This is a genomic window from Planktothricoides raciborskii GIHE-MW2, assembly GCF_040564635.1.
GTDB classification, from domain to species: Bacteria; Cyanobacteriota; Cyanobacteriia; order Cyanobacteriales; family Laspinemataceae; genus Planktothricoides; species Planktothricoides raciborskii.
On record NZ_CP159837.1, the window covers coordinates 3001906 to 3924651 of the forward strand.

The following is a 922746-nucleotide window of genomic DNA, read 5'->3' on the forward strand; positions in this document are numbered from 1 at the left end:
ACTGGCAGAAATCTTACATCAGGTGCATCAACAGAAATATTTCCATCGGGACATTAAGCCATCTAACATTATGTTAAAAGATGGGCAGTTAGTCTTAATTGATTTTGGTACAGCCCGAGAAGCGACTTATACTTATTTAGCAAAAATGGGTTCGGGATATCAAGTGACTGCGGTTGTTTCTGCGGGTTATACTCCACCGGAACAAATGAATTCCCAAGCGGTGCCGCAATCGGATTTTTTTGCTTTGGGGCGAACTTTTGTCCATTTACTCACGGGACAACATCCCGCTAATTTTTACGATTCCTATAATAATGTATTTCGGTGGCGACAGGATGCAAATATTTCTGCAACTTTGGGAGATTTTATCGATGCTTTGATGTCATCAAAACCTGGGGATAGACCAATGAATACCCAGGTACTTTTGCATAAAATAGATGAATTAAACCAAAATAAAGCCAAAAGTAAAATTAATTTATTTCCAATAATAGTATCCGCAGGTATTATCTTAAGTATTGGCGTATTTGTAGGGTTTTTTTTGGCTAATTTACAAGCAAATTATGTGACCAAAACAGAGACGAAATCAGAGAGAAACTCAGAAACTCCAGTTATCACTAATTCACCAGATCCAAGTCCTCAAGCGATCGCACCTGTTCCCGATCCGAATTTGCCAAATTCTACACCACAACCATTGCCATCACTTCCCCAGGAATTGATTTTACCTCCCATATCAGTAAGTATGGATTATTCTCAGCTTGAAAGTTTCCTGAAAGCGAAAAAATGGCAAGAAGCGGATCAGGCAACTCGCAATCTAATGCTGAAAATTGCTGGGAGGGAAAAAGAGGGTTGGCTTGATTCACCATCTATCGGTAATTTCCCCTGTGAAGATTTGGCCAAAATTAATCAATTATGGTTACAATATAGTGAAGGTAAGTTTGCTTTTACAGTGCAAAAATCTATTTGGGATACGGCAGTCTGGAACAGAGAAGTTACGAATGAAGTCTATGGTGTTTTTGCCGATCGCGTGGGCTGGCGTGTCAATAACAAGTGGCTAAAATATGCGGAATACAATTTTACCCTTGATGCCCCACAAGGCCATTTGCCCCAAATGTTTAATCAAAATAAACTACCCAGTAATCGATTATCGGTGTTGTCGCCAAAACTGGCTAAATGTAATATTATTTGATTTTACAGAATATTGCTCATAAAAGCAACATGGGTTAATGCTTAATGTTACATTGAGTAGATGACCCAGTTTTTTCGCCGGATGTGCAATAATCGTCATAGTATTTATTAGGAGCGATTTAGTAAAAGCGATCGCGCTTTCCCTGTAGAGACTTTGGTCATACCAGATCCCTGCATATCACTTTGATTTTCTTGATTCACTTACCAAACTAATGCACAAATTTTTAGGATTAGCAGCGGCAGTTGCATCGATAATGATAATTTCTCCAGTGCAAGCACAACAACCTCTTTCCTTGGTTTATCCCTCCAACGGTCATAAAACTTTTGCCCATCAAATTTTTTTAATTGGGACAGCACCACCGACCGGGGATGTATTTGTCAATGGCCAAAAAATTCAACGCAGTCCGGCCGGTCATTTTGCCCCGACGGTGCCCTTACAAATGGGGGAAAATGTCTTTACCTTAACCCATCAAGGACAAGAATTAACCATTAGAATTATCCGCGAGTCTAATGCCCCAAAAATGCCCGATGGTTTGGGATTTGCCGAAAATTCTTTAACTCCCGCTGTGGATATCGCCCGAATGCCCGGAGACTTAATTTGTTTTAGTGCGATCGCTGCTACAAATGCCCAAGTTTCGGTGCAATTTTCCGGTCAAACCATTCCCCTATTGCCCCAATCAGAAATTGTCACTCTTCCTTCAAATCTTGCCGCCTTAATTGACCAAAATCAACCGGAAGTTAACAACAGTGCCACTAACTATGAAGGTTGTCTATCTGCACCCAATCGAACCGGAAACTTAGGCAAACCTCAATATACCATTTCCCTGAATGGTCAGACGAAAACAGAAACCGCCCCAGGCAATCTGGAAATCCTTTCATCTAACCAATTTCAAATCGCCGAAGTCACCGCCGAATCAGGAGTTGCCAGAACCGGACCGAGTACCAATCATTCTCGTTTAACCCCTTTACCCAAAGGAACGCGGGCAGCAATTATAGGTCGGGAAGGAGAATGGCTGCGTTTAGACTATGGTGCTTGGATTAGAAATAACGAAGTAAACATTCAGCCCAGTGGTGGGCCGGCCCATTCCATGATTCGGAGTTTACGTTCTCGGCAAATCGATGGTTGGACAGAGATTTATTTTCCCCTGCAAACTCCAGTTCCCATCACTGTGAAAGAAGGAACAAATACCTTAACTTTAACCTTACATAATACCACCGCCCAAACGGATACTTTCCGGTTTGATGATGACCCGGCGATCGCCCGTTTAGACTGGGGACAACCGCAACCCAATCAAGTGGAATATATTTTTAATTTGAAACAGCAACAATTATGGGGATATAAAACCCGATATGAAGGCACAACCTTGGTGTTATCTTTGCGACATCCCCCCAAACTAAACGGAGGCAGCAGTCGTCCTCTTGCGGGAATGACTATTATGCTCGATCCGGGACATGGCAGTAGCAATGATTTGGGGGCAAGAGGGCCGAATGGTTATCCCGAAAAAGATGTCGCCTTAATTGTTTCTAAATTAGTGCGAGATGAGTTACAAAAACTAGGGGCAACGGTGTTAATGACCCGCGAAGGAGATGATGATTTATGGCCTCAAGACCGGGTAAATATGATTGACGCCAAAGAACCCCAATTAGCGATTAGCCTCCATTATAATGCCCTGCCGGATGCCGGAGATGCCATGAATACGGCGGGAATTGCAGCTTTTTGGTATCATCCTCAAGCCCATAGTTTAGCCGTGTTTTTGCATCAGTATTTAGTGGAAAAATTGAATCGTCCTAGCTATGGGGTGTATTGGAATAATTTAGCCTTAACTCGTCCCACGGTTGCCCCTTCGGTGTTAATGGAATTGGGTTTTATGATTAATCCCAATGAGTTTGAATGGATTACTAATCCCCAAGAACAACAAAAATTAGCCCGGGCGATCGCTGATGGGGTGGCGGCATGGGTGAACACCACTCGTTAATTTATACCGTTTCCCATTAAAAATGCAACCCTTTTGGGCGCGGGGGCGAAGCCAAAGCGGTAGTGGGGGCGAAGCCCAAGCGGTAGTAGGGGCGAATGGCCATTCGCCCCTACGGAATGCTTCGCCCCTACAGGTGTTTGTGGTAGATTCAATAGAAAATTGCTGTAAGTTAATTTACTTAAAATTAAATGCCGCAACCACTAAACAAACCCAACCGATAATCAACCCCACACCCCCAAACGGCGTAATCGCTCCTAACCATTTAATTTCTGTTAAACTGAGGGCGTATAAACTACCGGAAAAAATGACAATTCCGGCAATAAACGCAAATCCAGCGATCGCTAATGCCGTTGGAGGGATGGGAAACTGAGTGAATAATAAGGCAACTAATAATAGAGCCAATGCATGATACATTTGATAACGAACGCCGGTTTCAAAAATTGCCAAATATTTTTCACTCAGTTGTTCTTTTAAAGCATGAGAGGCAAAAGCTCCCAGAATTACGGCTAATCCCCCAAAAATCCCCGCGATCGCTAAAAAAAATTTCGTCATTATCATTAACTTATTCCCCTAATTAAATATCAAACGTTGATGAGAAATTATATATCAAATTTATAAACAACACTGCCGTTTTCCGTAACCTTAAAATCCGCATTAAACTCCTTGGCTTTTTCCGTTAAAAACTGTTGGGCTTCATCCCCGGATACTTTGGTCGCCATTGCTAACCGCATAACCGTAATATCGCCATTATTTTCTTTGAGGATTTGATAAAAACTGGATTGCAGGCGATCGCGTTTTGTTTGGCGATGAGTTTCTGCCACACTCCACAGGAGAAAACTGCCCCCGGTGGTCATGGGCAAACCGAGGATTAAGCAACCAAGCAGCGCACTATTTCTGTCTTCTGGGGTTTCGGTTTTATCAAAAGGAATTAGCAAGGCTGCTAATAAAAATAAACCACCAAAAGCGAAAAGAAAACTGCCAGAGAGTAATTTAATGACTTTCATAGGTTGACCGATCGCAGGCGATCGCATATCGTGATGCTTTTATTTTAGATCCTGGGCTTTGGGGATGACAACCAAAGGTCGAGGTGAAATCTTCCTCAAAAAAATAAACGGGGCAATTTCCTAAGAAAAAGCCCCAATTACTAGAATTAAACGCTGAAATTAAACGCTTAACCCTATCGACGAATTGCCTCAAGCAATCGCGAATAATAAAAGCGAGTGCTGGTCATGGTTTGTCGCCCAATGGTAAAACCATTTTGTTCTAGAATGCGGACAATATCCGCTTCCCGATGTTGATAAGCACGAGTGGTTTTACTCGGACCGGGAAACAACTCGCCAATTTTTTTCAGCACACTCAGGGCGAGGGTTTTCGGTGCAAAACTCAGAATCAAGCGATCCTCAGCCATTGAAGCCAAATGACCAATCATATCCGCCGCTTTTTCTTGGGGATAGTGAATCAGCACATCCAGGCAAATCACTGTATGGTAACGCCCACTTAAAGATTCCAAATCTTGGGCGGCAAAATTTACATGATTGTTGGGAGTTAAAACAGCAGACGCTCGCTGGTAAGCTTCATGCACCATTTTCTGGGAAATATCGCTACCATAGACAATAGCGCCAGCTTGAGCCAACGGAATACTCAAGCTACCAACACCACACCCGGCGTCACAAATGGACAACCCCTGTAAATTTCCATCAGCTTTCAGCCAATCGATCACACGATCCACGGTTTGCTGATGACCTTGGCGAATATCAAGCTGAACTTTATTCACTTGACCATCGCCATAAATGCGCTTCCAGCGGTCAAATCCGGTGGAGTTAAAATACTCCCGAACAATGGTTTTATCGTCTACTGCGTTCATGTATTATGAGGGTTACTCAAATCGTCTCAATCTTTCAATTTACCACAATCGGGACTTCTGTGCGGCGATCTTACCTTGGGTCGGATCGCCTCATTTAGCCCTAACCAAATATAGACCTAAGATTAACCTAAAAATTGACCGGCTCCGAAATATCACCGGCATGACACTTAATTTACTTGAAGATAGGTTTTTTATTCATCAGCAACCGCGCCGATGTTTGGCAGATAATTTCTTTTGGTTCTGACGAATTATACAAAATAAAAATATCTTGTAAAATTATCATTAATTGATCAGAAACTTCTTCCCGGTGCTGACAATTTAAGTTATCTAACTCATTAACCTTATAGTTGGGTTTTAGGTTGATATACATCGATGGATTAGTATTTGCAAAGGAGAACCAGCTTAAGGGAATCGGCAACATGAAAACTTGTCATTTTTCCTAGAGAAGCTATCAAATTTTATCGAGGCGAATGGCAATTTGTCCCGACAAAATCTGACGGCGGATAGCCGATCGCTGACCGTTGACCAACGACAAGGGCGATCGCTGAATGGCTAGGTTTGATGATCCCTGACGCTTTAATAAAATGAATGGGATCTGTTTTGCTGAGTTCCAGCGAATAATCACGGATTAAATCAGTCAAGGCGTCAGTTTAGTAAATAAAATTTTCTGTCCCTCTGAAAAAAATCATAGCATAAATATTTTTTGAAAGTTTTTAGGCACGGGGGTGAACCCCCGATCGCCTGCCCTGTCTTTGCCCTGGGAATGGTCTGATTTATCCGGGGGAAATTTCTGCTAACCGTTGCCAACTAATCTGTCCGGTGACTGGATCTTGGTGCCAACGTAACAAAGGACTCGATTGCCCGATCGCCATTTCTGGTGACATTTCTGGTAAACCGATCGCCTTCCTGGGGGCTACTGTTGCCAGGGCGATCGCCTCTCCCACCTCACATACACCCCACTTAACCAAATTTTCCACCCCAGACAACAACGGTAAAGTGGTGCCTGCCAAAGTCCCATCCAGCAGCTTACAAGTGCCAGACTTCACCTCAATTTGCCGCCGATCCCAAGGATAAACCCCATCGGTTAAGCCAATGGGCGCCAGGGCATCACTGACTAAAAAGACCCCTTGACTAGCACGCAAAAGCACCTGAATCATAGTCGGACAAACGTGCTGACCATCGGCAATCAGACCGCAATGGACTCGCGGATCCACCATTGCCGCCCCTAATAATCCCGGTTCCCGGTGATGCAACGCAGGCATAGCATTAAAAGCATGGGTAATCATACTGGCGCCCTGGTCAAAGGCTTGACTAGCTTGGGCGGATGTAGCCATTGAATGCCCTAAACTGACAATAATGCCCAGGGAACGGAGATAAGCGATCGCCTCTCCCGTGGGGTCTAACTCCGGGGCCAAGGTCATCACCTTAACCACCGAAGCATAATCCCCTAAAATACTCTTGACATTTTCCACATTTAGTGGTAAAAGATATTGCTCTGGATGGGCGCCGCGTTTTTCATAGTTGAGAAATGGCCCTTCTAAGTGGGCGCCCAGAATTTTCGCTTCCTGAGTCGCCAATGGATCATCGGATGCTTGTGTGGCCATAAAATCAGCCAAAGTGGAGAGCGATCGCTGAATTTTAGCTGGGGAAGTAGTAACAATAGTGGGCAAAAATCCATCCACCCCTTGCTGCCAAAGATAGGCACAAATTTCTGTCAGTTTTGGGTAATCTTGGGGTTCCAAGTCTGGAAACGCCAACCCTAAGCCCCCATTAATTTGTAAATCAATGCCGCCGCAGGACAGCCAATCCCCCGCCAGATCGACACAGGGGGACTTTTCCCCCACAGGGCAATCGGCCATTAAACCCATATCGGCGATCGCCCCGTGATTCAAGCACAAATAAAATAAGCCCGACTGCCGAGGGAGTCGAGCATTGATAAGATGCAAATTGTCAGAATTGCCAGAGACGATTTCGGGGGCTATTGCTTCAGTCATCACGTTCTCACCATTAAATCAGGATCAATCATAACCAATGACACAAGCACAAGTAGGAATTATCATGGGCAGCGATTCCGATTTGCCCACCATGCAAACCGCGATCGCCATTTGCCAACAATTCAACGTCCCCTGCGAAGTAGCGATCGTATCTGCCCACCGCACTCCCCACCGCATGGTGGAATATGCCACCACCGCCCATCAACGCGGCATCAAAGTCATCATTGCTGGGGCAGGAGGGGCGGCTCACTTACCGGGAATGGTGGCGTCCTTAACTCCATTGCCGGTGATTGGGGTTCCCGTAGCCACTCGAAACCTGCAAGGGGTGGACTCTCTCTACTCCATTGTGCAAATGCCCAGCGGCATTCCCGTAGCCACAGTAGCGATCGGTAATGCCACCAATGCGGGATTATTAGCCGTGCAAATCCTGGCAGCGCATCAACCGGAATTATTAGAGCAAGTCCAACAATATCGCCAGAGCTTAACGGAATCCGTACTGCAAAAACAAGAACGCCTGGAACAGTTGGGGTCGCAACAATACCTAGCCGAAATGAAATAAAAAAGCATCGTTGCCAAATTTTGCACCCACGAGCCGTTTATGGATCCCATCTCACCACCGATTAATTGTATTTCGTGATACAGAAATATTATGTGAACATGATGAGATGTTCTTTACTTAAAGCTTGGTGTTTTTTCTGTGGTGAAAAGTTGTGATGGACGGGGATATCTTGGCCCAACAAACAAACAAAGCCAACCACCCCAGCCATCAAACAGCCAGGAGAGAAAAGAGAGGAGAGAATTTTCCTCTATCCTCTATCCTCTATCCTCTATCCTCTATCCTCTATCCTCTATCCTCTATCCTCTATCCTTTATCCTTTATCCTTTATCCTCTATCCTTCCCTGTGTGGAATTCGATTTCACGAAGCTCGCAAGATAATCACCCAGTTAAAAGGCTTAATGCTTCTTGCTAGACGTTTTTCTGTTTACCGATCGTCAAGCAAACTGACTTTTTACCTGAAAGTCTGAGATAATTCAAAGCCACTCCATCAAGCTTATGTATAGATTCCATTATGAAACAACGTCTAAGCAATGACATCTAAACTGACAGTACAGAAAAAATTAAACCGCACTTCTCAGCGCGTTCGCGCAGCGTCCCGGAACTCATCGCCCCTGGAGAACGCCCAGCGCTATCATGGTTTTTTTGGGCGACTGGGCAAATCTTTCCAGCAGTTGACCGTTGCCATTCGGCGACTGTCTCCAAATTGGCAAGCTTGTATTCCCTTAGCCAGCATCATTCTCTTGGTTTCAGCCTATGCCGCTGTTGCCCAAGATGCCCCACCGACTCAGGAAGAACAATTGGCCAACATGAAAATTGGCCTAGATACCATGTGGGTGGTGATTGCCTCGATTTTTGTCATCTTTATGAATGCTGGTTTCTGTATGCTGGAAACCGGCTTTTGCCGCCAAAAAAATGCCGTCAATATCTTATCCAAAAACCTGATTGTCTTTGCCCTAGCCACAGTCACCTTTTGGGCGATCGGGTTTGCCTTCATGTTTGGGGACGGCAATGGCTTTATGGGCACCACAGGCTTTTTTTTGATCGGTCCAGACAATAGTCCCGCCACGGGTGATGACTATCAAGGGATATTTAGCTCTTTAAGTTGGACAGGAGTGCCCCTGGCCGCTAAATTCTTATTTCAAGTCGCCTTTGCGGGAACTGCGGCCACCATCGTTTCTGGTGCGGTGGCGGAACGAGTCAAATTTGTTGACTTTTTAATTTTCTCGATTTTATTGGTGGGCATCGCCTACCCGATTACCGGACATTGGATCTGGGGTGGTGGCTGGCTTTCCAGCTTAAAAACCGATCCCGATACCGGCGAAACCGTCTTAGGATTTTTAGATTTTGCCGGTTCAACCGCCGTTCACTCCGTCGGCGGTTGGGCAGCGCTGATGGGTGCAGCGATCCTCGGCCCACGCCTGGGCAAGTATCAAGATGGCATCCCCACGGCAATGCCCGGTCACAACCTCAGTATTGCCACATTGGGCTGCTTGATTCTCTGGATCTGCTGGTTTGGGTTTAACCCTGGCTCCACAATGGAAGTAAATCAGGATATTGCTCATATTGCCTTGACGACAAATATGGCTGGTGCTACTGGGGGAGTCGCGGCTACTTTGGTGGCCTGGTTATATCTTGGTAAGCCGGATCTGTCCATGATTATTAACGGCATTCTGGCGGGTCTGGTAGCGGTTACTGCGTCATGCAATGTTGTCAGTGTCCCCTCTGCGGCGATCATTGGTTTAATTGGCGGCATCCTGGTGGTCTTTGCGGTGCCATTCTTTGACAAAATCCAGATTGATGACCCGGTGGGTGCGACTTCCGTTCACTTGGTGAATGGGGTGTGGGGAACTTTGGCCGTGGGTCTATTTCATCAGGAAAATGGATTATTGTTTGGTGGCGGTTTCGCTCAACTGGGCGCACAAATCCTCGGTGTTGTTTCCGTGGGTGGCATGACTGTGTTATTGTCCACTGCTTTTTGGTTAATTCTGAAGGCGACTTTGGGAATTCGCGTCACCGAAGAAGAGGAAAAAACTGGTTTGGATATTGGCGAACACGGAATGGAAGCTTACAGCGGCTTTCTGAAAGATACTCTCTAAGACCGATCGCAAGAGCGCAATTTTCTCCGCGAGTAAACCACAAAGCATTTGTAGGGGCGAAGCATGACCGCAGTGTAGGGGCGAATGGCCATTCGCCCCTACAATATTAAATTAAATACGGTCAAGATCACGCCCTACCGTGGTTCAGTAGGGGCGAAACCGCTCTAAACAACCGTTGATTAATCGATCGTGCCATCAGGGAGGAGTTGAGCGATCGACTCCTCTGCGATTTTTTTAGCAGACCATAAGCCGCGATCGCGCCTAGTCACCTGCACTATGAGCAAAAATTGAGTAACTGGATATACTGAGGAAAAACAAGGTAACCCAATATCAGGTCAGGCAAAATTATCCCCTAAAGCCTTAGCCTATAAGAGTTTGTTTTAAATGGGCGATACTGGACTCGAACCAGTGACCCCTTCCGTGTGAAGGAAGTGCGCTACCACTGTGCTAATCGCCCGCGAGATATAGATATAACATAACTTGCCATAAAAACACAAGTCTTTTCAGAAATTTTTGGGAAAATTATTTCTCTCGGTTATTTTTCTCCTTCGGGGGAGACTGAATATTATCTCCCGAAACTGGATTTTTCTCACTTAAGTAAGTAAAAGGATAATTGTTCAGGAACAGGGCGATCGCCTAAAAATAAATAGGATACAATTACTCATAAAAACAAGATTATTTTATTCACGATATGAATCCTAACGAACTTTTAACTCTTTACGCTGCGGGACAGAGAGATTTTCGGGATTTAGACTTATTCCGTGCGGATTTCAATGGGGCGGATCTCAGTGGTGCCAGCTTATTTCGCTGCCACTTATTCCGCGCCAACCTCTATCGAGCTAAACTGATTGGCACTAACCTATTTCATGCGGACTTAATTGGGGCTAACTTAAGTTGTGCCAACCTGAGTGGGGCAGACCTCAGTGGCGCCAACCTGGTTGGGGCGGACTTAAGCGGAGCGGACTTAAGTGGTGCTGACTTAAGTGAGGCGGATTTAAGTGGGGCAAATCTGAGTCTTGCGAACCTTAGCTATGCCGACCTGTCTCGTGCCAACCTGTTTCGGGCTGACTTGGTTGATGCCCGCTTGAATCACACTAAATTGAATGGAGCCAATCTGAAGCATACTTTGGTCAAAGATACTTACTTTGCTCAAGTCGTGGGTCTATCCCCGGATTTGACAATTGCCCTCAAAAATCAAGGGGCAATCTTGGAAACTGCGGCTTAATCATGTTCAGGAAATTAATTTAAAATTTTGCAGGACTTACGCAGCTACTCCACATTTTACAGCGGTTTTCTTTCTTACTGAACCACGCTAGGGCGAAGCATTCCGTAGGGGCGAAGCATTCCGGCAGTCCATTTAATATTCTAAGCAATAATTTATCTACCGGAATGCTTCGCCCCTACACTGCCGGAATGCTTCGCCCCTACAGATATTTCTGGTTTACTCGCGGAGAAAATTGCTGTATTGGTGCGTTTTATTGGTGCGTTTTATTGGTGCGTTACGCTGCCGCTAACACACACGGGTGCGTTACGCTGCCGCTAACACACCCTACAGAGGCTACAGAGGCGTTGCGTAAGTCCGGTTAATTGTTTAATTTTACATTTCACTTGCGACTGAGACGGCTGCCCTGCCGACAAACCAAATCATAGTCACAATATTGACAAGCATCTCGTTTATGGTCTGGGTCTACGGGGTAGTGACCTTGTTGCAGTCGTCTTTTCACATTTTCGGCAAACTCTGCCAAAGCCGTCTCATCGATCTCATCGATCGCCACTTCTTTTAAAATTTTCCCCTTGGTTAGGGAGTAATAGTAAGCATTGGTGACAGCTTGCCCAGGAAATAAGTCCTTGGCTGCAACTTGTACATATAACGGTAACTGGATATCCAGCTTGGCTTGACCGTTGGCATCTTTTGCCCCTTTGGGGGGAGAGGAACTGGTTTTATAGTCCACGATCGCCAATCCTTCGGGAGTGCGATCCACTCGGTCTACGGTGCCTTTAACTTTCAGACCATACCAAGTGCCGGTAAATTTTTTTTCCGTCGCCAGAATTTCTGTATTTTCCTGGAGAAATTCTGGTGCGGATACTGCCCGCTGTAATAGGGTTAAATGCTCTTGACGGCGGGCTTTCCAACCGGGCAACGGGGGCAATTTATCTAAATTTTCGGCTTTTTCTGCCTGTGAAAACGCGGTTTCTAACTGTTCGATCGCCGTGGCGACAAAATTTTTGCCCTCAGAACCGGCAGCGGATTCTACGGAAAGTTCTAGGGTTTTGTGGTAGAGTCGCCCGCGTAAACTGTTGCTAAGTTCTTCTTCCGCTTCTTCCAGGTCGAGTAAATGTAACTGCTTGTGGCTAAACCATTTAAAGGCACATTGACCCAGGTTCGTCAGTTGAGAGGCGCTAAATTCCCATTCGTCTGGATCTAAGCCGATCGCGATCGCCCCATCATACTCATCCGGGGGTTGGCTGCTTTCTCGGCGTTTCTCCACGGTCCAACAATGATAAGCATGGTTCAGAATCGGATCTGCTTCCGGGGTGTTTCGGGAAACGCCTATACTTTGTAGGTCGCCAACCGCAGCAACCCTTTTTGCCCCTAACTCAACTTGTCGAGACACTTGGACGCTGGCTACAGGCAAGGGCGGGGCGGCTTCTACTTCCAAACCTAATCTAGCAATGTAAGGACTAGGCAACATTGGCGTTGAACCCTGAGTTTGAGGATAGGAAAAAATCAGATTTTGGGCAGCAGTTTTCAGGCAGCCATAAAAATTCAGGGCTTCTCTTTGGGCAGTTTCCACCGCATTAGCCAGGGGAATGCCCCTTTGCCGCAACAATTGGCGATCGCGAAAATCCAAAACCGGACTATCCACCACAGGGGCAGGCAAAATTCCCTCCGCCATTCCCAACACAAACACCGATTGATACTCAGTTCCCACCAAAGAAGCGGGAGTATGCAGTTCGACGCCGCCGCGTCCGGGGGCCGCAGGCACCATCAACAATGCCATTAGCTGAGAAATTTCTTGAATAAACTCTTCAATGGTCAAGATTTCTGTTTCTGGTTTTGACAGATGCACCAATCCTTCCTGAAACTGATAATATGCCACCGCCTCCCGCGCCCATCTTGCCGCCCGTTTCCGCAGATTAAAAGCTTTGAAGATATTCTGTAAACGTTCTACCCAATTTTCTCTAGTATCCTGACTTGGCCAAGATAATATCGATAAATCCACCGATAAATCCACCGATAAATCTACCGCTTGACTGGTGGAAACCTTTTCATCCCCTTTCGGCTGAAGAATTTCTTGCCACTTTTTCAGTCCAGAGGGATGCATTTTCCGCGCCCTGACCCAACATTCTGGGGGTAAACCAGAACATAAGGGATGAGTTAACAGTTTTGCGGTCGGTTCAAAGGGCAAATCAGCGATCGCCACCTGACCCAAAGTTTCGATCCAATTGCCTAAACGAGTGGCGGTTAAAGGAATAGAATACAAAGCCCGAATCGGCAAATCGTATTCCCAGGCAATGTCCAAAATCATTGGCCCATAAATATTTTCATCCCGTGCCACGATCGCGATTTGGTGACAGGGTACTTTTTGTAATAACTGTTCTTTGACTAGGGCTAAAATCCCCCGCACTTCTGCTTCTAAATGGGGATAAGCATAAACTTTTGCCGGATTTGACTCTTTTGGTTCCGGAGGGTCCGAGTCACTCAGCCCTAAAAATTTCTGGGATAAGTATTTGCCCGGATGGTTGGGGTTTTGATGGTTAGTATTTGCCGCGACTTCCTGGACAATTTCATCATTTTTAACATCATTTTTAACATCATTTTTAATCTGCCATCCCCTTTCTTGCAGCCACGCGATCGCGGAGCGTTGCGGATGCAACATCGCTTTTTGGTTTTCTGACAATAAGGGATGATTCTCCACCGGCAAAAACCACACAGAGCGATCGCCCGCTACCGCATCCACAAATTGCAGTTGATCCATCAGGGGAAAATCATAGCCATAAACCAGCAAAGATTGCCGCATTGGATTTAATTGCGAAGCAAACCATAAAATTTCCGCCGAGTCCAGCAGTTTTTTCTCTCTCAACCGTTGCTGATATATTTCAGCTAAATTCACCAAAGGCTGAAACCGTCCTGGCAGTTCAATATGTTTTTGGGGGGGTGGGGTCAACTTACCAATAGCTTGCCAATCACCGATTTTCAGCAGTTCTTTTAAAATAGGTGCAACTTTGCGAGTTGTTCCCTCAACATCTGTAGTGGATAGCACTTGCCGAACAGTTTCTCGTAAATAGCGGTGTGCGGTCAGAAGGGGAACTTCGGCAAACTGATTTTTGCCGATAATTTGTTTCGCCAAATTTTCCAGAGAAAAATGAGCCACAGAAAGCGATCGCGCCGCTTGTGGGGTCGGCGTCATCACGCTGATTTGGCGATCGCTCGCTAATTTCTTCGCCTCTGCCAAAGGATAGGCATGAATATAGATCACCCGATTCATATTATTGGTTGTTAGTTGTTGGTTGTTAGTTGTTGATTGAGGAAAGGGGAACAGTTATCAGGGAACGGGGTTCGGAGAAGAGAGAAGATAGAAGAGAGAGTTTTCCTATTCACTATTCACTATTCACTATTCACTATTCACTATTCACTATTCCCTGTTCCCTATTCACTATTCCCTGTTCCCTATTCCCTGTTCCCTGTTCCCTATTCCCTATTCCCTGTTCCCTGTTCCCTGTTCCCTTAACAAAAACCCACCAAACGGAAAGCGCCTGGTGGGTTTAACTGATTAGCGGATGTTTTGCTGCATCGGTACAGGATACTTATTTGTTTCCGAGCAAAACCAACCATTCTTCACATACTCTCGCCACAGATGACTCAATTCCTGAGCTTTATGTATCCATTCTGGATGGATTTGATACATTCGTCTAGGCCGTCCGCGTCCGTCTACTTTTTTCCAATAACCTCGAATGGCGTTTTCTGCTTCCAGAAATTTCAGCGCACTATAAAGCACGGTATCAGAAAGACGATAGACGATATATTCACGTTCTAGTTTCTGAATCAGTTCGGTGCCATAAGAATCCTCCTGAGCCAAGACGGAAAGGACATAACAGACAGTCACTTCTTTAGTCAGATAAACTGGCGGAGGATCGCGAAAAAATTGATAAATATCTTCAAATTTCATATGTAAAATAGGTTCAATACCCTACAATTCACCGCATTTCCTAGCAATGACACCCTGGTGTTAAACAAATCTTTGACTTATGACAATAAAACGTCCCAAGCCAAAAAGTTCTTTCTTCAATTTCAACAGAGATTTCACCCCAACTTCCGGACAATTCTGCTGAATTTACTCTGTAAGACTCAAAATTTTTAGCACGGTTGTCTCCAGGATCCGTCTGAAATCACTGTGTGACAAATATTTCAGTCACTTTAGTGAGAAACTCATGCTGATAAGTGAGTTTAGTAACCAAAAATGTAGAGGACTACTTACACCGTTACATCGTACAAGATGTTTGGCGCGATCGCCGAATATTTTTATTTTAATCGGAAAAAATCCGCCGTTAATTTTAATTTCTCATAGAAAAAACTAAAAAAATTAAAAAAAGTTATGTTAAATCCAGTGAAGCCAAAGAAAAGCGCGAAAGGCGAGCGCTCGCCTTTCGCGCTGAAATCATTTTACTGAGATAATTAAGATTTCGACTTTAGACCTGGGCAGTCACGCGGGCTTCGCGAGCGGTCAAAGCTTCATATTTCGCCCGCATTTTCAAGCCAACCAGCACTTGGAACAGACCCGTACCATTGTTGGATCCGGGATAGTCACGATGCTGCATCAGCAATTCAGTCAGTTCACCATAGAACTTGGTAGAAGTATTGCTCAAATGGCTTTCAATATAGATCATTTCCTCTAGATTCTCGAACTGACCATCCACTTCCAGAATAGAAACTTCATGGCCATAATAGGAATCTGGGCGATAGTGCATCTTAATGCCCGGATAAGGGCAAGTCAGCTTGCGACCGCAAGGAATCCAGTCAATGGTGGAGCCTTCATCAAACAGATATGCAGGATCCAACCCTTCTAGTCCATAGCGTTGGATCATTTGCACCCGCAGAACCTTACGCTCCTTGTCATCTGGGATTAAATTGGTGGGTAACACTTCGATCACCACATCCGCATGACCTTTCTGGGGAGCAATGTAAGCCTCAAAATCTGGACGACGGGCATTAATCGAAGCCAGGACATCTTCATAACGATGACCGCGTTCTGCCATGTCCCGTTGGATCTTCCAGGCAATTTTAACTTCATCGCTAATGTCCAGGTAAACACTGAAATCTAACAGACCGCGTACCCGCTCATCATACAAAGGATGAAGTCCTTCAACCACGATAATGTGATTCGGTTCGATCCGTTCTGGGGGATCGATTTTTCCGGTTTCGTGGTTATAAATTGGCTTATCGATCGCCTGACCACTTTTGAGCGCTTTAATTTGCTCATACATCAAATCAAAGTTATTCGCCCTGGGGTCAAGGGCTGTCACCTGCTGCTCTTTCCGCTGTTGGCGGTCTAAACTGTGATAGTCATCCAAGCAGATAACGGTCATCAGTTCTTTGCCAAACAAATCTTCCAAACGGCGCAAAAACGTAGATTTACCACATCCGGAGTCTCCAGCTACCCCGATTAGCACTACACGATCCGGCTTACTCGTCATAGATTCCCTCTTTCTATATCGCTTTAAGTACCTATGCTAAGGTTAATCGAGTATTTAGACACAGTAAAATTGATTTTATACGGATATGTTACGGCTTGCGTAACTTATTTTATTCTGTTAATTAACCCTCGCCAATGACGATCTGGGTTAAATTTCTTCATCCCTGCGTGAAATCGCTCGATCGCGGTCGAGGGGACTCAGGCGCCACTGCCTCGCACTGAATTTCCACAATTAAATCACTGGTTGGCAAATTTTTGATGTTTGTCTGAGCCAAATTGCTGCAAAATGTTAAGTAAAGTTATCAGAAATTCATCTGATGTACCATCCCAGGGTCGTTGGTCAGAAGGCCAACAGCGGGCAACCGTTGATTCTGGTAAGAGGCGATCGGTCTGGGTGGCTCAGGTCGGCGCTTAGGGAAAAGGGGCTGCTGGACTAAAGCCTTCAGTTCCGCTGTATGTTCATCCCTATGCCTGACACCAGCCGGACAAACCGATGAATCAACCAGTAAACGGATCCCTTAAACGAAGGGCTTTGATGGGTGGTGAGATTGTGAATATCAGTCCCCAGGTGATTACCGGGTAACTGGGAACCAGGGAAATTTTGGTGGATGGCAACCGACTCCGTAAGATTTTACGGTCTGAGTCAGTCATCAACAACGCTTTGATCGGCGATCGCAACTGTGATACAAATCTGGTTGGGTTGCTGATGGCAGTCTATGAGTAATCTGACGGCAAAATCCTAAGTCAACTTTTGCAAAATTAAAAAATATGTACAATCCAAACGTCATTGGTAGCACAGCGAATACGGAATCTGACAACCGCCTATTTGTCTATGAAGTGGTGGGTCTGGGTCAAAGCGACAAAGCGGATAACCCGAACTACTCCATTCGTCGCAGTGGTAGCACGTTTATCACCGTGCCTTACAACCGCATGAACCAAGAAATGCAACGCATTATGCGGATGGGGGGTCAGATTGTCAGTATTCGTCCTGGGTCTGTCAATCAGACTGTTCATACCAGCTTAGAAGTTGAAACCCAGCCCAAGGTTGAAACCCAGCCTGCGACGGAAAAGAAATCTAAGAAAAAAGCCGAAGATGATATTCCGGTCAACATTTACCGTCCCAAGAATCCCTATATTGGCAAGTGCATGAGCAACGAAGAACTGGTTGCTGAGGGCGGTGTCGGCACAGTTCGTCACCTAAAATTTGATATTTCTGGCGGCGACCTGCGCTATGTGGAAGGTCAAAGTATTGGGATTATTCCTCCGGGAGTGGACAATCAAGGCAAACCGCACAAGTTGCGTTTATACTCGATCGCCTCTACCCGTCATGGGGATGATGTGGATGACAAGACCGTTTCTCTCTGCGTGCGTCAATTAGAATACAAGCACCCAGAAAGTGGTGAAACCGTCTATGGAGTCTGCTCTACTCACCTGTGCAACCTGGAAGTTGGTGCGGATGTGGCCATTACCGGCCCCGTGGGTAAAGAAATGCTGTTACCCCACGATGAAGACGCCACCATTATTATGATTGCTACCGGGACGGGGATTGCCCCATTCCGCGCTTTCTTGTGGCGGATGTTTAAAGAACAGCACGAAGACTACAAGTTCAAAGGTCTAGCCTGGTTGTTCTTTGGCATTCCTTTCACCGCGAATATCCTCTATCGTCAAGAACTCGAAGAACTGCAACAGCAATTCCCCGATAACTTCCGCTTGACCTGTGCGATCAGCCGGGAAGAGAAAAATCCCGAAGGCGGCAAGATGTATATCCAAGACCGGATTAAAGAAAAGGCTGACGATCTGTGGCCACTACTTCAGAACACCAATACTCACACCTACATTTGCGGTCTAAAAGGTATGGAAGGTGGCATTGATGAAGGGATGTCTGCTGCCGCTGGTAAGTTCGGTGTGGACTGGAGTGAGTACCAGAAGCAACTGAAGAAAGAACATCGCTGGCACGTTGAAACCTACTAATAATTAAGCACTAAATTAAGCTCTAAATTAAGCTCTAAAAATTTAGTGATTGACTAACATTTAGGGCTTATCTGTTTTTGTAGGTCAGTACCACAAAAAAACCCGGTTTCTGCCACAATCTCTTGATTAATATCACGAGAAAGGGCAATAAACCGGGTTTTATTAGTCTTTTTTTGAGTTTTTTTCTGAGTCTTTTACAGCAATTTTTTATTGAATAAACCACAGCCTTCCGCCAATTAACCGCCAGGGAATTAATCGCCTGTCAATTAACCGCCAGGGAATTAATCGCCAGGGAATTAATCGCTTGTCAATTAACCGCCAGGGAATTAATCGCCTGTCAATTAACCGCCAGGGAATTAATTCCCTGGCTAACAGCGCAAGTCGGTTAAAACCGACTAAAATTCTGTATGGGTCAACGGCTGTTGTACGGGTCAACGGCCGTTGACCCCTACCAAGCATGATTAGTCGGTTTTAACCGACTGTAAGGGTCAACGGCCGTTGACCCCTACAGTCGGGGATTTTAATCCCCGACGGGTGTGGTTTACAAGGGCAGAAAACTGCTGTAGGGAGTAAAAAATACCCCCATCCAAGACAGATAGATCGGCTAAATTGGATCATTTACTGCGCTGTAAAGGGCAAAGCATGACCGCTGATAATTTATCGGTTTTGAAATCAAAAATGACTGCGGTCATGCTTTGCCCCTACAAACTAACTGCAATCCTCGGCTTGGTTCACAGTCTAAATATAGCACTTTGCGGATTTATGAAGTACAAAAAAAACTGTCATTCCCGCCTGCGCGGGAATCCAAAAAAACTCTGTAATCCAATGAAAACCGCTATATTGATTCGGTAATGGTCTAATTTAGGAAAAAATTAGATTTATTTACCACCGTAATAGAATAAAATTTCTTTTTCCTTTAACGGGGCAAAATCCGCTGAAATCAGCATTTGATTTAGTTCCTCTTGGGGAATATGTTTGGCGCCAATGCGGACAATCCGAGAACGCATGGTGTTGCTCACTCCACTGCGTTGACGGTTGCCTTCTAAACCCATGACTTGATGGTAAAGGCTGAGTTTAGCCGCTGGAATGGGACTGCCATCTAGGTCGATTCCTTGGGCGATCGCCTCATCAACGGCATCAGCCCCAGTAGTTTTCCGGTCTTCAGAAGACATGAATTATTACCTCTAAATTTATTTGACAATTGGTAAAAAGCTAGACTATTGAGAATGCTTTTTTACCAGTTATTAAATATTATAGACAACACCGAGCACTTTCACGGATTTTTAGCAAATTTATTTTTATCTCTGTGTTCTCTGTGTCTCTGTGGTAAAATTTTATAGTTAATAATCTATAGAAATATCTTATCATATTTTGGTCTTTTTTCCTATGTCTGGAACAATTTTACCTGAGCGGGTTTTACTGCAATGGACGGCGATTCCTGAACCGCAGAGAAAATATTTTCTGATGCCATTAGTTTTGGCAATTGTGGTTTTGGTATTTTTACTGGTCAATATTTTTATGGGAAAGACTGGCTTTCCCGGATTTACACCTTTTTTAAGCGCGGCTTTTGCCTTGTTGATTTTATCCACTGTGGCATCTGCCCAATATTTTAAAGCATCATTTGAAATTCGCCAACGGCTAGATGGGACGCGATCGCTCGTAGTTCGGGAACGGTTTCAAATATCTGAGTATTCTTGGCCGTTAACTCATCAAGTTTTCTATTATATGAATCCGATTTTTACCGGCAGAACTGTTCGCGAAGCCCCGGTGCTTTTACTCCATTTATGTAATGAATCAGGGCAATGTTTGGTGGTTTTAGAAGAAGAACTGGGATATCTCTATCAACCTCCCGCAGGCTGGGCAGCGGTGGATGGGCGATCGCGTCAGATAATTCCTCCGGGAGCAAAAATTTATCTGAGTTTTGGCTTGCGATTATTAAATCTGGAAAAGCTCAAAGAACAACTCGATCGCCTAGCGGTCGCTTTTCCCGATGAGCCGAATGATTTCTAAAGTTTCCAGGGGTTTCGAGTAGTCATCATCCCCAGATGCATAATTGTACTCAATATTTTGTTACAGTTTATAACGAAGTGTTGTTTCTGCCTGAATGGGAAAATTCCCGATTGGCATAGCATAATGCATCGTTTTTTGGCACGTCAGCCAGATAAAGATGTCATAGGAAACAATGGTCTACAAAGAAGGATTGGTTATGAAATTTAACGCGATCGATACGCCACGTTTGGATTGGTCAGGAGATGCCCTCGCCATTGGCTTATTTGAGGAACAGGTGGAATTAACCGGCGATTTAGCTGAGTTGGATCAAAAGTTGGGCGGCACTTTAGCCGAAGTGATTGCCGAAAATGAGTTTAAAGGCAAAGAAGGCAGCAGCGTGGCAGCCCGCGTGGGTGGGGGTAGCGCCATTCGCAAAATTATCGCTATTGGTTTGGGTAAGCAAGATAGTCTGAAGTTGGATGGGATCCGTCTGGCGGCTGGGGCGGCGGCGAAAACCGCTAAAAGCCAAAAGTGTAAGACTTTGGGGATTAGCTTGCCAGTATTTGGGGATGCGGGGACTACAGCCCAGGCGATCGCGGAAGGGGTGGAGTTAGCCCTGCATAAAGATAGTCGCTTTAAGTCCGAGTCGGAAAAGTCTAAAGAGTCTAATGGGGAAATCGAACAAGTTGACTTGCTGGGGTTCGCGGGTCAAGATGCGGCGATCGCCCTGGGACAACAGATTGTGGAAGGGGTCAAATTAGCGCGGGAACTGGTGAATGCCCCGGCGAATACTTGCACCCCAGTGACAATGGCGGAAACTGCCCAGGCGATCGCCTCTGAGTATGGTCTGGAAATCGAAATTCTGGAACAAGCTGACTGTGAAAAATTGGGCATGGGCGCTTTTTTGGGAGTGGCTTTAGCCTCGGATTTGCCGCCGAAATTTGTTCATATTACTTATAAACCTGAAGGAACTCCGCGCCGGAAATTGGCGATCGTGGGTAAAGGTTTGACCTTTGATTCTGGTGGTTTAAATATCAAAGTCCAAGGTGGTATTGAAACCATGAAAATGGATATGGGCGGGGCGGCAGCTACTTTTGGGGCAGCAAAGGCGATCGGTTTAATTAAACCGGATGTAGAAGTGCATTTTATTTCTGCAATTACGGAAAATATGATTAGCGGTCATGCCATGCACCCAGGGGATATTCTCACCGCTTCCAATGGCAAAACTATTGAAGTCAATAATACCGATGCCGAGGGACGGTTAACTTTAGCCGATGCGTTGGTATTTGCGGATAAATTAGGGGTAGATGCGATCGTGGATTTAGCCACTTTAACCGGCGCTTGTGTTGTGGCTTTGGGTGACGATATTGCTGGTTTATGGAGTCCCGATGATGCGGTAGCCAATCAGCTATTAGCCGCTGGGGAAAAAGGCGGGGAAAAATACTGGCGGATGCCGTTGGAAGACAAATATTTTGAAGGCTTAAAAGCCCTTCATGCGGATATGAAAAATACTGGCCCCCGTGCCGGTGGTTCGATTACTGCCGCCTTATTCCTGAAGCAATTTGTGGACAAAACTCCTTGGGCACATTTGGATATTGCCGGTCCCGTTTGGACTGATAAAGATAAAGGGTATAATCCTGCCGGTGCCACGGGTTTTGCGGTGCGAACTCTGGTGAATTGGGTCTTGGGTTAATTCGGTAAAATATACAGGGTTTTGCCGATAAATAGAACGGTGTAGGGGCGAAGTATGACCGCAGATATTTCTAGGTTAAAATATTAACCTTAATACCGGAATGCTTCGCCCTTGGCTTCTGCTTTGAATCAATAACATATATGCGGTTATGCTTCTCCCCCTACACCCTATAGATATCTATGGTCTATTCAAGATAAAAATTCCATAAGTCTGAAAAAAATACTGTAATACCCAGAGACAAAATGACTGTTCAAGACGATCGCCGTGAAAATGAACTGATTACTTTATTTCAACTAGAAAAGCCGGCTAACGCTACTCGTAGCGGAACGGATGCCATTTTAAATTTTGCCAATCAGCAAATTGCCTTTGAGTTGAAATCCACCACCAAATCATCTGTCACCACCGTTCGAGATTTTAGCCCTGACCATATAAACAAATGGCAAGGCAAACATTGGCTATTTGGCTTTTATGAACCTGGAGGAAAAACCATCAAATACTGCTTGTATGGATCTCCCAAAGCAATGGCTCCTTGGATCCAGGAAAAAGCCGCCTATATTCAGTTAGATTATCAGCTGGCTGATCTGCTTCCAGAACTCATCACTAAAGAGGTTCTCTATCAAATGCTCGGTCAAAAAGAACTGTACTCAATCGAAGACGCTCGCCAGCTACAAAAAAAACAATATTCTATGCAGCAATATCGCGATAAAATGGATATGGAAATGGGCTACTCTCCAGAAAGAATGCTTTCTATTTTGCAAGATAGATGCCGATATTTATTACAAAGAGGTTCTACGTTAAATAATCCTCACATTCCGGATTCATATTTTCATGGTTGGGAGCGCATCACCACCAACCATGCTCAAAGGTTACGAGAATTAGTCCGTCAAGAACTACTTAATAACGCCTCAGCCACAGATACCGCCACCCAATAAGCCATTGGTGGGGGAACTGCATTACCAATTTGCCCTAAAGCCATATAAACTGCCCCATAAATAGACCAAGACTCTGGAAATCCTTGCATTATTGCACAGTCAGGAACCGATAGGCGAAAATGACCATTTTCGGCCACAAATAAATGGGCTTTTTCACGAGTTGCTGCTACTCCATTCGGCCAAATTTGTAGTTTTTCCCAAACCTTTTGGGCAGACACACTACTTAATATCGATGTGGTATGACGCGGCCCGGTTAAACCACTGCGAATTGTTGGCGCTAACCCATCAAAGCCAATATCTGGTAATCCCAACGCTTCGCGGACTCCCATGCAGCGTTTTTTGACAAAATTTTCCTGAGATATTTCCTGAGATATTTCCTGGGATAACAGATTAAGCTGAATTGGTTTATGAGCATTATTTGCTGGTAAATCTTGCCAAGAGTGAGTTGGCTGCGGTCGCTGGTAGTTTGCCGCGATTTTCTCATCTCTAAACCCCACAAATAAAACCCGCTTGCGGATTTGGGGAATGCCAAAATCAGGAGCAGATAAAATAAATTTTATTAAATGATATTTTTGAGTCAAAGGAAGTTCTATGACTTCTTCAACATATCGCTGAAACTTTTTTCCTACCAAAGCTGTGACATTTTCCGCCACAAATGCTCGTGGTTCAATTTCTAAAACAGCCCGGACAAATTCTGGGAACATATCCCGGCTGTCCGCTTGACCTTTTTGGCGACCCGCTACCGAAAATGGCTGGCAAGGTGGCCCACCATGCAGCACATCAACTAACCTATGATAGGGACGCCAATCTATTTTGGTGACATCGCCATCTTCTCCAGAAAAAACTTGCCAATCCGGGCGATTTTGCTTTAAAGTTATTGCCGCATCTGGGATAATTTCTGATGCAGCAATATGGTTGAAGCCAGCGCGATCAAATCCTAAATCTAATCCGCCACCTCCACTAAATAAGGAAAGAGCATTTAACCCGTTATTGGCTAATTTTGGCATCAGAGTTTTTGGGTTGAGTTTGGGTTGATTAATCGGATGAATCGGAGTTTGCCCTTCTCCTCGCAAGGCTTTGGCTTTGGCTTGACTCGATGCCTGGGAACGCTTTCGATAAATTTCTCTTTCTGCTTCCGTAATGTTCCAGCCTTGGTAAGATGAATTTTGTGTCATTTTATATGATTTCAAGTTCCGGCTTTAGCAAATCTAAATATCTAGTCTTTAAGATTTTATCCGATTTTATATTAACTTATGCGACGAAAATGTTTAAAATTGGTTATAATAAGTTCTATCTTCGCACAGACCAGGAGATGAAGATGCAAGTCAGAGATATGACCGTTGAGCAACTGCGCGACTTGATTCGCCACACTGTTGAACAGTGCTTAGAAGAATATTTTGGCGATCCATATGCCGGTTTGGAAGTTAAACAAGAAGTGAAACAGAAATTACTAGATTTACCAGATTGGACATCGCCGAGAAATTTATGATTAACTGAAGCGCGATCGCCGGTAAAAAATGCGATCGCTTTCTCACCCCGATGCTAGGACCCGCGCATTTCCGCCGATAAGTTATCAGTTAAAATCAAATATTTACTGCGGAAATGCTTTGCCCCTACAGATATATGTCGGTGAAAATATTAACCTTGTAGGGGCAAAGCATTACGGCAGATATCTATTGCTTAAAATATTAACCTTAATACCGGAATGCTTCGCCCAGATATTTATAGGTGAAAATTTTAATCTTAATACCGGAATGCTTCGCCCAGATATTTAGGGGCGATCGCGCCATCACTCCGATAGAGTAAGAACCCGCGCATTTCGGTAAATAAGTTATTGGTTTAAACCCAAGATTTACTGCCGAAATGCGCGGACCCCTACAGGAGGTTATGTCATAAAGGCATATCGCAGGATGAAGATGGGCGATCGCTGTCTTTTAAAGACAGAACTATTGCTATAATAATAATGATAGCCAGAAATTGATTATAGTTATGTCTACTTATCAGGAGCTACTAAGTCAAGCTCAAAATTTAACCCCTAATGAGCAAGATCGTCTGTTAGAAGACCTAACCGCACTCATTCAGCAACAAGCTACAGTCAAAACGCGGGACGAGCGTCAAGAGTTGCCAACTCAACCAGATTTAGATCGATGGTTTGGGTTTTTGCCTCAGCGCGTGGATCCGGTTGAGTTTCAGCGTAAGCTAAGACAAGAATGGGATGAGTAAGAAATATCTACTGGATACCAATATCCTGATTTATTACTTTAACGGAAATTTAGCAGTTAAACCTGTTTTTGATGAGATTAAAAATAGCGTGGCTCAGGGATTTTATTGCCCGATTAGTTGGATAGAATTACTTTGCTACTCGGCGTTAACTGAGGATGAAGCGAATTTAATGCGTGATTTTTTGAGGCAAATTAATCGGGTATCCTTGACAGAATCCATCTTAGACTTTGCAACTAAAATTCGCCGAGATCGCGTCAAATTAGCCGATGCTCTCATAGCTGCTTGTGCTTTGGTTCAGGGATATATATTGGTGACTCGTAATGTTGATGATTTTAAGCGCATTGATGGGTTGAGTATCTTGAATCCATTTAATTGAGGCGATCGCGCGGAAAAATGGGCGATCGCGTCATCACCCCGATGCCAGGGCGAAGCATTTCCGCCGATAAGTTATCGGAAAAAACCAAAGATTTATGGCGGAAATGCTTCGCCCCTACAGGTTGTTTTATCTGCGATAAAATGCGGCGGTTTGTGCTTTGGGGAAAGGAGCGATCGCTTTTCTGCCAAATTGTGGAGAGATAATCTAATCGACATCTTTTTTTTCAGACAACCAACATCCTATGAGAGTTCCTACTATTCCCCCTCCAGAAAAGCCTAGGATTAAAGGAGCGTTGACAATTGCTGTCACCGTCATGCCAATGGTAATGGTTATTCCTGACGACTGAATAACTGCCTCAATAAATTTTTTCCTAATAATTGATTTTTGATATTTATCAAAAATAGTCCGCTGGCTTATGCTATCAGTTAACATTGCTAGTAAGGCAATAGTACCTTCTTTAGACACTCTTTTTACTATGGCTGTGAAAAAAAATCCTAGCCATTCCTTCCCATCAGGTGTTGTTTTACTGTGATTATCTATTGCCACGGATGGTATATTATACGCTATATTAGAATCATATATATAATGTTTTATGAGTTCTTTTTTGATGAGGTCGTGAATTTCTTGTTTTCTCTTATCCAATTTCCTTTTATAGTCTGAAGCTTTAACATGATTAGCAAAAGTAAACACGATCGCAGTGTTTTCCCAAATACTATTGCCTAATGCCTCAGAAATAATCTTGATAACTTGCCGATCTTCCTCTGGTCTGGTTTCGTCCAATCTTGAGACATATAACATCGCGTGAGGATTCCTAACCTTAGAACGAATCATTTCTATATATTGTTGATCGTTGCCACTGCCATCGCAGAAACCAGGAGTCTCAAAGATAGTTCCTTTAACCCCATTCATCTCAAAGTCATGCCCAGTAACCTCGGCTGTTTGTGGTTCATCGTCATTAACTGGACAGAGTTCTCGATCTAGTAATGAATTTACCGTACTAGATTTTCCCCATCCTGTACCACCAGCCACAAAAAAAACCAGCCGTTTGTTGCTAACTTCTGCTACCAATTTTTGAACAGCTTCCAGGAAAAAAACTTGCAGTTGGTCACTCATAGTATTTTTGTATTTTTTTGGTGAAAAATATTAATTTAGCTAATGACAACCCAACAATAATTTCTAGTATAAGAGAGTAGTCCACAGGGGAAAGTATGAAAAGTACGAACAATAGTCACCCCGTAAAAGTACGAAAAGTACGAAAAGTATGGTAAACTCAGGTAAAGTTTAGGATGAAGTCGTTATTTTATGGATGTTGAGGATATATTAAAACAAGCCGAATCTCTGGTTTTTGCTAAAACGGGGAAGAAGCTAGAGCATTTACAAAAAACTGTCCTCAAAGGTACTCTTCAAGGTCAAACTTATCCAGAAATTGCCAAGGAAAATGGCTTTAGTGAAAGTCATGTTAAAAATGTCGGACATGAATTATGGCATACTCTCTCATCAGCATTAGGGGAGAAAGTTACCAAGTCTAACTTTAAATCTGTATTTAAGAGTCTAAGAATAACCAGTCAAAGAAGTAATAGTAATAATTTTACTCCAGCAATTTCAGTAATCTGTCATACTAATCCGACGATCAATAATATTAACATTTTTACTGACCAAGAGCGATCGCCCACATCTTCCCAATCCTCCCCAGACACACCACCTGAACCCCAGATAAACTTAGATGATGCACCGGCGATTCTTACTTGCTACAGTCGCACCACCGAACTGAACACCCTAGAACATTGGATAGTACAAGACCGTTGCCGGATTGTGGAACTTTTGGGCATGAGTGGCATCGGCAAAACTGCGCTATCTCTCCGGCTAATTGACCAAATCAAAATTAATTTTGACTATATTATCTATCAAACCCTTTGCTTTTCTCCCACCCTAGAAACTACCCTCACCAACCTGCTAGAAAACTTCGGCAAAACCACAGAAATTCCCCAACAGCTTGAAAACAAAATATCCCAACTCTTCAAATATCTCCGCCAGCATCGATGCTTGATTATCCTGGATGACGTGCAAATGCTGTTTAGCCCAGGAAAATTAGCCGGGGAATATCAACCATCTCTGGAGAATTATCCGCTATTTTTCAAACGAATTGCCGAAATAGAACACTCCAGTTGTTTCCTATTAATTACTGCTGAACAACTCCAAGAATTTACCCAGTTGAAAAAAGGCGATCGCGCAGTTCGCTCATTAGTATTAGGTGGTTTAGGCATTGCTGCAAAAGAAATATTAAAACAATATGAATTATCCGATGAAGACCAGTGGGAAAAGCTAATTAATCTCTACCAAGGTAATCCTCTTTGGTTAGAGATGACTGCGATGATGATTCAGGACTTATTTGCCGGGAATGTTGCTGATTTCCTAGAATATAAAAGCTTGATTATTTGCGACGCTTTGAAAGCAGCAATCCAGCGACAATGGCAGCGATTAACCCCACAAGAACAGGCGATTATGATTGAGTTTACAGCGCTTGATGCGCCAGTCAGTTTACCGCAACTTGGCCAAAAACTTAATTTAGCGGATTCCGACTTATTAAATGGCGTGAAATCTCTAAGACGACGGTTATTTTTGGAGCATATCCAACGGGAAAAACAAAGATTATTTCAGCTAAACCCTGTTTATCAACAATATCTAAAAGAACAAAACCCAGAAATTTGCGAGCGCTCGTAACTCAATCCATCTCAAAATAAGGCATCAGCCACGGATACCGCAACCCAATAAACCATTGGTGGTCGGCGACAATAGCGGAATCTTTGATTCCGCTATTGTTTTTTTCTATCTACCAGACTTTTAGCGCTTTCATGGTAAATTTCCCAACTCCTCAATAAGCTGACTCGGAGTGATACAACATACTCACGAGTAAACCACGCCATAATGTAGAGACGATTCGCTTTCTCGCCTCTACATTATGTATTTTGTCTGTGGTTGATTAATTCGCGATCGCCAATTATGGCAGTCAGGTAAAGGCCGATGTGAGGGTTTGTAAATGGTGAAATCTCAGGGTTAAGATCGCGATCGCCCCTGTTCTAAAAATGGCATTTATCAGGGCGATCGCTATTTCATTGATGAGTTTAATCGAGAATTTTAATCGATTTCTTCTGGATTGATTCCCATTGCTCGTAACCGCTGGGCTAATTTTTCCGCCCGTTGGCGTTCATTTTCCGCCCGTTGGCGTTCATTTTCCGCCCGTTGGCGTTCGGTTTCTGCCCGTTGGTGTTCAGTTTCCGCCCGTTGGCGTTCGGTTTGGGCTTCTTGTTCCAGAGTTTTAATTTTCGCTTGTTCCTGCTTAATTAATTGCTCCACTACCGGCGGATTAAGTAATTCTTGCACCGATAAATCAAGCTGGTCAAACTGCTCCGAAACTATTGAAATATCTTCGCTAAAATCAACCCAGCTATATCCTTCTTCCTGAGTAGTGGCAAACACTCTCACTCGTTTCTTTTGGGGGTCTACGATCCAATATTCGGGAATTTCTGCCAGTTCGTATTCGCTCCGTTTAATGATATAATCATCTCGGCGATTACTGCTGACAATTTCTACCACTAAAATCGGCTTTTCCGCAAAGTCTAAAACCCCAGCACCCGGACGCGAAATCACTTCTTGCCAAACACTTTGGCTACAAACTACTACATCAGGAATTCGCGATGAATTTTCGGCGGTGCGAACGCCCGTCCCTAAAGAGTTGGCGACTAAATTCAAGTTTTTCTCAGCAAAGTAGCGCTGTAACTTGTAAATCAGAAATTTGCAAATATTGGTATGTAAGTGACTTTGTGCTGGCATTGGTATGAGTTGACCCCTGAATAATTCATAGAGAACGTCCGGTTCTCCCTCGTAATCGAGATATTCGGCAAAAGTTAACTTCGGTTCAGTTGACGGCTGTGCTTGTTCTGGAGGTTGCTCGATCGCCACCTCGGTTACTCTTTCGACAGCTTGAGTCATAATGCTAGACCTCTCGTCGCGATCGCTTTCTCTGAATATTTTAGCTAATTTATTATGGACTCTCCGCAATCAGTCGTTATTTCTGAAATCGTTACCTCTTCGATATCAGCTTTAATCGCTATTGTTGGCAATATGAGATTTTTTAGCGGGGAATATTTCACAAAAAATCAGGTAAGCGATCGCCTACCTGATTAATCAATCAGAAACCGGGTTTATTTAATACTTTCTCACACAAACGGGGCAATTATGCGGAGACAATATAATTAGAATTCACCGCAGTCAAAACCCCAGAATTAACCAAAGCTTGATACACAATTGCCACCAGGGAATTTGGGCGCGATCGCCATTATTTATTGCAAGGGATCATTTTTCACATTTAGTCACACTGGTGGGAACAATTGGCAAATTGTCAAGAAATCAAGACTTATTTTTTGCCAAAGATAGCGGGATTGCGTAATGCCTCGGAAAGCAAGTATTTATCGGGCTTACGTTATTGTTTTGCCTGCATACAAAGATTCGCAAAATGTTAAGAATTAATACAAAAATACGCCCTAGGGAACTTTTTATGATTCAGACGATATATAGTTGAAAACCAATTAGCCCAGCCCGTAATCATACTCAAGGATAATGGAGCAGAAACATGGATAGTTTTGCACTGCTGCCAACGAGCGAAGTCACTCCGTTAGATTTTCTCGATCCTAATCGGACAGTCAATCCTACCGATTCGATCGCGGATCTGCCTATGGCAGATCCGCGATCGAATTTTGGCGCCGAATTGGGGTTTGATAGTAATTTATACTTAGGCCATCTCGATTTCGCGGCAAAAACGAGCAACGATCTATTTTCACCTTTGCCAAGGGGCGATCGGCAAGTAGGAAATTTAGAGGATTTATTCGCAAGTGCCAAAGGGCAAGGCGACGGGCAAGAAGACCCGATAACTGGCGCCGAGGAAACGCTACAGCAGGCGCGGGGAGTTGCGGAAAGTCACCTGGCTAATTTTGCCACAATCGCAGATTTTGACGAGAAGATGAATCTGGCGTTTGGGGAAAGTCGGAATGTTGCGGCGACGGAGGCGTTGGCGAAGGCTTGGGAAACGGGAGATTTTAGCGGTATTCCAGAGATTGAGATTCGTCCCACGGTGGAAATTAATGGGGCTTTGGGGGCATTTGCCGGGGAAGGCAATAAGATTTATCTTTCTCAAGAGTTGCTGGAGGAAGGTAATGTTGGAGCGGTTGCCAATGTTCTGTTGGAAGAAATCGGTCATGGAGTAGATTGGCAGATTAACGTTACAGATGCCTTTGGAGATGAAGGGGCAATTTTTTCGGCAGTAGTTCGAGGAGAAAGCCTGAGTGGGGCAGAGTTACAGGCGTTAAAGGCTGAGGATGACAGCGCGACTGTTTGGTTGGATGGACAATTGGTGGCGATCGAGCAGGCAGTAAACGCTCCCTACTCGGACGCTGGCGGCCCAGAGGGGGACACCGCAGACATCAACTTAGGAACAAAACAAGGAACGGTCACTCTTTCCTACGAAACCTTTACAATTCCTGACAGACTACAGCTTCAGTACGAAGGAAACGTAATATTTGACTCTGGTTTTGTCGGTACAGACGGCTTCAGGACGGTAAAAGTACCCTTCAGCGGAAACTCAGAGGAAATAACATCAGTTCTAACCGCTAATCTGGACAATCCAAATACAGAGTGGGAATACACCGTAGATGTTGATGGCTGTGCGGATACAACTCCTTTGAACATCGAAGTGGTTGGCGGTAAATTCGAGGATACTGACGGGGATGGCGATTGCGACGCTCAGGGAACCATCCTGATTGGACGAACTGGACAAAATGGAATTCCTCGAATGCTCAGGGTTGAAGGAGCCACTGCGGAATACGACGACAAGAGTCTCAGAATAACGGATGGAACAGTTTTTTCTGAAATTGGCAATGTAGCCGAGCCTTTGTTTCGGGGCAACTTTGAAATTTCGTTTAACACGGCGGTCACATCCTCACTCCAGGAAACCGGAAGCTTGCCAAATGAGTTTAAACTTGCTGATTTGGATATTGATTTTAACAGTATAAGTCTGACTCCAACTGGAATTGGTTTAGGTTCTGTATTTAAACTGCCTACAGATTTAGGCAGTTTTGATATACAATTACCCGCACCTGACACTCTGTTTATTGATAACAATGGGTTACGCATTGGTCAAAGCCTTAAGTTGGCTTCAAACAAAAATCTCAAAGATTTCAAATTGTTTGGTCAACTTACAGTCAAAGAGCTTTCAGATTTATCCCTAGAGTATGTAGCTCCAGAAGACAAGCTGAAGCTTCAAGGAAAGCTTGCTTTAGGTCTTCCTGATAACCCTCTCGGAGTTTCTGAAGTCGTTGCCGATCTTTCTGGCGATAACTTTATTCAAATTAGCGAAGATGCTAATGGAGATGGGTTGCCAGAAGTCGGAATAAACGGAGCGCTTACCATCAAGAGGGATATCGATTTGAAGAAAGGGTTCGGACTAAAAGACATAAGAATCACTTTCAACAACATCAGCAGAGAATTTGGAGGTGGTGCTACTTTTAAACGCTTTCCAGATGGGCTAGAGATAGGCGGTGATTTTCAGGCCACCTACGATCCCTGGGATATTAAATCAATCTCTGCTCAAGTGGACAATCTCAACAAACTTATTCCTGACACTCCCTTATTCCTTCAGGGGGGAACAATTAAATTAGATAACCTCGATCCATTGCAGCGTTTCTCAGGAAAATCTAACCTTCCTAATATTGAATTAAATGGGGGCGCTAAAGTAACACTTGGTCCTCAACTCCCCAATCCGGTAACAATCCCACTGCCTGGGTGGGCTGGTGGAGATGTTAATTTATCCTCTCTTGCTGAGATTAATGGGGACTTAAAGTTAAATTTTTTTGATAGTGCTAGTGTCAAGGGGGAAGCAAAAATTTTAGGTGGACTACTAGGAAGCCAAAGTCGAGAAATTGAAGTTAATTTCAAAGATCAATTTGTTAAGGTGACAGGTGGCTTTTCGGCACTTAACGGCTTACTCACACAAGAAGGCAGTGTCAAACTCACGTCCAAAGGGTTCACCTTAGCAGGTAAAGCAAGCGTTAAGTTTCCTGAGTCTATTCCTTTTTTAGGCACGAATGGCAATAGTTCTTTTTCAGGTAACTCCGTTCTCGAATTCAGTAATGATAGCAATTTGTCAAATGATTTTGTGGCAGCTTGGAGAACTGTAAAAGCCGAAAAATTGACAGCGGCTCCTGACCTATCTATTACAACGGGTATCAAAGTCTTCTTTAATGGAAAGGTTGAAATTTTGACGAGAGACTTACCTCAAACTAATAGTTTTACTGTTGCTCCCGGTACACAGTGGATGGTAATGAGTGCTGATTGGGAAAATCCTGCTGCTAATGCACCAGTTCAGGTGAAAGCTCCAAATGGTACTATTTTCAACGAGTCAGACTTTGCTGCTAACAACATTGCGATTGTTGATGACCTTACTGACTCTACTACTAAAGGGGTTATCGTACTCAACCCAACTCCAGGCATTTGGGATCTTAACGTGGCCGATCCTGCTGGTCTAGGGCAAGTGCAGTACACCGCTTTCCGGGACTCCGAAGCTCCTACTATTGAGGTAACGTCTCCAGCTACAGATGTCAGTGGTGGGCAGGTAGCTATTAACTACAACGCCTTTGATGCCGACTCAGAAGCTGAGATTGCCCTGTTCTACGATACTGACAACGAAGGCTTTGATGGCGTACTAATCGCTGACGGACTTCAAGAGACTGACGGAGCAGGTAACTTTGTCTGGAACACTGAAGGCTTACCGACAGGCGATTATTACATCTATGCGATGGTCATGGACGAAAATAATCCTCCTGCCTTCAGCTATTCTCCAGGACGGGTAAGCATCACCGAAGAGGCGGATTTATCTGTCACTAAGACCGCAAGCGCAGATCCGGCAACCGTCGGGAATAATTTGACTTATACGATCGCAGTCACTAACAACGGAGCTGTAGAATCCAAGGGAGTAACGCTAACAGACACTCTGCCCGAAGGCGTAACCTTGGTTTCTTCAAGCATCCCGCCCGCGACACAATCGGACAACACCCTTACCTTTGACCTAGGCAACTTAGCCAGCGGTCAAAACGCAACAATAGACATTACTGTTGCGCCAACCACAGAGGGACTCATTACTAACACCGCAAGCGTTACCAGCCGCACCTTCGATCCAGACGCGACCAACGACGTTGACATATTAACAACCACAGTTGACGCAATCCCGGTAGAACCGACCGAACTCTCAGTCTCTAGAACTGACAGTCCCGACCCGGCTAACTTAGGAGAAAACTTTACCTATACTCTTACGGTTGCCAACAATGGCACCACTCCGGCTACGGACGTGACCCTCGCTGAGAGCCTACCGTCGGCAGTAAACCTCGTTTCTGCAAACGCAAGTCGGGGAACTACATCTAGCGTAGCTGGCGGTCTATCTGCTAACTTAGGCACTCTTAGCAGCGGCGAAATCGCCACGGTCGATATTACCGTCAACCCGATCGCTGCTGGCAACCTAGTCAGCACTACAAGCGTAGCGAGCAATGAAGCTGATGCCAATACAACCAACAATTTCCTAATTCAAAGTCAAACCGTTAATCCGACAGGGATTGCTCCCGCAGACCTGGAGCTAACCAAAACTGTAGATAATCCCAGTCCTAGCACCGGCGACCTAGTTAACTTCGCTCTTACCCTTACGAACAATGGGCCTGGAGTTGCCAGCGGTATCCAAGTTACCGACCTCCTACCTCCCGAGCTAACCTTTGTATCTGCCGCATCCAACCAAGGCAGCTACGACCCGAGTACGGGGGTGTGGGACGCGGGCAATCTCCGAGATGGTCTGAGTACCCCTCTGACTATTACTGCTATCGTCAACTCCGGCGGCTCCATTACCACCACTGCTGAGATAACCGCTACTGGTCAAGCCGACCCCGATTCTACTCCGGGTAACAACAATCCCGCTGAAGACGACCAAGCCTCTGTGTCCCTCAATGGGTCTGGCGGATCTCGGGAATTCAAAAACATATTCGGCATCGGCGACCCGCCGATCGTTATCTGAAAAATTTACTCTTCTGGCCTCCCCCTTTTTAAGGGGGACGGGAGGGGGATCCTAACCGAATTGCCGTAGGGGCAATCCCCCCGTGGTTGCCCCCGATCGCCCGTCACCCCGGTATCGCAAATCAAACGTTGATTGTAGTGTGAGGAAACAAATCCCAATGTCTCAACCGATCTCAAATCTCATCAGGGTCGCCTCCGTCCCCGCAGCTTTAGCAATCAACCTGCTAGTCTCAAATCCCACCCTAGCCTCAGAAATGGCTCAACTGGGCGACTCCTCCGAACCGCTCGATCGCATCAACTTTGTCACCGACCTCAGCGACATTAGCCCCACCGACTGGGCTTACAGCGCCCTACAAAATCTTGCCCAACGCTACAATTGCCTCTTAGCCTACCCAGATGGCACCTATCGCGGCAACCGAGCCATGACTCGCTATGAATTTGCCGCCGGTTTAAACGAATGTTTAAATACCATCCAAGCTCTGATCCAACAAGCCGGTTCCGACATCAACTCAGACGACATCGAAACCTTGCTGCGTTTGCAACAAGAATTTACCGCCGAATTAGAAATATTACGCAATCGAGTCAATGCCTTAGAAATCCGTACTGCCGAACTAGAAGCCAATCAATTTTCCACCACCACCAAACTCACCGGCGAAGCCATTTTCACCCTGACCGATGCCTTTAGTTCTAACGACAATAATCAAACCGCCTTCCAACAGCGCGTCCGCCTCAACTTTAACACCAGCTTTACGGGTCAAGACCTGCTGATTACGCGATTGCAAGTGGGCAATAGCAGCCCTTTAAATCTAGAAAGTACCAACAAAGGAGTGGAATTTTTTACCAGTACCAGCGAAGGTTTCCCAACCAATCAAGTCTTTGGCGATACCGAAAATACAGTTACTTTAGACACCCTACAATATCAATTTTCCCTCAGCGATAAAACTAGGATATTCATTGCCGCCAATGCTGGCATTTGGGATGACTTTGCCCCCACCCTAAATCCCTTATTTGAAGACTTTGATGGCGGCAGGGGTTCTCTATCTGCGTTTGCCCAAAAAAACCCGATTTATCGTCTCGGTGGCGGTGCCGGTTTGGGGGTCAATATTACACCAAATGATGATTTTCAACTCACCCTAGGTTACTTGGCAGGGGAAGGGTCAACGCCCAATTCCGGTGATGGTCTGTTCAATGGAGATTTTTCCGCTTTAGCCCAACTAACTTGGCGACCAAATAATAAAATTGGCGTCGGTTTTACCTATAACCACGCTTACTTTGGTGCCGGACGATTTGGGTTTGATAATGGGGGCGGTCATTTAGATAGTGGAACCCTGCCTTTTGCCGGAACCAGTGTTGCCAACCGCGTGGGAGCAACCAGTGCCACCAATAGCGATTCTTTGGGATTCCAATTTGCCTTAGCAGTCGCTCCCAAATTGCAAATTAATGGTTGGCTTGGTTACACAAAAGTGAACCTGCGCGATCGCGATTTGGACGGGGATATTTGGAACGGCGCCTTACTTGTGGGCTTACCGGATTTAGGCAAACCGGGCAACCTTGCGGGTTTGGCGATCGGCATCCAACCTTATCTGACTAATCTTGACAATTTCAATCAAGAATTTGAGCAAGATCCGCCGTTTCATGTAGAAGGATTTTACAAATTACAAATGACGGAGAATATCTCCCTAACTCCTGGATTTATTTGGCTGCTATCCCCCAACCAAGATGCCGATAACAAAGATATCTTTTTGGGAACAGTGAGAACCACCTTTACATTTTAAATCGCCGGTGAAGTTGGTGATCTCAATGGCAAAAATTGTGCGATGACCGAGTAAAGCTTGACTTTCAAGACATATCTATCTATTCTGAAAGGAAATTGACAATGAAACTGAAAATTGGATCTAAATTAACCGCTATCTCATCTGCCTTATTAGTTGGCTGTGCTTCAATCGTCAGCGGACCATCATGGTTAGAAATGGAAACCAATCCAGCCAATGTTGATGTTACTCTTGTGGGCGTAGAAAATGGCAGTGAAAAAAAGTTGGTTACTCCGTTTAAAGTCGAATTAGATCGAAGCACTGACTACAGATTAACCGTAGAAACCGAAAACTACCGTTCTGAAGAAATTTACATCGATCGCAAAATCAACGGTTGGTTTTGGGGGAACATACTCCTGGGGGGTCCGCTTGGGATGGTGATTGACTATGCCACTGATAGTATGTGGAAACATAATCAGAGTTTAATCGCTTTAGATTTAACCAGCCTGAGTACCGCACCCGATGAAATTGAGTTAAAGGTGCCAGTAAAACTAGAGTATCCTGATAGTAGCTATGAAACAGTGTTCTTGCCGATCAAATTTTACAAAAAACAACCCGGTCATGCAAACAATGTCACCTGCCCGGAAATAACCATAGAAGCGATCGAATCGCGGAATCCTAATTGCAAACTGTAAACAGAATAACTAGAAGCCAATTCTTCTGAAATAGAATTGTCAGAAGCAGATTCTTTTGAAACAGCAGTTCAAAAATCAAAGGATTCTAAATAGTCTTTAGTTTCTAAAGACTAAACAAAGATAGAATTTGCCTGTAACAATAGCGGAATCTTTGATTCCGCTATTGTTTTTTTCTATCTACCAGACTTTTAGCGCTTTCATGGTAAATTTCCCAACTCCTCAATAAGCTGACTCGGAGTGATACAACATACTCACGAGTAAACCACGCCATAATGTAGAGACGATTCGCTTTCTCGCCTCTACATTATGTATTTTGTCTGTGGTTGATTAATTCGCGATCGCCAATTATGGCAGTCAGGTAAAGGCCGATGTGAGGGTTTGTAAATGGTGAAATCTCAGGGTTAAGATCGCGATCGCCCCAAATAATCTTGTTAAACTAATAGGAGGCGATCGCTGTTATTTAGTGAGTTTAATCGATAAGTTTAATCGATTTCCTCTGGATTGATTCCCATTGCTCGTAACCGCTGGGCTAATTTTTCATTGCGAGTTTCCAGAGTTTTGATTTTCGCTTGTTCCTGCTTAATTAATTGCTCCACCACCGGCGGATTAAGCAATTCTTGCACCGATAAATTAAGCTGGTCAAACTGCTCCGAAACTATCGAACTATCTTCGCTAAAATCAACCCCAATATATCCTTCTTCCTGAGTAGTGGCAAACACTCTCACTCGTTTCTTTTGGGGGTCTACAATCCAATATTCGGGAATTTCTGCCAGTTCGTATTCGCTCCGTTTAATGATATAATCATCCCGGCGATTACTGCTGACAATTTCGACTACTAAAATCGGCTTTTCCGCAAAATCTAATACCCCAGCACCCGGACGTGAAATCACTTCTTGCCAAACACTTTGGCTACAGATTACTACATCAGGAATTCGCGATGAATTTTCGGCGGTGCGAACGCCCGTCCCTAAAGAGTTGGCGACTAAATTCAAGTTTTTCTCAGCAAAGTAGCGCTGTAACTTGTAAATCAAAAATTTGCAAATATTGGTATGTAAGTGACTTTGTGCTGGCATCGGTATGAGTTTCCCCCTGAATAATTCATAAAGAACATCCGGTTCTCCCTCATACGCGAGGTATTCTTGGAAGGTTAAGAGATGTTCGGTTGACGGCTGTGCTTGTTCTTGAGGTTGCTCGATCGCCACCTCGGTTACTCTTTCGACAGCTTGAGTCATAATGCTAGACCTCTCGTCGCGATCGCTTTCTCTGAATATTTTAGCTAATTTATTATGGACTCTCCGCAATCAGTCGTTATTTCTGAAATCGTTACCTCTTCGATATCAGCTTTAATCGCTATTGTTGGCAATATGAGATTTTTTAGCGGGGAATATTTCACAAAAAATCAGGTAAGCGATCGCCTACCTGATTAATCAATAAAAAATCGGGTTTCTTCAAAAACCCGGTTTCGTCGAAGTTACCCGGTTTTTTGAATACTCACACAAACGGGGCAATTATGCGGAGACAATATAATTAGAATTCACCGCAGTCAAAACCCCAGAATTAACCAAAGCTTGATACACAATTGCCGCCACTTCAGATGTAGCTGGAGTTAATGACGCTAACTTCTCCTTGGGAAACCTAGGCCGGGTAAACAATTGCCGCCACTTCAGCCCGGGTAATCTCCCGCATATAAGCTGGATTAAGTTGGGATAGTTGACGATGATTTGTTTTTCCGTGGCAGTAGCAATTTCATCGGTGGCATAGCTGGGAGAATAGCTGCAAAAAGACTCAGTTTACGAAAGATAGAGACTTTATTTTAAAAATTGTTCTCCGGTAGTAGGGGCAATTCCTCAAGGCGATGGTTGCCCCTACTATCGATCGTCTCAGTCAAATATTAAAGCGATCGCTACGAACTCATCCCCATGCAAGGGCGAAGCATTTCCGCCGATAACTTATCAGTTCAAACCAAAGATTTACTGCGGAAATGCTTTGCCCCTACAGGTTGTTTTATCTGCCAGAAAATCCGGCATATCGCGCTTTGGGGAAAAGGGCGATCGCACCCCTAATCCAGATTGAGAAATGCTCTATACTATAATAAAAATCCAGAATCTTCCTATGCAAGTCTATAAACTCAAGGGAACCGTTGACCGATTTGGAAATTTAATTATTAAAGAACCCATTCAACTGCCACCAGGGGAAGTAGAGGTGCGTCTACAGTCAATAGAATCTGTGGATACGTCTGCATCAAAAATTGAAATGGATATGACAAAACCCGATCGGCAAGTTGAATGCAGCGTTCCCATCTTAAAAGAATGGCTAGAGTTGACCGAACCTGCCCCCCCAGATTTTGATGATGACCAAGCCAAGTGGGACTATTTGAAGGAGAAATATAACTTGTGAAAGTTCTCATAGATACCAATATCATTGTTGATCTGGCCTTAGAACGACAACCCTTTTATCCTGAAAGTGTCCAAGTTATATCGCGGGTTTACCAAAAACGGATTTCAGGCTATCTTTCTGCTTCCACTATTAGCGATATTTACTACATTATTCGGAAACAGAAAGGGCGAGAGTTAACTCTTGATTTTTTAAGACGAATCAGAACGCTCTGCCAGGTGGCTACAGTTAATGATGCGGCGATTGACATCGCTTTAAATGCCGATCAGTTTAGAGATTTTGAAGATGCCATTCAGTATGGAACTGCGATCGCAAATCAATTGAATGCAATTGTGACTCGGAATCCCCAAGATTTTCCCGTGGCGAATTCTAGAATTATCACTCCGAGTCAGCTTATTGAGGAGTTGGGAAATTTACCATGAAAAATACAAAAATCTGGTAGATAGAAAAAACAATAGCGGAATCTTTGATGCCGCTATTGTTACAGGTAAAGTCGATCTTTCATAGCTACGACCCAGATATGCATGTGGTTGCTGAAAAAAGTCCACCAGCACACAGTTGTAACTCTTTTGCCCCCTCCGACACATCAAAAATACCTACTTGGACATTTTTACGCGTTGAACCAGGCAAAATTCCGTCAGTGAATTTAACAACCTTCTGTCCGTCAAAAGATTCATTGAGCGATTGATTGAATGTAACCATAACATCTGCTGTCTTATAAGTATTGCCTTCAGAATCCTTGACTTCAATCGACATACTATGTTGTGGCACCTTTGTCTCCTTGGAATTGTTTTTAATATCCGCATAGACAACCCATAGCTTTCCAGCCACGTCTGCTTGCCTCGTGTCGCCTTCATAAGGTTTGATCTTGACGTTAGACAATGTGAAGTCGGCAGTTGAAATACTGGTTACTTTAGGCTCTTGCTCGTTACTCGTCCCCTCAACTGGGTTAGCTAGATCATTCTGGAAGGTGGAACCTGTAGAGCTAATATTATTAGAAGGCTCTGGTGTTTGATTTGAAGCTAATAAGCTGGCGGCAATAAATCCAATAATAAACAATACTATCTTGATTTTTACAGTTAGCTTTAAGTTTATTCTATTGGCTAAAAAATCATTAAACTGGGGAATAAATATTAGACCTATTACCATGAAGATAATGCCTACTGAAAAGCTTTGACTCGCCATCCCCAGTCCAATTAAGAAAATAACAGCGCCAAAAATAGCACTAATCACAGCCAAAACTTGTTCTAATATTTTTTTCATATTCATCTGACCTTTGCACAAAAGATATTGATTGGTTTGATTTCTAATTATTTCTGGGTCTTAATACAGGTTCAAATTGATTGGTAAAGCTTAACCATCGATTAATTTTTGCGGAAGTGTCAAATTTGAGAGTGGGTATATTGACAATTTGATTAACTGGCAATTGTCCTGATGCTCTCATTCGGGTAATTAATGTTGCTTCCGGTAAGCCTAAACCATAAATTTCTTTAGCATTATGCACTGTTTCACAAGAAATAATATAGCCTCCTAAATCCAGCTTACCTTGATCGGCTTTGTATCGCCAAGTAACAGCCAAGCTAGAAGACCTGTTATCACCACATTCTAAAAGCATTACTTCAAACATTTTCGCAATATGCCTATCTCGTTTTTGCATTAAGCTGCCTTCTTGGAGCGGATAATTTACATCTGGATCGGAAACAATTAGCTCGGCAAAATTACCATAAACATCTGTAAACTTGATTTTTACAGAAAAGAGTTCTTGAGCTTTTAATATAACCGTAAAGCCCAGATTGAATATGATTAAGCTTGTCAGAAACAAGCCACTATATAGATAGCATATTTTTTTTGACGTAACTTCAGGAATTTTCATATTTTCCGGGATGAATATACTCCGTAATACATCGGACAATTAACGAACTGCTTGAAAGCCTTCTACAAAATCAAGCCACTTGTCTATTTTATTTCCTTCAATTTTTAAAATAGGAACGCTTACGGTATTCGTGACTCTACCTGTTAAGCGAGGGCCGGGTCTTGTAATTGTAGTCGATTCTGCTCTCCCCAAACCGTAAGCTTGACGAATATCGTCAGCTAACGCACAAGTAATCTCAAATACTCCCATATCTATCGACCCATTTCCTGCTTTGTATTCCCAAAAGATAAACCCTTCACGAGAACCTCTACATTCCCAAATCGTCACCTCAAACATTTTGGCAAGATGGAGTTCATACCGACGTAATCGGCTATTATTCCCATAAGCTGGGGTGGTCGTATCTGTATCAGGGACAATTAACTCAGCGGCACCACCATGATATTCGCTACCAACACCCATGCTAAATATGCTGGTAATGGGAAAATCTTGAGCCAACCCCAAAGGAGCGATCGCCATCAGTGCAGCACTCATCGCAACTGGATTTAGTAAGGTTGCCATTTTGCAAAATTTGTTCATCACTTCGCCTCGAATGAATTTTACCTGCCTGTTCCATAAGCGCGATCATAATAAATTTATTGACGGATAGCTTGGGTTTTAGGCCGATTTGCTCAGACCTAAATCTAGGGAATCAAAGATTGAGGTACTGGGCAATGGGATTTAATGGGAAGTTTTTCAGTGATTGGGTTTTGGGTTTAATGGGAATTAATGGGAAAAAGTGGTATTTAGTTCCCCAAAAGTGAAAAAGTGTGGTAAATTGGTACTGTGTTGGCCGCATCCCTACAAGCATCGGGATGCTTCCTACTGTGTTTGACCCAAGTATGACTAAAGCTAGACTTATGGAGATTTCTGAATCGATAAAATGGATCGACGATCGCATATTTGCCAAAACAGGAAAACGTCTTGATTCTCTTCAAATCTCTATATTAGAAGCTACTTCACGCGGTCAGAAATATCCCCAAATAGCTGAGACATATAATTTTAGTAACGATCATATCAGAAAAGCTGCTTGGAAGTTATGGAAACTGCTGTCAGATGTTTTAGGAGAACCTGTTAGTCAGTCTAATTTTAGAACGCTGGTACAACGAGGTTTTTTTTCCAATAGTAATAATTATATTGTCAATAGTAATAATCTTAATTTTTGCAGCGATCGCTATCATCCAGAGGTGACAAAAGCCCGATCGCCCACATCTTCCCAACCCTCCCCAGACACCCCAACTGAACCCCAGATAAACTTAGATGATGCACCGGCGATTCTTACTTGCTACAGTCGAACCACCGAACTGAACACCCTAGAACATTGGATAGTACAAGACCGTTGCCGGATTGTGGAACTTTTGGGCATGAGTGGCATCGGTAAAACCGCGCTATCTCTTGGGCTAATTGACCAAATCAAGACCAATTTTGACTATATTATCTATCAAACCCTTTGCTTTTCTCCCACCTTAGAAACTACCCTCACCAACCTGCTAGAAAATTTCGGTAAACCCACAGAAATTCCCCAACAGCTTGAAAGCAAAATTTCCCAAATCTTCAAATATCTCCGCCCGCATCGATGCTTGATTATTCTGGATGACGTGCAAATGCTGTTTAGCCCAGGAAAATTGGCTGGGGAATATCAACCATCTCTGGAAAATTATCCGCTATTTTTTAAACGAATTGCTGAAATAGAACACTCCAGTTGTTTCCTATTAATAAGTGCTGAACAACTCCAAGAATTTACCCAGTTGAAAAAAGGCGATCGCTCAGTTCGCTCTTTATTATTAGGTGGTTTAGGCATTGCCGCGAAAAAAATATTAAAACAATATGAATTATCCGATGAAAACCAGTGGGAAAAGCTAATTAATCTCTACCAAGGTAATCCTCTTTGGTTAGAGATGACTGCGATGATGATTCAGGACTTATTTGCCGGGAATGTTGCTGATTTCCTAGAATATAAAAGCTTGATTATTTGCGACGCTTTGAAAGCAGCAATCCAGCGACAATGGCAGCGATTAACCCCACAAGAACAGGCGATTATGATTGAGTTTACAGCGCTTGATGCGCCAGTCAGTTTACCGCAACTTGGCCAAAAACTTAATTTAGCGGATTCCGACTTATTAAATGGCGTGAAATCTCTAAGACGACGGTTATTTTTGGCGGATATCCAACGGGAAAAACAAAGATTATTTCAGCTAAACCCCGTTTATCAACAATATCTAAAAGAACAAAACCCAGAAATTTGCGAGCGCTCGTAACTCAATCCATCTCAAAATAAGGCATCAGCCACGGATACCGCAACCCAATAAACCATTGGTGGTCGGCGACAATAGCGGAATCTTTGATTCCGCTATTGTTTTTTTCTATCTACCAGACTTTTAGCGCTTTCATGGTAAATTTCCCAACTCCTCAATAAGCTGACTCGGAGTGATACAACATACTCACGAGTAAACCACGCCATAATGTAGAGACGATTCGCTTTCTCGCCTCTACATTATGTATTTTGTCTGTGGTTGATTAATTCGCGATCGCCAATTATGGCAGTAAGATAAAGGCCGAACAGTGTGAGGGTTTGTAAATGGTGAAATCCCGGCGATCCGCCCAAGGTGATTTTAGGGAAATTTGCCAGATTTGACAGAGTTAGAGGAAATGTTATAATATTTAAGTTGGGATTTAAGTAAGGAGTCATGGGAACTATGACATCAAAAACCGTGATTCAAGTAACAATAGATGGGCAGTTAGAATTGCCGATCGCAATTCGTTCTCGGTTGCAGTCCGGAGATGAATTTGTGCTATGGGAAGAGGAAGATACGATTATCCTAAAAAGGGTAAAAAAACCTGTTTTTGAGGAAAAAAATAAATCAGAATCAGGAAACGAACGGTCACAGGATTTATCTTTTTTTGCCATAGCCGATCGCCTTGCAGAAATCAATGAAGTTGAGCCAATTTCTGAAGCAGAAATTGAGGAAGAAATTCGAGCATATAAGCGGGAAAAACGACAAAAATAAAAATATGCGAGTCGTTTTAGATACGAATACAGTGATTTCTGGTCTTTTTTGGCGAGGAAAGCCTTTTCAGATTTTGGAATTAATGCGATCGGGAACAATTACCGTTTACACTTCTGAAGCGATACTAGAGGAGTTGTTAGATGTTTTAAAGCGTCCTAAGTTTTCCAAGAGATTAGCTATATTAAATGTGAGTCCGCAACAAGTGGTTAATCGTTTTATTGAATGGGTGGAAGTGGTGGAGGTTGGAGAAGTTAAAAAAATTGTGATTTCAGACCCAGACGATGACCAAATTATTGCTTGTGCCAGGTCAGTCAATGCTGATTTTATTATTTCAGGAGATGCGGATATCCTGGACATTAAAGAAAAAGTTACGATTCCTATTGTAACTTCTGGTGAGTTTCTGGATATTTTAGCAGTTTGAGCCAGTCAATATCTCTGAATCCCCAGAAAAAAGTCCGATGAGCGGATCTTCTTGTTCAGTCCGTTCTGGGGGATTGACTTTTTCTATCGCTTGATAAACCAAGAGGATCTCTATATCTTGATTTGGGGGAAGATCGTGAAGTTGCAGTTGCACCGATCCATCGGCGTTGACCTGAGTTTTTAAACGAATGGTGTCCATGATGTTTAAGGATAACCTAAAGAGTTGGGAATATTCTAAAATTATATAGCCTTTCTGATACTAAGGACTTACGCGATCGCATCCTCAGTATAACCAGGAATCCCATATAGTTATACAAAATAAGCATACAAAATAAGCGCCGAAGCATCGCCCCTCAATCGACCGTCAATCGCGGCAGTAAAGCCCGAACAGTGTGAGGGTTTGTAAATGCTAAAATCTCAGGGTTACGATCGCGATCGCCCCTCTTCTAAAAATGCCATATAAGGGCGATCGCTGTTTGATTGATGAGTTTAATCGATAAGTTTAATCGATTTCCTCTGGATTGATTCCCATTTCTCGTAACCGCTGGGCTAATTTTTCCGCCCGTTGGCGTTCATTGTCCGCCCGTTGGCGTTCCGTTTCAGCTTCTTGTTCCAGAGTTTTGATTTTCGCTTGTTCCTCCTTAATTAATTGCTCAACAACTGGCGGATTCAGCAATTGTTGCACCGATAAATTAAGCTGGTCAAACTGCTCCGAAACTATGGAACTATCTTCGCTAAAATCAACCCAGCTATATCCTTCTTCATTGGTTGCATTAGCCAACACTCTCACTCGTTTCTTTTGGGGGTCTACGATCCAATATTCGGGAATTTCTGCCATTTCATATTCATAACGTTTACTCACATAATCATCCCGGCGATTACTGCTGACAATTTCTACCACTAAAATCGGCTTTTCCGCAAAATCTAAAACCCCAGCGCCCGGACGCGAAATCACTTCTGCCCAAACACTTTGGCTACAAACTACTACATCAGGAATTCGCGATGAATTTTCGGCGGTGCGGACCCCCGTCCCTAAAGAGTTGGCCACTAAATTCAAGTTTTTCTCAGCAAAGTAGCGCTGTAACTTGTAAATCAGAAATTTGCAAATATTGGTATGTAAGTGACTTTGTGCGGGCATCGGTATGAGTTTCCCCCTGAATAATTCATAAAGAACATCCGGTTCTCCCTCATACGCGAGGTATTCTTGGAAGGTTAAGAGATGTTCGGTTGACCCCTGTACTTGTGCTTGAGGTTGCTGAATCGCTACCTCGGTTACTCTTTCGACAGCTTGAGTCATAATTTTAGACCTCTCGTCGCGATTATTATTAAATTATTATTCGGCGCGATCGCCCCCAATAATCTTGTTAAATTAGTAGGAGGCGATCGCTGTTATTTAGTGAGTTTAATCGATAAGTTTAATCGATTTCCTCTGGATTGATTCCCATTTCTCGTAACCGCTGGGCTAATTTTTCCGCCCGTTGGCGTTCATTGTCCGCCCGTTGGCATTCAGTTTCCGCCCGTTGGCGTTCGGTTTCCGCCCGTTGGTGTTCGGTTTCCGCCCGTTGGCGTTCCGTTTCAGCTTCTTGTTCCAGAGTTTTGATTTTCGCTTGTTCCTGCTTAATTAATTGCTCCACCACCGGCGGATTAAGCAATTCTTGCACCGATAAATCAAGCTGGTCAAACTGACCGGAAACTATGGAACTATCTTCGCTGAAATCAACCCCACTATATCCTTCTTCCTGAGTAGTGGCAAACACTCTCACTCGTTTTTTTTGGGGGTCTACAATCCAATATTCGGAAATTTCTGCTGCCTCGTATTCGTTACGTTTAATGATATAATCATCCCGGCGATTACTGCTGACAATTTCTACCACTAAAATCGGCTTTTCCGCAAAATCTAATACCCCAGCACCGGGACGATCGCTAATTTGCTCCCAAAGACTTTCCTGGCAAACAATCGCATCAGGAATTCGGGATGAATTTTCCTCGGTTCTTACGCCCACAGTAGTTTTGGCTACCAAAGCTAAATTTTGGTCGGCAAAGTAGCGCTGTAATTTGTAAACTAAAAATTCGCAAATTTTCGCGTGATATAAAGTTGGTGCTGGCATCGGTATGAGTTTCCCCCTGAATAATTCATAGAGAACATCCGGTTCTCCCTCATACGCGAGGTATTCTTGGAAGGTTAAGAGATGTTCGGTTGACTGCTGTACTTGTTCTTGAGGTTGCTCGATCGCTACCTCGGTTACTCTTTCGACAGCTTGAGTCATAATGCTAGACCTCTCGTCGCGATCGCTTTATGTGAATATTTTAGCTAATTTATTATCGAATCTCCGCAATCAGTCGTTATTTCTGAAATCTTTACCTATTCGATATCAGCTTCAATCCCTATTCTTGGCCATAGCATATTTTTTAGCGGGGAATATTTCACAAAAAATCAGGTAAGCGATCGCCTACCTGATTAATCAATCAGAAATCGGGTTTATTTAATGGTTTTTCACACAAACTGGGCAATTAAGTAGGTAAACATAATTAATTGCACTTTTCGTTCCCCACCGTAAATCCTTGGATTCCCGCCTTCGCGGGAATGACAGTTTTTCTTCTGATATGGTCTGTGGTGCATTTATTTCTGCCCACCTACTTATGCGGAGACAATATAATTAGAATTCACCGCAGTCAAAACCCCAGAATTAACCAAAGCTTGATACACAATTGCCGCAACTTCAGCGCGAGTAGCGTCGCGATTAGGATTTAATTCGGCTTTGTTGGGATAATTCACCACTAAACCTTTGACCGTTGCCGTCGCCACCGCAGATTTCGCATAATCCGGGATAGCATTGTTATCGCTATATTGCTTCAATGCTGAAATATCACCCCCAGATAAACCCAATCCATTCACTAAAGAAACCAACACTTGAACTCGTTGAATATTTTGATTGGGACGGAAACTATAATCGGTAAAACCAGAAATAAATTCCGCTTTATAGGCTTTTTGAATCGCCGCATAACCCCAGAAATCTGGCGGCACATCCGGGAAGTTGATGCCTGCTCGTTTTTCCGGTGGGTTAATCGCTTTGGCAATTAAGGAAGCATATTGCGATCGCGTCATCAAGCCATCGGGGTTAAAGCTACCATCAGGCAAGCCGTTAATTAAACCATTATTGTACAGACCCATAATAAACGGTTCTGCCCAGTGACCATTGATATCGCTCAATGGGTGGGATACTACGCTGGTGGTTTTGACAATGTAGCTGGAGTTAATGACGCTGACTTCTCCTTGGGAAGCAAGGGCTTGGTAAACAATTGCCGCCACTTCAGCCCGGGTAATCTCCCGCATAGGATTAAGCTGGGTTAAGTTGGGATAATTGACGATGATTTGTTTTTCCGTGGCAGTAGCAATTTCATCGGTAGCATAGCCGGGAATTTGGGCGCGATCGCCATAGTATCCCAGGATATTCAAGTTACCGCCCACTAAACCCAAACCATTAATCAATGCCACCAATGCTTGAACGCGGGTTAACTTCTCGTTGGGTCGGAAAGTACCATCGGGGAAACCGGACAAAAAGCCCATACGATTGGCTTTCGCGATCGCATCTTTCGCCCAAAACGTCGCCGCCACATCCCGGAAATTTGTAGCTTCCCGGATATCGCTGCGGTTAAAAGCCTTAGCCAAAATAGCCGCATACTGAGCGCGAGTTAAGCTTTCATCAGGCTTAAATGTACTATCCGGGAAACCCGTAAGGATAGATTTTTCCACCATCCCCTGAATAAATGCCGATGCCCAGTGATTCGCAATATCCGTCAACGTAATCCCAGAAGGTTGCGGTAACGGTAGCGGTTGTTCTGGGGATGGAGTTGGGGATGGAGTTGGGGATGGAGTTGGTGTAGGTTCTAATGCCGAACCCTCATCATCCGTCAAATTATCAGGGGAAAGTTCTGGTAACGGTATCACCGCTTCTGGGGATGGGGTGGGTTCCTCAGTGGCTTTTGGTTCCTCTGAAGCAACCGGGGAGCCGGTGACATCATCAATCAACTCATCTTCTGCCGAAGGTTCTGCTGACGGTATCACCGCTTCTGGGGATGGGGTGGGTTCCTCAGTGGCTTTTGGTTCCTCTGAAGCAACCGGGGAGCCGGTCACATCATCAATCAACTCATCTTCTGCCGAAGGTTCTGCTGACGGTATCACCGCTTCTGGGGATGGGGTGGGTTCCTCAGTGGCTTTTGGTTCCTCTGAAGCAACCGGGGAGCCGGTGACATCATCAATCAACTCATCTTCTGCCGAAGGTTCTGCTGACGGTATCACCGCTTCTGGGGATGGGGTGGGTTCCTCAGTGGCTTTTGGTTCCTCTGAAGCAACCGGGGAGCCGGTGACATCATCAATCAACTCATCTTCTGCCGAAGGTTCTGCTGACGGTATCACCGCTTCTGGGGATGGGGTGGGTTCCTCAGTGGCTTTTGGTTCCTCTGAAGCAACCGGGGAGCCGGTGACATCATCAATCAACTCATCTTCTGCCGAAGGTTCTGCTGACGGTATCACCGCTTCTGGGGATGGGGTGGGTTCCTCAGTAGCTTTTGGTTCCCCTGAAGCAACCGGCTCCCCGGTGACATCATCCCCCAACTCATCTGAGGCTGGTTCTTCCTCTGATGGGTCTGGAGTCGGGCTGGGTGTCGGTTCCGCTAAAGCAACCGGCTCCCCGGTGACATTATCGGTCAACTCATCGGCGGCTGGTTCTTGTAGTGGTTCGTCTGGGGATGGTGTGGGTTCCTCGGTGGCTGTTGGTTCTGATGGGGAAACCGGATTTTCCGTTAACTCATCAGAGGAAATTTCTTGATTATTATCATCAGAATCTTTGCCCGTGGATGAATTAGTTGTAGACATAATTAAGTTGCTCCAAAAATTTTCTTCAGATTTTCTTCATTGGCGGTGTTCAGTAAACAGGATGAATCAGAAGAATCACAAGTGCGATCTCCGATTTGGCGATCGCTATCTCGATCGCTATCTCATCGTGGCATGATGTTCGACTGCCGCGATCATCCGAATCTTTGACAATATATAGATTTTTTTTCAGCAATTCGGCTGTAGCTTAGACAAGTTTTGCCTCACCTTGAACCGATCAAATCAAGCCTCTCTGAACACTTGGTTTAACCAGCTTAACATTTTATCAGAAAAGTGACGACTTAAGAACTGGGGTTACAGGTGACTTAATTCTATAAGCTGAACAAATAGGTTCGCAACGAAGAACATCGCAAAAAGCTAAAAAGAAAAAATTTTGAGGCAGTCATCAAAGAAACCGGGTTTTTACCTTTTTTCCTGAGAAAATTAGCTTTCACATCCATAAAAAACCCGGTTTTTGACCCCTGGCAACTAGGCGGAAACAATATAGTTAGAATTCACCGCCGTGAGAATGCCAGAATTAACCAAAGCTTGACACACCATTGCCGCAACTTCAGCGCGAGTAGCATCGCGATTAGGATTTAATTCCGTTTTGTTAGGATAATTTACCACTAAACTTTTAACGGTTGCTGTGGCCACAATTCCTTGAGCATAATTTGGGATGCTATTTTTATCGGTGTATTTGTTCAAGGCCGAAGCATCACCCCCAGATAAACCCAATCCATTTACCAAAGAAAGCAAAACTTGAACTCGTTGGATATTTTGATTGGGGCGGAAACTATAGTCAGGAAAACCCGAAAGAAATCCCGCTTTGTAGGCTTTTTGAATCGCTGCATAACCCCAGAAATCCGGTGGCACATCCGGGAAGTTAACTCCGGCTCGTTTTTCCGGCGGGTTGATTGCTTTGGCAATTAAGGCAGCATAGTTGACCCGCGTCATCAGACCATCGGGGTTGAAGGTGCCATCGGGTAAGCCGTTGATTAAACCTTTGTTGTACAAACCCATAATAAACGGTTCCGCCCAGTGACCCCTGACATCACTGAACAAGCTGGGCAATATGCTGGTGGTTTTGACAATATAACTGGAGTTAATGGCGCTGGCTTGTCCTTGGGAAACTAAGGCTTGGTAAACAATTGCCGCCACTTCAGCCCGGGTAATCTCCCGCATGGGGTTGAGTTGAGTTAAGTTGGGATAGTTGACCACAATTTGTTTTTCTGTGGCAGTGGCAATTTCATCGGTGGCATAGCTGGGAATTTGGGCGCGATCGCGATAATATCCCAGATTATTCAAGTTACCGCCCACTAAACCCAAACCATTAATTAATGCCACCAATGCTTGCACGCGGGTTAACTTATCATTGGGTCGGAAAGTGCCATCGGGGAAACCGGACAAAAAGCCCATACGATTGGCTTTCGCGATCGCATCTTTCGCCCAAAAAGTCGCCGCCACATCCCGGAAATTCGTTGCTTCCCGGATCAAACTACGATTAAAAGCCTTAGCCAAAATAGCCGCATACTGAGCACGAGTTAAACCCTCATCGGGCTTAAACGTCCCATCGGGAAAACCCGTAATCATAGATTTTTGCACCATCCCCTGAATAAACGCCCCTGCCCAGTGATTCGCAATATCCGTTAACCCGCTTGGAGTGGGAGTGGGAGTGGGAGTGGGAGTGGGTGTGGGTGTGGGTGTGGGAGTGGGTGTGGGTGTGGGTGCGGGTGTGGGTGTGGGTGTGGGTGTGGGTGCGGGAGTGGGAGTGGGAGTGGGTGTGGGTGTGGGTGCGGGTTCTGGCAATGGCACCGCAGCAGTCTGAAATTCCACTTGACCTTTGACCCGTGTTGGCTGCAAATTATTGCCGACAGAAATAATAATTTCCGAACTGATACTTTCCAGATCGTAGCTGCCATTATTACTAAAAATATTGTTTCCCGGATCGCTGCTAGTCCCCAGATCCGGTTTTGCCTTAGCGATCGCAATCATCCCCACATCAGTATTTTTTTCAATCGTATTTTGCCGCAACACCGGACGAGATTCACCTTGAAGAATCACCCCCGTGCGATTTTCTGCCATCCGGTTGCCGACGATTAGCGGGGCAGATTGATCGGACAGATTAATCCCATACCCGGTTTTTTCCAAGACATTCTCGCGGATTTCTCCTTTGGCATTACCAATCAAAGAAATCCCATTGCCGGTGTTATTTCTAAATACGCTTTTTTCCACAATTGGCTTGGCGCTGCCAGCGACAAACACCCCTTCCCGGTTAGAGTCAATCAAGCTACAGTTGCTAATTTTCGGTGCGCCATTTTCAATCCAAACTGCTGTCCCGCGAGTTGATTTATTCGTCACGGTAACTCCTCGCAAATGCGCCCCATTGACCAACAAAATCGTTACACTTTGACTGGCCATCACCGGACTAATATATTGTCCCCCACCAGCGATCGCAATTCCACTCCCTTTCGTGGATTCATTGCCCAATAATGTCACCTGATCGGGAATGGTCAGGGGAAACTTTTCGCCGCTTGTCTCCGTATAGCTGCCGGAGGCCAGTTGCACGATATCACCGGCTGACGCTTTTTTCACCGCCTGGGTGATCGTTTTGAAAGGTGCTACTTGGCTACCATTATTAGCATCGTTGCCTGTGGATGAATTAACGTAGAGTGTGGGCATAATTAATAGGCTCCAAAAATTTTCTTCATCGGAGGTGAATAAACACACAGTTATCATTGATGAATAGAACGTATGTTTACTCTTTTCCGAAAACAACATCATCGGGGCATGGTGTTTGACTGCCGCAAAATTTCTGATGTTGCCATAGATATCGGTCTTTGCTTCAGCAATTCCGCTGTGGCTCAGACTTTTGCTTGGCCTGGGCGATGGCGCCTCCATTCTATCTGAGTCCCTTGCTTTACCAGCTTGACATTTTTTTTCCCAACTGGCGAGGGGGGTTGGGGGCTTATTTCACCGCGATGGCTGACCGTAATTTCGCGTATCGCGTAAATTATCCTAATTTCGCGTAAATTATCCTAATTTCGCGTAAATTATCCTAATTTCGCGTAAATTATCCGAATTTTGAGTAAATTATCCGAATTTTGAGTAAATTATCCGAATTTTGAGTAAATTATCCGAATTTAGCGTAAATTATCCGAATTTTGAGTAAATTATCCGAATTTCGCGTAAATTATCCGAATTTTGAGTAAATTATCCGAATTTTGAGTAAATTATCCGAATTTTGAGTAAATTATCCGAATTTTGAGTAAATTATCCGAATTTCGCGTAAATTATCCGAATTTTGAGTAAATTATCTTAATTTCGCGTAAATTATCTTAATTCCGCGTAAATTATCTTAATTTCGCGTAAATTATCTTAATTTCGCGTAAATTATCTTAATTTCAGATAATTTGGAGGAGTTTGCGGTAATTTCTGGCCATCCCTGGGAAATTATATTGACCAATATCTGTCAATCTGGACGAAAATCATCTATCTCTACTTATCATCCAAACCTGCATCCAAACCTGCATCGAAACCTGTATTTAAAACAATGCCCCGATTATTTAAAGACAAGGAAATCACAAAATTTTTTAGCCTTATGAACCAATTGCCCATATTACCGATTCTGTTGGGAATTTTTTCCGGGCTACTCTGGGAAACAACACCAGCTAAGGCACAAACTATCGCGACATTGCCGGGAGAAACGATTGCCCGAAATGCCTCAACACCAGCTTACCCCAGTTTTAACAGTCAGCGATTAAATGAACAATTACTGTTCTACCAGCAAATGTTAGCCACATCTGGGCCGCCGGATATCCTGATTGTGGGCAGTTCCAGAGCACTTCAAGGAGTCGATCCGATCGCCTTGCAGCAAGGGTTAGCCCATCAAGGCTATCCGGGCTTAAAAATTTATAACTTTAGTGTCAATGGTGCCACAGCCCAAGTCATCGATCTGGTGGTGCGGAAAATTTTGCCTCAGAATCAGTTGCCCCGTTTGATTATCTTTGCTGATGGAGTCAGGGCATTTAATAGTGGTCGGGTCGATCGCACTTATGAGGCGATCGCTGCTTCCCAGGGCTATAAAATGTTGCTCAGTGGCATCAACCCTTTAGCCAATTCTGTCCCACCGCAACCCTTCTTTGCCAACGGGGGGGGACAACCCACAGACCGATCGAGAGAGTATGTCAATCTTGCTATGAATCGCCAGGATTCTGGCAATGTTTTGAGTACAGGATACCAAGCCGTAAACCACTGGTTTAACGCCGTCAGTACCGTTGTCACCGAGAACTATCACCGACAAAGAGAACGGGCTATTTGGTTTCCGGGGTTTGAACCCCCACCAATGCCCACCTTAGAAACCGCGATCGCCCAACAGTCCCCCAATCAAATGCAACCCACCGGCTTTTTCCCCATCACCAACCGCTACGATCCCACCACTTATTATCAGAATTTTCCTAGAGTTCCCGGTCGCTACGACGGTGACTATAGCAACTTCACCCTAGAAGGAGTACAAAAAGCCGCATTATCATCCCTGATTACCTACACCAAAGCCCAAGGCATTCCCTTTGTCTTCGTCAACCTGCCTTTAAACCAAGACTATTTAGCCGATCCGATCCGGCAATCCTCCGAACAGCAATTTCGGCAGATGATGGTTGCCCTTTCTCAACAGAGAGGATTTATTTTCCGCGACCTCGGTAATCAATGGCCCGCAGAACATGGGAATTTTGCTGACCCCAGTCATCTCAACCGCTACGGTGCTTTTGCCGTATCCTTGCAGTTAGCACAAGACCCAACAATTCCCTGGGCAAAAGCATTCCCATAATCGACCGACTGTGGTGCGATCCCCAGAAATTCCCCCGCACAGGAACACCCCAACCACCGTATTGAGAAATAAGATAGACTAATTAACTGAAATCTTTAGTCATTCATCTCATACAGGTGATCAACATGAACAAAATCCTCGGTTGCTGCCTCAAGCCAATTCGTAAGGCGATCGGACTTGGCTTTATCATCCTTGGCACCATTCCCGCATTACTCCTCCCAGGAATTGGCCTATTTTTGGGTCTGCCTTTCCTGATTATCGGTGGCGTTCTCGTGGGATGCTGCTAATCAGGTTGAATCGGTTCTCTGGGTTGGCAGCCAGTTGGCAGCCAAAAAACTCCGGGCAGCGCCGATCTAGTTTCGGTGAAATGGGATGAAGTGGCAGGGCGAGAAAGCTTTTCGCCCCTACAAACTCCCCTAAAATGCAACAAGCCTAGCCAAAGGTGGCTAGGCTTAATCAAATTCAAGAGACAAATTGCTTTCGGGTTTAAGGAACAAATAAAACGACGTTCCTATAGTAAAAGGTTTACAACTAGAGTTTACAAGATTTATCGCAGAGTCCTTTAGGTGGGCTGTTAATAACCTCCTGTATGAACCACAGACTTGCCTTTAATTTATGACGAAATGCCACGCCTATCTAGACAATCCGCTCTCAGATGGCTGACTACCGTTGATACCCTGTAGCAGCCAGGTGAAACCTGTTTTCTCTGAACTCTTGGTATCTATTATTAGATTAGCATACCTTTTTTCAAATGGCTAAAAACGTTACAAAACTTTACTAACTCAAAATTTCAGCAACCCCCAACCCCCAACCCCCAACCCCCAACCCCCAACCCCCAACCCCCAACCCCCCTTCGACCGCCATCGGGCTTGGGGGGCACCAACCACCAACTATTTTCGTTAGATGGACCTCCAGATTGACCTCAAGATAAAATCACTTGTTGGCGAATTTTATTTCCTTGTTTATTGATTTTCCGAGAATAAATGAATTTAGCAAAAAGGAACCAGCCGGACAGAGAAAATATTGCCGGAATGCCCACGCTTAATGCGTCGGATATTTTTTTATTTTTCAAGGACACAAACATCCAATGTAAGGCCATGTATCGTTTGATGCTCTCAAATGGATCTAATTTATTCTGATATAATGGACTAACGAGATTATAGATTTTTTCTTTAATCATAATATTGGTTTTTAAGCGGTCTTTAATGGCCAACTTGACATTTAATCCACCAGACCATAAGGTGCGATAAGCCAGATATTCATTAATAAAAACCGCATCCCCATATTGAGCAATTTTTAACCAAGAATCTATGTCATCATAGTTTAAATTAAACGCACTATCCCAGCCCCCGGATTTGAGAAAAGCTTCTCTTTGAAAAGCTACCTGTACCGGGGTGCCAAAGGGCACTTGATCCATTAGCATTCCATAGTGAATATCTTCTTGGGGGACATAGAAAGCTTTGCCGAGACCATTGGGTTGAGTCCTAAAGAGTTCTTGTTCATTTTCATTGACTTGAATCGCTTGACAAGAACAAATCACCGCTTGAGGACGTAGGGCGATCGCTTTGGTGAATTTTTCAATGCAATTCGGGGCAAGATAGTCATCATCATCTAACATTTTGATCCAATCTCCCGTTGCGGCTTTTACCCCAGCATTGACGGTTTCTGCATGACCCATATTCACGGGATTTCTATGATAAATAATGCGATCGCCCAGACTTGTCAGATACGCTTGAGTTTCATCGGTGGAACAATCATCAGCCACGACTAATTCACAAGGGACTGTTTGGGATAAAACTGATTCAACCGCCCGTCTTAATAAGGGTAAACGGTTATAGGTGGTGATGACGACAGTAAATTTAAGCATAAGGGAGTTTTCGATCAAATTTGGTATAAACGCCAACCGCTTAATCACTGATTGGGATTAAACCGGCAGCTATCTGTTATCTGTAAAATATTTTAACTTAATTCGGGTAAATCAGGTAAAACTATGATTCCTCTTAGCGATCGCTTTCCATCACGGCAACCCCTAGTCATCTGGGGTATCATTGGCATAAATTTAGCCCTATTTATGGGGGAACTTAACCTAGAGTTAAAGGGAACTTTGGGGGAATTTCTGACCACTTGGGGCATTGTCCCCTCGCGAATTCATGCGATCGCTACTGATGCCATGAGTAGCAATAACCCCGCCAATTGGGTAGCTTTAATTATTCTCCCGTTGGGGTCAATTTTCTTGAGTTTATTCCTCCATAGTAGTTTTAGTCAAATCCTGGGAAATATGCTATTTTTATGGGTATTTGGCAAAAGCTTAGAAGAAATTCTCGGTCATGGCCGCTTTCTGATATTTTATATTATATCTGGATTATTGACTGGGGTGGGACAGGCGCTAATTGACCCTACTTTAACAAATCCTTTAGTGGGGAGTAATGGCGCGATCACGGCTATTTTAGGAGCCTATTTGCTCAGTTTTCCCAAAGCAAAAATAGAAAGTATCCTGCCCTTGGTGATTATTTTTATTCCCATAGAAATTCCGGCATTTTTTTATTTAAGCTGGTGGTTTGTCCAACAAATATTTTATGGCGTTGGTCGGCTAGAAATTGCTGTCACCATCAACCAATTTAGCTTGGCTTATTGGACTCATGGCTTAGGTTTACTCATTGGCGCCACTTTAATTCCCTTAATGGTCAAACGGAAACCCGCTACCGCAATTTATTAATTTATTAATTTATTAATTTATTAAAACCAGAAAAAACCATCCTTAAGTTGGAATTTTCTGGTGGCTAATCTGGTGGCTAATTTCTGGGCAATTAAAATAAAAGCAATTAAAATAAAGCCAGGGTTAACTTTTGGCGATATTCTAAAGTCAGAGGATTCTCGTTGCCTAAAATATCAAAAATTAACAAGATGGCTTTTCGCGCTCCATCATCTTTATATTTTCGGTCGCTTTCTACCACTGCTAAAAATAAGTCTAATGCCGCTTTATAGTGGCCTTCGATGGTAAAGCTTGCCCCTTGAGCAAAAGACCGATCTAAGTCGGTTTCCCCCGCATCACTAGCAGCAATTTGAAATTGAATTAAAGCCGCGATCGCTTTTCCTACGGGGACAAATTCTGGATTATTCTGGGGAAGATTGGCCAGTAATTCTTGGGCTGCTTCTATTTGATTGATGGAAATAAAATATTTAGCCGCATCTAAAGTTATTTTGGGATTATTGGGATATTTTTCTAGTAACTTTTGCCACATTTCTGGGGATGCTTCCCCGTCTTTGGTCAAAGTTCCAGAGGCGATCGCGGATAACTCATCATCCACCAGACGTTTAATATTACATTTGGCTAAAAGTTGTGTAAGTTGGGGTTCTGTTAGCACCCCGACAAAGCCATTAATTAGCTGACCTTGATAGATAATTTTAACATCGGGAACTCCCTCAATTTTTAAGGCTTGAGATAAATAAGGATTTTGGTCAATATCCACCTTAGCCACCACACAATCATATTCTTGCGCCACCTTTTCCAGCATCGGCTTTAACATTTGGCAAGGGCCGCACCAAGTGGCAAAAAAATCCACAATTACCGGAGTTTCATAGGATTTTTCTAATACTTCTTGCTCAAAGTCATGGTCATACACATCAATGGAATATCCCATTATTTTGCCTCTTAATTGATTCTAGACTGATTCTAGACTGATTTTATGGTCTTTTTCCCTGAGACGGGAATCACCACTGTTTCAGATACTATATGAGATGATACTACCTGAATATGATGGCGATCGCGATCGTCAAAATTCCATCATCTATGGGGTAGGTTACGGCGGAAACTAAATTTATTGCCCTCTTATGGATTCCCGCATTCGCGGGAATGACAGATGACCCCCGCATTCGGGGGAATGACCTTTGACGAATCCTAGGGGCGAATCGCGAATCGCCCCTAGGATAGAACCGGATGTAATATTAATGCCCTAATGTAATAATTGCTTTCCAGGCAAACTGGGGCAACACCAACATTCGGCGCCAACGCCAAGGTTCTTGATACAAACGATAAGCCCATTCCAAGTGTAACTTATGAGTCCACAAAGGTGCCCTAGCTTTCGTCCCCGCCCAAATATCAAAACTACCACCAACCCCGATCCAAATTGATTCGGGACAGAGGTGACGGTGTTCGGCAATCCAAAATTCTTGCCTGGGTACTCCCAACCCGACTAAAATCAATCGAGGTTGCAATTTTTGCAAATTAGCTAACAAATTTGCCTCGATTTCTGGAGTTAAATAACCATGTTCAGTCCCCGCTATTTTTAAATCTGGTAATTTTTGTTGCCAAGACTCTGCGGCTTTGGCTGAAATACCCGGTTTTGCCCCAAAGAAAAACACCGAACAACTATCTGATTGCTTGGCAGCAATTTCTATCATTGACTCTGCCAGTTCAATGCCGGGACAACGTTTCACTTTTAAGCCTCGCAGCCATAGATAAAATACAATACCGGCGCCGTCAGGAACCACTAATTCCGCTTGGCGAATAATATCCCCAAAAGCTGGATTTTCCTGGGCTTGCATCGAGATTTCTGGGTTCAGTGTCACCACATGAGTTCCCTTTTTTTGTTCACTTCGTTCCGTCAACCAGCCTACATAGTCGTCTAATAAGTGAACGGGTAAGCCGAATACAGAAGATTTTGTGGTTATTGCTGCTTGTGACATTTCTCAGAAGGTCTTGGTTTGGGTTGCCGATCTATTTTATAATAATACGGTAAAGCAGATTGACTTTTTTAGATTATTTTTTATATGTTTTCAACAGGCAAAAGTTCAGCCGCTTTTTTAATATCCTGATTTCCTAACTTGGGTTTTCCCACTTTTTTATAAGCCGAACCTCGAAAGTAGTAAGCTTCTCCTTTGTTAGCATCTTGTTTAATGATTTGGGTAAAATCCTCAATAGCTTGAGGATAATTTTTGTTTTGATAGTGAATCAGACCTCGCCAAAAAAATGTTTCAATTCAGGATTTTGGTAAATTGCTTCGTGATAATCTGTTAGGGCATTTTGGTAATTTTTTAACTGATAGTAAGCTTTCCCTCTGCCTAGATAAGCTTCAGCATAGACAGCATTAATCCGAATCGCTTGATTGTAATTCTGGATAGCGCTTTGGTAATCCTCACAGTTATAGAATTCGTTACCTTTTTGGTAATAATCTTGGGAACGTTTCACCGCACGAGCAATTAAAGGATTTTCTTGTTCTAAACCTTGTATAGACAATTTACCCTCGTTATATTGTTTATAATGTCTTGCTCGTGTTTTAATTATCCATTCACCATTGATGAGGTGTAACTTGTCAAGGGTTGTCTTAGCTCGTTCTAATTCATGTGCCGGAATAGCCTCAGTCCCAACTAACTGTAAAGAAGGTAACAAAATTTCAAACCAATCATCTTCTACCTCAAAAGGATCCAGTATTTGATCCTGTTCTAAATCACTTTTATATTGATTCAGTTTATCCGAAGCATATCGATAGTTCGACCATTCATAGGCTTGATTAGGATGCTTTGTTTTGCTTAAATAATGATCCACTACTCCTGAGAAAGGTTGAATGCAAGCATAAGCGCAAAAACCGTTAAATCCATCAGCTAATTGGTTTATACACTTTGTCCAATAAGTGTGATTTTTAAAGCTAATTTTTTTGAGATGAATATTTCCGGATAACCAAGCATTTCCTGGCTGTCGCACTTTGGCATCAAAATCATCGGGTTCTGGCGGTCTTTGAAATCGCATCATAGTGACTATTTTTTTCTGATCACAATCTATTGAGTCAATGGACTATTTTTTTATTTTAACAGTCCATCGATCCCAAAACTCATCAATATCTGTCAACACTCTAAGCAATTCTTGGTGAATTTGCTCTTTAGTTTGCAAATTTTCTGGGAAAGTATCTAAACTTTCACCGCGCATCAAAGCGTTAGCAGCTTTAATCGCTATTTCTGCTTCACGAGAACGGGCTTGTTCTAGCCCGAAAATGGGTGAAGTTAACCAACCGACCGCATCTCCATGTTTTGCCCAAGGTAGTTCTCTGAGGGTGACATTGCTATCCTCTAATTCAAATAAGAAAAGTTGGTCTTGTTGTTCATCAAAATCAGGTTCTATTGAAGCGAGCACTAAAGGGGAATGAGTTGTGGCAATGATTTGAGTTTTCATCGTTGCTTTGAGGGCTTTGGGAACTTCCAAAAGCGCAGGCAAAATAGACCGCTGCCACTGGGGATGTAAATGGGCTTCTACTTCATCAATTAGCAAGACTAACCGATCGCATGGATCTTGATTTTTGAAGTCCGATGCTTGCTGGTGTTCATACCATGTCCAAACTAATAAATAGGCGATCGCTAAAATGCGTTTAATTCCGGCTGAAGCATGGATGACAGGAACAGTTCCGTAGGGAAGTTCCAAAGTAGGAATATCTCTAACATCCTGGGTTGAAACCCTTGTCGGTTTTCCCGGTTTCATCCATTCATCTCGATGAGGTGCCAGCTTTTCTATGACCTGACATAAAACTCTAAACGGTGAGCTTTCATTTTGCTCCGGTTGGTTTTGCCAGCTAACCCAATCTCGCAGCAAACCATTACAGAGAACTTTACCATTTTCTTCTAGCCCATTCCAGAGTTGATCCGCAGTAAATTGATAAGCATCTAATCGATTATTGATACTTGCATCTATTTCTTCATCGTCCCATTGTTCCCAATAATTCCGCGCCGTATCCCAAACCGAATATTCACCTTCGGTGCCGATATAAATGACCAAACCAGGGTGCGATCGCTTCCCCCGAAATTTTGACCATTCTTGCCGCTGCCACTTAAATTTACTGGTGATCAGTTGTGCTGTGTTACCATCTATAACATTGTCCTGAATTAAATATTTGATTTCCGGTTCAGCGCCTTTTTCTCTGCGAGGCAAAGGAGGTTTTTGTACCCAAGTTTCTGTTAAACCTCTCCAGGCAATTTCTAACAAAAAAGTCTTACCGAGGCCATTATCCCCTGTAAATATATTGAGTCTGTCCGCTAACTCAATATCGAATTGCGGTGCAGGGCCGACATATTTTAGATGTAGTTCTTTGAGCATTTTTTCACCGGATGCAATAATTGCGGTTTCAAGTTGGACTTTAGTTATTGTTTGTTGGACGCGATCGCCTTGTCTAGTTTAGCTTATTTTCTGGCAATTTTTACCATTGATCCACAAGATTACAATAACTCAGAAAATTCGGCAGACAATTGAGGTGGTCTCGGTGCGTTACACTACGCTTCGCTGCGTTAACGCACCCTACCATGACTTCTAGCAGCAGAAACCGGGTTTCTTCAAGAAACCCGGTTTCTTGGTTGATTTGGGTGGAATTAGTTATGATAAATTTATCAAAATAATATAGATAATCTCAAGGAAAGAGCAATGCTGACTAAACAAGATTGGGAATGGTTAGCCACCGGATCGGAATATCAGATGGTTGTAACTATCCAGCAACTATTACAGGAGAATCAAGTTATGGAAGCAAGTGAAGGACTTTACGCATTAATTGAATCTATGGGAAAATCTAAAAGGTTAGCACTGAGAAGCCAATTAATTCGCTTAATGCTTCACATCATTAAATGGAAATGCCAACCGCAAAAACGCACTTCTAGCTGGGCGATTAGCATTTTGTCTTCCCGTCGAGAAATAGAGGATATTCAAGAAGAAGTTCCTAGCTTAAACAGAGATTTTATAGAGTCGATTTGGGATAAATGTTTTCAATCTGCCGTGAAAGAGGCTGAAATAGAAATGAGGAAAGTTAAATGTGAGTTAACTTTCCTTTCTTGGTCAGAGGTTTTTGAAGATGAATATCTTTTATCTGATGACGATCGAGATGATTAACTGGCCCCCGAAGAGAAACCGGGTTTCTTTAGACCACCTTTGCCACCAAACCAAAATTATCATAGAAACCCGGTTTCTTACTTGCTGACAACAAGAGTGCGATCGCCCCCGAAGAGAAACCGGGTTTCTTCAGACCATCTTTGCCACCCAACCAAAATTATCATAGAAACCCGGTTTCTGATTAGCTGACAACAAGAGTGCGATCGCCCCTGGAGAAAAACCGGGTTTTTTTAGACTATCTTTGCTACCCAACCAAAAGTATAATAAAAACCCGGTTTCTGATTGGTTGACAACAAGAGTGCGATCGCTAATTTAGCCAAACGTTTTTAAGTTGTCAGAGGAGCATTCTTTTTAGGTCGGCCTCCTTTTTTACCATTTTCTCGTGCCGCTTTTGCTTTAGCCGACGAAGTTTTTTCACCCCCCTTTCGCCCTAACTCACTCATCCAAGCTTTTGTGCCAAAAATACCGGCTAATAATTCAGTAATACCCAAATCCACATCTAAACTGTCCCAGTGAATACTACTCCCAGAAGCAGATATCCAAATATCACTCAGTTGATCGGGGGTTGCATTTACTAAACCCTGTGCCAGTTGGGGAGGAAAACTGAATATTGCGCCATTTTTTAGCCGAATCACGATTAAATCATTCGCCTCATCATAGGCAGCAGACTCCGCACGGGGTTCCGTAGCATTGGCTTTTTTTCCGGCTTCTTTAGCTTTGGCAATTTCTGCCGCCAGATTTTCCTCGGTTAACTCAAATTCCCAGTTAAAATTTACCGCCATGTATTTCTTGCCATTTATTCAATAACATTTCTTGATTGGCCGCGACTAACTTCAGTGCGGCGATGATATCTTTATTTTTCATGTCTTCGCTGGCAGTAACGACAGAAGGTCTGTGACTTTGACTGCCGATATTTATCTTGACCTCCTTTTGATTGCTATCATTTTTTCTTCCTTTAAAAATATGAACATGAGCCGGAATATGATCGTTAGTATAAATATAAACAAAAAGATTGTTTTCTAAGTCTTCGATAATTTTTGGCATATTGAAAGTTGAATAAAAATATAAAATAACCGCTCGATTCACTAGGCTGATGGCACAGCGCTTTGCTTTACTCGAACAGCTAAGGAGACTGCCAATTTTGCACAACCTGTTGGCCTCGAACCATAGAATCGAGGCGGCTACTTTTGATTATAACCCAACGCTTGGGTTTTTGCAAGTGACAGAAACCGGGTTTCTTTAGACTATCTTTGCCACCCAACCAAAAGTATGCGGAGAAACCCGGTTTCTTGCTGGCTGACAACAAGAGTGCGATCGCCCCTGGAGAGAAACCGGGTTTCTTTAGACCAGCTTTGTCACCCAACCAAAAGTATGCGGAGAAACCCGGTTTCTTGCTGGCTGACAACAAGAGTGCGATCGCTTCTAGCAGCAGAAACCCGGTTTCTTGGTTAATTTGGGTGGAATTAGTTATGATAAATTCATCAATATAAATAAGATCGAGGAAACGGCAATGCTGACTAAACAAGATTGGGAATGGTTAGCCACCGGATCGGAATATCAGATGGTTGTAACTATCCAGCAACTATTACAGGAGAATCAAGTTATGGAAGCAAGTGAAGGACTTTACGCATTAATTGAATCTATGGGAAAATCGAAAAGATTAGCACTAAAAAGCCAGTTAATTCGCTTAATGCTTCACATCATTAAATGGAAATGCCAACCTCAAAAACGCACTTATAGCTGGGCGATTAGCATTTTGTCGTCACGTCGAGAAATAGAGGATATTCAAGAAGAAGTCCCTAGCTTAAATAGAGATTTTATAGAGTCGATTTGGGATAAATGTTTTCAATCTGCCGTGAAAGAGGCTGAAATCGAAATGAGGAAAGTTAAATGTGAGTTAACTTGCCTTTCTTGGTCAGAGGTTTTTGAAGATGAATATCTTTTATCTGGTGATGAAGATGATTAAATAGGTGGGGCAAAACCAGCTTTCTCTATTTGTAGGTTGGTTTAAGCAACGCAACCAAACCCATAAAAAAGGATCTTGCTGGGTTTTATTTGGTCAACCCAACCTACGGGCTATAACTATGTCCACGGGCGATCGCTCATGGAAATTATGGTGCGATTAATTGGGCTTTTCCGTTGGAAAACCGATCAAAATCTGTTATCATTATAAATATCTAGAGGAATATTAGAGGAATATTATATGTCATACAGGTCTATTGACGAAATTCAAACAATTTTATCCCAGGAGGTTTTTAAGTCTACACAGTCTCCCAGAAAAGCCGCTGGGCGAGCGCTTGGCACCCTGGTTGAACTGATTACATATTATATGATTCGTCAATGGCAACTGTCATCTTATGTGCAAATAGAATTGCGAATCCCTGAATTTGGTAATTCCGATATCACTCACAATGTTGAGTTTGGATTACATCCCCGTGTTTATTGTCAAACCCAGGAATTTGAAAATTTAAAGTTACCCATAAATCCTCAAAAAATTCAAAAAGCCTTGAAAGATAATGCTTTTTTTGCCGATAGCAATTTTAAATGGAAGACAGCCCCATTACTAAAGTCTATACCTGGCACAAATAGTTTGTTACAAAGAAATCGATGTGTCCTAGGGACTAATTCGGAACTTCAGCAGTTAGTCATTGCCGATTTACTAAATTATGAATCTACCAAATTTCAAGGTACAATTGAAATTAGTATGTTGAAAAATCATCCTTTTGCAATATTTGAATGTAAGCGGGTTGGCGTTGAAGAAGGCGCAAAAAAAGGGCCAACAACTATAGAAAAAGCTAAACAAGGTGCCTATGTAGCGCAGCACGTATCGGCACTGCAAAAAATTCGTCGTGCGGATGGCACTATTTTTGGCGCATTAGCCAAACCAGATGGTAGTTTTGATCTAAAAAAATTATATGACGATGCTCTGAAAAACTTGATTTATGATGCCCCTGCCGAAGCGTTACAAAATTTTGTTTTAACAATAGGTATTGCGAGTAATCATGGTAATTGGTTTACATCAGATAATCCTAACAAAGAACTTTTGGTACTCAAGCAGTCATACGACTGGCTTCTATTTTTAACCGATCAAGGACTTTGTAAGTTTATTGAAGACTTAATTCTCCCAAAATCTACCAATAACGTTGTGGGCTTTGCTTTTCGAGAAAGCTACGCCGCATCAAGAACAGTTAACCAGTTTACAAAAGTAAATATTCTTAGAAATGCTCATTTAGTTTTGGAGAAATATTTTCAGGATAATATTGACAGTATAGAAAAAGAATGGTTTAATATAATTTCTCCGCAATTGGCAACAATTGAGAAATTAAAAGAACAGCTTAACTGTTTAGTAGCGAAAGACTGGAAATAAAAGATGAGTCTTACATATTTAGATTTTTTTAGTGGCGCCGGAGGCTGGGCTTGTGGTTTAGAAATGGCTGGCTTAAAACACGCTGGTTCTTATGAGATTAATGAGTCAGCTTGTAGAACCGCTGGCGCTAATTTAGGCAGGGCTGTATTTTGTGTAGATTTAAGAAAATTTATCGACACTTTAGATGGCAAATATCCCCAACCAGACCTGATTGTCGGCAGTCCCCCCTGTCAAGGTTTTAGTAATGAGGGATATAAAAGAAAAGAAGATCCTCGCAATAGTCTAGTTTGGACTTACTTAGATATTGTGGAAAAACTTGCACCAAAAGTTTGGATATTTGAAAATGTTCCTGGACTTCAACGGTTATATAATGGCAGCTACTATGAAGAATTCACCGAACGGCTGAATTCCATGTCTTACTATTGGCATACTTTTTTACTTGATGCCAGTCAATACGGGGTTCCCCAAAAAAGAATTCGTTTTTTTGCGATCGCTGCTAAAGATTTTCAGCCAGAAAAACCTGAACCCACCCATTCAATCAACCGAGAAATCTACGGCACCGCAGAAGCAATTTCTCTTTGGGAAGCGATCGCCGATTTACCCAAAGTGGGAATTGGGGAAAAAGTGGGCATTTTTGATTATGATAAATTGCCGGAATGTGGCTATCAATCTTGGGTCAGAGAAGGAAGTCACCGATTAGAAAACCATACCACCCAAAAGCACAGTCAACGAGTCTTAGAAAAAATTAGTGCTGTGCCCATTGGAGGCGGTATGGAATCCTTGGTTGGTAAATATCAAGAGAATAAAGTTGCCTATTGTGGAGGATATCGTAGAGCACTGAAAGAACAGCCTTCTTATACAGCGTATTGGACGCGGGGGATGACTTCAATTCATCCCGAAGAAAATCGATTTTTGTCCCCTAGGGAATGTGCCCGGATCCAGTCATTTCCCGATCGCTTCATTTTTCACGGCACGACTATCGAAAACTATACCCAAATTTGCAATGCAGTTCCTCCCTTGGTTGCGAGAGCTTATGGGAGATATTTGTTAAAAGTATTGCTGGGTCAAGAAATTCCGGCAATTCCTTGGGACTGTAGTCACAAAACCTCAAATCAATTGGTGGCTTTATCCAAAAAAGAACAAAATCCGATTCAGCTTCGGTTGCCTATTTAGCCACTGATGACGGTTTTTTCCAACTTTTATCTAGTCCATATAGGAGAGACTACGCTTGACGGAACCATCGCTATATAATTCCATTGGCACCAGTTCGGTTTTGCCATATTTTTTGAGCTTGGAATAGACGATTTTCACAAAAGATGGTTGTTTTTTATTGGTAATATTAGACATAAAAGTTACCTCTGGGATAATTTATCTGGCAATAGCATCCCGGTTCTGACTAATTTATGGAAAAAAATTTTTAGGTTATGGTTATCTAATGTGCTTTCTATCGATATAAAGAAGGGTTTTTTGACTTTTTGGGCTTTATAGCATCTATGAAAACACAATTTATGAAAACCATGTTGCCAATTTGGCAGAAATTGGCAGAAAATAGAGACTGATTGACTCACACCGGGCTTACTTTGTCATTAAAGTTTGACAATTAAGCCAAACATTTCCTCGGTTGAGATTTGCGGCACCGGGAAAGCTAAGATTTTGCTATTTGATGACACGATTTTCAGCCCCGCACCAACTGCTCAGGATAATTTTGACTTTTTCCAGGATTTTTTAGATTTTTGTATCAACTCAGACTGAATCGGCTAACGGTTAGGTTTTCTCAACCAGATTTACTGAGGATGAATCGGGGTTTCCCTAAATTATTTGGCTGAAAAAAAAGCGATCGCGGTTGGCGGAAGATTAACGACCCAACCTTGCTATAATCCATGCTGAAATCATCGGAAATGATTAATGGTTGATTCCCATCATTATTAATATGTCCAAAATCACCAATCAGACTAAAACGCCCTTAGAGACTTACTACAAACAAATTCACACGGTGATTCTCTCTCGGCAAAACCCCATTACCGGATTATTGCCCGCGTCCACTGCGGTAAATGCTCACGGTGACTATACCGATGCCTGGGTGCGAGACAATGTATATAGTATTCTCGCGGTTTGGGCTTTGGCTTTGGCTTATCGGAAAATTGATGCCTTTGACCAGCGCACTTTTGAACTAGAACATAGCACGATTAAGCTGATGCGCGGGTTACTTTATTCTATGATGCGTCAAGCGGATAAAGTGGAAAAATTTAAGCGCACTCAATCGCCCTTGGATGCGTTACACGCCAAATATGATACGAAAACCGGCGATACTGTCGTGGGGGATGACCAGTGGGGGCATTTACAACTAGATGCTACCTCGATTTTTGTGCTGATGTTGGCCCAAATGACTGCTTCCGGTTTGACGATTATCTATAGTCAGGATGAAGTTAACTTTATCCAAAATTTGGTTTATTACATTAGTCGCACTTACCGGACTCCCGATTATGGGATTTGGGAACGCGGTAATAAGATTAATCATGGCGACCCCGAACTGAATGCGAGTTCGATCGGTATGGCGAAAGCGGCTTTGGAAGCTATTAATGGGTTAAATTTGTTTGGGGTACGCGGTGGCCCTGCGTCGGTGATTCACGTTTTGCCCGATGAAATTGCCCATTGTCGGATTACCCTAGAATCCCTGTTGCCCAGAGAGTCGAGCTCTAAGGAAGTGGATGCGGCGATTTTGAGCATTATCGGCTTTCCGGCTTTTGCGATCGCAGACCAAGAATTAGTCGATCGCACCCGTAAGACGATTATCGACAAACTCCAAGGGCGATATGGTTGTAAGCGGTTTCTGCGGGACGGCCATCAAACGGTTTTGGAAGATACCAGCCGCTTGCATTATGAACCCTGGGAACTGAAACAGTTTGAACATATTGAATGCGAATGGCCGCTATTTTTTACTTATTTATATCTTGATGGGCTATTTCGCCAAGATGCTCAACAAATTGCCGAATATCGCGATCGCCTAGAATCTATCCTGGTGGAACAAAATGGCTGGGGCTTATTGCCAGAGTTGTACTATGTCCCGGAAGAGGCGATCGAAGCGGAACGGCAAAACCCCCACAGTCAAACCCGCAAACCCAATGAAAATATCCCCCTAGTTTGGGCGCAAAGCTTATATCTGGTCGGTCAACTCCTGGACGACGGCTGGATCGCTTTGGGAGATATTGACCCCCTCGGTCGTCACCGGCAACCCCACTATCTCAAAGGACAGCGGCAACAACCCGTGGTGCAAATTGCCCTGTTAGCAGAAGATGAAGAGTTACAAGGGAAACTCGCTACCTACGGCATTGCCACCCAAACCCCCGGTCAAATTGCCCCCATGCAAGTCAGACAAGCCCGCGAACTGGCTACAGTTTATAAAGAAATTGGCTTGAATAAAAAATTAGGGCTCACCGGCAGACCCATGCGACGGTTGCGGAGTTTGATGACTTCCCGCATTTTCCGCATTTGCGGCGAAGTGATGGTATTTTTGCCCGCATTTTTGGATCAGCAGGAGTTCTATCAAACTCTCGATTATCATTTTTTGGTGGCATATATTAAGAGTGAATTAGCCTATATCGATCGCCATTGGCGGGGTTTAGGCCGACCTACGATGACCCTATTGCTAACTCATACGATGTTGGAACCGTCGGGGTCGAATTCAGAAATTCTGCCGCCTTTATTAGAGTTGATGCAGCAATTTCGCGAAGGGAAATGTGGGGATGTCAAGGTAAAACTTGGTTCATTAAATGAATTTATGCTCACTTCCGCGATCGAACGGATTGATTTCCTGCGAGAAGTGAAATTTCCCCAAGCCCCGGTACGCAATGCGGAATCTTTATTAGTGCGCGGTTCTAGTCAGAAACGCTACTTATGGAACAAGCCGAAAAAAAATCGCGCCCTCAGCAATATTCAGGAGTTTTCCTTAGAATGTGAGACGGATCTAAAATTATTAATCGCCAAACTCAGAGAGTCAGAAAACCTCTATGAACAAGTGGAGTTATTACATATCCTGACTCGCTTAGAAGGGTTAGAATTTGATACAGGAATTGGCGGCCCTGGAGAACCAGTCCGAGTTAGAACTTTACTGGATCAAGTATATGCCCAAGCGTCTCAATTGAGGTTATGGGCAGTGGTGCGCTATGCCGCTGGTTTGCTGAATAAAGTAGATATTAGTTTGTCTGATGCGGTGACGGATATTTTAGTCCGACAAAAACAAATTACTGTGGGTCGGGCTTATTCTAGCGGGTCGTTGATTAATCGCCCTATGTCCCAGCAAAAGATTATGCAAAAAATTCGCGAGTTCTGTCGGGAAGATATCCGCGATCGCGCCTTAACTCAGGAAATTTTAATTTATCTGAGTACATTAATTAAATCCGATCCAAAACTGCTGAAAGGCTTTGTCACCTTGCGCGTCGGTTATTTAATTCTCCTGTTAGTTAGCGAACTGGCATTAGAGTTAAATCTGACTCAAGATGAAGCTTATGAAGCCTTGATGAAATTATCTCCTTTTGAGATTAAAACTCGCTTGCGTCAAGTCCTGGAAGAATATGCGGGCATGAATCAAGTGTTGCAACGGCAAGAGTCAATTGCTTTGCGGAAACAAGCCAAAGAAATTGATTGGGTGGTCTTGTCTGGGGAGAAAAAAGAACCGGAAAAACCCAAAGAAGGTTGGCGACGCAAACGTCAATTAGATGGTTCTTTAAACCGCATGATACCGGATTTTTATCCCCGGGTTTGGAAGTTGATGCAACATTGCAAAGGCTTGGTGATTGGGGATAAGCTGGAACGGCGCAATCGCTTAGATAGTGAATTAATCTTGTCAGAAATGACCCAAGGAGAGAAAAATTTTGATCTGAAAGTTGAGCATTTGCTGAATAAGATTGATGCGCCGGAATACCGTCAGCTTAATGTGGAAGCATTGATCGAGTTGTCCAATATCTGCGATCGCAACCCAGAATTACAAATTGAGCAATATTTAGTGCTCGATGTAATTATCGGTCACGCAGTGCGTCAAGGGTGGTTAGAAAAGTATCCCGAACGGGCGGATAAATATGATGAAGACAAGCAAAAAGCCTGGGATAAATTTTATGACACTTCCCCTTATGTTTGCGCGGGATATATTGTCAAAGCTTTCCGCTTCTTAACGGAAGTTGGCGAAGATTTAACCGCTGCTTAAGTTGGGAATGACAATAGAAACCGGGTGTTTGCGGTTTTGCCGGAATTGGTTACAGGAATTTTCTATTGGCTGAAGCACAAATCTAGGTAAGGGCGAAGCATTCCGGTCATAAATTTCTGTGTTAATTCACAAATAAGTAGGTGGGCAGAAATCAATGCAGACCATAACAGAAGAAAAACTGTCATTCCCGCGAAGGCGGGAATCCAAGGATTTGCGGTGGGGAACGATGCAATTAATTATGTTCACCTACTTATCTGCCGGTAGGTAAGGGCGAAGCATTCCGGTCATAAATTTCTGTGTTAATTCACAAATATCTGCCGGAATGCTTCGCCCCTACAGGAGGGCTTTATTAATTGTAAAAAAATCGGATTTTGTTAGTCTCTTATACCGAAAGAGGAGATAAAATTAGACTGATTAGCGCTAGACAAGCTACCAAACAAGAAATCAAAGCTTATCAAGAGGGTTAAAATCATGGAAGATGAATTGAGAGATGAATATGACTTAAAAAGGTTAAAAGTTAGAAAAATGGGAGTCAATCGGAAAAAGTTTGGCGATACAATTATTAAGCTAGATGCAGATGTGGCTGATTTTTTTCCCAACGCTGAATCGGTGAATGAAGCTTTAAGGTTTTTGATTAGAATTGCTCAGGATAATCAAGCTAAAGTTTAGGCGATCGCCTCTCATTATCACAAACCCAGAAACCAAGAAACCGGGTTTCTGGGACAATTTTGGTGACAAAGCCGAGAAATGAAAAAGAAACCCGGTTTCTTCTCTGTCTCATTAACAGACATCAGAAACCGGGTTTAATCTGATAGTTTCTCCAGGGGACTTCATTCTTGTACCCAGAGGTTAAAAATCATCGCTTTTAAACATTATCCCATTTCATCAGCGATCGCACTTCCAACTCGAATAAAGAGCGATCGCATCTCAACTGCCGAAAAAATATCCACTAATTACCATTTAGAAGGATTATTAGGATGTAATTGATCATTTTCCCAAGATAAATGATTATTTTGGACATATTCTCTAATTCTTTCTAAAGATTCATCATTTCTAATAATATGATCGTAATAATTACGTTGCCAAACTGGAGTTTTAGGTGTATTACGAATAATATTAATTTTCTTAGTTGTTGCTGATTTAAAACCTGCTATTAGTGATGATAATGATTTAGGTGTCATTGATATTTGTTGTGGTGATGATTGAATTTCCTGTAGGGGCGAACGGCCGTTCGCCCCTACATCATTTGTATGAACATGATTATAATTGTTATTTGTCTGATTAATAATAACAATTCCATGAAAATGATTCGGCATAATTACAAATTCACCTAATTTTATCTCTTGTCTAATCTCTGCTGATTTTAACCATTCTTTTTTTACTAATTCACCAAAATTATTTAAGATAATTTGACTATGAATGATATCTCCGAATAAACATTCACGTTGATAACAACAAATTGTAATGAAATAAAAACCGGATTGAGAATAATCATAGCCTTTAAGTCGAATTGATTGCCGTTTATGTATATCAGGATTGTAGGTCATAAGATTAATTTTAGATGTATCTTTTTATATTAAATTAGTTTAGATTATTATCTTAGGGGCGATCGATCGCCCCTAAGATAATTAAATTATATTAAAAAATTGCCATAAATAAAATTCTTTTCTGAAACAAATCTAATAATTTTTTATAATCTTGACTAATTTTTACATTATCTTTTAGGGATTTACTTTTGTTGTCATTAGAAAAACAGTTTTTGGTTTTATCAAATATTATTGTTTCCAAACTTGACCATAATGATTCATTTATAAATGACATTGAATTATTGTTCTTATCAAAAATATACTGATATTTATGATCCAATTTTTGATCTATTTTTTCTAGTTCAAGTAAATAGATACTCAAATAATCTAACTCAACATTATTAAAATATTTTTCTACATATTCTTGAGCTTTTGTTTCTGTTCCTTGAAATAATTTTTTAAAAGATTCATAAAGATTTTCTGAGGAAAAAGGAATAGTTTCACCATCAAATTCTGAAAGAAACATATCAGAATATATTTTTATCGTGTAAAATTGAATTTCTTGTGACATTTTTTTATCCTTTCCATACTTGTTTAATGTAATCAACAAGTGATTTCATATCACTTAGCTTTGATAAATTTTGAATTAATTTTTGTACTTGTTCTCTATCATAATAGTTAATATCAACCTCCCCTTGATAAGATTGCTTAAATCTTTCTAGTTCTTGTCTAGTTGTATTAGTTATTAAATTTACAGGAAAAACATAATAATAACCACTAGGCTTTCCTTCTCTTTCCCATCTTTTTTCAACATTTTTAATTGCTGTTTTTAAATAATTTAAATCAATCTCACCACTGGAATTGTGAGAAGATTTGCATTCCCAAATATAATTACCTTGTTTAAATACTTTTGATTCCATAATATTTAACCTTTTAAGTATTACTCAATAAAAATCAATTGTTTACGCAATCTTTCTGTAATGAGCGTTAACAGTATAAGTATTACCTGTTTTACTTACTCTTGTATGTTCTTTAACAACTGTAATTTTTCCATCTAATAAATCTTTCATTAAATTATTAGCTTTTTCTGAAAGAATCACAAAATCTGCACATGGTTCATTATCACGCAAATCATCTTTATAATCTACACCCGGAATCATGCCAAAATCTTGCATCAAATCCTTGACTAGAGACTTAAAATTAGCATCTACTACTTTTCCTTTTTCTGTGTCTGTCAGTCTTAGAAATTCAGGAATGGATTGGAGTGCTTGAGAAAAGGCATTTTTGACTGATTCGATAGACTGTTGTAAGTTAAACATAGATTTGGTTACAAATTAAATTGATATTTTATTAAAACACACTACAACAGCATAAAGCAATCATAGTTAATAATTCTTAATATTTTTTAATATCCTGAATCCAACAAATTAGGTTGATCTATAACTTTAACCTATTTCCCGATCCCATTACAATATCTGTAGGGGTGAACGGCTGTTCACCCCTACCCAACTATTAAACCCTAAAATAGCATAACACAAACTATGAGAAAAGAACAAACCTAGATGTTACAAGAATGCCGTCAACACACAGAGGAAAGTGCAAAATTAGACATACCTCCCCTACCCTTAAACGCTCAACAAACCTCGCAACTGTCCGAATTACTGCAAAATTCCCGCCAAAAGGGTAAGCAGAAACCCTCATGCTCTTGCTCAGGAACATAATTCACCCCGGAGTTGACGAATCGGCATATATTCAAGGATGGCATTGCTGACTATATTACCTGAAGCATGAAGGGATAATGGCTCATTTAATGGCTCATTTAATGGCTCATTTGGCTCATTTAATGGCTCATTTGGCTCATTTGGCTCACTTGGCTGAGTTATTCTCTGTTAGAATAAATGCTAATTTAGTTGATGGTGGTGATTTCAGATGGCAGGTTTGCTTCGGGCGTCTGAAGAAGGTCTGAGAATCGTTAATTTAGCCAGACGTAATCCGGGCTGGAATAAAACATCTGAACTTTGGTGTCAGGCGGCGTTGACTTCACAAGCAACTCTAAAGCGGTTTTGGCGACGGCAGCCAATTCGCCGAGAAACATTTATCGATATTTGCAAGGCGGTGGGGATTGATAATTGGGAAGATATTGTCGATCGCGATATTGAATCAAGTAAATCCCTATTAGATAAGGCGATCGCAGATTTACCCGCACCAGGAGATCCCGATCGCACCTTTGACTTGCCAGACAACTTGCCTCCCGTGCGAAATTGGGTGGGTCGCCATCAAGAACTAGAAACATTAAAATCACTGATTCTCGATCGCCTCCAAGATAGCGGCATCGAAAAAATTCCTCTCACAGCGGTTTCTCTTGTGGGGTTAACGGGGATCGGCAAAACCACTTTAGCCAGTCAATTTGTTCGAGAACTGCAAAGGGAAAATACCCGGTTTGTAGCGATCGCCTGGGAATCGCTTAATTCCGTCATCAATGGGGCGACTCCCTTCGATCGCACCATCAATTCTTTGTTGCTAAAATTATCTAATCAAGAACCATCGGAGCGGCTGCCTCTGGAAGAAGATTATCTAAAAAAAACCGAAAAACTGATTCTTTTACTCAAGCAAAAACCCTGCTTGCTACTCTTTGACCAAGTAGAGACAATTCTCATCCCAGAGGTAGCGGAAAAAGCGGGATATTTTGGCGAAAATTATCGGGAATATGCTTGGTTATTCAAACAACTATTGGCAACGGAACATCAAAGCAAAGTGATTTTTATCAGCCGCGAAAGTTTGGCCGAGTTATCGCCCACTGTTAGCCGAGAAGTTGCCTTAAAGGGATTAGATGCAGAAGCCGCGATCGCCTTGTTACAGTCTTTTAATTTAACCGACTCAGCTTCGGAGCAATTAGAATTGGTAGAACGGTATCAAGGACACCCTAAAGCCTTAGAACTGGTTGCAGCTTTAATTCGCGATGATGATGAGTTTCGCGGAAATGTGGGCAAATTTTTACAAGATCGAGATTGGTTACTCACCGTAGAAATTGAAAGTTTCATCGAGCAACAAATGTCTCGGTTAAGTGACTTAGAGCGAATTTGTTTAACCCGCATTTCTGTTTATGAAGCCCCCGACTATCCCCTCTCTTGTGGGGCAATTCAGGCTCAAATGCCAGAAATTAATATGTATGAATTGAAAGAAAAAGTTATTCGGGCATTGAAACGCCGCCAATTGCTATATTATAACTCTAACCTCAACTCTTTCTATCTCCATCCGCTGTTCCAAGAAAAAGCGGCAATTCTCTTAAAGCAAAATCCAGAAAATTTCCGGTCAGCCCACCGGCAAGCTTATGGCTATTTTAGCAGAAAATTGAACTTTTCTGAAACCCCGTTAAATTTAAATTTTCTAGAAGAGCAAACCCTGGAATATCTCAAGACAATCTTGCGATCGCATTATCATGCCTCTGCCGCTGAAGATAGGGAAACTGCCCAACAGTTGATTGCCCAATTTGCTCATATTTTGCAATCTTGCCCGCTTCAATTTAAATCCACTATCCAAGATTACCTCGATCGCTCTAATTTTGTGGGTGATAATTTACCGTTTCCTATTTTAACTGAAGGAGAGGCGATCGAGGAAAACCAAGAAACCGGGTTTCTGAGATAACTTTTGCAACTTTACCCAAGATTTGAAAAAGAAACCCGGTTTCTATACCCCACGCAAGCAACCAAGAAACCGGGTTTCTGGGACAATTTGGTTGACAAAACCGAGAGATGAAAAAGAAACCCGGTTTCTGAACCCCCACGAGAAAAACCCAATGAAGTAACGTCGATTAAGTTTAGCTTAATTTTCTGGCTTAATCTTCAGTTCTTCTGGGCTGATCCAGACCACTTTTCCATCCCTCCATGTAGCCACAGGATTTCCGACCTGTTTATGTTCCCATACCGCTTTCTCAATGGCTTCTTTTATCGCTTGGTCAATTAAGATGCCTTGGGCAAAAGCTGTGTCTATTTCGTCTATTTTGCGATCGTTGATTTCAGTCATTATTTTCCCCCAATAATTTTCCATATTTCTGGGATATATATTATCTCATTTAATGTCATTCCGCCTGTCGCAATAATTCGAGGTTATGTGGGATCGGAATTGTCGTAAAAACGCCAAGTATCTGCTAGAGATTGATATAACTGAAAAAAGTTGCGGACTCCAGCATAGTAGCGACGACTTTTTAAGTCGCTGTCTGAAAGACGGGTAAACTCTTCAATTGTTAAATTTCTCTGAAATACTTTAGCTAAATGGTTAACTATTTCTATATAATCAAGTTCTTCTTGAAAAAATGGGCGATCGGCCATTAAAGTAGCCACCACTTGCTCAATTCTTTTAAGCATTGATTCTTGGATATGATCTGTTGATAACATAATGCTGACCTCCAACATCTTCAACTTCAACATAATGCTGATAGGTATTATACCAATTTTTTTGTCTGAAATGCAGAATTAGCCGTAAAAAAACCGGGTTTTTTTGGAAAAACCCGGTTGCTAATATTTGCCCAATTGATCGGAAAATTCAGAAAATTCTGAAGATTTAGTTATCTTCAACCTCAGTTTCCGTGAGATTGTTCCGATCCGAGGTTGCCTCTGGTTGATTCACAGGTTCAGAATTTATCGGCGCAACTTGGCGTTGCTGACGCAATAACTCCTGTTGTCGGGCGCGGAATTCAGCCGCTGCATCATTGAAATTTTGCGGCAGTTGTTGACGATAATCACTCATGCTGCGACGACCGCCTAAATTAGCCCGGTGGATCAGTTCAAAGGGATTGAAAGGCCGATCGTAATCCCCTTGGGTGGAATTAAAGTCATCGCGACTTTCTTCAATTTGAGGCTGGTTAACCTCCTGGGGCGTTTTTTCTTCTGCCCGGGTTGGCTGCACTAGGAACAAAGGTGACGCCGCGATCGCCGCAATTGTGGCCAAAACGAGGGAAGTATTTTTATTCATGGGCTTATTCATGGGCATTAACAGAACGCTGTCATTATTGACTATTTTAACCCATGAAAAGTTTACGGGCGGAATGCAGTTGCATTTGTTGTCGCATTTGTAGGTTGGGTTGACGCAAGGAAACCCAACATAACTAAGTCAAGAGGAAAGAGGAAAGAGGAAAGAGATGCATAGGAAGGAGTAAAATCCTCCTCTCTCCTCTCTTCTCTTTAAGCGAAAGTGCGTTTCAACCGTAGAAGATCCCCCCAACCCCCCTTAAAAAGGGGGGCTTTTTTGTCTATTTAGCTACCTTAAGCGAAAGTGCGTTTGAGTAGCGGCTGAATGCTGACTAGGGACAAGACCGCAAAACCCAGTAATACTAGCAGGGAAGCGCCAAAAGAAACATTTCCCCAAGGGGCTTCCATGACAATATTGCCCAAAGTCCAATCTTGATGCAGATAAAGATAGCGAATGGGTTCGATCGCATAACTTAATGGATTTAAGGTGGCAATGACCGCCAACCATTTGGGCATAAAATAAAGCGGCGCCAAAGCGGTACTGGCAAATAATAATGGCAGGTTGGTGACAAAAATTACGGCAATTAATTCAATGTGACCGGGTAAGGCAAAAGCTAAACCCAAACTTAAGCCAGTCACCCCTAAAACCAGCAGGAACATAATTAAGGCGATCGCGCCTAAACCCAGGGCATTGGGCAACCCAGCCCCCATAAATGCCCCAGCGCCAATAATCACTGCCGTTTGAATAAAACTCAGGGCAACAATATAAATGGCACAAGCAAAAACAATGGAAAACCGAGAAGCCAACGGCGCTACCAGTAACCGATTCAGAAAGCCAAATTCGCGATCGAACATCACCGGCAAACCGGCATTTAATGCCCCAGAAAAGCCGGTAAACACAATCACCCCTGCCCCTAAAAATTGGGCATAATTTTCGCTACCCCCAAATAATCCCTCTGGCACATTTTGAAATAGAGCACCGAACAAAATTAACCACATTAAAGGCTGAATAATGCCCGCGATCAGGGTTGAAGGTCTTCTTTGCAACTGAATAAACAATCTTTTGGTCAATGCCAAAGTTTCTTGGACTAATTCACCCACCAAATTTTCTTTGGGCATAGTTTGATTTACTGTTTTTTCTCTGGTGATTTCTGCTTCAGGAGAAGTAACCGTTCTAGTCATAGTTTTCTCGTGTTTTTTTTAGTGAGTATCTGTGCAAATTTCGTGATATGTCATTCCCGCAAATGCGGGAATCCATGTTAGGTCAAATTTCTAGGTCAAGTAGTTTTCCAGATTGCTAAATTAACGCAAATTAACGCAAATTAACGCATATTTTTTTTCCGTTCTGCTTTCGGGTCGCGAGTTGCGGCGGCGGCAATTTCGGCATCCATCAGGGTTTGACCCGTTGCCGCCAAATAGACATCATCTAAACTAGGACGAGATTGGGCAATGCCAAAAGTAGGCAACCCAGCATCCCGCAAAGTTTGCTGGATATGCAACAAAATATCGTTTTCTGGTTGCACTACCAAATTTAAAGAATTGCCTTGGGATTGATTCACGATCGCCTCTTTGACAAAAGACAAAGAAGCCAACAAAGATTTGGCTTTTTCTGCCTCTTCCAGAGGGGTAAACTCGCGAATTCGCAAAGTCACGCGATCGCCTCCCACTCGGTCTTTCAAGTCCGAAGGCGTCCCAGAAGAAATCACCACCCCCTTGTCAATAATGGCCACCCGGTCAGCCAGGGCATCCACTTCTTCTAAATAGTGGCTGGTAATCAACACCGTCGTCCCTTGGTCTTTCAACTGTCGCAAGAAATTCCACACCGCCATCCGACTTTCAATATCCAATCCCACCGTGGGTTCATCCAACACCAAAACATCGGGCTGATGCAGCAAACCAGCAGCCAAATCAAGGCGTTTGCGAATCCCCCCGGAATAAGTCCCCGTCCGTTGGGCAGCCCATTCGTCCAACCCCAACAGGGCGATCGCCTGGGAAATCCGTGTTTTCGCCAAATCAGCGGGCAGATGATATAAATCCGCTTGCAATTGCAGCAATTCCCGCCCAGTCAGCATCTTATCCAAAGCCACTTCTTGGGCTACATAACCCAGCCGTTGTCTTGCCCTCCTGGGGTTCGCCACCACATCAATCCCGGAAACCTCCACCCGACCGGCATCTGGAGTCGCCAGAGTGCATAAACACCGAATTGTCGTGGTTTTACCCGCCCCATTTGGACCGAGTAGACCAAAAATTTCCCCAGGCTGGATCGCAAAAGAGACATCTTTCAACGCTTCCGTTGACCCGTAGCGTTTTTGAAGTTTTTCGATGAAAACCGCAGGCACCATAAATTAATCTCAGTCACTCTTTTTTACAAATCTACACAATTTTGAGATTTATGTTAACCTTTGGCTTTCCCGTTTCAGGATTTCGATGGGCATTGCCCAGCAAAATTTTCGGCGATCGCAGTCAAAGCTGCTTTGGTGGGTAATCCTCACTCGGTTTAAAATCCCCAGTTTATTGATAGAAGCGATTAATAATCTGGAAAATTTAGGTCTGTTAAAAATTTATTGCGGGCAGTGGCGATGTTGCATCCGCAACGCTTCGCGATCGCATCTATTACCCAATTTGAGTCAGTGAACCAGGGGATATCCCATGAATTAAAAACTTGGGCTGCCATAAATTCATGCGATCGCCAATATTCCGCCGGAGCAAAGCATATTTAATTTCATCAATAAACTACTTTTAAAAATAAATTAAACGTTAAATTAATTTAATCAACAAATTGCTCTTTAATTAAATTTATGATTAGTTTATGTTTAGATTTGCTTAGGCTAATTTGGGATAGCCCTAGCCAACCAAAATTAAGAACATCACCCCAGACCAAGATGAAAAAAATAAAACCAAAAATGGTAGAGAAACCACTGAGGCGATCCAAAGATTGGTATCAATTAAGTATTTAGTGTTGAAAACGGATCCCATCCAAAAAAACAGATGAAAAATTGTCACAGCTATTATTGCTGCATCTTCATTAGCATGATGTGAATATCCACTCTCATAATCGGCAATTTCCGGGCCAGCTATCCTCATCCCTAAAATTAGTGAGAGAATGAAACAAATCGCACAAATTCCAAATGGCATCAGAATTGCCATGATTAAACCAAAAACTTTCTGCCCACGATTTAACCGATTTTTATTCATATTTTAATTCTCTGTTCCTGGTTGTTATTTATGTTCTCCCTTGGAATTAAATGGTTGGGTGATTGAAAAATCTCTGTTCTGTCTGAAGGCGATCGCGCATTTATGCTCATAGTCCTCTTGGGGACTGGGTTTCGGATACTGACAGTGACAATCGAGGTATGCTCATTTTTAAACCGCCATTCTCTTATCATGTCAAGCCTATAGTTGTAAAGTTTTGGAGCAAAAATTTGTTCCCCCGCTACGGCAAATCCCAAAATGATCGCATTGAATAAACATAGGATAAATAGTATCAATAATGCGAATACATTGTCAATTAATTTACTTATTTTTTGATAAACTATAATCATGTTTATTCATGGTTATAGTTTAAATAATATTGGCAATTATCAAACTAGCGAGCGCTAATTTCGGTGAATTTATAGCTTCGCTAAAATTACGGGATTCGTTTAGATATAAATACCGATTACGCTTTGATTCCACCGATTTAAGCCTGTGAGGTTTTGGAAATTTATTGATTGGGGTTTTAGTCAAACTCTGGCCACCCTGAACTGATCCCTAACAAAAGAGTGATTAAAACCGAAAAACTCAGTCCCAGGGTGAACAAGACATTTCGCCACACGCCAATATCGATGTTCCAGGCTTTAAAATAAATATCAATGAATGGACCTAGATTATAAAAGATATTGACAAATAGGCCATACCTGATGACACCGAAGACATAAGTGTAGATATCCCAGGCACTAGAAATTTTGTCATAGGTAGTCAGTAAGCCGACTGCTAAAAGAGCCAGATTGAACCAAAACCGCCACTTTTCCCATCTGATAATAATGCTTTGCACGATTTCACCTCTTGGAATTCAGTAATTAATATAAGTAAATGGTTGTCAACTCAAAGTTGAGGTTGACTGGAGCGATCGCATAGCTGATTAGATTTATGGTTAGTTCCGGGTTAGAGTCCTGCCTGCTGATTTGGGATGGCTATATAGCGGTTTTTTTCATCACAGCAACCGGGATAGCTGATGAATAGGGAAATGGGAAATAGGCGATCGCGCACTTATCATTTACCCTCATAGTCTTCTTGGGGAATTGTTTCTGGTAGCGACAGATTTAAACCCATCACTACCAGACAATGCAAAGAAACAATTAAACAATGTTAATCTCGAAACTGGTGGTATCGCTGCTCAACCCGGTTTCATCGGCCACTGTCACCGAGAAACGGTCTGTGCGTACCCCCATTGGATCGCTCATGTAAACGCCTTCACTCGTCGTCAAGTAAAGGGTTTCACCGACCAGTCCCACATAAGAAAGATCGGACATACTCGGTGACATTCCGAGGGTCGTGCTACCAACAACACCGGATAAATCTGCATCCGTCAGCTTCTCAACGGTACTGCCGTTATAGCGATAGATTTCCTGACCGCTGCCATCGTTGCCGACCCAAAATAGATCGTCAAAAGCGTCGCTCACATAATTACCCGACTCATCAAAAATCCCGGAGTTAAACAGCCACTCATTCTCCGTGCTTTCGGAACTGAGTAAGGTAGTCTCGGTGCCATCGTAGCGATAGATTTGCCCATCACCAATAAAGAACAAGTCGCCGTTTGGACCTTGCTGTACCATTAACCCGATAATCGAATCGAAATTCCCAGAAGTAATCTGAGTTGCCGTAGTGCCGTTATAGGTGAACAGTTCCCGACCACTGCCATCATTTCCCGTCCAGTATTTGTTGGAGCTAGAGTTTTCCAGAAACGCTAAAAGATTGTCACTGCTAGTGGTGCTTAATTGGGTCGTCGTGGTGCCATTGTAGAGATAAATTTCCCCATCCCCTTCAAATAAAAGGCTGGAACTCATCGAATCGGACATCAACCGTGAACTTAGGTTGGTGAAATCTCCGTTGGTCAGTTTTTCCACCTGATTGCCGTCATAGCGGAACAACTCTTTGCCGGTGCCATCCCCACCAATCCAGTAAGGTACTAAAGTGTTATTTTGATAGACCGGAACAATCTGATTATCGCCAGTGGTGGTTAACTGAGTCAGTCCCTCCATGTCTGGATTCTGGATCGCTGCTGTATCATAAACATAGATATCGCCCAGGAATCCACTGTCAGCACTTGCTGCCGCGTTCCCTTGCCAAATTAACAGGGGATTTATATTCAAGGAATCAAGCACGTAGAGGCGATTGGCATTAGCGAAATTTTCCGATGTCAGTTGGATTGCAGGCTGGAATTCCCCTTGAGTCGCAAACAAATTGAACCCCGCACCCTCATTCGCGAGTAGATACATCGGACTCGAATTGCTACCATCAAACCCCATTGAAGCCGTAACGCTGGCGATCGCGGAAAAATTGTTACTCGTTAGTTGATTGGCAAACCCCGACCCCGGGGACAGCATGAACAGTTCTACCCCCGCACCGTCATTGCCGGAATAAATCAGCGACATATTGCCGGAACTATAGGATTGGTAAAGAGGAAAAGAGTTATCACTGCTGTTAGTGGAAAGGTTCCGAAGACTGCCATCATCGTTCTGTTCGTAATACTCTCCATTGCTGTACATCATATTGGTGGCAGAGCGATAAAACTGGAACGGTTCGCCTAAGTTATCATCCGTAAGCTGGTAGGTATCCGTGCCATCATTGCTAAACAATTCATAACCGCTTCCAGTGTCGCCAATCCAGAATTTTTGAGGCAAGAGCGTTAAACGGAAATTATTCGTGGTGCCGTTATCAATTTGAGTCAGCGGCATGGCAGAGAAAGACTCGGATTGCACGTATTCCAAAATACCGGCGTTAATATCAGCTTGGGTGAAAGTATCACCATCACTCAGAGTTTGCCCATTTAGCTGCAAGTTTCCTTTACTGGGCATTCCCTCGACAGTGTAGATAATTTCGCTGGCATCGGTAGTTTGGTCATCAGTGAAATTTAATTGCCCTTGGGTAATGGTGGCAGTTTCTCCTTGGGCTAGTTCTAACCAGCGAGTCGCGTTGGAGTCCACAGTGGGCGCAGTGTTGGTGACACTGCCAACGGGATCTTCGCCGGTATCATCCCCAGTATCCCCGGAAGTCGTGTCCCCGGTATCATCCCCAGTATCCCCAGAAGTCGTGTTCCCGGTATCACCCCCAGTATCCCCAGAAGTCGTGTTCCCGGTATCACCCCCAGTATCCCCAGAAGTCGTGTTCCCGGTATCACCCCCAGTATTGGTATCACCGGAAGAGATATTACTGTCGGAAGATGCATTGCCCCCGAAAGATAGATTCGGAAGGAATGCACTCTCCTGTTCAATGCTGCTGGTATCGCTTTCCGCGTTATTAGAATCAGTTTTATTAGAATCAGTGTTATCGGAGTCAGAAAAACTCTCTCCAGCATTGTCACCAGTATTGTCACCAGTATTGTCACCAGTATCGAAGTTATCGAAGTCAGAGACATTGGTCGCCGAGGTCTGTTCTCCTTCTAAGCCAACGATTTCATCCTCGCCCTCCTCGGTTTCGCCTATTTCTTCAGACGTAGGGAAATAAATACGACCTTCATTAATCCCAAAAGTAAATAAATGCTCGAAGGCTTCGGCGGGGGTTAAATCAGCCAGGTCAGCATAAATTGAGCGGTAGTAATTTAGGTCAACGTGAGGAGAAAAATTTCGGCCTTCATTAATCCCAAAAGTAAATAAATGCTCGAAGGCTTCGGCGGGGGTTAAATCAGCCAGGTCAGCATAAATTGAGCGGTAGTAATTTAGGTCAACGTGAGGAGAAAAATTTCGGCCTTCATTAATCCCAAACGTAAATAAATGCTCGAAGGCTTCGGCGGGGGTTAAATCAGCCAGGTCAGCATAAATTGAGCGGTAGTAATTTAGGTCAACGTGAGGAGAAAAATTTCGGCCTTCATTAATCCCAAACGTAAATAAATGCTCGAAGGCTTCGGCGGGGGTTAAATCAGCCAGGTCAGCATAAATTGAGCGGTAGTAATTTAGGTCAACGTGAGGAGAGAAATTTCGACCTTCGTCTATGCCAAAGTTAATCAGATGATCTAATAGACTGGTGGAATCTAACTCTTGCAGATCCGCATTGACAGACCGATAGTGTTCTAAATCGATTAGCGGTGAAAATTGGCGGTTTTCAGCGATGCCTAATGTTTGCCAGTGTTGCAATGCTTCCTCGTCGTTAAAACTGGCTATATCTGAGTACAAAGAGCGATAGTAGTTGGCATTAAATGCTTTTTCAATGTTAACGATCATGATTTTTGTCCTCTGAGTTAAACAGCATGAATTATGGACAGAAAACTTAAGGATTTTTTCTGATTTTGATTAGGTTGTAGGGTGCGGCAAGTGCGGCAAGTGCGGCAAAAGTGGATTATCTCTATATATGATTGGTGGGCATTCCCTGCCCTACGTTAATCATGGCTGAATCAGTAACTTAACTTATTGTCTCTTTCAAATTATCATTATGCTTTGGCTCAGATGGGTGATATGGATCACAATTTATGTATAACTTATGTATAACTTTATGTATATTTTTTGTCTGATTTATGTATAAGTTTGTCACAATTTTTCATCAATAATTTATAATTATTTTATGCTGACTTTGAATCCCTGTTAAATCCGGGCAAATTGTTAAGATTTTATTAAAAAAACGATATTTTTCGGCAATTTATTCGGTAAATTCCCTGAGATTAGATGGGCAAAAACCCCTAGGTGTATCACCCCTCATTAGATGAAATAAACCCCAGAAAATTAGATTTGTTATAGTAAAAAAGTGGCAATTCCCGGTAAATGCAACTAATCGTGACAAAATATTATAAATAGTTAAGTTTCTGAGAGCAATGCGTGGCAGAGAATTTTTGTTGGCGCACTTGGTTTTATGTTAGATTTATGGTTAAAGTTATGCCTGCGGAAAAAGCGATTCTCTCCCCAGAGCTTGGCGATCGCCATGTATCTATATAGATATGTTTTTTCACCACAGAAACCGGGCTATCTAGTGAATGAAAAAATGGAAAATAAGAGGCGATTATCTCGTCCTTCGCAAACGGAACGCGCTGCTCATAATCCAGGCAGATATAAAGCCATAAGTAGCCTCGATCCATTCAATCTCTCGGCAATTCATGTCGCAGGTATTGAACCGAGCAAATCGGTTCAACATTTTCGTAAAAAATTTAACATTTCCTCATTGTAATGGCGAAAAATTTCGGCATTAGAAAGGGCGGGTTTTTCCCGCACTGCCCAGCCAATTTTTGGTCGCAATGCCAGGGTTTTTTTATCTTGAGTATAGGAAGTAAAACCGGCAATAAATTCCATGTCATACTCTTCCGATAAATACTGCCATTTAAAGGGCGCAGAAGATAAACCGCTAGGGAATCGAGGATGAGTCAAACTGTCAAATTTAGCATTTTGTTCTATGCTGCCATTACTCTTTTGAATATAAGGAAACCACTGGATAATCCAACCGCTAATAAAGGGACCGCCGCTCATTTTGGAGATTTTATAGAAATTACTCCATAAGGTTGACTCATTTACTTCTTTTGCGGTGTTGACAATGCGATCGAGGATGGGTGATAAGTGGTCAGTCCACCATTGCAAATCGTAAGTTTCCCCTACGGCAAGAATCCGCGATCGCAACAACTGCCAATCTGACAATTCTCCCTCTAAAGTGATTTCGGGAATCCCGCACCAAGTTGTACAAAGAAACTCAAAATAACTTTGCATGGCATCCATTAACACCACTTCGTTAGCGGCTTGCTCTATTTTGCCCGTTGTGCTAAAATTGGTGACAATATTCCCATGATTTTCTGCCCCAATTTTTGATTTGATTTGCTGGGAAAAATCGGCAAAGACTTCTTCCCAAGGATTTTCCAACGCTCCTTTGACAAAATTATCCCGCCGCACCTTGATTTGTTCTTTGCCTGCTTTTTTGTCCGTAAAATAATGACGCATTTTTTCTGAATTAAGATTGATATGGTAGGCTAACCCTTGAGTAAACAGCAGCCAAAACATATCGGGAGACAGAATTAAGGGATAATGACGGGAATAGGCGTCATGGACAGCATTGACAAAAGGATGATACGAGCAGGAAACGACCTCTCCGGTATATTCAGAACAAGATTCTACCGGGGTTTTTAATCGATATTCGATCGCCCTTTTGGGATTCGTCATTCTTTCGGGAGAAGTCGCCTTTTCCACTGAATCCACTGAGAATGTAATCATAGATACTCCGTTTTTATTTATGGTTACGCTGAAGGAAATGAAGTCGCGATCGCTTTTATCTAAAAATTTGGGAGATTGGGATATTTGGGCGATCGGGGTTGGTAGGCGATCGATGTTGGTGGGCGATCGCGCAATTTAAGGATAAAGATTCGGATGTTGGCTGAATAAACCGACTATTTGAGCGATTTGTGCTATTGCGATCGCTCAAATACATTGTCGAAAATAAGAGCATCCGCTAGGATTAGAAGGTACATTAACAGTCAATCCAGACTTGGGCTAAAAAGATGGCATCCTACTCCGTTAACTTGCCGCTTCAACTCCAGGAAGAAGTAGAAAAATGTGCCCTGGATCAAGGCATTCCCCCAGACCAATTTATTCTCTGGGCAGTGGCCGAAAAAGTGGCCGTTCTCCAGCATCAATTCCACGATCGCAGCTTTCCCCAAATCACATATCGCACTGGTGCCAGCGGTAGCCCTGTCGCCGTAATTCGGGGAACCCGAATTAGAGTCCAGACGATTGCGATCGCCGCGCACCAATGGGGAATGTCTTCCAAGCAGCTTGCGGAGGAATATGGGTTAACTGAAGCTCAAATTAACGACGCACTCTTGTTTTATACCGCACATCAAACCGAAATTGACAGAGCGATCGCCACCGAACAGGAGATGGAAGCAGCCATGTCAGCAACTATGCGGTCTAGCAACTCATAACTATGATTTTGCATCACCACCACATGAGCTAAATTGCCTGCTGTCGCAAGCTGCCACTTAGCCACAATTGCAGCGGGTGGTTTGTCAAAAACAACTGTGGTAGAATAAGGATTTAGCAAGCAAAACAACCCCGCTTCTTTTAACTGTTCGTACAAATAGACAGCTTTGTTAACGCACCAGTGGGCTTCACTCTCAAATAAATGCTGCCGCTGCATAATTGCGTACCACAAAAATAGCGGTGCATGGCCGTTGCGAGACCCAGATAAAGTAGTATCTTTGGAGCCGATATATTCAATGTTAGTCGCCAATTTATCCACCAGTTTTTTGCGAGTCAGCACAACACCGCAGGGAAAGGGGCAGCCGATGAATTTATGACCGGAAATTGCTAGGCTGTGAATTGGCAAGTTAAAATTGATTCGACCAGGAGCGAGATATGGCAGCAGCATTCCCCCCAGCGCTCCATCACAATGAATATAAAAATTTTGAATGTTTTTAGCCTTTAGCACTGCTAAAACTTTCCCTAGGTCATCCACCGCACCTTTGACTGTGGTGCCGATATTAAGGTTGATAATTGCTGGGCGATTTGGGTCTAGTTGAATTTCTAGGTCATTGTAATCCATTTCGCCATGAGATTGGGATTTAACAACCGCGTGAGGGATTTGGAAAAACCGCGCTGCTTTGGCAACAGAATAGTGAGAATCTTCAGAAGCATACAAAATCCCCTCTGGATAAGTTTCTCTTCCCAGCAATAAACCATAGAAGTTTCCTTCTGTGCCGCCGTTGGTAACGTATCCCCACCAGTCTTCCGCTTGATAAAGTTGGGCAAAAAATGCCAACGCTTCTTGCTCAAACTCCCGGCTATCTATTTGGTAATTAGACCGAATAAATGGATCGCCCAAGTTGTTTATAGAAAAATCCAAAAACTGCATGATTTTGCTGTAATCATAGGTTAGATTGTATGGATATCCAGCGTGAAGTGATATTTTTTCAATCAAATCTTGTTTGTAGTGATCGAGCCGACTGGTGATGGTGTTTTCTGCAACTATCATTTTTTTACTCCAAATTGTTGTAAGCTCTAGCGATCGATGAAGAGGGTGTTTATAATTGGTGGGCAACCCCCACCCTAAGTTAATCAGGCTTCAATAAGTAAATTAACTTATTTCCTATTTCAATTTATCATTATGCTTTGGCTGCTGTGGGTGATATAGATCACAACTTTTGTCTGATTTATGTTTGATTTATGTATAACTTTGTCGATTACTTTTAAATTAACTCATAATTATTTTATTCTGGCTTTTAAGCACAATTATCCACTGATTATCCCGATCGCGACTAGGGTGTAGTTAGGTGGTGATTAATCCCCACCCTAGGTCGCTCGTGGCTGAATCAGTAAATTAACTTATTGCCTATGCCAAATTATCATTATGCTTTGGCTGATGTGGGCGCGATCGCGATCGCCATATATCACGACTATTATAAACCCTATCGGTGTTTGTTGTTTAAGGAAAAACTTCCTCGATCGCAGTCTATTTGAATTTCTTTGTAAGCCAATAAAATCTTTAAATTGTTGAAAGCTTCTCTTGACATAAAATCTGTATCAATGATATACTTATAATTAATAGTCTCAATCAATAAATGGCTACAATTGAAATTATGAGAGCTATTGGGAAGAAATATTCCTCTACAATATGTGACTTTTTTAATAGCTTCGTAAGGAATATAGATGTTTTTTTGATTTTTAGAAAACAAGGTTTTAGGTATTTCTATCATTAAAGCAGATATTTTAATATATTTAGGATATTTTTTGATGTAGACAATCAAAAATATATATTTTATTATTTGATATAAAACATATAAAGGAGTTACCAAACTTAATAGAAAATTAAAAATTATACCCAAAGTTCCAAATAATCCCCCCATAAAATTTAATATTATTACCGGGAGATAAAACATAAACAAGCTCAATTTTAAAATTTCTATATATTCATTAGTTAAGGCGATAAATAAAAATAAATTCGCCAATAAAAATCCAAACAAGCAGATTAAAAATGGGGATGTTAAAGGGGCAAATTTATAGATATAATAATAACCAGTATCTTTGAATAAACTATTGTAATTGAGATGATTTTCTAAAGGTAAATATTTGATTTTCATCACTTTGACCTCTAACCAACAAATAATTTGAGAGTTTTTTTGCTTTAGCAAAATGTATAAGTATGAAAAATCATATCGTCACCCGATCGCTCCCTTGGATTGGTTCTGTAAATTATCCAAGTGAAGCGCGATTCGCGAGAGTAGATCCCTTGGGGTAATCGCCCGTTTCTCTCCCCTCAACCCTCCTTTTTAAGCAGGGCTTTATGCGATCGCTCTTTATTCTCATAGTCTCCTGGAGAATTGTTTCTGGTAGTCACTTTAATCCGTGGCTATTGTTTGGGGAAATAAAGGGAGCGATCGCATAGCACAATTTACAGCACAATTTAAGGATAAAGATTCTGATTTGGGCTGAATAAACCGACTATTTGAGCTATTTGTAACAGGCGATCGACTGCGGTGAGAAAGATGAAATGTGTCTTGACGAGAAATCACCCCACCCGTAGGGACTTGGGCCAGCCGTGTCCTCCGGTTCCCCCCTTTTTAAGGCTAATCTTGTAGGGGTTTTGAAACCACGAAAAATCGTTATTTCATGTAGGGGCGCAATGCTTGCGCCCCTATGGTCCGGTTTCCTTTCGCTAGAGTCGGGTTTCTTTTCGCTAGAGTCGGGTTTCCCAAGCTAGGGGGCGCAAGCATTGCGCCCCTACAAAACCCCTACAAGATTAGCTTTTTAAGGGGGGCTAGGGGGGATTACACAAAACTAAACGCACCACTATCCAGACTCAGGTTCGCCACTCCCTGAACCACCGCAATCAACTCATCTTGACCATTAGTTGTGCGGAAAATCTGAGCATCGGTTTGGACGATATCCTGTTCGCCTTGCAGACCGCTATAGTGACCAATGACCTTGGACAGTTCCGCAATCCGATAGTCTGTAGAACGACCATGCAGTTGCAGCATATCGGCATTCAGGTCAAAATCGGTAATCAGGGCATAGTCATCACCACCCGCTGCAATACAGTAGGCAGTGGTCGCATCACCCAAGACAAAGGTATCGGCCCCTTCTCCCCCGGTGAGGGTATCGATTTCCGGCTCAGAATTGGGGGCATCGGGATTAACGCCGATTAAAATATCGTTGCCAGCGTCCCCGGAGAGGAGGTCGCTACCGCCACCCCCTTGTAAGGTGTCGTTATTTTCCTCACCAGAGAGAGTGTCGTTGCCCAAGTCTCCCCAGAGAAAGTCTTTACCAGCCCCACCAGAGAGGCTATCTTGGTCTTTACCACCGTAGAGGCTATCGTCTCCGTCGCCACCGAGGAGGGTATCATCCCCTTCATTGCCGTTAAGCAAATCGTTGCCCAAGTCGCCACAGAGGGAATCGTTGCCCGTGCCACCCAGGAGGTTATCGTTATCTTTGCCGCCATGTAAGGTGTCGTCTCCGTCACCACCGTTGAGGATATCATCCCCTTCGTTGCCGTTGAGGAAGTCGTTGCCGAGGTCGCCACAGAGGGAGTCGTTGCCAGTGCCACCGAGGAGGAAATCGTTCCCTTGGCCGCCATGTAAGGTATCCTTGTCGTCACCGCCATAGAGGGTGTCATTCCCTTGGTTGCCGTTGAGGAAATCATCCCCTAAGTCGCCGCAGAGGATATCGTTCTGGCTATGACCCATCAGGGTATCGTTGTCTTTACCGCCGTGAATGGTATCGTTGCCATTACCTCCTTCTACCGTGTCGTCGCCCAGGTTGCCATTCAGGAAGTTGTTGCCACCGACGCCATAAATTTGGTCATTGCTATCCAAACCGAGGATAGTATCCGAGGCATTGCTGCCGTGGAGTTCGTCAATTTCTGGGGTGCCCATGACGGGTTTGCCAGGGATGATGATTTGACGGCGGATGATGTCCAGTTGTCCGTTGCTGTCGGTGGCATGGATGAGCAGTTCAAAGGCTCCTGTGGCGGTGTCTGGAACATCCCAGGAGAATTCGCCGGTTTCGGGATTGAGGGTTGCCCCTTCTGGTCCTGAGACTAGGGTGAGAGTATCGCCCGAGTCAAAGGGGATGAGGGTATTGTAGGTAGTGCCTTCGGTGGCGATGAGGTTCCAACCGTCGGCGGTGGGTTCTGGTTCGCCAATGGAGGCAATGGCAGGTTCGCTAAACGGACTGCTGCGATATTCGCTATCGACGGCTTGGACAACGAACCGATAGGTTTTACCGGGAGTGAGGTCGGTGAGAGTGAGTTCGGTTTCGTTGCTGTTGGTGGGAGTGCTTTCGCTGTAGGCTTCAGCGGTGGGGTCATCGGTGTAGCTGATGCGGTAGTAGTCCGCGTTTTCTACTTCAGACCAGGTGAGTTTGACTTCGTTGCCGCCAGTCCAGGTGGCATTGAGGGTTTCTACAGTGTCCGGGGCACCGGCTTCCACGATGCGGACGCGACCGGGGGCATAAGCGAATTGCGGGACGCTTTCGCCGTCGTCTATCATGGCGTAGATATAATAGTCGCCGGTGGAAATTTCCGAGGTATCCCAAGTATAGCTGCCGGGGCCGTCGGTTTCCCCGAGGTTGTCGGTGATGAGTAAGCCGTTGAAGCCTTCGCGATCGTCATCGTAGAATAGGCTGATTTTGGCGTCGGAGTCTTTGTCAAAGGCGCTGTAGTCAATGGTGACATTGGGGCCGGTGACATCTTGGGCCGGGGAGGTGAGTTGGATTTCCGGGGCATGGGTGCCACCGAGAGCCGTGAGTTCGAGGTTGCCAAGATTAGATGTTTCGGGAAGTTGAACAGTCCAGTTGCCCGCTTCAGGTTTGGCAATAGCAATGGCTTTCTTTGTGCTGTGAGTCAGTTCTTCAACTACAGCAATATTTTCTAAGTTGGCAAAATCGGCTTCAGTATAGATTGTGCCATCAGGCGCTTGAATTTGAACAGGGACATTGTTGGCTTCGTTTTCCCATTCGGCAAATAGGAGAATATAAGGAGTGTCCGGGGCAATGGCGAAAGTGGCTTCGGAATTAACGTCAGAACGTTCGATGTTCGTTTCTTGTTGATTTAGCTCAATGGTGATGCCGTCGTCTTCCGCTTGCAGTCGCGCTAATTGCTCAGGAGATAATGTTTCACCACGTACTAGGGCAGAGAAAATTTCCCCTTCGTCCCCGGGGGTGTCTTCTGCATTCAGGCGATCGTCCAAGGCATGACCGATTTCTTCCAGCAACACTTTAGTAATAGCAGGAATATTTTCAGCGTGATGACTGAGAAATTCGGCGGACAAATAAATAGTATCAGTAGCCGTGGCAAAAGCACCGGCAGCACCATTCATTTCCGTGGCAGAGATGATTTCTATAGAAGGTAAGTTGCCTAATTCACCCCCCTGCCAGATTTGACGGAAGTTTTCGGTTGTCGTCTCGTCTAACTCTGCTCCAAATGCTAACTGCATTTGCCGGGTGAAGTCATCGGATTTCGCAAAGTTTTGCAGTTGATTTTGGGCATTTTGCAATGAATCTTCGATGAGTTGCGTCAGGGTTGCCTCAGCCAAAGTCGGACCTTCGACTATCCAGGTGGTGTCGTTGAAAGACCCTTGGGCTGAAAATTGATTGGGGAATGCCGTTTGACGAGCGTCCGTGATTGGCTGGATTTGGTTTACACCGATTAACTGAACTCGGTCTTTTTTTCCTTGAGGAAGCTGGTTTAACCAAACTCGCGCACCGACTTCTGACTCCTTCAGTCCCAAATTCTTCAATACATCTACAGTGACCCAGAAAGCAAAATAATCATTGTCAGATTGATAATCATTTTTGCTGTATTGGATCAGCATATTCAGCGAACCTACTTCCTTTCCGCCCAGTAAAGGAACTTCTTTGGGAAGAGTTCCCTTTGCTTGATGGTATAGATTAAACGCAGTTGTATTTAGGTTGACAGAAAAGCCTCCTTTATTTTCCAACGTTCCACCGAAAGATTGCTGGCTAAAGTTGGCTTGGAAATATCCACCTTGCCAATTATTTGTAGGATCGCCCCATTTTAATGTAGCATCGCCTTCAGCAGTTACTAATCCTTCTAGGACTTCAACAATGCCGTTGACTTTCACTTTGTCTTTGTTGATTTCACCAATAACGTCTAGAGAAGCTAAGGACGTTGCATCATCGGCAGGCTTAGAACCACCTTTATCTGTCAGTTCCAATTTCTTAAGTCCTGGCAGTTTCGGGTTGTTTCTCTGCTCTTTGTTAAGGCTGACTTTTTTGGTGCTTAATTCTGTTGATTTTGCATTTGATTCTGATTTTATCCACTTGGTCAACCAGCCAGGAAGGGTGACATTAATTTGTGGCCCTGCTGTCAGACCAAAAAATCCACCTAAAGTTATCGGTAACTGTTGCTCTTGAGCCGCTGCTGAGAAATTAGTTAGGCTTGCCCCAATACTTTGGAAAAATGCCCCACTATTACCAATGGGCTTATTTAAGTTTTTCAGCCCTACCAGAACCGCGTTAGGTTGCCAGTCTAAGAAATCAACCCCAGCTTCCACATTAAAGGAAGGCATCTTCAGTTCACCTTTCAGGCTCATAGTTTCTGCTGGGGTATCAATTGAAAGGCTTGCCGATTCTAATCCCCAGCCGGAGCTACCAAACTGGACTGCACCAATGGAAGCATCTGCTTTGAGTTCAGTTTTGAATTTGCCGGTAAAAGTTTTTGGTGCGCCTTGCCAATTATTTCCATGTACTGTCTCATATTCTTGATACTTAGGAATAATTTTTAGATAGTTATCCCCGCTCAATTTGATGGTGGCATCAAATACTTTAGGAAGCTTTATGTCTCCTGTTAATTTCAGTTCATCTCCTGATGCTTCTGCTGTTATATCTGTGAGATTGACTCCCAACTTCTTCAACAAAGGAAATTCTTCAGTTTGGCTTATAGTACCTTTGGTAATTTTGCCCTGAGCATCGCGTTCTACAGAAATTATTTTGCCAAACTGCAAGGAATTTGCCGAGTCCCAGAATGATTGTTCCAGAAGAATGGGGACTTGACCACCAGAAGTTTGAGCAATTTGTTGAGCCAGTGAACCTTGGGCAAAAGTGTTGGCCGGTTGAGTAAAAGATTGAGCATTAGGACGACTTTGTTCGATTTGAACAAGTTGGGAATTAGGACCACTTTGTTCGATTTTGATGGCCTGAGAGTCTTGAGGAGAAGCGAAGGGAATGCCTAGCTCAACTCCAAAGACTTCCTCTGGGATAATGATACCGCCATCAACGGCGAGATTGGAGTCCGCAGTTGAGCCGCCGTTGGGGTTGACGAAGGAGAGTTTGTCGTAGTAAATTTCACAGCCAGCAATGTCTAGGGCCGGTTCTCCAAAGGCAAACTCTTGCTTGATTTCCGAGGTTTCGGTTTTTCCGGGGTCAATATCGAAGGTGCCATAGAATAGGAGTTCGTTTTTGCCGTCAATGTTGGCTTTGATTTGTCCGTGAGCCTGGATATTCCCGTTGTGTCCTACGATATCGCCATCGATTAAGGTAAATAGGGGTTTGAAAGTTTCCCCTTGGGTGGGTTTTAGCCCGATTTGCACGTTGGCACCCAAACCACTAAAGCCTGTGGATTTGATGGCAAATTCATCATCCCCCACCATTTTCAGCATCAAAGGGCCATAGGTGATGGTGTGGTTGGGGTTGCTGAAGTCCAAGGGGTCAGGATTCTTAGGTTTTGGTTGTTGCCCATTATTTCCCAGAGTCAGACTTGGCAAAACAGGTGCAATGGTGGAACTCACCGGCTGTGTGGGAATAACCGGCTGCTGTGGGGTACTTGAGGCAGTATCGTCGTTTGTCAGAGTAGCGATGCCTTCGCCATCAGCAATAATGGCACCAACCGCATTACTGAGATTGACTTTGAAGGTTTCGTCAGGTTCTACGGTGGTGTCCGGGTTGACCCAGACGGAAATTCCTTTTTCTGTGGTCCCTGGGTTAAAAGTCAGAGTGCCGCTGTTGGCTTGATAGTCTTCCCCTGCCGTGGCAGTTCCGTCCGCCGTGGCATAGTTGACGGTGACGGTTTCGGTGCTGGGTTGGGGTAAGGTGACTTGGAAAACGAATCCGTTGGGGTTGCCACTATTCCCTTCTGGGAGTTGGACATCGGTAATGGATAGACCGTTGGCGTCATCATTGGTAATGGTGCCAATGGCTTCGGAGTCGGCAAGGGTGGCGCCGGTGGGGTTGCTGAGAGTGACTTTGAAGGTTTCGTCAGGTTCTACTTCCGTGTCGCCAATGATGGGAACGGTGATGGTTTTTTCGGTTTCTCCGGGGTTAAAGGTGAGAGTGCCAGTGGTGGCGGTGTAGTCAACTCCGGCAGTGGCGGTATCATCCGCAGTGGTGTAGCTGACGGTAACGGTTTCGGTGGCAGCTTCGGATAGGGTGACGGTGAAGGTGGCGTTGGTGGTGCCGTTGTTGCCTTCTGGGAGTTGGCGATCGTTAATGGATAGGGTTGCACCTGTGAGTAAGTCACCCAGATTGTAATCAATTAAAGAGGGTAATAGGTTACTAACGGATTCTGGAACAGACCCGCTCAGGCTGTTGCTGTCTAGGAAGAGATATTGCAAAGAACTCAAATTGCCCAGTTCCGGGGGAATTGACCCGCTTAGGTTGTTGATGAACAGGTAGAGCTCTGTCAAAGAACTCAAATTGCCCAGTTCCGGGGGAATTGACCCGCTTAGGTTGTTGTTGCCCAGGTCGAGCTTTTGCAAAGAACTCAAATTGCCCAGTTCCGGGGGAATTGACCCGCTTAGGTTGTTTTCGGACAGGTAGAGCCGTTCCAAAGAACTCAAATTGCCCAGTTCCGGGGGAATTGACCCGCTCAGGGTGCTGTCGTACAGCCAGAGCTCTTGCAAAGAACTCAAATTGCCTAGTTCCGGGGGAATTGACCCGCTCAGGTTGTTGCCGCCCAGGGAGAGATATTTCAAAGAACTCAAATTGCCCAGTTCCGGGGGAATTGACCCGCTTAGGTTGTTTTCGAACAGCCCAAGCTCTTGCAAAGAACTCAAATTGCCCAGTTCCGGGGAAATAGACCCGCTTAGGTTGTTGTTGTACAGGGAGAGATATTTCAAAGAACTCAAATTGCCCAGTTCCGGGGGAATAGACCCGCTTAGGTTGTTGTTGTACAGGTAGAGCTCTTGCAAAGAACTCAAATTGCCCAGTTCCGGGGGAATTGTCCCGCTCAGGTTGTTGTCGGACAGGACGAGCGATGTCACCCGACCCGTCGTAGTACTGACATATACTCCCCACCAACCATCAACCACCGAAGCATCGGGGGAAGGGTTGCTAAAATCCCAGCCCGTCTTGTTAGTCCAATTCGCCCCATCGGTGCTATTGTAAAGTGCTTGTAATGCCGCATAGTCACCAGGGTTAATCGGCACAGCTTGCTGGATTTGCAGATTTTGCCCATCCAAACTCACCATTGCCGTATCATCTTCTCCCCGCAACTGCCCTAACTGACCCTCGGAAAGCACCGCACCACTTGCCAACGCCGAAAATATCGCCCCTTCATCCCCTGGGGTGTCGTATTCATTCAACTGCCAGTCCACCGCATGACCGATTTCTTCCAGAAGAACGCGGGTGACGGGCTCCAGGTTGGTAGCATTTTGGCTGAGGAATTCTGCACTTATATATATAGTGTTCGTCGCCCCAGCATAAGCGCCACTGGCTCCATTGATATCAGCAGCAGGACGAATTTCAATGGGCGGAATAATGCTAAAATCCGCCGTTTGCCAAGCCTGACCGAAGGTAATCCCCTGGTTGGTCTCCCAAGCGTCCCCAAAAGCCACCTGCATTTTGCTCAGGAATTCCGGGTCTGTAGCGAATAGACTCAGGCGTTGTTTGGCGATTTCTAGGGCTTGTTCTAGGGTTTGTTGAGTATTCATGGTAGTTGTCCTGATTGTGATTAGGGTGCAGGGTGTGGGGCAAGCGTGGCAAGCATCCGGCAGGCAGGCATCCGGCAGGGACTTAAGTCTCCGACTAATAGCTCAAGTCCTCTAAAGAGGACTCCCGTAAATTTAAAATTTTTCCAGATAGTCCTTTTTAAAGGCAGATCGCTATTAGACAGGGACTTAAGTCCCTGTCGGGGGGCAGTCCCCACCCTACGTTAATCATGGCTGAATAAGTAAATTAGACAAGAGTGCAAAATACCAGTTTAGATCCCCCCAACCCCCCTTAAAAAGGGGGGCTTTTCAGAATTTTCCCAGTGGTCTATTAACTTATTGCCTATTCCAAACTATCATTATGCTTTTGAAAATGTAAGTGATCGCGATCGCAATTAGTGTCTGATTTATGTATAATTTTTGTCTGATTTATGTATAAGTTTGTAACAATTATTCATCAAGAATTTATAATTATTTTATGCTTATTTTAAATCCCGGTTAAACCTGAACAAATTGTTAAAATTTTCTAAAAAAACTGATAATTCTTGACAATTTATTCGATAAATTCCCTGAGATTAGATGGACAAGACCCCCTAGGTGTCTCACCCCTCAATAGCAGAAATAAATCCCCGAAAATTAGCTTTTTTTCTGGTAAAAAGGCGGCAATTTTCGGTAAGTGTAACTGATTGTTAAAACCTATTACAAATAGTTAAGTTTCTGAGATTAATGGAGGAGCGGGGGAGCAGAGGAGCGGGGGAGCAGGGTAAGTATTGGTTATTGGTTATTAGTTATTTGTTATAATACGGTTAATCAAACAACAAATAACCAACAACAAATAACCAACAACCAATAACCAAGAGCCAATAACCAATAACAATCAAAAATTGCTCCACGGATCACAGTGTAATTTTACAGATATTGATACAATGTAGGCTTCATAAACTTTGAATTGCTATGTCAGAAAACAGCATAAATTTTACCGAAGCATCGCAAATTGCGGATCAGGTAGTTTTTGAGCAAACCGGCAAACATCTCACGGACTTAGAAATCACAATTTTTCGGGGGGCATGGCAGAATCAAACCTATGAGGAAATGGCCGTGAATACTGACTATACAGCCAGTTATTTACATCGCATTGTCGGCCAAAAACTCTGGGAAAGACTCTCCGCAGCCTTGGGAGAAAAAGTTAGTAAAAAAAATTTTAAAACCGCCTTAGAAAGAAAGTTACGCCAAAACAAACAAGCGGCAAACGATGCCGCGAAAATAGATTCGGCTGAAGAAACTTATGTGGAACGTCCCCCCCTAGAATCTCGCTGTTATGAAACATTACTCCAACCGGGTTCTCTAATTAGAATTAAAGCCCCAGCGGGCATGGGCAAAACTTTACTCAGTTTAAGAATGTTGGAAGGAGTCGCTACCCAAAATTACCGCACGGTTTATTTAAATTTAAATCTGGCGGCAGAAACAGAATTTAGTAATTTAGATAAATTTCTGCAATGGTTTTGCGTGATTGTGGGTAAAAAAATGCGGGTGCAAAATCAGTTAGCGGATTATTGGGACGATCGCTATTCTAGTAGTACGGTGAATTGTACGGAATACTTTGAACAATATTTATTACCCTGCGAGGACAGTCCCTTAGTCTTGTGTTTAGATGAAGTAGAACGGATTTTTCCTTATCATCAAGTAGCGGAAGGTTTTTTAGGATTGTTGCGAGCTTGGCATGAAGATGCTAAGATTAATGAAACCTGGAAACAATTAAGATTGATGGTGGTTCACGCCACTGAAGTTTATATTCCCCTAAATATTAATCAGTCTCCCTTTAATGTGGGGGTGCCGGTGGAATTACCAGAGTTTAAACCTCAACAAATCCGCGATTTAGCCCGTTGCTATGGGTTGGAATGGAACCTGAATCAAGTGAATCAATTAATGAAAATGGTCGGAGGTCATCCGCACCTAGTACAACAAGCCCTTTCTCAGTTGCGAGTTTATCAGCAACTTACCCTAGATCAATTGTTAGCGGATGCCCCAACGGAGGCGGGAATTTATAGCCATCATCTGCGGGAAAATTTGTTAAGCTTACAAAAACATCCCGATTTACTAGAAGCGTTGAAACAAGTGGTTTTTGCGGCAAAACCTGTCCGCTTAGATTCCACGATCGCCTATAAGTTACAAAGTATGGGTTTAGTACAAATGCAGGGCAATGATTGCACCCCGCGCTGTGATTTGTATGGTCAATATTTTCGCGATCGCCTAGGCAATTAACCACAAGTAACCATGACTATCCCCACCCAAACCCACTCCCCTGCTGCCCCCAATTCGGTTTATCAGGTTGGGGGGAGTTTACCTCCCAATGCCCCCACTTATGTGGTGAGAAAAGCGGATCAAGACCTATATCAACAGTTAAAAGCAGGGCAATTTTGCTATGTGTTTAATTCCCGACAAATGGGCAAATCTAGTTTAAAGGTGAGAACCCTGCAAAAGCTGGTATCGGAGGAGGTGCTTTGTGCGGCGATTGATTTGACCGTATTAGGGTCAGAAGCGGTGACTCCCGAACAGTGGTATGGGGGTTTTATTAGAACTTTGGTGAAAAATTTTCCCGGTCTTTCCCGGAGTTTTAAACTTTTACCTTGGTTGCGCGATCGCGAAGGAATTTTAGCCCCAAATCAGTGGTTAACCCAGTTACTTGAAGAGGTAATATTTCCGGCATATCCCGGAAAAATTGTGATTTTTGTGGATGAAATCGATCAAAGTTTAAATTTATCTTGGAAAGATGATTTTTTTGCCTGGATTCGCGCTTGCTATAATCAGCGGGCAGAAAATGCCGATTATCAACGGTTGACCTTTTGCCTGTTGGGTGTCACCACCCCATCAGAGTTAATTAATGATAAGACGAAAACCCCATTTAATATTGGCAAAAGTATTGAATTAACTGGTTTTACCTTAGCAGAAGCCCAACCATTAGCCCAAGGTTTTACCGGGCAAGTACAAAATCCCCAACAGGTGTTACAAGAAATATTAAACTGGACGGGGGGGCAACCATTTATGACCCAAAAACTCTGTTTTTTGCTCGATCAAAAAGCGAACGGAAAACAGCCCAATGTTGACCAGTTAGTGCAAAAGTTTATTCTGGATCAATGGGAAACTCAGGATGAACCAGAACATATTAAAACTATTCGCGATCGCCTCTTGGTCAATCCCCACAGGTCGGGGCGGTTGTTAGGAATATATCAAAAAATATTACAACAAAACAATGATGATGTCAAGGGCAAATCTGAGCCAATTTCTTATGAAAATAACCCGGATATTACGGAGTTACGTCTGACGGGATTAGTGATTAAAAAAGGCAGTCAAGTCAGAGTTTATAATAAAATCTATCAAGCAGTTTTTCACGAAAAGTGGATTACTCAAGAATTAGGAAAATTGCGACCTTATGCAGAAGCGATCGCAGCCTGGGAAGCCTCTAACCGTCAAGATAAATCCCGACTTTTACGGGGTCAAGCGTTACAAGATGCCCTAAGTTGGGCGGAAAATCAAAGTTTAAGCGATCGCGATTATCAATTCTTAAATGCCAGTCAAGAAGCGGAATTTACCGAAGAGAAACAAGCCAATAAAATTTTAACTGCTGCCAAGAAAAAAGCGGAACGCATGATTGGCATTGGTTTGTTGGGACTGGGGCTGATTTCCGCTTCAGCAATTTTCATTGTCACCCAAGCGATTTGGGAAAGAAATGAGGCAAAAATCCATGAAATTCAAGCCCGCAATTCGGCCTCCGAAGCTTATCAGCGATCGAATAATCAACTCGATGCCTTAGTAGATAGTATTCGCGCCGCCAAAACCATGCAGTCGTTAAAGACTTCCCCGGAATTACAACAGCAAACTCTCAAGAATTTAGAACAACCTTTAGCCAAATTGCAAGAAATTAATCGCTTAGATAGCCATCAAGGGTGGGTATGGGAAGTGAGTTTTAGTTCTGATGGTAATATGCTACTCACCGCGAGTGATGATGGGGAGGCGATCGTCTGGAGTCGGGCGGGGCAACAATTAGCCACTTTGAAACATCCCGATCGCCTTTATGGGGCAACTTTTTCTCCTGATAATCGGATGATTGCCACCGCCAGTAAAGATGGTAAAGTGCGATTATGGACAACCGATGGAAAATTACTCAGAACCTACCAAGGTCATAGTAAATCCGTTTTTGCCGTGACATTTAGCCCCGATGGTCAATTTTTGGCCTCTGGTGGTGCGGATAATCTGATTAACATTTGGTCGGTTAATTTGGTTTCAAGGGATGACAAATCACTGCTTGAAGTTCCCCAGCAAATTTTAACCGGACATCAAAAAGAAGTGACTAATTTAAATTTTAGTCCTGATGGCAGTATGCTGGTTTCTGCGAGTTATGATGACACCATTAAACTATGGAAAATTAACCAAAAAAATGATAAAATTGATAAAATTGAGCTATTTAAAACCGTCAAAGCCCATGAAGACGGAGTGACCGGCGCAATTTTTATTCAAGAAGGTCAAGAAATCGCTTCGGTGGGGGGAGATGGAAACCTCAAATTTTGGAATTTAAATGGCCAATTACTAAAACCACCTATTCGGGCTCATTTTGATGTGATTAATCGAGTCGCATTTTCTAGGGGAAAACTCCCGGTTTTAGCTACAGCAAGTCAAGATAAAACTGTCAAGTTTTGGAACTTAGACGGGGACTTACTTAACACTTTATCAGGACATAAAGAAAGTGTTTTAACCCTAAGTTTTAGCCCTGATGGTAAAAATATGGCCACCGGCAGTAGCGATCGCACCGTTAAACTGTGGCAGCCGGATATTCGTTTATTAAAAACCTTTAAAAATCCCGATCGCGTCACCTACTCAGTCAGTTTCAATCCTAGGGGAGACATTTTAGCGGTTAGCAGTCGCCAGCCTACGGTACAATTAATTAATTTTAATCTAGAAAAGTTACAAACTTTAACAGGTCATAGAGCTTTAATTAATTCTATTCGCTTTAGTCCTGATGGTGAAACCATTGCCACCGGGAGTAAAGATAAAACCATTAAACTGTGGAACCTGAATGGGGAATTGCTAAAAACATTGGTCGGTCATCAGGATTCAGTCTCCGCTGTCCGGTTTAGTCCCGATGGTCAAATCATTGCTTCTGCGAGTTGGGATCGGACTCTGAAATTGTGGGATTTAGACGGCAAACTCCTGCAAAATATTATCGCCCATGATGAGTGGATTTATGGCTTAAATTTTAGCCCTGATGGTCAAATAATTGCCACCGCTAGTAAAGATAAAACCGTAAAACTGTGGAATCTCAAAGGGGACTTATTGGCGACATTAAAAGGTCATATCCATGATGTAAATTCGGTGGCATTTAGTCCCGACGGCCAAACAATTGCCACGGCTTCTGATGATACCACGGTAAAATTGTGGCGACTAGATGGCACATTAATTCATACCTTAGAAGGTCATAATAATAAGGTTTTAAGTGTAGATTTTAGTCGTGATGGTCAGATTATTGCTTCGGCTTCTGACGATAAAACCATTAAACTTTGGCAACCAAATGGACGGCTATTAAAAACCTTAGAAGGACATGATAACCGCATTTGGGAATTAAGTTTTCATCCCACAGAACCAATTTTGGCATCGGGCAGTTGGGATCAGACGGTGAAATTCTGGACTTTAGAAGATTTACCCATTGATGATCCAGGAAAATATGCCGGAGATTCCCAGTTAAATCAACTGTTAAAAATGGGCTGCGATCGCCTGAATGATTACCTGATCAACAGTCTACAGGATCCCATTTGTCAAAATGTTTCAGAAAACTAATAGTTGCCGAGGGTGGGCAAGGTTTTGCCCACCCTACTACTAATGCTGGATGAATTTTTGTAAATGGTATTAAAATAGAAAATATCTGCTTAAGATAAAATAATTAACCAATGTTCAAACATCCTAGGGGGCTAGAAATAGCCGAGTATATTTCTTTAGCTGGTGCCGTAACCGGGACAATTTTGGCGACAGTTTTTGGCGATTTCACCTACGCAGCATGGCCGATCTGTTTTGCCATATTGTTGAATACGATCAACCGCCGCTATGGTTTAAATCAGGATTGGCATTCTCGGCGCACGATCGCCCAATTAGAGGAAAAAATTGCCGCCCTCTCCCTAAAAAATATTGATGCGGCTAAAGTACAATCCCCAGAACAATTTAACCTGACATCGAATGCTGAGTCGATGAAAGCGATCGCCTCATTAATCGAAGCAGTGCAAAAATTGCGATCGCAGCAACAGCAACTTCATGGAGCGATTAAACAAATCAAAGATCAACTGAATACTTTAAGTCAACAATTCAAAGACCGACCCGAACTGGAACAAATTGAAAGCTTAACCCAAGTAATTGTAGCGCTTCAGCAACTTATCGATGATTTTAGAAAAGTGGATTAGTTGTTTGTTGTTTGTTGGAGAAAGGGGAACAGTTATCAGGGAACGGGGAACGGAGGAGAGAGGAGAGAGAAGAAAGATGCATAGAAGAGAGAGTTTTCATAATTCACCTCTTTCCTGTTCCCTGTTCCCTGTTCCCTGTTCCCTGTTCCCTGTTTGTTGTTTGTTGGCAAGTTGTTTGTTGTTTGTTGGAGAAAGGGGAACAGTTATCAGGGAACGGGGAACGGAGGAGAGAGGAGAGAGAAGAAAGATGCATAGAAGAGAGAGTTTTCATAATTCACCTCTTTCCTGTTCCCTGTTCCCTGTTCCCTGTTCCCTGTTCCCTTTTCCCTGTTTGTTGTTTGTTGGCAAGTTGTTTTGTTATTATTTTGTTATTTGTCGTTTGTCCTTTGACCGCGAACCGCGAACAAATAACAAATAACCAACAACAAACAACGAACAACGAACAACGAACAACGAACAACGAACAACGAACAACGAACAACGAACAACGAACAACGAACAACGAACAAATAACAGATAACAGATATAAAAATAAAATGCAGTAACGATCGCCCTGCGCGGTAATGGCACAATAGGTGTTAAAGAAAATTTGTATTGGCAAAGGCCCAACGAGCGACTTCCTACGGGACGCTATGGGCGTTCGGCAGAGATTGCCGATTTGAGGCTAAACTACCGAGACTCACTAGCAGAGACAAGTCTTGGCCATCTATCGTTGATAAGTGAAACATAGAGGAACCCTTATGAAACAACAGTTGAGTCCATTAGAACTTTTGGAATATATATCCCTCGCTTGTACGGCAGCGGGGACTGTCACCGTGGTACTGCTTTCTCAGCACGTCGGATATGCGATCGGGCCGGGGGCTTTGTCTTTGGTACTCGGTGCCGCGAACCGCAGAAAATACTCGTCGAGTGGGTCTAATTCCACAGAAGTGGTCAAAATTGACCAAAAACTGTCTGAGGATGTGGCTTCAGTCCGCCAGGAGATCCAAACTTTACCCAAGTCCTCGGACTATAACAGTTTGAAATCTCAGGTAGAAAATTTAACCGTTTCCGTCGCCGGATTGGAGCAACATAAATCTGGGGCATTGACCAATGTGGGAGTGGAATTAAACCCCATCCGCCAAGATATTGTGCAGTTACGATCGCAATATGGCAATTTACAAGAGTTTTTCAACGAATTGCGCGATCGCGTTGAAGTAACTTGGCAGCAACTACCTCCACCGGACAAAATCGCGCATCTGGAAAACGAACTTAAGCAGATGGACGCGAAGCTGACCCAACTGCCTTCTAAGTTGCAAAAGATGACGGGGACAACTTCCGTTGATCTGACCAGCGTCACTGCTGAAATTGAAGCACTCAAGCAACAATTAAACAATATCGGTCAAGGGGGTGATGTTAATTCCTTGGTGCCAGAATTGGAGCAATTACGACGTCAAGTAGCGGCGTTAGAAAATACCACCGATCGCTTAGTGGTGAATAGCCAAAATCTGGCGGAAAAAGAAGAGGTGCGTTCGCTATCTATCACTTTACAGGAGTTACAAAAACAGCAAGAACAACTCCAACAAACTGCGGCAAGCGATCGCAGCGCTTTATCAGAATTGCGCGATTCCGCAGAGTGGATCGCGTTCGCGAATCGCCTCGAAAACTTGCAAGCACAAATCAACCGAATTGGGGAGCAAACTCCCGCCACCGTTCAAACTCAAAATTTGTCGGAATTGCAAGCACTGCAAGATAGATTAGAGCAACTTAGTCACCGTGTGAATCAGCGGATGTCCCTAGCTGTCGTAGAAGTCAAAGAAGGACAGATCATTGAACTAACTGGGATTGAAACCGCATTAGCCAAAATTGCCGATGCGGTTGCCGAAGTCAAGCAAGAAATGGAAATCCGGATGTCTGAGATTTCTGCCTGGGAATTAACCGGAATTCACCAACAACTGCTAGACCAACAGCAAACTTTAATCGCCTTACAGCAAGACTACCAAAACCTGCTGGCATCGACTTTAGAAAACCGTAACTGGGATCAATCTTTATCTGATTCTGAATATCAGCAAAAAATTGAAATTCTAGAGCGAGTTTTAGCCAGTAACACCGAAAGTATCGATCGCATAGAATCATCTCTGGGCAACCATACATTCGGTGAATCAGGAAATACAATTACCCATGAATCTGACTTGTCACGGGCAGTAGACATCGCCCAAATTGCTATTCTTCAAGGCAGCGTCTCACAATTGGCGGCGAATCTGGACAATTTAGAACAACAAGTCCAATTTTTAGCCAATGGGGACAATGTAAACGAGCAAGTACACGATGAAATCCAAGCCCTGAAAGAGCAAATCAACCGCTTAGAAACTTCGGTGAATAATAACGAGATGATCGGAGGAGAGACAGGGACGGATTTGTATCCAGAAATTAGAATTATCACCCAAGAACTTAAGGAAATCGGTCTGCTCAAAGATACGATTTATCAGTTATCGGGGAATGTGGAAATCTTGGATCAACAAGTCCACGATCTGAATATGGGGAATCCGCATAGTATTACCGGAGAACTCCGAGAACAAATTGAGGCGCTGATGGCCAAAGTTGAGCAACTACCAGAAAACCAAATTCCTGAAGATTTGACGAGTAATTACCAAACCGTTTGCTGGCGTTTAGACCAACTCGAAGCCGGTTATCTATCTTTAGAAACCCACCTCAAAGAAACTCAGGATGTAAGCAATCGCAACGATCAAGAAATCACCGATCAATTCTTAACCTTAAATGCTCAATTATCTGAATTACAGCAAGAGATTGATGGCATGGGTCAAAAATTAACTGATTTGGAAAAAGGATTGGAAGAAATTACGGTTTCTGAGTTAGCCGTCACTCGCCAGGATATAGCTATACTGCAAGATACCGTCTCGGATTTAGTCACCCGACTAGAACAGGATTTAGACAAGTTCAACGATCGCGAAAAAGTTCAAAAATTGGAACAATCCTTGTTTACCTTGGAAACAAAACTTAGTCAGGCGATCGCGCAACTCGACGAGCAATTCCAAGCCCTGCAACTGCAAACCAGACAACTAGAAATAGAACAAGCGGAAACCCAAACCGCCACCAGTCAAATTGACGATCTGATCGGCAACTCCATTGAGCGACAAATGAGTGGCATTAGTCAACTGTTGCAAGATGTTGCCCCATGCGATTATGAATTAATCTTTGACCGTCCGGCAATTTACGACTGTTTAATCCAGGCGATCGCTAACAGTAATAAGCTGCTGATAATTGTCTGTCCGTGGCTGAATCGTGAAATCATCAGCGGTCTGTTGGATGAATTTGAAGCTTTCCTAGAACGCAATGGTCAATTAAAAATTGGTTGGGGTCATCTGGCAGATATTAATGAGGGAGAATTTCCGCTGTTAGTTCAGCAGCAATGGCATACCGAAAATCTCACCACCCGTCGCCAATCTTATGATGCCCTAAATGACTTAGAAGCCCTGCGGGAAAAATATCCTAATCAACTGGAATATAAGGTACTGGGAACCCATGAAAACTTTTTAGTTGCTGATGAGAAAATGGCCTTAATTTCCAGTCATCATTTTCTCAGTAGCGATCGCGATATTCCCGAACGAGAAGTTGCCGTGAAAACTTCTTCGCTGAAGATTATTCACGGGTTAATCGATCGGTTCACCGATTCGGTGTTACGACCGGGAAATGCGGAGGCTTATTACAACCGAGGGTTTGAACGGCTAGAAATTGGCGATTATGCTGGGGCAATGGCGGATTATGATGCCTCCCTAGCCCTCAACCCTGATCGCGCCACCAGCTACAATAACCGGGGATTGACAAAATATCATACGGGCAATCTTCCTGGCGCGATCGCGGATTATAGCAAGGCGATAGAACTGGATCCCGATGAACCCGTGACTTATTTTAACCGGGCTGTTGCCTACTATAAAATCGGCGACTATCGCCATAGCATCACCGATTATACTCAGGTGATTCAGCGGCAAGATGGGATTCGGATTTCGGCGGAAAATACCGGCGCTTATTTCCAACGAGCGGAAGCGTATCGTCAGTTAGGGGAATATGAAAGTGCCATTTTGGATTACACAATGGCCATTCGTTTAGCCCCGAACGATCCCGTCGCGTATAACAATCGCGGGTTAGCCCGGTATAACCAGGGAGACTATCTGGGTAGCATTGAGGATTACAGCGAAACCTTAACCCTGAACCCCAATGATGCGGTGGCGTATTCTAATCGCGGCGTTTCCCGGCTAAAAACTGGCGATTATGGTGGAGCCGTGGCAGATTTCGACAGCGCGATCGCCCTGAAACCGGATTATGCCAGTGCATACAATAATCGGGGGTTGGCGCGATTTGAAATGGGCGATCGCACCGAGGCGATCGCTGACTTAAAACAGGCAGCGGAATTATTTGCTGCCCAAGGAAATATCCCCAGCCAGCAACAAGCCTTAGACTCCTTGAAGCGACTCGGTTGCGAAGAAGGATAAATTGCTTCTTGTCCTTGGTCAGAAAGTCCTCAGTAGGTTGGGTTGAGGTCACGAAACCCAACCTACTAATTAATTTAATTGTGAATTATCAGATCAATTATCAAATCATAGAATCATGCAAAATATCCAACCTAATATCCAAAACCTGCGCCAAATCATCAGCGAATACCATTGGTTAGACCTGGCGGAATCCGTTTCCATTGCGGCATCAGCGATCGGCACCTTAGCCGGCGCCTTATCCGGTCAAGTTGTCTATGCTGCCGCCCCCTTAACCGTGGCACTTTCCCTCAATTTAGCCAACCGATATCGCCTCGATGAAAACACCGAACAATATACCAAAGCCGCCATATCTGATGTCAGAAATGTGGTAGAATCTCTCTATACCGCTTTGCCAGAAAATGACCAACCCCAGATGGATTTTCAAGCCCTGCAAAAATCAATTTACCATCTGCAAAAAGTCACGGAAAGGCTAGAAAATAAAGCTTTAACCGAAGATGACTGGCAAATGGTGAATGTGAGATTTTTAACTTTGCAAGAATCTTTAGAAAAGCTGACCCAATCTATCGGTAATTCCCAGTTCATCCCTCCAGCCATACAAAGAAGTGAAGCGGGTGAAATTTCTGGTAAAAATGCTGGAGAAATTAGAGAAGTTGCTCTGGCAAACTATTCTGAACTAGAACAACGGATCGGTCAACTAGAGCAGAAAAATCACGAAGTAATTAAACCCTATTTACAGCGGCTGACTCAAACATTACAACAGCTTAAGCAAGACCAGTCTTTAGGAAAAGTCAGGAAAAAAATCCAAGCACTCAGCGAAGAAATTAAACAAAGAACGGTCGTGCAAGTAGAAGTAGAAACATTAACCCAGCAGTTAGAAACAATTGCCGCTCAACAAGCACAACTAAATCAGCAGTTTTTAGAGTTACCAGCCCCCCCGGTTCCGGTTGATATCAGTAGCATAGAAGTTGCGATCGCCCAAATCTCTGAAGACCTGACCACCACAAAAACTCAGACCAGCAAACGGTTTAAACGCATTCTTGGCACCTTAAATGCTTTAGAAGGGCAAATTAATCAACTACAACAGCTATCCCACAATCTACAATCATCCGTGGAAAAGGTGACAGAGGACTTGGATCATCTTTCCGATGCTGCCAACGTCGAAAACTTGGAAAATATCTTAAATCAAGTTTCCGCCGAACTTGCGGAAGTCCAAGATAAAATTAACTCCCTCACACCCCCGTTTAATCCAGCACCCCTAGAAGAGCAATTACAAGAACTAAGCGCGTTAATCAAACAACAGTCCCCAGAACCAACCCAGTTTCTCACCAAGGAAGATATTGCCCCCCTGGTGGCGGCGATTAAAAAGCTGCAAAAACGGAAATAAATTGGTTGTTGGGTAGGGATTCTTTGGTTGTTGGTTGTTGGTTTTTGGTTGGGGAAAGTGATGCATTGAAAAGTCGTAGGGGCTTTCTGGCCATAAGGCCTGACGGATTATGCTTCGCAAGGACGCCCGTACAAGTTAAAAAAAGTATCACTATTCACTATTCACTATTCACTATTCACTTTCCCCTCTGCACCCCCGCTCCCCCGCTCCCCCGCTCCCCCGCACCACTGTTCCCTCTTCCCTGTTCTCGTTATTTTGTAAATTTTACGGATGAACTGCATTTAATTCCGGATTCCATCCCCTAAGAATGAAAAAATTGCCAAAAGGGTATAGGAATTTTCCCATGCAAAGGAATTACGGTTGGTTAGAAGTTGCTGAGTATTTATCCATTGTTGCTTCCGTGATGGGTGCAGTTGCCGCTGTCACCACGCAAAAAGCGGCGTTAATGGCTGTTCCCATGTCCATGTCCCTGATTTTGAATCTATTGCATCGACGGAAATTATTATCTTTAAGTAGACAAATAATTGGCGCTGAAGTGACAGAACAATGCCAGGAATTGTCTGATTTAGTCCCGGGGCAGCCCAGTTCACGTATCCCAGAAAGTCCCAGGGAAAAACAACAGATTCAACCAGTGATCGCGCAGCGTTGCGGATGCAACATCGCGCAGCGTTGCGGATGCAACATCGCGCAGCGTTGCGGATGCAATATCGCGCAGCGTTGCGGATGCAATATCGCGCAGCGTTGCGGATGCAATATCGCGCAGCGTTGCGGATGCAATATCGCCTCTTTGCCTCTGGCAGAAATGGAAACATCTTTAGAACGCTTATGCCAAAAATTTGAACATCAACAAACTCAAATTAGTCAAATGATGGTGAATTTGGAAAAAATGAGCCATCAAATCCCATGCACCTTGCCTAACAATTTGCCCAACAATTTGCCCAACAATTTACCTACTAATTTACCTATTATTAATAAATTGGCAAATTTTCCCAGTCAAAGCGATGCCCAAGATGCACCAATTGAAGATTTTAATCAGCGCAATTTATCCAGTAATGGTTATGTAGAGGCGGAAATTTCGGGAATTAAAACAGAGTTAATCAGACTTTATGAAAAATTAACTCAAGTTCAGAGGAAAACCGACAATTTGGTGCCGAAAAAAAAACTTAAACTGATGATTGCGGCGATTAAAACCCTGCATGAACAAAATTTAGCTGCCCGGACGTCTATTCTTCAATTAAATGAAACCGTCGAGAAAATGTCCCCGCCGCCACCAGAGGGAAACCATCCATCTCAAATCCAATTTGAGGAGCAAATTAAAGAGCAAATTAAAAATTGTCTCCAGCAAATTTCCGATCTGCGAGGAGAAATCGCTGCACTGAATCAGGCGAAATCCTTGTGGGAAGAAACCAGCGACCAAGGGATACCGGAAACAAAACTGCGGGAGTTAATTTCAGAAATAGTTGCTAGTGAATTGCGAAGTTTGCCTAATTCAATTTCCGTTGAAGCCAGCCCAAACCAACAATTTTTATTCTATAAAAATTTAATTTCAAGTTATGCTGGATGGACAGAAAGCGAAAGCGATTCGGCAAATTATATTGACTTTTATTATATTCCTCAGTTACATCGAGAAATTAAAAACTTGTCAGAAGAAATTGCGATTCTAGAAGCGGAAATGGAAAACCGTTTAGCCCCATTGGAAGCAATCGATCGCCACAGCATTGAAGAAGACCTAGCCCTGCAATCCCAGGCGATCGCTGAACTCCAAGAACAGACGAAGCAACTCCGGGCATTCTCTCAGCTTCAACCGCAAGAAGCGATTTCTGACTTACAAACCAAAGTATTATGCAGAAGGGCGTTCGCGCAGCGTTGCATCCGCAACGTTGCGCCGAATGGCAATTGGAATGGCAATTGGAAATGTCTGCATAGCTGGAATGCCCATGCAGAAGTCATATTTTCCCTAGACTTTAGCCGCGATGGAATGTTTTTGGCCACCGGCAGTGCCGACCATACCGTAAAAGTTTGGCAAATTTTCTCAGAATTACGGACAGAAAATTCGACCACAGAAAATCTGGCTAATTTATCTGCTAATTTATCTGCTAATTTATCTGCTAATTTATCTGCTAATTTATCTGCTAATTTATCTGCTAATTTATCTGCTAATTTATCTGCTAATTTATCTGCTGAATTATCTCAAACCTTCACAAGTCATACTCATGCGGTGCGGGCGATCGCCATCAGTCCCCAGCAAGATTTTATCGTCAGTGGCAGTGGCGATGTTGGATCCGCAACGGTTCGCGATCGCACCATTCAAATTTGGCCATTGACTTGGCCAACTGAAGAAAACCAAAAACTTGTCATTCCGGCGAATGGGGGAATCCAGTCCTCTGAATTAGAACCCTTAAAAATCCTCACAGGTCACTCTCTATCCGTGCGAGCGATCGCCATCAGTCCAGACGGTCAATTTATCGCCAGTGGCAGTGCAGATCAAACCATTCAAATTGCTCCCGTCGCCGATATTTTAGCCGATATTTTATCCGATTCCGCCAAAGCATCACGAGAAGCGAATCTCTCAAAGTCACACCCAGAAGTTGACCCAGAGTTATATGAGTACCCTTGGCCATCCTTGCAAACCGTACTCACCGGCCACAAAGCCCCCGTAGATGCCCTAGCCTTTAGTCCCGACAGCCAGATCCTGGCCAGTGGTGCCGTAGACGCTGAGTTGAAAATTTGGCTAATGAATGCTCAAGAACTCCTCTGCACCCTCACAGACCATGTAGAACCGATTACCTCACTGGCATTTTCCGCTCATCCAGGATATCTTCTGAATCAACCGGGACATCTCCTCGCCAGTGGGAGTCTAGACTGCTCGATTAAAATTTGGCACATCAGCCCAAATGCTCCAGAAAGCAGAGTAATATTTACCCTCACAGGGCATTCAGAACCAGTGACTTGTGTCAAATTTAGTCCTAATGGGCAATTTCTTGCCAGTGCCAGCATTGACCAAACCATCAAAATTTGGCTGATTTCCCCAGACACGGAAAATATTTCCTTACTTTGCACTCTCACAGGTCATCAACAACCCATCCTATCTTTAGCCTTTAGAGATGAGCAAACCTTTGCCAGTTGCAGCGCTGATGGAGAAGTGAAAATTTGGCATTGCATCCTTTGAATCAAACTATCGGCAAATTCTAAAGTCAAGGGAATGGTAAGAGGCTGGTTATAAGATTTCCGAATCTAATTCAAGATTCTAATTCAAGATAAAATTAGATTTTGCATTTGCATTGGCCTAAACCGCAAAATTCTTATGACTTATTCCTCAACACCTCAAGCTGAATCAACTGCCAAATCTACCACCATGAATTGGTCCAACTTACTCCAGCAAATCCTGGATCGAGAATCTCTCACCAGTCAACAAGCATCCCTGCTGATGCAAGGATGGCTGCAAGACGAAATCCCCCCCGTCTTATCCGGGGCAATTTTAGCTGCACTGCAAGCCAAAGGAGTATCAGCTAATGAATTAGCGGGCATGGCCAAAGTTTTACAACTTCAATCCGTCGCCGGACACCGCCTTGCGGTTCCAGAATGGCCAAAACCCGTGATTGATACTTGTGGCACTGGGGGGGATGGGGCGTCCACCTTTAATATTTCCACAGCGGTGGCTTTTGTGGCCGCTGCCGCAGGTATCCCTGTGGCCAAACATGGGAATCGTTCCGCGTCCAGTAAAGTCGGCTCCGCTGATGTGTTGGAAGCTTTAGGGATCCACTTGACGGCACATCCAGAGAGAGTTCAGTCAGCGCTGCAAGAAGTGGGGGTGACTTTTTTATTTGCCCCTGGGTGGCACCCGGCGATGAAGGCAGTGGCAACCCTGAGAAGTACCCTAAAAATCCGCACGGTATTTAATCTCCTCGGCCCTTTGGTGAATCCTTTACGTCCCACAGGTCAGGTGATTGGGGTTTTCAGTAGTCAGCTACTAGAGGCGATCGCAAGAGCTTTGGGACAACTGGGAACCGAAAAGGCGATCGTCTTACATGGACGAGAAAAACTGGATGAAGCGGGTTTAGCAGACGCCACCGACCTAGCGATTCTGAGTAATGGCGTCGTTGAACTCAGCGTCCTCAACCCCCAGGAATTGGGATTAACCAAAGCCCCCACTGCCGCATTACGGGGCGGCGACATTCCCGAAAACACCCAGATTTTGCGCGATGTGCTTCAGGGTAAAGGAACTCCAGCCCAACAAGATGTCGTTGCTTTAAATGCTTCTTTGGCGTTTCAAGTCGCCGGTCTGATTGCCGTCGGGGAGCATCAACAAGGAATTGCGATCGCCAAAGACATTCTCAAATCTGGGACAGCTTGGGACAAATTAGAACAACTAATTCAATTTTTCCAAGACTAATCTAGTTGTTTGTTATTTGTTGTTTGTTATTTGTTATTTGTTCACCAAATTTCTTATAACGAATAACCAGCAACAAATAACAAACTTACAATATTAATTTATGTTGATGGGACAATTAAGAACGGGGTTTAAATTCAATCGCATCTTTTTTGATGGTTATATCATAAGTTCCATAAACATCTTGTCCCAGCAGACCCCGATTGCGAAGTCCTTTTTCTGCCCCTTGCGGCGCAATTCCCACCACAAGTTCACCGACCATCAGATTACCGACTTTCACGGATTTAACCACTCCTAAATTTACTTCAATTTGACTGCCATCGGCGATAGTCACTGTGGCAGTTCCTTGGGATTGAATCTTTAAAGCTTTGGCCATTGGTTCCGTAATTAATGTACCCGTGGCTCCCGTATCAAAGAGCATTTCAAATGTTTGACTGCCATTAAATGTGACATCTACCACTGGGGTTCCCCCTTCACTACTTTTGATAGGAACTTGTAAGACTCCAGCTTGACCTCCTCCGGTTCCGGCTGCACCAGTGGGAGCATTGGGGTCGAATGTAACTTCGGGACAAAGCTGCGGTAAATTTCGATAGCTGCCATTAGCATCAATGACAAAACATCCCGGATGTTCTTGAGGAATTACCGGGCTTTGCAGAAAAATTATGCCCAAACAAGTGATGAAACCTGCGATTGTTTTTTTCATGGTTTTAACCTGGTTAATTCATATTTTTTTCATTTTCAATGAAAAGAGCAAAAAAATGATAAATTTTTGCCTAATAATCAACTAATTTATCAATGGCGATCGCTTGATAATTATTCACTGCATCACCTAAAGAAAAGGATACATGATTTCTGAATATTATTGAAATTAAACACCGGCTATAAACATCAGGGGAAATAGCGAAAATATCCGATGAACGGACAAGCCAATTAATCTAGCGGAGGTATTTTTAAGGATTTTGTAACGCTATGTTAATTTTATCACAGGTAAAAAAATCGCCCAGTTCACAAGGGTGCCAAGGCTTGAGTGAATTCTTCCCAGCCGGGGAAGTTCCCCATCTCCCCTCCCCCTGGTGTACTCCGAGGCTTCTTCTGGATGCATGACCCCTCCATGAGGCTACCAATAGGCGAATGTAAATATAGTCAATTCTTTACATTTCATCTATCACCAATTCCCCTGGGGGAGTAATCATGTCATAATTGCAAAGCTTGTTGATTGATCCTACATAAACCTTTAAGCATTGAAAGTGAAGCATCATCGGTCAACAGGGAACAATCAACCATGAACAATGCAGTTGTTGGCAAATAAAGCAAGTATAGAAGTAGAGGTTTATATGCCGTTATCTGGAGGTCAACCCGCACTGTTGGTGCTTGCCGATGGCACCTTTTATCAGGGGTGGTCATTCGGCGCCCCTGGCACTGCCATAGGAGAAGTCGTCTTTAACACAGGCATGACAGGATATCAGGAAGTGTTAACAGATCCCAGCTATTGTGGACAAATAGTCACTTTCACTTATCCAGAGTTAGGAAATACCGGGGTGAACATGGAAGATGAAGAATCCCACCGCCCCCAAGTTAAAGCCGCGATCGCTCGCAATATCTGTTGGAAACCGAGTAACTGGCGATCGACAAAAAGTTTACCGGATTACTTAAAGCAACATAATATTCCGGGAATTTATGGCATTGATACCCGTGCCCTGACTAGAAAAATTCGTATATTTGGCGCCATGAATGGGGGGATTTCCACCGAAATTCTCGACGTTAATGAATTACTCCAAAAAGTAAAAGCGGCTCCCAATATGTTGGGGTTGAATTTAGCCAAAGAAGTCACCACCTCTGAGGTGTATGAATGGTCAGAAAGTACCTCGGCGGATTGGGAATTTAATGCTCAGATCGCCTCATCCACCACGGCGGAACCCGCGCAAAAAGAAATTTATACGGTGGTGGCTTTGGATTTTGGGATTAAACGCAATATCCTTCGCCGACTGAGCAGTTTTGGCTGTCGCGTGATCGTGGTGCCTGCGAATACCCCGGCGGAGGAAATTCTCAAATATAATCCCGATGGCATTTTTCTGTCTAACGGCCCTGGAGATCCCGCAGCGGTGACAGAAGCGATCGCCACAACCCAGGAATTACTGCAAAGCAATAAACCCTTATTTGGTATTTGTCTGGGACATCAAATTTTGGGGTTGTCTCTCGGAGCCAAAACCACTAAACTTAAATTTGGCCATCGGGGTTTAAACCAACCCGCAGGACTGCAAAGACAAGTGGAAATTACCAGTCAAAATCACAGTTTTGCGATCGAGGAAGATTCCTTATCCCCCGACGTGGAAGTTACTCACTTAAATCTGAATGACCGCACGGTGGCGGCTTTGCGTCACAAATCCTTGCCCGTCTTTTCAGTGCAGTATCACCCCGAAGCGTCTCCAGGCCCCCATGACTCGGACTATGTGTTTGAGGAATTTGTCAAAGCCATGCGCTCTCATCGCTCCTGTTAGGAGTCATAAGTCTATAGGTCATTTTATGCCATTCATGGTTGAGCCTTGACCGTTGACGGTGGACAGTCAACCATGAACAGATCGCCAAGGAATAAGGACAAATAACCAGTAACCAGTAGCCAGTAACCAGTAACGAGTAACCAGTAATCAATAACCAACAACATTCAACTATTAATCCTGAATCTTGTCTCTTTTTTCTCAGAGTGGTTTACAATCAGCGAGAAAGGATATATACTTAACCGTCGTTTTATAGAATCATAGACGTAGGAGGGCGTTATCGCTGATCAATTGAACCTGACCGTGAGCCTGCGAGGTGCTCGCGAGGTGAAAAACAACTACCAAATCATCCGTCTGACTGGCTTATTAGATGCTTTTTCAGAAGCAACCTTCAGCAAGGTTTTGGGTGACTTAATTAAGGAAGGGCCGAATCAGGTGATTTTAGATTTGTCTAAAATCGAATTTCTTGACAGTTCTGGATTGGGAGCATTGGTAAAAATAGCTAAGGAAGCTCAAAATGCCGGAGGAAGTTTCCAAATTGTTGCCAATCCGCGAGTTACACAAACGGTAAAACTGGTGCGTTTAGAGAAGTTTCTGTCTTTACAGAATTCTTTGGAAATAGCACTGGAAAATATTAATCAGGCTTGATCTATGAACCGATATAACCAGCTATCCAGTTTACTTACTGGATAGCTAGTTCTTCATATTTCATATTAGTGTATTGGCCCGTGTCAGGGTCATCCACCGCGAATCAAGAGCCAATTCTGAGTATTTTTGCTCTGGTAAATTGCTGGTAAATTGCTGGTAAATTGCTGGTAAATTTCTGATAAATTTCTGATAAATTTCTGTATTTGGACAATAAACCTTTGGGATGGTGTCACCCAGTCAAGAAGATTTTTCCATTATCGATCGCCCCATAGAACCTTGTGATCTATTTGATCTTTCGGTGCATATTCTGTCACCTAAGCAACTATCTAAGCAACAAGTGAATCAGTTGTCACCAACGGCTTTGGCTTACTTGGGAGATGCGGTATATGAGCTTTATATTCGAGGACTTTACTTACTGCCTCCTAAGCGGCAGCATAGTTATCATCAAGAAGTGGTGGCTCAAGTGCGAGCGGAGACCCAAGCGGAGCATTTGCGATCCCTCGAACCCTATTTAACTGATGTGGAGCAAGATATTATCAGACGAGGACGAAATGCCGCATCAGGAAAACCCAAGCGAGTTTCCGCTACGGTTTATCAACAGGCGACTAGCTTAGAAACCTTAATGGGATACCTATATCTCACCGATGGCGATCGGCTGCGCCAACTATTGCATCACTTATACCCCGATCGCTAATTCAACTGACGGATCAATAACGCATCAATGTTGTCTCGGCTTGAATTGGTGCGTCTTTGCTCACTTTCGTTGGGTCTCACGTTCGTCGATAAATTATCCAAAAATTATCTAATACGGATATCGCGGCTCAACCAAGTTGCAAAAATTTTGTAAAAATTTTGAACAAATTAGGACATCCTGACATGGCTGATAAAAAATATATCCCCAACCCCGAACGTAAACCTCGCTTCTCTGGGTCAAAGTCAAGCTCTAAACCAAAAATTCACCAGAAGTCCGAGCGACTCCATGCTCATAAATCTCAGCCCCCCCTGGATCGTACCCAGGCAGAACCCCAACCCAGCGAGGAGCAAGAAAGCGATCGCACCGATGACCTGATCTACGGTCGCCATCCCGTTCTCAGTGCCTTGGCCCAAGAACATAGTATTAACAAAATTTGGATTACCCCGCAATTACGCTACGATCCCCGGTTTCATACCTTACTGATCGAAGCCAAAGCCAATGGCACGGTGATTGATGAAGTGGACTACCGCCGGTTAGATCAGATGACCGGCAAATCCAATCATCAAGGGGTGGTGGCGCAGGTGGCGCCCTATAAGTATTGGGAGCTTGACGATTTAATCACCCAGGCTCGGTCGGCGGTGGAAAAACCTGTTTTGTTAGCATCTGATGGCATTATGGATCCCCATAACCTAGGGGCGATCGTCAGAACCGCCGAAGCGATCGGGGCGCAAGGGCTGGTGATCCCGCAGCGTCGGGCAGTGGGGATCACGTCCACAGTGATGAAAGTGGCAGCGGGCGCGTTAGCATCTTTTCCTGTAGCCCGGGTTGTCAATTTAAGTCGAGCTTTGGAACAATTAAAAGAGGCGGGCTTCTGGATTTATGGCGCGGCGGCAGAGGCGGGTGATTCCTTGTCTTCTGTGCAGTTCACCGAAGCCACCGTCCTGGTGGTCGGTTCCGAAGGAGAGGGTTTAAACTTGTTGACACAACGCTGTTGCGATCAATTAGTTTCGATTCCCCTGCAAGGAAAAACCCCTAGTTTGAATGTGTCTGTAGCTACGGGAATGATTCTGTACGAGATTTATCGTCAGCGATCGCAGCAACAGCTACATCTGAAAATTAAAACAGCCGATAACATTGAAAAAATAAAGACCAGGGAGTATAAAGAAATTTAAAGATTCAGGGCGCTGGAAAAGCCCACAGCAGCAAACAATCGATTGGTGACATGGCGAGGTATATGAAAACACTCAAAGAACTGATGATCAACTTACTGAATTATTTTGGATTAGCCTGGTGGGTAGAAATTGTTACAGAAACTCCCCGGTGTACCTACTATTTCGGGCCTTTTTTTACCAAAACCGAGGCAGAAATTGCCAAATCTGGATATATCGACGATCTTGAACAAGAAGGCGCTCAGGGGATTGCTTTTCTAGTTAAACGCTGTAAACCCAATCTGCTCACCATCTCTGATGACCTGGAAGAAATCCCCAGCCCCACTGGTAAACCTGCTTTCAACCTCTAAACTTGGAGGAGTCAATCTGTCCAGCAACCATAAAAAATCTAATTTGTTAAAAAGCTAACAATCTGGGGATTAAAAGCCAACCACTGGTCAATATCTGTGAGCATTTTCCCTGGGATCTCCCAAGGGAATAGGTGGGCGGTATTCGGATAGCACTGCCACTGGGAATTTTTCATCCGGTTGGCAGTTTCTTGACTGGATGCCGCCGTAATATGTCGGTCTTCTGATCCTGCTAATACTAAACAAGGACATTGGATCTCGGACATTTCCGAGATTCGGTTATAGCCCAATTTCAAGGCATGATTTAAGGCTTGGTTTGCCTGCCGACTGGTTTGAAGATAGGCCGCGATCGCTTCTTGAGCGAGATACTGATAAGCCAGTGGGGTATGTTGCTGAATCAAGTAACGAAACAGCGATCGCTTCCCCAATAGGTTGATGTTCCATTGCATCCCTGGCTTGATCCAGTTCAAAATGCCGCATAAGCCGGTATAAAACAAATCCTGCCAACTGACCGGGGGATGATTACTCCGAGGTCTGGCTGCCGTAGCCACCAAAATCAACCCCGTAAATTTTTCTGGATTTGTCAGGGCTAATTCTAAACTCAGAATCCCTCCCAAAGACCAGCCCAACAGCAAGCAACGCTCAATATTTAATCGTTCCAGCAGTGCTTCTAAGTCCAGCAAATGATCGTGCATCTGAAACTCTGTCTGAGTCCGACTTTGGCCATATCCCCGTAAATCTGGCGCGATTACTTGAAATCTTTGAGACAAATGATTGGTAAATACAGACATACAACCGCCGGAACCTGGATGTCCATGTAAGCAAAGAATCGGAAATCCTTGACCTTTTATGTTGAAATTCAGATCCACAATGTTTTGAGAATTGTTTTGAGAATTGTTTTGAGAATTGTATCGACTTTTTGGCATTTTATTAAGCATTTTATTAAGCATTTTCTGAAAATTAGTTATGGGTGATTTGTTCCGATCATAAATGTCCGTTGCGTAAAATATACTCCGCAATTTCAGAAACCACTTGGCGAATCGTCGGTTCACTGTAGTAACCATCATCAATTACCGTGATAATGTAAGTTTCACCGAAAAGATTCATGGCTAAAGTTGTGCCTAAAACTTCGGAAGTTTGACCCGTTTTTTCCCCAAGCCAATTACCAATAGCAGACTCAATTCCGGCAAATCCTAAAGCGCGATCGTACTGACTTTCTAAGGCTAAAATTAATCGTTCATCCCCTAGATGTTGGCGATTATAAATTTGCATCATCATCTCCGTCAGTTCATCACTGGTCAACAGGTTGCGACTATGACCAGGGTTGCTGGGCATGATGCGATCTCCCATCATTTTAAACCCAATGTGCATATCTTTAAATCCACGTTCTGCTAACACTTGATTGATATAATCCCATCCCAAATAATCAATCAGTTGATTCGTCGCAATATTACTACTTTTGGCAATCATCTCTTTTAACACCGTTTCAATGGGATATTTTTGACCCACCCCAATCTCTGAGGCATCCTCGGTAAAGTTACTCGGATCCACATAAATCGGAGTGTCAAAGCGAATATTTTCCGTGGTTAATTTATGCATAACGGCCACTGCCACCGGCAATTTCATTAAACTGGCGGCGGAGCGGGGATATTCGTTGCCCCGCAAACGACGACACCGATGACTTTGCAAATGGCAAATGGTAATTTTTGCTTGATTAGATAGTCCACTGCGTTGGGCAATTTCCGCTAAAAAATCTGATTGGGCGACTTCTAAGCGATAGGTGATGTCAGCTAAATTCTGTTGGTAGCTGGCAATTTTCTCACGAGCGCGGTTCGCGTAGCGATCCGCTGAAGCGGAATCGCCATACTCTGACCCTGGATCAATTTTGCTTAAAGTATCAATGGCTTCTTGCCAGAGAGATTTGGTTTTTTGAAGACTCTGGACATTAGCCCCAGCATTTTTCCCTAACTCAGTCGCTTGGGTGGCGAGTTTCATCCCTTGATCCCAAAACAATTTAAGCCCAACTTGTTGCAACTTTTGATTTTCTACCACTTGTAAATGTTGTGACAGGGCATCATATTGCTGTAACAGTCTTTGACTATCGGGAAAAGTCAAAGCTACCGACTCCTGTGGCGTAGCAGAACACAGAGCTTCTGTCGATTTTGCCTCGACCGAATCAACTGACTGCACCGCCATATTTGCCTGAATGCGGGGCTGATTTTTTGGCGGTAAACAAGCCCGATCGCTAGATGGGGGTGATTTAGCTTCAGGGGAAGGCACCCAAATTCCCAAGATTAGACCCAATGAACTGGTTAGCGCGATCGCTAAATATTTACGCCGATCCACACTTCTTCTGCGTTGATACACCAAACTACCTCACACCATCCAAAAGACATCTAGGATCCTATATTGTACAAAGCTTAATCGGCAACAGGTAATATTTTATACCTATTCGTTATTTATTATTCGTTATTAGTTATTGGACTCAGCGGCAGTGGAGAGGAAAGAGGATGCTGATGAAAGAGTGGAGAGGAAGCATATGAAAGAAAAATATTCACTTTTCCCTTTGGAAAAATAACAAATAACAAATAACAAATAACAAATAACAAATAACAAATAACAAATAACAAATAACAAATAACAAATAACAAATAACAAATAACAAATAACAAATAACAAATAACAAATAAAGCCCGGCTTTTTTGACAAAAAGCCGGGCGATGGAGGTAGTCATATAAAATTTGATTTTTCTTGGGATATTTATGATTGTTTGACCCTAAAAGTCTTGTCTATACTACATTCATCAAAGTATGAGAATGATGGGTCATAGTATCTTTTTTATTAACCACTGATTTGTTAAGCACCGATACGGAGGAAATACTGACCAAACGCTCTAATCTTTGGACTCGTTGATGACGATCTTGAACGATAGAGTCGAGGTCAGGCATTTCTTGCCAGCAATGAGTGCAGAATAAATAAACACCATTATGGCGAGCGTGCCGGAGCAGTGGGGTAGAGCAACAAGGACAAGTGTTCATAATGGATCTTCACATTTTTGAGAGGTTTTTATCAATGATTAAAAAAAGAAGCAGGTTAATTGGCGGAAAAGATTACGGTATTATCTGGTAGCGCGGATATCTGCAAAGTAGAACCGCTCAACGCCAAACAGAAGACCCATAATTAACAATTGCACGCCCCAAGGTGCCACGGCAAACCCCCACACAAAGCACACAAAACCACTCAAAGCAGCAACTACTGAGGGGACATCATGCCCACTACGCAGATACACGAAGATCGATATCAGCGCAATGGTTAATAGTGTGAAGTAGGTGGAGAGCATACCGAGAACCTCTTTGGTTGATTTTTTATCGGCGGAATTTGAATGAATGCGTTTTTAATTTGATTCTAACCATGAGGTTATCCGCTAAATGTGAAGATGCTGTGAAGAAATCATCGGGGAGCAAAAAAAATTATATTTTCCCTTAAGACCTTGGCTGAAAGGATCCGAGATATTGCCGGATCGCCGGTTCTGGCTCAAAGTATAAATCTTGTAAAAGGAGATCCCGAATCAAAATTATTAGTTATTAGTTATTGATTAATAGTTATTACTTATTACGTATTAAATATTAATTATTTGTTATTGATTATTGGTTATTGGTTTGCCGGGAAAGAACGTTAGATTTTTTGAGGCAACCGAAAATGGATTAAGGGGGTTTTAGACGCGGATTGCGAAATAAAAATTTTCCCCCTGTAACCAGCACCAAGTCCTGGTCAAGCTTACCTTTAAAAGGGCGATCGCTCTCTAATCGGTTTTTAATCGCTCTTTAATCCTTAATAAAGATCAGCAATCAGTAAATTCTGAGTGCTATCCCTACCGGAACGGTGGCGATATTTTTCCAACTATGATTCGTCAAAAATGGTTAATTCTACGGGGTGACAGCGCTGAATGTTCACTTCAATGCCTTGGGCGCCTTCTGCTTCTAAATCTTCTATATAACCTAAGTGAGCAATTTCGGCTTCTTGCTTGGTGACAAATGGCCCGAAATAGTAAATGCACTTGGGTTCAGCGGTAATAATTTCTATCCACCAGGCTAATCCTGCTTTGTCCATATAAGAGCTAAAAGTATCTTCAAGGATTTCAGATAACTTCATAATAAGGTGTCCAAATAATTTTCCCAGATCACTATGATTTTAAAAAATACACGATAAATCTGGGTGTTCAACGACACCACATAACTAGAAACTATAGATCCCCTGTTTTCGTTAAAAAATTTTGTTTTAAGAACAAGCGGGGATGTGTTGCTCCGTGTTGATCCGTCTTGGGGAGCTAGGGTGATGGGATCGCCTGCGGGATGAACAATTCCCTTGGGAAACCGAAGATCCAGATAGTAATGGCGGGGCTGGGTTGGCGGTGACTGAATTTTGCCATCAATGCCATAAATATTTAGCAATTTAGCAATTTATCATGGCCAGCCCATGATAAATTTTCAGATATTCTGACATGAAGGTGGGACTTGGCGATCGCCAAGTCCCGTCATGGTATCATGTTAAGAATGGCCAACCCAAGGTCTTCGCGACTTGATTCGCTAAACTCATCGGATCGAACGGCTTGGCGATAATTCCTGTCACCCCTAAATCGGAGAATCGATTTTGATCCGCTGATAAAACTTTAGCGGTTAGCAAAATTACGGGTATTTTTCGCGTTTTAGGATTGGCTTTTAGCTGATTAAACGTTGCTGGGCCATCCATTTCTGGCATCATTACATCCAGTAAAATTGCATCTGGCTGTTCGGTTAATGCTAAGGCCAAACCATCTTCTCCAGAACAAGCTGCCACGACTTCCCAGCCGCCAATCATTTCTAAACTGAGTTGAGCTACCTCGCGAATATCATCTTCATCATCAATCACTAGGATTCTTTTTGTGGTCACAGGTTTCCTCCTAGTCTTTTGGAGTGGTTGTACATAATTTTATGGCAATTATCAGCCAATTATTTTATCAATAAGTCAGGGATTTACCTCAATTGATATCTAATAATATCTAAAAAAATTAGATGGCTTGACAATCTATTAATATATTTTTCTTTGCTGCCGGTTGTTGTCAAATAAAATTTAGTTGACTTTGATTTTGTCGTTTGGCCAAACCTTTTGTTTGTTAAGGATTTAGGTAGTGTATTGCGATCGGGTTGCTGCTCAATTTCGCATTTAATCGGCAGGCGGTTTTCCAGGATCCAATTTAACGCTCAAAATTCATTGTCTAGCACTAGGTCTAGCACCAGGTCTAGCACTAGAAAATTGAAATCATAATTTTGACGGGTGTAACAAAAACCTTGATTGGTTTGGGGATGCCCAGCCTAAGCTAGGTTTATGCTTATCATCATAATTAATTGTATTCTATTTGACAAAATTTGCTGTAACTTTTTACAAAAATTTAACAAATCCATTGTTTTTTTGACTTTTTTGACAAAAAATTTTCGTAATTTTGGGTGAAACCTAATAGATTTAGGCGAAGCTGATGCTATGAAAGCCAGTATTTAGGAAAAAAACCCCCGCCCCCCGCTTTCCCCCGCGAAAGCGGGGGAAAGCGGGGGCAGGCTTAAATTGTTTCAGCCAAAATTGCCCCTGATTACATCTTCACAAATTCTCAGAGATTATCTCTGAGAATTTGTGGCAGATGGGGGATTTGATTCAGTCAGATTTTCCCGTGGAGAATTGCCAGGGGAATTACCAGTGGTATTTTCCGGTCATATTTCCGAGGGCAAGGGTAAACTGACATAGAAACAAGAACCTTGACCGGGCTGACTTTCTGCCCAAATTTGACCTCTATGATAGTCAATAATACTCCGGCAAATCGCTAAACCTAGGCCGGTGCCTCCTTTTTTGCGGGAGTCAGAAGAGTCTACTTGTTGAAAGCGACCAAAAATCGTTTCTAGCTTGTCAGGAGGAATGCCGCGTCCTTGATCTTGGACCCTAATTAGTAAGGTTCTGCGAGTTGTCCCAGGGCTGAAAGATTTTTCTTGGATTTCGGCATTAAACCAGACCGAGGTGGAACGTTCAGAGAACTTGATGGCATTACTGAGTAAGTTGGTTAAAACTTGAAAGATGCGATCGCTATCTCCCCAGACTGGGGTGGACAAAGGCTCGACGATGAGAGTGATTCCCTCCTTTTCTGCGAGCGATCGCATGGTATCACTGGCTTGTACCATTAGGTCAGCCAAATCAAACATTTGCTGCCGCATTGTCACCTGACCCGATTGAATGCGCTCTAAATCCAGAATGTCATTAATTAAGCGAACTAATCGATCGGTATTCGCTACGGCAATGTCGAGCATTCGTTGGGCTTTTTCCGGGTTACTTTTGAGGACGCCAGAGGCTAAAAGTCCCATAGCGCCACGAATTGAGGTCAGGGGGGTACGCAGTTCATGGCTGACGACGGAGATAAATTCGTTTTTCATTCGTTCGATCACCAGGCGATCGCTAATATCATTAAAGGTGACAACCGCCCCGACAATTTTTCCTTGTTCTTTAATCGGTACACAAATGTAGTCTACGGGGAATGTCGTACAGTTTTTGCGCCAAAATACGGCATCTGTCGCATGGTGAACCGATCCATCCTTGAGGGCTGCATAGATCGGGGCAGAATTTGAGTTGAGAATGATGCTAAAAGGCTTACCATGTAGTTCGGTGATGGAATAGCCCAACATTTGCGCGGCAGATCGATTAATAAAGGTGGTGTTTCCTTGTTCGTCCAGACCGCAGATGCCTTCTCCCGCAGAGTTTAAAATTAACTCGTTGTGATGCCGAATTCTTTCTAAAGCTTCTTCGACGCGCTTTAAATCGGTGATATCTCTGGCAATGGTTGAGACGCCGATAATTTCACCTTTGCGGTCTTTGATCGGAGATAGGGTGAGAGAAACATGAATTTGTTGGCCGTCTTTGCGTCGATGTACGGTTTCATAGTGGTCAATACTGGTTCCTTTTCCAATTCCGGCGAGGAGTTGCGGCACTTCCGAGGCGCGATCGGGCAAACTCAGGAACAAAATTGAACGTCCCAGCACTTCAGCAGCAGTGTAGCCATAAATCCGTTCTGCCCCAGCATTCCAAGATTTAACGATGCCATCCAGGGTTTTGCCAATAATCGCATCATCGCTGGATTCGACAATGGAGGCTAAACGGATTAAAGCAGCTTCGGCGACACGGCGATCGGTCACATCCCGACCAATCACTACAATCGCGTTGCGAGAACCATCTGAGTGGAATAAGGGGACTTTAGTCATTTCAAAGTTTCTGGGACGTCCATCCCGACCCGGAATGATTTCTTCAGAGTGAGAAATGGTGCTTTGATTCCAGGCGATTTCATCAGTTTCCCTACAGAGGGTTAGGGCTTCTCGATAGTTAGAAATGCCATAGTTAGCCTCAATTTCTGCTGCCAGTTGGATGTCAGTTTTTCCTTGATAATTAATATCTTGCAAGTTTAATAGTTCGATCATGGCTTGGTTGGCGATTTTCCAATGCCCTTGACTGTCTTTAAAGCAGACAATATCTGGCATGGCATTAATTAAGCTACGAAGTTGTTCGGAGGTTTCCCTAGCAATAGCTTCAGCTTGTTTAATTTGAGTGATATCCGTATTAACCGCGATCGCCCCAATAATTTGATTATTTTCATCTTTGACCGCATCCGCTCGCAGAAAACTCTCTAATAACTGACCGTTCCGAGTCCGCAGTTGGACTTCTCCGCTCCAGCTTTCACCCTGAATAATTTTATTGAAAATTTCTTCGCCTAGGGTTCGATTAGCAAAAATTTCCCACAGTCCACCGGCGGAATTAATTGCTTCTTTGGTATAGCCAAAGATGTTAAAAAAGGCTGGGTTATGGTAAGTGGCTAACCCTTTGAGATCGGTCATGGCCACCGCATCACTGGTACTTTCTACGGCTTGGGTAACTCGCAGTAATTCGGACTCTGCCCGACGGCGATCGCTGACTTCTTTTTGCAGTTTTTCATTGGTTTCTTGCAAAGAAATAATTAAGCGAGTTTTTTCTCTGGTGCGAAGTTGGACTAACTCTTCGAGATGATCGCGATATTGTCGTAACTCTTGTTCTGCTCGTTTGCGCTCGGTAATATCTTCGACCATCGCAATAATAAATTGAGGAATATTCTCCCGGTCTCTAATGATAGAAACACTGAGATTCCCCCAAACCACTTGACTTCTTGAATTGATATAGCGCTGCTCGATTTGATAGTTTTCCCATTTTTTTTGCAACATCTGCTGGAATAGATGAATCCCCACTGCCAAATCATCGGGATGAGTGACTTGAATTAAAGTCATCGATCGCAGTTGGCTTTCGGTGTATCCCAGCATAGCTTGTAATACGGAATTGACTTCTAAAAATTCTCCATTTAATCCCACAATTGCCATACCAATGGCCGCACCTGTAAAGGTAATTCTAAATCTTTGTTCGCTCTCTTGTAAAGCTTCTAGGGTTTTTTTCCGTTGGCTAATATTCCGCAACACCGTTAATACGGATGAAACTTCTCGATACTGATAGGTAATTGATGCAGCATGAACGGGTATGACTTGGCCGTCAAGTCGCTGAATTGTGGTTTCTCGAAATGGAATCGCTTCAGGTGAGTCGGAAACTGGGGAAATAGGGTCTTCAAAAATATTGGAGATTTCTTGGATAAAGTTTTTTAGTTTACGCCCAACTAAATTTGCCCCGAAAGAGCGAAAATCTCCCTTATCTTCTGGCCAATTTTCATAATTATCGCTATGGGAATACCCCGGATAATTCCGCAAGACATCTCCGGTGAGTAACTTAATTCCGGCAGCGTTAATTAACTCAATGGTGCCTTGATTGTGAATAATAATCGCATCCGGTAAAAGTTGCACAAGCTGTCGGTAACGTTGTTCACTTTCCCGGAGGGCAGCTTCTGCTTGAATCAATTCTTTGCGATCGCGCAGGGCCATAATCCCATAAGCTAAATCATTGGCCAGTTCTTGCAGCAGTTTCACTTCCTGATGATCGAAAGCATTGGCTTCGGTGGCGTAAATCGTTAAGACACCAAAACACTGTACGGGCGAACTGCCGTTCCCCCCTACGATATTTTGCGGTGATTGCTGCATCAGTTTCTTGTCTTTGGTTTTTCGCATTTCCCCGTCCAGGGGACGGCTAATTAATGGCAAGTAAATACAGGCGGCATAGCCATGCCGGATCGCCCAATCTCGCCACGGGGTAAGATCGGCAGTAGTGAGACTATCCGGGCAAATATCCTGACAAATATCCTGACAAATATAAGGTTGACCTGTGCTAATCACTTTGCCAATGGAATCGAATTCGGTCGAAGGGTCATCCCAGTTTAAATTCAGAGATTCGATATATTTGAGGGGAATACCCTTACAGGCAACAGGTTTGACGATATGGGATGCTTCTGTCAGTCCCACCCAAGCTAGGGGATATTTGCCAATTTCCACAATGATGCGACAAATTTCATTCAGGAGTTCTGACTCCGCAGAAGCGCGAACCATTGCTTGGCTACATTCCCAAATAGTTCTCAGGGAACGGTTCAACAAACAGAGTTCTTCTTCGATTTGTTTGCGATCGCTCAAATCATGGGTAATCACAGAAAAGCCAACCACCCTGGCGGTTTCAACCTGTGTCCAGTCCCCATTCAATCTGAGAGATTCGCTACCAGAATCATCATATAAAGCATAAATCGTATTCTGTGCCCAAAACTTTAAGCCCGAAGCCCTTTGTCGCCAGCCTTCATCCTCACATTGACCCGCCGTCATTACCAGTTGTAATTCTTGTTCGGGTTTACCGGCTAGGCGATCGGCTTCTGGGTAAAATTTAGAAAAATGTTGTCCAATAATTTCTGCCGCTGTATATCCCATGATTCTTTGGGCTCCAGCATTCCAGCTTGTCACCCTGCCTTCGGCATCCAGCATAAAAATGGCATAATCTTGAATCTCTGCCACGAAATCATGGAATAAATCTCGCACATTTGGCTCAACGGCAGACCCTTGATGTGTGATATTTGCCTGGGTATTTGCCTGAGTATTTGCCTGGGTATTTGCCTGGGTATTTGCCTGGGTATTTGCCTGGGTATTTGCCTGGATATTTGCCTGAGTATTTGCCTGGGTATTTGCCTGAGTATTTGCCTGGATATTTGCCTGGATATTTGCCTGGATATTTGCCTGGATATTTGCCTGGGTATTTGCCTGGGTATTTGCCTGGATATTTGCCTGGATATTTGCCTGGATATTTGCCGGAATATTTGCCGGAATATTTGCAGAGATTGTCGGCACAATTTCCTCCTGGGGAGGCGGCTGGGTTAGGCCAGGTAAGTTAGGGTCATGGCTGATTTGTAAAGTTTTAGAGGCGAAATTCCTTTCATGGGCGAATGTCCGTTCGCGCTTACTCTGCGATCGCCCCCGTAATAAATTCTTAACTCTGATCCACAATTCATCCGGGTCAATGGGATTAAAAATCACCTCATCCACACAAGCCGAATGCTGCCAATGCTTTACGGGGTTTTCGCGAATCGCCCTTGCGCGATTGACAATTAATAAAACCGGCAAAAACTCTGGCTGCACCAATTGCTTTTTGGTGGCAATCCATGCTTGTGCTTCTGACAAAGCCAGTTCATCAATAATGCACAAGTCAAAATTCATATCCCTGAGAAATTCCTGCACATCTCCCACTCGATTGATGGAGATTTTGTCAACCGATGTAACATTAATTTGATTTGAATTAACACTTAAATTAAAACCTAGATTACTTCTCGCTGAATCAGGAAAATTAATCGTCAAGTAACTCGACAATTTTTGTTGAATCTGTGCAGTTTTTTTCCCCAAAAGTAAAATCTTCATTACTTTGCTTTTTTATAAAAATGGCTGCGTTTTTCAACCGTTTACCAAAAATACTATTCATCAAAATTTCAATCTATTGTGGTCGATTTATTCGTTTTATTTATCTCTTTTTCAGGAAAAGATATTTTTTCTTTATAGCAACCATTTGTTTGACATAAAAGATTTTTGAAGTTCCCAGCCGTCGATAGTATTTTTAGTATTGATTCATTTTAAGGCAAATTGATCCTTATTGTTACCTGTTTGGATCAAAAATTCACAAAATTCACCCTTGCAGGGAACAGGTCCCATGTCCTGACAACTGGGACTACATCTTTTCTTGGCTGATTTGTTAAGGATTTTTGATATATTCGCCGATAAGCCAGCACATATACTCAGCAGCTTCTTCCGAGCAAAGAGGACGTGAAGCCGCCACATCGGGCGATCGCTTAACAGCGACGGAGCATCGCCAGTAAGTCAATAATTTGATTAATTGCTTGGCGAACCACCGTTCGCGAGTTGTCAGAATTATTTAAGATGATGGCAAATACCAAAGGATCGTAGTCCGGTAAGGTGATATATCCGGCTAAAGAGGAAATCCCACTCATCCCCCCACTTTTGGCTTGAACCATGATTTGTTCGCGCAGCGTTGCGGATGCAACATCGCTAGAAAGTCGGCGTACCGGCAGGGAGTCCCGGTAGAGGTTAGCCCGAGGCGAGACGGCCATCACGCGCAAAGTCTGGATTAAGGCTTCGGGGCTGATTAAATTATGCCGAGATAGCCCGGAACCATCCGCTAACCTATAGCTGTCTGGGTTAACCCCGCTTTGCGCGAGGGTGGCTGTCACTACGGCTAAACCAGCATCAGCACTGGAGTCTGTCTTTTGACGATTGTTCGGAGGAATGCTCACACCCAAATGTCGTAAGATCGCTTCGGCGTAGAGATTATTACTGGTTTGGTTGACCTCTTTCACCAGTTCAGAGAGTGGCGGGGATTCGATCGCGGCTAATTCTGTGCTGAGGTTATGGCTGGAGTTGGCTAGACTCTGGGTCGATAACTGTGTTTTATTCACAGAAATGCCTGCGGCGATTAATGCTTCGCGGAATTTCGCTAAAAAGTGATCGCCGGGATCGACCACGGCGGCGTACACGGGTTCTGGAGCCGACCCAACCCTTAACTGACCGGAAACTCGGATAACGGTTTGACGTAGGTCACGCCCGACTTCCACAAATTCTGCTTCACCTATATCTACGGTAACAGAATTATTTTCTAATTGCCACTTATTCCGTTCCTGGGAATCTAGCAATGTCACCTGTAAGGGTTCACCAACTTTTTGGGGTGAAAGCAGTAAATCGATCGCATTTTGATTAAAAATTAAACTGTTGACGCTAGTGCCGTAACCCGCCTGAACATCCTCCCATTCCCAGTTAGAGTTAATCGGCGCACCTTGAAAGTATGCATCTTCGGCGATCAGTTGGTCAATTTGGGTAATGCCGCGATCGCGCAACTGTTTTGCTAAGGCCGCTAATTGGGGTTGGGCAATACTCGGATCTCCCCGTCCCACCAGTCGCACCGATGCCACATTGCCATTCTGGGTGCCATAAACCGAGGTGCGAATCCGAAAATTAGGATCTAAAGCTTCTAACGCCGCTGCGGTAGTCAGGAGTTTGGCCGTTGATGCGGGGATAAAATATTTATTCGCTTCTAAGGCATATAAAGTTTCCCCCGGTTGGTTGGGGGAAAGAGTGGCGATCTTAATGCCCCAGCGCGATCGCTCAAACTCTCGACGATTAACAATCTCATCGATTTTTGCCGGTAATTCAGCGGCACAAATTCCCTCAGACCCACGAGTATTGGCATCATTGCTTTGCGCTTTCAAAGGAAAGCCTAACAAGAAAATACTTGCGACTAGCAAAGACACCAGATAAGCATAATTTTTTTTCACTTGGCAAATCCTCTCATTATATTTACAATATTTACAATATTTACAATATTCTTTAGGGGCAAAGCATTTCCGCAGTAAATCTTTGGTTTTCACCCATAACTTAGCGGCGGAAATGCTTCGCCCTTACAATAATATTCTGCGTAAATGGTTCGCTTTGATAATATTTATTCATATAAAATAACCATATTTTACTTTTTTATAACTCTTTTTCTGCTTGGTTTTTGGCATCTTTCGCCGGTTTATAGTTGGGGGCATAAAAAAGGGCTTTGTCATAAGAAGCGATCGCTTCTTCATATATTTGCAATTTAAATAAGTAGGTGAACATAATTAATTGCACTTTTCGTTCCCCGCCGATAGGCTTTGGATTCCCGCATATAGGAAGGAGAGAGAAGAGAGAAGAGAGGAGAGAGAATATCTTTACTATTTACTCTTTACTCTTTACTATTTCCTCTTTTCTTCTCATGGGGTCTGTGGTGGATTTATTTCTGCCCGTCTACTTAAAACTTCTCCTTGACCTTGCAAAGCCTTATATAGTTGTTGGTTGTTAGTTATTGATTATTGGTTATTGGTTGCTTGTTGCTGGCAAACCGAACAACAAACAAAGAATCCCTACCCAAAAAACAAAGAATCCCTACCCAACAAACAAAGAATCCCCAACCAACAAACAACAAACAACAAACAAGGAACAACAAATAACAAATAACAAGTAAAGTTAATTTAAAGTGGCGATAACTTTGACATTATATTCCGCTTCAAACACCGCTTTCTTTTGGTCTAAACTCCAAAGTTCCAGAACGCAATCATCTTTGCGGTCTTTGGGTTGGAGTTTTAGGGTTAGTTCGGCGGTGTTGCGATTATATTCACAGTCTAAAGAGGCGATCGCGCCGATTTGACGCCGATCCAGGGCAGCCGCCAACCGCAACATCGCGCTGAGTTGTTTCACCAATTTCCGGTCGTCTTTATTAGTCAGACTTTGATAATTTTCATGTTTCTTTTTCGGCGCACTTTTGCGGTGATACCGGGCGATATTGGCCATAATTTCTAAATCGGTTTCATTAAAACCCAATAGTTCACCGTGGCGAATTAAATAATAAGAATGTTTATGGTGGGCATCATGGCTGACATAGACCCCAGAGTTATGTAAAATTGCCGCTGCCCAAAGCAGTTCTCGGGCATTTAATCCCCACTGATGTAATATCCCTTGGGTCTGGTCAAATAACGAGAGGGCAAATTGGGCGATCCGTTCGCCGGAATCCAGATTAACTCGGTATTTTTGGGCAATTTTCAGCACGCTGCGTTCCCGCACCGCACTTTGGTAGCGGAGTTTATTTTCAATTAACCCATGAGTTAGCATCCAATCCACAATCACCCCTTCTCGTAAAGCCCGCGAACAAAGGGTTAGAGAATCGATGCCTAACATAGACATGGCTTCTTGGAGAATTAACGCCCCGGCAATAATAATTTCCGATCGCCGGTCAGACATTCCCGGTACAGCCGCCCGTTCTGAGTTAGAAAGCTTCCGCAAGCGATTGATCAATGCTTGTAAATCAGCGAAACTGATTTGATAACCCGTCAGGGGTGAGGGAGCTTGTCCCAGGGTTTGATAAGCATGAATTTCTGCCAAAGTTTCAATGGTGCCAGAAGTGCCCACCATGCGGGGCTTTTCTCCGGGTTTCAGGTTGGCTTTTAACTCACCCACCGCCCGTTCGAGCATCCCCCGAATATAAGCTTGTAAAACGTTAAACTCAGAATTGCTAATCGGGTCAGTGGTGACAAATTCTCCCGTCAAACGCACTGCCCCCACTTTGGTGCTACTGAGAAACCGAGGTTCATCCCCATCCCCCAGAATCAGTTCGGTGGAACCGCCACCAATATCGATCATAATATGGGGTTGATTTTGTAACTCCATGCCAGAGAGAACCCCCAAATAGATGCGGCGGGCTTCTTCTTGGCCAGAAATTAAGTCAACGTGCAAGTTGAGGGTATGGTGAATTTTTTGTAAGAATTCTCGACCGTTGGGGGCTTCGCGCACTGCTGAGGTGGCTACGGCAATGATTTGTTCCACGTTGAGACTACGGGCAATTTCTTGGAACCGCTGCAAGGTGGCGATCGCCCGTACCATGATTTCCGGTTTTAAATTCCCAGTTTCCAGGTCGCGATCGCCCAAACGAACCGTTTCTTTTTCGCGATCGATAATCGTGAATGCTGGCAGGGTGGTATTAATTTGCACCACCACCATGTGCAGGGAATTAGTGCCAAGATCAACTGCTGCAATAATGCGGTCTTCCCCTTGCTCTTTTCCCAGAGTTGCCTCTAGGGTTGCAGGTTGCCGCGAAATTGACTGAACCATTGCCATTCCTCCAAAACTCAAAACTAACGATATCCTATTTAATGAGAAAAGTATTTCATTGTTTATTTATTTGTTGATTCAATGGTCAGTTCACCACAACCTCAACTTGAAACCATCCCGGCAAAAGTGATTCGGCTGCTGAGATGGGATAAACCTGCGGGACGCTTAATTTTAATGATTCCGGCACTTTGGGCTGTGTTTTTAGCCGCCCACGGTCATCCAGAATTTCCCCTAGTGGCGGTGATTATCATTGGCACTTTTGCCACCAGCGCCGCTGGTTGTGTGATTAATGACCTGTGGGATCGAGATATCGACCCCCAAGTAGAACGAACCCGCGATCGCCCCCTCGCGTCCCGGGCGCTGACCGTCAGAACTGGGATCGCGATCGCCCTAATTGCCTTAGTTTGCGCCGCCATCTTAGCCCTTTATCTCAATTCTCTCAGCTTTTGGCTTTGTGTCGCTGCGGTCCCGGTGATTGTCGTATATCCTCTCGCCAAGCGGATTTTTCCCATCCCTCAACTGGTGCTCTCGATCGCTTGGGGATTTGCCGTACTCATTTGCTGGACTGCTGCGGTAGCCAAGTTAGAAACTGCCACCTGGATTTTATGGGGGGCAACGGTACTCTGGACATTAGGCTTTGACACCGTTTATGCTATGGCCGACCGGGACGACGATCGCCGCTTAGGGATCAACTCCAGCGCCCTATTTTTTGGCCAATGGGTTACAGAAGCGATCGCGGTCTTCTTTATCGGCACCGCTGCCTTATTAGCTTGGGTCGGGGTCGTCATGGAATTAAACCTCGGTTTCTGGATATCCTGGGGCATAGCAATTATTATCTGGGGTTGGGAATACTTCCAACTCCGTAAAAATGACTTACCCAAACCTGTTTACGGTCAAATCTTTGGCCAAAATGTTTGGATTGGATTTATATTACTTGCCGGAATGATTACCGGCATTTTAATATAAATGTCAACAGAAACCGGGTTTCTTAGAAAGCATTCCACCGTTAACTCCTGATATTCACCACATAAACCCGGTTTCTTATTCTCATTCCCCCGTTAACTGCTGATATTCACCATAGAAACCAGGTTTCTTAAATATAAATATATGAACACAACCCAAAAAACCGAAAATATTGCCCACAAAACTGCCCACCAAACTGCCTACAAAAAATGTCATCACTGTGAAGGGAAAGGATACATAGAAATTCGGGATTGCAGCGCCGAAGTGCAAAGGGAAGAAACCTGCTCCTTTTGTCAAGGAACCGGCGAAATAGAAATCATTAATCCCGAAAAAAATCAACCGGAAAACTTCTAATAAGAGGGTGTAGGGTGTAGGGTGTAGGGTGTAGGGTGTAGGGTGTAGGGTGTAGGGTGTAGGGTGTAGGGTGTAGGGTGTAGGGTGTAGGGTGTAGGGTGTAGGGTGTAGGGTGTAGGGAAGAGGGATATTTATGCATAACTTTTCACTTGTACGGGCGAATGGCCATTCGCCCCTACCACTTTTCACTTTCTTCACGATGGCGGCCCCACACCCCAAAACCTCCCGCCTTTGACTAACGCAGGCTTTGTCCTTACTCAAATAAACCCGTGAGTCTTTCCACCTCAGTTTCCCCCACATAACTCGGAGAACCGGCTAAAATACCCACCACATTTCTAAAAGGTTTACCAATATGCATCCCTTTGCCATCAATAGAAAATTCCCGAATATCTTTATCATGCATAGAACCGCGCATTTTCAGCACCGTAATGCCCCGACGCATTTCCCCATACATTTCCACATATCGCAATAAAATAATCGAATCAGTAATCGTAGAAATATGCGCTTCTGTAATCGACGTACCACCCACTAGAGACGGAGTAGTCGAAGTAAATAAACCGCCCACTTCTTTTTGTTTAATAAAAGAAGTCAAACCAATAATAAATTCCCGAAATCCCTTCAGGGATGATACCCTTTCCAAAGCCGAAAGACTATCGACAGCCACTCGATTCGGTTGAAAAGTGTCAATAATCTCCTTCATCATAATCAGATGATTTTCTAAGCCGGTACTTTCTGGGTAGCGACAAACAATCTTTAGATTACCGGCTTTTTCCATTTGATCAAAATTCACATTCCAACCGATCGCATTCCGATAAAGTTGCTCCCGACTTTCTTCAAAAGCAAATAATAAACACCGTTCATTATTCGCAATTCCCCCGGCCATAAACTCTGTCACCATCAGGGTTTTGCCCGTACCCGTCGCCCCAGAAACTAAAATAATTGAATCCCGAAAAAAGCCTCCCCCACACATCCGATCGAGTTCTGCACTGCCAGAAGAAATCCGCACATTAGAGGAGCGTTGTTCTAATTCAATAGCCGACAAAGGCAGAATCACAATCCCTCGTTTGGGGATAATCGTAAATGGAAACTCTCCCTTTTGGTGTTCTGTGCCTCGATACTTCAGAATCTCTATGGTGCGACGGCGTTTTTCTTCCATCAAAACATTCCGAACAATCACCACATTATCCGCCACAAATTCTTCCACCCCATAACGACTAATCTCCCCATATTCTTCGGTACGTTCAGCAGTCAAAATAGCCGTTACTTCTAATTCCCGCAATGCCGCCGCAATACTAAACAAATCACTGCGTACTTGAGCACTATCTTCTAAGTGGCTAAAAATTGCCCCCAAAGAATCCATAGAAACTCGTACCGCATGATATTTACGAATCGCATATTCAATCCGGGCTAACAAAGGCCCTAAATCATATTCCCCGGATACCAGCGGCTTTTGTCCCGGTTGGGGGGAGGCATCCACAAACGCCCATTTTCCTTCCTTCTCCCATTGAGCAATATCCCAACCGAAGCCCTTCATATTTTTCCGAATGGCGTTGGGGGATTCTTCAAAGGTGACAAAAACCCCATTTTGGTTTTCTTTGATTCCTTCAGCCAAAAACTGACAAGCCAACACCGTTTTCGCACTGCCTGCGGTGCCAGCAATTAAGGTGGCTCGACCTTTTGGCAACCCGCCCTCGGCTAAGAAATCAAAACCAGGAATTCCCGTTTCTAGCTTTTCAATAAAATCCGTGTTACTTTCAAAACTACTCATTGGTTTCACTTACTTTAAATAATTTTCTTCAGTTCCTACTGAATCAGGCAAAATCCTACTAAATTTATCATTCGATCTTCCATATTCAGCCGTTATTAGTTATGGGTTATTGGTTATTTTGCCGATTTAACCATAATCAAGAACAAGAAACAACAAACAAGAAACAACAAACAAGAAACAACAAACAAGAAACAACAAACAACATTATTCTTAATTATCGATATCCAGACCAAGCAAAACTAGCTCAGTTTTCGACATATCCCCAATAATTCTTTGCAGCGGCGGCGGCAATTGCTTAATTAAAGTAGGTGTAACCATAATTTTCTCGTTTTCCGCCACATCCGGTTGCTCCAGGACATCAATAATTTTCAATTCATACTGATTTGAAAGTTCTTGATCGCAAATTCGCATTAAGTTAGCGATCGCTCGTTGGGATCTGGGTGAATCACCCGTGATATATAACTTGAGTAAGTATTTCATAAGTCTTGCTTTACATTACCGGAAGATTTATATACTTTCATATTACTTAATCCCAAATAATATTTGCGATAGTATGAAGTCAAATAGCCCATCATTTCCAAAACCATTAATCGTCCTTCGGTGACATAAGCTTGCGCCTTAGCCAAATTGACCATTTTAGTTTTTTCTTTCAACGCTGTGGTATGAATATCCACCACATCTCGTGGGCTTGCTTTGAGCAGTCCTAACTTTTCCGCCTGGGTACGCAGTCGGTTGGAAATATTATGTTCAACTTTATAGGCTTGTTCTTCTAATGCTAAATCCATTAATTTACCATAGTTTTCTACGTGCTCGCGGAAAATTTCGGGACAACTATCCTGCAAACTGACAGTACCATACAATCTAGCCGTGATATTGGTTCTGCCACTTTCGGCGAACTGCTCCAGCCATTCAAATTCCAAGTCTTGTTCTTGCTGTTGTTTGGCCGTTTCCATTTTAGTCGTCTGAAGATACCGTTCAATGGCCAACCGGATCCCATAAACCAGTAGATTACTATCAAGATTTTGTTTAGGTAAAAAGCCATAAGCTCCTAACTGTAAAGCCTGGACTACTAAGCTTTCCTCATTATTGCCGATTTGTACGACTATCGGGGTATGGGGAGAATGTTTCAGGGTTCGCTCTAATGTATCGAGTCCTTGGCTGTCTGGTAATATCAAGTCTAACAAAATAACGTTGAAATGGTTTTTCTCCAGTTGCTCTACTCCAGCCTGGAGAGTTTCCACCCCAGTCACATGAAAAGAAAAACCTTCAGCTAAACCACCCGGTTCGGCTTCACACAACAGTGCTTGGATGAGTTTTGAGTGGCTCCGATCATCTTCGATTAATAACACATTACATACTTGTTTAATCATAATTAAAACACCAATAAATTGGCTGAAATCATCCCACTCTTTGATTGCCCGCAATTTGTTGTACATCAAGAGACATTAAGATACATTTCTGGCGATTCCCTCCGGGCGGATCCGTTTGAGCGATCGCGCATAATATCAACCCCAGTCTTTGATTTAACCCAAGATGTCACCCAAGATGTCACTCAAGATGTGACCTACACTGATAACGGATCCTTTTCCCATTCCTCGGAACCCGTTTCTTACTCAAGGATAAATTTTTTAGGAGAATCTTCGGTGATACTATTGTACTATCGTAGAGCGTTTTCTGTAAATCTATGTAAGTAAATCTATGTAAAAGAATCAACTTTATCCCATAAATTAATTGCGCAAATATAACCTGATTATTCCGATATTTTTTTTATTCTTAATAAAACAACTTGATTTTTTGCCTGGATAAAGATTTAAATTAAAATTTAAATGAAGCAACCGGGTTTCTGATTTGAATATCAGGAGTTAACGGTGGAATGAGAAAAAAAAATCGGTTGCGGCGCGGCGCAACAGAGGGTTAAACCGTTGCCCGATAGTCAAATTAATAAAAGTAATTCTCACTAAATTAAACCAAAAACACCACACCATAAGATATGTGATTTATAATAAAGCAAATTTAATGGTGAATTAGACGATCATTTGCTGATTTTGATGGGATATTGATATAACGGACAAAAAATGCTTAAATATAAATAAATATTCTTATACCTCAGCAGTAACCATGCACGAGCTTAACGTCGAAAAAACCAACGATATCCTAACCAAAATCATGGAGTATGAGTTGGCTGGAGTGGTGCGCTACACCCACTATTCACTGATGGTGACAGGGCCTTATCGGTTGCCGATTGTCGATTTCTTTAAAGCCCAAGCAACGGAATCCCTGATGCATGCTCAACAAGTGGGAGAAATTCTCACGGGGTTAGAGGGACATCCCAGCCTCCGAGTTGCACCAATTCAAGAAACTTATCAACATTCAGTGCGTGATATTTTGCAAGAAAGTCTCAATCACGAAAAGGCAGCGTTGGATTTGTACAAAGAACTACTCGATACCGTGGAAGGAGCGAGTGTTTATTTAGAAGAATTTGCTCGCAATATGATTGGCACCGAAGAAATGCACAATATTGAAATCAAAAAAATGTTACGAGACTTTAGTGTCTAATTTATAGGGTTCTATAGGCTTCGTTCTGGGCAATTACGGCCACGACAGTTAGGGGCAACCACCGCGCCTTGGATTGCCCCTAATTTTTTTGCCGGAAACAGGGAAGAACTAGACCGGATCAATTAAATCAGTTTGATTACTGAGAAACCTCTAATCTTTGGGTGACAAAGGTGATGCCATTATGACGAATAAATACTGCTGAAATCCAGCGGTCATTGGCCACTAAAGGGGCTTGACCAATTTTGAAAAGACCACCGGCATTGAGGGGTTGTAAATCCAACTTGGCAGGATTCATGTATCCGAAAATACTAATTGGTTCTTCCAGGGCGGCACCCAGGAGTAAATCATCCCCCAGAGGTTCTAAAACAATGGCATCAAAGTTGTACTGACGACCAATTTTGACTCGATCCGGGAGATTGATTTGGACATTGGGGGGATTTTCGCCACTGGTTAGCTGACTTTGTTCGGCGAGAATCTCTTGATGGACAATTTGTTGATTTTCGTAGCGTTGGCGCGATCGCACTGTAGCCCGTAAACGATACTCTCTGTCTGGGGTAGTTTGCACCCCATTAATCTCCGTCACCGTTTCGGCGACAATGGCATTGCCATCAGCTTCCCAAGATTTTAATTCGGTCCGATAAGTCAAATTAGGATAACGCTGCCACAGTTCCCGTAAAGCCTGTTCTAGATTGGTATAAGTTAAGCCATCACCATGAGTCAGAGTGGGACTATAAAATTTCATCACCCCGCGAATATTTTGCTGGCTGGCTGCATCATCGACTTGTTGCAAGAGAGTTTGCAACTCTTGGGGGGCGGTGTCAGGACTTGCCGCTGCCACAGCACTGCCAGGAAATATGCTACTCCAGCAAAAGGTTAAACCCATTACAAAACCAATCAATTTTGTTTTTTTCGAGAGATCCGGCGATCTGAAATAATGAGCGAATGAGACGATAGAGTTGTGCATCGGTGATAAGTTAAAGAATGGACTGGACAATTGAAGCAGTGAAATTTTAGCTGTTCAATTCAGGTAGGACAGAGCATAAGAATCAAGTCCTGAAACGAAATAAGTATGCTGATTGGAACGGAGAGGAGACGAAAACGGCGTGAGTAAGGCATCGATTCGATTACTAATAGCCGCGAGTGGCACAGGGGGACATTTGTTCCCTGCGATCGCCACCGCTGAACAGTTGAGTGATTATCACATCGAATGGCTGGGGGTGCCAAACCGGATGGAAACTCAGCTAATCAAAGGTCGCTATCCTTTACATACCATAGCAGTAGAAGGATTTCAGCAGCGCCTCGGATTGGGGACTCTGCGGGTAGCCACTGGATTGATCCGCTCCATTTTTCAGGTGAGAGAACTCTTAAAACGGGAGAAATTCCAAGGGGTGTTTACCACGGGCGGTTATATTGCAGGACCTGCGATTATTGCGGCTCGTTCTCTGGGATTACCAGTGGTTCTCCATGAGTCTAACGCTTTACCGGGTAAGGTGACTCGCTTCTTTAGTCCTTGGTGTACGGTGACGGCGATTGGATTTGCTGCCGCTGCCAAATATTTGCCCCGGTCGAAAACCGTCATGGTGGGTACACCTGTGAGAAACCAATTTCTAGAAACCTCGACCTTGGACTTACCGATTCCGGAAAATGTCCCTTTAATTGCGATCGTCGGCGGTTCTCAAGGGGCGGTGGCGATTAATCAGTTGGTCCGCCAATCGGCACCGCGATGGTTAGAGGCGGGGGCCTGGATTTTCCATCAAACCGGAACCAATGACCCGGACGCGAGTAGTTTCCAACATCCGCACTATTTAGCCAGGGCTTTTTGCGACCAGATGCCTGGACTCTTGCAACGGGCGAATCTGGTGATTAGTCGCGCTGGCGCTGGCACCCTGACTGAGTTAGCGGTGACGCGGACTCCTTCTATTTTGATTCCGTATCCTTATGCCGCTGAAAATCATCAAGCGTTTAATGCGGCGGTGTTTGCGGATGTTGGAGCGGCGATCGCCTATAGTCAAGGAGAGTTAACGGCGCAATTACTCGAACAAAAAGTTTTAGAATTGCTCAAATCGCCCACATTGTTGCCAGAAATGGCTCAAAAAGCCCAAGAACTCGCGGTTCCCGATAGCAGCGATCGCATTGCTAGAGTTTTGCGAGACTTATTAGGCGCTTAAAAGGTCGCACTAGATGGAGAAGAAGCGATCGCCACAAAGAAAAACCATGAATAATTGTTAAAGAATCATAATTAATTATTCGTTAACCTACTGATAGCCGACCCCTGAAACCTGACCCCTGAAACCTGACCCCTAAAGCCTGACCCCTGAAACCTGACCCCTGAAACCTGATAGCTAAAACCTGATAGCTAAAACCTGATGACTTATAAGCGACACGCTGATCCGCGAAACCCTGAGAAGTTGACTGGTTTAAAGCTTCAAGCTTGGAGCTAAAAACTTAATCATAAAACATCGAATATTATAGAATTCAATAGCCACTTGGCTGCCAAGCTAAGAAAGTGCATCCCCATCGGTCATGTCTATCAAAAACGATTGGAATTCCGTCCCTCCGTTAGAAAATGCAATTGATCCGAATCCCTTGATCGTCTTGCCAGACCGACTTTTGGATCAAGTCATCGAGTTAATGAACCAAGCAAATGCTCATAACTGCCGGCTACCTGGATTCACTTCAGAACCCAGTCAGATCGACACGGGAAGTCATCGTTGTGTGCTGGTGATGGAAAATCAGCAGCTACTGGGCATTTTTACTGAACGAGATATCATCGATTTAATTGGAAATCATCATTTAAATACCCCGAATCAAATCACCATCGATCGAGTGATGAGACGCCCCGTGATTACGCTGACGAAAACAGAGCATCAAGATATATTTGCGGCTTTGTCACTCTTGCGTGAGCATCAAATTCGCTATTTGCCGGTATTAGATATCCACCAAAAACTGATTGGAATTGTCACCCCGGAAACCATTCGCGCTTGCGTACAACCGGCAAATCTACTCCAATGGCGCACTGTCCGCGATGTGATGATCGCAGAGGTAATTCAAGCAGAAGAAACCGAATCTGTCGCCAGTTTAATTCAAGTAATGGCTAAGGAAAAAACCAGTTGTATCGTCATTACCGCCAGCCCCGATAAAACTTCCGATAAAACTCCCGATAAAACTCCCGATAAAACTCCCGATAAAACTCCCAATAAAACTCCCGATAAAACTCCCGATAAAACTAGGAAGCAAAAGGCGATCGGCTGTGAGGAATTTCAGCCACTAATTTCCGATGGGCATGATAATTATCTGAGGCTGGCAAATTTTTCTCAAAAATCTTTAATGGCGGTAGGGAGCGTCTCAGAACAAGAGATTTTGCAATGCCAAGTTTTAGAAATAAACTTGGAGAAAACTCAGGCGCGAGATATTATGAGTAGCCCGATATTAAAGATCGCCCCCCATGAATCTTTGTGGGTGGCAAACCAGCAAATGCAGCAACATCAAGCCCATCAATTAGTGGTTTGCGGCGATCGCGGAGAAGTATTAGGTCTGTTAACCCATCATTGTATTCTCCAAGTTTTTGATGTCCTAGAAATGTCTAGCGTCATCGAAGGATTACAACAGTCGATCGCCGAACAAACAATTCAACTGATAAAAAGTAACGAACAATTACATCAAGAAATCAGAGAACGTCAACGCACGGAAGAAAAATTACAAAAACTTAACCATGAATTAGAAAACAGAGTGATGGAACGCACCATTGCCTTACAAACTTCTAATGATGAGTTAATCGCGGAAATGATTCGCCGTAAACAAGTTCAAGAAGCCTTAAGAGAAAGTCAAGAACGTTTATGGTCTTTGATTCAAACCGCTGGCAGTGTAATTATTTTTCTCGGCCCAGATCATCGAATTTTGCAGTGGAACTTAGAAGCGGAACGAGTCTATGGTTGGCAAGATATCGAAGTATTAGGAGAAAGTTATTTAGATATTTGTGTGCCGTGGGAAATGCGAGAACAAGTTTCTCATTATCTCAATGAAGTATTTAATGGCAACCCGCAAAGAGATTTGGAATTACCGGGAATTACCAAAGATGGTAATAGTCAGCCTATTTTATTGTGGAATATGACGCCGTTATTTGATACTCAAGGAGAAGCGCTAGGGGCAATTATTAGTGGCCAAGAAATTACGGAACGCAAGCAAGCGGAAGAACAGCTTTGGCAGTATAAAGAAAATTTGGAGGAATTAGTGGCCAAACGCACCGCAGCGTTGACCCAAGCCAACCAAAAACTGCGGCGAGAAATTCGCGATCGCCAACGGGCAGAACAAGCATTATTTCAAGAAAAAGAATTAGCCCAAGTCACCTTACAATCCATTGGCGAAGGAGTGATTACCACCGATGCTCATGGTTACATTCAATTAATCAACCAAATGGCAGAAGAAATCCTTACTTGGGAAGCAGAAGAAGCCTTTGGGTTGCCGGTGACAGAAGTCTTTAAAATTGTCCACGAAAAAAGCAAAGATCCTTTACCAAATCCCATAGAAGCGGCATTACTCGGCGAAACATTTGTGGATAATACCCATGAAAGTGTGCTGATGGTGAGAAATGGCAAAGAATTGGCAATTAATTGCACCGCTGCCCCCATTCGGGCCAGTGATGGCAAAATTGTTGGAGCCGTCTTAGTATTTCGGGATGTGACCCACTCGCGAAATATGGCCCGTCAGTTATCTTGGCAAGCGAGTCACGACCCGTTAACAGGTTTAATTAACCGACGGGAATTTGAACGCCGTCTAGAATCCGCAGTGATTAATTCTCAAGTGGATAATCTGGAACATACATTATGTTATCTGGATCTGGATCGCTTTAAAATTGTCAACGATACCAGTGGTCATGCAGCGGGAGATGAATTGCTGCGTCAAATCAGCACTTTATTATCTAGTCATTTGCGAAAAAGTGATGTGCTGGGACGACTCGGTGGAGATGAATTCGCCGCTATTCTTTATAATTGTTCCGTGAATGAAGCCCTACGAGTGGCCAATGCTATGCGTGAAAGTATCAATATTTTTGAGTTTGTTTGGGAGCAGCATACTTTTATGATAGGGGTGAGTATTGGTTTGGTGGCAATTAATGCCAATACTGCTAATTTACAAAGTGTTTTAAGTGAAGCGGATGCCGCTTGTTATAAAGCCAAGAAATACGGACGCGATCGGGTGGAAATTCACCCGGTTTAATTTTCTGATTTATCTCAAACAAGATAAAATAAAAAAATAGATGTTTTTTGGTGCTTGAATGAAATGAATAACCAGGAAGAAATTAATCTCAAAACTTATATCCAACACACTGCCGCTTTAAACCAATTGCCTATTCCCCCAGAATGTGAAGCTGGAGTCGTGGCTAATTTTCAACGCATCGCTAAAATTGCTCAACAAGTGATAGAATTTCCTTTGCCGGAAAATATAGCAGCGGATCCCAAGTTTGACCCTTAAATTGATTTGAATTGAGTAAACTTTTAGCCGCCGCCAAAGATTCTGATTAAACACTAATTGAAAATGAGCATAGACCTGAACAACGGTGATGCGATCGCGATATCCACCGCTGTGAAAAACCAAGAAATCACCGCCAAAGCCGTTATCCTGGATACATTAGCCCAAATTGCCCGGAAAAATCCCCCGATAAATTGTTTTACGGCGATAACTTCAGAAAGTGCGATCGCCCAAGCAGAAGCGATCGATCAAAAAATTGCCACAGGCGAAGATCCGGGTCTATTAGCCGGAGTTCCCTTTGCCGTAAAAAATCTATTTGATATCGCCGGATTAACCACATTAGCCGGGTCAAAAATTAACGCCGAAAATCCCCCCGCCACTCAAGACGCTGCCGCAATTTCCCGACTGAAACAAGCCGGTGCCGTCCTAGTTGGTGCCTTAAATATGGATGAATATGCTTATGGATTTGTCACCGAAAATAGTCATTATGGTGCCACCAAAAATCCCAGAGATTTAACTCGTGTGGCCGGGGGTTCTTCCGGCGGTTCAGCCGCTGCGGTTGCTGCCGGATTAGTCCCCATTAGTTTAGGTTCTGATACCAATGGTTCGATCCGAGTTCCCGCTTCTCTCTGTGGAATTTTTGGCTTAAAACCTACTTACGGCAGGCTATCTCGTGCCGGTACATTCTTATTTTCCAGTAGCTTAGATCATATTGGCCCTTTTGCTCGGTCTGTGCGCGATATTGCCGCTGTTTTTGATCTGCTTCAGGGGCAAGATCCCCAAGATTCTGTTTGTACCCACCGAGACCCTGACCCTTGTTTACCTCAGCTAAATCGAGGCATTGAAGGATTAAAAATAGCCGTTGCTAATGACTATTTTGCCCAAGGAGGACAACCGGAAGTTTTTGCCGCCGTTGCACAAATTGCCAACGGCTTAAATGTGCAACAAAATGTGACAATTCCCGCCGCAGATCGGGCAAGGGCGGCGGCATTTGTGATTACCGCCTGTGAAGGAGCAAATCTCCATTTAGATCGCCTGCGATCGCGCTCCAGAGATTTTGACCCGGCCACCCGCGATCGCTTTTTGGCTGGTGCCTTAATTCCGGCTCATTGGTATATTCAATCCCAGCGATTTCGCCAATGGTTTCGGGATATCCTCCGAGAAATATTCCAAACCGTCGATATTATTCTTGCCCCCACCACTCCCATCGTTGCCCCGAAACTTGGTCAAGAAACAATGGCGATCGATGGTCAAGAAATCCTCGTGCGTCCCAACTTAGGACTCTATACTCAACCCCTTTCTTTTATTGGTTTACCCGTCTTATCTGTGCCGATTCATTGCCGAGGCGATCGCCAAAATAATCTACCATTCGGAGTGCAAATTATTGCCGCACCTTATAATGAATCATTAATTCTCCGAGTTGCGGCTTACCTCGAAGCCCAAGGCATAATTTCCGCCCCAGTGACCCATCCGCTTTAAACCGCCAATTTGTCATAATTCATCCCATAAAAAAATCCTTGTGTAAAACACAAGGATTTTTTTAGTCAAAAAATCTGGAAATCTAAGAGGCCAATGCAACTTCTACCATTTGTTGCAACTCACCTTTCTGATAAAGAGAAATCATAATATCAGAACCCCCAATAAATTCCCCATTCAGGTAAACTTGGGGAATGGTTGGCCAGTTTGAATATTCTTTAATCCCCTGACGGATCTCATAGTCCTCCAAAACATCAACAGTTTCGTAAGGAACACCCAGAGTATTCAAAATCTGGACTACATTATTAGAAAAACCACACTGGGGCATGAGTTTATTGCCCTTCATAAACACCAGAATCTTGTTCTGATGGACTAAATTATCGATTCGCTCTTTCAGTTCCGGAGTCATGTTTGGGTCTTACTATCTGATTGGTTGTACGTTCTAGGGATAAATTTTAGCGCTATCTTCACGCTTCTAGGAAAAACAGACGAAAAATTGAGGCAGGCGATCGCGGTCAACGGATTTTGACCCGTCCAATCTCATTTTACCTAGACCGCTTGGGTAACTTGTTGCCAATCTTCTGGGGTATAAGTTTTCATACTTAAAGCATGAATCGCTTCGCTAGACATGGCTTCTTGCAGGGCGCCATAGACCATTTGATGCTGTTTGACGATGGTTTTCCCGGCAAATGCTGATGAAACCACAACTACCTGATAGTGATCGCGGGTGCCGGTTAAATCTTGAACCTGCACTTCAGCGTCCGGTAATGCCGCTTTCAGCATTGCCTCTACTTGGTCTGGACTAACCATTGATCTCCTAATTGTTGTTGGATACGAATTTCTTTTCTAATTTATCGTGAACAGCGCCGTCAGAACAGTGTAAAAGTTGATGGGGTTTATAGAGTCAAGGGGTGTTCAGTACCAGGATGACTAAACTGAGTGGGTAGGATCCTGTCGATCACTGACCGATCTTCCCCAGCCAAATTCGCGGTGACAACCGCAGCAAAATTGACATATAACCTATAGCCTACATCATAGTTATCAGACTATGTAATAAAAATGTAATAAAAATGTAATGAATATGTAATCAAAATTTAGTCATAGTTTTCTCCAGAATCAGCCAATCATCAACCCCTGAATCTGGGGAAATTTATTTTCGGGAAAAAATACCTCAAAGGTTTACGATGTAAGCTTTATGCGGTTTTAATCCCTAACTTATTTTCTGAATCATTACTCAGAACCTTGACCTCTGCAATGTGAGTCTGGCTTCAACCAATCAAATTCCGTGCGATCGCCACGTTTGGCTAACAACTCAATTGCTTGACTTGGCGGAAAATTTTCTCCAAAAATTGCTGTTTTTGATCGCCTAATAATGCTTAAACCCTTTGACAAGCCATACTTATACCATTTTTTTATTTTCTTAATATTATGAATATTTGTCATAACTTCCAGACAATCATCTCTTTACAAAAGAGTAGCGAATGCTACAATCAAAAAATCTCAAAAAAATATGTGTTTTCTTATACACTTCACTTACCTTTTATGAGGAAACAGCAACTATGCCTCCTTACTTAGTCACTCTAGTATCAGGTTTTCTCTTTGTTTGGCTAATACGTCATACCCATGAAGAAACCGTGGTGGTAATGGCCGCTTCCCTCGCCGCCATTCTATTGATTTGTGGGATTATTCTCGCCCCGTGGCCAATACAACTGGCCGGTTTTTTGATTTTGCTTGCGGATCGCCTAAATCAGAGATTTGAAGAGACTTTCTAATTAAAATAGCGCTACAGACGATTTAGACAAAAAATGATCCGCTAACGATCGGGATTTTTCCCAAACTATAGAGATTTATCTTTACTCAATATTTGTGAAGCATAGAGATTTATCTTTACTCACTATTTGTGAATCATCGCCTAGCTAAGATCGCTTCAGTCATCCAGTCTACCCAAAGAAATAAGCAAGGGGACAAAAATAATTGCATCCCCTGCTGCTTCTGAACCATCGGATTTTTGCCGATCGCGGATGGCAACAGATATAGTTACCGAAAATTTTCGGTTTAAAGCCCCGTCCTTTAAGGACGGATTTTTATTTATTATGCTATGCTGACAAAATACTCATAACCTTTCTAGAATGCTCTTACTTTCCTATCAGTAAAAGTTAATACCGACTTGGGGGCAAGCCACCACTATTGATGAGTGGCTAGATGTTTGTCGTTCGGTTTATAACTATGCGCTGAAGGAAAGGAAAGACTGGGTGAACAGTAGAAAGTGTCCGATCGACCGATGTTCGATTCAGTCAGAATATATCATCTCTCCAGAAGCGAAACGGCCAACTTATGCCAGTCAGTGTAAATCTCTAACTCAGGCTAAACTCTCAAACCAGAATCTCAAAATCCCCCAAGCTCAAGTATTGCAGCAAACCATCAAACAATTGGAAACTGCTTTTGTGAATATGTGGGAGAGAGGATTTGGGTTTCCCCGTTTCAAAAAGCGGATGCGGTCGTTCGTATTTCCCCAAGTTAAACCCAACGCTATCGAAGGAAACACGATAGACCTTCCTAAGATTGGTAAGGTCGCATTTCGCAAATCGAGAGATATTCCCGACGGGTTTATCTGCAAGCAGATTCGAGTTATCAAGAAAGCCAGTGGCTATTACCTCACCGTCACTATCCAGTGCGATGTTGACGTTCCCGATGTTATGCCTCATGGTTATGCTATTGGGATAGATTTAGGACGAAATCACTTTCTCGCCACCAGCGAAAACGAATTCATCAAAGGACACAAATTTTTCAAAGCATCTGAAGGCAAGCTGAAATTGCTGCAACGGAGATTGAAAAATCAAAAAAAAGGTTCGCGACGGTGGTTGAGAGTTAAACGCCAAATTGGACTACTCCACGAAAAAATACACAATTGCCGCAAGGATTTCTTTTTCAAAACTGCCCATCATCTCTGCGATGGTGTAGGCATGATTTTTGCTGAGGATTTAAACCTCTTGGCGTTAGGGCGGTCAGCTTTAAGAAAAGCTTGTCTGGATGCGTCCTGGGGTTCGTTTCTGACAATCCTCAGTTCAGTCATGTTTGTGGGAAAAGAGGGGTGTATTTTGCCAAGGTGGATGCGAATGGGACGATTCAAATTTGTCCTAATTGCGGTGTGAACTGTGGTAGGAAGAAATTGTCTCAACGAGTCCATTATTGCCATAATTGCGGCTACACCACCGATAGAGATGTGGCCGCCGCAATTCTGGTCAAACAAAGAGGATTAAGTGCGGTCGGGCAGGTCGTACCAACGCTCGTCGAGGGTAAAGAGGTCGGGGTTGGAGTTTATACTCCTTCTAGACTCTCCCTATGACGCGAGAATCCCCTCGCCTTTAGGCAGGGGAGTTGTCAAAAAGCTAGAACGATATTTGTTGCATATAATTTTGCTGCAATATTTATGCTGCCAATATTCTGTGACAGATACGTAATAATTAATTATGCGATCGCCAAACTATAACCCATGTTTTGGGTTTCTGGGGTAGGGGCGATCGCTGCTGTTTGGCGACCCACGCCGATAGATCCCATACCCTCGATAATTTCCCGCCGCTAAACAACTTCATGGGCGATTTTTTGATAAATCAGGAGAAAATGTCAAGGAATACTTACTTCTTGGCGGATTTTAGCTAAATCTGGAGCAGAGTAAATCTTTTTTTTACTTTTTTAATGCAAATTAAATATCAATAAAAAATTTTACTAATAAATAGATAAGACAAGTTTTTTAATTAAAGCAAGAAAAAAGTGAAAAATTTACATTTTATCGATATAGAAAAATACCTATTTAATTTTTTTTTAGCATTGTCAGCACGGCATGATATTATCTTTTGTGGTCTGTTCCATACCAGTCAACGATCTGGTCAAAATTTATTTTAGCTTGTGAATTTGCCTGATAACTCTCCTGAACCAACCCTTGCTGCCGCAGAACAACTCACCACCAGTGAGGCTGCGGACAACCAGCCAAATGCCGCAATGCAAGACTATTACGACCTGCAAAACCAGTTGTTATTAGTCACCCTAGCAATGACGGCCATCATATTCATGTCAACTTGGTGGGGTTACTCCCTAAACATGGCATTGAATTATTTGCTCGGCGCGATCGCAGGTGTGGTTTACTTGAGAATGTTGGCAAGAGACGTTGGGAAAATAAACGGTTCCGCTCCGCCATTAATCTCTGGCAGGCTAGGGCTGTTTGTTGGCTTGATGATACTGGCCACCCAATTGAATCAGCTACAGATAATTCCCATATTTTTGGGATTTCTGACTTATAAAGCTGCGATCATCGTCTATGTATTGCGAACGACCCTTCTGCCTGAATCTAAGTAAGTCAGAAACCTATTGAAAACCTCAACTCCCTCCGGGGAAAATCCCTGAATGGACATGATCGAGGTGTTAAACACATTTAACCTTGTTCCACTCGCCGAATTAGAAGTAGGCCAACACTTTTACTGGCAGTTAGGCAATTTAAAGTTACACGGGCAGGTATTAATGACCTCCTGGTTCGTAATTGCTGTACTGATAGTTGCATCCTTCGCCGCCACTCGGAATATCCAACGAGTACCGAGCGGCATCCAGAACGTGATGGAATATGCCCTGGACTTTATCCGGGATCTGACCAAAACCCAAATCGGCGAAAAAGAGTATCGTCCGTGGGTGCCTTTTGTCGGCACTTTGTTTCTGTTCATTTTTATTTCTAACTGGTCAGGTGCATTAGTTCCCTGGAAACTAATCCACTTGCCATCCGGAGAATTAGCGGCTCCCACCAGTGACATCAATACCACCGTAGCATTGGCTCTGCTGACGTCCTTGGCGTATTTCTACGCTGGACTGAAGAAACGTGGTTTGGGATACTTCTCGAAGTATATTCAGCCTACGCCGATTCTTCTGCCAATTAACATCCTAGAAGATTTTACCAAACCCCTCTCGCTGAGTTTCCGTCTATTTGGTAACATTCTAGCCGATGAATTGGTGGTGGCAGTGTTTATTCTGCTGGTTCCCTTATTCATCCCCCTGCCGGTGATGATTTTAGGGTTATTCACCAGTGCAATTCAGGCATTAATTTTTGCCACCCTGGCCGGGGCTTACATCGGAGAGGCGATTGAAGGTCATGGCGAAGAGCATCACGAGTAATTATTGGACAGACCAAATCAGTCTTGTCTAAATGTTTACTCACCGACTCCGGTGCAAACGCTGTAGGGGCGCAACGCTTGCGCCCGCAATGTTTATCGCCCTGGGCAAAGCAAATTTTGCCCCTTTAAATAAATTTCGTTGTGTCGTTTAACTTGTACTCTACTAAGGAAAAGTCATGGATTCATTAACTGCTGCTGCTTCCGTTATCGCTGCTGCTCTGGCTGTTGGTTTGGCTGCGATCGGTCCTGGTCTAGGTCAAGGTAATGCCGCAGGACAAGCTGTGGAAGGCATTGCTCGTCAGCCAGAAGCTGAAGGAAAAATTCGTGGCACCCTGCTGTTGAGCTTGGCTTTCATGGAAGCACTGACGATTTACGGCTTGGTGGTAGCACTGGTGCTACTGTTTGCTAACCCCTTTGCGTAAAATATAGCCCTTCTTGTAGGTAGAGACGTTACGCCCCTAAGCAATCGTGAGACGGATCCTGTCACCAAGAGGCAACGAATGCCACCACGTGAGCAGAGCCATCACCCTGTGTACCAGTTACTCAGCAACGGTAACGTCTCTACATACAAGGATTTTTTCTGTTTTGTCAATAATAAGCTCAACCCAATAGCACCCTTGGTGCCGATTTGATATGACGCACTGGACAATCCTACTAGCCGTAGAAGAGGCTGCGGAAGGTGGGCTGTTTGATTTTAACGCCACCTTGCCTTTCATGGCATTACAATTTCTGATTCTGGCGGCTATCTTAAACGCAATCTTTTACAAGCCCCTTACTCAAGCAATTGATGAGCGAGACGAATATATCCGCTCTAACAAACAAGAGGCGAAAGAACGCTTGGCCAAAGCTGAACAACTCGCTAAACAATATGAGCAAGAGCTTGCCAGTAGCCGTAAGCAGGCTCAACAAATTATTGCCCAAGCCCAAGCAGATGCCCAAAAAATGGCAGCGAGTGAAATAGCCGCTGCTATGCAAGCAGCCCAAAACCAACGGGAACAGGCTCAAAAAGAAATCAACCAGCAAAAACAAGAAGCATTGGCTTCTTTAGAGCAACAAGTCGATGCTTTGAGCCGCCAGATTCTAGAAAGACTCTTAGGTTCTGAGTTGGTCAATAGTTAGGGTTGAGAAAGGGACTCATAATTATGACAACTTTCTCGATATTAACTTATAAAAACTGAGAACCGCACTAATTAAGGGAGTAATCAATAGACTATCATGGGTAATTTTTGGTTGCTGGCCCATGCGGAGGCAGCTTCAAAAGGCGGTTTCGGTCTAAATTTAGACATATTTGAAACCAACGTTGTTAACCTGATCATTGTTATAGGTGTATTGGTTTACTTTGGCCGTGGCGTGTTGGGAAAAATCCTGGCTGAACGGCGGGAAACGATCGCCTCAACGATCGCTGAAGCGGAAAAACGCCAAAAAGATGCGGCTGCCGCTTTGGCAGAAAAACAGCAGCTCCTTGGAGAGGCGCAAGCTGAAGCGAATAGGATCCGCGCTGAAGCTGAAACAAAAGCTAAAGCAGCTAAAGAAGTTATTTTAGCTCAGGCTCAAAAAGATATTGAGCGGTTGCAAGCGGAAGCGGTTCAGGATCTCACTGCTGCTCAAGAAAAAGCGATCGCTGAATTGCGTCAACGAGTGACCGCAATGGCTTTACAGAACGTGGAAAACCAATTGAAAACTCAGCTAGACGAAGGCAAACAGCAAAAGTTAATCGATCGCAGTATTGCACTGCTCGGAGGTGGTTCATGAGCATTGTACAAGCACAAGTTCTCGAACCATACGCACAAGCCTTAATGTCTGTGGCGCAAACCCACAATCTCACCGAAGAAATCGGGGAAAATGTGCGTTCTTTGCTGAGTCTACTGCAAGAGTCCGCCGAACTCAATGACCTTTTGGCCAATCCTTTGATTAAGCCAGATGTCAAGAAAGCGGTGATTAACCAGATTGTAGGCGATCAAATTCATCCCTACACCGTGAACTTTTTGAAACTGCTGGTTGATCGCAGACGCATCCTATTTTTAGACGGAATTTGCCAACAATATCTGGCAATTCTCCGTAAGCTGAATCAAACGGTACTCGCTGAAGTCACAAGTGCTTGCGAACTAAACGATGCCCAAAAGCAGGCGGTGAAAGATCGGGTCAAAGCGATCGCCAACGCCAATCAGGTGGAACTCGAAGTCAAGCTGGACAATGAATTAATTGGGGGTGTGATTATTAAAGTCGGCTCTCAAGTCATTGATGCGAGTTTGCGGGGACAACTGCGGCGAATTGGGATGCGTTTGAATAGTCCGACATAAAACTCTGTGACGTTCCATCGTTTGCGGTTGACTGTCACCTTCTACGCACAGTCAACTTCAAGCGAGTTAAATCGTCAGAGTTAAATCGTCAATTAAGCGTTAAACGTCCACAGCCAATAATCAATAAACAAGTCGTTAAAGATATGATCAGCATCAGACCTGACGAAATCAGCAATATTATTCGCCAGCAAATTGAACAGTATGATCAAGACGTTAAGGTTTCTAACGTCGGTACAGTATTACAGGTGGGAGACGGAATTGCCCGGGTCTATGGCCTAGAACAGGTGATGGCTGGGGAACTGGTCGAATTTGTAGATGGTACGGTTGGCATCGCCCTGAACCTAGAAGAAGACAACGTGGGTGTCGTGTTGATGGGTGAAGGCCATGATATCCAAGAAGGCTCCTCGGTGACGGCAACGGGCAAAATTGCTCAGGTGCCTGTGGGAGAAGCCATGATTGGCCGAGTGGTGGATGCCCTGGGTCGTCCCATTGATGGCAAAGGTGACATTCATACGACCGAAACTCGTTTGATTGAATCCCCGGCTCCTGGGATTATTGAACGCCGGTCTGTGTATGAACCGATGCAAACGGGGATTACGGCTATTGACTCCATGATTCCCATCGGACGCGGACAGCGGGAACTGATTATTGGCGACCGCCAAACTGGGAAGACCGCGATCGCGATTGACACGATCATTAACCAAAAATCAGAAGATGTGATCTGTGTCTATGTGGCGATCGGTCAAAAATCCTCCACCGTGGCTCAGGTGATCGACAGTCTGCAAGAAAAGGGCGCGATGGACTACACCATCGTGGTCGCCGCTAGCGCGAGTGAGCCCGCTACTTTGCAATACCTGGCTCCCTACACCGGCGCCGCAATGGCCGAATACTTTATGTACAAAGGCAAAGCCACCTTGGTGATCTATGATGACCTCTCCAAGCAAGCCGTTGCCTATCGTCAAATGTCCTTGCTGTTGCGTCGTCCTCCCGGTCGTGAAGCCTATCCCGGAGATGTGTTCTATCTCCACTCTCGCTTGCTGGAACGGGCTGCCAAGCTGAGTGATGCTTTGGGCGGTGGCAGCATGACCGCGCTGCCCATTATTGAAACTCAAGCCGGTGACGTTTCTGCTTATATCCCCACCAACGTGATTTCGATTACCGATGGTCAAATCTTCTTGTCGTCTGACTTGTTTAACTCCGGTCAGCGTCCAGCAGTGAACCCCGGTATTTCCGTGTCTCGGGTGGGTTCTGCCGCTCAAACCAAAGCCATGAAAAAAGTGGCCGGTAAAATTAAGCTGGAACTAGCTCAGTTTGCCGAATTAGAAGCATTTTCTCAGTTTGCCTCCGATTTGGATGCCGCCACTCAGAACCAGTTGGCCCGGGGTCAGCGTTTGCGCCAAATTCTCAAGCAATCGCAAAATTCTCCCCTGCCTTTGAATGAACAAGTGGCAGTGATTTATGCCGGGATCAATGGATATTTGGATGAGATTCCCGCTGACAAAGTGGTGGAATTTACCAAAGGTCTACGGGAATATTTGCGGAATAATAAGTCCCAATATTGCGAAACTGTTCAGAAGTCTAAGGCATTAGACGAAACATCGGAAAATCTGCTCAAGGAAGGAATTAAAGAATATAAGCAAACCTTTCTAGCCACTGCGTAAGCAATGGTTCCGGTCTTCAGTAGGGGCTGTAGGGGCAAAGCATTCGGCAATTAATTCCTGATTATAACAGTGTGCTTTTGCCCGAATGCTTTGCCCTTACTGTAGGGGCAAAGCATTCGGATATTAAATTTGGGGTTTTTTCCAGAAATTGTTGCCCGAATGCTTTGCCCTAATCCACAGGGCAAAGCATTCGGATATTAAATTTGGGGTTTTTTCCAGAAATTGTTGCCCGAATGCTTTGCCCCTAGAACCCTAATTTAATTTTGATTTTTGTAAGGGCAAAGCATTCGGATATTAAATTTGGGGTTTTTTCCAGAAATTGTTGCCCGAATGCTTTGCCCCTACAACCCTTTCGCAATTCCGCAATTCTGGGGAAAAATTATGGCAAATCTCAAAACGATTCGCGATCGCATTCAGTCAGTTAAAAATACCAAAAAAATTACCGAAGCCATGCGCTTGGTGGCAGCAGCTAAGGTGCGTCGGGCACAACAACAAGTGACCGCGACTCGTCCTTTTGCTGATGAATTGGCTCAGGTGCTCTATGGTCTCCAGTCCCGTCTGAAGTTTGAAGATGTGGATCTGCCTTTGCTGCAAAAGCGGGAAGTTCGCACCGTCGGTCTGTTGGTTGTCACCGGCGATCGCGGTTTATGTGGCGGTTACAACAGTAACCTGATCAAACGCGCTGAAGCTCGGGCGAAAGAACTGAAAGCTGAAGGACTCGATTATAAATTTGTGTTAGTCGGTCGCAAAGCTACTCAATATTTCCAACGCCGCAATCAACCGATTGATGCTAACTATACGGGTTTAGAACAAATTCCCACAGCCACAGAAGCTTCTCAAATTGCCGATGAACTTCTGTCTTTGTTCCTCTCGGAAAGTGTGGATCGGGTGGAATTAATCTATACCAAGTTTGTGTCTTTGATTAGTTCTCGTCCCGTCGTCCAAACTCTGTTACCTTTGGATCCTCAAGGTTTAGAAGTTGCTGACGATGAAATGTTCCGTTTAACCACCAGAGGCGGACAATTTCAAGTGGAACGGGAAAAATTCACTCCCTCTGTTCGTAGCTTCCCTCGGGATATGATCTTTGAACAAGATCCTGCCCAAATTCTCAATGCTTTGTTGCCATTGTATTTGAATAATCAACTGCTGCGAGGCTTACAAGAGGCCGCCGCTAGTGAATTGGCAGCCCGGATGACGGCGATGAACAACGCCAGTGAAAATGCCAGCCAATTAATCAGTACATTGACCCTGAGTTATAACAAAGCCCGACAAGCCGCTATTACCCAGGAACTCCTGGAAGTGGTTGGCGGTGCTGAAGCCTTGAACGGTTAATTTTAATCAACTAGGCATTGTTTTGATTTTATATAAGGCGTCTGAGGCAACTCAGGCGCTTTATTTGTTATTGGTTATTTGTTATTTGTTATTTGGTAGGGATTCTATTGTTGTTGGGTAGGGATTCTATTGTTGTTGGGTAGGGATTCTATTGTTGTTGGTTGATTGTTGATTCTTAATTGTTGCTGCTTGATTGTTGAGCAGTTGCCTAACTTGCGCTATCGCCTCTTCAGGGGCCGTAACAATCATAACATTTTTCGGGGATAAATATTGCAAAAAAACTTGACTTTCTGGTTCATTATTTAACAAAATTACTGGCTTATTCGCTTTAATTGCTAGGGCAATTTCTGATACAGTTCCCGCTCCAATGCCACAAGCAATCACCACATCAGACGAAAGCACATTAATACTATTGCGGGCGCTACCCATCCCGGTGACAATGGCAATATCTACCGCATCAGAAATATTTTGCGTATCCGCTTCCGGTAGAATCCCAATAGTCAGACCATTGGCGGATTTTGCCCCCAGACTGGCCGCATCCATCACCCCGGATTTCCTGCCTCCTGTAAGTAATACCCAGCCGTTTTCGGCAATCAATTTTCCGAGTTTATAAGCATTTTTTAGATTAATTTCAGTGGCACCGAGGCTCGGTCCCATAATGCCGACGATTGTTTTTTTCATTATGATTAAATTTTTTTCAAAAAATTATAGTAATTTTTAAAAAATTGTTTCCAGCTTAGGTTATGTCGATATATTTTCGTTTTTCTGACGCAAGATTATAGGCTAATTTCATGGGCATCAAGTAAATTTTGCCTGATTTATATCAGGTTCAAAAGATTGATGGTGAAATTTTCAGGACATTGGTCAATGAATTAGCCCGCTTTTTGTTTGAGGTTGTTGTTTAAGGTTTGCGCTTGACAATGTAATGTTTTCATAACATTTGGGGAAATTGAATTTTGTTAAATCTTAGGGAAATTTTAGCAGCGATCGCGTGTAGAAAGCGAACAGGGGAGCGATCGCCTACGATACTGAGTCCACAATAATTCTCACTCCTAACCTTAAACCAGGCTTTTGGCTGAGGAATTCTTAAGAAGATATAAATCTAGAGAAATCTTGACACTGCTTTGGTAAAAATGGGTTGATAATAAAAATTTGTTTCTTGTAGGAGTGAAAACATAATGGGTCGCGCTACTAAAGTTGTATTAGCGTATTCGGGCGGAGTCGATACCACCGTCTGTATTCCTTACCTGAAAAAAGAATGGGGCGTTGAAGAAGTGATTACCCTGGCGGCGGATCTCGGTCAGGGAGACGAACTCAAACCGATTCAGGAAAAAGCCCTCAAATATGGCGCCAGTGAATCTTTGGTGATGGATGGCAAGGAAGTATTTGTCAAAGATTATGCTTTCGCGGCGATTCAAGCAAATGCCTTGTATGAAAATCGCTATCCTCTATCCACCGCTTTAGCCAGACCGCTGATTGCTAAAATGTTGGTCGAGGTGGCGGAAAAATATGGGGCCGATGCGGTGGCCCACGGTTGCACCGGCAAAGGCAATGACCAAGTAAGGTTTGATGTGGCGATCGCTGCCCTCAACCCCAATATCAAAGTCTTAGCCCCAGCCAGAGAATGGGGGATGAGTCGGGAAGAAACCATCGCTTATGGGGAAAAGTTTGGCATTCCCTCTCCCGTGAAAAAGTCTTCCCCTTACAGTATTGACCGCAATATTTTAGGACGCAGTATTGAAGCAGGGCCGTTAGAAGATCCCTGGAATGAACCCCTGGAAGAAATCTATGCCCTGACTAAGGCGATCGCAGACACCCCCGACCAGCCAGACTATGTAGAAATTGGCTTTGAACAAGGAATTCCCACCAGTCTCAACGGCCAAACCCTCGATCCCGTCAGCCTGATCGTCCAACTGAATGAAATCGTCGGTCAACATGGAATTGGTCGCATTGACATGGTGGAAAACCGCCTAGTAGGGATCAAATCGCGGGAAATTTATGAAGCCCCGGGCTTACTGGTGTTAATTCAAGCCCACCGGGATCTAGAAAGTCTTTGCTTAACCAAAGATGTGGCTCACTACAAACGTGGCATCGAAGAAACTTATGGCCATCTAATTTATAACGGTCTGTGGTATAGCCCGCTGAAATTGGCCTTAGATGCTTTCATCCAAAATACTCAAGAGCGAGTTTCTGGTACAGTACGAGTCAAACTCTTTAAAGGCAGTGCCACCATCGTCGGTCGTAAATCGGCCAACTCTCTCTACAGCATGGATTTGGCAACTTATGGCGCTGAAGATCAATTCGATCATAAAGCGGCTGAAGGCTTTATTTATGTTTGGGGACTGCCCACTCGTGTTTGGTCAGAAAAAATGCGGGGTTAATGAACAAGAAACCGGGTTTCGCCGAATTTACCCGGTTTCTGTGCCGCAACATAAAGAAACCCGGTTTCAAGAAGAAACCGGGTTTCTTTGCCGAAAAAAATCCTAAATGCCTTTCGCTGCTTCGCGAATCAATGCACGGGCAACGGTTTGAATTCCCGTATGCTCATAATAATTCGTCGCTTGATCGAGAAAAGCGGCGACAAAATCCAATTTATCATCGGAAAATTCAATAAAACCTTCCAGATGAGAAAAAACATTTTGCGGGGTTAAACCAGCGGATCCCACTAAATTAGTCATCCAGCCACTAACGGCTCCAAAACTGTTAGAAATAAAGCCTAATTTATCCTCTCCAGGAATCAAACTGCTGACGGAACTAAAAACTGGATTGCTGGTGAAAGCACTTTGACCCTCACTGCTCAAGGTATTCTGCACTTTTTGCAGAAAATTTGGGCCAAGAGGAACGAGGCCATCAATACAAACTAAAGCGGCCATTCGCATCAAAGCTGCATCGGTATAATGCTGATTAATTTCCGTGGCAAATGTTTTGGGATTAATACTGGGTAAACCATTTATTTTGGCATAAGCGAGTAGTTCTACCACAATTTTTAGACATAAATCAACGGATTGTATGGTGTCAGCTTTTGGGGTTAATTTATTTAAAAAAGAGAGAAAGCCAATTTTCTCCCCAACCTTATTGGCCATTGCCGCTGCGCCCATTGCTTTGTCTGCACCATCAACGGTTTGGTAAAGCCAAATCGCTTGTTGATAGCCTTTTGATTTATCATTATAAAGTTCAATTGCCCGATTGCGAATTTGCATAATTTTATTCGCATCACTGACCCCGGTGACAGCTTTAATAGTGTTGTCAAAACCGACAACATTCTGCCATTTACCCGGAATCACATAATCTAAAGCGTTGAGAACTTTTACGGTCAGGTTATTGCTGGGCAATGTATCGACTAATTGAATAATTGATTCACTCACAATAAACTCCTGATAAATAAGTGAAAAGTCGGAGAAACCCGGTTTCTTCAAGAAACCGGGTTTCTTGAAGGTGACATCGGCGAAACCGGGTTTCTGTGTTTAAGCAACCGCAGCCGTAGCAGCGGCTAATATGCCCTGAAATAATTTGAGGCCATCAGTGCCACCGTTCGCGAAGCGTTGCGGATGCAAGATCGCTCGATCGGCGGCTCTTTCTGGGTGGGGCATCATCCCCACAACATTGCCTTTTTGGTTACAAATTCCGGCAATATTATTTAAGGAACCGTTGGGATTTCCCTCGGAATTAATTTCACCGTTAGCCGTACAATACCGGAATAAAACTTGTTGATTGTCTTCGAGTTGTTTTAGGGTATCAGCATCGGCATAGTAGCACCCCTCTCCGTGGGCAATGGGCAAGGTAATAATTTCACCGGGAGAATAGCCAGAAGTCCAAGGTAGGTTAGTGCGTTCGACTTTTAAGGGAGCGCGATCGCAGATAAAATGTAAATCTCGATTGCGGGTCAGGGCACCGGGTAGCAGTCCCACTTCCGTTAAGACTTGGAAGCCATTACAAATGCCAATGACCCATTTCCCTTGTTCCGCGTGTTTGACGACTTCATTCATTACGGGAGAAAAACGGGCGATCGCGCCACAACGCAAATAATCCCCATAACTGAAACCCCCCGGAACCACTACCACATCAATATCGGCAATATCCTGATCCTGATGCCAAACTAAGCGGGTGGGTTGCTTCAGTAAACCTTCTGTCACCCAGACCACATCGCGATCGCAGTTGGATCCGGGAAAAACCAGCACGCCAAATTTCATGCTGTTGCCTCCTCTAGCAGACCAATTTCGGTCAACTCAACGCAATAATTTTCAATCACTGGGTTGGCCAAAAGTTGATCGCAGACGATATCCAGTTGTTTTCTCGCGGCTTCCTCCGTAGCAGAGGTAATCGTCAACTGAATATATTTACCAATTCGGACACCTTCGACATTATGGTATCCCATATTCTTCAGTCCCGACTCCACAGCGGTTCCCGCCGGATCCAATACTGAAGGTCTAAGAGTGACGTAGATTTGAGCGTGATATTTTTTTTGAGTCACGGTAAAGTGGTGTCAAGTATATGTTGTAGGGGCGAACGGCTGTTCGCCCCTACTGCTATTTTCCAACTTGTTTGTCCGTTCCTAAAGGGATCGGCCAATTTTATGTCATCAGTTAACCAAGTTTCTGCGCGTTTCGGGCTTTCAACCCTTGAAAATAGCGAAGTAAATCCTCGTAATTGGCTGTAACCCCACCATAGCGATAAGATACATAAGCCGTAGAAATTCGAGCGATCGCTGCTGCATCCTCTTGGTTAAAGTGCTCTCGTAGCATCTGGGCATATTCAAACGGGGTCTGAACCGATGATTTACGATAACCTTTGACCGCTAACCAGTCGAGCATTTGTTGATATAACCGGACAATTGGGGGCAATTTCCCTAAAAATCTCTGCTTACGCCAATTTTGCCAACCAGTCCAACTCAGCCACAGTAAGAATCCTAAACCAGTGATGGCCAGCAAAAAGGCAAAAAAACCGATCCAACCTTTTGCCAGTAATCCAAATAACCAGCCAAAAGTGGTAAAGACGATCGTGGCGATCGCCCGAAACAGATATTGCAACACCCCTGTAACCGGGGATGGCAACCAACCGGCCACCCATTGCCAAAACTGGCGCAAGACGCCAAAAGTTTGGTTTTCCTCCACCGACGGGGGAATTAAATCATGGCCTGGAATGGGATCGAAGGCAAACCAACCATAACCGGGAAAATACACCTCGGTCATGGCATAAGCATCGGTATTGCGAACAACGTAATATCCCGTAAACGGATTAAATTGACCTTGACCAAACCCAGCCACTAATCGTGCGGGAATGCCAATAGAACGCAGCATCACCGTTAAGACCGTAGAGTAGTGGTCGGGATAGCCCCATTTCCAATCAAATAAAAAGGCTTTGACTAAATCTTGGTCTGGCAATAAAAACGGCAGGTCTGGTTGATTAGATGGAGGTGCATATCTTTGCTTCAGATATTGGGCTAAATAAAGAGTTTTTTCATAAACAGAATCTAAATTAGCCGCCTGAGATGGGTCACTGCCCGCTCTTTGGGCATTAGCTTTTAGTTCTTGGCGGTGTTTTTCCAGAATTTCTTCGGTAAATTGACGAATCTCCGGCAGAATTTCCGGCGGTACTTGCAAATAATATGGTGGAATTGATTTGGGATAATTGGTCGAGGCCGAATTTAAGGCGGTGCGATCGCGATAGGGGACCTCGGAAACCACCGAGTAAGTCAATCCATCGGCTAAATTTACTGGAGCACGCAAACTACCTTCTGTATCTAATTCGATTGTGGGGGTGGGAAAATAAATCTCCGTGGGATCTGCCATTGCCGGAATAATATTCGGCAGGTCTGCCAAAATCACATAAGTTTGCACCACCGATTCCAACTTCGCCCGGTTTCTTCTGGGGATGAAGACAGAAAAGCGATAAGTCCAACCCGGTCGGCTGAGTTCTTCCACTTGCTCATTCCGGGAAATTTCCCAGCCCTGACCCGTGTAGTGATCGAACGCCAAAGCCCGCCAAAAACCCGGAGACTGCGATCGCACCCGCATCACCACTTTGGGTTTCATCTGACCCCGCAAATTTTGGTTAATCCGGGTATTAAATCCATAGTAGAAAGTATCATCTACCTCACCGGATCTATCGGTGCCATCACTACCGCCACTGCCATCCGTCGCTCCATTTTCCCCATAACCCGGATTTCTAATACTGCCGCTTTGGAAATTGCCATCCAGTTCAATTCCTGAAGAAACTGGAAATGTTTGAATTTGATAACTAGGAAACCGAGGTAACACCGCAAAAATCCCCAGCCCTAAACTGACAATCACCAGTAAAAAAGCCCCTAAACGTTTCGGAGATAAATCAGCGCTCAACAACTTGAGCAGATTGCGGGTTTTCACTGATTTTCCAGTTTTCGGTGCGTTGGTCAGGGGAATACCCAGGGACAAACCAAGGCGCGATCGATAATCTAATACTAAAGTCGGTAGGGCGATCGCCAAAAATACCAGCAACAACGGCGCAAAAGCCAAAGTCTGACTCAAAGTCCCCGCCACCCCCAGCAAAATCAAGCCAATCACCATCGAATAGCCTAAATCCTGACGGCGGGGTAAGTCAAAACTATGAAGTACCTGCACTTGAATCAGCAATTGTGCCAGCACCAACCGCGTATCATTTTGCTGCTGAAACAAGTCAGCAAAGAAAGCAAACAAAGCCACCAGCATCCCAATCGCCAGCAAAAACTTAACCCAAGTATTGCGATGGCGACGACGGTACCAACTCCAAACCGCAGCGGCAATTCCTGCGGGAACTGCCCAAACACTCATTTGAGTTTCAGCCGCCACATCTGTGGCGACGATGCCCACAATCACCAAAGCCTGAACCAGCACTCGTAACCAAATTGAGTCCTCAATGACCACTGTGGATGATTCAGTCTGGCGTAACCTTTGCCGCAGACGCTGCCCGAATGAGCCAAAAACCATAGAATCCTGTTCCCGAAGCGTGCCGGATGGCACTAGAAAAGTCAAACGTTGAATTTGTCAACCGATGGATCGAAAGATCCTCAGACCCGTCTCACCATTTTTTCAGGTTAACCCATATATTCCATCAACCGTCAACCGAATCTCAAGATTTTCAGACTATTTGACCCAGGATTCAGACTCCTCAGAGACAACCGCAGTCTCCCTTGACTCCCGCGAGGCTGACATTATGGTCGGCGATCTATTTCCGTTCGCGAAGCGTGCCGGATGGCATTATGTAAACCGCAAAGGTCAACGAATTTTGCTCTGGATTGTTTAAATGTACTTCCAATAAATAATTTTGCTCAAGATCGCGATTCGCTGACGCGATAGCTTCGCTAACGCACAACTCAATACTTAATTCTCCTGGGTTCGCTCTTTCTGATTTAGTCTGACTTTGACCATTGCTCAATCTCACCGAGCCACCACACGGTAGAGTCGCGGCAACTTTTACCACAGAAGAAACATTTTTCATCCGGGGATAATAAGAAATCTCCAGAGTCAGCAACCCCAAAGCAGTCAACCATTCCCGTTCCACTCTGGGCTTCGTCGATGACAATTCCAAAGTTAAATTGCCCATAATCTCCCGTGCAGCGAGTAATGACATCAGCATCTGTTGATTTGGGGTCGCCAGTTCATAACTGATTTCGCCGTTGACCTCTCCAGTTTTTTGCTTCACCGAGGGATCAATGGTCAGCGAACTGCGGTGTTGTTGAGCAATACTTAATCGATTGGCAATTTGATTAAGTTCCCAAAGCCGCCCGGGAAACAAAGTTTTTTCCACCACATCAACTAACTTTGCCCATTCGCGTAAATTTGATTTCACCGCTTGAGTGCATTGTTCCAGCAGTTGCGTCAATAAGTCTTGTGGCATCCCCTCTAAACTATTCATATAGGGTAATTGATGAGCCCAAAAACCAATTTGATTTCCCGGAGATTTTCCATTGAATATAGAGGGAACCAGATTGCCTTGGGGAAAGTCTATGCTCTCAGGTTCGTAGTCCACAATTTCCGTTTCCCAAGGAAATAAGGGTGGGTGATGCTCAATTTCAGTTCTCAATCGACTTTTAATGATTGTTTGTGAACGTTCAGAAATCACAGGGGTGTCTCCTGGTCTAAATAATTGATCGACATCCGAGACCGAATGTCCCGCGCCATCAGAAGACTCACAATCTGTTCGCGGAGCGTGCCGGATGGCACTACCCATCTCAGAAATTGGTAAAAATTGCAGTTCTTCTGACAAAAGTGGATCGAAATCATCCACTTCCCATAAGGCTGGGTCATCCGCAGAAGATTTCGGGAAACTGGAGCCATGGAGATGGTTGTCTCCTGGGATAGACAGGGGATGAGCGCGCCTAGATATAGCATCTGTTTTTAACCATTCTAGAAAGCGGCCCTCAAGGCGATCGCACTCCTCAAAGTTCTCAAAAGCTTCATTGTCCCGGTTCATGTCTTACACCCCTATTCATCAATAGATCAGCTTTTTCCGGATGAACCATTCCTAATTTCCCAAGCTAAATTGAGCAGCTTAAACCAACGTTTATTCACTTGGTTGACTGTACAACCCAGCTTTTGAGCAATTTCTGTGTCTGGTAATCCTTGTTGCTTTAAGCGTAACAACTCTTTTTGTTCCGATTCAAGATTTTCTATAAAATCTTGCCATTGGGTAGGAGTCAAGCCTAAATTTCGATCTAAATCCGCTTCCAACCATTCATGTACCAGTTCCCACTGATGAGACAAAGCAAATCGCATCAGGTGATATTTAAATCGCTGTTGTAAATAATCCCGCTCACGGGGGGTCAGACCCAGAATTGCTTCAATCTCTTGGGTCGGTAAATCTTGTAGCCGCAGGGCAAAATAGTCGGCACAGTCATTTTGCTGCCGTTCCTCCAGATAGGCAATTAATTCCTGAATCACCTTTTCCCGCAGAGACTCTTCGGCGGTTTCTGCTTCTGGACTGACCATTGCTTGTCGGACTTCACGGATCGAGGTATCATTCTCCATATAGTTCAAGTCCAAGGAAGTCCCCTCAGCCGCTTGTTCTATATCCACCAAAGTTTCTGGGGGTTGCTGTTGGGAAAAAGTTTGCGCCCGCAAAATAATTAATTGCTGAATCCTACCGCCTGATAAAGTAATTCTTCTTTTGCCATACCGTTCCGTAAACGCCATATATTCCGCCAGTTCTAAGAGCGATTGTGGAGAAAAGGTTTCTCCGAGCTTGGCTTCTCGGCGAAATGCATTTAAGGATTCTACATAAAATGCTTGCAGAAAATCTTCAATTAAACTCAATCGGGCTTGATAACTAGATTGAATCTGCGGTGGCGTAATATAACGATAAACAATTGCACTGAGGGTACTATGTAATTCGACCCGCCCATTGCGAGAACCCAACTTGTAATATTTTAAACATTGCTGTAACCGATTTTTTGCCAGGTTAATCATCCATTTTTGGATGTCTCCGGATGATTGAATTCGTTTACTTTCTTCACAAATTCTTCTGGCTTCTTCCACCAAACGCTGTGCCACTGGAAGACACTGTTTTTCAGAAGATCGAGTAGATTGCTTTAGTTCGGTCAAGATCATTTGCAAGATTTCATTCACACCCCAGTCATTTTCCACCATCTAGTCCTCCGCAAGCTTACAGCCCTTTTGGGCTTCTAACCATTTACGCACGACGATTTATAGTCATTTTTTCCGATATGATTCGGATCAAACAAAATATACTTTAAATTAAAGGTTTAAATTTGTCTTTATTTACGCTTTTTTTATTAGTTACTTTTCCATGGTTAATCAATATAATATTTTACGTTAAAATAAGATCATCGTCAACCATTTTATTTTTCATATAACATCTGTTGTTTCTGAAAATCCAATCTCATGTTTATATTTATTTATGCTTATCTTGGTGGGAAAAACTTTAAATAAATTCATTTAAAAAATGTAATTTATTTAATAAAAAACACAATTTTCATCGTTTTATTTTATATAATTTATCGATGAAAAGTGATGGTATACTCACTGTTAAAATAAAATAATTTGATGTTGGTTGTATAAAAAATTCACCCGGTTTTGCTTGAGGTTAACCCTGATTCTTTAGCACCCAAATTATCCCAACTTATGTTACGGTAGAATGATTGTCCCTGAATAACCTTGTCTCAAATCTAAAATCAATATTGGTTTTAATCTTTACAGTTGATTTTAGGATGCAAAATTGATCGAGTATATCCGATGCAATTTTTAAAGGTTTATTCAATGAAATTTTGATGAGATTGATTGACTGACAAAATGTTGAGCAAACTTGACCGAAATATCGATCCAATAAGTGATTGATTATTAGAGCAAATCGGTTTGGCCAAGAAAGCGCCAAGCCATTTAAAGATTATTTGATTTGGCAGACCCAATCAATAATCTTTAAAAACTTTTCTCAAAAAAGTTTAGCATAAGTTTAAGTATAATCGCTGGCATGGGTTGAGACTTGTTTCGATTGATTTAAGTTCCACCAAGGAAATATGCTAAATTAAAGCTTTCCCACCCTGACAATTTGTAGATTTTTAGGATCACACTTAAATCATAGTCTATGCTTGCTTCCTGGAAACCGCGATGAGTCTCAGAAGATTTTGTCGGTTGCCCGAAAATATCTGTGGATCGGGGCTGAATTCCCGGAAAATGTAGATGTTGTCAGTTAATTTTTACCCGAAAATGGATTATTTAGACCAACAATTGCAAGTGCTGATTGACGAGGCGCCTCAAGATGGACAAACTCCACAGATTGTAATTGCGATCGCCCCTGCACTGAAAATTATCGCCAGTCAGTTACGACATTCTCAGTATTATATTCTGCAAACCCCAGATGGCCGCCAACGTTGGCGTTGGGTTGTCACCACTCTCAGTCATCGGACACAACCCAATCTGCAAAAGCAGGTGATTTATGCCTTTGCCTCCGAGGAAGATGCCCAGACTGGATCTTGGGTCGCCCAAGGAACCCAGGCGCTGGCACGACCCATCCCTGTCACCCATATTTTATTTCAGACGATCGCGATCGACAGCGTTGATAGCTTGGTGTTTTTTGAAACTCCCGGCGATCTTTCTCAGGGGACAGAAGTCTCCCGGGAAAAGATTCAATTATGTATTCAGGCGGAATTGAAAAACACCCTGGGCAATCCTAGCAAATTCCAGCTTCCTCAGATCCCGAACGATCTCGCTTGAAATATCATCTCTAACCAGGCCAAAGTTATTTGCCTTTCTCAGGATAACTTTGGCCTGGTTAATTAACCACAGTCATAAAACCTTAGTACAGTCTCTTGAGTACATAATCAGCAAGCTTGATCAGAGCTTCACGTTCTTCACAGGGTTGGAGAACCTGGAGATTTTCTATGGCTTGCTGTGTATGGTGATTCGCTAATTGCCGAGCGCGATCGATTCCCTGACTGTCTTGAATTAGAGTCAAAGCTTGCTCTAAGTCTCCGTCCTGGGCAAACTCGCGCTCAATCAGCGTCTCTAAATAAGGTTTTTCTTCTAAGGCAAATAATGCCGGAGCCGTCAAATTGCCACTTTTCAGATCCGAACCCGCTGGTTTACCCAACGCTTCGGTAGAACCTGTGAAATCGAGGATATCATCGACGATTTGAAATGCTAAACCAATATGACGTCCGTAATTATATAAATGATCGGAGATTTCGGCTGATTTCTCACTTAAAACCCCGACCGCTTTAGAACTGTTGGCAATTAAAGACGCTGTTTTGTAGTAACTCTTTTCCAGATAAGCTTCCAGGGATAAGCTGGAGTCAAATCGATTCAGTCCTTGCTGAATTTCCCCTTCAGCAAGATCCATAATCACTTGTGAGAGTAATTTCACCACTTCCAAATTGTCTAAGGAAGCTAAATACCAGGAAGATTGGGCAAATAAGAAGTCTCCCGCCAAAATCGCTACTCGGTTGCCAAATAGTTTATGAACGGTGTCTACTCCTCGCCGAACTTCTGATTCATCAATGACATCATCGTGAACTAAGCTGGCGGTGTGAATCATTTCGGTAATTTCCGCCAAACGCCGATGTCGAGGAGTAATCTCCTGTGGTCGCATGGTTGCCCGTGCTAATAACAGGACAATCGCCGGTCTAACGCGCTTTCCCCGTGCTGAGAATAGATGTTCTGCCGCAGCATACAAAATCGGGTGACGGGTGCCGACGAGGTTTTTCAGGTTCTCTGTGAGTACCAGCAGATCGGCTTCAACCGGAGCAAAAAGGGAGGTGGTTGAGGTCATGGATAGGCGGATTCAGACGTAAATTTACGAAAGTTTACATATATTCTAAGCGAAGCCTCTCATATGGGAAAGTTTTCCGGGGAAAATATCCGCCAAAGCTTTACGGGGCAAAATTTTGGGAATTTTTACCAAAAATGTCTGGTATTTTCGCTTAGGGATCGAATTCTGAGGAATATTATGTTAATCTATGAATTAAGGATTCAAACAATTCCATAACCTGGACGCCACCCAAGTTGCAGGTCTGATATCTCTACCTGCGATCGCAGAGATTGGCGTGTGAGAATTTTAGGCAGCATTTGTTCTGTCTATATTGCCGCACGATCTTCAGTGATGAAGTCAGATCGTGCCTCAACCTGATACCAAAAAGCCCAAAGCACGGCCAAAAAACTTTTTGAACCCGTTGACCGACGATTTGGGTCTTGGGGTATTTTTGGCAAAATTCGCTCAACCCGATTCGTCACCGAATCGTCATCCGTCTCACGGGTTTGTCTTTTTGATTCAAACCTTATAGTTTTGCGTCGTTTGCTGTTATGCCTGCGATTGATCTTTCACTGGACGTCTCCATCACACTTCTGGCTGTACTATGAATGACTTTAATATGCCGTTGATGATTCCCTTGCTCGCGACTGCTTATGTCCTAGTGATTAATTTAATGTTGCGCTTCGCACAGCGATATGCAGCAGCCTCACATTCACCGTCTCAAAAAGTTCAGTAATTCCGAGGGTTGGCTTTAACTTTAGGGATTTGTTGAGCGTCAGTGAAGTACCGACAACGGCAGTGACTCTGTGTCTGTGCGGAAAACTCAATCCATCGCTTTTTATGTTGACCAATTTTAGATGGCCTGAACTTTTTGAGTTTAGGCCATCTTTATTTTGGCTATTGCTCAGGTGGGCAAATATTTGCCCACCCTACCGATCTACCTTTATTTTAGCTATTGCTCAGGTGGGCAAATATTTGCCCACCCTACCGATCTGAGGTGGGCAAATATTTGCCCAGGCTACCAATGGAGTGCCTAGGTGCTATTTACTCTAAGGATTAGCCACGGGACTGCTTTGTACCGCCTGATTTAGGTTGACTTTTTCCACTTGAGGGGTAAATCCCAGCCATTGCTTGGCTCTTTGGGCGAATTCTTCGGGACAACCACTGACACAGAATCGCGTGGGTAGGGGCGATCGCGTTTCGGTTAAGCCGAGTAGCTCTAGTTCTCGCACCGCTGCTGCGACTACATAGACTGCTGGATCCACAAGTTCAACCGATCGCGGCAAAATCTTCTGGATTACCGGAGCCAAAAAAGGATAATGGGTGCAACCGTAGACCAATGTATCAATCTGCTGCTGCATCAGTGGGGCGAGATATTCTCTGGCGACTTCCCTAGTGTAAGGTTCATGGATCCGATTGCTTTCAATCAATGGGACAAATTCAGGACAGCCCACTTGCCAGACTCTGGCTTCTGGATCTATTTCCTGGATAGCGCGACGATAGGCATTACTGGCAGCGGTCGCAGGAGTGGCAATCACCCCAATTCTGCGTCCTTTGTTGAGCGCGGCACGGGCGCCAGGGTGAATTAATCCCAAAATTGGCAAGTCAAATTCTGATTGGATGGTTTCCAGGGCTAAAGCGGAACTGGTGTTACAAGCAACGATCGCCATTTTGATTCCCTGGGGTTCCATCCAGTGCAAAATTTCTCGGACAAACTGGATAATCTCCTCTGGGGAACGGCTGCCATAAGGCAGTCGGGCGGTATCACCGAAATAGAGGATGGATTCGTTCGGCATTTGTCGGTAAACTTCCGTTAAAACCGTTAACCCGCCCAAACCACTGTCAAACACCCCAATTCTGGCTCTTTGAGAATCTTTGCCTTTGCCGGTGAAACGCGGAGGCGATCCCGCACTGGCGGTGGATTGATGTAACACAGGATCGGGATAGGGTCGTTGTGCCTCGCAATAGGCGATTCGCTTCGCGATCCGCTCTGGCGGAATCGCGTCGGCACCAAACTGAGAATGAGAAGACGATGCTGAAAAGTTAGACACAGGTAGTTGATGTTAGAGATATTCAATAATATGTGAACAAGAGTCGATGATGTGCAAGCAACTCAAAACAAATGAGCCCGATCGCTATCCCAGACAAACTAGATTCAGTCTAGTTTTATCGGCATGAGCCAAAATTTCCCGGTCAATCTTGATTGATTTTTCGGGAGATGCTTGTAGGTACTGACGAAAATCCTAGCATTGACTCGTTCTGCGTTCTTGTACCCTGGGGTCTACATCAATTTCTGGGTCATCGCGACGAGTTAAAACCGTTTTTACCCCAAACTGTTCTAAGTTCGTGGCAACTTGCAGGGTAATGGAGAGGACTATGCTGCATCTGTATGCGGTCATTTCTCCACTGCTTTGAATCAAAAAACCTTTTTAATCGGTTGTTTCCACTTTTTTGACTTCAATGGGATTCCGACTTGGGGAACTGTAATCAGGAGAATCTGAAGGGATTATGTGGTTTTGTGGACATTAGGGAAAATCTGACCGAGTTGTAGGTGCATTAGGGACAGCCCCACAATCGTGACGCTGCCGAATCATATTAGTAAATCAAGTTAGTAAATCAAGGATGGGGCGATCGCGATGCTTAATTATGCGAGACTGGAGACAAATCTTTATCTATGATTTTACCGATGATAACGAATAACTCAACAAAATCATCACAGGATCGCGGCTTTAAACCCGTTGCTTGTTAGCAGACAGCATATTTTAACCACAATTTCTCAGATATTCTCGAAAAACCGTAGATAAATCAAACAAAATCGCATCCCTTTCGATTGATTTGACTAAATAGCGTTTTTTCAAAGATTGTAACCCATTAATCAAGTTGATTTCGGATAAGGATACAGCTTTTCTTAAATACTCTCTTGACACAGGTTGGTTAGATTTACTGATTTCTAAGACAATTTGCTGTTCCAGCGCGGATAAGCGATCTAACAATTCACTAAGGAGAAATTTCATATCTTCGGTTAGCAGCAGACTTTCTGCTTGTAAAAACTCAGAGACTTTACCCCCAAAAATACTTTTAATTAAAATAGCAATATCTTTTAAATAAACTGGATGCCCTTCGTATCGGTTTAGCAGGGTTAACCAGCTTGCCTCATCTTTTAATCTCAATTTTTTCAAAATAGCCGGACTATCTAATCCCTGTAATTCTAAACATTTCACCGGATACAACTCCTCATCTAAGCCAATCATCTCTTGGCATTGTTCCTGACTGATTAATATCACAAGACTTTGATGGTCAATTTCGGCGATTTTTGTGAAAAAGCTTTTATAGTCTTTAAATTCTGGTTTGTACTGTCCGGCAAATTGTCCGCTGGTAAATAACTCTTGGACATCATCAAGGACGATTAAACATTTTTGCTCACATAACAGGTTGAAAAATTGGGTTAAGTTATGCTGATTTTGAATAGGATCGGGATGAGTTGCGCTTAAAATTTCCGTCAGAATGGTATCTAAAGACGGAGTGAGTTTGATGCTTTTCCATATCACCAGATCAAATTTTGGTAAATTTAGGTCAACAAACTGTTTAACCAGGGTGGTTTTACCAATTCCACTGAGTCCCAAAACTGAGATGAGATGGGGGTTTTGATTGGTTATCCAGTGGGATAGGGTTTGGAGTTCAGTTTCTCGTCCGCAGAAATGGGTAATTTTTGGCGCTAGGGCTAAATCGTAGTAGGATTTGTTAGCAAAATTTTGTTCAGTAGTTTTAGCAGAATTTTGAGGATTATTAGAGCACAGATTAATATGACTATTAATTAATAAGACTTGCTGTAAATTATTATCCGATTTCGCGAATCTTTTTATTGTCCAAATAAAATTTGATTTATTAACGGCTTCTCCTAATTGATCTGACAAAATATGCCATAATTTATACCCCACATCTCTGACTCGACTTTCACTATGATTACACTCATCGGCTATATCATTGTAAGTTTTTCCCTGCCAAACTCCTTTAATCAGAGTTTCCTGAAGATCGTCTAAGTGTTTTCCCGTCTGCTCGAATACGAGGCGATCGGCCAATTGTAAAACTTCTGTAACATTCATAAAAGCTATGTAGGCTAACGGTTTCATTTATTTTAGCTTAACAGATTAAAGCATTTTACGACATTTCACGATGTTTTTGGCAATATATCTTAACAAAAGACACGATTTAATCAGGCATTTTAGGATTATGAAAAAACTGATTACATGATAGATTAATCATTGATTAATTTATCATGTACAATTTCTGCATAGGAGTAAAAATGAATTCTTTTCTGTCATCTATTATGATGAATTTTGAGAAATGCTTAGAAGTTCCTAGCTTCAATGTAATTATCGGCCATGAAAAATTACATACAAATTATGCTTCAAGTATTTGCGGCTGTGAGGGCACATGTGATGCTTGTGAAAATTATTAATCTAGCTAGTCATCTGACTGGATGGAAGTCTAGGATGTGATTCACCAGGATGTGATGCTTGCGATTCATGCGACAGTGATTTAAGTATCGATCTAAGGTAATAAGCTGTTAATCGTTTAAATTGGGGATCTGGATTCCAGAAGCCAGGAAACCTCGGCTGTCAGAGAGTTTAACTTATCTCAATCTAAATGCGTAACAGCTTATCAGCTTTGTCAGGTCACAAAAAATCATTGCCTATTTAAGAATGCTTCCTAAAAAATCTACATACGACAAACAAAAATAAGGAAGCATTCTTGGGGTTTAAATTTACTTTATTTTTTTACAGTGAGGCAAAAATGCCAAATAACACAAGAGTATCCCAGTTAAGTTATATATGGATTAATCTTACTTCTAAGTGTAATAATAGATGTTTCTATTGTTACGATGCTGGACATTCTGTCTCAGAAATAAATACTAACACTGTTATCAAAATCCTGGATTTAATTAGTGAATTAAAATTAAAGCAACTCATTTTGATTGGTGGTGAACCTACTATACATAGTAATTTTTTAGATATACTAAGGCTTTGCTCAGAAAAAGTAAAAAAACCGACTATTATCACAAATGGGTTTCGCTTTGCTGACGAGCTATTTTGTAAAGATGTCTGTGAAATCGGTGTAACGGGCGTATTGTTCTCTGTACTTGGGCCTAGTGCCACTATCCATGACGCTGGAACGAAGAGACAAGGAAGCTTTGACCAAATCGTAAAAGGAATTGAAAACTTAAGACATCTAATAGACATTGACAAGATTCGGACAATTACAACCATTACAAAACGCAACCTAATCAACCTTAAAGAAATTATTGATCTGAATATAAGTTTTGGCTTAAAGCGTACAATATTCAATCTTTGTACCCCTTCAATTCTTGAAAAAGAGTTAGATTTATGTTTGAATCCCACAGAGTATTCAGCAATTATTGAGGATTTGTATCTATACTCTAAAAAGAATAATCATTTTATAGAAATAGGAACAAATGTTCCAAAATGCCTTTTTAAAAAAGAACTAATCGAAAACTTGATATCAAGTGGTGTCATCAGATTTTCCCCATGTCAGCTATATCGATCATCAGGAATTCAATTTTTAAGCGATGGCTCAGTTACTCCCTGCACTCATCTTTACGACGAAGTGCTTGGGAATCCTATAGAAAGAGGTTTTTCTATTTCAGAATTTATGGATTGGCTGAATTATTCTACTCCAAAAGATTTCCGTGAAAATATGTGGAGATATCCATCTGAAGAATGCAAGAGATGCAAAGAATGGGGCAACTGCACTGGGGGTTGTCCATTAATGTGGAGCAAGCATAATCCTACCGACTTTTTGCAAGCTATTTTACAATAGACCTCTTGCAAAATTCCTGCAAAGCCCCCCTTTTTAAGGGGGGTTGGGGGGATCGAGATATTTATTTTGCAAGAGGTCTAATAAATCATTGTGCTTATTCCGCAGCCCATTTCTTTTCATTAAATCAAAGATGCGATCGCGTAGCGTTGCGGATGCAATATCGCTGAGATAATCAACTTAACCAACTGTCCCACCCTTCCAGTGTCAATGTATTTAAGAATGCTTGTCTAACAATTTTTCTAAGAAGCGATCGGATGCCCAAAAAGATGTGTTTTGCAGGGTTTGAATCGTTGCCGGTAAATCGATTAACTGCATCGTTGCGGCTCGATCTAAAATTACCAGAATACCCGCAAATCTTAAAAAATAGCAACAATAATCATTCAGTTCCTAGTAAGTTACTTATGGCTTGGACATCGGCTTCTAAATCTGTTTCACTATCAGGTAAGTAAGCTTATTCATCTTTGAGGAATTGATAGGTTTCCCATCGCGATGAAAAATTGAGCATTCTGTGGACTTCTGCGGCACCAATCCGACCTTGACTATAGTGATCTGCTGCAATCAGTTCTAAAAATCGGCGGGAAATATTGTTGTTTTGCAGTTGTAGTCGATCGGCTAGAGTTGAAATTGCAGAGTAACAACCATGTATAGCCGCAAAATTCTTGACCCATGGGAAGTCCCACATCCGGGCTAGTCCCACTCTAGATATTTCCGGCGATATGCCATGCGGCACGCGAAAGCGATATGCCATCCGGCACGCGAAAGCGATATGCCATCCGGCACGCGAAAGCGATATGCCATCCGGCACGCGAAAGCGATATGCCATCCGGCACGCGAAAGCGATATGCCATCCGGCACGCGAAAGCGATATGCCATGCGGCACGCGAAAGCGATATGCCATCCGGCACGCGAAAGCGATATGCCATCCGGCACGCGAAAGCGATATGCCATCCGGCACGCGAAAGCGATATGCCATCCGGCACGCGAAAGCGATATGCCATCCGGCACGCGAAAGCGATATGCCATCCGGCACGCGAAAGCGATATGCCATCCGGCACGCGAAAGCGATATGCCATCCGGCACGCGAAAGCGATATGCCATCCGGCACGCGAAAGCGATATGCCATCCGGCACGCGAAAGCGATATGCCATCCGGCACGCGAAAGCGATATGCCATCCGGCACGCGAAAGCGATATGCCATCCGGCACGCGAAAGCGATATGCCATCCGGCACGCGAAAGCGATATGCCATCCGGCACGCGAAAGCGATATGCCATCCGGCACGCGAAAGCGATATGCCATCCGGCACGCGAAAGCGATATGCCATCCGGCACGCGAAAGCGATATGCCATCCGGCACGCGAAAGCGATATGCCATCCGGCACGCGAAAGCGATATGCCATCCGGCACACGAAAGCGATATGCCATCCGGCACACTTCGCGATCGCCCTGTTTGTTAAGAATTATATACGAGATATTTACTAGGGACTCCCAGCAGTTAATTTTTCACTTAAATAGCACTAATACCCATCAACGGTTTTCCCAAGCTAAAAGGATAATGATCTATAGCTGGAAAAATCTTCCCTGAATCACTTACCGCGATTTTTTGGCAAAATTAATGAAAAATATATGTTATAATCAATCCAGACATCGTTAACGCAACAACATAGAACTACTCTTCTATAGAGTGCGCCCCATAGCATTCCCAGATTTTTGCTAATATAATGATGTTAGTGCTTAAAGTACACTAGCCATGTAGCTGGGAGTCTCCTGTTGCCAACAACCGTGATTTATAGCTGGCTTTGTGGAAAATGACATAAATCCTCAGCAGAATAGAATCAGACTCAGTAAAATGGTCACTAACAGTGACTTCCTGTTTTATCTGGCTGAATTAATGTTTAACTCTCCCTAGCTCCTTTGAAAGTGGCACGACTCAGCGTCGCTACCACTGACATTCAGTAAAGTTCTCTAGGCTAAAAGGATCCGGTTTCAACTTCTTGGCAATTGGCTATGACCATAGCTGTTCTCAGAAAAAGTTGCTCTCTTTGCTCCCCTTCACCTGCAAACGTAGGTGTGTTTAAGCTTTTGAGCAGCGATACTGAATTGTCAAGAGATCGAAACCCAGACTCGACCCCCGCTGACCAGTTAATGAATTGCATCATCTCTAATGCCTGTGATTAACAAAAAACATAATCGAGATTTACCACAGATCAACGAAAGAATTCGCTTTCCCAAAATTCGGGTTATTGACACGAACGGCGACCAACTGGGGATTTTGACTCCTCAAGAGGCTCGACAAATTGCCCAAGAGAGAGAACTCGACTTGGTTTTAGTCAGCGATAAGGCGGATCCACCAGTCTGCCGAGTGATGGACTATGGCAAGTACAAGTTTGAGCAAGAGAAGAAAGTACGAGAAGCCAAGAAAAAACAGCATAATGCTGAAGTTAAGGAAGTGAAGATGCGCTATAAGATTGAAGAGCACGATTACCAAGTGCGTCTGAATCAAGCCAAGCGCTTCCTAGCATCAGGGGACAAGGTGAAAGCCACCATTATGTTCCGAGGCCGCGAAATTCAACATAGCGATCTGGCCGAGAGTCTGCTTCAGCGGATGTCAAAAGATTTGGAAGAAATAGCAGATATTCAGCAAAGTCCCAAAAAAGAGGGACGGATGATGATGATGTTACTCGCTCCTAAAAAATAACGCTTAGATATTAGTCAATAAATATCACATAAACGGGTTCGGTCCAAAGAGTGTTTGGTGGTTTTGGCGCCGGAATGAATTGGCCATAATCACCGCAAGATAGATGTGTTAATCGACATCTATTTTTGGGGATCGGCCTTTTTTTTGACTGGTTTTTGGGTAAAAAAACGAAAATTAATAATCAATTAATCAAATTAAATTAAAACCAAAAAATATTTTTGGCATTTTTTTACATAAAAAGAATATAAAAAAATGAAATTAAATACAGATTTTATTAGGATAAAATGATGATAAGATTGATGATAAGATTGCATGGGGAAGAATTGTTTAAGCATCAGAAGAAAACATCAGGGATACCGATGAGTTGCTGATGAGTTGCTGACTTAAGCCGCGAATTGACCATAAGTCAGTCAAAATCGCTCAAAATAAATGATGTTGGCTGAGTCATTCAGTGAACGTGATAGTTATATATATGTGATCAGGAAACATCTCAAGGCGGAGGAAATCAGCGCTGCATGGAATTGAAAGATCGGCGTTTAGCTAAGGGTGTATTGGGACGATCGGTGCTGCAATGGCTGAATTTGCGGCCAGATGAAGCAGAACGAACTGGGTTGATGTTCGCGTTTTATACCACTACTTCGGTGGGACTGCTGTGGTTGGAAGCGACTGCGGTGGGTCTGCTGTTGGGAGAGTATGGGGCGGGATCGCTGCCTTGGATTTATATTGCCGGAGCGGGCTTGGGTTCGGCTTTGGGCTTGTTTTATTCTTGGCTGCAAAAAATTCTGCCTCTGCGTCGGGTGATTGTGGCGATCGCCCTGTTAATCGCGATTCCCCTGATTTTCTGCCGCTTTGGTTTGACGGTGCAAGGTTCGATTCTTTACGGCATCACGGTCTTTTTGTTGCGACTGTGGGTGGAAAGTATTTATATTTTGAATGACTTGAATACCGCGATCGCCGCCAATCAACTATTTAATATTCGGGAAATCAAGCGGACTTATCCCATTGTCAGTAGTGGCATCTTACTGGCTGATGTAGTTAGCGGCTTTTCTCTGCCGTTTATTCTCAAATGGTTTGGCCTGCCTAATGTGATTTTGGCGGCATTTATCATGTTTTGTAGCGGGGCTGGTATTCTGTATTATTTGAGCGATCGCTACAAACAAGCCTTTCCCGACGCTCCGGCACACCTAATCGAAGACGAAGAAACCCGGTTTGCCAACAAACGCCTCCAAGGAGAACAACGGGGCTATGTGGTGCCACTAATTATCTTTTTTCTTTTGTCGCCCATTCTCTATCTGCTGATTGACTTCCAATTCCTGAGTATGTTGGAAGCCCAAAGCCCATCAGAAGAAAGTATCGCCAGCTTTATCGGCATCTTCAATGGGAGCTTAGGCATTTGTGAAGTCATGGTTCAATGGTTTATTGCCAGTCGATTAATTGAAAGATTTGGCGTCTTTGTCTCGGCGACAATTCTACCAATTGGCATTGTGGCGATCGGGGTGATAGAACTCTTCATCATCCTCTGGTTTCCCGGCAGCAGCAAGGGTCAAATCGCCTTTGTCATCTTTGCCGGTTTAGTGGCGCTAAAATTTTGGAATGAACTGTTTCACTACACCCTCTCCGAAGCCAGTGGCCCCGTATTATACCAGCCCCTGCCAGATAGCAATCGCAATCGCTTACAATCATTCATTGGCGGAGTCCTCAAGCCTCTGTGTAATGGCCTCACCGGGTTAGCCATGCTGGGAATTATCGGGTTATGTCGCTGGGTAGTCAGCAACATCTCAGGGGCAGATCAGTGGCAGAATCTACAAGATTTATTATTTTTAGCCTTGATTGTCGCCAGTGCGGTGACTTGGCTATTTGCCATAGGAATTATTCGCTCTCGGTATGTGCGTTTATTGGTTTCCAGTGCGGAACGAGGACGCCTCGGTGTCTCGGACGTGGATATGCGGACTTTTAAGCGCACGGTGATTGAAAACCTGGAAAAGCCAGGTTCTTTGGAAGACAAACGTTCCTGCATTGAACTCCTGAGTCAAATTGACCCAGAAAATGTTGGAGAAGTCCTGGCACCGTTGCTGCTGGAAATGCCACCGGCTTTACAAAGTCAAAGCTTAGAGACAATGCTGAACCATCCCAAGCCAACCCAACTCCAAGCGGTCAAAGCTTTGATCGATCAACCGTCTCTCTCTCCAGAAGTTTTGGCCTTGGGGCTACGCTTTTTCTGGCTGATGGAGTCCGAGCAAGACCTGGAGCAACTGCGACCATATCTGCAACAGGAAATCGATCCGGTGGTGCGCGGAACTGCCGCTGCCTTGATTATGCGCCGTGGCAACCGCGAACAAAAAGCGGAGGCGACGAATACGTTGCGGCGAATGGTGACGCACAAACAGGAACGGGAACGAGTGATGGGTTGCCGCGCTTTGGGAGAAGCGGATTATTTACAAGGGTTGCGGCTTTATATTCCTAATTTGTTGCAGGATGAGTCGATTCGAGTGCGCTGTGCTTTGCTGGAAGTGATTGCTTCCACCCGATTAGAGGAATATTATTTCTCTCTGTTGCGGGGACTTTACTACAAGTCTACTCGCGAGTCGGCGATGCGAGCTTTGGTGCGATTGGGCAATGAGGTGTCAGGGCGATTAGTGGCTTTGGCCGAAGATATCCATAAGCCAGAGTTGGTCAGATTGCACGCTTGGAATGTGTTGGGAGAAATGGGCACCCGGGAATCTCTGGATTTGTTGGTGCTGCATTTAGCTAGTTCTTGGGGGCATACTCGCCGGAATATTCTGCGGATTTTGCTGAAGCGACCGAATGATTCGGGGATTGAACGAGTTTTAGATGTGTTTGGTCGTTCCGGGGTGGAGATTTTTATTGAGCAAGAGTTGATGTTTATGGGTCAGGTCTATGCGGCTTTGGTGGAAATCCCCGAGGAAGCGGTTTCTGGTCGAGAAGCGAATTTGCTGCGTTCCGGGTTGAGAGATTTGTTGTCCGATGCGAGCGATCGCCTCTTTTTATTGATGCGATTCCTTTATCCCACGGAACGAATTCAAGCGGCTTCATTTAATCTGAAGTCCGGTCAACGGTCGAATATTGCTCGCGGTTTAGAAATTTTAGACAATACCTTCGATCTTCCCAGTAAGCGAGTGTTGCTGAATGTGTTGGATCGCCAATCCGATCGCGAAAAGCTGGAGCATTTGTCGCCGATGATTGACTACCAGAATATGACCCCGAGCGATCGCGTCCGCCGATTATTAGAGTTACGACACTTTTTGTCGGACTGGCCCTTAGCCTGCTGTTTTCACTTAGCCCGTGTCCAGCGTTGGAGTCTGACTCCTGAATCCACCTTAGCCTGTTTGCGCCATCCCAAGGGTTTTGTCCGCGAAGCGGTCTTAGCCTATCTCCGATTAGCGTCCCCTCGGGCTTTGGCGGAATTGCTGCCGATGATGAAAAACGACCCCGATCGCTTGGTGGCAGCGCAAGTACGAGAAATGATGAAAGATTTAGGGGTGAGCGATTCTACTCAATCCCGTTACGGCAATTCTTTACAGGATAGCCGGATTGTTAACTATCCCGGAATGGCTGGTTTTGAAGGCACATAAGTTTCCCGGACAGACGCCCGAACCCCTATCCCCAGTCGGGGCAATTCATCCTTTGTCCCGACTGCTTAGGCTCATTGTTGGATTCAGCAAGTCCCGAAAGCAGTACAATGTCGATTGTCAACCCACCCAAGCTAGGTAGACCCGAATCTCAAATCTTTGTAAATGCTTGTTTTTTATTATATAAAAATAAAATATAAGGGTGTAGATAAATGCTGACGAGCGTTGAGCGATTACTATTTGTCAGGGGCGTTCCAATTTTTAAAGAACTGCGTGACGATTTTCTGGTGCGGTTAGCATCGGTGATGGATGAATTGTCTTTTCCTAAAGAATATACTATTTTCACCGAAGGACAAGAAGGACGCGCTCTGTATATTGTGGTTTCGGGTCGAGTGCGGGTTCACTTGGGTAATCGAGATTTAGCGGAACTGGATGAGGGCGCTTGTTTTGGGGAGATGTCTTTGTTTGATTCTGAGCCCCGTTCGGCTTCTATTACGACTTTAGAACCTTGTGATTGCTTGGTTTTGACTCAGCAGCAACTTTATGATGCGATCGATGAAACCCCTGGAATTGCGGTTAATATTATTCGTCTCTTATCGCGGCGGATTAGAGAATTAAATCGGAAAAGTCAAGAAGGGGAAACGCATCAAAAACCAGTTATTTCAAAGTAAAATTTGGGCGCAAATTTGCCCATATTATTGCCGTAATATGGCCAGGGAAACATTTCTCTGGCTTTTAACCCACATTCCGCACATCTTCATATATCGTTACATATCTTAACTCTATTCAGGATGTTTTTACGAAAAACTGCCATTACAGGAATACTTAATAATAAAACTTATCAATAGCTAATTTTTATGAGAAAATTTATTACAATTATTCATATTATGGGCAATGAATCCTGATAACTAGAATGCTTACAGGATAAAGATTACAAGCGATATATTAGTAAAAATAATTCATTAAATGTTAAGAAGTGCGGAATGTGGGATTAATTATGTTCACCTACTTATCAGGAGTTATCTGTGGGTGGCGAAAAAGAAACCCGGTTTCTGGGGTTCTGGGGTGGCTGTTGGGGCAAAGAAACCGGGTTTCTGCTGTGGGGATCAGGAGTTATCTGTGGAATGCGAACAAGAAACCCGGTTTCTAAGTTTCTGGGCTGGCTGTTGGGAGAAAGAAACCGGGTTTCTTTTGTGAATATCAAGAGTTATCTGTGGGATGCAAAAAAGAAACCCGGTTTCTGGGGGCGGCTGACTACTATGTCTGATTCATCTGAATAGTTTACCTCTGTAGTGGCCCGCGCATTTCGGCAGTAAATTGGTCATTTTAACTGATAACTTACGTGGCGAAATGCGCGGGTCCTAGTTCAGTCAATAGCAAATTGCTGTAACTTATGGGGTGGAAAGAAATTAATCACGGGCTAACCACCAAACTAATGCCCCAGCAGTCCCAACAGCTAATAAGGGTGCTGCTACGGCCACAAATGAACTAATAGCCACTGCCCCAACTGTTCCCGCTGCGGTAGTCACAGTCGCAATTCCCACACCACCAGTAGTAGCAATAATATGATCCTTAAAAAAAATGACATTTTTTGAAGGATCATATTATTGCTTGAAATGGTATAATTAGTTTGTATTTTAGATTAAAATAATAAGTCAATTTTAGCGCAAAATTTAGTATTAATCTGAGGTGAAACCAGGAGATAATTTTGCCGTTAAATTTGTATGAAGCCGAAATTAACAAAAATTGTGCTTCGTAAATAAATGTAAGATTATCTAAATAAATATTACTAACTTTTTCTTTGGCATAATTTTTATTATCATTATGTAGCATAGTATTTTCTGATATATAATTTAAGATCACGGAACCTATATTAGCCGCAGCGTTAGCATTAGGAACAATCATCGGCACAAAAGCCTTAGAAAAAACTGGCTAAAAAATTGGTGAGGCTTGTGTTGAAAAAACAAAACAATTCTTAAAAAATCTTAACCAAGCAAGTACCAATACAGTAACGGCGATCGTTCAACATACACCCAATCAGTCGTTAAACTATAGTCAAATCATTCCCGCGATTCAAGCCGCAGCCGAAAAACAACCAGAATTAATGGCACAAATTCAAGAGTTAGCAGCATTAGGGCAACATCAACCAAAACTGATGCCCTATATTCAAGAAGCAAAACAATCGAATTATCAAAAAAATATTGTTAATCAAATGGGCGATAACCACGGTGTAATTGCTGAAACAATTGATAAAAATGTGCATATTAATACCGTTCAAGGTTATCTACACATTTAGATAGGATAACCTGAATATTAACGGCAGGGGATTGATGTTAATTCATACCCAGTAACAGCTAATGCCATGAATGATAATTACGGGGTTAACGCCAAAAATATTAAGACAAGTGTTCTCATCCAAAAGGTTGAAGGCGATGCAACAATAGGTGTCACACAGGAAAATACACCAAAACCTATTGATATCAATTGGCGCGAAGTCTGTCAAAACGGCCACCATCCCCCATTGCCCGTTGACTCAATTGCGCGACTAAATGACACAAATTCTGAGTCAAAAACGGTTGTCCAGCCGTGAAATCTAAAATCGCCTTTACAACCGATGCTGGCTGTTCCACCTTCTTCTCTAGCCCTTGAATTAAAGGAGTTACTTCTGACCAATCAAAGCCTTTTAGTTTGATCGCTTGTCCAATATTAAACGGTGTCTTCGTCCTGTCTCGAATCAAATCGGAAGGAGTTGCTACCCCAAAAATGGCAAAGGTAATGCGTTGATATTCTGGGTTGATTGCCCGTTGGTTATAGCAAAAGCGAATCAAGGCAAAAAAGTCGTCAATTGAAAATTTAAGACCTAGCAAACTATCAACTTCATCAATAAAGATAAACAACTTTTGTTGGGGAAACTGCACCAGTAGCAATTCCTCAATAAACCACCGTAGCCGTTGCAATAAACCGAGATCGTTGCGTTCTTGCCACCAAGTTTTCAGATTCAAGGTTTCTAGTAGCCCCAACTGTCGCCATAAGTCAGCGGCGAATCCCTTGTACCATTGCACTGGCGTAATCTGCTTGCTCCCCACCACACTCAAATCCACCGCAGCGCAGTGAAAGCCATCTTGTTCAAGGCGATGCTTAGTTCGTACTAGCAGCCTTAAGTTGTTACGAATGGCCTTGGGGTGTATAAACGAGAATTTATACCAATTTTATGAGACAATTCTCAGGAAAGTTGATTTGAGGGGGGCTGATTTGGTTAAGGCTGATTTGAGATATGCCGATTTGACAGAAGCAAACCTATACCGAGTTGCCCTAGAGTTAGCTAACTTAGTCGGCGCTGACTTAAGCCGTACAAATCTAAAACGAGCCTCTCTATTTCAAGCTAACCTAGAGGGATCCGTCTTACAGGATACGAATCTGGTTGAAACCGATCTGAGATACGCCAACTTGAAAGATACTCAGCTAATGGGTGCTAATTTTTCGGGTTACCGTGTCAAAGGAGCTTGCTTTACAGGCGCTCAAGGTTTAACTCACCTACAAAAGCAGTGGCTAAAAGCCAATGTAGCTTTAAATATCACAACCTAGCAAGTTGCTATTTGAATGAAAAACATTGAAGAACTTGTTGAATTTGCACTCCAGTTATTAGCTACAAAAACAGGGGTTTCACTTAGTTATATTCAAAAGGTAATCCTGCGAGAATCTCTACTTGAAAATAAAAAAACTTACGCTCTTATTGCTGAAGAAAATAACTACTCTGAAAGTTATATTAAATTCACAGTCGCGCCTAAACTATGGCAGTTGCTTTCACCGGTGATCGGTGAAAAAGTTAATAAGAAGAATGTCTTAACACTGCTAGAACAAAAGTTCACAAATCAAAATCCTCCTCCGACTGAGACAATAACAGCAATATCTGCGACGAGATTGACTAGGCCATGCTATGTTCTAGAATCTCCAGAAGGACAGGTTCCCCTCGCTTCTTCCTTGTACGTTGAGCGATCGCCTATTGAACAAACGTGTTATCAAGAGATTCTCAAACCCTGTGCCTTCATTCGCATCAAAGCACCGCGAAAGATGGGAAAGACTTCCTTGATAGCCCGAATTCTGGATTATGGGAGCAGTCAGAATTACCATACCGTGCGATTCAGCTGCTATCACGCCGGAACACAGGTGTTGGAAAAGAGTGATCGCTTCTTACGCTGCTTCTGTGCCAATGTCACTCAGCAGTTGGGTTTGGAATCTAGATTAAATGATTACTGGGATGAGGATATGGGAGCCTTGATTAACAGCACGATTTATTTTCAGGGCTATCTTCTCAAGGAACTCTCTAACCCTATAGTTTTAGCATTAGATGGCGTAGATCAATTACTTGAGTACCCAGAAGTCGCTAGTGATTTTTTCGTTTTGTTGCGTTCCTGGTATGAGGAAACCAAAGACACTTCAGTTTGGCAGAAATTACGAATAGTGATAGCTCATACCGTTGAAGTTTACATTCCCTTGCCTACCTATCGCTCTCCGTTTAATGTGGGATTGGAGATCGAACTGCCAACTTTTAGCCCAGAACAGGTGCAAGATTTAGCCGAACGTCACCAACTTCAACTCACGAATTCTGAACTTGAGCAATTAATGAAGCTCACTGGTGGCTTTCCATATTTAATCCGACTAGCATTGTATCATAGTAGTCGCTTGAATATTTCTGTACAAATGTTACTGCAAGATACTACAAGTTCTAGTGGAATCTATCGTCAACATCTTCAGTCTCAGTTATGGAACCTGCAACAGCATCCTAAATTAGCTGACGCCTTTCAACAGATTTTAACGGCTCCAATCCAATTAGAAATTGAGGTGGCGTTTAATTTAAAAAGTTTAGGATTAGTGCATGTTATCGAGAATAAAGCAATTGTTAGCTGCGATCTATATCGCGCCGCGCGCGAGTATTTCCGCGAATGGTACGCTCATTAAGGCTTTTATGCTTCATCTAAACTGGACTTTATCCATTCAGGCAGCGTAGTGCCTGCGAAGTCACGTTCACTGTTTAAAAATGAGTTGATAGATTAACTCATAACAATATCCTCCAAATAATACTCCACCTGCTCCAATCAAACCTAATAACGGAGGAACCGGAGCCGGTAGCTTTAACCAAGCAAATACCACACCGATAATCCAACCTCCAAGAATTGCCATTCCAGCCGCTTTAATGAATTCCATAGTTTAGTTCTTCACGATCTCGTCAATCAAGCGAACGCTACTCTTTTATAAAACATAAGCACCGATCTAAAGACTGTTTTACTGTCTTAACAGCTTCTTCTAAAGGCATATTTTTGATTTTTTGATTCCAGGGTTCTACCGCGACAGGGCCTCGGTATCCTTTCTGATAAAGTGCTTGTAAAAAATCTTTAATCTTGGTTACTCCTGTCGTCAATGGTAGTTCCCGTTCAAACTCGGGAATGTTAAACATATCATAACCTGGTAATCCATCATTTAATTCCACATACAATATATATTCCAAATCCAAATGGTGAATATCCAATATCCCTGCCCCACTATTTTGCCAATGGTGAACATCTAATTTTAAGCCACCATATCCATATAATCCAGCACTAGCAATCAAAGCACGGGTGCCATCTATAGTATGAATAAAATCGTATTTTGTGCTGCGTCTAGTTTCAGTTGGACCAATAAACTCTAAGCCAATTTTGATGTCATATTTTTGTAAAATCGGTTTGAGTTTACCCAAGCGATCGCTAGTTTGAATAAATAGATCGTTAAAATTGCGATCATTGCTAAATGGTGGGAGGTAACAGAGAGTTAAGTTACAGCCGATTTCTTGAGCTTCTTTAGCCTGTAATTCAAATAATGGTAAATTTTCTTCAAACTCTTTTTGACTGCCAAATAAGTTTACAGAAATGCCAAATGAAGCGGGTTTTAAATTAAGCTGCTTTAGCAATTGTTTGCAAGCAGAAATATTTAAGTTATTCCCCGCATTAAAATCAATATTAATCCCCTCAAATTGATATTTATGAGCCAAATAACAAATTTTTTCAAAATCATTGACCGTATGACCAATATGTCCGCAATGATTTAAATTAGCAATAGGAGCAGTTAAATTCAAAACGGTATACATTACAAATTTACCTATCAATGTTTTCACACTTGGGCTTGGATCGTTGATGCTGAGGGACTAGAGGCTAGCTAGTCCCTCTTCGGTAAGCCTTTAGCTATCAGTTAATGAAATTTGCTTCCGTTTACGTGAAAAAATTGTTTATTGTTGAAGATAAACTTTTCAACAACTTTTTTCACCAAATCATGGTCAACAGTAACCAAAAAATCGCCTTCAGGGTTGTAACATTTGCCAAGTTTATCCAATAAGACAAAACGTAGATCTTCCCCGGTTTTTTTATTATCTGCTATCATTGCCTCCATTAGTCTTTCGGTGGTAATCGTTTCCGGAAGAGGATTTTTAAAGCCAAGTTTTTCTTCAATTAAATAATAATGTTTTTCCACATCTTCTTGTGAAATTAATCCTATTTCTTTAGAAAGTTCGGCAGCTATTTTCATCCCAAATGAAATGGCTTCTCCGTGAGAAATTTTACCCTTTTCCAGCCATTCAATACCATGACCGAAAGTATGACCGTACTCAAGAATAATACCGTAGCCTTTCTCGCTGGGATCTTGCTTGAGAATCTCTAGTTTTGAGACAATGATATTATAGGCGAGTTTGTACAATTCTTCGTCTGTAAACTTAACATCAGGATTGAGGGCTTCTTCTAAATAGTCCAAAAATATTGCATCAGAAATAAAACCATTTTTTATTCCTTCAATTATGCCACTTCGCCTAGAAAAAGCTGGCTCTGTTTTGAGATATTTAGTATCTACCCAAATAAATAGTGGTGCATGATAAAGACCGAAATGATTTTTTCCAGTTTTACCATTGATCGCCTGCTTATTACTTAGTGTACTGTCCGTTTGGCCAGTCATACTTGTGGGGATTTCGACAAAACGGATACCTCGGTAAATCATCCCAGAGGCTAAACCAACTAGATTTCCAACTGTTCCGCCACCAAAAGCTAACAAGATAGATTTTTTGGAAATACCTTTGGCAATAAGATTTTCGCAGGTTTCTTCCAAAATTGTAAAAGATTTACATTTCTCCCCTGGCGGTACCAATTCAAGATTGCAAGGAAATTCGGCACTAATTTGCTCGTACAGTTCTTTTCCATACAAATCAAGTAAATGTGGTTCTGTAAAGAAAAATATTTGGTCGAAACTGTATTTCTTTAATTCCAACAAAAATTGGTTATGGATGTCATATCCAAAATAAAATGGACTAGGTTTTTCCAGGTGGGTACTGAGTGCGATAACTTTACAGGGTTCCCATGCTAATGTTTGAGAATTTAGTTGAATTTTCATAATTTATTTTTTTACACTTTAGTCCAACTATCCTCAAATATCAAAGCATAAAAAATTTATTTGATCAATATTACAAAGTTGGCTATAAATAAAAAGGTTTTGTTACCAAGTTTATATATTGCGTTTTTGAAAAAAAATGTGCATTGCTATATGGAGAGATCATTAGCTCGGTCTAACGAACTTCAGTAAGACTAACTTGGCGCTGGAATGTCATCGCACATCTTGAAACCAACCTGTAGCTCTAAGTGGGGAATTAATTGACCAATTTAGTATATTGACAAAAGTAATTAATTGTGATTAGTTGGGTTTGCTAAATGCTACAGTATAACTTTACACAAACATACCAAATCTATTTCTCGTAGTAGCTCAAGAACTGAATAATAGAGAAAGATTCTGCGTGAAGCGGCGATCGAAGCATATAGCTTTGGAGATCGCATAAACGAAACAGGGATCTTTCGGGTTAATGGGGAAAAATGTTCAAAAAAAATGTTACAAACCAGGGAAAAGGCGCGTTAGGCACGGGAATTTATTTATGGGTTGAAATGCTGAATTTATCGACCGTGCCTTTTCTTGAATGCCGTAGGCTATACACACCAAATCAGTTAAATAAAATTTTGTTATAGCGCTACGCGGTGGGTGCATCCCACCTAGGCATAAACATAAATGCTTAGGCGGGATGATCGGTTCAAATAAGCACATCGAAGTCGAAGAATACGCTCTACATTTTCTCTAGCCCACTTTGCCCCAGAGATTTTAACTCGGGCTGCAACCTGCTTAATTTTGGATTTTACATCCCCTGAACCAATGGCAATACCCATATGCTGATAGTGTCTATAACAGGGAATACGATCACGATGACTTTCCAGATACTTGCGAAAGTTCACAGATCCTTTGTTTTTTTAATTCTCAAATTCTTGAATTGCTCTATCCACCCAACCGTGCCATAAGAAGTTTTCGACTGGCCTCAAACGCCGGAGTGAACCCCCTACTTTGTAAAGATTTTTCTTGAGATGTAACCAATCTAAAACCTCACGCTTGATGAGTATTTGATTAGCACCGAAGGTTTTTATAATCTTCCAGATTCCAGGATGCCCATCTCCCAAACACTTTAGAATCGGACTCAGAGGCACAGAGTTACTCCAGTTTAATAATCCCTCTGGGTCTTTGAAGAAAACCCTTACTCTTTAGAAAGAGATACAGAGAACGTTGATAATTTTGCTACATCGATAAGCAGGGTTAAACAAATAGATTTAATTAATCATACAGTGAATCTCGTCGTCAATTTAACTCGTGACGATGTAGGTAACGTAATTGTGAATTTTCTATTTTTTCCCTCTTGAAATAGTCCGAATTTTCCCCGCAATCTCAAATTAATTATAGAGTAAGGAAAATTTACCCATTGATTATCCTCAGAAACGCTCAAATTATTAAGTGTAAATTAGAGGTAAAACCGGGGGAGAAGTTGGCGGTCAAAGTGGCATTAGGGGAAGCCGAAATCACCGAAAATTTTGTGGTGTAAACAAATGTAACTCTCTAGTTGGTTAAAATCAGAATCGATAGGAGGTTCAGGCACAATACTTAAATCAAGCAATATTTTAATACCAAACTTAACCCCTACCTATCAACATTCAATCCCTAGCCGATGAAACAGACCCCAGTGCTATTTGTCAAGAACTTTGCACCCTAATTTACTCCCTCGCACTCCCCGATACAGACATCCCCACTGTCAGCAACTTTGCCCAACTCAAACAACAGATTATCACCGTAAAACATAGCTGCAAAAACGCCACATTGCCCTAATTTTCCATAACTGTAAACCTCATCCCCCACTCCTCAACTGCTGTCGCAAAATCGCCGATGCTAACCTGGGTTTACACATCCTCTGGATAACCGATGAACCCCTGGAAGCACCTTTACGCAGTTTTCCCCCTAGTCAGGATAATTTGTTAGGGGCGATGCAAAGTTGGTTAGAGGAAATGATAGAATAAAATTGACTAATCTTAGCACAAATAAAACCCATGAAATTAAAAGTAACGGAACAAGTAGTTTTAATCCCCAAGGAATTATTAGGAGATAGCCAAGAAGTTGAACTAACTCAACAGGAAGGACAACTGATTATTACTATCAAACCGCCAGCCCTATCCTATCAAAAAACCACAGAATATGTCCTCAAGAAAACCCACGATTTTTATCAACGTCTAGCCTGATGTTCTACTTAACCATAGAACAAATTTTAGATATTCATCATCAAATTATTGCTCAGACGGGTGGGGGTTTAAGAATTACAAATCCGGGTTTAACCGCAAATGACTTTTGGGGGTCAAGAAATGCAACTCTTCCAGAAAAAGCCGCAGCATTAGGATTTTTTTTGATTAAAAATCATCTTTTTCTGGATGGGAATAAAAGAACAGGTCATGCAGCAATGTAAGTTTTTTTAATCCTGAATGGTTTTGAAATTAATGCCAATGTAGAAGAACAAGAAAAAGTAATTCTTCAAGTCGCATCAGGAGAAATGACAAGAGAGGAATTTACCCATTGGTTACAATCGGTAATTATAGTTGTTTCAATTAAGACTAATACAATTAGTTAGGGGCGATCGCCGAAGCGGGTGTTCCCCTACTTGTAGGGGCGATTCGCGAATCGCCCCTACAGCATTGTATCAAGCACAATTGAAATAACTATAAAAAGCTCCCCTTGGATCCGCCATCGGTTGGGGCGATCGCACCAGCCTGGGAAAGCCAGAATTGTCTAATAACAAAAAAAATGGTTATTGGTTATTCAAACAACTAACAACCAATAACCAACAACCAAGAACAAAAATTAAGAAAATTTCTAGGCATTATGATTAGACTTGCGTTTGGCAGCGGCAAACAGACCACCGACCGCCATCAAACCCAGCATCGTAGAGGGTTCGGGAACTGATTCCACCGGAATTCCTGCATGGTTCCAAGAGTAAATCCCACTGTAGGACTTGCCATCATCTTTGGCTACGAAGCCAGATTTAACCGCATCAAAGCTATAAGCATAGTGAACTTCGCCATTGATAGTCACTTTGGCAATTTCACTCATTTGCAGCGGCCCCATGCTATCAAGTGTCGTCTCTAACAGACTGATATTAGCCAAAAGTGCTTGTGAGGCGGCTTGCCCAACTAACGCTTTGAAGAATGGACTGTTAGCCTGAGTCTTAGCTTGGGCGATAATCGGATCTAATTTTGTATTCAGGTCATACCAACCCGCCATCTTGATATCCACGGCGCCGGTTTCATCCAGGTTAAACTCAGCAATGTTGGGGTCGCCAGAACCCATTGTGGTAAAAGCCCCGATCGCCATATCCTGAACGGTTTTGTTCAACTGTGGCCAAACATTATTCAGCGGTTCATAATTGGCAAATAAATCGCCGAGCCATTGAGATCCGTATGCACTCCAATCAGCAGCGGTCACGCTTTCAACGCTTACGGTATGGGTTCCTGCGGTGGCGGTAAACCCTACATTATCTAAAACATCTTCGCCATCAAACCAAAGTTCAACGTTAGTAGTCAGATCGCCATCCGTCAGGTAGCTGCTGTTAGCATCCACCCAAAGATTGCCATCTTGGTGAGTGTAGCTTTTAATATTTTCTGACCCATGAAATGTAATATCAAGGGCTTGTGCGGGTGTACCGACTACGGCACTCAGACCGGCTGCAAGAGAAGTACCGATGAAAACTTTTTTTGTTAATCCTGCCATGACTTTGATCTCCTGTTGTTTCGAGAGAATTGGGGATATGGGATGGGAAAAAGGGGATGGAATAAAATCAGCTTTGCTGCTTGGTTAAAAGCCTATCTTAAAAGCCTATATTTTGACTATATTCTGTGTTCTTGTAATTTGCCTGTGACAGCTATCACGAAGCAGCCGTGATTATGTGGAAATGGGAAAATTTTATCCTTTCTAAAACACTTAATCTATTCTTGAAATTGCTTGGCTGGTAAAGGTTTCGTCCTTTATTTTTGCCATTATTTCTAGTCATTTCAAGGGGTATTCAATCTGACAGCGTTTTTCTGATTGGTGAACCAAAAATCTTGTTCAGAAACCCGGTTTCTTGTATGGGTTACCCAAAGTGGTCGCCTCGTGGTCGCCCCGGCATGAACCCAGAAACCCGGTTTCTGCTGTGGGAATGGTTCGCCCTTACAAGCCTTATTTCTATTGTACAAAAAAAATCTGCAAGCATTGATGAAGTTCTTGCAGATTTTTTTAAAGTTTTTGTAAAGTTTTTGTAAAGATTGTTGTCCTGAGTCATTTGTCCTGAGTCATTTGACCAACAAATAACAAATAACAAATAACAAATAACAAATAACAATCAACAAATAACAAAAATAATTAATGCAAAAATTGAGAAATTCTCTGAACCGCTGTTTCGAGAATTTCTGGATCGTGGACGAGGGCAAAGCGCACATATCCTTCTCCTTCTTTGCCAAAACCCGTACCCGGAGATACGGCAACGCCAGTGGTTTCGACGAGTTGACGACAAAATCCCAGGGCGTTGTTGCTCCAAGGTTCGGGCAGTTTTGCCCAGACGTACATGGTGGCAAGGGGTTCAGGGACTTGCCAACCGATCCGATTTAAGGCGCCGACAAAGGTATCGCGCCGTTTGCGGTAAATTTCTACGGTTTCGGCGATGCAGTCTTGGGGGCCGGTCATGGCGGCGATCGCCCCATTGAGAATGCCTTTATATTGGTTAAAATCAATCACCGCTTTGACTTGTCGCAGGGCAAGAATCAACTCACGATTTCCCACCGCAAACCCAATCCGAAAACCGCCCATATTATATGGTTTTGACAGGGTAAAAAACTCAATGGAAACGGTTTTATCCGGGTCAGCTTGTAAAATTGATGGGGCGACGCCTCCGGCAAAGACAATATCCGCATAAGGGAAATCGTGAACCAGGACTAAATCATGGTTTTGACAAAATGCCACGGCTTCTTGGAAAAAGGATAAGGGCGCGATCGCACTGGTGGGGTTATGGGGATAACTCAACACCATCATCCGCGCTTGTTCCAGGACAGCTTGGGGAATTTCTGAAAATATGGGCAAAAACCCGTTTTCTGCCCGTAAAGACATGGGATAAATTTGACCGGACGCCAAATAAACTCCCCCCGCATGGGAAGGATAGCCCGGATCCATCAATAAGGCAAACTCCCCTGGATTTAAAATCGCCAAAGGCAAATGGGCAGTCCCCTCTTGAGAACCAATCAGTTGGAGTACCTCGGTTTCTGGATCGATCGCCACTCCATATTTATTGGTGTACCATTGAGCGGCGACTTGCCGAAAATCTTTGGTGCCGTGAAACAACAAATAACGGTGGGTTTCTGGGTCGGGCAGGGATTGGGCGATCGCCGAAATCGCATTTGGGGGTGCAGGCAGATCGGCTGATCCCAAAGATAAATCAATCACATCAAGTCCAGCGGCTTTAGCCTTTGCCTTGGCATTGTCCATATCCGCAAAGACATTAGATCGCAGGGGGTCTAAACGAGTGGCAAACTTCATAAATTTTTCTCTCCCAATCTTTCCTTTCTCTGAAACCCCTAAGAATCCGTCGCACCGCTTTGAAGCTGAGAATCGAGCAATTGAATGATTTTATCCTTGGTAATTGCCCCTTCATGCTCCAGAATTAGCTCACCACTCCGAAACATCCGTAAAGCGGGAACCCCTTCAACCTTATATGCTTTCACGGTTTCTTGATTAGGATCCACTTCCATTTTCACCACTTTGAGGCGATCGCTATACATCTGGGCGATCTTGTCCATCGAAGGTGACACCAAACGACAAGGGCCACACCAAGGTGCCCAAAAATAAGCTAAAACAGGTTGCTCAGACTCCAATACTTCTGTTTTAAATTCCTTATCTGTAATGACTTGAACGCTACCGCTCATTAGACCTTCTCTATAAATTCTTACTTGACTGTTAATAATCTTTCTCGATTGGTTACGAGAACAAGTTCAATTTGTTTTTTGGCGCGATCGTCAGCAGACAGATGGGATCTGCACTTTACTGACTCCACCTTTCTTTAATTTATCATGTTAGGGTTTTCTCCTTAAACCCACGAGCATTTTTTCCGGGAAATGGCCAAAAAAATGATCCCCTGACCCCCAGGCCAGAGGATAATTCATTACAAGCGGTCAGCGATCGGCTATCGGTCATCAACTATCAGCTATCAGCGGTTGAGAGGCGATCGGGCGAAGTCTCTACATCACCAAATGCATCACTAAATGCCGTCAAGTTCAGCCCGTAATTTTTCCAACTCGTCGTCAACGGCTGTTTTTTTGCCAGTGGTTTGACCCGAAGAAGGTAACTGACCTTGAGCCGCAGAACCTCCAGTTAACAATTGTTGCTTCATCGCCGCCAGTTCATCCTCCACGCCGCTACCAGCTTCCAGCAGAGCAAATTGTTGCTCCAGACCGGAACTGCCCAGTTCTGCTGCCGCTTGAGAACGCGCTTCCATTTGTAAGACTTTCTCTTCCATGCGGTCAAAGGCACTCATCGCACTGCTGGTATTCAGCGAACCAATGGTATTTTGCAATTGTTCATTTGCTTTGGCTGCTTGGGCGCGGGCTTTGAGCATATTTTTCTTGGTCTTGGCTTCGGAAATTTTACTTTCCAAACCGATCAAGTTGCGCTTGAGAGTCTCCACCTGGGAGCTTTGCTGGTCTAACTGAGCTTTAATCGTTTCAGCGGTTTCCGTGTTAGTTTTTTTCCGCTGGAGAGCTTGACGAGCCAGTTCTTCATCCCCTTTTTGTAAAGCCAGCATCGCTCTTTGTTGCCAGGTATTAGCCTCGGTTTGCGCTTGTTCGTACTGTTTCTGGCTTCTTTTTTGGGTCGCAATGGCCGTGGCCACTGCTTGACGCAGTTGTACCAGGTCTTCCTGCATATCAACAATCGCTTGCTCCAGAATCTTTTCCGGATCTTCCGCTTTGTTGACTAAATCGTTGATATTCGCTTTAACTACACGCCCTATACGATCGAACAATCCCATGATTCTTTTTTCCTTTCCGCGTTAACAAATATACTTAGTTTACTCGCGTCAGCGATCGGGTTGAATGAAACCAGACTCGCCCACTGCCATAGAGAGCTAGAACCATCGGACTGACGCAAATACTCTTTTTCTATTCTAAGTCCGATGCCAATTGCTTGACAGCAATTTTTATCGCCGCAGGGATATCTATGCGATATCTATCTAGTTTAAGAACTACAGGCGGCAATTGAGCAATTACAGAAAAAATTTTGTCTCAGTGGGGAGTAGCCGCCAGGGATCGGCTGAATCAAACAAGGATCCCGACCAAGAAGCAGTCCAATCATCCCAAAGATCCCAAATTACGCCGATCTTTTTTTCTATCCTCGATCGCTGGAGGGAAAAAATCTGCCCTCCGCAGCAATTCAGCCAAACATGAAGGGGGCGATCGCGTAGTCATGGCCTAAACAAAACAATTGTTGAATTAATCAAGATTAATTTAACAATTCAGGTCGATCCCCCCCTAGGGGATATGATAAACTATTTCACAAGAGTGTAACCCCGGTATAGCGTCTAAGTAATTGAACTTATCCGGGATTTAGCACTCGATCCAGCCACGCAAATGGAGGAAGATTAAGTGGTTGCAACTCCCGAAAAACTCCAAGAAATCCCCCAAGCAATTTCCGGTAAAAATAAAATCGCTGTTTTGCTGATGGGATATGGCGAAGTAGAAAGCTACGAAGATTTCGCCAACTATAATGAACAAGCGCTCAATTTACTGACCGCAAAATTTGCCCCAGTTCCTACCTGGATGTATCCCCCGTTTGCCAAATTATTGGCGATGTTTGATTTTCACGAATGGAATCACCAGCATGGACACTTTATTTCTCCCCATAATGGGATTTTTGAACAACAAAGAGCCGGGATTGAAGCCGAACTGCAAAAACGTTGGGGAAGCGATGTTCAAGTCTTCAAAGCTTTTAACTTTTGTGCGCCTTTCTTGCCCGCACAAGTCATCGCTGAAATCAAAGATCAAGGATTTGATCAGTTATTAATTTATCCTTTGTTAGTGGTGGATTCTATTTTCACCAGTGGCATTGCTATTGAGCAAGTAAATAAAGCATTGGATCGGTTAAATCAAGATCCAGAACCCTGGCTCAAGGGAATGCGTTATATTCCGTCTTTTTACAATCAACCAGCCTATATTGATTTGATGGCCGAGATGGTTGAAACGGAAATTGCCTCGGAACTTGGTGATAAATATTTGCCTTCAGAAATTGGCATTGTGCTGATGAATCATGGTTGTCCCCATGAAGCCAAAGGATTTGTTTCCGGGATTGATGAATCTCAGGCTCTTTATGAATTAGTCCGCAACAAACTGATTAACCGTTATCCCTTAATTTCTGTGGGTTGGTTAAATCATCAAACTCCTTTGATTAAATGGACGCAACCGAATGCGGAATTGGCAGCGCTGAATTTAATTCAGTTAGGGGCTAAGGCGATTGTGTTTATGCCGATTGGATTTGCTACGGAAAATCACGAGACACTTTTAGATGTTCATCATATTATTCATGCGATCGAACGGCGTTTTAGTCAGGTGTCATTTATTCAGATGTCTTGTGTGAATGAACATCCCAGTTTCTTGAAAATGGCGGCAGAATGGGCGAATCCTCAAATAGAAGCGCTGTTATCCGAGTCGGCTTTATCCGAGTCAGCGATTGGACCCATCCATCACCATAGTTCATCTCACAGCCATCATCATTCACATCACCATCACAGTCATTAAAAGGTCTTAATTATTCAGAATTCAGCAGTCTGAAGTATTGCTGCTGAATTCTGAATAATCAGAACTAACGGCGATCGCCTTTAAGCTTAAGGTTCGCGATTTTTTCTCACTTTCAGGTCTTGTAAAGAGTTACCAATACCCTGAATAATTCCCTGAGCAATTAACCCAATTCCTCGACCTAATTGCATCAGCAAATAGCGACCTCCACTGCCGAGAAAGACCATCATGGATTCGACCCGGGGGGCGATCGCATCTCTGGTCTCCAGCAACAAAGTCACGGTTTGTTGTAATCCATTTAATTGGGCTAACTCCTCCCGTCGTGGGGCATAACTGGAAATTTTGCGGATGCCCCGCTCATCTAACACTAATAAAACATATTGACTTTCAAAGATAGACTTGGGTTCTTGCCAATATTTTTGCCAGCGATATCGCCAAGATAAATTATTTCTAAAACGTTCAATTTCTCGCGTAGTCATCCACCGCGAATCATAAAAATCTTGTTTAATTTTTTCCACATCAGCCAACCGATTTAACAGGGGATAAATCACTGCATTCGCCACTTGAATCATTAAATTTTCTAGCAAAAATTCGGCGTGTTGCAATGATTCTGAACTGTCGGCTAAATATTCCACATTTTCTATAGTAAAAGATGTTTGAAATAATAAATAAGAAAATAACTCACTCCCTTGGGGTATTTTATTCAAAATACTGGCTTGAACCTGAGCGGCATCTTGGCTAATCAATGGCACAATATCAACAATTTGTTGATTGCCCATAGACAAGCCCATAGACAGGGAAGAATATTTGCCAAAAAATTCAATAATGGTGGCTTGCCATAAATCACTCAGGAGTATTTCCTGTTTTTCCTGCAATCCATCAGGCTGAATCTGAGAATATTTTAAAGTGCCGATAATTTCCTCAAATTGGCGCAAAATTAGGTAGAAAAGTTGCTGTTTTTTTTCAAGCTTCAGAATATCAATTTCTAGGGGTATATCGGTTAAATTTTCCAACCGAGATTGGAGTTTAGTTAAGATGCGATCGAATAACTGAGATTTCAAGGTGGAGAAATCTAAAGGATAAATTTGGGGCGATCGCTGTAAATCTCCGGATACCGAAAACCTTAAATCTATGCTATTCTGGGTGGAAACTGGTGAAATTTTCACCTCAGAAAAACTGACAGTATTTTCCAGAGTTAATTGCGTTTCAGATCCACTAATAGCAGGCAAAATCTGATTTACCAGCCAACGAGCGACCCTGAGTTCTCGTCGTCGTCCCAAGAGAAAAAAACGATCGAACTGTGATAAGTGGATATTTTTTAGTTGAGCATCTAATTCAACAATGTGGGCATTCATTTGCCGATTCGCCGATAGCCGCAGATTTTGCATCCATAAACGGCGAGGCTTCACAGAAATTGGCGACCCTGTGACCGTGGCCGATAACCGCCGCTGTTTTCCAGAAATTGGGATGTCACCGCCAACCCAATCGCTGATCCCCGCCGTGATTTGCCGAATGGCATTGACCAGAACTGTCGGCTCGGTGCCTTTAGGAAAATATCCTTTAACCCCTAATTCACGAGCCGCATGAATTTCTCTGTCACTGAGCCAGGAATCAATCAATAACAGAGGCAGTTGGGCATATTCACTTTTTAAGGTTTTAATTAGAGCGATCGCGCCTTGGTCTGGTTCCGCCGGAGTGACTCCCTCCACAGCCAAAAGCACCAAGTCTATAGATGGCGCTGCCGAGGGTGCGCTTTTAATTTCCTGACTTTTAATTTCCTGACTTTTAATTTCCTTTAACTCATGCAAAGCTGCGGCAACCGTTGAAACATCTACCAGGACAGAAATCTCGGCAAACTGAGCCAAAAAAGTTCTTAATCCCAGTCGAAAGATGGGGTCATGGTCAATTAGTATTAGCCTGATGGCTTTGCCCTGAAGATCATTGCTCATTGACTATTGTTTAGGGTTCAGGGTTTGTGGGCAAGATGTTGAATGTTGATTGTTTGAAAACAAGACACTCAACATTCAATATACCTTTATTCAATGCCATCAATTGCTGGAGCATCATTATAGGTTGGCTCAGACGCTGCTGGCTCTTGGTAAACCGGCTCCGGTTCTTGGTAAACCGGGGCGGGTTCTTGGTAAACCGGGGCGGGTTCTTGGTAAACCGGGGCGGGTTCTTGGTAAACCGGGGCGGGTTCTTGGTAAACCGGGGCGGGTTCTTGGTAAACCGGGGCGGGTTCTTGGTAAACCGGGGCGGGTTCTTGGTAAACCGGGGCGGGTTCTTGGTAATAAACCGGCTCCGGTTCTTGGTAAACTGGCGCGGGTTCTTGATAACGGGGCGGGGGTGGTTCTTGGTAAACCGGAGCCGGTTGTTGATAGGTGGCTCGTCGCGAGGCTTCTTGTTCCGCTCGAATGGCTTCTAACTGTCCTGACCACTGGGCGATCGCCTCTTGAGCTTGAGGATACAACGCCCGACCATAGCTAATTTGATAGGCAGTATCGATCGCCAAACCCAAACTGCCTTGGGCAGCCAAAGTCTTGGCTTGATCCAGAATCGGTTGATCCTGAGCAATTTCTATCGTGCTTTGCCATTTACTAATTTCTGCTTGCGCTTCTTTATATAATGCTCGATCTGAGGTAATTTTTTTGGCAGTAGTGATAGCTTCTGGCAACTTGTTCGCTTTTGCCAGGGCTAAAGCTTGATCTAAGATCGGTTGATCTTCAATCCGTTGAATTTTTTTCGTCCAATTCGCAATCAAAGTTTGGGCTGAAACCCGCATCTGTCGGCCTTTTTCTACCTGACTCGCCACGGCGATCGCGGCTTGGTAAGCTTCAATCGAGCCGGGGAGGGCGATTTGTTGCGCTTGGGCGACATAAAAGCGATCCTCAAATAGCTGAATTTCTTTGCTCCATTGACCAATTAAGCTTTGACCCTCGATTCGTCTAGGGCGGTCAACAGTAACCATTTGCGCTTGGTCGATCGCCAGTTTTAATATCCAGGGATGATTAAAACTGGCAGTTAAAGTCGCTAATTGTAATTGCAATAAATCTTCAATTTGTTGATTGGCCTTGGTTTGGAAACCTTGAACTTCCTTATGTAAAGGGCTATTCGGTTCAATATTTCCCATCGCGGCGATCGCCTCAGAAAAAGCAAACACTTGCGCCAATCGGTCACTGGCAGAATTCTGTGACTTCATCAGCTTCTGTGCGGCGATCAGGGTAATCAAATCGCGACTTTCGCGATACAAGGCCAAATTATCGCGAGGCACCCAGTTCGCGGCTTTCACTGCACCTTCAATATCATTTTGCTGCCAAAGCTTTTGGGCAATTTGCAGCAAATCTCGACTCCAGGTGACAATATCTTTTTTCGCCGCTTCAGCGGCTGATGTTTGTGGTTGAATTTGTCGAGCCAGGTCAATGCCAAAAGCCAAGTCTGCTACGCTTTTAAATCCAGCGGTGTACCGAGCTTCTTTTAATTTATCCCAAGCCTGTTTTTCTTGAGAAATTTGCTCCTTGAGTTGATTGTAACGAGTGCTGCGCCAGTAAACATTGTCAAGTTCTAATAAATTTCGGGCATAGTTTTCCGCTTGTCTCCAGTCTTGTTTTTTGATGGCATCTTGGGCTTTGTCATATATGGTTTTGCCATCCGCCCAATTGCCTTGCCAGGTAGCGACTTCATTTTGAATCGCTGTATATGCTGGGGAACTGGCGGGAATTTTTTGAATCAATGCTTCCGCTTGATCGAGATCCCCCGCTAAATATTGTTCGCGAGCGAGATCCATAATTTTCATCGACCATTCTCCGACCAATTTGTTGGCCTGAGCTTTTAAGGGGTGGTCATCAGGCCAATCTTGTACCAGGGCGATCGCCGCTACCAAGTCGTCTAAGTTTTTGGACTCAGCACTTCTCTGGGCACAGTAAAGCCGCTGGCGATCGGAAGTCAATTGATCTGTTTGCTCACAATTAATCGGCGGGGGCATAGTCAGCAACCAACGCAGTGCCATCACCCCAGTGGTGCTGCAAGCCACAAGCACCGCCAGCCAGAGACTCGGCCAAGTAAAAATATATTTTGATCCATAACCCAACACTTTGCCGCAACCACGGAGCAGAAGCGCTCCCTTTTCTTTAAGCTGGATCTTTTTCGATGAATCTTTGGGCTGAGACAGAATCTCTTCAACCGAGTTAGGAAGATGTCCATGTTGTGAGTCCACAGATAACACACTGGAGCCATCAGATCCCTGTTTTAAGCTGATCTGGCGTTTATGAAGTAGTAAATACTGGGTAACGGCTGTGCCGCTCCGCCTGGTTTTTGGTCTGCGTAATCGTTGTACTGCCTGTGTATTCGATTGGTCAAATTGTTTTTTCACCATAGCTTATATAGATTCCTACCAGATCAACACCAGTTTTAGCCCTAAATATTTATGAGAGCAAGTATTAAATAATAAGTCTAGACAAGTCTAGCCATTCGTTCCTAGTCAGCGGAATTAGAGGTGCGGCGATAGTGCGTCCGCACCGCCGAAGCGATCGCTCCCTTTTCCAGCATATTTTTTCGGGGGTGCAATCAAGATCCGTTTGGCGATGTTGCATCCGCAACGCCGAAGCTATCGCTCACGGCGATCCAGTTGTCGGTGAATGTTTGGTCTTGACCTAAATTTTCCGCCTGTTAGACCGATCTAGTCAGTCACGGCAATCTGTTCAGAGGTTTCAGCCGACGATAATCGATAACCGTAAAAATCAATTCGGTAATCAGTAATTTGAACGCCAGTTTGCGCTTCTATTTGCTTGATCAGTTCTTCTGGTAATGTTACATAAATATCCAAAAGTTGACCTGTGTTGAGACAATTGATATGACTGTGGGAGTCACTGATGTTCCCATACAGCCGCCCATCGGATCGCTCGATACATTCGATAATCCCTTGACCGGATAAGGCTTCGAGGTTTTGATACACCGAAGTATGACCAATGGCTTTGCCTTCTCGATTGAGGCGATCGTAAATTTCCCGCGCCGAAAGATGTTCTGGAACCTGCCACAGCAGTTCCAAAATAAATCGCCTCTGACGGCTCATCCGCATCCCTAAATCTCGACATTGGTTTAAAGCATCTTCTAAAGAGGAAATTTTTTTCACAGCCACTCCTTTAGTTAGGACCTCACGAAAGTTTAATTTTTTTTATCAGTGATTTTATCGGTGCCACTTTTTGGGACAGCTTTGCGGTTTTGCATGGTTGATTCTATCGAAACAGAATCTTCTGCCGTTGGTGGCAAGTATCCAAAAAATCAACCAAAAAATCAACCCCTGTGCTGCCTAGTTATTTTAACGGATCGATAACTGAATCCAGGGACGAGCTTTGATAGAAGGCACAGGAGGTTAAAAAAAATATTACTAAACCTTATCATATTTTGTCATCTAGTGCTAGAATGACAGCAACGAGTAATTTTTTAGGCCGATGAAATATGTTACGCCCAGAGAAGCATCTGAATCTCTTGGAGTTGCCATTAGTACATTGCGGCGATGGGACAAACAAGGAAAAATCAAGTCCATCCGAACCCCAGGGGGGCAGCGCCGATTTGCAATTGTTGAGTACGAGCAGGACGCGAAACCAACTATTTGCTATGCAAGAGTCTCTAGTTATTCCCAGCGAGATGACTTGTCTAGACAAGTTGAATTTTTGCGCCACGCATATCCGTCATCTGAAATTGTTCAAGAAATTGGCTCCGGACTCAATTTTAAGCGGAAAAAACTTATCGCCATTTTGGAGCGAATCTACCGGGCTGATGTCGGATGCCTTGTCTGCGCTTACCCCGATAGAATCGTCCGATTTGGATTCCCGCTTATTGAGTGGTTATGCGACCAAGCTGGATGCAAACTCGTGGTTCTTAATCAACGTAATCTCTCTCCAGAAAGAGAACTCGTTGAAGATATCCTGTCCATCCTCCATTGCTTTTCTGCAAGGCTATACGGACTGCGAAAATACAAAAAACAAGTTGAAAAAGTGCTTCAAGAAAAAAGCCAGAAACTCAACGACGAAACGGACTCAGAATGCCGTCAAGAGAATCCGAATATATCCCTGTAAAAAACTTCATCAATTGTGGAAAAAATGGTTAGCTGCTTATCGCTGGATTTATAACTGGACGATTGCTTACCTGAGAAATAAACCCAACTTATCAGCGTTCTCATTACAAGCTTTAGCTCGCGAGGAAAATCGTCCTGATTGGGTCAAAGAATTGCCGGGTCACCAGTTACAAGAAGCTGTAGCAGACGCCGTAGATGCTCATAAACAAGCCAAAGCCAATATCGGGAATGCCTCTTTTAAGTCTTGTCGCGCTTTTGATCAAGTGATTAAATTCAAGGTAGGTAATTTCAAGAACGGGACTTGGTATTGTCAGGCAACTAAAGGACTTGAGTTCAAATCAGCCGAAAAAATCCCACAGCAATGCCGTTATGGAACTCAACTTCTTTATCAGAAAGGCTTATGGTTTGGAGTTTTTCCTGAATATCGAGAACCTACGGAAACTTCCCAGACGGGAGTGATTGCTTTAGATCCAGGAGTTCGCAGTTTTTTAACGGGCTATGATGGGTCAACGATTTTAGAGATTGGTAAGAACGACATCGGCAGAATCAATCGACTCTGTACGCATCTTGACAATCTAATGAGTAAAATTGCTAGATCTGACCACAAGCGTCAACGTTATCAAATGCGTAAAGCAGCGACCAGGATTCGTGGCAAAATCCAAAACTTAATTAAGGATTTACATAACAAATCAGCATCTTTTTTGGTAAAAAATTACAAATTAATCTTTTTGCCGACTTTTGAAACCTCCAACATGGTTTCACGCCAAAAAAGAAAGATTCGTTCAAGAACGGCGAGAAATTTGCTGACTTGGAGTCATTATAAATTTGCTGAAAATTTAAAACAGATGGCGGCTAGAAATGGAGTAATTGTAGTTCGCTGCAATGAATCATTCACCTCCAAAACTTGCCCGAAATGTGGTCAAATCCACGAAAAACTGGGAGCCAACAAAAAATTTCAATGTCCTAAGTGTGGATATATAGCACCAAGAGATTGGAATGGCGCTCGCAATATCATGTTACGAGCTTTGCAGGCGACTGCCTTCACCATTGTTGGTGATGTCATACTATTCTCAGAGATGTTCAGTGATGAACAGGTTTGAGAAGGTTAAATGTTGCACTACATACCTAAGAACTTGTAAAATATTCCTGACTTGAGAAATTTGTTCTTCTTCTAGTGGCAATGGCAAATCTAATCACCGTCAATTCTGAGTGCTTCGGTTCTTTAGATATATCTGGGGCTGAAAAAGTGATTAAACCCTGGCAACAAGATGCTATGGCCGCTTGTTCAGCCGAGTTACAGTTTCAAATCGATTATCCCCGGGAACCGACCGATCCTCGCGAACTGTCGGAAATCCCAGAAATTCGGATGTGGTTTATTCGCTTGGATGCCTGCTATCCTTGGTTGCCGGTTTGTCTGGACTGGAAGTCCGGAGAACTGGCTCGATATACGGCGATGCTGGTGCCCCATCAGTTTCATCGGACGGAAGGAATTCAGTACAATCCAGAAGCCTTGGAAATTTTCTTGATGCATAAAATTTTTGCGATCGCCCAATGGTTAAAATCCCAAGGTCTACCGAGCAAATCTAAACTCATGTCGATGGCCAATTTATTGGGTTACGACTTAGATGAGTCCTTGTTTGATTTTCTCGAAACTGACGCCTAAGTCTGCCGAAATTTATTTCGTTGTCTTAGGCTCATCGTAGCATTTTATCGGGGAGATTTTTGCTCGATCTTCAACGGTATCCAGCTTGGCTGTAAATTTCCCGTCAAATTTTAAGTTTCAGTTCTATGATTTTTGCTCAAATTTTTTCTCGTTGCCGTGGTGGGTTCAACTTCATTCCCCTGAGTGAGGACAAACCTCGTCGATTAATTGCCGGTTTTTTGCTGACCCTGTTGATGACTTTCACTTTTCTGGTGTTTAGTCAAATGCCCGAGGCGATCGCCGGGATCAAAGACGATCATTTTGATGGCAATATCTATGCCCTCTATGGCGGTAATGGCTCTTTAGTGCCGCCCAAAATTACTTTAGAACAAGCCCTGCAAAATCAAGACAAAGGCATTCTCCTTGTTTTTTATGTGGATGACAGCCAAGATTCTAAGCAGTATGCCAGTGTCGTCTCGCAATTGCAGTCATTCTATGGTCGCTCCACAGATATTTTGCCGATCATGGTCGATTCTATTCCGGTCAAAGACACTTATCAGCCAACCGAACCGGGCTATTACTATCAAGGAGTGGTGCCCCAAACAATCATTTTAGATCAATCTGGCCAAGTTGTCTTTAATGCCAAAGGACAAGTTCCCTTTATCCAGGTAGATAACGCTTTTCGGAAAATCTATAACCTGCCCCTTCGGTCTGAAGATCAAGACTTGAAGCAACGAACCGTGAATGAATTTAATACAGAATTAGCCTATTAAATTAGCCTACGGGTTGACCTTTATTGACTGATTCTCCGAACATCCTTCGCCGGTGAACGCTAAAAAAATAGGGCTTTCTCTGGGCAATCTATATTAGATCGGGAGGTTGGGCTAAATGTTTACCCGCCTCCCGATCCAGTGAGTTAGATTAATTTTTTTGGCTTCCTTAAATATGTTTAAATGCCAATTTTGGTTGGCCAAAAAACCAGGTTTTGGTGATTAAGCCATATTGTTGGGGCTAAGTATGCCAGTGGATGAAGAGACTATTGTTCATCATTAAGATTTAATGACAGAACACCGATCCATTGTTTGATTTTCATTTAGGTAAACCGGAAGAAAAGGTTAGACTATCGAAAAAAGCTCGGAGTCTTCTATGGAAAAGGTTTACACCACACAAGAACTGATTAAAATCTTAGAATCGGAGCGCCAAGCCTGCCTCAACGGTAAGCGTCGAAATCTGAGTGCGACTATTTCCGATCTCAATCCAGTGATTGACAAAATTATCAAACCCGACGCAGTTCAAAAGTTCACCGCTTATCAAGATTTTCAAGTCACGATCCACCGATATCAGATAGAACATCAGGTATCCGGTCTGGTCTGGCATCATCTGACTATTCACGGCAAGACCCTTAAGTATCCTGTGGTGGATGAACGGCTGATCGCCATTCCCCACGATATGAGGATTCTCAGGGAATTCAAGAGTTCGGCGATCGATTTTTGGCAACAAGTCACCGAGGGGATGGATTTATATCTGATGGTGAATTATGGTAAAGACTATCGAAAAATTCTGCCAACGGAGGTGAAGGCGATCGCCCAGACCACAGAATGGGCTAGTCTTTGCAAATGGGAGAAATCGGATTTTTTGGAAATTATCTTACAACTAGGTTGGGGTCAACCGGCACACGCTGCCGATCGCCGAGGCTGGCCTCATGCTGGCAGTGAGTATATTCATGCCGTGAAACCCAATCGGCGGCCTATTTGTTAAATGGGGAAATTTTTACGGGTGAAATGTTAAATTTTAGTAACACATCCTCTGAAGATGATGGGCTTTGATGTTGAGAAATAGGCATTGTCATTACCCCGATCAGGGTGTACGATTAGTGCAAATTCTTGAGCGATCAAGGATCAACTTGGGGTAAACTGAATGAAAGTAGAAAATTCAATTCTCGGCTGGCTTTTAGGGAACAGGTCTGGAAGGGAAACAGTACAAGAGCCTGGGGAAGAGTCTTTCTCCAAATATAAGTGTATCCTCAAAGCGATTCCGCTTTCCCAGGGAAGCGATCGCGCATCGCACTGATGATGATTTATTTTTCCAGCAGATAAATATCTCGGCATTAAGATGCTGAAAGATGCTGAATCACCAGGATTTTTTCTTGATATCCACAACGAAATCTCCATCATACCTAGATTTGGCGCGGGGCGACTCCTTTAAAGTTCAAGTCACACGGATCTGAATATTCCCAAGTCGGAGGAGAGGAAAGTATTAGATATCTGGGGATCCGAAACTGAGTTTTGATTTTTTCGTTAATCCGCCAACAGCGAATGGTAAAAAACTGATTACCTGCGTGTACACTGGTGGAGAGTCGATCGGGGCTAATAGCAGCACCCCTAAATCCTGGTAAAAAAGCATAAAGTTGCATAAAATCGTTAGTCATCTGTTAAATTGGAAACAATCATAATGAACACTCTGATGGCAAACAAGACAACCATATTTAGAGTTACCAGAACCGATTTCGGGCTAAGGGATGGGCTTTTTTATCAGCACCCATTCGCTCATTAGTGGGAGAGGACGATAGATGCGATTAGTCCAGAAACATCTGATTAACAAAAACCACCCTTATTGGTCTTACTTTGACCAGCAAGCGTTTTTGTCTAAGAATTTATTTAATCTGGCCAATTATCACATTAGGCAGCACTTCTTTAACACAAGGACGGTGTTGTCTTTCACTTCTCTTTATCATCTAGTATCCAAGACGGATGCTTATGGGGCATTACCTAATACCAAAGTTGCCAAGCAAATTATTAGGCGTGTCCATAAAGCATGGATTGGATATAAACAGGCGCATAAAGATTGGCAGCGTCATCCAGAAAAATACCTTGGGGAACCTAAAATCCCGAAGTATAAATACAAGCAGAATGGAAGATATATCGTTGTCTTCCCCGATGAAACTGTCTCTAAACCAGCTTTGAGAAAAGGTGTGGTGAAACTGACCCCATGCCCGATAGAGTTTAATTCTGGATTGCGACAGGTCAATGAAGTTCGAGTCATCCCCAGATCTGGTTGCTATGTGGTGGAAATTGTTTATGAACAAGATCGAGTAGCATCAACCACAGGGGATGCAACTGCTGGGGTAGATATTGGATTAGTCAACCTCGTTACTCTAACAACAAATCAGTCAGGCGTTAAGCCTTTACTGATCAAGGGAGGGGCGTTAAAGGCGATTAATACCTACTACAACAAGCAAAAAGCTAAAATCCAATCTGAATTGGCAACCAAGTACCAGCGTAAATCCAGTAGAAGACTAGAATCTCTCACTTTCAAAAGAAACTGCCGTGTAGACAATTACTTGCACACAGTTAGCCTTTATAGTGATTGATTGGTGTCTTGCTAACGGGATTAACCAGTTAATTATTGGCCACAATGATGGATGGAAGAACGGAATTGAGTTGGTCAAACAGACCAACCAACAATTCGTCAGTATTCCTCACAATAAGCTGATTTCGCAACTCGTCTATAAGGCTCAAATTGTCGGGATAGATGTTGTCATAACTGAAGAAAGTTACACCAGCAAAGCATCTTTTCTCCATGGCGATCCGTTGTCTAAATACGGAGACAAAGCCCCCAAATTTAGCGGAAAGAGAACCAGTCGTGGACTATATAAATCTGACAAAGGGATTCTCAATGCCGACATCAATGGGAGCCTCAATATTATTCGTAAGGTAAAGTCAAATGCTTTTGATGGCTATGACTTAAAGGCATTGCCGTTTATGCCTTTAGTGCTTGACCCACTAAGAACTCACGATTTTCTCCAAGTTGTGTGAACGGTATATCTATATAAGAAACACAGATAAGTTCACCAAAACTATCGGCACATAAGCTCACCGATGAGCGTTTCGTGCATCTAGAAAGGCAATGTCTAAACAACAGCTTGATATACGCGCTCCGATTATTACCACCCTAACTCGCGGGACTGGCATCGGCTGGTTACGGGTGGCAGTTGTCGTCCTCTTGGATAGCTTGATGATCAGTGGTGCCTGGATTTTGGCAGATCAACTGGGAAATACTACCGAAACCTTTAATCTGCTAGGGGGTTCTGACTCACAGCCAGCATTTTTGCTACCCATCTTGGTGATTACTCTAGGAATTTGTGCATCATCAGGAATCTACGGCACTGATGATAAACAGCGTAACTATTTAAACTTGCTCAAATCCCTGACAATGGCTCAGGTTGTCTTATTAATGATCGGTTATCTTTATGAGCCTGAGGCGGTGATTGCCCGATCTACCTTTTTGTTGTCCTGGTTTTTTACCATGACTTTGGTGGTGGTCGAGCGGTTATTTTTGCAATTAGCCATTGTGTCTTTACGTTACAAAGGCTTGATTCGCCAACGCATTGGTTTAGTGGGTACACCAAAAGATATCTATCAGGCACAAAAATTTCTTCAGAAAGCGCACCAGTTTAAAATTTGCGATCGCCAAGAAATTTTTGCCAAACAAAGACAACATGATTGGTCGGCCATGATTCAACGTCTAAACCGAAAAGAAGTGAATGAAGTCTTTATTTGCTCGCAATTATCTGTCACCGATCAAATTTTTCTTTACTGGGAACTGAAATCGGCGGGGATTCATTTGCGAATCCTGCCTGTGGGTCTGGAATTACCGATTCAATGGTCGGAAATCAAAATGGTCAATGGCATCCCGACGATGCGGTTTAGTTCTCCACCGATTATTGGGGGTGATTATTGGCTCAAACGCTGGTTTGACTTGATCGCAGGCAGCATTATTCTGATGTGCCTGAGTCCGATTCTCTTAGCGATCGCTGTTGGCATTAAATTTGACTCACCGGGTCCAATCTTATACAAACAAACCCGGGTCGGACTGAAAGGGCGTCACTTCAAAGTTTGGAAGTTTCGCACAATGGTAGCAAATGCCGAAAAGCTACAGCAACAACTCGAAGCCCAAAACGAAATGCAAGGAGGGGTGATGTTTAAAATGAAAGATGACCCTAGAGTCACCCGCGTGGGTAAATTTTTGCGTCGTTATAGCTTGGATGAACTGCCGCAAATTTTTAATGTTTTGCGGGGAGAAATGAGTTTAGTTGGCCCGCGTCCCTTTCCCCTGCGAGACGTGGAACGCTTTTCTGCCCATCACTTTATTCGCCAAGAAGTTTTGCCCGGAATTACCGGATTGTGGCAAGTGTCTGGACGATCTGATGTGGTGGATTTTGATGATGTATTTCGTCTAGACCTAACTTATATTCAGAATTGGTCGATCGCCTTAGATTTTCGGATTCTGTTTCAGACCATTAAAGTAGTCGTTGCCAAAGAAGGAGCCTATTAATCAGACCGCGTAGGGGTTAAGCATTCGCGAATTAACTCTTGGTACTACAATTAACATTGCCCGAATGCTTAACCCCTACGCGGATCTGTCAGGCGATCCTCTCACCGTGGCAGTTCCGCCCCGGCATACAACACCGATCGCCGAAAAATTGTTACGATTTATCATAATGACAAGTTTTTTGTTGTAGGCCAATCTTTGGGGAGAGTTATGACCTCTTTTACGACCACAAAAGCGGATATGAATGAACTACGGCGGTTAAAAGGCTTATTACCGCCCGAATTGCAAAGCTGGGTCATGGTGGAAAAAAGTGTAGAAGTTAATCCACCCCTGATCCGCACCGAAGAAATTGGCAGCGACCAGGTAGAAATCCAAGTGGATCTGGTGCGCTGGGAAAATTTAGCGATGGATCAGCGTAATTTGTTGCTCTGGCATGAAGTGGCGCGGATTCAAAACGATACGATTCCTAGAGAAGGCTGGGAAATGGCCGCCCTGGCAATTGGTTTGGGCGGGGCTGTTGGTGAACTTTGGGTTCAAGATGGTTTGTTGCTCTTGTTGGCTTTGGCATTATGTGGAGTTTCTGGCTATCGTCTATATCAGAAAAATAACGGTGAGAAGACTTTAAAAGAAGCCATTGAAGCCGACGAACGGGCGATCGCCATTGCTACTCGCTTTGGCTATTCTCTGCCCAATGCTTACAAGAGTCTGGGCAGTGCGCTGAAAACTTTAATCGAACAAACCCCGAAAAAACGACTCCGGGCTAAATATGAAGCCCGCTTACAAGCCCTCAAACGCAGTGCGGCTAAAGCTAAAGCCAAGTCCAAATCGACTCAGGATAGTTCCAGAGCCGATTATCTCTATGATCGCCCAGCCCCGGAAACTGAAACCTCTCGCTACGATAAACTTTATTAAAAAGGTTATTTGTTATTTGCTATTTGTTGTTTATCCTAATAACAAATAACAAATAACAAATAACAAAACTATCTAGAAGATTGCTTTTCTTCTAATCGTTTGAGGGTAAATCTTAAAGTTGCGTACAATACTAGGGTTTCTCCCAACAGTTCCCCCAGTTCTTCAATGGCTACGCGAAATTTTTCGAGCAACAAGGGTAAGACAGGATGGCTTTGTAATCCAGGGGAATTCGCTAATAAAGGTGACAATACATAACTTTTAAATAGTTCTCCACCAAACCCAGCCAAGGCAAAAATAATGATGCCAGTCAGTCCGATTAAGGTTTCGCGGCGATAGGATTGCCAAAAGGCTTTAAAGTCTCGATAAAATAAGACCGGAAGTAGACAAATTAATGAGGCATAGATGGCAATCCAATATTTAGTTCCTACAATCGGCAATAGGTTATGAAAACCAAGATGGAGTTTGAAGATTTCATCTAATCCGGCATAAAAGAGTAAGCCGGTTAAGAAGAAGGAAAATTGCCGAGAAGGATAGGGAAAATTGGGTTGATAGGTGATGGCTAACCCCAGGGCGATCGCGCCAATGACCAAAATTTGTATGGCTTGTAACCAAGAAGGAATATTTCTCGCTCCATCCATATTTACACTCATCGGGGATGCCCCGGTGAAGAAAATATAGCTCAAATAAATGATCGCGATCGCCAGTTCCAATAAAATTAATCCCACAATCAAATAATTGAGTCCCTGTCGCCACGGTTTTACATTGAAGTTCATGGATGAAAATACTGATAAATTTCCTGGGCTAAAACTGGGCCAATTCCTGGCACCTCAGCCAATTGTTCGGGAGTGGCTATTCTAATATAATCAACGGAACGAAAATAAGCCAGGAGTTGTTTTTGCCGATGATGTCCCAGTCCGGGAATTTCATCCAGACGCGATCGCCGCATTCGGTTTGTGCGCTTTTGCCGGTGAAAACTAACGGCAAATCGGTGGGCTTCATCCCGGACTCGACGTAATAATTGAACTCCCGGTTGTTCCGAGTCGGTTTTCAGGGGTAAAGATTCTCCGGGTAAAAAAATTTCTTCGCGTTTTTTGGCTAAACTGACCACTCGTAAATCTGCCATTAATCCCAAATCACTTAATACTTTGACCACCGCCGATAACTGACCTTTGCCTCCATCAATCATCACTAAATCTGGCAGGTCTTCCGGGATAGAGTGGGCGGAATTTTTTCCCGCTTTCCCGTCACGAAATCGCCGCTGAATCACTTCGGCCATACTAGCAAAATCATCGGCATGACCGGCATGGACTGCGGGATTCTTGATCTGATAATGGCGATAATGTTGTTTCGCTGGTAAACCGTCAATAAATACCACGCGAGATGCCACCGCATCAGACCCTTGAATATGGGAAATATCATAGCCTTCGATCCGATGAGGTAGGTCGGCAAGGTCGAGAATTTCCGCTAAGTCTTGCAGGGCTTGCATATTGCGATCGCTCACTTTTTGCATCCGGCTGAGTTCATGGTAAGCGTTACGTTCTACCATTTCAATTAATTCCGCTTTACTTTGTCTTTGGGGCGTTAAAATTGACACTTTTCGCCCTTTGCGATCGCTTAACCAGCTTGCCAAAAAATCCTCATCTTTTAATTCATATTGTACCAAAATTTCGCTGGGAATTTCGACCGCATCCACCTGTTGATAATGTTCTTCTAAAATCCGCTGTAACACATCCCCAAATTCTCTACTTTCATCACTTTGCCCCCCCTTTTGAACGCCATCGGGTTGGGGGGGTTCCACCGGAGACAATCTCACCACAAATCCTAACCTACCCACTAACTGACCTGCCCGAATTTGAAATAACTGAATACAAGTATTTTGACCATCGGTAGCGAGGGCAACCGCATCTCGCGAAATCCTATCATCAGGCAAAGCAACTTTTTGCTGAATTCCTAACCCTTTTAAACTGGCAATTTGATCGCGAATTATAGCCGCTTGTTCAAAATTGAGTGACTCAGCCGCTTGTTCCATATAGCTGGTTAAAGTTTCGAGCAGTTCGGCGGTGCGACCTTGAAACACCATCGCGACTTTTTGCACGGTTTTATGATAATCTTCTGGGTTAATTAAGCCTTGACAAACCCCTGGACAACGCCCAATGTCATAATTTAAACAAGGACGGTCTTTAAATAAGGGTTGGGGACGCTGACGTAGGGGAAAAATGCGTTTCACCAGCTTCAAGGTATTCCGCAGTTGCTGGGAATCTACATAAGGCCCATAGTAACGGTCTTGGGGGTTGCTTTTCTGTCGTTTTCGGGTAATAAAAACTCTGGGGTAAGGTTCCGACCAAGTAATACAGAGGAACGGATATTTTTTGTCATCTTTGAGCAGTACATTAAAATAAGGTTGGTGTTGTTTAATTAAGTTCGCTTCTAAGGCTAAAGCTTCCGCTTCTGTGTCGGTGACAATGAATTCAATGTCGTAAACTTGCGTCACCATTAAAGCAATGCGGTGGCTGTGAGTTTGCCCATCCCGGAAATAAGACTGAACTCGCGATCGCAGATTTTTTGACTTACCAATATACAGAATATTATCAGCCGCATCCCGCATTAAATAAACCCCTGGTTCATTAGGAATTTCTTGGAGGCGGCGACTTTTACGGTCTGGATCTTTGATTAATGGGATATTGGTTAATGAAATATTGGAGTTGAAAGGGATCATTACCTGAACTACCGATGCTTAAAGAGATGCTAATTAAATAGGAAAGAGGAGATTTGAACCACAGAGGCACAGAGGGACACAGAGGAAAGATGTGCATAGTATGCCTTTTCTCTATTCTCTATTCTATCTCCTCTCTTCCCCCGCTTCCCCGGCTTCCCCCCTCTCCTACGAACCTCTTTCCTCTTTCAGATATGTTCGCGATCGCCCTCAATGGCCAAAATATCCGGATCCCGGATATTTTCATTTGTATGAAGAAATCGCCGAATATATTCGGCATCAAGCATTGGCAGCGGATTGGATATGTTCGCGATCGCGATCGCGTTGCGTAGCCATCTCGCCAACCCGCCATCGGTTGAGGATGCGGTTTTTTGGCTCGACCGAAATAAGTCCACCAAGGGCTGTAACCCTCACCCCTGCCTAAAAATGTCATACTAGAAAAATCTCAGCTAAATATGGTACACAACAAGACCCGATTGACACCAGACTTGGGAATCAGAATTTCCCGGAAAACAGTCTGGAATCTGACAACTTAATCGATTCCACAGTCCTGGGTATGATTGATCCAGAAAAAAAATTACTTTTTCCTCCCATCAGCACTATTGTGTTCTCCAAGTTTTTGCGGCAGATGTTGGCCAAAAAATTGCCAGACTTAACCGGGTTCGCAGTCGTGGCGATCGCGACCTTATTCACCAGTGGCGTAGTGCTGGGGGTACGGCATTTTCATGGTCTAGAACCTTTGGAACTGGCCATTTTTGATCAAATGATCCGCTTACGTCCAGAGGAAGCACCGGATCCCAGAATTGTGATTGTCGGAATTACCGAAAAAGATATCCAGCAACTGCAAAAATGGCCGGTTTCCGATCGGGTGATGGCTAAACTCTTCGCGAAAATACAATCTCATCAGCCCAAATTGATCGGGTTAGATATTTATCGGGATTTGCCCCAAGAACCGGGATATGAGGAATTCAAAGCGCAACTCCAGGCACCGAATGTGATTGGCATTCGCAATGATGCGGAGGGGGTCAATCCTCCACCGGCTTTACCATCGGAACGCATCGGATTTAATGATTTAGTCGTAGATGCCGATAACACCATCCGCCGGAATTTGATGTCATTTTCCTCCGACGAAGGCAACCAGACTTCTTTTTCTCTGAAACTAGCCTTGAATTATCTCGAAGCCCAGGGACTTTCTCCAGAACCGGGGGAAAAACCCTATCAACTCATATGGGGCAAAGCGGTGTTTGAGCGCCTGGAAAAGAATTCCGGTGGCTATACCAATGCCGATGATGGCGGTTATCAAATCCTGCTCAACTATCGCACGGCCAATCAAGTTGCCCCCAGCGTCAGCTTACACGAAGTCTTAAATGACTCCGTTGATCCGCAATTATTTAAAGACAAAATCGTCATCGTGGGCACCACCGCCTCGTCTTTAAAAGACTCTTTTTTAACTCCCTATAGTCCCGCAGAAGATCAAAATCCCACCATGCCTGGGGTGATGATTCATACCCAAATGCTGAGTCAAATTCTCAGTGCCGTTTTAGACGATCGCCCCTTATTTTGGTTTTGGCTAGAATGGGCAGAATTGATTTGGATTGTCACCTGGACAGGGATGGGGGCTACCGGGGCTTGGATCTTTCGCCATCCCTTAGCCTTAGCCATCAGTGGCACGGTGATGGTAGGGGGTTTGCTTGGCAGCAGTTGGATTTTATTTCTCCATGCCGCATGGGTGCCAGTCGGTGCGCCCCTGATCGGCTATTTGATGGCCAGTGGCGCCACGGTCGCTTATCGCGGCTATGAGTCGGGACAACAAAAACAAGTTGTGATGAAGTTACTAGGACAAAGCACTTCCCCGGCAGTGGCAGAGGCACTCTGGAACAGTCGGGATACTTTGCTTAAAGACGGCAAACTCCCCGGTCAAAAGGTGGTGGCTACGATGTTGTTTACGGATCTGAAAAACTTTAGTACCATCTCCGAACAAATGACCCCAGAGACTTTGTTTGACTGGTTAAATGAATATCTCAGCGCTATGACCGAGACGGTACAAGTCCATCATGGCATTATCAATAAGTTTACTGGGGATGGGATTATGGCGGCCTTTGGGGTGCCAATGGTGAGCGATCGCCTGGAACAAATCGGTGAAGATGCCCGCAATGCCGTGGCTTGTGCTTTGGCAATGGGCGATCGCCTCAAACAACTCAATCCCCAGTGGAAAAAACGGGGTTTACCTGTGGTGCAAATGCGCGTGGGTATTTTCACCGGCCCAATTGTCGCCGGGAGTCTAGGGGGCAAACAGCGATTAGAATATGGCATCATTGGCGACAGCGTGAATATCGCCTCGCGACTAGAAAGTTGTGAAAAAGACCGCCAAGTCAGTATTTGCCGGGTTTTGATTGCTCAAGAAACCCTTGACTATCTCCCAGACAAGGAAGAATTTACCATTGAATCTTGGGGACCATTAGCCCTTAAAGGCAAACAACAAACCGTAAATGTTTACCGGGTGACTGCTTATCGTCAACACACCGTCGCCCCAGCCTCCATAAAATCTTAGAAATTTAAGCTGATTTTTAAAGATATGGTAAATTCTTGGACCTTATATTATATTGTTGAGCGATCGGTTTTATACTAATCAATAATGCCCATCCATTCCTGGGATTTTTTTTCCTGAATTTCGGCGAATTATTCTTTACTCGTAAAGTAATATTTGATCCAGATTTCCGGCTATCTAAGATTAAATTAATTTGGGGGAATGCTGGGCAATTTCCCACAAACATCCGCGAGGACATGGGTCAATCCTGCTGATGTTCAATAAATTAGAATGTCTTATAAGGGGTCACACCCAAGATTCTACAAGCCTGACCTCAAAAGAAAGCCGTTAGAAGGACTGAAGCGTTGATATTAAAAAAAAACGCGATCGCCTCCATAAATGGCCAAAAAATATTGATTAATCTATATTTTTTTTCAGGAATCTCACGGGGCTTTTAGCATATTTTGTTTAGTATATTTTGTTTCGCATATTTTTTATATTTTATTTAAATTTAAATGAATTTAATCACAAACATATACCATTTTAATCATCGCATATTTATTTTATTTTCAGGATAAGTGAAAAAAATTTCCACGCTATTGGAGGAAAAATTATGACAATCCAAAAAATTCAGAAACCTTTCACGACCCTGATTAGTTGTGCCCTATTGCTCAATTCTCTGGTTGTCGGATTACCCGCAGTGAATGCGGTGGAATTTTCCGCCCCCAATACCCCCCCTCCGAGTCGAAGAGTTGGTGGGGCTGTCAGAGGAGCGTCTGCATCCGCACAAACTTGTCTGAACAATAACCAAAAAGAACTTACCGCTTTAGTGCCCAAAGTAGATGTGGCGTTAACCACCCAAGAGTATCCGGTTTTCTTTTGGTATCTGCCACCGAACTCAGCCACGATGATTTCGTTTAATCTGATTGATGATAGTAGTGGCGAAATTATTTATGAAAGTACAATGAAAACCACTGGAGAAGGCGGCATTCTTAGCTTGAGTTTGCCAGAAAATTCTGGTTTACCGGCTTTGGAAATTGGCAAAGATTATTATTGGTCTTTGGCGATTATTTGCGATCGCCTTGATTTGCAGGCGAATCCTTTCGTTGAAGGGTTAATTAGACGAGTAGAACCCCCTGCCAGTTTACAACAAAAGTTAAAGCAAGCATCGGCACTAGAACGAGTTAATCTTTATGCCAATGCGGGCTTTTGGTATGACACGATCGCGGAACTGGCCAACTTGCGGCGATCAAATCCCGATGATTCCCAATTAGCTCAGGAGTGGGAAGAACTTTTGCGATCGGTGCAACTGGATCGGCTAGTCTTAGAGCCATTAAATCCTAACATTATTTCTGAGTTTAATTAAATGATTAGTCATTATTCTGTAGGGGCGAATGGCTGTTCGCCCCTACTTATTGGTTGTTAGTTATTAGTTGTTATTTGTTAGTTGTTAGTTGTTGGGTAGGAATTCTTTGGTTGTTGGTTGTTAGTTGTTGGGTAGGGATTCTTTAGTTGTTAGTTGTTGCCCCCCTTTGAAGGGGGGGTTGGAGGAGTTGTTGGCTATTGGGTAGGGATTCTTTGATTGCTGGTTGTTTGTTTTTTGAACCTTATCCCGAACCACAAATAACCAATAACTAATAACCCACAACAGTCAACAGTCAGCCCCTGTGCAGACAAAAATCAACGATTATTATTCAGGGCTTCCTGGACTTTTTCTACCCCTTCAGTGTCGTCTTGCTGTTGATAGAGTTTTTTGGCTTCTTGCCAAGCCGCGATCGCCTCTTCCATACGTCCTCGTGCTTGCAAAGCCAATCCTAACTCATAATGAGCTTCGGCATTATCTGGAGACAACTTAATCACCTGACGATAAGCGACAATTGCGGGAACATATTCGTCTCGCTTGAAATGAATTTTGCCAATTTCCAAGTGCGCTTCCAACAAATCGGGATTGAGGGAAACTGCCCGCTGATAGCCATCCAGCGCCCCATCAAGATCCCCTTGAACTTGCAGCATTTGGGCAATTTGAAAGTAAATATCTGGGTTGCGATTGTCCAGCCGCGCCGCTAATTGATAGGCGGAAATTGCGCCTTTGAGATCATTTTCTGCTTGTAAAAGTTTGCCAATTTGTAAGTGAATTAAAGCATTATTGGGATCGAGATCCGCTGCGTTTCTAAAATAGGCGATCGCCTGAGAAATCTCACCTTTTCTTAAAAAAGCATTCCCTAAACTCACATATAGACGACTTTGATTTGGCGCTATTTCCAAAGCTTCATTAAAAGCCACAATTGCGCGATCGAACTGTTCTTGCTCCATCAAAGCAGCGCCAATATATTCATACGCTTGCCAATATTCTGGGTGAGAAGTCGTCACATATTCATACATGGATAAAGCGGCTTCATAATCCCCTTTCTTCAGCAGGACTACCCCAATCCCCAAATAAGCATTCAAATTACTCGGATCCAGTTGAGCGGTACGCCGATAAGCAGCTTCAGCGGCTTCATAATCTTCTGCATTAGCCAAACTAAATGCTAAAGCATAGTGGAACTCAGCATTATTTGGGTCTAAAGCCACCGCTTTTCTATACGCTTCAACAGCAGCGGGAAAATTTTGTTGGCTGGCCTCTAAATAACCGATGCCAGAAAAAATCCGGGCATTTTCCGCATCCAAAGTCGCCGCTTGTTGATAAAGGGCTAATGCCCCCGCATAATCTCCAGCATCCACTAACTCCCGCCCTTTTTTCAGCAATTCATTCAGTTGTTTCTTATTACCTTGAGCATTATTTTGACTGACGACTTGCGCGAGAGTTTCCGGAAGGAATTGCGGGACTTGGGCTAAGGTGGGTAAAGGAGCGACAAAAATGCCTAAGAATAGGAGACTGACTCCAAAAAGCTTCTGCTTATGCACGGGTGATTTTCTCTTGTTTAGTGATAATGAGTTTTGGCTATAATAATGGCTCACGGACTAATTATAGAGCCTTGGCCAATTTTTGGTTAATACTGGTCATATCTACAATTAGCACTCTCCCATTTCTGGATCTCCAGAAATGGCGAATTGGCAAGCCAGCGGCAATCGCGACAAGACAAATAAAAATAACTTATGATTTTAACGACGACAGATGTAGTTCAGGGACGAATTGTCACCGCGTATTTAGGGGTTGTCACCGCTGAGGTGGTGTACGGCAGCAATGCCCTGCGGGATTTCTTTGCCGGAATTCGGGATATTATTGGCGGACGCACCGGCAGTTATGAAAAAGTGTTTAAAAAAGCACAGGAAGAAGCCCTAGCAGAACTGGCCGAACGCGCCCAGAGTAAAGGGGCTGATGCGGTAATTGGCATTGAGATTGATACTGGAACTATTAATATTGATACTTCTGGGGCTTTGCTGTTGGTGACTGCCAGTGGCACAGCGGTGAAGTTGCAGTAATTGCGACGCCGAGGAACTTCTGAGTAGACCTCTTGCTTTCAGGACGGATCGATCCCCCCAAACCCCCCTAAAAAGAGGGACTTTTTAGGTTGGGAAAGCAAGAGGTCTAGTATTTACGGCATCGCACTCCGCAAGCTAACCAAAACTCACAATTTGAGTTTGAGGATGATATTATTCCATCGTTAACCGACGAATATCGCCGCTGATTTTTTGCTTCTAATTCCACCGGAATTTCCAGATATATTAATTATAGGTTTTATTTTCACCACAGAGACACTACACAAATGTTTAAACTCTCTATGCCCTCTGTTTTAATTGGCGATCGGTAATTTTTAAATAATCACGATAATTACTTTCTTTTTAACCAATATTATAATCTGATAATTTTCGATAAATCTTCATCTAATATCAGCTAATAATTTGAAATTATCAATGGGCAAATAATAGACATATTCAAAAAAAATGATGGCATAATCAGTCTGTGTAAACGTATAATTTTACCTGATGCAGATTATGAGCCAACTAAAAAATAAAAGAATATACAGAATAGCATCCGTCCGAGTGTCAAAGGTTACTCGGATTAGATTATGAACTAGATTATGAACAAATAATCCAGCGAATAAAAGTATCATAAAGAGAACATAATGAAAAAACCTAGCGGAAAAAAACCAGATTAATTAAAGCGGCTGGAGATAGGCAACCAAAGTTAAGTATTTGCGACCATATTATACTTATATTAGTATATCTTACTCACTTACCGACATTCCAAATCTTAGGGCTTTTGTTTGGCCTCAGTGAATCAACCACAAATTATATATATATTTCAACATTGGCTGGGGATATTCAGAGATTTACGGTAGGCTTCCCTGGTATAATAAGTAAAAAAACATGATCATCTATCTTAAAAAAAGATTAAATTCAGTTTTTTTTATCTAGTAAAAACCAGCAAATAAATTTTTTTTGATTTAAATTAATTACATTAAATTCAACCAAAAAACACAGTTAATAATTATATTTTTAAGTTTTTTTAAAAAATATAGTAGTAAATAAACGGGAGCAAAAGCGTTGCACATTCGTGGTATGCTAAGGATGAACATTAAAATAAAACATAGCGATGATTTGTCCTGTATGCCAATCTAAAAAAATTAATAAAAACGGCCATAAAAGAGGAAAACAAAATCATTCTTGTAAAGATTGTGGTCGTCAATTTATTGATAGCTATTCTCAAGTAAGGCTATCCAGATCATGTCAAGGAACATTGCCTTCATCTTTATGTTGAAGGCAATGGTCTTCGTCGCATAGAACGATTAACTGGTGTTTGTGATAACACAGTTATTAATTGGATAAAAGCAGCCGCATTAAGCTTGCCAGAGCAACCAGATTATCAGGAAATTCCCGAAGTGACTCAAATAGATGAATTACAGACTTATATAGGTAAAAAAAATAAAATCTGGCTGTGGACTGCGGTCAACAAAGGGGTAGCCGGAATTTTAGCCTATGTAATAGGCGATCGTTCGGCGGCAACATTTAAACCATTATGGAAAATTCTTAAAGGATGGGAATCATTTTTTTATGTGACAGATGGTTATGTTGTTTATCCCCAATTTATTGACGAGGCCGATCATATTATTAGTAAAACATACATGACTCGTGTGGAAGGGGAAAATACAAGACTAAGACATTACTTGGCTCGTTTACATAGAAAAAGTGTTATTCTAAATCTCTCTTAATGTTGCAACTCTCAGTCAGATTAGTTATTTATTATTTAAGGCATAAAAATGTACCTATTCCATTGACTTACTCTAGAGAGCCATTGCCAACCCGGTCTCTATAGCATACCACCAGTGTGCAACGCCGGAATTTTTAGAAATATCTCAACCCAGCGATTCGCGATCCGCGCCAGCGCGGAATCGCGATTTATTCCATGAATTTGAAACTAAGTTAAATATCTCTTCCCTTTCTCTCCTGCCTTCCCCTGAGAATATCCCCTGTCAAGGCTTTAGCCGCAGAGTCAGAATCGCTTTCTTTGGCTAAATGGCGAGACATACTCCCCATTTTGCCGGTTAATCTTCCTGATGCCATGCTATCTTTAATCCGTCGTTCTTTGATTACCAAAGAATCAGCACAGAAAATCACTCGGTTTACCCTTCAACTCGTAATGCGGCAGTATCTTAATCGTCCATGTAGCCAACGGCGTTTGGTTAGCCAAACCGTAAAGCATATTAGCGAAGCATATTGGCGAAGCATATTGGCGAAGCATATTGGCGATCGCTTCAGGTAAAAATGATCGAAAGCCAGAGGTCTATTCTATAAATAATTGAACGATTAAAAAAGCGTTGCTGATTTCTGGCATGATGGCGGGACAAGGATAATGTTTTTTATCGTCTAATGAACGCCAGCAATCAGCAACGCTTTGGCCGATCTAATCGCCAGGAGATAACATACTTAATTGGTTTTTAAACAAGTTCTCATTATCATCATTCTGATAAATACAGTTAATCGTTGGCGTCTGATTCAGATCCCCTGTGTAACCAAAAGTATTCATCCTATTTTTGCAATTTCGCACCTGATCGGGGCGAACTAAATTTCTTTGTTCCAAAATCGTCCAGTTATTAGTACGCAACACGCAACCCGGTTCCATTTTCGGTTGCGATATATAAACATGGAAAGGATTGTAAGTGACAAACATCCGAGTATCCATGACCACAGCGCTGGCGCCATACTGGATACAAAGTTCTGGATTTGGGGCATTCCGGTCAATGAACTCACGGGAGGCGACATTTTCGCTATTAAAGTTTGCCGTCGAACTAAAAGCGATGCCGATGCCAATTCCCAAAATAAACACCCCAGCTAAGATCGCTAGAGAAGTGTAGTTAAGTAGAGAATTCGAGGAAGACGATCCGTATTCTGAGCGATATCTACGTGCCATTATGTTTTACGTTACTCCCGCATTGAGTGATTAGGAAGAGCGATTAGGAATTATCTTCCCAGACTCTTTGTTTTGCTACGTTCTATTATGACGAATCTGAGGCCATAATGACCGCTTGCTCCTCAGATTTCCCGAAATTTGGCGGGTTCAACTCGGATCGAAGCCCTCGAATTCGCGCCGATCGCGAGATGTCAATTCAGTATTTTTAACTGATTCATCCCAAGCTTGCTCCCGGTTTGCCTAACTTTAGGTGTTGGCAGTGTATGGAGTTGAGGTTGGGGAAATAAACCTTAATTAATCAGCTTCCAGCCAGTTCTGAGTAAAGCGAGAAATGTGGCATATCCTGGATTATTTCCCGCTAAATCCGGTTTAGCATATTGGGGAAATTCTTCGTAATGTCGCCAAGGTTCGTGAGGGTTGCCCCGTAAATATAAAACTCTGTGAATCGTTCCCTCTGATTTCCAAGTCATTTGACCGCGTTGTAAATTATTCATGGTAATTTTGTCAGAGATTTTTGGCTATTTTGCAACCTTTAATTCACTAATCACTGATAGGTTAGTGGTACATCCGGTAAATTTTAGGCCGGTAAATTTTAGGATTGATTCTGGGATAATTGGCATCATTTTGTCAGAACAGCCCAGATTTTTTGTGGTATTGGTTACGAAATAAAGATGTTTGATTAATTTCTGACCCAGAAAATTTTCATAAATATCATGGTTTCTGGATGAACATCGAGTCTGGGGATTGGGGATTATGGTTAGGGGATCTACACGATCAATTTTTGTGATTTTTAAGGTTGAAGTTCCCAAGGACAGCGCGATCGCCTAGAAATGCCTGACCAGATGGGAAATCTTCGCCTAAACCGAGTGATATCCTGGTAGGCGATCGGCCAATTGTAAAAATTTTGTCACATTATCTCGCCGATTCTGGCTGGCTGTTTATGATAAAAAGAGACTCTCGCGTCGGCGATCGCTCCCCGAAGCCAAGTTTATGACTCGTGATTACCTAACAAAAATTCTGATCGTGGCCGCTAATCCCAAAAATACCGAAAAACTCCGACTAGATGAGGAAGTCCGGGAAATTCAAACAGGGCTGGAACGCTCGAAAAGTCGCCACCAGTTTCAGATTATCTCGCGAACCGCTGTGCGTCCCGATGACCTGCGCCGTGCTTTGTTGGATTATGAACCGCAAATTGTCCATTTTTCTGGACATGGGGTGGGGACTCAAGGGTTAGTCTTGCTCGATGACGCATCAGAAGCTAAGTTAGTCAGTGCCGTGGCATTGGCGAGGTTATTTAAATTATTTGCCAAACAAGTTAAATGTGTGTTGCTGAATGCCTGCTATTCCCAAGTGCAAGCCGAGGCAATTTGTCAATATATTGATTATGTGATTGGCATGGATCGAGAAATTGGCGATCGCGCAGCAATTAAATTTGCCGTAGGGTTTTATGATGCGATCGCTGCCGGTCGTTCCATTGAAGATGCGTATGAATTTGGCTGTAGTGCGATCGCCTTAGAAGGGCTTTCCGAAGCGTTAGCCCCAGTCCTGAAGAAAAAAGGAGAATCCTCTCACGATGGGTTACACTATCGGGCTGATTTTCTCGCTGAACTGAATCAAAATAGTCAGGATAGTCTGGAAAAAAACGTTGAAGAAGTTTATAGAAAAATTAATAAACCTATTGACGAAATGATTCCTGTAACCAGAAAATTTCCGCATAAAAATATCATCAATCACCCTGCCAATAGTCCCGAAAATTATTTTTCACTCAAATTATCAAAGCCCCTATCCTTAGAACAACCAGAAGGTCAGGTGCCTTTAGATTCTTTATTTTATATAGATCGTCCGCCCATTGAACAAGACTGTTATGAGACGATTCGTAAACCGGGGGCATTGATCCGCATCAAAGCGCCCCGCCAAATGGGCAAAAGTTCTTTGATGTCTCGGATTCTGCACCAAGTAAAACAGGAAGGTTATCAAACTGTCGAGTTAAATTTCCAATCCGCTGATGCTGACTTACTATCTAATTTAGATTTATTTTTACAGTGGTTTTGTGTTAGTATTAGCGAAGAATTAAATTTACCGGATCGCCTTGATAATTATTGGAAAGGCCCCCTGGGAAGTAAAAATAAATGTACAAAATACTTTCAAAAATATCTATTAACCGAAATTGCTGAACCCCTGGTCTTGGGTTTAGATGAAGTGGATCAGATTTTCCAACATCCCGAAATTGCCACGGATTTTTTTGGCTTACTCAGGGCTTGGCATGAACGAGGCAAAAATGAGGCACTGTGGAAAAATTTACGGTTAGCGATCGCCCATTCCAAAGAAGTCTATATCCCCCTGAATATTAATCAATCTCCGTTTAATGTGGGCTTACCGATTGAATTGCCGGAATTAACCCCCGCACAAGTAGCGGATTTAGTGCAGCGACACCAACTGAATTGGTCTGAGGCGCAAATTCAGAATTTGATGACAATGGTGGGGGGACATCCTTATCTAGTCAGGGTTGCCCTTTATCAAATTGCCAAAGGACGCATGACTTTAGGGGAATTTCTCCAAATTGCCCCCACGGAAGCAGGCCCATACTATGACCATTTACGCCGTCATTTATTAAACTTAGAAAAAGATCCAGATTTAGTCGCCGCGACTAAACAGGTGATGGGATGCGATCGGGCGATCGAGATCAATGCAGCAGAGGCGTTTAAATTACGCAGTATGGGCTTAGTCAAATTTCAAGGCAATGCAGTGATGCCTTTGGGGGAACTATACCGCCAATATTTCAGCGATCGCCTCCAAGGAGGTTTCGGCAGCATCCCATCAGAGAACATCCCGGAAAAAACTTGCCAACGGGATCCGGTTTCCGGCACAAATCAAATGTCAGCAATAGCCGAGAATATGCCTCCCACCGCCCCTTTTTCTGTCGGGTCTTTGCTAGAAAGCAGTACCTTAGCGGCGATCGTCTTTACGGATGTGGTCAACTCCACCGCGCAAATGGTCGCCAACCAACAGCAAATGCTCGAATTATTAAAACGAGACTTTGACTTAATGAGAGAAATTTGTCAACGATATGGTGGACGAGTTCTCAAATGCACAGGGGATGGGTTGTTAATTTACTTTGACAGCGCCGTCAAAGCGGTAGCTTGTTCTCAACAAATCCAAAAAACCTTGAGTAAAAATGCTGCAAGTTTACCCCCAGACTTAGTGTTAGAACATCGGATTGGGGTTCATCTCGGTGATGTATTTTTCAGTGGCGATGATGTTTTTGGGGCTGGAGTGAATCTAGCCGCCCGTCTGCAAAGTCAAGCCAACCCAGGGGGCATTTGTATTTCTGAAACCGTATATGAAGTGATTAAAAATCATTTGTCGATTCATGTCACCTATATCGGGCCGCAGCAACTCAAAGGAATTCCTGAACCCGTGCGCTTGTATCAAATTAATCCTTAGAGATGCTTTGACAACGGCCAGGAAAGTCAATTTTTAAAGATATGATGAAGATTCGGGAGAATTTATTGACAAATCAGCAATGCTAACTGTTATATTAGTGAAACAAAAACCTGAGTAAAAGAAAACATAAAATTTCATCTACCAAAAATCATTGATAAAATATCAGATTTTTGGCAAGTTTTTATAGGAATACAAATTCACAAATACACAATTTTTTATATAAACTGGGTGCTAACGTTAACTTCGAGATTGTTCTAGAAATTGATGAGGTCATATCTAAAATGGGAGGTTTTAATGAATAAGAGCGAACTTGCTCCAGTGCAAATGCTGAAAGAGCCATCCGCTTGGTTAGGTGCGATCGCTATAGGATTAATCATCGTTAACCTAGCAATTCTCTGGAAAATTGACGATCAAGCCCACTTAGGCATGAGTGTTTTATTTTGGCTACCTGTGGGTTCACTGATTTGGGAAAAACGCCAAGAGTTAAATCTCAAAAGCGATCCAATTGGCAGTTTTATTGGTGCTGTACTGATTGGTTTCTTTTTATTCACAATCCTGTCAATGCCCGCCAAACTTTCCGGTCAATTAAGTACCTACGATCCAATGTTGCGTCTGATGCCATTTTTATCTGGGCTTGGGGTAGCTTTAATCGCATCAGGCATCAAAGGCTTAAAACAGTACAAATCAGAGCTAATAATTCTCTTTTTTCTGGGAATTCCTGGGGTCATTATTACAGATTTACTCAAAATTGATATCTCGCCATTTACGGCCAAAATCTCAGCTTTTATGCTGTGGTACACTGGCCATGAACTGGTCTTAGAAGATGTTTTTATTTATTTACCGGGGGGGTCGATCAAAGTCTATGGTGGCTGTTCAGGGATGGAATCCATGACTTATCTGTTGGGACTATCGGCGGTTTGTTTAATCATGTTTCCTTTAGAACGGTTTAATCAAAAGCTTCATAAATTTTTGATCGCCAGCTTTGCCTTAACCACTGGATTTATCGTCAATGCGGTTCGGGTTGCCCTGATGGCAATTTTGGCGGCTTCCTCAAACCCAGACGCTTTTGATTACTGGCATGAAGGAGATGGTTCCCTGATCTTTGGTATGATTGCTGTCGGGATTTTCGGGCTGTTCTATATGTTCCTCCTGAAACAGGATGAACTTAAGCCACAGGATCCTGTAGAGTCATAACCGGGAGTAGTATTTTGAATAACTTACGCATTCCTTTTTTGGCGGTCGTTCTGGCTGGTATCTTGGTGGTGGCAATCAAAATCTTACTCGCTCCGGAAATCGAACCGCCAAAAAAAGAAGAGGAAACCCCCGGAGCCCTTTATCTACCACCGCTAAAAAATTATTCTTTTCCAGTTTTTTCGACAGAAAATGCTAGAATCTCAGCTTAGGAACTCCTGAAAAATCAAAATCTACCTGTAAACAATATAGTGACAAATATGAGTGACTCAAACATCAATCAATTACAAGAGTCGGTAGAAGATATTCGCCAGTTTGGTTTTAGCTTACTAAGGTCGGCAACGCTGTTTCGTTGGATTGGCTATGGTTTATTGATTTTCTCCTTGTTTGATACCATTGCCATTTTTATTCCCCCCTCTTTATTAGATCCCGTTTGGGAATTTCAGACTATTGGGCAATTAGTGGAAAGAGTTCCGGTTCCCTTGATTGGGATGGTTTTGGTATTTTACGGAGAAAAACTGGGTCGGAAAAAGTGGGAAATTACCCTGGTGAAGTTGTTGTCCTGGCTAACCGTGCTATTCGCGGTGATCTTTTTCCTTTTAGCCCCCTTGGGAATTGTGAATACTGTGCGGTTGAATAACCGCAGCAATGCTCAGATTGATACGGAAATGAAGCAGCGCACCGAACAAATTGCCCAGGTGAAAGATTTACTGGCTAAGGCAAGCAGTCCAGCGGAAATGCGAGAATTGATTAGCCGTCTAGATACCCAAGGTCGAGCTCCTAATATTACAGATTCGCAGCAATTGGATGAGATTAAAAAACAAGTCTCTGAGGTGATCGATCAAGCAGAAACGACGATGCAAACCCAAGCTCAGGAGGCTAAATCCAATCGCCAAATGAATTTATTCAAGAATTCCGTGAAATGGAACCTGGGGGCTTTAGTGGCTGGGGCTTTATTTGTGTTCCTGTTTACCGGAACAGCCTGGGCAAGAAAAATGTAGTTTTGGGCTAATTCTTAGTTCAGTTCTAAATCAATAGCTGGTTGATTTCGTTTTCATATATAAGAGCGCATCATTAGAGAAAGATCCCCCCAGCCCTCTCAAACAGGGGGCTTAAACCGGGGGGATTTTTACAATTTTGTCAGACCTTTGCCGGTCGTTTACCCCTACAGATCCGATCGCCAGAACTTTTTTGCTTCTGTGAAGGGGAAGGCGAACTGAACTTCTCGGTCTCCCCGTAATTGCCCAACGTCCGACCTTCCCCTCTTGCCGCCACGGATTACAATTGAGGATAAGAAAGAACATACTAGATTACACATTAAGGACTCATTGCCCCTAAGCCCTACCTGGGATAAATTCGCCTGCGGCGATCGCACCCCCCGGTAAACCACCCCGAAAAAGCTTTTTCTTGATCCAGGGTGCGCCGAGATCGGGAAACTGTAAATCCTGGAGGAAGTTTTGGATTGTGTATTCTACGGTTTTTTCTTTGACGACAACTCCAATGAAGACCCAAGCACAGGTTCGTTTATCTATATCTGAATATAGGTAGGGGGAAACCTGCCGTGTTGGATCCGATTTGGGGAGTGGGTCAATCCTCTGAATATTAAATATTGATTAAAGTGAACTGGAATTGCGTGAGTGTTCCCCTTAATTTGTCAGAAAATCTCAAAAATCTATTTCCCTTTGAATTAGATGATTTCCAAAAACAGGCGATCGCCGCTTTGAATGCCGGTCAATCCGTCGTGGTCTGTGCGCCTACAGGTTCAGGGAAAACCCTAATTGGTGAATATGTGATTCACCGAGCCTTATCCAGAGGGGGGCGAGTCTTTTATACCACCCCCCTCAAAGCCCTTTCTAACCAAAAACTGCGGGATTTTCGCCACCAATTTGGCGTAGAGAAAGTAGGACTTTTAACCGGCGATTTATCCCTGAATCGCGATGCCCAGATTCTGGTGATGACCACCGAAATCTTTCGGAATATGCTCTATGGCACGGAAATTGGTGCGGTGGGCACTTCCCTCGACGGGGTGGAAGCGGTGGTGCTCGATGAGTGCCACTATATGAACGATCGCCAACGCGGGACCGTGTGGGAAGAATCCGTGATCTATTGTCCGCCGGAAATCCAACTGGTAGCACTTTCGGCGACAGTGGCTAATAGTCAGCAGCTTACGGATTGGATTTGCCAAGTCCACGGGCCGACACAACTGATTTACTCCGATTTTCGCCCGGTTCCCCTGCAATTTCATTTTTGTACCACTAAAGGTCTGGTGCCTCTCCTCGACGGCAAACGAGAAAAAATCAACCCCAAGCTAAAACCCAGAGGCAGAAGCGGTAGCATCCGCCGCCAAGAACCCTCCTTACCGTTTGTCCTGTCCCAACTTTGGGAACGAGATATGCTCCCGGCGATTTATTTTATCTTTAGCCGCCGGGGGTGCGATCGCGCCGTGGAAGCGATCGGCGATCTGACCTTAGTCAACCCACAAGAAGCCAGGGAGTTAAAACAACGAGTAGAAGAGTTTTTAAGCCGCAATCCTGAAAGTAACCGAACCCATCAGTTAAGGCCGCTGTTACGCGGGGTGGCGTCTCATCACGCCGGTCTATTACCCACCTGGAAGAGCTTAGTAGAAGAACTGTTTCAAGCGGGATTAATTAAAGTCGTCTTTGCCACCGAAACCCTGGCTGCCGGAATTAATATGCCCGCCCGCACCACCTTAATTTCCAGCCTATCCAAGCGGACTGACGAAGGACATCGACTGCTGACGGCTTCAGAATTCCTGCAAATGTCCGGTCGGGCTGGTCGCCGAGGCATGGATGCCCAAGGCTATGTGGTGACATTGCAAACCCGATTTGAAGGGGCGAAAGAAGCGGCCATTTTAGCCACTAAAGGCGCGGATCCCTTGGTCAGTCAGTTTACCCCGACATATGGCATGGTACTGAATTTGCTGCAAACTCATCCCCTGGAAGTCGCCAAAGAATTAGTCGAATCCAGCTTTGGTCAGTATTTAGCTTCTCAGCGGGCAAAACCAGAACTCGCAGACATTGAAGCCCTGAAAACCCAACTAAAATTGCTCAAATCCCAAGTGGGGGAAATCGATGAAGCGCTTTACAAAGGGTATCAAAAATTGCGTGAACGCTTGAAAGTTGAGCAAAGATTGCTGAAAATTCTAGAAGAACAAGCGGATGAAACTCAAAGAGCGATCGCTGCTTTAGCCCTACAAAGCGCAAAACCCGGAAACCTTCTCAGCCTCAAAGGGCGTCACGTCAACACCAAGCATCCCATCCTCTCCTTATGGATTTCAGAAATACCTGGTGCCGGAAAATCACCCAATCTGATTTGCCTGAGTCAAGATAACCGCTGGTATGTGGTGACCAGTGCTGACGTGGTAGCGGTGCATGAAGAAAAAATTCCGTTTAATCCACAATGGGACTTATTCATTCCCAGCGCCATGATGCTCAAACCCGGAGAATCACGAAAAGGAGATGAACAGACTGCCTCCATTGCGGCACAAATTGTGGCGCAGACGAAACCCGTCATCGCCCCAGAAGTCTATGCCCAACAGCAACTAATCGCCGCATTAGAAGCCCAGTTATCCACTCATCCTCTAAATCAATTCGGTCTTCCGAGTACCTTACTCAAACGCCAAAACCGAGTCCAAGAGTTAGAAAAGGAAATCCGGCGTCAAGAACAAGAACTCCAAAAAGACCTGGGTTGTAACTGGCAAGAATTTCTGAAACTAATTGATATCTTGGTGGAAATGGAATGCTTGCTGCCAACTTACCGAGAAGAGGATGACGGCGAGGATAATTTTGCTTATGAAGTCACTCTCGTGGGAGAAAGTGCGGCGGCCATTCGTGGTGACAATGAACTGTGGTTAGGATTAGCCTTAAACTCTGGCTTTTTAGATGACCTTGACCCCCATCATTTAGCGGCAGCTTGTGCCGCTTTAGTCACGGAAGTTTCTCGTCCAGATACTTGGACAAAATATCAGCTTTCCCCAGAAGTGGAAAGAGTCTTAGGTCTGCTGCAACAAAACTGCCGACGCAACCTGTTTAAAGTCCAGCGACAGCATGGGGTGGCAGTCCCGGTGTGGCTAGAACGGGACTTAGTAGCCTTGGTGGAACAGTGGGCGTTAGGGGTGCAATGGTCTGAGCTTTATGCCCATACCAGTTTGGACGAAGGAGATATTGTCCGCATTTTACGGCGCACTTTAGATTTCTTATCCCAAATTCCTCATGTACCCCATCTTTCTGAGAGTTTGCGAGATAATGCTCGCCGTGCAATGGTCTTGATTGACCGTTTCCCGGTGAATGAGATGATTAATTGATGATTAATTAAAGTGCGAATGACTTAAACGGTTCAGAATTCAGGGCGGCGTTGCATTCGCGGATCTATCTTCACTCTTAAGCGAAAAATTATCGCCGCGAGTGCTTCCCCCCTACCAAGTTATTAAATAATTAAATAATTCAATAAATAATTCAATAAATCATTCAATAAATCATTCAATAAATGATTCAATAAATCATTCAATTAACGATTGGACGGATATGAGGTTGTGTTAAACTGACAATTCGATGTTCTATACTGTTCTCCTCATTCGACCACATCCACTCCTGCTGACGGGTAATTTCACTGGCTACCAATAAATTCCTTGCCTTCTGCTCAACTCATATTCGCTCGCTCCTGAATCAATTAATTTATCTATTTGTCTCAAGTTTCGTTTAACATATTGTAGTTGTTGCTTAACTGCGTTTCTCCTTTCTTTTTGAGATGGCTTTTTCTTTTTGGCAAATTTCAAATAGTCTTTTCGGGCTTTTTGTCGGTAGGTTCTTGGTTTTTTCTTGAGTCTAACTCTCAATAATTTATATAAGATGTCTAGGGTCAGTTCGGTCGTTTTCCTAGCTTGATTTAATAGCTCTACATCCGTGGGGTATTTGACATCCGCCAGTGCTACCGTCGCCTCAATTAATAGCTGATCTCTATTTTTTACTTCGCTTTCTTCTGACTTTTTTGGGCAAGTTTCCACCGGCTTAAATCCTCGACCTCTTTGCACAATTTTTCGATTGATTTTTTGCAGCAGCAGGCCACTTATTATTTGCCGAAAATAAACCATCATTGAGGGGTCGAATGGGGCTTCCTGGCTATACCCTTTTTCGCCGATAAAATACTGTAAGTAAGGGAAATCGCTTGATTTGTTGCACTGTTTCTCGGTTACATATGCCCAATTTTTATTTGATGATTAAGGCTCATAGTGCCATGGGAAAAGGTTTCGCTGGTGTTCCCATTTCATCGGAGAAATTTTGGGAATATTCTGCCTCAAATTCTGACCAAGGAATCAGGTTTGCCAGAATTAACCAACGATTTTCTTGAGATAATTAGCCTTCAAAGGTCAGTTCTAAGGCTTCTTCTGGTTCGGAGGATTTTGGTAGTTTTCGATACATTTTTCCCAAGGAGATGCACGATAATTGCCCATTTTACCTCTTTTTCCTGTCTTTTTTCGGGGCTTTAGACTTCTCTGAGGCTTGTCTAGTCAGCTTTTCGCTTCTTTTCAGCAAGCCCTAGTTAGGAAAAATTAAGTCTCTGTAGGCATTGGCTTTGTCTGAGATGCTCCCTTTTAAATTGGTATTAAAAGTAGAGATTTCTTACGTTCAAAATTATGCCACTAAAGTATGGGATTGATCTGAAAATGTAATTGGTCGTAAACCATACATTTAATATTGATAGGACTTACGCACTCACTCTATATATGGGGCAATTACCAACGGTAAAGCCCCTAGAAAACTATAAATATCAATACCGTGCGTAAGTCCTAATTGATGGGTAACTCCGATAAAACAGCGGTGCTGCTGGCAGCAACCCTTATCGACTCTTCACAAATGCTTCATTGCAGACACAACCTAACGGCGCAACCTTGGGAAATTCAAGCCGTTTCTGGTTGGATACATCTCCATTGCCACGATGACCAGAAATCGGACCTAAATTATTAGGGGTTGCTTGGCCTGCGGTCATGCCCTTCGTATTTTGCGGATAATTCCACAAATTCAAATCAAATCGATAAGCACCATGCCATCCTCGGGTAAAGTTCATCGTGATCACATTGCTTTTATCCATGACACCCACAACCGGGTCATAGTACCAAAAGCTTAAGATTTGATTGGCTGTACCTCCCGCCACAGTGCCATAGTTGTACTGAATATCTACACCTTCAGCCGGTCCCTGATATGTAAAACAACCCTTGCCAAACTCTGTACCATCTGCATTCAGGACACGAAACACATAAGCAGTTTCATTGACTGGCGGCGGCGGTGGCGGCGGCGGTGGTGGCGGTGGTGGTGGCGGCGGTGGCGGCGGTGGTGGCGGCGGTGGTGGCGGTGGCGGCGTTGGCGTTGGAGAAACATTCACCGGCACTAATTCCCATTGTTGATTGCTGGGATTTTCTGACAATTTGGCTGTGGTGACAGGGCTATAGTCCTCACTGCCAAAAAGTTCTAAAACCCGAGCATCAACTTTACTCTTAATGAACAGGCCTTCCACCGACCACTTTTGATTCAGGTTGCTGCTATCTGGGGGCTTTACCACTGTGGCACGATAGAGCGGTTGAGTGGGATCAAACCCTAACCACTGGGCATACTGTGCCTGCATGAACATAAGCCCTTCGAGATCATGTAATCGGCTTAAAATCTGCTGGCGTTCTGTCTCTGTCTTGGGGTTTTGCAACTTAAAGTGCAAACATTTGATCACGGCGGGCAAAATGTCTTCTTGCCCGATTTCCAGCACCCAACCATTGACTTTACTTTTGATGTACCCTTCTGGGGTAATCGTCCATTGTTGATGGTCTTTCCGAGCATCTTGGTGGGTCGCTATCACCCATAAAGGCTGAGAGATATCTCGAAAGTGAGTGCCATATACATTGTCTAGATCAATTTGGAGAACTAATCCATCGATCTTACGCTTAATCAGATAGTATTGCTCGGTCATATTTGTTCACCGAATATCCTATGTTTGAAGATAATTAGCCAAGGATTATTTTCCTTGTTATTCTCCAAGTCTGAACCTAGCATATTTTGGGATTTTGTTCCGAAAAATTATTGTTTCTTAATATATATAGCAGTCTTAAATCATTCCTGTAGGGGCAATTGATGAATTGCGCCCCTATTGTCCAGTCCGATAGCAGACTCCCGCCACAAATTCTAAAAGAAACCGGGTAACTTCGGGGAAACCCGGTTTCTCTTTCCGGCACCGGATAACCATCACAAAAGCTCATCGTAATGACATTGCTTTGATCCATGACAACCACCACAGGCTTACATAGTACCAGAAGTTAAAGATTTGATTGGCTGTATATCTGGCGACAGTGCCATAGTTGTAATGAATATCCAGACCTTCAGCCAGTACCAGATAGATAAAACAAGCTTGGCCAAATTCTGTACCAGATACATTCCAGACACGAAACACATGGGCAGTTTCATTGACTGACTGCGGGGCTGACTGCGGTTGGGAAGGCGGTGGGGAAATATTCACCGGCACTAATTCCCATTCTTGATTGCAGGGATTTTCTGAGAGTTTTGCTGTGGTGACCGGGCTATAGTCCTCACTGCCAAAAAGTTCTAAAACGCGCTCGTCAACTTTACTCTTAATGAACGGGCCTTCAACGGACCACTTTTGATTCAGGTTGCTGCTATCTGGTGGCTTCACCACTGTGGCACGATAGAGCGGTTGAGTGGGATCAAACCCTAACCACTGGGCATACTGTGCCTGCATGGTAACCAACCATTCGAGATCCCTTAATCGACTTAAAATCTGCTGCCGTTCTTCCTCTGTCTTGGGGTTTTGTAACTTAACCTTCAACGCTTTGATGATTGCGGGCAAAATGTCTTCTTGCCCGATGTCCAGTACCCAACCATTGACTTTAATTTTGATGTAGCCTTCTGGGGTAATCGTCCATTGTTGATGGTCTTTCTGAGCATCTTGTTGGGTCGCTATCACCCATAAAGGCTGAGAGATATCTCGAAAGTTAGTGCCATATACATTGTCTAGATCAATTTGGAGAACTAATCCATCGATCTTGCGTTTAATCAGATAGTATTGCTCGGCCATAGTTTTTTACCGAATATCCTAGGTTTGAGGATAGTTAGCCAAGGATGATTTTCCTTGTTAGTCTCCAAGCCTGAACCTAGCATATTTTATGATTTTATTCCCAAAAATTATTGTTTCTTAATATAGAGACTCTCCGTTTCGTTCAGAAGTGCTAGGGGCGGCATCCCTGCCTTTGTAGGGGCGAAGTATGATCCGTAGATAATTTTTTAGTTTTAGTAGAGATTTATCCGCGAATTCATCACCCCTACGGCGATATTTACAGGCATCATTTACAGGCATCGGAATGCTGCCAGTGTTAGGACAGGTGGGCTGAAGTCTTGGCTAAGACAAAAGCCCTAAACCAACTCGACGCAAATCTAAATTACAAGGAAATTCTGGACTGATTTGCACTGGGGGGACTTTGATGTGATTTGGCGTATGACCATGAGGGACAAACCGACTGGTTAAACGTCCTTGGGCTTCCCGATCATTGATCGGAAAATTTGTCCAGAGTGTGCCATTGGGATCGTGACAATAAAGCATACAACCACCAATAGAACGTTCTACCCAAGTATCCACAATGTCAAAAACTAAGGGCCAATGAGGTGCGATCGCGGGATGTAAACTCGAACCAAGTTGTCGAGCCCGATATCGGACTCCGCCCACAAATTCTCCCTGCACTCCTGTGGACTGTAATGGCACTGGATAACCATTACAAATGACAAGATGCCGTCCTTGTGTTGCCCCAGTTAATAATACTTGAATTCGTTCCATTGACGAATCCACATATCGCGCTGTTCGGCCATTATTTACCTCTTCTCCTAACACCGGCCAAAGTTCCAAAGCATGACGCAACTCTAACTGAATCCCGTCTTGATTAATTTCCCCATACCGAGGAAAGCGAAACTCAAAAAATGGTTCATACCAGGCAAATTCAAATGGATAGCCTGCCTGTTGTAATTGACTAATGACATCTTTAAAATCCTGGGCAATATAATGGGGCAGAAAAAACTTATCATGGAGCATTGTCCCCCAACGAACCAAACGGTTTTTATAAGGATGCTGCCAAAACTCAGCCACCAATGCCCGAATTAATAAATTCACCGCTAAACTCATCTGGGGATGGGGCGACATGGTGATACTGCGAAACTCCAATAATCCTAACTGAAGTCGAGGATTTTCTACGGGATATAATTTGTCAATACAAAAGGCGGAACGATGGGTGTTGCCACTAATATCAATCAGGAAATTCCGCAGGAGGCGATCGACTAACAAAGGTTCAATATTTTCACTTTGTTCTAGCTGGGTAAAAGCAATTTCTAACTCATATAAAGTATCGTTACGGGCTTCATCCACTCGCGGCGATTGACTGGTAGGTCCGACAAATTCCCCGGAAAATAAATAAGACAGACTGGGATGATTTTGCCAGAAACTAATCAAACTTTTCAGCAAATCTGGCCGACGCAATAACGGACTTTCGCTGGGGGTCGCCCCGCCTATGGTAATATGAGAACCACCACCCGTGCTCACGGTTCGGCCATCGAAGGTATATTTTTCGGTTCCTAAGCGAGTCAGTCTGGCTTCTTCATAAAGAATGTTGGTAATATTCACCAATTCTGACCAATTTTGGGCCGGATGAATATTCACTTCAATCACCCCTGGGTCTGGGGTAATTTGAAATCCCTGTAAGCGGCGATCGCACGGGGGAGTATATCCTTCTATTTTCACTTTTAACTCAAGTTCTACCGCCGTATTTTCCACACAAGCGATTAAATCCAGATAATTTTCGGCGGCACTAATGGGCGGAATAAAGATATAAACTATCCCTTGGCGAACTTCTACCCCTAGGGCGACTTTAATACTATTCGGTTTTGCCGAAACTGTCGATTGTTTTTCGGCATATCGCCCTGTGACACGGGCAAAAATATCCCCCAAAGGTTGACTTTGTTGCTCAGGTTTCACCAACACTTCCCACTGGATATCTTCTGGATCTGCCCACTGAATTGATTGGAAGGGCAACCGTAATCCCGCTGGAGACTCTCCGCCGATTAAAGTAAACTTAGGCTCGACTTGCCACGGGCAACTAATCCATTGTTCTTCCCCCTCTTTCTCGCCCCATAATAACGGTAAAATATAAGCCTGTAACTCACCATTTCCGTCATAAGCTGGGGTAATATTCTGTGAACTCACTCCCAAATATTTAACTAAATGATGAATAAATTTTTCCGCCTCTTGGATGCCATAGCCATAATCCTGATTATCCGCCGCGCATAACTCAAAATTTCGCCAAATCGGCATTCGATCGCACCGCCAATAACAACCTAATGCCCAACGGGGTAAGGCTTCTCCCGGATACCATTTACCCATGCCATAATAAAGTAGTCCGCCCGTAGAAAAGCGATCGCGCAATCGTTGGAGCAAAATTCCTGCCAGACGGCGTTTTTCTTCCCCCAAAGCCCCGACTTGCCATTCCGTTGAATGATAGTCATCAATGGAAATAAATGTGGGTTCTCCTCCCATTGTTAAGCCCACATTTGCAAGAGTGAGTTGTTGCTCGACGGCCTCTCCTAAATTCGCGATCGCTGACCATTGTTCCTGGGTATAAGGTTTAGTCATTCTCGGCGTTTCTTTAATCCGAGAAACCGCGATCGAAAAATCCAATTGACTCTCGCAAGGTTCAATCGTACCCGCGATCGGTGCCGCCATTGCCGGAGTAGCAGAACAAGCCAGAGGAATATGCCCCTCAGCCGCCAACATTCCCGAAGTCGGGTCTAAACCGATCCAACCAGCCCCAGGGAGGTAAACTTCCGCCCAAGCGTGTAAATCCGCCATATCATTTTCTGGACCTGCTGGACCATCCAAAGGTTTTTGATCTGCCGCCAATTGGATCAAATAACCGGACACAAATCGAGCCGCTAACCCTAAATGACGGAAAACTTGCACTAACAACCAGGCGGTATCCCGACAAGACCCGGTTTTTTTCTTTAACGTAGTCTTACAGGATTGAATCCCTTCTTCTAAGCGCACGGCATAAGTAATTTCTTCGTGGATTTTCTGGGCAATGGATAAAATAAAATTGGTGGTAAACTGGGGTGATTTATCCAGTTTATTAATCCACTCCATCAATAAACGGCTACGTTCTTCGATGGGTAAATAAGCTCGTAATTCTCGGCGTAATTTCTTGGTATAGTTAAACGGATACTCCACGGCGTAATCATCAATCAAAAAATCAAAAGGATTGAGAGTTTTCAGTTCAAGTATCAAATCTACTTCAATTTTAAAAATATCAGTTTTATTAGGAAAGTTTAACTTAGAAATCAGATTATAATTAACATCTCTCCGCCAGTGAATCGAATAATCTTCGGGAGTAATTTTTAATGCATAACTTTGAATTTGAGTCCGCCCGTAGGGTATGGGGTGTAGGCGAAGAATATGCGGCCCTAAGATAATCGGACGTTCAAATCTGTATAATTTTTGATGATTGAGAGCAACTTGAATTGACATGGTGATTTCCTGATTTTTCACTCAATGGTTAACCGTTTATGTTTAAAGGTTATTCTTAAAAATTCAGGATTATGCTCAATCGGGTGGGTATCGCCCAGTAAAATCATCCAAGATACTAGGACTTACGTTACAAATTAAGTTCCAAAAAAATATCAAATTATGTAAGTGTTATGTGAAGTTTTTAACCACCGAAAAACCCGATTCCTGCAAGAAACCGGGTTATTTGGTTACACAATCCGTGTCACACCAAACGATTTCCACAACTGGCACAGAAGCGATCGCTCGGTTGTACCGGATTCCCACATTGGGTACAAAAATGCCGACCGGATCCGGATGATAAATCAGAAGATTTACCCATACTCATTTCCATGTTCCCCATCCGCATTTGCATAGGGTTCATAGACATTTCCATATCCCCCATTTTCATCGGCTGCATGGGCTGCATAGGCTGCATAGGCTGCATAGGCTGCATGGGCTGCATGGGCTGCATGGGCTGCATGGGCTGCATAGGCTGCATGGGCTGCATAGGCTGCATGGGCTGCTGACCGGATACCGAAGAAGATGTTTGCTGAACTTGTAGCTGTTGAGCGTTGGACAGAGAAGGACTCTGACTCATCACGCCCATACTACTGCCTTGAAGTTGGACAAAATGTTGCCCCGTTTCAGTATTAATCCGCAGAATTACGGCATTGTCCTTGCGGAACACCGTTGGCGGTTCAGTCCACGGACCTGTGGAGAAACCACTACTCGCTTGCTGTTGTTGACCGGGCCCACCACTCATAATTGTGACGATGGTTTGTGTTCCTTGATTTTCCAGATAAACCTGTTGCCCGGTTCCCAGGTTGCATAAATAAGCCATTTTAAATGCCTCACGGCAATTTCACCCAGGGTTTAATTTTACTCCAATCCTTTGAGAACTTAGGGCGATTTTTTCTCTTTTTTAAGAAAATTCAGAATCTTTTAATTATTCAAAATATTTGTTATTTGTTATTTGTTTATGGTTATCTGTTATTTGTTATTTTAGCCGATCGCTAATCGGGAATGCTGTTGGCAGAGCCAAAAATTACCAAAAATTAATTACAAGGGTTATCGTTGCGGATTTAGTCCGTCAATATTACATCATTACATCAATATCAAGAGAAGGAAAGCCGGTCTTATCTGCCCCGACGCTAAAAAGCTTCTAGGGGATAAAGTCTTACGAAAGAAATTCTCAAGGATATTTGTGGGACGATCCGGGCGTCGAAGTAGGATTAAAAAATCATCATACTTCGACTGATTTTAAACAACTTTTAGACAACAAATTATCAAGCAGTTAAAATAAGGCACAAGCCAAATCTTGACATTCTTGTTGCAGCAGAACCATGAGTTTTTGATCTCCTTTGGCTTGAGCGATATTCATCCGTCGTTCTAGACTCCGGCAAATATTAGCCCGGTGAATCTTCTCCATATCCTGCAAGATCGTTGCTATGTCGCGTTGGTCGTATTTGCGGTTCGACAAAACACCTGTTTTTTTTACGGTTGTGACGACGGTGGGAACCGTTGCGGGTGTGGCCTCGACTACTTTGGTTTCTGTCGGGCTATGACTCACATAAGCTAGGCCGCGATACTTGAGTAAGTTACTCGGTTGAGTCACCGGAACATGGCGAGGATAGCGAACTTGCCACTGGCAACCCCGATATAAACCTCCGGAATCTTCTATCATATCAATGCTTGGAGGATCGTCATTACTGTAATTCAGGCCACGATAGCTAAGTTTCATTTTCTTTGATCCTGATTTAAATCTAGTTACTTAAGTGATTTATGGTATTGATGACAAAAAAATTTTATGTCTGTATTGTATTATACAGTTACTTTTGCAAAATGTCAAAGAATCCATATATTTTGGGGGCGACTTGGGAGCGACTTGGGAGCGACTTGGGAGCGACTTGGGATCGACTTGGGATCAACCGTTGGCAGGGATTCGATCGCCGCAATTTCCAACTTCCCTCATTTTTAGCCTTTAGTCACCAGAAAAACTGGCTGGAAAAAAGCCGATCGCCGTTAAAAGTAAAGTTTTGTAGCAAATTGAGGAAAATTAGCTATATATAAGGCTGAGAAATTTAGAGTATCCCTTGATTTTGGTAATCTTCAAGCTATCTTGTAATTAAAGAGTTTTGGAACTGGTTATGCGTTCATCCTCATTAACGGCATTTACAGCCATAATGATTCTTTTATTGACGGCTTGTGGGGGGGAACCCAAACCACAGGCAGAGACTCCTACGGATCCGAGTCCACAAGCTCAACCAACCACTACGCCCACAGATGGTTCAGCGCAGCAACCGGCTGAAAAGCCACCAGATGCACCACCCGGTGCAGATTTTAAGCAGCCGATGGTGCCGGGAAGCGATCCGACGGCGATCGGCAATTTATTACAGCCGACCAACCCTGAACAGAGACTGGCAGAAATTGAAAAGAACATTGCTCAAAACCCAAGGGAGCGGTCGAATCCTTTTGACATCCCAAAACTGCCCCTATCGCCAGAAATACAGCGCATGAACACCCTTCAAGACTTTGATAGAGCGGCACAAAACCTCGGTCCTCGATCTGTCCCGGATTTGCCTAAGTTACCTTTGATCTCATTAGCACCACCCCCAGGGGCTACTCCTCCAGTCCAGACACCTCTAGGGAACCCAGGGGAGAATTTGACGACTCCGGCGACTAACCAGCGTCAGCCACAGGGCGGTGGCAATGGTCGAGGGGTAAGTTCTCCGGCAGGCAATGGTCGAGGGGTGAGCTCTCCGGCAGGCAATGGTCGAGGGGTGAGCTCTCCGGCAGGCAATGGTCGAGGGGTGATCTCTCCGGCAGGCAATGGCGCCGTACCCAGTCGTCCTCCTACTCCCAGGACAGTCGCTTTGCCACAGTTACAAGCGCGAGGAGTTCCTGATTTGCCCGGATTACCGACGCCCATTGGCCCCAAACTGCCTCCGGCTCCCAAAGGTGAACCGATCGCCCAAATTCCGCCTTCGGCTCAAGCACCGCGAGGAGTTCCTGATTTACCGAAGTTACCCACGCCAATTGGCCCCAAGCTGCCTCCGGAGCCAGTTGCACAGGCACCTCAAGCCCCGCCTTCTCCACCACCCCCACCAGATACTAAACTGGCTGATGCCACAGAAGTGACTGGGGTGATCGAAGTGGGCAATCAAATTCAAATTATTGCCAAGGCTCCCAATGAACCCAGCAGTCGATATATTAAGGTGGGGCAAAAAATTGCCAATGGTCAGGTGACTGTAAAACGGGTGGAAAAAAAAGACGGTGAACCCATCGTTATTTTGGAACAAAATGGCGTTGAAGTGAGAAAACTCATTGGGGAAAAAGTCGCGATCGCCACTGATGAGAAAAAATAGTTTGCAGTTGTTTTTAACATGGTCACTGTCTTGATTTCGACAATGATAGTATTTTGATTAAATATTTATTTTTGATTCAGATTAGTGGCCTTGTCAAAATAAATAATTATCAGTAATTCATAAAAAATTAATTTAATTAATTTAATTAGTTAAATAAATTAAATAACTCAATAATAATTATCGAGGAGATATGCGGTGAATTAGTGATAATTAATCTTGCAGATAATTCGTCGGTAATTGCCTGTTTTGCCTATTTTGCTTACTTATTTTTGGGAAAGCTTACCGGATAAATCACTGATGTAACTAACTGTGATTAAAGAATAGGAGATGTTATAACTATGCAAAATTCAATCACCGAAATCGCCAAAAAACTAGGAAGCACAATTTTACTAGCTTTAGTTTGGGAAGCGATCGCTTATGGGATTAATCCTGTGCCTAGTGGTTCTCAAGAGCAGTACAGACCGCCATCTTGTGAACCGAGAATCACCACAGGTCGAGCCAAATGTAATTATGAAGGTGGGGATAACTATGAAGGCAATTTAGTCAATGGCATTCCCAATGGTCAAGGCATTTATGTCTATGCCAATGGCGATCGCTATGAGGGACAGTTTAGAAATGGTCGTCCCAATGGTCAAGGAGTTTTCATATTTGCCAATGATGCCCGCTTTGAAGGCACTTTTCAAGATGGGGTGATCATCCGTGGTCGAGTGATATATGAAACTGGGGAAATCTACGAGGGACAGTTTGGTATTGTCCAAGAAGTTCAAAGTGGGAATATCAGTAGCCAACCTGATGGCCGAGGAAGATTTACTTATCCCAATGGCGATTACTATGAAGGAGAATTCTTTGCCGGTTCTCCTTTTGGTCAAGGAGTATTTGTGCGAGCCGACGGCAGCCGTTGTCAAGGGCAATTTTTCAATCAAGGACTAGATGCCAGAGGTACTTGTAGCTTTGCCAATGGGATCCGCTATGAAGGCGAGTTACGCGGCGGAGTTCCCCACGGAAAAGGTACGCTTATTTATACCGATGGCCGACGAGTTGCCGGAGAGTTTCGGGAAGGTAGACCTTTTGATGGCAAAAAATAACCCACAAAATTACTCAAAAATGACTAAATCACCCAGCGGATAGATAAGCTGTTTAATGATTACTTTGGTTTTTGGCAAAATAGGTTTTTTGCTAATTTTTTCATGGGGCAAAAAACCAGCCAAATTATCCAACATTCATCAGCGCAAAACCCTATCTGATGGGTAAAATAATCAGCCCTAATTAGTTCGGCGATCGCCTTTATATCGCCTTTATGACGGAAAATATTGATAATGAATTTATAATGATAATTTTTGGAGGCGCCTAATTTTATGACGAACTCCCCTGGATCTTCCTCTGTGGGCAGTCAGTCCCCCTTTGATTTTGTCCCTTATCCGACCCAGGATTCCGATCTGCTCAAGCAACTTGAGTTTATCCCTGGCTTAAAAGAAATCTTGATGTTGCGTCAAGTTCATGCCCTAGAACACGCAACAGTGTGGGTATTGAGTGAATCGGATCCCCGAAACTTTACCGGGGGTTCAACGGCTTCAGCACGGGATAACCAGGGCCTCGGCGGTATGTCTACGGATCGAGGATTTTATCTCTATGGTCAAGTGAGTGGCTCACAACTGGAACGAGCGGCCAAAATTGCCCTGACTCGTCTGACGAGCGGCGAATGGGATTTAGCGGTGCATCCCCGCTGTGGCACCAATTTGTCTGTGGGAATGCTTCTGACTGCGGGTTTTGCCCTGGGGGTTCATTTGCTGTGGCCTCGTGGCCCGATTGAGCAGTTGATTGGTTTGGGGGTGGCTGCTACCACTGCCGCAACCCTGGCGCATGATTTGGGTAGCGTCGCCCAAAAATATCTCACAACGTCAATTCCGTTTAATCTGGCAATTGAAAATATCCAGGCTACACAAGACTTGTGGGGCAGGCAGGCGCATTTTGTGCGGGTCAGTTGGCGAGAATCTTAATAAAACTTAAAGGGTAGAACTGACCGAGAATCCCAAGAGCATAGTACCCTGAGAAAAAATAAACCCATACAGCATAATTCACTTAAGGGGATAAAGCACTTATGGTTCAACGTGGTTCTAAGGTTCGGATTCTGCGTAAAGAGTCTTACTGGTATCAAGATGTTGGCACTGTGGCCTCTATCGATCAAAGCGGCATTCTCTATCCAGTGGTTGTTCGCTTTGACAAAGTGAATTACAACGGGTTTAGTGGCAGTGCTGGTGGCGTGAACACCAATAACTTCGCTTTGGATGAATTGGTTGAGGTGGAAGCCCCAGCCAAGAAGCCCGCGAAGAAGTAGGATCTCTGGAAACTGGATCGGGCGAAAGCGATTTGCCAGTAATTTTCCTTCATGGTTGGTAAAACCGTAAAACATAGTCAAATCGCCCGATTTTTTCAGGAGGAACTGATTCGATGACCTTTTTTGGTTTCTAGGCGATATGCCAGAATTGCCAGAAGTGGAAACGGTGCGTCGGGGTTTAAATCTTACGACCCTGGCGCAAGAAATTGTGGGGGGAGATGTGTTGCTGGCACGCACCATTGCCCCCCCGATTTCTGTTGCAGATTTTTTAACTCACCTCCAGGGTGTGACGATTCATTTTTGGCATCGTCAAGGGAAATATTTACTCGCTGAATTACACACGACGGCAAATCCGCCCCAGTCTGCCGGTTGGTTAGGGGTTCATTTACGGATGACGGGTCAGCTTTTGTGGGTGGAACCGGAAACTCCGTTACAAAAACACACCCGCGTCCGCTTGTTTTTTGCAGGACATTCCCCAGAGGGCGATTCCGCGAAAGCGGTGCGAGAGTTGCGGTTTGTGGATCAGCGCACCTTCGGGCGGATGTGGTGGGTGCCTCCCGAAACCGATGTAGCCAAAGTTGTCACCGGATTACAAAATTTAGGCCCAGAACCTTTTGCCCCAGAGTTTTCCGTGGACTATCTGACAAAACAGATGGCAGGCAGACGACGGGCTGTGAAAACCGCTTTACTGGATCAGGCGATCGTGGCGGGAATTGGAAATATTTATGCGGATGAAGCGTTATTTCTCAGTGGCATCGCCCCAACTCAGCTTTGTGCCATCCTCACATCACCACAAATTGAGCGATTGCACCAGAGTATGATCGAAGTTTTGACTACGGCGATCGCCTCTGGGGGTACTACTTTTAGTCATTTTCTGAATGTTCAGGGTGTGAATGGCAATTATGCTGGTGTTGCCTGGGTGTATAACCGCACGGGTCAACCTTGTCGCGTTTGTGCCACTCCGATTCAGCGCTTGAAGTTAGGCGGGCGTTCCAGTCATTTTTGCCCCCAATGTCAAAAGGTTTAATGATTTTTTTATCCCCGGCATTCTTTACGAATAGGGTTGTCCGTAAGTTCGCAAGGTTCGGCTCTCCCTGCTACTGAGGGGACAGGCCCCGGAAAATATTACATCTAGCTGGTAAAACCGCCTCTCATATTTGCCACCTAGAACCCACGGAAATCACCCTGGTTGTGTCATAGATCATTTGGCATAATTTTCGTGCCTCTATTAGCAAATATCCTAAAACCGTTGTTTAGCAAGGGTTTCACGGAATTATCCTTGGTCGTAGGTAGTTGGTTGGGAATAAAAAAGATACTTAACAAATCTTGACGCTCTCTCATTTGTGTAAAGAGTATTATTAAGACAATTAGCTTAAAAACCAAAATCTAACTATCTATGTCTTTACGCCGCTCTTTAATTGCTTCCAGCTTAATTCTTGCGCCCATCACCACCCTCGGTTTTGGATCTGCTGCCTTTGCTGGTAGCGCCAATGATAGTGTCACTCTTTCCGCTACTGTGCAGCCAATTATCGCCATTGACGCTACCGCAACTTCAGTTGCTAGTTCCTTACCGATGACAGCAGGTTCGCAAACTGCTCACGTCGCCGATCTTAATATCACCAGTAACAACACTGCGGGTCTCACCATCCAAGCCTCATCCACCAACAGCGGTGTGTTGGTATCTCGGACCAATCCAACTGATAACATTAACTACACCGTTGCAGTCGTTAATGATGGTGCAACTCCAACTTCAGGTACTACTCTGAGTAGTTTGAGTCAGAGCAAAACAAGTGGTTTTAATACCACCACAGGTGTCAAACCTATGGACTTATACATTCAGTACAATCTCCCAAATCTGCCCAAACAGGGTGGTTATAGTGATACCCTAACAATCACTATAGCTGACAATTAAAAGACTAAACTGGTGGCTGAACAATTGCCCATTAGTTTGAACAAGCCAGAAGAGTCAACAACAGCAACAGGCGGCGTCGAGGTGATGTTTCGTTATATGGGTTCAGTGTATATTCGTCCCAAAAATGCCAAATCCGAAGTCGTAGTCCATAGCATCACTCACCAACAAGGAACCGATGGCAATGATATTTTGATGATCACCTTTGAAAATAAAGGAACTCGCCGTGCAGTTTTATCTGACTTAAATTTAAACTTAACCAGCGAACAAGGCGCTCAAATTACCCTGAAACCAGAACAGCTAGAAGGGGTTAATAATGGGGTGATTTTGGCAGGTAATCAAAGACAGTTTTCAATCCCTTGGCCGGAAGCATTACCCGTAGGAAATGTAACCGCGACATTTACTTTTAAGGATGCGGAATAATCACCCCACTGATTACAAATCCGACCCGCGTAAATCCCATTTAAATATTTGATATGAGCAGAAGCCAATGAAGCGTTATTTCTCAGTGGCATCGCCCCAACTCAGCTTTGTGCCATCCTCACATCACCACAAATTGAGCGATTGCACCAGAGTATGATCGAAGTTTTGACTACGGCGATCGCCTCTGGGGGTACTACTTTTAGTCATTTTCTGAATGTTCAGGGTGTGAATGGCAATTATGCTGGTGTTGCCTGGGTGTATAACCGCACGGGTCAACCTTGTCGCGTTTGTGCCACTCCGATTCAGCGCTTGAAGTTAGGCGGGCGTTCCAGTCATTTTTGCCCCCAATGTCAAAAGGTTTAATGATTTTTTTATCCCCGGCATTCTTTACGAATAGGGCTGTCCGTAAGTTCGCAAGGTTCGGCTCTCCCTGCTACTGAGGGGACAGGCCCGGGAAAATATTACATCTAGCTGGTAAAACCGCCTCTCATATTTGCCACCTAGAACCCACGGAAATCACCCTGGTTGTGTCATAGATCATTTGGCATAATTTTCGTGCCTCTATTAGCAAATATACTAAAACCGTTGTTTAGCAAGGGTTTCACGGAATTATCCTTGGTCGTAGGTAGTTGGTTGGGAATAAAAAAGATACTTAACAAATCTTGACACTCTCTCATTTGTAAAGTATTATTAAGACAATTAGCTTAAGAACCAAAATCCAACTATCTATGTCTTTACGCCGCTCTTTAATTGCTTCCAGCTTAATTCTTGCGCCCATCACCACCCTCGGTTTTGGATCTGCTGCCTTTGCTGATACCGCCAATGATAGTGTCATTCTTTCCGCTACTGTGCAGTCAATTATCGCCATTGACGCTACCGCAACTTCAGTTGCTAGTTCCTTACCGATGACAGCAGGTCAGCAAGTTGCTCACGTCGCCGATCTTGATATCACCAGTAACAACACTGCGGGTATCACCATAACTGCAACCTCCACCAACGAAGGTGTGTTGGGATCGAGTGACAATCCTGCTGATAACATTGGCTACACCGTTGCAGTCGTTGGTGATGGTGCAGGTACACCAAATTCAGGTACTGCTCTTAGTAATTTCAGTCAGAGTGAAACAAGTGGTTTTGATACCACCACAGGTGTCAAAGCTATGGACTTATATATTGTGTATTCTGTCCCAACTCTGCCCAAACGGGGTAATTATAGTGATACCCTAACAATCACTGTAGCTGACAATTAAAAGACTAAAATAGTTGGGATTTTTGATTTTGACTATACCTAATTCCAAAATATAAAAAAGTCCCAGCCCAATTTAAATCTTAGGCTATAGCCCTCTTCAAATGTTGTCGAGGGCTAATAGTTAGCTCAAAAATAGTTATTCCTATTGATTTCAGCCATGAAATCTTCATTCATACAAACTTGTTTGAGTTTATTACTATTAGCTGCTATCCAACCCACCTGTGCAGCGGCAACGGTCACAGTTACCCCTAGTAATGAGGCAAGTAACTTGCCATTAGGAGGTCAAGGGGGATGGCAAGACACCCAAATTACCAAAGTCGGAACAATAAATTTAAGTACGACTTCCCAGAATGGTTTTACTTTAACGATAAATGGCAATAGTTTAGCCAAATCAGACGGAAAAACTCCCATTTCTATTCAAATTACTACAGTTCCCCATAATGCCTCACCGCCCAGTGCAGGATTCACCCCCTCACCTTATACCTATCAAAATAATACTGCTAATGCTTCAGAAATCAGGGATTTGTATATCAAATACACTCCTGCCCCTTTACAAGACCCGGGAAATTATACTAACACCCTCAACTTAACCCTGACAGATAATAATTAATAGCTATCAGCCCATGAAACGTTCGATATCTCGCTTTTTTACTGCTGCTATTTTTCTCTTAATTAGCACTATTTCCCCTGCATTAGCTTTCAAATTAGATCCTATTTCCAGGGTATTCGAGCCTGCGGGAGCGGGTGCTACCCAGTCTTATCAAATTATTAATGATACTTCAGAACAAATCGCCGTTGAACTTTCAATGGTAGAGCGAAAACCGATGTAGCCAAAGTTGTCACCGGATTACAAAATTTAGGCCCAGAACCTTTTGCCCCAGAGTTTTCCGTGGACTATCTGACAAAACAGATGGCAGGCAGACGACGGGCTGTGAAAACCGCTTTACTGGATCAGGCGATCGTGGCGGGAATTGGAAATATTTATGCGGATGAAGCGTTATTTCTCAGTGGCATCGCCCCAACTCAGCTTTGTGCCATCCTCACATCACCACAAATTGAGCGATTGCACCAGAGTATGATCGAAGTTTTGACTACGGCGATCGCCTCTGGGGGTACTACTTTTAGTCATTTTCTGAATGTTCAGGGTGTGAATGGCAATTATGCTGGTGTTGCCTGGGTGTATAACCGCACGGGTCAACCTTGTCGCGTTTGTGCCACTCCGATTCAGCGCTTGAAGTTAGGCGGGCGTTCCAGTCATTTTTGCCCCCAATGTCAAAAGGTTTAATGATTTTTTTATCCCCGGCATTCTTTACGAATAGGGCTGTCCGTAAGTTCGCAAGGTTCGGCTCTCCCTGCTACTGAGGGGACAGGCCCGGGAAAATATTACATCTAGCTGGTAAAACCGCCTCTCATATTTGCCACCTAGAACCCACGGAAATCACCCTGGTTGTGTCATAGATCATTTGGCATAATTTTCGTGCCTCTATTAGCAAATATACTAAAACCGTTGTTTAGCAAGGGTTTCACGGAATTATCCTTGGTCGTAGGTAGTTGGTTGGGAATAAAAAAGATACTTAACAAATCTTGACACTCTCTCATTTGTAAAGTATTATTAAGACAATTAGCTTAAGAACCAAAATCCAACTATCTATGTCTTTACGCCGCTCTTTAATTGCTTCCAGCTTAATTCTTGCGCCCATCACCACCCTCGGTTTTGGATCTGCTGCCTTTGCTGATACCGCCAATGATAGTGTCATTCTTTCCGCTACTGTGCAGTCAATTATCGCCATTGACGCTACCGCAACTTCAGTTGCTAGTTCCTTACCGATGACAGCAGGTCAGCAAGTTGCTCACGTCGCCGATCTTGATATCACCAGTAACAACACTGCGGGTATCACCATAACTGCAACCTCCACCAACGAAGGTGTGTTGGGATCGAGTGACAATCCTGCTGATAACATTGGCTACACCGTTGCAGTCGTTGGTGATGGTGCAGGTACACCAAATTCAGGTACTGCTCTTAGTAATTTCAGTCAGAGTGAAACAAGTGGTTTTGATACCACCACAGGTGTCAAAGCTATGGACTTATATATTGTGTATTCTGTCCCAACTCTGCCCAAACGGGGTAATTATAGTGATACCCTAACAATCACTGTAGCTGACAATTAAAAGACTAAAATAGTTGGGATTTTTGATTTTGACTATACCTAATTCCAAAATATAAAAAAGTCCCAGCCCAATTTAAATCTTAGGCTATAGCCCTCTTCAAATGTTGTCGAGGGCTAATAGTTAGCTCAAAAATAGTTATTCCTATTGATTTCAGCCATGAAATCTTCATTCATACAAACTTGTTTGAGTTTATTACTATTAGCTGCTATCCAACCCACCTGTGCAGCGGCAACGGTCACAGTTACCCCTAGTAATGAGGCAAGTAACTTGCCATTAGGAGGTCAAGGGGGATGGCAAGACACCCAAATTACCAAAGTCGGAACAATAAATTTAAGTACGACTTCCCAGAATGGTTTTACTTTAACGATAAATGGCAATAGTTTAGCCAAATCAGACGGAAAAACTCCCATTTCTATTCAAATTACTACAGTTCCCCATAATGCCTCACCGCCCAGTGCAGGATTCACCCCCTCACCTTATACCTATCAAAATAATACTGCTAATGCTTCAGAAATCAGGGATTTGTATATCAAATACACTCCTGCCCCTTTACAAGACCCGGGAAATTATACTAACACCCTCAACTTAACCCTGACAGATAATAATTAATAGCTATCAGCCCATGAAACGTTCGATATCTCGCTTTTTTACTGCTGCTATTTTTCTCTTAATTAGCACTATTTCCCCTGCATTAGCTTTCAAATTAGATCCTATTTCCAGGGTATTCGAGCCTGCGGGAGCGGGTGCTACCCAGTCTTATCAAATTATTAATGATACTTCAGAACAAATCGCCGTTGAACTTTCAATGGTAGAGCGAAAACCGATGTAGCCAAAGTTGTCACCGGATTACAAAATTTAGGCCCAGAACCTTTTGCCCCAGAGTTTTCCGTGGACTATCTGACAAAACAGATGGCAGGCAGACGACGGGCTGTGAAAACCGCTTTACTGGATCAGGCGATCGTGGCGGGAATTGGAAATATTTATGCGGATGAAGCGTTATTTCTCAGTGGCATCGCCCCAACTCAGCTTTGTGCCATCCTCACATCACCACAAATTGAGCGATTGCACCAGAGTATGATCGAAGTTTTGACTACGGCGATCGCCTCTGGGGGTACTACTTTTAGTCATTTTCTGAATGTTCAGGGTGTGAATGGCAATTATGCTGGTGTTGCCTGGGTGTATAACCGCACGGGTCAACCTTGTCGCGTTTGTGCCACTCCGATTCAGCGCTTGAAGTTAGGCGGGCGTTCCAGTCATTTTTGCCCCCAATGTCAAAAGGTTTAATGATTTTTTTATCCCCGGCATTCTTTACGAATAGGGCTGTCCGTAAGTTCGCAAGGTTCGGCTCTCCCTGCTACTGAGGGGACAGGCCCGGGAAAATATTACATCTAGCTGGTAAAACCGCCTCTCATATTTGCCACCTAGAACCCACGGAAATCACCCTGGTTGTGTCATAGATCATTTGGCATAATTTTCGTGCCTCTATTAGCAAATATACTAAAACCGTTGTTTAGCAAGGGTTTCACGGAATTATCCTTGGTCGTAGGTAGTTGGTTGGGAATAAAAAAGATACTTAACAAATCTTGACACTCTCTCATTTGTAAAGTATTATTAAGACAATTAGCTTAAGAACCAAAATCCAACTATCTATGTCTTTACGCCGCTCTTTAATTGCTTCCAGCTTAATTCTTGCGCCCATCACCACCCTCGGTTTTGGATCTGCTGCCTTTGCTGATACCGCCAATGATAGTGTCATTCTTTCCGCTACTGTGCAGTCAATTATCGCCATTGACGCTACCGCAACTTCAGTTGCTAGTTCCTTACCGATGACAGCAGGTCAGCAAGTTGCTCACGTCGCCGATCTTGATATCACCAGTAACAACACTGCGGGTATCACCATAACTGCAACCTCCACCAACGAAGGTGTGTTGGGATCGAGTGACAATCCTGCTGATAACATTGGCTACACCGTTGCAGTCGTTGGTGATGGTGCAGGTACACCAAATTCAGGTACTGCTCTTAGTAATTTCAGTCAGAGTGAAACAAGTGGTTTTGATACCACCACAGGTGTCAAAGCTATGGACTTATATATTGTGTATTCTGTCCCAACTCTGCCCAAACGGGGTAATTATAGTGATACCCTAACAATCACTGTAGCTGACAATTAAAAGACTAAAATAGTTGGGATTTTTGATTTTGACTATACCTAATTCCAAAATATAAAAAAGTCCCAGCCCAATTTAAATCTTAGGCTATAGCCCTCTTCAAATGTTGTCGAGGGCTAATAGTTAGCTCAAAAATAGTTATTCCTATTGATTTCAGCCATGAAATCTTCATTCATACAAACTTGTTTGAGTTTATTACTATTAGCTGCTATCCAACCCACCTGTGCAGCGGCAACGGTCACAGTTACCCCTAGTAATGAGGCAAGTAACTTGCCATTAGGAGGTCAAGGGGGATGGCAAGACACCCAAATTACCAAAGTCGGAACAATAAATTTAAGTACGACTTCCCAGAATGGTTTTACTTTAACGATAAATGGCAATAGTTTAGCCAAATCAGACGGAAAAACTCCCATTTCTATTCAAATTACTACAGTTCCCCATAATGCCTCACCGCCCAGTGCAGGATTCACCCCCTCACCTTATACCTATCAAAATAATACTGCTAATGCTTCAGAAATCAGGGATTTGTATATCAAATACACTCCTGCCCCTTTACAAGACCCGGGAAATTATACTAACACCCTCAACTTAACCCTGACAGATAATAATTAATAGCTATCAGCCCATGAAACGTTCGATATCTCGCTTTTTTACTGCTGCTATTTTTCTCTTAATTAGCACTATTTCCCCTGCATTAGCTTTCAAATTAGATCCTATTTCCAGGGTATTCGAGCCTGCGGGAGCGGGTGCTACCCAGTCTTATCAAATTATTAATGATACTTCAGAACAAATCGCCGTTGAACTTTCAATGGTAGAGCGAAAAATGAGCATAGATGGGAAAGAAACCACTGAAAATGCTGATGATGATTTTTTAGTTTACCCAACTCAAATTCTCCTACCCCCCCAAGGTGTGCAATCTGTGCGGGTGACGTGGTTAGGCGATCCCAACCCAGAGAAAGAACTATATTATCGTCTGGTGGCTGAACAATTGCCCATTAGTTTGAACAAGCCAGAAGAGTCAACAACAGCAACAGGCGGCGTCGAGGTGATGTTTCGTTATATGGGTTCAGTGTATATTCGTCCCAAAAATGCCAAATCCGAAGTCGTAGTCCATAGCATCACTCACCAACAAGGAACCGATGGCAATGATATTTTGATGATCACCTTTGAAAATAAAGGAACTCGCCGTGCAGTTTTATCTGACTTAAATTTAAACTTAACCAGCGAACAAGGCGCTCAAATTACCCTGAAACCAGAACAGCTAGAAGGGGTTAATAATGGGGTGATTTTGGCAGGTAATCAAAGACAGTTTTCAATCCCTTGGCCGGAAGCATTACCCGTAGGAAATGTAACCGCGACATTTACTTTTAAGGATGCGGAATAATCACCCCACTGATTACAAATCCGACCCGCGTAAATCCCATTTAAATATTTGATATGAGCAGAAGCCAAAAAACACCAATTTTTCTTCTGGATGAGACTCAAATTAAAGGCAAATCGTTTACCTTTATTGCTGTTGTGGGGATTCAGTTCAATTCTATTTAAGTCTTCACCTATTTTAGGGCAAGATGTCCCTTCTTCGTCGCCTAATGTGCCTCCTGACACCCAAAACCAAGAGCCTACCTTTGAGGGTATTTTTGGGAAACCTCGTGACCAAACCGAGAAAGTGATTGCGCCATTTTTTGTTGATGGACAACAGAGGGGTCAGGTATTGCTCATCCTGGGAAATATTCCCGCAGTGCGGATTCAGGCCGCACCATTATTGACTGAAACGGGAAAAGTGGTTCGTGAAGATACACAAGCAAAACTGACTGATGCGGTTGATGCTGAGGGAAATATCAGTTTAGAAGTTTTGCAACAAAATGGCTTACAAGCAACTTTTGATTACGCAAAATTAGAGCTACAGATTCAAGTTCCACCGGCTCAACGTCTCACAAATATCGCTAATTTAAATGAAAGAAGATTGCCACCAGGGGCAGAAAATGCTCTCACTCCCAGCACTTTGAGCGGCTATCTTAATTTTCGGGGCGATCAAGATTATATTTGGTCTGGTTCAGGTGATATCGGTCGTCAACCCCTCCGTTTTTCTGTAGATGGTGCGTTGAATTATAAAAACTGGGTATTCGAGGGACGCAGTGATTTTAGCGAAGGTAGAAACCCTAATTTTCTTAGGGGAGATTTGCGAGTAGTTCGCGATACACCCGAGCAAGCTTTACGTTATGTAATTGGCGATCTTTCAATTCCGGTGACTGGATATCAAAATAGTCAGGCTCAAGTGGGAATTTCTATAGCCAGAAATTTTGGTTTACAACCTTATGTCATCACTAGACCTATTAGCAAATATGAATTTTTCTTAGAAACAGATTCACGGGTTGATGTATTAGTTAATGGTCAATTAGAACGCACGTTACAGTTACCTGGCGGACGACACGATATTCGCGATTTACCTTTGAATGCGGGAACTAATGATGTAGAATTAGTTATTACTGATAATGTGGGTCGGGTGCAAAGACTGAATTTTTCTAATCCTGTAGCTGCCGATTTATTAGCGCCAGGACTCCAGCAATTTGCCTATAGTTTGGGTTTTCTATCTTCTGATAGTTCTGGCGATCGCACTTATGATTTTACTCAGCCGATTTTGACTTTATCTCATCGGTTAGGTATTACCAATAGCTTAACATCAGGGATTTATCTCCAAGCTAGTTTCGCTCAACAACTCATGGGTTGGGAATCAATTTTGGCAACTGCCTATGGTAATTTCGGATGGGAAATTGCCCTCAACAGCGATCGAGAGTTGGGCATTGATTATGCAGCTAGGTTACGTTATGAATACTTGCAAACTGGTGCAAATAATCCATCTCAACGTTCATTTAGATTAAGTATAGAATCTAGGGGATCTGATTTTACTAGAGTGGGAGAAGAAAACCCACGCAATGATTTTTATTACGATATTAATGCTAATTATAGTCAAAAATTATTCTGGAATATGCGAGGTAATCTTAGCGCCAGATATCAGTTGGGCCGCGATGTTCTCAATAGTTATAGATTGGGCATGGGTTTTTCTAGATCATTTCGCAATGGATTAAACATTAGTTTGAATCTCAGTCAAACTCTTGATAAAATGGGTTCTGATGAACAACGGGCTTACGTTAATTTATCTTGGTTGTCACCACAAGGTCGCCAATTTATCCAAGCCTCAACAGATATTAATAATAGACGAGAGCCTAGCCATCGCCTGAACTGGAATTATAACCCGTTGCGAACGATCGGAACGCCAAGAAGTTCCCTCGGTTTAGCCCAAAATGACAGCGGTTATAACTTGACCGGGCGATTATCTTATACGGGTTATCGTTTCAATTGGGATTTATCTAATGATTCGGTTTTTGCCGGGGATGGAAATTATACGATCGCTAACAAAACTCAAGTCAGTTTTGGTACTGCCTTAGTGTTTGCAGATGGTCATTGGGGTTGGTCACGTCCGATTAGTAATAGTTTTGCTTTAGTCATTCCTAACGAAAGCCTAAGAGATCAAGAAATAGGCATTAATCCCAGTGTAAGCGGCTATACCACCCGCATTGATGATTTAGGGCCTGGTGTCGTATCTAATTTAGATCCTTATCGGATTTCTAGTCTTACCATTGATGCGCCCAATTTACCGATAGGAATGGATGTAGGAAATCGGGTGATTATGCTTTTGCCAACCTATCGCAGTGGCACATTAGTGCGGTTGGGAACCGATGCTACAGTTTTTTTAAGAGGTGTATTGTTAAATGCTAATGGTGAACCGGTTTCTTTGCAGTCAGCACAGATTGTTTCTCTTTCCGATGGCAACTGGCAGCCTGTGACTTTGTTTACCAATCGAGCGGGCCGATTTGCCACAATTGGCTTAAAACCCGGTCGTTATGAAATCCGCTTGTTGACGAACCCTCCATCAACAGTTCAGTTTGAAATTCCTCCTGATACAAAGGGAATATACGATATCGGCACGCTTCAACCTCCTTGATCGGGTTCCAATCCCGACAGCCGCCCCGCCGCCGTGAAGTGTGCCGGACGGCACAGGACTCAATTGGGACAAAAGCTACGCACAAGCGTAACCTGGAGATGGTAAGGAGGGCAACAGCCCCACCCGAAAACTCACTATCAAAGGTGTGAAGCGGGCCGTAAAGGGCGATCGCTTCCCCATCTCGGAGGGAATCGTTGAGTTTCTATGGTAAATATTTGTGGGTGTTGGGTTTCGTTCCTCAACCCAACCTACTAGGCTGATTTATATACGGATATGGTGGGTTAAATTTTATTATAACACCCGACAAGATTGGCTACAAGATTGGCGATCGCATTATTTGATCGCATTATTTGATCGCATTATTTGATCGCATTATTTGATCGCATTATTTGATCGCATTATTTGATCGCATTATTTTATGAATAGAAATAGTTTAGCTTAACTCAGATTTCATAAAATCTATAAACTCCAAGATATTTCGAGATTGCCCAGGTTCAACGTTAATTTCTGAACCAATATGAATATGATGGGGAAAATTGAATAAATCTGGAAAATGCTTGACGCTACCAAGGGCGCTTTCTAAGAAATTGTTTAGATAGATCCATCCATTGATAACGATAATTTAAGGTGAAGATGTGGTTATCTTGAATTGTGAATGATTCAGCAATTTCCAATAACTCGCTGTTAATCAGGGTTAAACGAGCCAGAAAATAGCCGCGATTTCGGAAAATTCGCTCATCACTAATCTTGATCGCAGATTGGGCTACCAGTGAGCTTCTCCTTAACAGCCGCCATATATTGCTCTAAAGTCATACTTTTTCAGGGACTTTAACTTGGGTCGAATTACAGCTTGTTCATTAGAATTTTGTAAAACTTGTATGATAAACTGAAGCTGTACTCAATGCAGACCAGATTCAGCTATGGGACGTTACTCTATTGATCTTAGACAAAAAGTGGTGACTGCTTATAAATTGGGCAAAGGCTCTATTCGGCAAATAGCCGAGCAGTTTATGATCAGTCCTGCCACTGTCCATAGTTATATCAAACAAGATCGAGAAACGCAAGATTTAACTCCTAAAAAACCAGGGTCAAACCGTCCTGGAAAACTAGAGGCTTATCGAGACTTTATTATTCGGATGGTACAAGATAACCCCGATTGGAGAGTGAGGCAATATCGGGAATATCTCCTCACAGAGCCGGATGTTTATGTCAGTGTAGGAGGAATGTGTGAATTCCTCAATAAACTTGGACTGGGCGAAGCATTCGCGGAGCGGGCTAGTGATTTCAACCAAGAACCACTGGCGCGAATGCTATCGCCCCTACAAAAAAACTTACGGAGCGGAGAAGATGGCAACATCGGTAAGGTCAAAAACAGCGAGTTGATTACCGGGAGAGGGTTAGAGATCTACCAGAGGAGAAAATGATATTCATTGATGAGACAGCATTCTGGGTGGGGATGAGTCGGGAGGTGGCCAGGAGTGAAAAGGGTAAAAAGGCATTTTGTTTAAGACCCTTTTATAAAGGGAGAAAAATGACCTTAATTGGGGCAATAAGTATTGAAGGAGTTGTAGCGAAAAAAGCAATTGAAGGCTCGATGAAAGGGAAGGACTTTAAGGAGTTTGTAGAAGATGACCTGGTTCCTAAGCTGAAGCCAGGGGATGTGGTAGTGATGGATAACCTGAATATTCATTCCATTTAAGGTATTGAAGAATTAATCACGGCTACGGGAGCTAGAGTAGAATATTTACCACCCTATTCACCAGACTTTAATCCGATTTCTATGTTGTGGTCAACAGTGAAGTCACTGGTAAGAATGTTCCCAACACGAGCAATGGAAGTGCTAGAAAAGTTAATTGAAGTTGCTCTGATTGTGAGCGGAAAAGACAGCTTCAATAACTGGTTTACTAAATGCTGCTATTGTAATTAGTAATTATCGAACAAGCTGTACTTGTTGTTATAACTAACCGTAACAACCGACTACGAGCGGTTAGCAATTAATCAGACAAAAACCTTGACCGAGGTTTCAGAACATCAATGTCAAAGAAGCAAGACATAAAATTATCACTTAATTTACTCTAAGTGAAATATTTTTATGGGGAGTTTTGTTCCATCCTTAAGTGAATTCAGGAATCTAGAGAAAAAAATCAAATTCAGAAACTAATTCGCCATGATAGTGGTCAGAAAAATTAATAATCCCGAAAAATATGCCAATCGCTTGATTGGCTCAACCATTGATGAAGATCCTATTCAAGAGAAAATCTATGCATAGATTTCCGGAATTTTTCACAATCGGGTTGTAACTTCTAGCACCAAATTTGTAACATCACCGCTGATGCAGCCAAAGCAGGCAGGAGAATTGCTATGAACCGCACCCCTCTAGATGATTGCCAACTAGAAACAGTAAATCCCATAAAAGCACGGTTCCATCGGATTGTCCTTGCTTTACTCTTTACTGGGGTTTTATACTTTAATGTAGAACCCCATCAGGAACAGGTGACACGAACCGTCTCTCCATTAAAGGATGCACCGATTCTGATTACACCCATCAAGCAAGTGGCTTTATTTAATAAAGCAAATTCTGCCTCAGATTAATTCTCTCAATCCAATCAGTGTCAGCCAAAACATACTTCAAAAACATTGCCAGGGAATTGCCAGGTAATTGTGTGATTCAAGAGAAAAATTGGCTGAACTGATTAAAAGTCTTCCAGGTTTCTCTGAGATCCGCACTGGGATTTTTGGCATCAAAACTGGTTGGTTCGGAATATTGGTGGGCGATCGCCTGACAATTTTCCACTCATTTTCCACCTGTAGTCCCATAGATCAATCCCCTGTGTGACTTAGATATTTGTGGTCTTGGTCAAGTAACTATGTTCATAGAGTCATTTTCAAAAAAATTTTTACTGCTATCCAAGCAGATCCTCTACGATAATCTACTATGCTTGATGAGATGGGTATCAAACCAGCGAAGTGAATATTCGACAGACAATCTGTGCGAATATGTGTGGGTTTCATCCAGCGTGACGGTTTGGCCGATCCATAAACCTTTCGATGAAAACGTAGTTTAGACTTAGTTTGGATATGTTAGCAATTTCTGAAATTCCCATTCTCAGTTCTTTGATTTTTCAAGTTTCTTTTACCTTGGTGCTTTCTGGACTTTTACTCTGGCAAGCATTTCAAGCGTTGAATGAAGTCAAAGACAAGTAATTTAATTAGACAATTCTGGCATCAGGAGTCTGTTTAGGGGGGAAATCTTTGTTCTGTTGATCCACCACAAACCCGGTTTCCAAATCCCCTCAGACCACAAACCCGGTTTTTTCAAGAAACCGGGTTTGTCTGTTGTTTGGCAATACAGGTCAAGGGCAAATTAGCCCAAAAATTTAATCTGGTTTAATCTGGCAGTTTTCCCAAGGCGATCGCCGCATTTTGACCGCCAAACCCAAAGCTTAAACACAAAACATTTCTTAAGTCATTAGCTTGGGCATTGATCACGAAATTTAAATCAAATTCTGGCTCGGTTAAGCCCACACAAGGGGGCAAAAATCCATCTTTTAACGCCATGAGACTAAAGGCGATCCCCAAGGCACCGGATGCCCCCAAAGTATGACCTGTAGAGCCTTTTGTAGAACTGACCGCCACTTTTGGCGAAAATAACTTTTGAATTAAATTAGCTTCAAATTGATCGTTGAGGAGAGTGCTGGTGCCGTGACTGTGGATATAGTCGATATCAGCGGCAACTAAATGACTGCGATTTAAACATTGAGCGATCGCCTTTTGGGCAATGTTTCCCTCCGGGTCAGAAGAATTCACCGCACAAGCATCATTGGTCAGTCCTACGCCCAAAATTTGGCCATAAATTTTCGCCCCTCGATTTTTGGCCAATTCCGCTGTTTCCAACACAAAAACCGCCCCCCCTTCCCCTAACACCAATCCTTCCCGGTGGCGATCGAAAGGATAGCAACCTGTTTTCGCCAAGGCACCCATTTGTGCAAACCCAGCCAAAGTTAAACGGGTCACGGGGGCTTCCACTGCCCCAGCTAACACACGGCAGCATTGCCCGCTTTGAATCAGTTGAAAAGCACGAGCGACACTCCAGATCCCCGTAGCACATGACGCCATTGGCGCTAAAACTGTATCCGTTGCTCCCACCAGTTTAGCGGCGGCGATCGCCCCGGCATGAGGCAGACTGCCCAACCAATCTTCTAAATGTGCTTCTGGGCAATAATTTGGGTCAATGGCTTGATATCGCAAATAATTGACTAAATATTGTTCCCACCGGGCTTGCTGACTGCGAGAAGAACCGATCTCCACCCCACAGTCAGGCAGAGGTGGGGCTAAACCGGCATCTTTCAAAGCGGCAGGGACAACCTGCTCAATTAAAGGAATCAACTGAGCAGGGGTTTCCCCAATTAACCCCAAGGGTCGGGGGGGTAATTCTGAGAAGGGTTGTCTCAGCTTAATGGCTGATTCCCCAGCAATTAAACGCAACCAGCTTGTCTCCAGGCTGGAGCCTAAAGCTGAGAGCAAACCAATCCCAGTGACGACAACTTGCACAAAAAACCTGAGAAATAAAAGTTAAAAATTTAGGCAATTTTTAGCTATTTTTAGCAACTTTTGATTATAACCTAAATTTGATTACTTTTTCAAGTTTTCTGCACCCTGTGTCACTTTCGCGGATTGAATGCGATCGCCTTGTTGAATTTGATCCACCACATTCATCCCGTCAGTGACATAGCCAAACACGGCATAATTGCCATCCAAGAAAGACAAATCATCCAAAGCAAAGTAGAACTGGGAAGAAGCGGAATCGGGAGCCTGCGATCGGGCCATCGCCACAGCGCCTCTGGTATGGGGCAATGCCGGTGGCTGAGAAATTCGCGCCATCTGGAAAGTTTTACTATAAATGGGACTCTCGGCTCCTTCCGGGGTAATTTCTAGGGGAATAAAGCGACGATTTCCCTGTTCGTCAATAAAACCACCTGTTCCCATATTAGCCACCGGAAAATTGGGATTTTTCCCTTGGGGGTCGCCACCTTGAACCACAAATGGCTGGGGTTCACGGACAACCCGGTGAAATGCCAACCCGTCATACACACCCCGTTGTACGAGGTCTACAAAATTTCCGGCAGTGACTGGTGCCTTAGTGCCATCCACTTCAATAGTAATGGGCTGACCTTTCACAGTCATCACTACGGTCGCTTTTCCTTCTAACTGGGGTAAATTACTCATATTCATTCCATCATTTTGACTGATTGGCGTAGCAGTGGCATTGTCGGTTGGGGTGGATGTGGCAGTATTTGCCGCACATCCAGCCATCAGCAAGGTGCCGATCATCAACAGAGACATAAACCAATGCTTGATTGGAAACTTCATACGCGAACCCTTATCGCAAACAGCATATTTCCGAAATCATCTTATCTACAGACCGGGCAATTTCCGGCGATCGCCCGCTCACTTCATCAGGCGGCGTCATCCTGATGCCGTGGATTTAGTCGATTTAGTCGATTTAAGACACAAAACAGGGTCTATAAACCTTCCAGGGGAACCCGCAAAAACTGAGCCAGTTCAGCCCCTTGATTTTCTAATTCTGAGAGGGGTAACGGTTGTCCGACGCGACTCAGCGGGATGGGATTACGTCCTTTTACACGCAAATAAAGCTCCCGACGAGGATTTAACCCTTCTTTAATATCCACACGCACCGCTTGGACATCTTCCGTAGAGTAGGTAATATCCACCTGGCGATTTTTGCCCGGATATCCCCAACGGAAAATCCGCACCTGGCCTGTTTCTTTGTTAAATTCATTGTAACCGCCGCCAACATCCCAAAGAATCACCAGCCACAGGTACAATCCCAGGAGATTACCAGCCACTCCATACAGTCCCATGACTAAGCCTTGGGGGACGAAAATCAGTTGAGTGGCATCTGAAACTGGCAATAAATTAATTTGCAAATAGCTGGAAATTCCCGCTAACAGAAAGCCAGTGGCTCCCAGGGTGACAACTGTAGCCCAAAAGTAGTTACTGGGACGACGAGAGCCAATAATTTGCTGAATTAGCACGCGATCGCTTTTAGAGATAGTTTTTGTGGTCATGGAAATCTTCGGTAGTGTGGAAAGCTCATCAATCAATGAATACACAGGTTTTTTGCCCGGATTGCTGACCCCGGATGGAAATTTCTGACTCCCAGGAATTGCCAAGCATCAGAAAGATCATCCAGACAGAGGCGATCGGCAACTGCCCGCAGGAAGCATCTTCGTTAGACCGTTGATGCTGGGCTGAACCGAGATGAATGATTCGCACTCATTTATCTGTAACCTGCGCTCTGTAACCTGCGGTTTTGGCAAAATGCCCCTTAAATTACTCCGGCTGAACATCTGAGTTTAATTTCAGCGCGACACAACCGGGTTAACCTGAGCCAATCTCAGATCATAACTCTGTAAGCTACTCACATTTAAGTAATTTTAGGGATCGATTCCCAGCTTAGAGTCCGATCGCTAAGATGCATTAATCCAGAGCCAAGGGCGATCTGGTCATTTTCTTGGCATTTTTCGCCATTTATTTCAGGTTTGATTTAGGTTTGATCTCGGTTTGATCTACTTAAGAAGGCATTTTTTAGTTGGATCTAGTGAAAAAACTTATCAAAACAATCAGAATTTTATGGTTTTTTCATATTTTACTCCCTAGAGCGGCGATCGCCCTGGAATCTGCTGCCCACAAGCGCCGATTTTAATGAGTATTTTTAACGACTGAAGCCAAGCTACCAGGGAAACTCAGGCAGATTTTGTGGCGATCGCGGTGTTTGGCCAAATATTTGGCCAAAAAAGGGGTTTACTAAATTTTGGTAAATATTCTATAGTTATGTTAAGTTAATGAGAACGCTTGCGATTCTTGTCCACCAAGCAGATTAGATAAAAGATAAAAGTTATGACAATCGCCATTGGACGCAGCCAAGAGCGAGGATGGTTTGACGTACTCGACGACTGGCTGAAACGCGATCGCTTTGTATTCGTAGGTTGGTCTGGAATTCTCCTATTCCCCTGCGCCTTCCTGGCGGTTGGGGGCTGGCTGACCGGCACCACCTTTGTGACTTCCTGGTACACTCACGGATTAGCCTCTTCCTACCTGGAAGGCTGCAACTTCCTGACCGTGGCCGTTTCCACCCCCCCGAACAGCTTAGGCCATTCCTTACTGTTCCTCTGGGGTCCAGAAGCCCAAGGCTCCTTTGCTCGCTGGTGCCAATTGGGTGGACTCTGGACATTCGTCGCCCTGCATGGAGCTTTCGCTTTGATTGGCTTCTGCTTGCGTCAGTTGGAGATTGCTCGACTGGTAGGGATTCGCCCCTATAATGCGATCGCCTTCACCGGCCCGATTGCTGTATTCGTCAGCGTCTTCCTGATGTACCCCTTGGGTCAGTCTGGCTGGTTCTTTGCTCCTAGCTTCGGTGTCGCTGGTATCTTCCGTTTCATCCTCTTCTTCCAAGGTTTCCACAACTGGACTCTCAACCCCTTCCACATGATGGGAGTGGCGGGTATCCTCGGTGGAGCCCTGCTGTGCGCCATTCACGGTGCCACAGTGGAAAACACCTTGTTTGAAGATGGCGAAGGTGCCAACACCTTCCGGGCATTTGAACCCACCCAGTCGGAAGAAACCTACTCAATGGTGACTGCCAACCGCTACTGGTCTCAAATCTTCGGGATTGCCTTCTCCAACAAACGCTGGTTGCACTTCTTCATGTTATTTGTTCCCGTCACCGGGCTGTGGATGTGCTCCATCGGTGTGGTGGGCTTAGGTCTGAACCTGCGGGCTTATGACTTCGTGTCCCAAGAATTGCGGGCGGCTGAAGACCCGGAATTTGAAACCTTCTACACCAAAAACCAACTTTTGAACGAAGGTCTGCGGGCTTGGATGGCTCCGGCTGACCAACCCCATGAAAGCTTTGTGTTCCCCGAGGAAGTTCTGCCTCGCGGTAACGCTCTGTAATAGTATTCTACTTATCCGGCTTTGAGTGTTGAGTCAATCAGACTGACCCAACACTCAAAACCAAAAACCCCCTAATTGTTGAGTCGATCGCAAAAGAGGTCGTAGCCTGTGCAAAGCACTTTTAATACGTCAATGATCGGCGGACGTGACCAAGCCACTACCGGCTTTGCCTGGTGGGCTGGTAACGCTCGTTTAATCAATCTGTCTGGTAAACTCCTGGGTGCTCACGTTGCCCACGCTGGCCTGATTGTCTTCTGGGCTGGAGCCATGACCCTGTTTGAAGTGGCTCACTTCGTACCAGAAAAACCCATGTACGAGCAAGGTTTAATTCTCCTGCCTCACTTGGGTACCCTGGGCTTTGGTGTTGGCCCTGGTGGTGAAGTAATTGATACCTTCCCTTACTTCGTGGTTGGTGTTCTGCACTTAATCTCATCTGCTGTTCTCGGTTTTGGCGGCATTTACCACGCCATCCGTGGTCCAGAAACCCTCGAAGAATACTCTTCTTTCTTTGGGTATGACTGGAAAGACAAGAACCAGATGACCAACATCATCGGCTATCACCTGATCCTGCTCGGATGCGGTGCGCTGCTTTTGGTGTTCAAAGCCATGTTCTTTGGCGGCGTCTACGACACTTGGGCGCCTGGTGGTGGTGATGTCCGCGTGATTACTAACCCCACTTTGAACCCCGCTGTGATCTTCGGTTATCTAGTCAAGGCTCCTTTTGGCGGCGAAGGCTGGATCATCGGTGTCAACAACATGGAAGACATCATCGGTGGTCACATCTGGATTGGCCTGACCTGCATTGCTGGTGGTATCTGGCACATTCTGACTCAGCCCTTCGGTTGGGTACGTCGTGCCTTCATCTGGAATGGAGAAGCTTATCTGTCTTACAGCTTGGGCGCTCTATCCCTGATGGCCTTCATCGCCACTGCTTTCGTTTGGTTTAACAACACTGCTTATCCCAGCGAATTCTACGGGCCAACCAACGCCGAAGCTTCTCAAGCTCAAGCTTTCACTTTCCTGGTTCGTGACCAACGCTTAGGTGCCAACATTGGTTCTGCTCAAGGCCCCACTGGTCTTGGTAAATACCTCATGCGCTCTCCCACTGGTGAAATCATCTTCGGTGGTGAAACCATGCGTTTCTGGGATTTCCGTGGCCCCTGGGTTGAACCCCTCCGTGGTCCTAATGGCTTGGATCTCAAAAAGCTCAAGAACGACATTCAGCCCTGGCAAATTCGTCGTGCTGCTGAATACATGACCCATGCTCCCAACGGTTCTATCAACTCCGTCGGTGGCATTATCACTGAAGCCAATGGCTTCAACTATGTGAACCCTCGCGCTTGGCTCGCTGGTTCTCACTTTATTCTGGCTTTCTTCTTCTTGGTCGGACACCTCTGGCACGCTGGTCGCGCTCGCGCTGCCGCTGCTGGTTTTGAAAAAGGTATCGATCGCGAAAACGAGCCAGTTATGTCGATGGATTACATCGACTAATCTTCTATCGGTGTTGAATTAATTCATCACATAAGATAAAAAACCCCTGTATTCAATTACAGGGGTTTTGTTTTTTTATGAGAGAACTACTTCAAAAAGCGTCCCGCTAGATTCATCACATCAGTGATATCGATTGTCCCATCGCCATTGGCATCTAAAAAAGCATTCAGCACTGGATTGGCGGCTTGTTGCGGATCCGTGGTACTGGCACCAGTTTTTAACAGACTCAGCAATGCCGGAACCACTATGGGCAACATGGCTTGAATTGTTGAGGCATTTAAACCACTTTTTTGAGCAATTTCTGGGACGATTTCCGCTAATTTAGTTTGACTAAATAAGGCAAAAACAGCTTGCGGATTTGCCGAAGTGCCGCTAAACTGATTTACCAAATTTTTGACCATATCTGACCCTTCGGTATTTTGCTTTTCCTGCAAGGCAGACCGCACATATCCCCCCACCATTGACAAGAGCATTTTACTTTTGCCAGGGTCAGCACCATAAATACTGGCCGTTTGTTGAATATTGGTCAGAATATTACTCAATTCAGCTAAATTTGCTTGCTGATTTGGATTGTTGACCGCCTGTAAAATTTGGTTAAATAGTCCCATGTTTATGCTCCATTTTCTTGATTTCATCAATATTTTATCAATATTCGATATCAATTTAATAGACAATTCTGGCTTTCATACCGTATAAGATCCCCCCAATCCCCCCCTTAGCCCCTTCAAAGAAGGGGCTAAGGGGGGGTGGGGCTTTGAACGAATTTTGCCAGAATTGTCTAATGATTTTTCACAATATCGATATCGAGCACCGATAATTTGATATTTAATTACTAAAATCATTTATCTAATTTTAGCCATGATTTTGTGCTTAAATTATGATTTAATGCGGTTTAAATTGATTTAGATATTTATGGAAATTATAGGTAAAAAAATTTTTGAAAAAATTTTTTTGATTTGAGTTGTTGATTTTTAAGTTTCAATACTATAATAAGTTATCACAAAAAAATTTAGTCAATATTTATTTCCCCCTGTAAAACTATCAATCTGCCTAGACCGATCGCTGAGTAGCCTTGTGAATTCATGCAAATAAAACATAATGAATTGTTAGCTATCAGCGGCGATCGCATCCTTTTTTCCTTTCTATCACATTGGTGATATTTCCATGCGCCCCACTCGTCTGTTAACCATCTATATCGGTTTGGCCCTGATTTTAGGGCTGATTCTGTGGCTGGTGAATTCTCTTTACCAGCTATATATTCAGGTCTCTTATACCGCTCCATTTTTGGCGTTATTGCTGGTATTACTGGCGATCGCCCTCCTGGGGCTGTTAGTGGCCACCTTTCTCTATTACATGGGACTCCTGCCCGGATACCCCTTACCCACCAAAGGGGGAAGGCGCCCTAAAAAACGCCAAATCCCGGTGCAAAAAACTGCTGCCGCTGCGGAAACTTTGCAGGCAATTCGAGAACAGGTGACGCAAATTCAAGATGAAGTGGCCCGCCAAGCCATGTTACGTCGCACCCGCGAAATTGAAGCCAATTTAGCCAGAGGAAATTTGCACGTGGTGGTCTTTGGCACTGGCGCCGCTGGCAAAACCTCCGTGGTCAATGCCCTCTTAGGGCGGATCGTCGGTCGGGTCGAGGCGCCAATGGGCACCACCGAGGTGGGAGAAACCTATACTCTCAAGTTGAAAGGATTAGAACGAGATATTCTGATTACTGATACACCGGGAATTTCCGAGACAGGTGTGGCTGGTTCTCAACGAGAGGAAATTGCTCGCAAACTCGCCACGGAAGCCGACTTATTATTATTTGTGGTGGATAATGACCTGAGTCGCACGGAATATGAATCCCTGCAAGCCTTAATGGAAATTGGCAAGCGATCGCTCTTGGTCTTCAATAAAACTGACCTCTATACCGAAACGGAACAAGAAATTATCCTCGCCCGACTGCGAGAACGAGTGCGGGGCTATATCTCCCCAATGGATTTAGTCGCAGTAGCAGCGAATCCCAAACCCGTGCAACTCGAAGGGGGCGGTTGTTTTGAAATGGAACCGGATATTATGCCCCTGATTCGCCGAATGGCCGTGATTTTAAGGGCTGAGGGGGAAGATTTAGTCGCCGATAATATTCTGTTGCAGTCGCAAAAATTAGGAGAAGAAGCCCGAAAGCTGATCGATAGTCAGCAACGACGCCAAGCGGAGAAAATTGTGGAACGGTTTCAATGGATTGGCGCTGGGGTGATTGCCTGCACCCCAGTCCCCGTGGTGGATCTGTTAGCCACAGCCGCCGTCAATGCCCAAATGGTCGTAGAAATTGGCAAAATTTACGATTGTGAAATTAACGTGGAACGAGGTCGAGAAATGGCCTTGTCCTTGGCTAAAACTTTGGCGAGTTTAGGCATTGTTAAAGGCGCATTAAATTTACTGACCACCGCCTTACAACTGAATCTAAGTACCATTATCCTGGGTAAAGTGATTCAAGGAATTACCGCTGCCTATTTAACCCGCATTGCCGGAAAAAGTTTCGTTGAATATTTTCGACACGATCAGGATTGGGGGGATGGCGGCATGATGGAAGTGGTTCAACGCCAATTTGAACTGACCAAAAAGGATGAGTTTGTCCAAGGTTTCGTCAAAGATGCGATCGCCCGCGTCGTGGATCCGCTGAAAGAGAACTTACCTAACTTATCCGATACCCTGCCACCCACTTTTGAGGGGGAGTGGGCTGCCCAAGACCCCGGATATCAGGCAGCTTATCCGTCAGAATATCCGTCAGAGTACCCGTCAGACTATCCGTCAGAATATCCGTCAGACTATTCCGACTGGGAAACGCCGCGATCGCGACAACGAGATGATTGGTAAGTTATGGGTTATGAGTTACTCGTTATTCGTCAGAAAAATCACCAAATAACCCATAACCCATAACTCATAACTCATAACTGATAATTAAATGAAAAATGACCAAATCATCCCTGGATCGATCGGCGCCGGAATCATTTCTCCCCGTAAATCCAACAATTGAACCAACATCAGATATGCTACGGCTAACACCAAAGAAATCGCCCCAGTCACAATCGCCACAATTTTGGAACGATCCATAACTTTCCTCCGTTTTGTAAAGTTTTCCTCAAAAATTTTAGGCTAATCGCCCCCTAATGGGTTATGTTATTTGTTATTAGTTATTGGTTATTGCTGATGTTAATTATTAAACAACAAATAACAAATAAATAATAATCAAATCAACAATAATCAATAACTAATGAAGTATCAAGTGATGAAAAAGCTCAAAGGTGGAGACTATGATATGGAATCTGTAGCTGATTTATCTCCTCAACCAATTAGCCGTGAAAATGAGGCAGTTGTCCAAACCTGGGACTTGAGTAAATTCTATCGGGCTGGGTTTTGGATGAATCAAAAAATCCTGTCCTTAAAAAACTGTAATTTAACCATTTATCCTGGCGAAACCTTTGGTTTATTAGGGCAGAATGGTGCAGGCAAAACCACATTAATTAAAACTCTTTTAGGAATTGTCAAACCCACCAGCGGACGAGGGGTTATTTTCGGGCGTCCTTTGGGCGATCGCGCCGTGAGAGAACGCATCGGTTACTTACCGGAAAATGCTTATTTTTATGATTATCTCACGGGCTGGGAATGCTTAGAATTTGCCGCTAATTTATTTCAAATTCCTGGGGAAGTTAGAGAACATCGGATTATTGATTTACTCGATTTAGTCGGGCTGGATAAATCCAGTGCTAAAAACAAACAAATGCGTCAATATTCCAAAGGAATGTTACAACGCATTGGCATGGCACAAGCTTTAATTAATGACCCGGAATTACTCTTATTAGATGAACCAATGTCCGGTCTTGACCCTTTGGGTCGATATCAAATGCGGGAAATTATTTTATCCTTGAAAAAGCAAGGAAAGACGATTTTCTTTAATAGCCATATTTTAGCAGATGTGGAAAAAATCTGCGATCGCGTCGCTATTCTGGCGCGAGGAGAAATCATTGCGTCTGGCACAATTAAAGAACTGATTGGCACATCAGATATCTATCAAGTCAAAGGCCAAGGAGGTAACTTAGAGGTATTAAAACAATGGCTCAACAATTTAGAATTTGAAGATGAAACTTGGCAAGGCATATTACAAGGAAATACCCAAGATTTTTTAGCCAGCTTACAACTGATGGAAGCGAAACTGATTTCTCTCACTTTAGCCAATGGTTCATTAGAGGAGTTTTTTGTCCAACAACTTCGGGAAAAAGGGTTAACGGTTACGCAATAATTACGCAATAAACCGATGGTTCGGGACACGACCTTGCCGTGTCCCTGGGCAAACTATTCTTGTGTCCGATTAGGGTTCGATTACGGTAGGAAGCATGACCGCCAGTAAATGATTGCTAAAAAGCAGATATTGACTGGCGGATATTTCCGCCAGTCAAAATCACGATTTTAGATCGCGATCCAAAATCACGCACCTATATACAAATAATAGCGCTACGAGGCGGTAAAGTCAAGTTAATTTGATTGTCCTGGCAAGATATTTGTCCCTGCCCATATAATCGCTGATTTGGCTTAAATTCACCGCGAATACTAAAGCTTTTTATTGCCGATTCTATCCCGCAATTAATGGCGACCAATATCGATTCTTCTGGGCAAGTCCGGGCAAACACATAAACCATTCCCTGACTGCCGATAATTTCATAGTCTCCTATCTGTAAACACTGATAATTTCGCCGCAGCTTAATTAACTCTTTGTGCATCTTTAAGACCGATTGATTCCATTGATTTTCTGGGGGGAAGCCCCGACGACAATCTGGGTCATCACCTCCCGGTAAACCCACTTCATCCCCATAGTAAATACTCGGCGATCCGACACTGGTCATTAATAACACCGTGGCTAATTCTATGGTAGCTAAGTCTTCTCCACAAATGGTTAACAATCTGGCGGTATCGTGACTATCTAATAAGTTTAATTGGGTGAGTTGAATTTCCCACGGATATAAATTTAGCAGGTTTTGCATTTTTTGGGCATATCCAGCGGCATCTAAAGCGGGATAGGGGTAATATTCGTGATGTTCTACCAGTTCCATTTTGACGCGATCGCCTGCGGTAAAGGCGATCGTTGGTCCGGTAAATAAATAATTCATAACCCCATCAAACTGGGTGCCATCTAACCATTGTCGCGAGTCTTTCCAGACTTCTCCCACAATATAAGCATCCGGGTTTATGGCTTTCACTCGTTGGCGAAATTCCTGCCAAAATCCGGGAGTTTCCACACAGTAAGGCACATCCAAACGCCAGCCATCAATTCCTTGTTGAATCCAATATTCGGCAATTTGCATAATATATTCTCGCACCGCTGAATTGTCGTGGTTAAACTTAGGCAGCGATCGATTATTTGCCCAACCGATATAATTCGCCAGTTTACTGCCATCGTAAGCGGATATAGGCCAATTTTCTATTAAAAACCAATCTACCCAAGGAGAATTTGGGCCATTTTCTAAAATATCATTAAAAAAGAAAAATCCTCGACTGGCATGATTAAATACTCCATCCAGTACCACCTTAATTTCCCGTTGATGGGCAGCATCTAGCAAAGCCATAAATGCTTGATTCCCTCCCAATATGGGGTCAACTTGGTAATAGTCATGGGTGTGGTAACGGTGATTACAAGCGGATTGAAAAATTGGGGTAAAATAAATGGCATTAATGCCTAAGTCTTGTAAGTAATCCAATTTCTCTATTACTCCCCAAAGATTCCCTCCTTTGTATCCTTGTAGGGTCGGAGGTGCATCCCAGGGTTCTAATTGTTCCGGTTGCCAACCACCCCCCGGTTGACGGCAAAATTTTCCCGCAGGTGGTTCACTTTTGGCGAAGCGATCGGGAAAAATTTGATAGAAAACAGCTTGTTTTACCCAATCAGGGGTTTGAATTTTCATATATTCTCCGATTTGATATTACTGGGCGATGGCCGATATGATTGAACGATACTATATTATTAAGCGATATTGGGGCTTGTTCAATAAGAAATATTGCTTTTATTTTTCCGGCATTGATGGTTTGCTATGATGGGGATATATTTGTTTAATCCACACCCAAGAGGTTGATTATGTACGATCGCAACTGTGATAATTTTCATACCCTGACAGAAACGGTTAAATTAGTGTTCTTCTTTAAAACCATTGTTGGGACAATTTTACTATTATTTGGCATCGCGATCGCCTGGGAAGTCCTGCAAATTATCTCAACTTTGATTCAAGCTTCTGAGACGATCCCCCTCGTGGAAAACATTATCCAGATGGGTCATAGTGGCAGTGAATTCAGAAACCAACTACCCGCGAGTGACGTGCATGGAATACTAGGCGGTTATGAAGATGCAGTTTTTGGTTATGGAATCTTGATTTTTCTGCTCTCAATTGCTGGAGGAATTGCCCAAACTTTTCTAGGTATTGGGGCAGAACTGATTAAGTCAGACTTGAAAAGCTTATTAGAAAAGTTAGGAGAAGAACTAGCCAGACTGGGGAAAAGTTTTAACCAGAATTACTAAACAAATCAGATTTTATCAAATTAAACTAATATAAGATTCAATTTTAGCCGATATTTTTCCTTTAACTGGGTTACTTTTAAGCATCTGCTATCGTTGGAGAAGTAGAAATTAGAGAGGTTTAATATGCATTTCCCTCGTCAACCGGCCAGCCACCGCACCCCCTTCGATACGGGGTTATGTCAGGGGATTACCTCAAGACCAAGGACGGGACTGACTTTGGCGATCGCCTTAGCCATAACCCTTGACTGCACTGCCCTTTCGCCCTCCACCCAAGCGGAAACGTTTTCCAGGGATAGCGCCAACCCAGAGTCCTTAACGGTGGCAGCAGAACCTAGCCCATTACCTCACCCCGGAAATTCTGACTCATCTAAACATCTAGAATCTCAAAATCTAGAAACAAAACCAGAAAAAAATCTAGATAATCTAGATAATCTAGATAATCCAACAGCATCGCCCAAAAATTTAGAAATAAGCCAAATAGACGAAGCGGAAATGATGAGGACAGAGGCTTTAGAAACAGCGATCGCCGAGGAAAATTTCACCCCTCTAATTAGCTATTGCCGCATGGGAGAATGCGTTGAATCCTACTACACCTTTACCCGCTTAAAGCGCGAAGCCAGAGGGGAAAAACTTTACCAAACAGAAGTGTTAGTCTATCATTCGGTTATGGGTAAACCAACCGAAGGAAAATGGGTTTGGATGAAGGCGCCTACCCAGGTTTTGTGTTCTACGGAGCGTCCGATGGCGATCAATTTCGATGGCACCGAGTACATCATCGATCGCCTGAGTCCGGGAAATTATCCGCCCGGTTTCCAGAGGGAAGCTGATGCTTTGTATTGGGCGATTTGCCACGATACCAGCGTCACAGATTTAGACAAGAATCAATCCAGAGAACAGCAAGCAATTCAGCTTGGTTACGACCTCAACCGAGAAGCCGAGCAAACCCGTCAAGACTTTATTGAATTAATTGAAGACTAGGACTAATACCAAGCATCAAAAACTACTCCTGCAATTACGAGGTTAATTTGGGCGCACGTAGGGGCACACCGAAGTGGTAGCCAAGCGCAAGGTCGCAAGCCGCCGCGCCCCTACTACCACCAAGAGATTAAATGTATCATTTTTATTTAAAAAAATATAATATAATATATTTATTGGCATTATAGATAATAATAGAGCATCATAGATAAAGAGTAAATATAAGCTTTATAAGCGATCTAATTCTCTTTGTGTCCTCTGTGTCTCTGTGGTTAATTCAATAAAAAAAATTTTTTAGGTAAATTAATTTATATTAACGCAATCATCTAGAGGTATTATTTATTTTAGGCAGCGAGATTAAAATTATATATGTTAAAACAACCTGCAATTGACATTAAAAATTTAAACCATTTTTTTGGCAAAAACAGCCTAAAGAAGCAAGTTTTATTTGATATTAATTTAAAAATATTTCCCGGAGAAATCGTGCTAATGACCGGGCCATCGGGTTCGGGAAAAACCACCTTATTAACCCTGGTGGGAGGACTGCGATCGCCCCAAGAAGGCAGCTTAAAAGTATTGGGTAAAGAACTTTCTGTCGCCCAACCCAAAGATTTTGTCTTACTCCGCCGAAATATTGGCTATATTTTTCAAGCCCATAACTTACTCGCTTGTTTAACCGCAAGGCAAAACGTGCAAATGTCCCTAGAACTTCACCCAGAAATTCAAGAAAATCTCCGGGAAAAAGCCGCCGGAATTCTCACCGCAGTGGGACTAGAAGATCATATTGATTACTATCCCGAAAACCTATCGGGAGGGCAAAAACAACGAGTAGCGATCGCCCGGGCATTAGTCAGTCATCCCCAACTGGTATTAGCGGACGAACCCACCGCTGCTTTGGACAGTAAATCTGGTCGGGATGTAGTCGAAATCATGCAGCATCTTGCTAAAAAACAAGGCTGCACCATCTTATTAGTGACTCACGATGACCGCATCTTAGACATCGCCGATCGCATCGTACATTTAGAAGATGGACGTTTATTCAACAACTAAGAAAGTGCAGCCACCGGACAAGGGCAAAAATTGTTGGGACTTAATTTCACCCAATTCATTAATCAATTTAATCATAAACATTAACAAAAACAACCTATTTGTTGCCTGTCTGAATCCGTCCGATTGTTTACATCGGCCTCTAGGAGATGAATCCATTCGCGCAGATAACAGGGCAGATAACAGCGCAGATAACCCGATCGGTTTGTAGTGGAGATTGATCCGGGAATGGCTTTATCCCCTACCTTACATTATTCAATCGATCGCCAAATTCTGCTGACCATAGAGAGTTATACTGTAACTCAGTCCCGCTCGTAAAAAATCTTCATAAATTTGAAGTAACAAGCATGAACCAAGGAATAGACTTACAAGGAAGCGTTATACAATTGCTGGTGGACTTAGGACTGCCTCCCCAAGTCGCCAAAGTGATTTGGATCCCCCTGCCCATGTTTTTAATGTTAGCCGTAGCCACGGTTGGGGTATTGGTAGCAGTCTGGCTAGAACGAAAAATCTCTGCCGCAGTACAACAGCGAATTGGTCCCGAATACGCTGGCCCATTGGGGGTATTGCAACCCGCCGCTGACGGGCTAAAGCTAATTTTTAAAGAAGATATCGTCCCCACGAAAGCGGATCCGATCCTCTTTACCCTCGGCCCAATTCTGGTAGTGCTGCCGGTATTTATCTCTTACCTGATCGTTCCCTTCGGGCAAAATCTGATCATCAGCGACTTGAGCATCGCCATTTTCTTATGGATTGCCCTTTCTAGTGTCGCCCCGATCGGTTTGCTGATGGCCGGTTATTCCTCCAACAACAAATACTCTCTGTTAGGTGGACTGCGGGCGGCTGCCCAGTCCATTAGCTATGAAATTCCTCTGGCTTTGGCGGTATTGGCGATCGTGATGATGTCCAATAGCCTCAGCACCATTGACATCGTAGAACAACAAAACAGTTACGGCATTCTCGGCTGGAATGTCTGGCGTCAGCCCGTTGGGTTCCTAATTTTTTGGATTTGCGCCTTGGCTGAATGCGAACGTCTGCCTTTTGACTTGCCGGAAGCGGAAGAAGAACTGGTGGCCGGATATCAAACCGAATATGCGGGGATGAAATTCGGTCTATTTTATGTGGGTTCTTACGTCAACTTAATTCTTTCCGCCTTATTGGTGTCAGTGCTCTACTTCGGTGGCTGGACATTGCCCATTCCCATTGAACTGATTGCCCAATGGATCGGGGTCAGCGAAACTACCCCTTGGTTCCAAGTAATCGCAGCGGTGCTGGGAATTACAATGGTGCTCCTGAAAACTTACTTCTTCGTGTTTCTGGCGATTCTCTTGCGCTGGACTCTGCCACGAGTGCGGATTGACCAACTCCTGAACCTGGGCTGGAAATTCCTGTTACCCGTGGGTCTGGTGAATTTGCTGTTAACTGCCGCCTTGAAGTTGGCTTTTCCCTTCGCTTTTGGTGGTTAAGGGATTTGGGACTCGGTGTTATCGGTGTTTTGGTGAACGACCAGATCGCCGCAAAAATTCCCTGCCAACACAGTCCCAAAACAGCGCGATCGATCTAATCATGCGATCGATTCATCAGATCAATTCATCTTCAATCCAAAGCACATTGATATTCTCTGCCATCCTTCACTTATGCTAAAGTTCCTCAAACAAGTTAGCGACTATACCAAAGAAACCTTTCAAGCCGCCAAATATATTGGCCAAGGTCTTTCGGTGACATTTGACCATATGCGTCGTCGTCCAGTGACGGTGCTCTATCCTTACGAAAAACTGATTCCTTCCGAACGGTATCGGGGACGAATTCACTTTGAATTTGACAAATGTATTTCTTGTGAAGTCTGCGTGCGGGTTTGTCCAATTAATCTGCCGGTAGTGGACTGGGAATTTAACAAAGAAACCAAGAAGAAAAAGCTGAAACACTACAGTATTGATTTCGGAGTTTGTATTTTTTGCGCCAACTGTGTGGAATATTGCCCCACCAACTGTCTGTCGGCGACGGAAGAATATGAACTAGCCGCCTACGATCGCCATGATTTGAACTACGACAACGTGGCAATGGGGCGTTTGCCTTATAAAGTCACTAATGACCCAATGGTGACGCCCCTGCGAGAATTGGCCTATTTGCCCAAAGGGATCAACGACCCCCACGATCTGCCGGAAGGCTCGGTTCGCGCTGGTAAACGCCCAGAAGAACTCCTGGAAAAGATGGAAAAATAATTCTTGGCGGTGGATGGTTCACTGTTAATTGAAATAATTGAATATCGTTAACAGTGACCCGATCGATTTTTCTTGACAAGTGATATAAGGACAAAACTGTGAATTTAGCGGAAGGCGTTCAGATAGTTTCGTTTGGCTTGTTGGCCTTAATGATGATTGGTTCAGCATTAGGAGTGGTGCTGTTTTCTAATATTGTTTACTCCGCGTTTTTGCTCGGTGCTGTATTTACCAGTATGGCCGGGATCTATGTGCTGCTGAATGCAGATTTTGTGGCAGCGGCTCAACTGCTGATTTATGTGGGTTCGGTGAACGTGCTGATTTTGTTTGCCATTATGTTGGTGAACAAGCGGGAAAAGTTTGCCCAAGTGGGAAATGCCGCCCTGCGTCAATTAGTCACCGCGTTGGTAGGCTTCGGTTTGTTTGCCCTCCTGGGGACGATGATTTTATCGACTCCTTGGCCGGTGAAAACTGGCGCGATCGCCCCTGGGTCTTCGACCGTAGAGGCGATCGGCAAACATTTCTTTACGGACTTTTTACTCCCCTTTGAATTAGCCTCACTGCTACTATTAATTGCCATGATTGGCGCAATTATTTTGGCGCGGCGAGACTTCTACCGGGATGACATTCCGGCGGCTCCCGTTGCCCCGGTGCTCACCTTACCAGAGCGGGCTAAAGAATCCATTGGCGCCTTAAGTAGCAGCCAGAAAAAATCATAACAAGTCATAAAATTAATGACAGTTATTCCCGCAAAGTGCGGGAATATGTCTGAAACTTTTCCCCTCAATTAGTTTAAACCGAATAAATCGAAAATTAATTGAGAGGGTCAATTAACCCACAGACAATCAACCCAGAGAAATTATCGTTGGTAGGATTCATGCAACTTCACCTTGAGTATTTTTTATTGTTGGCTGCTGCCTTATTTTGCATTGGCATTTATGGTCTGGTGACAAGTCGTAATGCTGTGCGAGTTTTGATGTCTATTGAGTTACTGCTCAATGCGGTTAATCTTAATCTGATGGCTTTTTCTAATTTTATTGATTCAGCCACGATTAAAGGCCAAGTGTTTACGGTGTTTGTGATTACCGTAGCTGCCGCCGAAGCTGCCGTAGGTTTGGCGATTATTTTGGCGATTTATCGCAACCGGGATACGGTGGATATGGAACAGTTTAATCTGTTGAAATGGTAAAAAAATTGACTGTGAACTGTTGACGTTTGACTGTTAACAGTTCACAGTTATTTATTAGGGAATAGGCATTCTGGAAGTAAGGGGTAAGCAACAGCAATCAACAACCAACAAACAACAATCAACAATCAAAAAATCCCTACCCAAAGAATCCCTACCCAACAATAAACAACCAAAAAACAACAATTAAGGAGACTGAAGTGCAAGGAAAACGGTTTATCCGCACGCTGCAATTAAAAAATTTACTTTCTTATGGCAGTGAAGAGTCAACAATTGACCTTCAACCCTTGAATGTTTTAATTGGCTCTAATGGATCGGGTAAGTCGAATTTAATTCAGGCAATTGGGCTTTTGCAGGCAACTCCTAGGAACTTGGCGGCGCCAATTCGGGAAGGGGGAGGGGTTAGCGAGTGGCTTTGGAAAGGAGGGAGTGAACAACAATTTCCGATCGCGCATATTTCGGCAACGATTGATTACCCGGAAGGAGTGATGCCGCTGCGTTATCAGATGAGTTTTACCATGAACGGTCAAAGACTGGAACTGGTGGATGAGTCGGTAGAAAATGAGCAAAAATTCGATGATAACTATGAAGATGTTTATTTTTTCTACCGATACCAAAATGGTCATCCGATCTTAAATTTCAGAACTAAGCCTGAAGCGAAAGCGGGAAGGGAAGATCAGAGAGTTAAACGATCGCTTCAACGGGAAGAACTGAGTCCAGAGCAATCGGTTTTATCCCAGAAAAAAGACCGAGATTATTACCCAGAACTGACTTATTTAAATCATCAGTTTTCTCAGATTCGCATCTATCGAGAATGGAACCTAGGCAGATATACGCCGCCCCGACTGCCACAACCATCGGATTTACCCAATGATTTTTTAGAAGAATATTACAGTAACCTGGGTCATGTTTTAAATAATTTAGACTTCCAAGTATACAAACCATTACTCATAGAAAAATTGCAAAAATTCTATGATGCGATCGCGGATATCCTTGTCCGAGTTGAAGCAAGTACATTGCAAGTATTTCTGCGGGAAAAGCAACGCCACCGACCAATTCCGGCAACTCGTCTATCCGATGGCACCCTGCGTTATCTATGTTTGTTGACCATCCTTTGCCACCCCAGTCCACCGCCTCTTGTTTGTATCGAAGAACCAGAAATCGGCTTACATCCAGATATTCTCCCGATGGTAGCTGAGTTGCTCATTGAGGCTTCTCAGCGAACTCAATTGATCGTGACCACCCATTCTGATGCTTTAATTTCTGGCTTAAGTGAAGTCCCCGAATCAGTCTTAGTCTGCGAACAAAATCAGAAAGGGAGTTATTTGCGTCGTTTGAATCCTCAGCGGTTAAAAAAATGGCTGGAAGATTACAGCCTCGGAGACTTATGGCGCATCGGTGAAATTGGAGGAAACCGATGGTAAGCGAAATCCGAATTTATATTGAAGGGATTGGGGATTCAGAACCACTCGCAAGACAACTTCAGCCTCCCCCAAATCGAAAAATTAAGCTGCCCAAAAAAGAAACTCAAGCAGGACTAGCGCCAGGGTTTAGAACTTTTTTCCAAAGCCTCGATCGTCTAGCATATAACCACGGAATCAAAATCCAACTAATCATCTGTGGGGGGCGGAAACAAGCTTATAATAATTTTCACAGAGCGATCCAAGATCACCCCGATGCATTCAATGTTTTACTGGTAGATTCAGAAGGGCTTTTATCCGATATAAACCAACCTTGGAAATATCTCCAGGACAGGCCAGAATATCAATGGGATTCACAGGGGATTGACGATAGTCATTGTCAATTAATGGTTCAAGCGATGGAGGCTTGGTTTATTGCTGACCTTGATACCTTAAGACAATTCTATGGGGAGAAATTTAAGGATAATAAAATTATCCGGGGTCTGGAGCAATATCAGACTGTCGATCGAGTTTCAGTATATAATCTGGAAAAAAGGCTCACACAAGCGACTAAGGACACACCAAGAGGCAAGTATAGTAAAACAAAACACGCTCCCAAATAGAACTTTTGAAAGTCGATCGCGTCAGGGCTGCTTGTCCATCGTGCGATCGCCTGTTTAAGACCCTTGAGCAAATCATCACTGCGCCCCCATAAGTCACCGGATTCACTTTTAATTCGCTGGATCGGCACAATTCATTTTGAGAATCTGAAAAATTCACCCCTTTTTACTATATAGTATTATATAGTATTATTAATCAATATCTTGGTTAGATGCTCTGGAATTAATTAAATTTATTTGTCAATCAGTCTGGGTGGAGATGGTTTTTCTAATTATTCATCATAAGTATCCGTAATACCCGCAATACTCGCTCAAAAATCTGTGAAAAACCAAAAAGTTCACCTCTCCCCTCTAAACATCTCTCTCCTCTATAAATATCGTGGAACTTAAACAAGTTATTATTGCCCATAAAGCTGCCGATCCCCTGAGTAAGCGTCGCGCTGAAGAATGCGCTCGACAGCTTGAATCCCTTGGCTGTAAAGTGTTAATGGGACCGAGTGGCCCGAAGGATAATCCCTATCCAGTATTTTTGGCTTCTTCGACCCAAAAAATAGATTTAGCAGTGGTGTTAGGAGGGGATGGGACGGCACTGGCAGCAGCACGGCAGTTGTCTCACGATCACATCCCTATTTTGGCGGTGAATGTGGGCGGGCATCTGGGTTTTTTGACGGAACCTACTGAAACATTTCAAGATACTGAGACGATTTGGCAACGGCTGATTTCGGATCGCTATGCGGTGCAGCAACGGATGATGTTGCAAGCGAGGGTCTTGGATGGGTTGGATCGCAGTTTGAAGCCGGTCAGCGCTACGGAAACTCAGGATCCGCCTTTTTTGGCGTTGAATGAGATGTGCGTCAAACCCGCAACGGGCGATCGCATTCCCACTTCTACCTTGGAAATGGAAGTGGATGGAGAAATCGTGGATCAATATCAGGGAGACGGTCTGATTGTGGCGACCCCCAGCGGGTCTACCTGCTACACCGCGTCAGCGAATGGCCCGATTATGCATCCGGGAATGGAGGCGATCGCCGTAACGCCGATTTGTCCCTTGAGTCTTTCCAGTCGTCCGATCGTATTACCCGCTGGTTCGGTGGTGAAAATTTGGCCATTAGGCGATCGCGACTTAAGCACTAAACTTTGGACTGATGGGGTTCTTGGCACCTCAATTTGGCCGGGACAGCACGTCGAAGTCCGCATCGCCCAATGTCAGGCTCAATTTATTATTCTCCAAGAAAATTATTCTTATTACCGGACTTTGCGAGAAAAACTTCACTGGGCAGGGGCGAGAATCTACTATAACAACAATCACCGCAATTAATTGGCCCTGGGACAACCCTTTCTTTGGGGTCGAATATCTCGTTGATTATCTTTAAGAGTCATTCATTAATTGCTCCGAAGACTAATCCTTAAGACTTAAGACCAATAGAAATGATGCGTCAGTCCCTTGACGGCGATCGCCGATCCAGTGCGATGATCGAGGGCGATCGAATTATTCATTAATAGACTCAATAGAGTCGGAGTCAAAAATGATCGCTGGGTTAATCAAAGTCCTAGTTGTCGATGATTCGGCGTTTGTCAGGAAAACGATCAAAGCGATGTTATCCCGCAGTGCTTTTATTGAAGTGGTCGGGACTGCATCTGATGGACAAGAGGCACTCGAACTCATCCCACAACTTAACCCTGATGTAGTAACTCTAGACTTAATCATGCCGTATATGAGCGGTTTGGAGTTTCTAAGGGAGCAAATGGCGCGTCGTCCTTTACCGATGATTGTTGTCAGTATTGCGGAGGGGAATAGCCAGCAAGTCGTCGCGGCATTAGCGGAGGGTGCGGTTGATTTTATCCACAAACCCACCGCTTTGGCATCAGAGGGTTTATTACAAATGACCGATGAGTTGATTGCTAAAGTGAAAAGCGCCGCTAAGATTTCTATACCTTCTTTACCTCCGCCAACCAACACCCCAGAACCAACCACAAAATTGTTAATGACTCCAAAAAAGCCACCTGCACCAATCAACTTAGTGGCGATTGGCATTTCCACTGGCGGTCCTGCCGCATTGAGTCATATGATTCCTGAGTTGCCGGAGAATTTTCCCGTACCCATTGCGATCGTGATGCATATGCTCGAAGGGTACACGGAAATTTATGCCCAGCGCCTCGATCAGCAATCACCGCTTAAAGTGGTGGAAGCAAAACATGGGGATATTCTCCGACCGGGGATTGTCTATATTGCTCGTGCGGGGCAACATATGACGTTTACCAGGCAAGCGGATGCTCAAGTGGCGACTCGCTTGAGTTTTCTACCCCTGGAAACTATCCATCGTCCCAGTGTGGATGTGATGTTTGAATCCGCAGCCCAAATATTTGGCGATCGCGTTTTAGGGGTGGTAATGACGGGAATGGGTTCTGATGGCCACCTCGGGGCGGCCATGATTAAATCCCAAGGGGGCTTAATTTTTACTGAACATGAGTCCACTTGTGTGGTCTATGGAATGCCTGCGGTGGTGGAAGAAAATGGCTTAAGTGATTTGAGCGTTCCTCTATCTCTGATGGCTACAGCAATTCTCCATCAAGTGAAATTACATCAGCAAACTTAATCTCCGCTGATTAGTGCCAATTACTATCCCCTCGGTTCGGCGATCGCGTTCTTGTGCCAAACTCTGAATCAAACCATACAGGGACGATAAGCGACTCTCGATATCTCCAAGCTTTTGGGCCAGCGGTTGACGTTGGGCGATAATGCTTTTAATTTCCTGGCTTTTGTTCATGGCAATGCCTATGGTTTGCTAGGTAGAGAAGTATTGCAAAATATTATAGTCTTGCCGGGAAGTCAGAAAGCAGGTTTTTAAGTTAATTTTTATTATTGCTAGGTATGCGATCGCTTTATCCTCTTTTAAATTGTCCAGAAACCGGGTTGTTATGGCTATCTTGGGGAAAATGCACCAACCCATCAGAGAAACCCGGTTGCTTGATGACTCAGATAGGCGATCGCATGAATGCCCCGTGGGATACTATCAGCGATTTAATGGCTATGTTTGATACTCTTCATATTTACCCTTCTCGGTTTAAAATTTCTTCATATTCATCATGGGTTCCAATCCATACCCAAATAAAATCTTCGCCATCTTTTAAAGCTAAAAAACGATAATTTATGCCAATTCTAGCCGACCAAAATTTTCCTACTTTTTTAAAATGTAAAGAAGGATGATTGGAGTCACGTTTGAGCAATTCAAAGTTTTTTTTTGGCCAGTTCTTGAATCGAGTCTGGCAATTCCTCAAAACATCGCCAAAATCTTTTAGTATTTTTATGCACTTAAAGTTCCTGTAGTTCGTCTTGGGCTTTTGCTGCTAACGCCTCATTAACTAAAAAATCTAGTTTTCCTGAAGCCGAATCTTTTTCAATTTGTCGATCCCACTCTTCCCAGTCTAACTCGATCATCCAATTTCTCAAATAAGTGAATTCATCAGAGGAAAGAGACTGAATTGCTGCTTGAATTTCTTGGAATTTGGTCATCTCTGTGACCGTAATTTTCCTATATTTTAGCATTTAGCGATCGATTTGACGCAATTTTGCGAACCTTTTTTTGGACAACAACTATTTAAGCCAAGATTGCGCCATGTATAGTCATTTAAATTGCGTTTGAGACAAAACATCAGGGGCGCAATGCTGGCGCCAGCATTGCGCCCCTACAATATATGTTGATTTGCTTCTTTGGGCGCAATGCTGGCGCCCAAATTAACCTCGAAATGGTAGCAATAATCTTTGAAATTAGTATAATATTAATTATATCAAAAAGGCAATTCCTCATCTTCATCAAAATATTCATCAATATCTGCATCAAAATCTTTACTAGCAAAAAATAATGAAGGTTCTAATGCTGCTTTTGCCTGTTTTATCTTCTCAAACAAAGAATTGGGCGATTGCCGTTGTTTTTCCATTAACTTATCAATCCCGTATTTAACTTTAATGCGATCGATAAATTCCTGAGAAATGGGTTCTTGTGGCCATTGAAAATCTGCCGCCGTCACCACGGGCACCCTCGGCCCTAAAGGTTCAATGGGCATTTCAGAAATGCGGACTAAAAAATAAGCACGACGCCGTTTAATCTCCCCTGCCCGCTGGTCAATTTCTTGTAAAACACCCGCCAATTGACTGGGATGATGGGAAGAAATTGCCACCCGAACTTCCAAATCATCTAAAGGAATTCCTAACGCTGCCGCTTGACTGAGTAACTCCTGGGGAACATCAGTCATCAAGGGGGGATTAATCGCCGCAGACATAGCGGATAAAGCTTGTTTTACCGTTTCCATTGTTTCTGCAACGGTTTGGTTTTTTGCCCGGTCTGGTGGCGTTGACTGCACCATATTTTCTAAATGGTAGGCCGCTGTTTTTAACAGAAAAATCGCTTGGTTAATTTGTTGGTAATCCATAATTTTTTAGCGGGTAATAATTCACCACAGAGACACAAAGGAAACAAAGGATATATTGCTGGGCATTATCCCGATCGCTGTGAATAGACTTTCACAGCGGTATTCTGTTGCATAGACCATAGATATTTGGAGTAGGGGCGCGATCTTTTCGGCATTAAATCTCTGTTTTCAGAAACCGGGTTTCTTGTAGGTTCCGGCAGTGGTCGCCCCGGTATAAAACCAGAAACCCGGTTTCTCCTGCGGTCAAGATCGTGCCCCTATAGATATTTGTGGTTGACCAATCTGAAAACTGCTGTAATTGATAAAAAAATTTACACAATTTTTGGGATCGCCCCTGATATGCTGAGGCAATTGATCGATTGCCTCTGGCAGAAATAGAGAAATAGAGATTATCTGTAAATCCTGAATTATCTGATCCTATTTTTCTTTTGAGATGCTACACATTATTTGTACCAGGTTTGAATGAAATTAGTACAAGTTATGTACAAACAAAAAGCTCCAGGAATGGTTGCGCGAATTATGCCCCTGAAAAAACACCACCGATATCTAACTCATTGGCTGCTGAAAGAAGACCGCGACCCAGCCAACGAACATCATTTGAAACATTCTTGGTGGCAGGTGATGTGTTTGACTGGCGTGGATTATTTTTCCACTTTGGGATATCAGCCGGGAATTGCGGCCCTGGCAGCGGGAGCCCTTTCACCTTTGGCAACATTGATTTTGGTGCTGGTGACACTTTTCGGCGCTTTGCCGATTTATCGACGAGTGGCTACGATGAGTCCGCATGGGGAAGGCTCAATTGCTATGCTGGAGCAGTTGCTACCCTGGTGGCAGGGTAAGATATTTGTGCTGATTTTACTCGGTTTTGCGGCAACGGATTTTATCATCACGATTACCCTGTCGGCGGCAGATGCCACGGCTCACATGATCGAGAATCCGTTTTTGTCAGGGATTTTGCAGGGACAGGCAGTTCCCATTACCCTAGTTCTGATTGCCTTGCTGGGAGCGATATTTCTGAAGGGGTTTAAGGAAGCGATCGGATTAGCGGTGGTTTTGGTGGGGATTTACCTTGGCCTTAATCTAGTGGTGATTGGGGTTGCGGGGTATCAGATCATTCAAGACCCCACAGTGTTCACAAGCTGGAAAATGGCCTTGCTGAACAGTCATGGCAATCCTCTGGTGATGGTAGGAGTTGCTACCCTTTTGTTTCCCAAATTGGCTTTGGGCTTATCGGGGTTTGAAACAGGTGTGGCAGTGATGCCTTTGGTGATCGGCAGTGGCAGTGATACGGAGGCGCATCCCACGGGGCGGATTCATCACACCCATCAACTTCTGTCTACGGCTGCCTTGATTATGAGCTTTTTCCTGGTGACGAGCAGTTTAGTCACCACATTGTTGATTCCACCAGCGGAATTTCAGGCTGGGGGGAGTGCCAATGGTCGGGCCTTAGCCTATTTAGCCCATCAGTATTTGGGAAGTCTCTTTGGGACGATTTATGACCTGAGCACTATGGCGATTCTTTGGTTCGCGGGAGCATCGGCAATGGCGGGACTGCTGAATCTGGTGCCCCGTTATCTGCCCCGCTATGGGATGGCTCCAGATTGGGCGCGGGCTGTCCGTCCCCTGGTTTTGGTCTATACGGCGATCGCCTTTATTGTCACCCTAATTTTTGAAGCCAATGTGGAAGCTCAAGGGGGTGCCTATGCTACAGGGGTATTGGTGCTGATGAGTTCTGCCGCAGTCGCTGTAACCCTCTCAGTGTATCGGCAGGGGGCAGGCAGGGGGCAAAATTGGGTGGGCACAGTCTTGTTTGGGGCGATCGCGATCGTCTTCTTCTACACCACCATTGTCAATATTATTGAACGACCGGATGGACTTCATATTGCCACCTTCTTTATCGCCGCCATCATTATCACTTCCTTAATCTCTCGCGTCTTTCGCTCAACGGAACTGCGAGTGGTTGGGATGGAACTAGATGACACAGCCCGTCAATTCATCGACCAATTGAGACAGCAGCCGACCCGGTTAATTGCCCACCGTCCGCAAAAAGGAAATGCCCTGGAGTATCAGCTTGGAGAGAAAAAGGTGCGCGAGAATAATCACCTGCCCTCGACGGATCCGATTTTGTTTCTGGAGGTACAGGTGACAGATGCCTCAGTGTTTATGGATGTGATTCGGATCCAAGGGGTTGAGGTGGAAGGATACCGAATTCTGCGGATGCAAAGTGCCGCAGTTCCCAATGCGATCGCCGCACTCTTGCTCTATATCCGCGATCGGACGGGAATCCTGCCTCACGTTTATTTTGGTTGGACTGAGGGGAACCCGATTCAATATCTGCTACGTTTCATCCTCTTTGGGGAGGGGGATGTTCCCGTTGTCACCCGCGAAGTGCTCCGCAAAGCTGAACCCGATCCAGCGCGTCGTCCTGGGATTCATGTTGGGTAAACTTGAAGATAATTCAAAAGGGAAGGAAATAGCGAATGAAATTCTTTACATCCCTGCCCAGATGGTTTCTGTGGGGACTGGTGCTGCCGTTGATCATCCTTAATGGGTGGGCGTTACTGCTGTTACTTAATTACTTTCAGGGTGCGATCGCCATATTCCTGACGGCAATGTTGCTGGCTTTTGTCCTGAATTATCCCGTGAGGCTGCTACAGCGCCTCAAGATTTCCCGAAACCTTGCGGTGTTGATCGTGTTGTTGGTGGCGATCGCTCTTCTGGCTATTTTTGGTGTCACCGTCGTTCCGGCGCTGATTTCTCAGGTGAATGAACTCGCGAATCGCCTGCCGACGTGGATTGATTCAGGAAGTGAGCAGTTGCAAATCTTCCAAACCTGGGCGGCAAGCCATCAAATATCCATTGATGTCAGCAAGCTGATTACCCAACTGGAAGAACGGCTATCAAACCAATTGCAAACTCTCAGTGCAACAGTGCTGAATTTCCTACTGGATGCGATCGGCAGTATCCTCAATCTAGTGTTAACGATTGTATTGACTTTTTACTTACTGCTTCATGGTGAAAAACTCTGGAATGGCATCTTCCAGTGGTTCCCGTCTCAGATTGGGGCGCAAATTCGTCAAGCCTTGCGACAAAATTTCCAAAACTACTTTATTGGACAAATCACTTTAGCATTACTGATGGGAGTCTCCATGACTACGGCATTTGTGATCATTCAATTGCCATTTGGACTTTTGTTTGGTTTGGCAGTTGGATTAATGGCACTGTTTCCCTTTGGTGCGGCCTTTGGCATTACCGTGGTCAGCTTGCTCACCGCCCTAAAAAGTTTCTGGCTAGGCTTAAAGGTCTTGGTGATGGCGACGATCATCGACCAGGCGATCGAAAATGGCATCGCTCCTCAACTCATGGGTGGCTTTACCGGACTTAACCCGGTCTGGATTTTGCTATCTCTATTGGTCGGTGTCAAAGTTGGGGGATTGCTCGGACTCGTTTTGGCTGTTCCATTGGCTAGTTCCCTCAAAAGCATTGTCGATATGCTTCATACCCCTAAAGTTCAACGGGCTTCAGCCAATCCTATTAAGACGGGCAGTGACAACGATATAGTCCAAGGTAAAATTCACCACAGAGACACAGAGGAAACAAAGGAATAATAGTAAAAATATTTTACAAATTGGCTAAAAATAGTCACTAATATAAAGACTCAAGCCTTTTTTCGCATCAATATTAAACTGTAGTCCCACTTCGGTTTCACTGGTAATTTCTATTTGACTCTGGGAAACGTCATCAAGCTGAATAGAATCACAGCCAAACGGCAGTCAATTATAGTTACTCGGCAATGACTTGTGAAAGCATATCATCAAATAGTTTAATCCGCTTTTGGATATCAGCTTTGGTTTTCCCCTCTCCGGTTAAAAGACGAGAGTCTTCTTGGTCAAAAAGTTTCTTAGTGGATGCAATGACTTTTTCCTGGCAATTAATCAATAAACCTCTGGCACAATTCCCAAAAGCCGATAGCGGTTTTAAGGGGGGTTGAGGGGATCGAGATATTTATTTTGCGCTCTTGTCTATTATATCATAATGGTGAGGATTCACCACAGAGACACAGAGGACACAAAGAATATATTGCTGGGCATTATCCCGATCGCTGTGAATAAATACATCAGTATTCTGTTGAATAGACCACAAAAATTTGGTAGGGGCGAAGCATGACCGCCGGTATTTTTGGGTTAAAAGCAGAGATTTAATCCGGTCATGCTTCGCCCTCTACGGATACTTATGGTTGATTAATCGGAAAACCGCTGTATCGGCGAATAAACCGGGGTTATTTCTGTTTAATAAAACCCAGAAATAAACCCGGTTTATCGGAGGGTGTTAAGTAGGTGAACATAATTAATTGCACTTTTCGTTCCCCGCCGATAGGCTGTGGATTCCCGCCTTCGCGGGAATGACAGTTTTTTTCTCATTGGGTCTGTGGTGCATTTATTTCTGCCCACCTACTTATTTGACTTCTAAGGTGGTAGAAGCCGATCGCCCAAATTCTTCTGGGGCATATTGTAACTTCACTTCTGCCCCAGGCCATTCAAAGGTTCCTGGTGTGACCGATCGCACTAAATAATGGAGGCGATAGAGTCCAGGACTGAGGCGGTTGGCATAAGCCATCACCCGATCTTTGTAGATGGTTTGATAGCTAATTTCCCAGCTATCTTGTTGGGCTTGAACCGCTTTATTAGCGGTTTGGAAACTGGTATCAACCGCTTCAAAACCCGCAGGCAATGGGTCGGTAATGACTAGATGATCCACCGGGCGATCGGTGATAATTTCTAAGCCAATATCAAACACTTGACCTGCCGGAACTTGTAAGGGTTTTTTCGGCGTAGATAAGCCAATAGTTCCGAGTATCATATCTTCACCCGCAGGGCGAATGGTGCGATCGACTCGTAGACCATTAAATCGTCCCGGTTGGTTGCCTTTTAACCGATAGTTGTATGCGACAAAATAATGCAGATTTCCCTGACCAGATTTGCTTAAAATCAGGTCAGATTTCCCTTGGGGTAATTGATCCATTGCCAGATTAATAAATTGGCTAGGATTCTGATATCCCTGAAACTGCATTGAGTCGATATTTTGACCGGCTAATTTCACCGTGGCGGTAAAGTTTGGCGGTGTGGGTTGGGTATTGGCATATTCCACTAAAGCGGTTAAGGCTTCCGCATTACTATAAGTGGTTTGCCAAGTACCATCACGCCGCAAATTTAGCAGTCCTTGTAATAAGCGGTTGCTGATTTCTGGGCTACTATTTTGGGCAATAGTTTGGGCAATAGCTAACCGTAAAGTTTGCGCTTGGGCAACGGTGGGCGGACTTAACCAGCCCCAATCTTCCGGTAAATTTACTGTAGCCGATCGCCCGGTTTCATAGACAGTTTCTTGCAACTCATTCCACATAGTTCGGGCTTCATTGCGCCAGCCTGGGACTTGCATTAAATAACGGGCTAATTTGGTTTGCGCCACCCGATCTAATTCCCCGCGTTGGGCATAAATATCCGCGAGAAAATCATTGCGGCGATCGCCTAATTCCGCTAACCCAATTAATGCCCCCAGTCGCAACCGATTTTTACAAGCTTGAGACTTGCAATAGTCATATTTTCCTGGGTCAGCGAGGGTTTGTTGCAAATAAACTCGCAGCCGAGAAATCATTGAATCATCAACAGCAAATCCCGCTGCTTTGGCTTGGGCTAAACTTTCCGCCGCATAAGGACTCATAAATGGATCGGAGTTACTGCTACCAGGCCAAAATCCAAAACCGCCGTCAGTTTGTTGCAGTTTTGCCAACTGTTCCAAGGCCAATGTTGCTTGATTTGTGGGATTAAATGCGGTAAATGTTTGGCTATATTTTTTGCCCAAAATTTGCAAATTCGCCGCGATCGCCAACTCCGAGGCAGCGGGTTCTAAAAAGGGCAACCGATCTTCGGCAAAAATTTGCCGCGCTGGGGCAGTAATTTCGGGAATCAACGTAGAGGCCAAATCAATATTTAAACCGCCTACAGTTCCCTCGACATTTTTATCCACATTTACCGGAATCGTCGCCCGATCATTTGTCACTCCAGACTCGACTACGGTTTCACTCACGGGCAATTGGCGCACGGACAACGGCACCTCAAAAGCATCACCTTGCTGCTGATTTAGCTGGGCTGTAAAGCGCACTTTTCCTTCACCCAAACTATTAGCGGTCATGGGGAAACGATAAACTTGCGTATCCCAATCCGCTTTAGTCCGCAAGGTTTCATTATTCGTGGATTTTTCCGCAAATAATAAATTATTACTCAGAGAACCATTAACCACTAAATTACCCACTTTTTCCGTGGTATTAGTGACCGTTAAACCCCCATCAAAGCGATCGCCTAAGCGCACAAACTGCGGCAAAACTGGGTTAGCCATCAAGGGTTTTGTGGTCATAAAAGTATTGTCCCCTTGACCAAATCGCATATCCTCAGTTGTTGCTACGGCCATAACGCGCCAAGTGGTCAAATCATCGGGCAAAGAGAAGCTAACCGTTGCCTGTCCCCGTCGATCGGTCGTCACCGACCCGTTGTAATACGCCAGGGGCTTAAATTCTGTGCGTAACCGGGTACTATCAGCCCCTGCGGAAAAGCCACCGCCATAACCCCAACCTTTATCCAGGGGGGAACTCAGGGGCGAAATCACCACTTCAAAGCGGTTATCGCTAAATCGAGTGGCGATCGGTTGGTCTGCATACACGGTTTTCACCAAGTCTGGAGGCCGATATCCGGTGAGTTGCAAAATCGCCTCATTCACCACCATTACCGTAAATTGCCCTTTCACCGGCTGACCGGCAGCATCTTTGACTTGCAATTTCACCGTAGTTGCAGTTCCCGGGGCAATTTTTTCCTGATTAGGAGTGACTTCAACTTGCAGATATTTTGCCGCCAAATTGATATTAAATGGGGCAAAACCAATTTTCACTAAGTCTTCTACGCTGCCCGGTTCTAACTGTTCCAAAGGTTGCCCTTGTCGAATTAAAACTGCTTGAACTGCCGCATTGGGCAACATTTCCGGGGTGACAGTAAATTGAATTTGCGGCGCACCACCTGTCACCTTGGTTAAGGTTTGATACAAGGGGCGATCGCGCACAACGGCAAAATACAATTCTGCCTCTGGATAAGGAGATTGAATTAACGCCGTAGCGGTTTCCCCAGGCTGATAGGTTTCTTTGTCTAATTTCACTTCCAAGAAATTATCTTGGTCGCTACGGCTGGCCCAAAATACTGACCCACCACCTGTAGCCCAAATTTGTAAATCTGTGGCAGTCATTTCATCCGTATTATTCCCCAAAAATGCCCGAATTCGATAAGAACCAGATTCTGGGGGGGTGAGGTTAACGGTTTTCGCTTCTGTAGCAGATTTAATGTCTTGTCGATCGACGGTTTGATATTCCACCTGATAACGACTATTTCGGCTACCGGCAACCACGCGGTTGACGCGGCTATAAGTCATTTTTTGTAATTCCAGGCGGATACTTTCTCCGGCGATCGCTTCCCCTTGAAGGTTGGTGACAATAAACTCTACAGAAAACGGTTTACCCGCATCAGCAACCCACTTACTTTTTAAGCCAATTAATTTATCACTGGGTAAGGCGGTAAAAGTCTGGCTATTGCTGACGGAAAGATTGGCTAAATCCGTCACTTCTGCATCTACCCGATAGGTCATGGGATAGGGTAAATCCCGGTCTACTTGTACCTGGAAACTACCGGAACCGCCCCGATCTAAAACGGCATTTTGTTCCAGCACATCACTACTAATAGAAGGCTGTTCTTCCGGCCAAAACCATTGGCGACCAAAAGAGTATTTTTCCCAGCCTTTGGGGGTAAAGTCCTGGGCAGGCGACCGCGTGACATAATATTGCACTTGTGCCGTTGATACGGGAGCCCCAAACAGATAATCACTTTGGATATTAGCGGTAACTGTTTCGTCAGGTTTGGCAATTGCTTGATTCAGGTTTAAGTCTACCTTAAAATTCGGCGGCTTAAACTCTGCTACCCGAAATTCCCCATAAATTTCTCCCTGATTTTTCCCTTTACCCTGGAGGGAATAATAACCAAGGGGCTGATTTTCATCTAGGGTAAATTCCCAGGAAAACGTGCCAAATTCATTGGTGCTTGGGGTTCCCAGTTCTTTTTCCTTGCCGTCTGGGTCGCGCAAAACCAAGGAATAAACATCATTTTGATCTGATGTTAATTGGCCATTTTCCAAATAATAGGCAACTCCAGTTAAGGCTACTTTTTCGCCCGGTTGATAAAGTTGGCGATCGGAGAAAATCGTACCCCGTGATACAGGTTTTTCGCTATTCCAATCCCCATAAATTCCATAGCCATAAGCCCCACTCCAAGACCAGGTGCGATCGAAAGCCCAATCATCACCTTCTCGGACAATTACCAAAACTTCTGGGGCTTCATCAGCTTTTTTACTACAGCTTTTTACCTGAACTAAAGTTAACACTAACGTGCCAGAATTATCCGTAGTACCCGTAGCACAAGGAGTCGGATTACCGCGAGTTTTGCTATCGGTTTGAGACTGATAAACTTGCACATTTGCCCCAGGAACTACTGCCCCATCAGACAAATGATTCACATGAATCAATCCCATCTCAGGGAACCACTGACTAAATACCCCCAAATTAGTTAATTGCACCATGCCATAAAAGGTAGGTTCGCGCCATTCTTCCTTGCCATCCATCACATAAAGATTGGTCTTAGCGCTAACTCCATAAGCGAGTAAGCCAGTATTTTTTCCCAGCTTTTCTCGCAAAGGAACTGTAATGGTTTCTGTCTGATTTTGGTTGCCAGAAACAGGGAATGTTTGCCAAGTATTTGGGCTGGACAATAAATCAGTCGATTCACCTCTGGGATGTGCGTTATCCGCATAAACCAAGTCCGTGGGTTGTACCACCTTGTAAGTGGCTTTATACTGGGATTCCGGTAAATTAACCGTAGAAATATTTAGCTCTAAATTTTGCTGGGCTGGGAAAATATTTAACCCATCCGGCGCCCAAATATTTCCGGCAATATCCCCGGTCTTATATTCTTGAGTCAGAGTTTCACCGAAAGTTTGACCAAAAGTATCTTTTAAACCATTACCAATGGTAATGGTGTAATTCGTATTCGGTTCTAATCCCCAAGGGTTAATGCTAACCGTGGATTCTTCATCATAGGCTTGAATGGCGTTAACTCCCTCTTTAGGGGCCGGGTTAATCGTAATATTTTCTAATACCGAATCAAGCTCCAGTTTGTTATTAAACTTTAACTCTGGAGTGCCATTAACAAATCGGCCATAAGCCCCGCCCATATCCGGTTGCCCAATAAACTCCATCCGTTCTAATTTTAACGGGGAATAAGTCTCAACTTCAGAAATAAATTGAGTTTCACTAGATAAATTGCCGGGAAATGGACGAATTCCGGGAGCAAATTCTAAGCGATATCGAGTGCCTTTTTCTAATGGACGTTTCGGGGTTAACGTATAACTCCAATTTCTTAAAGCGGGGTCAAAGGTTTCCCCCGGAGTGAGTGAGGCTACATCATCGTTTTCTTCCACGGTGACGGGGATTCCGGTTTGACTGCCTCTGGGAATAAGCTGCACTTTTTCCTCTAATGACTTAACATCTAATTGCACATTAGAGGTAAAGGTTAATTGGGTTTTGACATCAATATATTCAGGAGCGACATATTCGTTTTCCTGAATTTGCGGTAAATCGGTCAGCTTAATGGGTTCGGTGTTAAATGTCCAAGCCAAATCTTGATTAAGCTGATGATCTTTTAAGTCTTTTAACCCTGATTTTAAGGTGACTTTAATCCGGGTAGCTTTGGGGAAAGCTACGTCAGATTGAAATCCCACCATGCGCGGGGTGAGAAATCGAAATCTCCCCGGTATGTTTGGTTCAATTTCAAATAGTTTGAGTTTTCCTTCTTCTGCCGTAGACTCCAGACTTTCTAAAGGAATTAACGGTTCTTTAAACCGAATTTTAATCTGGGCTAGAGTTTCTGCGGTTTCTGTCGGACTAATTTGTTCGATCCAGTCCGGCAGTTGTGGGGTGACGAGAGGCGCCACCTCTGGTAAGGGTTGGTTGAATTGTGAGAAATTGGCGGATTTCTGTTTCTGGATGTTTCCACAGGCTGATATGCCCCAAAATAGAAATATACCTACCAGAAACCACGACCAAAATCTCTTGAAGATTCTCGACATAGGTTTGTCTCAATCAAAAATCTGTGAGTGAAAAATGCGATCGCACTTGGGATAAGAAAGCTGGGGGCAAGAAACCGGGTTTCCAGAGCAATTTTGCATCGCAACCAAGATTTATTAAAGAAACCCGGTTTCTTCGGCCCTGGTTTCTCACCCCCGGCGATCGCGCATACAATCCCTATTTAATCTCAGAATTTTGGTTTTGTGGGGATTTTGCAGATTTTCTTAATTCAGATAAAATTCGGTAAGGTGTGTTACGGTGGCCAAAGGATTAAATCTATGGAAAAAATTTACCAGCGATCGCCACCTAACCCACCCTACCGCATATTATTGCAAATCATTGCAAATTGTTGCAAATTATTGCTTATTAGAATAACTTTAATTTAAGTGAATCAAAGGCATCAACAATGCAAGCAAAAATTAGAGACACAGAAATTTATTTTGATATTGAAGGGGCAGGGTTAGTCATTGACGGCGATCGCATGAAAGAAAGACCCACGGCGTTTCTGGTTCATGGGGGGCCGGGAGGCGATCATACTTCCTACAAAGCGGGACTTTCTGACCTAAGTCAAAAAATGCAATTAGTCTATTTTGACCATCGCGGTCAGGGACGGTCTGCCCGTGGCCCAAAAGAAACTTATACCTTAGAAAATAATGTCGAAGATATGGAAGCATTGCGCCAATATCTCGGCTTAGATAAAATTATCGTCATCGGCGGTTCTTATGGGGGCATGGTGGCCTTATCTTATGCCATCAAATATCCGCAAAATATCTCCCATTTAATTGTCATTGCCACCGTACCCGACTATCGTTTTTTAGAGAAAGCCAAACAGTTTATCGCCGAAAAAGGCACACCGGAACAAAAGAAATATGCGGAACTTCTCTGGGCTGGCAACTTTAAAGATGAAGCGGAATTAAAAGCCTATTTTCAAGTCATGGCGCCCTTATACTCTGTCACCTATAACCCAGAAGCGAAAAACCAATCTGACAACCGAACCATTTACTCAGTGGATGCAATTAATCAGGCATTTGGCGGATTTTTGCGGACTTATAATATCTTAGATCAACTACATAAAATTACTGCCCCCACATTAGTTATTGGTGGTCGCCATGATTGGATTTGTCCCCCGGAATTTTCCGAAGAAATTGCCGCCGCTATCCCCAATTCAGATTTAAGAATATTTGAAAATAGCGGTCACTTAATCCGCGTAGACGAACCCCAAGCCCTCAAAGATGCGATCGCGGGTTTTATTGTCTATAAAAAATGATCTAGGGTGTGTTAGGGGCGGCGATAATTTAATTAACTAACAATTATCTCAAAAATTCGCCCCGTAACGCACCATCATCAACCAGAAAAAAATTATAATCAATCGTAGGGTGTGTTAGGGGCGGCGCTAATTTAATTACCTAATAACTATCTGAAAAATCCGCCCCGTAACGCACCATAAAGCACCGTAAAAATAGTTAACCCACAGGAAAATAAACCTGTTTTTTGCGATAATTTTGCTTTTATGCTAATATTTATTAAAAAAACACGGTTTCTCCGTCCGGGCGATCGCGCATTTTTTTCCCCAGTATCACCAGAAAAAAATACTGCTACTAAACTAATCCTATGACCACATTACTGACCGATTATGCTGATATTACCAGACTTCATTGCTCTGCCAAATTGAATCAGAAGCAGCGGAGTGAATTGGGGCAATTTTTGACTCCTGCTAACATTGCCCGGTTCATGGCAAGACAGTTTAATAGTCTATCTGGTCATATTAAAATTCTCGATCCAGGAGCCGGAGTAGGCACATTAACTGCGGCAGTGGTAGAGCGGTTATTAGCTAATCCTAATCAAGTCAAAAGTTGCTACATCACCGTCTATGAAATTGAGCCAATTTTTATCGCATCATTAAATCAGTGTCTTAGGGATTGTTGTAGGGCATTAAAAAATCAAGGAATAGAGGCAGATTATTCATTGCGCCAGGATAATTTTATCAAAGCTGGGAATCAAATAACTTTACCACTTTTTTCTAGTTTATCCCCAGAATTCACTCACATTATTCTCAATCCGCCCTATAAAAAAATTCACAGCCAATCAATCGAAAAAAAGATTATAACCAGCTTGGGAATTGATACAGTAAATCTCTATAGTGCATTTGTTTGGCTTTCTATGTTACAGCTTGCTCAAGGCGGTGAGATGGTCGCCATTACACCGAGAAGTTTCTGTAATGGGGTTTATTTTCGTCCTTTTCGTCAAGCTTTTCTAGAAAATATGGCTTGGCAAAAAATCCATATTTTTGAAAGCCGGTCAGCAGTATTTTCAGCGGATAACGTTTTGCAAGAAAATATTATATTTCATGCGATTAAAACCAAAAATCAGCCGGATTATGTAGAAATTACTAGCAATGCTCAAGGCAATATAAATGAAGCTACAGAATTAAGGTATGCTCCTTATGAGCAAGTGGTAGAAACCAATGATTGTGAGAGAGTTATTCATATTGTAGCCAACCCGATCGCCGATTTTATCCGGGTGCAAATGAATCAATTTTCATCGACTTTGGATGAAATGGGCTTAGAAGTTTCAACGGGGTCAGTTGTCGATTTTCGTCTTAAATCATCTTTGAGAACTTGCTTAGAGAAGCAGACGGTTCCGTTGCTTTACCCAGAGTCGATTAAATTCGGGAAAGTTGTGTTCCCACCGAGGAATCCTCGCAAGGCGATCGCCATTGCAGAAAACCAAGAAACAGCAAAATGGTTAGTAAAATCTGGCTGGTACGTTTTGACCAAGCGTTTCTCTGCGAAAGAGGAAAAACGGCGGATTATTGCTGCTGTTTGTCATCCCGTTGATACCGCCGTACTAGGCATAGAAAATCATTTAAATTACTACCATGCTAAAGGTAAGGGAATAAATCCCGACCTAGCCAGAGGTTTAGCAGCATTTCTGAATTCAACTTTATTTGATAGTTACTTCCGGCAGTTTAGTGGACATACACAAGTTAATGCCACAGACTTGCGGCGGATTAAATACCCTAGTAAAGATGATCTGATCCGACTGGGGCAGCAAATTGGTGATTCTGACTTAAATCAGGAGCAAATTGATCGGATTGTCCATAGAGTTTTATCAATTATGAAAGAAGCAACAAATGCGATTCAGGCTAGTAAACGAGTTGAGGAAGCATTGGCAATTCTCAAAGATATTTCTACGCCAAAAGAACAACAAAATGAAAGGTCTGCCCTTTGCTTACTGGCATTAGCAGATATTCGCCCAGAGACACTTTGGAGTGAAGCCACCGCCCCCAGACGGGGAATTACAGAAATGATGAATTGGTTTCGGGATTACTATGGTAAACAATATGCACCAAATACGAGAGAAACCGTGCGACGACAAACGATGCATCAGTTTGTCCAAATGGGAATGGTTGTGGAAAATCCAGATCAACCAAGTCGCCCCATTAACAGCCCTAAATGGTGTTATCAACTCGCTCCACAAGCATTATCACTACTGAAATTATATAATTCTAAAAAATGGCCAGAGGCTTGCGGAAATTATGCCAATTCAGTGACTAATTTATTACAGGATAAAAATCGAAATATCCCCATGATTCCTGTATGTTTGCCCGATGGTCAGGAGATTGAACTATCATCCGGTGGGCAAAATATTTTAATCAAAGATATTTTGGAAAGTTTTTGTCCTAGATTTACTCCCGGAGGTTTAGTTCTCTATATCGGTGATGCAGGGGATAAGTTTCTGATTAATGAAACTGAAAAATTCCGAGAAATAGGCATTGAGTTAGATCCTCACGGTAAAATGCCCGATATTGTGATTTATTATCAACAGAAAGATTGGCTTGTACTCATAGAAGCGGTGACAAGTCATGGCCCAGTTAATTTGAAACGTCACAATGAATTAAAGCAACTTTTTCGATCGAGTCAAAAAGGCTTGGTTTTTGTGACAGCTTTCCCAAGTCGCAAAGAAATGACCCGATATCTGGCGGAAATTTCCTGGGAAACCGAAGTATGGGTGGCAGAGCAACCGGAGCACATGATTCATTTTAATGGCGAAAGATTTTTAGGTTCATACGAAGATAGAAAAAATCTGTCTTGACTATTTCGGTGTTTGACGCTTAACACTATGGATTCAACACCTCCCGAAAAGAAACCGGGTTTCTACAACAATGAGCGCATTTTAGCCAAGATTTATTAAAGAAACCCTGTTTCTCCATAAGTAGCTTTGGGGTAGGGTGTGTTAGGGGCGGCGCTAATTTAATTAACTAATAATTATCTCAAAAATCCGCCCCGTAACGCACCATCATCAACCAGACAAAAATCGTATAATTGTATAGATACAAATATCCGTATCAAGCAAAATTTTCATACAATTTGCTCTCGTTCCATCGGTAGGGAGCGATCGCGCTCAATTTGTAAATCCTCTGGGAACTCTTCCAGGGCATCAAACATCTATTTATAGCAAATATTCTGCTACTCAAGCAATGCCGAAATGAATTATGTTATAATTATGGCATTAACTAAGCGGCTTAAGCAAATTTATGATCGTTAGAGCTAAAGGAATTAAGCGCGGTCAAACTATTATTTTGAATCAATCGCTTTCTCTACCGGATCAAGAAGTGGAAATCATGGTCATACCTATTTCCGATCCGGGGAGTGAACCCTTGAAAAAAATACATTAGCTGACTTTGTGGGAAAGCTGCAAAATTCACCCAATTTTCAAGACGATCGCTTCTTGTCTTAGAGCATATTTTTAGAGGATAATCATGCTAAAAACATTTAAAGCACTATTGAAAGGAAGTCATGTAGAGTGGATTGAGGATAGACCCGATCTGGGAGATGAAATGTTAGAGGTGTATGTAACTTTACTCGATAAAAAACCAGTCCCAGACGCAAAAACACGCGGGCAAAAGATGGCGGAAATCTTAGAAAATCTGGCGGCAACAGAAGGATTAGAAAATATAGATCCTACCTTGTGGCAACGAGAAACTCGACAAGACCGTTCATTACCGGGGCGATAAACGATGCTTCTTGATAGCAATATTATTATCTATTCCGCACAGCCAGAATATGCCAATTTGCGAGGATTAATTGCGGAAAATTCACCAGCAGTATCAGCCCTCAGTTATCTGGAAGTATTGGGCTATCATCAACTGACGGAGCAACAACGGCAGTATTTTGAAGCGTTTTTTCAGGTTGCTGAAGTTCTGCCGATATCCGAGGAGGTGTTGATTCAAGCTGTTGCTTTGCGACAACAGAGAAGAATGTCATTAGGGGACGCAATTATTGCCGGGACTGCATTGGTGCATCAGTTAACATTAATTACCAGAAATGTGGATGATTTTCAGTGGATTGCTGACATAAATCTACTGAATCCGTTTGATACAAGAGAATAGCAATAGTCACAGGATTGAGAGGATAGCTGGTGTAGGGCGCACCATAAATAGCCTTGGGGTAGGGTGTGTTAGGGGCGGCGCTAATTTAATTACCTAATAATTAGCCTAAAAATCCGCCCCGTAACGCACCATGACGCCGGGGTAGGGTGTGTTAGGGGCGGCGCTAATTTAATTACCTAATAATTAGCCTAAAAATCCGCCCCGTAACGCACCATGACGCCGGGGTAGGGTGTGTTAGGGGCGGCGCTAATTTAATTACCTAATAATTAGCCTAAAAATCCGCCCCGTAACGCACCATGACGCCGGGGTAGGGTGTGTTAGGGGCGGCGCTAATTTAATTAACTAATAATTATCTCAAAAATCCGCCCCGTAGCGCACCATCATCAACCAGACAAAAATCATCTAATTGTATAGATACAAATATCCGTATCAAGCAAAATTTTCATACAATTTGCTCTCGTTCCATCGGTAACGATAACTCTTAGGCAAGCGTACCGCCTGACTATTCCCGCTCATAAACAGCTTTGCCGTTTCCATTGGCTGCTCCGTATATACAGAAGGAATATACTATTATTTATAGCAAATATTCTGCTACTCAAGCAATGCCGAAATAAATTATGTTATAATTATGGCATTAACTAAACGGTTTAAGCAAATTTATGATCATTAGAGCTAAAGGAATTAAGCGCGGTCAAACTATTATTTTGAATCAATCGCTTTCTCTACCGGATCAAGAAGTGGAAATCATGGTCATACCTATTTCCGATCCGGAGAGTAAACCCTTGAAAAAAAATACATTAGCTTCCTTTGTGGGAAAGCTGCAAAATTCACCCAATTTTCAAAATGATCCGGTTGTAATTCAGCGTCAGATGCGTGATGAGTGGGATTGATTTGTTGTAGATTAATATTAGATACTAATGTGGCGATCGGCATTCTCAAAGCCGATCCATCGGCGATCGCATTTCTGGCAACCGAGCAGCTAGAATTTGAGAACTGTGCCATCAGTCAAATTACGCGAATGGAGTTACTCAGTTATCCTAACTTAGAGGCAGAAGAGGAGCAGACGATTCAAAACTTGTTGGCAAATTTATTAGTCTTGAAATTAGATGAAAAAATTGAACAAGAGGCGATCGCCTTTCGACGCAACCATAATGTGAAGTTGCCCGATGCGATTATTGCAGCAACTGCGAAGGTTTATGGGTTACGATTGTTAACGTTGGATCGGCAATTACAGGCTAAATTTAGCATTTAAGTAGGTGGGCAGAAATAAATGCACCACAGTCCCCATTAGAAGAAAAACTGTCATTCCCGCGAATGCGGGAATCCACAGCCTATCGGTAGGGAACGAAAAGTGCAATTAATTATGTTCACCTACTTAATTTAATTACCTAATAATTAGCCTAAAAATCCGCCCCGTAACGCACCATAGCCTAGGAAATTAAATTTTTCACATATTGTTTAATCGCCGGTTGTAGAGTAAAACCAGAGGTTTTTTCCACCAAATTTCGTCTTTTTAAAGATTGAATCGCTTTTAAGAAATCGGCATCTGATAAAAGTTCTGGTGGTTTCTGGCTAATTTTGACAGGTTGGTCTTGGGTGGCTAACCACTGAAGCAAGATTTTCTCAGATTCACAAAGGCGTTGATAATGTTGTTTGAGGATGGGTTCTAAGTCTCCTAAAAATAGGGTGGGATAGGAGAGATATTCTTGAACGCTACCGTTAAATAAATCCAGGATAGTAGAGGCGATGATATTCAGCCATAAAGGGTTGGCGCTATAAATTTGGATTAGTTCTGACCATTTTTTCTGGTCTTTGAGTTTTCTGGCGCTGAGAATTTCGGTGGCTAGTTTACCTAAGCCGAGAACGGGTAGGGTTTTACAATAAAAATTTTCGGTTTCTAGGGCAGCAATTTCTAGGGGTTGTTCCCAGGTAAGCAGCAGCAGACAACTGTGATGAGTGTGTTGGCCAATTTCATTAATCAGTTGACCATAGTTTTGATATTCTGGGCGATAATTGCCGACTAATTCCCCAGGAGTTAAGGTTTCTTGAAAGTCGTCGAGAATGATTAAGCAACGGTGGTTTCTCAGATGGTCTAAAAGGGAATTCCGGGAGTTTAAATAGTTGACGATCGATGGGTTTTGGCTGGGTTGAGGTGGGGCAAGAAATTCGATGATGTGGCTTTGCAGGGCGTTGAGGTTGGGCAATTTGCGATGACTGCGCCACAGGATGCGATCGAACTTGTCTTCGATATGTTCTACCAGTTGTCTCGCGAGGGCGGTTTTCCCAATTCCCGATAGTCCGGTTAGGGTGATGATGCGGCTATTTTCTTCGAGTATCCATTGTTTGAGGGTGGCCAGTTGTTCGGTGCGGTTGTGGAGGCGGTTGTATTCCGGTGCTTGGCTGAGGTCGTGGCGAGGTTCTGGTTTGTTGCGGGGGGTGAAGGTGGCGGGCGATCTTTTTTTTTGATTGATTGTAGAGGTCGTTACAAAAATTGATTTGATTGCCGATAAGCACCCCATCATTATGATAAGAAAATATTTTATTTTCGATGAGCGATCGCACATTCTTCTTTTTCACATCTTCTCCCAACATATCCGACAGGAGTTTCCATAATTCCGATGCTGACTTTCTCACATGATCCTTGGTACAGTGGTACTCCTCAGAGATATCCTGATATTCTTTACCGTTCCATACACCCTCCAAAATAGCGCGTTGCAGGGAGTCCAGATGCTTCCCAGTGCTGGCAAAAATCAGATTATCGGTCCACTGCAAGGCTTCTTGAATTTCCATAGCTGCTAAGTTTGGTTGTAGTTTTGTATATTTTTGTGTACTTTAACCCCCCATTATCCCACATTTTCCCCCTTTTGGCCACAAAATCCCACATTTTCCCCCTTTTTGACTTTTAAACCCCTCAGAAATACCCCCCTAAATCCCACTTTTATGGGGTTGGCAAAGGAAAAATAAGTTGAGAAAATAATAGGCAAACACAAGATGACCTTAGACCAAATTAGAGGATTTTTCCAATGACACAGAACTTTTTCACCCTTTTTGGGAAAGCCGTTGCAACAATTAGCTTGAAATTTGTTATTTTGGTCTCACTTGTTTCAAATAATTTTCCCGAATCAATTAAGCAAGTTATTGACAAAGTAATGACATTTATTTCTCTGCAAATAATTTCTGCTTATAAAAAGTACATCGATCCTTACAAAAAGGGAAAATGTGCTTATCGGACTCTGCACGGTGGACTATCTTGCTCCGATTTTATTAAAAGTGTTGCGCTGGAAAATGGTGCTTCTGCTGCTATTCCTTTAGTACAACAGCGATATGATCAGTGTCGAGAAGCCCACTTATTTTTGCAGCGAGACTCATCTCTATCTGTAAATGCTGACCATAATGATTGTATTCATTGTAGTGGTACAGGAAATTAAAATACTCCACTAATTTCATGGATAAATTACCCCCTAAATTCTATTTTTTGGGTGGTTGCCAGAAGCAATATGTGTGGTAAACTTCATCTCATTGGAAAGTAATCAATCTACCAAAAAAACTTTTTGAAGGAGTTATTTATGATCATCATCAACGATTACAAGCCCACAAATAAGACAGAGATTGTTAATGATTCATCATTAATTGCTCAAGAGTCATCCCCTAAACTAAACACACAAAGTCAACAACGCAAGGTATCCGTCATAAGAACTAAAGCCAGCTGGATCGCCTAGTCTTGTCGAAAGTTGCAGTAAGTCATTCTACTTTGAGGAAGCAAGTATTGCTGAATTGAATTCAATTTTGCTTGCTTTCTCAAATAGTAAAAAAGCTAGAAAAGCTGACTTGAATATCACGATTAAATAAAATCCCTAAACTTATGACTATTTCAGCCATATTTGACAATCAAAAATATTCGATATTAGTTGATTCTGCTCAAATAATTAACCCTTTAAGTAATATTGAAGGTGTTAATGATATTTGTTTACTTAATATTGACGCTAACTTGATAGAAACTTTTGATAATAGAGAAGTTACAAGCAATTTTATATTTGTTTGTACTAATTGGGATTCCTTCGTTAAGTTCAGAAATATAAAAGGCAAAAGGATACTTTTACTACCACAAGTAGCATTTGATGTTAATATTGACACTTTAATTTACTCTATACAGAAGTTATTAGCTTCTGATTTTGAATATGCAGTAACAAAGCATCATGAATGGTATCCTGTATTTTCAGAAATTGAGCGGCCTTTGTCCTTTTGGGGTAGGGGATCTGGTCTAAGATGCGATCTAAGCCAATCAATTGAGATATCCACTATTAACAACATAGTTTTAGAAGTAGATAATCCCCGTTCAGTTGCAGAGTATTTTGAGATTGCTTTAGAAAATCGAATTGACCAAGACGGATCAGTCAAGATAGATGGCTATTTAGATGTTGAAGGTTTTTTAATGGCAAAAGGAATTGATTTTAGACTTGAAAACTACAATCGCTGTTTCGCTGATAATTTGATGTATCTAGTGAGTCAATCATCAAGCATGAAAATAATAGTTAATAACAATAAGTTAACTTCTGTTCTAATTGATAACATTGAATATTTGAATCATTTTACAGACTTGATAAGTGAGGATAAAACAAAATTGCCTAATATAACCGAGTTTGCTATTGGTTTTAACTATAAACTTCAGAATAATGTTAACTGGAATTTCAACTCGCAAGTAAATGAGGGGATCGAGGGTCTACACTTAGGCATAGGAAATGGTGAAGTAGGCTATCATTTTGATTTTATCACTACCAACATTGAATACTATAATGATCTATGCTAGATGTTTGCTTTATTCTGATGCCTTATGCTGCTATTGAGCGTCCTTCTATTGCAATTGGCTTGTTGAAATCCTCTTTAAAGCAGAAAGGCATAAAATCAAAAGTAGTCTATGCAAATATTAAATTTGCCGAAAAAATTGGTCTCAACTGGTATGAGTCAATAGACTATAGATTGCCTAGTGATTTACTTGGAGAATGGACTTTTTCAGAGGCAGCATTTCCTGATTTTAATCCTAATCCAGAGGATTACTTCAAGTGTATCAATCTTGACAAATCAAAGCAAAATATATTATGGAAAATTCGTGATTCAGCCACAAAATTTATTGACAATTTAGCTCAACAAATTGTCAATATGCAACCTAAGATAGTTAGTTGTAGTTCGACATTTCAGCAACATTGCTCATCTCTAGCTATACTGAGGCGAATTCGAGAGTTAAATCCTAATATTACAACAATAATGGGAGGGGCGAATTGTGAAAGTGAGATGGGACTAACTACTCACCAGATGTTTTCTTGGATAGATTATGTTATTTCAGGAGAGGGAGACAATATTTTTCCCGAATTGTGCCAACTGATTCTAACCGGAGGTATTAGCAGTAATTCTAATACACTGCCCTATGGTGTTCTCGCTCCATTGCATCGCGATAAAGCTCATTTTGTTCTACAGCCTCCTAGAGCAACTGTGGATTATTTAGACAATATACCAATTCCAGATTATGATGACTATTTCGATGCTCTTAATAAATCCTCTCTTAAGGGAATAGTGGATCCAGGGTTACTCATAGAGACCTCGCGTGGTTGTTGGTGGGGACAAAAGAGCCACTGTACATTCTGTGGGTTAAACGGTGATGGAATGACTTATCGTTCTAAGTCTATAAACCGTGTTGTTGAGGAGTTTTTTGAATTATCCAGACGTTATGGGATTTATAAATTCTCTGTTGTTGATAACATTTTATCAATGCAGCATTTAGAAGAGCTTCTACCAATTCTGGCAGAACAGAAGGAAAAATATCAGCTATTTTATGAAACTAAATCAAATTTGACTCGAAGACAGGTAAAAAAGTTAGTGCAAGCAGGAGTGATTTGGATTCAACCAGGTATTGAAGCATTAGATGATTCCGTTTTAAAATTGATGAAAAAAGGAACCACTACCGCTATCAATGTTCAATTGCTTAAGTGGTGTCGTGAGTATGGATTACGAGTTGCTTGGAATATGTTATGTCGTTTGCCTGGGGAATTAGATCAATGGTATTTAGAAATGGCAAAATGGTTACCTTTAATTATCCATTTACAACCACCGTCCGGGTTATCTAGAGTTCAATATCATAGATTTAGTCCCTACTGTGAGCATCCTGATGAGTTTGGACTTAATCTCAGTCCATCTCCAAACTACAACTATGTTTATCCTTTATCGCTAAAAGATATAAAAAATATATGTTATTACTTTGACGATAATAGTGAATCGGATATTGATGATTTGTCTTTATTGAAAACAGAAAAACGGTCAGGTCTGAAAAAAGTACAAAAGTTTGTATCTCAATGGAATCAAGTATTTCAATCAGATTCACCTCCTTCATTGCTTATGAGTATTCAAGACGAAGAATTAAAAATATTAGATACAAGACCTTGTGCTTTATATCGTTCACTAACCCTTACGGACTTACATCAAAAAATATATCTTATTTGCGATCGTGCCTTAACCTTAAAAGAAATTCTTAGAGAACTATCTAAGCAATATAACTTATATTGTTCACTAGATGAAGTTCAATTGATACTTAATGAGTTGCAAAAGTTAAATATTATCATAAAAATTAGTAATCGTTTTTTAAGTTTAGCTATTTCTGAAAATATGTCGTGTCTTTGCTCATTTGAGGAGAATCCAAGTGGATATACTTATATTGGTAATGACGATGAATATGCCGTATTTGGTATTCAGGAGAGACTGGGATGAACCTATTAAAGGATAGAGAAAAAATTAACATTTATTGTGGAGTAAAGTTACACTAGCTTCAATCGTTGATCGGCAGGTTGGGTTAGCAATAGCGTCGCCTCAACCCAACCTACAACAATCATTTGTCAGTCTAAAAAGTCAGCGCAGCGGATGCTACAAAGATTCCTTTCGGGATGTGAAAGCGATCGCTCCTACATCCGCCAATAGTTCTAGCATAGATATAGAAACCGGGTTTCTGTCAGAGTTTCTGCCTCCTCACAGAGATTTTGCTAGAAACCCGGTTTCTCGGCACTTCAAGCCTTGCGCTACAATAGTTTGAAACCCTACTTTTTGAAATCCATGACAACCAACACTTCACTAGAAGAACGCATGGCAGCAGTAGAAGCAGCCATTACTCAAATTCAAAAACAGATTGCCCATCCAAAATCGAGCAACTGGTTAGAGCAAATTAGCGGCTCTTTTAAAGATGAACCGGCTTTTGAAGAAATCCTCGCATTAGGGCAAGCAATTCGCCGAGGGGATGAGTCCGTATTAGACCCATCAGAAGTATTAGACCTATCAGAAATAGCATGAGATATTTATTAGATACAGATCATCTGAGTATTCTGCAACGTCAATCTGGGGCAGATTATCACAATCTTGTGGCACGAATGGCTCAATATGACCTGGATAATTTTGCTATTTCAATTATCACAATTCAGGAACAAATGCTGGGCTGTCATGCCTATATTAACCGCGCTCGTTATCCCAATGAATTGGTTAAAGGTTATGAACTCATGGGACGGCTAGTAGCTGACTTTCAACGATTACCCATTCTCTCTTTTGATGCGATCGCCGCCCAAACCTTAGAGCAGTTAAACTCACAACGGATTCAACTGGCTCAGATGGATGCGCGAATTGCCGCGATCGCGCTTTCTCGGCAAATGATTTTATTAACTCGTAATCATCGAGACTTTAGCAAAGTGGCAGGATTAGCAATAGAGGATTGGACAATTTGAAGTAGGGGAATACAGAAACCGGGTTTCTTTCAGGAATTCTGCATCTTTACTAAAATTTTGCTAGAAACCCGGTTTCTTTAGCTTAGTAGGTTGGACCCTTGGAACAAAACCCAACAACCACAAATATTTACCATAGAAACTCAACGATTTTCTGCGGGATGTGAAAGCGATCGCCAGGGCAATGGCTTCAGCCTCTCCCACATTGACACGAGTTCTTAAATCATTAACTAATCCTTGATTCTGTACGGATTGAATATCTATCCAAGGTGCCGATCGCACTGCTGTAATCACAGTTTCCCCAGCCCTGGGATCCAATAATTCCTCATACACCGCCCAGGGAATTAAAATCCTCCCATAAAGCTGGGATATTAGACTAAGTTGCCCGACATTCGCCAAATTGGAAATCGGTGAAGTGTTGCTGACAACAATCATTACTACTCGGTTTCCTCTAAAGTTTTGAGGTCTTCCTGAAACTCAGTGATATCATAATGTACGCAAATACCTCGCTCAGAAATCAGTTTTTGAAACTGCATCCGATGCAGCCCCAATAACTCACTGGCTTTCCCTAAACTAATTTTATCTTGCTGAAATAACATCAGCACAATTTCCCCAAATAATTCATTTTCAGAAAAGCCACTAGCCTTTACTAAATCATCGGAAATCACTAAACTCATGGTGTTCGCTCCTGGGCTTAATTTTCCTGCTTCAATATTAGCAGACCGGGGAGCGACGGGAAATACAGAAACCAGGTTTCTCTGATGGGTTTCTGCATCTTTACTAAGATTTGACCAGAAACCCGGTTTCTCTACAACGCCACCACTCGTGTTTCAGCTTGTCTAAAAGACTTGGGTTTTACTACGATTTCCACATCTCGACCCAACGCATTTAAAAAACGAAACAACCGAGTAGTGGAAAAACCCGATAGCTTGCCATTCACTAATGCTGACACTTTAGGCTGGTCAATTCCTAACATTTGTGCCGCCTCAGTTTGAGTCATATTTTGGGCGGAGATAATACCACTAATTCTCCGGGCAAGTTCTGCCTTGACCAGTAATTCATCAGAATTTTCTAACTCTAAATCTGCGAAGACATTGCCACTGCCTGCTTGTACTTTAATGGGCTGATTCATATTTTTCCTACTGATTGATGTAATTTTCTGAATTAAAGCCTTTGAGTGGTTTCGCAGAGGGGTGCTTTTCACCACATTGAGCCAGATATAGCGCATAACCAACACCTTGCCGAACCTCCTCCGGGAACGCCTTTAAATCCTCAAGAGAACTGCCAACCCACTCAACTGGTTTTAGTAATTCACTCATGCCTCAATTATGCTATTTTTGGCATATCATGTCAATCCCTGAATACTGCTAAGTAGGTGAACATAATTAATTGCACTTTTCGTTCCCCACCGATAGGCTTTGGATTCCCGCCTTCGCGGGAATGACAGTTTTTTTCTGATATGGTATGTGGTGCATTTATTTCTGCCCACCTACTTAGACTGAACTTAAGAAACTGATGAAGCTAAGTTTATGAAAATTAAAGCCATTATTCATCCAGCAGAAAAAGGGGGCTATTGGGCAGAAGGCCCAGCCCTTCCCGGTTGCATTACCGAAGGCGATACCTGGGAAGAGGTTACGCATAATTTACAAGATGCCGTTGAGGGTTGGCTGAGTGTTGCGAATAATAGCCTGAAAAAAATAGAGCCAACAGACGAATAAAAAAAGACCCTGCAACAGAATGAAATAAAATGATTTTGTTGAAGAAGCGATCGCGCCTGAGACTTAGAAACCGGGTTTCTGTGAGAGTTTCTGCATCCTAACTGAGATGGCAATACAAACCCGGTTTTTGGGTAGATAGCGATCGCTCTGATTAAATTACTCTTCAAATATAGGCGATCGCTCTCATTGTAAATTGCTTGTAAATTCCTTCTCGGTGTTCTCTGTGTCTCCGTGGTGAAAAATCCCCAGATTGACTTTACCGAAAAATAGAGGGGCGATCGATTATCAGAAATGAAACCATCAGTCTTGAAGTTCAGGAACCCGATCGCTTTCATATTGTTCAATTAAAACACCGAGAATATCCATCAGTGAAGCGAGAGGATGTGCTTCATCTTCGCCAACTTCATCAATCAGGCGATCGAGCCAATCAACCAGATATTGATAACTGGCTTCATCGCGGGGAATGACTAATTTAGTTGCTAGGGGCTGCCACAATTTTTGAGTTTCATCAATGCTCAACATTTTTACTCTCTCCATTTTCCTTGATCGTACTCTGCATGAGTCAAAACTGCCCGAATATAAATTTTTTGTCGATTATAGTGAATCGCCGCTATTAACCGGACTTTGTTCCCACCAATATTAAACACTGTGAGGTTATCAACTTGGTCAGCACTGGGAAACTCGTTACGAAGTTCAACAAAGGAATTAAATGTTCCTGATTTCACCAGTTGATACCAACGAGCCAATGCGCTTTCTGTGTCCGGGTATTTTGCCGCAAATTCATTGAGCCGTTTGCGTGTGATAACGTGCATAATGAAACTCAGGGATATTACCCAATTATATCATCGGTTTGAATGTCTGCGTCGCGCTCCTTAAATTTCCTCTCCAAAGAACGAAAAACGCGATTCCCTCTAGGTATCCGCTTCGCGGAATCGCCCCTGAGACTAAAAAACCGGGTTTCTGTTAGGAATTATGCATCTTTACTAAGATTTTCCTAGAAACCCGGTTTCAGGAAGGAAAATTTAGTTAAAATATTACTGTACTCTCAATCCTCAGAAACCATGACGCAAACTCAATATCAACTCTCTCTAAACTTTGAGCAAGTTTTAACCTTGGTCAAACAACTGCCCGAACCCGAAAAACTGCAATTAAGTCAAGAACTGGCTAAAGAATTGTTAGACAGTAAATTAACCGCCCTTTTAGAGTCATTCAAAACTGATGAACTATCCCTAGATACAATTACTCAAGAAGTTGAATCCGTCAGAAGTGAAATTTATGCTAATTATGCTAAAAAATCAGCAAATTAAAGTGATTATTGATACTAATCTTTGGATTAGTTTCCTGATTGGCAAAGAATTAGCGAATCTTAAAGAGTTAATCGTCAGTCAGACTGTTCAAGTCGTCTTTTGTGAACAAATCACAGAAGAAATTAATCGGGTGACGCAAAGACCAAAACTCCAAAAATATTTTTCGGCTGATAAAGTCAAAGAACTGCTAGAGCTTTTGGCGGTTATTGGGGTATCCATAGAAATCAGATCGGAAGTTTCTCTTTGTCGGGATGCCAAAGATAATTTTTTATTGGCATTGGCTAAAGATAGTCAAGCGAATTTCTTGATTACAGGGGATGCAGATTTATTAACTTTAGGTAGTTTTGCCGGTACAAAAATTATTACTTACCAGGATTTTTTAGAGCAGATAAATCCATAAACTTACCCGGCAATGATTCGTTTTGCCAACAGATAATCCAGTGAATTGGCAATATCTAACAATTTAAAGCTGCGGATACCATATCCCCTAGACTAAGAAACCGGGTTTCTCTGATAGGTTTCTGCATCTTTACCAAGATTTCGCTAGAAACCCGGTTTCTGGGTAGACAGCGATCGCCTTTATGTCAGAATGGAGGGAAAGTCAAGATACTTCAAGGAGTCTCATGGCGATCGCCGAACTAGATCGTATTACTATCAACCCAGCAGTATGCCTTGGACAGCCAACGATCCGGGGAATGCGGATCACTGTAGAATTTGTCCTCAAACTACTCGCTAGTCACTTATCTGTGCCAGAAATTTTAGAATCGTATCCAGAATTGGAGGAAGAAGACATTCGTCAGGCGCTCAATTATGCAGCCTGGGCGGTATCCGATCGCGTTGTTAGCTTCACTTCAGTATGAGTAGTATGCGTTTAATTGCCGACGTTCATATTTCTCCTTTGACAGTTGCGGCGTTAAAGGCACAGGGCTACGATATAGTCAGGACTACAGATTTATTACCTGCGACTGCTGCTGATGCGGAGATTTTGGCACTTGCGAGGGTACAAGGTAGGGTTATTTTAACCCAAGACCTAGATTTTTCCATGCTGGTGGCTCTCAGCAACTATGGACTGCCCAGTTTAATCACATTACGATTGTCTTCTGTAAAACCGGATTTGGTGACACAAAAACTCCTAGATGTTTTACCGACTGTGGAAACAGAACTGACAGAAGGTGCAGCGGTGACAATTAATGATGATTCTGTGCGGATTCGTAAGCTGCCAATTCGATGAAGTAATGTCTAACAATTCTCTTATAGCGGGCTGAAAGGATCTGCGGATGCTGAGGAAGTTAAAACGATTTCCAGCGAGACGCTTTCCTCTAAAGTTTTGAGGTCTTCCTGAAACTCATCAATATCATAATGGACGCAAATACCTCGTTCAGAAATCAGTTTTTGAAACTGCATCCTATGCAGCCCCAATAACTCACTGGCTTTCCCTAAACTAATTTTATCTTGCTGAAATAACATCAGCACAATTTCCCCAAATAATTCATTTTCAGAAAAGCCACTAGCCTTTACTAAATCATCGGAAATCACTAAACTCATGGTGTTCTCTCCTGGGCTTAATTTTCCTGCTTCAATCTTAGCACACCGGAGAGCGACGGGGAATACAGAAACCGGGTTTGTCTGATGAGTTTTTGCGTCTTTACTAAGATTTGACCAGAAACCCGGTTTCTGGGTAGATAGCGATCGCCTTCCCCTAAAATAGAGTGAGTTGACCTTTATCTATATGAATGAGACTGTTTACATCGAAACAAGTATTTTAGGGTATCTCACCGCTAGATCGACCAAAAACTTGATTATCGCTGCCAACATGGAGATTACAAGAGACTGGTGGGAAGCCGGAACGCCTTTACTCTTTATACATCAGAAGCCGTTTTAGACGAAGTGGCACAAGGTGATCCGGCGATCGCCGCCCAACGACTAGATATTTTAAGTGATTTTCCTTTGCTGGCCTTGAATCAGGCGGTACAAGCCTTGGCCGCACAATTTTTAGCCCGCAGTAATTTGCCCCCTAAAGCTAACATAGACGCGATCCACATCGCCGCCGTAAGCACATCGCCAATGCCCAGATTCAAGGAAAACTAGCCGAAATTAGTCTTGATTTTGGCTATGTGCTGCCTGTTCTCTGTACGCCAAACGAACTGATGGGAGATTAGTCCATGTGGAAAGATGAAATTGTCGAAGAAATTCATCAAATTCGCGATCGCTATGCCAAGTCTTTCAACTACGATTTGAATTCTATATTTGAAGACCTCCGCAAAAAGCAAGCAGAAAGCGGCAAAGAAGTTGTTACTTTGTCGCGCCCACCCGGTGTAAAAACCCGTTGGAGTGGACGATATTTTGATGGTGAAATAAAGGAAACTAACCCCAGTTAGAAGCGATCGCGCCTAAGACTAAGAAACCAGGTTTCTGTGAAAGTTTGTGCATCCTAACTGAGATGGTAATAGAAACCCGGTTTCTGGGTAGATAGCGATCGCGCCCCTGAGACAAAGAAACCGGGTTTCTCTGATGGGTTTGTGCATCCTAACTGAGATGGCAATAGAAACCCGGTTTCTTGGCATAAGTAAGAGCGATCGCCCATCGTATCGTTTCAATGAATGTGGTATAATAAAGAGCAAATCCATATTTTATGCATCTAACCGCCAGTCCAACCAAGACCAGCCTCTTGGTGGATATTATCGGTTTCTACATCGGTAACTTTTAGAGGATATTATTCATAAAAATTGACAGCTATTATGAATCAAAAATTAGTCTAATCTTTGGTGCAAATTATTACTTCGCTTTCTGATGAATAGCGGCAATGCTTTAAACGTGAACTCCAGAAGTTTTATCAATAAAACTAGATTGCTAATTTGTAACACAAACTAAAAAAAATTCAAAAAAAATATCATATGTAATACCATAATCTCATAATTTTTATGAAAAATTTCAAAAAGGTGAACTAGGAGATTTTATGGATTTTTTTGAAGGTAATACATATTATCAAATGCTTACAGCTTATTCGATAATTACTAATTACAATATCAGCATTTAGTAAACCAGTTATTGAAGCTGTCTTTTCCGCTCATAATCAGAGCAACTTCAATTAACTTTTCTAGCACTTCCATTGCTCTTGTTGGGAACATTCTTATCAGTGACTTCACTGTTGACCACAACATAGAAATCGGATTAAAGCCTGGTGAGTAGGGTGGTAAATATTCTACTCTAGCTCCCGTAGCCGTGATTAATTCTTCAATACCTTCAATGGAATGAATATTCAGGTTATTCATCACTACCACATCCCCTGGCTTCAGCTTAGGAACCAGGTCATCCTCTACAAACTCCTTAAAGTCCTTCCCTTTCATCGAGCCTTCAATTACTTTTTTCGCTACAACTCCTTCAATACTTATTGCCCCAATTAAGGTCATTTTTCTCCCTTTATAAAAGGGTCTTAAACAAAATGCCTTTTTACCCTTTTCACTCCTGGCCACCTCCCGACTCATCCCCACCCAGAATGCTGTCTCATCAATAGACATCTCCGAAAACAATCTAAGCTTCACCATGACTGCGTTTGAGTAAATGAAGGCTATGTAGATATTCAGATTATACGTACGATAGAATCAGGGTTGAAAATGCCTGTTATTGGAAATTAACTAAAAAATAGCATCTCGAAGAAGCATATTTTATCTGGAAAAAATGCAATTGTTCTAGCTATAAAATCAAACTACCAATCCGTAATTGGACAATCACACAAATATTCATAATTATTTGTTCATATTTCTGGGTATTTAATCTAAATTTTTGTTGTGATACTCTAAATATCTTGACTAAACGAATTAAATGTTCAACAAAAATTTTCTCTGATGCTAGTTCTTTGTTTTTTAACTTTTGTTTAACTTTTGTTCAGGGGTTAATTCTTGTTTTTTCGATTTTTTCGCCGGGGTTTTAATTGACTTTTCTCCTTGATAAGCTTTCTCGCCATTGAACCTTTGGTTAGATTCAAATTCTTTATGAGTTTCACGAAATAAACTTAGATCGCTTTTTGAACCTGGTTCACCAGCGACTACATCTACAATATCTTTACCATTGGGTAGGACAATTAGCTGGTTTTTTTATAAGTTTTTTTTTACCAGAGTAATAATTTTTTTGAGTCTCATATTCTGAAAATCTTTCTATAGGCTGTTCGTAGCTATCCACAATTAACTCAAAATTTGTTAACTTTTTTTTAACAATTTCGTAGTCCCTGGAGTTTTTTTTGTGATATTAAACTCGGTGGTAAGATTTCTCCCAGGAGGGGAAACCAATAGTTAAACGTATCATTGGCGGTTGTCTCACTTACGCCAAACTGAATACCCAGCAACTGAAATGTTGTTAAATGAAGTAAATATGTTAAGGTTAAAATTATTTGTGATTCTAGGGTTAATTTGGGTTTACGTCCACCTCCAACCCTAATGATTCTGAATTTTTTAGATTCTGCCAATTCTTTTTTCTGATTATGTATATTTATTGCTTTTTCTATAAGTTGCTTTAACTGTTGATGCTCGATTCCTAATAACCGATGTGATTCTTCAGGATTGTTATTAATATACTCAATTATGTTGCTCATAATTTCAGGTTAAATTAACAACTATTTGCTATAATACCACAATTTACTTCTTTTTCGGAGATGTCTAATGGGAAAATTTCCCGACTGGATAGAGAATTCTCATTCATCCGATGGCTGTGGATCAGGGGTTTGGGCTGATCAGTCCAGAATTTTACCAGAATTATCTCATCATAGTAAAGCCACATTTTCTGCCGCGAGAGTAACGGTAAAGGGAGATTTTTTCCTAAAAATTACCTAATTAATTAAAAGATACTCAAAGATATTCAAAGATATTTTAAGAGGCAAAATGCCAAATTTTGACCGTTCTGTCCCAACTGCCACTGACCAAGGTTTGACCATCAGAACTAAAAGCTAAAGACTTGACAGTTCCTAAATGGTTGAGAGTTTGTAGTAATTCTCCGGTGTGATAATTCCAGATTCTAATGGTGTTATCTTGACCCCCACTGGCTAGAGTTTGGCGATCGGGACTGAAGGCTAAACAAGATACATAACCTTCATGGTCAGTGAGGCTTTTTTCTAGTTTCCCGGTTTCCAGATTCCATAAATAAATTGGTTGGTCAGAACCACCGCTGGCAATGATTTTGTCATCGGGACTAATGGCGATCGCCCAAATAATGCCTTTAGACTGATCGAACCAAGAGGCTAATGACCCAAAAAAATCATCGGGACGGTTTAATGTTCGCAGTCTTTTTTCTGCCCGCCAATTCCAAATCATAATCGCACTATCTGCCCCACCACTGACCAAAATTCGACCATCAGAACTAAAGGCGATCGCGGTAACTTCCCAGCCATGTCCTTTTAAAGTGTATGCAACTTTGCCCCGATCTATTTGCCAAATTCTAATCGCCGTATCTACAGCGGTAAAACCAATATGCCCACTGGCAAGATATTGTTGGTCAGGACTAAATGCCAAACTCCCTACCCGCAGATTGACTAATGAAGCGCCCAGGGATTTTTGCAGCTTTCTCGTAGTTAAATCCCACAGCTTAATTGTGCCATCATTAAATTCGTGATTGCTGGAACTAGCTAATATTTTCCCATCGGGACTAAACGCCAACGCAATAATCGCGCTATGATGTCCAGTGAGGGTTTCTAGGAGTTCTCCGGTTGCCTCATTCCATAGTTTAATTGTATTATCTTGACTGCCACTGGCGATGGTTTTTCTATCAGGACTCATGGCTACGCAAATAATCGGTTGCGTATGTCCAGTTAAGATATGTTTGATTTTCCAAGCAGGAGGCGGTAAAAAGTCTTGCCAAGTGGGAGGCTTAACGGAGGGATTTTGGCAAATTACCGGCAACCAACTCACCCCCGGATATCTTTTATCCCAGGCATCTTCGAGTTTTTTTCTGGCTAATAATACTGAGGTATAAAAAGATTGGTTGCTGGCAAAGGCAGTGAGGAAATCCCTTAAAAAGTCTCGCGCTGCTTGGTCATAAATGCGATCGCGCATCACAATGATTTGCGGCAATTGTAATTCTTCCAATTCATTGGCTAATCCCAAACCGTTGCAAGAGTTAAAAAAGGCAATTTGTAAACGATTTTGAATCGCGGTTTTGAGGGCATTTTTAAATTCTGGAATCGCCAGATTATCTTGGGCATTAAGCTTAATCCAACCAGTTGCTTGATCGAAATTGCTGTTGCTATGGCCATCAAAAAATAAAATATCCCAGCCTTGTGGTTGCCAAAGCATATCCCGGAATGTTTCCGGTGTTGGTTCGATTACCGGCACAATTTCGGCATCGTTTAAATGGAGTTTAATTAAATCTAAGTCAGGGGAACTATTGCCGTCAGGGTATTTTTCTAACCCGGTGCGATCGCCCACCACCACCAAAATTCTCACTCGGTCATGTTTGGCTTTTTCTATCCGGGGAGGTGGGGTAAACTCTGGGGTACTCAGGGCAATTTCTACGGGAACCGAAGCATCGGCAAAAAATCTCCAAACGTGCCAAGGGAGGATACGGAGTTGTGGGTTTTTGGTTTGAATAATCACCCTAACTTCATTCGTCCCCATTAAATTGCGATTTAATTCATCCCGGATTTTTAGCCAGTCTTCATATCCAGAATTTAGCCATTTATTCAACTTGTTAATAATTTGAGGTTTTCCCTCAGCAGGGTGGATATTAATGGTTGGTTTTCCCGTAGTTTCATCGTCGTCGTCCAACCGAGAATTTCTGATACCTGGAAGTTTTTGATATCCGCTTTGCCAATAGCCATAAAGTTGCCAAAGCGTCGGATTTGTGCCATCTTCTGGCGGCAGTTTACCTTGCACTTGGATTTCGCTTCCCGTAGCATCATCATCATCCTGAATTCGCAGCAAAGCCGGAAATCCTTGCTCAAAATTGCCCTCGAATAGGGTTAAGATAACTCGCTTTCCCATTGATACCTCCAATTATTACCGATCTTGTAGGGTGAGCAAAATTTGCCCATCCTACTATTAGACGGTTAAATCACAAAATTTTCTGTAATGCTGGCCTCTTCTAATGATAATCGAATACTAAATTGTTCGCCGATCAAACCGCTAAAACCTTGGAGTTCTAAGAAAGTGGGATTTGTGGGTTGTGCTTGTCTGAAAGTATTACCGGATTGATCGAACACCGTAACTTGAAGATTTTGAGGCAAATCATTCTCCTCATCGATCGCCTCTATGCGAATTCGGATACTGACTTTCTGTTCGTTTTTCGGGCGAAATGCTATCAACAAAGCAACGGTGACAGATTGCGTTTCGCTGACTAAATCGATCGCTTTTGCCATTTCAATTCCCGCTTGGGGATGACTGGGATTAATTTTCCCCAAACTTAAAGCCGCTTGCCAAAGAGTTTCGCTATCTTCACTGGTTGCGAGTAAGTCACTCAAAGCGGCGATCGCTTCAGGAAAGTTTACCCCAATGTCCCCTAATTCCGTGGCAATTTGCCGCCGAGTTATTTCGTCATTGGTGGTTTGCAACCGTTGGATCAGAGGGGCGATCGCTTCTATTTCATAGGGTGACATAGCACTCTTGCTTCGAGAACTCTTGCTGGCGATCACTTCTGGTGGCTGCCAATCAGGTTCAAAAAGTTCATCTTGGGAATTTTTCAGCCATTGTTGCAAATTGATTAACATGGAGGCTGTTGCCGACTGGAGGCGGACATCTTCTACTGGAATTCCCAATATTTCTGATAGTTGCCCGGTTTTGAAGAGTTCAGAGAGGCGATGAAATCCTTCCAGGTAACTTTCCAACACAACGCTGGCACGTCCTTGTTTAACTTTGCGAGTTGTCAAATGAGAATGTTTAACCTGTTCTCTTAACAGGATCAGAAATGCCTCTATCTGGGATATTTGCGCCTCTTCAATTGTGGCACTCCACACTAATTCTATTTGGCCTTGATTTGTTTGCTCTGGCGATCGCGATCGTCGCTCGATTGCTGCCTTAAAGTTTTTTTTCCCGATCTTCTCTCCTAATACTTCTGCCAGCCTTGACCATAATTTTGGTCCGGCATCTTGTTTTAAATAGCTGAATGTATATCTATACTGGGAATCCACTGCTATTTCGTCATAAGTTTTTTCTTTCCAAGACCCTTTAAATATTAATTGCTCTACATTGCTTAAACCTTGATTGGTCTTAGCTACCAATAAGTCGTCGGTAAATGCGATCGCTTCTTCTAATTCCATGATTTTCCTCTTTTTTCAGACTTTTTCTGAGAAAACCTGACCTTTTCTGACCTTTTTACTGTTCAGATATATTGGCTAATACAGCTTGTAGTCGGACTTAACCTATACGACAAGCCCGTTACAGATAATTATTCAAAATACTGAATTTATATCTGAAGTTTACCTATCGCATTATATCGGTCGATTAAGAGAGATTGGAAATGTGAAAAGCGTAGTTGGCCAACTTGCTTCTCCTCTGTTCATTTCAGACATAGAAGCAGAAACTATGAAAACCATTTTTACTTCCCCAATCCTCGTTGTAATTATACTACTGGTCGAGTCCATTTCCACAGTTTCTTTGGCAGCCAATTCCCAGTTAAGCCAAAAAGCTGCTGTCACCTTGACTGACTCGGAAATTATCGCCAACCAAGACGGCGATCGCACTTCAGAATCGGATCAATGCAAAGAGCAAATAGATTGTGGCAAAATACAATCAACCCGCCTTGTTCTCTAATTTTCCGTAGTTAGGGCTGAAAAAATGCCCTAATTCTTGAACCAATGTAAAAATATTCCCCCATTCCCAGCCTTATTGCCAAGGGGGTTGGGGGAATCTTGTGCATAACCCTCGATATATTTATTTCAATTGTGATTGATACAATGCTGTAGGGGCGATTCGCCAATCGCCCCTACTTGTATTAAGTTTAATTCAAACAACTATAAATTAGATTTAATTACCCCGATAAAAGCATTTTTGCTGTTTTGATATTTTTGCTTAAAAATAACTATTATATATGATTAAATATCAATATATTTTTTGCTAAAATAACTTGATTTATTATATAATTAAAATAAGCAAATAGCTGCCAAAATTTATGATAAAAATAACTGGCATGACTCGCGAAATCCATGACCAATTTGCTAAAGACTATCTCTCAGAATTATTATCTCATCTCGGAGAAGTCGAAACCAGCCGGGAAGTCACATCAGAAGTGCGACAAGTGGATGTTTATTTTATCCCCGCCACTACGCCAAAAGACATCGATCCCAAACTCTTAGGGTTACTCGCGCCTATGGCCAAAACCGCTGGTTTATTTGAGCCATTTCGCAATCCTCCGACCCCGGTAGAAATCTCTAATTGCTTGGTAAAACTATTTGGCATTCAGGGGGAACAACGCCGCCAAGCCCGTCGGGAAAATGTCAGCCAAACTCAACTTGACTCACCGCGTTTGTGGATTCTATCTCCTTCCATTTCAACGCGAATTCTCGGAGGGTTTGGGGCGAAACCAGACGAGTCAGAGGAATGGCCACCGGGAATCTATTTTCTGCCAAAATTTTTTTATACGGGACTGGTGGCAATTCACCAGCTACCCGTGACACCAGAAACTCTCTGGTTGCGGGTTTTGGGTCGGGGAGAAGTCCAAAAAGCGGCGATCGATGAGTTGGTAGCTTTGCCAGAAGCCAATCCTTTACGGCGTTATCTGCTGGAAATCTTGGCATCCTGGCGGATCAATGTGGAATTAAGTCAAAATTTAGATGAGCAAGAAAAACAGGAGTTGACTATGAACTTATCACCGGCATATTTACGTTTGCGAGAAGAAACTTTTCAAGAAGGTCGTCAAGAAGGTCTTCAAGAAGAACGCCGTTCAATGATAGAAAATTTCCTGCGAGTTCGCTTTGGAGAAGTGGATGAGCAATTGTCTCAGATTATTGAGTCAATGTTAGGATTGCCTACGGCAGAATTGGCCGTAATGTTGCTGAATTTTTCCCGGTCTGAGTTGTTAGAAAGATTTGATCAAAATCCTTAATTCTGTAGTAGGGACACGGCATTGCCGTGTCCCTACAAGGCAATGCCGTGTCCTTGGTCAAGTCATACCAAAAATATCTGAATAATTAATCCTGATAGTCTTGGCGTTATTTTTCTTTTAACCAATTATCTAATTCTCGTAATCTGATAGAATATATGGGACATTTTGCTAATGCGTCTTTTGTAGCAGACTCGTTTTTCAAATAATCCATTACTGGTGCTAGAATACAATAAGCTTCTGGCCGATCGCCGTTAATTGCGATCGCTTCTTCCAGGGATTTTTTCGCCTTTTCGTATGCGTCCAGGCAGAGTTGTGCTCTACCCAGGTTAGTCAGCAAGGCATATTTTACTGAATTATTTGTAACGATCTTTAAACCCTCTAAAAATAGGGAAGCTGCCCGGTGACAATTTTGATCTAGCGCATAGAAAAGTTCGATCCGCCCTCGGTTATTATAAGCTGTGGCGTTTTGATATTTCATAGCTTCCTCATATTGCCGAATCGCTGAATCAATATCGTTTTGGTCTTCATAAAGGGAGCCAAGATTATAATAAGCTTGGTCGTAATCAGACTTTAGTAATATTGCTATTTGATAGTAACTTTTAGCCCGGTTAAACTGCTGATTTTTGTGATATAAAATTCCCACTTTATTCATCTCAACAGCCAGTTTATTTGACTCAACAGCCAGTTTATTTGACGCAAAATGCCAGACGAACCCCAATGCCGTTAGTAATAATATTACAGAAGCGATCGCTTTCTTTGCTTTAAGAATTTTTTCTATTATATCCTTAAATGGGATAATTTTGCCTGCCGAATCACCAGATTTAAAACATTCTAAACCTTCTAAAGATGCTAAATCATTTAACCGGGATAAAATAACTTCGGTACTAGAGGGACGTTCCCTGGGAAACAAAGCCATCATCTCATCCAGTAAATCTGCCAATTTATCGGGAATTTCCGATGCGCGATCGCGCCAAATTAAATCCCCGTTAGTTTCATTTTCTGGTAAATTAATCGGCACAATTCCCGTCAGCAAATGCACCATTGTCCGACCGAGGGCAAAGAAATCTGATTGAGGCACCGCTTTGCCATTAATTTGCTCAATTGGGGTATAACCTTCTGGAGACATTAATCTCGTATGTTCCCGATCTTCTCCTAACTTTACCAGATAAGTATTGTTAATTTGCCTGACTCCCCCAAAGTCAATTAAAACCAGCTTGCCGTTCGGTTGCAGCATAATATTTTCTGGCTTAATATCTCGGTGAAAGTAATGATTTTGGTGCAGTTCTTGCAATATTTCCAGCAGTTGTTTTAACCAGTCAATTGCCAATGACGAGGCAATCGGTTGACGATCTCTTTGCTTTAACCAGGTTAATAAATTTTCCCCGGCAATTTTTTCCATCACCAAACAATGAATGGTTTCCTGGTCATTTTCAATGGTAAAATATCCCTGGGGTTCGACCTTGGGAATGCCGGGATGATTGAGATAGCTTAAAACTTTTGCTTCTCTTTGAAAAAGCGCGATCGCCTTGTCTTTCTCTGATGCGGGAATATTGTCTAAATTGAGAACTTTGAGAACTTTAATAACTTTAACTTTATGGCAAGACTTTTCATCCCGGACAGCAAAAACTTCGCCAAAGCCCCCTGACCCAAGCTTTTCCACAATTATATAGCGATTTTGCACCCGCATTCCGGTAGATAACATAAGCAACTCACTGGAATATGTGCTTAAATTGGTTAACAATATACTTCATTACCACGGGCTGAAGGGTAAACATCACTGGATCGGAGTCGCTGGTTTTTTCCGTAATTTTTTCAATCAGCGATCGCCTTGCTAAAGACTCCAAAACTTCGAGAATTTGCGAGTGAGAAACCGCTGGGGAAATTTTATCCCGCATTTGGGAAATAGTTACAGGTGATTCAGCGGTAGCAATGCGATAAATTACCTTTTTTTCTATCTCGGAAAGTCGCTCAAACTGCCGGTCTAAAACCTCACTCAATTGTCCCACAAATATAGTATTTTGTTGGATAAATTCCGAACTTTTCCCATTAAATAATTCTAAAATGGTATCAGCGATAATTTTTAACGCCAAGGGGTTGCCTCGGTAGCGTTGAATCAGTATATCCCATTCCGGTTCTTCGACTAATCCTTGTTCTTGCAAAAGTTGTCGGGCTGCCCTTTTTTGCAGTCCCGATATTTTTAAACAACGCACCGGACGCTTATGACCTTCTAGCTTGACAATTTCACGGGGTTTTTCGTGACTGGTAATGACAAAGCAGCTTTGATGAGGCAATGCGCCAATTTGATGGAATAACTTGGCATAATCTTCATAGCCTGGGCGATATTTTCCCGCCAGGTCGTTATTACTAAGAAGGGATTCTAAGCCATCAATAATAATTAAACAACGGTGGGAATTGCACAATTCAACTAACCGATTGATGCTACTTTCTAAGGTATCTGGTAATGCTTTTTTGGTTTGATAATTGGGGATTGATTTAAGCAAATTGGGGATAAATTTTTCTAAAGGCGGGGCATATTGCAGACTGCGCCAAATGACGATTTTAAACCGATATTGTAGCTGTTTTGCTAGTTGGATGGCCATGGTGGTTTTGCCAATTCCTCCCATGCCCAAAATTGCGATTAAGCGGCAGTTTTCTTCGCCAATCCATTCGCTCATTTGTGTCAATTCTAAGGTGCGATCGTAAAAAATGCCCACCTCTGGGCAGCTATCCCAATCAATGTATTGACCGTCGCTGAATTCTTCCAGGTCGGCGCCGGGGCGATCGGCAATTGAGCGCCAGTCGAAGCCTAAAACTTGGCAAAAAGCTTTAAATGCAGGGACAGTCACCGGAGATCCGGCTAAAAAACGTCTCCAGGTGGCTTCGGAACAGCCCTCAGCGTAAGGCCCGCCCAGTAGCCACTCTGACTCTGGATCCAAAACTTCACTGGCGGCCACAAGCCATTCAGCGTCGTCTCGCTTTCGCCCGCTTTCTTTTCGAGCCTGCTGAATTCTTTGTAATCCCAGTTCAGAGGCTTTAAGAGTACCCATGCTACCTGAATATCCTTGTAACTTTCTAGGTTAATTTTAGATCGGTTTGGGGCGCAGATGAAATTTAACTAGGAAGATTTGCCGATCCAACACTGACCTGGATTTTTGCTGAAAAATAGGCGAGCGGAGAAATTAGGCAGGTTTTAGAACAGTTGAGAAGCTGAAACCGGGTAAGCAACTGAAGTGTTGAAAGAAGCAATTGAGTTGTTAGGTTAAGAACGGCGATCGCCTTTTCAGGGAGCGATCCGGTACGCTTCGCGATCGCTTTTTGGGTGGGCGATCATTAGTTTCTCCATCAAACCAAGGTATTGCCTATATAATTGATTGGACTGAGAACCTAAATGAGGTACTTTTATGGAAGCAAATCTTAACAACATATTGGTAGAACTAAAGCCGCAGATCGAGTAGCTTTTCGTCGGCGATCGCAGGATATTACTGAAGTGGTTAGTGGAATTATGACAACAAGAACCTTTTCTCAAACAGAGAATCCAAAATTCAAGAGGGAAGCTATGAGGCTTTTCGCTTTTGTTTCCCAAGTAGAGAAACCGGGTTTCGCCGAAGTTACCCGGTTTCTAATCCCTACGTTATTTATTGCTGAAATCCCCGGAGGCGATCGCGCAATATTTCCGCTTGTTTTTCCGCCTCAGCTAAAGCATCTTTTGCTCCTTGGACGACATCAGCAGGGGCTTTATCCACAAATTTAGGATTACTTAATCGGCTATTAATTGATTTAATTTCTCCTTCTAATTTGGCTAATTTTTTCTCCATTTTAGCTTTGAAAGCTGCCACATCAATTACCCCAGCTAAGGGCATAATCACCTGCACCGTTCCCACTACACTAGCAATACTTTGGGTCGGTTCTTTGGCCAAAGCCGCCGTAATAGTTAACTCTTCTACTTTGCCCAACAGTTGCAGATAATTTTGGCCACGATTTAGGATATTGCGCTCGCTTTCTGAATCACTTTGTAAGGTGATATTTGCCTTAATTCCTGGTTTAATATCCGCTTCTGCCCGTAAATTGCGAATAGTGCGAATTGTGCCAATAACTAACTCAAACTCTTGTTCAAGTTGGGGATTAATTAAATCATTCTGCAATGCGGGATAAGCTTGGGTGGCTAAAGATTTCCCCCCCTCTGCTTGGGTCAGGGTTTGCCAAATTTCCTCGGTAATATGAGGCATGAAGGGATGCATTAATTTCAGAATGCCTTCTAATACTTGGGCGATAATTTGTTGGGCAACCTGTTTAGAGGCAACATCCTCCCCTTGTAGCCGAGGTTTGACTAATTCAATGTACCAGTCACAGAAGTCACCCCAGATAAATTCATAGAGTCCTTTTGCCGCTTCTCCTAATCCATATTGGTCAATATAGTTAGCAGTTTGGGCGATAGTTTGATGATAACGGGAAAGCAACCAGCGATCGCACAATTCTAGGCGATCGCTTGCGGGAGTTCCTAGCTGTTGCGGAGTTTGTCCCTGCAAATACATCATCACAAACCGGGAAGCATTCCAGAGTTTATTGCAGAAATTTCGGGAAGCTTCCACAGAGATAGACTCATCAGTTTGCCGGTTATATTCTAAACGAATATCTTGACCAGCCCCAGCCACTTCTTTAACTAAAGTATAACGCAGGGCATCAGTCCCATATTTGTCAATTAATAATAAGGGGTCAATGCCATTCCCCGCAGACTTGGACATTTTCTTGCCATTTTCATCCAAAACCAAGCCATGAATATACACATCTTTAAAGGGAATTTGCCCCATAAAATGTTGGGACATCATGGTCATGCGGGCTACCCAGAAAAAGATAATATCAAACCCGGTGACTAAGGTAGTAGTGGGGAAATAAGTATTTAAGTCTGGGGTTTTTTCTGGCCATCCGAGGGTAGAGAATGGCCATAAACCGGATGAAAACCAAGTATCAAGGACATCCGGGTCTTGTTCTAATTGGACATTTTCCCCAAATTGCGCGATCGCTTTTGCCTTAGCTTCTGCCTCAGATTTGGCTACGACAAACGGGGTATTATCGGTAATATTTCCGCAGGTTTCACTCACCGCATACCAAGCGGGAATTTGATGACCCCACCATAGTTGTCGGGAAATACACCAATCTTTTAATTTTACCAACCAATCGCGATAAACTTTTGTCCAGCGATCGGGGATAAACACGGGTAAATTACCCTCATCTAATGCTTTGAGAGTAGGTTGAGAAAGCGCCTCAATTTTCACAAACCATTGGGTAGAAATTAACGGTTCAACCGCCACCTTACCGCGATCGCTATAAGGAACCGAATGACTATAATCCTCAATTTTCACCAAATAGCCATCGGCTTCTAATCGCTGCACCACATTTTTCCGGGCTTCAAAGCGGTCTTGACCCACAAACGACCCAGCATTCTGATTTAAACTGCCGTCCTTATTCATAATATTAATAAACGGCAAATGGTGGCGTTTACCCATTTCAAAATCATTCGGGTCATGGGCCGGAGTCACCTTCACGCAACCAGTCCCAAATGCCGGGTCAACCAACTCATCGGCAATAATCGGAATTTCCCGCCCCATAATTGGCAAAGTAATCGTTTTACCAATTAAATGTTGATAGCGATCGTCATTAGGATTCACTGCCACCCCGGTATCGCCCAACATCGTTTCTGGTCGAGTTGTTGCCACTTCCAAAAAGCCACTGCCGTCGGTCAAAGGATAGCGAAAATGCCACAAATGACCATTCACTTCTTTTTGTTCAACTTCCAAATCAGAAACCGCTGACTGACTTGCCGGGCACCAATTCACCAAATACTGACCGCGATAAATCAGCCCTTGTTCATAAAGACTGACAAACGCCTCCAAAACTGCCTTGGATAAGCCTTCATCCATTGTGAACCGTTCCCGCGTCCAATCCACGGACACCCCCAAACGGCGCAATTGATTAACGATCGCACCTCCTGACTCGGCTTTCCACTGCCAGGCCCGTTCTAAAAACTTCTCGCGGCCCAAGTCATCGCGGGTTTTGCCCTCCTCTCGCAGTTGCTTTTCCAAAATCGTCTGAGTGGCAATACTCGCGTGGTCAGTTCCGGGCAAATAAAGGGTATTGCGTCCTCTCATGCGGTGATAGCGGGTCAACACATCAATCAGGGTATTGTTAAACGCATGACCCATGTGCAACCGGCCCGTAATATTCGGCGGCGGAATCACGATACAGTAAGGTTCGCCGGAATGGTTGGGGTCTGCTTTAAAAATATGCTGTGATTCCCAATATTCTTGCCACTTCGCTTCAGTGGTGGTCGGGTCATATTGGGAGGGAAGATTAGGAATTGTTGATGTCATCGCGAGTTTATGTAGTTTAGGCCAACTGTCTAATGTAACTTATTTTGTGTAACTTTTATTGCCTTTATTCTATTTTTTGGTTTTTTGATGGGAAGATTCACCACAGAGACACGAAGGACACAAAGGAAGTTAATTATCAGTTCTTTGCGTTCTTTGTGCCTTTGTGGTGAATCAGATTTTCAGTAAATTATACTGGTTTTTGGGAGAATAAATTATTCACCACAGAGACACGAAGGACACAAAGTAAGTTAATTATCAGTTCTTTGTGTTCTTTGTGCCTTTGTGCCTTTGTGGTGAATCAGATTTTCAGTAAATTATACTGGTTTTTGGGAGAATAAATTATTCACCACAGAGACACGAAGGACACAAAGTAAGTTAATTATCAGTTCTTTGTGTTCTTTGTGCCTTTGTGGTGAATCAGATTTTCAGTAAATTATACTGGTTTTTGGGAGAATAAATTATTCACCACAGAGACACGAAGGACACAAAGTAAGTTAATTATCAGTTCTTTTTTCGATATTTTTTTCCTCTATTACTAAGTTAAAATATAAAATATAGCAATAATCTAAACAAATAAAAATTTTAATTGTTTTTATGATGTAATTTAATCCATAATTTTGGTTAAATTTTACCGACAAAATTATCGTATGTGGATGACGATCGCCCAGAATTTTTTGATAGATTTTCCAGGCTTGCCGATATAGCGCTTCGGCGGCTTAAAACCCCCGTTGGTAGTAGTAAACCATTTCTAAGTTGTTCAGCGATCGCGCCACATTTGGATGATTTTACCCCAGTAATCGCTGAAAAATTTTTCAAGGTTTTAATTAATCAAAGTTCGTTTTGTTGATACTAATTATGGGAATAATAAAGATTTGCTTATTTGTTCAGATAACTGGCTACATCGTGATGATTCTCTCCCGAAATAAATTTGCTTAAATATCCCTAAAGCTTGCGATAAAAGTGGTTCCGCGTTTCTATATCTTTTTTGGCAGTGATTGACCATACCTAAGTTACTTAGAGAAGCGGCTAATTCCAGATTATTTTCTCCCAAAAACCTCTTTATAATTACTCAATATTGGCAAATTGTTCTACTTCTTGATATTGCTTTTGGTAGTAAATTAACCCCGTAAGATTCAAGATATCAGCTACTTCGATTTTTTGACACAATTTTTTTGCGAGGTAATCGCTTTTTCAAGGTATTTAATTGCTAACGCTTGTTCTTTTAAATAGTCCCGATATTCCCACCGTTGCACTCTAGTTTGATATCTATTTTGGTAAATTTTCCCTATGTTGGCATATAAAATACTCAAACTGGTGTCTTTGACTCCTTGCTGCTTTTTTTGGGCAATTAGCTGTTGGAACTCTGTTAAGGACAATAAGACATCATCGGTGTCTTCAGCATCCGAGGATAAGCCACTTTCTAGAGATGGCAAATTTTTTGATTCGTTTTGATCAGAAATTGCGGTTTTTTTGTCTGAAAAGCGAGAAAAATATTGGTGATAACGCCAAACCCTTGGGGCGACAACCAGGTCTGGGCGATCGGGGTTTTGTGGTGTTTGATTTTTATCTTTCTGATGGTTTTGAGAGGCGATCGCTCAATTCTTCACTATCCATTAGATAATTTTCCTTCTTTGTAGCCACTCGGTGACAAGAGACAATGACAAGAGACAATTCGGCGATTGGATATACTGAATACTTTACCCCAAATTTGGCCAAGAGTTAGAACCTCAATGGGGGATTAAGTCTAAAATTTGGTCAGTTGGTTGAAACTTTTTGCATAATTATTGAGAATTATTGAAACATTTTCATGGTATTGATTCTAGGGATAATCCTAGGGATATTATTTTAATTTTTGCAAAGACGACGAACCCATGCGCCCATACCGGGGGCGATACCGAGGGCGATCTGAACCCCTGATGGTGTATGGGCTGACAACCCGGATCCTAAATCCTTTGAGCATGGTCTATATTAAAGAAACGCTGTAATCAACGCGGCTAATGGCAGGTCTGTGACAGGTAATACAGATGAGTGATGATCCTAAACCCAATCTACCCCCAGATCCCAAAGCCCAAAAGCTTTCGAGTTTTTGGTTTCGTTTTCTGTTTTGGGTAAAACGACCCTCGACCATTGCCATTATGTTTTCTCTGGTGGCATTGGGGACGGGGGCTACTGTTTGGGCTTATCTATTTATCACCCAAAAGCTGGTGCCTCTGGTATCGGAACAGATGACTAAAATTGTGAATCGACCCGTCGAATTAGGCAGCGTCGAACGATTTTCTCTGAATAGTATCCGGTTTGGTCGGTCTGTAATGCCTCCGACGGATAGTGACCCCGATCGCCTCTCCATTGAAGGGGTAAAAGTGGGTTTTAATATTGTGCCACTATTGTTAAAACGTTCTCTACCTGTAACAATTACCTTAGAAAAAGTTAATGCATATATAGAACAAGATGAGTCCGGGGCATGGCTGGATCTAAATATCACTACCGAAGATAAACCTTTGCCTATAGAAATCCCCACCACCATTAAAATTCCTGATGCCCAAATTGTGCTTTTGGCCAAGGGCAAAACCACCCCGTTGTCGGTAAATATTGATTTAAAAACTCAGTTATCGGAAAAATTTAAACAGGCAAAATATGATGTTAATTTGGGTATTAAAACCGGCAAGGTAACGGTTAAAGGGCAAACGTTTCTGGCAACAGGCGAAAGTAAGGTTAATGCTAGAATCGATAATTTTGCCCTGACAGATTTAAACCCGATTATTCCTGATTTGCCGATTAATTTGACCAATGGTTTGGTAGCCGCAAATTTAGATGTTAATTTGCCATCATTTCAGGACTTACCCACGGTTTTGGGATCTCTGGGTTTTCGAGAAATTGAGGTGAATGGGGATATTTTACCGGAGAAACTTTTGGCTAATGGTTTACTACGTTTCCAAGGTCAAACGGTGAAACTGGAAGATTTACAAGCTAGTTTAGGGGCGATCGCCGCTGAAGTTTCCGGTCAAGTGGATTTAAACCAAGGGTTTAATGTAGCCGTAGATGTGAATCCGTTTTCTTTGAATAGTCTCCTAGAACTTGCCCAAGTGGATTCTCCGATATTTTTAGACGGGGATATGGCGGTTAATTTGCAAGTTACCGGGCCTTTAAAAAATCCACAAGTTGTCGGGAAAGTCGAAGCGATTAGAAATACGCGAATCGACCGCGTAGATTTTGAGGAAATTTCTCTAAATTTTTTGGCTGATTTACAACAATTTACTCTGACAGAATTGCGGATTTTACCTCTAGCTGGAGGACAAATTACTGGAGAGGGTGAGGTGAAATTCCCGTCCAAGTCTCCCCAAGATATTCAATTAGCGTTTGATTTTGGGGCTGATTTGCCGATAAATGCGATCGCCTCTCCATACAATTTGCCCCCAGAACTGGCGATCGGTAATATGAAAACTGCCGCTAAAATTCGCGGGACTGCGGATAACCCAGAAGCATCTTTAAATTGGCGATTACCGGCAGCGGAAATTAGCGTCCCCAACCCAAATAATCCCTTAGCGATCGCCCTTTCCGGGTTTGGTGAAATCATTTTTCGCGATAAAATTGTCCGCTTGCGGAATACCTTCTTAACACTCGGTGATGGTAGTATAACTCTGGCGGGAAATGGCAATTTAGAAACGAAAAAATGGCAATTTTCTATGGCTGCCGCTTCATTTACTCTCGATCCATTTTTGCCTGTACCGATAAAATTAGCGATCGCCAATGCTAACACTAAAGCCTCCGGTTCTTTAGACAACCCCGACCCAAAAGCGATCGCGGCTTCCGGTGAATTGGGCTTAAATATAGAAGGGGGAACAATTCAGGGAGAAGGGCAACTTGATCGCGGCAATATTTCCGCCTCTGCTGCTATTAGTCAAATTGAATTAAGTCGATTTACTAATCAATTTAATCCCCCACTGCCGTTAACCTTACTTGCAGGTGACATAAAATTATCCGGTAGTTTAGATAATTTAGGCCCTGGGGCGATTCAAGCATCTGCTAATTTAGGGTTAAAAGTTGCCGATGGTTTAGTGAATATTCAAGGGGAAATTAATTCTGGTTTGGTCAAAGCTGGGGTCACAACTTCAGCGATTAATTTAGCGAGAATTGTTCCACAATTGCCCATCCCAATTACTTTACTGGGTAGCCAAGTTAATCTTTCCGCTTCGATCGCATCTTTAACTAATGCGGCGATATCTGCTAAATCGACAAATGAAGGTTTACCCACTGGGTTAAATTTAAACGGCATTGACCTTAATACGGATATTCGTTTAAAAGTTGCTGAAGCTTTGGTTAATGCCCAAGCCCAGATTAATTCTGGGGCAGTCAAAGCGGCTTTAAATACCACAGAAATTGACGTATTGTCGTTGGTTGTTAAGAAACCGGGTTTCTTGGAGAAACCCAGTTTCTTGCCTGAGTTATTAGCTGACGTAAAATTACTGGGAATTCAGGCAAATCTTTCCTCATCTTTAGCGGCTTTAATTAATGCCGCGAATCAGTTTAAAGAAGCGATCACCCGTCAAGAATTACCCCCCGCCGATAGTTTAACTGGCATTGACCTTGATACGGATATTCGTTTAAAAGTTGCTGAAGGTTTGGTTAATGCCCAAGCCCAGATTAATTCTGGCAAAGTTAACGCGGCTTTAAATACCACAGAAATTGATGTAGCTTCCTTGCTTGTAAAGCTTCATAAACCCGGTTTTTTGGAAAAACCGGGTTTCTTTGCTGACGTAAAATTACTGGGAATTCAGGCAAATCTTTCCTCATCTTTAGCGGCTTTAATTAATGCCGCGAATCAGTCCAAAGAAGCGATCGCCCGTCAAGAATTACCCCCCGCCGATAGCTTAAACGGAATTAACATTAATACGGATATTCGTTTAGCCATTGCTGATGGTTTAGTCAATGCCCAAGCCCAGATTAATTCTGGCAAAGTCAACGCGGCTTTAAATACCACAGAAATTGATGTATTGTCGTTGGTTGTTAAGAAACCGGGTTTCTTGGAGAAACCCGGTTTCTTGCCTGAGTTATTAGCTGACGTAAAATTACTGGTATTACAGGCAAATCTTTCCTCATCTTTAGCGGCTTTAATTAATGCCGCGAATCAGTCCAAAGAAGCGATCGCCCGTCAAGAATTACCCCCCGCCGATAGCTTAAACGGAATTAACATTAATACGGATATTCGTTTAGCGGTGGCTGATAGTTTAATTAACACTAAAGCCCAGTTAAATGCTGACGGAGTAAAAGTTCGCGGTAATGGAGAAAAAATTAATCTCGCAGCATTTCTCCCTAATTTACCACTACCAGTAGGGGTAAATAGCTTACAATTTAACCTAGCCACCTCTTTACAATCGCTGTTATTATTGCCACAAACTCAAGATTTTCGTGGGCTTGATGCCAATGTAAATATGGATTTAATCGTGGGCGATGGTCGCATCAACGTTGAAGGGCGATTAAATGCTGGTTCTTTATTGGCGTCGGCAAAAAGTTCTGACCAAATTTATCTCCCTAAATTATCCCCACAACTGCCCATTCCTATCACTATATTTGCCAGTGGATTTACCCTGTCTGCTGGAGTAAACCCGCTAATTTCCGCCGCCCAAAAAATAGCGATCGCAGGCATTGATGCCTTAAATCATGAAACCTTGCGAGATATCCAGGTAAATGGCAATGTGGATATGGCGATCGCCCAAGGTCGGGTGAGTGCGATCGCTACCGTCAGGGAAAATCAATGGCAAACTGCCATCAATACGGTCAATATTCAACTATTAGAATTTGCTGCCTTCTTACCCCCAACAGTATTAGAAAATCAGTTTTTAGAATTAAACCCCGATAAATTCCAGTTAAATAGTCAAGCAAATTTAGCCGGAAAAATCGCCCCTTTATTCGCTTTCGGCGCTGAACCTGTAGCCATTGAATTGCAAAATGTATCGGCACAATTGGGCGATCAATCCTTAAAAGCTAAAGGGTCAATAGTATTGACCGATTTAATCACCAATCCTGATGTTTCCCAATTGCAATTAGAGTTAATGGTTCGGTCTAATTTAAATACCTTACCTGTGAATTTGCCCCCCCAAGTGGTCGCCCAAGGACAGATTTCGTTTGATGGCCGCTTAGAAGGTAAAAATTTAATTTCTGACCCGTTATCACCGGGAAATCTGCAATTTATCAGCGATTTACGTTGGGAAAATGTAGCCGTAAATGAATTTAAATTAGACCCTATATTAGCCGGAAAGTTAAATATTCAGACGGGCAAAGAAGTGGCGATCGCCTTAAAAGGAAAAAGAGATATTTTATCTGCCCAATTAGCCGCTTGTAATCAGCCAGAATGCTTGCTGCCATATTTGCCGGTTGCCTTAGCAGTAAAACTAGGGTTAGACGCAGAAAATACCCTGATTATTAACGGCAACCGTGAAGGCGATCGCTTTAATCTGAACCTAGAAGAATTTTCCCTAGGGGTGTTAAATATAGCCCCCGCCATTGACTATGGAATTACGGGAACCGTTGGGGGGAATGTCAGCGCCAATTTAGGCATTAACTTATTTACCCTAGCCAGTTCGGGAAATTTGCGAATTACTAAACCATCCGTAGGCTATATTCAAGCCGAAGAATTCGCCACCAACTTTGCTTATAAAGATGGTATTGGCCAAATTCCCCAAGGATATCTTAAATTGGGGCAAAGTCAATATGAATTTGAAGGGGGAGTCAATCTAAATACCAGGGCAATTAACGGTAAAATTACCACCAATGTTGCCCAAGTAGAAGATATCCTCAACACCTTTAGCTGGTATCGCTTTGAAGACCTAATTAGAAATATCCAATCCCCCAATACTGACTCAAGAAATTTACAAACCGCCTCGCGAGGACTGCCCAATGAATCACTGATCAATCAGCTACGTCGCTTTGCCGAAATTAATGCACTTTTGCAAAGAAATGCTGAAGATGCTAAATTAGCTTCGCCACCAAATTTAATCGATATTCGCGGCGGTTATCAAGCGGATATCTTAATTGCGGGTACTGTAGAAAATCCCCAATTTGACTTAAAAGTAGCAGCCCAAAACCTAGAGTGGCGCACCAAACCGCCAGTGGTTGAAGTGGGTGAAACAGGAATAAAAATCCAAGATTATAAAATTATTCCCATTGATAGAGTGATTGTTCAAGCAAATTTTAAAGATGGGTTTTTTACGGTGCAGCCCATGCGTGTGGAGTTTGGGGACACGCTAATTTCTTTTGTGGGCAAATTAGGGCTAGAAAGCACCACGGGAAAATTTCAAATGGAGAAACTTTCTCTGGATACTTTGCGTAATTTTGTCGAAATACCAGGGGTGAAAATTGATGGCAATATTAACGCAAATGCGGTATTAGCAGGAACGATTAATAATCCGCAAATTCGGGGAGATATCTCTTTAACCGAAGGGGAGATTAATGATCAAGCAGTCGATCGGGTATTTGGCACTTTTTCCCTATCTAATCAACGGTTACTTTTTGCCACGACTCAGCCGTCGTCATTACAAGTGTTTGGCAGTGTACCGGTTCCCCCTGTCCCCGGAAAAAACGACATGGTTTCGCTCAATTTGAATATCGGTACAGAGGCGATCGCGCTGTTAAATTTATTCACCCAAAGACAACTAGAATGGATATCTGGAGAAGGAGACATTAAACTCTCAGCCAAAGGTAAACTAGACTTAGAAAATAGAATCTTAAAACAGTTAGAAGCAACTGGGGCAATGACCTTTCAAAATGCTGTCCTCAAAACCGCTACCTTAGATGAAGCATTAACTATCAATGGTCAAATTGCCTTTGACCAAGAACGGATCCGCATCGATCAATTTGCCGGGACATTTGCCAACAGTATTTTAACCGCCCAAGGAGTGTTACCCATCTTAGAACCCCTGAGTTCTGACGATCCAGACTTAGAGTATCCGATGACCATTTCCCTGAATGAGGGCAAAATTAATCTAGAAAATATTTATAAAGGAAAAGTAGGGGGTGAAGTGACGATCGCCGGAGCAATTTTTCGCCCGATCATTGGCGGTGAAATTCGGTTATATGATGGCAAAGCGTCTGTTCCCAAACGAGACGAAACCACATCAGCAACTTTCACATTAGAGGAAAAAGAACCGCCTATTGTCCCCATCTTAGATAACTTTAGAATTATTTTAGGCAATAAATTTGAATTAGAGAACTGGCCGTTATTTGATTTTAGGATTACCGGGGATTTAACCGTCAATGGGTCCTTATATGACTTAAAGCCCGATGGCATAATTCAGTTAGTCCGGGGACAAATTAATTTATTTAGCAGTCAGTTTTTTGTGACTCGGAATTACGAGCAAATTGTCGAATTTTCCCCAGATTGGGGGTTAGATCCCAATTTGAATATTCAGTTAGGAACGGTGGTGTTAGAGAAATCTAGCGAACAACGTCTCCCCGATTCAGAATCAGAAATTGCGGATCCTTTAGTGTTTTCTGCCCGACCAGATCAAATTAATGTGCAATTAACTATTAAAGGGCGATCTAGTGAACTTTTAGCCGCAATGGATAGTAACTCTCAACTGCTGGATTTGGTGGAACTCACGAGTATTCCTAGTCGGAATAAGAGTGAAATTATTTCCCTGTTAGGCAATAAATTTTTAACCACCTTAGAAGAAATTCAACGACTTCCGGGAGATTTATCAAATCGATCCAGTCGAGAATGGTTAGAATTAGCGATTAATAACTTTATCGTTAAACCTTATGTCCAAGAGTTGCAGTTTACCTTGGAAGATATGGTGACAAAAAATGGTCGCAAGATTGGGTTAGAAGATTTACGAGTTTATCCCACAATTGAAGGAATTTATCAAATTAATGAACAATCGTTTTTGGGAATTTCTTATGATTATAATTATCAACAGTTTGAGGTTGAGTATAAGATTCGATTTTAAACGGCGACCAAAACCTAGTTGCGGAACGGGAGACTCAGAAACCGGATTTCTTTTCTCGCTTACTACGGGCGGGTTGGAAACCCGCCCCATGATTCACAGTTTCCGATCAGGCGACTATCTCCAGTTTTCCCAAGAATTATTAAAAATGGAAGTATCGGGGAAAATCACCGGATTACCATTCATTTCTAACCGCCGTTGTAATAATTCTAAATCCGGTTCTTTGCGGGGCAATTCATCCACCATTTCATAAGGTAAAATGCCCTTTTCCATCGCAAAATTGATCGTGGTTCCCGCCGCAGCGCCCACAGACCATTCAAAGGAATGCACCCGATAAGCGGCGGCGGCTACATGACTGGTGGCGATACTCTTGCCTGCAACCAGCATATTGTCAATTTTTTGGGGAATCATAGCACGCAAAGGCACTTCAAAAGGATAAGCGTTCCCTTGACCTTGGCGTTCGCCTTCCCGTTCCGTATTGCCTGGGGCTTCTGCTGGGGAGAAGCTCATGCAGGGATGAAAGTCGATCGCATAATGGCCAATACCCACCGTATCTGGGAAAATCGTCGATCGCGATCGCTTAGTAATTTCCGTCAGGGGTTTAGCGCCCCCAATAGCACCAGCCATTTCCAGACCAGCCAAAGCAATTTTTAACTGCCGGAACTGTTCTGGCAGCAAATTCACGCGATAAAACTCATTACTATAATCTTGGCGAGAAATATCAATTTCCCACAGAGTAAAGCCATCAGGATGACTCCAAGAAGGGCGACCAATAATCCGTCTGCCTTCGCGCATATAAGGATACTTTGACAAGCCATGCGCCGTAGCCATTGGGGAATCATAGCCACTCATATACCGATGATTAGGATAAGGCTTTTTCACCCCATCCCCTAACTGGGAGTCAGTAGTTCCAGTCACCAGCCAATAAAAATAACCTTTGGCGTGTTCTTCACCCGCTGCCAGGGTTTCCGTCCGCAGTCCCCCCAACCAGCCGCCCGGTTCAAGCTGACCTGTAGCTTCGAGTTGGTCGCGGGTATAAATTAAGTTATCTTGAGACGTACCCGGTCGGTAGTCATTGCCCCAAGTCCAGTTTTGCATGGAAATATCCCCAGGATTAATCGGCCATTCCCGGACATTTGCGGGCAGATTTTTGTGATGTTTGGCACTCCAAATCCGCCGATAAGTGTAAACCAGGTTAAAGTTGGCTAATCGAGGTAATTCATAACTGTAATAAGGGGCATAGCGTTCGTAAAAATCTGGCAATTTATGGTCTTGGGGGTCTTTGGTGGCTTGCATAGCAAAGGTATAAGTAAACCCTTGGGTGCAATAAGGATCGCCGTTGACACTAGAAGAAGAGGGTTCAAAGGCCGATCGCGGATCAATGCCTAAGCGGTACGGGACATCAGCTAGGGCAATCAGTTCCCCGGTTTCCGTGGCTTCCACCACATACCAGTCTGCGGGGCGAGGGGGTGGGGTTTGACCGCGTTTGACCTTGGGCGGTTGGGGGACAAAGCGGATAATGGTTTTATCGAATAGCCGGGAATTTTCGTAACGATAAGAGTCTTCAATGGTTTGGGAAAGGGGCAGAGTATTCAACGGTGGTGTACCCTGGGCTGGTCGGTGTTGAATGGCGATCGCGCTTCTAATCTGAGAATTAGCGATATCCAAATCTTTAATCACCGTGTTGGGATACCATTTCAGCTTGCCCTTGCCTTTTTTCTCTGCCTCTTTTAACACCCGCATCAGCAGCTTATGGCCATCCTCTGGCAGAAAACAAGATTCACTAACCCAGCATTGACCCGGATTAAGTTTGCCATAGTGTCGCTGAATGCGATCGCGCAACTTCAGATAACCGCGTTGATAATACAGCATTTGTCGTTGGGTCGGGCGTTCATCCAAAGCGGAAGTCCCCTGGGAAGAAATTTGACCCCCCACCCAATCAGTAATTTCCGTCATACAAACAGTGTGACCGGCTAATAAGCCTTCATAAGCTGTAGCAGCCCCTGCTAGTCCCCCACCGACAACTAGAATTTCACAAGTTTCCTCTTTATCGGGGTTTCTCGGTGGAGTCGCCTTTGCCACCTCTGTGGGTAGTCCGAAAGAAGTGATGGTCAAACACACAGTTAAGCCCCATGAAATGCGGCTTTGATGACCCCTGAGTCTTTTAGCTGCGTCTTTTTGCTGCATAGTCTATCGGTAGTCTGAGAATTTTCTGAAATAGTCTGGTATCCAGGGCTAGACGCAACTTGTCGCCAAATGTTCATAGGGTCAGCATTTCCACAACTATACCCATTAAACGCTATCTATATGGGTTGGCGGCGGGAATCCCACTCTACATTTGGGGTAAATCCGTCAGTCATATGTGTTTAATTTTTGCTTACAATAGCCCTAAGCAAGCATTGAAATTTCTAATTCTAACAATCAGGTGTAAAGAATGTCAGAACCGTTAAGCTAGAGTCAGTCATCAAGCAATCGTGCCGAGGTATTTTTCTGGTCTTTTTTAACCTGAGTTTTACCCCAAGGCGATCGCGATAGCGTTGCGAAGCAATCTCGCGATAGCGTTGCGAAGCAATCTCGCGATAGCGTTGCGAAGCAATCTCGCGATAGCGTTACGAAGCAATCTCGCGATAGTGTTGCGAAGCAATCTCGCGATCAAATGGCCGCAGAAAATTACCGCCTAATTATCAGCCTAATTTTCTACCTAATTTTCTGCCTAATTTAATTAATATTGAGTGTAAATTGAGTGTAAATATTAGTAGATTTCGGAGACTTAGCCGTGGACGAAAGACAACAACAGATTATGATGTATTTCATCGAGGAAGCCAAAGAACACCTCGATACCTTGGAAAAAGGGTTATTGGATTTAGACGCAACAATGCAAGATCCCGAAACCTTACAAGAATTATTTCGCGCTGCTCATTCGGTGAAAGGCGGTGCAGCAATGTTAGGATTTAGCAGCATTCAAAAAACAGCCCACCGCTTAGAGGATGCTTTTAAAATTCTCAAAGAAAACCCCATTGAGGCGAATCAAAAACTAGAAACGTTATTTTTAAAAGGATTTGATACCCTGCGGGACTTACTCAATCACCTGGCGAGTCCTGAAGGGCTGAGTGACGAAGAAAGTAATAGGATTGTTAAAGAATCTGAACCGGCTTTTATCGATTTAGAAAAATACCTGCATCAATTAATTGGTGTTCCTGAAGATGAAGAAATCGATCCAGAATTTGGAGAAAAAGCTGTGGAATTTTTGCGAGAAATGCTGCAAATTTTTAAACAAACTGCCACTGATGCTAACCGGAAAAAATTGGGTTATTTATGTACAAAATTAGCGGAATTAGACAAGGAACTCGCTATCGAACCTTGGCAAAAAATTGTCAAAGCAGCGAGTCAAGCGATCGCCAATCCAGATAACCTCTACCCCACCTTAGCCCCGGTAATCATCAAAGAACTAAAAATGGCCAGTGATTTAGTGGTTTTGGGTCAAACCAATGCGATCGGGCCTAGTCCCGTCCTCGTCCAACTAGCGGGTCCTGCCAAGGGCTTAGGCGAAAACCAAATAGCGATCGACCTAGAACCCAAAGCTGCTGCGAAAGCCTTGTTAGGCGCATTTAAGAAAAAACAACTGGTAACGCTGGTCAAATTACTCGCGGAAGCGGTGAAAAGTATGTAAGAGGTTGTTGGTTGTTGGGTAGGGATTCTTTGGGTAGGGATTCTTTGGTTGTTGGGTGTGGGGGAAGAAAGTGAAAAGTGAAAAGTGGTAGGGGCGAATGGCAATTCGCCCGTACAAAAGAAATATCACTATTCACTATTCACTATTCACTATTTACTATTCACTATTCACTATTCACTATTCACTCTTCCCCTACACCCTACACCCTACACCCTACACCCTACACGACGGCGGCTTCCCCCTACACCCTCTTTCCTCTTCCCCCTACACCCTACACCCCACACCCTACACCCTACACGACGGCGGCTTCCCCCTACACCCCACACCCCACACCCTACACCCTCTCTGCCCCTCCACTCCTCTGCACCTTGGAGAGAACATCCTATCAATAACTCTGAAAAAAATAGATTTTCCTATTGACAATTTACCCAAATTCTGCGAAAATACTCTTATAAAAATATAATGAGAATCTGTGTCGCCCTACGATATAATTGGCAATTAACAACCAACAACCAACAACAACCAACAACAACCAACCAACAACCAACAATTATCTTGCTGTCCTGCCATGACCTATAGCCTCAGAATTGCAGATTTACCGCTTAGTGAAAGACCGCGAGAACGCTTAATGGCTTATGGCCCAAAAATTTTATCCACCGCTGAATTAATTGCCATTCTCTTACGCACGGGTCAAGGGCAAGGAAAATTATCGGCGGTAGGTTTAGGACAGCATATTTTACAGAAATTAAGCGAAAACCAACGCGACCCCCTGGAACTTCTCCGGGATATGACGGTGCAAGAATTAACCGAAATTCCCGGACTCGGCCCTGCTAAAGCCACCACAATTTTAGCGGCAGTGGAACTGGGCAAACGAGTGTTTTATTCTCGTCCTCCAGAACGACAAATTATTGATGACCCAGATAAAGCAGCAGCAGCATTAGCCCATGATTTAATGTGGCAAGCCCAAGAAAAGTTTGCGGTGTTATTGTTGGATGTAAAAAATCGTCTAATTGGCACAAAAGTAATGACTATTGGGACAGCAACGGAAACCCTGGCCCATCCGCGAGAAATTTTCCGGGAAGTGTTGCGTCAAGGGGCTTCGCGAATCATTATTGCCCATAATCATCCTTCGGGAAATTTAGAACCCAGTCCCGAAGATATTGACCTAACCAGTCATTTGTTACAAGGGGGGCAATATTTACAAGTACCGATTTTGGATCATTTGATTTTAGGTCAGGGAAATTATCAAAGTTTGCGGCTGATTTGTGATTTATGGGAACAATATCCCCAAGGGGAATAGAGCACCGGGAAGTTCTACCATTTTTAATTAAAAATATCTGTAGGGGCGAAGCATTCCGGCAGACAAATTATTGATCAAAATATTGTAAGGGCGAAGCATTCCGGCAGACAAATTATTGCTAAAAATATTAATCTGATTACCGGAATGCTTCGCCCCTACCGGAATGCTTCGCCCTACCGTGGTTCAGTAAGAAAGAAAACCTCTGTAAACCACAAAGGCACAAAGAACACGAAGAGATAATTAAGACCTTTGTGTCCTTTGTGTCTTTGTGGTGAATTAATCACTCCTCTAACAACTCCTGCAACACCTCCTCTGTAAACGGATTCTTCCCCTTCTTCAAGGCATCCACCCAACCCTGACGCTGTGCTTTGCTCTCATCATTATTAGTCCACTTAATAAATGCCTCCAAATCTGAAATTGCCCCCGCATAATCCCCAGTTAAAGCCCGGGCTACCCCGCGACTATCCCGAATACCTCCATTATTGGGATTGCGTTTCACCGCCATTTCGCAAGCACTCATCACCTCAGCCCCATAACCCCGCAAACTGCCATAGCGACACAAGTTATTTAAATCCGATATATCTGATTGTTTTAATTGAGCATCTAGCTTTTGTGCTTCCTTATACTTAGCTAATGCTTCAGTAGCATGATCTTCTTTGATTAACTCGGCTGCCTGATTCACTAAAGCAGGCACCACCAATGATTTTGCCTTCGCTTCCGGGTCAAAATCCCAGGAAGAATCCAGGGTTTTAGCTTCCTGGAACTTGGCGATGCTTTCTTGTAACTTGCCTTCTTTTCCTAATTTTTCCCCTTCAGAAACTAAAACCGAGGCTCTTAGTTCTTTCGCTTTAATCTGTGGGTCATATCCTAAAGACTGATAAAACTTTGGCTCCAACTGTTTGGCTTGCTCAAACTTCTCGTTCGCGGCGGCAAAATCTCCAGTCAACCGCGCTACAGCCAAACCTTGCCTGACCCAAAACTCGGCTTTTTCCTGGTTATTCCATATACTTTCACCATTTTCTTTAATCCCTTTTTCACAAGTTTCCACAGCTTCACTGGCTATTTGCAAGTCTTCCCCATCTCCCGAAAGCCCCCCGATGATCGGGGGGTTGGGGGGATCATCTTCTCTTAGCCCCCCTTTTGAAACGGAATCATCTCCTAGCCCCCCGATGATCGGGGGGTTGGGGGGATCGTTTTCTAGCCCCCCGATGATCGGGGGGTTGGGGGGATCACCCGCCTCCACAAACACCGGATGCAACCGCAGCTTGTCACACCCAGCATCCAACCAACCCTGCCAAGTTCCTAACCACAGCCGAACCGTCCCGTCCCTACTCCCAGAAACAATCTTTGACCCATCAGGGGAAAATGCTACTGAGTAGACAAAATCCTCATGGCCTTTGAAAACGGCTAATTCTGACCTGGAGTTGATATCCCACAAACGAATAGTCCTGTCCGCACTCCCAGACACAATTCTGTCACCATCTGGGGAAAATGCTACGGAAAATACAGAATACTCATGGCCTTTTAAGACGGCTAATCCTGATCGAGACTTGACATCCCACAGTCGAATTGTGTTGTCCACACTCCCAGAAACAATCTTTGACCCATCCGGGGAATATGCTACTGAGTAAACAGTAGAGTCAAGATTAAAGACACCTAATTCTAACCTGGAGTTGACATCCCACAGGCGAATCGTGTTGTCATAACTCTCAGAAACAATCTTTGACCCATCCGGGGAAAATGCTACTGAAAACACAAAAGACTCATGGCCTTTGAAAACGGCTAATTCTGACTGAGACTTGACATCCCACAGGCGAATCGTGTTGTCATGACTCCCAGAAACAATCTTTGACCCATCCGGGGAAAATGCTACTGACCTGACCCAATCCTCATGTCCCTTGAAGATGGCTAATTTTGATCCGGACTTGACATCCCACAGGCGAATCGTGTTGTCCCTACTCCCAGAAGCAATCTTTGACCCATCCGGGGAAAATGCTACTGAAAACACAAAAGACTCATGGCCATTGAATACGGCTAATTCTGAACCGGACTGAATATCCCACAGCCGAATCGTCTTGTCCTTACTCCCAGAAGCAATCTTTGACCTATCCGGGGAAAATGCTACTGACCTGACCACATCCTCATGGCCTTTGAAGGAGGAGAATTCTGACCCGGAGTTGATATCCCACAGGCGAATCGTGTTGTCCCTACTCCCAGAAACAATCTTTGACCCATCCGGGGAAAATGCTACTGACCTGACCCAATCCTCATGTCCCTTGAAGACAGCTAATTCTGACCCGGACTTAATATCCCACAGGCGAATCGTTCCGTCACTACTCCCAGAAACAATTTTTGACCCATCCGCGGAAAATGCTACTGAACTGACAGAATCTTTATGTCCCTTGAATACAGCTAATTCTGACTCAGAGTTGACATCCCACAGGCGAATCGTGTTGTCCATACTTCCAGAAACAATTTTTGACCCATCCGGGGAAAATGCTACTGATTGGACAGAATCTTTATGTCCCTTGAATACAGCTAATTCTGACTCAGAGTTGATATCCCACAGGCGAATCGTCTGATCCCCACTTCCAGAAACAATTTTTGACCCATCCGGGGAAAATGCCACTGAGGAGATATAATCCTCATGGCCTTTGAAGACAGCTAATTCTGACCGGGACTTAATATCCCACAGGCGAATCGTTCCGTCCCCACTTCCAGAAACAATCTTTGACCCATCGGGGGAAAATGCTACTGAGAAGACATAATCGTTATGTCCCTTGAAGACAGCTAATTCTGACCCAGAGTTGACATCCCACAGCCGAATCGTTCCGTCCCCACTCCCAGAAACAATTTTTGACCCATCCGGGGAAAATGCTACTGACAAGACATAATCGTTATGTCCCTTGAAGACAGCTAATTCTGACCCAGAGTTGACATCCCACAGCCGAATCGTTCCGTCCCCACTCCCAGAAACAATTTTTGACCCATCCGGGGAAAATGCTACTGAGAAGACAGAATCCTCATGGCCTTTGAAAACGTTGCGTTCGTGTGTCACCTGCAATGCTGCTAATAAACTAGATTGCACGAGAGGCAAAACTTGACCCAAGTCTTTTTTACTTCTGCCGGTGACTTGAATCGCACGAATTAAAGCGTCTACTGGGTCAGAGTCCACTAAACTTTTGGCGAACAAAGCATCTGCTTTAATATTGGCTTCTGTTGCTAATTGATTAGCTTTTTGTTCTTGTTCTTTCGCTTGTAAGCCAAATAACACGGCAATCACCGCCGCCCCACTGACCAATATAATAAACGCTGCTACTGACCCAATTTGTAAGAGTCGATTATTCCGGTTTTGTTGCCGACTTTTAGCAATAAATTTCTTTTGTAAATCGGTGGCTGGTGGTTGCTTATTTTCTGCCTCACTTTCCCGCAACCAACTCTCAGCCACATTTAACTCACTGCCCCGCAATAATAAATCCTTAGTTTGAGATTTTTCCTCCCATTCTAAAGCCCGTTGCGACCATAAGGTATGACTCTGCACATGGTCTCTGTCTGTGTCTAAGGTTCTGACTAATTCGCTAAAATTTGCATAAAAATCTCCTTCATGCTGGGTAAAATCAATCCATTGCACTTTGGCCAAAGCCGGATGTAATGTTTTTGGCTCAACTTGACGATATAATATGGTGACAAATCGCTTGTTTAATTTTTCGGCATATTCCACCTCATCGCTACAATAAGCAGAAGATACGGAGTTTGGGGATATAATAAATAGGAAGTTATCAGAGTTTTCTATGCCCCGGTATATTTCTTGCTGAAAATCTGTGCCAGCCGCGATACTTTCCTGGTCAAACCAGGTGGTTTTTCCCTGAAATTGTAAGGCATCATTGAGTTTTCGGGCTAAGTCAGAATCCGTCCGGGAATAGGATATAAATACTTCTAAAGATTTGGCTTGATGCTGACTGCTGGCTGTTAGAAATTCTTTTTGTAAATCCGTTGGCGGATGGTCATGGGTTTCTGCTATTTTCAGCCATGCCTGAAAATGTTGTAGGTTATATCCCCGAAACAAAATGCTAGGGTTATGATTTTGCTCTTGCCATTTCAGGGCTTGCACTAATAAAATCTTATGCTGATGATAATATAGTTCGTCATCTTTAATTTGTTTGATTAACTCATTTGTCTGATATTCATAACTAAATTCTGGCAGGGCCTCGCTTTCTTTATTCGGGACGATGAAACATATTATTCGCTTGTGATAATATAAGGCTAAATCTATTTCGGTTTGGCAATAGTCAGCGGTGAGAGACTCTGGGGAAACTAAGTAAACAAAATTATCCGCGATCGCGATACCCCGATGCAGTTTTTCCTGGAAACTCATCCGTTTTTTGATGTCGCTTCTCTCAGTCCAAATGGTGATTTTTTCTCGCTGCAATGTTCGAGTGAGTTTTTCCATTACTTCTCGGTCTGGTTCCGCATAGCGGATAAACACCTGAGTCAATAAATTATTGGCATTTTTAATGCTTTCACAGATATATTCACAATGTAAATCCGACGGCTGACAGGGGGCTTGTTCTTCTTTAAACCGAATATCTAACCATGCTTCGGCGGCTTGGCGTTCTTGCCCAATTAATAAATAACGACTGGGCTTTTTATTTTGCTCCCATTCCCGGGCTTTGGCTAATATTTCTGTATGCTGTCTCACATAATCTTCATGGCTGTGGAATACTTCGATAAGTCCCGCCAAAGATGTGTCAAAATTATCCGCATTTTCCCGGAAATATACCCAGTTAATTTTGCCGATTTTTGGCGGCATATTGGTCAAAGAAGAATCCAAACCTTTTGCTTGATATGCTTCCCAGTCTTCCTTTGTCCCTTGGGGATTTCGTTCTTGCCAAATTTCCTGGGTAATTTGCTCAATATGGAGTAAGGGAATAATGCGCTTATTGTATTTTAATGCCCGATTAATTTCCTTCTGGCAATAGGGCGAATTCACCGCATGGGGGGCAATAATAAAGAGGAAATTATCCGCTTTGGCAATGCCATCATCGATTTGATTTTGGAAATCTACCCCCAAGGGAATATCGTTTTGGTCAAACCAAATGTTAAAACCGGCGCTGGTGAGGCAATTGTAAAGTTTTGTAGCAAATTCTTTGCTATCGGCGCGGCCATAGGAAATGAAGGCGTTGTAGAATTTTGTCATAAGCTAATAAGCGGTTTTATACTAAGTAAACCACAGCCTTCGGGGAATGAATTCCCTGGCGGTTAATTTGGTTTATTTATATAGGACTTACGCAACAACTTTATATATTGTTTATTGGTGCGTTATAGCTCGGAACGGGCACCCTACCGATCTCGTTAATGTGTAAGTCTTATTACAGATAATTCTAGCAAAATACCGTTTTGGGGTGGATTTCCCCAACTCCCCCAACTCCTCTGAAAAAGCTCATCTTGTATGGGTTTGGAAAAGCTGTCTTCACAAATATTTATGTATCGTTATTTCCTGTAGGGGCGCGGCGAAAAGCGCCCCAAGAATTTCTCTGATTGTCGCCCGATGATTGGAAACATTATTTGAGACGGGGATGAGGCTGAGTTTTAAGCCGATCGCATCTTAGCCGCAGAACAGTGTTGCTGAAGTTGATACATATGATTAAATAACCGCCAGCAATACTGTTCCGGGAGTCCGCAAGTAACGGCACCCCGTAATACGGTGTTGAGATACCAGTCATTAGGGGCTAATTCTTCCGATAACTTGTCAATCACTGAGTAGGTGCGAACATTCTGATAGCGTTTCCCCTGACTGACCAGTTCTACTATTTCATAACGATAACCCACTTCTCGTCGATCTAGGGCGTCACTTAATCTCATGGGAAGTTGATATAACACTCCTTCAACAGAAGCATTTGGCTGTTTAATCACATCCAATACGCCACAGTTGCGTAAATCCGAATAGCCATAAAATGCCAGTCGATAGTCTGATAATGTCGCGGGGCCAATCACATATTGGTGCGTATTTTCACCGAGCGATCGCTTCAAATCTACCGGGCACATACAAGAACCGTAAGCAAAATAGTAAAACTTATGTTCACTGCTTTGGTTTACCAGTTCCAGATGTGCGGTGAACCGGCGATCGTGTAAAGGTTTTGCGTGATTTGAGTGAAACTGTCCAGGTTGAACTGTCATATATGGCTATTAACTTTAATTTCTATGATGATTTCTGTGTTGATCTACATTTTACTCAAATTTTCCCAAAAAACAACATAATCCCGACCGAGTAACCGTAGATTAAAGAATTCTTAACAATTTGTGCCGATGGCCGGGGGGCGATTTTCCGGTTGGGGAAATCGTTGCACCAGGGATAAAAAATAATTACTAATCGATCCTGAATTTTCCGTAAATATTTCCGTAATATTTTTTAACATTTGATTAGAAATTTTATTAGACAGTCTTGGCATCGTTCAGCATCGATTCCGCCAAATACCTCTGGAAAAATAGTTAAAAATAGGAGAAAAATAGGGCAAAAATAAGGCAAAAATAGGGCAAAAATAGAGCTTTTTTTCATCAATGAATTATGGCCTATTTTTCATCAAACTTAATCAAACTTAATCAAAAATTCAATTTCGGGGGCGATCGCGGAGATATTCGCGGGGATATTCGGGGGGAGACGAACAACCTCGCGATCGCCGCGATCGCGCTTCCCGATCTTGGTTAAAGTGATTTGTTAAAGTTAGATTAGATTTGCTAAAAATAATCCAGAAGCCGGACTCAAGACTCCCAACCCGAAGATGCTTTACTGCCCTCAAGGACATAAAAATCCCCCTGGTAATCGCTTTTGCCAAGTCTGTGGCCAAGAAATTCAGCAACCTGTCACCGAGAAACTTGGTATAGAAGCATCCCTTTTACAGAAACTACTAGGCGATCGCTATCGGATTATTCAACAACTGGGACAGGGGGGCTTTGGGCGAACTTACCTGGCCCAAGATATTAATCGTTTTAACGAACGATGCGTGCTCAAAGAATTTGCCCCGAAACTCCAAGGGGCTTCTGCCTTAAAAAAAGCTGAGGAACTGTTTAACCGTGAAGCGGGAGTGATGTACAAGTTGCAACACCCGCAAATTCCCAGATTTCGGGAAATTTGCCGCTGTCAAGTAGGTTCAGAAACCGGTCTATTTTTAGTTCAAGATTATGTAGAGGGTCAAACTTATCGAGATTTATTGATTCATCGCCAAAGTCAAGGATATCGATTTAGTGAAGCGGAGGGGATGGAACTGTTACGGCAAATTCTGCCGGTGTTGGATTATATCCATTCTCAAGGGGTGATTCATCGGGATATTTCCCCAGACAATTTAATTTTACGCAGTAGCGACCAACTGCCGATTCTGATTGATTTTGGCGGGGTTAAACAAGTAGCGGCCACCATTGAACAGTCGGGGAATGAGTCGAATGAGTCGAGTTCTGGATCGACAGGAAAGCATGGACAAACACCACAGAAAACACCTCCGTTAATCACGCGAATTGGCAAACTGGGTTATGCCCCAGAAGAACAGATGGTATTGGGGGTGGTTCATCCTCACAGTGATTTATATTCTTTGGCGGTGACGGTGCTGGTATTGTTAACTGGCAAAGAACCATCGGCATTGTTTGATACCCATCAAATGTGTTGGGCTTGGGAACAGTTTGTCTCCCTGAGTCCCCGGTTAACCCAGGTGCTGAATAAGATGCTGTCGCGACCACAAGGCGATCGCTTTCAATCAGCGAGAGAAGTCCTGCAAGCCCTAGGTTTCTGGGCTGGTCTGACTCCAACACCGGCTGTTATGTCTGCCAACCTGCCTGCCAACCAATCCAACTCCCCCACGGAATTGCCCCCAGAGTTGAAGGCTGCATCAGGGTGGGCGCCATCATCTCCTCACCTAGACCCTGGTAAATCCACCGCTGTCTCCCTGCCACCCAGGTTGCCGGATACCCAGTTAACGGGTTTTCCCGATAGTCAGATGCCCTATAACGCTTCAACCACAACCCTGAAACCGTCTTTTGCTCAAAGATTTTGGGGATTTTGGGGAAAAATTCTCTTATTATTATTAGTGGGATTCGGTGCCGGTCATGCCGGTTGGAGGGTGGCGAATTATTGGCTACAATCTCGCGGGGATCAAAATCCTGCTAATGAAAATAGATTATTTGAATCCGGCGATAAAAATTTATCGGAGTTTGAGAATAAGACTGAGGCCGAATTGAAAGCTGAATTGCAAGAAAGGCGAGCAGCTTTGGGGATTAACGAGCGGTTTTTTATGCGTTTAGTAGATCAATTATTTTATCTGCAATATCCCGAACAAGAAAATAAAACTTTGACCATGAAGCCAGAGGATGAAATTTGGCGATCGCGCTGGCATATTGTCGGAATTCAACTATTAGTAAAGCTGGAATCGTTAAGCGAACCAGCCAGAAAAAAACTGGGTAAATATAGAACCTCTGATTTAAACAAATGGCAAGATGTTTTAGCTGACAGTAATCTAAATAGTTCCGCCCTATTTGAAGAGACGGATGCTAAATTTTTTGCTTTGTTTCCTAATGTCCAAGATGAGGATTTTATTAACCAGCCCATTGGTCAAGTTTGGTATGCGATCGCCTTCGATCAATTTACTATGTTACAAAATCAATATCAATAGGGATTACCGCGTTTTTCAGATTAATAAACTACAATAATTTGTATGGGCGAAGCATTCCGGCAGATAAATTATTGCTGACAATATTGTAAGGGCGAAGCATTCCGGTAGGGGCGTGATCTTTCCGGCAGTCCATTTAATATTTTCAGCAGTAGGGGCGAATGGCCATTCGCCCCTACACTGCCGGAAAGATCACGCCCCTACTACCGGAATGCTTCGCCCGATCCTGGTTTAGTATTATATTGTAGGGTGGGCAAAAATTCACCATCATATATGGTAGGGTAGGGTGGGTAAAATTTTTTGTCCACCCTACGAATGTTAGGGGCTGTTGCATTAATTTTTGTTAATTTTTATTAAAAAATGATTAAAAATTTAGGAAACATTCCGTAAACAGGTCTTCTGGATATAGACTAAGAAGCATTGGTTTATTCATCGCCGCGAATCCTTACCATTGGTTATACTATGAACAATAATCAAAAACCTTTCGGCAGTATTGCGATCGGACTTTCTGGTGGCGGCTATCGCGCCACTGCGTTTCACCTCGGAACCTTGGACTTCCTCGAATATGTGGGAATTCTCCAGGATGTGACGATGATATCAACGGTATCAGGGGGAACTTTTACCGGCGCCAGATATGCACTATCCCAGGCTGATGGTAAAAGTTTTCCAGAATTCTTTCAAGGATTTTACCAGGATCTCGCATCCACTCATCTTCCCTCCCTTTGGTTAGAAGAACTCAACGCCCAGAGAGAAAGCGGAACTGGTGAAATTAAATTAATTAAAGCCGCTGCGAATGTCTACAACCAACGGCTGTTTAACGGATCTAAATTCGGCCAGTTATTTGATGCCGCCCCTAATATTCATCTCAAAGAAATCATCTTTAACGCCACCGAGTTTGACAATGGCTTAGTCTTCCGATTTCAACGCAGTAACGGGGGGCTGATTGGTAACAACAAAATTTCTATTCCTCCAGAAGTCGCCAAACAAATCCGCATTGCCGATATTGTGGCAAGTTCCTCTTGTTTTCCTGGTGGCTTTGAACCAATGGTCTTTCCTGATGACTATTTCTCGGAAACTGAATATGAAAAAATCAAAGAAAAACTGCCGGAAAATTTGAAATCAACACTGCCAGTAGCTTTGATGGATGGGGGCGTTGATGATAATCAGGGGGTGCAAAGCCTCATGCTTGCCAATGACAGAATTCGTCGTCAGATTAAACAAGGTAAAACCCCGGAAACGGCAGAAATTGGCCTACTAATTGTCTCAGATACGGATAACATTCAGCCCAGTACCGAAGATATTTTTCAACCATCTTCTTATGTGAATCCCGAAAGTCAAGCTAAAACCAACCAAAGAATTTTAAGTAATGTAACTTTGGAAAATCTGGTTTTGATGAGTCGGTTTGCTCGCGGATTTATCTATCTAATTCCATTCCTGTTATTAGCTCAAGCCATTAGCGATCTGGTCAATCAAAAGTTTGAACCAATGGAGCTTTTATTGGTAGGAGTGCCATTTTTATTAAGTTTGAGTGTGGCGGGATTTATCGGTCTTTTATTCCAAGAATTTCGAGGAAATTTATTGCCCAATGTTCAAGAAAATTTACAGAAAGAACTTGGAGTATCTCTTTGGGATAACACGCGAACTTTGACCGTTGATGAAGTATTAAAATTGGTAGAAATTCGCGTTGGTTCTATGTTAGTCTTGCCCACGGTTTTTATGAAACGAATTCGTAGTTTAGTCTCTCGCGAAGTTTACTCTAAGGATAAAGATGGCAACTTTAACACCTATGGCAATATCGTCATTGCTAACTATATCTACGATTTAGAAAAAAAACAGGGTAAAAAATTTACCGATCCGAATTTAAAAAACCCTTCGGAGAAAATGCAACAAATAGCCACAGCATCTACCAATATGGCAACGACTCTATGGTTTAAATGGGGAGAAGAAAAGCAAGGTTTAAACCAAGTGATTTCCTGTGGTCAAGTTACTATGTGCTTTAATTTATTAGAGTATATCCTGGAACAGAAAGCTGATAAAATTGGCCAAGATCCAGTAGTGACAGAAGTCTGGAACAAAAGTAAAGAAGCCTGGGAACTGATGCAAAATGACCCAGAAGCTTTAATTAAGCGATATCAGCTTTAGAGAATTTTCTGTCATGCTCAATCGGAAACCTAGGGAAGCATCTGGGCAGACGGCGAGATGCTTGGGATCATCCTAATGGGTAATTCTTAAAACATTAAAAAAGCTTCTGATATCAGAAGCTTTTTTTTGCATCAACGGATTAATTTTGGTTTAAGCCGTGAATTTTATTGCATCCCGGCAGCAGCTTTAGCAGCAGCGGCTTCGTCGGGATGAATATTTAACCGAGTCAGGTTAATCCGACCTTTGTTATCAATTTCGCGGACTTTAATAATCACGCGATCGCCGACACTCAGTTCATCTTCTACCTTACCCACACGGTAGTCAGCAATTTGGGAAATATGAACCATCCCTTCTTTACCGGGGAGGAATTCCACAAAGGCACCAATGGGAATAATCCGAGTCACCCGACCCACATAAACATCCCCAGCGGAAATCTTGCGGGTCATATTTTGAATAATGGTAATTGCCCGTTGGGCTCGGACATTATCCATTGCGGAAACGGTGACAGTGCCATCATCTTCAATATCGATTTTGGCGCCGGTTTCCTCGGTAATACCTTTAATGGTCTTACCACCAGGTCCAATCACCATGCCAATGAGATCCGGATCGATCTTAATGGTCAACAACCGAGGAGCATAAGGAGAGATTTCTGACCGAGGTTGATCGATGGTGGCCAGCATTTTCTCCAAAATATGCAGTCGGGCCGGTTTAGCTTGGTGGATAGCTTTGGCGACGGTTTCCAAGGATAGCCCGGTGATTTTCATGTCCATTTGTAAGGCAGTAATCCCCGCGTCTGTCCCCGCAACCTTAAAGTCCATATCCCCTAAGAAATCTTCAATCCCTTGAATATCCGTGAGGATGCGTACTTCGTCCCCTTCTTTAATTAACCCCATTGCCGCACCAGATACGGGTTTAGAAATTGGCACCCCGGCATCCATCAAGGATAGGGTGGAACCGCAGACCGAACCCATTGAGGTAGAACCGTTGGAGGATAAGACTTCGGAAACTACTCGAATCACATAAGGGAATTGTTCTTGGGGCGGCAACACTGGCACTAAGGCGCGTTCGGCTAATGCCCCATGTCCAATTTCCCGGCGTCCCGGCGATCGCATGGGTTTGGTTTCCCCCACGGAAAAAGGCGGGAAGTTGTAGTGATGCAGATAGCGTTTTTCGGTTTCCGGGTTGAGGTCGTCCGCGAGTTCTTGGGCATCTCCGGGAGTTCCCAAGGTGACAACGGACAGCACTTGAGTTAAGCCCCGTTGGAACAAACCCGTCCCGTGAACTCGTGACGGCAGCAGACCCACTCGACAGGAAATTGGCCGGACTTCATCAAGCTTACGACCATCGACGCGCACCCCTTCTTCCAGGATTTGTTTCCGCATCATTTGTTTGGTGACGTTCTTGAAGAAATTCCCCACCGCTTTACCATTTTCCGTGGCGGCGACTAACACGGGGTCTTCTTCCGGCAAACTCTCGATTTCTTGAGCGATTTCATCTTTAATGGCATCAAGAGCCGCATCCCGTTCCATTTTGTTCAGGTCATGGTTCTTGAGCACCACTTGGATTTTCTCTGTGGAGCGATCGCGAATAAAACTCTCCAAGACTTCATCTTCTGGGGGCGGTTCATCGATAACGATCTTCAGTCCGAGTTCCTCGATCATTTCCTGCTGGGCTTTAATCAAATCGCAGGCGGCTTCATAGCCAAAATCGATCGCTTCAATAATATCTTGTTCTGGGAGTTGATTGGCTCCGGCTTCCACCATAATCACCCCATCGGGGGATCCTGCGACGACCAGATCGAGATCGCCTTCTTTAATTTCCTTATAGGTGGGATTAATAATAAAATCATCTCCCACCAAACCGACGCGCACGGCGGCCATTGGGCCATAAAAAGGTAACTCCGCCAACAGAACCGCCACCGATGCCCCAGTCACCGCCAACACATCTGGGGGAACTTGTTCATCCATTGACAGAGTTGTGGCCACAATTTGGATATCATCGCGCAACCAGTGAGGGAACAAGGGTCGCAGCGGACGGTCGATCAAACGGCTGGTCAGCGTCACCTTCTCTGGTGGACGCCCTTCTCGGCGCAAAAATCCACCGGGAATCTTGCCCCCCGCATAGAGTCGTTCTTCGTAATCTACTAACAGGGGGAGAAAATCAATCCCTTCTCGGCCCTGAGCTCGTGTGGCCGTGACAAAAACCGCAGTATCTCCTGACTGAATTAACACGGCACCCCCTGCTTGAGGTGCCAACAGTCCTACATTCAGTCGAATATCTCTTCCGTCAAAAGATATCGACTTAGAAATCTCTTTCATCTAGTTATTTATCCTTCTATATTCACTCGCTATCCTTTGGCAAGGCGATCTTCAGGGGGTTAGCTTTGGCGATTCTCAAGCTTAAACGTTCTATGTTGACTATTCACTCCGGGCAATTGCAGCACTGTTTTCAAATATTCGAAGTTTTGCTGGGGCGAGGAACCAACTGGGGGAGGGGGGTAATCGCTATCCTACTTTAGGATGTTCATGCTTTAGCTATCTTACTCATCAAGAGAGACACAAAGCTTTCCAACATGATTGGCGAGGGGGCAAGCATTGCGCCCCTACAGTGGTGTTTCTCCAGGAAGAAAGTTTTTTCCCCCTGTAATTTCTCATTTGTTCCGCTTCTGGCCACTGTTCCACGGCTTCCACTCGGTCTGGCAGTGGTATAATATCGCCCGATGTCACTCCAGCTACATTTTCTGCCTCCCCAGAGCTTTTAGTTTTCAGGAGAACCGACGGCTTGGCTAACTCGATATGACGATCGCTCAAGAGTGCTATTCCAGTCTTACCTTTTAGGATCAACTATGTATGATAACCCACTCAGGTGACAAATGCTCTTTAAATTAGAACTGAGGCATCCACTCTGGTATGTTCGGCGGCCAGTGGCCGGGGATTCCCCAGATACAGGATTTCAATTCAGACAAAGGATAAGCTCTTGAACATTTTCAACCCGATAGTTAAAAATACTGGAGAGGGAAGCGACTAATTTTTCCCTGCTGGCGGAAAATTGGCTCTGTTTCTGAGTATTTCTAGCGATAAAATATGCTTTGGCGTGATGATTTATTCTTCGATAAATCTCCCTCTTGCTTGTTTGGTCGAGCGGCGTCACTCAAAATAATTTTCTGAAAATGTTTGAATTTTGAGACGTATTTTCACCGCTCTATGTTAACCAGGTTAACTGGCTAGGATAGATTGGTGGCAGTCAGATGATCGCTCTAAGAATCGTCACAGATAATTATTATACATAATTAGCGGATAATTAGCAAATAATCCACCCCAATCAAAAAAATATAAAAAATATAAAAAATATAAAAACTTAGTAAAGTTGCGGTAAATTAATCAGGTTTTCGTGATATTATGGCAAATATAGAGTCAAAAAAATCTGACTAAATTTTAAAAAAGCTGTCAACGAACGAGATCGCATAAACTGTAAAAGAGATTTTTGAGGCAACGGAATCAGTATGGGAATTTTACATGGTAGCTGGAAACTGGAAAAACAGGGCAGTTATCTATTTATTTGGGGAGAAACTTGGCGGAAAATAACCGATGGAGAGAACAATCCCGCTAGTGAGATCGCCCCACATCCTCTGGGGATGAGTGGAGCAGAATTCACGGATTTTCTCACGTCACTTCAGCAAAGTAACCGGATTAAGTGGGAAATCCCCGTGGAGAAGCCCCCAGAAAAAGCAAAAAGCAAACAGCGATCGCGATTTTACCAGGCGAATCTTCAACCAAATACCTCTGAGTATGTCTCTGAATGGGGCATAGAGGCGATCGCCCTGCCAACTCAAATTCTGGAAACTGGCAGCCCCATTCCCCTGCATTCCGGTGCCACCATTCCCGCCAAAACCGATCCCAATTACTCATCCCTTTCCCTCTATCCTTGGCAAGTCGAAGGCATTCGCCTAGGCACTGTAGACGCTTTAAAATTTTTACAAGCCTTACCCCTAGGGGGCGTCACCGAAGAGCAAAACTGGTTAGGGGCTGACCTGCGCTTTTGGTCTCATGTGACCCGATGGACCTTAGATTTACTAGCGCGGGGCAAATATCTCCCCGGACTCGCCCCACAAGGGGAGCGGATGGTGGCAAGTTGGCAACCTCTTCTGGACAGCGCCACAGACCAAAGCCGCTTTAACAACTTTGTCCACCTGATGCCCCTGGCCTGTCGGACTTATCAGGGAGAACCAGAAGCCGCAGCCGCCCCAGACCAACCGCCAGGGGAAGGCGAACCAGAAGCCCAGGAAGCCAAGATTGGTCTGTGCGTAGATTTATTCATCCCCCGGCGAGTCTTGCTGCGATCGGTTTTACACCATTTAATTGACCTTCAAATTCGCCAAGCCCTCACGGGGCAGTCTCAGCCCCAAATCACCTCGGTTCCTCTACGCCAATGGTTAGAAAAGTTAGCGGCGCCACAACCGCAGAAAATGGCTCCAGCGGTCGCCGAAAAAATTAGCGCTATTTGGGAAACTTGGACGGGGCCGGTGAAACATCATCTGGCGGGGCAACAAAAGTTTCGCGCCTGTTTTGAACTCATGCCCCCCTGTTACGGCGACCCCCATTGGACATTACATTATTTCTTACAAGCGGTTGATAATCCTCACTGTTTGGTGAAAGCCCGCACGATTTGGCAAAATCCTGTAGATGAATTCATTTATCAGGGGCGAAAAATTAAAAATCCCCAGGAAACTTTGCTGGCCGGTTTGGGGTTAGCTTCGCGAATTTATCCCCCCATTGAAGCGAGTTTAAACCAGAAATCTCCTCAGTCTTGTGCCTTAAATCCCCAAGAAGCTTATCAGTTTATTAAAGCTGCTGCTTGGCGCTTTGAGGATAGCGGTTTAGGGGTGATTATGCCGGAAAGTTTGTCTAATACCGGCGGCTGGGCTAGTAAGTTGGGCTTGAGTATTCGGGCGGAAACCCCCAAAGTCCGTCAAGGTGGTTTAGGGTTACAAAGTTTGTTGAATTTTCAATGGGAATTAAGCATTGGGGGACAAACTTTAACTAAGGCAGAATTTGAAAAACTGGTGGCGCTGAATTCTCCTTTGGTAGAAATTAATGGGGAATGGGTGGAATTGCGATCGCCGGATATTAAAGCGGCACAAGAATTTTTCCAATCCCGCAAAGAGCAAATGTCTTTATCCTTAGAAGATGCTTTACGGTTGGCCACCGGGGATACTCAAACCATTCAAAAATTACCCGTAGTTAACTTTAGCGCCGGGGGACAACTGGAGGAATTACTTAATACTTTAACCAATAATCAAGCCCTCAAAGATATTGAACCGCCAGCTACTTTAAAAGGCACTTTGCGACCATATCAATTACGCGGGGCTAGTTGGTTAAATTTCTTACAAAATTGGGGTCTGGGGGCTTGTTTGGCGGACGATATGGGTTTGGGTAAATCTGTAGAAACCATCGCCTTTTTACTTCATATGCAAGCACAAAATAATTTATTGTCCCCGGTTTTATTAGTTTGTCCCACCTCGGTGTTAGGCAACTGGGAACGAGAACTGAAGCGATTTGGCCCTAGTTTAAAAGTGATGGTGCATCATGGGGATAAACGGTATAAAAGCCACCAATTCGCGATCGCCGTTCAGCGGAAAAATGTAGTTCTGACCAGTTATCCTCTGTTATACCGAGATGAGGCGACGTTTAAAGGGGTGAAGTGGCAAGGGATTATTTTAGATGAAGCCCAAAATATTAAAAATCCCCTGGCGAAACAATCCCAAGCAGTGCGAAATTTAGAGGCATCTTTCCGCATTGCCCTGACGGGGACTCCGGTAGAAAATAAACTCCAAGAACTCTGGTCTATTTTAGAATTTCTCAATCCAGGTTATTTGGGCAGCAAGCAATTTTTTCAGCGCCGCTTTGCGGTTCCCATTCAAAAATATGGCGACACGGAATCATTGCAAACTCTGCGATCGCTGGTTCGTCCCTTTATTCTCCGTCGCACCAAAACCGACAAAACCATTATTCAAGATTTACCGGAAAAACAAGAAATGCCGGTATTTTGTGGACTCTCCAACGAACAGGCGAGTTTATATCAAAAATTGGTGGATGAATCTCTGGCGGAAGTGGAGTCAGCGGAAGGCATCCAACGTCATGGCATTATTTTAGCATTACTCACTAAGCTGAAACAAATTTGCAATCATCCGGCGCAATTTCTGAAGGAACAAACCCTGGAGAAAGGCCATCGTTCGGCGAAATTAATGCGATTAGAGGAAATGATTGAAGAATTAATTTCTGAAGGCGATCGCGCCTTAATCTTCACCCAGTTTGCAGAATGGGGAAAACTGCTGAAACCTTATTTAGAACAACAACTGGGACGAGAAGTTTTATTTCTCTATGGGGCGACGCGGAAAAATCAACGAGAAGAAATGATCGATCGCTTCCAAGAAGACCCCCAAGGGCCACCGATTATGATTCTTTCCTTAAAAGCCGGTGGCGTTGGGTTAAACTTAACTCGTGCTAACCACGTTTTTCACTTCGATCGCTGGTGGAACCCTGCCGTAGAAAATCAAGCCACTGACCGAGTATTTAGAATTGGGCAAACCCGCAACGTGCAAGTGCATAAATTTGTTTGTAGTGGTACGCTAGAAGAGAAAATTCACGACTTAATCGAAAGTAAGCAAGCCTTAGCAGAACAAGTGGTTGGTTCTGGAGAAAATTGGCTCACTGATTTGGATACAGACCAATTGCGAAACTTGCTGATTCTTGACCGCAATGCGGTGATTGATGAAGATGAATAAGTTTTGCATTTATAGCACTTGGCAGAGTTATGAAGTACAAAAAAACCTGTCATTCCCGCGCGGGAATCCAGAACAACTCTGTACTTCATCGGGATCATAACCGCTATAATGGTTATTAGTTGTTGCTTATTGGTTGTTGGTTATTAGTTATTGGTTATTTGGGGGTTTTTCCGAATCACGAATAACCAATAACTAATAACTAAATCAACCAGTAACTAAATGATTAATTTGCCGATTAACTCAATGTAATTAACCTAATTAACTGCCGCAAAACATGGCCAAAAAAAAGACAAAAACCGCTCCGCAGCCGAATACAGATTTAGCCCTGTCTTCCTTTCATTTGCGCTTTGATGAATTACAAAAAGACCATCAATGGCTGCTGAAGCAAATTCAAAAAAAACGTAAAGAATTAAATAATTTTCTGGAGCAAATGCAAAAAATTGCGGTTGAGATTATCCAACAAACTCAGCCGTTTCATAAAGAACTGATCGAACTCGATCAAGAAATTCATGCTTTATTTGCGGAGATTTTTGAAACTCGTAAATTGGGGAAAAAAACTCAAAAAGAAGTCAAAGGAATTTATCGCAGGCTTCAGATGTTAGGGATAATTAGTCCGAAAAAAATGCATAATTCAAATGATGAAGATGAAGCGGAGGATAAAAACGCCGATAAATCTGCCAAAGATGACGAAGATGATGATTTTAATTTCGGCTTCGATGGGGATTATTTTAACCAGGAAAATAATCCGCCACCAGACCATGACAAGTCTAAAGCAAGTGGAGACTTAAAGCAAATGCGCCGGACTTTTCTCCGGTTGGCAGAAGTCTTTCATCCTGATAAGGTGAATAACCAAGAAAATCAGGAACATTACACGGAGGTGATGAAAGAAATTAACCGCGCTTATGAGGAAGGAGATTTAGCTCGATTGTTGGAAATTGAGCGCCAGTATCAGGTGGGTCAATCTATTGACTTGGCGAATGCTTCTAGTAGCGAAATTGAACGACAGTGCGATCGCCTGGAACAGGATAATCAATTACTGGAAAATCAATATGAAAACTTAAAATCTGAACTACGCTGGATGCGAGCTACTCCAGAAGGGGAGATGGTGAAAAGCTATCGGGCAATTAAGAAAGAAGGGTTAAACCCGATTGACTACATGGTGGCCGATGCGAAAAGGCACATTGAAGAATTGGCAAACGTCAGAACATTTGTGAAAGATTTTCGCGATAAAAAAATCACCATTAAAGAGTTTTTAGATGGGCCGGTTTCCGCACGGGATAATGCTGAGGATGATCTGGATGCGATGATTCAGCAAGCTTTGCAAGAGTTAGGGATAACAGTTATCAGAAGGCGTTGAATTCGGGAGCGGAATTATTCGATCGCGGGTTTGATTTTGCTGTCTCAGCTAAAATTCCGGTGCATTCAGCGATCAGGTGATTTTTGTCCGGTATTTTGTCCGGTATTTTGCCCGGTATTTTGCCCGGTATTTTGCCCATCAGCAGTAGAGACGGCAGGTGAAACCATCTCTATTGCTTTCCCGAATATTTAAAAATAAATCAGTAAATCAGATTATTAATTTTTAGTTAAATTTTCCCAAATTTAGCCCGGTATCAATTAACGAGGCTCAAATTATCTACAATAGGGGAAACAGGATTAAACAAAGGGTCTTCTCCTATTGGAAAAGTCCGGCTAACAAGGAAGGGAAAGGGTTATGCAGGCAGGTTGGCGCATCGGATCTATATTTGGCATTCCTCTATATATAGATTCTTCTTGGTTAATTATTATTACATTGATGACTTTGGCGAATGGGTTAGAATTTGCTAACCGATGGCAACCCGTTCTGGCTTGGAGTGCGGGCTTGGCAATGGCGCTGTTGTTATTTGGTTCTGTATTGCTGCATGAGTTGGGGCATAGTCTGGCGGCGCGGTCGCAAGGCATCCAAGTTAACTCGATTACTTTGTTTATTTTTGGGGGCATTGCGGCGATTGACCGAGAGTCCAAAACTCCCGAAGAAGCGTTTCAAGTGGCGATCGCAGGTCCTGCGGTGAGTTTTATTTTATTTGTGCTGCTGGCAGTGGTGGGCAAATTTTTGCCAGACAAGTCCTTACTTCAATCTCTGGTTGCCGATTTATCCAGAATTAACTTAGTTTTGGGCTTGTTTAATCTGATTCCTGGTTTACCCCTGGATGGGGGTCAGGTACTCAAAGCAGCGGTGTGGAAACTCACGGGCGATCGCTTTGCCGGGGTGCATTGGGCAGCGAAAACCGGCAAAGCTTTGGGTATGACCGCGATCGCCCTGGGGCTATTTCTGGTCTTTTTAGCCGATGATTTCAGTGGTTTATGGATTTCCCTAATTGGCTGGTTTGCCTTTCAGAATGCCACTGCATATGATCGCTTTACCAATTTACAAGAAGCCTTACTAAATATCCATGCGGAAGATGCCATGACTCGTGCTTTTCGCGTGGTCAATGCCGACATGACCCTCCGTACCTTTGCCGATGAATATATCCTGTCTGACGATCGCTATTCGATCTATTTTGCCGCCGCTCATGGTCGGTATCGCGGCCTAGTTCAGCCCAACGATCTGCGGATGATTTCTCGCAGCGACTGGGACAATCAAACCTTAAATAGCATTGTCCATCCCTTGCCAGAATTAATCAGCGTCGGCGAACGGTCGTCCCTGGTAGAAGTGATTAAGCTGATGGAAGCCAAGAATTTACCCTGGATTACGGTACTGTCTCCAGCGGGTGCGGTTTCCGGTGTGATCGATCGCGGGGATATTGTGGCGGCTTTAGGGAAAAAGCTGAATATTCCCATTTCTTCGGCGGAGATTAAGCGAATCAAAGAAGAAGGCAAGTATCCCCCCGGTTTTCAATTAGGGGCGATCGCTGATGCTACCGAAGAATAATTAATCGCTAAAACCAACAATATTGTTGATTGTTGATTGTTGGTTGTTGTTTGTTCATTGTTGATTGTTGATTGTTGGTGGTTGTTTGTTCATTGTTGTTTGACCAGCGAATAACCACCAACCAACAACAAACAACAAACAACCACCAACCACCAACCACCAACTAACAACCAATTTCTGCCCATTCCGCCTCAGTGAGTGGCTGGGTGTAGAACTTAACCCCCCAACAATCTTGGGCCGCTTGAACTAAGGCGTTAATCAAGATCGGCATTAGGGAGGCGCGATCGCGGGGCAAAGACGGGGGAAAGCGATCGCTGCGGCCAATTTTGGCCAATGCCTCTGCCCCAAAAACCTGACAAAACAGATCCGGATCTGGTTGTAGTTGAATCGACCCATGCTGTAAGTAGTAGGTTTGTTGCCCGTCCCGCGAACGCAGTTGGGCGCTGCCAATCAACTTAGCGCCGTCGGGCAACACTAAATCTGCTACGGTGGCGGTGCCAAAACAATTCACATTTTCCTTGGGGGGTTTGGTTCTTTCCACCTGTCTGCTAGTGCCATAGTCCAGGTGAATTCCCAGGGACAGAAACCCTTGAATCAAAAACTGACAAATCTCTTGATAGGCTTGCAGGCGATTCCCGAAACGGGGATTCCTTGGGGCATCGCCTTTCACTTCGCCGGTTACATCCCCTGTCACCTCGGAAGTAACCACCATATAGGTTAAATCCCCTTGGTGCAGCACCGCCCGACCCCCAGAAGGGCGTCTGACCAAATCCACGGGCTGACCAAGATAGGTCAAATTTTCCCAAGACTTGGGCCAATGTCGTTGATGATAGCCCAAAGAAATCGCCACCGGCGACCAGGTATAAAACCTTAAAGCCGGTGGATGTTTACCCAGTCGGTGTTGTTGTAACAGCCACCGATCGATCGCCATCAGTTGCTCCCCGGTGGCTTCCATTGGGGGAATTAGACGCCAAGGGGCAGAACTGGCTGGATTCTTCATGCGATACCGAATTCTTCCATCAGGGGTTCATCACTATCATCCGCGATCGTGGCCACAATCGTAATAGCGCGAGAAATTTCTACCGGAGAGAGATCCTCCACGGTGCGACTAGCTAACACAACCACTTGGTTGTCCACGATCGCATAACGGGCTTCAAACGTCCCAGACCAGTTCATCTCTAGCAGCAGCCGCATCAGTTTGGCTTCATCCTTGGCAGGCAATGACAGCACCGAAGACCAAACGGTGAACATATCCTCGTCGGATGTCCCAGTTAGTTGCACAAAGATATCAACACTGCCGTACTTAAATTTCCACTGATAGCCCGCCTCATTTTGGCCTACCATCACTTTTTGGTCTTCGGCCATTCCCGCAATGACCGTTTCAATTTCTTCGACATAGTTAATGGATGTGGAATTGTTCAGCAAGTCTGGGCTGGATAACTCTTGAGTGGTCTCTGGTTGGATCTGTGTAGTCATAAAAAGCTTTCCTTAAAGTTGCTTTTTTCAGTCTAGGAGATGTTTGACGGATGATGTTAGTCAGAAATTTTGATAGTTGGGAAAGATCGAGATTTCGGCAAGCGCACTCTTTTAGATATGATAACTTACAGCAGAAGGGCGATCTCTGGGGGCTTTTCCGCCGCGCCCCTACACGATTCCTTGTCCGATACCATAAAATCCATACCATTACTATGAACGAATTCTTCCAAAACGTCTCCCGCTATGCCAGCTACTTTGTCACGGTGATGCTGGGGATTTTCTTTTTCACCTTTGGTTGGCTGAAGCCCTTGCTACAAAAACCAGCAACGGCGATCGCGCTGATTGGCTTTTTCGTCGCTGGCCTTTTCTTTATTTCCTTCACCCTCCGGGCGATGCTAGGTCTGGCATGATAGTTCTATGGCCAGCCTAAAAACTGCCGCGAGCGATCGCTACCAGGGCTTCCATAAGATTTTAGTTATTTGGCAATGGGATAGCAATTAGCCTACTGCCAGTCTAGACTATATAAATATATTGCAATCCTACAGATTGCCAAAGTCTACAACGATCAAGTAAGTAAGGGAGCGAAATAGTTATGGCTACGGAACGTAGAGTTTCCCGTGTGGCCTCCCTGATTAAACGGGAGATCAGCCAAATGTTGCTCCATGATATCAAAGATGAACGAGTGGGCGCTGGGATGGTCAGCGTCACGGATGTGGAAGTTGCAGGCGACCTCCAACACGCCAAAATCTTTGTGAGTATCTATGGCACAGAAGAAGCCCGCCGTGAAACCATGAAAGGGTTAAAATCTGCCACTGGCTATGTCCGCAGTGAACTGGGTCATCGAGTTCGGCTGCGTCGTACCCCAGAAATTGTCTTTGTTGAGGATATTTCCATCGAACGTGGCAGTCGGGTTTTATCGCTGATTAATCAACTGAATCATCACCCTACAGATTCTACCGAGGCCGATGATGACAGTATGGATGATTTAGGCGCTGAGGAATAAGCATTTGTAGGGTGGGCAAAGCAAAATGCAAGCCCACCCTACTAGGTAATTAAGCCCCCATACCGGAATAGTGTCGCAAACCCCGTCGCCATAACCAGCGATTTAGCAGAAAAATCACGACAGTCCAACTCAAGATGACTAATAAACAACGGACGATATCCACGGGCAATCCGATTAATAAAGAAGCCGGGATATAAAGCATATAAGGAAAAGGTGTCCAAAGAATAATTTCTCGCAGTTGATCCGGGAAGACGGCTAAGGGGGCAATTAACCCGGAAGTAAAGATATAAGGTAAATGCCATACCTGCTCTAATGCCGATACTCTTTCGAGCCAAAAGCCAAAGAGTGCTAAGGTATATTGAATTAAAAAGCGCAAGATAAAGGCCAGGGAAATTAAGAGTAAAACTAATAAAACATTGCCCAAACTAGGAATCCAAATGGCCTGGGGATAGAGCGTAAAGCATAGTAACATTAAGCCAATTACAAAGGGCATTCGAGCTAATCTTTCCGCCAGATGTCCGGCGATATGGTGCCACACTGGGTCAACAGGTTGTAAGAGTTTTGGTGATAGTTTTCCTTGGACGATTTGGGTTTCAAATTCCCAAATTACCCAGACTACATTCAGTTGTCTGACTAAGAATACTGCCAGAAAATAGCGAGCGAATTCGATGGAATTCATGGCAAAGTTTCCTCGATCGCCTGCTTCCATCCACACCCCCATTAAAATGATGGGTAAGGAGTTGGATAAAGACCATAATATGAGTTCGGCGCGGTATTCTACCATATAAGAGTAGTAAACCGCTAAAAATGTTTTTGCTAGGCGAAAAAATCGATACATAGAAGGTAATTTAAAAGGCGATTTTTCAGTTATTTTAAGTGGAAAAAGCCTATTAATCAAGACTGCCGTTTTGGAAGACTCGACCAATGACGGCTTCAATGGGTGGGTCGGTAATGGTTAAGTCTAAGATATCTAACTTTTCCAGGATTTTGGCGATCGCCCCGGTTAATTCTTGGCGATCAACCAACAGGCGAACCGACTGCCCTTCCACGGATTCAATTTCTCCAAATTGCTGTAAAATATTTAACAATTCGGGGTCATCTTCCTCTTTGGGTAATGGATGAGCTAGTTCTATTTGCACTTCTCGGTAAGGGGCAAACCGCTCAAGTAACTGATCTAAACTGCCATCATAAATTAATTCACCGCCATAAATAACAATGACGCGATCGCACAATTCCGTAATATCCGCCATATAATGACTGGTTAACAGAATCGTCGCCCCCGTGCGTTGATTATAATCTCGGAGAAAATTCCGCACTGCGGCTTGAGCATTCACATCTAAACCCAGGGTTGGTTCATCTAAAAATAAAATTTTCGGTTGATGTAATAAAGCCGCCATTAACTCCGCTTTCATCCGTTCTCCCAGGGAAAGTTTTCGCACAGGTTGGGTAAGCTTTCCTTCTAGTCCCAGCATCTCAGTTAGCTCATCAATGGTGCGCCGTAATTCGGTCTGAGGAATACCATAAACAGCCCCATTAATCTTCAGGGAATCTATGGCGGGTAAATCCCAAATTAACTGCTGTTTTTGCCCCATGATTAGGGTAATTTTTTTCAGAAATTCTTCCTGACGGCGGAATGGTACGTGACCGGCCACCGTGACCACACCACTCGAAGGATGAATTAAGCCCGTGAGCATTTTTAAGGTGGTGGTTTTTCCCGCGCCATTTGGCCCTAGAAATCCGACAACTTCTCCGGGTTCTATGTGAAAGGACACATCTTTTACGGCAGAAATCATCAGGTAGTTGCGGCGAAAAAAATGCTGCAAACTTCCTTTGATTCCGGGACTTTTATTGGCTACAGGATAAACTTTTCTTAAAGACTGTACATCAATTGTTAACATTTTTTTATGATTTGACTAGATATTCTGATTAAATATCATAGCGGATTATTTTCTCAAACTAAACCCCCGCTTGATAAAATAAATCTTTGGCAAACCTTCAGGGGTGATTTTTTATGTTTTAACAAATTCTGCCGAAACCAGTAGTAAAATATAAACAGGTGTGAGAAAGAATTCATAAAATCTCACCGGATCTGATCTGCCGCGAACTGGCGAATTTATAGGGATCCAGCCACTCCCCCAAGCCCCCAAGATGACTCCTCAACAATTTTTTCCCTAGCTTTTGATAAATCAAGACGGCACAGGGGGCTGATACTCTAAAGGTAAATTCAATATCTGGGGAATTGGTGGTCAATGCCCACCAGACATTAATGCTTGATGCTTCAGTAGATAAAAATCATTCTTCTTTAATTTCGTAGGAGCCACTCACCGATGAATGGTGCTATGTTCCGCGTATTATTCGTGAATTTTGACGAAGCTGACTATAAACAAGTTGGTAATTTGCTCGATAAAATTCAGACATTTCAATGCCAGCGATATAGATGGTCTCAGGGCGACAATCTCAACACGATGCCGCCTGCCGGATACGATGGTTATGTGATTGATGGGCATTTTTCCCAGGAGTTTTCCAATTTGGCCTATTGGATGACGGGATTACGTCCAGTCCCAGTGATTTGGTTGGTAGACAGATCGGCAGAGGGGATGGAGTTGTTGACCGCAGGTGCCGCTGATTATTGGGTGCGGGATCAAATCTGTGCGCCGATAGTCGAGCGATCGCTTAGATTAACTATCGCTTATCCCCGGCAGCTTCAAGCAAAACCTACCCAGGTGCTGACCAGGAAAACCCCTGATTTTTTGCACAAATTACTCGATACTATTCCGGTGCTGGTCTATGTTTATGATTTGACCCAGGAAAGCCCCGTCTATGTGAACCGAGAAATTAGCCAATGGCTAACTTATATCCCAGACCCAAATATGCCAAACCCAAAGGGAACGGGGGATCCGTTAGCCCTCACCGCAGAGCAAGTTCAACAGTGGCACACCGTTGCCGATGGGAAAATTTGCCATCGAGAAATTCGACTGAAAGATATCTGGGGCAGCGATCGCTATCTCGACTGTCAAGAAACTGTCTTTTCTCGAACTGCCGACGGTCGAGTCCAACAGATCCTTGGGGTTGCCTTAGACAGCACGGCCTACAAACAGATTGCCGCCCAACGGCAACAGCGGCAACTGCTGATGGAAAATATGCTCAACAGTTTGCCGCAATTGGTCTATATCTACGATCTAAAAAGCGGTCAGAATCTCTATTTTAATCAACAAATTACTCAGATATTGGGTTACAGCCAGCCGGAAATTCAGCAAGGTGGCTGGAATTTTTTATGCCAACGAGTGCATCCCAATGATACGTTTATCTTTCAGCAGCTTTTTTCTGACCGCTTTCCAACTCTGGGGGATGGAGAAGCGATTTCTACGGAATATCGACTGAAACATCAGAATGGTTCTTGGCGCTGGTTGAGTTGTCAGCATTTGGTTTTTACCAGAGATGCTGACGGGATCCCCGTGCAAATTCTGGGGACGGCGATCGATATTACCAACAATCAATTGATTTGGCAGCAACTCAGCCAAAACGAAGCCCAGTTATATAATATGTTGACCAATAGTATTGAAGGTCTGCTGATTGTAGATCCCCAGGGAGTGATTAGATTTGCGAATCTCGCAGCGGCCAAATTATTTAATCAACCCCTAGAAGACCTGCTAGAGGCCGAGTTGCAGTGGCCAATGGCCGTTGGTCAAACCACCGAGTTAGAAATTATGCAATCTTCGGGACAAATTCGGATTGGGGAAATGCTGGTCGCGCCCTCTCAATTCCCCGGAGAATCCCTTTATGTGGTGTCCTTGCGAGATATTACGGAACACCGCCAAGCCCAGTCTGCCCTGCGAGAAAGCGAAGAACGCTTTCGCCAGTTAGCGGACAATATTGAGGATGTGTTTTGGCTGTTGACCTTGGTGCCTCTGAAGATTTTATATGTCAGTCCAGCGTATGAAAAGATTTGGGGCAAAACTTGCGACAGTCTCTATGAAAATCCTTTAAATCTCTTTGACAGTATTTATACAGAGGATCGCGAGCGGTTTCGGATGAATTTGCATCGCCAAACCCTAGGCTCATCGACTTCTTTAGAATATCGGATTGTGCGCGGTGACGGGGAAATTCGCTGGATTTACGAGCGGAGTTTTCCCGTACTGGATCGACGAGGAAAAGTGATGAGAATTGCCGGTATTTCTGAAGATGTCACCGAGCGCAAGAAAAATACGGAAGCTTTCCAAGTGACTCATCAGCAATTAGAATTCCATCTAGAAAATTCTCCGTTGGGTTTTATTGAATGGACTCAGGATTATCGCGTGTCTCAATGGTCGGGTACGGCAGAAAAAATTTTTGGTTGGTTATCTTCTGAGGCGATCGGTAAACGTTACGACGACTGGGGATTTATTTACGAGGAATCCTGGGAAAATTTTGCCGAAGTTCTGGATCGGATGAAAAATAAAAAACAACCTCGAATGATTTTTGAAACGATTAATTTTACGAAAAATGGCACTCATTTATATTGTCAGTGGTATAACTCGATTTTGTTAAATAATCAAGGGGAGTTTTTGTCGCTGTTTTCCTTCGTGTTAGATGTGAGCGATCGCCACCGGGCAGAATTAGCCTTGAAAGAAAGTGAAGAACGCTTTCGCGCCATTTTTGAACAAGCAGCGGTGGGCATGAGTATTTGTACTTTAAATGGCCAATTTTTCCGGGGAAATCAAAAGTTATGTGATATTGTTGGTTATGCTCGTGAAGAACTCTTAGAACGAACGTTTCAAAATCTTACTATTGTCAAAGATCGGCGCGAAAGTGAAGAGTATATCAGTCAGTTGTTACGTGGGACGATTTCTCACTATTCAATGGAAAAACGCTATATCTCTAAAAAGGGCGAAATTGTTTGGGTGAATGTGATGGTGTCTTTGATGCGCGATAGCTTCGCTAACCCGTCAGCGAATCCACTGAATCAACCCAAGTATTTTATTTATGCGGTAGAAGATATTAGCGATCGCAAACGATCGGAAATAGCCTTAATCAATAGCGAACAAAGATTCAGAGTTATTTTTCAACAAGCAGCCGTGGGGATATTTAGAAGAAGTATTTCTGGGAAATTTCTGCAATTAAATCAAAGGTTTTGTGAAATATTGGGATACGATGAAGCTGAATTATTAAATCAAAAATTTCAAAATTATATCCATCCAGAAGATTTAGATAAGCATTTGAATTATTTAAATCAAGTTGTAAATAACCAAATAAGAACTTATGAACTAGAAGAAAGATATATTAGAAAGCATGGTCAAATTCACTGGGTGAAAATTGTGGTGTCTGTGGTTTATGAAGCGGAGGAAAAACCCAAATACCTAATTGGTATTGTGGAGGATATCCAAGAACGCAAAACTACTGAGATTAAATTGCAATACCGCCTCGCAGTGGAAAGCGCTGTTGCCCAAGTTTCTCGACAGTTAGTCACCAGCCAGAGTCGCGAGATTAAGGAAGTGTTAAAAACCATTGGTCTGGCGGTGGGAGCGAATCGGGTTTTTGTTAACTATTTTACGGAAAACTGTAGGAAGATAGCGGTGATTGCTGAATGGCACAACGGCGATGGATTTGGGGAGCGATTTGAGAATTTTCCGGCAGTTAAATATTTAGCCGCCGAAAATTTTCCTTGGTGGATGCAGCAGTTAAATGCCAATCAAAATATTATCGTTTCTCATATTGATAGTTTGCCAGTCAACGCGAACATTGAAAGACAATATTTTCAATCTAGGAACGTGAGGTCTGTGTTAGCTGTGCCAATTTTTAACCACGATCTGAGTCACAGCGGGGAAAACCCTGAAGCCGATCGCGATCGCCTTTTCCCGGTCGATTCCGTGGGTAATTTATGGGGCAGCATTGACCTGCATAGTTATGAAATGAATCAGGATTGGTCTAATGAAGATGCTCAAATGTTGCGCCTGGTAGGAGAAATGATTTATAGTTATTTTTCTCGCTTGCAAATGGAAGCAGAACTCCGAGACTCGGAAGCCCTGTATGCAGGGATTTTCGATCATTCGGCGGAGAGTATTTTTCTGCTGGATATCCAAGACAATGGAGAGTTAATTTATAAAACGATTAATCCCACAAATGAACAGTTATTTCATATGAGTCGATTGGCTGTGGTCGGCAAGAGCTTGTCGGCAGTGGGATCGCCGCAATACACCACCAATTTTAGGCAAAAATTTCAGGAATGTCTGAATACTCAAAAACCGATTAACTATGAGGAAACCATTGATCTACCCCAGGGAAATCGCCACCTCCTCACCACCTTAGTTCCCATTGCCGATAGCACGGGAAAAGTTATCAAAATTCAAGGTTCTTCCCGGGATATTACCACTCAAAAACAAGTGGAAGCTGCCTTACAAGAAGCTAAAGAAGCGGCCGATGCCGCTAACCGGGCGAAAAGTATCTTTTTAGCCAATATGAGCCATGAACTAAGAACTCCCCTGAATGCAATTCTGGGTTTTACTCAACTGCTGGTACGAAATTCGCAAATAAAATCAGAACAGCGAGAACAGTTAGAAATTATTCTGCGATCGGGAGAGCATCTACTTGCCTTGATCAATGAGATATTGGATCTTTCCAAAATTGAAGCTGGTCGGATTACCCAGAATGTGGAAATTTTTAATTTAGATCGGATGCTTGATAATCTTTATGATATGCTAGAGATCCGATCTGAAATCAAAGGTTTGAAGTTCAATATTATCCGAAGTAAGCAGCTTCCTAAATATATTAAAGCAGATCAAAATAAACTGCGTCAAATATTAATTAATCTCCTGAGTAATGCCATTAAATTTACCAAGTCTGGCAGCGTCACCCTGGAAGTAACAACATCTTCAAAATCCTCAGCGATCCACAGCCCGGAAGATTACCAGAGCGATTTCGCACAGCGGATCGCTAAAGCGAATCAATTCAATGCAAAGCCCTCAGACCCACTACACCGCGATCGGTTAATTTTTGCCGTAACCGATACGGGACCGGGAATTGCCCGAGAAGAACTGCAAAGCTTGTTTGATGCCTTTTTTCAAAGTCAAAGCGGCAAACAATCCAATGAAGGAACCGGTCTGGGTTTGGCCATTAGTCAACAATTTGTTAAGTTAATGGGTGGGCAGATCGCGGTTGAGAGTACCCTAGGAAAGGGAAGTGTTTTTAAATTTGACATACAGTTTCAACCTGTAGCAGCGGATGAGTTGGAAGACTTACTCGCCCAGAGTGAAATTGAAGTGTCTACCGCCCGATCGATGGTGATTGGGCTGGCACCAAATCAACCTCATTACCGCATTTTAGTGGTTGAAGATATTTGGGCTTCCCGTAAACTTTTGGTGAAATTGTTAGAACAAATTGGCTTTGAGGTACAGCAAGCCAGTCATGGAGAAGAAGCGGTGTCTCTGTGGCATAGTTGGCAGCCGCACTTAATTTTTATGGATATTCGGATGCCGGTGATGGATGGGTATCAAGCTACTAAAGAAATTCGGGCATCAGTTAATGGTGAAGCACCCATCATTATTGCTTTAACGGCTAGTGCTTTTGAGTCGGAACGGGCTGCCATCATCTCAGCGGGATGTAATGACTTTCTGCCGAAACCCTTTCCAGAAAATTTGCTCCTTGAGAAAATTTCTTTTTATCTCGGTGTAAAGTATATATATCAGGAATCATGTTCAATTTCCGCAGATGCACCAGCAATTCCTCAAATAAAAATGACCCCTGAAGATTTGGCGGTCATGCCGAGTGAGTGGATTTCCCAACTCCATTTTGCTGCCCTCAGTGCCCGAGGTAAAATGATTCAACAATTGATTCAAAAAATACCCCCGGAAAATCAATGGCTGATTCAGGGTTTAACGGAGTTATTTGACAATCTTGATTTTGATACACTCGTTTTTTTAAGTAAGAATGAATAAACCATGAATACAGAGCAATTTTTTCAAAAAAATGGAGATATTTTAGTTGTTGACGATCGCTTAGAAAATGCCGCACTGTTGTTTAGTATTCTCACGGAAAATGGCTATGAAGTGCGTCAGGTCATCAACGGTAAACAAGCACTTAATGCTGCCTATTACGATCCCCCTGACATAATTCTCCTGGATATTATGATGCCGGAAATGGATGGCTATGAAGTCTGTAGGCAACTCAAAGAATCAGAAAAAACCGCCCAAATACCCATTATTTTTTTAAGTGCTTTGGATGGGGAAATCGATAAGGTTAAAGCCTTTGAGTTGGGAGGAGTAGACTATATTACTAAACCTTTTCATGTGAAGGAGGTTTTAGCCCGCGTTGAACATCAACTGATCATTCAACGGCAACGCAAGATTATTGCCGCACAAAATCTGCAATTGACGGAGCAAAATAAAAACTTGGCGGATTTAAATAGCAAGCTGGCGGAATCTAATCAAGAATTGGAACAATTTGCTTATATTGTTTCTCACGATTTACAGTCTCCGTTGCAAACGACGATGGGGTTTGCTCGCTTATTAGGCAAAAAATACGAATCGATGCTTGATGAAAAAGCCAGCCATTATATTGATCGCATTGTCGAGGGGTCGAATCGGATGAACCATCTGATTAAGGATTTGTTGGAATATTCTCGGATTCAAACTCAGGCTAAATCCTTTGAACCGATTGATTTAAACTCAGCTTTTCAAGAAGTTTTATGTTCCTTAGAATGGTCGATTAAAAAAACTGAGGCAGAAATTATATGCCAGCAACCACTACCCACAGTGATGGGTGATCGAACCCAATTACAACAACTTTGGCAAAACTTGTTGATTAATGCGATTAAATTTCAACATCCGGGGATTCAGCCAAAAATTAAAGTCTCTGCAGAGATTTTCCCCAATGGACTAGAAAGTAAAAACGGGTTCAAACCGACTGCTAATAGTCATCAGCCAACGGTTTCATCGGCTGCGAAATGGTTGATGCAGATGACAGAACGTAAACCGGATCGGACTCAAGGGAGTGAATGGCTGATTGCCATTGAAGATAATGGCATCGGCATCCCAGATAGAGAGTTTGAACATATTTTTCAGATCTTTCAACGTTTACATACCGATCGCGAATATCCCGGTACAGGGATTGGTTTGACGATTTGTAAGAAAATTGTGGAACGTCACGGGGGAAAAATTTGGCTAAAATCTGAAGTCGATGTCGGCACAACTTTTTATTTTACATTACCCATGCTACCCGAATCAGAAATTAGTAAACGTAGGGTGTGTTAGGTTGGCAATTATTTGAGGGAAAAACAATTAACCTTAATTCCAGCCGTAACGCACCAGTAGTAAATGTAGTAAACGTAGGGTGTGTTCGCGGAAATTTGAGGGAAAAAAAATTAACCTTAATTCCAGCCGTAACCCACCCATTAACTACATCGTAATAGTAAATGTAGGGTGTGTTCGCGGAAATTTGAGGGAAAAACAATTAACCTTAATTCCATCCGTCCGTAACCCACCCATTAACTACATCGCAATAGTAAGCGGATTAGTGTGAGGATGGTAGGGGCAATTCCTTTTTTTTGCGGTGGTTGCCCCGAATGTGGCAACGGATGAGGCTTTTTATAATGAAAGCAAAGCATTCTTGTCTAACGGATAACAAACAACAAACAAAGAATCCCTACCCAAAGAATCCCTACCCAACAAATAACAACCAACAAATAACAACCAACAAATAACAACCAACAAATAACAACCAACAGATAATTGAAATTATCAGAAAATTTGACCGCTTTTGACGGTGAAAATTTGGGCGGCGTCGATCCACTGTTGGGCGAATTGGTCAAGGTGGGTGGTGGTGATCAGGGTTTGAAAGCGATCGCCAAGGGTATGAAATAGTTGGTTTTGCCTTTTGGGGTCGAGTTCGGCGAGGACATCATCCAGGAGGAGTACCGGGGGTTCGCCGACGACTTCTTCGATGAGTTTGAGTTCGGCGAGTTTGAGAGATAAGACTAGGGTGCGTTGTTGTCCGTGGGAGGCAAATTGCCGGACAGGTTGCTGGTTGAGAAAAAAGGCAATTTCGTCACGGTGTGGCCCGACTAAGCTGGTGCCTTGGTGTTGTTCGGCGATCGCCCGACTTTGGATTTTTGCCAAGAAAGCCAGTTCAGCTTTTTGGGCAGACTCCCGGACTGTGGGGTCTTGCATGGCTTCGATGTTGGGTAAATATTTAATTTCTAAGGTTTCGCTGTGACCGCTGATGGCATGATGTCCGGTTTCGGCAATGGGGGCGAGTCGCTGTAAAGCCCGCGATCGCCTGACGGTGACTCGGGCGCCTAGGGTGGCTAATTGGGCATCCCATAAAGCCAATTGTGATTTTTGGGAGTTTAAGATATGCTCTTGTTTTTTTAATTCTTTTAACAGGGCATTTCTTTGGCGCAAGACTTTATTATATTGTTGTAAAATATGGGCGTAAATTGGTTCAAGTTGGATTAATAATTCATCCAACCAATTGCGCCGTTGTTCCGGGCCTCCCCGGACTAAATCTAAGTCTAAGCTGGAAAATTGGACAATATTTAATAGGCCGATAAAATCCATCTGCCTGCGCGAACCTTCGCCATTAATGGTACAGGTGCGTTGTCCGCTATGGCGTAGGGTGATGGCTAATTCAATGGGGGCGGTTTCCCGGTTAATGGTGCTGGCAATTTGGCTGATATTTTCTCCGTGCAAAATCAGGTCGCGATCGCGTCTAGCCCGGTTGGTTTTTAAGGTAGAGAGCAACCCTACCGCTTCGAGTAAATTTGTTTTTCCTTGGGCATTTTCTCCCAGTAAAATATTTTTTACGGAAGAAAATTCTAAGGGTTGTTCTTGATAGTTGCGAAAATGTTTTAAGTAGATATTTTTAATATACATTCTTGAAAATAGTAGCTTTTGCGTAGGGTGGGCAATTTTTTGCCCACCCTACCTGTATCAGTTTTACTTTTGCGTAAGGTGGGCAAAAAATTGCCCACCCTACCTGTATCAGTTTTACTTTTGCGTAAGGTGGGCAAAAAATTGCCCACCCTACATAATTACAAAAAATTTTTCAGTCCAAATTTTGCCCACCCTGCTACATAATTAATTTTGCTGAGATTTATCCTAAGCCTTTTTCCGGGATTTATACCAGCGGACAAAGAGTTTTTCCAACTCAATCCAGACAAACATTAAAACACTAAATCCGAGGCAAACGAGTAACTCTAATCCATCGATCACTTGAGTGCCAAAGAAATTCCGCAAGGGTTCGACATAAATTAGCATTAATTGAAGAATGGTGGTAATCACCACCGCCCCCAATACATAAGGATTAGAAAAGGGGTTGACTTCGATGGTTAAGCGAGTTTTAGAACGAACCGCGATCGCGTGTCCCATTTGGGCAATACACAGAGTTGTAAAGACCATTGTTTTCCACCGATCCGGCTGAAGAATCTCATTGTAATTCTTGGTGGCATGGTCATAAGACCAACCCATTAGGGTAATGGTCAAAATAGCAAAAATAATCCCAATTCGCACCATATAGAGTCCCAATCCTCTGGCAAAGATACTCTCCCGGGGACTATTCGGTGGAGTTTTCATTACATCCGGTTCGGGGGGTTCCACGGCGAGGGCAAGGGCGGGAAAGCCGTCGGTGACTAAGTTCATCCAGAGAATTTGCAATGGAGTCAGGGGGACATCCGCCACGGGTAGCAATAAGGGGGCAGAGGCAATGGTGAGCACTTCGCCAATATTGGAACCGAGAATATATTTAATGAATCGGCGAATGTTGCTGTAGACTACTCGCCCTTCTTCGGTAGCGGCCACAATGGTGGCAAAGTTATCATCCAGGAGCACCATATCACTGGCTTCTTTGCTGACATCGGTGCCCGTGATGCCCATCGCAATACCAATATCTGCTTGTTTCAAGGCGGGGGCGTCGTTGACCCCATCCCCGGTCATGGCCACGAATTGACCGCGACTTTGCAGGGCTTTGACAATGCGTAGTTTATGTTCTGGGGATACTCGCGCATAGACGCTGACTCGCTCAACTTGCTGTTCTAGTTCCGGTTGACTGAGTTGTTCTAATTCTTGACCAATTAGGACGCGATCGCCGCTTTGGGCAATGCCCAGGTCAGAGGCGATCGCCTTAGCGGTCAGGGGGTGATCTCCGGTAATCATCACCGGACGAATTCCCGCTTGGCGACATTTGGCGACAGCGGCGCGAACTTCGGGACGGGGGGCATCCAGCATCCCGACTAAGCCCAGCCAGACTAACTGTTGTTCCGCCTCCTGTTGGCTGGTGTCAGCGGGAAATACATCGGTGAGAGGCTTGTAGGCAAATCCCAAGACCCGCAACCCTTGCGCCGCCATCAGATCGTTCTGATTTAAAATTTCCTTTCGTTTTTCCGCCGTCAGGGGTTTAATTTCTGCCCCTTGCTGAATTTGCGTGCAGCGGTTAATGGTCAACTCTGGGGAGCCTTTGGTGTACATGGCATAAGCACCCTCGGAAGATGGCTGCTGACAAATGGTGCTCATGCGCTTAGTTTCCGAGGAGAAAGGAAACTCCCCGACCCTGGGCATTTGACGGGTTAATTTTTTTTGCTCTAATTGGCCTTTGGCTGCTAGGGCTAAGAGGGCGCCTTCGGTGGGGTCGCCGAGAATTGTCCATTGCTGCTTTTCTTCCTGCAACTGAGCATCATTACAGAGGACGCAAGTGAGGAGAAGCGATCGCACTTCTGGATCGTTTTGTAGCTGTTCGCTGGCTATTCCGGGGGCGTGACCGTTGCCAGAGGGAGAGGGATTTTCTATTTTAAATTCCCCCAAAGGTTCATAGCCCTCTCCCGTGACCCGTAAGCTGTAACTAGCGGTTTGCACCCGTTGCACCACCATTTTATTTTGGGTTAGGGTGCCGGTTTTGTCGGAACAAATGGTAGAAACAGAACCCAAGGTTTCCACGGCGGGGAGTTTGCGAATCAAGGCATTCCGCTTGACCATTCTTTGCGTCCCCAAGGCCAAAGTCACGGTAATCACCGCTGGCAAACCTTCGGGAACCACCGCCACGGCCATACTTAGGGAAATTTCTAATAAGTCCCGAAAAGCACTTTGGTTCACCAGGGTGCCACCAATCACCACAAAGGCCACTAAAATCAGAGAACCTGTGACCAGCACATTCCCTAGTTGAGTCATCCGCTGTTGCAGGGGGGTGGGTTCGCTTTCTACTCCCTGAATCATGGCGGCAATGCGCCCCAGTTCGGTGTTCATGCCAGTTTTGGTGACTACCACTTTGGCGCGACCCAAGATTACTTCGGTGCCTTGATAGACCAAATTCAGGCGATCGCCTAAGCTGGTGTTTTCTGGTAGGGTGAGTGTCACCTGTTTGGTGACAGCGTTAGATTCTCCGGTGAGGGCAGCTTCGCGGATTTGTAAGCTAGATGCTTCAATAACTCGGCCATCAGCACTCACTTGCACCCCGGCTTCCAGCAGCATCACATCTCCGGGCACCAATTCTTTGGCGGCTATTTCCTGGGTTTTGCCGTCGCGGATGACTCGCACTAAGGGCGATGCCATGTTTTTTAAGGCGGCTAAGGCTTTTTCGGCACGGCTTTCTTGCAGATAACCCAGTACCCCGTTGAGAATCACAATTAGGAATATGGCGATCGCGTCTTTGGGAAAGTCCCCATCTTGGATATCTAAAATTCCTGACACAAATGCCACCGCGATCAGCATTAATAGCATCACGTTAGTGAACTGGTCAATTAAAATTTCTAAAGGGGTGCGACCACCGGTTTCTTGAATTTCATTAGGGCCGAATTGAGCTTGTCTGGCGGATACCTGCTGTAAAGTTAAACCGATCTGGGCATTGGTTTCTAAACGTTCAAGCGTCTGAGGCACTGCCAAAGTATGCCAAGCAAATTGAGAATCTAGCTGAGAATGGTCATTCATACAATCTGGTGAGTACAATTTGGTGAATCCACAACGGGTTAAACAGCGATATCGCCATCACGTTATCACGACTTTCAAGGGTGATGCTGATTTATTTAGTCAGAGAATGCTCTGAAGTCTCCGAAAACATTGATCAATCTGAAATTGTTGGGCTTGACGATCGCATTACTTTTCTGGCGATTATTTTAGGCGATCATTTTAACAGCTTAAAGCCACTAAGTTATCTACCCCTAAGTCAATCCCCGCAATTCTTTCATTGCTTTCTTTTTTTGAAGGCTCTTCGACCTCATACACCGCTTCAATCAAATAGCCGCCATTTTTCGGGGCGATTCTAGCTTGAATTGGTTTTTTAGCTTGGTACATTTTTATCTTGATGCCACTCTGAGATAGGTGACAAATTACCTCGGCTAGAGGTCTTTTGTAGATGGCATCAGACCCTTTATAGAGAACGGAATAACGTCCCTTCAAGTTGTCTATGTACTTGGGTATTTTTGGTTCGGATATATACTTATCAGGGTGAATTTCCCAGTCCTTGTGGGCTTTAAAGTACCCAGTCCAAGCTTGGCAAACCTGCCTAATTAAAGAGCAAGCTATTTTGGTCTAAGGCATTTGTTTATAGGCATCATTATCAGCTACTAAGTGATACAATTTGGCGTTAGACCAGACCTTGCCCGTCTTAAAGAATCGCTGCCTCATATAGTAGTTACAGAGATTGTAAAGATTCTTGGCTTTAAAGCACAAGGTATCACACTCTTGCCAATACTTATGAGTCTTCTTGTAATGGTGTCTTTCGACTAGCTGCATCTTGTTTTCTCTTTATGACGTTCCATTGTTCATCACCTACCTACCTCCGTAGGATAACATTTTTCAATATTTGTCAAATGCCTGTCTATGGATGTCTATATTTTTATTAAACTATTCAAAGCCCATTGGCCTAGGAAAAAATCTTTGACAGATGTGGGGGTTAACATTCGCGGGGTTCGGCTATTGGTCAGGGGCGATCGCAACAGTCCGAGCAACGGCATCGGTTTTCGCCGACTCCAGTCCCCTGGAAGCGATCGCCATTCCACATAAACACATAAAGTAGAAATTGCAGGAATTGCAGCCGCGATCGTCACCGCTTAGAATCCCCGCTCTAGAGGGATATCTAGACCGATGATCCCAGAAATGCCTGATACCGTTAAAATTTAAATCTAGCGATCCAACTATCTGCAAATTAAAATTTTTTTCATGGGGTGCTTCCCGAAGCGCCCCTACTTCCCGAAGCGCCCCTACACCGCATTTTCTAGATTGAAATCTGATATCTGGGGCTGGGTGCCATCACCCACGGGATCTCAAACCGCTGTCTCTTCATCTTTGCACCGCCAATCCTCTAAGTGCCATCCATCGGTTTAGAATGTCCATCATTCAACATAGTGGCGGCGCTTGGCTCTGACTGTTGTGCCAAGTGTTGTGCCAAAATCTTAAAAACATTAGATGCGCTCCCTTGATTAACCGTTAAAAAAAGAAAATTCAATTTATCCCAATTTATAGCCATAAAAAAACCTATGAAAGCAGAGATTTTAATCGTTGATGATAGCCTGTAAAATTCTCAAATTTTTCAGGATATTTTATCAAGCCATCAATCCTGCCAGCGCCTCTAATTCAACCCAAGCAAACTCATCTAATTTTATATCAAAAGGCCAGAAATGTCTGGCTATGTCCTTTGTGAAAAATAAAAAAAAACTCCAAGGCAATATCCCAGTATTTTTTATTATTATATTAGATTAAATAGCTGATTAGATAAAAATATTTACTAAGTAAATATTTTTATCATAAAATATGTTTTACTGCGATATTTTATTATTTTAATTTTAAAGCATAAATTAAACTTAAAATATTTACAATAACAAAACCATTGCCTAACTATAAAAATAGAACAAAAACTCGCAGCAAAAACCGCTGAACTCGAATATAAACTTCAGGAATCCCTGGATTTAAATAGACAAATCAACCTGGCACAGCAGCAGCTAAAACAAGAAATTATCCAGCGGGAAAAAGCCCAAGAAGAACTTTTATATATGGCTTTCCACCATCCCCTGACTTGCTTGCCCAATCGCGCTTGGTTTATGAACAAATTAACCGAAGCTATTGCACGTAACCACCAAGCATCTCACCAAGCATCCCACCAAGCATCCCCCAATCTATTTGCGGTCTTGTTTGTTTAGGGTCAAAAAACCAAAAAAAAGAACGGATCCTCTGTTTAGGCTGACAAGCACCTTAAAAAAGGATCCGTTCTTTCTCAGAATAGCAGACTATGCCTTGGGATAAATCTCATCCACCAAAGCTTGCCACAGCATTTCAACGCACTTCGCAGCGACGCGAGAATTTATTAACCGCTGCCACTTCTTCTTGGCTTGGTTAGACGTAGGATTTTTAACTTTTGTCTCTTTTGCTTTTCCTCGGACAATTTCCTCAATTTGAGCCATATCTTCTTTTGATAGCTTTGCTCCCATTTGGCTTTTTATCTCCGGCATGAGTTTGTCTTTTTCTTCTTGTTCCTGCTTCTCTTTAATCGCCTCTGGGCTGCCACACCACTTTTTCACCGTAAAATTGTAATAATCTAAAATCTTGTTTTGATAGTGATTTTTCGGAACCCAGTTTTTAGAATTACCGCAACTTCGCGAGATTAAGTGATGGTTGAATTAATGGAATACACTCTTTTTGGCCTAAAATTGTGCATTCACAAGCCTTGAATGCGGCCATGTCAACCTTGCTGTCGGAAAATTCGGACATAGAAACTCCTGCCCTCTGCAAAAGCGAGGGAAATCACAACAATTCGGAGAATAGAACTAAGAAACTCGCAGGAAAAGCTACGGCGCCCTAGCCCATGTTTCAAAGCCGCGATAAGTCAAAGAATGGTTAGGTATTGGTTGGGAGAAAATCCCGCACATACCCCTTATAGTTTGGCCATTTATGCTTAGAAAATTGTTGGAATATCGGGAGTAAATTGCTGCTTCAATTTTTAATAAAATACCCGTTTTATTGATAAATAAGTAAATTTAATTAATCGCAAAAATGGTGCTTTTTTAGGCGTTTTTGGTCTGGGATGATGAACAGCGATCGCGGAAAATTTCTGGCTATCTGTGGCAAGAAATGCTATGATGCAATCATCACAGAACAAATCCTGCGATTGTCCAGGTCGCGCAAGTCGCTGTGTTGCCGGATGCTTCTTAATGCCCCGATTCGCAACCCCGCCGTCAGGCAGCCCAAAGCGACTCACACTGGACTTTTCCGGCACTACAGAAAAAAATGCCGGTGGCCGCCACACAGCTTCTCCGCGTCTGGAGATGATCCAGCAACTAAAATGGCAACAAAAAGAACAGCTAGTTTGCAAAAAGTTCAATGGCAAGCGGGACAAAAAAGGATGGTTAGCGCCCCAATACAAATATTTTGATGAGTGTGGGCGATCTCACACCATTACCGACCTCTCCCATTCGCCCGCTGCCAAAATTTACAGCCCCTATTGGACTTATAGATGGTTCCAACCGGGCAAACTGAACGACGGAAATCTGTACTTAGGAGCAATCAGTAGCAAAAAATTCCAACACTTTTCTGTAGTGTGGCAACAATGTGACCCGGATCATAGGTGCGATTCTGAAACTGTCCACCAGCACCAGACATCCTCAGAGATCATCGCTATACCTAAAAGTAATAGAAAGTCATACGCCACTCACCCAGGTGCTGGATGCCAGTTTGGATCAAAGAGTTGGCAAAAATAGTTGGCAATCTGTTCGACTGCATGATAACATCTGTGATTCAGAAGTAGACCCGAGTCTGAGGTCGCTCTGATAGACCGATTCAGGATATCTCCAAAAAAAGAGATGAAAAGAGACTAAAATATCTAGTTCTGTCCTGACCTGACTCGTGACCAGATGTAATACAAAGTCATTAGCGATCGCTGAAACTTGAGGTTCAACCCTGGAGGCTAAAAATGTATTACCTAATTCTCAACGACAAAAATCCTGAACTGCAAGAACTCTTTCCCCAAGGAGTTCCTACGGATAGCGAAAACCCTGAAGAGTTTGTGGAAGTTTATGACGAATTTGGCGAGTTTGTGGATATTGAAATGGCTTATAGCGTGAACCTTAGAGGGTTGACGCAGCACGAAGAGTTAAGATTATTTCAAAATTATGCCACCACCAATAATGCCAGTCTAGTTAGAGGCGCTTTTCAGATGCTTGATGATCTGAAAATTTCCCCAGATCAAGTAGAAAAAGTAGTCTGGCGTCAACCTCAACCTGTGTTAGTCGGATAAAAAAGTCATAAAAAGTTATAAAAAGTTATAAAAAGTTATAAAAAATCGGAAAAATTCGGAAAAAGTCGAGTCGATTGTCCAATGGTTGAATGTCTCTCCCCGCTTCATTCATCGGTCTCATCCATCGGTGATGGCATTTCATATCCCTCGCTTTTTCTAGGTTCAACGGTCATCGCCAAAATGCCGATGATTGATCCGGCATTAATCCTGCTAGGGGTTAGGAATTGATCCTTAAACATTAAAAAAACTTAAAAAATTAGGCGTTGCACATTGTTGGTATGCTATGGAGACAGGGTTTCCAGTGGCTCGCCAGAGTTAGTCAATGGAATAGGTACAGTTTTATGCCTTACATAATAAATAACTAATCTTACTGATAGTTTCAACATTAAGCGAGATTTAGAATAACTTAGAATAACAAAAATTTTTTCTATGTAATCGATCTCTATGTAATCGATCTAAGTAATGTCTTAATCTTGTATTTTCCCCTTCAACACGATTCATTTATAGGTAGGGTCGATAGGGGAATCGCTTCCCCTACCTCCCATTCAGAACGGAACGTGCCACTTTCACAGCCCAGCCGCTCCTAGCAGCGCCTTGCTTTAATCTCACATCCTAATCAGAAAGCTGTTAGTCTTCCTGTTCGGCATAACCTTCAGATTTAACCTACCCCCACGAAGGCTATTCTTACACTTAAATCAATACTCCATTGCTGGAGAGCCAACGTGGGGTTACTTCGTCGCCAAGAGAAGGTTATTTTGCTTTTAGGCTGTCCATCTATCCGGATACTTTTGGGACTTCGTAACGGATGAATCAATTATTTCTCCGTCTTTTTCCTAGTGAATTCCTAGGATTTCTCCAGTCACTTTTTGTGCGCGGCGTATCAAGCAGTTTCGCCACTTAGTTATTAGGAGGATTCAAGACGATGGTTCCCATAACTCTATCCATGAGCAATTGACTCAGATGCCGACTTTTTTGACCATCTGCTTAGGTCTTATCGGCTTCGGGAGAGCTCGCTTCACAAGATTGATAGCTATTCCGTTCCGTGGGGCTGATGTCGATGTCGATGACAAAAGTGGATTGCTCCAACGAATCGCACCTTTGAATTAACTATAGCCGCGATCGCCTTCAAACTTTGCACTTCTTCTTGCAAATTCTTCACTTGTTAGAGTAACCTTTGATTGGATTCTATCAAAGAAACCGCTTGGCTACTTACAGCGGTTTTCAAATGAATAAACCACAATGCTCAAACCAATTAAAAACATCAGATTCCGTAATTTTACTGAAAGCTTCATTAATTGCTATATCTAAAGCTTCTTTAGTTCTAGCTTTACTAGAACGAAGAAATTCTTTAAAGACCAACATAATTCTATCGGGGATAAATCTGGAGAATAGGTAAAAATACAAGCTTATCGCCAATTCTATAGCTTTTCTGACTTTGACATTTTCATAAACAATTATCCATTAACACCAACGCTCCTGGCAATAAATTAGGCACTAATACTGACTCAAAATATGTTTGAAACACTGCCGAATCTGTACTCCTTTCTATAGTCATTGAAGCAATTAAACCATTTCTTCACTTACTGCACCGATTACGCTAATATTTTTCCCTTTATTTCTTGGACATAGTTCAACCACCCAGTCCCCAATTTTTCCTCGTCCATACAAACGAGTCATCCCTAAATTTACTGCCGATTCATCCACAAATACCATATTATTAATATCTATCTTGTCTAGCCATTTTCGATAATCATAACAGTCCTATTGAATATCGCCTCTTTCTTGATCCGAGGCGTAAAGACTTTTTTTTTGCGAGTTAAGCGATTTTTTATTAAGAACCGATACATGGTAGATTGACTAACTTTAATTCCTGTTTTTTACTCCACATAATCGCACAACTCTTTAATCAGTATATCTCGTTGTTTCTCAATTTTTGATAATATTAAATCCCCGATATACTCAGGGATTTTGGGTGAACGACCCCTAGTATATTGTTTGGGGGTGATTGTTCCGGTTATTCTATAGTGTCGTAATAAATTTCTCACAAAAGTTAAACTTACGTCAAATCTCCTCGCCATCTCACGTTGAGACCCTAATTGATTTTGGTAAGCATCTCGGAATCGACTGCGTAAATCGGTAGAATATGCGGCTGGCATGATCAGAAATAGATAGGGAGCTTAAAAATTCATTATATTATACATGATTGTGGTTCACTAATTTGAAAAACGCTGTAAATAAGGATCGCTTTCCCACCAGTTAATCCCAATTTCTTTGGCTTTATCCACGGAAGCAATTAACAAACGGATCCGACTCGTTAGCAATTCCGTTGAACCCACAGATACGGAAATATCACCAGCAATCACAATTCCTTTATCTAACACCCGTTCGAGAATATCTGCCAAGGTACTTCCGGGGGTTGATGTGGTAATTTGATCGCGTTTTGGACTGTTAATAGAACTTTGTGTCATCGTTAAGATAATTTATCCTGTGAAGCAACATAGAGGCGATCGTCTCGTTGAATGAGCAGACCCTTTTTCAGCAGCGATCGCAGGGCATCAATAGTTTGAAATCGATTCAATCCCAGGGCTTGAGAAATTTGCGAAACGCGCATTCCTTCAGATTTCTGCAAATAGTGATAGACTTTTTGTTCAGCTTGTTCAGCTTGTGCAGCTTGTGCAGCTTGTGCAGCTTGTGCAGCTTGTGCGGCTTGTGCAGGATTTAATCCTGTTTCGGCAAGCGATCGCTTGCCGAAAGCGGAATTTTCTGACTGCGGGGAATTGGACTTTCCATTCAGCAGTGCTTTGCCATTTTTAAAACTTTCCGAACCCAGGGAAATGTGTAATTTATGACCATTCTCATCATAATTCGGTGCTTCAACAATTAAAGGTTCTGAGGGATTCACCTCAGCCGGGTTTGGCGTTGTTGACGGGTTCTCAACTCGCTGATTAGGCAAGCCATCTCTCAGGGGCAAATTATTAACTTTGGCTAGAGAAACCGGGGTAATTCGAGACTCGAAAAACTGATCCAAAATTGCCTGGGCTTTTGCCCACTCTAAATTAGTCCGTGACAGCAGCACATCAGTACAAACGTCTCGAAAATCCGGGTTATTTTCCTGCACCATCAGATTATGTTCTTTGCTGACTTTTGCAATCATCAAACAAGAACGTAAAGGCGAAGAATGTTTAGCCCTTTTTGCGTGATGAGATGTTTCCGGGAGACTTTGTTTCACCGTGTCCCGAAATGCTTTGACAATTTGCACAATTCGCAGGGCAGACTCCGGATCGATCTTGGTTTTTTGTACCAAAATTGCTTGTTGGGTCTGATCATCCGGATCAGGCATACTAATCGTCACCAATCGGTCTAATAGCGCGTCTTGAGTGCCATGCACTCCGCAAGATTCTTCGGGGTTAGAGGTAAAAATTGCCCGAAAATGGGGATTAACCCGAATATATTCTGATTGCCCTTCCCCCGAAGGCAAAATTAACAGTTTTTCTTCTAATGCCGAGAGAAAAACATTATTCACTTCCGGGCGAGATCGGTTAAATTCGTCATAAACTAAAGTAAACCCTTCTTTACAGGCTAAAGTCAACCGCTCCTCATTCCAATTTTGTGTTAATTCATCTTCAATCTTGACCACGCTATGAATAAAATTATCCACCACTTTTCGGCGATTATAACCATTTTTATTGCCAATTAAATCCGAATAGTTTAACTCGCGATCGCCAAAAATGATCATCATGGGACGCCCTACTAAGTTGGCTAAATGCAGCGCCAGAGTAGTTTTACCCGTCCCCGCTGGGCCGCGTAGGTGGATGGAAAAGCCGGAGTTTAAATATCTCAGGGTTCGCTTGGCAAGGCGTTCAACCGCTGGTGTATTAACAAATTGTCTTGGACGTGCTTGGATGACAGTAGCCATTTTGGTTCCGAACGGTGATGATTGGTTAACTGTTATTGGTTGACAGTTTACAGTAATTAGTGAATCAATTTTTGCTAGTAATCTGTGAATTAACTGTTTTATTGTTTGCTACTTTTGACGGTTGATTTTTTCTCACCCCGCGTCTCAGGAGCAATCAATCAATAACCGAATGATTTGGGCAAATTTAAGTGTTATCTAAGGGTTATAGATATCCATAAAATTTGGTGGGCATTGCCCACCCTACATAATTGAATAAATTTTTCCCCCTTGAGTTTACACAAGTTTACACAATCAGATAGTCCCGATTATTTTGGGTAATTAATCCTTGATCGATCAGGGATTGGAGGATATCAACGGTTTGAATGCGGTTGATCTGTAACCGTTCTTCAATATCTTTAATTCGCGCCGATTTTACTTGCTTCAGGTAATCATAGACTGCTTGCTGCATAGGGTCGGCGATCGCGGTCGTACTTGGGGTGGCAACGGATGGCGCGGGGGTTGCCAATAGTCCGGGGGCCGGGGGCGCCGCAGAAAGGGAGATCGGTGGCGCGATCACCTTTGGTGAGTCGGTTTGTGGGGTCTCCGGAGGGGCGATCGGTGGCCAGTCTGCCTTTGGTGGGACCGTTTCTGGGTCTTTTGGTGGGGTCTCTGGTTGTGGGGTTTGTGTCCTGGGGGTTGGGGACACTGCTGATGGAGGTTTCGTCACGGGTGCAGAGGCGATCGCTGGTGCAGTAGGCGCAGTAACTCGACTAGGGACGGGTTGAGCAAACGGGATCGATTTCGTAGGGGCGTCCCCTCTGTGGTCGCCCCCAGGATCGCCCCCTGGAGATTGTACCTGGGTTGGTGTCGGCATATAGCCCCAAACCTGATTAGACAAATTGACGCGATATTCTTTAACATTGCCCCACATTTCCGCTTGTAAAGTGGCGATTTCTTGTTGCCGCTGCCAACGTAAATTAGCAAAGCTATCGTATAAAGTTTGCAGAGTTTGCGATCGCTGCTGACGCTCGGCCAGGAAAGTTTCCTGTAACTCTTGGGCAACTTGTTGTTGTTGCCAATCAAACTCTTGCAAATAAGCGGCCACATCTGACGACAGTTGGTGCATAAACTGCTCCAAATATTCAGTCAATTCAGCTTTCATATCCATTCGCTGATAATGACATTCTTGGAGAAACTGGATCGCATAACGGTTGAGATGATAGTGAAAAGCCTGCAATACTTTTGTTTGGTCTTGAGCCATTGTCGAGCGTTCTTGGGCTATATTACTGAGAAACTGCCTAGTTTCTGCCGCCAAAATATTGGCAAACTCATCTAATGCCTGCATAAATCGCTGACTATTTTGATAGCGCTGCTCTCGACAATTGTTTAAAAATTGTTCCGTTTGCACCTGGATCTGGCTGTAATAATCACTGAGGGATTGGCGCATTTCTCGACTCATATTGACCCGGTTTTCTCGCCAAACTGCCAAATCCTCACTCACTTGTTTTTGGCGAGCCCGTAACTCTTGCTGACGCTGCTGTCTTTGGGCTTGCCATTCATTAAAAAGAGCCATAATTCCCGCCTCATAATGATTTGTCCTGGGTCCGAAAGTCTCTTGTTCTTGGTTCTTTGTCTTTTGTCAGCAATAAGCAATGACTAAGGACAAATGACCAAATAAGCAAAAAATTGCCGTTAGTTGGCTGGAACGGCAGATTGAGACGTCAAACCCACTGCCTCAGCATACTTCAAGTAAGTTTCGACGGAAGCGATGACAACCCGTGCTTCGATCGATAACAACTCGATACCGACGAGAAATACCCGTACCCAAGCATCGACCACCACCCCTTTATCAAGGATGCGATCAACAACTTCTGCCAAGCTTGAGGAAGAATTCATTTTTTCAACAGCCATGATGTTATCTCCTAAATAATCAAATTTTGAGGGTTGATTTGGCTGAATTGACTCAGCAGTGAAGACCAACTGACTGGTAAAGCCGTGATTCGTTGGCGATCTTTAAAGCTTCAGATCAGTTTTGAGTTTTTCACTGAAGACCAGTTTAGACGAAATATCCCCAGGGTTTGCACGCTCCGAGCAAAATCTTTGTTAGTGGAACTAACTCTGGGGATATACTCGCTCTCGGAGGATAGATACACTATATATATATGCGTGAGATTCGGAAGAGCGCAAAAGCAGAGGCCAATAGGCTGAAGTGTGGCAGGGGTAAGGGTTTCAGGGGTTCCATTAGCCCCAGCCCGAATAACTGTGGTGAAAGTTGTCCATCAAGGAGGACAATTACCCGGATTTCCTGGGAACAACCCCAGGGCTAGTTAGGCAGTAGCTCCACCCGGAGACTCACTATCTACAGTGTGAAGCGGGCTTATTGGTGGTAACTCTTAACCAGATAGGGAATCCCCGAAGAGCCAATTGAGTCAGCGTAGGTCAGCGTAGGTAGGAGCGGCAGGGCTGTGAAAGTGGCACGTTCCGTTCTGAATTGGAGGTAGGAGAGGTGACTCTCCTATCGACCCCTAATAAATTTCCCAAAAATTTAACCAAAAATTTAACCATTGATCGCCTAGGGCATCTTAAACATAACCTTTGGGTTTAATCAAATAAGTCCCCCAAATGGGTTGATCGTTCTTGCCGCTGGATTTTTGGATCGCCAGACGCCAACTTTTCGCCTCTTTTTGCAATTGCAAATAAATATCAAAAGGATTACCCCGGTCAGTGATGCGACCATCGGGCAACTTAAAGGTCAAATTATAAGTGCCGCGAATATGATAGGCAATTAAATCTTGAATCACCACAGGTTCTTCATTCAGAATCACCACGCGATTAATCTCATAATCCGGGTGCTGCTTCCGGTCAAGATTGTGTTGTTTGAGATGCTCATCCAGTTCAGCTTTAGTGAGATTTAATTGCATTGTAATTGCTTGTTGCACAATTAATCTGGTCGGTTGAAATCCCCCCAGGCTGATTTGAATATTACAAGCAGAAAGCCAGCCAACTAAAACCATACTAATGATGATTTTGACGATGGATTTAACTGGCATTAAAACCATAGAAATTTCTCCGTTTATGTTCGCTGTAAATTGCTTGGGTAAATTATTTAATAATCTGAATTTTCAGCCGGTGTTTCTTCTGGTTGAGATGATGGAAATAGTTTTTGTTGCCAATCCTTAAAGACTTCGGGATTTAATTGCCAAAATCCCACCAAAGCAATGCCGCATCCCACCAAGACGATCAAAAAGAAAGTGGCGATCGCCAACCAAAGATTAGAACCATTGCGCTGGGCTTGGCTCACAGTCGAGGCAGGATTTACCTCTGCTGCCTCCGTATCATAAAGCAAAACCTTAGAAGCATCAGACATTTCGCCTTCTACCACCGTTTTATTCGGTAATTTATTCGTCTCAAAAAGCACCAGTTTTTCTGGAGAAATCCGACAACGCATCACCACAATCGAAGTATTATCATGGCCATTTTTTTGATTCGCAAAATCAATCCAAGCTTTCAGACCATCTTCAATCGATACCCGCTCATCTAATATGGGGGTGGCATATTCTGGCCAAGATTTTTCAACCCAACCATTATCACTCAAACCATCAGAACAGAGCATCAACAAGCCATCTTCTTCAATAATAAATCGTTGAATATTCGGCTTAATTAAATTACCATCTTTCGTGCCCAGTGCTTGAATCAAAGCACCCGCATCTCGACGTTGTTTAATTTGTCGATAAAAACCGCGCCCCAGGCAAACTTCTCTGGTGGTCAAATCATCATCCACCGTGAGTTGCTGGCAGTAATTTTCCGTAATCCAATAAGCGCGAGAATCCCCCACATTCACCACATATAATTCATGGCTATTCGCGAATTCTGACCCATCTGCCCTGGGTACTTTTTGGCCTAACTGCAATCCCATCACCAAAGTCGTTCCCATCCTTTGTCGGTAAGCCCGACCCTGAGCATCATTTTGGCTGGCAATGGTATTATTTACCACGCGGATCAAAGCCGCCATTTCTTCAGAGACTAAATTGGGCGGGCTAATATCAGGTTGGGCGGAAATTTCTTTGAGCAAAGTTGGGAGGGCTAATTTCAATGAATTAACCGCTAATTGACTGGCGACCTCACCCCCGTCATGGCCACCTACCCCGTCACAAACCATCACCAGGTTAGACACCAGAGAATTTGGGTTGGGCTTCGTCCCCGGTTTGGGTAAATCAGCCCTAGTGGGATAGTAGGCATCTTCATTGTGCGATCGCTCTGGTCCGGAGTCAGTGGCGCCTGCCGATCGCAATCTTAAAGGCAATTGACCGGCTAATTCTAGCAACAGTTGATTCAGTTGACGACGAATCCCATTAACTTCAGCATGGGGAGCCCGCATCAGTTTGCCTATTTCCTTGAGACGGTCAACATAATTGCCCGTAAAGTTTTGGCCGTCGGAAAGGGAAATTTTCCCGGTCCAAGTCAACCAGTGATAGCCCAAATCCTGTAAATCTGGTTTAGTCACCGAGGACTGATCCCCATAGAGTTCCAATAGCCAGACGCGCCAACCTTGGACGCGAATGTTTTTCGGTTGAAACAAACTGGTAGTCAAACCCAACTCCAATAAAGGCGTCCAGAGTTGCAGTATTTGCCAAAACCAATAAACGTGACGCACTGGGGCAGCATTGGCAAATGATTCGATCATGGTGGGGTAGAGTTGGCCTGTTTTCGGATCTACCGGCACATTTTCCAGAAGTAGCACTTGCCAATCCTGCTCTTTGACAGGACAAAACCCATAGACTTGAGGAATATGCAAGGAATGCCGATACAATTTTAGGTAAGGTAAGATCGCCTCGGGAATCTCTTGGGGCAATGTCGGGGGTTTCCCAGGGGTGGTATCTAACCAAATTTGCGGGCTGACCACATAGTAGCGATCGCCAATCGGTGAAGCTGGGGGGAATTGGGCTGCCTGGGAACCCACCGCCCACAAATACCGATAAGTCAAGGGATTTTGACAAGATGCACAATACTTTTGCCCCAAATCGTTAGCTGGGTGGGTACAAGCAGGATTGGGACAATCAATTTGCGGGCGGCTGGAACTGGTCATAAGCAGCAAAAAGTAATCACAGTAAAATTAAGACGCATCACATAAACCCGGAGGCACTCATTGCTCACAGCCAGCTTAAACTGGTGGTAGCCTTCTCTATTTTGTGCAGAAGAGTTCAGGAAAATCAACGAATTTGGCATATGTAGAACCCCAAAAAAATCGCTGCTCTGTAAAATAGAGGAAGATTCAAGATAATTTTAGCCTTTAGATGCTCTAATCAATGAATTCGGCATCTTTTGGTTAAGATTGGACAATGAGAGTGATTCAGAGATAAATATGCAAGTAATGCAAGTAATTTATGATCCATTGTAGTTTCTCGCCATGAATTTTCCCTTACTGGCTATGAGTCCTAGTGTCATTTGGTTAATTGTTGGCTTAATTTTGTGTGGGTTTGAGTTGATGTTGCCCAATGCCTTTGTGTCTATGATGATGGGTGTCAGTGCCTTGATCATGGCTGGGTTGGCGTTGGTGTTGCCAAACTTGGGCTTACAAGTGTTGGTCTGGATGGGTTTATCTGGGGTCTTGGTGTTCCGAGGTCGTCAATTCTTCATGTCTCGGCAGAAATTCGATTTGCTGGCTGACGCAAATGAGGCGGAAACTTTAACGGAAATTCCCCCAGGCAAAGTGGGTCGAGTGTTGTTTGAAGGCAATTCTTGGCAAGCACGATGTGCCGATGACCATCAGGCGATCGCGCCGAATCAAAAAGTTTATGTCATTAGTCGAGAAGGCACTACCTTGATCGTGATGCCAGAACACCTTTTGAATTCTTAACCTCAATGGCATATGGTATCTCTCTTTCTGGTCTAGTCCTTAATTTATCCTTAATTTATCCTTGATTTATTCTGGGTTAAATTAAATTAAATTGAATTGAATTGAATCAATTGTTTCTGATGTTTTTTCAAAATAATGACTTGAGAGGTTTAATATGGATATAGCACCAATTTTTTTGGCCTTCGTCATTTTTAGCGGCACGTTTCTGTTTCGGGGTTTGAAATTTATCGATCAAGGGAATGAATCTCTGGTGCAAAGCTTAGGCAAGTATAAAAGCAAACTCACTCCTGGGATGCACTGGATTAACCCTTTTTTCGATAAAATTGTTTATACGGAAACCATCCGGGAAAAAGTATTAGATATCCCCAAACAAACTTGTATCACCCGCGATAACGTTTCCATCAGCGTAGATGCAGTAGTTTATTGGCGAATTGTGGATATGGCGAGAGCCTATTACAAAGTAGAAAATTTGCTGCTGGCTATGCAGAATTTAGTTTTAACTCAAATTCGCGCCGAAATGGGTAAACTAGAATTAGATGAAACCTTTACTGCGCGTTCTGAAGTCAATGAAACCTTACTGCGAGAATTGGATTTAGCGACTGATCCTTGGGGAATAAAAGTCACTCGCGTGGAACTGCGGGATATTTTTCCCTCCAAAGCGGTACAAGACTCGATGGAATTGCAGATGACCGCCGAACGCAAACGTCGGGCAGCGATTCTCACTTCTGAGGGGGAACGGGATTCCGCGATTAACTCGGCGAAAGGAAAAGCCGAAGCCCAAGTTCTAGAAGCCGAATCTCGTAAAAAAGCCGCAATTTTAGCCGCTGAAGCGGAACAACAGGCACTCATTTTGAAAGCCGAAGCGGAACGGCAGCAACAAATTCTCAAAGCTAAAGCCACGGCGGAAGCCTTACAAATTGTGGCGCAAAAACTGGAAAATGAACCCAATGCCCGGGAGTCGCTTCAGTTTTTACTGGCGCAACAATATCTAGAAATGGGGATGAAAATTGGCAGCAGCGATAGTAGTAAGGTGATGTTTATGGATCCCCGAAGTATTCCCGCCACCTTTGAAGGACTGCGATCGATTGTTAGCGAAGAACCTTCTGACAGTGAAACGGAAATCTTTAAAAAACTGGGAAATCGTTAGCTAGAATTTAACTATCGATCGAGATTTCGGGTTCAGGCAAACGCCGATTTACGGCTGAAATATCCAGTCAGCCTTTAGCGGTCTAATGATTGGTGTCTAAAGGGATGAGGATGGATGCGATCGCCACTCGTCTTCGAGGTAATCGATCTATTGCCCCGAAGACGAGATTAATCCCTTAAATTTTGAGCGATTTTCCGCCCAGGGATGAATTGTGTGCCGCAAGATTTGTATCACTATAAACGCTCAATGCCAACGATCGCAGGAGGTTTCGCGGGTGATGAATATTAATAGATCCCTTGACCTAGGTCACTTATCTAGGAAGCATCAATCTCTATACTAACGATAGGTGCTGATGGTTCATCAGCATTTCTCTGTCACGCAGATGCGCTAAAAAGAGCGGTCATCTCTTTTACCTGGGCAATTGATTGCCACAACTGCGAGAAATTTTGCTTCATACTGAGAGAGTAAAGTTCTGTAACAGAATACCGAGAAATGTCCATTTACTCAATCGATAGTGGGGATAATCAAAAGAAGCATCTGCCAACCGACCATCTTTGTCACCGGGAGTAATTGATACTTAGCTTATGCAAAACACCTCTTTTTATTCTGGAGAAGATGACGAGCAACGAGATGCCGCCAATGTTGAGGTGGAAGATATCGATAGTTTATCTCTGGAATTTGACGAAAACTCAACGGAGTTAGAACAAGATGTCAGTAGCAATACCTTGCAACCGGCAGTTCGTTCTCGGAGCCAGGATTTAGTTCGCTTATATCTACAGGAAATTGGTCGGGTTCCCCTGTTGAGTCGAGATGAAGAAGTTGCCGAAGCCCAAAGAGTGCAACGTTATATGCAGTTGCTGGAGTTGCGGACCCAAGCAGCGCAGACAAAAGACGGCATCATGCGTCAATATGTGGAGTTGATGGATTTGCGCGATCGCCTTGCCGCCAAATTAGGGCATCAACCGCCTTTAGCGAGATGGGCTAGGGATGCCAAGCTTCAGGAAGCAGAACTGAAAAAGCTAATTGCCGTAGGCAAAGCAGCTTGGGCAAAAATTGCCGATTTAACCGTAGAGGAACTGGATCGGATCCAAACCCAAGGCATTCGGGCGAAAGAGCACATGATCAAGGCCAACCTGCGTTTAGTGGTGTCCGTAGCCAAAAAGTATCAAAATCGCGGCTTAGAACTGCTCGATTTAGTTCAGGAAGGCACCTTGGGCTTAGAACGCTCCGTAGACAAGTTTGACCCGACCAAAGGATATCGATTTAGCACCTATGCTTACTGGTGGATTCGTCAAGGGATTACTAGAGCGATCGCCACCCAAAGCCGAACGATTAGACTACCCGTTCACATTACGGAAAAACTCAACAAAATTAAAAAAGCGCAAAGGAAACTTTCTCAAGAAAAAGGCCGAACTCCCAGTATTGATGACATTGCTCGCGAATTAGGCAACAAGCCCTCAGAAGTGAGGGAAGTCTTGTTGCGTGTTCCTCGGTCGGTTTCTTTGGAAACGAAAGTGGGTAAAGAAAAAGACACCGAACTAGGAGATTTACTAGAAACCGATGAAATTTCTCCCGAAGACCTCCTCGTCCGAGAATCTTTACAGCGGGACTTAAAAGAACTCTTAGCGGATTTAAGCATTCGCGAGCGAGAGGTCATTGAAATGAGATTTGGGTTGTTAGATGGTCATCCCTATTCTCTCTCGGATGTAGGCAAGGCTTTAGAATTATCTCGCGAGCGGGTGCGTCAAATTGAAGCCAAGGCATTACAAAAATTACGCCAACCGAAGCGGCGAAATCGCGTTCGGGACTATCTGGAGTCATTAACTTGAATCCGGGCAACAACCATTCAGGGGCTGGAGAAACCGGGTAAATCCATTGATGTTTGGCCAATCTTCTGGGAAAACAATCCGAAAACACCCGGTTTCTTGGACTTTTTGACAATTCTTTAGGGATATTATCGGCGATTTCGCCTCGTCAGACGGGGAAATTTACCCGTCAATAAGCGGAAATTGTTGCAACTTTACAAATAAACAGGTATTATTCTCAATAAATATATTTTATTGAGAACTTGAGAGCGTTACTATGTCTTTTTATACAGCAAGTTCCCTGAAAGCTGAACTCAACGAGCGCGGATGGAGAATGACTCCACAGCGAGAACAGATTTTACAGGTCTTTCAGAACTTGAACAAGGGTCATCATCTCAGTGCTGAGGATTTATACCGGCTACTCCAGAGTGAAAATCAGCATATTAGTTTATCGACGATTTACCGAACCCTCAAGTTAATGGCACGGATGGGAATTCTGCGGGAACTCGAACTGGCAGAAGGACATAAGCATTATGAACTCAATCAACCTTATCCTTATCATCACCATCACCTGATTTGTGTCCGCTGTAATAAAACTATTGAGTTCAAAAGTGATTCTATTTTAAAAGTCGGCAGCAAAACGGCAAAAAAAGAAGGATATCACTTATTAGATTGTCAATTAACGATTCATGCGATTTGTCCCACTTGTCAGAGAGCTTTAATGCCTCTTTGATAATTGATAATGGATAATTGATAATTGATGGTTGATGAGTAGGAAATTATCCATTGTCCATTGTCCATTGTCCATTGTCCATTGTCCATTGTCCATTATCAATTATCGATTGGTTTGCAGATTTTAAAGATAAGCAACCCGAGCGTCAATGATCCCGCTTTGTTGTAAAAATTTCACTCGTGTTTTGGCAATGTCGTAATTGGGATAAGAACCTGCGTGAATATAGGTGCCTAATTGAGAAGGAGCCTCAAATGCGGTGGGGAAAATTTGCTGGACTTGAGCCAGAGTGATGTTACTTCTTTTGGGAATCACCACGACATATAGTTTCTCATTGAGAACTTTTTGGGTGTTGGCATCAGCTATCCCATCAGGGACAAATCCATAACCAATTTGAAATTGTTTGACGGCAGCTTCCGTTTCCGCCCCATAAATACTATCGACTACCACGTTGGGATAACCGGCGACAATGAGTCTTTTTTGCAGGTTTCTCACTTGAATGCCGCGATCGCCTCGCTTTAACGCCTGACTGCCAGCAACGGTATTGAATCCCTGACTGGGAACCGAAAAGGATGCGACTTGTGCTGCTTGCAATTGTTGCAATCTTTGATAGGTGGCGGCATCCACTTGCCCAGAGACTGAGAGTCCATTGGCTGCTTGAAAATTCCGCACGGCGACTTCCGTTAACTCCCCATAAAAACCCGTCACCGGCCCGCTGAAGTATCCCCGATTCAGCAAAGTTTGTTGCACAAATGTTACTTGCTCCCCGCGATCGCCCCGTGCTAATCTCGTTTCTGTTTGCCTGGGAATCAATGTCTGGGCGCGGACTTGTCCCAGTCGTTGCTGCAATACCTGCTGGGTGGTCAAATCAGCTACCCCATTGGCAGGCAGTCCCAAGGCATCCTGACAACGACGCACTCCCGCTTCCGTGGTGCGATCGTAAACCCCAGTGATCAACCCATCAAAACAACCAAGTGATCGCAAATCTTGTTGTAAGTAGGAAACAGACGAACCGCGATCGCCCCGACTCATGGCCCAGGAGTTGCTGGTGATACTCAGCACCAACAACATTACCCCCAGGGACGCAAAACGAATATAGGTCAAACTGGAAAGTCTGCACCCATTTAATCTCGCAAACAAGCCCTGAAACAAGCCCTGAAACAAGTCCTGAAACAAGCGATCGACAGATTCGCTGAAAGACGGATCAACCAGATCATCTTCTGCCGTTGCCTTATATGCATTAGCCAAACAGAAATAAGCAAAGTTTTCCATATCTTTTAGACCTTTTAGCCCCAAAACTAAAATTCACACTCCCCCAACCAGAGAGCGAAGAGAAAAACCCATAGTTGGGGGTGTTAGATTTTAGTTTAGTCTAAAAATCAGAATTCAGTAATGCCATCGGGCACGCTTCGCGAACGGCCAAAAAAACCCGGTTGGGGAATTAGCAATCATTGTTAGCAATCATTCGTGGCTTTTTGCTGCTGGTTAATTCCCCTGGTACGATCCATCACCGCTAACGCATCAAAGAATCCAACAATAAAGCCGCCACCACGGAAAATCCCGTAATCCCCAAAGCAATCAGCGGATTTTGCCCACTGAATACGGCAAAAGAAGTGACAACTCCAGCACCTAAACCAGCAGTCACCGCAGCGGTGAGTAAATCTCCTTGAGAATTTTTGTTGTACATATTTTTCATCCAGGGTTGAGGAAAGTGATTTTAATTGGCACATCCTAGCACCGAATTTTTTTTTGCAAAACTACTAAACCCGATTTTGCAATTAACCTTTAAATTTTGAGAATTTTCTTAACATAATAGGCTAAGTTTTGTTACTAAATCCGCTCATAACTAGGCTGGGCAAAAGCCCATTGCCAATATTTCTTGCCAATTTTTCTTAATATTTTCCAATATTTCTTAATATTTCTTTACTCAACTTAAATTTTAGGTGATGAAGAACCCAGAGAATCGAGTGTTTTTTGAGTGGAGATCGCCTGGGGATATTCCTGTAACCAAGATTTGATTAAGGATTTTAATTGTTCTCGTTCAGGGAGATTAATTCCGTTGGGATCGAAGCGATCGCGATAATAAAGCTCAACAATCCGCCGCAAATTTTCTAAGCAACTGGAATCGGGAAGCTCATTTTCTAAACGGGTAATCCATTTTTTTAACGACTCTGAGGGATGACGCATATAGCCTAAATCCGCCAAAGCTTGCTCAATTAAATCAAATTCTGTGACTTGGGCAAATAACTGGGGTTTAGATTGGCGCAATTTGGACTTTTTCGCCAACCGCAACGCCAATTTTTTGGGGGAAAATATCCGCATAAATATAACAATTAATAAGCCGAAAATCGGCAAGCCATACTTTAAGGTAGGATGCCCCATCACCCATTGGAACCAAAGAGAAAATTTAAATATAAAAAATGACCAAAAATCTCCAATAATTGCCCATTGGGACATCCGGGCATCCTCAAAACTTGTCCAATTGGCGGGAGTCGTATCAAAAGTTTGCCATTTTCCGTCTAAATACACTAAAGTCCAAGCATGAGCATGGCGACTTCTGACAATATATTGATTTTCTAATTGGCTAAATTCGTGAACGGAGTAGCCAACCGCATAACGGGTTGGTATTCCTAGCGATCGCAACAGTAAATTGGTGGCGGTGGCAAAATATTCGCAATGACCCGACCGATTTTTTAGCAAAAAGTTTGCTACAGGGGTCATGGAATTATTTTGACCAGTCAAAGCCAGGGAATAAGTGAAATTTCTTTGAAAAAATTTGTCTAATTCTGGTAATATTTCGGCGGGGGATTTCCCTTGCAGATTTAGTTGGGGCAAAATTTGCGCGATCGCGGCTTTTTCCGCCGGTGGGATATGTAAGTCATTGTCCGTTGGCGGGCTATCTTCAGATAAATTAGGAAAATTAGGATTAAATTGGACTTGGTAGGCGATCGGGCCATCCTTACCCGTCACCTTAATCGTCCCATATTGATTTTTTTCCAGTTTGCTGACGGGTAAACGATTAATTTGCCACGTTCCTTCTGGCAATTTTAATAATCCCTGACCCCCAGACAATGAGGAAAAGACGGTAATTGTTTTATCTGAATCCGGTTGACCGCTTAATTGCCAGCTTGTCCCATTTTCCTCCGCCTTTACTGGGGTAAAATTCGCCTCAGATGCCAGCCAAGTAGAAGACTGATATTTATCATAAGTTGATTCTCTGAGCAAAAATCGCTCCGGCTTATGAAAGTCAAGGGCAACTCTAAAATCAATGGCATTTGACCCTTTTAGTTCCCCAAGTGTGCCCAGATTGGTTGTTTTTTGGAAAGCATCACTTTCGCGTTCATAAGTATTATAATACCAATTAACTAGCCGGTCTTCTACGGTTAAATGAAGTTGATATAAGCCCAGATAGCCAACAAAACCGAGGATTCCTGCCAGCAAGAGTAAACTCAACCAAACCCCTGGGGCAAATCGCTGAGAACGCACCGACCAAAGGGCGATCGCTGAGAGGATAAATATACCCCCATAAAATGCGAAATTAGCAAAATTTTCCAGATTTACGGCACTGGCAGACAAAAGACAGAGGATTAAATAAAAATAGCTTAAATCTACGGTAAATTTACTAGGGTCGTCTGCCTCCATAGTTTGATCGAAGAACAGAAACAGTGTCCTCAGATCGACTTTTTCTGTCACCGAGTAAGCTTGAGCCGCTAATATGGGGAAAAATACCAGAGGAAGTAGCTGTAAAAAATTATAAATAAAATAAATTGAAGCTGAAGCATCTTTAGCCAACAGGTAAATAATTAAAACCATCACCAAAATTATGCATAAATTAGCAATCCGTCGAAAATATTTTGCGGATAAATCCCAGCGCCAATTTACCCAGCGAGAGGCTTCTAATACCGTGGAAATCGCGATCGCAAAAATCAACATTCCACTGTGCCAACCCCAGAAAAGTACCGCTGCACCGAGGAGAAAAATGGGTGTTTTCATAGTTGCATTAAATCCTCTTGAATTTTGCCCAAGCGTAAAACCTGGCATTGGGTTAAATTATCTCTAATAGAGTTAATCTCAGAATTCGGTAATTTGGTTGCGGTTTCTGATATAATTAAAATTAAGGTATTTAAACCGATACTTTTGAGATAATTGACTAACTGTTGCCGTTCATCATCCCATGAAATAAAAATACAAATACAACCACTGAGGAGGGAAACTCTTTCCAGCAAAACTGGAGTCAAAGCACTAAAAGATTTATCCTGACAAGCCACAACTGAGGCGAGAATTTCCAGCATTTTATCTGTATGGCTGAGGGAGCGACCAAAGGTAAAACAATAGGCTTCGTGACCGACAAACATTAAATCTAGTAAAGATTCTTGGGTTTGCACTTCACAAGCAAAAGAAGCAGCGATCGCGATCGCTTCTTCCAACACCTCGCTATATTTCATCGATTGAAACGTATCTAAAATCAAAGCATGGCGGACAAAAAACTCATCTTGTTCTTCTTTAACAATTGGTTTGCCCACTTTTGCCCAACTTTTCCAGTGAATTTTTCGCAGAGAATCACCGGGACGATATTCCCGCAAAGACCGAAATTCCTCCGCATCTCCCACGGAAGAAGCTAAGGCAACTCCACCGGATTGATATCTCCTGAAACCCGGAAGTTGAATCGGTGGGATTTGATATAATTTTGGTAAAACTAACAAAGATTGGGGTAAAGAAATCGTCACAGAAGCATTGAAAAGATTAAACGGATCCGGGCGAAAAACCGTCAAACCGACTAACCGAATCACTCCTCTATATAATGGTGTAATTTCGCCGATCGCTTCGGTTTTACTGTCAGGCAAAAGTGGCGGTAACTCGATGGGGTTTGCCGTTGCACATTGTTTCCTTTTCACTAACCACAGCCAGCGATAATATCCCAGGTAGCGATCCACAACATTATGGATATTTTCATTCGGTTCAGGAGTGGTTAAAAATTCTTGAAAATTCGGTCTGGGGTCAGCAAAATTTTCTAAAAGTTTCAAACCCTTTTGGGTTTGGTTCGTGCGGTTATGAATTACCAGACGATATTTGATTGTAACGCCAACTGTGGCAAATTTAGGCAGCATCCGCACTGCGTGAAAGCGAAAGCGAAACAGCCGACTAGAAACGATCGCTATGATAAAAAGCGATAACAAAAACGTAAAGATTTGCGCCGCCATACTCTGATTGGTATCGACACTCAAAACCCCAGAGCAAATCAGGCAGATTAAAACAACTAAACCATTGGGAGTTAATCGTCTTTGGCGCGATCGCTCAAAGGCCGAAAACTGTCGAAAAATATCATAAAGAAACCGTTTCATCTTTTAGCTTCATATTTTAGATATTTTAACGGGGAACCGGGATAGAATTTAGAATCTCTTGGACAACCCCAACGGCAGTTATGCCAGAAAAACGGGCTTGGGGTTCCATCACTAACCGATGAGCGATCGCATCTATAGCTAGTTCTTGGATCTGTTCAGGGGTGACAAATTCATAGCCATCAAATAACGCCAAAGCTTGAGCAATTTTCATTAAGGCAATAGAAGCTCTGGGACTCGCTCCTAATTGCACCCCTTGGGCCGATCGCGTCCCATTCACAATATCCACCACATAGCGTTTTAAAGTTTCACTAATTCTCACTGCTCTAACCTGCTGTTTCAACGCCATAATCTCCTGGATAGAAACACAAGGTTTCAGGGAGGCGATCGGCGGTTGTTGAATTTGATCCGAGAGCAGATTCACTTCATCTTCTGGGGAAATATATCCCAAAGAAAATTGCAAAGCAAACCGATCCATTTGGGCTTCGGGAAGTGGGTAAGTACCGCGAGATTCTACGGGATTTTGAGTAGCAATCACAAAAAACGGTTCTTTGAGTTTTCGCAAATTCCCATCAATACTAACTTGGGATTCTGCCATTGCTTCTAATAATGCCGATTGAGTTCGTGGAGAAGCGCGATTAATTTCATCGGCTAAGACAATATTGGCAAAAATTGGCCCTTCATGGAAATAAAAAGTCCGCTCATTGGGATCGAGCATGGAAACCCCCAAAATATCTGAGGGTAACAGGTCGGGGGTAAATTGAATCCGTTTGAAGCTGACATCTACGGAAAAAGCTAGGGCTTTTGCCAAGGTAGTTTTTCCCGTTCCTGGGTAGTCTTCTAAAAGCACATGACCACCACTAGCAAATGCCGAAAGTAACTTTCTAATAGCAGCGGATTGTCCTTTGATGACTTGGCCAATGTTGGCAGTAATTTTTTGATAAATTGCTTGGCCATAAAACTGATAATTATCTACTTGTGTTTCAGCCATTTTATGTATTAAAATACCCTCTGTGATTATATTAAAAAATTTTGCGATTTTAATCCTAATACCAATTTCAAAAATTATTTCTACAATTACGAGGTTAATTTGGGCGCAAGCATTGCGCCCCTACTGTTCTCTGCTTGAAAACGTTATAACAATATAACAAGAGAAAGTCATCATCGCTATTTTCTGTAAAAATGCCCTGGTGATGCATGGCGATCAACAGATTCAATCAGTCTGGGTTTTTTGCCGATACCAGACTGTCTGAAACCGTAGAAAATCATCGCTTTTTCCGATTAAAAAACCGATGAGGTAGACGAATTTTAATTAAATTTCAGAGTTAATTAAATTTTGGAGTATTTTTGGGTAATTTTTTGGGTATGCTGCTGGGAAGAAAATTTTAAAAATTGCGTAATAAATTTGGCTGCACAGTGATTAAATTTTCTCTGTATTACCGCCTTTGACCCAGCCTTCTTGATTAGCACCTTCTACACGCACTCTTTCCCATTCTTTATCAGAAGTGGTTTCCAATACAATGACGTTTTTATTAAAATCAACCCCGCCAATTGACTTGGCATCAAAGCTAGGGCGATCGCGCAAAATTAACCCATCTTGCCAAATCACGCGAGCCCGGTAAGTTCCCGGTGCCAAAGTTGTGGAATTGGCGCTGGAATTGCTGCTAGAATTTGCTGGCGTATTTTGTTTAGCGGCAGGAGTCGGTGAACTAGGTTTTGGCTTAACGGGTTGCTCATTGTCAAAAACTGGTCTTGGGGGCAATTCGGTTAAGCGAGTCACAAAATAAAGGCCAGCAGCAACACTACCACCGGCAAGGATCGCCAGTGCCAATATAAAACCAATCAAAAATTTGATCAAACCAGAGAAAATGCTCATCGCTATGCTATTTAAAATTAGGCTATTTTCGTTGACTTTGGATGCGAGAAGATAAACCACTGGATCGAGAAGCCAGACGAGCTTTGCCAGAAGCTGCCCAAGCTTGCAAAAATTCGATTTGTTCAGCGGCAGTTCGCGCCAAGGGAATAATCTGACTCACCGCTTCTAAAATATCATCATTGGTAAAATCACGGTTTTGACTAAATCCAATGTGCATGGCTTCAATCAGGGATTGCTCAATTTCTGCCCCTGAAAAATCAGGAGTTTCATAGGCAAGTCGATCCAAATCATAATTTTTTAAATTATGAGGGCGCAAGCGGGATAAATGCACCTCGAAGATAGCACGGCGCTCGTCTTGATGGGGCAAACCCACAAAAAATATTTCATCAAAACGGCCTTTGCGTAAGATTTCCGGGGGCAATGCTTGAATATTATTGGCTGTAGCCACCACGAAAACCGGAGAAGTTTTTTCCGCCAACCAGGTAATAAATGTACCAAAGACTCGACTGGTGGTGCCTGCATCCCCTTTACTCTCAAACCCCGCAAAGGCTTTGTCAATCTCATCAATCCATAAGATGCAGGGGGCTAAGGCTTCAGCCAGTTGAATCATTTGTCGAGTTCTGGATTCTGATTCACCGACTAAACCGCCAAATAGCCGACCGACATCCAGACGTAGTAACGGTAAATGCCAATGGTGGGCGATCGCCTTTGCGGTCAAAGATTTGCCCGTTCCTTGAATCCCCACCAACAGCAAACCTCTGGGATGAGGCAGACCATATTGTCTTGCTTGTTCCGAGAAAGCGCTGCCTCGTCGCAGCAACCATTCTTTCAGATTATCCAAACCACCAATATCAGAAATTTGTTCCGTGGCTGGATAGAATTCTAAAATTTGGGTTTGGCGAATAATTGTGCGTTTTTCTTGCAGAATTAATTCCAGATCATCTACTTCTAACTTGCCATGAGTGGCGATCGCCTTCGCCAATACCCGACGCACTCGTTCAATGGAAAGTCCCTGACAACATCTGACGATTTCATCGAGGGTATTCCGGGACAAAGATTCTCCCGTCGCCCCCAAAAGTCTTTGCACTTCTGCGGCAATTTCTGCTTGATTCGGCAAGGGAAATTCCAAAACCGTCAAAACTTCGCTTAACTCTTCGGGAATCGCTACTTCTGAAGAAATCAGCACCAAATTTTTCGGCTGAGATTTCAGCAGTTTCGCTAAATTGCGTAATTTGCGAGAAATCGCCACATCCTCTAAAAAACGGTGAAAATCTCGCAAAATAAAAATTGCTGGGGCGTTGCTTGGCAATTTTTCCACCAATTCTAAAGCTTGTAACGGATTGCGCTTGCCAAAACCCGTGTCATTGGGATTGCCCGTATAGCCATCCACAAAATCCCAGATATATACCCCTCGATTGCCTTGGTTTTTGGCAATTTGAGTAATGGTTTTTTCGACTCTTTCTTCTTCGCGAGTGGGAATATAAATCAACGGATATCTGGCTCGCAAAAGCAGTTCAAACTCATCACTAAATGTCATTGAATTTCACCCCTAATCAACACTTCAAACTTAATCAAACTTTAGAATTATTGAGCATTGTAGCCGGATTTAATTCTCTGAATATTTGCCCCCAAATACCCAAATATTTGCCTATAAATTTCCGGCAAATTCTGGAGATATGGATCTATTGTCTGTTTTTAGGGAGACTGCTTAGTTGGGAAATAGTTTTTTTAATTCTGCCAGAGATGCCCAACGGTGATCGATTGCAGGCGGTGCAGTCGGCGGTAAATAACTATCTGTTTGAATTCCTAAACAATTGGCATCACAAAGTTGGCGCGGTGGCAAGGCTAAACAAAGTTGTTCATAAACCCATTCTGTACATTCAAAATATCCGTGAGGGGACAAAGTTTCTACCAAATCTTCCAGGGCTGTTTCCCGTTCCAGGGGGCCTGTGTCTGGTTGATCGGCGGCTTCATCGAGCCAGATTAATTCAGACGTATCTACGGTTAATCGGTGATTATACTGTTGCAGACACCGATTGCAAGTCAGGGTGACAATGGTTTCCGCTTGAGCGAAAACTTCCAAATAGTTTCCTTGATGCTTCACGACGAGGGTGCCTTTGACGGGAGTCAAAGTTTCAAACTCTGAGAAAAACTCCTCAAACTGAATTTCCTCAGTTCGCTCAGGTGCGGTGGTCAGTTGAGGAATATAAATAGGCTCCATAGGGCTGTTGAAGAATTTTTTCTGTGAGTTGAGATTTGAGAGATTAATTGACTCTCAACTCTCCACTCAACTATTTATCCAGGATTTTAGAGGCATCATTGAATGATGGGGCGCTTGGAAGTAGCGCCCCTACCGTCGGTAAACGACCAAACGGCGATCGGGTTCTTGTCCGCGACTGTAGGTTTCCAAATCGTCGTATTCTTTCAATAAGTTATGAAGTTGGCGACGTTCGGCGGAGGAGAGTGATTTAATTTCAAACTCCTCCCCTGTTTCCCGAACATGAGCGACTGCATTGAGAGCAATAGCTTCGAGTTCCGCTTGGCGGTGAGATCGATAGTTATTCAATTCAATGGTATAAGCGGCTTGTTGATCCGGGGTTTGTCCCAGATTCAAAATTGTATTCGCTAGATATTGAATACTATCCAGGACAGAACCCTTGGCTCCGATCAGGATGTCAATTTGCTCTGGGGTCAGGTTGGTGTGATCAATGGTCAGCCAGTAGCAATCGGGTTTTTCTTCCGCGTGAACTTCCGTGGGACAAGCCGCAAGGGTTAACAGTTGCTTGAGCCACTGTTGACCTCGGTCAATGGGGCGATCGCTCATAATTTACCTTAAGCTTTTTTCTTAGAACGACCGGGTTCAAAAGGCAGTGATTGTCGTCCATCTTTAACCGCAGCGGATTTGGCTTCTGCATCCACGATTTTCTGGAGATTTTCTGGCAGAGGTTCGCGAGACAGAATAAAAGTTTGTGCGGTTTGGAAGATATTGGCAATCACCATATACATCAAAACTCCCGCAGGCAGAGGGAAGAACAAAAACATCCCGGAAAAGATCACCGGAGTGAGTTTATTCACCGTTGCTTGCTGAGAGTTATCGCTTGAACTTTGTCCTTGACCGGATAGAATTTGGTTGACATACAAGCTAATGCCAAAAAATAGCACCATGCCCACAATGTCCCAATGAATTGTGCCATCTTCCGCCGTGGCCCCAACCCGACCGAGAGCCTCAATAAACAGGAACCCTTGCTTAGATGCTAATCCAGGAATCGTCCCTTGAATCGTCACATCTCCCGGTTGCAGGGCTTCAATGGTGCCATCTTCAGACACCTTGACTCGTTCTTGACCTTTGATCACTTGCCAGGTCGGGGCAATGTCGCTGTCTGGATACTCCGCTAACAACTGTTGGAAAGGTTTACCCTCTACGGTTTGAAATTCAATTTTGGTTTTGTCACCCACTGCTAACTTATTGCCACTGGGCAGCAAAGCGGCGACTGGCGCATGGACGCTACCGGCTACATAAATATTTTGGGATGGGGTGGCAAAAGACTGAGGTTGAATTCGTTCAATTTGTTCTGAGGGAAAGATTTGCAGATTGACGGAGTAATTCACGTCAGAAAATGGCGATCCTCTCAGAGTGGCGAACAAGGCAAACAGCACGGGCATTTGCAGGAGGACTGGCAAACAACCAGAAAGAGGATTGCCATATTCCTGGTAAATTTTGCTCATTTCCTCCTGCTGTTTAGTCGGATTGTCTTTGTACCGCTCTTGAACTTCTTTGACTCGTTTCTGCATGAGTGGCTGGGCGACGCGCATTCGGCGCATACTGCGAATTGATCCCGCACTTAAGGGATAAAGCGCAAAGCGAATGACTAACGTCAAAGCGACGATCGCCAGACCATAGCTGGGAACGATCCCAAAGAATAAATCTAGGATCGGTAGCATGACGTTGTTGGAAAGAAACCCTACTCCAAAGTCCATTCTGTCTATATCAACCTAATACAATTATTGTTTTCAGACTATCTGTTTTCAGACTATAACCGAGTTAAATATTCGCTATCTTCAGCCGCAATAGGGGGGCTTGAGATAACTGGGTTTCTAGAAAAACCCTTGGGACTCGACTTAATCACTTAAGTTGGACTGTTCGTCGATGGAAAAAACTTGTTTTCTTCTGTGAATGATTGGCTGTAATCACATCTCCTGAAAAAGTTTCTTCAAAGAAGATAATTGCGTGATTGTTGGGGTTCTAAATCTGAAGTCAATTTAGAGTCTTCCGAGTTTTGGTGTTAACCTCCGCCGCTTGAAGCCCATTCAGGTGAATCAGCGAGTTATTTACCGATCGCACCACTGGCTGCACGGGCAGAGGCAGACAATTTATCATTCATATAATCGTAAACCTCTCGAAACTTAGGCAAGGCCCGCATTTCCAGACGAGAACCATCATTAAGTGTAATCACCATATCACCCCAGATGCCAAAGCCACGAGGTACGATGACGATTTTGCTAATTTCTGAGTACACCACGTCAGAGCGATCTCGGCCCATCCAGCCACCAATCACCGTCACCCGACGATTGGTAATCCGATAACGCAACCACAGCGCTCTGACAATAGCCCCAATGGTCAGCGGCAAGCCCACAATCGTCAACCCAAACAAAATGTTGACGATCAGATCCCCAATATGGGGGCGTCCTTCAAAGTACAATTCCTCTTTAATTCCCATTGAGTCCCTCCACTTGTGCCATTAACTGCTTTAATTTTTGCAGAAATTGTCGATAATTGCACTGTCTTGCCGGTGGCTGCACCACGACGACGATATCCCAACCCTCTGCTACTTGGGATAAGAGCGATCGCCAAGCTGCCCGAATTTGCCGCTTGATCCGATTGCGAACCACCGCTGTTTTGCTGACTTTTTGGCTCACGGAAATGCCAATGCGGGTCGGTACTACGCAGATATAGGATCCGTTGGATAAATTCGGGCTAGAGGACGGGACATCTTTGGTAAATCCATTGGTACGCTTTTTGGCGATCAATGTCAGGGTTCCGTCTGACCGACGAGTCCCAGATTTGTACACGGCAGTAAAATCGTGCCGATGCTTCAGTCGATTGACTTTGGGCAACACTTGGATGCTAGATAAGTTGCTTGGGTTGATTTCGCTTTGGATCGGCAACCCGATCGCGGGCCAATGGACAGTGAGAGGGACAGACTAAACAGCCAGCCGAACCCGTCCCTTGCTTCGGCGAGCTTTGATCACTTTTTGACCATTTTTGGTACGCATCCGAGCTCTAAAGCCAGAAACTCTTTTTCTTTTACGGCTAGTACCGCCCAAGGTACGCTTTGTCATCGCAGTTTCTCCGGGTTTACTTACTTAAGGATTAAAAATTCACAATTTTCAATTGTATCATTGAAAATTGTGAATCTGCGTCATTTATTTTGATTTAGCACTCTTTGAATCTGGTTTAATCAATTGCCACGACCCATGTGCCGATGTATTGGGGAAACTCTGCCCCCGTCAGGGTAGACACCCGACAGTTAAAGTTAAACATCCCGCCAAACACCGGATTCTTTACCCGGTCAAACACTAATTCGACATTGCTTCTAGGGGCAACTGGCTCGGTAAACTGGATTTGAATTGACCGACTTTCCGGATCCCAACTGACCAAGCAGGGAGCAGCGGATCTGTTATCTGAGGGATTGACTTGAGTGGTGGCGGATTTTTCTTGACATTGCAAGGTTTTCTCTTCATTGCCTACAACCACTTGCACTCGGTTGGTGTTGAATTGCCCTCGGTAGTGATTGGGATAGTCAATGCTAATCTGGGTGACCGGGGCATTGAGTTTATTACCGGGAATTTTTAATTCGTAGCGATCGCGCACATCAGCCTTGCCCCGGGCTAGATAATAATCCAGTTCATATCCTCTCTGGGGGCCGCCAAATAAGGTAAATCCTCCGGTAGTCTGGGCTAAGGTCAGTTCTGGCATCCCCACCCACGCACAACCGACAATCGCGAATACAGATAATAGCCGTTTCATAGATTCTCCTTCAAACCACTTATAAATAATAGAAATCGTACTTTCGTGTTGCTACGTCCGCTCCATCGCCATGACCTGATGTTCCGCGATCGGGATATGCGCGATCGGGATAGTTAAATCCACCACTGCACATAGCCACTGAGAAAATTTGCATCAAACCAGGTTTGCATCATCGGGGATTCTCAGGTTTTTGACTAGCTAGTCATGTTTTGGCGATCGATTTCCTGGATCTCAGTTAAATTTTAACAAACCTTAACACAAACCTGTGGAACTCTGATTAATTTTTGTCCCTTTAACGCTCCTCCTTGCTGCGGATGCTTATCAGAGACGACTAAGATGACAACTAAGATGACGACTAAGATGACGACTAAGATGACGACTAAGATGCCGCTGCGGTTTCTCTCACTCAGGCAGAGGCAAACCTCCTGGGGTTGTCTTTTGTTTCTTGAACATCCTAAAAGTCACCAATAGTAAAGATTTTCTAAGAAAATGGCCAGAAATATGCCCGGATCGTTTAGATTATTGAGTAGCTTATTGAGTAGCCACTTGCTCAGAGATTATGTTAAGATATCTTGACTTTTTGGCGTTTGACAAAAAAACATTACAGCAAAATTATCACAATTATCACAATTTTACGTGAAATTACGGAAAATCAAATTAATCAAACAGTTTTGCGAGGACCAATAGGGGCGATCAAATTATTAGGGATTGTCTAAAAGCTAGGCAGTAATACCACAAAATACCTAGAAAAACCTGCCAAAATATGGCTAAATCATCAAAAATTTTATTTGGTTGAATTGAAAATATTCTAGAATGTTGCTATAAAAAAAACGGGGGATTCGCCAATGACCCAAACAATCATATATACGGTTGAGTAAGTTGAGCAAGATGAAGCAATAATTAAGATTTGCTGATTAGTTGGTCAAAAAGTTTATTGGTTTGACCAATAAATTCCCCAGCAAAAAAATGATTTGGGTAGGAAAATTAAGGTGACTAATGAGAATTTGTCAGCCTCGTAAATCTCAGATATCTGGAGAAATTGATGAAAATAGCTGTGGCTAAAGAAATTGAAGTGGGCGAACGCCGGGTTGCTCTAGTTCCTGATGTGGTCGCTCGATTGGTCAAAAAAGGCATTGAGGTATTGGTGGCCAGTGGGGCAGGTGAGGGGTCATTCTTTAGCGATGATGCCTATACCGCTGTGGGGGCGAAAATTGTCTCTGACCCCAACCAACTTTGGGCTGAAGCTGATGCGATTTTGAAAGTGGCGCCGCCAAAAGAGTCAGAAGTTACTATGATGCGATCGGGTTCGGCGGTGGTCGGGTTCTTAAATCCTTTGGGTCAGCCAGAAATCGTGGAAAAATTAGCGGCTAAAGGCGTGACCTCATTTAGTATGGAACTGATTCCCCGGACTAGCCGCGCTCAAAGTATGGATGCGCTGTCTTCTCAAGCCGGGGTGGCAGGATATAAAGCGACGTTAATTGCCGCCGCCGCTGCTCCGAAGTTTTTCCCTATGTTGACCACCGCTGCGGGGACTATTCGCCCAGCTAAGGTGTTTGTGATGGGCGCAGGGGTGGCTGGGTTACAGGCGATCGCCACCGCCCGCCGTCTGGGTGCCGTGGTGGAAGCGTTTGATATTCGTCCGGCAGTGAAAGAAGAAGTGCAAAGCTTGGGCGCCAGATTTGTGGAAATTAAGCTGGAAGAAGATACGGTGGCGGAAGGTGGCTACGCTAAGGAAATTTCCGAGGAGTCCAAGAAACGGACTCAAGCGTTGGTGGCTGATACCGTGGCCGCTGCGGATGTGGTGATTACCACCGCCCAGGTTCCAGGCCGAAAAGCGCCGGTTTTGGTGACGGCAGACATGGTGGCCAAAATGAAACCAGGGGCGGTGATTGTTGATTTGGCGGCGGAACAAGGGGGCAACTGTGACCTGACCCAAGCGGGTAAAGATGTGGTTCATAACGGTGTGACTATCATTGGGCCGATTAATTTACCCGCATCGATGCCCGTTCACGCCAGTCAAATGTATGCCAAGAATATATCCACGTTGATAGAACTGATGCTGGACAAGGGCGAATTTAAGCTGAATTTTGAAGACGATATTATTGATGCCACTTGTGTGACCCACGCTGGGGAGATTCGCAATCAACGAGTCCGCGATGCCCTGGAATCTCTGAAAGCTAAGGTTTAAAGGGTTATTAGTGATTGGTTAAAAGGTTATTTGGCCTGAACCAGCAACCAACAACCAACAACCAACAACCAACAACCAACAATTAAAGGAGTTTTCTGAATTTATGGCTGAAGCCTTGATATCCGCTTTATTTGTGTTTGTGCTGGCAACGTTTGCCGGATTTGAGGTGATTACTAAGGTTCCCCCAACCCTACATACCCCGTTGATGTCTGGATCTAATGCCATCTCTGGAATTGCCGTATTAGGGGCGATCATTATCGCTGGTGACAAAGATTGGAGTGTCACCGTGATTTTGGGATTGATTGGGGTCGTGTTTGCCACCATTAACGTGGTGGGTGGTTTCCTGGTGACTGACCGGATGTTGCAAATGTTTAAGAAAAAAGAGGTGAAGGCATGAACAGTATGACAGCATTTGTGCCAACTGGAATACAGATAACCTATTTGGTGGCTACGTCATTGTTTTTCTTCGGATTAAAACAACTAGGTTCTCCGGCTACGGCTCGGAATGGTAATTTGTTGGCATCGGTGGGAATGTTGCTGGCGATCGTGGCAACACTATTAGATAGGCAGGTACTCAACTATCAGATGATTCTGATTGCGATCGCTATTGGTTCGGCGATCGGGGCGATCATCGCGCAGAAAGTGGCCATGACGGAAATGCCCCAAATGGTCGGTCTGTTAAACGGCTTTGGGGGTGCTGCCTCCTCCCTGGTGGCGGTGGGAGAATTTTGGAAGTATTACAGCAGCTTTGATAATCCACCCCTGGATACCACCATCACCGCTTTACTGGGTGTGTTAATCGGTGGCGTCACTTTCACGGGTTCTCTGATTGCCTTTGCCAAACTGCAAGGGATTATGAGTGGTTCTCCCATTCTGTTCCCTGCCCAGCAAGTCGTTAACGGCTTACTATTAGGCGGATTTGTGGTTGGTAGTATCTACATCTGCATTCATCCCTTGAATACTCCCGTATTTCTCACCTTGACCGTCATTTCCTTAGTATTAGGGGTGATGTTCGTGATCCCTATTGGTGGCGGGGATATGCCCGTGGTGATTTCTCTGCTTAACTCCTTCTCTGGGTTAGCGGGATCTGCCGCTGGTTTCGTGGTGATGAACAATATGCTGATCATTGCCGGTGCCTTGGTGGGCGCTTCGGGGATTATCCTCACGGTGATTATGTGTAAGGCCATGAACCGATCGCTGACCAATGTGTTATTTGCTGGATTTGGTACTGGGGAAGGTGGCGGTGCGGCTGCCAGTACAAGTGCTACAGCGGATATGACGGTTCACAGTATCGACCCAGAAGAAAGCGCCATGATGTTGGGTTATGCCCGGTCTGTGGTGATTGTGCCTGGATATGGCATGGCGGTAGCTCAAGCACAGCATACGGTCCGGGAGTTGGCTGACCAGTTGGAACGCCTGGGGGTAGAGGTAAAATATGCCATTCACCCGGTGGCCGGTCGGATGCCCGGACACATGAACGTGCTGCTGGCAGAGGCGAATGTGCCTTATGAGCAGTTGTACGATATGGAAGATATTAATTCCGAGTTCGATCGCACTGATGTGGCGTTGGTAATTGGCGCTAATGATGTGGTCAACCCAGCGGCACGGGAAAATCCCAGTAGCCCGATTTATGGGATGCCGATTTTAGATGTGGATAAGGCTGCCCATACGATCGTGATTAAGCGCAGTATGAATACGGGCTTTGCCGGGATTGAGAATGAGTTGTTTTACAAGGATAAGACGATGATGCTGTTTGGCAGCGCCAAGGATATGGTGGCCAAAATTGTTAGTGAGGTGAAGCAGCTTTAATTATATAGCATCAACTTTAATTGATTCTGGTTTCTAGGCTCTGCCTCCTGTAGCTAATCGCTCACAGCTAACAGCAACAGGAGGCAGAGCTTTCTATTGGCATTAGCTTAATTAAAGATATGAGTAGAATCAAAATTTTTTAAATGTTTCAAATTACAGCAATTTTCTATTGAATCTACCACAAACACCTGTAGGGGCAAAGCATTCCGGCAGATAATTTATTACTTAGAATATTGTACGGGCCCGCGCATTTCGGCAGTGTAGGGGCGAATGGCCATTCGCCCCTACTGCTTATAACACTAAATGGACTGCCGAAATGCGCGGACCCCTACGGAATGCTTCGCCCTACCGTGGTTCAGTAATCTGAAAACCGCTGTAAATTAGAAGTGCGATCGCGGATGGGATAGTGGATGTGATCGCGGATTGGCAGCGGATGGGATGCGGATTGGCAGCGGATGGGATGCGGATTGGCAGCGGATGGGATGCGATCGCTTTTATGGCTGTATTCAGGATAAAACATTCGTCCGACATCTATAGTCAGAACCAGCAGAAAGAGAAACTTTTTGATGGTTTACCTACTAGATAATACAGCAATTTTCTATTGGGTAAACTACAAAATCCAGCATATTTTAGAATGTATCGATCACATCCAAGACTATACACAAAATGGCAAGGATAGTTTGATCAATGAATCTTTGGTGATGGAGTTTTGCGTCGCTGGCAAACAATGGCTGAATCCACACAGCGACTCTCAGATGATTTAATTTGACTTATTGAGGATGATTTCGGGCGATCGCGCATTTTCTACCCCTCTACCCCTGGCAATGGCGAATCAATTGATGTCATAATTGTTGATATCTCTAAAATTAATCTAAAATTAAATTGGGCTTTTGTGAGCATTACTGTATTATTCCCGGAAGAATTATTAGTAGCGACGCGAGAAGACCCGGATACGTTTTCTCGGAAAGTCACAATCTATAGGGTCACTTGTACGCAGAAGGGAAAATCTCATCAGGGTTTGGTGCCCAAATTTTAGGCTGTAACCGCCTAGAATTTTATCGACTTATGAGTGAACATGGCTTTGCGGCGATCGACTATAGCGAAGAAGAATTATAAATTGAGGCTAAAACCAGTCGAAAAATTGCCACAAAGGTGAAATAATCGTGAAAAAATAATCGTGAAAGTTGTTGTCAATATCTTAGGCTACTGCTATAATTGAAGTGGCGTTAAATGGTAGTCAGCAGCCCAATCAAGTAAAATTGAGGATCAAATCATCAAATGCCTATAACTTTGATCGCCAGGAGGTTTATCTTATGAAAAATTTAGTTCATAAAATTATGGCAAGTGGGTTTTATTGCTACCAACCGCATCTGATTGGAGGATACCGGCTTTGAAATAGTCTTTTCGCTCTCATCAAAATCGATTGAAAGATGCAATGAAAAGATAATTACAGCGGATTGTATATTAATCTGCTGTATAAATCAACTTGGTACAATTAAAAATATTCTTGATCTAAATCTTAACCAACGATGGAAACAATTACTATTCCAGTTGACCCAGCAATTGCCAAAGCTTACCGAGAAGCTGACCCGGAAAAACAGCAAAAAATTGCCATGTTTCTCAATGTCATGCTCAAAAAAACACTCAATAAAAGACCATTGATAGAAATTATGGAAGATGTCAGTCAACAAGCGATCGCTAATGGAATAACTCCAGAAATTTTAGAATCTATTCTCAATGATGAAGACTAAACGAATTGTTATTGATACTAATGTAATAGTAAGTGCTTTAATTTTTCAAAATCTACTACTATGCAAGTTTTTAGGGTAGCAAAAGAAAAGGGAGTGCTTCTAATTTATGATGATATTTTTTCGGAACTCATTGATGTATTGAGCCGTCAAAAATTTGACCGTTATCTATCCAGAGAAATTCGTGAAGATTTTCTAGCGAGCTTATTTACGGAAGCAGAAATCATAAAAATTGATGAAAAAATTGAGGTTTGTCGAGATTCAAAAGACAATAAATTTTTAGAAGTTGCAGTTAATGGAAATGCCACTCATATTATCACGGGAGATGGAGACTTATTAGAATTGCACCCGTTTCGAGGTATTTCTATTTTAACCCCACGCCAATTTTTAGAGGTTATTGGAGAATTACAGCCATGAGATTAACCCCACAAATTTCCGATTTGTCAAACTGATTATTTTCTTCAATAATTCTTGATTTTCAATCTCAAATTGATCAATAGGTTCGGTTAGCGATAGGGTAGCCCAACGATGCTTTACACATCGCACTAGCAACTGTCTATAGCTTAGATTATCTGTTAACGTGGAACTGCAAACACATGGCAAATGCTCAAATTCAGCGGAAACTAGCTAACATCAGTTCCGATCTGGGTTATGTACTGCCTGTAATTTGCACTCCCTATGAGCTAATCGGGTATAATTCAGAGGTTTAGTTATGTACAAAAATGAAATTCTTGATGAAATTTACAGACACAGGGAAGAATACGCTCGCTCGTTTCATTATGATTTAAGAGCTATTTTCAATGACTTGAAACAAAAGGAGCTAGTTCATCAAGATAGACTTGTAAGAATTCCTATCAAACGCAGGTCTAACAATAAGCTGCACCCGACCGCAGGATTATCCGATTAAACCGCAAAATTTCTAGCAGCGGGTAAGCTTGACCGTTAGCTGGCTTCGGTAACGGGTGTTGACGGTAGAAATTTTAGACTCTATTCTCAATGATGAAGACTAAACGAATTGTCATTGATACTAATGTCATAGTAAGTGCTTTAATTTTTTCTAAATCCACTACTATACATCAATACCCTCGATACCAACCAAGTCAATGGGGTTATACCTGATTGACTTGGTTGAGGCGAAAGAAATCAGAATATCCAAGATTGCCTCTGAGATCAAATGTGGGATTTCATAACTCGATCGCGATTTACCAGACCTGAATTAGACTTGCTAGGTTAAGAAAAATGGAAATTTTTTATATATTCTTCAAATACTGGCAACAAAGTGAATAATATTTCATCTGAATCGACTTGACTTAATAGATATCGTCTACTCAAAGACTGTAACCCATTGACAAGTTCCAAAGAAGACAAGTTTAAAGATTTTCTTAAATCATCTCTGGAAATCGGGGCTTTTGCCCGACTCATCTCTAAACTGATTTCTTGTTCCACCGGAGATAGCCTCATCCACAAGGTATCCCAAAGCAGTTTCATATCTTCGGGAAAAATTAAACTATCCTCAGCCATCAACTCATCGACGCGACCTGAGAAAACTTCTTTAATCAAACTAGAGATAGATTGCAAATATAAAGGATTTCCTTGATAAAGGTTGCTTAACTCAAGTAAATTTTCTTGACGAGGTAATCCCTGATATTGGAGAAAGTTTCCACCGTCAGCATCTAACCCTCCTAGTTCTAAAGATTTCTTCGGATATAACTCAGCATCCAAAGATATCATCTCTGGCGATTTTTCTTGACTCATCAGGATTAAACAACTTTGATGTGCAATCTCAGCCATCATTTTGAAAAACGTTTTATAGTCTGTATATTCAGGTTTATACTGTCCCGCGAATTGTCCAGGGATAAACAGATTTTGTACATCATCAAAAACCAGCAAACATCGGCGATCGGATAACAGTTCAAATACTTGATTAATCTGTTCATCAAGCCCTAGACTCTTTTCCGTTTCTTGGTTGAAAGTTGCCAAAATATCATGCAGCAGATGAGTTAGGGCTTTCGGAAATTTCAGACTTTTCCAAATGACTGCATCAAACTGTGGCGAATGTAGGTCAATAAATCGCTTCACCAGCGTTGTTTTGCCAATACCACTTAATCCCAACACTGCCATAAGACGAGTGGGTTGATTCAAAATATACTCAGAAAGTTTTTCCAGTTCTTCCCTGCGTCCTTCAAAGTGAGTAATCTTTGGGGCTAGTGCTAAATCTATAGAATATTTTACACCAGCTTGAGTGCTTGAAGAAGAATTTTTCTGCTGTTTATCTGATGTTTCTGGACATAAAGTAAAGTGGCTATAAATTCCTAATCCAACTAACTGAGACGAATTAATTGGGATATGCAACCTTTCAATTGTTGCCCGAAAATTAGATTTATTTATCTCTTCTGATAACCGTTCTGACAAAATTTGCCACAGCTTATAGCCCACATCCCTAACCCGACTCTCACTGCGATGACATTCTTGGGCAATTTTTTCATAACTTTCCCCTTGCCAAACCCCTTTTACCACAGCCTTTTGAATGTCATCTAAGTGTTTTCCCGTTTCGGCAAAGACGAGGCGATCGGCAAATTGTAACACTTCTGTAATAATCATACAGCTAAGATGGGGTAAGGGTTTCCGCCATTATAACTCACTCCGACACGGCATCGCACGATATTTCACGATTTTGCTTGAAATATTTCTTAACCAAAATCAGGATAAAATAGGACATTTTAGTATGGCTAGAACTGATTTTATTTTCAATATTGGAAAGGAACTAAATTACCTAAATAGGATTTCCGCAATTATGCTCATGCAAAATAACGTTCAGGATTTAATTGCAAATCTGGCCAACACCGTATCGACTGATGAAATTAAACAGACAAAAGTAGTTGCGACTAAAGTTCGCAGTATGTACACCGAAAACGGGGAAAATACTGTCGTTAACCTGGTTATGATTGCCCATGACTTAGAAGCGGAAATGTTTTAATTAATTTGATTGAAATTTAGCAAAAAATTAGCTCGTCTCTAAATGTAGGGGCGATTCGCCAATCGCCCCTACATTTAGCATCTTACAGTAAAAAATGTATCAATAGTCTTTCTGTTTTGAAGGCAAACAAAAATTTGATGCATGAATTTATTACTCAAAGGTAAACATTAGATCAATAGAAACACGGAGAGTCAGAATGTTTTATCTGGATGGATATAAAAATTGTATAAAAACAGTTTTTCTTTTGGCCTGTAGTAACCAAGAACAGAAGATTAACAGCCTTGAGGAATTAAAAAATCAATATATTTGTTTTTTAAATCAACATTTTTCAGAAACTCCGATTCCCACTGAAGCTAACTTAGACCAATTTTGTTTTGATATAGAGCGAATCAAAAAAATCGCGGTAAAATATCAAGAAGATGGAATATTAACCGATTTAAAAACAAAAATTGATTTGAATACCCCTATTGCATCAATGGAGGAGGCATTAAGTTATGTGAAAAAGGGTCAGATCCTTTTAAATCAAGTCAATCCTTCTCTAGGCACAATATTTGATCTAGTGATTCATACTTTATTTTATGTGCGATCGCCTAATGCAGGAGGTGGTTCAGTATCAGACGCACCTGGAGTTATCTGGTGTGCAATCAAACGCAACTGGACAGATATGGATATTGCCGAGTTTTTAGTGCATGAACTGACTCATAATCTTGTGTTTTTAGATGAATTATGTTATCAACACTATACTAATATGATCCAGTTGAGTGACAAAAAGCACTATGCCAAATCAAGCATTTTAAATAAACAACGTCCTCTGGATAAAGCATTTCATAGTCTGGTAGTTTCCCATGAGGTACTGCATTATCGCCAAGAAGCCGGAGAACCAAGCACTCCTCTTGTTCATCCGCCTTCTGAGCAAATGCTTTCGGCATCTTTAGCGACTATTAATAGTATCAAGGCTGTGATTGATAACAGCAACTTGGTGCAACCAAGATTTTACGAAATTTTAGCCAATATCGAAGTATCTTTACGTCAATTAGAGAAATCACTAAAGACAGTTGTTGCTGTTTAGGGTATGAGCGAAAAAATACATTCTTATCAGTATCTTCAGGACTATCGCTTTGAATGGTGGAATCCAGATTTTCTGGAACTTTTGGCTAAAAGGTTCAATCTATCCCAAATTAATAGTATTGCGGATATAGGTATAGGGTTGGCGCATTGGTCACGCCTCTTAATTCCATTTCTCTCTCAACCCTTACGTTTTGTGGGGGTTGATATTGAATATTTTTGGATTGAAAAAGCGAAAAAAACTTTTAAGAACATCCAAAAAGAAGTGGAGTTTTCTGAATTACATTTTATTCAAGATGATGCCCATAACCTCAGCTTACCCAGTAATAGTTTTGATTTAGTAACTTGTCAAACATTACTGATGCACTGCTACGATCCGAAAAAAGTCTTAGCAGAAATGAAACGGATTGCTAAACCAGGTGGACTAATCTTAGCAGTGGAACCCATAAATTTACTTAATCGCTTAGAATTTAGTTCCTTGATCAACAGCTTATCGGTTGAACATCAAACTTCTCTTTTTCAGTTTTGGTCATACTTTCATCAAGGAATCAGAGCAAAAGGCAAAGGAGATCATAATATAGGTGCTTATTTACCGGCTCTATTTCAGCAGGTTGGCTTAGAAAAAATAGCCGTTTATCAAAATGATCGAGTTTATGATTCAAAAAGTGATGACTCGATTAGTGTTGAAGATATCCTCATGGAATATAGGAAGCCAGAAACCGCTGAAATGATTATGGCTGGGGGAGGTAATGACCAGATTATTGCTGAAGGACTCGAATCTGCCAAATTTCTCGCTGAATTGATCGTCTCTGAAATCCAGAATCATAATTATTATGCTACCGGGTTTCTCAATACATTTATATTCAGCGGCTTTAAGTCAGAGTAAATTTTTTAGGGATGCCATTGAATCATAAAAACGCAATTCCTAAATTAACATAAACCTAGGGACACGGCAATGCCGTGTCCTGATTTTAGTTGGCATAAGCGATCGCCCCTCTTATCCTGGTGCCAATATAATTCTCATTGGTTATTCTTGAGAGGAGATCGCTTATCCTATCATCCTATCCCTCATCCTGCATTCTTTGTCTCTTGGTGGAGAGTAGAGTCAAAATGCAAAATGCTTTATAATAAAATTACCAGTATAGAAAAAATTTAAGATGCAAAGTATTAGAGTGCGATTCGCGCAAGCTATCCGCTTTGCGGAATCGCGGATTGGCAAAAATGGAATTGTACAGATTCAGTTACCGGAAGTCACAGAAGGCACTGAAGTAGATATTATTGTGGTTTATGAATCCACATCAACGGCAAAAGACACCAAAAAAATGAGCGATCGCTTTTATGGCTGTATTCAGGATGAAACATTCCTCCGACATCCACAACCAGAACCAGCAGAAAGAGAAACATTTTGATGCTGTACTTACTAGACACCAATACCTGTTTATCTCAAAGGCAAAAATATCCATTTAAAGCAAAAAAAAACACCGATCAAATCTGAGGATCGCATCAAAGACTATACTGAATTCAAGTAGGGACTTAGACCAGCCGTGTCCTGATTTTTGCAGCCGCGATCGCCCCTCTTTTTCTCTGGTCAGCATAATTATTCTGATTGATGATGATTAATTATTATTGAGAGGTGATCGCTATTTTGTTAGTTTACCATGCGATCGCCCACCAATTGTTTTGCTAGAATAAGTTTTGCTCAAGTCAAAAAACACATCTATGCACCCTCAACTCATCAAAACAGCGGCCATTCAAACATCCTATTCCGAAGAACACAACCGCAACGTCAAAAAAATCAGTGAATTAGTCCGAGAAGCGGCAGCTAAAGGCGCTCAAGTCATCTTACCTTCAGAATTATTTGAAGGACATTATTTTTGTAAAGAAGAACACGAGAAATTTTTTGACTGGGCGCATCCCGTCGAAGGACATCCCACCATTCATCATTTCCAGAAAATTGCCGCCGAATTAGGGGTCGTCGTGCCGGTTTCTTTTTTTGAAAAAGCAGGCCAGTCTTATTACAATAGTGTGGCGATCGTGAATGCGGATGGGTCTTTATTAGGGATTTACCGCAAAAGTCATATTCCCGATGGCCCAGGATATGAAGAAAAATTTTATTTCCGACCGGGAAATACCGGATTTCGGGCTTGGTCAACCCGATTTGGCACCATTGGGGTAGGAATTTGTTGGGATCAATGGTTTCCCGAATGTGCCAGAGCAATGGTGCTCATGGGAGCAGATATCTTACTTTATCCCACGGCGATCGGCAGCGAACCCCAACAGGCGGATTTAAATACTAAAGACCCTTGGCAACGGGTGATGATTGGTCATGCGGTGGCGAATATTGTCCCGGTGGTGGCAGCAAACCGGATCGGCACCGAAGACGGACAAACTTTTTACGGTCATTCTTTTATTGCCAATCACTTCGGGGATAAAGTGGCAGAATTAGGTGCCGACGAAGAGGGGATTATTTATGCCACCTTCGATCGCGCCGAAATTACCCGGACAAGGGCGGCTTTTGGCTTTTTCCGCGATCGCCGTCCCGAACTTTACGGTCTTCTCAGTAGTGTTGATGGCATCTAATATCAAGTCGGTTCGATCGCTTACAAAAACAATCCTCTCTCATTAAGATGGATTCCCGCAGGAGTTTACCCCCGCGAAAGCCGCCATCGGCTGGAATGACAGGGCTTTGTAGATAATCAACGAATACACGGACTTGATATAATTCGCCGGAATGGGAACCTTAAACCCCAGCCACGCATCTAGACGATATCTGGATGATATTTATACGATATCTATACGATATCTATGGAGTATTTTTGTTTCAATTATTGGCATATTTTTGCCTAATTGATGGTCTAGGTGATGGTTGGGTAAGTTTAAAATTAGTCAAGTTTTGTAAACATTTATAAACTTGAGCCAGCGCTCGAAAAATTCCGGGAAATTCGACCATTGACCGGGGAGGGAAAAAAACATCGATCGCTGCTGTAAGCCCCTGTCAAAAGTCATCATTTCCTGGATGTTTGACCCGCCAATCGGGGCAGCGATCGGAGAAATCGGAATTATTCACATTTTTCTGCCAATTCTGGGTGAATTTGTCCCCAAAAACTCCGATTTTTTCCGGCAAACCGCTGCGGTAGAGAATATAATGGATCTGTATGTGCCAACCTAATCTCACATCTTCATGGATTAAACAGACAAGACTTGATAAATCTTCACTCAGATACCTAAAAATTGGCAATTGTGTAAATTTTACCCGATGGGGAAACAGCTAAATTATGGCTGGCTGAGATGGCTGGCTGAGATAGATTTAAATAAACTGAAGTCAATGAAGGATATTTACGAGGTGTTCAAATGAGTCAACGAAAAAATGGTTTAAAAAAATTGGCTGGCTTATTCCTCTATCCAGCCTTAATCAATTGTTTTGGCTTGTTGCCGTATCAAGCAGCAAAATCGGAGCCAGTCGATTTTCAAATTAGTCAATGGGGCGGCGGGGGTGGTGGGGGCTGGCCTCAACCAGCATATCGTGGGGCTCCAGCCAGAACCATTGGCGGAGGTACTCGCGGGGATGGTTGCATTTCTGAGGATTTGCCCAAACCCAGTGCATTAATTCCTACCAATAATGTCTGGACGACTCTTTCCGATCGCCCCAAATTTTTCTGGTATGTTCCTTCCACTAAAGCCAAAACCGCAGAATTTGTAGTTTTGGATCAAAATGGTGAAGAAGTTTATAGTAAAATGCTCGATCTGAGTCAGGTGAAAACTGGGACAATTATCGAAGAAAATCTCCCCCCAGATGTTTCTTTAGAAACAGGTGAAGTCTATACCTGGCAGTTGTCAATCGTTTGCAATCCCCAACGCCGAAGTGGAGATGTTTATCTGGAAGGTTGGGTGGAATCCTTAGACCTGGAAGCAGACCAACTGAATCAACTACAAACGAATCTGAAACAAGCCGGTGAAGATAGTTGGAAACAAGCAGAAGTCTATCTAAATGCCGGGATTTACAATGAACTGGTGAGTTTATTGGCTCAGAATCGTTGTGATTATCAAAATGAATGGCAAGAGTTGTTAAATTGGATGGGTTTGGAAGCACAAGTAGGGACTGATACGATCGCCCAATGTGCCGTGCAAAACAACTAAAAAACAACTAGAGGGGTGTCTCAAGATGTGGTCAACCTGGAAAAAGTTGATATGGCAATGGCGTGGGGTATGGCTAACAGCCCCTAGTATGGCAGTCCTAGTCATCCTGGTGCGCTGGGGTGGATTGTTGCAAGCCTGGGAATGGGCAGTTTTCGATCAGTCCCTTCGGCTGCGTCCTGAAGCAACCCAGGATCGCCGAATTGCGATTGTCGGGATTGACGATCAGGATCTGCAAAAAATTGGTCAGGCGATCATTCCTGATGGGGTTTATGCGGATTTGCTCCGCAAACTCAAGGCTATGGAACCGAGAGCCATTGGTTTGGATATTTATCGGGATTTACCCATAGAACCCGGTCATCAAGAGTTGGTCGAAGTGTTTAAATCCACCCCAAATCTCGTGGCTATTCAGAAAGTGGTGGGGAATAGTCCCAGGGAACTGGTCGCTGGCCCCCCCGCTTTGGCGGGCAACTTTTTTCAAGTTGGCGCAAATGATTTAATTGTTGATGCGGATAACAAGGTGCGCCGTAGTTTTCTTTATGTGCAACCGGATCCGGAGCAAACCTACTTCAGTTTTGGGATGTTGTTGGCGGGTGCTTATTTAAATGCTGACGGCATTAGCCCAGAACAAGATCCAGACACAGGAATTTGGCGGTTTGGTCAGACTGAGTTTCCGCCTTTAGAAGCCAATGATGGCGGCTATGTGCGGGCAGATGTGGCGGGCTATCAGGTGATGCTGAACTATCGCGCTGGGAGTCAGCATTTCGAGACGGTGCCGATGCGAGATATTTTGGACAATAAGGTGCCGCCAGATTGGGGGCGCGATCGCATCATTTTAATTGGGGCGGTCAGTGACAGTTCTAACGACTTATTTTTTACCCCCTATAGTAGTGGTCTGCTGACCCTGCCAGAACGGATGGCGGGAGTAGAAATTCATGCCAATGCGATCAGCCAAATTTTAAGCAGCGTCCTCAACGATCGCCCCTTAATTAGAAGTTGGCCAGAATATTATGAATGGCTGTGGATTTTATTTTGGAGTACCATTGGCGCGTCCTTCACTTGGGCATGGCGATCCACGGGTAGCGAGAAAACCTTTTCCTGGCAAAAAACCGTCGCCCTAGTCAGTGCGGGAGTGGCCTTATTTGGCAGCACTTATGTGGCCATGTTACAAGGTTTGTGGCTGCCCGTAGTCCCTGCGGGTTTAGCCTTAGCCGGTTCCGCGATCGCCGTCACCGCTTATATTGCTCGTAGTGCCGCTGAAATTAGAAAAACCTTTGGCCGTTATCTCACCTCGGAAGTGGTGTCTAACTTATTAGAAAACCCCGAAGGTTTAAAAATGGGGGGAGAACGGCGCAAAATTACCATTTTTACTTCCGATTTAAGAGGTTTTACCGCTTTATCGGAAAGACTCTCTCCCGAAGAAGTGGTGAAAATTCTTAACTTCTATCTCAGCAAAATGGCGGATGTGATTACATCCTACCAAGGGACAATTGATGAGTTTATGGGAGATGGGATTTTGGTGCTGTTTGGGGCACCGACCGCTAGACCGGATGACCCGGAACGAGCGATCGCCTGTGCGATCGCCATGCAGTTGGCAATGGATACCGTCAACCAAAAAATGAGAGAGTGGGGCTTGTCGGAACTAGAAATGGGCATCGGCATCAACACTGGGGAAGTGGTGGTCGGCAATATTGGCTCCGAGAAACGCACCAAATACGGGATCGTTGGCAGTCAAGTCAACTTAACTTATCGGATTGAATCCTACACCACTGGGGGACAGATTCTCATCTCCGAAACCACCTTAAAAGATGCCGGTGAACAGTTAGTTCAAATCAACGGCACAAAACAGGTGACACCCAAAGGGGTAAAAGAACCCATCACCATCTATGATGTGGGTGGCATTCAGGGAAAATATCATTTATCTCTGCAAAAAAAAGAAGAAGTTTTCTTCCCCCTCAAGGAACCATTGCCTTTGCAATACACGGTTTTAGATGGCAAAAATATTGGCGATACCAAGTTTTCCGCCAATTTGATTCATCTATCCCCCAAAGCCGCTTTATTGCAAATCCCCGATCCATCGCCAGATCATGTCCAACCCATCCCCTTAACAAATCTCAAATTAAATTTACTTTCCCCAGAAACCGAGGCAGAATTCAGTGAAGATATTTATGGGAAAGTTTTGGAAAAACCAGCGGATTTGGGCTGTTTTTATATTCAGTTTACCTCCAAACCTCCAGGGGTTGAAGCCAAATTGAGCGCCCTGTATAAATCCCTCACTGTTTAAATCGGATGCGGCGATCGCCGAATTTTATAATTTTTTTCCTACATCTAGATGGCGGGGAGTGATTAACTCAAGAAATGTTCATATGGGACTGCTGAATTGTTAGTCCCAGCTTCGTCTCGTTTTTTCTGTATATCAAAAAATCTAACCAATTCAGAAATCAGAGAGTGACAACATGATTAAAATACTTTTCTTAGGGACTGGATCGGCTTTTACTGTGGGAGCCGATAATTATCAATCAAATATGCTACTGATCGACGAACAAGGTAATAAACTTTTGATTGATTGTGGGTCAGATATTCGCTTTTCCCTGTATGCCGAAGGGTTTTCTTATTTAGATATTACTGATATTTATATCAGCCATTTACATTCGGATCATGCCGGGGGTTTGGAATATATGGCTTTTACTACCAAGTTTGATCCCCGCTGCCAGAAACCCAATTTGTACATCAGTAAAGATATTGCAGGTCCCCTCTGGCAAAATACTTTATCCGGTGGGTTAACATCAGTGCAAGGGGATATTAATGATTTAGATAGTCTGTTTGCCGTGCATAAAGTAAGCAAGAATGGCCATTTTACTTGGCAAGGAATTCAATTTGACTTGGTGCAAGTAATCCATATTGATAATGGCTATTATCTGATGCCTAGCTATGGCTTATTTTTTGCAGTGAATGGGCTGAAGATATTTTTAACCACCGATACCCAATTACAGGTGGAAAAAATGCAGGAGTATTACGATCGCGCCGATCTGATTTTCCACGATTGCGAAACCTCCAAATTCCCCACTCCCGTTCATGCCCATTATAATGATTTGGTGAAGTTACCCGCCGAAATCAAACAGAAAATGTGGTTGTATGGATATCAACCAGGCCCATTACCCGATGCCACAGAAGGGGGATTTTTGGGCTTTGTCAAACGGGGACAAAGTTTTGAATTATCCGAGGCTTTGATTCGGTGATTATAAGCGATCGGTTTGGGTGATTTGATGAATTGATCCCTGGGGATCCCTGGCGATCGCCAGGGATCCCCCCATTTCCTCCGAGTATCTTGCTGCCGGGGGAATTTTTTTCTCTCTGACAAATGCTGGGGCGGCATCTCTCAGTGGAATTACTGAACGACCCAGTAAAATTACTCAGATTAACCCAGCAAAAAAGCTGGCAAAATCACTGATGTAATTATATTGCTTTCAGGGGTAAGCTGATAGATAGATGAATAGCAGCGTCTGGGAAACAATTTACAGAAACCATAGAAACCGGGTTTCTGGCTAGATCGTGGCACTTACTGGCTACGGCAAATCGGCCAATGGGATGTTAAATTCAAAGGAAATTCTCCCAATCCACTCAGGTTAGGGCAATATGGATCGGCAGATCCGTCTGGCGATCGTGGAAACAAAATTTATCTCTATGTTTACTGAATGTTTACTGACTTTGGCACAGATATATCTAGTCCAGCCTACGGGGAATCCCCTGACCAGAATTTTAGCTTGATGATGGCTCAAATCCTGTTGAATCAACCTAATGATTTGAACCGGGCGTCGTCAATTGTTGAACTAATCAGAAATACCTTTAATGTAGACTGCTGCTTGATGGCAGTAGAGAGGAGCTTTGAGGAACCGATCCCATCAAAGATTGACTGGTATGTCAGCACGTCATCACAAATTCAAGAACGGTTTGGCTCAGAAGTAGCATCTTTGCCGTGTGAGGATGATTTGCAACTTGATTTGCAGCCTTTGTGGGATGCAATAGTGGCAGAACCCGATGGAGTTTTGATTTCTCAAGCTCAGGCAGTGTTTTCTGAGTTGGGGGTATCCAACTGGTTATCGCAGCTTGAAGGGTCATTGATCGCGATCGCGGCTCCCCCCAATCGACCTGTGGTTGGAGGCTTGGTGCTGATCGCTATGCAACCATTATTATGGACGGAAACAAAGATGCAACAGCTTAACGAAGTGTCAAGCCAAGTGGCGATCGCCATTGCCAATTTGGATCAACAGAGGACAATTAGTTCTTACAAAGAAAAAGTGACATCCATTCGTCAGCAACAAAACTTAATCCATCAGATGACAATGGCGATTCATCACTGGAGTGACTTAGATCAAATTCTACTTATGGCGATTGATAAACTGGTGGACTCGTTAGCAGTTGAAAAAGGGTTGATTTTACTCCTTAAATATCAAGATCCTCTATATAAAAGCCGTAACATAAGTCAGGGTGCTAAACAGAAAGGACGCAGCAAACGAGTCCCTAGAGCGAAAGTGGTAGTGGTTTGTCAAAGTGGTTTGGCTGTTGTTAAAGAAACAGATGAAGCGGAAAAGGATCGATCTTTTGTCCCTGATTCTATAGTCAATGAGTCTTTAGTCAATGAGTCTTTTTGGCTGTCTGATTGTCCCTGGTGCCAACAAGCTTTTCTCAACGCCCCAGAGCCGATCAATCTACCCAATCTCACCGAGGAGTCTGCTGACCGGGAAAATTACCCGAAAACGATGTTCAAAATTTTTGATCTAGAGCGGATGCGATCGGGTATTAATGTGCCGATTATCGCCCTGAGTAGTGGGGGTAGCGGTAATACGATTTTAGGGTTTTTAGTGTTGCAAAATTCCAGCGATCGCCCGTGGTCTGCGGAAGAGTTAAAAATTTTAGAATTAGTCGGCACTCAACTAGGCAATGCGATTTTACAAAATCAAACTTTGCACCAAGTTCAAGCCTTAGTAGAAGACCGCAATGCTCAACTGAAGCGAGCGATGGAAGTGCAAGCCAAACTTTACGAACTGACCCGCCAACAACTTGACCAACTGCGACGCTTAAATGAGGTGAAAGATGAATTTCTTGATACTCTCAACCATGAGTTAAAAACTCCCCTGGCGACCATGCGGATGGCGATCGAAAATTTACGCCGTCCCGGGATTTCCCCCGAACGCCAAGCCATGTATTTGGACATGATGCAATCCCAATTAAATCGGGAAACCAAATTGGTCAATGACTTACTCAAGTTGCGGGAATTAGAGTTTCGCAACTCTACTATCCAACTAGAAATGCTCGATTTGCAACCATTTTTGCGCGGTTTAGCAGATAATTTCCGGCAAACCTGGTCTGATAAAGAATTAACCCTCTCTTTACGCTTAGAAAAAAAACCCCTGAAAATTCAAACCGATCCCAAAAATCTGGAACACGCGATCGTGGAACTGCTTACCAACGCCGGGAAATACTCAGATCCCGCAACCAATGTTGATTTGCAGGTCATGCAGCACATAGAAACAGGCTCGGTTGTGATTAAAGTCACCAATATTGGCGCCGGGATCTTTCCAGCGGATCTACCTAATATTTTCGACAAGTTTCGGCGCGGTCAAGGGATGACCCAAAAAGCGGTAGCCGGCACCGGATTAGGTTTAGCCTTGGTCAAGTCATTGATTTCTCACTTAAATGGCACCATCACCGTCACCAGTGAGTCCTTACAGCCCCCGGAAAATGCCGATGATGATTCGGTGCCTTGGGAAACCTGCTTTACCGTCACTTTGCCCCAGCAACTTAAACGACCAGAACTCTAAGGGAACTTTCAGGCAATGGTTCGGGCAATGGTTCGGGCAATGCTTCAGGCAATGGTTCGGGCAATGGTTCGGGCAATGGTTGGCTTGGACATTCAGCATCACCAAACCCCATCAATTTTAGCGAGTTAGAAGTTAGCTGACTCGCTTTTGGTTGCCTGACTATGGCAAACTACTGAATGTCCCCGTGGTGCTGTGATTTCCCAAGCCCAAAGAATGCTCACAAATTCTACTCCAAAAACCTTCCGCTGGCAAAAAACTCAATATTCTCCCTTAGATCGGCAACGAGAAGTCTTTAGCGCTGCCGGATATTTTCTCTTTTGTTTGTGGTTGGATAAAAAACTGGGCAGAAATTCCCCGCAAATTAGACAAAAGCGTGCTCAGTGGTTAGTTCAAAAGCTTTTAGATTTAGGTCCGACATTTATTAAAATTGGCCAAGCTTTGTCCACTCGCGCCGATATCCTGCCCTTGGAATATGTGCGAGCCTTGAGTTCCCTGCAAGATAAAGTCCCGGAATTCAGTGGCAATGAGGCGATCGCCCTGATCGAATCAGAATTCGGCAGTTCCATTTATTCCCTATATCGGGATTTTAAGGACCGTCCGATCGCCGCTGCCAGTTTAGGACAGGTTCACCTCGCCCAACTCCACACCGGACAAGATGTGGTGGTCAAAGTCCAACGTCCGGGATTACAAGAACTCTTTCAATTAGATTTTCAAGCCTTGGGCAAACTCTTGCGGTTTTGTCGTCGCTGGTTGCCTTGGACAAGAATCTATAACTTAGAAGCAATTTATGATGAATTTTTTAATATTCTGTATCTAGAAATTGACTATGTACAAGAAGCAAAAAATGCCGAAAAATTTGCTATTAATTTTAAAGACTATCCCGAAATTATTGTGCCTAAAATTTACTGGGAAAGAACCAATACGAAAATTTTAACTATTGAATATCTCCCAGGGATTAAAATTGATGACCGGGAAACGATTGAAAAATTTGGCTTAAATCCCCAAAAAATTAATCAGATTGGCATTTGTTGCTACCTGAAACAAATCTTGATTGATGGCTTCTTTCAAGCGGATCCTCATCCGGGCAACATGGCCTTAACCCCCCAAGGACAAATCATTTTTTACGACTTCGGCATGATGTCGGAAGTCAACGCTCTGAATAAAGAAGAGATGATTAAAACATTTTTTGCCGTTCTCAGAAAAGATACGGATGAGGTGATTACCACCCTGATTAATATGGGACTAATTGAGCGGGTTTCGGATATGAGGCCAGTCCGTCGCATGATTACTTTTTTATTAGATAAGTTTACAGAAAAACCGATTGATTTTCAGGCATTTGGCGAGATTAAAGGGGAGCTTTATGCGATGTTTGAACAGCAGCCATTTCGCCTGCCTGCCCAGATGACTTTTATTTTAAAAGCCTTAACCACCCTGGATGGGCTGGCACGGTCTTTAGATCCACAATATAATTTAGTGGCAGCGGCTCAACCGTTTGTCAAGAGTATTACGGCATCCCAGGGACGGAGTAATCTGATTCAAGAACTGACGAAGCAAACTCGTAATTTTATTCAGTATAAATTACAACAACCCAATGCCACTGAACGGGTGATCCGCCGCTTAGAAGAGCGGATCGCCCAGGGAGAACTGGAGCTACAAGTCCGCTCTATGGAGAGCGATCGCGTCCTCAGACGAATTAGTCTGGGAATAAAAACCCTGATTTATGCTTGTTTAACCGGATTTAGCTTCTTAGGGGGTGCTGTATTAGTGGTAGGTAATTTTAAATCTTGGGCAATTTTTGCCTTTACACTTTGTGCTCTATGTTTCTTGTTGCTGTTACGCTCTTTAAGCGCTTTAGCTTTGCGGGAAAAACTCGATCAAATGATAGAAAAATAGCCAGATTTCCCAGGGGGCGATTTTTTCGGTGTTTCCGGGGAAAAATCATCGGTCTGAGTGGATGGGCAGCTTTCAGCGATCGCACGCACCTTGCTCAGGCGAGGGAATCGCCCAGGCTCAAAGCAGACCCACCAATTGTTGTTCACCGAAAAATGTTAAACTTTGTAATATATATCCGGTCGGATTTAGGGTGCTTCTCATAAATTTCTCACTGTTTGATAGCTGTTTGATCACTGTTTGATCGCTGTTTCATCATTGCTTTGCTCTCGGCCTCGCCACTACCGCAACCATCTTATCGATATAACCCTTAAATCACCAGAACCCACTCATGCTAAATCTACCCGGTTATCAGATTCTTGAGCAAATTTACGACAGTCACAAGTCTCGCGTGTACAAAGGCTGCCGCGATGAAGACAGTCAGCCTGTGATCCTGAAATTACTCAAACAAGATTATCCCACCCCAAAGGATATCAGTAGATATCAACAAGAATTTGAGATTCTATATAATTTAAATATCGACAGTGTTGTCCAAGCCTACGCCCTCAAATCCTATCAAAATACTTTAGTGATTGTTTTGGAGGACTTTGGCGGGATTTCCTTGAGTGATTACTTGCAAACACAACATTTTACCCTAGAACAATTTTTCCCATTAGCAATCAAAATTACTGAAACTATCGGGGAAATTCATGGGGCTCATGTAATTCATAAGGATCTTAATCCTTCCAATATTGTCTGGAATCAAGCTACCAATGAAATCAAAATTATTGACTTTGGCATTTCTAGCAGAATTGCTGAACCGACCAATGGCAGTAAACCAACCGCAACAACTTTAGAGGGGACGATCATCTATATGTCTCCAGAGCAAACCGGACGGATGAATCGAAGTGTGGACTATCGCACCGATTTTTATTCTCTGGGGATGACTTTTTATGAAATGCTGACTGGGCAATTGCCTTTTCAAATCACCGACCTCACGGATCATATCGAGTTGGTACATTGTCATATTGCTAAACAGCCAGTGCCTGCCCACAAAATTAATCCAGATATCCCGAAATCGGTGTCAGATATTATCCTCAAATTATTGGCGAAAACCCCTGAAGAAAGATATCAAAGTGCGTGGGGTCTGCGAGAAGATTTAGCCCGCTGTTTAAGAGAAATAGAAAATTCTGGGGCGATCGCCGAGTTTACTTTGGGAACCCAAGATATTTCAGAACAGTTTCATCTACCCCAAAAACTCTATGGCCGAGAATTAGAAATTAAAACCCTGCTTAATGCATTTGACCGAGTGGTTCAGGGAGAAAAATCCCTGGTGATCCTTTCTGGAGAAACCGGAATTGGCAAGTCATCATTGGTGCAAGAAATTTATCAATCAATTACCCAAAAGCAAGGTTATTTACTGACCGGCAAATTCGCTGCCAATCAGCCGGAACGGTCAGACAGTGCCAGACCCCCCGGAAGATCCCTCCAGGGAATTCCCCAAGCTTTTGCTGGGTTAATTCGGCAACTCCTGACCGAAAGTCAAGCCCAACTGAACCACTGGCAAACTAAACTCAGGGAAGTTTTGGCCGATCAAGTCCAAATCATCATGGAGATCATTCCCGAATTAAAACTGATGCTGAATCAGCCAGAGAATCCTCTCACCATTGACCCCAATTACCTTACCGATTCCCCGGAAATTGAAGGTGATCTCACGGGCAATCTGTATCGGGAGCAGATGGATCGAGTCTGGTTAAATTTTATTCGGGTATTTTGCCATCAAGCGCATCCCCTGGTGATTTTTCTGGACGAGATCCACTGGGCTGAGTCAGGAATTTTGAAACTGCTGGAGATGATTATGCTCGATCCCGAAATCGAGCATCTTTTGCTGATCTTGGCTTATCGAGAGTATGAAACCGTAGAAACCCGTGAAATGCCCCTGGATGGTTTCCATCAATATTTAGAAACCCTTCAGCAAGCACAGATTAGAATTGATTACCTCAGACTTAATCCCTTAACTTATGAGCAAATTATCAATTTGATGGCCGAAACCTTGCAGCAACACGATGATTCGGTCAAGTCTTTGGCCGGAATTGTCTTCTGGAAAACAGCGGGAATCCCTTGTTTAGTCCGGCAATTTCTCAAAACCTTGTATGAAGAAAAATTACTGAAATTTGAATATCACAAATCCCCAGGGAAAACTGTACAAAAGCCGCGCTGGACATGGGACATTGAACAAGTAAAATCCATAGAACTTGCCAATGCAATATCGGAATTGCCCGTTTATCAGTTGAGGAAATTACCAGAAGCCACTCAACAAGTGTTACATTTAGCCGCTTGTTTGGGTAATTCGTTTGATTTACAGACTTTATCGCGGCTTTATGAAAAACCTATTCGAGAAACTTTTGAGGTTCTTTGGCCGGGAATTCAAGAAGGGTTTATTTTGCCTCAGTCAGAACTGGAAACCATCGAGATAGAAGCCCATGATACTTTTTTGTTGTTTGAGGAATTTAAATTTTGTTCTCATCGAGTCCAACAAGCTGCTTCGGAAATGATTGAAAAGGAGGAAATTCAGAAAAAAATTAATTTAAAAATTGGCAATTTTCTCAAATCTCAAAATTTAATTAACTCTAAAAAGCAGTTGTTTCAAATTGTAGAAAATTTAAATAATGCCAAAGATTTGATTGTCGATCGAAGCGATCAAATTGAGTTAGCCGAGTTAAATTTAAAAGCAGCTAAATCCAGCAAAGCCCAGAACGATTATGATCTCGCCAGAGAATACTTAACCAATGCCCGGTTTTTCTTGAACCCGGACAACTGCTGGGAAAATCATTATGAGTTGGCGATCGATCTCTATAAAATGTTCGCCGAAGTGGAATTAGCCACCGACCGATTTGATCAAGCTGAAGATCATCTCTATTTGCTGATTGAAAAATTAAAGTATCCCATAGAAAAATCAGAAATAGCTTACCAGATCATCCAACATTACTGGCAAGTGTCTAAACATAAACAAGCGATTCTTTTAGGCAGAAAAGCTTTGAAATGGTTGGGAATAGAAATCCCCAATTCAGAAGAAGATATTTGCCAGCAAATTACTGAGGAAGTTCACCGGATAAATAAGTATTTATCCAGTCGGTCGATTGAAAATTTGATTAGTCAAGATCCGCCAATTAATTTAGCCAAACAAATGCTAATTAAATTATTGACTACCTTGTCTTTAGCCGCGAAACCCATCAGTCAAAACTTATTTGACTTGCTGATCGTCCTATCGGTGCATTTGAGTGTGCAATATGGTCATCTCCCAGAATCTGCTTATGCTTATGCGGCTTATAGCGTGATTTTAGCGGCGGTATTTGACGATGATCGCTCCAGCCATGAGTTTGGGGAACTGGCGTTTAGCTTGAGCAAAAAGCTGCACGATCCCATATGCCAATGCTTAACCTACAATTTGTATGCGAATGCCATCAGTATTTGGTTTAAGCCCATCAGTTTTGCCAATTCTATTAATACTCAGGGATATGAAATTGCCCGCGAAGCGAGAGATTTAGGATTAGCACGAGATTTCTTGATGAATCAATGTGTGAACTATTTCTATCAAGGAAAATTTTTGGCTCACTTGATGGCCGATTTAAATCACTGTCTTGAATTGAATTATAGTGGTTCTAGCCGGTGGACTACCGAGTCCATTTTAGCCAGTGAGATGGCGATCGCAAACTTAACCGGACAAACCAGCGATCAATTCACCTTTGCCACCAGGAAATATAGTGAAGATGAATATTTAAACTCGGAAAATTACCACCAAGATTTAGCCGGAGTGTCTTTGTATAAACTGTATAAAATGCAGATTTTATACTTGTATGAAGATTACAAAAACGCATTAAAATTAGCTGAAAATTTAGAAAAACTTATTAATTATTTACGAGGTACTATTGCTAAATTTGAGTATATTTTCTATTACTCACTGATTTTATCCAGTTTATATAAAAAAGTTTCTGACGACCAAAAAGTAAACTTTTTAATGCGGTTAGTCAATTACCAGAAGATCCTAAAAAAATGGGAGCAAAACTGTCCAGATAATTTTCGCGCCAAATTTTTATTAGTCAAAGCCGAAATAGCTCGAATCAACGGAAATATAGTTGAGGCGATGAATTCCTACGATTATGCGATTCAATTAGTTCAAGGCCATGAATATATCCAAATCAGAGCTTTGGCAGATGAACTCGCCGCTAAGTTTTGGCTAGAACAAAAAAAAGAAGCTTTTGCCACCCTGTATCTAGAAAAAGCTCGCGCTTGTTACCAAATTTGGGGTGCCAAACGGAAGGTAGAGGACTTAGAGTCAAAATATGCCGCATTCTTGCCGATGAACCCGGCAGAGAAAGCCAAGGTGATCGATCAAATCAAACCCTCTAGTACCTTGTCTAGTCCTTTAGTGAGTACCCTATCCCGTACCACCACTTATATGTCATCGAATAGCGAGGTGGCAATTCTGGATTTGGCAACGGTGATGAAAGCATCCCAAGCGATTTCCCAGGAAATTGTTTTGGACAAATTGCTAGAAAAATTAATGAAAATTCTGATGGAAAATGCCGGGGCGCAGAAAGGCTTTCTCATTTTGGAAAGTCAAGGTAAACTGCTGATTGAAGCGGCAGGAACTATGGTGACAGATACCCTAAAAGAATCCAGCATTCCTGACCTCACGATTCAGGTGTTGCAGTCAATTTATATCGAAGAAAGTGACCCAGAAGCCGCGAAGATACCAATGGCAATTGTTAACTATGTAGCCCGGACTAAAGAAAATGTGGTTTTGCGTGATGCCACTCAATTGGGCAAAGAATTTTCTGCCTTAGAAGAGTCTTCATCCATTACGGATCTGTACCGACAATTTATCAATGATCCTTATCTACAAAAATATCAGACCAAGTCAATTCTCTGTGCGCCTTTGATGAGTAAAGGAGAACTTTATGGCATTATCTATATGGAAAATAATTTGACGCCAGGGGCTTTTACTCCCGATCGCCTGGAAATGTTAAATTTGCTTTCCAGTCAAGCGGCGATTTCTATTGAAAATTCTCGCTACTATACGGAGATGGCGGCATTAAATAAAGCTTATGAACGCTTTGTTCCCCGTCAGTTTCTCCATTTCTTAAAAAAGAAAAGTATCGTAGATGTTCAGTTAGGGGATAATGTCCAACAGGAGATGTCGGTGTTATTTTCTGATATTCGGGCTTTTACCACCCTTTCGGAAAGTTTAACCCCCGCAGAAAATTTTAAGTTTATTAATTCTTATTTAAGTAGTATGGAACCCGCGATCGTGGAGAATAACGGGTTTATTGATAAATATATTGGCGATGCGATTATGGCCTTGTTCCCTGGTGGAGCCGATGATTCCGTGGAAGCAGCAATTTCTATGCTCAGACGCCTTTGGGAATATAATCAAGGACGAGAAAGGGCTGGTTATGTACCGATTGAAATTGGCATCGGTATCAATACCGGGGATTTGATGTTGGGCACCGTGGGGGGCAATTCCCGCATGGATAGTACGGTGATTAGTGATGCGGTTAATTTAGCTTCTCGTTTAGAAGGTTTAACAAAAATCTATGGGGTGTCGTTGTTAATTTCCCATCAGACTTTTTTACGTTTGTCTAATGCCACGAATTATAATATTCGGATTATTGAGCGGTTAAAAGTTAAAGGCAAGTCCCATGAAGTAGCTGTGTTTGAGGTGTTTGATGGTGATGAACCCGAATTGCGCGAACAAAAGTTGATGACATCCAGTTTATTTGAAGAGGCATTGATGCTGTATTATCGTAAGGCTTATCAGGAAGCGGAAAAGTTATTTCAAGATTGTTTACGCCAATGTCCGAAGGATCGGGCGATTCGGGTTTATCTGGAACGTTGTCAATCTAATTTGTAGCGGGTTTTGGCGTTATAGCTTTTTCAAGATTTGCAAGGTAAGGAGTTTAAGGGCTTGAACGGATTGCATCAAACGATTGTAGTGAAAATTGGCACCTCTAGTCTGACTACGGATAGCGGTCACCTGGCGATCGCTACCATTGCCAGTTTGGTCGATACTTTAAGCGCTTTACGTCGGCAGGGACACCGGGTGATTTTAGTCTCTTCTGGGGCCGTGGGCATTGGTTGTGCCCGCTTGGGTCTGCGGGAAAGACCGAAAACCATTGTCGGCAAACAAGCGATCGCTGCGGTGGGACAAGGGCGACTGATGCGAGTTTATGATGATTTGTTCACATTGCAACAACAGGCGATCGCGCAAATTCTCCTCACCCGTAACGACCTGGTACAACGGCGCCGCTATCTCAACGCTTCCAATACCCTCAAAGAACTGCTGCGTCTCGAAGTCATTCCCGTGGTCAACGAAAATGACACCGTAGCCGTTGAAGAACTCAAATTTGGCGACAATGACACCCTTTCCGCAATGGTCGCCAGTTTAGTTGAAGCCGATTGGCTATTTTTATTGACCGATGTAGATCAACTCTACTCCGCAGACCCGCGCAGCAACCCCAACGCCCAACCGATCTCCCTGGTGCAAAGTCTCGACGAACTCAAAGAATTACAAGTGGAAACTGGGGGGGCTGGGAGTAACTGGGGCACGGGCGGTATGGCCACGAAAATTCAAGCCGCCCGCATTGCCACCAGTGCTGGAGTCCGCACCGTGATTATGTCCTCTGCGGTTCCCGGCAATATCTCCAAAGTCTTAGCCGGAGAAAGCATTGGCACTCAATTTGCCCCCCAACTGCATACCAATAATGCTCGCAAACGCTGGATTGCTTATGGATTAATTCCCAATGGCAAATTGTATTTAGATTCCGGGGCAATTAAAGCAATTTGCGATCGCGGTAAATCTTTGTTAGCCGCTGGAATTACTCAAATTGAAGGAGATTTTCAAGCATCCGATGCTGTGGTACTATGTGAAGCAGAAGGAAAAGAAGTCGCCAGAGGACTGGTTAACTATAGTAGTGTTGAACTCCAAAAAATTCGGGGCTGTAAATCAGAAGCAATTCCGGAGATTTTAGGGTATGTGGGTGCAGAAACCATCATTCACCGCGATAACTTAGTCTTGATTTAACTTTCCCTCCAATCGACCAATCACGGGTAATTCTTCCTCGTGGCAATCAGGATCCGCATGGGTCGGCGGTGATTAGCTAAAATGGCGCTATTTTTTTGGCGAGAAATAGCCGCTATTTTAGGGTAAATATCCCTAAATATTTCATTAGATTGCCGAGGAAATAACCGCTTATGATCCGCCAAAATCCGCCGAACCAACCGCCGTCCAGCCAAGCATCAGATGCGGCGAAATCCAAAGGAAAAGTTTTGATTGTTGACGATATCCCCAGCTGCTTACGCCTCTTGTCCCAAATGTTGCAAGATCGTGGCTATGAAGTGATCAATGCCCTAAGTGGGAAAATTGCTTTAAATCAAGTAAAATTAGCCATGCCCGATGTAATTTTGCTGGATATTATTATGCCAGAAATATCCGGATATGAAGTCTGTCAGCGACTCAAATCTAATCCCAAGACAGCCGATATTCCCATTATTTTCTTGACGGCGTCTACGGATTTACCAGAAAAAATTCAGGCATTTAAAGTCGGAGGCGATGATTATGTCACTAAGCCTTTTTACATTCAAGAGGTGCTTTTACGGATTGAACATCAACTCACCCTGAAGCAGCAGCAAAAACAACTAAATTATCTGAATCAACAATTGCGCCAATCTAATGAAGAATTAGCCGAATTTTCATTATTTTTATATCACGAATTGCAATCGCCTTTACAAACCATAATTGGTTTTATGGGATTAGTTTCAGCCCAATCTGAATGCTTTGATAATACAACTAAAAAATATCTCAACTATATTGCCCAAGCCAGCGAGCAGATGCATGATTTTATTTCATATTTGCTGACTTATTCCAGAATTGAAAATATTAAACCAGAATTAGAAATGGTTGACTGTCAAGCGGCGATCGCCCAAGTTTTACATAATTTACAGGGGGCGATCACCGAAACTGGTGCAGTAATTTGTATTGGTTCTAACCCAGGGTCAAGTCAAAGTCAGTCCACTATTTTGCCCAAGGTTATGGGCAATGCTGTGCAACTGGAACAAGTATTTCAAAACTTAATTGAAAATGCCATTAAATTTGCCCGCCCCAACATTCCGCCGCAAATCCAAATAACCTGCCAACCGGATTCCAATGGTGAATTAATATTTTCTATCCATGACAATGGTATTGGCATCGATCCAGCCAATTTTGACCGAATTTTTCAAGTATTTCAACGAATAGAAACGGTGAAAAATTATCCCGGTACAGGTCTGGGTCTTTCTATTTGTAAAAAAATTATCGAGCGGCATGGCGGGAAAATTTGGGTAGAATCAGAATTAGGCTGTGGCAGTACCTTTTATTTTACCCTCCCGGCTTCATCAAACTCCAGTTAAATATTTAAAATTTTAGTTTACTCCGCGATCCGGCGGGGATTAAAATCCCCGCCTCATAGCGCAAGTCGGTTAAAACCGACTAATCATGCTTGTATTTATGGTAATTTCAGTCGGTTTTAACCGACTGTAGGGGTCAACGGCCGTTGACCCCTACAGGCGGGAAGACGATTCCCAGGCGGGGTTAATGTGGTTTATTCATCTAAAAACCGCTGTAAGAATAGCTGATACTGAAAGGAGACAGTTAAAAACCTTGACCAATTCTGAGTTAGAAATTTATCTAGAAGTGCCCCATGATGCTACCAGCGATCGCCTGGATATTTGGGTATCGGAACAACTACCGGATATCTCCCGGAACCGCGTACAAAAAATTATTCAAGACGGTGGTGTGCGGGTGAATGGAGAGGTCTGTCAGTTAAAAAAAAGCCAACTTAAACCGGGCGATCGCCTAGCCATTACCATTCCCCCAGCGCAACCCTTAGAATTAGCGTCCGAGGAAATTCCCCTGGACATTCTTTATGAAGACGATCACTTATTAATTATTAATAAACCAGCAGGCATGGTGGTGCATCCAGCCCCCGGTCATCACGGAGGCACCCTAGTCAATGCCTTACTTGCCCATTGTCCCGATTCTTTAGCCGGAATTGGGGGAGTCCAACGTCCGGGGATTGTGCATCGTTTGGACAAAGAAACTACTGGCGCGATCGCGATCGCCAAAACCGACCAGGCCCATATTCACCTGCAAGGACAAATTCAAGCCAAAACTGCCCGTCGGGAATACTTGGGCGTCGTCTACGGCACCCCCCGCGAAGCAAGTGGCACCATTAATTTACCCATTGGTCGTCATCCCATCGATCGCAAAAAACAGGCGATCGTCCCCGTCGAAAAAGGTGGTCGAGTCGCCATCACCCACTGGCAAATCCAAGAACGTCTGGGCAACTACACCCTCATCCATTTTCAACTGGAAACCGGACGCACCCATCAAATCCGGGTGCATAGCGCCCATATTGGGCATCCCATTGTTGGCGATACCATCTATGGCAAAGGGCGATCGGTTGGCGTCAACCTCCCCGGTCAAGCTTTACACGCATGGCGACTCACCTTGCAACATCCCATTACCGGAGAAGCGATCGAAGTCTGTGCCCCCTTGCCAAAACCCTTCCAAACCCTGCTGCAAGTCCTCCGCAACAGACAACCATAAAAATCAGAAACCTGGGATCAAAAAATATCCGTAAGGGCGAAGCATTTTGGTCAAAATTTGGGCATTTTTCCCAGCATTGTGGCCAAAATGCTTCGCCCCTACAGGGGTAAATTATTCAGCAGAAAAACCCGACAAACATAAAAATCAGGAACCAGGGATCAAAAATTGAGAGATTCCTCCCAATTCCTCAGCCCTCGTTCCTGATTGATCGGTAATAATTAGCGTAAAAATCGCTTACTTACGAGGCACCAACGCCAAGTAATTCATATTGCTGGTGGACACTCTTGGGGTAGTGACTTCCCGTGGAGCCACTTCGCGAGCCATACCGAGATACAAGGAGGGATTTCCAGCTTTCGGCTGCTGTTCTTGGGGGATAAACCGACGCACCACGTTTTGCCAAACGATTTGGGGGAAACCCAGTTGTCCGCGATGGTATTCGCCATAGCGAGGAGTATCGAGGTTAAAGGGAGTTTCACCAGTAGCACGTTGTGGCAAAATCCGCCGCCGTTGGTAAGGCACCGTATCAAAGCCAAAGTTACTCAGGTATTCATCGCTACCCAGCAAAGCATCCACAAATCCTTGAATGCCTTTTTGGGCTACCACGATCGACCACGCGATTTTCTCGCGCTCATTGTAAACATCGCGACCCAAAACCCGCTGCACACAGATTTGGACAAAGCGATAGTTGCTATTGGTTTCATAGTTCAGCCGACGGAAAGAATCCGACAACAGCAGGCCACGAATGAAATCGCGCACTGTAATCTGACAATTTCTTAGCTGAGATTCCAGGAATTTTTGACGAGTAGTCGATAAAATTTGGTGTTCGCTGAAAATTTGGCGATAAGCTGCCCAAATCAACTCATCCATTTCAGTAGAACTGGGAGTATTTTCAGTGGTATAGATCATGGGTTGCTCTTCACTGGCAACCTCATATCCCACAACCCGCTGATTTTGGGATGTGTAGGAATACTCTAGCAAAGGAAGTGACACGTCAGACTCTCCGTTATATCAAGTATGTTATCCGTATATTATCCGTTGTTGGCGATCGCCTACAGTCTTCGTCGAGAAATTCAAGAAATGACTAAGCTTAAGTTGCCAACCCAGTAATCTTACTTTCTCAGTAATCTGCTTGATAACTCTCACAAATGTCTTCTTGATTTTTGCCGAAGATGAGGGTCTACCTGGATAAATAAACAACCGTCATCAATAAGATTAGGGGATTTCAGTCCTCAGCGCGTCATTTTTCTTAGCAAATGCAACAATCTGTAATATTTCTTTCAGTTTTCTGCCCCTCCTGGGTGTGGGGCCGCCATCGGTGTGGGGAGCGGCGGTTCGGCCCTTCGGCTGCGCTCAGGACAGGCTTCGCTCACCGACCGGGGGAGCGGGGGAAAGTGAAAAGTTATGTATTGAAAAGTTGTAGGGGCGAATGGCCATTCGCCCCTACAAGTTAAAAGAAATATCAATATTCACTATTCAATATTCACTATTCACTATTTACTATTTACTATTCACTATTCACTCTTCACTACACCCTACACCCCGAAGGGGCGGATGAAAATATATCACGAGTCACGAATACAAAATAAGCAATTGTTTGAAGTAGTATAAATAATTTTCTATAGATTAAAGGGCAGCCTCCCAGAAAAACTAATATTCGCAATTGCTCTATATATTCTTTTAATATGGTATATAACTTTATAAAGATTAAGTCGTCACAGGGGTATAATCCAAGTGGGGAAGTTCTTGTTTAAAAATAATCAACCCAAGACCATTGACAGAACTTGCAGCCGACCGTTTCCCTGACCCCTGGCAAAATGTAAACATTTATAACAAGCCTAGCCCTGCTAGTGAGAATCTGTTATATCTAAGAAATAGATCTGACTATTGCAAATAATTTTTATTAAGTCCGGCAAGATATTTAATTAAATAAAAGCGCGTCAAGCGAAGCTATCGTGTCAGCGAATCGCCCATCTATCCCCTTCAAACAATGAAATCAACCCAAAACCCTAAAATTAATCCACACCAATGGCGACGCAGCAATATGAATCTGGGGAATGAATTGGACTGCAAGTACAGCAGCCTTTCCTGAGTCTGTCCTGAATAAACATCATCGCCCTCGGTGCGACAAACTGCTGATGAGTGGGTGAGATGAGTAAGTGACTAAAAATTTAGCAATTTAAATGTATGCATCATCTAGCCGCGAAGCTGGAAAACCTAGAATTGAATAAGTTTTGACTGCGATCGTTCTGAATACCTAACGACTAAAAGAGAAGAGGGAATCTTTGTATGAGTTTATTGACAATTATTATGAATAACCGACTCTGGAAGTGGCTCAGTCTAAATCCGGTGAGTCAGCCGTCGCCAAAGAACCAGCCAGAAAAGACTTGGGGGTTTACGTTTTATGGGGAAACCCCGCATGGGTTAAAAGATTCCCTGAAGAATTTGAATTGCGAGAACTCCAGCGAGTCGTTTTCCCTGGATCGGTTACAGCAAGAGTCAAACCAAGATATAGAAAAGGGTTTGGCCTTTTTTCCTCTGGCGATGTTGCATCCGCAACGCTACGCGATGTTGCATCCGCAACGCTGCGCGATCGCACATCCAGGCGATCGCCTATTGATTGTGCAAATCAACGGATCCCCGGAAACCGAACACAACCTGATGGATATGGGATTATGTCTGGGCAAGGAAATTCAGTTGGTCAGCGTGACGGATACGGGTTCGGTGATTGTGGCATTAGGCGGTCGCTCCCTTGGTCTTGGGGCAACTCAAGCGCAGCAAATTATGGTGACAAAGGTAATTTTAATGAATTCCCAACCCACGAAAATCGAACGCACTCAAGTCAAACCCTCTGACTTGCAAAACCAAAAACCATCGTCAATCAAAAATATCTGCTTGGGAGACTTGACCCAAGGTGCCAAAGGACGGGTTTTAGGCTACCAAGAAGTTACTCGTGGCTATAAAGGCAAATTGTTAGCAATGGGTCTGACTCCGGGGACAGAATTTGCGATTACCCGCTATGCACCCCTGGGCGACCCTGTAGAAATTCGCGTCCGTGGTTTTAGCCTGAGTTTGCGTCAATCGGAAGCGGCAGCCCTACTGGTCGAGGAGGTCTGCGAGTGAATCAGCGATCGACTGCCTCAACCACAAACGATCGAACTCGGTCAACGATACAGGGGACGCAGACTGCGATTATTGGCATCGTGGGCAACCCCAACTGCGGCAAAACTTGCTTATTTAATGCCTTAACCGGGGCAAACCAACGGGTCGGCAACTGGCCCGGTGTCACCGTTGAGCGCAAAGAAGGGGAATATGTCTACAACGGCACCAAAATCACTCTGGTTGATCTGCCCGGAGTCTATTCTCTGGATGCGGAAGATGGAGAAACTGGGCTCGATGAGTTGGTAGCGCGAGATTATCTGCTATCCGCAGAGGCGAATTTAATTGTCAATATTATTGATGCTTCTAACTTAGAGCGCAATCTCTACCTGACCACGCAGATTATGGAAATGGGCGTGCCGATTATCCTGGCTTTGAATATGATGGATTTGGCCCGCGACCAGGGATTGCGAATTGATGTGGATGCGTTGGCCGATCGCCTAGGCTGTCCGGTAATTCCCATCAGCGCTATCCGCAAGGAAGGACTGCCCCAGTTGCTCGAAGCCATGTCTCAAGGGTTGCAACAGCCGCCCCGCCCCAAGTCTTATGTGGCTTATCCCCCAGTGATGGAAGAGGCGATCGCTGCTGTGGTGGCTTTACTTCAGGAAAAAAACCCGGATGCGGCGATCGATCGCCGCTGGAAAGCGGTTCAACTCCTGGAATATGAAGATCGCGTCGCCCCGGAAATCCAAAGCCCAGAATTAGATCGCATCGTAGTCAAGCACCGCCGAAAAATTCATCAGGTCTTAAGTGAAGACATCGATATTATTGTGGCGGATAGTCGCTATGGCAGTATTCATAAATTGCTGCAAGGGGCTGCGGAAAGAGAGGGAGAAGTCAGCGTCAAGCTATCGGACAAAATCGATCGCATCCTCCTCAACCGTTGGCTGGGAATTCCCATCTTTGCCTTCATCATGTATCTGATGTTTCTCATCAGCATCAATCTCAGCAGCGTATTTATTGACTTTTTCGATATCTTAGCCCAAACCATATTTGTGGATGGTTTCGGACATCTCCTGAGAACCGTTGGCACTCCCGAATGGTTAGTGGTCTTGCTGGCAGACGGCGCCGGAGGTGGGGTGCAAACCGTGGCCACCTTTATCCCTGTCATCGGCTTAATGTTCTTATGTCTTTCGTTTTTGGAAGACTCTGGCTATATGGCGCGGGCTGCTTTTATGATGGATCGACTGATGCGGATGATTGGTCTGCCCGGAAAGTCCTTTGTCGCCATGATTGTCGGCTTTGGTTGCAATGTCCCCGCGCTGATGTCTACCCGGACATTGGAACATCCGCGCGATCGGCTAATGAGCATTGTAATGACCCCGTTTATGTCCTGTACTGCCCGGTTGCCAGTTTATGCCATCTTTGCCGCCGCCTTTTTTCCCATTGGCGGACAGAATGTAGTCTTTGGTCTTTATTTAATTGGCATTTTGGCCGCCGTATTCACGGGTCTGGTGTTGAAAAATACCTTATTGCCCGGAAAACCCACCCCCTTTGTCATGGAGTTGCCCACCTATCATCTGCCCAGCGTCAAAAGTATGTTATTGCGGACGTGGGATCGCCTCCAAGGGTTTATCATTCGCGCCGGTCAAGTGATTTTATTAATGGTGATGGTCTTGGGGTTGTTAAATTCTGTGGGCACTGACGGATCTTTTGGCAATCAAAGTAATTCCAAATCTGTCTTAGTAGCGACTTCTCAAGCTATTACCCCAATATTAAGGCCGATGGGCATTCAGCAAGATAACTGGCCCGCGACCGTGGGAATTTTTACCGGCATATTTGCCAAAGAAGCCACCGTGGGGACTCTGGACTCGATGTATAGTCAGTTAGCCCAAACCTCACAAACCTCACAAACCTCAGAAAGCGGGTTGCTTGAAGAAACCCGGTTTCTATCTAGAATTGGCGAAGCCTTTGCCACCATTCCCGCAAATTTGGCCACAATTCCGGAGGCATTACTCGACCCTCTGGGACTTTCGGCGGTGGATGACGCCAGTGGTGAGAATACCGCCAATGCTGCATCAGGGTTAGGACGCGGGGCTTTTGGCCAAATGGCGATGCGCTTTCAGACATCCGCTGCGGCTTTTGCTTATATGCTGTTTATCCTGTTGTACTGTCCTTGTGTGGCAGCAGTGGCCACAGTTTATCGGGAAACTAACCTCGGTTGGACGATGTTCGTGATTGGATGGACGACGGGACTTGCCTACTGGTCGGCTACGCTATTTTATCAAGTGGCAACTTTTGCCCAACATCCGATATCTTCTCTCGCTTGGATTTTGGGATTATTAACCGCAATGGGTGGTACTTTTCTGGTGATGAAAAATGTGCGATCGCGTTCCTCCGCAACATCGCGATCGCAGAATAATTAACCGTTTTGGTCTTCTGGGGTGGGGGTAGAAACCCGGTTTCTTGAAGAAACCGGGTTTCTTGCGTCATCTCTATAAACCTGGTTTTTTGGGTCTTCTTTATGCTCGATTAAATTAAGCGTTACGGCGGCTTGATTCATAAAATATGGGTGAAAATCAGGTTTTTGCCGCCTAACACACCCTACGCATTCTCCAACAAAAGAATCCCTACCCAACAACCAACAAAAGAATCCCTACCCAAAGAATCCCTACCCAAAGAATCCCTACCCAAAGAATCCCTACCCAAAGAATCCCTACCCAACAACAAACAACAAACAACAAACAACAAACAACATTAATTCTAAGGACTAGGTTTTTGATAACTTTTGATAACTTTTCCTGGACTAACAAAAGAAATTCCTTGACTGAAATCAGTGCCAATCATCACCGCCTCAACAATCGGTTCGGTTACAACATTCTTGGCCATCCATTCCACAATAAAACTAGCCCCTAAACCAGCAGTAATATTTGTTCTATCAATCACAAATGCCACCGAAGCGAGGGGGTCTAGTTGTGCTGGTTGGGCTAAATATTGCGAAATTAATTCACCTTTGGTATTATAGTAACGAACTGAAGTAATAATAATGGGATGAGTTAGATCGGTGTTACGAATACTCAGGGTGGTGGTTAAGTTGATGCTTCTTTGATCGTTTTCATAATAAATGTATGAATAAGTAGGAACATAAATCGTTTGACTCATCACCGCCTGACTCAAGTCAACCTCTGCCAGCGATCGCAGTGAGGATAAACCATCTATACTCTGAGGTGTTGTCGGTTGTGATTTAGGCAAACTTAGTGATGTACAAGACATCAAAAATAAGGCAAGTATGGCCGAATACAGATAAACCGAAAATTTCATAATTTACCCATTCCTAAAAGTAATTACAAGACAGTCTAAAGAATTATGTACATATTGATTTGTGGTGCTGGCTTAGTTGGGATCAGTTTAGCTCAAAAACTGGTAGAATTAGGTCATACAGTGGGGATCATTGATATCGATCCCAATGCTTGCCGCTATGCCCGAGAACAAATTGGGGTGATGGCCTTTGAAGGCAGTGCGGTTAGTACCGATGTTTTATTAGAAGCAGGAATTCGCAAAGCCAATGCTTTAGCTGCTGTCCTCAGAAGTGATGCCTTGAATTTAGCCCTAGTAACCCTGGCTAAACATTATGGCGTCTCACAAATTCTCAGTCGATTGCGGCATCCTGATTTTGCTCAACCGCTTCGGTTGTCTGGGGCTAGTCATATCATTAGTACCGTAGATTTATCGGTTTCCACAATGGTGAATGCCATTGAATATCCCCAAGTCGAGTCAATGATGCACTTTGAACAAGGACAAATTGAAGTTTTAAAACTCTCGATCGCGGATAATTCCTATGTTGCCGGTCGGACTTTGGCCCAAATTGCTCAAGACGGAAAGTTTCCCAAAGGTTCTCTGATTATAGGCTATCAACCACACCCCAATGAAGATTTAATGATTCCCAATGGCAGCACCATGCTAGAGTCTGGTTCAACGGTCTTAATTGCCACAAAACCAGGACTTTTACGTCCAATTATTGACTTTATGCAAGGTTCAGAATCGCCAAAAAAATAAAGCCTTAATCATCGTCTAATTCGATTAAGTTTTGATCGATTTTATTTAAGCGTTCTTGGACAATTTCTTCTGAGAGAATTCGTTTACGTCTGGCTTCATCCAGTGCGCCTTTTTCTGCCAGCAGCAACCGGCGACGAATCGCATCTATTTTGTGATCCTTTTTCACCGATATCTCATCCCGATCCAGATCGGATCGGTTGTTATAAAAGTCTCGCAGTAACTTTTCTGCTTTAGCAATCTGTACTTGATAATTGGAACGCATTTCTTCATAAATCGATTTCGGCAAAACTCCAGATTTCAGTAAACTATCGAGTTCATCTTGAGCAGCTTTGGCGGTCATTAGTTGTGCTTGCCATTCTTCAATATTTTGTAAGGGGAGTGAACCCTGGGATAATTTTAATTTTTTGACGAACCAAGGCAAGCTCAATCCTTGTCCCAATATCGATAGTAGCACGGTGCCAAAGATCAAGGCAATTAGTTGTTCTCTGCCGACGAAGCTGGCAGGTAAAGTTAGGGGGATGGCCATTGACAACGTACCTTTAATATTGCCTAAAAATAAAACATGTTGCCAGCGTAGAGGGATGGGGCGATCGAATAGACGAACGATCGCTAAGAGAGGATAAACCGATAGCAATCGAGCGACTTGATAGGCAAAAATTGCCAGAAAAATCGCCGGAAGTGTTTGAAAAAAAGTAATTAAGTCAACTTCTAAACCGATGAGCAGAAATAGAAAGCTATTAATAATAAAAGTTACAGTTTCCCAAAAACTACACAAGGTTAAACGAGTTGACGGAGAAACTCTTTGAGAAAGTCCGATGGTTCCCACAATTAACCCGGCTACCAGCACCGCAACAACTCCCGAAACTCCTAAGAATTGACTAATTTGAAAAGCTCCCAAGGCGACGGCGATCGTGAGTAAGCTGCTACTAAGTGGATCGTCAGATTTCACAAATAAAATGGTACTTAAATAACCAATTCCTAAGCCAACTAACGTCCCGCCGACAATGACCACAAATAGTTGTTGCAGACCCCCTAATACGGTGAATTGACCTGTTTGATGTACTTGCAAAATCAGGCTAAATAAGACCAGGGCAACCCCATCATTCATTAAACTTTCTCCTTGTACAATGGTGGAAAGTCGAGAGGGTACGGAGATTTCTTTAAATACGGCGATGATCGAAACTGTATCGGTGATGGCTAAGATGACCCCGGCTAATAGTGCAGAAGTCCAATTAAATCCTAAGCCTAATTTCAAGATTAAGGCAGTGATAAGAGATGATAGAATAACACCAGGACCCGCCAGCATGGCGATCGGTTTAATGGTACTGCGTAGGCGACTAATATCTGTATTGATTGCCGCTTCAAAGACCAGAATAGGCAGAAAAACGTTGAAAATTAAGGAATCATTAAAGCCGATGGGTCTAGGCAGTATTTCGGTGATGGCTAAACCAGCTACAACTAAACCTGTGACATAAGGAACTCGAATCCAACGAGATAGAAGTGCGACACTGGTTGCGACCAATAAAAGAATGACTAAGATTATGACTAAGGAGGAAAAGTCCATGCTGATTAGTATCCTACACCGTTAATATATTGGATAATGATTTTAGAAGAATATAGCGGTTATTATCGTTCGGGAAGTACAGAGGTTTTCTGGATTCCCGCGCGGGAATGACAGGGTTTTTTGTACTTCATAACTCTGACAATTGCTGTATTTCTGCAAATCTGGGATTGACAGTGGATATTCTACAATTTTCGTAGGGTTGAACAGCCGTTAATCCCTACTACTCCCGGACTAGCTATCCGATTCAAAAAGGAAGAAATAAGGAAGAAATTTTGATCAAAAAGTTCCTGATATCGTGTTTATAGAATTATTGTTGATCATGCCTCAATAGTTTACGAACAAATTTACAAGGTTTAAACTGATGATTTTAACTGATATTCAAACCTATCTTGCCGAACATCACCAAGTTGCCCTGATTGACTTGGAGAATCATTTTCACTTAGATGCAAATGCCCTGAGAGGAATGTTACAAAAGTTAATCCATAAGGGACGAGTGAAAAAGCTGGAAATGAATCAAAAATGCGGCCACTGTAACGACTGTGCGCCGGATTGTCTCGAATTTTATCAGTGGTTGGGAAAAGAGTAAGGCTAAATAAAAAACCCGGAAAAAACCCGGAAAAAACCCGGTTTCTTTGAAGAAACCGGGTTTTGTGATGACGGGAAAGATCAGTTTCTATTGGTAGAATTTGCCGCGATCATAGTAGCCGCTTGTTCTTGTTCCGCTTGTACCTCGGCTTTGGCTTCGGCGACTAAATCGCCAATCACTTCCCCGGTTTCCGCGATCGCGCTTACGGATTTTTGATAAAGTGACACACCTGTTTTAATGGTGGCTTTGGCAATAGGTTTGAGCAATGGCACCACCGTAGGTGCCAACACCACCACCCCAAGACCCAGCAGAATAGCTCGCGTTGGGTTGGCTTTGTAGAAATTGGTCATAGAATTGACCAGGGGTATTTGATTCAGTTGATTCAGTTGATCTTGATATTGATTGGGGTTTTCCATTGTTTTTCTCCTGAGAGTTGTTGGTTGTTGGTTGTTGGTTGGGGAGTGGGGAGTGGGGTGTGGGGGAAAGTGAAAAGTGAATAGTGAATAGTGAATAGTGAATAGTGATATTTATGCATAACTTTTCACTTGTACGGGCGAATGGCCATTCGCCCCTACGAATGCATCACTTTCTTCCCCTACACCCTCTCTTCCCCCGCTCCTCCGCTCCTCTGCCCCTCTCTGCCATTTAGCCGGTTAACTGATGCTGAATCAACGGACGGAGGCTATTCAGACCAGCAGCGATCGCCGAACCATTGTGAATCATCGTGGCGACGAGGGGATTGAGTCCCACAGTAGTGGCTAAACCCAATGCCAGTAAGTTTGGCCCGACGACTAAAACGGTATTTTCGGAAATCACCCGTTGGGTATCTTGGGCGATCGCGATCGCCTCTAACAATGCCTCCAAATCATTATTCATCAGCACCACATCAGCGGTTTCCCTGGCGACATGGGAACCATCCTCGAAGGACACCGAGACATCCGCATAAGCTAAGGCGACGGAATCATTCAACCCATCTCCCACAAAAGCCACGGTTTTGCCTGCCCGGTGTAAATCTCGCACAATTCGCGCTTTTTCTTCGGGAAAAGCTTCCGCATGGACGTGACCGGGACTAATGCCCAACTGCTCACCCACTGCCTGAGCCCGCATCTGAGAATCGCCGGTCAGCAAATGCACTTCTATGCCCAAGTCCCGCAAGCGACGAACCAGGGGGGCACTTTCTGGACGCAGGGGATCGGTATAAGAAATCTGGCCTATCAGTTGTCCATCACAGGCAACATAAATTGTTGATTGTTGATTGTTGTTGGTTGGTGGTTGGTGGTTGGTGGTTGTTGGTTGGTGGTTGGTGGTTGTTGGTTGGTTCTCGCACCCCTGCACCTCTGCACCTCTGCACCTCTGCTCCCCTGCACCTCTGCTCCCCTGCACCTCTGCACCTCTGCTCGTTGGCGGCTCCTCTGCTCCTCTGCTCCCCTGCACCCCCGCACAAGAGATCCCCGTTAAGGCTGGCAAATTAATCCCCGCTTCGGCTAAAAGTTTCTGGTTGCCTACCAAGACCGTTTGACCGTCGATTTCGGTACGCACGCCGCTACCGACTTCATAATGCCAGTCTTGGCGTTGGGGGATGGTCAGACCGCGATCGCAGGCTGCCCGGACAATGGCCTCAGCCACAGGGTGAGTAATGCGTTGTTCTGCTGCTGCTGCCAACTGTAACACTCGGTCTGAGGAAAAGCCGTCAGCAACGGAAATCACGTTTGACAGTTGGATATCTCCCTGGGTCAGGGTTCCGGTCTTATCAAACACCATCGTATCTACTTCCGCCAACTGTTCCAAGGTGCGACCACTGCGGACTAAAATCCCATGTCGGGTGGTATGGTTCAATGCCCCTAAGAAAGCGGTGGGAATGGACACGCGAATTCCGGTGACAAAATCCAGGGTAAAAATTGCCGCCACTCGTGCCGGATCGCGGGTAGTCATCAAGACCACTGTGCCCAAGACCAAAACGGGCAGAATCAGGCGATCGGCGATTTTCTCTGCATAGTTCGCCATGCGGGTGTCATGGACTGGGGCTTGACTTAATAGGGCAAGAGATGCTGCCGCCCTGGTTTGATTGCCGACTTTTTCGGCGATCAGCCTTAATTTACCCGATCGCACCAAAGTAGAAGCATAGACATAAGTCCCCACTCCCGCCACAATTGGCATGGATTCCCCGGTTAATTTTTGTTGGTCAACGGTTGCTTCACCGGCTTGGACGGTGCCATCTACGGGAATTTGTTCCCCTGGGTAAACCTGGACGATTTCTCCGACTTGTACCTGGTCGCTCTTAATTTTGACAATTCTATCCTCCCGTACCACCCAAGCAAAATGACCAATAGTATCCAACAGGTCAGCAGTTTGCATCGCCGTAGAACGGGCGGTTTGTTCCCGCAGGACATCGCCGATTCCGTGAAGGGTCATCATCAATGCGGGAGTGATTAATTTCCCTTGAATGGTACTTAAGGAAATTGCCATTAAGTCTAAGCAGTCGATATTCAATCGATGCTCAACAAAAACGCTATTGCTGGCTCGTTGGACGACGGGCAAGACACAAGCCCCCAACACTCCAGCGGCGGCAACTTTCAGCAATGGGTAGGGCCAGCGTTGACTGGCAACCGCCAACAAAGTCGCCAGAATCGGTAAGCGCAGGCTTGACCAGCCCTCATCTTCGTCTTCGGTGTCTGATTCGGCGTTACATTCTGGTTCAGAATTGGTTCCGGGCAGCTTTGCGGAGCAATCTCTCGGTATTAATGGGTTGTCAAAGAAGCGCAAAAAATAATCTGGGGCAGCGATCGCGGCAATACTTTCCGGGCGATATTGGATGGCGATCGAGGCACAAGCCTGATTAATCCGCACGCTGATAATCCGGGGATCGGCTTTGAGGCGATCGGTCAGTTCTTTCGTCGGCTGGGAATTCCATAAAGCAGGCATTCGCAAACGAATGCGTCCCGGAATCGCATGAATCACTTGTACCCCACCAACCAAAGAACTTACATGGAGTACAGAACAATCGGTCATGGCCAGTTTTTCCTACAGATCGCCCCAGTTAACTGAGGCGGCTTGCTAATTTTACAGGGGGATTTAGGCGGGAACTTCGGTTTCAGCGGTCTTAATTAAATTCATTAAACGCAAACCCAACTCCCAATCAGCCAGTTGCCCCGCTTGGTAATTAATCACCAAACAAGAGGCAGCGTAGTTAATCCGCGCACTAATCACATACTCATCATCATTGAGCACTTGTAATAAACGTTTGGCGAATTCAGCATCTTTTTTAGTCCCCTTCATCGAGTCTTGGGGAATTTTTAGCCGCACCCGACCGGGAATCGAATGAATCACCTCATAGCCGCCCCAAGTGGTAGGAGTGCTGGGTTCTCTGCTGAATTGTTGTGTTGCGGCGATCAAATCTGCTTCGGGATTTTTCAGCTTAAACAAAATCTGGCGGCTAATACTTGCCACGAGTAAGTTCACCAGCAGCGCTTGTGCCCCTCGCAGTTGAAAACGACTCGTAATCATCAATCCCAGCACAACTGGGAGAATCATTTCTATTTCCCCATGTTCTGCCAAAAACTCACTAATTTTGAGATCGGTTGTGGCTTCAGAAGTCTGGTTAGTACCGACCCCAGGGGTGGCACCATTTGTGTAAATAGCATTGGTCATTTCTCGTTTCTGTGCTGGTTGTCTCCATGAAGGTAATTTTGATTTCACTATGGGTCTTATTAGGAAATTAATCAGCTAAATGCTTAATTTTTCTACCCAGAGCGCGAAATTTAAATTACAAAACTAGACAACTGAGGACAGCCTCCGTCTAAATTATGCAACGAACTGGATGATTCTCTCCGGGACGCTAGACGAATTAACTCTGGGACGCTAGGTAGGCTATCGGACTCTGCCATTGTCATTAGTCGGCAAATGGCTTTCTAGAATAAAGACCGATGATTTGCAGAGAGAAGATTTTACCCTTTGATTTTGTCATTATACTCCTATTAATAAAAATCAGCAAGCATTTTTTAAATGACAATTTCTCTCAATCTCAACAAAATGGATTTATTGACTAATTGCTCAGAAGAGAAAACCCCAATTTGCCATAAAAACAAACCGGGTTTCTTGAAGAAATCCGGTTTCTCAGGTTTTTTATTCTGACTCTATCTCTCAGAAAGAATTTGCACCCAATAGATTTGTATGATTGGGTTAATGCCGACCTCTATGGGGATATCTCTGAGGAAATATGCGGCACTCCGGTTTGAGTTTCAGACCAAGAAGGAGGAAACTTGGCCTCGATTTTTGAATAGGGAAAATCTGATGACTGTGAAGCAGCTAAAAATGGTTTAATTAAGTTTTTCAGCACAGGTCGGCCAAATTTAATCATGGCTGGCAAAGCCACAGTGCCAAAGGCGATCGCACCTAGTCCGAACAAGGCAGCAGAATTATTATTTCCCGGTGGATCTTCCACAATTTCTCTGAGATGAAAACTCAAAACCGACTTATCCAAATGAACCAATGACATTTGTAATGACCTCCATATTTGGCGTGCTTGGCGTTTAGATCGGTTCAGATTTACTGAGTATTTTACAGCGGTTTTGAAATTCATAAACCACAGACAACTTATGTAAAATATTTATGTAGAGGCGAATCGCGAATCGCCTCTACAGGGGGCTGTGGTTTACTCGCAGCAGATTTGCGCTGTAAACTGAATCTGAACCAATAAATCGGTAAACTTTTTTTATGGTTAAGTAAAAGGTAAAAACTCCTTGATGAGTTATTTTTTAGCGGATGGGCAATACACGATCACTTGGTATTGCCTAAAAAAACAAATTCTATCAAATTTTTGCAGCAGCCAGACGAGAGCCATTTCCGTCAAAAAATAATGATGATTCATCAATTTTTTTCGGCTATGATGGAGTCGATCTGCTAATCGGTTTGTCTCATTCAACAATAAATTCAGTCTGAGTCAGCAGGCGAACGCCCAAAGACATTTTCACCTGCCAAGTCCCTGGTTTTGCCTTCTCGCCCAATTGGTAAGAACAAGCACTTATCCAAACATTATGATTAATCAGTTTTGTTTGATAGAGGTTTTGATGTACGACTTGACCTGTGGGGTCAATCCAATCACAACTGAGTGATAATTTCTTATCTTTGGGGGGGTTTTGCAAGGTCACGCGGTAGTAGAGGTGGGGACGTTCTTGACGATTAAAAACAACAAAGTAGTTGCCATAATCATTGGACAAGATGATCCGAGTCTTAGACGGTGGGGGATGAGCAATTCGATTGGCGATCGCCTCTTTCCGGTCATTAACCCAAATGATACTGGATATCATCGCCCCCACTAATCCTACCTGTGCAATTGCGGCCATTCCGCGCAGCAGATCCGCAAAGGGAATCGCCAAACTGGGTTTTTGGCCTTTTCTCGCGACGGGTAAGGCTTCTCGGCGTTCGATCAAGACCCGGACGCGATCGACTAACCGATAAGGAAGGGGCAATTCTGGCCAGATATCCTTGACTTCTTCCCAGTCTAGTTCTCGGCCATCGTGAGACAGTGGTTCCACTGCGACGATCGATCGGGCTACTGGGGATGCTGTAAGTTTTTGATTCATGGCCCAATGTTGAATCCCGTTCTTTTTATTGTAGCGGTTTTGACAGATTTTTTAACTTTTTTATCGATCAAACGAGAGGAGCCACAGGTGCGATCGGGTCGGAGCGGTTCAGAGGGTCAGGGAGGGATCGATTACGAAATCAGAAATTTTTCAAAAATTATTTCAAAAAAAGCTATAATAAAAAACTATATTAAACTCAAGTTTTAATTTCAATAAACTTAAAAAAATACTAGAATAATATCTAAAGTTATTTTTTAGGCAAAAAAATTATGATTTTTATGTAAAATATGACGCAGTTATGGCGATAACCTTAGCAATAGCAATGGAATAATAGATCGTCAAAAATAACAATAGTCTTATTTTTACTTTTTTTGGTATTAATTTAAATAATTAATCTTAAAACATAAGAAATATGCAGCAATTTTCTATAACCAATCTAGGCCAAATCAAAAAAGCCGATATCACCTTTGGGTATCTCACCCTGTTGGTCGGGCCACAAGCTACGGGCAAAAGTATTTTATTACAATCCATAAAACTAGCGATCGATAGTGGATATATTGTTAATAACATCAAAGCAAATGGATATGAATGGGAATCAGATACCGGAAATAACCATGAAAATATTGGCAATTTTATTGACTTTTATTTTGGCGAAGGAATGCGTAGTATTTGGGGCAGAGAGACTAATTGTTGTTTAGATCGACAATCTATTAATATTGCGGATTTATTAAAAAGTAAAATTGAGCCAAAAGAAAAGCTGTTTTATATGCCAGCACAGCGGGTACTCACCCTGGACAATGGATGGCCTAGATCGTTTCTTAGCTTTGAAATTGGCGATCCTTATGTGGTGAGAAATTTTAGCGAGCATCTCCGGCTATTGATGCAAAAAGATTGGGGAAATCAAGGCAGTCCTATTTTTCCCCAAAAAGGTCTATTAAAACAATATCTGAGTGAAGCCTTAGATCGGAGTATTTTTCACGGTGCTCAGGTAAAAATTACTACGATTAGAATGCGTAAACGCATTCTACTTAATCTGCAAGGTAATACTCTATCTTTCATGGCATGGTCGGCTGGACAACGAGAATTTATGCCGTTACTTTTGGGCTTTTACTGGCTGATGCCGAAATCACCGCCGTGGAAAAAATCCAACATCGATTGGGTGGTGATAGAAGAACCAGAAATGGAGTTGCATCCCGAAGCAATTTTATCGGTAATTATGATGTGCTTGGAACTGCTACATCGAGGATATCGGGTGATCGTTTCGACTCACTCTCCGATTTTATTGGAAGCAGTTTGGGCAATTCGCTGCTTCCAGGAAGAAAATTATCAGAGTGAATATTTTTATAAACTGTTTGATGTAAACGAGTCTTTAGAGTTGACGATATTATTTGATGATATCGTTAAAAACAAGCAGTTTTTTACTTACTATTTTCAACAGGAAAAAACCGGGGTTTTTGTGAGAGATATTTCATCGTTAGATCCTTTCGCCAATGACTCGGCGATCGCGAATTGGGGTGGCTTGACCAGCTTTAGTAGTCAAGTCTCTGATGTGGTGTCACAAGCAATTCAGGAGAAAGCATGAGTTTTACAGAAGCTATCAAGAATAATCCTCTGTTAGCAAATTACTTAAAAAGTGGATTAAAAGCTCTAGGTTCTAATAGCAGTAAAGTCAAACCTGAAGATACTAAAAAATGTGAAGGCCGCGTCGATATTGATATGGCACTTCAATCAAAATATCCCAACGAACCCCGCTGGGACTATGCAATTGGATATGACGGTAAAACCCATTTTATCGAAGTACATCCTGCGGATACCAGTGAAGTTCAGTCAGTTCTGAATAAGCTTCATTGGTTAAAAAATTTTTTGAGTCAAGATGCTCCTCAATTAAATCAAGAACCAAAGAGTTTTCACTGGGTTGCCTCTAGTGGCAACCACATATTACCAAACAGTTCTCAAGCAAGGAAGTTAGCTAAATCAGGGATTAAGGTGATTGGACAACTTACTCTATCTTAATTTTTTGTTACTTATTACGCATTTGTCATAAAAGCGACGACAACTCACGAATCACCCATAACCGTCAACCAAACTAAATCATTGAAACATCCTAGGCATCAAATATCGGGTCTGGTTGCAAAATTACTGTAAGATGATAAGTTTGTAGTCATCGGCAAATGACCCGGAAATCATCTAATTATTTGGAGTATTGGGAGAAAGTTTTATGCGAATTCTAATTATGGGTGGCACCCGATTTATTGGGGTTTATTTAACAAAAATCTTGGTAGAAAAAGGCCATGAAGTTGTGTTATTTAATCGCGGCAAAAAACCCGCCCCGGTGGAAGGGGTGCAGCAAATTCACGGAGATCGCACCGACCCAGAACAGATCAAAACCAAATTAGCCCATGAAAGTTTTGATGCGATTTTTGATAACAATGGCCGCGAACTCAGCGATACCCAACCCTTAGCAGAAATTTTCCAAGGCAAGGTGAAACATTTTGTCTATGTCAGTTCGGCGGGAGTTTATCTTAAATCCGATCAAATGCCCCATGTGGAAGGGGATGCGGTCGATCCAAAAAGTCGTCACAAGGGCAAATTTGAAACGGAAAGTTATCTGGAAAAACAAGGACTTCCGTTTACTTCCATTCGCCCAGTTTATATTTACGGCCCGCAAAACTATAACCCTCTAGAAGCCTGGTTTTTTGACCGCATTATGCGCGATCGCCCCATCCCTATTCCCGGCAACGGAATGCACATCACCCAACTCGGTCACTGCCAAGACCTTGCCAATGCAATGGCAGCAGTTCTGGGTAACTCCCAAGCGATCGGTCAAATTTATAACATCTCTGGCGATCGCTGTGTCACCTTTGACGGACTAGCCCGTGCTTGTGCGGCGGCGGCAGGAAAATCTCCTGACTCGATTCAAATTGTCCATTACGATCCAAAACAATTTGACTTTGGCAAACAGAAAGCTTTCCCCATGCGGGTGCAGCACTTTTTTACCGACATTCACAAAGCCAAGCAAGAACTCAACTGGCAACCTGAATTTGATTTAGTTTCCGGTCTGCGAGACTCTTTGGAAACAGATTATCTGGCAAAAGGTCAAGACAAAGCGGAAATAGATTTCAGCCTTGACGATCAAATTCTGGCAGCCGTTAAGTAATTATATTTGTTGTTGGTTGTTGGTTGTTGGTTGTTGGTTGGCATTAATTGATAATTGATAATTATCAATTATCAATTATCAATTAACTGATGAAGTAGATGGGCTTTTTTGTGGCCATAAATAGATCAGACCGGAAATTAGGGTAAGTCCGACGGATACCCAGAAGGCGATCGCGCCGATAGAATTCCAAGAGTCAATGGGAATCATTAATAAGGTGATCGCCACGATTTGAGAAACCGTTTTCAACTTGCCCCAAAAATTCGCCCCGGCGATCGGGCCGCTGAGACTGGAGTTAACCCGCCAACCGGTGATCGTCAACTCCCGCGCCAAAATCACAAACACCCCCCAAGCGGGCAAATCATTCCATTCAATAAATACCAGCAGTGGTGCTAACACCAACAACTTATCCACCAACGGATCTAAAAATTTACCCAACTCAGTGACTTGGTTGAGCTTTCGTGCCAAATAACCATCCAACCAGTCCGTCCCGGCAGCCACCAGAAAAATTCCCAGACAGATCCATTGAGACGTGGGGGTGGGATCGTGCAAACCGTAAAGCAAAAAAGGCACCGCCAAAAGACGGGAAAAAGAAATGGTGTTCGGCAGATTAATAGACACTTGGCAAAAATAAAGAAATTAATCAAAAACAACAAAAACAAAAAATTAAGGGGCAAGCCCGAAGAACAGCCCCTACGTTATCACTTTTTCTCAACGATGAAATTTTTAGAAATAAATCTTTAGAGATAAATCTTTGCTTGAATAAGTAGGGACGATTTTAGTAAGCCCCGTCTTTATTTAAAACCACCACTAGAGTTTTGACAATTAGCCCAATATCGTAGAACACCGACCATTTGTGCTGGTAGTCCAGATCCATTCTGACCACCTCTTCAAAATCTTTTACCGAAGAACGTCCGTGGGTTTGCCACTCACCAGTGATTCCTGGTTTCACATCCAAACGTCGCCAATGATGGGGTTGATATTGACTCACTTCATCCAGAGTCGGGGGACGAGTTCCCACCAAACTCATATCACCCATCAGTACATTCCAGAACTGTGGGAACTCATCTAAGCTAGTGCGACGCAGAAAACGACCCACCTTGGTAATTCTAGGGTCATCAGTATTTTTAAAGATGAGTCCTTTGGCTTGATTTTCTACTACATGCTTGAGTTTATCAGCATTGACGACCATTGACCGGAATTTCCACACTCGGAAACGGCGACCTTTATAGCCACAACGGACTTGACTGTAAAGAATCGGGCCTGGATCGTCGATTTGGATGGCGATCGCCAAAGGTATCAGTATAATTGCGGTAATAGTTAGACCCACCAAAGCGCCGACAATATCGATGAAACGCTTGATTTGACTATTCACTGACTGATGCACCTCGCCGATTGCCGGATCGCACGGAAGTCCTTTGTCAAAAAGAAATGACTTTAGAGATACCGGAGTAAGTATTTTTGAACTTGTAATCACGGCTAAAACCCAATCCTTTAGATATTCTTGTTCCTGGTTGTTGCCAATATATCCGTATTTTTTCGGATTCCACCCTGTTTTTGCAGACATTTTACTGAATCTTTATAAATCCACGGAAGTTTTTTAAATTTTTTAAGAACTTGTCTGATGGCTAGTATTTTTTTTGATTACTTGTGTTATATTCGTAAGTTTTTGTTTTTCTTTTTTTACCAAAAAATAAGTAAAATTATCAAGATTGTTTATGCCTCCTAGGTCAGATCGGTTTTTTCTATGGAAACCTAGATAATTAATGACATCCATAAGGAATCTGAAGAATTATGAGAATTTTCAGGCTTCCCATCCGATCGCAAAAATTTGTTTCCTTTGTCTTTTTTGACTCTTCTGCCGGAGATTTAAAACCCGTTAATCAAGAAAGACCAAACAATATTTAATCCGTACAAAAACTTAATATCATCCTAGCCATCCGCAAATTCTCGCATATGGCACCAATGAGATGGCCAAAAAATCTCCGTATAAATCAGCGTAAATACTGAGACAAAAGCAAGACAAAAGTCAACGCCTAACCGCGAGGGTCTCCAGGATGACTTGACTTGACTAGATCAAACCGCAATTGCCAGTGGGAATGTTGCCAAATTGGCAGAATTTTACAAAAATTTATGATGGAAATTCGCAATCATCTTCAGCTACTCCGTAATCATACGGATGACTGGCCTCTGGTCAAATGTTCGGGAACAAAATGTCCCCACCAGGTGGTTTTACCCAAACAAGTCTTCATCAGAAGGAATTGAAGTCATCGAAGTGAGATCGCTCAATTGGGCAAAAAAGTCATCTAGGTTTGATTTGGAGGATTCGTCTGATTCGAGATTAAGCTCAGAATTTGGCTCCGAGATCCAACGGTCAATATCTGAGAAATCCTGATTCCCAGAATCATTCAATGTTTCATTCTGTGAAGTTTCTGTGGAAAGATCCAATCCGGCAAAGAAATTATCAATACTGGAATTGATCTCATCGACGGGTTCGGGTTGTGCCGGAGCGATCGCTGAGGGTGATGGGTTAACATCGCCGATTTCTAGCCAATCCTCTGAATCGGAGGATGTGGTCGGCGCTGGACTAGCGGCGATCAACTGGGTAAAAACCTCATCGAGGGTCAGGTCATTAATTGATGACTCTGGTAAAGAAACTGGAGGACTGGAAACCTTTTGAACCGTCTTGACCGCCTGACCGGAAATGACCGCTGGGGGTTTTGTCCGATTGACATTCGGCGTTTTAATCGGCTGTGTTTTGTTTTGAGGTAAAGCAGTGGGTTGAGGTGGAGTAGTGGGTTGAGGTAAAGCAGTGGGTTCTTCGGTGATAAAGTCAGCAAAAATATCCTCTTGATCCGCCACTTGATCGGCCACTTGATCCGCCGCTTGATCCACCGCTGTTGCTAGTTCAATATTTTTTTGGGGTGGCAGGGTGACGGCTTGGCTGGGGTAAGGAGTGGGTTCTTCGCTGATGAAGTCAGCAAAAATATCCTCTTGATCGGCCACTTGATCGGCCACTTGATCCGCCGCTGGTTCCGCCGCTGTTGCCGGGGATACAGCTTCGAGGCGGATGATTTTGACTGGGGCTACGGCTGGGGCTGCGGTTGGTGTCGTTACGGCTGGTGTCGGTGGTTGCTTGGAGGTGGGAGTGGGTTCTTCGGTGATAAAGTCAGCAAAAATATCCTCTTGATCGACCACTTGATCGGCCACTTGATCGGCCACTTGATCTTGATCGCCCACTTGATCCGCCGCTTGATCCACCGCTGTTGCTAGTTCAATATTTTTTTGGGGTGGCAGGGTGACGGCTTGGCTGGGGTAAGGAGTGGGTTCTTCGCTGATGAAGTCAGCAAAAATATCCTCTTGATCGGCCACTTGATCGGCCACTTGATCCGCCGCTGGTTCCGCCGCTGTTGCCGGGGATACAGCTTCGAGGCGGATGATTTTGACTGGGGCTACGGCTGGGGCTGCGGTTGGTGTCGTTGCGGCTGGTGTCGGTGGTTGCTTGGAAGGGGGAGTGGGTTCTTCGGTGATAAAGTCAGCAAAAATATCCTCTTGATCCGCCACTTGATCCGCCGCTTGATCGGCCACTTGATCTTGATCGCCCACTTGATCCGCCGCTTGATCCACCGCTGTTGCTAGTTCAATATTTTTTTGGGGTGGCAGGGTGACGGCTTGGCTGGGGTAAGGAGTGGGTTCTTCGCTGATGAAGTCAGCAAAAATATCCTCTTGATCGGCCACTTGATCCGCCACTTGATCCGCCGCTGGTTCCGCCGCTGTTGCCGGGGATACAGCTTCGAGGCGGATGATTTTGACTGGGGCTACGGCTGGGGCTGCGGTTGGTGTCGTTGCGGCTGGTGTCGGTGGTTGCTTGGAAGGGGGAGTGACCGGAGAATCTATTTCTGGGGATAATGTGATGCGATCGCCTTCGCCCATAGATGGTTCGGAAATATCTTCTCCCCAACCCCAGTTTTCCCCAGTGGGGCTGGTTAATTCTACTGAATCCGCTGCATCGAAATTTGAGTCAAGCTTCTCATCTTCTTGGATTTGTAAATTCAGCAAATCCTCACTTAATTGTTGTATAATATTGGTATCAATTGCCAATTCTGTTGTTGACTTTTCCTTCAGTGGTTCTTCGGTGCCTAATAAATTTTCTTGAGGCGATGAGACATAGCTATCTTGAATGCTCAAGTCTGAGGTTAATTCTGAAGTTAATTCAGAGGTTAATTCTGAAGTTAATTCAGATAAATCTTTGCTCACAAATGATTCAGAAGAAAATTCTTCCGCTAAATCTATTTCCGAGATTATTTCGCTGATATTTTGCAGAGAACGGACTACTTCTGGGGATGCCAAAGACTCTCGAACTGTTGAATCGATGACCTGTGAATTATCAGAAACATTCAGATTAATATCATCTGAATCAATATCAGTTGAATCAATATTATCATCTTCTGAATTAAGCTCATCATAATTCTCAAAAACACTCAGGTCGATATCGCGGCGATCGCTATCCCTGTTTTGAGTATCTTCTAGCAAATCATATGTTTCCCGATCGCCTAAATTATTTGGCGCAGAAGTGGAGATAAGTTCCGAGAAAATTTCTGGTTTGCTGGGGGAAAGCAGAGACGCTGGAGGATTTTTTGTTGATTCGGCTTCCGGGGATTTTGTCGCTTCTTTTTCCTCAGTTAACTTCAGAGAGGGTTGTAAATATGTAGAAGATGTGGAAGATTCTTGACCAAGTTGTTCAGCAAGTTGATACACCAATTGGCTCAAAATCACTTCGTTGCGCTGCCCTAAACGGTGCATTTTTTCTAACTCTTGTAACAAAGAATCTTGATACGCATGAACATTTCTTTGCACGGCCTCAAAAATAACTCGGAGATTTTTATCCAAAGAAATGAGTAACTGATCGGACTGCGATTGTAGCATTCTCAGGTGTTCCAGACGCTCTTGGGGATCCAAAAGTCGCTCTCCCATTGATGAGCGAGGATCTCCGGGGAGCGTGCCTCTGCCAACGCGATCTCTCGACTCATAAGCTAATGCCTGGGACTCGATATGAGAGAGAAACTGAGTCACTGATTGGGTCAAGTTCTCCTGTAATCGACCCATCAGCACGTGCAAAAATTCTGAAATAATTTTTTGTTGATTCGCCTGTTGTTGCGCCAGAGAATAATCATGGTGTCGGCGCAGTTCTAGCTCTTGGATTTCTTTGAGCAGACTGTCCCTTTGCTCTTGCAACGCCGTCAAATCCGCGACCATTGGCTGCATTAGCTGAGTCCGCAGGGTAAACATTTCCCCCGCCAAGGCTTGCCAAGCGGCGGTAGCCTGATTTTGTCCGGTCATAGACACCGCAGAGTTGGCATCTGCGGGAACCACTATGGATCCTGCTGCGGCTGAATCCTGAGACGAGGTGGCATTAACCTGGTTTTTTTGCTCCAAGTTGACCAGAAAATTTCGCACTCGCTCTAAAATTTGTCGAGTATCTCCTGACATCCACCATGCCATACGGGAACTCATTTTTCTTAGGACTCCATCAATGTCGGTAATCAGTGCTTGGAGTTGGTCGCGCTCGGAATTCATGGGAAGAACCTCTTGCTAGAAAGTTCATGGAGAGAACCCAGCCTAAGCATTCAGAAAATCACGATTTTTCTCTTGGCCTAGTTGGGATGGGCTATAAGATGGGTGATAAACGGTGGATTCTGGTGAAGGCCAAAATCCCTGATCTTCACTATCCTACCCTGACACATTCATTTAAGGGTAGTCCTAAAAAATTATCTATGTTGAGGGCAAACCCTACCAAGCCAAACCCACCGCCCGAGAAAATAAATCATTCTGTGCCACATCTATCTGCCGTTTCCAGTACATAGCAGGTACGGATATCTTGATGATCGCAGTATAGAAATTCAACATACACAGACTAACTATAGCTATAGACTACTATGATTACGGTGGGAGATGCAGCAAAAAGCATCTTCTGATTCCTTGGCGAATTATCGATTAGCTCCTTGAATGCCCGATCGCGTTAGCGTCCCGGAGAAAACCAGGGTCGATCGCATAATTCGGCGATCGCTCAGGTACAGAAACTTGGGTTCAACTGGCTCTAGGATTGGACAGGAATTTGCCATAAACTTGGTACTTGAGAAATCGCGATCGCTCGCTCATTGTAGTTGATTGTGATTTCGTTATTGGTGATTTCGTTCTTGATTGCAGCCATGAAAGAGTCAGCAAAAATCGAACATCCCTGTTTGATTACCATTTGATGTTCCACTCTTTTGCTCTCAGGGGGATGACTATTGCTCCTTATGGTTGTTCCGTGGCGACGAGCAGAGGAGTCAGTAATGAACATCTCCCATGACATCTCTGCCTCCGTGATTGCCTCCGGCACTTCGCCAGCCGAGTGGTTTGCTATCTATAAAACAAATTTACTTATCCCAGTGTGTTAACTCTTAGGATGACTTCATGGACAATCAATATAGCAGTTTGCGAGATATCGATCCCAAGATCGATAAATTAATTCGGGCAACGCCTTTTTTTACCGGCTTACCAGAGCCGATTGTCGAAAGAGCAACCATTCATATTGTCAGTAGGACTCATCCCCCCAACCAGGTGATATTGCTGGAAAATGACTGGGGCGGTTCGGTGTATTTCGTTTTAGATGGTTGGGTGAAAATTCGCACTTATAATTTAGATGGTAAAGAAATAACCCTGAATATTTTGGGGCCGGGAGAACTCTTTGGCGAAATGGCGGCATTGGATGAAGTACCCCGTTCTACGGATGTGATTACTTTGGCTCCAACTACCATTGGCAATATGCCTGCCCAGGATTTTGTCCAATTAATTCATACGGAACCTTTGGCCGGAATTCGCTTGGCTCAGTTAATGGGACGAAGATTGCGACAAGTCAACCGTCGCTTGCGCTTGCGAGAGTCCGATAGTACCTCACGAGTGGCAGATATTTTATTGTTTTTAGCCGATGGTCAAGGACAACAATCGGATTCCGGGATCGAAATTCCCAATTTACCTCACCGGGAGTTAAGTAGTTTGAGTGGACTGGCACGAGAAACTGTGACCAGAGTTTTGAGTAAGCTGGAAAAACGCGGCTTGATTCAGCGCGATCGCGACATCCTTTGCATTCCCGATTTAAATGCTTTAGAACGCTTGCTGGTTTAATCCACGCCAATTATTTTCTTTCCAATCAGCCTTATTTCCCGATCTGGCTCGGCAGCCGAAACACCCACCCCCAGAACGGGTGGGACATTTCATCGGTTTCAAGGAGCAGCTACAGCGAACCGGGCTTCTGACTGGAAGCCCCAAGGAATTGTCAAGTTTTGCTGCGAAAATCTCTATTGGCGCTGTAATTGAGTTAAGTTATTAGTGTGAATCATTCCTGAAGAATTTTTAACAGATATGCTTAGTTATCCTCCGCCTGCTCATCGCTTAAAGAGATCCAGGGGTGAGGTTGTTTTATTTTTTTCTAGTTAACTCTAGTTAACTCTAGTTAACTCTAGTTAATCCTAGTTAATCCTAGTTAATCCTAGTTAATCCTAGTTAATTTTAGTTAATTTTAGTTAATTTTAGTTAATTCTAGTTAATTCTAGTTAATTCTAGTTAATTTTAGTTAAAAATTCTACTGGATTCTCTCTGAACTTGCTGATTACAACTGACAAAAAAACTTCAAGCATCAGGAGATTTACCCATGTCTTTTCAAAAAATTGTGCTGGCGATCGATGATTCTAAATTCAGCGAAGATATCTTAAAACAAGGCTTAGAAATCGCGAAAATTCATCAAGCTGAATTGATGTTATTTCGTTGTATTCCCCATAATGATGTCCAAGTAATTAATTCCGTTCCTTATGAAATGGGATTAGGTATTGAAGACATTAATTACAACTACCGACAACAACAAGACCGTGTGATTCAAAGCACTCAAGAAACTCTGGAAAAACTCAAATATCGGTGCGAACAGGCTACAAATCACGAACTGAATATTTCATATCGATACAAAATTGGCGAACCCGGTTACTCTATTTGTGAAACCGCTCAAGAATGGTCAGCGTCGATGATTATTATTGGCAGAAAAGGTCATAGTGCCTTGGTAGAAGCCTTGATCGGCAGCGTCAGTAACTATGTGATCCATCATGCCCAATGTGCTGTTCTGGTGATTGAACCTACTAAACTCTCTGCATAGTCTCAAGGATTGGGAATATATGGGAATAGAAATGTCTGGTTCATATTTCTAGGTTGGTTTTGACCGTCGCTGAGGAATTTTTGATACATTAGTCTGGTCGGCGATCTGACGAATTTCTGTTGATTTTTTGTTTTACTTAATTTTCTGCTTTAATTGATGGCTGTTTTTTTGCATGATTAATTATCCTGAAGATGGCACAACCTCTGGTGATGCCAATTCCCCAGAACGGGAAAATCTCTTTAACTCTAATCCCACTAATGCTCCTCAGTCTAATCCGGGTAGCGTTGGTGGGCTTTCTATTGACCCTGGCAACTCCGTCCCTCGGTCACGGCGAAAAGGTCAAGCCCCTTTAAGCATGGTGGAAACCGCTTTTTTGGCCAGTACCTCTAGTTTAATTTGGCTGATTAATTACTATTTTCCTTTGGGCCCGCTGTTGCGGATCTTTTTCCCCATTCCCATTGCTTTGGTTTATTTGCGCTGGGGTCAGCGATCGGCCTGGATGTCCGCTTTGGTTTCTGGACTGTTACTCTCTGTGTTGATGGGGCCAACCCGCAGTATTTTATTTGTGATGCCTTATGGGTTATTAGGGGTGTTGCTGGGTTGGTTGTGGCGACGGGCTGCCACCTGGGAAGCTTCTATTTGGATGGGTACTTTGGTGGGTTCTTTTGGCTTCTTTTTTCGGGTTTGGTTGCTCTCTGTATTATTGGGTGAAGATTTATGGGTGTATTTGACTACCCAAATGACCCAATTGGTTGATTGGATTTTTCTGCGCTTGGGTTTACTGGCACAGCCAAGTTTATATATTATTCAAGCTTTGGCGGTGTTTATGGTGATTCTGAATAATTTGATTTATCTGTTTGCGGTTCATTTAACGGCATCGTTGCTATTGGAAAAGTTGGGCAATCCAATTCCTCCTCCACCAAATTGGGTGCAAGTTTTGCTGGATGAAGAATAGGCGATAAAAGAGAAAAGAGGGAAGAGAAAAGAGGGAAGAGAAAAGAGGGAAGAGGGAAGAGGGAAGAGGGAAGAGGGAAGAGGGAAGAGGGAAGAGAAAAGAGAAAAGAGGGAAGAGGGAAGAGGGAAGAGGGAAGAGGGAAGAGGGAAGAGGGAAGAGGGAAGAGGGAATTATATTCTCCCTTCTCTTTCCTCCCTTCTCTTTCCTCCCTTCTCTTTCCTCCCTATATGCGGGAATCCGAGAATTTACATCGGGAAACGAAAAGTGCCATTAATTGTGTTCCGATATTTAGATAAATAAACCAAATGAACTGATGATTAGAATTTATACCGAGAGAAAAAAAGCCAAAAAATGGTTGGAGGTTTATCGTCATTGTCCCCCGGTTTTGGCTTGCGTGTTGGGCTTTACGGAGACGGGGTTGCAGCCCGGAATTTCCGCTGCGGGGGCAACTCCCGCCGATCGCCGCTTTACCGCGATCGCTGATGCGGAGTTTTTATATCACGGGTCACAGGCTAATCCTAAGTATCCCTTGCCACCCCTAGATGCCGGGGCCTCTCCCGTGGTGATTTCTCGCGCTGTGGTGGCAGCCACGCAAATGCCTGTTTATATTTTTAATGCCGGTTTACCATTAGCCCCACCAGTGCCGCATATTGACCTCGGTGGGACTCCTGCCGCTTGTGTGACCACCGGCAACGCTTTGTCTTTGGCTACGGTGAATCATTTATTGAGTCAGGGTCTGAAGTGGGGCAAGCAACTGAGTGATTCTATAGGTGCAGAAGGCCATCACTATGTGATTTTGGGCGAATGCGTGGTTGGCGGTACTACTACGGCTTTGGCGGTGTTGCTGGGATTGGGCTTTGCTGCTGCGGGTAAGGTGAATAGTAGTCATCCCCGTTGCAATCATGGTCAGAAGTTACAAGTTGTTGAGCAAGGTTGGCAACGGTCAGGTCTAAGCGAATCTAAGCGAATTTTTTTGGGCAGGGGTGCAGCCGATCCATTGCGGGTGGTGGCCGCAGTGGGCGATCCCATGCAAGTGGCTGTGGCAGGAATGGCGATCGCGGCTAGTCGTTATGGGGGAGTGATGTTGGCCGGGGGGACGCAAATGCTGGCGGTTTATGCCTTGGCTGAGGCGATCGCGCATACTTATCATCTGTCTTGGCGACCAGAAAATATTGTGGTGGGGACGACCCGGTGGGTCGCCGAAGACCCCACCGGAGATACGGTCGGCTTGGCTTCGTTGGTGGGCAATGTGCCGTTATTGGCGACTACCCTGAGTTTTGCCCAGTCTCGTTATCCCCAGTTGCAAGCTTATGAACGGGGATTTGTTAAGGAAGGGGTGGCAGCGGGTTCTTGTGCGATCGCGGCCCATCTTTGGCAAAATTGGGATCAAGCTTATATGCTGGAGTTAATCGAAAACTTGCTCGATCGCTGTGCCGGGGATTAATTGCATTGGCATAATTGTAATCATAATCGTAGGGACATGGGCGTAACGCCCGTGTCCCTACGGCAATTACCAATCACTAAAATTATGTGGCACAAAATTAGTCTATTAATAATAGCAACTTTACCCTATTTCGGGTTAAATTTTACCGCGATCGCTGCGGATAAAACTGTAGCAAAAGCAAATCATTCGCCTACGGATATTATAGCACAAAATCTAGCCCAAAATAGCGCCGAACAAGAACGAATTAGAATCTATGAACAAGCGAGTCCCGCTGTAGTAATGATTCAAACTAATCGCGGTTCCGGTAGCGGTTTTATTGTGAGCAGCGATGGGTTAATTATTACCAATGCTCATGTGGTGCAAAATGCTACCTCCCCAGTGACAATTGTTTTGGCTAATGAACAAAAAGTGCAAGGGGATATTGTGGGATTTGCTGCTAATGGTTTGGATTTGGCAGCGGTGAAAATTCGCGGGGCTAGTAATTTACCCACCTTGCCTTTAGCTAGTTCTGGATCGATTACCGTCGGACAGTCCGTTTATGCGATCGGTAGTCCTTTCGGTGCAGAATATCGCAATAGTTTTACCGCTGGGATTGTCAGTCGGTATGATGCTCGGCGCGGTTTAATTCAACATGATGCTGCCATTAATCCGGGAAATTCTGGGGGGCCATTGTTGAATTCTCAGGGGCAAGTAATTGGGGTAAATACTTCTATTGCTACTCCAGAAGTTAGGAATGACCAGGGAGCAATTGGGCGGAGTCAGGGCAATATTGGGATTAGTTTTGCGATCGCGATCGACCGACTCCAGCCGTTTTTAGTTGCCTTAAATCAAGGCAATGCTCCTCGTTCTAGCCAGAGACAAGAACCGCGACCCAACAATCAAACTCAAGGCTTACCTTTGAACGGGCAAGCGATTAGCGGACGCTTAGGGCAGGGGGACAACACCTTACCGGACAATAGCTACTATAAAGTCTATGGATTTGAGGGCAAAGCCGGTCAACGAGTAACCATAGAAATGAATAGTCAAGAAATTGACTCCACCTTATTCTTACTCAAACCGGACGGCAGTAAATTGGAACAAAATGATGATATTTCTGCCAGTAATTTTAATGCTCGAATTACCATCACCTTGCCCGAAAGTGGGGCTTACACCGTAATTGCCAATGCCTTTGAACCGGGGGAAAGCGGCAGTTATACCATCAGGGCTACGGCTCAGTAAGAAAGGGCAGGGGGGCAGAGGGGCAGAGGAGCAGGGGAGCAGGGGAGCAGAGGAGCCGCCAATCGAGCCGCCAATCGAGCAGGGGAGCAGAGTCCTCTCGTTCCCAGGCTCTGCCTGGGAATGCTTTCGTAGGGGCGAATGGCCATTCGCCCCTACTGCCTCCTGTTACTTGTTGATGATTGACACACACACGAGGCTCTGCCTCGCTTACTGGGGTTCCCAGGGTCTCCCTGGGAACCAGGGAATCGGGCAACGAACAACCAACAACCAACAACCAACAACCAACAAACAACAATTCTCTTTCCTTTGTGTTCCTTTGTGTCTTTGTGGTTCAAATATGTCTTTGTAATGCAAATACCCCAAAGCATAAATCAGCAAATTTGTCAAGGGGAGCAAAACCAGTCAGCCCAGCCTTAGCCTAAAATTTGTCAAACATTAGGCTGAGAATTAGGGCAAAAAAGAGCTTTAATTACCGTATAATCGGGGTTTTGGCCGTTTTTTTGGCGTATAGGCACAGTAATCCCCAGAATCTTGATATTTAAAAATTAACACAACCCGCATAACTTCGTCAAGCTTTTTGCGAAAATTATCAATAAAATTGTAGTAAATCTTAACAATATCTTGAATTCTTGACTAATTGTTGCTTGTTGTTTGTTGATGGTTGTTTGTTGTTTGTTGATGGTTGTTTGTTGTTTGTTGATGGGTAGGGATTATGCATGTTGTTGGGATTAAGAAACCGGGTTTCTTTCTCGCAATAAACAGTAGGGGCGAATGGCCATTCGCCCCTACATATTCACCACAGAAACCCGGTTTCTCTACCCCCACAGGCAACCCCCAAACCCCCAGAAACCGGGTTTCTTATTCGCAACAAACAGTAGGGGCGAATGGCCATTCGCCCCTACATATCCACCACAGAAACCCGGTTTCTGGGTTGTTTCTGGGTTGGCTGTGGGGGCTGAGAAACCGGGTTTCTGGCTTGCTTGCCACCCTTAACTGTTTGATTCACCAAAGAAACCCGGTTTCTGGGTTCCCACCAACAACCAACAACCAACAACCAACAACCAACAAAAAATCGATATATAATAAGAAAAATACTTATTACAAAAAAATAGCCATGAAGATTAAACTATTCGCTGCAACGATCGCTGCGGCTGCCACTTTGGTAGTTACTAGCAGCGCGGCTATGGGTCAAAGTGGTTCTAACGAAACACAGTTTATTTGCCGCGAGGCTTTTGACCAAGCGACAAATCAAAAAATTCCTACCACCTACGCTTGGACTGAACGGGGCAAAATTGCCGTTGTTCGTTGGACTTCTACTCTGGGGAATGGCGCATGGACTCCCGAACGGCGTTGTCAAGAGGTATCGCCGCGATTTCAGGCCGCTTATGAAAATGGCAGTATTCGCTATCTGACCAATGGCACGGTGAATGGCCAACGGGCGATTTGCACTGCCAGAGAAGAAGGAGGGAGTTGTCAAGATTTGTTACTGACTTTACGGCCTGAAGATAACGCTATGGCGGTATTGCGTCAGCTTAACGATGTTCTCAAAGGTCGCGCTGGGGCAACGCTTCGCCAAAGTGGGCAAGAAGACCAAGTTTATATCCAAGTGGATATTGAGCGGTTTTTGCGGACTGCCCCTGTGGAGTAATTCTGGTCAGAGATATTTTTACCACAAAGACACGAAGGGACACAAAGGGGTTTCTGTTGTTATTTCCTTCGTGTTCCTTTGTGTCTTTGTGGTTTAAAAGATATTTTTACCACAAAGGCACGAAGGGACACAAAGGAAGACAACCAACAACCAACCAACCAACAACAACAGACCTCTTGCAAAATAAATATTTCGACCCCCCCAACCCCCCTTTTTAAGGGGGGCTTTTAGGAATTTTGCAAGAGGTCTAACCAACAACCAACAACCAACAACCAACAACCAACAACGAATGTTATGAAATTCCTGCCTATCCTCGCTTCTATTACTGGCTTGTTAATTCTGCCCGGTGGTGTGGGGTTAAGTTCCCCTCAGCCAGTGGTAGCCCAAGTCACTGATAGAACTACTAACAAAATAGCGCCTTTGACTAATTCCAATCACCCGGTTTATCAAGCAGCTAGGGCAATTACGGTGCGGGTTTTGGTTAAGGATAATCGAGGGTCGGGGGTTTTAATTGCCCAGGAAAACGGGGTTTATACGGTGTTGACTAATGCTCATGTGCTGACTGCGGGGGCACCGTATCGAGTGGAAACCCCCGACGGTCAGGTTTATGAAGCGCAAGAGGCTTTGGTGTCTAGTGTGATTGGGTTGGATGCGGCTTTATTGCAGTTTCGCAGTAGCAAGAGTTATGCCGTGGCTAGGTTAGCTAATACTAATATATCCGTGGGACAGCCGGTGTGGGCTGCGGGTTTTCCTGAAGAGACGGGGAATTTTTTGGTGACAGAGGGACAGTTGTCTCTATTTTCGGCTCGCGCTTTGATTGATGGCTATCAGTTGGGATATAGCAATGAGGTGATTCCCGGTATGAGTGGCGGGCCGTTGCTGAACCAACAGGGTGAGGTAGTTGGGATTAATGGTTTGAGTGCTTATCCGATTTTGGACGATGCTTATACATTTATGGATGGGTCGCAACCTAATGCCGCTCAACGAGAGGAAATGCGGCGGTTAAGTTGGGCCATTCCGGTGCAGTTGGCTTTGGGAATAGCAGGGCAGCAACCGGAACAACGGCAGCAACCGGAACAACGGCAGCAACCGGAACAACGGCAGCAACCTCCAGTGGCACAAGTACCAGAACAGAGGTCTTTTACTGGGGTGGTGGCAAGGGTAGATGCTATTGCCGCACAGATTACGGTGCGAATTGAAGGGGCAAAGGGGCCGGGGTCGGGAGTTATTGTGGCTAGAGATGGGAATACTTATTATGTGGCAACGGCAGCCCATGTGGTGAGCGGACAAGATAGCTACCAAGTGGTGACACCGGACGGGGTGCGATATCCGGTGACAGAGGTGAAGACTCGCGAAGCAATGGACTTGGCAGTGGTGCAGTTTACCAGTCCCCAAGCATATACGGTGGCAACTCTGGCAAATTATCGCATACCCACAGAAGAACGGCGTTGGGTGTTTGTGTCGGGATGGCCTGCTAATCAAGAAAATCGCCGGTTATTGACTGGGGGACTGGTTTTCAGTAAGGAACAAGGGGCGGTATTAGGTCGATATGACGAGTCTTTAGCCCAAAGTCAGGCAAATCCAGAGAATCAAGGGTATGAGTTGGTCTATACCAATATTACTTATAAGGGGATGAGTGGCGGGCCGGTGTTGGATAGTCAAGGACGAGTGATTGGCTTTCATGCGGCTGCGGATGGAGATGCGTTGGCGGAGGTTTACCTGGGTTATAGTTTCGGCGTGCCGGTGAGTACCTTTGTGGGTTTGGCGAAGGGTTTGGGAATGCAGGAGAAGTGGTTGCAGGTAGAAACTACCCCAGTAGCGGTGCTGAGTCAGCCGGAAGATGCTGAAGTCCGGCAGAATTTGTTTGTGACGACGGCGCCTTCGGGAAATGCGGACGAGGGAAAGTGGGTAAATTATGGCAATCAACTCTGGCGGATATGGGAATATGAAGGGGCAGTGCAGGCTTTTGACCAAGCAGTGCAGCGGAAACCAGATTTTTATCAGGCTTGGTATGCTCGCGGTTTGGCTTTGAGAGATTTAAGGAAGTATCCAGAGGCTATTGCTTCTTTTGAGCAGGCGATTAAATATCGAGCCGACTTTTATCCCGCATGGCAGCAAAAAGCATCAGTATTGTCATCTTTAAAGAAGTTCTCCGAAGCTGTCACCGCCATAGACCGGGCTATTGCTGTTAGTACCCAGCAGGGAAGCCCGAATGCGGTGCTTTATTGGGAGAAAGGTTGGTATTTGGAGAATTTAAAGCGGTATGAGGAGGCAGTTGCCGCTTATACCCTGGCAATTGAAATCAAACCTCACCCTTTTGCTTACATCAACCGAGGTGTTGCCTACTACAAACAAGGAAAATTAGACCAGGCGATCGCGGATTATAACCAAGCGATTAGGATTAATCCTGAATATGCCAATGCTTACTACAACCGAGGTCTTGCCTACTACAACCAAGGAAAATTAGACCAGGCGATCGCGGATTATAACCAAGCGATTAAGATTAATCCTGAATATGCCAATGCTTACGTCGGTCGAGGTAATGCCTACTCCGACCAAGGAAAATTAGACCAGGCGATCGCGGATTATAACCAAGCGATTAAGATTAATCCTGAATATGCCGATGCTTACTATAACCGAGGTCTTGCCTACTACAACCAAGGAAAATTAGACCAGGCGATCGCGGATTATAACCAAGCGATTCAGATTAATCCTGAATATGCCCTTGCTTACTATGGTCGAGGTCTTGCCTACTACAACCAAGGAAAATTAGACCAGGCGATCGCGGATTATAACCAAGCGATTCAGATTAATCCTGAAGATGCCGAAGCTTATCATAATCGAGGTCTTGCCTACTACAAACAAGGAAAATTAGACCAGGCGATCGCGGATTATAACCAAGCGATTAAGATTAATCCTGAATATGCCAATGCTTACGTCGGTCGAGGTAATGCCTACTCCGACCAAGGAAAATTAGACCAGGCGATCGCGGATTATAACCAAGCGATTAAGATTAATCCTGAAAATGCTAATGCTTACTATAATCGAGGTCTTGCTTATCGACAACAAGGAAATAATCGTCAAGCCTTAGAGAGTTTTCGTCAATCCGCTGAATTATATCAGCGACAGGGCAAACAAGAAGATTATCAAGATGCTTTAGCAAGAATTCAGGAATTAGAGTAATTGTTGTTGGTTGATTGTTGTTGGTTGATTGTTGTTTGTTGGTGGTTGGTGGGATTAAGAAACCGGGTTTCTTATTGGCAAAAAACAGATAACTTTAATATCCACGACAGAAACCCGGTTTCTGGGTTGTTTCTGGGTTTACTGTGGGGGCAAAGAAACCGGGTTTCTTATTCGCAAAAAACAGATAACTTTAATATCCACGACAGAAACCCGGTTTCTAGGTTTACTGCGGGGGCAAAGAAACCGGGTTTCTTATTCGCAAAAAACAGATAACTTTGGTATCCACGACAGAAACCCGGTTTCTAGGTTTACTGCGGGGGCAAAGAAACCGGGTTTCTTGTGGGCAAAAAACAGATAACTTTAATAGACCTCTTGCAAAATTCCTAAAAGCCCCCCTTAAAAACTAATCTTGTAGGGGTTTTGAAACCACGAAAAATCGTTATTTCATGTAGGGGCGCAATGCTTGCGCCCCTAGGGTCTGGTTTCCCAAGCTAGGGTCTGGTTTCCCAAGCTAGAGTCGGGTTTCCCAAGCTAGGGGGCGCAAGCATTGCGCCCCTACAAAACCCCTACAAGATTAGCTTAAAAAGGGGGGTTGGGGGGGTCGAAATATTTATTTTGCAAGAGGTCTAATATCCACGACAGAAACCCGGTTTCTGGGTTGTTTCTAGGTTTACTGTGGGGGCAAAGAAACCGGGTTTCTGTTTCAAGTATCAAAGTTAACGGTGGGATGCGAAAAAGAAACCCGGTTTCTGGGGTTTAAGATACGCTGGTTAATTGAGGTTCTGGGTCTTGGAATAAGGGCGTGCTTAAATAACGTTCGCCAAAACTCGGCTGAATCATTACAATTAGTTTGCCTTCATTTTCAGGCCGTTTGCCAATTTTGATGGCTGCTGCTAGGGCTGCCCCAGAAGAAATTCCCGAAAGTAACCCCTCTTCCCGGGCTAGGCGCCGTCCAAAAGCGATCGCCTCTTCGTCGGTGACTTTAATTACTTCATCAATTAGGTCTGTGTTCAGCACTTCGGGAATAAACCCAGCGCCGATCCCTTGGATTTTATGGGGGCCTGCGGAGTAGCCAGAGAGGATGGCACTGTTCGCGGGTTCAACAGCGATCGCTTGAAAACTGGACTTGCGTTGCTTCAGTACATCAGCCACCCCAGTCAAAGTGCCACCCGTACCCACACCGGCAACCAAGAAATCCACCTGTCCATCCGTATCTTGCCAAATTTCTTCCGCCGTGGTTTCCCGATGAATTTGCGGATTTGAAGGATTGCTAAACTGTTGTAGCATATAGGCGTTGGGCATACTTTCGGAAATTTCATAAGCCCGTTCGATCGCCCCACGCATTCCCCGCGTTCCTTCGGTCAATTCTAACTTAGCGCCATAAGCTTGTAACATAGCTCTGCGTTCTACGCTCATGGTATCGGGCATAGTAATAATCAACTCATACCCTTTAGCTGCCGCGACCATTGCCAAAGCAATACCAGTATTTCCCGAAGTAGGTTCTACCAAGACAGTTTTTCCGGGAGTAATCAGCCCTTGTGCTTCAGCCACATTCACCATATTGACGCCAATTCGGTCTTTTACGGAAGCTGCTGGGTTCATGCCTTCTAATTTAGCGACAATTTGAGCCACACAGCCTTCTGATTGCGGGATGCGGTTTAGTTGGACTAACGGTGTCCGACCAATCAGTTCTGTAACATTTTGGGCAATTCGCATAATAATTTAATTGCTGAAATTGATAGTGGGTCAGTAAGATAAGATTATAACCTTTACAGTGGAGATATTTATGTATTCTCAAAGATCGATTCCTTGGATTCACCGCAAGTCACGGTTTGCGATCGCTGCGATCGCCTCAATTGGTGTCGTAATTACAGCTTATCTCACCATCACAAAATTTGCGGGTGGTGCCGCAGTTTGTCCCACAGAAGGATGCGATAAAGTATTAGAAAGTCCCTACGCGGTTGTCTTTGGTTTGCCCTTAGCACTTTTTGGTTTTTTAGCCTATAGCAGTATGATTGGGGCGGCAGTATCTCCTTGGTTGGTGAATGAAGAAACCTCTAAAGCTTTTAGGGCGAAACTAGAGAACTGGACATGGTTGTTCATGTTTGCCGGGGGAACTTCCATGATGATTTTTAGTGCTTATCTGATGTATATCAGTAATGTCGTTATCCAGGCGGTATGCTTGTACTGTATTGGTTCGGCATTCTGTGCTTTAGCCCTCTTTATTTTAACCGTTGTTGGTCGAGACTGGGACGACATTGGCCAGTTATTTTTTATCGGCATTATTGTGGGTCTAGTCACCATTATTGGCACATTAGCGATTTATGCGCCGATTAATAATCCTCAAGCAAAACCTACAGAAAGTGGCTATATTATTACCAGCAGTTCTAATCCCGATAATATAGAGTTAGCCAAGCATTTAACCGGCGTAGGTGCTAAAATGTATGGGGCATTCTGGTGTACTCATTGTAACGATCAAAAGCAAATGTTTGGTCGAGAAGCGGTGGACGAATTAACTTATATAGAATGTGACCCTAAAGGCAAAAATCCTCAAGTTGCTTTGTGTCAAGCAGCGAAAATTCCTGGCTATCCCACCTGGGAAATTAATGGTCAAATGTATTCCGGGACTCGTTCTTTGGCGGAATTAGCCCAATTATCTGGTTATACGGGGCCAAATAATTTTGGTCTTCAGTAGGGTGGGCAAATTTTGCTTAACTTACAATTTCAAGGTTTATTTGGGCGCAAGCATTGCGCCCCTACACAAAATAATGATAAATAGCAGTCCTAAATCACTTGTAGAAGACGTCGGCGGCCCCCCTGCCCCTCTCCCAGAAGCTAATCTTGTAGGGGTTTGCTCAACACACTCACGGTCTTAAGCAAACCTCTGCGTGTAGATCCGCGATTGATCCGATATAGCAGTCCTATATCAGTTGTGGAATTGTAGGGGTAACAGGTTTGGCAAGCGTGAGCTTACCCCTAAACGCGCAGGGGCTTGCCACCGCGCAAAAGGATTTGCCCCGACAAAAATATTACGATTGAAATAGGATTGCTATATCAGCTAAGATGAAAATTCCCGGAGTGCTTGAGGCAATCATCCCATGACAGAGTTTATCACCCAAGGAAAATTTCGACCCCAGGTAAAAAAAGTCTAGAAAAAGCATACAACTTGGCGATTAACAAGCCGAATCTATCTTTTTCCCAGTGTATGGGTAACAGTTTTCGTCAAACAGTAGCGGGTATATTTGCTCATCCAGAAATGAATCAAGAGATCATGTTGTCAGGACACATTCAGGCAACGATGGAACGAGCCGAAGCAACGGTTGGGGAATATGTGATCGCCGCGCAAGACACAACTTATTACAACTACTCAGGACATAAAAAAATGTCTGGGTTAGGGGTAATACAAGGGAATGTCCGAGGATTGATGCAACATAATGTACTACTGCTCAATGAACAAGGTTTACCCCTAGGACTCTTAGGACAACAATACTGGACTCGAGACGGAGGTTTAGACCTGCCAGAAGGAGAAAAAGAAAGTAGTAAATGGCTCAAGGGGTTGAATGCCATCAATCAGCAAGCCAGTCAATCGAGCAAACGCTTTGTGACCGTAGAAGATAGAGAAGGAGATGTTTTTAGTTTTTTTAAAGCCGAACGAAAGACAAATGTAGATCTGCTCGTCAGGGTATATCAAGCTCGTAATTTGGAAATCGTCAGCAGTAATATAGTCTGCCAATTGCCCGATGTGTCGTCTCACTTGCCCGACTATGGAACCCAACGAGTACGCATTTATCGTCAAAACCGGGAAGTAGAACTGATTCTTCGCTTACGGGCAGGGGCAGTCAATGTTTATCCAGATAAAAATTTGAGTGCCAACAAGCATAAAACCCAAGGTTTATCTTTGGTGGTCGCCCAAGAGATCGGTTGTATCGATCCCAAAACAAACGAAGATATCTTCTGTTCAGAAGATGCAGCCACATGGTATTTACTGACCAGTCTTCCGATTGCCACTACCAGTAATGTCCAAAGGGTGACTCGATTTTATGCCCTGCGATGGCGGGTAGAACGCTTTCATTACACTCTTAAGTCTGGTGCTTTACAGGTGGAAAAATTACAAGCAAGATGATATTCAGACATTGATTAACTCCTTGGCTTTTTATTCGGTCGTGGCTTGGCAGATTCTCGCTCTTACTTATGCCGTCAGAGAAAACCCAGACCAAAGTGCCAGTATTCTGTTTGATGAGTCTGAGGTGATTCTGTTAGAAAAAGTATCTTCTAAAAAAATCATCTCTATACGTGATGCTGTCTTAGCTGTGGCCAAAATTGTCGGCTTTGCACCTACCAAAAAGCAACCATACCCTGGGGTTAAAGTCCTAGCTACTGCAATCGAAAGATTTTTCTTTATTAAGCTTGGTTCTACTGCATGAATCAAAACCCCTACAAGATTAGCTCCCAGAAGGGGAGAGGGGAGATGAAAGTGTTACAAATCATTTAGTATTGCTAAATAGACCTCTTGCAAAATAAATATTTCGACCCCCCAACCCCCCTTTTTAAGGGGGGCTTTTAGGAATTTTGCAAGAGGTCTAATAAAGATTGTGTAGTTTTGTAGGGGCGCAATGCTTGCGCCCCCTTGCTTGTGGAAGAAAAAATTTGCCCACCCTACAATTTGTAAAATTAATGGGATAATTTCGGTTTGAATTTGCGTAAATAGACCTCTTGCAAAATAAATATTTCGACCCCCCAACCCCCCTTTTTAAGGGGGGCTTTTAGGAATTTTGCAAGAGGTCTAATAAAGATTGTGTAGTTTTGTAGGGGCGCAATGCTTGCGCCCCCTTGCTTGTGGAAGAAAAAATTTGCCCACCCTACAATTTGTAAAATTAATGGGATAATTTCGGTTTAAATTTGCGTAAGCGGAGGGCATTTGATACTACAGAAACGGAACTAAATGCCATTGCTGCCCCGGCAATAATCGGATTGAGTAACCAGCCAAAGAACGGATAAAGAATTCCGGCAGCAATGGGAATTCCCGCTATGTTGTAAATGAAGGCAAAAAATAGGTTTTGGCGAATATTATTCATGGTAGCATGACTTAGTTGAATGGCAGTAATAATTCCCTGTAAATCTCCTGAAATTAGGGTAAGATCGCTGGCAGCGATCGCGACATCAGTTCCCGTCCCAATGGCAATCCCTACATCCGCTTGGGCTAAAGCTGGGGCATCATTAATGCCATCCCCAACCATTGCGACAATTTTGCTTTTTGCTTGTAATATTCTGATTTGTTCTGCTTTCTGGTCGGGGCGAACTTCTGCTAATACTTTGGTGATGCCAACTTGATGAGCGATCGCCTCTGCGGTTTGGCGATTATCTCCCGTTAACATTACCACTTCTAAGCCCATTTTTTTCAAGGTTTTGACTGCATTTATGGAAGAAGGTTTGACCGCATCAGCAATGGCAAATAAACCTTGCACTTGGCCATTAATCGCTAACCAAGCGGTTGTTTTTCCTTGGGTTTCCCAAGTTTCTTGATATGCGGCTAAAACTTGGGTGTCAATGTTTAATTGATTTAACCACCGTTTGGTGCCAATTTGTACTAAGTTATCCTCAATGTTCCCTTCAACTCCCATACCAGCGATCGCCGCAAAATTGGTAATTTCTCTGGTAATTTCTCTAATTTCCGGTGAAGAAATTTCTACTCCCTGAGACTTAGCATAATCCACAATTGCTTCCCCCAAAGGATGTTCTGAATGACTTTCCAGTGCTGCGGCAAAAGCTAATAATTCAATTTCACTATAATCGACACTAGAATCGGCAATATTATCCACAATTCCAAAAACTGTGATATAATCAGTCACAGTAGGTTTACCCTGGGTAATCGTGCCAGTTTTATCTAACACAATGGTTTGAATTTTATGGGCTAATTCTAAACTCTCAGCCCCTTTAATTAAAATACCATATTCTGCCCCTAAACCAGTACCTACCATGACTGAAGTTGGGGTAGCTAAACCCAAAGCACAAGGACAAGCAATAATCAGCACTCCCAAGGTAGTAATCATCGCCATAGTTAGGTTGCCCGTTGTCTTAAACCAAATCAAAAAAGTAATAACGGCGATCGCCATGACAACGGGGACAAACCACCCAGTAACGCGATCGGCTAACCGTTGAATTGGGGCTTTACTGCCTTGGGCTTCTTGGACTAATTTAACTATCTGGGCTAACATAGTATCCTTGCCGACTCTTGCAGCCCGAAATTGAAAACTGCCGGTCTTATTAATCGTCCCTCCAATTACTTCATCCCCTACCTGTTTTTTTACCGGCAAAGGTTCACCTGTGACCATTGCCTCATCAACTTGAGAAATCCCGGAAATAACCTCACCATCTACGGGAATTTTTTCCCCAGGGCGGACTAAAATAACATCACCCACTTGCACCTGTTCTATAGGCAGGTCTATAGGTTCTCCATTTTGAATTACCCTCGCGGTTTTTGCTTGTAAACCCATCAATTTACTAATCGCTTCAGAAGTTTTTCCTCTAGCGCGACTTTCCAACAATCTGCCCAATAAAATTAGGGTAATAATCACTGCTGCGGGTTCATAGTAAATGGCCGCTTCTAACCCATGAGTTTGGAAAAAACCGGGAAAAAAAGTGGCAAACAAAGAATATAAATAAGCGGAACCAGTTCCCAGGGAGACCAAAGTATTCATATCCGCTGTATGATGTAAAAGTGACTTATATGCCCCGGTAAAAAATTGCTGACCGCACCAAACCATTACCGGAGTAGCTAATACTAATTGCACCCAAGCATTATGTAGCCACATTGGGAACCAATGCCAATGAAGTCCGGTCATGGCGGGTAAAGAACCAATGACTAAAATGGCACTAATTACTCCGCCAAATATTACCTTATTTTTTAGTTGCTTTTCTAACTGTTTTTGGGCTAATTGTTCAGGAGAGTTTTCATCTGTTTCTTGAGAAAAATCCGTCAGTGGTTCGGCGCTATAACCAGCATCGCTGACGGCTTTTTTAATGATGAATACATCGGTTTGTTGGGGATGATATTCTACTTTGGCTTGCGCTATGGCGAAGTTCACAAAACAGCGATCGACTCCCGGAACGCTTTGCAGGGCTTTTTCAATCCGGTTGGCACAAGCAGCACAGCCCATCCCTTTTAAACGGAGATTGATGGTTTCCATAAAGAGTATGTGAAATTACGGCTAGATATAGGGTAATGTCTCCAGTTGGCTGGAGACTCAACATTGCTTTACAAAAGTTAATAAATAGGGCAGGGGAGCGGAGGTGCCCGCCATCAGCGGGGGTGCAGGGGTGCAGGGGAGAAAAGAGGATAGAGAAAAGAGGATAGAGGATGCTTCTGAAAATTCTCTCTTCTATGCATCTCTCTTCGCGGGGGAGAACAGAGGTAGGGGCAATCCCCCGTGGTTACCCAGGAGTCTTGTAGGGTGGGCAAGGTTTTGCCCACCCTAGGAAAGATAAAGGGAGCGGAGGCTTGTAGGGTGGGCAAGGTTTTGCCCACCCTAGGAAAGATAAAGAAAATCTTTAAAATTAGCGTTTCTATTGAATGAACTTTGACTAAAGAGATATAATAAGGCCAAGGTTAACTTTTAGTTTTAACCGGCGCTTCGAGTTTAAGGCAGACGATTTTTAGGATGATTCAAATTCTCAGTTTATGAGGATTTGGTGACAAAAAAATTAAAGAGATTAAAGCACGAGGTGGGCGATGAAAGATAAAGCCGAAGTGTTAGAAAAAATGAAATCAACCTGGCACTATTACAGAGATTATCGGCGATCGCATAATTCGATGGAAAATAATCTTTGTGATGAAGGAGTATGTCAGGAAGTTTTATGTGTTGATGCCTTATATGACGACTATCAACACTTGAAAAGAGAGTTAAAAAATACCACAGGGGTGACAATTTGTCCCGAATGTGGAGAAACAATTGAACCGATTACGGATAAATGTCCTGCTTGTGGCGTGAGATTCATCACCGCTTGGGATCACGAATGGGATAACTAATTTTTCAGAATTGTAGGGTGGGCAAGTTTTGCCCACCCTACGTTTGCTTGTGCGGTGGGAAAGTTTTGCCCACTCTACGTTTATTGCTTAGTTTTTACTATTCAGGGTAGAAAAAGTCTGGTATTTCTGAAGGGAATCCGGGACATTCACCGCCATATCTAAGCCTTGCACCTCTTGCCAATTGGTATTTTCATCCCAGGTAATATTTTGCAAATCAGCATCGCTGAGGTTAGCACCCTGGAAATTGACGCTACTCAGGTCAGCCCCGCTGAGATCGGCACTTCGCAGGTTGGTCCCCGTTAAGTTAGCGTGGCGCAGATCCGCCCGAAATAAATCTGTGCTGTGCAGATTTGCCCGCGTTAAATTAGCGTAACTTAAATTCGCTCCACTGAGGTTAGCTCCCGTGAGATAAGCCCCAGATAAATTCGCTCCACTCAGGTTAGCGCCACTGAGGTAGGCCATACTCAAAGAAGTTTCAGTTAAGTTAGCATGACTAAGATTAGCGCCTACAAGATAGGTGCTGATTAAGTCAACGTGACTGAGGTTAATGCCACTGAGGAAGACCCCAGCGATGCGTAAAAAGGCGGAAACGTCTAGGGAACAGCTATAGCCGATAATACAAAATAGTTGATCTTTATTAAACTGTTCGGTGTCGGGAACGCCGCAAGGATAAAAGTTGATTTGTTCTTTGAGGTCATAATTTTCCTGGGCATAGCGGTGTAATTCTAGTAATAAAATCATTACATTTAGCCCTGCATAAAGATCCACTTGACGCTGACCTAAATCAATGCCTTGCTTTTGCAATTGTCTGGCTTTTTTCTGGGGTAAACTATCTTCGATCGCATCAATAAATACCCCGTGACACCAGCGCCAGTAAAAATTTTCTAGGCGGTGAAAGAGTTCTACGGGACGAAAATTATGACTAAGACCGAGTAACCCGATTAAGAATTCTACCAATTCTAAGGTTAAACGACCATAACCCAGGAGGTCATAAATTTCCCAGTCCATTTGTTGAGTGGGAATATAAAATTTTTCCCGTTGCACTCCGGGGATTGTCCAAGTTTCTATGCTTTGGGCTAATCGCGTGGCAAACAAAAAGTCCCCAAAGGCTTTGTGACTAATTTGAAATTCTGGTATTTCTGGAAAATTATTAGTTTTATATGCCAAATTACCCAGGGGATTTTTCAGAATTTTTCGCTCTAATATTTGAGCAATTTCCCGCAGTAAGTTTTTGACGTCTGGCAAGTTTTCTAAGCGTTGCTCAATTATGTTTAATGGCGCATATAAACTGCCAGATTGCCGCACGCATAAGCCAATTTCTGTTAAAAGCGATCGCCAATTATCTAAAGCATCAATATTGGGGAATTCATCTTTGCGGGTCTGGGGATGAAAACAGCTAACCACCCACTCTAATACCTGCTGGTAAATCAGAATCTTGGCCTGAGTATAGCTGGTATTATCCAATCTTTCTGGATACAATTGTCCATCGCGATGCAGGGCGGATAAGAAATAGAGCCATAGGGGTTCTCTGGCGATTTCTTTTAAAGATTCAGGACAGGTGTAATCTTGTAAAAATTCAGAGAAATAAGCCGGATTTTGGCCCGATACTAAATTAGACCATTTGCCGAACCATTCTTCCTGAAGTTCATCATCCATTGGTAAAAGTTCTACCCGATCTAAATTAGCCGGTAGAAATCTTTCTAAGCCTTTTAATGCCACAGAACGTCCGGTAATAATCACCTGATGCCCCATGTGATGATTTTGGGAACATTCTTTTTGAAATTCGGCCACTTGTTGCAAGAATTCTTCTAAACTACGGCTATTTTTACTGGGGGGCAGTTCATCAAATCCATCCAACAAAAATAAAAAGCGGGTGACACCAGTGGTTAACCATTGATGGCTATATTTAGCAAAGGTATTTTTTAGGTGCGATCGCAGGTTATATTCAAAACTGGGTTGAATGATTTTGAAATCATTTAAGTGAACCACAATAGGCGTCCATTGGGGATACATTTCCTGGCGCACCCAATCCGCCATAATCCGAGAAAATAGGGTTTTTCCCGAACCGGCTTTGCCTTGAATTACAATTACTTTATCGGAAAAGTTTTCCTGGTGTAAAATATCTTTTACCTGGTCTTCCAAAATTACCGGCGGACTATATTGATTTAGGTTTCCGTTGGCATCAATTGCTTGAGCTTTTAAGGAAACATAGATGTCCTGAAAGGTGAAATTTTCCGCAAACACTTTTTGTTTAGGGGCAGCGGCAATTTCCTGCTCTAGATAATGCTTGACTTTCTGATATTTTTTCAAGTTATCCCTCTGCTTAAATATCAATCTATGGTACTCGCTATTTAGTTTACCGCTACTGAGGCGATTAATTGGCTTTTTCTAACTGCCAAGTTCTTCTCTCTCTGCACCCCCTGCACCCTAGGGCGCAAGCATTGCGCCCCTACACCCTACACCCTACACCCTACACCCTACACCCTACACCCTACACCCTACACCCTACACCCTACACCCTACACCCTACACCCTACACCCTACACCCTACACGACGGCGGCTTCCCCCCAAACTCCCCACACTCCTATTTGCTAAAAATTTGCAAAATAGTGACAAATCAAGCCAAAATATGGCGGAAATCCCGATCAGGTTTTGGGTAATGTGTCTTGGCTGGTTTCGCCGTGAGGCACCATGAGCCAGTCAGATCGCGATCGGTATTGTCAGCGATCCGATCCATGTTTTTATGTTGAAGTGAGTGAGTGTATGAGAAAAAATGTCGTTTGCCTAGTGCTACTTTTTCTGGCCATGTCCACAGCAGCGATCGCCCAAGGAGAAGAAAGCGCCGCCAACAGTGGCGGGTTACTTCAGACCATTGATAGCGTCTTTGCTCAAATTGTCGCGGTGATGTCTAGGGTGCTGTTTTTCAGTATTGGTGGCATTCCCCTGATTGTAATGTGGCTGATTAGCGGGGCAATTTTCTTTACCATTCGGATGGGCTTGATCAACTTTCGGGCTTTTAAGCACGCTATTTTTGTGGTGCAAGGTCACTTTGACGATCCCTCGGAAGAAGGAGAAGTTTCCCACTTCCAAGCTTTAGCGGCTGCCCTGTCCGCAACGGTGGGATTGGGGAATATTGCCGGGGTTTCGGTAGCGGTGAGTCTGGGGGGTCCAGGGGCCGTGGTCTGGATGACTCTAGCCGGTTTGTTCGGCATGACTAGCAAGTTTGTGGAATGTACCCTAGCCCAGAAATATCGTGTGATGGCAGAAGATGGCACGGTTTCCGGGGGGCCAATGCATTACCTTTCTAGAGGTTTGGCTGAGAGAGGACTGGGGCAACTGGGTAAAGGTTTGGCGGGACTGTTTGCGGTACTCTGTATTTTTGCTTCCTTGGGGGGCGGCAATATGTTCCAAGCCAACCAGTCTTATGCCGCGATCGCTGGTATGGTTCCACAATTTCCTAACTGGGCTTATGGTTTAGGAATTGCCTTTTTGGTCGGTTTAGTGATTATTGGTGGGATTAAAAGAATCGGTTCTGTAGCGGGCGCCTTGGTGCCCGCTATGTGTTTAATTTATGTATTGGCGTCCCTGTGGATTTTGGTGAGCAATTTTAGTCAAATTCCCGCTGCCTTTACTTCGATTATCCAAGGGGCATTTTCTCCCGAAGCCATTGAAGGCGGTTTTATTGGCGTCTTGGTTCAGGGCGTTAGACGGGCTGTGTTTTCTAATGAAGCGGGGGTGGGTTCAGCCGCGATCGCTCATGCGGCAGCCAAAACCAAAGAACCCATCCGGGAGGGAATTGTGGCCTTGTTGGAACCCTTCATTGATACGGTGGTGATCTGTAATATGACCGCGTTAGTAGTGGTAATTACTGGCACCTACGATGATGGACTGGAGGGGGTGGCCATTACTAAAGCGGCTTTTAGTAGTGTGATTAGTTGGTTCCCGATTATTCTCACTTTGGCGGTATTTCTGTTTGCCTTCTCCACGATGATTTCTTGGAGTTATTACGGGGAAAGATGCTGGGCTTATTTGTTTGGTAATCACACCATTCAAGTTTACCACGGCATTTATGTGGTTTGTCTATTTATTGGTTCGGTGGTCAACTTGGGAGCGATTATCGATTTCACGGATATGATGTTTTTCTGTATGGCTTTTCCTAATATGTTGGGCGGATTTATTATGTCCAATGAGGTGGCCGCTGATTTAAATGATTATATGAATCGGCTGAAAAGTGGGGCAATGCCGATTTATAAGTAAGATACAAGAAACCTAAAGAAACCCGGTTTCTTTAGGGGAGTTTTAAGCTAGAATGCAAAACTGATGATTTCTTGATTTCTAGTCCTACGCCATGAATGCCCCAGTTAATCTAGCCACAGAAACTCAGAACCGGAAAGCCGATCATATTCGGGTCTGTCTTGATGAAGATGTGCAATTTCGGCAAACGACCACGGGTTTAGAACGTTATCGGTTTACTCACGCTTGTTTGCCGGAACTGGATCTCGCTGAGATCGATCTGAGTACGGAGTTTCTGGGTAAACCGTTGGGGGCGCCGTTGCTGATTTCTTCCATGACTGGAGGGACAGAGTTGGCGAAAACGATTAATTATCGTTTGGCTGAAGTAGCCCAAGCATATAAGCTGGCAATGGGAGTGGGTTCGCAGCGGGTGGCGGTGGAAAACCCGGAAGTAGGGGATACTTTTGCTGTGCGATCGCTCGCTCCTGATATTTTGCTGTTTGCCAACTTGGGCGCCGTGCAACTGAATTATACTTACGGTCTAGAACAATGTCAGCGGGTGGTAGACCAGCTAGAAGCTGACGCTTTGATTTTGCACCTCAACCCCCTACAAGAAGCGGTGCAAACTAAAGGCGATCGCAATTTCCACGGATTACTTGACAAAATTGAAAGATTATGCTATAGCCTACCAGTGCCGGTGATTGCCAAAGAAGTGGGCAATGGTATTTCTGGGGCAATGGCAAAAAAATTAATTGATGCGGGGGTAAGTGCGATCGATGTGGCGGGGGCTGGTGGCACCTCCTGGGCAAGAGTGGAAGGGGAACGAGCCAAGGATCCCAGGCAGGGGCGCTTAGGTCAAACTTTTGCCGATTGGGGATTACCCACAAGTGACTGTATTATCGGGGTCAGAGCGATCGCCCCGGAAATTCCGCTGATTGCCTCTGGCGGATTGCGGAATGGATTAGATGTGGCCAAGTGTCTGGCTTTGGGGGCAGATATTGCCGGATTAGCATGGCCATTTTTGCGAGCGGCGGCGGACTCGGACAAAGCCGTGGCTGAATTAGCCGAAATCTTAATCGAAGAAATCGCCATAGTTTTATTCTGTACCGGCAACGCGACTATTGCTGATTTGAAACAATCAAACGCCCTGGAGAAAAATGTTCCGTTTTTCGTCACGAGAGGACGCGCTGGGGTGACTTTTCCAGGAATCCAAAATGAGTAAATTTTAGTCGATGACTCACGTTTTCTGGAGTTTGAGGCAGAATTATCAGCACTTGCCACTTAGCGATCGCCGCGATCGCTAAGTGGCAGATTTTCTACCGGGGAGATAATACAGCTTGTTCAGTATTTAGCTAGTACAGTAGCAGCATTTGGTAAACCAGTTCTTAAATGTAGTTGTTCCAATCAGCATTAAAGCTAGTTCAATTAACTGTTCTAACGCCAACATGGATCAGGTGGGGAAAATTCTGACCAGTGACTTAACCGTTGACCATAACATCTCAATTAGATTGAATTCTGGTGAGTAGGGTAGTAAATACTCTACTGTAGCTCCCGCTCTCGGCAATCATTTCGGCAACACCTGACATTTTATGGATATTAAGATTATCCATAACTACCACATCCCCTGGGTTGATCTGCGGCACCAGGTCATTGGCCACAAAATCTAGAAAATCTTCACCTTTCATAGAACCAGTAATGGCTTTTTTAGCCACAACTCCTCTCATACTTATGGCGCCGATTAATGTCATTTTTCTCCCTTTGTAAAAGGGTCTTAAATCGAAGGCTTTTTGCCCTTTCTCACTCCTGGCCATCTCGCGAATCATCCCGACCCAAAAAGCTGTCTCGTCGATAAATATTAATTTTTCTTGTGGTACATCTTGAACCCTTTTCCGGTAATCAACTCGCTGCTGTTGGCCAGCTTCGGTTGCTACCTTTTCGGCCTGGTAAGTTTTTTTTAGGGTTAATCCTTCTTTTTGGAGAAACTCACAGATCCCCCCTAAACTCACATAAACATCCTGCTCGTTTAGGAGATGTTCCCGATACTGCCTCACGGTCCAATCTGGATGAGATTTTACCATCTTCACGATAAAGTCTCGATAAGCTTCTAGCTTACCGGGACGTTTGCGACCGGGTTTTTTGGGGGTTAACTCTTGGGTTTCTCGATATTGTTTGATATAACTATGAACAGTAGCAGGACTAAGCATAAACTGTTCGGCGAGTTGCCGAATCGAGCCTTTGCCCAACTTATAAGCAGTGACGACTTTTTGTCTAAAGTCCAGAGAGTAAGGTCCCATAGCTGAATTTAGTTGGCATTGAGTATAGCTCTAGTTGTAACTATTCAGGTGTCTGAAACACAGCCATATCAAGGGTTTCAGAATTAATGTGAGGTCTAGACTAACAGATCATTCTCAATAAATACCAAAAAATAAGGGCTTTGGATTTTATTGTTGATAATCGATAAACAGGTAGAAAGAGTTAGAACCCATAATAAACGACGCTTACAGCCGAACTATTACGACCTGAATGCTTACCTCTAGTTTAGCACACAATTGTTCTACTTGTTTCCTGAACAAGCTGTAAAACACAAATTTAGGGGCAAAGCATGACCGCAGATAATTTATTGCTTAACATATTGTACGGGCGAAGCATTCCGGCATTTGATGCTTAAAATATTGTAGGGGCGTCCTTGCGAAGCCCATGCCGTCAGGCTATATGGCCATTCGCCCCTACTACCGAAAAGATCACGCCCCTACTGCGGTCAAGATCACGCCCTTAACTTCGGGAATGGGGTACAGTCAATTTTTTCAGGGCGGCGTTGCATTCGGATAATTATGTGAACGGTAAAAACCAAAACATAACTGCCCGAATGCAACGCCCCTACAGCCGAGATCAACCCAACAGATATCTAAGAAATCAGCTTAAAATATCAGATTAAAAAACAAATGTAGGGGCGAAGCGTGACCGACATAAATTATGGTTTTTTAACCCACAAATATCTGCGGTGATGCTTCGCCCCTACAAGGTGTGTTTTTTTCTGGAAAAACGCTGTCAAAAATTCTAATAAAAAATGCTAAAATTTATGCTGATTAATTCAAAAAAATATCCTATTTACAATTATTAATTAAAAATAAAAATTGTTTTTTGTTGGGATAGTTCTTGCTGCTGCAAAGCTTGGGCAAGTTCTTGGTCGAGTTGGGCTAAATTTTGCTCGATGATTTTGACCATACTATCGATTTTTGGCTGATTTACTGGCAGATTTTTGCAAATTTCTTGATTGGATTGATAATGTTGCCGCAAATATTCCCGCAGCTTTTCCGTTTCCTGCTGATAGCGATTTGATTCGGCGATCGCCGTGGCTAATTGCTGTTGGATTTGCTGATATTCTTGTTGTTGGCTGGATAAGTCTGCTAATACTATATTTAACTCTTGACTCAACCGTTGTTGTTCCGCAGCGGTTAAGCTAATCAGTTGATTTCCGCATTCACGGGTGGCCGTTTCTAGGTTCTGTTGCTTTTGTTGCAAATAATTAATCTGTGAGTGACAAGTAGCTCGCTGTTGCTCCAGAGAGGTTAATTCAGTTTCTAACTGAGTTTTTTGTTGTTTCAGGGTTTCGAGTTCCTGCCGTTGGGGGGCGATCGCCTCTGTTTCACGGGATATCTGCTCCCGCAAAGCATTTAAATCGGTGGTTTGCAACTCAGTTTTAATTGCTTTGAGTAATTTAGCTTTTTTCTTTAACTGTTGTAATGCTTGAGCATCTTGACGGAGTTGGGCTTCCGCAGCAAATAAGCTGGCAGTAGATTGTAAGATTTCTGAGTGTTGTTGGTGAATTTGCTGTAGCTGGGTGGTGCGATCGCGAAGCGTTGCGGATGCAACATCGCGGATTTTTTCCTTCAAAGCCGAAGGTAGTGGTAAAGCGGCTAACTGTGGTTGCCAATGTTCCACTAAAGTCAATTCATCTTGCAAAGTTTGCATCAGGGCGATCGCCCAAGCATTAATACTTTCCTCGTCCGTCGTCGCAATTTCCCCTAAACTTTCTGGGGGAAACACCGCTGCACACAATGCGATCGCCTCTTGGACTAACTGAAACGGTAGAGAAATCGCTTCAAACTGATAAAGAGACGTCATAGATAACGTCTCTTTATCTGGGTGCCTGACTTGATATTGAATTTGTTCTATTAATTTGACGATCTGATCAAGGTTTTCTTGTAGGTTTTGCCGCCCAGCCATATTATAGAAATCGGAAATCTGCTTTTATAGAATACATCAATGGCTTTCACGGAGACTAGACATCGGTCAAAATTGTCTATTAAATGTCTATTGCATCACCTACTTACTTGCCGATCATCGCACTATTGATCATATTATATCGATCTACGGGTTGTGTTTCCATGGGTTTCGGACTCGCTTTTGGCGTCCCTTGCTGCCAGGTGATAATTTCTTTGAGATTTTTCCAAGAAGGAGTAAATGCTAAACAAACCAGAGAACAAGCATTCCAGCTACCTTGTACCGGAACACCCAATTGATGACAATGACCACCGCGTCGTCCTTCCGGCTGATAATGCCGACAGTTACGACAGCAGGAAGATGAACTATTGAGGGGTTCCATTGATATCTTACTCTCTACTATTTTATGTAATGTCCATATTTAAAACATAGATCCCTGGATAAAAATGAGTGATTTGATACAGTTTATATATATTACGTTTTATTAAAAAAAAGTTACAAAAAAACATAAAGTGGATATTTAACCGAAAAATGCCCATAAAACAACATTATTTATTCTTAACAGGAATTATTATCTTTAGTACCGCCCTAAGATTTACAGGTCTGGAAGCCAAAGCTTTATGGTTAGATGAAATACTCACGACTTTATTTAGTTTGGGACATAGTTTTAACCATGTCCCACTAAATCAGATATTTTCCTTGGCAGAATTGCCCAATATTTTCACCTTTAATCCCCAGGCAACTTGCCCCCAAATTGCCGAAACGATCGCCAGAGAATCCACCCATCCGCCAGTATTTTTTTGCGGAATACATTGGTGGTTAGGCAGAATGAAGCCAACCGCAAATTTACAGGATATCGTTTGGCAAGTGCGATCGCTTCCGGCATTATTTGGCGTCGCCACCGTTGGGGCAATTTATCTCCTCGGTCGGGTGGCTTTTTCCCCAAAGACTGGTCTAATTGCCGCTGCATTAATAGCCGTTTCTCCCTTTGCGGTTTACCTATCTCAAGAAGCCCGTCACTATACGTTACCCCTGCTATTTATTACCCTGTCTCTAATTAGTTTAATTAAAATACAGCATAATTTTCAGCAGGAAAGAAAAGTGAAAACCAAAACTTGGATATCTTGGGTAATTTGTAATACAATTGGTTTATATACTCATTATTTTTTTATTCTCGTCTTAGCTGCGGAAATTGGGGCAATATTACTCTGGCAAATCTGGCAAAGTATTCCCACCATCCAACCAACACCCACCTCCCCTAAACCAGGAGAATTTGGGTGGCATAAAAAAACTCATAATTATTGCCAAATAATCCCAATAATTCGTAAAATTATCCCTTCTCTATGGCATTTTAGCTTCTGTATTTTACCCCTAATTTTATTTTTGCCGTGGCTATCAAATTTACTACAACATTCTAGCCGTCAAGAAACGGAATGGTTTAAACCCTTTGAACCCAGTTGGCTGGATCATATTGTGCCAATTTATCAAATTATTATGGGTTGGGTACTTATGGCGATCGCTTTACCCGTAGAAAATCAGCCTCTTTGGATTGCCATCCCTTGTGGTCTAGGGATGTTGGGATTTGCCATTGCATTAGGCAGATATCTGTGGCAAAAAATCCCCTGCCTTTGCCAAAATTTTCGTTGCCAAACCTCGACTTTTACCCTGGGAATGTACACTATATTAATTTTAGGAGAATTTCTCAGTATTGTTTATATATTAGGACAAGATATCACCTCGGCGATTCGCTATCACTTTATTTACTATCCCAGTATTTGCGTATTATTAGCGGCTTGTTTTTCCCCAGAATTAGTTAATCATACCCATCCTCTACTGGCAGACAATAATAATTTAGGCAAAGACTCTATGAGAGCGATTAGCCAAACACTCGCTCCAAGGCTTTGCTTTAACAAAAATCAGCTAAAAATAAGCATAAAAAACCGAATATTTTTTGATAAAATTGTCATATTAATCGGAATATGCAGTAGCGTATTTGTCATCTCTGGATTCGCCTTTCAGAAGCCTTATCATCCTGAATTAGTTGCCAAGCAGTTAAACTTAGAACCAGAAAAGCCCTTAATGGTGATTGTGGGATATGAAAATTTCCAAGAAGTCGCCTTGGGGTTAGGATTTGCCTGGGAACTTTACCACCAGCGAACCCAAAATTTAGCTCAGGCAACTCATTGGCTATTTATCGATAGAAGGGAGGGATATCATAGCATCTGGCCAACTCTGCCCGGTTTAGAACATCCTGTCACCGATGAATCTGAGGGATCTTTTGAATCCTTTAAATCCCTAAATTTATGGGTGGTTGCCCCCGGTTTGCGCCAGAAAGAATATCCTAATAATTTATCATTTTCGGCTTTTAATGATTGCATTATCGACCCAAATCAGTATTATCGGATTGGCATCCCTTATCAACTTTATCGTTGTGCCGCCGAACCACAGCCTGGAGGTAAGATGGGTTAAATAGGCGTCGCTTCGATCGCAACTACCAGCCATATCCTTGCATATCCATATCTTTTGTCTCCTGTGCCGTCAGCCAATGGCAACGGCGAGGGCTGGAGAATACTCAGATAAACCTGATTTATCTGTGCCAAAGGTGAAAGAGAAAATAAATCAACCCATTACAGTCAAAAGCGAAATCCTGCTAAATTCACTTGATACAGCTTGTTCAGGAAACAAATAGAACAATTGTGTGCTAAACTAGAGCTATACTCAATGCCAACCAAATTCAGCTATGGGATCTTACTCTCTGGACTTTAGACAAAAAGTCGTCACTGCTTATAAGTTGGGCAAAGGCTCGATTCGGCAACTCGCCGAACAGTTTATGCTTAGTCCTGCTACTGTTCATAGTTATATCAAACAATATCGAGAAACCCAAGAGTTAACCCCCAAAAAACCTGGTCGCAAACGTCCCGGTAAGCTAGAAGCTTATCGAGACTTTATCGTGAAGATGGTAAAATCTCATCCAGATTGGACCGTGAGGCAGTATCGGGAACATCTCCTAAACGAGCAGGATGTTTATGTGAGTTTAGGGGGGATCTGTGAGTTTCTCCAAAAAGAAGGATTAACCCTAAAAAAAAACTTACCAGGCCGAAAAGGTAGCAACCGAAGCTGGCCAACAGCAGCGAGTTGATTACCGGAAAAGGGTTCAAGATGTACCACAAGAAAAATTAATATTTATCGACGAGACAGCTTTTTGGGTCGGGATGATTCGCGAGATGGCCAGGAGTGAGAAAGGGCAAAAAGCCTTCGATTTAAGACCCTTTTACAAAGGGAGAAAAATGACATTAATCGGCGCCATAAGTATGAGAGGAGTTGTGGCTAAAAAAGCCATTACTGGTTCTATGAAAGGTGAAGATTTTCTAGATTTTGTGGCCAATGACCTGGTGCCGCAGATCAACCCAGGGGATGTGGTAGTTATGGATAATCTTAATATCCATAAAATGTCAGGTGTTGCCGAAATGATTGCCGAGAGCGGGAGCTACAGTAGAGTATTTACCACCCTACTCACCAGAATTCAATCCAATTGAGATGTTATGGTCAACGGTTAAGTCACTGGTCAGAATTTTCCCCACCCGATCCATGTCGGCGTTAGAACAGTTAATTGAACTAGCTTTAATGCTGATTGGAACAACTACATTTAAGAACTGGTTTACCAAATGCTGCTACTGTACTAGCTAAATCCTGAACAAACTGTAAGCCATTAAGATTGCCCATACACTCACTTTCTTGATAATATTTTAGATGTAAAAATATCAAGGCATGACCTATGAAACTTTCAGATTATGCCAAATCTCAGGGAATTAGTTATCGGACAGCATGGCATTGGTGGAAACAAGGACTTCTTAAGGGTCATCAACTGCCAAATGGAACCATTATTATAGACGTTGACTCATCGAACCATATCAGAGAAACCGCTTGTATTTATGTCCGAGTCCCCAGTGTGGAAGATCAAGATGATTTAGATCGGCAAGCAAACCGATTGACTGAAATAGCGTTAGCAAAAGGATATGGCGTAAAACGAGTGGTTAAAGAAGTAGCCAGTGGCTTAAATGACCATCGAAAACAGTTAATCAGTCTGCTGAAAAATGCTGACTACACTGTCTTAATGATTGCAAATAAAGATCACCTGACTCTGTTTGGATCAGACTATCTAATTATCCTCTTAGATCAACTGGGTAAAAAAGTAGAAATTATTGAAGATATAAACAACCAGTCGGAGGATTTAGTCCCAGAGTTTATGGCCGCATTAAGAATATTTAGTCAAAAAATATATGGCAAATCAATGACTAAGTTACAAGTTAGCCACTTACTCAGTGAGTTTCAGAAACAATTTGCTCCAGAAGAACATTAATGCGGGGGCGATCTGGGGAGTATCGGGGGAATTACATTAACTCAGGTGAGGTCTTTTGATGTGGCGATCGCGCCTTGGCCTTCCATTTAATTATGCCTAATTAAATCAATAATTAAATCAATAATTAAATCAATAATTAAATCAATAATTCACTCAATAATGCACTCAATACCCCCCACATCCACCAGAAATTTTAATTAAACTCGATCAAAAAAATATAAGGAGAAATATTTTAGCAAAAATCGGCTGCTCACCAATCGGCTGCTCACCCCTAACCGGGAGCAAAAAAGGCAAAAGCATCCGGCGTCTGGGAAAAATTGGCCTAAAAAAATAGGGATTTAAGCAGCAAATTCCTAGGAAATGATTGCAGCCAGCATTTGTAAAATTGGTATAACGCCTAAGTCATGGGGGTATGACAGGGCTAATTTTGTGAGTTTTATCCAAACCTCTAGCGTCTGAACATCTGAACAGTTTGTTAGAGAACATAAAAAACAGCAATTTTATGAAAAAATTTGTAAGATAGCGCAATGGAAATTACTCCCGCATTGAGGAAGAAATCATGCCTAATCTCCTGTCCACCCTAATTATTCAAAACCCTCGGACTGACACCAGTGTTCTATTGGGTCATTTGCAAGAAGCTGGATTTATTCTAGATTTGCATATGGTGCAAACCGAGTCAGAGTATGTCGCCCAACTTGATCGCGGTTGGGATCTGATTTTGCTGCTATGGCAAAGGGTAGAACCTTTGACATCAGCGGATTCGGCGGATCAGGATCCCTCCCTGACCTTAGACCCCCTGCGAGCCTTAGAAATTCTGCGTCAAAAAAGTTACAAAATCCCTCTAATTATTATTAGCGATCATCCCTCCGTAGAATTGGCGGTCAACTGCATGAAACAAGGAGCCGCCGACTATTTATTAACCGAACAAGTGATGCAATTAGGAGAAAAAGTTCAGCAGTTATGGCAGCGGCAAAGCAGCAGTCAGTCTATCTTTACCAGAGGTGATTCTGCCAGTTCCAGGGGACAACGCCTCACCACCGTGAAAAAAATTGGCGATCGCCGATTGAGCGATCGCCCAGAATTTGTCCCAGAATTATTTTTTCAAGATTTAGTAGAAACCAACACCGATTTAATTTGGCAAGTCGATCATAATGCAGTCTACACTTACATCAGTCCTAACAGCAAAAATATTCTCGGTTATGAACCCGAAGAATTGATTGGCAAAACCCCCTTTGACTTCATGTCTCCAGCAGATGCCTTGCGGGTTGCAGAAGTTTGGGGAGCCCTCGCGGGAAAACACTTACCCTTTAACTGCTTAGAACACCGGAATCGGCACAAAAATGGTCAAGATATTATGTTAGAAAGCAGTGGCATTCCCCTCCTGGAAACTCAAGAAAAAGCCGAAAAAAAACAATTTATTCTCCGAGGTTATCGGGGAATTTCTCGCGATGTTAATTCTCGATTTTGCCAAGAAGAAGCCATTAATAATCTGATCCGAGAAACTGCCTCCGTGACGGGTGAAGCCTTCTTTTCTTCATTGGTAAGTCATCTAGCGGTGGCCTTGGGAGTTCATTATTTATTTGTTAGCGAATTGATGGATAAAAATCCCCCCACAATGAAAATAATTGCGGGTTGGGATGAGCATAAATCTGGTTCAAAATTTGAGAATCAATTTGAGTATCATTTAGCCAATAGTCCTTGTGAAATTACCTTAAAACAAGGAGAATACTATTGTCCCGATGGCCTGTTAGAACTTTTTCCTCACCACCAGAACATTCAAAAAATGGGAACTTGTAGCTACCTAGGCATTAGACTACTAAATACATCGGGAAATGCCATTGGTAATTTATGCATTTTTCACGATCGCCCCATATTACTCAATCGACGCAATAAATTTATTTTAAATAGCTTTGCTCTACGCACAGCAGCAGAAATACAGCGGCAAAAAACGGAAAAAGAACGGCTAGAATTGTTAGCTGCGGTGAGAAAAAATGAAGAAAAATATCGATCTATATTTGCAGATTCTCCGGTGGGAATGGCCACCTTTGATTTAGAAACCTTAGCCTGGATGACGGCAAATCCTAAATTTTGTCAAATGCTGGGCTATCAGGAAACAGAAATTAAAAATTTAACGGTAGAAGACATCACTCATCCCGAAGAGTTGGCAAGAGAACTCCGAGAATTACGGCGGCTAAAAACCGGAGAAATTTCCAGGTACAAACTGGAGAAACGTTATCTGAAAAAAAGTGGCGAAATTTTCTGTTGTGATTTAAATTGTACGGCGATTAGGGATGGTTGGGAAAAACCTCTTTTAGGATTAGCCATTGTGCAAGATATTAGTGAATGGAAACAGATAGAAGAGTATTTGCGGATGCAATATCGCGGAGCGTTGCGGATGCAATATCGCGGAGCGTTGCGGATGCAATATCGGGCCATCACCGCCAGTAACAATGGCATCGTCATTTGTGATGCCAGATATCCCAACCTGCCGATTATTTATGTCAATCCAGCCTTTGAGAAAATGACCGGCTATTTAGCCAGTGATATCTTAGGAGAAAGCTGCTGGTGGCTGCAAGAAAATCAAGGGAATCATCCCGAATGGCTTCATTCTTCGCCGCCGCCTCAATTACAAGCAGCAGTCCGCGAAGCAAAACCTTGTAGTGTGGTGTTGCAAAATTATCGTTTAGATGGCACCATGTTCTGGAATAAACTCAGTATTTACCCCATCTATGATAACGAGAAAAAGCTGTCACATTTTCTCAGTATTCACCATGACATTACCGAAATCGAAGAAGCCCAATCTTTCTTGCGTCTCAGTCAAGAACGCCTGCGTTATTTAGTGGCCTCAAACCCAGCGGTAATTTACTCTCGCAAAGCCGCCGATAAGTATAATGTCACTTTTATGAGTGAAAATGTTTTGGCATTGTTTGGATATGCCCCCAGTGATTTTTTGAGCGATGCAAATTTTTGGGCTAACCACGTTCACCCAGAAGATGTCAAAGTGATTTCTATTGCTTCGACCCGGTTATTGGAGCAAGAATATGAAGTGCAAGAATATCGCTTTCTCCATGCCAATGGCCATTATATTTGGGTCAGAGATGAGCAAAAGTTAATCCGAGATCAACAGAATCGCCCATTAGAAATTATTGGCTACTGGGCTGATATTAGCGATCGCAAACAAGCGGAATCCGCCTTGCAGGTGGAAAAAGATAAACTTCAGGCAGTTTGGGATGCCGTCCCCGGATTTGTGTCTTTAATTAGTTCAGATTTAAAATATATTGGCGTTAATCAGCGCCTTGCGGATGTTTATGGTTTAGCACCAGAACAATTTATCGATCAACAAATTGGTTTTCTCGGTACTAGCCCAGAATTTTCTCAGTTTATCACCGAATTTTTTGCTTCCTCTGCCCAAGCAGCAACCCAAGAAATCACTTCGGGAATCAATAATAACCAGCAAACTTATTTAATGGTGATCCAAAAATATCAACAAGGCACTGCCGCTGTTTTAATTGGCATTGATATCACGCAACGGAAACAAGCAGAAGATAAAATTCAAGCCGCCCTTTGGGAAAAAGAGGTACTGCTTAAAGAAATTCATCACCGGGTAAAAAATAATCTACAAGTGATTTCTAGTTTACTCAAAATGCAATCTCGGTCAATTACCGACCCCAGTATTTTAGAAATATTTAAAGAAAGTCAAAGTCGGATTCATTCTATGGCTTTGATTCACGAAAAACTTTATCAATCTGAGGATTTAGCCCGGATTAATTGCGCGGAATACATCCACAGCTTAACCTCACATTTGTACCGTTGCTATCATGTCAGTCCCCGAAATATACAACTAGAAGTCAAGGTGCCGCAAATCTCCCTGAGTCTTGATGCTGCACTTCCTTGTGGTTTAATTATCAATGAACTGGTTGCCAATGCCCTAAAGTACGCATTTCCCGATCGCTTATCGGGAAAAATCTCCATCGAGTTGGATATCAATGTTAAAAACTGCTATATCTTAAAGGTTAGCGATAATGGGATTGGTTTACCGAAAAATATAGATTGGGAAAATACTCAATCGCTGGGATTAAGATTAGTTCGGACTTTATCCCAGCAATTAGGAGCAACCGTAGAACTTGACCTTAGTCATGGCACCCAGTTTTGCTTAACATTTACCGAACCCAAGTATCAAAAAAGGATTTAAGCCCATGAGTCTGACAAAGATTCTGATTGTAGAAGATGAAATGATTATCGCTGAGGACATGGCAGATGCCTTAACCCAGCTAGGATATGAAGTGACCGCCATTGTGCCTTCGGGACACGATGCCATTGAAAAAGCGGCCACAACTAACCCAGATATTGTGTTGATGGATATTAATTTACAAGGAGAAATTGATGGGGTTGATGCGGCTAGTCAAATTCGTTCAAGTCAACAAATTCCCGTGGTGTTTCTCACCGCTTATGCAGATCAAAATACCATAGAAAGAGCCAAAGCAACTGAACCTTATGGCTATCTGTTAAAGCCTTTTCAAGACCGAGAATTAAAGACAACTATAGAAATTGCTATTCAAAGACATAAAGCGGAAACTTCTATTAGAGAAATGCTGGCTCAAGAGAGTCATATAAATCAGCTAAAATCCCAGTTTTTATCGATGATTTCTCACGATTTTAGAATGCCTTTAACCACAATTCAATCTACGGTAGAATTATTAGAATACAAAGGTAATAGCTGTTCTGAACAGCAAAAAAAACAATATTTTAATCATATTTATTCATCTATTGAAATCATTACAGAAATGTTAGATGATATTTTATCTTTGAGTAAATTAGAACTAGGAAAAATCTACCTTGAACCCAGTCGGCTAGATTTAAATAATTTTTGTTTAGACATTATAGAGTATTTAGCAGTTAGCCATCGCATCAAACATGAACTTAAATTTATCCCTAATGGCCTGAATCGTCCCGTATTTTTGGATGAAAAGCTGCTGCGACAATGCCTCTTAAATTTACTAGCCAATGCCTGTAAATATTCGCCGCCCAATACCACAATTGAATTTCACGTCAATTGCCAAGATGACCGAGTGATTTTTTCGATCAAAGATCAGGGGGTAGGGATTCCTGCCGATGAGCAAAAAAACCTGTTTCAATCATTCCATCGTGCCAGCAATGTCCAACATATTCCGGGAACGGGCTTAGGGTTAATGATTGTCAAAAAATGTGTGGAACTCCACCGAGGAGAAATTAATTTGGAAAGCACACTGGGCGTGGGCACAACATTTAATATTACATTGCCTATAAGTTAATTGCCGCTGACTTAACCTGGGGAATAACTGACCCATTCACACTTGCATTCATACCAAATACGGTTGCCATAGACTGACTATGATTCCGATACTTTTTTGCTAACATTTGCTAACAAACACATAAGTTGAGATACTCTCTCAACCAAGGCGTATCAACCAATGCACGTAGGAAGATCCCTCGCGCACCATTTAAATCCCTGTCCATCTTTAATTGGGTGGAATTCGATTTAATCGTTTTTGCCCCACCCAAATTATTGATAATTTCACCAGTCCATGACACCGTTTTAGAAGTGTAGGCTTCGTTGCAATCAATCACAATTTTGTGGTTTTCCCAAGCCTTCCATTTCAGAAATTGCTTAAACTCATAATGACTTAGAGTTAGCATAAGCCTGACAGATTTGTTTCTTTTACGTCTTGACTTAGAAACCATCTGTGATGTTTCAAATGTTGGGAGGAAAATCACATCAAAGTTTTCTACTAAAAATCTAGCTGTCTTATAATGCAATTCCTTGACTAAGTTCTTGATTTTACAACCAAGTCTACTCGCGGCTTTTTTGAGATTTTTTTTCTGTTTACACTTGGCTTTTGATAGTCGAGACACTAATTTGTCTAATTTGAAACACAATTTCTGAATGTGTAAGTTAGAATCTTTGCCTAGCCAACCAAAAGATGTTTCCGAAAAAAATGTCATAAACGTGCGGACACCAGGAGCTAAGGCAACAACTCTCCCTTGATTCTCGGAATTTAGTTGTTGCACTTCTGTCGAGATAGTCAAGTAATACTCACCGTAAGTTAGTGTTAATCGACCATCGCTAAAATTCTCGGGTAGTGACTCTTTGAATTTACCCTTTCCCAATATACTGTGGTAAATACCACAATCTTTAATCGCTGATTTAGGTATATAGATTGATTGCTTTACGTCTTTACGACTCCGAAATTTGCATTGACGAATCTTGCCATCTGCCTTAAACCCTTGTTTAGCGGCTTTAACGGCTAAACAAGCATCTTTGATGGCGATTGATTTAATTTGATAAGGAACAGGTTTAGCCCATTCAGGTAATCCATTCAATATTCCTGTTTTAATCGCCATCCAGTTAGCTTTTGTATCGGGCTGCTGCAAATATTTAATGGTTTCGTTGTAGACAAATCTACTAACTCCGAACCATTGTTTAAGCAATTTTTTTTGTTCTGGGTTTAGATAGATTCGGAGCTTCCTTGATTTTCTTACTGTAGCTTCTGAATCCGTGTATCCGACAATAAAAGACGTGAGGGATGGAGAGAATATCGGCTGTGAGTTGGGCTTCTGGACATTTTACAGAGTTTTCTTAAACCACGATGCCTCTACCGTTTTGTTGTGCCATAAACTCGAATAATTCAAATCCTTTTCGACACAATCTGTCACGACAGGCAAAAATAACTGTGAGCTAATCGCCTCGCATAAGTCTGACCAGTAACCAAAGCAACCCTTTGCGTTTGAAATTAAGCCCCGATCTAAAGCCGATATCTCGGATAATTTCTGCGTCTGGGTAGATTGATTACATATAGGCAACTTGTCTGTCGAGGTGAGATCGTTGTTTTGTTGAACTAACTCGGCAGTAGCAAGCCGTGGTAGCTCCAACTGTATCCCGCACCGATGATTCGACATCATAGAGTTTTTGGTAGGCGGTGTTTTTGATGTTTTTGATCTTCTTTTCATCAGCGTATTTTCGCTCCAGTGTTGGGATGTACACCCAGAAATTCGACCGCTTTCCTGAGTGGTATGTATGCCATCTCTTAAACTTTAGCATACATGAGCATCTGTTAACAAAACTGACACTGTTGAATAACCCTCGCCTGATCTATGCGCGTTCATCCCCTAAAACACTTGTGGATTCCCGCGAAGGCGGGAATGACAGATAACCTGATAAACGGGTTTTAACAACCGGATTTGGTATAATATTAAACTTCTGGCTTTCCCAGGCTAAAAAGCCGATTGGCGCTTGATCCGCCCTCGCTTGGGGGGATCTTCTACGGTATGTAAAGCAATATGTCTATTATTCTGGAATTGGGATTTGGCGCAAAAGTTGCTCGACAATTGTCTGGGGTCGCCGTCCTCCAGCGGGAATCAAGCGGTGAGATAAAACATGGGGGGCAAGAAACTTTACATCGTCAGGGATGGCATAGTCTCGACCGGAAATAAAGGCCAGGGCTTGGGTGGCTTTTTGTAAGGCGACGGCGCCTCTGGGACTAACACCCAAGGTAATTTGATCGCTGACTCGGGTTGCCCGGACTAAATCGAGAATATATTTTTGCAATGAATTGTCCAGCCGCACTTGGGCGCATAGCCGACATAACTCACTAACTTCTGACAATTCAATACAAGGCTGCAACTCCTCCACGGTGATATTCTCTTGCAGTCTTTGTAACATTTGCAGTTCTTCGGCTTCCGTGGGGTAGCCCACAGAGAAAGACAAGGTAAACCGATCCATTTGCGCTTCTGGTAAGGGAAATGTGCCTTGATATTCAATGGGGTTTTGAGTGGCAATGACAAAAAAAGGCTGGGGGACTGAACGCGAAACCCCATCAACAGTGACTTGCCGTTCCTCCATGACTTCGAGTAAAGCCGATTGAGTCCTGGGGGTTGCCCGGTTAATTTCGTCGGCGAGTAGGACATTGGCAAAGACTGGGCCGGGGAGAAATTCAAATTCTCCACTGCGAGGATTCCAGATATTTGTGCCCGTGACATCGGTGGGCAATAGGTCGGGGGTGCATTGAATCCGCTTAAATTTACCGGCGATCGATCGCGCTAGGGATTTTGCCAGTAAAGTTTTGCCCACCCCAGGGACATCTTCTAATAAAGCATGACCGCCAGAAAATAAAGCCACGAGTACCAGGCGAATGGGGTCGGCTTTGCCCACAATGGTTTTGCCGAGGTTTTCCGTAAGCTGTTGAATTCGTTCTCTCATAATGGGAATGTGGCTGAAGCCAGAGATTTCGCTTGAATACAATCTAATTGAATTTGGCTTTTTAACCGATCGAGGGAAGCAAATTTTTGTTCGGGGCGCAAAAATTGCTCAATGTCTACGGTCAGGGTTTTCCCGTATAAATCCCCACTCCAATCTAAAAGATGAATTTCGACGGTGGGTGGTTGACCCTGTGCCACGGTGGGACGACAGCCAATATTCATTACCCCTAGGTGATGCTTGGTGGGTTGGTCATCCCTGGTGACTCGGACGGCATAAACACCGTAGCGAGGTAAGAACTTATCGGGGGATAGTTGTAAATTGGCGGTGGGAAATCCCAGGGTTCTACCTAGTTGCTGCCCTTGAATGACTTCGCCAATGAGACGATAAGGACGACCTAAGAGTTGATTGGCTTGGAGGATATCCCCTTGGCTAAGGGCGTGGCGAATGGCGGAGCTACTAATGCGTAGTCCATCGATTTTGTTCAGGGGAACGATGTTAACGGTTACGCCATAAGGTTGAGCGATCGCCTTCAAGTCATCCACCGTCCCCGATCGCCGATTGCCAAACCGAAAATCTTCCCCCACACTAATACAGCAAGCTTGTAACTGTTTAATCAGAATTTCCGCCACAAAAGCTTGTGGACTGAGGGTTGCCAGCTTTTGGTCAAACGGCAACAGGATTAGTTGTCGGACTCCCATCGTCTCTAAGTATTGGGCTTTTTCCTCTTGAGGCGTTAACAGGGATCTTGATTCACCAGAAAAAAACTCTTGGGGATGCGGATCGAACGTCACTAAGGTGCTGTAGGGATGTTTTGTCCCGCCCCCAGATCCCCCAGATCCCTGGTTGTACTCACAAGCGGGCGATCGCGAACTAGGGTTTGCCAAGCTAGAATTGAATAAATGAGGCAACTGGGAGGGCAAAATTGGCTCGATCACCTTTTGGTGTCCTCGATGCAACCCGTCAAAGTTGCCCAGAGCAATAGAAGTTGGAGTCAGAACTGTTGAGAGAGAAGAAGTAATCCACACCGTTTAGATTATTAATTAAATAAGACGATCGAATATCAATGAACATTGCTGATCAAGAAGAAAAATAGAGAATTGTAGGCAATTCTCTATTCTGGATCTGAAAATCACTTGCGGTATCTTGCTAGGTTGGGGACTCTGCCTCTGGAGAGGAAGAAGAATGCGGCGCAATTAATTGAATCGACAATCCCTCCCTGGCCATGAGAGAGTTGGGGAAATGCTGTGCTACTTGCTCTCCTACGTTATCCAAAAAATCATCATTGTGCAGGGGGTCGTGGTGGAAAATCACCAGTCTTTTCGCATTCGCAGCCTTGGCCACCTTAACGGCTTCCTGCCAAGTGGAATGACCCCAGCCGACTTTACTACTTTTTGGAGAGTGATATTCCTCATCAGTGTAGGTGGCATCATAAATCAGCACGTCAGCATTATGAGCGAGGAATAAAACATTGTCATCCAGCTTGTCTGGTAGATGTTCTGTATCCGTGACATAAGCTGCGGCGTAGCCGTTCCAACTGACTCGATAACCGACCGCTTCTCCGGGATGGTTCAGCAGTGCCGTATTCACTTTTACGTCCCCAAATTCCAGCACTTCGCCGATTTTGATATCGTGAAACTCTAGCTGGGCGGCCATGATCTGCAAGGGTACGGGAAAATTTGGATGAAGCATCTGGTCATTCAGTCGTTGCTCAATGGTAGAGCCATTGGGGGCGATCGCTCCATAAATGTGAAAGCGATTGCCAGGAATAAAAGCAGGGACAAAAAAAGGGAAGCCCTGAATGTGATCCCAGTGGGAGTGAGTAAACAACAAATTGGCTTTGACGGGCATCTGACCGAGCAAGTATTGTCCCAACACTCTTAAGCCTGTACCTCCATCAAAAATTAAGCGTTGTCCTCCCACCCGCATCTCGATGCATGGCGTATTGCCGCCATACCGGACGGTCTCTGCACCGGGACATGGTATGCTTCCTCGCACGCCCCAGAAGTGAATCGTAAATTGGTTGTCCATATTCTGCATGGGTGTATTTGCACTAGGTTGTGAATGCGGGTTACTCATCACGTTTTTACATCGGCAGCAACCGTCTATGGGTTGATCATTTAGTGATTATCCACTTGCTAATCGATCGATCGACTTGCTCAGATATCCGCCACCTTTGTGAAATCACCTTAAATATATTCATATATTCAATGAAATTCGCGGGCTTTCTGAGTCAGTAAATACGGCGCCTCTGGTCAAGAACTGCCCGAATCTTATGTGTTCAGGCTGATTTTTATAATTAGGAAGAACCCAAAAGGTGACGGTTCAAACGATAATCTGAACGACCCAATCAACCATTATATAAAGTTTTCAGCAGTTTTCATCTTCATTTACCCTAAACTTGATTCTAACGTTGGCACAGGATGAGTTGTCAATTTACTGTTGAATAACCTCACCGGAAATGTTTTATTGGTTGTTTGTTGTTGGTTATTGGTTATTTGTTATGATCAAGGCTGCGGATACTCATCATCACTAATAACAAATAACAAGCAACTAATAACCAATAACCAATAACTATGAAACTGAACAAACGCGCACAGTATAGCGTTAAAGCCTTATTGGATCTGAGTCTCCAGCAAGATTTGGGGCCGACGGCGACTAAGGCGATCGCCAATCGGCAAAAGATCCCCGCCCCCTATCTAGAAAAGCTATTAATTCAAATGCGCCAGGGGGGTTTGGTGGCATCCGTCCGGGGCGCCCAAGGGGGCTATCAACTAGCCAAACCGCCTAGCAAAATTTCCCTCGGTCAGATTTTAGAAGCCGTGGGAGAAACCATTGAGCCTGATTTGAGTTTGCCGCCACAAAGTAAACACGCCGAAGACTGGGTGACATTTACTTTGTGGCACCGACTGCACCAAAAGCTAAAAGAATCACTTTATAGTATTTCTCTTGAAGACTTATACTATGATGCTCGCAGTTGGCAGGCATCTCAGGGACAAGAAACAAATTTTATTATTTAATTTATTATTATTTAATTTTGGATTGCATGAACCAGGTATGTGCTGTTTTGTCTGTTTCCCTTGGGTTGTGGCATGGGGAAAAATCAACAATCTTGGTTTTAGCGATCGCCGCTTTCCTGGATTATCTGATTGGCGATCCTTGGGGTTGGCTCCACCCAGTTCAAGTGATTGGTTGGGGAATTTCTCGCTATAGTCAATTAGTCTTACAATGGTTTTCCCAACCGCAAATCCGCCGAATTGCCGGAGTGGGGCTGGGCATTGGCGCGATCGCTGGCACTGGTGTGATTACTTATGCCATAATTCTGTGGGCGCGATCGCTTCATCCTGCCCTCAGTATCCTCTTAGAAATGATCCTCTTAGCAAGCTGTTTTGCCGGTCGCAGTTTACGCGCTGCCGCTGAAGATGTGCTGCAACCCCTGAACTCCGGGGATTTAACTCAAGCGCGGCAAAAATTAAGCCTTTATGTGGGACGAGATACAGAAAACCTATCCGAGACAGAAATTCTCCGAGCCATTTTAGAAACCGTCAGTGAAAATGCCGTCGATGGGGTGATGGCACCGCTATTTTATGCGATCGTCGGCGCATCGATCCCGGCGATCGGGCCGGTTCCCGTCGCGATCGCCTACAAAGCTGCCAGTACCTTAGACTCAATGGTCGGCTACCGCGAAGAACCCTACAAAGACCTCGGCTGGTTTAGTGCCAAACTTGAAGATTTGCTCACCTGGCTGCCCTGTCGATTAACCGTCATCACCATTGGCCTAATTTTTGGCAACCTAGGCAAAATCTGGCAAACCTGTCAAACGGACGCCACCAAAGACCCCAGCCCCAACGCCGGTTGGAGTGAATGCGCTTACGCCGTCACCCTGGGAGTCCAACTAGGGGGAACCAACTCTTATCGCGGCGTGATTAAAAATAAACCATTCCTAGGCCAACCAACTCATCAAATTTCCCCAGAAAAAATTCACCAAGCCTTAAAAATCACTCGTTATACTTTTCTCACTTGGTTAGCAATTTTCTGCCTAATTCACATCGGTTTTACATCGGCGATCGGCTATTAACCGTCAACCCCATTTTATTTTTACATTTTCTTCTCTTTGTGTCCGGCAGAGTTCTGTGGTTAAATTATCTCTAAAAATGCTTGACAATTTGTTAATAAATGGATAACATATAGTCATCAAGAATAATTCAGGTTTATTCGGGCCGGAAACACATCCAACAAGCCCAAACGATACCTGGGAGTACCCGGCCCGGAGTGGTTCAAAAAATAAGAGCAAAAAGCCCTTATTCTCTCCGGGCCAGGTAAAATCCCTAACTCGTTTCCCAACTCACTTCGGGAAGCCCCGGTGAGGGGCTTCCTCCTGCCCAGAAATACCCAGAAACCCGGTTTCTTAATCCCCGCAGCTAACCCAGAAACCGGGCTTCTTAATCCCCGCAGATCGTTCAGAAACCGGGTTTCTTATCGGCATATCACAGTTATCTGTGGAATCCAAAAAAGAAACCCGGTTTCTTAGTCCCCGCAGACCACCCAGAAACCCGGTTTCTTCGTCCTCGCAGCTAACCCAGAAACCGGGCTTCTTTTCGGCATATCACAGTTATCTGTAGCATCCGCAGCTAACCCAGAAACCCGGTTTCTTGCCACTTTGCTTAAATCGAAAAAAACTTACTACAATCATTCAGAAGCTTATACCAGGAACCTCAGCAAATACTTAGTTAGCTAGAGAAAACATCATGCCTACAATCAGTCTCACCTCCGCAGCCAACTCACCCCAGGAAAAATATGGCCTGGGCGCCGCTGCCCACTAAGGTGGGCAGCGGCGCGAATTGGTCATCATTGACCCCACCGTATCCGACTATCAAAGTCTCGCTGCCGGAGTCAAACCGGCCACCTTTGTCCATATCCTCAACCCCAACCGGGATGGTATCGAGCAAATTACGGAAATCCTTGGGGCGAAGCATTCGCGTATAGATTGGCTGGAGAATCCACAAGATGTCGGCGCGAATGCTTTGCCCCTACAATCTATCCACATCATCTCCCACGGCAGCCCGGGCAGCCTAAAACTAGGCAACAGCACCCTCAACACCGAAAACCTAGAACAATACCAAGACCAGCTACAGCAATGGCAAACTGCCTTAGCCGATAATGCCGACATCAATATATATGGATGTAACGTCGCCCTAGGAGTCACAGGTCAGGCATTCATCCAACAACTAGCCCACCTCACCAAAGCGGATATCGCTGCCTCCACCACTCCCACGGGTAATGAGAAATTAGGCGGGAACTGGAACTTAGAATTTATTACAGGTAAAATTAAATCAGCCCTAGCATTTTCTCCCGAAGTCACCGCCGCTTATACTGGTGTTTTAGGCGATGGGTTGGGTGGAGTTGGAACTGGTGCAAATAACTTAAAATTATGGCTAAAAGCCGATGCTATCACAGGAGCCACAAATAGCGCTGCTGTCGGCACTTGGAACGACTCATCTGGTAATAGTATCGCGTTGTCTCAACCTAATGCTGCGAATCAACCAATCTATAAAACGGCGGGCTTAAATAACGTACCCACCCTCTCATTTAATGGCAGCAGCCAATACTATGAAGTCGCCTATAATGCCAGCTTGAATCCGGCTCAATTCACTGTTATTACAGTTACCCAAGTTGCGGGTGGCACAGGAACCTTTCGTTCTCCTATTACGAGCCGGAACTCAGGGCCACAACAAGGATATATACTATACGCTCAAGATGATAATAAATGGTCATCGTGGCTGGGGCAAAGTTCTTGGAACACTGCCACGGATTCTACTGCATTGACTTTGAATACAGGGTACATTACCTCTGGTTCTTACAACGGCAGTCAAAATACACTGTCCGTTAATGGCACGCAAACCAGTTTAAGCCTGACTAATTTTATTCAAAATACAAGCAAACCTCTCCGGGTAGGGGCTGGAACAACCGAAACAACACCTAACTGGTTTTTCAATGGGGATATTTCGGAAGTCATATTGTACGACAAAGCTTTGAACAATGCCGAACGTACCCTAGTTGATAACTACCTTGGTGCTAAATACAACATCACCATCAGTAACGATAAATATGTAGGTGATACACCAGCCAATGGTGACTACGACTGGAATGTAGCAGGAATTGGCAAAGAAGCCAACGGCACTAACATTTCTGGTAATACCACAGGCGGCTTAATCATTGATAATGGCACATTTTTAAAAGACAATGGTGACTATCTTGTTGCAGGTCAAAAAGACACAACCGCGAACCCTGCTACATTGGTCACAACAGACCTTCCCACAGGTGCAAATAACCGTTTGTCTCGTGTGTGGTATCTCGATAAAACTGATGTCAATACTAATGGGGGAACAGCTAACCTGACCTTCGACTTTTCCGACTCAGGATTAGGTGGTACTCCTAGTGGAAAATATCATTTATTATATCGCTCTGGAACCACAGGTAATTTCGCTTACGTTAACAATGCCACTTTCACGACTAACAGCACTTTTAGCATTACTGGCGACCAAGTAACTTTTAATAATGTTGATATCGGACTACTTAATGATGGCTACTACACATTAGCCTCAAAAAATAACAATGTCCCCCTCATCAACACCATTGCTAACGCCTCGATTAATGAAGACGCGGCACAACAAACGATTACTCTCACAGGTATTAGTGATATCGAAACCGCAACTAATGCTCTGACTCTCACCGCGACTTCTGATAACACAGGCTTAACGGGTACGCCCACCATTACTAATAATAATAATGGCACGGCTACCCTCCAATATACTCCCGTAGCCAATGCCAATGGCACTGCTAACATCAGCGTTACAGTCACCGATGGCGATGGTGGTACAGTAACTAAAACCTTTGCTGTCAACGTCAACGCCGTTAACGACGCGCCCAGTTTCACGACTACCGGCAACCCAACGACAGTAAACGAAGACGCAGGCGCCCAGACGGTAACGGCTTGGGCAACCTTCAACCCCGGTGCTGCCAACGAATCGGCCCAAACAGCCACCTACACCGTCAGCAACATCAGCAACGCGGGATTATTTGCCACAGCACCAGCGATAGATGCGAATGGCAACCTCACTTATACCCCCGCCGCCAATGTCAACGGCTTCTCCACCTTTGATGTGCAAGTCCAAGACAGCGGCGGCACTGCTAACGGCGGCGTCAATACCTCCACAACCCAAACCTTCACCATCAACGTTACTGCTGTCAACGACGCACCCAGTTTCAGCAACGCAGGCAACCAAACCCTCGCCGCTTGGACAAACACCCCCCAAACCGTTGCCAACTGGGCCAACACCTTCGTCTTCGGCCCCGCCAACGAAAGCAGCCAAGCAGTCCAAGACTTTATCGTTAACGTCACCTCTGGCAGCACCTTATTTACCAGCCTGCCAGACATCGCCAATGATGGCACCCTCACTTATACCCCCAAAGGCACCCCCGGCACTGCCACCATCTCTGTTCAACTCCAAGATAATGGCGGCACTGCCAACGGTGGCGCAGATACTTCCACTGCGGCCACCTTCACCATCACCATTCCCCCACCAACAGTCAACCTCTCCATCAGTCCCACCACCGGCACCGAAGCAGGCACCACCGCCATCACGGTGACAGCCACCGCCGCAGGCCCAGTATTTGGCAACCAAACCGTTGACCTGGCCTTAACCGGCTCTGCCACCGCCGCCGACTTCGCTGGCACCATTCCCACTCAAATTACCATTGCTAATGGCACCAGCAGCGGACAAGTCACCTTCACCATTGCTGATGACAAACTTGATGAAATCGACGAAACGGCTAATTTAACAATTAGTAACCCATCGGCAGGTATTCAGCTAGGAGCAACTACCACCGGCAGTTTCACCATTACTGACAACGACACCGCCGGATTTGATATCCTGCCCATCAGCGGCAACACCAGCGAAGATGGCACCCAAGCCACCTTTGACATCCGCTTAACCAGCGAACCAACCGCCAATGTCACCATTGGCTTAAGCAGCAGCAACACCGCCGAAGCGACCGTTGCCCCGGCTACCCTCACCTTTACACCAACCAACTGGAATACTTACCAAACTGTCACCATCACGGGTGTAGATGATGGGGTAGCAGACGATGACATCGCTTACCAAATTATCACCACTCCCGACACCACCACTACTGACACCAACTACAACAACCTCAACCCCGCCGATGTCACCGTCACCAACACTGACAACGACATCCCCGGAGTCACCATAGCTCAATCCGCAGGCAGCACCGAAGTCACAGAGGGCAGCACCACAGATACTTATACTGTAAAACTGAACACCCTCCCCACCGGCAACGTGGCGGTGACGGTGACAGCAGATGCTCAAGCCCAAGTGAGTCTCGATGGCACGAATTTTGCCGCCACTCAAACCTTAACGTTTACCTCCGTCAACGGCATCACGCCGCAAACGGTGACAGTTCGTGCTGTGGATGATACAGTAATAGAATCCAACCATACCAGTAGCATCACCCACGCTATTACCACCACTGCCGATGCCAACTATCCCACCACCATGACCGTGGGTGGTGTCAATGCCCATATCACCGATAACGATATCCGCTACACTCTCACCGACAGTAGTCCTACAATTACAGAAGGCAACAGCGGCACTCAGCAAATCGACTTTACCATTGAGCGAGCCGGGGCAATCAACGAAGCCAGCACCATAGATTTTAGCTTTGGCGGCACCGCAGCCAACACCATAGACTATAACCTGGTTTCTATTACTGGCACGGGAGTGACTACTACAGGCAGTACCATTAGTTTTGCTGCCAATGCCACCCAAGCCACCGTTACTGTGGAAATAGTCGGAGACCGAATAGACGAAACCGACGAAACCTTAATTTTATCTCTGCTTAACGCCACCGCCACGGGAACATCCACCATTGTCGGTTCTCCCGTCACTACTACCATTACTGATGATGACAAGGCAGGGATTACGGTGACTCCCACCAGTGGGTTAACCACCACCGAAGCTGGGGGAACTGCTACATTTACCCTGGTACTCGACAGTAAACCCACTGCTGATGTCACTATTACCGTTGCCTCTAGCAACACCGCTGAAGGAACCGTAGACAAGTCAACCCTGACTTTTACTTCTGCTAACTGGAATACCGCCCAAACGGTGACAGTCACCGGGGTGGATGACAATATTGATGATGGGGATATCGGCTACACCATAAGTACCACTGCCAATAGTAGCGATACCAAATATTCCGGCTTAACGGGTACTAATGTCAGCGTCACCAATACTGATAATGACAAGGCAGGCATTACGGTTACTCCCACCAGTGGGTTAACCACCACCGAAACTGGGGGAACTGCTACATTTACCCTGGTACTCGACAGTAAACCCACTGCTGATGTCACCATTACCGTTGCCTCTAGCAACACCGCTGAAGGAACTGTAGACAAGTCAACCCTGACTTTTACTTCTGCTAACTGGGATACCGCCCAAACGGTGACAGTCACCGGGGTGGATGACAATATTGATGATGGGGATATCGGCTACACCATCAGCACCACTGCCAATAGTACCGATACCAACTACAACGGTATCACCGCCGCCACTGTCGCCGTGACCAATACTGATAATGACAAGGCAGGCATTACGGTTACTCCCACCAGTGGGTTAACCACCACCGAAGCTGGGGGAACTGCTACCTTTACTGTGGTACTTGATAGTCAAGCAACCTCTGATGTCACCATTGGTATTACCAGTGATAATACTGCCGAGGGGACGGTTGCGATATCGGCATTGACATTTACCGCCGTAAACTGGAATCAACCTCAAACCGTCACTATCACCGGGGTAAATGATTATCTTGATGATGAAGATATCAGCTACAATATAATTACTGCCGCTGCCACCAGCACTGATGGCAAATATAATGGGTTAAATCCTAGCGATGTGTCGGTGACAAATCAGGATATTGGGGATTTATTCCCAATTCCTACTAATCAAATTCCTCCTTTCATGGGTCTGAGCAGTATTTTGCCCTCAGAAATTAGCAGTAATAATAGCCAAAATAATACTACTTTACCCGAACTTCCGGCTATTCCACCTGAACCCACGGTAGACTTAATCAATATTTCCTTTACTGCCGTAGGAACGGATAGTGCAGAGAATATTGATGCCACACCTAATGATGATGTAATTAGTGGTCAGGGTGGCAATGATGTTATCCGTGGTTTGCCCGGACGAGATGCCCTATTTGGAAATAGTGGAGATGATGAACTTTATGGCAACCAAGGGGCAGATTTATTGCTGGGTAATCAAGGTAAAGACATTATCTATGGTGGTCAAGGCAATGATTTAGCAATGGGTGGTCAAAATGATGACTTAATCTATGGCGATTTAGGTAGCGATACCTTGATTGGTGATTTAGGGAGCGATCGCATATTTGGGGGCTCATCTAGCCCTGGTTCAGTTGCTAGTGATGCCGGTGATTTGCTATTCGGAAAAGATGGCAATGATTTCCTGCATGGCCATGCGGGAGATGACTCAATTTCCGGTGGCAATGATAATGATACCGCCCGTGGTGGTCAGGGTGATGACCTAATTCACGGCGATGCGGGCGCTGATATTTTATATGGGGATAAGGGCAATGATAGCCTGACCGGAAATGCCGATAATGATGTGGTTTATGGCGGCGAAGGGAATGATTTCCTCTGGGGAGGAGATGGTGAAGATTTCCTCTATGGAGATGAAGGCGATGATACCCTAATTGGTAATGCAGACAAAGATTATTTTGTACTGCAATCTAGCTTTGGTTCTGATACAATTCTGGACTTTACTAACGGTATTGACCTAATTGGTTTAGCCGGTGGTTTAACCTTTGACCAGTTAAGTATTACTGGCAGTAATGGGAATACTTTAATAGCCCGTGGCAATGAATTGTTAGTCACATTAACGGGTGTTGATGTTAGTTTGATTACCAGCGCTGATTTCACCTTAATGGTGTAGGTGTTTATAAACCGGGTTTCTTCTCTTTGTGTCCTTTGTGCCTTTGTGGTTTATTTTCACCACAGAACTCTGCCGGACACGAATAAAAATATCTCTCTGTGTCCGGCAGAGTTCTGTGGTGAAATTATCTCTAAAAATGCTTGACAATTTGTTAATGAATAGATCAGATATAGTCATCAAGAATAGTTCAGGTTTATTGGGGCTGTAAACACATCCAACAAGCCCAGGAAAGAAAAGAGGAAAGAGAAAAGAGGAAAGAGATGCATTATGAAAATTCACTCTCTCCTCTCTCCTCTATCTGTTTTAAGCAAAAAAAACCGGTTTATTAGTCCTCACAAATCGCCCTAAAAAACGTTTTTTTTGAATTTATTTAAACAATTTTTCATCTGATTTTTAATTTTTCATAAGCTAAAATCCCCTGATTTAGATTATGGTTACTTTTGGTCTTGAAGGTGATCCGAATTAAAATTGTTGATTTATGGTTGCGATCGTGCAATAATTACGGTTTACCTAAGTGATAGAATGATGTTTTGGCATCTAACTTTCCATGTCTATTCAAGTTATCGAGATTCTCTCTGCTGAAGAAATCCGCCGTACCCTGACTCGCATCGCCTCGCAAATTATAGAAAAATCAGGGGATTTATCCCATTTGGTGCTGTTAGGTCTTCGCACCAGAGGTGTCCCCCTGGCTCACGAATTAGCCAGCTATATTCAAGCTTTGGAAAATATCCAAGTCCCAGTCGGTGCTTTGGATATCACCTTTTATCGGGATGACCTGCAAGATTTGGGCATGAGAACCCCTGGTAAAACAGAAATTCCCTTTGACCTGACGGGCAAAAATGTGGTGATTGTGGATGATGTGATTTACAAAGGCCGCACTATTCGCGCTGCTTTGAATGCGGTCAATGATTATGGCAGACCAAGGGTGATTCGTTTGGCCGTGTTGGTAGACCGAGGTCATCGCGAATTACCGATTCATCCTGATTTTATCGGCAAAACTTTGCCCACCGCTGCGGAAGAGCAAGTGAAAGTTTATGTCAATAATGTGGATGGCCGGGATGCGGTGGAGTTGTTGAAAACCGTCGATCCTTAAGTCTTAGTGTTGCTACTTCGGATAGCTAGGTTTGACGGATCCTCGGAACCCTTGAACACTTAACATCAAGTTAGGGTGGTCTGTCCTTCCGATCAATGACTTCAGAAACCGGGTTTCGTAGAAGTTACCCGGTTTCTGAACCCTAACTTTCTTCCCCTGCATGATAGGAACTGCGGACTAAAGGCCCCGATCGCACATGAGCAAAGCCCATTTCTCTGGCGATCGCCCCTAAGCGATCGAATTCCTCTGGCGTCCAGTATCTTTCCACGGGCAAATGTTCCAGGGAAGGTCGCATATATTGACCCAAAGTGAGGCGATCGCAATTCACCGCCCGTAAATCTTGCATCGTCTCTATCACCTCCGCTTCCGTTTCCCCGGTTCCTAGCATCAGCCCAGACTTAGTGGGAATAGTCGAATCTAATTCTTTGACGATTCTTAATACGTCTAGAGAGCGATCGTATTTCGCCCCACGACGAACCGGGCCTGTCAAGCGGCGCACGGTTTCTAGATTATGGTTATAACAAGCGGGTTTTGCCCGGACTACGGTGGCAATGCGATCGCGCTGCAACTCAGCGGTAGTTTTCTCCTCCGACTGACCGCCCCAAAAATCCGGGGTCAGCACCTCAATTTGAGTTTCTGGATTCAAGGAGCGAATTTCGTCCATCGTCGCCGCAAACCACCCGGCGCCCCCATCAGCCAAATCATCCCTAGCCACGGAAGTCAGCACCACATAACGCAAACCCAGAAGTTGCACAGACTCCGCCACCTTCCGGGGTTCCTCTGGATCCAATGGCATCGGCGCATGACCTTTATCCACCTGACAAAAAGCACAAGACCGGGTACAAGTTGGCCCCATCAACAAAAAAGTTGCCGTCTTTTGGCTATAGCATTCCCCTCGGTTGGGGCAACGTCCCTCCTCACAAATCGTATGAATTTGGCGTTGCTTAATAATTTGCTGAACTGTGGAAATTTCACTAGCTTTGCCAATGGGACGGCGCAACCATTCCGGCATTGCCTGAATTTCCGCCCGACGCGCTGCTAAAGGATTTAAAATAGTTTCATTGCTTGGCATAGACATAAGTAAGAAATCATTAAAGAATAGGTATTGGCGATCGGTTAAAGGAGCAGACGAGCTTCAGGAGCAGAGGAGCTTCAGGAGCAGAGGGGATGAGGGGATGAGGAGCTTCAGGAGAAAAATTCTCCCCCGCACCCCTGCACCCCCGCACCCCCGCACCCCTGCTCGGTGAGCGAAGCCTGTCCTGAGCGCAGCCGAAAGGCCGAACCGCCGTTCCCCTTACCACTTGTTAATGTAACGCCTAGATGCGATCGCCTGCCATTTCTCCATTCAGCATAAATCTTGATCGCATGATGTTCTTAACCATTTAATTCAAAAGTTTAAAATTGAATATGGTAACATACCAGCAGGTTTGCCCTTACAGCAATGTGGCTCTCGGTTAATCAGATGTTAAAATAGGAGGATCCAATGCGGTGATAGATATCTCTGTCGTTGATCTCTGTCGTTGTGGGTAGCCTTTGCGTAAAACCACCGACTTTGTTTTTACCGAAAGCCGTAGCAAACATCAAAAAATCCAGCCTGCTTTTCATTCACTCATCTTTTGATTCAGCTTATTCAGCTTATTCAGTTTATTTATTAAGAATTACCCGAGGAGTTCATTAGTCGTGGCAAGTCACAAAATTCTGGTTATCGATGACAGCAAAGTAATTCAGCGCATGGTCAAAGATATGTTACCCCCTGGAAACTTTGACGTGATTCAAGCCTTAGATGGAGAAGAAGGACTTAAACAGATCAAAAGCTCACAACCTAATCTGATCATGTTAGACTTTTTGTTACCAAAAGTCAGCGGCTGGGAAGTCTTTCAGCAACTAGAAAAATTCTCCAATGCTCAAGGGAAAATGATCCCTTTAGTCCTCATGTCAGGGCGTAAACCAGAAGTCACCGAAAAAATTCCGGAACCGTTTGAATACTTTGAATTTATTGAAAAGCCTTTTCAGCAGAAACAACTCATTAACGCGATTAAAACCGCAATGGCGAAAGCTAAAAATTGGCAACCGCCCGGTGGAGTTGCCCCTAGCCAACCACCAGCAGGTGCTGGAGCCAGTGATGCCGAAATTCAAGCTTTGAAAAAGCAGATTGTGGCTATGCAAAATGAGATTAATACCTTGAAGAAACAGTTAACTCAAGTCGTGACCTTGATTAAGCAAAAACTCAAATAGATAATAACGGTTCATTGGTTCATTGGTTCATTAGTTTATTATAGGCATGAAATCAAGCGAGCATTTTTCTGGCGATAATTATGATCGTATTAATGCAATTTAAACCAAAAATAAAGCACCATTGACCATTAATCTTTGATGCCATTAATGGGTAAAAATGCAAAAAATACGACCATAATAAAAAATACCTAAAAATACATCCCGGATAAATTTATATATATATAAATATACAGAATATATGTTATTATGGTCTAAAATTTATTTTATATTGATTGCTCAGATAAATTGATCGGATAAATATTCAATATATTTATTCAATATATTTATTTATGAATTATGTATTTAATTACATCAGTCAAAATTAGTTATAAAATATCCAAGCAATAATTAATTTATGTAATTGATCAAAAATTGACCTCGGTTAATCACATTTGCATGGCATGGCATATCAATCCTTGGTTTTTATGTTTCAATAGTTCAAAGTTAAATTTTATAAATCTAGTATTTCCCAGGAAATAAAATCCGATAAAAAATCACTTTATTTACCATTATACTTTTGTATAAATTACCACAGGAGTCTATCGTGGCAAGTCGTAAAATTCTGGTGATTGATGACAGTAAAGTCATTCAACGCATGGTCAAAGATATGTTACCACCCGGTAATTTTGAGGTTCTCCAAGCCCTAGACGGAGAAGCCGGACTTAAATTAATCCGGGCAGAAAACCCAGATTTAATTATGTTGGATTTTCTTCTACCAAAAGTCAGCGGCTGGGAAGTGTTTCAGCAATTAGAAAAATTCGCCAAGGCGAAAGAGAAAATGATTCCTCTGGTTCTTATGTCCGGGCGCAAAGAAGAAGTGACCGAGAAGCTGCCGGAACCTTTTGAGCATTTTGAGTTTATTGAAAAACCTTTTGAACAGAAAAAACTGATTGCCGCGATTAAAAGCGCAATGGTCAAGTCTACCAAATGGTCTGACGGCGTTCCTGCCACTGCCGCTCCTGCCCATGCTGCCGCTGCTGCTGGTGGTGGTGACGACATTCAAGCCCTGAAAAAGCAACTTGCTACTATGCAGGCAGAAATTAATACTTTGAAGAAACAGCTAACTCAAGTTGTCACCCTGATTAAACAAAAACTTAAGTAAATATTCACAAATATTCGTCCGTTGACCGTTGATATGTATTTGGGCGAAACATTCCGGTGATAAATTTAAGCTTTTAATCAGCAAATATCTGCCGGAATGCTTCCCCCCTACATGGTTATATGCATCTGGGTTATATGCATCGGCAAAAATCTCAAAAATCTGTAGGTTTGTCAACAGTTAACGAAAATTTATCAATATGACTCTAGATGTAGTATTTGCGGAACGACTCTCTCAACAGCGCGATCGCCTAATCGAGTTATTGGATCGCTTTTCTCAAGCCAAAGTCCTGGTGGTCGGGGACTTAACCCTGGATGAATTTCTCACCGGGCAAGTAGAACGGATTTCTCGTGAAGCCCCGGTCTTAATTTTGCGCCACGAAAATACGCGCCAAGTTCCCGGAGGCGGTGCGAATGCGGTATATAACTTGGCCACCTTGGGCGCCCAGGTAAAAGTGGTGGGTTTAGTGGGCAAAGATGACCAAGGAATAGCCTTGCGGGGGATTTTCGATCGCGCAGGGGTGGACACCACCGGGATATTGCTAGATCCCAACCGGCCCACGGTGACGAAAACCCGGATTTCTGGTCATGCGCGACAGTCGGTGACGCAACAAGTTGTCCGAGTCGATCGCAAGTCCGACGAATTACCCGACCCAGAGTTACGGGAACAGTTAGCGGAATATATTCGCGCCCATATATCTACCGTTGATGCGGTGGTTTGTTCTGATTACGGGGATGGGGTATTCACTCCCCCGGTAATTGCCGCCGCGTTGCAGCATTCCCGCGTTATTGTCGATACCCAAAAGCAGTTACCACGGTATGCGGGGGCAACAATTTTTACCCCCAACCTCCCAGAAGCGGAGTTAGCGGTGGGCTATAAAATTAACAATCCCCAATTACTTCAGCAAGCAGGGAATGATTTGCTTTCCCTGACTCAAGCGAAACAAATGCTGATTACTCGTGGGGATGAGGGGATGAGTTTGTTCGATCGCACGGGTAAGAGTGAACATATTCCTCCATTTAATCGCACGGATGTATTTGATGTGACTGGGGCTGGGGATACGGTGGCTGCGGCTTTAACTATTGCTTTAGCAGTGGGGGCATCTTATTGGGAAGCGGCAGTGTTAGGCAATTTAGCCGCCAGTATTGTGGTGCGTCAATTTGGTACTGCTACCACGGCGATCGATGAGATGAAATTGGCGTTAGGGAAATTATTAGGAGAACAGTAATATTCGTAATATTTGTAGGGGCGAAGCATTTCGGCAGTAAATCTCTGGTGATTACCGACAATTTATCTGCCGAAATGCTTCGCCCTAATCTACCAGTAAATCTCTGACTATTACCGACAATTTATCTGCCGAAATGCTTCGCCCTAATCGGCAGTAAATCTCTGGTGATTACCGACAATTTATCTGCCGAAATGCTTCGCCCTAATCGGCAGTAAACCTTTGCCTATTACCGACAATTTATCTACCGAAATGCAGGGCGGCGAAGCATTTCGGTAATAAATCTCTGGTGATTACCGATAATTTATCTGCCAGATTATGGCGAAGCATTTCGGTAATAAATCTCTGGTGATTACCGATAATTTATCTGCCAGATTAGGGCGAAGCATTTCGGTAATAAATCTCTGGTGATTACCGATAATTTATCTGCCAAAATGCTTCGCCCCTACAGGTTTCGGGGGTTTCAAATAATAAATTTTGGGTGATTACCGATAATTTATCTGCCAGATTAGGGCGAAGCATTTCGGTAATAAATCTCTGGTAATTACCCACGATTTATCTGCCAGATTAGGGCGAAGCATTTCGGTAATAAATCTCTGGTGATTACCGATAATTTATCTGCCAGATTAGGGCGAAGCATTTCGGTAATAAATCTCTGGTGATTAGCGACAATTTATCTGCCAGATTAGGGCGAAGCATTTCGGTAATAAATCTCTGGTGATTACCGATAATTTATCTGCCGAAATGCTTCGCCCCTACAGGTTTCGGGGGGTTCAGATAATAGATTTTGCTGGATAATTTTTTGCGCGATCGCTTCTACCATTGGCACACAAACGGAATTGCCAATTTGCTTATAACTTTCCCCTAAATTAGCATCAATTTTAAAAGTTTCCGGGAAACCCATAATCCGATAACATTCCCGAATGGTCATTTTTCTGACCCGATTGGTTTCAGGAATATAAATAAAAAATCTACCAGAAGTTTCCTGAGAGGGCAAGGTGGGGTGAACCCCATCAATAGAATAAATCCGGTTTGGTTGACGGTGGACTCTGGATAAATGTTCGGTATTTGGTCGGACTCCAGTTTTCCACTTTCCTTTATTCCGATAACCGACAAATATTAATCCAGAAGCTTGTTTTTTCGGTTCTTTAATTAAAGTATATTCATCAGGAGATAAAAAGTCAAAATCTCCCTTTTGATCCAAAAAATTTCGCAGGGCTTGAGGTGACGTTTCCCTAAACTTAGCAAAATTAAACGGACGATTTTTGACGGCCATGATAATGATTCTTTCTCGATTTTGGGGCAAGCCAAAATCTTTGGCATTTAATAGTTGATAGTTGACATGATAGTTTAAATTTTGCAAACTTTGGATAATTATGCTTAAAGTTTGACCGCGATCGTGATGAATTAAATGCTTGACATTTTCCAAAACCACAACTTTCGGTTGCTTGGCAGCAATAATTTTACAAATTTCAAAAAATAATGTGCCTCGCGTATCCTCAAAACCTTGTTTCTTGCCGCAAATACTAAATGGTTGACAAGGAAAACCCGCCAAAAGTACATCAAAATCTGGTAACGACTGGGGGTTAATCTCCCGAATATCTCCCCAGGGAATCTCTTGGTAATTATTACTATATACTTCTCGACATCTTTGATTAATTTCGCAGGAAAATACGCAATTGTACCCAGCTTTCTCAAAGCCCATCCTAAAACCGCCAATTCCCGCGAATAAATCAATAAATTTCATATATTTTGATCTATGATTTACATTACTGTAGTAGGTTGGTTTCCGTGTTTCCACCGAAAGCGCTTTTTATTTTATAATAAATATCATACATTAAAAAATAGCAAAAATGTTTAAGTGTGTCAAGAATATTTAACTAATTATCACCCGAAACTGATAAAATGGCAGAAAATTTACCTCAATATTCTCAAGATCCTAACTGGGAATTAAATGCCCAGTTATGGCAGGGGTCATTTAATGGTCGAGAAAGTAGCTTGCATCAGCTTTCTCCTTATGTGGGAAAACTAAAATCTGGCATGGCTAAAGTGTTAATTCAACTCTATTCTCAACCGGGAGAAATTATCTTAGATCCGTTTGCGGGTTCGGGAGTGGTTCCCCTAGAATGTATTTTATCAGGACGGATTGCCTGGGCAAATGATTTGAGTCCTTATGCTTATATTTTAACGCGAGGAAAATTAGAAACACCGCGAGAAGAAAATATGGCCTTGGCTACGGCTAATTCATTATTAGATCGGATAGAACCAGAAAGATTTTTAGTTGATATTCGGGAGGTTCCCCAATGGGTGCAGGATTTTTTTCATCCACAAACTTTACCAGAAATTATCAGTGCTTTTCGCCTATTTCATGCCGACAAAAAAAATTTTTTAATTGCTTGCTTGTTGGGAATATTACAGCATATGCGCCCCGGATTTCTCTCTTATCCTGCTTCTCATTTAGTCCCCTATTTGCGGCGGAGAAAATATCCCCCAGAACAGTTTCCCGAAATGTATGAATATCGGGATGTGCGATCGCGCCTCTTGGCCAAAATAAAACGGGCATATCGTCACCCCCAAATACCAGAAAACTGGGAAAATCGCCAATATCAAGTTTGGCAAAACAACGCCATGAATTTACCCATTCCTAATCAAAGTGTGGATGCGATTATTTCTAGTCCCCCTTATTTTGGGGCTTTAGACTATGCACGGGATAATCGTTTGCGTCTCTGGTTTTTGGGTTGTGAAAACTGGAAGGAATTAGACGCTACTTTAACCGCAAAAAGTAAAGTTTATTTACCCCAAATGTCCGCTTGTTTGCAAGAAATGGCCCGGGTACTCAAACCGGGACATCATTGCGTGTTGGTACTCGGTGACGTGCAGAAGAACGGCAAAACCACTAAGACCGCAGAAATTTTAGCGGAGTTAGCGGTGGAAAAGACCGGGGCATTTGTGGTAGAAACCATTTATGATGACCAAATTCCTGACGAGAGGCGATCGCGCAGGGGCACCCATAGCACCAAATTGGAGCGGATTTTAGTTATGCGAAAAATATAAATGTGTTATCTGTTATTTGTTGATTGTTGATTGTTGATTGTTGATTGTTGATTGTTATTTGTTATTTGTTATTTTTTGATTGTTCACCAACCAACAACCATCAACTAACAACAACCAACCAACAACTATCAACCAAAGTTACTTAAATTGTAGGGTGGGCAATGCCTACGGCTGTCAAAGTCTAAAAATCAAGCACAAAATTGCCCAGTTAATCTAAAAAAAATAAATGTGTCATTGTTAAAACCGAGAATAGGTGACAAAAAATGCCCAAAAAACTTAGTAAAGACGAACTATTAAATCGGTATGCAGCCGGAGAGCGTAATTTTATAGAATCCGACTTAACCGGATTAGATTTAAGTAGAGTTGATTTACCGGGAATTAACTTAACTCGTTCGGTGTTAAGTCGGGCTGACTTAACCGAAGCCAACCTGAGTAATAGCATTTTAGTTAGTGCTAATCTTAGTTCAACAATTCTCAATCGAGCCAACTTCACTCGCGCTAATTTAGTTCGTGCCAATCTGAGCCGTTCTTTGCTCAACAAAGCCATATTACAAGAAGCTTTATTGTTACAAGCTGATTTAAGTGGCGCGATTATGATTCAAGCCAATTTATATAAAACTCGGTTACGCCAAGCCAATTTAAAAAATACTAATTTACGCAGTGCAAACCTAGAAAAAGCCAACTTAACGCATATTCAGTATAACTATGAAACCTTATTCCCCGAAGGATTTGATGCAGTTAAGGCCGCTGGCATCTAGCTGGCATCTATATGTCTGATTATCCAATTGCTTTTAATGCAAGTGATGCAGACGGTTGGAATTTATTCTGGAAATATATTATTTCAAATAATCAATTTTATTATAATGATTTTTTTTGTTCAATGTTTTCTGATTATCATAAGCTAGTTCCTTTATTTAAAAAACACGGCTATAAAACAATTCTCTGTGCGGGCAATGGCATTTCCCTAGAACCTTACTTTTTTGCTAATGAGGAATTTTCGGTGACAGCCTTGGATATTTCATCGGAGGCTAATAAATTTTTGGCTAATTTTCCACTGAATCCATCGGATCTGAGGGGTTTTTATCAAGAGAATTACCCAGGGAATAAGGAACCCGCTGGTAATTTTTATCAAGAGGAAATATCAAAAATTAAGTCTGTGAAATTAGTGACTGGAGATATTTTTAATTCTGATTGTTGTCCAGGGCCATTTGATGTGATTATTACTCGAAAAACGCTGCAATGTTTTTGGGGAAAATCTGGGGAAAAAACCTTTGAAGGGATGCAAGCACTTTTAGCTCGTTTGAGTCCTCATGGGTTACTGTATGTTCATACACATAATACTGATCCTTGGAATGACGCAATGATTGAATGGGTGCAAAGTCAAGGAATTTTAGATTATAGTGATTACAATGCTGATATTGGAGAAAAAGCCGATCAACGCTTATTTTATTTTTGGTCTACTTCTGGTTAATTTTATTGGTTATTGGTTATTGGTTATTTGTTGGTTGTTCTTCGTTCTTTGTTCACCAACCAACCATCAACCAACAACTATCAACCAACAACCATCAACCAACAACTATCAACCAACAACCATCAACCATCAACCATCAACTATAGCAATCCTAACTCAATCGTGAAATAAGCCCTCACCCCTAACCCCTCTCCCAGAAAGGGAGAGGGGAGAAGACAGATGTTATAAATCATTTAGGACTGCTATATCAACCAACAACCATCAACCATCAACCAACAACCATCAACTAATTATAGGAGTATTCAGCCGTGCGACGTGACCTGGAAGGACTGCCAATTACTAAAGGAGAAATTCGCCGCATCAGCGGGATTTCTGTGGATGATTTGATGCAAAATTATACTCTGAAAGACCAGCAAAAACGTTCTAAATTTTTGTATAAAGAAACTACGGTGGTTTTTGGTTTAACCGGAATGGTTTTTCTGGGTTCCCTGACTTTTGGGGATGTGATGTTTTGGCAACTTAGGGGGATAACTTTTGATTTAATGATTGCGAATCAAATGCCCTGGTTGCTGTTTGGTAGTATGGCGATCGCTTCTCTGGTGGTGGCGATCGCTGCCCGGTTTTTCTGGCTAAAAAATAACACCCGGAAAGCGGAGTCTTTGCTAGGAATTTTAGCAGACGTGGAAAAGTATAATGATTTAATTGACGTGATTCATCTCAACGATCTCTTAGAAGACGTGGGAAATACGGATGTGGAAATTATTAATCGCAAACAAGTGATTACTGCCCTGAGACATACGCGAGAAAATTTAGTTCGGGCATTGAAAACAGAACGGATTTTTCGCGAAAATCAGCAGGTAATTACCCGAAACCCGGACTTATTTGCCCATAATTTAACTTCTGTGGAAGCCATGCAAATGAGCGATCGCGCTACGGAAAGGGGTAGATTACTTAATGAAGCCTTGCAAATTGCCCTTAATGCTCAAGCGGAAATGCGTAAACTTAAACAAGACCGATTTTTTTAAGCCATAATCCATTTATTTGTAATTTACGGATTTGTTCAAAATGAGTGATAATGACATTAAAGCATTAGAAATTACCCAGGGAGAACTCAGACATTTTATCGGCATTGACCCCAGCGAAATTGCCCGACCCCTGGATTTAAAAAATCCCCAAGATGTGTTAAACTTTTTACTCCAAGAAATACTAATTGCCGTGGCGTTGATGCCGATAATTGTTGGCGTTATTTATACATTTATTATCTTGCCTCTAATTGGCCCATCTGTCCCCGTAGCGATCGCGGTAATTTGTGCTACTTTGGTAATAATTATCATCGGGCGTTGGCTGTGGCAAAAAAGAACCACTTTAACCGCATTAGTTAGCCTCTTGCAAGATGTAGAACGCTATAATTCTGTGATTAAAGCCATTCAAATTAGCGACCAAATCGAAGCCGCAGGAAATCGAGATGCGACTATCAGCGATCGCCAAACGGTGATTTCTGCCTTAAACCTCACGAGAGAAGATTTACTGCGGGCTTTAAGAACCGAAAGAATCCTCCGAGAAAATAAAGAATTTATCGGCACAAATCCCGAGTTATTTGCCAATAATTTAACCGCCATTCAAGCGTTACAAGTGAGCGATCGAGCCAGTGAATATGGGCAATTTCTCGATCGCGCCTTACAAATTGGCGTCAGCATTCAAACGGAAATGAGAAAATTACAAAATCAACGTTAGATTAGTTATTAGTTGTTGGTTATTGGTTGTTGGTTATTGGTTGTTGGTTATTGGTTGATGGTTGATGGTTATTGGTTGATGGTTGATGGTTGGTGGTTGGTGGTTATTGATTGTTAGTTGGTGGTTAGCTAGTAGGTTGGGTTGACGTAAGTAAACCCAACCAAACTAAGGGAAGAGTCAAGCGCAACATCTTTGGTGGGCAATGCCCACCCTACTAGATTAATTAAACTAAAGCTGGGGCGGTTTTCTGTTCCAGAATTTTGGCGATCGCCTCTTCTACAGACTTATCGGGAGTGGATGCCCCAGAAGTAATTCCCACAATAATTTTGCCATCAGGCAACCAATTTTCTTTAACTTCAATTTCCCCATGTAACGTCTTATATTCAATCCGATTACCGGGAAGAATTCGGCCAGGACCATCAATCCAATAAGAAGGAATCCCACGATGTTCGGCAATTTCTTGTAAATGGCTGGTATTAGAAGAATTAAACCCGCCAATTACTAACATTAAATCTAACGGTTCTCCCACCAAATTAAACATAGCATCTTGCCGTTCTTGGGTGGCATCACAGATAGTATTAAAGGTTTGAAAATGCTCGGTTAATTCCGTCGGCCCAAACTTTTTCAGCATGGTACGCTCGAACAGTTTGCCAATTTCTTCGGTTTCACTTTTCAGCATCGTGGTTTGATTGGCAATGCCCACTCGTTCTAAATCTCGATCAGGGTCAAAGCCCGCCGAGCAAGCTTTGGCAAATTTCGCCATAAATTCGGTTTTATCCCCCCCTTCCAGAATATATTGCGCCACATATTCGGCTTCCTGGACATTTAGGACGATTAAATATTTCCCGGCAAAAGAACTGGTGGCGATGGTTTCTTCGTGCTTATATTTACCGTGAATAATCGAGGTATATTCCCGTTTTTTATGCTTTTCTACGGTATTCCAAACTTTGGAAACCCAGGGGCAAGTGGTATCGACAATTTTGCAGCCTTTGTTGTTGAGTAACTCCATTTCTTGAACCGTTGCGCCAAAGGCGGGCAAAATTACCACATTTCCAGAGTCCACCACGGAAAAATCTTTTTCTCCATTGTTGACCGGGATAAATTCCACTTGTAAATTTTTTAAGTCTTGGTTCACCCCTGGGTTGTGGATAATTTCATTTGTCACCCAAATCCGTTCTGTGGGAAAATGGGTGCGGGCTTCTAATGCGATCGCGATCGCTCGTTCTACTCCCCAGCAAAAACCAAAAGCCTCTGCCAGTCGGATGGTTATATCTCCACGACTTAGGGTGTAATTGTTACCCCGAATTTCTTGGATCAGACTACTTTGATAAACCGAGTTCATTGTCTCGTTCACTTCCTCTTCGTGGCCAAATCCCTTGCGATAGTAATTTTCCGACTGCTGTAAGGAGCGTTTAAATGCTTTTGTGTCCATTGGTCTGTAATTTCTCTCTCTGGGTGAAATCGGGTCAATTAGTTTCTATTTTAAAAGAAGCTTGTACCATCGCCACGGCAAAAACCGTAATCTCCCGGTTTTGCCCAAAAAAACTAGACGGACTCACAAGAGTGATCGCCTGAGAACTTTTCAAGAGACGGTGACAGCAGCGGATTTAGGCGAAGTTAACCGCATACAACCGCATACAATAGAAACCGGAGACAATCTGGGAGTGAAGTCATTTAGCAGTAACGAAAATCTATCAGGTAGATAGTATTTAGTAACAAAAGCACGAACAAAGGTGCTTTGCTCTCAGGGAAATGCAGGGGATGGAAACTAGCGGATATTCCCGCGAAAGGGAACTCGCAAAAAAATTCCGTTGGTACAGACTGTTCAGAGGTTAATCGTGAATCAAGAGAAAACAGCAGATTTTATTCACAAGCCAGTATTAGCTGGTGAGTTGATTTCCCGGTTGGAAATTCAACCCGGTGGGCATTATTTGGATGCGACTTTGGGCGCAGGGGGTCATAGTCGGTTAATGTTGGCGGCAGCACCAGATGTCAGGGTGACGGCGATCGATCGCGATGAAATGGCGATCGCGGTGGCGAAAAAAAATTTGGCCGAATATAGTTCCCAAGTTGAATTTTGGCACGGGAATTTTGCTGCTTATGATTATACCCATCAGCAGTTTGACGGGATCATTGCCGATTTAGGGGTGAGTTCTGGTCAGCTAGAAATTGCCGAACGGGGCTTTAGCTTCCGAAATACTGGGCCTTTGGATATGCGGATGGATTCTCGCCAATCCCTCACTGCCGCTGATATTGTGAATTACTGGGACGAAGAGCAACTCGCCGATATTTTTTATCATTACGGCGAAGAAAGACTGGCAAGGCAAATGGCACGACGCATCGTGCAAAAGCGACCTTTCAACACCACCACGGAATTGGCGGAGGTAATTGCCCGCAGTATGCCTCGACGCTATCGCCATAGCCGAACTCACCCAGCCACGCGGTTTTTCCAAGCCCTGCGGATTGCCGTGAACGAGGAAATTTCCAGTTTGGAAACTTTTTTGGCCAATGCCCCAAACGCACTCAAATGCGGCGCACGGATTGGGGTGATTAGTTTTCACAGCTTGGAAGACCGCTTGGTGAAGTACGCCATGAGAGACTCGGAGATTTTAGAGGTGCTGACCAAAAAGCCCGTTCGCCCGAAAGGAGAGGAATTGGCGGAAAATAATCGATCGCGATCGGCCAAACTGAGGATCGCCCAACGGCTGAGTCCGTGATATATAAAATAATGGTTTATTCCGGTTTGACTGCGGAACTGTGTCAGATTAACTCCGGGAAAAGAATTCGAGGTAAAACCTGGATGATAACTTAAATCCCAGAATCACGGTAAACTCAATTCACAGCAACAATGACATCGGCATTGATTAGTCTTGTTTTGAAGTGCTCCTGGTTCAGGGGAATTTGCCAAAAACATGACTGAAATTCTAACAAATCCGTTGAATAGAAAAAAATAACCAACCATAGACCAGTTAAAACTTAGGAGCATAAATAGCGTCGCCAAGGGCGTGTTGCGAAGCACATCAGCCCACAGACGCTCAAAAACCGTAGCGAAAGTAACCACACCAGGATACAGCCGGAGATTTCTATTAATGCCAGTATTTCTGCACAGCCACCAATGGGGAAAAATCACCCCAATAACCATTAATGTAGAAATGGATGTTATCGGGAACTATCCCACCTGCGTCACCGTGAATCCATTAGTTAAGTGGGGGATTGCATGAGTCGGGGAAAAGGGAGCAAATTGAAAATGATGGTTGTTGATGACGAAATCGACAACTTGGACTTGCTTTACCGCACATTTCGGCGAGATTATAAAGTCTTCAAAGCAGACAGCGCCTTCAGCGCCCTGGAAATCTTAGATGAAGAGGGCGAAATGGCGATTATCATCTCGGATCAGCGGATGCCCGAGATGAATGGGACAGAGTTTTTGGGCAAAACCGTAGATCGGTTTCCCGACACGATTCGGATCTTACTCACCGGCTACACCGATGTAGAAGACCTGGTAGATGCAATTAACTCTGGTCAGGTGTTCAAGTACATCACCAAACCCTGGAATCCAGAAGAACTTAAAGCCGTAGTTCAACAAGCCAACGACACTTATAACGTTCTGAAGAAAAGAACTAATGAGTTACAGCGATCGCTGCGTCGGGAATCTCTGTTTAATGCAGTCATGTCCACAATCCGGGAATCCCTGGATTATCGCAGTATGCTGCAAACCATTGTGCAAACTCTGGGGGAAAACTTTGAAGCCACCAGTTGCGTGCTGCGAACCGTAGAGGGCGATCGGCTCTTAAAGGATGCCGTTTACTACCATTGCCACGTTGATTCTACCAATGAAAACCTCCACGAAGATCCGCTACTACAAACCGTCTTACAAACTCGCAAAACCGAATTAGTCCAAAATCAAGACAACGGCAAAAATAGCACCCAACTGGTCGTACCCATGATCTGTGGTCAAGAAGTCTTGGCCATTCTCTCTGTCTACCAAGACGGCAGTGGGGACAATTGGAGTCCAGAAGATATTCAGCTAATTGAAAGCGTCACGGAACAATCTGCCCTAGCGCTGTCTCAAGCCAAGCTCTACCAACGCACCCAAGAGCAAGCCCAACAAATGCAAGCTGAACTGGAAGTGGCTCGGCAAATTCAAATGAATTTATTGCGCCAAAGTTGGCCGGAACTGGAATCAGCCCGGGTTCGAGCGGGCTGTTTTCCTGCCAGAGCCGTGGGGGGTGACTTTTTTGAAGTTTACGTTCACGCCCAAGGAGACATCTGGCTTGCTTTGGGGGATGTTTCCGGCAAAGGAGTTCCGGCGGCTTTATTTATGGCCAGCGCCATGTCCGTGTTGCGTCGGGAACTCTCTCAAGAACTCTCTCCTGATACCGAAGTGGTAATGAAAAACTTGAATGAAGCATTAGCCGACGATCTGATTGGCAACAACTGTTTCATTACAATGGTTTTAGCTCGCTATCGGCCTTCGACTTCCGAGCTCGCTTATACCAATGCCGGACATATTTATCCTCTGGTGTGGTCTCACCGGGCAGTGATTACCAAATCCGCACCCGTGGAACCGAATTTCCTCAAAGCACGGGGCATTCCTTTAGGGATTTTGCCGATCTGGAGAGGCAAATCCGGCAGCTTACAGTTAAGTCCCGGCGATGTTTTTCTCCTCACCAGTGATGGACTGACCGAAGCCACCGTTACCAATGCAGACCCCTCGATTAAGGGACTTTCAGTGGGTTCAATGTTGGAACAAGAAGGCTTGTGGCAAATATTGCTGCAACAGACTGACCAGCTAAATGTAGATTCTGTATTAGCTCGCGTCAGAGAGGTGGCTCAACAACAGGAAGATGACCAAACAATATTATCTCTAGAGGTTCTGTAGGAAGATGAAAACTGAGTTACATGTACCCAGCGATTTGCGATTTTTGTCTGTGGTCGAACATTGGCTCTTGAGTTGTTTAGAAATGGATTTAGGGGAAAAAGTGGATTGGCCCCGGCAAGCGAATCGCTTACGCTTAGTGTTAGCTGAAGCTTACTCTAATGTGGTGCGTCATGCTCATAAAGAACAACCAAATTTACCTGTATTGTTGCGCTTGGAAGTGAAGGAGCGCGACTTAGCTCTGGAAGTTTGGGACTATGGCAAGGGCTATGATTTATCAGAATATTCCAAGCCCGTTCCCGAACAAATGCCCGATGGTGGCTATGGTTGGCTGATTATGAAGAAGCTGATGGATCGGGTGGAGTATAAGCTGGAAGTTGATGGTCGCAATTGTTTGAAGTTAGAGGCTTCTTTACCGGCAAAAGAACCCGCAAAATAGACTTATTCCCGCTTTTTTTTATTTTCTTTTCTAATATAAATTCTCACCGCTAGTTTGGCCAACTTGCGGTTTATTATCTTATTTCGATTTTTACGGTGAGTAGGGTAGCTATTGCCAGCCCTCTACCCCAAATTACAGCGCTTTTCTGCTGAATAGACCACAGATGCTTAGTAGGGTAGGGGCGAAGCATGACCGCATATAATCTCTGGAACAAAATAAAAAATTTTGTACCGGAATGCTTCGCCCTTACGGATGGGGTGCTGGCATGAAAATACTGCAACAATCGGTTTGTGGTTATGCTGGAGGACTATTGTGCTTTGATCGGATCCAGAGACGGGCATCGCGGATCGGGAATCAGGTGTAATTCAGAACAAAATCTCGTCGATCGCGATTAGTGGGTTAGGGGGTTGGTCATTGACCGGCAAAATTTTCAGTTGGTTGGGCTTTGACCATAAACAAGGGGGATAAAATTCTAGAGAAAACTTCAGTTTTAGAGAAAAAAAATGTAAAACAATGTAAAGTAATGTAAAATAATGATACAAAGATTAGCCATGCTCTTTCTCGCGACTTAGGGGAATCAATTATGCAGAAACTGCACACAGAAATTGAAGCGATTCGGAATCAGATTTATCTACTCCAAAAAGAACGTTCTCGGATGAAAATTCCAGCGATCGCCCCTGTGAATGATTCCCCAGAAGCGATTTCTGATGCTTATCGGACTCAGGCGAGAGAAACTGCGGTAATTTCCGCCGAAATTAAAGGAATTGATGATGCGATCGCGGCTTTACAAAAACAATTAAACCAAAAACAGCAGCAACTCCAACAACAAAAAGCTGATGGTCGTAATCCGATTTTACAAGAATTAGAAGCCAGTCAAGCCCAAGCTAAACTTCATGCCCAACGCATCAATGAGTTAGCGGCAGAATTGGCCGAAGAAGTCAAAGCATTGAAGGCGATCGCTGATGATATGAGTCCGAGTTATTGGCAAGTTTATTTAAAACCATTTATTACCGGATTTAAAAGTATTTCTGTCCCCTTTGTTCGTTCCGATGGAACCGTTTGGACAATTGTAAATCGGCGGGTATAATTTAATCAAAATCGGCGACTGTAGGGGCGAAGCATTCCCGCAGAATTTTGATGGTTAAAAGCGTAAATTTTTTACGGGAATGCAACGCCCTTATACAAAATCGGCGACTGTAGGGGCGAAGCATTCCCGCAGAATTTTGATGGTTAAAAGCGTAAATTTTTTACGGGAATGCAACGCCCTTATACAAAATCGGCGACTGTAGGGGCGAAGCATTCCCGCAGAAGTTTGATGGTTAAAAGCGTGAATTTTTTACGGGAATGCTTCGCCCGCCCTGACTAACCAGAAAAATGCTGTAAAGAATGGGGTTTTTCCAGACCAAATGCGGTCATAAGTTGCCGATCGCCCATAATTTTTGCCGGAATTCCATCGGCAATAATTTTTCCTGCGGCCATCAAAATAACGCGATCGCAGACTTCTAAAATCATCTCCAAATCGTGAGAGGAAATTAACATAGTTTCTGAAGCCCCTTGTAAAAATTGAATCAGCCTTCGTCGGGCTAAAGCATCTAAATTCGCGCTAGGTTCGTCATAAATTACTAACTGCGGTTGCATGGCTAAAACACCAGCGATCGCTACCATACGTTTTTCCCCTCCAGACAAATGATGAGGAGGACGGGGGGCTAATTCTTGCACTCCGGTTAAACTTAAAGCCCTGTCAACTCTTTGGTTAACTTCTTCGGGAGAAAGTCCCATATTTTCTGGGCCAAATGCCACATCTTCCCACACCGAAGCACAGAATAATTGATCGTTAGGATTTTGAAACACTAAGCCAATTTCTGAACGAAACTCACCGGGAATTACAGGTTTGTCAAATAGACTGATTTCTCCCGTAGCGGGTAAAATCCCACAAATCGATAAAAATAACGTGGTTTTTCCTGCGCCATTTGGCCCGATAATCCCCACTCGTTCCCCCGGTACAATGGTTAAATTGATATTTGTTAAAGTTCCGGCACGATCTGAGTAAGAAAAATTCACGTTTTTGAGGGCGATCGCGGTTTTCACCGTTTCCCGTTTACCCGAAATTCTTTCCAATTGACTTGTCATAGATTTTGCTACTTATGCCCTGGGATTGATTCGCTAATTTTTTGATTATAGCGAATATTTGCTGAAAATACCTGATAGCTTATAGCTGATTGCTCATGCCTATAATAAAATTTCGGTGCCGATTAAGCTGATGGCGATAATAACAGAAATTGATAAGGCGATCGCGCTAAATTTATCCGGGAAAATTTTCTGTTTAATCCCTAGGGATGGGTGGGTTAACTTTTGGTTAATCTTGTGGTTAATCTTGCCATAGCCTCGGAGACGCATAGCATTATAGACCTGTTCTGACTGTTCATAACTGCGGACCAATAAAGTCCCCATCACCGACGCAAAAATTCGCAAATTTCTCCGGGTCAGATTACGCGGTTTAAAACCCCGCAACCGTAAAGCAATGGTTAGAGTTTGCACTTGTTGCCCCAATTCAAAAATATAACGATAAGAGAGTAGGGTCATATCTGCCAAAATAGGAGATAAACCAAGCGATCGCATCGCCTTAATCGTGGTCAAAAAGGAACAAGTCCCAAACAACACCAAACAAATGGTCATAATCGCCACAAACCGGCTGGCAATTAACAGCATCGCCAAACAACCTTCTTGGCGTAAAGTTAGAAAAGTCCATTGCCCAATTGCCCATTGACTAATCACCGTTTCCCCAGAAACAAATGGCAGCAAAAATACCACACCCATCAGAAAAAAACCTGGGTAACGTAACCGAGTTTGCCAAAAAGAACGAGGTAGGTGAGACAATCGATAAACGATCGCCGTAATCAGCAAAACTACCGGCAATAAAAACAACTTTTCTACCCCGGCAAAGGCAATCATTAATGAACCCAAGCCGATTAATTTACTTTCTGGTTGCCACCGATGGATCGGCGAATTTAAATGGGCATATTCATCAAGGTTAAATTTCATCGTTTAATGGCATCCTGTTTGCTACTTCACCTTTAATTAACTCTGGTTTTACTCGTTGCAAAAACATCACTAACATCGCCGTAAAAATTCCCTCAATCATAATCAAAGGAATATGACTCAGCATCAGTCCATAAAGAGCCGATCGCTCAGTCAGGTTATCCAATTCAGCGGGTAAATTGCTAATCACTAAAATGAAAAAAATCATCAAAGCGAGTCCTAAACCAATAGCGCCCGACATAAAAGCAAAAATGCTAGTAATAACCGGCTTTTGCTCCCTAAATAAATAGCGTAACTGAAAAATATGATAAGCTAAAATAGCCGGAATTCCCATCATCGTCGCATTGACTCCCAACGTCGTTAAACCCCCATGACCAAACATTTGACCTTGGAAAAATAAGCCAATCAAAATCGCGGGAAAGGCATAATATCCCAGAATCGTGCCTAACAGTCCATTAAGGACAAAATGAACACTTGCGGGAGGAATAGGAATACTAATTCCCGAGGCCACAAAAAAGGCAGCAGTCAATAAAGACGCTTTGGGAATACCTTGTTGGGGATTTTTTTGTCGATTAATTTGCCGCAAAGAATACCAAGTCGCTAAACCAGCGATCGCATAGCCACCAATACAAACTTTAGCTGGGAGAATCCCATCCGCAATATGCATAATATTCCCAAAAAATAGTAAAGGAAAAACAGTCAAGAAAAATCAGTAATATTTGACTATAAGTAAATAGATCATAAGTAGATGTGCATAAATAAGATCGCAGACCCTATTAAATGCAAAAACTGTCATTCCCGCGAAAGCGGGAATCCAATGATTTACGTCGGAGAAAGAAAATTACAGTTAATTATGTTCATCTACTTATTAATGTTGCTGTTCCAGAGATTTACGGGAAAAAAACAAAGCAGTTCCCACAAATCCCCAACCCACGGAAATAATCATTAGACTTTTTTGCATTGGAGTATAGTTTTTGTTAGCAACTGATTGCTGATTCTGGGTTTCTGACTGATTTTCAGCATTCGGTTCATTTTGGTTAATCGAACTTGGGGAATTACCCCCAGAAATAGCCCCAGGAATACTAATAATATCCCCATGACCCGCTTGCCGAACTTTTACTTCCCAATTGCCAATTTTAGTCGGATCGGGGACAAAAATAAACCCGCCTTTTTCATCAGTAGTTCCTGTTAACCACGGAGTACCCGGATCGTCCGGGGCATAAATTGTTACTTGAGCATTTGACATGGGTTGACCACTATCATAAGTGGCATTAATTTGCAGGGCATTGGTGGATTTATATTGAATATTTGCCCCATGCGCGATCGCACCACCGGGGCAACTGACCACCCCCAGTAAACTTAATCCAATCAACCAATTCATCTTTTTAATCATAACATTCTCCTGGGATTAATCTTGTAATATTGTAATATTGTAGGGTGGGCAAAAGCCCTAATCAAATCCAGCGGATAAATCCCATAATTTTGCCCACCCTACATTGATGGAACTCATATTGTAATATTGTAGGGTGGGCAAAAGCCCTAATCAAATCCAGCGGATAAATCCCATAATTTTGCCCACCCTACATTGCTCTATTATAATTTTCGTTTGGTTATTTCTCGGTCAACAATTCGTGACAATGACCTTCTCCCACATGACCCAAACTCGGTAAAATACCTTTAAGTTTCTCATAATCTGCTGGATCGAGTTTAGCCTTCAAACTGGTCAAATCCGCCTCAATTTGATTATTTTCCGCAATATTTGCCAGAGGAGAAAACCCTAAAGCCCCAGTATTAATCTCATCATCCGGGGGACTTTCTCCATCCCCAAATAAATGATCGAAATGAAACGTCGCTTCTAAATCAGCAGTTCCTCCGGTTGATAAAATACCCTTGCGTTCTTCCCCTACAAACTCACCACATTTAAAAGCTAACTCTTGATTAATTTTCAGATTAAAGTTAATCGTTTCACCCCCTTTACTCGCTTTACCAATTAAAACTAATGGATAACCTTGATTCGGTTCGCTAGTTCCGGGAGTCATTTTCCAAGAAAGCGCATTATATCTACCAGCTTTTGCCGGAATTTCCGCCACTATAATCGGTTCAGCATTTTCATCTCCTGCTGCCAAATCAACAGTTTTCATCGACACAAGATCCACGATTTCTTGCGCTTGAATTTCCCCTCCTTTATGGGCATCATAAGGAGGATCTGTTTGATAAGCCTTCACCTCTGCTAAATTCACATAAACATGGTCAAAGGAAATTTGCCAACCATCTTTAGACACAAAACCTTTCCTAACAAAATCTTCTCCATTAGCCCGTAATTGTAGAGTCCCTTCGGCATTATTAGCCACCTGATTAGTCCCTTGATTATTTGGAGAATTTGCCCCTTGACTGTTAGAACAGCTAAACAGGGGCAATAAGCCAAACCAAAGAATTGCTGGGATAATAAAATACGATTTTTTCATACTAACTGACCTGTGGGTGATTTTTTCCTGGCGGACACTTGCAGCTAATTGCCAGGAAAATTTTCCGATAATCGCTAAATCCAGATCCAGTTAACCGCCGATTAGCCGCATTTTCAATCCCCACCCAGGGCATTTTTGACCACAAATATAAGACAGCGATCGCATTTCCTGGATTCAAGCATTGCCCAAGATGATACTAGGTAAGGGTTCTGGCTAAATCCTTGAGAATTGTTTAAATTTTGCCACCGACAAAAAATTGACAAAAAAACCCGGTTTGCCAATAAACCGGGTTTCTGGTATTCCTGATAAAATTAACTAGCCTTCGGGGTTAAATCTGGCTAACAACTCTTCTCGATTAAGTTGCATAATCAGTTGAGTTATTTCCAGGGCAGATAGTTGAATTAACGGCTCAATAATTTGGGATAACTCCCGATCTATTGTGCCAAACTTCACTTGAAGCATGGTTTCAACCATCAGCCGTTGCCCTTGTTGAATTCCTTGTTGAATTCCTTGTTGAATTCCTTGTTGAATTCCTTGTTGAATTCCTTGTTGAACTCCTTGTTGGGTAGCGATTTCTAGTCGTTGCAAATACATGGGCGATAGTTCCATAATTAACTCCCGATCTTCTCGATCCAAATCTTGACGTGCGTCTAAAATTGTTTTTAAGTTATAAAGCAATTCTAGCCACAATTATTTGCCGGAATGCTTCGCCCCTACGAATTTACTATTTTATTTTGGGAACCCCAGAAACCGGGTTTCTTTTTTGCATCCCACAGATAACCCCGGATACCCACAGCAGAAACCCGGTTTCTATACCCCCACCATCAACCCCAAAACCCCAAAACCCCAGAAACCGGGTTTCTTTTCCGCATCCCACCGATAACCCCTGATACCCACAACAGAAACCCGGTTTCTATACCCCCACAGATAACCCCAAAACCCCCAGAAACCGGGTTTCTTCTCCGCATCCCACAGATAACCCCTGATACCCACAACAGAAACCCGGTTTCTATACCCCCACCATCAATTTCTAAATAATTCTTCTAGGTCTTGTCGCCCATGCACAACCCGCAGAATTTCCACCGTTTCTCCTCCGGTACGATAAAGAATAATGTAACCGTCCAAAGGTAAACCGCGCAAATTTGTTAATAAATGCCCATAGCTTTTTCCCATATAAGGAAACTGGGTTAAATATTTACATTTCCGGTTGAATTCTTGAAAAAAGCGCTCTCCTGCTGCAATATTCTGCAACAAAAAATACTCGGAAATATCATTCAAATCCCGACTGGCAGAGGGCGATATCTGATACTGACTCACTCAACGTTACCTCCCTTTGCCTGCTGAAAACGCTCCAGAATTCCTAACACAAATGTTTCCCCATCTAACCCTTCGCCTCTGTCCATTTCTGCCACAGCCTCTTCCACCTTAGCGCGGGTTTCTGTGAGCCATTCTTCATGCTCAGTTTGCAACTGTTCCAGCAGACGAAAGGCAGCATTCACAACTTCATCGGGATGATTGAAATTGCCCCTCGCTAACTGGGCGGCGATAAACTCCTCTTGTTGCTTGTTCAATGTAATTTGCATCACTGTCTCCAGGGGTTGCTCTCCTCGTGGTTGCATTTTAACCCAGAAACCTGCTCCCCTGCTCCTGGTTTGTTGGGTTTCGTTCCAAAGACCCAACCTACGAACTGCTTTATTTACCCGTAGGGGCAAAGCATCCCGATCCCAGAAACCGGGTTTCTTCTCCGCATTCCACCGATAACCCCTGATACCCATAACAGAAACCCGGTTTCTATACCCCCACAGATAACCCCTGTAACAGAGGGCGAAGCATTCCGGTAATATATCCCCTGTTTCAGCCCCAAATTATTTGCCGGAATTATACAGAGGGCGAAGCATTCCGGTAATATATCCTCTTGTTTCAGCCCAAAATTATTCGCTCCTCTTGCTTCGCCCCTACATAATGACATGAACCGCTGTAGGGGCGAAGCATCCCGGCAGACATTTATCGCTCTTAACCAGTAACCTATTACCGGGATGCTTCGCCCTCTGTTTGGTGTATGGGCGAAGCATTCCGGTAATATATTCTCTGTTTAAACCAAAAATCATTTGCCGGAATGCTTCGCCCCTACGAATCTACTATTTTATTTTGGGATAACGGTTGGCAGCGGATGGATTGAACCCCAGAAACCGGGTTTCTTCTCCGCATCCCACAGATAACCCCTGATACCCACAACTTGGGTCCCGGTTTCTCTACCCCCACAGATAACCCCAAAACCCCCAGAAACCGGGTTTCTTTTCCGCATCCCACAGATAACTTCTAATATTCACAACAGAAACCCGGTTTCTCAACCCCCACCATCAACCCCAGAAACCGGGTTTCTTCTCCGCATCCCACAGTGCTGCATGGTGGGTATCATTTTTGTTGGCTAAAGCCACCCAGACCCCGGTATCAACAATAATCATTCTATATTTCCCAGTTCTTGACTTAAAATCGCCTCACAGTCTTCTGCCAAATTGGGTTCAGCTTCAATGCAACCCACAAAGCCAATTTTAGTAAATTTTTCCAGATGGTTATGAGAAGTTTGCATAACTTGCTGATAATAAGAGTCCAATGCTGAGTCTAAAATTTGCTCTAGGCTTTGTTTGGTTTGGTTTTGAATTAAAGCCAGTTTTTCCGCCTGTTTTTGAGTGAGTTGAGTAGTCATTTCTATTTGTGCCTATTTTTGACTATTTTATTTCAGGATAGCGGTTGGCAGCGGATGGGATGAAACCCAGAAACCGGGTTTCTTCTCCGCATCCCACAGATAACCCCTGATACCCACAACAGAAACCCGGTTTCTCTACCCCCACCATCAACCCCAAAACCCCAAAACCCCCAGAAACCGGGTTTCTTCTCCGCATCCCACCGATAATCCCTGATACCCATAACAGAAACCCGGTTTCTCTACCCCCACGGGATAACCCCTGTAACAGAGGGCGAAGCATTCCGGTAATATATCCTCTGTTTCAGCCCCAAATCATTCGCCGGAATGCTTCGCCCCTACAGAACCACTCCCCACACCCCCCACCCCCCCCACACTCCCCACACCCCCCACACCGATGGCGGCCCTACCGCACCCTCCACAACCGCACCACCCCATCCACACTCCCAGAAGCCAGGGTTTGACCATCTGGACTGAAGCTGACGCTAAACACCTGGCCTGTATGTCCGGTGAGTTGGCGCAGTTGCCGTCCCGTAGCCACATCCCACAGCCGCACTGTTTCATCCCAACTCCCAGAAGCCAGGGTTTGACCATCGGGACTGAAGCTGACGCTTCTCACATTATCTGTATGTCCGGTGAGTTGGCGCAGTGAGCGTCCCGTAGCCACATCCCACAGTCGCACGGTTTTATCCCGACTCCCAGAAGCCAGGGTTTGACCATCAGGACTGAAGCTGAAGCTATTCACGCTGTCTGTATGTCCGGTGAATTGGCGCAGTTCCCGTCCCGTAGCCACATCCCACAGTCGCACTGTTTTATCCCAACTCCCAGAAGCCAGGGTTTGACCATCAGGACTGAAGCTGACGCTATTCACGCTGTCTGTATGTCCGGTGAGTTGGCGCAGTTCCCGTCCCGTAGCCACATCCCACAATCGCACTGTTTGATCACTACTCCCAGAAGCCAGGGTTTGACCATCGGGACTGAAGGTGGCTGTATATCCCTTGAGTTGGCGCAGTTCCCGTCCCGTGGCCACATCCCACAGTCTCACTGTGCCATCATTACCCCCAGAAGCCAGGGTTTGACCATCAGGACTGAAGTTGACGCTATACACATAGCTTGTATGTCCCCTGAGTTGGCGCAGTTCCTGTCCCGTAGCCACATCCCACAGTCGCACTGTTTCGTCCTCCTCACTCCCAGAACCTAGGGTTTGACCATCGGGACTGAAGCTGACGCTTATCACATAGTTTGTATGTCCGGTGAGTTGGCGCAGTTCCTGTCCCGTCGCCACATCCCACCGTCTCACTGTATTATCCCAACTCCCAGAAGCCAGAGTTTTACCATCAGGACTGAAGCTGACGCTACTCACACTGTTTGTATGTCCCTGGAGTTGGCGCAGTTCCTGTCCGGTAGCCACATCCCACAGTCGCACGGTTTTATCTTCACTCCCAGAAGCCAGGGTTTGACCATCAGGACTGAAGCTGACGCTTATCACATAGTTTGTATGTCCGGTGAGTTGGCGCAGTTCCCGTCCGGTAGCCACATCCCACAGTCGCACTGTATCATCCCCACTCCCAGAAGCCAGGGTTTGACCATCAGGACTGAAGCTGACGCTTTCCACACTGTATGTATGTCCGGTGAGTTGGCGCAGTTCCCGTCCGGTAGCCACATCCCACAGTCGCACTGTGTTATCGTAACTCCCAGAAGCTAGGGTTTGACCATCTGGACTGAAGCTGACGCTATTCACACCCTGTGTATGTCCCTGGAATTGGCGTAGTTCCCGTCCCGTCGCCACATCCCACAGTCGCACTGTTTTATCATCACTCCCAGAAGCCAGAGTTTGACCATCGGGACTGAAGCTGACGCTACTCACTCTGTTTGCTGGTCCAGTGATTTGGTACAAAAACCGCCCCGTGGTTAAATCCCACAGATAAATATCTTTACCTCCATGTAATGCTAATAACCGCCCATTGGCGCTCACTGCCCCACCCCAAGCCGGACAATCAATTTCCCAGAGGGCTTCCCCAGTGGCGAGATTAAATAAAGTTGCTCCACCACCAGAAATCACCACGGTTAATTCCTGGTTCAGGGCAATTACTTCGCTGATAAATCCCCGTCCCAGTCGTTTTATCATCCCTTGTTGCTGTAATGCGGCCAGGGTGAAATCGCCGCGCAGATCCCCCCCAGCCCCCCTTAAAAAGGGGGGAGTTTGGTTATTCCTGGGTTGGGGGGAATTTTGACTACTGTTCCCAGGATTTTGCTCATTCCCCCCCCTTGCTAAGGGGGGTTGGGGGGGATTTTGCTCATTCCCCCCCCTTGCTAAGGGGGGTTGGGGGGTATCCAAAAACGTCGCAATAGGAATCGCCAAATTCTGCCCAGTTTTTTCCCCACCATTCCTATCCCCCCGACCGTGAACCCCAATCACTTTGCCTTGGTCATCCAATACCGGCCCGCCGCTCATTCCCGGTTGAGTGATATTGTTGTAAATTAAGCTATAACCCTGATTTGGCTGGGAAATTTTGCCGATAATTTTGCCATCGGGGGCTATTATGGTGCGGTTAGGGATGGCCTCGGTCGGTTCTGGAGCCCCCGCCACATAGACCGTTTGCCCCGCAGCCACCTGATCCGAGTCTCCCCACTTCGCCAGTTTATAGTCCTTCTCACTGGTGAAAGTCATCACCGCCAAATCCACATCCGGGACTGGGACAGTGACTTGGGGATTTGCATTGTGCCGGAAGCCATCAGGAGTGATAATCAAACAAGTAATCTGGGCATCTTTTACCACATGATGGGCGGTCAACACCGAATAAGTATTGCCCTCACGACGATAAATCATTCCCGAACCCGCCGCACAGCCATCCACCATCACGGTGACTTCCAGGGCTGTTTTCGCCACATCCTCGGACGACAGCTTCCCACAGGCCCCCACACCGAGGCCCAGAGTCAGGATGGCGATAATCAAGAAACCGGGTTTCTGCGGTAATTTTGGCATCATAATCGAGATTTATTGTAGGGGCGAAGCATTCCGGCAGATATATTATCGCTCTTAACCAGTAACTTATTCCCGGAATGCTTCGCCCTGGTATTTTATTTCAGGATAGCGGTTGGCAGCGGATGGATTGAAACCCAGAAACCGGGTTTCTTCTCCGCATTCCACAGATAACCCCTGATACCCATAACAGAAACCCGGTTTCTAGATCCCCACGGATAACCCCAGCACCCCAGAAACCGGGTTTCTTCTCCGCATCCCACAGATAACCCCTGATACCCATAACAGAAACCCGGTTTCTAGATCCCCACGGCTAACCCCAAAACTCCAGAAACCCCAGAAACCGGGTTTCTTTATCGCATCCCACCGATAACCCCTGATACCCACAACAGAAACCCGGTTTCTAGACCCCCACAGATAACCCCAAAACCCCAAAACCCCCAGAAACCGGGTTTCTTCTCCGCATTCCACAGATAATCCCTGATACCCACAACAGAAACCCGGTTTCTATACCCCCACGGCTAACCCCAAAACCCCAGAAACCGGGTTTCTGCGAAAATTTTTATTTACCCCTGTAGGGGCAAAGCATTCCGGCAGATATTTATCGCTAAAAACCAGCAACCTATTACCGGAATGCTTTGCCCTAATATTGTGCAGAGGGCGAAGCATTCCGGTAATATATCCTCTGTTGGAGCCCCAAATTATTTGCCGGAATGCTTCGCCCCTACAGAACTGCCTCTGGGCGAAGCATTCCGGTAATATATCCTCTGTTGGAGCCCCAAATTATTTGCCGGAATGCTTCGCCCCTACAGAACTGCCTCTGGGCGAAGCATTCCGGTAATATATCCTCTGTTGGAGCCCCAAATTATTTGCCGGAATGCTTCGCCCCTACATACCCATAACAGAAACCCGGTTTCTCTCACCAGCTTCCCGAAAAATTCACCAAGCCCTGCAAAGGAAAATACTGGGGCAAACCATCCTCCTCTATACGTTGAGCGTCAGCCTTACCGTCGCTAAAATCAGTAATCTTCGTTATTGCCGTTCTGGGAGTTGCGGCGTTTTTCTGACTCAGGGTAAACAGTAGGTTATCATCGGTGCAGGTTGACTGCTGATTCACCACACAAACCACCTCTTGCCCGTTTACCGGTCCATAAGTTAAATTCAAATTGGATAACTTCCCGCCATTATTCCCTACGAAAACGTTTAGCCTTCTTGTCACCTCATAACAACGGTTTTCTGGCGTCCATTTGTCCCCAAATTCCTCGCTATTCCAAGTAAACAGGGGGGTTTTGGACACCGCGTTACCCTGTTCAGCGATCGTTGCCCAACCACTGTTCCCTTGAACGCATTTAAAAGTAGTCGGTTCTTCCGGTTCCTGACTTTTTTGTCCTTCAGCGGTACTTAATGGCGCTTGATTTAAAAAAGCCCCTAAACCAAAACCAGCCAAAACCGCAACCACCAGCAGCACCAACAGTAAATATGGCAATTTCATAATATTTTCAGTCCTCTAGGGTTGGTTATGTCGGTTAAAATATCGGATAACTATAGCTACAAGACATCTCTGCCAAATATCGGTTAGGTATCGGTAAGATATATAAGTAGCGCTCCTATTTTTTTATTATGCCAAAATAAAATAAGCGGGCGCAAGCATTGCGTAAGCGGGCGCAAGCATTGCGTAAGCTGTAATTATTTTGTGGAATTATGCCCCCAGTGCATCCCTTATATATGATAACCGGACAAATTCTTGGCGGACATTACCAAATCGAAAAATTCTTAGGCAAAGGTGGATTTGGCGAAACTTATCTAGCGCGAGATACCCATCTTCCCGATCGCCCATATCGGATTGTAAAAAAACTTAAACCCCAGTCTAACCAGCCCTTCGTATTACAAGCGGCGAAAATTTTATTTGAAAGAGAAGCGCAAGTTCTGTATAAACTCGGAGAACCTTCTGAAGTTCCTCGGCAAATCCCCAAATTATTCGCCCACTTTGAGGAAAACCAAGAATTTTATCTAGTTCAAGAATATATTGAAGGCCATGATTTAACCGAGGAAATCCCCCCGCAAAATAGGAACAAACTCAGTGAACCAGAAGTAACCCAACTATTACGAGAAATCCTAGAAGCCCTAGAAATTGTCCACAAACAAAACATCATTCATCGAGATATCAAACCCGCGAATATCCGTCGCCGTAGCAGTGACGGAAAAATCGTCCTAATTGACTTTGGGGCAGTCAAACAAATTGCCACAAAACCCACCAACCAACAGGGAACAGTTACCTTTACCTTGCCCATTGGTACGCCCGGATATATGCCCGACGAACAAGAAAAAGGCTATCCCAATTTTTCCAGCGATATTCATGCAGTGGGAATGCTGGCAATTCAAGCCTTAACCGGACTACTTCCCCAACAACTACCTCGCGACCCCAACAGCTTAGAAATTATCTGGCAAAATCAAGCTTCTGTCAGTGCCGAATTAGCGGCATTTTTAAATAAAATGGTGGCCTATAATTCGGCAAAACGTTATCAAAATGCTACCGAAGCTTTGTCAGCCATGACTATCACCATTATATCCCCACCACCGACAACTGTCAAGGTGGCAAATCCGCAAAATTTATTATTAATTTATCTGTCAGTATTTTTAACAGCAATTATTGGCATAAGTTTGGGTTTATTTATTCACTCTTCCCTGAATAATACTGCGCCAAATATCCCAGGAACTCCTCAAAAACCAGATAATTGGTAGAAACAATAACCCCAGAAACCGGGTTTCTTTTTTGCATCCCACAGATCACCCCTGATACCCACAGCAGAAACCCGGTTTCTAGAGCCCCACTTAAGGCATAATCAGAGAAATCGGTTGACTGCGGAACTTCCGATAAATCAGAAAATCACTATCTAACGTCAATATCTCACTAGCGGGATTTAATTCAGCCATTCTGACTAAACAAGCATCCGCTAGAGACATGGGTACAGACTGATAGCGTTGCATCAATTCGTCAATTTCTCTGAGTTCATCCTCTAACCTAAAGGCAATTTTAATCACCCCTTTGCGGAGTAATGATAGAATCCCTGCTTGACCACCATAGACGGTTTTTACCAAAAAACAAGACTCAGTAATCACCGCTTCACAAGTCAACAGGGGATGCTCAATCTGACTCCATTCCTGTTTCGCCCAGTTATGAAAGCGATCGTTTCGGTCAATCAGAGCAACTAACGGCCCCGCATCTAACATTACCTGACGCTTCATTGTACTGGATGCCTTTTCAATTCTTGTTTTTTCATGGATAAATCCCCCGGTCCTTCAATACATCCCACCAAATCTCCCGCAGCTTCCAATGCGGACATAGGACGACCATCAGGATGCTGAAATTTCTCCGAAGGTGCATCTTTCTGTAGCAGAAATTCAATAAAATCGAGTACCTGTTGTTGTCGTCGATCGGATAAATCTTTAACTTTGTCCAGAATTGTCTCTTCTAAAGAGATCGCCGATTTCATAGTTCGTTTCCCTCTGCTTGGCAATACTCTCACTATATCTCACCTTCCAATTCCGAGAAAACCCCAGAAACCGGGTTTCTTCTCCGCATTCCACCGATAACTTCTAATATTCACAACAGAAACCCGGTTTCTATACCCCCACGTTTACCCCTGTAGGGGCGAAGCATTCCGGCAGATATTTGTCGCTAAAAACCAGTAACTTATTACCGGAATGCTTCGCCCTTTGCGTGGTAAATGGGCGAAGCATTCCGGTAATATATCTTCTGTTTCAGCCCAAAATTATCTGCCGGAATGCTTCGCCCCTACAGAACTGCCTCTGGACCCGCGCATTCCGGTAATATATCCTCTGTTGGAGCCCAAAATTATTCGCCGCAATTATACAGAGGGCGAAGCATTCCGGTAATATATCTTCTGTTTCAGCCCAAAATTATTCGCCGGAATTATACAGAGGGCGAAGCATTCCGGTAATATATCTTCTGTTTCAGCCAAAAATTATTCGCCGGAATTATACAGAGGGCGAAGCATTCCGGTAATATATCTTCTGTTTCAGCCCAAAATTATCTGCCGGAATGCTTCGCCCCTACGAATCTACTATTTTATTTTGGGAACCCCAGAAACCGGGTTTCTTCTCCGCATTCCACAGATAAACCCTGATACCCACAACAGAAACCCGGTTTCTATACCCCCACCATCAACCCCAGAACCCCAGAACCCCAGAAACCGGGTTTCTTTTCCGCATTCCACAGATAACTCCTGATACCCAAAACAGAAACCCGGTTTCTCGACCCCCACCATCAACCCCAGACAATTAGCGATCGCCTGCCAAAACTTGATATTGCTGTTCAATTAATTGACAAAGTAACTCCAAAGGATTCTCTATATCATCAGGGAACCGAGAATTATCCTCCAGGGGTTCTGCCACTTCCATCCAATCAGTATCTTTACTTAATGCTTCCCCCAGATTATGTTTAGAACACCATTTACCAATAGTGTGGGCAATGGGAAAAATTTCATCATCATTCAATTCTGCTAAATCTTGTTTTAAATTCGGTAAATCTTGCCATGAAGTTGGTAAAAACATGGCCGGTTTTTCTTGCAGCCATTTCATAAACACCAAAATCATTAAAATCGGTTCCATAAAATAAGCTAATCCTGGGAATATTTTGAATCCGCCAATTCAGTAAAAAGCGATCGCCATTCCTGAATCAGAAAAGCGATCGCCAAAAAATCAACCAAGAGTAGAAATGTTAAGAATCGTTTTCCAACCGGGAAAATCGCCGCTAAATTTGAGCGAAATTACATGGGATGGAACAGTAAGTCTGGGAAAAAGCGGTTAAATTCAATTAAAATTCCCGCAGTAATAAACATCCAAATGGCTAACACAACTGGAGCCGTAGACAGATACTTGAGCAAATCTTGCATGAGGGCTTCTCCAAATTTTAGAGTGGATTTGTTAAATCATAGCTGAGTCATTGACGAATTAATGAAATTTGCGTTTCGGACCATCATCTAATGGGATTAACGGGGGGAAACAGTAATCTCATTATCTTTGGCAAACATGGCGCCACTGGTCATTTCGCCTAAAGCGGCAACGGGCCAAGCGGCGGCACCGAGAGAGCATTTAATCGCCAAAGGAATATCGATAATGATTTCTTTTTCCTCGGCATTGCCTTCTTTTTTGATCGCTTGGAGATAAGAACGACCAGCCCAACCAATGTAACCAGCGATATAGAGAAATAGAATGCTAGGAATCAGAAATTCACCAGCATGAGCTAAATTTCCATCCACAATTAAGTGAGGTAAACCCTCTTCGCCACACAACAGTGAAGAATATTGTTCAAAGCGTGCTTTGGCTTGTTCAGTGGTGGCACTTTTCGCCCGTTGGATAAATGCAGCATTGTCAGCACAGGGGGTCAGATTAGCATAATCCGCCGAAGCAATGGGAGCGAAACTAAACCAGAGGCAAACCGCCAAGATGAGCGCTAAGAATTTTCTCATTGAGATTGTTACCTTTTGTTACGGAATGATAAGTTGTGTTACAAAATGTGCAGACTTACTGAAATCAGCGTTATTCCCACAACTGGAAACTGATTGTACCCTGCACTGTTAACCCATTAAAATTTAAGCTACTACAAATGGGCAACATATCAAGCCAAATTAGCAGATAATGGCACAAGTTTTAGCAATCGAAACAAGTTGTGATGAAACTTCCGTGGCAATTGTTAAGAATTGTCAAGTTTTAAGTAATGTCGTCACATCTCAAATTTCTCAGCATCAAGTCTATGGTGGAGTGGTGCCAGAGGTGGCATCCCGATGCCATTTAGAGACGGTGAATCAGGCGATCGCCCAAGCATTCCGCGATGCCCAAACCGACTGGGGGGCGATCGACGGCATTGCCGCCACCTGTACACCAGGTCTGGTGGGGGCGTTATTGGTGGGGTTAACTGCCGGAAAAACCCTGGCGATCGTACACAGTAAGCCATTTTTAGGCATTCACCACCTCGAAGGGCATATTCACGCCTCCTACCTCGCCGAACCGGAGTTACAGCCCCCATTTCTCTGTCTGTTGGTTTCTGGGGGTCACACCAGCCTAATTTATGTGAAAGATTGTGGGACTTATCAAAGCCTGGGGCAAACTCGTGATGATGCCGCCGGAGAAGCCTTTGATAAAGTCGCCAGATTATTAAATTTGGGCTACCCAGGGGGGCCGGCGATCGACAAAATCGCCCGATCCGGCAATCCCAAGGCGTTTGCTTTACCAGAAGGAAAAATATCTTTGCCAGAAGGGGGATATCATCCTTATGATTCCAGTTTTAGCGGCTTAAAAACCGCTGTGATGCGATTGGTGGAAAAATTACACGCAGAACCGGGGGAAATGCCGATCGCCGATTTAGCGGCCAGTTTTCAAGCTACGGTAGCCAAATCTTTGACTAAACGGGCGATCGCCTGTGCCACAGATTACGGACTGGATACCATTGTGGTCGGCGGAGGCGTCGCCGCCAACAGTAGCTTACGCAGTCACTTACAAACCGCAGCGATCGCCCATAATTTGCGGGTAATTTTTCCCCCATTGAAATACTGCACCGACAACGCGGCGATGATTGGTTGTGCGGCAGCAGCCCACCTAAACCGGGGTCATCATTCCCCCTTAACCCTGGGGGCAAAATCCCGGATGGCGATCGCGGACGTAATGAATCTTTACCAAAACCACTAACCTTCCCTCAAATAGAAACCGGGTTTCTTTCCTGCATGAAACCGTTAACTCTGTTGCTTACAACAGAAACCCGGTTTCTGCCAAGAACCCAATCCTACAAATGCGTTTTCAGGCGATCGCGAATTTGGTCAGCCACAAAATCCGGCTGTTCCACCATAGACAAATGACCGCAATTGGGAATAGAAATCACATTCTCGTGACAGCCGCCGAACAGATAGTGAAAACTGGCCAAATGTCTCACATATCGGGGTTCCATCACTTGATCTTGGTCGCCCGCCAAAAAATAAACCGGCTGCTTTAGCTGGGAAACTAACTGGGGGAGTCGATGGACTTCCGCCTCCGTAGTGGAATCGAGCAAAGTACCCCTCGCGGCATCCGAGTCAGCACTGACAAAATCAATCAGTCTTTGCCGTCCCCAGCAACGTTCCACTGGACGGGCCACACTGTCCCGGCTAAACAACCAATCCAGCCAGGGTAAATAGCACAACCAACGGGGGCGCAGTTTCACCAACTGCTCCCCGACGGAACGAAACCGTTCAAACTCTTCTTTGATATAAATTCCCCCACCAGAATTAATGCAAATGATACCTTTCACCTGTTCGGGCAAACTTACCCCAGTCCAGAGAGCGATCGTGCCCCCCAAAGAGTGACCAATTAACCACGCATGACCAATCCCCAACTTATCCAACAAAATGCCCAAATCTTTGGCATAAGCAGCAGGAGTATAGTCACGATGAAATTCCGTTGGCGAGTCCCCAGGGGGTTGAGAATCACCAAATCCGCGTAAATCATACGCCAGACATTGATACTCAGGAGAAAGGCGAGAAATCAAGGGTTGCCAATATTGACGGCTGAGAAGCCAGCCGTGGATAAACACCAAAACAACGGGAGAATCGGTGGGAGCGGTTAAATCGTAAGCGTGACCAACCCCGAGAATATCAATCATAGCCATAATCTTATTTTATCCTGAACGGTTCTCAGATTGGTCAATTTATGGTTATTTGTTGTTTGTTGTTTGTTATTTGTTGTTTGTTATTTGTTAGTTTTGCTCTAAACCAAATAACGAATAACAGATAACATATAACATATAATTATATTATACATTAAAATCGTCTCCCTAAAAGGCGATCGCGCACCCCTTCGGCAATTTTTTGTCCCAGATAATCGGGAATCAAACTTTCATTCGGGCCGAGGAGGTAGAGAATCAAACGGGTGCGCCCTCTCCAGAAAAACAAATTCACATTCACCACCAGTAAATCTTCCTGCCAAATGGCATACATCACCTTATAAAACAAACCGGGCTGGTTTTCCGCCTCAATCAAAAGCGCCGGTAGATGGAACACCTGATCCACATAAAACTCTGTCACCACATCCTTCAAACCCGCGTCTAGATTAAACTCCACTGCCAGCATTTCTTCAACTTCAAAATAACCCGCTAAAGCTTCTCGAATAGCGCGAGCGACATTTTCTGAAGTTTGTTCCTTCAAAGGCTTGCCTCCACGGGACAAGACCATATTGATAAACACCAGCATCGGCGGATAAATTTGGCCATGCAAACTCAGATTATGAATCGTTAACCCGTATGCTGCCAGCACGCCAAAAATATCACTCAGGAGAAAAGACTGATTGCGATAAGCAAAATACAAGACCGTCTTGTTACCTTCCGGTCTGAGGTCAATGACTGCTTGCCTAGTTTTGTAAAGTTGGTAAGCCAGCTTCAGATTTTGAAGTTGGGTTTCATTATTCACAAATTGTTCGTAAAACTGGGGAAACGCTCGGTTAAAGCGCTTCAGAAGTTCCAGTGTCGAGGATTTTAAACCCGTTGCCATAGTTGGGGGGAAATGTTGGTTGCCCGATCAACAACAGATAAAAGGTAGCAGCCTTGTGTTTTGCACAGAAGACTCAAAAGCATACCTGTTGTCTTCTTTTTAACTGATTAGAGGGTATTCCAGGATGTCAAACCACTCAGTCATTTCTTTCCTACCCCAGTTTGGCACAGTCGGCCTTTCCAGTCGGCTCTTCCTAGTCGGCTCTTTTTTTGGGGTGCCTAGCCCGAAACGCTGTTTAATCCAATCCAGCAGCAGGTGCCGACTCAGCCTGAGAAAAAAGGATATTGATTAAAATTTCAGACCACAATCGTCGCACCCTCCCAAGAACACCATAGCGTATTCTTGTCCCAGAGAGCGATTTTTCGCTACCCGCCCCCGTAAAATTTTAATAAATATTATCTAACATTTTAATTTTTATAAAAAAATTATATATATAAGTCAGCGGCATCCGGGAAAAAAATCCGATCTCAGCCAAAGAGATTTTACAGTCAAAGACTTTCTTTGGTAAGCTGTTAGACTTGGAAGAACATATTGAGCGATCGCCGGAAAGAGCGCAGTTGCGTGGCGCCACTCTGTCACCAATCAGCACTGAAAAGACCGAATAAAACGGTTATAGGCGATCGCCTTCCCTGGGGTAATCCTATTTAGCGAATGGGTTAACCTCACCAATGTCTGTGGATCCTGTCATGGGATCGAAATCGTCCATCTTATTTACACAAAGAACCAAACCTGCATGGGTTTTTGGAAAAACTTATTTACCACGCCTGAATCGGCCACAGCCAACATAGAGTCAATGGATCTGTATGCCCCGAATGGGACGATAAATCTGCTTGACAGTAACATTCGCATTTATTTCAGTACAGATCGACAGATTGACCTATACGAACTTGAAGAACTCTGTGATGCGGTTGGTTGGGCTCGTCGTCCTTTGCGTAAAGTCAAAAAAGCAATTCAGCATAGTTTTCTTGTGGTTTCCTTATGGGAAGTGCGAGGAAACCGGCGCCGGCTGATTGGCTTCGCCAGGGCTACTTCGGACCATGCGTTTAATGCCACAATTTGGGATGTCGTCGTTCTGCCGAAATACCAAGGAAAAGGTCTAGGTAAAGCTTTAATGGATTATACCATTCAAAAGCTGCGTCGAGAAGATATTAGTAATATCACCCTTTTTGCCGATCCCCAAGTGGTTGATTTTTACCGTTTGTTAGGGTTTATTCCCGATCCAGAAGGGATTAAAGGAATGTTTTGGTATCCTAACAATTAACCTCAGTTTTCGACCCAACAATCAATTAGGAGGAATTGTAGGAGAAATTGATTTTTATCCCCTAGTCATTCCTGATGAATCTTCCATGAAAACCGCTCCAACAATCTCAGTGTATTATCTAGTAAAATCACTTTTTAATTGGGTCGGGTTCAAGAGCGGTTTTTGCTAGATTCTCTCTCAAATTCCTTCATTCAGATGGGTGTCAGAAAAATTAGAGGCTATAATTAGAGGCTATAATTAGAGGCTATATTTTCCTGTTACAGCAGGTTCCTCTGTTATGGAGTGTAGTCTAATTCTCAAAAAGCCCACAAACGGTTCCAATAGTGCCAGATCCGAAGTTCCAAGGACGCGAAGCGCTGTAGGTTATTTAAGGGTGAGAGAAGCCGCGATCGCCGATTCTAATTCTGTTTGACTTAACTCAGTAATAATAAAAACTTCTTGCACGGTTTTTCCTTGCCGAGCAATCACTTTAAACCCACCGCGAATCGGCACGGAAATTTTTAATGTCATCTTCGGACAATGACCTTTGGCTCGACCAATCACTCCGGGAGTAATGGTATTTACCCCTTCGTAAAGAGCCAATTTTTCTAGAATGGCAATCAACCCGGGTATGTGGGTTGAGTGATTAAAAACGATCCGACCACCAGAGGGCTTGCCCATAGATTTTTCCCAAATTCACCAGTAATTTAATTTATGGAATGGGGGCTACCATTGGCGACAAAAAAACCGCACCTTTTTGGTGGCGATCGCCCCGTTTTCTGTCCTGATTTATCTAACTATATCTAGGTATATCTAGGTATATCTATGTATATCTAGGTATATCTAGCCATGTCTAACTATATTTAACTATATTTGTGTAACTATGCCGCTTCTAAAGGTGCCATCGTCAAACCAGCACGACTAAGCTGCTGATGATACAGTTCGGCGGGTTCTTGGGGGCCAACCCAGACAATTGCTTGACCTTCAAAGTGAACTTGATTCGTCAAAGCCCAAGCCCGATCGCTAGTCATGCCGGGAATATATTTCACCAAGCATTCTGCAACGTGCTGAAACGTATTAAAATCATCGTTGAGTACAATTACCTTGTAATTCGGATAAGGTTTCCGGGTAACTTGATTAGTCGGTTTCGGAGCGACAGTCGGTGCTGTAGCCATATAACTGATCAATATTCTACTTATTGTCACAATATTCGACTTATTGTAACAATTGCCAGCCACATCATCCCATGTTTTACCCTGGGGCGATCGCAAGTTATCCCTAATTTATCCCTAATTTATCCCTAATTGCTCATCAATGGCTGATTCAGAGGCGATCGCTGGGATTAATCTCCCAGCAAAAAATTTGTGCTTTTTATACATTAATGAGTGTTTTTTGTCAACCCAAAAGCAACTATCAGTTTTGTCACCATCTCTTGAACATGGAAATTGACATGACACACAATTAAGTTTATCTTATCAGACTTATAAATATAAGCTACGGTAAGCCTTTCCATTAGTCGCTTGGATCCGGTGACAGATCAAGGCAAGATATGAGGAAACTTCAGCGAGATTCCACTCACCTAAGTGAGGCAAGCGCCTGGGAATTTAACAGCAAAACCGCTTAATTGCTGAATTACTTAATATTTCCGCCGATAAACTGTCCCAGGAAGCCAGCCTGAAAAAGGAGGCGATCGCCCGATCAATCGAGATCGCCTCCTTTTTCTCAGCCTGAACCGGCTGACTATACATCTGCAATGGAAATCAGAGGTAGCTGCAACAGGAGTTTAATCTATGGCGGACAACTTTTTTGACTTAGATGATTCGGTAAATTTATTTACCATTGGTGCCGAAATACCCAGTGGCGCGATCATTCGGGGGCTGGGTGGCCAAGATTTAATCGTCGGTTCCGGCAATCCAGATGCGATACATGGCAACACTGGGGCTGACACCCTCTATGGCATGGACGGAAACGACACACTCCAAGGGGGTCGGGGATCCGATTTGCTTTTAGGCAACCGGGGAGACGACCTGATCTTTGGGGAACGGGGCAATGATGTCATCTTTGGCGGTCAAGGTAATGACCTCTTGGATGGCGGAGTCGGGGATGATTTCCTCGCCGGAGATGCCGGAACTGATACCCTGACCGGAGGGGATGGCTCCGATGCCTTTGTTCTGGATATTCGACATGGCAGCAGCGATCGCAACCTAGCCGATGTCATTACCGACTTTAGCGTAGAAGATGGTGATGTATTTGCCGTCACTGATGGGGCAAATGACAACCTCACCGAAGCGGATCTCACCCTGGAAACCGTAGGTACCGAGACATTTATTTCCTTAACTGCCACAGGAGAGTTTCTCGCCCGAGTTCAGGGAGTAACCGCAGAAGAACTCACCGGGACATTCAGCACCGTGCGAGCCACTCGTGATGATACAGAGTCCGGAGCCACGGTACTCAATGCCCTACCGGGACAAACCAGCATTCAGGGGCAAGTCGGGGAAACCGATTATCAGGACTTCTTTGAACTCCAGGTAACGGAAACCAGTATTGTTGACCTCAGTCTCACCGGCTTAACTGCTGATGCGGATTTATTTCTCTATCAGGATTTGGATGCCGATGGAGAATTAGGGGGAGACGAAATTATCTCCGCATCAAGTCGATGGGGCAATGCCGATGAAGCGATCGAAAACGTCACCCTCGACCAAGGCCGATATTTCATTGGCGTAGAGCAATTTGAGGGAGACACCAGCTACAACCTGAGTATTTCCGGGGTCGCCGGAACTGTAGCGCGGGATTTGGCAGGGTCTGAACCCAGTACCGCTCGTCTCCTGCCCCCCGACGGGGAAGTAGAACTGCATGACTACCTTGGCGGCACGGATGCGGTAGATACCTATCGCCTAGAAGTCCTCAATGGGGGATATCTGGATCTGTTCACCACCTACCAGGAGGCGGATCTCAACCTCACTCTGTGGAGCGATACCAATGGCAACAACCAGTTAGACGCCGATGAAACCATTGCCCAGGGAACCAATGAAATCCAGCAGGATGTCATCAGCCCTGGCACCTACTACGTCAATGTCACCGCCCTTGGCGCGGGAACAGCCTACGAAATTCTTTCTATTTCCGAACCGGGTAGCCGGGTTGGGATTGAAAGCTATAACCCACTCTTCCCAGGCGTTCCCACCACTGGCACCCTGGATCAAAACGATGCCTTTGATTTTAACGATGACGAAAACTATGCCGATCCTTATCTCCTTTCAGAAATAGGGGCTGGGTTAACCGTCACCATCACACAGGAATCCAAGGATTTCGATGCCTATCTGACTGTGGTGGATTTGATCACTGGGGAAGTGATTGCAGAAAACGATGACATAGACACTGAGGGAGGCAACTTCAATGCTCAAGTCAGTTTCACCTCCGAGCAAGGGGGACAATATGTGGTCTATGCCTCTAGTGTCGATTCTCCGGGTATTGGCGAATACACCCTAAATACCACGCTCACAGGAACCGTCACTCAAACCGTTTTCAGCAGTGATAGCGCCAGCAGTGACGATCAGTCTGAAGAAGGAAGCGATTCTTTATCAAGTTCTAGTGTGGTGTCCACCGCTGCCTCGTCAATTTCCGATCAGCTGCCACCCCCTATCTTTAACGAGGAAGGCGATCGCGCTGATACAGGGCTGACACAAGATGTACTCCATAACTTAGTCTATCAGCCCCTCACAGGTGGTCTGATTACTCCAATCCAACTCAATAACTTGAACCAGGGCAACTTTGGTAACTGTGCCTTTATTGCAGCACTAGCGGCTACCTTCGGTAAAATTGAAGATCCCAGCACGGCTAACTTGAAGCAGAGTGAAGTTCTCAATAGTGCCATTACTACCGATGGCAGCAACTATACCCTCAAGTTCTACAACTACTTAACGAGTCAACCGGGAAATGTCATGGTGAACAACCAAGTAGTCACCAAAGACGATAACTTGTTTGGGGCGACCTGGGACAATCTCAACCCTGTCGAACCGACGGAAGCTTCTGGCCAACGGATCTGGGGTGCCATTTTTGAACGAGCTTATGCCAAGTGGCGGGGTCAAGAAACGGGCAAAAATGGCTATGATGTCATGGGTAATGGCGATGTTGGGGGTAGATCCCTTAAACGGGTCACAGGTAAAGCTATCCAAGAAATTTCCTGGGATCCTTCTCAATCCGATCCAGAATATTCTTTGATCCAGTTCTCGCAGGATATCGACGGCTCCTATAATAATTTAGGGAGTATTACCCAGGAGGAAATCTTTAATCGCATTCAAACTGCATTGAACGAGGGTCGCTATGTGATGACTGGCACAATCTCAGAAGCAGAGAAGCTTTCTCAGGGTGCGTTAGTTGGCGGCCATGCCTACAGTGTCCACAATGCTTATGAAATGAACGGTAGAAAGATGATTCTCGTGCGGAATCCTTGGGGGACAGATACTAGCAAGGGAGCAGTGGATAATCTTAATGATGGATTTGTGGCTATCACCTTTGAAACATTTTTGAATAACTTTGATGGGGTGAGTCTGTCTCAAGCCGACTCGCCATAGATTCATTTAATTATCCGATTTGTGAAAACACCACGCTTGATTTTTACCAAGAAGCGTGGTGTTTTTTTATTATCAGCAAATATTATGGCCGCATCGAAATAAAATGCATAATGGACAATTGAGAATGGTGAATTATTAATTTATCCCTTAAATAAATTTAAAACTGGAAAAAGCCAAAAGTTATCTTAAAATATCGATAATTTTTCTCAACTTTTGACTTTTTCTAGAGGTCAAACAGGCAAATTTTTCCGGGGTTTAAAACTCTCGATTTGACGCAACTTCTCATAGAGTTCTTTTTCTTCAGCGGTCAAATTCTTGGGAATAGCAATTTGAATTTCGACAAGTTGATCGCCCCGTTCGCCTTTCCCTGTGGGATAACCTTTATTGGCTAACCGCAACCGCTTCCCATGAGTCAGTCCCGGAGGCACGGTCATTTTTACCAATCCGTCCAAAGTAGGAACTTCCACCGCCCCACCGAGTACCGCTTCACTCGGAGTCACCGGCACCTGACAGCTAATATCCGCCCCTTCTAACTTAAAAAAGGGATGGGGAGCCACTTGAATTTTCAAATAGAGGTCGCCGCCGCCAATTCCTTGACCCCTTAGACGGAGACGCTGCCCGGTAATCATGCCTGCGGGCATATCCACTTCCAGCGATCGCCCATCTTCCAAGCGAATGCGTTCATGTCCGCCCAGATAAGCCTTTTCCAAAGGCAAAGTCAGTCGCGCCTCAATATCCCGACGAGCTTGAGTGGTTGCCACGGTGCGGGCAACCTTGGTGCGACCGGGGGTAAAATCGTCCGCACTTCGCTGCTGACTTGGCGTTTCCGGGGTTCTCACCGGATTGCTTTGATAGCTACTACTGGTGGCACTCCCATTGGCGGCTTGTTGCCGCTGATGACCCAGTAGAGTTTCCACAAAGCTATTAAAATCCGGAAATTGACTCGGATCGATGTCCGAGCGAGTGCCATTGCGGGCATTCCAAGTTTTGACTCTGGGGGTTTTACCCTTAAATCCTTTCTGCTGCCAGAAGCGGCTGAACTGGTCATATTGAGAACGCTTATTGGGATCTGACAAGACCTCATAAGCTTCGCCAATATCTTTAAATTTTTCTTCAGCAGCTTTGTCCCCGGGATTTAAATCCGGGTGATATTGCCGCGCTAACCGGCGGTACATTTTCTTGATCTCATCACTCGAGGCATCTCTGGGAACTCCCAGAATCTCGTAATAGTTCCGAAAGTTCTGCATCAATCAATGTTAGATATTAGATTTTGAATTGGAGAGTTCATCATTTATGAGTGTTCCCATCTGGAAGTTTTCATTACTGTCACCGGGCTTCTTTTCCAGAACAAACTGTTAACTCTGTTATTTGCAATAGAAACCCGGTTTCTGCGAAATTAATTAGCTTTGCACCTGGGCTACTACCGATTTCCAGAGCAGCCGAGGAGACAATGCTTGCGGGTCATCCGATGGGATTTTCTTGAGGGCGAAGAAAGAATTTTACAACCAATCATCATCTTCATCCCCCCAATCTTCATCCTGATAAGGATTATTGTAACGAACTGACTCATTGACGCCAGAGCGTCCCCGTTGACGATAACTCCGATCTGATTGATAGCGATCGCTACCCGGACGCTCGCCACCAGAACGATCGCTAGAAACCGGACGGTCTGCCATTGGACGGTCTGCCATCGGGCGATCTACTCCATAGCGATCGCTAGAAACCGGACGGTCTGCCATTGGACGGTCTGCCATTGGACGGTCTGCCATCGGGCGATCTACTCCATAGCGATCGCTAGAAACCGGACGGTCTGCCATTGGACGGTCTGCCATTGGACGATCTGCCATTGGGCGATCTACTCCATAGCGATCGCTAGAAACCGGACGGTCTGCCATTGGACGGTCTGCCATTGGACGATCTGCCATTGGGCGATCTCCTCCATAGCGATCGCTAGAAATAGAATAAGATCCAGACTCATTCCAAGAACTGCGAGAATATTCTCGGTAAGTTGACCCACCTGGGTTGATTTCATAATCATCATAAGGGTTCCTTTTCCGGGAGCGTTCCAGTTCATCCCCGGAAAATGCTCGCCGCACAGAACCGAAGAAATCATCCTCCTCTGCCTCCTCCCGCGATCGCTGATAAACCTCTCGGTTCAACTCATAAATCGCATCTTGTAAATCCGACTGGGCCAAATCCATCCCGCGCTCATCATTGCGCTGTAAACTCTCGCGTAACTCGCGAACCAACGCCTCAATCCGGGGTCGATAAGAACTGACAAATTGAATCCCATAATCCAGAGTCGCTTCGCGTAATTGCCGTTGGGCACTCAAGATTAACCCTTCAATCCGATTGCGCTTTTCCACTCGTTCGCGGCGTTCTCGGTCAGTTTGGGCAAACAGCGAAGCATCCTGAATCATCCGATTGACTTCTTCCTCACTCAGAGTGGAAGCCCCTTGAATCACAACACTTTGCTCCCGCCCGGTCATTCTGTCCAGGGCGCTCACCTGCAAAATTCCATTGGCATCAATATCAAACGCCACTTGAATTTGTGGCACCCCTCGTGGGGCTGGGGGAATCCCGGTTAACTTAAAGCGACCCAAAGACTTATTGTCTGTCGCCATCTCCCGTTCTCCCTGTAAAATATGAACCTCCACCAGGGTTTGATTATTTTCTGCCGTGGAAAAGATATCAGAACGGCGCACGGGAATCGTCGTGTTGCGGGGAATCAATTTTTTCATCACCCCACCAATGGTTTCTAACCCCAAAGATAAAGGAGTCACATCCAATAGCAACACATCTCTGACTTCACCGCCGAGAATTCCCGCTTGAATAGCCGCACCGACGGCGACCACTTCATCCGGGTTAACGTTTTGATTCGGCTCGCGATCGATTAAGCTGCGGACTAGCTGCTGTACCAAAGGAATTCGCGTCGAACCACCGACTAATACCACTTCATCAATTTGCATCGGACTCAAACCCGCATCGGTCAGAGCTCGTTTCACCGGACGACGTAAGCGATTAATTAAATCCCCACATAAGCCTTCAAATTCTGCCCGGGTTAATCGGGTTTCTAAATGTGTGGGGCCTTCAGCGGTAGCGCTAATAAAAGGTAAATTAATCTCGGTGACAGGAACCCCGCTGAGTTCAATTTTCGCTTTCTCCGCCGCTTCCATCAGCCGTTGCAGGGCTTGGCGATCGCGCCGCAAATCCACCTCTTCTGTCTCCAAAAACTTTTCGGCCAACCAATCGACAATCTTTTTATCAAAATCATTCCCACCCAACTGAGTATCCCCAGCGGTAGATTTCACCTCAAACACCCCATCCCCGACTTCCAGAATCGACACATCAAAAGTGCCGCCTCCCAGGTCAAACACCAAAATCGTCTGACTCTCGTTGCGCTCCAATCCATAAGCTAAAGAAGCTGCGGTCGGTTCATTCAGAATGCGTTTAACCTCTAGACCGGCAATCCGTCCCGCGTCCCTGGTCGCTTGACGTTGAGAATCATTAAAATAGGCGGGCACCGTAATCACCGCCCCTGTCACGGGTTCCCCCAAATAGCGACTAGCTTCATCCGCCAACTTTCTGAGCACCATCGCCGAAATTTCCTCTGGGGCAAAGTCCCGCTGCAATCGAGGACATTTCATCCGAATATTATTTTGCTCATCGCGGCGAATCGTATAAGGAACTCGCTTAGAATCGCCAGACAGTTCTGTGTACTTCCGACCCATGAAGCGCTTGAACCCATAAAAGGTATTTTGGGGATTCAGAACTGCTTGCCGTCTGGCCAACTGTCCCACCAGGCGCTCCCCGTCTTTACTAAAGGCAACCACGGAAGGGGTCGTCCGCATTCCCTCGGAATTTGCGATTACCACTGGCTTACCGCCTTCCATCACTGCCACTACTGAGTTGGTTGTTCCCAAGTCAATGCCGACTACCTTTCCCATGTCGTTCTAATTACCTTTTACTGTTTCCTAAACGTTCGGAGCGCGATCGCATCGTCAGAATGCGTTGCACATCAATTTTATTTTTGTCTGGCTACATTTAGCGCCTAGACATTGAACTGATCCGCGAATTCTGAAAGCTCTGTGCATCCATAAGACTCGCGATCGATTTTTTATAGACGCTGATTTGATAATTATTGTATCCTGCCGTAGAAGTGTCATCTATTTCAAGAAGTCACTCTTGAGGGCAGGGGGGGTCAGATGTACGGCGATCGCTACCTAAACTTAACCAACATGGTGGGTAATTCCCACTCTCAGGCCATAGAAATTCTAGGATCCCGATGACAATCAGACCCCTGAATTACCCAAAATCCCCGCAGCCATGTTGTTTGAAACATCTTTACCGCTTTCATTCCACCATTGATTCCACCATTCATTCAGCGACTAAAAGACTAAAACATTGATTCTACTACCTCAACGCGCCATTCCTTATGACTCAATATGATTCAACATCTCAATATATTTTCTCCTAAATCGAAATCCTTTAAAAAATTCAACTTATCTTATTATCTTATGTAAAAAATGTAATATTTATTATGAAGCAGCAAAAATCATAATAAATATTATATCTTATGATTTAATCAAGATTCTTTTCATTGGGGCTATCCCTCCCTATTCTTTTATTCTCAGCCAAGGATAAGCACAAAGCACAAAGGATATTCGCGCAGCAAATACCAATCAAAATTAAATAACCAATATATTATATTCTGATCATATAGCTGCCAATCATCAATATATATCAAAAAATAAATGCTTAATTACTATTTTGTTTGTGCTTATTTATGTATGTCAAATATTAGTTTAGTAAAAAACAACCATGACCGACGATAAATTACCAAACCATAATATATATAATAGTTTTTGAGGTTTACGGTCAAACATGATTTTGATCGTAAACCTGATTTCTTGAATCTTGATCAATTTTTAAAGGTAAAATTAACTGATATCATTGTCAGAGTAATAGAATTTTCATCTAATTACCTAAACAATTTAATAATTACCCACAACAGCCTCCTTAAAAACTATTTTTTTAGCAATTGCTTTATAGTGGTCAGCAGTTCTGTAGGCCGAAATGGTTTAGCAATATAGGCATCAGCTCCTTGTTTCATACCCCAATATCGATCAAAATCCTCACCTTTACTGGTACACATAATCACGGGAATACTTTGAAATTCCGCAGTATTTTTAATCCACCGACACAGTTCATAGCCATTCATTTCCGGCATCACAATATCGGTGACAACTAAATCTGGAACTTGCTTTTGAATTTCTTTTTTAGCTTCGTCGCCGTTGATTGCCTCAATCACATTGAGGCCACTCTTTTTCAATATTTCTGATACCATTTCGCGTACCGTTGCACTATCGTCTACAATCAGAATTGTATTCATCTATTTCTCCTTAATTTACTGTTTGTTTTGGAAAATTTACATTGGCTAGAAAATGTATTATGATTTCTGCATCAGTATTTCCATCTCCAGTGATCCATCATTGCTATAAATTTTTATAGTTTTGGTAAGCAAGATGCCTAGGTTTCATTCCTCAATGATTAGCAGATATACAGGTTTTCAATGCTATCATATTTCTCAGCATGATTATGCTTCAGCCGTTTAATTTGGTTGGCTCTTGGTTCTGTTACTCAATGACTATTTATTTGATTTTTGATTGTTTTTCGGGCAATCATTGTTTGATCTTTTCTCCTTTTAATTGCAATAGATTAGTTATAAAAATGATAAATCTGACTCAATGTTAAACCTAGCCTTACTTAATTCATTTTCCTATTTTTTATTTTAAAAATCAAATAAAATCAGCAAATTTTATAAAAAATCAATACTTAAAATAATTCAAGCGTACCTCCGGCCTAGGAAATCTCATTACTAAAAGTGTATCAGTGATTTAAAAAAAACGGTCATCGTTTGGGTCCAGATGGTTTCAGAAAGTGATCGCCTCCAGAAAAATGCCGGATTGATGGATCCTAAATCAGTCACCCCCTGAATTCGGGGGCATCCATCAGAATGGCTTTCCGCAACAAACGCCGATGAGAATCTTTTGGCATGGATCCGGTGACAGAAGGGCGAGAATCTGGTCTCTCAGGGGTCTGACTCCGGTGGATTTTCCGTGAGTCTGAGATTTTTTGAGGAAAATCCTAAAAAAATCTGCAAAATGTAACGGATTGTAACATATAATAAAAACCGGAAAAATTAAAAAAATTTAAAAGGCAGTACCATCAAATGCGAGTTGCGATCGCGGGAGCAGGGTTAGCAGGACTTTCCTGCGCTAAATATCTCACAGACGCTGGTCATACCCCCATTGTCCTGGAACGAAGAGACGTATTAGGCGGCAAAGTCGCGGCATGGAAGGACTCTGATGGCGACTGGTATGAAACTGGTCTACATATCTTCTTCGGAGCCTATCCGAATATGTTGCAGCTATTTAAAGAGCTCAACATTGAAGACCGGCTGCAATGGAAAGAGCATACCATGATTTTTAACCAGCCGGACAAGCCAGGAACTTACTCTCGGTTTGACTTTCCGGATATTCCAGCCCCCTTCAATGGGGTCATGGCGATTCTCCAAAATAACGATATGCTCACCTGGCCGGAAAAAATTCGCTTTGGCATCGGTCTGATTCCAGCGATGATTCAGGGACAGAAATATGTCGAAGAGATGGACAAATACAGTTTCTCCGAATGGTTGAAAAAACACAACGTGCCGCCCCGGGTAGAGACAGAAGTCTTTATTGCCATGTCCAAAGCACTGAATTTTATCAACCCAGATGAAATTTCCGCCACGGTCATCCTCACAGCGCTCAATCGCTTTCTTCAAGAGAAAAATGGCTCTAAGATGGCATTTTTAGACGGATCCCCCACGGAAAGACTTTGTGAGCCTCTGGTGGATTATATTACCCAGCGGGGCGGGGAAGTGCATTTAAACGCACCCATCAAGCAGTTTTTACTCAATGACGATGGCACAGTGCGAGCTTTCGAGATTAGAGGCTTGAATGGTGCAGCGGATTATCAGGTGACTGCTGACCTGTATGTGTCGGCTATGCCGGTGGATCCACTGAAAACCATGCTGCCAGAACCGTGGCGGGGGATGGAGTTTTTCCAAAAGCTTGATGGTTTAGAAGGAGTGCCGGTAATCAACCTGCATCTGTGGTTTGACCGCAAACTGACGGACATCGATCATTTATTATTTTCGCGATCGCCCCTACTGAGTGTTTATGCGGATATGAGCAACACTTGCCGAGGCTATGAAAATCCAGACCGATCGATGCTCGAACTGGTCTTAGCCCCAGCCAAAGAATGGATTAGTAAATCCGATCAAGAAATTGTTGATGCCACGATCGCCGAACTGGAAAAATTATTTCCAAATCACTTTGGGGGAGAGAAACGGGCGCAATTATTGAAATATCATGTAGTAAAAACTCCCCGTTCAGTGTACAAAGCCACGGCGGGACGACAAGCACATCGTCCTTCCCAGGTGACACCGATTGCGAATTTCTATTTAACCGGCGATTACACCATGCAACGCTACCTCGCCAGTATGGAAGGGGCGGTACTTTCTGGTAAGCTAACAGCGCAGGCAATTTCCAGCGTTCAGCAACCGAAGGTTAACCACCCTAGATCCGCTGATGACGATCGCCCATCAGGATCCGATAGTCAATCCTTAGTGGTCAATCGTTAAATATTGATTGTTGGTCGTTGACTGTGTACTGTTAAAAGTCAAGCGTTAATAGTCTACTGATCACGGATCATCGACAACGGACAAATAGAGACGCCATAATCAAGCGTCTCTTTCATAGCTGATAGCCTTCACCCTTCCAGCCTGCAATCAATGCTCCAACTGTCTCAAAGCCCTCGCATGAAAACTCTGGCTGCCCGAGAGGACGCCTACGAACTCTGTCGTCAAATTACTCAGACCTACGCGAAAACGTTTTATCTGGGTACTTTACTGATGTCAGAGTCGAAACGCCGAGCCATTTGGGCCATATACGCTTGGTGTCGTCGTACTGATGAACTGGTGGACGGTCCTCGATCGCGATTAACAACCCCCGAAACCCTTGACCAATGGGAACACCAGTTAGAATCTGTCTTTGCTGGTGATCCGGTAGAAGATACCGATGTGGCCCTAGTCGATACTCTGGAACGCTTTCAGATCGAGATTCAACCCTTTCGGGATATGATTGCGGGGATGCGTATGGATCTATCCCGCAGTCGCTACCAGACTTTTGAAGACTTGGAACTCTACTGTTACCGGGTGGCCGGGACAGTGGGATTAATGTCCCTGCCGGTCATGGGGTTGGATTCTTCGCCTCGCTCGGCGCCTTGGTCTGGGAGCAAAGAACTGTCTAATCCCGCTGAACGGGCGATCGCGCTTGGGATTGCCAATCAACTCACAAATATCCTGCGAGATGTGGGAGAAGATGCTCGTCGGGGTCGCATCTACCTGCCTCTGGAGGAGTTAGCTTTATTTGACTACACAGAGCAGGATTTATTGAATGGTGTAGTTGATGAGCGTTGGCGGGAATTGATGCGGTTTCAAATTCAACGAGCTCGTAAGTTCTACGTTGAAGCCGAAAAGGGGATTAGTACACTAAGTCGGGATGCTCGTTGGCCTGTTTGGTCAGCGACGATGCTTTATAGCAAGATTCTTGATGCGATTGAAAAGAATCAGTATGACGTTTTTCGGAAGCGAGCCTTTGTTCCTACTCCAGGCAAAATTACTTGTTTACCCGTGGCTTGGTTAAGAGCACAAGCGCTCTAAGCTGACAAACAAGCTGACAAACAAATGGTTTGATCTATCTCGCATTTTTGAAAATCAGAGGGTCGGGTTTTTCCGGTAACTCTTTAGAAGAGTTGCCAACAGAAAACCACAAAAACCCCTCAAATCGGCAAACGGTTCCTGTTTCAGGATGTTTTTATCATCATCACCAAAGTAGCGCTTAATCACCTAAGTCTTTGAATAGTCTTAGCTGATTAAGCGCTACTTATTGCCTGGAAGAAATCACCCTCGTGATGGGAAAGTTCTGGTGGCGATCGCGGGTCTTGTCCCCGATGAATCTTGACCGATAGAAAAATTAGGGATTCATGGCTTGAGCCGCTAACATTTTTTTGAGTTTTTCTAGGTCAGCAGCCCAGCGGGGATCCGGCTGAATGGCTTCAGGTTCAGGAGTGGTCTGAGTATTTCGCCGAGTCTTGTTGTTGTTTCCGCCCCGACGAGAAGAAGAAGAAGCAGAAGAACTGGCCGGTGCTTTATTAGCCCGTGGCGCTGGTTGTTCTTCTGCTTCGCTTTCATTCTTTTTCTTGGCACGCGGTAATGCTTTCTCAATTTTCAGCGCACTGTCTTGAAAGATATGCCCGTTAAATTGTTCAATAATTTTATCGGCCTCTTCATCGTTTTTCACGGTGACAAAACCAAAACCGCGACATTTACCAGTTTTGCGGTCTTTAATGACCTTAGTGGTGACAGCGGTGCCGCAATCTGCAAAAACTGCCTCTAACTCTTGGCGTTCTATTTCCTTGGGCAAATTGCCAACATAAAGACGAATTGACATAAAAGTTATCTCCTTTGCTTGGATTTTGATTGATTTAGGGAAAAAACTTTAACCATTACTTGGGTGTAAGTCAGTGAATTTAGTCCTTTTTCTTGTAAAAATTTCCCATACACAGGCACCCCTCTTATCTATAAGAACATAAGGGGGATAATTTTCGCAAGTGGCGAATTTTTATGGTTGTAATAATACATTGAAAATTAAACGATCGCAAAATTTCTGTGCTTGATTTGCTTGACTTCACTCTGGAGCATTCCCGGCTGGTGAAAGGGCAAGATTCGGGATTAAGAATAGGAGTGAGTTGGTTCACAACTATTCACTGATTTGGTCACATACCAGTAATTTTATACCAGTAATTTTAGCAGTCAGGTTTTAATAAACCTATTCATTACTGCAATAGATGCTGGTGAAAGAAATCTATTGTTATGAGGCAATAGACTTTTGTAATTATAACAGAAATGAGCCTATTTTTTCCTTTGAGCTTTTTCGCTCATTTTTGGCAAATGCTGTTCATATTTTCAACTGAAGTCGTGTAATTATTACCACACTTAAGACCCAGAGAAGCATATTCTCCGATTTTTGATCCAGTTTGAAAAAATGATACAAGAATGTTTAGCCATCACAAAAGCAGCCTTGAATTTTTTTTTCGGTGTTTAATCATAAATCACTGAAACCCAGGATTTTTGTGTTCTGGGGCTGTCGCTATACGTTGCTTAGTCACTTAGCCTCAGAGATGACCACTCATCTGTCTGAGTAATGAGCCGGTTTTTTCCCAATCGACATCTTACCTTTGCGGTGAATGATGGTTGATGGATAATTTTGTGAATCAGCGGACTTGGCGAGTATTTGACCATGTTTAAACTTATCACATTATTTGGGAATTTTTCTAGGGATGATGCATATTTTTTGCCTGGGTGCGGAAAAATTTTATCCTGGATCGGCGTAAAAACCCAACGGATTCGTTAATTTCTCATTTTAATTGTGGGTAAACACTTAACCTGTAATTGTGGATCTGTGATGGATATGTAAACAGCCAGTCTTGACTGGTTATGGCTTCTAATCGATGTTTTCCCATAGGCTAATAATCAATGGTGCGATCCTGAATTGGCTGCAAAAGCTTTGATATCTGTACTCTTCGAGCCTAGATTTAGGCATGGGGGGACACAGCGGGGAATTTTGTTAAAAATTGTAACACTGTTTGGGAAAAAGTTAGTATTTTTGCTTGAAGTTGAGGGACAACTGGCCATGATGCTTAGAAGACCGCACCCCCTTGCAGGTTGAGATAAACTCCCCAAATAGCGGCGATCGCGGCTAAAATCGTAGACCAAATCGGATGTCCCCCTGGGAAAGACAATCGTGAGCGTTGACTTTCAGCGATCGTTTCCATATTTTCCACATCAACCCAGACGGTGGCGCCTCGGCGAAACCAGCCGGTGATTTTTACCTGAGAACCCACCAGGTCAATGGGACGATTTTGCAACGGCCAAAGATAGGCAAATGGGCCTAATTTGGCGAAACAGTGCAATTTGATCAGTCCCTCGGATGATTGCAAGATTAAATCTTGAGCTAAAGCATTGCTAATCCCAGAGCGCCCTAATAATTTCCCTTCTAGGTAAATAGGTTGACTATCGATGGGTAAGCTGGTGGGATTAGTCAGTAGTTCTGATAATTCAGGCAAAGAAGATGTGGGTGGGGGTAGATCGGGAAAGAATTGATTAATCCGCAGTAAGATTCCCATACTGATGCCAATGGGCAGACAACTGAGTAGAGTTATCCGATCGCCCCATAGCCAGGTGACTTGCTCTATGCCCAAAATCCCACCGATCCCACCAATTGCCCAAAAACCTAAGCCGATCGCCAAACCCAAGGGTAAGCCAAAAAAGGGGATTACTTGGAGGATAAACCTTTGAATTGCGGATTTTTCCAGTTTTCCTTTGGGGGAAGCCACAAAATCTAACTCCGGTTCTAGCTGCCAAAACTTAGCATATAACGAAAGAATATAGAGGCGATCGCCCAATAATAAATGAGAATTATTCAGGGTCATCCAGGGGCGCCAAGGGTTAGACCGCTCCCATGTGAGCAGATTTTCCCAAGAAGTCCGACCGGCACAACTGCCGAATGTCACCGCTTGTCGGACACCCACTGGGGTCAGCAGTTCCCATCCTTCTAATAACCCACTGGTTTCTCCGACCGTTTGAATATTTTCTGCCATACCGATGGCAATTTTTAATAAAGCTCTGGATAAGCCGTTGGGGTTGCCGGTGAGTTGGGCGGCTGCGCGATCGCTATGATACAGTCGCAACCGGGAAAGCCATAAAACTGGCCAACGCAATAGCCAATAAAACCCATAAGCAACGGAAGAAATTAGGGTGGCACAGACCGTCATAAACTGACCTTGAGAGGTGGAGACTTTTTCCCAGGGTTGACCATCCTTAGCCACTTGGAGATAAATACTGTAAGGAATCTGTAACAATAACATGGCCAAGGACATCAGGGGTAAAGTGCCACTGAGAATATGTCCTAATTCCCCGGCATAGATGGCGGCAATTTCATCCGGTTCTAGTTTTTCTAATAGTCCCCGACTGACGACGATTCGCGCAAACCGGGGTAAGCAACCTAATGAGATGGCCATTGGTGCATCGGTGGGTAATAGCCCCAGCTTGCATTGGGGAATATTTTGCTCACGGGAAAACTGGAGCAGTAATTTGGAGGCTTCGGGACTGCGATCGCTTAAAGTTTTCCAGGACAAGGGTTGCAGACCGTAGCACTTTTCCAGCAGTAAATCCATCAACCAGGGAGATGCCATGAATAACCCGATTAGACCGAGCAAAACTGTCCAAGTCTGGTCTTGATAAAACCATTGCACTGGCGAAAGCAAAGGCATTTTTAATAAAACATCATTTATTAGTAAGAAAGAAAACTCGACGAATTCGACCATGAGCCAAAATAGAGCGATCGCCGTGGTGACTTGCACTAGAAACAGTTGCCCTTGCTTCACTGGCTTCATTTTGCGCCAATTTTTTGCCCGTCCTGCTTGCCGCCAAGTAATTTCAGGGCTGGGGGCTGGGGGCTGGGTCTGGGTCAGACTCTGGGTCGGACTCGGATCCGCAGTCGGCGAATCCGATCCGTTTTGCATAAATCTGGGTTGCTGGGGAATTGGTGCCGCCGGTCGTGCAGGGGGCGGTGGGGGCGCCACAACCGAGACAGAATTTGGGGGCATATTCATCTTTGGCGGTAGGGGCGGTTTGGCCGGTCTTACCCCATTCGATAATCCTTGCCCCTTGAGTAAAGGAGATTTTGGCGGCGCTGGCGGTTTGGGAGGTCGCTTGACCCCAGACCCAGGGTTTTTAGGGGGCTGATTTTCTGTGGTGGGTTGAGATTTAGTTAATTTTCCCGAATTTGCCGGTCTGGGTAGGTTGCTGGGTTGAGGAGGTTTAGGGGTTACTGGCGCCGGAGATAAGGGGACAAAACCTGTCGGGTCTGCGGTGGGTGACGGGTTGACTGGGTTATTTGCCGGACTATTTGCCGGACTCTCAAAAGGCATAAAACCTGTGGGATCATTGATTAAGCCCGGATTCTTGTTTCCTGAATTGGGTGGCGGGGGGGATGCCGCTACGACATCCTGAGATGGGCTTAATTCCCGTAACTTGGCCATTGCCCATTTTTTCGCTGGGGCATTGGTTGTCGATTGGGTGTGAATCAGGGTTTGACAAAGTTGGCAAGCTTGATAGCGATCGCCTATCTGCTGATAAGCTTGCACCAAAGCGATCTGTGCCCGTAATCTTGTGGACTCGTGCAGTTCTGTTTCACAGATATTTTCTAAAGTGGCGATCGCGGTTTGGTAATCTCCTTGTTTTAAGGCTGCCAAACCAATCTCTAGATTAGAGTTGCCCATGATAATTAAGTTTCAGAATAATTAACAATTGATAATTAACAATTGTTAATTAAGAAATCATCAATTATCTTAATTATCAATTATCAATTATCAATTGTCAACTTACAAAGATTCTGGTTCTTGACCTGCCACCACTGGGGCTGTGGCATTCAGTTTTAATTCTGGATGGTCGCCTTGAACTTGATGTAAATTCCATTCGTTTTTAAACAGTAGCACGGGACGCCCCCAACTGTCTTTCACCGTGACGGTGTTAAACAAACGACCGACTTTATTTAAGGCTTCCCAACCATCCGCTACCCAACGGGCTACGGTAAAGGGCAACATTTCGATTCTGGTTTCGACCCCATATTCATTTTCCAGCCGAAACTGTACCACTTCAAACTGTAGCTGACCCACTGCTGCCAAAATGGGATCCCGTTTGGATTCGTCCGTAGAATACATAATTTGTACGGCGCCTTCTTCCCGTAATTCTGAAACCCCTTTGCGGAATTGCTTGAACTTGGAAGGGTTGGGATTTTTTAAATAGGCAAAGAGTTCGGGAGAGAAACAGGGGATCCCTTCGTATTCCAATTTTTCTCCAATATATATAGTGTCCCCAATGGCAAACATTCCCGGATTGTTCAGACCAATGGCATCCCCCGCATAAGCGACTTCGATGGATTCTCGGTCTTGGGCAAAGAGTTTCTGGGGACGAGATAACCGAATGCTTTTGCCGGTGCGAGCATGGCTGACAGTCATGTCTTTTTCAAATTTGCCGGTACAGACCCGCACGAAGGCCACGCGATCGCGGTGTTTGGGATCCATATTAGCTTGCAGCTTAAAGACAAAGCCGGTAAAGTTCGGGTGAGTGGGGGGAACGTCCCCAAGACTACTCCGACGTACCGTTGGTTTCAGGGCATATTCTAGAAAATTATCTAAAAAGAGCTTCACCCCAAAATTGGTTACAGCACTGCCAAAGAATACCGGAGTCATTTTGCCCGCATGAACCGCTTGCAGATCCAGTTCTGCTCCGAGTTCTTCGAGAATTTCCAGTTCTTCTTTCAGTTGATAATACAGTTCTTGTTCTAAGAGGTCTTCAATGCGCGGATCGCCGAGGTTGATTACGGTATCCTGGGCTTTTTTGCTGCCGTGGGCGGTGCGTTCAAATAAGTGAATCTGCCGACGCAGGCGATCGTACACTCCTTTGAAGCGATCGCCCATGCCAATTGGCCAGTTTACGGGATAGGTACTAATCCCCAGTTCTTTCTCAATTTCGTCCAGGAGTTCCAGAGGTTCCCTAGTCGGTCGATCCAGCTTATTCATAAAAGTGAAAATGGGAATTTCTCGCATCCGACAGACTTCAAACAGTTTCCGGGTCTGGGGTTCCAACCCTTTAGCGGCATCTTCCAGCATCACCGCATTATCCGCAGCGGCCAAAGTCCGGTAAGTATCTTCACTAAAATCTTGGTGACCGGGAGTATCCAGCAGATTTATATAATAGTTTTGATATTCAAACTGCAAAACTGTGGAGGTAATGGAAATTCCCCGTTGCTGCTCCATTGCCATCCAGTCTGAGGTAGCTTGCCGCTGGGCGCGTTTCGCTTTCACGGCTCCCGCTTCATTAATTGCCCCTCCGTAAAGCAACAGCTTTTCCGTTAAAGTCGTTTTACCGGCGTCGGGGTGGGAAATAATGGCAAAGTTGCGGCGTCTTTCTACTTCTTGTGCTATTTCTGTAATCAGTTCTTGGGTCATGCGGATACCTAGCTGGACATGGAGCATTACGCTATTCAAATTGTAGCAAAATTTCGCTTTTCGGTAAAATAAATTTTTAGCAAATTTTTTAGAATTAGTGATTTTTACAAAAAAATTAAATGAATTATCTTTTTTTGCTCGGATTAATTGGTTAAATTTTGATGTTAAAATTCACAAGACACTGTGACAATTATGCTGGAGCATCCATGAATATTATTCCCACGGAAATCCCAGATGTATTAATTATTGAACCCAAAGTTTTTGGGGATGATCGCGGATTTTTTTTTGAAAGCTTCAATGAGCGAGTGTTTGCGGAAACAACGGGCATTAAAACTCAGTTTGTCCAAGATAATCACTCGCGATCGGGCAAAAACGTCCTGCGGGGACTGCACTACCAAATTCAACAAACCCAAGGCAAATTACTCCGGGTGGTTGCCGGTGAGATATTTGATATTGCCGTAGATATTAGAAAAAGTTCTCCCACCTTTGGTCAATGGGTCGGTTGTCTGCTGAGTGGGGAAAATAAACGGCAATTTTGGGTGCCACCGGGTTTTGCCCACGGCTTTTTAGTGGTTTCCGACTCGGCGGATGTGTTGTACAAAGCCACGGACTACTACGCTCCCCAGTACGATCGCTGTATTCTCTGGAATGACCCTGATATTGGCATCGAATGGCCGTTAAATGGTGCCGAGCCAATTTTATCGGCGAAAGACCAAGTCGGTCAACGGTTAAATTCTGCGGAAGTGTTCCCATAAGTCACGGAATAACCGACATTTATGGACCGCTAGTGTAAGGACGAATAAGCAAAAATTAACAAACAAACCGGGACAGAAATGAAAATTTTACTCGCTGGGATTAACGGTCAACTTGGCCAAGAATTACACCCGATGTTGGTGAAATTGGGGGATGTCACCTGGGTCGATCGCGAAACCCTGGATTTATCGCAACCAGACATGATTCGTCAGGTAATCGCTGAGGTCAAACCGGATTTGATCGTCAATGCCTGCGCTTATACGGCAGTGGACAAGGCGGAAAGCGAACCGGATCTGGCGATGGCCGTGAATGGCTCTGGGGTGGGGATTTTAGCGGCAGAAGCCCTCAAACTGGGCGCCCGGTTGATTCATGTTTCTACGGACTATGTGTTTGATGGCAGCCAAAGTCATCCCTACCAAGAAACGGATCCTACTAATCCCATTGGGGTTTATGGTCGGTCTAAATTAGCGGGAGAAGAGGCCATTCAGCAAGTGGGGGGCGACTATATTATTGTCAGAACCGCTTGGGTCTATGGTGTCGGGGGAGTTGGCAATTTTGTTAAGACTATGCTGCGTTTGGGCAGTAGTCGGGACGAGTTGCGGGTGGTGACGGATCAAGTGGGCAGTCCCACTTGGGCGAAGGATTTGGCTGAGGTGATCGTCTGTATGATTCAAAATTCCCCAGAATCCGGGATTTACCACTATACCAATAGTGGGGTTTGTAGCTGGTATGATTTCGCGATCGCCATCTTTGAAGAAGCCAAAGCCCTGGGTTTTCCCTTGCAAGTGCAACGGGTGGTGCCCATTACCACCGCTGAATATCCCACCCCGGCAAAACGTCCCGCTTATTCCGTTCTTTCTCATCGCAAAATCTCTGCTGTTATCGGTACTCATCCCCCCCATTGGCGGCAATCATTGCGTCTTATGCTGAAAGATTATCAAGATAATTAACAATTGATAATTGATAATTGTTGTTGGGTAGGGATTCTTTTGTTGCTTGTTGGAAAGTTGTTTGGCTGCTCCAAATAACCACCAACTAACAACCACCAACCACTAAGCTGTTTATACTCTTTATTTTGGCAAAAAACATGAAAGCAATCATTCTTTCTGGGGGCAAAGGCACCCGGTTAAGACCGCTGACTTATTCTGGGGCAAAACAACTGGTACCCGTGGCGAATAAACCGATTCTTTGGTATGGAATTGAAAGCATTGTTGCCGCTGGAATTACGGACATTGGGATTATTATTAGTCCCGAAACTGGAGAAGAAGTTAAACAGGTGACTGGGAATGGCGATAGCTTTGGCGCCAAGATTACTTATATTCTCCAAGAACAACCCGCAGGATTGGCTCATGCAGTCAAAATCGCCCAACCTTTCTTAGGTGATTCTCCTTTTATTATGTATCTGGGGGATAACATTATTGAAGGCAGCGTTGACTCGTTTTTGACCCAGTTTAATCAGCAAAATCTTGATGCTTTAATTTTGTTGCGAGCAGTGTCTAATCCCAGCGCTTTTGGGGTAGCGAAAGTAGATGAAAAAGGTCGAGTTTTACAGTTAATTGAAAAGCCCAAGGAACCCCCGTCTAATTTAGCATTGGTAGGGGTTTATTTATTTTCTAGTGCTATCCATGAGGCGATCGCACAAATCAAACCTTCCGCCCGGGGTGAATTAGAAATTACCGATGCGATCCAGCGGTTAATTGACCTAGAAAAACCTGTAGAAGCTTGTACATTACAAGGTTGGTGGCTGGATACCGGGAAAAAAGATGACCTCCTCGAAGCCAATAGAATTATTCTCGATACGCAAATTACTCCTTCTGTAGAAGGGGAAATAGATGACCGGAGTCAAGTAATTGGCCGAGTCAAAATTGGCGCCGGAACCAAAGTAATCAACTCTTCCATCCGTGGCCCAGCAATTATTGGCGAAAATTGTTATTTAGAAAACTGTTTTATCGGCCCTTATAGCAGTATCGCCAATGAAGCAACCTTAATTGATGCTGACCTAGAACATAGCGTTATTTTACGCGGGGCAAAAATCGATCGCATTCAGCAACGTTTAGTCGATAGTGTGATTGGTCGTCGAGCCAATTTAACGGTTGCTTCTCGCCGTCCCAAAGCCTTACGATTTATGATTGGCGATGACTCTCAAGTAGAGTTATTTTAATTGTTGATTGTTGTTCGTTGATTGTTGTTCGTTGATTGTTGTTGGTTGATTGTTCCTCGTTCCCAGGCTCTGCCTGGGAATGCCTTCCTGGAGGCGCTGCCTCCCGATCTTTAAACAGCCCCCCATTCCTCCAGAGCAAAAAATCCGGCTTCTTCAGGAGGAGGGGGCGTTTCCCCGCATTGGACCCATGACTAATGCTAGAGTAAGTATTAGATGGTTACGGCAGTTTCATTTTAATCACAAAATCTTATGCTCAAACGGATCTACATTGATAATTTTCGCTGCTTGGTCAATTTTGAGCTTAATGTTGATGCAATTAATTTATTTCTCGGTGCTAACGGCTCCGGGAAATCAACGGTTTTTGAAGTATTGCAGAAAATTCAAGCATTTGTTAGCGGCGATCGCAAGATAGAAGGAATTTTTAAATCCTCAGATTGCACTCGTTGGCAAATTGCACCATTACAACGGTTTGAGTTAGAGATTATCGGCAATGGCGGCAGCTATAAATATGAGTTGGGGATTGGACATGAGCGCGATCGATGTCGGGTTGAATATGAGCGTTTGTGGTATGATAACCAGCCTTTACTAAAATTTGAGTTAGGCGAAGTTCAACTGTATCGAGACAATCATTCAGAAGGTCCTCAATACTCATTTGACTGGTCGCAGTCCATGCTGCCTTCGTTGATGCCAAGAAATGACAATACAAAGTTAACTTGGTTTAGAGAAAGAATCCAACGAATTATTATTGTCCGAATGATTCCTAGCTTAATGGCTGATGAAAGCAACCAAGAAGAAATGCGGCTAAATACCCAGATGGAAAATTTTGTTTCTTGGTATCGGTATCTTTCTCAAGACCAAGGCAAAGTCGCTGAAATCAGCAATGTTTTAAAAGATGTTCTGGATGGTTTCAACAGCTTTAAGTTTGAGCGAGTCAGCGAACAAAATCAAGTGTTAAAATTACGTTTAGCCGGTGGAAATAATAGTAACCAATTAATTGAATATCGGCTGGGAGAATTATCAGACGGTCAAAAAGCTTTAGTTGCTTTATATACGATGATTTATGGGACGCGATCAGAAGACTATACTTTATGTATTGATGAACCGGAAAACTTTTTAGCTTTGCCGGAAATTCAACCTTGGTTGATTCAGCTTTATGACTTTTGTAGTGAAAGAAAACTGCAAACTTTACTAATTTCTCACCATCCTGAGTTAATTAACTACCTTTTGGCTTCACCGATTGGTTATTGGTTTGACCGGCAAAGTAATGCCCCTGTAAGATTAAAAAGAATTAGTATTGAAGTGGCTGATAATTCTGGATTACCTGTTTCAGAATTAATTGCAAGGGGATGGTTGAATGAGCCAGCGTAGAGTTCAAATCGTTATCCTGTGTGAAGATAGACAGCAGGAAGTTTTTGCTCGTCATTTCCTAAAAATGCGAGGTTTTACTGGTATCATCAGAGCTAAAATTTGCCCTTTAGGTAGCCAATCAGGAGAACAGTATGTACGCAGTCAATACGCAGCAGAAGTCAAAGCCTATCGTCAGAATAGAAACCGGGTTGCGATTGGCTTAGTCGTGTTAATTGATGCAGATAAGGGAACATTACAAGAACGACTTAATCAGTTAGCAGATGCTCTTAGCGCAGATGCCCAACCAGACCGTCGATCAGATGAGGCGATCGCTATCTTTATTCCTAAACGCAATATTGAAACATGGATACATTATTTACAAGGAGAAGTTGTCAATGAGGAGCATAGTTATGTAAAATTTGAGAATAATGAGGCTTTTTGTAAACCAGATGTTGAGAAGTTAGCCGAGGAATGCCGCTCTCATAAATTATCGTCAAACGCACCGGAGTCTCTTCAGGCAGCTTGCGGGGAATTACAGCGTTTATTAATCCTATTAAAATAGTAATTGGTCAACCATGAATTAAACCAAAATATAAACAAAAAAAATAATAATTTAATTTATTACAGCTTTATTGATATAATTTATGACTGAAAATCAGGCTGAATCAAAACCATTTATCTACTTTTTGACCGTTAACTATTACTCATCAAAGTTAATTACCTCTCTTTTAGCATCTCTGGAAACACAAGCCAAAATACCCTATAAACTAATTATCGTAAATAATTCCCCGGATGATGCCGAAATTGAAGCATTAAATCAGGAAAAAACGGTAATTTTGCAGGCTGGGGAAAATCTAGGATTTGGTAAAGGGTGTAATTTAGGCATCCACTGGGTTTATGACCAAGACCCAGAAGCTATTATTTGGCTGATTAATCCCGATACCCTGATGCTGACGGATTCTTTGGCAAAAGTGCCGGACTTTTTTAGCAATCATCCCGAAGTTTCTATTTTAGGCACAATGGTTTATGAACCCAGTGGGGATGTTTGGTTTGGGGGAGGGGAATTTAATCGCTATACTGGGTCGATTATTATTAAAGATAATTTATTTTTGCACAATCCCGATGCTGAATATATTTCTTGTGCTTGGGTGACAGGCTGTAGTTTTTTACTGAATTTAAGAAAGTTTGATACTTGTCCCGAATTTGACCCAGATTATTTTTTATATTACGAGGATTTTGATTTTTGTCAGCGTTATGCTCAAAAAGGTCATGTTATAGCCATGACGAATCATCTGGCAGTGTTTCACCAACCTTCGCAAATTACTAATCAAAATTTATTCCATAAGTATTATCATAGTACCTATAGTTATTTATTCACGATTAACAAGTATTGTCATCCAGTTGTTTTCTGGTTGAGATTGCTCAGATTAGGGTTAAATGGTTTATGGTTTTTGCTGCGCGATTCGCTAAAGCGATCCGCCTTGCGGAATCGCGCAGTTGGGTTAGGTAAAATTAAGGGAATTTTGAGTTATCTTAAATCCGATAAAAATTACTCAGATAATCACCACAGAGACACAGAGAACACAAAGTAGTGGTAGGTTGCGTTAGGCGTGGTGTCGCTGCTAACACTACCACTACTTTATATGAGATTCCGCGATCGCATTTTAGTCGGAAATCAAAGCAGCCACAGAAATTTTGACATCGGGAAATGCTAATGGGGTAATTTCACCGTCGGTTAAGGTCATTTTTGAGGCATATTCCCCATGTCTGGGTTCGCGAAATACGATGAGTTCCCCACGCTTTAAATTCACTAACCAATATTCAGGAATTCCCGTTCCGCATAGATACGATATTTTAAGGTTGAGTCTTTTTCTAAACTGCTATTGGCATATTCAATTAACCAAAAAATATTTTCAGGATAGGGATGGTGGTTGAGATATTCTCGTCCCAAACGTTGCACAATAGCAATGTCTGGTTCGGGTTCGGAGTCGTTGGGCAATGTGATGGGTTTAGCTGGACTGACTAAGGCGCGGTAAGCGTCAGCTATGCCGTCAGGCTTATCGCCCAGTAAACGGGTCAAATATTCGCCAGCTTTAGTGCTGAAATAAGCGTGAGGAACTCCTTCTGGGGACATTTCTACAATTTCTCCATTGAGTAGTTCCACGGGGCGATCGTCGAGTAAGCCAGTTTCGACGATCTGGTGATAGTCTTCCATTGTCCATTTGGCCAAAGATATAGTCATGTTCGTTAACCATTGGAGTGGGTATTAATAATATAGTAGTCTACTGGGCAACGATGTATCCCATGAGTCGTTTCTTTATTCCATTAATTCGCGCAATCTAAGGGTAAATCCAGGCAGGGATTTAAATCCGTGGCTACAAGAACCAAGTCCGCTTTCTGGCGGACTAAAAACAATATAAAAGAGGATGGTAGATGAAACTACTGGAGAAATTTTTTGGTAAATTCTAGGATTTTTTATTGTTAATCTGCTCTTGGGATTGGGCGATCCTTACAGCATTTAATTCTCCATAATCGCCAGTATTTCTTAAATCTTGGGCATCAATTACCAGACGATGAAATTCCTTCGGAACTATACCGCTTTTGACAAATTCCCGACCAAAAGCAGAAATCACGGCTGCATGACTCGAAAATGATAAATCTTTCTGTAAAAGAATGGCTTCAACAGCATAAAACATACTGTAATAAGCGCGAGATGCCGCATAATCTGGAAATTCATTAGTTTGGAGAATTTTGGCTGCTTCTAAGCTGGTGATAGATTTTTGCAGTAAGTTTTCTTGTTCTGGGGTCAAAATGTAATTCCCTCTTTTCTGATATTGAGCAGTAATGGAGTATTGGCTGTAGAGAATTTTTCCGAATCCATAAATAGACGACTGATTGTGAGATCATATTGCAGAGATAAGTCAGAAATCAAATGTCCCGTTCGTTTGATTTCTTCCCCCGGATTAACTTGACCTTTGAGGATAATCAATACATCAATATCGGAATTTTCTGTGGCAGTTCCCCGCGCTTGAGAACCAAATAAAATTAGGCGATCGAGTCGAGTTCCATATAATTCCAATAAATCTGATCGCAGTTGCTTTAGCAGGATTTGTAATTGTTCGGACATAGGGCGTAATCACAAATAATTAATTTACTGTAAAATTTCCACTACAAATACAGCGGTTTTCAGGGCGGCGTTGCATTCCGTAGGGGCGAAGCATTTCGGCAGTCCATTTAGTGTTCTAAGCAATAGGTTATCTGCCGAAATGCTTCGCCCCTACAGGCACTTGTGGTAGATCCAATATAAAATTGCTGTAATTAGCAGTTAATCATTAAATATAATCGCCTCCTACCCCAAAATCAACCGGGCAAGCTTTTTACATCAGGCAATGGCCAAGGGGTAATATTACTTTACTAAAAATGTATCCCATGAATCGTTCCTCTATTCCATTAATTCACGCACTTTCTCTAAGGGTAAATCTAGCACTTCGGCAATTTGTTCTGCGCTTAAACCCAGTTGGATTAATTTGGATAAACTATTTAATTTGGTTTCGTATAAAAGAGTTTCAAAGGCGCGTTCGCGAAGCGTTGCGGATGCAACATCGCGAAGCGGCGCGGATGCAACATCGCGAAGGGGTTCCGATGCGCGATCGCGAAGCGTCCGGGAATCGCCACTGGTTTTTGTCTTGTCTTGAATTAATTCTTGATTTCCCGCATCTTCATTTTCTAATCTTGGGCGATCGGAATTAGGACAAAGATTAATATTACCAACACGAACACGATTTCCAATGAGAGTAGACTGATAATTTGCGAATCCTAACCGTTGAACTGTAGCGCAAAAATTCGACCTATTAACATCTTCCCCAAAAGTCTTTGACAGAACTTGCCAAAGTTTATAGGCTTCATCTTTAACATGACCTTTGGTGCATTTATACTGTTTGGCAATTTCGGGATACTTCTGACCATTGAGCACTCCCTTCAAAATTTCCACTTGCAGACTATCAAGGTGTTTCCTGGTTTGTTTAAAGACCAATTCATCAATTGACTGCAACACAGTTTCCCAGTCCATTCCTTTATGATGACTCCTCTGAAATTTTACCCGCCATTATCCGCCATTATCCGTCATTATCCGCCCGCTTAACATTTTTTAATAAAAGTCCCGTCTTTATCAGTCTTTTTCCGCCCTTTTCCGTCTTGTCGATTGTGTCTGTGTCAGATGACAATAGAGATTATGTGAGCGTATAGCATTTTTCAATCAGACAGATAATTAATCTGTCATTATTTTTGATTGTTGATGCAGAAATCCAAGGAAAATCCAGAATATGCAACCTGTCTAGAAAAATATTGTTAGAAAATAGAAGGGGGTGCAGAAAAACTCGCCTAGATACCCAAAGATTAAAGTAGCGCGGGACAAGGCTCATAACTTATGATCTTATCATAGGTGATAACGGCACTGGGAGAGAAGATATCTTACAGGATATCGTGCTGCCATTGGCATTGGTGACAGGTCGAATTTGAGATATTATACCCGATTTTGACTGGAATGGTTTTCTTTCTGGTCGCGATTAAATCTGATTATAATAGTCTAAACTGCGGGCATCCCATCTTTGTAAAAAGACTTATTCTTACTCTTTTCTCTATCCTCTCTCCTCTTTCTTACAATACAGAAAATGATCCGGTCTAAAATCAAACTTACAGGGTAGTTAAATTAATGAATATCGAATTTGGTCAGGTTCAGGAATATAATGGAAGAGGCTTTGGCTTTGTAAGCCGCACCCTTAAGAAAACAAATCAACGCAGTAGTAAAGGTGTTTGGTTTCACATAAGTAAAATTAAGTATGATTATCCACAACTGGCGGAACAGTTAGACTCTGGGTGTGTAGAAAATGTTAGCTTCTGGTACGAAATCGAGCATACCGAACGCGAAAAAGTTAGTCTAATTTGGCTAGATGCTAAGGATATCCCCGAACCTCATAAAACTGATTTAGTTGCCTATATGGAGAAAATTTGGTGTGATATTGACAATTCGGCACCAGAATGGCTAGGTGAAATTACAATTGCTTTAGTTGGAGAAAATCAAAAAAATGAGTTAACTCAGAAACGTAATGACCTAATTAATCAGCGGCAAGAATTAGAGCAAAAAAATCAAACAAGCCAGCCATCTATACTTGAAAAAATTAGAAAATATAGACTTGAGGCAAGGAGCAATGAAGAACCTCAACGGGTTTATATTGGTTTGCCAGAAAATTTTGTCAATCGTGTATTTTGGGTTGCAGATATATATCGAACAAATATTCAGTCACATGAACCTGGTGGTTATGATGTGGTTGTCGAATATGATAATGAAGTGGTACGTGGCTATGATCGGATTAAAACGCCATCAGCTTATATTGCCAGCTTTTTTTATGGAGAAATAGTGAAAGTTTATGCTAGAAAAACCGCAGACGAAGACGAATATTCTACTGCTTCTTTTGAGGAAGTCTGGAATATTGAATCTTCTAAGGAAGATCCTTGTGAAGCATTAAAAATTTTTCAGCAAAAACAAGAACAAAAAAATAAACCTTCTCTCTTACAAGTTTCGGGAATCTTTGAAAGTCAGGATGAATTTGAAACATTCGATTCGGGAGATGTTTGGGAAAGTTGGTACAATGAAGACGAGGGTCAGTGGTATTTTGGAGAATGTCCTGAGTGTAATATCCCAGATAGAGATTGATTTACATTGGGGTTTATAACGGTTTTTAAGTAATGGTAGGGTGCGTTAGGCGGGGATAATATTTTGCGGAAAATAAATAATCTCTAAGTCCGCCTAACGCACCAAATCATCGGCATAATCATCGACCCATTATCGAAAATTTTTATTGATTAAATTATCGGATTAATATTATATAATTAGGTGCGTTACGGCGCGATTGTAAATTATTGGTTGAAGTTTGAAATTATTTCGCGCCTAACACACCCTACGCTGAATTATCGCATTTATTTTTAGAAGAAAATATGGTGCGTTACGGCGCGATTTTCAAGGGTTGGTTTGAGTTAAAGATAGTTTCGCGCCTAACACACCCTACCCTGAATATGTGCGATCGCCTCTTTCCCCCCAAACAGCGATCGCCTGATGATATAATTTAATCAAAGCTTAATCAAAGCCCTAATTTTTACTATGAAAACATTAACTAGAATTACTCTTAATCCCCAAGTTATGGGTGGTAAACCTTGCATTCGAGGGATGAGAGTAACCGTAGGAGCGATCGTTGGTCTAATGGCCTCCGGTCACACCCCCGCTGACATTTTGAAAGCCTATCCTTATTTAGAAGAAGCCGATATATATGAAGCCCTAGCTTATGCAGCTTGGCGAGTAGAAGAACAAGAAGTACCCCTGATGGTGACATGAAAATATTAATAGACATGAACCTATCACCGGATTGAGTTGGGATTTTTGCTAAATATTCAATTGAGTCAGTTCACTGGTTAAATGTGGGAGATCCAGCCGCCATAGACCAAATAATTATGAATTGGGCTAATACTAACGGCTATATTGTTTTCACTCACGACCTGGATTTTGGCATACTTCTAGCCACTACCCAAGCTACCGCTCCAAGTGTAATTCAAGTAAGAACGCAAGATATCTTACCTACTACCTTGGAAAATATCGTAATTCAAGTTCTGCGTCAGTTTGAATCCGAATTAGATCGCGGTGCTTTAATTACGATCGATCCCGCTCGTTCTCGAGTTAAAATTTTGCCGATTATTCCATCTAAGTCATAATTATGATGTGCGATTCCCGTCTCTGGATCCGCTGCGCGGAATCGCCTCTTTTCCCACAAGGAAAGAACCGGGTTTTTTCGATAAATTTTGTTAGTTAATCCCTGCAATGGAATAAAAACCCGGTTTCTCAACTAAACAGCGATCGCCTCTTTTCCCACAAGGAGAGAACCGGGTTTTTTCGATAAATGTATGCTTGTCAACCTAGATGTTGGGTAAAAACCCGGTTTCTATTCGTGAGCGATCACCCTTTCACGCTCTATTTTTCTCCAACTGACTCAAGTCATATCGACTTTATAACTATCTTCAGCAGTCAGCTATTAGCCCCTGATACCTGATCGCTGACTGCTGATAGCTAGAATGAATTAGTGAATCACCACCAAAAAGCTTTAGACCCTTTAGAAGACCCTTTAGACCAGTTGCGCGATCGCCGTTTCAAACAGTTGCAAAGCTCGATCGATTTCTGCGGCAGAAACAATTAACGGAGGAACAAAGCGCACCACTTTCAGGCCTGCGGGAACTAACAGCAATCCTTGAGAAATTGCCGCTTTCACCAGGTCAGTAGAAGCGATCGGGCTATCTGCCTTTAATTCCAAACCATTAATCAAACCCCAGCCGCGCACTTCCTCCACCAGAGTGGGATATTTAGCGGCGATCGCCTGTAAACCTTGGCGCAACTGTTGCCCCCGGTCTTGGACATTCGCCAGTAAATTTTCGCTTTCCAAAGTATGACAAACCGCCAAAGCGACCGCACAAGCAAAGGGGTTGCCGCCAAAAGTGCTGGCATGATCCCCCGGTTTAAACACATCACAATGGGATTTGCACAACAGCGCCCCAATGGGAATGCCACCGCCCAACCCTTTGGCAGAAGTAAAAATATCCGGTTCAATGCCCAGATTTTCATAACCCCAAAGTTTGCCAGAACGTCCCATTCCCACTTGGACTTCATCCAAAATCAGCAAAATGCCTTTTTCATCGCAAATTTGGCGAATTGCTTGGAAATAAGCCACGTCACCGGGACGGACACCCCCCTCTCCTTGCAAAGCTTCCAGCATAATGGCCGCCACGCGCCGTTTTTCGCCCCCGTCGAGTTGGGCGATCGCGGCTTTAATCGCTTCCAAGTCATTAAACGGCACATAGCAAAATCCGGGCACCAGGGGATCGAAATTCTTCTGATATTTAGGTTGACCCGTAGCTGTAATAGTGGCCAAAGTCCGCCCGTGGAAACTCGCATGGGCAGTTAAAATCACTGGGTCGTCAATATTTAACACCGTATGGGCGTATTTGCGGGCCAATTTAATCGCCCCCTCGTTCGCTTCGGCCCCGGAATTGCAGAAAAAAGCGCGATCGGCGCAAGAACGATCCACCAACCACTGAGCCAACTGACCTTGTACCGGGATATAGTACAAATTAGAAACATGGTGCAATGTTTGCATTTGCTGCGTCACTGCCGCCACCATTGCCGGGTGAGCGTGTCCTAGGGTACAAGTAGCAATTCCCGCCACAAAATCTAGATATTCTTTCCCGTCCGTATCCCATACGCGACAGCCGTCGCCTTTGGTCAAAGCAATGGGAAAACGGCCATAAGTTTCCATCACCGCATCGTCAAATTCAGCCGCACTAAAGGAGTTAAACTCCTTTGAAGTCGAGGTGACAGAAGGTTTTTGAGTTAAAGTTTCTGGAGTCACCGGCAGTTCCTCTCATCATAATTTCAATGCCTTATTCGGATTTAGTATAGTGAAAAGCGATCGACAAGACTGTTATGTGCGATCGGACTCTCACGAATTATTTTGTTATTTGTTGTTGGTTGTTTGTTGTTGGTTGTTGGTTATTTGTTGTTAGTTATTTGTTATTTGTTGGTGGTTGCCGATAAGGAGAAAAACGAACTAACCATCACGAATCAGTCATCAGTCATAACCATAGTCATAACCATCAAAAATTGGAGAAAATCCTGTTAAGAGTTATAATGATTCCAGGGTAAATGCTTTGGTACTTGGCAGCATCCCATATTTGGACAAAACAATCATTTTCCCAGTCAAAAATATTATTTTGCGGAGGCTTGAACATGACTCAAATTACTAACCATAAAACCAATAGTCAAAAATTAACGCAAATTGTCGAAACCTTAATTGACAATAATCCGATTTACCAAGAAAACTTAGATCGCCAGGAAATTATTCTGATGATTAATCAAAATTTTAATCCGGTAGCCATTCCCGACCTGAATAGCATCTCTGAGGAAGAATTAACTAAAAGGATTAAAAGAATTTTGTCTTTAAATTTAGTCTCAGGAATGCTCAATGATTTTACTCCAGAGCAAATGCGACTTTTTGATGAATCGGTGAAGCGAGGGTAAATGGGTTATTTATTAGATACTAACATTGTTTCTGCATCCCTCAAACAAAATATCAAATACCAAATTCCGTTCTCACAACCCGTTTATAAAGCCATCTGTCATTCCCGCGAATGCGGGAATCCACAATCGACAAGCGTTTTAGGAGATTATCGTAGGGGCGAGCAAGCGAATCGCCCCTATTATCAGAACCGGATTTGGTATTAAAACTACTCTCTAACGACCTATAAATATTTGTGATTCAGGCAATAGAAAATTTCTGTAATGTGTAAAAAATCATTGTCACACCCAGTCAAAGATATTATTTTGCGGAGGCTTGAACATGGCTCAAATTACTAACCATAAAACGAATAGTCAAAAATTAACGCAAATTGTCGAAACCTTAATTGACAATAATCCGATTTACCAAGAAAACTTGAATCGCCAGGAAATGATTCTGATAATTAATCAAAATTTTAATCCGGTAGCCATTCCCGACCTGAATAGCATCTCTGAAGAAGAATTAACCAAACGGATTAAAAGTATTTTGTCTTTACATTTAGTCTCAGGAATGCTCAATGATTTTACTCCAGAGCAAATGCGACTTTTTGATGAATCGGTGAAGCGAGGGTAAATGGGTTATTTATTAGATACTAACATTGTTTCTGCATCCCTCAAACAAAATATCAAAATCAACTTAAAACTACAAGAAGTTAGTGGTTTTAAAGTCGATATTTTTATTAGTGGGATAACTTACTATGAAATCCAAAGAGGTCTGCTCAGAACTAATGCCACCAAAAAGCTGGCTTTATTTGAACAATTTTGTCAAGATTATCCCATTTTATTTTTAGACCATCTAAGGATTTTTCAAAAAGCATCAGAAATTCATGCAGATTTAACCCGTCAAGGGAGGATTATTCAAGATGCAGATATTTTGATCGCCGCTACTGCGATGATTCATGGATTAATTTTAGTTTCCCACGATTCTGACTTAACTAGGGTTAAAGACTTACAGCTAGAAAATTGGTTAATAGCGTAAACCTGTAGGGGCGAAGCATTCCGGCAGATAAATTATTGGTTAAAAGCAGAAACTTTATCCCGGAATGCTTCGCCCTCACTGCGGTAATGCTTCGCTAACGCCCTACCAATATTTGTGATTCAGGCAATAGAAAATTTCTGTAATGCGATCAAAGAAGGAATAAATACTTTTATTTAAATCAGATTTTTCTTCTTTTTATCCACACTACTGCCATGATTACCTTAAAAATGTAAGTTGGATTGACAAAGAAAACTTCCAACATGAGTCTTGCAATTGTTGGGTTTCGTCGATGGCATACCCAACCTACAATAATGCTACAATAATGCTAAAAATTATCAGTTAAAGCTTTAGTGCAATATCCTTTCTATTTCAGAAAAAATATCTTTTCTAAATTCACCTGATGAATACATGCCAAACCCAGCCGTCACTAGCATAGGCCAAGCAATAAACCAGGCTATGCCTAAAGATGCTAACTGTTTGCGAATGTCTCCATCATCTATTGTAACAACTACTGATTTATCCGTATTACTGAGTTCAATATTGTATTCAAAAACCAACCCAGAAATTTGTCTAAAAAAGCCAGTTTTGTTTACAGAAATAATATAACGATCGAGATGCCATTCCTTTCGCTTAACCGAGAAATTGTGGGCTGACAACAACCAGTCTGCTAACTTACTGCCTAAATCCTCGATACTCGTGGAATGTATGTTTTTGATTGTACGGACTTGGACACTCATAAACACTCCTTCTTCTGTGACTTCTTCTGTGAGTTGTTATTTACACTCTTAGAAAGCTAAACGCTATAGATGCCTATCTTACTACTTCACAAACTGATAATTACCACACAAAATGCGGTGGGTTAATCATTGATTAAGCAAATCAGTCAATTTAGGATGATTTGCTTAATATCTGACATTATACTTTGTCATTTTTAGATTGGGTTGAAATTGAAGTGGCATTTAGTGGGAAAATTAGATTGGCGGGATTTAGTGTGATATAGTGGGATTTAGTGGGGCGGTTTGGTTCTCGGTTTACAAAAGTTAAATTTTAGTGGCAAACAGTGGGTTTTGGTGCCAAAAATCAAAAAAATGAGGAGGGAAAAACATCTATGGATATTCAAGAATTGTCAAAATGGACGGATGAGCAGGTATTCGCTAAAACCGGACAACATCTTGATTCTTTACAAAAATCTATATTAGAAAGTGTTTTACAATATAAAAATTTTCAAAACATTGCCAACCAAAATGGATATAGTTACGATCATGTCAAAAAAGAGGGGGCAAAATTATGGAAACTTCTCTCTGGCGTTTTTGATGAAGCTATTGAGCAAAGCAATGTGCGGGCGATTTTAGAAAATAAAGCTGGATCTACTATTTACAGTTTTGGGGATTCATCGTTAATTATTAGTAATCATAATATTAAGAAAAATCATGTGAATATTTGTAGGGGGAATCCCCAGATTTTAGAGGATACAGAAAAGCGATCGCCCTCTGTGCCAGTTCCCAATAAAGTTCCGCTTGTGGATCTAACCACCGCCCCAGAATTAAACTATAATTACGGGCGCGATTCAGAAATTTATACTCTGAAATCATGGATGGTCGATGATCGGGCTCGGTTAATTACAATTTATGGCTTAAGTGGGATGGGGAAAACCGCTTTGATTCTTAAATTAATCTCAGAAATTCAGAGAAAATTTGATTATATTATTTATCGGGGTCTTGAACCTTTGCCTAAACTGGGGAAGCTGAAAGACCACCTGACGCATTTTTTGGCTGAATCCTCAGCCAGTCCCTTGCCAGAAATTATTGATTATTTTCGTTCATCTCGTTGTTTAGTAATCCTGGATAACGTGCAGCATCTTTTTAAACCAGGTCATTTAGCGGGTCATTATTTAGCAGAATATAAAGATTATCATAATTTTTTTCAGCAAGTGGCGACCTCCTCTCATCAAAGTTGTTTGATTTTAAGTAGTTGGGAGAAACCTGGAGATATCGAGACTTTAGAAAAGGAAAACGAGTACACAAAATCCTTAAAGATTGAAGGCTTAGGAGCATCGGCTAAAGATATTTTTAGACAAAAAAAGTTACAATATGAGTCAATCTGGGATGAATTAATCCAGCGATATCAAGGTCATCCGGGTTGGTTAAATATTATCTCGGCAACAATTCTGGAGTTATTTGACGGCAGGGCTGCTCATTTGATTGAAAGAGAGGAGTTGTTTTTAGGTGATATAGAAGCAAAATTAGAGTTTCAGTTAGATCGGTTATCAGAATTAGAAAAAAAGGTGGTTCACTGGTTGGCAATTCAAGATGAGGCGATCGCAATTTCCCAAACCTATGCTAATCTGGAAGTATCTCAAAGTAAATTTTGGCAGATTATGCAATCTTTAAATAGACGCTGTTTAGTAGAAAAAGTCGCCGGACAAGAACCTGCAAAATTTCAGCTAAATTCTATTGTTAAAGCCTATCTAGGGTTTTCATGTTTGATGTAAAGCATCAATCCGGTGCGTTACGGCGGTGAAATGCCGATGATTCTGGTTGATGCCTAATTTTCATCTCACCGCCTAACACACCCTACATTATTTTTATCTCTATAAACCAAGAACAAAGAACCAATAACCAAGAACATGAACAGTGAAGTAACCGCAGGAATTCTCTATATTGTCGCCACACCGATTGGCAATTTGGAAGATATCAGTTTTCGGGCTGTGCGAATTTTGCAGTCAGTAGATTATATTGCGGCGGAAGATACGCGGCATACAGGAAAATTACTGAATCATTTTCAAATTAAAGTGCCGCAAATTAGTTATCACGAACATAACCAAAAACAAAGAATTCCCGAATTGCTGGATAAGTTAAAAGCAGGGAAAAATATTGCGGTAGTCACCGATGCGGGAATGCCGGGAATTTCCGATCCGGGCTATGAAATGGTGACAGCTTGTATTGATGCGGGGGTGAATGTGGTGCCCATTCCGGGGGCAAATGCGGCAATTACTGCTATCAGTGCGGCAGGATTACCCAGCGAAAGATTTGTGTTTGAAGGTTTTTTGCCGACGAAAGGAAAAGAGCGCCAACAGCGATTAGATTTGTTAGAAACTGAGTCCCGGACGATTATTTTATATGAGTCGCCCCACCGCTTAGAGAAAACTTTGGCAGATTTGGCTAATTGTTTAGGAAGCGATCGCCCGATCGCCCTGGGTCGAGAATTAACCAAACTCCATGAAGAATTTTGGCGCGGCACCATTGGAGAGGCATTATCCTACTATCAATCCGTGCCACCGCAAGGGGAATTTACATTAGTTATTGCCGGGAAAAGTGAAGCAACAGAGGAAATTTCTGACACCACCCTGAAAACCGAGTTAGAAAACTTATTAAAACAAGGAATATCCCGCTCTGAAGCTACAAAAATCATGGCCGAACGAACCTCTGTTTCTCGGCGCAAGATTTATCAGTTAGCGTTACTAATCCCAGAAAGCAATGAAGGGGAAAATGATTAGCTAATTTTAGCATTAGCCCAATTTTAGCATACAGCAATTTTCTCCGCGAGTAAACCACAAAGTATTTGTAGGCGCGAAGCATTCCGGCAGAAGTTTGATGCTTAAAATATTAATGTACGGACGTCCTTGCGAAGCATAATCCGTCAGCCCTTATGCCTTATGGCCAGAAAGCCCCTACGGAATGCGCGGGTCCTACCGTGGTTCAGTAGGGGCGAAACCGCTGTAATTATCGGAAAATGCTGAAGATATCCTCCCAAATCAGCCCGTCGGATGATGGCAAAAGTCTATTCAAGGGGGGATATCTCCATAATTAGTTACTTGTACGGGTAATTCCAGGAAGTCGATCGCTTTTAGCCAGAAATAAACAAACACAACAATGATATAATTTACTCCTGAGTATTAATGCGGAACAAAAACCGGAATTTTGGCCGAAAAAAAATATCGTTAACCATAAAAGTTTGGTTTACAATAGTTTTGCGAGGGTAAATTCTTAACCGTCTACCTGAAACGCAACAAACTACAAGGAGATAGAGGCGATCGCGAGTAAATCTTATGAAATTTGGACGAGAAATTTGTGGCAATACCATATTGGCTGAAACAAGGGAATGGCTTGTCACCAATGGCATTGGGGGTTATGCTTCCGGCACGATCGCCGGGATGCTGACTCGACGGTATCACGGGTTACTCATTGCCGCACTCAAACCACCCGTGGAGCGAACTTTATTTCTGACTAAATTAGATGAAACCGTTGAGTACAACGGTCAATTTTATCCCCTGTTTACCAATCGTTGGGCTGATGGCAGCATCAGTCCCCAAGGGAATTTATATTTAGAAAGCTTCCACCTGGATGGAAATATTCCCGTTTGGCGATTTGCTTTGGCAGATGCTTTGTTAGAAAAACGGATTTGGATGCAGCAAGGGGAAAATACCACTTACATTTCTTATCGGTTACGCCGGTCCACTAAACCAATGAAACTGGCGATCGCCACCTTAGTCAATTACCGGGAACACCATCAGCAAACCCATGCCCATGACTGGCAAATGACCATGACCTCTGTAGAAAACGGCGTTTGTATCAGTTGTTCGGCCAATAATGAGATATCTTTATATTTACGCAGTTGTACTTCCTTTGCACCAGAAAAAGCAACCGGGGTGAAAATCGAACCCGTGCATCGGTGGTATTATGGCTTTTGCCTGAATCAAGAACACGATCGCGGACTAGACTATTGCGAAGATCATCTGCAAGTTGCCACCTTTCGGGCGGAACTGCAACCGGAAGAGTCTTTCACTATTGTCGCCAGTACGGAAGAATTCGCGAATTTAGATCCAGAGCAAAGCTTAAAAGCCCAAAAAAAATACCATAAACATCTGATTAAACGTTCTTACCAAAAGCAAGGAAAAAGCAAAGAGACAAAAGCTTATCGTTTAGCCAAAAAAGCCCCGAATTGGATTAAACAATTAGTCTTAGCCGCTGACCAATTTATTGTCAATCGTCCTTTACCAAATGTCCCGGAAGGGAAAACCATCATTGCCGGTTATCCCTGGTTTAGTGACTGGGGACGAGATACCATGATCGCCCTGCCCGGTTTAACCCTCTGTACCGGACGACCAGAAATTGCTCGCACCATTCTACAGACCTTTGCGACCTTAGTTGATCGGGGGATGTTGCCCAATACCTTTCCCGAAGCCGGACAAACTCCCCATTACAACACCGCAGATGCTACTTTATGGTATTTTGAGGCGATTCGCGCTTACCATGAGGCGACGGGTGATATCCAGTTGGTGCGAGAACTTTGGCCGGTGTTAAAGGATATTATTGACTGGCATCGTCGGGGCACCCGCTATAACATTCATGTCGATCCCTGTGATGGCTTAATTTATTGTGGGGAGTCCGGGACTCAACTCACTTGGATGGATGCCAAAGTCGGGGATTGGGTGGTGACACCTCGGATCGGCAAACCCGTAGAAGTAAATGCCCTGTGGTACAACGCCCTGCAAATTATGGTGGAATTTGCCGACTTGATGTATTATCCGGCTGCCGAATATCAGCAAATGGCCGAACAAGCGATCGCCGGGTTTGCCCGATTCTGGAATCCCGAATTAAACTACTGTTACGATGTAGTTGATGGGCCGCAAGACCACGATGACTCTTTGCGACCGAATCAGATTTTTGCCGTGTCTTTGTGTCATAGTCCTTTAACTCCAGCCAAACAACGCGGGGTGGTTGATAGCTGTGCGCGATCGCTCCTGACTTCCTACGGACTCCGCAGCCTCAGTCCAGATCATCATGCCTATAAAGGTTATTACAAGGGCGATGCCTTTGAACGGGATGGGGCTTATCACCAGGGAACGGTTTGGGGGTGGCTGCTGGGGCCTTTTGTCCTCGCCTATCTTCGGGTTTATCACCAGCCAAAACAAGCTCTGATGTTTCTCGAACCAATGGCTCATCATTTAATGGATGCTTGTGTCGGTAGTCTCAGCGAAATTTTTGATGGCAATCCCCCCATGCGTCCCAAAGGGGCGATCGCCCAAGCTTGGACCGTCGCCGAAGTGCTGCGGGCTGCTGCCTATTTGAAAATTAAACAGTCAAAATAGAGCTATTGGTCAAAAGTGAATAGTGAATAGTGAATAGTGAATAGTGGTATTTCATTGAAATGCATCACTTTTCACTCTTCACTTTTCACTCTTTAGAGCTATTGGTCAAAAGTGAATAGTGAATAGTGAATAGTGAATAGTGAATAGTGAATAGTGAATAGTGAATAGTGAATAGTGAATAGTGGTATTTCATTGAAATGCATCACTTTTCACTCTTCACTTTTCACTCTTTTCTGTCTCCTCACGAAAAATCGTGAACTATCAATCTTTTAAAGTAGTCTATAAAATATCTCCTAAAATTTTGGCTCTGACCCTAAGAAATAGGCGAAGTTGCATCCGCAATGCTTCGCGATCGCCCTAATCACTCAGTCTCATTTGTCTACGCAATTTTACTGAGATTATTGAAGATTTGAGAGATTTTATCTCAGTAAAATCTCGGAGATGAGATTAGGGAAAACATGGTTATGGGGAAAACATGATTTTGCCGAATATCAGAGGATATACGGATTGGGGCGAATTTTGGTGGGCGATCGCCTCTGAATCAGTCAGGAAAAACAAGTCATAGCCTGATGTGGATCGCACCAAAAACCGAGAAAATGTGTTAAATTATACTGAGAGAGTTTGAGGATTAAATATGTCTAATTTAATTCATTTAAGTCAAAAATATCCTCCAGAAAAAAAAAGTGCTACTTTCATCAGATATAGCCAAAATCATCAAAATTGGCAACAATTGTTTCAATTAATCGATGATATCAAAAACCAAATCGATCACTATAGAGGAGAATACTCCCGTTTATTTGATGCACGAAAATATCAAATATTGCAAAATTTAGAAGCAAAAATAGAAAAACTAAATCAAGAGATATTTAAACATCAAGAAGAAGAACAATATTTACTAGAACTAAATGAAAAATTGCATCGATTTGCGACGATTGACAGATTAACCCAGGTAGCTAATCGGTACTGCTTTGATCGATATCTTGACCATGAATGGCATCGTTTGATTCGCTATCAAAGACCGTTATCATTAATTTTCTGTGATATAGATTTTTTTAAGCAGTATAACGATAAGTACGGACATCCAGCCGGAGATAAATGTTTACAAAAAGTAGCCCAAGCGATTCGCGGGGCTGTCAAACGTTCTACGGATTTAGTTGCCCGTTATGGGGGAGAAGAATTTGTGGTGGTTTTGCCGGGAACCGATCTATCTGGGGCGATTAAAGTGGCTTCAACCATTCGTTCAGCAGCAGAACAACTTCGGATTCCCCATAGTCAGTCGAGTGTAAGTGAATATGTCACCTTAAGTTTGGGTCTGTCGAGTATGATTCCCAATCAGGCATCTTCACCGGAACAGTTGTTAGCGGAGGCAGATGCCAAATTATATGAAGCGAAACAGTCTGGACGCAATTGTGTCAAATATTCTATGAATTGTCAGACTTGTCAACAAAATCAAGGTGAAAAAATTTCTCTCACATTGAAAGAAATCGAAAATATTAACCGCACTATAATGATTCATTGGTCTTTTGAGAAAAAGTCCATGATTAGAATTGGTCGGGCAGCGGATAATGATGTTGTGTTATATCATCCCCTGGTGTCGAGACACCATCTGAAGTTACAGTGGGTTGGCCAGACATGGGAATTACAAAGTTTCGGCCAAAATGGAACCTATATTAATGACAGAGAAGTTGAGCAAGCAGTGGTAAATGGTGGGGAAATTATCAAGTTAGCTCGCTTTGGCCCAGCGCTGCAAATTGATTTAATTAATAGTGAGTGATCGAATAGTGAGTGATGGATTCGGAAACTGGGTTTTTCAGGGGTGATGTAGAAATGTAGAAATCGCCGCTGCCCAGTTGCCGATCCAGTTTGCTTTCTAATGTTCCGAGGCTTCGGGGTGGGGCTTTGTGGTTGAGTTTGTAGTTGGGTTTGTGGTTGGGTTTGTAGTTGGGTTTGTGGTTGGGTTGACAGAAAATTCTTGTTCGAGTTGACGATATTGGGAAATGTTGATGATTTGCTCGAATTGCTGGAAGTTGAGCAAGCGATCGAAGCCCACGGTGGTGCCATGTTCTTTCAGATATTTGTAACAGTCGGCGATCGCTTTGGTGGCAGAAAATAAACCCGCCAAGGGAAATACCGCGATTTTATAGCCGAGGGCTTCTAGTTCCGGGGGCGACATGAGGGGAGTTTTGCCACCTTCAATGGCGTTGGCAAATAACGGGGCATCGGGAAAAGCTGCGGCGATCGCTTTTAACTCCTCAACAGATTGGGGCGCTTCAATAAATACAATATCGGCCCCGGCTTCAAAATAAGCCCGACCTCGGCGAATGGCCTCTTCAAGTCCTAGGGGCGCCCGAGCATCGGTGCGACCAATAATCACTAAACCACTTTCGCCTCGTGCTTTGACTGCTGCTTTAATTTTTTCAATATGTTCCTCTGCCGGAATCACCCGTTTGCCTTGGAAATGACCGCATTTTTTCGGCCATTCTTGATCTTCTAAGATCACACCAGCTACACCGAGAAGTACCGCTTCGGTGACAGTGCGAATCACGTTGAGGGGATTGCCATAGCCGGTGTCAATATCTGCAACTAAGGGAATTTTCACCCCTTGAACTATGCGACTGACACTGTAAAGCATTTCAGTGGCGGTGAGGAAGCCGTAGTCTGGCCGCCCCAAGGTGGAGGCGGAGATGCCAAACCCACTGGTAAAAATTACTTCAAAACCGACTTGTTCGGCGATTTGAGCGCTGAGACAGTCGTGAACGCCGGGACAGATTAACAGTCCGGGTTCTTGGAGCAGTTGTCGAAGTTTTTGGCCGGGAGTCATAAAGCTTGCGGTGACTAAAGGGATGGTTGGATTATGATTGAATATAAAAGCATTGACCATCTATTTTATTGATAAAAGCGTAATCTGTGTTTACCAGTTAAGAGAGGATTGCTTGTGACTACGACGAATACCCCCCAAATTAGAGAAACGATTCGACTGGCTCCTAGTTTTGTGATTCCTTTGGTATTGGCGATCGCAGCCATTCCTCTACTGCTGGTTCAAGTTTGGATTGGCTTGCCCGTTGAGGTATTGGCTGTATTTTTGTTGTTTCAAACCGCCACAATTCGCTTGGAATTTACCGAAACCGCTTTAGATGTTTACCGTTCAGAGCGACGAATTCGCCAGTTTCCCTACCAAGACTGGTCTCACTGGGAAATCTTTTGGCCTCCGGTGCCGATTCTATTTTATTTTCGCGAAGTGAATAGCATTCACTTTCTGCCAATTTTGTTTAATCCCAAAATGCTGCAAACCTGTCTAGAAGAACGCTGTCCGAGAAAAATTAAGTAAAGAATCGGTAAATTCCAAACGGGCAATCGTCAGGGTTTCGAGGGGCAGAAAAAGCGGCGATTCGAGATGAAAATGATTGCTCAAACCTGAGTAATGACTTGCGTATATATAGATGCATCTAGATGCATCTATATATACGCAAGGGTGAGAAATTGCTTAAACTATTAAAGATTTTTACTGTTGACTTATGATTTCAGAGCCAAGTCAAAACCCAGATTCATTGGCAAATAATCTAGATTTTTCCACAGCGGACGTTTGGGCGGATGCCCCCGCAGACGAACCGGGGCCAGAAGTTGTGGTAAAGGCGGCGGAAAACGAGGAAAAGGTTGTGGTGAATTTGACCCCCTCGTCAGAAGTTGAGGCATCAGAAACCGAAGCATCGGTTTCTCCGGCAGAGTCTTTACCGCTGACTGATTTAGTCGAAGACAAAGAGTTGCCGGATGAAGATTTAGGCACAGCTTCGGCGATCGCCTCGCCCTCCGCAGCGGAACCCCCGGAAGTGAATAAGGCTGAACCGATCGCGGCACCCACCCCTGTGGAAGCGATCGCACTTCAGGGGCAATCGCCAGAAATTGCTCAAGGGGAAGCCTATAAAGATATCGAGGATCAAAGAGATCGTTTGGTCAATGATGTGGCGGAATTACAACGGCAAAAAAAAGCCTTGCAAGAAGAGATTTTGCAGTTAGAAGCGAACCGGGGGCGCTTGCTGCAAGAAAATATCGCGGAACTCCAGAACACTCTGGGGCAAATGATCCAAGAGTCTTTAGGTGAGTTGCAACAACGCAAACAGGCTTTACAAATTTCTGTGGAACAACTTGAACGACGGCAAGAACGCATTCGCAAGGAAATGCAGACCACTTTTGCCGGTGTTTCCCAAGACTTAGCGATTCGGGTTCAAGGGTTTAAAGATTATTTGGTGGGGAGTTTGCAGGATTTGGTCAGGGCAGCGGAAGACTTGGAGATGTCTCCGAAACAGCGATCGCCTGAACCAGCTTCTGATGAGCGATTCCGCGAAGCGGATCCCTCAAGGGAATCGCGTTCCTCCGGGCAACCAGCCGCCAGCGGTCCGAATAACCCCGAATTTGGGAATTCGTCTTTTGAAGAACAAGCCCAGCTAATTCGGCGAATTTTAAAGCAATTTCGCACTCAACCGGACTACTACGGCCCACCGTGGCAACTGCGGCGCACCTTTGAACCCATTCACGCGGAACGAGTCTCTAACTGGTTTTTCACCCAAGGAGGACGTGGGGCTTTACGGACAATGGGCAGTCGCTTACAAAATATCTTGGTTGCCTCAGCGGTGATGTCCTGCTTGCGGAAAATCTATGGCAACCGTTTTCGGACTTTAGTCTTAGCGGATAGTCCAGAACGCTTAGGAGAATGGCGCCGAGGTTTGCAAGATTGTTTAGGCATTTCCCGCAGTGATTTTGGCCCTGAACGTGGGGTGGTATTGTTTGAGGATGCGGAAGCCTTAGTTCAAAAAGCCGAAAGATTGATTAAAGATGGTTTAATGCCACTAATTTTAATTGATGAAACTGAAGGGCAAATTAACTTAGGAGTGCTGCAATTTCCTTTATGGTTAGCGTTTGCTGCTGAACCAAAAATGTCAGCCGCCGCTGCTTCTAGTAATTGGTAATATTAGGAGACATTAGTCATATTAAAGGGCAGTCGAGCGATTGCCCCTAGTCCCTTTGTCCTAGTTTTTCCTAGTTTTTTGCTTTTTAGGCGAGCGATCGGCAAACATTGCTGACTTTTGATCTGACCTTGGATCGGCGTCTTCAAAATTTACCAAAAAAAATACAATAGCAAGAAATTTCTCTTGCTATTGTAAATAATTGGATTTAAGCATCTAGCGATACAGTGAATCTTGGACGGCAAAAGGTTGCGGTCTAATTTGGGCTTGTAAATTGGATACGGCTTGCAGATAACAAGGATCTTCGTGAGTACCGAGGAGAGATGTATTAGTGGAAGCCCGCAGTTGTTCGGCACTGTTCATGTCCACCTGAATATCCGGGGTAATTCCCTTGTGGCTAATATCAGTGCCATTAGGAGTGTAGTAGTGGGCGATCGTCACCGCTAAACCGGAACCGTCAGAAAGTTTATGCACCGATTGCACCAAGGCTTTGCCAAAGGTTTGACCCCCAATAATCGTGGCTCTGCCATTATCTTGGAGGGCACCGGCTAAAATTTCACTAGCACTGGCGGAGTTATTATCCACCAAAACCGCTAAGGGCAAGTTGGTTAAAGCTTTACCTTTGGCTGCAAAATCCTCCCCAAATCCATTGCGGTTGACCGTCCGCACGATGTCCCCTTCACTCAGCCACATTTTGGCAATGTCAATGCTGGCATATAATAGACCTCCAGGATTTCCCCGCAGGTCAAGGACAAAGGCGTCCACATTCTGCTGCTGCAAATTTTGGATCGCGCTTTTCATTTGTTCTGCCGCATGGGAACTAAATTCTTTCAAGCGGATATAGCCGATTTTGTTCGATCCTTCTTGTTGTAAGGTATAATGCACCGCTGGCAAGGCAATTCGGGCACGAGTCAGGGTGACTTCAAATTCGTGGGATCCAGGGCGAAATAGTTTTAGTTGAATTTGGGTGCCGACTTCGCCTCTAATCAATTGGGCGGCTTGATCCACCTTCATGTTATCGGTGGATTGACCGTCAATTTGCAGAATGTGATCCCCTGATTTAATTCCGGCTAACATTGCCGGAGAGTTTTCCATCGGTTCTGCTACGGTGATCCGATTGCTCTGTTGATCCAGTTGCAGCCGCATCCCTACCCCAGTCAGTTCCCCAGCGGTCTGGTTGCTCAGGGCTTGATATTGCTCTGGGTCTAAAAATCGGGTGTAGCGATCGCCCAATTCAGCGAGTGCTTGGCGTAATGCGGCATAAGCTTGCTCGGTGGAACTGTATTCAGTATTGAGCAACCGAGTTCTCACCGATTGCCAATCTACTTGATTAAAATCAGGATCGACATATCTTTGGTTAACAATTTGCCACGCTTCATCCAAAACAGTTTTCGGACTATCTTCCAGGGCGGCTAACACAGAACGATTCCAGCCCGAACTCAACGAGGATAAAGTTGCAGTGGTGGCAAGGGTTCCAGTAAATAAGGCAACTTGAAGAAAACGAAAGCCTCTTGAATATTGATTCATGAAAATTCGCTCTGACGGAGTGGACTTGATTAAGCAGTGGGTGACAACACCAGGTAAAACCTAGGAAAACCTTGTAATTTTTGAAACTTCCTAGATTTTTTTAGGGGTTGTGATTTCATCTGGTGATGAGCATACTTTATATTTTCAAAGTCTATCTGGCTTTGGAAAATATAAATTTAAGTTACTAAAAATTTAGCAGTATCATTAATCAAGATTCAAATTTAAACCCAAATTTAAATCAATGACTAAATTTGGCAATGCCGCTCAATGTTTTAAGATTAAATAGATTTAACTTGTCAAACATTGCGCTTGGCTCTTCAGCCCTAGGGTGTGATTTTTGGTACAACCCAGGAGGTGTTTTCAGGCAATATAATTACTTATGAGCGATGAAAGGATTGTTTCAGCCATTTTATTGGGTGGCCTAGTTTATCCTAACTTCAACAGTCAAATCAGATTTTCCGTAAAATCTCCAACTTGACTTAGCAGATTTTTTCGGTTTAGTCTGTGTGAGAAGCAATAGAGTACAGTAAAATTACACCAGAATTACACCAGAATTACACCAGAAATTATGTCCACATAACCGCCAGGGATTTTCCCGGTAGAAATACGGAAAGCTCCAGTCAGTGAATTGGCGCAAGCTGTCAAACACTGGTATTTTTTACTGATTATGGCTGGCGCTGTGAATCGCTGCCCTTGTTTCTAGTGTAGCTAAAATAATCATAAAAAGCAGCAGTCTGAACAAAATTATGATCGGATCACAACTCAAAACGGTTTACCCAAGGTGGTGGGAGGTCGCCAGTAATGGCGCGATTCGCGCAGCGATCCCTTCGGGAATCGCACTAGCAGCCCTTTGCGGTGTAGTGTTTATGCAGCAAAGTCGTTTGGATCGGGCTGCCCTGAACCCTCTGAGCCCACAGCAAGCGGATCAACAAGAGGCGTTACAGATCGAACTGATGAAGCGATCGCCCACGTTAGGGTTTGATAATGCGATCGCCAACTGGGCATTCATTAAGTTTATTGGCTACTTCGGTGACGAGGAACTGCGTGACCAGACTGGGTATGAACTCAATGATGATTATTTTGACTTGCTGACCCAAAGGGATCCACGCTTCATGGAAGCTTACCTATTTATTTCTTCTGCGGTTTCTTTCATGCAAGCCAAGCCGGAATTAGGGGTGAAGTTAATGCAGCGGGGAACCGAAGTGCTTTCCCCAGAAATCAACCCTAGATCCTATCTCCTCTGGCGCTATAAAGGCATCGACCAGTTATTGTTAGTTAATGATATTCCTGGGGCAATTAAATCTCACGAAATCGCCGCCGAATGGGTGAAAGGAACTCCCGATGAAAAATTTGCCTCTATCTACGCACAAACCGCTGAATTTCTCAAAAGTAACCCAGATAATACTGATGTGCGGTTTTGGGCTTGGAGTGAAGTTTATTATAGTACGGTGGATAAAAATGTGAAAGCACGGGCTGAGGCGGAACTCTTAAAACTCGGTGCCAATAAAAGGGTTGACGAAGATGGAAATATATATTTTGCTCTGCCAGTGTCGAATAATAAACAGCGGTAATGAAAGAAAATCCCCGAAAAAAACGCCGTTTTTTTTACTGGCTTAATCATAAGCTTCCTCGGTGGATTTCCTCTTGTAAAATATGGCCAAACCATTATGGATTAAAAAATCAAGGGAAAATCCGTAAGTTAATCCCTAAATTTATTTCGCTTTTATGCAGTTTTTTTCTGGTGGCGATTCTGATTTTGATTGGTTTGGTGGGCAGTTGGTGGTTACTGCTCGATCGCCCAATGTTACGAGAATCAGCGAATAGACCGATTGATAGTATTTTAGTCTTAGGCGGCAGCATTAGTCGAGAAATCTATGTGGCACAACTTGCCAAAAAATTTCCCCAAGTACCGATTTTAATTTCCCGTGGTTCTTCAGATCCTTGTATTTGGTTAATTTTTCAGACAGCCGCCGCCCCCATTCACCACGTTTGGTTGCAAAATTGTGCCACTTCTACTTTTAAAAATTACTATTTTGCTCTGCCGTTATTAAAACAGTGGAATGTGCATCATTTAAAGATTATTACTTCTGCCAGTCATTTACCAAGAGCAAAATGGTTAGCCCAAATTATTTTGGGTTCTCATGGAATTTGGACAGAAGTCGATGTGGTTGAAGAAAAAGGCATACCCGGAAATCGGGAAACATGGCTGAAAACTAGCCTAGATGTGATTCGTAGTCTAATTTGGGCAAGAGTCAGTCAATATTATAATCCTGAATGTTCCCAGTTAAAACATTTACCAGTGGTTGATTTTTCTGCTTGGAAAAAACGGGGATTTAAATGCGAGCATCAGGCAGGCTTAAACAAGAAAAATTAATCCGATCATCTTATTTCACGAGTAAAATTTTCCAAATAAAAGAGATATGATAAATATGTATATTTATATAATAAAATCGGTGGGCTATGCCCACCATGAGGAAAAATTAGGGGTTAAATTTACTGCGAATGGCTTCGATTCTTTTCCGGTTGACCCCTAAGTCTGATTCACCGAGACGGGAAGCGGAACGAACTTGAATGGTTGCTGCTTCGGGGTCTAAATAAAATTCTACATCATCGACAAATCCCATTAATTTACTGGTAAATTCGGCATAGATATAGTTGTGTTCAGCGGTAATGATTTTGGCATTTTCGCTCGCTTCTATAATTTCCTTTAGTTGCCCGATCGCCTCTGCGGGAGTTCCTTGATAGGTCAGCGGGGCAATTTGATGTTCCCCATCTCCGCTTTGACTAGACACGCAGTTGGGAGAAGCGGGACAAGTGGCTAAGGCACCATTTTTTACTCCTAAATTTCTGGGGCGATCGCCGGAAAAAGAAAATAGACTAGCCACCATTGTTTCTGGTAAGCGATCGTTGGCGATTGCCGGAAAAGTTGAGCCTAAAAAACCGCCGATGGTCAATACAAAAGCAAGGCAAATCGGCACAATTTTTAAGCGAAATAAGCGAAATAAGCAAAATAATCTTTGCATGGGTGTTCAGTAAAAAACCACGTCAATTTAGATATTAATGGGCGATCGGCAGATTGTAAAGGAATCTTATATCTAAGAAACGCTAAAAAAACCAATCATAACAGATAACAGATAATTAACAACAAACAACAAACAACAAACAACAAACAACAAACAACAAACAACAAACAACAAACATAAGTAAATTTGCCGATTTCACCAGAGAAAAGGTTGAATGAATCTGGGTGAGGTTATCAGTGCTTTAAGAAAAATGCTACTGTGGAAATAGGGCTGGGAAAAATGTTTCATCAATAGTCTGTGCTGAATGACCCGGAAAATCCCAAACAGATTTCTGGCGCGATCGCACAGCGGGCATCTTGCTTGATGGATTTAGATTGATCCCGGTAATCCCTAAGTAAGTTCCTGATTATGCCTACTGGTCAAGAGAAAAATAACTTATGACTGTGCTAGAAGCTGATTGGCAACACCATTTTATTGAAACCAACCGGATCCGTTTGCACTGTGTGAGTCAAGGAGAAGGTGAATTGGTGGTTTTGTTACATGGATTTCCAGAGTTTTGGTATTCCTGGCGATATCAAATACCAGCCCTGGCTCGATATTTTAAGGTTGTAGTTCCCGATTTACGGGGATATAATGATTCCGATAAGCCGGAAAGTGGCTACGATCTCGATACGTTAACGGCGGATATCCAAGGGTTAATTAAACAGTTAGGTTATGTGAAAGCCCATATTGTGGGACATGATTGGGGTGGGGCGATCGCCTGGAACTTGGCGCAAAAGTTTCCCCAATCTTTGGATCGGTTAGCGATTTTAAATGCCCCACATCCCCAACGGTGGTTAACAGAAATTGGCGGCAATTTCGATCAACTTCAGCGCAGTTGGTTTATCCTCGCTTGTCAATTGCCCGCATTGCCCGAATGGTTAATTCAGTTAAATTTACGCGAATTTGTAAAGAATATTTTTCAAAACGAAGCGATTCGCAAAGGGGCTTTTACTGCTGATTTAACTAAGATTTATCAAGATGCTCTGGCAAAACCGGGTGCTTTATCGGCGGCGTTGAATTATTACCGACAGTTAATGTCTCCGGGGAATTTATTGCAGACTTTGGCGCGATCGCCCAAACCAGTAAAATCCCCTACCTTAGTCCTTTGGGGTGAAAATGATTCTTTCCTCTCGCCAAAGTTTACTGAAGGGTTGGATAAGTTAATTCAAGCGCCGTTTGAACTAAAATTAGTGCCGCAATGTGGGCATTGGATTCAACAAGAAGTCCCCCATTTAGTCAATCGGGAATTAATCTCGTTTTTGCGTCAGTCGGGGAAAGGTTAATCACCACGACACAAAGAACACTTTCGACATAAAGAACATAAAAATATTCCTCGTTCCCAGAATCCAGTAACCAAAAATTTTAACTTTTGACTACTGGATTCTCGTTTTTTGGCCTGTTCCTGGGCTGAATTGATTAATTGATACCAAATCCGATTCTCAAAACCCACTGATAAAGCTAGATGTCATTCCCGCGAATGCGGGAATCCACAGGCGTTTTAGGGGATTACCATAGTCAATATATAGCGCGTCTAAATCAGTTGGCAAATAAACCCTCACGATGGCGGCCCCCTCTCCCATGCATGGGAGAGGGGAGCCGATTTGTCAAATTCATTTAGACTCGCTATATGAGAACGGGATTTGGTATGAATTATCATAGATATAAACTGTTGAGGCCAGATATGCAAATCAAACAATTTAAATACCCAGTGGAACAAAGTGAACCGCCACGTCCGGCGAGAGAAACTTTGCCCACCATGTATGATTTACCTAGTGAAAATCCGGAGGAACCTGGTTTGCCTGACGAATTCCACGATCTTCAACCCGAACTGTTACGATTCACTTTTCGCCCCCCGAATTACCCAGCAGAACAATTGTTTTGCGGCAGTGATATGAACCTTTACTACGATGTGCGACACCCTTACTGGTATAAAAGACCAGATTGGTTTGCGGTAGTCGGAGTGTCCAGACTTTATGAAAATCAGGATTTACGCTTAAGTTATGTGATGTGGCAAGAAGCAGTCCGTCCGACAGTGGTGGTGGAGTTATTGTCACCAGGAACGGAAAAAGAAGACTTGGGTTCAACAGTCCGCTTAAGTAGCGACCCACCGACGAAATGGGAAGTTTATGAGCGGATTTTAGGGGTGCCCTATTATATAGTGTTCGATCGCTACACCGATGAGTTAAAAGCGTTTGTTCTGATGGCTGGATCTTATCAGCAGATTTCGCTACAAGAACCGAAAATTTGGATGCCCCAATTAGAATTAGGTTTGGGTTTGTGGTGGGGAGACTATGAGGGAATTACTTGCCGCTGGTTGCGCTGGTACGATGCCCAAGGTAATTGGATTTTGACTCCCAGTGAACGGGAAGCCGTTGTTCAGCAAGAACTAGAAACCGAACGGCAACGTGCGGAAGCGGAACGATCGCGTAGTGAGCGTTTAGCAGAATTATTGCGTACCCAAGGAATTGACCCGGATTCTATTACTTGAAAATACTATTTCACCAGGGGCGATCGCTATAATAATTCCTATTCGATCGGAAATCAAACATAGGGACGGATTTAAATCCGTTCCTATCAGAACAAAACCCGTTTTCAGGGTGTTTAACTGTTACGGATTATCAATTAGCAACAAAACAAGGATTTTGCGTATCTTGTCGATGTCTAACTTTAACTCGGTCTAGGTCAGTTCGTAGGGGCGCAATGTTTGCGCCATAAAATGAGCGCAGATGAGGGAATCAGTTTTTTTGAGCAGCGATCGGGAGATTCTATGTTTAGAAATAAGTTTCAAATTTTTGATTAATTTAGGGAAACTATGGGATAATATACCTGCGACACCTGCGACTACAGGGCAATGGCAGCTTACTGAGAAATGTGGCTGTAACATCTTCATATCTCAGGAGACACATGAATAAAAATCTCCCCGAAATCTTTGCAGCGGTTGAAAACCGAGTCAACCATTTAGGTCAGTCTTGGCAGAAATTTTCTCAAGAAATTTCTCAGTATTTACCAGAAACTTATCAGCCAGAAATTCAAGAAATTTCGACCCAGTTAGCAAAAGCAACAGAAAAGTTGTTAAATGAACTGCATCATCCCACCCTAGCGATCGCCACCACGGGCACCACTAGCAGTGGTAAAAGCACTCTGGTCAATTTACTTTGTGGGGCGGAAATTGCCCCAGTTGCGGTAAGTGAAATGAGTGCCGGAGTTGTCACAATAGAATATAGTCTAGAAAAATCCTTAGTCATTCAGCAAACACCGGGCGCTACTTGGGAATGTGGGGAATGGCAAGGGATTAGTGAAACAGAAATTTGTCAACGCTTAAATCGAGTAATGACAAGTTATCTCGATCGCAAACAAAGCGACCCTCAGATTGCTTGTCCAATTTCGCTAATTCGTTATCCTTTCCGGCTTCAGTCTCAGTTACAATTACCCCCAGGCACAAAGGTAAAAATCATGGATTTACCGGGTTTAGCTTATGTGGGGGATGAAGGAAATGCTAATTTAATTCGCCAATGTCGTGAAGCGTTATGTCTCGTGACATATAATAGCGCCGAAACCGACCAGCAAAAAATCAACAATTTATTACAAGAAGTTGTTGAACAAGTCAAAGAATTAAGCGGTTCGCCAGCGCGGATGCTATTTGTGTTAAATCGAATTGATGTGTTTCGGGTTGATAATCATTGGCCTGAATCAGAACGAGGATATTGCTGAAAGTCAAATCCCTCCCCCAGAGAAAGTTGTGCGGGAAGTGACCACGGATCTGGCGGCGTTTCAGGAATCTTTAATGTTTGCTATTTTTGCTGCTGCGAATTTTGAGTCTTATTGTATTCAAGAGTTGCGCGGTTTAGTGGATAATTTCCGGGAAAAAGAAGGGGTTTGGAGTGGGGTGGCGATGAATGAATGGTATAGAAAAAATCCCGCGTTGTTGTCCCAGTTACCAGAAAGTTTACAACCCCAAGAGTTTAATGTAGAGGTCAGTCATTACCTGCGGCAGTTGGGGGTGGCTTTGAAGCGCGATCGCACATTTGATGATTAGGTTAAAAAATATAAGTCCAAAAAATATCAGGAAACGGCAATGCCAGGACACGGCATTGCCGTTTCCCTACGGGATGTTTTTTAACCATATATAATCGCAAAATTTAATCATCATTTTCGATCTCATCAAAAACTGGCGGCCAAAGTTCCACAATGGGCAACTCCCAACCGGGGAATAATTCGGGGATGGTTAATGTGTCTTCATTACCCAATGTAACAGCTTCTCCCGTCGGACGATAAATAGTTAATGTTTCCTCATCCGGGTCAATCAACATCCCCACCTTTGCCCCTAATTCTATAAAGGAAAGCAATTTTTGTTCTAAGGGTTTTATCCTGTCGCTTTGGGACTTAATTTCTACCACCAAATCAGGAACTAATTCGCCAAAATACCGCACGCTACGGCGCAACCGTTCCGCTTTGACAAAAGAAACATCCGGGGCTTTTAAATTAGCATCTGGCAGAATAAAACCTCCCGCAGAGTCAAACACGCGGCCCAACCGACGCGGATAAATCCAGTTACCTAGCAATCTAATTAATTGAACGCCCACTTCACTCGATATAATATCTGACGGCCCCATAACAGAAATTTGTCCTTTTTCCAGTTCTAATTGATAATCTAATCCGGCTTCCCGTAAGGTTGCTTGAACTTGTTCTAAGTCTTTGACGGTCATCGTGGCCATGACAACAGACTCCAATAATAAAAACTATGCTTATTTTAGCGAGGGATTGACTCGCTTGTTGGGGGCGATCGCCCTGGAAAGCTTCAAGAAATGAGCGCGATCGCTCACTCATCGCTCATTCATCGCTAATTATAAGTATAAACGCCGAGTATCAATACCGAGTATTAACACCGATGAGCGATCGCGGCCAATCCCACCCAGGGGATTTTGTAAAAAAATTTATCGTGAAACTTTAAGTGAGAATTACTAAAACCCAACTTTTGTAAGAAAATAGACCAAAGGATTGCAATTTAAAACGCTGATTATTGATTGATGATTGATTTTATCGAAGCGATCAACGATAGCGCCTACCAGATTGTAGAGAAAAATTTTTATACTAAAGTGTGAATTTATATCACTATAGTATCAAATTAGGAGCAAAATCACAAAAATCAAGGGGAATGGCTTTTCTGATTTAGGATCCGATTTTGATTCTCTCTGGTGTTGGTCGGCCTTGGATCAAACTCCCCAAAAATTAGCCCTGTATTGAGCGATCGGAGTTGACAAATTGACACAAACAAGCTATCTTTACGAAAAAAAGATGAATGTTCGTCGTTGGCCGGTCTTTAAAGGAAAGCTTTTTTGCTGAACGAATAGAAACCGTCAGAAATTCACTAGAAATTGGCGTCGGTTTGCTAACTAAATAGTAAATCTATTTAAAATTTCTGAGTAATTTCCCACGACCAATCATCGGAATGGCTTGTTAAGGTTGAGGGTTTTTTGTGACAATTTACGTTGGCAACCTGTCCTACCAGGCAACTGAAGAGGACTTGAAAACTGTTTTTGCCGAATACGGCTCAGTTAAGCGAGTGGTGCTTCCCACCGATCGCGACACAGGCAAGATGCGGGGCTTTGCTTTTGTAGAAATGACAGATGAAGCTCAAGAAGATGTAGCGATCGAAGAATTAAACGAAGCTGAGTGGATGGGGCGTGTCTTGCGAGTCAATAAAGCTCGTCCAAAAGAGAATAACCGATCGGGTGGTGGCGGTCGTCGCGGTGGGGGTGGCAGATCGTAACTCGTCGATCTGCTTTCGCCTATAAACACCCATAAATATTTGCTTTGGCCGCCAAAGGTGATTTAATTGTGAGTCGCCGGTTAAAGTGAATAAGCGAGTCATCGCCAAAAGCGATCGCCTCTGGTTGGAGCATAAAACATTTGATTAAATCGTTGAACCCCTCACCCCGATCCGATCTCTGATTACACAGAGAAACTGTACGGGCAGTGAGGGGTTTTTTTATTAAAAAGTATCAGGAACTACCATTTCCATCATCAATTCTAAAACTTAATTTATGTCTGCGACGATTGCATTAATTGCCCATGACCGGAAAAAAGACGAATTAGTCGCTTTTGTGAAAAAATATTCAGCCGTCTTTGCTCGGTATAAATTGATCGCCACAGGAACCACCGGACAACGCATTCAACAAGGAACAGGGTTAGAAGTTGAGCGATTATTATCCGGGTCAATGGGAGGGGATATTCAAATCGCCGATCGCCTAGTCACAGGACAACTAGCCGCCGCGATCTTTTTAATCGATCCCCTCTACGCACAACCCCACGAACCAGATATTCAACCATTACAGCGGCTGGCAGCGGTTCATAATGTGCCATTGGCGATTAATTTAGCCACCGCAGAGGCGATCGCTTCCGCCTTAGCCAAATCTTATGTCGCCCACTTAATTTATAACCCGATTGCCGGTCAAGGCAATGCGGAAGAAGACTTAAATTTAATCCAAAAAATATTAGAACCGCAACTCCATTTAGAAGTTCACTTAACCACCCCAGAAATTAGCGCCGAAGAATTAGCTAACCGGGCGATCGTGGCTCAACCGGATATCATCATTGCCTCTGGAGGAGATGGCACAATTTCTGCGGTAGCAGGCCAATTAATTAACACCAACATCCCGTTAGGAATTATTCCCAGGGGAACCGCCAATGCCTTTGCCGCAGCCCTAGGAATTCCCACCACAATTACCCCGATTAGAAGTGCTTGTGAAGTTATTTTAGCCGGCAAAACTGTGGTCGTTGATGCCGCTTACTGCAACGATTTACCCATGATATTACTGGCCGGTATTGGCTTTGAAGCAGAAACCGTTGAACGGGCTTCGCGGGAAGCCAAAAACCGCTGGGGGCCATTGGCTTATATTATCGCTGGTTTTCAACAGTTAAATCAGCAACAACTCTTTGAAACAGAAATAGAAATCAAAGAGGTAGTTAGAACCCTTAAAGCAGCGGCAGTCACCATTGCCAATGCAGCGCCCCCCAGTTCAATTATGGCACAAGGCATGGGCGAAGTAATAGCAACTGATGGCTTATTAAATGTCACCATTGCCGCCCCAGAAAATGAACTAAAAATTGTCAACACAATGGTGGATCTGTTGGGCGCTGCCTTACTGGGAACTCCCACAAATCGCCTAGATATTATTAACTTGCGAACTCAAAAAATTAAAGTGCGGACAAACCCCTCGCAAAAAGTTGTGCTAGATGGGGAAATTATTGGCACCACTCCCATAGAAATCCAATGTATTCCTAATGCATTAACTGTATTGGCCACCCCCAAGAAAGGGGGAGAAATCGTTCCGGTAGAGTAAAAACCATATAATAACAATTTATGCCCCACTTATGCCCCACCATTTCTCATACTAAATTATCACATATGGTGGGGCATAAATTATCGCTGATAATCGCTGATTTTACCTCAAATTAACACAAATTACCCCGATTATTCCGCCACCCAAATGGCATGGAATCCATAAGGAACTCGCTGGGGAATCATCACCCTGGCCACAGGTGCATCGGTCAAATTTTGAGCATCAAAAACCACCAATTCTGATTGCTGCTCATTCTCGTCATGGACAAAAGTGATTAACCAACCATCATCTTCAACCGTCGCACCGGGACGAGGGGCAAATACTGCTTCTCCCCCATAACGACCAGCCCCAAAGTGATGAGTTTCTGACTGACCTTTTTCTAGGTCATACTTAATCAAACCTTCAAACAAAGGCATGGGATTATTGGCCATTTTTCCGGTGTAACCATATCGGTTTTTACGTCCTACTAAGGTTTCATTCATCCGAGGAAACTCTGAAGCCACATCATCAAGCATTTGTTCGCTAACATTGCCGGTTTTGAGATTAAATCGCCACTGATATAAACGAGGAATCCCCGCATCCGGGTCACTATTTGCCTCTGGAATTGGCACAATATTCATCGCACTCATGCGACAGGCGATCAAGATTACTTCATCTCCTGCCTCGTAAGCGTTGAGAATATGAAACAGGAAGCAACTATAACTTTCAAACCAGCGAATATTATCGTTATCGCCATGACGGGGAACGATGCCAAAACGACTGGGTAAATCCCGTTCAAACATTAAAAAAGGTTGCCCTTTTTGCATCCGTTCGGGGCGAAAAGTCAGGGGCAAGTCCATAAAGATAGTGTAATTTTCAGTAATAGCAAAATCGTGCATCATTACTGGGGTTGGCAACTCAATGGGGACAGTCTGTAACAGTTCGCCAGCGGCAGAAACCACACTATATTTTAAGTAGGGTGGTTGGGCTAATGAATACCCAAAAAACATCATTTCCCCCGTCACGGGGTCTACTTTCGGATGGGCGGTAAAGGCCGATGCTAATTTGCCATTGTAATTATATGCGCCGATGGTGTCTAAGTCTGGTAGCCGAATGGCGTGGGGGGCTCCAGCTTCCCAAAGGGCCAGCAGTTGCCCGGAATGCCAGACTAAGGCGGTGTTGGCGACATTTTTCACCGGGCCATAGGGATTATCCATTTGCGGTGGTTCTAAAAGTCCTGACCAGATGGCTTTTCCGGCTTGATGTTCGATTTGATATCCTTGGGTGCGGACATAGCGGTTACGATAGGAGGCTTTGCCGTTGTGAATTCTCACCCCATGTAACATTCCATCGCCATCAAACCAGTGATATTGCCCGATCGCCGGAAATTGAGGATTTGGGCCATTGCGAACAAACATCCCAGAAAGATCCGCAGGCAGTTCACCAATGACTTTGAGGTTTTCTGCCGTAATTTCTTGGTGAATTGGGGCAAAATTGCCGTCCAGATAAGGATTGACTAAAGTTGAGACCATGATTTTTTCAGGGATACCAGTCAGTTGAATCACTTTTATGATTAATTCAGCCTAACGCAATTTTCTATCGGCTGAACCAATGCCCGCCCATTTTTGACCAAATTTATCGGACAAATCCGCCGCCCCAAGCCAAAAATGCGCGGGAAGAGAGTCCCACTTCCCTATTCCCTACACTCATTCCCTACACTCCTTTTATTCCCACCTTAAATGTAAATGCTAAATGTAAATGCTATATTTATGATTCTTAATAAAATATCTTTAATTCATTTGGACAGTTTAAGTAAATGCAGTTAAAATATAAGGGTTGATAAATCATTCAAATAAAACCAATGAAGACGTTAAAAATTGACTTTAGTGCTTGCAGGCGTTTTTGGGCGGTAGCCAAACCATACTGGTGGGATTCTCAAGAAAGATGGAAAGCCATTGGGTTACTGTTATTGTTGATATTTTTATTAATGCTCCAAGCCAAGATGAATGTTCTCCAAAATGCCCAAAGAGGAGAGTTCACATCAGCCCTGGCTGAAAAAAATGCAGGCAGATTTTGGCAATCTGTCCTGACATATCTCGTGGCTTGTATGATTTTTGTGATTCTGCAAACTTTTGGTCACTATTTAGAAGATAAGATTCGCTGGTTTTGGCGCGGTTGGCTGACGAATTTATATCTTCAGAAATACATGAATAATCGCAACTTTTATTGGTTAGGAGATTGGAGGGCAAAAATTGATAATCCCGATCAGCGAATTTCTCAAGATATTGAAAATTTTTGCTATATGTCTCTGGTTTTGTTTATGCACTTTAGCTCATCTTTGGTTAATCTTATTGCTTTTGGGGTCGTTCTCTGGTCAATGTCTCACAATCTGGTGATTTTACTGATCGTTTATGCGGGTGTGGGAATGCTGATCGCGACGGTGGGATTTGGCCGGATTTTAATTCCCCTAAAAACCGAGCAACTCAAACGAGAAGCTAATTTCAGATTTGGCTTGGTACGCATTCGGGAAAATGCTGAGGCGATCGCCTTTTATGAAGGAGATAATCGGGAGTTAAATAATGTTAAGCAGATATTTAAGGCGGTTTTAAGTAATTACAACAAAATTATCCTCTGGGAGAGAAACTTAGAATTTTTTAGCAGTGGCTATCAGGTAATTACTTGGATATTACCGGCGGTAATTCTCGGTCCGAGGATCTTAGCTGGTGAAACGGAGGTAGGAATTTTGATCGAAGCAGGAGGGGCTTTTATCACTGTATTTAACTCTCTCATTGTGATTATCAGAGAGTTTGAAAAAACGACTCAGTTTGTGGCAGGAATTGAGCGTTTAGAAAGCTTGGAAAAAGTCCTAGAAGAACCAAAAGTATCGCCCAGTGATGGCAATCCAGCGATTGATACGATTGAAGATGCCAGTTTAAGTCTAGAACATCTGACTTTGCAAACTCCCAACTATCAACGGACTTTAGTTAAGGATGTATCTGTAGAGATGCAACCGGGAGAAAGATTGCTCATTGTCGGGGTAAGTGGTTGCGGTAAGAGTTCGATTTTACGAGCGATCGCCGGTTTGTGGAACTCTGGAACTGGGGCAATTCACCGACCGAAATTAGGGGAGATTCTTTTCTTACCCCAACGTCCTTATATGATTTTAGGTTCTCTGCGCGATCAACTGCTTTATCCCAGCACAAACCTGAATATTTCCGAGGAAGAAATATATCAGGTATTAAAACAAGTTAACTTGCCAGAGTTAGCGGAAAGGTTCGGTGGTTTAGATGCGATCGAAGACTGGGATCATGTGTTGTCAATGGGAGAACAACAGCGGGTGGCTTTTGCTCGTTTGTTGCTGACACATCCTCGTTATGCCATTTTAGACGAAGCTACGAGTGCGCTAGATGTGAAGAATGAGCAAAGTCTTTATAACCATTTGCAAAAGCTATCTACGATTTATCTTAGTGTGGGTCACCGTCCGACTTTGTTGCAATATCACCACAAAGTTTTGGAAGTCCATAATGATGAAACATGGCGCGTGATTTCTGCCCAAGATTACAATTTTATGTCAATGAATTAGTCAATTAATTAATCGGGAGATAACATAAGCGCGATCGCCCCTTTAATTTGCTGAAAATAATACTATTTACAAAAATTCATCCAAGATACCCTAACATTAGCATCCTCTTTCCTCTTTCCTCTCTCCTCTCTCCTCTCTCCTCTTTCCTCTCTCCTCTCTCCTCTCTCCTCTCTCCTCTTTCCTCCCATAAGTGTGGACTTTTGCCCACCCTACAATATAAATACTGATTGTTGCATAATTTTGTGTAAATGGTATTACCGCTGTTTTTGGTTAATAGTTAGCGATCGCCTCTAAACCGGATGCAGTAAACGGGGGATTGGTCAATTTTGATGGTTTTTAACAAAGCCAAATTTTTACCCTGCCAAAGTTTAATCGTCCGGTCTTCACTGGTAGTTGCCAGTAAATTTCCTGCCCCATTAAAACTAACACTATATATAATATGTTCATGGGCGGGAATTTTCTGGAGTAATGTGCCATCTAAACGCCAAATATTCACAATTCCATCAGCCCCAGCAGAGGCGATTAAATCCCCATCAGGATGAAAAGAAGTAGCGATCGCGGCATTATCATGTCCCTGCAATGTTTGCACCTGTCCACCCCTACCCCAAACTCGATCTCAGCGCCATAATTTTACGGTGCCGTCCCGACTTCCAGAGACAATTTTGTCACCGTTGGGACTAAAACTTACCGAGTAAACAATATGACCGGATAAGGTTCTTAAACAAATACCATCTAGATACCTTTCACAGTTCCATCCCCTCCCCATACGGCAATTAATTTTCCTTTGGGCATGAAACTGAGGCCAAAAACTCCCCCCATTTGAGCTTTAATAGTTTTGCTTAAATCGCTATTATAACGCCAAATTTTTATGGTATCATCGGCGCTGGCTGAAGCAAATTTTTGTCCATATGTACTAAAATCTAGGGCAAATACGGCATCACGATGGCTGTTCAATGTTCGCTGAGGCACATAATTACTGGCAAACGGATCCCACCGCCAAATTTTGATTTGGCCATCAGCACTACCAGAAACTAATAAATTGTGATCGGGACTAAAAGCTATGGTTAATACAGCAGATTTATGCCCTTTGAGAGTGGTCTGTAACTTGCCATTTGCCATAGTCTGATGGAGCGATCGCCTAATGCTTCAGCCAGCAATTCTTCTGTTTGATGATATGGTTGATGAGAATTTGGCATCAAGATATTGAGTAAAGTTAATAAAAATTTCCAAAATTAAATAATTTAAATATGCTCAATATGTCATAATATTCATAAAAATAAAAAAATCTCAAGATTATGAGTAACGTAGTCAAAGGACTGAATATCTATCTCATTGGCATGATGGGTGCGGGAAAAAGTACCGTAGGACGGCTGATCGCCAATCAGCTAGACTATCACTTTTTTGATACTGATGGCTTAATTTCTCAAGTAGCCGGACAATCAATTAATGAAATTTTTGCCACCGCTGGGGAAGAGGGTTTTCGGGATTTAGAAACTCAGGTAATTAGCGAACTTTGTGCCTATAAAAATTTGGTGGTAGCTACGGGGGGCGGTCTGATTATCCGACAAAAAAACTGGAGCTATCTACAACATGGGGTGGTGGTATGGTTGGATGTACCTGTGGAGCAACTTTATGCCCGTCTTCAAGAAGATACAACGCGACCTTTGTTAAGAGATCCTGACCCATTGGGCAAATTAAAGCGTCTTTTAAGCGATCGCCTCAATATGTATGCTCAAGCGGATCTCCACATCCAAGTGGACAGCCATGAAACTGCCGATGAATTAGCCGCCCGAATCTTACAAGAAATTCCCCAAGCTTTCAAGTCTGAAAACCAGAATGGAAAATTATCATAATTGGTTAAGATTTTGCCGTTTTTTCCTTTATAATCTCTTATTATCTCTGAGATAAGCGAAATCATCCCATGAGTCGATTCACATCAAGAATTAGTGACAAGACTTAGTGACAATCTTGAATGCTCATTTTAAGGAATGTAGACAAATATGATGACTGATACGATGAATGAAAATCAATCCCTGAAAAACTTGCCGGATAGCGTGCGCGTGAAAGTGCTCAGTGAAGCACTGCCTTACATTCAAAAGTTTTCCGGTCGGACGGTGGTGGTAAAATATGGCGGCGCGGCCATGAAAGATAGCACTCTCAAAGATCAAGTCATGCGGGACTTGGTATTTCTCTCCTGTGTGGGAGTGCGTCCGGTACTCGTTCATGGGGGCGGCCCAGAAATTAATTCTTGGCTGGCCAAATTAAATATTGAACCGCAGTTTAAAGATGGTTTACGAGTAACTGATGCGGCCACAATGGATGTGGTAGAAATGGTGCTCGTGGGCAGAGTTAATAAAGAAATTGTGTCATTAATTAATCAAGCTGGGGGCAAAGCCGTCGGTATTTGTGGCAAAGATGGCAATTTGATTAAAGCACGGCCAGAAGGTCGTAAAGGAATTGGTTTTGTGGGGGAAGTCAATTCGGTGGATATCAAAATTTTAGATTGCTTGGTGAATAACGGTTATATCCCCGTGGTTTCCAGTGTCGCTGCTGATGAAAGTGGCCAAGCATATAATATTAATGCGGATACGGTGGCCGGAGAAATTGCCGCCGCTTTAAATGCCGAAAAATTGATTTTAATGACCGATACGGTGGGGATTTTGGAGGATTACCACGATCCTTCTACTTTACTGGATAAATTAGATATTAATAAAGCCCGCACTTTAATTCAAGATGGGATAGTTTCTGGGGGGATGATTCCCAAGGTGAATTGCTGCGTGCGATCGCTGGCCCAAGGGGTTCGTGCTGGTCATATTATTGATGGTCGGATTCCCCATTCTCTCCTCTTAGAAATTTTCACCGATAAGGGCATTGGTTCGATGATTGTGGCTTCAGAATATATTCGTTAACTTTCTCTCTAGACTCAATCATTGGTGTCTGGAAAATATGTGCATTGCTGCTCTGGTGAGATGACGGATTTCTTTAATCCGATCGAAAACCGGGTTTTTTCATAAACCCGGTTGTTTCACTGGTTTTTAATGATTTCTTATTGTACAGCAGAACAAATCATATTCCCATAGAAAATAGGGAAATCCAAGCCCAAAAATCAGCAGTGAAAATATATTTTTGCAGATTTTTGCAGATTTTTGCAGATTTTTGCATATTCTTGCCGTAAATTTATTCTCTTTCTGATTCTAATTGTTGCAATGCTTCTTGACGATAACCGAGCACATCTGCATCATTGGGTTGCAAGGCCAAGGCTTGATCGAAAGAGCCGATCGCCTCTTGGGGTTGCTGACAGTTCATCAAGGCCAAACCACGCACCACCCAAGCCGGATGATAATTCGGTTGTTGCTCAATCACTCGATCCAAAGAAGCGATCGCCTCTGGGTAATTTTTGTCATTCATAAAACACATACCTCGGTTAAACCAAGCATCGGGATAATGCGGTTGATGGGCAATAGCTTGATCGTAAGAAGCGATCGCCTCCGCATATCTGCCCAAATGCAATAAAGCATTACCTCGATTACTCCAAGCTTCGGCAAAATCTGGCTTTAACTTTAGCGCTTGTTCGTGAGAATAAATCGCCTCATCATATCGTTCTAATTGGCAAAGAACAACCCCGCGATTTTGCCACGCATTCATAAAATCGGGCTTGATTTGCAAGCATTTCTCATAAGAATCATTCGCTTCTTGGGGACGCTTCAGTAAAGTAAAGGTAAATCCCCGATTGAACCATAAATTCGGGTTATCAGGACTCAAATCGATCGCCGTATTAAAGATAATCAACGCATCTTCATATTCTTGTAAATTAAACAGTACCGCCCCTAAATTACTCCAAGCTTCAATAAAATCTGGCTTTAGCTTCAACGACTGCTGATAAGCGGCGATCGCCCCGGCAAAATCCCCGGCCTGAAATTTCTGGTTGCCCTCCTCAAACAAAGTCTTGACCACTTCCAGATTCTCTGGTGTCAGATTTTCTGATGTCAGATTTTCTGATGTTTCGGCTTCCGAACGATCCACTCCTGCTTCCTCGTCCGTCGGTGTAGAAGTCCACGACCCTTGACCCGCTTCTGTCCCTGTGGTTTCCTTTTCCTTTGAAACCGGAGAAGTTGCTGCCCCTGGTTGAGATGAAGATGGCGAAGTTGTCACCCGTTGAGATAACAACTGACTGCCGAGGTGATAAGCTACGGTACTGAATTCCCCACAATTGAACTGTCCCAGCTTCACCAGTCGTCTGCCTAAATCCATATTCTGAGTATTTTTCTTCAGCTTAGTCTCGCCAAACCGCTGTAACCAAGCCGCCCATAAAGCAAAATTGCCGCGATCGCCCAACGCTTCCAGGTATTTGACCACATCCTGTCGTTCCCAACCCAAACGCAACCCTTCAAGAATCTGATTAAACAATAAAAGATAATCCGCATCCTCCAGAGGAGGAAGTGGACCCTTGGGTGTAGAGTCCTCCAAAGCCCGATGTCGGTTTCCTGTCTTGTTAAACAACGGCCAAATCCCCATATCACCTTTTCTCCTATAAATCATCACTCGTGGCAAATTCTATCGGATCCTCAAAAGCGATCGCCTCCTTTGCCGCGTTTTCATATTAATCACTACCGATCAATATATCGCTCGTTATATCGATCGTTACAGCACTTGTCAGAGTTATGAAGTACAAAAAAACCCTGTCATTCCAGCCGATGGCGGCCTTCGCGGGGGTAAAGGCGGGAATCTGTGAAAACCTCTGTACTTCCCGAACGATAATAACCGCTATATAACGATCGCTATATCACTCGTTATAAAGTGCAAGTGTTTCCGTCTCTTTTCCTGAAATTCTCGGCAATTTTCCCATCACCGCGATCGGTCTATCGGGGGGCGATCGCCTCTTGAACCAGAGTCAGAGAATCCTTCGCCAACATATCTGTGGTCATTACTCAAATATCAGACAATTCTCAGAAAAAATACCTAATCAGCAACCGGCGATCGACCATCAAACGGAATCATCTCATCTATGGGATCGAAGGGCGATCGGGCTAATGGCTACTAGATATCCGCATCCAAGGCTGTTATGATTTAATCATTATTTAACGTCAGTGAATTACAATAATAAGTTTTGGGCAAATTTATTAGGCCAATTTAACTAACAAAATTCACCCTGGATTTAAGTCCCTGAATCTTGATATTCCGGCTTGACTTTCTCAAGGGATGTATTATGATTAAATCAAGCATAATGTTATTTAAAATACAAAATAGGGGGTGAGGTTTGTGCTAGAGGTAGTCAAGCAACAAAACTTCATGGTCGTTGATCTGAAAGAGGGCGTGAAAGTTCACACTCTCATCCCCAGCGAAAATCACGCAGCACTTCGGTGTGGTTTTGCCGGTTATCCTACTAATCCACGGTGGACCGCTGCCAAATTTCATGCATGGAAAACTGGGCAACAGTTAAAAGAATCACTCAGTCGAGGGGAAATGATTGTCCGTTCGGCTGATTCGATGCTAGTTGCCGCCTGCGAAACCCAGGACCAGCGCAAAAGTTCCCCACAAACTTCTGAATCAGAGAAATGTTCACCGAGTTTTTATGAATTTCTGATTAGTAGTTTCCGGATGTCGTTGCACATTAATCATCCGAGTGAAGGAGAGAGTCAACTAACCCCGTCTACGACTTCTCCCAATTCTCAGTCAAATAATCTCAATAATCATGACATGAAACAAGCTAACCAAAACCGGGTATCTCACAAATACAGTCGTGAATTTATAGAGGTTTATGCCGATCAAGGTTATTCTCAAGATGTCAGAAAAAAGTGTCTCCATCTCTACCTAGAAGGCAATGGATTCCGTCGTATAGAACGTCTAACTGGAGTGAGTCGTCATACACTGATTAACTGGGTCAAAGAAGCAGGGTCTTCTCTATAAAGCGAACCCGGTTATCAAGAAAATGCTTAATCTGACTGAAAAATCTATTCATTGTTGACCGTTGACCGTTATTGGTTGACGGTTATTTGTTGGTTTTTGGTTGGGGAAAGGGGAACGGGGAAAGGGGAACGGGGAAAGGGGAACGGGGAACGGGGAACGGTTATCAGGAAGAAGAAACAGAAAACCGTGGCAATAGTGCCTGTAGCAGTAGTTGCCTGTAGCAGTAGTTGCCTGTGGTTGTTGGTTGGGGAAAGGGGAAAGAGGAACGGGGAACGGGGAACGGGGAACGGGGAACAGTTATCAGGAAGAAGAAACAGAAAACCGTGGCAATAGTGCCTGTAGCAGTAGTTGCCTGTAGCAGTAGTTGCCTGTGGTTGTTGGTTGGGGAAAGGGGAAAGAGGAACGGGGAACGGGGAACGGGGAACGGGGAACGGTTATCAGGAAGAAGAAACAGAAAACCGTGGCAATAGTGCCTGTAGCAGTAGTTGCCTGTAGCAGTAGTCGCCTGTTGCCTGTGGTTGTTGATTGTTGATTGTTGATTGTTGGTTGTTGGTTGTTTGCACCAGAAGCCCCTCCGCTCCCCCGCACCATCCGCTCCCCCGCTCCCTACACCCTACACCCTACACCCTACACCCTACACGACGGCGGCTTCCCCCGCCCCACACCCTACACTGATGGCGGCCCTACACCCCACGCCCCTACTCTTAAAAAATGTGGGGAAATTGACACTGTTTTTGTTCATAAAACCGAACTTTACTCTCCGTTAATTTCCGATATATTAAATGGCATAAACAAACGGATCGTAACAGTGATTAATTGAACTGGAGGTTAACACTATGAGACTCGCTCCTTATTCTCCCTTCCGTGAAATTGAAACCATGCAACGGCAAATAAACCGTTTGTTTGACAACCTAGTCGGTTTCACTGAAGATGGGTACAATACATCCTTTATTCCTGCCGCCGAAATTGAAGAAACCGAGCAAGCTTTGCATCTCAAACTGGAAGTTCCCGGACTAGAACCGAAGGATCTAAATGTAGAAGTTACCGCTGATGCCGTCAGCATTAGCGGCGAACGGAAATCCGAAACCCGTACAGAAGAACAAGGGATGGTTCGCAGTGAATTCCGCTATGGCAAATTCCAACGATTGATTCCGTTACCTACCCGAATTCAAAATAACAATGTTCAAGCGGAATATAAAGATGGAATTCTGCATCTGACCTTACCAAAAACTGAAGAAGAAAAGAACAAAGTAGTTAAGGTGACTATCCAATAATCCTCTAAGTTTATACCCCCGGCTGTTTTGCCAACCGCCGGGGGCTTTTTGTGTTTTCTGTGCTACTAAGTATCTAAGTATCGTGGTCTTGGTTCAGTGATATGAATCAGGAATTGTGCTGATTATTCTAGATGCTGATAAATATATTTACTCATAAATAAATTAAAATGATAAACTTAAGGATTTCTTCAGATTGTTTTTGACTTAAGTCAATTAAATATACTAGGCGGCTAATTTATACTAATGCTCTGGGTGAAAATCTATCCAGGGTTGATTTGGATCTATCGGATCTCGATCGCACCTTGAAAAAACTTACTAGAGCGATCGCCCTCTCAAAATTGCAAACCATAACTGAATTTGAAGCGAAAAAAATGACTACTTTATTTGATAAACTAGGTGGCAAAGCTGCCGTTGACCTCGCTGTAGATAAGTTTTATGAACGGGTTTTAAACGACGATCGCATTAAGCATTTCTTTGCCAATACAGATATGGCGAAACAGCGATCGCACCAGAAGGCATTTCTCACCTATGCTTTCGGTGGCAGCGCTCGATATGATGGGCGCTATATGCGAGAAGCCCATAAAGCTTTAGTAGAAGAAGAAGGTTTAAGTAGCGAACATTTTGATGCGGTGGCAGAAGACCTGATGGAAACCCTCAAAGAAATGGGGGTTTCTGATGAATTATTAGCAGAAGTTGCGGCGATCGCGGCTGCCCCACAACACAAAAAAGATGTCTTAAATCAGTAGGAATTAACTCGAATTTGTCTTAAATCAGTAGGGTGGGCAATTGCCCACCCTACTTGCTTTACTCTATTTCAAAATTTGAAAGCTGTAAACTTCCAATACTGGGCCAATCATGGCCATTGTCATCACATCATCTCGCACTTGAGCATCTATGGTGACTTTGAGGCCGCTTTGCAATAACTCCGAGGGAAGTTCATAAAGTTCATAGGTTTTGCCCTCGTCGCTTTTCAAAGCCCAAGTCCCAGTACCCATGTTAATTCGTTGAATGGTGCCGGTTACGGTGATATTCATGCTAGTTTTTCTTCTCCTTTCATGGCTAAACGCGCTAAGGAGAAACATAACAGGGCATTCACCAATAAGAATAGACGGGCGCCGATACCGCTACCGATCCACAATAATGTGGGCGGGTTGAATAATAAGGCGCTAACGGCTAAACAACTAGCAACGCCGAGGGTTGAACCGATCGCAAACCATTTCCAGTCTCGGTGTCCTAGCAGCAGGATGACTAAAACCAGGGGAATGGCGATACTGGCAAAAATTGGGTTCAGGGCGCTACTGCCACTAATGGCGGTGCCCAGTTCGGGGATGGAACTACCCATAATTCGCATGGGCCATTGAGGTAAATCAAAGATATAGAAGCCGCGCAGGACGAATAACCCGGAACTGCCAAAAACTAAGCCGGTAGCGAGGTTCCAGTTCCAAGCAAAGGGGAAATAGTTCCGTAAGAACCAAGCCAGCAAATAGGAACCGAGTACCATTGCCAGTTTCGGTAACAGTGCGTAAGCGCCACCATCAATCCAGAAACGCGGATTCAAATAACCGTTATCCCGCAGCCAGCGGAAGAAGTCCCGGAAGGTGATTTGGCCTTTGGTGGCGATCGCCACGGCATTGGCGGCATCCAGTTGTCCGGCCCCAAAGTGGTTTAAGGGGTCATCTTTAATTGCCCGCGCCGACTGTTTGAGAATGCCAGTGACTTGTTCTGGGTCATCCACTCCAGAGGCTTTGATTAATGCCGCAACTCCCGCAACGTGGGGGGATGCCATGCTGGTGCCTTGGAAATAAGCAAACATGGGCTGGCCGGTTTGGGGGTTAATGGTTTCTTGGAGAATGCCCCCGCTTTCGGTTTCTGAGGTATCGCCACCAGGGGCGGAAATGTCTACACCCGCGCCATAGTTGGAGTAGGGAGATTTGACGCCAGCAGCGTTGATGGCGGAAACCCCAATCACATGAGAGTAACGAGCGGGATAGGAAGCGCTGTTATCATTGGAGTTGCCAGCGGCGGCAACGACGACCACTCCTTTGCTGTGAGCGTAGGCGATCGCCTCTTTCATGGCTTGGCTTTCGCCCCCACCACCGAGACTCATGTTAATTACATCGGCGCCGTTATCGGCAGCAAATTTAATCGCTTCGGCGATATCGGCGATCGTGCCACCACCACCAGCACTGAGGACTTTTAACGGCATAATGTTGGCTTGGTAAGCAATACCGGCAACACCATAACCGTTGTTGGTGGTTTGGGCAATGGTTCCGGCTACGTGGGTGCCATGTCCGTTGTCATCATCGGCTACTTCGCGATCGTTCACGAAATCGTAGCCTTTGACAAATTTGGTATCTTTTAGGTCGGGAACGCGAGAAACCCCCGTGTCAATCACTGCCACGGTGACGCCTTCCCCTTTGGTGTCTTCCCAAGCTTTTTCTACGTTAATGCTGCGGAAATTCCACTGTTTGCTATAGTCGGGGTCGTTGGGACTTCCCAGGGTACTATAGATATAGTTTGGTTCTATATATTCGGTATATCTACCAATTTCCGATTTTTTCAGGCGATCAAAAAGTGTGCGATCGCCCTTCACGATATATAGATTATCTGCCTGAGAAAATTCACTATTTAAACGAGGCGCAAGCTGATACTCTTGAGTGAGTATGCTAAGTTTTTTGTCAATTTGGCTGGGAGAAATATCTTCACGAAAATCCAAGACAATGGACTCGTAAGCGCCTTGGGCCGCCAATCCCTGAAAGGAGGCGATCGCCCAAATTAGCCCAACCAAAAATAAACCGAGCAAGAAAAATTTTTTCATCGTCAAAATTTGGTGTAGAGCCTGTGTTTCTACCAGGATAGCTCATCGAGAGTGGAGATGTGGGGTGTGGTGGGGTATGGGGTGTAGGGTGTGGGGTGTCGAAGCGGATGTGGGCAACGGTATTGTTGACTATTTTATTTTGGAATAGCGATGGGCAACGGATGGGATGACTGATCGGATAACGGATGGGCAAGAGATGAAAGGGCGATCGCTTATTGACCCTTAATTCAACCGTCCCCCTGGAGTGACATTGATATGTTAATATTTATTAAGAATTTATTAATAAATCGCCTCTGAAAAATTAAGGATTAATTCCAATTCTTCTCCGTAAAAACTCGTAAATTGCTGGTTTTTTGATGCGATCTGGGAGTTTTTGTGCAATTCAATTTGGTAGGATATATCAGTAATTTTACGCATTTTTTTTCAATTTTTAATATAATTAAAACATGATTTTAATATCTTACAGTATTTTTTTGTATTAATTTAATAAATTAATGCATTAAATTATTCAGTTTTTATTGCTAAGTATCCTGAATAATTTATGATAATTTTCTGTATCAAAAATATACAAAAAAAATCTATTTATCCGTAAAAATATGTAAAAATTTCGCAGGAAAATAAAAAACAATCGATATCGCTGAGTCAATCGGCGGCTAGAACGCCGATTGAATGAACGATCTGGGGCAATATTGGTAGGTTCGGAAAGTGAGCGATCGCTGTATCCCGGTCATTTTAGCTCAGTTGTGGCTCATTGCGGTTCAATTTTAGATCACTTGGGTTCAATTTTTCCTGAGTTTTAGATCAGTTTGCCTCTCAAATATCTCTATTTCAGCGACAAAAGTGATCTGACAATTTTACGGAAGATAACCAATACTTAAATCAACAAATTTGGACATTCGTCCCGGGTTTCTAGCAAGATTTTGGCTTAATCACCAAGATTTTTCTAAGAAACCCGGTTTCTAATCTCCCTCGCGATCGCCGACTTCACTGCTGCTGGTGGCCAAAAAGATGCGATCGGTCGGGCAGATTATCTCACTTATAAAAGCCTTACTATTGTATATGTTAATGCCGATAGCTGGATTAAGAACGCCGCGAATGATGAACTATTGGCAATGCTTTCCGGGGTTAATGCCAATCAGATTAATCTTTCTCACTTTCAATTTATTTATCACTTAAGTAAGATAACGACTGAACCACAGAGACACAGAGGACACAGAGGATATCTCCTTTGTGTTCTCTGTGTCTCTGTGGTGAAATTTTTGGCAGGGGATTGGCAGCGAATAAAAAGGCGATCGCAAAAAACCACTCTACTTTGTGCTCTTTGTGTCTTTGTGGTGAAATTAACCTTACGGCTGTATCGACAAATATTTTTTCATTATGGGTATGCTTCTCGCTTCGGGGTTCCGTGAATATAATGGTCATGCTGGTGGGCTAAATCTTCAATGCCCGTATCTACTTGGCAATCTGCTAATATTTGATTGAGTTCTTCCCAATCAGAACCCTCCAAATCTTCTGAGGGATTCTCTTGTTCCACGAATGTAATGATGACTTGCTGCCCTTCTTTGGCTGCGATCGCCTCTAATGGATGAACTACCCCGTTATTAAATGTGCCTTTAACTGAAACCATAATTAACTCCATTTTTGACTATTTATAGTATATCACAATCAATGATTTACAGCGCTTTTTGGCTGACTAAACCACACTCGCTTTAGGGTTGATTCGTTTTCTCGCCAATAGTCGGAGTTGTTTAATCCCCAAATAAAAAACCCCGGTTTTCTTCAATAAACCGGGGTTTTGGGATTAGACATCGGATTAATAAGCAGAAATGAAATCTCTAGTGGAGAGTTGAATTGTATCATTAGATGTGGATACACCCAAGGCAACCGCTAAAACTTCATTAGGATTACTTTTTAAAACAATCGCGGTATCATTACTAGAATAGCCATATCCACTACCAGAACGTAACAGATATTGACTCAGACTTCCTTGAACTTTGATTCGATCTTGTCCTTTGGTAAAGTCTTCAATCACAGCCCAGCTAGAACCGAGATAGCCTTTGCCGTAGTAATCACCAATCACAAAGGTATCGGCACCAGCATCACCGCGTAAGCGATCTTTTTCTCCATTTCCACCAGTGCCACTGTACCAAAAACCATCTAAAACATCGTTACCTGCTCCACCAATCAAGGTGTCATTTCCCAGGCCACCCAGCATCGAATCATTACCATCATTTCCATACAGTAAATCATTACCTGTATTGCCCTTCAGAGTGTCATTGCCTGCGGCTCCCGATATAGTATCATTCCCAGCCAAACCGTCAATATTGTCGTTGCCAGAAGTCCCGGTAATATTATCATTTCCGGCTGTGGGAGTTCCTGAGATTGGAAAACCGCTACCACGAGACTGCCAAAAAGCTTGTAGCGGACTCATGGTGTTATTTAAAACAAAGTTTTGATCGGGACTAGCACCGTTAGTCACCGTATAAGTGCGACGATTAGGTTGGACTTCTAGATGCAAATGAGGTGCTGCGGGATTACCTACTGAAGCTAGTTGTTGTCCTGCATTAATTCGTCCACCAATTGGGACTTTCAGACTTTGCAAGTGACCATAAACCCAAAGATGACCATCATCTCCTTGGACAGCCACAAAACGGTTATTAGTCTGAGGAGTTCTTTGCAGTTCAATTAAAGTTCCACCAACAGCAGCTTTTACTGGTGTTCCAAGTGGCGCACCGATATCAGTACCAGCGTGCCATTTTCCGTAGCCGGTACGATAACTTTGGTCATAAGCGTAACCTGCGGTCATTTTGTACGGCTGTCCCAGAATTGCTGTGGATAAATTGCTGAAAACCTGTTTAACTGCCGCTGAACTTTCTCCATTTGATAGATTACCATCAAACAGAATGTCATCACCACTCTGACGAGCCCATTGGTTATTTGTTGTAGGTAAAGACATAGATTTTTATCCTTATCACTAAGAAAATTAACAATTTTACAAGCAATCTTGTTGCCTGTTTTTCTCTTGTTCTTTCTTAAGTTTGAATTACACAAACTACACATACAAGCCTTTGTGCAAAATGCACTTGCACAAAATTTGTGTAGGGATGTGCATTGGTTGTGTAGCGCTTCCTGTACAATTTTGTGTAGAGGGATAATGAGGTAGATAATGATGGATGCCAGAACATTTGAGCGAAAGTTTAATAGTCTAACAGGCAAGCCAAAAGATGTACTAACGCCAACGCTGAATGGCCAAAGTGATGAGGATATTGCCAAGTCCCTGGGTATTGAAGCCAGCACGGTGAGAAAGCACCAATCGAATATTTACAAGCATTTTTTCGGTTCAGGACAGCGGAACTCCCGGCAGGATTTAATTGATTTGTTTCGCCAACACAAGCCGGAGTTAGTCCGAGTTAAGGAGAACGGCGATCGCACCCCTACTGACCCCTCGCCTCCATTAGAGTGTCATGCAGACGAAAGCAAGAATCCATGTACTGACTCCCATTCCACCGTTAGCGAAGCTATGCCCGAAAACGCTATCAGCGAGAATCCATCGCAGAATATACTGGTTATCGACTGGGGAGAAGCCCCGGAAATTCAGGGTTTTGTCGGCAGAACCACAGAACTTGAACAACTGAAAAACTGGATTATTCGCGATCGCTGTCGTCTAGTAGCAATTTTAGGACTGGGGGGAATTGGCAAAACTGGATTAGCGGTAGAACTGATTAATCAAGTAGAAAAAGCACCGCAACAGCCTTTTCAACTGGTATTTTGGCGCAGCTTGCGTGACGCGCCGGAATTAGAAACAATTGTCACAGATTTACTGGAATTTATTGCCCGCCAAACCAATATTATTGTTGACCAAACCTCAGATATAAAGAGTAAAATTAATCAGTTGATTAAAGTTTTGGCTGAAGTTCCCTGTTTAGTGGTTTTGGATAATTTGGAATCAATTTTTCGGCCAAAGGACAATCAGGTAGGAACCTACTTGAATGGATATGAAAACTATGGAGAATTGCTTCAGCGAATGCGACAAGGCAGACATCAAAGTTGTTTGCTGATTACCAGTCGGGAGAAACCCAGCGAAGTTGAGATTTCAAACCTTTGCCAAACTCTGCCCATCAAGGGTTTACAGGCTGAGGCTGAAGCTATTCTCAATCAAAAAGGATTGTTAGGAACGACTCAGGAAAAACAGGCATTAATTAGCAAATATGACGGGAATCCTTTAGCGTTAATTATTGCTTCAGAACTGATTAAGGAAGTTCATCAGGGAAAAATTCAGAACTTTCTCAAGAGCGATCGCCTGATGACCGGCAAAATCGAGGATTTGTTAAATCAGCAATATCAACGGTTATCCGATTTAGAAAAGCCGGTGATGTATTGGCTGGCGATTAATCGAAAACCCGTATTATTAGCCCAGTTACAGAAAGATATTTATCCATCACCTGATTATAAACAGTTGCGAGACGCAGTACAAAGTCTTATCCGGCGATCGCTCATCGAAACAACCGAAAAGGGTTATACCTTACAAAATGTCATCATGGAATACATGACCGACAAGTTGCGAGAGGCAATTTGCGGGGAAATCAAAGCCGGTAAATTCGATGAGAATCATAAATTTAATCGTTATGCCTTACTCAAAGCCAGCGCCGAAGATTATATCCGTCGCACTCAAAAACGTCTAATTATTAATCCGATTATGGATAAGTTAAACTCAGATTTTTCTGAGCAACTGGTTCCCCATTTAAAATCAATAATTTCCCAGGTAAAAAGTCAAAACCTCAGAGGCTATGCGGCGGGTAATTTAATCAATTTATTGTGCAATAGTAATCGGCCAGCAAATTTAGCCGATTGGGATTTTTCTGGCTTAACAATCAGGCAAGCATTTTTAAGAGATGTGGAATTGCCGGGAGTGAATCTGGAACATACTAAATTACATCAGTGCATTTTTCCCTTGTCTATGGGAGAAGTCTGGCATGGAGTTTTTTATCGAGATAGTGAATTAGTCGTTGGCGATAATCTGGGGACAATTTATATTTTAGACATTAAAACTCACCAAACCCGCAAAATTTTACCCGCCCACTCCAGCGATCTTACCTCCCTGAAAGTAAACGAGGAACAAGAAACTATCATTAGTGTGAGTCGCGATCAAACCATCCTTTTTTGGGATTTTAACACAGGCAAATGCCAGCGAACTATTCCGTTCCAGACTGATGCTATCACCGTTTCTACTATTAGTCCCGATGAAAAATTTTTAGCAACTAACCATCTCAATTCCCCTGATGTAGAACTATGGGATTTGAATACAGGGCAACATATCAGAACTTTATCAGGACATCAAGCACCAGTCACAGGAATTGCTTTTAGTCCGACAAATCCGCAACTGCTATTGACTGGCAGTAAAGACACAAATATCATACTCTGGAATCTGGAAACAGGTAAACTTATAGAGACTCTGACCGGACATTATCGGGAGACAGAAAGTGGGTCATTAGCTTTTAGCAAAGATGGCAATATTTTAGTCACAGGTAGCAATGACTCGACCATTAAATTTTGGGATATTTCCGATTTGCATAACATTAAGGAGTTTCACTGTATCTCTGATGGTCATCAGAATGACGTGCGAAGTCTAGCTTTTAGTCCCGATGGCAAATTATTGGCAAGTGGGGATGGGGATAGATTGGTGAAACTATGGGATATTTCAGAGATGACCAATCCCGAACCAATCAATACTTTAAAGAAACATAGTAGTTGGCTAGACTTAGTTAAGTTTAGCAGCAATGGCAAGTATTTATTGACCGCTGCGGCGGATAAAATCGTGTGTTTGTGGGATGTGGAAACCCCCGAAAAACCCAGTGAGTTGGAAACTTGGCGAGGCTATAGCAATTGGATTAGATCCCTGGCTTTTAGTCCTGATGGCAAAATGCTGATCAGTGGTAGTGATGATTATACCGTGAGAATTTGGGATGTCACTACAAAACAATTAAAAGATACTTGGCGAGGACATCAACAAAGAGTGAGCACCGTTGCCGTAAGTCCTGATGGGAAAATTCTGGCAAGTGGCAGTTGGGATTATACGGTGAGGTTGTGGAATTTGCAGACGGGTGAATGGGATGAAACTGATGTTAAAGATAAACATACCGATCAAGTTTATGGCGTTGCTTTTGCTCCCGATCAAAGCTTTTTAGTTAGTGTGGGTGACGATCATACCGTGAAAGTTTGGAATTTAGCCACCAAATCTCTGGCAAAACAATGGCAGCCTCAACTAGAGCAATTATTTGCTGTAGCGGTGAGTCCTGATAGTCAAACGATCGCCGTGGGGGGTCATAAACACCGCATAAAATTGTGGAATATTCATACAGGTGAAGAAAAACTTTTAACCGAAAGCGGGCGAGAAGTTCTTGGACTAGCCTTTAGTCCAGATGGCAAAAAGTTAGCCAGTAGCAGTTTTGATCTCACGGTGCGGTTGTGGGATTTAGCCACTGGAAAAGAACTGAGAAAATGGGATTGTCAACAAGTTTGGACTTACGGGGTTGCCTTTAGTCCGAATGGTGAATTAATCGCCAGTGGTAGTGCGGATTATAGTTTGTGTTTATGGGATATTAACAGTTATGAATGTTGTCATCGTTTGTTAGGACATAAAAAGAGTGTCACCACTGTAGCATTTAGTCCCGATGGGGAAATAGTTGCCAGTGGCAGTGTGGATGAAACCATTAAACTTTGGGATGTGAAGACAGGTGAATGTCTGGCTACTTTAGAAATTCCTCGTCCGTTTGCCCAGAGCAAAATTACCGGAATTCAAGGGGAAACTGAGGTAGAAACAGAAGCAATTAAAGCCACTTTAAAAGCATTAGGTGCCCTAGAATGATGGCGATCGGGCATTTATGCAGTAGAACCGTAGGGTGCGTTAGTGGAACGGAGTGGAACGTAACGCACCACCAACCTATGTGGGCAACGGATGGGATAACGGATGGGCAGCAGATAAAATAGCGATCGCTAAGAATAACTTTACTTTTTTTGATGATTATATAGCAGTATAAACCACAGAGACACAGAGGAACACAGAGGAGATTTCTTTGTGTTCTTTGTGTCTTTGTGGTGCGACTAATTTACTAGCCGTTTAAACTATTTGGGTCAATGCCATGCGATCGCAGCAATTCTTCTAAACGCTGGGATTTTTGCCGTTCCGCTTCAGCCAGTTGTCGTTCAGTTTCCGCCCGTTGCCGTTCCGCTTCAGCCCGTTGCCGTTCAGTTTCCGCCCGTTGCCGTTCAGTTTCCGCCCGTTGCCGTTCAGTTTCCGCCCGTTGACGTTCTGCTTCAAAATTTGCTTGGGCTTGTTCCGTTGGTGTTAAAATCCAATTACCTTGGGCATCATACCAACGCAACCAAACGCGATTAAGTCCTTCATATTCTCCCGACCACAAACCCAAACCTAATTCTAATTGAGGCATCCAAATTCTGGGTTCTTTTAACTCGATTTCCTGATAAAACCCAGCCCGGATTTCAAAGGCTTTTAATGTATCCGTATAGCGATCGAATACGATATAATAAGGAACCTTCAAAATTTGCTCGTAAACTTCCCATTTTGTCGGGGGTTGATTGCTTAATCTCGTACTTCTGCCTAAGTCTTCTTTTTCCGTTCCGGGTGATAGTAATTCTACCACCACCGTCGGGGCAACCACTTCTTGCCAAATCACATAACTTAACCGTAAATCCTTTTCGTCATAAAGCCGTGACACCCCGACCACTCCAAACCAGTCTGGTCGTTTATACCAAGAATGGTGTCGCCCATCATAATAAAGGTTCATATCACTACCGCAAAACACTTTTTCTGCTGGGTAGTTGGGGGGGCGAAAAGTTACGCGCAAAAGTTCGGGTTGAAAGTCATGGAATTCGTCAGGCAAACCAGGTTCCTCCGGGTTTTCACTAGGTAAGTCATACATGGTGGGCAGGGTTTCTCTCGGAGAAACAGGAGTTTCTCTTTGTTCTATCGGGTATTTAAATTGTTTAAGTTGCATTTTGCTTCGACAACCGTTTATTATTTATAATAATTCAATTATAACGCAAAACAAAAAATGTGCGTTTGGTTTTTTCAGGTAAAAATCTATGATGACTAAACATTCCGATCTAAGAAAATCCGTAGAGATATTAGATGGAGGAACGGGAGAAGAATTACAACGGCTGGGACTGCCGGACGATCGCAAAATTTGGTCTGCCCGTGCCCTAGTAGACCAGCAATATCACGATTTAGTGCGGCGCGTTCATCAAAATTTTATTCGGGCAGGGGCGCTTTATATTACTACTAATAATTATGCGGTGACTCCTAACTGTGGATTAGCCGATCGCCTGGAAGAATTAACCAGATTGGCGGGTCATTTAGCGGTGGAAGCTAGAGATAAATGTCACCAAGAAGGATATCTAAGAGTGAAAATTTGTGGTTGTCTACCTCCGCTGGGAGAAAGTTACCGCCCCGACCTGATTTTACCCAAAGAAATTTCCCTGGATTACTATCGCCGCATTGCGCTGAGTTTACTGCCTTTTGTGGATATTTATCTGGCGGAAACTATGTCTTGTTTGGCAGAAGCAAGCTGGGCATTAACAGCGGCAAATTCAGTCAGTCCAGATATGCCTTTATGGGTGTCTTGGACAGTGCAAAAAGATGGCTGTTTGCGAAGTGGAGAACCGGCAACAGAGGCGATTCGTTCTTTACTGAAATTACCCGGAATTGAGGGAAGACTAAAGGCGATCGCGTTTAACTGTAGCGAACCGGAATCAATCACATTAACCTTGCAATCTATTCATGGCGATCGCGCCTTAACCGAAGATTTACAACAGCGCGGAATTCAATTAGGGGCTTATGGGAATCGGTTAGTTCCAGTAGAGGCAAATTTTGAATTAGCCAAAAGTGAATCTGCTGCCCCAACCAGAGAGGATATCACCGAAAAAGTTTACACTAATTTTGCCTTAGAATGGGTGAAACTAGGGGCGCATTTTATTGGGGGCTGTTGTGGAGTCAGTCCCCAATATATTAAAAATTTATCCGATAGATTAATCTAGGGGGAAATTATTTAGGGTGGGCAAAAGCTCTTATTTTGCCCACGGTTATTTTATTCTAATTTCATTTGAGTAAATAAATCGATCGCCGATCGCCAAACTAAATATCCTTGACGGCTTAAATGTAGACCATCGGTGGTTAACTCTAACCGTAGATTTCCATTAGCATCCGTAAATAAAGGATGTAAATCTAGGAAATAAACATTTTCTTCCTCTGCGATCGCTTTTAGTTGACTGTTCATCTCGCGAATAGTCTCATTGGGAATTGCTAAGAGGCGATCGCGTCTTTCCCAAGTCGCATCTTCTGAACTGTGGGGTAAAATTGACTGCACCACCACTTGAGCATTAGGATGAGCCCAAAGAATATCGCGGATAATTAAACGGGAATTTTCCAGCACCGTTTCCGGTGACTCCCCGCGAATCAAGTCATTAATTCCAATCAAAACAAACACCGTTTCGGGATTAGTTTCATCCAGGATTTTTAATCGCTTCAATAAGCCCTGAGAAGTTTCTCCCGAAATCCCTTGATTCAGCCAAGTTTTACCCGGTGGCAATAACTCTGGAGGAAACCACAGAGTTATCGAATCCCCAGCTAAAATAAACAACCGTTCGGGCGGATTTTTCGCCACCGCTTTGGCTTCCCGGCCCAACTGGGCAACCCATTGGTCATAATTCCAGCGATGTTTTGGCCCTAACTGGAGTTGACTGGGGGATACCTTGATGCTTTCTAGGGTTTGTTCATTATTCAATTTGGCCGATTTTGACCAGTCAGCGGAAGATCCTGAGCCTTTTGCCAGCAGCAAACTGACCGTCAAAAGCAGCAACCCATTCGCTGCCAAGGATAATAAAGCCCAAGACGGAATTTTATTCAAGGACGTGAATATGCTAATTGTTTGGAGTTTGCCTGGTTCCACCGTTTAATTTATCTGCTTATGGGGTGAAGACTTTGCCCACAGGTTATCACATCTGATTGCTAATTGGCTTGGTGGTGTTCCTCTGCTTTTTATCAGTCTTACAGGGTACATTCACAGGGTCATTCACAGAGTCATTGGCAAAATCATTGGCAAAATCAAGGCAACCAGGGGATCCCCTCTAAGTTTATTCGATATCCTGGGTCAGTCTTATCTTAGGGAAAAATCGAGAAAATGATGTCTGGGTGGTTTTTGCCCAGACCATCTATTTTTGAAATCCGGCTATTCTGGGTTATTTCTAGGGAGCATTTCACATAGATGCCTATTTTTACGGTCAATTAACCAGAGAAAAATTAACTCGCCGCACCATTCCCATACCCATCGTAGTTTTGCGTCCCAAACCGGCATATAAAGCAAAATCCGCCAAGGCATTTAGTTGTTTAATTGCAGTGGGTTCAACCTCTCCCAAAATTCGGAAACTAATCTCCCCAATACAGCCGATAAAAGTGCTCCGAGAATCCCCCACTACTTCGGTACGAATATTAAAAAAACTGGGAAAAATCATCCCTAACAAATCAGGGGAAAACTCTATGCCACTGTATTTATTCCAGCGGTGCAGCAAACTATTAAAGACACAATCCCTGGTTGGCAAAGAGGCATCGTACTGTCCCTGACGAAAAGAGGTCGGTGTGGCAATGGTAAAAGCCAGTTGGCGATCGCGATCGGAAGCCTTTTCATATAAAGTAGAATAAGAGCTAAAATTTGCCCAAGGTTGCTGAGGTTGCGCCGTGCCTAAAATACTGGTAATGTGTAAATCTGCTGGCCCTAAATGCCAAGAATGCTCTGGGTTTAAATTCAACCAAAGCTTAGTCAAGCGAGAAAACAATGTATCATCTAATAAAGAAATCCGCCACCAGCAACGAGTCCCCCCACTAATGCCTTGATGATACTCCCATTCTAACGAATCAATGCCGAATGCACTCCGCATTTTTCCGCTAATTTGTAAAGGACTGAGGGTGAAAGCTTTATCATTTTTTTGCTCATGGAGATAGTCGCCTAATTCTCGATCTCCCGCGCTGACCAAGGTGAGAAATAGGGCGTGTAAATGTCTGCCGGTGAGGTATTGGGGAGGAATCCAAGATTTAGGTTGGATGTTGAGGACAAGACTGTGAGGCATTGGCTTATTTTGGGTTGAAGATTTAGGGTTATTTTGGGTTATAAAAGGTAATTTTAGGGCGGCAATGGTGCGAGCATAACAATATTGTAGGGGCGAAGCATTCGGGTAAAAAATTTTTCTTGTGTCCCAGAGATACTTTGCCCGAATAAGGGCGAAGCATTCGGGTAAAAAATTTTTCTTGTGTCCCAGAGATACTTTGCCCGAATGCTTCGCCCCTACTAGGTTTATTTACAAAAGTGTAAGGGGGCGATCGCGCCATTACAACTATTGCCAATACGGATGAATTAATTAACTGGACGGTTCTAACGCCTTAATATAGCGAATAATTACCGATTTTTTACCATTTGCACTTTCAAACTGATACAGCAATTTTTCCTCAAATCCAGTAGATTTAGGCTTGATAAACACTCCAGGCAGTTCCACAAAACCGACTTCTGGATCGTAAGGATATTCTGGCAAATTATCTGGCATGATAGCACCATCATGGGATTTATTGATTTTGATGATAATGTCTTTATGATAAGCAAATCCCCAGCTTAAATCCCGCAAATCCGAGCAAGTCTCTTCTTGATTATAATAGCGTTCATAAACCCTGATATTGGCATAAAGATTACTGCTTGTTTCAGACTTTTTGATCGTAAAGCGGTCAATGGGTACAGAAACTTGAGGCATTTTTGCTATATCTTCGTTGGCAGAACCATCATCATAAACTAATGTCACCGAAGGTGTCCAACTGCGGGTGATGATTAAGCCTTTATCGTGAGCCGGTTGACAAGTTAAATCCGCTTCATAAACATAGTCCTGGAGCATCGAAAATAATTCGACAACTCGGTAATCATCAACATGAGGTTTATGGGCAATACAGTCACAAATTTTATCACTGTCAAACTTAGTGAGCGATCGCAACATTTCTTGATAATTTTCCCATCCTGGTTCACTCAAAGTATTCGCGAAATTTTGAATATAATTTCCCACTAAAATAACTTTAGCATTGGCCACATCTCCTCGGCGGTTACAGCGACCTGCTCTTTGAATCAAGTTTTCTGGAGGACAAAGTTCAGAAATTAGCGTTTGGCTATTCAAATCACAACCAACTTCGATCGCGCTGGTAGTAATCAGAATATAAGATTGATTGTTGTCATCCCGATTTTTTAGGCGTTTGTAAACGTTAGTCCGAGAAAATTCGTGATTCGCAGGCTGCTCAGAAATACGGCCATGATAAAGAAATAAAAATTGTCCTTTGGCGTCAACATGAGAACCTAACTCATGTTTAACCTGCTGATAAATAGCCACCGCATCTTTAACGGTTTCCACAACCGCAATAATCCGGCGATCGCTGTTTATTTGCCATTCATTGAGAATAACTTGGGAAAACTGGGTTTGAAAATCATTCGGATCTTGCGGATTGCGTGTAATTTCGCTCAACCATTGAAAGCTTTTTTCATTGAGACAAGATTGATTTAAGGTTTGCTGCTGAAATTTTATGAGTTTTTCTCTGTTTTCTGGATTGGCAATATAATCAATCACCCGCAGATAATCAAAAAGATCCTGATGTTCTGGGGGCATTGTAGCGGTCATTAATACGATCGCCCGTCCCGCTTCATACAGCGATCGAACTAAACTAGAAAAATTGGTAAAAGCCAAATCATCATAACTATGGGCTTCATCAAAACAAATTAAACTTTTTTCTTGGTGAATCCGCAGGGGAAAAATAAACGACTTCTGTTTGTCTCCAAAAGCAAAATAGCGATAGAGAAACTTATCGATAGTCGTTAAAATCACATTACCTTTGTAAAGATGGCGGCGGGGATTAATCCTCCGTTTAATTTCTTGACCATTTTGATAGACCCAGCGGTGCATCTGGGAGCCAGTATCAACCACCAGCGAAAATTCTTTACCGGGATAAAGCTGTGAAAACTTCTTAAGGTACTCTTCAACGCGCTGTTTTTGATCTTCTAATAAACTGCGAGCCGGTAAAGGTAAAAATAGCCGATAATTATGTGCTAAAGCAGCAAATAAAATACTCTCTAATTTACCCGTACCCGTTGGAGCTTTTAACAAAATAGCGGGAGTTTCGTCTGCCAAAGCCTCAAACATTTCTTTTTGCATTGGGTTTGGCTGAAACCCTGCTAACTGCTGATACCAAAATTCACAGCGTTTATCTTCCGGTTCCTCTAAAGGTGGATAAGGTTTGAGGATAGCTGTTTTTGGGGGTTGCTTCGCTTGTTCTTCTGGTTTGGATTGCCACCAGTCTTTGACAATTGTATCCAGAGTTTTGCCTAAATCTTTTGCTGGCTTTTCATCTACACATTTTTGCAACTTATTTTTGTCATCTTCAGCTAAATCATTAAGCCGCATTGCCCATGACTCAAAATTCAATTTTATGACGGCATCTTTGGCAAAAGGCCAAGGATCAATATAATATTCCAATTTCGACCCATCCTGGGCAATGGTAAAATCCATAAATGCCCTCGATTCGGCTTGACTTTCATCTCCGATAACTCGGCAAGCTAACTCCGCTTCAATTTGATCGCACATTTCTAAAATGTAGAGTTCCTTAGCATAAGCAAGGGCGTCTTCATTTCCTAGCTGTTGATATTTTTCCTCTTTGTTCAAAGTATAAGTATCTCGACAAATATCCCCAACAGAAAAATCGTGATGTCCCCGCGCTAAAGCTTGCGCCCAAGTATCTTTTTTACTTTCCGCTAAAAACCGATGTCCTTTGAAGGAATAGATATAGTTTTTAAAGTTTCCTTGTGAATCAGTGTTGACACCAATGGCAAATTTTTGTGGTTTCCCTTGATCGTGAATTTTCGCCGCTTCTAAAACCCGTTCAAATGAAGACTCAAAAGGAAAATCATCTTGATCCCAATCCCGAACCAACTTCATCACATTGCCCACATGATTACCCAAAGGTTGAAAAAGAACCTCATTCGGAATCGGGTGAGGATCGCCTGGAAAAAACACGCGGCCAAAATTATAGGGACGATCGCGATCGCGCTTGACTTTTGACATAAACTTATCCTCGCAGCAAATTAACCAGAGAAACAGGGATATAAATTTCCCCGTTGGTATAGTAATCAAGGGTAGGGCTGGGATTCACCGGCTGAGAAAAATATGCCCCTACAAAGGGAACAAACCCATTAATTAAACTGGGCTGCAAATCTAAAAAGCCTTCTCGGTCTGAATCAGTTTCATAATTTGCATCCCAGTTATAACGATAAAGGTTGTAAATATCAAAACCTCCCACAACTTCCCCTCTTTCTAAAAGGGCTTCTACCGGCACAATGGTTGAAGGATTTGCGGCAACGGTTCTTTGTTCAAGGGGCATAATTTCTGAAACTTCGGTGACAATAGCAAAGCCTTCTTTGCCTAATTTACAGCCGTAGGTTTCCAAATCTTGGAAATGTTTTAAACCGGGCAAAGAGTCCGCCACCACATAACCAATTAACTCCTCAGCAATCAAATATTCCCAAGTATGTAACTGAAAATTTGCCTTATCTTCTTCCAGATATAACCTGGAAAAAGAATCATGGTTAAACTCGCGCATTCCCTTGCGATAGGTGCGATGAACTGAACTCAACGCACCTTTAGGCAAATAAGCACCTAGGGAAAGATAACGGGGAGGTAAGGCATAAAAGGGGGGATTTTCTTTGTTAATTCGAGTTTCGGGAATCTCTAAACCTACACTCATTATTCCTAACCTTCGCAGAAACCCAGAAAAGGTAGTGGGTGGGACAAAGGGATAGGTAGCGATATTGAGAATTGAACCGGGCAGAATTCTAAAAGTCATCGCTGCTGCCGGTTGCAATTTAATTTCTACGCAGTACATAAATTACTTCTGCAAAACAGTGTCAACAAACAAGCTAGAATATTCCAGCAATTTTTCTAATGCAGCATCTCCAATCCAGCGATCGAAGTAGGTCGCTTGGATATGGTCTGAGTTGCTTTCTGGGGTTCTGGCAAGACGAATAAAATTATCAATTGCTGTTTCTGGATCGGTGACTGATGGGGAAATAATCGGACGTTTACCACGGGGAACTAGATACTTATCTAATACCAACAATGGCATCTGATTTTCGCTTTCTGCGATCGCCACTCCTTTGGGATTTCCAGAACCAATCCGAGGCAAAGAATCTAAAAAAGCATAGGCAACCGAAGCAAATTCTTTCTCTGTGACACTGAGAGCGTGATTAGACACAGGATATAATATCCCCGGTTGATTATATTCCCGCTTAAAAGGGATGGGTGTTTCATCCTTTTGATTCACCAAAAGTGCCGGGTGCATTGCCCGTTGTTTTTCTACGGGATAAATTGCTTGAACTGCAACACCACCACCATGAGTAACTCGACCGATTAAAGTTCTTTTCCCCGGATCGAGCGCACCATAAGAACCACAAATCGGACAATCTGGTTTAGCACAGGTTTTAGGAATTCCACACTCTTGTTTATCGCCTAATAACTGACCTGTTTTCACCGGCGCCCACAATAAACAACGACGTTCGACACCCCGCCGTTTTGTGGGGGAAAGATAACATTTGTCCAGAGATTCTCCATCCTTAGTCGTCAGTTTTACCATCTCTACTAAGTTGACATTTACCTGTACCTCATGCCCAAAATATAACTCTTGAGCACCTTCAAGAATGGCGTAAATGTCAAAATGCAGACGGGGATTTTGAGAATCGGTTTTAGGAAGTCCAGTAGCCATGATTATTTCTCGCTTGTAGTAGTTTTTTCTTTTCGCAATTGCTCAGGAAAGTGAATGTAAAGAGATAACTTGAGTTGATAAGTTAAATCTCTCCAATCTTTTTCTTCCTTATAGCCACTTCTATCTGGGTTAGATAAATATTCATAGGCAGCCATTAAATCATTGGGATACAAAGTAAGTGATTTATTATGGGATTTATCGCCATCATTTTTTTGATTTTCCCGACCAGTAATGTTCAGGTTATCTTCTAAGAATTTTTTTGCTTGATCGTAGATAAAATATATATCGGGATTTCGGTAAAGCCTCACTTGAGTGAAAGTTCGTTTATCTTCTCCCACATAATTAATCGGACAATAAAGACCAAAACAATAAGAAAAAATACTGGCATTATCGTCTACTTTTTCAATTAACTTGCCCACCTCTCGCTTCACATCTTCTGGTTTTTCCTGGTTGGTCGCATTTTTCTTAAATGCCAGAATAAAAGGATAAAGTAAGCCGGTTAAAGCTGCTACATCCCTGTATATTTTCGCTTTTTTAAACATGAGATTATCTGAAGCCATACATTCTCCTTGTGAGTCCAAATTTAAATCTTTCCAAATTCTTTCAAAGTATGCCTGTCGATTATTGTTTAATTGCCGCATCAAGTCGTTGCTAGACACAGTTGCATCTTTTACTGTGGTGTACTCTGCCAGAATTGGCAAATCTTTTTCTACATAACGCACCGCCTCACCCAAAGTCATGTTGATATCTTTACCGGAAATAATGATCGATTGTCCATAGCCCTCAATTAAACCTTTAATAAAAATTAAATGCCTACTTTCTAAAGCAACACCTTCACTGCCTTGATAAATCAGAGAAAAATTAAAATCAGCTAAGACTTCGCGGGGAAAAATCGAGGCAACTTTAGCCAAAGCATATTGGACTTGACCTAACTTTGCTGAGGCAATATCTCCTTTATTTGTCTTATCTGATGCCAGAATTAAATAACGACCGGCATTTAAATGTAACTGCCCAGTTGTCACCATTCTGAGATAGTCTTTAAATTTCTCTTGTTTGTCTCTAAAATTTTGATGGTTGTTGGTATCTTTGGATTCTAGTTTGAGAATAATGCTCTCATCAGTGACTTTTAACGGTGATGCAAATGCCAGGGCAGAACAAGAGGCACAAATATGCGGTCTGCCTTCACTAGATGCTGATTGACGCCTTTGAGAAGGACGCTCAAACATAAATCTGAGAACTTGCCAACGAGCAGTTTTTGGATCGATCGCCACTCCACAGGAATAACAAAATTCTTTGCTATCATCACCGGGCGATCGCGCTTCCATAACTCTGGGTTTTTCTGTAAGTAAAGGTTCGGGTATATCCTCTTTTATTTCATTCTCCATTAAGCGATACATTTCGACAATACATTGAGTAAAAATATCCCCGCGAGTCGAGTTAATTTGGTCTGTAGCCGTTTTAGTAAAAGTTTTGGCGATCGCCTCGATTTGTTTAAACTTATCACGATTTTGCTTTCTATCCAACTCCACAAACTCAAAGGTATCTCCTTTACTCTTTTCAAAGAGATGCCGTTTTTGCTGTACAGAAAAATTAGACCAGATAATCTGTGCTGTTAATTTATTCTGCTGATTCTGTAGCTTTTTCTGTTGGGCTTTTGTTAACCCTGACTGTCCTAGTTGTGCTTCTAAATCTTCCAGGGATTTCCAGAGGGCTTCTTGTTCATCTAAAATCTTGCCAAAACTTTTGTGAAAATATTCCAAATATTTTTTAGCTTCTTTTGCTTGCATTTCCTCCTTGTCTTTCAATTGCTTTTGTTGTGATTTTAGGTCTTTTTCGCTTAATGCTTCATCAGATATTTGTTTTTTTAGGCGATCGATTTGCTGCTGCCGAACTTTTTGCCGATTTTGGACATCGCGAATTACTGCCAGATACCAGGCAGCTAAAACATTTGCTTGTTCCTCCGTTAAAATTGGCACATCTAAGGTACTGAAACCCCGTCCCGACAGAGTGACACTATTGAGCATGGCAATAAATGTCTGCACTAATCCGGGTAACTGATGTTTTGGTTCTCCATAAGCAGAAAAAGCCACATTTTTGATAAAGTCTTCCCACAGGTTTCTCAAGTCGGCAACCGCAAGATTACCCGGAATAAAAACCCGAACATGATAATCGCTTTCTTCTAAAACAACGATATGATGTACCTTTTGCAAATAGTCTAAAAAACGCTCGATCGCGCTTTCAGTTGCCAGTCTTGCCTGCAACTCTCCGGGTAACGGTGATTTATATAAAATCTGAAGTTTCCCGATCGCCCGTCCTTGATAAAAAATTTGGCTGCCTTTACATTTAATTTCGGGAAATTGCTGATTATTTGACCGTTTTTTTTGCTTTAGTTCTCTGATAATTCTGGGGTCGCCTAATTGCTTGGCTATCCCTAAAGCCATTGGTTGACTACTTAATATCGAAATTAGCGTTTTTATTTCACCATTCGGGATAACCTTAGCAACTAAAGCACTCAACAGTATTTTTGGATTAAATGCAGGACTATGCTTGGGAACAATACAGCTAGTAACTTCTAAGGATGAATCCTGAAAGTTTTGCTCAAATAAATTAAGTTGTTGGCCGATCATGCTTGATTTTCCTTCCCATAAGCGATACAAGCTAAAATATCCTCACGTTCCCCAACCCTGTAGGGGCGAAGCATTCGCGTAGATAATTTTTGGGTTAACAGTGAACATTCAGCCGCGAATGCTTCGCCCTTGCGGGCTAATTGGCAAAATTGGGATAATTCGCATTTTATGAGTCGAGCAAATCAGCCAAAAAGCTGATCTCCCCTTCATCGTTTTCTACAGTGGCACACTCCCACTCTTGGAGTAAGCGATCAATCCGTGCTATTTCCCGTGCGAAAATCTCTCGAACTTCTCTTAGAGTCTCAATTTGAGAGCGCAATGCTTGATGGGAGTAGTTCATATATCCTGCCTTGAAATATATAGGGTTCTCATCCAGTTGCTAGTTTAGCATAAAAATTTTATTGTCTGCTATCAATGAGGTTATTAATCAATCGCGCAACGGACAAAACTTGGTATAATCCCACGCAGAGCGAATTCCAGCACAGGAATTGAAATTGCTAATCAAGGGAGGTTATTATTTAGCCCCTTATCCCGAATCCCTTTCAGGGTTTATCGGCCAGAGGTTTACTCTGGCTTTTTTAGTGCCTAGATTTTTGTATCCACACTTAGCAAGCATGACCCCCACCGGCACAGCATCAGCAAGACGAGAAAATACTGGCTTCAAAGTAATACAGCAACTCATGGCTGGACATCCTCCCAGGCAGCTTGTACATTTACAATATAAACAAGTAAGCCAATTATGTCAATAGTGCAAGTATAAAAATTTTTAGCTATGCCCAGAAAAAAAGAAGCCCTAACCCTGTCGGTTCCCCCTGGAACCAAAGAAAAACTAGAGTCGATCGCCTCTAAACTCAAGATATTGTGGGGAAAAAAGCCCAGTGCATCTGGGCTAATCGTCGCGATCGCCGAGCAAACCGTGCAAGTAGGACAACCTTTTGCCCTCAGTACAGTGCAAGTACAATCTTTAAATCAAGCCATCAAAGCCCTAATCGATGCGGGTCACTTGGGAGACGCTCAAATCCTGACGACCCTGGCGATCGAACAGGGAAACCTCAGCCCCCAAGAACATCAAACCCTCATGCAGCAAGTCAGCCAGCCTAATCAAGCTTGGCGTGTCACCGTCGATGAGTATCGCCAAAATCAACAACCCTTTCATCTTCTTTATCGCAATGCTCAAGGGGAAAACCTTTCTTATACCGTGCGTTACGCCGAAATCAACTTTTATGAGAAACGGTTTTACTTGCAAATTTGGTGTGATGAAACCGAAGACATCAAAGACAGCAAAAACATCTCCTATGCCGAACTCAAACATAATCGCTGTCTGCGGTTCGATCGCATTCAAAGCATCCTACCCGCCACCGGCCATTGGCGCAGCGAAGGCTTAGATCACATAAAAGTGTATTTACACTTTTATCGGGGCATGGTCAAAGCTTATGAACCCAGAGTAGGGCAAGACATCAGCGACGAAACCACCGGCAACGTTCGCCAAGTGGTTCGCCGAGTCAATCACCCCTTCTGGCTAGTGCGAGAAGTCCTGCGTTATGGCCAAGATTGCATAGTCATATCTCCCGATAACGTCCGTGAAGAGGTTAAACAAGAGATTCTGGCCACTTGCCACAACTACGATATTAATCTCATGTAGGGGCAAAGCATGGGGACTGAAAAACCGGGTAACTTCGGCGAAACCCGGTTTTTTGGTTTGCACACAAAGCATGGGGCTTGAGAAACCGGGTTTCTGGCAAAAATCTGGGTTTGCAGGTAAAGATTATCGCCGAAACCCGGTTTCTTGGTCTGGAAGCGGCATTATACTGCTTTTAAATAGAAAAACATCACAGGATCCAGCAACTTATGGAATGGCACGTCACTGATGCCCAGAGTTTAGGAATTATCGACCGGGAAATCGGCGATCATCTGTTTTCGCCCGCAGAGTATGAAATTGTCCGGCGGGTGATTTATGCCACCGCTGATTTTGAGTATAAATCTCTGATTCGGTTTTCTGACCAAGCCTTGCAACGGGGGGCGGCGGCTTTGGCTGCACGGACAACTATTATAGTCGATGTGCCAATGGTGCAGGTGGGAATTGCCCCACTGATTCAAAAAACTTTTGCCAATCCCGTTTATTGTTCAATGGAAGCGATTACTCGACCCCAAAGAGAAAAAAGCCGCGCCGCATGGGGCATAGAAACTTTGGCCAAACGCTATCCAGAGGGGATTTTTGTGATTGGGGAGTCTCAAACGGCGTTAACCGCAATTGTAGAACTGATTGAGGCGGAAGAAATTAGACCGGCTTTGGTGATTGGCAGTCCCGCTGGTTTTGTGGGGGTGGATGCGGCAAAAGCGAGGTTGAATGATTCCATGATTCCCCATATTCGAGTTGATGGTCGCAAGGGAAGTGCGGTGGTGGCGGTGGCGATCGCAAATGGTATGGTGGATTTGGCTTGGCAAGCTTACGGACATGAAGGGCGAGGAATGCCTTGACAGTGGGTTGAGTGATCGAGGGATGGATAGAGGGATGGGTTGCTGTGTATGGGTTGCTATGTAGTTGCCATATACTGTTCGGATTGGTCAACCATGCTTTCCATCCCCCGATCGCACTTTACGGCGCAACGGCGCAACGGCGCAACGGCGCAACGGCGCAACGGCGCAACGGCGCAACGGCGCCAGGGCGCATTTAGGGCGATCGCAATCGGTCGCTGTTTCTGGGGCTTCTAGCGGGGTTTCGCCGTCGGGCAGCCCGTAACTCGTCCCCAATCGCCAGAAAAATATCTCGGCGTAAATAAGGATAATCACTCACCCACAGATCCAACCGGGGCAGATAAATATCGGAAACTTTGCTAATGCGACTGAGATCCTGAAGATTGGACATAACGACCATTTGCGCCGCTTCACCCACCGCGATGCCTTTATGTTCTTTTTGTAAAGCGACTTGCAAAATGGTCAGCGGGCCGGATTTATCTCCTACTTCTAGATTTAGTCGCCGTTCCAAGTTTTCTAGCAGTACCAGTTCCCCTTTATTATTAACAGTTTCCTGGGTGCCGACTAATTCTTCAGTGACAAAAACATCAAAAACTTTTCCTTGCCAAAGGCCACTATATTTATAGCGGCGACATTCCGCATTCCGACGACTGGCGTCAAAAATTGGCCCCCAGAGCCAATAAAACCCCATAAAAATACCGATAATAAATAAAAAGGGTTTCAAGTTTTCCGCCAAATAGTTGGCGATAATTAATAATATTAATACGCCAACCACCGAAATCAACAATCGTTTTAATAAATCAGAAAATTTACCCCAGCAATAAACATATTGAGGGCCGGTGGCAATAATCGGAATCAATTCTTCAAAGCTTTCTCTTGTTAGTGGAATGAGCATAATCCCCAAGACTTAACCAGCGTGAGCTATGATTTTGGGCGAATAACCGGGGCATAATTACCCTAAATAATTCGCCAAGCGTGATAATTAGACAATTCTGGCTTTCATAGCGGATCGATCCCCCCAACCCCCCTTTTTAAGGGGGGCTTTTTAGCTTGGGAAAGTCCGAATTGTCTATTGAGAATTGTCGGAAATTATCCAGTCAGTGAGAAAATTGACCGCATTTTTTTCTATTCTACCCCGTGAATTCAGCTAGGTGCTGATTAAGTAATCCTGATTAAATAATCTTTTCTAGGCCATAAACCAGGGATTTGAGTTTGATGACCTGACGAATCGCCAGGAGGACTCCGGGCATATAGCAGGTGCGATCGCTCGTATCATGGCGTAGGGTGTAAATCTGTCCCGGTGCGCCAAAAATTACCTCTTGGTGAGCCAGTAAACCGGGCAAGCGGACACTGTGAATCCGAATCCCTTCGTCGGCCAGTCCCCCACGGGAACCCGCCAGAGTCTCAGTTTCTTTCACCTTGGGGGGATTGTAGGTTTTGCCCATTTCTGCCAGCATTTCCGCCGTTTTAATCGCCGTCCCACTGGGGGCGTCTGCTTTTTGGTTGTGGTGCAGTTCAATAATTTCTACATGGTCAAAGTATTTGCTGGCTTGAATCGCCGCTTGTTGCAGCAGAATCATGCCAATGGAGAAATTAGGAATAATTAAACAACCAATACTGGCTTTATCGGCAAATTCCGCCAGTTCGTCAATTTGTGTGGAACTCAGACCTGTGGTGCCCACCACGGGACGGACTCCATAAGCGATCGCCGCCCGAACATTTTCATAGACAGACTTCGGGTGAGTAAAATCCACCATCACCGCTGGCTGTTTTTCCTGGGAAGCAGCACAGAGAATGGGTTGAGGATCGTTCATAATCGGCACTTCCAAGGCACCACATCCAATCACCTCTCCCACATCTTGACCCTGAATCTCTGGATTGATATCAATCGCCCCAAACAGAGTCATATCCTCAGCAGCGGCCACGGCTTTGATCACTTCGCGACCCATTTTGCCCGCTGCCCCATTGACAATTACCGGAATCGGTTCTTGATTCGTCATAAGACAAAAAATATTCTGAACAATATTCTTGGAACTTCTAGAGCGAATCTTAACCTGGCGGTGGGCTCACTTGAACGAATTATGGGCAAATTATCGGCAAATTACCGGCAAGTTATCGGCAAATTACCGGCAAATTACCGGCAAATTATGGGCGATCGCTTTTCAATAGACTTTTAAATACGCTTTTAAATAGACTTCTTACACCTCCCTAAAAAGCCGTTCGCGGTTTTAAGGGGGGGTTGGGGGGATCCTTCCGTCCTGTTTGCCAGAATTGTCTAATAAACTTCTCACTTATGGGTGCAACGTCCCCGCAAAGCCTAAAATCTTAGCTTGGAGTCGCTGACTACGCGGAAATATCAAATTATGGAACCACCCGTCGAACGAATTAAACTATCACAAAGCGCCAAAGACCAACTGATTAAACTCAAGCGCTACACCAAAATCGAGCAGTGGAATATTCTTTGCCGCTGGGCTTTTTGTCGATCGCTTGCCGAACCCACCATTCCCTCACCGATACCCATTCCCTTCGATAGTAATGTAGAAATTGCTTGGCAAGTATTTGGCGGGGAAATCGGGGATATTCTGACCATTGCCTTAAAACAGCGCTGCCAACAAGACGGACTAGGCACAGATCCAGAAACCTTGGCCACTCAATTTCGCCTGCATTTACATCGCGGCATTGGCTATCTCGCTGGAGATCAGAATATTAAGCAAATTGAGCATTTAGTGGATATGGCGATCGCGCAGGATTTGAGAAACCGGGTTTCTCCGATAACTTAAGTAAAAAAGCTTCTTGTTTATCCGTAGGGGCGTGATCTTTCCGGCCAATATTTATAGGTTAAAAGCAGAGATTTAATGCCGGAAAGATCACGCCCCTACCAAAGCAAGGGTGGGCTTTTAGGCAAGCCCACCCTACGAGAATTATGGATACAAACCGCGATCGCTCAAAGCTTCCGCCACGCGACCCACCCCCAACATATAGGCAGCGCGACGCATAGGAACACTCATTTTTCGAGCATTTTCGCTAACTCGTTGATAGGCTTTCACCATCAAACCTTCCATTTCCCGGTTCACCCGGTCTTCATCCCAGAACACATAAGATTGACCTTGCACCCATTCCAGATAGCTAACCACCACACCGCCAGCATTCGCCAGAATATCCGGCAACACCATAACTCCGCGATGATGTAACATCTGATCTGCCACCAGAGTCACCGGGCCATTCGCCGCTTCCGCCACAATTTTTGCTTGGATGCGATCGCAATTATCCTCAGTAATTTGGTCTTCCAGGGCGGCTGGCACCAACACATCACAAGGCAGAGTCAGCAACTCTTCATTAGAAATCCGTTGCGCCCCCATAAAACCAGCCAGACTGCCTCGGTTGCGGGCCGCATAGTCCATCAGGGCGGGAATATCCAACCCATTGGAGTCAAACAGTCCACCAGACACATCAGAAACCGCCAAAATTTTCGCCCCTTCCTCATACATCAAATAGGCCGTCGCATTGCCCACTTTGCCGAACCCTTGGATCGCCACCGTCACATCTTTAAAAGATTGCCCCCGTTCCGCCAACGCCTCGCGAACCACAATCATCACCCCGCGTCCGGTGGCCAACTTGCGACCCTTGGAACCGCCAATAGACAAGGGTTTTCCCGTGACAACTCCCGGCACCGCATAACCCTTATTCATAGAATAAGTATCCATCATCCAGGCCATTTCCCGTTCCGACGTGCCGACATCTGGGGCGGGAATATCGATCGCCGGGCCAATATCCTTAATTAATTCGCTGGTATAGCGACGGGTAATTCTCTCCAATTCCCGGACACTATATTGAGCCGGGTCAATGGCAATGCCCCCTTTCGCTCCACCGTAGGGAATTCCCAGCAATGCACATTTCCAGGTCATCAACATGGCCAGAGATGAGACCTCCTCCAGGGTGACACCGGGATGATAGCGAATGCCTCCTTTATATGGGCCAAGCACATCACAATGTTGGACTCGGTGTCCCGCTAAAACTTGCACTTCCCCATTGTCCAATTGCACCGGAATGGAAACCGTAATCACCTTGCGGGGCTGTTCCAGCATCCGCAATATGTTCGGATCCATTTGCAAATCTACCGCTGCCTGTCCCAGATAGCTACAGGTGCGAGCCGTTGGGCAAATATAGGCAGGAGAGGGAGCCGCATTGAGGACAGTTTTTGTTAAAACCATAGTTTGCTAAACCTTGATGAGAAGTTTGATGAGCAGTTTTAAATCAGTTGCTATATTTTTAGGTTAACTCAAAATGTCAAGAAATGATGACATTTGTATAAATCGTAACAATTCACCATCAAGTTGTATGTATGAGATCAAGATATCCGTAGAAACACGGATGAATACAAAAATTTGGGGATTTGTCCTGGGAAGAAGCGATCGCCCCAAATAAGTATTAATACTCAAATGATTAAAAATGGAGTTAACCATGATCCCTATTTAGTTTTTGTCTAAATTTAGCCGGTTTCCCTTAAGTCCATCATAGCCGGAAAATCAGAAAACGGGTTGCTTTTGCTTTCCTGGGAGGCGATCGCCGGTAACTTGCGCCAAATCAATGTCAGGACAGCACATTGCCTTGTCCTCGTTTTTGCCCCAAGTCTCTTGCTTAGTCCGGGGCGGCATTAAGGAAAGCGCGATCGCTTTTCTGGGGAATAGCCAAATCCACAATAATCGGCAAATGATCTGACCCCACCGGATCGCCAACGCGACTATTTTGCACCCGAATATCCGGGCTGACCAAACAGTGGTCAATGGGAATATAAAAAATCGGTGATTTCATGTACCATGTGGGCTGCACCCCAAAACCAGCGCGAGCATTTCGCATTCCCGTAGTTGCCACAAAATCTTTATAATAAGGAGACCACATGGTAATATTCAAATCCCCGAAAACGATTTTCGGCGTAGCGATTGTTTGCAGATAGCTGCTGATTTCTGCTAATTGTTTATTCCGGGCTTTCTCCAGACCGAAACTGATAGGTGGAAAAGGATGAGTGCCGATAACGTTGAGTTTTTCCCCGCCCACCGTGACCTGAGCCACAATACTGACAATTCGCTTAACGCCAAACTCTTGAAAAACCCCATTTTCTAGGGTAAATTTGCTATATAAAGCGATGCCATGATAGCTATCCTGGGGATAGGATAAAGCATAAGGCAAAATATTTTTTAGCTGTGCTAATAAAGTATCCGACCAGGCATCATTCACTTCCATAAATAAGGCCAAGTCTGGCTGTTCTTCGCGCACCAAGGATATGACGCGATCGTAGTCTTGATTCCGCCGACGCACGTTGGCGGATAAAACCCGCAGATTTTGGGTAGCGATGGTGGGGTTATTGTCCGGTACTGGCAGATACCAATGCAGAATTTCAGGGAGATTAATCACTAGGCAAAAAGCACAAATTGCCAGACCGATTTTTGACTTGCGGGCTAACAATAAAAACAGACCCATTAGCCCCATAGACACAATCAGATATTGCAGGCGAAAATGAGATGTAAGTTCTAAAAAAAGGTGGAAGCTTCCGAAATAACCGGCCAGGGAAAAAAGGGTACAACCGGCAATGGCAAGAATTAAGCCAATTTCCAGGATAGTTTTGAGAGTTTTTGTGTTAAATTTGGAGTCACTCATAAAGCCATATTGGGAAGTATATCCCGATTATTTCATTATGCCTATACAGCAATTCACTCTGTTATGGAATACAGTTTAATTCTCGAAACGCCCGTAATACAAACTGTTCCCTGTTTCCTGTTCCCCGTTTTTTCCCAGCGCGATCGCTGTTGATGCTGTTGTTGATGCTGTTGATATTTTTGGTCAAATTTTCACCCCATCCTGAAATCATCCACCAGACTAAGTTTAACAGCCTTAACCGGCAAAGGACACGGCAATGCCGTGTCCAAAAATTACTAAGCTTTCAGCACCACCGGGTCTTTAAAACAAGGAAAATTCACCACATCCCCAGGGGTTTTTTCCGAAGGATTCAAACTCGGATCAACCGCCCCAGCGATTTGCAAAGATTTAGCCACTAACTCAGAACAAAATATAGTAGAAAAATCTGGCTGATTGGTTAATCCTAACTCATCAAACCAATCAATTGCCGCATTATAAATTTGCAGATAATCATACCGAACTTTCTTGTTGTGCGTTTCCCGTAACCAAGCTTCCATTTCCGCTTGCTTCTGTGGATGGAGAGGATTTTTCAAGCCTAACCAATAAACCGAGCCCTTATACATCTCAATCCGCTTAGATAGCCAGTGCATTTGCATTCCTTTAATGGCTTGTTTTTTCTGGGCATCTAACATTTGAGTTTCTAGGGTAGATTCAATAATTAAGATACTGTCACCCAAACCACTACCCAGTTCAGCTTTAACCACAATCCCCACATGAGAATACTGGGATTTAGTCGCCCATTTAATCACATTAGAAAATCCCGCATTACCAGAAAAAGCAATCACATCGCCGGTTTGCATCTGGGTTCGATATTGTTCATAAGTTTCTAAATTACTCCCAATTCTGGGAATTATATGTTGCTCTGATGGTTCAATAACTCGCGATTCAGGCAAAATTGCGGGTGGGTTTGCCTCGGTTGCAGGTTCGGGGTTAAATAACTCTAAAAGTCGATTAAAAAATAGCTGAATATAACCCCATAGTCCCGATGGTTCTTGTGGTTTGCTAAAGTCCATTGGTTTGAGGACTACGGGTTCCCCAAAACAAGCAAATTTCACCACATCATCCGGGGTTTTTTCCGCAGGATTAAGGTTCGGATCGATGACTCCCCCAATTCGCAGGGCTTTGGCGACTAATTCAGAACAAAATAGGGTAGAAAAATCCTGTTGATTGGTTAACCCTAGCTGATCGAACCAATCAATCGCTGCTCCGTAAATTTGTATATAATCATAAGGCACTTTTTTGTTATGAGTTTCTCTCAGCCATGCTTCCATTTCGGCTTGTTTTTCGGGAGCCATTGGATTGGTGAGTTTTAACCAGTAAACTGACCCATTATAGGATTCAATGCGTTTAGAGAGCCAGTGCATTTGTACTCCCTTAATTGCTTGTTTGTTATGAGCATCTAAAAATTGAGTTTCTAGGGTCGATTCCACAATTAAGATACTGTCACCGAAACCAGTGCCTAGGTCTGCTTTTAATACCATACCCACATGAGAATACTGGGATTTGGTCGCCCACTTAATCACATTAGAAAATCCCGCATTGCCGGAGAAAGCAATTAAGTCTCCGGTCTTCATCTGCGATCTATACTGCTCATAAGTCTCTATAATACTTGGATTTCTGTTCATAATCACTTTAAGGATGTTGACCAAAGGTTATTGTAAATTTTTAAGACTAGATTCAGCAATAATTTTTATTAAATTTCTTAAATTTATTTAAGCAACAAGCCTAGGTTATTCCCTTTATGAGTGACACCAACTATGACTGGCATTGGTTATTGGTCTTTTCCAATGTCAAATCAATCAAATATTAACCTGTTATTGACATTGTTATCTGTTATTTGTTATTGTTGGGCTGATTAAAAATTTCTAATGCTGGTAATTTGATGCTGGTAAGGGGTGTAGGCTATTTCAAAGCGATTCCCCTCCTGAGCAACGCGCGATCGGAGCGTCAGTCAGCCCAAGGGGGAAAAATAATTTGGCAGATTTACAGAGAATTCATAGAGAAAGTGACCCCGTTCAGGGGTCACTGGTTAAAGAAATCAGCATTCTATTTTTTGCCCACTTAATCCCCAAGACTCCTGGGAAGCTGCATCGCCAAATAAAGAAAAGAACCGTGACCAGAAAATCTCATCAGCAAGATTAACGGAGGTATTCTAATTTTAGAGATGGGCATTTAGAGCCCTAATTGAACCGCTAACATCACTCATCTAAAATCACCTCTGTAAGCAATCAGCGATCGACATTTAGAGATATTTAACGATGAGCAGTCAGGGTTCAGAAATTAGCATTCAGAAAGGTTCAGAATGGAGGACGGGAATCGGCTAATTCCTGACCGTGAAGCCTGAATACTGACTAACGACTAAATCAACGACTAAATCACGGTGCCATTGGGAATCACACCATTTTTCAGCACCACGACAATGCCATTACGGATGTAAAATCCTTGGTTTTCTCGGTCTGCTTCTTCCACGCGATCTTTATTGATAATTTGCACATTGCGACCAATGCAAGCATTCTTATCAATAATGGCGCGGCGAACGGTACTTCCCGCACCAATTCCCATAGGAACTTTGCCACTGTTTTCGGACGAATGCCGTTCGGCATAAGGTTGGTAATAGTCCGAACCCATAATCAAAGCATCTTGGATATTGCAGTTGGACTCAATCCGGGTGCGGACTCCCAAGACCGAATGTTCCACCCGACATTCTTTGAGAATGCAGCCTTCGCCAATAATGGACTCGGTGACATGACAATCTAATAGCTTGGTCGGGGGTAAATAACGAGAACGAGTATAGATTGGGGCCTGTTCGTCGTAGAAACTAAAAGGCGGCTGTGGTTGCTTGGTTAAAGCTAGGTTAGCATCGTAGAACGCTTCAATGGTTCCGATATCTTCCCAGTAACCTTTAAATAAATAAGCTTGAACATTATAGTTCTTTGCCGAAGCAGGGATAATTTCTTTACCAAAATCTGTCCGTTCTGGGGCTTCTAGGAGCAGCTTTTTGAGAACCTCTTTTTTAAAGACGTAAATGCCCATTGAGGCAATATATGGACTTTTCTCCGCTTCTTCTGGAGTTAACCCCAAGGCGGTTGTATCCACTTGCATGGCTTTTAAGGCTTCCCCTTTGGGTTTCTCGCTGAAATCAACCACTCGCCCTTGGTCGTTGATTTTCATCAAGCCAAAATCAGAGGCGCGTTTTTCGTCAATGGGTAATACCGAGAGAGTAATATCGGCGTTGGTTTCCCGGTGACGGTTTAAAAATTCGCGATAGTCCATCCGGTAGAGATGATCCCCAGAGAGAATCAAATATTCATCAACATCCCATTCATCCAACAGCCAGAGATATTTGCGTACTGCGTCAGCAGTTCCCTGGAACCAGCTAGGGTCGCTGGCGGTTTGCTGCGCGGCCAGCACTTCCACAAAGCCGTCACTGAAACCGGAAAAGTTATAAGCGCGGGCAATGTGACGATTCAGAGACGCAGAGTTGAATTGCGTCATCACATAGATTTTGAGGATGTCTGAGTTAATACAGTTACTCACAGGAATATCAATTAAGCGATATTTCCCGGCGAGTGGTACAGCGGGTTTCGCCCGCATTTTGGTGAGTGGATAAAGGCGGCTACCAGCGCCACCTCCCAGAATAATCCCTAGGACTCGTTTCACGAAAACACCTCGCATTCATCAGCTTTAAGGTTCAAGTCCAGTGTCCGACTGCGGGGGATCGTTGACAAGGGGGGAGAGGGATAAATTCAGAATCAATTGCGCTGGTAGGTGACTCTAGATTGCTTGTAATCAGCCTGATAGCTTACTTTTAGCAGCCCAAATTAACTGGCAAAATTAGCTGGTTTGAATTTCTTGTTCTAAAGCCACTTTGACTCTGGCGTACTCCGTGGCTATTTTGCCGATTAGGACGGGGGCTTCGGCGGTATTACCCGCACGAGTCATCAGTTCGAGGGTTTGGTTGAGTTGCGCCAGGGTATTGGCGCCGATCGCCCCACTGGTTGATTTTAAGGAATGCGAGGCGTCTCGTAATTTGGCTGGATCGCCTTGTTCGATCGCTTCCGTCATTTTTTGCAGCAGTTTGGGAGACTCGGTTAAGTAAATTTCAATTACTTCTTCGAGGGCGTCGATTTCCCGCAGTGAGTTGAGAATATTGGCATCGATTAGGGATTCGCTGTTGTGCCAGTCTTGCTGCGGTTCTTGGGGCGGTTCAGGGATGGAAGTGAATGTGGGTGGAGAGGGTGGGTATGGATCTTGGTGGGTTGTCTGAATAGTCCGTTGATTGGGATCGAGGGGTTGGCAGACCGAAAGGGCTTGACTCAGTTCGATCATACGGATGGGTTTGCTGATGTAGTCGTCCATTCCCGCAGCTAAACAAGCTTCGCGATCGCCACTCATGGCATTAGCAGTCATGGCAATAATTCGCGGTCTGTAGGCTAACTGACCGGATGAAGATGCTTCTTGAATCTTTTGGGCGGCTTCTAACCCATTCATTTCTGGCATTTGTACGTCCATTAACACCACATCATAGGTTTTTTGGTGGATTAATGCGATCGCTTCTAAGCCATTGTTGGCAATATCCGTTTGATGCCCCATGCGCTCTAACATTTGTAGCGCCACTTTTTGATTGACAAGATGGTCTTCGGCTAACAAAATGTTTAGGGTCACGGCTTGAGTGGGTGGCGGGTTGCCTAAATTAATCTCCGGTTCTACAGACCGAGAATTCAGGGTTTGTTTGCCGAAAATTCCACTGACCACATTAAACATCAAAGATTTTTTAATCGGTTTATTCAGATAAGCGGTGAATTGGTCGCGATGGTTCAGCTTGGTGCCTAAAGGAATCATCATCACTAAAGGGACGGTGGCATAATTATCTAATGCCCTAATTTCTGCACTCAGAGCGATCCCATCCATTTCTGGCATAAGCATATCCAAAATTACCAAGTCAAAAGGTGGTTGATTGGGCAACAGGGATAAAGCCTCTGCTGAGGATGTGGCGGTTGCTACTTTCATGCCCCATGACTGAGTTTCTCGGCTTAAAATTTTTAAGATCGTCGGATTATCCTCGACGATTAATACTCGTTTATTGGTTAAGTAGTTTTCTTCTCCTGGGGAAATCAATAATAAGGATGAAGTGGGAATTTCTGGGGCAATAATTGTGAAACCAAAGGTGGCGCCACCGTTTAAAGATGATGCCTCGTTTTCTGGTAAGAATGTATCAATAAATGATTGGCTGCCCGTGGGCAACTGTTGCCAATTTTGCGGCGGCGTACCGGCGATCGCTCCACCACTTGTAACCCACATTGTCCCTCCCATCATTTGCGTTAAGGAGTTACTAATCGCCAGTCCTAATCCGGTGCCGCCATATTGTCTGCTGGTGGCCGCGTCCGCTTGACTGAAAGATTTAAAGAGACGGGAAATTTTATTGGCGGGAATGCCAATGCCGGTATCTTTAACCAAAAAGATAATTTCAAAAATTTTCTGGCTTGTGGTTTCCGGGGCTATCGCCTCATATTCTAAGTGCAAATGAGCATAATGTTGCCAATTTTTTGCCTCATTTCCTGGCTTTAATTGAGACGTAAACAAGAGAATAATTTCTCCCTCATCTGTAAATTTAATTGCATTACTTATTAAATTAACTAATATTTGGCGCAATCGATTTAAGTCCCCCAAAATTAAATTTGGGGTAAATTAATCTATAATATATCCTAATTCTAGTCCTTTATAGTTGGCTTTACTGGCAAGTAATTCTATGGTGTCTTCAATGCAATCTTCCAGATAAAATGGTTGATATTCTAAGTCCATTTTTCCGGCTTCCATTTTGGAAAAATCTAAGATATCATTAATAATGGTGAGTAAAGCATCTCCACTATTTTGAATGGTGGTGACAAAATCTTTTTGTTCTGAGGTTAGGGGGGTATCTAATAATAAACTGGTGAGGCCAATGACGGCATTCATCGGTGTTCTAATTTCATGGCTCATGGTGGCCAAAAATTCACTTTTAGCTTGAGTGGCTGCGATCGCTTCATCCCGCATTTGAGCAATTTTTTCCGCCGCTTGGATTCGTTGCAGTTCAGTGCCAATCCACTGAGCCATTAATTGCAGGAGTTCTTGGTCTTGACTTTTAAAAGGAATTTCCCGGGGCTGGGAACTGAAAAAACTTAAAGTTCCATAGATTTTTTCATTGACCATCACCGGACAGCCCAGATAAGCTTTTTGGTCTAGAATAGAATTGATTGATTCGCTATGCCAGGGAGAAACCATTAGGGATTCAAAATATACAATTTTTTGGGCTTGATAGGTTTTTTTGCAATAAGTTTTATTTAAGCTAATCCGCTGCCCAGAGGCGATTTTCTCCGGTAATTTCCCTGAGATTTCCGCTGGTTCAAAATGGCAGGCGATCGCGGTATAATTGTTGTCTTCAATTTGGGATAAAATCCCCACATTGAGACTAAAATGACGGCAACCCATTGCCAGTAATTGTGCTATTTTTTGAGAAAAATCTAGCTGAGGGTCGGAAGTAATGCGATAAAGTTGCCGAATGGATTCTTGATTGTATTCTAATTCACTTTCGGTTTGGTGGCGGTTCGTAATATCATGGGAAATCCACAATAATTCTAAGTTTTCTGGAGATGATGAATCTGCTAAAACTTTGCTGGTAGTTTCCAGCCAAATATAATCCCCACTTTTGCGTTGATAGCGATGAGAAAAGGTTAATGTCACGGGCTTTTCTTTGATGATGGTATATGCGCGGTTAACTTGGGTAACGTCTTCTGGATGCAGTAAATCCTCGACGGAAATTCCAATGATTTCTTCCGGTTGGTATCCCAGGAGTTTACGACACCCGGATGAGACGTACAAAAATACACCATCTAGGGTTTGGCGGGTAATCAAACAATTGCCATAATCCGCGATCGCATTATAGTAAGATTCTATTTGCTTTTTCGCTTGTTTGATTTGCGTAAATTCCGCCTCGATCTGGCTCAGTGCTGCTAGAATCGGCGAGACTTTTTCCGGTGAAGCGATCGCCGATTTTATCGATGACGTATTTATAGATGATAGACGATTTTCCGCCGCAACAATATCGAGAATTGTTGTGACTTTTGCCTGGATTTGAGACAGTTTTTGTCGCCGCATCCGAGCGAGTAAGATTAAAATGACGACATTGAAACCCAATCCTAAACCGAAAAAAATCCAGGGTAAAGAACCCTCGGAGATTAACCGGCGGCGATCGCTGTTGACCCTCAAGAAAAGTAACGAAGATTTCCGCGCAATATCGGGCAAACTGATTTTGTCAGAGGCGATCGCCGATTGTAGGGGAATCAGCAACAATCCACTGGCAGTTTCTATTAACCCGGCGATCGGTATTTCCGAAGGCGAATTTGGCAGCGAATTTGGCAGCGGATTTGGCAAAAGTTGTTTAATTTGTAGCGAGAGATCGAGGAAATTTAGCTGGCGATCGACCAAAGCAAGCTGAGTCGGCACATCGATCGGCACATTGATTAGATGCTCAACCATCACCTCACCTTGTGGTTGAGCCTGTTGTAGTTGCCACTTGTGAATCGGACGGAAAATCAGTTGCCATGCAATTAGGTAGATAAGGCCTTGTGTACTAATTAGTGCTGCACCCATGACCAAAAATGTTTTTTGACGCAGTTTCATTGAGAAGTTCCTGGTTGCCATCCCCCTTGGGGTTGCTAGGGTGACATTGAATTGCTGGTCTGACGGATATACTGCTCCCTGAGTTGCGGGGTTTGGATTAACCCAAGGTAGTTTCCGCTGTGTTGACCGAATATCAGATCGACGAAAACCAGCAATTCCCCCATATAATCAGTTGTATCCTGAATTAGACATTAAATCACCTCGGCACCAGTTGGAAATTACTCACTGAGACGAAGGGGACTATCCTCCTTTTGCTGCCGCAATTTTTTCCCGGCGATCGCCGAACATAACCCCGATCGAAGTTAGTTCGGCTCACCCAATTTTGCGCCAATTAAGCGACTAACTCCACTCGACCCACGGGACAAGCAATGCAAGCCAGAATATAACCTTCTTCTTGTTCGCTATCATCAAGCGCACCCGGTTCTGATTCATAGTTGACTTGCCCGGATAATTTTTTCACTTTACAAGCACCACAAGCGCCACTCCGACAACCGCTATCTAGTTCAATTCCGTTCTCTTCGGCAATTTCCAGAATGGTGGTTTGTGGATCGCAATTGACCTCTTTGCCCGACTTGCTAAAGACTAAGGTGGCTGAACTGGCAGAAGGTGCGGGAGTTGGTGCCGGTGCGGGAGTTGGTGCGGGAGTTGGTGCCGGTGCGGGAGTTGGTGCGGGAGTTGCGGCGGCGGCAGAAGGTTGAATGGCTGCGGTTTCTGGAGATTTTTTCGGTTTTTTCGCACCGCCAAAGCTTTCTTCATAGTAATTTTCCATAGGAAAATTCATCCGTTGGAGTAATGCTTTGGTGGATTCCATAAAGGGATTTGGTCCGCAAACGTAGACGGTACGTTGATAAAAGTCCGGGGCGATCGCATAAAGCATATATTCATCTAATCGGCCAATAAATCCTGACCAGCTTTGACCGGGTTGGGGTCGAGTAATGGCGATCGCTAATCGAAATTTAGGATGGGATGAAGCGATTAAGTCTAACTCTCGCGGGTAAATAATATCATCGGGGGTGCGAGCACTATGGAAAAAGACAATATCTAAATCGGCGGCAGTATCCAAAGCCCAACGAGACATGGACATCATTGGGGTAATCCCACTTCCCGCTGAAATGAATAGTAATTTTTGGGCAGGATTGGCAAAACAAGTAAATTTTCCTGATGGCCCATTGACTTGGATTTGATCCCCTACTTTTAGGCGATCGTGCAACCAATTAGATACCAAACCGGGGGGAACATTCGGTTGATCTGCCGGGGCAGGAACTCGTTTGACGGTAATTTCTAAAGTATGGGGTCTTGAAGGGGTAGAAGATATAGAATAAGACCGTTTTATGGCCTTGCCATCAATGTCTAAATTCAGGGTCATAAATTGACCCGGTTGATAGGAAAATAAACTGGGCGGTTCAGTGACAAAGCGAAAGGTTTTTACATCTTCGGTTTCATTAACAATTCGCACACATCGCACCGTAATCATTCCTTTTGACCACCGGCTGATATTTTCTGGATCTATCAACGCCACGGGCATATATTCTTGAGGCGATCGCGCCGGTTCTGGGGCTGCTTGAGGAATGGCCGGTAAGGGATATAACAATTTTCCTGATTCAGAAGTGGTTGGGGATTTTTCCGCATTTACTGGCTGATTGCTGGGGCTTTCTTGCGGCGAAATTTCTACTTTTTGGACAATTAAAATAAAGTCGCCAATTCTGAGAATATCATCTTGTTTTAAAGGATATTGATGATTAATTTCTGCCGGTTCATTGTTAATCCGGGAGCCGCTGCGACTGGCTAAGTCGGTAAAATGATATTGTCCGTTGATAAAAGAAATACTGCCGTGAACCCGACTAACTTCGGCACTGGTACAAACGATCGTACAATTAGGCGATCGCCCGATGAAGCATTCCCCATTAATCATGGTTTCTGGGGTTAATTCTACGGTTTGACTGTCATAGGGAGAATTGGCGTTAAAGCATTTAATAGTAATCATAATAGTTTTTTCTGCTATTTTCTGGGATTTTCTGGTAATTATTCAAATAAAACTTACAGCAATTTTATCCGCGAGTAAACCACATATATCTGTAGGGGCGAAGCATTCCGGTAGATAACCTATTGCTTAGAATATTGTACCGGCGAAGCATTCCTGCAGATAACCTATTGCTGAGAATATTAATGTACGGGCGAACCATTCCGGCAGTAGGGGCGAATGGCCATTCGCCCCTACAATATTTTAAGTAATAAGCTATCTACCGGAATGCTTCGCCCCTACGGAATGCTTCGCCCTACCGTGGTTTAGTAAGAAAGAAAACCGCTGTAAATAGGTTGGTTTTTTCTCAGATTTCCGCGATCGCTGAAATCTGAGAATTCTGGACTAGAAAGATTTCACTTTAGCGGTCAAACTTTGGAGACGATTGCTCATTAAGAGTAACAAATTGCGAGACAGTTCTGGATGTTGATTTAGGAGATTTTCAAAACTGTGGGCTTTCACCACCAAAACTCGGTTAGTTGCGGCGGTTGCCACCACAGAACTCGATCGCGTTTGTCGAGTTAAAACCCCCATTTCGCCAATAATTTCACCGGGCTTAATCGTATTAATCGTTTCTTCGCGATCGCCTCGGAGAATGGTGACATCAGCGGCACCGGAAACCAACACCAATATTTCATCAGATACCTCTCCTTGTTGGCAAAGTTTTTCTCCTGGCTCAAAAATCTCAACTATGGCATCTCTAGCCAAATCGATTAATGCTTCAGGATTAATTGATTGCAAAAAGGGAGTATCAAACAGCAGCAGCAATTTATCCAGAGTGCAGGTCAATTCTGTGGGATGTTTTGACTCGATCGCCCGTTGTTCCCAGTGAATAGTAATCGCCGGTTCAGGCAACCGACCAAAACGCACCGTATCGCCCTGATTTAAGCGCAAGCGATCGCCTTTAATCAAGCGATCGCCCACCCGTACTCCGGTAGAAGAGGTCAAATCAATCACTATCACCCCATTTTCATCCACCGCAAACACCGCGTGTTGTTGTAGCACTCTCAGGTCGGAAATCACAATATCATTGACGGGACTGCGACCCACGCGCACCTCTGGCTGTTGAAAAACCAACTCTTCAATTTTGCCCATCGCCGCCACACGAGCAATCAAAGTCGAAACTTTCACCGATAATTGTTCGTTGGCATTCGAGGAATGAAATCCCAAAAGTTCTGAATTCGTGAGAACTTGCTCCGCTGTTTCTCGCACGAGCCAATGGACAGCATTTTGCTGATCCAGAAGTTCCCGGGCTTGTTCTTTGGCAACATCTGGGGCAATTATCGCCAAGCCATAAAGACTCGCCGCGTCCACCAGGGGGTCAACATCTTGAATCAGTTCTTGTAACACGGCCACCACCGATTGCAAACGCTGCATCATAGAAGCAGAATTGGCGCTTTCTCGGTCTGATGGCAATAAAGTTGGTGCGGATCCGGTAGTAAGTCCCTCGGTTTCTGAGTCCGGTGCAGAGGGTTTTAGCAGGGGGATGATTTCGCGATCGAGTCGCTGCAACCAAGGCACCTGTTGATCGAATCCTTGTAGCAACTTACCCAGGACATTTTCCGCTAAGATGCCCGTAGACCGAGCAATTTCCACGGTTTCTGGGAGATTGCCCAAAATTTCCATAATACTCAGCAGTTGTTTGGCTACCAGTTCTTGCTTATGGGCGATCGCCACCCGTCGCAACAGCACAAAAATCGGCGCTTGAGGATCGGGGACTAAATTACTCAGCACTTGATAGCGAAAAGCCAACTCTTTTAATTGATTCAACAGCACCTCTGCCTTACGCAAAATGGCACTGTTTTCATCAAACATCAGGTTTAAAATTTGGGCTTCTTCTTCCGCATTAATCGCATATTCTTCTTTTAATGCCGTAATTTGCAGCGCTTTTTGTTGCAAAGCCAATTGCAAAGGCACGCCAGTTTCTACCAGTTCCAGCAGTTGCAATTCTAAAGCTTGCCGATAACTCTCTAAGCGGAGTTGATTTTCTTTACTGCGTTGCTTACTCGGATCGAGCAGGTCGGGACTTTCAATTCCCACCTCGGTCAATATCTCAAAGTGTTCTTCTTCTTTTAGACCTAACTCTTGACGAATTTGCTGTAAAAATTCCAAGCTATTGGCGGAATTAACATTTCCCTGTTCCAACGCTTCTTTTAACAAGCCTTTATACACTTGTGTACCATAAGCTCGGTTGACTCCGGGCAAAACAGTCGCCAGAACATAAACCTCATCCGCTTTTAAGTCCGCTAAAGAGCGACCTTCTAAATATTGGGAAAAATCCACCGTAAGTTTGCTGAGTTGACGCCGTAAACTATTGGCCAAACTCTCTTTTTTATACATTTCCCCACTCCGGCTCAAGGTGCGATAAAGCCAGATAATACTCACCGCAATCACCAGAGAATTAAAAAAAAGCTGCAATGGCGTCGGCAGTAACTTCAGCACTGGCCGTCCACCAAACATAAAGTAAATGTTAAAAGCCGAAAACGTACAAACCGAAAAAATCTGGTGTAGTACCAAATCTTGGTTAATCGGTTTTTGGATTTTTTGGCGATACCCTTTATAGGTTTTTTCAATCCAGTCAAACAGAAAGTAAGTTGCGGCAACACAGGCAGCAATAGTGATAGGAGCCGCGATGATTTTTGGAATCGGAATCGGTTGATTGGCAATATAAAATCCAGGTTGAAAAAGTTGCTGCAACTGGTCTTTTTCATAACTCCATACCCCGGAGTAGTAATAGTCAAAGTTGCCGGAAAATAAGAAGTAATAGATATAAAAGCCAATGACTAAACCCACATAGCCATATTGGGTCAGTTTCCGACCGGGTTTATGGAGAATTTCCCAATAAGACCGTTCCGCATCAATATCGATACAAGGTGATTGACAGCTAACACAGGCACTTTTTTCCATATTTTCAGCGGTCACGGTGCGGCACATTGACTGAGTAATCGCCTGTTTTTGTCCTTGGTGCGCTTCACTGCCAAACAGCGATCGCGGTCCATTATAGATCATTTGTACCGGAGCCATTGGGCAGAAATACTGACACCAAGCTTTCCCTTTATAAAGATAACCAACGGCGATCGCACAGCCAATGGTAAACAGTAAAAATAACCCCAAAGCTAATCGATTGGAGTTAACAAAAAGAATTCTAATGCATAACCCTAAACAGAGGAGGCCGAATTGGAAATATAAATGATTTCTGCCCAACCATGAATCTTTTTTAACCTCAAAGATTTCATAGCGAACTTTCCCCGTTTTCGGATTGACAATTTTCTGGTGTCGTTGCTTCCCTAAATGCCGGGGAATTTGGGACAAAAACGAAAGAGGACAAATCCGCCGCCACGCTTCATGGCCGAAGGTTAACAATAGCATGACCGCAACGGGAATCACCATGCCCCAGAAAATTTTTGCTCCCATTGGGTAGGGATACTCATAAAAACATTCCCCTTGGATTTGCGCGACACATTTAGTCGGATCGATCTGAAAGGGACTTAGTTGATTACTTGGATCCGTGAAATAAGGTGAAATCGGATCGTAAAATAAGGAAAAAATTAACAGCAGCCAGCCGATGGTGAGCACCCATCTAACTCGATGCATGGTTTTTTCAGCAATCTTATTAAACATTTTTTGATGCCAACATGAATCTTGTAATCAAAGGTAACTTGTTCGGACTTTACTTCACAGTAAAACTGTCATTTCCTGGAACATATAGTGAAGATATCATCACCAGTTAGTTTTTGACAAGTATTCAGTAGACAATTCTGGCAAAATTCTCAACCCCCCCTATATCCCCCCTTTTTAAGGGGGTTTAGGGGGGATATAGGGGGGCTTGGGGGGGTATCTTCTACGGGATCAAAGCAAGAAGTCTAATGGGATCATTTTCCGATTCATTGATTGATTCCTAGCAATATAACGCCATATAACTATTAGACTATTAGGCATTAGCTATTAGCGTCCCCAATGAGGGAAATCACCGCTTGTAAAAGGGTTTGATCGTGAAAACTGCTTTTGCTTAAATAATAGTTAACCCCAACTTCAAATCCCCTGATTTGATCTTTTTCTCGGTTTTTCTCAGACATAATAATGATAGGAATTGATTGTAATTTAGGATGATTTTTGATTTGCTCAGTTAACTCAATCCCATTCATTCTGGGCATATCAAAATCCGTAATTACTAAATCATAATCAGCGGTTCTTACGGCATTCCAAGCGTCCATCCCATCTACCGCTACTTCCACTTTGTAGCCATGCTTTTCCAGGAGTTTTCGTTCCATTTGTCGGACTGTAATGGAATCATCTACGACTAAGACCTTTTTCACCTGATTTTCTGGGGAACGGGCTGGAGTTTCTCTAATTAACTTTAACTGTCCCCTGGCGATCAGTCTATCGATGGAACCGATCATATCTTCCACATCTAAAATTAAAACTGGCGATCCATCTTCCCGAAAAGCCGCCGCACTAATATCACGCACTTTTCCTAATCTGGGGTCTAAGGGGATGACTACTAAATCGCGATCGCCAATCAACCGATCCACCACTACCCCATAGCGGTGAAAGCGATCGCCGATAGTCACCACTGGCAATGTATCCAAACTCAAGGTAGCTTCTGGTAATTCTAATACTTGAGAGGCAGAAACTAAGCTAATATTTTCTTGCTTGAGGGTAAAATATTGCTGATTTTCTTTCCTCGATATATTTGTTCGATCCAGCTTGACAATTTGTTCGATTTGCGTTAAGGGAAAAGCATAAGCTTCTCCAGAAATTTCGACTAATAAAGTTTTGACCACCGCCAGGGTCAGAGGTAATTGAAAATCAAACTTCATCCCGGTTCCAGGGTAGGAAAAAGCCCGGATTTTTCCGCCCAATTCTTCTATCATGCTTTTAGCAATATCCAAGCCGAACTTTCGACCAGAAATTTCATTAGTTTCGGTGAAGTTAGCCAACTCAGGTAAAAATAAAAATTCCATTAACTCATCTTCGTTCATTTGGTTGGCTATTTCTGGATTAACCAAATTTTTTTGGACAATCATAAGGCGGAGTTTTTCTAAGTCTATCCCCCGGCCATCATCTGTCACCGTAATCGATAACATTCCGCCAGAATGGGTCACAGCTAATCTAATTAAACCTTCCGGTGATTTGCCCAGGGCTACTCGTTTTTCAGGCAATTCAATCCCGTGTAAAATGGCATTTTGCAGGATATGGTTCAGGGGAGTTGCTAATTTTGCTAAGATATCTATATCGACTGGGGTTGACTTGCCAATGATTTCAACTTTGACTTGCTTGCCTAATTTGCTGGCTAAATCATGCACCAATGAAGAAAAACTCATTGATATTTCAGAAAATGGCTGCATTTTACTGGCAATGACTTCTTGGTACAGCCGCTCAGATAAGTTAGTAAATTGTTGGGAAAATAGTTCTAGTTCATTCAGGCGATCGCTCAGGGTTTGCTGGCATTGTTGCTGTTGTTTTTTAGCTATTTTTAAACAAGTAATCGCCGAGTTATTGGCTGAATTGCTTATTAAGTGTCTTTCTAAAGTGGTTAATATTTTTGATAATTCTAACTGCTGTTTTTTCAATATTAGTAATGAATCAGCTAAGGGTGTTAACCAAGTTGATGCAACCAAAGATTCTCCAGCTAAACCCATTAAGCGATTTAGATTTTCCGCCATGAGTTTTACTACTGGGTCTGGGGGTTCTGTCACCTCTTGACCGTCGCGGTTCTGACCGATCGCCGATTTAGTCGATTTAGTCGATCCGGTCAAATTTGGCGCTATTTGTGGTGTTGTTTGACTGGGAGAAGCGATCGCCTCTTTCGCTTCAATGGGGGATCGATCCTCTGGCAAATCTTCTGTTTCCAAGCAATTCTCTGTCTCTGGTAAATCCTCCACTATAGCATTAGCGTTCGGATCGGTAATTTCCGACTGAGGCGCTATCTGACTTTCTATTTTCCGGGGTGTTTCGGCGATCGGGGTAATTTCTGGAACTTTTGAAGCTGGAGAAATTTGCTCCGGGGGAGAATTTGATGATTTGCCTCTAAAAATCGCCGCGATCGCCTGCTTTTGCTGGTTAATTTCTGCCTGATTTTCCGCCAACCAATCTGCCATTTCCGGTTCTTTAACTTGGCTGATGCGATCGATTAACTCCACTCCTTGAAATAACAATTTAATGTCCGCTGGTTCTAACTGAATATTTCCGGCGATCGCCTCCACAAAACATTCCTCCATCACATCAGCAATGGTGACAGCAACATCTAATTGGACAATGCGAGCCGCCCCTTTAATTGAATGTGCCGCTCGCATCAAAGATTCTAAAGCTTTAGCATGGTGGGGATTATTTTCTAGAGCCAATAAATTTTCATTAAAATTCACCGATTGATTTTCTAATTCCATGCGGAATAAATCCAGCATAGAAAAATCACATAAGTCTTGAAGCTGACCGCTCATAAAATCCTCCGTTCTAAAGTATAAAATAATAACTCATCATCTAATAAATTAATTAAACCATCTTTCCATTTCATCAGTGCTTGGGTATAGACTCCATTAGATTTAGCATTAACAGCGGCAGTATTCTCCAACTCTTGAGCATTCAATCGCTCGATTCCATAAACTTCATCTGCCGGAAACACCCAGCTATTTCCATCTTTGGCCATCACGATCATTCGTTGATAAACCACCGGACTTAAATGCGTCGGTTTACCCGCATTTTTTAGCTGAGAATCAGTCGTTCCTAAGCCCAGCAAATGCCGCAGAGAAATACACAGTAATAATTCCCCTCGCACATTGACAACACCGAGAAATATCTGATTACTGCGGTGGGGCACGGTATGAATTTTCTTGGTTTGTGTCACTTCTTTAAATAATTTAGCGGATAAACCAAACCATTCCACTCCCAAGCGAAAAATCAACACCGAGACAGTATTCGACGAGTCTAGGGTTGTCAGACCATTTGCTAAAGTGTCACCGTCTGAGTCAAGTGGTACTTCTTTAGTTTCTGGTGGGAGTGGGTTTGTTCCGCGATTCGCGATAGCGGATTCCGAAAGGGAATCGCGATCCTCCCCGGTTGCCTCATGTTCAACTAAACGCGGATTAGCCGCCAAATATACTGGACAATTGCGACAATGAATCAACTGTTCTAGTTCTGGACAAGTGCAATTACCCATCACTCCGATCTGATTCCAGCAATCTTTACTCATTATGGTGATTCGTTAGGTGATTCGTTATTGGTGATTGGTTATTCCTTGTTGATTGTCATTTAAGTAGGTGGGCAGAAATAAATGCACCACAGACCAGATCGGGAGAAAAACTGTCATTCCCGCGCAGGCGGGAATCCACAGCCTATCGGCGGGGAACGAAAAGTGCAATTAATTATGTTCACCTACTTATTGGTTATTGTTTATTCGTGATTGGACAAAAAATATGCATCCACATCACCAAATAGCCAATTAAGCAATAGCCATTGCTTGTAATTATTAACTAGCAGCACTAGCAGCGGCAATATTTGCACTCTTTATAACTTACTTCACTCCCAGATAACTCGAAGAAATCGCCTGATTAATTTGAGTTGCAGCTTGAGTTTGATTGGCCATTCCTTGACTAACCAGTTGAAAACGCGGAGTTAGATGTTGAATTTGGGAAATAATCGCCGCTAATTGTTGACTAACATTATGCACCCCTTTGAGGCTTAGACTCAATTCTTGGCTAAATTTATCGATTTCTGTGACTTCATTAGACACCGCAGTTTGCATATCTTTGACCATAAGCTCAATGTCTAAAGTGGCAACGGCGGTTTGGTCAGCCAGTTGGCGAATTTCTCGCCCGATCGCGGCAAAACCTGCCCCATATTCCCCGGATTTTTCTGTTTCAATGGCCGCATTTAGTGAGAGTAAATTGGCGCGATCGGCCACCTGGGAAATCGTTGTCATCACTCTACTAATATTATTAGATTTTTCGGTAATTGTTCCCATTCTTGAAGCGATAGAATTCGTATAATTGGCTAATTGATGCATATTTTCTTCGACGCTGGCCAAATTTTCTTTACCATTCGTGACTGTATTAGCCATGTCCTGATATATCGCGGTGACTTGATCAAGGGCTTGAGATACTTGTTCACAGTTCAAGGCCATTTTTTCGGCGATTTGTACCACTTGATAATTCGATGGCATATCTTCCATTTGCGGGGCTTCTAATTGATTTCTAACTGTGACAATTTCTCTACTGTAACTGGTGATTTGCATTGCTGAAGTTTGCATTTGCACAATCAAAGAACTTAGCCGATCTGTCATTGCTTCAAAGCTGTCAAGTAATTGCCTACTTTCATCGCGATCGCTTCTATAGTTTAGGGATTTTTCTCCAGAACGACTTAAACTACCATCGGATATCTTTTCCGGTAGAGCAAATAATTTTTCTCTTTGATTTTTTCGCAGCAAATTTATTACCAGGCTCAGAATGATGCTAATCGCGATCGATAAAGCTGTAGCCAACACTAAAACCCCAAGCATCGATTCATTTGCCCCGGCAAATTTACGTTGATTTATTGCGTAATTGTTGGCAATTTCTGCCATTAACTGTTTTTGAATATTCTCAATTGCCGTCAAATTTAAATTTTCGACGATCTCCCTAGATTCAAGCACTTTGTTTTCTTCCAACAATTTTCGCGCCGTTTCACAATCATTAAACAAAGTTTCTGCTTGTTGGATAAGATTGATTAACAAAAACTGTTTTTTGTTTTCTTCTTTAGCACTATTTATGGCTAAATGTATATTTTTAACTTTGCTAATTTTTTCCGGAAATAAATTAGCGGTTTCTTGATAAATTTGGCCATGATATTTGCGATCGGGTAACAGAACATAGCTGCGGGCGTTTCGCGCTAATCTGCCCATCTCAATCATAAAATCGTTCACTTCTAACAGGGTATTCGTGGTCAGTTTTGTCTCTTGCTCAAACTTTAAGGAGTTTTGCGACTTTACATATACAGTGAGGCTCAAAGTTATCAGCAAGAAAATGGGAATGGAAAATCCCCAAAAACTCCGGTTGTTTCCAATAGATTTGTTAAACATATTTTCTAGCTAATTTATTTTAATTCTGTGTTTTAATTCTGTCATTGCTAATCGAGTCTTTGAAGTATGATAATACATCTGCGGTTGCGTTATAGCAGTCCCACCATATTGTCCATTGTATTCATAGACTATATGAGTATCCCTATCCCAATTGCTTGATCGGGGTTAGGGGTGAGGAAGGATTTTGTCAAAACTGCCACGGGGATACAGAAATAAATTAATAAATTTTGACAAAATATAACACAATATAATTTTATTTTAAGCGATCGCGCTGGGCAAAAAAAGGATGGATTAAATTAACTCAGATTTAATCCATCGACCACGGGTTTTAACCCGTGGTGATAAGAACCCAGTCCGCCCAAGGGCATAGAAAACCTGATACACTGCTGATATGGGTTTTGCTACTTGAGCGATGGGTTGTAACTATTCAATATAGCCATCGTCTTTAAGCTTTTGCAAAACCTTATTGACACATTCATCTACAGTTTCTATGTCCGTGCGACACTCAACATCAGCATTTTCTGGAACCTCATAAGGATCGTCAATCCCCGTAAAGTGTTTAATTTCCCCAGCCCGTGCTTTTTTGTAGAGTCCTTTGACATCGCGCTTTTCACACTCAGCCAAGGGCGCATTGACGAAAACTTCAACGAAATCGCCAATCTGTTGTTTAACTTCTCGTCGGATTGCCCGATAGGGGGAAATAACCGAAACCAGCACAATCACACCATTACGAGTCAACAGATGTGCCACAAAACCAATGCGGCGAATATTGGTATCTCGGTCTTCCTTGCTAAAACCCAATCCTTTGGTCAGGTTTTCCCGCACGATATCACCATCAAGTCTCTCAATTTTGCATTGGTTATCTCGGAGATATTGTTCCACCCGATCGCTAATGGTGGTTTTTCCGGCTCCACTCAACCCTGTAAACCAAACTGTGACGCCGCGATGTTTCATTTTTATTCGACTCCAACTATAGCAATAAGAATATAGCAATAAAAATATAGCAATAAAAAACATCCTGTTGAGCCAAGATTTTAGAAGAGTTTGTAAAGACTGACTAGGTTGATGTCCCCGGGGATTTTAAGTCCCTGATTACTGGTAGATTTTTGCCGGTTAATTATCGGCAAAAAAAACCCGGTTTTTTTTTGGAAAAACCGGGTTTTTTTCTTTATTTAATAGTTAATGGAGCTGAGCGGAATCGAACCGCTTTCCGAAAAACCTATTAACTTCCCACTCGTTCACAGGCGTAGCCTTTCTAATCCTCAAGGCGGGAACCATCCATTATCCCGGATGATAGGATGCAATGGTTAAGTCTTAGCTAACAAGCAACCAGAGTAATCTTGTTAGAGCATCCGTTGGGGGTTGGTCTATAGTCCTTAACGGAGTCAAACTACAGACGCTCGAACCTATGAGAGGTTATTAGGCAGCAACAGTGGCCGCTTTACGAGCAAATGGAACGATGTTGTTCGCAGTTACTTTTTTGTTTGAGCCTTGGATTATCGAGAGGAGACTCACTCTCGGCCTGAATCACAGGACCAGCTTTCAATTTCCCGTCGAAACCAAAACAGCCCCTAGCACTTTCTATTATAATAAAAAATTCTCAATTGTCAAGAAGTCGTGGGAGCGGGGTGTGGGGCCGCCATCGGCCGCCATCGGTGTGGGCTGTGGGGCCGCCATCGGTGTGGCGTGTGGGGTGTGGGGGAGCGGGGGAGCAGAGGAGCAGAGGAGCGGGGGAGCAGAGGAGCATTTAACCAAGAACAACCAACAAACAACCAAGAACAAACAACCAAGAACAAACAACCAAGAACAACCAACAACAAACAACCAACAACCAACAACCAAGAACAAATAACCAACAACCAACAACCAACAATAGGATAAATGGAGATATTTGAAATTGAAGTTACTGTGTTTAAGTAATGGTCATGGAGAGGATGCGATCGCAATTCGCATTATCAAGCAACTTCAGCAGCAACCGCAGCCCCCAGAAATCGTGGCTTTGCCTTTGGTCGGGGATGGACTGGCGTACAAAAACCAGCAAGTGCCGATCGCCGGGCCGGTGAAGCGGATGCCTTCTGGTGGTTTTATTTATATGGATGGTCAGCAACTTTGGGGAGATTTACAAAGTGGCTTGCTGAAACTAACTTGGGAGCAAATTAAAGTGATTCGCAGTTGGGTTCAGGATGGTTCTGCCCCAGAAAAGCCAGAAAAGAAATTTATTTTAGCGGTGGGAGATATTGTGCCCCTGTTGTTTGCCTGGTTAAGTGGGGCTGACTATGCTTTTGTGGGGACGGCGAAATCAGAATATTATTTGCGGGATGAAGTGGGTCTGTTACCCCGTCAGTCTTGGTTTGAGCGGTTGGAAAGTTGGTCTGGGTCGGTGTATCTGCCGTGGGAACGGGTGCTGATGCGGCAAAAACGTTGTAAGGGAGTTTTTCCCAGAGATACTTTGACGGCGACAACTTTACAGAAATTCGCGATTCCCGCGTTGAATTTGGGAAATCCGATGATGGATGACTTGGAGGAAGAAAATCCCCCAGGGATATTTTATGATCCCAAAAAAGTATTAAACGCAGAATTGAAAGAAAGTCAAAGACCTTTGGTGGTGGTGCTGCTGCCTGGGTCGCGATCGCCGGAAGCAGCAGAGAATTGGGAAATAATTATGGCCGGTGTGACGGATTTGCTGGCTGCATTAGGCGATCGCCCCATAATTTTGCTGGGTGCGATCGCCCCTGGGGTCAGTTTAGAACCTCTGCAAAAAGTGCTCCAGATTTATGGCTGGAACCTGCAAGCCAGACCTCAGCCATCATCTGCAACTGAGTTAGGAATTACTGAGTTAGGGATTAAAGACCCCAATGCCCTCTATTTCCAACAAAAAAATACTTCATTAATTTTAACTCAGCAAAGTTTTGTCTCTTGTCTGCAAAAAGCTGACCTGGCGATCGCGATGGCAGGAACTGCCACGGAGCAATTTGTCGGTCTGGGTAAACCGGCGATCGCCATTTCCGGACGGGGTCCACAATTTACCCCCGCATTTGCCGAGGCCCAAAGCCGGTTACTGGGGGCATCATTAATTTTAGTCAATCGTCCCTCACAGGTGGGCGCCGCCGTCCAGCAACTTTTTCGTGACCCCGATCGCCTGGAATTAATTAGACAAAATGGCCGAAGACGGATGGGCGAACCGGGGGCTGCCCATCGAATTGCCCGCTATTTAATGGAGCAGATCGCCGTTAATGGTTAATGGTTAATAGTTATTAGTTATTAATTATTAATTATTGGCTACTTGCTATTTGTTATTATTTATTAGTTATTCTTTATTCGTTAGACAAACAACCAACAACAAACAACCAACAACCAACAACCAACAACTAACAACCAACAACTAACAACAAATATTAATTTTTCACTAATACCCCTGGTTCTTTTTGAATGGGAACTACATCTAAAATATCCATGTCGCAGCAATATTTAAGGTCTTCATCTCGATTCAGTCTAAGCAGCCGTTGACCATGACTAGCTAAACGCATCAGTTGTAAGAGATCGTCTTTCCATTGCTCATAAAGAGCGATCGCGCCAATCACTTCATCATTGCCAGCGAATTCGCCAATTTTCAGACCTGTTGCTGCGATCAAACTATGGGCGATCGCCCCCGCACAAACCGTATCTTCCAGGGAAAAACTGCCTTCCCAACCTGATGCAACAATCCAGACTGTTTCTGGTTTTTGGTCTAGAATAAAGTCCACCACAGCCTGACGATTAATTAAAGCCGCTGCCAGCACAATGGGGGCTTTTTGAATGCATTGCAGGGCTCTGGTGCCATTGGTGGTACTGATAAATAAGCGGGATTCTTTCACCCGTTCTGGAGTGCAATCAAAGGGAGAGTTGCCCATGTCGCAACCTTCTACCTGAGCGCCCCCGCGTTCCCCAGCCCGCAGCCGCTTGTGGGCAGGCCAAGCTTCACTGACTTGCATCAACTCATTTATATCACTGAAAACTTGCACGGCTTCGGCGCCCGCATTCAAGGCCGTTGCCATCGTACTGGTAGCCCGTAAAACATCAACAGCGATCGCACAATCTGGGACGCGATCGCTCGGAGTTAATTCAGGAGTATGGTAAATATATAACTTCACTGTTTGGCTTCACTTATTGTTTTATCCAGTCGGAATAACATTCTATTGGTTTGTGTGCCATCAAAAGCAATGATTTTTTTATCTTGAGGAATATTTTTTCCCACAGGTAGAAACAGACCCCACTCCTGTTGCGGTTGGCGGCGCTACGGGATTCGCCACGAGAGCGGCTACGGCAGAGGCTAAGTGCTGCGAGTTTAAGAAAAAAACTTCGCCAATTGCCAATAAGACAGCGTTTTTTTTCTTATAGGTTTTATAACTTTTTTTAATTTTGATGCGGATTTGCGAATTTGACTCAGCGATCGTAGGGTGGGCAAATTCTTGCCCACCCTACATTTAGCGATCAATAATTATTGATTGATTGTTTGGTCAAATAACCAACAACCAATAACCAACAAAAAAATCCCTACCCACCAATAACCAACAACCAATAACCAATAATCAGCAAAATTTTCAAGCGAAATATTTACTTAATAACAAGGCTAACTTTTCCTTGGTGGCTGCTGGTGCGTGATTTAAAGGGGTTAAAATTGCATATTTCAAGGCCGAATGCGCCTCAGAAATGGGCGGATTTGCTTGTAAACGTCTGACTGTTTCTTGAATCACTTTTTGAGCATTCACCGCATTGCGTTGCAAATTGCCAATAACCATATCTACTGTGACACTATCGTGGTCTGGGTGCCAGCAATCGTAATCCGTGACTAAGGCTAAGGTGGCATAAGCGATTTCCGCTTCCCGCGCTAATTTGGCTTCGGTTAAATTAGTCATGCCGATAATCGTGGCATCCCAACTCCGATAAAGATGCGATTCAGCTTTGGTGGAAAATGCCGGCCCTTCCATACAGACATAAGTGCCCCCACGATGCAGGGTGACATCGGGTAAGTTTAAACTAGCTACCGCATCGCCAATAATTTTAGCCAGATGGCCGCAAACTGGATCCGCAAAAGCAATGTGAGCCACAATCCCATCCCCGAAGAAAGTGGCAATCCGATTTTTGGTGCGATCGATAAACTGATCCGGGACGACCATATCCAATGGCTTCACCTTTTTTTTCAGGGAACCGACCGCTGATGCGGAGATTAAATACTCCACCCCTAAACTTTTCATGGCATAAATATTAGCCCGGTAGGGAACTTCCGAAGGTAAAAAAGTATGGTGACGGCCATGCCGCGCTAAAAAAGCCACACGAGTTTGCTCTAATGTGCCCACAATGAGTACATCAGAAGGATCGCCGAAAGGAGTATCAATTTTGATTTCTTCTACTTCTGTCAGGCCATCCATTTTGTACAGCCCGCTACCACCAATAATGCCAATTTTTGCTTGTGCCATGAGTAATCCCTGTCACCAAATTTTTACCAACATACTTGGTTATTGTATAGGAAATTTGCTCAGTTAATACATGGTGTCAGTGATTTTTGTCACTAAGTTTGCTAGAAAATATCACAATACTTCCATGAGCGCGATCGCTTCTGAATCTTTATAAAATCTTTAAGAATAGAAAGATAAAGTTGTCATATAGACTTGAGAGGGATTCTATATGCCAGGAACTAACAACATATCCAGAACTTCAGTGGACAGCATCGTCAACCGGATCTTTAGATGGAAAAAAATTACCAGGAATGACCAACATCTCCTGATGTCAGCATTGTTTGCCAAAGAATCGATTAGTCCAGAGGAAAAATATCAAATTGATCGAGTATTTGATGCAGTAAATAGTGGTTTTTTGAAAGTGCTTTAAGCCAAACCAGCCCGGTTTGTCAGATAAAAAATTATGTCACGAGGAGCAGAGGAGCAGGGGAGCAGAGGAGCCCGCCGTCGGCAGAGGAGCAGAGGAGCAGAGGAACAAACAACTAACAACTAACAACCAAAGAATCCCTACCCAAAGAATCCCTACCCAAAGAATCCCTACCCAACAACCAACCAACCAAAGAATCCCTACCCAAAGAATCCCTACCCAAAGAATCCCTACCCAACAACCAATGTAATTTGATTATGAATTGGCTACAATAGTAACAATACATTCAGTCTGACAAAGAAAAGGAGTTAATTATATGGTGTCAACAAATAACTGGGGAATCACCAATGAAACTAAAGAAATGTTCAAACATCGAGTAAATCCGATTGTGGAGCATTTTCTCTCGACTGATACATTGTTTGAGAATTTGAATCGGGATGAAATGATCGAGGTCATGGTTGATGCGTTTAGCAAAAATTTTTCCGCCGAGCAATTAGAAAATATGTCCGATGAAACTTTAACGGCGAAAATCAGAAGCGTTTTAGGGTTAGAAGCCTTGTCTCATTTGTTTGATGATTGGACTCCCGAACAAATTGCCGAATATGAAGCTGCTGTTAAAGATGTCAGGAGAACTTGGTAATGGACTATTTGTTGGATACGAATATTTTAACCGCCATTTTGAAAAACAATTGGCCAAATCATTCTAAATAATTGGGGTTAGTGCTGAGATCGGCGGGAAGGTTTTCAGCCCTGCCAATGACCCCTAGTTGTAAAGCCAGATCGTAGCAATTTTGGGATTGATTTAGTTCTTGAAGATGTTTTGTAATTGCCTCGATAATAAGTTCTTGTTCGGTTTTGTTGGTTTGCTTGGCAATTGCTTTTAATTGTGCTTCTAAGTAGACTGGCAGAAATAAATGCACCACAGACCCCATTAGAAGAAAAACTGTCATTCCCGCGCAGGCGGGAATCCACAGCCTATCGGCGGGGAACGAAAAGAGCAATTAATTATGTTCACCTACTTAGTTGGGGTTCAAGAGTAATTTTCATCATTCACCAGTCAATTAATTTTAATTGTGATTTAATATATATTAATACCGTTTCCCATCAAAAGTGCAACTCTTCTGGACGCGGGGCGACCACCCTTCGGCAGATGGAACGGTTGACGAAAAAATTGGCCGCACAGTTTACTGAAAGCGCCAATCGGGAAAATCTCTGGAGGTTGGAGTTATGAGTCCTTTACTACAACAGCTATTGCAGCAAGTCGAACAACTAGCCCCTGAAGAGCGCTTAGAGTTAATTCGACAGATTGCACAAGGGCTGAAAAAGTCAGAGGTGGTCGTCAGACCCAAGCCTCGATGGAGCGATTTAAAAGGAATGGCTCCCTATCCAATGATGGGAGAAGATGCTCAAGAGTGGGTTTCGCGTACTCGACGAGAAGCCGATGAGCATCGAAGCCAAGTTTTGCGAGGCGAATGATGAGAATTGATGAGGCTCTTTCTGGGGTATCGCGGCTGTTTTTAGATACGGCTCCTGTCATTTACTTTGTAGAACGGAATCCTAGCTTTATTGATCGGGTCGATCCAATATTCGATCGATTAGAGTCTGGGATTACCCCAGTAGTGGGATCGGTGACGGTTGCCGAGTGCTTAGTGGGTGCGTTGCAGATGGGCTTAACGAATTTAGAACAAGCATATATGGCTATCTTTACACGAGATGATGTACTGTTTGTGGCGAATACCCTGACGATCGCTCGTGAGGCTGCAAGGGTGAGAGTCCGATACAATCTGCAACTTCCTGACGCATTGCAAATTGCCGCCGCGATCGATGCTGGCTGTGAGGCGTTTTTAACTAATGACGTGCAACTGAAACGGGTAACAGAATTAAAAATTATCGTTGTTAGTGAATTAGCGATTTAACCAGCCGATTTGGATAGTGCATCATCTTCTGGCGCAGATTATCGCGTTTAGAAATATTGATTGATTAGACATCTCCAAAAATCAGCTATAAAGCCTTGATATGGCTTTGTGACTGGCAATTATTGGAGATGTCTATTAGCTAAAAATCTGTCATTCCCGCGAATGCGGGAATCCCAGGATTTACGTCGGGAAAAGAAAAGTGCAATTAATTATGTTCACCTACTTAATAATCAGGCTATTGTTACTAAATTAATCACGATCGGGAAAAATATCTTCTCCATATTCTGCAATCAACTCATTGAAAAATTCTTCCCCTTCTAGATTATCTATCATTAAACTTTCTTGGATTTATTCTTGTTGTTTTAAAGCAATTTTTTCAGCTATTTTATTATTATTATTGATACATTTTTGATATTGAAATTCACACATATTAATGGCTTCTTGTAATGTTTTTCCTTTCCCTAAAAAATTGATATTTACGGGGTGTTCTTCATCTTCAATAGCTAGAATTTTTACTACTTCCCATGTAATTTTTTGTCTCCCAACATTAAGAGTAAATTTATGAGTATTTGATTGACATGACAATTCAAAATAAGATAACTCAATATATGAAAAGCCATTTTCATGGTAAGCGAATGTAACGGTATTGGGGTTAACCATAGGGTCGATTTTTTTGCAAGTATCAAACATTCGCTGCTTGGTCAACGGAATTTTTTGTTCAATAAAAGAATCGATGATTATCTGAGAATTAGTAAATGTTTTTATTCTGGCTTTATGAAATTCTAAATCAGCTTCTGGTAAAGTATTTCCATAGCCCATGATATTTTTTGGTGATTTTGCATATTTAGTATTCTTCGTAGGTGTTTTTAAAATCAGCCAACTTTGAAATGTTTCATTGTCAAATGAACCCCGCAAATAAGCATAAGTTTTTAGGCTATGAACTTGTGAGTTTTTTAGATTTTTCCACGATGTATTTAATTTGGGTTTTTTAGAAAATCTATCTTCAATAATTTCAAGTGAATACTCTTTCGGATTTTCGGAATATAATGGAGCATCACAAATAAATAATATAAAATTTTCCAATACTTCAATTGCACAGCGAATATCACTAAATTTATTAAATAAATTTATGATTAATTCATCTCGATATAGCCGATCGCAAAACAATAAATTAGCCCGATCTATGAATCTTCCTGATTGCGTCGAAATCGTTGGATCGAAGATAGAGCAATATGTAATAAAGTCATCTAAACTTTTAAGATCGGGTTCTTGGAAAGGAGGTTGCGGTTTTGGTTGATTCCGATCATTCAAAAAAGCGTCCATGTTTTTCATGTGATTTTCCTCACAAAATTTTGACTACTAACAATTCATTGCCTCTGTCATCGATCGCCTTGACAGCAATTTTTTTATGCTCACCTGCTGCAAACGGTGCGCTAATTGTCGCGGCTAAATGATCCTAAACTTGATCGTCATAGGTTCGCTTTAATGCCTTCTTATGATAAACTGGCCACTGAACTTGCCGAAAGTGTGTCAAATTTCCTTGTTTCCACCACCTCCAGTTAGATAACTGATTCCGGTTTGTTTGGCATAGTCTGATAGTTTCATGTCAATATATTACCAAGAATTGCCATGTCTGACTATATTTTTATTGAAACTTTACAATACCAAATCCGCTGGCTCAAGTAGGGGCGATTCGCGAATCGCCCCTACTTGAGAACCGAATTTAGTTCAAAAAACCCAGTTTGTTGCTAATCCTGCAATAGCCAAAAGCCACTATAAGTCATTCCAGAATCATCCGGTTGAACCAGGAGAAAATGTAACCCTTTAATCAGTTGTTTCCGGGTTTGATAATTTTGGGCTGCTGCCGCAACTTCTTGGTCTTCAAAGGTGGCAATAACCCAGCGATCGCACAAACCAGCCTCTAAGATTAATCCATCTGGTTGACCGGGGATATAATTAATCGATACCGGATTAATTTCTTGCAGCCATCGGGCTAATTGCATCGATGACCGACCGCCATAAATCACAATCCCAGGGACGGCCACCGTTGAGGCTAATCCTAACTGAATCGGGGTAACAAATTCGGGGATTTCTTTGACGGGAATCGGCAAATCTGCAAAGGTATCAATTAAATCCCCAGCTTTTACCGTTGCCATACGCCATTGTTCTCCCCAGAGGTTTTCTGGTAATGGTAATGGAGGCGGTTTATCTATGGCTAATGGTTCATAATTTTCTCGGATATAACGAGGATCGCTGGGATATTCTTTTGCCCTGTCAATGAGCGATCGCTTCAAAGCCAAAGTGCGCCGTGTTGGTTCTACGGGAATCCCGAAGCTTTGAGCCACAGTCTCAATTAAACTCAAACTCTGAGGTCGAAATACTTGGATTTTATCCGGTAGTTTCCCATGATTAACTTGCGGGAATTGCGCCCGAACCCAATCAGCATTGACCTCGGATTGCGGACATAAATTAGAAAATAAAGGGGCTGAATCACTGGCATCACAAACCAGTAATTCCCATAAAGGTTGTCCCGATTCATTTTTCAGGGGACGACGATAGCAGTCAACTTGCCAAATTTTCATTGATTAAATATAGAATGTGTTAAGAACAGGATAGAGGAAAGAGGGAAGGGGGAATAGGAAAGAGTTTGGAAAAATCAACCATGTGTAGGCATTGGCCAATCTGAGATGAACCCGACAATAATGCATTTTGATTCAATCGATGTCAAATATCTGGTAATCAGTAAATAAATCATTAATCTGTTCTAAATTTAAATCAAATTGACCAATAGAAATTAACTCTACCCACCGTCCCTCTGGCTGATGGGCTAAACGAATTTGCCAATAATTCTCTGGCAAATATGGTAATCTTTCCGCCCATTCGATCGCGACAATTCCTGGTTCAACTTCTATCCCTTCCCAATAAATTTCTGGGTTAAGACTCGGTATTTGGGCAGGTTCTAAACGATATAAGTCGAGATGGTAAAGGGGAATTCTGCCTTCTAGATATTCTGTGATTAAGGTAAAAGTTGGGCTAACAATCGGTTCAGTAATATTCAAACCTGCCCCAATTCCTTGAACTAAGGTTGTTTTTCCCGCACCCAAGTCCCCTGACAGCAAAAGAATACTGCGTGGTTTGAGCGATCGCCCTAAAAACATTCCTAATTCAATAGTCGCCGTAGGATCGGCTAAAAAAATTCTCTTTCCCTGTTGACGCATATCTCGGTAAACAATAGTAAATATTATGGAAGTATAATGGCAGTTTATTCAATCTTTTGCCGTGTGATAGGCCGGATGATATTAGATATTGTATCAGAGATTGATTCTTGCTAAAATTCCCTGAATGTATTACCCTTCCCTGGATCTAATATCTTCATCTACGCGGCAAAAACCTGACGCTCTTTATTCAGCTTTACACTTTCGTTTTAAGTAGTTGCATTCGACTGTACCAACGCAATAAAACCCGAGCCAGCAGTTGAGGATTATGCCGAACATAACCCGTGTCAGGGTCTTCTTCCATCACATTAGCATTCACAATTTGTCTCCCAGAATTTTTGATAGCTTCGCGATCTAAAAAAACCGGATGAGAATTATCTTGAGCATAGCGAATTAAGGCTTGAGCCGATGGGGATTGTGACTGCACTAATACGGCATTAAATAACTGACGACCACAGGCAAGATCGATCGCCTTAATATGATCGGCAACGCTGTAATCTTGGGTTTCTCCCGGTTGAGTCATAATATTGCACACATAGATTTTCGGGATATCTTTTCGGTCGATCGCCTCAGTAATTTGCGGCACCAAAAGATTAGGAATCACACTCGTATATAAACTACCTGGGCCGAGAATAATAAAATCAGCTTCCTCAATGGCTTGAAGGGCTTTCGGTAACGCTGGGGGATTAGCTGGAATGCAGCCAATTTTGACAATTTTGCCCCCCGCTTCAGAAATACTCGACTCCCCAGTAATGCAACGTCCATCGGCTAATTCCGCCCAAAGATTCACATCACAAAGAGTGGCTGGCAGCACTTCCCCCCGCACGGCTAAAACCTGAGAACTAGCAGCGATCGCTCGTTCCAAGTCTCCGGTAATATCAGTCATAGCTGTAAGAAATAGATTACCAAAACTATGACCTTCTAAACCTTTACCGGCACGAAAACGATATTTAAACAACTCAGTTAATAACTTTTCCTCTGCCGCTAACGCAGATAAACAGTTACGAATATCTCCAGGGGGCAACACACCATTTTCTCGCCGCAGACGGCCAGAAGATCCCCCATCATCGGCCACGGTGACGATCGCCGTAATATTACTACTGTAATGTTTCAATCCCCTAAGCAACGTCGAAAGACCAGTCCCACCGCCAACCACCACAATTTTTGGCCCGCGATTTAATCGGCGATGATTCAGCAACAAATCCACCAATTCCTCATCATTATCGGGTCTTAAAGCCCCGGCGATCGCACCCACAGTCCGCCCGTGAGCCCACAGCAACAACAAAATCCCCATCACAAGAACCAACGGGCCACTAATATAATTAGGGATCACCGTAGTCAGAGTAGACAGAAACGTCTCCAGAAATTGCATCACCCGAAAAATGGGGTTCAATCTAATCCAAATCGCTAGACCCAACAGACTGAGGATCACTCCCAAAACACTAATCAGTAACCAGCGCTTCACAAATAATCCAGGGGAAAGCCATTTGGCCCACTGATTAACCCGATTTGAAGGTCGGCGGGAATACAAATTCTGGGTACTTCCGGCAGCAAATGAGCGGGTTTCAAACTCAATTGCTTGAATTGCTTTTCTCAAGAAACCGTTGGCCATAATTAATTTTGACTTTACAGGATAAAAAAAACGATATACAAAACTTTACACTACACATACAATGGTTGACTGATGACCGTTTGATCTTCAGGCATCCCTTCCCACCACCTGAGTATCCGGGAGTTCGGGGAGTTGACGGCTATGCTGGCGTGCCGGTTGACGGCTGACGGTTGACGGTTGACGGTTGATTATTTTAGAATAATTAGCATTTAGTTTGCATTTTTAGATCAAGTTCTTTTAGATTAGAGAAAATCTGGCTAAAAATTGTGATTTCTTTAACAAACAGCTAATAATTCTCGTAATTATCGTAATTATCGTAAATTACCTGTTGATAATCTGTTGATGTTCTGTTGATGTTCTCTTGATGAGCGGCGATCAAATTTATATAATTTAACTGTTTAATCAAAACCCATCAATAACCAAGGTTAGGCCGTCCCTCGCTTGTCAATGCTAACCTCAAAAAAGTAGGGGACTAAAGAAGATTCAATCCTCTCTGGCGCAAGACTGCCATCTTTAAACGGTACAGACCACTATACTAATCTTTGAGTTTCCGCTCAGGATAGGACAACATCAAATGATCGACGAGCCTTTAATTGAATTAAAAGGAGTATCTAAGGCGTTTGGCGGGAAGGCCATCTTAGATGATGTCAATTTGATTATAAAAAAGCATGAAGCTTTGGGAATTATCGGCCCATCTGGGACGGGAAAATCAACAATTCTGAGGATTATCGCCGGTTTGCTGGAACCGGATAGTGGTGAGGTTTATGTCCAGGGGACTTTGCGGAAGCATTGGCTCGACGATCTCCAGGATCCGATTGGGATTGGGATGGTGTTTCAAAATGCGGCTTTGTTTGATTCGTTAACCGTTGATGAAAATATTGGCTTTTTGCTTTATCAGCATTCTAGGCTATCCCGTAAACAAATTAGAGAGTTGGTGAATCAAAAACTGGAAATGGTGGGTTTGCCGGGAATCGGCGATCGCTATCCCGCTGAACTTTCCGGGGGGATGCGGAAGCGAGTCAGTTTTGCCAGAGCGATTATGACCAACCCCCACAATCCCAGAGCCAACCCAGAGGTGTTACTGTACGATGAACCGACCGCAGGACTCGACCCGATCGCCTCAACGGTGATTGAAGACTTAATCCGAGATTTGCAAGCGGCAAAAGGCGGTTGTAGTACATACGTCATGGTGACACATCAAGATAGCACCATTCGTCGTACCACCGATAGAATTATCTTTTTGTATCAGGGCAAAGTCCAATGGCAAGGAAGTGTGGAGCAAATCGATCGTGAAACCAATCCATTAGTTAAACAATTTTTTAGTGGCAGTGTGAGTGGACCGATTCAAGTGGTCGGGTAAATCAAGTGGATCTCGTCCCAGTACCACCCAGTTCAAAATTGGTAGGAGCAATTCCTCAATTGCCCCGACTGAAATCGGTGAAATCATAAAATATTGCGTTAAATATTAAGTGAAGTATTAAATAAAATGTTAATTCAAGTATTAGATTAAATGTTAATTTAAATATTAGATTAAATCTTGGTTTAATTCTAGAGAAAATAAAACAGAGCGTGTTATTCAGGAGGAAATATTGTGTCGCGACGAATGATCAGAGAAGGCTCATTGGGCTTGTTAATTTTATTGGGTCTGGGTTTATTTGGCAGTTTTTTCCTGTGGTTGCGAGGATTTAGTTTCGGCAGACAATATTACACGGTAGTGGTTGAATTTCGGGATATTGCCAAACTGCAACTAGGCGCACCCGTGCGATACCGTGGGGTACAAATTGGTGCGGTTTCCGAGATTAATGCTCGTTCTAATCAAGTGGATGTGGAGATTCAAATTAGCCCAGCGACCCTACGGATTCCTAGACAAGTGAGGATTGAAGTCAGTCAGGCGGGATTTATTGGGGAAACTTCGATTGATATTTTTCCTTTCCAAGAGGTTTCGATCTCCGCTAGAAATACGAATCCTTTAGACAAAAACTGTAAATCAGAGTTAATTATCTGCGATCGCGATCGGCTTCAAGGAGAAATCGGTGTCACCTTTGATGAACTATTACGCAACTCCCTAGGCTTGAGCAAGTTATTTGCCAATCCCCAATTTTTTGGCAACCTCAACCAACTGATCCAAAACACCACCGTTGTCACCGCCGAGGTGACAGCCCTAAGTCGCGATCTTCAACAGTTAACCCAATTAACCGAAAAAGAATTGGCCAGGGTTTCCACCACCGCAGTTCAATCAGCAAATACCATTAATCAAGCGGTCACTCAAATTAGTGGCACCGTCAACGAATTAGGCACCACCGCCAAACAAGTCACCGCTTCCATTGATCGGATTAGCAGCACCGCCAATCAGGTTGGCAATACCATTAGTCAATTTGGCGACACGGCCAATCAGGTTGGCAATACCATCGATCAGTTTGGCAGCACCGCCAATCAAATTGGCAATACCGTTGGTCAACTCCAAACCACCGCCAATGAACTCAACAGTTTAGTCCGAAATGTAAATGGATTGGTGGTCGCCAACCGTTCCACCTTAGTGCAAACTTTAAATAACTTGAGTCAAACCAGTGAAGACCTCCGGGTGGCGGTCAATCGTCTCGATCCCGCCATCTCCCAGGTAGAAACCGGATTAAATCAAGCTCAAATCCCTCAACTGCTGACCAACTTACAGCAAGTCTCCGCTAATGCGGTTCAAGTTTCCAATGATGCCGCCCAAGCGACGGCTAATTTAAAAGACTTATCCAATCCCACCAATTTAATCTTGTTGCAACAAACCCTCGATTCGGCCAGGGCTACGTTTGAAAATGCTGAGAAAATTACCTCGGATTTAGATCGTTTAACCGGAGATCCGACATTTTTTAATGATTTGCGCCAGTTGATCGACAGTCTGAATAATTTATTATCCGTGACCGAACAATTAGAAGAACAAACCGCGATCGCGCAGAATCTCGATCCCATCGTTAAAATCGTCAACGATCAAGCCACATCCTTGCCGGACATCAACCAATTACCATTACAAAATCCCCCCTCCCCCAAAGCCCCATAATTAATTATTTGTTTATGGTGAATAGTGATTACAGATTCCCTTTTTAATCTTTAATTTTGAATTTTGAATTTTGAATTTTGAATTTTGAATTTTGAATTTTGAATTTTGAATTTTGAATTTTGAATTTTGAATTTTGAATTTTGAATTTTGAATTTTGAATTTTGAATTTTGAATTTTGAATTTTGAATTTTGAAGTTTTACTCTTTACTCTTTGTTTCTAATTCTGCTAGGCTTTGGGGATTTTCTGGGGGTGCTTCCTCCTCTTGGATTTTGGCGGCATTGACTAAGCGCGATTCCCTCGCCTGAGCTTTCGCGCGATCGCCACTTTTCGATCCGCTTCTGATAATCCGCTCTTATAATTAAGGCTTCTGCTAATTTCATATCACCTTTTTGGTTAAATAAACTACAAATTTAATCTTTTTTTGTAATTAGTTATTTGCCCTTCGGAAGTATAGATTAAAACAAATCAGGTGGGGAAATTTCCGCCACCTGATAGGGTTAATCTATGGGGTTAATCTATGGGGGTTAATCCTCTGGGGATAAGCTGCTGGCATTAATCCCAAATAGATTTTCCAGTTGGTCCGTTGACCAAGATTCTGTGCGGTAGGCGATCGCAGAAATGGAGGACAAGCGGATTAACCAAGCGGTACTTTCATAGGACGCTTCTTCTTGTTCGTCTTCGTAAAACGTTCCTAACACCAGAATTTCCAGAAATTCTCGATTGAGATTGATTGGTACACCACTAAAACTTCTTTCTTCTGTTTCAATCCAAACTTGAGTACCTCGATCAAGTGCTTCTTGTAGTCTTTGATAGAGGAGATTTGATTTTTTGACCTTGGTTTTTTTTCCCACGGTGTTTTTCCTTATGGAAATGTCAGTGGACAAGCGATCGTGTCAAGGAGAGAAAATGCTGAGAGTTAATACACTTTTGGCATATTATGAGCCTTCTCCCCTTGAAGTGAACTACCGATCATCACGTACCGGCAACGGTGTTTCCATTATTTCCATCAACAACTCCAGACGCGATGGACGAGACAGGAGTGGGACGAGATTCGGTAGCGAGTAGTAGTCTCCAGAAAAGGTGAAAGTTTCCACCGGCAAGTGCTTATTTTTTAGCTGAGTTTCAGTCCAATCATAAGCATACCCTACTTTTACTATAACCACATTTGGCATCACTGCCATTTCGCGGCAATAAGTTTGGTAAGCATCATGGAAATAAGGTACAGCATTTTCTCCTTCGTCGGTGACAAGAATGATTTGGTCTACTATTTGCTGCTTGCGTCGTAGTGCTTCCATCGCACAGCCGATGCTGGTGCCACCACCGGCGCGAATATGCTCAAAAGCACGTTCCCAGTCGCTCAACTCTGGACCTTTGGCTTCCACGTAGTAAGGTATGGTGTCGAAAGCGTACACGAACAAGTCAGCATCAGAGATTCCAGAAATTAAAGCAGCTAAATGCTTACCGACTTCGAGCGCTTTCTCCATACTGCCACTTTTGTCTACTAGCAAACCAGTGGACTTAGTAATTTTACCGCGTTTCTTGACCTGCTCGTTAGTGATTTGTTCCAACTGGGCAATGGTGGCGGTGTCTAGCTGGGTGGCTGCCGCTGCGACCCGCGCTTTATAGGCAGAAACGCGATCGCACTTTTGGGCTGCTTTCAGTTTTTCATCGATCAAAGCCTTCACCTCTGGGTGATCCATTGCCCCCCGTCCTTGCAGGGACTTGAGGTTATTAATCACCTCCTGGGGAGACATGGAGTTAATCAAGGCTACCAAAACCGTTGGGGTCAATTGGGCGATCGCCCCAATTGCGATCGGATAAGGAATATTGTGTTCTACAATCAGCGCCGCTTGTTCTCCGGGAGTTTTCCCTTTCGCCAACTGCTTGACCATAAAAGCCAGACTATCCACTGGAGGCTGATCCTTAAACAAAATCGCATCAGCGCGAGGTAGTGGTTTAATATGCAGGGTGGCATATAAGTGCTTCATCGCTTTCCGGTTACGCAGGGCAGCGCGATCGAAAAACTGGGGATTCTTTTCCCGTTCCTTCAAATAGCGAGTCACCGCTGTCCGAGCCGATCGCGGCATCTTCCCTCGATGTCGTTTCATAAAATCAACAATTCTTGACACCTGGTAAGGCGGAAACTCTTGTAACATCACAAAACCCGCATCGCGATGTTCTGTCAAAGCACTGGTCAGCAAATAGCTTAAAAACACTTCTTGATGATCCCGCACCTCCCCATTTTTCTGATACCAAACGGCCAAATGACCATAAAAAATTGGATCGACATCGATCATCAACTGGTGAGTTTCTGCCACATCTTCCAGCTTGCGGTGTGGGGTGATCAACAAACTATTCAGCATTTCTAATCGTAAATCGCGTTCTGCGGTATTCATCTGTCACCTCTTATGGTTCAAAATAACTAAGGAAGCAGATGTCGCCCACTCTAAAAAAAGAGTGCCGCGCAAGTTTTAGCCGGAAAGTATTAGCCTGTGCTGACATAGAAACCGGGTTTCTGAAAAAAAACAATTTCATCCTCAGATGAGACAAAAAAACCCGGTTTATAAAATTAAATCGTTCAGCCCTGTAAACCTTCCTAATTTGGGCGCAGCGACAATATGTTTTGGTGAAAATAATTTGACAATTTGACAATTTGACAATTTGACAATATTTGTGAATTATTTTTTAATGCGGACAGCCAAACGGTGATCCTTTGTCGGTCAGGAGTCGCAAAGGATAAATTGGCCCGCCGCTGGCCAAATAATCACAAATTTCGCACACTTCCTGGGCTCTCAAGGGTAATTTTTTCATCTCTTCTCGACAAAACCAACCAGCCCTTAAGGATTCGTGATCCGCAATACTTTTTGGCGCCGTATCGTCCAAGGGATGCGCCAAAAAAATCACCCGAAACCGGGCTTTATCCTTAACAGGAGTATGCTCGATTCTTAAAATTCCATCCAGGGCAATGGGAATTCCCCCTTCTTCTAGCGTTTCCCTGACTGCCGCTGCCATCAAAGTTTCTCCTGGATCCACTTTTCCATGCGGAAAATACCAATTCTGACCGTATTTCGGTTCCTGAATTAACAGAAACCGATGGTGATAACGGACAACAACTAGGACAAAATAAAAGGTGATAATCGGCTGACGCGACATGGAATTGAGCGGCTTCCAGGAGCGATCGGGTTTAGTGTTTGGTAAATATTGCTTGGTAAATATTGCTTGGTAAATATTGCTTGGTAAATATTGCTTGGTAAATATTGCTTGGTAAATATTGCTTGGTAAATATTGTTTGGTAAATATTGTTTGGTAAATATTGTTTGGTAAATATTGCTTGGTAAATATTGCTTGGCAAATATTGTTTGGCAAATATTGTTTGGCAAATATTGTTTGGCAAATATTGTTTGGCAAATATTGTTTGGCAAATATTGAAAATTCAAGCAAAATCAAGCCAAATTAAATAGGTGACTCCGTACAAGTTTAGAAAGCTATTGGCTCGAATGGAAATCAAGGGTGTAAGCTTTCTGGGTTAGGGTACGGAGTCATTGTTCCTGATTGATTTTAAAAGGTTCTTCTGTTTATGATTCGCCTATCGCAGATATTTCTGAGCAAATCAGTGCGATCAAACATCAGCAAGTTGTTAAAGAATCTAAACAACATTAACCGAGTGGATGATTAAAAGACACCCCGCGCAAGTAAAAAAAGCCGTGGTTTCATACGCAGGAATTGAACCTGCATCATCCTGATCTTAAGTCAAGCGCCTATACCATTTGGCTAGTATGTAAGCTTTTTTAGTTAGGGCGCGAGATGTATATTTCAACCATAGCACATTCTCTCGGTAATTATGTAAAGCTTTGTTGACAAATTGGCCGGAACAAATGCCGGAACAAATTTTTCCCTTTCTCACTGCTGACTGGCAATAGGGGACTTTTTGGCATTTGGCAAAATCCCGCTACCTGAAAGCCCGTTTTCTGAGTATATATGCTGATTATCTGAACCCTGAACCATCCAAAGGCAAACGGATTTCTAGGGGTCAAACTCAGATCGCAGAATTAATCACATAATCACTCACATAATGTCACACATAATGTCACACATAATGTCACATATAATGTCACATATTTGATCAGATAATTGGCAGCGAGGAAAAAAAGACTTCGCGCAAGTTCAAAAAGCTGTTGTTTCATAGGCAGGATTTGAACCTACGAACTCACGATTGAGTTACTTGATTGACTGTCAAGCGCCTTAAACCACTAGGCAAGTATGTAAGCTTTTTGCGTCAGGGCGCGAAGTCTAGCTATCTGTAATCTGGCAGATAATCAACGCATATCTTGATGCTTTTCTGGTAATTCAATTTTTAGATAAATCATGGAAAAATTCGGTAAATATTTAACCGTAAACCGCTTCTGGTCTGACAATCATGTCGCCGCTGGGACGATGATCAATCACATAATCGTTAAAGCGATTAATGGGCAGGTCAAAATATTGTGCCAGACGTTCTTTGATGGCAACTTCGGTCATATTTGGGGAGATGCCTAGCTCGCGATCGCCTAAATCATAAGATCGTCCTTCAAAGCGAATGTGAATCATGCTGACACCTCCTTATCTTGATTTAATATTGATTTAATATTAATTTAATGTTTGCCATGAGAAAACAATGCCAGTCCTGATTTTTTGCTCATTTTCTCATCAGGCATTGCCGTCGGTCTATGGGCGCGATCGCCCTTTCTAGTCAATGTTCCTTGACCAACCCAAAGATTTGATTAATTTGATTAATTTAATTAATTTGATTAAATTGTCTAGGTTCAGTATGGATAACTTGGCCACAGCAAAGAGCGCGATTCCCCCCCCGCGAAGGCGGGGGCAAGCTTCGGGATCCGATCTTTCGCGAAATCGCCCTTGGCTTTCTTGGCTACATCTATATACTACATTAATACTACAAAACGGTCAAGGGGTTGGGCAAAAATTTTTTTAGCGTATGGCAAACAAGCCATAAACCTTTGGTATATGGGCATTCCTGCTATCTGTGTCAGCCGAGATTCTCTCCAGGGGTGAGGGTACTACAGAGGCGATCGGTGTTCATCTAAACCCTTGCTAGATCCATAACCCCTGGTCAAAATTCCAATATCTTTTGTCCTTGATGTCCTTGAACAGTAAACAATCAACAAAGGACAATGGACTTTCAGACAATGGACTTTCGGACAATGGACTTTCAGACAGAGGACTTTCAGACAGACGCTTAGGGAATCTTGAATCCGCCAAAACCCTTGATTACACTGCCTAGTGCGCTTTGAGCGATCGCTGACTGGTGAGATTTGCGATCGCCGTTTATCATGGCAGATATTTGTTTGATTGCCTGTATTTGATTCCCTTACCGATCATAGGTGTGCGTTTATTCAGAAAGAGGAATTCCCAATGACTTATATCATTGCCACGACGAACATGAAGGGTGGAGTGGGTAAAACCACATTAACCGTTAATTTAGGGGCAAGTTTAGCGAAAGATCACGGCAAACGGGTTTTAGTGGTTGATTTAGACACCCAAATCAGTGCTACCCTGAGTCTGGTGTCAACCCAGGAATTTGCCAAACTGCGTCAAGAAAACCGCACTTTAAAACATTTGGTCAACCAAATTATCCAACCGATTAATCAGACAAAGATTAATATTCACGATGTGATTAAGTCATATATATCCAATGTGAAAGGATTTGATTTATTGCCCGGAGATATTGACTTGTATGATGAATATTTGGTATCGGAAATGCTACACGAGAAAGCCATCCGCTTGGGTAAAGATAAATTTGATACGGTTTGGAATATTTTGGAAAGCAGTTTAATCTTTGATATTTTAAAGCCAGTCTTTTCTGATTATGATTTTATTATTTTAGATTGTGCTCCCGGCTACAATTTGATTACTCGGAGTGCTTTGGTTTGTAGTGATTTTTACTTGATGCCTGCACGTCCTGAGCCTTTATCAATTATTGGCATTCAGTTACTTGAAAGAAGATTAAAACAATTGAAAGAGATTTATAAATATACCCAGCCTCTCCAGCTAGAACTCTTGGGGATTGCCTTTACGATGTCGGGAAATTTAATGACTGGGAAGTATTATAAACAAGTGATGCAGAGAGTTTATGAAGATTTCGGCCAAAGCAAAATTTTTAAAACTCGCATCCCGATGGATTTTAAGGTGTCTAAGTCGGTGGATAGTTTTTTGCCGGTGGTTTTCAGCGATCCCACCTCATCAGCCTCTAAAGCTTTCAAAAAAATGACTACAGAACTTTTAGAGAAAGTTCAAATTGCTGTTGATATGAAACAACAAAAAACTAAGTTAAATTTAGTTAATTTAGATTAGTTGATTTTCCTTAATTGATCGTAAGTTAGCGATAGATAATTATCTAGCAGAAAGAAGCGATCGCGTTTTTCTGCTATCCAAAAATTCTATCCATAAAATAGAAGGCAAACAAGACGGATTGGGGGATTAATCCGTCTTGTTTGCCGGAATTGTCTAATGTTGGGTTTCGTCGATGGCGGACCCAACCTAAGAATAAAGCTTATTTTAGCCCGTGGCACTACCGCGAAGGTTATGCAGTTTTTTCTTTCACGGAACGACCATAAGGTTTAATCACTTTCAGATTGGGAATAACCTGATATTTTTTTACATTTAAGGTGCAAAGAGTGGCGGATCTTTCTATGGCACAAACGGCAATTTCTGCGTCAATTGACCCTAAGCCATAGGATAAACATTGAGGATAATAAGCGGAAGCTTTGGCGGATTCTTCCCGCGTTGGCCAAATAATCGGTAAAGGGGCAATGAACTGAAACATCTGATGGACTTGTTCCTGATTTCTGACGATTTCCATTAACTCCTGGAAAACCGTATAGGTAATCATCGGCACTTCGGTTAAGGTGCTAAACCAAGCGATCGCCTGTTTATTACCTTTCAATACATCCAGTAAAATATCCGTATTTAATATATACATAACATTGCTTTTTTATGGTTAAAGAAATTCCGCTTGACTGCGGAGTTGACTAGCATATTTTTGAGGATTTGTAATGTCAGGACGAGAACCAATCACGCCCGCTGCTTGCCAGTAAGCAATTAATTCTCTGCCGTTTTTGGGTGGATGATTAAAAACTTGTCGGACTGAGAGCAGATGCACAATATATTCCGATAATGGTAACTTAATTTGTGCCGCTTCTTTAGCTAGTTCTGCTTCTAATTCCGGGGGTAAATCTAGAGGAATTGTCATGGGATTAATTTGGGGATATAGGGTTAAAAAGGGGAACGGGGAACAGTTATCAGGGAACGGGAAGGAGCAGATAACCTTTGCCTGTTGCCTTGATAGCGTTTGTCTTTTGTAAATGGAAGGCGGGGTCTAGGGGGGATTTTGAGAATTTTGTAGGGGCGAAGCATTCTGGCAGTGAACTTATCGGTTTTTACAATTAACTCTTTACCCGAATGCTTCGCCCTATTATCTAGGGTCAAGATCGCGCCCCTACAAGCACTTGTGATAGATCCAAGTTAGTTTACAGGGTTTCTGGGTCAATACCCATTGCTCTTAACTGTTCAGCTAAACGTTGTGCTTTTTGTTCAGCCTCCGAGAGTTTTTGTTCAGCTTGGGAAGCCTTTTGTTCAGCTTCCGAGAGTTTTTGTTCAGCTTGGGAAGCCTTTTGTTCGGCTTCCGAGAGTTTTTGTTCGGCAGCTTCCTCTGGCAATAAAACTAAATTGCCTTCGGGGTCATAAAATCGCAGCCAAATCGATGATTGTCGCTGAATTGTCCCTTCCCAAGTTCCTAACCATAAGCCTAATGTTTCTGACCAAAGCCATCCTCGTTCATTGGGGACAAGGGGCTGGTATTTTTGACCAGAATCTAAATGCCATCCTTGTAAAGAATTGGGATCGAAGGGATGATAGACAAAGTAATCTGGGGTGCGAAAAACTTGTTCGTAAAGCTGCTTTTTCTCCACTTTGTCGATATAGGCAGTGCTGTTCGACATGAGTTCAACGATCGCATCAGGATAGCGTCCGTTTTCTTCCCAGACTACCCAGCCTTCACGAGAGTAACTGCCGTCAATGTTTAAAACCGCAAAAAAATCCGGCCCGCGAAAGTCCCGATTTCTTGCCTGGGCGCTACTGTAGTACATAAACATATTGCCCCCGGTAAAAAAGTCGTTGCGATCGCGCCACGCATATTCCAACGACCGAATGAGGGCATTCATCGCCGTCCGATGTCGATTAGTTTCCAAGGGTTTACCATCATCAAAAATCAAGTCCGTGGGAGGCATCGGCGGTTCCCACTCTGGCACCTCTGGGGGCAACGACTCTGTGGGGGAGATAATTTCTTTGATCGCCTCAGTAGTCATAGCAAGACTCTCCCGATTTTACAATTTTATTTTACAATTTATTGATTTCCTTTTTTAGGGTAGCTTACGGGAAAGGAATAGAAATTTTTCTAGCTAGTCGGTGCGTCTAGGCGGCATTTTTTATCGGTTAATTTTTTACCAAAAATTCTGGCCGTCTAAGACACCTTACTTTTATTTTATACCATTTCTAATTAAATATGCAACATTAGGGGCGCAAGCATTGCGTCCCTACAGATAAATCACCAGATGCTTGTAGGGGCGCAATGCTTGCGCCCAAATTAACCTCGAAATCTTAGCAATAATTTTTGAAATTGGTATTACTTTGAGGCGGTGCGTCTAGGCGGCATTTTTTATCGGTTGATTTTTTAACCAAAATTATGGCCGCCTAACACACCCTACTCCTGCAATTAGATCAAATAGAGAATGGTGAACAAAACAATCCAGACCACATCAACAAAGTGCCAGTAAATTTCGGCAGCTTCGGGGCCAAAGTGATATGTACTGGAGTAGCGATCGCCTTTCAAACTGCGGAATAACACCGCTAAAATCAGCAGCAAACCAAAGGTAACGTGCAAACCGTGAAACCCAGTTAACACATAAAAGGTACTGGTGAAAATATTATCGGTTAAGCCAAAACCCGTATGAAAATATTCATAAAGTTGGCCACATAAGAAAATCGCCCCCATTGCAGCAGTGGCGGCAAACCAAGCCCGCATTCCCGCCACATTATTTTGTTTAATGGCGGCGTTGCCCCGGTTCATCACAAAACTACTAGAAATCAGAATAATGGTGTTAATTCCGGGGACTAATAATTCCATTTCTGGGGTGCCTTCCGGCGGCCATTCGGGGGCAACTAAGCGGAAGGTGCCATAAGCGGCAAATAATCCCAGAAAAATCATCGATTCAGCAATCAGGAACATGATGATGCCAAAAATTCGATGATCGGGATGGGCTTCGTGATGGCTGGTAGCTATTACGCGATCGCCCACGGGGGTATTAAATGTTTCAACCGTTGAACCTTGCATAAATTTCTGGGAATATTTTTCACTTTTTGAAACAACAAATTTTAGTTATTGGTTGATTGTTGTTGGTTGTTGGTTGGTGGGTAGGGATTCTTTGGTTGTTGGTTGGTGGTTGACAGTAATTGATAATTGATGATTATAAAAAACAATCAACCAACAACAATCAACAATAGAATCCCTACCCAACAACAATCAACAATAGAATCCCTACCCAACAACAATCAACAGTAGAATCCCTACCCAACAACAATCAACCAATAACTAATAACAATTAGACACTTCCTTTCACTTCTGCCAGCAAGTCCTCAACGGATCGATCGCTGCCTTCATTGACCGTATCAATGCCGTAGTCATAAGGACCAGACCATAAGATTGGTTCTTCCAGGAAGTTTTCCACTGGAGGGGGTGAACTGGTCAGCCATTCTAGGGTTAAACCTTTCCAAGGATTTGCGGTGGCTTTTGGCCCAGCAACCCAAGACCAAACGGCATTAATAATAAATGGAATGGTGGAAATGGCTAACAGGATGGAACCGATGGTACAAACCATGTTGATGGTGGCAAATTCGGGGTTATATTGGGCCACCCGTCGGGGCATTCCTTGGAGCCCTAACCAGTGCATTGGTAGGAAGCAAAGGTTAAAGCCCAAAAAGGTGAGAACAAAGTGAATTTTGCCCCAAGTTTCGTTCATCATGCGCCCGGTCATTTTGGGGAACCAGTGATATAAGGCGGAGTAAATGCCAAAGACACTGCCCCCAAAGAGGACGTAGTGCAGGTGGGCAACGACGAAGTAGGTGTCGTGAACGTGAATGTCGAAGGGGACGGAGGCTAACATGACGCCGCTGAGTCCACCGACTAGGAACATGGAGACAAAGCCCATGCCAAACAGCATGGCACTGTTGAGGCGGAGTTTTCCACCCCAAATGGTGGCAACCCAGCTAAAGACTTTGATGCCGGTGGGGACAGCGATCGCCATTGTGGCAATCATAAAGAACATCCGCAACCAGCCCGGAGTGCCACTGGTAAACATATGGTGCGCCCAGACGATCAGGCCCAAAAAGGCGATCGCCATACTGGAATAGGCGATCGCTTGATAACCAAAAATCGGTTTGCGGGAATGCACCGGCAAAATTTCTGAAATCAGCCCAAACACCGGCAGAATCATAATGTAAACCGCTGGGTGGGAATAAAACCAGAACATATGCTGGTAAACCACCGGGTCGCCGCCCCCTGTGGGGTTAAAAAATGCCGTCCCTGCCACCAAGTCAAACGCCAGCAAAATCAAAGCCCCGGCCAAAACTGGAGTAGAAACCAGAATCAGCGACGAAGCTGCCAGCATTGCCCAACAAAACAAGGGCATATCATTCATGGTCATCTCAGGAATTCTCATTCTCAGGATAGTGGTGACAAAGTTCACCGCCCCCAAAATGGAAGAAGTTCCCAACAATAAAACGCTCAAAATCCAAATTAATTGACCCGCTTGGTTAGTCACCAAACTCAACGGAGGATAAGAAGTCCAACCAGCGCCGGGAGCTCCGACAAAAAAGCTGGCCATCAGCAAAACGCCCCCAGGGGGAATTAGCCAAAAAGCCACCCCATTTAAGCGGGGAAAAGCCATATCTTTGGCACCAATCATCAAAGGAATCAGATAATTGGCCAAACCAGCCCCCGCCGGGACGATCCAGAGGAAAATCATCACGGTGGCATGGACGGTAAACAGCCCATTGTATAAGTCAGGGCTGACAAAATCGGGGTCTGGGGTGGCAAGTTCGACCCGCACCCCTTCCGCTAACAGACCGCCAATCAAATAAAAAATAAAGCTGGTGACGAGATATTGAATCCCGATTACCTTGTGGTCGGTACTAAAACCAAAATATTTGAGCCAATTTCCTTCTTCCTCCCCGTGGGGATTGGATGGGTTGGTATTGTGTTCAACTTGTGCGGGTGATGTCATATTGAATGATTGCGATAAGTCTCTACGGATGTTTTTTGTTGTTGTTGGTTGTTGTTGGTTGTTGGTTGTTGTTGGTTGTTGTTGGTTGTTGGGTAGGGATTCTTTGGTTGTTGGTAAAAAATTAACAAAGAACAAAGAACAAAGAACAAATAACCATCAACAATCAACAAAGAACAAAGAACAAAGAACAATCAACAATCAACAATCAACAAGAAACAATTAATGATGATTATGGGAATGCAGTTGTTTTACGGTTTCGGAAGTGATGCCCAAATCTGAGGTATATGGGGCAAGAAATTCCGCCGGAGATTTGTCTGCTGGGTTCATTGCCAGGGTGACGGCGGGATTTTGTTCATCCTGCTGCATGGCGATTTGACTTTGCATCCAAGCGTCATAGTCTTCTGGAGTATGGACAATGACTCGCGTTTGCATTGCCCCGTGGTAAGCGCCACAAAGTTCAGCGCAAATTAGCGGATAATCGCCAGGGGTTTTCGGCTTAAAGCGTAATTCCGTGGGACGACCGGGAATGGCATCCTGTTTAAGGCGGAACTGTGGCACCCAAAAAGCATGGAGCACATCTTGGGCGTTGATGTTGAGTTGCACGTCTTTGCCTGCGGGGATATGCAATTCTCCAGAGACTACGCCGGTTTCTGGGTAGGTAAAAATCCAGGCAAATTGTAGACCCAAGACGTTGACTTCGACATCAGGGGGTTTGCCTTGGTTTTCGGGGGAAGCACCGACACCGAGGGCGATTTTTTCCTCGGTGGTCATGGCTTCGGCTGCTTCGCTTCCCGGTAAGGGGGCAGCGATCGCGTAAGCGGTGCGGAGCACTTTCGCCGCCCCAGGTTTCATGGCCACCATTTTATGACCGTGGTCATGGGAGGCCATCGGATCCAAGCCGCCCATTGCGTTATAGACTTCATAGCTATAAACAGAAAGTCCCATGACAATCACCACGGGAATGGCTGTCCAGAGAATTTCCAGAGACAGGTTGCCTTCTACCGGGGGCCCGTCGGTTTCGTCCCCTGGAGACTTGCGAAATTTGAATACGGAAATAATCAGCGCCCCTTCTACTAAGAAAAAGAGTGCGGCTGAAATCGTCATCATGGTGTTAAACAGCCCGTCTACTAAAGGGGCTTCGTCAGATGCCGCTACTGGCATTAGTCCATGATTTTGGCCAATCCACAGACTCGCCAAAGTCAGGACGATGCCTGCAATCATTGCGGTAATGGCGCTGGGGATTTTCAAGTTATTTTTCCTCCCAATATCAACCCATTGCCCTGTTTGCTCCTGCTACCTTGGGCTTGATTCAGACATTTTTTCGGCCCTTCGGTTCGGCAAGTTTAGGGTTTTATCCGATAGCTTAACAATTTTTCTCGTTCATTTCTGCGATCGCGCCCCAATATCGTCCCAATATCGTCCCAATATCGCCCCAATATCCCCCCAGATCGACCCGCGATCGCTCTCGATCGCGCCAGATCGCCCCAGATCCCACTGGCGATTCCCATAAATCTTTAGCTTTTATTTGGGATCGCGTGAATGAATGAGAAACCCGGTTTCTGGGAGAATGAATGAGAAACCCGGTTTCTTGAAGAAACCGGGTTTCTTTGCGGTAAAAGTTATGTTAAAAATCAATAACGTAAGGTCGCTAAATGAGCAAAAAATGAGCAAAATCTGTCAAAAATATAAATTTTTCCTGACAATTAAATCCTTTCATCGGGAAAGTGATTGGCGAACTTACCCATTCTAAGACTTTGCTATCCTTGGGTTTATGAGAAAAGCGAGTATATAGTTACATTTGTATGAAGATACCTGTAGATAGCAAGAAAGCTTATGACAAATCCAGTGTGGAGTCAATTAACCACAAACACTAAATCGGCATCAACCCCCCAAGACCGAATTCGTCGTTTGGTCTGGAAAATTGCGATCGCCACCCTTATGCTGATGGCTGTGGGCAGCGCCACACGGGTAATGAACGCGGGACTGGCTTGCCCAGACTGGCCGCTTTGTTATGGTGAGTTGGTGCCCACCAAGCAAATGAACCTACAAGTATTTTTAGAATGGTTTCATCGCTTAGACGCCTCGTTAATTGGCCTAATGGCGATCGCCCTAGCGGGTTTATCTTGGTGGGATCGGCGACATTTACCCGGTTGGTTGCCTTGGGCTTGCACCGGCGCCCTGGGTTTAATCGTCTTTCAGGGAGTGCTCGGCGGACTCACGGTGACACAACTACTCAGATTTGATATTGTCACCGCCCACTTGGGAACCGCGTTGCTATTTTTCACCACGGTTTTAGTTATTGGTCTAAGTCTCTTGCCCTACCAAGGCACTGGAGTGACGGGAAAATTGCGCTGGGTCGGTTTAACCGCTGCCATTTTAACTTATTTCCAAAGCCTACTTGGAGGGTTGGTCGGTTCTCAATGGGCATTGCATCAATGCTTTGGCTATCAACAGCTTTGTGGGGTGATGCATAGTCATATTGCCGGAGTAGTGCCGCCGACAGTGGCAGTGATTACCTTAGTCGTGATGGCGTGGCGGACTGCGGCCCTTCATCCCACCTTAAGAAAACTAGCTTTCTGGACGGGGGCTTTATTAGGGTTGCAAATTCTCCTCGGTGTGGCCACTTTTTATCTGCGTTTGCAAGTGGAACCCCTGACCGTAGCCCACCAAACCACCGGCGCCACTTTATTGGGCACCCTGGTGGCGTTTACGGTTTTGGCTATTCGGGACGATCGTCAGACCAAAATCAGAGAAACTAAATCACTGTTGTAACGTACCAATCTCGATTCCTCCTTGAACGCGAGGCCAAAAAAGGTAGGGTGTGTTAGGCGGTGGGTGAATATTTTGAGCAAAATCCGAGAAATTAAATCACCGCCGTAACGTACCAATCTCGATTCCTCCTTGAACGCGAGGCCAAAAAAGGTAGGGTGTGTTAGGCGGTGGGTGAATATTTTGAGCAAAATCCGAGAAATTAAATCACCGCCGTAACGCACCAATCTCCATTCCTATAAAACTTTTTGACCGCAGATCGGGAAAATAATCTATGCAAGAAATCATCAATAACAATGCTCAACGACACCATGAAAACTTTTGGCAAGTCGTTAAAAGTTACTACCAACTGACCAAACCGAGAATTATCCTGCTGCTGTTAATTACCACCTCGTCAAGTATGTGGGTAGCCGCTAAAGGAGAAGTCGATCCGCTGTTAGTCCTGGTGACGGTGACTGGGGGTGCGTTGGCTGCGGCTGCGGCGAATACGATCAATTGTCTGTATGACCGGGATATTGACTATATTATGGAACGCACCAGGCATCGTCCCTTGCCTTCCGGTCGGATTCAACCTCGCGATGCTTTGATTTTTGCGATCGCCTTAGCCGCTGCCTCGTTCACCTTGCTGACCACTTTTGCTAACTTGCTGGCGGCGCTATTGGCCATGTCCGGCATTGTCTTTTATGTCCTCATCTATACTCATTGGTTAAAACGCCATAGTACGCAAAATATTGTCATTGGTGGGGCTGCCGGTGCTATTCCGCCCTTGGTGGGTTGGGCCGCAGTGACCGGGGATTTGACTTGGGCGCCTTGGGTAATGTTTGCCATTATTTTCCTCTGGACACCGCCTCATTTTTGGGCTTTGGCTATGTATATTCGCAATGAATATGCGGAAGTGAATGTACCCATGTTGCCGGTAATTTCTGGTAATGAAACTACCGCTTATCAGATTTGGCTTTATACCTTAATTATGCTCCCCGCCACATTTTTGCTGGTGTTTCCTTTGCAAGCTAGTGGCCTGGTTTATGGGGCGATCGCTCTTTGGCTGGGAGGTATTTTTGCCCTGAAAGCTTGGCAACTGTTGAAAAATCCCGACGATCAAGATATGGCTAGAGGATTGTTTAAATATTCCATCTATTATCTGATGTTACTTTGTGCGGGTATGGTGGTGGATAGCTTGCCGGTAATCCATCACTTCAATACGGTGTTGGCGGAGAATATGCAAAGTTTAATCGGCGGGATTATTGGGACGATCCTAGGGGCGTAAAACGAAGCCTGGAGAAACAAACCCGGTTTCGTAGAAGTTACCGGGTTTCTCTGCATTCACCACTTTGTGCTAAAAAGTAATAGAGGGCAATTGTTGCCCTCTTTTTTTGTAACTTACTCAAATAATTGATATCTATATTTCCGATGATTGGACAGGTATTCAGTGGCCGTTATGAAATTATCCAAGAATTCAGCCAAGATGAGTTCAGCCAGACTTATCTTGCCCAGGATAAAAAAGGACATGGTTCTCCGGTTTGTTTGGTCAAAGAATTCGTTCCTTGTGCAAATTTTTTAAGAGAGGGCGATCGCGAATTTTTACAGCAGATTTTTCGTCTATTTCAACAAGAAGCAGAAATCTTAAAACAACTCGGACATAGCGATCGCTTTCCCAAGTTACTGGCATATTTTCAATACCAAGGAAAGTTTTATCTCGTCCAAGAATTTATTGAAGGTCGGCCTTTACTAGATGAACTGGTGCCCGGTAAGCCCCTGAGTGAAGAAGAAGTCATCAACCTGTTAGCTGAACTATTAGAAACTTTAGCCATGATTCATTTTTACCATATCAATCATGGCAATATTCATCCTAACAATATTATCCGCAGTAAGCAAAATCACCAGTTAGTTTTAACGGACTTTGCTGTATTCAAACAAATGCTCAGTCAAAATCCGCAAATTGCGGGAAAATTGGCCGGTTATCAACGCCCTAAATTAACAGCCGAAACCTGTCTATTTAGCGATGATATTTATGCGGTGGGGATGATTGCCATTCAAGCAATCACAGGAATTCCTGCTGAACAAATCCCCAGAAATTATAAAACCCATAAAGTTATCTGGGAAGATAAAGTAAAAGTGAAAAATCGCCGGTTATTATCGCTTTTAAATAATATGGTCAGCGTTGGCAAAAAGCCGCGTAATGTTGTTATTTATAAAGGTTTAAAACCAATCAAAATTATTCAAAAAACATATCAAACTGTATCGCAAAAAAAAATCGATTTAGCTGGCAGCTTAATTGAGATATTTGCTCAAAACCAATTAGGGAAATTATTAGGATTGATGTGCAGTGGTTCGGCGATCGCATTTTTATTGCTGAATCCATCAACTTTATATTTTATCAGATATCCTCAAGTGCTGCTCCATCAGGGAATAAGTGGAGAGGCAATGAGTCAATCTAAAGCTTTCGCTCGTTTAGATATTATTGAACAAGATTTAACGGTTCGCTCTGCCCCTGTTTCCGAGGAATTAGCCAAAAAAGTTGAGGGAATTGCCAGGAAAATTACGATCCAAATTAAAACCGAAAATAAGCATCAAGGTTCAGGGGCGATCGTCGCTAAATCTGGCAATCAATACTATGTTTTAACTGCCAAGCACGTCGTGAATAAAATCGATACTTATTCCGTGGTGACAAGAGATGGAAAAAGCTATCAAGTTGATGATGATATGGTAAAAAAATTTGCTGGGTTAGATTTGGCAATCTTGCAGTTTACCAGCGAAGAAAATTACCCAGTTGCCACCTTAGCAAACGATCCATTAAACTATGATGAAACTCGCTGGGGTTTTCTCTCTGGTTGGCCAATTGTGCCAGAAAATAAACCCTCTCATTATGAGTTTAATCTAGGCCAACTTGTTAGTCAAGAAATTGCCTTATTAAATATTACCGATGCTAATTCTGTAAATCAAGGTTATGAGTTACTTTATAGCAATTTTAGTAAAGCCGGAGTCAGTGGTGGGCCGGTGTTGGATACCCAGGGAAGGCTGATAGGAATTCATGGCGCTGCGAGAGTCGATCGCGTGAATAAAGTTCAGCTTGGGGATAGTTTGGGAGTGCCAATTAAAAGGTTTCTTGATGTAGTGAATCAAACAAACCTGCCCCAAGAATCGTTAAAAATAGAAGTCAATCCGCCCGCTAAAATTACTAAAAATAGCCAGAAAATTGAAGGAAAAAATAAGATAAATTTATCCAGGGATTCGGTCTTAGCTGTGAATCAGCCTGCGGATAAAAACAATCATAGCCACTGGGTGAATTATGGCAATCAATTATGGCGCATGGGGCTAACTGATGCGGGAATTCAGGCATTTGACGAAGCAATTAAAATTCAGCCAGATTTTTATCCTGCTTGGTATTTGCGGGGGTTGGCATTAATAGAAAATCAAGAAGATCCAGAAGCTTTGACATCTTTCGACCGTGTATTAAAGCTTGAGCCGAAATTTCTCCAAGTTTGGGCAGAACGGGGAAAAGTTTTGGCTGAGTTAGGGGAATACTCAAAAGCAGTTAACTCAATTGAGCAAGGGATTAAAAGCCATCAGAAAAATTTGATGTTTCATTGGTTGCATGGAAATTGGCTTTATCGCTCTAAACAATATGTAAAAGCGATCGCCGCCTATAGTAAAGCGATCGAGATTAAACCCCATCCGTTTGCCTATTATAATCGAGGCGTAGCTCATTATTTGATGCATAACTATACGGAGGCGATCGCGGACTATAATCAAGCTTTACAAATGAACTTGAACATCGGCGAAATTTACCTAGCCCGCAGTTTAGCCTATACCGCCCAAGGCAACGCACAAAAAGCGGCTGAAGACTTAGCCAAAGCTGAACAACTTTTTTGTGAACAACATCGTCCTGAATGTGAAAAAAAATGAGGAAAAATAACCCAAAAGAAGGGATTAAATCCCTAGGGAGTTAGAGATGAAGAAAAGACTCAGCCACCGGCAACTACGGCACAACCTCCCCTTAATAGCTACCGTTCTCTTTTCCTACTGTCTTTTCGGTTTACTCGGACTCAAGTTAGCCGTCCTTCCTGGAGATGTGACGGCGGTTTGGATACCAGCGGGAATTGCTCTGGGGGCTGTTTTGGTCTGGGGGAAAAAGATTTGGCCGGGAATTATCCTGGGTTCTTTTAGTATTTCTTTAGTATTTAATCCCACTCCGGTCAGTTTGGCGATCGGTGCCGTCACCTCTGTGGGCAATACTTTGACACCTTTATTTGGGGCATTTTTTATTAAACGTTTTACCCACAGTCGTTATCCTTTTCATCGGGCAATTCAGGTATTTCATTTTGTGGGTTGGGGCGCGATCGCCGCTCAAATGATTGGTGCCACTGTGGGGGTGGGGGCGCTCTGTCTGGGTCAATTTGTCCCCTGGTCAAATTTTGCCCCATCGTGGATTACTTGGTGGGTTTCTAATGCCGCAGGGGTATTGATTTTTACCCCGTTACTGTTAACTTGGTATCGCTTTTTGCCTAGTATATATAGTATATACCGAGAAATCGAACCAGAAAATTTTGCCTCTAGGGTTTTTAAGTATTGCCAGCTTTTTTTGCCAAAAAGTCAATTCTCTCGCCTGGAACTTCTCAGTTGGCTATTGCTTTTTGAAATTGTAAGTGTTTTAGCGTTTTGGCAGGCTTACCCGGTGGAATATTTAACGATTCCCTTATTAGTTTGGGCGGCTTTTCGGTTTCCCGAAAGCGGGACAACCTTGGCGATCGCCCTAACTGCTTTTACGGCGATCGCGGGGACAATTTTGCAGCGCAGTTCCTTTGTCCGGGACGATCTGAATATCTCGCTGCTTTTTTTAGAATCATTTATTGGGGTAATTTCCGTCGCCACCTTAGTGTTAATGGCGGTTTTGACAGAACGCCGTGATGCATTATCGGGGTTAAAAAAAGCCAAAGACGAGCTAGAAATGCGGGTGATCGAACGCACCCAGGAACTCTCGCAAGCCAATGAACAACTGCAACGGCAAGAACTGCATTTAAGAGAAAAAGCTGAATCTCTTGCCCAAACTTTACGGCAACTGAAACAAACCCAAGCCCAACTAATTCAAAATGAAAAAATGACCAGTTTGGGGCAATTAGTCGCCGGAATTGCCCACGAAATTAACAACCCAGTCAGTTTTATTTATAGTAACCTCCAGCCCGCCCAAGAATATTTCCGCGATTTAATCGAACTGATATCTCTTTATCAAGAAAGATACCCAGAACCAGAGGCAGAAATTATTGAGTTTGAAGAAGGAATTGATTTAGAATTTATCCAGACAGATTGCTTGAAACTTTTGGAATCAATGCAATTTGGTGCCGATCGCATCCAAAAAATTGTGTTAAGTCTCCGCAATTTTTCCCGCTTAGACGAATCCGCACTTAAGTTAGTAGATATCCATGAAGGAATTGAAAGCACCCTGTTGATTCTGCAACATCGTCTTGAGGGTTTTAACGCTGATAAAACCAGCGGCAGTAATCATCAGCCCATTGAGGTGATTAAATCTTACAGTGTTCTGCCCAAAGTTGAATGTTTTGCCGGGGAAATTAATCAGGTTTTGATGAATATTTTAACCAATGCGATCGATGCTATTGAAGAATGCAATCCACCAAAAGAAGGCCAGATCAAAATTAAAACTAGCTTGTTAGAAGATGAGCGCGTGTTGGTAGCGATCGCGGACAAAGGTGGAGGGATTGATGTCGCTACGCAATCGCAAATCTTTGACCCATTTTTCACTACAAAACCCGTCGGTCAAGGGACGGGATTGGGGCTTTATGTTTGCTATGAAACAATCGTCAACAAGCATCATGGGGATTTAATTTGTCGCTCAGAATTAGGGGTGGGAACTACTATAGAAATTATTCTGCCTATTCGCCACATTCCCGAAAAAAAGGGGTAGGGTGGGTTAGACCCGCCGGTAATTTTAGCAACTAACAGATAACTTTCCCGTTGATTACTGAATGGGAAAACCAGGAATGAGGCGATCAATTTCTGCCATTAACTGCATAGTTTCTTTCAGGGCGATCGCAATTTTTTGATAATGCAAAACCTCATCAAAAGATAAAATACGGCTGGCTTTCTTACGGTCTTTCAGCCATTTATCTAAAACCTGATAACCGCCAATCTTAAAATCCCACAATTCCGGGGTAATCCCAGCAAAATAGCGAGTTTTATTAATATAAACCCGCTGTTCTTTAGCTTGGTAAGTTACCTCCGTCACGGCATTATCCCCCTCACCACCAACTTTGGTAATTAATTTATTGAGTTTTTTGGATTTCATTAAATGTAAATTGACTAATTCCTCCCCTTTTGTCCCCAAGTCTCTAAATAATTGGTCATTGCTGGTTAAAGGAACGCGGGGAAAGTCGATTTTCAGAAATTCGGCATAGCGTTGGCGATAGGTAGGACTGTGGAAAATCCCGTAAATATAGTAAAAAATGGCTTCTGGGGTGGGGACGTAGCCCAGTTTTTCTCGAATAGCTTCCAAAAATCCTTTAGAAAGATTGGCGGATTTTTCAACGAAAAGATTCCCTTGTTGATTTTGCGTATCAGGATAGGTATAGAGGGGAAAAACAAAACCATTATTTGATGTTTTGGGTGACATACAGATTACTTCTACAATACTAGAAGCAACTTGTGCATGAGCAAACGTTTCCCCTTTGGTTAGTCGCGATGTTATCAGAGCAAGATTATTCCCAGCCAGCAGATGCCTCATCACTTCAGAACGCGGCATACAAATAAAACCTCTTGTTTGTCCTGTGTAGTAAGTAAACCTAACATCAAAAGGGCGATATAATACGGAAACAATTTTATCATTTTCTATTGGACTACGGTTTAAATCTTTTTGAGCCAGGTCAACTTTCCAGTCTCGTGCATCTTTCCCAAGATTATATTTATTTCGTGCTGTTTCAACCGGGAGAGAGGCAAAGTCTGTCACCGTATCCATCACTTCCTGCGATGACCATTTGATTGTTAAACTATCCCTAGCGGTGACAATTCCCACAGAATTGACCGGCATGATTTCAGTAATTTTCCAGCCCTGATTATATTCACCTAATAAATCAGTATCTTGGGGAATAAACAGATAAAATGGCGATTGGGGATTGAGTTCTGTCCAATCAACTGTGGTGACATCATGTTCTTCCAGATAGCGATACTTATTTTCTCGCGAACCGTAAACATGGGCGTGATAAATTTTAGTCATAGTAATTTTCTACTCGGTTTTCCATTCTGTTTCTGGAATATTGGCACTGACCATAATGTTGCGTAAAGTACCAATGGGGAGGTTTCGTCCTTTATGATAAGGAACGATTACCTGAAGTTGATCTTCGATATTTCGCCACTTGCGATGACTGCCTTTTTGAGACACTAATTCAAACCCATATTGTGCTAAGATGCGCTCTACATCATCAGCATTCATTTGTCGAATGCGAGTCATCCCACCGATACCTCTCTTAAAACCGCACCTGATTTAAGTTCAATCGTATCGGGTTCTAAATAAAGCGCGATCGCTTCCCGAATATTTTCTAAAGCTTCTGATTCAGTTTCTCCTGCTGACACACAACCGGGCAATTCTGGACACCAAACCGCCCAATCACCTGTTTCCGAGTCGAGTTCTAGAATGACACGCCATTTCATATTCTTTACTCTGTTAAAAATTGGTTAATTTTGAACCATTATAGCAATATTTTAAGTTGATGTTGTGGGATTGTACCAACTTTCTATAGGTAAATCCCGCACGGTTTGAATCCGCTGAAAGTCGCTATCCGCAGACACCAAAATTAAATTGTGTTGCAGGGCGATCGCGGCAATCCATAGATCATTTTGACTGACTCCCAGATCGATTAGTCGAGTTCTTCGGCGTTTACTTTTCTCTTTTGGCCCAAAACGTCGCATCAACTCTGCCTGAACTGCGCCATAAATTTTAGCAGTGCTTGAGTCGATCGCATAGATGAATATATTCTGCAAAAATTTTTCGACTAGCTGAAGATTATTCTGCTGATTTTGAGAATTTTCGGCCATATAAATCAATTCAGCTTGTACAATGACACAAGTTGAAACCTGCGCTTGACCGAGGGCTGATAACTGAGCGATAATATCAGGCTGATGCTGAATAGCTAAACTACAGTGATTGGTATCTAATAAATACATAAAATTTCTTAGTCTTATTTCAATTCTTCCGTCTCATTGTCATCAGTAGCAATATAGAACTTGCTCCGAGATTGATGGACTAACTCTAAACATTCATCAAAGTCATCCCCCTGCCATTGACCAATGTTTTCCAGGGTGTTTAAAATTGATGCGGCAGTAGAAGGCTTAGGTTTTACTATGGATGAATCAGAAGACCGGGACTTGAGAAAAAGCAGAAATTCTAAGGCGATCGCCAATATTTCATCCGGTGTTTGTTCAATTTCTTGGCGCAATTGTTCTTTAACCGACACTGGGTTAGATTCAGGGTTGGTGATAATTTCTTGAGTTTCCATAAATCTTTCCTCCATTAGCTTGGCGATTTGGGATATTTTACCATTATAGCAACGGCCACCCCTTGCTGAATGTCAAACACATTCTTATCCTGTGAACCATCGGGGGCTACTTCTTTTTTCTTACTATTCCCATGCAAGTCTAGCAGATAGATTTTGTCAAAGGTTTTTGCTAAACTTTGACGCATTCCCCGAAAAGTAGGGTTATCTAAATAACCATGATTGGTAATAAAAGCGAGAATACCAGAACCAGTTTGATCAATCCGCCATTGCCCAAACCGGATAAATTTTACATAGTCATCTTGTAACCATTTGGGATTTTTTTCGTCTAAAGGTTTGCCATCCACAAAATAATAATCTTTGATTAATCCGGCAATCCATTCGCTTTTATTGGCAGAATGTCCAGCATAAGGGGGATTTCCTAACACTACCATTACCGGGGCATCCCGTTTAATTGAGGAGGCTTCGTTGGCTTCTTGGGCAACAAATTGACCGAATAAAATATCGGATTTTTTCATGGCTTCATCCAAGGTATTGGTTAAATAGATGCCTAACCGTTGTTTGTGGGTAAACTTGTAGCCTAATTCCTGAAGTTGTAGCCCTAATTTCAGATGCGCGATCGCATAAGGTGCCATCAACAACTCAAACCCAAATAATCGATTGAGTAAATTTTCCCGGACATAACTATCCCACTGAGAAGCCATGCCAATATCGGCTAAATTGCGGTAAATCTGCTTAATCACCGCATATAAAAACGTGCCGGTTCCCGTTGCCGGATCGAGAATTTGCACTCTGGGCTGTTGGGTTTTGCTATCTTTAGCCGTATCCGCTAAACCTAACGGTAAATCAAAATCTTCTTTGAGGATAGCATCCACAGAACGGACAATAAAAGATACTACTGATTCAGGAGTATAATAAACCCCGCGACTTTTACGCAATTTGGCATTATATGCCGCCAAAAATGTCTCATAAAAATGCACTACGGGGTCTTCTTGTTGTTGGCCAAAATTTTCTAGAATGCTGCCCATATCTACTTGGGACAACAATTGCACCAAATCATCGATCGCCCAATCAATCTGACTCAGTGCATCGGTTTCCACAATGGTATTAAATAATCGCTTTAAAAATGGATTGGTTGCCGGAATATAAGTCCCTGCGGTGCGTCGAGTAAACTTGTCAGCCGTTGGATTTTGAGTATGACCAACTCTAGCCGCAAATAGCCCATAAGAAATTGTTTGAGCATACATATCGGCAAAGTCAGAATCATTTAAATCGGGCAATAATACCTCGCTAAATCCCTGTTTTAATTGATGTAATTCACCAGATTTTTGTTGTTTTTCTGCTTCTAATTCCATCGCCGTTGTCACCGCTAACCGAATCGCCTTGGTTAACCGAGCCATTTGTTCCGCTAATTGTTCAGGGCTACTAATAATTTCGCCCGAATAATTGAGAAACTGCTCCAGTAATGCGGCTACTTGATCGGGGGATTTTAATGTCAGCTTTTGCTCATTTTTTTCGGCTAAAACCTCCTTGAGTCTTGGCTGACCGTTCACATACCAGCGAAATTCTAAATAATTGGTTAAGATTAGATTGGGAAAAGCTTCTCGATAGCGTTGTAATTGCTCCGTTTTTTCTACTTGATCTAAATCTAAATCAATATCTTTGGCCTCAATATAACCGACCAGTAATTCTCGACGGTTAACCGTAAAATCGGGAACTCCTGCTTTATTCCCGGTTTCTTCAATGACCGCATCAATTCCTCGATCGCGATCGTCGATCAAGTTTTTTAATGCCGGATAATGGCTGCGTTCGCTACCTTTTTGTAGATTCTTTTGAATCGATTTGAGATAAGCATCAAAAGAGATAGTGGGCATTGAATTAATTTCCTATTTTGGTGATTGGCCGCAAACTGAAAAAAAGGCGATCGCGGGGGCAGGCTTTTACCGGCTTCTAATCTATCATATATCTGGGGTCGTGCTTGCCCCGAATAAAATCATCTATCCTATAATCATCTATCATAAAGTCATAAACATATAGTAAAGCGAGTAAAGCGCGAATCATAAAGCGGAAAGTCAACGGGCTGAACGGTTAGCCGCCCAACTTCGATCTGCCGGACTATAACCGGAGGAATAGTTATTAGTTATTAGTTATTAGTTATTTGGAGTTTTTCACAAATAACTAATAACTGATAATCTGATAATTAGGACTTACGCAACGACTCTATATATAGGGTATTGGTGCGTTACTGCTCGGAACAACACCCTACCGATATCTAATTATTGAAAAATGTCCGCTATATAGAGGTAGGGTGGGTTAGGTACGCCGGTAATTTTGACAACAAACAGATAACTTTTGATTCGTGCCTATACCCAGCGACTGAGATGTATCGGATACATTAAACCAAGCCGCAACGGTGACGATAAAATATTCCCATTTGAGAGACTTAGCTACAAGTTTAGTCGTGTCAGTTCATCAATGAATGGGAAAACCGGGAATGAGGCGATCGATTTCTGCCATTAACTGCATGGTTTCTTTCAGGGCAACCAAAATTTTTTGATAATGCAACACCTCATCAAAAGATAAAATCCGGTTGGCTTTCTTACGGTCTTTCAGCCATTTGTCTAAAACCTGATAACCGCCAATCTTAAAATCCCACAATTCCGGGGCGATGCCTTCAAAATAACGGGTTTTATTAATATAAACCCGCTGTTCTTTAGCTTGGTAAGTTACCTCCGTCACTGCATTATCCCCCTCACCGCCAACTTTGGTGATTAATTTATTGAGTTTCTTGGATTTCATTAAATGTAAATTGACTAATTCCTCCCCTTTTGTCCCCAAGTCTCTAAATAATTGGTCATTGCTGGTTAAAGGAATGCGGGGAAAGTCGATTTTCAGAAATTCGGCATAGCGTTGGCGATAGGTAGGACTGTGTAAAATCCCGTAAATATAGTAAAAAATCGCTTCTGGGGTGGGCAGATAACCCAGTTTTTCTCGAATCGCTGTCAAGAAATCTGAAGAAAGGTTAGGAGATTTTTCAGAAAATAAATTACCTTGTTCATTTTGAGTATCGGGATAGGTGTATAGGGGAAAAACTTGATTTCCTTCTCGACTTGTAGTGGATAATACACAACTTTCTGCTGGAACATCTGAGCACCACACATGATGAAAACCAATAGTTGCTTGTTGTCTTGAGCAAAGCAATGATAAATTTTCTTTAACCATATTTTGTTGTAATACGGTTCTAGGGTAATCCATTGCCACTGTACTGTAGTAACAAGGTCGCCAATCAAAAGGACGATAAAGGCAATTAATCAGACCTGTTTCCCAATTTTCATCTGCACGAATTTGCGTTCTAGCAGTCTCTACTTGCCAATCTCTATTATCTTTGATGTTATATTTATGCTTGATTTCATCATTAGAGAATTTCCGATCTCTAAAATCTTGAAATCTTTGTCTAAGTATCTCGCGATCGAAATCAATGGCAAAATGATCTCTATGAGTTTGAAAGCCTAGAGTATTAACGGTAAAAATTTTAGGTATTTCCCAATAATTATCATATTCTAATCTTAAATCAGTATTTTGGGGAATAAACAGATAAAATGGCGATTGGGGATTGAGTTCTTGCCAATCAACTGTGGTGACATCATGTTCTTCCAGATAGCGATACTTATCTTCTCGTGAACCGTAAAGATGGGCGTGATAAATTTTAGTCATAGTAATTTATTAAGAAAATACATTAAGAAAATAGTTGGTTAATTAGCTCGTCACGAGTAAGCTCAAAATGAGTTTCAATATCTCGTAAAATTGCGCTGAGAGTACCAATATCATCGAAACCAATATCTCTAAGTTTAGTTTTTCGTCTTTGGCTTTGCTCTTTTCATATCCCATATTTTACCATTATAGCCACCGCTACTGATTTTGTGCTGCCTGACGACCCTGTGGATAGTATCAATCAACCAGCGATCGCCGGACTAGAACCAGAAGCATATTTATGGGTTATTATTTATTATTTATTAGTTATTAGTTATTTGGAGGTTTTCAGAAATAACTAATAACCAATAATTTGAAGTTACTGAAAAATATCCGCGATCGCGATCGCCAAACCAGGAAGTAATGGCGAAGCTAAAGTATCCCCATCTAACAAAGTATTAACTCGCTGAAGTTGGGCATCATGGCGACGATAGATATCGAGGGTTTTCAGTCGCCAATTCACAATCCAATATTCTTGCACTCCATAAATAGAATAGAGTTTTAACTTTACCTCTTTATCTCGTTGTTCATTGGTTTCTCCTTCCGAGAGAATTTCTACCACAATTTCCGGGGCAACAATCAAATGTCCCGCGTCGTCCACCCCCACCGCCAAACGCTCTTTGCTAATCCAAACTAAATCGGGAATTACTGCATCAGTGGGGCTAAAAATTAACCCTGGGGTTTGGATTGGTTTACCTAGTTTAGTTTGTCTAGACCAGCGTTCTAGTTCAAACTGAATGTTACCAATGGCACTTTGATGCCGAATATGGGGGGCACGAGTCACGAATAGTTCTCCATCTATAATTTCATAACGTTTCCATCCGCCATCATCAGGCATGGCGTCAAGGTCTCTGGTTGTCCAGCGTAGTAAGTTAGCGACCATTGCAGTTTACCGTTGAGTCTATTTCTATTTTAATCACTTATTTTACCGATCGCACTAGAGATCGCTCTTGGGTGACTAATAAATTGAAAAAAAGCGATCGCCATATTGAGAAATATCTGTGGTTTATTTCATTGAAGTTACTGGAAAATCTCCGCGATCGCTTAAGCCGCGATCACCTAAAATCAGTAATTGTTCTTACGATCGCCCCATCATAAAGTGGAAGAAAATCTAAAGATTATGGTATTTGACCCATGTTTTTGACTTAAGTCAAACCATTGGCAATTTCCTGGCCTTAAAATAGTAAACAAATAGTAAACAAAGATACTTTTCCAGAGGATTTACGATGTTTTGCGAACAATGCGAACAAACAGCCAGCGGACAAGGATGCCACCAATGGGGCGCTTGTGGCAAAAGTCCAGAAGTCAATGCGGTTCAAGACTTATTAATCTATCTCTTGCGTGGGCTTGCTCCCGTGGCAATCCGAGCGAATCAATTGAGTATTTCCACTCAGGAAATCGATCGCTTTACCTGTGAAGCTATCTTTGCCACCATGACCAATGTTAACTTCGATCAACATCGGTTTACGGATTATATTCGACGGGCGATCGCATACCGGGAAAACCTCAAAACCCAAATTGAACAAGCCACGGGTGCCACAGAAAACTGGTCAACAATTTCCTGTTTTGAGCCTGATTTTGAGGACAGTTTATCCGCCCAAGGGGAAGATATCGCCCTGAAATTTATCAGCCAATCTGGTGCAAATGTCGATATTTTTTCCCTCAAATTAACGGTACTGTATGGCATTAAAGGCGTTGCTTCCTATGCCTTTCATGCTCAAGAAATGGGGCAGGAAGACGATCGCATTTATCAATTTTGCTATGAAGCCCTCGCCGCTTTAGAACGCCAAGACCTCACCCTCGATGATTGGCTGAAACTGGCGCTAAAAGTTGGCGAAATTAATCTGCGGACGATGGAATTGCTTGATGCTGGACATACCGGCACTTTTGGTCATCCCGTCCCCACTCCCGTTCCCCTGAATGCCAAAGTAGGCAAAGCAATTCTCGTTTCCGGTCACGATATTCCCCAACTGGAAGCGGTGCTCAAACAAACCATGAACAAGGGAATTACTGTCTACACTCATGGGGAATTATTGCCCGCCCACGGTTATCCCCACCTGAAACAAAACTACCCTCATTTTTATGGGCATTATGGCACCGCATGGCAGAATCAAACTAAGGATTTTGCTAAGTTCCCAGGGGCGATTATTATTACCACCAATTGTTTAATGCCGCCCCACGAAAATTATCAGAATAAATTATTTAGCCTTGGGCCTGTTGGCTATCCCGGATTGAATTCTATTCCTAATGGGCCTGATGGACTGCCGGACTTTTCCCCCGCAATTAATAAAGCTTTAGAGTTACCAGGATTTACGGAAGCAACCGAACCTCGTCAGGTGACGACTGGTTTCGCCCGCAATGCGGTTTTGAGTGTGGCCGATCGCGTCATTGAAGCGGTGAAAGCGGGACAAATTCGCCACTTTTTCCTAGTTGGTGGCTGTGATGGGGCAAAACCCGATCGCAACTATTACACCGAACTGGTGGAAAAAGTCCCCAGTGATTGTGTGGTGCTCACCCTCGCTTGTGGCAAGTTCCGTTTCTTCGACCAAAATTTAGGCGATATTGGTGGCATTCCCCGCTTATTGGATGTGGGACAATGTAATGATGCATATTCAGCGATTCAAATTGCGATCGCCCTAGCCAATGCGTTTAATGTGGGGGTGAATGAATTGCCCTTATCCATGATTTTGTCCTGGTATGAACAGAAAGCGATCGCGGTCTTACTCACCTTACTTTATCTAGGAATTCAAGATATTCGCTTAGGCCCAACTTTGCCCGCATTTTTATCACCTAATGTGTTGAAATTGCTATCGGATACATATCATATTAAACCCATCAGTACACCGGATGAAGATTTAGCCGCTTGTTTGGCTAAGGTTTAACAAATACCCGTAGGGGCAAAGCATTTCGGCAGATAAATTATTGATAAAAACCATAACTTATATACCGAAATGCTTCGCCCTCCCAATAATACCGTAGGGGCGAAGCATTTCGGCTGATAAATTATTGATGAAAACGAATAACCTATATACCGAAATGCTTCGCCCTCCCAATAATACCGTAGGGGCAAAGCATTTCGGCTGATAAATTATTGATGAAAACGAATAACCTATATACCGAAATGCTTCGCCCTAGTCTAAGATAAAAACTACACCGTTTTTCAGATTACTGAACCGCGATCGGGCGAAGCATTCCGGTATTTAATTTAATATTGTAGGGGCGAATGGCCATTCGCCCCTACGAAATGCTTCGCCCCTACAAATCATTGTGGTTTATTTAATAGAAAACCGCTGTAATATCAAGCGCGATCGCATCTATCCGCGATCGCCTCGGATATCAGAAACCGGGTTTCTTTGACTAAACCACGATCGGGCGAAGCATTCCGGTATTTAATTTAATATTTTCAGCAATAATTTGTCTGCCGGAATGCTTCGCCCCTACAAATGCTTTATGGTTTATTTAATAGAAAACCGCTGTAATATCAAGCGCGATCGCACCTATCCGCGATCGCCTCGGATATCAGAAACCGGGTTTCTTTGACTAAACCACGATCGGGCGAAGCATTCCGGTATTTAATTTAATATTTTCAGCAATAATTTGTCTGCCGGAATGCTTCGCCCCTACAAATGCTTTATGGTTTATTTAATAGAAAACCGCTGTAATATCAAGCGCGATCGCACCTATCCGCGATCGCCTATTTTTTACGCTTAGGGGCAATATCAGTAAAAAGCCGATCGCCCACTTCTGTCTCTGTGTCTTGTGTAACGCTGTGGTGAATTGACTATTTTAATCACCCACCAAGTTATCCCGTAATTGCTGTGTTCTCACCAACTTAATTACACATCGTTTAACCAGTTTTGCAGCACATCCAATAAATTATCTTGTTCCGAGATAAACCCGCGCATGGGTGGATCGATGTTTAGGGGATGATTTGCGATGCGATCGCTAATCCAAGCAATAGAAATTTTTCGAGATTTTGCCAACGATAAAGCTATTTCATATAAAGCAGATTGTTTAAAATTAGGGTTAATCTCTAACCCGCGTAAGTCAAAAATTAAGGCGATTTTTTCAACTTGTAAAGAAATCGTTAGGTTAGCAAGTTCTCGCTTTAAATCTGATTTACCTTTGATGGTGGGAATGGGTTCATTGTGGGCAATTTGCTCAAATATTTGATTAGCTAATTCTTGGGCAATTTCAGCGATATCGGTTTCTTTGACGAGGATTTCCAGTTGTTCAAGGCAACAAAATATTTTGTTAGAGACTGGTTGCAGTTGAGAGCAAATATCTTGTTGTGCTTCTAGTTGTTCTGCGATTAAGTTGCGATCGTTGTGCCATGCCATGCAAAAATCTGGGTAGGGTAAATCTTGGGCAATATTCCAGAGAACTTTGTAGCAAGTTGTAAAGAGATTAAAGTCATTTTCGTAAGTTTCATCGTTGAAGTAGGGCTGTAAGGCAGTGACTACATATTTTCGGTTTTCATTGGTGGTGATAATTTTCCCTAAACAATAGGCAGCCGCGATATGGGTATCTTCATCTTCAGGGGCTTCGAGAACTTTGACTAAAGCAGCGATCGCCGTTTGATTGCCTGGGTCGATTTCTCCTAAACTCCTGGCAGCCAGCCAACGGGTATCTTTATTTTTAGTAATTTCGAGAAGTCTAACCAAAGCAGTAATCGCCGTTTCATTGCCTTGTCCGATTTCCCCTAAACAATTGACAGCCTTCCTGCGGGTATGTTCATCTTCAGTCTTTTTGAGAACTTCGACCAAAGCAGCGATCGCTGTTTCATCGCCTTGTCCGATTTTCCCTAAACAATAAATAGCCTGCCTATGGGTATCTTCATTATCAGTGTCTTCGATAACTTTGACCAAAACCGCGATCGCTGTTTTATTGCCTTGTCCGATTTTCCATAAATATTCGGCAGCCGCGATATGGGTATCTTCATCTTCAGTGGTTTCGATAACTTTGACCAAAGCAGTAATCGCTGTTTTATTGCCTTGTCCGATTTTCCCTAAACTATCGACAACCTGCCAACGGGTACTTTCATTATCAGTAGTTTCAATAACTTTGACCAAAGCAGTAATCGCTGTTTTATTGCCTTGTCCGATTTCTCCTAAACAATCGACAGCCTGCCAACGGGTATTTTCATCTTCAGTGGTTTCGATAACTTTGACCAAAGCAGCGATCGCTGTTTCATTGCCTGGGTCAATTTGCCCTAAACTCTCGGCAGCCTCGATAAGGGTATCTTCATCTTCAGTGAGATCGAGAAATTTGACCAAAGCAGCGATCGCTGTTTTATTGCCTTGTCCGATTTTCCCTAAACTATCGACAACCTGCCAACGGGTACTTTCATTATCAGTAGTTTCGAGAATTCTGACCAAAGCAGCGATCGCCTTTTTATTGCCTGGGTCGATGTTCCCTAAACAATAGGCAGCCCACCAACGGGTATCGTCATTATCAGTATCTTTGATAACTTTGACTAAAGCCGCGATCGCCTTTTTATTGCCTGGGTCGATTTCTCCTAAACTATCGGCAGCTTCCCTACAGGTATCTTCATTGCATTGAGGATGTTCAAGAATTTGACAAAGTTCTTGAATAGTGCGTTTACGGTCAGTTTGGGGCAAAATTTCCCTGGCACCGAATTTGATTGGATCGAGAAAGGTGCGCCATTGTTGTTTTTCCTGGTGGTAATAGCCAAAACCCCACTGGACTATCTGCTTGACAATGGCGTCAGCTAGAGAACAGGTTTTAAACTCACTAATTCCTGCTGCTGCCATAAAATAGGCGCGATCCTCATAAAAACCTCCATCACACCCGTCATCAAAATTCACTAACTTTTCTATAAACTCCTCTTTCTTCTTATTAAACTTCTTAAACTTCTCCTGATCTGTAACATCGCTACGACCCAACCAGAATAAAATTACCTGTTTCCATTGCGGTTCAAAAATGCGGTATTCTTTCCCTGGCACTGGACAATTTACATGATTGCGAGGTAAAAAATCATCCCAATCATCCACCGCTAAGGCGGCAAAATATTCTTGAAACGTCAGATGTAAAAAAGCATAAATCGGTTCTGGCAAACGTTCTATCGGATTCAACCATCCCAAATTTTTAAAGCATTGAAAAATTTGGCGACTTCCCATAATTGTCACTATCCAACTTTCTGACAACTGGAACCGGGAAACCTCATATTTTTGTTCTATTGCAGCCAATGCTAACCGGGCTAAAGCTTGATCTATTTCTGAACGTTGATTTAAAATTTTCTCATCGGCTTTCCAGCGATAAACCCAATCAACAAACTGACAATATAACTCTGCTTGCGTATCCGGCAACCCGCCCCCCCCGGTCTGCCAAATTTGGCACAACATCCACAACCGCAAAGGATTCTGAATTAACCGATTGAAAGCCAAATTTTCTGATTTGGCCAACTCTTTCTCTAAACTTTCTCCTGTGGTAGCATCTCCTATTTCCTTAAACCAATTGCCAATATACTGATTGACCTGTTCCCGGCTAAACTCCAAATTTTTAAATACATCAAACCCGGAAAAAGCATTTTTATCCGCTTCCCAAACATTCACGCGACAAGTCACTACCACTCGCGCATCTTGCAGCCATCCTCCTAATAGGGCAGAAACATGACGGCTTTCTATTTTCGAGGTCATTTCATCTAGACCATCCAACAATAACCAAATCCGATTTTTCTCTTGTTTCAGCGCGTCAATGGTCAGATTTTCACCTGCCAGCCATAAGTCCTCAATATATTTATAAACCGTTGCTTGGGTTAAATCTGCTAAAGATACCCAAATCGGCAATCCCAAATTTTGGTCTAAAATCCAATCCGCAATTTTCTGTAACCGCGTCGTTTTCCCCGAACCCGGTTCGCCAATAATGGCAATTTTTCGCCCTTGACTAATTTCGCTTTTCCCTTGTCGCAATACTTCCTCAAAAAAGCGCTTTTCCTCAATCGGAATCAGTGTTTTTTTTTCCGTTTCTTCTGGCTGATTTTTTAATTTAGGTTTAGGCGGTTTGCGTTCAACAATGGCCAAAGGAACATAAACCTTTTCCAGTTTTGGCGCTATCCCATAGGCATTGGTAAAAGGGTTGGTGGTGAGTTCTTTTTGCTGCGCGAGGTTTCGTTCGCAAATTTCGCGCCAGTTGATCGGTTTTTCCGCAGGTGTCGCGGGTTGTGCTTGTAACCATTCCTGATATTTCTCTTCTAACCATTCGAGTAAACGCTTGCCTTTTTGTGGACCTGAATCTTCTAATGTCTTGCAACCCTTGAGGTTTTGCTTACTGAATTCAAATTTATTAAAAATTGCTGTTTTAAATTTTTTGTAATTTTCGGTTTCCTTGGGAATCTTGTTTTGAACCTCTTTATCCGGTTTTTCCTTATTCTCTTCACTCCATCGGATCCGGAAAATCTTGGTTTCCTCTGGTGATAATCCAAACTCATCAGCAATTTCTCTTAAAAAATTATCCCAAGTCATCGCGATCGCACTCTCTAGCTATCACTATATATATGAATCATCCTCAATACCAAGGGCTTTAAATCCTTGGCTACTATGATTTTATCGCATTTTTCCCCTAAGTGGAATAAAGATTCCACTTAGATTTGCCCTAAGTGGAATAAAAAGGGGACTGACTTTCTCTGAGTAACTGCCTAAGATTGAGTTAATCGGACAAAACTAAGATTTGGAGTCAATAAAATGAACGCTTACCAACTCAGCCTATTTGGAGAACCCACCCCAATCAACCACCAACAATCCCGCAAATCTGCACCACGGCAACAGACCCACATCATCCAATGCAGCACCGAACAAGCGGCAATTTTAATGGAGATTTCTAAATCAACTCTCTACTCTGCCCGCAAGCAAGGCAAGACATATCAAAACAACGGATGGACTGCCCAATCAAATGGTAAAAATTCCTGGATTCTGACTCACCATTGCAGCTAATTCCAAGTAATATCATCCCAATTTATTCTTGGGATGAACCAGTTAAGATCCCCCCAACCCCCCTTTTTAAGGGGGGCTTTAGAAATAAAAAGAGAAATAAGGAGAAATTACAATGTTTGCTTATTCCCAACCGCCCAATCAACCGCAACTCAACCCAAGTAATCCAACCACAAACCAGTCTCCGGTTTCTTTATGCTTTGAACGAGGCGAAATGGTCAATGCTTATGTGCTATCAGTTGCCGAATTACTGCGCGATATTTTAGGCGATGATTACTGGTATAGTTTTGATTTTCCGTTGCAAATGCTGTGTAATAAACGAGAACATATTTTCTTGCCTAAAGAACTCTGGCAATTTTGGGTCAATTCGCGAGTTGATATTGCCATAATGAATAGTCAAGTCGGAAAAAATTGCCGTCAAGCCAGTTTACTGGTTGAATGTCAATCACCTTTTCATGATCGCCCCGAAGTGGAACTGAACGATCGCACCAAAGCCAAAGTAATTGCCGCTTCTCGGATTCCGTTAATTTATGTGCAATATGTGGACTATCCCAGAGTCTTGAAATTTTGGAACTTGGGCAAAGAGGAAATACTTTATAATCCATTTAACCAAAAAGGTCGTTCAGAATTAGTGGCATTTTTACAGGAGCAATTTTTCTAAACTTTGAAAATGTAGATTGTTGGCAAAAAGCCATTGTATTGTCAGGCTAATTTTATTCTTTCTTGGCTGTACAAAGGCTTTTTAATAGAGCAATTGGGAGAATATCAAACGGCCATAATTTGTTATAATAAATGGCGCTCAAACTCATAAAATATCAAATCGATCCCTGACTTTGGCGACTATTTCCAATCCGATTAAACTGCCCAAGGGTAAGTATTCGGAGTCAGAAAGAAAGCCCCTGGAAAGAGAGGAAGCGATCGCACTCAGTTTAAGTAAGCAAAAGCAATTTGCCGGGGAAATATGCCAGGAATAACGGCAGCCAGAATAAAAAAGAAAATCTACAACAGCGATCGCTATTATAATTAAATTAGTGCGATTCGTTCACGCGGAAAGCGGACGGGGAAACCCGGAAGCGTGCGCGTGGTAATGGTTTCGTCAGACGCCGTGTACTAACAGGCTCCGCCTGCACTCGTGTCACGAACCATTATAACTGTGGATTTGTTGTCTTAAATGGAGGACAAATACCCGGATTTTCTGGCAAAAGAAGAATCTTAACAAAAGATTTAACAATTGCCAGGGGTAATTAGGCATCAGCCCCACCCGGAGACTCACCATCAAAGGTGTGAAGCGGGCTGAAAAGGAGGTAACGCTTAACCAGTAAGGGAATCCCTTCGAGCCAATTAGTCAAGGTCAGCCGCGAGGCAAATGTCCGACTTGAACCCTCTTAACTATAAAGTAGCGAAATCTGGTTGGAACGCTGCGACCAAAAGGTCATGGGGAAAGTGTGGGGGAATTAATTAGTCACCCACAAAAGATACGGAGCTCGACGTCCTACGTATTAGCGAAGTCCCAAAAGTACCCAGGGGGAAAGGGCAGCATCCTAAAACTAATAATCCCAAATCCACGGAACGAGGTAAAGCCCATGCCGGCTCTTAGGAGAGGTCGATACTCCTAAGTAGTGATAAGTGTAAGCGAAAGCCACATGGGTGAGAGATACAGCGCAGAAGCCAAAGACCAGCCTAACAACTGGTATATGCAGACAGCCTGTGCCTAAGTTGAAATGTAGAGTTTCAAGTAGAAGTATATATGTCCAAAACACGACAAAAGTTGATGGTGGAATGGAACGGAATCCCCTGGAAATTAGTACAGCGGAAAGTGTTCAAGCTCCAAAAGAGAATCTACAGAGCGGCTAGTGAGGGCGATGATGTCTTAGCAAAAGGGCTTCAAAAGATTCTATTGAAGTCATATTACGCGAAGTTACTCGCTGTAAGGCAAGTAACCCAACTCAACAGAGGAAAGAAGACAGCCGGGGTAGACGGGATAAAATCATTAACACCCGTACAAAGGCTCAGTCTGGCCTCAAAACTGAGATTGTCTCACAAGGCAAAAGCAGTTCGGAGAGTATGGATACCAAAACCCGGACGGGACGAAAAACGCCCGTTAGGAATCCCTACAGTAGAGGACAGAGCGCGTCAGGCATTGGTAAAAATGGTACTAGAACCATATTGGGAATCTAAATTTGAAGAAACCTCGTATGGGTTTAGGCCAGGTAGGTCAACACACGACGCCGTAGCCAGAATATATCTTGTTATAAACAAGAAACCTAATTACGTTCTGGATGCGGATATATCCAAGTGTTTCGACAAAATCGACCACACATACCTACTGAAAAAGCTCCAATGTCCATCAAATATCCGGCGTCAAGTAAGAGCTTGGCTAAAAGCCGGAATCATGGACAAAGGAGCCTTTGATGTACCAGTAGCAGGCACACCCCAAGGAGGGGTAATCTCGCCACTACTTGCCAATATAGCACTAGATGGGATGATTCGCGAAGTGGAATCAAAGTTTCCTAAGAAGGGAAATTACCCACCAGCCAGAATCATTCGCTACGCTGACGATTTTGTGGTCCTACACCCAGAATTGAAAGTCATCCAAGGAGCTAAAGCCGCAATCGAAACTTGGTTACAACCCGTTGGATTGGAATTGAAGCCGGAAAAAACCAGGATATGTCACACTCTCAATCAGATGGTTGCAGAAAATGAATTGACGGTACACCCCGGATTCGATTTCTTGGGATTCAACATCCGACAACATCCAGTTGGAAAACACAAGTCAGGAAAAACAGGGGGCCCCAAATCGGAGCTACTCGGATATAAAACCTTGATTAAGCCAAGCAAGAAAGCAATCAAAGCCCACCATGTAGCCCTAAAAGCAGTAATTAAGACCCATAAGACAGCCCCACAAGCGGGACTCATCAGGCACTTAAACCCGATGATTAGAGGGTGGGCAAATTACTACTCAGGGGTAGCAGCCAAGGAAACGTTTTCATCAGAAGACAATATCCTTTGGCAAATGCTCAGAGCATGGTCAGTAAGAAGACGTGGAAGAAAACAAAAAGCCCAAGCAATACGTAAGTATTATCGAGAAGGCCGACATGGTACATGGACGTTTGCCACAGCAGACGGACTAACGCTATGGAAACACGCGGACGTCGAAATTAAACGACATACCTTAGTCAAACCTGACAAATCTCCGTATGACGGCGACTGGGTTTACTGGAGTACCAGGCGAGGACAAGACATCGAAGCCCCCACAAGAGTGGCAAAACTGCTGAAAAAGCATGCATGGTAAATGTCCATATTGCGGGCAATACTTCACAAGCAGCGACCTGCTCGAAGTAGACCACATCATTCCTAGAAGCCAAGGCGGAAAGGATGAATACAAAAACCTGCAATTGCTTCACGCTCATTGTCACGATTTAAAGTCAAGATATGACGGAAACGCCCAAGGGCATCAGGAAGAAGAACTGCCACTCTGGTAGTCGTACCTATGTAAGGGGTCAACGTAGGTAGGAGCCTAGTGCCGTGAAAGTGGCACGCTGGGTTCTGAATGGGAGGTGGGGGAAGTGATTCCCCCATCGACCCCTAATAGATACTTACAGCGGTTTTGCCCCGACTGAACCACCGTAGGGTCTGTACAATATTGTAGGGGCGTTCTCGCATTCGCCCCTACGGAATGCTTCGCCCCTACAGATATTTGTGGTTTACTTAATAGAAAATTGCTGTAAATAAAGCTTCTGTCCTTTTACCAGCGGATAGACATGACTCAAAGCCTAGACCGGACAATAGTACCGCCCGCTTTTCCCGATCACACTCAATTACCTGAATCCGACGGCACTTTTGTGAAGAACTTTCAAGAACATCCCCAGAGTATTTTATTGACCGATTCTCTGGAAAGTACATTGCAAACTCTCCACCCCGACGGACAATATGCGATCGGGCAAGATTGTGGCATTTATTGGCGGGAAACTGACCCGCCGGAACGGGGTGCCGAAGCCCCGGATTGGTTCTATGTTCCCAATGTTCCACCGCGATTAGATGGTCAATATCGCCGTTCTTATGTGTTGTGGCGCGAGTATATTGTGCCTTTTATTGCGATCGAATTTGCCAGTGGTGATGGTTCTGAAGAACGAGATAAAACTCCCCTATCTCGTTTGCCAGAAGGAGGCAATCAAAAACCCGGAAAATTTTGGGTTTATGAGCAGATTATTCGCATTCCTTATTATGCGATATACATCATTCAAACCAACGAATTAGAAGTTTATAACTGGCTGAATGGTCGCTATCACCTTTTGCAACCAAACGATCGCGGACATTACGCGATCGCCACTATGGGAGTTGAGTTAGGGGTCTGGGAAGGTAGCTACCAAAATCAGACCCAGCAATGGTTACGTTGGTGGGACAACCAGGGTAATTTATTGCTCACTGGTAGCGAACTAGCTAAACTCGAACGCCTGCACACTGAACAGGAACGCCAACGGGCGGAAGCGGAACGCCAACGGGCGGAAGCGGAACGCCAACGGGCCGATCGCGCCGAACAGACCCAACAGGAAGCCATTCCTAAACTACTGGCAATGGGCTTAAGTATAGAGCAAGTGGCTCAGGCTTTGTCCCTGTCGGTAGAAGATGTGGAAAGACTTCGTTAGAGATTAATAGACAAGAATGCTTTCCCAAGCTAAAAAGCCCCCACCCCCCCTAGCTTTGAAAAGGGGGTTGGGGGGATCGAGACAAGTATTTTGCCACAATCGTCTATTGTACCAAGCATCAAAAATTTTCGCTACAATTACGAGGTCAATTTGGGCGCAACTAGGGGTAATTTACTTCTGGATATCCGCGACCATACTGTTGCATTTTTGAAAATTAAAAAAAGTATAACAATTTAATTAACAACTATTTTTTTACCAGTTAACTAGCTAATTAATTAAAGACAAAGATTAAATAGTCAAATTTAAATAGTTTTTGTTCTAGAAAATATCAAAAATTAATTATTTTATTTTTTTTTAGAAAAAAATACGGAATAACTGACTTTGTAATTGTTTTGATTATAAAGGTAGGGGTAATTTTGCCATTGGAAAAGAATAAAGAATAAGGGGATGTATATGGCTGACAATGCAATAAATTATGGGAAAAAGTGGAGCGATCGCAGCGATTTAGAGCGGTTAATGACGACAAAACAATGTCAAGGTGGCTACCTGAGTCAAGCACAGCTTGCTGGTGTTAATCTCATGGGTGCTGACCTGACCGGGGCGCAGTTATTATTTGCCAATCTCAGTCGGACAAATTTACATCATGCTTTGTTGATTGGTTGCCACCTGAGCTTTGCGAATTTGGTGAAAGCTGACCTGACTGAAGCGGTGCTTCACGGTGTGGAAGCGAAAGGCAGTAACTTTTTACAAGCAACACTCAATCACGCTAATTTAGCTGGGGCAAATTTGACTTTTTCTTGTTTGGTGAATAGCGATATGTTGGCAGCGGATTTAAAAGGGGCTAATTTGCTGGGAGCGAATTTAGTTCGGGTGAATTTACAACGCTCAAATAGCGTTGGCGCTAATTTTCAAGGGGCTAATCTTCAGGATGCTAAAATGACTGGGGCAAATCTCTCTTATGCAGATTTGCGTGATGTAAATTTAGTGGGATCAGATTTGCGTGATGCTGATTTAACCGGGGCTAATTTGAAGAATGCTAATTTGTTGAATGCAAATCTGGCGGGTGCTATTCTGCGAGAAGCTGATTTTACTGGAGCTAATTTTATTGGGGTGAAGTTGGATGGGGCGATCGGTTTGTCCCCAGAAACAGCTATCAGGGAAAGTCAAAAACCTTTATCCCCAAAGGAGGAAAAAGAGGCGATCGCTAACCAGAGGTTGCCCGATTCATCTAAATTTAATCGTCGGATGGATAGATTTTCTCAGGTTAGCTAATCCTTGGCAACGGATAGGTAACGGACTGGGAACAAAAGAAATCAATTTCTCAATACACTCTAAAGCCTAAACTCGACAGCCGACACCCGATAACCAACAGCTTACACCCCAAAAAACGGATAGATAAATTATCATGGGAATGGCGATCACCTAATTGATAGAGGGCTAATTCAGAGAGGTTGTGACTGTGACGTTGCAGATATTTTGGTATCAGGGGAAATTACAAGATTCTGGAACTTTAGAGTTGAGAATTGACGATCCGGGTTTGATTTATGGGGCGACGGTGTTTACAACTTTACGAGTTTATGGGGGGTCTTTGGATCATCCGAGGACGAATTGGATTGCACATTGCGATCGCCTCAAACATAGTTTAAATATCTTTGGCTGGGCCGAACCAGACTGGCAACAAATCCGTGAGGGGGCGGAAGCAATGATCCCTCATTGGTCAGTGTTGCGGGTGACGATTTTTCCCGATGGTCGAGAATTGATTATGGGGCGATCGCTGCCTGCGGATTTAGCAGAAAAACAGCAGCAAGGGATTTCCGTGGTGGTGTGGGATGCGCCGCAGTTTCGGCGATCGCTGCCCGACCATAAAACCGGCAATTATTTAGCTTGTTGGTTGGCGTTACAAGGGGCAAAACAGCAAGGGGCTGACGATGCGATTTTGGTGGATGACCGGGGTCGATGGCTGGAAACCAGTATTGGCAACCTCTGGGGGTGGCGAGACGGTCACTGGTGGACACCCCCGTTACCGGCGGGAATTTTGCCCGGTTTGATGCGATCGCAACTGATTGACTGGTTGACGAGTCAGGGGGAATTAGTCCAGGAACAACCCTGGACAGCGGATCTAATCCGGGGATTTGAAGCAATGGCGATGAGTAATAGTGTGATGGAATTAGTTCCCATTCGCGAAGTTCGCGCTGGGTCAGAAATTCTTCGTTATCCCGATCATGGTGCGGTTTGGTCGAGGTTTCGGCGATTTTTGCCAACCACCATTTGACCAATAAATAGCCCAGTAAATCACCCAATAAATCACCAAGTCACCCAGTAACTCACCCAGTAAATCACAAGTAATAATTAACTTTAATAAATTTAAACCGGAGATGATTTAATGGGCAATCTGGGCAAAGTAAAAAAGAATGTGCTGCCTTATTGGGCGATCGCACCTCCTGCCATAACTGCTCAAAAATACATCATTTTAGAAAGCCAGTCACCAGAAGGAATCAGTTGACGGTTTCTTTAACAATTCTAATTCCCTCAAAAGCAGGCAATTGGTGAAAATAACGCTGATGAATCAGGCTAAAAAAAGCATACAGATTTAGCGCTTCACTTTTCTTTCGATCGTAATCTTGATTTTGCGGCAAATTATCTTTGGATACCTGATGAGAATAAGAAAAATAAATTGCTGAATTTTCATTTATTGTTACTTGATAATTATCTAAAGAATTGAAGCAAATATAAATCAGCAAAAAATCCTGGCGAATGCTATCAATTTCTCCTGGATTGCTTCGGATGACTTTTCGCAACGCAAACAGTTGACGCATTTTAGAAACTTGCAGGGCAAAGTCACGAATTTTATCGAAGGTATCGACACTACCTAATGTAAAAACTAATTCGTGAATATGGTTTAAATTTTTCACCATATCGTGGGATTTTCCTCGCTGTAATCGGTGATAAATCTGCTCAACCAGTTGTTTTTTTTGGGCTGCCGCTAATTTCAAGGCAATCTCGCGAGTTAAGGTGCGGTTTAGGTCTAGTTTTAACGCTTTTTGTTTACGGCGCAACTGTTCTAGGTCACGATCCAGAGCGTTCGCAATCTGTTCTTGCCATTGTTGCCAGAATTGGGCAGAAAATCCGGCGATCGCCTTATCTTTTTCGGCATAACACCACGCCCCTAGATGTTCTTCTACCGCTGGATGGCTGTGTAATTCTGCCGCCGTTGGTAAGCGAAATCTAATCCCATACCCAGCATATTGTTGAGTTAACCATTCACAAAACTCCTCCGCATCACTGCCACGGACTCCAGCGATCGCTTCGTGAGATTTTCCAGGAGAAAATTGTTGACTTGGCCAATGATCCGGCTGGCGATATTGACCCAATTTCCGCTTATCATCAATAAATAATTGATACTCAGCATTGGTAATATAATCGTCAGAAATCACCACAGACTTTTGAATTTCCAAAAGCTTTTGGCAGCGCTGTTTTAAGCGCAATTTTGCCGCTGAATAAAAAATCATCGGTGTGGCAGATTCTAAGGCGCTATTTAATTTCATGTTAAAGATTTTTTGCAGGGGCAACGGCACATTATAATTATCCTGCAAGCAATCATAAGCTAAATTTAAGGTACTCGGTTCTGAGAGAGCCGCTTCCAGCAGATTCGTTAGATCATTTTCACTCATAGCGGTATAAAACTTGATGGTTTCATGCCACCAGAGATTTTGGATATTTTTCACCAGCAATTCTGCTTGCTGAGATTCCTTGATTTCTGCGGCTGCCAAGTATTCTTGAAAACTTTTATGGGCAAATTTATAAACCCCAGATTGAATTTCGACTAACAACCCACCAAAATTTTTTATATTTTTTAAAAATTCTAAGTTTTCTCCTAACCAGCTTGGGAAAGAATCACTGGTAAATTGACTTGTTTTTTGCTGCATTAAGCCCAGAGCCAGCTTTTGTAACAGAAATTTCTTGGTCTGAATAGTCTCGTCGGATGGAGAATTTGTTGTCAGTAAGACATCACAAAGGGCTTGATAAAGTTCTACCCGGCGAGGGGGAATTTTACCCAGATTACCCAGATATTTACCCATATCATAGACCAAGGCGATCGCACTAAGCAATAATGGGTTGGTGGCCATATTCGCCACCGATCGCATCGATTTAATCTCACCGAGCAACCGCTTACTTTGGTTTCCAGTGTTCATTTCTGGGGCAAGCGGCGATGAGGAATAGCGATCGCTGACCTGATGCCAACTGTGTAAAAATTCCTGAATTTGCTGATCGTTAAACGGCTGCAACTCCAGAACCTGCCCCACATCTGCCAAGGGTCTGAGGTGATAAGCATGGGAAGTGGCGGTAATAATAAATGGAGTATGCCAATAAGTTTGCATCTGTTGCTCGATCCAATAGCTAACCTGCGCCCGCGCACTGGTGCGATTCCGCAAAGCGGATCGCTCTTCGAGCGAATCGCCAGGATCGTTACTGCCATCAACTTCATCCAACCCATCGAACATCACCAAAAATTCTCCCCGATCCAGATAACCTTGGAACCATTGTTGTTTTTCCAGGCTTTCTCCCGGTGCAATGAGTTCCAATAAACTCAAAGGAGGATCTTGGGTAATCATCGGTTGAATATCCGGTAAACAAAATCTCAAAGGAATCAGGTGAGGAACTCCTGAATGGATCTGTTTATGCCGATTTTCCGCATAGCTGCGTTGTAGATGCTCCAATAAAGTCGTTTTGCCGCTTCCAGGACTGCCAATTAATACCACCCTGCGGGCGGATGGATCCGCAGGCATCGCCGCCAAAACATCCCAGATATCTAAACTGCCCGTCGATTCTTTCGCTTGAATCATCGACTGGGACAGTAAATTAGTGCTATCGGGAGTAAGTCGTTGGGGAATAAAGAAATCAGCAGACTGGTGATGCCAAAATCCCCGATCATTTTGTGGGACAAGAGTGGCATAAGAACCATTAGGCAAGAAGCTTTGGTGAGACTTGCCCGGAAACAAGCTAATGAGAGTGCGAACAATCTGTGGGAGCATTTTATTCAATATTGGTTCAGGGATTTCAGTTGATAGCAGTTAAATAGCAATTAATTATTCACGGCCATCAATGCTAATTCAGTTCTAGATTAATTTAATCTGAAATCAGCAAGCCACTGCGGTTCCCCGCCTAAGCGCGCTTCGCGCAGGCTCCGCCAACGCGGGGACAGGCTTGGGGGTTACCCAAGTAGAGCAAGTGGCGTAGGATCTTGGGAATTCAAAATGACATTAAGACAGTTCGGATACTGATCCGCAGTTCAGACCCAGAACAATTAAATCGAGGAATTCAAACAAGGTCAGCAATCACCCTCTGAGAATTCCTATAGATAAATTTTAATCAAAACTGAAGATCAATCGCTTTTGTCATAAAATACTTAGATTGTACGCAGTTGTCCCGAACTATCTTCGCCATGCCTCTGGCTAAGGTTGAGCCGAGTTTAGTTTTTCCGGACTGACATTGGCCTGAATTTCTGGAATGGCTGGTGGTTCTAGCTGAGTTTGTGTGGCATTTTCTTGTTGCTTTAACCAGACACTAGAAATCAGCAACAAGGCAAAATAGCCCAGATATAAATGCATCCGACTTAAGACAATTTTAGCCTCCCCAGACTTGGGCGATAAACACCGGGAACCCAGGACGGTTTTGAATAGATGCATTTCCGGCATGGAATCTGCCAGCCGATCGCCATCTAATCCAAGGGCTGTACCAATTTTGCGGATAAATCCTCGCACATAGACTGCGGTGGGTAGGGCTTCAATGCGTCCGGTTTCCAGGGCTTGAATATGGGCGATCGGTACGAGGGTTTGATAATGGAGTTGATACTGGGACATTCCCAGAGCAGTCCGCGCATCCCGGAATTGCTGACCAATTTGATGTAAGTATTCCCGGTAATTTTCCTGGGAATCATTCGCCTTGGTGACAGGCGGATCGATCGCATTTTCCTTGGCTGAAGCATCACCGACCAGTGAATGATTGTGTGGCTGGGGATGGGGATGGCGCTGATTTAGCCCTGGCAAAGGTTTGGGGGATTTGCTAGGGATCTGTGGTTTTTGAAAGGCGTCCAAAAAATCTGGGGCAAAACCAAACATTGAATTCGCTCTTAACATCGCGGATGTCTCCTTGACTGAGTACAACAAAATTTTTTTGGTAGTCCCACCCTAAAAAAAAGGGGGTTTGACCCCTCATGTGTTTGTTACCTCATCATTAACACTTTAGACATCCATTTGTCCACTAAATTTGGTCACTAAACTTGTCTACTAAATTTGTCCACTAAACTTGGTCACTAAATTTGTCCACTAAACTTGTCCACTAAACTTGTCTACTAAACTTGTCTACTAAACTTGTCCACTAAATTTGTCCACTAAACTTGTCTACTAAACTTGTCTACTAAACTTGTCCACTAAATTTGTCCACTAAATTTGTCCAAAGGAATTGATGACTGATGGCTGGCCACGCGGTCAAAATACCCAAAAATCTCCATGCATATTTCTTTGATGATTTCTCTGGTGGTGAATGACGTATCGGGGTTACAATGTCAACCACTACTCATGTTTTAATGCCGTGTCCGGATTTCTCTCTCTCAATAAACCTGCCCTGATGACTTCCCACGATTGTGTGGCCCGCATCCGACGACTGTTGCGGATTAAGCGTGTGGGTCACGCTGGTACTTTAGACCCTGCGGCGACGGGGGTTTTACCCGTGGCTGTGGGTAAGGCCACTCGACTGTTGCAGTATTTGCCCCAAACTAAGGCGTACCGCGCCACGATTCGCTTAGGTGTGACGACGACGACCGATGATTTAGAAGGGGAAATTTTAACTCGTGAGCCGGTGTCCGTGGAGCGGTTGCCGGAAGCGGCGATCGCGGCTTTGAGGGAATTTGTGGGTAAGATTTCCCAAGTCCCACCGGCTTACAGTGCGATTCAAGTCCAAGGTCAACGATTATATGATTTAGCCCGTCGCGGGGAAGCGGTGGAGGTGCCTGTCCGGGAGGTGGAGGTTTACGAGATTAAATTCCTAGACTGGCGTGATGGGGACTTTCCCGAATTGGATCTGGCGATCGCCTGTGGGCCGGGGACTTATATTCGGGCGATCGCTCGTGACCTGGGGCAGCGACTCGGTACGGGTGGCACCCTTGCCCATTTGACTCGCACCGAAAGTAGTGGCTTTACCCTTGACCAAAGTATCACCTTTGAAGAGTTAGAAACTCAGTTACAATCGGGCAGTTTTAATTTGATTTCGCCCGTAACTGGGTTAATCCATTTACCGCAAATTACTCTGGAAAATGCGATCGCTCATCGTTGGTGCCAAGGACAGAAAATTACCGAGTTTTTATCTAACCTGTCACCGACAGAAAATTCTCCCTTTCGAGTCCATTCTGAAGATGGAGAATTTTTAGGCATTGCCGTAATTTCTGATAGCGAAACACCACAATTAATCCCCAAAATGGTATTCGCGGAAATGGCCTAACATCATATATGGTAGGGTGGGCAATGCCCACCCTACGATCGTAAATTAAACCGCTACTAATGGCTGGAAAATATTACGGCGCCAATGAGCTAAATCCCCTAAAGCGCGATCGCGATATTTCCCATAACGTTCCGGCTTACTTCTCACCTTTTGGGGTAAATCGGGAATAATGCCAAAATTCGGCGGCATCGGTTGATAATGTTTCGGCGAAGCTGAACTAATAAACGCAAATAATGCGCCCATCATCGTCGTTTCCGGTAACGCCACCGGAGGCAAACCTAAAGCAATTCTGGCCGCATTTGTTCCCGCTAACCAACCCCCAGCCGCTGCTGCGGTATAGCCCTCAGTACCGATGAGTTGACCTGCCGCTAATAAGGTGGGTTTTTTTCTAAATTGTAACGTAGGATCGAGCAATTCTGGAGAATTAATAAACGTATTCCGGTGCATGACCCCCATGCGGACAAACTCCGCATTTTCTAAGCCGGGAATTAATTGAAAAACCCGCTTTTGTTCCCCCCATTTTAAATTAGTTTGAAAGCCAACCATATTCCATAAATTCCCGGCCTTATCTTCTTGGCGCAATTGCACCACTGCATAATAACGTTCTCCCGTGCGGGGGTCATTCAGTCCCACGGGCTTTAGCGGCCCATAACGCATAGTATCTTCTCCCCGTTTGGCCATTTCTTCAATGGGTAAACAGGCTTCAAAAAATTTAGCGGTTTCTCGTTCAAAGTCTTTTAATTCGGCTTGTTCTGCGGCACATAATTCTTGCCAAAAATTAAGATACTGTTCTCGGTTCATGGGACAATTAATATAGTCCGCATCTCCTTTATCATAACGAGAGGCACGAAAAGCAATGTCAAAGTTAATTGATTCCCCCAGGACAATGGGACTGGCGGCATCAAAAAAACTCATATACTCCATGCCAGTAAACTGTTGCAAATCCGCCGCTAATGCCGCACTGGTTAACGGCCCGCTGGTGAGTACGGTAATCGCATCTAAGGGAATATTTTGCACTTCACCCCGGCGCAGTTCAATTAATGGGTGATTGGCCAAAGTTTCGGTGAGTTCTCGACTAAATACTCCGCGATCAACCGCCAGCGCCCCGCCTGCGGGGACTGAATGTTCGTCTGCTTTACCAATAATAATTGACCCTAGTTGTCGCAATTCTTCATGGAGTAATCCGGCAGCGCGATCGCTCGCTTTTGCCCCAAAAGAATTACTACAAACTAACTCGGCTAACTCCTCACTATGGTGGGCAGGGGTCATTTGCACTGGGCGCATTTCATGGAGAACCACGGCCACTCCAGCTTGGGCTACTTGCCACGCGGCTTCAGTCCCTGCAAGTCCACCACCAATCACTTGTACGGGTTGTTGATTCATCGTTTTTGCTTTAGCTTTGCTTTAATTTGTTCAGTAAAGGAAAAATTAATTGTAGCAATGCCCACCATCATATATTGTAGGGTGAGCAATGCCCACCCTAAGAATTTTATTTTTTTTTCTTAGTTCTTAGTTATTCGTTATGCGGATTAAACCACCAACCAAAGAATCCCTACCCACCAACCAAAGAATCCCTACCCAACCACTAACCAAAGAATCCCTACCCAACCACCAACCATCAACCACTAACAAAAATCAATTATGAGCGAATTTTATAAAGGCAACCAAAGAGGCTGGTTCTATGATCGCGGACATGAAGCGGGATTTTTTCACACTTATGATAATTTTCAGGTGGGGGGAAAAACCGACCAACCTCGGAAAGTTCATGTATTTTTACCGCGAGAATATGAAGCGGTGGGCGATCGCTATCCAGTGCTCTATATGAATGATGGAGATACGGCATTTTTTCCCGGTGGAATGGTGGGAAAATCTTGGTGGACAGCGGAAACTCTCTGCGACCTTTACCAAAGAAGTGCTATCCGCAAATTAATTATCTTAGCGGTTTGTCCGTTAAACCGTGACTGGGAATACACCCATGAACCTGTCCCAGGACGAGGTGGGGGTGGACTCGAAGAATATAGCCACTATTTAGCAGACTCAGTAAAGCCATTTATCGACCAACACTATCGTACCTTATCTCACCCTAAAGAAACCACAATTTTAGGCAGTTCTCACGGCGGACTTGCGGCTTTTTATACCGCTTGTCGTCGTCCCGAATGTTTTGGCAATGCGGCGGCTATTTCCCCATCATTTTGGGTGGGTCTTGATACAGGATCGGGAATGTTAATTAGTTTATCCCATTCTCGGTTATTAAAACTCTGTACTCCTACCCTCAAAAATGCCAGTATTCGCCCTCGAATTTGGTTAGATTGGGGACTATTGCGCGATCGAGGATTTCATAACTGGTTTATTGAAGCATATGCCACTAAAAGGGGAAGATAAATGGCCGATTTACTTTGTGATAAATTTGGCTATATTCAAAATCAAAGTTTGTATATTTATCAAGACACAGACGGCCATCATACCGAAGCATTATGGCAAGTTTACCGTTAGTTTTGCAGGCATTTTATGAAATCAAATACTCATAGGTATAAATAAACCCGGCATATCTCTCTCCTAATTACTATATTAAATAAGCTTAATCAAGCATCAATTATTTTGTTTATCTTGCCCCCTCAAAAGCGGGTGTTGGTTTAGCGACAGCGTAACCGAACACCTCCAAGCAACCCGTGTCAATCGTTGCTTTTTGAAGTTTTGTTTTTGAAAAAAATTTATAGCAAAGATTTAGGTGTTTTATATTATATACATATTAAACAATTCTGGCAAAATATTGAGATCGATCACCCCAACTACCCGATCCACCGTCATCGGCTTTTTATAATTGTACATTTTTGTCTATTAAATAACAGAGTAGAACCAGAGAGCAAAAATGACTGAATATTTTTATCAAGTGGGGGGCAGTCTAGCCAGTGATGCCCCGACTTATGTGGAACGTCTGGCAGACAAGCAACTTTATCAAGCCTTAATTAAAGGCGAGTTTTGCTATGTGTTTAATTCCCGACAAATGGGCAAATCTTCCCTAATGGTACATACGAGAAAGCGCTTAGAACAAGAGGGATATGGTTGTACTACCATTGACCTAACTCGAATTTGCAGTGAAAATATTACCCCTTTACAATGGTACAAAGGAATTGTCACCGAATTATGGCGGGGATTTAATTTAATTGACAAGTTTCCGCTAAAATCTTGGTTGCAAGAAGTGGAAGAAGTTTCTTTATTGCCAAAATTAAGTAATTTTATCGAATAAGTTATTTTAACAAATATAAATGCATAAAAATTTTTGATTTTTTGGATAAAATTGATAGTATTTTTCGGTTATATTTTGCGGTAGATGACTTTTTTGCTCTGATTCGGTTTTGCTACAACCAAAGAGCCACTAATCCCGCATACCATCGTCTTAGCTTTGCCTTATTTGGGGTAGCTACTCCCAGTGATTTAATCCAAGATAAAAGCCGCACTCCCTTTAATATTGGCACCGCGATCGATTTAGGGGGATTTACTCTGGAACAAGCGCAGCCGCTTTTAAAAGGATTAGAAGCTCATGTGAGTCATCCAGAAAACGTCTTGCAAGAAATCTTGCTTTGGACAAATGGCCAACCTTTTCTGACTCAAAAACTCTGTAATTTAGTTACAATAGCAGCCAAGTCAATGGCATATGGCTTAAGTATTCCCCCAAGTACGGAAGCATTTTGGGTGCAAAATTTGGTCAAAAGCCAAGTGATTAAGCATTGGGAGTCTCAGGATGAACCATAACATTTAATAACCATTCGCGATCGCATTTTGCATAACCAACACAAAGCTGGGAGATTACAGAACTAATTTTATCAGGTTTGGTGGTCAAACATCAGAAATATTTACAAGTAAAAAATAAAATTTATCAGGAATTTTTTAATCAAAAGTCGGTAGAAAAACAACTTTCAGCCTTACGGCCTTATTCTCAAACTTTTGATGCTTGGGTTGCTTCGGGGCAAACCGATGAATCACGATTATTAAGAGGCCGAGCTTTAAAAGAGGCGCAAATATGGGCGCAAGGCAAAAGTTTAAGCGATTTAGATTATCAGTTTTTAGCCGCTTCGGTGGACTGTGACAAACAAGAAGTCCAACGGGCTTTATAAGCCGAAGGATCTAAAGCTATTGAATCTGAAGCAAAAGCGATCGCTGCCCAATTAGCTGAGGAAAAAAGAAGGTTATGGCAAGAACAAAAAACTGCCAAATTACACAGATTATTTTTAGGAGCAATCAGTCTAGCTTTTCTGGTATCTTCTGGCTTAGGAGTCTTGGCTTTTCAACAATATCGAGAAGCCAGAATTAGCGAAATAAAAGCTTTAACTGCATCCTCAGAAAGTTTGCTGCTTGCCAATCGACAATTAGATGCAATAATTGCCGCAATTCAAGCTAACCGCAAGTTAGAAAATTTTTCCAAAGGCGATCGCGCCACCATAGAAAATGTGGAAACTGCCTTAAATCAAGCAGTCTATGGAAGTTATAAATTTAACCATTTAAGCGGACATAAAGGCAGTGTTACGGCGGTGAATATTAGTCCCAACCTTCAGTTAATTGCCACGGGTGCTGAAGATCAAACCGTGAGAATTTGGCAACCGGATGGGAAACTTTTGCATATCTTAAAACATAGCGGATCCGTTGGGCGGGTGATGTTTAGTCCTGACAGTCATTTACTCGTAGCAGCGAGTTTAGATGGCACTGTGAAAATTTGGAGGGTTGATGGTACATTAATCAAAAGTTTTAAAGCCCATGAAATGCCGGTTTGGGGAGTGGCGTTTAGCCCCAATGGTCAACTAATCGCTTCAGCAAGTGGCGATCGCACTGTAAAATTGTGGAACCTTGATGGCCAACTCTTAAAAACATTTATCCGTCATCAAAACATCGTGCTAAGTGTGACTTTTAGTCCCGATAGCCTTATGATTGATTCTGCTGGAGCGGATAATACGATTAAACTATGCAGCGTTGATGGTAGCTTGCTGAACACCCTAAAAGGACATCAGAAAACTGTCTCGGATGTAAAGTTTTGCCCAGGGACAGATTTACTGGTATCTGTTAGTCACGATCTCACGGCAAAACTGTGGAAAATAGACGGCACTTTAGTCAAAACAATTCCCACCAATCGGGAATTTTTTGCTATTTATTTTCAATAAAAAAATACTACAATTGACGAATAAAACACAATTAAATATTGGAATTTTAACGGCAACTTGATTGCCGAGTTAAATATGTTTCGCAGCCAAGTTGGATTCGTGGCCATGAGTGCCAATGGTTTAATGGAAATCTCGGCGAATAATCAGGGGGAAATTAAACTCTGGAAGCTGAATCACGATCTATTAAAACCCCTCAAGGCACATGAGCATAAGATTTGGGATGTGGCGACGAGCCCGGATGGTAAATTAATCGCTTCAACCAGTGTGGATCAAACCCTAAAATTATGGCGGTCTGATGGCACACTTTTGCAAACCCTGAAAGATAACAAATCTACAGTTTTTCGGACGGCGGTTTTTAGTCAAGATAGTCGAATGTTAGTGACGGGTAGTGTGGATCAGCAAGTGCAAATTTGGGATATTAGTAATCCAGAAACTTCAGAGATAAAACTGCTCAAAACTTTCGCAGGACATCAAGCGCCGGTTAATGCTCTGGCGATCGCCCCTGATGGAAAAACCATCGCTTCTGGAGATAATAAAACGATTAGACTTTGGAATTTTGAAGGAAAATTACTGCATAGTTTTCCCGCGCATAATCAAATTATTTGGAGATTAGGGTTTAGTCTTGATGGTCAATTCATTGCCTCGGCCAGCGCTGATGGCACCGCTAAAATTTGGCGGGTTGCCGATGGTTTATTAGCGGCCACTCTGAACCACGATGGCCCAGTTTGGGGAGTTGCTTTTAGTCCTCAAGGAAATTTGGTTGTCACTTCTAGTCGCGATGGTAACTTGAAATTGTGGGAATTAGATGGAACATTACTCAAGACGATACCTAATTTAAGTGGGTTAAACCGATTGGCCATCAGTCCTGACGGTAAAATTATTGCGACAGCGGGAGTAGATACGAATGTAAAATTATGGAGTAATACCGGAGAATTACTCGCCATTTTACCCGGTCATCAATCGATGGTTTTTAGCGTGGCTTTTACCGCTGATGGCAACTTCCTGGTTTCTGGGGGAGAAGAAGGCACTATGATTATCTGGAATTTAAAGAATATTCTCGCTCTGAAACCGCTCAATTATGCTTGCAATTGGGTGCAGGATTATTTGCAGACAAATGTTGAGGTGGAAGAGGGCGATCGGGATTTATGTAAAGGAGTAGAACTAGGAAAGTAAGCATGACTAATAAACATTACTAAATAGTTGGATTGAGTGGGGGGATCTAGGCAGTGATATTCCCACTCTGGAGTATGCTTGTGATTGGTTGCGGGATTAGTTGCGGGATTATCTGCGGACTAATGTTGAGGTGGAACAGGGTGATAGCGGGATAGCTTTTCCCGGCACTTATGTGGGTGGAAAAGCAGGGGATAGATGCTCCCATGAGATTTAAGATTCCCGGATTCTTGGCAAAAGTCGGGGATCTGTGGCCAAATTTGGCCAATTTTAAATATTCAGGAATTACCCATGAACGCTATCGGTAGGGTGTTTTTCCCAGACTGTTACCGACTAATACCCCATATATAGAGTCGTTGCGTAAGTCCTAATATTCAGGGAGCGATCGCAATATAGACTCAGATTTACAACCTATTTATATTTACAGGCGGAATCAACCATGATTCAAAAAACCATCCGGTTTGTGACTACCTTCTTGCTTCTTATCACACCCATAGCTGTTGTTACTGGGATTATTTATGCTCAACAAGCAAAGCAGGCGAAAACTGTTCTGGAAATCCAAGCCAGTAATAGTGTCAAAGGCCAAACTGACCAAATTACCAGGGAATTTCAGTTAATCGTATCTGATTTAATATTTTTAACAAAACTTAATGAATTGCAATTATATATTAAGCTAGAAAATCCCCAATATCGGGATGAATTAGCCCGTGAATTTTTAAATTTTTCCGCCTCAAAAAAAATGTACGACCAGATTCGGTTTTTAGACCAAACCGGGATGGAAATTGTTCGGGTGAATTTTAATGGCGATCGCGCATCGATTGTGCCGGATGAAAAACTGCAAAATCAAGGAAATCGCTATTACTTTAAAGATACATTTCAGATCGATCCAGGAAAAATATTTGTTTCTCCCTTTGATTTAAATGTGGAAGGAAACCAAATTGAACAACCATTAAAACCAATGATTCGATTTGGGGTTCCGGTGTTTGATGACCAGAATCAAAAACGAGGAATTGTTTTACTTAACTACCTGGGAAATCAGTTGTTAAACCAACTGAAAAATAATGCGGCTTATGCTCCGGGGAATGTGATGCTGCTAAACGCCCAGGGTTTTTGGCTGACGGGAGTGGAAGATGCCCGGTTGTGGGGGTTTATGTATGGCGATCGCAACCATCAAACCTTTGGGCAATATTTTCCAGAGGAATGGCAAAAAATGAGCAAAAAAAAATCCGGTCAATTTTATAGTAAAAATGGCTTATTTACCTTTGTCACTATCTATCCTTTAAGGGGAACACAAAAATCCAGTATTGCGATCGCCCAAGAAGCCTTTGCTCCCAGCCAAGCGGAAATCGGTGCCTCAGAATATTATTGGCAAGTGGTTTCCTATATATCCACTGCGGATCTCCAGGAGGCACTCAACCCCATTCGGCAAGAAACGACCCTGCTTTTCTTCGGATTAGGGGCGATCGGTCTGGTGATTGCTCTCTGGTTAACTAATATTCAAAATAAACGGGCTGAAGCGGAAAAACAAATTGAACAACAAAATAAATTTTTAAATAATATCATCAATTCTCTAGCGGATCCTTTCTATGTGGTTAACGTCAAAGATTACAAGATTATTACGGCGAATACTGCGGCCAAAAAGCTGGGGAAATTAGATCGAGGAATTAGCCTGGGTTTAACCCATCAAAGCAATACCTCCTGTACAAATGCCCGACATTCTTGCCCCTTGCAAATCGTTCAGCAGACCAAACAGCCGGTGGTGCTTGAACATACCCACTTTCGGGCTAATGGCGAACCGATGATGGTAGAAGTTCACGGCTATCCGATCTTAGATGAGGAGGGAAATGTGGTGCAGATAATTGAATACAGCCTGGATATCACTGCCCGCAAACAAGTCGAAGAAGAATTACGCAAGCTTTCCCAAGCTGTAGAACAAAGCGCCAATGGGATTATTATTACTAATTTGCACGGCAAAATTGAGTATGTAAATCGCCAGTTTGCTCAAATGACTGGCTACACCTTTGAAGAAGTTAAGGACAAGACTCCTCGGATTTTGAATTCCGGTAAACAAAGCAAAGCTTATTATCAGGAGTTGTGGCAAACGATTAAATCGGGACGAGAATGGCGTGGGGAATTTCATAACCGCCGCAAAGATGGCTCGCTTTATTGGGCACAAGCGACGCTTTCGCCGATTTTTAATGCTGAGGGAAATATGACACATTTTCTCGGAATTCAAGAAAATATTACCGCCAGAAAAGAAGCGGAATCAGCCCTACGGAATTCCGAAGCAAAATTGAGACGACAAACTCAGGAATTAGCTAAAGCTTTAGAAGAGTTACGCCATGCTCAAAGTCAATTAATTCAAACAGAAAAAATGTCTAGTTTGGGTCAACTGGTGGCAGGAATTGCCCATGAAATTAATAATCCCGTGAATTTTATTTATGGTAATCTGGCTCATATTCAGACCTATGTGCAAGATTTAATTCAACTAATTCAGCTTTATCAAACCTATCTCCCTGAACCCGCCGCAGAAATTACGGATCGAATCGAAGATATCGATCTAGAATTTATGATCGAAGATATTCCTAATTTGATCGGATCCATGAAACAAGGGGCGAATCGAATTAAGGCGATTGTTTCTTCTTTACGCACTTTTTCCCACATGGATCAAGTTGGGATTAAAGCGGTGGATATTCATCAAGGAATTGATAGTACCTTAATTTTGTTGCAGCCTCGCTTGAATGCCACGGCAAATCGTCCCGAAATTCAAATAGAAAAACACTATGGTAAGTTACCTTTAGTTAAATGTTATGCCGATCAAATGAATCAGGTGTTTATGAATATTATTAATAATGCTATTGATGCGATAGACCAGCGCGATTCGCGGCAGCGATCCGCTTTGCGCGATCGCACCCGGTCTTGGGCTGATTTTGAACAAAACCCCAGTCGAATTCAGATTATTACTGAGCTTATTACTGAAATGGGCGGGAATCGCCAATCGGTGAAAATCCGCATCATTGATAATGGATCAGGGATTCCTGCCTCGGTCAAAGACCGCGTATTTGACCCTTTTTTCACCACCAAAGATGTCGGTCAAGGAACCGGCTTAGGACTCTCGATCTGTTATAAAATTATTACCGAACAACATAAAGGAAAAATAGAATGTTTTTCCACCGTTGGTCAAGGTACAGAATTTGCCATCACTCTACCCATTTCGGGAATTTAAATATGATTTCATTCAGAATTGTCTATGGAGAATAATCCTGTGGTGGTTATTCTCCATTTTTATCAATTGTTGAGAGCCTGTTGAGCGCCTCTGGTGCGATTCCGCTTTCGCGGATCCCGAAGCGCGAATCGCGTCCCAGAGGGACTTAAAGCATTCAGCCAGCTTAGGAATTTTCCAAAATCCATTCAGAAGCCCTTTCGCCCAAATCAATGGGAATACTGACCGCTTTACCCAACCGAGGACGTTCCTGAGTATTTTCAATAAAACGTTGCACTTGCTCAAACCCGCCCCAAGCGTGCAGATAATTCGCCACTGCGTTCAAATGCTCTTGATATTCCGCTTCGGTCATGGGAAAAGAGGCTTGCTCTAAGTATTTCCACATCACCTGGACAAACATCTTACCTTGAGTCCGGCGCAGTTGAATGTCGTAGGAATATCCCCATTTCTGGATCAACAATGCTCGTAATGTATTTCCGTCCATATCATTAAAAGAACAATTTTACAATCACAATTTACAAAAATCCCGTTTTCAGAAATTACGATTATGGCGTAAAAGAATGTAATAATTCTCTAAGGAATGCTCTAATTGGGCATCTCAAGCTGTTGAGGGTTGACAGTTGACCGTTGATAGTTAACAGTTAACAGTTGACCGTTGACCCCCGTCTGCACGGAGGCTGACCGTTCATCGTTCACCCCTGTCCTTAGTCCTTAGTCCTTAGTCCTTAGTTGTTAAGTCTAATGACAAGTGACAAGTAACCCTTGACAGTGAACAGTGAACAGTTAACAGTTAACAGTTAACAGTTAACCAGGAACGGTGAACCAGCAACGGTGAACCAGGAACGGTGAACCGTCAAACTCCCGATTGGGATTGCTCTATTAAAAAATAAAACTGTACCATACACCTAGCTGTTTAGCTCATGGCTCAAGCTTCTGGATCTCCCGATGTCCCCAGCATGGGGCGTCGTCAATTTATGAATTTTCTGACCTTTGGTGCCGTTACGGGAACCGCGTTAGGCGCACTTTATCCGGTCGTTCAATATTTTATTCCTCCCTCTAGTGGGGGTGGTGGATCGGGTGTCACTGCTAAAGATGCCCTGGGTAATGATGTGAAAGCCACCCAGTTCTTGGCTAGTCATAATTCAGGCGATCGCACCTTAGTCCAAGGTCTTAAAGGCGACCCCACCTACTTAGTAGTAACTGAAGACAAAAGTCTAGCAGATTACGGAATCAACGCCGTTTGTACTCACCTGGGTTGCGTGGTGCCTTGGAACGCTGGTGAAAATAAATTTATGTGCCCGTGTCATGGTTCTCAGTACAATGCCGAAGGCAAAGTTGTGCGTGGCCCTGCACCGTTGTCTCTAGCCCTGACTCACGTCAACGTGCAAGACGACACCGTGTTTATCAGTCAATGGACTGAAACCGACTTCCGCACCGGGGAAGAACCCTACTGGGCGTAAAAATTTTAAATTTTAGCCTTTAGATTTTCAATGTAATTGCCCATTGAAGTAATCTAAATTTCCCCCGTTATTTCCCACGTTTGACCTTTGGAGCAGAGAACCTCTCATCGAAGATGAAAACATATTCCTTATCGGAGATACTACGGCTTAGTCAAAAGGCGATCGCCAAAGGACTGGTTTTAGCCGTCACCACCCTTAGCTTATTCATTGCCAGCGACCTGGTAATTCCCCAGTCAGCCGCTGCCTATCCTTTCTGGGCGCAGCAAACCGCTCCCGAAACTCCTCGGGAAGCCACCGGACGCATTGTTTGCGCCAACTGCCACCTCGGTGCCAAACCCACTGAAGTGGAAGTGCCTCAGTCTGTGTTACCGGACACGGTGTTTGAAGCCGTCGTGAAAATTCCTTACGACACTCAAGCCCAACAAGTCTTAGGTGATGGCAGCAAAGGTGGCTTAAACGTTGGTGCCGTCTTAATGTTGCCCGAAGGCTTTAAGATTGCTCCAGAAGACAGAATTCCTGAAGAAATGAAGGAAAAAGTCGAAGGACTTTACTTCCAGCCTTACAGTGCTGACCAAGAAAACGTTGTGATCATCGGCCCATTACCCGGTGAACAATATCAAGAGATTGTATTTCCGGTCTTATCTCCCAATCCCGAAACCGATAAATCGATTAAATACGGTAAATATTCGATTCACGCTGGGGGCAACCGGGGTCGGGGACAAGTTTATCCAACCGGGGATAAAACCAACAATACTATCTATAATGCCAGCGCTGCCGGAACCATTAGCCAAATTGCTCAGGCTGCCTCTGGTGGTTATGAAGTGACCATTCAATCCACTGACGGCGCGTCCGTTGTTGATGTGATTCCTGCCGGCCCAGAATTGATCGTTGCCGAAGGCGATCAAGTCACCGCTGGTCAAGCTTTGACCAACAATCCCAATGTGGGTGGTTTTGGTCAGCGCGATACAGAAATCGTGTTGCAAAGTGCGGCGCGGATTCAAGGATTATTAGCTTTCTTTGGCATCGTCATCTTGTCTCAAATTCTTCTGGTTCTGAAGAAGAAACAAGTCGAAAAAGTTCAAGCAGCCGAAATGAACTTTTAAGCCTAAAGTAGCTTTAATCAGTTAACTCAAAAAAGGGGGCAATTTGCTCCCTTTTTTTATACAAATTTCAAAAATTACTGCTATATTTATTTCAATTATGCTTGATCCAATGCTGAGATGGGGCGCAAGCATTGGATCAAGCACAATTGAAACAACTATATAAAGTACAAAAAAACCTGTCATTCCCGCGAATGCGGGAATCCAGAAAACCTCTGTACTTCATCCAAATAATAAGCGCTATATTGCATTTTTACTTGGAAACGGAGTAAGCTTAATGATTGACAATCTGAAAATAAAAATAACATCGTGAAAGTTGAAGAAAAAGTAGTTGAAGTGGGTTCCCTGAAGTGGTTTTATCGGGAAATTAATCCCCAAAACCCCAGCGATCGCCCCCCGGTATTGTTGTTACATGGACTAGCTGCCCAAAGTTATAGTTGGACAGTGATTATGCGGAATTTGGCAGAAAAAGGATTTCGGGCGATCGCTCCTGATTGGATTGGCTTTGGTCAATCAGCTAAACCGGAAAAACAGGACTTTCCCTACACTCCTGAAGCCTTTATCAGCGCCCTGGATAGCTTTATCAACACCCTAGAAATCGCTAATTTTTCTTTAGGCATCCAAGGCTTTTTAGGCAGCGTTGGCCTCCAATATGCCCTAAGAAATACCGAAAAAATTGAGCGATTAATCATTCTCAATGCTCCCGTTTCTTCAGAATCAAAATTACCTTGGAAAATCAAACAATTTGGTTTACCATTCATCGGTGACATGATTACCCAAGACCCTCTTTCCATCGATCGCACCTTGGAAGCGGGCTGCGGATATCCTATTTCTGACGAAGACTTAAAAATCTATCGGGCACCATTACTCCAAAGTTCCGCCGCAGGCAGATCACTGTTAAATACTGTGCGGAAACTTGACCTCAAAAATGCCATGACTGAAATTGAATCTGGGGCAAAAGCATGGCAAAAACCTACCTTAATTATTTGGGGGACAGAAGACCCTTGGTTGCCCGTACTCGATGGGGAAAAACTGGTTAAATCTCTACCCAATGGTCAGTTAGTCAAACTGGAAAAAGCGGGACATTATCCTCAAGAACATTGGTCATCAGAAATCAGCGATATTATATTGCCCTTTTTGCGTCGTCAAGAATAGGCTTCTTGCAAAACAATTAAGAAACAAAGAAACCGGGTAACTCTCAAAGAAACCCGGTTTCTGGACTGCTATTCTTAAGAACGAGAACGACTCAAAGCAGCGCGAATATCACCCGCTTGCAACTCCTGTAATGGTACTTGGCGCGGATCGACTCGATGGTGAACATTACCACATACGGGACATTCCTCGCGACTCTTTGCTGTTAACCAAACGCTCTGATAAGCGTATTGTCCCGGTGTTTCGCCAAATATAGCTGGATAAAACCAGTAATTTGGCATCATTGAAAGGGTGAGATAATTAAACCCTGCTTCAATTGCTGGATTTAAGAATCCTTTTAGCTTAACTTGTGTATTTTCCGGCAACAATAACGACAGCGCCATTTTTACCGCAACACTGGTGACATGGTGGATATCTGCTGACAGGGCCACTTCACCCATTACCCGACCATTGCTACCATAATCCCCATCTGCACTTACCCGTCCTAAATCCATTTCAGCTTGATGACGATTAGCCGTAGCGCAAAGATAACAGGGTGTTTTTTCCGGTAAAGTAAAAATTACTTCTCCACCTTCTGCACCGTTATATAACCCAACAAACAAAGTAGGTTTGCCGTGAAAATAGGCAAAACGGTTGAGAATCCGCTGTGCTGCTGGGTCATCCGTTGTTGCTATTACCAAGTCGGCTTGTTGCACCAAAGCATCAAAATCTGCCACTTGATAATCTAATAAACTCTTGGATTGTAGCGTCAATTCCACCAAGGGGTTAATATGCAATAGTCGCCGTCCTAAAGCTTCTACCTTGGGATGTCCCACATCGGTGAGATCGTAAGTCGTGCGGCAAAGATTTACCGTTTCTACTATTTCCGGGTCAATTAAAGTTACTGCACCTACACCACTGCGAATCAGTTGTTCCGCTAAGTAGGAACCCACAGAACCCGTCCCAGCAATTAACACCCGTTTCGTGCTAATCTGTTGACTCAAAATTCCCGTACTGCGAGCAAATAATCCTTGTTGCACCTCAGTCGCGGCGGTTTTTGGGTTTTCTCCCGAATAACAGCCAGTCCATCCAGCTAAACGAGCAATTTCGCTGTCTGCGGTGAGGGCGGACTTTCCCAAAGGGCGGTAAACTTTTCGGTAAGAACCAGAACTTTGAATAATGCTTTTGACTGCGGTTAATAAACGTTCTTCTGCGGGTGTTTCTAGGGACCAGGGGAGTTGAATTTGCTCGGTGTTTCCCTCTGCTGGTGTTGCTAACAACAATGGTGGTGTGATGGGATAATTATTGCTGAATAAAAACAGCAGTTCCAAACGGTTCAGGGTGACGCAACCAGCCGGAATAGTGCGTCCTTCCATCTCGGTGGTAAAGATTTCTGGCGGTTTAGTGCTGCCAAAGGTGCGACTAATTAATTCTAAATCACGTTGCATGGGTATAGATGGGGGTTGAGAAGATTGTGTAGTTAGATTCTGGTTAGGTTTAATTCGCCCTAACTCTCGTTGGGAAATTTTCTCCACTGGCAGAGTTTCCACCCTTACCCCACCGCGATCGCGGTAAGCTGCGTAGCAGGAAATTTTGCCTGGACTGAGGGAAAGTTCGTGGTTGCGTAATTGACCCCAAGGCCGCTGTGTGGTGACAATGGGAGCAACAAAGTAGGGAATATGAGGGTTGATACTAAGTCCTTCCAGCATTGCTTCTTCATCAGGTCCTGAAGGGCGATCGTAACCGCCGGGGTGAGAGTGGATAACGCCTTTAAACTCGATTCCCAGTTCTATTTCTAGTCGCTGTACTCGTTCGGTGAGTTGGCGAGAAGGGAGATAACTGGCGCCACTGGTTTGCGCTTGTTGGTCTAAGATAAAGTGGGTGATGATGGGTTGACCGATGGGCCCTAACAATGCACCACCGCGTTCGGGGGAATAAGCTGCGATCTCGCGCTCAATTTGACGCAAAACATCCTCAGAGATTTGCAACGAAATTTGCGACATAGTTGACCTCTTGCTATTAGTTATATTGGGGTATATTGGGGGAAATATTGGTGTAATAAGTTTGGGAAGAAACCGGGTTTTTCCAGAACAAAACCCGGATTTTTCAGCCAAGAATGTAGAAACTAGAAAGGAAATTGTCCGGTGCGGACATAGAAGCTAAAACCTGTTGCCCAGAGTACGGATTTAGCGTAAGCTTTCTCTAGGGTAGGGTAGCCATGTTCTTCGTTGAGACAGATGCAACCGTTGGAAAATAGATGTCCTTCGCTGGGACTGTAACGCCCTGCAACTTCTGGGAAGAGGACCATTACTTGATAGAGGCTACCGTCGTTGAAGATGAACATGGTGTAGGTGTCGCCTACTTCGCTGGTAATTTCGTAAACCCAGCCGGTGACACCGCTGATCTGCATTTCTTGGGCGTTGGCGGGGAGTTTGTGTGCCACAACTTGCCGATCTTGCATTAAAGTGGCGGCGAAGAGTTTTTGCGGCACTCGGGAGAGGTTGCGTTGTTGACCGGGTTGGGGTTGAGTGAGGATGTTGCCGCCGTTGTCTACGAAAACGGCGCGGTTTGGTGAGCTAGGATCGTCGATACCGCTTTGACGGTTAGTCATAACGCGGTTGCGGACTTCGTTAAGATCGACTTGTTGTGCCATATTTACCTCTATTAGCTTTTGAGTGCTTCTACTATTCAGTCGTTAGACGGTTTGAGTTTTATGCAGAAGTCGCGGGGGAATCTTGGGTGGTGTTCCCTTGCTTGTGTCTGCTTATTGGTTTATCGGTGGGGAGGAGGATATTTATGCAAGTGGGGGAAATTTTCGACAAAAAAGGGGCGCAAGCATTGCGCCCCTAAAGTTTGTGACTGATATTTGCGTCCTTCCTGGCTCCAGCCTGGGAACGAGACCTCGTAACTGTAGCAATAATTTTTACATTTGGGCTTTTCTGGTAGCTCTGAATTGCCTAAGTTTTTCGGATACAGGTGGAGGGTTTAGGCGCTGTTGTTCTCTCATTCTGTGACCATGTTCTATCCAATTTTTTAGGTAATTGCTGATAGTTTCTTTGTTATGTAGGTAATAAAGAATCGTGGCATAAACTTGTTCTAAGGTTAGGGAGGGGTAGGTTTGGGCAATTTCTTCTGGAGTTAGAGCGCGATCGATGTATTCATAAAGGATAGTTTCGATGCCGATTCGTGTTCCTTTCAGTCGAATATCATCGGGGGTGATAAAGTTAAAATAATCTGTTAGTTGTGCTGTTGACATGGGTTATATTCTCATTCTTATTAGGGTTCCTAACAAAGTAGACAAGATAACTTCCAGAGCATACCTTAAATTACTCTCCTGTAACTTTGGCCAAATTAGTGGTAATTCCGCTAAATTTTGACAAATTACTGGCAACCAACTGGCACAGGGAAACAGGCTTTCCCAACCTTGCAATCTTTCCCGCGCTTCCTTAACCGCTAAATAAAATGACTGACCCTCCGAAAAAGAACACAGAAAATATTTTAAAAATTCCTGTGCTACTTTGTCAGGAACAGGTTCTCGCATGACAATCATTTGAGGTAGATTCAAATCAGCTAAATCCTGAGCTAAACCCAAACCATCACAGGAGTTAAAAATCGCTAATTGTAAACCTTTTTCAATGGCTTTTTTTAACGCATACCTTAAGTCAGGAATAGTTAAACTCTCAGTCTTATTAATATAAATAACTCCTGTCTCTCCTTCCGTGCGGCTATGTCCGGCAAAAAAGAGAATATCCCAAGACTGTTCCCATAGTCTCTCGTTAAGTGCTTGTCGGTTTGGTTTAACTAAAAACTCAACTTTAGCACCGGGAAGAGAATTTAATATTTTTCGATCTTCTTCAACATTAATCCCCTCATCATCGCCCAAAATCGCCAAAATATTCACTTTATTTTTAGCAACTTTGGCTGAGGTCACTTGTTTAAACTTGGGCGCAATGACACTAATTTCGGCTTTAGGGTAACTTTCTAATAGATCCCAAAGATGCCAGGGAAGTTGGCGTAGCTGAATATTTGAAGTTTGGATAATTAACCGCACTTCATCATCATATTTTAAATATCCTCGTAACTCTTCCCTAATATGACTAAATTGCTGCGATTTTAGCCAAAGATTAAAATTATGCTTGAAATCATCAGATTTTTCCTTAACATCAAGGATAGAAAAGTTAGTCGTTTGTGCTGCTTTTTTTGCCTCTAATTTTCTAATTTTTACCCCAATAAAGCCATAATAAGTCACTTTCCAATTGATGTGAGACTCAACCACTTTTGAATTTGGCGGCAAAGATCCGGTTTCCTGAATAGTCGCAGGTTTCCCTTCATCCCCCATCTGTAATGTCACCGGAAAACCTGTTTTGTCCAAGTCTCCCTCGGCAAAAGTCAGCAGCACTAACTTCTCCATCGCTTTCTCCTGGTTAGATTAGATGACGAAATTTTCCACAATACTAGCATCGGTGACTATTATATCCCCAATTTTTCCGTGAATCAGCACCGCCAAAGTGAGATAACGGGGAATTATTCATCGCGATCGCACTCGGCTAAGATACTTAAAATATCATTAGCATTAATATCTTCTCTGTCTGATTTAGAGTAAATTGTCAGCAGAAGTATGCTAGTTTCTGATTCAACTTGATAGATAAGTCGATAACCGGCGCTTTTCCCTTTTTGGATATCGCTATTTTTAACTCTCACCTTGAGGATGACATAATTTTCACCCATCCCGGCAAGGCGATCGCCTATAAAATTCCCACCTTGTAATTGCTCAATAATGGACTGAGTATCTAACCGAATCTTGCGATATTTTTTGGATAATTCCCGTAAATTACGTTTATACTCAGGTGTTAAATCAATCTGGACAAAAGGCGTGTTATTCGACATCTATTCCCTCCCACATTTCGGAAAGGGGGATGCGTTGTCCAGATTTAGCTTGTTTTAATGCTCGTCGGAGACTGGCTTTTACTTCTGCAATGGGAGTATCATCAGGATCGGTTTCAACTTCCTCATTTACTTCGGGATAAAGCACAATAACTCGCACTCGACTAGGGGGTAAATTTTTAATGGGGTAGTCGAGGGATAATTGACCTTTTGCATCCAGGGTTCCTGTCACTTCAATGGCTTTCATTTGGTTATCCTCAAGTTTGCATCTATGAGACATTTTACAAAATTCTTAAAAGCCCCCCTTTTTAAGCTAATCTTGTAGGGGTTTTTGGTGGGAAAAATCCTTATTTTATGTAGGGGCGCAATGCTTGCGCCCTACCCCCCTTCGGCTGCTAGGGCGCAAGCATTGCGCCCCTACAAAACCCCTCTTCGGCTGCTAGGGCGCAAGCATTGCGCCCCTACACGAAATAACGATTTGAAGAACGATTTTTGAAGACAGCATTTCACAACCCCTACAAGATTAGCTTTTTAAGGGGGACTTTTAAGAATTTTGCCAGATATCTATTATATTAGATTAGCCTAAGAATTGAAATTATATCACAAAATTTTCCACAATATTAGCATCCCCTAAAGCTACTTTAACACTGAACTGCTCTCCTGGAACACCGCGAAAATCCAGTTGGATCCAATTGTCAGCATTTCGAGATTCGGCTTCTAAAAAGACTTCTCCATTTTCATCCAGGATAATTAATTGTGTAGCCGGTGGTAAATAATTTTGTGCTTCATTACGGGGATATAATCTTACCAGGATGTCCCGTTTATCATCACTTTTTTGCTGACAGTTGACAATCAATGCAACCGGATAATCTCCTAATGTGATTTTACTGACTTTACTTACACTTAAAGTGGGATTTTCGGCATCAGTCCTGCTGGAACGGGGTGTAGTGGCAAATCGAAAAATTAGATTTCCCTGTAGTTCACTTAAAAACGATTCCAATGTTTGCCAATTTGATTCAAAAGCACTTTCAAAAGCACTTTCAATATTTTGCAACCATTGACTTAGATTTATAACACCTATAACAGTGGCTAAATCTTGGGATAAAGGAGCAACTATAGGCTCTATATTAACCGTTTCTTCTGATTCATCACCCCCCCAAAGTTCTGCTAACTTCTCTAGCAATTCTTCTGCTAAATCTTGCAGTTCATTTTGTTGTGATTCATCAAAATATTCTTTCGCTGCAACTGTACCACCTCTAAAAGCAAGACCTCCTACGGTTAAATAACTTGCTAAAAACTCACCACCGGCATACCGTCGCTCGTATTTTTTATAGGTGCGATATATTCGCTCTAGTTGAGTGACAATTTCTGAAAAAGATTCGTCATTTAATCGCTGTTTAACTTTAGCTGCTACGGGGTCATTACTCTGAAAAAAATCCAGGGCTGACTCTAGGCGATCGAGATAATCAATCAATGTTTCTATCGGTTGAAGACTGGTAATTTCTATTGTTTCTAGCGGAGTTTGTGGGTCTGTGGTCGGATAAAATCCTAACAATTGCACCTCGTTTAACTGTTCTTGGAATTGCACCCCAATATAGGCAATTCTGTTCTCTGTCACCTCTGAAGGTAGAGAAATAACTGTTTCTCCAGGTAAAACCGGACGACATTCGATTTTGCCTAAATTGGGAATTACTAAATCAGCGACATCATTAAAACAACGGACAACAGGATGCCAACTGTCGCCTGCGTTTAAATCAGTTTCGATTCCTAGCCAGTCTAAAAAACTGCGAACCCCTAAAACAGCAAGAGTGTTTAAGTAAACTTGCTTACCTTTTTCAACTGTATCTTGTTGTCCAGAGAATTTTCGAGCAATTTCATGGTTTTCTTTGCTTAAAGCCATCGTCAAAAAGTTAGTTTTTGTGGTATCCATAAGATTCTCCTTTTAGTTCTCGTATCCTAATTCTCTAGCAATTCTTCTAAGTAAAGGAAGACAGTAATTTCGCCAGCGATCGTACACTGTTTGTTCGGGAATTGTTTTTTCGGGAGTAGTTAACTCCTTAGCAACTTGCCTGGGGTTAAGAGGCGGTTCTTCAAACAGTAGTTTTCGACTCAAAAGTTGGCAGTCAAGATTGGCATTGTTACGCGGGTGACAATTTCTCAGTTTCATTTCCGGATCTTCTTCAATATAGCGTCTTATTTTCCCAGCAAGAGAATGACGTTCTTTTTGCAGCAGGCGACTAATGCCAGTGAGAGTTAGATCATCTGCTATGGTATCTTCAATAGTCAAATCTTCATTCCCTCCAATAGTCTCGCTCGTACTAACAGTTTTAGATTTTCGTCCGCGCTTGACATCTTTACAATCAGTCTTCAGAATCATCATTACCCAGTTAATAAAGCATTCGCGAACCTTAGCAGCCTCAGAAGGGTTTTGACAGTTAACGGTTTCCAAGTTCAAAGAATATCTTTGAGGAAACCTATTAATATTTCGCTTAACGTCCCTTTCTGTTATTGGCAAAGCTTCATCATAATAGGGTAGCCAACCTTGATTAAGACGTCTCTTAACTTCCGGCAAATAGTCGATCGCGAGTCCTAGTGCCTCAGCCTTTTCAGGAGAGTGCAAGGCTTCTCGAATCAATTGACATAATGACGCATTATCCATAAAAGCGCGAATCAAAGCAAAAATAGGGATGCCTGGATTATAGCCCAAAGCACCCCCCACCAAGACAGAAACCAGGTTTTTCTGAAAAATAGGCGGCTGGAAACCAGATTTCTAGGCAGAAACCCGGTTTCTTTAGCCTCAAGCTATGTCGTCTAAGTCGCCCCCAAATTCCTGATGGTCTTCCTTCCAGTTGCGGTAAGCGTCGTCATACCGTTGCTGCGCGGCAATAACGTCTTGTTCACATTGTTGAATTTGGGTGGCGTAACGGTGCGCGATCATCTCTTTATCTTCCGCTAAAACCTCCTCTAATTCAGCGCGTTTTTGCTCTACCCATTCCCGACGCATTCGTTCAATTTTTTGCTGTCTTTCTTTGATTTCATGGGGGGCACCTGTTATGTCGATTTCTGGCGCGGGAAATTTATTCGGCAATTCGGTTAAGTTACTACGGTGTTTAAATAGGCGTTCTTCCAAAGTCCGATCGCCCTCTAATTCTAACTCCCTCTAATTCTAACTCTTCGAGGGCGATCGCGCCCCATGTTGATATCATAATCCGCAACCAAGGTTCGTTATGCTGGTTCGGGGTCGGTGGGCTGTAGGTTTCGGGTTGATAATATCGGTTCATGGTGATTTCTTTGCTAACGGTGTTATGGATATATCGAAGGTTGTCACCGTTGTTATGCAAAGCTGCGGAAAATAACGAATTTACTCGTAGGGGCGAAGCATAAAGCCTACGGCATGGCTTCGCTTACCGGGCGAAAAATCTTGGGAAAAAACAAATAACTCATATCCCCGAATGCTTCGCCCCTACATTAACGCAAACCAGAACAGATAAAACCAGCCCAATAAAATGGATCGGCAAAAGGATATTCTTTACCACAGAGAATTGGCAGGTTTTGTTGTACTCGGAAAATGCGGTTTCCTATGGCATCCCACTGTTTATATTCTTCATCCCATCGCTGGTAGTCGGGCGTTCCTGCAACTAGACGCTGGCGATTTTTCTTGGCTTTTTGGCGCTTTTGGTCGGCTAGTTGTAATTGCCGATCGTAATACTTTTGTAGTTCAGCTTTGTAATTACTTGCTAGGGTTTGACCGGATAAATTTCTGAGGTCAATTTGCGCTTTTTTCAGGGCTTCAGGACGGTTTAACCGCTGACGATTTTGATAATAAAAGATGGAAAATAAGGCAGTGGCTAAATCATCAACAGACCACAAGGTACTCACCACATTTCGCGCCCCGGCACATAAAAAGCCGGTGGATAATGATAAAATATCATCACTAATTCCCGCCACACCCAGGTTAGTTTCGCAACAGGAAAGAAACACATCAGAGAGGTTAGGCAGGCGAAAACCGGGGGTCATTATTTGCCCTAATGTAATTTGACCATCGGCTAATATGAGAATCGATTCTAAAGGATTGTCCAGACGAGATTGGGCGTGATGGCTAGAGTGTAATACTTGCACTTGTTTGGCAAGTTGGCGATAATTTTTTACGGTAGCTTGTTCACGACCTTTTAAGCGTTGATGGGCAGGAATTTGGTGTAAATTCGCGATGGTTTCGCATTCAAATTCTACACTGGGTAGGCTACCATCGGGGTTTTCTACTGTTCCGTAATTAATTTTATCAAGTTGGGGACGTTGTTGGCAATATTGCAAGATTTGGCTACTGGGAACGTAGCGAATCGGGAATTTATCGCCTAAGTATTGAGTTTCATCGGTTAAAAAAGGTAAGGCAGCAAAGGGGATTTGATGCCAAAATAGATGGGGGATGATAATCAGTTCCTTAATATCCTGGAGATAGGTTTCTACTAAGTTTTTGAGTTGCAATTTATCGGCTAATTGCTGCAAAAAATCCGATATTTTGGCATACCAAAGGCCATCTTGTTTCTTGTTAAAATAGGGATTTAACCACTCGTTAACTACTAAATCCTGTAAGGTTTGATAGCCAAAGCCGGTACAGGTATGTAGTTCGGGGTTTTTGTCTTTGTAGATGATGAAAATGTGGGTGTCGTTGTTGGTGGTAAAGAAATTGAGAATCGCAGTCTGGGGGTTTTCGATGAGTTGCTGAATGGTGGCAAAATCTAGGGGGTTAACTTCCTTTTCTCCGGCTAAAACGGGGTCTAAACGGCGCATTTGTTCCCAAACTTGTTGTTTTTCTGCTTCCAAAGCGGCGATTTTTTCCGTAGCAGCTTGGAAAGCAGCGCGAGTCGAGGTGACAGTGCCTTTATTTGTTGGTTTATCTGTTCCTTGATTGGTTGAGTTTTCTGTCTGTTGTTGGCTAGAGTCAGAGTTATTTTGCAGGCGGTTTCGTTCTGCATCAATTTCCGCTTGGAGTTGGTCGTATTGTTGCAAATATGCCTGAACTTGGGGCGGAATTTCTCCATCTGCATAGAGGTCATTACTGGCCATTAAGTCTACCAGACGTTTAGCGCGAGAGCGATCGACATAAGCAATGGCTTTGTCCAAATTGCCGCTATTGATGTAGGCTTGAATGATGTTGGCGTAAACATCTATAGAATCAGCGATAATCTGTTGACGGCTGGCATCAGTTTTTGACCAACTGCGGCTTTTTTCCACCGCTTTAATGGCGGATTCGTAGCCTTCTATAGCTATCTCCCATTTACCTTCTTTAAAGCCAAGATTACCGAGATTTCTGCCCGATTGTAAACAATCTTTAGGAAAGGCTTCTGGTGTTCTAATTTCTAATGCCCGTTGATAACACCGAATGGCCTCATCAATATTCTCAGCCCGGTTGCCGGTGATTTTGTTTTTGTAGGCATTTCCGAGATTATTTTGAGTCATTGCCCAATATTCGGGAAAATCCTCACGGCTATAAACTTCTAAAGCCCGTTGATAACAGGCGATCGCCTCATCTATATTCTGGGCCCGGTTGCCGGTGATTTTGTCTGAGTAGGCATTTCCTAGACCATTTTGAGTCCCTGCCCAATATTCGGGAAAATCCTCACGGGTATAAACTTCTAAAGCCCGTTGATAACAGGCGATCGCGCTATCAATATTTTCAGCCCGGTTGCCGGTGATTTTGTTAGAGTAGGTAATTCCCAGATTATTTTGAGTCATTGCCCAATATTCGGGAAAATCCTCACGGGTATAAACTTCTAAAGCGAGTTGATAACAACGAATCGCCTCATCAATATTCTCAGCCCGGTTGCCGGTGATTTTGTTAGAGTAGGCACTTCCCAGACCAATTTGAGTCCCTGCCCAATCTTGGGGAAAATCTTCACGGGTTCTTACTTTTAAAGCCCGTTGAAAACAACGAATGGCCTCATCTATATTCTCAGCCCGGTTGCCCGTGATTTTAGACCAGTGGGCATTTCCCAGATTGTTTTGAGTCATTGCCCAATTTTTGGGAAAATCCTCACGGGTTCTTACTTCTAATGCCCGCTGAAAACAAGCGATCGCCGCATCAATATTCTCAGCCCGGTTGCCCGTGATTTTGTTTCTGTAGGCTTCTCCCAGATTATTTTGAGTCATTGCCCAATCTTCGGGAAAATCCTCACGGGTTCTAACTTCTAAAGCCCGCTGAAAACAAGCGATCGCCGCATCAATATTCTCAGCCCGGTTGCCCGTGATTTTGTTAGAGTAGGCACCTCCGAGATTATTTTGAGTCATAGCCCAATCTTCGGGAAAATCCTCACGGGTATAAACTTCTAAAGCCCGTAGATAACAGGCGATCGCCGCATCAATATTCTCAGCCCGGTTGCCCGTGATTTTGTTCTTGTAGGCAATTCCCAGACCATTTTGAGTCCCTGCCCAATCTTCGGGAAAATCCTCACGGGTTCTTACTTCTAAAGCCCGTTGATAACAGGCGATCGCCGCATCAATATTCTCAGCCCGGTTGCCCGTGATTTTGTTAGAGTAGGCACCTCCGAGATTATTTTGAGTCATTGCCCAATCTTCGGGAAAATCCTCACGGGTTCTAACTTCTAAAGCCCGTTGATAACAGGCGATCGCCGCATCAATATTCTCAGCCCGGTTGCCGGTGATTTTGTTCTTGTAGGCAATTGCGAGATTATTTTGAGTCCCTGCCCAATCTTCGGGAAAATCCTCACGGGTTCTAACTTCTAATGCCCGTTGATAACAACGAATTGCCTCATCTATATTCTGGGCCCGGTTGCCGGTGATTTTGTTAGAGTAGGCATTACCCAGACCATTTTGAGTCCCTGCCCAATCTTGGGGAAAATCCTCACGGGTTCTGACTTCTAAAGCCTGTTGATAACAACAAATCGCCTCATCTATATTATCAGCCCGGTTGCCCGTGATTTTTGTTCTGTAGGCTTCTCCCAGATTATTTTGAGTCCCTGCCCAATCTTGGGGAAAATCCTCACGGGTGTAGACTTTTAATGCCCGTTGATAACAACAAATCGCCTCATCTATATTCTCAGCCCGGTTGCCGGTGATTTTGTCAGAGTAGGCATTTCCCAGATTATTTTGAGTCATTGCCCAATTTTCGGGAAAATTCTCACGGGTGAAGATGTTTAAAATTAATTCATAACCAGTAATGGCAATGTCTAGGTTACTCGCCCTGTTGCCTAAAGGAAACTGCTGAATTAAATTGCTGAAATAGACAAAAGCTGCTGCATAGCTTGGGGCTTGTTCCGGTGTGGCCTGGGAGAGAATATGGTTAGCCCAATTTGGGTACAAGGCAACTAATCTATGATTGAGTTTATCTTGGTTAGCCTTCAGGATGGGATAGACAACTTGTGGGTTGCCCTTACTGTCAGCAGTAGCTACTAATACTTCAACCAAAAAATTGATATATTCTTGTCGAGATTCTGGTGATAAGTGGTTGTGCAGATAAGCGGCTATTTCCTGCGCTAAATCAGTTAAAAATCTAGCGTTGTTTTCATTCCCCTGTTGCGCCATCATTGCTGCTTTTTGTTGCATTACCTCTACTAAATCTGGATCGATTAGGTGGGGATGGGCGTTGAGGGTATTAATAATTTCTTCTCCATTGGGGCATTCAAGTAAGGCTTGAATTAAGTTAAGGTATTCTTGTAGGCGTTGTTCGTTCATGGTTGTTTTCCTGTGGGTAAAGGGGTAAGCGGCGATCTAGGGTTTAGTGGGCATTGCACGAAACCGGGTTTCTTTGATTAATCTCTGCGGAAAACGAGAAAGTCTCATAGAAACCCGGTTTCTGAGATTTGGAGTCCCATAAAAACCCGGTTTCTGAGATTATTATCGTAGGAAGTGTTGGAGTTTATGCAGTCGCGGGGAAAAAACCGGGAAACCGGGAAAGAAACCGGGTTTCTTTGATCAATCTCTGCTGAAAACGAAAGAATCTCATAGAAACCCGTTTGGGGAAAGAAACCGGGTTTCTTTGATCAATCCCTGCTGAAAACGAAAAAATCTCATAGAAACCCGGTTTCTGAGATTTGAGGCTAACCACATTAACCGCCAGGGAATTAATTCCCTGGCTAATAGCCTAAGTCGGTTAAAACCGACTAAAATTCTTTACGGGTCAAGGGTTGTTGTACGGGTCAACGGTTGTTGTACGGGTCAAGGGTCGTTGTAGGGGTCAACGGCCGTTGACCCCTACAGGCGGGGATTTTAATCCCCGACGGGTGTGGTTTACTGAAAACGAAAAAGTCTTATAAATAAACTACATTAACCGCCCGGATAATTAATTCCCTGATAAACTACATTAACCGCCCGAATAATTAATTCCCTGGCTAATAGCCTAAGTCGGTTAAAACCGACTAAAATTCTTTACGGGTCAAGGGTTGTTGTACGGGTCAACGGTTGTTGTACGGGTCAAGGGTCGTTGTAGGGGTCAACGGCCGTTGACCCCTACAGGCGGGGATTTTAATCCCCGACGGGTGTGGTTTACTGAAAACGAAAAAGTCTCATAGATAAACCACATTAACCGCCCGGATAATTAATTCCCTGATAAACTACATTAACCGCCCGAATAATTAATTCCCTGGCTAATAGCCTAAGTCGGTTAAAACCGACTAAAATTCTTTACGGGTCAAGGGTTGTTGTACGGGTCAACGATCGTTGTACGGGTCAACGGCCGTTGACCCCTACCAAGCATAATTAGTCGGTTTTAACGGACTGTAGGGGTCAACGGCCGTTGACCCCTACAGGCGGGGATTTTAATCCCCGACGGGTGTGGTTTACTCAGTGGAAAACCGCTGTAAATCAAAAATCAACTCCAAAACTGAAAAAAAACTAAAAAAACTTATGACTGCGCCTTTAATTTCCGTGATTATTCCCACCTATAATCGTGAAGATGCCCTACGAGACAGTATTGCGGATGTACTCAAGCAAGACTATCCCAATTTTGAGGCGATAGTCGTTGACCAAACCGCTACTCATAAACCAGAAATTCAACAGTATTTAGAAGAAATGTCTAATCAGGGAAAAATTCGCTGGTTTAGAGTGAACTGGGCCAGTTTACCTGGGGCGCGAAATTATGCAGTTCGTCGGGCAAAAGGCGAGATTATTCTATTTATTGATGATGATGTCCAATTGCCAGATAATTTTTTAGCAAACCATGCCAAAAACTATCAAGACAACCCCGAAATAGGCGCGATCGCTGGTCGAGTTTTTGACCGAATGAAACTAACCGATTCTCAGGGAAATTTAATCATCGAACAACTGCCCCCGGAAGCAATGGATCCGGGAATTGCTTGGTATTATATTGATTTAGTCCATACGGTAAAACCCCAGCAAGTCCTCTCTGCCAGAGGCTGCAATATGTCGTTTCGCCGGGAAATATTTACGCAGCATGGACTCAAATTTGATGAGCGATTTAGAGGGTCTGCGGTGCGCGAAGAGTCTGATTTTTGTCTGCGGTTACGGTCAACAGGATATAAAATATGGTATGACCCAGAAGCCCATTTAGTTCACCTGGGAGAAGAGACGGGCGGATGTCACGATATTAGCACAAAATCTTGGCAATATCAGATTACTTTTTATCACAATCATTTCTTTTTAGGCTTAAAAAATCTCACCTTTTCTCAATGTGTCCGCTTTTTTGCCCGGTTATTTGATTGTCATGTCCTGGGTCATCCCCCTTGTAATAAAAGTGGTTCACCGCTAAAAATGTTGGTGCGGGGATTTTTTTATACCCTGGGTTTTTTCAATGCAGTTGGCACTCAAATCAAATCTCTCTGGAATGATGGGCAAATTTATACTAAGGAATAATTGATAATTAATAATTGATAATTGATAATTATTTTTTAATAGTTATTAATTATTTTCCCCAACCAACAACCCCCCCAACCCCCCCGTCAACCGCCATCGGGCAAGCAACAACCAACAACCAACAACCAACAACCAACAACCAACAACCAACCAATAATAAAATTATGAAAATTTTAGTCGTTAGCCATACTTATATTGTTGACCTAAACCGAGAAAAGTTTAGGGCTTTAGCCAAGTTAGAACCAGGAATTGAGGTGACGGTGGTGGTGCCCCGACGGTGGCAACCCGGTGGGGTGCAAAATAAAATTATTGAAACCCAACCCATTCAAGAAGGTTCTTTTCAAGTAGTGCCGGTTTCTAATTTTAGTGAAAATAATCAGGGTTTATTGGTATTTGGGGCAGATTTGATTAAGGTATTGCAGAATTTTCGCCCGGATATTATCCAAGTTGAACAAGGAGCAAAAGCGCTGGCTTATGCTCAGTTAATTACTCTGAATCGTTGGTTAAAAATTGGGGCAAAAAATGTTTTCTTTACTTGGTGGAATTTGCCTTATACTTTAAAGTGGCCGATTTCTTGGTTAGAAGCCTATAATTTAAAAGCTACTGATGGGGTAGTGGTGGGTAATCAAGATGGGGCAGATATTTTGCGCGATCGCGGATATACTGGCCCGATGGTAGTGATGCCTCAATTGGGGGTTGATGAAACTTTGTTTCGTCCCCAAAGCCAACCGGAATTAGCGGCTAAACTGGGAATTAAAGATACGGATTTTATTGTGGGATTTGTAGGCCGATTTGTGGAAGAAAAAGGCTTAATTACCCTAGCAAAAGCTTTGGAAAAAATCCCCGAAAAACCTTGGAAGTGGTTATTATTAGGACGCGGCGATTTAGAGTCACAGTTACTCGCTTGGGCGGCAGAAAATGGCTTTACTGATAGAGTAATTATAGTGGAAAGTGTTCCCCATGACCAAGTATATCAATATATTAATTTAATGAATGTTTTGGTTTTACCTTCGGAAACTACCTATAAGTTTAAAACTTTAACTTCTGTGGGCTGGAAAGAACAGTTTGGTCATGTTTTAATTGAGGCGATCGCTTGTAAAGTGCCGGTAATTGGGTCGGACTCTGGAGAAATTCCTTATGTGATCGATGATGCTGGGTTAGTGTTTCCTGAAAAAGATGTGGCAGCGTTGCAAAATTGCTTGATGCAACTGATGGAAAATCCCCAGTTAGCTGCGGAATTGGGGGAAAAAGGTTATCAAAGAGCGATCGCGCACTATACCAACCAAGCCCTAGCCCAAGAATTGTTAAAATTTTACCAACAATTGCTCGTTGCTGATATTTCTTGAACCAAATATAAACCGCAATCATACAGCACTTTGCGATTTTTTGAGGTACGGTTCCCCTCGTCGATCCCCCCAACCCCCCTTAAAAAGGGGGGCTTTCGAGGCAATCAACAAAAATCCCCCTTTTTAAGGGGGATTTAGGGGGATCGAAAAGTCCCCCTTTTTAAGGGGGATTTAGGGGGATCGAAATGTATAGCAGAGAAAATGTAATCCCAATCATATTCCCAATCATATTCCCAATAATAATTATGCGAATTCTGCAAATCATTCCGGCAATATCCCTCGTTTATGGCGGCCCCAGTCAAATGGTTTTAGGGCTTTCTGCTGCCCTAGCTAATGAAGGGGTTGATGTGACAATTTTAACCACTAATTCTAATGGAGATACGGGACAAGCGCCATTAGATGTTCCTTTAAATCAGCCTATTGCCCAAGATGGTTATCAGGTGATTTATTTTCGCTGTAGTCCATTTCGGCGATATAAATTTTCTGTGGATTTATTGAGTTGGCTGGCAACCCATGCCCATGAGTTTGATTTAGCCCATTTACACGCTTTATTTTCCCCAGTAATTTCCGCCGCAGCGACGGTGGCAAGAGTGAAAAAGTTACCTTATATTTTACGGCCTTTAGGCACTCTAGACCCGGCGGATTTACAGAAGAAAAAACAGCTAAAAAAAATCTATACAACTCTGTGGGAAAGAGGCAATATTGCCGGGGCGTCAGCGCTGCATTTTACCAGTCATCAAGAGGCGATTATTTCTGAACGGTTTGGGGTGAAAACCCAGGATTTAATCATTCCCTTGGGGGTAAAATTTCAGTCGGTTAATCCAGAAGTTTGTGACGTGAGAAGTCAGTTAAATATTCCCCGCGATCGCCCCTTATTATTATTTCTTTCGCGCATAGAACCGAAAAAAGGACTAAATCTGCTTTTGCCTGCTTTGGAAACCCTAATCGCCGAAGGGTTTAAATTTCACTTTGTCCTCGCTGGAAGTAATCCCCAAGACCCGGATTATGAAGCGATGATTAAGGCCAAAATAAAAGCCTCCCCCCTGGAAAAATGCACAACTATCACCGGATTTGTCACCGGAAATTTTAAGGCAGCTTTATTACAACAAGCGGATTTATTTGTCTTACCTTCTTATTATGAAAATTTTGGCATTGCGGTGGCAGAAGCAATGGCAGCAGGGACAGCGGTTTGTATTTCGCGGGGGGTCTATATTTGGGAAGATGTGCAAGGGGCAGATGCCGGTTGGGTTTGTGATTGTAATCTGGAAGATTTAGTGAGTCAATTAAGGATGGCATTACAACATCCAGAAGATTTATCCCGTCGGGGAAACAATGGACAAGTTTATGCGAATCATGCTTATCGTTGGTCGGCGATCGCCCAGGAAACTATCAAAGCTTATCAAGGGATTATTTTTTAGGGCGATCGCCTCTTAATTTACTGAAAATATGATTCACCACAGAGACACAGAGGACACAAAGAATACAGAGGCGATCGCTTTTCTTTGTGTCCTCTGTGTCTTTGTGGTAAATAATCCATTTTTTTAATAGGCGATCGCTCCGGGACGATGCGCGATTCAGCTTTAGCCATTAGGAACTTCAAAATAAACTGCTCGTGGCTGTTGAAATCGCGAAAATCGTTATCATTGGTTTAATGTCCCAGAAATTGCCTAGGATAAAATTGAAGCATCTCTAGAAAACTGAGATCCACGGTATCAAAAATGACTCCAGCATCCAACCCAGAATCGGCAAACACTCAATTGCCGAATTTAACCCTAAGTTCAGAACAAGTTGCTCAACTCGACTGGTTGCGTATGGCGATCGGCGCCGAAAATACCAAAGAAGCGATTCTGCGGTCAATTTCTGTGATGGTGACTCTGAAACAAAATCTCAAATCCGGTAGCCAGCTTTTTATCCATAATTCCGATGGACAAATTCGCCTGCTGATTCCAGAATTGGAACCTTCACCAATTGAAAATTGGCAATATTTAGTCGAACGTCCTCACCCTTGGCGACGGCAACTTTATATTAAAGGTCGTAAACTTTTGGCTTCAACAGTTTGGCGAGATGCGATCGCCAATGAAATGTCCCCCGAAGAAGCTGCCGAAAATTGGGATTTACCTATCGCTGCCATTCAAGAAGTCATGCACTACTGCGAAATGCATCAAGAACTATTGCAACTAGAAGCAGAAGAAGAACGTTATCGTTTAGAAGCCAAAGGAGTCTCCCTTGAGTCTAAGACTACTGCTTGATGAAGACTCCCAAGCCAAGAAATTGGTTACTTTACTCCAAGAAGCCGGTTACGATATTGTCACCGTGAATCAAGCTGGATTAATGGGAAAAGCTGATGCAATTGTGCTTGATTTTGCCAGAGAAGAAGGGCGGATATTATTGACTCGAAATTGCCATGATTTTTTCAACCTTCATGCGGCAAATTCATCTCATCCAGGGATATTGGCGATTTATGAATATCCGAATCCGGCTAAAAATTTGAGTTATGCTATGATTGTCAAAGCTATTGCTAATATAGAGGCCGCAGGTATCGAGTTAAACCAGCAATTTATTCCTATAAATCAATGGAATTATTGATTTTTTAACTCAGTTAGCTAACCCTGGGTGAGTGAATTATAGTGAATTATGTATGGCGATTCGCATTCGCGATCATCTGATGCGGAATCGCCTCCTAATTTACTAAAAATCTTATTCACCACAGAGACACAGAGGACAAAAAGAATACAGAGGCGATCGCTTTTATGTTTCAAGGCGGCGACTGCTAGAATATTAATCAGTCTGAATGAAAAAGCAGAGATAGTATTTTTTTAAGATAAGGAGAAATTGCTGTGGCTGAACTGACGATTCAAGTATCTGATGAACTGGCAAAACGCCTTCAACCCTTACAAAACCGCTTACCGGAACTATTAACGTGGCTAGTGGATTCTATCCCTTCTAGCACAAAAATAGAAAGCCTGCCAACGGTTGAGCGTTTAACGACTCCTCCACCCGCTTATACAGAAGTGATTGATTTTTTAATTTCTCGTCCCACTCCCAGAGAAATTATTGCTTTTAAAGTATCGGCAGAAGCACAAAACCGTCTGAGAGAAGTGTTAGAAAAAAATCGCCAAGGTACGTTACATGAGACGGAAGTGGCAGAACTCGATTTATATGAGCAATGCGATCGCCTAATGACTTTATTGAAAGCCAAAGCTTATTCTGAATTACAAAAATGAGTTCTGCTTCAATACCAAATCTTTTACGTCAGCTTACCAGCGATCGGGCAAAAGGTCAGTGCGAATACTGCCTAATTCACCAAAACTTTTCAATTTACAGCCATGAAGTTGACCATATTATTGCGGTCAAACATGGCGGTCAAACGATTGCAGAAAATCTGGCTTTATCTTGTTTACCCTGTAATCGTTACAAAGGTTCTGATTTGGCAACTTTTGATCCACTTACCGGAGAAATTGTCCCGTTATTTAACCCACGCACCCAGATATGGTCAGAGCATTTTCGATTGGATAATGGTCAAATTATTGGGATTACTCCAACAGGTCGCGCAACGGTATTTTTGCTGAAATTAAATGAGCCAAAACGCTTACAAATTCGCCAAATTTTGATTGCCCAAAGACTGTATCCATGATGGAATTAGTCAAAGGCGATAGCGCTTGTCTATACTCTGGGAGAGTGTTGGGATTCGGGTCTCGCATCTGGTGTAGAATAATCGCCGTTGGCTTAGATTGAATATTTTTATTCTATCCCAAGCTAATGACCGGATCTGCACTGGTGACGACAAAAGTCGCTATTATCTCTACGTTTTTATAATTAGTGCTGTTTAGTAAGAAGGTTAGCTAATTCATTAGTAATTGGAAAACCAGTGGTTCGTTCAAAATACAAAAACAAAGGATTAGAGTTTGCCTCTAAAAAAAAATATTCTTGGTCTGGGGTTAACCGCCAGTCAATCGCTGTCCACACCAATCCTAATTCTTTGGCAATATCTAAAGATTGCTGACAAATATTGTCGGGTAAATCAAAGGGAATCAGTTGACATTTTTTATCTTTTCTAAAATCTACTGCTTCACTTTTAACTTCAGCGGAATAAACTGAACGATCTATAACGTAAGTGCGAATGTTAGTACCCGGAATATATTCCTGAAAAGTCACAGGAGATATTTTTAAGGCTATATTTAAACGTTTAGGTTCTAAATGATAAGATGTTAATGTTTGTGTCCACGCTCCACCACATACTGGTTTAAAAATAACTTTTTCTTTTGATTCGGCAAAGTTACTAATTTGTTCTGGATCGTTAGTGGTTAGGGTTGCAGGAATATTAATACCCAGTTTTTTTGCACTGGCAAGCTGCAATGGTTTCTCTTCGTGAATGCGGTATGAAATTTCCCAATTATTTACCCAAAAAGCGGGGGATGACTTCAGTATTACTCTCAAAGTAGTCATAGAATCGTCAAATGCAATTCTTTCCTGTTTTGAGTTCCCTAGAGATGGAACACAAGGATCTGAAATTCTTCGCAAAAAAATGCTATGAATATTTTCTACTTGTAACTTGTAGCCATCGGTTAGAGTAAAATAGCAGTTTTGTATTTGGGAGTCCCAAGCTGCTTTCAATTGTACTGGTAGTAGACGGCTATTTAAATGAAATACAATTGAATCTCGTTCTGTAAGAGCTTGAGTAAGATGACTTACATGAACGTCTTTTGGATTTCCTAAAATTAGATGAATCATAGATGAAAGTATTTTTAGTTTAGAACGAAAACATTTAAATTAGGCAACACCATAGTAAAGTATTAGATTCGGTTAAAAAGTTATCCCTAACCTAATAAGCCCGTTCGACCTCGGTGTTTAAAATTGAATCGAGATATTTTTACTTCAAGGACGATATAGTTTTTAAATTTGAATCACAAGCATTCATATGTAGCTATAATATAGCAGTCCTATATCAGTTGTGGAATTGTAGGGGTAACAGGTTTGGCAAGCGTGAGCTTACCCTTAAACGCTCCGGGGCAACCACCGCCTTAAGGAATTGCCCCCTACAAAAATATTACGATTTCTATAGGACTGCTATATATATCGTTATTGTTAAATATGAATGCTTGCTCGCTCCAAATTATGGGTTTAGCTTTCAACTCGCCAGTCTGAAATCATGCTAACGGCAGCGTCATTTCCTAGGTACTCCTCTTCTGCTTCAATTACAGCATATTCTAGATCGATTGATTCTAGCTGGGATAGTTGTAAATCAAAAGGATGGTTCATCATTATCTCCTGTATAAATATTAAATTTCACTCTTGTTGCCTTTGACAAGCAAAAGTTTAGGAAGGTTTAAGAATCTGACCGCTACCTTTACAGGTCGGACATTGCGCTGCTCTAACGGCTCCATCTGGTTTCACCTGCCCGCTTCCTTGACACTTAGGACAAGTCTGATATTCCTCCTTTTGCTCACGTCCTCGGTCGATTGGGGGTTTTTCTCGAGACATAGTTAGTCTCGATGAAAAATTGATATTGAATAGCGCTAGTAAAAATTATAAGAGCTACCTTCAGCTAGGGTGGTCAGAAAAGGTAAGAAAAAAGTAAGAAAAAAGTAAGAAAAAAGTAGTAGAAAGGTATCAGTTATGGTAAAATATAATCTGGGATGGCAATTTCAGTTTCTAGAAATGCTGCTATGCCTTATGCTACTGGGAAGGATCCACTGCGTTGAGTTCTAAGGATACCCTTTTTCGGGGGTGGGTGGCGGCGGATAACTGATCGCAGCATCGGCATTTGCAGCATGAGGTGCCCCTGGATTTCCTCCCTGTTGTTCAATCGCTATCATTTTTAAGGAACCTTGAGTCATGACGGTTGATGAAGCACTCGCGATCGTGGAAACTGCACTGGATTACGATCGCCTCAACCACGTTCAAGAAATATTATTTCGTCAGTCATGGGCAGGTCTATCTTATCGGGAAATTGCCAAAAATAGCGGATACGATCCCGATTATCTCAAAGATGCTGGATCTAAACTCTGGAAGGAATTGTCAAAAGTCTTCGGGGAAAAGGTAAAAAAAGATAATCTCCAATCGGTTCTGAGGCGATATTTAAAGCGAAATCAAATAACTTTACAACGAAATCGCCAGATCGCAGTCAATCTTACTGGGAGAAATATTAGTGGCACAAAAGTTGTTGGAAATTTACATGAATCAAACTTTTGTCAAGCCGATTTATACCAGGATAAAATAGGGGATAATAAAACTGGATTAGACGAACCGAATATCAAAGCTGAAAGGAATTCAAATTTGATCGCTCATTCGCCTGTTGAAACTATCACTTATTCCTGGAAAGGTTGGCAGTTTCGGTCAGCAGCAGAGGCGAATATTGCCCAGGCACTCGATCGCTCCGGGGTGCTATTTTTTCCTAAAGCAACGGCGCGGTTGACAACCACCGAGGGCAGAGAAAACCAAGACCTTTATTTTCTGATTTGTTATGAAGGAAAATTAGGGATTCTGGGGGTGAATGCAGAGGAGGAGGATGAAGCAGATCGGAGAAGCGATCGCATTCTTCAATCTCAAGGTATTCGGATGATTCAATATTACAACGTTAACGAATGTACGGAAGAACCGGATAGAGTGGTGTTGGAATTTTTACAAAATTTAAGTTTTGCGTCCAAGGAAAAAAGCGAATTTGACCATGATTAGTTTGGTTAAGCTGATGACAGCGATCGCCTCCTAATTTACTAAAGATATTATTCACCACAAAGGCACAAAGAACACAAAGAATACAGAGGCGATCGCTTTAGAATGTGTCCTTCGTGTCTTTGTGGTAAATAATCCATTTTTTTAATAGGCGATCGCTCAGATTAATTACCAGAAAAATCATTTAATTATGCCAAATATTCTAATTTTACTTCAACTAAATTATTCTGATCATTAATATTGTCAACCGCACTGAGAAGTCGATTTTTGTTAGGTTCAGACTTGAAAAGATACTCGGTTTCATCTTGATTCAATTCTGAGACAACGATTTCAATCTCTTTATTGCCAAACTTGGCTTTAATTTTTTCTAACAAATCATTATTAATTTCACTGGCTTTTAAGCGATAAACTGTTGACATAATTGCTACCTATTGCTACCTATTGTCGATGGTGATAATCATAACGGTTTGAGTTTAATCACATCATAATTATGCCATAACCATAGCCCAATCCTCAACCCGATCTGCGCGGCGATAAGCCTGACGGCATAGCTCCGCTTACCGCGCCTATATTTCCTGAGAGGCAACTGGGAGGCGATCGCCTCCTACAGATGGGCGAAGCATGGCCGTAAAAAATTCACGTTTCTAACCCATCGAACTTCTGCGGTCATGCTTCGCCCCTACCAATATCTGTGGTCTATTCAATCGAAAACAATAAGGCCGATTACTTTATCAACCACAGAGACACAGAGGACACAGAGACGAGCCATGATGAGCAATTTTCTCTGTGTCCTTTGTGCCTTTGTGGTGCAGATAAAAAATGCCAATTAATCTTGCTCAACCCAAACCTTAATCATGCCTGCGGGAATGCGAATAACCGGATGCTCAAAGATTTCTTGTAACACCTCACTGCCGCGCACTTCTAAGGTGCGTTTTAAGCGGTTTTTCAGGGATAAATTTTCTTTGATTACCGCTTCGATCGCCCGTTCCGCTTGCCGATTACTGGGATTTTTTTCTGCTAACCTTTCTAGGATTTGCTGCACATCCGATCGCAAAGCGTTATAAGCATTAACATCAACGTTGGTAGATGCAACCTCTTTGGAGGCGATCGCTAAAGATGGAGCATCGGACGAGAAATTATTGGTTTGAGGCTTGGCGGTTGCTTTGGGTAAAACCCGCGCATCTTTTACCGGCTGTTGACCGCTAAAACTCCGCACCGCATCCACAATATCTAACCCAGTGGTTTGCCGCATTTGCTCCATAAAACTGGCGATTTTACTAGCATTATTGCCGTTATTGCCATCAATTACGGTGACATTACGCACATCCACTTCTGGCACCGTGGCCACCATTGTTTTTAACAAAATTTCTAACTTTTGGAACAGGAAAATTTCTCGCGCTGCGGGGCCAGCCGCTTGCCAAGATTCCACTAAACGCTTACTTCCTTCCGCTTGGGCTTTCCCATCTTCAATAATTCGCGCCGCATTTCCCTTAGCACGAGAGATCGCCCGCTTACATTCCGCTTCCGCAGGGGCGACCACATCCGCTTGTAACTGTTGTTCAACTTGTTTAATTCGTTCCGTTTGCACGGCGACTTCTGCTTGTCGGCGAGCCACTTCCGAGGCAATTTCGGCTTCCGCTTCGGCCACCACAGCCACCCGCTGAGTTAAGGCATTTTTTACCCGGCGTTCGGCCTCCGCTTTGGCAATCTCAATATCTCTTTCAATGCGTTTCAGGGCGGTAATTCGCTCGTTTTCCGCATTGCGAATGGCTGAAGTGGCTTTGGCCTCCGCTTCGGCAATGCGGGCATCCCGTTGCAATTCCGCTTGTTGTTTACGGCCAATAGAATCGAGATAATGCACATCATCAGAGATATTTTGAATTTGCAAATTATCCAAAACTATGCCTAATTTTTCTAGGTCATCTTCGGCTTCGTCGAGCAAGCTTTTGGCAAAAGCCATTTTATCTTCATTAATTTGTTGCGGCGTCAAAGAAGCCAACACCCCACGCAAATTTCCTTCTAAAGTTTCCCTGGCTAAAGTTTCGATTTCCTTGCGACTTTTGCCGAGTAAACGCTCGATCGCATTGTGGATAGTCGGTTCACTTCCAGCAACTTTAATATTCGCCACCCCTTCCACGGTGAGGGGAATTCCGCCTTTGGAATAAGCTCCCGTGACCTTCAATTCAATGATCATGTTGCTTAAATCCATGCGAAATGCCCGCTCTAATAAAGGAGTGCGAATACTGCTACCGCCTTTAACTAAGCGATATCCCACCCGCCGTCCGTCTTCCAATTGGCGATCGCTTCCGGCAAAAATTAACACCTCACTGGGCTGACAAATATAATAAAGGTTACGCAGAACCAAAGTCCCCGCCCCACCAGCCACACTCAAGATAATTGCTAGTGAAAAAATGAACTCCATAATGATTTTTCTCCCTATTTTTTTGCTAATTTGGCGCGATTAATTAATTCCGGGCGTTAAACTTCCGTTTTATGTCCATTGCGACTGACGCTATTTCCCATCACCTTAATTCCCAAAGTATCATCAACGCGATCGAGGAACTGACGGAAAATTTCGGGATAAGCGTTCACTAAACAGGCCAAAGATTTGCCATCACCGTTATCAATCACATTCACTTGTTCCAGTTTCAAACGGCCAGGAATTTTCGCCGCTTCTCGCAGCACCATTTCTATTTGTTGAATATAAAACACTTCGGAAGCATCGGTGCCAGTGTCTTGCCAAACTTGAGCGAGGAGTTCGTTCACCAAAGCAGCGGCACTGGCATTTTCCGCCAAAGCTGCCGCATCCCCTTTAGCTTTGAGTTGTTGAGCTTGTTTTTGGGCTTCTGCGGGGAGCACTTCATCCGCTTCTAAACGCAACCGCTCTAACTGAGCCCGAATGGTTTGTAATTGTTGTTCCGCTCTCGCTCTGGCTTCATTGGCGGCTGCTTTAGTCCGTTCTTCTTCTGACCGCGCTTGTTGTTCTAATTCCGCTTTAATTTTGCGGAGTTCGTTTTCTTTTTCCTGGATAATTGTGCGAGCTTGAGTTTTTGCCACTTGAGCTTCTTGTTCGCATTGGGCTTCTACTCGGTCTGCTTCACCTTTGGCGTTGGATTCGGCAATTTCTGCATCCCGTAAAATTTGGGCAATTTGTTTGCGTCCGATGGAATTCAGGTAATCGACGTTATCAGAAACGCTTTGAATTTTTAAGGTGTCTAAATGGATGCCCAGTCTTACTAGGTCATCTTCTACATCTTGGGCAATGCGTTCGGCAAATTGCAAGCGATCTTCGTTGAGTTGTTCCGGGGTGAGGGTGGCAACGACACCGCGTAAATTGCCTTCGAGAGTTTCCCTGGCCACCCGAGCAATTTCGCCGCTATTGTGATCGAGAAAACGTTCAATAGCATTCCCCGCAATGGCCGGGTTGCTGGAAATTTTTACATTGGCGATCGCATGAATTTGTAGTGGCGTTCCTCCTTTGGCATAAGCATTAGAAATCTCAATGGGCACGGCCATCGTTCTGAGATCCATTTTTTTAATGGTTTCCAAAATTGGGATGCGGATTGTCCGTCCGCCAAAAATCACCCGATAACCCACTTCTTGACCGTCTTTAGTTTTGTGTTTCCGTCCTGAAAGTACCAGGATTTCATTGGGGTTACAAATGCACAGAAAATTGTTAATAAACCAGATCAGTAAAGCTAAAGCCAAAAATCCGGAAACAACCAAGGGTAAACTCATACCCATTAAGTTCAGATTTTGGCTTTGGCTTTCCCCAATAGCCCCGATAGATCGATTCGCGGGGACTTGGGCCACTTCGATCGCGACCACTTCTTGCTTGAATGAAGACTTAAATTGATTTTCCATTTTATTCCCTAGAAAAATTGACAATACCTGTTAAATATCCGTGGATTCATCAGTGACGACCCAAAGTTGATTATTTTTCAGGCCAACAATTAAGACGCGATCGCCTTTTTTAAAGCCTTTTTCTTCATCGGTGAACGCCACTAAATCGAGGTTTGAACCTTTGAGGGTTAGTTGAACTTTCCCCTTGCTCTGGCTGTCAAAAGGAAGAGAGACTTTACCGGATAGACCAATTAAATCATTGGCACGAATTAAGGAATCCGCTTGATGGCGCCGCAAGTTTCGCAAAACCCAAACCATTGAAGTGCCGCAAAAACTACCGATGAGTACCGATATTGAGGCGATCGCCAGTTCAGGAATTCCGGGGGTCAATTTCGACAGCACAATGCCGGTTAAGCCGAAAAAACAACTTCCGAACGTCCAAAATTTAATCGTCAAAAACGGCAACCACAAAGTCATTTTTTTGGGTCGCTTGGTCAGGGTGAGTATTTTCTCCCCTTCTTCAATGTTCCGAGATTCTTCTCTAACTTCGATGTCAGCGTCGAAGGGATGGTCAAAATCTACGCCGTCCAATCCTGCCAACGCAGCGAGGGCGACGAAAATTCCGCCAATAGTAAAGGAAAAAATATAGATGGGTAGCATCTTCTATCCAAAATGACAGCCAGAACCGGGCAAATAGTCTTGCAGATAATCTTGCAAATACTTAAATTCTGACAAATAAATCCCGATTTCACCACGGGTAAACTTTAAGTTTTATTAAGTTTTTGGTCACTGAGTTAAAATCTTTAGATAAATTTTAGATTTCACCGGAAATTTTAGGGTAATACCATTTACAACAATTCATCCAACAGCCCCTAAGATTCGTAGGGTGGGCAAAAAATTTTACCCACCCTACTATATATGATGGTGGAGTTTTGCCCACCCTACAATATAAATACTTATTGTTGCATAAATTTTTGTAAGTGGTATAATTTTTTGGGTAAGAACAAATTATAACTTTTTGATAAAAAAAATGGCTAAATCGCTAGATAAACATCGGTTAGCGATCGCCAAATTAAAGCTCAATTAAATCTCAATTAAATCTCAATTAAAGCTAACTAAATTAAATCCAGATTTGCTGGCAACTGGATTATGGGTTAACTGACTTTTTTCCTGAATGCTCGATCGGTAAAATTATAAGTTTTTAGAGGAATAACTTTTTCATAATTTACCGATAAATCCGATGCCTGACTGATGGTTTCTATAGCAATTAGTTCGGTGACAAAAGAACGAATCGCCAAAGGGCAAGCCTGCCAATTTCCTTGGACAGATACATTCAGAAGATGACAAATTCCTCCCCGTCTTCCTTCGACTTCATAATGCTGGCAAAAACGACAGGATAAAGTGGAATAATTGTTATAATTCATGGCATTTAGCGTTGGCTCTAAGCAATATTAATGATGAATAATTTGGCAAAAATACGCTGCGATCGCGGATGGCTATTTGAGCAAGCCAGATTCATAAACTTCAGTCAGTGATACCAAGTAAATAACTGGGGTAATTTTGTTTGCTAAAACAGCATATTTATAAAATTAATCAAACATGGCGATTTTCCTTTTTTTATAAATCAGCAAAAAATGAGTTAAAAAATTATTAAAAGGTCATTTATTTTTGTTAATCTGTTTTTTTATCACCATTATTTTTCCAATTGCTGAGAAAATAATGGTTTTAGCCATGACTAATTTGAGTTTGATAGCTGGGGTATATATCGGACTTCACGAGTTCGGGAATCAATGGATTAATCATCGGATGAATTATCGGATAAGTGTAAGGAGCATGAGAGTAGGTGGAGATATTGGTAGCTTTCTCTACATAAAAAGAACATCCAATCAAGTCACCATGTACGGGGACAAAAAGCAATTGACAAAATTCCCCTCGTGTTGTCGATGCACGGTAATGCCTACAATGTTGGCAAGAAAAAGTCTCAATATTCCTGGAATTCATCAAACATCTCCTGACTAATGACACTATTTGAGTCTGTCTATTCTTTCCAGTTTTGAGTGCGATCGCCGTTCGACTTTACCTGTGATCTAAAGCAAGAGGGTTTCGTGATAGCGATCGCCCATAACTGCACAACAGCATTCACCAGAGCAATACAGCCTCACCACGGATTAGTCAGGATACTTTGACATTTGGCTCGATCGCGGTGGGGAATCCTCTTTTTTTGGCGAAAAAAATACCTTATAGTCAATCACCTTTGTCAATCGATTTCAATTTCTATCATAATCATCGTAGGTTAAGACCAGATTGTAGGTGATTAAAAAATCAATTATAAAATATGGACTCGTTGCCCAAAGACACAGGGAGTGACAAGGCTGAAAAAAATCAGTGCGATCGCGCCGAGTGCCGTCAACTCCTGAGATAATGATTCTCTTATTTGTCAAGAATTTTGTAGAGGAGCGAAAAATGCGACTATCTCAAATGCTGTTTGTCACCCTGCGGGAAGACCCAGCGGAAGCGGAAATTCCCAGCCATAAACTTTTGGTGCGGGCGGGTTATATCCGCCGCATTGCCGCTGGGGTCTATGCCTATTTACCCTTCATGTGGCGCGTCCTCAAGAAGGTTTCTCAAATTGTTCGGGAAGAAATGGATGCTACCGGCGCCCAGGAATGTTTGCTGCCCCAAATGCAACCGGCCCAATTGTGGCAAGAGTCAGGACGGTGGGATACTTACACCAAAACTGAGGGGATTATGTTTGCCCTGACTGACCGACAAGAACGGGAAATGGGACTGGGGCCAACCCATGAAGAGGTGATTACCGCGATCGCCCGCGATACGATTCGGTCTTATCGGCAATTGCCCTTACATTTATATCAAATTCAAACCAAATTTCGGGATGAAATTCGGCCTCGGTTTGGCTTGATGCGGGGCAGAGAATTTATTATGAAAGATGGCTATTCTTTCCATGCCTCAGAAGAAAGTCTGAAAAAAACTTATCAGGATATGGATCGGGCTTATAGAAATATGATTCGCCGTTGTGGTCTAGATTTTACCGCTGTGGAAGCAGACTCAGGGGCGATCGGTGGGACTGGTAGCCAAGAATTTATGGTACTCGCAGAAGCCGGAGAAGATGAGGTACTTTATACCGCTGATGGTAAATATGCCGCCAACGTAGAAAAAGCCGTTTCTTTCCCCCCTGATGCGGAAAATTCGTCATTTACTCAGTATGAAAAACGGGAAACTCCGGGTACAGATACTATTGAAACTTTGAGCAAGTTTCTCCAATGTTCGCCAACTCAAATTGTTAAAAATGTGCTTTACCAAGCGGTGTATGACAGTGGCATGACGGTGCTGGTATTAGTAAGCATTCGTGGCGATCAAGATGTGAATGAGGTGAAGTTAACCAATGAGTTAACTAAGTTAGCCAGTCAATATCAAGGCAAAACTCTTATTTCCTTGACCGTTCCTGATGTCGATGCCCAGCAAAAATGGGCGGCGAAACCTTTACCATTGGGTTATATTGCCCCGGATTTGGCCGATGATTATATTGCTAAGAATAAACAGGTTGCGCCTCAGTTTTTGCGCTTAGTTGATCGAACCGCCATAGACCTGCAAAATTTTGTCACCGGGGCGAATGAATCCGGTTATCATCTGGTTGGGGCAAACTGGGGCAGCGAATTTTCTTTACCGAAAATTCAGGTGGATATTCGCAAGGCAAAAGCAGGCGATCGCGCCAAGCATGACCCAAATCAAAGCCTACAAACGGCGCGGGGAATTGAAGTAGGTCATATCTTCCAATTGGGGATTAAATATTCTCAAGCAATGGGGGCAACTTATACCGATGAATCCGGAGAAGAAAAACCCTTAATTATGGGTTGTTATGGCGTCGGAGTTTCTCGCCTTGCCCAGTCAGCGGTGGAACAATCTTATGATAAAGATGGGATAATTTGGCCAGTGGCGATCGCGCCTTATCATGCCATCATCACCATTCCTAATATTAACGATGCCGAACAAGTAGAAGTCGCGGAAAAACTTTATAGCGATTTAAATGCCGCTGGAGTGGAAACCTTATTAGATGACCGCAGTGAACGGGCTGGAGTAAAATTTAAAGATGCGGATTTAATCGGCATTCCCTATCGAATTGTTCCCGGACGTTCCTTGAAAAACGGTAAATTAGAAGTGGTCAAACGGGCTACCCATGAATCTCAAGAAATCCCCATTGAGCAAGTCGTAACCACCATTAAACAATGGGTTAATGCGGCATTATCGGTGTAAATTAAAGCCATCAATTAGTCACAATAAAACCGGTTTTTTATAAATAAAATCCGGTTTTGTTTTTATTAACATATATTGATCAAAAATTTTTTTTAATTAAAAAATACCAGAAATTGAATATTTCAATATTCCGTGGATCTGAGGTGCCTAAACTGATTAAATTCTGGGAACAGAAACATCAGAAGATGATGGCGATCGCCTCCATTGCTGTAGGTTCCTTTATAATAAAGCCTGGATTTGGTGAGGTTGGGCATCACCCCCAAGGAGGCTTCCCATTTATACTCGTCCTTTAGCTCGTTTAATCGAACAACTGCAACGGTTGCCAGGAATTGGGCCAAAAAGCGCCCAAAGACTTGCTTTGCATATCCTGAAGCGACCGGAAACTGAGGTACAAGCCCTGGCGATCGCCTTGATGGAGGCGAAAAAACAGGTGGGGCTGTGCCAAGAATGCTTTCATCTTTCTGCGGAGCCGATTTGTGAAATTTGTTCTAATCCCAATCGCGATCAAAATATTCTTTGTGTGGTGGCGGATTCGCGAGATTTGATTGCTTTGGAAAAAACCCGGGAATATCGCGGCAAGTATCATGTTTTGGGTGGGGTGATTTCGCCAATGGATGCGATAGGGCCGGAACAATTGACGATTCAACCCCTGGTTCGTCGTGTCAGTCAGCAAAATATTCAAGAAGTGATTTTAGCCATTAGTCCCAGTGTGGAAGGCGAAACCACTACTTTATATGTGGGGCAACTGCTGAAACCCTTTACCAAAGTGACTCGAATTGCTTTCGGTTTGCCAATGGGCGGCGATTTGGAATATGCCGATGAAGTAACCCTGGCAAGGGCTTTAGAAGGACGACGAGAATTAGATTAGTTGTTGGTTGTTGGTTATTTGTTATTCTGGCAGAGGGGCGGAGGAGCGGAGGAGCGGAGGGGCTAAAAACAACAAACAACTTTCCCACAACCCCCCAAACCCGATGGCCGTCAAACGCCATCGGGCAACAAACAACTTTCCAACAAATAACAAATAACCAAATCGTACAATTAACTTGAGAAAAAAAATGAATGCAAATATTTATGCGATCGCGCCTCTAATCATACCGGGGATGATTCAGCTTCCGAGCAATTGGTTAGTGTTGCTGCCTTCCTATTTAGTGGTTTTTTGCGCGGTGTTGGTGATTTTGACCGCAATTGCCATATTGTTGCGCGTGATAGTTTATCAAAATTTGACCCTGATTGCTCATCAAGTCCGACGACTAATTCACCAGGAAAGCTTACGGAAAAAACCGCAGATTGTTGAAAAAATTGAATATAGATTACAACAATCTTTAACCAACTTAGATCGACTTAATACTACGGCTTTAGTGGATCAAGTTTATAGCCAACAATTATCAAAAAATCAACAGTTAGATTATTTTTGCCGGTTATTGCCCAATTTGTTGTTAGCTTTTGGTCTGCTGGGAACATTTTTGGGGATTACGATGAACCTGAGTGATTTAAGTCAGACGATTAATGAATTTGGCAGTAACAGTATTGATGATTTGGTGCAGCAAGTGCAAAGACCATTGCAAGGGATGGGCGTGGCTTTTATTAGTAGTTTAACGGCGGTTTCTTGTAGTGTTATGTTGACCTTGGTGAATTTATTGCGGAATACTAATGTAGCCCGATATCAACTGTTAAGTGCCTTAGAAGATTATGTGGATAATGTTTATATTCCCAGTTTAGGGCATAAAAGCCCAATGGAGCGATCGGTCGATCGCCTAGAAGAGTTCTTTCAGCGATTTACCCACGAGTTTGGCATTTCTGTTAGACAAGCGGTTGAGCAATCTTTGGGGGAAAAAGTAACCGCAATTATGGACGGAAATCGAGAAGCAAATCATTTGGCTAATCAAGTTTATACCCGCTTTTTAGAGTCCGCTGGGGCGATGAAATCTGGGGCAATGATTTTCCGGGAGTCAGCGAATATTTTTGAACGGAGTCAGTTTGCTCATAAATTAGCCAGTTCTATGGAAAGTTTGGTGACGACTCAGCGGGAATTATCGCGGTCTGCGGGGGTGTTGAATCAATCCACTCAATCGATTCAAATGGCGATCGCGGCTTTACAAAGTTCTAATGCGGAAATGGTGCGGTTAAGTGAACAAATTAATTTAAGCACCAAACAGTCTTCAGAAGTGCTGGGAATGACTCAAGCGAATCAATATTCTCTGGGAGATGTGGTGAACCAACTTCAGCAAGCAAGCCATATTTTCCACTCCGTAATTAGAACTTTGGATTTACTGCAAAAACGCTTAGACAATCGTTCTGATCGCTTAATTAATGTCCATGCGGAATTGTCAAAATTAATTGAAGTGGTGCAGGATTATACGGAAGATGTCACGGTGAATTTGCAAGCAATTGGCGATCGCCTAGTGGTGGCAATTAATGAAAATAGCACCTTTGCTACCTCCCAAAAACAAGAAGTCACTACCAAAATTTATCAACTGGGGAGTGATTTAAATATGGTGAAATCCCACCTGGGGGAATTAGTCAAAAATTTAGAAAATCATCCCCAAACAGATGATAGTGAATCAACTCGGATTAGTTATCCACCAGAAGCTTAGTATGGAATTGTAAGCATTCATAGGGGCGAAAAGTATTTCGCCCCACCGAACCGATCTTTTTTCAACCAAGAAGATTTGGTGAATTAGAATAGTAGAATAGAGGGAAATGATTATGAGTTTGCGATATTATGAGTTTGCGATCGCGTCGTCAAGAAGCCTTAGAAGATTTTGATGTTTGGCCAGCCTTTACGGACTTAATGTCAAATTCTTTTATGATTTTGAGCTTTATTCTGTTGCTGGCAATTATTAAACCCCTGGTTTCAATTAATAGTCTGCGAGCCACAGAAGAACAATTAAGAAGTGAAAACCGGCAACTGCAACAACAAATAGAAAATGCCCGGGCAGAAGTAGCCAGGAATCAGGCTCAAATTCGTTTTTTTAACAATGAAATTCGCCAACTTGAAGCCAGTGTCACTCAGCAACGACAACGGGCTGAAAATGCCGAAAGACAAGTGAGGAATTTTGCCGATCAAGCCCGAACATTACAAACCCAGTTAGACGAAGAAACCCAGCGACCCAAAGCCCCGCCGATTATCGTGATTCAAGAAACTGGTTCTTATCAATTTCAGTCCGGTAGTGCGGCATTACCTGAGCCATTAACCCGCTATATTCGGCAACAGTTAGTCCCCCAAATTGAGACTAATGCCGCACAATATCAAATTGATGTGGTGGAGATTATTGGTCATACCGATGGTCAGGTGAATCAAGGGGGAGTGAGTAATTTAGATCAAGTGCTAGAAAATGTGGCCAAGGGGAATAACTCTTTAAATCAGTTATCTCCCGGTTCTAATGCGGATTTAGGTTTAATGAGAGCCTTAGCCGTGGTGAAAATTTTACAGGAAATTCAACAAAAAGAAGGGCGGCTAAAAGGGTTACAGTTTCGTCCATATTCGGCGGCGCAATTAGTTACTCCTAGCGGCGATTTCGCCGAAACGAATCGCAATCCTGATGGAAAACGGCGGCGAATTGAAATTAGATTTACCCGCTTGGGTCAGGTGACAAATGTGGAGTAAAACAATTAGAAGTGGTGGCTAAAAAAATGGGCGATCGCTCCCATATGATTTAATCTGATCTAATCTAACAATGCCTTCGCCATTTTCATGCATTGCCTTGAAAATGGCGAAGGTATTGATCTAAGTTAAAGCATATTTCAAAAATCCCACCCAGACCCGATCGCCCTCCAGATAGAGCCGATCGCCCAGTCCTGGCAAGTAATCGCCCGTTACTTGGGCGATCGCACCCCCTATTCCCTAAATTTAGCCTGCCTGAATTTAGCCTGCCTGAATTTAGCCTGATTGATGATTTTGATGGCAAAATCGCAGTACAACTAAACTAAGTGCAATCAAAAATCTAACACTTCATGCAACAGTAAACCAGGAGGGCAATCAAAGTGTCACTTAGAATTTTAAGTTTAGATGGTGGGGGAATTCGGGGGGTTTTAGCCGCCCAAATGCTGTTGAGCCTAGAAAAACGCTTAGGGAAACCACTGAACCAATATTTTGATTTAATCAGCGGCACTTCTACCGGGTCAATGTTAGCTGCCGCCATTGCTATGGAAATTCCGGCGGAAAATATTGTTGATTTCTACCGACAAAAAGGCAAAATCGTCTTTCCTTATACGGATGGTTTAGATGTCAAGCGACTACCCGTGATGCTGGAATATGGATTTTTAGGGCCGAAATTTTCTAATCGCGGCTTGAAAACTGTCCTCCAAGATCTCTTCGGAGACAAAAAACTCGCAGATGTAAGTAAATGCAAGTTGTTGATTACCAGTTATGACACCTTGGAACGAGAACCGATTATATTTAAAAGTTGGGACTCTAAATTTGCTCAAACACCATTGTGGGAGGCTTGCATTTGTTCGGCTTCAGCCCCCACTTTTTTCCCGGCTCATAAATTAGAGCGAGAATATCATGGGACAGTGGTCAGCGCCACAGAAACCACAATTATTCTCGATCAAATGGCCGCAACCGATCATAATGATTACCGAAATATGGAGATGACGATTACCAACGGCAAAGGCAAGAATCAGCGACGGATGATTAAGCAATATAACGGGGAAAAACGAGAGGCAATTGTTAATGAACCTTGGCAAGAAATTCCCGATCGCACTTCGACTTATCAATTATACAAACAATACTGTGCGATCGATGGCGGTTTAGCGGCTAATAATCCCACCGCTTGCGGAGTGGCTGCCGGAATTCGACTCGGTTATAGCCTCAATAATTTGCACGTTCTGTCTATTGGCACAGGGGATCCGACCCGAAAAATTCCTTGGGAAGCGGCGAGAAAATGGGGAGCATTTCAATGGATTAAAGGTGGTTTAGTGATCAAGGTAATGACCGATGCTCCCTCGGATATTTACGATTATATTACAGAGCAAATTATTGGGGATAATTCTCGTTATATTCGCCTACAATTTCCCTTAGATCGACAATTAACCGCTAAAAGATTAAGCGATGATATGGATGACGCCAGTGAGGAAAATATTAACAATTTAATTGAAGCGGCAGATGTTTATATCAATCTGCCAGAAAATCAGAAAATTTTAAAGCAGTTTTTTGCCCAGTTCGAGCCGGATTTGGGGGAGTTTTCTGGCACCCAAACCTGATAACAATGATTAAAAAAAGCTAAAAAAATCAAAAAGAATAACAACCAGGAATGAGTCAAGGCGATCGGGCTTTCTCATTCTTGGCCACTCAAGGATAAGTAACTATTCCGATCAATTTGATAGAATTGAATTGCCGTCAATATTTTATGAAAATTTTCGGTAAATTTTTTACGGCAAAAATTACAGCTTACAGTTATATTTACCGAGCTAGGTAAAGAATCAAGAGTATCTAAATAAAAGTTTACTATAATTCTCGGAATATCTTGGCATAATTGAGATATCAACCATAAAAACTGTGTTTTAGTTTTTTATCGTTAATTAAATCTGATTGATGGAGATAATCATGCTGAACTTATCTGGCTATCAGGAGACAAAACTTCTCTACAGTGGAAACCGTACCCTAGTCTATCGAGCGATTCAAGTCCAGACTCTCCAAGCTGTTATTATCAAAGTGTTGCGAAACTCCCACCCCAACTTTAATGAGTTGGTTCCTTTCCGCAATCAATAAGTTGTTCCAAGCAGGCGATCGCTATGTAGGGGTGAAGCATTACGAGAGTCAATCTTTCATTAGCACCGATGAATCAATTGCTGGAATGCGCGGGCCACTACATGGCCGTAAAATATTGCTTTTTGCACGATCGCATTCAGCAAGCGGCTTATTCCCTAATTCCCGAAAATTTGAAACAAAGCACCCATCTAAAAATTGGCCAACAATTACCTCGATAAACTGGCCGAATCAGATCCACAAAAACGAATTTTTGAACAGGTCAAACAGTTAAATTACGGCCAACATTTAATTACAGAACCGCAGCAAAAAATTCACCTAGCCAAACTCAACTGCCGGAGAAAAAGCCAAAAATGCCACGGCTTATCAAGCAGCGGCAATCTATTTAGGGGTGGGAATGCAATTACTAGGCAATCATGGGATTTTGAGTATATTTTAACCAAAAATATTTATACCTTAGCCACGGAGGTAGCTTATCTCAATGGAGATTTTGCCGATATGGAAATCTTGGCTCGGTTAATGTTACGCCACGGCAAAAACTGGATCAAATTCCCGTTTATGAAACTCTCATTGTTGCCCATATTGTGCAAAAAAAACAACTTTTAGCGGTGAAAACAGCTTTATCAGTGTTGCAAAAGTTAGGGATTTCACTGCCGGAACAACCGACCACCGCAGACTTTACTCAAGAACCCAAAGCAGTTAATCAAAATTTACAAGGTTGCCCCATTGAAAATTTGGTCAATCTGCCTTTAATCAGCGATCGCAACATGGCTGCGGAAATGCGAATTTTGGCCAGCATTTTTTCCGCATTTACTCCCGTTAATTGCCTTTAAAATAGTCAAATCTATTCAATATGGAAATGCCCCAGATTCGGCGTTTGGTTATAGTCTTCATGGCTTAATTATTTATGGAGTTTTAGGCGACATTGAATCAGGATATGCTTATGGTCAAGTAGCCCTGTCTTTACTACAACGGGGTCAAGCCAAGGGTTATCAGGCTTCCGAGAAATTTTTGCCACATTTATTCAACATTGGCAAGAACCTTTACACGCCACCTTGCCCCTATTAATGCAAAGCTATCAAGATGGATTAGAAGAAGGAGATTTAGAATTTTCCGGCTATTCTCTCTCCAATTATGCCTATCATTCTCTATGGTTAGGCAAAAATCTGAAAGATTTATCCCAAGAAATAGCCAATCATAACCAAGCTTTAGCAAAAATCAACCAAAATGTTGCCCAAACTCACCACAAAATTCACTGGCAAACTCTGCTGAATTTACTCGGAGAAGCCGAAAATCCGCAAATTCTGGTTGGCCGAGTTTATGATACCACGGCAATGGTTGGCATGAAGAAAAAAGTGATTTTACCGGACTGGCTTTTTTATTCCTTTGCCAGATGTTTCTCTGTTATCTCTTTGAAGATATGCCAACCGTTGCCCAGCACTTAGCAACCGTGAATCAATATTTGGGGGCATTAATTGGTTCTAGTTGTATTGGGGTTTTTCATTTTTATGATTCTTTGGTGCAATTAGCCAATTTTGATGGGGAATTAACCGCTACAGCTAATGAAATTTTAGACCGAGTGAACGCCCATCAAGAAGAAATCGCGAAATGGGCTAACTCTGCCCCAATGAATTATCAGCATAAGTTTGATTTGGTAGCCGAATAAAAATATCGGCTGTTGGGAGAAATCCTCAAGTCGATTCAGAAAATTCTCAATAAAAATTTATAGTCATTTCAATTGTGCTTGAGACAATTGAAATGACTATAATAGACAAGAAGGCAAAATTCGTTCAAAGCCCCCCGAAAATCCGCCATCGGTTGGGAGGTTCGATCTGTTATGCAAGCAAGAGGTCTAATAACTGGGCGATCGAATGAGTTGACAATTTTCTGGGTTAAACTATTTTAAATTAGCCAAATTTTGCTGAAACCTAGCCAATAAATTAGCTAAAAATTCTATTTCATACTGAGCCATCATCATCTCTTTTGATGGTTCAGGATTTTGGATGACAATCATCTGTCCTACTTTGATTTCATAGTCTTTTAAAGTAGCGAATGCTTGCTCGCTAAATCGCGTTAAATAGTCTTGGGCGGCATGATTGTAAGCTTCTATCAGTTGAGCGTGATAAGCTTCATTAGATAGGTTTGATTTTGAGGAATTTGCGGGTGATTTAGTTAAAATATAAGTAGCACCACCGGCAACCGCTGCCCCCACTGGACCGCCCAATAACCAACCTAATCCAGTGGCGATCGCTGTTGGTAAACTACTCCGAGATTTTTGTCCTGATGGTTTGATAGAATCAGGAGGGGCAGGTAATAAAACCTGGGGCGGTTCGGGAAAAGAAATGTCAATTTCCCCCGGATGATTGATGGGAAAAAATTCACTGGCTTTCTTCACCCATTCCATAATTCCGGTTTGATATTTGCCAATTTCTGCTTGAAATTGTTCGGTTCGCCAAGTGTCAAATTTAGTGGTTTCTAAAGCTTTGGCTAGGTCGTTTTGATAGCGGTCTAATAATTTGGGTAAATATAGCCAACTTTGAAAATCTGATAAGGCAGCTTCGATTCCTTGTTTAATCAGTTTTTCGGCTTTTTGTTGAATGGCAATTTTTTGCTGTTGTTTTTCTTGGGCAGTTGCTAATGATTGTAATGCCTCGGATTTTTTTGCTTTTAAAACTTCGCATATTTGATGCGCGATCGCCTCTATTCTAGATAAGGGTACAGTGTTTTTTTCTTGTTGGGCAGTGACAATCATTTGTAGGGCTGATTCAAACATAGATAAGCCACTGGTTTGCGCCGCAGCCACATCACCTTTGAGTTTAGCACGCAATGCGGGCAAGGCATCAACCCGATATAAATTACTCACTCCATCCGGCAAATCTGCCCGAAAACTTTCTGCCACAAACCGCATCCGGTTAGATACTTCTTTTTGCTCTTCGGGTTCTAGTAAATTGAGAAAATTAACCACAAATACTACCGTGTTAATCCCCCGATCTAATAGCCAATCTCGGAGATTTTCTCGTTCTCCCAAGGTCATCAGTTTCCGCCCATCTAAAAGCTGAATAATTAAATCTGCCCCTAAGAGGCGATCGCGCACTAAATTATCTTGGGCTTCCTGGTCATTAGTGCCTGGTAAATCCAGAAATTCTACCCCAGTTTTCAAGAACGGATGGGGACAATAGACTTCTACGGATGCCACATCATCGCGCATTCTTCTGGCATCAGAAAGAATGGCATAATCCTGGAGAATTTTAGTCCCCGGTTCGCGAATTTCTTGGCCATTAGTTAAAGTAATTTTAGTGGATAACTCTTGACCGTATTTTACCAGAATCGCCGCCCCAGTGGTGGGAATTAAATCAATGGGCAGAGTCTTTTCTCCCAGTAACGCATTCAGTAGGGTAGATTTGCCATAATTAAATGGCCCAAACACCGCAATTCTAAAAGCGGGATTTTCCAGAAACTCACCAAGGGCGATCGCATCTTTTCGCAGTTGGGCATATTGCTGCTTATCTAATAGACCAATGGCCGATTGCAGGGTATGAATAAAATCCTGATTAATTTGCTGCTGTTTGATCATAATTATTCAATTCAATATCCAAATTATCAAAAATATAATTTTTTCTTAGGGTGCGTTAGGCGGTCAAAAGGTTTCATATTTATTACCCTATATTACGATCCGCCGTAACGCACCGAATATCTGAATTTGTGTACGATATTAGCTGTAGGGGCAATCCCCCCGTGGTTGCCCCTGCATTAATAGGACTTACGCACTAACCCTATATATAGGGGCAACCACCCTTCGACCCCCTTCGGCCCCCTTCGGCAGGTTCAGGACAGGCTTCGACAACGCTCAGGGCTCAGGACAGGCTTCGACCTCGCTCAGCTCAGGGTTCAGGGGCAACCACGGGGGGATTGCCCCTACAAAACCCTAAATATCAGCACCGTGCGTAAGTCGTAATTAAAACTAATGGCTACCCCAAAATCAAGAAACCGCTACCAAAAACTCCTGATAAACTGTCTCAATATCCTGTGACTCTGAAGCTACGGTAGCCTCCAAGGTTTTCAACCGGGCTAATTCCGCCTCGCGATTAATTTCATAAGCTTCTTTTTGTTTCAGCAAATTATCTAACTCAGCTTTCCGAGATTGAATATCATCATTCACTCGTTCACTCACTTCGCGATCGTAAGTTTCAAAACATTCTTTAATCGCATTATAAACCGGCTGCCATTGCTGTTGCGCCACTTCTGGGAGATATTTGACTAACTCTTTTTTCGTCGCTTTGACTAATTCTTTCCGGGCTTGATCTGCTTGGAAAACTCCCACACCCAAAGCCAACATTCCCAAACCCACAGGGCCGAGAACCATCCCCGTTGCCGCAGTAATTAAAGCCCCAATTCCCGCCACCGTAATTAAATTTAATAAGATATTTTGCCAGTCAAAACCAGCCCCAGCCATTGCCACTCCTGCCAAATTTCCCCGCGCTAAAGAAAACAAACCCATCGCCCATTTTGCCCAAGCAGGAGATTTATCTTCGGTGGTAGAACCGATCGCCGCTTTCACTTTTTGTCCGGTCAGTTTTTCCGAGATTTTATCGGTGACATTAGTATAATCTGTCCCGTACTTAGACGCACTCATGGATAACTGTAAAAAAGCCGCGTCCATCTCTTTTTCTACGCTACGAGTCCAAGCGGCTAATTTATCGGTGACATATTGCTCAAAAGCTTTGGCTAACTGTTGTTCAAAGGCTGAACGTTTCCCCGCACTCAAGAAATCCAGAAACCGTAAATCTGGCTGATAGCGGAGAAAATCCGTTTCAAAAGTATCCCCCAATCCGAGAATATAATCCCGGAAAGAATTAGCAATACTGCTGGCTTTTCGATCGCGCATGGTTCTAATCTCATTCTGGAAGCGATCGCGAATCTGATTTAGTTGCTCAAACTCCGGTTCTACGGAGCTAATTTTCTCTTTTAATGCCTGGACATTTTCATTTAACAAAGGAATCCGCCGCTGGATGGCTTCCCGGACATAACTATTGGTTTGTCGGGCTAAAGTGCGGGCTTGACGAAATTCTGCGATCGCTCGTTCTTTAGTTAAAAAAGTATTCAGCGCCCCCAAAAACGGGGAAAATCCTGTTCCTTCCAACGAGGCATCAGGATTTTTAATCCGGCGTCGAAGTGCCTGAATTGAAGACAGTTCAAACACCCGCTCATCATAAATACTTTGTCCTTCTAGCTGACAATATTCCGCCAAATTTGCGTGAAAAACCCGCCGGAGTCTATCCTCTGCTGCCGCCAATTCTTCCGCATCATCTGGGTCAATCAAACTTTCTTTCACTTGGTCCCAAGCATTGATTAAAAAGAAGACCGTTAACCCTCGGTCTTTAATATAGTTTTCTAAATAGCGGCGTTCGCCCAAAGTGCAAGGTTGTGACGCTCGCAAAACAAATAAAATCGCATGGCAATTATTAATATAACCCAGGGAAAGTTCGTTACGCGCTTCCGTATCATTCAGCCCCGGACTATCCACAATTTCCACCCCTTTTTGTAGCAACGGTAAGGGATATTCTACTACCGCATAATCTACATTAGGAAAAGCTTGCTTTTTCTCAGCTTCTAATCGTTTTGCCTCCGCTGGATCGATGGTATAGCGCTGTTTAAAGCTTTTAAAATCGATAGTTTCTGGGGCTGTGTTATCATTAAAATAAACGGTGACTTTTTTTTCAGATCCATAACGCAATACGGTTAATAACGCCGTGCAAGGATTCACATCACTGGGCAGTAAATTTTCCCCAATTAGGGCATTTAAAAATGTACTTTTTCCCCGTTTCATATCCCCTAACACCAGCAGTCTAAAAACCCCTTGACTTAAGTTTTTACTGGCTTTGGTCAAATCACCGATTTCTCGTTCCAACCCTAAACGCCCGGATTTTGTATCACTTTCGGTTTCTGAACGGGTTAAAGTAGCGGCTATTTCTGCCAAAGAATCAGCGATCGCCCCACGGACTTTAGCCACCTTATCCAAATCATTGATAAACTTGTTGCTTTCAATTTGATAACTCATAGGAATTGTGTTCTAAACATCACCAACACAGCACATTTGAGGTCTGAAATCCAATCTAGCATAAAATTAGCTGAGATCGCCGGGGTTCAGAAACCGGGTTTCTTTAGATCATCTCTGTCACTCAACCAACACTCTCATAGAAACCCGGTTTCTTTCCTGGGGGCAAACAGGCGATCGCGCATGGTGAGAGAACCGGGTTTCTTGAGATCATCTCTGTAACTCAACCAAAACTTTCATAGAAACCCGGTTTCTTTCCTAGGGGCAAACAGGCGATCGCGCTTATGTTTAGGTCAACCCAGTAGGGTGCGTTAGGTGGGAAAAATCTGGGGAAATATTCGTTAATTTATTTGTCCACCGTAACGCACCATTAATTTTTGGCATGATCTTCAACGATAAGAAAACCGAGAGAATGCGACGCTAACCTGAAAAAATAGATTCCCGCCTTCGCGGGAATGACAAGTATTGCTGACTGGTTCTGACAAGTATTGCTGACTGGTTCTGACAAGTATTGCTGACTGGTTCTGACAAGTATTGTTTACTAATCCCGATTTCTGGCGGTTAAGGTTTCAATGCTATAATGTATCTAGACGGTTTGGATTCGGTTGTTTATATCCATCGATATCACCATGAAAAGTATTGATATTAACCAAGCATTACCGCAAATATCTGATCTTTTGGATATGGCTTTTTCCGGTGAAGAGATTATTATTACGAATCAGAATCAGCAAAAGATTAAAATTTCTGCTATTTCTGTAAACTCTCAGCGTCCACCTTTGTTTGGCAGCGATCGCGATCGCATTTTCATCGCCGATGATTTTGATGAACCTCTCGATGATTTTCAGGAATATATGTAATGCGCTTTATTTTCGAGATTAGAAACCGGGTTTCTTTTCTAAAATTTCGGGTTAATTGCCAAAATTGTCCCAGAAACCCGGTTTCTTGTTGGCGATCGCGCTTAGGTTGAGAAACCGGGTTTCTTTAGATCATCTCTGTGACTCAACCAAAACTTTCATAGAAACCCGGTTTCTTTCCTGGGGGCAAACAGGCGATCGCGCTTATGTTGAGTTGAGAAACCGGGTTTCTTTAGATCATCTCTGTGACTCAACCAAAACTTTCATAGAAACCCGGTTTCTTTCTTGGGGGCAAACAGGCGATCGCGCTTAGGTTGAGAAACCGGGTTTCTTTAGATCATCTCTGTGACTCAACCAAAACTTTCATAGAAACCCGGTTTCTTTCCTGGGGACAAACGGGCGATCGCGCTTATGTTGAGAAACCGGGTTTCTTTAGATAATCTCTGTGACGCAACCAACATTGTCATAGAAACCCGGTTTCTTTCCTGGGGACAAACAGGCGATCGCGCTTAGGTTCAGAAACCGGGTTTCTTTAGATCATCTCTGTCACTCAACCAAGAAACCGGGTTTCTTTAAGAAACCCGGTTTCTGACCCGGTTTCTTTCCTGGGGGCAAACAGGCGATCGCGCTTAGGTTGAGAAACCGGGTTTCTTGAGATCATCTCTGTGACTCAACCAAAACTTTCATAGAAACCCGGTTTCTTTCCTGGGGATCGATCGATTGTCATGGTTCGCCCCTAAAAATTTTAGCTTTTTTTAACTTTTTCGGCTTTTCATTTTTGCGTAAGTGGGTTAATATACTTGTCAAGCCAGATAAATGATTATTCGGTTATGGCGATCGCTCTTCAAACAGCGTAAAGCCTAAGATCCAAAACGCTGTACGGTTGTGAGTATCGACAGCTAGTTATTTTCCATAAACTAAATAGTTAAATCGCCAAGTCTGTGACGAATGTGAGTTTCGCGGGACTGGGGAAGGTGGCTAAAGAACCGAGTTTTTCCAGGGATATTACTTCGGTAAATTTGCTTTGCCAAAAAACCCGGTTTCTGAATACCTCCAGCTTTTTATGTTTGTCAATCAGTAGCTTGGTGAGGAATTGAGATTATGAAATCGCTGACAAGTGATGCTGAATTGTTGAATGTTCAAGTGTCAGATGCGCTGCAAGATGTTGAGAATTCCCTGAAAAGTTTTGCCACCGAAGGGGATTATGATGCCAAAATGCAAGGGATATTTGGCGATCGCCTGGATGGGGAAAAAGCACGAGTTTTGGCAGCATCTTGGGTCGCTGGAGATTTTAGCGCTTTTCCGGCGATCGAGGTTCGGGACTCCGCTGAGATTAATGGCGCATGGGGGGCTTTTGCCCAAGCTACGGGCAAGATTTATCTGTCGCGGGAGTTGGTGAACGCGGGAGATGTAGGGGCGATCGGCTCTGTTCTCCTAGAGGAATATGGACATTATATAGATGCACAGGTGAATTATGAAGATGCACTAGGGGATGAGGGGGCACTTTTTGCCGCTTGGGTTGAAGGTCAGCCATTGAATGAGTCGGACATCTTGACCCTGAAAGCTGAAGATGATTCGGCGGTGGTGGTTTTGGATGGGCAAGAGGTGAGTATTGAGCAAAATATCTATAAACCTGGGACTAACGAAGATGACGTAATGTCAGGAACAGATGAAGCTGAGACGTTTGACACTGGAGAGGGAAATGATATCGTCTATGCTGGTGGTGGTGATGATAGTATATGGACTGGACCGGGGAACGATACAATCTATTGTGGAGATGGGAATGATAAAGTAATTAATGGAACTTCAGGCAAGAAAACTTTGTTTGGCGAAAATGGCGATGATTTACTGGAGGCTCTGCAGGAGGGTGGCTACCTGGATGGTGGACCTGGAAATGACGTATTAAGAGGCAACATAGGCAATGATACTCTCATCGGTGGCGATGGCTTTAATGTTTATGCGGGTGGAACTGGTGATGACATTTATACTGTAGATACAAATTCTAACGGCGGACGTATATGGGAAGAAGACGGTGGCAATGATACTTTAATCCTTGAGGGCGGCGGTACAATTTCATTAGCGCCCATACAAAACGGAATCATGGGATTGGGGCGACACTTTACCACATTACATATAGATTTAAACCAAGATGGGATTTCTGATTCTGGGGGGTATGGGATAAATTTAGAGATAGCAGGTTTTTTTTCAAGTGACGAGGCAACAATCTGTGAGCCTGGTATTGGTTTCATTGAAACAGTAGGGAATGTTTCTGGTCAGCAGATTTTGGATTATTTTTGCCAGAAAAAAAACACTCCCACCATATCGATTTCTCCTCCCATTACTAAAACCAAAGAAGGCGATCCACCATTATCGTTTGAAATCAAGTTGACAGAAGCCAGCGATCAAATAGTAACAGTCAACTACAGGACAGAAGATGGTACTTCGACTAACCCTAGATTCAATGCGAAGCAGGGTGAAGACTACAACTTTGCTAGTGGTCAGGTTGTTTTTACCCCAGGAACAACTAGCCAAAAAATAAGCGTTGCTACCAAGTACGACAAAGAGCCAGAGAGTCCAGGAGGAGAAGAATTCTACATAAAACTTGAACCAACCAATGCAAAACTTCCCTCGCCAGATTATCACGCGACTGTTTATATCTCTGATGGGGCAGACCAAAATAGACTCACAGACGAAGAAAAAAAATCATACAATAAAAGTGCTTTTTGGTTGGCACAGGGAGGAAATGGTTGTCTGGTATTATCTGAAATACTATTCAAAACTCCCGGAATGCAATATGAAGCAATAGGTTTCCGGATAATTGGATGGGCTCTTCTGTCAGCCAGTTTCTACTACGGTAAGTTAGCACTAGACCCCCCCGATCCCAATTTCACAACGATCGCCGAACCAATTACCCCTTCTCTATCTCAACAACCATTTACCGCCAGTGATTTGGGCAGCCAACAACTCGCCGATGCTGCTAATGCAATGATAGCGAATCAAACCCAATGGATTGGTGTTGCTCAAGCCTTACAAACATCCCTCGATCGCGCTGATGGTGCCGTTGCTGCTGGGGATGAAGCTTGGCAAAAACAACAAGAACAAGCCGCGCAAAAATATACCCTAGCACTAGGAGCATTAACAGACCCTCAACCTCAACTGTTTGCTGACTTCTTCAATGCCTATCAAGCTGCTGGACTTCCGGCCATAAATCTTACGGTTAGCGATGTAATTGATTATCAAAATCAGCTTCGCGCCAACGGTTTATCCCCCGAAATGTTACAAACCCTGACGGAACTCGGTGCCGATAGCGTCACCCAACAAGAGATTCTGCAAAATCTTTTAACCATCGATCCCAATCAAGTCGTCTCTATGGGTGGAGGTGTTTTCCCCAATGCCCTAATAGATAACTCCTTCAGAGATTCTATCATTGCCAGCGCCGCCGCATTCGACCAAGGAATCATCGGCGCAGGTTTCACTGACGGAGTTGTTGCTATCACCATACCCACCCCTAACGTCACTAGCAATGGTCTTGCCACCGGACTACCGCCAAATGCCAACATTCCCGACACCAATCTAATCACCCTCACCGATGGCCCTGATACTGCCCTTCCCACCGTAGCAGCCGGTCAACAAATTCTCGGCTTATCCGGTCAAGATAACCTCACTGGCACCACCGCCGCCGATCAGATTAACGGCAACCAAGGAACAGATACCATCAACGGTTCTAATGGCGATGACACTTTATGGGGTGGCAAAGGTTCAGATCAGATTGATGGTGGCGCGGACAATGATTTAATCTATGGCAACAAAGATAACGACATTCTCAATGGTGGAGACGGTAACGACACCCTGCATGGTGGGCAACGCCGGGATATTTTAACCGGAGGTGCCGGTGACGATATCCTCGCGGGAGAAATCGGTCAAGACATTCTCACAGGTGACGCGGGAAATGATACTTTTATCCTAGCCGGAGGAGAAGCAGCAGCCCTGAGTTTGCCACAGGCTGATGTAATTATGGACTTTACCCTAGGGGATAAAATTGGTCTGGCTGGTGGTTTGGCTTTTGCTGACCTGACCTTAGAAACGATTAGCCTAAGTTTGAATAGTGCCGCCGCAATTACCGCCACTGCCTTGAAAGTCGGTGAGAATTATTTAGGGATTGTTGCTGGTATTGCTCCGGCTACTTTGACCGCTGATGTTTTTGTCGGTGTGTAGAATAAATCAGAAACCGGGTTTCTTAACCAAGATTTTGGTTGTAGGGGCGAAGATTGTCACAGAAACCCGGTTTCTAGGTTATCTGCTTAGACTCAGAAACCGGGTTTCTTCTGTGAATGCCACAGATAACTGTGATATGCCGAAAAGAAACCCGGTTTCTAGGTTATCTGCTTAGACTCAGAAACCGGGTTTCTTCTGTGGATGCCACAGATAACTGTGATATGCGGATGCATAAACCCGGTTTCTCCGGTTAAAAGCCCAAGAGGAAGCCCCTCACAGGGCTTCCCGAAGTGAGTTGTGAAACGAGTTAGGGATTTTACCTGGCCCGGAGAGGATAAGGGGTTTTTTGCTCTTGCTTTCTTCGCTACTCCGGGCCAGGTAGTCCCAGGTATCGTTTGGGCTTGTTGGATGTGTTTCCGACCCCAAAAACCTGAATTATTCTTAATGACTATATATTATTATTTTATTGGCAATTTGTCAAGTATTTTTAGATAAAATTTAAGTTTTACCGCCAATTATATGTCAATCTTTGGTGCGTTACGGCTATTAATGCTACTAAAATATGAACCACTAAGGCACAAAGGACACGAAGAAAAGATTCCTTTGTGCTCTTTGTGTCTTTGTGGTGAAATTCCCAAGAAAATTTAAACTACTAAACTACTAAACAGGAGATGAGAGTAAATCTTGGTAAGCCGATTCGATAGTTTTTAGCTGGGAAAGTACCTCCCCATCCAACATTTTCAGGCGGCTTAATTCCTGAGCATAATCAATCTCTTGGGATTGCTTTTGTGCCACCAAGTTGTCAAGTTCCCCTTGACGAGATTTAATATCCGCATTCAGCCGCTTGCTGACTTCGCGATCGTAGTCATTAAAACATTGCTCAACTACATCATAAATCGATTGCCATTGAGATTGGGCTAATTCTGGAAGGGATTTAATAAACTCTTTCTTGGTAGCTTTGATAAATTCTTTCCGGGCTTCATCTGCTTGTAAAGCCCCCACTCCTAAACCTAATAAAGGAATGCCGATTAAACCAATGGAAGCGAGGGGGCCGGCAAACAATAATAAAAAGGTACTAATGCCAATTACCGCCACATAATTGACCAGAATATTTTTCCAATCAAATCCAGCACTAGCCATCACTACCCCAGCCACATTTCCCGTGGTTAAGGAGAAAAAACCCATTGCCCAACTCGCCCAAGATGGCGCATCTTCTTCTAATTCAGTGTTAATTCCCCGGTGAATTTTTTGCCCGGTTAATTTCTCGTTAATCAGTTGAGTGACTTGAGTATAATTCGCCCCATATTTGGCAGCACTTTGGCTCAGTTGGGCAAAAGCATCAGCAATTTGTTTTTCGGCAATCAGTTCCCATTCGGCGATTTTTTCATTCAAATAACGCTCAAAAGCTTGCTGGAATTCCGCATTAAACTGTTCTCGTTTGCCCTTTTGCAGAGAATCTAAAAAACCGAGATTTGGCTGATACCGGACAAAATCCAATTCAAAAGTCTTGCCTAAATCTAAAATATAGGTGCGAAAAGAATCGGCCACTTTTTTGGCTTGCCGATCGCGCATTTCCCCAATTTCTTCCTGGAAGCGATCGCGAATATCCGTCAACATTTCAAACTCTGGGGACACCGACGCAATTCGATTTTTCAACTCTTGCAAATCTTCCCCTAACAAAGGAATTCGACGGGCGATCGCATCATGGCAATGGTTATAACTTTGACGGGCTAAAGTTCGCGCTTGGCGAAGTTCTGCCACCGCTCTTTCTTGAGTCAAAAACGTATTCAAAGCCGCCATAAAACCAGGAAACCCCGTTCCTTCTAGGCTATCTTCTGGGTGTTTTAAGCGGCGGCGCAAAGCATTAAGAGAACATAGCTCAAAGACTCGTTCATCATAAACATTTGCCCCATTAATTTGACAATATTCTGCCAGATTAGTTTGGAAAAATTGCCGCAGTTTTGCCTCTGCCTCCGCCAATTCTGCCCCATCATCTATATCAACCAGACCCAGGCGAATTTCATCCCAACCATTAATCAGGAAAAACACATTTAACCCGCGATCTTTGATATAATTATCTAAATAGCGCCGCTCATTCAACGTCAAAGGTTGCGAAGCCCGTAACACAAACAAAATAGCTTGACTATTATGCACATAATTTAACGATAACTCGTTGCGGGCTTCCGTATCATTCAGACCGGGACTATCCACAATTTCCACCCCTTTTTCTAAAAGAGGTAAAGGATACTCGACTACCGCATAGTTAACATTAGGAAATGCGGCCTGATTTTCTCTTTCCAGCTTTTTCCCTTCATCGGGGTCGATAGTATATTTTTGCTTGAAAGTATTAAAATCGATAGTTTCTGGCAGTTTGCCTTCCTTAAAATAAACCGTAACTTTTTTTTCTAGGCCATAACGTAACACCGTCAGCAATGCCGTACAAGGATTCACATCACTGGGTAATAAATTTTCCCCAATCAGCGCATTCAGTAACGTACTTTTACCCCGTTTCATATCGCCCAAAACCAGCAGTCTAAATACTCCTGATTTTAGATTTTGGCTGGCTAATTTCAGGTCATCAATATCCGCGTCTAGTCCGAATTTTCCTGAGTGAGTTTCGGCAACTTCTTCTGACTTAGACAAAATTTCAGCCATTGTTCCCAGATAGTCCGCCACATTCGAGCGGATACTGGCAACTCGATCTAAGTTATTAATTAATCTGGTACTTTCCATCATGGTAATGATTCCGAGTAACTATTATAGAGGTTATTATCGGGATTACAGAGTTTTTCTGGATTCCCGCGCGGGAATGACAGGTTTTTTTGTAATTCATAACTCTGAGAAGTGCTGTATTATTTGACATTCACATCATCAGAGTCAAAGAAAATTTTGTAGGAAAACCAAGCAATTCCCCCAACAATAATAAATCCAGCAATCCATGCGCCTAGCTGAATTGCGGCAATTCCGATTACCACGACTCCGACAAATTTACCAATTTTAATTGCTTGTCTAGTCCATCGTTTCAGCTTATTTTCTGGCGGTGTATCTGGCACAGTTTTATAAAGAGGCGGTTCTTTTTGGTAGAGTTCATGCTCTAATTCCCTCAGTCGAATCGCCCGTTCGCGCTCTTCGATTTCTTTTTGTTTTGCCTCTAAGTCTTTTTCTGGGTTGTTAGAATTATTCATTTGATTTCACCCCTTCTATCTGGAAAAATTAATTCATTCAGATTGAATTAATTCATCTCTATTCCAATTATTGATTAAGCGAAAGTTTAATTGGTTTAGCCACATCTTTTATTATATTACCATATTTAATTCAGTTAACAATTCTTGATGATGGCGAAGAAACCCGGTTTCTGCGTTAACTTTGGCCAAATTACAAAGATTTTATTAAGAAACCCGGTTTCTGAAAGCCCCAAAAAAACCATCTGCTATAAGGCCAAATCACAAAAATTTAAGAAAAAAACCCGGTTTCTGTTCCCTCTGGGGACGAATGCGATCGCTTTAAGATAAAATTGCCTCACATTCACCGAAAGAACGAACCATTGCCTCATGCGTTGCGATTACCTGGTACAAATTCTCACCGCCCGTGTCTATGATGTTGCCCAAGAAACGCCTCTAGAATTAGCCACAAACCTCTCAGCCCGACTCAATAATAAACTGCTGCTAAAGCGAGAGGATATGCAGTCAGTTTTTTCCTTCAAGTTGCGGGGGGCATATAACAAAATGGCCCAACTGCCCCCAGAAGAACTTGCCCAAGGAGTCATTGCCGCCTCCGCAGGCAACCACGCCCAAGGAGTCGCCCTGTCAGCCCGTCACCTAGGCACCCAAGCGATTATCGTCATGCCCGTGACCACCCCCCAAGTGAAAATTGATGCGGTCAAAGCCAGAGGCGGACAAGTGGTATTACATGGGGAAACCTATGACGAAGCCTACGCCCACGCCCGTCAACTCGAAGTAGAAAAAGGCTTAACTTTTATTCATCCCTTTGACGATCCTGACGTGATCGCCGGTCAGGGAACTATTGGCATGGAAATTTTACGCCAATATCAGCAGCCAATTCATGCCATTTTTGTCGCCATTGGTGGCGGCGGGTTAATTTCCGGCATTGCCGCTTATGTGAAACGGTTGCGCCCAGAAATCAAGATTATTGGGGTGGAACCCGTTGATGCGGATGCCATGCATCAATCCCTCAAAGCCAGAAAACGGGTGAAATTGTCCCAGGTGGGCTTATTTGCCGATGGGGTAGCGGTCCGAGAAGTGGGGGAAGAAACCTTTCGCCTCTGTCAAGAATATGTGGATGACATTATTTTGGTGGATACGGACGATACTTGCGCCGCGATTAAAGATGTGTTTGAGGATACCCGGTCAATCTTAGAACCCGCTGGGGCATTGGCGATCGCTGGGGCAAAAGCTTATGTGGAGAGAACACAAATCCGAGGACAAACCCTGGTTGCCGTCGCTTGCGGCGCTAACATGAACTTCGATCGCCTCCGGTTTGTGGCGGAACGGGCGGAATTTGGGGAACGTCGGGAAGCCATCTTTGCCGTCACCATTCCCGAAACCCCTGGCAGTTTGCGGCGATTTTGCGACTGCTTGGGCAAACGGCAGCTTACCGAATTTAACTATCGCATCGCCGATCAAAAACAAGCCCATATTTTTGTTGGGGTGCAAGTCACCAACCGGGCTGATGCCGTGAAAATCGTGGAAACCTTTGAAGCCAATGGCTTAAAAACCCTCGATTTAACCGATGACGAACTGACCAAAATGCACTTGCGGCACATGGTTGGCGGACATTCTCCCCTCGCGCATAATGAGTTACTGTACCGCTTCGAGTTTCCCGAACGTCCCGGCGCCCTAATGAAATTTGTCGCCTCCATGAGTCCCAACTGGAATATCAGCCTATTTCACTATAGAAATAATGGCGCGGACTATGGCCGAATTGTGGTCGGAATGCAAGTTCCTCCAGAAGAAATGCAGGAATGGCAAGCATTTCTCGATACCCTCGGTTATCGCTACTGGGATGAAAATCATAATCCGGCTTATCAGTTATTTTTGGCCTAGTTAGGGTTCAGAAACCTGGAGGGGTGGGAAACCTGGAGGGGTTAGAAACCGGGTTTCTATGTAGGGGCCTGTGGGGTGGCAAAGGTTAACTGAAGAAACCCGGTTTCTTGTCCCTGGGGTGGCAGAAACCTGGAGGGGTTAGAAACCGGGTTTCTATGTAGGGGCCTGTGGGGTGGCAAAGGTTAACTGAAGAAACCCGGTTTCTTGTCCCTGGGGTGGCAGAAACCTGGAGGGGTTAGAAACCGGGTTTCTATGTAGGGGCTTGTGGGGTGGCAAAGGTTAACTGAAGAAACCCGGTTTCTTGTCCCTGGGGTGGCAGAAACCTGGAGGGGTTAGAAACCGGGTTTCTATGTAGGGGCCTGTGGGGTGGCAAAGGTTAACTGAAGAAACCCGGTTTCTTGTCCCGGTTTCTTGTTTGCCGAAGTATTTTTAAACATCTAAATAGCATAAAATAAAAAGAGATGACCCCTAGAATCTTTTAAGAATGGCAGGACAACCCTTTCTGACAGATCCCCAAAGAAAACGACTCCAAAAGGCTTTACGAGAAAGCGAATGCCCTAGATTTCGGGAGCACGCCCTGATTCTCCTGTTGAAACATGACGGCAAAACCTATGAGGAAATTGCTGACTTTATTGGGTGTTCTTATAGAACCGTGGCTTATTGGTGCGTACATGGGGATCCAGACAATCTCGAAACCATGAAAGACCGACGGGAACAGGGGAATTATCGCAAAGCAGACAGTGATTATATCGACTTATTGCTTAAAATCGTTCATCAAAAGCCTAATGAATTGGGCTATGAAAGTGAATTTTGGACCAGTGGACGATTAGCGGCTTATCTGGCTGAAAAAACCGGAATTGAATTAAGTGGCACTCAGGTGATCCGCATTTTGCGTAAGCATAAAGTCCGCTTGCCCCGCAGTCGAGTTTAATTGGCGCGATCACCCCTGTGCGGCTAGATCCAGAAGCGGATTCGCTCGCGCAGCGGTGCGGAGCACTTTGGCGGGTTCGTGGGTGCTGTCCCCCGTTACCCCCCATCATTGTTTAAGCGTCGCGAGTCCGGGCTAAAGTTTCCCCCACGGCTAAACGAACATCTTTAAGTTGAGTAATCACGGAACGAGTAATTAATTTTCCAGACTCTACGACCACTTCCCCAGTCAGAGGGTGAAGTAAAGGTTGTTCCGTTCGTCTGCCAATTAATGCTTCAATATCTTCGATCGCGTCAATATACATACCAGCGGGCACTTCTACCACCACCCCTTCACCCAGGACTCGTGACTGACAGGCAAGGCGAGAATTGGGTTTGGCGGTGGTAATCACTTCTAGGGTGCGCTGTTCCCGTTTAGAGATGCCGGAAAGACTTTCCATCCCGTCTTTGATGTAAACATGGCAAGTCGCGCACATTCCCCGTCCGCCACATTCTTTGAGAACGTGCAAGTCTTCTTGCAACAGTGCGGATAAAAGATTAGCGTTAGTCTGAATTTCCGTATTTTGGGCGATCGGTTCTAGCCTGACAGTTTTAACCATATTGTGCTGATGAGCGTGTAATCTATTTAAATCTATAACTCAATCAGCGGTGATTGTGGGCAAAAGCGGCGGCAAAGGTAAATTTTTATTTGAGTCAGTACGGTGCAGGGACAAAATTAGCACAAAAAATACAAATTGCTTCGATGTTCACATCGGAGCGACAATAATCATAGTTTAAGTGGCATAACATGGGGGCAAACCAGCCGTATGAAGGAGTGGGTTCAAGATAGTAAATCGCGGTCTCTTAGCCGACAGCTTCCGAAATACCGCGTTTTGGCCCGGGTGGGACAGGGACAATTTGGCCAGGTTTTTTGTGCCGTAGAACGGCAAACCGGCCAACTGGTGGCATTGAAGGAAATCACCCACCGTCGCTTATCCACATCTAAGTTTTTACGAGAATTGGGGTCACTGTTGACCTTACAACATCCCAACATTGTCACCTGTCGCGCTTTTGAAGCCACCACCACGGCGCGATATTTGGTCATGGATTACTGTGAAGGCGGCACCTTGCGTGAGTTGCTAGAGTCGGAAAATTCCCTTTCCTTGGGTGAAGCCTTAACTATTATGCAAGGAATTCTGGCGGGACTAGAACAAGCTCACCGTCACGGAATTATTCACTGTGATATTAAGCCAGAAAATATCCTCCTGGGATTAGATGCCGGGATGTGGTTGCCGCGCTTATCGGATTTTGGCATTGCCCGTCGCTTGTCAGAAATCGCTCAAAATCGAGGCACCGTAGAATCAGCGGACGGGAGTATTGATGTGGTGGGAGCGCCTGCTTATACGTCCCCGGAAGCATTTTATGGGATGTATTCTCGCTCCTCGGATATTTATGCGATGGGAATTGTGTTTTTTGAACTGTTGCTGGGTGATCGTCCTTTTACGGGAATACCAGAACGGTTGATGTGGGCGCATTTAAATCAACCCCTGGAAATTCCCGTTGGTCTGCCAGAACCTTTGCAGGCCATTTTGAAACAGGCTTTGGCCAAGTTGAAAGGGCGCCGCTATGGGACAGCGGCAAAAATGTCAGAGGCGATCGCGCAAGTAATGAATCATCCAGAGATTTTACCCTTGATGGCAAGACCTCTGCCCTTCAAAGAAGCTGACCCCAACAAAGATGAGGACAGAATACAAGTGCCAAATATTTGTATCTTTGACCAGCAAGAATTACCTGGTGTTTTAACAGGTCTATGTTCAGGACATGGTAATCTTTACGGAATTTTCCAGCAAAACACAGTTTTGAACTGGCAGCCATGCCAAACCGAGGCAATACACCTAAATTTCCCAGAACCGGTTCAGGAAATTATCCCTTTGGCAAATAGCTGTTTAGTGAGTACCTGTGAGTTAGACCCAGGGAAAAGCGGATCGATTTACTGGGTATCGGCAAAATCTAGGCAACCTCACCGCTTGTTGAAGTTTAAACAAGGGTTTACGGTAGCGGCTGACCCTTGTGGTCAATCGTTGGTGGTGGCAGTTTTGAGCCAGCCGGAAAAAAAGACTCTGCGATTTGGGTTTTATTCCTTGGGAACCGATCAAGATGGAAACAAACCACCGCCGGTGAAGTTGTTAAAAAGCCTTTCTCTGTCCGTGGGTATGTTGCCCCAGTTGATGTTTCTGGATCGCCGTCATGTATTAAGCGTCTGGCACAGCCGCGAAGCCAAAAAGCCCCAAACTATCTTTAAGATGTATAGCCGTAAGGGGACGCAGATGGGTTCGGTGCGATCGCCTCTTCTCTTTGAGCGACTGATTTTCACCGATGCCCCAGGGATTTTGTTTGGCATTGTCCGGGAGCCCAGACCCGCCGTCTGGCGGATCCAGCTTTTCCCCATGCAACTGATGCGAATTCCCCTAGAAACCATGCCAACTTGTTTATCTCCCATCCCCGGAGGCTGTCTGTTAGCCAATGCTAAAGGTGAAATCACCTGTTTGGATCGCCAAGGACAGAATAATGGTAAGTTTCAATTTGGCTTCCAGGCTCCCCTGGGATTTGGGTTTTGGACTGGAACAGAAGCTGAAACCGCTGAAACCACCGCTGAAACCACCGCTGAAACCGCTGAAACCACCGCTGAAACCAAAGATATCACCAACATCACCAACAATTTTCTCGGTCTAGCTGGGGTCACAGAGGCGGCGAATGGTAGCTGTATTTCTTTTATTCAAATCAAGAAACCGGGTTTCTGAATTTAAGTGCTGATTTTTGGCCTAAATTGACACATAAACCCGGTTTCTGCCCCAAGTTTCTGAATTTAAGTGCTGATTTTTGGCCTAAATTGACACATAAACCCGGTTTCTGGAAATCTAGAGTATCAACATACAACATCAACTTCAAAAATGCTCGACTCTGCTGAATTTGCTTTTCTAAGCAAAACCGTCCTCAAACTAGGCGATTCGCGCTGGCCTCCGCTCTCGCGGAATCGCATAAACCGTTCGTCCGCAGAAACCTCCTTGGTCTCAGAACAACAGACAATAGACAAGACAACCGACCAGACAACCAACCAGAGACAAGCAACCCAACCAGTATTAGAGGCAATGACGCGACTGGTGGAAATCGTCGCGGAACTGCGATCTCCTTTCGGTGGATGGCCTGCGGACTTGCCAAAAACCTCAGAAAACCTGATTCCCTACGTCCTGGACGAAGCTTACGATGTCCTGGACGCCTTCGGGCAGTCAAGCAACAGGGCTTCCGGGGCTTCCGGGGCAGAGGAGCAGAGGCGCAGAGGCGCAGAGGCGCAGGGGAGCAAAGGGACAGATGGGAAAAATATCTCCCCCGCACCCCCGCACCCCTGCACAAGCGCACAAGCGCACCCCTCTCCATTAATCGTCGTCGATAATTTAATTCCTCGATTACTTTGGCATCTAGTCAGCAGTTCTTATGACGTAATGCAACTAATTGGCGGCGTTCCTGCCCAGATACTGCGATCGCCTCAAAATCCTGAGATTGGCTTAATCCGATTAGTGGTGGGTTTGTCCGTCTGGAACTCAGACCATCATTGGTTTATCGACTTAGCCACCCATAACGTAACATCTGAGCCAACTCCAGAAACTCCAGAAACCGGGTTTCTTAATTTAAGTTCTGGTTCAGAAATCGGGTTTCTTAATTTAAGTTCTGGTTCTTGGCATAAATCGACGCAGAAACCGGGTTTCTCGCAGAAACCCGGTTTCTTGTCACCGATTTCCGCCGGTCAGCTAATCACTCAGTTACGCCAAGAAATCGAATTTACCAGCCCAGAATTGGCCAAGTTAATGGAACCGCAATCGGTGGAATGGTTGTCGCCAAATCACCAATGGCTTAGTGGTTTTCTGCAACTGACAATGGATTGGGAATTTTTGCCCCAATCACCAGAAAATTCCCCAGAACCAGAAGGTCAAAGCGCACCCTTGGGTCAACCAATTGTTGCCGATATTTCTGAATCATTCCCTCGGTCTGGTCTGTATGGTAAGCGAATGCTGCGACTTTCTCAACCGGCAATATTGCAAGAATCCGCCAAAATCCCATTTGAAGAAACATTAATCAGAATACTGCCACAGATTCAGCCAGAATCTATTTCAGACACCGGGTTAGAAACCGGGTTGCTTGAAAAAAACAAGTTTCTAACAGCGGAAAATGAATCTCTCAACTCAAATCTAATTTCTGAGTTGGTGACAACTGCTTATGATTTAGTCGAAAATTGGGAGTTTCCCTGGGGTGACGGAGAAGTTTTGATCGATGAGTGCATGGAGCGATTACTCTGGCAAACCATTACCAGTTCTTATCCGATGATGCAGTTAATTGGCAGTGTAGAGGCGATGGTTCTCAGCCCCGGAGAAGACTGGAAAATTGGCATTCTCCGGTTATTAGCCATTTTTGAAATTCAGGTGGGAAATGAAACAATTACGGTGGATTTATCCACCGGTCAATCTTGGGAAAAACACCCCGGTCAAAAAGTTTTGTACTTGTCGCCAAACACTATTGTGCGATTCCTCGACAGCGGATCGCTTCGCAAATCGCCCGATACTGAATTATCCATGCAACCCCTAATGGTTGAACAGATCCTACATAGTTTGAGCCAACAAATTAAAGCAAATACCCCCTCTTTTCAGTGGTTAATGAATGGAGCCAACATCGATATCCAAAATCTAGCCAAAAACTGGGAATCTGGGTTAGCACAATTTCGCTTAGAATTAGAATTTATCCCGACTTAAATTAACACAGAAACCCGCTTGCTTCTTAGGGTGTAGGGTGTAGGGTGTAGACCACACCGATGACGAACCCACGGCGTCGGAATTTTCCGAGTTTGTCGCAGAAATCCGGTTTCTTAACTCGGTTTATTAGCAGAGATTGTCGCAAAAACTATATTTACGCTTTATTTAAAAGTCCCGCAAATTCATTACAATTGCCCCAAGGAATTGAGGGTGATTTACAACTAATTGATATCATGTCCGCATAATCACTTATAATAGAGCAACCCAGTAATATCAAGTCCGTGTATTCGCTGATTATTCACGTAGGGGCTTTCTCGCATTCGCCCCTACTGTCCCGAACCGCTTCCTTCGGAGTATGCGTCCTTGGAGCGCTATATGCGGGAATCCATCTTAATGAGACAGGATTGTTTTTGTAACCGATCGCACGGACTTGATATGAGACGGAATTGCCGACGGAAAATATCGGGGCGATCGCTGAACCAGGGTTAACATCTCTAACCCCCTTAGAAAAAGACGATCGCCGTCTGATGCAGGCAGTTTTGACCTACGATCACATTCTTTGTGAATTATTTAACCAAACTACCATTTTACCCCTAAGATTTGGCACCATCTTCCGTTTATATGCGGATTTAATCGCCCATTTAAACCAGCAACAAAAAGAATATCTAACCAAATTAAACCAATTTGAAGGCAAAGCCGAATACACCCTCAAAGTCGTACCCTTAGATGTCCCCGTACCGGATACAGATCCGCAAGCCAAAGGAAAAGCCTATTTATTAGCTAAAAAACAACGCTTTTCCATAATCCAAGAATTTCAAACCCAACAAAATCGTGAATGGGAAAATCTCCAACAGGCGATCGCAGAAACCCGGTTTCTCCACGAAACAGGCAAAGAAGCCGGATTTCTAACCATTATCGGCGAACCCCAAGGCACGACCAATAGACTTTATTTATTAATCCCAAAAAATCAAGAGTCGCGACTTCTAGAATACGTCCAAACATGGCAGAAGAACCATCCCACTTGGCAATTATTCCTCAGCGAATCACTGCCGCCCTATCATTTTGTTTAAAAGTTTAAATCGATAGATATCTCTCGTTCCCAGGCAGAGCCTAGGAACGAGAAAACGAGAAATATAAATGGGGATAAACGGATTATTTAAACACCGATAAATCCAAAGCCTCAAAAGACTCGAAAAACTCTAACAGTCGAGTCACAATTTTATTCACCCCACCGGGAACATTCGACTCAACATTCAAAGGAATTACCGGGTCATGCAGAGACAAGCGCAACAAAAACCAGCCATCTTCCTCTGGGGAATGACAAGAAATCCGCACCCCTTCATAATTATTCGGCACAATTTGCCAACCCGCTTGCTTGGCGGCAAATTCTTGCAGTTGGTTAATTACCTGATGCCCATATTCTTTAAACTCTGGTGTGCTAATTTTTAACCGGAATTCCTCGCTTTCTGCTGGTTCCTGGAAATTGGCAATTAAATCTAATAAGTTTTTGCCAGCTAATTTAGATTTAGCTAATTCAATTAATAGCTTAGTAATCAAATAAGCCCCATCATCCAGAAAATAATTTTCTTTCATCGCCCCATGACCGGAGGTTTCGATCGCCAACCAAGACTCTTCCCCGGATTCATTCAAGCGAATTGACTCATTAATCACATTCTTGTAACCGCGTTTATAACGATGATGTTTACCTTTTAACTCTTGTTCAATAAACGTAGTCAGTCCATCGGAAGTAATCGAATCGGTGACAATTGTAGACCCCGGATGTTCTCTTAAAACAATTGCCGACATTATAGCAATTAAGCGATTGCGGTTTAATTCTTTGCCGGTAGAATCCACTGCTGCCCCGCGATCGACATCCGTATCAAAAATAATCCCAAAATCCGCTTTTTGGGCGATCGCTGCTTGACAAATCGAAGCCATCGCCTCTTTATCTTCCGGGTTGGGGATATGGTTAGGAAATGTGCCATCGGGTTCTAAAAATTGGCTGCCCGTCGTATCTGCCCCCAGGGGTTTCAGCACTTTTTCCGCATAAAAACCCCCTGCCCCATTGCCCGCATCCACAATAATTTTTAAGCCTTTAAGAGGCTCGTCAAAATGTTCGGGATGATTCACCGCTGCGCGAATTTTTTGCACAAATCCAGCGGCATAAACGGAAATAAAATCATGGTGGGAAATGCTTCCTTTCGTGGCAGCAGGTTCAAATTTATGGTGTTCTGCCAGTTCTAAAATTGCCGAAATATCCGCTTTTCCTAAACCACCGTGAGAAGTGAAAAATTTTAAACCATTACGATTAAAAGGTAAATGACTAGCGGTGAGCATAATTGCCCCATCACAGGCAAATTCCGGTGTCACAACACTCATAAACATGGCCGGAGTTGACGCCATGCCAAAATCATAAACTTTAGCCCCCATTGAAGTAATTCCAGCGGTGGCGGCTTCGATTAAACTTACTCCCGATAATCGACTATCTCTGCCTAAAGAAATAGTTAATTCTGACGCAGCTTTGCCAAATTTTTCCGTTAGCCATAACACAAAAGCTTGCCCCAAAATTTCTACCACTTTTGGGGTAATATTGACTGGTTCATGGGCGACTCCTTCCAGGGCGACTCCCCGGATATCTGAACCATTTTGTAATTTTTTCCAGTGAAAATGTTTGTTATGTTTCATATAATGCTGAGACAATCAACTCCTCTAATATTACCCTAATATTTCTCTTTGTGTTCTCTGTGTCTTTGTGGTTAATTTTTCCTTTAATACATAATCCGAATATTTGATATAATATAGATTTTTTTGATGAAAAAAACATATGAATTAATCTAATATAATCATTTTTTAACATAGATTACCTCGGCTTCAGCTAAAACTTGTTCTCGGAAATAGCGGCTCAGGTCTTGAGGTGTATTCAAGTCAACGGTACGACCTAAACGTTCCGAGAGTCTATCTTGAATGTTAATAAAGCGAAATCCGGGAGTTTTTCCCGCTTGAAATTCTACTAAAATATCAATATCACTCTGCGGTCCAAAGTCATCTCTTAACACGGAACCAAATAAAGAAAGTTTTTGGATATGGTAGGTTTGGCAAATTTCGGCAATGCTCGGTAATGGAATATTGATTGGATAAGCCTTGATTTGTTTTTCCATAATTATGACTTACTCATCTATTTTCTATTTTAGCGATTTTTTGGCTTATGTTGAAATTCTTTAGCTTTTTTAAAGATTATTCTCCCAATCAAAAAGCCGATCACTCCTAGGAAAGCCCCGATGAGAATTAATAAAGATAGTCCCACTTTTGAAATTAATCCTTGCACTTCTGGGGGAAGCAAGGGGGAGGTGCGGTGCCAGGTTTTGAGCAAATTGCCTTGGAATAATGCAGCTAAAGCATTGAGAATTTGAAATTCTTGGCGGTTTGGGTCAATTTCTAGGGCGGGCTTCAAGGCTTTTTCTGCCGCACCTGGACGCCAATCATAGAGATTTACAAAAGCAAGATAGCCATGAGCATAAGGATTTTTTGGATCAAGTTGAACGACTTTTTCTAAAGCCGCGATCGCACCTGGGGCATCTCTTTTTAACACCATTGCTAAAGCTAAATTATAGGCATAATCGAGATTATCCTGTCCGCTTAATCGCGCTTTTAAAGTTAATTGGGCTTGGGTTAAATAATCTTGAGTCGGGTCATATTGGTTGATTCTGCCAATGTCATCAAAAACAGGACTGAGGGCATCCACTCCCAGGGGTAAGGCAGTGGCAAGCGATCGCAATTGAGTGACTAAATCCAACTCTGGCGCAGGAGTTGCCGCCGCCGTTGGGTCAATTTTGATTTGCACATTATTCGGCACTTCTAACGGATAAGTTTCGCCAGTTTGCCGATTAAGATATTCCGCTTTTAAAGTATAGATTCCTGGGGCAATATTCCCCGGTGGCAACATAGCTAATGTTTCGGTGATAGAAACAGAGTCGGTGATAGAAACCGGGTTTCTTGAAGAAACCGGGTTTCTTGCGTTTTTATGCAACTTTCCTAAACCGATCGCGCGATCGTGTAACCAATAGTTAGTTTGGTTATTGGTTGTTGGTTGGTTGTTGGTTGTTGGTTGTTGGTTGTTGGTTGTTGGTTGGTTGTTTGGTTGTTGGTTCCAGGTTAACAATACTAAGCCATTTTGCAAATCTTGCCAGTTGCCCAACCACTGATAAGTCACGGGAATAGGTTGCCCTGGGGGGGCAGCAGGGGACACGGTGACATTTTCTAATTTAATTTGCGGTGGCGGGGTGATATCTGTCGTTATGACTTGAATGCTTGGGGATTGGCGGTGATAGAGTTGCAAGGTACTACCATCGGGTAATTGCCAGGTTTTGTGCAGTTGGAAGTCTGGACTTGTCTGGACTGCTTGCACTGTGGCGGCTTGCGCTTCTACGGGCACAGAACCTTGGTCGCCGGTTTTGGTGAGAAACCAAGACAGCGATCGCACATCTTGGGCAACCTGCGATCGCCGGGTTCCCACCTGACGGCCATAAACTTGGAAATTCGCCAACGCCCCATAATAATTCAGGGTATGCTGATTCACCGTAGGGGTAGAAGGCAACACCCCCACGGTTGAACGTAAATAAGGTTCGGTTTGGATAATTTGCGCGATCGCCTCACGAATTGGCCAAACAGGGCCTGCATAAGCATGATGTTGTCCTGGTTGTCTGGAGTTTATCCTGGACAAATCATCCACCGGCCATAAATTCACTGTCATCAGTAACAATGTCACAGCTACAGTCCCCGCAGGAACCCACCGCCCAACCGAGGGGAGAGAAAAGAGAAGAGAGAAGAGAGAAGAGAGAAGAGAGAATATATTTCCTCTTTCCTCTTTCCTCTTTCCTCTTTCCTCTTTCTTCCCCCAACGAGGCGATCGACTCTGCCACTCGACTAACCCATTGGCTAAAAAAATCGCCACTACCGGCAAATAGGGCAAGACATAGCGAAAATCTTTGTTGATATTCAGGGAACACAGCAAATAAGCCCCTAGCCAGAAAACTAGCAACCATCGCCGGGGAGGAGAAGCGGGGGAGCGGGGGAGCGGGGGGGCAGGGGGGCTCTTGTGCGGGGGAGAATTTTTCTCCTCTGCTCCTCGGCTCCTCTGCTCCTCTGCCCCTACACCGATGGCGGCCCTACACCCTACACCCTCTTCCCTATTCCCCGTTGCCCGTTGCCTCTTGCTTCTGGTTATGTACAAAAAAAATCCGGCGATCGCCACAATTAATAATGGCAAAGAAACATGATGGGGCAATTGTTCAAGATAATAAGTCCATGCCCCCAAGGTATTTAATGGCGGATCTCCTTCCGCGATCGCCGAGTCAATAGTTGCCCGTTTACTGCCAGTCAGAATTAGTAACCAGTTGGTGCGATACCAGGGATACATTACCGCGATCGCCAATAAGTTCGCGATCGCCAATTGTGCCAGTCTGCCCCACTCACGCCGCCAAACGCTGCCGACTACTACCCATAAAATTGGCGCAAACAAAAATAACACCGCTGTTTGCTTAATCATCAAGGCCAACCCCAGAGATAGCCCAAAAGCGATCGCCATACCCCACTGACTAGGGGCAAGCCCTAACTTTAGGAAAGAGAATAGAGGATAGAGAATAGAGGATAGAGGAGAGAGGATAGAGGATAGAGGATCAAGAAAATTCTCTCTTCTCTTTTCTCTCTTCTCTTTTCTCTCTTCTCCCCTATCTCCTCTCTCCTCTCTTTTCTTTTCTGGTGGATATTTCCAAAGAGTTAAACAATAGAAACAGAGAGTCACCACCGCCGTTAGAGGATAATCGAGGAGAAAGTCCAGGCGGACATTATATAAGCCGGGAAACAACATACATAAACCGGCAGCCCATAAACCAACTTTCTGGTGAAATAACAAACTGCCTAAGCCATAGACCGAAACCAGTAAAATCGCGCTAAAGAATAAATTCACTAAAGTGGCGATATCTTCACCTAAGCCAAAATAGGAGTGAAATATCGCCGTAATCATATAAGTGCCGGGAGGAATTTTAGACGACAGTTGCCATAAACTTGTCCACCAGTCAAGATTCCCCCACTGAGGAGTTTGGAAAGCTTGCCAATAGTTCAACGCCCCCGTCAGATAATCCGCCTGGTCCCAACTGGGGATAGAGTTATCAATGGCAAACCAGAGGCGATCGCCAACAGCGGAAACCAACCAGATTACCCCTAAAATTATCCAACTGTGCGATCGACTCAACTGATTAGTCATTTTTTCTGAAGTTCTTGGTTGTTGGTTGTTGGTTGGGTTTCGGGGAACGGGGAACGGGGAACGGGGAAAGGGGTTCGGAGGGGCGGAGGGGCGGGGGAGCCCGCCGTCGGCAGAGGGGCAGAGAAGAGAAAATTTTCCTATTTTCTCTTTCCCATTTTCTCTTTCCCATTTTCTCTTTCCTATTTTCTCTTTCCTATTTCCTCTTTCCTCTTTCCTCTTTCCTCTTTCCTATTGCCTGTTGCCTTTGGTTCTTGGTTCACGGTTGATTGTACCCCTGTCCCCACGTCTTGCCGTCGTCCTGTCAGTAGTCAGGGTAAACTGTCCCCAATTCTTACTTTCTGTGTTAAATTGCCCATTGTAAAACTTGTCAGGTAAAACTTGTCAGTTAAAATTTGTCAAGTAAAATTAGCAAATTTTGATGCCAAATAGTTTGTTTTAATGTACAATTTCCCGGCTTAGGGAAAATTCTTCCAGTATCTTAGATAAAACTTGTCCATTATTGTGGCTTTTTTATAATGACTCAAAATCCTTTGTTTAACTGGTGCCGCGCCACGTTCGCGGTAGCGGTGCGGAGCACTTTCATCCCTGCAACGGTGGCGGCGATCGCCATGAGTACCCCGAAAGTAAACGCTCAAGTTATATATAACCCGATTGACTTAAAGGGACGCTATGAAATTACCGATGTTCTCTCAGAAAAAGATATTCCCACGGGTCAAGGGGGATTTGCCCGGGACTACCGAGTCACACTCACCGATGTCGATCAAGTAGCGATCGATTTAATCTCTGATGGTTTCGACGCAATAGTATCCTTAATCGGTCCTGATGGCACCACCATAGCGGAAAATGATGATGGACCTGATGGCACCACCAACTCTCTATTATTTGCCAGAATCCAAACTACCGGCGATTATATTGTCCGAGTCCGAGCCTTTGGCGAAGGTGGAGTGGGCAACTTTACCCTCAAAGTCACTCGCTTGCGCCCAATAGACAACTAATAGACAAAACCTTCATGGGTCAGGGACGTGAAGTTAAGGGAGTCGCCCTGTTTCATCGCGTCCCAATTTCAATCGGCGCTTTAAAGGGGGAGGCAGAAAAAAATTTTTACCAATATGGGTTGACAATCCTGAGTTAATTAGTTAAGATAATAAAGTTGAACAAACACAAGCCGGGATAGCTCAGTTGGTAGAGCAGAGGACTGAAAATCCTCGTGTCGGCGGTTCAAACCCGCCTCCTGGCATATTAGATTAACAGATTAAATAAACCCCTATAGGCTATGGCTTATAGGGGTTTATTTTTAGCGATGAGAATATCAGTTCACTCAAATTTGACTCATTTCTGCAAGCTGGGGCAATTGATGAATTGCCCCAATCACGAATCAAACCGATCAATATGATGGGTAAGTCCTGGTGAGTTGCAAATATATTTTTCAGATATATTTTCCGATCGCTTCTAAGCCATAACCATGCCGCCATCGACATTCATCACTTGACCTGTAATATAGGCAGCCGCAGGATCGGCAGCTAAAAATCGCACTAACCCAGCCACTTCTTCGGGTTGACCAAAACGACCGAGGGGAATATATTTCAGCAGTTCCTCTGTGCCTTTGAGATCCTTGGTCATGTCTGTGGTAATGAATCCAGGGGCAACCGCGTTGACGGTGATGCCGCGAGAGGCGAGTTCTTTGGCAATGGTTTTGGTAAAGCCGATGACTCCGGCTTTGGCGGCGCTATAGTTGCCTTGTCCAGGGTTGCCCATTTGTCCGGCAACGGAGGCAATATTGACGATTCGACCGGCTTTTTGCTTGAGCATAATTTTGGCGACAGCGCGGGTACAGAGGAATACTCCACTGAGGTTGAGGTCGATGACCGCTTGCCAGTCTTCTAATTTCATCCGCATTAATAAGGTGTCGCGAGTGATTCCGGCGTTGTTGACTAGAATGTCGATGCGACCCCATTGATCCATGACGGTTTTGATCAGATTATCTACTTGGTCTGGTTGGGAGACATCTGCTTGTAGGGCGATCGCCTCTCCTCCCGCTTGGGTAATGGTCGTCACCACTTCATCCGCAGGCCCACTGGAACTGGCATAGTTGACCACGACTTTAGCCCCTTCTGCGGCTAAGGCGATCGCGATCGCCCGACCAATTCCCCGTGAAGCCCCAGTGACAATCGCCACGCGATCGGGTAATTTTTGCATCTGTTCTGGTAAAAGTTCCATCTTTAATTTCCTCGGAAATTGATCGCAAACTAACCGATTTTAATGCGATTTGGTTACAGCAGCGAGGCTGGCTGTTGGCGGGGGTGCGGAGGGGCGGGGGAAGCCGCCGTCGTGTAGGGTGTAGGGTGTAGGGTGTAGGGAAGAGGGAAGCCGCCGTCGTGTAGGGTGTAGGGTGTAGGGAAGAGTGAATAGTGAAGAGTGAATAGTGAATAGTGATATTTATTTTGTAGGGGCGAATGGCCATTGGCCCCTACGAATGCATAACTTTTAACTTCAGATTTAGCATCAGAACATCAGATTTTAGCATCAGTAACTTTACTGTTATTTAAAAATGGTTAACCTGTGAAAATATTTGCTGGATTTATGCCCGCCGAGCGGTTAATTTCTGGCTTAAAATAATTGGTTTAAGTTGTCAAGGTATATTTGCCGTTATCCGTCCTAAAATCAGTTAGGATAGCTAAAGCTAACCATGATTTAAATCGGTGTCAAGATGCCGCTAGATTCTCAAATCAAGCCTCCGGTGAATTCTCTCGATGTCCTAGAAGAAGCTCAGAGACGATCAAATATCCCCCATGTCACGATTCCTAGACCATCTCAACTGAAACGAGAACGGTGGATATTTGCCGCGTCGATCGCCCTGCCATGTTTAGGCTTTATTGGTGCGATCGCCCTAGGGTTTTATTCAGGAATCACCGCCCTAGATTGGATCCTATTTCTGAGTATGTTTTTCCTCACGGTTCTGGGTATCGAAGTGGGATATCATCGCCTATTTTCTCACCATGCCTTTGAAACCGTTGCCCCCATTCGCGCCTTTTTAGCGATCGCTGGCTGCATGGCGCTACAAGGCCCTGTCATCTACTGGGTCAGCAATCATCGCCGCCATCATATCTACAGCGATCAAGCACAAGACCCCCATTCACCCTACTTTCAAGGCTCCCAGTCTGTGGAATTACTCCCAGGACTCTGGCACGCTCATATCGGTTGGATTTTTGACCCAGAAAGAACCAGTCCCGGTCGTTATGGTCGGGATATTCTCAAAGACCCCTTAATAATGACCATTGACAAATTTTACTTTGTTTGGGTATTTTTAGGTCTTTTAATTCCTGCCATTTTAGGCGGAATTTTCAGCGGCAGTTTAGCCGGAATTCTACATGGTTTTCTCTGGGGAGGAATGGCGCGGATGTTCCTAGTCCAACAGGGGACTTATAGCATTAACTCTTTCTGCCATGTGTTTGGCAATCGTCCTTTTGCTACCCCAGAAAAAAGTACCAATAATCTTTGGTTAACTATCCCAACTTTAGGGGGGTCTTTACACAATACCCATCACGCCTTTCCTAACACAGCAATTAATGGGTTTGAATGGTGGCAAATCGATCCCGGTGCCTGGTTTATTCGGGGATTAGAAAAGCTAAATCTAGCCTGGGATATCAAAATGCCAACTCCGGAAATGATTGCTGCCAAGAAAATTAAATAGTATAGCAATCCGTTTAGAGGTTGTGGTAATTGTAGGGGTAACGGGTTTGGCTTGGTGAGCTTACCCCTACAGTCTAGGGGCAGCCACCGCCACGGAGAAGCCCCTACAAAACTTTTGGCACCACTTTAGCATTGCTATAAGCGAAAATCAACCATTCTCTGATTTCATGGCCACACAGACTCTACCCTTTAGCTTTAACCTGAATATGAGATAAAATCAACGAGATAAAATTAACGCTCGTTTATCTATCAAAATCTCTAACCATGTCCAAGTATGAATTAGCGTCTCAATGGGACAACTTCCTCCTGAATTTAGGGGTTTGGCAAGGGTCATTTACCCGAATTTCCCCCCAAGGAGAAATCCAAAGTGATACCCCCACCGTTGTGAGGTTAGAAGGCTTAGACAATAATCGCACGGTTAAACAGGTAGTGGAGCGCTTTCCCCAAAATACCGATGAAATTCCGCCCCCGTTGGTACTGCAATATAGTTCTTTAAACCGCAGTATTTTATTCTTTAATAATGGAGCCTTTTCCACTGGTTCGATGCAATTTGGACCCTTTAGTGAGTTTGGGGCAGAATTTGGTTTTATTGTTGGTGATCGCCGATTGCGTTTGGTGGAATTATTTGACCAAAATGCCAATTTTGCCAGTATGACCCTGATTCGAGAATATCGGGAAAATACCAACACCCCCGAACGTCCTCCCCTGACCCTAGATCAACTCCTCGGAGACTGGGAAGGAGAAGCGGTGACTATTTATCCAGATTGGCGATCGCCTGATGTCTCCTCCACTCGTCTATCCTTACGTCGGCAAGGAGACAATCTTTCGACATCTTTGAGTATAGAAATGAGTGCAGAAAACTTTAGCTTCACTTCTACCGCAGAGATTCAAGGTTCCCGGCTCTTATTCAACCAAGGAAGTATGCCGATGCAAATTCTGTTACTGCCCGACGGTGCATCGTGCAATACTCCCCTAAGCATTCCTATGCGTCAACCTTTTTTCCTGGAAGCGGGATGGTTGCTTGACGATCGCCGCCGACAGCGCTTAATTCGCCGTTATGACGATCGGGGAGGATGGGACAGTTTAACCCTGGTGACAGAGGAGAAAGTAGCTTAATTCGGCCAAGAAAATCCCTGGATTTTTTGATACTCATAAGGGCCAATTAATGCCCCCCACAATCCTTTTCCGGTTTCTGGATCGACTCCGCGATCGAAACTTTTAAAGCTATCTTCGCTGACTTCTAAGCCCAAAACCACTTGACGGATTTGGCCATCATATTCAAAGAAGCATTTTGCCCCCGGTTCCGGTTGGGCAATAAATTTTTGCTCTTGCTCCGTAATGGTCAAAGCACAACCGGGTAAATTAACTAAATCTTCCGGTAAAAATTGATTCAGCAAGTGAGGATTTGTCCCGGCACCGCGAAATTTATTCGGGTCTTTAAATCCATAATATTGGCCGATGAACTTAGCGGGATTATCGCTCGGTTTTAAGAATAAAATTCTCTGGCGATAGGGTTGATCTAATTTTAAAATTGGCGCTTGCTCGGCAAAAATAGCTAAGTTGCCGTCAATTTTTATGGGTAAAAGCCGATGCCAAAGCCGAATATGTACAAACCAATTCGGTTGTTCTTTGGCTTGATTAACGTTTTCAAATTCGCCTACCAGCCATTGTGCTAAAATGGTTAATTTGTTTTGTTGGGTCATTTTTTCAACCAGCGATCGCTGCCTTTTATAGCACTTGTAATAGTTATGAATTACAAAAAAACTGTCATTCCCGCGCAGGCGGGAATCCAGAAAACCTCTGTAATCCAGATAATAACCGCTATATTGGTTAGTTAACTTTTGGCTTTTTTATTTAGCTATTATTTCTGCCCGTAAACTTATGATCGTCACCCTAAAACGCGCTCTGGATTCCCGCCTTCGCGGGAATGACAGAGAAAAATTATTACCTCATAAGTATGAAAAACGCTAGATCCAAGCTTTTATGCTAAAAATAGCCAACAAAAAATAGAGACGTTGTAGGAGGCAACGTCTCTATTTTTTAAGCGTGACGCACATTAAAACAACACCAATCTTGACGACGCCAAAGGGCGGCAACGATCCAACCATGTTGCTCTAAGGTATCGGCGACAGGTTTGGCTTGATCGAGCAAAATTCCACTGAAAATTCCCCAAGTTTCTGGGCCGGCGATCGCATTCATCTCTGGGATTAAATCAATAATCACTTCTGCCAAAATATTACAGACGATCCCATTCACAGGTTGGTCAATTAACTCCTTGACCTGTAAAACACTGCCTTGTTGAATCGTGATTTGCTCTTTGGCGATTTTATTTAATTCGCGATTTTCCCGTGCTGCCCGCACTGCTAGGGGATCAGTATCTACGGCGATCGCTCGATGCGCCCCCAAAAGGATCGCACCGATGGATAAAATACCAGAACCACAGCCAATATCAGCAATGACCGCATTTTGTTGCTCACTATCATCTCCGAGGCGCATTTCCAGGGCTTCTAAACAGAGTTCCGTGGTTGGATGATCTCCAGTGCCAAAGGCAACGCCCGGATCCAAACGCAAAATCAGGCGATCGCTATCCGTGGGGATGGGCAGCCATGCGGGATTAATCAAGAAGCGATCGCCAATTTTCTGGGGATGCCAATGCTTCCGCCAATTAACGCCCCAGTCCTCTTCCTCGATTAAACTCCACTTAATCACGGGAGCTTGAAAGCTCATACATAAAGCATCTTGCCTGAGCAAAAGGGACAAAGCCGATAAATCCAACAACTGTGCTTTTTCTTGGGGTAAATAAGCCAACACCAAACAAGAAGAACCTTTAGTCTGAGAAGCTGTACCCTGACAACCAAAACTTTCCAGCCTTAAGAAGACTAAATCTTCCAAAGCTGGTTCACAAAGCACTTGAATTTCCCACCAATTATTTGCCATATCAATTAGAGACTTTAGATTTGAAATAAGCATTTAACTATAAGTTATCAGCTATCAGTTATCAGTATTAAGCTATCAGCCGCTAGGTATCAGCTATCAGCCGTTAGCTGATGACCGTCAGCTAACGGCTGATCCCTGACACCTGATACCTGATAGCTGACTAAATTGGCTTAGTCAAATCTAAAATCATTTAACTAAAATCCTTTAAAGGGTGACGGTACAGGCATCGCGAATCCCTGAAACCTTCATAATCTCAGCCAAAATTCCTTCTGGCAAAGGATCGTCAAGGCTCAGTACCATGACCGCATCGCCGCGAACAATTTTGCGACCCACCTGCATACTGGCAATATTCACATTGAAACTGCCCAGTAGGGAGCCGATTTTACCAATAATCCCTGGCATATCTCGGTGCCTGGTTAAGAGCATATAGTGAGTTGGCGCCACGTTGACGGGGAACTCATCCACATCGGTGATCCGAATTTCCCCATCCCCTAAGATCGCCCCAGTCACCGTATGCTGGCCCAGAGAACCTTTAGCTTCTAAATGCAGGGAACCGGCATAGTCACGAATTGACGCATCACGAGTTTCAATCACCCGAATGCCTCGTTCTTTGGCTTCGATGCTGGCATTCACATAATTGACTCGTTCCCGCAACGCTTGAGAGAGCAGACCTTTGAGGGCAGCCACGACTACAGCTTGACTTTCATTGTTAGCCAAGTCCCCTTGGAGCCGCACATTTAGCAGTTCCACGCGCCCACCGGCCAATTGAGAGACTAAATTGCCCAAGGTTTCCGCCAATTCTAAGTAAGGGCGTAGTTTCTCCAGGGCATCTGGGTAAAGTCCGGGAATGTTTACCGCTGAACGGGCAGGCAGTCCCAAAAGTACATCGCGAATTTGTTCGGCTACGTCAATGGCCACATTGACCTGGGCTTCAGTGGTGGAAGCGCCGAGGTGGGGGGTGAGGACAATTTCTTTGCCCAGTTCCCGCAAGGGCGACCCTTCTTCTAAGGGTTCATTGTCAAAGACATCTAAGGCGGCTCCGGCGATCCGACCTTCTTTTAAGGCGGTGGCTAAAGCGACTTCATCAATAATGCCCCCCCGAGAACAGTTGATAATCCGAGCGGTCGGTTTCATTTTACCGATCGCCTCCGCATTAATCAGATTCGCGGTTTCCTTGGTTTTGGGGATATGCAGGGTAATGTAATCGGCTTCTCGGAATAATAAATCGAGATCGACTAAGCGACAGCCGAGTTGATCCGCTCGTTCAATGGAAATAAACGGATCGTAAGCCAGCATTTTCATGCCCATTGCTTTGGCAATGCTGGCTACATGGGAGCCAATTTTGCCCAGTCCGACAATTCCCAGGGTTTTTTTGTAAATTTCCGCGCCGACAAATTTTTTCCGCTCCCATAAGCCATTTTTAACCGATGTATTGGCATCAGGAACGTAGCGGGAAAGGGCCAGCATCATAGCCAGAGCGTGTTCCGCAGCGGCGATCGTGTTCCCTTCAGGGGAATTGACGACCACAATCCCTTTACGGGTGGCTTCTGGCACATCCACATTATCGACGCCAACGCCAGCGCGACCAATGATTTTGAGGCGATCGCCCGCTGCAATCATTTCTTTAGTAATGCGGGTGCCGGAACGAATCATCCAAGCATCATATTCAGGAATGATGTTGATGAGTTCTTGAGGTGATAGTCCAATTTGAACATCAACCTGGGCGACCTGGGATAGAATATCTATTCCAGCTTGATCAATAGAATCTGAAACGAGAACCTTTGGCATGGTCAGCAAGTAGGTTGCAACTAACAACAGCAAGCCCGATCGACACAGGGGTAATGTCAGAGGGATATCATCCGCTCAACCTAGGCCAGTAGCTTTGGTATTCAATGACGATCTCTGACCCATCAGAAAAACCTCTATACCCGGAAGACTTGGTGCAGTAAGTCATTTTAGCGGTAAATGGGTAGAAAATCTGATGACACATCAAAGTTTTTTTTACTTTCCGATCTCAAAGCCGGGAAATTCGTGATTATTGTGGCAGAAAATGGGCATAATTATCCAGAGGCTTACTCGGCTTAATCACTCTAATCACTCGATCATCTCCCGGCACGATCGGGCTTTCTCACTTAGCGACCCAGCAATGTAAGTTAATGTAAGTTAATGTAAATTTCGCTTTTCGGTAAGTTTAGTTGACCCTAAGCGTTTTTTCCCGAAATCAAATCAATCTTCTAGAGATTCAATCCCGCACTCTCTTTCACTGTCTTTCAGTAAATTCGGAGCATCCCATCTTGGTAAATCTTGATCAAAACATCCAAAACATCACTTTTTTAGCCTTATTCCGCCTGATTCTTCCCGGTAGGGTTGGCTGGACTGCGGCTAACTCTTCGGTTGACCAGTCATTTTTTCCTTTTTTTTACAAAATCCCCCTGGGGCAGCATAAATTTCTAAATTTTCTGGCACTGCCTGGCTCAAGTTCAGATATATTATAACTATGACTGCTGTCTATTATAGCACAAAAATGCTATTTTTTTTTAGCAAAAAAAAGGATTTTGCCGGTTCATTTTTGTGGTTTAATCGTCTATTCATTATTAGTAATTTCTGTGGTATGAAATATCTCGTAGCGGTTCTGGCAGATCGAATTCAAGCGGAAGCAGTTTCCGTTGCCTTGGAAAAAGAAGGCATTCCCACCAGTCAAATCCATATTTTAGGAAAAGGATACAAAAGTGCTGATGAGTTTGGGTTTATCGATCCCAACCAAAAAGCCCGGAAGCAAGCTCTCCTAATGGCAACTTGGCTTGTCCCGTTTGGCTTTGGGGCTGGCTTTACCTTCAGCTTCATTACTAATTTAGACACATTTGCCTGGGCTGGGGAAATCGGCAATCACCTAATTGGTGGACTCTTGGGAGCAATGTCTGGAGCAATGGGTAGCTTTTTTGTGGGTGGTGGGGTTGGTTTAGTGTTTGGCAGTGGCGACGCTTTGCCCTACCGGAACCGGCTGAATCAAGGCAAATATTTAGTGATCGTTCAAGGGGCGGACAGTTTAATTCGCCAAGCCACTCCGATTATAAATCAGTTTAAACCAGAAAATATTCAAGGTTATACTGAGGACGCTAACTTTATTTAATCCCCATTTAATCCGCCTTGATTTTTCTCTTCTTTTGGGCAAAAGTGAACCATAAGAGGAGCAGCAGAGCAAGGTTAACCGTTGAAATGCTTTTAGAATTAGTGTGGATTAGTGTGGATTTTATGGGTGAAGTATTTGGGATAAAATTATCTCATTTGTCATAATTTCCCAATACTTCCCGCTTTCTTTATTTAGAGAAAAATCTATTTTTGGGAAGCAGAGAAATGTGCCACTATATATGATAACAAAAAAAATTACCAATGTAATTTTTTCAATAGCGATCGCCTAGAATGGCTATAATTATAGCGATGGCTATCACGGGTAAAAGTTAATTGGCTCCGGTAAGCATCGGCTGATGATAATTCAAAAAAGCCGATTTCAAAAACGCCGATAAACTAATGAGTAAAAAATGTAAATTCACAATTAGGAAAAAATTTGATTAATTTTTGATTCATCCTTGTTTACAGATATTTAGATCGGAGTATGATGAAAAAAATTCTCACCAGCAGAGCAATATAGTCCATCACTGATGAGATTCTGTATCTAGTCAGTTCCAGACGAGTCAGTCAAAACAATCAACGCCAGGATCGGTTAGGAATTATGTTGGAGGGATGGTAATGGCCAAAATTCTCATTGTGGATGACTCAACTTTATCCAGAAGAATTATGCGAACAATTCTCATCGCAGAAGGACATCATATTATTGAAGCCACAGACGGATTAGTGGGAATTGAAACTTATTTAATGGAACAGCCGGATTTAGTTTTGCTGGATATGGCAATGCCAGGACTACCCGGAGATGAGGTGCTGGAAAAAATTCTGGAGTTGAATCAATCTGCCAGAGTCATTATTGCCACCGCTGACTTGCAGGACTTAACCAAAACCAAAGTCCTAGAAGCTGGGGCGATGGGTTTTGTCAACAAGCCATTCAATCGCACCAAGGTATTAGAAGTGGTGAATCAGGTACTTAGCAATACCCCAGATGTTTTATAAGGAGATAGAATTATGGATCTCACTCAAACCCAGCTAGATGCTTTGAGTGAACTAATTAATATTGGCTTTGCCAGGGCCGCCAATTCGTTGAGTGAACTCACCGGCGATCGCGTCTTACTCGATGTGCCGCAGGTTTCCATCCATACCATTGATGAGCTTAGGCCAAAACTGGCCAGCTTTGTGGAGGGAGAAGTGGCCACGGTTCAACAGATATTTAACGGACCTGTCTCTGGCAATGCCCTATTATTATTAAATTATGACGGAGCCGTCATGCTCTCAGACTTAATTACCCCAGAGGCTCATATTCATAGCAAGCGATTGGATACCGCAGCATCAGAAGTGATCACGGAAATTGGCAATATTTTGCTGAATGCCTGTTTAAGCGTATTTGGCAACTTATTACAAATTCAAATTTCTTTTTCTGTGCCGCGCTTATATCTGGAAGCGATTGATGGCTTAATCCATTCCCTGGTGATTGGCAAGGAAGAAATGCGGTATGCCATGCTCGTTTACACCGGATTTCGACTCCAAGAAGATGAGGTGAAAGGTTATCTGGTACTGATTTTGAGCGTGGTTTCCTTGGAAAAATTACTGGAAGCGGTGGAACATTGGGCAGATGTTTCGGTGGAAATTCTGGAATAATGATGAGGACTCCCTGAACACTCGAATGATTTGATCGCGATCGCTCAAAATTTACTGAATCTCCATAAATCCCCTTGATCCGACAGCAAAATTACATGAATTATGATGAATGAGAAATTTAACACAAATTACCATCAGGCATTGGAACACTGGCTAGACGCCCTCGCCGATCAAGGAGTCTTTACCACCGATCCTAACTTGAATATTATCAGTTGGAATCATTGGCTAGAAATCCACAGTGGTTTATCGGCAAGTGAAACCATTGGGCGTAATTTATTTGAAGTTTATCCCACGTTAGTAAAAAAGGGCATCGAGCGTTTCTATCGTCAAGCCCTCAATGGTCAGGTGGTGATGCTTTCTCAGCGGTTACATCGTTATTTGCTACCGATGTCCACTTCAGCGGTGCAACATCAATTATCCTATATGCAGCAGAGTGCTCGCATTGGCCCATTGATCTCAGAATCAAAGATTGTGGGCACAATTACGGTGATTCACGACGTGACGGAACGGGTGATTCGAGAAACACAACTCCAAGACCAAATTGAAGAATTAGAACGCACTGATGCGGTTTTGCGATCGACTCAGGCAAAATTGCAACATTTACTGGCATCCAGTCCGGCAATTTTATATACTTGCCAAGAAAATAATACCGATCAAATTACTTTGCATATGACCTTTATCAGTGACAATGTTCTAGAACAATTGGGCTATCAACCAAATCAGTTTATTAATCAACCCAATTTTTATTTTGAACATATTCACCCTGATGACACTGAGTTAGTTTTACCAAAAATTTTGCATCTAGGGAAAACCGGACACCAAATTATTGAACATCGATTTTTACACGCTGACTGTAGCTACCGCTGGCTACGCAATGAAATGAAAGTGATAGACAGTCTGGATGGTAATATCGAGCAAGTCGTCGGCGCTATGTACGACATTACCGATCGCAAAGAAGCCGAAGCCCAAATAGAAGAACAAGCGGCATTGATCGGAATTGCCAAAGATGCGATTATGGTAAAAGATTTAGAGGATAGAATTTTATTCTGGAATCCTAGCGCCGAAAAATTATATGGTTGGAAAGCATCAGAAATTATAGGAGAATATGCCAATAAAAAACTTTCTAGTCAAATTTATGATAATTATTATAAGTTAGCTAAAAAAAATACAATTGAGAATGGAGAATGGCAGGGTGAATTACATAAAATTAACAAAAACGGCATGGAAATCATTGTCTCTAGCAGTTGGACATTAGTCAGAGATAGCAAAAATTATCCGAAATCTATCCTAACGGTAGATACGGATATTACCGAAAAGAAGCTTCTAGAAGCGCAGTTTCTCCGGGTGCAACGTATGGAAAGCATTGGCACTTTGGCGAGTGGCATTGCTCACGATCTCAACAATATCTTATCCCCCATTTTAGCTGCCGTTCACCTGTTAAAAATGGATCTCCCAGAGGAAAAGCGAGATCAAATTTTAACGATGCTGGAAAATAATACGATTCGCGGGGCGGATTTGGTCAAGCAAGTGTTGTCTTTCGCCAAGGGATTAGAAGGTGAACGGACAATTATTCAAGTCAGACATATTGTTGAAGAAGTTAGATTAATTGCTGATGAAACCTTTCCCAAAACAATTACTGTGGTCACCAACGTTCCTAGAGAATTGTGGTTAATTTATGGCGATCCCACTCAACTGCATCAAATTTTGATGAACCTATGCGTAAATGCCCGCGATGCCATGCCGAATGGCGGCACTTTAAAAATTTACGGGGAAAATGTTTGGATTGATGAAAACTATGCTAAATTAAATTTAGATTCCCTGGTCGGTGCTTATATTTGTATTACGGTAAAAGATACAGGAACGGGAATTCATCCCGATCATTTAAATAAAATATTTGAACCTTTTTTTACTACAAAAGAAATTAGTCGAGGCACGGGTTTAGGTCTGTCCACGGTGATGGGAATCGTCAAAAGCCACGGTGGATTTATTCAGGTGGCCAGTCAACTGGGTGAAGGAACTCAATTTAAAATTTATTTACCCGCCGCACCGGAAAACCATGCCGAAACAATTCCAGAAATTGATTTTCCTCAAGGACAGGGTGAGTTAATTCTGCTGGTGGATGATGAGTTGGTGATTTTGGAAATTAGCCAAACTATTTTAGAAACGAATAATTATCGAGTGATCACCGCGAAAAACGGGATTGAGGCTTTGGCTCGATATACTCAGTACGGAGAGCAAATTAATCTGGTATTATTAAATATGATGATGCCGGGGATGGATGGGAAAACGACTTTGAAATACTTACGGAGTATTAGCCCCCATTTGAAAGTTATAGGGGTGAGTGGTTGGCCTTCTCATTTTGAGGATGATATGGCAGTTAAACAAGAATTAGTCGGTTTTTTGTCCAAGCCTTATACTAGCCAAGAGTTGTTAAAAATTTTGGATAAAGCTTTGCATTCACCTTCAGATATTAGTTCTTAGTTGTTAGTTGTTAGTTGATTTTTTTTGTTGCTAGTTGTTATTTGTTAGTTAACTTTTGTTAGTTTTTTGTTGTTGGTTGTTAGTTCGGGAGATGTCTGTTAAACAACAAATAACAATCAACAAATAACAATCAACAAATAACAATCAACAATCAACAATCAACAATCAACAAACAACAAACAACAAACAACAAACAACAAACAACAAACAAGAAACAAGAAACAAGAAACAAGAAACAAGAAACAAGAAACAAGAAACAAGAAACAACAATCAACAATCAACAATCAACAAACAACAATCAACAATCAACAATCAACAAATATATTAATAGGGAAAATTAAGATGCTACCCAAAGAAGAACTGTTAAAAGGTATAGAAAATCGAGACTGTGTTGCCCGCATTATTGACCAAGCAAATCAAGCGATTAAAACTTGGGAGGTGGTGTTGACAGATTTTTTGTCTCCCCCAGAGTTGGCGGATAGTCTAAAGGCTTTTAAGTCTTTGACGGAGGTTCATTGTGTGAGTTGGGGCGGCTACCCCCAAGCGGAACGCACCCGTTTGGCGATCGCCCGTGAGGAAATTCCCCTTGATGTGTCACAAGTGCAGGTCTGCGCGTTAGAAATTGCCGGAAATTTTCTGTTTGACACTGCCAGTCACCGGGATTTTCTGGGGGCAATGTTGGGGACGGGAATTGTCCGGGAAAAAACTGGTGATATTGTTGTTTTGGGCGATCGCGGGGCTCAGGTGATTGTGGTGCCAGAAATGGTGGAGTTTCTGGAAATGGAACTGAAACAAGTGCGATCGGTGCCGGTGAAAACTCAACGAATTGAGTTGACGGAATTAAATATTAAAGAACCGAAGAAAAAGCAGTTAACCACCGTGGAAGCTTCTACGAGGTTAGATGCGATCGCCTCAGCGGGGTTTGGGATGTCTCGGAGTAAAATGGTGGATTTTATTAATGCCGGAGACGTGCGAATTAACTGGAAAGAAATCACCCAACCCAGCTATCAAGTCAAATCCAATGATTTAATTGCCATTCGCGGCAAAGGACGCCTAGAAGTCGGGGAAATTACCGTCACCAAAAAAGGCAGATATCGAGTAGATTTAACGCGATATATATAATTCTATTTGTAGGTTGGGTAGAACGAAGTGAAACCCAACACTTGCGAGGAAAGAGGAAAGAGCATGCATAGGAAAGAGGAAAGAGTGAAGAGTGGAGAGTGGAGATTTCAATTTTCACTCTTCTACGAACCTTTATTCTCTCTCCTCTATTCTCTCTCCTCCGTTGGGTTTCGTACCTCAACCCAACCTACAATTTTAGGCTCATCCCTGACCTCAATTTGGGGCTAACCACTTTTGACCATTTAACCGTTGAATCACGCCAAATAACATCAAGTCCAGAGTAATCTTGCGCTCATCAATCAAAAACGGCTCCAAGGTACTGGGTTTAGCACCGACATCAGAACAAGAAAACCCTCTAGGGCCAGAAATATCCGCTTTGGGGAAATAGAGATTAAATTGACGTTTGCCATTGTTCCAGCGACCAATCACCTGCCAGCATTCGGAGTTGGCACCCAGACCAGACATAGGAAATTTTTGTTTTTCCAACATCACCTCAATATCGTCCAGACCTTCTTTGACCAAAGCTGCTTTTAAGGCTGGCAGATAGTCTTGATGCATAAAATCGGCAAAGGGCTTATCTTCTGGCTTGGGGGCTTTGGCTTTGGCTGCATCGGCTTTGGCTGCTTCCGGTTTGGCTTTGGCTGCGGGTTTGGCTTCTGTGTTTGCTGCTTGCTCTTCGCTCATAAATCGATCCTTCTATGGTTTGAGTAATGGGTGGTTAGCGATCCAAAAAAACAGACTTTTTGCCACCTGTACGAATTTAATCACAATCCTACTAACATTTTTAGCGGGCAATTTTAGCCTATCCATAAAAAAGAAAGGATGAAGGCTTCTGTAGTTAACCCCTCATCCTTTCGGTTGGCATCAATGGGATTAGATTTCCGCGATCGCGCGTTCGATCAGCCGCCGCGCTAAAGTTTGGATCCCGGTATGTTCATAATAGTTGGTGGTCATATCCAGGAATGCCGCCACATAGTCCAGCTTGTCATCGGCAATTTCCACATAGCCTTGTAAGTTGCTGAGGACTGATTGGGGGGTTAAACTCCGTTTTCGGACAAAATTGCTCATCCAATCAGACACGGAAGAAAAGCTTTCGCCGATAAAACCCAACTTACTACTGGGGTTATCTCCCGGAATTAGAGAGCTCACGGACTTAAAGGAACCATTGTCCTCAAGTTCTTTCGGGCTTAAACTTTCAATGGTGGATAATCCTTTTTGGATAAAGTCGGGGCCGAGGGGAATTAACCCATCCAGGCAAACTAAGGCCGCCATTCGCATAATCGACTCACCGCCATAGTCTGCTAACGAGGCGAGAAAGTCCCCAATGCTATCGCCGGGAATGCCGTTAATTTGACAGAAAGCTACCAATTCCACGACTAATTTCATTACTAAGTCAATGGTTTGCGCTTTGTCTGCTTTGGGGGTGAGTTTGTTTAAAAAGCCGAGAAAGCTGATATCTTCACCAATTTTATTGGCCATTGCCGCAGTACCGAGGGCGGAACCGGCGCTATCAATGGTTTGGTAAAGCCAGAGGGCGCGTTGGTAGCCTTCGTTTTTGTCGTTGAACAGATAGATGGCCCGATCGCCTACTTGTTGGATAATCTCTGGGTCGTCTTCCCCGGTTACTTGCCGAATGGTATTTTCAAAGCCCACCAGGTTGTTCCACTGACCGGGAACCACAAAGTCAAGGGCGCGGAGGACTTTGACCGTCATATTATTGGTTGGTAGCTGATCCACCAATTCAAAAATCGGTTTACTCATGGAAAGACTCCTATTTGAAGATTACTAAGTTTGGATTTTGTCTGGAATAGACAAGGATTATTTAAGTCTAGATAAACCACTGAGATTAAATTCTGAAATCCACTTTTCGCGATCGCTTGGTGACAAAGAACTCGATTGCACTTTTACTTGATAACGGTCAGCCACCAACACTGAAGTCATAGTTTTTCCTTGTTCTGCTGCTGGATAACCGCCAATTTTTTTCGTGCTGCTGGCAAATTTTTTCACCGCATCCGGTGTATCAATTGTATCAGTAATCGAGAGCTTGGCTACGCTTTGGCCGCCTTTTTTCAAATCGGCGATCGCGGCTCCTTTTTTCTCCTGTTCATAGACCAAGCTATATTCCCCACTGGGTTTAGGAAAAAACTTATTAAATTCTCCTCCTTTAACTTGTTTTTTCACCGCTTGATTACGCGGTTGGGTGGTACTTTCTTTTTGGGCAGTATCCCACTTTGTGGTCTTGGTTTCCGCACAAGCGCCCACGAGTAGCAGCAACGTGAGCATCACGGAAAGGACTATTTTTCGGCTATTTTTTGATAAAATCATTGGAGTTTCCTAATCTAAAATGAAATGTTTTCTCAAGTTTCTAGATAGCCTAATTATCTCTAACTGGCTCTAAAACTGGCTCTAACAGGCAGAAACCGGGTTTCTTTAGCAAATCTCTGTAATCCCACCAAAATTCTCATAGAAACCCGGTTTCTAATAAAATCACCCCGACTTCATTATAGTGAAATTATTTTTACCCGCAACTATTCACCGACCCGGATATTTTTTGAGTGAGTAAAAACAACTATTAAATCGGTTTTCTGTTGAATAGACCACAGATATTTAGTAGGGGCGAAGCATTCTGTAGGGGCGAATGGCCATTCGCCCCTACAATACTGAAAATATTAAATTAAATACCGCTTGGGCTTCGCCCCAGCGTGGTTCAGTAATCTGAAAACCGCTGTAAAAGCAGAGATTTAATCCAAGATCACGCCCTAACCGAGATTTGTGGTCTATTCAGTAAAAAAACCGCTGTAAATATGCGAGTAATGCAATAAAATCTCAGTTATTCACTTTTACCTTTAGGATTGGCTGGTTTATTGGTTTGTTTTTCTGGGGAAGTTGTTGGTTCGCCTTCAGTTGTAGGACTTTCTGCCGTTGGCTAATTATTAACAACACAAGGGCCATTAGTGTACTTTTTATCGGATTTTTCTAGATTAATCTGCGCTTGATTTAACTCACCGAAAGGGATCCAACCTAATTGAGATTTTATTTTATCTCCTAACGGCGGATCTTCAGGTGGGCAAACTTGAACTTGCAGCCATTTCTCAGTATCTCCAGTTATATTTCCTGGTTTTTCTTTCACTAAAATAACCGTATCTGTGGCGATTTTAGCGATTTCCTCTGATTTATTCTTAGACTTGTTCTTATAAAGGGAAAGAGGAGATTCTGATACATTAGAGTCAGCCTTAATCTGATATAAAGTACCAGTGGTTAGGTCTTCCCATTGCACGGACACTGGTGGATTAGAACTCGTTGTCGAATTGTCTTGTGAATTTGTAGCTAACCGATTTTCTGGATTACTTTCTGAATTATTTGAACCAGTCATATTGTTCAAAGAATTCAAATAAAAAGCCACAATACCCAGTCCTACCACTAGGACTATGGCCAATAAAATCGGTAAAAATGGCCGCGAACCTGTTGGCCGTGTGGCTAACTTTGTTGGGGCAGAAGAAGAAACTTCTTGCCCAGGCAATTCGGTATCCTCATCGGGATGAGCATCGGGATGCATTAAAGGGAGTGGAATTTGCTCAAGTTCAGCCAACAATGCTTCTGGGGTAATCTGGGCTGTTTCATTGGGACTGACTCGACAATGCACTAAAGCGACCGTTACATTGTCATGGCCATTGTGATAGTTGGCCAAATCAATCAGAAGATTAACCCCTTGAGTTAAAGATAGCTCTCCATTTAAGACCGGCAAAATCTTACTCTGCCAATATTGTTCTACTCGGTCGTTGTCACTGAGTCCATCAGAGCAGAGTAAAAATAAGCAGTCTTCATCAATCACAAAACGTTCGACTGATGGATGCAGATGAGCGGAAGGCCCCATCCCCAGGGCTTGTACCAGAGAACCAGAGGAGGGTTGTTGCAGGGCATCCCGATAGAGGATGTAGCCAAAACAAACGTGACGGGAGGCGACATCATCGTCGATTGTCACTTGGCGGCAGCCGCTGCGGTTAATCCAATAGGCGCGACTATCCCCCACATGGGTGATATAGAGTTCGTGGGCATGGGTGTATGACATCACCAGAGTGGTGCCCATACGTTGACGGCCTTGTTTTTGTTGGCTATCGTTTTTGGCGGAGATTGCTTCATTAGCCGCCCCTGCCGCCTGAACTAGGGTGGTGGTGATTGTCCTTGGGTCGGTTAAATTGGCTTTTGATGTTTGCTGTTGTTGGATGTGCTTTTTCACCGCATCAATGGCCATATTTGAGGCGACGTTGCCGCCTTCATGTCCCCCAATGCCGTCACAGACGATCGCTAATGAACTTAGTCCCGATTCTGAGGTGAGTTTCGTGCTACTTTCGTTGGGATAACAAGCGTCTTCGTTCCGGCGACGGCTAGGACCTTGGTTGGTGTCGGTGGCGATCGCATATTCTCGTTGCTGAAGTTGCCCACATACATTTAAACCGCGATCGAGTAAAGCAACTAGCTGGTCACTGGTTTTAATTTCACCATCGATCAACAACTGGCAAAGTTTTTCTAAAAAAGGAGCAATCAACGGGTTGGCGGTGGATACCCATTGGGACCAGAATTGACCCAAATTTTCTAGGGTGGGAAACTTACTATCCAGACGCAGTTCTAATAATCTGACAATTGACCCTTCCACCCGGATTAGTTCTGGGTTCAGCAAACTTCCCGCCACTCCTTCGCCCATAAATGGGTGCCAAAGATTAGCTATTTGCCACAACCAGTTAAGCTGTCTTAAGGGTGAAGCTTTCGCCCATTGGCCGATTAACGGTGGCATTAGTTTACCCGTCTGTGGGGGTGGGGTTTCCCTAGCTTCGCTGCCAGACGGGGTAGGAATTTCTGCGTAAATCGGCCCTTGCTCTAATAACCACAAGCCAGAACTACTGATTTTTTGATCCACCAATTGACCGTAAACTTGGGGAACATGGATGCGGTGAGAAAAGAGCCTTAAGTAGGGCAAAATCAAATCGGGAATTTCCACCGGCACATCTGGGACTTTGCCCGGTTTTGTATCGAGCAGAAGGCGATCGCCCTTCAACACATAGCGATCGGCCAGGACTTCACCGCTTTTCAAATCTTTAAACTTTTCTTTAAACTTTTGGACTCCTGTCCCCACTACCCATAGATAGCGCTTAGGCAACGGGGTGCGGCATTTTTCGCAAAATTGATGGTGTTCTGCATTGGGCTGTTCACAGGTGTAGTTGGGACAAATAATGGTTGCCGCAGGTGTTTGCATGGGGATTCCTCACGCCGATCAGCTATGGTCTAGGGGGAATAGGCTCGGCTTATAAGCTTATGAGTTTAAAATAGCTTATTTTTCGCCTGCTTGATGGTTCACGGTTATTCGGGTATGGGTCAGCCCCAGGAAACATAGATTGCGCCGATGGGCTGACGACTCTCCGGTAACAACCGCCCGGAGAAAAATCTGAGGGATAGAGAACCGGGTACAGAAACCGGGTTTTGTGCCTTGCGGCAGTTTCGGCTGATATCATGGCAGCCACCCGGTTTCAAGGGTTCGCACTGATCGGATTAGCGATCGGACAAAAGGACTTGAGGCAGTCCCATGCTGTAATTGACCGCCCGACTGTTGAGGTTATAGCTAATCTTCCCCTGTTGCAGGAGCGATCGCACATAATGTTCCAAATCAGAACCAATGCGCCGCAAGTTATATTCGGTCAGTTCCTCACCGGCAGAAGCTTGGACTAATTCATCAAATTTTTGGTGTACATCGGCTAAGACTTGATCGTTCCAGTTTAATTCATTATCTGGATCGATATCCAGAGTTAAGGTGTCTTCGCTGGGAACCATTTCGTCTCCTTGAACAACACCGGCAAAAATATGAACGTGACGAGTTGTGGACTTCAACAGCATAACAATGGTTAGATTAAGGATACTTGAGTATTGTAAAGCGTTGTTACAACATCAGTCTCAGCTTTAACTCCCATCTTGGATTAACATCCTAAACATCCTAAACATCCTAAACATCCTAAATATAAGGAGTGATATCTTCACCGCAATCATCCGCTAAATAACTCAGAGAGCGAAAACGCAATCCCACCAACTGTTCATACAAAGGATTCAGCTTGCACATTGGGGGAATATGGACAATTTTGTGGCCAAAGAGTTTAATGTCTCTTTCAAAGGGACATTGGGGCGGAATCATTTTGCACAAGAACTTCGCCAGACGCGGATCGTGGATTTCCAGTCCATCCATCCAGTCACGCACTGGCGCCAAAACATCCACTCCTGGGTGTGGTGGTTTCAAACTGTGGCCACTGGTGGCGAGATCCACCGGAGTTTCCTGAGTCATGGTTTGCCGATCTTCTATGGTATGTCGCAGAGACTCCAGGGCATCCACGTTGACCCCCAAAGCGACACACAGTTCTTGGAGCAGTTGATCTTCCGAGGGAGAATAAATCCCATCGGCTAAGGCGACCATCACCGCTGTTCTCAGGAAATTTTCCGCGATCGCCGGATCTTTGCCCAAAAACTCACCTAACTCTGAGGTGGAAATCGGTTCAAAAGATTCTAAATCAATTTTTAGGGCTAACTCGGTTTGAGTCAGTTCGTGGATTAAATCTTTTTCCTCCCGATCAAAGTGACCATCAGCCCAAGCAATGGACAATAAGCCACGCAACCAGGTAGAAATCTGATCGTCGGTTAAGGTATTACATTTGACAGCTTTAGTCATTCACTTCCTTCCTATGGCGGAATATCTCAGAATGCTTCTATGAGCATTTTAACTCAGGAATTCAGCACTGGAGGGTTCCCAGTGCTGCTACCTTTGCCCGGTTATTTTTCCTCATATCCACCGGCATAGGTAATCACGCACATAACGCGATATTCGCGATGCTCACCACAAGCCACCCCTGTAACCCGAAAATCTGAGTTAAAAATATTCGTGCGATGACCGCGATCGGTAACGCCATCATCAACAATCAAGCTGATCACCACATCTTCTCCAGTATTTGGGCCATAGCTAATATTTTCCCCCACCGTCTTTTGCCATTCCCCATAACGCTCCAGCCGATCCCACGGCTGACTGCCGTCGGTCCCCGTATGACCCAAGTTACCCCCAGGGCCTTGATCTTGCACATGATCCGCTGCGGCTTTGGACATTCCACTCGAAGCAGTCAGGGCAGACATGGGACTAGCGGATTTGAGAAACTGAATCGCCTCATTGACTGCACTTACCCCTTCCTGGGTCATCAGGGGAGTTTGTCCGGGGATTTTCAGTATGCCACCCTCAAAATATTTAGTCTGCTTTTCCAGCTTTGCCGCATAAGCGGTAGGATTCGTCCGCGCTGCGTTGGTTTCTTGAATAATCGCTTGTTCCAACGCGGAAAAGTTAGTGTTACTTGATTGGGCTAGTTTCATCGGTGCAGTAATCGTTTCTCTCGCAGGCTGAATACTGGCTTCTACGGTGAGCGTTCGCTCCCCAGAAACCTGACCGAGTAAGTTCACCACGGCCATCACGAGAATACTGGCTGACCCGATCGTCAAAAATTTGGTTGGCAGCATAAATTGCCCTCAACATGTATAATGTATTCTGCTTTTTTATATCTCAATTGGCGCTCATAATGGGCGATCGCACCCAGAAAATTTTTCTGAAAATTTTTCTGAATCGGCGATCGCGCCCCAAGAAGATAAATTTTTGTTTATCATGCTGATAGTCTTCATGGAATGCGAAATCATCAATGGACTACGAAACTGCTTATCAGCTATTAATCACCCAGGGCAATGCCCTTTTCAAACCTGAAAGTGAAGATGACTTTCTCAGACGCTTACAACAAGGAAAACCCCCAATCCCCGGTCAAGTCACCGCCATTTTGTTAGCCTTAAAAATTGTCTTTGAAGCTTTGCACGACGCAAAAACCATCCAGCGGGAGTTAGCCTTAGCCGTCTATGTGCTAACAATGGAAAGTCAACGCCTGTTTGAAGCCGGACGAAAATCTCAAGTTGACTGGCCTCCCTTATTAAAAGAAGATTTATATCGCATTTCTTTGGCGGTACAAAGTCTTTTTTCTGGGGTTTGGCAAACGTAAGCTCAACTAAGCGGTCAGCGATCGGCAATCAGCGATCTGCGGTCAGGGTTAAGTTAATCCGATCGCGCTTCGTGCTAATAGCATAAAGGCCGATCGCTCACCGTCAGGGACACCCTTGAAGAGATCGCCGCCCATTAGGTAAAAACGCCCCACATAAATTACTACTACTTAAATTAGCTTGCCCCAAATTTGCCTCAAGTAAAAAACTATTTCTTAAATCAGTTTCTGTAAAAATTCCCCCATTCAAATTAGCTCGATTCAGATTAGATTGACTCAAATTAGCTTTGGTAAAATTACCACTGCTTAAATCCGCTTCAAACAAATTAACTTCCCTTAAATTTGCTTCAGTTAAATTCGCCCGATTTAACGTCACCTTTCCCAGATAAGACCCTTGTAAATTTGCCTTAGTCAAATTCGCATTAGTTAAATCAGCCCCCCCTAAATTACTGTCACTCAAATTCGCATTGCGTAAATCAGCCCCCGCTAATTTGGCTCTACTTAAATTAGCCCCTCTCAAATCACATCCGGGACATTTATTCGTACTCAGCAACCGTTGAACATCAGGGCGTTCTTGAGAATAAACTCGTCCGGTAAACCAGACTAAACTGAGAAATACCGCCATGAACAAAATAGTTTTTTTCATCCTTGCCTCAACTCATGTTTTCCCATCATTTCAGATTATTTCCCAGAATTAATTATGAGAGTTACTTAGGAAGTTCAATAGTAAATTCTGTGCCTTCATTTACCTTTGAATAGCACTCTAACAAACCCCCGTGTTTCTCAACAATAATCGACCGACTAATCGATAATCCGAGTCCAGTTCCTTCCCCTCTTGACTTGCTGGTAATAAAAGGATCAAAAATTTTCGCCCGCAACTCATCGGGAATTCCCGGTCCATTATCGGCAATTTTAATCGAAATGCCATAGTCAGGAATTTCACAAGTAGTAATGGTAATTGTCAGGTCAATATGAGCGCTATGATAACTTTTAGCTAAATAAAAAGATTGAGGAAAGCGGACTTGATCATCAAAAGCATCGATCGCATTGGCAAATAAATTCATAAACACCTGATTCATTGGCCCTGGATAACAGGAAACCAGGGGCAACTTGCCATAATCTTTAATCACTTTAATTTCTGGACGTTCGGAATTTGCCTTAAGTCGATGCTGTAAAATCATCAGGGTACTATCAATACACTCGTGAATATTAATCGGTACTTTCTTAGAGTGATCTGCCCGAGCAAAATTTCGCAAAGACAGACTAATTTCTCGAATTCTATCCAGTCCTAATTTCATAGAAGCGATCATATTCGGTAAGTCTTCGAGCATATAGTTTAATTCAATTTCTTCAGCATTTTCAATAATTTCATAACCCGGATCGGTAAACTTTTCTTGATAAAGCTTTAAATGTTCAGTTATCTCGGTGAAATATTCCTCTAAAAGTGCCATATTACCGGTAATAAAATTGAGAGGATTATTAATTTCATGGGCTACCCCCGCCACTAATTCTCCCAGGCTTGACATTTTTTCACTTTGAATTAACTGTAATTTTGCATTAGACAGTTTAGTCAAAGAATCGGTCAGTTCTGCGGTTCTTTGTTCAACGCGCTTTTCTAATTCGGCGGTGAGTTTTTCTAAAGACGCTTGGGCTTGAGTGCGGTGGATAATTTCTTTTTGCAACCGTAAATGAACATTGATCCGAGCTAAAACCTCTTCCGGTTGAATTGGCTTAGTAATATAGTCTACGGCTCCCAAGGATAGTCCTTTAATTTTATCAATTGGGTCAGAAAGTCCGGTCATAAAAATCACCGGAATATCTTTAGTATCCTGATTTTTTTTTAATATCTGACAGGTTTCAAATCCATCAATTCCTGACATCACCACATCTAACAATATGATGTTGGGCAATCGGTGTTGGACTTGTGAAATCAATTCTTCTCCTGATTGAAAGGCAAATACAGAAAAGCCACGGTTTAAAAAGGTCAAAAGATATTCAAGATTGGTTTTGCTATCATCGACGATGAAGATAATATCTTGAATCGGGGTCTCCATCTTTAATTTCTCCCTTCGGTTGGGGTAAAGGATAGTTGGGTTTGAAAACAGTATTTTATACAAGTTTATCGGGTACAACAATTAAAAATTGTTTCAGCACTAATCTTCAGTAAATTTTATACAAATATCAGAAAAATATAAGAATTTTTCTCAGCGATCGCTCAAAAATCGACAATCGATAAGTCATTCATCGCATCTAAGGGAAATCTTGATGAAATTGTACATCAATCAAGGATGGTCTATTTCAATTGTAATCGGCTGGTGTGATTTTTGTCCTCTAGAATGATCGAATCCAGATCGAACCATTCCACACCGATTCCCAACGGCTACGGGCTTCACTTACCGCCCCCAGCCTATTCTCCCCTATTGGATCCCCTTTGAGGGTTAAGAATTCATCGCACTTACAGCAAGGCCAAAACTCTTAGTTAGGATAGTGAATGAAACATAAGAATCTGGCGAAAAATTCATGCTAAAGACTTCCTCTGCAACATCAGATGCAACAGATGCAATATCAGAGTCGGTAAGCGAAGAGCCACATCGGGGAATCGCCGCTGGTTTTCATGCTCTTTCCGATCCCCTACGGATTCAAGTGCTGGAATTATTGCGCCGGCAAGAGTTATGTGTCTGCGAACTATGCGACCAGCTTGCTGTTAATCAATCAAAGCTTTCTTTCCACCTGAAAACCCTCAAAGACGCTGGGTTGATTCGCGGACGACAGGAAGGCCGATGGATTTACTACAGTCTAAATTTATCTCAGTTCGTGGAGTTAGAGCAGTATCTCGCAGAATATCACCGCTTTAGTCCGATTCTTCCCGGTCGTCAATGTTCTGAATGACTGTTGTTTGTTTGTTGTTTGTTATTTGTTATCGGTTATTTGCCACATTTCCCTTGCTGGAAAGCCGGTTGTTGTTTGGGGCGATCGCGCATACTAAATCCGCTTTAATTTGTAGGGGTTAACGTCCGTTGACCCCTACCCACCCCAGACCTAACCGGATTTCAGATCCATAACCTGCCGACCAATAGCCTGCCGACCAATAGCCTGCCGACCAATGACCAATATACCAATATAATTAAAGTAAAATTTTGCTAAACCTGCCGATATGCAGCAGAAGCCCTAGGATATCTAGGATATATTTAATCTGCTTTAATCTGCTGAATTGTTGCTGTTATGAGTTATTGTCTAAACCCCAATTGCCGTAAGCCTGAAAATCCTCTGACCCATAAGTTTTGCTCTAGTTGCGGATCTAAGTTGCTGCTCAGAGATCGTTATCGGGCGATTTCGGCGATCGCACAAGGGGGATTTGGCAAAACCTTTTTAGCGGTAGATGAAGATAAACCCTCTAAATCTCGCTGCATTATTAAACAATTTTATCCCCAAGCCCAAGGCACTTCTAATTTACAAAAAGCGGCCAAATTGTTCGCCCAAGAAGCAGAACGGTTAGAACAATTAGGGAAACATCCTCAAATTCCCGAATTGTTAGCCTATTTTATCCAAGATAACCAGCAATATTTGGTGCAAGAACTAATTGAAGGGCAAAACTTGGCAGAAATCTTAGCTACTAACGGAGCATTTACAGAACTTCAAATCCGGGATTTACTGACTCAATTGTTGCCGGTTCTGGATTTTATCCATACTAATAAAATTATTCACCGGGATATTAAGCCCACGAATATTATTCGGCAGAGTGATGGACGATTGGTTCTGGTAGATTTTGGCGCCGCTAAGTTGACCAAAGAAACCACTTTGATGACTACTGGAACCACCATTGGTTCTCCGGAATATGTCGCCCCAGAACAAGCAATGGGTCGAGCAGTTTTTGCCAGCGATTTATATAGTTTGGGTGTGACTTGTATTCATTTGGTGACGAATGTTTCGCCGTTTGAACTGTTTGAACCGTCAGAAGAAGGTTGGGCATGGCGAGAATATTTAGCCCAAAATCCAATTAGTTTTGATTTAGCCCGGATTTTGGATAAAATGAGCGCTACGACGACAAAAAAGCGCTTTTATTCGGCGGCTGAGGTGTTGCAACAGTTAAATCCAGGGACGGGAATTCCTCGACCGGCAAATCCTGTGATGGTGACTCAGCCTCCTGGGGGGGCATTCCGAGGGGGAATTCAGGGGGGGGAAGTCACTGAGGGGGCGTGGAAATGTATCTATACGTTTACAGGTCATGGGGATAGTGTCAATTCGGTGGCGTTTAGTCCCGACGGACAGTTGCTCACCAGTGGCAGCAGTGATGGCAGTATTAAGCTTTGGCATCTGCGAGATGGTGTGGAAGTGACTACCCTTGGGGGTCGGCGTTGGTTTTATCGGTTGTTTAATTCAGTGACAGCGGTGGCTTTGAGTTCTGATGGTCAAACTCTTGCCAGTGGCATTAATCGGAATATTAAGCTTTGGCATTTAAATGAGGAACGAGAATTAACCACTCTGCGAGGTCATCCGGGAACGGTGGAGGCTTTGGCGTTTAGTCCCGATGGGCAAATGTTGGCAAGTGGGGGCAGTGATGGCACGATTAAGTTGTGGTGGGTGCGCGATGGTCAGGAGTTGCGGACTTTGCCCGCTCATTATCATGCTTTGACTTCTCTGGCGTTTACCCCCGATGGCAAAATTTTAGCCAGTCATAGTGCATCAGATAATGTGATTAAGTTGTGGCGGCTAAAAGATGGACAGCTTATTTCCGGGACGACTTTTTTTCTGGGGTTGGTGTTTGCGATCGCCTTTACGGTGGATGGACAGGCGATCGCTTGTGGTAGTAAAGATGAGATGCTGAAAATCTGGCGGCTTGCCGATGGTGAAGAGTTAGGAATGCTCCGAGGAAATCCTAGCTGGGTCAGTGCGATCGCCATTAGCCCGAATGGGGCGACTATTGCCACTGGAGGTCGAGATAAAACTATTAAAATTTGGCAATGTAATTAGGGTGTGGGGCTGCCATCGGTGTGGGGTTTGGGATGTGGGGAAAAATAATTGATAATTAATAATTAACAATTAATAAATATTTTATCAATTATCAATTGTCAATTATCAATTATCAATTATCAATTATCAATTATCAATTGTTTGGTTGGTGCTATGCCAGTCCGACTAACTTCGCACTCAAGTCCCAGAGACGTTCGGCTTTTTCGTCATCACGAGCTTGGGGAGAAACCTTTTGGACAAAGGATTTGCGACCCTTTTTCTGGCGGTTGCCCCAACTCCAATAAGCGCCGGATTGCTTATATTCCGGATCGACGACCACGGCGGCGACCCGTTCACCAGCTAAGTCCTGAGACACATACCCGCCAGTGATGTATTTTTGGAATAAGGGGAAAATTTTCTGAAATAGAGGATAGTGGTTGCGGAATAATGGGGTGTCGGCAACACATCCCGGATAAAGAGAACTAAAAGTAATCCCGGTTGATTCGTGATAGCGGTGATGTAGTTCGCGCATGGTTAGCACGTTGCACACTTTGCTGTCTTTATAGGCTTTGACAGGTTCAAATTTTTTGCCATCAATCATGGAAACAGGTTCTTTGAATCCGAGGGCAAATCCTTCCAGATTGCCTAAATCAGGCCGTGGGGGAATTTTACCGCCGAGTTCATCGGGGTTATGGGTGACGGTGCCTAATAGGATCATCCGCTTGTCTGCGGCAGGTGATCGCTTCATATCCTCCAACATCACGCTGCACAGCAGAAAATGTCCGAGGTGATTGGTGGCCATACTGAGCTCATATCCCTCTGGACTGCGTAATGGTTCTTTGATTAACGGCATATAGATGGCCGCATTGCAAACCAACGCTTCGAGCGATCGCCCAGTAGCGCGAAAATCATTGATAAACCGTCGGACACTATCCAAGGAACCTAGATCAATATGTAAAATCTTGTAGCTGTCCTTGGGAATTCCCACCTCTTGGGCGGCTTTTTCTGCCTTTTCAAGATTCCGACAAGCCATGATCACATACCATCCCCGTTTGGCGAGTGCTTTCGCCGCATATAAACCCACCCCGGACGAGGCCCCCGTGACGATCACTGTTGACTTTTGATCTTGTGACATTTGCAATTCCGACTCAGTTGACCTTTGTTGACTATTATTCTGATTTTACATCGGGGTTGAGTACCCAAATTATTACAAAAAGTAAACTTTGTTCTGTTACTTGTTATTTGTTATTTGTTATTTTTTATGAAAATAACGAATAACAGGTGACAAGTAAATTAATTTTCTAAGAGTTCTCGGAGAAATTTTTTGGCTTTGGCTGCTTCCGGTTTAAAGCCCACAAATACTAATAAAAAACCAAATAAAAACATCCCCAAAGGAATCAATGCCGCCGGTTCAAAATTTCCCTCACCCAGGGTAGCGAGTAAAAATAAGATGCCCATGTTGCCAACCATGCCCAGCCAAACCAACATAAAGATAAATACCAAAGGGTCTAGGATCATGGAGATTTCAATTTTGCTGCCCGTTCCTTCTGGGGTGATTCTGCCATTAATTAGGGGTAAAAAAGAGTTGCGATAACTGATGATGCGGCTGATCTGGAAAGCGCGATCGCCAATTTCTCCTTGATATGGTTTAGCGGAATTTTTGGCGTCCCAGGGCAAAATTTGCCGAGGGTCTACCACTTCTAATAATGTTTCTCGGACGCGATCGGGATTTCGGGAACTGTGAATCGTGAATTTTTCTAGAGGTATCATAGCGATCGAGTTGATAAGCGGGTGAATTAACCAAACAAGTTAAGGAAACAGACAACAGTGAACGGTGAACTGTGAACCCCTAAGAGGGAAAAATCTTTATTTTTATTTTAGCATTTACGCCAAGAAGTGCCACTCCAAAAGTATCGTTTTTTTTGGGGCAGCTTTACACGGCTTTGCCTACAGCCTGGAGTTTTATAAACCGTTTGTTTGATAAAATTGTCCGCTAAACCCCCAATTCATTGGAAAAACTGACGGTTGGCTTATCGGTCTGTTTTTAACAATTAAATCCGGTGAAATAAATGATAATATGAGTTGACAAATCCCGAAAAATAAGCTAAATTTGTATAAGCCAAAATTACCGATGCCGAGATTAACCACAATTGGGATAATTCAGTAGTTTATTCAATACAGAAAACTTAACACAAAACTTAAAAATTCAATCCATCAGCGCTTAAAGATCCGCTTAAGCATAAATCTCGGATCGAGCCAGGGTACTTGCCTAGATCCTAATAGAAAACCAGCTTGAAAAAGTCAAGCCTAGCTTTCTGCGATCGGGCTAAATTATCACCCTGGAGATCCTGACCTATCTGAGGTCAAAAATTCCTGGATGCTTGTAGGGCTGATGGCTGGCCGCTAAATTTTTTTATGAAAAAAAATCAAATAACTTCAAACGTAAGAGGAAGGAGTTATGATTATTGTCTGTTTAGTCGAGCAAGTGGATGAACCCTTCTACCTGAGTTTACAAAAAACTCTAAAATTGCAACATAATTGGGAAGTCGCGCTCAGAAAATTTTCTCCAGACCTGAACCATCTGATGAAGGAGATTAAGTTAAGAAATCCTGACATTGTGATGATTGATTTAGCAAAGGGCAAAGTCAATGATGTTTCCCGAATCGTTAAGCTGATCAATCAGACATTCAACCAGAAAAAAATCATTATTGTCACCGGAGACGATAGTTATGAGTCTTTAGGTCAATTAATTGGGATTGGAGTCAAAGGATATTTGTGGAAACAAGCTCCGGCAGAAGAACTGATCAAAGAAATTCACTTGGTTGACCGGGGTTCTCCTCAAATTGCCTCTGGGTTGCTGAAACAGATGATTCCGGAAATCCTTCCAGAAATGGTGGTGAATCATCGAGAAAATAAGCCATTAAAACATTTGGGTTCAACCCTGAAAAATTCTCCTACCTTAAATTCGGTGACAGAGGTGAATTCACCCAACCGAAATTTTCCGGTGAATCCGGTGATTAAGTTTCCCGATAAATCGGCAAAACATGGTGGAATGACTTCCCGAAAAGCATCGGTAGGAATGAATTGGCGATCGGTGTTCATTTTACTGGTGTTTACTGTGGGTCTTACGGGAGGAATTTATCTGGTCAGAGACCGGATGAGACAGCCGTTGCCCCAGTTAAACTTTTCTGAACAGTTGAAAATTATTACTGAGACAAAGTTTACGGGAAAAATTCAGCCCGCTAACCAGTATAAAATGACGGCGACTTCTGGTTCAGTGGTGGAAGAAATTTATGTCAAGGTGGGCGATCGGGTTGAATTGGGTCAACCGTTACTGGTTCTGAAAAATTTAGAAGCCGAAAAGTATCGGGAACAAGTTGAACAACAACGAAAAGCGATCGCACAGCAACAGCAGATCGCCAGAGAACAACAGGAAATGGGACGAACTCAACAAGAAATGTCGCGACGACAACAGGAAATGTCTCTGCGACAACAGCAGATGACCCTGGAACAAGAACAGATGACTGTTGAGCAAAAAATTGCTGAGTTAGAAGCAAAAATTTCCCGGTTTAAAGAGCAAAATTTGTCGCTCGATTACCGTGGCTGGCGCGGTGATTGGGTTAGTTCTAGGTGCGGCTATGTTTATGTTAATCTCTGGCCGGAAAGTTTTTCAGGCGATCGCTCATCTAAAGTATGCTTATTATCTAGGCGGTTATTAGGAGAACATTAGCTGATAATTACCTGAAAATTGGCTCAGGCTGTCATCCCGAAATTTCCCTCGTAACTTGCATAACATTCTTGCACTAAAACCCGTGCGAGTCGCTGACTATTGTGACGCAAATAACCCGTTTGGATATTTTCATCGATGATATGAGCGGCAATAATTTTTCGCCCCAGTTTTGCCACCTCTTCTCGATCCAAAAATACGGGATGAGAATTCTCTTGGGCATACCGAATTAATGCTCTTTCTCCGGGAAATTGACGATTCACTACTACCGCATCAAATAACCTTTGACCACAAGCCGTATCAATCGCTTTAATATGATCGGCAACGGTGTAATCATCGGTTTCTCCCGGTTGCGTCATCACGTTACAAACATAAAGGCGAGGAACCATTGCCTGGGCGATCGCATCCCTAATTTCTGGTACTAATAAATTGGGAATAATACTGGTATAAAGACTGCCTGGGCCAAGAATAATATAGTCCGCTTCGTGAATGGCTTTAATGGCAGCAGGTAAGGCTGGAGGATTAGCCGGAGTACAGCCAACTCTAGCAATTTTTCCCCCAGAATGAGGAATATTTGATTCCCCTTCAATAATTCTCCCATCGATCAATTCTGCCCACAAATTTACATCACTGGATGTAGCGGGTAACACCTGTCCTCGGACTGCTAAAACTTTAGCACTCGCGGCGATCGCACTTTCTAAATCCCCGGTAATTTTTGTCATCGCCGTCAAAAATAAATTACCAAAACTATGGCCGCTTAAACCATCACCGGATTCAAAGCGATATTGAAATAAATCACTGAGTAACTTTTCCTCATCATCCGCTAAAGCGGCCACACAATTTCTAATATCTCCAGGAGGTAATACCCCAATTTCTCGACGCAAACGACCGGAAGAACCGCCATCATCTGCCACCGTCACAATTGCGGTAATATTAGAGCTATATTCTTTCAGTCCTCGGAGCAAAGTTGACAGCCCTGTACCGCCCCCCAGAGCCACAATTTTTGGGCCTTTATTTAAGCGACGATGAGTCATCAGGCGACTGACTAATTGCTCATTACTTTTAACATCAAAAATTTCCGTAATTGACCCTAAACTGCGACTCTGACCCCAAGCAATTAAAACTACCCCAAAAACCACCGCACCCACTCCCGAAACATAGCTGGGAATTATGCTGGCTAACGCAGAAATGAATAAGTTTAATAATTGAAAAATGTATTGAACTGGAGTTAAGTTTGCTAAAATTGCTAGACCTAAAATCGTCAATAATACCCCGGTAGCACTCACGAATAACCAACGTTTAATTAATAATCCAGGGAAAAACCATTTCAGCCAAGGTTTTACCTGTTGCCAAAAACGGCGACATTGGTCAAATTTATGTCTATTGTTACGTTCTAACGTCAGAGGATTCAAAGATTCTTGACATATAGCTAGTGACATAACTTATTCTCTCCTTGTAATTAATAAATAAACAAATTACTGCGGCATTATAGCCAAAAAATAACCCGGATTGCTCCCCCCAACCCCCATTGGCGGATATCCGATGGGGGTTCCCCCTTTAAAAAGAGGGGCAGGTTTGCACTTTTATCTAATCTTTGCTATGGCTGAAGTTGCCACATAATTTATGCTTCACTGTATTCAACCAGTTAGGTTTTACCCATTGTATCTATCAACTAAACTGCAAATTGACTCAGCTATGTTGCCAATTTGGCAAACTGTTACAAAACTTGATAAACCGAAGTTGACAGTAATAGGTAAATTCTCGACTAAAGCACCATAATTGGATTGACTGAATCAAAAACCGGGCTGTTTTCTCCGAGTTTAACTCAAACTTGTCGGATAATAAAAACCCGGTTTTTGACGACATCAACTCAGTGTTTGTCGGGGCGATCGCTTTCAGTAAATCCAGAAGTATAAGCTGGGATTTTGCGAAATCATGCCTCAGATCCAGAACTTAAAACTGAAAGCAACCGTGAGGACTCACCTAAACAAAATTGAAATAACTCTGAGCCAGATCGAGAGAGGTATATCCTTGAACGATCGCAATCAACTCATCAGATCCAGAAGCGTTTTTGAAGAGAATTGCTGCACTATTATATAAAAGGCTATCCGGCAAACTCCCTTGGAAATATGTTTGGGCATTGACGACACTATACTGAGAAGCATTGCCTGACAGTTGGATCGTATCCTCGGAAATCAGGAAATCCCGAAGCAGAGCATAATCGCTGAATCCCAGATTAGAACAATCACCATCGTTGTAATAAAGGCCGTTCGCATCACCGAGAACAAAGCGATCGCTGTTCATTCCACCTCTGAGAGTATCAATCTCCCCGACACCCAAACCCTGGCTGGGGTCAACACCCGTCAAAGTATCTAAGCCACGACCACCATTGATCTTGTCATTCCCGAGACCAGCAAAGATTTGATCGTCTTGAGCGCCACCCAAAATTTGGTCATTGCCATCAGCACCATTCAGGATATCTTGACCACCCCTTTAACGATCCAGGGCGTTTCATCGACATGGAGGTATGACTGCTGTGGTAGCGCTTCCACGAGTTCATTGACCGCATTGGTGATTGTGGTGGCAATTCGCTCGTTGGTTTTCACCAGAGTTCCTACGCCCACCTCGATTTGACCCAGTTCACGCAGCAGTTCGGCTTGTTTTTCTGATGACATCTGTCCATAGCAACCGAGCCATCCGAGTAATGCTTGTAAACCGGCATCCAAGTCTTGACCGGGAATAACCCTCGTCGGCCATGCTCCAGCACTTTCTTGCCCACAGCTATTGCATCGACACCATCTCTGACGATACTCGACTACTTCGATTGGGCGCTCTACCAGTTGAGCCACTTGTTGAACTTTGACCCCTACTGGCTCGCCCTCAAAACTGTTGCTGCCACAGTGGTAACAATGCGGTGGAATCAGTTCCTCTATGCGGTCAATTCTATTAAATCCTTTCCGAGTCGAACCTTTATGGCCTGGTTGCCCCCCGGAAAACGTTTTGGCTCAGGGTTGGTTTCTGCGTTGGATTGTTTTTTGGGTTTTTCGGATTTCTTGAGAACGTCTGTAGAGGGAGGCTTCGATGATGTCTTACTGTCTAGCCCTAGAGAGGTTTTAAGGCGTTTAACTTCTTCTATCAACCCCTCTATTACTTTTTGCTGTGCCAATAGCATATCTACCAGTTGTCTCTGGGGCAACTGTTCAAGAGTTTCCCTGTCTGGTAGCTGTGGCACATTATCTAGATTCATATCAACACTTTACCCCAAAATCCCCTCCTGTCAAGCCCCTGACCTGAATCCTTACATCGGGGATTATAATGAATCATTGAGCGATTGAATATAATTCACCTGTTCTTGCCAATAAGATGGTAAACTATTCCAAGGATTTCTATCGACACTGTCTGGGCTATCATCGGTGATGTAAATATAGCCAATATTCCGCTGAATTGCTCGATCGATATGACCTTTCATCGTGGCGGTATCCGGTACAGTATGAATTAAACAAGAGAAGCGATCGCCCGGATAATTATTCATATACGGTCGTGATTCATACTCAGGCCAAGCGCTAGAATAATTTTCAAAGATAATGGAAATATCCCCCGCCGGTCGGTTCAAATAACCCTCATCAGTTTGAGTACCTTGATTTAGCACAACCATGTTTAAATTTTGCTTGGCTTTGATATAGCGATAAATTTCTTGATAGTAGTCAAGTTTATCAGATCCACTGGCGGCTTCATCAAGAAAAATCCCGTCTATACTATAGTGACGATCGTATAAATCGATCTCGGTTTTCACCTCCTCTAAGGGGCGATCGCCATAAGTGGTTGCCACATACCCCAGAATCGTCACATTTCCTTGACGTAAATCATTTATGCCTCTGGCATAATCTCGATTAGGTCACCCACCACTAGGGCCATTATTGGGATTAATCACGGCCACAATTGGCACCTGAATAGATGCCGCCGCAACCTGTGGCCAAATATAATTTTCTGGATTGTACCAAGTTGGATAAGAATACAGAGGAATCATAATTTTTAATGGCTGACCGGCTTTGACTTGTTGCCGCATCAAACAACCTACCAAAAAAGAAGTCATCAAAAAAGTAATTAAAGATTTACTCAGTTGCTTAATCATTTTCAACTCCTGATCGAATGAATAATGACTATTTTTTGTTTGAGCAATTGAGGATACATTGAGGATACAATAGAGAGAGACACGATTTAGGATTTCCCGATCGCGCCTCTACATCTCTACCAGGTTTGACTCATCCACCAGGGAAATTTTTCCCGGAGTAAAACCAGGGGTAAAAAATTAAATTATCCTATTGTCTCATATTGTCTCATTTCTAATTGCTCCAGTTGCTTTTTAGCAAAAGCGCGGAGTTTTTCATCGGCGTCATGCTGGCGGCGATCGCGCAATAGAGATATCATTTCTGGATGATCTGCATATTGATCCAACAAAATTTCTAAGGCAGTTTGTCGAGGATTAATCGAACCATCTTCAGACCCACTAAATGGATCGTTTAAGGCGCGATCGCGTAAAAAATCCCACAGGTTAGATTCGGCGAACCAGCCTTTAGCAATTTGTTGCAAAATCGCTTGACGGACAAAAGAATCTTGATCGGCAGTTGCCCCGGTTTTTAAGATATCTAAAGTTTCGGGAACATCGCGCCAACCTTTGGCCAATTCTTGAGCCGCTGCTAATCGTACCGCCCAATGTTCATCATTAGTGGCACAGTTTTTGAGAATCTCTAACGTTTCTGGATCTTCAAACCAGCCGGTGGCTAATTCTTGTAAAGCCACAATTCTTACGTCCCAATTTTCATCATTTTTTACCCGGTTTTTCAGTAAAAAAATAGTTTCCTCGTTTTCAAACCAGCCAAGCACTAAGGAGCGTAATGAGGCAATCCGCACGTCAGAAACCACATCGGCATTTATGCTATTTTTTAATAAGTTTAAAGTTTCGGGTTCATCAAACCAACCGCGAGAGAGAATTTTCAGGGCGGCAATGCGAACTCGCCAATCCGGATCGGAACTGGCTTTAGCTTTTAAACAATCCAAAGTATCCGGGCGATCGCACCAGCCACTAGCCAATTCTTCCAACGCCGCAATCCGCACATCGGTATCTGGATCGCAGTTGGCACGGTCTTTAAGTACCTGCAAAGTTTTCAAATCATTTGACCAGCCTCGGGCGAGTTCAGCTAAGGCCGCAATTCGCACATCCGCATCTTCATCAGCATCGGCACTTTTTTGCAAAATTAATAAAGTTTCCGGTTCATTAGACCAGCCACGAGCCAATTCTGCTAACGCGGCAATTCGCACATCAGAATCATCATCTAAACTAGCACTGGTTTGTAAAATTGCCACCGTTTCTGGTTCCTCTGGCCAAACTCTAGCGATTTCTTGAATCGCCGCTTCTCGCACTAACCAATAACTATCGGATCGGGCTAAAGTGGTGAGCATCATTAACAGTTCTCGATCGCTTGAACAGTAGTTCGCTAAACCTCTAACCGCACTGGGACGGGTAATTTCAAAACTTTCCGCTGTGGCCAATTTTTTCAACCATTGAATCGTCACTGGATCGTGTTTGCCCATTTTCGCTAACTCGTCCACAGCGGCCATGCGAATAGAATCATATAAATCAGATTCTGCGATCGCTTTTAGCCAATCAATAATCTCTGGATCTTGATGCCAAATAGTAGCAATTTTAGTAATTGCCTGCATCCGCATCATTATTTTTTCATCTAACTCTTTTTTTTCCGTTAAGTTCTTAAGTTGCGTCAGCAGTTGGCGGGATGAAACTTGAATAATGCTGGGATCTGTCACTTGTCCGAGGCAATCAGCGGCCACAAATAAGTTCATCGAATTCCCTTGGTGATCCAAGTGAATTAAATAGTCAATAATTTCGCCAACCGCAGCGGGTTCAAGCATCGCGGCAATCGCCCGAAATACCCCATGCCAAGATTCATAATACCAATGCTGACCAAACACTTGATCTTTCAACTGCTCCAAGGTTAAACCATTGGCGGATTCTGGTTTTCCTAAACGTTTCACAAATTCTCCGGCAAATGCGATATCTTTGGCTTTCTCTAAATATACTTTAGCCAATTGTTCCCAGTTAAACTCTTCTGGTAATGATACAAGTTCCAGACTATCCCAGGTACTCGCTAATAGAAAAGGGTCAATTTCTGGCGGATTTTGAGTAAAAATATGTCCTAACGTTGCTTGCACCGATGGGTTGTGAATAAATTTTTTTAAGGATGGGGCGAACTGGGATAAATCTTTGGCCGATAAACCCGTGGCTTCTAACTCCTGCTGGACTAGATATAAAAAATCCGCGATCGCCAAACTCGCTGCCACATTTAATGCGGCACTCTCCTGACCATCCTTTGACCCGACCATTGCTTTTACCCAGTCTGGGTCTCGGTCTGTGGTCAATTCTGGCAAAATTGGCTGGAAAGCAAACCCAAAAACGCTCGTGATTTTCACCATAGCTCGTTAATCAACTCCGATCATCAACTTTACTCTAAGGCTTGGATGATCTAATTCATCAAGGGACTTCTATAAAATCATTCACTCAAGCAGATCATCTTTGTGCGGCTAAGTCCGCAATTCGGTGGCAATTCGGTGGCAATTCGCTGGCAATTCGGTCAGGACATCAGTCAGGATATCCGCTATGACTCTATCGACCGGGAACTTCCGAACCCACTGAAGCAGGGGCAACCCTGACAAATAGCGCCATTTCTACGCGATCGCCATCTACTTTCAATTGTAAAACCCGTGATTGAATGCCATTGTCTTCTAAGCGACTTAGATTAAAGCGATCGCTCGCAGCGATTAAGCCTTTGACAAACTGCCCTGGGGCGGGGCGATCGTTGACTCTGACTTCTGGAGAAATCAAACGAACTCGCTGCGATGCTTGGCCAATTTCCACCCCTGTTTCCACCGTCAGTTTCAACCGATCATTGTAACCGCGTTCGGCGAGTTCCGTCTCAAATCTCACCCGATTATTACCTAAAAACTCCACTTGTGGATTCACCAATTGATATCGATAGGCTGCCCTTTGCAAAGTCGCCGAATTAAATAAACTTAAAGTCAGAATTTCCAGATAATCCGCCAATTCAGGAGAACTCAGGGCTTGGTTAATATCCTCTTGAGTGAAAACAAATCGCATTGCCACTAATAAAGGACGACGCAACCCTTTAATCTGGCGTTGTGGCTCATCCAACTGCAAATTAGCCAAATCCACGTCTATCGGATCCATTTCTAACTCAAAAGTATCAATCCGCATAGCCGGAATGGGATATAATCCTCGGGCGGCAATTCGCACGCGATCGATTTGGCCTTGGATTAATTGATAACTGGGGGTATTATCAACGCGGACTTGCAACTCTTCAACGGTATAAAGTTTTTCGGTAATATTCTTTTCCGCCACCGTATCCACAACCAAACCAGGGGCAGTAGCTATAGTCAGAAAACTTGATAATAAAATGGTCAATAAATCCATATATTTGGGTAATTTAAATAAGTTTAATAATAATTAAAATTATCAAATAAAAATATCATGATTTTAATTTAATAATTTTATCTTAACTTCAATTAATTTTGCTACAATTATGAAAATGCCAAACCAACAAATCCAGTGGGGTGACGTTCTTAACACACCAATAAGGCACCAATACAATATCGAAGCATAATTACGGCTAATTTTTCAGGATTATCCGACAACAAATTCCCTAAAGGCTAGACATTTAATCAAATGATCAAATGATCAAACATTAAGAGAATTGAATTCATCCAGGGGGTTAATATTACTTTCACTTGCGGCTTTTTCTTCTTTGGTTTTTTCGGCAATCTCCAGTTCTAGTAATACAGAAGAAGGCATCGGCACTTCTTCCACTTTCGGCAGTTTTTCTATAGTCAACTTAGACTGAGATTGGTTGGGGACACCCCCAGAAAGCCGTTGCAGCAGTGTTGGTTTTGGTGAATGCAATAAATAAATAATGCGATCGCCCACTTGCCAAGATGCGGCAGCGGGATGTACCTGCAACTGTCCTTCCCGTTCCCGCAACAACGGCAACAACTCCTCAGAGCGAATCAACGCCTGCATATGCGCTTGCTGAAACGCAAATCCGGGGTCTTTCATGGTCGTTTCCCCCAACTTCACCTCACCATTACTTAAATACTTATTCCACAGCTTCAAAGACAAATTATTTGTAAAAGGCTGTTGAATTTTGCTATTCCCATTGGTGGAACTCTTCTTATTATTTGGACTACTTTGGCTATTTGGGTTATTTTGGCTATTTGGGCTATTTGGGCTATTTGGGCTATTTGGGCTATTTTGGTTATTTGGGCTATTTGGGCTATTTTGGGGAAATACCGCCAAAACTCGCGGCGGCTGAAATTCTTCAACAGCCCTTTGAGCTAACACCAAATTCACCTCCGCATTACTGGTCATTGCCAGAAAAGTGCCCATTGAACCCAATCCCGCTTCTTCTAGCACCTTAACATCCAGAGCACTGCTCAACAATACCCGTAACTCCTCCTGTTTTGCCTCCTGATAGGCTTCTGGATTAGTATCAATTAGCACCACGGACTCATTGCGTTCTTTAAACAACCGGGCAATTAAACGACTCACGGGATTAGATCCGACAATCACCGCACCCTTGGCTTTTGTAGAAGTTAACTGTAACCAATTCGCTACTAACTGCGCCGTTAGTCCTTGAGAAACCACCGTGAAAATAATGGTTAAAAAGACTAAAGCTTTAATCGCATCGCCGCCATTAATTCCTTTTTGGGTCAGCAAAATGGAAAACAACGAAGCTACGGATGCGGAAACAATCCCTTTCGGGGCAATCCAACTGACAAACAGCTTTTGTCGCCAATTCAATCCACTATTAATGGTACAAATCCAAACATTAATTGGTCTGACTACAAACATCAAAAATAAGACCGTGACCACACTGCCCCAACCCAAAGCCACGATACTCTCTAACGACAAATCTGCCGCCAGCAAAATAAATAGTACCGAAACCGCTAAGATGGTCAATTGTCCTTTAAACCGCCGTAAAGCCCGCACTTCCGGGATATCGGCAGAACTCAACACCATGCCCGCGATCACCGTAGCCATCAGCCCGGATTCGCCACGAATGGATTGGGACAAGCCATAAAGCCCCCATAACCCGGCTAAGACTACTAAATTTTTCAGGTCTTCCGAGAGATTACTGGCCTTTTTGAGAAACCAGCCGAGAAACCAACCGCCCAAACCGCCGATGATACTGCCAATACCCAGGCGAATGGTTAACCCACTAATCAAGCGAATGGGATCGGCATCGCCATTGAGGATGACATCAAACACTAAGACCGCGAGAATTGCCCCCACTGGGTCGATGAGAACTCCTTCTCCTTCTAACAAGGCGGCAACTTGGCGATCGACCTGAACTTGTTTGAGTAATGGCCCAATTACCGTTGGCCCTGTAACCACCACTAAGGCAGCATAGAGAAAGGCTAATGGCCAGGGAAATTCCCCAAAGGTATAGGCGGCAAAGCCCCCACCGATTAAGCTGATTAAGGTGCCGATACTGACCAAATTTCGCAAACTGCCAGAAACTTTTCCCAGTTCCCGTAATTCCAGGTTGAGTCCACCTTCAAAGAGGATTAAGGCCACGGAAAGAGAGACAATTACTTCTAGGCCATTTCCCAACAGGTGAGGATTCAGCCAGCCAAAACCATCGGGGCCGAGCAAAATCCCAAACAACAATAGAAAAACAATGCTCGGAACTTTCAGGTAGTCACCGAACACTTGGGCTGTAATGCCTGCCATGACGGTAATCACCATCAGCAGGGTAATGTTAAAAGGCATTTCCATAGGCGAGGTTTGTTTAGGGCGATCGCACACCGGCTAAACGTCTCATGGTCAGGGCTAATCAAGAATATTCTTGATTGGCGATTCAGTCCGGTGGTCAATCATAAGATGACGGATGACGCTTGGTGAGACGCTTTAAAGACCAAGGTACATCCTTTTAGAATAATTTAAGTAAGAAACCGGGTTTCTGCCAACCCAGAAAGCAGTCAAGAAGAAACCGCGACCTGTGGGTTAACTTCTGAATGCAAGCAAGAAAACGGGTTTCTGGGTTAACTTTTGTTAAGTAAGAAACCGAGTTTCTGAGTTAACCCCCGTCTTCACGGGGGCAGGCTTTTGCATCCGGGCAGAACTTTAATTAAGAAACCCGGTTTCTGGGTTAACTTTTGTTAATTAAACATTGCGAGTACATTGAAGGTTATAAGAACCGATGAATGCATTAAGGTCAGATTTTTTTGATTTACGATCAATTTATCATATATTTATGATAGATTACCAATAAATTTATGATAGATTTATGATCTATTTTTCATAGATTATTTGACTGAATTCGGTGATCCCATTCATTGCCCAAACCCATGTCACCAAAGGCAAACAACCAAGGCGCGATCGCTACACAAAGCCAAAAAATTTTGCCAATAATTGAATATACATACTCAGGAACGCTCATCGATACATCTGTAACACTGAAGCGTGCTGTTTTGATATTTCAGGATAAAACTTATGCCAGATCAACAGGGTGGAAACTATCGAACCCAATGGACGCAACAACTAGGCAGCCAAGGGGATGACTACGCTTTTAGCATTGCCGCCGATCGCCTCGGTGGGATTTATATGGCTGGACTAACCTTCGGCGACCTGGGCAGCAGCAACGCCGGAATCGATGACGCTTGGTTAGCGAAATACGACACCAGCGGCAACCAACTCTGGACCAAACAGCTAGGAACCAGTGAGGGCGATCGCGCCTACAAAATGAACACAGACAGCGCAGGCAACATCTACCTCACCGGAACCACCAAAGGCATATTAGGCAAAAACTCTGCCGGAGACTGGGACGCTTGGATTGGCAAATACGACAGCAACGGCAACCAACTCTGGATCCAGCAACTCGGTTCCGCCACCACCGACGAAAGCAGCAGCACCGCCACAGACAACGCGGGCAACACTTACCTCACAGGTGCCACCTGGGGCAACCTAGCGGGCAGCAACGCCGGGAAATGGGACGCTTGGATCGCCCAATACGACAGCAACGGCAATCAAGTCTGGGCAAAACAAATCGGCACCCCGGAAGAAGACCACAGCTATGCGATCGCCGTTGACAACCAAGGCAACGCCTATCTTGCCGGATACACCCAAGGCAACTTATTCGCCCCCAACGCAGGCAACTGGGACGCTTGGATTGCCAAATATGACCGCAACGGCAATCAAATTTGGGGACAACAAATCGGCACCCCCAGCGAAGACCAAGCCAAAGGCATCGCCACAGACAGCCAAGGCAACATTTACCTCACCGGATGGACCGAGGGGGCAATGTCATCAGAAAACCAAGGGTCTTTTGATGCTTGGATGGCCAAATACGACCCCAACGGCAACCAACTTTGGATGCAACAGCTAGGTTCTGCCGGTTCCGAAGGCGCCCTAGACCTAACCATCGACAGCGAAGACCGCATCTACCTGACTGGCAACACCTGGGGAGACTTAGCCAGCCCGAATGCCGGAAACAATGACGCCTGGGCCGCCGAATACAACAGCGACGGCAACCTCCTGTGGAAACGACAGTTAGGCACCGCCGGGGAGGATCTAGCCTTTGGGGTAGCCGTAGGCGAACCGGGGAAACTATATATAGGCGGATGGACTGATGGCGCTTTTACCCAAAACTCTGGGGGGACTGATGCTTGGTTAGCGCAACTGCTACCGAACAATGCCCCCGAACTGTCCGATATCAGCGTAGAAGGAAAAGAAAATCCCCAAATAACGTTCACCGCAGAAAATTTTCTTCAAGCCTTTACCGACAGCAACGGCGACAGCCTGGTAAAAGTGCAAATCACCTCCCTACCAGAAAACGGCAGTTTAACCCTCAATGGCAACCCCGTCACGGAAAATCAAGAAATTGAAACCAGCCAATTAGAAAACCTGAAATTTATCCCCACATTCGGTTTCACCGGCCAAACCAGTTTCACCTGGAATGGCTATGACGGCATGAACTATGCCGCCACTCCAGCCACCGCCAACCTGACTGTAAGCGCTAATCCTAACGAGCCACTAGAAATCGAATGGATTCGCCAGTTCGGGAGTAATAATGACGACTTGTCTCATGGCGTGGCAGTAGATAGCACCGGCAATATTTACCTGACGGGAAGCACACTGGGCGATTTGGGCGGCGCTAATGCCGGAAATAATGACGCCTGGGTAGCCAAATACGACTCACAGGGTAATCAGCTATGGTTGCAGCAGTTCGGGACTAATACTGACGACTACTCCAATGGCGTGGCGGTGGATGATACAGGCAACGTCTACCTGATGGGTCACGTCAATTTTCCTAGCACTGAAGTCTGGATAACCAAATACGACCCAGAAGGCAACCAACTGTGGTTACAGCAGTTCGGGACTAACACCTACCAATTCTACGGTGATATAACGGTAGATAGTGCAGGCAACGTCTACCTGACGGGAGTCACACTGAGCGATTTGGGCGGCGCCACTGCTGGTGGCAATGACGCCTGGGTAGCCAAATACGACCCACAGGGCAACCAAATTTGGTTGCAGCAGTTCGGGACTAATTTTTACGACTACTCAGGTGGCGTAACCGTCGATGCTGGGGACAATGTTTACCTGACAGGAGGAACACTGGGCGATTTGGGCGGCGCCAATGCTGGTGACGAGGACGCCTGGATAGCCAAGTACGACTCGTCGGGCAACCAACTTTGGTTGCAGCAGTTTGGGACTAATTTTATTGACTCCTCCTTTGACGTGGCGGTAGATAGCACCGGCAATGTTTACCTGACGGGAGAGACATCTGGCAATTTGGGCGGCACTGGTCTTGGTGACGTTGACGCCTGGGTAGCCAAATACGACCCACAGGGCAATCAGCTATGGTTGCAGCAGTTCGGGACTAATACTTACGACTCCTCCAATGACGTGAGGGTCGATGCGGCGGGCAATGTCTATTTAACCGGAAAAACCGAAAAGTATTTAGGCGGCTCTAGTGATTTGACCAATGACCGCTGGGTCGCCAAGTACGACCCAGAAGGGAACCAAATTTGGCGGCAGCAGTTCGGGACTGGGACTAGGAATGCCTCCGCAGATGTGGCGTTAGATGACACGGGCAACCTCTATCTGACGGCAAGCACCTATGGCGATTTGGGCGGCCCCAATGCTGGTTTCCGTGACGCTTGGGTAGCCAAACTGAGCCACAATGCACTCCAGGCACCTGTGGAAATTTCGGGTAGCGAAGCGGACGATCGCCTCACTGGAGGGATTGGCAATGAGGTTTTATTGGGCTACGAGGGCAACGACACCCTCAATGGCAATGGCGGTAATGATACCCTCACAGGTGTCAATGGCAGCGATGTTTTCGTTTTGGCTTCCGGTTCCGGCAGCGATGTAATTACGGATTTTGTCGATGGCACCGATATGCTCCAGTTAGCCGGTGATTTGACTTTCGAGCAATTAACCATTCTCCCCGGCACCGACGGAACTTTAATCAATCTGGGCGCTAATTTGTTAGCCACTCTCACCGGCATTGATGCCAGTTTGATTACTCAGGAAGATTTTATCTTCTGATTAGTGCTATCCTGCGATAAAGGGCGAAGCAAAAGCGTACCAGTCTTTCCGTTTCATTGAGAGATTTGGGCGCTTTTGCTTCGCCCCTACAGGGTTTATATGAATCACGTAGGGGCCCGCGCATTACGGCTAAGGGTTTATCGCTTTTAAGCCATAACCCATTACCGGAATGCGCGGGCCATTCTCACATGAATAAGTGCGGTGGGTGCAATCTGTAGTGCAATCTGTAGGTTGGACCCTTGGAACGAAACCCAATTTCTAGATTTATTTCCGTTTAAATAAATCAAAAATTACCGGGGATGAATCGGCTGATTTCCTCCGGTGAGTCTTCCCCCTTCACGACCAGAACGTAAGGCAATGATTTCGGCAAAAATAGAAATGGCCGTTTCTTCTGGAGTATTTGCCCCAATGTCTAAGCCAATGGGGGAACTAATCCGAGCCATATCAGCCGGATCCATGCCGATTTCCTGAAGGCGCCGGACGCGATCGCTGTGAGTGCGACGGCTGCCGATCGCCCCGATATATCCGGCATTGGTGCGGACTGCTGCCCGCAATGCGGGAATATCAAATTTGGGGTCATGGGTTAAAACCACGATCGCGGTGCGGGAATCAATCGCCGTGCTTTCTATGCTTTCTATATAATGATGCGGCCATTCGATTTCTACTTGGTCAGCTTGGGGAAACCGGGCAACGGTGGCAAAGCGCGATCGGGCGTCGCAAATGGTGACATGATAGCCCAACAATTTGCCCACCTGACATAAGGCGCTGCTAAAGTCGATCGCCCCAATAATAATTAGACGCGGTGGGGGGAGAAAACTTTGAATAAAAACTTGTGTAGCTTGTGTAGATGGGGTTTCTCCTGGATCGCATTCTTCTAAGTTGCCGTAATCACGCAACTGAGTCAGTCCTTTGGTTAAAAATACTTTGGCGTCCTGAGAAACCAAAAAATCCCAGGCGGAATTGCCCAAAGAAGCGATTGGCGGTTGGCTGGAGTCACCAAAAATCAACATTTTTGCCCCGATATTTGGGCCGCTGACCGCCGTACAAAGGGCAAAAGCGGACTGATTTTGGATAGCTGCCACTAAGCGGTCAAAAAATAACCCCGGTTTGAGGCGATCGACAAAAATATCAGTCGTTCCCCCGCAGGTCAACCCCACCGCTAAACCCAATTCATCGGTAATGCCATAATTCAATAGTCGCGGAATACCATCTGCGAGACAGGCGATCGCCTCATCCACCACTGCGGACTCCACACAGCCGCCACTCACGGATCCCGCCACTTCACCGGCATCATTCACCACCAAAACCGCGCCGAGTTCCCTGGGGCTGGAACCTTCCTTTGCCACCACTGTAGCAATCGCCACTTCATGCCCTTGGGCAAACCAATGCTGAATCTCTTGAATCACCTCTTTCATTTTACTGCGCCATACTTAGCCTTGATTGCTGATAAATATTTAATCGATAAAAATTAGAAATTTTTGAACAATATTTGCCACTTTTTGTTATTAAAATAGATATTGATTTTCCAGTATATCGGAAAAAGCAGCAAAATTGTGGGAAAACAATTTTTATGATTTATGACTACATAATTGTTGGGGCTGGTTCTGCTGGTTGTGTATTGGCAAACCGTCTCAGTGCTAACCCCAAGAATCAGGTACTTTTACTAGAAGCGGGAATGAGCGATCGTCTATCCGCTATTCAAATTCCGGCAGCTTTTGCTAAACTATTTAAAACCCCATTAGATTGGGCTTATGAAACCGAACCCCAAGCCCAACTTAACCACCGCCCTTTATTTTGGCCTCGGGGCAAAGTCTTGGGGGGTTCTAGTTCTATTAATGCCATGTTGTATATTCGCGGTCATCGATATGACTACGATCGCTGGCAAAAATTAGGCAATCCTGGTTGGGGTTACAGCGACTTATTGCCCTATTTCAAAAAAGCCGAAAACCAAGAAAATGGAGCATCAGAATATCATGGCATAGGCGGGCATCTGAATGTGGCTAATTTACGCACCATTAATCGTCTTTCTCATGTTTTTATCCAAGCCGGAAAAGAAAGCGGATGGCCAATTATTGAAGATTTTAATGTTGCCGAACCTGAAGGGTTTGGGTTTTATCAAGTTACCCAAAAAAATGGCCAACGACATAGTGCGGCATCGGCTTATTTAAAGCCTTATTTAAAGCCTTATTTATCGCGAACTAATTTAACCATTTGCCTAGAGGCAACGGTGACTCGGTTATTATTTGAACACCGGCGCATTGTCGGATTAGAATATTTAGCCAATGGACAAGAAAAACGTCAGGTAAAAAGTGGCAAAGAAGTAATTTTATCTGGGGGAGCGATTAACTCGCCTCAGTTACTCATGTTATCGGGAATTGGCCCCGGCAATCATTTGCAAAATTTAGGCATTCCTGTGGTGCTAGATTTACCAGGAGTTGGCCAAAATTTGCAAGACCATTTAATTACCGGGGTTTTCTATGAATGCCGGAAACCAGTGACGTTAAAAGGTGCCAATAACTTGGTAAATTTACTCAAGTATTTATGGTTCAAAACCGGGTCTTTGACCTCAAGTGTGGCGGAGGCAGGTGGTTTTGTCAAAAGTCAAGTTGATTTGGCGATTCCTGATTTACAATTTCATTTTGCCCCGGCATTTTTTTGCAATCATGGGTTTACTAAATGGGAAAATCACGCCTTAACTTTGGGGGTGACACAACTGCGTCCCCACAGTCGGGGTTATATTCAGTTGCGATCGCCCAATCCTTTGCAACCACCGCTCATTGAACCGAATTATTTAAGCGTTGAAGCGGATTGGCAGGTGATGATCCGTGGGCTGCAACTTGCTGATAAAATATTCCAAGCATCCGCATTTGAGCCTTGGCGAGGTTCAGCAATTTTTCCCAGTAAAGTTCCCCTGCCAAAACTTGAGTCTACCCAGGAATATCATCAGCAAATTCGTGATTATATTCGGGAAACGACACAAACTGTGTATCATCCCGTTGGAACTTGTAAAATGGGAAACGACACAATGGCTGTGGTCAATTCGCGATTACAAGTCCGAGGAATTGAAGGATTGCGGGTGGTGGATGCTTCGATTATGCCCACAATTATCGGTGGAAATACGAATGCTCCCACGATCGCGATCGCTGAAAAAGCAGCGGATTTGATTCTGAATTCTTGACATATAGGGGTTTTCAGATTACTGAACCACGGTAGGGCAGGGCGAAGCATTCCGGTACTCAATTTAATATTCTAAGCAATAGATTATCTGCCGGAATGCTTCGCCCCTACAGATATTTGTGGTTTATTCACTCTTAAAATTGCTGTAAGTCAGAGGAAAATTATTGGTTATTTGTGATGAGCGATTATCCCGAATAACCAATAACTAATAACGAACCACCAGTAACAATCAACCAGTAAAGGAACTACCGAAAATGAGTGCAAAAACACAACTCTTAAAAGCGATCGCCGGCAGAAATCGGGGATTACTCGCGCAATCGAGCGATCGACAGATTATTTTAGATGCGATCGACCACTTAGAAGATGAAAATCCCACCCCGCAACCCATAGAAAGTAACCTTTTAGCCGGAGACTGGCGGCTAATTTATACCACCAATAGTAATTTATTATTTATTGACCTGCCGCCTTTGGTGCGGTTGGGTCAAATTTATCAATCTGTTCGTCCCGCAACGGGCAAATTATATAATATTGCGGAAGTGGTTTCTGGATTACCCGGTTTATCTGGATTAATCTGTGTCAGTGCCAAATTTACGGCGGTTTCCGACAAGCGGGTTGATGTAAAATTCCAACGGTGGATTATTGGATTACAAAACTTGCTGGATTATCAATCTCCTGAAGAACTTATCGATAAAATAGAGTCTGGTAATCCCATCACTGCCCTGGATTTACCTATTGATGAACGAAATCAGGACAACTGGCTAGATATTACCTATTTAGATGAAGATTTACGCATCGGACGGGGACATCGCGGTAACTTATTTGTTTTGACAAAAGATTAATTAACAAGATTAAACTTCTTGCAAAAGACCGAGATGGGGGATCCTCCCAGCCCCCCTTTTTAAGGGGGGGCGGGGGGCTTTTTAGCTTGGGAAAGCCAGAATTGTCTAATCTGGACTGACGCAGCTTCGATCTATGATCCCGGAGGAATTGATCGATTGACCTTTCCTCTAGGAAAGCGACCGAATATCCGCATCGCGTTAGTCCTGGGAGTAATGGTGATGCGGGCAGGGTGATACTGGCAGGGTGATACTGGCAGAAAGAGGGGTCATATACCTGATTTTGTGCCGATGAATCTCTGATAAAATTCTTAAGATTTCAATTTCTCGACTTTCGGTTAATTTGTGAACTATACTAGAGTCAGTACCATGATAAATTTACTATTTCAAACAGTTAATGAGTGGTTAAATTTTGTTAAAGTTATTTTATGAAACTTCGATGAGATTTGCCGCGCTGCGGGAGTCCTGTAGGGGCTGGCCAACCTGCCAACCTTGCCGGAAATTGGCAATAAAATTGACTTAGCGGATCCAAACAAGTCTAACCCTGTAATTAAGCCAAGCCAGGAGATGAAAATAAATTGAGAAAAACCCCTTAATCACTTAATTAATTAATTAAAATTTAAGTAAATTTTACTTGTCGAATTAAAGTTAAATATTCAATTAAAGTGAAATTAAAATTGCCAGATTTTAATTGGTGTGGTTTCACTCTTATTCCTTGGAATTTATTGAAAAAACTATTTCGCTCATTGCCAATTTACTATTATAAAAATAGGTGATGGGAGATTGGCAAGGCTGAACCAAATTAAGAGTAATGGCGAAGCATAATCTGGCAGAACTTAGGTTAACCCGCCGATATATGAATGAGCAAAGGCTTCGCCAATGCCAATAAGGTAATCGCGAAATTAAACCTGATGGATTTTGTTGATTCGGGAGAATCGTATAATGAATGCTTTATCTCATCTAGATCGAGTTACCGCAGACTTAGAAAGTAGCGTGAATATTACCCGTATGAAAAAGCTACTTTATTTCGTGGTGTATGGCAATTGGGAAGTTAATGAAAATAAATTAACTGAGTTAGACCTGAAAGAATTGATTCGCGAAATTCTTGGGTTAAATTATAACTTATATCAGTTAGAATCTTTACTGAAAGATATTTGTAGTAAAATTAATAAGCAAGTCGAGTATTTAGCGGTTTCTGGTGAGATTATTCAAAAAATCGCTCCGCTTTATTTAAACTCATCAGAAATTTTGTCAAATACGGGCAATTCTTTCAATAGTGATTCCTCCACGGATAATGGATTAGGCAGTCATCAGCCTAAGATTTTGACTAAATATGATGTGGAGGATAAAAAGCAAGTTAAGCAGGATTTGTTTGAAGTGCGGTTGAAATTGGTGCAACGGACTAATCCTCTGCGAGTAAAAATTTTGATTTTTTCAGCAATTCATCATGTATTTACTTTTAGTGAGTCCGACTGGTTAGCGTTGAAAAAGTATCGGTTAGATGAGTTGCTGGAGAAACTTTTGCGGCAGTGTACCCGCCAAAAAGATTTAGAAAATCAGCTTTATAAAACCGCTAAAAATTTTGAGAATAAGAATGAAAATATCCAAGTAGCTAGTGCGATCGTTAAGTATCTGAGTCCGCTTTATGAAAAAAATGCTTCACAATTTTTTCAGACTCAGGGAAGTGAACAATTAACGGTAAACGTGACTAATTATCTGCCGGAATATCCTGCAAAAGAGAATCACAAATCATTAAATATGGTTGAGTTTATTCAACCCGAAAATGAGCAAGACATCGCATCCTTAAATACCTTAAATAACGGGTCAATTTTTCCCGAAAAACCGATTGAATCTTTTGCTTCAATGGGTGAATTTCCGCAGTTAGATTACCACCATCTCGGACAAGTTTATGCTTCGGAAGATGAGATCACAATTCCTGAATTGCACACCAGTATTTCTGATCATTTGTCCGGTAAGAGGGATTTTGTAGGTGATTTGGCAGAAAAAAATTATGGTGAGCAATTGAGGCATTATGCTGAAGCAAATGCCCCCATTTTTGCCAGTAAAAACACGGCAAAAATCACGGAATCTCTCAAGCGTCGTCTGAGTTTAGAAGAAGAAATTACCGCTTTAGTAAATAGTCAAGTCCATCGGTTAGGAGAAGAGATGGAAAATAGCTTAAGTGAATTGGAAAATTTCTTAGACGATCGCTTACAAGATCAACCAGTTTTTACCGCTTCATCCTTAAAGTATAATAGCCTCAAAAATATGATTGTGCAAATCCAAGAAAAAACCTTTAAGTATCTGGATTTACTGAGTCAAATGCAGCAGGGAGAAATGCCCGATTTAACTCCGTCAGCCCCCACCACCAGCCAACCGCGAATCGGCGATCGCGAAGCTAATTTAGCGGATAGTGCGGATAGTCACGATGCTGCCCAAGAGAAGACAATCCAATTAGCAAAAGAAGGAAATACTAAAGCGATCGCGGTTTTGATGAATCAGACCCTTAAAGGTCGGGGGATTCATACGTTGGCTGCGATTAAACAGGATTGTCTGCACATTGTTTTGGAATCAGAAAAAGAACCCAACCAAAAAGCCAGCATTAATTTGGTACAAAAACATTTATCGCCTTTGGAGATTACATCTATTAATAAGGTAAAAGTCCACTGGCGACAAACTGGCAGTAAATCTCTGGTTTGGAGTCACGAATTTAATTATATTGTTGATGGATGATTGTTGGTTGTTGTTGGGTAGGGATTCTTTGGGTAGGGATTCTTTGGGTAGGGATTTTTTGGGTAGGGATTCTTGGTTTGTTGGTTGTTGTTTGTTCTTAATGTTGGCCGTTTGTCAAGAATTAACCACCAACCAATAACCACCAACCACCAACCAACAACCAACAACAAAAGAATCCTTAGCCACCAACCAATAACCACCAACCACCAACCACCAACTAACAACAAATAACTAATATGGAAGGAAATGAAATTCTGAGACGATATCAAGCGGGAGAAACTGACTTTAAAGGAGTTTCTCTACGGAATGCCCACTTGCAAGGGGCTGATTTAATTGGGGTGAATTTGAGTCAAGCAGACTTGAATGCGGCAAATCTGATTTTCGGATATTTAAGTCGGGTGAATTTGTATGGGGCAAATTTAACCCATACAAAAATGGCTGGGGCGAATCTGAATCAGGCGGATTTACGCAATGCCAATTTAAGTGATGCGGATTTGCATGGGGCGACGTTGCAAGGGGCAGATTTACGCAAGGCGAATCTGTCTTTGGCGGTGTTGTTGGATACTAATTTGATTGGGGCAGATTTACGCAATGTAAATTTGAGTGGGGCTTGCTTGCGCGGGGCTTGCTTGCGTGGGGCAAATCTGCGTTATGAACGACGCGCTTATGCTGCCGCAGACTTACGCGGGGCAGACTTGCGCGGGGCAGACCTGCGGGGGGTGAATTTGGCGGGGGCTGACCTCACCAGGGCGGATTTGCGCGGGGCAAATTTGATGGAAACAAACCTGCGAGGGGCAAACCTGACTCAGGTGAAAATCCAAGAGGCTAATTTAACGCGGGCATTGCTAACGGAAACGAATTTAACTCACGCGATCGCCTTTGATGCGTTGATGATTGAAGTGCAGATGGAACGGGCGATCCTTACGGAGTCCGACCTGACCAGGGCGAATCTCAGTGGGTCAATATTACCAGATGCGAAACTTGACAAAGCAACTTTGGTAGGCGCAAATTTAACTAAGGCTAATTTAACTCGGGCTAACTTAACTCGAACCAATTTGACGGGAGCGAATCTCACTGAGGCGGATCTACTAGAAGTTTATTTTGCCAAAACCAACCTTAGTGACGCAAATTTAAGGAAAGCCACTCTGTTAAGAGCAGAACTCAGTATGGCCAATTTAACAGGTGCAAACCTTGAAGGTGCCATGATGCCTAATGGGGATATGAATGATTAAAACATTTTCGAGTTGTCAATAGCCTTTTCCATCACGAATATTGTGTGAGGATAAGTATTATGTTGGCCAATTATGCCAAGTATTTTTTGTGTGGCCTTTCTGTGTTAATGCTTTATGGGGGATTCGTGAATGCGGCAGAAAGCGATCCGGTCTCCCCCTTTTTAAGGGGGGCTAGGGGGGATCGAGATGTTGCCGATCGCCATAAGCCACAGTTCGATCCGGCTTCATTTAGCGAATGGGGATTAGAATTGGGATTAATTTCCCAAAATCCCTCCAGCCCCACGAATCAACCACCCCTGGAAATTGATCGGATTGATGCGGGCATCCCCAAAAACCGGGTAGAGTCCATTAACCCCAGTCCCATTTCCGTCACCCCCGCAACCCCAACAACCCCAACAACCCCAACAACCAACAACCAACAACCAACAACTAACGTCAATGAGGTTTTGCAGCAAATCGAGGAATACAGCCCCATTAATCAATCTCTGCAAGAGTCAGAACCTTTGGAAAAGGTGAATTCAGTGTTTGATTTGGCGGATGTTTTCCCGAATGATTGGGCTTATAGTGCTTTGGAATCTTTGGCGGAACGTTACGATTGTTTGTTGGCTTATGGCGATCGCACTTATCGGGGCGATCGCGCCATGACTCGTTATGAATTTGCTGCCAGTTTAGATGCTTGTTTAACCGCAATTCAACAACAAATCGAAGCTAAAAAATCCGATATCACCGGCGAAGATTTAGCCCAATTACAGCGTTTACAGACGGAATTTGCCACAGAATTAGGCCAATTGCGAGCTCGCATCGATAATTTGGAAGTTCGCACCGCTGAATTAGAAGCAAATAAAGTCAATCAGTCGGTGACGGTGTTTGGTGGTGAGGCGATTTTTGGTCTAGCAAGCGCCTTTGGGGGCGACCCTCCGGGGACGGGAGATGCACAAACGGCTTTTCATAGCTTAGTCCGCTTGCAAACGGTTTCGACGTTTAGCGGCAAAGACCGCTTACGGGTAGAAATGGCCGCTGGCAACTTTGATGACTTGGGTTTTGCCAGTCCTCAAGTGTTAAATACTGCCCCCGCGTTGCTGTCTTATCAAGCAGATACGGATAAAAATATTCAGTTGTCAATGGTGGAATATCGTATGGCTTTGGGCGATCGCTTTGTTACCACTTTTAGACCCGTAGGGTTTAGCCTTGCCACGGTTTTAACCACCAACTCCCCTTATTTTGACAATGGACGGGGGGCAATTTCCCGCTTTGGGGAAGCCAACCCCGTGTTTAAAATTGGCGATTTAGATGCTGGGGTGGGATTTGACTGGTTGATCAGTCAGCGATTTCGCTTGCAAATGGCTTACGGCACCCAAGGAACGGGCAATCCCCTGAAAGGTTTTGGTAATGCGGATAGTAATGCCCTAGGATTGCAGTTTTTACTCTTACCCTTTGACCGGGTACTCACTGGTCTGACTTTTGTTTATGGGTATTCTGAAGATGGGCGATTAAATACCTTTACCGGCAGTGCGATCGCCGATGCTTCGGGCTTTATCAATCAGCGATCGCGCATTTATGCCGCCAGTGGCACCTTACAATGGCGGGTATTAGACGACCTGACTTTCTCCACCTGGGGCGGTATCGTGGGCACTCACGGCATGGAAACTGATGCTTATGCCGTCAGCACTAATTATATGTTTGCCTTGGGTTTGTCCGATACCTTTGGCCGAGATGGGGACTTACTCGCGGTCATGTTTGGTCAACCACCGAAATTAGTCGAATATGATGACTTTGATATTTCGTCAGGGTTAGCGGATCAAGGGCAATCTTATCACATTGAAGCCTTTTATCGCTTCAAAATCAATGACAAAGTGACCATTACTCCGGGCTTCTTCATGGTGACAAACCCAGGAAATATCGAAGATAATAACAATATCTATGTGGGCGCCCTTCGTACCACATTTCGCTTTTAATTTTTCTGCCCAATCCTTCGGTAAATAATATGTGGCTACTAAAACAAATTCCCGCAATTTTCATATTTTCGGCCTGTCTGGGTTTAAACCTGAACTTATCAGGAATAGGGGCTGCTCATGCCCAATCCTCTGAACCATCAGAGCAAATAATTGCCCAAGCAACGGACAGCCAAGCAGCCCCGCGCCGTCGCATCAAACCTTCTTTTTTTGAAGAAGAAAGAAGACCAAAATTTGGCTTTGGTGACTTTCTCGACTCCGCCTTAAATGGCGTCGAAAATGCCTTTGGTGCCGATGATACCACCCAAATCATTCAAGGCATTGCCTTTGATACCATATCCATTCCCGTGTTACAAGGAATCGCTGGAACTTTAACGGTCAGTGACTTTAAAGATAACAATATCGGCACATTTTTGAACACCACTTTGATTGGCGAAGGGGTGAATTTAAGCTTCACCAATAGTCAACCAAATTCCGACCAACGCACCGGCACCATTACCGTCAATGGAACGGTCAGCAGTGGCAGCGGAACTTTGACTTTTAACAACGAAGTCAGACAATATAACGCTGGTTTTAGTAATAAAGGAAATGATGTCAGTGCGGTATTCTTAATTGTCGATCCCAACGATCCGAGTCGGTCAATTTTTATTCAACTGCCGCGCACGACTGTTGAAGGGGCAAATGACCTAAATGATGATGATGATGTCGTCTCCGGTCGGGCAAGTTTATCCATTGGTTTACCGAGCGATCGCTAATTTTTTGCCCTGACCAGAAATCCCTATCCCAAATTAGGATAGGGATTAAAAAACCCGGTTTTTGAACCAAATTTCTCTGTGTTCTGATTTCTCTGTGTCCTTTGTGTCTCTGTGGTTCAAATTATCCGGTTTAGAAATCTTCCCGAAATCCTATACCTCTAATTAAAACTATTCACAATATAATATTATGACTTCATCTAACTTAGAAAATGCGGCCAGCAGAATTATTGAAAGTCGGATTAAAGCGGCTACGGTTTACACCAATCAAGCTTTAGTCGTGCGCCAGTCCCAACTTGAATTGACCGGAGCAGAACAGGAGTTAATTATTGAAGGATTGCCCCTGAGTTTGCAACAAGATTCGGTGAGAAGTCGGGGGGTTGGCAATGTGCCGGTGAAAATATTAGGTGTACAAACTGAGCAAGTTTTTTCTTCAGAACCCATTGAACAACGGACTGCCGAAATTAACCAGGAAATTCAGGCGATCGCAGCGGAAATACAAAAACTTGAAGATCAAATCGTCGGGATTAATTTACAGCGCAATTTTGTGCAAGATTTGGGAAGTAAATATCTAGAACGATTTTCCAGCTTGCAACCTCCTAATGAAGTGAATTTAGACGAAATTAGCCGGTTATTAGGATTTATTGGCAGCCAAGACCAATCATTAGCCGGTCAAATTACTCAGTATAAACAAGAAAAAGCTAACCGGGAAAATCAATTAGAGGTTTTGCGCGATCGCCTGAAACAAGTCCAAACCAAAACCAACCGCGATCGCTACAGTCATTATCGCATTCTCCTAGCCATTGAACCGGAAAGCGCCGGAACTTTTGAACTGGAAATTTCTTATTTAGTCAACTATGCCAGTTGGAGTCCACTTTATGATATTCGCAGCAATACCACAGGGGATCAACTGCATTTAACTTATTTGGCGGAAGTAAAACAAAAAACCGGCGAAGATTGGATCGGAATTAACTTAACTTTATCCACGGCAAAACCTTCCCTGGGAAAACTGCCCAATAAATTAAAACCTTTCTTTATTCAAAGTGGCGGTTTTCGTACCCGTGAATCCGCCGATGAATTGGCTGGAAGACCAAGGTCTTATCCCGCTGAATTTTTTGAATTAGACGCACTATTAGAAGAACCAGTTCCATCAATGGATTTAAGTGCTGAGGTAAAAATAGAAGCGGAACAAGCGATCGCTGAAACGACTCAAGTCGGAGGAATTGTCACATTTTCTTTAGAGCGAAATTCCACAATTCCCAGTGACGACCAAGCCCATAAAGTCATGCTCTATCAGACTCATTATGCTGGTCAACCGCAACATATTACCGTACCTCGGTTAGATAGTTGTGCTTATCTAGAAACTCAAGCTATAAATCCCGCCGATGGTGCAACCTTACTCCCCGGTAAAGCGAATATTTTCCGGGATAATACCCTAGTCGGAACCACCGAGTTAGAGCATATTTCTCCCGGTCAATCCTTTAAAGTTTATTTAGGTATTGATGAAAGTATCAAAGTCAGTCGGGACTTAGTTAAACGAGAAGTTGAATCAATCGGCACTTATCGCCGGATTAATTACAGTTACCGAATTCGCCTGAGCAATTTACGCGCTGAGGAAACCAAAATCCGAGTAATTGAACAATTGCCCGTCAGTCGGGATGAACGAATTAAAGTTCGCTTGTTGCGGACTCAACCAGAAATTCTCGAAGGAGAAATGGGAACCTTAGAATGGTTATTAGTGTTAGCCCCGAAATCCCAACCAGAATCTCGCCAAGAGATAGCTTACCAATCCAGTACAGAATATCCGACTAATTTAGCGATCGAATATTCATCCTAAGTTTCATCTGCTGCCAAAATCAAGCCTCGTAGGTAGGGCAAAAGCCTACCTACTTTCCCAATACAGGACAAAAGCTCACGCGATCGCATCCCTGATTTTTTCTTAAAGATTTGTTACATCCTGGGGGTATCAGCATATAAACCTTAAATGAAAAAGATAAAATAAGAATAGATCGACTGAAAATTCAGGGAATGTCAACTATGAATCTCAAACCAATATTTTTATTTACAATTGGAGGAATAATTGCCGTTCAAATTACCGAAATAAACTTTATCTTTAATGCCAAAACACCATTGCCATCAGGCACATTTTTAGCCCAAAAAACCACCCCAAACAGTGACAGCAACCCCAGCCATAATCAACCCCAAGAAACTGGGCGCAGTCGGCGTCAAGACGTGAAATATCGATTTTAATGCAACAGCGACAACCAAACCATTCTGGCATTATATAAACGGATACGCAGCCGCAGCAGTAGCAGGGTTTCTTGGCATCGGGCTGGAGAACGGCAAATAATTCAATGGACCGAAGAAGGCGCCCAAGAGTTTGGGGAAAATTTGACCGCTTCAGAACGTTGCCGCGCTGTGAGAAAGAGGTTTAATCAGTATTGTTTGCGGCAAAGCGCTCAACCGACCTTGCCGCCATTAAGTGAAGGAGTGGTGAATGGAATGCCCGTAATTTGTGCCGCTGCGGAAGTAGAGTGTAGTCCTAATAATACTTTATGGACATTGAAAACAGAAAATCGCGATACTAATGGCCGAATTATTGCTCAACTTTTAAGTGCTTTAAAAGGAGAAGCTGGTACTGGCTTAATTTTGGAAAGTGAAGATGATTTAGAGATTACCTCAATTCTCATAGAAAGTTTGATTGATGGGATTATTATGCAGAAAAGCGATCGCCTGCCAGACCATAGTGAACCGAGCTAAATTCTGTCCCCGCTCCACTGCGAATATTAATCCGAGAATTCGGCATCGCCGTTAACAAAGCCATTTCATTAGATTGATCTAGGTCAAGGTTTACCGATGGTGCGGAGGGCGAATTATTAAAGGATGAAAGATGGGCAAAACTTAATTTTGTGCCGAGCGCGCCGATTGTGCCGATCTCGCTCAAAATTCCCAGAAAAATTACTATCCAGTATTTTGATTTTGTTAATTTCATCGTTACACCGGGCCTAAGAATCATTTAACCTAGATCGGTAACTCAAAAAGACCTGTGAATGTTCCCTAGGAGAGTAATCATGTACAAAGATCCGATAGTAGGCGAAACCTACGCCAGACACCACAACAATCTAATAGCAAAATCCTTTGTGTCCTTTGTGTCTTTGTGGTGAAAAAATAAACCACAAAGACACGAAGCACACAAAGAAAAAAACTCAGATAAATAGAGCCTTAAATATCACAATTGTATTCCCCCCATCTTAGCTGCAGCCCACTGGAAGGATCAAAATCAGCGCATTCAAAGAGGCTAACGCGACCATCGATCAAACCATAAACATGATGCCAGCCAGAATAACCAGAACTAAACTGAACGGAACTGGCATTCCCACAACTCTGAATTAGGCGATCGCTAATTGGTTTCATCAATGGTTCGGAGGAAAGCACCTCATCTTCTCCCGATCCACCCAGCCCCAAAATTAACTTATTCGGTCTTTCTCGGAGCGGCGAAAGGGAATCTCTTCTTAAAATAATTCTGTTCAGAAAACCATTTCTCACGTTGTTTAACTCCGTTCTGGCTTGGGCTAAACTTTCATGGCAACGATTACTTACCGATTCTGTGGTTTGAATCAAAAAATCTCCTCTTACCCAACCTTCTGCCCTGGATTGCTGAAAGCGAACTCGATACCACCGAGGACTCATAGGATCGGAGGAATTTGCCAATGCTGACTCTAAAATAGTCACGCGATCGCCTGCCAGACCATAGTGAACCGAGCTAAATTCTGTCCCCGCTCCACTGCGAATATTAATCCGAGAATTCGGCATCGCCGTTAACAAAGCCATTTCATTAGATTGATCTAGGTCAAGGTTTACCGATGGTGCGGAGGGCGAATTATTAAAGGATGAAAGATGGGCAAAACTTAATTTTGTGCCGAGCGCGCCGAGCGCGCCGATCTCGCCCAAAATTCCCAGAAAAATTACTATCCAGTATTTTGATTTTGTTAATTTCATCGTTACACCGGGCCTAAGAATCATTTAACCTAGATCGGTAACTCAAAAAGACCTGTGAATGTTCCCCAGGAGAGTAAATCCGAGCAAAATTAACGACATTCCAGGAATTTCATCGCCCGATCCGTGGTTAAAAAGATGCGATCACGCCCTAATTTTTCCACAAAACCGACCTTTTCTAACTTATCCATCACCGGGCTTTTCACCTCTGACATATAAAACTCGATCCCCATGTTCTCTAAATCCAAAATCAAGCTTTGTAAAGTTTCCAAAGCACTACCGTCAATTAAATTAATCGCACTGCAAACCAATAATAAAGACTTCACCTCTGGATTCCGTCGCACCGCTTGCATGACATAATTTTCCAGATACTTTGTATTCACAAAATATAAGCTTTCATCCACGCGGACGGCTAAAACATGGGGGCAAGTTTTCACCGGATGGCGTAAAATATTTCTAAAATGTTCTGTATCTTCTACCCGTCCCACAATCGCTATATGGGGTTTACTGGTTCGCCATAAGTGTAATAATAAAGAAATTACTGCACCGAGCATAATTCCTTTTTCTACACTGGTGAGTAATACCGCCACAAAAGCCGCTAACCACGCGATCGCATCAGCTTTATCATAATTCCATAAACGTTTCAATGTAGCAAAATCCAGTAAATTGCCCACAGCCACTAAAATAATCGCCGCTAAACTGGTTTGGGGCAGAAAATAAAATAACGGGGTTAAAAATAACACGGTTAGGGCTAAAATTACGGCGGTAATCATTCCCGCAAGTGCCGTATTTGCCCCCGCAGAAAAATTCACCACCGAACGACTTAAACCCCCGGTAATCGGATAACCTCCAGTAAATGCGGCAGCTATATTTGCGCCTCCCAACGCAATAAATTCCTGATTCGCATCGACTTTTTGGCCTTTTTTACTGGCTAAAAATTTACCCACCGCAAAGGCTTCCATAAATCCGACGAAGCTAATAGCTAAAGCCGGGGTACTCAAAGATTTAATAATATTAATGTCAAATAAGGGTACAGTTAGCGGTGGCAAACCTTGGGGAATATTGCCCACCACTTTAACTGCCGCTACTCGATCTAATTGTAATCCCCAAACGACTAAAGAACTGACGATCACCACAACCAGCGGGCCTGTTTTACTGATAAAGGCGATCGCATTTGGATTAACGCCCCATTTTTTCAGTTGTTCTCCCAACCCTTTTTTAAAATATAATAAACTCAGTAAGCATACTACTCCTAAACCGAGGGTAATCCCATTAGTATTGCTAAGTTGCTGCCCTAGATAATTCAAAGTCATTAAAAATGATTCTGTCTGGGTAATTTTCAAGCCAAACAAATGCTTAACTTGGCTAAAGCCGATGATAATTGCTGCCGCCGTAATAAAGCCGGAAATCACCGCTTGACTGAGAAAATTCACCAGAAATCCTAGGCGAAAAACCCCCATAAAAATCTCGATTGCCCCCACCAAAAAAGCCAAGGTAAGCGCATAAGCCAAATAGTTTGACTCATCGGGGGCTAAGGCACTAATTGCCGTTGCCACCATCAAAGAATCCACCGCAACCGGGGCAACGGATAGCATTCTCGCAGTGCCCAAAAAAGCGTAAATTACCTGGGGTAAAATACTGGCATAAAGTCCCACTTGGGGCGGCAAACCGGCCAACATTGCATAAGCCATCCCTTGAGGAATTAACAAACTAGCAACGATAATTCCTGCCGTGATATCTCCAGATAAATCTTGCCGCCGATAATTTAAACCCCAGTCTATAATTGGCAAATATTCGCTCAAAGTAGCACAAAATTTTGAGCGATCTAATTTATTAGTCATTTCTGAATATTTATAATAGTGTTTTTCTTAATTTGGCCATGTTTATATTTTAAATGAATAGGGTGGGCATTGCCCACCCTACATTGTTACTGGTTATAAGGTTATTGGTTATAGGGTAACTTGGCCAATAACTTCGCCATCATACAAGTATTGGTCGCCCCCGAAAAGACTAAACCGGCACCAACAAAACCACTCAAAAACAAAAATTTGGGATAATTCGCCCCCAGAATAGTTCCAGTTAAGACTAAGGAACCAGCGACAATTTGCACTTGGCGCATAATGCTAATGGGGGCATTTTTATTCACTTTTGTGGGATAACCGGCTTGTTTCCAAGCATTGAGCCCCCCTTCCATATGAACTACTTTTTCAAAGCCAGCCTCTAATAGTTTTTTCGCCGCTTGTCCCGAACGATTGCTACTTTGGCAATATAAAACTACTTGGGGAGAGGTTTGACGGGGTACTTTATTGGCATCAAAACTGGACAAAGGAAGTAGAGTTGCCCCGGCAATATGTTCTCCGGCAAACTCCGAAGGTTCGCGGACATCAATCAGTTGGACAAGGTTTTGGTCAATTAATTGTTTGAGGGTTTCGGCATTGACAGTTTGAATTTGTCCGTTAGCTGAGATAGTCATAGAAATTGATCCTTGGTTGATTTGATGTGATAATTTTGTCAATGATATTTCTTAGATTTTAGCGGGCCAATTTATCAAACGGAGGCAACTTGACCACAACTTTGGTTGGCGGGGACGGCTTCCATGATTTTTTTCGGGTTGGGCAGATTCAGAGAACTCATAAATTGAATGAAATTGTCGCGATCGCGCCCCACAAATCTGGGATTCAGTTGTTTTTCTTCGCCAATGGTAGAAACCATCATACCTTTGTAGTCGTGACCGGGATAAACCAAGGTTTCATCGGGTAAAGTAAACAATCTTTGGGTGACTGCATCATACAAGGTTCCCGCATCCCCACTTTGGAAATCCGTGCGTCCACATCCCCGAATAAACAAGGCATCTCCAGTCAGTACCATCTGCCGATTGACTAGATAAGCATGGTGGCTATCTGTGTGACCCAAAGTGGCGATCGCCTCGATTTCGATCTCACCCACTTTTAAAGTTTCTCCATCGGCAATATGGCGATCGGCACAACTCACCTGAGCACCTTCAGGGACGATACCGGAACAGCCAGTCAGTTCGCGCAGCTTCCCCGTTCCCGTAATATGATCCGCATGGACATGAGTTTCCAGACAATAACGCAGGGTCAAACCCAGTTCTTGAATTAACTTATAGTCACGTTCGACTTGTTCGATCACTGGATCGACCAAAACCGCTTCTTTGGTGGTGCGATCGGCGATCAGATAAGTATAGGTGCAGGATTCTTGATCAAACAGTTGTCTAAATAACATGGCTGACTTCCGGGTAGTTGTACATTGGGATAAGCAGAAAAAATGCAGAAAAAATATAGTCCGCTACCAGTCGTATCTACTGGATCGCGTTCTTATTTAATTTATCTTATTATAATTATATAGTAATATAGTAGATATGTCAAGGGAGAGCGATCGCCAAATTTTTTTGTCCCCAGTCCCCAGTCCCCAGTCCCTAGTCCCTAGTTATTTAACAAATAACAAGTAACCAGTAACCAGTAATTTTAGAAAAAATTACTCTACCTATTGATTTACTATAAAGCTATGTGGTAATATTCTGATCGTTTGACTTATGTTGCTGGCCAAACAATATTGATTTAATTATGTCATGCCAGATAATTCTTCCTGATCCCTTGGAGGCTGACCATTTGTTTCGATAAATTTTCCCCTTGGCGATCAATTCTTGCCATAGAAGTGATGACCCCTGGTTCACAATGAACGGATCCTGATTTGCTTATTTAAATTAAAATAAGCCAGTGAGCGAATTGAGTCTATATATCGATATATCGAGGATATTTTTCCTTATGCCGACCAAAATACCCGTAATTACCGATTCTTTGGCAACATTAAACCTGGATGATGCTAAAATATCCCAACTACCGCCTACCGCTCTAGGAATGGTGGCTGATTTCTTTAAAGTGCTTTCAGAAATCAGTCGAATTCAGATTTTATGTTGTTTAAAAAAAAGCCCAAAAAATGTCACAGAGATTATTGCGGAAACCGGCCTGGGGCAAGCAAATGTTTCCAAACACTTAAAGATTTTGACCCAGGCAGGCATTGTCAAAAGAGAGCCTCAAGGGGTCAACGTTTTTTATCAAATTGCTAATCCTTTTTTGTTTGAAATTTGTGACTTGGTGTGTGAGATTATCGTGGATCAAATCCAAGCAAAAAATGAACAATTTGAATCTTTAAAATAATCAATCGCTACTCAATCCATATGCCAAGTTAATGCGGACTAAAAATCTGCGGATATCAATGATTAAGCTGCGATTAAGCTGCTCTGCGAAATCATCCGTAGATTTAGTCCAGCTATCCTAAAAATCCTGATAATTCGCAACTTAGTCACTTACGGATCAAAAAAAGCCCCTGCCAGAGACTAGGGGCATTTAATAGGGTGCATTTCACTTGGTTGAGTGTTCCCTTGCGAAGGGGCAGTCCAAGCTAGATGACCAGATGGACGCAAAACAAGTTTTTAGAGTTCCACTGTTAAGTCAAGTTTTCTGGAGTTTTCCAGGGGAAATTTGACGATTTATTACGAGTCAGTAATTTGATTATTTTTTGTGGCCAAAAATAAAAGTTTTCTGTCAGAAAAATCAGCCCATTTCTCTGGTAAGCCAAGTAACCGACTGTCCATACCAACTAGAAGACAGTCGGTTACTTAGCTAAATCGGGAGATGCATTTAGGTTTGCTTATTCCACCAGTCCTGGATCTGGGTTAAAGCAGCAGCCAGGATATTGAACACAGCCCAGCTACCGGCCAAAATAATCGGAAGTAAAACAACGATGATACGCCAATCCATAATGTTGCCTCTCCTCTTTAAAGATTTGTATCAGGTTCTCATTTTTTCTATTTTGCAATCAAAGGTATTTATTTTCCAGTCCTTTGACAAAAAAATTTCATTTTCTCCAATTTGCGATGAGTAAATTTACCATGATGTGGGTTGAGGAAACCCAGGATTGTCACCTTTGTTTGCATGAACTAAGGCAAGTTTTTCATAACGGTGGGCGTGTTCGATGAGTTCCGCTGCTTCGTCGTCTGTCACTGTCCGAACTCGTTTGGCGGGAATTCCCACCATGAGCGATCGCGCCTCCACATCTTTGGTGACAATTGCCCCAGCGCCAATAATACTGCCAGCGCCAACCCGGACGCCATCCATCACCACCGCCCCAATGCCAATTAAACTGCCTCGTTCAATGGTTGCCGCATGAATCACCGCCCGGTGCCCGACGGTGACACAATCTTCTAATAATGTCACCTGACCAGGATCTCCGTGGAGAATTGCCCCATCTTGAATATTGGTGCGATCGCCAATAATAATTTTTTCTACATCTCCTCGGATCACCGCCCCATACCAGACACTCGCACCAGCCCCCAATTTCACCCAACCGACCACGGTAGCGGTAGGGGCCACAAATGCCGCCGCCGAAACGTCCGGGATCGGCCAATAATTAGGTAAGTTAGTCATGGATTGGTTAATATGGTTCACAATCATTCCGTCCTTTAATCCGTCCTTTAATCAGAAACACTCGCGAGGTTGCGCCTACCGGCGCCCCAGAATAAGAATCGTGAAGTGGTCAATATCTCTAGGTATAATAAAACCACGAGTGCTGGCGCCAATCCTAATTAATATTTTTGCCGATAACCTGCCTCAATTATGAATCTAGTATTGCAATATCCCATTTTCGGTCCAGAGATTCAATGTCCTCATTGTCGTCAGACAATTCAAGCGCTGACGTTGACAGATAGTTATCTTTGTCAACGGCATGGTGCTTTTGAGGCAAACCCTGACACAAAAGAACTGATTCATTTACAATCGGGGCGTCATTGGCGTCAGTGGGAGGGTGAATGGTATCGACAACATACCCATCCCGATGGGATTCGCTTTGAAATCCATGAAGCCTTGGATCGTCTTTATACTAAGGGATATCGCGCCACTCGCGTGATTATTGCCAAACGCTATGAACAACTCCTGAATTCTTATTTAGAACGTAGCGCCCCTTGGGGAGGTCAGTCTGATGCTCTGCTGCCCAAACTTTATGGCTTACCCGTGGAGTTTAGCCCGGATCCCCAGGAAGACCCCCAATGGCAGGTGATTAATTTTACTTTAGAACAAGAACCTGGAGTCCCCAGTCGCTATCCTTATTTTCGCTTATTTGAGTAGTTATGCACCATGCCTCGATTAGAACTGCGAATATTCACCGAGCGATCGCCTTTTATGAAAAACTGGGGTTTACGGTCAGCGAGCGGTTTACCGCTGGAATTACCTTAGCTTGTTGGCTGGTCGGGGACTTGGGACGAATTGAATTAATCCAAATTCCCGAACCCCGTCCTGCGCCCGATGCTTTTGGGGATGAGCATTATACGGGCTATTATCATTTATCCTTTGATTTAACCGACCAAACCAGCGACTTACCAAGCTGGTTAAGGGATTTACAGCAAAGTTTTGCTGATGCGGCGGCATCAGACCAGGCCATGTTTCAACCGTTGAAAGTGCTGTTGGCACCGACCCAACAGATGATAGGCGACCGTGTTTATGAAATTACTTTTATTGCCGATAGCGACGGGCTGCCCCTAGAATTTATCCGCGTCCTTTGCTAAATAACCAACAACCAACAGCAAAGAGGAAAGAGCAAAGAGAAAAGAGGAAATAGGAAAGAGAAAAGAGGAAAAGTGGTATTTCATTGAAATGCATCACTATTCACTATTCACTATTCACTATTCACTTTCGCCGTTCCACGCCACTTGCTAGACTTGGGGAGACCCCAAGATCGCAGTGGCTCCTGATAACTGTTCCCCTTTCCCCAACCAACAACCAACAACCAACAACCAACAACCAACAACCAACAACAAATGCTGAGTTTATATATATTTTTAGCACTGGGTTTTATCGGCAGTGGCCATTGCGTGGGAATGTGCGGCCCGTTTGTGGTCAGCTATACCCAGTGGAACCGTAACCCCTGGTATTCTCATGTGCTCTATGGTCTGGGTCGTTCTACCACTTATGCCTTTTTAGGATTTCTCACCAGTAGCTTTGGTCATGGATTGCAAAATTTTCTGGGTTTTCGGGCCAGTATTCTGGTAATCGCGGGACTGGTGATGCTTTATATGGCATTAGGTCAGTTGAAGCTTTTTCCCCGAAAACTTCCCTCACTCCAACATTGGCGATTTTATCAAAAGACTGTGGGACGGTTATATGCCAGCAATAGTTGGTATCGCACTTATCCTTTGGGGGTTTTTCTCGGATTTATCCCTTGTGGCTTAACCGCGATCGCCCTGAGTTTGACCATAACTCAGCCCGTGGCGATCGCCACCGCCGGTATGTTTATCTTTGGCTTAGGAACCATGCCCGCAATGGTTGGCTTTGGTCTATTGTTGCAACGACTCAAACTACCCAAACTGGAACGCTACATGGCTGGACTGATGGCATTTCTGGGTTTTTTAACCTTATGGATGGGACTGCATCGTTTAGGATGGATGCCCAAACCGCCTCAAAGTGCCTTACTGATGCGCTTGCATCCCACCACCGTACCCATGCAAAACATCGATCGCTCTAATCCTGCCCCGGAAATGCCCCACCATCATCATTAAAAAAAGGAACGAGTCCGCTTTAAGATGAGAAGAGTCTCTTCTTGTTAGGCAATTCACTGAACAACGATTGACAAAGGTGAACAATTGCGTTAAGCTAGAGGATTTCGTACACAGCAAGCGAGCTAAATGCCGAAATATACATCACCAAGTGAAACATCTCAATAGGTGTATGCTTACATACCCTAAGAAGATGGGAAAGAGACGGCAAGATTCAAGCGATCAGGACACCATCAGGGCAGAGGCGATATGATATTGCATCCTACACGGGAATTTCCAACAAGAGAACGCAACGGGCAATTATCGCTTATGCCCGCGTTTCCAGCCGTGGACAAAAAGCAGACCTCGATCGCCAAGCTGCAAAATTACTCGAACTCTACCCTAACGCCGAGCTCGTCACTGATATCGCCAGTGGTCTTAATTTCAAAAGAAAAGGACTTAGAGCCATTTTGGAGCGAGTCCGTCAAGGGGATGTCGGATTTATTGTGGTTGCCCACAGAGACAGACTTGTTCGTTTCGGGTTTGACCTCCGAACCTGGTTGTGCGAACTCGACAAAACAAAAATCGTGGTTCTCAACCAAGACAGTTTATCCCCAGAACGAGAATTGGTTGAGGACATCCTTGCCATTGTTCACATCTTCAGTCGCCAACTCTACAGACTTACAAAATATAAGTCTGCAATCAAAGAATATCCGGATTTATCCCAGTCCTGAACTGGAAAAAATTTGGAAAAAATGGCGGGCGGCTTGCCGTTATTGTTTTAACCAAGCGATCGCCATGCAGCGTCAATCAACGACTCGGATTAGTAAGCTGAAATTGCGAAATCTGGTCATGCAATCCGATTTACCTCAATGGGTGAAAGAAACGCCTTGCCATATCAGACAAAATGCTATCTTTGACGCACATCAAGCAATAAGTGCGAGTTGTGATGCCAAATTCCGAAGTATCCGTGACCCCCGCCAAACAATCAAATTTAATAATTCCAATTTCACCAAAGGAACATGGTACAGTCAATTAACAAAAACACTTAAGTTTAAGGCAAGTGAACCTATACCAGAGCAATGGGATTATGGTACTCAATTGACTTATCGGCGTGGTAAATGGTTCGCTGTTTTTCCTGAACCTGTAATTAAAAGTCATACATCTTCAAGGAAAATAATTGCCTTAGATCCTGGAGTCAGAACTTTTTTGACTGGGTATGACGGCGATCGAGTCATTGAAATTGGCAACGGGGACATGGGTCGAATCGTGAGATTATGTCAACACGAATATGATTTAATTAGTCGTTCAACTAAGGTAAATGCCAAACGACGCCGTTCCATGAGAAAAGCGGCTAATCGGATTCGAGAAAAGATTCGGAACTTAATTGACGAAGTACACAAAAAAGCAGCCCATTACCTGACTAATAACTATGGATTAATTTTTCTACCTCGCTTTGAGTCTTCCCACATGGTAGCCAAGTCAAGAAGAAAAATTAGGTCTAAAACAGTCAGAAGTATGCTGACTTGGGGAGCCTGTGCGGTCTTGGGGTTTCCCCAAGTGGAGCAACTGGCGTCGCATTATCACTTTAAGTTAATTCTGAAACATCAAGCAGCAAAGCGTGGTTGCGTGGTGCTTGATGTGGGCGAAAGTCATACATCTAAAACCTGTGGAGTGTGTGGACATCGCCATACCAAACTAGGTGGTGCGAAAATACACAAGTGTCCTCCCTGTGGCAGTCAAACTCCTAGAGATGCAAATGGCGCACGTAATATAATGTTACGTGCTTTGAGGGATTCCTTTTTTACTGTCAGTAATGATGGTATTGCTATAGTTACAGTCCGAGCATTGGAAATCAATGTTCAGGAATGTTCAGCTTAAATGAATCAGACAAACAAAATATTCAGCCAGATTTAAACTTATCTCCCATGATTAAACAGTTTGTTTCCTCATCACATAAACTTTTAACCCGTTGGATGCTGCTGCCATTAGTGCTATGGTTCAGCCTGCTGGGGTCGGTCTCGGCGATCGCGGCACCTACGGGTGATTTAGCCCGTCAACCGGCGATCGAGGTGGCAGTGAGTTTAGGCAATACAGCCAATGAACTAAAATTTTTCCCCAATAACTTTGAATTTGAGGGTGGTCGTCGTTACAAGCTGGTATTGACAAATCCCAGTCCCCAAAAACATTATTTCACTGCCAAAGATTTTGCCGATGCTTCCTGGAGTCAAAAAGTAGACGCCGGTAACGTGGAAATCAAAGGGGCGATCCACGAACTAGAACTCAGACCCAACGCGGAAGCGGAATGGGTGTTTGTCCCGGTAAGATCCGGAACCTATCAACTGCGTTGCACTATTCCCGGTCACACCGAAGCGGGAATGATTGGCACCATTACCATTAAACCTGCGGCGCAGGTTTAATCCTCGGTTATCCGGCTGATTTCCACGCAAAAGTTCCCTACATTGTCTGTGGGGAATTTTTGTGGAATCTGTTAAGTTAGTTAAAGACGGTTAATTTATCCAGCTAAAGTGAATATCGGATCCTCGATCGCCTGAAATCAATTTCTTTATTTTAGAAAAATGGGATCGGGCGCGATCGCTGTTCTCCTATTCAAGCAAATATCATCACTACTGACTACATGAACATTCTTGCCAACCTCCTGCAACAACCTGCCCAGAAACCCAGCGTCAAAAACCAACAGCGTCGCCGCACTATTGAACTGAAATCTCCCCGCGAGATTGACATCATGCGTCAGTCTGCGAAAATTGTGGCCACGGTGCTCAAAGAAATTTCTGAAATGGTTCAGCCGGGCATGACCACCGCAGACCTGGATGCTCACGCGGAAAAACGGATTCGGGAAATGGGAGCCACCCCTAGTTTTAAAGGCTATCATGGCTTTCCCGCTTCGATTTGTGCCAGCGTTAACAATGAAGTGGTGCATGGAATTCCTAACAAGAAAAAAGTCTTATGCGCCGGGGATGTCCTCAAGGTAGACACAGGCGCTTATTATGAAGGATTCCACGGGGATTCTTGCATTACTATTGCAGTGGGAGAAGTCACCCCAGAAGCCGCCAAATTAATTCGGGTTGCCGAAGAATCTTTATATAAAGGAATTGAACAAGTCAAAGCGGGCAATTATCTATTAGATATTGCCGGAGCAATTGAAGACCATGTGAAAGCCAATGGTTTTAGTGTGGTCGAAGATTTCACGGGTCATGGTGTGGGTCGGAACCTCCATGAAGAACCTTCGGTGTTCAACTTCCGCACTCGTGAAATGCCCAATGTGAAATTACGCGCTGGGATGACTTTGGCGATCGAGCCGATTCTCAATCAAGGCTCCAAATATACCCGCATTTTAGCGGATAAATGGACAGCGGTAACGGTGGATAATGCCCTATCCGCTCAGTTTGAACATACAGTATTAGTCACCGAAAATGGCTATGAAATTTTAAGCGATCGCACTAAAGTTTAATTAGTTTATTAATTTTTTTGGTGTGAAAAAAAATACCTCTTACTGTCTAGTAAGAGGTATTATTGTTAATAAATTTACATATCAGGGTTGATCGTTATAACAATATAAAATGAATGGCTAAATAAATCACTAAAATCTTATACCATAAAACTCTATGAATTACTCAGCCGCTATCAGGCCGGGGAAAGAAATTTTGCCAAAGCCAACTTGATTGGTGCGGATATGAACAATGTTAACTTAACTGGGGTCAACCTCGAAGGCTCCTTTCTCACAGGTGCTAACCTCAGTCGGGCAGTCTTAAATCAGGCCAACTTGAATGGCGCTTTTCTTTATCGGGCGGATCTAAGTTTTGCCAAACTTCAATCCGCTACGCTAGTTTAATCGAAGCAGACCTGACAAAAACTAATTTAAGATCCGCCTGGGTGGTGAAATCAAAACTCATTGAAACTAAACTCAGTGGCACTTTACTTACTGCGGTGAACCTGGCGGTAGCGAACCTAGAAGGGGTGAATCTTTGTGGTGCGGATTTGCGGGGAATTAATCTGCGCGGTGCAAATTTGACTAAGGCTAATTTGAGTTGGGCAAATCTGAGTGGAGCCCGATTAAGTGGTGCGCGATTACAGGGGGCGCTGCTCAATGGGGTGAAATTTGCTCAAGCATATCTTAATGGGGTGGATTTGAGTGGGTTGGAGTTGGAGGGGGTGGACTTTTCCGAGGCTAAACTCAATGGAGCGAATTTAAGTCAGGCGAATCTGATTGCCAGTAGTTTGATGGCAGCGTCCCTTCGGGGGGCTATGTTGGCGGGGGCAAACTTGCAAGGGGCAGATTTAACTGAAGCGGTGTTGAGTCGAGCGTCTTTAAGTCAAGCGAATTTGACTAGGGCAGATTTGACTGATGCGAATTTACAAGAGGCAGATTTGACCGGCGCGAAACTGAATTTAGCTTGTTTGTTGCGGACTAATCTCAGTGGCGCTGATTTATCTGATGCTTACCTTTGGGTGCTGATCTGTATGAAACGGATTTGGAGCAAGCCAATTTCCTGGGAGCGAGTTTGCGTGATGCGATGATTGCCAACGTAGATATGCATAAAGCGATTTTGCGGGATACTCGGATGCCTGATGGTCAGCTTTATTCCAGCCCAAGATGATCTAGCCCAAGATGATATGATGCCTATCAAATCACGATTTAATATTCCATATAGTTTTTAATCGATGACCGATGAATGATTTGGCTCCTTGGCGATCGCCTCTTGGTCGCGCCCAACATCGCAATCGCAGTTTGCCCAATGCTCGTTATGTTCAGTTAGCCACTGTTCGTCCCAATGGCCGACCGGCGAACCGAACAGTAGTTTTTCGCGGATTTTTAGACCAGACAAATCAGTTAAAATTTGTCACCGATTTTCGCAGTGAAAAACCGGATCAAATTGACCGTTGTCCTTGGGCTGAAGTTTGTTGGTATTTTCCCAAAACTCGCGAACAATTTCGCTTGCAGGGTCGTTTAACTTTAGTCACCGATACCCATCTCGATCCGGTGTTAGCCGTTGCTCGCGAAAAAGCCTGGGCAGAACTTTCAGACGCGGCGCGATCGCAATTTGCATGGCCACATCCCGGACATCCCAGAGAAAATGGCGATGGGTTTAATCCCCCACCGACCGCAGCGGATCGACCCCTTTCTCATTTTTGTTTACTATTACTTGATCCTCTCTCCGTCGATCATTTAGAACTGCGGGGCGACCCACAAAACCGTCGCTTATACCAGCGTCAAAATGATGGGTGGTCAATCCAAGAAATTAATCCTTAAAATTCGCCGCAGGGATGCAGAAACCGGGTTTCTTAATTAAATCTATGTTTTTCGGCAAAAATTATCGCAGAAACCCGGTTTCTTTTGGTTTCTCCCGCACAGGGGTTGATAAACCGGATTCAGAAACCGGGTTTCTTAATTAAATCTATGTTTTTCGGCAAAAATTATCGCAGAAACCCGGTTTCTTTTGGTTTCCCGCACTCAACCCGATTTTTTTGGGTTAATCAGCATCAGGATCGATTCCCAGTTCTCGCAACCGTGCGGCTAATTTCGCGGCCCGTTGTTGTTGCCGTTCCTTTTCCTGCCGTTCTTGTTCCGCCCGTTGGCTTTCTTGTTCAGCCCGCAGACGTTCTTGTTCCGCCCGTTGGCTTTCTTGTTCTGCCCGCAGACGTTCTTGTTCCTTTTCCAGACGTTCGCGCTCGGCTCGCAGTTGTTCGCGATCGCCTCTCTCTCGTTCTTCGCCATAAGTGCGTAAATACTCGCCGGTCTGACGATGGAAAAAACGCAACTGACCATCAATTAGGAGATGCATTTCTAATCCCAATACTTCAGAAGGGAAACAAAGGGTGCCATCTGCCAACGCAGTGGGTGCGATCGGCGAGTAAGTATTGCCCTCTAACCTTCTGCCCTTGAGTGGAGGGTTCAGATAATCCCCCGTTGGGTCATATTGGAAATATTCCGTTACACCCATTTGAGCATAAGTGCGGGGTTTTTCTTGTTCATCCTGATGTCTTGTGCTCCGGGAAGTTATTTCTAGAACCCAGGAAGGCGCTTTGTCATTTTCTTCCCAGATTTTATAACTGCGGCGTTGACGGTTTTCTACCCCAAAAACCACAAATACATCCGGAGCAACTACCGCATCAGGGACTCCTTGCTGGTAACATAGCCACAAATTACCGGAAACATAAACATCCGATCGCTTTTGAAAATATAGTTTTAGGGCTTCTACTCCATAAACTAAATAATCACGAGTGGGGTCACTTTCTGCCATAGGTGCGCCGTCTGGTTCGGGATAAAATATCGGGGTTTTTAGGGATGCTTGGGTCATGGATATCCTCCCAGCTAGGGGACTTATTCTGAGTATAGGCGATCGCCCCATCCTGGGCGTAGAAACCGGGTTTCTTCAAGAAACCCGGTTTCTGAATTAAATCTATGTTTTTCGGCAAAAATTGCCGGCAGTTACCCGATTTCTTGCTTTTGATCGCAGTTTTAATTATTGTCTACATGACTGACACGGCGCAGATTTAAGACATCACTCATTTGTTTGATTTGAGTGAAGGTGCGGTCAAGCTGAACCCGATCGCGGATTTCAATGCCTAAGTCAATCACCGCTGGGCGATCCATGTAGGTTTTGACGTTGGCACTGCGGACATTTACATGATTATCCTTTAAGCGAGAAAGAATGTCATTGAGAACCCCCACGCGGTCGATCACTTCAATAGAAATATCAATCGGATAGGTTTGGGGGCGCGCTTCGTCTTCACTGGTGGGGTTCCAATTCACCGGGACTAGGCGATCGCCAGGAATGCTATCCACATTGGGACAACCTTGCCGGTGAATGGAAATGCCCCGGGCGCCACGAGTCACTACCCCAATAATGTCTTCTCCAGGAACGGGATTACAACAGCCAGCAATTTGATAAAGTAAACCTTCCACACCGGCGATCGGAGATTTTTTCCCTGGTAGGATCGACGGGGATTCTCGCAATAGCCGAGTGGAAGCGATCGCCGTGGGTTGAACCGACTCAATTTCTGTGGCTTGAGGGGTATTGGCTTTGACATAATCTTGCAGACGATGTACCACTTGATTCAAAGTGATTTCGCCATATCCCAGACCCGCTAACAAATCATCGACGGTTTGGTAATTAGATCGTTGGGCAACCATCTGCATGGGTTCTGATTTGAGTAAGGCTTCAAAGCCATTTTTACCCATTTCTTTTTCCAACATATCTCGACCGCGATCAATGTTGTCATCCCGGTGCGATCGCTTATACCATTGGCGAATCCGAGTTTTGGCCGTAGTAGTGACGACAAAATTCAACCAATCTAAAGAAGGATGACTATTTTTCTGGGTCATCACTTCCACAATATCCCCGTTCTTCAGCAGCGTATCTAACGTCACCATGCGATCGTTCACCCGTGCCCCGCAACAATGATTGCCTATTTCTGTATGAATGCGATAGGCAAAATCAATGGGGGTTGCCCCTCGTTTCAGGGAAACTACATCGCCCCGTGGGGTAAACACATAGACATCATCATCAAATAGATTATCTTTGATATTTTCCAGATATTCCTGAGCATCTTTCAGGTCACTTTGCCAATCCAACAATTGACGTAACCAAGTAAATTTTTCATCGTCATTGGTTAATTGAGCATCAGAAGACCCCGTTTCTTTATATTTCCAATGCGCGGCAATTCCATACTCAGCAATATGGTGCATTTCTTGGGTTCTAATTTGCACTTCAATCGGACGACCTGTTGGCCCAATCACTCCCGTATGTAAAGACTGGTAGCGGTTGGGTTTGGGCAGACCAATATAGTCTTTAAAACGACCTGGAATTGGCCGAAATAGGTCGTGAACTACGGCCAAAGCCCGATAACATTCTTCATTATTTTCTACAATAATTCGCATGGCGGCGACATCGTATATTTCGTGAAATTGCTTTTGTTGTCGCTGCATTTTCTGGTAAATCCCATAGAGGTGTTTGGGACGACCATTAATATCGATACAGTTAATATGAGCTTTTTCTAAACGCTGTCTTAAAGTCTGAGTCAGAGTGGCTAACCGGGCTTCTCTTTCCGTGCGTTTTTCGGCGACTAACAATTGCGTTTCCCGATAAGCTTCTGGATCGAGATATTTAAAGGATAAATCTTCTAATTCCCATTTAAATCGGCCAATCCCTAAACGATTAGCTAATGGGGCAAAAATTTCTAAAGTTTCGCTGGCAATTCGGCGGCGTTTGGCATCCGCTAGAGACTCTAAAGTTCTCATGTTATGCAGGCGATCGGCTAATTTTACCACAATGACCCGAATATCTTGAGCCATTGCCAAAAACATTCGCCGAAAGTTTTCTGCCTGGCGTTCAGTTTTGCTAGAAAAGTTAAATTTAGAAAGTTTGGTGACTCCTTCGACTAAGCTGGCAACTTCGGGGCCAAAGCGTTGCTCTAAATCTGCTACGGTGACATCGGTATCTTCTACAATGTCATGGAGAAAACCGGCAGCAATCATGGCGCTGCTGCCACCGAGATCCCGGAGTAACCCCGCTACGGCGATCGGGTGACAGATATAGGGCTCTCCCGATGCTCTTCGCTGACATTCATGGAGGTGATAGGCAAATTCAAATGCTCGACAAATCAAGGCATTGTCGGCGGGAGATATTTCTGGAAAAGCTGATTTACCTTGGGTTTCGGCTATTAGACAATTGTTAAGCCAATCGGGTAATTCAACATTAAAAGTACAGGTGGGCGCAGCAGTGTTCATAAGGATGGTATGAGTACAGTGAAAGGATTTAGGGAGGAGCGAGCGGTGAATGATGGTCGATAATTGGTTAATTGTAAAGGATGTCTGTATCTATAGATACATTTTACCCAGTGGAGAGAACAGAAAGTCCCACCATTTTCTCTGGTTCAGGGCATTGTGCCGCTAGAGTCGATTCAGAGAATATAAATTGGGCTGCTTTCAAGGGCGATCGCCCCTGAATCCAGCACTACTCCAGCTTTATAGGTTTGTGTAAAACTCTTGCTTTCTATTATATAAACCAAATTTTTAGGCAGAAATCAACGATGTCAGAGATTCATTACCCGCAATATCTAAGCTTTCAACAATCTCTCGAAGAAATCCATAACACGATCGCTCAGTTCAACTCTCAGTCTGAGTTAAATCAAACTGCCTTGTTAGCGGCACTATCCCAAGTCCAAGAATTATTTAAGCAAGAAATTCTCACCATAAACTTGGATGAATTGCCCAAGGAACGCATCTCTTTAGTCCAGTCATATCGGACAGAAATGCACAAGCATCTGAGTTTGTTGACCACCGATGTCATGTTTTTCCAAACCGCTCGACAACCCACTACCAAGCAACAACGTTTGGCACAAATTAGCGATCGCCTAGGGATTTTGATTCGTTACTGTGATGTCCTTTTAGAATAAAATCTGCTGGTTGTGGCAACTTAAAAAATTTTTGTCAAGATTTTTGTCAAGAGGGAGGTGAACCCTCGCGATTGATTAACTAATGATTAACTAAATATCGCCTTCGGAGAGATACCGTGATGAAATGTCCAAAAGATAGAAAAGTTGAGTTGGTAGACGGCTGGTTAAGTGAGGATTTAGCGGTTCATTGTTGTCCAGACTGTCAGGGAAATTGGATTTCCCTGGATACTTATGAGGAATGGCGCAGCCAACAACCCCAATGGTTACGACAACGGGGCGCTACCTCGACTCCAGGGGAGATTATGGTGGAAGTCTCACCCTCCGATAACCGTGCGGGTTTGTGTCCTAAGTGCGATCGCTATCTGTCTCGGAGCAAAGTTCAGATCAAAACTCCCTTTTATGTGGAACGTTGTTCCGCTTGCGGCGGCTTTTGGTGCGATCGCGGCGAATGGGAAGCTTTGGTAGAATTAGCCCTCAGCTATAACCTAGAACAAGTATTTTCTGGGGAATGGCAATCCCTGATTCGCTCCAGACAATATCTGGAAAATGCGCGTCAGGCGATCGTTGATAAACTCGGTCCAGAAATCGCCGGAAAAATTTTTGCCCTCGCAGAAATCTTAGAACAACATCCCAACGGGGATTTTGGCGTCGCTTATTTAATGCGTCGCTTGGATAAACCGCAGTAAGAGTGCGGGGGAAGAGAGGGTGTAGGGGTTTGAGAGGGTGTAGGGTGTAGGGTGTAGGGTGTAGGGGTTTGAGGAAAGAGGATGCATAGGATGCATAGGATGCATAGGATGCATAGGATGCATAGGAAAATTCTCTCTTTTCTTTTCTCTATTCTCTATTCTCTCTTCTCTTTTCTCTCTTCCCCCCACACCGATGGCGGCCGATGGCGGCCCCAACCAACAACCAACAACAACCAACAACCAACAACCAACAAAAAAATATGCCAAATGTTTTGTTTTCTGTAGAAAATCTGCGTATTGCTTACCCCCAAGATGAGGAGGAGAAATCTCTGAGGTGGGCTGTGAATGGGGTGTCATTCCAAATTGCCCCAGGAGAACGCTTGGGACTGGTGGGTGAGTCGGGCTGCGGCAAGTCCACTTTGGGACGGGCGGCGATGCGCTTGTTGCCCTCTGGGAGCCAAGTTCAGGGGGGGATTAAGTTTGCCGGAAAATCGGTGTTTGATTTGTCACCAGATGACCTGAGACGCTTTCGCGGTGAAGAAATTGCCTTGATTTTTCAAGACCCGATGACTCGCTTAGATCCCCTGATGACCATTGGCGAACATTGTGTTGAGACTTTAATGGCCCATAAGCCTACCCTGACGAAGCAGGAAGCGGAGAATATTGCGAAGAAAACTTTGGAAACGGTGAAAATTCCCCCAGGGAGATGGTCTCAATATCCCCATGAGTTTAGTGGGGGGATGCGGCAACGGGTGGCGATCGCCCTTGCCCTTTTACTCCAGCCCAAAATGATTGTCGCCGATGAACCGACCACCAGTTTAGATGTCACCGTATCGGCGGAAATTTTGCAGGAACTTACCCGACTTTGTGCCGAATTGGATTTAGGACTATTGTTGATTTCTCACGATTTAGCAATGGTGGGAGAATATTGCGATCGCATTGCGGTGATGTATCAGGGCGAATTAGTAGAAATTGGCAATACCCAAGATGTGTTAGCAAATCCCCAACATCCCTATACCCAATCCCTATTAAAAGCGGCGTTACATATTCAAGCGGTTAAGCCAAATAACGCTCAGATTACCGCCGATAATGCCGATAATATTATACCAGAAAAAGATGCTAATGTCAATAATAATAATATAGAAAATATAGATAAAGTAGAGTCATATCCGCTGCTGAAATTAACGGATTTACAACAACATTATACTTTAGAAAGTAATTTTATTCAACGGTGGTTATTTTCCCAACCGGGACAAAAAATTAAAGCGGTAGATGGAATCAGTTTAGAACTGTATCCGGGGGAAATTTTAGGCTTAGTTGGTGAGTCCGGTTGTGGCAAAAGTACCCTCTCCCGGACTATTTTACACTTAGTCCGACCCACCGGGGGAAAAGTGGAGTTTCTTGGCCATGATTTAACCAAACTTTCGCCGAATTCTATTCGACAACAACGGCGAAATATGCAAATGGTATTTCAAGACCCCCATGCTTGTTTAAATCCGATGATGACCGTGGGGCAAAGTATTGCCGATCCGTTGTTAATTCATAAATTAGCCAAGCCCACGGAAGCGAAACAACAAGTTGAGCAAATGTTAGCCAGAGTGGGGTTAGATCCAGGGATATTTTACGATCGCTATCCAGGAGAATTGTCCGGGGGACAACAGCAGCGAGTGGCGATCGCTAGAGCCCTAATTACGCGACCCCAATTAGTAATTTGTGATGAGCCGGTGAGTATGCTGGATGCTAGTGTCCAAACCCAAGTATTAGAGTTAATGTTGGACTTGAAAAAAGAGTTTGATTTAACCTATTTATTTATTACCCATGATTTGTGGGTAGCACGATTTTTCTGCGATCGCATTGCCGTAATGAACTCAGGCAAAATTGTGGAAATTGGCATCACTCACGATATTTTTACCAACCCCCAACATCCCTATACCAAAACTTTATTAAACGCTGCCCCATTACTGGCGCGTACTTAGGGTCTGAGGTCGTCCGAAATTGTGGGAGTGCAGAGGTGTCTCTGAGTGCAGGAGAGAATTTAGGGGCTGGCGGATTCTCCTTTATATCTCAGGTAGACAAACTCAATTTCTTGTGATTTAATTAGGAGTTATAAACAGTGTTACATTCTTTCTAAAAAGTAAAATATGTTTCATAACTCTTTTGGCAAAAGCGTCGTAGCGATCGCGCTATCCCTCCCGATCATTGCATTCACCGGCTACGGCGTCTTAGCCGAAGATGACACGGAATCGGAAGCGGACACCAGCCCTGTCATTTTTACCCTGATTAACAACACCAGCCGTACTCTCCAAGAGTTCTACGCCTCCCCTCCTAGCACAAACGATTGGGAGGAAGACATTCTGGGCGTTGACACACTTGCTCCCGGCAAATCCGCAGAAATCACGATTAATGACAGGCGCCCAGACTGTATTTATGACTTTAAAGGAGTTTTGGCTGCCGCCGAAGACGGCTCGGTAGGGGAAGGCGCATTGATCCAGACTGGTATCAACGTGTGCGAAGACAAAACTTATGAATACTCCGAGAATTAACAGGGAATAGCAGTGATAACAATAGCCATAGCCTGTATAAATCATTTGCACAATTCCTGTCAGCAGAAAGATGTACTGATTAGACAATTATGGCTTTCATAAAGGATATATCCCCCCAACCCCCCTTAAAAAGGGGGGTTTTTGATAATTTTGCACTCGTGTCTATTAGACAATTATGGCTTTCATAAAGGATCGATCCCCCCAACCCCCCTTAAAAAGGGGGGATGATCGAGAATTTTGCACTCGTGTCTATTAGACAAAATTATCAATTATCAATTATCAATTATCAATTACTTAGCCCCTACTTTGATTTAGGCTGACTCAACCATTGCCAGAATTTTACCAACCAATAAACGCAAATGGCTACGGAAAAACTGGCTAGTAAAGCAATAATAAACGGATGGGGATAATCCGATCGCTCCTTGTTCCAGGACGCAGTAATTAACCCGGAACTGGATGCTACAATTGCCCCTGTTCCTAGGGCTAATCCCAAAGCTTGAATCGTGTTTTCTAGGCTTTTTTCTTGGTCTTGAAGTTGGCGATCGCGCTGAGTTTGTTCTATTTCCACGATACCCCGAATCGAGGCAACTGCCTTATCCGCTAAACTAGAACCTTCCACAAAATAGTTCAGTTCGTCCGCAATGCGAGTTTGAAAATAGGGACAGGTGCGATCGCTAAACTCCCGGAAAAAATCCAGGTCTGACTCTGGGACGACATAGTTCTTTTCCTTCTCAAGCTGATATTGGATAGCCCCTAAAGCAACTTGGTAATTTTTCCCATTAATCGCGATCGTATTCCGGCTATGCTTATAATTTCTCAACAGTCGGGCATATTCTAAATCTGACGAAGATAAATCTTCTAATATATGCCTCAACTGATTTAAATCCCCATCGCTGACCCGTTGCCCTGGGGATTGCTGCTGTAACTTCAATAAATCTTTCAGAGCCTTGACTTTTTCCTCTAATTGGATATAATTATCGTATAATTGGCGATACAAACTCCGACTTTCCCGATAAGCGGATAAAACCTTATTGCGGTAATAAAATAAATTGATAAATTGCCGATAAGCAGCCACAAACTTCTCACTGGCTGAATCCTCCCGAAATAACCAGATTAAAACATGACAAGTATCTAGAGATTCCGGGGAAAAATCCGCATCGATAACTTGACCGCCAAACTCAAAAATCGGGCTGCCAAACAGTTCCCCCACTCGTTCCAAAGGTGGCTGTTTTCTTGAAGCAGGAATCAACTGTTTTAAACATTTCTGAGCCAATGGCTTTAAACTTTCCACCCACCTATATTTATTACTATTATTATCACTATTTTTATTATACTTATCCTGTTCTTCCGGGGGCAAAAAAGCCGTTAACAACAAAGTTTGGCCTAAAGAACTTTGGACAAAATCAGGCAGAAAAACGCTGTTATCTGTATTTAAAAGACGCCAAAACGAAACCGGCACCGCAGCGGTTATAACATCATTTTCTGTTTCTGGCCGCCGAAAATTCAGCGTCAAACTATAACTATCATGGAGGCGATGCGCCAAAACTCTGCCGGTAATTCCTAACTCTTGATTGGCCACTTTTTCGGGAAGTTTTCCGATTAACTTCAGCGGTTGCTTATTCAGATTCACCTCCATACCGCCCGGTTCGGGGGAACTCTCAGGATAACCGTAAATATCCAGACGTTCAGTAAATCCTAAACTGGCTAAAATCTCATCTCCTTTTTGCCACAAAAGATGCGGATTAGTCGCCCGAGAATCCGGTTTGCCCGTCAAACCGCGCCAAAGATGAAACGCGAATAAATGTAAATTTGGCGCATAAACCAGCGGCATATCTTGTTGTTGTAAATCCATTTGCTTCACTAAATTAAATCGTAATTAAATCGTAATTAAATCGTAGGTTGGGTTGAGGAACGAAACCCAACATTATCATTCATTTTTTACCAGATCGGATCTCGTAGGTTGGGTTGAGGAACTAAACCCAACATTATACCCAAAACGATCATTTATTTTTCCCCAACCAACCGAAATAACATCTATAATTCGCCTTCTCAACCCAATTTACGCAACTACACGCAATTAATTTAATGGCAAAACTATTACACATTCCGCTAACTTTTGGCGAACATAAGCCAGCAAAGAAACTTTTTCCTCACGTCCCGGTGGTAAAATCATCGTTTCCTTTTCCTCAATAATTTGGAAATTGGGAATTATATACTGCATCTTATTCGGTTCTGGTTCCGCAAGTTCACCTAATTCTTGGCGGTTTTTTGCTAATTCTTTAACAAAAATTTCTTGCTCTTGAGGAAACTGTTCCAGCCATTCTATAATTATATCAGCCGCCCGGTTTGCTTCGGTTTCTGGAATATCTGCTAATTCGGCGGCTAATTCCTGAAATTTTGCCCGGTCTGGGGGTAAAATTGGCGGTTGCGTCTCCAATAATTGCGCGAACATGACTAAAGTCTCTGTATCATCTCTCATAATTATCCTCTGCTTTCCTCTGGTTTTACTTTAACAGCTTCTTCTTTGTGTCCTTTGTGCCTTTGTGGTAAAAAAAATTAACTCACCACAAAGACACAAAGAAACACAAAGGGAGATAGAAATTAAACGCCAATGGCACAAAAAGCCCCCCAATGTTTAGGGTGTTGGTAGGGTTGATAGTGGGACGGTTTGAAACCTAAATGGACATTTTCCCGCAGCTTTTGTTTAATCGGGGCATTCTCCTGCGACTCGGAGGGATTTAACCAATTAATTAACTCCTGTTTGGTGACAGTTCGCATCCACTGTTGGGCGGCTTTTAAGGCCAGGGTAATAGAAGGCTGAATCTGCATTTCCTCATATAATTTTACCATTAAAATCGCCGTGGATAAGTCATTCACCGCCCAGAGGCTGCAAATCACGTTGGGGGCTCCCGCATAGAGGAAACCCAGTCCTAAACTAATGTATTCTTCTAACTCTGGGGAAAAGTCCACCAACCCGGTTTCGCAAGCGGAGAGAATCACTAAGCGACAGGAGGGTAAATCAAGCTGGAATAATTCCCCTAATGTGTAACATAAGGTTAAATCCAGGGTTTTACCTTTGCGCCAGGGAATATATCGACTATTCCCGGTTAATTCTGGTTCGGGTTTTGGTTCGGGGTGATTTTCGCGGGGTAATGATTCGGTTTGTCCGTCCTCACGTTTTACCACTGCCCCCGCTAGGACTAAAGGAGATAGTAACGGACTAACAAAGTTAAACGCCCCATGTCCGGCGAAATGGATATATTCCGCCCCCTGAAAATCTTGGGCAGTGGCGGTTTCTTTGAGGGCAGCTTTGCTGGCTGCTTTCTTGGGTAAAATCCGGGCATGGGGTTGGAAAGCGGGAGAAATTGCCTGAACTTCTAGGTCCGCATATTCTAAATCTTCTGTGGGATTTTGGATGGCAAAAAACCGGGGACTGGTATTGTTGCTGGTATTGTCACTAATATCCTTGCGGTTGCGGCGGGATACTTTTTGCAAAAATTGACAACTGGGGGCATATTTTACCCCATCGGCAAATTTATCGGCTAAATATTGCGGGTTGCTGCCGTTGTCCGGGGGTAAGTTGTCCAGGGGTAAAATATGCAGGGGAAATAGGTGCAAGTCCCGATAGGGCACTAAAATCAGTTGACGATATTTGTCCGTCAGGGGGGCAATCAGTTCTGATATATGCAGGATATCCGCGAGACGATGCAGGTAGTGATTAAATTGCTCTTCCCAGTGGGATTTTTTCTGGGCATAGGTGTCGAGATAAGTTTGGCGGAGTTCTTGTAATTGGGTATAGGCTTCTGGGGTGGAAATCCACACTGAGATCCCCCCTGCCCCCCTTAAAAAGGGGGGTTCTGAGTCTTCTTTTTGCGGGAAGTTAAATAGAGTAGATAACTTAAACAACAGCATCTTAATATTCTTCAGAAGAAAGTTTCTTTCTTTAACTCCACCTAACACCACAAAGGCATAAATCCGCTCGCGGGTACAATACCACTCAATTAGGGCAGTATGTTCGTCCAGTAAACCCTGAATTTCAGAAAATTTGATGGGTTCCACTCGCTGCGTCAGGGAAAAAGTGGGGTCATAGGTTTTGATGATATCCAGGAGTTTGTTTAACTTTTGTTCTGCCTTTTGATATTCTTGGCGAATCGTCTCAATGGCATCAGGAGTCAAACCACCACTGCTGCTGCCTCGTGAGTCTCCACCCAATGTATCTGAGGGGCTGTTGGTTGTGGTGGGACGATCCAAAGTTTCTAACAATTGCTGTTTGGCAGTGACTTCCCGACGCAGGGTATCCAGTTGGGTGAGGATTTCTGGGGGAATATCGCCTTTGGGATAGATATCGCGGTTGGCGAGAAGTTCGATGAGGTTGCGGGATTTGCTGCGTTCCACACTGGCGAGGGCTCTACCGATATCGCCGCTATTGATGCAGGCTTGTACCAGTTTCTCATAAACCCCGATTTGAGCGGTGCGGCGTTTTTGTTTTTCCTGGTTGGATGCGGCGAAAGTGCAACTGGTTTCTACGGCGGTGATGGCTGCTTCGTATCCTTCAATGGCGGTTTGCCAGTCTTTAATGTCAAAGGCAGCATTGCCTAATCTGCTACCGATATCCAAGGCTTCTACAGGGAATCGGTTTGGGGGACAAGCGGCTAAACCTGCTCTCCAGGCGGCGAAGGCTTCGGAGATTTTGTTTGAATGTTGATGGACAAAGGCAAGCTCATTATAAACATCGCCCATACCGGATTTATAGCCCAATTCGGTTCTCAATGCCAAAGATTGCTGATACAGACGCTCCGCCTCATCCCAGTTGCCGCGATTTCGCTGGATATCTCCCAACAGTCCCCAAGATTCTGCCATACCGGAGCGATCGCCCAATTCGGTTCTCAATGCCAAAGATTGCTGAAACAGACGCTCCGCCTCATCCCAGTTGCCGCGATTTCGCTGGATATCTCCCAACAGTCCCCAAGAGCTTGCCATCCCAGACTTATCCCCCAATTCGGTACTCAATGCCAAAGATTGCTGATACAGACGCTCCGCCTCATCCCAGTTGCCGCGATTTCGCTGGATATCTCCCAAACTTCCCCAAGTGGTTGCCATACCAGACTTATCGCCCAATTCGGTTCTCAATGCCAAAGATTGCTGAAACAGACGCTCCGCCTCATCCCAGTTGCCGCGACATCGCTGGATATCTCCCAAGACTCCCCAAGAGGTTGCCATACCAGACTTATCGCCCAATTCGGTACTCAATGCCAAAGATTGCTGATACAGACGCTCCGCCTCATCCCAGTTGCCGCGAAATCGCTGGATATCTCCCAACACTCCCCAAACGGCTGCCATCCCGGAGCGATCGCCCAATTCGGTTCTCAAAGCCAAAGATTGCTGATACAGACGCTCCGCCTCATCCCAGTTGCCGCGATTTCGCTGGATATCTCCCAACTGTCCCCAAGAGGATGCCATCCCCGCGCGATCGCCCAATTCGGTTCTCAATGCCAAAGATTGCTGATACAGACGCTCCGCCTCATCCCAGTTGCCGCGATTTCGCTGGATATCTCCCAACTGTCCCCAAGAGGTTGCCATACCGGAGCGATCGCCCAATTCGGTTTCAATTGCCAAACATTGCTGAAACAGACGCTCCGCCTCATCCCAGTTGCCGCGATTTCGCTGGATATCTCCCAAGACTCCCCAAGAGGTTGCCATACCTTTGCGATCGCCCAATTCGGTTCTCAATGCCAAAGATTGCTGATACAGACGCTCCGCCTCATCCCAGTTGCCGCGAACGTTCTGGATATCTCCCAACTGTCCCCAAGAGGTTGCCATACCGGAGCGATCGCCCAATTCGGTACTCAATGCCAAATATTGCTGATACAGACGCTCCGCCTCATCCCAGTTGCCGCGAACGTTCTGGATATATCCCAACAGTCCCCAAGAGGTTGCCATACCGGAGCGATCGCCCAATTCGGTACTCAATGCCAAATATTGCTGATACAGACGCTCCGCCTCATCCCAGTTGCCGCGATCGCGCTCAATACAACCTAACTGTCCCCAACATAAAGCGATGTTAGCCTTATCCCCGATTGCTTCATACAATGCGAGAGACTGTTGCAAAGATTCCCAGGCTTGGGAATATTCAGAATGTTGATACTGTTGAAAACCCTGCTGCAATAGAGCATCTGCTTCTGCTTTTCGTAGGGTGGGGAGAGAATAGTTAGCGGTTACTATTTTAATCCCTACATTCAGTAACCTGTCGGCGGCTTTCAGTTCCCCCAATTCCATCTTTATTTCCGCTTCTGCACGCATCACCTGCACCAACCCCGCATCAACGAGTTCGGGGTTGGCTTGTAGGATGTCCATTTCCTCGCCACTGGGACAGCCGAGGATTGCTTCAATCAGTTGGATATAGGCGTTGAGTCGTTGTTCGTCCATATTGCCTACCGGGGGGTTGGGGGATGATGACTTATTTTAACCCGAAATCCTGTAGGGGCCAAGCATTCGCGCCGACATTTTCAGGAAAAATCGACCATCTTTGCCGCGAATGCTTTGCCCTAATTTGTGCCCAGAACCCCAGAAACCCGATTTTTTATGTAGGGGCCAAGCATATAGCCTACCCTACGGGAAGCCGCTTCGCGTCTACGGCATGGCGAAAGCTTACCGCGCCGACATCTTCAGGAAAAATCGACCATCTTTGCCGCGAATGCAACGCCGCCCTGATGGGGGTTGGGGGTTTCAGAAACCGGGTTTCTGGGTTGGTGGCGGGGGCTTGAGAAACCGGGTTTCTTAATTAAGGTTATGCTTGGATACAGAGGTTAACCCAGAAACCCGGTTTCTGGCTTGGATACAAAGGTTAACCCAGAAATAGGCGGCTGTGGTTTACTCAGTAAAAAAGCGCTGTATGGGATTACTTAAGCGGATGTCAAGCATAATTATGTTAAGAAATATGTTGTTATGTTGTTAAGAAATATGTGGTTAAGAAATATGTGAGTCAACATAAGTTTCATCAAGGGGACTTAAGAATCTGTTGCACAATTAAATGAAATTGGTATAAATCAAAGATCGTGTCATTATGGATCGATGGAAGAATTCACCTTCTTTGCCGTCACAGGAAAGCTCAAGATCCCCTTATGACTTTGTATCTTTACAATACCCTGACTCGTCGCCAAGAACCTTTTGAACCCCTGGAACCGCCAAAGGTGCGGATGTATTGCTGTGGTGTCACCGTTTACGATTATTGTCACCTCGGTCATGCGCGATCTTACATTGCTTGGGACACGGTTCGCCGCTATCTGATTTGGCGCGGCTATGAGGTGCGATATGTGCAGAATTTTACCGATATTGACGATAAAATTCTGAATCGGGCTAGACAAGAGGGTTCCACAATGGAGGAAGTGGCCGATCGCTACACTCAAGCCTATTTTGAAGATATGGCCCGGTTGAATATCCTCGAAGCGGACGAATATCCCCGCGCTACTCATACCCTGGACGGGATTAAGCGCTTGATTCACGAGTTAGAACATCGCGGCTATGCTTATGCTGCCGGGGGCGATGTCTATTATAAAGTCCGCAAGTTTCAGGACTATGGTCAGTTGTCGGGTCGCAAGTTAGAAGAGATGAAGGCAGGGGCCAGCGGTCGGGTGGAGGATGACCCGGAGGCCCAAAAGAAAGAAGACCCGTTTGATTTTGCGTTGTGGAAAGAGGCAAAACCGGGCGAACCTGCTTGGGAGTCGCCGTGGGGTTCCGGTCGTCCCGGTTGGCATATCGAATGTTCGGCAATGGTGCGCGATCGCCTGGGAGAAACTATTGATATTCATGCGGGTGGGGCGGATTTGGTATTTCCCCACCATGAAAATGAGATCGCCCAATCCCAAGCGGTGACGGGTAAGCCCTTGGCGAAATATTGGATGCACAATGGGTTTGTGACTATTAATGGGGAAAAAATGTCCAAGTCTTTGGGCAATTTTACCACGATTCGCCAGTTATTAGATGAGGGAAATGTGCCGCCGATGGTGGTGCGATTGTTTGTCCTGCAAGCCCAATATCGCAAGCCGATTGATTTTACCGATGAGGCGATCGCTTCTGCTACCCAAGGGTGGAATACCCTGAAAGAAGCACTATTATTTGCCAATCAATATGGGGAAAAATTAGGCTGGGATAAAATAGAAGTCTCAGCGGCACCTTTAGCCGAATTTGTGGAACGGTTCCAAGCCGCAATGGATGATGATTTTAATACTTCCAGTGCCTTAGCAGTCTTATTTGAAATTGCCAAAGAAATTCGGCGCGATCGCAACCTTTTAGTCCATGAAGGTAAAACCGACACTGCCCCAGAATTGCTCAAACAACGGTGGCAAACCTTAGTTACTTTAGCCAATGTTCTCGGATTAGAAGCGGATGCGGATGCGGAAACCACCGAAGAACAATCTAATGGTCTGAGTGATGCAGAAATTGAAGCCTTAATCGAACAACGAAAAGCAGCCCGAAAAGCGAAAAACTTTGCGGAAGGCGATCGGATTCGTGACGAATTGCAATCCCAAGGAATTACCCTAATTGATAAACCCGGTGGCGTCACTCAATGGCATCGTAATTAATTTTGTTGGTTGTTGGTTTTTGGTTGTTCTTTGTTGTTTGTTGTTGGTTGTTGTTTGTGAAAATTCAACAATCAACCATAAACCATAGAATCCCTACCCACCAACCATCAACAATCAACCATCAACCATCAACCACAAAATAATTGACAATTGACAATGGACAATTAAATAAAATTATCAATTATCAATTATCAATTACTGCCAACCAACAACAAACAACCACCAACAAAAATATATGTCCACCCAACGTATTACAATTTCGGTTACTAACTTACTCCTGGTATTAGCTACAGCATTTCTATTAGTTTTACTCTGGCAACTGCGGAGTTTACTCATTACTGTGATGATTTCTGTTGTCCTTGCCGCATCAATTTCTCCTGCTATTGAATGGGCAGAAAAACGCCACATTCCCCGGTGGTTAGCCGCTATTTTAACCTATTTGCTTTTGATTGGCGGTTTGACTGGAGTTATGCTATTAATTGGCCCAACAGTTTTTGACCAAATTGAACTGATTATTAGTCAGTTACCTCTTTATTTAGAAACCTTACAAGATATTGCCGAACAGTTAGTTAGCCGACTGAGTGATAATAGTTCCGAGTTGGTCAGTGAATATTTTAATACTCAAGCCATCACCGGCTGGGTATTTCGTTCTAGTCAACAAGTGATTATCCGTTCTTATAGCATTACACGAGGAATTATTGGGGCAATTTTTACCCTAATATTATGTTTGTTTATTTCCGGCTATATGTTAGCGGATAGCCAGACATTAATTAAAAGTTTGGTGCAGTTATTTCCTGCCCCGTGGAATGATCGCCTAGAAGCCCAAGTTCATACGGTGACTACCCGGATGGGGGGTTATATTCGGGGACGTTTTTTGGTTTCCGCTATTTTAGGAATTGCCACTGCTGCCGGGTTATCTTTTTTAGGATTAGCAGATTTTGCCCTAGGTTTAGGGGCGATCGCTGGGGTGACGAATTTAATCCCCTTTATTGGCCCTATTCTTGGCTCTGTCCCCGCTTTAATTGTGGCGATCGTCAAAGGGAGTTGGGTCTTTCTCTGGGTTTTAATCCTGTTTGTGATTATTCAAAATATTGAAACCTATGTGTTAGACCCATTATTAGTAGGGAGTTCCGTTGGTATTCATCCTTTATATCAGTTATTAGCGGTATTAGGAGGAGTTCAACTATTGGGAATATTCGGGGCAATTTTAATTCCACCCTGGTTTGCCGGAACCGCTGCCTTAGTCGAAAATCTCTATCTCAAACCAAAGTTAGAAGCGGAGAAAAAATTGGCCAAAGAATTGGCACAAGAATAACCACTCGGATGGAATTACAGAAATCGGGTTGTCGGAAAAACGTGGGAAAACAACTAACAGGTTAATTACCCAGCCCGGTTTCTGTGCGATCGCCCGAAGACTATTGCTGAAAAATGCCGAACAACTATGATTAAATTATTTACTATGGCATCATTGTGCGAGAGAATGTGATAAAATATATGGCTATTTGCTCGCCCTCTGATATTTGATAGTTTTTGGCCATTAAAATAGGATATTTGTTGACGAAAAAAATTTATAATAAAAAATACTCATAGGAAAAAAATGTTAAATTTATAGCGGGATTTTTGACAATTTGTTGAATTAACTCATTCATGGTGAATCTCGTTGAATCAAAACGCTTGATAACTCAAGCTGAATATGCAAAGAAACTACGTCCGTTAATTCCCCCGGAAGCCTTTCTGTCTGACCAAAACTATATATGTATTTTACCGATCAATCTCAGCATACTGATTCTAGGTTGGGTAATGGCTGACTATCTCGATCGCTGGAATAGATATTTATTATGGTTGTATTTACCATTCGCATTAGTGATGGGCAATAGTGTGATTGTCTCACTTTTTAGCACTCACAATATTATGCACAGTGCGGTCCTTAAAAATCCCCGGTTAAAACAGGCGATCGGCTTATTAAGACTAACCATGTTAGGGATGCCCCAACATTATGGAAAGCCGTTCATCATCGAGAACATCGTAATAAAACTAACTCTTTACAAGACCCCGATCGCAACTACTTAGTGGAACAGCCAAACACCTAGGGCAAATGCTATCAAAACCTGTTTGTTTCTTCGGAGGAAGTTAACCCAGTATTATTGATCTTTTGCCTGGCTGACTCTTGGGGATTTCACGCTTTTCGGAATCTTAGTTCACTGTTATTGTTTAATAACGGAAAGACCAAATATCCGGTGGCTTCATTCACCGTGAGTGAATCAGACCGCAAAGCCATTGGGGTTGAACTGCTGATATTATTACCCGATGGTGCAAGAACTACTAAAAAGAACTGCTAAAAACTCACTATGGCGATCGCTTTAATTTATTAGATGCGGGGAAAGTTTGACAATTGATGTTACAAACTCCCCGGCATTACTTTGATGAAAATACTTTCACCGACAAGCGATCGCCGGGACAAGAAACCGGGTTTCTTCAGTTAACCTCTGCCTCCCCACCGGCCCCTACATAGAAACCCGGTTTCTAACCGCCCCAGGTTTCTGACCCCAGGGACAAGAAACCGGGTTTCTTCAGTTAACCTCTGCCTCCCCACCGGCCCCTACATAGAAACCCGGTTTCTAACCGCCCCAGGTTTCTGACCCCAGGGACAAGAAACCGGGTTTCTTCCGTCAACCTCTGCCTCCCCACCGGCCCCTACATAGAAACCCGGTTTCTCACCGCCCCAGGTTTCTGACCCCAGGGACAAGAAACCGGGTTTCTTCAGTTAACCTCTGCCTCCCCACCGGCCCCTACATAGAAACCCGGTTTCTAACCGCCCCAGGTTTCTCAAATTAAACCTTCTCCATGCCCAAAACTCTAATTAAAAACGCCCATTTATCTGCCACCTCTTCAATAATTTTCGTCGTCGGTTTATCAGCCCCATGTCCGGCTTTAGTTTCAATGCGAATTAATACCGGCGCCTCCCCAGCATGGGCAGCTTGCAACCCAGCAGCAAATTTAAAACTATGGGCAGGAACCACACGGTCGTCATGGTCAGCGGTGGTAATTAAAGTGGCGGGATAATGAGTCCCTGGTTTCAAATTATGTAACGGAGAATAAGCATAAAGGGCTTTAAATTCTTCGGGATTTTCTGGAGAACCGTAGTCAGAACACCAAGCCCAACCGATAGTAAACTTGTGGAAACGTAGCATATCCAAAACCCCGACCGCAGGCAAGACTGCCGCAAATAAATCCGGGCGCTGCGTCTGGCAAGCTGCTACTAATAAACCGCCATTACTACCGCCCCCGATCGCCAATTTTTCCCGGCAAGTATATTGGTTGGCAATCAACCATTCCGCTGCGGCCATGAAATCATCAAAAACATTTTGTTTGTTCAATTTTGTTCCCGCTTGATGCCATTCTTCCCCGTATTCACCGCCGCCGCGTAAGTTAGGAATGGCCAAAATTCCTCCATATTCCATCCAGACCAACTGAGACACAGAAAAACTGGGAGTTAGGGAAATATTAAAGCCCCCATAGCCATATAAATAAGTGGGGTTATTCCCATCGAGTTTAATCCCTTTTTTATGGGTGATGAACATGGGGACGCGGGTGCCGTCTTTGCTGTGGTAAAATACTTGGTGACTTTCATAGTCTCCGGGATTAAAGTCTACCTGGGGCTGCCGAAATACGCTGCTTTCTCCGGTCAGCATATTGTAACGATAAATGGTGGTGGGAGTGGTAAAACTGGTGAAGCTGTAAAAGGTTTCCGTATCGGTGCGATCGCCATCAAAACCCCCCGCCGAACCGAGTCCGGGTAAGACCATATCCCGCACCCAGGAACCATCGAAGTTAAAGACTTTAATCAGACTATGAGCATCTTTTAAATAAGATGCCACAAACTGATGATTTAGAACATTAACCCCTTGTAAAGTTTCCGCTCGTTCCGGGATAATTTCGGTTTGATTTTCATTACTAATATCAATAGCGATCGCCCGACCGCGAGGAGCATCTAAATCCGTTTCAAACCAGAAAACCGAACCATCATTATCAATAAAACTATATTGGGCTTTAAATTCGCTAATCAGTTCTACAACTTCGGCATATGGATCGGTTAAATCCTTGTAAAATAGCAAATTTTTCGGGTCAGTTCCTAGCCAAACCGAGATAATTAAATATTGGCCATCTTCACTCACAACCCCACTAAAGCCCCATTCTTTTTGATCCGGGCGGTGATAGACTAAAATATCTTGGGATTGGTCGGTGCCAATTTTGTGATAGAATAGCTTTTGATAATAGTTAACATCTTCATGCTTGGTTTGTTCGTTGGGTTCATCATAACGACTGTAGAAAAAACCTTGATGGTCGTGAGTCCAGGATGCCCCAGAAAATTTACTCCATTTAATAAGATCCGGTAAATCTTCCCCCGTTTCAATATTGCGGACGTGCCATTCTTTCCAATCAGAACCGGAATAAGACAGGGCATAAGCCATCAAATTGCCATCTTTACTAATGGCTAAACCGCTGAGAGATACGGTGCCATCTGCTGACAAAAGATTGGGGTCAATTAATACTCTAGGTTCATCGTCTAGGGAGTTGAGAACATATAAAACACTTTGGTTTTGGAGGCCATCATTTTTATAGTAAAAATAGCGATCGCCTCTTTTAAAAGGAATGCCGTATTTTTCATAGTCCCAAACTTGAGTTAAACGGGTCTTAATCTCTTCCCGTTGGGGAATTTGACCCAAGTAGCTAAACGTCACCTTATTTTGGTCTTCCACCCAGGCTTTCGTGTCTGCGGAGTCCGGGTCTTCTAACCAGCGATAAGGGTCAGCAACTTCGACCCCATGATAAATATCAATTTGATTGACTTGTTGAGTTTCTGGGTAGTTGAGAGATGTCATTTTGGGATTCTGAGATTAATGATTAGCTTCTATTGTAGCTTCTATTGTAGCTTTTATTGTAGCTTTTATTAGACAATTCTGGCAAAATTCCAGATCGATTCCCCCAAATCCCCTTACAGCGTTTTTCGTATCCATAGAATCAGTAAGGACGAAGCATGACCGGATTAAATGTCTGCTTTTAACCAGAAATACCTGCGGTCATGCTTCGTCCCTACGAAAATTTGTGGTTTAGTAGATAGGTAGGGTGGGCATTGCCCACCCTACTTTTATCATATATAGCGTTTTATCTCTAAATTATGGTTGCTGTTGGTTACGGTTAAAGATAAAAAAGCTTGTTGGGCAGCCGCTTGTTCGGCAGCTTTTTTCGATCGCCCTTTTCCCGTCCCTTGTCGCTTTCCTTGTATCCAAACTTCGGCGGTAAACCGTTCTTCTGGAAGTAAAATATGACAGTCAACTAGAGGAGTTTCTCGGACGCGATATTCCGGTAAAGATTTATAATGAGTTTGAGTCCAACCTTGCAGCGCGTGTTTATAATTCTGTCGGGCTGGATCTTGGCTAATTTTAACCGCAAATGGTTTAAAATGTGTATCCAACCAAGGACGAATAAATTCTAAAGTATGGGTAGACAAATATAAAGCACCCATGACCGCTTCCAAGGCATCAGCCAACCGGGACTGACGCCCAAGAATATCCCTTTTAGTGCTCGCAGACATGAGTAAATAATCTTCTAATCCATAACAATCCGCAATTTCTGCTAAGGTGCGATCGCTGACTAATTCTGACCGAATAGCGGCAAATTCTCCTACTGCCGAATCTGGATAAGTTTCTAACAGTAATTCCGCCGCAGCCAAACGCACCACCGCATCCCCAACAAACTCTAATTGTTGATAGTTGCGATCGACGGAACTGGTGGGGTGAGTTAAGGCTAAATCTAAAAGTTGCCATTGCAGAGGTAATTCACTAGAAAGCCCTAACTTTTCCACTAAATTTTCTAATTCCCGTTGTCGCGGTGGATATTTAACTTTCAGAGAAACTTTCATAGAAACTTTCATAGAAATCGATGATGTATCGCTATGCATAAACCTTGATAATCAATAATTAACAATTGATAATTAACAATTGATAATTAATATCTAATAATATCTACAATTTATCAACTACAAACTATCAATTATTAATTGTTAACTATCAATCATCAAATATCAATTGTTTCCTCTTCCCTGTTGCCTCTTGCCTCAAAAAAAAGGGGGGGAAAGAGTAAGTCATAAGCCGGGTTCTGTTCTCCAAAAGTGCCAAGCACTTTCGAGGGCGGTTATCTATCTGGGACGCTTGTCACCAAACGCCTCTTGCGGTTCCTCATATCGGAACTGGTAAAAGACCAACCATAGTTCCATCCACCTTGCTCCCAACCGGGGTTTACCTAGCCAGCGCCTCTCGACGCTGCTGGTGCGCTCTTACCGCACCGTTGCACCCTTACCAATTAGTAATCAGTTATCAGCCCAAGGCTAAAAGCTAATTGCTAATTGGCGGTATCTTTCTGTGGCACTATCCTCACGGTCGCCCGCACTGGGCGTTACCCAGCAAGTTTGGTCTTTCGGGAGCCCGGACTTTCCTCAGACAGGAAACCTGTCCGCAACCGCCTACCCTTACTCTTTCCCGGCTTCTATTGTACTCCTAGATGGGAATATCGGGGCAGGTTTTGAGGAGCGGAGGAGCGGAGGGGCCGCCAATCGAGCGGGGGAGCGGGGGAGCGGGGGAGCGGGGGAGCGGGGGAGCAGGGGAGCCGCCAATCGAGCGGGGGAAAGTCGTAGGGGCGAATGGCCATTCGCCCCTACAAAAGTCGTAGGGGCGAATGGCCATTCGCCCGTACAAGTGAAAAGTTAACAGTTAACAGTTAACAGTTAACAAAATATCACTATTCACTATTCACTATTCATTCTCTCCTCTGCACCTCTGCACCTCTGCTCCTCTGCTCCTCCGCTCCCCCACACCTCTTTCCCCTCTGCTCCCCCGCTCCTTATCTCATCTTTTCGCTTCTTGAGCATATTTAAGCAATTCTTGGGCTTCCTTAGAAACCGTGGTTCCGGCGGGAATACTTTGCAATTCATTAATAATTTGCTGTAAAATGCTCGCCACTTCCCCTTGGCTATAGGAACTATCGTCAGTATTTAAGCGCTGCCATTGAGCAATTAAATCTTTGGCTCGTTTCATCGCGTTTACTGACTGTTTTTCCGCATCAATTCTAATTTTAACTGCGGCTAAATTAGCCTGATATTCCGCTAATTTTTGTTGGGCTTCGGGATAAGTCGGTTCATCAACCCGCACTTGTTCTAATTGATCCATCGCTTTTTCCCATAATTGAGCAACTTGTTCCCATTTGGCGGCAGAATGAGGCGGATTTTGACTCATAATCGCCGCTTGCATTCCAAAGGCTTTGGCCGCTTCAATTAAATTACTGCTGCGTTCAAATGTTGCCGAGAACCCAGAAATTTTTTCAAAATCTCTTTGGGCTGCCGTCAGTTTTGGTTCTGCTATTTTCGCCGCTAAAGTATTGGGATAAATTTGCTCCATCAGGTCGATCGCACTTTGCCAAGCCGCGATCGCCTGTTGTTTTTCCTTAGCATTAGCTGTGGCATATTGTTGTTGAGCAGCAGTTAAAGCAACTTCTGCATTAACAAGCTGATTTTGGGCATTTTGTTCTTGAAATATCTGGGCTTCCATCCGACCAATCAACTTTCTAGCTGATTCAAATTCATCATAAGTAAACCGCCAAGTACAGTTAGAAAATCGACAATAAATTTGGGGTTCATAGCCTAAAAACCACACCGGCAATTTGTCTAAATTTGCTTGGGCTTGTTTAACTTTACTCGCTCCTAATTCTATATCTGCCGTACTGGTAGAATTATTAATCAATTGGTCGGCTTGTTCTACATAAGCGATCGCTTCTCGGTAATTGCGATCCATACTCATATAACTAGGCAACAATAAAATCGGGGCAACTTTAGCCACAGGTCGGCGAATCATCGGATAAGGTAAATTAACCAAAGCAACCAAACCAGTCACCCCTAAACCCGCTGCCATCATTAAAAAAATCAGCTTGGTAAAATTAAATAAATTCGCAAATCCCTGAGATGAATTTGATGAATTTGATGAACTGTGATTCGCCTTTGCCGCCTCCTGCAATACCCCTTGACTAAATTGGGGATAAGTAGTAATGACAATCTTTTTTAATTCTGCCAAACTAGCCGGGTTTCCTTCTTGTATTCGCAAATTTTGCAACTGTTCCAAAACCAATTGTTTCTCCAATATTTTCATCGGATCGTTCCCGGTCAACTTTTCAATTTCCCCTTGCAAAATTTGATAAGCGCGTGGATTTAGACGAGCCATAATCTCATTCCTTCTTCCTCGATGAGAGGTGAATTAATTGTTAGGTAGAAGGTGCTCACTTATCCTGGTTGATTTTATTGGTTTTATGAATAAATCAGTCAGGCAAAGTCATCTATATATTTAATATTGGATTTAAGGTTGAACATCCCCAGCGGAAATTTAATCCTGGAGACTATCCCGGAGACTGCGATCGGGCATGATTGCCCCGTGCAGATTAGCCAATTCCCAGTCGATTTCAGTTAATTCTGCATTCCGCAAATCCGACTGACAAAAACTACTGTATGCCACCTTAGTTTCGCGTAAAATTGCTCTTTGTAGATTAGCACTGAGTAGCGACGCATAACGCAAATCCGCTTCCACCAACCCCGACTCACATAAAATTGCCCAACTTAAGCAAGTTTCTCGCAAATCTGCCTCATGCAAATCCGCCTTGCTTAAGTCAGCCCTGGTTAAATCCGCTCGGTAAAAATCCGCCTCTCGAAACGAACCCCCGCTTAAATTCGCGTCCTGAAGATTAGCCCCAGCCAAATTTGCCCGATTCATCTGGGCGCCACTCAAATTAGCTCCGACCAAATTTGCCCCGCGCAGGTCTGCTTCAATTAAATAGCAATCACTTAAGTTCGCACCCGTCAAAGAACATCGCGATAAATCAATATCTCCTAAATCCGCACCACTGAGATCCACTTGGTTAAAATTACGTTCCCCTTTTTGGTAGCGGTGTTTGAGTTCAGCAGCTTCCATCAATCTCTCCTCGGATAGCTTTAGGCATGATGAGAATATTGTACCGGGCAGAGAATAAACAAGACAAGAAACCGGGTTTCTTTCTCCCATTCCTCAGTTAACGGCGATCGCCAGAAAAGCCCGGTTTCTGGCCTCTCGGCAAACATTACCGCACTGCCCCTAATATCCGTTGCCAATCCATTAACCAATCCATTAACCAATCCATTAACCCATCCATTAACCCATCCGTTGCCCATCCGTTGCCCATCCGAAACATTTGTGGGGTTAGGGCGAAGCATTGCGGCATATAAGTGATGGCGGGAAAACAGGATTTTGGGCTGCAATGCTTCGCCCCTACAGAAATATCAATTGCCCCATCTATTAACCCATCCGTTCCCCATCAATTTTGACTAATTCTGCCATCGGGCATAGTCGCACCAGTTAAATTAGCATCAACTAAATTGGTTTCTCGGAAGATAGCAAATTGTAAATTTGCTTCGGTTAAATCCACTTGATTAAAATTAGTTTTGAATAAATTTGTACCCCGCAAATCTGCATAACGCAGGATTGCCCCTTTTAGGTTTGCCCCGCGCAGATCCGCTTCAAATAGGTTGGCAGAATCTAATCGAGTGGGTTTATTATTATTCTGAATTAGAGTTAAATCCGCCCCGCGTAAGCTGCTGCGTTGTAGATTTGCTTCCATTAATGAGGCACCACTCAGGTCAGCAAAACTTAGGTCGGCGCCACTTAAGTCCGATTTGTCAAAGTTCGCGGTACTGAGTTTCGCCCCGCGTAGGTTCGCCCCGACTAAACGCGCCATTCTCACATTAGCTCTGGCTAAATTAGCGTTACTTAAGTTACTGTTACTTAAGTTAGCACCAACTAGGTTCACGCCTGTGAGAATAGCTTGGGAAAGATTAGCCTCGGATAGGTTGGCGTCTCTTAAGTCTCCAGCAGTTAAGTGAGAAACAACTAAAGGCGGGTTGACGTTGGTAATTACATTTATGCCAGCGCTATTGGGATGAGGTTGGGCGAGGTTTGCCTCACTTAAATTAGCCCCAGAAAGGTCAGCCCAGCGAATAATGGCACCAGATAAGTCCGCCTGGGATAGGTTGGCGCCGGTGAGGTTGGCGCCCCGCAAGTCTGCGCCCATGAGTTTTGCTCCCGCTAGGTTCGCCCTAGTGAGGTCTGCCCCCACTAGGTCGCATCCCATGCATTCATTTCTGGTTAGTAATCTGTTTACATGGTCAGCGTTGGCAGCGATCGCACTCTGGCTGAATACTAGAGGAGTTAGTCCCGTGGCTGCGATCGCCGCGATCGCCTGCCAGAAATTTGCCCCCGTCCCTGGTAGGCGGTTGTTTTGGCGTAATTTGCCGAAAAAATTCATGGGGATATTCATGGGGATATTCATGGGGATATTCATAGCATTAGGTGAAAATTTTTCTGGAATTAATCACTAGGTTAAAAGATTTCTCGCCGGCGATCGCCAAACCCATCCTACTTGTGGGGCGATCGCCCATCTCCTACCGATCGCCAAAATTTTATACTGGTAAATAACGTGAAATATTTGACTGAGGTCAAGATATGGCTCCCAATCCCACGATTATGCAAGCCGTGGAACAGCTAGATTACCGCGTCACCATTGGGGACGTGGCAGCAAAAGCGGGCTTAGATGTCAAAATCGCCGAACGAGAACTGTTAGTCCTGGCATCCGATGCGGGGGGACATTTACAGGTAGCAGATACGGGGGATTTAGTCTATCTGTTTCCCAAAGATTTTCGGGCGATTTTACGCAATAAGTTCTGGAAACTGCAACTCCAAGAATGGTGGGAAAAAATCTGGCGGGTTTTATTTTACCTAATCCGCATTTCCTTTGGCATTGTTCTAATTGTTTCGATTATCCTGATTTTTGCCGCCATCTTTATTATCGTCACCGCATCCAATCGGGACAACGAAAGTGGTGGAGGACGCAGCCGTTCTGGGGGTGGCGGCATGATTTTTATGCCTAACTTTTGGTATTGGGGGGATTTATTCTGGTTTTTCGACCCAGACTATCGCCGCAGTCACCAACGGCGCCAAGAACGACGCGATCGCCGCGAAGCCGAGAAAGAACCGGGGATGAATTTCCTAGAGGCGGTGTTTTCCTTCTTATTTGGCGATGGCAACCCCAATGCCGACTTAGAAGAAAAACGTTTTTCGGCGATCGCCACAGTGATTCGCAACAATGGCGGCGCCGTGACTGGGGAACAAATCGCCCCATACCTGGACCAAGCGATCGATGACTATGAAGAATATATGCTGCCCGTACTCACCCGGTTTAATGGTCTGCCTCAAGTCAGTCCCGACGGGGAAATTGTCTATCATTTCCCAGAATTACAAATTACGGCGACCAAAACCCACCGGCAATCGGTTCCTGCCTATTTAGAAGAAATCCCCTGGCAGTTTAGTCAAGCCAGCAGCGCCCAAAAAATCCTTTCTGCGGGATTGGGTGGCTTGAACTTGGTCGGGGCGCTGATGCTGGGTTCCCTGCTGCAAGACGACGAAATCGCCGAGGTCGTCAAAGAACTCGGTGGTTTAGTCGCCCTTGTGGATTCGATTTATTGGCTGTTATTGGCTTATGGCGCCGCTTTTTTAATCATTCCTCTGGTGCGTTATTTCTGGATTCAATGGCGCAATGGTAAGATTTTGGCGAACAATCAACAACGCCAAGAACGGGCGATCGCCTTGGAACAAGCGGATGACCAACTCCAGAAAAAACTCGCCTACGCCAGCCAGTTTGCTGCCCAAAATGTCATCAGCACTGCGGACTTAGCCTACACCACGGAAACCGATTTAATCGAACAAGAATTTCAGCGATCGGCCCAACTGGACGCCGAATGGCAGCGTAAATTAGACGGAAATTAACTAATTTTCAAACTTTCGAGACTGCCGGACAATTGGCGATCGGACCTGCCAGCGCCAAGGCAACTCAGTCCCCACAGATAAACCAATGCGGGTGGTTTGCACCAGGGAATCATTATTAAGCTGTTGGGCAAAATCTGCGGTACGATGTTCTAGCCATAAGGAGCCATTGGCATCAAGCAGTTGACCATTTAAACTCAGGTCAATTTGTAAAGCCCGACAGAGTTTACAAATTGACCTGCGGCGAGCCGATGCAGTTTATCTCGGGACTGAAGATGGGCAGGTCTTGACTCCAACTGCAAAGCGCGAATTAAGACCGCACTGGCAGTCGGCACTAACAAGGGCGGCGCGATCGCTGGAAATGTTTAAACAGTGGTACATCCCATAGATTAAATAAACATAGATAGTTCCGGGAGTACCAAACATCGCCGAGTTCCGAGGAGTCCGCTGACGATAACCATGACAAGCCGGATCTTCTGCGGTATAGGCTTCGGTTTTCACAATCATGCCCCGAATCATTTGCCCATCAGCCAGTCGTCTCACCAAATGACAGCCAATCAAATCCCGTGCGACCTCCAGACATGGACGGGTCAGCCATTCAGAATCTACAATATTGGCGGAAAATACATTCATCAAAAACCAAGGGGTATTATGGATATCAAGTTAGTAATTTCGGTCTTGACTGTACTTTTCATCGTTTCCTGCCTGTTTTTTGGCACCCAAAACGGATTTTACGATACCGATAATTATCACGGCAACGGTTCAGCCCACTAATTCGCCCATAACTTACCCATAACTTATTTTTATCCCCGGACACCAATAACAGGTGTCTTTTTTTTCTTCACCGGATTTATTAAGTTTTAATTAAATTTAGCCCGAAGCTGATTGACATTTATTCCCATAATTGTAACAATAAATACAGACAAAGCAACGTTCATCTCGGATAAAGACCTCCTGGAGAATTTTCCCGGAGTCATCAGGTAGAGACGGAAGTAGGGATGATCCCGAAGGAACGCGCCTCATTCAAAACGAACAAATTTTAAGAGGCGAAAACTATGAAACTCTGTTATCGCGGCGTTAGTTATGAATATACTCCCCCCACTTTAAAAATCACACTGGGGGAAGTGGTGGGAAAATATCGCGGTCTAGATGTGCGATTCGCGAAAGCGATCCGCTTTGCGGAATCGCGCACTCTAGCCACCATGCCTATGGAGCAACCAAGCTTTGAGTTGCAATATCGGGGAGTTCCCTATACAAGTGGCAGCAAAGTGGCGGCAACACAACCGGCACAGGTTGCCGCATCAGAACCCGTCAGCCTCCCAGCTTTGGATACCACAGAAAAAGCTCGTACCCTCATGGTGAAACAGTCGCGAGGAATTAAAAAGCGTCAACAGGCAATGCTCAGTCGTTTAGCGATGGAAGTCGGTTTAGGTAGTAATGTGGCGGATTATTGGAATCGCATCCAAGGCAAAATTCATCCGACTTTTCGGATCAGCTATGACCGGAGTCATGTTGCTTTTAGTTAAGATTTCTGGCCATGATTTTGCAGATTCATAGGCAATCACCTAGCATTTCTAAACATAAAAACCCTATCTAACCGGGAAGTTTGAAGTTTATTTCCTGGGATTGCTTTTCTGCTATAACAGAGCGCTCTTCTGTGCGCGAATGCGAAAAACGCCTCTCTCATGGGAGGTGTTTTTATTTGCTGATTCTTTGAAGATAAATTTTTTCAGCTATCCGTAGGGTGTGAAAGCGCAAAGCGTAACGCACCAATACCCGATATATAGATTCGTTGCTTAAGTATTACTGAAAATAAATTTTGTCAGGATATTTTTTCAAGATATTGATAGCGGATTGTGGCGATCGCCCCAAAAACAAGCGCCAAAAAGATCGCGGGATTTAATCGGATAAGCTAAAGTTAAAATAATTTACAGAGAGCCTACAGGGAGAGGTTGACTGTGGCTACAATCGCTCAACCGATATCAAAACTTAAAATTACCTGGCCACTGTTGCCAGATGACTTTCTCTTACCCGATGACCCCGTAGAAAATACAGACCAACCTTTAATCGCGGCTGCTTTGCGTGAGCTTTTGTTAGACCAACCGGAATTAATCGAGGATGCACTGGTGGTTTCCAACTTTGCCCTCTGTGCCGGGATGGGCGATCGCATCATATCCAAAGCCCCTGACTGGATGTACCTAAAACCTGTAGAACCCTAGCCCCATCGTTACCCACGCCGCAGCTACACTCCCCACAAAGAAGGCGGAGTGCCCCAAGTAGTGATGGAATTTCTTTCCGCCAACTATGGCGAAGAATACTCCGTGGAATATCGAGAAAGTGTGGGTAAGTGGTTTTTTTACGAGCAGGTGATCCAGGTTCCCTGCTATACGATCTTCCGACCAGAGACAGGACACATAGAAGTCTATGCTCTCGAAGCTGGCAAGTATCAAGAACAAACTGCCGATGCCGCAGGACGTTTTTGGATTCCCGGACTAAACCTATTTCTCGGAGTTTGGCACGGAACCCATTCCGCCCGAAACGGCTATTGGTTACGCTGGTGGAATGCTCAAGGCGAACTTCTGTTATGGCCAGAAGAACGGGCCGAAGCCGAACACCAACGGGCTGAAGCCGAACGCCAACGGGCCGAAGCCGAACGCCAGGAAAAAGAACAATTACAAGCGGCACTCGAACAACAACAACAGCGAATGCAAGAGTTATTAGCTCGATGTGCTGCCTTGGGAATTGATCCCGAAGAGTGGAGCTAAGAAACCGGGTTTCTGCTGTTTGATCCAGAAACCCGGTTTCGGCTATTTGTTGCCAAAATTGTAGGATTTACCAGAAAAGAAACCCGGTTTCTCGTTTCTGCTGTTTGATCCAGAAACCGGGTTTCTGCCGTTTCTTGCCAAAATTGTCTGATTTACCCTCAAAGAAACCCGGTTTCTTTAGAAAAAATCCGGTTTTTCCGTGGTTAAAAACTCAATTTTTGGTAATAACGGGTCTTGGACAATTCCCATGCCATTAAATCCCCAACGATCTAAAAGATTTTTCAGCCCCGACTGAGTAATTGACTCGACAGCAAAGCGATCGCGCATATCCCCCGCATACTTATTCAGATAACTCAGGGCATCAAAATTTTCTGGAAACATCAGTAGATATCCCTTCTGAGCCTTTCCATCGGCATCGTTCACTTTTGGATGCGCCGCTAGATAACTGCCGTCAATTTTAGAACGAATTAAATAATAAATTTGAGTCATTTTTTTTAATCATCAGCCCCCAATTTAATCCGAGGATCGACCGCTTTTAGGAGTAAATCCGCTAACAAATTTCCGAGGATCAACATCACCGCACCCATCATCAAACTGCCCATCACTAAATACAAATCCTGAGACTGGACTGCTTGCAAAATCAGCCGCCCCAACCCAGGCCAATTAAAGAAGGTTTCCGCAATAAAGGCTCCTCCCAATAAACTGGAAAACTCAAACCCTAAAATCGTGATTAATGGGTTGATGGCATTTCGCAAAGCATGAACATAAATCACGCGATTTTCCGGCAAACCCTTGGCGCGAGCGGTTTGGATATAATCTTGCCGCAGGACATCCAATAATTGACCGCGAGTAATCCGTTGTAACCCGGCAAAACTGGTGATACTCAGGGCTAAAGTGGGTAAAATCATATGCCAACCAATATCGATCATTTTGCCAAAGGGGGTGAGTTGATCGTGATAGATACTGGTCATGCCCCCCACCGGGAATACAGGAGAGGTAATTTGGGCGACAAATAATAGCAATAAGGCAGTAATCAGACTGGGAAATCCTTGCCCGGTGTAGCTGATCACTTGTAACACCCGATCCACTGTGCCATTTTGCTTCAGGGCGCCCAAAATCCCCAGGGGAATGGCGATCGCCCAAGTAATCACCAACGAAGCGATCGACAACAACAAAGTATTGGGGATCCTTTCCCACAACAAATCTGCCACTTTTCGGTTGTAAACAAAACTTTGGCCAAAATCCCCCTGGCTTAAAATCTGCCATAACCACCGCGAATATTGTTCAATGGGATGCCGATCCAAACCAAACTGTTGATTATATTGCTCCAGTGTCTCTTGAGAAATGGCGGGATTTTGCCGCAAAGCATCCAGGTAATCCCCTGGGGCAAGTTGAATAATCGCAAAACTAAGCATCGATGCCAATAATAAAGTGAGCACCGCTTGTAAGAGGCGCTTCACCACATAGAAAAACGTATCGCTGGCAAAAAAGGCGATCGCCGCATCCTTCAATGCCGTGATGGGCTGCCCAGAGGAAACCTTAAAAGAAGTCATAGTCAATTGGGGAATGAGAAACCGTGAAACAGACAGGAGAGATCAACCATATTTTAATCATGCAATCAATTAATTACCTTAATCTCTCACCGACAGCCGTACCAAAACTGACCAAGTATTTTTTTTATGAGCTTTACTTAGGCGTGAATGAAACGGCATGAGTTGATTGGAGCCGCTTTCCCGGTTCTCGGAGCCAGGAGACTATCGACTAAATACATCCCACCTCCAGGGTCAACCGGCGATCCCTATCGGCAAAAAACCGGCTTTAGACCAGATTTCAGCCGGATCCTAGCGCCCAGCGATCAATTTATTCGGGGGAAGATCACCCTGAATTTACAACCTCTGGGTAAATTTTAAAAAAAATTTCCAAAATGTTCATAGATTTCAATGATAGAATCACTGATAACTGAACGTGCTTCGAGGCTTTCCTGTGATCCGTTCTGCTGCTTTAACTCTCCCAACTTCTTTGGGTAACATTTCCGATCACAGCCGCCTACGGCTGTTTTCAGGTTCTTCAAATGTCCCTTTATCTCAGGAAGTAGCTCACTACCTGGGAATCGACTTAGGGCCAATGGTACGCAAGCGGTTTGCCGATGGAGAACTGTACATTCAAATTCAGGAATCTATCCGAGGCTGTGATGTTTATCTGATTCAGCCAACCTGCTACCCAGTAAACAATAACCTGATGGAACTGCTGATTATGATTGATGCTTGCCGTCGAGCATCAGCCAGACAAATTACCGCAGTCATTCCTTACTATGGTTATGCTAGGGCAGATCGGAAAACGGCGGGACGTGAGTCGATTACCGCCAAATTGGTTGCCAATTTGATCACCGAAGCGGGAGCAACTCGTATGGTGGCAATGGATTTGCACTCAGGGCAAATCCAGGGCTATTTTGATATCCCGTTTGATCATGTTTACTCTTCGCCGGTTTTGCTAGATTATTTAGCTCACAAAAATCTGCCGGATCTGGTGGTCGTTTCCCCAGATGTCGGCGGGGTGGCAAGAGCGAGAGCTTTTGCGAAAAAACTCAATGATGCGCCCTTAGCCATTATTGATAAACGTCGCCAAGCCCATAATGTGGCGGAAGTGATGAATCTAATTGGTGACGTTAAAGGCAAAACAGCGGTCTTAGTCGATGACATGATTGATACCGCTGGCACGATTACTGAGGGCGCCCGGTTACTGCGTCGTGAAGGAGCCAGACAAGTTTATGCTTGTGCCACCCATGCAGTCTTTTCTCCTCCTGCGGTGGAGCGTTTGTCATCGGGAGTCTTTGAAGAGGTGATTGTAACGAATACTATCCCTGTTGCTGAAGAACTCCGCTTCGATCAGTTACGTATCCTATCAGTGGCCAATTTGCTGGGTGAAACTATCTGGCGTGTCCATGAAGATAGTTCGGTAAGTAGTATGTTCCGCTAAATCTATCGCTATCTCAATCACTATCCCAATATTAATGGTTCTTAGTGGCTGCTGGATTGCCGATGAAAATTTATTGATGCTGTGGTTCCCGCTTGAATCAGTATTTTCTGTGATCTTTTGGGCTACCGATCCAGTTCGGGATATTTTGATTTTCTCTCTATCGTGCCAATGCTCAAACTAAACAGGGTTTTGGCCTGGTAGTCTGCCTCCGTTGATGCGGGGGTTTTTTGTGTTCTGGGGAGAATTCTCCACTACCAGGATTGGGTTATGTTCATTACAAACAGAAATCTTTGACTCTTTGAGCTTATGGTTGTACTGCATGATGCCTGATGAATTCCTCATATTTAGATAATTCCTGTTTGATTCGGCTTTTAGATTTGACCTGGTGAGTGACCTGGTGAGTGGTGTTTGGTGAATATTTCACCCTCTGTCAATCATGTTAATGGATCATGTTAACGGATATGTTTGATTCAATTGGTGATCTAATTAACAAATTAACCTAGTTAAGCTTTTATACTTGGTCAAAAAAACTTAACTTTTCTAAATATTTATTAAATAAAATTCATAATATATATATTGTTCAGATGACTTTTTAGCTAAATGTCAAGCTTTACAGACATAAAGATTTGCCAGTCACTTTGGAGAATTTGGATAATTATCCCTGGTGGGCAAGAGAGAGGCAGGGCTGAGGCTCTAGGCTCAGAAAATCAGCAATTTTACGGATCTCAAGTTACCTAATTATACTGATGGCAACTTTAATCATTTATTGATAAGGTTGAAATTAAGAACTTAAATCATATAAATGAGAGATACTTATGCTAAGTAAATATACGGCAGGCGGTTCGGTGAAGTACCGTGATTTAATTAAAGATATCCGCAGAAAGAGCGATCGCAGTTTAGAAATTCGCCATCAAGAAATGGAGAGTCATCACCAGACCTTAGTCAAGGGGAGAGTAGATGCGGCTGCAACCAACACAGCCCAGACTTTAGCCGCAAAAATAAAAACCTTTTTAGAAGGCAAAAGAAAGTTTATAAATTTTAACGATCCCATTAACGATAGGGAAAATATGAATATTCTGGAGAATAAGGATAGATATTTGGCATTAGAACTCAATGGTTCTCCAGAGCAACATTCAAATTTAATGAATGATGAAAAAGTATTTGTTCTGAACGAAGGATTGTGCAAACAAAAGTCTCCCGGACGCTGGTCAGGCAAAAAAAATGGGCAAAATCCAGAATTTAGGACAAATGCCGAGAGGCAAATTATGACTGAAAAGATAAGGGGAAAAAACCCAAGCCATGATATTTCTATATCGCCGAATATATTCGGCGATCGCCATCTAATTGAGGCGGCTCTCTGGGAGAGTGAAATTAAAAATCGGAGTTTATTAAATGCGATTCCTGACTTGGTGTTTCGGCTAAATCAGCAAGGAATTTTTCTCGATTATTTTCCGGCAAAAGATGATCTGAACGCCCCGGAACCAGAACACTTTATCGGCAAAAGTATTGATGAAGCTCTCTCAGAAGATTTAGCCCTCTGGACTCGCTGTTATTTAGAGAAAACTTTGGCCACGGGACAACCCCAAGTTGGCGAATATAATCTGCGAGAAAATAATACATGGAAACATTATGAAGCGCGATATGTCCCCTTTGGCAGCACTGAGGTAATTGCCATTATCCGGGATATTACCATCCGCAAACAGATGGAAGCAGACTTGCGCTTGTCCCAAGTGCGGGAACGCGATCGCGCTCGACAAGTGGAACAAACTTTACAGCAGTTACAGCAAACTCAATCCCAATTGATTCAAGCGGAAAAAATGTCCGCCCTGGGGAGTATGGTGGCCGGAATTGCCCATGAAATTAACAATCCCATTAGCTTTATCTATGGCAATGTAGCTCCAGCCATTGAATATATTCAAGATTTGCTAGAGTTGGTGATGCTTTATCAGCAACACCATAATCCACCTGATTTGGCAATTCAAAAGCATCTAGAAAATATCGAGCTGGATTTTCTCATTGAAGACCTGCCTAAATTACTTTCCAGTATGAAAATGGGGGCGGAACGGATTAAAGAAATCGTCAAATCTCTCCGCAATTTTTCCCGCTTAGATGAAGGGGAGAAAAAACCCGTCGATATTCACGAAGGCATTGATAATACTCTGCTGATTCTCCAACATCGACTCAAAGCCCAGAGCGCTCGCCAGGCGATTACCGTAGAAAAAAACTATGGTGCAATTCCTAAAATTGAATGTTATGCAGGATTAATGAATCAAGTGTTTATGAACATTCTCAGCAATGCGATCGATGCCTTAGAATATTGTCATATCAACCAAAATTACGACAGCAGTAAAGCACTAGGAATTCAGATTAGCAGCAAAATTTCTCCAGACAATTTTTTGGTAATTAGCATTGCTGATAATGGACCGGGGATTCCCGAAGAAATTAAAACAAGATTGTTCGATCCATTTTTTACCACTAAACCTGTAGGCAAGGGTACGGGCTTGGGGTTGTCAATTTCTTACTCCATTGTTGAAAAGCATGGTGGTCAATTGCAATGTATTTCAGAAGTCGGCAAAGGAACAAAATTTATCATTCAGATTCCTTTACAACTTTCTGATGCTTAATTTGATCTATTAACTTTAAATCAATATAAAATTTTTACAAAAAAATTGCCAAAAAAATTATAAAAATTCAGTTTATTTATAATAAATTTTAATCTGACTGATAATCGTTAGTTAATAGCCAAGGTAAAAAAACGGAAAATTCAGTTTTTTCAAAAAAAAATCTTAATTTAACATTATGAATTAAGCTGAATATTTAAATTTTAGCTTCAGCAAATTTTTTTCAAAAAATAAATCACGTTATTCTGGCCAGCAAAAGTACCTCATAGGGGTTAGTAAAGCCATCGACTCTATCAGCGGCCGTCTGGTCTAAAACTTTACTAACTGCACCTAATACCGTTTCCAATTAAGAATGCAACTTCTTTGGGCGCGGCGGCTTGCGGCCAAATTAACCTAGTAACTGTAGCAAGAATTTTTGAAATTGGTATAAATATCAGGATTTGACAGTGATGGATTGCCAAGTCATGGCAGCAACAGTCCCTTGACAATGGCGAGGGAGATTCCGATTAAAAATTACCCCTGGTAATTTCAACCTAAAGCCGAAAAAAGTCTTAAAGATTAAGCGAGGTCAGTTCGTCTAAACTTAATCACTTTCCGTGAGATGTCCAGTCCTGGATCGCCAGATTTTCCCGAAAAAAAATAGCCGCCACGGCGATCGCCCGTCTGGACAGCCAAAAAATTCTCTGAAGCGATCGCCAAAAGCCCCTCGAACTATTGTAGAATTCTGGCTACTGTGGTGAGTTAAATCTGAATCCCTCACCTTCAGGTAAATTTAATGATTTGTTAATGATTGGAGTTTCACGAGTTTTTGTTAGTAAGATCATGTAGCTTCATTCTCAGTAAGATGTCCATTACTAAAATCCATCCAGCAATGAGGAATTGTTATGCCTGACGAGTATCGTTTTGAAACGCTTCAAATTCATGCCGGTCAAGAACCCGCCCCGGGAACCAATGCCCGGGCAGTGCCGATCTACCAAACCACTTCCTATGTCTTCAATGACGCGGATCACGGGGCGCGATTGTTTGCCCTGCAAGAATTTGGCAACATCTACACCCGACTGATGAATCCCACCACCGATGTCTTTGAAAAGCGAATTGCCGCTTTAGAAGGTGGGGTGGCGGCTTTGGCGACTTCCAGCGGACAAGCAGCCCAATTTATCGCGATCAATAATATTGCGGAAGCCGGAGACAACATTGTCTCTACCAGTTTTCTCTATGGTGGCACCTACAACCAATTCAAGGTCAGCCTACCTCGCATGGGCATTAACGTTAAATTCGTAGACGGAGATAATCCCAAGGATTTTGCTAAAGCCATTGACGATCGCACCAAAGCTTTATATGTAGAAACCATTGGCAATCCTGGGTTTAACATTCCTGACTTTGCCGCCTTAGCGGACGTGGCCCATAAAAATGGCATTCCCCTGATTGTCGATAATACCTTTGGTTGTGGTGGCTATTTATGCCGTCCCATTGAACACGGTGCTGATATTGTGGTGGAATCTGCTACCAAATGGATTGGCGGTCATGGCACTTCCATTGGTGGCGTGATTGTGGATTCCGGTAAATTTAACTGGGGGAATGGTAAATTTCCCGTGTTTACCGACCCAGCCCCCGGTTATCATGGCTTGAAGTTCCAAGAAGTTTTTGGCCCCGATGGTCCGTTTGGTAATATTGCGTTTATTATTCGGGCTCGCGTGGAAGGCTTGCGGGACTTAGGTCCTTGTCTGAGTCCTTTTAATGCATTTTTACTGCTGCAAGGACTGGAAACTTTATCTTTACGGGTCGATCGCCATACCAGTAATGCGTTGGCGTTGGCAAAATGGTTAGAGTCCCATGAGCAAGTCGAATGGGTGAGTTATCCCGGATTATCGAGTCATCCTTCCCACAAGCGGGCCAAGAAATACCTCAAACATGGCTTTGGCTGTGTTTTGACCTTTGGGATTAAAGGCGGACGCGAAGCTGGACGTTCCTTTATCGATCATGTCAAGTTAGCCTCTCACTTAGCCAATGTGGGAGATGCGAAGACTTTGGTGATTCATCCGGCTTCCACCACTCACCAACAATTGACTGACGAGGAACAACTATCCGCTGGTGTCACCCCTTCATCCATTCGCGTGTCCGTCGGTTTGGAACATATCGACGACATTAAAGCAGACTTTGAGCAAGCTTTTGCTCAAGTCAAGACTTAATTTTTTCCGGTCACATCTACTATGAATTACCAGCACTTCGTCTCACCAGATACCGCGTTTCATAGCCTGTCTACCCCCTTCCCCTTAGAGTCTGGGGAGCAATTGTTTGGGGTGCAGGTGGCTTATCGCACTTGGGGAAGTTTAAATGCTGCCCGGGATAACGCGGTTCTGATCTGTCATGCGTTTACGGGTTCTGCCGATGCAGATTACTGGTGGGCGCCCTTATTTGGACCGGGAAAAGCCCTAGACCCTGACCGTGATTTTATTATTTGTAGCAATATCCTCGGTAGTTGTTATGGCACCACCGGGCCGACTTCTATTAATCCCAAAACTGGTGAAATGTATGGCGCCAATTTTCCCCAAATTACGGTGCGGGATATGGTGCATTTACAAGCACGGTTTTTGGAGGAGTTGGGAGTGCAATCGCTCAATTTGGTGATTGGCGGTTCTCTGGGAGGGATGCAAGTGCTGGAATGGGCGGTACTCTACCCAGAACGGGTGAGAGCGATCGCCCCCATTGCCATATCCGGCAGACATTCTGCCTGGTGTATTGCTTGGAGTGAAGCCCAACGGCAAGCGATTTATGCGGATCCCAACTGGAATGGGGGGCATTATTCTGACGACCAACCCCCGATCCAAGGACTCGCGATCGCCCGCATGATTGCCATGAGCACCTACCGTTCTTGGGAAAACTTTGAGCAGCGCTTTGGTCGCCAACTCCAACAGAGCAAAGCCAAAGAACAGTTTGCCATCTCCAGCTATTTGCAATACCAAGGAGAAAAACTGATCGAACGGTTTGATGCCAACACCTACGTTATCCTCACTCATGCAATGGACAGCCACGATCTCAGCCGTCCCGATCGCGATTATGAATCGGTACTCCGCAATATTCCTCATCCCACCTTGGTGGTCGGAATTACTACCGATGTCCTCTATCCTCCTGCTGAACAAGAAGAACTGGCGAATTTAATTCCCCAGGCAAAACTTTTCTGGTTAAACTCTCCCCACGGCCATGATGCTTTTTTAATTGAGATGGACAAGCTCAATGATTTCGTAGTGGAA

767 protein-coding genes, 4 tRNA genes, 2 other RNA genes, 20 pseudogenes and 1 riboswitch (2 of these 794 cut by a window edge) are annotated in these 922746 nt (G+C 43.6%); of the genes and pseudogenes, 411 read left to right on the forward strand and 382 right to left on the reverse strand.

Annotated features, from left to right (window positions below):
• A protein-coding gene (locus tag ABWT76_RS12665; protein WP_354636207.1) for a serine/threonine-protein kinase crosses the window boundary here: on the forward strand, positions 1-1183 show its 3' portion. Its footprint begins 443 nt before the window's first position; the window shows 1183 of its 1626 coding nt (coding positions 444-1626); the start codon falls outside the window, past its left edge; it ends in the stop codon at positions 1181-1183.
• Positions 1184-1436: 253 nt separating this feature from the next.
• Positions 1437-3158: an N-acetylmuramoyl-L-alanine amidase gene (locus tag ABWT76_RS12670; RefSeq protein ID WP_375340265.1), complete on the forward strand. Its 1722-nt coding sequence runs from the start codon at positions 1437-1439 to the stop codon at positions 3156-3158.
• Between the two features lie 174 nt (positions 3159-3332).
• Here the strand turns inward: ABWT76_RS12670 and ABWT76_RS12675 are convergent, their stop codons facing one another.
• The 3 genes from ABWT76_RS12675 to bchM all read right to left on the reverse strand — a co-directional run bounded on the left by ABWT76_RS12675 (position 3333) and on the right by bchM (position 5022).
• Positions 3333-3710: a DUF423 domain-containing protein gene (locus tag ABWT76_RS12675; protein WP_054469116.1), complete on the reverse strand. Its 378-nt coding sequence runs from the start codon at positions 3708-3710 to the stop codon at positions 3333-3335.
• Between the two features lie 47 nt (positions 3711-3757).
• Entirely contained in the window at positions 3758-4162 is a 405-nt protein-coding gene (locus ABWT76_RS12680) for a hypothetical protein (protein WP_054469117.1), read from the reverse strand.
• Positions 4163-4335: 173 nt separating this feature from the next.
• Complete coding sequence (gene bchM, locus ABWT76_RS12685; protein WP_054469118.1) at positions 4336-5022, reverse strand: magnesium protoporphyrin IX methyltransferase; 687 nt, start codon at positions 5020-5022, stop codon at positions 4336-4338.
• 427 nt (positions 5023-5449) lie between these two features.
• On the opposite strand from bchM, the gene ABWT76_RS12690 reads away from it, so the two are divergent.
• Positions 5450-5578 (forward strand): hypothetical protein, encoded by a 129-nt coding sequence (locus ABWT76_RS12690; RefSeq protein ID WP_255353248.1) that lies wholly within the window; start codon positions 5450-5452, stop codon positions 5576-5578.
• A 217-nt stretch (positions 5579-5795) separates the two neighbouring features.
• On the opposite strand, the gene nagA is transcribed toward ABWT76_RS12690, so the two are convergent.
• On the reverse strand, positions 5796-7016 hold the full coding sequence (nagA, locus tag ABWT76_RS12695; protein ID WP_354636208.1) for an N-acetylglucosamine-6-phosphate deacetylase: 1221 nt from the start codon (positions 7014-7016) through the stop codon (positions 5796-5798).
• A gap of 37 nt (positions 7017-7053) precedes the next feature.
• Between nagA and purE the strand changes: the two genes are divergently transcribed.
• Positions 7054-7575, forward strand: a complete 522-nt coding sequence (gene purE, locus ABWT76_RS12700) for a 5-(carboxyamino)imidazole ribonucleotide mutase (RefSeq protein ID WP_354636209.1) — start codon at positions 7054-7056, stop codon at positions 7573-7575.
• Between the two features lie 530 nt (positions 7576-8105).
• Positions 8106-9671 (forward strand): ammonium transporter, encoded by a 1566-nt coding sequence (locus ABWT76_RS12705; protein WP_054469122.1) that lies wholly within the window; start codon positions 8106-8108, stop codon positions 9669-9671.
• A 385-nt stretch (positions 9672-10056) separates the two neighbouring features.
• Here the strand turns inward: ABWT76_RS12705 and ABWT76_RS12710 are convergent.
• Positions 10057-10128 (reverse strand) — tRNA-Val (locus tag ABWT76_RS12710).
• A gap of 234 nt (positions 10129-10362) precedes the next feature.
• On the opposite strand from ABWT76_RS12710, the gene ABWT76_RS12715 reads away from it, so the two are divergent.
• Positions 10363-10896 carry a pentapeptide repeat-containing protein gene (locus ABWT76_RS12715; RefSeq protein ID WP_054469123.1) on the forward strand — a complete coding sequence of 178 codons (534 nt, stop codon included), beginning with the start codon at positions 10363-10365 and terminating at the stop codon, positions 10894-10896.
• Positions 10897-11275: 379 nt separating this feature from the next.
• Here the strand turns inward: ABWT76_RS12715 and ABWT76_RS12720 are convergent, their stop codons facing one another.
• From ABWT76_RS12720 to ABWT76_RS12730, 3 genes are all read right to left on the reverse strand, one after another.
• Positions 11276-14161, reverse strand: coding sequence for a PD-(D/E)XK nuclease family protein (locus ABWT76_RS12720; RefSeq protein ID WP_054469124.1), 2886 nt, complete (start codon positions 14159-14161; stop codon positions 11276-11278).
• Positions 14162-14446: 285 nt separating this feature from the next.
• Positions 14447-14842: a PadR family transcriptional regulator gene (locus ABWT76_RS12725; RefSeq protein ID WP_054469970.1), complete on the reverse strand. Its 396-nt coding sequence runs from the start codon at positions 14840-14842 to the stop codon at positions 14447-14449.
• A gap of 520 nt (positions 14843-15362) precedes the next feature.
• A complete protein-coding gene (locus ABWT76_RS12730) occupies positions 15363-16367 on the reverse strand; it encodes a phosphoribulokinase (protein ID WP_190880824.1) in 1005 nt (334 codons plus the stop codon).
• Positions 16368-16652: 285 nt separating this feature from the next.
• On the opposite strand from ABWT76_RS12730, the gene ABWT76_RS12735 reads away from it, so the two are divergent.
• The gene (locus tag ABWT76_RS12735; protein WP_277926335.1) at positions 16653-16781 is read left to right on the forward strand and encodes a hypothetical protein; all 129 of its coding nucleotides are present in this window, start codon (positions 16653-16655) and stop codon (positions 16779-16781) included.
• Positions 16782-17134: 353 nt separating this feature from the next.
• On the forward strand, positions 17135-18337 hold the full coding sequence (petH, locus tag ABWT76_RS12740; protein ID WP_190880822.1) for a ferredoxin--NADP reductase: 1203 nt from the start codon (positions 17135-17137) through the stop codon (positions 18335-18337).
• Positions 18338-18544: 207 nt separating this feature from the next.
• Here petH and ABWT76_RS12745 read toward each other — a convergent pair whose 3' ends face one another.
• Positions 18545-18772, reverse strand: coding sequence for a hypothetical protein (locus ABWT76_RS12745; protein WP_190880820.1), 228 nt, complete (start codon positions 18770-18772; stop codon positions 18545-18547).
• Positions 18773-19215: 443 nt separating this feature from the next.
• Complete coding sequence (locus ABWT76_RS12750) at positions 19216-19509, reverse strand: DUF4090 family protein (protein ID WP_054469974.1); 294 nt, start codon at positions 19507-19509, stop codon at positions 19216-19218.
• Between the two features lie 214 nt (positions 19510-19723).
• On the opposite strand from ABWT76_RS12750, the gene ABWT76_RS12755 reads away from it, so the two are divergent.
• The 3 genes from ABWT76_RS12755 (at position 19724) to ABWT76_RS12765 (ending at position 22951) form a co-directional block, all read left to right on the forward strand.
• Positions 19724-20347: a hypothetical protein gene (locus ABWT76_RS12755; RefSeq protein WP_190880818.1), complete on the forward strand. Its 624-nt coding sequence runs from the start codon at positions 19724-19726 to the stop codon at positions 20345-20347.
• 196 nt (positions 20348-20543) lie between these two features.
• Positions 20544-22019: a leucyl aminopeptidase gene (locus ABWT76_RS12760; RefSeq protein WP_054469991.1), complete on the forward strand. Its 1476-nt coding sequence runs from the start codon at positions 20544-20546 to the stop codon at positions 22017-22019.
• Between the two features lie 242 nt (positions 22020-22261).
• Positions 22262-22951 (forward strand): hypothetical protein, encoded by a 690-nt coding sequence (locus ABWT76_RS12765; RefSeq protein WP_054469976.1) that lies wholly within the window; start codon positions 22262-22264, stop codon positions 22949-22951.
• On the opposite strand, the gene ABWT76_RS12770 is transcribed toward ABWT76_RS12765, so the two are convergent.
• Positions 22903-24126 carry a DNA cytosine methyltransferase gene (locus ABWT76_RS12770; RefSeq protein WP_054469977.1) on the reverse strand — a complete coding sequence of 408 codons (1224 nt, stop codon included), beginning with the start codon at positions 24124-24126 and terminating at the stop codon, positions 22903-22905. The genes ABWT76_RS12765 and ABWT76_RS12770 overlap by 49 nt on opposite strands.
• Before the next feature lie 143 nt (positions 24127-24269).
• On the opposite strand from ABWT76_RS12770, the gene ABWT76_RS12775 reads away from it, so the two are divergent.
• From ABWT76_RS12775 to ABWT76_RS12790, 4 genes are all read left to right on the forward strand, one after another.
• Positions 24270-24440 carry a hypothetical protein gene (locus ABWT76_RS12775; protein WP_190880816.1) on the forward strand — a complete coding sequence of 57 codons (171 nt, stop codon included), beginning with the start codon at positions 24270-24272 and terminating at the stop codon, positions 24438-24440.
• Between the two features lie 500 nt (positions 24441-24940).
• A complete protein-coding gene (locus ABWT76_RS12780; protein WP_054469980.1) occupies positions 24941-25174 on the forward strand; it encodes a hypothetical protein in 234 nt (77 codons plus the stop codon).
• On the forward strand, positions 25167-25550 hold the full coding sequence (locus ABWT76_RS12785; RefSeq protein WP_190880812.1) for a type II toxin-antitoxin system VapC family toxin: 384 nt from the start codon (positions 25167-25169) through the stop codon (positions 25548-25550). Before ABWT76_RS12780 ends, ABWT76_RS12785 begins: the two co-directional genes overlap by 8 nt.
• A 17-nt stretch (positions 25551-25567) precedes the next feature.
• Positions 25568-25753: a hypothetical protein gene (locus tag ABWT76_RS12790; RefSeq protein WP_190880810.1), complete on the forward strand. Its 186-nt coding sequence runs from the start codon at positions 25568-25570 to the stop codon at positions 25751-25753.
• A gap of 1 nt (position 25754) precedes the next feature.
• On the opposite strand, the gene ABWT76_RS12795 is transcribed toward ABWT76_RS12790, so the two are convergent.
• On the reverse strand, positions 25755-26663 hold the full coding sequence (locus ABWT76_RS12795; RefSeq protein WP_190880808.1) for a GTPase: 909 nt from the start codon (positions 26661-26663) through the stop codon (positions 25755-25757).
• A 189-nt stretch (positions 26664-26852) separates the two neighbouring features.
• On the opposite strand from ABWT76_RS12795, the gene ABWT76_RS12800 reads away from it, so the two are divergent.
• Positions 26853-28271, forward strand: a complete 1419-nt coding sequence (locus ABWT76_RS12800) for an NB-ARC domain-containing protein (RefSeq protein WP_354636210.1) — start codon at positions 26853-26855, stop codon at positions 28269-28271.
• Positions 28272-28685: 414 nt separating this feature from the next.
• Here the strand turns inward: ABWT76_RS12800 and ABWT76_RS12805 are convergent, their stop codons facing one another.
• Positions 28686-29540, reverse strand: a complete 855-nt coding sequence (locus ABWT76_RS12805; RefSeq protein WP_354636211.1) for a Uma2 family endonuclease — start codon at positions 29538-29540, stop codon at positions 28686-28688.
• 640 nt (positions 29541-30180) lie between these two features.
• Here ABWT76_RS12805 and ABWT76_RS12810 point away from each other — a divergent pair.
• The 3 genes from ABWT76_RS12810 to ABWT76_RS12820 all read left to right on the forward strand — a co-directional run bounded on the left by ABWT76_RS12810 (position 30181) and on the right by ABWT76_RS12820 (position 37101).
• A complete protein-coding gene (locus ABWT76_RS12810; RefSeq protein ID WP_354636212.1) occupies positions 30181-34656 on the forward strand; it encodes a hypothetical protein in 4476 nt (1491 codons plus the stop codon).
• Between the two features lie 157 nt (positions 34657-34813).
• Entirely contained in the window at positions 34814-36430 is a 1617-nt protein-coding gene (locus tag ABWT76_RS12815) for an iron uptake porin (protein ID WP_190880855.1), read from the forward strand.
• A 101-nt stretch (positions 36431-36531) separates the two neighbouring features.
• Positions 36532-37101 (forward strand): hypothetical protein, encoded by a 570-nt coding sequence (locus tag ABWT76_RS12820; RefSeq protein ID WP_190880857.1) that lies wholly within the window; start codon positions 36532-36534, stop codon positions 37099-37101.
• A 482-nt stretch (positions 37102-37583) separates the two neighbouring features.
• Here ABWT76_RS12820 and ABWT76_RS12825 read toward each other — a convergent pair whose 3' ends face one another.
• Positions 37584-38333 carry a Uma2 family endonuclease gene (locus ABWT76_RS12825; protein WP_354636213.1) on the reverse strand — a complete coding sequence of 250 codons (750 nt, stop codon included), beginning with the start codon at positions 38331-38333 and terminating at the stop codon, positions 37584-37586.
• A gap of 880 nt (positions 38334-39213) precedes the next feature.
• Here ABWT76_RS12825 and ABWT76_RS12830 point away from each other — a divergent pair.
• Together ABWT76_RS12830 and ABWT76_RS12835 are read left to right on the forward strand one after the other, a co-directional pair.
• Positions 39214-39498: a hypothetical protein gene (locus tag ABWT76_RS12830; protein ID WP_190880916.1), complete on the forward strand. Its 285-nt coding sequence runs from the start codon at positions 39214-39216 to the stop codon at positions 39496-39498.
• The gene (locus tag ABWT76_RS12835) at positions 39495-39917 is read left to right on the forward strand and encodes a putative toxin-antitoxin system toxin component, PIN family (protein ID WP_190880918.1); all 423 of its coding nucleotides are present in this window, start codon (positions 39495-39497) and stop codon (positions 39915-39917) included. Before ABWT76_RS12830 ends, ABWT76_RS12835 begins: the two co-directional genes overlap by 4 nt.
• An 85-nt stretch (positions 39918-40002) precedes the next feature.
• Here ABWT76_RS12835 and ABWT76_RS12840 read toward each other — a convergent pair whose 3' ends face one another.
• From ABWT76_RS12840 to ABWT76_RS12850, 3 genes are read right to left on the reverse strand one after another with little or no spacing between them, the layout of a single operon-like run.
• Positions 40003-40764 (reverse strand): hypothetical protein, encoded by a 762-nt coding sequence (locus ABWT76_RS12840; RefSeq protein ID WP_190883205.1) that lies wholly within the window; start codon positions 40762-40764, stop codon positions 40003-40005.
• 37 nt (positions 40765-40801) lie between these two features.
• A complete protein-coding gene (locus tag ABWT76_RS12845; protein ID WP_190880922.1) occupies positions 40802-41368 on the reverse strand; it encodes a hypothetical protein in 567 nt (188 codons plus the stop codon).
• Positions 41369-41407: 39 nt separating this feature from the next.
• Positions 41408-41926, reverse strand: a complete 519-nt coding sequence (locus tag ABWT76_RS12850) for a hypothetical protein (RefSeq protein WP_190883203.1) — start codon at positions 41924-41926, stop codon at positions 41408-41410.
• A gap of 293 nt (positions 41927-42219) precedes the next feature.
• Here ABWT76_RS12850 and ABWT76_RS12855 point away from each other — a divergent pair, with 293 nt between their 5' ends.
• The 3 genes from ABWT76_RS12855 to ABWT76_RS12865 all read left to right on the forward strand — a co-directional run bounded on the left by ABWT76_RS12855 (position 42220) and on the right by ABWT76_RS12865 (position 44833).
• Positions 42220-43662 (forward strand): NB-ARC domain-containing protein, encoded by a 1443-nt coding sequence (locus tag ABWT76_RS12855; protein WP_354636214.1) that lies wholly within the window; start codon positions 42220-42222, stop codon positions 43660-43662.
• 438 nt (positions 43663-44100) lie between these two features.
• Positions 44101-44412 (forward strand): hypothetical protein, encoded by a 312-nt coding sequence (locus tag ABWT76_RS12860; RefSeq protein WP_190880056.1) that lies wholly within the window; start codon positions 44101-44103, stop codon positions 44410-44412.
• Between the two features lie 4 nt (positions 44413-44416).
• Positions 44417-44833 carry a putative toxin-antitoxin system toxin component, PIN family gene (locus tag ABWT76_RS12865; protein ID WP_054469987.1) on the forward strand — a complete coding sequence of 139 codons (417 nt, stop codon included), beginning with the start codon at positions 44417-44419 and terminating at the stop codon, positions 44831-44833.
• On the opposite strand, the gene ABWT76_RS12870 is transcribed toward ABWT76_RS12865, so the two are convergent.
• The 4 genes from ABWT76_RS12870 to ABWT76_RS12885 all read right to left on the reverse strand — a co-directional run bounded on the left by ABWT76_RS12870 (position 44822) and on the right by ABWT76_RS12885 (position 49708).
• Complete coding sequence (locus tag ABWT76_RS12870) at positions 44822-45031, reverse strand: hypothetical protein (RefSeq protein WP_054469988.1); 210 nt, start codon at positions 45029-45031, stop codon at positions 44822-44824. The genes ABWT76_RS12865 and ABWT76_RS12870 overlap by 12 nt on opposite strands.
• Before the next feature lie 303 nt (positions 45032-45334).
• Positions 45335-46129, reverse strand: coding sequence for a Uma2 family endonuclease (locus tag ABWT76_RS12875; RefSeq protein WP_190880054.1), 795 nt, complete (start codon positions 46127-46129; stop codon positions 45335-45337).
• A 118-nt stretch (positions 46130-46247) separates the two neighbouring features.
• Entirely contained in the window at positions 46248-47099 is an 852-nt protein-coding gene (locus tag ABWT76_RS12880) for a Uma2 family endonuclease (RefSeq protein WP_190880052.1), read from the reverse strand.
• Positions 47100-47470: 371 nt separating this feature from the next.
• Positions 47471-49708, reverse strand: a complete 2238-nt coding sequence (locus ABWT76_RS12885; RefSeq protein ID WP_354636215.1) for an S-layer homology domain-containing protein — start codon at positions 49706-49708, stop codon at positions 47471-47473.
• A gap of 45 nt (positions 49709-49753) precedes the next feature.
• On the opposite strand from ABWT76_RS12885, the gene ABWT76_RS12890 reads away from it, so the two are divergent.
• The gene (locus tag ABWT76_RS12890) at positions 49754-49876 is read left to right on the forward strand and encodes a hypothetical protein (RefSeq protein ID WP_255353216.1); all 123 of its coding nucleotides are present in this window, start codon (positions 49754-49756) and stop codon (positions 49874-49876) included.
• Positions 49877-50194: 318 nt separating this feature from the next.
• Here the strand turns inward: ABWT76_RS12890 and ABWT76_RS12895 are convergent, their stop codons facing one another.
• Positions 50195-52387 (reverse strand): S-layer homology domain-containing protein, encoded by a 2193-nt coding sequence (locus tag ABWT76_RS12895; RefSeq protein ID WP_354636216.1) that lies wholly within the window; start codon positions 52385-52387, stop codon positions 50195-50197.
• Between the two features lie 919 nt (positions 52388-53306).
• Here ABWT76_RS12895 and ABWT76_RS12900 point away from each other — a divergent pair.
• A complete protein-coding gene (locus ABWT76_RS12900) occupies positions 53307-54530 on the forward strand; it encodes a hypothetical protein (protein WP_354636217.1) in 1224 nt (407 codons plus the stop codon).
• A 125-nt stretch (positions 54531-54655) separates the two neighbouring features.
• Positions 54656-54817: a hypothetical protein gene (locus ABWT76_RS12905; protein ID WP_190880044.1), complete on the forward strand. Its 162-nt coding sequence runs from the start codon at positions 54656-54658 to the stop codon at positions 54815-54817.
• A gap of 635 nt (positions 54818-55452) precedes the next feature.
• Here the strand turns inward: ABWT76_RS12905 and ABWT76_RS12910 are convergent.
• Positions 55453-56397 (reverse strand): glycosyltransferase family 2 protein, encoded by a 945-nt coding sequence (locus ABWT76_RS12910; RefSeq protein ID WP_190880042.1) that lies wholly within the window; start codon positions 56395-56397, stop codon positions 55453-55455.
• 123 nt (positions 56398-56520) lie between these two features.
• Here ABWT76_RS12910 and ABWT76_RS12915 point away from each other — a divergent pair, with 123 nt between their 5' ends.
• Positions 56521-57246 (forward strand): rhomboid family intramembrane serine protease, encoded by a 726-nt coding sequence (locus tag ABWT76_RS12915; protein WP_190880040.1) that lies wholly within the window; start codon positions 56521-56523, stop codon positions 57244-57246.
• Positions 57247-57352: 106 nt separating this feature from the next.
• On the opposite strand, the gene ABWT76_RS12920 is transcribed toward ABWT76_RS12915, so the two are convergent.
• From ABWT76_RS12920 to ABWT76_RS12940, 5 genes are all read right to left on the reverse strand, one after another.
• Complete coding sequence (locus ABWT76_RS12920; RefSeq protein ID WP_054467405.1) at positions 57353-58171, reverse strand: tetratricopeptide repeat protein; 819 nt, start codon at positions 58169-58171, stop codon at positions 57353-57355.
• Between the two features lie 304 nt (positions 58172-58475).
• A complete protein-coding gene (locus tag ABWT76_RS12925; RefSeq protein ID WP_054467408.1) occupies positions 58476-59216 on the reverse strand; it encodes a WecB/TagA/CpsF family glycosyltransferase in 741 nt (246 codons plus the stop codon).
• Positions 59217-59296: 80 nt separating this feature from the next.
• The gene (locus ABWT76_RS12930) at positions 59297-59509 is read right to left on the reverse strand and encodes a tetratricopeptide repeat protein (RefSeq protein ID WP_354636410.1); all 213 of its coding nucleotides are present in this window, start codon (positions 59507-59509) and stop codon (positions 59297-59299) included.
• Positions 59482-60279, reverse strand: coding sequence for a tetratricopeptide repeat protein (locus ABWT76_RS12935; RefSeq protein ID WP_354636218.1), 798 nt, complete (start codon positions 60277-60279; stop codon positions 59482-59484). The genes ABWT76_RS12930 and ABWT76_RS12935 overlap by 28 nt, the downstream gene beginning before the upstream one ends.
• Before the next feature lie 42 nt (positions 60280-60321).
• A complete protein-coding gene (locus ABWT76_RS12940) occupies positions 60322-61611 on the reverse strand; it encodes an AAA family ATPase (RefSeq protein ID WP_354636219.1) in 1290 nt (429 codons plus the stop codon).
• A gap of 321 nt (positions 61612-61932) precedes the next feature.
• Between ABWT76_RS12940 and ABWT76_RS12945 the strand changes: the two genes are divergently transcribed.
• Positions 61933-62391: a DUF29 domain-containing protein gene (locus ABWT76_RS12945; protein WP_354636220.1), complete on the forward strand. Its 459-nt coding sequence runs from the start codon at positions 61933-61935 to the stop codon at positions 62389-62391.
• A gap of 326 nt (positions 62392-62717) precedes the next feature.
• Here ABWT76_RS12945 and ABWT76_RS12950 read toward each other — a convergent pair whose 3' ends face one another.
• Positions 62718-63173 (reverse strand): DUF2442 domain-containing protein, encoded by a 456-nt coding sequence (locus ABWT76_RS12950; RefSeq protein WP_354636221.1) that lies wholly within the window; start codon positions 63171-63173, stop codon positions 62718-62720.
• Positions 63157-63435 carry a DUF4160 domain-containing protein gene (locus ABWT76_RS12955; RefSeq protein WP_354636222.1) on the reverse strand — a complete coding sequence of 93 codons (279 nt, stop codon included), beginning with the start codon at positions 63433-63435 and terminating at the stop codon, positions 63157-63159. Before ABWT76_RS12955 ends, ABWT76_RS12950 begins: the two co-directional genes overlap by 17 nt.
• 206 nt (positions 63436-63641) lie before the next feature.
• On the opposite strand from ABWT76_RS12955, the gene ABWT76_RS12960 reads away from it, so the two are divergent.
• The 4 genes from ABWT76_RS12960 to ABWT76_RS12975 all read left to right on the forward strand — a co-directional run bounded on the left by ABWT76_RS12960 (position 63642) and on the right by ABWT76_RS12975 (position 66931).
• Positions 63642-63881 (forward strand): hypothetical protein, encoded by a 240-nt coding sequence (locus ABWT76_RS12960; protein ID WP_354636223.1) that lies wholly within the window; start codon positions 63642-63644, stop codon positions 63879-63881.
• Positions 63882-63901: 20 nt separating this feature from the next.
• On the forward strand, positions 63902-64357 hold the full coding sequence (locus ABWT76_RS12965) for a DUF29 domain-containing protein (protein WP_354636224.1): 456 nt from the start codon (positions 63902-63904) through the stop codon (positions 64355-64357).
• Positions 64358-64594: 237 nt separating this feature from the next.
• Entirely contained in the window at positions 64595-65758 is a 1164-nt protein-coding gene (locus ABWT76_RS12970) for a hypothetical protein (RefSeq protein WP_354636225.1), read from the forward strand.
• 3 nt (positions 65759-65761) lie between these two features.
• Positions 65762-66931 carry a DNA cytosine methyltransferase gene (locus tag ABWT76_RS12975; protein ID WP_354636226.1) on the forward strand — a complete coding sequence of 390 codons (1170 nt, stop codon included), beginning with the start codon at positions 65762-65764 and terminating at the stop codon, positions 66929-66931.
• 30 nt (positions 66932-66961) lie between these two features.
• Here the strand turns inward: ABWT76_RS12975 and ABWT76_RS12980 are convergent, their stop codons facing one another.
• A complete protein-coding gene (locus ABWT76_RS12980; protein ID WP_190880033.1) occupies positions 66962-67105 on the reverse strand; it encodes a hypothetical protein in 144 nt (47 codons plus the stop codon).
• Positions 67106-67688: 583 nt separating this feature from the next.
• On the opposite strand from ABWT76_RS12980, the gene ABWT76_RS12985 reads away from it, so the two are divergent.
• From ABWT76_RS12985 to ABWT76_RS12995, 3 genes are all read left to right on the forward strand, one after another.
• The gene (locus tag ABWT76_RS12985; protein ID WP_190880031.1) at positions 67689-70958 is read left to right on the forward strand and encodes a glycoside hydrolase family 15 protein; all 3270 of its coding nucleotides are present in this window, start codon (positions 67689-67691) and stop codon (positions 70956-70958) included.
• 371 nt (positions 70959-71329) lie between these two features.
• Complete coding sequence (locus ABWT76_RS12990) at positions 71330-71425, forward strand: BrnT family toxin (protein WP_199317451.1); 96 nt, start codon at positions 71330-71332, stop codon at positions 71423-71425.
• 4 nt (positions 71426-71429) lie between these two features.
• Positions 71430-71627 (forward strand): hypothetical protein, encoded by a 198-nt coding sequence (locus ABWT76_RS12995; protein WP_190880029.1) that lies wholly within the window; start codon positions 71430-71432, stop codon positions 71625-71627.
• A 284-nt stretch (positions 71628-71911) separates the two neighbouring features.
• On the opposite strand, the gene ABWT76_RS13000 is transcribed toward ABWT76_RS12995, so the two are convergent.
• The 4 genes from ABWT76_RS13000 to ABWT76_RS13015 form a co-directional block, all read right to left on the reverse strand.
• The gene (locus tag ABWT76_RS13000) at positions 71912-72505 is read right to left on the reverse strand and encodes a transposase (RefSeq protein WP_354636227.1); all 594 of its coding nucleotides are present in this window, start codon (positions 72503-72505) and stop codon (positions 71912-71914) included.
• A 91-nt stretch (positions 72506-72596) separates the two neighbouring features.
• Entirely contained in the window at positions 72597-73055 is a 459-nt protein-coding gene (locus ABWT76_RS13005; protein ID WP_354636228.1) for a hypothetical protein, read from the reverse strand.
• A 4-nt stretch (positions 73056-73059) separates the two neighbouring features.
• Entirely contained in the window at positions 73060-73404 is a 345-nt protein-coding gene (locus ABWT76_RS13010; protein WP_354636229.1) for a hypothetical protein, read from the reverse strand.
• A 42-nt stretch (positions 73405-73446) separates the two neighbouring features.
• On the reverse strand, positions 73447-73803 hold the full coding sequence (locus tag ABWT76_RS13015) for a hypothetical protein (RefSeq protein ID WP_354636230.1): 357 nt from the start codon (positions 73801-73803) through the stop codon (positions 73447-73449).
• Between the two features lie 243 nt (positions 73804-74046).
• Between ABWT76_RS13015 and ABWT76_RS13020 the strand changes: the two genes are divergently transcribed.
• Positions 74047-74205 (forward strand): hypothetical protein, encoded by a 159-nt coding sequence (locus tag ABWT76_RS13020; RefSeq protein ID WP_242050049.1) that lies wholly within the window; start codon positions 74047-74049, stop codon positions 74203-74205.
• Positions 74206-74413: 208 nt separating this feature from the next.
• Complete coding sequence (locus tag ABWT76_RS13025) at positions 74414-76129, forward strand: NB-ARC domain-containing protein (RefSeq protein WP_354636231.1); 1716 nt, start codon at positions 74414-74416, stop codon at positions 76127-76129.
• Between the two features lie 177 nt (positions 76130-76306).
• On the opposite strand, the gene ABWT76_RS13030 is transcribed toward ABWT76_RS13025, so the two are convergent.
• The 5 genes from ABWT76_RS13030 to ABWT76_RS13050 all read right to left on the reverse strand — a co-directional run bounded on the left by ABWT76_RS13030 (position 76307) and on the right by ABWT76_RS13050 (position 79793).
• Entirely contained in the window at positions 76307-76507 is a 201-nt protein-coding gene (locus tag ABWT76_RS13030; RefSeq protein WP_054467429.1) for a hypothetical protein, read from the reverse strand.
• A gap of 83 nt (positions 76508-76590) precedes the next feature.
• Positions 76591-76878: a hypothetical protein gene (locus ABWT76_RS13035; RefSeq protein ID WP_354636232.1), complete on the reverse strand. Its 288-nt coding sequence runs from the start codon at positions 76876-76878 to the stop codon at positions 76591-76593.
• 166 nt (positions 76879-77044) lie between these two features.
• A complete protein-coding gene (locus ABWT76_RS13040; RefSeq protein WP_354636233.1) occupies positions 77045-77455 on the reverse strand; it encodes a hypothetical protein in 411 nt (136 codons plus the stop codon).
• A gap of 290 nt (positions 77456-77745) precedes the next feature.
• The gene (locus ABWT76_RS13045) at positions 77746-78633 is read right to left on the reverse strand and encodes an ABC transporter permease (RefSeq protein ID WP_354636234.1); all 888 of its coding nucleotides are present in this window, start codon (positions 78631-78633) and stop codon (positions 77746-77748) included.
• Between the two features lie 140 nt (positions 78634-78773).
• Positions 78774-79793, reverse strand: coding sequence for an ABC transporter ATP-binding protein (locus tag ABWT76_RS13050; protein ID WP_354636235.1), 1020 nt, complete (start codon positions 79791-79793; stop codon positions 78774-78776).
• Positions 79794-79878: 85 nt separating this feature from the next.
• Between ABWT76_RS13050 and ABWT76_RS13055 the strand changes: the two genes are divergently transcribed.
• Positions 79879-80085, forward strand: a complete 207-nt coding sequence (locus ABWT76_RS13055) for a hypothetical protein (RefSeq protein ID WP_354636236.1) — start codon at positions 79879-79881, stop codon at positions 80083-80085.
• A 210-nt stretch (positions 80086-80295) separates the two neighbouring features.
• Here the strand turns inward: ABWT76_RS13055 and ABWT76_RS13060 are convergent, their stop codons facing one another.
• From ABWT76_RS13060 to ABWT76_RS13070, 3 genes are all read right to left on the reverse strand, one after another.
• Positions 80296-80598 carry a hypothetical protein gene (locus tag ABWT76_RS13060; RefSeq protein ID WP_354636237.1) on the reverse strand — a complete coding sequence of 101 codons (303 nt, stop codon included), beginning with the start codon at positions 80596-80598 and terminating at the stop codon, positions 80296-80298.
• 1190 nt (positions 80599-81788) lie between these two features.
• The gene (locus ABWT76_RS13065; RefSeq protein ID WP_354636238.1) at positions 81789-84869 is read right to left on the reverse strand and encodes a cadherin-like domain-containing protein; all 3081 of its coding nucleotides are present in this window, start codon (positions 84867-84869) and stop codon (positions 81789-81791) included.
• 894 nt (positions 84870-85763) lie between these two features.
• On the reverse strand, positions 85764-86831 hold the full coding sequence (locus ABWT76_RS13070) for a DUF4419 domain-containing protein (protein WP_354636239.1): 1068 nt from the start codon (positions 86829-86831) through the stop codon (positions 85764-85766).
• A gap of 284 nt (positions 86832-87115) precedes the next feature.
• Here ABWT76_RS13070 and ABWT76_RS13075 point away from each other — a divergent pair, with 284 nt between their 5' ends.
• Positions 87116-87538, forward strand: coding sequence for a DUF433 domain-containing protein (locus ABWT76_RS13075; protein WP_354636240.1), 423 nt, complete (start codon positions 87116-87118; stop codon positions 87536-87538).
• On the opposite strand, the gene ABWT76_RS13080 is transcribed toward ABWT76_RS13075, so the two are convergent.
• The 3 genes from ABWT76_RS13080 to ABWT76_RS13090 all read right to left on the reverse strand — a co-directional run bounded on the left by ABWT76_RS13080 (position 87454) and on the right by ABWT76_RS13090 (position 97495).
• Positions 87454-88587 carry a histidine decarboxylase gene (locus ABWT76_RS13080; protein ID WP_354636241.1) on the reverse strand — a complete coding sequence of 378 codons (1134 nt, stop codon included), beginning with the start codon at positions 88585-88587 and terminating at the stop codon, positions 87454-87456. The two genes, ABWT76_RS13075 and ABWT76_RS13080, sit on opposite strands and share 85 nt — an antisense overlap.
• Positions 88588-89020: 433 nt before the next feature.
• Positions 89021-89692, reverse strand: coding sequence for a hypothetical protein (locus tag ABWT76_RS13085; protein WP_354636242.1), 672 nt, complete (start codon positions 89690-89692; stop codon positions 89021-89023).
• 687 nt (positions 89693-90379) lie between these two features.
• Entirely contained in the window at positions 90380-97495 is a 7116-nt protein-coding gene (locus ABWT76_RS13090) for a Calx-beta domain-containing protein (RefSeq protein ID WP_354636243.1), read from the reverse strand.
• Between the two features lie 951 nt (positions 97496-98446).
• On the opposite strand from ABWT76_RS13090, the gene ABWT76_RS13095 reads away from it, so the two are divergent.
• The 7 genes from ABWT76_RS13095 to trpD all read left to right on the forward strand — a co-directional run bounded on the left by ABWT76_RS13095 (position 98447) and on the right by trpD (position 114202).
• Positions 98447-99754 carry an AAA-like domain-containing protein gene (locus tag ABWT76_RS13095; protein ID WP_354636244.1) on the forward strand — a complete coding sequence of 436 codons (1308 nt, stop codon included), beginning with the start codon at positions 98447-98449 and terminating at the stop codon, positions 99752-99754.
• Positions 99755-99766: 12 nt separating this feature from the next.
• A complete protein-coding gene (locus ABWT76_RS13100) occupies positions 99767-103321 on the forward strand; it encodes an AAA-like domain-containing protein (RefSeq protein ID WP_354636245.1) in 3555 nt (1184 codons plus the stop codon).
• 110 nt (positions 103322-103431) lie between these two features.
• The gene (locus tag ABWT76_RS13105) at positions 103432-103935 is read left to right on the forward strand and encodes a hypothetical protein (RefSeq protein WP_354636246.1); all 504 of its coding nucleotides are present in this window, start codon (positions 103432-103434) and stop codon (positions 103933-103935) included.
• A 740-nt stretch (positions 103936-104675) separates the two neighbouring features.
• A complete protein-coding gene (locus ABWT76_RS13110; protein ID WP_054467455.1) occupies positions 104676-108425 on the forward strand; it encodes a tetratricopeptide repeat protein in 3750 nt (1249 codons plus the stop codon).
• Positions 108426-108540: 115 nt separating this feature from the next.
• Positions 108541-109809 carry a hypothetical protein gene (locus tag ABWT76_RS13115; protein WP_054467458.1) on the forward strand — a complete coding sequence of 423 codons (1269 nt, stop codon included), beginning with the start codon at positions 108541-108543 and terminating at the stop codon, positions 109807-109809.
• Between the two features lie 343 nt (positions 109810-110152).
• Positions 110153-112978 carry a hypothetical protein gene (locus tag ABWT76_RS13120; protein ID WP_354636247.1) on the forward strand — a complete coding sequence of 942 codons (2826 nt, stop codon included), beginning with the start codon at positions 110153-110155 and terminating at the stop codon, positions 112976-112978.
• 135 nt (positions 112979-113113) lie between these two features.
• A complete protein-coding gene (trpD, locus tag ABWT76_RS13125) occupies positions 113114-114202 on the forward strand; it encodes an anthranilate phosphoribosyltransferase (protein WP_054467462.1) in 1089 nt (362 codons plus the stop codon).
• Positions 114203-114317: 115 nt separating this feature from the next.
• On the opposite strand, the gene ABWT76_RS13130 is transcribed toward trpD, so the two are convergent.
• On the reverse strand, positions 114318-114902 hold the full coding sequence (locus tag ABWT76_RS13130) for a TIGR02281 family clan AA aspartic protease (RefSeq protein WP_054467464.1): 585 nt from the start codon (positions 114900-114902) through the stop codon (positions 114318-114320).
• Between the two features lie 631 nt (positions 114903-115533).
• Between ABWT76_RS13130 and carA the strand changes: the two genes are divergently transcribed.
• The 5 genes from carA to ABWT76_RS13155 all read left to right on the forward strand — a co-directional run bounded on the left by carA (position 115534) and on the right by ABWT76_RS13155 (position 119555).
• Positions 115534-116697 carry a glutamine-hydrolyzing carbamoyl-phosphate synthase small subunit gene (gene carA, locus ABWT76_RS13135; protein WP_054467516.1) on the forward strand — a complete coding sequence of 388 codons (1164 nt, stop codon included), beginning with the start codon at positions 115534-115536 and terminating at the stop codon, positions 116695-116697.
• A 288-nt stretch (positions 116698-116985) separates the two neighbouring features.
• The gene (locus tag ABWT76_RS13140; RefSeq protein ID WP_197285334.1) at positions 116986-117342 is read left to right on the forward strand and encodes an STAS domain-containing protein; all 357 of its coding nucleotides are present in this window, start codon (positions 116986-116988) and stop codon (positions 117340-117342) included.
• 223 nt (positions 117343-117565) lie between these two features.
• Entirely contained in the window at positions 117566-118036 is a 471-nt protein-coding gene (locus ABWT76_RS13145; RefSeq protein WP_054467468.1) for a Mini-ribonuclease 3, read from the forward strand.
• A gap of 182 nt (positions 118037-118218) precedes the next feature.
• Positions 118219-119208 carry a 23S rRNA (guanosine(2251)-2'-O)-methyltransferase RlmB gene (rlmB, locus tag ABWT76_RS13150; RefSeq protein ID WP_082348926.1) on the forward strand — a complete coding sequence of 330 codons (990 nt, stop codon included), beginning with the start codon at positions 118219-118221 and terminating at the stop codon, positions 119206-119208.
• A 62-nt stretch (positions 119209-119270) separates the two neighbouring features.
• Positions 119271-119555: a DUF1816 domain-containing protein gene (locus tag ABWT76_RS13155; RefSeq protein ID WP_156331856.1), complete on the forward strand. Its 285-nt coding sequence runs from the start codon at positions 119271-119273 to the stop codon at positions 119553-119555.
• A gap of 38 nt (positions 119556-119593) precedes the next feature.
• On the opposite strand, the gene ABWT76_RS13160 is transcribed toward ABWT76_RS13155, so the two are convergent.
• The 10 genes from ABWT76_RS13160 to ABWT76_RS13205 all read right to left on the reverse strand — a co-directional run bounded on the left by ABWT76_RS13160 (position 119594) and on the right by ABWT76_RS13205 (position 134689).
• Positions 119594-120478, reverse strand: coding sequence for an alpha/beta fold hydrolase (locus tag ABWT76_RS13160; protein ID WP_054467518.1), 885 nt, complete (start codon positions 120476-120478; stop codon positions 119594-119596).
• Between the two features lie 58 nt (positions 120479-120536).
• Complete coding sequence (locus ABWT76_RS13165) at positions 120537-121898, reverse strand: serine hydrolase (protein WP_054467475.1); 1362 nt, start codon at positions 121896-121898, stop codon at positions 120537-120539.
• A 443-nt stretch (positions 121899-122341) separates the two neighbouring features.
• Positions 122342-122590: a hypothetical protein gene (locus tag ABWT76_RS13170; protein ID WP_072160813.1), complete on the reverse strand. Its 249-nt coding sequence runs from the start codon at positions 122588-122590 to the stop codon at positions 122342-122344.
• 80 nt (positions 122591-122670) lie between these two features.
• Entirely contained in the window at positions 122671-122892 is a 222-nt protein-coding gene (locus ABWT76_RS13175; protein ID WP_072160814.1) for a hypothetical protein, read from the reverse strand.
• Positions 122893-123452: 560 nt separating this feature from the next.
• Positions 123453-123704: a DUF1816 domain-containing protein gene (locus ABWT76_RS13180; protein WP_054467477.1), complete on the reverse strand. Its 252-nt coding sequence runs from the start codon at positions 123702-123704 to the stop codon at positions 123453-123455.
• 390 nt (positions 123705-124094) lie between these two features.
• On the reverse strand, positions 124095-124481 hold the full coding sequence (locus tag ABWT76_RS13185; RefSeq protein ID WP_054467483.1) for a response regulator: 387 nt from the start codon (positions 124479-124481) through the stop codon (positions 124095-124097).
• Between the two features lie 812 nt (positions 124482-125293).
• Positions 125294-130417: a PAS domain S-box protein gene (locus ABWT76_RS13190; protein ID WP_354636248.1), complete on the reverse strand. Its 5124-nt coding sequence runs from the start codon at positions 130415-130417 to the stop codon at positions 125294-125296.
• 425 nt (positions 130418-130842) lie between these two features.
• Positions 130843-132339 (reverse strand): D-alanyl-D-alanine carboxypeptidase/D-alanyl-D-alanine-endopeptidase, encoded by a 1497-nt coding sequence (dacB, locus tag ABWT76_RS13195; RefSeq protein WP_354636249.1) that lies wholly within the window; start codon positions 132337-132339, stop codon positions 130843-130845.
• Positions 132340-132535: 196 nt separating this feature from the next.
• On the reverse strand, positions 132536-132676 hold the full coding sequence (locus ABWT76_RS13200) for a hypothetical protein (RefSeq protein ID WP_190879142.1): 141 nt from the start codon (positions 132674-132676) through the stop codon (positions 132536-132538).
• A 375-nt stretch (positions 132677-133051) separates the two neighbouring features.
• On the reverse strand, positions 133052-134689 hold the full coding sequence (locus ABWT76_RS13205) for a Ppx/GppA phosphatase family protein (RefSeq protein WP_190879140.1): 1638 nt from the start codon (positions 134687-134689) through the stop codon (positions 133052-133054).
• 81 nt (positions 134690-134770) lie between these two features.
• Between ABWT76_RS13205 and ABWT76_RS13210 the strand changes: the two genes are divergently transcribed.
• Both ABWT76_RS13210 and ABWT76_RS13215 read left to right on the forward strand, forming a co-directional pair.
• On the forward strand, positions 134771-135655 hold the full coding sequence (locus ABWT76_RS13210) for a 4-hydroxybenzoate solanesyltransferase (protein WP_054467487.1): 885 nt from the start codon (positions 134771-134773) through the stop codon (positions 135653-135655).
• Between the two features lie 141 nt (positions 135656-135796).
• On the forward strand, positions 135797-136006 hold the full coding sequence (locus ABWT76_RS13215) for a hypothetical protein (protein ID WP_197285335.1): 210 nt from the start codon (positions 135797-135799) through the stop codon (positions 136004-136006).
• 253 nt (positions 136007-136259) lie between these two features.
• Here the strand turns inward: ABWT76_RS13215 and kaiC are convergent, their stop codons facing one another.
• The 3 genes from kaiC to ABWT76_RS13230 all read right to left on the reverse strand — a co-directional run bounded on the left by kaiC (position 136260) and on the right by ABWT76_RS13230 (position 139210).
• Entirely contained in the window at positions 136260-137774 is a 1515-nt protein-coding gene (kaiC, locus tag ABWT76_RS13220; protein ID WP_054467489.1) for a circadian clock protein KaiC, read from the reverse strand.
• A 210-nt stretch (positions 137775-137984) separates the two neighbouring features.
• Positions 137985-138254 (reverse strand): circadian clock KaiB family protein, encoded by a 270-nt coding sequence (locus ABWT76_RS13225; RefSeq protein WP_054467491.1) that lies wholly within the window; start codon positions 138252-138254, stop codon positions 137985-137987.
• On the reverse strand, positions 138251-139210 hold the full coding sequence (locus ABWT76_RS13230) for a response regulator (protein WP_199318028.1): 960 nt from the start codon (positions 139208-139210) through the stop codon (positions 138251-138253). Before ABWT76_RS13230 ends, ABWT76_RS13225 begins: the two co-directional genes overlap by 4 nt.
• 682 nt (positions 139211-139892) lie before the next feature.
• Here ABWT76_RS13230 and ABWT76_RS13235 point away from each other — a divergent pair.
• Entirely contained in the window at positions 139893-140330 is a 438-nt protein-coding gene (locus ABWT76_RS13235) for a bacterioferritin (protein ID WP_054467494.1), read from the forward strand.
• Between the two features lie 136 nt (positions 140331-140466).
• Here ABWT76_RS13235 and ABWT76_RS13240 read toward each other — a convergent pair whose 3' ends face one another.
• Positions 140467-141228: a nuclear transport factor 2 family protein gene (locus ABWT76_RS13240; protein ID WP_156331858.1), complete on the reverse strand. Its 762-nt coding sequence runs from the start codon at positions 141226-141228 to the stop codon at positions 140467-140469.
• A 205-nt stretch (positions 141229-141433) separates the two neighbouring features.
• Here ABWT76_RS13240 and murG point away from each other — a divergent pair, with 205 nt between their 5' ends.
• From murG to ABWT76_RS13260, 4 genes are all read left to right on the forward strand, one after another.
• Positions 141434-142498 (forward strand): undecaprenyldiphospho-muramoylpentapeptide beta-N-acetylglucosaminyltransferase, encoded by a 1065-nt coding sequence (gene murG / locus ABWT76_RS13245; protein ID WP_054467499.1) that lies wholly within the window; start codon positions 141434-141436, stop codon positions 142496-142498.
• Positions 142499-142853: 355 nt separating this feature from the next.
• Entirely contained in the window at positions 142854-145544 is a 2691-nt protein-coding gene (locus tag ABWT76_RS13250; protein WP_354636250.1) for a diguanylate cyclase, read from the forward strand.
• 63 nt (positions 145545-145607) lie between these two features.
• Positions 145608-145799 carry a DUF4089 domain-containing protein gene (locus ABWT76_RS13255; protein ID WP_054467503.1) on the forward strand — a complete coding sequence of 64 codons (192 nt, stop codon included), beginning with the start codon at positions 145608-145610 and terminating at the stop codon, positions 145797-145799.
• A 63-nt stretch (positions 145800-145862) separates the two neighbouring features.
• A complete protein-coding gene (locus ABWT76_RS13260) occupies positions 145863-147275 on the forward strand; it encodes an AtzE family amidohydrolase (protein WP_190879135.1) in 1413 nt (470 codons plus the stop codon).
• Positions 147276-147357: 82 nt separating this feature from the next.
• Here the strand turns inward: ABWT76_RS13260 and grxD are convergent, their stop codons facing one another.
• The 3 genes from grxD to ABWT76_RS13275 form a co-directional block, all read right to left on the reverse strand.
• Positions 147358-147681 (reverse strand): Grx4 family monothiol glutaredoxin, encoded by a 324-nt coding sequence (gene grxD, locus ABWT76_RS13265; RefSeq protein WP_054467505.1) that lies wholly within the window; start codon positions 147679-147681, stop codon positions 147358-147360.
• Between the two features lie 140 nt (positions 147682-147821).
• On the reverse strand, positions 147822-148082 hold the full coding sequence (locus ABWT76_RS13270; RefSeq protein WP_054467507.1) for a BolA family protein: 261 nt from the start codon (positions 148080-148082) through the stop codon (positions 147822-147824).
• A gap of 420 nt (positions 148083-148502) precedes the next feature.
• Positions 148503-148715 (reverse strand): hypothetical protein, encoded by a 213-nt coding sequence (locus ABWT76_RS13275; protein ID WP_156331859.1) that lies wholly within the window; start codon positions 148713-148715, stop codon positions 148503-148505.
• 116 nt (positions 148716-148831) lie between these two features.
• On the opposite strand from ABWT76_RS13275, the gene ABWT76_RS13280 reads away from it, so the two are divergent.
• From ABWT76_RS13280 to ABWT76_RS13325, 10 genes and pseudogenes are all read left to right on the forward strand, one after another.
• Positions 148832-149044, forward strand: a complete 213-nt coding sequence (locus ABWT76_RS13280; RefSeq protein ID WP_054467508.1) for a hypothetical protein — start codon at positions 148832-148834, stop codon at positions 149042-149044.
• 387 nt (positions 149045-149431) lie between these two features.
• Positions 149432-150618, forward strand: a pseudogene (locus ABWT76_RS13285) (RNA-guided endonuclease InsQ/TnpB family protein).
• A 560-nt stretch (positions 150619-151178) separates the two neighbouring features.
• Positions 151179-151625, forward strand: a complete 447-nt coding sequence (locus ABWT76_RS13290; protein ID WP_231636900.1) for an ATP synthase subunit I — start codon at positions 151179-151181, stop codon at positions 151623-151625.
• 48 nt (positions 151626-151673) lie between these two features.
• Positions 151674-152429: a F0F1 ATP synthase subunit A gene (gene atpB / locus ABWT76_RS13295; protein WP_190879133.1), complete on the forward strand. Its 756-nt coding sequence runs from the start codon at positions 151674-151676 to the stop codon at positions 152427-152429.
• A gap of 175 nt (positions 152430-152604) precedes the next feature.
• Positions 152605-152850 (forward strand): ATP synthase F0 subunit C, encoded by a 246-nt coding sequence (gene atpE, locus ABWT76_RS13300; protein ID WP_054469050.1) that lies wholly within the window; start codon positions 152605-152607, stop codon positions 152848-152850.
• Between the two features lie 211 nt (positions 152851-153061).
• Positions 153062-153547: a F0F1 ATP synthase subunit B' gene (locus ABWT76_RS13305; RefSeq protein ID WP_054469051.1), complete on the forward strand. Its 486-nt coding sequence runs from the start codon at positions 153062-153064 to the stop codon at positions 153545-153547.
• A gap of 96 nt (positions 153548-153643) precedes the next feature.
• A complete protein-coding gene (locus tag ABWT76_RS13310; protein WP_354636251.1) occupies positions 153644-154180 on the forward strand; it encodes a F0F1 ATP synthase subunit B in 537 nt (178 codons plus the stop codon).
• Positions 154177-154728, forward strand: coding sequence for an ATP synthase F1 subunit delta (atpH, locus tag ABWT76_RS13315; protein WP_354636252.1), 552 nt, complete (start codon positions 154177-154179; stop codon positions 154726-154728). The genes ABWT76_RS13310 and atpH overlap by 4 nt, the downstream gene beginning before the upstream one ends.
• Positions 154729-154871: 143 nt before the next feature.
• A complete protein-coding gene (gene atpA, locus ABWT76_RS13320) occupies positions 154872-156389 on the forward strand; it encodes a F0F1 ATP synthase subunit alpha (protein ID WP_354636253.1) in 1518 nt (505 codons plus the stop codon).
• Positions 156390-156770: 381 nt separating this feature from the next.
• Positions 156771-157721 carry a F0F1 ATP synthase subunit gamma gene (locus ABWT76_RS13325; protein ID WP_354636254.1) on the forward strand — a complete coding sequence of 317 codons (951 nt, stop codon included), beginning with the start codon at positions 156771-156773 and terminating at the stop codon, positions 157719-157721.
• Positions 157722-157847: 126 nt separating this feature from the next.
• Here the strand turns inward: ABWT76_RS13325 and ABWT76_RS13330 are convergent, their stop codons facing one another.
• Positions 157848-158402, reverse strand: a complete 555-nt coding sequence (locus tag ABWT76_RS13330) for a TIGR00725 family protein (protein WP_354636255.1) — start codon at positions 158400-158402, stop codon at positions 157848-157850.
• Positions 158403-158899: 497 nt separating this feature from the next.
• On the opposite strand from ABWT76_RS13330, the gene ABWT76_RS13335 reads away from it, so the two are divergent.
• Entirely contained in the window at positions 158900-160102 is a 1203-nt protein-coding gene (locus tag ABWT76_RS13335) for an argininosuccinate synthase (RefSeq protein ID WP_054469056.1), read from the forward strand.
• A gap of 102 nt (positions 160103-160204) precedes the next feature.
• On the opposite strand, the gene ABWT76_RS13340 is transcribed toward ABWT76_RS13335, so the two are convergent.
• From ABWT76_RS13340 to hetZ, 6 genes are all read right to left on the reverse strand, one after another.
• Positions 160205-161086, reverse strand: a complete 882-nt coding sequence (locus tag ABWT76_RS13340) for a hypothetical protein (protein WP_054469057.1) — start codon at positions 161084-161086, stop codon at positions 160205-160207.
• Between the two features lie 99 nt (positions 161087-161185).
• The gene (gene purQ, locus ABWT76_RS13345; RefSeq protein ID WP_054469058.1) at positions 161186-161911 is read right to left on the reverse strand and encodes a phosphoribosylformylglycinamidine synthase subunit PurQ; all 726 of its coding nucleotides are present in this window, start codon (positions 161909-161911) and stop codon (positions 161186-161188) included.
• Entirely contained in the window at positions 161908-162192 is a 285-nt protein-coding gene (gene purS / locus ABWT76_RS13350) for a phosphoribosylformylglycinamidine synthase subunit PurS (RefSeq protein WP_054469059.1), read from the reverse strand. Before purS ends, purQ begins: the two co-directional genes overlap by 4 nt.
• A 112-nt stretch (positions 162193-162304) precedes the next feature.
• Positions 162305-164662: a DUF3488 and DUF4129 domain-containing transglutaminase family protein gene (locus ABWT76_RS13355; RefSeq protein WP_354636256.1), complete on the reverse strand. Its 2358-nt coding sequence runs from the start codon at positions 164660-164662 to the stop codon at positions 162305-162307.
• A gap of 238 nt (positions 164663-164900) precedes the next feature.
• Positions 164901-166148, reverse strand: a complete 1248-nt coding sequence (locus ABWT76_RS13360; protein WP_054469061.1) for a hypothetical protein — start codon at positions 166146-166148, stop codon at positions 164901-164903.
• A gap of 26 nt (positions 166149-166174) precedes the next feature.
• Positions 166175-167320, reverse strand: coding sequence for a heterocyst differentiation protein HetZ (gene hetZ, locus ABWT76_RS13365; protein WP_054469062.1), 1146 nt, complete (start codon positions 167318-167320; stop codon positions 166175-166177).
• Positions 167321-168370: 1050 nt separating this feature from the next.
• Between hetZ and ABWT76_RS13370 the strand changes: the two genes are divergently transcribed.
• Positions 168371-168904 carry a hypothetical protein gene (locus ABWT76_RS13370; protein ID WP_231636901.1) on the forward strand — a complete coding sequence of 178 codons (534 nt, stop codon included), beginning with the start codon at positions 168371-168373 and terminating at the stop codon, positions 168902-168904.
• Positions 168905-168986: 82 nt separating this feature from the next.
• On the opposite strand, the gene sds is transcribed toward ABWT76_RS13370, so the two are convergent.
• Complete coding sequence (gene sds, locus ABWT76_RS13375) at positions 168987-169958, reverse strand: solanesyl diphosphate synthase (protein ID WP_054469063.1); 972 nt, start codon at positions 169956-169958, stop codon at positions 168987-168989.
• Between the two features lie 583 nt (positions 169959-170541).
• On the opposite strand from sds, the gene ABWT76_RS13380 reads away from it, so the two are divergent.
• Positions 170542-170673 carry a hypothetical protein gene (locus ABWT76_RS13380; protein ID WP_255353243.1) on the forward strand — a complete coding sequence of 44 codons (132 nt, stop codon included), beginning with the start codon at positions 170542-170544 and terminating at the stop codon, positions 170671-170673.
• A 313-nt stretch (positions 170674-170986) separates the two neighbouring features.
• On the opposite strand, the gene murI is transcribed toward ABWT76_RS13380, so the two are convergent.
• From murI to ABWT76_RS13395, 3 genes are all read right to left on the reverse strand, one after another.
• Positions 170987-171793, reverse strand: a complete 807-nt coding sequence (gene murI, locus ABWT76_RS13385) for a glutamate racemase (protein WP_231636903.1) — start codon at positions 171791-171793, stop codon at positions 170987-170989.
• A 387-nt stretch (positions 171794-172180) separates the two neighbouring features.
• Positions 172181-172336: a hypothetical protein gene (locus ABWT76_RS13390; protein WP_354636257.1), complete on the reverse strand. Its 156-nt coding sequence runs from the start codon at positions 172334-172336 to the stop codon at positions 172181-172183.
• A gap of 363 nt (positions 172337-172699) precedes the next feature.
• Positions 172700-174067 (reverse strand): NB-ARC domain-containing protein, encoded by a 1368-nt coding sequence (locus tag ABWT76_RS13395; protein WP_354636258.1) that lies wholly within the window; start codon positions 174065-174067, stop codon positions 172700-172702.
• A gap of 664 nt (positions 174068-174731) precedes the next feature.
• Here ABWT76_RS13395 and ABWT76_RS13400 point away from each other — a divergent pair.
• Entirely contained in the window at positions 174732-175775 is a 1044-nt protein-coding gene (locus ABWT76_RS13400; protein WP_354636259.1) for a radical SAM/SPASM domain-containing protein, read from the forward strand.
• Between the two features lie 451 nt (positions 175776-176226).
• Here the strand turns inward: ABWT76_RS13400 and ABWT76_RS13405 are convergent, their stop codons facing one another.
• On the reverse strand, positions 176227-176457 hold the full coding sequence (locus tag ABWT76_RS13405) for a UPF0175 family protein (protein WP_354636260.1): 231 nt from the start codon (positions 176455-176457) through the stop codon (positions 176227-176229).
• Positions 176458-176473: 16 nt separating this feature from the next.
• Complete coding sequence (locus tag ABWT76_RS13410) at positions 176474-177148, reverse strand: hypothetical protein (protein WP_354636261.1); 675 nt, start codon at positions 177146-177148, stop codon at positions 176474-176476.
• A gap of 789 nt (positions 177149-177937) precedes the next feature.
• Between ABWT76_RS13410 and infC the strand changes: the two genes are divergently transcribed.
• The 4 genes from infC (at position 177938) to ABWT76_RS13430 (ending at position 183341) form a co-directional block, all read left to right on the forward strand.
• On the forward strand, positions 177938-178471 hold the full coding sequence (gene infC, locus ABWT76_RS13415; RefSeq protein WP_054469069.1) for a translation initiation factor IF-3: 534 nt from the start codon (positions 177938-177940) through the stop codon (positions 178469-178471).
• 515 nt (positions 178472-178986) lie between these two features.
• Positions 178987-182064, forward strand: coding sequence for an MFS transporter (locus ABWT76_RS13420; RefSeq protein WP_054469070.1), 3078 nt, complete (start codon positions 178987-178989; stop codon positions 182062-182064).
• Positions 182065-182273: 209 nt separating this feature from the next.
• Complete coding sequence (locus tag ABWT76_RS13425) at positions 182274-182732, forward strand: Crp/Fnr family transcriptional regulator (protein WP_054469071.1); 459 nt, start codon at positions 182274-182276, stop codon at positions 182730-182732.
• A 354-nt stretch (positions 182733-183086) separates the two neighbouring features.
• The gene (locus tag ABWT76_RS13430) at positions 183087-183341 is read left to right on the forward strand and encodes a hypothetical protein (RefSeq protein ID WP_054469072.1); all 255 of its coding nucleotides are present in this window, start codon (positions 183087-183089) and stop codon (positions 183339-183341) included.
• Positions 183342-183470: 129 nt separating this feature from the next.
• Here the strand turns inward: ABWT76_RS13430 and ABWT76_RS13435 are convergent, their stop codons facing one another.
• Positions 183471-183605 (reverse strand): hypothetical protein, encoded by a 135-nt coding sequence (locus tag ABWT76_RS13435; protein WP_255353244.1) that lies wholly within the window; start codon positions 183603-183605, stop codon positions 183471-183473.
• Positions 183606-184165: 560 nt separating this feature from the next.
• On the opposite strand from ABWT76_RS13435, the gene ABWT76_RS13440 reads away from it, so the two are divergent.
• Positions 184166-184357, forward strand: a complete 192-nt coding sequence (locus tag ABWT76_RS13440; RefSeq protein WP_054469074.1) for a hypothetical protein — start codon at positions 184166-184168, stop codon at positions 184355-184357.
• A gap of 184 nt (positions 184358-184541) precedes the next feature.
• Here ABWT76_RS13440 and ABWT76_RS13445 read toward each other — a convergent pair whose 3' ends face one another.
• Complete coding sequence (locus ABWT76_RS13445; protein ID WP_354636411.1) at positions 184542-185249, reverse strand: AAA-like domain-containing protein; 708 nt, start codon at positions 185247-185249, stop codon at positions 184542-184544.
• Here ABWT76_RS13445 and ABWT76_RS13450 point away from each other — a divergent pair.
• On the forward strand, positions 185233-185646 hold the full coding sequence (locus ABWT76_RS13450; protein WP_082349000.1) for a pentapeptide repeat-containing protein: 414 nt from the start codon (positions 185233-185235) through the stop codon (positions 185644-185646). The two genes, ABWT76_RS13445 and ABWT76_RS13450, sit on opposite strands and share 17 nt — an antisense overlap.
• 15 nt (positions 185647-185661) lie before the next feature.
• Entirely contained in the window at positions 185662-187020 is a 1359-nt protein-coding gene (locus ABWT76_RS13455) for an AAA-like domain-containing protein (RefSeq protein WP_190879115.1), read from the forward strand.
• A 66-nt stretch (positions 187021-187086) separates the two neighbouring features.
• On the opposite strand, the gene ABWT76_RS13460 is transcribed toward ABWT76_RS13455, so the two are convergent.
• From ABWT76_RS13460 to ABWT76_RS13470, 3 genes are all read right to left on the reverse strand, one after another.
• On the reverse strand, positions 187087-187266 hold the full coding sequence (locus ABWT76_RS13460) for a DUF1427 family protein (RefSeq protein ID WP_054469077.1): 180 nt from the start codon (positions 187264-187266) through the stop codon (positions 187087-187089).
• 37 nt (positions 187267-187303) lie between these two features.
• A complete protein-coding gene (locus ABWT76_RS13465) occupies positions 187304-188209 on the reverse strand; it encodes a sugar phosphate isomerase/epimerase (RefSeq protein ID WP_156331963.1) in 906 nt (301 codons plus the stop codon).
• Between the two features lie 74 nt (positions 188210-188283).
• Complete coding sequence (locus tag ABWT76_RS13470; RefSeq protein ID WP_190879114.1) at positions 188284-189468, reverse strand: 2-deoxy-scyllo-inosose synthase; 1185 nt, start codon at positions 189466-189468, stop codon at positions 188284-188286.
• A 1399-nt stretch (positions 189469-190867) separates the two neighbouring features.
• Between ABWT76_RS13470 and ABWT76_RS13475 the strand changes: the two genes are divergently transcribed.
• From ABWT76_RS13475 to ABWT76_RS13485, 5 genes are all read left to right on the forward strand, one after another.
• Positions 190868-190987, forward strand: a complete 120-nt coding sequence (locus ABWT76_RS13475) for a DUF1822 family protein (protein WP_242049969.1) — start codon at positions 190868-190870, stop codon at positions 190985-190987.
• Positions 190988-191094: 107 nt separating this feature from the next.
• A complete protein-coding gene (locus ABWT76_RS30685; protein WP_375340261.1) occupies positions 191095-191268 on the forward strand; it encodes a hypothetical protein in 174 nt (57 codons plus the stop codon).
• Positions 191259-191456 carry a hypothetical protein gene (locus tag ABWT76_RS30690; RefSeq protein WP_375339733.1) on the forward strand — a complete coding sequence of 66 codons (198 nt, stop codon included), beginning with the start codon at positions 191259-191261 and terminating at the stop codon, positions 191454-191456. The genes ABWT76_RS30685 and ABWT76_RS30690 overlap by 10 nt, the downstream gene beginning before the upstream one ends.
• 30 nt (positions 191457-191486) lie before the next feature.
• A complete protein-coding gene (locus ABWT76_RS13480) occupies positions 191487-191675 on the forward strand; it encodes a hypothetical protein (RefSeq protein WP_190879155.1) in 189 nt (62 codons plus the stop codon).
• A complete protein-coding gene (locus ABWT76_RS13485) occupies positions 191675-191896 on the forward strand; it encodes a Fic family protein (protein ID WP_242049967.1) in 222 nt (73 codons plus the stop codon). The genes ABWT76_RS13480 and ABWT76_RS13485 overlap by 1 nt, the downstream gene beginning before the upstream one ends.
• A 404-nt stretch (positions 191897-192300) precedes the next feature.
• Here the strand turns inward: ABWT76_RS13485 and ABWT76_RS13490 are convergent, their stop codons facing one another.
• The 4 genes from ABWT76_RS13490 to ABWT76_RS13505 form a co-directional block, all read right to left on the reverse strand.
• A complete protein-coding gene (locus ABWT76_RS13490) occupies positions 192301-193194 on the reverse strand; it encodes an NF038130 family PEP-CTERM protein (protein WP_190879112.1) in 894 nt (297 codons plus the stop codon).
• Between the two features lie 630 nt (positions 193195-193824).
• Positions 193825-194991, reverse strand: a complete 1167-nt coding sequence (locus tag ABWT76_RS13495) for an LL-diaminopimelate aminotransferase (RefSeq protein WP_354636262.1) — start codon at positions 194989-194991, stop codon at positions 193825-193827.
• A gap of 38 nt (positions 194992-195029) precedes the next feature.
• Positions 195030-195377, reverse strand: coding sequence for a co-chaperone YbbN (locus ABWT76_RS13500; protein ID WP_054469083.1), 348 nt, complete (start codon positions 195375-195377; stop codon positions 195030-195032).
• A 332-nt stretch (positions 195378-195709) separates the two neighbouring features.
• Positions 195710-196477, reverse strand: coding sequence for a PspA/IM30 family protein (locus ABWT76_RS13505; protein ID WP_054469084.1), 768 nt, complete (start codon positions 196475-196477; stop codon positions 195710-195712).
• Between the two features lie 248 nt (positions 196478-196725).
• Here ABWT76_RS13505 and ABWT76_RS13510 point away from each other — a divergent pair, with 248 nt between their 5' ends.
• Positions 196726-196920: a hypothetical protein gene (locus ABWT76_RS13510; RefSeq protein ID WP_054469085.1), complete on the forward strand. Its 195-nt coding sequence runs from the start codon at positions 196726-196728 to the stop codon at positions 196918-196920.
• Between the two features lie 170 nt (positions 196921-197090).
• On the forward strand, positions 197091-198239 hold the full coding sequence (locus ABWT76_RS13515; protein WP_054469086.1) for a ferrochelatase: 1149 nt from the start codon (positions 197091-197093) through the stop codon (positions 198237-198239).
• Positions 198240-198325: 86 nt separating this feature from the next.
• Here the strand turns inward: ABWT76_RS13515 and ABWT76_RS13520 are convergent, their stop codons facing one another.
• The 3 genes from ABWT76_RS13520 to ABWT76_RS13530 form a co-directional block, all read right to left on the reverse strand.
• On the reverse strand, positions 198326-200185 hold the full coding sequence (locus ABWT76_RS13520) for a DUF3685 domain-containing protein (RefSeq protein ID WP_054469087.1): 1860 nt from the start codon (positions 200183-200185) through the stop codon (positions 198326-198328).
• Between the two features lie 86 nt (positions 200186-200271).
• A complete protein-coding gene (locus tag ABWT76_RS13525) occupies positions 200272-202449 on the reverse strand; it encodes a hypothetical protein (protein WP_354636263.1) in 2178 nt (725 codons plus the stop codon).
• Positions 202450-202911: 462 nt separating this feature from the next.
• Positions 202912-203364 (reverse strand): Fur family transcriptional regulator, encoded by a 453-nt coding sequence (locus ABWT76_RS13530; protein ID WP_054469094.1) that lies wholly within the window; start codon positions 203362-203364, stop codon positions 202912-202914.
• Between the two features lie 319 nt (positions 203365-203683).
• Here ABWT76_RS13530 and ABWT76_RS13535 point away from each other — a divergent pair, with 319 nt between their 5' ends.
• The 5 genes from ABWT76_RS13535 (at position 203684) to ABWT76_RS13555 (ending at position 207709) form a co-directional block, all read left to right on the forward strand.
• Positions 203684-204310, forward strand: coding sequence for an IS607 family transposase (locus ABWT76_RS13535; protein WP_054470490.1), 627 nt, complete (start codon positions 203684-203686; stop codon positions 204308-204310).
• A gap of 13 nt (positions 204311-204323) precedes the next feature.
• On the forward strand, positions 204324-205409 hold the full coding sequence (locus tag ABWT76_RS13540; protein ID WP_354636264.1) for a transposase: 1086 nt from the start codon (positions 204324-204326) through the stop codon (positions 205407-205409).
• A gap of 80 nt (positions 205410-205489) precedes the next feature.
• On the forward strand, positions 205490-205972 hold the full coding sequence (locus tag ABWT76_RS13545; protein ID WP_190880768.1) for a CRR6 family NdhI maturation factor: 483 nt from the start codon (positions 205490-205492) through the stop codon (positions 205970-205972).
• Positions 205973-206097: 125 nt separating this feature from the next.
• A complete protein-coding gene (locus tag ABWT76_RS13550; protein ID WP_190880770.1) occupies positions 206098-206724 on the forward strand; it encodes a thylakoid membrane photosystem I accumulation factor in 627 nt (208 codons plus the stop codon).
• Positions 206725-207097: 373 nt separating this feature from the next.
• Positions 207098-207709: a hypothetical protein gene (locus ABWT76_RS13555; RefSeq protein ID WP_054469471.1), complete on the forward strand. Its 612-nt coding sequence runs from the start codon at positions 207098-207100 to the stop codon at positions 207707-207709.
• Between the two features lie 418 nt (positions 207710-208127).
• Here the strand turns inward: ABWT76_RS13555 and ABWT76_RS13560 are convergent, their stop codons facing one another.
• Positions 208128-208379: a hypothetical protein gene (locus tag ABWT76_RS13560; protein ID WP_054469472.1), complete on the reverse strand. Its 252-nt coding sequence runs from the start codon at positions 208377-208379 to the stop codon at positions 208128-208130.
• 141 nt (positions 208380-208520) lie between these two features.
• Here ABWT76_RS13560 and ABWT76_RS13565 point away from each other — a divergent pair, with 141 nt between their 5' ends.
• The 4 genes from ABWT76_RS13565 (at position 208521) to ABWT76_RS13580 (ending at position 212194) form a co-directional block, all read left to right on the forward strand.
• The gene (locus ABWT76_RS13565) at positions 208521-209321 is read left to right on the forward strand and encodes a transposase (RefSeq protein ID WP_197285394.1); all 801 of its coding nucleotides are present in this window, start codon (positions 208521-208523) and stop codon (positions 209319-209321) included.
• Positions 209314-209766: an IS200/IS605 family accessory protein TnpB-related protein gene (locus ABWT76_RS13570; protein WP_199317505.1), complete on the forward strand. Its 453-nt coding sequence runs from the start codon at positions 209314-209316 to the stop codon at positions 209764-209766. The genes ABWT76_RS13565 and ABWT76_RS13570 overlap by 8 nt, the downstream gene beginning before the upstream one ends.
• A 91-nt stretch (positions 209767-209857) precedes the next feature.
• The gene (locus tag ABWT76_RS13575) at positions 209858-211285 is read left to right on the forward strand and encodes a sugar transferase (RefSeq protein WP_354636265.1); all 1428 of its coding nucleotides are present in this window, start codon (positions 209858-209860) and stop codon (positions 211283-211285) included.
• A 237-nt stretch (positions 211286-211522) separates the two neighbouring features.
• Complete coding sequence (locus ABWT76_RS13580) at positions 211523-212194, forward strand: DUF3318 domain-containing protein (protein ID WP_156332019.1); 672 nt, start codon at positions 211523-211525, stop codon at positions 212192-212194.
• 68 nt (positions 212195-212262) lie between these two features.
• Here the strand turns inward: ABWT76_RS13580 and ABWT76_RS13585 are convergent, their stop codons facing one another.
• From ABWT76_RS13585 to ABWT76_RS13595, 3 genes are all read right to left on the reverse strand, one after another.
• Positions 212263-212967, reverse strand: coding sequence for a hypothetical protein (locus ABWT76_RS13585; protein ID WP_354636266.1), 705 nt, complete (start codon positions 212965-212967; stop codon positions 212263-212265).
• Positions 212964-214910: an excinuclease ABC subunit UvrC gene (gene uvrC, locus ABWT76_RS13590; protein ID WP_354636267.1), complete on the reverse strand. Its 1947-nt coding sequence runs from the start codon at positions 214908-214910 to the stop codon at positions 212964-212966. The genes ABWT76_RS13585 and uvrC overlap by 4 nt, the downstream gene beginning before the upstream one ends.
• 185 nt (positions 214911-215095) lie before the next feature.
• Positions 215096-215305, reverse strand: a complete 210-nt coding sequence (locus tag ABWT76_RS13595; RefSeq protein WP_156332015.1) for a hypothetical protein — start codon at positions 215303-215305, stop codon at positions 215096-215098.
• A 158-nt stretch (positions 215306-215463) separates the two neighbouring features.
• On the opposite strand from ABWT76_RS13595, the gene ABWT76_RS13600 reads away from it, so the two are divergent.
• Positions 215464-217458, forward strand: coding sequence for an adenylate/guanylate cyclase domain-containing protein (locus tag ABWT76_RS13600; protein WP_354636268.1), 1995 nt, complete (start codon positions 215464-215466; stop codon positions 217456-217458).
• Between the two features lie 589 nt (positions 217459-218047).
• Positions 218048-218800 carry a DUF928 domain-containing protein gene (locus tag ABWT76_RS13605; protein WP_054469478.1) on the forward strand — a complete coding sequence of 251 codons (753 nt, stop codon included), beginning with the start codon at positions 218048-218050 and terminating at the stop codon, positions 218798-218800.
• Between the two features lie 314 nt (positions 218801-219114).
• Here ABWT76_RS13605 and ABWT76_RS13610 read toward each other — a convergent pair whose 3' ends face one another.
• A complete protein-coding gene (locus ABWT76_RS13610) occupies positions 219115-220338 on the reverse strand; it encodes a tetratricopeptide repeat protein (protein ID WP_072160904.1) in 1224 nt (407 codons plus the stop codon).
• A 192-nt stretch (positions 220339-220530) separates the two neighbouring features.
• On the opposite strand from ABWT76_RS13610, the gene ABWT76_RS13615 reads away from it, so the two are divergent.
• The 4 genes and pseudogenes from ABWT76_RS13615 (at position 220531) to ABWT76_RS13630 (ending at position 223138) form a co-directional block, all read left to right on the forward strand.
• Positions 220531-220857, forward strand: a complete 327-nt coding sequence (locus tag ABWT76_RS13615; protein WP_054469480.1) for a YbjQ family protein — start codon at positions 220531-220533, stop codon at positions 220855-220857.
• Positions 220858-221569: 712 nt separating this feature from the next.
• Complete coding sequence (locus tag ABWT76_RS13620) at positions 221570-221749, forward strand: transposase family protein (protein WP_255353260.1); 180 nt, start codon at positions 221570-221572, stop codon at positions 221747-221749.
• Between the two features lie 222 nt (positions 221750-221971).
• Positions 221972-222691, forward strand: a pseudogene (locus ABWT76_RS13625) (IS1 family transposase).
• Between the two features lie 192 nt (positions 222692-222883).
• Positions 222884-223138 (forward strand): hypothetical protein, encoded by a 255-nt coding sequence (locus ABWT76_RS13630; protein ID WP_354636269.1) that lies wholly within the window; start codon positions 222884-222886, stop codon positions 223136-223138.
• Between the two features lie 141 nt (positions 223139-223279).
• Here ABWT76_RS13630 and ABWT76_RS13635 read toward each other — a convergent pair whose 3' ends face one another.
• Both ABWT76_RS13635 and ABWT76_RS13640 read right to left on the reverse strand, forming a co-directional pair.
• Complete coding sequence (locus ABWT76_RS13635) at positions 223280-223786, reverse strand: DUF3172 domain-containing protein (RefSeq protein WP_054469481.1); 507 nt, start codon at positions 223784-223786, stop codon at positions 223280-223282.
• 290 nt (positions 223787-224076) lie between these two features.
• On the reverse strand, positions 224077-224280 hold the full coding sequence (locus tag ABWT76_RS13640; protein WP_054469482.1) for a hypothetical protein: 204 nt from the start codon (positions 224278-224280) through the stop codon (positions 224077-224079).
• Positions 224281-224716: 436 nt separating this feature from the next.
• Here ABWT76_RS13640 and ABWT76_RS13645 point away from each other — a divergent pair, with 436 nt between their 5' ends.
• The 5 genes from ABWT76_RS13645 to ABWT76_RS13665 all read left to right on the forward strand — a co-directional run bounded on the left by ABWT76_RS13645 (position 224717) and on the right by ABWT76_RS13665 (position 232745).
• On the forward strand, positions 224717-227230 hold the full coding sequence (locus tag ABWT76_RS13645; protein ID WP_354636412.1) for an AAA-like domain-containing protein: 2514 nt from the start codon (positions 224717-224719) through the stop codon (positions 227228-227230).
• Between the two features lie 294 nt (positions 227231-227524).
• The gene (gene crtA, locus ABWT76_RS13650) at positions 227525-228424 is read left to right on the forward strand and encodes a cyanoexosortase A (RefSeq protein WP_354636270.1); all 900 of its coding nucleotides are present in this window, start codon (positions 227525-227527) and stop codon (positions 228422-228424) included.
• Positions 228425-228438: 14 nt separating this feature from the next.
• Positions 228439-228633, forward strand: a complete 195-nt coding sequence (locus tag ABWT76_RS13655) for a hypothetical protein (protein WP_054469486.1) — start codon at positions 228439-228441, stop codon at positions 228631-228633.
• A gap of 48 nt (positions 228634-228681) precedes the next feature.
• Positions 228682-229422 carry an HpsJ family protein gene (locus ABWT76_RS13660; RefSeq protein ID WP_054469487.1) on the forward strand — a complete coding sequence of 247 codons (741 nt, stop codon included), beginning with the start codon at positions 228682-228684 and terminating at the stop codon, positions 229420-229422.
• 632 nt (positions 229423-230054) lie between these two features.
• Complete coding sequence (locus ABWT76_RS13665) at positions 230055-232745, forward strand: RNA helicase (RefSeq protein WP_054469501.1); 2691 nt, start codon at positions 230055-230057, stop codon at positions 232743-232745.
• A gap of 309 nt (positions 232746-233054) precedes the next feature.
• On the opposite strand, the gene ABWT76_RS13670 is transcribed toward ABWT76_RS13665, so the two are convergent.
• The 6 genes from ABWT76_RS13670 to ABWT76_RS13695 all read right to left on the reverse strand — a co-directional run bounded on the left by ABWT76_RS13670 (position 233055) and on the right by ABWT76_RS13695 (position 241757).
• Positions 233055-233534, reverse strand: a complete 480-nt coding sequence (locus ABWT76_RS13670; protein WP_054469488.1) for a hypothetical protein — start codon at positions 233532-233534, stop codon at positions 233055-233057.
• A gap of 743 nt (positions 233535-234277) precedes the next feature.
• Positions 234278-235396, reverse strand: a complete 1119-nt coding sequence (locus ABWT76_RS13675) for a hypothetical protein (RefSeq protein ID WP_054469489.1) — start codon at positions 235394-235396, stop codon at positions 234278-234280.
• A 282-nt stretch (positions 235397-235678) separates the two neighbouring features.
• Positions 235679-236515, reverse strand: a complete 837-nt coding sequence (locus ABWT76_RS13680) for a hypothetical protein (RefSeq protein ID WP_054469490.1) — start codon at positions 236513-236515, stop codon at positions 235679-235681.
• Positions 236516-236836: 321 nt separating this feature from the next.
• Positions 236837-239998 carry a DUF2126 domain-containing protein gene (locus tag ABWT76_RS13685; RefSeq protein ID WP_190880270.1) on the reverse strand — a complete coding sequence of 1054 codons (3162 nt, stop codon included), beginning with the start codon at positions 239996-239998 and terminating at the stop codon, positions 236837-236839.
• A gap of 241 nt (positions 239999-240239) precedes the next feature.
• The gene (locus ABWT76_RS13690; RefSeq protein ID WP_190880268.1) at positions 240240-240857 is read right to left on the reverse strand and encodes a zinc ribbon domain-containing protein; all 618 of its coding nucleotides are present in this window, start codon (positions 240855-240857) and stop codon (positions 240240-240242) included.
• Between the two features lie 453 nt (positions 240858-241310).
• The gene (locus ABWT76_RS13695) at positions 241311-241757 is read right to left on the reverse strand and encodes a DUF4278 domain-containing protein (protein ID WP_054469493.1); all 447 of its coding nucleotides are present in this window, start codon (positions 241755-241757) and stop codon (positions 241311-241313) included.
• Positions 241758-241858: 101 nt separating this feature from the next.
• Here ABWT76_RS13695 and ABWT76_RS13700 point away from each other — a divergent pair, with 101 nt between their 5' ends.
• The 23 genes and pseudogenes from ABWT76_RS13700 (at position 241859) to ABWT76_RS13815 (ending at position 260223) form a co-directional block, all read left to right on the forward strand.
• A complete protein-coding gene (locus ABWT76_RS13700; protein ID WP_190880266.1) occupies positions 241859-242086 on the forward strand; it encodes a hypothetical protein in 228 nt (75 codons plus the stop codon).
• Positions 242087-242163: 77 nt separating this feature from the next.
• Positions 242164-243381 (forward strand): hypothetical protein, encoded by a 1218-nt coding sequence (locus ABWT76_RS13705; RefSeq protein WP_190880264.1) that lies wholly within the window; start codon positions 242164-242166, stop codon positions 243379-243381.
• A gap of 338 nt (positions 243382-243719) precedes the next feature.
• Positions 243720-244466 carry an MORN motif-containing protein gene (locus ABWT76_RS13710; RefSeq protein WP_354636271.1) on the forward strand — a complete coding sequence of 249 codons (747 nt, stop codon included), beginning with the start codon at positions 243720-243722 and terminating at the stop codon, positions 244464-244466.
• A gap of 270 nt (positions 244467-244736) precedes the next feature.
• The gene (locus ABWT76_RS13715; protein WP_354636272.1) at positions 244737-245378 is read left to right on the forward strand and encodes a DUF6391 domain-containing protein; all 642 of its coding nucleotides are present in this window, start codon (positions 244737-244739) and stop codon (positions 245376-245378) included.
• Between the two features lie 101 nt (positions 245379-245479).
• Positions 245480-245716, forward strand: a complete 237-nt coding sequence (locus tag ABWT76_RS13720) for a photosystem I reaction center subunit IV (protein WP_190880258.1) — start codon at positions 245480-245482, stop codon at positions 245714-245716.
• Positions 245717-245855: 139 nt separating this feature from the next.
• Positions 245856-246743, forward strand: coding sequence for a DNA-formamidopyrimidine glycosylase (locus ABWT76_RS13725; protein WP_190880256.1), 888 nt, complete (start codon positions 245856-245858; stop codon positions 246741-246743).
• 369 nt (positions 246744-247112) lie between these two features.
• Entirely contained in the window at positions 247113-247628 is a 516-nt protein-coding gene (locus ABWT76_RS13730) for a hypothetical protein (RefSeq protein ID WP_190880254.1), read from the forward strand.
• Between the two features lie 12 nt (positions 247629-247640).
• Positions 247641-248048, forward strand: a complete 408-nt coding sequence (locus ABWT76_RS13735) for a hypothetical protein (protein ID WP_190880252.1) — start codon at positions 247641-247643, stop codon at positions 248046-248048.
• Between the two features lie 63 nt (positions 248049-248111).
• Positions 248112-248411: pseudogene (locus ABWT76_RS13740) on the forward strand (zinc finger domain-containing protein); the annotation flags it as partial.
• Between the two features lie 365 nt (positions 248412-248776).
• A complete protein-coding gene (locus ABWT76_RS13745; RefSeq protein ID WP_054470472.1) occupies positions 248777-249295 on the forward strand; it encodes a hypothetical protein in 519 nt (172 codons plus the stop codon).
• A 156-nt stretch (positions 249296-249451) separates the two neighbouring features.
• Positions 249452-249904 carry a hypothetical protein gene (locus ABWT76_RS13750; RefSeq protein ID WP_054470470.1) on the forward strand — a complete coding sequence of 151 codons (453 nt, stop codon included), beginning with the start codon at positions 249452-249454 and terminating at the stop codon, positions 249902-249904.
• Positions 249905-249917: 13 nt separating this feature from the next.
• Complete coding sequence (locus tag ABWT76_RS13755; protein WP_354636273.1) at positions 249918-250124, forward strand: hypothetical protein; 207 nt, start codon at positions 249918-249920, stop codon at positions 250122-250124.
• Positions 250118-250579, forward strand: a pseudogene (locus tag ABWT76_RS13760) (zinc finger domain-containing protein); the annotation flags it as partial. The gene ABWT76_RS13755 and the pseudogene ABWT76_RS13760, both read left to right, overlap by 7 nt.
• A 365-nt stretch (positions 250580-250944) precedes the next feature.
• Entirely contained in the window at positions 250945-251463 is a 519-nt protein-coding gene (locus tag ABWT76_RS13765) for a hypothetical protein (RefSeq protein ID WP_054470472.1), read from the forward strand.
• Positions 251464-251619: 156 nt separating this feature from the next.
• Positions 251620-252072, forward strand: a complete 453-nt coding sequence (locus ABWT76_RS13770) for a hypothetical protein (RefSeq protein WP_054470470.1) — start codon at positions 251620-251622, stop codon at positions 252070-252072.
• Between the two features lie 13 nt (positions 252073-252085).
• The gene (locus ABWT76_RS13775; RefSeq protein WP_354636273.1) at positions 252086-252292 is read left to right on the forward strand and encodes a hypothetical protein; all 207 of its coding nucleotides are present in this window, start codon (positions 252086-252088) and stop codon (positions 252290-252292) included.
• Positions 252286-252747: pseudogene (locus ABWT76_RS13780) on the forward strand (zinc finger domain-containing protein); the annotation flags it as partial. The gene ABWT76_RS13775 and the pseudogene ABWT76_RS13780, both read left to right, overlap by 7 nt.
• 365 nt (positions 252748-253112) lie before the next feature.
• Positions 253113-253631 (forward strand): hypothetical protein, encoded by a 519-nt coding sequence (locus tag ABWT76_RS13785; protein WP_054470472.1) that lies wholly within the window; start codon positions 253113-253115, stop codon positions 253629-253631.
• Between the two features lie 156 nt (positions 253632-253787).
• A complete protein-coding gene (locus ABWT76_RS13790; RefSeq protein WP_054470470.1) occupies positions 253788-254240 on the forward strand; it encodes a hypothetical protein in 453 nt (150 codons plus the stop codon).
• A gap of 13 nt (positions 254241-254253) precedes the next feature.
• Positions 254254-255012, forward strand: coding sequence for a fimbria/pilus periplasmic chaperone (locus tag ABWT76_RS13795; RefSeq protein WP_354636275.1), 759 nt, complete (start codon positions 254254-254256; stop codon positions 255010-255012).
• 90 nt (positions 255013-255102) lie between these two features.
• The gene (locus ABWT76_RS13800; RefSeq protein ID WP_190880250.1) at positions 255103-257631 is read left to right on the forward strand and encodes a fimbria/pilus outer membrane usher protein; all 2529 of its coding nucleotides are present in this window, start codon (positions 255103-255105) and stop codon (positions 257629-257631) included.
• 920 nt (positions 257632-258551) lie between these two features.
• Positions 258552-259558, forward strand: a pseudogene (locus ABWT76_RS30695) (IS630 family transposase).
• Positions 259559-259992: 434 nt separating this feature from the next.
• Complete coding sequence (locus tag ABWT76_RS13815) at positions 259993-260223, forward strand: hypothetical protein (RefSeq protein WP_054470230.1); 231 nt, start codon at positions 259993-259995, stop codon at positions 260221-260223.
• Positions 260224-260299: 76 nt separating this feature from the next.
• Here ABWT76_RS13815 and ABWT76_RS13820 read toward each other — a convergent pair whose 3' ends face one another.
• The gene (locus ABWT76_RS13820) at positions 260300-260425 is read right to left on the reverse strand and encodes a hypothetical protein (protein WP_255353283.1); all 126 of its coding nucleotides are present in this window, start codon (positions 260423-260425) and stop codon (positions 260300-260302) included.
• A 284-nt stretch (positions 260426-260709) separates the two neighbouring features.
• Here ABWT76_RS13820 and ABWT76_RS13825 point away from each other — a divergent pair, with 284 nt between their 5' ends.
• Positions 260710-260835 carry a hypothetical protein gene (locus ABWT76_RS13825; RefSeq protein WP_255353284.1) on the forward strand — a complete coding sequence of 42 codons (126 nt, stop codon included), beginning with the start codon at positions 260710-260712 and terminating at the stop codon, positions 260833-260835.
• A gap of 183 nt (positions 260836-261018) precedes the next feature.
• On the opposite strand, the gene ABWT76_RS13830 is transcribed toward ABWT76_RS13825, so the two are convergent.
• The 4 genes from ABWT76_RS13830 to ABWT76_RS13845 all read right to left on the reverse strand — a co-directional run bounded on the left by ABWT76_RS13830 (position 261019) and on the right by ABWT76_RS13845 (position 263928).
• Positions 261019-262182, reverse strand: coding sequence for a beta-ketoacyl-ACP synthase (locus ABWT76_RS13830; protein WP_054470231.1), 1164 nt, complete (start codon positions 262180-262182; stop codon positions 261019-261021).
• 81 nt (positions 262183-262263) lie between these two features.
• Positions 262264-263001, reverse strand: a complete 738-nt coding sequence (locus ABWT76_RS13835; protein ID WP_054470232.1) for a peptidylprolyl isomerase — start codon at positions 262999-263001, stop codon at positions 262264-262266.
• 152 nt (positions 263002-263153) lie between these two features.
• Positions 263154-263720, reverse strand: coding sequence for a photosystem I assembly protein Ycf4 (locus tag ABWT76_RS13840; protein WP_054470233.1), 567 nt, complete (start codon positions 263718-263720; stop codon positions 263154-263156).
• Positions 263721-263748: 28 nt separating this feature from the next.
• Positions 263749-263928 (reverse strand): hypothetical protein, encoded by a 180-nt coding sequence (locus tag ABWT76_RS13845; RefSeq protein ID WP_054470240.1) that lies wholly within the window; start codon positions 263926-263928, stop codon positions 263749-263751.
• Between the two features lie 624 nt (positions 263929-264552).
• Here ABWT76_RS13845 and psbD point away from each other — a divergent pair.
• On the forward strand, positions 264553-265608 hold the full coding sequence (gene psbD / locus ABWT76_RS13850) for a photosystem II D2 protein (photosystem q(a) protein) (protein WP_190882919.1): 1056 nt from the start codon (positions 264553-264555) through the stop codon (positions 265606-265608).
• Between the two features lie 132 nt (positions 265609-265740).
• Complete coding sequence (psbC, locus tag ABWT76_RS13855) at positions 265741-267099, forward strand: photosystem II reaction center protein CP43 (RefSeq protein WP_156331551.1); 1359 nt, start codon at positions 265741-265743, stop codon at positions 267097-267099.
• Between the two features lie 86 nt (positions 267100-267185).
• Here psbC and ABWT76_RS13860 read toward each other — a convergent pair whose 3' ends face one another.
• Positions 267186-267707 carry a hypothetical protein gene (locus ABWT76_RS13860; RefSeq protein ID WP_054465046.1) on the reverse strand — a complete coding sequence of 174 codons (522 nt, stop codon included), beginning with the start codon at positions 267705-267707 and terminating at the stop codon, positions 267186-267188.
• 556 nt (positions 267708-268263) lie between these two features.
• On the opposite strand from ABWT76_RS13860, the gene ABWT76_RS13865 reads away from it, so the two are divergent.
• The gene (locus ABWT76_RS13865; protein WP_082348749.1) at positions 268264-269964 is read left to right on the forward strand and encodes a YcjF family protein; all 1701 of its coding nucleotides are present in this window, start codon (positions 268264-268266) and stop codon (positions 269962-269964) included.
• An 84-nt stretch (positions 269965-270048) separates the two neighbouring features.
• Here the strand turns inward: ABWT76_RS13865 and ABWT76_RS13870 are convergent, their stop codons facing one another.
• Positions 270049-270201: a hypothetical protein gene (locus tag ABWT76_RS13870; RefSeq protein ID WP_190877733.1), complete on the reverse strand. Its 153-nt coding sequence runs from the start codon at positions 270199-270201 to the stop codon at positions 270049-270051.
• A 205-nt stretch (positions 270202-270406) separates the two neighbouring features.
• On the opposite strand from ABWT76_RS13870, the gene ABWT76_RS13875 reads away from it, so the two are divergent.
• Positions 270407-271387 (forward strand): ABC transporter ATP-binding protein, encoded by a 981-nt coding sequence (locus ABWT76_RS13875; protein ID WP_190877741.1) that lies wholly within the window; start codon positions 270407-270409, stop codon positions 271385-271387.
• Positions 271388-271580: 193 nt separating this feature from the next.
• On the opposite strand, the gene ABWT76_RS13880 is transcribed toward ABWT76_RS13875, so the two are convergent.
• Positions 271581-273044: a glycoside hydrolase family 13 protein gene (locus ABWT76_RS13880; RefSeq protein ID WP_190877731.1), complete on the reverse strand. Its 1464-nt coding sequence runs from the start codon at positions 273042-273044 to the stop codon at positions 271581-271583.
• 170 nt (positions 273045-273214) lie between these two features.
• On the opposite strand from ABWT76_RS13880, the gene ABWT76_RS13885 reads away from it, so the two are divergent.
• From ABWT76_RS13885 to cheB, 11 genes are all read left to right on the forward strand, one after another.
• Entirely contained in the window at positions 273215-273652 is a 438-nt protein-coding gene (locus ABWT76_RS13885; protein ID WP_190877729.1) for a hypothetical protein, read from the forward strand.
• Positions 273653-273775: 123 nt separating this feature from the next.
• Positions 273776-274630 carry a hypothetical protein gene (locus tag ABWT76_RS13890; RefSeq protein WP_054465043.1) on the forward strand — a complete coding sequence of 285 codons (855 nt, stop codon included), beginning with the start codon at positions 273776-273778 and terminating at the stop codon, positions 274628-274630.
• A gap of 366 nt (positions 274631-274996) precedes the next feature.
• Positions 274997-275677: a DevA family ABC transporter ATP-binding protein gene (locus ABWT76_RS13895; protein ID WP_190877727.1), complete on the forward strand. Its 681-nt coding sequence runs from the start codon at positions 274997-274999 to the stop codon at positions 275675-275677.
• A gap of 344 nt (positions 275678-276021) precedes the next feature.
• Positions 276022-277140 carry an NADH-quinone oxidoreductase subunit NuoH gene (gene nuoH, locus ABWT76_RS13900; RefSeq protein WP_054465041.1) on the forward strand — a complete coding sequence of 373 codons (1119 nt, stop codon included), beginning with the start codon at positions 276022-276024 and terminating at the stop codon, positions 277138-277140.
• Between the two features lie 171 nt (positions 277141-277311).
• Positions 277312-277896 carry an NAD(P)H-quinone oxidoreductase subunit I gene (gene ndhI, locus ABWT76_RS13905; RefSeq protein ID WP_054465040.1) on the forward strand — a complete coding sequence of 195 codons (585 nt, stop codon included), beginning with the start codon at positions 277312-277314 and terminating at the stop codon, positions 277894-277896.
• A 98-nt stretch (positions 277897-277994) separates the two neighbouring features.
• Positions 277995-278612, forward strand: a complete 618-nt coding sequence (locus tag ABWT76_RS13910) for an NADH-quinone oxidoreductase subunit J (RefSeq protein ID WP_054465039.1) — start codon at positions 277995-277997, stop codon at positions 278610-278612.
• A 158-nt stretch (positions 278613-278770) separates the two neighbouring features.
• On the forward strand, positions 278771-279082 hold the full coding sequence (gene nuoK / locus ABWT76_RS13915) for an NADH-quinone oxidoreductase subunit NuoK (protein ID WP_054465038.1): 312 nt from the start codon (positions 278771-278773) through the stop codon (positions 279080-279082).
• Positions 279083-279279: 197 nt separating this feature from the next.
• Positions 279280-280503 (forward strand): AAA family ATPase, encoded by a 1224-nt coding sequence (locus tag ABWT76_RS13920; protein WP_054465037.1) that lies wholly within the window; start codon positions 279280-279282, stop codon positions 280501-280503.
• Complete coding sequence (locus tag ABWT76_RS13925; protein ID WP_199317287.1) at positions 280497-281102, forward strand: DUF4276 family protein; 606 nt, start codon at positions 280497-280499, stop codon at positions 281100-281102. Before ABWT76_RS13920 ends, ABWT76_RS13925 begins: the two co-directional genes overlap by 7 nt.
• Before the next feature lie 376 nt (positions 281103-281478).
• Positions 281479-282417, forward strand: coding sequence for an NAD(+) kinase (locus tag ABWT76_RS13930; protein ID WP_054465035.1), 939 nt, complete (start codon positions 281479-281481; stop codon positions 282415-282417).
• 208 nt (positions 282418-282625) lie between these two features.
• A complete protein-coding gene (gene cheB, locus ABWT76_RS13935) occupies positions 282626-283696 on the forward strand; it encodes a chemotaxis-specific protein-glutamate methyltransferase CheB (RefSeq protein ID WP_054465034.1) in 1071 nt (356 codons plus the stop codon).
• On the opposite strand, the gene ABWT76_RS13940 is transcribed toward cheB, so the two are convergent.
• The 4 genes from ABWT76_RS13940 to ABWT76_RS13955 form a co-directional block, all read right to left on the reverse strand.
• The gene (locus ABWT76_RS13940) at positions 283679-283867 is read right to left on the reverse strand and encodes a hypothetical protein (RefSeq protein WP_054465033.1); all 189 of its coding nucleotides are present in this window, start codon (positions 283865-283867) and stop codon (positions 283679-283681) included. The two genes, cheB and ABWT76_RS13940, sit on opposite strands and share 18 nt — an antisense overlap.
• A 283-nt stretch (positions 283868-284150) precedes the next feature.
• Positions 284151-284327 (reverse strand): hypothetical protein, encoded by a 177-nt coding sequence (locus tag ABWT76_RS13945; protein ID WP_242049842.1) that lies wholly within the window; start codon positions 284325-284327, stop codon positions 284151-284153.
• 85 nt (positions 284328-284412) lie between these two features.
• Positions 284413-284613, reverse strand: a complete 201-nt coding sequence (locus ABWT76_RS13950; RefSeq protein WP_354636276.1) for a hypothetical protein — start codon at positions 284611-284613, stop codon at positions 284413-284415.
• 275 nt (positions 284614-284888) lie between these two features.
• On the reverse strand, positions 284889-285530 hold the full coding sequence (locus tag ABWT76_RS13955) for a hypothetical protein (RefSeq protein WP_354636277.1): 642 nt from the start codon (positions 285528-285530) through the stop codon (positions 284889-284891).
• A gap of 462 nt (positions 285531-285992) precedes the next feature.
• Here ABWT76_RS13955 and ABWT76_RS13960 point away from each other — a divergent pair, with 462 nt between their 5' ends.
• A complete protein-coding gene (locus ABWT76_RS13960) occupies positions 285993-287975 on the forward strand; it encodes an amino acid transporter (protein ID WP_354636278.1) in 1983 nt (660 codons plus the stop codon).
• 35 nt (positions 287976-288010) lie between these two features.
• Entirely contained in the window at positions 288011-289138 is a 1128-nt protein-coding gene (locus ABWT76_RS13965; RefSeq protein ID WP_072160658.1) for an AI-2E family transporter, read from the forward strand.
• A gap of 175 nt (positions 289139-289313) precedes the next feature.
• On the opposite strand, the gene ABWT76_RS13970 is transcribed toward ABWT76_RS13965, so the two are convergent.
• Together ABWT76_RS13970 and ABWT76_RS13975 are read right to left on the reverse strand one after the other, a co-directional pair.
• Positions 289314-289469, reverse strand: a complete 156-nt coding sequence (locus ABWT76_RS13970; RefSeq protein ID WP_156331550.1) for a hypothetical protein — start codon at positions 289467-289469, stop codon at positions 289314-289316.
• A 516-nt stretch (positions 289470-289985) separates the two neighbouring features.
• Positions 289986-295742, reverse strand: a complete 5757-nt coding sequence (locus ABWT76_RS13975; RefSeq protein WP_354636279.1) for an Ig-like domain-containing protein — start codon at positions 295740-295742, stop codon at positions 289986-289988.
• Positions 295743-296146: 404 nt separating this feature from the next.
• On the opposite strand from ABWT76_RS13975, the gene ABWT76_RS13980 reads away from it, so the two are divergent.
• The 7 genes from ABWT76_RS13980 (at position 296147) to ABWT76_RS14010 (ending at position 302384) form a co-directional block, all read left to right on the forward strand.
• Positions 296147-297007 carry an alpha/beta fold hydrolase gene (locus ABWT76_RS13980; protein ID WP_354636280.1) on the forward strand — a complete coding sequence of 287 codons (861 nt, stop codon included), beginning with the start codon at positions 296147-296149 and terminating at the stop codon, positions 297005-297007.
• A gap of 344 nt (positions 297008-297351) precedes the next feature.
• Positions 297352-299835, forward strand: a complete 2484-nt coding sequence (locus tag ABWT76_RS13985; RefSeq protein ID WP_354636281.1) for a BsuBI/PstI family type II restriction endonuclease — start codon at positions 297352-297354, stop codon at positions 299833-299835.
• Positions 299836-300277: 442 nt separating this feature from the next.
• Positions 300278-300418 (forward strand): hypothetical protein, encoded by a 141-nt coding sequence (locus ABWT76_RS13990; RefSeq protein ID WP_231636622.1) that lies wholly within the window; start codon positions 300278-300280, stop codon positions 300416-300418.
• Positions 300419-300502: 84 nt separating this feature from the next.
• A complete protein-coding gene (locus ABWT76_RS13995; protein ID WP_354636282.1) occupies positions 300503-300757 on the forward strand; it encodes a hypothetical protein in 255 nt (84 codons plus the stop codon).
• 3 nt (positions 300758-300760) lie between these two features.
• Positions 300761-301132: a type II toxin-antitoxin system VapC family toxin gene (locus tag ABWT76_RS14000; protein WP_054465025.1), complete on the forward strand. Its 372-nt coding sequence runs from the start codon at positions 300761-300763 to the stop codon at positions 301130-301132.
• 659 nt (positions 301133-301791) lie between these two features.
• On the forward strand, positions 301792-302022 hold the full coding sequence (locus ABWT76_RS14005) for a hypothetical protein (RefSeq protein WP_231636621.1): 231 nt from the start codon (positions 301792-301794) through the stop codon (positions 302020-302022).
• Positions 302013-302384 (forward strand): PIN domain-containing protein, encoded by a 372-nt coding sequence (locus ABWT76_RS14010; RefSeq protein ID WP_190877714.1) that lies wholly within the window; start codon positions 302013-302015, stop codon positions 302382-302384. The genes ABWT76_RS14005 and ABWT76_RS14010 overlap by 10 nt, the downstream gene beginning before the upstream one ends.
• A 178-nt stretch (positions 302385-302562) precedes the next feature.
• Here ABWT76_RS14010 and ABWT76_RS14015 read toward each other — a convergent pair.
• Positions 302563-303922, reverse strand: a pseudogene (locus tag ABWT76_RS14015) (NB-ARC domain-containing protein).
• A gap of 233 nt (positions 303923-304155) precedes the next feature.
• Here ABWT76_RS14015 and yidD point away from each other — a divergent pair.
• The 5 genes from yidD to ABWT76_RS14040 all read left to right on the forward strand — a co-directional run bounded on the left by yidD (position 304156) and on the right by ABWT76_RS14040 (position 308886).
• Entirely contained in the window at positions 304156-304560 is a 405-nt protein-coding gene (gene yidD, locus ABWT76_RS14020) for a membrane protein insertion efficiency factor YidD (protein ID WP_354636283.1), read from the forward strand.
• 434 nt (positions 304561-304994) lie between these two features.
• The gene (locus ABWT76_RS14025; RefSeq protein WP_354636284.1) at positions 304995-305939 is read left to right on the forward strand and encodes a hypothetical protein; all 945 of its coding nucleotides are present in this window, start codon (positions 304995-304997) and stop codon (positions 305937-305939) included.
• Positions 305933-307888: a RiPP maturation radical SAM C-methyltransferase gene (locus tag ABWT76_RS14030; RefSeq protein ID WP_354636285.1), complete on the forward strand. Its 1956-nt coding sequence runs from the start codon at positions 305933-305935 to the stop codon at positions 307886-307888. Before ABWT76_RS14025 ends, ABWT76_RS14030 begins: the two co-directional genes overlap by 7 nt.
• 339 nt (positions 307889-308227) lie before the next feature.
• Positions 308228-308461 (forward strand): hypothetical protein, encoded by a 234-nt coding sequence (locus tag ABWT76_RS14035; protein WP_354636286.1) that lies wholly within the window; start codon positions 308228-308230, stop codon positions 308459-308461.
• A complete protein-coding gene (locus ABWT76_RS14040) occupies positions 308458-308886 on the forward strand; it encodes a type II toxin-antitoxin system VapC family toxin (RefSeq protein WP_354636287.1) in 429 nt (142 codons plus the stop codon). The genes ABWT76_RS14035 and ABWT76_RS14040 overlap by 4 nt, the downstream gene beginning before the upstream one ends.
• Positions 308887-308946: 60 nt before the next feature.
• Here ABWT76_RS14040 and ABWT76_RS14045 read toward each other — a convergent pair whose 3' ends face one another.
• From ABWT76_RS14045 to ABWT76_RS14060, 4 genes are all read right to left on the reverse strand, one after another.
• A complete protein-coding gene (locus ABWT76_RS14045; protein ID WP_354636288.1) occupies positions 308947-309318 on the reverse strand; it encodes a hypothetical protein in 372 nt (123 codons plus the stop codon).
• A 2-nt stretch (positions 309319-309320) separates the two neighbouring features.
• Complete coding sequence (locus ABWT76_RS14050) at positions 309321-309560, reverse strand: UPF0175 family protein (protein ID WP_354636289.1); 240 nt, start codon at positions 309558-309560, stop codon at positions 309321-309323.
• Positions 309561-309691: 131 nt separating this feature from the next.
• Positions 309692-310015, reverse strand: a complete 324-nt coding sequence (locus tag ABWT76_RS14055; RefSeq protein ID WP_054465021.1) for a helix-turn-helix domain-containing protein — start codon at positions 310013-310015, stop codon at positions 309692-309694.
• 7 nt (positions 310016-310022) lie between these two features.
• On the reverse strand, positions 310023-310202 hold the full coding sequence (locus ABWT76_RS14060) for a hypothetical protein (RefSeq protein WP_231636616.1): 180 nt from the start codon (positions 310200-310202) through the stop codon (positions 310023-310025).
• 210 nt (positions 310203-310412) lie between these two features.
• On the opposite strand from ABWT76_RS14060, the gene ABWT76_RS14065 reads away from it, so the two are divergent.
• Positions 310413-310601 carry a type II toxin-antitoxin system HicB family antitoxin gene (locus ABWT76_RS14065; RefSeq protein WP_354636290.1) on the forward strand — a complete coding sequence of 63 codons (189 nt, stop codon included), beginning with the start codon at positions 310413-310415 and terminating at the stop codon, positions 310599-310601.
• A 300-nt stretch (positions 310602-310901) separates the two neighbouring features.
• On the opposite strand, the gene ABWT76_RS14070 is transcribed toward ABWT76_RS14065, so the two are convergent.
• Both ABWT76_RS14070 and ABWT76_RS14075 read right to left on the reverse strand, forming a co-directional pair.
• The gene (locus tag ABWT76_RS14070) at positions 310902-311123 is read right to left on the reverse strand and encodes a hypothetical protein (RefSeq protein WP_054465015.1); all 222 of its coding nucleotides are present in this window, start codon (positions 311121-311123) and stop codon (positions 310902-310904) included.
• A gap of 2 nt (positions 311124-311125) precedes the next feature.
• On the reverse strand, positions 311126-311413 hold the full coding sequence (locus ABWT76_RS14075; RefSeq protein WP_054465014.1) for a type II toxin-antitoxin system HigB family toxin: 288 nt from the start codon (positions 311411-311413) through the stop codon (positions 311126-311128).
• A gap of 249 nt (positions 311414-311662) precedes the next feature.
• On the opposite strand from ABWT76_RS14075, the gene vap15 reads away from it, so the two are divergent.
• The 4 genes from vap15 to ABWT76_RS14095 all read left to right on the forward strand — a co-directional run bounded on the left by vap15 (position 311663) and on the right by ABWT76_RS14095 (position 313139).
• Positions 311663-311908 (forward strand): type II toxin-antitoxin system VapB15 family antitoxin, encoded by a 246-nt coding sequence (gene vap15 / locus ABWT76_RS14080; RefSeq protein ID WP_354636291.1) that lies wholly within the window; start codon positions 311663-311665, stop codon positions 311906-311908.
• Entirely contained in the window at positions 311877-312308 is a 432-nt protein-coding gene (locus ABWT76_RS14085) for a putative toxin-antitoxin system toxin component, PIN family (protein WP_199317286.1), read from the forward strand. Before vap15 ends, ABWT76_RS14085 begins: the two co-directional genes overlap by 32 nt.
• A gap of 181 nt (positions 312309-312489) precedes the next feature.
• Positions 312490-312768 carry a DUF433 domain-containing protein gene (locus ABWT76_RS14090; RefSeq protein WP_313890576.1) on the forward strand — a complete coding sequence of 93 codons (279 nt, stop codon included), beginning with the start codon at positions 312490-312492 and terminating at the stop codon, positions 312766-312768.
• Positions 312765-313139 (forward strand): DUF5615 family PIN-like protein, encoded by a 375-nt coding sequence (locus tag ABWT76_RS14095; RefSeq protein ID WP_054465011.1) that lies wholly within the window; start codon positions 312765-312767, stop codon positions 313137-313139. The genes ABWT76_RS14090 and ABWT76_RS14095 overlap by 4 nt, the downstream gene beginning before the upstream one ends.
• A gap of 20 nt (positions 313140-313159) precedes the next feature.
• Here ABWT76_RS14095 and ABWT76_RS14100 read toward each other — a convergent pair whose 3' ends face one another.
• Positions 313160-313453 carry a UPF0175 family protein gene (locus ABWT76_RS14100; RefSeq protein WP_054465010.1) on the reverse strand — a complete coding sequence of 98 codons (294 nt, stop codon included), beginning with the start codon at positions 313451-313453 and terminating at the stop codon, positions 313160-313162.
• A gap of 184 nt (positions 313454-313637) precedes the next feature.
• Between ABWT76_RS14100 and ABWT76_RS14105 the strand changes: the two are divergent.
• Positions 313638-314067 (forward strand): annotated as a pseudogene (locus ABWT76_RS14105) (type II toxin-antitoxin system VapC family toxin).
• Positions 314068-314070: 3 nt separating this feature from the next.
• Entirely contained in the window at positions 314071-314286 is a 216-nt protein-coding gene (locus tag ABWT76_RS14110; RefSeq protein ID WP_054465009.1) for a hypothetical protein, read from the forward strand.
• Between the two features lie 53 nt (positions 314287-314339).
• On the opposite strand, the gene ABWT76_RS14115 is transcribed toward ABWT76_RS14110, so the two are convergent.
• The 7 genes from ABWT76_RS14115 to ABWT76_RS14145 form a co-directional block, all read right to left on the reverse strand.
• A complete protein-coding gene (locus ABWT76_RS14115) occupies positions 314340-314492 on the reverse strand; it encodes a hypothetical protein (protein ID WP_156331547.1) in 153 nt (50 codons plus the stop codon).
• Between the two features lie 442 nt (positions 314493-314934).
• Positions 314935-315426 (reverse strand): transposase, encoded by a 492-nt coding sequence (locus ABWT76_RS14120; protein ID WP_072160664.1) that lies wholly within the window; start codon positions 315424-315426, stop codon positions 314935-314937.
• 175 nt (positions 315427-315601) lie between these two features.
• Positions 315602-315745, reverse strand: coding sequence for a hypothetical protein (locus tag ABWT76_RS14125; protein WP_354636413.1), 144 nt, complete (start codon positions 315743-315745; stop codon positions 315602-315604).
• Between the two features lie 26 nt (positions 315746-315771).
• On the reverse strand, positions 315772-315990 hold the full coding sequence (locus ABWT76_RS14130) for a transposase family protein (RefSeq protein ID WP_354636414.1): 219 nt from the start codon (positions 315988-315990) through the stop codon (positions 315772-315774).
• A 125-nt stretch (positions 315991-316115) separates the two neighbouring features.
• Entirely contained in the window at positions 316116-316496 is a 381-nt protein-coding gene (locus tag ABWT76_RS14135) for a transposase family protein (RefSeq protein ID WP_354636292.1), read from the reverse strand.
• Between the two features lie 274 nt (positions 316497-316770).
• Positions 316771-318876, reverse strand: a complete 2106-nt coding sequence (locus ABWT76_RS14140) for a hypothetical protein (protein WP_354636293.1) — start codon at positions 318874-318876, stop codon at positions 316771-316773.
• 65 nt (positions 318877-318941) lie between these two features.
• The gene (locus ABWT76_RS14145) at positions 318942-320147 is read right to left on the reverse strand and encodes a DUF1822 family protein (RefSeq protein WP_354636294.1); all 1206 of its coding nucleotides are present in this window, start codon (positions 320145-320147) and stop codon (positions 318942-318944) included.
• Between the two features lie 202 nt (positions 320148-320349).
• Here ABWT76_RS14145 and ABWT76_RS14150 point away from each other — a divergent pair, with 202 nt between their 5' ends.
• On the forward strand, positions 320350-320640 hold the full coding sequence (locus ABWT76_RS14150; protein WP_354636295.1) for a hypothetical protein: 291 nt from the start codon (positions 320350-320352) through the stop codon (positions 320638-320640).
• Positions 320641-320998: 358 nt separating this feature from the next.
• Positions 320999-321931 (forward strand): hypothetical protein, encoded by a 933-nt coding sequence (locus ABWT76_RS14155; protein ID WP_354636296.1) that lies wholly within the window; start codon positions 320999-321001, stop codon positions 321929-321931.
• 106 nt (positions 321932-322037) lie between these two features.
• Here ABWT76_RS14155 and ABWT76_RS14160 read toward each other — a convergent pair whose 3' ends face one another.
• From ABWT76_RS14160 to ABWT76_RS14180, 5 genes are all read right to left on the reverse strand, one after another.
• Positions 322038-323633 carry a protein kinase gene (locus ABWT76_RS14160; RefSeq protein ID WP_354636297.1) on the reverse strand — a complete coding sequence of 532 codons (1596 nt, stop codon included), beginning with the start codon at positions 323631-323633 and terminating at the stop codon, positions 322038-322040.
• A gap of 7 nt (positions 323634-323640) precedes the next feature.
• On the reverse strand, positions 323641-324978 hold the full coding sequence (locus ABWT76_RS14165; RefSeq protein ID WP_054465003.1) for an NB-ARC domain-containing protein: 1338 nt from the start codon (positions 324976-324978) through the stop codon (positions 323641-323643).
• A 588-nt stretch (positions 324979-325566) separates the two neighbouring features.
• Positions 325567-328299 (reverse strand): valine--tRNA ligase, encoded by a 2733-nt coding sequence (locus ABWT76_RS14170; RefSeq protein WP_354636298.1) that lies wholly within the window; start codon positions 328297-328299, stop codon positions 325567-325569.
• 853 nt (positions 328300-329152) lie between these two features.
• Positions 329153-329350 carry a tetratricopeptide repeat protein gene (locus tag ABWT76_RS14175; protein ID WP_354636299.1) on the reverse strand — a complete coding sequence of 66 codons (198 nt, stop codon included), beginning with the start codon at positions 329348-329350 and terminating at the stop codon, positions 329153-329155.
• Positions 329351-329444: 94 nt separating this feature from the next.
• On the reverse strand, positions 329445-329732 hold the full coding sequence (locus ABWT76_RS14180; RefSeq protein ID WP_054465001.1) for a hypothetical protein: 288 nt from the start codon (positions 329730-329732) through the stop codon (positions 329445-329447).
• Here ABWT76_RS14180 and ABWT76_RS14185 point away from each other — a divergent pair.
• Both ABWT76_RS14185 and ABWT76_RS14190 read left to right on the forward strand, forming a co-directional pair.
• Positions 329726-329920, forward strand: coding sequence for a hypothetical protein (locus ABWT76_RS14185; RefSeq protein ID WP_156331545.1), 195 nt, complete (start codon positions 329726-329728; stop codon positions 329918-329920). The genes ABWT76_RS14180 and ABWT76_RS14185 overlap by 7 nt on opposite strands.
• 403 nt (positions 329921-330323) lie before the next feature.
• On the forward strand, positions 330324-337241 hold the full coding sequence (locus tag ABWT76_RS14190) for a translocation/assembly module TamB domain-containing protein (protein ID WP_354636300.1): 6918 nt from the start codon (positions 330324-330326) through the stop codon (positions 337239-337241).
• A gap of 114 nt (positions 337242-337355) precedes the next feature.
• On the opposite strand, the gene ABWT76_RS14195 is transcribed toward ABWT76_RS14190, so the two are convergent.
• The gene (locus ABWT76_RS14195; RefSeq protein WP_082348746.1) at positions 337356-339425 is read right to left on the reverse strand and encodes an FAD-dependent oxidoreductase; all 2070 of its coding nucleotides are present in this window, start codon (positions 339423-339425) and stop codon (positions 337356-337358) included.
• A 589-nt stretch (positions 339426-340014) separates the two neighbouring features.
• Between ABWT76_RS14195 and ABWT76_RS14200 the strand changes: the two genes are divergently transcribed.
• The 3 genes from ABWT76_RS14200 to radC all read left to right on the forward strand — a co-directional run bounded on the left by ABWT76_RS14200 (position 340015) and on the right by radC (position 342208).
• Positions 340015-340908 carry an Hpt domain-containing protein gene (locus ABWT76_RS14200; protein ID WP_354636301.1) on the forward strand — a complete coding sequence of 298 codons (894 nt, stop codon included), beginning with the start codon at positions 340015-340017 and terminating at the stop codon, positions 340906-340908.
• A gap of 77 nt (positions 340909-340985) precedes the next feature.
• On the forward strand, positions 340986-341300 hold the full coding sequence (locus ABWT76_RS14205) for a hypothetical protein (RefSeq protein WP_354636302.1): 315 nt from the start codon (positions 340986-340988) through the stop codon (positions 341298-341300).
• A gap of 176 nt (positions 341301-341476) precedes the next feature.
• Positions 341477-342208, forward strand: coding sequence for a DNA repair protein RadC (radC, locus tag ABWT76_RS14210; protein ID WP_054464997.1), 732 nt, complete (start codon positions 341477-341479; stop codon positions 342206-342208).
• A 280-nt stretch (positions 342209-342488) separates the two neighbouring features.
• On the opposite strand, the gene ABWT76_RS14215 is transcribed toward radC, so the two are convergent.
• From ABWT76_RS14215 to ABWT76_RS14225, 3 genes are all read right to left on the reverse strand, one after another.
• Positions 342489-347405 carry a TIR domain-containing protein gene (locus tag ABWT76_RS14215; protein WP_354636303.1) on the reverse strand — a complete coding sequence of 1639 codons (4917 nt, stop codon included), beginning with the start codon at positions 347403-347405 and terminating at the stop codon, positions 342489-342491.
• 392 nt (positions 347406-347797) lie between these two features.
• Positions 347798-348385 (reverse strand): gamma-glutamylcyclotransferase, encoded by a 588-nt coding sequence (locus ABWT76_RS14220; protein ID WP_082348745.1) that lies wholly within the window; start codon positions 348383-348385, stop codon positions 347798-347800.
• A gap of 113 nt (positions 348386-348498) precedes the next feature.
• Positions 348499-348657, reverse strand: coding sequence for a hypothetical protein (locus tag ABWT76_RS14225; protein WP_156331543.1), 159 nt, complete (start codon positions 348655-348657; stop codon positions 348499-348501).
• Between the two features lie 116 nt (positions 348658-348773).
• Here ABWT76_RS14225 and ABWT76_RS14230 point away from each other — a divergent pair, with 116 nt between their 5' ends.
• The 3 genes from ABWT76_RS14230 to ABWT76_RS14240 all read left to right on the forward strand — a co-directional run bounded on the left by ABWT76_RS14230 (position 348774) and on the right by ABWT76_RS14240 (position 353004).
• Positions 348774-348914: a hypothetical protein gene (locus ABWT76_RS14230; RefSeq protein WP_156331542.1), complete on the forward strand. Its 141-nt coding sequence runs from the start codon at positions 348774-348776 to the stop codon at positions 348912-348914.
• A gap of 73 nt (positions 348915-348987) precedes the next feature.
• Positions 348988-350865, forward strand: a complete 1878-nt coding sequence (locus ABWT76_RS14235; RefSeq protein WP_354636304.1) for a serine/threonine-protein kinase — start codon at positions 348988-348990, stop codon at positions 350863-350865.
• Positions 350866-351324: 459 nt separating this feature from the next.
• Positions 351325-353004 carry a patatin-like phospholipase family protein gene (locus ABWT76_RS14240; protein WP_354636305.1) on the forward strand — a complete coding sequence of 560 codons (1680 nt, stop codon included), beginning with the start codon at positions 351325-351327 and terminating at the stop codon, positions 353002-353004.
• 164 nt (positions 353005-353168) lie between these two features.
• Here ABWT76_RS14240 and ABWT76_RS14245 read toward each other — a convergent pair whose 3' ends face one another.
• Positions 353169-355322: a polyribonucleotide nucleotidyltransferase gene (locus ABWT76_RS14245; RefSeq protein ID WP_190877690.1), complete on the reverse strand. Its 2154-nt coding sequence runs from the start codon at positions 355320-355322 to the stop codon at positions 353169-353171.
• Between the two features lie 228 nt (positions 355323-355550).
• Positions 355551-355814, reverse strand: a complete 264-nt coding sequence (locus ABWT76_RS14250) for a hypothetical protein (RefSeq protein WP_156331541.1) — start codon at positions 355812-355814, stop codon at positions 355551-355553.
• 692 nt (positions 355815-356506) lie between these two features.
• Here ABWT76_RS14250 and ABWT76_RS14255 point away from each other — a divergent pair.
• The 3 genes from ABWT76_RS14255 to ABWT76_RS14265 all read left to right on the forward strand — a co-directional run bounded on the left by ABWT76_RS14255 (position 356507) and on the right by ABWT76_RS14265 (position 362696).
• Complete coding sequence (locus ABWT76_RS14255; RefSeq protein WP_354636306.1) at positions 356507-359788, forward strand: DEAD/DEAH box helicase; 3282 nt, start codon at positions 356507-356509, stop codon at positions 359786-359788.
• 274 nt (positions 359789-360062) lie between these two features.
• Positions 360063-361145, forward strand: a complete 1083-nt coding sequence (locus ABWT76_RS14260) for a J domain-containing protein (RefSeq protein ID WP_354636307.1) — start codon at positions 360063-360065, stop codon at positions 361143-361145.
• A 354-nt stretch (positions 361146-361499) separates the two neighbouring features.
• Positions 361500-362696 (forward strand): site-2 protease family protein, encoded by a 1197-nt coding sequence (locus tag ABWT76_RS14265; RefSeq protein ID WP_054464990.1) that lies wholly within the window; start codon positions 361500-361502, stop codon positions 362694-362696.
• Positions 362697-362859: 163 nt separating this feature from the next.
• Here the strand turns inward: ABWT76_RS14265 and ABWT76_RS14270 are convergent, their stop codons facing one another.
• Positions 362860-363696 carry a biotin/lipoate A/B protein ligase family protein gene (locus tag ABWT76_RS14270; protein ID WP_054464989.1) on the reverse strand — a complete coding sequence of 279 codons (837 nt, stop codon included), beginning with the start codon at positions 363694-363696 and terminating at the stop codon, positions 362860-362862.
• The gene (locus ABWT76_RS14275; RefSeq protein ID WP_054464988.1) at positions 363693-364172 is read right to left on the reverse strand and encodes a YbjN domain-containing protein; all 480 of its coding nucleotides are present in this window, start codon (positions 364170-364172) and stop codon (positions 363693-363695) included. Before ABWT76_RS14275 ends, ABWT76_RS14270 begins: the two co-directional genes overlap by 4 nt.
• 212 nt (positions 364173-364384) lie before the next feature.
• Between ABWT76_RS14275 and ABWT76_RS14280 the strand changes: the two genes are divergently transcribed.
• Both ABWT76_RS14280 and rbfA read left to right on the forward strand, forming a co-directional pair.
• Positions 364385-364582, forward strand: coding sequence for a DUF751 family protein (locus tag ABWT76_RS14280; protein ID WP_054465056.1), 198 nt, complete (start codon positions 364385-364387; stop codon positions 364580-364582).
• 182 nt (positions 364583-364764) lie between these two features.
• Entirely contained in the window at positions 364765-365175 is a 411-nt protein-coding gene (gene rbfA, locus ABWT76_RS14285; RefSeq protein WP_054464987.1) for a 30S ribosome-binding factor RbfA, read from the forward strand.
• A gap of 49 nt (positions 365176-365224) precedes the next feature.
• On the opposite strand, the gene ABWT76_RS14290 is transcribed toward rbfA, so the two are convergent.
• Together ABWT76_RS14290 and ABWT76_RS14295 are read right to left on the reverse strand one after the other, a co-directional pair.
• Positions 365225-366013 carry an ABC-2 family transporter protein gene (locus ABWT76_RS14290; RefSeq protein WP_054464986.1) on the reverse strand — a complete coding sequence of 263 codons (789 nt, stop codon included), beginning with the start codon at positions 366011-366013 and terminating at the stop codon, positions 365225-365227.
• Between the two features lie 52 nt (positions 366014-366065).
• Complete coding sequence (locus ABWT76_RS14295; protein ID WP_054464985.1) at positions 366066-367073, reverse strand: ATP-binding cassette domain-containing protein; 1008 nt, start codon at positions 367071-367073, stop codon at positions 366066-366068.
• A gap of 441 nt (positions 367074-367514) precedes the next feature.
• On the opposite strand from ABWT76_RS14295, the gene ABWT76_RS14300 reads away from it, so the two are divergent.
• A complete protein-coding gene (locus tag ABWT76_RS14300; RefSeq protein ID WP_354636309.1) occupies positions 367515-373085 on the forward strand; it encodes a PAS domain S-box protein in 5571 nt (1856 codons plus the stop codon).
• A gap of 3 nt (positions 373086-373088) precedes the next feature.
• Positions 373089-374399, forward strand: a complete 1311-nt coding sequence (locus ABWT76_RS14305) for a response regulator (protein WP_054464982.1) — start codon at positions 373089-373091, stop codon at positions 374397-374399.
• 486 nt (positions 374400-374885) lie between these two features.
• Here the strand turns inward: ABWT76_RS14305 and recF are convergent, their stop codons facing one another.
• The 5 genes from recF to ABWT76_RS14330 form a co-directional block, all read right to left on the reverse strand.
• A complete protein-coding gene (gene recF / locus ABWT76_RS14310) occupies positions 374886-376019 on the reverse strand; it encodes a DNA replication/repair protein RecF (RefSeq protein WP_054464981.1) in 1134 nt (377 codons plus the stop codon).
• Between the two features lie 225 nt (positions 376020-376244).
• The gene (locus ABWT76_RS14315) at positions 376245-379061 is read right to left on the reverse strand and encodes a cation-translocating P-type ATPase (RefSeq protein ID WP_190877681.1); all 2817 of its coding nucleotides are present in this window, start codon (positions 379059-379061) and stop codon (positions 376245-376247) included.
• 198 nt (positions 379062-379259) lie between these two features.
• Positions 379260-379424 (reverse strand): hypothetical protein, encoded by a 165-nt coding sequence (locus ABWT76_RS14320; RefSeq protein ID WP_190877679.1) that lies wholly within the window; start codon positions 379422-379424, stop codon positions 379260-379262.
• A 536-nt stretch (positions 379425-379960) separates the two neighbouring features.
• Positions 379961-380179 carry a hypothetical protein gene (locus tag ABWT76_RS14325; RefSeq protein WP_156331539.1) on the reverse strand — a complete coding sequence of 73 codons (219 nt, stop codon included), beginning with the start codon at positions 380177-380179 and terminating at the stop codon, positions 379961-379963.
• Between the two features lie 1176 nt (positions 380180-381355).
• On the reverse strand, positions 381356-381646 hold the full coding sequence (locus ABWT76_RS14330; protein ID WP_054464976.1) for a hypothetical protein: 291 nt from the start codon (positions 381644-381646) through the stop codon (positions 381356-381358).
• A gap of 1388 nt (positions 381647-383034) precedes the next feature.
• Here ABWT76_RS14330 and ABWT76_RS14335 point away from each other — a divergent pair.
• A complete protein-coding gene (locus ABWT76_RS14335; protein ID WP_054464974.1) occupies positions 383035-383358 on the forward strand; it encodes a hypothetical protein in 324 nt (107 codons plus the stop codon).
• 281 nt (positions 383359-383639) lie between these two features.
• Here ABWT76_RS14335 and ABWT76_RS14340 read toward each other — a convergent pair.
• The 7 genes and pseudogenes from ABWT76_RS14340 to ABWT76_RS14370 form a co-directional block, all read right to left on the reverse strand.
• Positions 383640-383859, reverse strand: a pseudogene (locus ABWT76_RS14340) (hypothetical protein); the annotation flags it as partial.
• Between the two features lie 1730 nt (positions 383860-385589).
• A pseudogene (locus tag ABWT76_RS14345) lies at positions 385590-385826 on the reverse strand (gas vesicle protein); the annotation flags it as partial.
• Positions 385827-385828: 2 nt separating this feature from the next.
• Complete coding sequence (gene gvpN, locus ABWT76_RS14350) at positions 385829-387274, reverse strand: gas vesicle protein GvpN (protein ID WP_354636311.1); 1446 nt, start codon at positions 387272-387274, stop codon at positions 385829-385831.
• A gap of 283 nt (positions 387275-387557) precedes the next feature.
• Entirely contained in the window at positions 387558-388826 is a 1269-nt protein-coding gene (locus ABWT76_RS14355; protein ID WP_354636312.1) for a hypothetical protein, read from the reverse strand.
• Positions 388827-388945: 119 nt separating this feature from the next.
• A complete protein-coding gene (gene gvpA / locus ABWT76_RS14360; protein WP_054464971.1) occupies positions 388946-389164 on the reverse strand; it encodes a gas vesicle structural protein GvpA in 219 nt (72 codons plus the stop codon).
• Between the two features lie 671 nt (positions 389165-389835).
• Complete coding sequence (locus ABWT76_RS14365; RefSeq protein WP_054464970.1) at positions 389836-390312, reverse strand: hypothetical protein; 477 nt, start codon at positions 390310-390312, stop codon at positions 389836-389838.
• Between the two features lie 47 nt (positions 390313-390359).
• Entirely contained in the window at positions 390360-392339 is a 1980-nt protein-coding gene (locus tag ABWT76_RS14370; protein ID WP_054464969.1) for a protein phosphatase 2C domain-containing protein, read from the reverse strand.
• 321 nt (positions 392340-392660) lie between these two features.
• Here ABWT76_RS14370 and ABWT76_RS14375 point away from each other — a divergent pair, with 321 nt between their 5' ends.
• From ABWT76_RS14375 to ABWT76_RS14390, 4 genes are all read left to right on the forward strand, one after another.
• The gene (locus ABWT76_RS14375) at positions 392661-393110 is read left to right on the forward strand and encodes an NfeD family protein (protein WP_054464968.1); all 450 of its coding nucleotides are present in this window, start codon (positions 392661-392663) and stop codon (positions 393108-393110) included.
• Between the two features lie 154 nt (positions 393111-393264).
• A complete protein-coding gene (locus ABWT76_RS14380; RefSeq protein WP_054464967.1) occupies positions 393265-394257 on the forward strand; it encodes an SPFH domain-containing protein in 993 nt (330 codons plus the stop codon).
• A 584-nt stretch (positions 394258-394841) separates the two neighbouring features.
• Complete coding sequence (gene sigC / locus ABWT76_RS14385; protein WP_054464966.1) at positions 394842-396086, forward strand: RNA polymerase sigma factor SigC; 1245 nt, start codon at positions 394842-394844, stop codon at positions 396084-396086.
• Between the two features lie 253 nt (positions 396087-396339).
• Complete coding sequence (locus tag ABWT76_RS14390; RefSeq protein ID WP_054464965.1) at positions 396340-396795, forward strand: Fur family transcriptional regulator; 456 nt, start codon at positions 396340-396342, stop codon at positions 396793-396795.
• 123 nt (positions 396796-396918) lie between these two features.
• On the opposite strand, the gene ABWT76_RS14395 is transcribed toward ABWT76_RS14390, so the two are convergent.
• The 15 genes from ABWT76_RS14395 to ABWT76_RS14465 form a co-directional block, all read right to left on the reverse strand.
• Positions 396919-398064 carry a peptidoglycan-binding protein gene (locus ABWT76_RS14395; protein WP_054464964.1) on the reverse strand — a complete coding sequence of 382 codons (1146 nt, stop codon included), beginning with the start codon at positions 398062-398064 and terminating at the stop codon, positions 396919-396921.
• 241 nt (positions 398065-398305) lie between these two features.
• Positions 398306-398479 carry a hypothetical protein gene (locus tag ABWT76_RS14400; RefSeq protein ID WP_190877677.1) on the reverse strand — a complete coding sequence of 58 codons (174 nt, stop codon included), beginning with the start codon at positions 398477-398479 and terminating at the stop codon, positions 398306-398308.
• A gap of 245 nt (positions 398480-398724) precedes the next feature.
• On the reverse strand, positions 398725-400785 hold the full coding sequence (locus ABWT76_RS14405; protein ID WP_354636313.1) for a transglutaminase domain-containing protein: 2061 nt from the start codon (positions 400783-400785) through the stop codon (positions 398725-398727).
• Positions 400782-402134 (reverse strand): DUF58 domain-containing protein, encoded by a 1353-nt coding sequence (locus ABWT76_RS14410; protein ID WP_354636314.1) that lies wholly within the window; start codon positions 402132-402134, stop codon positions 400782-400784. Before ABWT76_RS14410 ends, ABWT76_RS14405 begins: the two co-directional genes overlap by 4 nt.
• 25 nt (positions 402135-402159) lie before the next feature.
• On the reverse strand, positions 402160-403122 hold the full coding sequence (locus ABWT76_RS14415; RefSeq protein WP_354636315.1) for a MoxR family ATPase: 963 nt from the start codon (positions 403120-403122) through the stop codon (positions 402160-402162).
• Positions 403123-403551: 429 nt separating this feature from the next.
• Positions 403552-403977, reverse strand: a complete 426-nt coding sequence (locus ABWT76_RS14420) for an SH3 domain-containing protein (RefSeq protein ID WP_354636316.1) — start codon at positions 403975-403977, stop codon at positions 403552-403554.
• Positions 403978-404029: 52 nt separating this feature from the next.
• Positions 404030-405544: an AAA family ATPase gene (locus ABWT76_RS14425; RefSeq protein WP_054464958.1), complete on the reverse strand. Its 1515-nt coding sequence runs from the start codon at positions 405542-405544 to the stop codon at positions 404030-404032.
• Positions 405545-405715: 171 nt separating this feature from the next.
• A complete protein-coding gene (locus tag ABWT76_RS14430; RefSeq protein ID WP_054464957.1) occupies positions 405716-406228 on the reverse strand; it encodes a DUF177 domain-containing protein in 513 nt (170 codons plus the stop codon).
• Positions 406229-406357: 129 nt separating this feature from the next.
• Positions 406358-406831: a R3H domain-containing nucleic acid-binding protein gene (locus tag ABWT76_RS14435; protein ID WP_054464956.1), complete on the reverse strand. Its 474-nt coding sequence runs from the start codon at positions 406829-406831 to the stop codon at positions 406358-406360.
• 8 nt (positions 406832-406839) lie between these two features.
• A complete protein-coding gene (gene yidC, locus ABWT76_RS14440; protein WP_054464955.1) occupies positions 406840-407985 on the reverse strand; it encodes a membrane protein insertase YidC in 1146 nt (381 codons plus the stop codon).
• Positions 407986-408332: 347 nt separating this feature from the next.
• A complete protein-coding gene (locus ABWT76_RS14445) occupies positions 408333-408725 on the reverse strand; it encodes a PH domain-containing protein (RefSeq protein ID WP_054464954.1) in 393 nt (130 codons plus the stop codon).
• Positions 408715-409125 carry a ribonuclease P protein component gene (gene rnpA / locus ABWT76_RS14450; RefSeq protein ID WP_054465055.1) on the reverse strand — a complete coding sequence of 137 codons (411 nt, stop codon included), beginning with the start codon at positions 409123-409125 and terminating at the stop codon, positions 408715-408717. The genes ABWT76_RS14445 and rnpA overlap by 11 nt, the downstream gene beginning before the upstream one ends.
• 84 nt (positions 409126-409209) lie before the next feature.
• Positions 409210-409347, reverse strand: coding sequence for a 50S ribosomal protein L34 (gene rpmH / locus ABWT76_RS14455; protein ID WP_072160654.1), 138 nt, complete (start codon positions 409345-409347; stop codon positions 409210-409212).
• Positions 409348-409462: 115 nt separating this feature from the next.
• A complete protein-coding gene (locus tag ABWT76_RS14460) occupies positions 409463-410035 on the reverse strand; it encodes a DUF2808 domain-containing protein (protein WP_054464953.1) in 573 nt (190 codons plus the stop codon).
• A 19-nt stretch (positions 410036-410054) separates the two neighbouring features.
• Entirely contained in the window at positions 410055-410189 is a 135-nt protein-coding gene (locus ABWT76_RS14465; RefSeq protein ID WP_255353151.1) for a hypothetical protein, read from the reverse strand.
• Between the two features lie 888 nt (positions 410190-411077).
• On the opposite strand from ABWT76_RS14465, the gene ABWT76_RS14470 reads away from it, so the two are divergent.
• The 3 genes from ABWT76_RS14470 to ABWT76_RS14480 all read left to right on the forward strand — a co-directional run bounded on the left by ABWT76_RS14470 (position 411078) and on the right by ABWT76_RS14480 (position 414032).
• A complete protein-coding gene (locus ABWT76_RS14470) occupies positions 411078-412223 on the forward strand; it encodes a Re/Si-specific NAD(P)(+) transhydrogenase subunit alpha (RefSeq protein ID WP_054464952.1) in 1146 nt (381 codons plus the stop codon).
• A 103-nt stretch (positions 412224-412326) separates the two neighbouring features.
• Positions 412327-412620 carry an NAD(P) transhydrogenase subunit alpha gene (locus ABWT76_RS14475; protein WP_190877673.1) on the forward strand — a complete coding sequence of 98 codons (294 nt, stop codon included), beginning with the start codon at positions 412327-412329 and terminating at the stop codon, positions 412618-412620.
• Between the two features lie 5 nt (positions 412621-412625).
• Positions 412626-414032: an NAD(P)(+) transhydrogenase (Re/Si-specific) subunit beta gene (locus tag ABWT76_RS14480; protein ID WP_354636415.1), complete on the forward strand. Its 1407-nt coding sequence runs from the start codon at positions 412626-412628 to the stop codon at positions 414030-414032.
• A gap of 355 nt (positions 414033-414387) precedes the next feature.
• Here ABWT76_RS14480 and ABWT76_RS14485 read toward each other — a convergent pair whose 3' ends face one another.
• Positions 414388-414552, reverse strand: coding sequence for a hypothetical protein (locus ABWT76_RS14485; RefSeq protein ID WP_156331536.1), 165 nt, complete (start codon positions 414550-414552; stop codon positions 414388-414390).
• A 46-nt stretch (positions 414553-414598) separates the two neighbouring features.
• Here ABWT76_RS14485 and ABWT76_RS14490 point away from each other — a divergent pair, with 46 nt between their 5' ends.
• The 5 genes and pseudogenes from ABWT76_RS14490 to ABWT76_RS14510 form a co-directional block, all read left to right on the forward strand.
• Positions 414599-414796 (forward strand): hypothetical protein, encoded by a 198-nt coding sequence (locus ABWT76_RS14490; RefSeq protein ID WP_054464948.1) that lies wholly within the window; start codon positions 414599-414601, stop codon positions 414794-414796.
• Positions 414797-415019: 223 nt separating this feature from the next.
• Positions 415020-415148, forward strand: coding sequence for a UPF0175 family protein (locus tag ABWT76_RS14495; RefSeq protein WP_242049838.1), 129 nt, complete (start codon positions 415020-415022; stop codon positions 415146-415148).
• Between the two features lie 413 nt (positions 415149-415561).
• Positions 415562-415783 (forward strand): hypothetical protein, encoded by a 222-nt coding sequence (locus ABWT76_RS14500; RefSeq protein WP_054464947.1) that lies wholly within the window; start codon positions 415562-415564, stop codon positions 415781-415783.
• A 60-nt stretch (positions 415784-415843) separates the two neighbouring features.
• The gene (locus tag ABWT76_RS14505) at positions 415844-416197 is read left to right on the forward strand and encodes a putative toxin-antitoxin system toxin component, PIN family (protein ID WP_199317284.1); all 354 of its coding nucleotides are present in this window, start codon (positions 415844-415846) and stop codon (positions 416195-416197) included.
• A gap of 110 nt (positions 416198-416307) precedes the next feature.
• A pseudogene (locus ABWT76_RS14510) lies at positions 416308-416490 on the forward strand (DNA-binding protein); the annotation flags it as partial.
• Between the two features lie 520 nt (positions 416491-417010).
• On the opposite strand, the gene ABWT76_RS14515 reads toward ABWT76_RS14510, so the two are convergent.
• A complete protein-coding gene (locus tag ABWT76_RS14515) occupies positions 417011-418381 on the reverse strand; it encodes an NB-ARC domain-containing protein (protein WP_054464945.1) in 1371 nt (456 codons plus the stop codon).
• A gap of 193 nt (positions 418382-418574) precedes the next feature.
• Between ABWT76_RS14515 and ABWT76_RS14520 the strand changes: the two genes are divergently transcribed.
• From ABWT76_RS14520 to aguB, 5 genes are all read left to right on the forward strand, one after another.
• On the forward strand, positions 418575-418757 hold the full coding sequence (locus ABWT76_RS14520; protein WP_156331535.1) for a hypothetical protein: 183 nt from the start codon (positions 418575-418577) through the stop codon (positions 418755-418757).
• 196 nt (positions 418758-418953) lie between these two features.
• On the forward strand, positions 418954-419826 hold the full coding sequence (locus ABWT76_RS14525) for an HEXXH motif-containing putative peptide modification protein (protein ID WP_354636318.1): 873 nt from the start codon (positions 418954-418956) through the stop codon (positions 419824-419826).
• 3 nt (positions 419827-419829) lie between these two features.
• The gene (locus ABWT76_RS14530) at positions 419830-420708 is read left to right on the forward strand and encodes a class I SAM-dependent methyltransferase (protein WP_354636319.1); all 879 of its coding nucleotides are present in this window, start codon (positions 419830-419832) and stop codon (positions 420706-420708) included.
• Between the two features lie 271 nt (positions 420709-420979).
• Positions 420980-421231 carry a hypothetical protein gene (locus tag ABWT76_RS14535; RefSeq protein ID WP_190877668.1) on the forward strand — a complete coding sequence of 84 codons (252 nt, stop codon included), beginning with the start codon at positions 420980-420982 and terminating at the stop codon, positions 421229-421231.
• 310 nt (positions 421232-421541) lie between these two features.
• Entirely contained in the window at positions 421542-422402 is an 861-nt protein-coding gene (gene aguB, locus ABWT76_RS14540) for an N-carbamoylputrescine amidase (protein ID WP_354636320.1), read from the forward strand.
• A gap of 415 nt (positions 422403-422817) precedes the next feature.
• Here the strand turns inward: aguB and ABWT76_RS14545 are convergent, their stop codons facing one another.
• The gene (locus ABWT76_RS14545) at positions 422818-423060 is read right to left on the reverse strand and encodes a hypothetical protein (RefSeq protein ID WP_190877664.1); all 243 of its coding nucleotides are present in this window, start codon (positions 423058-423060) and stop codon (positions 422818-422820) included.
• A gap of 113 nt (positions 423061-423173) precedes the next feature.
• Here ABWT76_RS14545 and ABWT76_RS14550 point away from each other — a divergent pair, with 113 nt between their 5' ends.
• The 9 genes from ABWT76_RS14550 to ABWT76_RS14590 all read left to right on the forward strand — a co-directional run bounded on the left by ABWT76_RS14550 (position 423174) and on the right by ABWT76_RS14590 (position 441293).
• Positions 423174-423959 carry a DUF928 domain-containing protein gene (locus tag ABWT76_RS14550; RefSeq protein ID WP_054464938.1) on the forward strand — a complete coding sequence of 262 codons (786 nt, stop codon included), beginning with the start codon at positions 423174-423176 and terminating at the stop codon, positions 423957-423959.
• Positions 423960-423984: 25 nt separating this feature from the next.
• Positions 423985-426240, forward strand: coding sequence for a CHASE2 domain-containing protein (locus tag ABWT76_RS14555; RefSeq protein WP_054464937.1), 2256 nt, complete (start codon positions 423985-423987; stop codon positions 426238-426240).
• A 172-nt stretch (positions 426241-426412) separates the two neighbouring features.
• Positions 426413-427195, forward strand: coding sequence for an MBL fold metallo-hydrolase (locus ABWT76_RS14560; RefSeq protein WP_054464936.1), 783 nt, complete (start codon positions 426413-426415; stop codon positions 427193-427195).
• Positions 427196-427651: 456 nt separating this feature from the next.
• The gene (locus ABWT76_RS14565) at positions 427652-429778 is read left to right on the forward strand and encodes a GAF domain-containing sensor histidine kinase (protein WP_054464935.1); all 2127 of its coding nucleotides are present in this window, start codon (positions 427652-427654) and stop codon (positions 429776-429778) included.
• 213 nt (positions 429779-429991) lie between these two features.
• Entirely contained in the window at positions 429992-431671 is a 1680-nt protein-coding gene (locus ABWT76_RS14570; protein WP_054465054.1) for an AarF/ABC1/UbiB kinase family protein, read from the forward strand.
• Positions 431672-431999: 328 nt separating this feature from the next.
• Positions 432000-437561 (forward strand): AAA family ATPase, encoded by a 5562-nt coding sequence (locus ABWT76_RS14575; protein WP_354636321.1) that lies wholly within the window; start codon positions 432000-432002, stop codon positions 437559-437561.
• 63 nt (positions 437562-437624) lie between these two features.
• Positions 437625-438731: a glutamate 5-kinase gene (proB, locus tag ABWT76_RS14580; RefSeq protein WP_054465053.1), complete on the forward strand. Its 1107-nt coding sequence runs from the start codon at positions 437625-437627 to the stop codon at positions 438729-438731.
• A 170-nt stretch (positions 438732-438901) separates the two neighbouring features.
• On the forward strand, positions 438902-440095 hold the full coding sequence (locus tag ABWT76_RS14585; protein WP_054464933.1) for an ATP-binding protein: 1194 nt from the start codon (positions 438902-438904) through the stop codon (positions 440093-440095).
• Between the two features lie 184 nt (positions 440096-440279).
• Positions 440280-441293: an RluA family pseudouridine synthase gene (locus ABWT76_RS14590; protein WP_082348743.1), complete on the forward strand. Its 1014-nt coding sequence runs from the start codon at positions 440280-440282 to the stop codon at positions 441291-441293.
• A gap of 234 nt (positions 441294-441527) precedes the next feature.
• Here the strand turns inward: ABWT76_RS14590 and ABWT76_RS14595 are convergent, their stop codons facing one another.
• Positions 441528-442283 carry a phycobilisome rod-core linker polypeptide gene (locus ABWT76_RS14595; protein WP_054464932.1) on the reverse strand — a complete coding sequence of 252 codons (756 nt, stop codon included), beginning with the start codon at positions 442281-442283 and terminating at the stop codon, positions 441528-441530.
• A gap of 1296 nt (positions 442284-443579) precedes the next feature.
• Between ABWT76_RS14595 and ABWT76_RS14600 the strand changes: the two genes are divergently transcribed.
• Positions 443580-444413, forward strand: a complete 834-nt coding sequence (locus ABWT76_RS14600) for a FeoA family protein (protein ID WP_190877658.1) — start codon at positions 443580-443582, stop codon at positions 444411-444413.
• Positions 444414-444481: 68 nt separating this feature from the next.
• On the forward strand, positions 444482-446815 hold the full coding sequence (feoB, locus tag ABWT76_RS14605; RefSeq protein WP_375341526.1) for a Fe(2+) transporter permease subunit FeoB: 2334 nt from the start codon (positions 444482-444484) through the stop codon (positions 446813-446815).
• A gap of 337 nt (positions 446816-447152) precedes the next feature.
• On the opposite strand, the gene ABWT76_RS14610 is transcribed toward feoB, so the two are convergent.
• Positions 447153-447710 (reverse strand): DUF3124 domain-containing protein, encoded by a 558-nt coding sequence (locus ABWT76_RS14610; RefSeq protein WP_054464930.1) that lies wholly within the window; start codon positions 447708-447710, stop codon positions 447153-447155.
• Positions 447711-447755: 45 nt separating this feature from the next.
• Between ABWT76_RS14610 and ABWT76_RS14615 the strand changes: the two genes are divergently transcribed.
• On the forward strand, positions 447756-448445 hold the full coding sequence (locus ABWT76_RS14615; RefSeq protein ID WP_354636323.1) for a TrkA family potassium uptake protein: 690 nt from the start codon (positions 447756-447758) through the stop codon (positions 448443-448445).
• A 4-nt stretch (positions 448446-448449) separates the two neighbouring features.
• Here ABWT76_RS14615 and ABWT76_RS14620 read toward each other — a convergent pair whose 3' ends face one another.
• Entirely contained in the window at positions 448450-450009 is a 1560-nt protein-coding gene (locus ABWT76_RS14620; RefSeq protein ID WP_054464928.1) for a sodium:proton antiporter, read from the reverse strand.
• 361 nt (positions 450010-450370) lie between these two features.
• Here ABWT76_RS14620 and ABWT76_RS14625 point away from each other — a divergent pair, with 361 nt between their 5' ends.
• Positions 450371-450595, forward strand: a complete 225-nt coding sequence (locus tag ABWT76_RS14625) for a FeoC-like transcriptional regulator (protein ID WP_054464927.1) — start codon at positions 450371-450373, stop codon at positions 450593-450595.
• Between the two features lie 80 nt (positions 450596-450675).
• On the opposite strand, the gene ABWT76_RS14630 is transcribed toward ABWT76_RS14625, so the two are convergent.
• The 5 genes from ABWT76_RS14630 to ABWT76_RS14650 all read right to left on the reverse strand — a co-directional run bounded on the left by ABWT76_RS14630 (position 450676) and on the right by ABWT76_RS14650 (position 456177).
• Positions 450676-451011, reverse strand: coding sequence for a DUF5132 domain-containing protein (locus ABWT76_RS14630; protein ID WP_231636612.1), 336 nt, complete (start codon positions 451009-451011; stop codon positions 450676-450678).
• Between the two features lie 229 nt (positions 451012-451240).
• Entirely contained in the window at positions 451241-453604 is a 2364-nt protein-coding gene (locus ABWT76_RS14635) for an HAD-IC family P-type ATPase (RefSeq protein ID WP_354636324.1), read from the reverse strand.
• A gap of 63 nt (positions 453605-453667) precedes the next feature.
• Positions 453668-454243 carry a metal ABC transporter ATPase gene (locus tag ABWT76_RS14640; RefSeq protein ID WP_199317283.1) on the reverse strand — a complete coding sequence of 192 codons (576 nt, stop codon included), beginning with the start codon at positions 454241-454243 and terminating at the stop codon, positions 453668-453670.
• Positions 454244-454787: 544 nt separating this feature from the next.
• A complete protein-coding gene (locus tag ABWT76_RS14645) occupies positions 454788-455090 on the reverse strand; it encodes a hypothetical protein (protein WP_072160652.1) in 303 nt (100 codons plus the stop codon).
• A 418-nt stretch (positions 455091-455508) separates the two neighbouring features.
• Positions 455509-456177: a hypothetical protein gene (locus tag ABWT76_RS14650; RefSeq protein ID WP_054464925.1), complete on the reverse strand. Its 669-nt coding sequence runs from the start codon at positions 456175-456177 to the stop codon at positions 455509-455511.
• 412 nt (positions 456178-456589) lie between these two features.
• On the opposite strand from ABWT76_RS14650, the gene ABWT76_RS14655 reads away from it, so the two are divergent.
• The 3 genes from ABWT76_RS14655 (at position 456590) to ABWT76_RS14665 (ending at position 459334) form a co-directional block, all read left to right on the forward strand.
• Entirely contained in the window at positions 456590-457759 is a 1170-nt protein-coding gene (locus ABWT76_RS14655; RefSeq protein WP_054464923.1) for an AAA family ATPase, read from the forward strand.
• On the forward strand, positions 457756-458190 hold the full coding sequence (locus ABWT76_RS14660) for a hypothetical protein (protein WP_054464922.1): 435 nt from the start codon (positions 457756-457758) through the stop codon (positions 458188-458190). Before ABWT76_RS14655 ends, ABWT76_RS14660 begins: the two co-directional genes overlap by 4 nt.
• A 205-nt stretch (positions 458191-458395) precedes the next feature.
• The gene (locus ABWT76_RS14665; RefSeq protein ID WP_054464921.1) at positions 458396-459334 is read left to right on the forward strand and encodes an NAD-dependent epimerase/dehydratase family protein; all 939 of its coding nucleotides are present in this window, start codon (positions 458396-458398) and stop codon (positions 459332-459334) included.
• Positions 459335-459412: 78 nt separating this feature from the next.
• On the opposite strand, the gene pgsA is transcribed toward ABWT76_RS14665, so the two are convergent.
• From pgsA to ABWT76_RS14685, 4 genes are all read right to left on the reverse strand, one after another.
• The gene (pgsA, locus tag ABWT76_RS14670) at positions 459413-459946 is read right to left on the reverse strand and encodes a CDP-diacylglycerol--glycerol-3-phosphate 3-phosphatidyltransferase (RefSeq protein ID WP_354636417.1); all 534 of its coding nucleotides are present in this window, start codon (positions 459944-459946) and stop codon (positions 459413-459415) included.
• A 163-nt stretch (positions 459947-460109) separates the two neighbouring features.
• The gene (locus tag ABWT76_RS14675; RefSeq protein ID WP_190877645.1) at positions 460110-460898 is read right to left on the reverse strand and encodes a sugar transferase; all 789 of its coding nucleotides are present in this window, start codon (positions 460896-460898) and stop codon (positions 460110-460112) included.
• A 665-nt stretch (positions 460899-461563) separates the two neighbouring features.
• Complete coding sequence (locus ABWT76_RS14680) at positions 461564-464908, reverse strand: hypothetical protein (RefSeq protein WP_354636325.1); 3345 nt, start codon at positions 464906-464908, stop codon at positions 461564-461566.
• Positions 464909-465318: 410 nt separating this feature from the next.
• Positions 465319-465453, reverse strand: a complete 135-nt coding sequence (locus tag ABWT76_RS14685) for a hypothetical protein (RefSeq protein ID WP_255353149.1) — start codon at positions 465451-465453, stop codon at positions 465319-465321.
• Positions 465454-465787: 334 nt separating this feature from the next.
• On the opposite strand from ABWT76_RS14685, the gene ABWT76_RS14690 reads away from it, so the two are divergent.
• From ABWT76_RS14690 to ABWT76_RS14720, 7 genes are all read left to right on the forward strand, one after another.
• A complete protein-coding gene (locus tag ABWT76_RS14690) occupies positions 465788-466498 on the forward strand; it encodes a Crp/Fnr family transcriptional regulator (protein ID WP_054464917.1) in 711 nt (236 codons plus the stop codon).
• A gap of 526 nt (positions 466499-467024) precedes the next feature.
• Positions 467025-467516, forward strand: a complete 492-nt coding sequence (locus ABWT76_RS14695) for a universal stress protein (protein ID WP_354636326.1) — start codon at positions 467025-467027, stop codon at positions 467514-467516.
• A gap of 172 nt (positions 467517-467688) precedes the next feature.
• A complete protein-coding gene (locus ABWT76_RS14700; protein WP_054464915.1) occupies positions 467689-468471 on the forward strand; it encodes a DUF2232 domain-containing protein in 783 nt (260 codons plus the stop codon).
• 313 nt (positions 468472-468784) lie between these two features.
• On the forward strand, positions 468785-469915 hold the full coding sequence (gene cobT, locus ABWT76_RS14705) for a nicotinate mononucleotide-dependent phosphoribosyltransferase CobT (protein WP_354636327.1): 1131 nt from the start codon (positions 468785-468787) through the stop codon (positions 469913-469915).
• A 36-nt stretch (positions 469916-469951) separates the two neighbouring features.
• The gene (locus tag ABWT76_RS14710) at positions 469952-471133 is read left to right on the forward strand and encodes a trypsin-like peptidase domain-containing protein (RefSeq protein ID WP_354636328.1); all 1182 of its coding nucleotides are present in this window, start codon (positions 469952-469954) and stop codon (positions 471131-471133) included.
• A 712-nt stretch (positions 471134-471845) separates the two neighbouring features.
• Positions 471846-472781 carry a COP23 domain-containing protein gene (locus ABWT76_RS14715; protein ID WP_354636329.1) on the forward strand — a complete coding sequence of 312 codons (936 nt, stop codon included), beginning with the start codon at positions 471846-471848 and terminating at the stop codon, positions 472779-472781.
• A 294-nt stretch (positions 472782-473075) separates the two neighbouring features.
• Positions 473076-475964, forward strand: a complete 2889-nt coding sequence (locus tag ABWT76_RS14720) for a tetratricopeptide repeat protein (protein WP_354636330.1) — start codon at positions 473076-473078, stop codon at positions 475962-475964.
• Between the two features lie 756 nt (positions 475965-476720).
• On the opposite strand, the gene cysK is transcribed toward ABWT76_RS14720, so the two are convergent.
• Complete coding sequence (gene cysK / locus ABWT76_RS14725; RefSeq protein WP_354636331.1) at positions 476721-477680, reverse strand: cysteine synthase A; 960 nt, start codon at positions 477678-477680, stop codon at positions 476721-476723.
• Positions 477681-477750: 70 nt separating this feature from the next.
• Here cysK and ABWT76_RS14730 point away from each other — a divergent pair, with 70 nt between their 5' ends.
• The 3 genes from ABWT76_RS14730 to ABWT76_RS14740 all read left to right on the forward strand — a co-directional run bounded on the left by ABWT76_RS14730 (position 477751) and on the right by ABWT76_RS14740 (position 480388).
• Positions 477751-478659 (forward strand): vitamin K epoxide reductase family protein, encoded by a 909-nt coding sequence (locus tag ABWT76_RS14730; protein ID WP_354636332.1) that lies wholly within the window; start codon positions 477751-477753, stop codon positions 478657-478659.
• Between the two features lie 510 nt (positions 478660-479169).
• The gene (locus tag ABWT76_RS14735) at positions 479170-480087 is read left to right on the forward strand and encodes an IS4 family transposase (protein ID WP_054470481.1); all 918 of its coding nucleotides are present in this window, start codon (positions 479170-479172) and stop codon (positions 480085-480087) included.
• Between the two features lie 10 nt (positions 480088-480097).
• Positions 480098-480388, forward strand: a complete 291-nt coding sequence (locus ABWT76_RS14740; RefSeq protein WP_054470484.1) for a hypothetical protein — start codon at positions 480098-480100, stop codon at positions 480386-480388.
• A gap of 450 nt (positions 480389-480838) precedes the next feature.
• Here ABWT76_RS14740 and ABWT76_RS14745 read toward each other — a convergent pair whose 3' ends face one another.
• The gene (locus ABWT76_RS14745; RefSeq protein ID WP_354636333.1) at positions 480839-483151 is read right to left on the reverse strand and encodes a heavy metal translocating P-type ATPase; all 2313 of its coding nucleotides are present in this window, start codon (positions 483149-483151) and stop codon (positions 480839-480841) included.
• Between the two features lie 542 nt (positions 483152-483693).
• Between ABWT76_RS14745 and ABWT76_RS14750 the strand changes: the two genes are divergently transcribed.
• The gene (locus ABWT76_RS14750; protein WP_054469884.1) at positions 483694-483990 is read left to right on the forward strand and encodes a hypothetical protein; all 297 of its coding nucleotides are present in this window, start codon (positions 483694-483696) and stop codon (positions 483988-483990) included.
• 87 nt (positions 483991-484077) lie between these two features.
• Here the strand turns inward: ABWT76_RS14750 and ABWT76_RS14755 are convergent, their stop codons facing one another.
• Positions 484078-486300 (reverse strand): pentapeptide repeat-containing protein, encoded by a 2223-nt coding sequence (locus ABWT76_RS14755; RefSeq protein WP_354636334.1) that lies wholly within the window; start codon positions 486298-486300, stop codon positions 484078-484080.
• A 68-nt stretch (positions 486301-486368) separates the two neighbouring features.
• On the opposite strand from ABWT76_RS14755, the gene ABWT76_RS14760 reads away from it, so the two are divergent.
• The 3 genes from ABWT76_RS14760 (at position 486369) to fni (ending at position 489446) form a co-directional block, all read left to right on the forward strand.
• Positions 486369-486686: a hypothetical protein gene (locus tag ABWT76_RS14760; protein ID WP_156332077.1), complete on the forward strand. Its 318-nt coding sequence runs from the start codon at positions 486369-486371 to the stop codon at positions 486684-486686.
• 68 nt (positions 486687-486754) lie between these two features.
• The gene (locus ABWT76_RS14765) at positions 486755-488248 is read left to right on the forward strand and encodes a sodium:alanine symporter family protein (RefSeq protein ID WP_054469889.1); all 1494 of its coding nucleotides are present in this window, start codon (positions 486755-486757) and stop codon (positions 488246-488248) included.
• Positions 488249-488339: 91 nt separating this feature from the next.
• Positions 488340-489446: a type 2 isopentenyl-diphosphate Delta-isomerase gene (gene fni, locus ABWT76_RS14770; protein WP_054469882.1), complete on the forward strand. Its 1107-nt coding sequence runs from the start codon at positions 488340-488342 to the stop codon at positions 489444-489446.
• 126 nt (positions 489447-489572) lie between these two features.
• On the opposite strand, the pseudogene ABWT76_RS14775 reads toward fni, so the two are convergent.
• The 3 genes and pseudogenes from ABWT76_RS14775 to ABWT76_RS14785 all read right to left on the reverse strand — a co-directional run bounded on the left by ABWT76_RS14775 (position 489573) and on the right by ABWT76_RS14785 (position 492830).
• Positions 489573-490518: pseudogene (locus ABWT76_RS14775) on the reverse strand (IS630 family transposase).
• Positions 490519-491341: 823 nt separating this feature from the next.
• Complete coding sequence (locus ABWT76_RS14780; protein ID WP_354636335.1) at positions 491342-492349, reverse strand: hypothetical protein; 1008 nt, start codon at positions 492347-492349, stop codon at positions 491342-491344.
• A 205-nt stretch (positions 492350-492554) separates the two neighbouring features.
• Positions 492555-492830 (reverse strand): hypothetical protein, encoded by a 276-nt coding sequence (locus ABWT76_RS14785; RefSeq protein ID WP_054469879.1) that lies wholly within the window; start codon positions 492828-492830, stop codon positions 492555-492557.
• A 149-nt stretch (positions 492831-492979) separates the two neighbouring features.
• On the opposite strand from ABWT76_RS14785, the gene ABWT76_RS14790 reads away from it, so the two are divergent.
• The 5 genes and pseudogenes from ABWT76_RS14790 (at position 492980) to ABWT76_RS14810 (ending at position 502099) form a co-directional block, all read left to right on the forward strand.
• Positions 492980-494917 carry a glycosyltransferase family 39 protein gene (locus ABWT76_RS14790; protein ID WP_054469878.1) on the forward strand — a complete coding sequence of 646 codons (1938 nt, stop codon included), beginning with the start codon at positions 492980-492982 and terminating at the stop codon, positions 494915-494917.
• Positions 494918-495188: 271 nt separating this feature from the next.
• Positions 495189-496135 (forward strand): annotated as a pseudogene (locus tag ABWT76_RS14795) (IS630 family transposase).
• 88 nt (positions 496136-496223) lie between these two features.
• Positions 496224-496808: an IS607 family transposase gene (locus ABWT76_RS14800; protein WP_354636336.1), complete on the forward strand. Its 585-nt coding sequence runs from the start codon at positions 496224-496226 to the stop codon at positions 496806-496808.
• 559 nt (positions 496809-497367) lie between these two features.
• Positions 497368-501000 (forward strand): PAS domain S-box protein, encoded by a 3633-nt coding sequence (locus ABWT76_RS14805; RefSeq protein WP_054469875.1) that lies wholly within the window; start codon positions 497368-497370, stop codon positions 500998-501000.
• A gap of 4 nt (positions 501001-501004) precedes the next feature.
• Entirely contained in the window at positions 501005-502099 is a 1095-nt protein-coding gene (locus tag ABWT76_RS14810; RefSeq protein WP_190880882.1) for an ATP-binding protein, read from the forward strand.
• Between the two features lie 109 nt (positions 502100-502208).
• On the opposite strand, the gene ABWT76_RS14815 is transcribed toward ABWT76_RS14810, so the two are convergent.
• From ABWT76_RS14815 to ABWT76_RS14830, 4 genes are all read right to left on the reverse strand, one after another.
• The gene (locus ABWT76_RS14815) at positions 502209-503276 is read right to left on the reverse strand and encodes a transposase (RefSeq protein ID WP_354636337.1); all 1068 of its coding nucleotides are present in this window, start codon (positions 503274-503276) and stop codon (positions 502209-502211) included.
• Positions 503277-504132: 856 nt separating this feature from the next.
• A complete protein-coding gene (locus ABWT76_RS14820) occupies positions 504133-505044 on the reverse strand; it encodes a MoxR family ATPase (RefSeq protein ID WP_054470347.1) in 912 nt (303 codons plus the stop codon).
• Positions 505041-506069, reverse strand: coding sequence for a bifunctional riboflavin kinase/FAD synthetase (locus ABWT76_RS14825; RefSeq protein ID WP_354636338.1), 1029 nt, complete (start codon positions 506067-506069; stop codon positions 505041-505043). The genes ABWT76_RS14820 and ABWT76_RS14825 overlap by 4 nt, the downstream gene beginning before the upstream one ends.
• Positions 506070-506190: 121 nt before the next feature.
• A complete protein-coding gene (locus ABWT76_RS14830; protein WP_054470345.1) occupies positions 506191-507081 on the reverse strand; it encodes an MBL fold metallo-hydrolase in 891 nt (296 codons plus the stop codon).
• Between the two features lie 536 nt (positions 507082-507617).
• Here ABWT76_RS14830 and ABWT76_RS14835 point away from each other — a divergent pair.
• The 4 genes from ABWT76_RS14835 (at position 507618) to pyrR (ending at position 517164) form a co-directional block, all read left to right on the forward strand.
• Entirely contained in the window at positions 507618-508061 is a 444-nt protein-coding gene (locus ABWT76_RS14835) for an Rrf2 family transcriptional regulator (RefSeq protein ID WP_354636339.1), read from the forward strand.
• A 47-nt stretch (positions 508062-508108) separates the two neighbouring features.
• On the forward strand, positions 508109-509119 hold the full coding sequence (gene cbiB / locus ABWT76_RS14840; RefSeq protein ID WP_242049781.1) for an adenosylcobinamide-phosphate synthase CbiB: 1011 nt from the start codon (positions 508109-508111) through the stop codon (positions 509117-509119).
• 763 nt (positions 509120-509882) lie between these two features.
• Positions 509883-516071 carry a DUF4347 domain-containing protein gene (locus ABWT76_RS14845; protein WP_354636340.1) on the forward strand — a complete coding sequence of 2063 codons (6189 nt, stop codon included), beginning with the start codon at positions 509883-509885 and terminating at the stop codon, positions 516069-516071.
• Between the two features lie 547 nt (positions 516072-516618).
• The gene (gene pyrR, locus ABWT76_RS14850; protein WP_054469950.1) at positions 516619-517164 is read left to right on the forward strand and encodes a bifunctional pyr operon transcriptional regulator/uracil phosphoribosyltransferase PyrR; all 546 of its coding nucleotides are present in this window, start codon (positions 516619-516621) and stop codon (positions 517162-517164) included.
• Between the two features lie 142 nt (positions 517165-517306).
• Here the strand turns inward: pyrR and lipA are convergent, their stop codons facing one another.
• Positions 517307-518236, reverse strand: a complete 930-nt coding sequence (gene lipA, locus ABWT76_RS14855; RefSeq protein ID WP_313890593.1) for a lipoyl synthase — start codon at positions 518234-518236, stop codon at positions 517307-517309.
• Positions 518237-518844: 608 nt separating this feature from the next.
• Here lipA and ABWT76_RS14860 point away from each other — a divergent pair.
• The 3 genes from ABWT76_RS14860 to rfaE1 all read left to right on the forward strand — a co-directional run bounded on the left by ABWT76_RS14860 (position 518845) and on the right by rfaE1 (position 521765).
• Positions 518845-519399, forward strand: coding sequence for a response regulator (locus tag ABWT76_RS14860; RefSeq protein ID WP_054469952.1), 555 nt, complete (start codon positions 518845-518847; stop codon positions 519397-519399).
• Between the two features lie 583 nt (positions 519400-519982).
• A complete protein-coding gene (locus ABWT76_RS14865) occupies positions 519983-520540 on the forward strand; it encodes a response regulator transcription factor (protein WP_054469953.1) in 558 nt (185 codons plus the stop codon).
• Positions 520541-520736: 196 nt separating this feature from the next.
• Positions 520737-521765, forward strand: coding sequence for a D-glycero-beta-D-manno-heptose-7-phosphate kinase (gene rfaE1 / locus ABWT76_RS14870; RefSeq protein WP_054469954.1), 1029 nt, complete (start codon positions 520737-520739; stop codon positions 521763-521765).
• 718 nt (positions 521766-522483) lie between these two features.
• On the opposite strand, the gene ABWT76_RS14875 is transcribed toward rfaE1, so the two are convergent.
• Entirely contained in the window at positions 522484-523509 is a 1026-nt protein-coding gene (locus ABWT76_RS14875; RefSeq protein ID WP_054469955.1) for a DNA cytosine methyltransferase, read from the reverse strand.
• 158 nt (positions 523510-523667) lie between these two features.
• On the opposite strand from ABWT76_RS14875, the gene ABWT76_RS14880 reads away from it, so the two are divergent.
• From ABWT76_RS14880 to ABWT76_RS14900, 5 genes are all read left to right on the forward strand, one after another.
• Positions 523668-524816 carry a DNA methyltransferase gene (locus tag ABWT76_RS14880; RefSeq protein ID WP_054469956.1) on the forward strand — a complete coding sequence of 383 codons (1149 nt, stop codon included), beginning with the start codon at positions 523668-523670 and terminating at the stop codon, positions 524814-524816.
• A gap of 263 nt (positions 524817-525079) precedes the next feature.
• On the forward strand, positions 525080-525574 hold the full coding sequence (locus tag ABWT76_RS14885; protein ID WP_354636343.1) for a pentapeptide repeat-containing protein: 495 nt from the start codon (positions 525080-525082) through the stop codon (positions 525572-525574).
• 11 nt (positions 525575-525585) lie between these two features.
• Positions 525586-526287, forward strand: a complete 702-nt coding sequence (locus ABWT76_RS14890; RefSeq protein WP_354636344.1) for a hypothetical protein — start codon at positions 525586-525588, stop codon at positions 526285-526287.
• A gap of 308 nt (positions 526288-526595) precedes the next feature.
• On the forward strand, positions 526596-527312 hold the full coding sequence (locus ABWT76_RS14895; RefSeq protein WP_354636345.1) for a hypothetical protein: 717 nt from the start codon (positions 526596-526598) through the stop codon (positions 527310-527312).
• Positions 527313-527352: 40 nt separating this feature from the next.
• Positions 527353-528021, forward strand: a complete 669-nt coding sequence (locus ABWT76_RS14900; RefSeq protein ID WP_354636346.1) for a hypothetical protein — start codon at positions 527353-527355, stop codon at positions 528019-528021.
• Positions 528022-528244: 223 nt separating this feature from the next.
• Here the strand turns inward: ABWT76_RS14900 and ABWT76_RS14905 are convergent, their stop codons facing one another.
• Positions 528245-529453: a 4-hydroxy-3-methylbut-2-enyl diphosphate reductase gene (locus tag ABWT76_RS14905; RefSeq protein WP_054469959.1), complete on the reverse strand. Its 1209-nt coding sequence runs from the start codon at positions 529451-529453 to the stop codon at positions 528245-528247.
• Positions 529454-529514: 61 nt separating this feature from the next.
• Between ABWT76_RS14905 and ABWT76_RS14910 the strand changes: the two genes are divergently transcribed.
• From ABWT76_RS14910 to ABWT76_RS14930, 5 genes are all read left to right on the forward strand, one after another.
• Entirely contained in the window at positions 529515-529727 is a 213-nt protein-coding gene (locus ABWT76_RS14910) for a hypothetical protein (RefSeq protein ID WP_156332089.1), read from the forward strand.
• Between the two features lie 132 nt (positions 529728-529859).
• Entirely contained in the window at positions 529860-530738 is an 879-nt protein-coding gene (rsmH, locus tag ABWT76_RS14915) for a 16S rRNA (cytosine(1402)-N(4))-methyltransferase RsmH (RefSeq protein ID WP_231636957.1), read from the forward strand.
• Positions 530739-531238: 500 nt separating this feature from the next.
• Positions 531239-532903 carry a SpoIIE family protein phosphatase gene (locus ABWT76_RS14920; RefSeq protein ID WP_054469960.1) on the forward strand — a complete coding sequence of 555 codons (1665 nt, stop codon included), beginning with the start codon at positions 531239-531241 and terminating at the stop codon, positions 532901-532903.
• A gap of 4 nt (positions 532904-532907) precedes the next feature.
• Positions 532908-533339 carry an anti-sigma regulatory factor gene (locus tag ABWT76_RS14925; protein ID WP_054469961.1) on the forward strand — a complete coding sequence of 144 codons (432 nt, stop codon included), beginning with the start codon at positions 532908-532910 and terminating at the stop codon, positions 533337-533339.
• A gap of 583 nt (positions 533340-533922) precedes the next feature.
• Positions 533923-534426, forward strand: a complete 504-nt coding sequence (locus ABWT76_RS14930; protein WP_054469962.1) for a hypothetical protein — start codon at positions 533923-533925, stop codon at positions 534424-534426.
• 275 nt (positions 534427-534701) lie between these two features.
• Here the strand turns inward: ABWT76_RS14930 and ABWT76_RS14935 are convergent, their stop codons facing one another.
• From ABWT76_RS14935 to ABWT76_RS15000, 14 genes and pseudogenes are all read right to left on the reverse strand, one after another.
• A complete protein-coding gene (locus ABWT76_RS14935; RefSeq protein WP_054469963.1) occupies positions 534702-535469 on the reverse strand; it encodes an energy-coupling factor ABC transporter ATP-binding protein in 768 nt (255 codons plus the stop codon).
• Between the two features lie 99 nt (positions 535470-535568).
• Positions 535569-536381 (reverse strand): cobalt ECF transporter T component CbiQ, encoded by an 813-nt coding sequence (gene cbiQ / locus ABWT76_RS14940; protein WP_354636347.1) that lies wholly within the window; start codon positions 536379-536381, stop codon positions 535569-535571.
• Positions 536371-537045 carry a cobalt transporter CbiM gene (gene cbiM / locus ABWT76_RS14945; protein WP_354636348.1) on the reverse strand — a complete coding sequence of 225 codons (675 nt, stop codon included), beginning with the start codon at positions 537043-537045 and terminating at the stop codon, positions 536371-536373. The genes cbiQ and cbiM overlap by 11 nt, the downstream gene beginning before the upstream one ends.
• A 201-nt stretch (positions 537046-537246) precedes the next feature.
• A complete protein-coding gene (locus ABWT76_RS14950; RefSeq protein ID WP_354636349.1) occupies positions 537247-537771 on the reverse strand; it encodes a carboxypeptidase-like regulatory domain-containing protein in 525 nt (174 codons plus the stop codon).
• A gap of 217 nt (positions 537772-537988) precedes the next feature.
• Positions 537989-538843 carry a DUF4382 domain-containing protein gene (locus tag ABWT76_RS14955; protein ID WP_354636350.1) on the reverse strand — a complete coding sequence of 285 codons (855 nt, stop codon included), beginning with the start codon at positions 538841-538843 and terminating at the stop codon, positions 537989-537991.
• A 1-nt stretch (position 538844) separates the two neighbouring features.
• On the reverse strand, positions 538845-539021 hold the full coding sequence (locus ABWT76_RS14960; protein ID WP_354636351.1) for a hypothetical protein: 177 nt from the start codon (positions 539019-539021) through the stop codon (positions 538845-538847).
• Positions 539022-539158: 137 nt separating this feature from the next.
• A pseudogene (locus tag ABWT76_RS14965) lies at positions 539159-539527 on the reverse strand (hypothetical protein); the annotation flags it as partial.
• 339 nt (positions 539528-539866) lie between these two features.
• The gene (locus ABWT76_RS14970) at positions 539867-540160 is read right to left on the reverse strand and encodes a type II toxin-antitoxin system RelE/ParE family toxin (protein WP_354636353.1); all 294 of its coding nucleotides are present in this window, start codon (positions 540158-540160) and stop codon (positions 539867-539869) included.
• Positions 540157-540462, reverse strand: coding sequence for a type II toxin-antitoxin system ParD family antitoxin (locus ABWT76_RS14975; RefSeq protein WP_354636354.1), 306 nt, complete (start codon positions 540460-540462; stop codon positions 540157-540159). Before ABWT76_RS14975 ends, ABWT76_RS14970 begins: the two co-directional genes overlap by 4 nt.
• Positions 540463-541304: 842 nt before the next feature.
• Complete coding sequence (locus ABWT76_RS14980) at positions 541305-541550, reverse strand: hypothetical protein (protein WP_354636355.1); 246 nt, start codon at positions 541548-541550, stop codon at positions 541305-541307.
• A gap of 22 nt (positions 541551-541572) precedes the next feature.
• Positions 541573-541830 carry a hypothetical protein gene (locus ABWT76_RS14985; protein ID WP_354636357.1) on the reverse strand — a complete coding sequence of 86 codons (258 nt, stop codon included), beginning with the start codon at positions 541828-541830 and terminating at the stop codon, positions 541573-541575.
• A gap of 123 nt (positions 541831-541953) precedes the next feature.
• Positions 541954-544533 (reverse strand): trypsin-like peptidase domain-containing protein, encoded by a 2580-nt coding sequence (locus ABWT76_RS14990; RefSeq protein WP_354636419.1) that lies wholly within the window; start codon positions 544531-544533, stop codon positions 541954-541956.
• 201 nt (positions 544534-544734) lie between these two features.
• Complete coding sequence (locus tag ABWT76_RS14995; RefSeq protein WP_354636358.1) at positions 544735-545001, reverse strand: hypothetical protein; 267 nt, start codon at positions 544999-545001, stop codon at positions 544735-544737.
• A gap of 448 nt (positions 545002-545449) precedes the next feature.
• On the reverse strand, positions 545450-546022 hold the full coding sequence (locus ABWT76_RS15000) for a COP23 domain-containing protein (RefSeq protein ID WP_354636359.1): 573 nt from the start codon (positions 546020-546022) through the stop codon (positions 545450-545452).
• Positions 546023-546255: 233 nt separating this feature from the next.
• Between ABWT76_RS15000 and ABWT76_RS15005 the strand changes: the two genes are divergently transcribed.
• Positions 546256-547272 carry a serine/threonine-protein kinase gene (locus ABWT76_RS15005; protein ID WP_354636360.1) on the forward strand — a complete coding sequence of 339 codons (1017 nt, stop codon included), beginning with the start codon at positions 546256-546258 and terminating at the stop codon, positions 547270-547272.
• 90 nt (positions 547273-547362) lie between these two features.
• Here ABWT76_RS15005 and ABWT76_RS15010 read toward each other — a convergent pair whose 3' ends face one another.
• The 6 genes from ABWT76_RS15010 to ABWT76_RS15035 form a co-directional block, all read right to left on the reverse strand.
• Entirely contained in the window at positions 547363-547776 is a 414-nt protein-coding gene (locus tag ABWT76_RS15010) for a pilus assembly protein (protein WP_354636361.1), read from the reverse strand.
• Positions 547773-548024 (reverse strand): DUF2281 domain-containing protein, encoded by a 252-nt coding sequence (locus ABWT76_RS15015; RefSeq protein WP_354636362.1) that lies wholly within the window; start codon positions 548022-548024, stop codon positions 547773-547775. The genes ABWT76_RS15010 and ABWT76_RS15015 overlap by 4 nt, the downstream gene beginning before the upstream one ends.
• 591 nt (positions 548025-548615) lie before the next feature.
• Positions 548616-548870 (reverse strand): hypothetical protein, encoded by a 255-nt coding sequence (locus ABWT76_RS15020; protein WP_354636363.1) that lies wholly within the window; start codon positions 548868-548870, stop codon positions 548616-548618.
• On the reverse strand, positions 548833-549162 hold the full coding sequence (locus ABWT76_RS15025) for a hypothetical protein (RefSeq protein ID WP_354636364.1): 330 nt from the start codon (positions 549160-549162) through the stop codon (positions 548833-548835). The genes ABWT76_RS15020 and ABWT76_RS15025 overlap by 38 nt, the downstream gene beginning before the upstream one ends.
• A gap of 158 nt (positions 549163-549320) precedes the next feature.
• Entirely contained in the window at positions 549321-549446 is a 126-nt protein-coding gene (gene psaJ / locus ABWT76_RS15030; RefSeq protein WP_054464296.1) for a photosystem I reaction center subunit IX, read from the reverse strand.
• Between the two features lie 96 nt (positions 549447-549542).
• Complete coding sequence (locus ABWT76_RS15035; protein ID WP_054464297.1) at positions 549543-550022, reverse strand: Photosystem I reaction center subunit III; 480 nt, start codon at positions 550020-550022, stop codon at positions 549543-549545.
• 169 nt (positions 550023-550191) lie between these two features.
• On the opposite strand from ABWT76_RS15035, the gene tsaD reads away from it, so the two are divergent.
• Positions 550192-551238 carry a tRNA (adenosine(37)-N6)-threonylcarbamoyltransferase complex transferase subunit TsaD gene (gene tsaD, locus ABWT76_RS15040; RefSeq protein WP_354636365.1) on the forward strand — a complete coding sequence of 349 codons (1047 nt, stop codon included), beginning with the start codon at positions 550192-550194 and terminating at the stop codon, positions 551236-551238.
• Between the two features lie 94 nt (positions 551239-551332).
• On the opposite strand, the gene ABWT76_RS15045 is transcribed toward tsaD, so the two are convergent.
• Together ABWT76_RS15045 and ABWT76_RS15050 are read right to left on the reverse strand one after the other, a co-directional pair.
• On the reverse strand, positions 551333-552190 hold the full coding sequence (locus tag ABWT76_RS15045) for an alpha/beta fold hydrolase (protein WP_054464299.1): 858 nt from the start codon (positions 552188-552190) through the stop codon (positions 551333-551335).
• A 151-nt stretch (positions 552191-552341) separates the two neighbouring features.
• Positions 552342-553067 (reverse strand): hypothetical protein, encoded by a 726-nt coding sequence (locus tag ABWT76_RS15050; protein ID WP_054464300.1) that lies wholly within the window; start codon positions 553065-553067, stop codon positions 552342-552344.
• A gap of 793 nt (positions 553068-553860) precedes the next feature.
• Here ABWT76_RS15050 and ABWT76_RS15055 point away from each other — a divergent pair.
• Positions 553861-554328: a GNAT family N-acetyltransferase gene (locus ABWT76_RS15055; RefSeq protein ID WP_369817659.1), complete on the forward strand. Its 468-nt coding sequence runs from the start codon at positions 553861-553863 to the stop codon at positions 554326-554328.
• Positions 554329-554691: 363 nt separating this feature from the next.
• Here ABWT76_RS15055 and ABWT76_RS15060 read toward each other — a convergent pair whose 3' ends face one another.
• Together ABWT76_RS15060 and clpS are read right to left on the reverse strand one after the other, a co-directional pair.
• Positions 554692-554988, reverse strand: coding sequence for a DUF2103 domain-containing protein (locus ABWT76_RS15060; protein WP_054464302.1), 297 nt, complete (start codon positions 554986-554988; stop codon positions 554692-554694).
• 200 nt (positions 554989-555188) lie between these two features.
• Positions 555189-555482: an ATP-dependent Clp protease adapter ClpS gene (gene clpS, locus ABWT76_RS15065; protein ID WP_054464303.1), complete on the reverse strand. Its 294-nt coding sequence runs from the start codon at positions 555480-555482 to the stop codon at positions 555189-555191.
• 615 nt (positions 555483-556097) lie between these two features.
• Here clpS and ABWT76_RS15070 point away from each other — a divergent pair.
• Positions 556098-558878 carry a C2 family cysteine protease gene (locus ABWT76_RS15070; protein WP_054464304.1) on the forward strand — a complete coding sequence of 927 codons (2781 nt, stop codon included), beginning with the start codon at positions 556098-556100 and terminating at the stop codon, positions 558876-558878.
• A gap of 230 nt (positions 558879-559108) precedes the next feature.
• On the opposite strand, the gene ABWT76_RS15075 is transcribed toward ABWT76_RS15070, so the two are convergent.
• The 3 genes and pseudogenes from ABWT76_RS15075 to ABWT76_RS15085 form a co-directional block, all read right to left on the reverse strand.
• On the reverse strand, positions 559109-560125 hold the full coding sequence (locus ABWT76_RS15075; RefSeq protein ID WP_354636367.1) for a J domain-containing protein: 1017 nt from the start codon (positions 560123-560125) through the stop codon (positions 559109-559111).
• Positions 560126-560917: 792 nt separating this feature from the next.
• Positions 560918-562825: pseudogene (dnaK, locus tag ABWT76_RS15080) on the reverse strand (molecular chaperone DnaK); the annotation flags it as partial.
• A gap of 1079 nt (positions 562826-563904) precedes the next feature.
• Positions 563905-564270, reverse strand: a complete 366-nt coding sequence (locus ABWT76_RS15085; RefSeq protein ID WP_054464306.1) for a PleD family two-component system response regulator — start codon at positions 564268-564270, stop codon at positions 563905-563907.
• A gap of 840 nt (positions 564271-565110) precedes the next feature.
• Between ABWT76_RS15085 and pds the strand changes: the two genes are divergently transcribed.
• Positions 565111-566565 carry a 15-cis-phytoene desaturase gene (pds, locus tag ABWT76_RS15090; protein WP_054464307.1) on the forward strand — a complete coding sequence of 485 codons (1455 nt, stop codon included), beginning with the start codon at positions 565111-565113 and terminating at the stop codon, positions 566563-566565.
• A 150-nt stretch (positions 566566-566715) separates the two neighbouring features.
• Positions 566716-567645 (forward strand): 15-cis-phytoene synthase CrtB, encoded by a 930-nt coding sequence (gene crtB / locus ABWT76_RS15095; RefSeq protein WP_054464308.1) that lies wholly within the window; start codon positions 566716-566718, stop codon positions 567643-567645.
• Between the two features lie 313 nt (positions 567646-567958).
• On the opposite strand, the gene ABWT76_RS15100 is transcribed toward crtB, so the two are convergent.
• The 3 genes from ABWT76_RS15100 to prfC form a co-directional block, all read right to left on the reverse strand.
• A complete protein-coding gene (locus tag ABWT76_RS15100) occupies positions 567959-568435 on the reverse strand; it encodes an RNA-binding protein (protein ID WP_054464309.1) in 477 nt (158 codons plus the stop codon).
• A gap of 1249 nt (positions 568436-569684) precedes the next feature.
• Entirely contained in the window at positions 569685-572327 is a 2643-nt protein-coding gene (locus tag ABWT76_RS15105) for a M48 family metalloprotease (protein ID WP_354636368.1), read from the reverse strand.
• Between the two features lie 102 nt (positions 572328-572429).
• Positions 572430-574058 (reverse strand): peptide chain release factor 3, encoded by a 1629-nt coding sequence (prfC, locus tag ABWT76_RS15110; protein WP_054464311.1) that lies wholly within the window; start codon positions 574056-574058, stop codon positions 572430-572432.
• Between the two features lie 206 nt (positions 574059-574264).
• On the opposite strand from prfC, the gene rfbC reads away from it, so the two are divergent.
• The 6 genes from rfbC to ABWT76_RS15140 all read left to right on the forward strand — a co-directional run bounded on the left by rfbC (position 574265) and on the right by ABWT76_RS15140 (position 579911).
• Positions 574265-574813 carry a dTDP-4-dehydrorhamnose 3,5-epimerase gene (gene rfbC, locus ABWT76_RS15115; RefSeq protein ID WP_190877489.1) on the forward strand — a complete coding sequence of 183 codons (549 nt, stop codon included), beginning with the start codon at positions 574265-574267 and terminating at the stop codon, positions 574811-574813.
• A gap of 78 nt (positions 574814-574891) precedes the next feature.
• Positions 574892-575761, forward strand: coding sequence for a dTDP-4-dehydrorhamnose reductase (gene rfbD, locus ABWT76_RS15120; protein WP_354636369.1), 870 nt, complete (start codon positions 574892-574894; stop codon positions 575759-575761).
• Between the two features lie 137 nt (positions 575762-575898).
• The gene (locus ABWT76_RS15125; RefSeq protein WP_054464314.1) at positions 575899-576972 is read left to right on the forward strand and encodes a glucose-1-phosphate thymidylyltransferase; all 1074 of its coding nucleotides are present in this window, start codon (positions 575899-575901) and stop codon (positions 576970-576972) included.
• Positions 576973-577221: 249 nt separating this feature from the next.
• Positions 577222-578340 (forward strand): AAA family ATPase, encoded by a 1119-nt coding sequence (locus ABWT76_RS15130; protein ID WP_054464315.1) that lies wholly within the window; start codon positions 577222-577224, stop codon positions 578338-578340.
• Positions 578327-578881 (forward strand): hypothetical protein, encoded by a 555-nt coding sequence (locus ABWT76_RS15135; RefSeq protein WP_354636370.1) that lies wholly within the window; start codon positions 578327-578329, stop codon positions 578879-578881. The genes ABWT76_RS15130 and ABWT76_RS15135 overlap by 14 nt, the downstream gene beginning before the upstream one ends.
• A gap of 82 nt (positions 578882-578963) precedes the next feature.
• A complete protein-coding gene (locus tag ABWT76_RS15140) occupies positions 578964-579911 on the forward strand; it encodes a glycosyltransferase (RefSeq protein WP_354636371.1) in 948 nt (315 codons plus the stop codon).
• A 72-nt stretch (positions 579912-579983) separates the two neighbouring features.
• On the opposite strand, the pseudogene ABWT76_RS15145 reads toward ABWT76_RS15140, so the two are convergent.
• From ABWT76_RS15145 to ABWT76_RS15160, 4 genes and pseudogenes are all read right to left on the reverse strand, one after another.
• Positions 579984-580561 (reverse strand): annotated as a pseudogene (locus ABWT76_RS15145) (Uma2 family endonuclease).
• Positions 580562-580784: 223 nt separating this feature from the next.
• A complete protein-coding gene (locus tag ABWT76_RS15150) occupies positions 580785-581129 on the reverse strand; it encodes a HEPN domain-containing protein (RefSeq protein WP_354636372.1) in 345 nt (114 codons plus the stop codon).
• The gene (locus ABWT76_RS15155; RefSeq protein ID WP_054464319.1) at positions 581126-581446 is read right to left on the reverse strand and encodes a nucleotidyltransferase domain-containing protein; all 321 of its coding nucleotides are present in this window, start codon (positions 581444-581446) and stop codon (positions 581126-581128) included. The genes ABWT76_RS15150 and ABWT76_RS15155 overlap by 4 nt, the downstream gene beginning before the upstream one ends.
• A gap of 315 nt (positions 581447-581761) precedes the next feature.
• On the reverse strand, positions 581762-582388 hold the full coding sequence (locus tag ABWT76_RS15160; protein WP_054464320.1) for a hypothetical protein: 627 nt from the start codon (positions 582386-582388) through the stop codon (positions 581762-581764).
• Between the two features lie 642 nt (positions 582389-583030).
• Here ABWT76_RS15160 and ABWT76_RS15165 point away from each other — a divergent pair.
• From ABWT76_RS15165 to ABWT76_RS15180, 4 genes are all read left to right on the forward strand, one after another.
• Positions 583031-584032, forward strand: a complete 1002-nt coding sequence (locus tag ABWT76_RS15165) for a hypothetical protein (protein ID WP_054464321.1) — start codon at positions 583031-583033, stop codon at positions 584030-584032.
• Between the two features lie 281 nt (positions 584033-584313).
• Entirely contained in the window at positions 584314-584445 is a 132-nt protein-coding gene (locus ABWT76_RS15170; RefSeq protein WP_255353128.1) for a hypothetical protein, read from the forward strand.
• Positions 584446-584476: 31 nt separating this feature from the next.
• A complete protein-coding gene (locus ABWT76_RS15175; protein ID WP_054464322.1) occupies positions 584477-584707 on the forward strand; it encodes a DUF433 domain-containing protein in 231 nt (76 codons plus the stop codon).
• A 59-nt stretch (positions 584708-584766) separates the two neighbouring features.
• Complete coding sequence (locus ABWT76_RS15180; protein ID WP_255353134.1) at positions 584767-585081, forward strand: DUF5615 family PIN-like protein; 315 nt, start codon at positions 584767-584769, stop codon at positions 585079-585081.
• Between the two features lie 407 nt (positions 585082-585488).
• On the opposite strand, the gene ABWT76_RS15185 is transcribed toward ABWT76_RS15180, so the two are convergent.
• Entirely contained in the window at positions 585489-586766 is a 1278-nt protein-coding gene (locus ABWT76_RS15185; RefSeq protein WP_190877508.1) for an aspartate aminotransferase family protein, read from the reverse strand.
• Positions 586767-587143: 377 nt separating this feature from the next.
• Between ABWT76_RS15185 and ABWT76_RS15190 the strand changes: the two genes are divergently transcribed.
• From ABWT76_RS15190 to ABWT76_RS15200, 3 genes are all read left to right on the forward strand, one after another.
• The gene (locus ABWT76_RS15190; RefSeq protein ID WP_190877510.1) at positions 587144-587434 is read left to right on the forward strand and encodes a hypothetical protein; all 291 of its coding nucleotides are present in this window, start codon (positions 587144-587146) and stop codon (positions 587432-587434) included.
• Positions 587435-587753: 319 nt separating this feature from the next.
• On the forward strand, positions 587754-588044 hold the full coding sequence (locus ABWT76_RS15195; protein WP_190877512.1) for a hypothetical protein: 291 nt from the start codon (positions 587754-587756) through the stop codon (positions 588042-588044).
• The gene (locus ABWT76_RS15200) at positions 588045-588449 is read left to right on the forward strand and encodes a type II toxin-antitoxin system VapC family toxin (protein WP_190877514.1); all 405 of its coding nucleotides are present in this window, start codon (positions 588045-588047) and stop codon (positions 588447-588449) included.
• 347 nt (positions 588450-588796) lie between these two features.
• Here the strand turns inward: ABWT76_RS15200 and ABWT76_RS15205 are convergent, their stop codons facing one another.
• Positions 588797-589186 carry a hypothetical protein gene (locus ABWT76_RS15205; protein ID WP_190877516.1) on the reverse strand — a complete coding sequence of 130 codons (390 nt, stop codon included), beginning with the start codon at positions 589184-589186 and terminating at the stop codon, positions 588797-588799.
• 371 nt (positions 589187-589557) lie between these two features.
• Here ABWT76_RS15205 and ABWT76_RS15210 point away from each other — a divergent pair, with 371 nt between their 5' ends.
• The 4 genes from ABWT76_RS15210 to ABWT76_RS15225 all read left to right on the forward strand — a co-directional run bounded on the left by ABWT76_RS15210 (position 589558) and on the right by ABWT76_RS15225 (position 596314).
• Entirely contained in the window at positions 589558-590940 is a 1383-nt protein-coding gene (locus ABWT76_RS15210; protein ID WP_190877518.1) for an ATP-binding protein, read from the forward strand.
• A 135-nt stretch (positions 590941-591075) separates the two neighbouring features.
• Positions 591076-591945, forward strand: a complete 870-nt coding sequence (gene rsmI / locus ABWT76_RS15215) for a 16S rRNA (cytidine(1402)-2'-O)-methyltransferase (protein WP_054464329.1) — start codon at positions 591076-591078, stop codon at positions 591943-591945.
• 552 nt (positions 591946-592497) lie between these two features.
• Entirely contained in the window at positions 592498-594540 is a 2043-nt protein-coding gene (locus ABWT76_RS15220) for an amylo-alpha-1,6-glucosidase (protein ID WP_354636373.1), read from the forward strand.
• A gap of 634 nt (positions 594541-595174) precedes the next feature.
• Positions 595175-596314, forward strand: a complete 1140-nt coding sequence (locus tag ABWT76_RS15225) for a diguanylate cyclase domain-containing protein (protein ID WP_354636374.1) — start codon at positions 595175-595177, stop codon at positions 596312-596314.
• 96 nt (positions 596315-596410) lie between these two features.
• Here ABWT76_RS15225 and ABWT76_RS15230 read toward each other — a convergent pair whose 3' ends face one another.
• Positions 596411-597421, reverse strand: a complete 1011-nt coding sequence (locus ABWT76_RS15230) for an oxaloacetate decarboxylase (RefSeq protein WP_354636375.1) — start codon at positions 597419-597421, stop codon at positions 596411-596413.
• A gap of 54 nt (positions 597422-597475) precedes the next feature.
• Here ABWT76_RS15230 and ABWT76_RS15235 point away from each other — a divergent pair, with 54 nt between their 5' ends.
• Together ABWT76_RS15235 and ABWT76_RS15240 are read left to right on the forward strand one after the other, a co-directional pair.
• Positions 597476-597868 carry a DUF3119 family protein gene (locus tag ABWT76_RS15235; protein ID WP_190877524.1) on the forward strand — a complete coding sequence of 131 codons (393 nt, stop codon included), beginning with the start codon at positions 597476-597478 and terminating at the stop codon, positions 597866-597868.
• A 619-nt stretch (positions 597869-598487) separates the two neighbouring features.
• Positions 598488-599504, forward strand: a complete 1017-nt coding sequence (locus tag ABWT76_RS15240; RefSeq protein WP_369817660.1) for a DUF3086 domain-containing protein — start codon at positions 598488-598490, stop codon at positions 599502-599504.
• Positions 599505-599717: 213 nt separating this feature from the next.
• Here the strand turns inward: ABWT76_RS15240 and ctpB are convergent, their stop codons facing one another.
• Positions 599718-601028, reverse strand: a complete 1311-nt coding sequence (gene ctpB / locus ABWT76_RS15245) for a carboxyl-terminal processing protease CtpB (protein ID WP_054464333.1) — start codon at positions 601026-601028, stop codon at positions 599718-599720.
• Positions 601029-601774: 746 nt separating this feature from the next.
• On the opposite strand from ctpB, the gene ABWT76_RS15250 reads away from it, so the two are divergent.
• Both ABWT76_RS15250 and ABWT76_RS15255 read left to right on the forward strand, forming a co-directional pair.
• Complete coding sequence (locus ABWT76_RS15250; RefSeq protein ID WP_199317270.1) at positions 601775-602599, forward strand: hypothetical protein; 825 nt, start codon at positions 601775-601777, stop codon at positions 602597-602599.
• A 170-nt stretch (positions 602600-602769) separates the two neighbouring features.
• Positions 602770-603402 (forward strand): YdcF family protein, encoded by a 633-nt coding sequence (locus ABWT76_RS15255; protein WP_354636376.1) that lies wholly within the window; start codon positions 602770-602772, stop codon positions 603400-603402.
• A 106-nt stretch (positions 603403-603508) separates the two neighbouring features.
• Here ABWT76_RS15255 and ABWT76_RS15260 read toward each other — a convergent pair whose 3' ends face one another.
• On the reverse strand, positions 603509-604051 hold the full coding sequence (locus ABWT76_RS15260) for a DUF1499 domain-containing protein (RefSeq protein WP_156331457.1): 543 nt from the start codon (positions 604049-604051) through the stop codon (positions 603509-603511).
• 437 nt (positions 604052-604488) lie between these two features.
• Here ABWT76_RS15260 and ABWT76_RS15265 point away from each other — a divergent pair, with 437 nt between their 5' ends.
• The 4 genes from ABWT76_RS15265 to ABWT76_RS15280 all read left to right on the forward strand — a co-directional run bounded on the left by ABWT76_RS15265 (position 604489) and on the right by ABWT76_RS15280 (position 608129).
• Positions 604489-605376 carry an alpha/beta fold hydrolase gene (locus ABWT76_RS15265; protein ID WP_054464334.1) on the forward strand — a complete coding sequence of 296 codons (888 nt, stop codon included), beginning with the start codon at positions 604489-604491 and terminating at the stop codon, positions 605374-605376.
• A gap of 398 nt (positions 605377-605774) precedes the next feature.
• Complete coding sequence (locus ABWT76_RS15270) at positions 605775-606581, forward strand: Uma2 family endonuclease (RefSeq protein WP_354636377.1); 807 nt, start codon at positions 605775-605777, stop codon at positions 606579-606581.
• A gap of 416 nt (positions 606582-606997) precedes the next feature.
• Positions 606998-607804, forward strand: a complete 807-nt coding sequence (locus ABWT76_RS15275; RefSeq protein ID WP_354634558.1) for a dynamin family protein — start codon at positions 606998-607000, stop codon at positions 607802-607804.
• Positions 607764-608129 carry a hypothetical protein gene (locus ABWT76_RS15280; protein ID WP_190877534.1) on the forward strand — a complete coding sequence of 122 codons (366 nt, stop codon included), beginning with the start codon at positions 607764-607766 and terminating at the stop codon, positions 608127-608129. Before ABWT76_RS15275 ends, ABWT76_RS15280 begins: the two co-directional genes overlap by 41 nt.
• Positions 608130-608232: 103 nt before the next feature.
• Here the strand turns inward: ABWT76_RS15280 and ABWT76_RS15285 are convergent, their stop codons facing one another.
• The gene (locus ABWT76_RS15285) at positions 608233-608808 is read right to left on the reverse strand and encodes a Uma2 family endonuclease (protein WP_054464340.1); all 576 of its coding nucleotides are present in this window, start codon (positions 608806-608808) and stop codon (positions 608233-608235) included.
• A 761-nt stretch (positions 608809-609569) separates the two neighbouring features.
• Between ABWT76_RS15285 and ABWT76_RS15290 the strand changes: the two genes are divergently transcribed.
• On the forward strand, positions 609570-609863 hold the full coding sequence (locus ABWT76_RS15290) for an RNA-binding protein (RefSeq protein WP_054464341.1): 294 nt from the start codon (positions 609570-609572) through the stop codon (positions 609861-609863).
• 274 nt (positions 609864-610137) lie between these two features.
• On the forward strand, positions 610138-611436 hold the full coding sequence (gene mgsA / locus ABWT76_RS15295; RefSeq protein ID WP_054464342.1) for a methylglyoxal synthase: 1299 nt from the start codon (positions 610138-610140) through the stop codon (positions 611434-611436).
• Positions 611437-611567: 131 nt separating this feature from the next.
• On the opposite strand, the gene ABWT76_RS15300 is transcribed toward mgsA, so the two are convergent.
• Positions 611568-612947 (reverse strand): carotenoid oxygenase family protein, encoded by a 1380-nt coding sequence (locus ABWT76_RS15300; RefSeq protein WP_190877536.1) that lies wholly within the window; start codon positions 612945-612947, stop codon positions 611568-611570.
• A 329-nt stretch (positions 612948-613276) separates the two neighbouring features.
• Between ABWT76_RS15300 and ABWT76_RS15305 the strand changes: the two genes are divergently transcribed.
• The gene (locus ABWT76_RS15305; protein WP_054464343.1) at positions 613277-614998 is read left to right on the forward strand and encodes an ABC transporter ATP-binding protein/permease; all 1722 of its coding nucleotides are present in this window, start codon (positions 613277-613279) and stop codon (positions 614996-614998) included.
• Between the two features lie 277 nt (positions 614999-615275).
• On the opposite strand, the gene ABWT76_RS15310 is transcribed toward ABWT76_RS15305, so the two are convergent.
• From ABWT76_RS15310 to ABWT76_RS15320, 3 genes are read right to left on the reverse strand one after another with little or no spacing between them, the layout of a single operon-like run.
• Positions 615276-615587 (reverse strand): hypothetical protein, encoded by a 312-nt coding sequence (locus ABWT76_RS15310; RefSeq protein ID WP_354634559.1) that lies wholly within the window; start codon positions 615585-615587, stop codon positions 615276-615278.
• 27 nt (positions 615588-615614) lie between these two features.
• Positions 615615-615764, reverse strand: coding sequence for a WD40 repeat domain-containing protein (locus ABWT76_RS15315; protein WP_354634560.1), 150 nt, complete (start codon positions 615762-615764; stop codon positions 615615-615617).
• Positions 615731-616117 carry a hypothetical protein gene (locus ABWT76_RS15320; protein WP_354634561.1) on the reverse strand — a complete coding sequence of 129 codons (387 nt, stop codon included), beginning with the start codon at positions 616115-616117 and terminating at the stop codon, positions 615731-615733. Before ABWT76_RS15320 ends, ABWT76_RS15315 begins: the two co-directional genes overlap by 34 nt.
• Before the next feature lie 176 nt (positions 616118-616293).
• Between ABWT76_RS15320 and ABWT76_RS15325 the strand changes: the two genes are divergently transcribed.
• A complete protein-coding gene (locus ABWT76_RS15325) occupies positions 616294-616851 on the forward strand; it encodes a shikimate kinase (RefSeq protein WP_054464345.1) in 558 nt (185 codons plus the stop codon).
• Positions 616852-616998: 147 nt separating this feature from the next.
• The gene (gene argB, locus ABWT76_RS15330; protein WP_054464346.1) at positions 616999-617907 is read left to right on the forward strand and encodes an acetylglutamate kinase; all 909 of its coding nucleotides are present in this window, start codon (positions 616999-617001) and stop codon (positions 617905-617907) included.
• 268 nt (positions 617908-618175) lie between these two features.
• On the opposite strand, the gene ABWT76_RS15335 is transcribed toward argB, so the two are convergent.
• Positions 618176-619498 (reverse strand): tetratricopeptide repeat protein, encoded by a 1323-nt coding sequence (locus ABWT76_RS15335; protein ID WP_354634562.1) that lies wholly within the window; start codon positions 619496-619498, stop codon positions 618176-618178.
• A gap of 759 nt (positions 619499-620257) precedes the next feature.
• Between ABWT76_RS15335 and ABWT76_RS15340 the strand changes: the two genes are divergently transcribed.
• From ABWT76_RS15340 to ABWT76_RS15350, 3 genes are all read left to right on the forward strand, one after another.
• Complete coding sequence (locus tag ABWT76_RS15340; protein ID WP_156331458.1) at positions 620258-620905, forward strand: hypothetical protein; 648 nt, start codon at positions 620258-620260, stop codon at positions 620903-620905.
• An 836-nt stretch (positions 620906-621741) separates the two neighbouring features.
• A complete protein-coding gene (locus tag ABWT76_RS15345) occupies positions 621742-622179 on the forward strand; it encodes an Hsp20/alpha crystallin family protein (protein ID WP_054464348.1) in 438 nt (145 codons plus the stop codon).
• A gap of 275 nt (positions 622180-622454) precedes the next feature.
• Complete coding sequence (locus ABWT76_RS15350) at positions 622455-622925, forward strand: group 1 truncated hemoglobin (RefSeq protein ID WP_231636533.1); 471 nt, start codon at positions 622455-622457, stop codon at positions 622923-622925.
• Positions 622926-622988: 63 nt separating this feature from the next.
• Here ABWT76_RS15350 and ABWT76_RS15355 read toward each other — a convergent pair whose 3' ends face one another.
• The 4 genes from ABWT76_RS15355 to ABWT76_RS15370 all read right to left on the reverse strand — a co-directional run bounded on the left by ABWT76_RS15355 (position 622989) and on the right by ABWT76_RS15370 (position 627953).
• Entirely contained in the window at positions 622989-623213 is a 225-nt protein-coding gene (locus ABWT76_RS15355) for a hypothetical protein (RefSeq protein WP_054464349.1), read from the reverse strand.
• A complete protein-coding gene (locus ABWT76_RS15360) occupies positions 623210-624997 on the reverse strand; it encodes a S8 family peptidase (protein WP_054464350.1) in 1788 nt (595 codons plus the stop codon). The genes ABWT76_RS15355 and ABWT76_RS15360 overlap by 4 nt, the downstream gene beginning before the upstream one ends.
• Positions 624998-626372: 1375 nt before the next feature.
• Entirely contained in the window at positions 626373-626624 is a 252-nt protein-coding gene (locus tag ABWT76_RS15365) for a hypothetical protein (protein WP_054464503.1), read from the reverse strand.
• Positions 626625-626810: 186 nt separating this feature from the next.
• Positions 626811-627953 (reverse strand): peptidoglycan DD-metalloendopeptidase family protein, encoded by a 1143-nt coding sequence (locus ABWT76_RS15370; protein WP_354634563.1) that lies wholly within the window; start codon positions 627951-627953, stop codon positions 626811-626813.
• Between the two features lie 210 nt (positions 627954-628163).
• On the opposite strand from ABWT76_RS15370, the gene ABWT76_RS15375 reads away from it, so the two are divergent.
• Positions 628164-631862 (forward strand): NACHT domain-containing protein, encoded by a 3699-nt coding sequence (locus ABWT76_RS15375; protein WP_354634564.1) that lies wholly within the window; start codon positions 628164-628166, stop codon positions 631860-631862.
• Positions 631863-632106: 244 nt separating this feature from the next.
• Here ABWT76_RS15375 and ABWT76_RS15380 read toward each other — a convergent pair whose 3' ends face one another.
• Positions 632107-633012 carry a Uma2 family endonuclease gene (locus ABWT76_RS15380; RefSeq protein ID WP_354634565.1) on the reverse strand — a complete coding sequence of 302 codons (906 nt, stop codon included), beginning with the start codon at positions 633010-633012 and terminating at the stop codon, positions 632107-632109.
• Positions 633013-633100: 88 nt separating this feature from the next.
• On the opposite strand from ABWT76_RS15380, the gene ABWT76_RS15385 reads away from it, so the two are divergent.
• Entirely contained in the window at positions 633101-634051 is a 951-nt protein-coding gene (locus ABWT76_RS15385) for a homocysteine S-methyltransferase family protein (RefSeq protein WP_082348702.1), read from the forward strand.
• 50 nt (positions 634052-634101) lie between these two features.
• Here the strand turns inward: ABWT76_RS15385 and ABWT76_RS15390 are convergent, their stop codons facing one another.
• From ABWT76_RS15390 to ABWT76_RS15420, 7 genes are all read right to left on the reverse strand, one after another.
• Complete coding sequence (locus ABWT76_RS15390; protein WP_199317271.1) at positions 634102-634920, reverse strand: SGNH/GDSL hydrolase family protein; 819 nt, start codon at positions 634918-634920, stop codon at positions 634102-634104.
• Between the two features lie 373 nt (positions 634921-635293).
• Positions 635294-636136 carry a CRISPR-associated endoribonuclease Cas6 gene (gene cas6, locus ABWT76_RS15395; protein ID WP_054464505.1) on the reverse strand — a complete coding sequence of 281 codons (843 nt, stop codon included), beginning with the start codon at positions 636134-636136 and terminating at the stop codon, positions 635294-635296.
• A gap of 288 nt (positions 636137-636424) precedes the next feature.
• Positions 636425-639151, reverse strand: coding sequence for a CRISPR-associated helicase Cas3' (gene cas3, locus ABWT76_RS15400; protein ID WP_354634566.1), 2727 nt, complete (start codon positions 639149-639151; stop codon positions 636425-636427).
• A 4-nt stretch (positions 639152-639155) separates the two neighbouring features.
• Positions 639156-639968 carry a hypothetical protein gene (locus ABWT76_RS15405; RefSeq protein ID WP_354634567.1) on the reverse strand — a complete coding sequence of 271 codons (813 nt, stop codon included), beginning with the start codon at positions 639966-639968 and terminating at the stop codon, positions 639156-639158.
• A gap of 3 nt (positions 639969-639971) precedes the next feature.
• Entirely contained in the window at positions 639972-640844 is an 873-nt protein-coding gene (locus tag ABWT76_RS15410) for a hypothetical protein (RefSeq protein ID WP_354634568.1), read from the reverse strand.
• Between the two features lie 2 nt (positions 640845-640846).
• On the reverse strand, positions 640847-643471 hold the full coding sequence (locus tag ABWT76_RS15415) for a hypothetical protein (protein ID WP_354634569.1): 2625 nt from the start codon (positions 643469-643471) through the stop codon (positions 640847-640849).
• A 166-nt stretch (positions 643472-643637) separates the two neighbouring features.
• Positions 643638-643811, reverse strand: a complete 174-nt coding sequence (locus tag ABWT76_RS15420; protein ID WP_354634570.1) for a hypothetical protein — start codon at positions 643809-643811, stop codon at positions 643638-643640.
• 432 nt (positions 643812-644243) lie between these two features.
• On the opposite strand from ABWT76_RS15420, the gene ABWT76_RS15425 reads away from it, so the two are divergent.
• From ABWT76_RS15425 to ABWT76_RS15435, 3 genes are all read left to right on the forward strand, one after another.
• Entirely contained in the window at positions 644244-645113 is an 870-nt protein-coding gene (locus tag ABWT76_RS15425; protein WP_190877558.1) for a YafY family protein, read from the forward strand.
• A gap of 206 nt (positions 645114-645319) precedes the next feature.
• The gene (locus ABWT76_RS15430; protein WP_054464359.1) at positions 645320-645949 is read left to right on the forward strand and encodes a precorrin-8X methylmutase; all 630 of its coding nucleotides are present in this window, start codon (positions 645320-645322) and stop codon (positions 645947-645949) included.
• A gap of 93 nt (positions 645950-646042) precedes the next feature.
• On the forward strand, positions 646043-646183 hold the full coding sequence (locus ABWT76_RS15435) for a hypothetical protein (protein WP_354634571.1): 141 nt from the start codon (positions 646043-646045) through the stop codon (positions 646181-646183).
• On the opposite strand, the gene ABWT76_RS15440 is transcribed toward ABWT76_RS15435, so the two are convergent.
• Both ABWT76_RS15440 and dapB read right to left on the reverse strand, forming a co-directional pair.
• Complete coding sequence (locus ABWT76_RS15440) at positions 646143-646841, reverse strand: hypothetical protein (protein WP_054464360.1); 699 nt, start codon at positions 646839-646841, stop codon at positions 646143-646145. The two genes, ABWT76_RS15435 and ABWT76_RS15440, sit on opposite strands and share 41 nt — an antisense overlap.
• Before the next feature lie 277 nt (positions 646842-647118).
• Positions 647119-647946: a 4-hydroxy-tetrahydrodipicolinate reductase gene (gene dapB / locus ABWT76_RS15445; protein WP_054464361.1), complete on the reverse strand. Its 828-nt coding sequence runs from the start codon at positions 647944-647946 to the stop codon at positions 647119-647121.
• A 363-nt stretch (positions 647947-648309) separates the two neighbouring features.
• Here dapB and dndE point away from each other — a divergent pair, with 363 nt between their 5' ends.
• Complete coding sequence (gene dndE / locus ABWT76_RS15450; protein ID WP_054464362.1) at positions 648310-648726, forward strand: DNA sulfur modification protein DndE; 417 nt, start codon at positions 648310-648312, stop codon at positions 648724-648726.
• Positions 648727-648867: 141 nt separating this feature from the next.
• Here dndE and ABWT76_RS15455 read toward each other — a convergent pair whose 3' ends face one another.
• The 13 genes from ABWT76_RS15455 to ssrA form a co-directional block, all read right to left on the reverse strand.
• Entirely contained in the window at positions 648868-650157 is a 1290-nt protein-coding gene (locus ABWT76_RS15455) for a Glu/Leu/Phe/Val dehydrogenase (protein WP_054464363.1), read from the reverse strand.
• Between the two features lie 427 nt (positions 650158-650584).
• The gene (locus tag ABWT76_RS15460; RefSeq protein WP_354634572.1) at positions 650585-651601 is read right to left on the reverse strand and encodes an endonuclease/exonuclease/phosphatase family protein; all 1017 of its coding nucleotides are present in this window, start codon (positions 651599-651601) and stop codon (positions 650585-650587) included.
• Positions 651602-651876: 275 nt separating this feature from the next.
• Positions 651877-653265, reverse strand: coding sequence for a hypothetical protein (locus ABWT76_RS15465; RefSeq protein ID WP_190877560.1), 1389 nt, complete (start codon positions 653263-653265; stop codon positions 651877-651879).
• A gap of 745 nt (positions 653266-654010) precedes the next feature.
• Positions 654011-655300 (reverse strand): glucose-1-phosphate adenylyltransferase, encoded by a 1290-nt coding sequence (locus ABWT76_RS15470; protein WP_054464506.1) that lies wholly within the window; start codon positions 655298-655300, stop codon positions 654011-654013.
• Positions 655301-655474: 174 nt separating this feature from the next.
• On the reverse strand, positions 655475-657310 hold the full coding sequence (locus tag ABWT76_RS15475) for a response regulator (protein ID WP_354634573.1): 1836 nt from the start codon (positions 657308-657310) through the stop codon (positions 655475-655477).
• A gap of 18 nt (positions 657311-657328) precedes the next feature.
• Complete coding sequence (locus ABWT76_RS15480) at positions 657329-659299, reverse strand: histidine kinase dimerization/phospho-acceptor domain-containing protein (RefSeq protein WP_354634574.1); 1971 nt, start codon at positions 659297-659299, stop codon at positions 657329-657331.
• A 331-nt stretch (positions 659300-659630) separates the two neighbouring features.
• Positions 659631-661283, reverse strand: coding sequence for a 2Fe-2S iron-sulfur cluster-binding protein (locus ABWT76_RS15485; protein WP_354634575.1), 1653 nt, complete (start codon positions 661281-661283; stop codon positions 659631-659633).
• Positions 661284-661664: 381 nt separating this feature from the next.
• The gene (locus ABWT76_RS15490; RefSeq protein WP_354634576.1) at positions 661665-664940 is read right to left on the reverse strand and encodes a cyclic nucleotide-binding domain-containing protein; all 3276 of its coding nucleotides are present in this window, start codon (positions 664938-664940) and stop codon (positions 661665-661667) included.
• Between the two features lie 317 nt (positions 664941-665257).
• Positions 665258-667759, reverse strand: a complete 2502-nt coding sequence (locus ABWT76_RS15495; RefSeq protein ID WP_354634577.1) for a hybrid sensor histidine kinase/response regulator — start codon at positions 667757-667759, stop codon at positions 665258-665260.
• Positions 667756-668508, reverse strand: a complete 753-nt coding sequence (locus tag ABWT76_RS15500; RefSeq protein WP_354634578.1) for a chemotaxis protein CheW — start codon at positions 668506-668508, stop codon at positions 667756-667758. The genes ABWT76_RS15495 and ABWT76_RS15500 overlap by 4 nt, the downstream gene beginning before the upstream one ends.
• Before the next feature lie 321 nt (positions 668509-668829).
• Complete coding sequence (locus ABWT76_RS15505) at positions 668830-670299, reverse strand: methyl-accepting chemotaxis protein (RefSeq protein WP_354634579.1); 1470 nt, start codon at positions 670297-670299, stop codon at positions 668830-668832.
• 495 nt (positions 670300-670794) lie between these two features.
• Positions 670795-671325, reverse strand: a complete 531-nt coding sequence (gene cysC / locus ABWT76_RS15510; RefSeq protein ID WP_354634580.1) for an adenylyl-sulfate kinase — start codon at positions 671323-671325, stop codon at positions 670795-670797.
• 226 nt (positions 671326-671551) lie between these two features.
• Positions 671552-671943, reverse strand: a transfer-messenger RNA (tmRNA) gene (gene ssrA / locus ABWT76_RS15515).
• 325 nt (positions 671944-672268) lie between these two features.
• Here ssrA and ABWT76_RS15520 point away from each other — a divergent pair.
• Positions 672269-673612 (forward strand): lipid-A-disaccharide synthase-related protein, encoded by a 1344-nt coding sequence (locus ABWT76_RS15520; protein WP_082348707.1) that lies wholly within the window; start codon positions 672269-672271, stop codon positions 673610-673612.
• A 154-nt stretch (positions 673613-673766) separates the two neighbouring features.
• Here ABWT76_RS15520 and ABWT76_RS15525 read toward each other — a convergent pair whose 3' ends face one another.
• Positions 673767-674501, reverse strand: a complete 735-nt coding sequence (locus ABWT76_RS15525) for a 2-phosphosulfolactate phosphatase family protein (protein ID WP_354634581.1) — start codon at positions 674499-674501, stop codon at positions 673767-673769.
• Positions 674502-674951: 450 nt separating this feature from the next.
• The gene (locus ABWT76_RS15530) at positions 674952-675827 is read right to left on the reverse strand and encodes an S-methyl-5'-thioadenosine phosphorylase (RefSeq protein ID WP_054464374.1); all 876 of its coding nucleotides are present in this window, start codon (positions 675825-675827) and stop codon (positions 674952-674954) included.
• Positions 675828-676035: 208 nt separating this feature from the next.
• On the opposite strand from ABWT76_RS15530, the gene ABWT76_RS15535 reads away from it, so the two are divergent.
• Both ABWT76_RS15535 and ABWT76_RS15540 read left to right on the forward strand, forming a co-directional pair.
• Positions 676036-676236, forward strand: coding sequence for a hypothetical protein (locus ABWT76_RS15535; protein ID WP_354634582.1), 201 nt, complete (start codon positions 676036-676038; stop codon positions 676234-676236).
• 313 nt (positions 676237-676549) lie between these two features.
• Positions 676550-676873, forward strand: a complete 324-nt coding sequence (locus tag ABWT76_RS15540; RefSeq protein ID WP_190877568.1) for a hypothetical protein — start codon at positions 676550-676552, stop codon at positions 676871-676873.
• Positions 676874-676931: 58 nt separating this feature from the next.
• Here the strand turns inward: ABWT76_RS15540 and ABWT76_RS15545 are convergent, their stop codons facing one another.
• A complete protein-coding gene (locus tag ABWT76_RS15545) occupies positions 676932-677183 on the reverse strand; it encodes a hypothetical protein (RefSeq protein ID WP_197285193.1) in 252 nt (83 codons plus the stop codon).
• 277 nt (positions 677184-677460) lie between these two features.
• On the opposite strand from ABWT76_RS15545, the gene ABWT76_RS15550 reads away from it, so the two are divergent.
• Positions 677461-677709: a hypothetical protein gene (locus tag ABWT76_RS15550; protein WP_054464378.1), complete on the forward strand. Its 249-nt coding sequence runs from the start codon at positions 677461-677463 to the stop codon at positions 677707-677709.
• On the forward strand, positions 677706-678149 hold the full coding sequence (locus ABWT76_RS15555; protein ID WP_354634583.1) for a PIN domain-containing protein: 444 nt from the start codon (positions 677706-677708) through the stop codon (positions 678147-678149). The genes ABWT76_RS15550 and ABWT76_RS15555 overlap by 4 nt, the downstream gene beginning before the upstream one ends.
• Positions 678150-678497: 348 nt before the next feature.
• On the opposite strand, the gene ABWT76_RS15560 is transcribed toward ABWT76_RS15555, so the two are convergent.
• The 4 genes from ABWT76_RS15560 to yvcK form a co-directional block, all read right to left on the reverse strand.
• Positions 678498-679481, reverse strand: coding sequence for a hypothetical protein (locus ABWT76_RS15560; protein ID WP_354634584.1), 984 nt, complete (start codon positions 679479-679481; stop codon positions 678498-678500).
• Between the two features lie 416 nt (positions 679482-679897).
• A complete protein-coding gene (locus tag ABWT76_RS15565) occupies positions 679898-680731 on the reverse strand; it encodes a Tab2/Atab2 family RNA-binding protein (protein ID WP_354634585.1) in 834 nt (277 codons plus the stop codon).
• 132 nt (positions 680732-680863) lie between these two features.
• On the reverse strand, positions 680864-681367 hold the full coding sequence (gene tsaE / locus ABWT76_RS15570; protein ID WP_054464382.1) for a tRNA (adenosine(37)-N6)-threonylcarbamoyltransferase complex ATPase subunit type 1 TsaE: 504 nt from the start codon (positions 681365-681367) through the stop codon (positions 680864-680866).
• Positions 681368-681560: 193 nt separating this feature from the next.
• Complete coding sequence (yvcK, locus tag ABWT76_RS15575) at positions 681561-682976, reverse strand: gluconeogenesis factor YvcK family protein (RefSeq protein ID WP_054464383.1); 1416 nt, start codon at positions 682974-682976, stop codon at positions 681561-681563.
• 577 nt (positions 682977-683553) lie between these two features.
• On the opposite strand from yvcK, the gene ABWT76_RS15580 reads away from it, so the two are divergent.
• Both ABWT76_RS15580 and ABWT76_RS15585 read left to right on the forward strand, forming a co-directional pair.
• Complete coding sequence (locus tag ABWT76_RS15580; RefSeq protein ID WP_054464507.1) at positions 683554-684336, forward strand: ABC transporter ATP-binding protein; 783 nt, start codon at positions 683554-683556, stop codon at positions 684334-684336.
• Positions 684337-684567: 231 nt separating this feature from the next.
• Positions 684568-686022, forward strand: coding sequence for an MlaD family protein (locus ABWT76_RS15585; protein WP_156331462.1), 1455 nt, complete (start codon positions 684568-684570; stop codon positions 686020-686022).
• Positions 686023-686547: 525 nt separating this feature from the next.
• Here the strand turns inward: ABWT76_RS15585 and ABWT76_RS15590 are convergent.
• From ABWT76_RS15590 to ABWT76_RS15615, 6 genes are all read right to left on the reverse strand, one after another.
• Entirely contained in the window at positions 686548-686874 is a 327-nt protein-coding gene (locus tag ABWT76_RS15590; RefSeq protein ID WP_190877572.1) for a hypothetical protein, read from the reverse strand.
• Positions 686875-686985: 111 nt separating this feature from the next.
• Positions 686986-688419: a vWA domain-containing protein gene (locus ABWT76_RS15595; protein ID WP_054464385.1), complete on the reverse strand. Its 1434-nt coding sequence runs from the start codon at positions 688417-688419 to the stop codon at positions 686986-686988.
• 289 nt (positions 688420-688708) lie between these two features.
• Entirely contained in the window at positions 688709-689431 is a 723-nt protein-coding gene (locus tag ABWT76_RS15600; RefSeq protein ID WP_354634586.1) for an NUDIX domain-containing protein, read from the reverse strand.
• 297 nt (positions 689432-689728) lie between these two features.
• Positions 689729-689805 (reverse strand) — tRNA-Leu (locus ABWT76_RS15605).
• 403 nt (positions 689806-690208) lie between these two features.
• Positions 690209-690280 (reverse strand) — tRNA-Asp (locus ABWT76_RS15610).
• A gap of 129 nt (positions 690281-690409) precedes the next feature.
• Positions 690410-690610 carry a hypothetical protein gene (locus ABWT76_RS15615; protein WP_054464386.1) on the reverse strand — a complete coding sequence of 67 codons (201 nt, stop codon included), beginning with the start codon at positions 690608-690610 and terminating at the stop codon, positions 690410-690412.
• Positions 690611-691435: 825 nt separating this feature from the next.
• Here ABWT76_RS15615 and ABWT76_RS15620 point away from each other — a divergent pair.
• The gene (locus tag ABWT76_RS15620) at positions 691436-692374 is read left to right on the forward strand and encodes a ParA family protein (protein WP_054464388.1); all 939 of its coding nucleotides are present in this window, start codon (positions 691436-691438) and stop codon (positions 692372-692374) included.
• A 229-nt stretch (positions 692375-692603) separates the two neighbouring features.
• On the opposite strand, the gene ABWT76_RS15625 is transcribed toward ABWT76_RS15620, so the two are convergent.
• From ABWT76_RS15625 to ABWT76_RS15655, 7 genes are all read right to left on the reverse strand, one after another.
• Complete coding sequence (locus ABWT76_RS15625) at positions 692604-693002, reverse strand: hypothetical protein (RefSeq protein WP_054464389.1); 399 nt, start codon at positions 693000-693002, stop codon at positions 692604-692606.
• A gap of 18 nt (positions 693003-693020) precedes the next feature.
• Positions 693021-693272 (reverse strand): hypothetical protein, encoded by a 252-nt coding sequence (locus ABWT76_RS15630; RefSeq protein ID WP_054464390.1) that lies wholly within the window; start codon positions 693270-693272, stop codon positions 693021-693023.
• A gap of 277 nt (positions 693273-693549) precedes the next feature.
• Positions 693550-694386, reverse strand: a complete 837-nt coding sequence (locus ABWT76_RS15635) for a Uma2 family endonuclease (protein ID WP_375341509.1) — start codon at positions 694384-694386, stop codon at positions 693550-693552.
• Between the two features lie 407 nt (positions 694387-694793).
• On the reverse strand, positions 694794-695411 hold the full coding sequence (locus ABWT76_RS15640) for a heme-copper oxidase subunit III (protein WP_054464392.1): 618 nt from the start codon (positions 695409-695411) through the stop codon (positions 694794-694796).
• 268 nt (positions 695412-695679) lie between these two features.
• Complete coding sequence (ctaD, locus tag ABWT76_RS15645; protein WP_054464393.1) at positions 695680-697359, reverse strand: cytochrome c oxidase subunit I; 1680 nt, start codon at positions 697357-697359, stop codon at positions 695680-695682.
• A 219-nt stretch (positions 697360-697578) separates the two neighbouring features.
• Positions 697579-698607 (reverse strand): cytochrome c oxidase subunit II, encoded by a 1029-nt coding sequence (locus ABWT76_RS15650; protein ID WP_054464394.1) that lies wholly within the window; start codon positions 698605-698607, stop codon positions 697579-697581.
• 115 nt (positions 698608-698722) lie between these two features.
• Positions 698723-698854, reverse strand: coding sequence for a hypothetical protein (locus ABWT76_RS15655; protein WP_277926255.1), 132 nt, complete (start codon positions 698852-698854; stop codon positions 698723-698725).
• Between the two features lie 338 nt (positions 698855-699192).
• On the opposite strand from ABWT76_RS15655, the gene ABWT76_RS15660 reads away from it, so the two are divergent.
• The 4 genes from ABWT76_RS15660 (at position 699193) to ABWT76_RS15675 (ending at position 706048) form a co-directional block, all read left to right on the forward strand.
• Complete coding sequence (locus ABWT76_RS15660; protein WP_354634587.1) at positions 699193-700131, forward strand: heme A synthase; 939 nt, start codon at positions 699193-699195, stop codon at positions 700129-700131.
• Between the two features lie 271 nt (positions 700132-700402).
• Positions 700403-701395, forward strand: coding sequence for a heme o synthase (locus ABWT76_RS15665; protein WP_054464397.1), 993 nt, complete (start codon positions 700403-700405; stop codon positions 701393-701395).
• Positions 701396-701538: 143 nt separating this feature from the next.
• Positions 701539-704034 carry a tetratricopeptide repeat protein gene (locus ABWT76_RS15670; RefSeq protein ID WP_354634588.1) on the forward strand — a complete coding sequence of 832 codons (2496 nt, stop codon included), beginning with the start codon at positions 701539-701541 and terminating at the stop codon, positions 704032-704034.
• 46 nt (positions 704035-704080) lie between these two features.
• Positions 704081-706048, forward strand: coding sequence for an MASE1 domain-containing protein (locus ABWT76_RS15675; protein WP_054464399.1), 1968 nt, complete (start codon positions 704081-704083; stop codon positions 706046-706048).
• Positions 706049-706102: 54 nt separating this feature from the next.
• On the opposite strand, the gene ABWT76_RS15680 is transcribed toward ABWT76_RS15675, so the two are convergent.
• The 8 genes from ABWT76_RS15680 to ABWT76_RS15715 form a co-directional block, all read right to left on the reverse strand.
• Positions 706103-707353: a type ISP restriction/modification enzyme gene (locus ABWT76_RS15680; RefSeq protein ID WP_190877574.1), complete on the reverse strand. Its 1251-nt coding sequence runs from the start codon at positions 707351-707353 to the stop codon at positions 706103-706105.
• Between the two features lie 9 nt (positions 707354-707362).
• Positions 707363-707587, reverse strand: coding sequence for a type II toxin-antitoxin system HicA family toxin (locus ABWT76_RS15685; RefSeq protein WP_190877576.1), 225 nt, complete (start codon positions 707585-707587; stop codon positions 707363-707365).
• Entirely contained in the window at positions 707584-707787 is a 204-nt protein-coding gene (locus ABWT76_RS15690; protein WP_190877578.1) for a type II toxin-antitoxin system HicB family antitoxin, read from the reverse strand. Before ABWT76_RS15690 ends, ABWT76_RS15685 begins: the two co-directional genes overlap by 4 nt.
• 51 nt (positions 707788-707838) lie before the next feature.
• Positions 707839-708300 carry a type II toxin-antitoxin system VapC family toxin gene (locus tag ABWT76_RS15695; RefSeq protein ID WP_190877580.1) on the reverse strand — a complete coding sequence of 154 codons (462 nt, stop codon included), beginning with the start codon at positions 708298-708300 and terminating at the stop codon, positions 707839-707841.
• 14 nt (positions 708301-708314) lie between these two features.
• On the reverse strand, positions 708315-708632 hold the full coding sequence (locus ABWT76_RS15700; RefSeq protein ID WP_190877582.1) for a hypothetical protein: 318 nt from the start codon (positions 708630-708632) through the stop codon (positions 708315-708317).
• A gap of 14 nt (positions 708633-708646) precedes the next feature.
• A complete protein-coding gene (locus tag ABWT76_RS15705; RefSeq protein WP_190877584.1) occupies positions 708647-710503 on the reverse strand; it encodes an N-6 DNA methylase in 1857 nt (618 codons plus the stop codon).
• A 598-nt stretch (positions 710504-711101) separates the two neighbouring features.
• Positions 711102-712343, reverse strand: a complete 1242-nt coding sequence (locus ABWT76_RS15710; RefSeq protein ID WP_354634589.1) for a type ISP restriction/modification enzyme — start codon at positions 712341-712343, stop codon at positions 711102-711104.
• A 355-nt stretch (positions 712344-712698) separates the two neighbouring features.
• Positions 712699-713262 carry a Uma2 family endonuclease gene (locus tag ABWT76_RS15715; RefSeq protein ID WP_354634590.1) on the reverse strand — a complete coding sequence of 188 codons (564 nt, stop codon included), beginning with the start codon at positions 713260-713262 and terminating at the stop codon, positions 712699-712701.
• On the opposite strand from ABWT76_RS15715, the gene ABWT76_RS15720 reads away from it, so the two are divergent.
• Positions 713262-713477, forward strand: a complete 216-nt coding sequence (locus ABWT76_RS15720; protein WP_054464407.1) for a hypothetical protein — start codon at positions 713262-713264, stop codon at positions 713475-713477. The two genes, ABWT76_RS15715 and ABWT76_RS15720, sit on opposite strands and share 1 nt — an antisense overlap.
• Before the next feature lie 128 nt (positions 713478-713605).
• On the forward strand, positions 713606-715261 hold the full coding sequence (gene hcp / locus ABWT76_RS15725) for a hydroxylamine reductase (protein WP_354634591.1): 1656 nt from the start codon (positions 713606-713608) through the stop codon (positions 715259-715261).
• Positions 715262-716215: 954 nt separating this feature from the next.
• Here the strand turns inward: hcp and ABWT76_RS15730 are convergent.
• The gene (locus ABWT76_RS15730) at positions 716216-719863 is read right to left on the reverse strand and encodes a HEAT repeat domain-containing protein (protein WP_354634592.1); all 3648 of its coding nucleotides are present in this window, start codon (positions 719861-719863) and stop codon (positions 716216-716218) included.
• A gap of 219 nt (positions 719864-720082) precedes the next feature.
• Between ABWT76_RS15730 and ABWT76_RS15735 the strand changes: the two genes are divergently transcribed.
• The 7 genes and pseudogenes from ABWT76_RS15735 (at position 720083) to ABWT76_RS15765 (ending at position 727246) form a co-directional block, all read left to right on the forward strand.
• Positions 720083-720331: a hypothetical protein gene (locus ABWT76_RS15735; RefSeq protein ID WP_354634593.1), complete on the forward strand. Its 249-nt coding sequence runs from the start codon at positions 720083-720085 to the stop codon at positions 720329-720331.
• A gap of 112 nt (positions 720332-720443) precedes the next feature.
• Complete coding sequence (locus tag ABWT76_RS15740; protein ID WP_354634594.1) at positions 720444-720989, forward strand: hypothetical protein; 546 nt, start codon at positions 720444-720446, stop codon at positions 720987-720989.
• Positions 720990-721161: 172 nt separating this feature from the next.
• Positions 721162-721302 (forward strand): hypothetical protein, encoded by a 141-nt coding sequence (locus ABWT76_RS15745; protein ID WP_354634595.1) that lies wholly within the window; start codon positions 721162-721164, stop codon positions 721300-721302.
• A 773-nt stretch (positions 721303-722075) separates the two neighbouring features.
• Positions 722076-723810: pseudogene (gene ltrA / locus ABWT76_RS15750) on the forward strand (group II intron reverse transcriptase/maturase).
• Between the two features lie 279 nt (positions 723811-724089).
• Positions 724090-724974 (forward strand): Uma2 family endonuclease, encoded by an 885-nt coding sequence (locus ABWT76_RS15755; RefSeq protein ID WP_354634596.1) that lies wholly within the window; start codon positions 724090-724092, stop codon positions 724972-724974.
• Positions 724975-725427: 453 nt separating this feature from the next.
• The gene (locus ABWT76_RS15760) at positions 725428-726246 is read left to right on the forward strand and encodes a pentapeptide repeat-containing protein (RefSeq protein ID WP_054464414.1); all 819 of its coding nucleotides are present in this window, start codon (positions 725428-725430) and stop codon (positions 726244-726246) included.
• 187 nt (positions 726247-726433) lie between these two features.
• Positions 726434-727246 carry an aminotransferase class IV gene (locus tag ABWT76_RS15765; protein ID WP_231636538.1) on the forward strand — a complete coding sequence of 271 codons (813 nt, stop codon included), beginning with the start codon at positions 726434-726436 and terminating at the stop codon, positions 727244-727246.
• A 223-nt stretch (positions 727247-727469) separates the two neighbouring features.
• Here ABWT76_RS15765 and ABWT76_RS15770 read toward each other — a convergent pair whose 3' ends face one another.
• Both ABWT76_RS15770 and ABWT76_RS15775 read right to left on the reverse strand, forming a co-directional pair.
• Positions 727470-730007, reverse strand: a complete 2538-nt coding sequence (locus ABWT76_RS15770; RefSeq protein ID WP_354634597.1) for an NACHT domain-containing protein — start codon at positions 730005-730007, stop codon at positions 727470-727472.
• A gap of 420 nt (positions 730008-730427) precedes the next feature.
• Positions 730428-731111, reverse strand: coding sequence for a RodZ family helix-turn-helix domain-containing protein (locus ABWT76_RS15775; RefSeq protein WP_082348705.1), 684 nt, complete (start codon positions 731109-731111; stop codon positions 730428-730430).
• 406 nt (positions 731112-731517) lie between these two features.
• On the opposite strand from ABWT76_RS15775, the gene truB reads away from it, so the two are divergent.
• Positions 731518-732471 (forward strand): tRNA pseudouridine(55) synthase TruB, encoded by a 954-nt coding sequence (gene truB / locus ABWT76_RS15780; RefSeq protein WP_199317276.1) that lies wholly within the window; start codon positions 731518-731520, stop codon positions 732469-732471.
• 45 nt (positions 732472-732516) lie between these two features.
• Here the strand turns inward: truB and trmFO are convergent, their stop codons facing one another.
• Positions 732517-733854 carry an FADH(2)-oxidizing methylenetetrahydrofolate--tRNA-(uracil(54)-C(5))-methyltransferase TrmFO gene (gene trmFO, locus ABWT76_RS15785; RefSeq protein WP_054464418.1) on the reverse strand — a complete coding sequence of 446 codons (1338 nt, stop codon included), beginning with the start codon at positions 733852-733854 and terminating at the stop codon, positions 732517-732519.
• Positions 733855-734112: 258 nt separating this feature from the next.
• Between trmFO and ABWT76_RS15790 the strand changes: the two genes are divergently transcribed.
• The 7 genes from ABWT76_RS15790 (at position 734113) to ABWT76_RS15820 (ending at position 742020) form a co-directional block, all read left to right on the forward strand.
• Complete coding sequence (locus tag ABWT76_RS15790) at positions 734113-734853, forward strand: alpha/beta hydrolase (RefSeq protein WP_231636539.1); 741 nt, start codon at positions 734113-734115, stop codon at positions 734851-734853.
• A 487-nt stretch (positions 734854-735340) separates the two neighbouring features.
• Positions 735341-735718 (forward strand): AAA-like domain-containing protein, encoded by a 378-nt coding sequence (locus ABWT76_RS15795; RefSeq protein ID WP_231636541.1) that lies wholly within the window; start codon positions 735341-735343, stop codon positions 735716-735718.
• Positions 735719-735759: 41 nt separating this feature from the next.
• The gene (locus tag ABWT76_RS15800; protein WP_231636543.1) at positions 735760-736224 is read left to right on the forward strand and encodes an AAA-like domain-containing protein; all 465 of its coding nucleotides are present in this window, start codon (positions 735760-735762) and stop codon (positions 736222-736224) included.
• 80 nt (positions 736225-736304) lie between these two features.
• Positions 736305-736586: a hypothetical protein gene (locus tag ABWT76_RS15805; protein ID WP_231636544.1), complete on the forward strand. Its 282-nt coding sequence runs from the start codon at positions 736305-736307 to the stop codon at positions 736584-736586.
• 162 nt (positions 736587-736748) lie between these two features.
• Positions 736749-737624: a WD40 repeat domain-containing protein gene (locus ABWT76_RS15810; RefSeq protein WP_231636546.1), complete on the forward strand. Its 876-nt coding sequence runs from the start codon at positions 736749-736751 to the stop codon at positions 737622-737624.
• A 75-nt stretch (positions 737625-737699) separates the two neighbouring features.
• Entirely contained in the window at positions 737700-738797 is a 1098-nt protein-coding gene (locus tag ABWT76_RS15815) for a WD40 repeat domain-containing protein (protein ID WP_354634598.1), read from the forward strand.
• 436 nt (positions 738798-739233) lie between these two features.
• The gene (locus tag ABWT76_RS15820; RefSeq protein ID WP_054464420.1) at positions 739234-742020 is read left to right on the forward strand and encodes a PAS domain S-box protein; all 2787 of its coding nucleotides are present in this window, start codon (positions 739234-739236) and stop codon (positions 742018-742020) included.
• 163 nt (positions 742021-742183) lie between these two features.
• Here the strand turns inward: ABWT76_RS15820 and ABWT76_RS15825 are convergent, their stop codons facing one another.
• Positions 742184-742501 (reverse strand): DUF3067 family protein, encoded by a 318-nt coding sequence (locus tag ABWT76_RS15825; protein WP_054464421.1) that lies wholly within the window; start codon positions 742499-742501, stop codon positions 742184-742186.
• Between the two features lie 436 nt (positions 742502-742937).
• On the opposite strand from ABWT76_RS15825, the gene petC reads away from it, so the two are divergent.
• From petC to ABWT76_RS15840, 3 genes are all read left to right on the forward strand, one after another.
• Positions 742938-743477, forward strand: coding sequence for a cytochrome b6-f complex iron-sulfur subunit (petC, locus tag ABWT76_RS15830; RefSeq protein ID WP_054464422.1), 540 nt, complete (start codon positions 742938-742940; stop codon positions 743475-743477).
• Between the two features lie 113 nt (positions 743478-743590).
• Positions 743591-744580 carry a cytochrome f gene (petA, locus tag ABWT76_RS15835; protein ID WP_054464423.1) on the forward strand — a complete coding sequence of 330 codons (990 nt, stop codon included), beginning with the start codon at positions 743591-743593 and terminating at the stop codon, positions 744578-744580.
• Between the two features lie 306 nt (positions 744581-744886).
• Entirely contained in the window at positions 744887-745732 is an 846-nt protein-coding gene (locus ABWT76_RS15840) for an alpha/beta fold hydrolase (RefSeq protein ID WP_354634599.1), read from the forward strand.
• A 74-nt stretch (positions 745733-745806) separates the two neighbouring features.
• Here ABWT76_RS15840 and ABWT76_RS15845 read toward each other — a convergent pair whose 3' ends face one another.
• The 11 genes from ABWT76_RS15845 to ABWT76_RS15895 form a co-directional block, all read right to left on the reverse strand.
• Positions 745807-747711 carry a ThiF family adenylyltransferase gene (locus tag ABWT76_RS15845; protein WP_354634600.1) on the reverse strand — a complete coding sequence of 635 codons (1905 nt, stop codon included), beginning with the start codon at positions 747709-747711 and terminating at the stop codon, positions 745807-745809.
• A 122-nt stretch (positions 747712-747833) separates the two neighbouring features.
• Positions 747834-748361, reverse strand: coding sequence for a hypothetical protein (locus ABWT76_RS15850; RefSeq protein WP_354634601.1), 528 nt, complete (start codon positions 748359-748361; stop codon positions 747834-747836).
• 270 nt (positions 748362-748631) lie between these two features.
• A complete protein-coding gene (locus tag ABWT76_RS15855) occupies positions 748632-748964 on the reverse strand; it encodes a DUF433 domain-containing protein (RefSeq protein WP_354634602.1) in 333 nt (110 codons plus the stop codon).
• Between the two features lie 3 nt (positions 748965-748967).
• The gene (locus tag ABWT76_RS15860) at positions 748968-750119 is read right to left on the reverse strand and encodes a CHAT domain-containing protein (protein WP_354634603.1); all 1152 of its coding nucleotides are present in this window, start codon (positions 750117-750119) and stop codon (positions 748968-748970) included.
• Positions 750120-750232: 113 nt separating this feature from the next.
• Positions 750233-750595 carry a type II toxin-antitoxin system RelE/ParE family toxin gene (locus ABWT76_RS15865; protein WP_354634604.1) on the reverse strand — a complete coding sequence of 121 codons (363 nt, stop codon included), beginning with the start codon at positions 750593-750595 and terminating at the stop codon, positions 750233-750235.
• The gene (locus ABWT76_RS15870; protein WP_354634605.1) at positions 750585-750839 is read right to left on the reverse strand and encodes a hypothetical protein; all 255 of its coding nucleotides are present in this window, start codon (positions 750837-750839) and stop codon (positions 750585-750587) included. Before ABWT76_RS15870 ends, ABWT76_RS15865 begins: the two co-directional genes overlap by 11 nt.
• A gap of 348 nt (positions 750840-751187) precedes the next feature.
• The gene (locus ABWT76_RS15875) at positions 751188-752522 is read right to left on the reverse strand and encodes a DUF1822 family protein (protein WP_354634606.1); all 1335 of its coding nucleotides are present in this window, start codon (positions 752520-752522) and stop codon (positions 751188-751190) included.
• Between the two features lie 12 nt (positions 752523-752534).
• The gene (locus tag ABWT76_RS15880; RefSeq protein ID WP_354634607.1) at positions 752535-753299 is read right to left on the reverse strand and encodes a hypothetical protein; all 765 of its coding nucleotides are present in this window, start codon (positions 753297-753299) and stop codon (positions 752535-752537) included.
• 90 nt (positions 753300-753389) lie between these two features.
• Positions 753390-753722: a hypothetical protein gene (locus tag ABWT76_RS15885; protein WP_354634608.1), complete on the reverse strand. Its 333-nt coding sequence runs from the start codon at positions 753720-753722 to the stop codon at positions 753390-753392.
• Positions 753703-753873: a hypothetical protein gene (locus ABWT76_RS15890; protein WP_354634609.1), complete on the reverse strand. Its 171-nt coding sequence runs from the start codon at positions 753871-753873 to the stop codon at positions 753703-753705. Before ABWT76_RS15890 ends, ABWT76_RS15885 begins: the two co-directional genes overlap by 20 nt.
• Before the next feature lie 187 nt (positions 753874-754060).
• Positions 754061-758281 (reverse strand): CHAT domain-containing tetratricopeptide repeat protein, encoded by a 4221-nt coding sequence (locus tag ABWT76_RS15895; protein ID WP_354634610.1) that lies wholly within the window; start codon positions 758279-758281, stop codon positions 754061-754063.
• 1170 nt (positions 758282-759451) lie between these two features.
• On the opposite strand from ABWT76_RS15895, the gene hpsN reads away from it, so the two are divergent.
• The 3 genes from hpsN (at position 759452) to hpsP (ending at position 763181) form a co-directional block, all read left to right on the forward strand.
• Positions 759452-760417: a hormogonium polysaccharide biosynthesis glycosyltransferase HpsN gene (gene hpsN, locus ABWT76_RS15900; protein WP_354634611.1), complete on the forward strand. Its 966-nt coding sequence runs from the start codon at positions 759452-759454 to the stop codon at positions 760415-760417.
• Positions 760418-760581: 164 nt separating this feature from the next.
• Positions 760582-761763, forward strand: a complete 1182-nt coding sequence (gene hpsO / locus ABWT76_RS15905) for a hormogonium polysaccharide biosynthesis glycosyltransferase HpsO (RefSeq protein WP_354634612.1) — start codon at positions 760582-760584, stop codon at positions 761761-761763.
• A gap of 245 nt (positions 761764-762008) precedes the next feature.
• Positions 762009-763181 carry a hormogonium polysaccharide biosynthesis glycosyltransferase HpsP gene (hpsP, locus tag ABWT76_RS15910; RefSeq protein WP_354634613.1) on the forward strand — a complete coding sequence of 391 codons (1173 nt, stop codon included), beginning with the start codon at positions 762009-762011 and terminating at the stop codon, positions 763179-763181.
• Between the two features lie 17 nt (positions 763182-763198).
• Here hpsP and ABWT76_RS15915 read toward each other — a convergent pair whose 3' ends face one another.
• On the reverse strand, positions 763199-763351 hold the full coding sequence (locus tag ABWT76_RS15915; RefSeq protein WP_354634614.1) for a hypothetical protein: 153 nt from the start codon (positions 763349-763351) through the stop codon (positions 763199-763201).
• A gap of 130 nt (positions 763352-763481) precedes the next feature.
• Here ABWT76_RS15915 and ABWT76_RS15920 point away from each other — a divergent pair, with 130 nt between their 5' ends.
• The 4 genes from ABWT76_RS15920 to ABWT76_RS15935 all read left to right on the forward strand — a co-directional run bounded on the left by ABWT76_RS15920 (position 763482) and on the right by ABWT76_RS15935 (position 765397).
• Positions 763482-764012, forward strand: coding sequence for a hypothetical protein (locus ABWT76_RS15920; RefSeq protein WP_354634615.1), 531 nt, complete (start codon positions 763482-763484; stop codon positions 764010-764012).
• Positions 763990-764349: a DUF5615 family PIN-like protein gene (locus ABWT76_RS15925; RefSeq protein ID WP_354634616.1), complete on the forward strand. Its 360-nt coding sequence runs from the start codon at positions 763990-763992 to the stop codon at positions 764347-764349. Before ABWT76_RS15920 ends, ABWT76_RS15925 begins: the two co-directional genes overlap by 23 nt.
• A 251-nt stretch (positions 764350-764600) precedes the next feature.
• Positions 764601-764987 (forward strand): hypothetical protein, encoded by a 387-nt coding sequence (locus tag ABWT76_RS15930; RefSeq protein ID WP_354634617.1) that lies wholly within the window; start codon positions 764601-764603, stop codon positions 764985-764987.
• Complete coding sequence (locus ABWT76_RS15935; RefSeq protein ID WP_354634618.1) at positions 764984-765397, forward strand: HNH endonuclease signature motif containing protein; 414 nt, start codon at positions 764984-764986, stop codon at positions 765395-765397. Before ABWT76_RS15930 ends, ABWT76_RS15935 begins: the two co-directional genes overlap by 4 nt.
• A gap of 182 nt (positions 765398-765579) precedes the next feature.
• Here ABWT76_RS15935 and ABWT76_RS15940 read toward each other — a convergent pair whose 3' ends face one another.
• Both ABWT76_RS15940 and ABWT76_RS15945 read right to left on the reverse strand, forming a co-directional pair.
• Entirely contained in the window at positions 765580-766494 is a 915-nt protein-coding gene (locus ABWT76_RS15940; RefSeq protein ID WP_354634619.1) for an MvdC/MvdD family ATP grasp protein, read from the reverse strand.
• Between the two features lie 390 nt (positions 766495-766884).
• Positions 766885-767025, reverse strand: coding sequence for a hypothetical protein (locus tag ABWT76_RS15945; protein WP_354634620.1), 141 nt, complete (start codon positions 767023-767025; stop codon positions 766885-766887).
• Positions 767026-767598: 573 nt separating this feature from the next.
• Here ABWT76_RS15945 and ABWT76_RS15950 point away from each other — a divergent pair.
• Complete coding sequence (locus ABWT76_RS15950) at positions 767599-768438, forward strand: hypothetical protein (RefSeq protein WP_354634621.1); 840 nt, start codon at positions 767599-767601, stop codon at positions 768436-768438.
• A gap of 185 nt (positions 768439-768623) precedes the next feature.
• Here the strand turns inward: ABWT76_RS15950 and ABWT76_RS15955 are convergent, their stop codons facing one another.
• The 6 genes from ABWT76_RS15955 to ABWT76_RS15980 form a co-directional block, all read right to left on the reverse strand.
• Positions 768624-768854 carry a hypothetical protein gene (locus ABWT76_RS15955; protein ID WP_054464434.1) on the reverse strand — a complete coding sequence of 77 codons (231 nt, stop codon included), beginning with the start codon at positions 768852-768854 and terminating at the stop codon, positions 768624-768626.
• A 407-nt stretch (positions 768855-769261) separates the two neighbouring features.
• Positions 769262-770857, reverse strand: coding sequence for an SPFH domain-containing protein (locus ABWT76_RS15960; RefSeq protein ID WP_354634622.1), 1596 nt, complete (start codon positions 770855-770857; stop codon positions 769262-769264).
• Positions 770858-770913: 56 nt separating this feature from the next.
• Positions 770914-772299 (reverse strand): SPFH domain-containing protein, encoded by a 1386-nt coding sequence (locus tag ABWT76_RS15965; protein ID WP_354634623.1) that lies wholly within the window; start codon positions 772297-772299, stop codon positions 770914-770916.
• A gap of 30 nt (positions 772300-772329) precedes the next feature.
• Complete coding sequence (locus tag ABWT76_RS15970; protein WP_354634624.1) at positions 772330-772938, reverse strand: NfeD-like protein; 609 nt, start codon at positions 772936-772938, stop codon at positions 772330-772332.
• Positions 772939-773432: 494 nt separating this feature from the next.
• Entirely contained in the window at positions 773433-773702 is a 270-nt protein-coding gene (locus ABWT76_RS15975) for a hypothetical protein (RefSeq protein WP_354634625.1), read from the reverse strand.
• Between the two features lie 301 nt (positions 773703-774003).
• Positions 774004-774279, reverse strand: a complete 276-nt coding sequence (locus ABWT76_RS15980) for a hypothetical protein (protein WP_354634626.1) — start codon at positions 774277-774279, stop codon at positions 774004-774006.
• A 462-nt stretch (positions 774280-774741) separates the two neighbouring features.
• On the opposite strand from ABWT76_RS15980, the gene proS reads away from it, so the two are divergent.
• From proS to ABWT76_RS16030, 10 genes are all read left to right on the forward strand, one after another.
• Entirely contained in the window at positions 774742-776550 is a 1809-nt protein-coding gene (gene proS, locus ABWT76_RS15985) for a proline--tRNA ligase (protein WP_354634627.1), read from the forward strand.
• A 274-nt stretch (positions 776551-776824) separates the two neighbouring features.
• Complete coding sequence (gene recR / locus ABWT76_RS15990) at positions 776825-777418, forward strand: recombination mediator RecR (RefSeq protein ID WP_072160613.1); 594 nt, start codon at positions 776825-776827, stop codon at positions 777416-777418.
• Between the two features lie 187 nt (positions 777419-777605).
• A complete protein-coding gene (locus tag ABWT76_RS15995) occupies positions 777606-779144 on the forward strand; it encodes a hypothetical protein (RefSeq protein WP_054464443.1) in 1539 nt (512 codons plus the stop codon).
• Positions 779145-779272: 128 nt separating this feature from the next.
• On the forward strand, positions 779273-780157 hold the full coding sequence (locus ABWT76_RS16000) for a hypothetical protein (RefSeq protein ID WP_054464444.1): 885 nt from the start codon (positions 779273-779275) through the stop codon (positions 780155-780157).
• A gap of 377 nt (positions 780158-780534) precedes the next feature.
• A complete protein-coding gene (locus ABWT76_RS16005; RefSeq protein WP_072160614.1) occupies positions 780535-781755 on the forward strand; it encodes a patatin-like phospholipase family protein in 1221 nt (406 codons plus the stop codon).
• A 343-nt stretch (positions 781756-782098) separates the two neighbouring features.
• A complete protein-coding gene (locus ABWT76_RS16010; protein WP_156331467.1) occupies positions 782099-782263 on the forward strand; it encodes a hypothetical protein in 165 nt (54 codons plus the stop codon).
• Positions 782264-782458: 195 nt separating this feature from the next.
• Entirely contained in the window at positions 782459-782866 is a 408-nt protein-coding gene (locus ABWT76_RS16015) for a hypothetical protein (RefSeq protein ID WP_354634628.1), read from the forward strand.
• Positions 782845-783093, forward strand: a complete 249-nt coding sequence (locus tag ABWT76_RS16020; protein WP_354634629.1) for a hypothetical protein — start codon at positions 782845-782847, stop codon at positions 783091-783093. The genes ABWT76_RS16015 and ABWT76_RS16020 overlap by 22 nt, the downstream gene beginning before the upstream one ends.
• Before the next feature lie 234 nt (positions 783094-783327).
• Positions 783328-783705 carry a hypothetical protein gene (locus tag ABWT76_RS16025; protein WP_354634630.1) on the forward strand — a complete coding sequence of 126 codons (378 nt, stop codon included), beginning with the start codon at positions 783328-783330 and terminating at the stop codon, positions 783703-783705.
• Positions 783681-783926 (forward strand): hypothetical protein, encoded by a 246-nt coding sequence (locus ABWT76_RS16030; RefSeq protein WP_354634631.1) that lies wholly within the window; start codon positions 783681-783683, stop codon positions 783924-783926. The genes ABWT76_RS16025 and ABWT76_RS16030 overlap by 25 nt, the downstream gene beginning before the upstream one ends.
• 231 nt (positions 783927-784157) lie before the next feature.
• On the opposite strand, the gene ABWT76_RS16035 is transcribed toward ABWT76_RS16030, so the two are convergent.
• The gene (locus tag ABWT76_RS16035; protein ID WP_354634632.1) at positions 784158-785834 is read right to left on the reverse strand and encodes a dynamin family protein; all 1677 of its coding nucleotides are present in this window, start codon (positions 785832-785834) and stop codon (positions 784158-784160) included.
• A 405-nt stretch (positions 785835-786239) separates the two neighbouring features.
• Complete coding sequence (locus ABWT76_RS16040) at positions 786240-788318, reverse strand: dynamin family protein (RefSeq protein ID WP_354634633.1); 2079 nt, start codon at positions 788316-788318, stop codon at positions 786240-786242.
• Between the two features lie 626 nt (positions 788319-788944).
• Between ABWT76_RS16040 and ABWT76_RS16045 the strand changes: the two genes are divergently transcribed.
• The 3 genes from ABWT76_RS16045 to ABWT76_RS16055 all read left to right on the forward strand — a co-directional run bounded on the left by ABWT76_RS16045 (position 788945) and on the right by ABWT76_RS16055 (position 793384).
• Positions 788945-789172: a type II toxin-antitoxin system Phd/YefM family antitoxin gene (locus tag ABWT76_RS16045; RefSeq protein ID WP_054464450.1), complete on the forward strand. Its 228-nt coding sequence runs from the start codon at positions 788945-788947 to the stop codon at positions 789170-789172.
• Between the two features lie 64 nt (positions 789173-789236).
• Positions 789237-789482 (forward strand): hypothetical protein, encoded by a 246-nt coding sequence (locus tag ABWT76_RS16050; protein ID WP_231636550.1) that lies wholly within the window; start codon positions 789237-789239, stop codon positions 789480-789482.
• 788 nt (positions 789483-790270) lie between these two features.
• The gene (locus ABWT76_RS16055) at positions 790271-793384 is read left to right on the forward strand and encodes a Calx-beta domain-containing protein (protein ID WP_354634635.1); all 3114 of its coding nucleotides are present in this window, start codon (positions 790271-790273) and stop codon (positions 793382-793384) included.
• A 660-nt stretch (positions 793385-794044) separates the two neighbouring features.
• On the opposite strand, the gene ABWT76_RS16060 is transcribed toward ABWT76_RS16055, so the two are convergent.
• Both ABWT76_RS16060 and ABWT76_RS16065 read right to left on the reverse strand, forming a co-directional pair.
• Positions 794045-796120: a dynamin family protein gene (locus tag ABWT76_RS16060; protein ID WP_354634636.1), complete on the reverse strand. Its 2076-nt coding sequence runs from the start codon at positions 796118-796120 to the stop codon at positions 794045-794047.
• 116 nt (positions 796121-796236) lie between these two features.
• Positions 796237-796569 (reverse strand): DUF3040 domain-containing protein, encoded by a 333-nt coding sequence (locus ABWT76_RS16065; RefSeq protein ID WP_354634637.1) that lies wholly within the window; start codon positions 796567-796569, stop codon positions 796237-796239.
• Positions 796570-796935: 366 nt separating this feature from the next.
• Between ABWT76_RS16065 and ilvA the strand changes: the two genes are divergently transcribed.
• Together ilvA and ABWT76_RS16075 are read left to right on the forward strand one after the other, a co-directional pair.
• Positions 796936-798447, forward strand: a complete 1512-nt coding sequence (gene ilvA, locus ABWT76_RS16070; protein WP_354634638.1) for a threonine ammonia-lyase, biosynthetic — start codon at positions 796936-796938, stop codon at positions 798445-798447.
• 484 nt (positions 798448-798931) lie between these two features.
• Complete coding sequence (locus ABWT76_RS16075) at positions 798932-799378, forward strand: helix-turn-helix domain-containing protein (RefSeq protein WP_054464457.1); 447 nt, start codon at positions 798932-798934, stop codon at positions 799376-799378.
• A 112-nt stretch (positions 799379-799490) separates the two neighbouring features.
• On the opposite strand, the gene ABWT76_RS16080 is transcribed toward ABWT76_RS16075, so the two are convergent.
• A complete protein-coding gene (locus tag ABWT76_RS16080; protein WP_054464458.1) occupies positions 799491-799973 on the reverse strand; it encodes a 2Fe-2S iron-sulfur cluster-binding protein in 483 nt (160 codons plus the stop codon).
• 207 nt (positions 799974-800180) lie between these two features.
• Between ABWT76_RS16080 and ABWT76_RS16085 the strand changes: the two genes are divergently transcribed.
• The 4 genes from ABWT76_RS16085 to ABWT76_RS16100 all read left to right on the forward strand — a co-directional run bounded on the left by ABWT76_RS16085 (position 800181) and on the right by ABWT76_RS16100 (position 805225).
• Positions 800181-802154 carry a serine/threonine-protein kinase gene (locus ABWT76_RS16085; RefSeq protein WP_054464459.1) on the forward strand — a complete coding sequence of 658 codons (1974 nt, stop codon included), beginning with the start codon at positions 800181-800183 and terminating at the stop codon, positions 802152-802154.
• 150 nt (positions 802155-802304) lie between these two features.
• On the forward strand, positions 802305-804155 hold the full coding sequence (locus ABWT76_RS16090; RefSeq protein ID WP_354634640.1) for a hypothetical protein: 1851 nt from the start codon (positions 802305-802307) through the stop codon (positions 804153-804155).
• Positions 804156-804214: 59 nt separating this feature from the next.
• The gene (locus ABWT76_RS16095) at positions 804215-804400 is read left to right on the forward strand and encodes a hypothetical protein (RefSeq protein WP_054464461.1); all 186 of its coding nucleotides are present in this window, start codon (positions 804215-804217) and stop codon (positions 804398-804400) included.
• A gap of 201 nt (positions 804401-804601) precedes the next feature.
• Positions 804602-805225: a GvpL/GvpF family gas vesicle protein gene (locus ABWT76_RS16100; protein WP_054464462.1), complete on the forward strand. Its 624-nt coding sequence runs from the start codon at positions 804602-804604 to the stop codon at positions 805223-805225.
• Positions 805226-805307: 82 nt separating this feature from the next.
• On the opposite strand, the gene ABWT76_RS16105 is transcribed toward ABWT76_RS16100, so the two are convergent.
• The 3 genes from ABWT76_RS16105 to ABWT76_RS30700 form a co-directional block, all read right to left on the reverse strand.
• The gene (locus ABWT76_RS16105) at positions 805308-806840 is read right to left on the reverse strand and encodes a phosphomannomutase/phosphoglucomutase (protein ID WP_054464463.1); all 1533 of its coding nucleotides are present in this window, start codon (positions 806838-806840) and stop codon (positions 805308-805310) included.
• A gap of 158 nt (positions 806841-806998) precedes the next feature.
• Positions 806999-807313: a nucleotidyltransferase family protein gene (locus ABWT76_RS16110; protein WP_054464465.1), complete on the reverse strand. Its 315-nt coding sequence runs from the start codon at positions 807311-807313 to the stop codon at positions 806999-807001.
• A 29-nt stretch (positions 807314-807342) separates the two neighbouring features.
• A complete protein-coding gene (locus tag ABWT76_RS30700; protein ID WP_072160615.1) occupies positions 807343-810417 on the reverse strand; it encodes a glycosyltransferase family 39 protein in 3075 nt (1024 codons plus the stop codon).
• 608 nt (positions 810418-811025) lie between these two features.
• Between ABWT76_RS30700 and ABWT76_RS16120 the strand changes: the two genes are divergently transcribed.
• Together ABWT76_RS16120 and ABWT76_RS16125 are read left to right on the forward strand one after the other, a co-directional pair.
• Complete coding sequence (locus tag ABWT76_RS16120; protein WP_197285198.1) at positions 811026-811412, forward strand: PPC domain-containing protein; 387 nt, start codon at positions 811026-811028, stop codon at positions 811410-811412.
• 169 nt (positions 811413-811581) lie between these two features.
• A tRNA-Phe gene (locus ABWT76_RS16125) sits at positions 811582-811654 on the forward strand.
• 212 nt (positions 811655-811866) lie between these two features.
• On the opposite strand, the gene fabG is transcribed toward ABWT76_RS16125, so the two are convergent.
• On the reverse strand, positions 811867-812634 hold the full coding sequence (fabG, locus tag ABWT76_RS16130; protein ID WP_054464467.1) for a 3-oxoacyl-[acyl-carrier-protein] reductase: 768 nt from the start codon (positions 812632-812634) through the stop codon (positions 811867-811869).
• A gap of 490 nt (positions 812635-813124) precedes the next feature.
• Here fabG and ABWT76_RS16135 point away from each other — a divergent pair, with 490 nt between their 5' ends.
• On the forward strand, positions 813125-814108 hold the full coding sequence (locus tag ABWT76_RS16135; protein ID WP_190879808.1) for an acyl-CoA desaturase: 984 nt from the start codon (positions 813125-813127) through the stop codon (positions 814106-814108).
• A gap of 263 nt (positions 814109-814371) precedes the next feature.
• Positions 814372-815223 (forward strand): DUF3598 family protein, encoded by an 852-nt coding sequence (locus ABWT76_RS16140; RefSeq protein ID WP_354634641.1) that lies wholly within the window; start codon positions 814372-814374, stop codon positions 815221-815223.
• On the opposite strand, the gene ABWT76_RS16145 is transcribed toward ABWT76_RS16140, so the two are convergent.
• From ABWT76_RS16145 to serA, 3 genes are all read right to left on the reverse strand, one after another.
• A complete protein-coding gene (locus tag ABWT76_RS16145; RefSeq protein WP_354634642.1) occupies positions 815220-815810 on the reverse strand; it encodes a chromophore lyase CpcT/CpeT in 591 nt (196 codons plus the stop codon). The genes ABWT76_RS16140 and ABWT76_RS16145 overlap by 4 nt on opposite strands.
• Positions 815811-816147: 337 nt before the next feature.
• Positions 816148-817044 carry a 50S ribosomal protein L11 methyltransferase gene (prmA, locus tag ABWT76_RS16150; protein ID WP_054464471.1) on the reverse strand — a complete coding sequence of 299 codons (897 nt, stop codon included), beginning with the start codon at positions 817042-817044 and terminating at the stop codon, positions 816148-816150.
• Positions 817045-817248: 204 nt separating this feature from the next.
• A complete protein-coding gene (serA, locus tag ABWT76_RS16155) occupies positions 817249-818832 on the reverse strand; it encodes a phosphoglycerate dehydrogenase (protein ID WP_054464472.1) in 1584 nt (527 codons plus the stop codon).
• Positions 818833-819655: 823 nt separating this feature from the next.
• Between serA and ABWT76_RS16160 the strand changes: the two genes are divergently transcribed.
• The 5 genes from ABWT76_RS16160 (at position 819656) to ABWT76_RS16180 (ending at position 825411) form a co-directional block, all read left to right on the forward strand.
• Positions 819656-820174 carry a hypothetical protein gene (locus ABWT76_RS16160; RefSeq protein ID WP_054464514.1) on the forward strand — a complete coding sequence of 173 codons (519 nt, stop codon included), beginning with the start codon at positions 819656-819658 and terminating at the stop codon, positions 820172-820174.
• Positions 820175-820791: 617 nt separating this feature from the next.
• Positions 820792-821166 carry a response regulator gene (locus tag ABWT76_RS16165; protein WP_354634643.1) on the forward strand — a complete coding sequence of 125 codons (375 nt, stop codon included), beginning with the start codon at positions 820792-820794 and terminating at the stop codon, positions 821164-821166.
• A 12-nt stretch (positions 821167-821178) separates the two neighbouring features.
• Positions 821179-821808, forward strand: a complete 630-nt coding sequence (locus tag ABWT76_RS16170; protein WP_054464474.1) for a chemotaxis protein CheC — start codon at positions 821179-821181, stop codon at positions 821806-821808.
• 102 nt (positions 821809-821910) lie between these two features.
• On the forward strand, positions 821911-824289 hold the full coding sequence (locus ABWT76_RS16175; RefSeq protein WP_354634644.1) for a PAS domain S-box protein: 2379 nt from the start codon (positions 821911-821913) through the stop codon (positions 824287-824289).
• A 342-nt stretch (positions 824290-824631) separates the two neighbouring features.
• A complete protein-coding gene (locus tag ABWT76_RS16180) occupies positions 824632-825411 on the forward strand; it encodes a photosystem II S4 domain protein (protein WP_054464476.1) in 780 nt (259 codons plus the stop codon).
• Positions 825412-825624: 213 nt separating this feature from the next.
• On the opposite strand, the gene ABWT76_RS16185 is transcribed toward ABWT76_RS16180, so the two are convergent.
• The 7 genes from ABWT76_RS16185 to ABWT76_RS16215 all read right to left on the reverse strand — a co-directional run bounded on the left by ABWT76_RS16185 (position 825625) and on the right by ABWT76_RS16215 (position 832947).
• Positions 825625-826095 carry a DUF2996 domain-containing protein gene (locus ABWT76_RS16185; protein ID WP_054464477.1) on the reverse strand — a complete coding sequence of 157 codons (471 nt, stop codon included), beginning with the start codon at positions 826093-826095 and terminating at the stop codon, positions 825625-825627.
• Positions 826096-826284: 189 nt separating this feature from the next.
• Positions 826285-827172, reverse strand: coding sequence for a hypothetical protein (locus ABWT76_RS16190; RefSeq protein WP_190879804.1), 888 nt, complete (start codon positions 827170-827172; stop codon positions 826285-826287).
• 57 nt (positions 827173-827229) lie between these two features.
• Positions 827230-827736, reverse strand: coding sequence for a hypothetical protein (locus tag ABWT76_RS16195; protein ID WP_054464479.1), 507 nt, complete (start codon positions 827734-827736; stop codon positions 827230-827232).
• Between the two features lie 601 nt (positions 827737-828337).
• A complete protein-coding gene (locus ABWT76_RS16200; RefSeq protein WP_054464480.1) occupies positions 828338-830662 on the reverse strand; it encodes a protein phosphatase 2C domain-containing protein in 2325 nt (774 codons plus the stop codon).
• Positions 830663-830955: 293 nt separating this feature from the next.
• Positions 830956-831297: an NAD(P)H-quinone oxidoreductase subunit M gene (locus ABWT76_RS16205; protein ID WP_054464481.1), complete on the reverse strand. Its 342-nt coding sequence runs from the start codon at positions 831295-831297 to the stop codon at positions 830956-830958.
• A gap of 115 nt (positions 831298-831412) precedes the next feature.
• A complete protein-coding gene (locus ABWT76_RS16210) occupies positions 831413-832117 on the reverse strand; it encodes a Mo-dependent nitrogenase C-terminal domain-containing protein (RefSeq protein WP_054464482.1) in 705 nt (234 codons plus the stop codon).
• Positions 832118-832218: 101 nt separating this feature from the next.
• On the reverse strand, positions 832219-832947 hold the full coding sequence (locus ABWT76_RS16215) for a CAP domain-containing protein (protein ID WP_054464483.1): 729 nt from the start codon (positions 832945-832947) through the stop codon (positions 832219-832221).
• Positions 832948-833123: 176 nt separating this feature from the next.
• Here ABWT76_RS16215 and ABWT76_RS16220 point away from each other — a divergent pair, with 176 nt between their 5' ends.
• A complete protein-coding gene (locus ABWT76_RS16220) occupies positions 833124-833471 on the forward strand; it encodes a hypothetical protein (protein ID WP_054464484.1) in 348 nt (115 codons plus the stop codon).
• A gap of 103 nt (positions 833472-833574) precedes the next feature.
• Here ABWT76_RS16220 and ABWT76_RS16225 read toward each other — a convergent pair whose 3' ends face one another.
• Positions 833575-834114 carry a pentapeptide repeat-containing protein gene (locus tag ABWT76_RS16225; protein ID WP_354634645.1) on the reverse strand — a complete coding sequence of 180 codons (540 nt, stop codon included), beginning with the start codon at positions 834112-834114 and terminating at the stop codon, positions 833575-833577.
• 61 nt (positions 834115-834175) lie between these two features.
• A complete protein-coding gene (locus ABWT76_RS16230; RefSeq protein WP_354634646.1) occupies positions 834176-835522 on the reverse strand; it encodes a response regulator in 1347 nt (448 codons plus the stop codon).
• 466 nt (positions 835523-835988) lie between these two features.
• On the opposite strand from ABWT76_RS16230, the gene ABWT76_RS16235 reads away from it, so the two are divergent.
• The 3 genes from ABWT76_RS16235 to ABWT76_RS16245 all read left to right on the forward strand — a co-directional run bounded on the left by ABWT76_RS16235 (position 835989) and on the right by ABWT76_RS16245 (position 838439).
• Entirely contained in the window at positions 835989-836357 is a 369-nt protein-coding gene (locus ABWT76_RS16235; RefSeq protein WP_072160617.1) for a helix-turn-helix transcriptional regulator, read from the forward strand.
• Positions 836354-836479 (forward strand): hypothetical protein, encoded by a 126-nt coding sequence (locus ABWT76_RS16240; protein ID WP_255353133.1) that lies wholly within the window; start codon positions 836354-836356, stop codon positions 836477-836479. Before ABWT76_RS16235 ends, ABWT76_RS16240 begins: the two co-directional genes overlap by 4 nt.
• A 211-nt stretch (positions 836480-836690) precedes the next feature.
• Entirely contained in the window at positions 836691-838439 is a 1749-nt protein-coding gene (locus ABWT76_RS16245) for a serine/threonine-protein kinase (protein ID WP_054464487.1), read from the forward strand.
• 151 nt (positions 838440-838590) lie between these two features.
• Here the strand turns inward: ABWT76_RS16245 and ABWT76_RS16250 are convergent, their stop codons facing one another.
• Positions 838591-839553, reverse strand: a complete 963-nt coding sequence (locus ABWT76_RS16250; RefSeq protein WP_054464488.1) for a protochlorophyllide reductase — start codon at positions 839551-839553, stop codon at positions 838591-838593.
• 158 nt (positions 839554-839711) lie between these two features.
• Entirely contained in the window at positions 839712-840188 is a 477-nt protein-coding gene (locus ABWT76_RS16255; RefSeq protein WP_054464489.1) for a hypothetical protein, read from the reverse strand.
• Between the two features lie 688 nt (positions 840189-840876).
• Between ABWT76_RS16255 and ABWT76_RS16260 the strand changes: the two genes are divergently transcribed.
• Positions 840877-842148, forward strand: a complete 1272-nt coding sequence (locus tag ABWT76_RS16260) for a hypothetical protein (RefSeq protein WP_190879800.1) — start codon at positions 840877-840879, stop codon at positions 842146-842148.
• 23 nt (positions 842149-842171) lie between these two features.
• On the opposite strand, the gene ABWT76_RS16265 is transcribed toward ABWT76_RS16260, so the two are convergent.
• The 10 genes and pseudogenes from ABWT76_RS16265 to ABWT76_RS16310 form a co-directional block, all read right to left on the reverse strand.
• Entirely contained in the window at positions 842172-843584 is a 1413-nt protein-coding gene (locus tag ABWT76_RS16265) for a gluconeogenesis factor YvcK family protein (protein WP_354634647.1), read from the reverse strand.
• A gap of 544 nt (positions 843585-844128) precedes the next feature.
• Positions 844129-844623: a hypothetical protein gene (locus ABWT76_RS16270; RefSeq protein WP_354636420.1), complete on the reverse strand. Its 495-nt coding sequence runs from the start codon at positions 844621-844623 to the stop codon at positions 844129-844131.
• Complete coding sequence (locus tag ABWT76_RS16275; RefSeq protein ID WP_354634648.1) at positions 844617-844994, reverse strand: transposase; 378 nt, start codon at positions 844992-844994, stop codon at positions 844617-844619. Before ABWT76_RS16275 ends, ABWT76_RS16270 begins: the two co-directional genes overlap by 7 nt.
• 80 nt (positions 844995-845074) lie before the next feature.
• Positions 845075-845392, reverse strand: coding sequence for a DUF6444 domain-containing protein (locus ABWT76_RS16280; protein WP_354634649.1), 318 nt, complete (start codon positions 845390-845392; stop codon positions 845075-845077).
• 63 nt (positions 845393-845455) lie between these two features.
• Positions 845456-846028, reverse strand: a pseudogene (locus ABWT76_RS16285) (spherulation-specific family 4 protein); the annotation flags it as partial.
• 12 nt (positions 846029-846040) lie between these two features.
• Complete coding sequence (locus ABWT76_RS16290) at positions 846041-846277, reverse strand: hypothetical protein (protein ID WP_199317469.1); 237 nt, start codon at positions 846275-846277, stop codon at positions 846041-846043.
• Between the two features lie 182 nt (positions 846278-846459).
• Positions 846460-848634: a HEAT repeat domain-containing protein gene (locus ABWT76_RS16295; RefSeq protein WP_190880312.1), complete on the reverse strand. Its 2175-nt coding sequence runs from the start codon at positions 848632-848634 to the stop codon at positions 846460-846462.
• A gap of 190 nt (positions 848635-848824) precedes the next feature.
• Positions 848825-849649 carry a DUF2993 domain-containing protein gene (locus ABWT76_RS16300; RefSeq protein ID WP_054469161.1) on the reverse strand — a complete coding sequence of 275 codons (825 nt, stop codon included), beginning with the start codon at positions 849647-849649 and terminating at the stop codon, positions 848825-848827.
• A 264-nt stretch (positions 849650-849913) separates the two neighbouring features.
• Entirely contained in the window at positions 849914-852010 is a 2097-nt protein-coding gene (locus ABWT76_RS16305; protein ID WP_054469160.1) for a sodium:proton antiporter, read from the reverse strand.
• A 523-nt stretch (positions 852011-852533) separates the two neighbouring features.
• Complete coding sequence (locus tag ABWT76_RS16310; RefSeq protein WP_190880310.1) at positions 852534-852674, reverse strand: hypothetical protein; 141 nt, start codon at positions 852672-852674, stop codon at positions 852534-852536.
• A 53-nt stretch (positions 852675-852727) separates the two neighbouring features.
• Here ABWT76_RS16310 and ABWT76_RS16315 point away from each other — a divergent pair, with 53 nt between their 5' ends.
• Complete coding sequence (locus tag ABWT76_RS16315; RefSeq protein WP_190880308.1) at positions 852728-855787, forward strand: SBBP repeat-containing protein; 3060 nt, start codon at positions 852728-852730, stop codon at positions 855785-855787.
• Positions 855788-856077: 290 nt separating this feature from the next.
• Here ABWT76_RS16315 and ABWT76_RS16320 read toward each other — a convergent pair whose 3' ends face one another.
• Positions 856078-857202 (reverse strand): XdhC family protein, encoded by a 1125-nt coding sequence (locus tag ABWT76_RS16320; protein WP_054469158.1) that lies wholly within the window; start codon positions 857200-857202, stop codon positions 856078-856080.
• 155 nt (positions 857203-857357) lie between these two features.
• Between ABWT76_RS16320 and ABWT76_RS16325 the strand changes: the two genes are divergently transcribed.
• From ABWT76_RS16325 to ABWT76_RS16365, 9 genes are all read left to right on the forward strand, one after another.
• Positions 857358-858965 carry a choline dehydrogenase gene (locus ABWT76_RS16325; protein WP_354634650.1) on the forward strand — a complete coding sequence of 536 codons (1608 nt, stop codon included), beginning with the start codon at positions 857358-857360 and terminating at the stop codon, positions 858963-858965.
• A gap of 253 nt (positions 858966-859218) precedes the next feature.
• Complete coding sequence (locus ABWT76_RS16330) at positions 859219-859803, forward strand: PAP/fibrillin family protein (protein WP_054469156.1); 585 nt, start codon at positions 859219-859221, stop codon at positions 859801-859803.
• Positions 859804-860742: 939 nt separating this feature from the next.
• A complete protein-coding gene (locus ABWT76_RS16335; RefSeq protein ID WP_354634651.1) occupies positions 860743-862533 on the forward strand; it encodes a hypothetical protein in 1791 nt (596 codons plus the stop codon).
• 236 nt (positions 862534-862769) lie between these two features.
• Positions 862770-863765, forward strand: coding sequence for a pentapeptide repeat-containing protein (locus ABWT76_RS16340; protein WP_054469154.1), 996 nt, complete (start codon positions 862770-862772; stop codon positions 863763-863765).
• Positions 863766-863824: 59 nt separating this feature from the next.
• The gene (locus ABWT76_RS16345) at positions 863825-865720 is read left to right on the forward strand and encodes an iron uptake porin (protein WP_054469153.1); all 1896 of its coding nucleotides are present in this window, start codon (positions 863825-863827) and stop codon (positions 865718-865720) included.
• 29 nt (positions 865721-865749) lie between these two features.
• Positions 865750-866472 carry a hypothetical protein gene (locus ABWT76_RS16350; RefSeq protein WP_054469152.1) on the forward strand — a complete coding sequence of 241 codons (723 nt, stop codon included), beginning with the start codon at positions 865750-865752 and terminating at the stop codon, positions 866470-866472.
• 187 nt (positions 866473-866659) lie between these two features.
• On the forward strand, positions 866660-868306 hold the full coding sequence (locus tag ABWT76_RS16355) for a mucoidy inhibitor MuiA family protein (protein ID WP_054469151.1): 1647 nt from the start codon (positions 866660-866662) through the stop codon (positions 868304-868306).
• A gap of 200 nt (positions 868307-868506) precedes the next feature.
• A complete protein-coding gene (locus ABWT76_RS16360) occupies positions 868507-868719 on the forward strand; it encodes a hypothetical protein (RefSeq protein ID WP_054469150.1) in 213 nt (70 codons plus the stop codon).
• Positions 868720-868761: 42 nt separating this feature from the next.
• Entirely contained in the window at positions 868762-869229 is a 468-nt protein-coding gene (locus tag ABWT76_RS16365; protein WP_255353249.1) for a COP23 domain-containing protein, read from the forward strand.
• Here the strand turns inward: ABWT76_RS16365 and ABWT76_RS16370 are convergent.
• From ABWT76_RS16370 to ABWT76_RS16390, 5 genes are all read right to left on the reverse strand, one after another.
• Positions 869183-869461: a hypothetical protein gene (locus ABWT76_RS16370; protein ID WP_156331972.1), complete on the reverse strand. Its 279-nt coding sequence runs from the start codon at positions 869459-869461 to the stop codon at positions 869183-869185. The two genes, ABWT76_RS16365 and ABWT76_RS16370, sit on opposite strands and share 47 nt — an antisense overlap.
• Positions 869462-869691: 230 nt before the next feature.
• On the reverse strand, positions 869692-870300 hold the full coding sequence (locus ABWT76_RS16375) for an SH3 domain-containing protein (protein ID WP_156331971.1): 609 nt from the start codon (positions 870298-870300) through the stop codon (positions 869692-869694).
• A 257-nt stretch (positions 870301-870557) separates the two neighbouring features.
• Positions 870558-872306, reverse strand: a complete 1749-nt coding sequence (locus ABWT76_RS16380) for a SulP family inorganic anion transporter (protein ID WP_054469147.1) — start codon at positions 872304-872306, stop codon at positions 870558-870560.
• A 101-nt stretch (positions 872307-872407) separates the two neighbouring features.
• The gene (locus ABWT76_RS16385) at positions 872408-872938 is read right to left on the reverse strand and encodes a rhodanese-like domain-containing protein (RefSeq protein ID WP_054469146.1); all 531 of its coding nucleotides are present in this window, start codon (positions 872936-872938) and stop codon (positions 872408-872410) included.
• 74 nt (positions 872939-873012) lie between these two features.
• Positions 873013-873708 carry an MBL fold metallo-hydrolase gene (locus tag ABWT76_RS16390; RefSeq protein WP_054469145.1) on the reverse strand — a complete coding sequence of 232 codons (696 nt, stop codon included), beginning with the start codon at positions 873706-873708 and terminating at the stop codon, positions 873013-873015.
• 635 nt (positions 873709-874343) lie between these two features.
• On the opposite strand from ABWT76_RS16390, the gene ABWT76_RS16395 reads away from it, so the two are divergent.
• Positions 874344-874643, forward strand: coding sequence for a metalloregulator ArsR/SmtB family transcription factor (locus ABWT76_RS16395; protein ID WP_354636421.1), 300 nt, complete (start codon positions 874344-874346; stop codon positions 874641-874643).
• 483 nt (positions 874644-875126) lie between these two features.
• Here ABWT76_RS16395 and ABWT76_RS16400 read toward each other — a convergent pair whose 3' ends face one another.
• Together ABWT76_RS16400 and ABWT76_RS16405 are read right to left on the reverse strand one after the other, a co-directional pair.
• Complete coding sequence (locus ABWT76_RS16400) at positions 875127-875246, reverse strand: photosystem II protein Y (protein WP_054469143.1); 120 nt, start codon at positions 875244-875246, stop codon at positions 875127-875129.
• A gap of 126 nt (positions 875247-875372) precedes the next feature.
• Positions 875373-875939 (reverse strand): gamma carbonic anhydrase family protein, encoded by a 567-nt coding sequence (locus ABWT76_RS16405; protein WP_082349006.1) that lies wholly within the window; start codon positions 875937-875939, stop codon positions 875373-875375.
• A gap of 162 nt (positions 875940-876101) precedes the next feature.
• On the opposite strand from ABWT76_RS16405, the gene ABWT76_RS16410 reads away from it, so the two are divergent.
• The 11 genes from ABWT76_RS16410 (at position 876102) to ABWT76_RS16460 (ending at position 883283) form a co-directional block, all read left to right on the forward strand.
• Positions 876102-876608, forward strand: coding sequence for a TIGR02652 family protein (locus tag ABWT76_RS16410; RefSeq protein ID WP_054469142.1), 507 nt, complete (start codon positions 876102-876104; stop codon positions 876606-876608).
• Positions 876609-876610: 2 nt separating this feature from the next.
• The gene (locus ABWT76_RS16415; RefSeq protein ID WP_054469141.1) at positions 876611-877045 is read left to right on the forward strand and encodes a VOC family protein; all 435 of its coding nucleotides are present in this window, start codon (positions 876611-876613) and stop codon (positions 877043-877045) included.
• Between the two features lie 252 nt (positions 877046-877297).
• A complete protein-coding gene (locus ABWT76_RS16420; protein ID WP_054469140.1) occupies positions 877298-878035 on the forward strand; it encodes a sulfite exporter TauE/SafE family protein in 738 nt (245 codons plus the stop codon).
• A gap of 155 nt (positions 878036-878190) precedes the next feature.
• Positions 878191-878745, forward strand: coding sequence for an IS607 family transposase (locus ABWT76_RS16425; RefSeq protein ID WP_156331974.1), 555 nt, complete (start codon positions 878191-878193; stop codon positions 878743-878745).
• Positions 878654-879892, forward strand: coding sequence for an RNA-guided endonuclease TnpB family protein (locus tag ABWT76_RS16430; protein ID WP_197285365.1), 1239 nt, complete (start codon positions 878654-878656; stop codon positions 879890-879892). The genes ABWT76_RS16425 and ABWT76_RS16430 overlap by 92 nt, the downstream gene beginning before the upstream one ends.
• Positions 879880-880431, forward strand: a complete 552-nt coding sequence (locus tag ABWT76_RS16435; protein WP_322096582.1) for a plastocyanin/azurin family copper-binding protein — start codon at positions 879880-879882, stop codon at positions 880429-880431. Before ABWT76_RS16430 ends, ABWT76_RS16435 begins: the two co-directional genes overlap by 13 nt.
• Positions 880432-880649: 218 nt before the next feature.
• Complete coding sequence (gene map, locus ABWT76_RS16440; RefSeq protein WP_054469138.1) at positions 880650-881483, forward strand: type I methionyl aminopeptidase; 834 nt, start codon at positions 880650-880652, stop codon at positions 881481-881483.
• A gap of 222 nt (positions 881484-881705) precedes the next feature.
• On the forward strand, positions 881706-881864 hold the full coding sequence (locus ABWT76_RS16445) for a pentapeptide repeat-containing protein (protein WP_231636908.1): 159 nt from the start codon (positions 881706-881708) through the stop codon (positions 881862-881864).
• Positions 881865-881908: 44 nt separating this feature from the next.
• Positions 881909-882550, forward strand: a complete 642-nt coding sequence (locus ABWT76_RS16450; protein ID WP_231636907.1) for a pentapeptide repeat-containing protein — start codon at positions 881909-881911, stop codon at positions 882548-882550.
• On the forward strand, positions 882535-882630 hold the full coding sequence (locus ABWT76_RS16455) for a hypothetical protein (RefSeq protein ID WP_242053143.1): 96 nt from the start codon (positions 882535-882537) through the stop codon (positions 882628-882630). Before ABWT76_RS16450 ends, ABWT76_RS16455 begins: the two co-directional genes overlap by 16 nt.
• Positions 882631-882701: 71 nt before the next feature.
• Positions 882702-883283 carry an Npun_F5749 family FMN-dependent PPOX-type flavoprotein gene (locus ABWT76_RS16460; protein WP_054469137.1) on the forward strand — a complete coding sequence of 194 codons (582 nt, stop codon included), beginning with the start codon at positions 882702-882704 and terminating at the stop codon, positions 883281-883283.
• Between the two features lie 220 nt (positions 883284-883503).
• Here the strand turns inward: ABWT76_RS16460 and ABWT76_RS16465 are convergent, their stop codons facing one another.
• Together ABWT76_RS16465 and ABWT76_RS16470 are read right to left on the reverse strand one after the other, a co-directional pair.
• A complete protein-coding gene (locus ABWT76_RS16465) occupies positions 883504-884331 on the reverse strand; it encodes a Uma2 family endonuclease (RefSeq protein WP_054469136.1) in 828 nt (275 codons plus the stop codon).
• Positions 884332-884492: 161 nt separating this feature from the next.
• Positions 884493-886763, reverse strand: a complete 2271-nt coding sequence (locus ABWT76_RS16470; RefSeq protein ID WP_072160889.1) for a bifunctional (p)ppGpp synthetase/guanosine-3',5'-bis(diphosphate) 3'-pyrophosphohydrolase — start codon at positions 886761-886763, stop codon at positions 884493-884495.
• Positions 886764-887065: 302 nt separating this feature from the next.
• Between ABWT76_RS16470 and patD the strand changes: the two genes are divergently transcribed.
• From patD to ABWT76_RS16490, 4 genes are all read left to right on the forward strand, one after another.
• A complete protein-coding gene (gene patD / locus ABWT76_RS16475; protein ID WP_054469134.1) occupies positions 887066-887431 on the forward strand; it encodes a heterocyst frequency control protein PatD in 366 nt (121 codons plus the stop codon).
• A 119-nt stretch (positions 887432-887550) separates the two neighbouring features.
• Positions 887551-888117, forward strand: coding sequence for a zf-TFIIB domain-containing protein (locus tag ABWT76_RS16480; protein WP_054469133.1), 567 nt, complete (start codon positions 887551-887553; stop codon positions 888115-888117).
• A 260-nt stretch (positions 888118-888377) separates the two neighbouring features.
• A complete protein-coding gene (locus ABWT76_RS16485; RefSeq protein ID WP_054469164.1) occupies positions 888378-890093 on the forward strand; it encodes an ABC transporter ATP-binding protein in 1716 nt (571 codons plus the stop codon).
• A gap of 165 nt (positions 890094-890258) precedes the next feature.
• On the forward strand, positions 890259-890660 hold the full coding sequence (locus ABWT76_RS16490; protein WP_054469132.1) for a hypothetical protein: 402 nt from the start codon (positions 890259-890261) through the stop codon (positions 890658-890660).
• Positions 890661-890961: 301 nt separating this feature from the next.
• Here ABWT76_RS16490 and ABWT76_RS16495 read toward each other — a convergent pair whose 3' ends face one another.
• The 3 genes from ABWT76_RS16495 to ABWT76_RS16505 form a co-directional block, all read right to left on the reverse strand.
• Positions 890962-892512, reverse strand: a complete 1551-nt coding sequence (locus tag ABWT76_RS16495; protein ID WP_354634652.1) for a hypothetical protein — start codon at positions 892510-892512, stop codon at positions 890962-890964.
• Positions 892513-892737: 225 nt separating this feature from the next.
• The gene (locus ABWT76_RS16500) at positions 892738-893139 is read right to left on the reverse strand and encodes a hypothetical protein (RefSeq protein WP_054469130.1); all 402 of its coding nucleotides are present in this window, start codon (positions 893137-893139) and stop codon (positions 892738-892740) included.
• A gap of 122 nt (positions 893140-893261) precedes the next feature.
• Positions 893262-897086 (reverse strand): CHAT domain-containing tetratricopeptide repeat protein, encoded by a 3825-nt coding sequence (locus tag ABWT76_RS16505; RefSeq protein WP_354634653.1) that lies wholly within the window; start codon positions 897084-897086, stop codon positions 893262-893264.
• Positions 897087-897109: 23 nt separating this feature from the next.
• Here ABWT76_RS16505 and ABWT76_RS16510 point away from each other — a divergent pair, with 23 nt between their 5' ends.
• The 4 genes from ABWT76_RS16510 (at position 897110) to ABWT76_RS16525 (ending at position 901312) form a co-directional block, all read left to right on the forward strand.
• Positions 897110-897424: a hypothetical protein gene (locus tag ABWT76_RS16510; RefSeq protein WP_354634654.1), complete on the forward strand. Its 315-nt coding sequence runs from the start codon at positions 897110-897112 to the stop codon at positions 897422-897424.
• 357 nt (positions 897425-897781) lie between these two features.
• Positions 897782-899242, forward strand: coding sequence for a cysteine--tRNA ligase (cysS, locus tag ABWT76_RS16515; RefSeq protein ID WP_054469229.1), 1461 nt, complete (start codon positions 897782-897784; stop codon positions 899240-899242).
• 235 nt (positions 899243-899477) lie between these two features.
• Complete coding sequence (locus ABWT76_RS16520) at positions 899478-900557, forward strand: AI-2E family transporter (RefSeq protein WP_054469228.1); 1080 nt, start codon at positions 899478-899480, stop codon at positions 900555-900557.
• Positions 900558-900889: 332 nt separating this feature from the next.
• Positions 900890-901312: a hypothetical protein gene (locus ABWT76_RS16525; RefSeq protein ID WP_054469227.1), complete on the forward strand. Its 423-nt coding sequence runs from the start codon at positions 900890-900892 to the stop codon at positions 901310-901312.
• 761 nt (positions 901313-902073) lie between these two features.
• Here ABWT76_RS16525 and ABWT76_RS16530 read toward each other — a convergent pair.
• From ABWT76_RS16530 to ABWT76_RS16560, 7 genes are all read right to left on the reverse strand, one after another.
• Positions 902074-904125, reverse strand: a complete 2052-nt coding sequence (locus tag ABWT76_RS16530; RefSeq protein WP_054469226.1) for a prolyl oligopeptidase family protein — start codon at positions 904123-904125, stop codon at positions 902074-902076.
• Between the two features lie 269 nt (positions 904126-904394).
• Complete coding sequence (gene rnc / locus ABWT76_RS16535; protein WP_375341510.1) at positions 904395-905204, reverse strand: ribonuclease III; 810 nt, start codon at positions 905202-905204, stop codon at positions 904395-904397.
• Positions 905205-905375: 171 nt separating this feature from the next.
• Positions 905376-905778: RNase P RNA component class A (rnpB, locus tag ABWT76_RS16540), an RNA gene on the reverse strand.
• A gap of 369 nt (positions 905779-906147) precedes the next feature.
• Positions 906148-907512 carry a hypothetical protein gene (locus ABWT76_RS16545; protein ID WP_054469224.1) on the reverse strand — a complete coding sequence of 455 codons (1365 nt, stop codon included), beginning with the start codon at positions 907510-907512 and terminating at the stop codon, positions 906148-906150.
• Between the two features lie 159 nt (positions 907513-907671).
• Complete coding sequence (locus tag ABWT76_RS16550) at positions 907672-908253, reverse strand: pentapeptide repeat-containing protein (protein ID WP_054469223.1); 582 nt, start codon at positions 908251-908253, stop codon at positions 907672-907674.
• A 20-nt stretch (positions 908254-908273) separates the two neighbouring features.
• On the reverse strand, positions 908274-908576 hold the full coding sequence (locus tag ABWT76_RS16555; protein ID WP_190880209.1) for a hypothetical protein: 303 nt from the start codon (positions 908574-908576) through the stop codon (positions 908274-908276).
• A gap of 56 nt (positions 908577-908632) precedes the next feature.
• Positions 908633-909655, reverse strand: a complete 1023-nt coding sequence (locus ABWT76_RS16560; RefSeq protein WP_354634655.1) for a pentapeptide repeat-containing protein — start codon at positions 909653-909655, stop codon at positions 908633-908635.
• Between the two features lie 8 nt (positions 909656-909663).
• Between ABWT76_RS16560 and ABWT76_RS16565 the strand changes: the two genes are divergently transcribed.
• Both ABWT76_RS16565 and ABWT76_RS16570 read left to right on the forward strand, forming a co-directional pair.
• Positions 909664-909789 carry a hypothetical protein gene (locus ABWT76_RS16565; protein ID WP_255353252.1) on the forward strand — a complete coding sequence of 42 codons (126 nt, stop codon included), beginning with the start codon at positions 909664-909666 and terminating at the stop codon, positions 909787-909789.
• 27 nt (positions 909790-909816) lie between these two features.
• Positions 909817-911136 carry a hypothetical protein gene (locus tag ABWT76_RS16570; protein ID WP_054469220.1) on the forward strand — a complete coding sequence of 440 codons (1320 nt, stop codon included), beginning with the start codon at positions 909817-909819 and terminating at the stop codon, positions 911134-911136.
• Here the strand turns inward: ABWT76_RS16570 and ABWT76_RS16575 are convergent.
• Positions 911137-911766: pseudogene (locus ABWT76_RS16575) on the reverse strand (DNA-3-methyladenine glycosylase).
• Positions 911767-912062: 296 nt separating this feature from the next.
• Positions 912063-912152: riboswitch (Glutamine riboswitch) on the forward strand.
• A 36-nt stretch (positions 912153-912188) separates the two neighbouring features.
• Here ABWT76_RS16575 and ABWT76_RS16580 point away from each other — a divergent pair.
• The 3 genes and pseudogenes from ABWT76_RS16580 to ABWT76_RS16590 all read left to right on the forward strand — a co-directional run.
• On the forward strand, positions 912189-912659 hold the full coding sequence (locus ABWT76_RS16580) for a DUF4278 domain-containing protein (RefSeq protein ID WP_054469219.1): 471 nt from the start codon (positions 912189-912191) through the stop codon (positions 912657-912659).
• 432 nt (positions 912660-913091) lie between these two features.
• Positions 913092-913352: a hypothetical protein gene (locus ABWT76_RS16585; protein ID WP_313890691.1), complete on the forward strand. Its 261-nt coding sequence runs from the start codon at positions 913092-913094 to the stop codon at positions 913350-913352.
• 30 nt (positions 913353-913382) lie between these two features.
• Positions 913383-913898 (forward strand): annotated as a pseudogene (locus ABWT76_RS16590) (Uma2 family endonuclease); the annotation flags it as partial.
• 177 nt (positions 913899-914075) lie between these two features.
• Here the strand turns inward: ABWT76_RS16590 and ABWT76_RS16595 are convergent.
• A complete protein-coding gene (locus tag ABWT76_RS16595) occupies positions 914076-914387 on the reverse strand; it encodes a hypothetical protein (protein ID WP_054469218.1) in 312 nt (103 codons plus the stop codon).
• A gap of 5 nt (positions 914388-914392) precedes the next feature.
• A complete protein-coding gene (locus ABWT76_RS16600; RefSeq protein ID WP_054469217.1) occupies positions 914393-915451 on the reverse strand; it encodes an ABC transporter permease in 1059 nt (352 codons plus the stop codon).
• A gap of 430 nt (positions 915452-915881) precedes the next feature.
• Here ABWT76_RS16600 and ABWT76_RS16605 point away from each other — a divergent pair, with 430 nt between their 5' ends.
• The 4 genes from ABWT76_RS16605 to metX all read left to right on the forward strand — a co-directional run.
• Positions 915882-916874 (forward strand): ribose-phosphate pyrophosphokinase, encoded by a 993-nt coding sequence (locus ABWT76_RS16605; RefSeq protein ID WP_197285374.1) that lies wholly within the window; start codon positions 915882-915884, stop codon positions 916872-916874.
• A gap of 815 nt (positions 916875-917689) precedes the next feature.
• Entirely contained in the window at positions 917690-919498 is a 1809-nt protein-coding gene (locus tag ABWT76_RS16610) for an ATP-binding protein (protein WP_054469214.1), read from the forward strand.
• Between the two features lie 881 nt (positions 919499-920379).
• Entirely contained in the window at positions 920380-921684 is a 1305-nt protein-coding gene (locus ABWT76_RS16615) for an O-acetylhomoserine aminocarboxypropyltransferase/cysteine synthase family protein (RefSeq protein WP_054469213.1), read from the forward strand.
• A gap of 21 nt (positions 921685-921705) precedes the next feature.
• Positions 921706-922746, forward strand: partial view of a homoserine O-acetyltransferase gene (gene metX / locus ABWT76_RS16620; RefSeq protein ID WP_054469212.1) — the 5' portion only. 24 nt of this gene lie beyond the right edge of the window; 1041 of the gene's 1065 nt are visible here — the first part of the coding sequence; its start codon is at positions 921706-921708; its stop codon lies off the right edge, out of view.

Coding starts and splice junctions, on each gene's coding strand:
- ABWT76_RS12670 (WP_375340265.1), top strand. CDS start 1,437: ATGATAATTTCTCCAGTGCAAGCACAACAACCTCTTTCCTTGGTTTAT.
- ABWT76_RS12675 (WP_054469116.1), bottom strand. CDS start 3,710: ATGACGAAATTTTTTTTAGCGATCGCGGGGATTTTTGGGGGATTAGCC.
- ABWT76_RS12680 (WP_054469117.1), bottom strand. CDS start 4,162: ATGAAAGTCATTAAATTACTCTCTGGCAGTTTTCTTTTCGCTTTTGGT.
- bchM (WP_054469118.1), bottom strand. CDS start 5,022: ATGAACGCAGTAGACGATAAAACCATTGTTCGGGAGTATTTTAACTCC.
- nagA (WP_354636208.1), bottom strand. CDS start 7,016: ATGACTGAAGCAATAGCCCCCGAAATCGTCTCTGGCAATTCTGACAAT.
- purE (WP_354636209.1), top strand. CDS start 7,054: ATGACACAAGCACAAGTAGGAATTATCATGGGCAGCGATTCCGATTTG.
- ABWT76_RS12705 (WP_054469122.1), top strand. CDS start 8,106: ATGACATCTAAACTGACAGTACAGAAAAAATTAAACCGCACTTCTCAG.
- ABWT76_RS12715 (WP_054469123.1), top strand. CDS start 10,363: ATGAATCCTAACGAACTTTTAACTCTTTACGCTGCGGGACAGAGAGAT.
- ABWT76_RS12720 (WP_054469124.1), bottom strand. CDS start 14,161: ATGAATCGGGTGATCTATATTCATGCCTATCCTTTGGCAGAGGCGAAG.
- ABWT76_RS12725 (WP_054469970.1), bottom strand. CDS start 14,842: ATGAAATTTGAAGATATTTATCAATTTTTTCGCGATCCTCCGCCAGTT.
- ABWT76_RS12730 (WP_190880824.1), bottom strand. CDS start 16,367: ATGACGAGTAAGCCGGATCGTGTAGTGCTAATCGGGGTAGCTGGAGAC.
- ABWT76_RS12735 (WP_277926335.1), top strand. CDS start 16,653: ATGTTAAGTAAAGTTATCAGAAATTCATCTGATGTACCATCCCAGGGT.
- petH (WP_190880822.1), top strand. CDS start 17,135: ATGTACAATCCAAACGTCATTGGTAGCACAGCGAATACGGAATCTGAC.
- ABWT76_RS12750 (WP_054469974.1), bottom strand. CDS start 19,509: ATGTCTTCTGAAGACCGGAAAACTACTGGGGCTGATGCCGTTGATGAG.
- ABWT76_RS12755 (WP_190880818.1), top strand. CDS start 19,724: ATGTCTGGAACAATTTTACCTGAGCGGGTTTTACTGCAATGGACGGCG.
- ABWT76_RS12760 (WP_054469991.1), top strand. CDS start 20,544: ATGAAATTTAACGCGATCGATACGCCACGTTTGGATTGGTCAGGAGAT.
- ABWT76_RS12765 (WP_054469976.1), top strand. CDS start 22,262: ATGACTGTTCAAGACGATCGCCGTGAAAATGAACTGATTACTTTATTT.
- ABWT76_RS12770 (WP_054469977.1), bottom strand. CDS start 24,126: ATGACACAAAATTCATCTTACCAAGGCTGGAACATTACGGAAGCAGAA.
- ABWT76_RS12775 (WP_190880816.1), top strand. CDS start 24,270: ATGCAAGTCAGAGATATGACCGTTGAGCAACTGCGCGACTTGATTCGC.
- ABWT76_RS12780 (WP_054469980.1), top strand. CDS start 24,941: ATGTCTACTTATCAGGAGCTACTAAGTCAAGCTCAAAATTTAACCCCT.
- ABWT76_RS12785 (WP_190880812.1), top strand. CDS start 25,167: ATGAGTAAGAAATATCTACTGGATACCAATATCCTGATTTATTACTTT.
- ABWT76_RS12790 (WP_190880810.1), top strand. CDS start 25,568: ATGGGCGATCGCGTCATCACCCCGATGCCAGGGCGAAGCATTTCCGCC.
- ABWT76_RS12795 (WP_190880808.1), bottom strand. CDS start 26,663: ATGAGTGACCAACTGCAAGTTTTTTTCCTGGAAGCTGTTCAAAAATTG.
- ABWT76_RS12800 (WP_354636210.1), top strand. CDS start 26,853: ATGGATGTTGAGGATATATTAAAACAAGCCGAATCTCTGGTTTTTGCT.
- ABWT76_RS12805 (WP_354636211.1), bottom strand. CDS start 29,540: ATGACTCAAGCTGTCGAAAGAGTAACCGAGGTGGCGATCGAGCAACCT.
- ABWT76_RS12810 (WP_354636212.1), top strand. CDS start 30,181: ATGGATAGTTTTGCACTGCTGCCAACGAGCGAAGTCACTCCGTTAGAT.
- ABWT76_RS12815 (WP_190880855.1), top strand. CDS start 34,814: ATGTCTCAACCGATCTCAAATCTCATCAGGGTCGCCTCCGTCCCCGCA.
- ABWT76_RS12820 (WP_190880857.1), top strand. CDS start 36,532: ATGAAACTGAAAATTGGATCTAAATTAACCGCTATCTCATCTGCCTTA.
- ABWT76_RS12825 (WP_354636213.1), bottom strand. CDS start 38,333: ATGACTCAAGCTGTCGAAAGAGTAACCGAGGTGGCGATCGAGCAACCT.
- ABWT76_RS12830 (WP_190880916.1), top strand. CDS start 39,214: ATGCAAGTCTATAAACTCAAGGGAACCGTTGACCGATTTGGAAATTTA.
- ABWT76_RS12840 (WP_190883205.1), bottom strand. CDS start 40,764: ATGAATATGAAAAAAATATTAGAACAAGTTTTGGCTGTGATTAGTGCT.
- ABWT76_RS12845 (WP_190880922.1), bottom strand. CDS start 41,368: ATGAAAATTCCTGAAGTTACGTCAAAAAAAATATGCTATCTATATAGT.
- ABWT76_RS12850 (WP_190883203.1), bottom strand. CDS start 41,926: ATGGCAACCTTACTAAATCCAGTTGCGATGAGTGCTGCACTGATGGCG.
- ABWT76_RS12855 (WP_354636214.1), top strand. CDS start 42,220: ATGCTTCCTACTGTGTTTGACCCAAGTATGACTAAAGCTAGACTTATG.
- ABWT76_RS12860 (WP_190880056.1), top strand. CDS start 44,101: ATGACATCAAAAACCGTGATTCAAGTAACAATAGATGGGCAGTTAGAA.
- ABWT76_RS12865 (WP_054469987.1), top strand. CDS start 44,417: ATGCGAGTCGTTTTAGATACGAATACAGTGATTTCTGGTCTTTTTTGG.
- ABWT76_RS12870 (WP_054469988.1), bottom strand. CDS start 45,031: ATGGACACCATTCGTTTAAAAACTCAGGTCAACGCCGATGGATCGGTG.
- ABWT76_RS12875 (WP_190880054.1), bottom strand. CDS start 46,129: ATGACTCAAGCTGTCGAAAGAGTAACCGAGGTAGCGATTCAGCAACCT.
- ABWT76_RS12880 (WP_190880052.1), bottom strand. CDS start 47,099: ATGACTCAAGCTGTCGAAAGAGTAACCGAGGTAGCGATCGAGCAACCT.
- ABWT76_RS12885 (WP_354636215.1), bottom strand. CDS start 49,708: ATGTCTACAACTAATTCATCCACGGGCAAAGATTCTGATGATAATAAT.
- ABWT76_RS12895 (WP_354636216.1), bottom strand. CDS start 52,387: ATGCCCACACTCTACGTTAATTCATCCACAGGCAACGATGCTAATAAT.
- ABWT76_RS12900 (WP_354636217.1), top strand. CDS start 53,307: ATGAACCAATTGCCCATATTACCGATTCTGTTGGGAATTTTTTCCGGG.
- ABWT76_RS12905 (WP_190880044.1), top strand. CDS start 54,656: ATGAACAAAATCCTCGGTTGCTGCCTCAAGCCAATTCGTAAGGCGATC.
- ABWT76_RS12910 (WP_190880042.1), bottom strand. CDS start 56,397: ATGCTTAAATTTACTGTCGTCATCACCACCTATAACCGTTTACCCTTA.
- ABWT76_RS12915 (WP_190880040.1), top strand. CDS start 56,521: ATGATTCCTCTTAGCGATCGCTTTCCATCACGGCAACCCCTAGTCATC.
- ABWT76_RS12920 (WP_054467405.1), bottom strand. CDS start 58,171: ATGGGATATTCCATTGATGTGTATGACCATGACTTTGAGCAAGAAGTA.
- ABWT76_RS12925 (WP_054467408.1), bottom strand. CDS start 59,216: ATGTCACAAGCAGCAATAACCACAAAATCTTCTGTATTCGGCTTACCC.
- ABWT76_RS12935 (WP_354636218.1), bottom strand. CDS start 60,279: ATGATGCGATTTCAAAGACCGCCAGAACCCGATGATTTTGATGCCAAA.
- ABWT76_RS12940 (WP_354636219.1), bottom strand. CDS start 61,611: ATGCTCAAAGAACTACATCTAAAATATGTCGGCCCTGCACCGCAATTC.
- ABWT76_RS12945 (WP_354636220.1), top strand. CDS start 61,933: ATGCTGACTAAACAAGATTGGGAATGGTTAGCCACCGGATCGGAATAT.
- ABWT76_RS12950 (WP_354636221.1), bottom strand. CDS start 63,173: ATGGCGGTAAATTTTAACTGGGAATTTGAGTTAACCGAGGAAAATCTG.
- ABWT76_RS12955 (WP_354636222.1), bottom strand. CDS start 63,435: ATGCCAAAAATTATCGAAGACTTAGAAAACAATCTTTTTGTTTATATT.
- ABWT76_RS12965 (WP_354636224.1), top strand. CDS start 63,902: ATGCTGACTAAACAAGATTGGGAATGGTTAGCCACCGGATCGGAATAT.
- ABWT76_RS12970 (WP_354636225.1), top strand. CDS start 64,595: ATGTCATACAGGTCTATTGACGAAATTCAAACAATTTTATCCCAGGAG.
- ABWT76_RS12975 (WP_354636226.1), top strand. CDS start 65,762: ATGAGTCTTACATATTTAGATTTTTTTAGTGGCGCCGGAGGCTGGGCT.
- ABWT76_RS12980 (WP_190880033.1), bottom strand. CDS start 67,105: ATGTCTAATATTACCAATAAAAAACAACCATCTTTTGTGAAAATCGTC.
- ABWT76_RS12985 (WP_190880031.1), top strand. CDS start 67,689: ATGTCCAAAATCACCAATCAGACTAAAACGCCCTTAGAGACTTACTAC.
- ABWT76_RS12995 (WP_190880029.1), top strand. CDS start 71,430: ATGGAAGATGAATTGAGAGATGAATATGACTTAAAAAGGTTAAAAGTT.
- ABWT76_RS13000 (WP_354636227.1), bottom strand. CDS start 72,505: ATGACCTACAATCCTGATATACATAAACGGCAATCAATTCGACTTAAA.
- ABWT76_RS13005 (WP_354636228.1), bottom strand. CDS start 73,055: ATGTCACAAGAAATTCAATTTTACACGATAAAAATATATTCTGATATG.
- ABWT76_RS13010 (WP_354636229.1), bottom strand. CDS start 73,404: ATGGAATCAAAAGTATTTAAACAAGGTAATTATATTTGGGAATGCAAA.
- ABWT76_RS13015 (WP_354636230.1), bottom strand. CDS start 73,803: ATGTTTAACTTACAACAGTCTATCGAATCAGTCAAAAATGCCTTTTCT.
- ABWT76_RS13020 (WP_242050049.1), top strand. CDS start 74,047: ATGTTACAAGAATGCCGTCAACACACAGAGGAAAGTGCAAAATTAGAC.
- ABWT76_RS13025 (WP_354636231.1), top strand. CDS start 74,414: ATGGCAGGTTTGCTTCGGGCGTCTGAAGAAGGTCTGAGAATCGTTAAT.
- ABWT76_RS13030 (WP_054467429.1), bottom strand. CDS start 76,507: ATGACTGAAATCAACGATCGCAAAATAGACGAAATAGACACAGCTTTT.
- ABWT76_RS13035 (WP_354636232.1), bottom strand. CDS start 76,878: ATGTTATCAACAGATCATATCCAAGAATCAATGCTTAAAAGAATTGAG.
- ABWT76_RS13040 (WP_354636233.1), bottom strand. CDS start 77,455: ATGAATAAAAATACTTCCCTCGTTTTGGCCACAATTGCGGCGATCGCG.
- ABWT76_RS13045 (WP_354636234.1), bottom strand. CDS start 78,633: ATGACTAGAACGGTTACTTCTCCTGAAGCAGAAATCACCAGAGAAAAA.
- ABWT76_RS13050 (WP_354636235.1), bottom strand. CDS start 79,793: ATGGTGCCTGCGGTTTTCATCGAAAAACTTCAAAAACGCTACGGGTCA.
- ABWT76_RS13055 (WP_354636236.1), top strand. CDS start 79,879: ATGGGCATTGCCCAGCAAAATTTTCGGCGATCGCAGTCAAAGCTGCTT.
- ABWT76_RS13060 (WP_354636237.1), bottom strand. CDS start 80,598: ATGGCAATTCTGATGCCATTTGGAATTTGTGCGATTTGTTTCATTCTC.
- ABWT76_RS13065 (WP_354636238.1), bottom strand. CDS start 84,869: ATGATCGTTAACATTGAAAAAGCATTTAATGCCAACTACTATCGCTCT.
- ABWT76_RS13070 (WP_354636239.1), bottom strand. CDS start 86,831: ATGATTACATTCTCAGTGGATTCAGTGGAAAAGGCGACTTCTCCCGAA.
- ABWT76_RS13075 (WP_354636240.1), top strand. CDS start 87,116: ATGGCATCCTACTCCGTTAACTTGCCGCTTCAACTCCAGGAAGAAGTA.
- ABWT76_RS13080 (WP_354636241.1), bottom strand. CDS start 88,587: ATGATAGTTGCAGAAAACACCATCACCAGTCGGCTCGATCACTACAAA.
- ABWT76_RS13085 (WP_354636242.1), bottom strand. CDS start 89,692: ATGAAAATCAAATATTTACCTTTAGAAAATCATCTCAATTACAATAGT.
- ABWT76_RS13090 (WP_354636243.1), bottom strand. CDS start 97,495: ATGAATACTCAACAAACCCTAGAACAAGCCCTAGAAATCGCCAAACAA.
- ABWT76_RS13095 (WP_354636244.1), top strand. CDS start 98,447: ATGTCAGAAAACAGCATAAATTTTACCGAAGCATCGCAAATTGCGGAT.
- ABWT76_RS13100 (WP_354636245.1), top strand. CDS start 99,767: ATGACTATCCCCACCCAAACCCACTCCCCTGCTGCCCCCAATTCGGTT.
- ABWT76_RS13105 (WP_354636246.1), top strand. CDS start 103,432: ATGTTCAAACATCCTAGGGGGCTAGAAATAGCCGAGTATATTTCTTTA.
- ABWT76_RS13110 (WP_054467455.1), top strand. CDS start 104,676: ATGAAACAACAGTTGAGTCCATTAGAACTTTTGGAATATATATCCCTC.
- ABWT76_RS13115 (WP_054467458.1), top strand. CDS start 108,541: ATGCAAAATATCCAACCTAATATCCAAAACCTGCGCCAAATCATCAGC.
- ABWT76_RS13120 (WP_354636247.1), top strand. CDS start 110,153: ATGCAAAGGAATTACGGTTGGTTAGAAGTTGCTGAGTATTTATCCATT.
- trpD (WP_054467462.1), top strand. CDS start 113,114: ATGACTTATTCCTCAACACCTCAAGCTGAATCAACTGCCAAATCTACC.
- ABWT76_RS13130 (WP_054467464.1), bottom strand. CDS start 114,902: ATGAAAAAAACAATCGCAGGTTTCATCACTTGTTTGGGCATAATTTTT.
- carA (WP_054467516.1), top strand. CDS start 115,534: ATGCCGTTATCTGGAGGTCAACCCGCACTGTTGGTGCTTGCCGATGGC.
- ABWT76_RS13145 (WP_054467468.1), top strand. CDS start 117,566: ATGGTGTCACCCAGTCAAGAAGATTTTTCCATTATCGATCGCCCCATA.
- rlmB (WP_082348926.1), top strand. CDS start 118,219: ATGGCTGATAAAAAATATATCCCCAACCCCGAACGTAAACCTCGCTTC.
- ABWT76_RS13155 (WP_156331856.1), top strand. CDS start 119,271: ATGAAAACACTCAAAGAACTGATGATCAACTTACTGAATTATTTTGGA.
- ABWT76_RS13160 (WP_054467518.1), bottom strand. CDS start 120,478: ATGCCAAAAAGTCGATACAATTCTCAAAACAATTCTCAAAACAATTCT.
- ABWT76_RS13170 (WP_072160813.1), bottom strand. CDS start 122,590: ATGAACACTTGTCCTTGTTGCTCTACCCCACTGCTCCGGCACGCTCGC.
- ABWT76_RS13175 (WP_072160814.1), bottom strand. CDS start 122,892: ATGCTCTCCACCTACTTCACACTATTAACCATTGCGCTGATATCGATC.
- ABWT76_RS13180 (WP_054467477.1), bottom strand. CDS start 123,704: ATGAAGTTATCTGAAATCCTTGAAGATACTTTTAGCTCTTATATGGAC.
- ABWT76_RS13190 (WP_354636248.1), bottom strand. CDS start 130,417: ATGAAGATTTTACTTTTGGGGAAAAAAACTGCACAGATTCAACAAAAA.
- ABWT76_RS13205 (WP_190879140.1), bottom strand. CDS start 134,689: ATGGTTCAGTCAATTTCGCGGCAACCTGCAACCCTAGAGGCAACTCTG.
- ABWT76_RS13210 (WP_054467487.1), top strand. CDS start 134,771: ATGGTCAGTTCACCACAACCTCAACTTGAAACCATCCCGGCAAAAGTG.
- ABWT76_RS13215 (WP_197285335.1), top strand. CDS start 135,797: ATGAACACAACCCAAAAAACCGAAAATATTGCCCACAAAACTGCCCAC.
- kaiC (WP_054467489.1), bottom strand. CDS start 137,774: ATGAGTAGTTTTGAAAGTAACACGGATTTTATTGAAAAGCTAGAAACG.
- ABWT76_RS13225 (WP_054467491.1), bottom strand. CDS start 138,254: ATGAAATACTTACTCAAGTTATATATCACGGGTGATTCACCCAGATCC.
- ABWT76_RS13230 (WP_199318028.1), bottom strand. CDS start 139,210: ATGTACAACAAATTGCGGGCAATCAAAGAGTGGGATGATTTCAGCCAA.
- ABWT76_RS13235 (WP_054467494.1), top strand. CDS start 139,893: ATGCACGAGCTTAACGTCGAAAAAACCAACGATATCCTAACCAAAATC.
- ABWT76_RS13250 (WP_354636250.1), top strand. CDS start 142,854: ATGTCTATCAAAAACGATTGGAATTCCGTCCCTCCGTTAGAAAATGCA.
- ABWT76_RS13255 (WP_054467503.1), top strand. CDS start 145,608: ATGAATAACCAGGAAGAAATTAATCTCAAAACTTATATCCAACACACT.
- ABWT76_RS13260 (WP_190879135.1), top strand. CDS start 145,863: ATGAGCATAGACCTGAACAACGGTGATGCGATCGCGATATCCACCGCT.
- grxD (WP_054467505.1), bottom strand. CDS start 147,681: ATGACTCCGGAACTGAAAGAGCGAATCGATAATTTAGTCCATCAGAAC.
- ABWT76_RS13270 (WP_054467507.1), bottom strand. CDS start 148,082: ATGGTTAGTCCAGACCAAGTAGAGGCAATGCTGAAAGCGGCATTACCG.
- ABWT76_RS13275 (WP_156331859.1), bottom strand. CDS start 148,715: ATGACAAATATTCATAATATTAAGAAAATAAAAAAATGGTATAAGTAT.
- ABWT76_RS13280 (WP_054467508.1), top strand. CDS start 148,832: ATGCCTCCTTACTTAGTCACTCTAGTATCAGGTTTTCTCTTTGTTTGG.
- atpB (WP_190879133.1), top strand. CDS start 151,674: ATGGACATGATCGAGGTGTTAAACACATTTAACCTTGTTCCACTCGCC.
- atpE (WP_054469050.1), top strand. CDS start 152,605: ATGGATTCATTAACTGCTGCTGCTTCCGTTATCGCTGCTGCTCTGGCT.
- ABWT76_RS13305 (WP_054469051.1), top strand. CDS start 153,062: ATGACGCACTGGACAATCCTACTAGCCGTAGAAGAGGCTGCGGAAGGT.
- ABWT76_RS13310 (WP_354636251.1), top strand. CDS start 153,644: ATGGGTAATTTTTGGTTGCTGGCCCATGCGGAGGCAGCTTCAAAAGGC.
- atpH (WP_354636252.1), top strand. CDS start 154,177: ATGAGCATTGTACAAGCACAAGTTCTCGAACCATACGCACAAGCCTTA.
- atpA (WP_354636253.1), top strand. CDS start 154,872: ATGATCAGCATCAGACCTGACGAAATCAGCAATATTATTCGCCAGCAA.
- ABWT76_RS13325 (WP_354636254.1), top strand. CDS start 156,771: ATGGCAAATCTCAAAACGATTCGCGATCGCATTCAGTCAGTTAAAAAT.
- ABWT76_RS13330 (WP_354636255.1), bottom strand. CDS start 158,402: ATGAAAAAAACAATCGTCGGCATTATGGGACCGAGCCTCGGTGCCACT.
- ABWT76_RS13335 (WP_054469056.1), top strand. CDS start 158,900: ATGGGTCGCGCTACTAAAGTTGTATTAGCGTATTCGGGCGGAGTCGAT.
- purQ (WP_054469058.1), bottom strand. CDS start 161,911: ATGAAATTTGGCGTGCTGGTTTTTCCCGGATCCAACTGCGATCGCGAT.
- ABWT76_RS13355 (WP_354636256.1), bottom strand. CDS start 164,662: ATGGTTTTTGGCTCATTCGGGCAGCGTCTGCGGCAAAGGTTACGCCAG.
- ABWT76_RS13360 (WP_054469061.1), bottom strand. CDS start 166,148: ATGAACCGGGACAATGAAGCTTTTGAGAACTTTGAGGAGTGCGATCGC.
- hetZ (WP_054469062.1), bottom strand. CDS start 167,320: ATGGTGGAAAATGACTGGGGTGTGAATGAAATCTTGCAAATGATCTTG.
- ABWT76_RS13370 (WP_231636901.1), top strand. CDS start 168,371: ATGTTGTCAGTTAATTTTTACCCGAAAATGGATTATTTAGACCAACAA.
- sds (WP_054469063.1), bottom strand. CDS start 169,958: ATGACCTCAACCACCTCCCTTTTTGCTCCGGTTGAAGCCGATCTGCTG.
- ABWT76_RS13380 (WP_255353243.1), top strand. CDS start 170,542: ATGAATGACTTTAATATGCCGTTGATGATTCCCTTGCTCGCGACTGCT.
- ABWT76_RS13390 (WP_354636257.1), bottom strand. CDS start 172,336: ATGACCGCATACAGATGCAGCATAGTCCTCTCCATTACCCTGCAAGTT.
- ABWT76_RS13395 (WP_354636258.1), bottom strand. CDS start 174,067: ATGAAACCGTTAGCCTACATAGCTTTTATGAATGTTACAGAAGTTTTA.
- ABWT76_RS13400 (WP_354636259.1), top strand. CDS start 174,732: ATGCCAAATAACACAAGAGTATCCCAGTTAAGTTATATATGGATTAAT.
- ABWT76_RS13405 (WP_354636260.1), bottom strand. CDS start 176,457: ATGTGGGACTTCCCATGGGTCAAGAATTTTGCGGCTATACATGGTTGT.
- ABWT76_RS13410 (WP_354636261.1), bottom strand. CDS start 177,148: ATGGCATATCGCTTTCGCGTGCCGGATGGCATATCGCTTTCGCGTGCC.
- infC (WP_054469069.1), top strand. CDS start 177,938: ATGCCTGTGATTAACAAAAAACATAATCGAGATTTACCACAGATCAAC.
- ABWT76_RS13420 (WP_054469070.1), top strand. CDS start 178,987: ATGGAATTGAAAGATCGGCGTTTAGCTAAGGGTGTATTGGGACGATCG.
- ABWT76_RS13425 (WP_054469071.1), top strand. CDS start 182,274: ATGCTGACGAGCGTTGAGCGATTACTATTTGTCAGGGGCGTTCCAATT.
- ABWT76_RS13440 (WP_054469074.1), top strand. CDS start 184,166: ATGGCACAAATTCAAGAGTTAGCAGCATTAGGGCAACATCAACCAAAA.
- ABWT76_RS13450 (WP_082349000.1), top strand. CDS start 185,233: ATGGCCTTGGGGTGTATAAACGAGAATTTATACCAATTTTATGAGACA.
- ABWT76_RS13455 (WP_190879115.1), top strand. CDS start 185,662: ATGAAAAACATTGAAGAACTTGTTGAATTTGCACTCCAGTTATTAGCT.
- ABWT76_RS13460 (WP_054469077.1), bottom strand. CDS start 187,266: ATGGAATTCATTAAAGCGGCTGGAATGGCAATTCTTGGAGGTTGGATT.
- ABWT76_RS13470 (WP_190879114.1), bottom strand. CDS start 189,468: ATGAAAATTCAACTAAATTCTCAAACATTAGCATGGGAACCCTGTAAA.
- ABWT76_RS13480 (WP_190879155.1), top strand. CDS start 191,487: ATGAAATTAAAAGTAACGGAACAAGTAGTTTTAATCCCCAAGGAATTA.
- ABWT76_RS13485 (WP_242049967.1), top strand. CDS start 191,675: ATGTTCTACTTAACCATAGAACAAATTTTAGATATTCATCATCAAATT.
- ABWT76_RS13490 (WP_190879112.1), bottom strand. CDS start 193,194: ATGGCAGGATTAACAAAAAAAGTTTTCATCGGTACTTCTCTTGCAGCC.
- ABWT76_RS13495 (WP_354636262.1), bottom strand. CDS start 194,991: ATGAAGTTTGCCACTCGTTTAGACCCCCTGCGATCTAATGTCTTTGCG.
- ABWT76_RS13500 (WP_054469083.1), bottom strand. CDS start 195,377: ATGAGCGGTAGCGTTCAAGTCATTACAGATAAGGAATTTAAAACAGAA.
- ABWT76_RS13505 (WP_054469084.1), bottom strand. CDS start 196,477: ATGGGATTGTTCGATCGTATAGGGCGTGTAGTTAAAGCGAATATCAAC.
- ABWT76_RS13520 (WP_054469087.1), bottom strand. CDS start 200,185: ATGAGCAATGATCTTCAGGGCAAAGCCATCAGGCTAATACTAATTGAC.
- ABWT76_RS13535 (WP_054470490.1), top strand. CDS start 203,684: ATGAAATATGTTACGCCCAGAGAAGCATCTGAATCTCTTGGAGTTGCC.
- ABWT76_RS13545 (WP_190880768.1), top strand. CDS start 205,490: ATGGCAAATCTAATCACCGTCAATTCTGAGTGCTTCGGTTCTTTAGAT.
- ABWT76_RS13550 (WP_190880770.1), top strand. CDS start 206,098: ATGATTTTTGCTCAAATTTTTTCTCGTTGCCGTGGTGGGTTCAACTTC.
- ABWT76_RS13555 (WP_054469471.1), top strand. CDS start 207,098: ATGGAAAAGGTTTACACCACACAAGAACTGATTAAAATCTTAGAATCG.
- ABWT76_RS13560 (WP_054469472.1), bottom strand. CDS start 208,379: ATGACTAACGATTTTATGCAACTTTATGCTTTTTTACCAGGATTTAGG.
- ABWT76_RS13565 (WP_197285394.1), top strand. CDS start 208,521: ATGCGATTAGTCCAGAAACATCTGATTAACAAAAACCACCCTTATTGG.
- ABWT76_RS13575 (WP_354636265.1), top strand. CDS start 209,858: ATGTCTAAACAACAGCTTGATATACGCGCTCCGATTATTACCACCCTA.
- ABWT76_RS13580 (WP_156332019.1), top strand. CDS start 211,523: ATGAATGAACTACGGCGGTTAAAAGGCTTATTACCGCCCGAATTGCAA.
- ABWT76_RS13585 (WP_354636266.1), bottom strand. CDS start 212,967: ATGAACTTCAATGTAAAACCGTGGCGACAGGGACTCAATTATTTGATT.
- uvrC (WP_354636267.1), bottom strand. CDS start 214,910: ATGATCCCTTTCAACTCCAATATTTCATTAACCAATATCCCATTAATC.
- ABWT76_RS13600 (WP_354636268.1), top strand. CDS start 215,464: ATGATTGATCCAGAAAAAAAATTACTTTTTCCTCCCATCAGCACTATT.
- ABWT76_RS13605 (WP_054469478.1), top strand. CDS start 218,048: ATGACAATCCAAAAAATTCAGAAACCTTTCACGACCCTGATTAGTTGT.
- ABWT76_RS13615 (WP_054469480.1), top strand. CDS start 220,531: ATGATTTTAACGACGACAGATGTAGTTCAGGGACGAATTGTCACCGCG.
- ABWT76_RS13635 (WP_054469481.1), bottom strand. CDS start 223,786: ATGGCACGTAGATATCGCTCAGAATACGGATCGTCTTCCTCGAATTCT.
- ABWT76_RS13640 (WP_054469482.1), bottom strand. CDS start 224,280: ATGAATAATTTACAACGCGGTCAAATGACTTGGAAATCAGAGGGAACG.
- crtA (WP_354636270.1), top strand. CDS start 227,525: ATGAATAAGAGCGAACTTGCTCCAGTGCAAATGCTGAAAGAGCCATCC.
- ABWT76_RS13660 (WP_054469487.1), top strand. CDS start 228,682: ATGAGTGACTCAAACATCAATCAATTACAAGAGTCGGTAGAAGATATT.
- ABWT76_RS13670 (WP_054469488.1), bottom strand. CDS start 233,534: ATGATGGTTTATTTTCGGCAAATAATAAGTGGCCTGCTGCTGCAAAAA.
- ABWT76_RS13675 (WP_054469489.1), bottom strand. CDS start 235,396: ATGACCGAGCAATACTATCTGATTAAGCGTAAGATCGATGGATTAGTT.
- ABWT76_RS13680 (WP_054469490.1), bottom strand. CDS start 236,515: ATGGCCGAGCAATACTATCTGATTAAACGCAAGATCGATGGATTAGTT.
- ABWT76_RS13685 (WP_190880270.1), bottom strand. CDS start 239,998: ATGTCAATTCAAGTTGCTCTCAATCATCAAAAATTATACAGATTTGAA.
- ABWT76_RS13690 (WP_190880268.1), bottom strand. CDS start 240,857: ATGGCTTATTTATGCAACCTGGGAACCGGGCAACAGGTTTATCTGGAA.
- ABWT76_RS13695 (WP_054469493.1), bottom strand. CDS start 241,757: ATGAAACTTAGCTATCGTGGCCTGAATTACAGTAATGACGATCCTCCA.
- ABWT76_RS13700 (WP_190880266.1), top strand. CDS start 241,859: ATGTCAAAGAATCCATATATTTTGGGGGCGACTTGGGAGCGACTTGGG.
- ABWT76_RS13705 (WP_190880264.1), top strand. CDS start 242,164: ATGCGTTCATCCTCATTAACGGCATTTACAGCCATAATGATTCTTTTA.
- ABWT76_RS13710 (WP_354636271.1), top strand. CDS start 243,720: ATGCAAAATTCAATCACCGAAATCGCCAAAAAACTAGGAAGCACAATT.
- ABWT76_RS13715 (WP_354636272.1), top strand. CDS start 244,737: ATGACGAACTCCCCTGGATCTTCCTCTGTGGGCAGTCAGTCCCCCTTT.
- ABWT76_RS13720 (WP_190880258.1), top strand. CDS start 245,480: ATGGTTCAACGTGGTTCTAAGGTTCGGATTCTGCGTAAAGAGTCTTAC.
- ABWT76_RS13725 (WP_190880256.1), top strand. CDS start 245,856: ATGCCAGAATTGCCAGAAGTGGAAACGGTGCGTCGGGGTTTAAATCTT.
- ABWT76_RS13730 (WP_190880254.1), top strand. CDS start 247,113: ATGTCTTTACGCCGCTCTTTAATTGCTTCCAGCTTAATTCTTGCGCCC.
- ABWT76_RS13745 (WP_054470472.1), top strand. CDS start 248,777: ATGTCTTTACGCCGCTCTTTAATTGCTTCCAGCTTAATTCTTGCGCCC.
- ABWT76_RS13750 (WP_054470470.1), top strand. CDS start 249,452: ATGAAATCTTCATTCATACAAACTTGTTTGAGTTTATTACTATTAGCT.
- ABWT76_RS13755 (WP_354636273.1), top strand. CDS start 249,918: ATGAAACGTTCGATATCTCGCTTTTTTACTGCTGCTATTTTTCTCTTA.
- ABWT76_RS13765 (WP_054470472.1), top strand. CDS start 250,945: ATGTCTTTACGCCGCTCTTTAATTGCTTCCAGCTTAATTCTTGCGCCC.
- ABWT76_RS13770 (WP_054470470.1), top strand. CDS start 251,620: ATGAAATCTTCATTCATACAAACTTGTTTGAGTTTATTACTATTAGCT.
- ABWT76_RS13775 (WP_354636273.1), top strand. CDS start 252,086: ATGAAACGTTCGATATCTCGCTTTTTTACTGCTGCTATTTTTCTCTTA.
- ABWT76_RS13785 (WP_054470472.1), top strand. CDS start 253,113: ATGTCTTTACGCCGCTCTTTAATTGCTTCCAGCTTAATTCTTGCGCCC.
- ABWT76_RS13790 (WP_054470470.1), top strand. CDS start 253,788: ATGAAATCTTCATTCATACAAACTTGTTTGAGTTTATTACTATTAGCT.
- ABWT76_RS13795 (WP_354636275.1), top strand. CDS start 254,254: ATGAAACGTTCGATATCTCGCTTTTTTACTGCTGCTATTTTTCTCTTA.
- ABWT76_RS13800 (WP_190880250.1), top strand. CDS start 255,103: ATGAGACTCAAATTAAAGGCAAATCGTTTACCTTTATTGCTGTTGTGG.
- ABWT76_RS13815 (WP_054470230.1), top strand. CDS start 259,993: ATGAACCGCACCCCTCTAGATGATTGCCAACTAGAAACAGTAAATCCC.
- ABWT76_RS13825 (WP_255353284.1), top strand. CDS start 260,710: ATGTTAGCAATTTCTGAAATTCCCATTCTCAGTTCTTTGATTTTTCAA.
- ABWT76_RS13835 (WP_054470232.1), bottom strand. CDS start 263,001: ATGAAGTTTCCAATCAAGCATTGGTTTATGTCTCTGTTGATGATCGGC.
- ABWT76_RS13840 (WP_054470233.1), bottom strand. CDS start 263,720: ATGACCACAAAAACTATCTCTAAAAGCGATCGCGTGCTAATTCAGCAA.
- psbD (WP_190882919.1), top strand. CDS start 264,553: ATGACAATCGCCATTGGACGCAGCCAAGAGCGAGGATGGTTTGACGTA.
- psbC (WP_156331551.1), top strand. CDS start 265,741: ATGATCGGCGGACGTGACCAAGCCACTACCGGCTTTGCCTGGTGGGCT.
- ABWT76_RS13860 (WP_054465046.1), bottom strand. CDS start 267,707: ATGGGACTATTTAACCAAATTTTACAGGCGGTCAACAATCCAAATCAG.
- ABWT76_RS13865 (WP_082348749.1), top strand. CDS start 268,264: ATGCGCCCCACTCGTCTGTTAACCATCTATATCGGTTTGGCCCTGATT.
- ABWT76_RS13870 (WP_190877733.1), bottom strand. CDS start 270,201: ATGGATCGTTCCAAAATTGTGGCGATTGTGACTGGGGCGATTTCTTTG.
- ABWT76_RS13875 (WP_190877741.1), top strand. CDS start 270,407: ATGGAATCTGTAGCTGATTTATCTCCTCAACCAATTAGCCGTGAAAAT.
- ABWT76_RS13880 (WP_190877731.1), bottom strand. CDS start 273,044: ATGAAAATTCAAACCCCTGATTGGGTAAAACAAGCTGTTTTCTATCAA.
- ABWT76_RS13885 (WP_190877729.1), top strand. CDS start 273,215: ATGTACGATCGCAACTGTGATAATTTTCATACCCTGACAGAAACGGTT.
- ABWT76_RS13890 (WP_054465043.1), top strand. CDS start 273,776: ATGCATTTCCCTCGTCAACCGGCCAGCCACCGCACCCCCTTCGATACG.
- ABWT76_RS13895 (WP_190877727.1), top strand. CDS start 274,997: ATGTTAAAACAACCTGCAATTGACATTAAAAATTTAAACCATTTTTTT.
- nuoH (WP_054465041.1), top strand. CDS start 276,022: ATGAACCAAGGAATAGACTTACAAGGAAGCGTTATACAATTGCTGGTG.
- ndhI (WP_054465040.1), top strand. CDS start 277,312: ATGCTAAAGTTCCTCAAACAAGTTAGCGACTATACCAAAGAAACCTTT.
- nuoK (WP_054465038.1), top strand. CDS start 278,771: ATGCAACTTCACCTTGAGTATTTTTTATTGTTGGCTGCTGCCTTATTT.
- ABWT76_RS13925 (WP_199317287.1), top strand. CDS start 280,497: ATGGTAAGCGAAATCCGAATTTATATTGAAGGGATTGGGGATTCAGAA.
- cheB (WP_054465034.1), top strand. CDS start 282,626: ATGATCGCTGGGTTAATCAAAGTCCTAGTTGTCGATGATTCGGCGTTT.
- ABWT76_RS13940 (WP_054465033.1), bottom strand. CDS start 283,867: ATGAACAAAAGCCAGGAAATTAAAAGCATTATCGCCCAACGTCAACCG.
- ABWT76_RS13950 (WP_354636276.1), bottom strand. CDS start 284,613: ATGACCAAATTCCAAGAAATTCAAGCAGCAATTCAGTCTCTTTCCTCT.
- ABWT76_RS13955 (WP_354636277.1), bottom strand. CDS start 285,530: ATGGATTACCAACAAATTAACCAAGCGATTTTTCTGTTAAAAACAGCG.
- ABWT76_RS13960 (WP_354636278.1), top strand. CDS start 285,993: ATGAAATTAGTACAAGTTATGTACAAACAAAAAGCTCCAGGAATGGTT.
- ABWT76_RS13965 (WP_072160658.1), top strand. CDS start 288,011: ATGAAATTCTTTACATCCCTGCCCAGATGGTTTCTGTGGGGACTGGTG.
- ABWT76_RS13975 (WP_354636279.1), bottom strand. CDS start 295,742: ATGTCGAGAATCTTCAAGAGATTTTGGTCGTGGTTTCTGGTAGGTATA.
- ABWT76_RS13980 (WP_354636280.1), top strand. CDS start 296,147: ATGCAAGCAAAAATTAGAGACACAGAAATTTATTTTGATATTGAAGGG.
- ABWT76_RS13985 (WP_354636281.1), top strand. CDS start 297,352: ATGACCACATTACTGACCGATTATGCTGATATTACCAGACTTCATTGC.
- ABWT76_RS13990 (WP_231636622.1), top strand. CDS start 300,278: ATGATCGTTAGAGCTAAAGGAATTAAGCGCGGTCAAACTATTATTTTG.
- ABWT76_RS13995 (WP_354636282.1), top strand. CDS start 300,503: ATGCTAAAAACATTTAAAGCACTATTGAAAGGAAGTCATGTAGAGTGG.
- ABWT76_RS14000 (WP_054465025.1), top strand. CDS start 300,761: ATGCTTCTTGATAGCAATATTATTATCTATTCCGCACAGCCAGAATAT.
- ABWT76_RS14005 (WP_231636621.1), top strand. CDS start 301,792: ATGATCATTAGAGCTAAAGGAATTAAGCGCGGTCAAACTATTATTTTG.
- yidD (WP_354636283.1), top strand. CDS start 304,156: ATGACACAGAACTTTTTCACCCTTTTTGGGAAAGCCGTTGCAACAATT.
- ABWT76_RS14025 (WP_354636284.1), top strand. CDS start 304,995: ATGACTATTTCAGCCATATTTGACAATCAAAAATATTCGATATTAGTT.
- ABWT76_RS14030 (WP_354636285.1), top strand. CDS start 305,933: ATGCTAGATGTTTGCTTTATTCTGATGCCTTATGCTGCTATTGAGCGT.
- ABWT76_RS14035 (WP_354636286.1), top strand. CDS start 308,228: ATGACAACCAACACTTCACTAGAAGAACGCATGGCAGCAGTAGAAGCA.
- ABWT76_RS14040 (WP_354636287.1), top strand. CDS start 308,458: ATGAGATATTTATTAGATACAGATCATCTGAGTATTCTGCAACGTCAA.
- ABWT76_RS14045 (WP_354636288.1), bottom strand. CDS start 309,318: ATGATTGTTGTCAGCAACACTTCACCGATTTCCAATTTGGCGAATGTC.
- ABWT76_RS14050 (WP_354636289.1), bottom strand. CDS start 309,560: ATGAGTTTAGTGATTTCCGATGATTTAGTAAAGGCTAGTGGCTTTTCT.
- ABWT76_RS14055 (WP_054465021.1), bottom strand. CDS start 310,015: ATGAATCAGCCCATTAAAGTACAAGCAGGCAGTGGCAATGTCTTCGCA.
- ABWT76_RS14060 (WP_231636616.1), bottom strand. CDS start 310,202: ATGAGTGAATTACTAAAACCAGTTGAGTGGGTTGGCAGTTCTCTTGAG.
- ABWT76_RS14065 (WP_354636290.1), top strand. CDS start 310,413: ATGAAAATTAAAGCCATTATTCATCCAGCAGAAAAAGGGGGCTATTGG.
- ABWT76_RS14070 (WP_054465015.1), bottom strand. CDS start 311,123: ATGTTGAGCATTGATGAAACTCAAAAATTGTGGCAGCCCCTAGCAACT.
- ABWT76_RS14075 (WP_054465014.1), bottom strand. CDS start 311,413: ATGCACGTTATCACACGCAAACGGCTCAATGAATTTGCGGCAAAATAC.
- vap15 (WP_354636291.1), top strand. CDS start 311,663: ATGACGCAAACTCAATATCAACTCTCTCTAAACTTTGAGCAAGTTTTA.
- ABWT76_RS14085 (WP_199317286.1), top strand. CDS start 311,877: ATGCTAATTATGCTAAAAAATCAGCAAATTAAAGTGATTATTGATACT.
- ABWT76_RS14090 (WP_313890576.1), top strand. CDS start 312,490: ATGTCAGAATGGAGGGAAAGTCAAGATACTTCAAGGAGTCTCATGGCG.
- ABWT76_RS14095 (WP_054465011.1), top strand. CDS start 312,765: ATGAGTAGTATGCGTTTAATTGCCGACGTTCATATTTCTCCTTTGACA.
- ABWT76_RS14100 (WP_054465010.1), bottom strand. CDS start 313,453: ATGAGTTTAGTGATTTCCGATGATTTAGTAAAGGCTAGTGGCTTTTCT.
- ABWT76_RS14110 (WP_054465009.1), top strand. CDS start 314,071: ATGTGGAAAGATGAAATTGTCGAAGAAATTCATCAAATTCGCGATCGC.
- ABWT76_RS14115 (WP_156331547.1), bottom strand. CDS start 314,492: ATGGGCGATCGCTCTTACTTATGCCAAGAAACCGGGTTTCTATTGCCA.
- ABWT76_RS14120 (WP_072160664.1), bottom strand. CDS start 315,426: ATGTCTATTGATGAGACAGCATTCTGGGTGGGGATGAGTCGGGAGGTG.
- ABWT76_RS14135 (WP_354636292.1), bottom strand. CDS start 316,496: ATGAGCAACATAATTGAGTATATTAATAACAATCCTGAAGAATCACAT.
- ABWT76_RS14140 (WP_354636293.1), bottom strand. CDS start 318,876: ATGGGAAAGCGAGTTATCTTAACCCTATTCGAGGGCAATTTTGAGCAA.
- ABWT76_RS14145 (WP_354636294.1), bottom strand. CDS start 320,147: ATGGAATTAGAAGAAGCGATCGCATTTACCGACGACTTATTGGTAGCT.
- ABWT76_RS14155 (WP_354636296.1), top strand. CDS start 320,999: ATGATAAAAATAACTGGCATGACTCGCGAAATCCATGACCAATTTGCT.
- ABWT76_RS14160 (WP_354636297.1), bottom strand. CDS start 323,633: ATGTTATCTACCGGAATGCGGGTGCAAAATCGCTATATAATTGTGGAA.
- ABWT76_RS14165 (WP_054465003.1), bottom strand. CDS start 324,978: ATGGGTACTCTTAAAGCCTCTGAACTGGGATTACAAAGAATTCAGCAG.
- ABWT76_RS14170 (WP_354636298.1), bottom strand. CDS start 328,299: ATGACATCAACAATTCCTAATCTTCCCTCCCAATATGACCCGACCACC.
- ABWT76_RS14185 (WP_156331545.1), top strand. CDS start 329,726: ATGGCAAATTTTTTGATTCGTTTTGATCAGAAATTGCGGTTTTTTTGT.
- ABWT76_RS14190 (WP_354636300.1), top strand. CDS start 330,324: ATGAGTGATGATCCTAAACCCAATCTACCCCCAGATCCCAAAGCCCAA.
- ABWT76_RS14195 (WP_082348746.1), bottom strand. CDS start 339,425: ATGCAGCAAAAAGACGCAGCTAAAAGACTCAGGGGTCATCAAAGCCGC.
- radC (WP_054464997.1), top strand. CDS start 341,477: ATGACCTATAGCCTCAGAATTGCAGATTTACCGCTTAGTGAAAGACCG.
- ABWT76_RS14215 (WP_354636303.1), bottom strand. CDS start 347,405: ATGACAAAATTCTACAACGCCTTCATTTCCTATGGCCGCGCCGATAGC.
- ABWT76_RS14220 (WP_082348745.1), bottom strand. CDS start 348,385: ATGACAGTTCAACCTGGACAGTTTCACTCAAATCACGCAAAACCTTTA.
- ABWT76_RS14225 (WP_156331543.1), bottom strand. CDS start 348,657: ATGCCAAGACTGTCTAATAAAATTTCTAATCAAATGTTAAAAAATATT.
- ABWT76_RS14230 (WP_156331542.1), top strand. CDS start 348,774: ATGGCCTATTTTTCATCAAACTTAATCAAACTTAATCAAAAATTCAAT.
- ABWT76_RS14235 (WP_354636304.1), top strand. CDS start 348,988: ATGCTTTACTGCCCTCAAGGACATAAAAATCCCCCTGGTAATCGCTTT.
- ABWT76_RS14240 (WP_354636305.1), top strand. CDS start 351,325: ATGAACAATAATCAAAAACCTTTCGGCAGTATTGCGATCGGACTTTCT.
- ABWT76_RS14245 (WP_190877690.1), bottom strand. CDS start 355,322: ATGAAAGAGATTTCTAAGTCGATATCTTTTGACGGAAGAGATATTCGA.
- ABWT76_RS14255 (WP_354636306.1), top strand. CDS start 356,507: ATGGGAATTTTACATGGTAGCTGGAAACTGGAAAAACAGGGCAGTTAT.
- ABWT76_RS14260 (WP_354636307.1), top strand. CDS start 360,063: ATGGCCAAAAAAAAGACAAAAACCGCTCCGCAGCCGAATACAGATTTA.
- ABWT76_RS14265 (WP_054464990.1), top strand. CDS start 361,500: ATGCAGGCAGGTTGGCGCATCGGATCTATATTTGGCATTCCTCTATAT.
- ABWT76_RS14270 (WP_054464989.1), bottom strand. CDS start 363,696: ATGAAGAATCCAGCCAGTTCTGCCCCTTGGCGTCTAATTCCCCCAATG.
- ABWT76_RS14275 (WP_054464988.1), bottom strand. CDS start 364,172: ATGACTACACAGATCCAACCAGAGACCACTCAAGAGTTATCCAGCCCA.
- ABWT76_RS14280 (WP_054465056.1), top strand. CDS start 364,385: ATGAACGAATTCTTCCAAAACGTCTCCCGCTATGCCAGCTACTTTGTC.
- rbfA (WP_054464987.1), top strand. CDS start 364,765: ATGGCTACGGAACGTAGAGTTTCCCGTGTGGCCTCCCTGATTAAACGG.
- ABWT76_RS14290 (WP_054464986.1), bottom strand. CDS start 366,013: ATGTATCGATTTTTTCGCCTAGCAAAAACATTTTTAGCGGTTTACTAC.
- ABWT76_RS14295 (WP_054464985.1), bottom strand. CDS start 367,073: ATGTTAACAATTGATGTACAGTCTTTAAGAAAAGTTTATCCTGTAGCC.
- ABWT76_RS14300 (WP_354636309.1), top strand. CDS start 367,515: ATGTTCCGCGTATTATTCGTGAATTTTGACGAAGCTGACTATAAACAA.
- ABWT76_RS14305 (WP_054464982.1), top strand. CDS start 373,089: ATGAATACAGAGCAATTTTTTCAAAAAAATGGAGATATTTTAGTTGTT.
- recF (WP_054464981.1), bottom strand. CDS start 376,019: ATGTATATTAAAAATATCTACTTAAAACATTTTCGCAACTATCAAGAA.
- ABWT76_RS14315 (WP_190877681.1), bottom strand. CDS start 379,061: ATGAATGACCATTCTCAGCTAGATTCTCAATTTGCTTGGCATACTTTG.
- ABWT76_RS14320 (WP_190877679.1), bottom strand. CDS start 379,424: ATGTACCAAGCTAAAAAACCAATTCAAGCTAGAATCGCCCCGAAAAAT.
- ABWT76_RS14335 (WP_054464974.1), top strand. CDS start 383,035: ATGTATTACCTAATTCTCAACGACAAAAATCCTGAACTGCAAGAACTC.
- gvpN (WP_354636311.1), bottom strand. CDS start 387,274: ATGGCTACTGTCATCCAAGCACGTCCAAGACAATTTGTTAATACACCA.
- ABWT76_RS14355 (WP_354636312.1), bottom strand. CDS start 388,826: ATGGCTCTTTTTAATGAATGGCAAGCCCAAAGACAGCAGCGTCAGCAA.
- gvpA (WP_054464971.1), bottom strand. CDS start 389,164: ATGGCTGTTGAAAAAATGAATTCTTCCTCAAGCTTGGCAGAAGTTGTT.
- ABWT76_RS14365 (WP_054464970.1), bottom strand. CDS start 390,312: ATGGTTTTAATGCCAGTTAAATCCATCGTCAAAATCATCATTAGTATG.
- ABWT76_RS14370 (WP_054464969.1), bottom strand. CDS start 392,339: ATGACCAGTTCCAGCCGCCCGCAAATTGATTGTCCCAATCCTGCTTGT.
- ABWT76_RS14375 (WP_054464968.1), top strand. CDS start 392,661: ATGAATTTTCCCTTACTGGCTATGAGTCCTAGTGTCATTTGGTTAATT.
- ABWT76_RS14380 (WP_054464967.1), top strand. CDS start 393,265: ATGGATATAGCACCAATTTTTTTGGCCTTCGTCATTTTTAGCGGCACG.
- sigC (WP_054464966.1), top strand. CDS start 394,842: ATGCAAAACACCTCTTTTTATTCTGGAGAAGATGACGAGCAACGAGAT.
- ABWT76_RS14390 (WP_054464965.1), top strand. CDS start 396,340: ATGTCTTTTTATACAGCAAGTTCCCTGAAAGCTGAACTCAACGAGCGC.
- ABWT76_RS14395 (WP_054464964.1), bottom strand. CDS start 398,064: ATGGAAAACTTTGCTTATTTCTGTTTGGCTAATGCATATAAGGCAACG.
- ABWT76_RS14400 (WP_190877677.1), bottom strand. CDS start 398,479: ATGTACAACAAAAATTCTCAAGGAGATTTACTCACCGCTGCGGTGACT.
- ABWT76_RS14405 (WP_354636313.1), bottom strand. CDS start 400,785: ATGAAAACACCCATTTTTCTCCTCGGTGCAGCGGTACTTTTCTGGGGT.
- ABWT76_RS14410 (WP_354636314.1), bottom strand. CDS start 402,134: ATGAAACGGTTTCTTTATGATATTTTTCGACAGTTTTCGGCCTTTGAG.
- ABWT76_RS14415 (WP_354636315.1), bottom strand. CDS start 403,122: ATGGCTGAAACACAAGTAGATAATTATCAGTTTTATGGCCAAGCAATT.
- ABWT76_RS14425 (WP_054464958.1), bottom strand. CDS start 405,544: ATGACATTTAGTGATGAGTTTGAACTGCTTTTGCGAGCCAGATATCCG.
- ABWT76_RS14430 (WP_054464957.1), bottom strand. CDS start 406,228: ATGGAGCCTATTTATATTCCTCAACTGACCACCGCACCTGAGCGAACT.
- ABWT76_RS14435 (WP_054464956.1), bottom strand. CDS start 406,831: ATGAGCGATCGCCCCATTGACCGAGGTCAACAGTGGCTCAAGCAACTG.
- yidC (WP_054464955.1), bottom strand. CDS start 407,985: ATGGACTTTGGAGTAGGGTTTCTTTCCAACAACGTCATGCTACCGATC.
- ABWT76_RS14445 (WP_054464954.1), bottom strand. CDS start 408,725: ATGGGAATTAAAGAGGAATTGTACTTTGAAGGACGCCCCCATATTGGG.
- rpmH (WP_072160654.1), bottom strand. CDS start 409,347: ATGACAAAGCGTACCTTGGGCGGTACTAGCCGTAAAAGAAAAAGAGTT.
- ABWT76_RS14460 (WP_054464953.1), bottom strand. CDS start 410,035: ATGAAACGGCTATTATCTGTATTCGCGATTGTCGGTTGTGCGTGGGTG.
- ABWT76_RS14465 (WP_255353151.1), bottom strand. CDS start 410,189: ATGCAAATTTTCTCAGTGGCTATGTGCAGTGGTGGATTTAACTATCCC.
- ABWT76_RS14470 (WP_054464952.1), top strand. CDS start 411,078: ATGAAAATAGCTGTGGCTAAAGAAATTGAAGTGGGCGAACGCCGGGTT.
- ABWT76_RS14475 (WP_190877673.1), top strand. CDS start 412,327: ATGGCTGAAGCCTTGATATCCGCTTTATTTGTGTTTGTGCTGGCAACG.
- ABWT76_RS14480 (WP_354636415.1), top strand. CDS start 412,626: ATGACAGCATTTGTGCCAACTGGAATACAGATAACCTATTTGGTGGCT.
- ABWT76_RS14485 (WP_156331536.1), bottom strand. CDS start 414,552: ATGTTTTATCCTGAATACAGCCATAAAAGCGATCGCATCCCATCCGCT.
- ABWT76_RS14490 (WP_054464948.1), top strand. CDS start 414,599: ATGGTTTACCTACTAGATAATACAGCAATTTTCTATTGGGTAAACTAC.
- ABWT76_RS14500 (WP_054464947.1), top strand. CDS start 415,562: ATGGAAACAATTACTATTCCAGTTGACCCAGCAATTGCCAAAGCTTAC.
- ABWT76_RS14505 (WP_199317284.1), top strand. CDS start 415,844: ATGCAAGTTTTTAGGGTAGCAAAAGAAAAGGGAGTGCTTCTAATTTAT.
- ABWT76_RS14515 (WP_054464945.1), bottom strand. CDS start 418,381: ATGATTATTACAGAAGTGTTACAATTTGCCGATCGCCTCGTCTTTGCC.
- ABWT76_RS14520 (WP_156331535.1), top strand. CDS start 418,575: ATGCTCATGCAAAATAACGTTCAGGATTTAATTGCAAATCTGGCCAAC.
- ABWT76_RS14525 (WP_354636318.1), top strand. CDS start 418,954: ATGTTTTATCTGGATGGATATAAAAATTGTATAAAAACAGTTTTTCTT.
- ABWT76_RS14530 (WP_354636319.1), top strand. CDS start 419,830: ATGAGCGAAAAAATACATTCTTATCAGTATCTTCAGGACTATCGCTTT.
- ABWT76_RS14535 (WP_190877668.1), top strand. CDS start 420,980: ATGCAAAGTATTAGAGTGCGATTCGCGCAAGCTATCCGCTTTGCGGAA.
- aguB (WP_354636320.1), top strand. CDS start 421,542: ATGCACCCTCAACTCATCAAAACAGCGGCCATTCAAACATCCTATTCC.
- ABWT76_RS14550 (WP_054464938.1), top strand. CDS start 423,174: ATGAGTCAACGAAAAAATGGTTTAAAAAAATTGGCTGGCTTATTCCTC.
- ABWT76_RS14555 (WP_054464937.1), top strand. CDS start 423,985: ATGTGGTCAACCTGGAAAAAGTTGATATGGCAATGGCGTGGGGTATGG.
- ABWT76_RS14560 (WP_054464936.1), top strand. CDS start 426,413: ATGATTAAAATACTTTTCTTAGGGACTGGATCGGCTTTTACTGTGGGA.
- ABWT76_RS14565 (WP_054464935.1), top strand. CDS start 427,652: ATGTTTACTGACTTTGGCACAGATATATCTAGTCCAGCCTACGGGGAA.
- ABWT76_RS14570 (WP_054465054.1), top strand. CDS start 429,992: ATGCTCACAAATTCTACTCCAAAAACCTTCCGCTGGCAAAAAACTCAA.
- ABWT76_RS14575 (WP_354636321.1), top strand. CDS start 432,000: ATGCTAAATCTACCCGGTTATCAGATTCTTGAGCAAATTTACGACAGT.
- ABWT76_RS14585 (WP_054464933.1), top strand. CDS start 438,902: ATGATCCGCCAAAATCCGCCGAACCAACCGCCGTCCAGCCAAGCATCA.
- ABWT76_RS14590 (WP_082348743.1), top strand. CDS start 440,280: ATGTGGTTTATTCATCTAAAAACCGCTGTAAGAATAGCTGATACTGAA.
- ABWT76_RS14600 (WP_190877658.1), top strand. CDS start 443,580: ATGAGTTTATTGACAATTATTATGAATAACCGACTCTGGAAGTGGCTC.
- ABWT76_RS14610 (WP_054464930.1), bottom strand. CDS start 447,710: ATGAAATTTTCGGTTTATCTGTATTCGGCCATACTTGCCTTATTTTTG.
- ABWT76_RS14615 (WP_354636323.1), top strand. CDS start 447,756: ATGTACATATTGATTTGTGGTGCTGGCTTAGTTGGGATCAGTTTAGCT.
- ABWT76_RS14620 (WP_054464928.1), bottom strand. CDS start 450,009: ATGGACTTTTCCTCCTTAGTCATAATCTTAGTCATTCTTTTATTGGTC.
- ABWT76_RS14625 (WP_054464927.1), top strand. CDS start 450,371: ATGATTTTAACTGATATTCAAACCTATCTTGCCGAACATCACCAAGTT.
- ABWT76_RS14630 (WP_231636612.1), bottom strand. CDS start 451,011: ATGGAAAACCCCAATCAATATCAAGATCAACTGAATCAACTGAATCAA.
- ABWT76_RS14635 (WP_354636324.1), bottom strand. CDS start 453,604: ATGACCGATTGTTCTGTACTCCATGTAAGTTCTTTGGTTGGTGGGGTA.
- ABWT76_RS14640 (WP_199317283.1), bottom strand. CDS start 454,243: ATGACCAATGCTATTTACACAAATGGTGCCACCCCTGGGGTCGGTACT.
- ABWT76_RS14645 (WP_072160652.1), bottom strand. CDS start 455,090: ATGTCATTGGTTCATTTGGATAAGTCGGTTTTGAGTTTTCATCTCAGA.
- ABWT76_RS14650 (WP_054464925.1), bottom strand. CDS start 456,177: ATGAATCAAAAACTTACAGCATCCCCAGTAGCCCGATCGATCGTCGCA.
- ABWT76_RS14655 (WP_054464923.1), top strand. CDS start 456,590: ATGCAGCAATTTTCTATAACCAATCTAGGCCAAATCAAAAAAGCCGAT.
- ABWT76_RS14660 (WP_054464922.1), top strand. CDS start 457,756: ATGAGTTTTACAGAAGCTATCAAGAATAATCCTCTGTTAGCAAATTAC.
- ABWT76_RS14665 (WP_054464921.1), top strand. CDS start 458,396: ATGCGAATTCTAATTATGGGTGGCACCCGATTTATTGGGGTTTATTTA.
- ABWT76_RS14675 (WP_190877645.1), bottom strand. CDS start 460,898: ATGTCTGCAAAAACAGGGTGGAATCCGAAAAAATACGGATATATTGGC.
- ABWT76_RS14680 (WP_354636325.1), bottom strand. CDS start 464,908: ATGAATTCCGAGCGCGACCAACTCCAAGCACTGATTACCGACATTGAT.
- ABWT76_RS14685 (WP_255353149.1), bottom strand. CDS start 465,453: ATGGCAAATTCCTGTCCAATCCTAGAGCCAGTTGAACCCAAGTTTCTG.
- ABWT76_RS14690 (WP_054464917.1), top strand. CDS start 465,788: ATGGACAATCAATATAGCAGTTTGCGAGATATCGATCCCAAGATCGAT.
- ABWT76_RS14695 (WP_354636326.1), top strand. CDS start 467,025: ATGTCTTTTCAAAAAATTGTGCTGGCGATCGATGATTCTAAATTCAGC.
- ABWT76_RS14700 (WP_054464915.1), top strand. CDS start 467,689: ATGATTAATTATCCTGAAGATGGCACAACCTCTGGTGATGCCAATTCC.
- cobT (WP_354636327.1), top strand. CDS start 468,785: ATGATTAGAATTTATACCGAGAGAAAAAAAGCCAAAAAATGGTTGGAG.
- ABWT76_RS14710 (WP_354636328.1), top strand. CDS start 469,952: ATGGGCGTAACGCCCGTGTCCCTACGGCAATTACCAATCACTAAAATT.
- ABWT76_RS14715 (WP_354636329.1), top strand. CDS start 471,846: ATGCATGTTGTTGGGATTAAGAAACCGGGTTTCTTTCTCGCAATAAAC.
- ABWT76_RS14720 (WP_354636330.1), top strand. CDS start 473,076: ATGAAATTCCTGCCTATCCTCGCTTCTATTACTGGCTTGTTAATTCTG.
- cysK (WP_354636331.1), bottom strand. CDS start 477,680: ATGCGAATTGCCCAAAATGTTACAGAACTGATTGGTCGGACACCGTTA.
- ABWT76_RS14730 (WP_354636332.1), top strand. CDS start 477,751: ATGTATTCTCAAAGATCGATTCCTTGGATTCACCGCAAGTCACGGTTT.
- ABWT76_RS14735 (WP_054470481.1), top strand. CDS start 479,170: ATGGGTAACAGTTTTCGTCAAACAGTAGCGGGTATATTTGCTCATCCA.
- ABWT76_RS14745 (WP_354636333.1), bottom strand. CDS start 483,151: ATGGAAACCATCAATCTCCGTTTAAAAGGGATGGGCTGTGCTGCTTGT.
- ABWT76_RS14750 (WP_054469884.1), top strand. CDS start 483,694: ATGAAAGATAAAGCCGAAGTGTTAGAAAAAATGAAATCAACCTGGCAC.
- ABWT76_RS14765 (WP_054469889.1), top strand. CDS start 486,755: ATGAGAAAAAATGTCGTTTGCCTAGTGCTACTTTTTCTGGCCATGTCC.
- fni (WP_054469882.1), top strand. CDS start 488,340: ATGAATGCCCCAGTTAATCTAGCCACAGAAACTCAGAACCGGAAAGCC.
- ABWT76_RS14780 (WP_354636335.1), bottom strand. CDS start 492,349: ATGACGTCTCTTTATCAGTTTGAAGCGATTTCTCTACCGTTTCAGTTA.
- ABWT76_RS14785 (WP_054469879.1), bottom strand. CDS start 492,830: ATGGAACCCCTCAATAGTTCATCTTCCTGCTGTCGTAACTGTCGGCAT.
- ABWT76_RS14790 (WP_054469878.1), top strand. CDS start 492,980: ATGCCCATAAAACAACATTATTTATTCTTAACAGGAATTATTATCTTT.
- ABWT76_RS14800 (WP_354636336.1), top strand. CDS start 496,224: ATGAAACTTTCAGATTATGCCAAATCTCAGGGAATTAGTTATCGGACA.
- ABWT76_RS14805 (WP_054469875.1), top strand. CDS start 497,368: ATGCCTAATCTCCTGTCCACCCTAATTATTCAAAACCCTCGGACTGAC.
- ABWT76_RS14810 (WP_190880882.1), top strand. CDS start 501,005: ATGAGTCTGACAAAGATTCTGATTGTAGAAGATGAAATGATTATCGCT.
- ABWT76_RS14820 (WP_054470347.1), bottom strand. CDS start 505,044: ATGAGAGAACGAATTCAACAGCTTACGGAAAACCTCGGCAAAACCATT.
- ABWT76_RS14830 (WP_054470345.1), bottom strand. CDS start 507,081: ATGCAGAATATGGACAACCAATTTACGATTCACTTCTGGGGCGTGCGA.
- ABWT76_RS14835 (WP_354636339.1), top strand. CDS start 507,618: ATGAAACTGAACAAACGCGCACAGTATAGCGTTAAAGCCTTATTGGAT.
- pyrR (WP_054469950.1), top strand. CDS start 516,619: ATGTCTATTCAAGTTATCGAGATTCTCTCTGCTGAAGAAATCCGCCGT.
- lipA (WP_313890593.1), bottom strand. CDS start 518,236: ATGCCAAGCAATGAAACTATTTTAAATCCTTTAGCAGCGCGTCGGGCG.
- rfaE1 (WP_054469954.1), top strand. CDS start 520,737: ATGACTCTAGATGTAGTATTTGCGGAACGACTCTCTCAACAGCGCGAT.
- ABWT76_RS14875 (WP_054469955.1), bottom strand. CDS start 523,509: ATGAAATTTATTGATTTATTCGCGGGAATTGGCGGTTTTAGGATGGGC.
- ABWT76_RS14880 (WP_054469956.1), top strand. CDS start 523,668: ATGGCAGAAAATTTACCTCAATATTCTCAAGATCCTAACTGGGAATTA.
- ABWT76_RS14885 (WP_354636343.1), top strand. CDS start 525,080: ATGCCCAAAAAACTTAGTAAAGACGAACTATTAAATCGGTATGCAGCC.
- ABWT76_RS14890 (WP_354636344.1), top strand. CDS start 525,586: ATGTCTGATTATCCAATTGCTTTTAATGCAAGTGATGCAGACGGTTGG.
- ABWT76_RS14900 (WP_354636346.1), top strand. CDS start 527,353: ATGAGTGATAATGACATTAAAGCATTAGAAATTACCCAGGGAGAACTC.
- ABWT76_RS14905 (WP_054469959.1), bottom strand. CDS start 529,453: ATGGACACAAAAGCATTTAAACGCTCCTTACAGCAGTCGGAAAATTAC.
- ABWT76_RS14920 (WP_054469960.1), top strand. CDS start 531,239: ATGAGTCGGGGAAAAGGGAGCAAATTGAAAATGATGGTTGTTGATGAC.
- ABWT76_RS14925 (WP_054469961.1), top strand. CDS start 532,908: ATGAAAACTGAGTTACATGTACCCAGCGATTTGCGATTTTTGTCTGTG.
- ABWT76_RS14930 (WP_054469962.1), top strand. CDS start 533,923: ATGCAGAAACTGCACACAGAAATTGAAGCGATTCGGAATCAGATTTAT.
- ABWT76_RS14935 (WP_054469963.1), bottom strand. CDS start 535,469: ATGACAAGTCAATTGGAAAGAATTTCGGGTAAACGGGAAACGGTGAAA.
- cbiQ (WP_354636347.1), bottom strand. CDS start 536,381: ATGAAATTTAACCTTGATGAATATGCCCATTTAAATTCGCCGATCCAT.
- cbiM (WP_354636348.1), bottom strand. CDS start 537,045: ATGCATATTGCGGATGGGATTCTCCCAGCTAAAGTTTGTATTGGTGGC.
- ABWT76_RS14950 (WP_354636349.1), bottom strand. CDS start 537,771: ATGATTAAAAAGATGAATTGGTTGATTGGATTAAGTTTACTGGGGGTG.
- ABWT76_RS14955 (WP_354636350.1), bottom strand. CDS start 538,843: ATGAAAAAATCGTATTTTATTATCCCAGCAATTCTTTGGTTTGGCTTA.
- ABWT76_RS14975 (WP_354636354.1), bottom strand. CDS start 540,462: ATGCAACCACGAGGAGAGCAACCCCTGGAGACAGTGATGCAAATTACA.
- ABWT76_RS14980 (WP_354636355.1), bottom strand. CDS start 541,550: ATGACTACTCAACTCACTCAAAAACAGGCGGAAAAACTGGCTTTAATT.
- ABWT76_RS14985 (WP_354636357.1), bottom strand. CDS start 541,830: ATGCTTCGCCCTCTGTTACAGGGGTTATCCCGTGGGGGTAGAGAAACC.
- ABWT76_RS14990 (WP_354636419.1), bottom strand. CDS start 544,533: ATGCCAAAATTACCGCAGAAACCCGGTTTCTTGATTATCGCCATCCTG.
- ABWT76_RS15000 (WP_354636359.1), bottom strand. CDS start 546,022: ATGAAATTGCCATATTTACTGTTGGTGCTGCTGGTGGTTGCGGTTTTG.
- ABWT76_RS15005 (WP_354636360.1), top strand. CDS start 546,256: ATGATAACCGGACAAATTCTTGGCGGACATTACCAAATCGAAAAATTC.
- ABWT76_RS15010 (WP_354636361.1), bottom strand. CDS start 547,776: ATGAAGCGTCAGGTAATGTTAGATGCGGGGCCGTTAGTTGCTCTGATT.
- ABWT76_RS15015 (WP_354636362.1), bottom strand. CDS start 548,024: ATGAAATCGGCGATCTCTTTAGAAGAGACAATTCTGGACAAAGTTAAA.
- ABWT76_RS15025 (WP_354636364.1), bottom strand. CDS start 549,162: ATGGAACCGATTTTAATGATTTTGGTGTTTATGAAATGGCTGCAAGAA.
- psaJ (WP_054464296.1), bottom strand. CDS start 549,446: ATGCAAGATTTGCTCAAGTATCTGTCTACGGCTCCAGTTGTGTTAGCC.
- ABWT76_RS15035 (WP_054464297.1), bottom strand. CDS start 550,022: ATGAGAAAATTCTTAGCGCTCATCTTGGCGGTTTGCCTCTGGTTTAGT.
- tsaD (WP_354636365.1), top strand. CDS start 550,192: ATGGCACAAGTTTTAGCAATCGAAACAAGTTGTGATGAAACTTCCGTG.
- ABWT76_RS15045 (WP_054464299.1), bottom strand. CDS start 552,190: ATGGCTATGATTGATATTCTCGGGGTTGGTCACGCTTACGATTTAACC.
- ABWT76_RS15050 (WP_054464300.1), bottom strand. CDS start 553,067: ATGGCAACGGGTTTAAAATCCTCGACACTGGAACTTCTGAAGCGCTTT.
- ABWT76_RS15055 (WP_369817659.1), top strand. CDS start 553,861: ATGGATCTGTATGCCCCGAATGGGACGATAAATCTGCTTGACAGTAAC.
- ABWT76_RS15060 (WP_054464302.1), bottom strand. CDS start 554,988: ATGGGCAAGCCCTCTGGTGGTCGGATCGTTTTTAATCACTCAACCCAC.
- clpS (WP_054464303.1), bottom strand. CDS start 555,482: ATGGCTACAGCACCGACTGTCGCTCCGAAACCGACTAATCAAGTTACC.
- ABWT76_RS15070 (WP_054464304.1), top strand. CDS start 556,098: ATGGCGGACAACTTTTTTGACTTAGATGATTCGGTAAATTTATTTACC.
- ABWT76_RS15075 (WP_354636367.1), bottom strand. CDS start 560,125: ATGCAGAACTTTCGGAACTATTACGAGATTCTGGGAGTTCCCAGAGAT.
- ABWT76_RS15085 (WP_054464306.1), bottom strand. CDS start 564,270: ATGAATACAATTCTGATTGTAGACGATAGTGCAACGGTACGCGAAATG.
- pds (WP_054464307.1), top strand. CDS start 565,111: ATGCGAGTTGCGATCGCGGGAGCAGGGTTAGCAGGACTTTCCTGCGCT.
- crtB (WP_054464308.1), top strand. CDS start 566,716: ATGCTCCAACTGTCTCAAAGCCCTCGCATGAAAACTCTGGCTGCCCGA.
- ABWT76_RS15100 (WP_054464309.1), bottom strand. CDS start 568,435: ATGTCAATTCGTCTTTATGTTGGCAATTTGCCCAAGGAAATAGAACGC.
- ABWT76_RS15105 (WP_354636368.1), bottom strand. CDS start 572,327: ATGGGCAACTCTAATCTAGAGATTGGTTTGGCAGCCTTAAAACAAGGA.
- prfC (WP_054464311.1), bottom strand. CDS start 574,058: ATGACCCAAGAACTGATTACAGAAATAGCACAAGAAGTAGAAAGACGC.
- rfbC (WP_190877489.1), top strand. CDS start 574,265: ATGAATATTATTCCCACGGAAATCCCAGATGTATTAATTATTGAACCC.
- rfbD (WP_354636369.1), top strand. CDS start 574,892: ATGAAAATTTTACTCGCTGGGATTAACGGTCAACTTGGCCAAGAATTA.
- ABWT76_RS15125 (WP_054464314.1), top strand. CDS start 575,899: ATGAAAGCAATCATTCTTTCTGGGGGCAAAGGCACCCGGTTAAGACCG.
- ABWT76_RS15130 (WP_054464315.1), top strand. CDS start 577,222: ATGCTCAAACGGATCTACATTGATAATTTTCGCTGCTTGGTCAATTTT.
- ABWT76_RS15135 (WP_354636370.1), top strand. CDS start 578,327: ATGAGCCAGCGTAGAGTTCAAATCGTTATCCTGTGTGAAGATAGACAG.
- ABWT76_RS15140 (WP_354636371.1), top strand. CDS start 578,964: ATGACTGAAAATCAGGCTGAATCAAAACCATTTATCTACTTTTTGACC.
- ABWT76_RS15155 (WP_054464319.1), bottom strand. CDS start 581,446: ATGTCCGAACAATTACAAATCCTGCTAAAGCAACTGCGATCAGATTTA.
- ABWT76_RS15160 (WP_054464320.1), bottom strand. CDS start 582,388: ATGGACTGGGAAACTGTGTTGCAGTCAATTGATGAATTGGTCTTTAAA.
- ABWT76_RS15165 (WP_054464321.1), top strand. CDS start 583,031: ATGAATATCGAATTTGGTCAGGTTCAGGAATATAATGGAAGAGGCTTT.
- ABWT76_RS15170 (WP_255353128.1), top strand. CDS start 584,314: ATGGTGCGTTACGGCGCGATTTTCAAGGGTTGGTTTGAGTTAAAGATA.
- ABWT76_RS15175 (WP_054464322.1), top strand. CDS start 584,477: ATGAAAACATTAACTAGAATTACTCTTAATCCCCAAGTTATGGGTGGT.
- ABWT76_RS15190 (WP_190877510.1), top strand. CDS start 587,144: ATGACTCAAATTACTAACCATAAAACCAATAGTCAAAAATTAACGCAA.
- ABWT76_RS15195 (WP_190877512.1), top strand. CDS start 587,754: ATGGCTCAAATTACTAACCATAAAACGAATAGTCAAAAATTAACGCAA.
- ABWT76_RS15200 (WP_190877514.1), top strand. CDS start 588,045: ATGGGTTATTTATTAGATACTAACATTGTTTCTGCATCCCTCAAACAA.
- ABWT76_RS15205 (WP_190877516.1), bottom strand. CDS start 589,186: ATGAGTGTCCAAGTCCGTACAATCAAAAACATACATTCCACGAGTATC.
- ABWT76_RS15210 (WP_190877518.1), top strand. CDS start 589,558: ATGGATATTCAAGAATTGTCAAAATGGACGGATGAGCAGGTATTCGCT.
- rsmI (WP_054464329.1), top strand. CDS start 591,076: ATGAACAGTGAAGTAACCGCAGGAATTCTCTATATTGTCGCCACACCG.
- ABWT76_RS15220 (WP_354636373.1), top strand. CDS start 592,498: ATGAAATTTGGACGAGAAATTTGTGGCAATACCATATTGGCTGAAACA.
- ABWT76_RS15225 (WP_354636374.1), top strand. CDS start 595,175: ATGTCTAATTTAATTCATTTAAGTCAAAAATATCCTCCAGAAAAAAAA.
- ABWT76_RS15230 (WP_354636375.1), bottom strand. CDS start 597,421: ATGGTCAATGCTTTTATATTCAATCATAATCCAACCATCCCTTTAGTC.
- ctpB (WP_054464333.1), bottom strand. CDS start 601,028: ATGAATCAATATTCAAGAGGCTTTCGTTTTCTTCAAGTTGCCTTATTT.
- ABWT76_RS15250 (WP_199317270.1), top strand. CDS start 601,775: ATGATCGGATCACAACTCAAAACGGTTTACCCAAGGTGGTGGGAGGTC.
- ABWT76_RS15260 (WP_156331457.1), bottom strand. CDS start 604,051: ATGCAAAGATTATTTTGCTTATTTCGCTTATTTCGCTTAAAAATTGTG.
- ABWT76_RS15265 (WP_054464334.1), top strand. CDS start 604,489: ATGACTGTGCTAGAAGCTGATTGGCAACACCATTTTATTGAAACCAAC.
- ABWT76_RS15270 (WP_354636377.1), top strand. CDS start 605,775: ATGCAAATCAAACAATTTAAATACCCAGTGGAACAAAGTGAACCGCCA.
- ABWT76_RS15275 (WP_354634558.1), top strand. CDS start 606,998: ATGAATAAAAATCTCCCCGAAATCTTTGCAGCGGTTGAAAACCGAGTC.
- ABWT76_RS15285 (WP_054464340.1), bottom strand. CDS start 608,808: ATGGCCACGATGACCGTCAAAGACTTAGAACAAGTTCAAGCAACCTTA.
- mgsA (WP_054464342.1), top strand. CDS start 610,138: ATGTCTGCGACGATTGCATTAATTGCCCATGACCGGAAAAAAGACGAA.
- ABWT76_RS15300 (WP_190877536.1), bottom strand. CDS start 612,947: ATGGTCTCAACTTTAGTCAATCCTTATCTGGACGGCAATTTTGCCCCA.
- ABWT76_RS15305 (WP_054464343.1), top strand. CDS start 613,277: ATGAAGACGTTAAAAATTGACTTTAGTGCTTGCAGGCGTTTTTGGGCG.
- ABWT76_RS15315 (WP_354634560.1), bottom strand. CDS start 615,764: ATGGGGAGGGGATGGAACTGTGAAAGGTATCTAGATGGTATTTGTTTA.
- ABWT76_RS15320 (WP_354634561.1), bottom strand. CDS start 616,117: ATGGCAAATGGCAAGTTACAGACCACTCTCAAAGGGCATAAATCTGCT.
- ABWT76_RS15325 (WP_054464345.1), top strand. CDS start 616,294: ATGAGTAACGTAGTCAAAGGACTGAATATCTATCTCATTGGCATGATG.
- argB (WP_054464346.1), top strand. CDS start 616,999: ATGATGACTGATACGATGAATGAAAATCAATCCCTGAAAAACTTGCCG.
- ABWT76_RS15345 (WP_054464348.1), top strand. CDS start 621,742: ATGAGACTCGCTCCTTATTCTCCCTTCCGTGAAATTGAAACCATGCAA.
- ABWT76_RS15355 (WP_054464349.1), bottom strand. CDS start 623,213: ATGAATATCACCGTAACCGGCACCATTCAACGAATTAACATGGGTACT.
- ABWT76_RS15360 (WP_054464350.1), bottom strand. CDS start 624,997: ATGAAAAAATTTTTCTTGCTCGGTTTATTTTTGGTTGGGCTAATTTGG.
- ABWT76_RS15365 (WP_054464503.1), bottom strand. CDS start 626,624: ATGGTTTCAGTTAAAGGCACATTTAATAACGGGGTAGTTCATCCATTA.
- ABWT76_RS15370 (WP_354634563.1), bottom strand. CDS start 627,953: ATGTCTTTACCTACAACAAATAACCAATGGGCTCGTCAGAGTGGTGAT.
- ABWT76_RS15375 (WP_354634564.1), top strand. CDS start 628,164: ATGATGGATGCCAGAACATTTGAGCGAAAGTTTAATAGTCTAACAGGC.
- ABWT76_RS15380 (WP_354634565.1), bottom strand. CDS start 633,012: ATGCAACTTAAACAATTTAAATACCCGATAGAACAAAGAGAAACTCCT.
- ABWT76_RS15385 (WP_082348702.1), top strand. CDS start 633,101: ATGATGACTAAACATTCCGATCTAAGAAAATCCGTAGAGATATTAGAT.
- cas6 (WP_054464505.1), bottom strand. CDS start 636,136: ATGCCTCACAGTCTTGTCCTCAACATCCAACCTAAATCTTGGATTCCT.
- cas3 (WP_354634566.1), bottom strand. CDS start 639,151: ATGTCAAAAGTCAAGCGCGATCGCGATCGTCCCTATAATTTTGGCCGC.
- ABWT76_RS15405 (WP_354634567.1), bottom strand. CDS start 639,968: ATGTACTGCGTAGAAATTAAATTGCAACCGGCAGCAGCGATGACTTTT.
- ABWT76_RS15410 (WP_354634568.1), bottom strand. CDS start 640,844: ATGGCTACTGGACTTCCTAAAACCGATTCTCAAAATCCCCGTCTGCAT.
- ABWT76_RS15415 (WP_354634569.1), bottom strand. CDS start 643,471: ATGATCGGCCAACAACTTAATTTATTTGAGCAAAACTTTCAGGATTCA.
- ABWT76_RS15420 (WP_354634570.1), bottom strand. CDS start 643,811: ATGAACTACTCCCATCAAGCATTGCGCTCTCAAATTGAGACTCTAAGA.
- ABWT76_RS15425 (WP_190877558.1), top strand. CDS start 644,244: ATGCCCAGAAAAAAAGAAGCCCTAACCCTGTCGGTTCCCCCTGGAACC.
- ABWT76_RS15430 (WP_054464359.1), top strand. CDS start 645,320: ATGGAATGGCACGTCACTGATGCCCAGAGTTTAGGAATTATCGACCGG.
- ABWT76_RS15435 (WP_354634571.1), top strand. CDS start 646,043: ATGCTTTCCATCCCCCGATCGCACTTTACGGCGCAACGGCGCAACGGC.
- ABWT76_RS15440 (WP_054464360.1), bottom strand. CDS start 646,841: ATGCTCATTCCACTAACAAGAGAAAGCTTTGAAGAATTGATTCCGATT.
- dapB (WP_054464361.1), bottom strand. CDS start 647,946: ATGACGAATCAAGAACCGATTCCGGTAATTGTCAATGGGGCAGCGGGC.
- dndE (WP_054464362.1), top strand. CDS start 648,310: ATGGAACCACCCGTCGAACGAATTAAACTATCACAAAGCGCCAAAGAC.
- ABWT76_RS15455 (WP_054464363.1), bottom strand. CDS start 650,157: ATGGTTTTAACAAAAACTGTCCTCAATGCGGCTCCCTCTCCTGCCTAT.
- ABWT76_RS15460 (WP_354634572.1), bottom strand. CDS start 651,601: ATGAGTGACTCCAAATTTAACACAAAAACTCTCAAAACTATCCTGGAA.
- ABWT76_RS15465 (WP_190877560.1), bottom strand. CDS start 653,265: ATGAACAGAAATCCAAGTATTATAGAGACTTATGAGCAGTATAGATCG.
- ABWT76_RS15480 (WP_354634574.1), bottom strand. CDS start 659,299: ATGAAACTGCGTCAAAAAACATTTTTGGTCATGGGTGCAGCACTAATT.
- ABWT76_RS15485 (WP_354634575.1), bottom strand. CDS start 661,283: ATGATTACTATTAAATGCTTTAACGCCAATTCTCCCTATGACAGTCAA.
- ABWT76_RS15490 (WP_354634576.1), bottom strand. CDS start 664,940: ATGTTTAATAAGATTGCTGAAAAAACCATGCATCGAGTTAGATGGGTG.
- ABWT76_RS15495 (WP_354634577.1), bottom strand. CDS start 667,759: ATGAGCGGTCAGCTTCAAGACTTATGTGATTTTTCTATGCTGGATTTA.
- ABWT76_RS15500 (WP_354634578.1), bottom strand. CDS start 668,508: ATGAGTAAAGATTGCTGGAATCAGATCGGAGTGATGGGTAATTGCACT.
- cysC (WP_354634580.1), bottom strand. CDS start 671,325: ATGAAACATCGCGGCGTCACAGTTTGGTTTACAGGGTTGAGTGGAGCC.
- ABWT76_RS15530 (WP_054464374.1), bottom strand. CDS start 675,827: ATGGCACAAGCAAAAATTGGCATTATTGGTGGTAGCGGGCTGTACAAA.
- ABWT76_RS15535 (WP_354634582.1), top strand. CDS start 676,036: ATGCCAGGAACTAACAACATATCCAGAACTTCAGTGGACAGCATCGTC.
- ABWT76_RS15540 (WP_190877568.1), top strand. CDS start 676,550: ATGGTGTCAACAAATAACTGGGGAATCACCAATGAAACTAAAGAAATG.
- ABWT76_RS15545 (WP_197285193.1), bottom strand. CDS start 677,183: ATGACAGTTTTTCTTCTAATGGGGTCTGTGGTGCATTTATTTCTGCCA.
- ABWT76_RS15550 (WP_054464378.1), top strand. CDS start 677,461: ATGAGTCCTTTACTACAACAGCTATTGCAGCAAGTCGAACAACTAGCC.
- ABWT76_RS15555 (WP_354634583.1), top strand. CDS start 677,706: ATGATGAGAATTGATGAGGCTCTTTCTGGGGTATCGCGGCTGTTTTTA.
- ABWT76_RS15560 (WP_354634584.1), bottom strand. CDS start 679,481: ATGAAAAACATGGACGCTTTTTTGAATGATCGGAATCAACCAAAACCG.
- ABWT76_RS15565 (WP_354634585.1), bottom strand. CDS start 680,731: ATGAAAATTTGGCAAGTTGACTGCTATCGTCGTCCCCTGAAAAATGAA.
- tsaE (WP_054464382.1), bottom strand. CDS start 681,367: ATGCGTCAACAGGGAAAGAGAATTTTTTTAGCCGATCCTACGGCGACT.
- yvcK (WP_054464383.1), bottom strand. CDS start 682,976: ATGGCCAACGGTTTCTTGAGAAAAGCAATTCAAGCAATTGAGTTTGAA.
- ABWT76_RS15595 (WP_054464385.1), bottom strand. CDS start 688,419: ATGAATACCGCAGAACGCGATTTACGATTAGAAATGCTGAATAGTTTG.
- ABWT76_RS15615 (WP_054464386.1), bottom strand. CDS start 690,610: ATGATTCACATTCGCTTTGAAGGACGATCTTATGATTTAGGCGATCGC.
- ABWT76_RS15620 (WP_054464388.1), top strand. CDS start 691,436: ATGACTTATATCATTGCCACGACGAACATGAAGGGTGGAGTGGGTAAA.
- ABWT76_RS15625 (WP_054464389.1), bottom strand. CDS start 693,002: ATGTATATATTAAATACGGATATTTTACTGGATGTATTGAAAGGTAAT.
- ABWT76_RS15630 (WP_054464390.1), bottom strand. CDS start 693,272: ATGACAATTCCTCTAGATTTACCCCCGGAATTAGAAGCAGAACTAGCT.
- ABWT76_RS15635 (WP_375341509.1), bottom strand. CDS start 694,386: ATGACTACTGAGGCGATCAAAGAAATTATCTCCCCCACAGAGTCGTTG.
- ABWT76_RS15640 (WP_054464392.1), bottom strand. CDS start 695,411: ATGCAAGGTTCAACGGTTGAAACATTTAATACCCCCGTGGGCGATCGC.
- ctaD (WP_054464393.1), bottom strand. CDS start 697,359: ATGACATCACCCGCACAAGTTGAACACAATACCAACCCATCCAATCCC.
- ABWT76_RS15660 (WP_354634587.1), top strand. CDS start 699,193: ATGACAAATCCAGTGTGGAGTCAATTAACCACAAACACTAAATCGGCA.
- ABWT76_RS15665 (WP_054464397.1), top strand. CDS start 700,403: ATGCAAGAAATCATCAATAACAATGCTCAACGACACCATGAAAACTTT.
- ABWT76_RS15670 (WP_354634588.1), top strand. CDS start 701,539: ATGATTGGACAGGTATTCAGTGGCCGTTATGAAATTATCCAAGAATTC.
- ABWT76_RS15675 (WP_054464399.1), top strand. CDS start 704,081: ATGAAGAAAAGACTCAGCCACCGGCAACTACGGCACAACCTCCCCTTA.
- ABWT76_RS15680 (WP_190877574.1), bottom strand. CDS start 707,353: ATGACTAAAATTTATCACGCCCATGTTTACGGTTCGCGAGAAAATAAG.
- ABWT76_RS15685 (WP_190877576.1), bottom strand. CDS start 707,587: ATGACTCGCATTCGACAAATGAATGCTGATGATGTAGAGCGCATCTTA.
- ABWT76_RS15690 (WP_190877578.1), bottom strand. CDS start 707,787: ATGAAATGGCGTGTCATTCTAGAACTCGACTCGGAAACAGGTGATTGG.
- ABWT76_RS15695 (WP_190877580.1), bottom strand. CDS start 708,300: ATGTATTTATTAGATACCAATCACTGTAGTTTAGCTATTCAGCATCAG.
- ABWT76_RS15700 (WP_190877582.1), bottom strand. CDS start 708,632: ATGGAAACTCAAGAAATTATCACCAACCCTGAATCTAACCCAGTGTCG.
- ABWT76_RS15705 (WP_190877584.1), bottom strand. CDS start 710,503: ATGCCCACTATCTCTTTTGATGCTTATCTCAAATCGATTCAAAAGAAT.
- ABWT76_RS15710 (WP_354634589.1), bottom strand. CDS start 712,343: ATGACTAAAATTTATCACGCCCATCTTTACGGTTCACGAGAAGATAAG.
- ABWT76_RS15715 (WP_354634590.1), bottom strand. CDS start 713,262: ATGGTCGCTAACTTACTACGCTGGACAACCAGAGACCTTGACGCCATG.
- hcp (WP_354634591.1), top strand. CDS start 713,606: ATGTTTTGCGAACAATGCGAACAAACAGCCAGCGGACAAGGATGCCAC.
- ABWT76_RS15730 (WP_354634592.1), bottom strand. CDS start 719,863: ATGACTTGGGATAATTTTTTAAGAGAAATTGCTGATGAGTTTGGATTA.
- ABWT76_RS15735 (WP_354634593.1), top strand. CDS start 720,083: ATGAACGCTTACCAACTCAGCCTATTTGGAGAACCCACCCCAATCAAC.
- ABWT76_RS15740 (WP_354634594.1), top strand. CDS start 720,444: ATGTTTGCTTATTCCCAACCGCCCAATCAACCGCAACTCAACCCAAGT.
- ABWT76_RS15755 (WP_354634596.1), top strand. CDS start 724,090: ATGACTCAAAGCCTAGACCGGACAATAGTACCGCCCGCTTTTCCCGAT.
- ABWT76_RS15760 (WP_054464414.1), top strand. CDS start 725,428: ATGGCTGACAATGCAATAAATTATGGGAAAAAGTGGAGCGATCGCAGC.
- ABWT76_RS15770 (WP_354634597.1), bottom strand. CDS start 730,007: ATGCTCCCACAGATTGTTCGCACTCTCATTAGCTTGTTTCCGGGCAAG.
- ABWT76_RS15775 (WP_082348705.1), bottom strand. CDS start 731,111: ATGTTAAGAGCGAATTCAATGTTTGGTTTTGCCCCAGATTTTTTGGAC.
- truB (WP_199317276.1), top strand. CDS start 731,518: ATGACGTATCGGGGTTACAATGTCAACCACTACTCATGTTTTAATGCC.
- trmFO (WP_054464418.1), bottom strand. CDS start 733,854: ATGAATCAACAACCCGTACAAGTGATTGGTGGTGGACTTGCAGGGACT.
- ABWT76_RS15790 (WP_231636539.1), top strand. CDS start 734,113: ATGAGCGAATTTTATAAAGGCAACCAAAGAGGCTGGTTCTATGATCGC.
- ABWT76_RS15795 (WP_231636541.1), top strand. CDS start 735,341: ATGACTGAATATTTTTATCAAGTGGGGGGCAGTCTAGCCAGTGATGCC.
- ABWT76_RS15815 (WP_354634598.1), top strand. CDS start 737,700: ATGTTTCGCAGCCAAGTTGGATTCGTGGCCATGAGTGCCAATGGTTTA.
- ABWT76_RS15820 (WP_054464420.1), top strand. CDS start 739,234: ATGATTCAAAAAACCATCCGGTTTGTGACTACCTTCTTGCTTCTTATC.
- ABWT76_RS15825 (WP_054464421.1), bottom strand. CDS start 742,501: ATGGACGGAAATACATTACGAGCATTGTTGATCCAGAAATGGGGATAT.
- petC (WP_054464422.1), top strand. CDS start 742,938: ATGGCTCAAGCTTCTGGATCTCCCGATGTCCCCAGCATGGGGCGTCGT.
- petA (WP_054464423.1), top strand. CDS start 743,591: ATGAAAACATATTCCTTATCGGAGATACTACGGCTTAGTCAAAAGGCG.
- ABWT76_RS15845 (WP_354634600.1), bottom strand. CDS start 747,711: ATGTCGCAAATTTCGTTGCAAATCTCTGAGGATGTTTTGCGTCAAATT.
- ABWT76_RS15850 (WP_354634601.1), bottom strand. CDS start 748,361: ATGGCACAACAAGTCGATCTTAACGAAGTCCGCAACCGCGTTATGACT.
- ABWT76_RS15855 (WP_354634602.1), bottom strand. CDS start 748,964: ATGTCAACAGCACAACTAACAGATTATTTTAACTTTATCACCCCCGAT.
- ABWT76_RS15860 (WP_354634603.1), bottom strand. CDS start 750,119: ATGGAGAAGTTAGTGCTGCTGACTTTTGCCGAGGGAGACTTGGACAAA.
- ABWT76_RS15865 (WP_354634604.1), bottom strand. CDS start 750,595: ATGTCGAATAACACGCCTTTTGTCCAGATTGATTTAACACCTGAGTAT.
- ABWT76_RS15870 (WP_354634605.1), bottom strand. CDS start 750,839: ATGAAAGCCATTGAAGTGACAGGAACCCTGGATGCAAAAGGTCAATTA.
- ABWT76_RS15875 (WP_354634606.1), bottom strand. CDS start 752,522: ATGGATACCACAAAAACTAACTTTTTGACGATGGCTTTAAGCAAAGAA.
- ABWT76_RS15890 (WP_354634609.1), bottom strand. CDS start 753,873: ATGAACCGATATTATCAACCCGAAACCTACAGCCCACCGACCCCGAAC.
- ABWT76_RS15895 (WP_354634610.1), bottom strand. CDS start 758,281: ATGAACGAACAACGCCTACAAGAATACCTTAACTTAATTCAAGCCTTA.
- hpsN (WP_354634611.1), top strand. CDS start 759,452: ATGACTGCGCCTTTAATTTCCGTGATTATTCCCACCTATAATCGTGAA.
- hpsO (WP_354634612.1), top strand. CDS start 760,582: ATGAAAATTTTAGTCGTTAGCCATACTTATATTGTTGACCTAAACCGA.
- hpsP (WP_354634613.1), top strand. CDS start 762,009: ATGCGAATTCTGCAAATCATTCCGGCAATATCCCTCGTTTATGGCGGC.
- ABWT76_RS15915 (WP_354634614.1), bottom strand. CDS start 763,351: ATGGCTAAAGCTGAATCGCGCATCGTCCCGGAGCGATCGCCTATTAAA.
- ABWT76_RS15920 (WP_354634615.1), top strand. CDS start 763,482: ATGACTCCAGCATCCAACCCAGAATCGGCAAACACTCAATTGCCGAAT.
- ABWT76_RS15935 (WP_354634618.1), top strand. CDS start 764,984: ATGAGTTCTGCTTCAATACCAAATCTTTTACGTCAGCTTACCAGCGAT.
- ABWT76_RS15940 (WP_354634619.1), bottom strand. CDS start 766,494: ATGATTCATCTAATTTTAGGAAATCCAAAAGACGTTCATGTAAGTCAT.
- ABWT76_RS15945 (WP_354634620.1), bottom strand. CDS start 767,025: ATGATGAACCATCCTTTTGATTTACAACTATCCCAGCTAGAATCAATC.
- ABWT76_RS15950 (WP_354634621.1), top strand. CDS start 767,599: ATGACGGTTGATGAAGCACTCGCGATCGTGGAAACTGCACTGGATTAC.
- ABWT76_RS15955 (WP_054464434.1), bottom strand. CDS start 768,854: ATGTCAACAGTTTATCGCTTAAAAGCCAGTGAAATTAATAATGATTTG.
- ABWT76_RS15960 (WP_354634622.1), bottom strand. CDS start 770,857: ATGGAGTTCATTTTTTCACTAGCAATTATCTTGAGTGTGGCTGGTGGG.
- ABWT76_RS15965 (WP_354634623.1), bottom strand. CDS start 772,299: ATGGAAAATCAATTTAAGTCTTCATTCAAGCAAGAAGTGGTCGCGATC.
- ABWT76_RS15970 (WP_354634624.1), bottom strand. CDS start 772,938: ATGCTACCCATCTATATTTTTTCCTTTACTATTGGCGGAATTTTCGTC.
- ABWT76_RS15975 (WP_354634625.1), bottom strand. CDS start 773,702: ATGAATTATAACAATTATTCCACTTTATCCTGTCGTTTTTGCCAGCAT.
- ABWT76_RS15980 (WP_354634626.1), bottom strand. CDS start 774,279: ATGAATTCCAGGAATATTGAGACTTTTTCTTGCCAACATTGTAGGCAT.
- proS (WP_354634627.1), top strand. CDS start 774,742: ATGCGACTATCTCAAATGCTGTTTGTCACCCTGCGGGAAGACCCAGCG.
- ABWT76_RS15995 (WP_054464443.1), top strand. CDS start 777,606: ATGAATGCAAATATTTATGCGATCGCGCCTCTAATCATACCGGGGATG.
- ABWT76_RS16000 (WP_054464444.1), top strand. CDS start 779,273: ATGAGTTTGCGATCGCGTCGTCAAGAAGCCTTAGAAGATTTTGATGTT.
- ABWT76_RS16010 (WP_156331467.1), top strand. CDS start 782,099: ATGCTGAACTTATCTGGCTATCAGGAGACAAAACTTCTCTACAGTGGA.
- ABWT76_RS16025 (WP_354634630.1), top strand. CDS start 783,328: ATGCAAAGCTATCAAGATGGATTAGAAGAAGGAGATTTAGAATTTTCC.
- ABWT76_RS16030 (WP_354634631.1), top strand. CDS start 783,681: ATGCCAACCGTTGCCCAGCACTTAGCAACCGTGAATCAATATTTGGGG.
- ABWT76_RS16035 (WP_354634632.1), bottom strand. CDS start 785,834: ATGATCAAACAGCAGCAAATTAATCAGGATTTTATTCATACCCTGCAA.
- ABWT76_RS16040 (WP_354634633.1), bottom strand. CDS start 788,318: ATGAGTTATCAAATTGAAAGCAACAAGTTTATCAATGATTTGGATAAG.
- ABWT76_RS16045 (WP_054464450.1), top strand. CDS start 788,945: ATGAAAAGTATTGATATTAACCAAGCATTACCGCAAATATCTGATCTT.
- ABWT76_RS16055 (WP_354634635.1), top strand. CDS start 790,271: ATGAAATCGCTGACAAGTGATGCTGAATTGTTGAATGTTCAAGTGTCA.
- ABWT76_RS16060 (WP_354634636.1), bottom strand. CDS start 796,120: ATGATGGAAAGTACCAGATTAATTAATAACTTAGATCGAGTTGCCAGT.
- ABWT76_RS16065 (WP_354634637.1), bottom strand. CDS start 796,569: ATGAATAATTCTAACAACCCAGAAAAAGACTTAGAGGCAAAACAAAAA.
- ilvA (WP_354634638.1), top strand. CDS start 796,936: ATGCGTTGCGATTACCTGGTACAAATTCTCACCGCCCGTGTCTATGAT.
- ABWT76_RS16075 (WP_054464457.1), top strand. CDS start 798,932: ATGGCAGGACAACCCTTTCTGACAGATCCCCAAAGAAAACGACTCCAA.
- ABWT76_RS16080 (WP_054464458.1), bottom strand. CDS start 799,973: ATGGTTAAAACTGTCAGGCTAGAACCGATCGCCCAAAATACGGAAATT.
- ABWT76_RS16085 (WP_054464459.1), top strand. CDS start 800,181: ATGAAGGAGTGGGTTCAAGATAGTAAATCGCGGTCTCTTAGCCGACAG.
- ABWT76_RS16090 (WP_354634640.1), top strand. CDS start 802,305: ATGCTCGACTCTGCTGAATTTGCTTTTCTAAGCAAAACCGTCCTCAAA.
- ABWT76_RS16095 (WP_054464461.1), top strand. CDS start 804,215: ATGACGAACCCACGGCGTCGGAATTTTCCGAGTTTGTCGCAGAAATCC.
- ABWT76_RS16105 (WP_054464463.1), bottom strand. CDS start 806,840: ATGAAACATAACAAACATTTTCACTGGAAAAAATTACAAAATGGTTCA.
- ABWT76_RS16110 (WP_054464465.1), bottom strand. CDS start 807,313: ATGGAAAAACAAATCAAGGCTTATCCAATCAATATTCCATTACCGAGC.
- ABWT76_RS30700 (WP_072160615.1), bottom strand. CDS start 810,417: ATGACTAATCAGTTGAGTCGATCGCACAGTTGGATAATTTTAGGGGTA.
- ABWT76_RS16120 (WP_197285198.1), top strand. CDS start 811,026: ATGAGTACCCCGAAAGTAAACGCTCAAGTTATATATAACCCGATTGAC.
- fabG (WP_054464467.1), bottom strand. CDS start 812,634: ATGGAACTTTTACCAGAACAGATGCAAAAATTACCCGATCGCGTGGCG.
- ABWT76_RS16135 (WP_190879808.1), top strand. CDS start 813,125: ATGCCGCTAGATTCTCAAATCAAGCCTCCGGTGAATTCTCTCGATGTC.
- ABWT76_RS16140 (WP_354634641.1), top strand. CDS start 814,372: ATGTCCAAGTATGAATTAGCGTCTCAATGGGACAACTTCCTCCTGAAT.
- ABWT76_RS16145 (WP_354634642.1), bottom strand. CDS start 815,810: ATGACCCAACAAAACAAATTAACCATTTTAGCACAATGGCTGGTAGGC.
- prmA (WP_054464471.1), bottom strand. CDS start 817,044: ATGGCAAATAATTGGTGGGAAATTCAAGTGCTTTGTGAACCAGCTTTG.
- serA (WP_054464472.1), bottom strand. CDS start 818,832: ATGCCAAAGGTTCTCGTTTCAGATTCTATTGATCAAGCTGGAATAGAT.
- ABWT76_RS16160 (WP_054464514.1), top strand. CDS start 819,656: ATGAAATATCTCGTAGCGGTTCTGGCAGATCGAATTCAAGCGGAAGCA.
- ABWT76_RS16165 (WP_354634643.1), top strand. CDS start 820,792: ATGGCCAAAATTCTCATTGTGGATGACTCAACTTTATCCAGAAGAATT.
- ABWT76_RS16170 (WP_054464474.1), top strand. CDS start 821,179: ATGGATCTCACTCAAACCCAGCTAGATGCTTTGAGTGAACTAATTAAT.
- ABWT76_RS16175 (WP_354634644.1), top strand. CDS start 821,911: ATGATGAATGAGAAATTTAACACAAATTACCATCAGGCATTGGAACAC.
- ABWT76_RS16180 (WP_054464476.1), top strand. CDS start 824,632: ATGCTACCCAAAGAAGAACTGTTAAAAGGTATAGAAAATCGAGACTGT.
- ABWT76_RS16185 (WP_054464477.1), bottom strand. CDS start 826,095: ATGAGCGAAGAGCAAGCAGCAAACACAGAAGCCAAACCCGCAGCCAAA.
- ABWT76_RS16190 (WP_190879804.1), bottom strand. CDS start 827,172: ATGAGTAAACCGATTTTTGAATTGGTGGATCAGCTACCAACCAATAAT.
- ABWT76_RS16195 (WP_054464479.1), bottom strand. CDS start 827,736: ATGATTTTATCAAAAAATAGCCGAAAAATAGTCCTTTCCGTGATGCTC.
- ABWT76_RS16200 (WP_054464480.1), bottom strand. CDS start 830,662: ATGCAAACACCTGCGGCAACCATTATTTGTCCCAACTACACCTGTGAA.
- ABWT76_RS16205 (WP_054464481.1), bottom strand. CDS start 831,297: ATGCTGTTGAAGTCCACAACTCGTCACGTTCATATTTTTGCCGGTGTT.
- ABWT76_RS16210 (WP_054464482.1), bottom strand. CDS start 832,117: ATGACTAAAGCTGTCAAATGTAATACCTTAACCGACGATCAGATTTCT.
- ABWT76_RS16215 (WP_054464483.1), bottom strand. CDS start 832,947: ATGCTGCCAACCAAATTTTTGACGATCGGGTCAGCCAGTATTCTCGTG.
- ABWT76_RS16220 (WP_054464484.1), top strand. CDS start 833,124: ATGGACTACGAAACTGCTTATCAGCTATTAATCACCCAGGGCAATGCC.
- ABWT76_RS16225 (WP_354634645.1), bottom strand. CDS start 834,114: ATGAAAAAAACTATTTTGTTCATGGCGGTATTTCTCAGTTTAGTCTGG.
- ABWT76_RS16230 (WP_354634646.1), bottom strand. CDS start 835,522: ATGGAGACCCCGATTCAAGATATTATCTTCATCGTCGATGATAGCAAA.
- ABWT76_RS16235 (WP_072160617.1), top strand. CDS start 835,989: ATGCTAAAGACTTCCTCTGCAACATCAGATGCAACAGATGCAATATCA.
- ABWT76_RS16240 (WP_255353133.1), top strand. CDS start 836,354: ATGACTGTTGTTTGTTTGTTGTTTGTTATTTGTTATCGGTTATTTGCC.
- ABWT76_RS16245 (WP_054464487.1), top strand. CDS start 836,691: ATGAGTTATTGTCTAAACCCCAATTGCCGTAAGCCTGAAAATCCTCTG.
- ABWT76_RS16250 (WP_054464488.1), bottom strand. CDS start 839,553: ATGTCACAAGATCAAAAGTCAACAGTGATCGTCACGGGGGCCTCGTCC.
- ABWT76_RS16255 (WP_054464489.1), bottom strand. CDS start 840,188: ATGATACCTCTAGAAAAATTCACGATTCACAGTTCCCGAAATCCCGAT.
- ABWT76_RS16260 (WP_190879800.1), top strand. CDS start 840,877: ATGATTATTGTCTGTTTAGTCGAGCAAGTGGATGAACCCTTCTACCTG.
- ABWT76_RS16265 (WP_354634647.1), bottom strand. CDS start 843,584: ATGTCACTAGCTATATGTCAAGAATCTTTGAATCCTCTGACGTTAGAA.
- ABWT76_RS16280 (WP_354634649.1), bottom strand. CDS start 845,392: ATGAATCTAGATAATGTGCCACAGCTACCAGACAGGGAAACTCTTGAA.
- ABWT76_RS16290 (WP_199317469.1), bottom strand. CDS start 846,277: ATGATTAAGCAACTGAGTAAATCTTTAATTACTTTTTTGATGACTTCT.
- ABWT76_RS16295 (WP_190880312.1), bottom strand. CDS start 848,634: ATGGTGAAAATCACGAGCGTTTTTGGGTTTGCTTTCCAGCCAATTTTG.
- ABWT76_RS16300 (WP_054469161.1), bottom strand. CDS start 849,649: ATGGATTTATTGACCATTTTATTATCAAGTTTTCTGACTATAGCTACT.
- ABWT76_RS16305 (WP_054469160.1), bottom strand. CDS start 852,010: ATGGAAATGCCTTTTAACATTACCCTGCTGATGGTGATTACCGTCATG.
- ABWT76_RS16310 (WP_190880310.1), bottom strand. CDS start 852,674: ATGAGCGTTCCTGAGTATGTATATTCAATTATTGGCAAAATTTTTTGG.
- ABWT76_RS16315 (WP_190880308.1), top strand. CDS start 852,728: ATGCCAGATCAACAGGGTGGAAACTATCGAACCCAATGGACGCAACAA.
- ABWT76_RS16320 (WP_054469158.1), bottom strand. CDS start 857,202: ATGAAAGAGGTGATTCAAGAGATTCAGCATTGGTTTGCCCAAGGGCAT.
- ABWT76_RS16325 (WP_354634650.1), top strand. CDS start 857,358: ATGATTTATGACTACATAATTGTTGGGGCTGGTTCTGCTGGTTGTGTA.
- ABWT76_RS16330 (WP_054469156.1), top strand. CDS start 859,219: ATGAGTGCAAAAACACAACTCTTAAAAGCGATCGCCGGCAGAAATCGG.
- ABWT76_RS16335 (WP_354634651.1), top strand. CDS start 860,743: ATGAATGCTTTATCTCATCTAGATCGAGTTACCGCAGACTTAGAAAGT.
- ABWT76_RS16340 (WP_054469154.1), top strand. CDS start 862,770: ATGGAAGGAAATGAAATTCTGAGACGATATCAAGCGGGAGAAACTGAC.
- ABWT76_RS16345 (WP_054469153.1), top strand. CDS start 863,825: ATGTTGGCCAATTATGCCAAGTATTTTTTGTGTGGCCTTTCTGTGTTA.
- ABWT76_RS16350 (WP_054469152.1), top strand. CDS start 865,750: ATGTGGCTACTAAAACAAATTCCCGCAATTTTCATATTTTCGGCCTGT.
- ABWT76_RS16355 (WP_054469151.1), top strand. CDS start 866,660: ATGACTTCATCTAACTTAGAAAATGCGGCCAGCAGAATTATTGAAAGT.
- ABWT76_RS16360 (WP_054469150.1), top strand. CDS start 868,507: ATGAATCTCAAACCAATATTTTTATTTACAATTGGAGGAATAATTGCC.
- ABWT76_RS16370 (WP_156331972.1), bottom strand. CDS start 869,461: ATGAAATTAACAAAATCAAAATACTGGATAGTAATTTTTCTGGGAATT.
- ABWT76_RS16375 (WP_156331971.1), bottom strand. CDS start 870,300: ATGGCTTTGTTAACGGCGATGCCGAATTCTCGGATTAATATTCGCAGT.
- ABWT76_RS16380 (WP_054469147.1), bottom strand. CDS start 872,306: ATGACTAATAAATTAGATCGCTCAAAATTTTGTGCTACTTTGAGCGAA.
- ABWT76_RS16385 (WP_054469146.1), bottom strand. CDS start 872,938: ATGACTATCTCAGCTAACGGACAAATTCAAACTGTCAATGCCGAAACC.
- ABWT76_RS16390 (WP_054469145.1), bottom strand. CDS start 873,708: ATGTTATTTAGACAACTGTTTGATCAAGAATCCTGCACCTATACTTAT.
- ABWT76_RS16395 (WP_354636421.1), top strand. CDS start 874,344: ATGGTGGCTGATTTCTTTAAAGTGCTTTCAGAAATCAGTCGAATTCAG.
- ABWT76_RS16400 (WP_054469143.1), bottom strand. CDS start 875,246: ATGGATTGGCGTATCATCGTTGTTTTACTTCCGATTATTTTGGCCGGT.
- ABWT76_RS16405 (WP_082349006.1), bottom strand. CDS start 875,939: ATGATTGTGAACCATATTAACCAATCCATGACTAACTTACCTAATTAT.
- ABWT76_RS16410 (WP_054469142.1), top strand. CDS start 876,102: ATGAATCTAGTATTGCAATATCCCATTTTCGGTCCAGAGATTCAATGT.
- ABWT76_RS16415 (WP_054469141.1), top strand. CDS start 876,611: ATGCACCATGCCTCGATTAGAACTGCGAATATTCACCGAGCGATCGCC.
- ABWT76_RS16420 (WP_054469140.1), top strand. CDS start 877,298: ATGCTGAGTTTATATATATTTTTAGCACTGGGTTTTATCGGCAGTGGC.
- ABWT76_RS16435 (WP_322096582.1), top strand. CDS start 879,880: ATGTTCAGCTTAAATGAATCAGACAAACAAAATATTCAGCCAGATTTA.
- map (WP_054469138.1), top strand. CDS start 880,650: ATGAACATTCTTGCCAACCTCCTGCAACAACCTGCCCAGAAACCCAGC.
- ABWT76_RS16445 (WP_231636908.1), top strand. CDS start 881,706: ATGAACAATGTTAACTTAACTGGGGTCAACCTCGAAGGCTCCTTTCTC.
- ABWT76_RS16460 (WP_054469137.1), top strand. CDS start 882,702: ATGAATGATTTGGCTCCTTGGCGATCGCCTCTTGGTCGCGCCCAACAT.
- ABWT76_RS16465 (WP_054469136.1), bottom strand. CDS start 884,331: ATGACCCAAGCATCCCTAAAAACCCCGATATTTTATCCCGAACCAGAC.
- ABWT76_RS16470 (WP_072160889.1), bottom strand. CDS start 886,763: ATGAACACTGCTGCGCCCACCTGTACTTTTAATGTTGAATTACCCGAT.
- patD (WP_054469134.1), top strand. CDS start 887,066: ATGTCAGAGATTCATTACCCGCAATATCTAAGCTTTCAACAATCTCTC.
- ABWT76_RS16480 (WP_054469133.1), top strand. CDS start 887,551: ATGAAATGTCCAAAAGATAGAAAAGTTGAGTTGGTAGACGGCTGGTTA.
- ABWT76_RS16485 (WP_054469164.1), top strand. CDS start 888,378: ATGCCAAATGTTTTGTTTTCTGTAGAAAATCTGCGTATTGCTTACCCC.
- ABWT76_RS16490 (WP_054469132.1), top strand. CDS start 890,259: ATGTTTCATAACTCTTTTGGCAAAAGCGTCGTAGCGATCGCGCTATCC.
- ABWT76_RS16495 (WP_354634652.1), bottom strand. CDS start 892,512: ATGGATTTACAACAACAAGATATGCCGCTGGTTTATGCGCCAAATTTA.
- ABWT76_RS16500 (WP_054469130.1), bottom strand. CDS start 893,139: ATGAGAGATGATACAGAGACTTTAGTCATGTTCGCGCAATTATTGGAG.
- ABWT76_RS16505 (WP_354634653.1), bottom strand. CDS start 897,086: ATGGACGAACAACGACTCAACGCCTATATCCAACTGATTGAAGCAATC.
- ABWT76_RS16510 (WP_354634654.1), top strand. CDS start 897,110: ATGATGACTTATTTTAACCCGAAATCCTGTAGGGGCCAAGCATTCGCG.
- cysS (WP_054469229.1), top strand. CDS start 897,782: ATGACTTTGTATCTTTACAATACCCTGACTCGTCGCCAAGAACCTTTT.
- ABWT76_RS16520 (WP_054469228.1), top strand. CDS start 899,478: ATGTCCACCCAACGTATTACAATTTCGGTTACTAACTTACTCCTGGTA.
- ABWT76_RS16525 (WP_054469227.1), top strand. CDS start 900,890: ATGGTGAATCTCGTTGAATCAAAACGCTTGATAACTCAAGCTGAATAT.
- ABWT76_RS16530 (WP_054469226.1), bottom strand. CDS start 904,125: ATGACATCTCTCAACTACCCAGAAACTCAACAAGTCAATCAAATTGAT.
- rnc (WP_375341510.1), bottom strand. CDS start 905,204: ATGCATAGCGATACATCATCGATTTCTATGAAAGTTTCTATGAAAGTT.
- ABWT76_RS16545 (WP_054469224.1), bottom strand. CDS start 907,512: ATGGCTCGTCTAAATCCACGCGCTTATCAAATTTTGCAAGGGGAAATT.
- ABWT76_RS16550 (WP_054469223.1), bottom strand. CDS start 908,253: ATGGAAGCTGCTGAACTCAAACACCGCTACCAAAAAGGGGAACGTAAT.
- ABWT76_RS16560 (WP_354634655.1), bottom strand. CDS start 909,655: ATGAATATCCCCATGAATATCCCCATGAATATCCCCATGAATTTTTTC.
- ABWT76_RS16570 (WP_054469220.1), top strand. CDS start 909,817: ATGGCTCCCAATCCCACGATTATGCAAGCCGTGGAACAGCTAGATTAC.
- ABWT76_RS16580 (WP_054469219.1), top strand. CDS start 912,189: ATGAAACTCTGTTATCGCGGCGTTAGTTATGAATATACTCCCCCCACT.
- ABWT76_RS16595 (WP_054469218.1), bottom strand. CDS start 914,387: ATGACTCAAATTTATTATTTAATTCGTTCTAAAATTGACGGCAGTTAT.
- ABWT76_RS16600 (WP_054469217.1), bottom strand. CDS start 915,451: ATGACTTCTTTTAAGGTTTCCTCTGGGCAGCCCATCACGGCATTGAAG.
- ABWT76_RS16610 (WP_054469214.1), top strand. CDS start 917,690: ATGCTAAGTAAATATACGGCAGGCGGTTCGGTGAAGTACCGTGATTTA.
- ABWT76_RS16615 (WP_054469213.1), top strand. CDS start 920,380: ATGCCTGACGAGTATCGTTTTGAAACGCTTCAAATTCATGCCGGTCAA.